General features: G+C 47.7%; 742 protein-coding genes, 10 tRNA genes and 120 pseudogenes (2 of these 872 running past the window's edge). 542 read left to right on the top strand and 330 right to left on the bottom strand.

The window, feature by feature from the left end:
- On the top strand, positions 1-1,054 hold the 3' portion of the coding sequence (locus KJS94_RS10750) for a mechanosensitive ion channel family protein (RefSeq protein WP_214448759.1). Its footprint begins 35 nt before the window's first position; the window shows 1,054 of its 1,089 coding nt (coding positions 36-1,089); its start codon lies off the left edge, out of view; its stop codon occupies positions 1,052-1,054.
- 6 nt (positions 1,055-1,060) lie between these two features.
- Here the strand turns inward: KJS94_RS10750 and KJS94_RS10745 are convergent, their stop codons facing one another.
- Positions 1,061-1,678, bottom strand: a complete 618-nt coding sequence (locus KJS94_RS10745; RefSeq protein ID WP_214448760.1) for a MerR family transcriptional regulator — start codon at positions 1,676-1,678, stop codon at positions 1,061-1,063.
- Positions 1,679-1,785: 107 nt separating this feature from the next.
- Positions 1,786-2,757 carry a M23 family metallopeptidase gene (locus KJS94_RS10740; protein ID WP_214448761.1) on the bottom strand — a complete coding sequence of 324 codons (972 nt, stop codon included), beginning with the start codon at positions 2,755-2,757 and terminating at the stop codon, positions 1,786-1,788.
- Positions 2,758-2,929: 172 nt separating this feature from the next.
- Between KJS94_RS10740 and alaS the strand changes: the two genes are divergently transcribed.
- The 5 genes from alaS to KJS94_RS10715 all read left to right on the top strand — a co-directional run bounded on the left by alaS (position 2,930) and on the right by KJS94_RS10715 (position 10,723).
- Positions 2,930-5,566: an alanine--tRNA ligase gene (gene alaS, locus KJS94_RS10735; protein ID WP_214448762.1), complete on the top strand. Its 2,637-nt coding sequence runs from the start codon at positions 2,930-2,932 to the stop codon at positions 5,564-5,566.
- Between the two features lie 345 nt (positions 5,567-5,911).
- Positions 5,912-6,940: a PDZ domain-containing protein gene (locus KJS94_RS10730; protein ID WP_214448763.1), complete on the top strand. Its 1,029-nt coding sequence runs from the start codon at positions 5,912-5,914 to the stop codon at positions 6,938-6,940.
- An 81-nt stretch (positions 6,941-7,021) separates the two neighbouring features.
- Positions 7,022-8,005 (top strand): DUF1028 domain-containing protein, encoded by a 984-nt coding sequence (locus KJS94_RS10725; RefSeq protein WP_214448764.1) that lies wholly within the window; start codon positions 7,022-7,024, stop codon positions 8,003-8,005.
- Positions 8,006-8,048: 43 nt separating this feature from the next.
- Positions 8,049-9,521: an Asp-tRNA(Asn)/Glu-tRNA(Gln) amidotransferase subunit GatB gene (gatB, locus tag KJS94_RS10720; RefSeq protein WP_214448765.1), complete on the top strand. Its 1,473-nt coding sequence runs from the start codon at positions 8,049-8,051 to the stop codon at positions 9,519-9,521.
- Between the two features lie 20 nt (positions 9,522-9,541).
- Positions 9,542-10,723, top strand: coding sequence for a peroxiredoxin family protein (locus KJS94_RS10715; protein WP_239804130.1), 1,182 nt, complete (start codon positions 9,542-9,544; stop codon positions 10,721-10,723).
- A gap of 315 nt (positions 10,724-11,038) precedes the next feature.
- Here KJS94_RS10715 and recO read toward each other — a convergent pair whose 3' ends face one another.
- Positions 11,039-11,779: a DNA repair protein RecO gene (gene recO / locus KJS94_RS10710; RefSeq protein WP_214448766.1), complete on the bottom strand. Its 741-nt coding sequence runs from the start codon at positions 11,777-11,779 to the stop codon at positions 11,039-11,041.
- Positions 11,780-11,787: 8 nt separating this feature from the next.
- Positions 11,788-14,061 (bottom strand): type IX secretion system anionic LPS delivery protein PorZ, encoded by a 2,274-nt coding sequence (gene porZ / locus KJS94_RS10705; protein ID WP_214448767.1) that lies wholly within the window; start codon positions 14,059-14,061, stop codon positions 11,788-11,790.
- 95 nt (positions 14,062-14,156) lie between these two features.
- Between porZ and KJS94_RS10700 the strand changes: the two genes are divergently transcribed.
- The 7 genes from KJS94_RS10700 to KJS94_RS10670 all read left to right on the top strand — a co-directional run bounded on the left by KJS94_RS10700 (position 14,157) and on the right by KJS94_RS10670 (position 31,355).
- Complete coding sequence (locus KJS94_RS10700) at positions 14,157-16,475, top strand: efflux RND transporter permease subunit (protein WP_214448768.1); 2,319 nt, start codon at positions 14,157-14,159, stop codon at positions 16,473-16,475.
- 252 nt (positions 16,476-16,727) lie between these two features.
- Positions 16,728-19,823 carry a SusC/RagA family TonB-linked outer membrane protein gene (locus KJS94_RS10695; RefSeq protein ID WP_214448769.1) on the top strand — a complete coding sequence of 1,032 codons (3,096 nt, stop codon included), beginning with the start codon at positions 16,728-16,730 and terminating at the stop codon, positions 19,821-19,823.
- Positions 19,824-19,851: 28 nt separating this feature from the next.
- Positions 19,852-21,486 carry a RagB/SusD family nutrient uptake outer membrane protein gene (locus KJS94_RS10690; protein WP_214448770.1) on the top strand — a complete coding sequence of 545 codons (1,635 nt, stop codon included), beginning with the start codon at positions 19,852-19,854 and terminating at the stop codon, positions 21,484-21,486.
- A gap of 479 nt (positions 21,487-21,965) precedes the next feature.
- On the top strand, positions 21,966-24,992 hold the full coding sequence (locus KJS94_RS10685) for a SusC/RagA family TonB-linked outer membrane protein (protein ID WP_214448771.1): 3,027 nt from the start codon (positions 21,966-21,968) through the stop codon (positions 24,990-24,992).
- A gap of 21 nt (positions 24,993-25,013) precedes the next feature.
- The gene (locus KJS94_RS10680) at positions 25,014-26,432 is read left to right on the top strand and encodes a RagB/SusD family nutrient uptake outer membrane protein (RefSeq protein ID WP_214448772.1); all 1,419 of its coding nucleotides are present in this window, start codon (positions 25,014-25,016) and stop codon (positions 26,430-26,432) included.
- 492 nt (positions 26,433-26,924) lie between these two features.
- Positions 26,925-29,960, top strand: coding sequence for a SusC/RagA family TonB-linked outer membrane protein (locus KJS94_RS10675; protein ID WP_214448773.1), 3,036 nt, complete (start codon positions 26,925-26,927; stop codon positions 29,958-29,960).
- 18 nt (positions 29,961-29,978) lie between these two features.
- A complete protein-coding gene (locus KJS94_RS10670) occupies positions 29,979-31,355 on the top strand; it encodes a RagB/SusD family nutrient uptake outer membrane protein (RefSeq protein WP_214448774.1) in 1,377 nt (458 codons plus the stop codon).
- An 88-nt stretch (positions 31,356-31,443) separates the two neighbouring features.
- Here the strand turns inward: KJS94_RS10670 and KJS94_RS10665 are convergent, their stop codons facing one another.
- Positions 31,444-33,528, bottom strand: a complete 2,085-nt coding sequence (locus tag KJS94_RS10665; RefSeq protein WP_214448775.1) for a penicillin acylase family protein — start codon at positions 33,526-33,528, stop codon at positions 31,444-31,446.
- Between the two features lie 63 nt (positions 33,529-33,591).
- Between KJS94_RS10665 and KJS94_RS10660 the strand changes: the two genes are divergently transcribed.
- From KJS94_RS10660 to KJS94_RS10630, 8 genes are all read left to right on the top strand, one after another.
- Positions 33,592-34,923 (top strand): sigma-54-dependent transcriptional regulator, encoded by a 1,332-nt coding sequence (locus tag KJS94_RS10660; protein ID WP_214448776.1) that lies wholly within the window; start codon positions 33,592-33,594, stop codon positions 34,921-34,923.
- A gap of 415 nt (positions 34,924-35,338) precedes the next feature.
- A complete protein-coding gene (locus KJS94_RS18245; protein ID WP_369806996.1) occupies positions 35,339-35,416 on the top strand; it encodes a potassium-transporting ATPase subunit F in 78 nt (25 codons plus the stop codon).
- Positions 35,417-35,501: 85 nt separating this feature from the next.
- Positions 35,502-37,244 (top strand): potassium-transporting ATPase subunit KdpA, encoded by a 1,743-nt coding sequence (kdpA, locus tag KJS94_RS10655; protein WP_214448778.1) that lies wholly within the window; start codon positions 35,502-35,504, stop codon positions 37,242-37,244.
- A gap of 48 nt (positions 37,245-37,292) precedes the next feature.
- Positions 37,293-39,353 carry a potassium-transporting ATPase subunit KdpB gene (gene kdpB / locus KJS94_RS10650; RefSeq protein ID WP_214448779.1) on the top strand — a complete coding sequence of 687 codons (2,061 nt, stop codon included), beginning with the start codon at positions 37,293-37,295 and terminating at the stop codon, positions 39,351-39,353.
- Between the two features lie 20 nt (positions 39,354-39,373).
- Complete coding sequence (locus KJS94_RS10645; RefSeq protein WP_214448780.1) at positions 39,374-39,955, top strand: K(+)-transporting ATPase subunit C; 582 nt, start codon at positions 39,374-39,376, stop codon at positions 39,953-39,955.
- Positions 39,956-40,021: 66 nt separating this feature from the next.
- Positions 40,022-41,125, top strand: coding sequence for a porin (locus KJS94_RS10640; RefSeq protein WP_214448781.1), 1,104 nt, complete (start codon positions 40,022-40,024; stop codon positions 41,123-41,125).
- 1 nt (position 41,126) lies between these two features.
- Complete coding sequence (locus tag KJS94_RS10635) at positions 41,127-42,245, top strand: sensor protein KdpD (protein WP_214448782.1); 1,119 nt, start codon at positions 41,127-41,129, stop codon at positions 42,243-42,245.
- On the top strand, positions 42,242-43,948 hold the full coding sequence (locus KJS94_RS10630; protein ID WP_214448783.1) for a sensor histidine kinase: 1,707 nt from the start codon (positions 42,242-42,244) through the stop codon (positions 43,946-43,948). Before KJS94_RS10635 ends, KJS94_RS10630 begins: the two co-directional genes overlap by 4 nt.
- 33 nt (positions 43,949-43,981) lie before the next feature.
- On the opposite strand, the gene KJS94_RS10625 is transcribed toward KJS94_RS10630, so the two are convergent.
- Positions 43,982-45,172: an amidohydrolase family protein gene (locus KJS94_RS10625; protein WP_214448784.1), complete on the bottom strand. Its 1,191-nt coding sequence runs from the start codon at positions 45,170-45,172 to the stop codon at positions 43,982-43,984.
- Positions 45,173-45,274: 102 nt separating this feature from the next.
- Between KJS94_RS10625 and prfA the strand changes: the two genes are divergently transcribed.
- Together prfA and KJS94_RS10615 are read left to right on the top strand one after the other, a co-directional pair.
- The gene (gene prfA, locus KJS94_RS10620; protein WP_214448785.1) at positions 45,275-46,339 is read left to right on the top strand and encodes a peptide chain release factor 1; all 1,065 of its coding nucleotides are present in this window, start codon (positions 45,275-45,277) and stop codon (positions 46,337-46,339) included.
- Positions 46,340-46,434: 95 nt separating this feature from the next.
- Positions 46,435-47,013 carry a DUF937 domain-containing protein gene (locus KJS94_RS10615; RefSeq protein ID WP_214448786.1) on the top strand — a complete coding sequence of 193 codons (579 nt, stop codon included), beginning with the start codon at positions 46,435-46,437 and terminating at the stop codon, positions 47,011-47,013.
- A gap of 436 nt (positions 47,014-47,449) precedes the next feature.
- On the opposite strand, the gene KJS94_RS10610 is transcribed toward KJS94_RS10615, so the two are convergent.
- From KJS94_RS10610 to KJS94_RS10595, 4 genes are all read right to left on the bottom strand, one after another.
- The gene (locus KJS94_RS10610) at positions 47,450-47,848 is read right to left on the bottom strand and encodes a VanZ family protein (RefSeq protein WP_214448787.1); all 399 of its coding nucleotides are present in this window, start codon (positions 47,846-47,848) and stop codon (positions 47,450-47,452) included.
- Positions 47,849-48,072: 224 nt separating this feature from the next.
- Entirely contained in the window at positions 48,073-48,453 is a 381-nt protein-coding gene (gene gcvH, locus KJS94_RS10605) for a glycine cleavage system protein GcvH (RefSeq protein ID WP_214448788.1), read from the bottom strand.
- A gap of 120 nt (positions 48,454-48,573) precedes the next feature.
- Positions 48,574-49,284, bottom strand: a complete 711-nt coding sequence (locus tag KJS94_RS10600; protein ID WP_239804129.1) for a peptidylprolyl isomerase — start codon at positions 49,282-49,284, stop codon at positions 48,574-48,576.
- A 19-nt stretch (positions 49,285-49,303) separates the two neighbouring features.
- Positions 49,304-49,651, bottom strand: coding sequence for a hypothetical protein (locus tag KJS94_RS10595; protein WP_214448789.1), 348 nt, complete (start codon positions 49,649-49,651; stop codon positions 49,304-49,306).
- A gap of 1,057 nt (positions 49,652-50,708) precedes the next feature.
- Between KJS94_RS10595 and serS the strand changes: the two genes are divergently transcribed.
- From serS to KJS94_RS10580, 3 genes are all read left to right on the top strand, one after another.
- Entirely contained in the window at positions 50,709-51,977 is a 1,269-nt protein-coding gene (gene serS / locus KJS94_RS10590; RefSeq protein WP_214448790.1) for a serine--tRNA ligase, read from the top strand.
- A 608-nt stretch (positions 51,978-52,585) separates the two neighbouring features.
- Positions 52,586-54,031: a DUF1800 domain-containing protein gene (locus KJS94_RS10585; RefSeq protein WP_214448791.1), complete on the top strand. Its 1,446-nt coding sequence runs from the start codon at positions 52,586-52,588 to the stop codon at positions 54,029-54,031.
- 18 nt (positions 54,032-54,049) lie between these two features.
- Positions 54,050-55,243 (top strand): DUF1501 domain-containing protein, encoded by a 1,194-nt coding sequence (locus KJS94_RS10580; RefSeq protein WP_214448792.1) that lies wholly within the window; start codon positions 54,050-54,052, stop codon positions 55,241-55,243.
- Positions 55,244-55,263: 20 nt separating this feature from the next.
- On the opposite strand, the gene KJS94_RS10575 is transcribed toward KJS94_RS10580, so the two are convergent.
- From KJS94_RS10575 to gyrB, 5 genes are all read right to left on the bottom strand, one after another.
- Positions 55,264-57,480: a T9SS type B sorting domain-containing protein gene (locus KJS94_RS10575; RefSeq protein WP_214448793.1), complete on the bottom strand. Its 2,217-nt coding sequence runs from the start codon at positions 57,478-57,480 to the stop codon at positions 55,264-55,266.
- Positions 57,481-57,524: 44 nt separating this feature from the next.
- Positions 57,525-58,262, bottom strand: coding sequence for a 3-keto-disaccharide hydrolase (locus tag KJS94_RS10570; protein WP_214448794.1), 738 nt, complete (start codon positions 58,260-58,262; stop codon positions 57,525-57,527).
- Positions 58,263-58,324: 62 nt separating this feature from the next.
- A complete protein-coding gene (locus KJS94_RS10565; RefSeq protein ID WP_214448795.1) occupies positions 58,325-60,271 on the bottom strand; it encodes a lectin-like domain-containing protein in 1,947 nt (648 codons plus the stop codon).
- A gap of 66 nt (positions 60,272-60,337) precedes the next feature.
- Positions 60,338-60,541 carry a hypothetical protein gene (locus tag KJS94_RS10560; protein ID WP_214448796.1) on the bottom strand — a complete coding sequence of 68 codons (204 nt, stop codon included), beginning with the start codon at positions 60,539-60,541 and terminating at the stop codon, positions 60,338-60,340.
- A gap of 118 nt (positions 60,542-60,659) precedes the next feature.
- On the bottom strand, positions 60,660-62,639 hold the full coding sequence (gyrB, locus tag KJS94_RS10555) for a DNA topoisomerase (ATP-hydrolyzing) subunit B (RefSeq protein WP_214448797.1): 1,980 nt from the start codon (positions 62,637-62,639) through the stop codon (positions 60,660-60,662).
- Between the two features lie 199 nt (positions 62,640-62,838).
- Between gyrB and KJS94_RS10550 the strand changes: the two genes are divergently transcribed.
- Positions 62,839-63,798: a helix-turn-helix domain-containing protein gene (locus tag KJS94_RS10550; RefSeq protein ID WP_239804364.1), complete on the top strand. Its 960-nt coding sequence runs from the start codon at positions 62,839-62,841 to the stop codon at positions 63,796-63,798.
- Between the two features lie 201 nt (positions 63,799-63,999).
- Here KJS94_RS10550 and KJS94_RS10545 read toward each other — a convergent pair whose 3' ends face one another.
- Complete coding sequence (locus KJS94_RS10545) at positions 64,000-64,506, bottom strand: ferritin (RefSeq protein ID WP_214448798.1); 507 nt, start codon at positions 64,504-64,506, stop codon at positions 64,000-64,002.
- 359 nt (positions 64,507-64,865) lie between these two features.
- Between KJS94_RS10545 and KJS94_RS10540 the strand changes: the two genes are divergently transcribed.
- Positions 64,866-66,098 (top strand): PepSY-associated TM helix domain-containing protein, encoded by a 1,233-nt coding sequence (locus tag KJS94_RS10540; protein ID WP_214448799.1) that lies wholly within the window; start codon positions 64,866-64,868, stop codon positions 66,096-66,098.
- 577 nt (positions 66,099-66,675) lie between these two features.
- Here KJS94_RS10540 and KJS94_RS10535 read toward each other — a convergent pair.
- Positions 66,676-67,305, bottom strand: coding sequence for a hypothetical protein (locus tag KJS94_RS10535; protein ID WP_214448800.1), 630 nt, complete (start codon positions 67,303-67,305; stop codon positions 66,676-66,678).
- Between the two features lie 495 nt (positions 67,306-67,800).
- On the opposite strand from KJS94_RS10535, the gene KJS94_RS18205 reads away from it, so the two are divergent.
- Together KJS94_RS18205 and KJS94_RS10525 are read left to right on the top strand one after the other, a co-directional pair.
- Entirely contained in the window at positions 67,801-68,055 is a 255-nt protein-coding gene (locus KJS94_RS18205) for a PepSY domain-containing protein (protein WP_214448818.1), read from the top strand.
- A gap of 160 nt (positions 68,056-68,215) precedes the next feature.
- Complete coding sequence (locus tag KJS94_RS10525; protein WP_214448801.1) at positions 68,216-68,947, top strand: hypothetical protein; 732 nt, start codon at positions 68,216-68,218, stop codon at positions 68,945-68,947.
- 559 nt (positions 68,948-69,506) lie between these two features.
- On the opposite strand, the gene KJS94_RS10520 is transcribed toward KJS94_RS10525, so the two are convergent.
- The 3 genes from KJS94_RS10520 to KJS94_RS10510 form a co-directional block, all read right to left on the bottom strand.
- Positions 69,507-70,127: a hypothetical protein gene (locus tag KJS94_RS10520; protein WP_214448802.1), complete on the bottom strand. Its 621-nt coding sequence runs from the start codon at positions 70,125-70,127 to the stop codon at positions 69,507-69,509.
- Positions 70,128-70,250: 123 nt separating this feature from the next.
- Positions 70,251-70,631, bottom strand: coding sequence for a PH domain-containing protein (locus KJS94_RS10515; protein ID WP_214448803.1), 381 nt, complete (start codon positions 70,629-70,631; stop codon positions 70,251-70,253).
- Between the two features lie 452 nt (positions 70,632-71,083).
- Positions 71,084-71,740, bottom strand: a complete 657-nt coding sequence (locus tag KJS94_RS10510) for a hypothetical protein (RefSeq protein ID WP_214448804.1) — start codon at positions 71,738-71,740, stop codon at positions 71,084-71,086.
- A 158-nt stretch (positions 71,741-71,898) separates the two neighbouring features.
- Between KJS94_RS10510 and KJS94_RS10505 the strand changes: the two genes are divergently transcribed.
- Positions 71,899-72,357 carry a PepSY-associated TM helix domain-containing protein gene (locus tag KJS94_RS10505; RefSeq protein ID WP_214448805.1) on the top strand — a complete coding sequence of 153 codons (459 nt, stop codon included), beginning with the start codon at positions 71,899-71,901 and terminating at the stop codon, positions 72,355-72,357.
- A gap of 563 nt (positions 72,358-72,920) precedes the next feature.
- On the opposite strand, the gene KJS94_RS10500 is transcribed toward KJS94_RS10505, so the two are convergent.
- The gene (locus KJS94_RS10500) at positions 72,921-73,922 is read right to left on the bottom strand and encodes a DUF4062 domain-containing protein (RefSeq protein ID WP_214448806.1); all 1,002 of its coding nucleotides are present in this window, start codon (positions 73,920-73,922) and stop codon (positions 72,921-72,923) included.
- 490 nt (positions 73,923-74,412) lie between these two features.
- Here KJS94_RS10500 and KJS94_RS10495 point away from each other — a divergent pair, with 490 nt between their 5' ends.
- Together KJS94_RS10495 and KJS94_RS10490 are read left to right on the top strand one after the other, a co-directional pair.
- Positions 74,413-74,730 carry a transposase gene (locus tag KJS94_RS10495; RefSeq protein WP_214449558.1) on the top strand — a complete coding sequence of 106 codons (318 nt, stop codon included), beginning with the start codon at positions 74,413-74,415 and terminating at the stop codon, positions 74,728-74,730.
- Entirely contained in the window at positions 74,727-75,782 is a 1,056-nt protein-coding gene (locus tag KJS94_RS10490) for an IS3 family transposase (protein WP_214449559.1), read from the top strand. Before KJS94_RS10495 ends, KJS94_RS10490 begins: the two co-directional genes overlap by 4 nt.
- Positions 75,783-75,913: 131 nt before the next feature.
- Here KJS94_RS10490 and KJS94_RS10485 read toward each other — a convergent pair whose 3' ends face one another.
- The 16 genes from KJS94_RS10485 to hemA all read right to left on the bottom strand — a co-directional run bounded on the left by KJS94_RS10485 (position 75,914) and on the right by hemA (position 102,673).
- Positions 75,914-77,365 (bottom strand): ComEC/Rec2 family competence protein, encoded by a 1,452-nt coding sequence (locus tag KJS94_RS10485; RefSeq protein ID WP_214447278.1) that lies wholly within the window; start codon positions 77,363-77,365, stop codon positions 75,914-75,916.
- 864 nt (positions 77,366-78,229) lie between these two features.
- Positions 78,230-78,913, bottom strand: coding sequence for a M48 family metallopeptidase (locus KJS94_RS10480; protein WP_214447279.1), 684 nt, complete (start codon positions 78,911-78,913; stop codon positions 78,230-78,232).
- On the bottom strand, positions 78,910-82,170 hold the full coding sequence (locus KJS94_RS10475) for a type I restriction endonuclease subunit R (protein ID WP_214447280.1): 3,261 nt from the start codon (positions 82,168-82,170) through the stop codon (positions 78,910-78,912). Before KJS94_RS10475 ends, KJS94_RS10480 begins: the two co-directional genes overlap by 4 nt.
- Positions 82,171-82,172: 2 nt before the next feature.
- Positions 82,173-84,002 carry a DUF8451 domain-containing protein gene (locus KJS94_RS10470; protein ID WP_214447281.1) on the bottom strand — a complete coding sequence of 610 codons (1,830 nt, stop codon included), beginning with the start codon at positions 84,000-84,002 and terminating at the stop codon, positions 82,173-82,175.
- A gap of 2 nt (positions 84,003-84,004) precedes the next feature.
- A complete protein-coding gene (locus KJS94_RS10465) occupies positions 84,005-88,570 on the bottom strand; it encodes a sacsin N-terminal ATP-binding-like domain-containing protein (protein ID WP_214447282.1) in 4,566 nt (1,521 codons plus the stop codon).
- Between the two features lie 32 nt (positions 88,571-88,602).
- Positions 88,603-89,805, bottom strand: a complete 1,203-nt coding sequence (locus KJS94_RS10460; protein ID WP_214447283.1) for a restriction endonuclease subunit S — start codon at positions 89,803-89,805, stop codon at positions 88,603-88,605.
- Complete coding sequence (locus tag KJS94_RS10455; RefSeq protein WP_256449988.1) at positions 89,798-92,428, bottom strand: type I restriction-modification system subunit M; 2,631 nt, start codon at positions 92,426-92,428, stop codon at positions 89,798-89,800. The genes KJS94_RS10460 and KJS94_RS10455 overlap by 8 nt, the downstream gene beginning before the upstream one ends.
- 423 nt (positions 92,429-92,851) lie before the next feature.
- The gene (locus KJS94_RS10450) at positions 92,852-93,499 is read right to left on the bottom strand and encodes a hypothetical protein (protein WP_214447285.1); all 648 of its coding nucleotides are present in this window, start codon (positions 93,497-93,499) and stop codon (positions 92,852-92,854) included.
- Between the two features lie 447 nt (positions 93,500-93,946).
- On the bottom strand, positions 93,947-94,543 hold the full coding sequence (locus tag KJS94_RS10445) for a hypothetical protein (RefSeq protein WP_214447286.1): 597 nt from the start codon (positions 94,541-94,543) through the stop codon (positions 93,947-93,949).
- A 771-nt stretch (positions 94,544-95,314) separates the two neighbouring features.
- Positions 95,315-96,601, bottom strand: a complete 1,287-nt coding sequence (gene hemL, locus KJS94_RS10440) for a glutamate-1-semialdehyde 2,1-aminomutase (protein ID WP_214447287.1) — start codon at positions 96,599-96,601, stop codon at positions 95,315-95,317.
- A gap of 89 nt (positions 96,602-96,690) precedes the next feature.
- Positions 96,691-97,665: a porphobilinogen synthase gene (gene hemB, locus KJS94_RS10435; RefSeq protein WP_214447288.1), complete on the bottom strand. Its 975-nt coding sequence runs from the start codon at positions 97,663-97,665 to the stop codon at positions 96,691-96,693.
- Between the two features lie 32 nt (positions 97,666-97,697).
- Positions 97,698-98,615: an oxygen-dependent coproporphyrinogen oxidase gene (gene hemF, locus KJS94_RS10430; protein WP_214447289.1), complete on the bottom strand. Its 918-nt coding sequence runs from the start codon at positions 98,613-98,615 to the stop codon at positions 97,698-97,700.
- A 109-nt stretch (positions 98,616-98,724) separates the two neighbouring features.
- Positions 98,725-99,759, bottom strand: a complete 1,035-nt coding sequence (hemE, locus tag KJS94_RS10425) for a uroporphyrinogen decarboxylase (RefSeq protein WP_214447290.1) — start codon at positions 99,757-99,759, stop codon at positions 98,725-98,727.
- A 41-nt stretch (positions 99,760-99,800) separates the two neighbouring features.
- Entirely contained in the window at positions 99,801-100,511 is a 711-nt protein-coding gene (locus KJS94_RS10420) for a uroporphyrinogen-III synthase (RefSeq protein WP_214447291.1), read from the bottom strand.
- Positions 100,504-101,427: a hydroxymethylbilane synthase gene (gene hemC, locus KJS94_RS10415; protein WP_214447292.1), complete on the bottom strand. Its 924-nt coding sequence runs from the start codon at positions 101,425-101,427 to the stop codon at positions 100,504-100,506. The genes KJS94_RS10420 and hemC overlap by 8 nt, the downstream gene beginning before the upstream one ends.
- Positions 101,428-101,431: 4 nt before the next feature.
- On the bottom strand, positions 101,432-102,673 hold the full coding sequence (gene hemA, locus KJS94_RS10410; protein WP_239804126.1) for a glutamyl-tRNA reductase: 1,242 nt from the start codon (positions 102,671-102,673) through the stop codon (positions 101,432-101,434).
- 186 nt (positions 102,674-102,859) lie between these two features.
- On the opposite strand from hemA, the gene hemH reads away from it, so the two are divergent.
- Positions 102,860-103,876 (top strand): ferrochelatase, encoded by a 1,017-nt coding sequence (gene hemH / locus KJS94_RS10405; protein WP_214447294.1) that lies wholly within the window; start codon positions 102,860-102,862, stop codon positions 103,874-103,876.
- A gap of 11 nt (positions 103,877-103,887) precedes the next feature.
- A complete protein-coding gene (locus KJS94_RS10400) occupies positions 103,888-104,442 on the top strand; it encodes a CopD family protein (protein ID WP_214447295.1) in 555 nt (184 codons plus the stop codon).
- A gap of 3 nt (positions 104,443-104,445) precedes the next feature.
- On the opposite strand, the gene hemN is transcribed toward KJS94_RS10400, so the two are convergent.
- Entirely contained in the window at positions 104,446-105,810 is a 1,365-nt protein-coding gene (gene hemN, locus KJS94_RS10395; protein ID WP_214447296.1) for an oxygen-independent coproporphyrinogen III oxidase, read from the bottom strand.
- 207 nt (positions 105,811-106,017) lie between these two features.
- Here hemN and KJS94_RS10390 point away from each other — a divergent pair, with 207 nt between their 5' ends.
- The 125 genes and pseudogenes from KJS94_RS10390 to KJS94_RS10365 all read left to right on the top strand — a co-directional run bounded on the left by KJS94_RS10390 (position 106,018) and on the right by KJS94_RS10365 (position 154,260).
- Positions 106,018-108,282 carry a TonB-dependent receptor family protein gene (locus KJS94_RS10390; RefSeq protein WP_214447297.1) on the top strand — a complete coding sequence of 755 codons (2,265 nt, stop codon included), beginning with the start codon at positions 106,018-106,020 and terminating at the stop codon, positions 108,280-108,282.
- 946 nt (positions 108,283-109,228) lie between these two features.
- Complete coding sequence (gene ileS, locus KJS94_RS10385) at positions 109,229-112,591, top strand: isoleucine--tRNA ligase (RefSeq protein WP_214447298.1); 3,363 nt, start codon at positions 109,229-109,231, stop codon at positions 112,589-112,591.
- A gap of 59 nt (positions 112,592-112,650) precedes the next feature.
- The gene (locus tag KJS94_RS10380; RefSeq protein WP_214447299.1) at positions 112,651-113,637 is read left to right on the top strand and encodes a TraR/DksA family transcriptional regulator; all 987 of its coding nucleotides are present in this window, start codon (positions 112,651-112,653) and stop codon (positions 113,635-113,637) included.
- A gap of 403 nt (positions 113,638-114,040) precedes the next feature.
- Positions 114,041-118,648: a MopE-related protein gene (locus tag KJS94_RS10375; protein WP_214447300.1), complete on the top strand. Its 4,608-nt coding sequence runs from the start codon at positions 114,041-114,043 to the stop codon at positions 118,646-118,648.
- A gap of 664 nt (positions 118,649-119,312) precedes the next feature.
- Positions 119,313-119,864: pseudogene (locus tag KJS94_RS18855) on the top strand (Ig-like domain-containing protein); the annotation flags it as partial.
- A 726-nt stretch (positions 119,865-120,590) separates the two neighbouring features.
- Positions 120,591-121,226 (top strand): annotated as a pseudogene (locus KJS94_RS18850) (PKD-like domain-containing protein); the annotation flags it as partial.
- Positions 121,206-122,477, top strand: a pseudogene (locus tag KJS94_RS18845) (HYR-like domain-containing protein); the annotation flags it as partial. The pseudogenes KJS94_RS18850 and KJS94_RS18845, both read left to right, overlap by 21 nt.
- A 138-nt stretch (positions 122,478-122,615) precedes the next feature.
- Positions 122,616-124,397: pseudogene (locus KJS94_RS18840) on the top strand (HYR-like domain-containing protein); the annotation flags it as partial.
- Positions 124,377-124,631: pseudogene (locus tag KJS94_RS18835) on the top strand (HYR-like domain-containing protein); the annotation flags it as partial. The pseudogenes KJS94_RS18840 and KJS94_RS18835, both read left to right, overlap by 21 nt.
- Positions 124,611-124,865: pseudogene (locus KJS94_RS18830) on the top strand (HYR-like domain-containing protein); the annotation flags it as partial. The pseudogenes KJS94_RS18835 and KJS94_RS18830, both read left to right, overlap by 21 nt.
- A pseudogene (locus KJS94_RS18825) lies at positions 124,860-125,096 on the top strand (HYR-like domain-containing protein); the annotation flags it as partial. The pseudogenes KJS94_RS18830 and KJS94_RS18825, both read left to right, overlap by 6 nt.
- 39 nt (positions 125,097-125,135) lie before the next feature.
- Positions 125,136-125,330 (top strand): annotated as a pseudogene (locus tag KJS94_RS18820) (HYR-like domain-containing protein); the annotation flags it as partial.
- A gap of 39 nt (positions 125,331-125,369) precedes the next feature.
- A pseudogene (locus tag KJS94_RS18815) lies at positions 125,370-125,564 on the top strand (HYR-like domain-containing protein); the annotation flags it as partial.
- 39 nt (positions 125,565-125,603) lie between these two features.
- A pseudogene (locus KJS94_RS18810) lies at positions 125,604-125,798 on the top strand (HYR-like domain-containing protein); the annotation flags it as partial.
- Positions 125,793-126,032, top strand: a pseudogene (locus KJS94_RS18805) (HYR-like domain-containing protein); the annotation flags it as partial. The pseudogenes KJS94_RS18810 and KJS94_RS18805, both read left to right, overlap by 6 nt.
- Positions 126,027-126,263: pseudogene (locus KJS94_RS18800) on the top strand (HYR-like domain-containing protein); the annotation flags it as partial. The pseudogenes KJS94_RS18805 and KJS94_RS18800, both read left to right, overlap by 6 nt.
- Positions 126,264-126,272: 9 nt before the next feature.
- A pseudogene (locus KJS94_RS18795) lies at positions 126,273-126,494 on the top strand (HYR-like domain-containing protein); the annotation flags it as partial.
- Positions 126,495-126,503: 9 nt separating this feature from the next.
- A pseudogene (locus tag KJS94_RS18790) lies at positions 126,504-126,728 on the top strand (HYR-like domain-containing protein); the annotation flags it as partial.
- Positions 126,723-126,962: pseudogene (locus KJS94_RS18785) on the top strand (HYR-like domain-containing protein); the annotation flags it as partial. The pseudogenes KJS94_RS18790 and KJS94_RS18785, both read left to right, overlap by 6 nt.
- A gap of 39 nt (positions 126,963-127,001) precedes the next feature.
- A pseudogene (locus tag KJS94_RS18780) lies at positions 127,002-127,196 on the top strand (HYR-like domain-containing protein); the annotation flags it as partial.
- 39 nt (positions 127,197-127,235) lie between these two features.
- Positions 127,236-127,427: pseudogene (locus KJS94_RS18775) on the top strand (HYR-like domain-containing protein); the annotation flags it as partial.
- Positions 127,428-127,466: 39 nt separating this feature from the next.
- A pseudogene (locus KJS94_RS18770) lies at positions 127,467-127,658 on the top strand (HYR-like domain-containing protein); the annotation flags it as partial.
- A gap of 45 nt (positions 127,659-127,703) precedes the next feature.
- A pseudogene (locus KJS94_RS18765) lies at positions 127,704-127,889 on the top strand (HYR-like domain-containing protein); the annotation flags it as partial.
- Between the two features lie 30 nt (positions 127,890-127,919).
- Positions 127,920-128,114 (top strand): annotated as a pseudogene (locus tag KJS94_RS18760) (HYR-like domain-containing protein); the annotation flags it as partial.
- Between the two features lie 9 nt (positions 128,115-128,123).
- A pseudogene (locus KJS94_RS18755) lies at positions 128,124-128,339 on the top strand (HYR-like domain-containing protein); the annotation flags it as partial.
- A gap of 18 nt (positions 128,340-128,357) precedes the next feature.
- Positions 128,358-128,567 (top strand): annotated as a pseudogene (locus tag KJS94_RS18750) (HYR-like domain-containing protein); the annotation flags it as partial.
- Positions 128,556-128,792, top strand: a pseudogene (locus KJS94_RS18745) (HYR-like domain-containing protein); the annotation flags it as partial. The pseudogenes KJS94_RS18750 and KJS94_RS18745, both read left to right, overlap by 12 nt.
- 36 nt (positions 128,793-128,828) lie before the next feature.
- A pseudogene (locus tag KJS94_RS18740) lies at positions 128,829-129,017 on the top strand (HYR-like domain-containing protein); the annotation flags it as partial.
- Positions 129,006-129,242: pseudogene (locus tag KJS94_RS18735) on the top strand (HYR-like domain-containing protein); the annotation flags it as partial. The pseudogenes KJS94_RS18740 and KJS94_RS18735, both read left to right, overlap by 12 nt.
- Positions 129,243-129,251: 9 nt before the next feature.
- Positions 129,252-129,467 (top strand): annotated as a pseudogene (locus tag KJS94_RS18730) (HYR-like domain-containing protein); the annotation flags it as partial.
- Positions 129,468-129,491: 24 nt separating this feature from the next.
- A pseudogene (locus KJS94_RS18725) lies at positions 129,492-129,692 on the top strand (HYR-like domain-containing protein); the annotation flags it as partial.
- A 24-nt stretch (positions 129,693-129,716) separates the two neighbouring features.
- Positions 129,717-129,917: pseudogene (locus tag KJS94_RS18720) on the top strand (HYR-like domain-containing protein); the annotation flags it as partial.
- A pseudogene (locus KJS94_RS18715) lies at positions 129,906-130,142 on the top strand (HYR-like domain-containing protein); the annotation flags it as partial. The pseudogenes KJS94_RS18720 and KJS94_RS18715, both read left to right, overlap by 12 nt.
- Positions 130,143-130,151: 9 nt before the next feature.
- Positions 130,152-130,367, top strand: a pseudogene (locus KJS94_RS18710) (HYR-like domain-containing protein); the annotation flags it as partial.
- Positions 130,347-130,592 (top strand): annotated as a pseudogene (locus KJS94_RS18705) (HYR-like domain-containing protein); the annotation flags it as partial. The pseudogenes KJS94_RS18710 and KJS94_RS18705, both read left to right, overlap by 21 nt.
- Before the next feature lie 24 nt (positions 130,593-130,616).
- Positions 130,617-130,817: pseudogene (locus KJS94_RS18700) on the top strand (HYR-like domain-containing protein); the annotation flags it as partial.
- A 9-nt stretch (positions 130,818-130,826) separates the two neighbouring features.
- A pseudogene (locus KJS94_RS18695) lies at positions 130,827-131,042 on the top strand (HYR-like domain-containing protein); the annotation flags it as partial.
- A gap of 9 nt (positions 131,043-131,051) precedes the next feature.
- Positions 131,052-131,267, top strand: a pseudogene (locus tag KJS94_RS18690) (HYR-like domain-containing protein); the annotation flags it as partial.
- Between the two features lie 9 nt (positions 131,268-131,276).
- Positions 131,277-131,492, top strand: a pseudogene (locus KJS94_RS18685) (HYR-like domain-containing protein); the annotation flags it as partial.
- 30 nt (positions 131,493-131,522) lie between these two features.
- Positions 131,523-131,717, top strand: a pseudogene (locus KJS94_RS18680) (HYR-like domain-containing protein); the annotation flags it as partial.
- A 9-nt stretch (positions 131,718-131,726) separates the two neighbouring features.
- Positions 131,727-131,942, top strand: a pseudogene (locus KJS94_RS18675) (HYR-like domain-containing protein); the annotation flags it as partial.
- Positions 131,943-131,972: 30 nt separating this feature from the next.
- A pseudogene (locus KJS94_RS18670) lies at positions 131,973-132,167 on the top strand (HYR-like domain-containing protein); the annotation flags it as partial.
- A gap of 9 nt (positions 132,168-132,176) precedes the next feature.
- Positions 132,177-132,392, top strand: a pseudogene (locus tag KJS94_RS18665) (HYR-like domain-containing protein); the annotation flags it as partial.
- Between the two features lie 27 nt (positions 132,393-132,419).
- A pseudogene (locus tag KJS94_RS18660) lies at positions 132,420-132,617 on the top strand (HYR-like domain-containing protein); the annotation flags it as partial.
- A 21-nt stretch (positions 132,618-132,638) separates the two neighbouring features.
- A pseudogene (locus tag KJS94_RS18655) lies at positions 132,639-132,845 on the top strand (HYR-like domain-containing protein); the annotation flags it as partial.
- A 9-nt stretch (positions 132,846-132,854) separates the two neighbouring features.
- Positions 132,855-133,070, top strand: a pseudogene (locus tag KJS94_RS18650) (HYR-like domain-containing protein); the annotation flags it as partial.
- A 30-nt stretch (positions 133,071-133,100) separates the two neighbouring features.
- A pseudogene (locus KJS94_RS18645) lies at positions 133,101-133,295 on the top strand (HYR-like domain-containing protein); the annotation flags it as partial.
- 30 nt (positions 133,296-133,325) lie between these two features.
- Positions 133,326-133,520: pseudogene (locus KJS94_RS18640) on the top strand (HYR-like domain-containing protein); the annotation flags it as partial.
- Positions 133,521-133,529: 9 nt separating this feature from the next.
- Positions 133,530-133,745: pseudogene (locus KJS94_RS18635) on the top strand (HYR-like domain-containing protein); the annotation flags it as partial.
- 9 nt (positions 133,746-133,754) lie between these two features.
- Positions 133,755-133,970: pseudogene (locus KJS94_RS18630) on the top strand (HYR-like domain-containing protein); the annotation flags it as partial.
- Positions 133,971-133,979: 9 nt separating this feature from the next.
- Positions 133,980-134,195 (top strand): annotated as a pseudogene (locus KJS94_RS18625) (HYR-like domain-containing protein); the annotation flags it as partial.
- A 30-nt stretch (positions 134,196-134,225) separates the two neighbouring features.
- A pseudogene (locus KJS94_RS18620) lies at positions 134,226-134,420 on the top strand (HYR-like domain-containing protein); the annotation flags it as partial.
- Positions 134,409-134,645 (top strand): annotated as a pseudogene (locus KJS94_RS18615) (HYR-like domain-containing protein); the annotation flags it as partial. The pseudogenes KJS94_RS18620 and KJS94_RS18615, both read left to right, overlap by 12 nt.
- Positions 134,646-134,681: 36 nt before the next feature.
- Positions 134,682-134,870 (top strand): annotated as a pseudogene (locus KJS94_RS18610) (HYR-like domain-containing protein); the annotation flags it as partial.
- Positions 134,871-134,906: 36 nt separating this feature from the next.
- Positions 134,907-135,095 (top strand): annotated as a pseudogene (locus tag KJS94_RS18605) (HYR-like domain-containing protein); the annotation flags it as partial.
- Between the two features lie 36 nt (positions 135,096-135,131).
- Positions 135,132-135,320: pseudogene (locus KJS94_RS18600) on the top strand (HYR-like domain-containing protein); the annotation flags it as partial.
- A 9-nt stretch (positions 135,321-135,329) separates the two neighbouring features.
- Positions 135,330-135,545: pseudogene (locus tag KJS94_RS18595) on the top strand (HYR-like domain-containing protein); the annotation flags it as partial.
- A 9-nt stretch (positions 135,546-135,554) separates the two neighbouring features.
- Positions 135,555-135,770, top strand: a pseudogene (locus KJS94_RS18590) (HYR-like domain-containing protein); the annotation flags it as partial.
- Positions 135,771-135,779: 9 nt separating this feature from the next.
- Positions 135,780-135,998 (top strand): annotated as a pseudogene (locus KJS94_RS18585) (HYR-like domain-containing protein); the annotation flags it as partial.
- Positions 135,999-136,223 (top strand): annotated as a pseudogene (locus tag KJS94_RS18580) (HYR-like domain-containing protein); the annotation flags it as partial.
- A gap of 9 nt (positions 136,224-136,232) precedes the next feature.
- Positions 136,233-136,448 (top strand): annotated as a pseudogene (locus KJS94_RS18575) (HYR-like domain-containing protein); the annotation flags it as partial.
- Positions 136,449-136,478: 30 nt separating this feature from the next.
- Positions 136,479-136,673, top strand: a pseudogene (locus tag KJS94_RS18570) (HYR-like domain-containing protein); the annotation flags it as partial.
- A gap of 30 nt (positions 136,674-136,703) precedes the next feature.
- Positions 136,704-136,898, top strand: a pseudogene (locus tag KJS94_RS18565) (HYR-like domain-containing protein); the annotation flags it as partial.
- Positions 136,899-136,907: 9 nt separating this feature from the next.
- Positions 136,908-137,123, top strand: a pseudogene (locus tag KJS94_RS18560) (HYR-like domain-containing protein); the annotation flags it as partial.
- Between the two features lie 9 nt (positions 137,124-137,132).
- Positions 137,133-137,348: pseudogene (locus KJS94_RS18555) on the top strand (HYR-like domain-containing protein); the annotation flags it as partial.
- 27 nt (positions 137,349-137,375) lie between these two features.
- Positions 137,376-137,573: pseudogene (locus KJS94_RS18550) on the top strand (HYR-like domain-containing protein); the annotation flags it as partial.
- Positions 137,562-137,801: pseudogene (locus KJS94_RS18545) on the top strand (HYR-like domain-containing protein); the annotation flags it as partial. The pseudogenes KJS94_RS18550 and KJS94_RS18545, both read left to right, overlap by 12 nt.
- A gap of 9 nt (positions 137,802-137,810) precedes the next feature.
- Positions 137,811-138,026 (top strand): annotated as a pseudogene (locus KJS94_RS18540) (HYR-like domain-containing protein); the annotation flags it as partial.
- A 9-nt stretch (positions 138,027-138,035) separates the two neighbouring features.
- A pseudogene (locus KJS94_RS18535) lies at positions 138,036-138,251 on the top strand (HYR-like domain-containing protein); the annotation flags it as partial.
- Positions 138,240-138,476: pseudogene (locus KJS94_RS18530) on the top strand (HYR-like domain-containing protein); the annotation flags it as partial. The pseudogenes KJS94_RS18535 and KJS94_RS18530, both read left to right, overlap by 12 nt.
- Positions 138,465-138,701: pseudogene (locus KJS94_RS18525) on the top strand (HYR-like domain-containing protein); the annotation flags it as partial. The pseudogenes KJS94_RS18530 and KJS94_RS18525, both read left to right, overlap by 12 nt.
- A gap of 9 nt (positions 138,702-138,710) precedes the next feature.
- Positions 138,711-138,926: pseudogene (locus KJS94_RS18520) on the top strand (HYR-like domain-containing protein); the annotation flags it as partial.
- A 36-nt stretch (positions 138,927-138,962) separates the two neighbouring features.
- A pseudogene (locus tag KJS94_RS18515) lies at positions 138,963-139,151 on the top strand (HYR-like domain-containing protein); the annotation flags it as partial.
- 9 nt (positions 139,152-139,160) lie between these two features.
- Positions 139,161-139,376 (top strand): annotated as a pseudogene (locus tag KJS94_RS18510) (HYR-like domain-containing protein); the annotation flags it as partial.
- A gap of 33 nt (positions 139,377-139,409) precedes the next feature.
- A pseudogene (locus KJS94_RS18505) lies at positions 139,410-139,604 on the top strand (HYR-like domain-containing protein); the annotation flags it as partial.
- Between the two features lie 9 nt (positions 139,605-139,613).
- A pseudogene (locus KJS94_RS18500) lies at positions 139,614-139,829 on the top strand (HYR-like domain-containing protein); the annotation flags it as partial.
- A gap of 27 nt (positions 139,830-139,856) precedes the next feature.
- Positions 139,857-140,054 (top strand): annotated as a pseudogene (locus tag KJS94_RS18495) (HYR-like domain-containing protein); the annotation flags it as partial.
- A pseudogene (locus KJS94_RS18490) lies at positions 140,043-140,279 on the top strand (HYR-like domain-containing protein); the annotation flags it as partial. The pseudogenes KJS94_RS18495 and KJS94_RS18490, both read left to right, overlap by 12 nt.
- Before the next feature lie 9 nt (positions 140,280-140,288).
- A pseudogene (locus KJS94_RS18485) lies at positions 140,289-140,504 on the top strand (HYR-like domain-containing protein); the annotation flags it as partial.
- A gap of 9 nt (positions 140,505-140,513) precedes the next feature.
- Positions 140,514-140,729, top strand: a pseudogene (locus KJS94_RS18480) (HYR-like domain-containing protein); the annotation flags it as partial.
- Between the two features lie 9 nt (positions 140,730-140,738).
- A pseudogene (locus KJS94_RS18475) lies at positions 140,739-140,954 on the top strand (HYR-like domain-containing protein); the annotation flags it as partial.
- An 18-nt stretch (positions 140,955-140,972) separates the two neighbouring features.
- Positions 140,973-141,182, top strand: a pseudogene (locus KJS94_RS18470) (HYR-like domain-containing protein); the annotation flags it as partial.
- Positions 141,183-141,212: 30 nt separating this feature from the next.
- Positions 141,213-141,407: pseudogene (locus KJS94_RS18465) on the top strand (HYR-like domain-containing protein); the annotation flags it as partial.
- A 15-nt stretch (positions 141,408-141,422) separates the two neighbouring features.
- Positions 141,423-141,632 (top strand): annotated as a pseudogene (locus KJS94_RS18460) (HYR-like domain-containing protein); the annotation flags it as partial.
- A gap of 6 nt (positions 141,633-141,638) precedes the next feature.
- Positions 141,639-141,857, top strand: a pseudogene (locus KJS94_RS18455) (HYR-like domain-containing protein); the annotation flags it as partial.
- A gap of 30 nt (positions 141,858-141,887) precedes the next feature.
- Positions 141,888-142,088, top strand: a pseudogene (locus KJS94_RS18450) (HYR-like domain-containing protein); the annotation flags it as partial.
- Positions 142,083-142,214: pseudogene (locus tag KJS94_RS18445) on the top strand (hypothetical protein); the annotation flags it as partial. The pseudogenes KJS94_RS18450 and KJS94_RS18445, both read left to right, overlap by 6 nt.
- Positions 142,215-142,268: 54 nt before the next feature.
- Positions 142,269-142,439: pseudogene (locus KJS94_RS18440) on the top strand (SprB repeat-containing protein); the annotation flags it as partial.
- Between the two features lie 54 nt (positions 142,440-142,493).
- Positions 142,494-142,664 (top strand): annotated as a pseudogene (locus KJS94_RS18435) (hypothetical protein); the annotation flags it as partial.
- 54 nt (positions 142,665-142,718) lie between these two features.
- Positions 142,719-142,892, top strand: a pseudogene (locus KJS94_RS18430) (hypothetical protein); the annotation flags it as partial.
- Between the two features lie 51 nt (positions 142,893-142,943).
- Positions 142,944-143,114 (top strand): annotated as a pseudogene (locus KJS94_RS18425) (SprB repeat-containing protein); the annotation flags it as partial.
- A gap of 54 nt (positions 143,115-143,168) precedes the next feature.
- Positions 143,169-143,342, top strand: a pseudogene (locus tag KJS94_RS18420) (hypothetical protein); the annotation flags it as partial.
- A 51-nt stretch (positions 143,343-143,393) separates the two neighbouring features.
- Positions 143,394-143,567: pseudogene (locus KJS94_RS18415) on the top strand (SprB repeat-containing protein); the annotation flags it as partial.
- 51 nt (positions 143,568-143,618) lie between these two features.
- Positions 143,619-143,792, top strand: a pseudogene (locus KJS94_RS18410) (hypothetical protein); the annotation flags it as partial.
- 51 nt (positions 143,793-143,843) lie between these two features.
- A pseudogene (locus KJS94_RS18405) lies at positions 143,844-144,014 on the top strand (SprB repeat-containing protein); the annotation flags it as partial.
- Positions 144,015-144,068: 54 nt separating this feature from the next.
- Positions 144,069-144,239: pseudogene (locus KJS94_RS18400) on the top strand (hypothetical protein); the annotation flags it as partial.
- A 99-nt stretch (positions 144,240-144,338) separates the two neighbouring features.
- Positions 144,339-144,464: pseudogene (locus KJS94_RS18395) on the top strand (SprB repeat-containing protein); the annotation flags it as partial.
- Between the two features lie 54 nt (positions 144,465-144,518).
- Positions 144,519-144,692, top strand: a pseudogene (locus KJS94_RS18390) (SprB repeat-containing protein); the annotation flags it as partial.
- Between the two features lie 96 nt (positions 144,693-144,788).
- Positions 144,789-144,917, top strand: a pseudogene (locus tag KJS94_RS18385) (SprB repeat-containing protein); the annotation flags it as partial.
- 51 nt (positions 144,918-144,968) lie between these two features.
- A pseudogene (locus KJS94_RS18380) lies at positions 144,969-145,139 on the top strand (hypothetical protein); the annotation flags it as partial.
- Between the two features lie 54 nt (positions 145,140-145,193).
- Positions 145,194-145,367, top strand: a pseudogene (locus KJS94_RS18375) (hypothetical protein); the annotation flags it as partial.
- A gap of 96 nt (positions 145,368-145,463) precedes the next feature.
- Positions 145,464-145,592 (top strand): annotated as a pseudogene (locus KJS94_RS18370) (SprB repeat-containing protein); the annotation flags it as partial.
- A gap of 51 nt (positions 145,593-145,643) precedes the next feature.
- Positions 145,644-145,817, top strand: a pseudogene (locus tag KJS94_RS18365) (SprB repeat-containing protein); the annotation flags it as partial.
- A 93-nt stretch (positions 145,818-145,910) separates the two neighbouring features.
- Positions 145,911-146,042 (top strand): annotated as a pseudogene (locus KJS94_RS18360) (SprB repeat-containing protein); the annotation flags it as partial.
- A 51-nt stretch (positions 146,043-146,093) separates the two neighbouring features.
- Positions 146,094-146,267, top strand: a pseudogene (locus KJS94_RS18355) (hypothetical protein); the annotation flags it as partial.
- 93 nt (positions 146,268-146,360) lie between these two features.
- A pseudogene (locus KJS94_RS18350) lies at positions 146,361-146,489 on the top strand (SprB repeat-containing protein); the annotation flags it as partial.
- 54 nt (positions 146,490-146,543) lie between these two features.
- Positions 146,544-146,717, top strand: a pseudogene (locus tag KJS94_RS18345) (SprB repeat-containing protein); the annotation flags it as partial.
- 51 nt (positions 146,718-146,768) lie between these two features.
- Positions 146,769-146,942: pseudogene (locus KJS94_RS18340) on the top strand (SprB repeat-containing protein); the annotation flags it as partial.
- A 51-nt stretch (positions 146,943-146,993) separates the two neighbouring features.
- A pseudogene (locus KJS94_RS18335) lies at positions 146,994-147,167 on the top strand (SprB repeat-containing protein); the annotation flags it as partial.
- Between the two features lie 138 nt (positions 147,168-147,305).
- Positions 147,306-147,392, top strand: a pseudogene (locus KJS94_RS18330) (hypothetical protein); the annotation flags it as partial.
- Positions 147,393-147,485: 93 nt separating this feature from the next.
- Positions 147,486-147,614 (top strand): annotated as a pseudogene (locus KJS94_RS18325) (SprB repeat-containing protein); the annotation flags it as partial.
- A 141-nt stretch (positions 147,615-147,755) separates the two neighbouring features.
- Positions 147,756-147,842, top strand: a pseudogene (locus KJS94_RS18320) (hypothetical protein); the annotation flags it as partial.
- Positions 147,843-147,935: 93 nt separating this feature from the next.
- Positions 147,936-148,067 (top strand): annotated as a pseudogene (locus tag KJS94_RS18315) (SprB repeat-containing protein); the annotation flags it as partial.
- Positions 148,068-148,118: 51 nt separating this feature from the next.
- Positions 148,119-148,292, top strand: a pseudogene (locus KJS94_RS18310) (SprB repeat-containing protein); the annotation flags it as partial.
- Positions 148,293-148,343: 51 nt separating this feature from the next.
- Positions 148,344-148,517, top strand: a pseudogene (locus KJS94_RS18305) (hypothetical protein); the annotation flags it as partial.
- A 51-nt stretch (positions 148,518-148,568) separates the two neighbouring features.
- Positions 148,569-148,742: pseudogene (locus tag KJS94_RS18300) on the top strand (SprB repeat-containing protein); the annotation flags it as partial.
- Positions 148,743-148,856: 114 nt separating this feature from the next.
- Positions 148,857-148,967 (top strand): annotated as a pseudogene (locus KJS94_RS18295) (SprB repeat-containing protein); the annotation flags it as partial.
- Between the two features lie 96 nt (positions 148,968-149,063).
- Positions 149,064-149,189 (top strand): annotated as a pseudogene (locus tag KJS94_RS18290) (hypothetical protein); the annotation flags it as partial.
- Positions 149,190-149,306: 117 nt separating this feature from the next.
- Positions 149,307-149,417: pseudogene (locus KJS94_RS18285) on the top strand (SprB repeat-containing protein); the annotation flags it as partial.
- 51 nt (positions 149,418-149,468) lie between these two features.
- Positions 149,469-149,642: pseudogene (locus tag KJS94_RS18280) on the top strand (hypothetical protein); the annotation flags it as partial.
- A 78-nt stretch (positions 149,643-149,720) separates the two neighbouring features.
- Positions 149,721-149,864: pseudogene (locus KJS94_RS18275) on the top strand (hypothetical protein); the annotation flags it as partial.
- A gap of 99 nt (positions 149,865-149,963) precedes the next feature.
- Positions 149,964-150,089: pseudogene (locus tag KJS94_RS18270) on the top strand (hypothetical protein); the annotation flags it as partial.
- Positions 150,084-150,317: pseudogene (locus KJS94_RS18265) on the top strand (hypothetical protein); the annotation flags it as partial. The pseudogenes KJS94_RS18270 and KJS94_RS18265, both read left to right, overlap by 6 nt.
- 1,134 nt (positions 150,318-151,451) lie before the next feature.
- The gene (locus KJS94_RS18240; RefSeq protein WP_369806995.1) at positions 151,452-153,149 is read left to right on the top strand and encodes a T9SS type B sorting domain-containing protein; all 1,698 of its coding nucleotides are present in this window, start codon (positions 151,452-151,454) and stop codon (positions 153,147-153,149) included.
- Positions 153,150-153,174: 25 nt separating this feature from the next.
- Positions 153,175-154,260 carry a PorP/SprF family type IX secretion system membrane protein gene (locus KJS94_RS10365; protein WP_214447302.1) on the top strand — a complete coding sequence of 362 codons (1,086 nt, stop codon included), beginning with the start codon at positions 153,175-153,177 and terminating at the stop codon, positions 154,258-154,260.
- On the opposite strand, the gene KJS94_RS10360 is transcribed toward KJS94_RS10365, so the two are convergent.
- The 3 genes from KJS94_RS10360 to KJS94_RS10350 form a co-directional block, all read right to left on the bottom strand.
- Positions 154,235-154,774, bottom strand: coding sequence for a GNAT family N-acetyltransferase (locus KJS94_RS10360; protein WP_214447303.1), 540 nt, complete (start codon positions 154,772-154,774; stop codon positions 154,235-154,237). The genes KJS94_RS10365 and KJS94_RS10360 overlap by 26 nt on opposite strands.
- Positions 154,775-154,843: 69 nt before the next feature.
- A complete protein-coding gene (locus KJS94_RS10355) occupies positions 154,844-156,943 on the bottom strand; it encodes a S9 family peptidase (protein WP_214447304.1) in 2,100 nt (699 codons plus the stop codon).
- A 51-nt stretch (positions 156,944-156,994) separates the two neighbouring features.
- Positions 156,995-158,815: an ABC transporter ATP-binding protein gene (locus KJS94_RS10350; RefSeq protein ID WP_214447305.1), complete on the bottom strand. Its 1,821-nt coding sequence runs from the start codon at positions 158,813-158,815 to the stop codon at positions 156,995-156,997.
- Between the two features lie 102 nt (positions 158,816-158,917).
- On the opposite strand from KJS94_RS10350, the gene rbfA reads away from it, so the two are divergent.
- Both rbfA and KJS94_RS10340 read left to right on the top strand, forming a co-directional pair.
- Positions 158,918-159,292, top strand: a complete 375-nt coding sequence (gene rbfA, locus KJS94_RS10345; protein WP_214447306.1) for a 30S ribosome-binding factor RbfA — start codon at positions 158,918-158,920, stop codon at positions 159,290-159,292.
- Positions 159,293-159,336: 44 nt separating this feature from the next.
- The gene (locus tag KJS94_RS10340; RefSeq protein ID WP_214447307.1) at positions 159,337-160,560 is read left to right on the top strand and encodes an FtsX-like permease family protein; all 1,224 of its coding nucleotides are present in this window, start codon (positions 159,337-159,339) and stop codon (positions 160,558-160,560) included.
- A gap of 200 nt (positions 160,561-160,760) precedes the next feature.
- On the opposite strand, the gene KJS94_RS10335 is transcribed toward KJS94_RS10340, so the two are convergent.
- Positions 160,761-161,597, bottom strand: coding sequence for a transketolase (locus KJS94_RS10335; protein WP_214447308.1), 837 nt, complete (start codon positions 161,595-161,597; stop codon positions 160,761-160,763).
- 193 nt (positions 161,598-161,790) lie between these two features.
- Between KJS94_RS10335 and KJS94_RS10330 the strand changes: the two genes are divergently transcribed.
- Positions 161,791-162,921, top strand: coding sequence for an MraY family glycosyltransferase (locus KJS94_RS10330; protein ID WP_214447309.1), 1,131 nt, complete (start codon positions 161,791-161,793; stop codon positions 162,919-162,921).
- A gap of 68 nt (positions 162,922-162,989) precedes the next feature.
- The gene (gene frr, locus KJS94_RS10325) at positions 162,990-163,553 is read left to right on the top strand and encodes a ribosome recycling factor (RefSeq protein WP_214447310.1); all 564 of its coding nucleotides are present in this window, start codon (positions 162,990-162,992) and stop codon (positions 163,551-163,553) included.
- Between the two features lie 212 nt (positions 163,554-163,765).
- Here the strand turns inward: frr and KJS94_RS10320 are convergent, their stop codons facing one another.
- A complete protein-coding gene (locus KJS94_RS10320) occupies positions 163,766-164,638 on the bottom strand; it encodes a DMT family transporter (RefSeq protein ID WP_214447311.1) in 873 nt (290 codons plus the stop codon).
- A 150-nt stretch (positions 164,639-164,788) separates the two neighbouring features.
- Between KJS94_RS10320 and mscL the strand changes: the two genes are divergently transcribed.
- The 4 genes from mscL to KJS94_RS10300 all read left to right on the top strand — a co-directional run bounded on the left by mscL (position 164,789) and on the right by KJS94_RS10300 (position 167,971).
- A complete protein-coding gene (mscL, locus tag KJS94_RS10315) occupies positions 164,789-165,190 on the top strand; it encodes a large conductance mechanosensitive channel protein MscL (protein ID WP_214447312.1) in 402 nt (133 codons plus the stop codon).
- 73 nt (positions 165,191-165,263) lie between these two features.
- Positions 165,264-166,295: a DUF3078 domain-containing protein gene (locus tag KJS94_RS10310; RefSeq protein ID WP_214447313.1), complete on the top strand. Its 1,032-nt coding sequence runs from the start codon at positions 165,264-165,266 to the stop codon at positions 166,293-166,295.
- Between the two features lie 89 nt (positions 166,296-166,384).
- The gene (locus KJS94_RS10305; protein WP_214447314.1) at positions 166,385-167,176 is read left to right on the top strand and encodes a segregation and condensation protein A; all 792 of its coding nucleotides are present in this window, start codon (positions 166,385-166,387) and stop codon (positions 167,174-167,176) included.
- A 75-nt stretch (positions 167,177-167,251) separates the two neighbouring features.
- A complete protein-coding gene (locus KJS94_RS10300; RefSeq protein WP_214447315.1) occupies positions 167,252-167,971 on the top strand; it encodes a pirin family protein in 720 nt (239 codons plus the stop codon).
- Positions 167,972-168,023: 52 nt separating this feature from the next.
- Here the strand turns inward: KJS94_RS10300 and dxs are convergent, their stop codons facing one another.
- Positions 168,024-169,952: a 1-deoxy-D-xylulose-5-phosphate synthase gene (dxs, locus tag KJS94_RS10295; RefSeq protein WP_214447316.1), complete on the bottom strand. Its 1,929-nt coding sequence runs from the start codon at positions 169,950-169,952 to the stop codon at positions 168,024-168,026.
- Positions 169,953-170,280: 328 nt separating this feature from the next.
- Here dxs and KJS94_RS10290 point away from each other — a divergent pair, with 328 nt between their 5' ends.
- Both KJS94_RS10290 and KJS94_RS10285 read left to right on the top strand, forming a co-directional pair.
- A complete protein-coding gene (locus tag KJS94_RS10290) occupies positions 170,281-171,336 on the top strand; it encodes a sensor histidine kinase (protein WP_214447317.1) in 1,056 nt (351 codons plus the stop codon).
- A 10-nt stretch (positions 171,337-171,346) separates the two neighbouring features.
- Positions 171,347-172,078, top strand: coding sequence for a LytR/AlgR family response regulator transcription factor (locus KJS94_RS10285; protein ID WP_214447318.1), 732 nt, complete (start codon positions 171,347-171,349; stop codon positions 172,076-172,078).
- A gap of 100 nt (positions 172,079-172,178) precedes the next feature.
- Here the strand turns inward: KJS94_RS10285 and KJS94_RS10280 are convergent, their stop codons facing one another.
- Positions 172,179-172,934: a phosphoglycerol geranylgeranyltransferase gene (locus KJS94_RS10280; protein WP_214447319.1), complete on the bottom strand. Its 756-nt coding sequence runs from the start codon at positions 172,932-172,934 to the stop codon at positions 172,179-172,181.
- Positions 172,935-172,987: 53 nt separating this feature from the next.
- Entirely contained in the window at positions 172,988-173,716 is a 729-nt protein-coding gene (locus KJS94_RS10275; RefSeq protein WP_214447320.1) for a DUF2490 domain-containing protein, read from the bottom strand.
- A 366-nt stretch (positions 173,717-174,082) separates the two neighbouring features.
- On the opposite strand from KJS94_RS10275, the gene KJS94_RS10270 reads away from it, so the two are divergent.
- The 4 genes from KJS94_RS10270 to KJS94_RS10255 all read left to right on the top strand — a co-directional run bounded on the left by KJS94_RS10270 (position 174,083) and on the right by KJS94_RS10255 (position 181,074).
- The gene (locus KJS94_RS10270; protein ID WP_214447321.1) at positions 174,083-177,469 is read left to right on the top strand and encodes a vitamin B12-dependent ribonucleotide reductase; all 3,387 of its coding nucleotides are present in this window, start codon (positions 174,083-174,085) and stop codon (positions 177,467-177,469) included.
- Between the two features lie 444 nt (positions 177,470-177,913).
- The gene (locus KJS94_RS10265) at positions 177,914-179,263 is read left to right on the top strand and encodes an alkaline phosphatase D family protein (protein WP_214447322.1); all 1,350 of its coding nucleotides are present in this window, start codon (positions 177,914-177,916) and stop codon (positions 179,261-179,263) included.
- Between the two features lie 79 nt (positions 179,264-179,342).
- Positions 179,343-179,822, top strand: coding sequence for a YcxB family protein (locus tag KJS94_RS10260; protein ID WP_214447323.1), 480 nt, complete (start codon positions 179,343-179,345; stop codon positions 179,820-179,822).
- A 181-nt stretch (positions 179,823-180,003) separates the two neighbouring features.
- Positions 180,004-181,074, top strand: coding sequence for a fatty acid desaturase family protein (locus KJS94_RS10255; protein WP_214447324.1), 1,071 nt, complete (start codon positions 180,004-180,006; stop codon positions 181,072-181,074).
- Between the two features lie 117 nt (positions 181,075-181,191).
- Here the strand turns inward: KJS94_RS10255 and gldB are convergent, their stop codons facing one another.
- Positions 181,192-182,208, bottom strand: coding sequence for a gliding motility lipoprotein GldB (gene gldB / locus KJS94_RS10250; RefSeq protein WP_214447325.1), 1,017 nt, complete (start codon positions 182,206-182,208; stop codon positions 181,192-181,194).
- A 144-nt stretch (positions 182,209-182,352) separates the two neighbouring features.
- Between gldB and KJS94_RS10245 the strand changes: the two genes are divergently transcribed.
- The 6 genes from KJS94_RS10245 (at position 182,353) to rsgA (ending at position 189,360) form a co-directional block, all read left to right on the top strand.
- A complete protein-coding gene (locus KJS94_RS10245; protein ID WP_214447326.1) occupies positions 182,353-184,062 on the top strand; it encodes an NAD+ synthase in 1,710 nt (569 codons plus the stop codon).
- 493 nt (positions 184,063-184,555) lie between these two features.
- Positions 184,556-185,557, top strand: coding sequence for an AAA family ATPase (locus KJS94_RS10240; protein ID WP_214447327.1), 1,002 nt, complete (start codon positions 184,556-184,558; stop codon positions 185,555-185,557).
- A gap of 32 nt (positions 185,558-185,589) precedes the next feature.
- Positions 185,590-186,459 (top strand): DUF58 domain-containing protein, encoded by an 870-nt coding sequence (locus KJS94_RS10235; RefSeq protein WP_214447328.1) that lies wholly within the window; start codon positions 185,590-185,592, stop codon positions 186,457-186,459.
- 1 nt (position 186,460) lies between these two features.
- Positions 186,461-187,387: a BatD family protein gene (locus KJS94_RS10230; RefSeq protein ID WP_214447329.1), complete on the top strand. Its 927-nt coding sequence runs from the start codon at positions 186,461-186,463 to the stop codon at positions 187,385-187,387.
- Positions 187,384-188,394, top strand: a complete 1,011-nt coding sequence (locus tag KJS94_RS10225) for a vWA domain-containing protein (protein ID WP_214447330.1) — start codon at positions 187,384-187,386, stop codon at positions 188,392-188,394. Before KJS94_RS10230 ends, KJS94_RS10225 begins: the two co-directional genes overlap by 4 nt.
- Before the next feature lie 39 nt (positions 188,395-188,433).
- The gene (gene rsgA, locus KJS94_RS10220; RefSeq protein WP_214447331.1) at positions 188,434-189,360 is read left to right on the top strand and encodes a ribosome small subunit-dependent GTPase A; all 927 of its coding nucleotides are present in this window, start codon (positions 188,434-188,436) and stop codon (positions 189,358-189,360) included.
- A gap of 17 nt (positions 189,361-189,377) precedes the next feature.
- Here rsgA and KJS94_RS10215 read toward each other — a convergent pair whose 3' ends face one another.
- The 3 genes from KJS94_RS10215 to KJS94_RS10205 form a co-directional block, all read right to left on the bottom strand.
- Positions 189,378-189,710, bottom strand: coding sequence for a hypothetical protein (locus KJS94_RS10215; RefSeq protein WP_214447332.1), 333 nt, complete (start codon positions 189,708-189,710; stop codon positions 189,378-189,380).
- A 38-nt stretch (positions 189,711-189,748) separates the two neighbouring features.
- Entirely contained in the window at positions 189,749-189,916 is a 168-nt protein-coding gene (locus KJS94_RS10210) for a hypothetical protein (RefSeq protein ID WP_214447333.1), read from the bottom strand.
- Positions 189,917-190,045: 129 nt separating this feature from the next.
- Positions 190,046-190,579 carry a gamma carbonic anhydrase family protein gene (locus tag KJS94_RS10205; RefSeq protein WP_214447334.1) on the bottom strand — a complete coding sequence of 178 codons (534 nt, stop codon included), beginning with the start codon at positions 190,577-190,579 and terminating at the stop codon, positions 190,046-190,048.
- Between the two features lie 92 nt (positions 190,580-190,671).
- Between KJS94_RS10205 and KJS94_RS10200 the strand changes: the two genes are divergently transcribed.
- The 3 genes from KJS94_RS10200 (at position 190,672) to KJS94_RS10190 (ending at position 195,724) form a co-directional block, all read left to right on the top strand.
- Positions 190,672-191,859, top strand: coding sequence for an aspartate aminotransferase family protein (locus KJS94_RS10200; protein WP_214447335.1), 1,188 nt, complete (start codon positions 190,672-190,674; stop codon positions 191,857-191,859).
- A 61-nt stretch (positions 191,860-191,920) separates the two neighbouring features.
- Positions 191,921-195,373, top strand: coding sequence for a TraB/GumN family protein (locus KJS94_RS10195; protein ID WP_214447336.1), 3,453 nt, complete (start codon positions 191,921-191,923; stop codon positions 195,371-195,373).
- A 108-nt stretch (positions 195,374-195,481) separates the two neighbouring features.
- Positions 195,482-195,724 (top strand): CBU_0592 family membrane protein, encoded by a 243-nt coding sequence (locus tag KJS94_RS10190; RefSeq protein WP_214447337.1) that lies wholly within the window; start codon positions 195,482-195,484, stop codon positions 195,722-195,724.
- Between the two features lie 8 nt (positions 195,725-195,732).
- On the opposite strand, the pseudogene KJS94_RS10185 reads toward KJS94_RS10190, so the two are convergent.
- The 5 genes and pseudogenes from KJS94_RS10185 to KJS94_RS10165 form a co-directional block, all read right to left on the bottom strand.
- A pseudogene (locus KJS94_RS10185) lies at positions 195,733-196,170 on the bottom strand (RidA family protein); the annotation flags it as partial.
- 79 nt (positions 196,171-196,249) lie between these two features.
- On the bottom strand, positions 196,250-196,960 hold the full coding sequence (locus KJS94_RS10180; RefSeq protein ID WP_214447339.1) for an MIP/aquaporin family protein: 711 nt from the start codon (positions 196,958-196,960) through the stop codon (positions 196,250-196,252).
- A gap of 15 nt (positions 196,961-196,975) precedes the next feature.
- On the bottom strand, positions 196,976-198,532 hold the full coding sequence (locus KJS94_RS10175) for a glycerol-3-phosphate dehydrogenase/oxidase (RefSeq protein WP_214447340.1): 1,557 nt from the start codon (positions 198,530-198,532) through the stop codon (positions 196,976-196,978).
- Between the two features lie 85 nt (positions 198,533-198,617).
- Entirely contained in the window at positions 198,618-200,117 is a 1,500-nt protein-coding gene (gene glpK / locus KJS94_RS10170) for a glycerol kinase GlpK (protein ID WP_214447341.1), read from the bottom strand.
- Positions 200,118-200,250: 133 nt separating this feature from the next.
- Positions 200,251-202,674 (bottom strand): DUF5686 family protein, encoded by a 2,424-nt coding sequence (locus KJS94_RS10165; protein WP_239804124.1) that lies wholly within the window; start codon positions 202,672-202,674, stop codon positions 200,251-200,253.
- Positions 202,675-202,893: 219 nt separating this feature from the next.
- Between KJS94_RS10165 and KJS94_RS10160 the strand changes: the two genes are divergently transcribed.
- The 4 genes from KJS94_RS10160 to KJS94_RS10145 all read left to right on the top strand — a co-directional run bounded on the left by KJS94_RS10160 (position 202,894) and on the right by KJS94_RS10145 (position 206,222).
- Positions 202,894-203,517, top strand: a complete 624-nt coding sequence (locus KJS94_RS10160) for a hypothetical protein (RefSeq protein WP_214447343.1) — start codon at positions 202,894-202,896, stop codon at positions 203,515-203,517.
- Between the two features lie 48 nt (positions 203,518-203,565).
- Positions 203,566-203,865: a winged helix-turn-helix domain-containing protein gene (locus KJS94_RS10155; protein ID WP_214447344.1), complete on the top strand. Its 300-nt coding sequence runs from the start codon at positions 203,566-203,568 to the stop codon at positions 203,863-203,865.
- Positions 203,866-203,905: 40 nt separating this feature from the next.
- On the top strand, positions 203,906-205,729 hold the full coding sequence (gene creD / locus KJS94_RS10150) for a cell envelope integrity protein CreD (RefSeq protein ID WP_214447345.1): 1,824 nt from the start codon (positions 203,906-203,908) through the stop codon (positions 205,727-205,729).
- A 106-nt stretch (positions 205,730-205,835) separates the two neighbouring features.
- The gene (locus KJS94_RS10145) at positions 205,836-206,222 is read left to right on the top strand and encodes a diacylglycerol kinase family protein (RefSeq protein WP_214447346.1); all 387 of its coding nucleotides are present in this window, start codon (positions 205,836-205,838) and stop codon (positions 206,220-206,222) included.
- A 2,028-nt stretch (positions 206,223-208,250) separates the two neighbouring features.
- On the opposite strand, the gene KJS94_RS10140 is transcribed toward KJS94_RS10145, so the two are convergent.
- On the bottom strand, positions 208,251-211,727 hold the full coding sequence (locus KJS94_RS10140) for a TolB-like translocation protein (RefSeq protein WP_239804123.1): 3,477 nt from the start codon (positions 211,725-211,727) through the stop codon (positions 208,251-208,253).
- Positions 211,728-211,798: 71 nt separating this feature from the next.
- Here KJS94_RS10140 and KJS94_RS10135 point away from each other — a divergent pair, with 71 nt between their 5' ends.
- Entirely contained in the window at positions 211,799-212,449 is a 651-nt protein-coding gene (locus KJS94_RS10135) for an MBL fold metallo-hydrolase (protein ID WP_214447347.1), read from the top strand.
- Between the two features lie 3 nt (positions 212,450-212,452).
- Here the strand turns inward: KJS94_RS10135 and KJS94_RS10130 are convergent, their stop codons facing one another.
- On the bottom strand, positions 212,453-213,955 hold the full coding sequence (locus tag KJS94_RS10130; RefSeq protein WP_214447348.1) for a lipopolysaccharide biosynthesis protein: 1,503 nt from the start codon (positions 213,953-213,955) through the stop codon (positions 212,453-212,455).
- A gap of 83 nt (positions 213,956-214,038) precedes the next feature.
- Between KJS94_RS10130 and KJS94_RS10125 the strand changes: the two genes are divergently transcribed.
- On the top strand, positions 214,039-214,680 hold the full coding sequence (locus KJS94_RS10125) for a hypothetical protein (RefSeq protein ID WP_214447349.1): 642 nt from the start codon (positions 214,039-214,041) through the stop codon (positions 214,678-214,680).
- A gap of 184 nt (positions 214,681-214,864) precedes the next feature.
- On the opposite strand, the gene KJS94_RS10120 is transcribed toward KJS94_RS10125, so the two are convergent.
- The 3 genes from KJS94_RS10120 to arfB are packed head-to-tail and all read right to left on the bottom strand — an operon-like array spanning position 214,865 to position 217,119.
- Entirely contained in the window at positions 214,865-215,908 is a 1,044-nt protein-coding gene (locus KJS94_RS10120; protein WP_214447350.1) for a cytochrome-c peroxidase, read from the bottom strand.
- Entirely contained in the window at positions 215,908-216,702 is a 795-nt protein-coding gene (locus KJS94_RS10115) for an MbnP family protein (RefSeq protein WP_214447351.1), read from the bottom strand. Before KJS94_RS10115 ends, KJS94_RS10120 begins: the two co-directional genes overlap by 1 nt.
- Before the next feature lie 6 nt (positions 216,703-216,708).
- A complete protein-coding gene (arfB, locus tag KJS94_RS10110) occupies positions 216,709-217,119 on the bottom strand; it encodes an alternative ribosome rescue aminoacyl-tRNA hydrolase ArfB (protein ID WP_214447352.1) in 411 nt (136 codons plus the stop codon).
- Between the two features lie 22 nt (positions 217,120-217,141).
- Here arfB and dtd point away from each other — a divergent pair, with 22 nt between their 5' ends.
- The 5 genes from dtd to KJS94_RS10085 all read left to right on the top strand — a co-directional run bounded on the left by dtd (position 217,142) and on the right by KJS94_RS10085 (position 220,250).
- Positions 217,142-217,594 carry a D-aminoacyl-tRNA deacylase gene (dtd, locus tag KJS94_RS10105; protein WP_214447353.1) on the top strand — a complete coding sequence of 151 codons (453 nt, stop codon included), beginning with the start codon at positions 217,142-217,144 and terminating at the stop codon, positions 217,592-217,594.
- A 77-nt stretch (positions 217,595-217,671) separates the two neighbouring features.
- A complete protein-coding gene (locus KJS94_RS10100) occupies positions 217,672-218,007 on the top strand; it encodes a nucleotide pyrophosphohydrolase (protein WP_239804122.1) in 336 nt (111 codons plus the stop codon).
- A 75-nt stretch (positions 218,008-218,082) separates the two neighbouring features.
- Positions 218,083-219,516, top strand: a complete 1,434-nt coding sequence (locus tag KJS94_RS10095) for a glycine--tRNA ligase (RefSeq protein ID WP_214447354.1) — start codon at positions 218,083-218,085, stop codon at positions 219,514-219,516.
- Between the two features lie 66 nt (positions 219,517-219,582).
- Positions 219,583-219,876: a hypothetical protein gene (locus KJS94_RS10090; RefSeq protein ID WP_214447355.1), complete on the top strand. Its 294-nt coding sequence runs from the start codon at positions 219,583-219,585 to the stop codon at positions 219,874-219,876.
- Between the two features lie 101 nt (positions 219,877-219,977).
- Positions 219,978-220,250 (top strand): hypothetical protein, encoded by a 273-nt coding sequence (locus KJS94_RS10085; protein ID WP_214447356.1) that lies wholly within the window; start codon positions 219,978-219,980, stop codon positions 220,248-220,250.
- Here KJS94_RS10085 and KJS94_RS10080 read toward each other — a convergent pair whose 3' ends face one another.
- Both KJS94_RS10080 and KJS94_RS10075 read right to left on the bottom strand, forming a co-directional pair.
- Positions 220,251-220,997 (bottom strand): ferredoxin--NADP reductase, encoded by a 747-nt coding sequence (locus KJS94_RS10080; protein ID WP_214447357.1) that lies wholly within the window; start codon positions 220,995-220,997, stop codon positions 220,251-220,253.
- 246 nt (positions 220,998-221,243) lie between these two features.
- Positions 221,244-224,252 carry a T9SS type A sorting domain-containing protein gene (locus tag KJS94_RS10075; RefSeq protein WP_214447358.1) on the bottom strand — a complete coding sequence of 1,003 codons (3,009 nt, stop codon included), beginning with the start codon at positions 224,250-224,252 and terminating at the stop codon, positions 221,244-221,246.
- A gap of 151 nt (positions 224,253-224,403) precedes the next feature.
- On the opposite strand from KJS94_RS10075, the gene mfd reads away from it, so the two are divergent.
- The 3 genes from mfd to KJS94_RS10060 all read left to right on the top strand — a co-directional run bounded on the left by mfd (position 224,404) and on the right by KJS94_RS10060 (position 229,787).
- Entirely contained in the window at positions 224,404-227,814 is a 3,411-nt protein-coding gene (gene mfd, locus KJS94_RS10070; protein WP_214447359.1) for a transcription-repair coupling factor, read from the top strand.
- A 138-nt stretch (positions 227,815-227,952) separates the two neighbouring features.
- On the top strand, positions 227,953-229,053 hold the full coding sequence (locus KJS94_RS10065) for a hypothetical protein (protein ID WP_214447360.1): 1,101 nt from the start codon (positions 227,953-227,955) through the stop codon (positions 229,051-229,053).
- A 56-nt stretch (positions 229,054-229,109) separates the two neighbouring features.
- A complete protein-coding gene (locus KJS94_RS10060) occupies positions 229,110-229,787 on the top strand; it encodes an HAD family hydrolase (protein WP_214447361.1) in 678 nt (225 codons plus the stop codon).
- A 2-nt stretch (positions 229,788-229,789) separates the two neighbouring features.
- Here the strand turns inward: KJS94_RS10060 and KJS94_RS10055 are convergent, their stop codons facing one another.
- Entirely contained in the window at positions 229,790-230,221 is a 432-nt protein-coding gene (locus tag KJS94_RS10055) for a GNAT family N-acetyltransferase (RefSeq protein WP_214447362.1), read from the bottom strand.
- 186 nt (positions 230,222-230,407) lie between these two features.
- On the opposite strand from KJS94_RS10055, the gene KJS94_RS10050 reads away from it, so the two are divergent.
- The 3 genes from KJS94_RS10050 (at position 230,408) to rnc (ending at position 232,796) form a co-directional block, all read left to right on the top strand.
- Positions 230,408-230,644 carry an acyl carrier protein gene (locus tag KJS94_RS10050; RefSeq protein ID WP_026751146.1) on the top strand — a complete coding sequence of 79 codons (237 nt, stop codon included), beginning with the start codon at positions 230,408-230,410 and terminating at the stop codon, positions 230,642-230,644.
- 95 nt (positions 230,645-230,739) lie between these two features.
- Positions 230,740-231,993 (top strand): beta-ketoacyl-ACP synthase II, encoded by a 1,254-nt coding sequence (fabF, locus tag KJS94_RS10045; RefSeq protein WP_214447363.1) that lies wholly within the window; start codon positions 230,740-230,742, stop codon positions 231,991-231,993.
- Between the two features lie 80 nt (positions 231,994-232,073).
- Positions 232,074-232,796 carry a ribonuclease III gene (gene rnc / locus KJS94_RS10040; protein WP_239804121.1) on the top strand — a complete coding sequence of 241 codons (723 nt, stop codon included), beginning with the start codon at positions 232,074-232,076 and terminating at the stop codon, positions 232,794-232,796.
- 33 nt (positions 232,797-232,829) lie between these two features.
- Here the strand turns inward: rnc and mce are convergent, their stop codons facing one another.
- On the bottom strand, positions 232,830-233,231 hold the full coding sequence (gene mce, locus KJS94_RS10035) for a methylmalonyl-CoA epimerase (protein ID WP_214447364.1): 402 nt from the start codon (positions 233,229-233,231) through the stop codon (positions 232,830-232,832).
- A gap of 170 nt (positions 233,232-233,401) precedes the next feature.
- Here mce and KJS94_RS10030 point away from each other — a divergent pair, with 170 nt between their 5' ends.
- The 9 genes from KJS94_RS10030 (at position 233,402) to KJS94_RS09990 (ending at position 242,977) form a co-directional block, all read left to right on the top strand.
- Positions 233,402-234,619, top strand: a complete 1,218-nt coding sequence (locus tag KJS94_RS10030) for an IscS subfamily cysteine desulfurase (RefSeq protein ID WP_305855951.1) — start codon at positions 233,402-233,404, stop codon at positions 234,617-234,619.
- Between the two features lie 90 nt (positions 234,620-234,709).
- Positions 234,710-235,129: a Fe-S cluster assembly scaffold IscU gene (gene iscU, locus KJS94_RS10025; protein WP_214447365.1), complete on the top strand. Its 420-nt coding sequence runs from the start codon at positions 234,710-234,712 to the stop codon at positions 235,127-235,129.
- Positions 235,130-235,143: 14 nt separating this feature from the next.
- Positions 235,144-235,476: a HesB/IscA family protein gene (locus tag KJS94_RS10020; protein ID WP_214447366.1), complete on the top strand. Its 333-nt coding sequence runs from the start codon at positions 235,144-235,146 to the stop codon at positions 235,474-235,476.
- A gap of 294 nt (positions 235,477-235,770) precedes the next feature.
- Positions 235,771-236,493, top strand: a complete 723-nt coding sequence (gene gldF, locus KJS94_RS10015) for a gliding motility-associated ABC transporter permease subunit GldF (RefSeq protein ID WP_214447367.1) — start codon at positions 235,771-235,773, stop codon at positions 236,491-236,493.
- 6 nt (positions 236,494-236,499) lie between these two features.
- A complete protein-coding gene (gene gldG, locus KJS94_RS10010) occupies positions 236,500-238,203 on the top strand; it encodes a gliding motility-associated ABC transporter substrate-binding protein GldG (RefSeq protein ID WP_214447368.1) in 1,704 nt (567 codons plus the stop codon).
- A gap of 32 nt (positions 238,204-238,235) precedes the next feature.
- Positions 238,236-239,198: a TerC/Alx family metal homeostasis membrane protein gene (locus tag KJS94_RS10005; protein WP_214447369.1), complete on the top strand. Its 963-nt coding sequence runs from the start codon at positions 238,236-238,238 to the stop codon at positions 239,196-239,198.
- Between the two features lie 5 nt (positions 239,199-239,203).
- Positions 239,204-241,681 (top strand): bifunctional UDP-N-acetylmuramoyl-tripeptide:D-alanyl-D-alanine ligase/alanine racemase, encoded by a 2,478-nt coding sequence (locus KJS94_RS10000; protein WP_214447370.1) that lies wholly within the window; start codon positions 239,204-239,206, stop codon positions 241,679-241,681.
- A 62-nt stretch (positions 241,682-241,743) separates the two neighbouring features.
- A complete protein-coding gene (locus KJS94_RS09995; RefSeq protein ID WP_214447371.1) occupies positions 241,744-242,463 on the top strand; it encodes a lipoprotein signal peptidase in 720 nt (239 codons plus the stop codon).
- A 34-nt stretch (positions 242,464-242,497) separates the two neighbouring features.
- Entirely contained in the window at positions 242,498-242,977 is a 480-nt protein-coding gene (locus tag KJS94_RS09990; RefSeq protein WP_214447372.1) for a hypothetical protein, read from the top strand.
- Positions 242,978-244,046: 1,069 nt separating this feature from the next.
- On the opposite strand, the gene fumC is transcribed toward KJS94_RS09990, so the two are convergent.
- From fumC to KJS94_RS09970, 4 genes are all read right to left on the bottom strand, one after another.
- Entirely contained in the window at positions 244,047-245,447 is a 1,401-nt protein-coding gene (gene fumC / locus KJS94_RS09985; protein WP_214447373.1) for a class II fumarate hydratase, read from the bottom strand.
- Positions 245,448-245,620: 173 nt separating this feature from the next.
- On the bottom strand, positions 245,621-246,400 hold the full coding sequence (locus tag KJS94_RS09980) for an enoyl-CoA hydratase/isomerase family protein (protein ID WP_214447374.1): 780 nt from the start codon (positions 246,398-246,400) through the stop codon (positions 245,621-245,623).
- 48 nt (positions 246,401-246,448) lie between these two features.
- Positions 246,449-247,000 carry a cupin domain-containing protein gene (locus KJS94_RS09975; RefSeq protein ID WP_214447375.1) on the bottom strand — a complete coding sequence of 184 codons (552 nt, stop codon included), beginning with the start codon at positions 246,998-247,000 and terminating at the stop codon, positions 246,449-246,451.
- A gap of 247 nt (positions 247,001-247,247) precedes the next feature.
- Positions 247,248-247,664, bottom strand: a complete 417-nt coding sequence (locus KJS94_RS09970; RefSeq protein ID WP_214447376.1) for a cobalamin B12-binding domain-containing protein — start codon at positions 247,662-247,664, stop codon at positions 247,248-247,250.
- Positions 247,665-247,862: 198 nt separating this feature from the next.
- On the opposite strand from KJS94_RS09970, the gene KJS94_RS09965 reads away from it, so the two are divergent.
- Complete coding sequence (locus KJS94_RS09965; protein WP_214447377.1) at positions 247,863-248,855, top strand: aldo/keto reductase; 993 nt, start codon at positions 247,863-247,865, stop codon at positions 248,853-248,855.
- A 102-nt stretch (positions 248,856-248,957) separates the two neighbouring features.
- Here the strand turns inward: KJS94_RS09965 and gltX are convergent, their stop codons facing one another.
- The gene (gene gltX / locus KJS94_RS09960) at positions 248,958-250,481 is read right to left on the bottom strand and encodes a glutamate--tRNA ligase (protein ID WP_214447378.1); all 1,524 of its coding nucleotides are present in this window, start codon (positions 250,479-250,481) and stop codon (positions 248,958-248,960) included.
- Between the two features lie 158 nt (positions 250,482-250,639).
- Between gltX and KJS94_RS09955 the strand changes: the two genes are divergently transcribed.
- Together KJS94_RS09955 and KJS94_RS09950 are read left to right on the top strand one after the other, a co-directional pair.
- Positions 250,640-251,575, top strand: coding sequence for an ARPP-1 family domain-containing protein (locus KJS94_RS09955; RefSeq protein ID WP_214447379.1), 936 nt, complete (start codon positions 250,640-250,642; stop codon positions 251,573-251,575).
- A gap of 10 nt (positions 251,576-251,585) precedes the next feature.
- Positions 251,586-252,230, top strand: a complete 645-nt coding sequence (locus KJS94_RS09950; RefSeq protein ID WP_214447380.1) for a polysaccharide deacetylase family protein — start codon at positions 251,586-251,588, stop codon at positions 252,228-252,230.
- Between the two features lie 128 nt (positions 252,231-252,358).
- Here KJS94_RS09950 and KJS94_RS09945 read toward each other — a convergent pair whose 3' ends face one another.
- Positions 252,359-253,252: a hypothetical protein gene (locus KJS94_RS09945; protein ID WP_214447381.1), complete on the bottom strand. Its 894-nt coding sequence runs from the start codon at positions 253,250-253,252 to the stop codon at positions 252,359-252,361.
- 100 nt (positions 253,253-253,352) lie between these two features.
- On the opposite strand from KJS94_RS09945, the gene KJS94_RS09940 reads away from it, so the two are divergent.
- The 4 genes from KJS94_RS09940 to KJS94_RS09925 all read left to right on the top strand — a co-directional run bounded on the left by KJS94_RS09940 (position 253,353) and on the right by KJS94_RS09925 (position 255,846).
- Positions 253,353-254,129, top strand: coding sequence for a TatD family hydrolase (locus tag KJS94_RS09940; protein ID WP_214447382.1), 777 nt, complete (start codon positions 253,353-253,355; stop codon positions 254,127-254,129).
- On the top strand, positions 254,126-255,172 hold the full coding sequence (locus tag KJS94_RS09935) for an asparaginase (protein ID WP_214447383.1): 1,047 nt from the start codon (positions 254,126-254,128) through the stop codon (positions 255,170-255,172). Before KJS94_RS09940 ends, KJS94_RS09935 begins: the two co-directional genes overlap by 4 nt.
- Before the next feature lie 27 nt (positions 255,173-255,199).
- Positions 255,200-255,287 (top strand) — tRNA-Ser (locus KJS94_RS09930).
- A gap of 322 nt (positions 255,288-255,609) precedes the next feature.
- Positions 255,610-255,846, top strand: a complete 237-nt coding sequence (locus KJS94_RS09925) for a GIY-YIG nuclease family protein (RefSeq protein ID WP_214447384.1) — start codon at positions 255,610-255,612, stop codon at positions 255,844-255,846.
- A gap of 273 nt (positions 255,847-256,119) precedes the next feature.
- On the opposite strand, the gene KJS94_RS09920 is transcribed toward KJS94_RS09925, so the two are convergent.
- From KJS94_RS09920 to KJS94_RS09910, 3 genes are all read right to left on the bottom strand, one after another.
- On the bottom strand, positions 256,120-256,533 hold the full coding sequence (locus KJS94_RS09920) for an acyl-CoA thioesterase (protein ID WP_214447385.1): 414 nt from the start codon (positions 256,531-256,533) through the stop codon (positions 256,120-256,122).
- A 77-nt stretch (positions 256,534-256,610) separates the two neighbouring features.
- On the bottom strand, positions 256,611-257,339 hold the full coding sequence (locus KJS94_RS09915) for a hypothetical protein (RefSeq protein ID WP_214447386.1): 729 nt from the start codon (positions 257,337-257,339) through the stop codon (positions 256,611-256,613).
- A 158-nt stretch (positions 257,340-257,497) separates the two neighbouring features.
- Positions 257,498-258,412, bottom strand: coding sequence for an AraC family transcriptional regulator (locus KJS94_RS09910; RefSeq protein WP_214447387.1), 915 nt, complete (start codon positions 258,410-258,412; stop codon positions 257,498-257,500).
- A gap of 143 nt (positions 258,413-258,555) precedes the next feature.
- Between KJS94_RS09910 and KJS94_RS09905 the strand changes: the two genes are divergently transcribed.
- The 3 genes from KJS94_RS09905 to KJS94_RS09895 all read left to right on the top strand — a co-directional run bounded on the left by KJS94_RS09905 (position 258,556) and on the right by KJS94_RS09895 (position 263,216).
- Positions 258,556-260,031, top strand: coding sequence for a xylulokinase (locus KJS94_RS09905; protein WP_214447388.1), 1,476 nt, complete (start codon positions 258,556-258,558; stop codon positions 260,029-260,031).
- Positions 260,032-260,061: 30 nt separating this feature from the next.
- Positions 260,062-261,390, top strand: coding sequence for a xylose isomerase (gene xylA / locus KJS94_RS09900; RefSeq protein ID WP_214447389.1), 1,329 nt, complete (start codon positions 260,062-260,064; stop codon positions 261,388-261,390).
- Between the two features lie 155 nt (positions 261,391-261,545).
- On the top strand, positions 261,546-263,216 hold the full coding sequence (locus KJS94_RS09895) for a sodium/sugar symporter (protein WP_214447390.1): 1,671 nt from the start codon (positions 261,546-261,548) through the stop codon (positions 263,214-263,216).
- 75 nt (positions 263,217-263,291) lie between these two features.
- On the opposite strand, the gene KJS94_RS09890 is transcribed toward KJS94_RS09895, so the two are convergent.
- Positions 263,292-263,816, bottom strand: coding sequence for a DUF983 domain-containing protein (locus tag KJS94_RS09890; protein ID WP_239804119.1), 525 nt, complete (start codon positions 263,814-263,816; stop codon positions 263,292-263,294).
- Positions 263,817-263,940: 124 nt separating this feature from the next.
- On the opposite strand from KJS94_RS09890, the gene KJS94_RS09885 reads away from it, so the two are divergent.
- Positions 263,941-264,765: a CHAD domain-containing protein gene (locus KJS94_RS09885; protein ID WP_214447391.1), complete on the top strand. Its 825-nt coding sequence runs from the start codon at positions 263,941-263,943 to the stop codon at positions 264,763-264,765.
- Between the two features lie 47 nt (positions 264,766-264,812).
- Here the strand turns inward: KJS94_RS09885 and KJS94_RS09880 are convergent, their stop codons facing one another.
- Both KJS94_RS09880 and KJS94_RS09875 read right to left on the bottom strand, forming a co-directional pair.
- A complete protein-coding gene (locus tag KJS94_RS09880) occupies positions 264,813-266,090 on the bottom strand; it encodes a UDP-N-acetylmuramoyl-tripeptide--D-alanyl-D-alanine ligase (RefSeq protein ID WP_214447392.1) in 1,278 nt (425 codons plus the stop codon).
- Positions 266,091-266,197: 107 nt separating this feature from the next.
- Positions 266,198-267,766, bottom strand: coding sequence for an SUMF1/EgtB/PvdO family nonheme iron enzyme (locus KJS94_RS09875; protein WP_239804118.1), 1,569 nt, complete (start codon positions 267,764-267,766; stop codon positions 266,198-266,200).
- Positions 267,767-267,920: 154 nt separating this feature from the next.
- On the opposite strand from KJS94_RS09875, the gene porU reads away from it, so the two are divergent.
- The 6 genes from porU (at position 267,921) to KJS94_RS09845 (ending at position 275,931) form a co-directional block, all read left to right on the top strand.
- Entirely contained in the window at positions 267,921-271,316 is a 3,396-nt protein-coding gene (gene porU, locus KJS94_RS09870; RefSeq protein WP_214447393.1) for a type IX secretion system sortase PorU, read from the top strand.
- Positions 271,317-271,509: 193 nt separating this feature from the next.
- Entirely contained in the window at positions 271,510-272,679 is a 1,170-nt protein-coding gene (gene porV / locus KJS94_RS09865; protein WP_214447394.1) for a type IX secretion system outer membrane channel protein PorV, read from the top strand.
- An 87-nt stretch (positions 272,680-272,766) separates the two neighbouring features.
- Positions 272,767-273,252 (top strand): 2-C-methyl-D-erythritol 2,4-cyclodiphosphate synthase, encoded by a 486-nt coding sequence (gene ispF, locus KJS94_RS09860; RefSeq protein ID WP_214447395.1) that lies wholly within the window; start codon positions 272,767-272,769, stop codon positions 273,250-273,252.
- A gap of 40 nt (positions 273,253-273,292) precedes the next feature.
- Positions 273,293-273,736: a dUTP diphosphatase gene (gene dut / locus KJS94_RS09855; RefSeq protein ID WP_214447396.1), complete on the top strand. Its 444-nt coding sequence runs from the start codon at positions 273,293-273,295 to the stop codon at positions 273,734-273,736.
- A gap of 5 nt (positions 273,737-273,741) precedes the next feature.
- Complete coding sequence (gene lolB1 / locus KJS94_RS09850) at positions 273,742-274,560, top strand: lipoprotein insertase outer membrane protein LolB1 (protein WP_214447397.1); 819 nt, start codon at positions 273,742-273,744, stop codon at positions 274,558-274,560.
- 48 nt (positions 274,561-274,608) lie between these two features.
- Positions 274,609-275,931 carry a murein hydrolase activator EnvC family protein gene (locus KJS94_RS09845; RefSeq protein WP_214447398.1) on the top strand — a complete coding sequence of 441 codons (1,323 nt, stop codon included), beginning with the start codon at positions 274,609-274,611 and terminating at the stop codon, positions 275,929-275,931.
- A 126-nt stretch (positions 275,932-276,057) separates the two neighbouring features.
- On the opposite strand, the gene KJS94_RS09840 is transcribed toward KJS94_RS09845, so the two are convergent.
- The 3 genes from KJS94_RS09840 to bshA all read right to left on the bottom strand — a co-directional run bounded on the left by KJS94_RS09840 (position 276,058) and on the right by bshA (position 280,642).
- Entirely contained in the window at positions 276,058-277,452 is a 1,395-nt protein-coding gene (locus tag KJS94_RS09840) for a M16 family metallopeptidase (RefSeq protein ID WP_214447399.1), read from the bottom strand.
- Positions 277,449-278,840: a M16 family metallopeptidase gene (locus KJS94_RS09835; RefSeq protein ID WP_239804117.1), complete on the bottom strand. Its 1,392-nt coding sequence runs from the start codon at positions 278,838-278,840 to the stop codon at positions 277,449-277,451. The genes KJS94_RS09840 and KJS94_RS09835 overlap by 4 nt, the downstream gene beginning before the upstream one ends.
- A gap of 671 nt (positions 278,841-279,511) precedes the next feature.
- Positions 279,512-280,642, bottom strand: coding sequence for an N-acetyl-alpha-D-glucosaminyl L-malate synthase BshA (bshA, locus tag KJS94_RS09830; protein ID WP_214447400.1), 1,131 nt, complete (start codon positions 280,640-280,642; stop codon positions 279,512-279,514).
- 112 nt (positions 280,643-280,754) lie between these two features.
- Here bshA and KJS94_RS09825 point away from each other — a divergent pair, with 112 nt between their 5' ends.
- On the top strand, positions 280,755-282,128 hold the full coding sequence (locus KJS94_RS09825) for a M20/M25/M40 family metallo-hydrolase (protein ID WP_214447401.1): 1,374 nt from the start codon (positions 280,755-280,757) through the stop codon (positions 282,126-282,128).
- Between the two features lie 52 nt (positions 282,129-282,180).
- The gene (locus tag KJS94_RS09820) at positions 282,181-282,594 is read left to right on the top strand and encodes a hypothetical protein (RefSeq protein ID WP_214447402.1); all 414 of its coding nucleotides are present in this window, start codon (positions 282,181-282,183) and stop codon (positions 282,592-282,594) included.
- On the opposite strand, the gene KJS94_RS09815 is transcribed toward KJS94_RS09820, so the two are convergent.
- Together KJS94_RS09815 and KJS94_RS09810 are read right to left on the bottom strand one after the other, a co-directional pair.
- A complete protein-coding gene (locus tag KJS94_RS09815) occupies positions 282,595-283,308 on the bottom strand; it encodes an SAM-dependent methyltransferase (protein WP_214447403.1) in 714 nt (237 codons plus the stop codon). It abuts the gene before it with no gap.
- Between the two features lie 2 nt (positions 283,309-283,310).
- Complete coding sequence (locus KJS94_RS09810; RefSeq protein WP_214447404.1) at positions 283,311-284,069, bottom strand: EI24 domain-containing protein; 759 nt, start codon at positions 284,067-284,069, stop codon at positions 283,311-283,313.
- A gap of 53 nt (positions 284,070-284,122) precedes the next feature.
- On the opposite strand from KJS94_RS09810, the gene KJS94_RS09805 reads away from it, so the two are divergent.
- On the top strand, positions 284,123-284,734 hold the full coding sequence (locus KJS94_RS09805; RefSeq protein ID WP_239804116.1) for a DNA-3-methyladenine glycosylase: 612 nt from the start codon (positions 284,123-284,125) through the stop codon (positions 284,732-284,734).
- On the opposite strand, the gene KJS94_RS09800 is transcribed toward KJS94_RS09805, so the two are convergent.
- On the bottom strand, positions 284,724-285,737 hold the full coding sequence (locus KJS94_RS09800) for a PorP/SprF family type IX secretion system membrane protein (RefSeq protein WP_214447405.1): 1,014 nt from the start codon (positions 285,735-285,737) through the stop codon (positions 284,724-284,726). The two genes, KJS94_RS09805 and KJS94_RS09800, sit on opposite strands and share 11 nt — an antisense overlap.
- A 56-nt stretch (positions 285,738-285,793) precedes the next feature.
- The gene (gene upp, locus KJS94_RS09795; RefSeq protein ID WP_214447406.1) at positions 285,794-286,444 is read right to left on the bottom strand and encodes a uracil phosphoribosyltransferase; all 651 of its coding nucleotides are present in this window, start codon (positions 286,442-286,444) and stop codon (positions 285,794-285,796) included.
- A gap of 122 nt (positions 286,445-286,566) precedes the next feature.
- Here upp and KJS94_RS09790 point away from each other — a divergent pair, with 122 nt between their 5' ends.
- Entirely contained in the window at positions 286,567-287,670 is a 1,104-nt protein-coding gene (locus KJS94_RS09790) for an anhydro-N-acetylmuramic acid kinase (RefSeq protein WP_214447407.1), read from the top strand.
- A gap of 44 nt (positions 287,671-287,714) precedes the next feature.
- Here the strand turns inward: KJS94_RS09790 and KJS94_RS09785 are convergent, their stop codons facing one another.
- The 5 genes from KJS94_RS09785 to ade form a co-directional block, all read right to left on the bottom strand.
- Complete coding sequence (locus KJS94_RS09785; protein WP_214447408.1) at positions 287,715-288,458, bottom strand: LytR/AlgR family response regulator transcription factor; 744 nt, start codon at positions 288,456-288,458, stop codon at positions 287,715-287,717.
- Positions 288,436-289,494 (bottom strand): sensor histidine kinase, encoded by a 1,059-nt coding sequence (locus tag KJS94_RS09780; protein WP_239804115.1) that lies wholly within the window; start codon positions 289,492-289,494, stop codon positions 288,436-288,438. Before KJS94_RS09780 ends, KJS94_RS09785 begins: the two co-directional genes overlap by 23 nt.
- Positions 289,495-289,509: 15 nt before the next feature.
- Positions 289,510-289,863 (bottom strand): DUF4288 domain-containing protein, encoded by a 354-nt coding sequence (locus KJS94_RS09775; protein WP_214447409.1) that lies wholly within the window; start codon positions 289,861-289,863, stop codon positions 289,510-289,512.
- Between the two features lie 32 nt (positions 289,864-289,895).
- The gene (locus KJS94_RS09770) at positions 289,896-290,630 is read right to left on the bottom strand and encodes a LiaF transmembrane domain-containing protein (RefSeq protein WP_239804114.1); all 735 of its coding nucleotides are present in this window, start codon (positions 290,628-290,630) and stop codon (positions 289,896-289,898) included.
- Between the two features lie 153 nt (positions 290,631-290,783).
- Positions 290,784-292,409 (bottom strand): adenine deaminase, encoded by a 1,626-nt coding sequence (gene ade, locus KJS94_RS09765; protein ID WP_214447411.1) that lies wholly within the window; start codon positions 292,407-292,409, stop codon positions 290,784-290,786.
- A gap of 255 nt (positions 292,410-292,664) precedes the next feature.
- Between ade and KJS94_RS09760 the strand changes: the two genes are divergently transcribed.
- The 5 genes from KJS94_RS09760 (at position 292,665) to KJS94_RS09740 (ending at position 303,257) form a co-directional block, all read left to right on the top strand.
- The gene (locus tag KJS94_RS09760) at positions 292,665-293,411 is read left to right on the top strand and encodes a LolA-like protein (protein WP_214447412.1); all 747 of its coding nucleotides are present in this window, start codon (positions 292,665-292,667) and stop codon (positions 293,409-293,411) included.
- 44 nt (positions 293,412-293,455) lie between these two features.
- Positions 293,456-294,166, top strand: coding sequence for a LolA-like protein (locus tag KJS94_RS09755; RefSeq protein WP_214447413.1), 711 nt, complete (start codon positions 293,456-293,458; stop codon positions 294,164-294,166).
- A gap of 75 nt (positions 294,167-294,241) precedes the next feature.
- Entirely contained in the window at positions 294,242-297,331 is a 3,090-nt protein-coding gene (locus tag KJS94_RS09750; protein ID WP_214447414.1) for a WD40/YVTN/BNR-like repeat-containing protein, read from the top strand.
- 84 nt (positions 297,332-297,415) lie between these two features.
- The gene (locus KJS94_RS09745; protein WP_214447415.1) at positions 297,416-299,866 is read left to right on the top strand and encodes a glycoside hydrolase family 31 protein; all 2,451 of its coding nucleotides are present in this window, start codon (positions 297,416-297,418) and stop codon (positions 299,864-299,866) included.
- Positions 299,867-300,125: 259 nt separating this feature from the next.
- Complete coding sequence (locus KJS94_RS09740; protein ID WP_214447416.1) at positions 300,126-303,257, top strand: VPS10 domain-containing protein; 3,132 nt, start codon at positions 300,126-300,128, stop codon at positions 303,255-303,257.
- Between the two features lie 548 nt (positions 303,258-303,805).
- Here KJS94_RS09740 and KJS94_RS09735 read toward each other — a convergent pair.
- Genes KJS94_RS09735 through KJS94_RS09725 form a run of 3 tightly spaced genes read right to left on the bottom strand, consistent with a single transcriptional unit; the run spans position 303,806 to position 306,705 of the window.
- Positions 303,806-304,495, bottom strand: a complete 690-nt coding sequence (locus tag KJS94_RS09735; protein ID WP_214447417.1) for a LytR/AlgR family response regulator transcription factor — start codon at positions 304,493-304,495, stop codon at positions 303,806-303,808.
- Positions 304,461-305,516, bottom strand: a complete 1,056-nt coding sequence (locus KJS94_RS09730; protein WP_214447418.1) for a sensor histidine kinase — start codon at positions 305,514-305,516, stop codon at positions 304,461-304,463. Before KJS94_RS09730 ends, KJS94_RS09735 begins: the two co-directional genes overlap by 35 nt.
- On the bottom strand, positions 305,452-306,705 hold the full coding sequence (locus tag KJS94_RS09725) for an acyltransferase family protein (protein ID WP_214447419.1): 1,254 nt from the start codon (positions 306,703-306,705) through the stop codon (positions 305,452-305,454). Before KJS94_RS09725 ends, KJS94_RS09730 begins: the two co-directional genes overlap by 65 nt.
- A 653-nt stretch (positions 306,706-307,358) precedes the next feature.
- Here KJS94_RS09725 and KJS94_RS09720 point away from each other — a divergent pair.
- Together KJS94_RS09720 and KJS94_RS09715 are read left to right on the top strand one after the other, a co-directional pair.
- Positions 307,359-308,186: a helix-turn-helix domain-containing protein gene (locus tag KJS94_RS09720; RefSeq protein WP_214447420.1), complete on the top strand. Its 828-nt coding sequence runs from the start codon at positions 307,359-307,361 to the stop codon at positions 308,184-308,186.
- 240 nt (positions 308,187-308,426) lie between these two features.
- Entirely contained in the window at positions 308,427-308,618 is a 192-nt protein-coding gene (locus tag KJS94_RS09715; RefSeq protein WP_214447421.1) for a hypothetical protein, read from the top strand.
- A gap of 176 nt (positions 308,619-308,794) precedes the next feature.
- Here KJS94_RS09715 and KJS94_RS09710 read toward each other — a convergent pair whose 3' ends face one another.
- The 7 genes from KJS94_RS09710 to KJS94_RS09680 all read right to left on the bottom strand — a co-directional run bounded on the left by KJS94_RS09710 (position 308,795) and on the right by KJS94_RS09680 (position 315,671).
- Entirely contained in the window at positions 308,795-310,147 is a 1,353-nt protein-coding gene (locus tag KJS94_RS09710; RefSeq protein ID WP_214447422.1) for a beta propeller repeat protein, read from the bottom strand.
- Positions 310,148-310,319: 172 nt separating this feature from the next.
- The gene (locus tag KJS94_RS09705; protein ID WP_214447423.1) at positions 310,320-311,468 is read right to left on the bottom strand and encodes a serine hydrolase domain-containing protein; all 1,149 of its coding nucleotides are present in this window, start codon (positions 311,466-311,468) and stop codon (positions 310,320-310,322) included.
- Between the two features lie 291 nt (positions 311,469-311,759).
- A complete protein-coding gene (locus KJS94_RS09700) occupies positions 311,760-312,287 on the bottom strand; it encodes a GNAT family N-acetyltransferase (protein ID WP_214447424.1) in 528 nt (175 codons plus the stop codon).
- A 237-nt stretch (positions 312,288-312,524) separates the two neighbouring features.
- The gene (locus tag KJS94_RS09695) at positions 312,525-312,899 is read right to left on the bottom strand and encodes a cupin domain-containing protein (RefSeq protein ID WP_214447425.1); all 375 of its coding nucleotides are present in this window, start codon (positions 312,897-312,899) and stop codon (positions 312,525-312,527) included.
- A gap of 79 nt (positions 312,900-312,978) precedes the next feature.
- Positions 312,979-313,332, bottom strand: coding sequence for a DHCW motif cupin fold protein (locus tag KJS94_RS09690; protein ID WP_214447426.1), 354 nt, complete (start codon positions 313,330-313,332; stop codon positions 312,979-312,981).
- A 32-nt stretch (positions 313,333-313,364) separates the two neighbouring features.
- Entirely contained in the window at positions 313,365-314,492 is a 1,128-nt protein-coding gene (locus tag KJS94_RS09685) for an acyl-CoA dehydrogenase family protein (protein ID WP_214447427.1), read from the bottom strand.
- A 303-nt stretch (positions 314,493-314,795) separates the two neighbouring features.
- Positions 314,796-315,671 carry a helix-turn-helix domain-containing protein gene (locus KJS94_RS09680; protein WP_214447428.1) on the bottom strand — a complete coding sequence of 292 codons (876 nt, stop codon included), beginning with the start codon at positions 315,669-315,671 and terminating at the stop codon, positions 314,796-314,798.
- A gap of 423 nt (positions 315,672-316,094) precedes the next feature.
- Between KJS94_RS09680 and KJS94_RS09675 the strand changes: the two genes are divergently transcribed.
- The 4 genes from KJS94_RS09675 to KJS94_RS09660 all read left to right on the top strand — a co-directional run bounded on the left by KJS94_RS09675 (position 316,095) and on the right by KJS94_RS09660 (position 322,363).
- Positions 316,095-316,517 (top strand): hypothetical protein, encoded by a 423-nt coding sequence (locus KJS94_RS09675; RefSeq protein ID WP_214447429.1) that lies wholly within the window; start codon positions 316,095-316,097, stop codon positions 316,515-316,517.
- A gap of 127 nt (positions 316,518-316,644) precedes the next feature.
- The gene (locus KJS94_RS09670) at positions 316,645-317,748 is read left to right on the top strand and encodes an efflux RND transporter periplasmic adaptor subunit (protein ID WP_239804113.1); all 1,104 of its coding nucleotides are present in this window, start codon (positions 316,645-316,647) and stop codon (positions 317,746-317,748) included.
- A gap of 24 nt (positions 317,749-317,772) precedes the next feature.
- Positions 317,773-320,952 (top strand): efflux RND transporter permease subunit, encoded by a 3,180-nt coding sequence (locus tag KJS94_RS09665; RefSeq protein WP_214447430.1) that lies wholly within the window; start codon positions 317,773-317,775, stop codon positions 320,950-320,952.
- Complete coding sequence (locus KJS94_RS09660; protein WP_214447431.1) at positions 320,930-322,363, top strand: TolC family protein; 1,434 nt, start codon at positions 320,930-320,932, stop codon at positions 322,361-322,363. The genes KJS94_RS09665 and KJS94_RS09660 overlap by 23 nt, the downstream gene beginning before the upstream one ends.
- Positions 322,364-322,484: 121 nt before the next feature.
- Here the strand turns inward: KJS94_RS09660 and KJS94_RS09655 are convergent, their stop codons facing one another.
- The gene (locus KJS94_RS09655) at positions 322,485-323,009 is read right to left on the bottom strand and encodes a GNAT family N-acetyltransferase (RefSeq protein ID WP_214447432.1); all 525 of its coding nucleotides are present in this window, start codon (positions 323,007-323,009) and stop codon (positions 322,485-322,487) included.
- A 107-nt stretch (positions 323,010-323,116) separates the two neighbouring features.
- Here KJS94_RS09655 and KJS94_RS09650 point away from each other — a divergent pair, with 107 nt between their 5' ends.
- The gene (locus KJS94_RS09650; protein ID WP_214447433.1) at positions 323,117-323,497 is read left to right on the top strand and encodes a hypothetical protein; all 381 of its coding nucleotides are present in this window, start codon (positions 323,117-323,119) and stop codon (positions 323,495-323,497) included.
- Here the strand turns inward: KJS94_RS09650 and KJS94_RS09645 are convergent.
- Positions 323,480-323,725 (bottom strand): hypothetical protein, encoded by a 246-nt coding sequence (locus tag KJS94_RS09645; RefSeq protein ID WP_214447434.1) that lies wholly within the window; start codon positions 323,723-323,725, stop codon positions 323,480-323,482. The two genes, KJS94_RS09650 and KJS94_RS09645, sit on opposite strands and share 18 nt — an antisense overlap.
- Positions 323,726-324,737: 1,012 nt before the next feature.
- On the opposite strand from KJS94_RS09645, the gene KJS94_RS09640 reads away from it, so the two are divergent.
- From KJS94_RS09640 to KJS94_RS09625, 4 genes are read left to right on the top strand one after another with little or no spacing between them, the layout of a single operon-like run.
- Positions 324,738-325,073, top strand: coding sequence for a hypothetical protein (locus tag KJS94_RS09640; protein ID WP_214447435.1), 336 nt, complete (start codon positions 324,738-324,740; stop codon positions 325,071-325,073).
- Positions 325,074-325,096: 23 nt separating this feature from the next.
- A complete protein-coding gene (locus KJS94_RS09635; RefSeq protein WP_214447436.1) occupies positions 325,097-326,536 on the top strand; it encodes a hypothetical protein in 1,440 nt (479 codons plus the stop codon).
- Positions 326,496-328,001, top strand: a complete 1,506-nt coding sequence (locus tag KJS94_RS09630) for a hypothetical protein (protein ID WP_214447437.1) — start codon at positions 326,496-326,498, stop codon at positions 327,999-328,001. Before KJS94_RS09635 ends, KJS94_RS09630 begins: the two co-directional genes overlap by 41 nt.
- A gap of 19 nt (positions 328,002-328,020) precedes the next feature.
- On the top strand, positions 328,021-329,109 hold the full coding sequence (locus KJS94_RS09625) for a hypothetical protein (protein ID WP_214447438.1): 1,089 nt from the start codon (positions 328,021-328,023) through the stop codon (positions 329,107-329,109).
- A 120-nt stretch (positions 329,110-329,229) separates the two neighbouring features.
- Here the strand turns inward: KJS94_RS09625 and KJS94_RS09620 are convergent, their stop codons facing one another.
- From KJS94_RS09620 to leuC, 5 genes are all read right to left on the bottom strand, one after another.
- On the bottom strand, positions 329,230-329,865 hold the full coding sequence (locus tag KJS94_RS09620) for a hypothetical protein (RefSeq protein ID WP_214447439.1): 636 nt from the start codon (positions 329,863-329,865) through the stop codon (positions 329,230-329,232).
- Positions 329,866-330,059: 194 nt separating this feature from the next.
- Positions 330,060-331,133: a 3-isopropylmalate dehydrogenase gene (gene leuB, locus KJS94_RS09615; RefSeq protein ID WP_214447440.1), complete on the bottom strand. Its 1,074-nt coding sequence runs from the start codon at positions 331,131-331,133 to the stop codon at positions 330,060-330,062.
- Positions 331,134-331,175: 42 nt separating this feature from the next.
- On the bottom strand, positions 331,176-332,699 hold the full coding sequence (locus KJS94_RS09610; RefSeq protein WP_214447441.1) for a hydroxymethylglutaryl-CoA lyase-like TIM-barrel protein: 1,524 nt from the start codon (positions 332,697-332,699) through the stop codon (positions 331,176-331,178).
- A gap of 16 nt (positions 332,700-332,715) precedes the next feature.
- A complete protein-coding gene (gene leuD / locus KJS94_RS09605) occupies positions 332,716-333,312 on the bottom strand; it encodes a 3-isopropylmalate dehydratase small subunit (protein WP_214447442.1) in 597 nt (198 codons plus the stop codon).
- 68 nt (positions 333,313-333,380) lie between these two features.
- A complete protein-coding gene (gene leuC / locus KJS94_RS09600) occupies positions 333,381-334,784 on the bottom strand; it encodes a 3-isopropylmalate dehydratase large subunit (protein ID WP_214447443.1) in 1,404 nt (467 codons plus the stop codon).
- Positions 334,785-335,056: 272 nt separating this feature from the next.
- Between leuC and KJS94_RS09595 the strand changes: the two genes are divergently transcribed.
- The 4 genes from KJS94_RS09595 (at position 335,057) to KJS94_RS09580 (ending at position 340,067) form a co-directional block, all read left to right on the top strand.
- Complete coding sequence (locus KJS94_RS09595) at positions 335,057-336,148, top strand: Gfo/Idh/MocA family protein (RefSeq protein ID WP_214447444.1); 1,092 nt, start codon at positions 335,057-335,059, stop codon at positions 336,146-336,148.
- 20 nt (positions 336,149-336,168) lie between these two features.
- On the top strand, positions 336,169-336,915 hold the full coding sequence (locus tag KJS94_RS09590; protein WP_214447445.1) for a glucosamine-6-phosphate deaminase: 747 nt from the start codon (positions 336,169-336,171) through the stop codon (positions 336,913-336,915).
- Positions 336,905-337,756 carry an ROK family protein gene (locus tag KJS94_RS09585; protein ID WP_239804112.1) on the top strand — a complete coding sequence of 284 codons (852 nt, stop codon included), beginning with the start codon at positions 336,905-336,907 and terminating at the stop codon, positions 337,754-337,756. Before KJS94_RS09590 ends, KJS94_RS09585 begins: the two co-directional genes overlap by 11 nt.
- A 124-nt stretch (positions 337,757-337,880) precedes the next feature.
- Positions 337,881-340,067, top strand: a complete 2,187-nt coding sequence (locus KJS94_RS09580; protein ID WP_214447447.1) for a penicillin acylase family protein — start codon at positions 337,881-337,883, stop codon at positions 340,065-340,067.
- A 103-nt stretch (positions 340,068-340,170) separates the two neighbouring features.
- On the opposite strand, the gene KJS94_RS09575 is transcribed toward KJS94_RS09580, so the two are convergent.
- The 3 genes from KJS94_RS09575 to KJS94_RS09565 are packed head-to-tail and all read right to left on the bottom strand — an operon-like array spanning position 340,171 to position 343,203.
- Positions 340,171-340,851: an ABC transporter ATP-binding protein gene (locus KJS94_RS09575; protein ID WP_214447448.1), complete on the bottom strand. Its 681-nt coding sequence runs from the start codon at positions 340,849-340,851 to the stop codon at positions 340,171-340,173.
- Between the two features lies 1 nt (position 340,852).
- Positions 340,853-342,112 carry an ABC transporter permease gene (locus KJS94_RS09570; RefSeq protein WP_214447449.1) on the bottom strand — a complete coding sequence of 420 codons (1,260 nt, stop codon included), beginning with the start codon at positions 342,110-342,112 and terminating at the stop codon, positions 340,853-340,855.
- Positions 342,109-343,203, bottom strand: coding sequence for an efflux RND transporter periplasmic adaptor subunit (locus tag KJS94_RS09565; protein WP_214447450.1), 1,095 nt, complete (start codon positions 343,201-343,203; stop codon positions 342,109-342,111). The genes KJS94_RS09570 and KJS94_RS09565 overlap by 4 nt, the downstream gene beginning before the upstream one ends.
- A gap of 274 nt (positions 343,204-343,477) precedes the next feature.
- On the opposite strand from KJS94_RS09565, the gene KJS94_RS09560 reads away from it, so the two are divergent.
- The 4 genes from KJS94_RS09560 (at position 343,478) to KJS94_RS09545 (ending at position 347,500) form a co-directional block, all read left to right on the top strand.
- Positions 343,478-345,652 carry a DUF5916 domain-containing protein gene (locus KJS94_RS09560; protein ID WP_214447451.1) on the top strand — a complete coding sequence of 725 codons (2,175 nt, stop codon included), beginning with the start codon at positions 343,478-343,480 and terminating at the stop codon, positions 345,650-345,652.
- Between the two features lie 78 nt (positions 345,653-345,730).
- Positions 345,731-346,297 carry a Crp/Fnr family transcriptional regulator gene (locus KJS94_RS09555; protein WP_214447452.1) on the top strand — a complete coding sequence of 189 codons (567 nt, stop codon included), beginning with the start codon at positions 345,731-345,733 and terminating at the stop codon, positions 346,295-346,297.
- A gap of 98 nt (positions 346,298-346,395) precedes the next feature.
- The gene (locus KJS94_RS09550; protein ID WP_214447453.1) at positions 346,396-346,698 is read left to right on the top strand and encodes a putative quinol monooxygenase; all 303 of its coding nucleotides are present in this window, start codon (positions 346,396-346,398) and stop codon (positions 346,696-346,698) included.
- Positions 346,699-346,729: 31 nt separating this feature from the next.
- Positions 346,730-347,500 (top strand): type 1 glutamine amidotransferase domain-containing protein, encoded by a 771-nt coding sequence (locus KJS94_RS09545; protein ID WP_214447454.1) that lies wholly within the window; start codon positions 346,730-346,732, stop codon positions 347,498-347,500.
- Between the two features lie 122 nt (positions 347,501-347,622).
- Here KJS94_RS09545 and KJS94_RS09540 read toward each other — a convergent pair whose 3' ends face one another.
- The 19 genes from KJS94_RS09540 to KJS94_RS09450 all read right to left on the bottom strand — a co-directional run bounded on the left by KJS94_RS09540 (position 347,623) and on the right by KJS94_RS09450 (position 367,454).
- On the bottom strand, positions 347,623-349,056 hold the full coding sequence (locus KJS94_RS09540; RefSeq protein ID WP_214447455.1) for a DUF2252 domain-containing protein: 1,434 nt from the start codon (positions 349,054-349,056) through the stop codon (positions 347,623-347,625).
- A gap of 186 nt (positions 349,057-349,242) precedes the next feature.
- The gene (moaCB, locus tag KJS94_RS09535; protein ID WP_214447456.1) at positions 349,243-350,154 is read right to left on the bottom strand and encodes a bifunctional molybdenum cofactor biosynthesis protein MoaC/MoaB; all 912 of its coding nucleotides are present in this window, start codon (positions 350,152-350,154) and stop codon (positions 349,243-349,245) included.
- Between the two features lie 73 nt (positions 350,155-350,227).
- Positions 350,228-350,671 carry a molybdenum cofactor biosynthesis protein MoaE gene (locus tag KJS94_RS09530; RefSeq protein ID WP_214447457.1) on the bottom strand — a complete coding sequence of 148 codons (444 nt, stop codon included), beginning with the start codon at positions 350,669-350,671 and terminating at the stop codon, positions 350,228-350,230.
- An 11-nt stretch (positions 350,672-350,682) separates the two neighbouring features.
- Positions 350,683-351,795, bottom strand: coding sequence for a HesA/MoeB/ThiF family protein (moeB, locus tag KJS94_RS09525; RefSeq protein WP_239804111.1), 1,113 nt, complete (start codon positions 351,793-351,795; stop codon positions 350,683-350,685).
- The gene (locus tag KJS94_RS09520) at positions 351,795-352,028 is read right to left on the bottom strand and encodes a MoaD/ThiS family protein (protein ID WP_214447458.1); all 234 of its coding nucleotides are present in this window, start codon (positions 352,026-352,028) and stop codon (positions 351,795-351,797) included. Before KJS94_RS09520 ends, moeB begins: the two co-directional genes overlap by 1 nt.
- Before the next feature lie 7 nt (positions 352,029-352,035).
- A complete protein-coding gene (locus KJS94_RS09515) occupies positions 352,036-352,773 on the bottom strand; it encodes a sulfite exporter TauE/SafE family protein (RefSeq protein WP_214447459.1) in 738 nt (245 codons plus the stop codon).
- A gap of 9 nt (positions 352,774-352,782) precedes the next feature.
- The gene (locus tag KJS94_RS09510; RefSeq protein WP_214447460.1) at positions 352,783-353,967 is read right to left on the bottom strand and encodes a molybdopterin molybdotransferase MoeA; all 1,185 of its coding nucleotides are present in this window, start codon (positions 353,965-353,967) and stop codon (positions 352,783-352,785) included.
- Positions 353,964-356,546, bottom strand: a complete 2,583-nt coding sequence (locus KJS94_RS09505; RefSeq protein ID WP_214447461.1) for a TonB-dependent receptor — start codon at positions 356,544-356,546, stop codon at positions 353,964-353,966. Before KJS94_RS09505 ends, KJS94_RS09510 begins: the two co-directional genes overlap by 4 nt.
- A complete protein-coding gene (gene moaA, locus KJS94_RS09500) occupies positions 356,543-357,532 on the bottom strand; it encodes a GTP 3',8-cyclase MoaA (RefSeq protein ID WP_214447462.1) in 990 nt (329 codons plus the stop codon). The genes KJS94_RS09505 and moaA overlap by 4 nt, the downstream gene beginning before the upstream one ends.
- A gap of 9 nt (positions 357,533-357,541) precedes the next feature.
- The gene (locus KJS94_RS09495; protein ID WP_214447463.1) at positions 357,542-358,147 is read right to left on the bottom strand and encodes a nucleotidyltransferase family protein; all 606 of its coding nucleotides are present in this window, start codon (positions 358,145-358,147) and stop codon (positions 357,542-357,544) included.
- Positions 358,144-359,301 carry an XdhC family protein gene (locus tag KJS94_RS09490; RefSeq protein ID WP_214447464.1) on the bottom strand — a complete coding sequence of 386 codons (1,158 nt, stop codon included), beginning with the start codon at positions 359,299-359,301 and terminating at the stop codon, positions 358,144-358,146. The genes KJS94_RS09495 and KJS94_RS09490 overlap by 4 nt, the downstream gene beginning before the upstream one ends.
- A gap of 14 nt (positions 359,302-359,315) precedes the next feature.
- Positions 359,316-360,305 carry an XdhC family protein gene (locus tag KJS94_RS09485; protein ID WP_214447465.1) on the bottom strand — a complete coding sequence of 330 codons (990 nt, stop codon included), beginning with the start codon at positions 360,303-360,305 and terminating at the stop codon, positions 359,316-359,318.
- Positions 360,298-361,437: a vWA domain-containing protein gene (locus tag KJS94_RS09480; RefSeq protein ID WP_214447466.1), complete on the bottom strand. Its 1,140-nt coding sequence runs from the start codon at positions 361,435-361,437 to the stop codon at positions 360,298-360,300. Before KJS94_RS09480 ends, KJS94_RS09485 begins: the two co-directional genes overlap by 8 nt.
- A 15-nt stretch (positions 361,438-361,452) precedes the next feature.
- Entirely contained in the window at positions 361,453-362,328 is an 876-nt protein-coding gene (locus KJS94_RS09475) for an AAA family ATPase (protein WP_214447467.1), read from the bottom strand.
- 5 nt (positions 362,329-362,333) lie between these two features.
- Positions 362,334-362,861, bottom strand: a complete 528-nt coding sequence (locus KJS94_RS09470) for an SRPBCC family protein (RefSeq protein WP_214447468.1) — start codon at positions 362,859-362,861, stop codon at positions 362,334-362,336.
- 238 nt (positions 362,862-363,099) lie between these two features.
- Positions 363,100-365,466, bottom strand: a complete 2,367-nt coding sequence (locus KJS94_RS09465; protein WP_214447469.1) for an aerobic carbon-monoxide dehydrogenase large subunit — start codon at positions 365,464-365,466, stop codon at positions 363,100-363,102.
- A 33-nt stretch (positions 365,467-365,499) separates the two neighbouring features.
- Complete coding sequence (locus tag KJS94_RS09460; RefSeq protein ID WP_214447470.1) at positions 365,500-366,003, bottom strand: (2Fe-2S)-binding protein; 504 nt, start codon at positions 366,001-366,003, stop codon at positions 365,500-365,502.
- 24 nt (positions 366,004-366,027) lie between these two features.
- On the bottom strand, positions 366,028-366,897 hold the full coding sequence (locus tag KJS94_RS09455) for an FAD binding domain-containing protein (RefSeq protein ID WP_214447471.1): 870 nt from the start codon (positions 366,895-366,897) through the stop codon (positions 366,028-366,030).
- 74 nt (positions 366,898-366,971) lie between these two features.
- The gene (locus KJS94_RS09450) at positions 366,972-367,454 is read right to left on the bottom strand and encodes a hypothetical protein (protein WP_214447472.1); all 483 of its coding nucleotides are present in this window, start codon (positions 367,452-367,454) and stop codon (positions 366,972-366,974) included.
- A gap of 588 nt (positions 367,455-368,042) precedes the next feature.
- On the opposite strand from KJS94_RS09450, the gene KJS94_RS09445 reads away from it, so the two are divergent.
- Positions 368,043-370,823 (top strand): T9SS type A sorting domain-containing protein, encoded by a 2,781-nt coding sequence (locus KJS94_RS09445; RefSeq protein WP_214447473.1) that lies wholly within the window; start codon positions 368,043-368,045, stop codon positions 370,821-370,823.
- A gap of 118 nt (positions 370,824-370,941) precedes the next feature.
- Here KJS94_RS09445 and trmD read toward each other — a convergent pair whose 3' ends face one another.
- The 3 genes from trmD to KJS94_RS09430 are packed head-to-tail and all read right to left on the bottom strand — an operon-like array spanning position 370,942 to position 372,700.
- On the bottom strand, positions 370,942-371,619 hold the full coding sequence (trmD, locus tag KJS94_RS09440) for a tRNA (guanosine(37)-N1)-methyltransferase TrmD (RefSeq protein WP_214447474.1): 678 nt from the start codon (positions 371,617-371,619) through the stop codon (positions 370,942-370,944).
- Between the two features lie 54 nt (positions 371,620-371,673).
- A complete protein-coding gene (locus KJS94_RS09435; RefSeq protein WP_214447475.1) occupies positions 371,674-372,234 on the bottom strand; it encodes an NAD(P)H-dependent oxidoreductase in 561 nt (186 codons plus the stop codon).
- Position 372,235: 1 nt separating this feature from the next.
- A complete protein-coding gene (locus KJS94_RS09430; protein WP_214447476.1) occupies positions 372,236-372,700 on the bottom strand; it encodes a DoxX family protein in 465 nt (154 codons plus the stop codon).
- Positions 372,701-372,841: 141 nt separating this feature from the next.
- Between KJS94_RS09430 and KJS94_RS09425 the strand changes: the two genes are divergently transcribed.
- The gene (locus tag KJS94_RS09425) at positions 372,842-373,480 is read left to right on the top strand and encodes a hypothetical protein (RefSeq protein WP_214447477.1); all 639 of its coding nucleotides are present in this window, start codon (positions 372,842-372,844) and stop codon (positions 373,478-373,480) included.
- Here the strand turns inward: KJS94_RS09425 and KJS94_RS09420 are convergent.
- Positions 373,477-374,082 carry a Crp/Fnr family transcriptional regulator gene (locus KJS94_RS09420; protein ID WP_214447478.1) on the bottom strand — a complete coding sequence of 202 codons (606 nt, stop codon included), beginning with the start codon at positions 374,080-374,082 and terminating at the stop codon, positions 373,477-373,479. The genes KJS94_RS09425 and KJS94_RS09420 overlap by 4 nt on opposite strands.
- A 109-nt stretch (positions 374,083-374,191) precedes the next feature.
- Here KJS94_RS09420 and KJS94_RS09415 point away from each other — a divergent pair, with 109 nt between their 5' ends.
- Positions 374,192-375,754, top strand: a complete 1,563-nt coding sequence (locus KJS94_RS09415; protein WP_239804357.1) for a sensor histidine kinase — start codon at positions 374,192-374,194, stop codon at positions 375,752-375,754.
- 52 nt (positions 375,755-375,806) lie between these two features.
- A complete protein-coding gene (locus KJS94_RS09410) occupies positions 375,807-376,028 on the top strand; it encodes a hypothetical protein (RefSeq protein ID WP_214447479.1) in 222 nt (73 codons plus the stop codon).
- 11 nt (positions 376,029-376,039) lie between these two features.
- On the opposite strand, the gene KJS94_RS09405 is transcribed toward KJS94_RS09410, so the two are convergent.
- The 8 genes from KJS94_RS09405 to KJS94_RS09370 all read right to left on the bottom strand — a co-directional run bounded on the left by KJS94_RS09405 (position 376,040) and on the right by KJS94_RS09370 (position 384,936).
- A complete protein-coding gene (locus tag KJS94_RS09405; RefSeq protein ID WP_214447480.1) occupies positions 376,040-376,747 on the bottom strand; it encodes a sulfite exporter TauE/SafE family protein in 708 nt (235 codons plus the stop codon).
- 1 nt (position 376,748) lies between these two features.
- The gene (locus tag KJS94_RS09400) at positions 376,749-377,189 is read right to left on the bottom strand and encodes a FixH family protein (RefSeq protein ID WP_214447481.1); all 441 of its coding nucleotides are present in this window, start codon (positions 377,187-377,189) and stop codon (positions 376,749-376,751) included.
- A 10-nt stretch (positions 377,190-377,199) separates the two neighbouring features.
- Complete coding sequence (gene ccoG / locus KJS94_RS09395; RefSeq protein ID WP_214447482.1) at positions 377,200-378,624, bottom strand: cytochrome c oxidase accessory protein CcoG; 1,425 nt, start codon at positions 378,622-378,624, stop codon at positions 377,200-377,202.
- A gap of 20 nt (positions 378,625-378,644) precedes the next feature.
- On the bottom strand, positions 378,645-379,832 hold the full coding sequence (locus KJS94_RS09390; RefSeq protein WP_214447483.1) for a cbb3-type cytochrome c oxidase N-terminal domain-containing protein: 1,188 nt from the start codon (positions 379,830-379,832) through the stop codon (positions 378,645-378,647).
- A gap of 61 nt (positions 379,833-379,893) precedes the next feature.
- Positions 379,894-380,052, bottom strand: coding sequence for a CcoQ/FixQ family Cbb3-type cytochrome c oxidase assembly chaperone (locus KJS94_RS09385; protein WP_214447484.1), 159 nt, complete (start codon positions 380,050-380,052; stop codon positions 379,894-379,896).
- Between the two features lie 52 nt (positions 380,053-380,104).
- Positions 380,105-382,228: a cytochrome-c oxidase, cbb3-type subunit I gene (gene ccoN / locus KJS94_RS09380; RefSeq protein WP_214447485.1), complete on the bottom strand. Its 2,124-nt coding sequence runs from the start codon at positions 382,226-382,228 to the stop codon at positions 380,105-380,107.
- Positions 382,229-382,249: 21 nt separating this feature from the next.
- The gene (ccoS, locus tag KJS94_RS09375; RefSeq protein WP_214447486.1) at positions 382,250-382,411 is read right to left on the bottom strand and encodes a cbb3-type cytochrome oxidase assembly protein CcoS; all 162 of its coding nucleotides are present in this window, start codon (positions 382,409-382,411) and stop codon (positions 382,250-382,252) included.
- A gap of 140 nt (positions 382,412-382,551) precedes the next feature.
- Positions 382,552-384,936 carry a heavy metal translocating P-type ATPase gene (locus KJS94_RS09370; protein WP_214447487.1) on the bottom strand — a complete coding sequence of 795 codons (2,385 nt, stop codon included), beginning with the start codon at positions 384,934-384,936 and terminating at the stop codon, positions 382,552-382,554.
- Between the two features lie 143 nt (positions 384,937-385,079).
- Between KJS94_RS09370 and KJS94_RS09365 the strand changes: the two genes are divergently transcribed.
- Positions 385,080-386,135, top strand: a complete 1,056-nt coding sequence (locus tag KJS94_RS09365) for a response regulator (protein ID WP_214447488.1) — start codon at positions 385,080-385,082, stop codon at positions 386,133-386,135.
- A 324-nt stretch (positions 386,136-386,459) separates the two neighbouring features.
- Here the strand turns inward: KJS94_RS09365 and KJS94_RS09360 are convergent, their stop codons facing one another.
- From KJS94_RS09360 to KJS94_RS09330, 7 genes are all read right to left on the bottom strand, one after another.
- On the bottom strand, positions 386,460-386,879 hold the full coding sequence (locus KJS94_RS09360) for a hypothetical protein (RefSeq protein ID WP_214447489.1): 420 nt from the start codon (positions 386,877-386,879) through the stop codon (positions 386,460-386,462).
- Positions 386,880-386,895: 16 nt separating this feature from the next.
- The gene (locus tag KJS94_RS09355; RefSeq protein ID WP_214447490.1) at positions 386,896-387,318 is read right to left on the bottom strand and encodes an Hsp20/alpha crystallin family protein; all 423 of its coding nucleotides are present in this window, start codon (positions 387,316-387,318) and stop codon (positions 386,896-386,898) included.
- A gap of 268 nt (positions 387,319-387,586) precedes the next feature.
- Complete coding sequence (locus KJS94_RS09350) at positions 387,587-387,976, bottom strand: RNA-binding S4 domain-containing protein (protein ID WP_214447491.1); 390 nt, start codon at positions 387,974-387,976, stop codon at positions 387,587-387,589.
- Between the two features lie 77 nt (positions 387,977-388,053).
- Positions 388,054-389,418: a dipeptidase gene (locus KJS94_RS09345; protein WP_214447492.1), complete on the bottom strand. Its 1,365-nt coding sequence runs from the start codon at positions 389,416-389,418 to the stop codon at positions 388,054-388,056.
- Positions 389,419-389,453: 35 nt separating this feature from the next.
- On the bottom strand, positions 389,454-390,485 hold the full coding sequence (locus KJS94_RS09340; RefSeq protein ID WP_214447493.1) for a cation diffusion facilitator family transporter: 1,032 nt from the start codon (positions 390,483-390,485) through the stop codon (positions 389,454-389,456).
- A 20-nt stretch (positions 390,486-390,505) separates the two neighbouring features.
- Positions 390,506-391,276 (bottom strand): superoxide dismutase, encoded by a 771-nt coding sequence (locus tag KJS94_RS09335; protein ID WP_214447494.1) that lies wholly within the window; start codon positions 391,274-391,276, stop codon positions 390,506-390,508.
- Between the two features lie 18 nt (positions 391,277-391,294).
- Positions 391,295-392,743 carry an LptF/LptG family permease gene (locus KJS94_RS09330; protein WP_214447495.1) on the bottom strand — a complete coding sequence of 483 codons (1,449 nt, stop codon included), beginning with the start codon at positions 392,741-392,743 and terminating at the stop codon, positions 391,295-391,297.
- A gap of 26 nt (positions 392,744-392,769) precedes the next feature.
- Between KJS94_RS09330 and KJS94_RS09325 the strand changes: the two genes are divergently transcribed.
- A complete protein-coding gene (locus KJS94_RS09325; protein WP_214447496.1) occupies positions 392,770-393,384 on the top strand; it encodes a hypothetical protein in 615 nt (204 codons plus the stop codon).
- Here KJS94_RS09325 and KJS94_RS09320 read toward each other — a convergent pair.
- Positions 393,381-393,779, bottom strand: coding sequence for an START-like domain-containing protein (locus KJS94_RS09320; protein ID WP_239804356.1), 399 nt, complete (start codon positions 393,777-393,779; stop codon positions 393,381-393,383). The two genes, KJS94_RS09325 and KJS94_RS09320, sit on opposite strands and share 4 nt — an antisense overlap.
- Positions 393,780-394,074: 295 nt before the next feature.
- Here KJS94_RS09320 and KJS94_RS09315 point away from each other — a divergent pair, with 295 nt between their 5' ends.
- The 4 genes from KJS94_RS09315 to rimM all read left to right on the top strand — a co-directional run bounded on the left by KJS94_RS09315 (position 394,075) and on the right by rimM (position 397,534).
- The gene (locus KJS94_RS09315; RefSeq protein WP_214447497.1) at positions 394,075-394,950 is read left to right on the top strand and encodes a sigma-70 family RNA polymerase sigma factor; all 876 of its coding nucleotides are present in this window, start codon (positions 394,075-394,077) and stop codon (positions 394,948-394,950) included.
- A gap of 82 nt (positions 394,951-395,032) precedes the next feature.
- Positions 395,033-396,361, top strand: coding sequence for a signal recognition particle protein (gene ffh / locus KJS94_RS09310; RefSeq protein WP_214447498.1), 1,329 nt, complete (start codon positions 395,033-395,035; stop codon positions 396,359-396,361).
- A 132-nt stretch (positions 396,362-396,493) separates the two neighbouring features.
- The gene (gene rpsP, locus KJS94_RS18215; protein ID WP_305856934.1) at positions 396,494-396,922 is read left to right on the top strand and encodes a 30S ribosomal protein S16; all 429 of its coding nucleotides are present in this window, start codon (positions 396,494-396,496) and stop codon (positions 396,920-396,922) included.
- 99 nt (positions 396,923-397,021) lie between these two features.
- Positions 397,022-397,534 carry a ribosome maturation factor RimM gene (gene rimM, locus KJS94_RS09300; protein ID WP_239804355.1) on the top strand — a complete coding sequence of 171 codons (513 nt, stop codon included), beginning with the start codon at positions 397,022-397,024 and terminating at the stop codon, positions 397,532-397,534.
- 753 nt (positions 397,535-398,287) lie between these two features.
- Here the strand turns inward: rimM and KJS94_RS09295 are convergent.
- From KJS94_RS09295 to KJS94_RS09285, 3 genes are all read right to left on the bottom strand, one after another.
- The gene (locus KJS94_RS09295) at positions 398,288-398,866 is read right to left on the bottom strand and encodes a DinB family protein (protein WP_214447501.1); all 579 of its coding nucleotides are present in this window, start codon (positions 398,864-398,866) and stop codon (positions 398,288-398,290) included.
- Between the two features lie 138 nt (positions 398,867-399,004).
- Positions 399,005-399,598 carry a Crp/Fnr family transcriptional regulator gene (locus KJS94_RS09290; RefSeq protein ID WP_214447502.1) on the bottom strand — a complete coding sequence of 198 codons (594 nt, stop codon included), beginning with the start codon at positions 399,596-399,598 and terminating at the stop codon, positions 399,005-399,007.
- The gene (locus KJS94_RS09285) at positions 399,595-400,065 is read right to left on the bottom strand and encodes a hypothetical protein (protein WP_214447503.1); all 471 of its coding nucleotides are present in this window, start codon (positions 400,063-400,065) and stop codon (positions 399,595-399,597) included. The genes KJS94_RS09290 and KJS94_RS09285 overlap by 4 nt, the downstream gene beginning before the upstream one ends.
- A gap of 65 nt (positions 400,066-400,130) precedes the next feature.
- On the opposite strand from KJS94_RS09285, the gene dinB reads away from it, so the two are divergent.
- The 10 genes from dinB to KJS94_RS09235 all read left to right on the top strand — a co-directional run bounded on the left by dinB (position 400,131) and on the right by KJS94_RS09235 (position 412,041).
- Positions 400,131-401,285 (top strand): DNA polymerase IV, encoded by a 1,155-nt coding sequence (dinB, locus tag KJS94_RS09280; RefSeq protein ID WP_214447504.1) that lies wholly within the window; start codon positions 400,131-400,133, stop codon positions 401,283-401,285.
- A gap of 63 nt (positions 401,286-401,348) precedes the next feature.
- Entirely contained in the window at positions 401,349-401,987 is a 639-nt protein-coding gene (locus KJS94_RS09275; RefSeq protein ID WP_214447505.1) for a peroxiredoxin, read from the top strand.
- Between the two features lie 85 nt (positions 401,988-402,072).
- A complete protein-coding gene (locus KJS94_RS09270; protein ID WP_214447506.1) occupies positions 402,073-403,353 on the top strand; it encodes a metal-dependent hydrolase family protein in 1,281 nt (426 codons plus the stop codon).
- Positions 403,354-403,501: 148 nt separating this feature from the next.
- Positions 403,502-404,353: a hypothetical protein gene (locus tag KJS94_RS09265; protein ID WP_214447507.1), complete on the top strand. Its 852-nt coding sequence runs from the start codon at positions 403,502-403,504 to the stop codon at positions 404,351-404,353.
- A 106-nt stretch (positions 404,354-404,459) separates the two neighbouring features.
- On the top strand, positions 404,460-406,979 hold the full coding sequence (locus tag KJS94_RS09260; RefSeq protein ID WP_214447508.1) for a serine hydrolase: 2,520 nt from the start codon (positions 404,460-404,462) through the stop codon (positions 406,977-406,979).
- Between the two features lie 9 nt (positions 406,980-406,988).
- Positions 406,989-408,056, top strand: coding sequence for an N-acetyltransferase DgcN family protein (locus tag KJS94_RS09255; protein WP_214447509.1), 1,068 nt, complete (start codon positions 406,989-406,991; stop codon positions 408,054-408,056).
- Complete coding sequence (locus tag KJS94_RS09250) at positions 408,057-409,124, top strand: mandelate racemase/muconate lactonizing enzyme family protein (RefSeq protein WP_214447510.1); 1,068 nt, start codon at positions 408,057-408,059, stop codon at positions 409,122-409,124.
- Between the two features lie 158 nt (positions 409,125-409,282).
- Positions 409,283-409,894 carry a 3-keto-disaccharide hydrolase gene (locus KJS94_RS09245; RefSeq protein ID WP_239804354.1) on the top strand — a complete coding sequence of 204 codons (612 nt, stop codon included), beginning with the start codon at positions 409,283-409,285 and terminating at the stop codon, positions 409,892-409,894.
- A gap of 8 nt (positions 409,895-409,902) precedes the next feature.
- Positions 409,903-411,273 (top strand): Gfo/Idh/MocA family protein, encoded by a 1,371-nt coding sequence (locus tag KJS94_RS09240; RefSeq protein ID WP_214447511.1) that lies wholly within the window; start codon positions 409,903-409,905, stop codon positions 411,271-411,273.
- A 9-nt stretch (positions 411,274-411,282) separates the two neighbouring features.
- A complete protein-coding gene (locus KJS94_RS09235; protein WP_214447512.1) occupies positions 411,283-412,041 on the top strand; it encodes a 3-keto-disaccharide hydrolase in 759 nt (252 codons plus the stop codon).
- Positions 412,042-412,081: 40 nt separating this feature from the next.
- Here KJS94_RS09235 and KJS94_RS09230 read toward each other — a convergent pair whose 3' ends face one another.
- From KJS94_RS09230 to KJS94_RS09220, 3 genes are all read right to left on the bottom strand, one after another.
- Positions 412,082-412,813, bottom strand: a complete 732-nt coding sequence (locus KJS94_RS09230; RefSeq protein WP_239804353.1) for an RluA family pseudouridine synthase — start codon at positions 412,811-412,813, stop codon at positions 412,082-412,084.
- A 10-nt stretch (positions 412,814-412,823) separates the two neighbouring features.
- Positions 412,824-413,921, bottom strand: coding sequence for a pseudouridine synthase (locus KJS94_RS09225; RefSeq protein ID WP_214447513.1), 1,098 nt, complete (start codon positions 413,919-413,921; stop codon positions 412,824-412,826).
- A 94-nt stretch (positions 413,922-414,015) separates the two neighbouring features.
- Entirely contained in the window at positions 414,016-414,636 is a 621-nt protein-coding gene (locus KJS94_RS09220) for a hypothetical protein (RefSeq protein ID WP_214447514.1), read from the bottom strand.
- Between the two features lie 301 nt (positions 414,637-414,937).
- Between KJS94_RS09220 and KJS94_RS09215 the strand changes: the two genes are divergently transcribed.
- On the top strand, positions 414,938-415,246 hold the full coding sequence (locus tag KJS94_RS09215) for a helix-hairpin-helix domain-containing protein (RefSeq protein WP_214447515.1): 309 nt from the start codon (positions 414,938-414,940) through the stop codon (positions 415,244-415,246).
- Between the two features lie 34 nt (positions 415,247-415,280).
- Here KJS94_RS09215 and rlmN read toward each other — a convergent pair whose 3' ends face one another.
- Positions 415,281-416,327: a dual-specificity RNA methyltransferase RlmN gene (rlmN, locus tag KJS94_RS09210; RefSeq protein WP_214447516.1), complete on the bottom strand. Its 1,047-nt coding sequence runs from the start codon at positions 416,325-416,327 to the stop codon at positions 415,281-415,283.
- 172 nt (positions 416,328-416,499) lie between these two features.
- On the opposite strand from rlmN, the gene KJS94_RS09205 reads away from it, so the two are divergent.
- Positions 416,500-417,693 carry an acetyl-CoA C-acyltransferase gene (locus tag KJS94_RS09205; RefSeq protein WP_214447517.1) on the top strand — a complete coding sequence of 398 codons (1,194 nt, stop codon included), beginning with the start codon at positions 416,500-416,502 and terminating at the stop codon, positions 417,691-417,693.
- 215 nt (positions 417,694-417,908) lie between these two features.
- The gene (locus KJS94_RS09200; RefSeq protein WP_214447518.1) at positions 417,909-418,406 is read left to right on the top strand and encodes a hypothetical protein; all 498 of its coding nucleotides are present in this window, start codon (positions 417,909-417,911) and stop codon (positions 418,404-418,406) included.
- A 236-nt stretch (positions 418,407-418,642) separates the two neighbouring features.
- Here the strand turns inward: KJS94_RS09200 and KJS94_RS09195 are convergent, their stop codons facing one another.
- The 5 genes from KJS94_RS09195 to KJS94_RS09175 form a co-directional block, all read right to left on the bottom strand.
- Complete coding sequence (locus tag KJS94_RS09195; protein ID WP_214447519.1) at positions 418,643-419,323, bottom strand: hypothetical protein; 681 nt, start codon at positions 419,321-419,323, stop codon at positions 418,643-418,645.
- A 50-nt stretch (positions 419,324-419,373) separates the two neighbouring features.
- Complete coding sequence (locus tag KJS94_RS09190) at positions 419,374-419,772, bottom strand: GNAT family N-acetyltransferase (protein ID WP_214447520.1); 399 nt, start codon at positions 419,770-419,772, stop codon at positions 419,374-419,376.
- A gap of 32 nt (positions 419,773-419,804) precedes the next feature.
- Positions 419,805-420,266 carry a pyridoxamine 5'-phosphate oxidase family protein gene (locus tag KJS94_RS09185; RefSeq protein WP_214447521.1) on the bottom strand — a complete coding sequence of 154 codons (462 nt, stop codon included), beginning with the start codon at positions 420,264-420,266 and terminating at the stop codon, positions 419,805-419,807.
- Positions 420,267-420,357: 91 nt separating this feature from the next.
- A complete protein-coding gene (locus KJS94_RS09180) occupies positions 420,358-420,810 on the bottom strand; it encodes a DinB family protein (RefSeq protein WP_214447522.1) in 453 nt (150 codons plus the stop codon).
- Between the two features lie 77 nt (positions 420,811-420,887).
- On the bottom strand, positions 420,888-421,469 hold the full coding sequence (locus KJS94_RS09175) for a Crp/Fnr family transcriptional regulator (RefSeq protein WP_214447523.1): 582 nt from the start codon (positions 421,467-421,469) through the stop codon (positions 420,888-420,890).
- 105 nt (positions 421,470-421,574) lie between these two features.
- Between KJS94_RS09175 and KJS94_RS09170 the strand changes: the two genes are divergently transcribed.
- From KJS94_RS09170 to KJS94_RS09160, 3 genes are all read left to right on the top strand, one after another.
- Entirely contained in the window at positions 421,575-421,865 is a 291-nt protein-coding gene (locus KJS94_RS09170) for a hypothetical protein (RefSeq protein WP_214447524.1), read from the top strand.
- Positions 421,866-421,901: 36 nt separating this feature from the next.
- Entirely contained in the window at positions 421,902-422,735 is an 834-nt protein-coding gene (locus KJS94_RS09165) for an aminotransferase class IV (protein WP_214447525.1), read from the top strand.
- Between the two features lie 562 nt (positions 422,736-423,297).
- A complete protein-coding gene (locus tag KJS94_RS09160) occupies positions 423,298-423,696 on the top strand; it encodes a hypothetical protein (protein WP_214447526.1) in 399 nt (132 codons plus the stop codon).
- Positions 423,697-423,738: 42 nt separating this feature from the next.
- On the opposite strand, the gene hisS is transcribed toward KJS94_RS09160, so the two are convergent.
- The gene (hisS, locus tag KJS94_RS09155; protein WP_214447527.1) at positions 423,739-425,100 is read right to left on the bottom strand and encodes a histidine--tRNA ligase; all 1,362 of its coding nucleotides are present in this window, start codon (positions 425,098-425,100) and stop codon (positions 423,739-423,741) included.
- 86 nt (positions 425,101-425,186) lie between these two features.
- Complete coding sequence (locus KJS94_RS09150; RefSeq protein ID WP_239804352.1) at positions 425,187-425,654, bottom strand: low molecular weight protein-tyrosine-phosphatase; 468 nt, start codon at positions 425,652-425,654, stop codon at positions 425,187-425,189.
- A 119-nt stretch (positions 425,655-425,773) separates the two neighbouring features.
- On the opposite strand from KJS94_RS09150, the gene KJS94_RS09145 reads away from it, so the two are divergent.
- The 22 genes from KJS94_RS09145 (at position 425,774) to KJS94_RS09040 (ending at position 445,918) form a co-directional block, all read left to right on the top strand.
- Complete coding sequence (locus KJS94_RS09145) at positions 425,774-426,589, top strand: TonB family protein (RefSeq protein WP_214447528.1); 816 nt, start codon at positions 425,774-425,776, stop codon at positions 426,587-426,589.
- A 39-nt stretch (positions 426,590-426,628) separates the two neighbouring features.
- Positions 426,629-426,862 carry a hypothetical protein gene (locus KJS94_RS09140; RefSeq protein ID WP_214447529.1) on the top strand — a complete coding sequence of 78 codons (234 nt, stop codon included), beginning with the start codon at positions 426,629-426,631 and terminating at the stop codon, positions 426,860-426,862.
- A gap of 18 nt (positions 426,863-426,880) precedes the next feature.
- Positions 426,881-427,801, top strand: coding sequence for a PstS family phosphate ABC transporter substrate-binding protein (locus KJS94_RS09135; protein WP_214447530.1), 921 nt, complete (start codon positions 426,881-426,883; stop codon positions 427,799-427,801).
- A 51-nt stretch (positions 427,802-427,852) separates the two neighbouring features.
- Positions 427,853-429,496 carry a tetratricopeptide repeat protein gene (locus KJS94_RS09130; protein ID WP_214447531.1) on the top strand — a complete coding sequence of 548 codons (1,644 nt, stop codon included), beginning with the start codon at positions 427,853-427,855 and terminating at the stop codon, positions 429,494-429,496.
- 207 nt (positions 429,497-429,703) lie between these two features.
- A complete protein-coding gene (locus KJS94_RS09125) occupies positions 429,704-430,105 on the top strand; it encodes an NADH-quinone oxidoreductase subunit A (RefSeq protein WP_214447532.1) in 402 nt (133 codons plus the stop codon).
- 85 nt (positions 430,106-430,190) lie between these two features.
- Complete coding sequence (locus KJS94_RS09120; RefSeq protein ID WP_214447533.1) at positions 430,191-430,772, top strand: NADH-quinone oxidoreductase subunit B; 582 nt, start codon at positions 430,191-430,193, stop codon at positions 430,770-430,772.
- Between the two features lie 71 nt (positions 430,773-430,843).
- The gene (locus tag KJS94_RS09115; RefSeq protein WP_214447534.1) at positions 430,844-431,362 is read left to right on the top strand and encodes an NADH-quinone oxidoreductase subunit C; all 519 of its coding nucleotides are present in this window, start codon (positions 430,844-430,846) and stop codon (positions 431,360-431,362) included.
- Between the two features lie 137 nt (positions 431,363-431,499).
- Positions 431,500-432,741: an NADH-quinone oxidoreductase subunit D gene (locus tag KJS94_RS09110; RefSeq protein ID WP_214447535.1), complete on the top strand. Its 1,242-nt coding sequence runs from the start codon at positions 431,500-431,502 to the stop codon at positions 432,739-432,741.
- A 42-nt stretch (positions 432,742-432,783) separates the two neighbouring features.
- Positions 432,784-433,281, top strand: a complete 498-nt coding sequence (gene nuoE / locus KJS94_RS09105; RefSeq protein ID WP_214447536.1) for an NADH-quinone oxidoreductase subunit NuoE — start codon at positions 432,784-432,786, stop codon at positions 433,279-433,281.
- Positions 433,282-433,331: 50 nt separating this feature from the next.
- Complete coding sequence (locus KJS94_RS09100; RefSeq protein WP_214447537.1) at positions 433,332-433,757, top strand: nuclear transport factor 2 family protein; 426 nt, start codon at positions 433,332-433,334, stop codon at positions 433,755-433,757.
- A gap of 76 nt (positions 433,758-433,833) precedes the next feature.
- Positions 433,834-435,189: an NADH-quinone oxidoreductase subunit NuoF gene (nuoF, locus tag KJS94_RS09095; RefSeq protein ID WP_214447538.1), complete on the top strand. Its 1,356-nt coding sequence runs from the start codon at positions 433,834-433,836 to the stop codon at positions 435,187-435,189.
- A 146-nt stretch (positions 435,190-435,335) separates the two neighbouring features.
- Positions 435,336-435,710, top strand: coding sequence for a GxxExxY protein (locus KJS94_RS09090; RefSeq protein ID WP_214447539.1), 375 nt, complete (start codon positions 435,336-435,338; stop codon positions 435,708-435,710).
- Positions 435,711-435,758: 48 nt separating this feature from the next.
- Positions 435,759-436,877, top strand: coding sequence for an NADH-quinone oxidoreductase subunit G (locus KJS94_RS09085; RefSeq protein ID WP_214447540.1), 1,119 nt, complete (start codon positions 435,759-435,761; stop codon positions 436,875-436,877).
- Positions 436,878-436,926: 49 nt separating this feature from the next.
- Positions 436,927-437,994: an NADH-quinone oxidoreductase subunit NuoH gene (nuoH, locus tag KJS94_RS09080; protein ID WP_214447541.1), complete on the top strand. Its 1,068-nt coding sequence runs from the start codon at positions 436,927-436,929 to the stop codon at positions 437,992-437,994.
- 90 nt (positions 437,995-438,084) lie between these two features.
- Positions 438,085-438,630: an NADH-quinone oxidoreductase subunit NuoI gene (gene nuoI, locus KJS94_RS09075; RefSeq protein WP_214447542.1), complete on the top strand. Its 546-nt coding sequence runs from the start codon at positions 438,085-438,087 to the stop codon at positions 438,628-438,630.
- A 63-nt stretch (positions 438,631-438,693) separates the two neighbouring features.
- Entirely contained in the window at positions 438,694-439,194 is a 501-nt protein-coding gene (locus tag KJS94_RS09070) for an NADH-quinone oxidoreductase subunit J family protein (protein WP_214447543.1), read from the top strand.
- A 191-nt stretch (positions 439,195-439,385) separates the two neighbouring features.
- A complete protein-coding gene (gene nuoK, locus KJS94_RS09065; RefSeq protein ID WP_214447544.1) occupies positions 439,386-439,724 on the top strand; it encodes an NADH-quinone oxidoreductase subunit NuoK in 339 nt (112 codons plus the stop codon).
- 27 nt (positions 439,725-439,751) lie between these two features.
- Positions 439,752-441,068: an NADH-quinone oxidoreductase subunit L gene (nuoL, locus tag KJS94_RS09060; RefSeq protein ID WP_239804351.1), complete on the top strand. Its 1,317-nt coding sequence runs from the start codon at positions 439,752-439,754 to the stop codon at positions 441,066-441,068.
- Positions 440,971-441,654: a NuoL/Nad5 family protein gene (locus tag KJS94_RS09055; protein WP_239804350.1), complete on the top strand. Its 684-nt coding sequence runs from the start codon at positions 440,971-440,973 to the stop codon at positions 441,652-441,654. The genes nuoL and KJS94_RS09055 overlap by 98 nt, the downstream gene beginning before the upstream one ends.
- Positions 441,655-441,686: 32 nt before the next feature.
- A complete protein-coding gene (locus tag KJS94_RS09050; protein ID WP_214447545.1) occupies positions 441,687-443,144 on the top strand; it encodes a complex I subunit 4 family protein in 1,458 nt (485 codons plus the stop codon).
- Between the two features lie 21 nt (positions 443,145-443,165).
- A complete protein-coding gene (locus KJS94_RS09045) occupies positions 443,166-444,542 on the top strand; it encodes an NADH-quinone oxidoreductase subunit N (RefSeq protein ID WP_214447546.1) in 1,377 nt (458 codons plus the stop codon).
- Positions 444,543-444,649: 107 nt separating this feature from the next.
- Positions 444,650-445,918: an ABC transporter permease gene (locus KJS94_RS09040; protein ID WP_214447547.1), complete on the top strand. Its 1,269-nt coding sequence runs from the start codon at positions 444,650-444,652 to the stop codon at positions 445,916-445,918.
- A 160-nt stretch (positions 445,919-446,078) separates the two neighbouring features.
- Here the strand turns inward: KJS94_RS09040 and KJS94_RS09035 are convergent, their stop codons facing one another.
- Positions 446,079-448,637, bottom strand: a complete 2,559-nt coding sequence (locus tag KJS94_RS09035; protein ID WP_214447548.1) for a zinc-dependent metalloprotease — start codon at positions 448,635-448,637, stop codon at positions 446,079-446,081.
- Between the two features lie 331 nt (positions 448,638-448,968).
- On the opposite strand from KJS94_RS09035, the gene KJS94_RS09030 reads away from it, so the two are divergent.
- The 17 genes from KJS94_RS09030 to KJS94_RS08950 all read left to right on the top strand — a co-directional run bounded on the left by KJS94_RS09030 (position 448,969) and on the right by KJS94_RS08950 (position 466,894).
- Complete coding sequence (locus KJS94_RS09030; protein ID WP_214447549.1) at positions 448,969-449,826, top strand: MotA/TolQ/ExbB proton channel family protein; 858 nt, start codon at positions 448,969-448,971, stop codon at positions 449,824-449,826.
- 93 nt (positions 449,827-449,919) lie between these two features.
- Complete coding sequence (locus tag KJS94_RS09025) at positions 449,920-450,579, top strand: ExbD/TolR family protein (RefSeq protein ID WP_214447550.1); 660 nt, start codon at positions 449,920-449,922, stop codon at positions 450,577-450,579.
- A gap of 26 nt (positions 450,580-450,605) precedes the next feature.
- Complete coding sequence (locus KJS94_RS09020; protein ID WP_214447551.1) at positions 450,606-451,145, top strand: ExbD/TolR family protein; 540 nt, start codon at positions 450,606-450,608, stop codon at positions 451,143-451,145.
- A gap of 57 nt (positions 451,146-451,202) precedes the next feature.
- Positions 451,203-452,036 carry an energy transducer TonB gene (locus KJS94_RS09015; protein WP_214447552.1) on the top strand — a complete coding sequence of 278 codons (834 nt, stop codon included), beginning with the start codon at positions 451,203-451,205 and terminating at the stop codon, positions 452,034-452,036.
- 176 nt (positions 452,037-452,212) lie between these two features.
- Positions 452,213-453,598: a tRNA uridine-5-carboxymethylaminomethyl(34) synthesis GTPase MnmE gene (gene mnmE / locus KJS94_RS09010; RefSeq protein ID WP_214447553.1), complete on the top strand. Its 1,386-nt coding sequence runs from the start codon at positions 452,213-452,215 to the stop codon at positions 453,596-453,598.
- 275 nt (positions 453,599-453,873) lie between these two features.
- Positions 453,874-454,182, top strand: coding sequence for a helix-turn-helix domain-containing protein (locus KJS94_RS09005; protein WP_214447554.1), 309 nt, complete (start codon positions 453,874-453,876; stop codon positions 454,180-454,182).
- Positions 454,183-454,209: 27 nt separating this feature from the next.
- On the top strand, positions 454,210-457,293 hold the full coding sequence (locus KJS94_RS09000; RefSeq protein WP_214447555.1) for a type I restriction endonuclease subunit R: 3,084 nt from the start codon (positions 454,210-454,212) through the stop codon (positions 457,291-457,293).
- Positions 457,287-458,915, top strand: coding sequence for an HsdM family class I SAM-dependent methyltransferase (locus KJS94_RS08995; protein WP_214447556.1), 1,629 nt, complete (start codon positions 457,287-457,289; stop codon positions 458,913-458,915). The genes KJS94_RS09000 and KJS94_RS08995 overlap by 7 nt, the downstream gene beginning before the upstream one ends.
- Positions 458,905-460,095, top strand: coding sequence for a restriction endonuclease subunit S (locus tag KJS94_RS08990; RefSeq protein WP_214447557.1), 1,191 nt, complete (start codon positions 458,905-458,907; stop codon positions 460,093-460,095). Before KJS94_RS08995 ends, KJS94_RS08990 begins: the two co-directional genes overlap by 11 nt.
- A 12-nt stretch (positions 460,096-460,107) precedes the next feature.
- A complete protein-coding gene (locus KJS94_RS08985) occupies positions 460,108-460,929 on the top strand; it encodes a DUF6615 family protein (RefSeq protein WP_214447558.1) in 822 nt (273 codons plus the stop codon).
- Positions 460,930-461,075: 146 nt separating this feature from the next.
- Positions 461,076-461,408, top strand: coding sequence for a type II toxin-antitoxin system RelE/ParE family toxin (locus tag KJS94_RS08980; protein ID WP_214447559.1), 333 nt, complete (start codon positions 461,076-461,078; stop codon positions 461,406-461,408).
- Positions 461,409-461,419: 11 nt separating this feature from the next.
- On the top strand, positions 461,420-462,508 hold the full coding sequence (locus tag KJS94_RS08975; protein WP_214447560.1) for a HigA family addiction module antitoxin: 1,089 nt from the start codon (positions 461,420-461,422) through the stop codon (positions 462,506-462,508).
- A gap of 394 nt (positions 462,509-462,902) precedes the next feature.
- Positions 462,903-463,949 (top strand): hypothetical protein, encoded by a 1,047-nt coding sequence (locus tag KJS94_RS08970; RefSeq protein ID WP_214447561.1) that lies wholly within the window; start codon positions 462,903-462,905, stop codon positions 463,947-463,949.
- Between the two features lie 651 nt (positions 463,950-464,600).
- Complete coding sequence (locus tag KJS94_RS08965) at positions 464,601-464,810, top strand: helix-turn-helix transcriptional regulator (RefSeq protein ID WP_214447562.1); 210 nt, start codon at positions 464,601-464,603, stop codon at positions 464,808-464,810.
- A 39-nt stretch (positions 464,811-464,849) separates the two neighbouring features.
- Positions 464,850-465,182 carry a HipA N-terminal domain-containing protein gene (locus KJS94_RS08960; protein ID WP_214447563.1) on the top strand — a complete coding sequence of 111 codons (333 nt, stop codon included), beginning with the start codon at positions 464,850-464,852 and terminating at the stop codon, positions 465,180-465,182.
- Positions 465,179-466,120 (top strand): HipA domain-containing protein, encoded by a 942-nt coding sequence (locus tag KJS94_RS08955; RefSeq protein WP_214447564.1) that lies wholly within the window; start codon positions 465,179-465,181, stop codon positions 466,118-466,120. Before KJS94_RS08960 ends, KJS94_RS08955 begins: the two co-directional genes overlap by 4 nt.
- 135 nt (positions 466,121-466,255) lie before the next feature.
- Positions 466,256-466,894 (top strand): DUF1349 domain-containing protein, encoded by a 639-nt coding sequence (locus KJS94_RS08950; protein WP_214447565.1) that lies wholly within the window; start codon positions 466,256-466,258, stop codon positions 466,892-466,894.
- Here the strand turns inward: KJS94_RS08950 and KJS94_RS08945 are convergent, their stop codons facing one another.
- The 9 genes from KJS94_RS08945 to KJS94_RS08905 all read right to left on the bottom strand — a co-directional run bounded on the left by KJS94_RS08945 (position 466,895) and on the right by KJS94_RS08905 (position 473,280).
- Entirely contained in the window at positions 466,895-467,590 is a 696-nt protein-coding gene (locus tag KJS94_RS08945; RefSeq protein WP_214447566.1) for an aspartate/glutamate racemase family protein, read from the bottom strand.
- 195 nt (positions 467,591-467,785) lie between these two features.
- Entirely contained in the window at positions 467,786-468,262 is a 477-nt protein-coding gene (locus KJS94_RS08940; RefSeq protein ID WP_214447567.1) for a hemerythrin domain-containing protein, read from the bottom strand.
- A 10-nt stretch (positions 468,263-468,272) separates the two neighbouring features.
- Positions 468,273-469,004, bottom strand: a complete 732-nt coding sequence (gene ric / locus KJS94_RS08935; protein ID WP_214447568.1) for an iron-sulfur cluster repair di-iron protein — start codon at positions 469,002-469,004, stop codon at positions 468,273-468,275.
- Between the two features lie 11 nt (positions 469,005-469,015).
- Positions 469,016-469,453, bottom strand: a complete 438-nt coding sequence (locus tag KJS94_RS08930) for a hypothetical protein (RefSeq protein WP_214447569.1) — start codon at positions 469,451-469,453, stop codon at positions 469,016-469,018.
- Positions 469,450-469,839: a group III truncated hemoglobin gene (locus KJS94_RS08925; protein ID WP_239804349.1), complete on the bottom strand. Its 390-nt coding sequence runs from the start codon at positions 469,837-469,839 to the stop codon at positions 469,450-469,452. The genes KJS94_RS08930 and KJS94_RS08925 overlap by 4 nt, the downstream gene beginning before the upstream one ends.
- 1 nt (position 469,840) lies before the next feature.
- Complete coding sequence (locus KJS94_RS08920) at positions 469,841-470,245, bottom strand: cytochrome C (RefSeq protein WP_214447571.1); 405 nt, start codon at positions 470,243-470,245, stop codon at positions 469,841-469,843.
- 10 nt (positions 470,246-470,255) lie between these two features.
- Positions 470,256-470,519 (bottom strand): hypothetical protein, encoded by a 264-nt coding sequence (locus KJS94_RS08915; protein WP_214447572.1) that lies wholly within the window; start codon positions 470,517-470,519, stop codon positions 470,256-470,258.
- A gap of 4 nt (positions 470,520-470,523) precedes the next feature.
- Positions 470,524-471,528, bottom strand: a complete 1,005-nt coding sequence (locus KJS94_RS08910) for a cytochrome c (protein ID WP_214447573.1) — start codon at positions 471,526-471,528, stop codon at positions 470,524-470,526.
- A gap of 9 nt (positions 471,529-471,537) precedes the next feature.
- Positions 471,538-473,280 (bottom strand): cbb3-type cytochrome c oxidase subunit I, encoded by a 1,743-nt coding sequence (locus KJS94_RS08905; protein WP_214447574.1) that lies wholly within the window; start codon positions 473,278-473,280, stop codon positions 471,538-471,540.
- A 284-nt stretch (positions 473,281-473,564) separates the two neighbouring features.
- Here KJS94_RS08905 and KJS94_RS08900 point away from each other — a divergent pair, with 284 nt between their 5' ends.
- The gene (locus KJS94_RS08900; protein WP_214447575.1) at positions 473,565-474,095 is read left to right on the top strand and encodes a cupin domain-containing protein; all 531 of its coding nucleotides are present in this window, start codon (positions 473,565-473,567) and stop codon (positions 474,093-474,095) included.
- Positions 474,096-474,108: 13 nt separating this feature from the next.
- On the opposite strand, the gene KJS94_RS08895 is transcribed toward KJS94_RS08900, so the two are convergent.
- Positions 474,109-475,152, bottom strand: coding sequence for a sensor histidine kinase (locus KJS94_RS08895; protein WP_214447576.1), 1,044 nt, complete (start codon positions 475,150-475,152; stop codon positions 474,109-474,111).
- A gap of 8 nt (positions 475,153-475,160) precedes the next feature.
- Positions 475,161-475,934, bottom strand: a complete 774-nt coding sequence (locus KJS94_RS08890; protein WP_214447577.1) for a LytR/AlgR family response regulator transcription factor — start codon at positions 475,932-475,934, stop codon at positions 475,161-475,163.
- 249 nt (positions 475,935-476,183) lie between these two features.
- Here KJS94_RS08890 and KJS94_RS08885 point away from each other — a divergent pair, with 249 nt between their 5' ends.
- A complete protein-coding gene (locus KJS94_RS08885; RefSeq protein WP_214447578.1) occupies positions 476,184-476,600 on the top strand; it encodes a hypothetical protein in 417 nt (138 codons plus the stop codon).
- Between the two features lie 281 nt (positions 476,601-476,881).
- On the opposite strand, the gene KJS94_RS08880 is transcribed toward KJS94_RS08885, so the two are convergent.
- Both KJS94_RS08880 and KJS94_RS08875 read right to left on the bottom strand, forming a co-directional pair.
- Positions 476,882-478,282: a glycosyltransferase family 39 protein gene (locus KJS94_RS08880; protein ID WP_214447579.1), complete on the bottom strand. Its 1,401-nt coding sequence runs from the start codon at positions 478,280-478,282 to the stop codon at positions 476,882-476,884.
- Positions 478,283-478,894: 612 nt separating this feature from the next.
- Complete coding sequence (locus tag KJS94_RS08875) at positions 478,895-479,836, bottom strand: CE1 family esterase (RefSeq protein WP_214447580.1); 942 nt, start codon at positions 479,834-479,836, stop codon at positions 478,895-478,897.
- 295 nt (positions 479,837-480,131) lie between these two features.
- Here KJS94_RS08875 and KJS94_RS08870 point away from each other — a divergent pair, with 295 nt between their 5' ends.
- The gene (locus KJS94_RS08870) at positions 480,132-481,670 is read left to right on the top strand and encodes a TolB family protein (protein ID WP_214447581.1); all 1,539 of its coding nucleotides are present in this window, start codon (positions 480,132-480,134) and stop codon (positions 481,668-481,670) included.
- Between the two features lie 539 nt (positions 481,671-482,209).
- Here KJS94_RS08870 and KJS94_RS08865 read toward each other — a convergent pair.
- Positions 482,210-483,361, bottom strand: coding sequence for a Gfo/Idh/MocA family protein (locus KJS94_RS08865; protein WP_239804348.1), 1,152 nt, complete (start codon positions 483,359-483,361; stop codon positions 482,210-482,212).
- A gap of 409 nt (positions 483,362-483,770) precedes the next feature.
- Here KJS94_RS08865 and KJS94_RS08860 point away from each other — a divergent pair, with 409 nt between their 5' ends.
- From KJS94_RS08860 to KJS94_RS08850, 3 genes are all read left to right on the top strand, one after another.
- A complete protein-coding gene (locus tag KJS94_RS08860) occupies positions 483,771-484,193 on the top strand; it encodes a hypothetical protein (RefSeq protein WP_214447582.1) in 423 nt (140 codons plus the stop codon).
- Between the two features lie 168 nt (positions 484,194-484,361).
- Positions 484,362-485,771, top strand: a complete 1,410-nt coding sequence (locus KJS94_RS08855; protein WP_214447583.1) for a sialate O-acetylesterase — start codon at positions 484,362-484,364, stop codon at positions 485,769-485,771.
- Between the two features lie 7 nt (positions 485,772-485,778).
- Positions 485,779-486,564, top strand: a complete 786-nt coding sequence (locus tag KJS94_RS08850) for an NIPSNAP family protein (protein ID WP_214447584.1) — start codon at positions 485,779-485,781, stop codon at positions 486,562-486,564.
- Positions 486,565-486,592: 28 nt separating this feature from the next.
- Here the strand turns inward: KJS94_RS08850 and KJS94_RS08845 are convergent, their stop codons facing one another.
- Together KJS94_RS08845 and KJS94_RS08840 are read right to left on the bottom strand one after the other, a co-directional pair.
- Entirely contained in the window at positions 486,593-488,626 is a 2,034-nt protein-coding gene (locus KJS94_RS08845; RefSeq protein ID WP_214447585.1) for a tetratricopeptide repeat protein, read from the bottom strand.
- A gap of 119 nt (positions 488,627-488,745) precedes the next feature.
- Positions 488,746-489,432 carry a class I SAM-dependent methyltransferase gene (locus KJS94_RS08840; protein WP_214447586.1) on the bottom strand — a complete coding sequence of 229 codons (687 nt, stop codon included), beginning with the start codon at positions 489,430-489,432 and terminating at the stop codon, positions 488,746-488,748.
- 114 nt (positions 489,433-489,546) lie between these two features.
- Here KJS94_RS08840 and ygiD point away from each other — a divergent pair, with 114 nt between their 5' ends.
- A complete protein-coding gene (ygiD, locus tag KJS94_RS08835; protein ID WP_214447587.1) occupies positions 489,547-490,380 on the top strand; it encodes a 4,5-DOPA-extradiol-dioxygenase in 834 nt (277 codons plus the stop codon).
- Positions 490,381-490,471: 91 nt separating this feature from the next.
- On the opposite strand, the gene KJS94_RS08830 is transcribed toward ygiD, so the two are convergent.
- Positions 490,472-491,788, bottom strand: coding sequence for a sugar porter family MFS transporter (locus tag KJS94_RS08830; protein ID WP_239804347.1), 1,317 nt, complete (start codon positions 491,786-491,788; stop codon positions 490,472-490,474).
- A 157-nt stretch (positions 491,789-491,945) separates the two neighbouring features.
- Between KJS94_RS08830 and KJS94_RS08825 the strand changes: the two genes are divergently transcribed.
- The 9 genes from KJS94_RS08825 (at position 491,946) to KJS94_RS08785 (ending at position 505,099) form a co-directional block, all read left to right on the top strand.
- Positions 491,946-492,860: an ROK family protein gene (locus KJS94_RS08825; RefSeq protein WP_214447589.1), complete on the top strand. Its 915-nt coding sequence runs from the start codon at positions 491,946-491,948 to the stop codon at positions 492,858-492,860.
- 1 nt (position 492,861) lies between these two features.
- A complete protein-coding gene (locus KJS94_RS08820) occupies positions 492,862-494,058 on the top strand; it encodes a glycosyltransferase family 2 protein (RefSeq protein ID WP_214447590.1) in 1,197 nt (398 codons plus the stop codon).
- Positions 494,059-494,363: 305 nt separating this feature from the next.
- Positions 494,364-494,768, top strand: a complete 405-nt coding sequence (locus tag KJS94_RS08815) for a response regulator (protein ID WP_214447591.1) — start codon at positions 494,364-494,366, stop codon at positions 494,766-494,768.
- A 33-nt stretch (positions 494,769-494,801) separates the two neighbouring features.
- Positions 494,802-495,962: a sugar transferase gene (locus KJS94_RS08810; protein WP_214447592.1), complete on the top strand. Its 1,161-nt coding sequence runs from the start codon at positions 494,802-494,804 to the stop codon at positions 495,960-495,962.
- A gap of 191 nt (positions 495,963-496,153) precedes the next feature.
- Positions 496,154-497,374 (top strand): glycosyltransferase family 2 protein, encoded by a 1,221-nt coding sequence (locus KJS94_RS08805; protein WP_214447593.1) that lies wholly within the window; start codon positions 496,154-496,156, stop codon positions 497,372-497,374.
- Positions 497,375-497,414: 40 nt separating this feature from the next.
- On the top strand, positions 497,415-499,544 hold the full coding sequence (gene recG, locus KJS94_RS08800) for an ATP-dependent DNA helicase RecG (RefSeq protein WP_256449996.1): 2,130 nt from the start codon (positions 497,415-497,417) through the stop codon (positions 499,542-499,544).
- Positions 499,545-499,585: 41 nt separating this feature from the next.
- A complete protein-coding gene (locus KJS94_RS08795) occupies positions 499,586-503,236 on the top strand; it encodes a DUF7948 domain-containing protein (RefSeq protein WP_214447594.1) in 3,651 nt (1,216 codons plus the stop codon).
- A 50-nt stretch (positions 503,237-503,286) separates the two neighbouring features.
- A complete protein-coding gene (locus tag KJS94_RS08790; protein WP_239804345.1) occupies positions 503,287-504,297 on the top strand; it encodes a PorP/SprF family type IX secretion system membrane protein in 1,011 nt (336 codons plus the stop codon).
- 205 nt (positions 504,298-504,502) lie between these two features.
- Entirely contained in the window at positions 504,503-505,099 is a 597-nt protein-coding gene (locus KJS94_RS08785) for a hypothetical protein (RefSeq protein ID WP_214447596.1), read from the top strand.
- A 57-nt stretch (positions 505,100-505,156) separates the two neighbouring features.
- On the opposite strand, the gene KJS94_RS08780 is transcribed toward KJS94_RS08785, so the two are convergent.
- Complete coding sequence (locus KJS94_RS08780; RefSeq protein ID WP_214447597.1) at positions 505,157-505,696, bottom strand: LOG family protein; 540 nt, start codon at positions 505,694-505,696, stop codon at positions 505,157-505,159.
- A 123-nt stretch (positions 505,697-505,819) separates the two neighbouring features.
- Here KJS94_RS08780 and KJS94_RS08775 point away from each other — a divergent pair, with 123 nt between their 5' ends.
- The 6 genes from KJS94_RS08775 to KJS94_RS08750 all read left to right on the top strand — a co-directional run bounded on the left by KJS94_RS08775 (position 505,820) and on the right by KJS94_RS08750 (position 512,504).
- Positions 505,820-507,274 carry a sodium:solute symporter gene (locus KJS94_RS08775; protein WP_214447598.1) on the top strand — a complete coding sequence of 485 codons (1,455 nt, stop codon included), beginning with the start codon at positions 505,820-505,822 and terminating at the stop codon, positions 507,272-507,274.
- 102 nt (positions 507,275-507,376) lie between these two features.
- On the top strand, positions 507,377-508,072 hold the full coding sequence (locus KJS94_RS08770) for an LOG family protein (protein ID WP_214447599.1): 696 nt from the start codon (positions 507,377-507,379) through the stop codon (positions 508,070-508,072).
- A gap of 144 nt (positions 508,073-508,216) precedes the next feature.
- The gene (locus KJS94_RS08765) at positions 508,217-508,855 is read left to right on the top strand and encodes an O-methyltransferase (protein WP_214447600.1); all 639 of its coding nucleotides are present in this window, start codon (positions 508,217-508,219) and stop codon (positions 508,853-508,855) included.
- A gap of 8 nt (positions 508,856-508,863) precedes the next feature.
- Positions 508,864-510,129, top strand: coding sequence for a glucosaminidase domain-containing protein (locus KJS94_RS08760; RefSeq protein WP_214447601.1), 1,266 nt, complete (start codon positions 508,864-508,866; stop codon positions 510,127-510,129).
- Positions 510,130-510,133: 4 nt separating this feature from the next.
- On the top strand, positions 510,134-510,673 hold the full coding sequence (hpt, locus tag KJS94_RS08755) for a hypoxanthine phosphoribosyltransferase (protein WP_214447602.1): 540 nt from the start codon (positions 510,134-510,136) through the stop codon (positions 510,671-510,673).
- Positions 510,674-510,773: 100 nt separating this feature from the next.
- Positions 510,774-512,504 carry a vWA domain-containing protein gene (locus tag KJS94_RS08750; RefSeq protein WP_214447603.1) on the top strand — a complete coding sequence of 577 codons (1,731 nt, stop codon included), beginning with the start codon at positions 510,774-510,776 and terminating at the stop codon, positions 512,502-512,504.
- On the opposite strand, the gene KJS94_RS08745 is transcribed toward KJS94_RS08750, so the two are convergent.
- The 7 genes from KJS94_RS08745 to KJS94_RS08715 all read right to left on the bottom strand — a co-directional run bounded on the left by KJS94_RS08745 (position 512,501) and on the right by KJS94_RS08715 (position 526,957).
- Positions 512,501-514,450, bottom strand: a complete 1,950-nt coding sequence (locus KJS94_RS08745; protein WP_214447604.1) for an adenylate/guanylate cyclase domain-containing protein — start codon at positions 514,448-514,450, stop codon at positions 512,501-512,503. The genes KJS94_RS08750 and KJS94_RS08745 overlap by 4 nt on opposite strands.
- Before the next feature lie 97 nt (positions 514,451-514,547).
- Complete coding sequence (locus KJS94_RS08740) at positions 514,548-520,952, bottom strand: T9SS type A sorting domain-containing protein (RefSeq protein ID WP_214447605.1); 6,405 nt, start codon at positions 520,950-520,952, stop codon at positions 514,548-514,550.
- 234 nt (positions 520,953-521,186) lie between these two features.
- Positions 521,187-521,645 (bottom strand): Crp/Fnr family transcriptional regulator, encoded by a 459-nt coding sequence (locus tag KJS94_RS08735; protein ID WP_214447606.1) that lies wholly within the window; start codon positions 521,643-521,645, stop codon positions 521,187-521,189.
- Between the two features lie 13 nt (positions 521,646-521,658).
- Entirely contained in the window at positions 521,659-524,358 is a 2,700-nt protein-coding gene (locus tag KJS94_RS08730) for a hypothetical protein (protein ID WP_214447607.1), read from the bottom strand.
- 71 nt (positions 524,359-524,429) lie between these two features.
- Entirely contained in the window at positions 524,430-525,029 is a 600-nt protein-coding gene (locus KJS94_RS08725) for an HD domain-containing protein (protein ID WP_214447608.1), read from the bottom strand.
- A gap of 107 nt (positions 525,030-525,136) precedes the next feature.
- The gene (gene dnaJ, locus KJS94_RS08720) at positions 525,137-526,306 is read right to left on the bottom strand and encodes a molecular chaperone DnaJ (RefSeq protein WP_214447609.1); all 1,170 of its coding nucleotides are present in this window, start codon (positions 526,304-526,306) and stop codon (positions 525,137-525,139) included.
- 69 nt (positions 526,307-526,375) lie between these two features.
- The gene (locus KJS94_RS08715; RefSeq protein WP_214447610.1) at positions 526,376-526,957 is read right to left on the bottom strand and encodes a nucleotide exchange factor GrpE; all 582 of its coding nucleotides are present in this window, start codon (positions 526,955-526,957) and stop codon (positions 526,376-526,378) included.
- Positions 526,958-527,138: 181 nt separating this feature from the next.
- Between KJS94_RS08715 and KJS94_RS08710 the strand changes: the two genes are divergently transcribed.
- Positions 527,139-528,311 (top strand): class I SAM-dependent rRNA methyltransferase, encoded by a 1,173-nt coding sequence (locus KJS94_RS08710; protein ID WP_214447611.1) that lies wholly within the window; start codon positions 527,139-527,141, stop codon positions 528,309-528,311.
- Here the strand turns inward: KJS94_RS08710 and KJS94_RS08705 are convergent, their stop codons facing one another.
- From KJS94_RS08705 to KJS94_RS08680, 6 genes are all read right to left on the bottom strand, one after another.
- The gene (locus KJS94_RS08705; protein ID WP_214447612.1) at positions 528,312-528,641 is read right to left on the bottom strand and encodes a T9SS type A sorting domain-containing protein; all 330 of its coding nucleotides are present in this window, start codon (positions 528,639-528,641) and stop codon (positions 528,312-528,314) included.
- 133 nt (positions 528,642-528,774) lie between these two features.
- A complete protein-coding gene (locus KJS94_RS08700; protein WP_214447613.1) occupies positions 528,775-529,245 on the bottom strand; it encodes a redoxin domain-containing protein in 471 nt (156 codons plus the stop codon).
- 143 nt (positions 529,246-529,388) lie between these two features.
- Positions 529,389-530,423 carry a PorP/SprF family type IX secretion system membrane protein gene (locus tag KJS94_RS08695; protein WP_214447614.1) on the bottom strand — a complete coding sequence of 345 codons (1,035 nt, stop codon included), beginning with the start codon at positions 530,421-530,423 and terminating at the stop codon, positions 529,389-529,391.
- Between the two features lie 3 nt (positions 530,424-530,426).
- On the bottom strand, positions 530,427-534,713 hold the full coding sequence (locus KJS94_RS08690; RefSeq protein ID WP_305856915.1) for a PKD domain-containing protein: 4,287 nt from the start codon (positions 534,711-534,713) through the stop codon (positions 530,427-530,429).
- Between the two features lie 168 nt (positions 534,714-534,881).
- Positions 534,882-535,289, bottom strand: coding sequence for a hypothetical protein (locus KJS94_RS08685; RefSeq protein ID WP_214447615.1), 408 nt, complete (start codon positions 535,287-535,289; stop codon positions 534,882-534,884).
- A 15-nt stretch (positions 535,290-535,304) separates the two neighbouring features.
- Entirely contained in the window at positions 535,305-536,816 is a 1,512-nt protein-coding gene (locus tag KJS94_RS08680; protein ID WP_214447616.1) for a carboxypeptidase M32, read from the bottom strand.
- A gap of 103 nt (positions 536,817-536,919) precedes the next feature.
- Between KJS94_RS08680 and KJS94_RS08675 the strand changes: the two genes are divergently transcribed.
- From KJS94_RS08675 to KJS94_RS08655, 5 genes are all read left to right on the top strand, one after another.
- On the top strand, positions 536,920-538,017 hold the full coding sequence (locus KJS94_RS08675; RefSeq protein WP_214447617.1) for a Nif3-like dinuclear metal center hexameric protein: 1,098 nt from the start codon (positions 536,920-536,922) through the stop codon (positions 538,015-538,017).
- Between the two features lie 93 nt (positions 538,018-538,110).
- Positions 538,111-538,866 (top strand): zinc ribbon domain-containing protein, encoded by a 756-nt coding sequence (locus KJS94_RS08670; RefSeq protein ID WP_214447618.1) that lies wholly within the window; start codon positions 538,111-538,113, stop codon positions 538,864-538,866.
- 134 nt (positions 538,867-539,000) lie between these two features.
- The gene (gene recN, locus KJS94_RS08665) at positions 539,001-540,656 is read left to right on the top strand and encodes a DNA repair protein RecN (RefSeq protein WP_214447619.1); all 1,656 of its coding nucleotides are present in this window, start codon (positions 539,001-539,003) and stop codon (positions 540,654-540,656) included.
- Positions 540,657-540,823: 167 nt separating this feature from the next.
- On the top strand, positions 540,824-541,405 hold the full coding sequence (locus tag KJS94_RS08660; protein ID WP_214447620.1) for a DUF2059 domain-containing protein: 582 nt from the start codon (positions 540,824-540,826) through the stop codon (positions 541,403-541,405).
- 127 nt (positions 541,406-541,532) lie between these two features.
- Positions 541,533-542,351 carry an enoyl-ACP reductase FabI gene (locus KJS94_RS08655; RefSeq protein ID WP_214447621.1) on the top strand — a complete coding sequence of 273 codons (819 nt, stop codon included), beginning with the start codon at positions 541,533-541,535 and terminating at the stop codon, positions 542,349-542,351.
- 243 nt (positions 542,352-542,594) lie between these two features.
- Here KJS94_RS08655 and KJS94_RS08650 read toward each other — a convergent pair whose 3' ends face one another.
- Positions 542,595-542,816 carry a DUF2795 domain-containing protein gene (locus KJS94_RS08650; RefSeq protein WP_039131553.1) on the bottom strand — a complete coding sequence of 74 codons (222 nt, stop codon included), beginning with the start codon at positions 542,814-542,816 and terminating at the stop codon, positions 542,595-542,597.
- A 172-nt stretch (positions 542,817-542,988) separates the two neighbouring features.
- On the opposite strand from KJS94_RS08650, the gene KJS94_RS08645 reads away from it, so the two are divergent.
- Entirely contained in the window at positions 542,989-543,639 is a 651-nt protein-coding gene (locus KJS94_RS08645; RefSeq protein ID WP_214447622.1) for an ABC transporter ATP-binding protein, read from the top strand.
- Positions 543,640-543,689: 50 nt separating this feature from the next.
- Here the strand turns inward: KJS94_RS08645 and KJS94_RS08640 are convergent, their stop codons facing one another.
- From KJS94_RS08640 to gatC, 3 genes are all read right to left on the bottom strand, one after another.
- Positions 543,690-544,250 (bottom strand): cob(I)yrinic acid a,c-diamide adenosyltransferase, encoded by a 561-nt coding sequence (locus KJS94_RS08640; RefSeq protein WP_214447623.1) that lies wholly within the window; start codon positions 544,248-544,250, stop codon positions 543,690-543,692.
- 98 nt (positions 544,251-544,348) lie between these two features.
- Entirely contained in the window at positions 544,349-545,056 is a 708-nt protein-coding gene (locus KJS94_RS08635; RefSeq protein WP_305856910.1) for an ABC transporter ATP-binding protein, read from the bottom strand.
- A gap of 23 nt (positions 545,057-545,079) precedes the next feature.
- Positions 545,080-545,379, bottom strand: a complete 300-nt coding sequence (gene gatC / locus KJS94_RS08630) for an Asp-tRNA(Asn)/Glu-tRNA(Gln) amidotransferase subunit GatC (RefSeq protein WP_214447624.1) — start codon at positions 545,377-545,379, stop codon at positions 545,080-545,082.
- Positions 545,380-545,483: 104 nt separating this feature from the next.
- Here gatC and trpS point away from each other — a divergent pair, with 104 nt between their 5' ends.
- Complete coding sequence (gene trpS / locus KJS94_RS08625; RefSeq protein ID WP_214447625.1) at positions 545,484-546,491, top strand: tryptophan--tRNA ligase; 1,008 nt, start codon at positions 545,484-545,486, stop codon at positions 546,489-546,491.
- A gap of 77 nt (positions 546,492-546,568) precedes the next feature.
- The gene (locus KJS94_RS08620) at positions 546,569-547,204 is read left to right on the top strand and encodes a deoxynucleoside kinase (RefSeq protein ID WP_214447626.1); all 636 of its coding nucleotides are present in this window, start codon (positions 546,569-546,571) and stop codon (positions 547,202-547,204) included.
- Positions 547,205-547,300: 96 nt separating this feature from the next.
- Here the strand turns inward: KJS94_RS08620 and KJS94_RS08615 are convergent, their stop codons facing one another.
- Both KJS94_RS08615 and pckA read right to left on the bottom strand, forming a co-directional pair.
- Positions 547,301-547,837: a DUF922 domain-containing protein gene (locus KJS94_RS08615; RefSeq protein WP_214447627.1), complete on the bottom strand. Its 537-nt coding sequence runs from the start codon at positions 547,835-547,837 to the stop codon at positions 547,301-547,303.
- A 154-nt stretch (positions 547,838-547,991) separates the two neighbouring features.
- Complete coding sequence (gene pckA, locus KJS94_RS08610) at positions 547,992-549,596, bottom strand: phosphoenolpyruvate carboxykinase (ATP) (RefSeq protein WP_214447628.1); 1,605 nt, start codon at positions 549,594-549,596, stop codon at positions 547,992-547,994.
- Between the two features lie 295 nt (positions 549,597-549,891).
- Between pckA and KJS94_RS08605 the strand changes: the two genes are divergently transcribed.
- From KJS94_RS08605 to KJS94_RS08580, 6 genes are all read left to right on the top strand, one after another.
- Positions 549,892-551,181 (top strand): aminopeptidase P family protein, encoded by a 1,290-nt coding sequence (locus tag KJS94_RS08605; protein WP_214447629.1) that lies wholly within the window; start codon positions 549,892-549,894, stop codon positions 551,179-551,181.
- 81 nt (positions 551,182-551,262) lie between these two features.
- Complete coding sequence (locus KJS94_RS08600; protein ID WP_214447630.1) at positions 551,263-552,027, top strand: CDP-alcohol phosphatidyltransferase family protein; 765 nt, start codon at positions 551,263-551,265, stop codon at positions 552,025-552,027.
- Entirely contained in the window at positions 552,024-552,269 is a 246-nt protein-coding gene (purS, locus tag KJS94_RS08595) for a phosphoribosylformylglycinamidine synthase subunit PurS (RefSeq protein ID WP_214447631.1), read from the top strand. Before KJS94_RS08600 ends, purS begins: the two co-directional genes overlap by 4 nt.
- 210 nt (positions 552,270-552,479) lie before the next feature.
- Positions 552,480-553,148, top strand: a complete 669-nt coding sequence (rsmI, locus tag KJS94_RS08590) for a 16S rRNA (cytidine(1402)-2'-O)-methyltransferase (RefSeq protein WP_214447632.1) — start codon at positions 552,480-552,482, stop codon at positions 553,146-553,148.
- A 59-nt stretch (positions 553,149-553,207) separates the two neighbouring features.
- Entirely contained in the window at positions 553,208-553,657 is a 450-nt protein-coding gene (locus tag KJS94_RS08585) for a PepSY-like domain-containing protein (RefSeq protein WP_214447633.1), read from the top strand.
- Between the two features lie 134 nt (positions 553,658-553,791).
- Positions 553,792-555,720: a M1 family metallopeptidase gene (locus tag KJS94_RS08580; RefSeq protein ID WP_214447634.1), complete on the top strand. Its 1,929-nt coding sequence runs from the start codon at positions 553,792-553,794 to the stop codon at positions 555,718-555,720.
- Positions 555,721-555,951: 231 nt separating this feature from the next.
- Here the strand turns inward: KJS94_RS08580 and KJS94_RS08575 are convergent, their stop codons facing one another.
- The 3 genes from KJS94_RS08575 to KJS94_RS08565 are packed head-to-tail and all read right to left on the bottom strand — an operon-like array spanning position 555,952 to position 558,422.
- Positions 555,952-556,602: a response regulator gene (locus KJS94_RS08575; protein WP_214447635.1), complete on the bottom strand. Its 651-nt coding sequence runs from the start codon at positions 556,600-556,602 to the stop codon at positions 555,952-555,954.
- Between the two features lie 60 nt (positions 556,603-556,662).
- Positions 556,663-557,313: a 16S rRNA (guanine(527)-N(7))-methyltransferase RsmG gene (gene rsmG, locus KJS94_RS08570; RefSeq protein ID WP_239804343.1), complete on the bottom strand. Its 651-nt coding sequence runs from the start codon at positions 557,311-557,313 to the stop codon at positions 556,663-556,665.
- A complete protein-coding gene (locus KJS94_RS08565) occupies positions 557,283-558,422 on the bottom strand; it encodes a glycosyltransferase (protein ID WP_239804342.1) in 1,140 nt (379 codons plus the stop codon). The genes rsmG and KJS94_RS08565 overlap by 31 nt, the downstream gene beginning before the upstream one ends.
- 221 nt (positions 558,423-558,643) lie before the next feature.
- Here KJS94_RS08565 and tgt point away from each other — a divergent pair, with 221 nt between their 5' ends.
- Positions 558,644-559,783: a tRNA guanosine(34) transglycosylase Tgt gene (tgt, locus tag KJS94_RS08560; protein ID WP_214447636.1), complete on the top strand. Its 1,140-nt coding sequence runs from the start codon at positions 558,644-558,646 to the stop codon at positions 559,781-559,783.
- A gap of 5 nt (positions 559,784-559,788) precedes the next feature.
- Here the strand turns inward: tgt and KJS94_RS08555 are convergent, their stop codons facing one another.
- Complete coding sequence (locus tag KJS94_RS08555; RefSeq protein WP_214447637.1) at positions 559,789-560,208, bottom strand: hypothetical protein; 420 nt, start codon at positions 560,206-560,208, stop codon at positions 559,789-559,791.
- 148 nt (positions 560,209-560,356) lie between these two features.
- On the opposite strand from KJS94_RS08555, the gene KJS94_RS08550 reads away from it, so the two are divergent.
- The 3 genes from KJS94_RS08550 to KJS94_RS08540 all read left to right on the top strand — a co-directional run bounded on the left by KJS94_RS08550 (position 560,357) and on the right by KJS94_RS08540 (position 564,319).
- Positions 560,357-561,448, top strand: coding sequence for an LptF/LptG family permease (locus tag KJS94_RS08550; RefSeq protein WP_214447638.1), 1,092 nt, complete (start codon positions 560,357-560,359; stop codon positions 561,446-561,448).
- A gap of 135 nt (positions 561,449-561,583) precedes the next feature.
- Entirely contained in the window at positions 561,584-562,909 is a 1,326-nt protein-coding gene (locus KJS94_RS08545) for a citrate (Si)-synthase, eukaryotic (protein WP_214447639.1), read from the top strand.
- 267 nt (positions 562,910-563,176) lie between these two features.
- The gene (locus tag KJS94_RS08540; protein ID WP_214447640.1) at positions 563,177-564,319 is read left to right on the top strand and encodes an OmpA family protein; all 1,143 of its coding nucleotides are present in this window, start codon (positions 563,177-563,179) and stop codon (positions 564,317-564,319) included.
- A 147-nt stretch (positions 564,320-564,466) separates the two neighbouring features.
- Here the strand turns inward: KJS94_RS08540 and KJS94_RS08535 are convergent.
- A tRNA-Ala gene (locus KJS94_RS08535) sits at positions 564,467-564,540 on the bottom strand.
- 83 nt (positions 564,541-564,623) lie between these two features.
- The gene (locus KJS94_RS08530; protein WP_214447641.1) at positions 564,624-565,148 is read right to left on the bottom strand and encodes a YceI family protein; all 525 of its coding nucleotides are present in this window, start codon (positions 565,146-565,148) and stop codon (positions 564,624-564,626) included.
- A gap of 269 nt (positions 565,149-565,417) precedes the next feature.
- Between KJS94_RS08530 and KJS94_RS08525 the strand changes: the two genes are divergently transcribed.
- The 3 genes from KJS94_RS08525 to KJS94_RS08515 all read left to right on the top strand — a co-directional run bounded on the left by KJS94_RS08525 (position 565,418) and on the right by KJS94_RS08515 (position 567,920).
- The gene (locus tag KJS94_RS08525) at positions 565,418-566,482 is read left to right on the top strand and encodes a flavin reductase family protein (RefSeq protein WP_214447642.1); all 1,065 of its coding nucleotides are present in this window, start codon (positions 565,418-565,420) and stop codon (positions 566,480-566,482) included.
- 81 nt (positions 566,483-566,563) lie between these two features.
- A complete protein-coding gene (locus KJS94_RS08520; protein ID WP_214447643.1) occupies positions 566,564-567,133 on the top strand; it encodes a DUF2911 domain-containing protein in 570 nt (189 codons plus the stop codon).
- A 13-nt stretch (positions 567,134-567,146) separates the two neighbouring features.
- Positions 567,147-567,920, top strand: coding sequence for a PepSY domain-containing protein (locus KJS94_RS08515; protein ID WP_214447644.1), 774 nt, complete (start codon positions 567,147-567,149; stop codon positions 567,918-567,920).
- A 36-nt stretch (positions 567,921-567,956) separates the two neighbouring features.
- Here the strand turns inward: KJS94_RS08515 and KJS94_RS08510 are convergent, their stop codons facing one another.
- The 5 genes from KJS94_RS08510 to KJS94_RS08490 all read right to left on the bottom strand — a co-directional run bounded on the left by KJS94_RS08510 (position 567,957) and on the right by KJS94_RS08490 (position 572,898).
- A complete protein-coding gene (locus tag KJS94_RS08510; RefSeq protein WP_214447645.1) occupies positions 567,957-569,306 on the bottom strand; it encodes a S41 family peptidase in 1,350 nt (449 codons plus the stop codon).
- A gap of 10 nt (positions 569,307-569,316) precedes the next feature.
- Positions 569,317-570,015: a CPBP family intramembrane glutamic endopeptidase gene (locus tag KJS94_RS08505; RefSeq protein WP_214447646.1), complete on the bottom strand. Its 699-nt coding sequence runs from the start codon at positions 570,013-570,015 to the stop codon at positions 569,317-569,319.
- Between the two features lie 185 nt (positions 570,016-570,200).
- A complete protein-coding gene (locus KJS94_RS08500; protein WP_214447647.1) occupies positions 570,201-570,956 on the bottom strand; it encodes a LytR/AlgR family response regulator transcription factor in 756 nt (251 codons plus the stop codon).
- Positions 570,953-572,008 (bottom strand): sensor histidine kinase, encoded by a 1,056-nt coding sequence (locus tag KJS94_RS08495; protein WP_214447648.1) that lies wholly within the window; start codon positions 572,006-572,008, stop codon positions 570,953-570,955. The genes KJS94_RS08500 and KJS94_RS08495 overlap by 4 nt, the downstream gene beginning before the upstream one ends.
- Complete coding sequence (locus KJS94_RS08490; protein ID WP_214447649.1) at positions 572,008-572,898, bottom strand: sensor histidine kinase; 891 nt, start codon at positions 572,896-572,898, stop codon at positions 572,008-572,010. Before KJS94_RS08490 ends, KJS94_RS08495 begins: the two co-directional genes overlap by 1 nt.
- Positions 572,899-573,201: 303 nt before the next feature.
- On the opposite strand from KJS94_RS08490, the gene KJS94_RS08485 reads away from it, so the two are divergent.
- Positions 573,202-574,215 carry a metal-dependent hydrolase gene (locus KJS94_RS08485; RefSeq protein WP_214447650.1) on the top strand — a complete coding sequence of 338 codons (1,014 nt, stop codon included), beginning with the start codon at positions 573,202-573,204 and terminating at the stop codon, positions 574,213-574,215.
- 57 nt (positions 574,216-574,272) lie between these two features.
- Here the strand turns inward: KJS94_RS08485 and KJS94_RS08480 are convergent, their stop codons facing one another.
- From KJS94_RS08480 to KJS94_RS08460, 5 genes are all read right to left on the bottom strand, one after another.
- Positions 574,273-574,521, bottom strand: a complete 249-nt coding sequence (locus tag KJS94_RS08480; RefSeq protein ID WP_214447651.1) for a YtxH domain-containing protein — start codon at positions 574,519-574,521, stop codon at positions 574,273-574,275.
- Between the two features lie 131 nt (positions 574,522-574,652).
- Positions 574,653-575,654 (bottom strand): MlaD family protein, encoded by a 1,002-nt coding sequence (locus tag KJS94_RS08475; RefSeq protein ID WP_214447652.1) that lies wholly within the window; start codon positions 575,652-575,654, stop codon positions 574,653-574,655.
- A gap of 29 nt (positions 575,655-575,683) precedes the next feature.
- The gene (locus tag KJS94_RS08470; protein WP_214447653.1) at positions 575,684-576,466 is read right to left on the bottom strand and encodes an ABC transporter ATP-binding protein; all 783 of its coding nucleotides are present in this window, start codon (positions 576,464-576,466) and stop codon (positions 575,684-575,686) included.
- 4 nt (positions 576,467-576,470) lie between these two features.
- Positions 576,471-577,244, bottom strand: a complete 774-nt coding sequence (locus KJS94_RS08465; protein WP_214447654.1) for an MlaE family ABC transporter permease — start codon at positions 577,242-577,244, stop codon at positions 576,471-576,473.
- 140 nt (positions 577,245-577,384) lie between these two features.
- Entirely contained in the window at positions 577,385-579,049 is a 1,665-nt protein-coding gene (locus KJS94_RS08460; protein WP_214447655.1) for a Na/Pi cotransporter family protein, read from the bottom strand.
- Between the two features lie 131 nt (positions 579,050-579,180).
- On the opposite strand from KJS94_RS08460, the gene KJS94_RS08455 reads away from it, so the two are divergent.
- The 3 genes from KJS94_RS08455 to KJS94_RS08445 all read left to right on the top strand — a co-directional run bounded on the left by KJS94_RS08455 (position 579,181) and on the right by KJS94_RS08445 (position 583,009).
- Positions 579,181-580,359 carry a phospholipase D-like domain-containing protein gene (locus KJS94_RS08455; RefSeq protein ID WP_214447656.1) on the top strand — a complete coding sequence of 393 codons (1,179 nt, stop codon included), beginning with the start codon at positions 579,181-579,183 and terminating at the stop codon, positions 580,357-580,359.
- Between the two features lie 125 nt (positions 580,360-580,484).
- Positions 580,485-581,897, top strand: a complete 1,413-nt coding sequence (locus KJS94_RS08450; RefSeq protein ID WP_214447657.1) for an MBL fold metallo-hydrolase — start codon at positions 580,485-580,487, stop codon at positions 581,895-581,897.
- A gap of 62 nt (positions 581,898-581,959) precedes the next feature.
- Positions 581,960-583,009 carry a flavin monoamine oxidase family protein gene (locus KJS94_RS08445; RefSeq protein WP_214447658.1) on the top strand — a complete coding sequence of 350 codons (1,050 nt, stop codon included), beginning with the start codon at positions 581,960-581,962 and terminating at the stop codon, positions 583,007-583,009.
- 21 nt (positions 583,010-583,030) lie between these two features.
- Here KJS94_RS08445 and KJS94_RS08440 read toward each other — a convergent pair whose 3' ends face one another.
- The 5 genes from KJS94_RS08440 to KJS94_RS08420 all read right to left on the bottom strand — a co-directional run bounded on the left by KJS94_RS08440 (position 583,031) and on the right by KJS94_RS08420 (position 586,996).
- Entirely contained in the window at positions 583,031-583,249 is a 219-nt protein-coding gene (locus KJS94_RS08440; RefSeq protein ID WP_214447659.1) for a hypothetical protein, read from the bottom strand.
- A 2-nt stretch (positions 583,250-583,251) separates the two neighbouring features.
- Positions 583,252-584,655, bottom strand: coding sequence for an OprD family outer membrane porin (locus KJS94_RS08435; RefSeq protein WP_214447660.1), 1,404 nt, complete (start codon positions 584,653-584,655; stop codon positions 583,252-583,254).
- A 274-nt stretch (positions 584,656-584,929) separates the two neighbouring features.
- Complete coding sequence (locus KJS94_RS08430; RefSeq protein ID WP_214447661.1) at positions 584,930-585,742, bottom strand: sulfite exporter TauE/SafE family protein; 813 nt, start codon at positions 585,740-585,742, stop codon at positions 584,930-584,932.
- A gap of 114 nt (positions 585,743-585,856) precedes the next feature.
- Positions 585,857-586,462, bottom strand: a complete 606-nt coding sequence (locus KJS94_RS08425; RefSeq protein WP_214447662.1) for a hypothetical protein — start codon at positions 586,460-586,462, stop codon at positions 585,857-585,859.
- A gap of 66 nt (positions 586,463-586,528) precedes the next feature.
- Complete coding sequence (locus tag KJS94_RS08420) at positions 586,529-586,996, bottom strand: hypothetical protein (protein WP_214447663.1); 468 nt, start codon at positions 586,994-586,996, stop codon at positions 586,529-586,531.
- Between the two features lie 115 nt (positions 586,997-587,111).
- Here KJS94_RS08420 and KJS94_RS08415 point away from each other — a divergent pair, with 115 nt between their 5' ends.
- Both KJS94_RS08415 and KJS94_RS08410 read left to right on the top strand, forming a co-directional pair.
- Positions 587,112-588,611: a cryptochrome/deoxyribodipyrimidine photo-lyase family protein gene (locus tag KJS94_RS08415; protein WP_214447664.1), complete on the top strand. Its 1,500-nt coding sequence runs from the start codon at positions 587,112-587,114 to the stop codon at positions 588,609-588,611.
- Positions 588,612-588,651: 40 nt separating this feature from the next.
- Positions 588,652-588,825, top strand: a complete 174-nt coding sequence (locus tag KJS94_RS08410; protein WP_214447665.1) for a DUF6728 family protein — start codon at positions 588,652-588,654, stop codon at positions 588,823-588,825.
- Here the strand turns inward: KJS94_RS08410 and lpxB are convergent, their stop codons facing one another.
- The 3 genes from lpxB to surE form a co-directional block, all read right to left on the bottom strand.
- Positions 588,826-589,929 (bottom strand): lipid-A-disaccharide synthase, encoded by a 1,104-nt coding sequence (gene lpxB, locus KJS94_RS08405; protein WP_214447666.1) that lies wholly within the window; start codon positions 589,927-589,929, stop codon positions 588,826-588,828.
- Positions 589,930-590,047: 118 nt separating this feature from the next.
- Positions 590,048-590,347 carry a hypothetical protein gene (locus tag KJS94_RS08400; protein ID WP_214447667.1) on the bottom strand — a complete coding sequence of 100 codons (300 nt, stop codon included), beginning with the start codon at positions 590,345-590,347 and terminating at the stop codon, positions 590,048-590,050.
- Positions 590,347-591,135, bottom strand: a complete 789-nt coding sequence (surE, locus tag KJS94_RS08395; RefSeq protein ID WP_214447668.1) for a 5'/3'-nucleotidase SurE — start codon at positions 591,133-591,135, stop codon at positions 590,347-590,349. Before surE ends, KJS94_RS08400 begins: the two co-directional genes overlap by 1 nt.
- A 74-nt stretch (positions 591,136-591,209) precedes the next feature.
- Here surE and KJS94_RS08390 point away from each other — a divergent pair, with 74 nt between their 5' ends.
- Entirely contained in the window at positions 591,210-591,959 is a 750-nt protein-coding gene (locus tag KJS94_RS08390; RefSeq protein ID WP_214447669.1) for an XRE family transcriptional regulator, read from the top strand.
- A 115-nt stretch (positions 591,960-592,074) separates the two neighbouring features.
- A complete protein-coding gene (locus KJS94_RS08385; RefSeq protein ID WP_214447670.1) occupies positions 592,075-594,540 on the top strand; it encodes a DUF5916 domain-containing protein in 2,466 nt (821 codons plus the stop codon).
- On the opposite strand, the gene KJS94_RS08380 is transcribed toward KJS94_RS08385, so the two are convergent.
- Entirely contained in the window at positions 594,541-595,455 is a 915-nt protein-coding gene (locus KJS94_RS08380) for a histone deacetylase family protein (RefSeq protein ID WP_239804341.1), read from the bottom strand.
- Positions 595,452-596,111 (bottom strand): ligase-associated DNA damage response endonuclease PdeM, encoded by a 660-nt coding sequence (gene pdeM / locus KJS94_RS08375; RefSeq protein WP_214447671.1) that lies wholly within the window; start codon positions 596,109-596,111, stop codon positions 595,452-595,454. Before pdeM ends, KJS94_RS08380 begins: the two co-directional genes overlap by 4 nt.
- Before the next feature lie 89 nt (positions 596,112-596,200).
- Here pdeM and KJS94_RS08370 point away from each other — a divergent pair, with 89 nt between their 5' ends.
- On the top strand, positions 596,201-596,686 hold the full coding sequence (locus KJS94_RS08370; RefSeq protein ID WP_214447672.1) for a hypothetical protein: 486 nt from the start codon (positions 596,201-596,203) through the stop codon (positions 596,684-596,686).
- A gap of 11 nt (positions 596,687-596,697) precedes the next feature.
- Here the strand turns inward: KJS94_RS08370 and KJS94_RS08365 are convergent, their stop codons facing one another.
- Both KJS94_RS08365 and KJS94_RS08360 read right to left on the bottom strand, forming a co-directional pair.
- Positions 596,698-599,175 (bottom strand): ligase-associated DNA damage response DEXH box helicase, encoded by a 2,478-nt coding sequence (locus KJS94_RS08365; protein WP_214447673.1) that lies wholly within the window; start codon positions 599,173-599,175, stop codon positions 596,698-596,700.
- A gap of 22 nt (positions 599,176-599,197) precedes the next feature.
- Positions 599,198-600,595, bottom strand: a complete 1,398-nt coding sequence (locus KJS94_RS08360; protein ID WP_214447674.1) for a c-type cytochrome — start codon at positions 600,593-600,595, stop codon at positions 599,198-599,200.
- A gap of 173 nt (positions 600,596-600,768) precedes the next feature.
- On the opposite strand from KJS94_RS08360, the gene KJS94_RS08355 reads away from it, so the two are divergent.
- Positions 600,769-602,103, top strand: a complete 1,335-nt coding sequence (locus tag KJS94_RS08355; RefSeq protein ID WP_214447675.1) for an NCS2 family permease — start codon at positions 600,769-600,771, stop codon at positions 602,101-602,103.
- 254 nt (positions 602,104-602,357) lie between these two features.
- Here the strand turns inward: KJS94_RS08355 and KJS94_RS08350 are convergent, their stop codons facing one another.
- From KJS94_RS08350 to guaA, 5 genes are all read right to left on the bottom strand, one after another.
- The gene (locus KJS94_RS08350) at positions 602,358-604,016 is read right to left on the bottom strand and encodes an ATP-dependent DNA ligase (protein WP_239804340.1); all 1,659 of its coding nucleotides are present in this window, start codon (positions 604,014-604,016) and stop codon (positions 602,358-602,360) included.
- Entirely contained in the window at positions 604,009-605,037 is a 1,029-nt protein-coding gene (locus KJS94_RS08345; protein WP_214447676.1) for a ligase-associated DNA damage response exonuclease, read from the bottom strand. The genes KJS94_RS08350 and KJS94_RS08345 overlap by 8 nt, the downstream gene beginning before the upstream one ends.
- A 19-nt stretch (positions 605,038-605,056) precedes the next feature.
- Positions 605,057-605,218 carry a DUF2256 domain-containing protein gene (locus KJS94_RS18235; RefSeq protein WP_214447677.1) on the bottom strand — a complete coding sequence of 54 codons (162 nt, stop codon included), beginning with the start codon at positions 605,216-605,218 and terminating at the stop codon, positions 605,057-605,059.
- A gap of 68 nt (positions 605,219-605,286) precedes the next feature.
- Positions 605,287-606,474 carry a type 1 periplasmic-binding domain-containing protein gene (locus tag KJS94_RS08340; RefSeq protein ID WP_239804339.1) on the bottom strand — a complete coding sequence of 396 codons (1,188 nt, stop codon included), beginning with the start codon at positions 606,472-606,474 and terminating at the stop codon, positions 605,287-605,289.
- 92 nt (positions 606,475-606,566) lie between these two features.
- Positions 606,567-608,102, bottom strand: a complete 1,536-nt coding sequence (guaA, locus tag KJS94_RS08335; RefSeq protein WP_214447679.1) for a glutamine-hydrolyzing GMP synthase — start codon at positions 608,100-608,102, stop codon at positions 606,567-606,569.
- A gap of 211 nt (positions 608,103-608,313) precedes the next feature.
- Between guaA and KJS94_RS08330 the strand changes: the two genes are divergently transcribed.
- On the top strand, positions 608,314-609,036 hold the full coding sequence (locus KJS94_RS08330; RefSeq protein ID WP_214447680.1) for a head GIN domain-containing protein: 723 nt from the start codon (positions 608,314-608,316) through the stop codon (positions 609,034-609,036).
- A 95-nt stretch (positions 609,037-609,131) separates the two neighbouring features.
- Here the strand turns inward: KJS94_RS08330 and KJS94_RS08325 are convergent, their stop codons facing one another.
- The 3 genes from KJS94_RS08325 to rpsT form a co-directional block, all read right to left on the bottom strand.
- Positions 609,132-609,983: a toxin-antitoxin system YwqK family antitoxin gene (locus tag KJS94_RS08325; RefSeq protein ID WP_214447681.1), complete on the bottom strand. Its 852-nt coding sequence runs from the start codon at positions 609,981-609,983 to the stop codon at positions 609,132-609,134.
- Between the two features lie 67 nt (positions 609,984-610,050).
- Positions 610,051-611,787 carry a M14 family metallopeptidase gene (locus KJS94_RS08320; RefSeq protein ID WP_214447682.1) on the bottom strand — a complete coding sequence of 579 codons (1,737 nt, stop codon included), beginning with the start codon at positions 611,785-611,787 and terminating at the stop codon, positions 610,051-610,053.
- A 149-nt stretch (positions 611,788-611,936) separates the two neighbouring features.
- The gene (rpsT, locus tag KJS94_RS08315; protein WP_214447683.1) at positions 611,937-612,200 is read right to left on the bottom strand and encodes a 30S ribosomal protein S20; all 264 of its coding nucleotides are present in this window, start codon (positions 612,198-612,200) and stop codon (positions 611,937-611,939) included.
- A 191-nt stretch (positions 612,201-612,391) separates the two neighbouring features.
- Between rpsT and KJS94_RS08310 the strand changes: the two genes are divergently transcribed.
- The 3 genes from KJS94_RS08310 to KJS94_RS08300 all read left to right on the top strand — a co-directional run bounded on the left by KJS94_RS08310 (position 612,392) and on the right by KJS94_RS08300 (position 618,003).
- Entirely contained in the window at positions 612,392-615,124 is a 2,733-nt protein-coding gene (locus KJS94_RS08310) for a 2-oxoglutarate dehydrogenase E1 component (protein ID WP_214447684.1), read from the top strand.
- 49 nt (positions 615,125-615,173) lie between these two features.
- Positions 615,174-616,721: a 2-oxoglutarate dehydrogenase complex dihydrolipoyllysine-residue succinyltransferase gene (gene odhB / locus KJS94_RS08305; RefSeq protein ID WP_214447685.1), complete on the top strand. Its 1,548-nt coding sequence runs from the start codon at positions 615,174-615,176 to the stop codon at positions 616,719-616,721.
- A gap of 103 nt (positions 616,722-616,824) precedes the next feature.
- Positions 616,825-618,003, top strand: coding sequence for an RsmB/NOP family class I SAM-dependent RNA methyltransferase (locus KJS94_RS08300; protein ID WP_214447686.1), 1,179 nt, complete (start codon positions 616,825-616,827; stop codon positions 618,001-618,003).
- Positions 618,004-618,017: 14 nt separating this feature from the next.
- On the opposite strand, the gene KJS94_RS08295 is transcribed toward KJS94_RS08300, so the two are convergent.
- Positions 618,018-618,764, bottom strand: a complete 747-nt coding sequence (locus KJS94_RS08295; RefSeq protein ID WP_214447687.1) for a hypothetical protein — start codon at positions 618,762-618,764, stop codon at positions 618,018-618,020.
- Positions 618,765-618,878: 114 nt separating this feature from the next.
- On the bottom strand, positions 618,879-619,988 hold the full coding sequence (gene mnmA / locus KJS94_RS08290) for a tRNA 2-thiouridine(34) synthase MnmA (protein WP_214447688.1): 1,110 nt from the start codon (positions 619,986-619,988) through the stop codon (positions 618,879-618,881).
- Between the two features lie 193 nt (positions 619,989-620,181).
- On the opposite strand from mnmA, the gene KJS94_RS08285 reads away from it, so the two are divergent.
- From KJS94_RS08285 to KJS94_RS08275, 3 genes are all read left to right on the top strand, one after another.
- The gene (locus KJS94_RS08285) at positions 620,182-620,646 is read left to right on the top strand and encodes a single-stranded DNA-binding protein (protein ID WP_214447689.1); all 465 of its coding nucleotides are present in this window, start codon (positions 620,182-620,184) and stop codon (positions 620,644-620,646) included.
- A 96-nt stretch (positions 620,647-620,742) separates the two neighbouring features.
- A complete protein-coding gene (locus KJS94_RS08280; protein ID WP_214447690.1) occupies positions 620,743-621,822 on the top strand; it encodes an Ldh family oxidoreductase in 1,080 nt (359 codons plus the stop codon).
- 148 nt (positions 621,823-621,970) lie between these two features.
- Complete coding sequence (locus KJS94_RS08275) at positions 621,971-623,293, top strand: aspartate kinase (protein ID WP_214447691.1); 1,323 nt, start codon at positions 621,971-621,973, stop codon at positions 623,291-623,293.
- Between the two features lie 65 nt (positions 623,294-623,358).
- Here KJS94_RS08275 and KJS94_RS08270 read toward each other — a convergent pair whose 3' ends face one another.
- From KJS94_RS08270 to KJS94_RS08250, 5 genes are all read right to left on the bottom strand, one after another.
- A complete protein-coding gene (locus tag KJS94_RS08270; RefSeq protein ID WP_214447692.1) occupies positions 623,359-624,288 on the bottom strand; it encodes an alpha/beta hydrolase in 930 nt (309 codons plus the stop codon).
- A 96-nt stretch (positions 624,289-624,384) separates the two neighbouring features.
- Positions 624,385-625,434, bottom strand: coding sequence for a tRNA preQ1(34) S-adenosylmethionine ribosyltransferase-isomerase QueA (gene queA, locus KJS94_RS08265; protein WP_214447693.1), 1,050 nt, complete (start codon positions 625,432-625,434; stop codon positions 624,385-624,387).
- Between the two features lie 241 nt (positions 625,435-625,675).
- Positions 625,676-627,427 (bottom strand): ABC transporter ATP-binding protein, encoded by a 1,752-nt coding sequence (locus KJS94_RS08260; RefSeq protein WP_214447694.1) that lies wholly within the window; start codon positions 627,425-627,427, stop codon positions 625,676-625,678.
- Positions 627,428-627,436: 9 nt separating this feature from the next.
- Positions 627,437-627,826, bottom strand: coding sequence for a hypothetical protein (locus tag KJS94_RS08255; RefSeq protein ID WP_214447695.1), 390 nt, complete (start codon positions 627,824-627,826; stop codon positions 627,437-627,439).
- An 18-nt stretch (positions 627,827-627,844) separates the two neighbouring features.
- Entirely contained in the window at positions 627,845-628,615 is a 771-nt protein-coding gene (locus KJS94_RS08250) for an AMP nucleosidase (RefSeq protein WP_214447696.1), read from the bottom strand.
- 100 nt (positions 628,616-628,715) lie between these two features.
- Between KJS94_RS08250 and KJS94_RS08245 the strand changes: the two genes are divergently transcribed.
- Positions 628,716-629,153, top strand: coding sequence for a type I restriction enzyme HsdR N-terminal domain-containing protein (locus KJS94_RS08245; protein ID WP_214447697.1), 438 nt, complete (start codon positions 628,716-628,718; stop codon positions 629,151-629,153).
- Positions 629,154-629,245: 92 nt separating this feature from the next.
- On the opposite strand, the gene KJS94_RS08240 is transcribed toward KJS94_RS08245, so the two are convergent.
- From KJS94_RS08240 to KJS94_RS08220, 5 genes are all read right to left on the bottom strand, one after another.
- On the bottom strand, positions 629,246-630,664 hold the full coding sequence (locus tag KJS94_RS08240; RefSeq protein ID WP_214447698.1) for a Glu/Leu/Phe/Val family dehydrogenase: 1,419 nt from the start codon (positions 630,662-630,664) through the stop codon (positions 629,246-629,248).
- A gap of 59 nt (positions 630,665-630,723) precedes the next feature.
- Positions 630,724-630,954: a CcmD family protein gene (locus KJS94_RS08235; protein WP_214447699.1), complete on the bottom strand. Its 231-nt coding sequence runs from the start codon at positions 630,952-630,954 to the stop codon at positions 630,724-630,726.
- On the bottom strand, positions 630,947-631,615 hold the full coding sequence (gene ccsA / locus KJS94_RS08230; protein WP_214447700.1) for a cytochrome c biogenesis protein CcsA: 669 nt from the start codon (positions 631,613-631,615) through the stop codon (positions 630,947-630,949). The genes KJS94_RS08235 and ccsA overlap by 8 nt, the downstream gene beginning before the upstream one ends.
- A gap of 290 nt (positions 631,616-631,905) precedes the next feature.
- Positions 631,906-632,556, bottom strand: a complete 651-nt coding sequence (locus KJS94_RS08225; RefSeq protein WP_214447701.1) for a heme exporter protein CcmB — start codon at positions 632,554-632,556, stop codon at positions 631,906-631,908.
- A 24-nt stretch (positions 632,557-632,580) separates the two neighbouring features.
- The gene (locus KJS94_RS08220; protein WP_214447702.1) at positions 632,581-633,162 is read right to left on the bottom strand and encodes a thymidine kinase; all 582 of its coding nucleotides are present in this window, start codon (positions 633,160-633,162) and stop codon (positions 632,581-632,583) included.
- Between the two features lie 75 nt (positions 633,163-633,237).
- Here KJS94_RS08220 and KJS94_RS08215 point away from each other — a divergent pair, with 75 nt between their 5' ends.
- On the top strand, positions 633,238-633,909 hold the full coding sequence (locus tag KJS94_RS08215) for a DUF8457 domain-containing protein (RefSeq protein ID WP_214447703.1): 672 nt from the start codon (positions 633,238-633,240) through the stop codon (positions 633,907-633,909).
- On the opposite strand, the gene KJS94_RS08210 is transcribed toward KJS94_RS08215, so the two are convergent.
- Positions 633,876-635,144 carry a 3-deoxy-D-manno-octulosonic acid transferase gene (locus tag KJS94_RS08210; RefSeq protein WP_214447704.1) on the bottom strand — a complete coding sequence of 423 codons (1,269 nt, stop codon included), beginning with the start codon at positions 635,142-635,144 and terminating at the stop codon, positions 633,876-633,878. The two genes, KJS94_RS08215 and KJS94_RS08210, sit on opposite strands and share 34 nt — an antisense overlap.
- Positions 635,145-635,242: 98 nt before the next feature.
- Between KJS94_RS08210 and KJS94_RS08205 the strand changes: the two genes are divergently transcribed.
- Genes KJS94_RS08205 through rfbD form a run of 7 tightly spaced genes read left to right on the top strand, consistent with a single transcriptional unit; the run spans position 635,243 to position 642,517 of the window.
- The gene (locus tag KJS94_RS08205; protein WP_214447705.1) at positions 635,243-636,370 is read left to right on the top strand and encodes a DegT/DnrJ/EryC1/StrS family aminotransferase; all 1,128 of its coding nucleotides are present in this window, start codon (positions 635,243-635,245) and stop codon (positions 636,368-636,370) included.
- A 33-nt stretch (positions 636,371-636,403) separates the two neighbouring features.
- Positions 636,404-637,720, top strand: coding sequence for a UDP-glucose dehydrogenase family protein (locus tag KJS94_RS08200; protein WP_214447706.1), 1,317 nt, complete (start codon positions 636,404-636,406; stop codon positions 637,718-637,720).
- Between the two features lie 11 nt (positions 637,721-637,731).
- Positions 637,732-638,712, top strand: coding sequence for a UDP-glucuronic acid decarboxylase family protein (locus KJS94_RS08195; RefSeq protein WP_214447707.1), 981 nt, complete (start codon positions 637,732-637,734; stop codon positions 638,710-638,712).
- A gap of 1 nt (position 638,713) precedes the next feature.
- Complete coding sequence (locus tag KJS94_RS08190; RefSeq protein ID WP_214447708.1) at positions 638,714-639,997, top strand: nucleotide sugar dehydrogenase; 1,284 nt, start codon at positions 638,714-638,716, stop codon at positions 639,995-639,997.
- On the top strand, positions 639,994-641,061 hold the full coding sequence (gene rfbB / locus KJS94_RS08185; RefSeq protein ID WP_214447709.1) for a dTDP-glucose 4,6-dehydratase: 1,068 nt from the start codon (positions 639,994-639,996) through the stop codon (positions 641,059-641,061). The genes KJS94_RS08190 and rfbB overlap by 4 nt, the downstream gene beginning before the upstream one ends.
- Before the next feature lie 14 nt (positions 641,062-641,075).
- Positions 641,076-641,636: a dTDP-4-dehydrorhamnose 3,5-epimerase gene (gene rfbC, locus KJS94_RS08180; protein WP_214447710.1), complete on the top strand. Its 561-nt coding sequence runs from the start codon at positions 641,076-641,078 to the stop codon at positions 641,634-641,636.
- On the top strand, positions 641,633-642,517 hold the full coding sequence (rfbD, locus tag KJS94_RS08175; RefSeq protein WP_214447711.1) for a dTDP-4-dehydrorhamnose reductase: 885 nt from the start codon (positions 641,633-641,635) through the stop codon (positions 642,515-642,517). Before rfbC ends, rfbD begins: the two co-directional genes overlap by 4 nt.
- Before the next feature lie 26 nt (positions 642,518-642,543).
- On the opposite strand, the gene KJS94_RS08170 is transcribed toward rfbD, so the two are convergent.
- The 3 genes from KJS94_RS08170 to KJS94_RS08160 form a co-directional block, all read right to left on the bottom strand.
- On the bottom strand, positions 642,544-643,491 hold the full coding sequence (locus KJS94_RS08170) for an SPFH domain-containing protein (protein WP_214447712.1): 948 nt from the start codon (positions 643,489-643,491) through the stop codon (positions 642,544-642,546).
- Between the two features lie 2 nt (positions 643,492-643,493).
- Positions 643,494-643,715, bottom strand: coding sequence for a hypothetical protein (locus KJS94_RS08165; protein ID WP_214447713.1), 222 nt, complete (start codon positions 643,713-643,715; stop codon positions 643,494-643,496).
- Positions 643,716-643,895: 180 nt separating this feature from the next.
- A tRNA-Gln gene (locus KJS94_RS08160) sits at positions 643,896-643,966 on the bottom strand.
- 154 nt (positions 643,967-644,120) lie between these two features.
- Between KJS94_RS08160 and KJS94_RS08155 the strand changes: the two genes are divergently transcribed.
- A complete protein-coding gene (locus tag KJS94_RS08155) occupies positions 644,121-645,422 on the top strand; it encodes an aminotransferase class V-fold PLP-dependent enzyme (protein ID WP_214447714.1) in 1,302 nt (433 codons plus the stop codon).
- 45 nt (positions 645,423-645,467) lie between these two features.
- Here KJS94_RS08155 and KJS94_RS08150 read toward each other — a convergent pair whose 3' ends face one another.
- The 3 genes from KJS94_RS08150 to tyrS form a co-directional block, all read right to left on the bottom strand.
- Positions 645,468-646,514, bottom strand: coding sequence for an SO2930 family diheme c-type cytochrome (locus tag KJS94_RS08150; RefSeq protein WP_214447715.1), 1,047 nt, complete (start codon positions 646,512-646,514; stop codon positions 645,468-645,470).
- Between the two features lie 5 nt (positions 646,515-646,519).
- Positions 646,520-647,701: a parallel beta-helix domain-containing protein gene (locus KJS94_RS08145; RefSeq protein ID WP_214447716.1), complete on the bottom strand. Its 1,182-nt coding sequence runs from the start codon at positions 647,699-647,701 to the stop codon at positions 646,520-646,522.
- Between the two features lie 93 nt (positions 647,702-647,794).
- A complete protein-coding gene (gene tyrS, locus KJS94_RS08140; protein ID WP_214447717.1) occupies positions 647,795-649,078 on the bottom strand; it encodes a tyrosine--tRNA ligase in 1,284 nt (427 codons plus the stop codon).
- A gap of 176 nt (positions 649,079-649,254) precedes the next feature.
- Here tyrS and KJS94_RS08135 point away from each other — a divergent pair, with 176 nt between their 5' ends.
- The 3 genes from KJS94_RS08135 (at position 649,255) to hscA (ending at position 657,448) form a co-directional block, all read left to right on the top strand.
- Positions 649,255-650,367, top strand: a complete 1,113-nt coding sequence (locus tag KJS94_RS08135; protein WP_239804338.1) for a putative type IX sorting system protein PorV2 — start codon at positions 649,255-649,257, stop codon at positions 650,365-650,367.
- 12 nt (positions 650,368-650,379) lie between these two features.
- The gene (gene porU2 / locus KJS94_RS08130; RefSeq protein ID WP_214447718.1) at positions 650,380-655,515 is read left to right on the top strand and encodes a putative type IX secretion system sortase PorU2; all 5,136 of its coding nucleotides are present in this window, start codon (positions 650,380-650,382) and stop codon (positions 655,513-655,515) included.
- A 76-nt stretch (positions 655,516-655,591) separates the two neighbouring features.
- The gene (gene hscA, locus KJS94_RS08125; RefSeq protein WP_214447719.1) at positions 655,592-657,448 is read left to right on the top strand and encodes a Fe-S protein assembly chaperone HscA; all 1,857 of its coding nucleotides are present in this window, start codon (positions 655,592-655,594) and stop codon (positions 657,446-657,448) included.
- Here hscA and KJS94_RS08120 read toward each other — a convergent pair.
- Genes KJS94_RS08120 through KJS94_RS08110 form a run of 3 tightly spaced genes read right to left on the bottom strand, consistent with a single transcriptional unit; the run spans position 657,445 to position 660,335 of the window.
- Positions 657,445-658,587, bottom strand: coding sequence for a glycosyltransferase family protein (locus KJS94_RS08120; protein WP_214447720.1), 1,143 nt, complete (start codon positions 658,585-658,587; stop codon positions 657,445-657,447). The genes hscA and KJS94_RS08120 overlap by 4 nt on opposite strands.
- A 12-nt stretch (positions 658,588-658,599) precedes the next feature.
- On the bottom strand, positions 658,600-659,712 hold the full coding sequence (locus KJS94_RS08115; RefSeq protein WP_214447721.1) for an acyltransferase family protein: 1,113 nt from the start codon (positions 659,710-659,712) through the stop codon (positions 658,600-658,602).
- A 26-nt stretch (positions 659,713-659,738) separates the two neighbouring features.
- Complete coding sequence (locus KJS94_RS08110) at positions 659,739-660,335, bottom strand: riboflavin synthase (protein ID WP_214447722.1); 597 nt, start codon at positions 660,333-660,335, stop codon at positions 659,739-659,741.
- Positions 660,336-660,440: 105 nt separating this feature from the next.
- On the opposite strand from KJS94_RS08110, the gene rpsU reads away from it, so the two are divergent.
- The 17 genes from rpsU (at position 660,441) to KJS94_RS08025 (ending at position 674,136) form a co-directional block, all read left to right on the top strand.
- Positions 660,441-660,638: a 30S ribosomal protein S21 gene (gene rpsU / locus KJS94_RS08105; protein ID WP_214447723.1), complete on the top strand. Its 198-nt coding sequence runs from the start codon at positions 660,441-660,443 to the stop codon at positions 660,636-660,638.
- Between the two features lie 77 nt (positions 660,639-660,715).
- Positions 660,716-661,636 (top strand): tyrosine-type recombinase/integrase, encoded by a 921-nt coding sequence (locus tag KJS94_RS08100; protein ID WP_214447724.1) that lies wholly within the window; start codon positions 660,716-660,718, stop codon positions 661,634-661,636.
- 181 nt (positions 661,637-661,817) lie between these two features.
- Positions 661,818-662,117 (top strand): ribosome hibernation-promoting factor, HPF/YfiA family, encoded by a 300-nt coding sequence (gene hpf, locus KJS94_RS08095; RefSeq protein ID WP_214447725.1) that lies wholly within the window; start codon positions 661,818-661,820, stop codon positions 662,115-662,117.
- 213 nt (positions 662,118-662,330) lie between these two features.
- Positions 662,331-662,403 (top strand) — tRNA-Thr (locus tag KJS94_RS08090).
- Between the two features lie 92 nt (positions 662,404-662,495).
- Positions 662,496-662,578: transfer RNA gene (locus tag KJS94_RS08085), tRNA-Tyr, on the top strand.
- A 199-nt stretch (positions 662,579-662,777) separates the two neighbouring features.
- Positions 662,778-662,850 (top strand) — tRNA-Gly (locus KJS94_RS08080).
- An 82-nt stretch (positions 662,851-662,932) separates the two neighbouring features.
- Positions 662,933-663,004 (top strand) — tRNA-Thr (locus tag KJS94_RS08075).
- A gap of 118 nt (positions 663,005-663,122) precedes the next feature.
- Positions 663,123-664,310 carry an elongation factor Tu gene (tuf, locus tag KJS94_RS08070; protein WP_214447726.1) on the top strand — a complete coding sequence of 396 codons (1,188 nt, stop codon included), beginning with the start codon at positions 663,123-663,125 and terminating at the stop codon, positions 664,308-664,310.
- Positions 664,311-664,404: 94 nt separating this feature from the next.
- A tRNA-Trp gene (locus KJS94_RS08065) sits at positions 664,405-664,478 on the top strand.
- 98 nt (positions 664,479-664,576) lie between these two features.
- Complete coding sequence (gene secE / locus KJS94_RS08060) at positions 664,577-664,771, top strand: preprotein translocase subunit SecE (RefSeq protein ID WP_214447727.1); 195 nt, start codon at positions 664,577-664,579, stop codon at positions 664,769-664,771.
- A complete protein-coding gene (gene nusG / locus KJS94_RS08055; protein WP_214447728.1) occupies positions 664,771-665,334 on the top strand; it encodes a transcription termination/antitermination protein NusG in 564 nt (187 codons plus the stop codon). Before secE ends, nusG begins: the two co-directional genes overlap by 1 nt.
- Before the next feature lie 262 nt (positions 665,335-665,596).
- Positions 665,597-666,040, top strand: coding sequence for a 50S ribosomal protein L11 (gene rplK / locus KJS94_RS08050; protein ID WP_214447729.1), 444 nt, complete (start codon positions 665,597-665,599; stop codon positions 666,038-666,040).
- Between the two features lie 25 nt (positions 666,041-666,065).
- A complete protein-coding gene (rplA, locus tag KJS94_RS08045) occupies positions 666,066-666,758 on the top strand; it encodes a 50S ribosomal protein L1 (RefSeq protein ID WP_214447730.1) in 693 nt (230 codons plus the stop codon).
- A gap of 45 nt (positions 666,759-666,803) precedes the next feature.
- Complete coding sequence (rplJ, locus tag KJS94_RS08040; protein WP_214447731.1) at positions 666,804-667,343, top strand: 50S ribosomal protein L10; 540 nt, start codon at positions 666,804-666,806, stop codon at positions 667,341-667,343.
- 108 nt (positions 667,344-667,451) lie between these two features.
- On the top strand, positions 667,452-667,826 hold the full coding sequence (gene rplL / locus KJS94_RS08035; RefSeq protein ID WP_214447732.1) for a 50S ribosomal protein L7/L12: 375 nt from the start codon (positions 667,452-667,454) through the stop codon (positions 667,824-667,826).
- Between the two features lie 277 nt (positions 667,827-668,103).
- The gene (gene rpoB, locus KJS94_RS08030; RefSeq protein WP_214447733.1) at positions 668,104-671,907 is read left to right on the top strand and encodes a DNA-directed RNA polymerase subunit beta; all 3,804 of its coding nucleotides are present in this window, start codon (positions 668,104-668,106) and stop codon (positions 671,905-671,907) included.
- A 228-nt stretch (positions 671,908-672,135) separates the two neighbouring features.
- Positions 672,136-674,136 (top strand): S9 family peptidase, encoded by a 2,001-nt coding sequence (locus KJS94_RS08025; RefSeq protein WP_214447734.1) that lies wholly within the window; start codon positions 672,136-672,138, stop codon positions 674,134-674,136.
- A gap of 55 nt (positions 674,137-674,191) precedes the next feature.
- Here KJS94_RS08025 and thrC read toward each other — a convergent pair whose 3' ends face one another.
- The 3 genes from thrC to thrA all read right to left on the bottom strand — a co-directional run bounded on the left by thrC (position 674,192) and on the right by thrA (position 678,960).
- Positions 674,192-675,487, bottom strand: coding sequence for a threonine synthase (gene thrC, locus KJS94_RS08020; protein WP_214447735.1), 1,296 nt, complete (start codon positions 675,485-675,487; stop codon positions 674,192-674,194).
- A gap of 61 nt (positions 675,488-675,548) precedes the next feature.
- Positions 675,549-676,496 (bottom strand): homoserine kinase, encoded by a 948-nt coding sequence (locus tag KJS94_RS08015; protein WP_214447736.1) that lies wholly within the window; start codon positions 676,494-676,496, stop codon positions 675,549-675,551.
- Positions 676,497-676,515: 19 nt separating this feature from the next.
- The gene (gene thrA / locus KJS94_RS08010) at positions 676,516-678,960 is read right to left on the bottom strand and encodes a bifunctional aspartate kinase/homoserine dehydrogenase I (RefSeq protein ID WP_214447737.1); all 2,445 of its coding nucleotides are present in this window, start codon (positions 678,958-678,960) and stop codon (positions 676,516-676,518) included.
- A gap of 344 nt (positions 678,961-679,304) precedes the next feature.
- On the opposite strand from thrA, the gene KJS94_RS08005 reads away from it, so the two are divergent.
- The gene (locus KJS94_RS08005; protein ID WP_214447738.1) at positions 679,305-681,884 is read left to right on the top strand and encodes a phosphoenolpyruvate carboxylase; all 2,580 of its coding nucleotides are present in this window, start codon (positions 679,305-679,307) and stop codon (positions 681,882-681,884) included.
- A 111-nt stretch (positions 681,885-681,995) separates the two neighbouring features.
- On the opposite strand, the gene KJS94_RS08000 is transcribed toward KJS94_RS08005, so the two are convergent.
- The 4 genes from KJS94_RS08000 to gltB all read right to left on the bottom strand — a co-directional run bounded on the left by KJS94_RS08000 (position 681,996) and on the right by gltB (position 691,074).
- Positions 681,996-683,117 (bottom strand): outer membrane beta-barrel protein, encoded by a 1,122-nt coding sequence (locus KJS94_RS08000; protein WP_214447739.1) that lies wholly within the window; start codon positions 683,115-683,117, stop codon positions 681,996-681,998.
- A 112-nt stretch (positions 683,118-683,229) separates the two neighbouring features.
- Positions 683,230-684,615, bottom strand: coding sequence for an ammonium transporter (locus KJS94_RS07995; protein WP_214447740.1), 1,386 nt, complete (start codon positions 684,613-684,615; stop codon positions 683,230-683,232).
- 383 nt (positions 684,616-684,998) lie between these two features.
- A complete protein-coding gene (locus KJS94_RS07990) occupies positions 684,999-686,501 on the bottom strand; it encodes a glutamate synthase subunit beta (RefSeq protein ID WP_214447741.1) in 1,503 nt (500 codons plus the stop codon).
- A 52-nt stretch (positions 686,502-686,553) separates the two neighbouring features.
- Positions 686,554-691,074 carry a glutamate synthase large subunit gene (gltB, locus tag KJS94_RS07985; protein WP_214447742.1) on the bottom strand — a complete coding sequence of 1,507 codons (4,521 nt, stop codon included), beginning with the start codon at positions 691,072-691,074 and terminating at the stop codon, positions 686,554-686,556.
- Between the two features lie 247 nt (positions 691,075-691,321).
- On the opposite strand from gltB, the gene KJS94_RS07980 reads away from it, so the two are divergent.
- Complete coding sequence (locus KJS94_RS07980) at positions 691,322-692,608, top strand: PorT family protein (RefSeq protein ID WP_214447743.1); 1,287 nt, start codon at positions 691,322-691,324, stop codon at positions 692,606-692,608.
- A gap of 62 nt (positions 692,609-692,670) precedes the next feature.
- Here the strand turns inward: KJS94_RS07980 and ilvA are convergent, their stop codons facing one another.
- The 8 genes from ilvA to KJS94_RS07940 form a co-directional block, all read right to left on the bottom strand.
- Positions 692,671-693,918, bottom strand: coding sequence for a threonine ammonia-lyase (ilvA, locus tag KJS94_RS07975; RefSeq protein WP_214447744.1), 1,248 nt, complete (start codon positions 693,916-693,918; stop codon positions 692,671-692,673).
- A gap of 89 nt (positions 693,919-694,007) precedes the next feature.
- Positions 694,008-695,087, bottom strand: a complete 1,080-nt coding sequence (gene ilvC / locus KJS94_RS07970; protein ID WP_214447745.1) for a ketol-acid reductoisomerase — start codon at positions 695,085-695,087, stop codon at positions 694,008-694,010.
- 107 nt (positions 695,088-695,194) lie between these two features.
- Positions 695,195-695,785, bottom strand: coding sequence for an acetolactate synthase small subunit (ilvN, locus tag KJS94_RS07965; RefSeq protein WP_214447746.1), 591 nt, complete (start codon positions 695,783-695,785; stop codon positions 695,195-695,197).
- Between the two features lie 86 nt (positions 695,786-695,871).
- Positions 695,872-697,611 (bottom strand): biosynthetic-type acetolactate synthase large subunit, encoded by a 1,740-nt coding sequence (gene ilvB / locus KJS94_RS07960; RefSeq protein WP_214447747.1) that lies wholly within the window; start codon positions 697,609-697,611, stop codon positions 695,872-695,874.
- Entirely contained in the window at positions 697,559-699,244 is a 1,686-nt protein-coding gene (ilvD, locus tag KJS94_RS07955; RefSeq protein WP_239804337.1) for a dihydroxy-acid dehydratase, read from the bottom strand. The genes ilvB and ilvD overlap by 53 nt, the downstream gene beginning before the upstream one ends.
- Positions 699,245-699,275: 31 nt before the next feature.
- Positions 699,276-700,172, bottom strand: a complete 897-nt coding sequence (locus KJS94_RS07950) for a branched-chain amino acid transaminase (RefSeq protein ID WP_214447748.1) — start codon at positions 700,170-700,172, stop codon at positions 699,276-699,278.
- A gap of 257 nt (positions 700,173-700,429) precedes the next feature.
- Complete coding sequence (gene leuB, locus KJS94_RS07945) at positions 700,430-701,551, bottom strand: 3-isopropylmalate dehydrogenase (RefSeq protein WP_214447749.1); 1,122 nt, start codon at positions 701,549-701,551, stop codon at positions 700,430-700,432.
- A gap of 71 nt (positions 701,552-701,622) precedes the next feature.
- The gene (locus KJS94_RS07940) at positions 701,623-702,792 is read right to left on the bottom strand and encodes a 2-isopropylmalate synthase (RefSeq protein ID WP_214447750.1); all 1,170 of its coding nucleotides are present in this window, start codon (positions 702,790-702,792) and stop codon (positions 701,623-701,625) included.
- 202 nt (positions 702,793-702,994) lie between these two features.
- On the opposite strand from KJS94_RS07940, the gene KJS94_RS07935 reads away from it, so the two are divergent.
- From KJS94_RS07935 to KJS94_RS07915, 5 genes are all read left to right on the top strand, one after another.
- Positions 702,995-704,548 (top strand): hypothetical protein, encoded by a 1,554-nt coding sequence (locus KJS94_RS07935; protein ID WP_214447751.1) that lies wholly within the window; start codon positions 702,995-702,997, stop codon positions 704,546-704,548.
- Between the two features lie 344 nt (positions 704,549-704,892).
- A complete protein-coding gene (rpoC, locus tag KJS94_RS07930; RefSeq protein WP_214447752.1) occupies positions 704,893-709,188 on the top strand; it encodes a DNA-directed RNA polymerase subunit beta' in 4,296 nt (1,431 codons plus the stop codon).
- Positions 709,189-709,373: 185 nt separating this feature from the next.
- Entirely contained in the window at positions 709,374-709,964 is a 591-nt protein-coding gene (locus KJS94_RS07925; protein ID WP_214447753.1) for an OmpH/Skp family outer membrane protein, read from the top strand.
- 128 nt (positions 709,965-710,092) lie between these two features.
- Positions 710,093-711,556 (top strand): APC family permease, encoded by a 1,464-nt coding sequence (locus KJS94_RS07920; RefSeq protein ID WP_214447754.1) that lies wholly within the window; start codon positions 710,093-710,095, stop codon positions 711,554-711,556.
- 35 nt (positions 711,557-711,591) lie between these two features.
- Positions 711,592-712,578, top strand: coding sequence for a bifunctional heptose 7-phosphate kinase/heptose 1-phosphate adenyltransferase (locus KJS94_RS07915; protein WP_239804336.1), 987 nt, complete (start codon positions 711,592-711,594; stop codon positions 712,576-712,578).
- 29 nt (positions 712,579-712,607) lie between these two features.
- On the opposite strand, the gene KJS94_RS07910 is transcribed toward KJS94_RS07915, so the two are convergent.
- Positions 712,608-713,234: a DUF4230 domain-containing protein gene (locus KJS94_RS07910; RefSeq protein WP_214447755.1), complete on the bottom strand. Its 627-nt coding sequence runs from the start codon at positions 713,232-713,234 to the stop codon at positions 712,608-712,610.
- A complete protein-coding gene (locus KJS94_RS07905; protein ID WP_214447756.1) occupies positions 713,231-713,797 on the bottom strand; it encodes a DUF4230 domain-containing protein in 567 nt (188 codons plus the stop codon). Before KJS94_RS07905 ends, KJS94_RS07910 begins: the two co-directional genes overlap by 4 nt.
- 32 nt (positions 713,798-713,829) lie before the next feature.
- On the opposite strand from KJS94_RS07905, the gene KJS94_RS07900 reads away from it, so the two are divergent.
- The gene (locus tag KJS94_RS07900) at positions 713,830-714,510 is read left to right on the top strand and encodes a 2-C-methyl-D-erythritol 4-phosphate cytidylyltransferase (protein WP_214447757.1); all 681 of its coding nucleotides are present in this window, start codon (positions 713,830-713,832) and stop codon (positions 714,508-714,510) included.
- Between the two features lie 87 nt (positions 714,511-714,597).
- Here KJS94_RS07900 and KJS94_RS07895 read toward each other — a convergent pair whose 3' ends face one another.
- From KJS94_RS07895 to KJS94_RS07880, 4 genes are all read right to left on the bottom strand, one after another.
- Positions 714,598-715,521, bottom strand: coding sequence for a GNAT family N-acetyltransferase (locus tag KJS94_RS07895; RefSeq protein ID WP_214447758.1), 924 nt, complete (start codon positions 715,519-715,521; stop codon positions 714,598-714,600).
- The gene (locus KJS94_RS07890; RefSeq protein ID WP_214447759.1) at positions 715,518-718,394 is read right to left on the bottom strand and encodes a M1 family metallopeptidase; all 2,877 of its coding nucleotides are present in this window, start codon (positions 718,392-718,394) and stop codon (positions 715,518-715,520) included. The genes KJS94_RS07895 and KJS94_RS07890 overlap by 4 nt, the downstream gene beginning before the upstream one ends.
- A 74-nt stretch (positions 718,395-718,468) precedes the next feature.
- Positions 718,469-719,884 (bottom strand): sugar transferase, encoded by a 1,416-nt coding sequence (locus KJS94_RS07885; protein ID WP_214447760.1) that lies wholly within the window; start codon positions 719,882-719,884, stop codon positions 718,469-718,471.
- Entirely contained in the window at positions 719,884-720,858 is a 975-nt protein-coding gene (locus KJS94_RS07880; protein WP_214447761.1) for a Gfo/Idh/MocA family protein, read from the bottom strand. The genes KJS94_RS07885 and KJS94_RS07880 overlap by 1 nt, the downstream gene beginning before the upstream one ends.
- A 282-nt stretch (positions 720,859-721,140) precedes the next feature.
- Between KJS94_RS07880 and KJS94_RS07875 the strand changes: the two genes are divergently transcribed.
- The 5 genes from KJS94_RS07875 to KJS94_RS07855 all read left to right on the top strand — a co-directional run bounded on the left by KJS94_RS07875 (position 721,141) and on the right by KJS94_RS07855 (position 732,669).
- Positions 721,141-724,335 (top strand): SusC/RagA family TonB-linked outer membrane protein, encoded by a 3,195-nt coding sequence (locus KJS94_RS07875; protein ID WP_214447762.1) that lies wholly within the window; start codon positions 721,141-721,143, stop codon positions 724,333-724,335.
- 34 nt (positions 724,336-724,369) lie between these two features.
- On the top strand, positions 724,370-726,121 hold the full coding sequence (locus tag KJS94_RS07870; RefSeq protein ID WP_214447763.1) for a RagB/SusD family nutrient uptake outer membrane protein: 1,752 nt from the start codon (positions 724,370-724,372) through the stop codon (positions 726,119-726,121).
- Between the two features lie 125 nt (positions 726,122-726,246).
- Positions 726,247-729,822 carry a VCBS repeat-containing protein gene (locus tag KJS94_RS07865; protein ID WP_214447764.1) on the top strand — a complete coding sequence of 1,192 codons (3,576 nt, stop codon included), beginning with the start codon at positions 726,247-726,249 and terminating at the stop codon, positions 729,820-729,822.
- The gene (locus tag KJS94_RS07860; protein ID WP_214447765.1) at positions 729,819-731,156 is read left to right on the top strand and encodes a vanadium-dependent haloperoxidase; all 1,338 of its coding nucleotides are present in this window, start codon (positions 729,819-729,821) and stop codon (positions 731,154-731,156) included. Before KJS94_RS07865 ends, KJS94_RS07860 begins: the two co-directional genes overlap by 4 nt.
- Before the next feature lie 4 nt (positions 731,157-731,160).
- Positions 731,161-732,669, top strand: a complete 1,509-nt coding sequence (locus tag KJS94_RS07855; protein ID WP_214447766.1) for an FG-GAP repeat domain-containing protein — start codon at positions 731,161-731,163, stop codon at positions 732,667-732,669.
- On the opposite strand, the gene KJS94_RS07850 is transcribed toward KJS94_RS07855, so the two are convergent.
- Entirely contained in the window at positions 732,666-733,436 is a 771-nt protein-coding gene (locus tag KJS94_RS07850) for a murein L,D-transpeptidase catalytic domain family protein (RefSeq protein WP_214447767.1), read from the bottom strand. The two genes, KJS94_RS07855 and KJS94_RS07850, sit on opposite strands and share 4 nt — an antisense overlap.
- Positions 733,437-733,696: 260 nt before the next feature.
- Between KJS94_RS07850 and KJS94_RS07845 the strand changes: the two genes are divergently transcribed.
- The 4 genes from KJS94_RS07845 (at position 733,697) to KJS94_RS07830 (ending at position 738,736) form a co-directional block, all read left to right on the top strand.
- A complete protein-coding gene (locus tag KJS94_RS07845) occupies positions 733,697-735,061 on the top strand; it encodes an MATE family efflux transporter (protein ID WP_214447768.1) in 1,365 nt (454 codons plus the stop codon).
- 192 nt (positions 735,062-735,253) lie between these two features.
- Positions 735,254-736,669, top strand: a complete 1,416-nt coding sequence (locus tag KJS94_RS07840) for a Gfo/Idh/MocA family protein (RefSeq protein WP_214447769.1) — start codon at positions 735,254-735,256, stop codon at positions 736,667-736,669.
- A gap of 5 nt (positions 736,670-736,674) precedes the next feature.
- A complete protein-coding gene (gene mgrA, locus KJS94_RS07835) occupies positions 736,675-737,670 on the top strand; it encodes an L-glyceraldehyde 3-phosphate reductase (protein WP_214447770.1) in 996 nt (331 codons plus the stop codon).
- Positions 737,671-737,860: 190 nt separating this feature from the next.
- The gene (locus KJS94_RS07830; RefSeq protein WP_214447771.1) at positions 737,861-738,736 is read left to right on the top strand and encodes a hypothetical protein; all 876 of its coding nucleotides are present in this window, start codon (positions 737,861-737,863) and stop codon (positions 738,734-738,736) included.
- Here KJS94_RS07830 and KJS94_RS07825 read toward each other — a convergent pair.
- The 4 genes from KJS94_RS07825 to KJS94_RS07810 form a co-directional block, all read right to left on the bottom strand.
- Entirely contained in the window at positions 738,723-738,989 is a 267-nt protein-coding gene (locus KJS94_RS07825; RefSeq protein WP_214447772.1) for a hypothetical protein, read from the bottom strand. The two genes, KJS94_RS07830 and KJS94_RS07825, sit on opposite strands and share 14 nt — an antisense overlap.
- A gap of 251 nt (positions 738,990-739,240) precedes the next feature.
- Positions 739,241-739,846, bottom strand: a complete 606-nt coding sequence (locus tag KJS94_RS07820; RefSeq protein ID WP_214447773.1) for an outer membrane beta-barrel protein — start codon at positions 739,844-739,846, stop codon at positions 739,241-739,243.
- A 19-nt stretch (positions 739,847-739,865) separates the two neighbouring features.
- Positions 739,866-740,480 carry a DUF4136 domain-containing protein gene (locus KJS94_RS07815; protein ID WP_214447774.1) on the bottom strand — a complete coding sequence of 205 codons (615 nt, stop codon included), beginning with the start codon at positions 740,478-740,480 and terminating at the stop codon, positions 739,866-739,868.
- A 142-nt stretch (positions 740,481-740,622) separates the two neighbouring features.
- Entirely contained in the window at positions 740,623-741,687 is a 1,065-nt protein-coding gene (locus KJS94_RS07810) for a DUF481 domain-containing protein (RefSeq protein ID WP_214447775.1), read from the bottom strand.
- Positions 741,688-742,161: 474 nt separating this feature from the next.
- On the opposite strand from KJS94_RS07810, the gene KJS94_RS07805 reads away from it, so the two are divergent.
- The 5 genes from KJS94_RS07805 to KJS94_RS07785 all read left to right on the top strand — a co-directional run bounded on the left by KJS94_RS07805 (position 742,162) and on the right by KJS94_RS07785 (position 748,709).
- Positions 742,162-743,373, top strand: coding sequence for a DcaP family trimeric outer membrane transporter (locus KJS94_RS07805; RefSeq protein WP_369806989.1), 1,212 nt, complete (start codon positions 742,162-742,164; stop codon positions 743,371-743,373).
- 40 nt (positions 743,374-743,413) lie between these two features.
- The gene (glsA, locus tag KJS94_RS07800; RefSeq protein ID WP_214447777.1) at positions 743,414-744,442 is read left to right on the top strand and encodes a glutaminase A; all 1,029 of its coding nucleotides are present in this window, start codon (positions 743,414-743,416) and stop codon (positions 744,440-744,442) included.
- A 758-nt stretch (positions 744,443-745,200) separates the two neighbouring features.
- Entirely contained in the window at positions 745,201-745,845 is a 645-nt protein-coding gene (locus tag KJS94_RS07795; protein ID WP_214447778.1) for a hypothetical protein, read from the top strand.
- Positions 745,846-745,874: 29 nt separating this feature from the next.
- A complete protein-coding gene (locus KJS94_RS07790; protein ID WP_239804335.1) occupies positions 745,875-747,035 on the top strand; it encodes an amidohydrolase family protein in 1,161 nt (386 codons plus the stop codon).
- A 135-nt stretch (positions 747,036-747,170) separates the two neighbouring features.
- Entirely contained in the window at positions 747,171-748,709 is a 1,539-nt protein-coding gene (locus tag KJS94_RS07785; protein ID WP_214447779.1) for a glycoside hydrolase family 32 protein, read from the top strand.
- A gap of 400 nt (positions 748,710-749,109) precedes the next feature.
- Here the strand turns inward: KJS94_RS07785 and KJS94_RS07780 are convergent, their stop codons facing one another.
- Positions 749,110-749,364 (bottom strand): hypothetical protein, encoded by a 255-nt coding sequence (locus KJS94_RS07780; protein WP_214447780.1) that lies wholly within the window; start codon positions 749,362-749,364, stop codon positions 749,110-749,112.
- Between the two features lie 4 nt (positions 749,365-749,368).
- Between KJS94_RS07780 and KJS94_RS07775 the strand changes: the two genes are divergently transcribed.
- From KJS94_RS07775 to KJS94_RS07760, 4 genes are all read left to right on the top strand, one after another.
- Entirely contained in the window at positions 749,369-751,627 is a 2,259-nt protein-coding gene (locus KJS94_RS07775; protein ID WP_214447781.1) for a sulfatase-like hydrolase/transferase, read from the top strand.
- Between the two features lie 86 nt (positions 751,628-751,713).
- Positions 751,714-752,271 carry a YMGG-like glycine zipper-containing protein gene (locus tag KJS94_RS07770; protein WP_214447782.1) on the top strand — a complete coding sequence of 186 codons (558 nt, stop codon included), beginning with the start codon at positions 751,714-751,716 and terminating at the stop codon, positions 752,269-752,271.
- A gap of 56 nt (positions 752,272-752,327) precedes the next feature.
- Entirely contained in the window at positions 752,328-752,837 is a 510-nt protein-coding gene (locus KJS94_RS07765; protein WP_214447783.1) for a nuclear transport factor 2 family protein, read from the top strand.
- A gap of 375 nt (positions 752,838-753,212) precedes the next feature.
- Complete coding sequence (locus KJS94_RS07760) at positions 753,213-753,587, top strand: c-type cytochrome (RefSeq protein WP_214447784.1); 375 nt, start codon at positions 753,213-753,215, stop codon at positions 753,585-753,587.
- Positions 753,588-753,722: 135 nt separating this feature from the next.
- On the opposite strand, the gene KJS94_RS07755 is transcribed toward KJS94_RS07760, so the two are convergent.
- Positions 753,723-753,796 (bottom strand) — tRNA-Asp (locus KJS94_RS07755).
- A gap of 1,069 nt (positions 753,797-754,865) precedes the next feature.
- Positions 754,866-754,939, bottom strand: a tRNA-Asp gene (locus KJS94_RS07750).
- 122 nt (positions 754,940-755,061) lie between these two features.
- Here KJS94_RS07750 and KJS94_RS07745 point away from each other — a divergent pair.
- The 3 genes from KJS94_RS07745 (at position 755,062) to KJS94_RS07735 (ending at position 758,270) form a co-directional block, all read left to right on the top strand.
- Complete coding sequence (locus tag KJS94_RS07745; RefSeq protein ID WP_214449456.1) at positions 755,062-756,039, top strand: acetyl-CoA carboxylase carboxyltransferase subunit alpha; 978 nt, start codon at positions 755,062-755,064, stop codon at positions 756,037-756,039.
- A 114-nt stretch (positions 756,040-756,153) separates the two neighbouring features.
- Entirely contained in the window at positions 756,154-757,035 is an 882-nt protein-coding gene (gene dapA / locus KJS94_RS07740; RefSeq protein ID WP_214449457.1) for a 4-hydroxy-tetrahydrodipicolinate synthase, read from the top strand.
- Between the two features lie 89 nt (positions 757,036-757,124).
- Entirely contained in the window at positions 757,125-758,270 is a 1,146-nt protein-coding gene (locus KJS94_RS07735; RefSeq protein ID WP_214449458.1) for an alpha/beta hydrolase-fold protein, read from the top strand.
- 10 nt (positions 758,271-758,280) lie between these two features.
- Here the strand turns inward: KJS94_RS07735 and KJS94_RS07730 are convergent, their stop codons facing one another.
- On the bottom strand, positions 758,281-759,183 hold the full coding sequence (locus KJS94_RS07730) for a ribonuclease Z (RefSeq protein WP_214449459.1): 903 nt from the start codon (positions 759,181-759,183) through the stop codon (positions 758,281-758,283).
- Positions 759,184-759,347: 164 nt separating this feature from the next.
- A complete protein-coding gene (locus tag KJS94_RS07725) occupies positions 759,348-759,734 on the bottom strand; it encodes an STAS domain-containing protein (RefSeq protein WP_214449460.1) in 387 nt (128 codons plus the stop codon).
- Positions 759,735-759,888: 154 nt separating this feature from the next.
- Here KJS94_RS07725 and KJS94_RS07720 point away from each other — a divergent pair, with 154 nt between their 5' ends.
- The 4 genes from KJS94_RS07720 to KJS94_RS07705 all read left to right on the top strand — a co-directional run bounded on the left by KJS94_RS07720 (position 759,889) and on the right by KJS94_RS07705 (position 766,397).
- Positions 759,889-762,423: an ATP-dependent Clp protease ATP-binding subunit gene (locus tag KJS94_RS07720; RefSeq protein WP_214449461.1), complete on the top strand. Its 2,535-nt coding sequence runs from the start codon at positions 759,889-759,891 to the stop codon at positions 762,421-762,423.
- A gap of 51 nt (positions 762,424-762,474) precedes the next feature.
- Positions 762,475-762,975, top strand: coding sequence for a DUF1648 domain-containing protein (locus tag KJS94_RS07715; protein WP_214449462.1), 501 nt, complete (start codon positions 762,475-762,477; stop codon positions 762,973-762,975).
- Positions 762,976-763,017: 42 nt separating this feature from the next.
- Positions 763,018-763,707, top strand: coding sequence for a (d)CMP kinase (gene cmk / locus KJS94_RS07710; protein ID WP_214449463.1), 690 nt, complete (start codon positions 763,018-763,020; stop codon positions 763,705-763,707).
- 275 nt (positions 763,708-763,982) lie between these two features.
- Complete coding sequence (locus tag KJS94_RS07705; protein ID WP_214449464.1) at positions 763,983-766,397, top strand: PKD domain-containing protein; 2,415 nt, start codon at positions 763,983-763,985, stop codon at positions 766,395-766,397.
- Positions 766,398-766,562: 165 nt separating this feature from the next.
- Here KJS94_RS07705 and KJS94_RS07700 read toward each other — a convergent pair whose 3' ends face one another.
- Complete coding sequence (locus tag KJS94_RS07700; RefSeq protein WP_214449465.1) at positions 766,563-768,752, bottom strand: glutamine synthetase III family protein; 2,190 nt, start codon at positions 768,750-768,752, stop codon at positions 766,563-766,565.
- A gap of 169 nt (positions 768,753-768,921) precedes the next feature.
- Positions 768,922-770,169, bottom strand: a complete 1,248-nt coding sequence (locus KJS94_RS07695) for a hypothetical protein (protein ID WP_214449466.1) — start codon at positions 770,167-770,169, stop codon at positions 768,922-768,924.
- A gap of 64 nt (positions 770,170-770,233) precedes the next feature.
- Here KJS94_RS07695 and KJS94_RS07690 point away from each other — a divergent pair, with 64 nt between their 5' ends.
- The gene (locus tag KJS94_RS07690) at positions 770,234-771,382 is read left to right on the top strand and encodes a glycosyltransferase family 4 protein (protein WP_214449467.1); all 1,149 of its coding nucleotides are present in this window, start codon (positions 770,234-770,236) and stop codon (positions 771,380-771,382) included.
- Here KJS94_RS07690 and KJS94_RS07685 read toward each other — a convergent pair.
- The gene (locus tag KJS94_RS07685) at positions 771,360-772,310 is read right to left on the bottom strand and encodes a glycosyltransferase family protein (protein WP_214449468.1); all 951 of its coding nucleotides are present in this window, start codon (positions 772,308-772,310) and stop codon (positions 771,360-771,362) included. The genes KJS94_RS07690 and KJS94_RS07685 overlap by 23 nt on opposite strands.
- 143 nt (positions 772,311-772,453) lie before the next feature.
- Here KJS94_RS07685 and purL point away from each other — a divergent pair, with 143 nt between their 5' ends.
- The 4 genes from purL (at position 772,454) to KJS94_RS07665 (ending at position 776,994) form a co-directional block, all read left to right on the top strand.
- Complete coding sequence (gene purL / locus KJS94_RS07680) at positions 772,454-774,685, top strand: phosphoribosylformylglycinamidine synthase subunit PurL (RefSeq protein ID WP_214449469.1); 2,232 nt, start codon at positions 772,454-772,456, stop codon at positions 774,683-774,685.
- Positions 774,686-774,807: 122 nt separating this feature from the next.
- Complete coding sequence (gene rfaD, locus KJS94_RS07675) at positions 774,808-775,788, top strand: ADP-glyceromanno-heptose 6-epimerase (RefSeq protein WP_214449470.1); 981 nt, start codon at positions 774,808-774,810, stop codon at positions 775,786-775,788.
- 69 nt (positions 775,789-775,857) lie between these two features.
- The gene (gene proC / locus KJS94_RS07670; RefSeq protein WP_214449471.1) at positions 775,858-776,652 is read left to right on the top strand and encodes a pyrroline-5-carboxylate reductase; all 795 of its coding nucleotides are present in this window, start codon (positions 775,858-775,860) and stop codon (positions 776,650-776,652) included.
- A 165-nt stretch (positions 776,653-776,817) separates the two neighbouring features.
- A complete protein-coding gene (locus KJS94_RS07665; RefSeq protein ID WP_214449472.1) occupies positions 776,818-776,994 on the top strand; it encodes a hypothetical protein in 177 nt (58 codons plus the stop codon).
- Between the two features lie 91 nt (positions 776,995-777,085).
- On the opposite strand, the gene KJS94_RS07660 is transcribed toward KJS94_RS07665, so the two are convergent.
- Positions 777,086-777,925 (bottom strand): dienelactone hydrolase family protein, encoded by an 840-nt coding sequence (locus tag KJS94_RS07660; protein WP_214449473.1) that lies wholly within the window; start codon positions 777,923-777,925, stop codon positions 777,086-777,088.
- A gap of 322 nt (positions 777,926-778,247) precedes the next feature.
- Here KJS94_RS07660 and pyrG point away from each other — a divergent pair, with 322 nt between their 5' ends.
- From pyrG to KJS94_RS07645, 3 genes are all read left to right on the top strand, one after another.
- The gene (gene pyrG / locus KJS94_RS07655) at positions 778,248-779,894 is read left to right on the top strand and encodes a CTP synthase (protein ID WP_214449474.1); all 1,647 of its coding nucleotides are present in this window, start codon (positions 778,248-778,250) and stop codon (positions 779,892-779,894) included.
- Between the two features lie 141 nt (positions 779,895-780,035).
- Positions 780,036-781,886 (top strand): membrane protein insertase YidC, encoded by a 1,851-nt coding sequence (gene yidC, locus KJS94_RS07650; protein WP_214449475.1) that lies wholly within the window; start codon positions 780,036-780,038, stop codon positions 781,884-781,886.
- A 118-nt stretch (positions 781,887-782,004) separates the two neighbouring features.
- Positions 782,005-782,664, top strand: coding sequence for a hypothetical protein (locus KJS94_RS07645; RefSeq protein ID WP_214449476.1), 660 nt, complete (start codon positions 782,005-782,007; stop codon positions 782,662-782,664).
- A gap of 13 nt (positions 782,665-782,677) precedes the next feature.
- On the opposite strand, the gene KJS94_RS07640 is transcribed toward KJS94_RS07645, so the two are convergent.
- Complete coding sequence (locus KJS94_RS07640) at positions 782,678-783,022, bottom strand: hypothetical protein (RefSeq protein ID WP_214449477.1); 345 nt, start codon at positions 783,020-783,022, stop codon at positions 782,678-782,680.
- Positions 783,023-783,201: 179 nt separating this feature from the next.
- Here KJS94_RS07640 and KJS94_RS07635 point away from each other — a divergent pair, with 179 nt between their 5' ends.
- The 3 genes from KJS94_RS07635 to KJS94_RS07625 all read left to right on the top strand — a co-directional run bounded on the left by KJS94_RS07635 (position 783,202) and on the right by KJS94_RS07625 (position 786,206).
- Positions 783,202-784,617, top strand: a complete 1,416-nt coding sequence (locus tag KJS94_RS07635) for a tetratricopeptide repeat protein (protein ID WP_214449478.1) — start codon at positions 783,202-783,204, stop codon at positions 784,615-784,617.
- A gap of 78 nt (positions 784,618-784,695) precedes the next feature.
- Positions 784,696-785,466 carry a phosphosulfolactate synthase gene (locus KJS94_RS07630; protein WP_214449479.1) on the top strand — a complete coding sequence of 257 codons (771 nt, stop codon included), beginning with the start codon at positions 784,696-784,698 and terminating at the stop codon, positions 785,464-785,466.
- On the top strand, positions 785,466-786,206 hold the full coding sequence (locus KJS94_RS07625) for a shikimate dehydrogenase family protein (protein WP_214449480.1): 741 nt from the start codon (positions 785,466-785,468) through the stop codon (positions 786,204-786,206). Before KJS94_RS07630 ends, KJS94_RS07625 begins: the two co-directional genes overlap by 1 nt.
- Here the strand turns inward: KJS94_RS07625 and KJS94_RS07620 are convergent.
- The 5 genes from KJS94_RS07620 to KJS94_RS07600 are packed head-to-tail and all read right to left on the bottom strand — an operon-like array spanning position 786,194 to position 789,299.
- The gene (locus KJS94_RS07620; protein ID WP_214449481.1) at positions 786,194-786,634 is read right to left on the bottom strand and encodes an acyl-CoA thioesterase; all 441 of its coding nucleotides are present in this window, start codon (positions 786,632-786,634) and stop codon (positions 786,194-786,196) included. The two genes, KJS94_RS07625 and KJS94_RS07620, sit on opposite strands and share 13 nt — an antisense overlap.
- A 20-nt stretch (positions 786,635-786,654) precedes the next feature.
- Complete coding sequence (locus KJS94_RS07615; RefSeq protein ID WP_214449482.1) at positions 786,655-787,518, bottom strand: hypothetical protein; 864 nt, start codon at positions 787,516-787,518, stop codon at positions 786,655-786,657.
- 5 nt (positions 787,519-787,523) lie between these two features.
- Positions 787,524-788,093, bottom strand: a complete 570-nt coding sequence (locus KJS94_RS07610) for an RNA polymerase sigma factor (protein WP_256449995.1) — start codon at positions 788,091-788,093, stop codon at positions 787,524-787,526.
- Between the two features lie 6 nt (positions 788,094-788,099).
- Positions 788,100-788,690, bottom strand: coding sequence for an RdgB/HAM1 family non-canonical purine NTP pyrophosphatase (gene rdgB / locus KJS94_RS07605; RefSeq protein ID WP_214449484.1), 591 nt, complete (start codon positions 788,688-788,690; stop codon positions 788,100-788,102).
- Positions 788,691-788,699: 9 nt separating this feature from the next.
- Entirely contained in the window at positions 788,700-789,299 is a 600-nt protein-coding gene (locus tag KJS94_RS07600) for a hypothetical protein (RefSeq protein WP_214449485.1), read from the bottom strand.
- Between the two features lie 128 nt (positions 789,300-789,427).
- On the opposite strand from KJS94_RS07600, the gene KJS94_RS07595 reads away from it, so the two are divergent.
- The 4 genes from KJS94_RS07595 (at position 789,428) to KJS94_RS07580 (ending at position 792,518) form a co-directional block, all read left to right on the top strand.
- The gene (locus KJS94_RS07595; RefSeq protein WP_214449486.1) at positions 789,428-790,492 is read left to right on the top strand and encodes a branched-chain amino acid aminotransferase; all 1,065 of its coding nucleotides are present in this window, start codon (positions 789,428-789,430) and stop codon (positions 790,490-790,492) included.
- Positions 790,493-790,608: 116 nt separating this feature from the next.
- Entirely contained in the window at positions 790,609-790,995 is a 387-nt protein-coding gene (rpsL, locus tag KJS94_RS07590) for a 30S ribosomal protein S12 (protein ID WP_214449487.1), read from the top strand.
- 16 nt (positions 790,996-791,011) lie between these two features.
- Positions 791,012-791,479 carry a 30S ribosomal protein S7 gene (gene rpsG / locus KJS94_RS07585; protein ID WP_214449488.1) on the top strand — a complete coding sequence of 156 codons (468 nt, stop codon included), beginning with the start codon at positions 791,012-791,014 and terminating at the stop codon, positions 791,477-791,479.
- Positions 791,480-791,627: 148 nt separating this feature from the next.
- Complete coding sequence (locus tag KJS94_RS07580) at positions 791,628-792,518, top strand: sugar phosphate isomerase/epimerase family protein (protein ID WP_214449489.1); 891 nt, start codon at positions 791,628-791,630, stop codon at positions 792,516-792,518.
- 27 nt (positions 792,519-792,545) lie between these two features.
- On the opposite strand, the gene KJS94_RS07575 is transcribed toward KJS94_RS07580, so the two are convergent.
- From KJS94_RS07575 to KJS94_RS07545, 7 genes are all read right to left on the bottom strand, one after another.
- Entirely contained in the window at positions 792,546-793,277 is a 732-nt protein-coding gene (locus tag KJS94_RS07575) for a ThuA domain-containing protein (protein WP_214449490.1), read from the bottom strand.
- 36 nt (positions 793,278-793,313) lie between these two features.
- Positions 793,314-793,712 carry a hypothetical protein gene (locus KJS94_RS07570; protein WP_214449491.1) on the bottom strand — a complete coding sequence of 133 codons (399 nt, stop codon included), beginning with the start codon at positions 793,710-793,712 and terminating at the stop codon, positions 793,314-793,316.
- Between the two features lie 113 nt (positions 793,713-793,825).
- On the bottom strand, positions 793,826-794,554 hold the full coding sequence (locus tag KJS94_RS07565; protein WP_214449492.1) for a 3-keto-disaccharide hydrolase: 729 nt from the start codon (positions 794,552-794,554) through the stop codon (positions 793,826-793,828).
- 4 nt (positions 794,555-794,558) lie between these two features.
- Positions 794,559-794,954: a c-type cytochrome gene (locus KJS94_RS07560; protein ID WP_214449493.1), complete on the bottom strand. Its 396-nt coding sequence runs from the start codon at positions 794,952-794,954 to the stop codon at positions 794,559-794,561.
- Between the two features lie 14 nt (positions 794,955-794,968).
- Positions 794,969-796,021 (bottom strand): sugar phosphate isomerase/epimerase family protein, encoded by a 1,053-nt coding sequence (locus KJS94_RS07555; RefSeq protein ID WP_214449494.1) that lies wholly within the window; start codon positions 796,019-796,021, stop codon positions 794,969-794,971.
- A gap of 93 nt (positions 796,022-796,114) precedes the next feature.
- Positions 796,115-796,783, bottom strand: a complete 669-nt coding sequence (locus KJS94_RS07550) for a gluconate 2-dehydrogenase subunit 3 family protein (RefSeq protein WP_214449495.1) — start codon at positions 796,781-796,783, stop codon at positions 796,115-796,117.
- Positions 796,784-796,800: 17 nt separating this feature from the next.
- Positions 796,801-798,540, bottom strand: coding sequence for a GMC family oxidoreductase (locus KJS94_RS07545; RefSeq protein ID WP_214449496.1), 1,740 nt, complete (start codon positions 798,538-798,540; stop codon positions 796,801-796,803).
- Between the two features lie 249 nt (positions 798,541-798,789).
- Between KJS94_RS07545 and KJS94_RS07540 the strand changes: the two genes are divergently transcribed.
- The 43 genes from KJS94_RS07540 to KJS94_RS07330 all read left to right on the top strand — a co-directional run bounded on the left by KJS94_RS07540 (position 798,790) and on the right by KJS94_RS07330 (position 838,739).
- Positions 798,790-800,067 (top strand): MFS transporter, encoded by a 1,278-nt coding sequence (locus tag KJS94_RS07540; RefSeq protein WP_214449497.1) that lies wholly within the window; start codon positions 798,790-798,792, stop codon positions 800,065-800,067.
- 5 nt (positions 800,068-800,072) lie between these two features.
- Positions 800,073-800,957, top strand: a complete 885-nt coding sequence (locus KJS94_RS07535) for a hydroxypyruvate isomerase family protein (protein WP_214449498.1) — start codon at positions 800,073-800,075, stop codon at positions 800,955-800,957.
- Positions 800,958-801,057: 100 nt separating this feature from the next.
- Entirely contained in the window at positions 801,058-802,740 is a 1,683-nt protein-coding gene (locus tag KJS94_RS07530; protein WP_214449499.1) for a GMC oxidoreductase, read from the top strand.
- Between the two features lie 9 nt (positions 802,741-802,749).
- The gene (locus KJS94_RS07525; protein ID WP_214449500.1) at positions 802,750-804,471 is read left to right on the top strand and encodes a GMC oxidoreductase; all 1,722 of its coding nucleotides are present in this window, start codon (positions 802,750-802,752) and stop codon (positions 804,469-804,471) included.
- Between the two features lie 31 nt (positions 804,472-804,502).
- A complete protein-coding gene (locus KJS94_RS07520; protein ID WP_214449501.1) occupies positions 804,503-805,072 on the top strand; it encodes a gluconate 2-dehydrogenase subunit 3 family protein in 570 nt (189 codons plus the stop codon).
- Between the two features lie 106 nt (positions 805,073-805,178).
- Entirely contained in the window at positions 805,179-805,604 is a 426-nt protein-coding gene (locus KJS94_RS07515; RefSeq protein WP_214449504.1) for a hypothetical protein, read from the top strand.
- A 320-nt stretch (positions 805,605-805,924) separates the two neighbouring features.
- Positions 805,925-808,069, top strand: coding sequence for an elongation factor G (gene fusA / locus KJS94_RS07510; RefSeq protein ID WP_214449502.1), 2,145 nt, complete (start codon positions 805,925-805,927; stop codon positions 808,067-808,069).
- Positions 808,070-808,419: 350 nt separating this feature from the next.
- On the top strand, positions 808,420-811,434 hold the full coding sequence (locus KJS94_RS07505) for a SprB repeat-containing protein (protein ID WP_239804334.1): 3,015 nt from the start codon (positions 808,420-808,422) through the stop codon (positions 811,432-811,434).
- Positions 811,431-811,937, top strand: coding sequence for a SprB repeat-containing protein (locus KJS94_RS07500; RefSeq protein WP_239804333.1), 507 nt, complete (start codon positions 811,431-811,433; stop codon positions 811,935-811,937). The genes KJS94_RS07505 and KJS94_RS07500 overlap by 4 nt, the downstream gene beginning before the upstream one ends.
- 94 nt (positions 811,938-812,031) lie before the next feature.
- Complete coding sequence (locus KJS94_RS07495; protein WP_239804332.1) at positions 812,032-812,415, top strand: SprB repeat-containing protein; 384 nt, start codon at positions 812,032-812,034, stop codon at positions 812,413-812,415.
- Entirely contained in the window at positions 812,412-812,726 is a 315-nt protein-coding gene (locus KJS94_RS07490) for a SprB repeat-containing protein (RefSeq protein WP_239804331.1), read from the top strand. Before KJS94_RS07495 ends, KJS94_RS07490 begins: the two co-directional genes overlap by 4 nt.
- A 29-nt stretch (positions 812,727-812,755) precedes the next feature.
- On the top strand, positions 812,756-813,283 hold the full coding sequence (locus KJS94_RS07485) for a SprB repeat-containing protein (RefSeq protein WP_239804330.1): 528 nt from the start codon (positions 812,756-812,758) through the stop codon (positions 813,281-813,283).
- A gap of 32 nt (positions 813,284-813,315) precedes the next feature.
- The gene (locus KJS94_RS07480; RefSeq protein WP_239804329.1) at positions 813,316-813,510 is read left to right on the top strand and encodes a SprB repeat-containing protein; all 195 of its coding nucleotides are present in this window, start codon (positions 813,316-813,318) and stop codon (positions 813,508-813,510) included.
- Between the two features lie 32 nt (positions 813,511-813,542).
- The gene (locus tag KJS94_RS07475; protein ID WP_239804328.1) at positions 813,543-814,865 is read left to right on the top strand and encodes a SprB repeat-containing protein; all 1,323 of its coding nucleotides are present in this window, start codon (positions 813,543-813,545) and stop codon (positions 814,863-814,865) included.
- Positions 814,835-817,666: a T9SS type A sorting domain-containing protein gene (locus KJS94_RS07470; RefSeq protein WP_239804327.1), complete on the top strand. Its 2,832-nt coding sequence runs from the start codon at positions 814,835-814,837 to the stop codon at positions 817,664-817,666. Before KJS94_RS07475 ends, KJS94_RS07470 begins: the two co-directional genes overlap by 31 nt.
- Before the next feature lie 120 nt (positions 817,667-817,786).
- Positions 817,787-819,970, top strand: coding sequence for a S9 family peptidase (locus KJS94_RS07465; protein WP_214449451.1), 2,184 nt, complete (start codon positions 817,787-817,789; stop codon positions 819,968-819,970).
- Positions 819,971-820,067: 97 nt separating this feature from the next.
- Positions 820,068-820,634, top strand: a complete 567-nt coding sequence (locus KJS94_RS07460) for a DUF4126 domain-containing protein (protein WP_214449450.1) — start codon at positions 820,068-820,070, stop codon at positions 820,632-820,634.
- A gap of 306 nt (positions 820,635-820,940) precedes the next feature.
- Entirely contained in the window at positions 820,941-821,246 is a 306-nt protein-coding gene (gene rpsJ, locus KJS94_RS07455; RefSeq protein ID WP_039142986.1) for a 30S ribosomal protein S10, read from the top strand.
- A 366-nt stretch (positions 821,247-821,612) separates the two neighbouring features.
- Positions 821,613-822,230: a 50S ribosomal protein L3 gene (gene rplC / locus KJS94_RS07450; RefSeq protein ID WP_214449449.1), complete on the top strand. Its 618-nt coding sequence runs from the start codon at positions 821,613-821,615 to the stop codon at positions 822,228-822,230.
- 20 nt (positions 822,231-822,250) lie between these two features.
- Complete coding sequence (gene rplD / locus KJS94_RS07445) at positions 822,251-822,889, top strand: 50S ribosomal protein L4 (protein ID WP_214449448.1); 639 nt, start codon at positions 822,251-822,253, stop codon at positions 822,887-822,889.
- Between the two features lie 26 nt (positions 822,890-822,915).
- On the top strand, positions 822,916-823,215 hold the full coding sequence (gene rplW, locus KJS94_RS07440; protein ID WP_214449447.1) for a 50S ribosomal protein L23: 300 nt from the start codon (positions 822,916-822,918) through the stop codon (positions 823,213-823,215).
- Positions 823,216-823,327: 112 nt separating this feature from the next.
- Positions 823,328-824,161 carry a 50S ribosomal protein L2 gene (gene rplB / locus KJS94_RS07435; protein WP_214449446.1) on the top strand — a complete coding sequence of 278 codons (834 nt, stop codon included), beginning with the start codon at positions 823,328-823,330 and terminating at the stop codon, positions 824,159-824,161.
- Between the two features lie 46 nt (positions 824,162-824,207).
- The gene (gene rpsS, locus KJS94_RS07430) at positions 824,208-824,477 is read left to right on the top strand and encodes a 30S ribosomal protein S19 (protein WP_214449445.1); all 270 of its coding nucleotides are present in this window, start codon (positions 824,208-824,210) and stop codon (positions 824,475-824,477) included.
- A gap of 79 nt (positions 824,478-824,556) precedes the next feature.
- Positions 824,557-824,892, top strand: coding sequence for a 50S ribosomal protein L22 (gene rplV, locus KJS94_RS07425; RefSeq protein WP_214449444.1), 336 nt, complete (start codon positions 824,557-824,559; stop codon positions 824,890-824,892).
- 31 nt (positions 824,893-824,923) lie between these two features.
- Positions 824,924-825,688, top strand: a complete 765-nt coding sequence (gene rpsC, locus KJS94_RS07420) for a 30S ribosomal protein S3 (protein WP_214449443.1) — start codon at positions 824,924-824,926, stop codon at positions 825,686-825,688.
- 38 nt (positions 825,689-825,726) lie between these two features.
- On the top strand, positions 825,727-826,146 hold the full coding sequence (gene rplP / locus KJS94_RS07415; protein ID WP_214449442.1) for a 50S ribosomal protein L16: 420 nt from the start codon (positions 825,727-825,729) through the stop codon (positions 826,144-826,146).
- Positions 826,147-826,176: 30 nt separating this feature from the next.
- Positions 826,177-826,386 (top strand): 50S ribosomal protein L29, encoded by a 210-nt coding sequence (gene rpmC, locus KJS94_RS07410; RefSeq protein WP_214449441.1) that lies wholly within the window; start codon positions 826,177-826,179, stop codon positions 826,384-826,386.
- A 46-nt stretch (positions 826,387-826,432) separates the two neighbouring features.
- Entirely contained in the window at positions 826,433-826,690 is a 258-nt protein-coding gene (gene rpsQ, locus KJS94_RS07405) for a 30S ribosomal protein S17 (protein ID WP_214449440.1), read from the top strand.
- A gap of 79 nt (positions 826,691-826,769) precedes the next feature.
- Positions 826,770-827,138, top strand: coding sequence for a 50S ribosomal protein L14 (rplN, locus tag KJS94_RS07400; protein ID WP_187255355.1), 369 nt, complete (start codon positions 826,770-826,772; stop codon positions 827,136-827,138).
- 72 nt (positions 827,139-827,210) lie between these two features.
- Positions 827,211-827,549 carry a 50S ribosomal protein L24 gene (gene rplX, locus KJS94_RS07395; protein ID WP_214449439.1) on the top strand — a complete coding sequence of 113 codons (339 nt, stop codon included), beginning with the start codon at positions 827,211-827,213 and terminating at the stop codon, positions 827,547-827,549.
- Positions 827,549-828,124: a 50S ribosomal protein L5 gene (rplE, locus tag KJS94_RS07390; protein WP_214449438.1), complete on the top strand. Its 576-nt coding sequence runs from the start codon at positions 827,549-827,551 to the stop codon at positions 828,122-828,124. Before rplX ends, rplE begins: the two co-directional genes overlap by 1 nt.
- A gap of 87 nt (positions 828,125-828,211) precedes the next feature.
- On the top strand, positions 828,212-828,481 hold the full coding sequence (rpsN, locus tag KJS94_RS07385; RefSeq protein ID WP_214449437.1) for a 30S ribosomal protein S14: 270 nt from the start codon (positions 828,212-828,214) through the stop codon (positions 828,479-828,481).
- Positions 828,482-828,583: 102 nt separating this feature from the next.
- A complete protein-coding gene (gene rpsH / locus KJS94_RS07380; RefSeq protein WP_214449436.1) occupies positions 828,584-828,982 on the top strand; it encodes a 30S ribosomal protein S8 in 399 nt (132 codons plus the stop codon).
- Between the two features lie 126 nt (positions 828,983-829,108).
- A complete protein-coding gene (gene rplF, locus KJS94_RS07375; protein WP_214449435.1) occupies positions 829,109-829,663 on the top strand; it encodes a 50S ribosomal protein L6 in 555 nt (184 codons plus the stop codon).
- Positions 829,664-829,776: 113 nt separating this feature from the next.
- Positions 829,777-830,130 (top strand): 50S ribosomal protein L18, encoded by a 354-nt coding sequence (gene rplR / locus KJS94_RS07370; RefSeq protein WP_214449434.1) that lies wholly within the window; start codon positions 829,777-829,779, stop codon positions 830,128-830,130.
- 45 nt (positions 830,131-830,175) lie between these two features.
- Complete coding sequence (rpsE, locus tag KJS94_RS07365) at positions 830,176-830,694, top strand: 30S ribosomal protein S5 (protein WP_214449433.1); 519 nt, start codon at positions 830,176-830,178, stop codon at positions 830,692-830,694.
- A 38-nt stretch (positions 830,695-830,732) separates the two neighbouring features.
- Positions 830,733-830,912 carry a 50S ribosomal protein L30 gene (gene rpmD, locus KJS94_RS07360; RefSeq protein WP_214449432.1) on the top strand — a complete coding sequence of 60 codons (180 nt, stop codon included), beginning with the start codon at positions 830,733-830,735 and terminating at the stop codon, positions 830,910-830,912.
- Between the two features lie 122 nt (positions 830,913-831,034).
- Positions 831,035-831,484, top strand: a complete 450-nt coding sequence (gene rplO / locus KJS94_RS07355) for a 50S ribosomal protein L15 (RefSeq protein ID WP_214449431.1) — start codon at positions 831,035-831,037, stop codon at positions 831,482-831,484.
- Positions 831,485-831,562: 78 nt separating this feature from the next.
- On the top strand, positions 831,563-832,897 hold the full coding sequence (gene secY / locus KJS94_RS07350) for a preprotein translocase subunit SecY (protein WP_214449430.1): 1,335 nt from the start codon (positions 831,563-831,565) through the stop codon (positions 832,895-832,897).
- Positions 832,898-832,988: 91 nt separating this feature from the next.
- On the top strand, positions 832,989-833,792 hold the full coding sequence (map, locus tag KJS94_RS07345; protein WP_214449429.1) for a type I methionyl aminopeptidase: 804 nt from the start codon (positions 832,989-832,991) through the stop codon (positions 833,790-833,792).
- A 107-nt stretch (positions 833,793-833,899) separates the two neighbouring features.
- On the top strand, positions 833,900-835,126 hold the full coding sequence (locus KJS94_RS07340) for a BaiN/RdsA family NAD(P)/FAD-dependent oxidoreductase (RefSeq protein ID WP_214449428.1): 1,227 nt from the start codon (positions 833,900-833,902) through the stop codon (positions 835,124-835,126).
- Between the two features lie 208 nt (positions 835,127-835,334).
- Complete coding sequence (gene rpsA, locus KJS94_RS07335) at positions 835,335-837,224, top strand: 30S ribosomal protein S1 (RefSeq protein ID WP_214449427.1); 1,890 nt, start codon at positions 835,335-835,337, stop codon at positions 837,222-837,224.
- 840 nt (positions 837,225-838,064) lie between these two features.
- Positions 838,065-838,739 carry a response regulator transcription factor gene (locus tag KJS94_RS07330; protein ID WP_214449426.1) on the top strand — a complete coding sequence of 225 codons (675 nt, stop codon included), beginning with the start codon at positions 838,065-838,067 and terminating at the stop codon, positions 838,737-838,739.
- Between the two features lie 76 nt (positions 838,740-838,815).
- Here KJS94_RS07330 and KJS94_RS07325 read toward each other — a convergent pair whose 3' ends face one another.
- From KJS94_RS07325 to KJS94_RS07310, 4 genes are all read right to left on the bottom strand, one after another.
- Positions 838,816-839,052, bottom strand: a complete 237-nt coding sequence (locus tag KJS94_RS07325; protein ID WP_214449425.1) for a hypothetical protein — start codon at positions 839,050-839,052, stop codon at positions 838,816-838,818.
- Positions 839,053-839,130: 78 nt separating this feature from the next.
- Positions 839,131-839,850, bottom strand: coding sequence for a head GIN domain-containing protein (locus KJS94_RS07320; RefSeq protein ID WP_214449424.1), 720 nt, complete (start codon positions 839,848-839,850; stop codon positions 839,131-839,133).
- A gap of 91 nt (positions 839,851-839,941) precedes the next feature.
- Complete coding sequence (locus KJS94_RS07315) at positions 839,942-840,574, bottom strand: response regulator (protein WP_214449423.1); 633 nt, start codon at positions 840,572-840,574, stop codon at positions 839,942-839,944.
- 58 nt (positions 840,575-840,632) lie between these two features.
- Positions 840,633-843,689, bottom strand: a complete 3,057-nt coding sequence (locus tag KJS94_RS07310) for a sensor histidine kinase (RefSeq protein WP_214449422.1) — start codon at positions 843,687-843,689, stop codon at positions 840,633-840,635.
- Between the two features lie 318 nt (positions 843,690-844,007).
- Here KJS94_RS07310 and KJS94_RS07305 point away from each other — a divergent pair, with 318 nt between their 5' ends.
- The 3 genes from KJS94_RS07305 (at position 844,008) to KJS94_RS07295 (ending at position 849,323) form a co-directional block, all read left to right on the top strand.
- A complete protein-coding gene (locus KJS94_RS07305) occupies positions 844,008-847,910 on the top strand; it encodes a T9SS type A sorting domain-containing protein (protein ID WP_214449421.1) in 3,903 nt (1,300 codons plus the stop codon).
- Between the two features lie 55 nt (positions 847,911-847,965).
- Positions 847,966-848,844 (top strand): hypothetical protein, encoded by an 879-nt coding sequence (locus tag KJS94_RS07300; protein ID WP_214449420.1) that lies wholly within the window; start codon positions 847,966-847,968, stop codon positions 848,842-848,844.
- An 86-nt stretch (positions 848,845-848,930) separates the two neighbouring features.
- On the top strand, positions 848,931-849,323 hold the full coding sequence (locus KJS94_RS07295) for a hypothetical protein (RefSeq protein WP_214449419.1): 393 nt from the start codon (positions 848,931-848,933) through the stop codon (positions 849,321-849,323).
- Between the two features lie 52 nt (positions 849,324-849,375).
- Here KJS94_RS07295 and ytxJ read toward each other — a convergent pair whose 3' ends face one another.
- Positions 849,376-849,705: a bacillithiol system redox-active protein YtxJ gene (gene ytxJ, locus KJS94_RS07290; protein WP_214449418.1), complete on the bottom strand. Its 330-nt coding sequence runs from the start codon at positions 849,703-849,705 to the stop codon at positions 849,376-849,378.
- Between the two features lie 434 nt (positions 849,706-850,139).
- On the opposite strand from ytxJ, the gene KJS94_RS07285 reads away from it, so the two are divergent.
- The 4 genes from KJS94_RS07285 to KJS94_RS07270 all read left to right on the top strand — a co-directional run bounded on the left by KJS94_RS07285 (position 850,140) and on the right by KJS94_RS07270 (position 855,753).
- Entirely contained in the window at positions 850,140-850,910 is a 771-nt protein-coding gene (locus KJS94_RS07285) for a 3'-5' exonuclease (RefSeq protein WP_214449417.1), read from the top strand.
- A 78-nt stretch (positions 850,911-850,988) separates the two neighbouring features.
- Positions 850,989-851,783 (top strand): polyprenol monophosphomannose synthase, encoded by a 795-nt coding sequence (locus KJS94_RS07280; protein ID WP_214449416.1) that lies wholly within the window; start codon positions 850,989-850,991, stop codon positions 851,781-851,783.
- Between the two features lie 21 nt (positions 851,784-851,804).
- The gene (locus KJS94_RS07275) at positions 851,805-852,683 is read left to right on the top strand and encodes a DMT family transporter (protein WP_214449415.1); all 879 of its coding nucleotides are present in this window, start codon (positions 851,805-851,807) and stop codon (positions 852,681-852,683) included.
- Between the two features lie 112 nt (positions 852,684-852,795).
- Positions 852,796-855,753 (top strand): alpha/beta hydrolase family protein, encoded by a 2,958-nt coding sequence (locus KJS94_RS07270; protein ID WP_214449414.1) that lies wholly within the window; start codon positions 852,796-852,798, stop codon positions 855,751-855,753.
- 78 nt (positions 855,754-855,831) lie between these two features.
- Here the strand turns inward: KJS94_RS07270 and KJS94_RS07265 are convergent, their stop codons facing one another.
- Entirely contained in the window at positions 855,832-856,551 is a 720-nt protein-coding gene (locus KJS94_RS07265) for a hypothetical protein (RefSeq protein WP_214449413.1), read from the bottom strand.
- Between the two features lie 83 nt (positions 856,552-856,634).
- Here KJS94_RS07265 and KJS94_RS07260 point away from each other — a divergent pair, with 83 nt between their 5' ends.
- A complete protein-coding gene (locus KJS94_RS07260) occupies positions 856,635-857,132 on the top strand; it encodes a SixA phosphatase family protein (RefSeq protein ID WP_214449412.1) in 498 nt (165 codons plus the stop codon).
- Between the two features lie 77 nt (positions 857,133-857,209).
- On the opposite strand, the gene KJS94_RS07255 is transcribed toward KJS94_RS07260, so the two are convergent.
- Positions 857,210-858,562 (bottom strand): dihydrolipoamide acetyltransferase family protein, encoded by a 1,353-nt coding sequence (locus tag KJS94_RS07255; protein ID WP_214449411.1) that lies wholly within the window; start codon positions 858,560-858,562, stop codon positions 857,210-857,212.
- A 162-nt stretch (positions 858,563-858,724) separates the two neighbouring features.
- Positions 858,725-860,005, bottom strand: coding sequence for a competence/damage-inducible protein A (locus tag KJS94_RS07250; RefSeq protein WP_214449410.1), 1,281 nt, complete (start codon positions 860,003-860,005; stop codon positions 858,725-858,727).
- Between the two features lie 126 nt (positions 860,006-860,131).
- On the opposite strand from KJS94_RS07250, the gene KJS94_RS07245 reads away from it, so the two are divergent.
- Entirely contained in the window at positions 860,132-860,563 is a 432-nt protein-coding gene (locus tag KJS94_RS07245; protein ID WP_214449409.1) for a DUF6526 family protein, read from the top strand.
- Positions 860,564-860,580: 17 nt separating this feature from the next.
- On the opposite strand, the gene KJS94_RS07240 is transcribed toward KJS94_RS07245, so the two are convergent.
- Both KJS94_RS07240 and KJS94_RS07235 read right to left on the bottom strand, forming a co-directional pair.
- Complete coding sequence (locus tag KJS94_RS07240; RefSeq protein ID WP_214449408.1) at positions 860,581-861,009, bottom strand: acyl-CoA thioesterase; 429 nt, start codon at positions 861,007-861,009, stop codon at positions 860,581-860,583.
- Positions 861,010-861,111: 102 nt separating this feature from the next.
- Positions 861,112-861,519 carry a DoxX family protein gene (locus KJS94_RS07235; protein ID WP_239804326.1) on the bottom strand — a complete coding sequence of 136 codons (408 nt, stop codon included), beginning with the start codon at positions 861,517-861,519 and terminating at the stop codon, positions 861,112-861,114.
- Between the two features lie 142 nt (positions 861,520-861,661).
- Between KJS94_RS07235 and KJS94_RS07230 the strand changes: the two genes are divergently transcribed.
- Genes KJS94_RS07230 through KJS94_RS07215 form a run of 4 tightly spaced genes read left to right on the top strand, consistent with a single transcriptional unit; the run spans position 861,662 to position 868,074 of the window.
- Positions 861,662-864,805 carry a tetratricopeptide repeat protein gene (locus tag KJS94_RS07230; RefSeq protein WP_239804325.1) on the top strand — a complete coding sequence of 1,048 codons (3,144 nt, stop codon included), beginning with the start codon at positions 861,662-861,664 and terminating at the stop codon, positions 864,803-864,805.
- Positions 864,806-864,827: 22 nt separating this feature from the next.
- Positions 864,828-866,468, top strand: coding sequence for a porin family protein (locus tag KJS94_RS07225; protein ID WP_214449407.1), 1,641 nt, complete (start codon positions 864,828-864,830; stop codon positions 866,466-866,468).
- Between the two features lie 59 nt (positions 866,469-866,527).
- The gene (locus KJS94_RS07220; RefSeq protein ID WP_214449406.1) at positions 866,528-867,163 is read left to right on the top strand and encodes a hypothetical protein; all 636 of its coding nucleotides are present in this window, start codon (positions 866,528-866,530) and stop codon (positions 867,161-867,163) included.
- Between the two features lie 14 nt (positions 867,164-867,177).
- Positions 867,178-868,074, top strand: coding sequence for a class I SAM-dependent methyltransferase (locus KJS94_RS07215; protein ID WP_214449405.1), 897 nt, complete (start codon positions 867,178-867,180; stop codon positions 868,072-868,074).
- Positions 868,075-868,087: 13 nt separating this feature from the next.
- On the opposite strand, the gene KJS94_RS07210 is transcribed toward KJS94_RS07215, so the two are convergent.
- Positions 868,088-868,942: a glutaminyl-peptide cyclotransferase gene (locus KJS94_RS07210; protein ID WP_214449404.1), complete on the bottom strand. Its 855-nt coding sequence runs from the start codon at positions 868,940-868,942 to the stop codon at positions 868,088-868,090.
- Between the two features lie 332 nt (positions 868,943-869,274).
- Between KJS94_RS07210 and KJS94_RS07205 the strand changes: the two genes are divergently transcribed.
- Entirely contained in the window at positions 869,275-870,558 is a 1,284-nt protein-coding gene (locus KJS94_RS07205) for a M43 family zinc metalloprotease (protein WP_214449403.1), read from the top strand.
- 89 nt (positions 870,559-870,647) lie between these two features.
- Here KJS94_RS07205 and lpdA read toward each other — a convergent pair whose 3' ends face one another.
- Positions 870,648-872,051: a dihydrolipoyl dehydrogenase gene (gene lpdA, locus KJS94_RS07200; protein ID WP_214449402.1), complete on the bottom strand. Its 1,404-nt coding sequence runs from the start codon at positions 872,049-872,051 to the stop codon at positions 870,648-870,650.
- A 109-nt stretch (positions 872,052-872,160) separates the two neighbouring features.
- Positions 872,161-873,834, bottom strand: a complete 1,674-nt coding sequence (locus KJS94_RS07195; protein ID WP_214449401.1) for a DEAD/DEAH box helicase — start codon at positions 873,832-873,834, stop codon at positions 872,161-872,163.
- Between the two features lie 310 nt (positions 873,835-874,144).
- Here KJS94_RS07195 and bshB1 point away from each other — a divergent pair, with 310 nt between their 5' ends.
- The 5 genes from bshB1 (at position 874,145) to KJS94_RS07170 (ending at position 878,959) form a co-directional block, all read left to right on the top strand.
- Positions 874,145-874,882: a bacillithiol biosynthesis deacetylase BshB1 gene (gene bshB1, locus KJS94_RS07190; RefSeq protein WP_214449400.1), complete on the top strand. Its 738-nt coding sequence runs from the start codon at positions 874,145-874,147 to the stop codon at positions 874,880-874,882.
- A 141-nt stretch (positions 874,883-875,023) separates the two neighbouring features.
- Positions 875,024-876,091, top strand: coding sequence for a fatty acid desaturase family protein (locus KJS94_RS07185; RefSeq protein ID WP_214449399.1), 1,068 nt, complete (start codon positions 875,024-875,026; stop codon positions 876,089-876,091).
- Positions 876,092-876,252: 161 nt separating this feature from the next.
- Positions 876,253-877,128, top strand: a complete 876-nt coding sequence (locus tag KJS94_RS07180; RefSeq protein ID WP_214449398.1) for a carbon-nitrogen hydrolase — start codon at positions 876,253-876,255, stop codon at positions 877,126-877,128.
- Between the two features lie 53 nt (positions 877,129-877,181).
- Positions 877,182-878,246, top strand: a complete 1,065-nt coding sequence (locus KJS94_RS07175) for an agmatine deiminase family protein (protein WP_239804324.1) — start codon at positions 877,182-877,184, stop codon at positions 878,244-878,246.
- A 194-nt stretch (positions 878,247-878,440) separates the two neighbouring features.
- Positions 878,441-878,959, top strand: a complete 519-nt coding sequence (locus tag KJS94_RS07170) for a fasciclin domain-containing protein (protein ID WP_214449397.1) — start codon at positions 878,441-878,443, stop codon at positions 878,957-878,959.
- 1 nt (position 878,960) lies between these two features.
- On the opposite strand, the gene KJS94_RS07165 is transcribed toward KJS94_RS07170, so the two are convergent.
- Entirely contained in the window at positions 878,961-879,548 is a 588-nt protein-coding gene (locus KJS94_RS07165) for a methyltransferase domain-containing protein (RefSeq protein ID WP_214449396.1), read from the bottom strand.
- Between the two features lie 95 nt (positions 879,549-879,643).
- Here KJS94_RS07165 and ric (KJS94_RS07160) point away from each other — a divergent pair, with 95 nt between their 5' ends.
- The 4 genes from ric (KJS94_RS07160) (at position 879,644) to KJS94_RS07145 (ending at position 884,513) form a co-directional block, all read left to right on the top strand.
- Positions 879,644-880,357 (top strand): iron-sulfur cluster repair di-iron protein, encoded by a 714-nt coding sequence (ric, locus tag KJS94_RS07160; protein ID WP_214449395.1) that lies wholly within the window; start codon positions 879,644-879,646, stop codon positions 880,355-880,357.
- Positions 880,358-880,497: 140 nt separating this feature from the next.
- Positions 880,498-881,652, top strand: a complete 1,155-nt coding sequence (locus KJS94_RS07155) for an acyl-CoA dehydrogenase (RefSeq protein ID WP_214449394.1) — start codon at positions 880,498-880,500, stop codon at positions 881,650-881,652.
- 367 nt (positions 881,653-882,019) lie between these two features.
- Entirely contained in the window at positions 882,020-882,697 is a 678-nt protein-coding gene (locus KJS94_RS07150; protein ID WP_214446624.1) for a YggS family pyridoxal phosphate-dependent enzyme, read from the top strand.
- Positions 882,698-882,833: 136 nt separating this feature from the next.
- Positions 882,834-884,513, top strand: a complete 1,680-nt coding sequence (locus KJS94_RS07145; protein ID WP_214446623.1) for a glutamine--tRNA ligase/YqeY domain fusion protein — start codon at positions 882,834-882,836, stop codon at positions 884,511-884,513.
- A gap of 21 nt (positions 884,514-884,534) precedes the next feature.
- On the opposite strand, the gene KJS94_RS07140 is transcribed toward KJS94_RS07145, so the two are convergent.
- Both KJS94_RS07140 and KJS94_RS07135 read right to left on the bottom strand, forming a co-directional pair.
- A complete protein-coding gene (locus KJS94_RS07140) occupies positions 884,535-885,101 on the bottom strand; it encodes a GNAT family N-acetyltransferase (protein WP_214446622.1) in 567 nt (188 codons plus the stop codon).
- Positions 885,102-885,159: 58 nt separating this feature from the next.
- The gene (locus KJS94_RS07135; protein ID WP_214446621.1) at positions 885,160-886,500 is read right to left on the bottom strand and encodes an amidohydrolase; all 1,341 of its coding nucleotides are present in this window, start codon (positions 886,498-886,500) and stop codon (positions 885,160-885,162) included.
- Between the two features lie 108 nt (positions 886,501-886,608).
- Between KJS94_RS07135 and KJS94_RS07130 the strand changes: the two genes are divergently transcribed.
- Complete coding sequence (locus KJS94_RS07130) at positions 886,609-887,085, top strand: fasciclin domain-containing protein (protein ID WP_214446620.1); 477 nt, start codon at positions 886,609-886,611, stop codon at positions 887,083-887,085.
- A gap of 45 nt (positions 887,086-887,130) precedes the next feature.
- Here KJS94_RS07130 and KJS94_RS07125 read toward each other — a convergent pair whose 3' ends face one another.
- Both KJS94_RS07125 and KJS94_RS07120 read right to left on the bottom strand, forming a co-directional pair.
- Positions 887,131-888,696: an acyl-CoA mutase large subunit family protein gene (locus tag KJS94_RS07125; protein ID WP_214446619.1), complete on the bottom strand. Its 1,566-nt coding sequence runs from the start codon at positions 888,694-888,696 to the stop codon at positions 887,131-887,133.
- A gap of 114 nt (positions 888,697-888,810) precedes the next feature.
- On the bottom strand, positions 888,811-889,323 hold the full coding sequence (locus KJS94_RS07120) for a DUF7935 family protein (protein ID WP_214446618.1): 513 nt from the start codon (positions 889,321-889,323) through the stop codon (positions 888,811-888,813).
- 144 nt (positions 889,324-889,467) lie between these two features.
- Between KJS94_RS07120 and KJS94_RS07115 the strand changes: the two genes are divergently transcribed.
- Positions 889,468-889,812 carry a HesB/IscA family protein gene (locus tag KJS94_RS07115; protein WP_214446617.1) on the top strand — a complete coding sequence of 115 codons (345 nt, stop codon included), beginning with the start codon at positions 889,468-889,470 and terminating at the stop codon, positions 889,810-889,812.
- 116 nt (positions 889,813-889,928) lie between these two features.
- On the opposite strand, the gene secDF is transcribed toward KJS94_RS07115, so the two are convergent.
- Positions 889,929-893,027: a protein translocase subunit SecDF gene (gene secDF / locus KJS94_RS07110; RefSeq protein ID WP_214446616.1), complete on the bottom strand. Its 3,099-nt coding sequence runs from the start codon at positions 893,025-893,027 to the stop codon at positions 889,929-889,931.
- A 263-nt stretch (positions 893,028-893,290) separates the two neighbouring features.
- On the opposite strand from secDF, the gene KJS94_RS07105 reads away from it, so the two are divergent.
- The 3 genes from KJS94_RS07105 to KJS94_RS07095 all read left to right on the top strand — a co-directional run bounded on the left by KJS94_RS07105 (position 893,291) and on the right by KJS94_RS07095 (position 896,617).
- Positions 893,291-894,613: a serine hydrolase gene (locus KJS94_RS07105; RefSeq protein WP_239804323.1), complete on the top strand. Its 1,323-nt coding sequence runs from the start codon at positions 893,291-893,293 to the stop codon at positions 894,611-894,613.
- Position 894,614: 1 nt separating this feature from the next.
- A complete protein-coding gene (locus KJS94_RS07100) occupies positions 894,615-895,337 on the top strand; it encodes a DUF4397 domain-containing protein (protein ID WP_214446615.1) in 723 nt (240 codons plus the stop codon).
- Between the two features lie 89 nt (positions 895,338-895,426).
- Positions 895,427-896,617 (top strand): pyridoxal phosphate-dependent aminotransferase, encoded by a 1,191-nt coding sequence (locus tag KJS94_RS07095; RefSeq protein ID WP_214446614.1) that lies wholly within the window; start codon positions 895,427-895,429, stop codon positions 896,615-896,617.
- A 30-nt stretch (positions 896,618-896,647) separates the two neighbouring features.
- On the opposite strand, the gene coaE is transcribed toward KJS94_RS07095, so the two are convergent.
- The 4 genes from coaE to nusB form a co-directional block, all read right to left on the bottom strand.
- Positions 896,648-897,259, bottom strand: coding sequence for a dephospho-CoA kinase (coaE, locus tag KJS94_RS07090; protein WP_239804322.1), 612 nt, complete (start codon positions 897,257-897,259; stop codon positions 896,648-896,650).
- A 64-nt stretch (positions 897,260-897,323) separates the two neighbouring features.
- On the bottom strand, positions 897,324-897,659 hold the full coding sequence (gene yajC / locus KJS94_RS07085; protein ID WP_214446613.1) for a preprotein translocase subunit YajC: 336 nt from the start codon (positions 897,657-897,659) through the stop codon (positions 897,324-897,326).
- Positions 897,660-897,734: 75 nt separating this feature from the next.
- Positions 897,735-898,199: a DUF1573 domain-containing protein gene (locus tag KJS94_RS07080; protein ID WP_214446612.1), complete on the bottom strand. Its 465-nt coding sequence runs from the start codon at positions 898,197-898,199 to the stop codon at positions 897,735-897,737.
- A 33-nt stretch (positions 898,200-898,232) separates the two neighbouring features.
- Positions 898,233-899,156 carry a transcription antitermination factor NusB gene (gene nusB, locus KJS94_RS07075; protein ID WP_214446611.1) on the bottom strand — a complete coding sequence of 308 codons (924 nt, stop codon included), beginning with the start codon at positions 899,154-899,156 and terminating at the stop codon, positions 898,233-898,235.
- A gap of 315 nt (positions 899,157-899,471) precedes the next feature.
- Between nusB and KJS94_RS07070 the strand changes: the two genes are divergently transcribed.
- From KJS94_RS07070 to KJS94_RS07055, 4 genes are all read left to right on the top strand, one after another.
- Positions 899,472-899,753: a co-chaperone GroES gene (locus tag KJS94_RS07070; RefSeq protein WP_214446610.1), complete on the top strand. Its 282-nt coding sequence runs from the start codon at positions 899,472-899,474 to the stop codon at positions 899,751-899,753.
- Positions 899,754-899,863: 110 nt separating this feature from the next.
- Positions 899,864-901,495, top strand: coding sequence for a chaperonin GroEL (gene groL, locus KJS94_RS07065; protein WP_214446609.1), 1,632 nt, complete (start codon positions 899,864-899,866; stop codon positions 901,493-901,495).
- Positions 901,496-901,765: 270 nt separating this feature from the next.
- Positions 901,766-903,028 (top strand): metal-dependent hydrolase family protein, encoded by a 1,263-nt coding sequence (locus KJS94_RS07060; protein WP_214446608.1) that lies wholly within the window; start codon positions 901,766-901,768, stop codon positions 903,026-903,028.
- 373 nt (positions 903,029-903,401) lie between these two features.
- A complete protein-coding gene (locus KJS94_RS07055) occupies positions 903,402-905,543 on the top strand; it encodes a T9SS type A sorting domain-containing protein (RefSeq protein ID WP_214446607.1) in 2,142 nt (713 codons plus the stop codon).
- 74 nt (positions 905,544-905,617) lie between these two features.
- Here the strand turns inward: KJS94_RS07055 and KJS94_RS07050 are convergent, their stop codons facing one another.
- Positions 905,618-908,437 (bottom strand): PKD domain-containing protein, encoded by a 2,820-nt coding sequence (locus KJS94_RS07050; RefSeq protein ID WP_214446606.1) that lies wholly within the window; start codon positions 908,435-908,437, stop codon positions 905,618-905,620.
- Between the two features lie 294 nt (positions 908,438-908,731).
- Positions 908,732-910,684 carry a polysaccharide lyase family 20 protein gene (locus KJS94_RS07045; RefSeq protein WP_214446605.1) on the bottom strand — a complete coding sequence of 651 codons (1,953 nt, stop codon included), beginning with the start codon at positions 910,682-910,684 and terminating at the stop codon, positions 908,732-908,734.
- A gap of 460 nt (positions 910,685-911,144) precedes the next feature.
- Here KJS94_RS07045 and KJS94_RS07040 point away from each other — a divergent pair, with 460 nt between their 5' ends.
- The 9 genes from KJS94_RS07040 to KJS94_RS07000 all read left to right on the top strand — a co-directional run.
- Positions 911,145-911,933 carry a polysaccharide biosynthesis/export family protein gene (locus KJS94_RS07040; protein WP_214446604.1) on the top strand — a complete coding sequence of 263 codons (789 nt, stop codon included), beginning with the start codon at positions 911,145-911,147 and terminating at the stop codon, positions 911,931-911,933.
- Between the two features lie 21 nt (positions 911,934-911,954).
- The gene (locus KJS94_RS07035; RefSeq protein WP_214446603.1) at positions 911,955-914,255 is read left to right on the top strand and encodes a GumC family protein; all 2,301 of its coding nucleotides are present in this window, start codon (positions 911,955-911,957) and stop codon (positions 914,253-914,255) included.
- Between the two features lie 146 nt (positions 914,256-914,401).
- On the top strand, positions 914,402-915,760 hold the full coding sequence (locus tag KJS94_RS07030; protein ID WP_214446602.1) for a lipopolysaccharide biosynthesis protein: 1,359 nt from the start codon (positions 914,402-914,404) through the stop codon (positions 915,758-915,760).
- Between the two features lie 15 nt (positions 915,761-915,775).
- On the top strand, positions 915,776-917,077 hold the full coding sequence (locus KJS94_RS07025) for a hypothetical protein (protein ID WP_214446601.1): 1,302 nt from the start codon (positions 915,776-915,778) through the stop codon (positions 917,075-917,077).
- Positions 917,078-917,104: 27 nt separating this feature from the next.
- Positions 917,105-918,274 (top strand): glycosyltransferase, encoded by a 1,170-nt coding sequence (locus tag KJS94_RS07020; RefSeq protein ID WP_214446600.1) that lies wholly within the window; start codon positions 917,105-917,107, stop codon positions 918,272-918,274.
- Between the two features lie 127 nt (positions 918,275-918,401).
- Positions 918,402-919,148, top strand: coding sequence for a GNAT family N-acetyltransferase (locus KJS94_RS07015; RefSeq protein ID WP_214446599.1), 747 nt, complete (start codon positions 918,402-918,404; stop codon positions 919,146-919,148).
- 37 nt (positions 919,149-919,185) lie between these two features.
- Positions 919,186-920,613: an MBOAT family O-acyltransferase gene (locus tag KJS94_RS07010; RefSeq protein ID WP_214446598.1), complete on the top strand. Its 1,428-nt coding sequence runs from the start codon at positions 919,186-919,188 to the stop codon at positions 920,611-920,613.
- A 16-nt stretch (positions 920,614-920,629) separates the two neighbouring features.
- The gene (locus tag KJS94_RS07005; protein ID WP_214446597.1) at positions 920,630-921,571 is read left to right on the top strand and encodes a hypothetical protein; all 942 of its coding nucleotides are present in this window, start codon (positions 920,630-920,632) and stop codon (positions 921,569-921,571) included.
- Positions 921,572-921,601: 30 nt separating this feature from the next.
- Positions 921,602-922,746, top strand: partial view of a glycosyltransferase family 4 protein gene (locus KJS94_RS07000; RefSeq protein WP_214446596.1) — the 5' portion only. It continues 7 nt past the right edge of the window; 1,145 of the gene's 1,152 nt are visible here — the first part of the coding sequence; its start codon is at positions 921,602-921,604; the stop codon falls past the right edge of the window.

Here is a 922,746-nt window from a genome sequence, read left to right as displayed (position 1 = left end):
TACCGTTAAAGCCTACCTGATCTGCTTCGGAACGATCTTCTTCGTTTTCCTGGTGAAGAAATACCTTTCGAAGTCTTTGTCCAGCCTGCTTTTCAGGGTTATCAAGCATAGTTCATGGAAGATCGATAAGAAGGCATTTGTGGAATTGCTCCTTCAGCCTATGCAGTCCTTCCTGCTGATCACCATTACCCTGATCGCACTCGATAGCCTGAAATTCCCATCGGTACTTGATTTTAGTGTTTACCATGTAAGTTTCAGGGAGATCATGGATGGGTTGGGCAAGGCCATCCTCGTCATCGTCTTTATCTGGTTGCTGCGCAGGATCATCGATTTCATTGCCATGCTCATGGAGCAGAAAGCCAACCTGACCACGGAAACGGCCGATAACCAGATGATCGTGTTCTTCAAGGATTTCTTCAAGGCCTTGTTGATCATTACCGGGATCCTACTGATCATCCGCTTCTCCTTCAAAAAGGATATCACCACTTACCTCGCCGGTCTTTCCATCGTTGCCGGTGCACTCGCCCTTGCGGCACGCGAAAGCCTGGAGAACCTCATTGCGTCCTTCATCATTTTCTTTGATAAGCCCTTTCATGTGGGAGATATGGTCAAAGTACAACAGATCACGGGCACTATTGAGAAGATAGGGTTAAGGAGTACGCGTTTAAGGACAGACCAGAAGACCTTTGTGACAGTTCCGAATAAGCAAATGGTCGACAGCATCATGGACAACCTCAGCTTGCGCACGCAGCGAAGGGCTGACCTCAAACTGGAGTTATCCCTGCAAACTTCCTCCGTAAAACTGGACCATGCCATTGCCGGGATCAAGAGTATATTGACCCATCCGGCGATTGAACATTATTCTGCCTACCTGAGCGATATTACTGCCAACTCCTTTATTGTACAGGTGGAATATTATACCAACACCATTCCCATCGCAGAATTCAACCAGTTGAAGCAAACCATCAACCTGGCCATACTCCGCCACCTTGAATCGCTCCAGGTGGAATTTGCGGGTGAGAACAAGGAAATTGTGATCAAGGAAAAAGTTTGAGCCGCCTTATAGGTTAGCCCTGAGTTCTACCAGGAAGGCCCTGAGTTTTTGCAGGCTTTGGAGGATCGCGAATTGCTGTTCTGCCTTCTTCTTCTGGGCTTTCAGGTGTTCCCTGGCACCTTCCAGCGTGAATTTACGGACCCTGATCAGGTGGTAGATCAGGTGGAGTTGCTTTACATCTTCCGGCCTGAAAAAGCGGTCGCCCTTCCTGTTCTTCCTGGGCTGGAGGAAACTATCAAACTCATTGCTCCAGGTCCGGATCAGCGAAGGATTCATCCTGAACATATTGGCTACTTCGCCGATAGAATAATATTGTTTCTGGAAAAGTTCCTCATCAGCGGGGATCTCGATGAGTTCGGCTTCCCTGGCCACTTCCTTCAGTGATTTGCGTCCCCTTTTGCCGGGGTTAGAGGGTTGCCAGGTCTTTTCTTTCTTTTTCCTTCCAGGCTTTTTTCGGATGACCAACACCGTGTCTTCATCAACTACATCCACTTTTACCGGGGCTTCCGCGGTTGACTGTACCTGCGGGGTTTCCACAGTAACAGGACCTTGTTCCTGTTGGCTGACAGGTGGTTCCGGTTCATTGAACCCAAAGTCGAGCGTTGCTTGTTGATACCTTTTCATCCGGTTGCTGTAAAGATAATATATGGGTCCGGAAGTTTTTGGTTTTGACAGGGATAGGCCTAATTAACGCACTATTTAATTATCAATCCAAAACCAGGCCAACCCCATTAGTCGAAGCTTTGGTTACTCGCAGCAGCCATCTTCAGCAATCGGTCGTATTGTTCGGGACTAAGGTCGTTATAGAAGAAGTATACCGGGTCGAGGGGCTTTCCATTCTTATGTACCTCGTAATGCAGGTGAGGGCCGGTTGATTTTCCGGTACTGCCCACATACCCTACGATCTCTCCCCGCTTCACCTTCTGGCCTGGTCTTGCCTTGATGCGGTACATATGACCATAGAGGGTCTCATAACCAAAACCGTGGTTGATGATCACGTGGTTGCCATAGCCGTTACCGGTATTGCCGGCCAGTCTCACCGTCCCGTTGGCCGTAGCGTAGATCGGGGTTCCCTGGGGAGCAGCAAAATCCAGTCCCGCGTGCATCTTCACCGTTTTATAGACGGGGTCGATCCGGTAACCGAAACCGGAGGCGATCCTGTTGAGGTCCTTGTTGTTCACCGGCTGGATGGCAGGGGTCGCGGCCAGCAGCACTTCCTTGTTCTTGATAAAGGAGATGATCTCGTCAAACGACTGGTTCTGGAAGGCCACCCTTTTGGACAGGTTGTTCAGGTCGGAAACGATATCTGAATACAAGGCATCGGCATCCATGGCCTGGACCAGCCGGATCTCTTTCTGCTTCTCCATTTCCTTTACCCTTGCACTATCGGGGATGGGACTGGCTTCAAAGATGGAACGGTATACATCGTTGTCCCTCTTTTCCAGTTCGGCCATTTGCTGTTGCAGTTTGCCGAGCTGGTTGCGCAGGACATCGTAGTTCTCATTGGCCTTTTCATATTGCTGGCGCAGGATCTTTTCCTTAGGGGAATCGAGGTAGCGGAAGGCAATGGAGACGATGATCAGGGCCGTTACGAGGCAGGCGGCAATAAAGCCAAGGATGCGTAAAAGCCTCACCCTCAGTGGTGTTTCCAGCTTTTCGTAGCGAAGCGTATTGGGATTATAGAAATACTTGATTTTTTTCATACGAGCGGGCTGCCCGATGGCAACGCAATTTTAGGGTGTTAAGAATGCTTCTTCTTTCCCTCAATAACCGCCATGGTTCACCCCCACATTTCCTTAGCTTTGCACCACCTTCAGCGGCTGATGGCAAATATAGGCTGCCGGGGGACATATCATACCAAGAATCATTCCGATTATGTTGACAAGTGCAGCCATAAGACAGCAGTTCCTGGATTTTTTTGCTTCCAAGGGACATGTTATCGTTCCATCCGCGCCTATCGTAGTAAAGAACGACCCTACCCTGTTGTTTACCAACGCGGGTATGAACCAGTTCAAGGACTTCTTCCTCGGCAATAAGAACGCCCCCAACACCCGTGTGGCCGATACCCAGAAATGTTTGAGGGTGAGCGGTAAGCACAATGACCTGGAAGAGGTTGGGGTGGATACCTACCACCACACCATGTTCGAGATGTTGGGTAACTGGAGTTTCGGGGATTATTTCAAGAAGGAGGCCATTTCCTGGAGCTGGGAATTGCTGACAGAAGTATATAAGATCCCCAAGGACAGGTTATATGTGACCGTTTTTGAAGGGGATGAAAAGGAAAACCTTCCAAAGGATACGGAAGCCTATGATGAGTGGAAGCGATGGATCGCCGAGGACAGGATCCTGATGGGGAATAAGAAAGATAATTTCTGGGAAATGGGTGATACCGGTCCCTGTGGACCCTGTTCAGAGATTCATGTGGACTGCCGGAGCGACGAAGAACGAGCAAAAGTGGATGGCAAGACCCTGGTGAACAATGACCATCCCCAGGTGATCGAGATCTGGAATAACGTATTCATGCAGTTCAACCGCCTGAAAGATGGCAGCCTAGAATTGCTGCCAGCCAAGCATGTGGATACCGGAATGGGACTGGAGCGTTTGGTGAGGGTGTTGCAGGGTAAGACCTCCAACTACGATACCGACCTGTTCAGCGGGACCATTGGTGCCACCGAAACCATTACTGGAAAAGAGTATGGCTATGGGGATACCAAAAAGGATATCGCTTTCAGGGTGATCGCTGACCATATCAGGGCCATTGGGTTTACCATTGCCGATGGCCAGCTGCCTTCGAATACGGGTGCGGGTTATGTGATCCGCAGGATCCTGAGGAGGGCCGTTCGTTATTATTATTCCTACCTCGATTATAAGCAACCCCTGCTGTTCCAGCTGATGCCGGTTTTGGCAGGGCAGTTTGCAGAAGTATTCCCGGAACTGCAGCAGCAGATCGATTTCGTGGGCAAGGTGGTGAAGGAAGAAGAAGAAGCCTTCCTGCGCACCTTGGAGAAAGGACTGAAGAAGATCGATGAGATCATTACCCATACCAAACAGTCAGGTACCCTTACCATCAATGGAGCTGCGGCATTTGAACTGTATGATACCTATGGGTTCCCTGTTGACCTTACCCGACTGATCGCCCGCGAGAATGACCTTTCCGTGGATGAGGCCGGTTTTGAGAAGGAGATGCAGCAGCAGAAGGAAAGGAGCCGCGCCGCAACAGCGGTAGATACCGAAGACTGGGTAAACCTGCAGGAAGTAGAGCAGATGCGCTTCTCCGGTTATGATTCACTTGAACTGCAGACCCGTGTGGTGAAGTACCGCAAGGTGAAGGCCAAGGGCAAGGAAGCCTTCCAGATGGTTCTGGCAGAAACGCCGTTCTATGCAGAAAGTGGAGGGCAGGTAGGTGATACCGGCATCCTGAGCTTTGAAGGGGAGAGGGTGAACGTGGTGGATACCAGGAAGGAAAATGACCTCTTCATCCATTTTGTAGAGAAGTTGCCTGTAAATATTACCGGTGTAGTAACTGCGATGGTTGATAAGGATAGAAGGAAGAAAACAGCCGTACACCATTCCGCCACGCACTTATTGCACGCCGCGCTCCGCGAGGTATTGGGTACGCATGTGGCGCAGAAAGGATCATTGGTGAATGATGAGCACCTGCGTTTCGACTTCTCGCATTTTGCCAAGGTGACCAATGAAGAGATCGCCCGCATTGAGGCGATCGTGAATGAGAAGATCAGGGAGAATATCCCGGTGGTGATCAGGGAAATGCCCAAGGATGAAGCAATAGCCATGGGCGCCATGGCCTTGTTCGGGGAGAAGTATGGCGATACTGTAAGGGTGGTGGTGATGGATAAGGAATACTCTGTGGAATTGTGCGGTGGTACCCATGTTGGGGCAACTGGTGAACTGGGTTCCTTCAAGATCAAGAGCGAATCAGCCGTGGCGGCCGGTGTAAGAAGGATTGAAGCAGTGAGCGGCTATGCAGCGGAATTGTATATCAACGAACAGTTGCAGACCCTGGCTGAAGTGAAGGACGTATTGAAGCAGCCAAAGGAGTTGGTGAAGTCTGTGGAGTCATTGGTGAACGAACTGGCTGCTGCCCGTAAGCACCTGGAGATGCTGGAAGCCCGTGCGCTGGTAGGCATCCGTAATGAATTGCTGAAGAAGGACGAGATCATCAATGGGGTGACCTTCATCGGTGATATTGTGGAAGTAGGCAGTGCCGATGCCCTCAAGAAACTTTGCTTCGACCTGAAGAATAACCTCAATGATTATGTTGCCGTGCTGGCAGCCAATATCGGTGGCAAGCCTTCGGTGGCTATCGGTATCGCGGATACGGTGGTGGCGGCCAAAGGACTGGATGCGGGTAAGCTGATCAAGGAAAAAGTTGCCCCCCTGGTAAAGGGAGGTGGTGGCGGCCAGAAGAACCTGGCAACAGCCGGTGGCCAGGATGCCAGCAACCTGCAACAGGTGATCGACGCGGTACGCAGTGCATTGGCCGGAGCCTGATGAATAGCAAGTAGAGATTCAGCGGGGTTTATGCCACGAAGTCACGAAGACTCGAAGGAACACGAAGACGCCTTAGTGTACCTTCGGGTCTTTGTGTCTTTTCTCACCCCATCAGGGTCTCCTGTAAGGGACCCTGATGAATAGTAGGTGGAGATTCATCGGGGTCCTCTTCGAGAGACCCCGCTGAGGTTAAATGTTAGAAAACGCCTTAGTGTACCTTCGGGTCTTTGTGTCTTTGTGGCCCCCCATCAACAGGGCTCCCCGTTTTTAACATTTCCGAAAGATTTCGTAGAAAGAAAAATTCCTTTATATTTGATCTACGAAATTTGACGTAAATCAAAGACCATGAAAAAAAATCTGCATTTCCTTCTGCTTGCCGCCGGTATGATGGGCCTTGGGGCTTCTTCCTTTGGCCAGGACAAGCAGGAAAAGTCAAAGAGTGCTTTAGGCGAATACGACCAGATCATCATCAAGCGTAAAGGTGATAAGGATGCCAAGGTGACCATTGAGATCAAGGACGATAAAGTGACCATCAATGGCAAGCCCCTGGCTGAATTCGACGACGAGAACGTGATCATTTTCAAGAGGGATATTGATGTGATGGATGGCAACGCTTTCAGGTTTACCGTCCCCCGCGGCCCCCAATCCCCCGGCTCACCCTTCCGTAATGGACAATCATGGAATTGGAATGAGGACAGGATGATCGAATTGAGTTCCATGGGTGCTTTCCTGGGGGTGGGGACTGAGAAGACCGATAAAGGCCTGGTGATAAAGGAGATCACCAGGGAGAGCGCAGCCGATAAGGCCGGACTGAAAGCAGGGGATATCATCACCAAGGTGGATGAACTGACCGTTTCAACGCCCAATGAATTGAGTACCGCTATCAGGAAATACAATCCCGAAGAGAAGGTAACGATCACGTATAAGCGCGAAGGCAAGGAAAAGAAAGTAACTGCTACTTTAGGCAAACGCGAGAACATGATCATGACCACCCCCAATATGGATTTTGATTTCAGGATGCCTGAGCAGGACTTTGACCTCAGGATGATGCCTGAGGAGGGGATGCGGATGTTCAGGTATAATGACAGGGGTATGAAGATCGGCATCAAGGCCCAGGACACGGAAGATGGAAAAGGGGTGAAGGTCCTGGAGATCGATGAGGAATCTTCTGCTGAAAAAGCAGGCCTCAAGGCCAATGATGTCATTACCAATCTTGATGGCAAGGCCGTTAACAGTGTGAATGAATTGATGGAAATCGTGAACAAGGCAAGGGCTGATAAGAAAGTTTCCATGCCGGTTAAATACACCAGGGATGGCAAGGAGTTGAGCGCAGACCTCAAGCTCCCGAGGAAATTAAAGACCGCTGAACTTTAAGCAATACTGTATAGAAAGAATGAAGGTGCCTTTGGGCACCTTTTTTTATGCATAGGACTTAAATTTATCAAAACAATTGCTATGAGGACGCTTGCACTGATCATATCGTTATGGCTGGCTATTCCCGTAAATGCCCAGCAGCATGGGCAGAAGGATCCGTTTGCCCACACCTTTTCCATTGTTGCCAGGGACCCGCAGACCGGGGAAATGGCTGTTGCCGTTCAAAGCCATTGGTTCTCCGTGGGCACCACGGTGAGCTGGGCAGAAGCAGGGGTTGGCGCCATTGCCACCCAGTCATTCGTCAACAAATCCTTTGGTCCTCGTGGCCTCGAAATGCTGAAGAAAGGCATGACTGCCCAACAGGTGCTGGACGCTTTGTTGGCCGATGATGCAGGCAAGGATGTCCGCCAGGTAGGGATCGTGGATAGCAAGGGAAATATCGCGACCCATACCGGTAAGCTTTGCATTGATTATGCTTGCCACCAGCAAGGGGAGCAATTTTCCGTGCAGGCCAATATGATGCTCGGACCCGGTGTATGTGATGCCATGCATAAGGCATTTAAGGCATCAGCCGGTAAGCCATTGGCTGAACGCATGTTGAAGGCCCTGGAGGCAGCGCAAGGTGCAGGAGGGGATGTACGTGGGAAGCAATCTGCTGCCTTACTCGTAGTGCCGGGTAAGTCTGAAGGCAAGCCCTGGGATGAAAGGACCGTTGACCTGAGGGTAGATGATGCGACCGATCCTATTAAAGAATTATCCAGGTTGTATACGGTTCATGTGGCCTACCAGTATATGAACGAGGGTGACCTGCAGGTAGAGAAAGGCAATATGGCCGCGGCCATGAAGGCCTATAATGCTGCCATGGAATTGCAGCCCGATAACCTTGAAATGCAATACTGGACAGCCATTACACTGATCAATAATAAGGACATTGAAAAAGGGGCTGCCCTCCTTAAGAAAGTGTATGCAGCAGATCCCAATTGGAAAAAATTAACGGAAAGGTTACCCAAGGTAGGCCTGCTACAGGCAGATGAGGCCCTGTTAAAGCGCTTACAATCGCTCTAGCTTCCTTTTCCCTTCTGCTGCTTATTGGGTACATTTGTGCTTTATGGAAAAGAGCGGATCAGTTTTACAGGAACTTTCGGCCAGGTACCAGGTGGTGATCGGGCTGGAAGTGCATGCCCAGTTGGCCACCCAGACCAAATTGTTTTGTGGGGATAGCGCTGCCTTCGGCGGCGATCCCAATACGCATATCAGTCCCATTACCCTGGCCCATCCCGGCACCCTTCCTGTGCTGAACAAGAAGGCAGTAGAGTATGCGGTAAGGATGGGATTGGCCTGTAATTGCACCATCTCAGAGGTGAACTGGTTTGCGCGGAAGCACTATTTCTATCCAGACCTGCCCAAGGGGTACCAGACCTCCCAGCACGTGAACAATATTTGCCAGGGCGGTGGGGTGAAGATCCAGACTGCTGCGGGGGAGAGGATAGTGAAGATGCACCATATCCATCTTGAAGAAGATGCGGGCAAGAGCATCCATGATGCAGATCCCTTGCGTACGGCCATTGACCATAACCGTGCCGGCGTGCCGCTGATCGAGATCGTATCCGAACCGGATATGTTCAGTGCAGAAGAGGCCTATGCCTATGTCACGGAGATCAGGAAGCTGGTAAGGTTCCTTGGCATCTGTGATGGCAATATGGAAGAAGGCAGCATGCGCTGTGATGCCAATATTTCCATCCGCTTGCATGGTGATCCCAAACTGGGCACCAAGGTTGAAGTAAAGAACCTCAATTCCATCCGTAACGTAAAAAGGGCAATAGAGTATGAAGCGGCCCGCATGATGGAAGTGATGGAAAGGGGGGAACCCATCATCCAGCAAACCAGGAGCTTTGATGCGGATAATGGTACCACTTTCGCACTCCGTACCAAGGAAGAAGCGAATGATTACCGTTATTTCCCTGACCCAGACCTGCCACCCTTCGTTATAACAGCCGAACGCATAGCTGCCATCAGGGCTGCCATGCCGGAGTTGCCGGAGTCCATCCAGGAGCGCTATATCAATGATCTCAAACTGCCGGCCTATGACGCGCGCCAGTTGAGTGAAGAAAAGGAGATGGTAGACTATTTTGAAGCGACTATATCACAGACCCCACACTACAAAGCAGTGGCCAACTGGTTATTGGGTCCCGTAAGGTCATGGCTGAACGATAACCATAGCAGCATTGATCAGTTTGCCCTTGCGCCGCAACAACTTGCGAGACTGGTTGACCTGGTTGACAGCGGAAAGATCAGCTTCTCTGCAGCCTCATCCAGGCTATTGCCGCAGCTGGTTCAACAACCGGAAGCCGATCCCTTGGAATTGGCTACCAGCCTGAATCTGCTGCAAAGCTCCGATTCAGGAGCCATTGAGCAATGGGTGGATGAGGTGTTGAGCAAAATGCCCGACAAGGTTGCTGAATACAAGAAGGGAAAGAAAGGGTTGATCGGGCTATTTATGGGGGAAGTAAAGAAATTATCGAGGGGCAAAGCCGATCCCAAGGTAACCACCCAATTACTGGAAGAAAAATTAAGTAAGTAACCATACGAAAAAACAGGACAATGAAATTGATCAGACTAACCGGTTTATTGCTGTTGATCAGTGTAATAGCGGTTCAATGTAAAAGCAAGGAGGCCGGTGGTGCGTTTTCCGTTGCCGTGAATTATTCCAATGCCGACCAGTTGGTGCCAATGCCCTACCGCAAGATATTACTGGAGGAGATACCTTATGGCGGCGACGGCACACCCGTTGTATTGGATTCGGTTGGCCTCAAGGATGCCAAGGGATCGCTGACCCTGAAGGGCAAGGCTAAGGAAGAAGGTATTTACCAATTGGTAGTGGAGAATGGACCGGTATTGTTGTTGGTGAATGATGCTGATGAGATCACTGTGGACCTTGATATGTCCAAGCGGGAAAACTATTATACCGTTAAGGGTTCCGAAGGGAGCGAAGAGATCCGGAATTTCATCCAGCAGTATAGTGAGCGTGGCGCGAAGATCAACAAGGCCTTTGCCGAATTGGATAGCCTGAAAACAATTGGTGGTAATGATAGCCTCTTGCTGGTGTATACCAACCGGAAGAATGACCAGGTGGCTTCCATCAACACCTATATGAAAGAGGTGCTGAATAAGACCAGCCATCCTGCTGTAAGCCTGTTCGTACTGGGCATGTCCTCCCGTTCCATGCAGAAGGATGATTTCGAAACGGTCCTGAATACCACTGTTAAAAAATTCCCTGAGCACCTGACCCTGAAGTCACTGAAGCAGACCTACGACATGCAACAGGCACAGGTTGCCGAAATGGAGAAGCAGCGAGCTTCCAAGAGCCTGGTTGGCAAGCCGGCTCCGGAACTTAGCCTTCCTGATGCCAATGGAAAGAATATTGCCATTTCATCTTTCAGGGGAAAGTATGTATTGGTTGATTTCTGGGCCAGTTGGTGTGGGCCCTGCCGCCAGGAGAACCCCAATGTGGTAAGGGCATTTGAAAAATACCGTGATAAGAATTTTACGATTCTTGGTGTTTCCCTTGATAAGGAAAAGGATGCCTGGTTGAAGGCCATTGAGAAGGACAGGCTGACCTGGACCCATATCAGCGACCTGAAGTTCTGGGACAGTGAATCGGTGAAAGTATATGGATTCGAAGGCATCCCTTATAATGTGCTGATCGATCCCAATGGTACGGTCATTGCGGAGAACCTCCGCGGTTTCGACCTCGATAAGAAATTGAGTGAGGTGTTGAAATAATCACTTTTCTCATGACCGGTAAGGTCAGTGTGAGTTAGGCCACGAAGGCTCCAAGACTCGAAGAATCACGAAGACGGCTTTGTGAAACTTCGAGTCTTCGTGTCTTCGTGGCCTCTTACGTTAGACCATTTTACCCCATCAGGGTCTCCTGAAAGGGACCCTGATGAATAGTAGGAAAGAAGTTCATCGGGGTCCCCTGCGGGAGACCCCGCTGAGGTTAAGATACACGAAGGCGGCTTTGTGAAACTTCGAGTCTTCGTGTCTTCGTGGCCTCTTACGTTAGACCATCCCGAGTGTAAATGTTCAGAAAGCAACTCATGAGGAAAGTACCTCTTGCAAAACCTGTAAGGAACGCAGGTTGCCAAAATCGGGAACATGCAGGGCATAGAAGGTTTCCATAGAACGCAGCAACTGCCTTCTAACGGCAACGTTTAACCGTATTTGATTCAGCTCATGCGGTTGCAGCACTTTCAGGAATTGTGAGGTAACGGCACTGAGCTCCCCTTCAAGGAAATGATAATGTTCAGGTGGGTGACTGGTGAATATACCTTCCTGCAGGTCGAGGATACTGTTCTCCTCACTATATTCATCCGGTATCCGGAACCCGAAGAAATTGGCCAGGTGAACCGCGAAGAAGATCGGGAAATTCGCTACTTCATGGGGCGTTGCACGGTCCAGGTGCTGGAGGCTGTCTTCCATGAAATAGAAAAGGTCGGGATTGGCTTCCGGTTGCTTGAGGCATTTCTGCAGGAGTTCCACCATATAGGTGGCGACAGCACTCTTGAATACATCAAAGAAAATCTCATTGTAGAGGTAGGCCCATTGGCTTTCCTTGATGCGCTGGAGGTTCTTGAGGTCGTTATGGTAAACAATAAGGTCCAGTTGGGCCGCAGGCTGGAAAAGATTGGCCTTGCCCGGTCCTTTTTTGGAACTGCTCCTTACCCCATTCAGGATATATTGTTGCAATCCAAACAATTCCGTGAATATGGAAACGATCAGGCTGGTTTCCCCATACCTGGTCGATTTCAAAACGATGCCTTTAGTTGAATGGTTCATTCCTTCATTTACCTCCCTATGAATACGATCTTCCCTACAGTCTGGTTATTGCCGCCGGTATCACTCACCAGCACAAGATAAACACCGGTAGAAATGGTTCGTCCGTTATAATCCTTGCCATTCCAGATGGCCTGTCCGCCAAGTGCCCTGGTTTGGTAAACCAGTCGCCCATTGAGTTCAGTGATCTTTACAATAGCATTCTCAACCAGGCCCTTGATAGCAATGGTTCCATTAAAGCCCGGGGGGACCGGGTTGGGATAGACCAGGACCTGGTTGCCGGAATTTGATCCTGCAGTGGCGTCCCCTTTGTAACTGTACATGCCCGATGCAGTAACGAATAATACGGTGCCGTCTTTCTGGTCAATGCTGATCTGGAGTACGTTGTTATCAGGCAAGGGACTGTTCTCGCTGGTGAAGCGATGGATGGTCTTTTCGCCGTCTGCACTGATCAGCCAGGCACCATTCCTGGTCCCGATCCATTTCCTGTTGGCGCCATCCACTGCAATGGCTTGCACCCTTTCGCCCTTGAAAAGATAGCCGGCAAAATTATCTGTCTGCACAACGGGAAGGACCGCTTCACAACCATTGCCCCCGAATACTTCCTGGGGGCATTGGATGATACCGATACCATCGGCCGTTCCGATCCAGATGAAACCAAACTTATCCTTGCTGATGCACAATACTTCGTTGGATGGCAGGTTGCCATTACCCTGCCCTGTGAGGTATTGCTTCCAGCGGTCATCACCTGCATTATCGATAGAGGTCCCATGGTTGTAACAGATCAATCCAAAACCATTGGTGCCAATGATCCATTTCTGGTCGAGGTCATCGATGATGAGCTGGCCTATACCCCTTGACCGGAGGGGGAAGGGTACAGCAAAACGACGGCTGTTCCCATCCGGGAATAGTACCACCAGGTTCTGGGCCGCACCATAATTACTGATCCAGAGATTGTTCAGGCCATCAACTGCAAGACCGCTCACCCTGTATTGTCCGGGACTGGAGGCGTCTTCCCCGATAAAGGATCCTTCACGGAAAAGCCTGAACTGCCCATCGCGCCATTGCAACAATCCGCTCCCGAAAGAGCCGGCCCAAATGGTTCGGCTTTGATCGCTTATCAGGGAGATGATATCCTTTGTACCATTTAGAGCAGTTGTATTTTCGGGCGTAAAGTTTTGCCAATTGCCTTCCACAAATCGGAAGAGGCTTCCCGGCCTGTTTTGGTTCTGCCATTCAGGACTAACACTGCCGGCGCTTACCCACCATTCCCCATTGTCCATGTACAGGCTTCCTCCCCCAATGCCGGCGGGACTATTGGGCACAAAGGATTCGGTCCTATCGGATCCAAACCGTAACAGGCCCAATAGGGAGTCTGCTACCCATAGGTTCTCGCCCAGCAGGATGGCCTGTTTCGGTTGTTGTATTCCGTTAGCTTGCGACCTCAGTATATTGCCTGTTGCGGATAAGGCAAGGATGCGGGGACCGGCATTGAGCTTTTGGCAGATGGTGATGTTCCCATTGACCAATTTAGCCGGTTCCCAAATTGCCGCGTCACTGTATAAAAGGGTAAAATCCTGTCCTGTAGAACTATACAGGGCATTGCCTTTTTGAATGATCACCTGCTGCCCGATGGCAAAGACCTTATCGACCTTGCCGGATGGAATGCCATTGGAGCCAGAAAGGTTCTGCCAGTTGCGGTAATCGGCCAGGTTGACACCGGTAAGTGGTGCGCGTTTCAGGCCTTCCGCGGAAGCGGCGTATATATGGCTGGCAGTAACTGCCGTTCCATACACCGCATTATACTTCCCCTCATTACCGATCACCCAGGTGTCCCCGATCTCCTTCTTCTGTAAGTTGAGCTGGACAATCCCAAGGCCGGTTGCCAGCAGTCCCTGGTCGCCGGTAAAGAGGATATCGAATAGGGTTTTATCTGCATTGATCGAAGCATCCTTAAGGGCATCCACTTCAATGACCTGGTCCCCATTGAGCATGTCGATGCCGCTGTTGCGATAGGCAATCACCCAATCCCCGCCCGGTGCTATTGCTGCGAACTGCACACCAGTCTCGGTCAATCCGTTGACTTTGCTAAAGCGCCTGATAGAATTATCATTGGTATTGAGGGTGAAGAAAGCGTAAGGGGTAGAAGTGATGATGGTATTGGTGCCAGTACCCAGCCAGGTGGCATTGGCAAAGGGTAATTGCTCCTGCCAGCTGCCAATGGGTTGGGCAGCAAGCTGGATACAGGAAATTATAAGTAGTAAAACCGTGAATTTAAGCCGCATGCAGTTCAAAGTTAGCCGAAAACAGTGGCGGATTTCCCTGCCAATCGGACTAAAATGGTTTTCTTTGCGGCATTCGTTCCTAAATTCCAAGTTGCATGTGGTATAAACTCGGTTCGGCCGTTTTGAAATACAGGGTAGTATTATTGGCCCTTTTGTTGGCACTTACAGGTGTGATGGGATATTTCGCCAGTAAGGTGCAGATGAGTTATGAATTCTCGAAGGCCATTCCGACCGATAACCTGAAGTACCGCGACTACCAGGCCTTCAAGAAGCAGTTTGGGGAAGATGGCAACCTGCTGGTAGTGGGTATCCAATCCGAAAAGTTTTTTTCGGCAGCCCAGTTCAATGCCTACAGGGCCATGCAGGAAGAATTGAAAAAGGTAATGGGAGTGGAGGATATCCTCAGTATCCCCACAGCTGTGAACCTGGTGAAGGATAGTGCCGGCGAGAAATTGAATGCGACCAGGATTTTCCCCGAAGGCCAGCTCGGCCAGGCGCAGTTGGATAGCTGCGCGGCAGTATTCAGTTCCCTCCCTTTCTACAGGGGGTTGCTTTACAATCCCGAGACCAATGCTTACATGATGGGATTAAGGATCAATAAGGAGATACTGGCTTCGCCCAAGAGGACCGGCGTTGTTAACGAGATCGTAGCGGTTACGGATAAGTTTGGCAGGTCCCAGAACCTTGATATGAAGTTGAGTGGCCTGCCCCTGATCAGGACCCAGGTAGCCGACAGGATCGCGAAGGAGATGCGTTGGTTGCTGATCGGTTCCTTGGTGCTTTCTGCAGTGATCCTCTTGCTCTTCTTCCGCAGTTTCAGTGCCATGGTCATTTCATTGCTAGTAGTGGTGATGAGTGTGGTCTGGAGTTTGGGTACGATGTTCCTTTTCGGTTATAAGATCACCCTGTTGACAGCATTGGTGCCACCATTGTTGGTGGTGATTGGTATCCCCAACTGTATCTACTTCCTGAACAAGTACCATGTTTCCTATAATGAGACCGGCGTTAGGGAAGAAGCCTTGCGTACCATGGTGGCGAGGATGGGTATTGTGACCTTGTTCTGCAATATTGCCGCTGCCATTGGCTTTGCCGTTTTTGCCCTTACCAAGAGCGAGATCCTGAAAGAGTTTGGGGTAGTGGCTGGTATCAATATCATGGTGATCTTCCTGATCTCTTTCATTTTTATTCCAACCGTGTTGAGTTTCCTTCCGGCACCCAAAAGCAGGCATACCCGTTACCTGGAGAACAAATGGTTGCTGGCTGTCCTGGACAAACTGGAACTATGGTCCCTCAATCACAGGAAACAGATCTACCTGATCACTGCAGTGTTGTCCATAGCGGCCATTGCCGGTATGTTCAGGTTGCGTTCAGAAGGATTTATTGTGGATGACCTTCCAAAGACAGATAAGATCTATACCGACCTGAAGTTCTTTGAATCCAATTTCAAGGGGGTAATGCCCCTGGAGATCGTGGTAGATACGAAGAAGCCAAACGGTTTAAGGAGGAATCCCTTGGCAACCTTTGAGCGGATCGATTCCTTATCACAGTTCATCGCCGCCCAACCGGAAATGGCACGTCCCCTTTCCATTGTTGAGGGGATGAAGTTTGCGCGCCAGGCCTACTATGATGGCGATAGTGCCAACTATGGATTGCCCAATAGTTTTGATATCAGTTTCCTTGCGGGCTACCTGAATACCAAGGCTGCTCCCGGCGAAAGCAACCAGCTCACCCGTTTGGTAAGCTCTTTCATGGACAGTGCCAAACAGCAGACCAGGATCAGTGTGAACATGAAGGATGTAGGCAGCAAGCGTTTGCCTGAATTGCTGGCAGGTATTGAGGGGAAGACCAGGCAATATTTCGATACTGCACAATATCGTGTAACCCTTACCGGTAGTAGTATCACCTTCCTCGAAGGAAGTACCTTTATCATCAACGGATTGAAGGAAAGTATCTTTTGGGCCTTCCTGCTGATCGCCTTATGTATGCTCTACCTCTTCAGGTCAGGACGGATATTGCTTTGTTCATTGATCCCGAACCTGATCCCCCTGTTGATCACTGCAGGTGTAATGGGATGGGTGGGAGTTCCACTGAAGCCGTCGACTGTACTCATCTTCAGTGTTGCCCTGGGTATTGCGATCGATATTACCATTCGTTTCCTGGTGAACTATAAGCAGGAGCAAACCTCTTCAGAGGCAGAGAAGCAATCCATCATCATCGAAACCATCCATTCAACAGGAATCAGCATCATCTATACTTCACTGGTATTGATCGCCGGCTTCGTGATATTTTGCTTTAGTGGTTTTGGTGGAACCCAGTCCCTGGGATGGCTGACATCACTGACCCTTATTGTGGCAACTGTTACGAATCTTGTATTGCTGCCGGCGTTGCTCATCACTTTAACAAAAAAGCGGTAATTATTTCGTTTGTAGTACAAAAAATTTTTTTTCTACCGTTTAGGCACAACCGCTTTCAAATTATTTATTTGGTTAATGCAAATTGATATTTAGCAATATACCTATTAAATAATGTTTAATATTAAAACCACAGGTTTTGAAAGTTGTGGTTCTTGATGTCTGAAACTCCCGTCTGGCAAGGGTTTCAGGAAGTTGCCAGTAAAAATTACATTAACAATTCGCTAGTTTTACTCCTCAAAATCTTAAACGCACATGAGAAAACTAGTCTTGTTACTGCTGAGCATTATCATGCTCGGGGGTCAATTGTTGGCCCAAACCCGTACCATTACGGGTAAGGTAACAGATGCGAAAGGGAATCCCGTTCCCAATGCGTCTGTTGTGGTGAAGGGTACTGCTGTAGGTACTACTACCGATGCTAATGGTAATTATTCCTTAGCCGTTCCTGCCAATGCCAAAGTGCTGGTGATCTCTTCCGTAGGATTGGAAGAGAATGAATACACTATTGGCAACAAGAGTTCTATTGATGCTTCACTGGCTGCTGAAGACAAGAACCTGCAGGAAGTAGTGGTGGTAGGTTATGGTGTACAGAAAAGAAAGCAGGTGACTGCTTCTGTTGCCAAGATCGATCCTACCCCTGTTGCCAAGATCGTTACCCCCAGTATCGATAACCAGTTGGCTGGTCGTGCTACTGGTCTGCAGATCACCAACGGAAGCGGTCTGGCCAACGATCCTCCCCGTATCCGTATCCGCGGTGTTAACTCTATTTCCGGTAACCGCGATCCGTTGATCGTGTTGGATGGTGTTCCAACCTTCTCCGGTGGTTTCTCCGGTGTATCTTCTTCCAACGCGCTGGCAGATATCAACCCTGCTGATATCGAGTCAATCGAAGTGTTGAAGGATGGTTCTGCTACCGCGATCTATGGTTCAAGGGCTGCCAATGGTGTATTGTTGATCACTACCAAGAAGGGTAAGTCCGGTAAGGCCAACATCAACTATGGTGTAACTTTCGGTTTCGCCCAGCCCGGCAAGCGTTTCGACCTGCTGAATGCCCAGGAGTTCGTAACCATTGCCAATGAAAAGTTCCGCAATGCCGGCCAGACTGACCAGGCTTTCATGAACTCTGAAAATACTGATACTGACTGGCAGGATTATGTTTACCGCAGCAATGCCAAGTCACAGATCCATACCCTGAACATTGATGGTGGTAATGACAAGACCCGTTATTACCTTTCTTTCAACTATTCTAACCAGGAAGGTATGGTGAGGACCAACTTCGCCAAGCGTTATGGTATCCGTGCCAACATTGAGCACAAGATCAACAACTGGCTGAAGATCGGTAACAACCTGAGTGTTTCCCGTACGGATGACAATGACCAGAACAATGGTGGTAACGCCCTTTCCGGTGCCGTTGCCAACTCCCTGCGCGCATTGCCCAACGTTAGGATCTTCGATCCCGCCAACACCGTTTTTGATGGATACAATGTGTTGCCTGACGGTTCTGCCCTTGGCAGGGATGCTAACCTGAGGACCATTGAAAACAACTATACCAACATTGCTTTCGTATTGGACAGGAACAAGTACAACTCTGAGAAGTACCGTGTGATCAACAACGCGTTTGTTGAAGTTCGTCCGATCAAGAACCTGATCTACACCCTTAGGGCTTCAGTGGATTACCAGAATGGTCTGGACTTCCAGAGCCTGGATCCCCGCCATGGTGACGGTCGTAGCGTGCGTGGTCTGGTGTTCAACCAGAGTCTTAACCGTAACCGTTTCGTACTCCAGAACGTGTTGAACTATTCTGAATCATGGGGCAACCATAACCTGGCTGCTACCGGTGGTTACGAAGTTCAGCGTGATGTATCTAAATTCTTCAGCGCCCAGGGCCAGGATATTGCCAGTTTGTTCTATCAAACCGATAACATCATCTCTGGTAGCTATGTTACCCAGCAGTCTGGTGGTAGCATGGGTAAGAGCGGTTTCACTTCCCTCTTCGGTCGTTTGAGCTATAACTTCGCTGACAAGTACTTCATCGAAGGAAGTATCCGTCGTGATGGCCAGTCTTCCCTGGCTGAAGCCAATCGCTACGGTACCTTCCCTGGTGTATCAGTGGGTTGGCGTGTTTCCCAGGAAGGTTTCTGGAGTGGCCTCGGATTGGATAAGACCATCAACGAGTTCAAGCTCCGTGCATCCTGGGCAACTGTGGGTAACGCCCTTGGTGGTTTCCCTGCCCTGACCACATTTGGTCTGGCTCCTTATGGTGCTGTGAACGGTATCGCCTTCAACAGCCTGGGTAACCCTGACCTGCTTTGGGAAAAGAACGAGAAGCTTGACTTCGGTTTCGATATGGGCTTGCTGAACAGCCGTATCAACCTGACCTTCGACTATTTTATCAACAAGAACAACGACCAGGTATTGTTCGCTCCCCTGCCTACCTCACTGGGTGTACCGGGTAATGGTATCTTCCAGAATATTGGAGACATGGAGAACAAGGGTTATGAAATTGCCATCAACGCTACTGTTATCAACAAGAAGGACTTTAGCTGGGATATCAATTTCAACTATACCAATGTTAAGAACACCGTTAAGGAACTGTACCTGAACCAGGATGTTATTTCCAACTACAATATCCTGCGTGTTGGCCAGCCGATCAACGCTATCTATGGCTATGAGTATGCTGGTGTAAACAGTGGTAATGGTAACCCCATGTACCGCAAGGCTGATGGTACTTTGATCCAGGGTAATATTGCCAACTCTACCTATTACACAGTAGTGAAGGAAGATGATCCTGCACTGGGTACACAGTCTTCCCTGACCGGCGGTGACCGTAAGGTATTGGCGAGCGCCCTGCCCACTTACTTTGGTGGTTTCAGCAACAACTTCCGTTATAAGGGATTTGAGTTGAATATCTTCTTCCGCTATAGCGGTGGCAACAAGATCATGAACCTGACAAGGCAGGAGGCCCTGATGAGCCAGGCCTTCCTGAACAATGGTAAGGAGATCCTGGAGCGCTGGACTGCTGCCGGTGATGTTACCAATGTCCCCCGCCTTTGGTATGGTCGTGACAACTTCACCAACCTGCAGGGTTTTGCTAGTTCCCGTTTCGTAGAAAGCGGCAATTTCATCCGCCTGGATAACCTGCAGTTGGCTTACAACCTGAATCCTGCTACACTTAAGCGTATGACCAATAATGCAATCAGCTCTGTTCGCTTCTTCATCCAGGGCCAGAACCTGTGGCTGATCACTGATTACAAGGGTATCGATCCGGAGAATATCTCTGAAGGCGGTATTGACAACAACACCGTTCCCCAGCCCCGTATCCTGTCAGCAGGTTTGAACATTGGTTTCTAATTCGCTTCAACAAAAAACTTAGACTAGTATGAAACATATCAATATCAGAAATAAAGTTGCTGCTGCGGTCCTGGCCAGTACCATGCTGCTGACCGCCTGTGACAAGAAAGTATTGGACGTAGGTCCATACGCCAGTATTCCTTTTGAATCTGCCTTTTCCACACCTGCCCAGGTGGAACTGTCCATGAACGGTGTGTACGATGCCGGCCAGAGTGGTTTCTATTCTGGTGGTGCCGTGCGTGGATATCCTTTTGGTGCAGCCAATATTGAGCAGGGGGATATGCGTGGTGAGGACATGCTGAACCAGGCATTGTTCTACCAGATCACTTATGAGGCTACCTATAACTCTGGTACCCTGAACAACAACTTCATGTTCTTCACCTTGTATAACATGATCAACAAGGCGAACCTGATGGTGGAGGGTTCACGTTTTGCAGGTACCAATACCATTATTACAGATGCAGCTGCCAAGCAGTACGAGGCTGAGGCCCGTTTCCTGCGTGCGATGGCCCACCATGAACTGGTAATCAACTTCGCCCGTCCCTACGCTGATGGAAATGGTGCCCAGAAGGGTATTATTTACCGCGACTTCCCGATCACTGATCCTGCTTCCATTGAAGCAGCACGCAGCCTGACCCGTGAAACCGTTGCCCAGAACTATACCAAGATCCTGGCTGACCTGGATTTTGCTGAGACCAACCTGCCAGCCACCGGTGCTGCGGGTAATGCCATTGCCAATGGCTTTACCGGTACCTACCGTGCCACCAAGGCTGCCGCTATTGCCCTCAAGATGCGTGTGAAAATGCACATGCGTGACTGGGCTGGCGTGATCACAGAAGGAAACAAGCTGGTTCCTGCCGCTGCTCCTTTTGTAAGCCCGATCGGTGGATGGGCGTTGACCTCTACTCCTGAAGGTCCATTTGCCAACAACCTTTCTACTGAATCCATCTTCTCTATCAGGAATAACGCTACCGATAACCCTGGTGTGAACGGTGCGTTGGCCCCCATGTACGGTAACCCCAACCTGGGTGGTCGTGGACTGGTTCGCGTAAGCCCGGTTATCTGGAGCGATGCTGACTGGAAGTGTTCTGACCTGAGAAGGGAAAATGGCAAGATGGTGGATGTGATCACCAATACTTCTGGTGCCATCACTGCTGTATTCAGCAAGAAGTATCGTGATATCACCAATTCATCTGATGCTGCTCCCCAGATCCGTTATGCAGAAGTACTGCTGACCCTTGCTGAAGCAGAAGCCCGCCAGAATGGTCTCACCCAGAGGGCTGTAGACCTGATGAATGCGGTTCGTAACCGTTCCGTACTCGCAGGTGACGAGCGTTATACCCTTGCCAGCTTCGCTGATGCCAAGGCCCTTATCACTGCCATCCTGAAGGAAAGGAGGATCGAGTTCCTGGCTGAAGGAAAGCGTTGGGGTGATATTCATCGCCTGGCCCTGGATGCCGATTTCGCACCCATTGCAGGTGGTGGTATCCCGTCTAAGTACGGAACCGGTGCCAGCGTAACCGGAAGGATGAACTGCGCCGGTGGCGTTACCTTAACAAGGGCCGTGCCAGCGATCCCCTACAGCGATTTCCGTTTCATCTGGCCAATTCCGCTTGATGAAACCCAACAGAATCCCAACTTTGAGCAGAACCCGAATTATTAATTCGGTTGATGTGATAGAAAGACCGCTTCAGTTGAAGCGGTCTTTTTTTTGATATGAATTATACCATTGGATATTTGAAAAATTCAACTACCCATAAGCGTTAGTATCCCTATATATAGTAAACTTTTGATTTTTTGTTGGCTTTATGCAATGATTACCATTGCTACCTTAACAACTCCATCATTCCTGTGTTAGTGTTCTGATATTTTGCAAATCATAATAGGAAATGCAGGGGCTCATGAATTAGGTCCTCGCATTTTCGTCACACACACAGGAAAAACATATACGGTTATGAACAGTAGCCAACTAGCTGCCCATGCGCAGGAATCATCTCCTGCGCAGGTTATGCATGCGCCTTGCATGCATGTATATCAAGGTCCCCCCGATCATCGCAAACTCCTTATAGTGGTGTCGCCTTAGCCTCTTACAGCTAACGCACCATCCTAATTGCTTTTTTTAACACACACACAGAGATGTACATGAGAAAACTCCTGATCATGACTGCGTGCATGATTGCCCTGGGTGGGCAGTTATTTGCACAGACCCGTACCATCAAGGGGCGGGTTACAGATGCCACAGGTAAGCCTGTGGCCAATGCATCCGTTATGGTGAAAGGTACCAAGAATGGTACCACTACTGCCGAGGACGGATCCTATACTATTACCATTCCGGAGAATGCCAAAGACCTCGTCGTATCCGCGGTAGGTTATGGCGAACTGGAACAGCGCATTGGCAATGGTGATGCAATCAACATTTCCCTTACTACACAGGACAAGAACCTGCAGGAAGTGGTGGTGGTTGGTTACCAGTCTTCCAAGCGCAGGGACCTGACGGGTTCAGTAGCAACTGTATCTGCCAAGGAATTTGAGCAGGTACCTATTGCTTCTTTCACCCAGATACTCCAGGGTAAGGCCCCTGGTGTTAACATTGTTGGTGTGAACGGCCGCCCGGGTGCAGCTGCGTATATCCGTATCCGTGGGGTTGGATCAATTTCTGCAGGCAGTGAGCCGCTGATCATCATTGATGGTGTTCCGGCCAACTCCAATATCCTGAACGCCATTAACCCCAACGACATTGAGAATGTCAGCGTATTGAAGGATGCAGCTTCTGCATCCATTTACGGTTCTCGTGGTTCTAATGGTGTAATGGTAGTGACTACCAAGCGCGGTAAGGGTAAACCACAGCTGACCTACCGGTTCCAGTATGGTGTGAAGGAAAGGACAGGCGACATCAATATGGGCCTGATGAGTGCTGAGGAGAAGTTGCAGTATGAGTATGATTTTGGTTATGAGAACAGTTATGTTACACAGGCCATTGCCACCCTGGCACAGAACGGACAGGTACCCGCAGGTTCTGCAATATTTGACCTGAACGATGCCCAGCGCCAGGCTGTTTGGTCTGAAGTATTGAAGGGAAAGACCAACTGGGAAGATTATCTTTTCCAAAGGGCTCCCCTGCGTTCACATGAGATCTCGCTGAACGGTTCCGACAGGAAGTTCAAGTATTATATGTCCTTGTCTTCCTATGATGAGGACGGTGTGGCCATCACTTCCAACTTCAAGCGTACAGGTGGCCGACTGAATGTAGAATACGAAGCAACAGACTGGTTCAAGATCGGTAATAACCTTTCGGTTTACCATACCCGTGACCAGCTGGTAAGGGAGCGTTATAATGCGCAGAGCCCTTACACTGCCTACTACCTGTACAATCCTTATGAGCCGGCATATCTTCCTGACGGAGATTATAATATTCCTGTTGCAGGTTTCCCCATCCTTGAGGCGGTGAAGAACAACCCTGAATTTACCGAGCAGATCACTGGTATTACCAACCTGTATGGTGAGTTCACCTTCTTCAAGGACCTTAAGATCAAGTCTTCGCTGGCGCTGAATTACAACAACTACAAGCGTGAAGCTTATACCAAGCCTGGTTCATTCCTTGACCAGATCCTGCGTTTGGGAGGTTCCAAGACCGATAATGGTTTTGATGACTTCACTTATGTTTGGACCAACACGGCCAATTATACCAAGTCGGTCCGTGATGTGCACAACTTCAGGATCCTTGCCGGTACCGAGTATAACGAGAATAATTTCAAATCTTACACCATGACCGGTCAGGGTTTCCCCACAGCATCCGTGAGCACCCTGGACAACGCGTCTACGCCACTGAGGTTGGGTACCAGCAAATCTGACTGGTCGCTGTTCTCCTTGTTCGGACAACTTGGTTATAACTTTGACCAGAAGTATTATGTGGACTTCTCCTTGCGTCGTGACGGAAGCTCCCGTTTTGGTGCAAACAACAAGTATGGTACCTTCTGGGCAGTTGGTGCAGGTTGGAACCTGAGTGACGAAGCCTTCCTGAAGAATGCCAGCTGGATCAACCTCCTGAAACTCCGTGGATCAGTGGGCACATCAGGTAACTACAATATCGGTAACTATGCCTCACTGGCATTGTTCGCAGTGAACGTTTCCTATAACAACCAGCCTGCAGCAGTTCCCTCTGCAGCTGGTAACTCCAATCTTACCTGGGAGAAGAACTTCAACTATGACCTTGGAGTGGATTTTGAGTTCTTCAATAACCGCTTAAGGGGTAGTGTTGAAGCCTACCACAGGACAACATCTGACCTGTTGCTGAATGTGCCTATCTCACAAGGTACAGGTTTCGGTACCATCCTGCAGAATAAGGGTGAAATGGTCAACAAGGGTATCGAAGCAGCATTGCAGTATGATATCCTTCGCACCAAGGACCTTACCTGGAATGTATTTGCCAACTTTACTTACAACCAGAACAGGATCACGGAACTGTATGGTGGTTCTGAGTTCATCCCAACCACACTCAGCCGCTACCAGATCGGTGAACCCATCAACGTATTCTTCCTGAACCGTTGGGCGGGTGTTGATCCACAGACAGGCGAGCAGCAGTTCCTTGATAAAGACGGTAAGCCCACCACAGCATTCTCTGGTGGTGATGCCGTGGTACTAAGTGGTAAGGCACCGGATCCCCGCTGGTTTGGTTCATTTGGTACAGCAGTTAACTACAAGGGTTTTGAACTGAATGCCCAGTTCTACTATAGTGGTGGTAACTATGTAATGAACTATAACTACCAGGCAACTGCAAGTGATGGTGAGAATATATTCTACCCGCAGTTGAAAGAAGCCCTGAATTACTGGAAGCAGCCTGGTGATATTGTAAAGTATCCTAGTCCTAATAGTGCAACGGCCTACCAGACATTCGATACTGATAAGTATTTGCAGAAGGGTGACTACCTGCGTTTGCGGAACCTTACCCTTGCCTATAACCTGCCGTCCAATATCCTCAACCGCATTAAAATGCAGCGGTTACGCTTCTATGTTCAGGGTCAGAACCTGTTCACTGTAACCAATTTCTACGGCGATCCTGAGGTAGGTCTCGCTAACGGCGAATCCTTCAACGTTCGTCCGGGACTTGCAACACTGTTTGGATATCCCCAAACCAAGGCATTGACCTTTGGTGTAGATGTAACATTTTAATGAAGCATTAAATCACACAAGATGAAAAGAATATTAATAGCATTTGCGGCAGCAGGAACCATGCTGTTCACCGCATGTGATAAAAGACTGGACCTCGAACCCTATAATGCGCTTTCTTCAGAAACTATTTTCAATACGGAATCGGATTTTGAGAATGTGATCAGGGGTATGTACAGGAATATGGTTGCCAGTGGAAGCTACTATGGTGGTATCTGGAACATTTTTGCAGATGTGTCAGCCGATAATGCCATCCTGAATCGCCAGGGTCGTTTGACCCAGCGCGTATACAGCGAATGGCGTTATAATTCCAATAATACCATCGGCCTTTATGCCAATGCTTATGGCATCATCAGGATCAGTAACTCCATCCTGGAGAATATTGACAAACTATCAGCCGGTAATTTCCGTAACAATGCACAAGGTGAGGCACTGGCGGTACGTGCCATGCTGCATTTTGACCTGGCACGCACTTTTGCCAAAACCCCTACCAATGCCAGTGCTACAGATCTTGGAGTACCATATGTGGTCTCCACTGACCTGTTGCAGTTGCCTGCAAGGGAAACCGTTGCCAAGACCTATGAACTGATCGCTAAGGACCTGGAAGACGCTTCCGGCCTGATCAATCTCAGCAATGGTACAGGCAGGTTGAGCCGTGCAGCGGTATTGGGTTTACTGTCAAAAGTTTACCTGTACATGGGACGTTATGAAGATGCCATCGCTAAGGCAACTGAAAGCCTTAACATCAGGGGTAATGTAGGAACCATTGCACAGTTCCCATCCATCTGGAGGGATGCTACTGAAGAAGGTGTCCTGTTCAAGTTGAAGATCATCAATAAGGATAACGTCTTGATAGGGGTGAACTACAGCCAGACCTTGTCTGCAGGTATCCGTTCCGAATACAATGCCGATTACGAGTTTTACAACAGTTATAAGAACACCGATGTAAGGAAGGCTGCCTACTTCACTACCTCTGCTTATAATGGTGTAACCTATAACCATATTGTGAAGTGGTATGGCCGTACAGGAGATCCCTTGGGTGTACTGGATTACAAGGCCCTGAGGGTGGCTGATGTGTTGCTGGTGCGTGCTGAGTCCTATGCCCGTACCGGTAAGGAGGCAGAAGCATTGGCAGACCTGAACAAACTGAGGGAGAACAGGTATACTGATTACGCTCCCCTTAATTTGGCAGGCGATGCCCTGTTGACGGAGATCCTTAAGGAAAGGAGATGGGAAATGGCCTATGAAGGTGACCGCTTCTTTGACCTGAAGCGCCGGAACCAACCTGTGGCCAGGAACACCAGTTTTGGTGACCGTGCAGACGGTTCCGGAGATACTTATGTATTCGGGACCCTGCCTGTCGGCGATAATAAGTTCCAATTGCCTTTCCCCCAATCAGAGATCAATGCCAATACTAACCTGATCCAGAACCCGGGTTATTAAGTTGGTTTGGCGATAAATGTTGAAAGCCGGTCCCAAAGGGCCGGCTTTTTTATGTAGGATTCGCTCAAATATTTATCACTCTGGGTTGTAAAAATAGAATTACTGGCATTAGAGATTAAATAATTATCAATCAGTATTTTAAAAATACCATTTTTGCCTTTAGTGGTAAATTTCTAAGGTATTTCCACAACTTATAGTTGTATTTCTAATATTTTTTTGCCCTTTTCCGCCTTAAAATATTCCTAAATTTCAAAACTAACAGGTGTTTGCGCCTGTTAATCTAACCCGGGTAAACTGGTTAAGGCGGTTCTGATGAAGTAGCAATTCAAACTTCGTGATAGTGTTCCAACATTATTCAGATCAGCCCTTCTCTCAACCTTCTTAAGCAGCATTTCCCCCGTCACACTTACAACCTTGTCCCGCCTTTCCTATGAAAGCATTCGGCGCTTTTGAACAATCGCTTTTCTAACCATAAACTAAAATGTAATGCAAATGAGAAAACTTCTATGCATGCTCGTGCTAATGGTTGCTTTTGTGGGGCAACTGGCGGCACAAACCCGGACCTTAACGGGGCGTGTGACAGATGCGGCAGGCCTGCCTTTGGCCAATGCCTCAGTGATCGTAAAGGGCACCAATATTGGAACCACAACCAATTCGGATGGTGCGTTTTCATTTAGTGTTCCCGCTAATGCCAAGACCCTCGTTATCTCTGCAGTTGGTTATGGCGACAAGGAAGCTTCAATTGGTTCCAACACTTCCTTCAATGTTCAAATGACTACCCAGGACAGGAACCTGGCTGAAGTAGTAGTGGTTGGTTATGGTACCCAGAAGAAAAAGGAGCTGACCACTTCAGTAGCCCAGGTAAAGGGATCTGACCTGCAGAACCTTCCGGTGCAGGGTCCTGACCAGGCACTGAGGGGTAGGGCTGCGGGTGTGATCGTAACCCAGAGCTCCGGTACTCCCGGTTCTTCCATCAACATCAATATCCGTGGTACTGGTTCTATCAATGCCAGCTCACAGCCATTGTATGTAATTGATGGTATTCCCATTAACATCGGTAACTATTCCCAGATCGGCGTGGGTGGTCAGACACTCAACTCACTGGCCGATATCAACCCCAATGAAATTGAATCTTACGAAGTACTGAAGGACGCTGCGGCTACGGCCATCTATGGTTCCCGTGCTGCCAACGGTGTGGTACTGATCACCACCAAGCGCGGTGGTAACCGTAAGACAAGGGTGAACTTCAACACTTATTATGGTACTTCCCAACCATGGAAGCGCCTGGATGTGGCTACCGGCCCTGAGTATGTAGCCCTGATGCAGGAGTCTGTTGTAAACCGCTTTGGCGCTGGTGTTAAGCCTTCTGCGGTAGGCCTGGTAGGTTTGGATAATGATCCCAGCACCTATCCCAGCACCAACTGGCAGGATGAGATCTTCCAGACCGGAACCGTTCAGTCTTATGACCTTAACCTCCAGGGTGGAAACGAGAATACCAAGTTCTTTGTTTCCGGTTCTTATTTCGACCAGAAAGGTATTGTGATCAATTCCGACTTCAAGCGTTACAACTTCCGTATCAACCTGGATAACAACTTGTCCAAGAAGGTTAAGATCGGAACCAGTATTGGTTTGAGCCGTTCCGTGAGCAACCGTATCCAGAACGATAACAACATCTACGGTGTTGTGAGTACAGCCATCCTGCTGGCTTCCCATATTCCTGCATTCAACCCCAATGGTACGTATGGACGTGACCCTAACGCCTCCATCGAGAACCCCATTGCGAACGCCCGTGAGCCATTCTATGATGTACGCAATAACCGTATCCTGGCCAATGCCTTCATGGAGTGGAACATTACTTCCGGCCTTACTTTCAAGACCGTGTTTGGTGCTGACTACCTGAACTTCCGCGAATGGCAGTATATTCCTTCTACCCATATCCAGGGTGCTGGTGTAAGGGGTGACGGTCGTGAAGGTTACACTGAAGACCTGAACCTTACCAACGAGAACATCCTTACCTGGCGTCCGAATATCGGTGATAACCATGACCTGACCCTGACTGGTGTGGCTTCTTTCCAGGAATCAAATTTTGAAAGTGTATTTGCCCAGGCACAAAACTTCCCTGGTGATGGTATCAGGAGGCTGACTGCCGGTTCCCAAAGGATCTCAGCAACCTCCAATGGTTCTTCCTATGGTATTGCCGGTTACCTCGCCCGCGCCATTTATGGTTTCAAAGGCAGGTACCTGCTTACCGCCAGTGTGCGTCGTGATGGTGTTTCCCGCTTCGGTGCCGATAAGCGTTGGGGTACCTTCCCGGCCTTCTCTGCTGCCTGGAGGGTGAGTGAAGAGAATTTCCTGAAGAACAGCAACCTGATCAGCGACCTGAAGCTGAGGGGTAGCTGGGGTCTTGCTGGTAACTCCTCTATCGGTGACTTCGCTTCCTTGCCACTGGTGGGTGCCGGTGCCAACTTCGCACAGGCTGCCGGTCTGGCTCCTTCCCAGTTGGGTAACCCTAACCTGGGTTGGGAAAACTCCGAGCAGACCAACTTCGGTATCGATCTTGGTTTGTGGAACAACAGGGTGAACCTGACTGCTGATTACTATATCCGCAAGACCAATGACCTGCTGCTGGCCCGTCCGCTGGTAGGTGCTTCCGGTTTCACTACCATCAATGAGAACATTGGTGAGTTGGAGAACAAGGGTCTGGAACTGGCCCTGAATGCCACTCCCATCGCCAACAAGGACTTCCGTTGGAATACCACCTTCAACATCACTTTCCCCCAGAACAGGGTAGTTAGGTTGGCCGGTACTCCGTTCGCTTCCGGCTTCGCCAGCTGGGTACAGGAGGGAGAAGACCTGGGTGCTTTCCGTGGATTCGTAGTGAAGGGTATCTTCCAGACACAGCAGGAGATCGCCAGCGCCCCTGTGCAAACAGCGCTTACCCGTCCTGGTGATATCCAGTTCGAAGACCTGGATGGTGATGGCCGTATCACTACCAACGACCAGCGTATCATTGGTAGCGCCGTTCCTGATTTCTTCGGTGGTTTCATCAACGACATCAGCTACAAGGGTTTCAGCCTGAACTTCTTCCTGCAGTTTGTGTCAGGAAACGAGATCTATAACAACACCCGTGCTTTCGGTGAAGGTATGAACAGCGTGTTTGGTTCACTGGGATCAGTAAGGAACCGTTGGACTCCTGATAAGGGAACCAGCGCCACCCTGCCCCGTGCAGTGATCACTGACCCCAATAACAACAGGCGTACCTCTAACCGTTGGCTGGAAGATGGTTCCTTCATGAGGTTGAAGAACATCGTATTGTCCTATTCACTGCCCAGGAGCGTAATCGAAAGGATCAAGCTGAATACAGCACGCATCTTTGTTCAGGCAGAGAACCTGTACACCTGGACCAATTATTCCGGTTTCGATCCTGAAGTTTCTACCTTCAGTATCACCAACACCGCCCCTGGTACAGACTTCCTGACCTATCCCCAGGCTAGGACCATCACCTTTGGTTTAAACCTCAGTTTCTAAGCACAAAAAATGACGATCATGAAAAAAACGAATATAGCTATACTGGTTGCAGCGATGCTCGGACTGGGGTCCTGCACCAAGGTATTGGAACAAGAGCCCCAGGGAGCCCTGGATGCTACCACGGCCTTCACTACCAGGACAGGTGTGGAAGCCGGCCTGAGGGGTACTTATGATATCCTCCAGAGTGGTAACTATTATGGACTGCGCTACCAGGCATTGACCGATATGAGCGCCGACAATATCATCCATACCGGTACCTTCCCTAGTTTCGCGCAGATCTTCACCAGGCAGATCCTGGCTGATAATGCCGAAACAACGAACATGTGGAATACCATCTACAATGGTATCAACCGCGCCAACAACATCATCGTGTCTGCAGAGACCATTGAAGATCCCGCTTTCAACAAGGCCCAGGCCATTGGTGAAGCAAGGTTCCTCCGTGCGCTCATGTATTTTGACCTGTTGAGGGTGTTTGGTGGTTCACCTGATGGTTACGGAAAGGCCAACGGTCAGGGACTTCCCTTGTACCTGGTTCCCACATTGACCCCTGCGGATGCTGCACCAAAGGCTAAAGCCACTGAATCAGAAGTTTGGGCTGCCATCAAGGCCGACCTGGACGCTGCGATTGCCAGCCTTCCGGCCAGCAACTCCATTGGTAGGGCTTCATTGCCTGCCGCTAATGCGCTCAAGGCAAGGGTACACCTTTACCTTGGTGAGTGGGATGCTGCTGAAACAGCCGCTACTGCCGTTCTTACCGGATTGGGTGTAAGCGCCAGTGCAACAGGTGGCCTCGCTGCAGATTATTCTTCACTCTGGCTGAGCAAGAACGTTAAGCCTGAAAGCATCCTGGAATTGCCTTTCTATCCCGATGATGCCAACTCCATCGCCTTCTTCTACTATCCCGGTAGCCTGGGTGGAAGGAATGAGATCACTTCATCTACCAGCCTGAGGGATGCGCATCCTGATGGTGACCTGCGTAAGGGGGTGAACTACACTGTTGCAGCGCCTGGTATTCCTGCTAATAAGACAAGGAAAGCCTCCCGTATCTCCGGTGATGATAACGTGATCGTTATCCGCCTGGCAGAACTGTGGTTGATCAGGGCTGAAGCCCGTGCCCGCAAGGCTACCCCGGACCTGGAGAATGCACTGAAGGACCTGAATATCGTACGTAAGCGTGCAGGCCTGGCTGACTTTACCGCAACTACAGTAGATGCTTTCCTGACTCAACTGGAAATCGAACGTCGTCTTGAATTCGCGCATGAGGGTCACCGTTGGTTCGACCTGCGTCGCTGGAACAAGCTTGGTTTGACTGAAGCATTCCGCGCACTGTGGCCTATTCCATTGCGTGAAGTGCAAACCAGTGGCGGTATCATTGCCCAGAACCCTGGTTACTAATTCCACTTTCCAACCAATAACAAAAAGCTGCCCAATTGGGCAGCTTTTTTCATTTCAGGAGAATATGTTATTGGACGTTATGACCGGTTCATTCGGGATGGTAGATGCGGGCAGCCTGTTGGTACACTTCTTCCCTTTTCAGGGTCATGGGTTTGGTCTTCTGCTGGACGAAAAGTTCCATCTGGTCTGCATAGTGCGGACTGTTTTTCTTGTTGGAGGCGCCATAGCAATTGATGGACTCAATGATGGGACCTTCGCTGGTAAACCGCACCAGTTCTATATAGGATTCGCCTTGCCTTCCCTTTACCTTCCCATCTTTCCAGTTGGTGGATTCCATGGAAGCAATGACATCTGGCAGGCCTGGCAATGGAATGGCCTTATCTCCCCTCACCAAATGCTGGTATTCGCCCAGACTGACGATCCTGCCATTGAAGTATTTATCGAGATAGGCCTTTACGGCCCTCATTACTTCAAGGGCTGTTTCCTTGTCCATATTCCTGAACTCTGTCCTGCCTGCATTTAACTGCTCCGTAACATAGTAGTAAGCAATGGAGAAGATGGCCGCACCCTTGCTTTCTGCAACAGCTTTCCTGTCCCACTGTTGCAAGGTGTTGATGATTTCCGCAAGTTCAGGGTAGTTGGAAGCTTCCAATGCAAAGAGGGCTTCGGACTTTGTTGGATAAGCCAGGGCTTGGGGTAATTGCTGGTCGTATTTGATGTTTTTGAATTGCTCATAATCCAGTTTGCTGACCGGCTGGATCAATTGCTGGAACCGGATGCTCCTGTTGTTATTGTGCACTTCGTAGCCCATGGTGGTATCAAACAACCGCGCATTGAGGTTATCCGCAGGAGCCGAACAAATAAAAGGGGAGTGGTTGCTGTTGTACAGGTATCCTGATGTCGGATTCAATAACTGGGGCAGGGCATTCAAGGGTTGGTAATTTGTCCAGAGTGTTTTGCGCGTATTGCCGGGAACTGTTGTTTTCCAGTTAAAGGCAGGATCACGGACAGGTAGTACCGCGTTGCTGAGGTAGTAGATAGTATCGTACCTATCGCCATAAACAATATTGTAGCCCGGAATGGCCTGCATCGCCAGTGCTTCCATGAAGGATGTAAAGTTGCTTGCCTTATTCATCCTGTACCATTGTTCCAGGGCGCGGATATCAAACAATGCGGAAGTTCTGAAAGCAAATGTTCCCTCTTTTGTGATGATGGCAGGACCATAGATGCTCCAGTATATTTTTCGTTTAATGGTCAACGGTAGTCCAGCGATCTTCACCTTCAGCCTGGCCTTCCTTGTTTCCAGTGGCAGCCATTCCCCGTCCACCTTGTATTGTCCAGGTTGGGCAGGATCTGTTTCCAGCTGGTAGATATCGAGCTTGTCCGGATTGTTGACCGTATGGGCCCAGCCCAGGTATTCATTGCAACCATGCAATACTACCGGGGCGCCGGGAAACAAGGCGCCGAGCATGTTCCAGCCTTCGTTGCTATTGAGGTGGGCTTCGTACCAGCTGACCGGTCCCTCAAGTGGTTGGTGTGAATTGATGTTGAGGTACACCTGCCCATCGGCGGTGATCCTTGAATTGAATGCATAGGCATTGGAGCCGCCCGGTTTCAGGGTATTCAGTGGCCTGGCTGCCTTACCGCTCATGATGCGTTGGATGGCTTCATCGGCGCCATTGGAAACGCATAGCTGCAATACGGAATAAGCCAGCATGTCCTTGGGACCAAGGGGAAAGAGTTTTTTCACTAATACCTCTTTGGGATGTTTGGCCGCATAGGCATTTATCCCATCCGCATAACCTTGCAGCAGGGCCTTGAAAGCAGTGGAGAGGTCGGTATCGTATTTAGCTTCTACCAGGTCCCTTGCCCTCAGCAGTTGCATCACATAATCCACTTTCGCGCCTTCCTTGCCCCTGGCCAGTCCAAGCATTTGCTTACCGGCGAGAAAGCCCAGCTGGATGGTTTCAAAATCATCTTCCGCATGTGCCCATGCCAGTCCATAAGCTGTTCCGGCATCGGTTGGTGCATAGATATGGGGGACGCCCCATTTATCGCGGACGATGTCAATGGTGCGAGGATCTAAGGTTTGGCAGAATGACTGTATGCCCAATGTGAACAGTACAGCAGTGAAAATGGATTTCAGGGTTACAGAAGAGCTCGTTCTTGCCATATGGCCAAATGATTTATTGAATGTATTATACCTACAGGTTAGCTTTGCTTAACATTACAATTTATGAAAAGCATCCTGATCGTAGATGATGAGTTGAAGCTTCGGCAGTTGTATTCCCGGGTCATTGGCATGGAAGGCTACCAGGTATTGGAAGCAGGTAACTGTAAGGAAGCAATGAAGGTGTTGGGGGGTCATGGAGAGATCAGGGTTATCCTGACCGATGTAAAGTTACCAGATGGAAATGGCATTGACCTGGTTCCGGTCATCAGGGAAAAATTCCCGAATGCAGTTGTAATAGTAATGACTGCCTATGCCACTATTGCCGATGGTGTGGAAGCCATGCGTCGCGGAGCATTCGATTACCTGGTGAAAGGGGATGATAACGATAAACTGATACCTGTGCTGGCCAGGGCATTTGCTTTTGCCGAGTTGAGCAGTAAGGTGGAGCAATTGGAAAAGAAGATCGGGGAGCCTTACCATTTTGACCAGATCATTGGCGATTCACCCGCGATCAAGGAAGCTAAACAGCTAGCCCGGAAAGTCGCGCCAACCGAGGCTACCGTATTGCTGCAGGGTGAAACAGGAGTTGGGAAAGAATTGTTTGCCCAGGCCATTCATTATGCCAGCAGCCGGTCAAAGGGAAATTTTGTGGCCATTAATTGCAGCGCCTTCCCCGCCGACCTTCTGGAAAGTGAATTGTTCGGGTATGCAAAGGGTGCATTTACTGGTGCGGACAAGGATAAAAAGGGGCTTTTCCAGGAAGCCCATGGTGGAACCCTGTTCCTGGATGAGATTGGGGAAATGCCGATGTCCCTGCAAGCCAAATTGCTAAGGGTTTTGGAAACCATGGAGTTCAACCGGCTGGGGGATAGCAAGCCGACCAAGGTGGATATAAGGATCATTGCCGCTACCAACAGGAGTTTGAACAGGCCGGAGGATACCCTCAATTTCAGACCAGACCTGTATTTCAGGATATCAGCATTTACGATCCAAATCCCTTCCCTTAGGGATCGGCTTTCCGATATTGAAATGCTGGCCAACCAATTCTTAACCAGGTACAATAAGGCCAATAGGAAGAAGATCCGTTCCATCAGCAAGGATGCACTGGATTGCCTCCGGTCCTATAGCTGGCGGGGGAATGTCAGGGAGCTAAAGAATATAATTGAACGCGCTGTTATCCTATGCGAAGAGGATTCATTAACTATTAACGACCTTCCAGCTGACCTGAAAGAAGCTGCTGCTGATGCAAGAGAATCGTATAGTCTGGCGAATATGGAAAAACTGCATATCCGTAAGGTGCTCTCGCTTGTAAAAGGAAACAAAACAAGGGCTGCGGAATTATTGGGTATCGGCATTGCTACCTTGTACCGTAAGATCGAAGAATACGGACTGTAGCAGTTGTGATTTCCTACCAGTTTGATAAAGGACCCTTTCAAAATGAAAGGGTTTTTCATTTTAGGAATCTCCATCCTTCTTTCGATGAATCCTTTCAAACCCTTTTCCATATTGATTTTGAAAGGATATATGACCATTGCTTGAAACCATTGGCGCTGGATTTGAAGCATTCTATGCAAAATCTATTTCATGAGCAAGCATGTTCCCCTGAAGCATGTTGAGGTAAGGCCTTACCATGTATTCCTTATGACAGTAGCCCTGCTGTTTACTACCGGATTGTTGTACCGTTTCTTAAATCAATACCTATGATCACCATTATCCTGTTCCTGCTGGCGCTTTTGGGTTTTTGGCTGCTTTTCAAATCTGTGGATTGGTTTGAAAGCATTTGACCGACAAGTATTTAAAATCACCAATTATGATCATCCTGTTTATAGTGGCTATACTGGTATTCTTTTATATGTGTTATGCCCTGGTAAAGCCTGAAAAATTTTAGTTGACCCGCTTCCCGTTTCCTGGAATGCCTGATCTGATGGATCCGGATGGAAAGTTCCGAATCTTAACTTTTAAATGAACGATATATGAATACTGAGGTTTTGGGAGTCATTTCCATATTTCTCCTGACCATTTTGCTCTCCATACCACTGGGAAGGTATATAGCCAGGGTATTTATTGGTGAGCGGACCATGCTTGATCCTGTTCTATCAGCTGTTGAACGACTTATTTACCGGACAGCAGGGATTGACCCGAAGCAAGGGATGACCTGGAAGCAGCACCTGGTTGCAATGCTGACCATCAATTTGGTGTGGTTCCTTTTAGCCATGGTGATCCTGATGAACCAGCAATACCTGCCTTTGAATCCGGATGGCAATCCCAATATGACACCTGACCTGGCCTTTAATACGGCCATCTCCTTCCTGGTGAATTGCAACCTGCAGCACTATAGTGGGGAAACCGGTGTCAGTTATTTTTCGCAGGTCTTTGCTTTGATGTTCCTTCAATTTGTTTCCGCCGGCACAGGGGTAGCAGTTGCCGCTGTGGTGATCAATGGATTGAAGGAACGCACCACAGAGCAGTTGGGAAATTTTTACCGGTACTTCCTATTGAGTTGTACCAGGATCCTTCTCCCCCTTAGCATAATAATAGCCAGTATGCTGGCTTTTTCCGGAAGCCCGATGACATTCAAGGGGAAGGAGTCGTTGGTTACCCTGCAGGGCGATACAGTTGAGGTGAGCAGGGGACCCGTTGCGGCTTTCGTTGCCATCAAACATCTCGGAACAAATGGTGGAGGGTTCTTCGGGGCCAATTCTGCACACCCCCTGGAGAATCCCAGCTACCTGACCAATGCCATTCAACTGATCGCACAGGTGATCATTCCCATCGCATTGGTCTTTGCAATGGGTTATTGGTTAAAGAAGCGCAAACTGGCATTAGTGATTCTCGGGGTCATGACTGTCGGTTTCCTGGCACTGGTCATTCCGACCATTGTTGCAGAAGCAAAGGGGAATCCAGCTATTGCAAGGATGGGTATTGATTGTTCGTCCGGGGCGATGGAAGGTAAGGAGACCAGGTTTGGTCCTGTTGTTTCCGCTTACTGGAGTATTGCCACTACTGTGATCTCCACCGGATCGGTCAACTCCATGCATGATAGTTCCATGCCCCTCTCGGGAATGAACCAGATGCTGGGTATGATGGTCAATTCCTTCTACGGAGGATGCGGGGTTGGGCTGCTCAACTTTTTTGTCTACCTCATCATCGCTGTCTTCATCAGTGGCTTAATGGTTGGCCGCACACCGGAATTTTTGGGAAAGAAGGTAGAAGCAAGGGAGATGAAGATCGCCATGATCATTGCTTTGTTGCATCCCCTGCTCATCCTTGCCGGAACTGCCATTGCCAGTTATTGCGCCGCTCATGTTTCCGATATGGGTTGGTGGTTTGCTGATACTTCCGGAAAAGGGCAGGCGGCCTCCAACTGGTTGAATAATCCTGGTTACCATGGGTTCAGTGAGATGCTCTATGAATACACTTCCGCTGCAGCCAACAATGGCAGTGGGTTGGAAGGCCTGGGCGATAACAACCCATTCTGGAATATATCCACAGGGATAATACTGCTGTTGTCAAGGTTCCTGCCGATCATCGGTCCGGTGGCCATTGCCGGGTTGCTGGCGAAGAAGAAGTACATCCCCGAGAGTGCTGGCACACTGAAGGCTGATACCCTCACCTTTGGATTGATGATCCTCTGCGTAAAACTGATCATTGCCGCACTGGCCTTCTTCCCTTCCCTGGCCCTGGGCCCGATCGCAGAGTATTTCAGTATACAGTAATAACCGGGAAAGATCATTTTTTTCGTAAAGCCTTTTAAAAGAATTGAAATGTCAATACATCCAAGAAGCGGTACCAGTTTATTTGCATCCAAACTGCTGAAGCAAGCAGTCAGGCAGGCTTTTGTAAAACTGGATCCAAGGGTCCAGTTCCGTAATCCTGTTATGTTCACGGTGGAAATAGGGACCATGGTGATGGCCTTTGTTTGCGCATGGGTCCTTGCCGGTGAACGATCACAGGGAAGCTTCACTTACAACTTCATCATTTTTCTTGTACTGTTGTTCACCCTTTTGTTTGCCAATTTCGCAGAAGCCCTTGCTGAAGCGAGGGGTAAGGCGCAGGCCGATAGCCTTCGCAGGACGAGGGAGGATACCCCCGCGAGGAAGATTATCCCGGTGGGGGAGGTTTTCACCAATGAGATCAAGGTAGTGCCTTCCTCCCAACTGATGAAAGGGGATCATTTTATTTGTGAAGCCGGGGACATCATCCCCATAGACGGGGAGATTGTGAAGGGTATCGCTACCGTTGATGAAAGTGCCATCACTGGTGAATCAGCCCCTGTGATCAGGGAGGCAGGTGGCGACAAATCATCCGTAACCGGCGGAACAAAAGTATTGTCGGACAAGATCATTGTAAGGGTGACCACCGAAAGGGGGGAGAGTTTCCTGGATAAAATGATCGCTCTGGTAGAAGGTGCATCACGTCAAAAGACACCTAATGAAATTGCCCTGACCATCCTGTTGGCGGGATTCACCCTTGTATTCATTATTGTTTGTATAACGCTTAAGCCTTTTGCTGACTATTCCCAAACGCCAATACCCATTGCTGCCTACATTGCTTTATTTGTCTGCCTTATTCCCACCACCATTGGGGGCTTGCTGAGTGCGATCGGTATTGCGGGAATGGACAGGGCATTAAGGGCCAATGTGATCACCAAAAGCGGTAAGGCAGTTGAGACCGCCGGGGATGTGGACACCCTGTTATTGGATAAGACCGGTACCATTACCATTGGCAACCGCAAAGCCACCCATTTCTGGCCCGCAGCAGGATGGGATAATGGAAGGTTTATTGAATCCTGTGTGCTGGCCTCACTGGCTGACGATACGCCTGAAGGCAAATCAATCATTGAGTTGGCTGCCGGGCTGGGCGTAGACCGGGTGAGCAAGGAAACAGGGAGTGCCCGTTTTGTTGCCTTCACGGCAGAGACCAGGAGCAGTGGGGTTGACCTGCCCGATGGTACGAAAATCAGGAAAGGGGCTTACGATGCGATCAGGGGCCAGGTGGAGAAAGCCGGTAACCAGATCCCTGCCGATCTCACTGAAAGGGTCAGGACCATTGCCGCCAACGGCGGAACTCCACTTGTGGTGGCGAACAATAACCTGGCGATAGGGGTGATAGAATTACAGGATATCATCAAGCCCGGAATCCAGGAGCGGTTTAGCCGGCTCAGGAAAATGGGCGTGAAAACGGTAATGGTAACAGGGGATAATCCGCTCACGGCAAAATACATCGCTGATAAGGCTGGGGTGGATGATTTCATTGCGGAAGCGAAGCCGGAGGATAAAATGAACTACATCAGGCGAGAGCAGGCAGCTGGTAAGCTGGTGGCCATGATGGGCGACGGCACCAATGATGCCCCGGCCCTGGCACAGGCTGATGTTGGCGTGGCCATGAACAGCGGCACCCAGGCAGCTAAAGAGGCAGGGAATATGGTGGACCTCGACAATGACCCTACGAAACTGATTGAGATCGTTGAGATCGGAAAGCAATTGTTAATGACCAGGGGAACCCTCACTACCTTCTCCATCGCCAATGATGTGGCCAAATACTTCGCTATTGTACCCGCATTATTTATCGTATCCATACCCGCATTACAGGGCTTGAACATCATGCGGCTGCATAGCCCGGAGAGTGCCATCCTCTCCGCAGTGATCTTCAATGCCATCATAATCCCGGTATTGATCCCGCTGGCCTTGAGGGGCGTGGCGTATAAGCCCATCGGGGCATCGGCCCTGCTCAGGAGGAACTTATTGATCTATGGGGTTGGGGGAATCCTTGTCCCGTTTATTGGCATCAAGATCATTGACATGGTCATTGCCAACTGGTTTTAACAGTTAAATCGAAGTACATCATGAAAGAGAATATCATAAAAGCAATAAAATTGACATTCATACTTGTCGTAATTTTCTCAGGAGTTTACACAATGGTCATCTGGGCCATCGCACAGGCAGCACCAGGCAGGGGAGAAGGCCGGAAGGTGTTGATAAATGGAAAGCTGGCAGGATATGCCGGGGTGGGACAAACTTTCACCGCTGATCATTATTTCCAGGGCAGGCCTTCAGCAGTGGACTATAATGCAGCAGGAAGTGCCGGTAGCAACAGTGGACCCTCCAACCCGGATTACCTGAGGCTGGTAGAAAGCAGGATCGATACCTTCCTTGTCCATAACCCTGGTGTAGAACGCTCTTCTGTTCCGGTTGAGCTGGTCACTGCTTCCGGTAGCGGACTGGATCCGGATATTAGTCCTGCAGCAGCCATGGTGCAGGTGGCAAGGGTTGCCAGGCAAAGGAATATGCCAATCGGGAAACTGGAAGCCTTGGTCAGTGAACAAACAAGAGGTCCATTGTTGGGGATTTTCGGGCCTGCTACCATTAATGTTTTGGCGCTGAATCTTGCCCTTGACCAACTGAACCCGGTGGATAGCACAAAATAATCATAGCCGGCAGAGCGAACCCAAAAACAGTTTATTATAACGCCGACCAATAGTCGAATTTTTTTTATGGAGAAGCATAATCATATTTATATACTTAGTTCCTTATTGTTCATTGCACTGGCATTGTTGACCGATCGGTTGCAAGCACAGGAGGAAGTTAAACCTGCGTTTTCAGTGAGTGGTTATGTGGAAGTCTATTATGGTTTTGATTTCAACAAGCCCCTGGATGGGAACAGGCCGGGATTTGTGTACAGCCATAACCGGCATAATGAGGTGAATGTGAACCTCGCTTTCTTAAAGGGAAGTTATACCGCAGAAAAATTCAGGGCCAACCTGGCATTGGCTGCGGGAACCTATATGAATGCCAATTATGCAGCTGAGCCTGGCGTGCTGAAAAACCTGTACGAGGCTAATGTAGGGGTGAAGTTGGGCAGGAAAGCCAATCTGTGGCTGGATGCCGGGATCTTTGCTTCACATATAGGATTTGAAAGTGCCGTCAGTAAGGACTGCTGGGCCCATACGAGAAGTATCATGGCAGATAATTCCCCTTATTATGAAGCCGGGGCAAAACTGACTTTTACGAACCCAAATGAAAAGGTGGTAGTGAGTGCCCTTTTATTGAATGGCTGGCAGCGGGTCAAAAGGGTTGAAGGTAATTCCACACCTGCTTTTGGTACACAATTAACCCTGAAGCCCAATAGCAGGGTAACCTTCAACTGGAGTACCTTTATTGGCAATGATAAACCTGATTCCTTGAGAAGGATGAGGTATTTCAACAACCTCTACGCCATTTACCAGGCTACAGAAAAGTTCGGGTTGACCGCTGGTTTTGACTTTGGTTTTGAGCAGGAAGCTAAGGGTTCATCCGAAATGAATAACTGGTACACACCCGTGCTGATCGCCCGGTTTACACCCAATGACAAGTGGGCTGTTGCAGCAAGGGCCGAGTACTATGATGACGAAAATGGGGTGATCATAGCCACCAATAACGCGGAAGGCTTCAAGACACAGGGTTATTCATTGAGTGTCGGTTACCAGCCTGTTCAGCAAGTGGTATTGCGGGCCGAAGGAAAAGTTTACAAGAGCAAGGGGGATATATTCCAGAGGGGTGATGGCAGTACCACCTCCACCAGCCCATTACTAACCTTTTCAATAGCGGCAACGTTTTGATATGGGAAACAAGAAGCCCGAAGACTGGTTACAGGATATCCTGCAAGAGGAGAAAGGTAAACTGAAGATTTATATAGGCATGAGTGCCGGTGTGGGCAAAACCTACAGGATACTTCAGGAAGCCCATACCTTACTGCGGAATGGAGTCAATATTAAGGTGGGATATGTTGAAACACATAACCGGCAGGAAACTGCTGCCCTCCTGACTGGACTGCCGGTGATCCCGAGAAGGGAGGTTTATTACAAGGGGAAGAAACTGGAAGAACTCGACCTGCAGGCGGTTCTACTCCTGCATCCGGAGGTAGTTATCGTGGATGAATTGGCCCATACCAATATTCCGGGAAGCAAGAATGATAAACGCTGGCAGGATGTGTTGGATATCCTTGATGCAGGTATTGATGTGATCAGCGCAGTGAACATACAGCATATTGAAAGCATCAATGAGGAAGTAAGGCAAATAACAGGGGTGGAAGTGCAGGAAAGGGTTCCGGACTCCATTCTGCAAAGGGCAAATGAAGTAGTCAATATTGACCTGACCGCCGATGAATTGATCACCAGGTTAAAGGAAGGAAAGATCTATGATAAAGAGAAGGTACAACAGGCCCTGAAGCATTTCTTCCAGGCTGAGAAAATCCTGCAGTTGAGGGAGTTGGCCTTAAAGGAAGTGGCCGGGCAGGTTGAACGAAAGGTTGAGTCAGAAGTTACCCGCGACAGGTCATTGCGTCCTGAGCGCTTCCTGGCTTGCATTTCTTCTAACCATGTTACTGCACAGCGGATCATCCGGAAAACTGCTCGCCTCGCGTCCTATTACCAATCCAGGTGGTATGTATTGTATGTACAGACACCAAAGGAAAGTATGGAGAAGATCGCGCTCGACAGACAAAGGCATTTGATCAACAACTTTAAGAACGCTACGGAACTGGGCGCGGAAGTATTGCAGGTGAAGGCTGATAATATTGCAGATGCCATCATCCGGGAAAGCATTGCCAGGGAGGTCACTACCGTTTGCATTGGCAAACCCCATTTGAATATACTCCAGGTGATCATCCGCACCAATGTATTTAACCAGCTATTGCGTACCTTGACCACCAACGATATAGACCTGATAATACTATCATGATAAAACTGAAGGGTAAGCTGATATTGGGTATAGGTTTTTTGTTCTGCCTGATCCTGTTAACAGGTATCATTGCTTCTTTTTACCTGAACAGGATAAGCCATGCCTCTGCCAATATCCTCAAGGATAACTATGAAAGCCTTCAGTTTATGCACGCTTTACAGGCCGGCAAGAACAGGATCGAAAGCGGCGCTGTTCAGGGCTGGCAGGAGTTCGACCAGACATTAAGGTTACAGGAAGCCAACATTACAGAACCCGGCGAGTGGGCATCAACACGTTCCATCAGGAACATGGTGGAAGCTTTAAGGAAGGAGGATAGTATTCCGGCGAAGGATTCCCGGGAATTGGACTCCCTGATCCAGGATGTGATCCGGCTCAATATGCTGGCCATTGAGAAGAAAAACGAAATGGCCAGGAGAACATCGGAGGAGGCCATCAGTATCATTGCCGTTGCCAGTGCTGTTATGTTTGTTGTCGGCTTATCCTTTGCATACAGTTTCCCTTCATTGATCACCGATCCGCTGGAGAAATTTACGGAAGCAGTACAGGCGATATCAGGTAAGCAATATGGCTACAGGATCCATCTGGATAGAAAGGATGAACTGGGGCAATTGGCAACCGCCTTCAATAGAATGGCAGAAAAACTGGATGAGTATGAGCACAGCAACCTGGCTAAACTGATCTTTGAAAAAGAAAGGGCAGAGGCTGTGATCAATAGTTTTAAGGATGCCAGTATTGGAATCGGTGCTGATGGCAAGATCCTTTTTGTAAATAAAGAGGCAAGGCATTTACTCCACCTGGAAGGGCATGATGCAACGGGCAAGCCTGTTGCTGAGGTGATGGCCAATAATGATTTACTGCGGTACCTGGTAAACGGTCAGGACCGGTCGCCTGTAAAAATAGTGGTCGGATCACAGGAGCAGTTTTTCTCCATAGAAGAAATTGAAATTGGTGATGACTCAGGGAAGATCGCAAAAATGATCGTGCTGAAGAACATCACCCCATTCAGGGAGCTTGATGTGGCCAAGACCAATTTTATCGCCACCATTTCCCATGAACTGAAAACCCCGCTCGCTTCCATTGATCTTTCCCTCAAGTTACTGGCTGATAACAGGACAGGGAGTTTGAATGAGGAGCAAATTGACCTGGTGGATAGCATCAAGGAAGATAAGAACCGGTTGGTGCGGATCGTTAGTGAACTATTGGACCTTTCCCAGGTAGAGACCGGCAACATCAGGATCAACCTGGAGCCCGTGTTGGTGAATACGATTTGCGAAAAGGCGATCGGTACAGTGCAAAATGCTGCCCGCGAAAAACAGATCGCCATTCATTACAATAATTCAGGCATTAAAGCGGTGGCAAGGCTTGATGAAGAAAAGACCGTCTGGGTGTTGGTGAACCTCCTGACCAATGCCATCCGCTATTCCCCGCCAGGAAGTACTGTAAATGTTGAGGAGAATGTATCAGGGGATCGTATGATCATTTCAGTTACAGATGAAGGCATAGGTATTGAGATTGAGTACCGGCAAAAGATCTTTGACCGGTATTTCAGGGTGCCTGGACATGGTCCATCCACTGGAACCGGGCTTGGATTGGCCATCAGCAAAGAGTTCATGGAAGCCCAGGGATGTGAGATAAGTGTTGAAAGCGAGGTGGGGAAAGGAAGTAAATTTTCCCTTATCCTTCCCATTCAACCAGCAGCCTGATCCGCCGGGTGCCGCTTATCGGGGTTGACCTTTTTATATAATGCGCGATACCTGTGTGATCTGCTCCTGTCCATGATGCTCATTTGTTTCAATGGTAATGATGCCGGGTTTTTTCCCAGGTGCCAGGTCCCCCAATTCGGCCTCAAACCCTAATGCCCTGGCTCCATTGGATGTTGCCCATTGAAGCAATATTCCCAAACCCAACCTCGGATTGGTTTGTAATAAACGGTTCATTTCCGCAGCAATGCTCAACTGGTGGTTGCTGGCCAGGCTATCGGTTCCCAGGATGACCGGGCAATTGTTTTGGAGGAGCAGCTCAACCGGCGGTTGTGCGTGGTTGATATATTCGTTGGCATTGGGACAAAGGCAGAACCAGATCTGTTGCGGATGTCCGGCGACAGGGTTGTTTGACCTGGTGTTGATAAGGTCTATATCCTGCTGATTGGTCAGCACATTATGCACCAGGATCAGCTGGCTGAATTGGTTCAATGCCGGTAGGCAGGCCGCCAGGCTGCTTTTTCCAGGTGCTTTGAAAAAGTTTATATCCACACCGATGGTCCTGTAGAGTTCCAGGAAATCCCCCTTGCCGGAACGGAAGAACTCATCCTCAGCTTCGCTCTCCTGGTTATGCATGGTGATGATCGCACCTTTCGATTGTTCATTGATCAGCTGGAACAGTTCGCCTGAAACGGAATAAGGGGCATGGGGAACAATGGTGGTAGGACCGGTTGCTTTCATTTGCTCCTGCAATTGCCGGCCGGCTTCGAAGCGGGCGCCTGCCCCTGCCGGTACAAACCCACTCACTTCAATGAAGTTCCGGTAGTGCATCCGGCCTTTCTGCTTTTGGTGCAGGGTGTGGGCAGTATTGCAGATATCCCCGACCGCCACAATGCCCGACCGGAACATCTGGTCTTCGGCATCGGCAATGGCCTGCTGGACCTGGTCCTGGTCGAAGGTGCGCTTCTGCATGACCCCCAGCAAAAAGGGAACCATGCCGGTCTTTTCCGGGATCACCCCTTTAATATGGCTCAACTCCAGGTGGCAATGGGCATTCACCAGTCCCGGGCTGAGGATCCCCGGCACATATTGGATATCCCCGCCGGCATCGGTTTCCGGGACCAGGGCCTCAATGACTCCCTTTTCTGTTGCGATCAATACCATGCCTTCCGGCGCAAATGCTTCCCCGGTAAAAATCCTGTCTGCCTTGAATTTTCTAAAGCCCATGCTTTATTTGAGTTAATTTTGCCCTCCCAAAACAGTTCCTGCCGGTCCGGCCGTGGGAACAAATGGTGCGGGCCCGGCCCAAACCGTAAAATTAAAGGAACTATGTTAGACAAACTGGAAGCGATAAAGGCCAGGTTCAATGACCTGGGAGTGGCCCTGACCAATCCGGAGATCGTAAGCGATAACCGGAAGTTCAGCGCCATGAGCAAGGAGTACCGTAACCTGGAAAAGATCGTCAAGGCCTATGATGAGTACCGGGGCATGTTGAGTGATATCGAGGGTTACAGGGAAGCTTTGAGTGGCGATGATGAGGAGTTGCGGGAACTGGCCAAGGAGGAATTGCCCGGATTGGAAGAAGGAAAGGAAAAGCTGGAAGCTTCCATCCGCCAGATGCTGATCCCCAAGGACCCGCAGGATGAGAAGAACGCGATACTTGAAATCAGGGCCGGTACCGGTGGTGATGAAGCCTCCTTGTTCGCGGGCGACCTGCTGAACATGTACCTGCGCTATTGCAACAGCAAGGGCTGGAAAACGGCCATCCTGAGTGAGAACGAAGGAACAGTGGGTGGCTACAAGGAAGTGAACGTAGAAGTGATCGGTGATGATGTATATGGTACCCTGAAGTTCGAGAGTGGGGTGCACCGCGTACAACGGGTACCCGCAACCGAAGCCAGCGGAAGGGTGCATACCAGTGCGGCAACCGTTGCGGTGATGCCTGAGGCAGAGGAAGTGGATGTGGAGATCAGGGATGCGGATGTGAAGATGGAGACGGCCCGAAGCGGTGGTGCCGGTGGCCAGAACGTGAACAAGGTAGAGACCAAGGTAATGCTGACCCATATCCCCACAGGAACGGTGGTGATCTGCCAGACGGAAAGAACCCAGCTGGGCAACAGGGAGAAGGCCATGCAAATGCTAAGGACGAAATTGTATGAAGAACAGGTAAGGAAGCAGGAAGAAGAGATCGCCAGACACCGTAAGAGCCTCGTGAGCAGTGGTGACCGCAGCGCCAAGATCAGGACCTATAATTTCCCGCAGGGCAGGGTTACCGACCACCGGATCAATTACACTTCCTACAACCTGGATGCGGTATTGAACGGTGAGATCCAGGATTTTATCGACCAGTTGCAATTCGCGGAGAATGCCGAAAAAATGACGAACAACCAATAATAAAAAAATCATATATTCAATAAGGCTGTAGCAAAACCTACAGCCTTATTTTTTTGTTGCTATCCTTCTAATCTTAACCATTAAACCAAGTAAGAATGTTAGATCAGTTAATGAACCTGGTTCGTCAACAGGCCGGTGATGCAGTGATCAATAACCCGGCCATTCCCAATGAGTATAATGAGGCAGTAGTGGAAGAAACGACCTATGCAGTTGCAGGTGGACTGCAGCAGGCCCTTTCGGGCGGACAGATCAAGGATGTGTTGAGCCTTTTCTCCGGCAATGGTGCTGCCGCCGATGGTAACCCCGTCAGCCAGATGATCTCCGGTGGATTATTGCAGAACCTGGTAGGGAAATTCGGCATCGACCAGCAGCAGGCAGGTTCAGTTGTTTCCAGCCTGGTTCCGGGAATTCTCCAGTCGCTCGTTCAACGCACCAATGATCCGGCAGATAGCAGCTTCGACCTCCAGGGAATCTTTAATTCATTAAGTGGCGGAAGGACCAGTGGCTTTGATGTACAGGGCCTGGTAAGCCGTTTTGCCCAGGGCGGTTTGGACCGTGACGGTGATGGGGATACGGATCTCCAGGATGTGATGGCCATGTTCAGCGGCGGCGGCAACCAGGGCGGCGGTGGCGGAATCTTGGATTCCCTGAGTGGATTGCTGGGAGGTCGATAAGGTGGTAAATATTATATCAATAATTGTATTTATCAATGACCGGAGCCCGGACCAGATTTAATCAGTTGAGGATTTTTGCACTATGTAACCGTATCGGCTAAGAATATACCTAATTTTTTGCAGAATACTGTACAGTAGCGGCATTTAGCTGTTAATTATTTATAAAAAGCCCTCCGGTATGATGTTTTACAGGATTAAAGGTTGTTACTTTGCAGTACAATCTTCAGTGAAAGGAAGACAAAAACTGAAGGGTAAATTTTAAAGTTCTTTTAATCCTTATTTAACGTTTTTGAATACACTTTTGGACGGAACTTTGCGTTATATAAGTAATTACGCTGATTTAATTTTTTGACTCTCATACATAAGCAGTCAATTTTCTCATAAGCAGTTAGTTTTGGTTACGGCCCCTGTTTCTACAGGGGCCATTCTTTTTTACTTAGGTCAAGCCTAAGATCCTCTCTTTACTACGCCAGAAGAATATATAACCGGCTACAGCGCCGATCCCATCTGCCAGCGCATCATACCAGTCAAAATCGCGGTGGATCAGTGGGGTGCCTTGCAGGAATTCGATCACAATACCGTCTGCTATAGCGAGTACCAAAACCAATAAGGCCAGCTTTTTTAATTTGTTGGGTTGGGATGGGTAGCGATTGGCCAAATAAAAACAGATTGACGCTACAAGACCGGCATAGAGCAATGCATGGACCAGTTTATCCATGTTGGGGATCAGCACCAGCGGTTCTTCCCTGAATTGTGAACCCGGGAACAATAAAAGGAAATGCAACCCAATCATCCAGCCAATGGCGAGCAGGCCATTCTTGAGCATCTTGATCATGGTGTAAAGCTAATCGAAACCATCAAATACAGGAATGGCAGGAATAGAAGCATCCTGCCGGGGTCTAAGGCCACGTATCATCCTGGGGATACAATTAGTTTCGATAATTGAAAGGTAATTCAGGTAAAGGCGGAACGAAAGGTAATGGTTCCGGAAGGCGGGGAAACATGGACTGGAATAGAAAGAAAAAAGGAGTGACCCAAGCCACTCCCTTTCCCGAGTTATTATTGACCAACCAGGGCCTTGTAGGCAGCGGCATCCATCAATGCCTCTACATCAGCAGGGTTGTTAACGGTCATCTTGATCATCCAGCCTTCTCCGTAAGGATCGCTGTTCACCAGTTCAGGATTGGCACCCAGGGAAGGGTTAACTTCATTGATGGTTCCGGCCACTGGCAGGTAAAGGTCAGATACGGTCTTTACTGCTTCAACGGTTCCGAATACAGCTTCAGCATCGAGGCTTTTGCCCACTGTTTCGATTTCTACATAAACAATGTCACCCAATTCACCCTGGGCAAAATCAGTGATTCCAATGGTAGCAACGTTGCCTTCCAGACTGATCCATTCGTGGTCCTTGGTGTAACGGAGATTATCAGGAAAATTCATGACGTGAAATTTTGTTGTGCAAATATTGGGAAATATTTCTGGTTTAGGTGCAGCAGGGAAATTTTTGCCCTGACTGTTTAATGAAAGGGTAACGGAACGACAATATCTTTTTACCGGGCCTCACTTGCGCTTTACCATTTTCGCCTTCAGGATCCTCACATTGCTGAGGGGCCTGTCGCCACCCTGGCGGCCACTGGTGGGTACTGCTGCTATACTGTCCACCACTTCCAGGCCTTTTACCACTTCCCCGAAGACAGTGTAATTGGAATCGAGGTGGGGCGCCCCGCCGATGGTCTTGTACACCTCACGGTGGGCGGCGGGCAGCTTCCTGCCTTTCAGGCGAAAGGTTTCCACTGAATCAAGTCCGGCATCGTTAAATACCCTGCCCTGGACGATATAGAATTGGCTGGCGCTACTGGCTTTCTGGGGATTCACCTCATCGCCCATCCTGGCGGCAGCGAGGGCACCTTTCCGGTGGAAGAGATCCGGCCTGAATTCGGCCGGTACCTTGTAGCCCAGGTCGCCGCTCCCCAAACGGGCGGTATCGCTGGCCCTCTTGCTGCCGGGGTCACCTGCCTGGATCATGAAGGATTGGATCACCCGGTGGAAAAGCACGCTGTCGTAGGTGCCGTTCTTTACCAGTTTAATGAAATTATCCCGGTGCAGCGGGGTCTGGTCAGCTAGCCTCAGCTGGATATTTCCCTTGGTGGTTACGAGCAATATGTCCTTGCGGAGGTCTGCTTTGGTAGGCCTGCCGTTTTTGCTGGCGGAACATCCTGCAAGCAATAGGGAACAACAGGCCATTCCTGTAGCCAATACAATATTTCTCATGGAAAATTAACGGGACCTTTTAAGAATGGTCCTGGGTGTCAAAATACAATAAAACATGGTCTTTCAGAAAATCCTCCTGCTCCTTGGGATTGAGGACAGGTAAGGGTTTAAGCTGTTTGAAATGGGGCCAGCCGTCTTCGTCCACGGATTCCAGTTCATAATAGCCGCTTTTGGACAGTAGCGAGCAAACGGCCACATGCATCAGGTCCTGTTTTTGTTCCTTGGAAAAGCTGGGCCTGATCTCCCCGAATTCCTGGATGCCGATCAGGAAGAGGATGGTCTCCATGTCCGGCTTCTTCCCAAATCTTTCTACCAGCTTCGCTTCCAGGGTCCACCAGCGGGTCTGCAGGTCGTCTTGTACATTCATGCCGCAAAGATAGACCGGAAGGATCGATCTGCGGCAATTGGAATGGGGGATGGGAGTGGAACTTTCAGTACTTTTTTAACGCAAAGAGCGCGAAGAATGCTTTAGCTTTTGAGGGGTTTTTGAGAACGCAAAGCATTGGCTGCGCCAATGTGAACCCAACCAATTTTCACGCCATCTCACCCCAGCAGGGTCTCCCGGAGGGGACCCTGATGAATGGTAGGATGGAGGCTTAACTTTCATTTTTTAACGCAAAGGGCGCCCGCAACAGTGCTGTTGGGGCAGGCAAAGAATGCTTTAGCTTTTGAGGGGTTTTTGAGAACGCAAAGCATTGGCTGCGCCAATGTAGATCCAACCAATTTTCACCTAAGCAGGGTCTCCCGGAGGGGCTACTGTGTACTCACATCTTCACCCCAGCAGGGTCTCCCGGAGGGGACCCTGATGAATAGTAGGATGAAAATTCATCGGGTCCTATGCGACCGCGCATGCTGAGGTATAAGAATAATATTCCATCCCCCATCAGGATCTCCCAAACGAGAACATAATGAATAGTAGGATGGAGGATCATCGGGGTCCTCTTCGAGAGACCCCGCTGAGGTTAGGGGGTGTGAGTTTCTTACCCCAGCAGGGTCTCCCGCAGGGGACCCGGATGAATGATAGGTTGAAAATTCATCGGGGGCTCTTGTCGAGTACCACTTTGGGGTGAAAAGAGTTACTCCTCGTCGCCCCCGTTGTGTCTTATGACCAACGGGTAGTTGGAAGATGAGATTATCTATTGGGTGCATAAATATTTCGCCATTTGTACATCGGGGTCCCCTTCGGGAGACCCCGCTGAGGTATAAATGATGTGGGTGGACTGTAGCCCCTTCAGGAGACCCCGCTGAGGTATAAACAACGCGTTGGTGATGCTCCCCAGCCCCAGCGGGGCTGCTTATCTGTAGCAACGTGGTGGCGATGGAATCCTCCCCTGGTTGGCGAAAACCCAGATTTCCACATTTTCACATCCCCACATTTCCTCATGTCCTTCGTTCCCGGTTATCTTTGCCGCAAATATTCTGAGATGTTACAGGTGAATTTTATCCGTCAGAACGTGGAGCTGGTGAAAGAAAGACTGGCAGTGAAGCGTTTCCCCAAACCCGAATTGGTGGATGAACTGGTAGAACTGGACGAACGCCGCCGCAAGCTCCAGTTTGAGCGCGATGAGCTGCAATCCAGGGTGAACGCGGCTTCCAAGGAGATCGGTGGATTGATGCGGGAAGGAAAAAAGGAAGAAGCTGAGAAACTGAAGCAGGAAGTGGCTTCGCTGAAGGCCAAAATGGACGATGTTGCCGAACTGGATGCCATTGAGCAATCTATCCACAATATACTGGTACAGATCCCCAACCTGCCTTCATCCCTCGTTCCCCTGGGTAAAACCCCGGAGGATAATGTGGTGGTAAGGGAAGGCGGTGCAAAGCCGGCCTTGCATGCTGGCGCCAAACCGCACTGGGACCTGGTGCAGCAATATAACCTGATCGATTTTGAACTGGGCAATAAGATCACCGGCAGTGGCTTCCCTGTTTACCGTAACAAGGGTGCCAAACTCCAACGCGCGTTGATCCAGTATTTCCTGGATTACAATACCGCTGCCGGATATGAAGAATTCCAGCCTCCTTATATGGTGAATGAGGCTTCTGCCTATGGAACAGGCCAGCTGCCGGATAAGGAAGGGCAGATGTACCATGCCACTGCAGATAATTTCTACCTCATCCCGACTGCTGAGGTACCGGTGACCAATATCTACCGCGATGAGATCGTGAAGGATACCGAACTGCCTATCAGGATGACTGCCTATACGCCCTGTTTCAGGCGCGAAGCGGGAAGCTATGGTAAGGATGTAAGGGGATTGAATCGCCTGCACCAGTTCGATAAGGTGGAGATCGTGCAATTGGTGCATCCCGATAAGAGCTATGAAGTGCTGGATGAAATGGTGGCGCATGTGGAGCAATTGATCCAGTCGCTGGAACTGCCTTACCGCATTCTTCGGTTGTGCGGCGGCGATATGGGCTTCACTTCTGCCCTGACCTATGATTTTGAAGTGTACAGCGCCGCGCAGGAAAAATGGCTGGAAGTGAGTTCTGTTTCCAATTTCGAATCCTACCAGACCAACCGGATGAAGATCAGGTTCAAGGATGGTAACGGTAAGCCGCAGTTGCTGCATTCCCTCAATGGCAGCTCCATGGCCCTGCCCAGGATCCTCGCGGCCTTGCTGGAGAACAACCAGACGGAGGAAGGTATTAAGCTTCCGAAAGTGCTGCATAGTTATTTTGGTGCGGAGAAGATCGGCTAAGCAATAACATGATTTTTTATAGAGGGTGTGTCGGTTGACGGCACGCCTTTTTTTGTTTTGTTGGTGATGTTTCCTGACCCCATCAGGGTCCACTTCGACCACGCCCGCTGAGGTGTAACGGTAGATTATGCCCTGCGCCGCTGTTGTGTGTTATCACCAACAGCTCCCAACGATAGCCATTATCAACTTTAGCTGCTGTTGTGCGATTTCCCTGATGTGCTTCTTCCAACTGCCCGTTGGTCATAAGACACAACGGGGGCGACGGGGGTATCCACATGCCCACATTTTCACACCTGCCCTCGTAGTACAGCGTATGGGGGCACATTCTAGCCATCGGTTCCCGTCGGCCTCGCCCGCTGAGGTAAAAGGTTCAAGTTTCATTTTTTTTATCGCGAAGGCCGCCCACAACAGTGCTGTTGGGGCAGGCAAAAGAGTGGGCTAGCTTTTGAGGGGTTTTTGAGAACGCAAAGCATTGGCTGCGCCAATGTGGACCCATCATTTTTTACCCCTTCTGGGTCTCCTTCAAAGCCCCTGATGAAATATTTACTATCCCGCTTCCGTTTAAACCTTTCCATCCCTAAACGGTCCTATTACCACAACTCTACCCATTGGAGCAACTGCAACAACATAACCAACACCTCTTATGGCGCGCGGCCTTTGGGCCGCATATCGCCGAGTTCGACCAGGTCAGGAAAGCCCGACCCGGCCAATACTTCGAGGCTTTGCTGAAAGCTTCTGCCAAAAAACCGGTCTACCTCAATGTGGCGGGCAATGCCTTTAATGGCTTGGCCAAGGGCATCGATGAGATCGGACGCCAGCAACGCATGGAATTGACCGATGAGCAGAAGAAGGCCTTGCGGCAACAAAGCAGGGAAGACCTCAAGAACCTGAACCTTTACTGGCTCGATGAAATGGTGAACAGTGATGCGCAGCTGCGCGAGAAGATGGCCTTTTTCTGGCATGGGCATTTTGCCTGCCGCAACCTGAACATCTTCTACCAGCAGTTATTGCTGCACGAGATCAGGACCCATGCATTGGGTAATTTCGGGGAACTCCTGCGTGCCGTCAGCAAGAGCGCTGCCATGATCAACTTCCTCAACAACAACCAGAACAGGAAGGACCACCCGAACGAGAACTTTGCCCGTGAAGTGATGGAACTCTTCACCATGGGCAGGGGACATTATACCGAGGAGGATGTGAAGGAAGCAGCAAGGGCCTTTACCGGCTGGGGCGCCAACCTGAACGGCGACTTCGTGTTCCGGAAATTTGTGCATGATGCGGGTAGCAAGACCTTCCTGGGTAGGACCGGAAATTTTGATGGGGATGATATCATTAGTATGCTGTTGGAACAGCCGCAGACCGCACGTTTCATAACGAGGAAACTCTATGCCTTTTTTGTGAACGATGTGGTCGATGAACAAAGGGTGGACCAACTGGCTGCATCATTCTACCAATCCGGTTATGATATCCCTTCGCTCCTGCGTGCCATCTTTACCTCGACATGGTTTTATGAAGACAAGAATATCGGGGCCAGGATCAAATCACCGGTGGAATTATGGGTGGGCATCAGGCGAACTTTTCCCCTGCAGTTGCAGGATAATGCAGTCCAACTCTTGTTACAGCGATTGATGGGACAATTATTGTTCTATCCTCCCAGTGTTGCGGGATGGCCCGGAGGAAGGTCATGGATCGATAGTTCTTCCCTTTTGCTGCGGATGCGCCTGCCCCAATTGGTAGCGGGACAGGATGTGTTGTCCATGCAACCCAAGGATGATGATGACCAGATGATGGGTCGCAGGCAGGCGGGGGCTGGACTGGGAATTGCCAATGGGAAAGGCTTGCAGGCAACAGTGGATTGGCCTGCTTTTCTAAAGCGGTTCTCCTCTTACAAGGAAAAAGAAGCCTATGATCAACTGGCCGCCTGGCTTTTGCAGAGTCGTCAATATCCAGACCATGCATTGGTCAATCAATACATCCATCCATCCGACAAGGAATCAATGATCATCCAGGCAGCCATCCGTTTGATGAGCTGTCCGGAATACCAGCTCTGCTGATCACCCAAAACCTTAATCATGCTTATTAAAAGAAGGGAATTCATAAAGGCAGGATCAATGGCCAGTACTTCACTATTTGTACCCGCCTTCCTGAAAGCCATGCCGGTGGAAAAACCATTCCCAGCAGGGGAGAAGGTGCTGGTGGTGCTGCAACTCAGTGGCGGCAATGATGGCCTTAATACGGTTATCCCTTACCGTAATGACCTCTATTATGCAGCCAGGCCAAAGCTGGGCATCAGGATGAAGGATAGCCTGCGATTGAATGATGAAGCTGGTATCCATCCTGCCTTGCCTGCCTTTAGTGAGTTTTATGCGAATGGGGAGATGGCGATCCTCAACAGTGTGGGGTATCCCAATCCCGATCGTTCCCATTTCCGGAGCATGGATATCTGGCATACGGCCAGTGACAGCAAGACCTATCTCGATACCGGATGGCTGGGTCGCTATCTCGATGCTCAATGTAAGGGCTGTGACCATCCCACACAGGTCTTGGAATTGGATGATGTATTGAGTCTTGCGCTAAAAGGGAAGCAACTGAATGGCCTGGCCATGAAGGACCCGGCCAGGTTGTACCAGACTGCACGCAATCCATTCTATGAAGCATTAGTGGAGGACCACCACCATCATGAACCGGTTGCGGATTATCTGTACAAGACATTGGCAGATACCTTAAGCAGTGCCGATTATATTTTCAAGGCCAGTAAGGAAAAGTCCTCATCGGCTTCCTATCCGGCAACCGCATTGGGCAAGAGCCTGAAGACCATTTCTTCCCTCATTAATTCAGGTATCAATACCAGGGTCTATTATGTATCGCACGGAAGTTTTGATACGCATATTGCGCAGGATGCCCAGCAGCGAAGGTTGTTCACCGAAATGAATGATGCGGTGGCAGCCTTCATCAAGGACCTCAAAGCCTATGGGCGTTTCAAGGATGTGCTGCTGGTGACCTTTTCAGAATTCGGCAGGAGGGTAGCCCAGAATGCCAGTGGGGGAACAGACCATGGCACAGCCAATACTATGTTTGTCATCGGCGGTGGACTGAAACAAAAAGGAATGATCAATGACTTGCCCAACCTTGCGGATCTCGATGATGGGGACTTGAAATACAGCGTTGATTTCAGGCAGGTCTATGCCACCCTGCTCGACAAATGGTTGAGCCATCCGTCCAAAGAGGTATTGGGAGCCAGTTTCAAGCCCTTGCAATTTATTTAATCACGAAATCCATCAGTATACTACCTGATCAGTGTAAGCGTGGATCGGTGTTTTTTCTTCTCCCCTTTGTAATTGGTGTACTGGACATTCACCACATAGGTGCCGCTGGGTTGGCCCTGTCCGGCCAAACGCCCGTCCCATGCCTGCTGGATGGAATTGGAACTGAACACCAGTTGTCCATACCGGTTATAGATACTCAAATTGAAATCCCTGATAAATGGATTACCTTTCGCTTTGTAAGTATCGTTCTTCCCATCATTATTTGGGGTAAAGGCATTGGGAAGGTAAAGGTTATCGCATTCAGGCAACTCCAGCAAATTGATCACAACAGTACTATCCTCCACCAGGCATCCCTTGTTATCAAACACCTCCAATAAATAGTTGCCTAAGCTTAAATTGTTGAGTGAACCATTATTTGGATAATTCCGGCTGTTTACCCTGATGTTGTAAGGTCCTGCGGTCCCATCCACACTGAATTGCAGGCTACCCTTCGATGGTTCATTACAGGTGGCATCTGTTTTGTTAATAGTGAGATTAACGGGTTCAAGTTCGTAAGGGCGTATGGTAATTGCAGTATCCCATACACAGCTATTTTGGTTCCTTACTTCCAAAGGATAGGTGCCGGGTGCCAGGCTAGCGAAACGGTTGACAGAACTGAAAGTCCCGTTATTCAAGCTATACTGGTAGGTGTTGGCGGGATCGTTGATGGTTACGGTAACCGATCCATTGTTTTCCTTGCAATGTTCATCGGTTACTTCCACCTGCCATTGCGGTTGTGGGTCTTTAATATTTGTTACCACCCAGCTGGTATCTATGGCGCATCCCTTGGCATCAGTAATGCTGATGGCATAGCTGCCCTCTGCAAGGTTATTGAAAAAATTCCTCGCTTCCGGGGTACTACCATTCAATGAAACTTTATAATTGGTGGTACCGGGTGCTATGGTCAGGGTAATGCTGCCATTGGTTGAAAGGCATTGTGAGGGTGTACTGCTGATGCTTTGGAGGAATGCTGGCTTCTCGCGGTAGGATAAGCTGACTGATGTATCTACCTGGCATCCCGAAGCATCCCTGATGGAAATAGCCACTTTACCTGAATCCAAGTCTTTAATAGTGTTGACGGTTGAGAAGGCACTCCCATTATAAGCATATTGCAATGGAAGGTAGTTGGATTGTGCATTTACCGCGATACTTCCATCCGTGACCTGGCAATTCAGCGGATGGTTGATGGCAAGGCGAATATCCGGTGAAATACCTGTGGTCAGGGAAAAGCTGGAGTCAGTGCTACAGCCCTTGTCATTGCTAACCTTGATGGTATAATTGCCTAAGGGCAGGCCATTGAATATACCTGTTGTATTGGTGATACCGTTGATGGTATAGTTAAGGTTACCGCTACTGGCTGTTCCTGCTACTACGCGAACACTGCCCGTCCTTGTAACAGGATCATTACAAGGAACGGTTAGCAAAATACTGTCAATGGTCACACCCAATGTATTCCCTGATTCTACCGAACTGGCGCCATCGTAAACTCTGAAGTTATATTTGCAGATAGTGTCCAGTATCTTTTTATTCTCCAAATCCAGTTCCACCAGTTCGGAATCTGAGTTTATGGCGAAGTAGCGATTGCTGGTGCAGGTGGAAGGAAAACTGATGAGACCAAACGCTCTGGTTCCCTTCAGGTCAAGAAAGACCTTACTGTTTTGCAGCTGTTCAATATCGATCTCTAAAATGGTTTCATAGTAGGTGGTTAGGTAGAGTTTGTCCTTAAAAAAGATTAGGTCCCCGCCCGGTTGACTTAAACCAGGCAACCTGCCCAGATTGGTGGACACACCGGTTTTCGGATCCAATCGGAGCAGTTCACTCGTCAGGCCGCTGATCCCATACAGTATCCCATTCTTATCAGCTGTAAATGCATTAACGGATGTTCCGAGTTGATATCTATCGATGAATCTTCCTACATAGACACAATTGCCCGGCTCATTTACATTCAACCGGTATACATTATTGTTGTTCCCGGTGATCACGTAAAGCGTGTCCTTGTGTAAGGCAATGCTGTAGAGCTTTTCTTCATAGAGCTGACTGCATATTCCTTGCACCTTCGTAGTGCTGCAAAGTCCTTGGGAGATATTCACCTCATACAAGGAGTCGTTACTGTTGATGAAGATTCGCTGGGCCTTTGATGGCAGTGTAAATACAAATATGGTAAGGATGATCAGCCAGTAGCTGAAAATGCGATTCATGATAAGGTTTTAGGTTCAAAAAAAGGACGCGGGGGAGAAATAGGCTATAGCTTCCTCAGCCAGATATTCCTGTAACTAACTGGATTACCATGGTCCTGCAACTGGATGCTGCCGGGTCCATGCTTCTCGTAAAAAGGCTGGCCGATATAGAGCGTCTTGCCTTTCAGCTCCACGTTGTTTTGGATGAGCACATTGTTGTGCAATACCGTAACACGTGCGGGCGACAACAGGCTACCATCTTCCTTGAATTTGGGGGCCGTGAAGATCACATCGTAGGTTTGCCATTCTCCCGGAGGGCGACAGGCATTCACCAGGGGCATATGTTGCTTGTACAGACTACCGGCCTGGCCATTGCTATAGGTCTGGTTATTGTAGCTGTCCAATACCTGGAGCTCGTATTGTTGCATGAAGAAGATGCCGCTGTTGCCACGACCCTGGCCTTCGCTTTCGACCTTGGCCGGAGTACGCCATTCGATATGCAACTGGCAATCGCCAAATACATCCTTCGTCTTGATATCTCCCGCGCCAGCCTTTACCGTAAGCACGCCATTCTCGATGGTCCAGCCGGCCTTTCCGCCGTCCTTGGCACTTACCCATTGGTCAAGGTTCTTGCCGTCAAACAACACGATCGCGTCTGATGGTGCTTTGCTTGTGTTACCGGGATCCACCACCTTGGGAACGGGTGTCCATACTTCTGTGGCTTTGGGGTCACCTTGCTGTTGTGCATGGGAGCTTGCTGTCATGCCGAGGGCGATTGTCAGGATGAAGAGATATCTGTTCATTGGACGAATGTTATCCTTAAAAATAATCATTCTTTCGGTAGGAGGCTTGCCCGCTCCTGTAATTACCTGACCAGGATGAAGCTGCCTTTCTGGACATAGGCCTTCCCGTTATTGTCCTCCCCGCTGATCATCCAGACATAGTTACCGGCGGGTTGGTCAAGACCATTCAGTTTGCCATCCCAACCTATGTTGGAAGTATTGTCGAATAGCAACTGGCCGAGGCGGTTGTAGATCCGGAAATAATGAAGTTTTCGCATACCCACGGCCGTGAACCTGAAGCGGTCATTCTTATTGTCGCCATTGGGAGTGAAGGCATTCGGCACATAAATGGCCGGGCCTTTGTAGACCTTGATATTAATGGTGTCGCGGGTTTCGCAACCAATAGGGGAAGAAGCGGTCAGAACGTAACTGGTATTCTGGTTCAGTGTTGCCACCGGATTCGGGATGCTGGGGTCAGACAGCCCGGTTGCCGGCGTCCATTGAAAACTCGTCCCGCCACTTCCATTCAACTGGATGGGTTCGCCAATGGCCGCGATGGTATCATTACCGGCGAAGGCCCTGGTCTGGTAGAACCTGATCACCTGCGTAATGGTATCGCTGGGACAACCCTGGTCGGATTCGGCAAAGAGCTGAACGGTGAGTTCTGCCGCGCGATTACTGTTCAGGATAACCGAATTGCCGGTCCTCAGCTGGTTGTTGATGATCCAGTTCCATTGGTTGATGGGAACAGCTGGTCGAAGGTCCTGGCCTACCAGTTCAATGGTTTGCCCCGCACAGGCTTCGGCCGGGTCAAAATTGACTGCCGGCCTGGGGAAAGTATTCACCGTCCTAATGGGTGAGACCGCTTCACAACCTTCTGCTGTTTTAAGTGCCAGGGAAATGGTCTGGGGGACTCCAACAATAGTGGGTTGGGATGGCGGTTGCTGGCCTGAGAAGCTATTGCCATTGATGGTCCAGGTCCATTGGTTGATGGTCCCGACTTCCACGGTGGAAATATCCTGTAGGGTAAGGACATCCCCTTCGCATAAGGGATCCTGTACCTGGAAGGCCGGACGCGGAATGGTGCCGATGGTCACCTTCCGGGTGAACTTTTCTGATACGCATCCATTCGCGCCCAGGATGCTGAGGCTGATATCGTATATGCCTGGCTGTGAGTAGGTGTGGGGTAATGGGGTAGCAGTGGTGTCCTTCCTCCCATCGCCAAAATCCCAGTACCATTGGTCGATCCGGCCAAAGGACCTCGACTGGTCAACGATCTCGATGGTAGCTGGATAACAGAAGACCTGGTCAGGAGGGAAACTGAAGACCGGGTTCAGCGAAGTACAGAACCGTTGCTGGTTCTTCGCCCCGCCGGTAGCTCCGGTAAAGCCCCAGAATACCTTGGGGTCGCCCTTGAACACATCGTTCACCAGGTCAACTGTTGCTCGGAGTCTTTCCACGCCATCCACACTGGTCGCGATCTCCCTGGTAGCAGGGTTCCACCTGATGCGGAAACTATGCCATTGGCAGTCCTCGATATTGCTACTATTGGGCAGGATACTGATAGGGCCGGCAAGGTTATTCGGACTATTGTGGTTATTGTCGCCATCGCGATGGATGCTGATATGGTCAAAGCCGGGATCGGCAAGGTTGCCATTCTGCCAGGTATCCAGTACTACCCCGATCGAAGGAGTGATGCCTTCAAAGCCCAAACCCTCGCCGGTGGAGCCTACACTGGTGCTGATGGGCTGCAAGACAAATACGATCCCATCGGCGCCCTGCGCATCGGTGCAGCCCAGGAAGACCTCGAAACTAAAATCAAAGGACTGGGTGAGGTCGATCTTGTTGATGTTCCAAACGGAGCCGGATTTCGTGAATTCGTCGGGGGTAATGGTATAGCAGTTGCAGTTCTCTTTCAGGGCGGCACCATTGAGGATATAGGGACTGTCCACGGCCTGTCGCTGGGCTTTTGCCGCAAGGCTGCCCAGGAAAAGCATGAACAACAGTGCTATCCTTTTCAATGGTTTCATTTCCCCTATAAAAAAACATCATTCCTGTGGAAGGAATGATGTTTGTCAAACGGAATATTGTTTCAATTACCAGCCTTGTTTCGCAATACCGGCCTTGATGGCAGCCAATGCATTGGCTTCGCTCAGCATAGTGGTCAGCTTGTTGCCTTTGCCATCATTGCCCTGGGCCATATAACCACCCCTCGCAGTCTTGGTGATCACTGCATCCTTGATCTCAACGCCCTTCTCCTTGGTCTTTACGTTGTATGCTGTCAATTTGATATCTGCCATGATTATTGTTTTAAAGATTAAAAATTAATGGTTTAATGGTAGGTCAAGCTAACCAAAAAATCTGAACTGGTAAAACAAAACTCAGCCAGGCCCCCGGTCGGCATCAACCTGAAATGGTTTACACATCCAGTTTGGCATAGCGTGCATGGGTCTCGATGAACTCGCGGCGTGGCGCTACTTCATCGCCCATCAGCATGCTGAATACCCTGTCGGCCTCGGCTGCGCTTTCAATGGAAACCTGCTTCAGTGTGCGGGTCGCGGGATTCATGGTAGTATCCCACAACTGGTCGGCGTTCATCTCACCAAGACCCTTGTAACGCTGAACGGTCACACTTTCTTCCTTGCCACCACCCAGCTTTTCCACCCATGCCTTGCGCTGTTCTTCATTCCAGGCATAGGATTGTTCCTTGCCTTTCTTCACCAGGTACAAGGGCGGTTGGGCAATATATACATAACCCTGCTCTACCATCTCCTTCATATAACGATAGATGAAAGTGAGGATCAGCGTGGCAATGTGGGAACCATCCACATCGGCATCGGTCATGATGATCAGCTTATGGTAGCGAAGCTTGGTCAGGTTCAGTGCCTTGGGGTCCTCGGGGGTACCGATGGTCACACCGAGGGCGGTGTACATATTCCTGATCTCTTCGTTCTCGTAGATCTTGTGCTCCATGGCCTTCTCCACGTTCAGGATCTTACCCCTCAAGGGCAGGATGGCCTGGAAATTCCGGTCGCGGCCCTGCTTGGCAGTACCACCGGCCGAGTCACCCTCGACGAGGAAGAGCTCGCAACGCTCGGCATCCCTTTCGGAACAGTCGGCCAGTTTACCCGGCAGGCCACCGCCACTGAGAACGGTCTTACGCTGTACCATCTCGCGGGCCTTCTTCGCGGCCACACGTGCTTGTGCGGCAAGGATCACCTTGCTGATCACGTTCTTGGCTTCCTTGGGGTTCTCTTCCAGGTAGGCTTCCAGCACGCGGCTTACGGTTGTTTCCACCACACCACTCACTTCGCTGTTGCCCAGCTTGGTCTTGGTCTGGCCTTCGAACTGGGGCTCGGGAACCTTTACGGAAACGATCGCGCTCAGGCCCTCGCGGAAGTCATCGCCTTCCACTTCGATCTTGGCCTTCTCGAACATGCCTTCCTTATCGCCATAGCTCTTGAAGACCCTGGTCAATGCGCGACGGAAACCGGTCACGTGCGTACCGCCTTCAATGGTGTTGATATTGTTAACGTAGGAGAAGATATGCTCCTTGAAGTCGTTATTATAGGTCAGGGCAACCTCCACCGACACATGCGTTCCTTCGTCATAGCCCTCCACATAAAGGGTGTTGGCGATCAGGGGCGTGCGGTTGGCGCTCTGGTCCAGCATCTCCACGAATTCGGTGATACCGCCTTCGCTGAAGAAGTTCTTGGAATAAGGGATGCCGTTCTCATCCTTTTCCCTCAGGTCGGTCAGCGTAATGCTGATGCGACGGTTCAGGTAGGCGAGTTCGCGGAGGCGTCCTTCCAGGATTTCCTTGTTGTAAACGGTAGACGTGAAGATGGAGGCATCGGGCCAGAAATGCACTTTGGTTCCGGTAACATCGGTAGTACCGATCTCGCGAACGGGATACTGGGGAACACCGATGCGGTATTCCTGTTCGAAGATCTTGCCTTCGCGCTGTACGGTCACGTGCAGGAGGGAACTCAGGGCGTTCACGCAACTCACGCCCACACCGTGCAGACCACCGGAAACCTTGTAGGTGTTCTTGTCGAACTTACCACCGGCATGCAGTACGGTCATGACCACCTCGAGGGCACTGCGCTTTTCCTTGCTGTGCATGGCGGTAGGGATACCACGGCCATCGTCCTGCACGGAAATGGAATTGTCCTCGTGAATGGTGACGAAAATATTCTTACAATAACCAGCTAATGCTTCGTCGATAGAGTTATCTACCACCTCATATACCAGGTGGTGAAGGCCTTTTACCCCGATATCGCCGATGTACATGGCAGGGCGTTTACGCACCGCTTCCAATCCCTCCAACACCTGGATACTATCGGCACCATAACCGCCCGGGGTGGCTACGGCCTGTTCTTGTGATTCTACGCTCATACGGATCTTCTGTAATTCGCTGTTAACTAATAAATGGGCTATTGGCAAATGTAAGGAAAAGGCCCCGTAGATGGGCTTTTTTAGGGGTTTTAACGGGGGTTGTGGACAACTTTAGGATAGCTTTTCCGGGCAGTCCGGGAGCCGCTGCTGGTCATGGTTTTGTCAAATACCGGTGGTGGGCCTTCAAATGGGGGTTTTGGTGTATTTTTGTCGACTCATGCACCATGCCCCCGATATTTTGGCCATGGCCGGCAAATCGCCGGTGCTCTACGACCAGATGGATCTCTTGCAGGAAAAGAACCAGCAGATCCCCGGGTCGGTGCAGTATTCCATTTACCGTTACCGCAGGAACACGGCCTGGAACCTCGATGATATGGGGATGCTGGTCTACCACCGCGTGGACCATGAGCCCAGCCAGAACTACCTGGAGCTTCGCTTTTGCATTTCCGGTAATATGTATTGCCAGCAGAAGCAGACCGAATGCGATAACTGTAAGTTCTCCCAGTCGAAGACCTGTGGCGAGAAGGTGGATAGCGTGGACGTGATGAGTTTTGTTTTCTCCCCGGCCCACCTGTCGCAGTTCATCACCCTGAAGAAGAGCAAGACCACTTTGCCGGATGATATCGTGCGGTTCAACCATCCTTCTTCCTTCACCAAGACCCTTTCCCTCTGCAGCCGGACGAGGATGGTGCTGGAAGCCCTGTTGAACCATAACTATTCGGGCAGCATGGAGAATATCTTCCTGAATGCGCAGTTGCAGATGCTGTTGTTGTACAGCCTGGAATGCATGCTGGGGGATAAGGAGCCGGTGGGCTTCACCTGTAAGTTCCTGGCGAATGAGGCGGATCGGGAGAAAGTGGCGATGGCCCGAGAGATCCTCCTGCAGCATATCGGCGAGCCCCTGACCATCAAGGAACTGAGCCGTAAGGTGGCGATGAATGAGTGCTACCTGAAGAAGGGTTTCAAGGAGATGTTCGGGACTACCATTTTCGATTTCTACCAGAGCCAGCGGATGGAACACGCGCGCTACCTCCTTTACGAGAAGGGCCTCAGCGTGACGGAAGTGTCCATGATGCTGGGGTATTCATCTATCTCACATTTCTCTACTGCGTTCAAAAAACACACGGGGTTGAAGCCTTGTGAGTTGTTGTTGCATTGATGGTAGAGGTTAGCGGTTTCAAAAAGGCATAACGCAAAGGGCGCAAAGTACACGCAAAGAGCGCAATGCCTGCCTTAGCTTTAGCATCGGCAGGCAAAGGATGCTTTAGATTGGCGCAGCCACCGCTTTGCGTTCTCTGCGGTTCCTCTGCGAACTTTGCGTTACAAAAAATTACGTATACTCTTTAAAGGTAGTAATGCATCACCCTTTACCCGTTCCCCTGTACGCCATGATATCCCTGTCGAACAAATACAAACCACTCTTGTCCTCGCCGATCAGTTCCAGTTTTTCGTTGAGGGTCCTGGCCAGTCGCTCTTCTTCCATTTGCTCGGTGACGTACCACTGCAGGAAGTTATGGGTCGCGTAATCCTTCTCCGCCAGCGCCAGGTGCACCAGGTCGTTGATGCTGGCAGTGACGATTAATTCATGCTTCAGGAATTCTTCAAAAGCACGTTTCAGCGAGAGGAAGGTAAGGATCGGTTGCTCTAATGGGGGCACCACCCCGAAGCCGCCGCGTTCATTGACGTACTTCAGCAGTTTTAACATGTGGATCCTTTCTTCATCGGACTGCTGGTAAAAGAAGTCCGTCACCCCCTGCAGGCCAGGCTGGATATCGGCCCAGGAGGCCATGGCCAGGTAAGCTTGTGAGGAAGCTGCTTCCAGCTGAACTTGCTTGTTGAGGGCTGCCGCCATTGCTTCACTTAACATAGCATCTGATTTAGTTACCTAAGTTATCACCATTTGCCCGGTTTTCCTGAATGCGTAAATGGAATTCCGGATTTTAATGTCCCCTTAAGCAGGGGGAATGTTCCTTTGCGATCCCGGTGGGGAAGATGGACCGGCAAACCGCTACAGGTAAGTGGTGAGAAAGGGAATCCTTTTTCCCGATTGTATGAACGGCAATGCATTCGCCTGGTATTTTCATTCTTTTGGCAAGAAGGGTATGCGGGCGAAGAGCTATAAGCTTTTGAGGGAGGATGGAAAAAGGATTTGTGAACAAGAACAGGAAGGCAGTCGCAGGGGACAGACTGCAACTATTATTGGCTATAAAATTTTAAGCTCGAACGATGAAAGTATTCTTCAGGAGGATCCATTTGTACCTGGGACTGGCCGCGGGACTGGTGATCATGGTGACCTGTCTCACCGGGGCTTTACTGGTATTTGAAAAGGAGTTGACGGAATTGTTCCATCCGCGGCGGTATTCCGTGGAAGCCATTGGCCAGCCCGTTCCTGTTTCGGTGATGGAAGCATCCATCAAGCAGCAGGAACCCGGGGCGATGATCCAATCGATCAAGTTCCATACCGATCCCAGGCGTTCGGTGGAGTTCAGTTATACGATAAAGAAAGGGAAGGATGCTTCGGTTAGTCTTGCCCGTGATAGCAAAGCGGTACAGGGAGAAGAAGCTGCAAAGCCTGGGACTGAAAAGAAAGGGGAGAAGAAGGGTGCCGGTGGCGGGGAAAGAAGGACGGCCTTTGTGAACCCCTATACCGGTGAGGTTTTGGAGCTCTTCAATTACCGGGAGAGTTTCTTTTACAAGGTGATGGACCTGCATCGCTGGTTGCTGGTGGGCGATACGGGTAAGTTGATCGTTGGTAGCTCCACCCTCATATTCCTTTTCATATTGATCACGGGCATCATCCTCTGGTGGCCCAGGAACAGGAAGCTGCTGTTGCAGCGCCTGAAGCTGAAATGGGATGCGGGTTGGAAGCGGGTGAACCACGACCTGCATATTGTGCTTGGATTTTATTCAGCGATTGTCCTCTTTATCCTCGCCTTTACCGGACTGGCCTGGTCCTTCGAATGGTTCAACAAGGGCATCTATAGGGTGACCAATTCCCCCATGGAAGGAAAGAAGCTGCCCGTGATCGCTTACCTGGACAGTGTGGCGGTATTGGGCTGGCAGGAAGTGGCGGAAAAGGCAACAAAGCAAGTAGGGGAGGTGAGCTACCTGACCATCGCCAAACCCAAGGATTTCGTTTCCGCCTACCAGGTGACCGTCCTGCCCCTAGATGCAGTACACGAATCGGCGACCGACCAGTATTTCCTGGACCCTTATACCGGCGCCCTGGCCGGCACCCTCAAATGGAGCGAGCGGAATACGGGACAGAGAGTGCGCGCCATTTTCAAGCCCGTGCATGTGGCTTCCATTTATGGCCTGCCCTCCAAACTCATTGGTCTGGTGGTCTGCCTGCTCGGGGTAAGCTTTCCGGTTACAGGTGTGATCCTTTGGTGGAATCGGACGAGGAAGAAGAAGTCAAGATCTTCGGTGGTGGAGATGGATGATACGGCAGCGGCGTGAGGGAAGTGTTTTATATTAAGACGTTATTCTATAACTCCATGAGGGTCTTCATTTAACCCCATCGGGTCTCCATAAGGGGCTACCGTGTACCCACATCTTTACCACATCAGGGTTTTGCACAGGGGATCCAGATGTATCAGAGACGATATACTTTTACCTCAGCAGGGTCTCCCGCAGGGGACCCTGATGAATAGTTGGATGAAAATTCAGAGGGGACTATTGAAGAGTACCACTATAGGGTGAAAAGATTTAACATTCCCCGGCGCCCCCGCTGTGTCTTATGACCAACGGGCAGTTGGAAGATGAACTTTAACCCCATCGATGTCTGACCGTAGGCGACCCCGAATATCTTTATTCGTTGAAAATTCATCTGGGACTCTTGAAGAGTACCACTATGTATTGAAATGATTACCCCCCCCGTCGCCCCCGTTGTGTCTTATGACCAACGGGTAGTTGGAAGATGAGCTAGCTGTTGGATGTATAAAATGAAAATTGAAGAGTTGATCATATACTTTTGGTCTGTAATCCTTTAAACTAGTACAATTGTTATTCGAACAAAGATTTATGCCTAACTTAATCAAGAGCCTGTAGTTGGTTTTTTATTGCCGATTGATATTATGATTTTAAATGAAGTGCCAGTAAAAGTTTTGTTGTAATATAAATTATTGTCATTTTCATCTAATGCATTATAATATTCAGTTCCATTTGGTATCGGCTTTCCTAAGTAGTCATTAATTATATAATCTCTGAGTTGTCTTCTTGTTACAATATCATAAAATACTGCAAATTGGACATTCTCCGAAACAAAATACCCTAAACCAATACCTCCGTCTATACTTTTATTAAAGGACAATTCGCTATTTGAAAGTTCGATAAGGTTTAGTGATGCATTTATTGAGAATCTTTCATACCATTTTATTGCTTCAAATTTATCTTCAGACTTGTATTTTACGAGTTTGTTTTCATGGGATACTCCCATTTTCTGTAGTTTCACTGAAACTACAGATGAAATGACAAATGAACTTTTAGAAAGCGGCTGCACCATCAAATTTTTGTTGTTGTCTGTAGATAATGAATAGCTGCTTGGTTCGTCGTTAAGGATGCTATATCCAGCCCCAAAACCAAATGTTACCCCATTAAGATGGTACTGGCTGAATGCAATTGAGGTTGAAAAAAATAATAGTATAAGAATTACATTTTTCTTCATATGCAAAAATTGATATTGTTCGAAGTTTTGGAAAATGAATGTTTTCAATTCGCTAAACAGTAGGAGATGTTTACCAGGTACTCTTTAATTTAAAAGTTTGTATCTTTTCAAAGGTTTAAATATTGCAATTTGTGATTATTGATATTGTCGGTCCAGTTCTTTTCAAATGTTTAGTTGTTATTTAGGAAGGATATCGATGTGAAATATCATGATACAGACTTGTAGATGGCGGCATTCAAATATTTTTATTCTCATTTAAAATGTGTTATTTTATTTAAAGAGGGCTTCGCTGGTTTAATTCAATGGGTTTGATTTAATATCATTCCTAAGTTAATGTTCGGTTTTATCAGGAGAAAGGGGAAAAATCCCGTATTTATTTTCTTGTACATTTTGTAATTGTGTTTTAGTTACAAGCCCTCTGCTTCCGATTCAGTTTACGTCGTTACTGTTCTCTCAATTTATTCAGAATACTAATCGACGACAGGCCATTTTTTCCTGAACCCTTATTCCGGCTCCCTAGCCGGCAGTCTTAAATGGAGTGAGCGGAATACCGGACTGAGAGCGAGGGCAACTTTCAAGCCCGTGCATGTGGCTTCCATTTATGGCCTGCCCTCCAAGCTAATTGGTCTGGTGGTCTGCCTGCTCGGGGTAAGTTTCCCGGTTACAGGTGTGATCCTTTGGTGGAACCGGACGAGGAAGAAGAGGTCAAGGTCTGCGGTGGTAGGGATGGATGATTCGGTAGCGGCGTGAGAGAAGTGTTTTACCTTAAGAAGTTATTCTATAACCCCATGAGGGTCCTCTTTTAACTCCATTGGGTCTCCCGCAGGGGACCCCGATGAACTAATAAGTGAAATTCTTACATTGTTATCAGGATCCTTTCTTGGGACCCTGATGGGTTAAAAATATTTTGATGAAAGCTCTAGTGTTTTTTTATATACTATTAATTGTGTCATGCAATTCTATTGACAAAATGGTTAACCATCCGGATGGTACAACTGAAAAAGGCAAAATGGATGAAAACCGTCTGTTCAATGGTGTTGTAAAAGTGTATGACAATTTGAATCGGGATATTGGTTATCGTACTTACAAACATGGTTTACTGCATGGACCTTCCGTGATACGAATAAGTGGTTCACATAGAGACAGTGTAAACTATTCCAATGGATTTAAAAATGGGTATATGTATCGTTTTGATACATCAAATCGTTTAGTACATAAAGCTTACCTATATTTCGATAAGCCAGTTGGCAATACCTATGGATACGACTCTATGGGCCTAATTAACCATTTTTGTTTTTATGATTTTAGCGGTAACATTATTTATCAGAGGAGGTATACGGACTCCGGAAAATATGAATCTGGAAATCTAATTAACCTTTTTTCAGCTGATAGATTGGTAAAGGATAGCGTAAAGACGGTTGTATTTCTTTATATGGTTTACCCTCCGGACGAGAAGGTCAGGTATGAAGTGGCAATTTTAGATAGTTTGAATAGAATAAATGCTTCCACCCCATTAGCGGGAGAGTTTTTTTCTGAAGAATACCTCAAGCCAGTTTCAAAACCTTTCAGATACGCCATAGTTGTGCGTTCCTTTAATGCTGTAAAAGGTAAGGATGATCTTATTATTCAACCTATTGAGTAGAAAGCATAAACAGTGTTGCTGTATTAGGCTTGCAGGAATTAGTATAAGAGTCAAAGGAGTTAGTAGAGGAGTTGAAATACCTGACCATCACCAAACCAAAGGATTCAATTTCAGGGTGCCAGATGGGCTGCCTGCTGGGGTTAATCTTTCCGGTTACGGGCGTTATCCTTTGGTAGAACCGTAAGAGGAAGAAAAAGTTCAGGCCAGCGGTTGTGGAGATGGATGATTCAGCAGCGGCCTGAGGGAAGCATTTTTTAGACGTTAATCCCAACTATGTCACTTTAACCCCATCTGGGTCTCCCGAAGGGTGCCCCGCTGAATCATATCAGTGGTAGCATACTCATGCTATTACAAATAGATGGCTATAAACAGGAGCTTACTTGGTATTCAATTCCCTAGTATCATCTTGCCCATCCCCATAGGGTATGCTCATTTGTAGCAATGAATGGAGGATGAAATCCAGCCTCGTATATCGTTGCTTAATTGTTAAATTGAAGAGCCTCTTACCTTTTAGACCAAAGGGTATCTGGCATTAACCCAAACCCATAGCGCATTCGACTTATTGGGTGGATGAATAATAGCTTTCAAGGAATTCCCCAAGTTCAGTCAAGGGTTGAAGGTCATCTTCGAGTCCAGAAGCTTCAGAAAGATTGTAATACTCGTATCCGTATACCTTTTTAACACAAGCATATTCGCCTATGATATTGTCTAGTAGCATTAAACAACCATACCCAATTTCATTTATGTTTTCTTCGGTAATATCTGCTGAAAATATCTGGATATAGAGCTTCTCTTCTTCAACAATAGGGAGGAACATTATTTTCTTCGGATCAAGGGAATGTCCATTAACGGTAATGACCAGTTTGTTGATCCTGTCTTTTGAATAGGGTTGTCTTAATGCATTGAATTGCCAGTTTTCTATTGCAGGGCTATGCTGGATGATCTTTTGTACTATATCGAAATTTTCCTCAACCCCATCCGCTGAAATAGTCATACAATATATGCTGTTGTTTTTCTCAAATTCTACGGCTAGACCTCTTTGTATTTCCATGAGCCTATTTAAGATAGCATCAATTAGGTCTGGATCGTTGTCATCAATTATTCTTCGATAGGTCAATTCGTTCTCACTAAATGATTGCCAAAAAATATTGATAAGGTCATTTGTAGCACTTGGGTGCATGTTGATTATATGTTTAGAAGGGGAACAGGTTTTATGAGCAATGATTTTCCTGTACTAATGATCTTTAGAAATTTATGGATTAGCCTTTGGGTCCAGGTATTTAATTTAAACCCCAGAGGATTACTATTTCAGAACATGATGAGCCAGTACCCTTTGGACTTCATAAACATTAACTGACTTGTTGAACTGCTTTTTTATGCTGGGTTGCACTTCGCTAGAAATCCAGATCTTTAATTCAGCATCCAGGTCAAAAGTTCCTGCTGTTTCCACGCTAAACCTGGAAATGCTTTTATAGCTGATGGACTTGTATTCTATCTTACTGCCTGTAAGTCCTTGTACATCTACGAGGATCAGTCTTTTGTTAGTAAAGATGAATGTATCCCTGATTAGTTTGAATCCTAATTCGATTTCTTCTCCTTGGGTTAGTAGCTGACCATATTTTTTAATTAATTCTTCCTGGCTAACTGCGCCGGCATTTCCAAGTAAGGCTGAGAACAATCCCATAGTATTTTTAGTTTTATTTTATTTGGTGCTTTATTGGCAATATTTTTTAAAAGCATAGCAATTGATAAATTCCCTTTCAAATAGACGAACTTATAATGACTTTAAATTGAAATGCTTGTTGAGGGTGATCTGTTTGAATATTTAATGCGGAATTTGAAAATTAATTCCTTTTTCTTTTTTGTACCGCTTTATAAGTGATTAATATCATAGTGCATAATATTATAGCAACTAAAGTCCAAGATTCTATTGAAATGGAGTAAACAAATCCGCTTTTTGCGGTTGGTAAATAATTATGTTGGGCTTCATTCATATAGAACCTGATATTGGGGATACTGCTTGTTCGACAAATTGATTAGGAGCTGACATCTGGATGCTTTTAAAATAGATTATTCATTAGTAGATTCCTTCATTTCTTCAAATCAATACCATGCAATTCTTTCAGGGTGATATACTTAATCCAGTATCTGGAATTTACCTAGCTGTTTCCTGATGATTTTTCTCATGGCTGGGAGTTCAATTTCTTCTATATCGTTGTAATCTAATTTTCCTGTATGTCTCTTATATTGGTTTGATGTATTTGGGTTCGGTTGCACAGTAAAGCAGTTGGATAGCCACTTCTTCTTTTGATGGTATTCAAAGTGGTTCAATTTTTGGTTTTTGCACAATTCAATGATAAAGATCTTTCCTGGATTGGAATAGTCATGATTCTCGTTCAAGATATCATTAAATACCCTATATGCCAGTTCTTTTAAGCTATAGGTTTCAACAGGTGTATACTGGTCAAGTATCTTTTCTTCCAGCCAACCTACTACTTGCCCTTTTGGTGGTATTTTTTGAATTCGAATACCATAGTCAATCTTTCTTGCAATGGGATAACCCAATATATTATTCTGGTTAGATCTTTTATCTGCAACTATTAAATACCCGTTCTTGATCAGGCCTGCCAGGCTCATGCTAAAATTATCCACTGCATAGCTCATAAACGGATCAAAGATCTGCCAGGAGTCGACCTGGAATCTTTTTCTTGGAATATGGGCAAGTAAGATTTCGCTGGTTAATAAAGAATCGTCTGGTATTAGTACATCGTTCAAAGGGTACTTGTTGGTCATAACTCAATTAACAATATACTGCTTACTTGATGATTTTGGTAGCATGCGAGATATTCAATTAATATAAAATATTTGACTTTTTTATTTCCAGTCTTTAACGTACTGGCCTGGTCCTTCGAATGGTTCAACAAGGGCATCTATAAGGGACCAATTCCCTCATGGAAGGCAAGAAGCCGCCGGTGATCGCTTACCGGGACAGTGTGGCGGTATTGGGCTGGCAGGAAATAGCGGACGAGGCCAGGAAGAAAGTAGGGGAGGTTAGCTATCTGACCATCGCCAAACCCAAGGATTCTGTTTCCGCCTACCAGGTGACCGTCCTTCACATTGGTGCTGTACACGAATCGGCGACCGACCAGTATTTCCTGGACCCTTATACCGGCTCCCTGGCCGGCACCCTCAAATGGAGCGAGCGGAATACGGGACAGAGAGTAAGGGCCACCTTCAAGCCCGTGCATGTGGCTTCCATTTACGGCCTGCCCTCCAAACTCTTTGGCCTGGTGGTCTACCTGCTCGGGGTAAGTTTCCCGGTTACAGGTGTGATCTTTTGGTGGAATCGGACGAGGAAGAAGAAGTTAAGTTCTTCGGTGGTGGGGATGGATGATACGGCGGTGGCGTGAGGGAGTATTTTTATCTTAAGACGTTATTCTTTAGCCCCATCGGGATCCTCTTGTAACTCCATCGCGGTCTTCTGAAGGGGCTACCGTGTACCCACATCTTTACCTCATCAGGGTCTCCCGCAGGGGACCATGATGAATAATATGGTTAAAATTCATCGGGGACTCTTGAAGAGTACCACTATAGGGTGAAAAGATTTAAAAATCCCCGTCGCCCCCGTTGTGTCTTATGACCAACGGGTATTTAGAAGGCGAGCTTAGCTGTTGGATCTATAAGTATTTTCTCCTTTTATACATTGTGATCCTCCGCAGAGGTTCAAAAAGATGTGGGTACATAGTAACTTTCGAAGGGGGCCCCGTTGATCTTTATTGAGTTGTTATTTTGAAATTTTAGGAATGATCTGTATGTCGATTCCATTTGCAAGTACCCCTAAAATACAGAAAGTTTAAAATTAGAAGTATTCTCCAATTACAATTCCTCTGTATTTTAGCAGTACTTACAAATAGAACAAGTGTTGTTTATGCAGCTCCGTATTCTTAATTACCCATTTTATTTCTGGTTAATTTCAAGCTTTATCCTTTGTTTTTGATTGTTTATCTGAGAATTCAAGATTAGATAGATTTAAAATATTTCTTCCTTTATTGATGTTAACTACTATTCCTGGATTTCTTCGCCAAGTTTCTAATAGTTGAGATGCACGGAACCGGGGACTTAGTAATTCTAGACGACTAGCAAAGTCTTCTAGTGATTTAGATTCAATATAAAGGTTTTCTAAATTTTCTTTAGATATATCATCATAACTAAGTAAATTATTAACGATTAAGTCCGCAAAGAACTCATTAGACTTCTTTTTGTCTTTTAATCTTTTATCTTCTTCTTTAATAATTTTAGCTGCATCTACCTCTGAAACTTTTGAAACCACTTCTTCAAGGTATCTTTTAAGCGTGGTATTTATCTCAGCTAAATCAGAAACTTGCTTAGATAGGGAAGAAATTTGATTTTTATCACTTCTTCTTTTCAATAAATCTCTAAATAACCCAGACCATTGTTCTTTTAACCATGCTTCAATCTCTTGATGCCTTTCAAAGGTATGTATTGGATTATTACGAGGTTGATTAAGTATCTGTTCTATTAGAAAAAATATGTTAATAGAATCAACGTGCGCATACTTAATACTTGAATTATCTCTATTGTTCTTAAAGGTTTCATATTCATTATAGACAGATTTTTCGATAAGAATGTAAATTGGAATATCCCTTTTACTTGCCGATTCGTATTCCATTTTTGTTATGCTTTCATAGCGCTGGAAAAAATCCTTTACTACTGTTTTCTGAGACTTTGAGATTGGAGATCCATACCTTCCTCCAATAATTAGTACAAAAATGTCCGCAGATTCGGCTTCTCTATAGCAAGATTCATCTAATGGCAAATCAGGATTGTAGGCAATAACGCCTTTCTCTGATAATATCGATTCATATCCTAGCTCTTCGATAAAGTTTTCAATAGATGATCTAATGTGTTTTAAATCATAAAATGTGGAACTTAAGAATATTCTTGGTCTAGCCATAATTTAGAGATATGATCTTATTGTTTACAATTGTCTTTTTTTCAGATATTCGAATTGTTTGATGGGTATTGGAAAAATTTTGTGTATGTGCTTTAATTTGATCAACGAAAGGAGTAGCATAAATGGAAGTCAGCCATCATTTCGGAGAAGCCATACTGAAGCGACTTTCTATTCGTATCTTTAAATTTAGAAATAAAGTTTTAATGGCAAAAAATTCTTAGGATTCAGGATTCTGATTAGTATTGAGTTGCTTTGTTAAAATATCGATTTGATTTTATAATATTTTTATTTTATCCTTTATTCAATATTATATAATCTATATTTTTTTACAATTGGAAACTGCCTCATATGTTTCCCAATTAGGATAGTGGGATGCCTCAATCATATTTTTAAACATTTGCCCCAACGTGTATTCGAGGATATTGTCTTAGCCCCTTAGAAGCCTGGACAAAAATTGTAAATCAATTTAGTCACAGTAAATTTAAGGAACATGGCAAAAACAAAACGTCAATTTACACCTGAAGAGAAGTATAGCATTCTTCAAGAAGCTGAACGGGAAGGTGTAACAGAAACAGCCCGCAAATACAATCTTGCGCATTCGGTACTTAACTATTGGAAGAGGAAGTACCTGGTAAAAGGCAAAGACGGCTTAAAGCCGGGATACAAAAAGGTTGATCCACTGGTACGCTCCCTGGAGGAAGAGAATGCACGTTTAAAAAAGATCATTGCTAACCAGGCACTCGAACTGGAATTTAAAACCGAGCTTTTAAAAAAAAGCGATGCCCATTACCGGAAAGCAGGCAAATGATAGCACGTTACAAAAACAGGGTAAGTATTGAGCAGCTTTGTCAATGGGCCTGCGTAGCCAGGAGCAGCTTGTATTATCAGTCCCATCCCGGAGAAAGGGGCATGAAGCCCAGCAGCCATACCATCGTAGGAAATAATAGCCTGGTTGAAAACAGCCTGGTGGTAGAGCAGATCCGGGCAGTTGTTTCGATGGACTACTGCGTGTATGGGTACCGGAAAGTGACCGAGAGCCTGCGCGATATGGAATACCTGATCAATCATAAGAAGGTGTATCGCTTAATGAAAGAACATCATTTGCTATGTGGTGCTCGAATAAAAGTGCAGGGCAAAAGAAAATGGGTACAGCATAGACGTATTGAAGCCAGGTACCCAATGGAATATTTGTGCCTGGATATCAAATACGTTTGGGTACAGGGTGAAAACCGGTGGTATTACCAACTGGCTATTATGGATGTTTTCAGTCGCCGGATCCTGTGCTGGATTTTTCAACGAAGTGTTCGCCAGACGGATGTCATTGCCCTGATGCGCTGGCTGGACCTTCGATTCGGACTGAAGGGCGTCATCATACGAAATGATAACGGTTCCCAATTTGTTGCAAATAAGGTTCGAGCCGCACTAAAAGCACTGGAAGCACAGCAAGAGTTTACACATGTTGCCACTCCGGAGGAAAATGCTTACATCGAAGCGTTTCATTCCATTCAGCAAAGCGAGCTGATTGACCGGCATTCCTTTTCCAGTTTTTATGATGCAAAGCAGCACATAGAGAAGTACATGCACTGGTATAACGTTAAGCGCAAACACGGGGCTATCGGCTTCCTCACACCAATGCAAAAATGGGCACAAGGTATGTCCTTGTCAGCTGTTAGGCCACAACTTGCGCCGGGGACGGTGGGCTTGTCAAGGCCGGACAGCGAGGGTATGCGGACGGCGTCCGCTTTGTATAGCCTTGACCAGCACACCGAACCGGCCTATCTTTGCCTTACGGATGACCAGGACATCAACGAATCAGTAGCAAACCATTTTGAAAAATCTGTCCAGTTTATAGGGGGTTAAGACAATATTCGATTTTTGATATTTTTTCTTGACTTTATCAAATTGATGGTCGTGTAAGTGACCCATCATTCTTAAATGTTGATCAATCTACGAAGCAGGCATCACCAGTTTTATAAATATTTTTGATAGGGCTAAATAATAAACTCAAATATTAAACCCGAAAACTGGTTTACAGAAATTATCCTCGAAGAATTACCTGTTGATACTAGGTCTTTAATTACACTTTCTGAAGGGTGCGCATCCCGATTTCCAATTCCATAATTAATGAAATTATAGCTAGATACTGGTATGCTTGCATGTAATAATTTGTCGCTATTGTTTTTGGAACCATGGTGAGGTATCTGAAAGAGCCAGAAATCATTCCAATAATGTTGATACTTATTTAAAAACTCATCCACCTGGTTCTTTGTTAATAAGAAAGTGTCTGAAGTAAGTAGGACATTGGGATAAAAGAAATGACCTTTATCTAACATTTCTCGATAATGTTTATAATATCCATTTACACCATTCCAAATTGTTTCTAATCTTAGGGAATTGGGTGTGAACTTTTGAACTTGCCTGATGTTTTCGTGATAGAAATCACAATAGTAATGGTATCCTTTATAGTCAATTTGAAGAAAGTCAAATATTCCCTTTAAATTCCTATGCAGCAAACAAAGAGCAGTTGTATTCAAATCATCTATTTTAATTTTCCTTTTCGTTATCAAGGCAACATTTTTTGCAGCATCCTTAAAGATGGCTTTTACAGCGGTGCCCGAACTCATTCCCTTAACCTTTTCAATTGTTGCCTTCAACTTTACACTCAACGGAAGGGAATTATCTATTGCGAACTTTTCATTAAATAGAGTTTTAACTTCTTTAAAAAAAGCATCCTCGTTATCACCAACTGCTCTTTTGTAAAAAAGAAATTCCATTAATTTGTGTATGCCAAAAGAGCCTTTGAGTTTACCCTTATTTGTATCTTTTACTTTATAAACTTCTCCTTTAGTTGGAGATGAAGTAGAAATCAAACTTCCTAAATCGACAGTTTCTTTGGCAGAACGATCGAAATCGAATAAAAATCTTGTTTCATTATTCGAACCTTCATCGTTTTTCCCTGGATCATCACTTACAGGAGGAATAGGCGTATTTGGATTATTCTCTATGAAGTAAATTTCAGAATCGCCATCTAAATTATTATTAATAGTACCAATAGGATCTATAATAAACCGCAATGCAAAATCGTCCTCTTTTTTAAATCCATTTGAATGACTAATATGTCTGGCAATAAGGAAAAGCCTTTCCTCAAAAGTTATAAAGGGCATTACTAACCTTTTTATTTTAATATCATTCTGTAGTAGTAATCCTATGTATTTAACATGATCAGAGTCGAAATGAGAAATAACTAAAAGATCAAGTGTCTTCTGTGTTAAGTAATCAGAGTCTCTGTATAATGAAACTTCTTCTTGGCAGGCTTTTGCTGTGTTACTTCCGCAATCAACAACCATTCTAAACTTGACCTGGTTGTCATGATTGATATTACAACTGTAAAATAATCCTTGGCCCACTGGATGAATTGTGAACCTTTGATGAAATGGTCGCATTGTTAGTTTTGATTTGTAAATTTATTGGGTAAGTATTTTTATCTGATCGCAGATGTCTTTAACTGCATCTATTCCTTGATTGAGATTTGTAGATGGGATTCTTGCAAAACCTGTATCCCTAAAATCATTGGTTATGAGAATTTCAAATTTGGCAATGACCCTTCTAGCTAAATCAAATTGTTCTACCCCTGACGTGTCGTATAATCTATAGTTAGGTGTAAATTCCGCTGATATTGACTCCCGTATTCCGGGACAAACTGACCCCACCCTTGATAGTTAGCTGAGGTATTGTAAGACAAAGAGCGGTGGGTTGCTATTCGAATTTAAATAGGATATTGTTTTTCGGGTTGTTTTTTCCTCCTAAGTGATTCCCCTTTCAGGCTTATGCGATGTGCGCTGGCTTGCTGTCAATCTGCCAGCCGGACCTGAAATATGCCTCCCTTTATTAACGAGCTTCGACCTTGCTCAGCAAAACAGGTTGGTAAAATTGGGTAGCTTATAAGGTTTGGCGGCTTGTGTTCGTGCGAAATTTCAGTGCTTAATACTGTCAACCCAGCACTAAAGTTAAATTGAAAAACTGTACTTGAATTTAAGTACTTCACCCCCCCCCCCGTGAAGCAAAACCGCTGCTGCAGCTGGGGTGCTTGTCCACCGTGTCAGCAAAAGATTTTCAGTATTGAGTTTAAATATATTTTCCGTGTTATGTTGTGTTGTTGTATATTTTTTTATTTCCAGAGGGGAGGAGATTTATTTTTAATTCAATTTCGTCAGGGAGGTAAAGGTGCAAGCTCATTTGCAAGCTTTGGTCTTTGCTTGGGCTTGTGCGGCTTGCAAATGTGCTTAAACCTGTGGGTTTGATTATTCTTATAATGACATTTTTACTCCATTCCTTTTTAACCAATCTTCATGTTCACGATAGTTGGGCATTTTCTTGTCTAGTTCATTCCAGAATTCAGGTGAATGATTGGGATGTTTTAAATGAACCATTTCGTGAGTAATGATATAGTCCAGTACCGAAACCGGAGCCATAATACATTTCCAATGAAAGTTTAATCCATTTTTGGGTGTCCAGGATGCCCAACGGTTTTGAAGTTCCAAAACCTTTATCGCTGTTGGTTTCGTTTGAAATTTATCTTCTATCAATTTAAGGCGTTCCTCGATTTTTTGAAGACCCTTTGCACGATAGAAGTCTTTAAAAACCTTTTCCGCTTTTGGTAAATACTTTTTGTCAAGATGAAAAAAGCCACCTGAAATTTTCAATGGCACATCTTGGTTCTCGGTTATCTGCAAACGGTAGTTTCTGCCCAAATAAAGAAAGGATTGCCCACTAACAAATTCACGTTTTACCTTACCCTGATTCAATTCTTTCCATTTGGCCAGTTTCTGAAAAATTTGATACTCTTTTGCTTTTACAGCTGCTTCAATTTTTTCGTCACCGGCAGTAATGGGAGCAAGCACTTTTACTGAACCATTTCGTTCAATGAAAATGCTCACCGTTTTTCTTCTTGCGGTTTTTTCAATGTTAATATTGATGCTGTCTAACTTCATCTCAATTCTGCTTCACGGTTTTTAGCCAACTTCAAGAGTTCTGTTGTCAATTCTGCTGCTTTGACAGCCAATCCGTTAATTCGTGAATAATAAATTTCGTCTTCTATTCGCCCCGAAATCAAACGCTGCTCTGCCGGTTTATCCCAGAAATTATTAATCTGTGCTGTTTCTTTCAGAATTAGTATCAGCGTATGTGACAATTCTTTTGTTTTCTCAATCTCTTTTTCATCTTCTATTGGAAGTGTAGATTTCAGGATTTCATAGAAAGGTGCTTCTACAACTGAGATGCCTTCAGTTTCAACTTTTCTACCTTCTGCCATTTCTTCCCGCAATCCTTCAAGCTGCTTTACTATTTCTTCCCAATTCTCACGGTAAGAATTTAATATCGTTTCAAGGCGGTCTTTGAAGCGACTGTAAAGTGTTGGATCTTTTTCAAGATTTACTTTGATGTGCCAACGAATGGCATGTTCCATTTCGGATGCTTTCGATTTTGGCGTTTTGTTCAGATAATCAACTTTTGATTTAAACTCATCTGAAAGGATTGAAACCTGCTGCACCTTGGTGTCTATGCCTAAAGAATATAAATGCTTGTCAATAAGCTGTCGGACTTTTTGTGAAGCCCACTTCAAGTCCATGGTGTCGTCTTTGTAGCGGTCTTTAATTCTCCAAAGTAAATAACCCAAGCGTTTGGCAATTACCCAATATTCGCCTCCTGCCTGCGTATTGAAAAGCAAATCCAAGCTATCAAAGAAGCTTTTTGAATAGGTCAGTAATTCGGCTCTGAATTTTATATTCCTGGCTTGCTCTATACAACTTTCAGCAAATTCAAACTCAGCTGCTGTATCTGTAAACTTCTGATTCAGGAAGTTTTCAATGTCGTTCAGGTTGTTTTCAGTGAACAGATTCAAAACCCTTTTGTAACGGGCTTCCAATACAGGTATTTCTTTGTTGATGTCTCTGAATACATTCAGGAAATGCTGTGCTTTCTCTTTGTCCTTGTCTGTATAAATTCCTAAGGCTTGTTGCAAGTGTTTGGTAATGCCGATATAGTCAACAATAAGTCCGAAAGTTTTTCCCTTTTTGGTTCTGTTTACCCTTGTTATGGCTTGGAACAAATCATGTTCTTTCATGATTTTGTCCAGATACATTACTTGCTCAATAGGAGCATCAAACCCAGTCAATAATCGGTCGCAAACGCATAAAATGCCAATGCCTGATTCCGGCTTTTTATATTGTCCGCCTTCTTCCTGCGAATAGTCAAAGTCTTTCTTGAAGTTGTTTACTGCATCCCAATCTTTGGCTTCACTTCTTGCCTTGCTTATATAGCCGGGTTCATTATTTCCCATGCCTGAAACAACAGCAGCTATTTTTAGAAATTCCAGTTGCTTAATTCGTTCATCATCTCTTTCGCCATCAGGCAGGTCTTTCAATTGAGCAATTTTCTCTTTGATTGCGGTTTCCAGTTCATACTTGTATCGAACGGCTGCCACAATACTTGATGCTACCACTTGTGCTTTAAAGCCATTGATTAAAATATCAGTGTAATAGTGTTCTACTATGTCTCTGGCTATTTCGGCTATCCGGTCTTTACTTTCCAGATAGGCAATGAATGAACCGTAACGTCTTTGAATTTCTTCTTTTTCTTCCTGTGTTCGCTTTTGAAACAGGTCCTCAAACTCGGCATCAAAAAGTTCTTTGTCGTCTATTTTATCGTTTGAAACCTTTCCGATATACTTGATTTCAACGGTGGCTTTGTCAGCCACGGCTTTATCAAATTTATAGCTGTCAATCCAAGGCTCACCGTATTCATCCAGTTTGCCCCCAAATCGTTCATGCGTTTTTATTTCGTGTCGTTCGGTAAGTAAAGGTGTTCCTGTAAAACCGATTCGCACGGCTTGCGGAAAGGCATTGAATAAATTATCGCCCATATCTCCGCCTTGTGTTCGATGGGCTTCGTCCACCATGAGCAAAATGCGGTCGCTGCTGTTGATGATTTCAAATTTTTCAAACTTAGGAACCACTCCGGCATCAATTAACGATTGTGCCGATACATTGTTGTCTGCCAAAAACTTGTGAATCATTACCAGATTTAAGTTTCCGGTATCATCATCCAATTCATTCAAATCGGCTTTGCTGTCAATGATGGACAATGATTCATTGGCATATTTCATGGTTTCGGCTAACTGTTCTTCCAAATCAACACGGTCAACAATAGAAATAATTTTTAGGTCTTTTAAATCATCACTGCTGCGGAGCTTTCGGATAAGGAATACCATGGTCAAGCTTTTGCCACTGCCCTGTGTATGCCAAACCACTCCACCTTTTTCTTTGGGGTTTGTTCCTTCGCGCAAATTGCGGATGATTTTGCCAACAGCCCGGTATTGATTGTAGCGGGCAACAATTTTCACTTCCACGCCCTTTTTAATTTCCATAAAGAGTGTGTAGTGTTTCAGTATGTCAACCAATATTTCTTTGTTGAGCATGCCGCAAATCATTACTTCCTGCCTTTCTTCATCAGGTGGAAAAGCAACGGTTTTGTATTCTTCTGGAAAAATGTCCACCCAATTGTTATAAAAATCAAAATCAGCGCTGATGGTTCCAACACGGGCTTCATGTCCGTGTGTGATGATGCTGAATAAATTGTAGTGAAAAAGCCGTTCTTCGCCTTCTTTTACTCCGTAATCATCTTCTCTTGTATTGGCATAGCGGGTAACCTGCAAAAATGCTTCACTCAATGGTTCAGCGACATCAAAATCTTTGGCCTCAACAACAACTAAAGGCAAGCCATTCAGGAACAAAACAATGTCGGGTATAATGCCCTGGCGGCTGGCACCCGGAGTGAGCAAACGAAACTGATTGATTGCAATAAAGCTGTTCTTTTCATAATTTCTGAAATCTACCAAACGAACTGTGGGGTTTACCTCACCTGTTAATTCGTTTTTATTCACCGTTGTTCCTTTAATCAATAAACGGTGAATTTCTTTGTTGGCTTCATGAAGGGTTTTGCCCGAAAAGCTTTGAATTTCTGTAAGCAATTCTACCAGTTGCCTGTCAGTGAGCCATTCTCTGCCATCTGCTGTTTTGTTGATGGACTTTACGGTGTCTTTAAATACCTGTGGCAGTAACACCTGCTTAAAATGTTCCCTTAAACTTTTAGCCGGATCTTGCGGAACACCAATGCCTTGGTCTATCACTTGCCATCCTAACTGGCGAAGTTTGTCCAAAAAAGGTTTTTCTACATTGATATATTCTGCCATAATTATGGTCGGTTATTTGTTAGGTAGGCCTGCTCCGGGTGATTTATCATTTCAGGATGCAGGTACTTCAATTTTTTTTCTGCAATCAATCCACTTAAGTATTTCCTTTTTACATAACCTTCTCCCTTATTCAGGTATCCTGCAATTTCTATGGCTTTCATAGCTCGGATAGCACACAAATCAAGAATGATATTTTTCACCTTTTCGCTATCGTGTTCCCTTTGGTTGAGTTGCTCTATTCTTTCAAGGATTTCTTTAGGTAGTGTGCTTATCTCATTAGCTGGTGCACTTAAATCCTGAGCTGGTGCACTTATTTTTGTAGCTGGTGCACTTAAATCCTGGGGTGGTGCACTTAATCCATCACCACCCACATAATAGGTTGCCTTTCCTTTCCCTTTGGATTTCAATAAGTTATATGTTTTTAACAATCTTAAGTCGTTGCTCGCTTTAAGGGTGTCACAATCAGCCATTTGGCGGTAGGCAGGATTGTCAATAGCTCCGACTTCTCTCACAAATATTAGGGCCTGTTTTTGGCTGTCAGATAGGTTAAATTTCTCAAATTGTTTAAGCCATTCCAGGTCATTAGCATCGAGAAAATGGTGTAAAAGCAAACGGGACGTAAATTCATTGTTCTCACGGCTCGATTCGAATGTTGGCGGTGCTAAATGTGCTTTTTCCATTAGCCTTCGCATGGCACGAATGCCCGAACCTTTTGTTTCTGCCAAGTTGGTGTCGTGAAAAACTGCTGCGATAAATGGATTCCGGGTTTCGCTGCCTGGTAGCCCTAATTTTTCTTCTGATTTTAATGAAAATCCCGGATTGATAATTTCAATTCGATTATCGTAACGAATAATTTGAGTTGGGCGGTGTTCACGATATGAACGGTGCATTAGCGCATTGACGATTGCTTCTCGAAGTGCTTTCATAGGAAGACCGGTAGTAGCTGCCTGTACATCATCTTCGGGCAATAGAAATCCTTTGGGTAAATCCGCATTGATGGCATCAATTAAACGATATAACACCAAAATGAGTGGACCTCTCATATCGATGGTAGTAAATCGTTCATCAGGGTCCTGCACCCAGGTATTACCTGGCACCCTCACGTAATCCGCACGTAGCATTGGGAATGTGCTGCGTTGTGCTTTAGAGCTACCAAACAATAGCAGTCCCGCAACATTCAGCTCGTTTGGATTCTCTTTATTCACACAACCTAACGCTGCCAACAATTCACTATCGCTGTAAGTAAGCTCTTCAGCAGCAGGATTTACTTTTTCGCGGAGCACCCGATAGCGTTTCAAAGCATTTTCATCTACATCAGCTAAAGTTGTTCCTTTCACAGGGGTTTGGTCGTAGCTGCTGGTGTCCTGGTAAAATACATGCATGTCATCATCGGTGCAGTGTTGGTCGGTGCTGCCTATTCTACGTAATGCACCAGACGGTAGTCCTTTACTTTTAAAATAAAGTGGTTTTTGTTTGGCAGGTAATTCATCTATCCAAATTTTCAGAACAGGTTGCCCGTTAATTTTCTCAATCGTCATTGCCGGCCGGACAGGCATATTAAACATGCTGGCACATTGCGTAGCTATGTCGCTTTGAAGCTTGTCCGGATCAGGCATTGGGTCAACTTTATATTGTGTTGCTGCCGTGGCTGAATCATCTGCACTAATGCTCATTAAAATATAGCCTCCCCCTAAGCCGGGTTCGTTTGAATAAGAGCAAACGGTTTCCATAATGGAAGTGGTAGTATCTCCAATGCCTTTGGCTTCTATCCATGGACATTCGTCAGTATCGTTGAGAATTTCAAATAGTTCCTCTGCGGTGTATTCTACCATAATTAACCTTCTTTAATCGTATTTACATCAAAAACAAAAACGTAATCCTTCGGATAAGCGACAAATTTTGAATTGCTTTCAAAAGTTTCTCCGGAGTCAAAAACGAATAAGTCTTTGACAATGTAAATTTCATTATCGTTTACCAATGCAACTTCAAACTTGTTAGGCTCTGAAATGCCTTTGTTTGTTTCTGCACCTGAAATGATGAATTGGTTGTCCGAAATTACTTTTACTTCCAGATACTTCCATTCACCATTTTCGTTTTTGTATTCTATATCATAATGAAGCTTATCATTTTTGTCTGGTGTGGTTGAATTACCAGATACCCATTTAACATTTTCAATACCATATTTATTTACCAACGTATTATATACCAGTAGTTCTGCCTTTTTCCCCTTTCTTTTTTTTCCTCTTTCAGCATGGCCGGAATGTACCCAGGTGTAATTTGCATTCGCACTTGACGCTTGAATGATTTTACCATTTTTACTGAGCTTTGCATCAATCAATGAACCGACTAATTTTGACGAATCGTTATCGGTATCTTTTTCCCTTTGTTCTTTTTCTCCAAATTCTTCTTTTAAATACTGTTCAATAGTTTCTGCATTTCCTTCGAAATAGAGCAGACTTCTGATTTCTTCGTCCGCAATATCTACTTCTTCAATTCCATATTGCTCCAATAATTTTTCATATTGATTGACAATAACAGTATCGTCATCTAAGTCGTGGTTTAGGTCAGTATTAAAATAAGCTAAGGTTTCCTTTGTCACTATTGCATGATAGTCAAAAGTCAAATTGAATTTATTGCTACTGATGATGTGTTCTAATTTTGATATCAGCTTATTGTTGAAATCATTTAAAATGTGTATGAATGTTTTCTGTTCCTCCGGGTTTTCCTTTAGGTATATCCAAAGCAACTTTTTGAATTTGAATTCGTGACTTTTTATACAATTCAGCAATTCATTTTTACGGTACCAATACAAGCCTTTGGGAGTTATATCATTTACGTTAAGGTTCAATGATTCGCATAAAAGTCTTATGAGTTCAAAGGATGCCCGATTTTCAAAGCTGTCGAAATCTACATTGGTATAACTTTCCGGTATTTGTATTCCCAATCCCGAAAAGACCCTTTGCTTCAATGAATCTAAGTTTTCAATAGGCTCTTGAAGTTGTTTTCCCTTTAAGCTGAATATATTGCTCCAGAAATCTATCTCAACCCGTGAGACACCTAATAAGGCAAAAGATTCTTCAATGATTTCCCTGCTCAAATCCTGACCGGCAAGGTGAATAGTATCTTGTATATCGTTTTTAAGGATTTGCCTAAAATCGTTTTTCAAATCATTTACTTTAAAAATGATGCACATCATTTCTGCAAAAGCATCACAGAACAATGAGTCTTTCCTTAGCCCGTCAACAGATTGAATAAAACTTTCCTTGAAATAAAAAGTATCCTTCTCGTTGATGAATTCCTTATCCTCAATGGCCATTTCAGGGTTTTCTCCAAAGCTGAAAAAACCTTTATTTACAATGCGAATAGTACATTGTTTTAATGTTTTTGCTTCTTTTCTCTTCGTTTCTTGGTCGGTAGTTCTCTTTTTTAAATTGGGCGATTCTAGCCTGTAAGCAAGCAAATAGGGTTTCAGGCTCTCAAATAAATTGTTGAAATCTGTATCGCAGGGGTTGAAATCAAGACTATCCTGATTAATCTTAATCTGAAATTCTTTCAGGCTTTTTACACCAAAATACTTTTCTACATTATCCTCACCAACCCTCTTGGGCAGATTGATGATTGGAATGGTACTGATAATTTTTTTTGGCAAAACCGAATTATCTGAATAATAGATCTGGTTAGCCGGTAGGTATGCCTCCTTATTCCCTGTTTTTGAAAAGAACTGTATGTCATCAGGAACAGGATAGGTCGATTCTTGTTTTGCTAAACTTTCCAAGGCCATTTTGTAAATGGTTTGGGTAGCTTTCCCGCTTTGGTTTTTATCCTTTTCAGGAATCGCCTGTAATATCTGATAAACAGTTTCCGGAGCTAAATCATTAATGGACTCTTTAGCCCCTAATTTTATCAGAATGGATTTTACTTCAGTTCTATTTATTCCAAATTGTCCGAGAAAATCGTAGTCAATTTGAAAATCATCGTTGATTAGTTTGTTCAATTCCTCGCCACCATCTTCCAAAATGTATTTAGTGAAAAGGCTTGCCTTTATAAACTGATACCTGATGTAAGAATGTGTGGGAATGATTGTAGGCCGCCATCTGGTGAAAAACCAATCTACTTTTTCATTGTTTGTTTCTAATTTTTGACGGATTTTTTCATCTTTCAAAGCAAGCAGGATGATATGATTCACAGGTAAACGGCTTATCAAATCCATGTCTATAATCTTTGAAAAATAGGTGCCTTTGGCTAAGCTTCCCCTGTCAAAATCATCGGGATAGTCGGTTCCGTTTTCAAATATGTAATTAAAAAAATCAACTTCTTCCCATCTGTTTGTGATGGTTTTTATTTCTATTCGCGAATACTGATTTACTCCCAACCATAAAAAGAAACTTTCCACTAATGCTGACTCTTCGTTTTCAAAACTCCAAAAATCAACAGCTGCCAAATAATCATTTGGTTTTAAGAAACCATTGTAAATAATCTCTGTCAGTTTTCCGCTTGGATAGGTCTCACTTAGGTATAACAATTCTGCATCCCAAATTTTTCCAGCTTTGGAAACAAGTGGTACTGTTATTTTTAATTTTTCCTGGCGGTTATCTATGTTTTTGAAATTGGCGTAAAGAGCCGCTACCATTTCTTTAACGCAATTGATTTTATCATCTATTGCCTCAATGGATTTTAAGGCATCCTTAGTGCCGGTAATAATTTTATCAATGACATTGTTACTGTCATAAGGTTGAAGGTTAACAACCGATTTGATGCATCGTTGCAACTCCCTTGATTTGGGTTCTTTTTTATCAAAACTTTGTTCAAATTTTGAAACCAGCAAATCATACAATTCCGATTTCATGAAATCAACCTTTACGGAATTCGGAATATTAAAACTCTCTTCTGACCGCAGTACAGGGGTAAAAGCTAAATCGTCTTTTGATATTACCTTGCCTGATTCATTAACTAATAGCGAAAAACGTTCCTGCTCATCATTGAATGAAATGACCTTAGCCAGCTGGGCTATCAGTTCGGCCCGAAGCGGGATGCTTATATCGGTGCCTGATAAGCTGTCCACCTTTTCTACCAAGTATCTGTGGTCGTATAAATCATTGCTGAAAGGATTGGGCATTTCATTATGTAATGGAATACACAATTCCGGCAACACATCAGCAAAATTTTCCTGAAAAAAGCCATTGAACTCATCGTTGTAATAAATGGTATTGTCAATGGAATTGTATGCGTTGCTGATACAGGGATAAATTTTCTCTGTTTGCTTCAGTGACTCTAATTCAGCATAAAAGCTTTCAATTAGTTTTGAATCGGATGCTTTTGAAGTCGGACTGATGAGTTTATAGGCCCTCCAATCCACTTGTTGCTCTGTGAGATAGTTAGCACATTCTTTAAGCAGCTGAACCAATTCCTTTAATATGTACTCATTTTTCCTGGATTCATTCAGGTGGTTGCGGCTGCTGTTTAGTTCAAAAGTGCCATGAATAATACAGGACAGCGATATGCTTAATTGCGTAGGAAAAAAATTGAACAGCTTTTTGTAATTATCTGACAAATCATCCTGAAAGGCTACTTTAAGATTGTAGGACTGCTGTTCGTTTTTGCTTTTGTCCTGATATTCTGGCGGCAATATGTTTTCCCTTGAAAAAACTTTCCATTGTTTATCTTTAATGCTCACCATTTCAAAGCGTTCACCCGGTTCTTTTTTACTGGATAATGTTATTAATTCGGTTCCTTTTTGAATGGTAATTTTTTGAATGTTGTTCAGGAAAAGTAAAATTTCTTCCCGCAATTCAGCCAATTGATGCTCAATGTCTCCTTCAAATTCTTTTCTATAACTAATGGCGATGGTGGTTGTCCACTTTTCTGCGTTAGATGCTTCTGAAATTTTGGGAATAGCTAATACCGGAAAGGGGACGGTTTGCACTGCCAGATTTCTTTCGCTTCTGATTTGCTGTTTTGCTTCTTCACCTAAATTCAGTTGGTTATTAAAAACATCTGCGGCTATTTTTTCTGAAAAAGAAATTTGGCAACCATTGCTGTAAATAACTACTTGTTCCGACCAGTTGAGAATGGAACGAAAGCCCAGGCCTTTGTTGCCGATATAACTGATTTTGGTTTTGGTACTCAGGTTGGCAAGCATTAAGGATTTTATACCACCCGTTTCAAATGGTTCTCCTTGGTTTGAAATACTCAACTTATCTTTATCCTTATCCCAAGTTATCCATACCTCATTTGATCCTGCATCATCGGCATTCTGTAGCAGCTCCAGTAATTGCCTGCCGTTGTATTCTTTGGTTAGTTCCAGCTCACGATTGTAATCGGCAATAAACCTATCCGAATTATCCCTGTAGGTTTTCAGGTTGCTCTCTATGAGTGTTTCTATGTCTTGCTTAAAACTCATGCCGTTATTGCTTCTTTTATTTTCCCTTCGGCTCAGCTCAGGACAGGCACCTGTTTCCTCCCACTCAACAAATCCTCCATCAATCCCCTTTTAAGACTTTGCATTTTCTGCAAGTAGGTTTGCTCTGTTTGGAGTTTTGTATCTATTGCTTTCAGTCGTTCTGTAATTAATTGTTGCTCAGGTTTGCAAGGACAAGGGAACAGGGCACTTTTTAATATGCTATTGTAAAGTCGTTGAATAGTTCCTCCTTCTGTCTTGTATTCCACAATTTGAAAAACCTGATATAGATATTCATTAGAGATTAGATCGCCATTGTTTTCAATCCAAACAATATTGGAATCTTGAAAGTACGCTGGAGTTCCATCGTAAATAATAGTTCGACCAATCGTTCCAGCCGCAGAAATCAAAATATCTCCTTTGTTGGGAAATGAAAATTGCTGCCGATAACTGTCGTAAAGTTCTTTCGATATGTAGGCATCAGGTTGTTTGCCAAATGTGCCGATTTTATAAAATGGAATATCACCTTGGTCGCTGGTCTCGTAATTGAACACTCGTCTGCACATTCTTACTTCACCTACATCACCAAGTTCCTTTTCATCCCACTCCTTCGGTATCATCCTCAACTTACTCTCTTTATACAACTCCGGTGCATCTTCGTAGCGGGGGCGGAGTTTGTTGGTTTTTAGGTCTATGCCACGGGTAAACAAATCCTGCAACATGCCTTGCTTAATGGCTTTGTATTTGGCGATGGCAGCCTGGGTTTTTTCTATCACCGCATCGGCTGTGGAGAGGATTTTGGCGATTTTATTTTCTTCATCTTTTGTTGCCGGAAAATCTATTTCAATTTTTTCAAGTTCTGATTTGTTGAGTTTGCTTCTTGTTCCCGAATTCAAATACTTGGTTATGTCTTTATGAACAAGGGAGTAGAAAATATAATCCTGATTGAATTCTTGTTTTGCTCGAAGAATATGGGCATGATTATTCACCCAACTCTTTCCACTTATTTTGTATGCAATCGGTCTTGTATGATATTCTTCAAAGTTTCCTCCATCTTCAGCAAGAAGAATTAAATCTTCATCAAATATGTATTTATCGATGTACCCTTGGATTCCATTAGCACCATAATAAGGGATATTCCCTTGCATCGTTTGCCGAATTTCATCATTAATTGGCACTCTCAGATTATCGAGAATATCGCAGCACTCTGATATTTTATTTTTCCGCTTTCTACTCATAACCTAACTCTAATAAATAAGCATCAAATAATTTAGTTTCCGTTTCGCGGTCTTTAAGTATGCTTTGCAGTGTTGTGGTGTATTTCTCCCAAACATTTTCCACTGCCTGCAACAATTGGCGTTGGTGGGATTGCAAATAATCATTCACGGTCTGTTGCAAGGTTCGCAGCCAACGTTGCATAATGAGTTCCTTGGCTTCTTCGGAGGTAATGAGCAGGCGTGCCTGGTCCACCAATGCCTGCTTACGGTCTTTTATTTCCTTAATTTTTCGCTTGCACAGTTTCAGTTCTTCTTCCAGTTCGCTGTGTTTGGCTATGCGGCTTTCCAATTCATCAATCTGCGCCTCCAGTCTTTCAACTTCAGCCTTGAGCTTTTCACTTTCAACTTTTAACTGTTCACTAGCCAAAGCACCGGCTTTAATCCGCTTCAGCAGCAACTTATATTCCTTGTCGGCCTCCTTGCGTTCGCCTTTCAGTTCCTTAATGCTGTCTTTGTGTTCTTTCAGTTCCTTGCTTCGCCATACTTCGTAGTCTTCTTCGTTCCACACATCATCCTCCAGTTCGTTTACTTCGTCAAATTGGGCTTGCAGTTCGTCACGCCTTGCTTCGTTGTCTTTTAGTTCCTTCAGCACTTCCGGGAACTGGCTTTGCAAAATTTCATCATCAGGTATCAATTCGGCATTCCATCCGCTGGCAATCACACTTTTAATGTCGTTGGTAATGCTGTTCCAATATGCAGCAAAAGAGCCACGGCTTTTAAAGTCGTCTAAAATGGGAAGTGCATTCAGCTTTTCGGTCAGCGTTCGGGAAAAATCGTGGTACAGGTCAAACACATTGGCTTGTCCTCCGGGTAATTGTTCAATAGCCGGAATTTGCTCCTGCCACCATTCGTCAATTGCCTGGGTGTATTGGGCAAAAGCGGTTTTTATTTCGGGGCTTTCGTCAAACAGTTTTTTAATGTCTTCTTTGTAGGCAAGGGCAACTGTAAATTTCAGGTAATTGGGCTTCAAAGGCTCAAACAGTTTGGCTTCCAAACCTGCATAGCAGTAGAAATAATCGGTTAATGCTTTTACCTCACTTTCAGGAATGCCGCCTTGTAAATGGGCATGCACATCCTGCGGTTCGGGTGGCGGTGCATTGTCCACAAACCTGCGGATATTGAAATTGAAATCTTCATTTTCCAGGTTATTGTGTTCATCAATGGCTTTGCTCTTGGCCACCAATTTGCTGTATTTGGGCGTTTCCTTTTTATGCCGGTAGGTGTAGGCAATTTTTTCCAAATCTTCGGGGCGAAGTTTGTTTTGGTTTTTACCTTCCTTGTATTCACGGTCAGCATTGATAAAAAGTACATGGTCTCTTTCGTGTGCTCCGGCTTTGTTAATTACCAACACACATGCCCCAATGCCTGTTCCGTAAAACAGGGCAGAAGGCAAACCGATGACTGCTTCCAGATAGCCACGGTTTACAAGCCACTCCCGGAATTTCTTTTCCTCACCACCCCGATACAACACACCATGCGGCATCACCACCGCCATGCGTCCGGCATTGTTCAGCGAAGCCACCATGTGCTGCACAAACATGAAATCGGCCTTACTTTTCGTTGGCATCCAAAAGCTGAATCGCTCCTTAAACTTCATGTTTGTGGTGCTGTAATCCAGTGAAAATGGTGGATTGGCTAAAATGATATCAAAGGTTTTCAGTTCTCCATGTTCGGTGTGCAATGGGTTGAGTAAAGTATCCCCATTCAGAATTTTGCTGTCGTAAATGTTGTGGAACAGCATGTTCATTTTACACAAGCCCCAAACGGTTCCGCTTTTCTCTTGTCCATATAGCGTGATGTTCCTTGCCGAACCGAATCTGTTTTCTACATAATTCTTACATTCAATTAGCATGCCGCCACTGCCCACAGTCGGGTCATATATTTCAGCATTTTCTCCAGGTTCCAGAATGTTTACCAGCAGTTTTACTATTTCGTTGGGTGTATAGAATTCTCCGGCCTTCTTTCCGGCACTGTCGGCAAAATGTTTGATAAGATATTCATAGGCAGCACCCATCAGGTCGGGGAACTCCAGGTTGTCATCCCGTAAATTCATTCGGTTGAAATGCTGAATGAGTTTACGCAAATCTTCATCGCTGATTTGCTTGTTGTTCTTGCCAAATGTTTTGTTGAAGTTGATGTTGTCCTGGTTGAAAACACCATCCAGTTTGTCCAGGTTAGCTTCCTGCAAGGCGGCTAAAGCCTTGTTGAGATGGTCGCCAATTTCTTCGGTTAAGTCCTTAATGAAATTATGGCGCTGTACGTTGCCCTCGCTGTCAATATAGGTTTCCGGGTCGCCTTCCAATCCTTTCCACCTTGCAGCAAGGGGAACAAAGAAATCATATTCCGGTGCGTTTTGTCTTTCAAGTTCACCATAAAGAATTTCAGGGTCACTTACACCACGTACATCTGTCAATGATTTCTTTCTTCTGTCTCGGTGAACTTCAAACTGGTCGTTTACCCGTTTCAGAAATAACATCGAAATTATGTATTCCTTGTATTCTGATGCGTCCATGTTACCTCTCAAGATGTCACATGCATCAAAAAGGAAATTTTCCAATCGGGGAAGTGAAATTTTATTTGCCATTTAAATATTGTCAAATAATTATTTGTGAATAACGTGATTTCTGTCGGTGCATAAGCAAAAATAGGTTCTTTTGCAAGTTGGGGTTGCGAAAAGGTTTGTCCGGCTTATAAATGTTCAGTTTGTTGGACTGCAACAAATTGAATTAGAAAAATATGCTGTAGGGAAATGCTTATGTATTCCCGAATACCATTAAAAGAAAAATCAACCTTTGAGTAATGTGGCAAAATAGAAGCGTAGTCAATGAGTGCCTGGCTAGCCGGTTGGCATATCGCTCTACTCGCTGTCCTTATATCGTTTTTAAAACACACCGTGGCGGAGTTTGTCCGATGAAGCGTTGGAACAAGGCATGCTCTTTTGCAAGGTTGACATTTGAGTTTCGGCGTTTAGTACCTTGCAAAAGAGCATGACTTGGTGCTTCGGAACTTACTGATTCTGTTTTATTGTCACTAAAATTTGCTTTCGTAAATTGGAAAGTCCTTCGTAAAGCTGATTGGTTGCTCCTTGAAATGAAATTCGCATTCCAGGTTTATAAAGAAAGAATGTGTTGAATGCGTTTGCTGCTGCTGAACGCTGCATACTAAAATAAAACTGCACCGTATTGTTGAACAAAGCATTTAGTGATTTCGCAGGAACTTTCTCAGAAAGTGTCAAGCCTCCAAGAATGCATCTATCTAAAGCACATTTGCATTCTGCCAAACGCCAGTGTCCTTCTTCATCACCTTTCTTGCCTTTCAATCTATACAAAAACAAATCTTCAAGAAGGTTGCATACGAAAATATATTGATGGTTTTCATCCCCTTCGACTCGTCTTGAATTACCAACCCTGAAAAAGAGTTGTTCTCTAGCATTTAAGATTTTTACATAGTTACCGTTCCCAAATTCATTCTCAGCCCAAGCAGCTTTTTCCTTACTGTTAAGTGGATCACCTAATTTGAGTTTTGAATCTGTAGTTTTAAAGGCTTTGTCTTTAGCTGTAATAGTGTATTCCTCGCCTTGTATGAGAACTAAGGGTTGCTGTGTCTCCACATCAATAAAATGTCCGTGGCTATAGATTGTTTTGAAGGCTTTCATTTTGCCATGCTTTTAATTTTACTTCCCAAACTTTATCCCAAAGTTACCTCACATTGTGAGTGTCAGATAATAGAAGTTCAACTCCTAAATGAGCTGCAACATCTTTTGCTGCTTTTTTGCCACAACTTCTGCATATATATGATACTCCCGATTCTTGTTTTATCATCCCAAAAACGGATGAAAATATATTTTCCACTGCCATCTGTAAAGGTCCTCATTTCAGAACGAGTGATGAACTTTTTACTCTCTTCGGTAGCGCTGTGGCTAAATAGGGTGACATACAACGGCCGGGCATTGGCGGTCGGGTGGATTTAGTATTCCGTCCGCCAGGTTGCGGCGAACTTCTTTCCTACCGCCGCAATATTCTGCCGCTGATTAATAATTAATGTTGATTTTATATTCGTCCCGCCCGCCTGCCGCCAATGCCTTCGTTGGCTGTAGGCAATTTCATGAAAACGACTCATCACTCATATCATCAAAAGATGAATGAGACCCAAATTTTCCATTTTCGCGGTACTGCCAAAAATCTCGACTTCCATCGAGACCTCTTTCTTTCTTATACTCATTATAAAAGCTGGAAATTACGCCCGACTCGTATTTTGAATTAGGGTTATTCCCCTTTTTACCTTGCCCTTTATTCTTACCAGGACATTTCCACGAATGCTTCTTCAAATTCTTAACTTTTGCATTGCAATTAGGGCATTGTCTCAATATTGTTCCTTTTACACCAACTACTCGTTCTTCAACCTTCTTTTTTTGAACAGGCTTCAATGGGAGGATTAATTTTTGTTTGGGACGTTCTAAAGGTGGAGAGTTTCTTTTTTGCGTACTAGAAATCTGGGGATGAGAGGTCTTAACAAATTGTTTTTTGGGCTTGAGCTCTTCCCATTCTGCATCACTAATTATTGCAGAAGCTAATACTTTTTCAAGCACAATTCTCAACCTATTCCTCTCATTTGATGGAATTGAAATAGTGTAATTATTTCTATACCAAAAAATAAACTTATCTATATGATTAATAAGCTCATTTACTTGACTTCTCATATGTTGGGTTTATCAGCTTATATCCAACTCGTTAATGTATGATACTGGACAAATGGTTATAGCCTTGTATTGGTTTGAATTACAATATTATGTAGTTATACTATTCGGATAAAGTATTATTGTTATCGGATCTGTTATTTCAAATGTTAGTATCATTCCTGAGAGTTTGAAATATTTTTACTTCATATTTTTATTAAGATTCGATATCTGATTCAGAAGATGTTTTTATCGTTGGTTAATTAGTAGAAATAGCTTCGCCTTCTCAGCCCCAAGGGGTTGAGGGTCAGGGGAGTTCTAAAATAATATTTGGATTGATTTTGCGCAAGGGGGAAAATCCCGTTTTCTATTTTCTTTCACATTTTCAGGGATAGATTCTAATTATTTGATGAGTTGGGAGGAGAGAAATGCGGGAGAGTTGAGATTGATTTTTGGATGAGTGTGTGGGTAAGGGGAAGTTGTGGTCATCTGGGGACTTCTCGGATGATATTGATTTGATAGAAAGAGGGTGGGTTCATCAGGTTCCTCTACGAGAGACCCTGATGGGGTAGGGTAGGGTAGAAGATCCCGTTGGGGTAGGAAGATATTTTGTTTATCAGGGTCCCCTGCGGGAGACCCTGATGGGGTAGAGTAGGATTGTAGACCCTGATGGGGTAGTAGGATATTTTATTCATCAGGGTCCTCTTCGAGAGACCCTGATGGGGTAGAGAAGAATTGATGACCCCGATGGGGTAAAGAGGATAGGTTAACCCGATGGGGTTTCAACTATTTAGATCATAGCTCAGCCAAACATTCCCTCGTAGCCTCAATGGTCCTATCCAAATCGGCATAGCTCAGGGCATTGTTCAGGAACCAGCTTTCGAAGGCGGAGGGTGGTAAGTAGATGCCACGGTTCAGCATGGCGTGGAAATATTTCTTGAACCGCTCGTTGTTGGCACTGGCGGCCGAGGCGAAATCCGTAACGGCATGGTCGCTGAAATGCACGCTGATCATGGAACCCAGGCGGTTGATCACATAGGGCTGGCACCAGGCTTTCAAGACTTCGTCCAGACCGCGATGCAGGTAGGCTGTTTTTTCATCCAACTCGGTGTATATGCCGCGGTTAGTGTTCAATTCATTCAATATGGTAAATCCGGCGATCATGGCAATGGGATTTCCACTGAGGGTACCGGCCTGGTACACGGAACCCAGCGGGGCCACGACTTCCATGATGTGGCGCTTGCCACCGAAAGCCCCAACAGGCATACCACCCCCGATCACCTTGCCATAGGTCACGAGGTCGGCATCGATGCCCAGTTTTTCCTGCGCACCGCCGGGGGCTAAACGGAAGCCGGTCATCACTTCATCAAAAATGAAGACAATGCCTTCTTCATCGCACAACTGCCTCAGCCCTTCCATGAAGCCGGGCTGGGGCAGGATACAACCCATATTGCCCGCAACGGGTTCTACGATGATGGCAGCGATCTCGCCCTTGTGTTGTTGCGCCAACGCCTTCACGGCATCGAGGTCATTATAGGCGCAGGTCAGGGTATCATTGCTCACACCACCGGTAACGCCGGGGACGGTCTGGATATCCAGGGTGGCCAGGCCACTGCCTGCCTTCACCAAAAAGCTATCAGCATGGCCATGGTAGCAGCCTTCAAACTTGATGATCTTGTTCCGGCCGGTATAGCCTCGCGCTACGCGGATCGCACTCATACAGGCTTCGGTACCGCTGCTCACCATGCGGATCAGGTCCACATTCGGCACCATCCCCTTGATCAATTCCGCCATCCTGATCTCCAGCTCGGTGGGGGCACCATAGGAGGTGGAATAGGTGGCATACTCCTGGATGGCTTTCACCACCGGCTCATAGGCATGGCCCAGGATCATGGGTCCCCAGGAGGCGATATAGTCGATGTACTGGTTGCCATCGGCATCATAGAGATAAGCACCCTTGGCTTTCTGGATGAACAATGGGGTGCCGCCGACACTCTTGAAGGCCCGCACGGGGGAGTTCACCCCACCCGGGATGGACAACTGCGCGCGCTCAAATAATTCCTTGCTTTTATTGGTAGTCATAACTGGTAGAATAAATCGTGACACTTCTTTTCCCTGGCCTTCGGTTCATTGTTTTTTGATCTTTTCATGGCCAGAGAAGAAGCTTTATTTTAATCAATAAGTCGGATCGCATCTTTCGCAAAATAGGTCGCGATAAGGTCTGCCCCCGCCCGCTTGATCGAGGTCAGGCTTTCAAGGATGGCCTTCTCTTCATTCAGCCAGCCCATCTTCGCCGCGGCCTTGATCATGGCGTATTCCCCGCTCACATGGTAGGCACTAACGGGGACCTGCACACTATTTTTCACCTCACGGATGATATCCAGGTAGGCCATGGCGGGCTTCACCATCACGATATCGGCGCCTTCCTCAATATCCATCAGGGTTTCCTTGATGGCCTCGGTCCTATTGGCATAATCCATCTGGTAGGTCTTCTTGTCCCCAAAGCCTGGCGCGCTGTCCAGGGCATCCCTGAAGGGTCCATAGAAGCAGGAAGCATACTTGGCGCTATAGCTCATGATGCCGGTCTTCGTAAAGCCTACCCCTTCCAATCCCTTCCTGATGGCGCCAATGCGGCCATCCATCATATCACTGGGGGCCACCAGGTCGGCGCCGGCTTCGGCATGACTGATACTCATTTTCACCAATGCTTCTACTGTGGCATCATTGACGATCTCGCCGTTCTCCACAATGCCATCATGGCCATAGGAAGAATAGGGGTCAAGGGCCACATCGGTCATCACCAGCATCTCCGGCACGGCATCCTTGATGGCTTTGATGCTGCGCTGCATCAGGCCATCGGGGTTCCAGGCTTCCTTGCCGGTATTGTCCTTGAGCTCGTCCTTGCATTTGATGAAGATCAATACGCTCTTCAGGCCCATCGACCAGAGCTCCTTCACTTCCTTCACGGTCACGTCCAGTGTATTCCGGTAGTAACCGGGCATGGAAGGGATCTCGGTCTTGGTATCCTTGCCTTCGTCGATGAAGAGGGGAACGATGAAATCATCGGGACCCAACCTGGTCTCCGCCACTAAGGAACGAATGGCCGGGTTACTGCGAAGGATCCTGTTTCTGCGTGGTAAATACATTGGTGCTGATTTATGGTCAATACGTTTATATCTCAATTTACCCATTCCCGCGGATGCAGACAGGCATCGAGCAGGTCGGCCTCGGGACTGCCCGGTGCGGGCTGGTAATTGTATTCAAATCTAACGGTAGGGGGTAGGCTCATCAAAATGCTTTCGATCCTGCCATTGGTCTTCAAACCAAAGAGGGTGCCCCTGTCGTGCACGAGGTTGAATTCAGTATACCTGCCGCGCCTGATCTCCTGCCAGTGCTTATGCTCCGGCGTATAAGGAATATTCTTCCGCTTCGCTACAATGGGCAGGTAGGCGTCGATGAAGGCATCGCCGCAGCGCTGGCCAAAGCTCATCCAGAAGTCGAGGTTCCTGGTTTCATCGGGTCGCTGGTAATCGTAGAAGATCCCGCCGATTCCCCTGCGCTCGGCATTGCGGTGCCAGTTGACGAAATAGTCGTCGCATACCTTTTTGAACTTAGGATAGAAGCCCGGATCGAACTGGTCGCAGACATCCTTGTAGGTCTGGTGGAAATACCTGGCGTCTTCGTTGATGAGGTAGTAGGGGGTGAGGTCGGTACCGCCGCCAAACCAACGGTCGATCACTTCGCCATGGGCATCGTACAATTCAAACATGCGGTAGTTGCAATGCACGGTGGGGACGAAGGGATTGACGGGGTGCAGCACCAGGCTCAGTCCGCAGGCGAACCAGCTGTGGCCGTTGATCTTGAGTTGGGTTTTCATGGCCTCGGTTACTTCGCCGAATACGACGGAGGTGTTGACGCCGCCTTTCTCAAACACGGCGCCATTGGCGATGACACGGGTGCGGCCTCCGCCGCCTTCGGGTCTTTCCCAGAGGTCTTCCTGGAAGGTGGCCTGGCCGTCTTCTGCTTCAACGGCGGCGCAGATCCTGTCCTGGAGGTCCCTGATGTATGCGATCCATGATTCTTTTGGTGTTGGCATGACCATTTTTTTTCGCCACGAAGGCACGAAGACTCGAAGAGGCACGAAGGGTCCTAAAATTTAACGCCTTTGTGAAACTTCGTGTCTTGGAGCCTTTGTGGCCCTAAATTTATTGTACACTAAACTCCTTCACTGCATCCACGAAAGCCCTGGCGTGGTCAACGGGTACATTGGGCAGGATACCATGCCCCAGGTTGGCGATATGCCTTCCCGGCCCGAAAGCTTCCAGCATCCGCTTCACCGATGCCCGGATTTCGGTTATGGGTGACAGTAACCTCGCCGGGTCGAAGTTGCCCTGCAGGGTAACCTTATCCCCCGCAAACTGCCTCGCCAGTTGCGGCTTGATACACCAATCAATGCCCAAGCCATGCGCGCCCGTGGCCGCCATTTCTTCCAACGCAAACCATGCACCCTTGGCGAAAATAATGGTAGGTGCCAGGTCCTTCAGCGCGGCAACGATCTGCCTGATGTATTGCAAAGAGAAGGTCTCGAAATCTTCCGGGCTCAGCAAACCACCCCAGCTGTCGAAGATCTGCACCATATCCGCACCCGCCGCGATCTGCTCTTTCATGTATGCGATGGTGGTATCGGTGATCATCTGCAATAACTGGTGGGCCAGCTCCGGTTGCTGGTAACAGAAGGCCTTGGCCTCATCGAAGGTTTTGGAGCCCTTGCCCTGTACCATATAACATAGCAAGGTCCAGGGCGCACCCGCAAAGCCGATCAGGGGAACCCTTCCATTCAATTCTTGCTTGATCAGCCTGATGGCATCGAATACATAATGCAACCTGTCCTGCACATCCGGTACCACGATCCGCTCCAGATCTTTTTTAGTGTGGATCGGCTCCGGCAACAAGGGCCCCTTGCTTTCTATCAACTGCACTTCCATGCCCATGGCCTGGGGTACTACCAGGATGTCGGAGAAGAGGATGGCCGCGTCAACACCTACGATATCCACCGGCTGGAGCGTTATTTCGCAAGCCAGTTCTGGTGTCTGGCACCTTTCGAAGAATCCGTATTTCGCCCGCAGGGCCATGTATTCGGGCAGGTACCTTCCGGCCTGGCGCATCATCCACACGGGTGTCCTTTCCGTTGCTTCCCCCCTGAGTGTCCTCAGGATCAGGTCATTCTTTAACGCTGTCATATCTATGGTTGTGGTCCCGGCTTTTTAAAAGCAGCCTGGATCTATTTTGATGAAAAAAAATCTATTGCCTGTTCCACCAGGTTGGATTTGCCGGGTTCGTCGGCGATAACAACCGGGTTGGTACAATGTTCTTTGATCGCTTTGGCAGTGGTATTACCAATGGCAAAAAGAACGGTATGTCCTGCCAGTTTTTTGTTCTTCTCAAAGAAGCTGTGCACGGCACTCGGACTGAAAAACAGAATGCCGGCATACTGGCCCTTGATCTCGTGGGGCAGCTGGATGGTCTGGTACACGGTGACCTCGTTCACGTCGATGCCCGCACCGCGCAAGGCTTCCGGCAGTTCATCCCTTCTCTGGTCGCCACAGAAAAAGGTCACTTCTTCTTCCTCGCCCGACTCGATTATTTTTTCTGCTAAGTCCGTTGCATCATCACCGGTATCAACAATGCTGTCTTCCCCGAAATATTCTTCTACCAGTTTTTTCGTCGCATAGCCCATGCAATAGACCCGCCAGTTGGGCTGGAAATCGTGCATGTGGGCTGCCACCGCTTCCACGGCATTCATGCTGGTGAAGACAACGGTAAGTTCTTCTTCCAGTGCGAGCCTGATCTCTTCGGTCACTTCGTAATCATCGATGGCCACTGTGGTGATGAAGGGTTGCACTTCCAGCTGGATGCCCCTGTTGGCGGCATAGTCGACCAGTTCTTTGTCAACCGGCCGGGTGCTGAGTATCGTCAATGATGGATTAGCCATTTTGCCTGAACTTTTTGATGATCTGGTCGGCGCCTCTTTGGATAAGTTCCTTTGCCGCATTACTGCCAATGGAGGCGAATAGGGCAGGGTCGCTTTCTATCCGTTCTATTTCCAGTTTATCTGCACCATCGGCCGACAATACACTTCCTGTAAAATGAAGGGCACCCTTTTCCATCCTCGCGAAGGCGCTGATCGGGGTGGAGCAACCGCCCATCAATGCGGAGAGGAAACTGCGTTCCTGCTTCACGCAGGTGGCAGTGTCCTGGTGGTTCAAAGGTGCACAGGCTTCCAGGGCGTAGGGGTCGTTGGCGCGGGCCACCACCATGATGGCGCCCTGTGCCGGTGCGGGCAGCATCCAGTCGAGGTCAATGGTTTGCTCGGGCCGGAGGGCAATGCGTTCCAGTCCCGCCGCTGCAAAGATGGCCCCATTCCAATCGCTTTCGGCCACTTTCCTCAGGCGCGTATTCACATTCCCGCGGAGGTTCTCGATGCGATGGTTAGGATAACGGTTCAGCCATTGCGCCTTGCGCCGGATGCTGGACGTAGCGATCACGGCATAGCTCTGCAGATGGTCCAGGAAGGTGGCATCTTCCTTGTACACGAGGATATCCTTATGGGAGGCGCGTTCCAGGACGGCCGCCTCTTCAATGCCGATGGCCAGTTGCACGGGCACATCCTTCATGGAATGCACGGCAATATCAATGCGGTCGTTGAGCAAGGCGCTGTCCAGGGCACGGGTAAATACGCCTTGCACGCCCATGGCATAGAGGGGCGTGTGGAGGTCGAGGTCGCCCTCGCTCTTGATGTAGACCAATTCGGCCTGGATGCCATTGGCGGCCAGTAATGACTGAACGGTAGTAGCCTGCCATACGGCCAATTGGCTATCCCTTGTACCGATCCTTAAAATTCGTTGCATGGTATTAATTGGAACCGAATGTCATGAAATCGTTGATGGCCTCAAGATACTGACATCCTCTTTCGTTGCGTTGCCGCATTTTAACGGCCATATTGTTGAGGACCTGTTGTATGCGGTCCGTTTCTACTGTATTCCTGAAGGAAAGCTGGAAATGCTCCTGGCTGCTGATCTCCTGCAGCCTGCGTTTAACGGTCTTGAGTACGGCAAACTGCTTGCGCAGGTCGAGCCACTCAATGAATTCCGCCATCTGCTGGTCAATGATGGCCTGGGCCTTGGGCACTTCGGCCTGGCGCATGGCGAGGGTCTCATCCTTCATCCTGGATAATTCATCCACGTTCACCAGCTCGGTCTGTGCCACTTTCGCTACATCGTGGTGAACATTATTGGGGATGGAAAGATCGATCACCCATTGCTTCTTTCCTTCGTTGATCTGTTCCGGGAAAAGGATCGGGCTGGTTGAATTGGTGGAAACGATGATGATGTCTGCTGCTTTTGTTTCCGCATCGAGCTGCTCCATGTCCACTGCCCTGGCGCCCAGTTCGGTAGCCAGTTCTGCGGCCTTGGCAAAGGTCCTGTTCATCAGGGTCACCTCGGTACAGCCCAGGTAATCGAATACATTCTTGCAGGTATTCCTTCCGATCTTACCGGTGCCGATCAGCAATACTTTCTTCTCGGCCACATCGGCAACTTTTTCTTTCAGGTACTGGATGGCTGCGAAGGCAACGGATACCGTACCGCCACTCAGCTTGGTGGTATTCTTCACCAGCTTGGAAGACTGCAGCACCTGGTTGAACAACCTCTCGATGAAGGGTCCGATGGTGCCCTGCTCCTTGGCATATTTTACCGCCTGCTTCAGCTGGCCCACGATCTCGTAGTCGCCGAGGATCTGGGAATCCAGTCCTGCTGCCACCCTGAAGAGGTGGTTGACAGCATCCTTGCCCCTGTGTTGGTAGGAGATCGAACGGAACTCAGCGATATCGCCTTCGGTTACGGAACAGAGTAAGTTCTCCAGCTGGGCTGCGTCCCTACAATACCCATAGATCTCGGTACGGTTGCAGGTGGACAATACAAACACCTCACGGATACCCTCAGCCTTCGCTGTTTCGAGCAGTTGGGCATATTGGTCGGGACCAACGGAAAAACGGCTTCTCACCACTGCATCAGACTTTTTATAGTTGATGCCCGCTGCGAAGAAATGGTCGATATGTGAGGGGTTAATAGTGGTCACGGTAAAATTGCGCAGCAAAAATATTAAGCAATGCCCGTGGATGAAGGTTTTGGATGTCAATCTACTGTCATATTCTTGGTCACATATGATGGATTGTTTTGATCCGAACATCAATTGTCATTTTTCTGCCATAGATCGTGTGGGAAAAGGGGCTTGAACAATTGCCGCCCTTTATGGGTTAGTTTTGCCAACCAATTTTCTTTTATGACCAAACGTGGTATAGTTCTGATGAACCTGGGATCGCCGGATTCCACTGCTGTCAAGGATGTCCGCCGTTACCTGGATGAGTTCCTGATGGATGAAAGGGTGATCGATGTTCCTTATCTCCTGCGCCTCCTGCTGGTAAAGGGGATCATTGTTCCTTTTCGTTCCCCCAAATCGGCCAAGGCTTATGCGTCTATCTGGACCAAGGAAGGGTCTCCCCTGATCGTCTTGACCAAACAATTGCAGGAAGCCCTCCAGCAGCAGGTGAGCGAGCCCGTTACCATCGCCATGCGTTATGGCAATCCCTCGCCCCAGGCGGCTTACGATGAGTTGATGAAACGGGTACCCGGACTGGAAGAAGTGGTGTTGGTGCCGCTCTATCCGCATTATGCCATGAGTAGTTATGAAACAGCGGTGGAGTATGCGAAGGAGCAACACCAAAAGTTCAACTATCCATTCAAGCTGACCATTATCGATCCTTACTATAAGGAGCCCAACTATATTGATGCACTGGCCGAAAGCATAAAACCCTACGTGGACAAGGATTTCGACCACATCCTCTTCAGTTACCATGGGGTTCCCGAACGCCATATCCATAAGGGTGATATCACCGGCAACCATTGCCTGAAAGTGGAGAATTGCTGTGCGGTGGATTCACCCGCGCACAAGCAGTGTTACCGTCACCAGTGTCTGGTAACGACCCAACTGGTTGCGGAGAAATTGGGTATCCCCAATGACAAGTTCAGCTTCTCCTTCCAGTCGAGGCTGGGTCGTGACGAATGGCTGAAACCCTATACCGCCAAGCGTTTTGAGGAAATGCCGGGTGAAGGCATCAAGAAACTGCTGGTGGCTTGTCCGGCTTTCGTGAGCGATTGCCTGGAGACCCTGGAAGAGATCGCGGAAGAAGGCAAGGAAGAATTCCTGCATGCCGGTGGGGAAAGCTTTGAGATGATCCCCTGCCTGAATGTGCATCCGCTCTGGGTAAAGGCCATCGTGGGGTATGTTACTAATGCGTAATATTGCCTGCCATGTACTATTACCTTAAAGCGCTCCATATCATTTTCGTGGTGACCTGGTTTGCGGGCATGTTCTATATGCCGCGTTTGTTCATCTATGCTACAGAAGCGGGAGAGCAGCAACCGGAAGCAAGGGATATCCTTCGTTCACAGTTCGCCGTTATGATGAAGCGCTTGTGGTATGGCATCACCTGGCCATCGGCCGTGTTGACCCTGATCTTCGGGACAACGGTCCTGCTCAAGGGCGATTGGGACATGATCGTGTTCCAGCCGGGAGGAAGATGGTTACTGATCAAGCTGCTGCTGGTGGCTGGACTTTACTTTTACCATTTTACCCTGCACCATATCTTCCAACAACAGATGAAAGGGGTATTCCGCTACAGTTCGCAACAGTTAAGGGTTTGGAACGAAGTGGCCACCATCTTCCTCATCGCGATCGTGATGCTGGTGACAGTGAAGGAAAGCATGAGCATGGTATGGGGACTCGCCGGATTGATTCTCTTCATCATCGTCCTGATGAGTGCCATTAAGATCTACAAGGGCATCAGGGAGAAGAAAAATTCCTGAAACTTAAATAGCCTTACTGAATAGCGGCTTTTCATTCTTACTCTTGTTGCGCTGGAGGTAGAGGTCGAAAGCACTGCAGACATTCCGGATGAAATGATGTCCCAGTGGCGTGAGTGCCGCGCCTTCTTCATCCCATTCCACCAATCCATCTGCCGCAAGGGAGCGGAGTTTCGGGAAACTGTATTGGGCAAGGGTTTCGAGGTCTTCTGCTTCAAAAGCTGTTCTTCCCTGGCAACTGATATCAAGGATATACTTCCTGAAGCGGGCATCTTCTTCTGATAAGAGGCAGCCCTTGGTCACGGCCAATTCCCCTTCGTTTACTGCTGACAGGTAGTCGTGGATGGTCTTGTGGTTTTGCGCATACCCCCAATAGGCATCACTGATGCTGGAAACGCCCAAACCCAGCAGCAGTCCGCTTTTCTGCGTGGTATAGCCCATGAAGTTGCGGTGTAGCCAGCCGGCTTCCCTCGCGATGAACAGCTCGTCTTCCCTCGTGGAGAAATGGTCCATCCCGATATCTACATAACCGTGTTGCGCAAAGCGTTCTTTCCCTAATCGGTACAAGTTCATCTTCAATTCTGCATTGGGCAGGTCGGATTCATCGAACAAGCGCTGGCCCCTGCTGGTCCAGGGCACATGCGCATAACTATAGAAAGCTACCCGGTCGGGCCGCAGGCTGATGCATTGTTCAAGGGTCTGGGTCATGCCTTCGATGGTCTGCCTGGGCAGTCCATAGATGAGGTCGAAGTTGACCGAAGTGAAACCGATCTCCCTGGCCTGTTCCGTTGCCCTCGCCACATTCTCGAAAGGCTGGATTCGGTTGATGATGAATTGCACGATGGGGTCATTGTCCTGCACCCCGTAGCTGATCCGCCTGAAACCCAGGTCAAATAAGGTCTGCAGGTGTTCCCTGGTGGTATTGTTGGGATGGCCTTCGATACTGAAGCTATGGTCGGGATGGATGATGGAATCTTTCAGCAAGGTACTGATCAGCCATTCGAGGTTCCTGGGTGAGAAGAAAGTAGGCGTGCCGCCACCCAGGTGGATCTCCCTGATCACGGGTTGGCTGCCCATCAGGCGGCGATAGCTCTCCCATTCCTTCAGCAGGGCACGGATATATTCTTCCTCAACGGAATGGTTGGTGGTGATCTTCTTGTTGCAGCCGCAATAGGTGCAGAGCGACTCGCAATAGGGGAGGTGGAGATAGAGGCTGATGCCATCGGCCTGGTTGATGGCGGCAAAACGGTCGCGGAAGATTGATTTCCAGGCGTCAGCATCCAGTCCTTCCTGCCAGAAGGGAACGGTAGGGTAGCTGGTATAGCGGGGAACGGGTTGGTTGTATTGCTCCAGTAAAGCCTCTGTTACCATATTCGTAAAATGAGGCACAAAACTATTTCCCGCCCATCCCGCCGGGACTGACGGGCGTTTTTCAACAGGCTGATTTTCATCAGTTAGGGCAGTTTTTCTGTCACGGAACTGTAAGTTTTCGCATTTCGTAACCCGTTTTCCTCATTGCGTAACCAGATTCCAATGGAGTGGGGACAATTTTGCGACCGCAAACAAATTGGAAAGAAGATGAACAGATTTGTAATGATAAGTGCCCTGCTCCTCGCGGGTATGGGCTTGAAAGCACAGGAAATGGCTGCCGGCTCCAATGAACCTCATCCTAAGGAAGATACAGCGAAGCCCAAAATGAGCTACCTGCAGGAGATCACTGTGGTAGGTCGTGGTAGCAAGTCCGATATCCAGCAGATGCCAGAGATAGTAGGCACCTCGATATATGCAGGCAAGAAGAATGCCCTGATCGTGATGGATAATGTACAGGGAAATGTGGTGACCAATACCATGCGCCAGGTGATGGCCAAGGTGCCGGGTATCCATGTATGGGAAAGTGATGGCAGTGGTATCCAGATCGGTATCGCGGCCCGTGGGTTGAGTCCCAACCGCAGCTGGGAATTCAACGTTCGCCAGAATGGTTATGATATTGCCGCCGACCCCTTCGGTTATCCTGAAGCCTATTACAACCCGCAGTTGCAGGCCGTACAAAGGATCGAAGTGGTAAGGGGACAGGGCGCGCTGCAGTATGGCCCGCAGTTTGGTGGCATGGTGAACTATATCCTCCGCAATGGCAGTGAGTTCAACAAGCCCTTCCAGTTCGAGACCCAGCAGACCATCGGCAGCTATGGCTTGTTCAACAGCTATAATGCCATTGGGGGTGAAACAGCAAAGTTCCATTACTATGGTTTTTTTGACCACAGGAATGCAGATGGCTGGAGGCAGAATGGTCAATATTATACCAATAATGGATTCGGAACCTTCACCTGGAAGTTCAATCCGAAGTTCAGCCTGACCGCAGAAGTGATGCACCACCACATGCGCCAGCAACAGCCGGGAGGCCTGACTGACGCTGATTTCAACAAGGATGCGCGCCAGAGCTTCCGTTCCCGCAACTGGTTCGATATCAAGTGGACCACGGCTGCTTTGATCGGTAATTACAAGATCGATGAGAACCAGCGCATCAATGTGAAGTTGTTCGGCATGTTTGGCGACAGGAATAGCGTGGGTTACCTAAGGGCGATCAATGTGAAGGATTCCATCAATGCCGCTACGATGGATTACAATAACCGTACCGTGGATATTGACCAGTACAGGAATTTTGGAATGGAAGCCCGTTACCTCGGTGATTATTACCTGGGTAAGATGCGCAACACCCTCAGCGGTGGCATCAGGCTCTACAAGGGCAATACCGATCGCTTCCGCGATGGCAAGGGTACAACCGGTTCTGGTTATGATGTTACCCTCGTAGATGGTATCTGGCCCCGTGATATTGATTTTGAATCACAGAATGCGGCGGTTTTCGTGGAGAATATTTTCAGGTTGAGTGATAAGTTCATCATTGTGCCCGGCGTAAGGTATGAGTGGTTGAAGGGAACAGCGGGTGGCCGTAACGGTTATGCCAGCGATGGATCCGAGATCCTGCTGGTAGACCAGGAGAAGAGCCGCGGGTTCTTCCTGGCCGGTGTGGGAACAGAATACCATGTTACCGAGAAGACCGAGTTCTATGGTAATATTACCCAGGCTTACCGTCCCATCCAGTTTGCCGACCTCACCACGCCGCCCACTACAGATGTGATCGATCCGAACCTGACCGATGCAAAAGGTTTCAATGCCGACCTGGGCTACCGTGGTAAGATCAAGGACTTCCTGTTCTTTGATGCGAGTGTGTACTACCTGCAATACAATGACAGGATTGGTTCTATTACCCAGCAGCGCCAGGATGGAAGTTTCTATAACTACCGTACCAATGTGGGCGACAGCCGCAGCAAGGGTTTCGAGGGATTGGTGGAATTCAGCCCGGTAAAGGCCTTCCTTGGTAATACCAAGCCTTATGACCTGAGCCTCTTCGCATCTTATTCTTATAATGATGCGCGTTATGAGAGCCTGAAGGTGGTGGTAAGGGAAGGTTCCAACCTGGTGGAGAAGAACCTGAAGAACAACTATGTGGAGAATGCCCCCATGAATATCCTGAGGGCAGGTATCACGGCTACTTATAAGGGCCTTGTGTTGACCGGACAGCTGAGCTATGTTGACCGGGCTTATGCAGATGCCAATAATACGGTTACGCCCAGTGCCAATGGCCAGAATGGTTTGATCCCTTCCTATACGATCGGTGATATCGCTGCTACCTATACCATCAACAAGCAGTTCAATATCAAGGCCGGTGTAAACAATATTGCCGACACCAGGTATTTCACCCGTCGTGCCGGTGGTTATCCCGGTCCGGGCCTCCTGCCAGCAGACGGAAGGAATTTCTTTGTCTCTTTCGGTGCAAGGTTCTAAGGATAGATAGGAATATACGTTAGGAAAGATTGAAGAATAGTAGAAAGGAAGCAAGAACAGTAGAACCTGCAAAAGCAAAAGCCCGGTCCGGATGGATCGGGCTTCTTGTTTATAGCTATTGTATCGTTCCGGGGGTGGTTGCAATGGGCAGGTCCTAAAAAAAGAGGAAGGGGGTAAGACTACCCCCTATTTTAACCCCTAAACCCTAAACCGTAGAAAATCTTTCGGCGAACCGTAATATATTTAGTGACCTTGGCCACCGATAATTTCGTTGCGTTCTTTGAGAAAATAAATCCAGAAATTGTGCCAAATCGGGAAAATGTGGAAAAGTTAGCTTTCCTTAAACATTGTAAATGAGAATTTTAACAGTTGTTATGTAATATTTACAAGGAGCTGTTTAAAAAATACCAATACGCCTTTAGTGAATGTTGGCGGGTATTAATTTTTCACTTTAGGATTTTAATTAATAACGCAAAGTCCGCCCACAACAATGCTGTTGGGGCACGCCGAGGACCGCGAAGGGCGCATCGCCTGCCTAAGCTTTGCTCCGGCAGGCAAAGGAGGAAACTAAATTGGCGCAGCCAATGCGTTGCGCGCTTGTTAACCCCTCAAAAGGCTGTTCGCATTTCTGCGGTTCCGCTTTGCTTCGACGGGCGCGCTGCGTAGTTGCGTTCCTTCGCGCCTTTGCGTGAAACAAGTCCATTTTTCTTGACTGTTGGGTGGTATTGCCATCAATTGATCTCTATTCCAACTGCCTGTTGGTCATAAGACACAACAGGGGCGACGGGGAAAGCATTTCATCCATTGAATTAAATATTGAAAGGGCACTACTCACTCCCACCCCTGTTTCTCCCTTGCTTATCTCATCAACAGCCGTCATTTTTCAGTAACTTCGCGTCTATTTCAAAGTTTTTCATAACTCATTCAGAATCAGTTAAGTTTTAATATGGCTGCGAAGTACAGGGAGTTTCAGCAATTGAACCTGCCATCAATTGAAAAGGAAATTTTGGCCAAATGGACTGAAAAACAGGCCTTTGAGAAAAGTGTGAGCGTGCGCGAAGGGGCTACTCCTTTTGTATTCTATGAAGGTCCGCCCAGTGCGAACGGTATGCCCGGCATCCACCACGTGATCTCCAGGACCCTGAAGGACCTGGTTTGCCGCTATAAGACCATGCGCGGATTCCAGGTGCAGCGCAAGGGCGGCTGGGATACCCATGGACTGCCCATTGAACTGGGGGTGGAGAAGGAATTGGGCATTACCAAGGAAGACATCGGCAAGACCATCTCCATTGAAGCCTATAACCAGAAATGCCGCGAGGCCGTACTGCGCTTCAAGGACAAGTGGGATGAACTGACCAATAAGATGGGCTATTGGGTTGACCTGAACGATCCCTATATCACCTTCGATAATAACTATATCGAAACCCTCTGGTGGTGCATGCAGCAGCTGTACAAGAAAGGACTCCTCTACAAGAGTGTTTCCATCCAGCCATATTCACCCGCCGCAGGTACAGGCCTGAGTTCCCATGAACTCAACCAGCCCGGCACCTATAAGGATGTAAAGGATACCAGCGCCGTAGCCATGTTCAAGGCAGTGCAAGATGCGAAGAGCCAGTTCCTCTTTGATGTAGCCACTTCGGAAGTGTTCTTCCTGGCCTGGACGACCACGCCATGGACCCTTCCTTCCAACCTCGGCCTGACCGTGGGGCCCAATATTGAGTATGTGTTGGTAAAGACCTTCAATCCCTATACCCATCTCCCGATCAACGTTGTCCTGGCCAAACCCTTGCTGGGCAAGTATTTCAAGCCGGAAGGCGAGAACGGTGATTTCGATGGCTATACCGCGGAGACCAAGTTGCTGCCCTGGTCCATCCTGGCCAGCTTCAAGGGAAGCCAGCTGGAAGAATGCCGTTATGAGCAATTGCTGCCTTATGAGGCCAATAGCGCGGCCAATGCAGGCGGCGATCCCTTCAGGGTGCTCTGTGATACATTCGTTACCACAGAAGATGGTACCGGTATCGTGCACACCGCCCCGGCCTTTGGTGCGGATGACTATAAGGTGGGCAAGAAATATGGTATCGGCATCCTCATCATGGTGGACCGCGAAGGAAAGTTCGTGGATGGACTCGGTGAGTTCAGCGGCCGCTATGTCAAGAACTATAAGGATGACCCGAACTACGTGGATGTGAACGTGGATATCAGTGTGAAGCTGAAGAAGGAGAACCGTGCCTTCAAGGTAGAAAAATACGAGCACAGCTATCCCCATTGCTGGAGGACCGATAAGCCGGTATTGTATTATCCTTTGGATGCATGGTTCATCAGGACCACGGCGATCAAGGACAGGATGGTGGAACTGAACAAGACCATCAACTGGAAACCCAAGACGACCGGCGAGGGCAGGTTTGGCAACTGGCTGGAGAATATGGTGGACTGGAACCTGAGCCGCAGCCGTTATTGGGGAACGCCCCTGCCGATCTGGAGGACAGAAGACGGTACAGAAGAGAAGTGCATCGGTTCCATTGCAGAACTGAATGCAGAGATCCGCAAGGCCAATGAAGTGCTGGGCGGGGATATCAATAAGCACTACTTACATGATGGCATCCTTGACCTGCATAAACCCTATGTGGATGAAGTGATCCTGGTGAGTGATAGTGGCAAGCCCATGCGTCGCGAGCCGGACCTGGTGGATGTTTGGTTTGACAGTGGCGCCATGCCTTATGCGCAGTGGGGCCTCGACCAGGAAAAACTGGCCGCAGGCGATCCCAGGCCCTTCAAGGCTCCATTCGAAAAGAGTTTCCCAGCGGACTTTATCGCTGAAGGCGTAGACCAGACCCGTGGTTGGTTCTATACCCTGCATGCCTTGGGAGCGCTCCTGTTCGACAGTGTGGCCTACAAGACCGTGGTGTCGAATGGCCTGGTGCTGGATAAGAACGGCAACAAGATGAGTAAGCGTTTGGGCAATGTGGTGAACCCCTTCGAGACCATCGACCAGTTCGGGGCCGATAGCACCCGTTGGTACCTGATCACCAACGCTTCACCCTGGGATAGCCTGAAATTTGACCTGGATGGCATCAAGGAAGTGCAACGCAAGTTCTTTGGTACCTTATATAATACCTACCAGTTCTTCGCCCTTTATGCCAATGTGGATGGTTTCGCCTTTAAGGAAGCCTATATCCCGCTGGACCAAAGGCCGGAGATCGATCGCTGGATCCTTTCTTCCCTCAATACCCTGGTGCAGGAAGCCACCGCGGCCTTCGATGATTACGAGCCTACCATTGCAGGTCGTTTGATCGAGGACTTCGTGGATGAGCACCTGAGCAACTGGTATGTACGCCTTTGCCGCAGGAGGTTCTGGAAAGGCGAGTACGAGCATGATAAGATCTGTGCCTACCAGACCCTGTATGAGTGCCTGGAGACCATCGCCCGCCTGATGGCGCCCGTTTCGCCCTTCTTTGCCGACTGGTTATTCAATAACCTGAACGAGGTGAGTGGAAGGTTCACGGAGGAGTCGGTGCACCATGTATTGTATCCCGTTGCCGACCAGTCAAAAGTGGACAAGCAGCTGGAAGAAAGGATGCAGATGGCGCAGGATGCCTCGTCACTGGTATTGTCCTTGCGTAAGAAGGTGAATATTAAGGTTCGCCAGCCTTTACAGCGGGTATTGATCCCTGTTTTGAACCCTGCCATGAAGGGTCAGCTGGAGAAGGTGGAAGATCTTATTAAGACAGAAGTTAATGTGAAGGAGATCCAATACCTGACCGATTCCGATGGCTTCATTAAAAAGAAGATCAAGCCTAATTTCCAGGCCCTGGGTAAGAAGTTGGGTGGTAAAATGAAAGCGGTGAGCGCAGCCATTGCGGCTTTCACCCAGGAAGATATTTCGAGGTTGGAAAAAGAAGGTATTTATTCTTTGGAAATTGATAGCGAACCCTTAATATTACAACTTCATGAAGTGGAGATAACCAGTGAGGATATCCCTGGCTGGATGGTGAGTTCGAAGGGGGCATTGACGGTTGCACTCGATGTAACGGTGACCCCGGAACTGGAGAAGGAAGGGAACGCGAGGGAACTGGTGAACAGGATCCAGAAGATCAGGAAGGACAATGGGTATGAGCTGACCGACAGGATCGCGGTGAAAGTGGCTGATTCGGGAGAATTGGCGGCGGCAATCAGGGAGTTTGGGACCTATATCCGTTCGGAGGTATTGGCGGATGAACTGCAGCTGGTGGATAACCTTGAAAATGGTGTGGCTATTGAGGTGAATGAGCAAAACATAAAAGTCTGGGTTGCCCGGTCGGCCCAGTCCTGATAAAGCCGGAATTCCGGCACCATTAAACCGAAAATTCATCACCGGAAAAAAGGACTATTATGGCAATCAAGAAGAAGGCTGCTAAACCCGCTAAGAAGGCTGCACCAGCCAAGAAAGCGGCGCCTGCCAAGAAGGCTGCTGCCAAGCCTGCCGATAAAAAAGCTGCACCCGCTAAGAAAGCTGCCCCGGCCAAGAAAGCCGCACCTGCTGCAAAAGCACCAGCCAAAAAAGCGGAACCGGCCAAGAAAGCTGTCGCCAAACCAGCGGCGAAGCCTGCTGCGAAACCAGCTGCCAAGCCTGCGGCTAAGGCTGCTCCAGCCGCTAAGCCTGCGGCCAAACCCGCACCAAAGCCAGCTGCCAAGGCTGCCCCGAAAAAAGAGGAGCCGGTTAAGAAGGCGGCTGAGGTGAAAGCTGAGCCGGCTAAAAAAGCGGCCCCAGCAGCCAAAGCGGCCACCTTGAAAAAGGCGATTAAGCCCGCACCGGTAAAGCCCGCAGTAAAGGACGATTCCAAGCAGACCACCCCGATACCCATTAAGAAGCCTGCTCCCGCGCCCGAGAAGAAGCCAACGACTTATGTGATGCCTGAAATAAAAACGAAAACTGTGCAGAAATACGAACCAGATTTTACGAAGAGTGTGTTAGATCCCAATGCACCCCAACAGCCGGTTGGCCCAAGCCAGCGTTATAGTGACAATGAATTGGTAGAGTTCAAGGAGTTGATCCTGCGCAAGCTGGAGATCGCCAAGAAAGAACTGGCCTACCTGCAAGGATTGATCACCCGCAAGGATGAGATGGGCGGTGATGAAAGTGAAAGCCGTTACATGACCATGGAAGATGGCAGTGTGAGCATGGAGCGTGAGCAACTGGCCCAGATGGCCAGCAGGCAGATCACCTTCATTGACCACCTGGAAAAGGCATTGATGCGTATCGAAAACAAGACCTATGGTATTTGCCGCGTTACCGGCAAACTGATAGATAAGGCCCGTTTAAGAGCCGTACCCCATGCCACGCTCAGTATTGAAGCGAAGACAATGATGAATAAGTGATCTCTGATGAAAGATTGAAAGGCCGCAGCTACTGCGGCCTTTTTTATTACAGTTATTTTTTCGGTTGTTTATCTACGTTATACCTTGGCATTCCTGCCTTCTTTTGTTTCTACCATGGTTTATTTGTTCTTTATCACTTGCATAAGTGGAGATAAAAAAAATACCAGATTTCACTTGACCATCACAGTTATGGAATATAGATTTGTCCCATTACCATTTCCCGCGCAATAGTTTTGACAGAAGGGTAGAAATGTGTTTTCATTTAAATATCCAGTTTTCCGTTCTCACCTTTTCCAATCCTTTCTGAAGCCGCTAATATCCCTTAGAACATATTCCTTTTGATTGTCCTGCAGGCCTTCCTGTCGGGATGATCGGCTACTGATTTTGGAAATCTTGACCAACTATGAATATTTCTTTACAAAACCTTTTCCGTACAACGCTTGTCCTATGGCTCTGTTTCCTGGCAAGTCGTTCCAATGCCCAAACCTTTCTCTATGAACGGGCGAATACCTTTGGTTCTGCTGGGGGTACAAAGGTGAAATCAAACAAAGTAACGTATAGTGCTGATGGTTCCGTTGTCATCATAGGGACCTTTGAAGGGGGAGGCTTTGACCTTGACCCTGGATCAGGGACCAAACTGTTTGAGCGAACCCAGTCTGGCCTTGCCTCCTATGTTGCAAAGTATGATGAGCAGTTCAACCTTCTTTGGGCCAACCAGCTGACCGGCACCGGAGATAATATAATCCAGTCGGTAGGTACCGATATCAATGGGAATGTTTACATCAGTGGCCTCTCCTTAAGTGATGCTTACCTGGATGCGGGTGGCGCTTCCCCTGCTTATCTCCTTAGTACCATGGATGGGCCTTACTTTTTCGCCAAGTATAGTGCCAATGGGCAACTGGCCTGGGTGAGGCAGTTTGGTGGCATCGCTGTCAACTCATTGGTATCTACAGTTGATAAGGATGGGAATATGTACCTGGCCGGTGTGTACCGTTCCACTTTCGATGCCGATGCCGGCGATGGGTTAACCTTTCTTGGCCTTGGATCGGGTAACACTGGTTTGTATGTACTCAAGTATGATGCGAACGGCATTTTTACCTGGGCAAGGGGCATCACCGGTAATGGAAATTTTGGTGATGTTGTTGTTGGTGTGGACAATGCCTTTAATCCCATTGTGGCCCTGAGTTTTCTGGGTAGCATTTCAAGCGGTATTGGAAACTTTTCTGCCAGTAGCGACAGGGATGCACTGCTGATCAAATTGAATAGTTCAGGTAGCTCCACCTGGGCGAGGGAGATCGAGGGTCCCGGTACCAACACCATCAACATGCTGAGGATAGATAATGGGAACAATATCTTCCTCTATGGCACGGCTAATTCCAATATAATAGATTTTGATCCTACCCCAGTCGGTACGGATATCAATAATGGGGTAATCACCAGTTACCTGGCCAAGTATACTGCTTTTGGCGATTTTAGCTGGGTGCGTGGCGGAATGTCATTGAACATCAACGATCTTGGCCTGGATGGATTTGGCAATGTTTACGCATCCGGATTATTCATCGGGTCACCGGATATTGATTATACCGCCGGTACAAAGTTCGTTGTTTCCAACGGAGGGGTAGATATCGGCATTGCAGTGTATGATACTTCAGGGGCTTTTGTAGATGCCATCAATATCGGTTCTGCCGGAAATGATACCATCATGTCCATGAGCCATTCCGGTAATCGTGGGATGGTGATAGCCGGTTATAAAGCCGGGGAGAGCAACCTGGATTTCGATCCCGGCGCGGGAATAACGAGTAAGAGTTTCTACCCGGGACTCACCGGGTTCATGGCAGCCTACCAGGCTGGTTTGGGCATGAAGATCACTACCCAGCCGGTTCCGGTCACTGTATGTGCAGGCAGCAACGCCAGCTTTACCGTAAAGGCCAACCTGAATGAAGTGACCTACCAATGGCAGGTCAATAATGGCAGCGGATGGAAGAACCTTTTGCCTTCGGCTGACTATACCGGTGAGCAATCCAGCCAGCTGGTGATTTCAGCAGCATCCCCATCCTTCAATGGGTATTTGTACAGGGCCCTGGTAACCCAGGGTGGTACCCTTACGCTGACTTCCAACCAGGCCAGTCTCACCGTTATTGAACCGCTTTTACTGGAGCCAGATGTGTTTGGCCCGCTTTGTAACAATGCTTACGTACAGGGAATCACCTTCAAGAGTAATGTTGCGGGTGCAAGCTTTTCCTGGACCTCAACGCGGGATATCGGCTTCGGCCAGCAGGGCAGTGGCCAGATCGGTTTATTTGCCGCTAAGAATGGGGAGCCAACACCCATCGAGACATTGCTGAGGGTTACTGTTACAGCCAACGCATGTTCGGTAAATGATTCGCTTACTATCACAGTGAATCCTTCACCATCTGTTTCAGTCCAGGCTAGTGCAACAAGTGTTTGTATCGGAACCGCGATAACCCTGAACGGAATCGGCGGATCAAACTATGAGTGGAACAATGGCGTACAGGATGGGGTTCCATTTGTACCGACCGAAAACAAACTTTATGTGGTAAAGGGCTATGACCAGAACGGTTGTTCGGATACCGGTGCTGTTTTCATCACCGTTATCAACAATACCTATTACCAGGATAGCGATGGCGATGGTTATGGTAATCCGGGTGTTTCCATTCAGTCGTGCACACAACCGGAGGGTTATGTGGCCAACCGCTCAGACTGTAACGATAGTTCGCCTGCGATCCATCCGGGTGCAAAGGAAATTTGCGATGGCATCGATAACAACTGTAACGGAAAGATCGATGATGGCCTGCAGTTCATTACCTATTACCAGGACATTGACGGGGATGGTTATGGAACCAAGATTGATTCCATTTCATCCTGTATAGCCGTTCCGGGTTATGCCAAGCAGCTCGGGGATTGTAATGACCAGGATGTTACTATCTATCCTGGTGCACCAGAAGTTTGCGATGGGATAGATAATGATTGTGATGGCGCTATTGATGAAGGGCTCGTACTGGTTACCTATTACCAGGACCAGGATGGTGACGGCTATGGTAATGCCGCGGTAACCACTATTTCTTGTAGGCCGGTAGAAGGTTATGTCACCAGCCAGGGGGATTGCAATGATAATAATGCCCTGATCCATCCGGGTGCCATAGAAACATGCGATGGCATCGATAATGATTGTGATGGAGCCATAGATGATGGTGTTGAATTGATTACCTATTACCAGGACCTCGATAAAGATGGCTATGGTAATACAGCGGTGTCGATCAGTTCCTGTAAGCCGGTAGAAGGTTATGTAACCACACCGGGTGATTGTAACGATGATAATGCTTCCATCTATCCGGGTGCTGCTGAACTTTGTGATGGCATCGATAATGATTGTGATGGTTCAATCGATGAGGGTATTGTGAAGGTTACCTATTACCAGGACCTTGATGGTGATGGATTCGGTAATACAGCAGTCTCTATCAGTTCTTGCGGCCCTGTTGCCGGTTATGTAACTACTTCCGGTGATTGTAATGATAACAATACAGCCATTCATCCGGGTGCAGCTGAACTTTGTGATGGTATCGATAATGACTGTGATGGACAAATTGATGAGGACCTGAATAAGGTGACCTATTACAGGGATAACGATGGGGATGGTTATGGTGATCCTGCAGTCTCTATTTCATCCTGTAAGCCTGAACCTGGCTATGTGACTATTTCCGGTGATTGCAATGATAACAATACAGCCATTCATCTGGGTGCAGCTGAACTTTGTGATGGTATCGATAATGACTGTGATGGACAAATTGATGAGGACCTGAATAAGGTGACCTATTACAGGGATAATGATGGGGATGGTTATGGTGATCCTGCAGTCTCTATCTCATCCTGTAAGCCTGAACCTGGCTATGTGACTACTTCCGGTGATTGCAATGATAACAATGCAACCATCAGGCCGGGGGCTACTGAAACCTGTGATGGCGTGGATAATGATTGCGATGGACTGGTGGATGAGAATTGCGGTACACTGCCAGCAGTGAACATCTATCATACCTGGTGGACAGAAGGCAATAGTGGTACAAGCAAGATGGTATTTGAGTTGTTCATGACCGCTAAGTCAACCCTCCCGGTAACGGTTGATTTCTTCACAGCAGATGGAACTGCAAAAGCCGGTCTGGATTATGTGGCGAGAACCGGTACCATTACCTTCCCGGCAGGCACCCAGAAGCAAACCGTTTGGGTGGATATCATTGGTGACCTTTCAGATGAGAATGAAGAGCGCTTCACCATCAATTTGCATAACCCAGTGAATGCAAGGATCCAGCAGGGCGTGACAAACGGAAATATTACCGATGATGATGCCGGTCCATGTATCACCGTTAGCAATGTAACCGTGAATGAGAATGCAGGCAATGCCAACATCCCTGTTATGTTGGGCATTGAGAGTGGAAAGGATGTGATCGTCAAGTATTACACGAGGAACAAAACAGCAGTGGCTGGTACAGATTACCTGGCTATCCAGGGAAGCCTAACCTTCAAGCCAGGTGAGATAATCAAGTATCTCGCCGTGCCTATCCTGACTGATAATATTTCTGAGTGGAATGAACAGTTTGAATTGATCCTGGCTGAGCCGATCAATGGATGGGTAGGTAGTCCATGTGCAAGTAAGGTGTCAACGGTTACGATCGTGAATACCAATCCAGGGGTAACGGTTGGCGGTACTGCCAATAAGCAGCCTACGGAGACAGAGACCGCACAGGATATACTGAAGGTGAAGGTGATGCCTAATCCGACAACCGACCAGTTCAGTCTCCTGGTACAAGGACCAGCCCAACAGGAAATTTCCATCAGGATCCTGGATAATATGGGAAGGGTAGTGGAGCAGAAGCAGGTGATCAGGGCAGGTGAATTGTTCAGGTTTGGTGGCAGGTACCTGCCGGGAACCTATTTCGCAGAAGTGAGTTCCGGTAAGGATAAAAAAGTGATCAGGCTAATGAAGACAGCGAAGTAGATTTTTTATTTGATAATCAATGGGTTGCCAATGCAGTAAAATGCACTTGGCAACCCATTTTTATTTTAGGGAAAGGGAAGACCTGGCGGGAATCTGATCATAAGTATAGATGGTTGATGGCCGGTAGCAAGGTTATGGCTTCAGAGTTTAAAGTTTTTTTTCAAGTGAGGGTAATATTTTCTACCCACTTCCGTTAATGGTTTATATTGATCGTACCCTGGGAATTGAAACCAAAGCTGATGAGTTTGCATGAAGGCGTTGCCCCAATTCGCTGATGCAGGTCCCCTGACCAGTACCTGGGTACCATGATTTCGAGAATTGACTCTCCTCTTCCCAATCCCAAAAGCTAAGGTTTAATAAAGGTCCGGCACCAAGCGGATCAAAACGAATGAAAAGGATGGCCCTTGCATCCTTCAACAGCAATACAGGACCAACCTGTACCGGAATAGACCAACAGCAGAATACTCAGACCAATAGAAGATCCTACCCCTATCGTTAACTAGGCATTTTTTCAATTATCCTAAGTCGGTTTCAGCCTGCATTAACCCAGGCCGGACTAAAAACCAGCAGACCCTAGATGAACCTTAACCTGGCGAACCAATATCTATTGAAATTTGGGATTAGGAAGCCTTTCCTTGTCCTTTCCTTCATATTGGCCCTGTTCATGGCCAACCCATCTGCAGTAATTGCTGCGGATCACCTTCCTACTGATACTGTTAACCGTTCCAATGCCAGCCAAAAAGGTTGTAATGTAGTCCTTTCCATCACTGACCCTGTTGTTTGTGCAGGTACGCCAGTTACCATCACCGCCACTCCTGATGCTGACCTTACCAATATTACTTATTCCTGGACTGTCCCCTCGGGCTTTCCCAATCCAGGTAATGTGGCCAGCTTCACCACAACGGTTGGGGGTACTTACTCGCTTACCCTGACTGCCGATGCCTGTATCACCAACCAATCGATCACGCTTACAGTCAACCCGCTGCCATCCAATCCTGCAACCAACAATACTGAACGCTGTGGTCCGGGCTCTGTAGTACTATCAGGTAGTGCTGGTGCCGGTGAGACCATCGATTGGTACGATGCCCCAACAGGTGGGGTGTTGTTGGGTTCGGGCCTTAGTTTCAATACGGGACCACTTGCTGCCAGCACAATATTTTATGCAGAAGCCAGGAATACCTCCTCCAATTGTGTTTCTTCAAGCAGGACGCCAGTTAATATAACTATCCATGCTATCCCTGATGTTGCTGATCCTGCCGACCAGGTAGTCTGTAACGGTGCTGCAACTACTGACGTAACCTTTACAGGAGCAGTAGCTGGTACTGTATACAACTGGACCAATAGCAATCCTGCCATTGGCCTGGCTGCGAGCGGTACCGGTAATATACCCTCCTTTACCGCCACAAATGCTGGTACTGCACCGATCAGTGCTACCATTACGGTTACCCCGGTTGCCAATGGCTGCACCGGTGCTGCACAGAGCTTTACGATTACTGTTAACCCAAGACCTACGGTTAACTTTATTGCCAACAGGACCATATGTAATGGTGCGGGCATAACGATCTTCGCTTTCTCTGGTGCTGTTGCCGGTACCGTTTATAACTGGACCAACAGTAATCCTTCGATTGGTCTTGCTGCGAGTGGTACTGGTAATATCGGAACATTCACGGCAACGAACCCGGGCACCACGCCCATCAGCGCCACCATTACGGTAACCCCAACAGCCAATGGTTGTACGGGTACCAGCAGGACCTTCACCATTACAGTCAATCCAACACCTGACCTTACTGTTCCCTCCAATCTTGTATTATGCGCCGGCCAGTCTACCGGCCTTCTGTCATTTGGTGGATCAGTTGCCGGAACCATAGTTAACTGGACCAATTCCAACACGGCCATTGGCCTAGCTGCCAACGGCACTTCAAATATCCCTTCATTCGTTGCGGTGAATGCAACGAATGCGCCCATTACTGCAACGATAACGGCAACACCCTCTGCTACGGGTTGTAGCGGAACCCCGCAATCCTTCACCATCACCGTTAACCCGGTGCCTACTGTTGCCGATCCCGCCGACCAGGTGGTATGTAATGGTGCTACAACTACGGCTGTAAACTTTACAGGAGCTGTTTCCGGTACCGTTTATAACTGGACCAACAGCAATCCTGCGATCGGCCTTGCTGCGAGTGGAACAGGAAATATTCCATCTTTCACGGCAACGAATAGTGGCAGTACACCGATTAGTTCGACCCTTACCGTAACCCCTGTAGCCAATGGATGTACAGGCACCCCACAAAGCTTCACGATCACCGTTAACCCAACCCCAACTGTTGCAGGAACACCTGCCACCCAGACCATTTGTTCCGGCACAACGGCGACCATTAACCTGGCTGGTGGGGTAAGCGGAACAAGTTTTTCATGGACCGTAACGCAAACCGGCGTTTCCGGTGCCAGTGCTGGTTCCGGTGCGGTGATCTCCCAGAACCTGACAGCAACCGGTACTACCCCTGGTACTGTAGTGTATACAGTAACCCCATCTGCCAATGGCTGTATTGGTACACCCGTGAATTATAGTGTCACGGTAACGCCTATCCCAACTGCAACCATCGCTTATTCAGCGCCGGCCTATTGCCGGACGGTGAATGCTGTTCAATCGGTAAGCCTTACCGGCACAGCAGCTTACCTGGGTGGAGCATTTGCTGCTTCTCCCTCAGGTCTTTCCCTGAATAACTCTAATGGTGGCTTCAATCCAAGTACAAGTGCTCCTGGTACGTATACTATAACCTATACTATTCCGGCATCCGGTGGGTGTCCGGCCGTTCCTGTAACCACAACCGTTACCATTACCGAGCCACCTACGGCAAGTATTGCCTACCCGGGTGGTCCGTTCTGTTCCAATGATGTAACCCCAAGGAATGTAGTATTGTCCGGTGCTTCAGGTGGAACCTATTCTGTTTCCCCATCAACCGGTCTCAGTGTGAATCCCGCCACCGGTACATTCATACCCAATGGAAGTACACCGGGTGTTTATGTGATCACCTATACCATTCCCGCCGCTGGTGGTTGTGCTGCAGTATCGGCCAATACATCCGTAACTATTACTGCGCTGCCAACGGCCAGCATTGCTTATACCGGCTCGCCGTTCTGTACCAGTCTGACCACTGCACAGCCTGTAACCCTTACCGGTACAAATGCTTACACAGGCGGAACGTATGCTGCGCCTGCCGGTTTGACCATTAATTCAGCAACCGGTGCCATCACTCCTTCCACCAGTGTGCCCGGTACCTATACCGTAACGTATACCAAACCCGGATCTGGCGGATGTGCCAACCTGGTAGCGACGACCTCTGTTACCATTACAACTGCCCCATTTGCAACCATTAGTTATGCAGGCGGGCCTTTTTGTCCTTCAACTGGTACAGTTAATGTAACCAGGATCGGTACTGCCGGTGGAACCTTCTCCGCCGGTGCAGGGTTGAGCATCAATCCAACAACGGGTGCGATCAACACCGCAACTTCTACTGCCGGCACCTATACCGTAACCTTATCCTTCCCGGCAGCAGCGGGTTGCGCGGCCTTCTCAACCACTACCACTGTCGTGATAGGGGATGTAGTAGCTCCAGTTATTACCGCGCCTTCCAATAGAAGTATCCAGTGTGGAGCAAGTACCTTGCCTGCCAATACCGGCCAGGCAACAGCAACTGATAATTGTGGCGGAACGGTTACCATCACCTATACTGATGTGGTGGTGAACGGAACCTGTGTGGGAAGGCAAACCATTACCAGGACCTGGAGGGCTACCGATGCTTTTGGTAATTTTTCAACTGCCGTACAAACCATCACCGTAGATGATACGACGCCGCCGGTAATCACCTGTTCCAACTTTACCGTTGCGACGCCTAATGATATTCCTGCCCCCAACCCGGCCACTGTAACGGCTACGGATAACTGTAACGGTACCCTAACCGTTGAAATGATCAGTGAATCCTATACCGGCCTTGAAGGCAAGCCCGGATTCTGTCCTTCCAGTGTTATTCGAGTGTGGAGGGCAACCGATGCCTGTGGTAATGTTTCAACCTGTACACAAACTATTTCCGTTGCCAATACTGCCTCCTGTTCGGTTTGTCAATCGAATGTTCCGTTCTTCCCTGTTAACCTGCAGGGTGACCCGGACAGTCTTTGGACCTCACCTTCTGTTGTAAGGCAGGGCTTGTGTTGTGGTGCAACAGGACCCCCGCCTCCGCGTTGTATTTCCTTCAATGTTTTCCTGGATAAGGATGCCGTTGGTTTGATCTTCAGGATTAAGTCTGGTGCCATTCCTCCCGGTGCACTTTATTACCAAATCGATTGTGGACCGGAGATTCCTGTAGGTGAAGCCATCTGTCTGGAAGGAAACAGGTTCTACACCCTTACCTTCTGTAAGCCCGGTAATAACCAGAACGTATATACGATCGAATCGATCAGTGGGGTGACCGGTGGGGAAGGCTTGTTGACCAGGGCCGATGCCAATTGTTCTGCCCAATTGAGCTTTACCGGGGTGCTTCCCAATACCATTACCTGGACTGTAAAGTCTCCGGCAGACCAGTCCCTGTTAAAGTACCTGTCCTGTACGAATTGTGCCAACCCGGTATTCACCCCTGATGCCAGTGCCCCTGCCAGCATCGTTTACCAGGTTTGCGGAACGGTTGCCACCAATGTGATCTGTAATGGCCTGCCCATTACGGACTGTAAGGAGATCACCGTTAATGTATTGCCCCCGATCCAGGCAACCGTGAATGTTCCTGCGGTTATCTGTCCCAATAATGTTCCCCAGCTCACGGCTTCTGTTATTCCTGCCGGTGGTACCTATACCTATGAATGGAGGAATGCACCGAATGGCGGGGGATCTGTTGTTTCTACTACAGGACCAGGGTTCACCCCACCTGCTGCAGGAAACTATTCGTTGATCGTAACTGAGACCCAGAGCGGCATCGCCTGTAACAAGGACACCACCAATTTTACGGTGGTCTTTGACCAGACCGGTCCGGTAATTACCGTTCCTGCCACCCTGCAGATCGAATGTAATAACCCGAATGTGCAATCGCAGATCCAGGCATGGCTTGCTTCTGCCACTGCAGTTGATGCCTTCAATCCTGGTGTGGCACTCACTGTTACCAATAATTACCAGGCGTTCACCCAGTCATGCGGATTGTTACAGCCGGTGACCTTTACGGCTACGGATAACTGCGGCAACGTGGCAACAGCAGTAGCCAATATCCAGATCCTGGACCAGACAGCGCCCAATATTACTTGTCCACCAAACATTACGGTGAATTGTCCAAGCAGTGTTCCTGCGCCTGCCAACAATTATGCAACATTTGTTGCAGCTGGTGGTGTTGCGAGTGATCTTTGTCTTACCCAGCCGGTGATCACCTGGGTGGGAGATGTGATAAATAACCTTGACCCTGCCTGTCCCAATAATTATACAATTGCGCGTACCTATCGTGCCTCGGATGCCTGTGGCAATTTCACGGAGTGCACCCAGATCATTACCATTAACAACACAGCTGTTCCTGTCGTGCCTGCCAATGCCGGTACAACCGTGCAGTGTCTGGCCCAGGCCGTTCAGCCTGTACCGAATTTTGTGGTGAATGATGCCTGTGGAACGCCTATAACCCCAACAGTGACCGCCAGTCCGGATCCGGATTGTGAGGGTACTAAAGTGTATACTTTCCGTTATACGGATTGTGAAGGGTTGTTCAGTGAATGGCAATACACTTATATCATCGATAGGACCACCGCTCCTGTCGTACCTGCCAATGCCGGTTCAACAGTCGCCTGTCCGGATGCTACCGATGTTGCGCCCACACCTCCTGTGGTTACAGATGTGTGTGGTAATATATTGACGCCTTCTGCACCGGTGATCAGTGCCAAGCCAGCCTGCGAAGGAACCCGTACCTATACCTATTCTTATACAGATTGTTCAGGATTGTCCAGGAGCTGGACCTACACTTATACCGTAGAACGTCAACCATTCGCTGACCCGGTTGATGCAGGCATTACCGTTGCTTGTCCGGATGCTACAGATGTGGCTCCATCCATCTTGCCGGTAGTGGTGGATAATTGTGGCAATGTATTGACGCCATCTGCTCCTGTTGTTAGTCCAAAGCCTGCTTGTGAGGGAACAAGAACCTACACGTATACTTATACTGATTGTGAAGGCAATACCCAGAATTGGGTGTTCACATATACAGTAGAATTTGAACCCTTTGCTGATCCGGTAGATGCCGGTGTTACCGTTGCCTGTCCTGATGCTACCGATGTAGCGCCAACGCTGCCAACTGTTGTAGACAATTGCGGTAGGACCCTTACACCTTCAGCGCCTGTTGTTAGTGCTAAACCAGGCTGTGAGGGTACCAGGACCTATACCTATACCTATACCGACTGTGAGGGCAATACACAAAATTGGGTATTCACCTATACAGTAGAGCGCCAGCCATTTGCCGACCCGGTAGATGCAGGTGTTACTGTTGCTTGTCCCGATGCTACTGATGTGGCCCCGACCAGCCTGCCTGTTGTGGTGGATAATTGTGGCAATGTATTGACACCATCAGCTCCAGTTGTAAGTGCTAAGCCTGGTTGTGAAGGCACCAGGACCTACACGTATACCTACACCGATTGCGAAGGCAATACGCAGGACTGGGTATATACCTATACGGTAGAACGCCAACCCTTCGCTAACCCGGTAGATGCGGGAGTTACCGTTGCCTGTCCGGATGCTACCGATGTGGCCCCGACCAACCTGCCTGTTGTGGTGGATAATTGCGGTAATGTATTGACGCCTTCTGCACCTGTTGTAAGTGCGAAGCCGACCTGTGAAGGCACCAGGACCTACACCTATACGTATACCGATTGTGAAGGCAATACGCAGGACTGGGTATTCACCTACACAGTAGAATACCAGCCCTTCGCTAATCCTGTTGATGCTGGTGTAACTGTTGCTTGTCCGGATGCTACCGATGTGGCCCCGACCAGCCTTCCTGTGGTGGTTGATAATTGTGGCAACATATTGGCACCTTCTGCACCGGTGGTAAGTGCGAAGCCAGCCTGTGAAGGAACAAGAACTTACACTTACACTTATACAGACTGTGAAGGCAATACCCAGGATTGGGTGTTCACTTATACCGTAGAACGCCAGCCCTTCGCAGATCCTGTTGATGCGGGTGTTACCGTTTCTTGTCCCGATGCTACTGATGTAGCTCCAACCAGCCTCCCTGTGGTAGTTGATAATTGCGGCAACCTATTGACCCCATCCGCTCCTGTTATTAGTGCGAAACCAACTTGTGAAGGTACCAGGACCTACACCTATACGTATACTGATTGCGAAGGCAATACCCAGAATTGGGTGTTTACATACACAGTAGAGTTTGTACCCTTCGCGGACCCTGTTGATGCCGGTGTTACCGTTGCCTGTCCGGATGCTACCGATGTTGCTCCGGTATTGCCAACTGTTGTTGATAATTGCGGAAGAACACTAACACCATCTGCTCCTGTTGTGAGTCCGAAGCCAACCTGTGAAGGCGCCAGGACCTATACTTACACCTATACTGATTGTGAAGGCAACACCCAGGACTGGGTATTCACCTACACAGTGGAATACCAGCCATTCGCTGATCCAGTTGATGCCGGTGTTACCGTTGCCTGTCCCGATGCTACCGATGTGGCCCCAACGCTGCCAACTATTGTAGACAATTGCGGCAGGACCCTGACGCCTTCTGCACCAGTGGTAAGTCCGAAACCGACTTGTGAAGGAACAAGAACCTATACTTATACCTATACCGATTGTGAAGGCAATACGCAGGACTGGGTATTCACTTACACGGTGGAATACCAGCCTTTCGCGAATCCTGTTGATGCGGGTGTTACCGTTGCCTGTCCGGATGCTACCGATGTAGCTCCATCTAACCTTCCGGTGGTAGTGGATAATTGTGGAAATATATTGTCTCCTTCTGCTCCGGTGGTGAGTCCGAAGCCAACCTGCGAAGGAACCCGTACCTATACCTACACTTATACCGATTGTGAAGGCAATACACAGGACTGGGTGTTTACCTATACGGTAGAATACCAGCCATTCGCCAATCCTGTTGATGCCGGTGTTACCGTTGCTTGTCCCGATGCTACCGATGTGGCCCCGACCAGCCTTCCTGTGGTGGTGGATAATTGCGGAAACGTATTGACGCCTTCTGCACCTGTTGTAAGTGCGAAGCCGACCTGTGAAGGGACCAGGACCTACACCTATACGTATACCGATTGTGAAGGCAACACCCAGGACTGGGTATTCACCTACACAGTAGAATACCAGCCCTTCGCTAATCCTGTTGATGCAGGAGTAACGGTTGCCTGTCCGGATGCTACAGATGTGGCCCCGACCAGCCTTCCTGTGGTGGTGGATAATTGCGGCAATGTATTGACCCCATCTGCTCCGGTGGTAAGTGCGAAGCCGACTTGTGAAGGAACAAGGACCTATACCTATACGTATACCGATTGCGAAGGCAATACACAGAATTGGGTCTTCACATATACAGTAGAATTTGAACCCTTTGCTGATCCGGTAGATGCCGGTGTTACCGTTGCCTGTCCGGATGCTACTGATGTGGCTCCTGTATTGCCCACTGTGGTTGACAATTGCGGAAGAACGCTTACGCCATCTGCACCAGTGGTTAGCCCGAAGCCAACTTGTGAAGGAACCAGGACCTACACCTATACGTATACCGATTGCGAAGGCAATACACAGGATTGGGTATTCACTTACACTGTAGAGTTCCAACCTTTTGCGGACCCTGTTGATGCGGGTGTAACCGTTGCCTGTCCGGATGCTACCGATGTAGCGCCGGTCTTACCCACCGTAGTGGATAATTGCGGAAGAACACTTACGCCATCTGCCCCGGTGGTGAGTCCGAAGCCGACTTGTGAAGGAACAAGAACGTATACCTTTACCTATACCGATTGCGAAGGCAATACACAGGATTGGGTATTCACATATACAGTAGAATTTGAACCCTTTGCTGGTCCTGTTGATGCAGGCACCACTGTTGCCTGTCCGGATGCTACCGATATAGCGCCAGTCTTACCAACAGTTGTGGACAATTGCGGCAGGACGTTGACACCTTCTGCCCCTGTTGTGAGTCCTAAACCAACTTGTGAGGGAACAAGAACTTATACCTATACGTACACCGATTGCGAAGGCAATACACAGGATTGGGTATTCACTTACACCGTTAGTGCTCCGGTCTTCAGCCTGCCTGCCAATACCGGTTCTACTGTAGCCTGCGTTGCAAATGCTACACTGCCTGTTCCTCCGGTAGTGACCGATAATTGCGGAAGGACCATTACGCCCACGGTTAGTGTTGGACCAGATCCTGTATGTGCAGGTACCAAGGTATATACCTTCACCTATACAGATTGTTCCGGAGTTAGCCGGGATTGGACCTATACCTATACCATCAGTGCGCCGGTCTTTACCCTGCCGGCAAATGATGGTGCTACGGTAGCCTGTGTGGTTGACGCCGTTCCGCCAGCACCTCCTGTTGTTACCGATAATTGCGGCCGTACCATTACTCCTTCGACTCCGGTGATCAGTTCCGACCCGACCTGTGGTGGTTCGAAGACCTACACCTATACCTATACGGATTGTAATGGATCAAGCCAGAACTGGACCTTTACCTATACGTTCCCGATCCCTGCTTTCACCCTTCCTCCTAATGGATCGGCAGTGGTAGGTTGTTTGGCCGAAGCAGTACAACCAATTCCTCCTGCCATCCAGGATGCCTGTGGAGCCGACCTTACCCCGGTAATGACCGAGAGTGCTGACCCGGCTTGTGTGGGAACAAAAGTGTATAGTTTCTCTTATACCAACTGTGCGGGCCAGCCTGCCATCTGGACCTTTACCTATACCATCAGTGCGCCAACGGTAACCCTTCCTGCCAATGGTGCTTCTACAGTGGCTTGTGCGGCAGATGCTGTTCCTCCGACACCACCCACCATCCAGGACAACTGTGGCCGAAGCATTATCCCAACAGTAAATGTTGGAGCAGATCCAGCGTGTACCGGAACCAAGGTTTATACGTATACGTATACAGATTGTAATAACCAATCTTACGTATGGACCTATACCTATACCATCAGTGCACCGACGGTAACACTGCCTGTGAATGGTGCTGCTACTGTAGCTTGCGTTGCGGACGCCGTACCACCTACGCCTCCTGCCATCCAGGATAATTGCGGCAGGAGCATTACACCAACTGTAATTGTTGGAACGGATCCTGCATGTACCGGAACCAAGGTTTATACCTACACGTATACGGATTGTAACAACCAATCTTACATATGGACCTTTACCTATACCATCAGTGCACCTACTGTAACACTTCCAGCTAATGGAGCTTCGACTGTGGCTTGCGTGGCAGATGCTGTTCCTCCGACACCGCCCACTATCCAGGATAACTGTGGCCGAAGCATTATCCCAACAGTAAGTGTTGGGGCTGATCCTGCGTGTACGGGTACCAAACTGTATACCTACACCTATACTGATTGTAATAACCAATCTTACGTCTGGACCTATACCTATACCATCAGTGCACCGACGGTAACCCTTCCTGTTAATGGTGCTGCTACGGTAGCTTGTTTTGCCGATGCCGTACCACCTGTGCCGCCTACCATCCAGGATAACTGCGGCAGGAGCATTTCGCCAACCGTAACTGTTGGAGCTGATCCAGCTTGTACAGGTACTAAAGTGTATACCTATACCTACACTGATTGTAACAATCAGTCTTATGTATGGACCTATACCTATACCATCAGTGCACCGACGGTGACCCTTCCTGTCAATGGTACTGCTACGGTAGCTTGTGCTGCGGAAGCAGTACCACCTACGCCGCCTACCATCCAGGATAACTGCGGCAGGAGTATTACCCCAACGGTAACTGTTGGAGCGGATCCTGCCTGTACAGGTACCAAAGTGTATTCCTATACCTATACTGATTGTAATAATCAGTCTTATGTATGGACTTATACCTATACCATCAGTGCACCGATAGTGACCTTGCCTGTTAACGGTTCTTCTACTGTTGCCTGCGTTGCGGATGCTACAGTGCCTTCTGCACCGGTGGTGAATGATAACTGCGGTCGCCCGATCACCCCTGTGATGACAGAGAATGCTGATCCTGTGTGCACCGGAAGTAAGGTGTATACCTTCACTTATACCGATTGTAATGGTCAGTCCTATGTGTGGACCTACACATATACGATCAGTGCGCCAACAGTAACATTGCCAGCTAACGGTTCTTCTACTGTGGCTTGCGTGGCCGATGCGACTATACCCACTGCTCCGGTAGTGAACGATAATTGCGGCCGTCCGATTAGTCCGGTGATGACTGTAAGTGCTGATCCGGTTTGTATTGGGGATAAGGTATATACCTTCACCTATACCGATTGTAATGGCCAGTCTTATGTTTGGACCTACACTTATACGATCAGTGCGCCGACAGTAACCTTACCTGTTAATGGTTCTTCAACGGTTGCTTGTCTGGCTGATGCTACAGTGCCTGCGGCTCCTGTGGTGAATGATAATTGCGGTCGCCCGATCACCCATGTGATGACGGAAACTGCTGATCCGGTATGTATTGGTGATAAGGTTTACACCTTTACCTACACAGATTGTAATGGTCTGTCTTACGTATGGACCTATACCTATACCATCAGTGCGCCGACTGTAACCCTGCCTGTTAATGGTGCTTCTACTGTGGCTTGTGCAGTGGATGCTGTTCCTCAGACACCGCCCACCATCCAGGATAATTGTGGCCGAAGCATTACCCCTACAGTAACTGTTGGAGCAGATCCAACGTGTACAGGAACTAAGGTGTATACCTATACCTATACTGATTGTAATAACCAATCTTATGTATGGAGCTACATCTATACCATCAGTGCTCCGACAGTGACCTTGCCTGTTAATGGTACTGCTACTGTGGCCTGTGCGGCAGATGCGGTTCCACCAACGCCACCCACTATCCAGGACAATTGTGGCAGGGACATCATTCCAACGGTAAGTGTTGGGGATGATCCAGCTTGTACTGGCACTAAAGTGTATACCTACACTTATACCAATTGTAATAACCAGTCCTATACCTGGACCTTCACTTATACTATCAATGCGCCAACCGTAACACTTCCAGCCAATACCACTGCTATTGTTGCCTGTCTGGCTGATGCTACTGTTCCGACTGCACCGGTGGTGAACGATAATTGCGGTCGCCCGATCACTCCTGTGATGACGGAGAACACTGACCCTGTATGTACTGGTGATAAGGTTTACACCTTTACCTATACCGATTGTAATGGCCAGTCTTACGTATGGACCTACACCTATACCATCAGTGCACCAACTGTAACCCTGCCTGCCAATGGTACCGCTACTGTTGCCTGCGTAGCCGACGCTACCTTGCCTGCTGCTCCGGTGGTAAATGATAATTGTGGTCGACCCATCACACCAGTGATGACTGTAAATGCTGATCCGGTGTGTACCGGTGATAAGGTGTATACCTTCACGTATACTGATTGTAATGGACAGGCATATGTTTGGACCTACACGTATACCATCAGTGCACCAACTGTAACCCTGCCTGCCAATGGTACCGCTACAGTTGCCTGCGTTGCAGATGCTACCGTGCCTGCTGCCCCGGTGGTAAATGATAATTGCGGTCGACCCATCACACCAGTGATGACTGTAAGTGCTGATCCGGGGTGTACCGGTGATAAGGTGTATACCTTCACTTATACGGATTGTAATGGCCAGGCATATGTTTGGACCTATACTTATACTATTACTGCACCTACAGTAAGCTTGCCTGCCAATGCAACGGCTACTGTTGCCTGCCTTGCAGATGCTACTGTGCCAACTGCCCCGGTTATCAATGATAATTGTGGTCGTCCGATCACCCCAGTGATGACTGTAAGTGCTGACCCTGTTTGTACGGGGGATAAGGTGTATACCTTCACTTACACCGATTGTAATGGTCAGTCTTACGTATGGACCTACACCTATACCATCAGTGCACCGACTGTAACCCTTCCTGCCAATGGTGCTGCTACTGTTGCTTGCGTTGCTGATGCAACTGTGCCTGCAGCTCCGTTGGTAAATGATAATTGTGGTCGTCCGATCATTCCGGTGATGACGGAGAATGCTGATCCGGCATGTACCGGTGATAAGGTGTATACCTTCACTTATACGGATTGTAATGGCCAGGCCTATGTTTGGACCTATACCTATACTATTACTGCACCTACAGTAAGCTTGCCTGCCAATGCAACTGCTACTGTTGCCTGCGTTGCAGATGCTACTGTGCCTACCGCTCCGGTAGTGAATGATAATTGCGGTCGCCCGATCTCCCCGGTGATGACTGTAAGTGTGGATCCTGTTTGTACCGGTGATAAGGTGTATACTTTCACCTATACAGATTGTAATGGCCAGTCCTATGTTTGGACTTACACCTATACCATCTCCGCACCAATTGTAACACTTCCTGCTAATGTTTCATCTACTGTTGCCTGCGTGGCGGATGCTACCGTTCCAACCGCACCTGTAGTGAATGACAATTGCGGTCGTCCGATCTCCCCCGTGATGACTGTAAGTGTGGATCCTGTTTGTACAGGTGACAAGGTGTACACCTTTACGTATACCGATTGTAATGGCCAGGCCTATGTTTGGACCTACACCTATACCATATCTGCGCCAACAGTAGTGCTTCCTGCTAATGCAACAGCTACCGTTGCCTGCGTTGCGGATGCTACTGTACCTGCGGCTCCTGTGGTGAATGATAATTGCGGTCGCCCGATCAATCCTGTGATGACTGTTGGCGCTGATCCTGTATGTACAGGAGATAAAGTGTACACCTTCACCTACACGGATTGTAATGGTCAGTCCTATATCTGGACCTATACCTATACGATCAGTGCCCCGGTGTTTACGCTACCAGCCAATGCGTCATCTTCAGTGACCTGCGTGGCAGATGCGGTGCAGCCTGTGGCTCCTGTGGTGTTTGACAATTGTGGCAGGCAGATCATTCCTTCTGCCCCTGTGGTGAGTCCCGATCCGGATTGCGGTGGGGTGAAGACCTATGCTTTCACCTACACTGACTGTGCCGGCCAGAGCCAAACCTGGACCTATACTTACAATATTCCTGTACCGGTATTTACCCTGCCTGCCAACGAAACAGCGGTAGTGGCCTGTCTGGCCGATGCGGTAGTGCCAACACCTCCTGCAGTGAAGGATGATTGCGGGGCAGATGTGATCCCGGTAATGACTGAGAATGCAGACCCGGCATGTACAGGAGAGAAGGTATATACCTTCACTTATGCCAACTGCTCCGGCCAGCCAGCCGTTTGGACCTTCACTTATACCATCAGTGCGCCGACAGTAAGCTTGCCAGCTAGTGCAACTGCTACTGTAGCCTGCGTAGCCGACGCTATCGTTCCAACTGCACCTGTTATCAATGATAATTGCGGTCGCCCGATCACCCCGGTGATGACGGAGAACGCTGATCCTGTATGTACCGGTGATAAGGTGTATACCTTTACTTATACGGATTGCAACGGCCAGGCTTATGTATGGACCTATACTTATACTATTAGTGTACCTACAGTAAGCTTGCCTGCCAATGCGACTGCTACTGTAGCTTGCGTTGCGGATGCCACTGTTCCTGCTGCACCTGTGGTGAATGATAATTGCGGTCGCCCCATCACCCCAGTGATGACTGAAGGTGCAGATCCTGTTTGTACGGGTGATAAAGTGTACACCTTCACTTACACCGATTGTAACGGCCAGTCCTATGTATGGACCTACACCTATACCATCAGTGCTCCGACCGTAACACTGCCTGCCAATGGTTCTTCCATTGTGGCTTGCGTAGCCGACGCTAACGTGCCGACTGCGCCAGTAGTGAATGATAATTGCGGTCGCCCGATCACTCCTGTAATGACGGAGAACGCTGATCCGGTATGTACCGGTGATAAGGTGTATACCTTCACGTATACGGATTGTAACGGCCAGGCCTATGTATGGACCTACACTTATACCATCAGTGCACCGTCTGTAAGCTTACCAGCTAATGCAACTGCTATTGTTGCCTGCGTGGCGGATGCAACTGTTCCGACTGCCCCGGTGGTGAACGATAATTGCGGTCGCCCCATCACACCAGTGATGACCGAAGGTGCAGACCCGGTTTGTACCGGTGATAAGGTGTATACCTTCACGTATACGGATTGTAACGGCCAGGCCTATGTATGGACCTATACTTATACCATCAGTGCTCCGACCGTAACACTGCCTGCCAATGGTTCTTCCATTGTTGCCTGCGTAGCGGATGCTAATGTGCCAACGGCTCCTGTGGTAAATGATAATTGCGGTCGTCCGATCACCCCGGTGATGACGGAGAACGCTGATCCTGTTTGTACGGGAGATAAGGTGTATACCTTTACGTATACCGATTGTAATGGCCAGGCTTATGTATGGACGTACACTTATACCATCAGTGCACCGACTGTAAGCTTGCCGGCTAATGCAACTGCTACTGTTGCTTGCGTAGCTGATGCTACTGTGCCAACGGCTCCTGTGGTGAATGACAATTGCGGTCGCCCGATCACGCCGGTGATGATGGAAAGTGCTGACCCCGTATGTACCGGTGATAAGGTGTACACCTTCACTTACACCGATTGTAACGGCCAGGCTTATGTGTGGACGTACACTTATACCATCAGTGCTCCGACAGTAACCCTACCTGTGAATGGTTCTTCTACTGTTGCTTGTCTGGCCGACGCTACTGTTCCCACTGCTCCTGTAGTGAATGACAATTGCGGTCGTCTGATTACTCCGGTGATGACGGAAAGTGCCGATCCTGTTTGTGCCGGTGATAAGGTGTATTCCTTTACGTATACCGATTGTAATGGCCAGGATTATGTTTGGAACTATACGTATACCATTAGTGCACCGACAGTAACCCTGCCTGTGAATGGATCTTCTACTGTTGCGTGTGTGGCGGATGCTACTTTGCCAGCGGCTCCTGTGGTGAATGATAATTGCGGTCGCCCGATCACTCCGGTGATGACGGAAAGTGCCGATCCTGTTTGTGCCGGTGATAAGGTGTATACTTTCACCTATACCGATTGTAATGGCCAGGATTATGTTTGGAACTATACGTATACCATTAGTGCACCGACAGTCACGCTGCCTGTGAATGGATCTTCTACTGTTGCCTGCGTGGCGGATGCTACTTTACCAACGGCTCCTGTGGTGAATGATAACTGCGGTCGCCCGATCACTCCGGTGATGACGGAAAGTGCTGACCCAGTATGTACCGGGGATAAGGTGTATACCTTTACCTATACCGATTGTAATGGCCAGTCCTACGTTTGGACCTATACCTATACCATCTCTGCACCGACTGTAACCCTTCCTGTGAATGGTTCTTCTACTGTTGCTTGTCTGGCCGACGCTACCTTGCCTACTGCCCCGGTGGTGAACGATAACTGCGGTCGTCCGATCACCCCAGTGATGACTGTAAGTGCTGACCCTGTTTGTACGGGGGATAAGGTATATACCTTCACCTATACTGATTGTAATGGCCAGGCTTACGTTTGGACATACACCTATACCATCAGTGCACCGACTGTAACCCTTCCTGCCAATGGTACTGCTACTGTTGCCTGCGTGGCAGATGCTACTTTGCCAGCGGCTCCTGTGGTGAATGACAATTGCGGTCGTCCGATCACTCCTGTGATGATGGAAGGTGCTGACCCTGTATGTACGGGAGATAAGGTGTATACCTTCACCTATACCGATTGTAATGGCCAGGCTTATGTTTGGACTTTCACTTATACCATCTCTGCACCAACTGTAACCCTGCCTGCCAATGGTACGGCTACTGTTGCCTGCGTTGCGGATGCAACTGTTCCGACAGCTCCTGTGGTGAATGATAATTGCGGTCGCCCGATCACCCCGGTGATGACGGAAAGTACTGATCCAGTATGTACCGGTGATAAGGTATATACCTTCACGTATACCGATTGTAATGGCCAGTCCTATGTTTGGACCTACACCTATACCATCAGTGCACCTGTATTTACCCTTCCTGCGAATGCAACGAATACTGTAACCTGCGTTGCTGACGCCGTGTTGCCTACACCTCCTGTGGTGTTTGACAATTGTGGCAGACAGATCATTCCTTCTGCCCCCGTGGTGAGTCCCGACCCGGATTGCGGTGGAGTGAAGACCTATGCGTTCATTTATACTGACTGTGCCGGCCAGAGCCAGACCTGGACCTACATTTATAATATTCCTGTCCCCGTATTTACCCTTCCAGCCAACGAAACCGCTGTAGTGGCCTGTCTGGCTGATGCAGTGGTGCCCACACCACCTTCGGTGAAAGATGATTGCGGGGCAGATGTGATCCCGGTGATGACTGAGAATGCTGACCCGGCATGTGCGGGGGAGAAGGTATATACCTTTACCTATGCCAACTGTTCCGGTCAGCCTGCTGTATGGACCTTTACCTATACCATCAGCGCGCCAATAGTAACACTGCCTGCTAATGGATCTTCTACTGTAGCTTGTCTTGCTGATGCCGTTCTGCCAACTGCTCCAGCCATCCAGGACAATTGCGGTCGCCCGATCATCCCGGTGATGACGGAGAACGCTGATCCTGTGTGCACCGGTGAAAAGGTATATACCTTCACTTATACAGATTGTAATGGCCAGGCCTATGTTTGGACCTATACTTATACGATTAGTGCACCTACAGTAAGCTTGCCTGCCAATGCGATTGCTACTGTAGCTTGCGTTGCGGATGCCACTGTTCCTGCTGCACCTGTGGTGAATGATAATTGCGGCCGTCCGATCACGCCCGTAATGACAGAAAGTGCTGATCCTGTATGTTCTGGTGATAAGGTATATACCTTCACCTATATTGATTGTAATGGCCAGGCCTATGTTTGGACTTACACGTACACCATCAGTGCGCCGACTGTAAGCTTGCCAGCTAATGCAACTGCTATTGTTGCTTGTGTTGCCGATGCCACTGTTCCAACTGCCCCCGTGGTGAACGATAACTGCGGTCGTCCGATCACACCGGTGATGACGGAGAGTGCTGATCCTGTATGTACCGGGGATAAGGTGTATACCTTCACTTACACCGATTGTAATGGTCAGGCCTATGTTTGGACTTACACCTATACCATCTCCGCACCAACGGTAACACTTCCTGCTAATGGATCTTCTACGGTTGCTTGTGTTGCAGATGCTACGGTTCCAACCGCACCTGTAGTGAATGATAATTGCGGTCGCCCGATCTCACCAGTGATGACTGTAAGTGCGGATCCTGTTTGTACGGGTGATAAGGTGTACACCTTTACGTATACCGATTGTAATGGCCAGGCTTATGTTTGGACCTACACCTATACCATCTCTGCACCAACAGTTGTACTTCCTGCTAATGCTACAGCTACCGTTGCTTGCGTTGCGGATGCTACAGTGCCAACGGCACCTGTAGTGAATGATAATTGCGGTCGCCCGATCTCCCCCGTGATGACAGTAAGTGCGGATCCTGTTTGTACAGGTGACAAGGTGTACACCTTTACGTATACCGATTGTAATGGCCAGGCCTATGTTTGGACCTACACCTATACCATATCTGCGCCAACAGTAGTGCTTCCTGCTAATGCAACAGCTACCGTTGCTTGCGTTGCTGATGCAACCGTGCCAACTACACCTTTAGTAAATGATAATTGCGGTCGCCCGATCACCCCAGTGATGACGGAAAGTGCGGATCCTGTATGTACTGGTGATAAGGTGTATACTTTCACTTATACGGATTGTAATGGTCAGGCCTATATGTGGACTTACACTTATACCATCAGTGCGCCTGTATTTACCCTTCCAGCCAATGTGGACGCAACGGTAACCTGTGTGGCTGATGCGGTGCAGCCTGCACCTCCTGTAGTGTTTGACAATTGCGGCAGGCAGATCATTCCTTCTGCCCCGGTAATTGGTGCCGATCCGAATTGCGGCGGCGTGAAGACCTATGCGTTCACTTATACTGATTGTGCCGGCCAGAGCCAGACCTGGACCTATACTTACAATATTCCTGTCCCCGTATTTACCCTGCCGGCCAACGAAAGCGCTGTAATAGCCTGTCTGGCTGATGCGGTGGTGCCAACACCTCCTGCTGTAAAAGATGATTGCGGTGCCGATGTGATCCCGGTGATGACCGAGAACGCAGATCCTGCATGTACAGGGGAGAAGGTATATACCTTCACATATGCTAACTGTTCTGGTCAGCCTGCTGTATGGACCTTTACTTATACCATCACTGCGCCGACTGTAACGCTGCCTGTTAATGGTGCTACTACGGTTGCTTGTCTTGCAGATGCTACCTTGCCTGTTGCTCCTGTGGTAAATGATAATTGCGGTCGGGCGATCACCCCGGTGATGACCGAGAGTGCCGATCCTGTATGTACCGGTGATAAGGTATATACCTTCACCTATACAGATTGTAACGGCCAGGCTTATGTGTGGACCTATACCTATACCATCAGTTCGCCGACGGTAACACTGCCTTTAAATGGCTCCTCAACAGTTGCCTGCGTTGCCGATGCTACTATACCTACTGCTCCGGTAGTGACTGATAATTGTGGTCGTCCGATCAATCCCGTGATGACCGAAACTGCTGATCCTGCATGTACCGGCGATAAAGTATACACCTTCACTTATACTGATTGTAATGGTCAGTCTTATGTGTGGACCTATACGTATACCATCAGTGCGCCAACTGTAGCACTGCCTGTGAATGGTTCTGCTACTGTTGCTTGTCTGACCGATGCTACTGTGCCAACTGCCCCGGTTATCAATGATAATTGCGGTCGTCCGATCACGCCAGTGATGACCGAAAGCGCTGATCCTGTATGTACCGGTGATAAGCTGTATACCTTCACCTATACAGATTGTAACGGCCAGGATTATGTATGGACCTACACCTATACCATCAGTGCCCCAACAGTAGTCCTGCCTGCAAATGGCACAGCTACAGTTGCCTGCGTTGCTGATGCTATCGCACCTGCTGCTCCGGTGGTGAACGATAATTGTGGTCGCCCCATCACCCCTGTGATGACGGAGGGAGCTGATCCAGTATGTACGGGCGATAAGGTGTACACCTTTACCTATACCGATTGTAATGGCCAGTCCTATGTATGGACTTACACCTATACCATCAGTGCGCCGACTGTAACACTGCCTGTGAATGGTTCTTCTACTGTTGCTTGTCTGGCCGATGCTACTGTGCCAACTGCTCCGGTTATCAATGATAATTGCGGTCGTCCGATCACACCAGTGATGACGGAAAGCGCTGATCCTGTATGTACCGGTGATAAGGTGTATACCTTCACGTATACAGATTGTAATGGCCAGGCCTATGTTTGGACTTACACCTATACCATCAGTGCGCCTGTATTTACCCTTCCTGCCGATGCGGCAACAACGGTTGCTTGCGTTGCCGATGCGGTTCTTCCTACTCCTCCTGTGGTCTTCGACAATTGCGGCAGGCAGATCATTCCTTCTGCCCCGGTAATTGGTGCAGATCCTGAGTGCGGTGGAGCCAAGACCTATGCTTTTGTCTATACCGACTGTTCCGGTCAATCGCAGACCTGGACCTATACCTATAATTTCCCCGTACCTACCTTCACCTTGCCCCAGAATGGGGAGGCAACAGTGGATTGCCCTGCAGCTGCAACGGCCCCTGTTCCGCCAATTGTTGTGGACAATTGTGGTGATCCGGTGGTGCCGGTAATGACGGAATCAGACGCAGTGGATTGCGCCGGTGTTAAGGTCTACACCTTTACCTATACAAATTGCTCCGGTCAGCCTGCCGTTTGGACCTTCACCTATACCATCAACCAGCCGGTATTCAACCTGCCTGCTAATGAGGCTTCAACAGTGGCTTGTCTGGCGGATGCAGCTGTTCCTGAGCCTCCTGTTGTGACCGATAATTGCGGTCGTGCTATTGTGCCGGTAATGACCGAGACTGCCGATCCTGATTGTGCAGGGGAGAAGACCTATACCTTCACGTATACCGATTGTGCCGGTAATAGCAGGGAATGGACCTATACCTATACCATCAGTGCGCCAACCGTAGTGCTTCCTGCCAATGGTACTGCTACTGTTGCTTGTCTGGCCGATGCTACAGTGCCAACGGCACCTGTAGTGAATGATAATTGCGGTCGCCCCATCACACCGGTGATGACCGAAACTGCAGATCCTGTATGTACCGGTGATAAAGTATATACGTTTTCCTATACAGATTGTAACGGCCAGTCTTATGTGTGGACCTATACCTATACCATCAGCGCGCCGACAGTAACACTTCCTGCTAATGGTTCTTCTACCGTTGCTTGTCTGGCCGATGCTACTGCACCAACAGTACCTGTAGTGAATGATAATTGCGGTCGACCCATCACACCGGTGATGACCGAAACTGCAGATCCTGTATGTACCGGTGATAAGGTGTATACCTTCACCTACACGGATTGTAATGGTCAGGCCTATGTTTGGACTTACACCTATACCATCAGTGCACCGACGGTAACCCTGCCTGTCAATGGTACTGCTACCGTGGCTTGCGTAGCCGATGCTACTGTGCCAACTGCACCTGTAGTCAATGATAATTGCGGTCGCCCCATCACCCCTGTGATGACAGAGAACGCTGATCCTGTATGTACTGGTGATAAGGTATATACCTTCACCTATACGGATTGTAATGGCCAGGTTTATGTTTGGACCTACACTTACACCATCAGTGCACCGACGGTAACCCTGCCTGTCAATGGTACTGCTATCGTGGCTTGCGTTGCGGATGCTACCGTGCCTACGCCTCCGGTGGTGAATGATAATTGCGGTCGTCCGATCACGCCAGTGATGACGGAGGGCGCCGATCCACTATGTACGGGCGATAAGGTGTACACCTTTACCTATACCGATTGTAATGGCCAGTCCTATGTATGGACTTACACCTATACCATCAGTGCTCCTGTATTTACGCTTCCTGCCAATGTGTCCAGCGATGTAAACTGTCTGGCAGATGCCGTAATGCCTACGCCTCCTGTGGTATTCGATAATTGTGGCAGGGCCATTGCTCCTTCCGCACCGGTTATCAGTGATGATCCTGAATGCGGTGGCAGCAAGACCTATGCCTTTACTTATACAGATTGTTCAGGCCAGAGCCAGGATTGGACCTATACCTATAATTTCCCCATCCCGACCTTTACCCTACCGGCGAATGGTGCCGCTACGGTAGATTGTATCGCAGAGATCACGATCCCGCAGGCGCCGGTTGTGGTGGATGCCTGTGGCGCCCCTGTAACCCCGGTAATGACGGAATCCGCTGATCCGGTTTGCTTTGGCGAGAAGGTGTTCACCTTTACCTATGCGAACTGTTCAGGCGAAGCCTCTGTTTGGACATTCACCTATACTGTTAACCAGCCAACCGTTGTATTGCCTGCCAATGGAAGTGCTTCAGTTGCCTGTCTGGCCGATGCTGTACAGCCTGTAGCTCCTGTGGTAACCGATAATTGTGGTCGCGGGATCATTCCCGTCGTAACAGCCAATGATGACCCTGCATGTGTTGGGGAGAAGGTGTATACCTTCACTTATACTGATTGCGCTAATGTTGACCATACCTGGACCTTCACCTATACCATCAATGTGCCTTCATTTGATCTTCCTGCGAATGGTTCATCAACGGTGGACTGTATTGCCAATGCACAGGTGCCAGATGCCCCGGCCGTAGTGGATAATTGCGGAAGGGATATTGTACCTGTAGTGGCGGTTGGCGATGATCCAGTGTGTACAGGAGAGAAGGTGTATACCTTTACGTATACCGATTGTGCAGGTGTAAGCAAGGTTTGGACCTATACTTATATCATCAATGCACCTTCCTTTGTACTTCCTGCCAATGAAACCCGCGTAGTGGCATGTGTGGCCGAAGCTACCCAGCCTGTGGCACCAGTGGTAACGGATAATTGTGGCCGGGAAATAGTGCCGGCGGTAACAGTAGGCGATGACCCGGTTTGTGGGGGCGATAAAGTCTATACTTTCACCTATACCGATTGTGCCGGTGCCAGCCAGCAATGGGTATTCACCTATACCATCGGTGCACCAGTTGTAGTGATGCCAGCCAATGGAGGTTCTACCGTGAGCAGCCTGGCTGAAGCCCAGGTGGTGCCTGTGGCTCCTGCCTTGCTCGATAATTGTGATAGGCCGCTGGTGGTGACTGGTCCTGTGGTGAGTGCTGATCCGGTTTGTAACGGGGTGAAGACCTATACCTGGACCTACACGGATTGTATTGGTCAGACCTATGAGTGGGTGTATACCTATACCATTGTTCCGGAAGCGATCCTTATTAATCCAACCGTAACGAGTACGGTATGTACCAGTGCATCCGGCGCCATTGCCATTGAAGTCAGCGGTGGTACTGCACCATACACTTACCTGTGGAGCAATGGATCAGCAACTAAGGATATCAGTGGACTGCTTGTTGGAACCTATACCGTGACCGTAACAGATGCCAATGGATGTACTGCTTCCCTGGATGTTCCTGTTACCAGCAGCGATGTGGTACTGGATATCACCGAAGTAATTACTGCCTCAATCTGTACCGCTGATAATGGTGCGATCGACCTGAGTGTAACCGGTGGTACGGCTCCGTATACTTATAGCTGGAGCAATAGTGCTATTACAGAAGACCTGTCTGGCCTGGCTCCGGGAACTTATACCGTGACCATCACCGATGCGAATGGTTGTACCGCGACCAAGGATATCGTGGTTGGCCAGGATAACAAGGACCTGACCATTACTGAAGTGATTACGGCTTCCATCTGTACCGCTGATAATGGTGCGATCGACCTGAGCGTTACCGGTGGTACGGCTCCGTATGCCTACAGCTGGAGCAATGGTGCTATAACAGAAGACCTGTCAGCCCTGGCTCCGGGAACTTATACCGTGACCATCACCGATGCCAACGGATGTACTGCTACCAAGGATATTGTAGTAGGTCTGGATAATCCGATCATTACCATTACGCCTACCGTTACTACTACTTTGTGTGTGGGTTCAACCGGAGCGATTGCGATAGATGTAACCAGCGGCACTGCACCTTATAGTTACTTATGGAATAATGGAGCTACTACCAGGGATATCAGTAGTCTGCCTGCAGGAACTTATACAGTGACTGTAACGGATGCGAACGGCTGTACGGCTACCCTGGATGTTCCTGTTACCAGCAGCGATGTGGTGCTGGATATCACGGAAGTGATCACCGCTTCGATCTGTACGGCTGATAATGGTGCGATCGACCTGAGTGTAACCGGTGGTACGGCTCCGTATACTTATAGCTGGAGCAATGGTGCTATTACAGAAGACCTATCTGGCCTGGCTCCGGGAACTTATACCGTGACCATCACCGATGCCAATGGTTGTACAGCGACCAAAGACATCGTAGTTGGCCAGGATAACCAGGACCTGACTATCACTGAAGTGATCACGGCTTCCATCTGTACTGCTGATAATGGTGCGATCGACCTGAGCGTAACCGGTGGTACTGCTCCTTATAACTATAGCTGGAGTAACGGTGCTACTACAGAAGACCTGTCTGGCTTGGCTCCGGGAACTTATACCGTGACCATCACTGATGCGAATGGTTGTACCGCGACCAAAGACATCGTAGTTGGCCAGGATAACCAGGACCTGACCATTACTGAAGTGATTACGGCTTCGATCTGTACGGCCGATAATGGCACGATCGACCTGACTGTAACCGGTGGCACAGCTCCGTATAGCTATAGCTGGAGCAATGGTACTACTACCGAAGACCTGACCAATCTTGCCCCTGGATCTTATACCGTGACCATCACTGATGCGAATGGTTGCACCGCGACCAAGGATATCGTGGTTGGCCAGGATAACCAGGACCTGACTATTACCGAAGTGATTACCGCTTCGATCTGTACTGCTGATAATGGTGCGATCGACCTGAGTGTAAACGGTGGTACTGCTCCTTATGCCTATAGCTGGAGCAATGGTGCTACAACAGAAGACCTGTCAGCCCTGGCTCCGGGAACTTATACCGTGACCATCACCGATGCCAATGGTTGTACCGCAACCAAGGATATCGTGGTGGGTCTGGATAATCCGGTCATTACCATCACGCCAACCGTAACTACTACTTTGTGTGTGGGTTCAACCGGTGCCATTACCATCGACGTAACGGGTGGTACTGCACCATACACTTACCTGTGGAGTAATGGCGCAGCTACTAAAGATCTCAGTGGCCTGCCTGTTGGAACTTATACGGTGACCGTAACGGATGCCAATGGCTGTACGGCTACCCTGGATATATCTGTTACCAGCAGCGATGTGGTGCTGGATATCACGGAAGTGATTACCGCTTCGATCTGTACTGCCGATAATGGTGCAATTGACCTGAGCGTTACTGGTGGAACTGCTCCTTATACTTATAACTGGAGTAATGGGGCATCCACAGAAGACCTGTCAGCCTTGGCTCCGGGTACCTATACTGTTACCATCACCGATGCCAACGGTTGTACCGCGACCAAGGATATTGTGGTAGGTCTGGATAATCCGGTCATTACCATCACGCCAACCATAACTACTACTTTGTGTGTGGGTTCAACAGGTGCCATTACTATCGACGTAACAGGCGGAACTGCTCCGTACACTTACCTGTGGAATAATGGTGCAGCTACTAAAGATATCAGTGGCCTGCCCGTTGGAACCTACACTGTGACTGTAACGGATGCCAATGGCTGTACGGCTACCCTTGATGTTCCTATTACCAGCAGCGATGTGGTACTGGATATCACGGAAGTAATTACCGCTTCGATCTGTACTGCTGATAATGGTGCGATCGACCTGAGCGTGACTGGTGGTACTGCTCCGTATACTTACCTGTGGAGTAATGGTGCTACTACAGAAGACCTGTCTGACCTGGCTCCGGGAACTTATACCGTTACCATCACCGATGCGAATGGTTGTACCGCGACCAAGGATATCGTGGTGGGTCTGGATAACCAGGACCTGACCATTACGGAAGTAATAACGGCTTCCATCTGTACCGCTGATAATGGTGCAATTGACCTGAGCGTTACTGGTGGAACTGCTCCTTATGCCTATAGCTGGAGCAATGGTGCTACAACAGAAGACCTGTCTGACCTGGCTCCTGGATCTTATACCGTGACCATCACCGATGCGAATGGTTGTACCGCGACCAAGGATATTGTGGTAGGTTTGGATAATCCGGTCATTGCCATTACGCCAACCGTTACTACTACATTGTGTGTGGGTTCAACTGGTGCTATTACCATCGACGTAACGGGTGGTACTGCTCCGTACACTTACCTGTGGAATAATGGCGCAGCTACTAAAGATATCAGTGGCCTGCCTGTAGGAACTTATACGGTGACTGTAACGGATGCCAATGGTTGTACGGCCACCCTGGATATACCTGTTACCAGCAGCGATGTGGTACTGGATATCACGGAAGTGATCACCGCTTCGATCTGTACTGCTGATAATGGTGCTATCGACCTGAGCGTGACTGGTGGTACCGCTCCATACAACTATAGCTGGAGCAATGGTGCTACTTCAGAAGACCTGACCAATCTGGCCCCTGGATCTTATACCGTTACCATCACCGATGCGAATGGCTGTACCGAGACCAAGGATATCGTGGTGGGCCAGGATAACCAGGACCTGACCATTACTGAAGTTATTACGGCTTCAATTTGTACCGCAGATAACGGCGCAATCGACCTGACTGTAACGGGTGGTACCGCTCCATACACCTACAACTGGGACAATGGTGCTACTTCAGAAGACCTGGCCAATCTTGCTCCTGGAACTTATACCGTGACCATCACCGATACTAATGGTTGTGCCGCGACCAAGGCTATTGTGGTAGGTCAGGAGACCCCGACCTTCACGATCACCCCAACGGTTACCAGCACTACCTGCGTGGGTTCTACCGGTGCGATCGAGATCAACGTAACGGGTGGCACTGCGCCATACACTTACCTGTGGAATAATGGCGCTACCTCTAAGGATATCAGTGGCCTGCCTGTTGGAACGTACACGGTTACTGTAACCGATGCCAATGGCTGTACGGCTACCCTGGATGTGCCTGTCACCAGCAGCGATGTTGTACTGGACATCACTGAAGTAATTACCGCTTCGATCTGTACTGCTGATAATGGTGCAATTGACCTGAGTGTTACTGGTGGAACTGCTCCATACACCTACAGCTGGAGCAATGGTGCTACTTCACAAGATTTGACTAACCTGGCTCCGGGAACTTATACCGTGACCATCACCGATGCCAATGGTTGTACCGCAACCAAGGCTATCACGGTAGGTCAGGAGACCCCAACCTTCACGATCACGCCGACTGTGACCAGCACTACCTGCGTGGGTTCAACCGGTGCGATTGAGATCAATGTGACTGGCGGAACTGCACCATACATTTACCTGTGGAATAATGGCGCTACTACTAAAGATATCAGTGGGCTGCCTGTTGGAACCTATACAGTTACAGTAACCGATGCCAATGGCTGTACGGCTACCCTTGATGTGCCTGTCACCAGCAGCGATGTGGTACTGGATATCACCGAAGTCATCACCGCTTCCATCTGTACTGCCGATAATGGTGCGATCGACCTTAGCGTTACTGGCGGTACCGCTCCATACACTTATAGCTGGAGCAATGGTGCTTCAACAGAAGACCTATCTGACCTGGCTCCAGGTACTTATACCGTGACCATCACCGATGCCAATGGTTGTACCGCGACCAAGGATATCGTGGTTGGCCAGGATAACCAGGACCTGACCATTACTGAAGTTATTACGGCTTCAATTTGTACCGCAGATAACGGCGCGATCGACCTGACTGTAACGGGTGGTACTGCACCGTATACCTATAGCTGGAGCAATGGTGCTACTTCAGAAGACCTAACCAATCTTGCTCCTGGATCTTATACCGTGACCATCACCGATGCCAATGGTTGTACCGCAACCAAGGCTATTACGGTAGGTCAGGAGACCCCAACCTTCACGATCACCCCTACTGTGACCAGCACTACCTGCGTGGGATCTACCGGTGCGATCGAGATCAGTGTAACGGGTGGTACTGCACCATACACTTACTTATGGAATAATGGTGCTACTACCAAGGATATCAGTGGCCTGCCTGTTGGAACCTATACGGTGACCGTAACCGATGCGAACGGCTGTACCGCTACCCTTGATGTTCCAGTTACCAGCAGCGATGTGGTATTGGATATTACGGAAGTGATCACCGCTTCGATCTGTACGGCTGATAATGGTGCAATTGACCTGAGCGTGTCCGGTGGTGCAGCTCCGTATACCTACAGCTGGAGCAATGGTGCAACCTCACAAGATTTGACTAACCTGGCTCCGGGTACCTATACGGTTACCATTACTGATGCCAATGGTTGTACCGCAACCAAGGCAATTACAGTAGGACAGGAGACCCCAGCCTTCACGATCACGCCTACTGTGACCAGCACTACCTGCGTGGGTTCTACAGGTGCGATTGAGATCACTGTGACTGGTGGAACTGCACCATACACTTACTTGTGGAATAATGGTGCTACTACCAAGGATATCAGTGGCCTGCCTGTTGGAACCTACACGGTTACCGTAACCGATGCGAACGGCTGTACCGCTACCCTGGATGTGCCTGTCACCAGCAGCGATGTGGTACTGGATATCACGGAAGTTATTATTGCTTCTATCTGTACTGCTGATAATGGTGCGATCGACCTGAGCGTTACTGGTGGTACAGCTCCGTATACTTACCTGTGGAATAATGGTGCTTCAACAGAAGACCTGTCAGCCTTGGCTCCGGGTACCTATACGGTTACCATTACTGATGCCAATGGTTGTACCGCAACCAAGGCAATTACAGTAGGACAGGAGACCCCAGCCTTCACGATCACGCCTACTGTGACCAGCACTACCTGCGTGGGTTCTACAGGTGCGATTGAGATCACTGTGACTGGTGGAACTGCACCATACACTTACTTGTGGAATAATGGTGCTACTACCAAGGATATCAGTGGCCTGCCTGTTGGAACCTACACAGTTACAGTAACCGATGCGAACGGCTGTACCGCTACCCTGGATGTGCCTGTCACCAGCAGCGATGTGGTACTGGATATCACCGAAGTCATCACCGCTTCCATCTGTACTGCCGATAATGGTGCGATCGACCTGAGCGTTACTGGTGGAACTGCTCCGTATACCTATAGCTGGAGCAATGGTGCTACATCAGAAGACCTTTCTGATCTGGCTCCAGGCACCTATACCGTGACCATCACCGATGCCAATGGTTGTGCCGCAACCAAGGCTATTACGGTAGGACAGGAGACCCCAATCTTCACGATCACACCTACAGTTACCAGCACTACCTGCGTTGGCTCAACCGGTGCGATCGAGATCAATGTAACTGGTGGTACAGCGCCATACACTTACTTGTGGAATAATGGTGCTACTACCAAGGATATCAGCGGCCTGCCTGTTGGAACTTATACGGTGACCGTAACGGATGTCAATGGCTGTACGGCTACCCTGGATGTGCCTGTCACCAGCAGCGATGTGGTACTGGATATCACCGAAGTCATCACCGCTTCCATCTGTACTGCCAATAATGGTGCGATCGACCTGAGCGTGACTGGTGGTGCTTCTCCATATACTTATAGTTGGAGCAATGGTGCTACTTCACAAGATTTGACTAACCTGGCTCCGGGAACTTATACCGTGACCATCACCGATGCCAATGGTTGTACCGCAACCAAGGACATCGTGGTAGGTCTGGAAACACCAACCTTCACGATCACGCCGACTGTGACCAGCACTACCTGCGTGGGTTCAACCGGTGCGATCGAGATCAATGTAACGGGCGGAACTGCTCCGTACACTTACCTGTGGAATAATGGTGCTACTACCAAGGATATCAGTGGCCTGCCTGTTGGAACTTACACGGTTACTGTAACCGATGCCAATGGTTGTACGGCTACCCTGGATGTTCCTGTTACCAGCAGCGATGTGGTACTGGATATCACAGAAGTGATCACCGCTTCTATCTGTACGGCTGATAACGGCGCAATCGACCTGACTGTAGCGGGTGGTACAGCTCCGTATACTTATAACTGGAGCAATGGTGCTACATCTGAAGACCTGTCAGCTTTGGCTCCGGGTACCTATACGGTTACTATTACTGATGCCAACGGTTGTACCGCAACCAAGGCTATCGTGGTAGGCCAGGAAACTCCGACCTTCACGATCACACCTACTGTGACCAGCACTACCTGCGTGGGTTCAACCGGTGCGATCGAGATCAATGTAACGGTTGGTACTGCACCATACACTTACCTGTGGAATAATGGCGCAGCTACTAAAGATATCAGTGGCCTGCCTGTTGGAACTTACTCGGTTACTGTAACCGATGCCAATGGTTGTACGGCTACCCTGGATATTCCTGTTACCAGCAGCGATGTGGTACTGGATATCACCGAAGTGATTACCGCTTCTATCTGTACGGCTGATAATGGTGCGATCGACCTGACTGTAACGGGTGGTGCTGCTCCATATACCTATAGCTGGAGCAATGGCGCTACTTCACAAGATTTGGCTAACCTGGCTCCGGGTACCTATACCGTGACCATCACCGATGCCAACGGTTGTACGGCAACTAAGGCTATCGTGGTAGGACAAGTGACGCCAACCTTCACCATTACACCTACGGTGACCAATACAACTTGTATTGCAACCATCGGTGCGATCGAGATCAATGTAACGGGTGGTAAAGCTCCTTACACTTACCTGTGGAGCACTGGCGCCACTACCAAGGATATCAATGGCCTGGCTGCAGGAAACTATACTGTTACCGTAACGGATGCCAATGGTTGTGTGGTTTCGCAGGATGTGGTAGTGGAAACAACGGATGTTACCTACAATATTACTGGCACCATCATCAACGCTGTTTGTACGGCCATTAATGGATCGATCGATATTACAGTAGCTGGTGGTACTGCGCCTTATACCTATAGCTGGAGCAACGGGGCTTCCACACAGGATATTAGCAACCTTGCCCCCGGAACTTATACAGTTACCATAACAGACCTGAATGGATGTGCCACTTCAAGGGATTTCGTGGTTGGCCAGGATAACCCTGTTCTGACCATTGTCCCCTCTATCACCAATACCACCTGTACCGGTGCTATCGGTGCGGTAGAGATCAATGTGTCCGGTGGCAAGGCTCCCTATACCTACCTGTGGAACAATGGGGCTTCTACCAAGGATATTAATGGCCTTGTTGCCGGATCCTATAGTGTCCAGGTAACAGATGCCAATGGTTGTGCTGCTGATGCTAATTTCATTGTAGGTCAGGATAACTCAACTATTACAGTCCAGCTTAGTGCGCCGGATATATCCTGTGGCCAGTCGACCGGTTCCATTACGATTACTGCACAAAATGGTACAGCTCCTTATCGCTACAGTATTGATGGTGGTAACAATTACCAGAATGGCAATGTGTTCAACGGGCTGGCTGCAGGCGATTACACCATCTTTGTAATCGATGCCAATGGTTGTATTGCCCAGGAAGCGATCACCCTTGGAAAGGAATTCTGTTGTACCGTAACAATTTCTGCAACAGCTCCTGTAATTGGATGTGGTCAGAATACGGGTGTCATCACGGCTACAGCCACCCTAGGTAAAGCACCATACCAGTATAGTATTGATGGTGGCGCGAATTACCAGTCTGGTAATGTGTTCAGCAATTTGCCTGCTGGAACCTATACGATCCAGGTGAAGGATGGATTTGATTGTATCGCCCAGACAACTGTTACCATCGACCAGTTGCTCTCGCCCAATATGGTTATCACCGATCCTGCTGCTGTATGCTCACCTGCAACTGTTGATATCACTACTGCAGCGATTACTGCAGGTAGTGATCCGGGACTGGCATTCAGCTATTGGAGGGATGCTGCTGCTACCCAGCCGCTTGCTGACCCGACGAAGGTAGGTGCGGGTACTTACTATATCCGTGGTGTGGCTGCTAATGGTTGTTTCGTGATCAAGCCGGTAACGGTTGCTGTCAGGGCTCTTCCCAACCTGGTACTGAATGACCAGTCGGTTTGTGCACCTGGAACGGTTAACCTTACTGATGCTGCGGTTACCGCAGGTAGCGATGCCGGCCTCGTATTCAGTTACTGGCTGGATGCCAATGCTACCCAGTCCATGCCTGATCCTTCAAGGGCAGGCGCTGGCACCTACTACATCAAGGCTGTTGCAGCCGATGGTTGTGAAGTGATAAAACCTGTGAAGGTTACGGTATTGGCATTGCCTGTCCTGTTGACCAATGACCAGCAGGTTTGTGCACCGGGAACCGTGAACCTGACTGCACCTGCCATTACTGCAGGAAGCAGTGCTAACCTCACCCTGAGTTATTGGCTGGATGCTAATGCAACGCAGCCGCTTACTAATCCTAGTGCGGTTGGTACAGGAACTTTCTATATTAAGGGAACAGCCGCAAGCGGATGTTTTGTGATCGAACCTGTTACTGTAACTGTTCTTGCCCTGCCCAACCTGTTGACAACTAACCAGACAGTTTGTGCGCCTGCTACAGTAGACCTCACCATGACTTCGGTTACAGATGGCAGTGATAATAATGTACAACTTTCCTACTGGCGTGATGCTGCTGCTACACAACCATTGAATAACCCAACGGCTGTTGGTGCAGGGGTATATTATATCCGAGCCTTGGCCCCAACTGGTTGTGCGGTCGTTAAACCGGTAACCGTGACTGTACTGGCACTGCCGAACCTGGTAGTGAATAACCAGGTGGTTTGTGCACCTGCAACGGTAGACCTCACCAACACTTCAGTGACCAATGGTAGTGAGAACGGCCTGATGCTTAGCTATTGGATGGACAATGCTGCAACCCAGCAGTTAGTGAATCCTGCCAGCGTAGGTACTGGTACTTACTATATCAAGGCCATTGGCTCCACCGGATGTTCCATCGTGAAGCCGGTAACTGTTACGGTGAACCCGCAGCCTGTATTGGTGATAACCGATCCTGCACCTGTATGTGCACCGGGCACCATCAATATTACCATGGCAGCTGTTACTGCAGGTAGTGATGCCAACCTGCAATTGAGCTATTGGCTTGACCAGGCTGCCACCCAGCCGATGGGTAATGCCAACAGGATCACCCAGTCAGGCACTTATTATATCAGGGCTGTCAATGGATTCGGTTGTTCAATAGTGAAGCCTGTTAAGGTGACCATCTGGAACCAGCCGGTATTGGTGGTTACGAACCCGCAAGCGGTTTGTAAGCCTTCAACAATTGATATCACCCTTCCTGCGGTTACTGCTGGCAGTGAGCCAGGAATAACACTGAGTTACTGGAGGGATGCCAGCGCTAATACTGTTCTCTCGAATCCTTCTGCCATCGGTGCTTCAGGAACCTATTATATCCGTGCGGTGAACAGTAATGGTTGTAGTACGATCAGGCCTGTTGTGGTAACTGTCCATGACCTCCCTGAAGTAAGCATTGAAGCACCTGATTCCCTCTGTCTGGGATTGAGCACTGAACTTATCATCAGGTTCAAGGGACAGGGACCATGGTCATTCACTTATTCAGATGGAAGCCAGCAATACACTATCAATAATGTAGCGAATAGTCCATACAGGTTGAAGGTGACGCCAGGACAGACGACTACTTACACGATCAGCTCTGTTAGCGATCGTAACTGTACCAATACTGTAAATGTGAGTAAGACCATCTGGATCACTTACCCGATTGATGGTAAGACCCTGCCTCCGGTATTCACCACATCGAATACGCCAACACAGTTGTTGGGTAGGAATATCGGTGATAACTACAATATGTTCAACTGGTTCCCGCCAAGGGGATTGAACAGGTATAATATCATTGATCCTGTATTCAACTATGATAAGCGTACCGAGTATAAGATAGAAATGCGTTCTGAGGCGGGTTGTGTTACCGTTGACACCTTGCGCGTGGAGATTATCAACAGTAATGAGCCAGGTGCCAAGCCAACTATCCATGTGCCCACTGTGTGGACGCCGAATGGTGATGGCAGGAACGATAAACTATTCCCATTCACGGTTAACATCAGGCAGTTGAACCACTTCAGGGTGTTCAACAGGTGGGGTGAACTGGTGTATGAAACCAGGACGATCGGTGCCGGATGGGATGGTACTTATAAAGGTGCATTGCAGCCAATCGATACTTATACCTGGACCGCAGAAGGTATTGGCATCAATGGTGAAGTAATCAAACAAACCGGACTTGTTGCCCTCATGAGGTAACGATAAAAACAGTAGTATGATCAGTATGAAGACATTCACAAGAAAGTATGGAAAGGACTGCCCGGCTAATGGGCAGCCCCTTTCCATCGCGTATTGCAGGATGGCTGGTTGGAGGATGGTGGTACTGCCTCTTCTTTTCCTCTTGCCTTTCGTATCGAAGGCACAGGATCCCAATTTCTCCCAGTTCTTCTCCTCGCCATTGAATGTGAACCCTGCCCTTACCGGCAATATCATTGGCGATTGGAGGACGATCCTGAATTTCAGGAACCAATGGATCGGTCCCACCGCTCCCTACATGACCGGTACCATTTCTGGTGATGCCAAGATCATGAAGGAAAAGCTTCCCGATGGACAGCGATTGGGGGTGGGGGCCATGTTCATGTATGATAAGACCATGGCAGGTGTATTGAGAAGTACCTATGCCTCTGCCAATGTTGCCTACAACATCCTCGTTGCGGAAGGTTATGGCAAGCATTATATCGGTGCAGGATTCGGCCTGATCTATGGCCATAGGAGAATGGATTGGACAAGGGTGGTATTTGGTGAGCAGTACAAGGGGAATGGTTTTGATGTGAACCTTCCTACAGGGGAATCTTCCCTGTCGGCCATGAAGCCCTATGTGTCCATGAGTGCAGGTGGTACGTATTCTTACCAGACGGAATATTCCAATTTCGACCTTGGCTTTGCTGCTTTTCATTTGAATAAACCCAAGCAAACATTCCTGGAGGATGAGAACCAACGACTACCTACCAGGTTTGTGGTGCATGCCAATTATGAGAAGAACCTCAATGACCAGTTGGTACTGACTACGAATGGTATTTACCAGCGGCAAACCACCGCCAGTTACTTTTCTGTTGGCGGCGGCCTGGGTGTGATCCTTGATGAAATGGACAACAAAAGCCTGAGTGCGGGACTTTGGTACTGGTCAAAGAACGCGATCGTTCCATACCTGGGATTTAGTTATAAGCAAGTACAGTTCGGACTTTCCTATGATGTCCTGATCTCTAAACTCAAGGACTCTCCCGGTAAGAGAAGTACATGGGAGTTCTCCATTGTGTTCAGGGACCTGAAGAATATTGATGGGATCATGTATTGTCCGCCGTGGAAGTAGTTGCCAATTCTTTCCTGAGCACAATGAAAGATAGTTCCTGGCTCGGTTCGCCATAACCGGGACGGTAAGGAAATGGTGCGGAACGGCCTGTTGGTTGATAACCATTTCGGATATACCAATTGATCAGTTCGTCCCGGACACTGATCACCGTCATCTCAATGGCTATTTTATTTTTCTCCAATGCATAGGCTTCGGCTGCTTGCAGTAATGTCTTGCCTATTCCCCCTCCCTGTAATAGTGGGTTGACCGTCAGCATCCCAAGGTAGATATGGTCACCTTCTTCTTTCAAATAAACACAGCCAATGATCCGACCCTGGTCATCCAGGCATTTCAGGACAATACTTTCAGTGGATTGGATCATGCCTTTTACATCTTCCGGTAAAACCCTTACCCCGCCCTGCAGGAGGTCTGCCTCATGGGTCCAGCCTTTCTTGGAATGTTCCCCGCGGTAGGCGCTATTGACCAGTTCTACCAGTTCGGCTATATCATCTGTCTTGGCTAGTTCAATGGACATATCAGTTGGGTTAAATGAAAAAGCGATACCCGACTAAGGTATCGCTTTCTGATTATTTGTTGGTTAAGCTTACTTCCAGAATACTTCCGGGATAGACTTTCCGAGGAGGTTATGGTAATAGAACTGGGCAGCTTCCAGTGTATTGTGGACGCGCTTGGCCGGAACATTAGCACCAATTCCATGTCTTTCATTGGGATAGAGCATGAACTCAAAATGCTTTTTGAGATCCTGAAGTTTGTTGATCAGCTGGATACTGTTCTGCATGTGAACATTGTCATCGGTAGTACCATGGACGATTCGCAACAAGCCTTTGTACTTATTGGCATAGGTCATTACCGCAGTGTTCTTGTATCCTTCAGGGTTTTCCTGTGGGGTATCCATGAATCTTTCGGTATAATGGGTATCATAAAGTGACCAGTCGGTTACGGAGGCATTCGCCACACCATGTGTGAACACATCTGAGCCGTAGGTAAGGGCCATGCAGGTCATATAGCCACCAAAGCTTCCACCGGTAATCGCAATTTTATTTCCATCTACCCATGGCTGTGACTTCATCCATTTGGCGCAGGCCATGTAATCCTCGATCTCGTATTTGCCCAACTGGCGATGGATATAGTTCATGCCTTTCTTGCCGAAATGGCCGCTGCTCCTGTTGTCGAAGGCCACCTGGATGATGCCTTCCTGGGCCCACCAGCCTTCTGTTGCGGGGGCACGGAAATTATCGTAAACGGTACCGGCATTCGGCCCGCCATAGATGCTCACGAGGACAGGGTATTTCTTATTGGGGTCAAAGTTGATAGGGTAGGTGATCAGTACCGGCAGGTCAAATAGTCCATCGGCAGATTTCACCCTTGTCAGTTCTTTTTTGGGTAGAACATAATTACCCCATTCTGCACCTTTCGCACTCGCGATCTCCCTGATGACCTTTCCCTTCATGTCTACCAATACGGTAGTGGGAGGGGTATTGATATTGGAGTAAGTGGTTGTAAAAAATTTGTTGTTGGGTGAAAGGTTCATCCCGGTGAAAGAGTATTCCCCGAAGGAATGCCTGTTCAGCTGCTTGCCATCGAAGCTGGCGCTGTAGAGGTCCCAGCGTGCGCTGTTTTCTTTCCTCGCGGTGAAGTATACGCGCTTTCCCTTCTCATCGATCCTGAATACATCGCCCACAGTGAATTCCCCATTGGTGATCTGGCTGACTTGCTTGCCGGAAAGGTCATGGAGGTAGAGTTGGCGCCAGCCGCTCTTATCGCTTTTCAGGATGAAGCCATTATTGCCAGAGAGGAATTCAAAGCGATCTGAATCATCAAGGTCGATCCAGGTGGCTTGCTTTTCTTCATATACAAGGGCCTTATTGCCGGAGTTTGGATCAACACTGAATACTTTCAGGTTGTCCTGGCCACGGTTCAGCCATTGGATCCAGAGTTTTCCATCCGGGGCCCAAACCGGGGTGCCGAAATATTGGTCTTCTTTCTGGTTGAAATCCGCCCAGGTGGTTTGACCGTTCTCCATATTCACGATCCCGATCTTCACTTCGGGATTCTTGTCGCCAACTTTAGGGTAGCGGGTGTTTTCGAGATAGCCGTGCTGGCCATCCGCTACATAGATGGGGAAAACGGGAACACCGGTTTCATCAAAGCGCATAAAGGAGAGATGCTTGCCATCATTGCTCCACCAGAATGCCTTGTACCTGCTGGCCCTTCCCAGTATTTCTTCATAGTATACCCATGAAGCATAACCGTTCAGCAAGGAGTCGTTACCATCACTGGTGAGTGCAGTTTCCTTCTTTGTGGCGATCTCCATGATGTAAAGGTTATTGTCTGCCTTGGTATAGGCCCAATACTTTCCATCGGGTGATGCTGTCTGGTTTCTGGCACCCTGGATGGCAAGGGCGGGAACGGCAACACCTTTCTCCTCCACCGGGATGGTTCCGGTGAATTCCACTTCCTTGCCGGTCTTTACGTCCACGGCATACTGTTTCATTTTTCCATCGCTGTCTTTCTTCTGGACCAGGTACTGGTTGTCATTGATCCATTTGTTAGGAGCGGGCAGGGGTTGCAGGATATTGGTCGGACTTCCCTTGAAAGCCTGTTCAAAGGTGAAGGATTTCTGTTGCGCCATTCCCAATTGGCAAAGGAGTAAGGCGCCAGCCAGCAAGCGGGTCATTCTCATGTGTGTTCATTTAGCTATTAAAAAGGCCACCCAAAAGAGTGGCGCTCAAATTTATTTTACTTCCTGCATTTCGACCAACCGTTTGTAAAAACCGTTTTGGGCGATCAGGCTTTCATGGCTACCCCTTTCCACAATGCGGCCTTTCTGGAGCACAATGATCTCGTCCGCATGTCTGATGGTGCTCAAACGGTGTGCGATTACGATGCTTGTCCGGTTCTGCATCATGTTATCGATGGCATCCTGTACCAGCCTTTCGCTTTCGGTATCCAGCGAAGAAGTGGCTTCATCCAGGATCAGGATCGGCGGATTCTTGAGAACGGCCCTCGCAATGGTAAGGCGTTGCCTTTCGCCTCCGCTAAGTTTACTGCCGCGGTCGCCGATATTGGTATCGTAACCCTGTTCCTTCAATGAAATGAAATGATGGGCATTGGCAACCTTGGCGGCCTGCTCGATCTCCAGGGCGTTGGCTCCGGGCTTGCCAAGGGCGATATTATTGGCAATAGTGTCGTTGAACAGGATGGGCTCCTGGGTTACGATGCTCAATTGGTTCCTTACCGACTCCAATGAATACTCCCTGATATTGATACCGTCTATCAGCAGTTCCCCTGAGGTCACGTCATGAAACCTTGGTACGAGGTCGGCCAGGGTGGATTTACCCGAACCTGATGAGCCCACCAGGGCTATGGTCTTGCCCTTTTCAATGACCAGGTTGATATCCTGTAGGATCACTGCGTCTTCATACGCAAAAGAAACATTGCGGAACTCAATGCTCTTTTCAAAAGATTGGAGGGTTTTAGGATTAATGGCCTCTTCCACCTTTACTGGCGCCGACAGGACGGATTCGATCCTTTCCACGGCTGCACTACCCCTTTGCACATTGTAGAAAGCAGTGGAAAGGGATTTGGCGGGGTTGATGATCTGGGTAAAGAATACGATATAGGTAATGAAAGCATCGGCTTCAAGACCTGCCGTATTGTTCAGGACGAGCTTTCCCCCGAACCAGAGAATGGCGGACAATACCAGCACCCCGAGGAATTCCGACATGGGAGATGCCAGGTCGCGGCGGAAATTCATCTGGTTACGGATATGGTTAAGCGATTTGTTGAGGGAGTGGAATTTTTCGCCAATGATATTTTCAGCATTAAAAGCCTTGATCACCCTCATGCCACCAAGGGTTTCGTCCAGGACGGAGAGAAGAAGTCCCTGCTGTTCCTGCGCGGTGCCGGATTGCTTCTTCAGGCTCCTGCTCACCCTGCCGATGATGAATCCGGTGGCTGGCAGCAGTACAAGGAGGAAAAGGGAAAGGATGGGACTTAAAAAGATCAGCGTGGTAAGGATGATGATGATGGTCATGGGTTCCTTGATCAGGGCTTCCATGGCAGCCATAACGCTCCATTCCACTTCGTTCGCATCATTGCTCATCCGGCTGATGATATCGCCCTTCCTTTGTTCCGTGAAGTAGCCGATGGGAAGTACCAGGATTTTACTGTACAAGTCGGCGCGGAGACGGGTCATCACATGGTTGCGCATGGGGGCAAGGACCCGGTAGGCCATGTAAAGGAAGAGGTTCTTGAAGAATATGGAGATGATGATAGTGACACAAATGGCTGCGAGGGCATAAATGGGGCCCTGGGTGCTGATCAATTGGCTCAGCTTGAATTTGAAAAGCTGGAGCAATCCTGTGGCGGAGAAATCAAATACGGGTTCAACGTTCACCAGTTTCTCCTGTCCAAAAAGCAACTGGAGGAAGGGGGCCAGCATGGCCAGTGATACCAGGGAGAAAACAATTGACAAGAGGTTGAACAAGAAATAAAGGATGATATTACCTTTCTTGTCGCCCAGGTATTTAAGGATCCGGGAGAATTTTTTCATTCGGTTTTATAGCGCTTTGAAGGTGCAAACCTACACTAAATTGGGGAGGAGGCCTTCCTTTGGCAGCTAAATCCTAATTTTACAGCTATAAAAGGTAGGGTTATGAAAGAGACGAAAAGACAAAAGCAGGTAGCCGGGGAGATCCAGGAAGTAATGAATGGGATATTCCGCCATTTGGGATTGACCATGATCGATGGGGGAATGGTTTCCATTTCGTCAGTGAAAGTAACGCCAGATCTTTTGGAGGCGAGAATCTATATTAGCCTTTTCCAGGTGAAAGACCCGGCAGCGGCCATGGAGAAGTTGAAGGATCGTAGCTGGGAGATCAAGCGCGAACTTGCCGCCGCCATGAAGCTGCAACTGCGAAGGATTCCTGAATTTCAATTCTTCCTCGACGATACACTGGAACAGGTGTACAAGATGGAAGAACTATTCAAGAAGATCAAAGATGATGATTCGAAGACAGCATCAGAATGATCTTCCTTTCTAGCCAATTATACAACTATATTATCCGCTGATCCTTGAACCTACTATTCGCCTGGCGATATTTCAAGTCAAAGAAATCGACCAATGCCATTAACATCATCGCATGGGTGAGTGTGGCAGCTATTGTTGTCGGTACAGCTGCACTGATTGTGGTGTTGAGTGTTTTTAACGGGTTCGAGGACCTGGTGAAATCATTGTACGCCACATTTTATACCGACCTGAAAGTGATGCCGGTTTCCGGAAAGACCATCCTGCTCAAGCCAGGGCAACTTTCCAGAATCAAGGCTATTCCCGGGGTGGCTTCATTTTCCCTGGTCATGGAAGAAAAGGCGCTTATGCAGAATGGTGACCTCCAAACCATTGTTTACCTGAAAGGCGTAGACTCCAATTATGGGAAAGTCACTACTGTCCCCGCTGCCGTGAAAGTGGGCAACTTTGAAACGGGTTCAGCCGATCGTCCTTTTGCAGTATTTGGTGCCGGTGTGGAGAATGCATTGGGCTTCTGGAGCGACCGGCAGATCGAACCGTTGACCGTTTATCTGCCCAAGCGGGGTGCGGGACTCAATGTAGCAGATCCCCTCCAGTCGCTTAGTGCTGATAATATCTATTCTTCCGGCACATTTGCAATTCAGCAGGATTTCGATAACAAATATGTGATCACTAATCTTGGCTTCCTGCAACGCATGCTGAACCTTGCCCCTGATGAATATGGCGGGCTGGAAATTTCCCTTACTAAAGGTGCCGATGAGGAAGATATCCAGGAAGAACTGGTGCAGTTTCTGGGACCGAATTACAAAGTGCTGACCAGGTATGAACAAAACCAGGGGCTGTACAGTATCATGCAGATTGAAAAATGGGTGATCTATGGGGTCTTGTCCCTGATCCTTGTGGTAGCCGCCTTCACAATGATCGGCTCCCTCACCATGTTGGTGCTGGAAAAACAGAAGGATATCCAGGTACTCAAGGCTTTGGGCGCCTCCAACAATAAAGTTCGTTCAATATTCCTAAGTGAAGGATTCCTGCTGGCAACATTAGGCGGACTGGTAGGAACGCTGCTCGCTTTAGTGATCGGCTGGGCACAGGTGCAGTTCAAACTTGTTCCCTTACAGGGCGGCACTTTCGTGATCGATCATTACCCCGTCAAATTCCTGCTGAAGGATTTCCTGCTGGTACTTGGTACCGTAGCCTTTGTGGCCTTCATTGCGTCCTGGTTCCCTTCCCGCAAGGCCTCCCTCCAGCCGATCGAACTAAAAAGTTGACGGGTCGGGCGCAGTCCGACCCGTCTCCGACCCGTCTCCGACCCGTCTCCGACCCGTCTCCGACCCGTCTCCGACCCGTCTCCGACCCGTCTCCGACCCGTCTCCGACCCGTCTCCGACCTGTCTCCGACGTCATCCTTACCAACAAAAAGAAAACCGCCTCTTGTGAAGGCGGTTATGCGAAAAAATTATATGTATAAATCAGTAATCACCAAGTGTTTCTGGTAATTGAGCCAGGGCCTTAGCGAGTTGCTCGTCATTGGGGGCTATGCCGTGCCATTCGTGGCTGCCTTCCATGAAGTCGACGCCCTTACCCATTTCGGTCTTCATCAGGATGACCACCGGCTTGCCTTTGCCACGGAAAGTCTTGGCGTGTTCCAGGGCGGCGGCAACAGCATCAGGGTCATTACCTTCTTCGAGAATGATCACTTCCCATCCGAATGATTCGAATTTTTTATCGAGGTTACCCAGGTTCATCACTTTGCTGGTGGGACCATCGATCTGTTGGCCATTCCAGTCAATGGTAGAAATAAGGTTGTCCACCTTATGATGGGCGGCAAACATGGCAGCTTCCCAGTTCTGGCCTTCATCTAGTTCCCCGTCACCATGCAGGGAAAAAACATAAGTATCTTCCCCATTCAGGCGCTTGGTAAGGGCTGCGCCGATGGCCACACTCATACCCTGGCCCAGAGAACCGCTAGCGATCCTTACCCCGGGAAGGTGTTCATGGGTGGCAGGGTGACCCTGTAACCTTGAGTTCAGTTTGCGGAAAGTGGCCAGTTCCTTGATATCGAAATACCCTGCGCGGGCAAGTGTTGAATAGAATAGGGGGGAAATATGGCCGTTCGATAATACGAAGACATCCTCTCCCTTGGCATCCATGTCAAACTTGGGGTCATGCTTCATTACCTTGAAATACAACGCGGTCATGTAATCTGCACAGCCCAGGGAACCTCCGGGGTGGCCGCTGGCAGAGCCATGAACCATCCTCACTATGTCCCTGCGAATCTGGGATGCGATTTCCTTTAAACTAGCCATATCTGAATTTTGTGGGGCAAATCTAACCCATTTGAATTTTTGTCCAAGGAAAGATTTGGAGAATAAATGCCTGTAATTTTCGTTGTAAATGGGTAATATACCAATTTAATATGGTGTTTTTACCCTAATTACCGACCTTCGCGGTCTGGTTAGGCTGCACTCATTATTTTTGTAAGACTTCAATTGGCTGATCATGTTTGATGTAATACTCGCCCTAACCATATCCTTTGCAGTTTCATTCCTCGCTATCCCTGTAATCATCAGGGTGGCGGCAATGAAAAAACTCTTTGATATCCCGGACGAGCGCAAGGTGCACCAATCGCCAATTCCATCACTTGGTGGCCTTGGGATCTTTGCAGGTTTTGCCTTTGCTACCTTATTGATCGCCAATTTCAGCCAGGGTACGGATATCCAGTATTTCCTTGCTGCAGCGGTTGTGATTTTTTACCTCGGCCTTAAAGATGATATCCTCATCATTTCTCCCCTGAAGAAATTCATCGGTCAGGTGCTGGCCGCTTTCATCATTATTTATATGGGTAATCTCCAGATCCATAGTATGCATGGCTTCCTGGGTATCTATTCCATGCCGGAATCCTTCAGCCTACTGTTCAGCTATCTTACCGTGATCGTTATCATCAATTCCTTTAACCTGATCGATGGGGTGGATGGTCTTGCCGGTAGCCTGGGATTATTATCAACAGCGGTCTTCGGGATCTATTTTGTCTCTGTCGGGCAAATAGCGGATGCCGTACTCGCTTTTTCCATGGCTGGTTCCATCCTGGCTTTCCTGATCTTTAATTTCCAGCCCGCAAGGATCTTCATGGGTGATACCGGCTCTATGCTGATCGGCCTGATCAGCGCGGTACTGGTGATCAAATTCATCAATACAGCAGGTTCAACTGAAACTAGTCTCCCTATTGCGGCTGCTCCTGCTGTGGGTTTCGCTATCCTGATGGTACCCCTACTGGACACCCTGAGGGTTTTTGGAATCCGGATCTTCCAGCGTCGTTCGCCGTTCTCCCCAGACCGTAACCATATTCACCACCTGTTGTTGGACAATGGTATGAACCACCGGAATATTGCTATTTCCCTTTTGTCTTTCAACGTTTTAGCTATCGGCCTGGCATTCCTGATGCGCAATTTGGGCAGTACTTTACTGATGGCTGTTATCTTTTCGATTTTCTTTTCCGCCATTGGGGTGATGTATTACCTGCGCCAGCGCCGGACGCCCCGGATGTTCGTAACATCGGTAAACGATGTCAAGAATGGAACGGCCAAGAAGGTTGTCCCCCTTACCGAAGATGCTGTTTTGCAGCAGAAATAGAATGATGCCTGAAATACTGCCAATTTGCGGGCAGTTTCCTTAGTTTTGCGACGCTTAACATTACACTTATGTCAGAAGAGTTATCATTGATCATGGATGATACGGAAGTCTCCATGAAGAAGGCGATCAATCACCTGGAGGCAGAACTGGTTAAGATTCGCGCCGGAAAAGCTAATCCCCAGATGCTTGATGGTATTATGGTAGATTACTATGGTTCCCCCACTCCCCTGAACCAGGTGGCGAATGTTTCTGTAGCAGATGCCCGCACCCTGACCGTTCAGCCCTGGGAGAAGAATATGTTGCAGCCTATTGAAAGGGCGATCATCAATTCCAATATCGGGATCAATCCCCAGAACGATGGTGTGATGATCCGTATGTTCCTGCCGCCCCTGACGGAAGAGCGTCGTAAGGAACTGGTGAAGCGATGCAACGGCGAAGGTGAGCATAGCAAAGTAGCCATCCGCAATATCCGTCGTGAGAGTATCGAACAGATCAAGAAGCTTCAAAAGGACGGTTTGAGCGAAGATGCTGCTAAGGATGCAGAGAAGGATGTCCAGGAACTGACCGATAAATATATTGCGCTGGTTGAAAAGCACCTCGCTTCCAAGGAGAAGGAGATCATGGCAGTATAAACATATAGCCTTACCAATAGTGAAGGGTTGCCAATCGGCAGCCCTTTTTTGTTGCCGTGGCCAGGGGAGGTAGAATGAAGCAAAACAAATGAAATGAATAATTCATTTGTTTTGATACTGCCCAATCCATTTGGCATTTTGCCAAATGCCCCGGGAAAGCAAGTGGCCCGACAAATATCATGTCCTTAGTATTGACAAAAGAAGCCCTTAACTTATTTCTTGTTCACCATGAATACTCCTGCAAGGATAATACCCAGACAGGCTACCTGGAGCAGGTTAATGGTCTCACCATAGATCAGGCCCCAGGCCACTGCGACGAATGGAATGCCATAGGTCACTAAGGAAGAGAAGACCGTGCCGGCCCTTTTCACCAACACATAGAAAATAATGGAGGCAATGGCCGTGCCCATCACCCCAAGCAGGACCGAGGCGGCTGTTGACCATTGTACGGAGCTATCGGTAAGGGGTAGTTGAAAAAATCCGGTGAGTGCCAATACCAGTAAACTGGGGATGATCAGGGAACTGAAGGCAAGGGCCGCAATGGTGACCGATGGCACTCCTTTCAGGTGTCGCCCCACCATGTTGACATTGATCCCATAGAAAACGGTTGCCAACAGTACCAGTGATGCATAGGAAATATCGTTGAAGGAGATCTTTCCCTTTGCCAGGAACAGCAGGCAGAGTCCTATGAATCCTATAATAACACCAGCTACTTTTCTGGGCGTAACCGGCAGTTGAAAGAAGAAGACCCCAAGGAGAATGGCGGAAAGTGGGGTTAACGCATTGAGGATACCAGCCAGGGAGCTATCGATCCGGGTTTCGGCTATGCAGAACAGGTAGGCCGGAAAGAAACTTCCCAGTAATCCGGAAAGTACAACCAGCCGGAGTTGATCAAACGGGACCTCCTTCCACCTGGTTATTGCCGCGGGTAATAATACCAGACCAGCACTCAGGATCCTGATAGAAGCTACCTGGTAAGGACTCAGGGCTGTCATTCCTGCTTTCATGAGGATGAAGGAACTGCCCCAAATGATCGAAAGGGCGGCGAAACAGAGCCAGTTGATGATCTTTTCCTTTGCTTGCATTTCAATGCAAAAGTGAAGAAATGGTGGTAAGCAGGGAAAAATAAATCCTGTTGCCATGATAAGGGTAAAAAGGGGACTTTATTTTTTCTTGATATTGCGATAGTGCTTAATATTACAGCGAATTATAATAATTGACCAAAAACTAATATCATGGGATTTCTGAGCGATTTTAAAGCATTTGCTACTAAAGGCAACCTGGTAGATGTAGCCATTGGTTTTCTGATGGGTTCTGCTTTCACCAAGCTGGTGAATTCTTTTACCGAAGGCCTGGTTTCTCCCATTCTTGGTTTGCTGACCGGTGGCAAAGACTTTTCCAAGATGACCATCACAATCAAGGCGGCCGAATTGGATGCCAATAACAATGTAGTGGGTGAAGCAATAACCTTTAAGTATGGTGCGTTTTTGACCTCAACGCTCGATTTCCTGATCGTAGCCCTGGTTTGTTACTTGTTCCTGAAAGCAGTACTCAGGAAGGACCCCAATGCAAAGCCGGCACCTACCGCTACCGAAACTTTGCTGGCTGAGATAAGGGATGAGCTGAAAAAGAAATGATGGCTTAAATCTATATTTGTAAAGCATTTTGGGCCAGCTCTCAAAATGCTTTTTTTTAAACTAAACTGTTTTGATGAAAAACTTTATTCTTATTGGCTTCACCTTTTTGGCGTTTGGAAACGGGGCGATGGCGCAGGATGCGACTGTTGCCGGTATGAAGGAATCAGCCTCCGCCTCCCGCGGTGTAAAAGATACAGTCTTTAAATACAATGCCAAGGGTTGGCGGAAAGGCGTATTGTTCTCCCTGAATATAGCCCAGGGTAGCTCCAATAACTGGGCAGCCGGTGCAGAAAAATCCTCTTTCTCCCTCGCCGGCTATGCCACCCTGTTTGCCAATAAAAAGAAGGATAAGTTTTTTTGGGACAATACACTCGACCTTAGTTATGCCTTGCAAACTACCAGTTCGCAGGGTACGCGAAAAACCGATGATAAGATCGACCTCTATAGTAAGATGGGCCATATGATCAGTAAGCATTGGGCCATTGTAGGTGTTTTCAACCTGCGGACCCAATTCGCAAACGGCTATGATTATGATTACCTGGGTAAAGGATTGGAACGCAGGACCTCCGGTTTATTTGCACCAGCTTACCTGCTGATCTCACCTGGCATTGAATGGAAGCCCAAGGACTTTTTCAGCGTAATGATATCACCTATTTCGGCCCGCTGGGTAATTGTGACCAATGATCCTTACAGTTATTATTTTGAAAACGGGATCACTCCCGAACTCGAACAGGAAACACCATTGGCCGCACTTTATGGGGTGGATCCTACCCGTAAGGTCTCCATGGAAGCTGGCGCCTACCTTTCTGCCAGTTTTACCAAGCAAGTCATTAAGAACGTAGTGTATAAGAGTCGTCTGGATCTTTATTCCAACTACCTGGGCAAGCGTGATCCCCTGACCGGAGAAAAATTCGATGCCCAACCCAAGAATGTGGATGTATTCTGGACCAATACGGTGATTATGAAGATCAATAAATGGCTGGCTGTGACCTATAATTTCGACCTGATCTACGATGATGATGTAAAGCAGTTCGGTCCTAACCATGATTCGCCTGGTACGCAGACCCGCTCCCTTTTGGGGGTTGGTATCTCTACCAAATTCTAAACCCGCCAATAATCGTACATTTGCAATGTCCCGACATGGTCGTATATTACCGGTCGGGACATTATTATTTTTAACTATTTCGTGTAAGCATGGCCGTGCAGCATACCTCCTACCAGATCAAATTGCCACAGTTCGAAGGCCCTTTCGACCTGTTGCTGTTCTTTATTGAGCGCGATGAACTGGATATCTATAATATCCCAATCACCAAGATCATCCAGGACTTCCTGGCCTATATCCACCAGCAGGAGCAATTGAATATTGAACTGTCGAGCGAGTTTATCCTGTTCATTTCCACCCTGATGCGGATCAAGGCCAAAATGCTGCTGCCCCGCAAGGAGATGGATGCCCAGGGTAATGAGATCGATCCCCGCCAGGAGTTGATCGACAAACTGCTGGAATACAAGAAGTACAAGCAGGCTGCCGCAGAACTCACAGAGATGGAAGCGATCCGCCAGCTGATGGTCAAGCGCGGCAATATCCACAAGGAATTGAGCGAAATAGGGGAGGAAGCAGGCGAAGGCACCGAGATCCAGCAGATCACCCTCTATAAACTGATGAAGGCCTTTGAAAAGGCCATGCAAAAGGTCTATGACCGCAACAACAAACCGGTGCATACCGTGGTGCAGTATAATTATACCATGGAGCAAAGCCGGGAGAATGTGTTGGACCTCTGTAAGGTTCAGAAGACCATGTCCTTCGAAAAGCTGTTCGAACATTGCGAGAACAGGATCCATGCCATCTTCTTTTTCCTCAGTATGCTGGAACTGGTCCAGCAGAAATACATGAAGATCATGACCGGTGAGGGACGCAATAATTTTATCGTCGAATGGAATGATGAGCGGGAAGAGGAAGCCCATGAGCTCATTTTCCCCCAATCATAGCACTGTCAGAAAGTCATATTCAGTAAAAGTGAATGCTTGGCATAAATATTGATGTTTAAACATTAAAAATAGATCATGAAAACAATATTCCACCCGGCAGCAGACAGGGGCCATGCTAATTTCGGCTGGCTCGATAGTTACCATTCCTTCAGCTTTGGTCGTTGGTACAATCCTGAGAAGGTACATTTTGGGGCCCTCAGGGTATTGAATGACGATATCGTGATCGGGGGTGCCGGTTTTGGAACACACCCTCACGACAATATGGAGATCGTGTCGATCCCGCTTTCAGGGGCATTGGCCCATAAGGACAGTACCGGAACCGATGGGCTGATCAATACCGGTGATGTACAGATCATGAGCGCGGGAAGTGGTATCCAGCATTCTGAGTTCAACGCCTCCAAGACGGACCCAGTTAATTTCCTCCAGGTCTGGGTTTTCCCCAAACTAGCTAATATCAAACCCCGTTATGACCAAAAGACCTACAATGTTGAGGATCGAAAGAATAAATGGCAGGTAGTGGTAAGTCCTGACGAAAAGGATGGCGCACTCTGGATCAACCAGGACAGCCTGTTCAACCTGGCCGACCTGCAGGTTGGAAAATCCCTGGAATACCAACCAAGGTTCAATGGCAATGGGGTGTATTTCTTTGTCATCGAGGGCGAAGTGGAAATTGCCGGGCAGACCTTGCAAAAGCGCGATGCAGTGGGTGTTTGGGACACCAATGCCATGGAAGTAGCGGCTAAAACCGATGCCAGGATCCTGGCCATCGAAGTTCCTATGCTGAAAGAAGAATAAACTTAGTTGGCATCTAGAAAAAAGTCCGGCCACCGAGGCCGGACTTTTTCATTTATTGCATCAGGCTGACGCTGACCTTTTCTTTCATGAGTTCCTTGATGGTGTCAACAATACCCTGGGTATCATAACCGCACTCGCGGTGCAATTCCTTGAGGGTTCCATGTTCAACGATCCTGTCGGGGATACCCAGCATCTTCACCTGGGCCTGGTAGCCATTCTGGGCCATGAACTCAAGGATGGCTGAGCCGAAGCCGCCTACCACCGTTCCATCTTCCACGGTGATCACCTTATCGTACCGGCTGAATACTTCATGCAGCATGGTCTCATCCAAAGGCTTTACAAAGCGCATATCGTAGTGGGCCGTGTTGATACCATATTGCTTCACTTCGCGGATGGCCGCAGCAGCGAAATTGCCAGGATGGCCGAGACTCAGGATCGCTATCTCCTCCCCATCTTTCAGCTTCCTTCCCGTTCCGATCTTCACTTCCTTTAGTTCCGTCCGCCATTCAGGCATCACGCCTTCCCCACGGGGATAACGGATGACGAAGGGCAGCTTGGTGGATTCCAGTTGTGCGGTGTACATAAGGTTGCGCAGTTCACTTTCGTTCATTGGCGAACTCACGATCAGGTTGGGGATACAGCGCATGTAGGGGATATCATATGCACCATGGTGGGTGGGGCCATCTTCCCCAACCAGTCCGGCCCTGTCGAGACAGAGCACCACGGGTAATTTCTGGATCGCCACATCGTGTACCACCTGGTCGTAAGCCCTCTGCATGAAGGAAGAATAGATATTGCAGAAGACCCTCATGCCCTGGGTGGCCAGGCCGGCACTTACCGTAACGGCATGCTGTTCGCAAATGCCTACGTCAATGGCCCTGTTGGGCATCTTGTCCATCATGATCTTCAGGGAAGAACCCGAAGGCATGGCGGGGGTGATGCCAAAGATCTTATCGTTCTTTTCAGCCATTTCAAGAATGGTATGGCCGAATACATCCTGGTATTTAGGGGGCTGTGGGGTATCGAATTTCTTTTTGTAGATCTCACCGGTGATCTTATCGAAAAGGCCGGGGGCATGCCATTTGGTCTGGTCTTTTTCGGCCAGTTCATAACCCTTGCCCTTAACTGTGATCACATGTAGCAGTTTGGGACCGGGGATATTCCTGAGGTCCTGCAGCGTGTCAACCAACTTGGTGATATTATGGCCATCGATCGGGCCGAAATACCTGATGTTCAATGCTTCGAAGAGGTTGCTGCTCTTGCTCACCATGCCTTTGATGGAATGTTCCAGCTTGCTGGCCATCTCCCTTGTGAAGTTCTTGCCAATCGGCAATTTGCCCAATGCGTTCCAAACATCATCCTTCAGCTTGTTATAGGTCTGGGAGGTAGTGATATCGGTGAGGTATTCTTTCAGCGCACCAACATTGGGGTCGATGCTCATGCAGTTATCGTTCAGGATAATGAGGACATCGGCATCTGCCACGCCGGCATGGTTCATGGCCTCGAAAGCCATGCCAGCGGTCATGGAGCCATCCCCGATAACAGCAACGGATTTCCTGTCTTCCCCCTTGTACCTGGCGGCCATGGCCATGCCCAGTGCAGCGGAGATAGAGGTGGAGGAGTGTCCTACCCCAAAGGTATCATACTCGCTTTCACTGCGTTTGGGAAAGCCGGAAAGGCCCCCGTATTTACGGTTGGTAGGGAACTTGTCCTTCCTGCCGGTCAGGATCTTGTGCCCGTAAGCCTGGTGGCCAACATCCCAAACCAATTGGTCATAGGGGGTATTGTACACATAATGAAGGGCTGTGGTCAGTTCCACCACCCCCAGGCTGGCGGCAAAATGCCCGCCGTGAACGCTTACCACATCAATGATGTATTGGCGTAGTTCATCACAAACCTGGTGGAGCTGCTCCTTCCCCAATTTCTTGAGGTCGGCCGGGGTATTGATCATACTCAACAATGGTCCGGGTAAGATTTCCATGCGTTATTAGCTAAAGCGTCAAAGATAAACAACCCCTCTCTATGGGGGCCGTTAACAATAATAAAGATTTTAACAATGCGGCGGGGATTTGGTTGCAAGGGAGGGGCAATCATTGCCCCAAACTCCCAAAATATTGAAAAGAAGCAGGTTAAAGGCGATGAGGGGGCACGGCAAGTAACTGATTCATTGGATTTTCCACTGCTTCCCCATAGCCCGCCAGGTAATTGTTTAATCCCTTACCTCCCCATTTACCTTCCCCTTGTCCATTTATGCGGCCATTAATACAAATGCTTATATTAGTGCCGGACCTACCCCATAATTTTAACCTATGATGCCTAAAGGCGCTAAATACTATTGGCTTTGCCAGATCTGCGGTTGGACATTCGTTACCCTGTCCATGCTGTTTTTTGCCTATACCTTTTCACCACAGAAGATCAATACGAACTTTTTCATCCGGCTTTTCCTGATCTTTTCTGCCGGGATCTTTACCACCCATATTTTCAGGATTTTCATCCAGCGTAGCCAATGGCTCCTGCTCCCGGTTGAAAGGGTCATCCCCAGGATGATCATCGGGATCGTAGTGACCAGTCTTGCCTGCAGCCTCCTGTATATGGGTCTGGTAGAAGCCCTGGATGTGCAGTCCGAAAGCCCCAGGCGAATTGAATTTTCGACCCGCCTGCTGGCCTCCACGCTGGATATCGGCCTGTTCATCATCCCCTGGGCCCTGATCTATTACAGCTACCATTACATCAATAAGAGCAGGAAGCAGGAGGTGGATACCCTGAAACTGGAAGCCCTCGTGAAGGAATTGGAGCTGAAGACCATCAAGGCACATATCAATCCGCATTTCATTTTCAACGCCTTAAATAGTATCCGGGCCCTGATCGATGAAAACCCGGGTCGTGCAAGGACAGCCATTACTGAACTCAGCAATATCCTGAGGAGCAGTATGCAATCAGAGAAGTCAGAAACCGTTCCGCTGGAGAAGGAACTCAATATTGTACGTGATTACCTGGCGCTGGAGCATATCCGTTTTGAAGACAGGTTGAAAGTGGAGTATGATGTGGATGATGATACCCTCAACCAGCCCGTTCCCCCGATGATGTTGCAGACCCTTGTGGAAAATGCCATCAAGCATGGCATTGGCAGGCAGATGAGCGGTGGGGTGGTGCGGATCATCTCCGATTTCAAGGACGATTACCATGAACTGATGGTACAGAATACCGGCCGCCTGAATGGCCAGGTGAATGGTGACGGCTTCGGCATCAGTAGCACCAGGAACAGGTTACAACTCCTGTTCGGCGACAAGGCGGATTTCAGTATCAGGGAAGCCAATGGCAACCTGGTGGAGGCGAGAGTGAAGATTCCCGTTTCATTACCTTAAACACACTTATATGATCAAGGCTGTTCTGATCGACGATGAACGTTTAGCCCGCACAGAATTGAAAAAGCTTTTGATGGATTTTCCCGAGATAGAAGTGATTGGCGAAGCTGCCAATGCTGCTGAAGGGATAGAGAAGATTGAATCCTTGCAACCCGACCTGGTCTTCCTGGATATCCAGATGCCGGGAAAGACGGGTTTCGATATGCTGAGCGAACTGGACCGCGCACCCCATGTGATCTTCACGACCGCATATGATGAATATGCCCTGAAAGCTTTTGAAGTCAATGCGCTCGATTACCTGCTCAAACCCGTAGAACCCAAGCGGCTTGCCGACGCCATCCATAAATTGCATATGGTGGAAGAGAAGGAGGCCAATGCACCTGCAGTGAGTTCCAGCAGGAGCCTGCTGAGTGAACATGACCAGGTGTTTGTGAAAGACGGCGAGCGTTGCTGGTTTGTGAAGCTGAGCGATATTCGGTTATTCGAGAGCGTTGGTAACTATGCCAAGGTATTCTTCGGCAATAACAAGCCGCTGATCCTGAAATCACTGAATGCACTGGAAGAACGTTTGGATGAGAAGGTTTTTTTCCGCGCTAACCGTAAACATATCGTCAACCTCCGACTGATCGAGAAGATCGAGCCCTATTTCAATGGTGGTCTGTTATTGGAATTGAAGGGAGGGGAGAAGATAGAAGTGAGCCGCAGGCAAACAGTGAAGTTCAAGGAAATGATGAGTCTGTAGGATCGACCCAATGGGGCCCCTTGCCCCTTATGAATATTCAATTGGCCATGGAAGTGTTACCACTCTCATGGCTTTTTTTATTCAGCCAGGATGATGAAAGTTATACAGTAACGGTGATGGAATGAATGGCGGCACTCATCTCGCGGATAAGGGAGGGATCTTTTTCAATGGCATTGCCTATCACAATGATATCGGCGCCAGCCTTACAATTCTTATAGGCCTTCTCCGGATCGGTGATGCCGCCGCCAACGATGAGGGGAATGTTGATCTGTTGGGCCACAGCACTGATCATCTGCTCGGTGATGGGCTTTTTGGCACCGCTTCCGGCATCCATATAAATAAGCTTCATGCCTAGCATTTCACCGGCAAGGGCAGTGCATAGCGCTATCTCATGCTTATCGGAAGGAATGGGTGTGGCATTGCTGATATAGGAAACGGTGGTAGGGGCACCTCCATCGATCACCATATAACCTGTGCTCATGATCTCCAGCCCGCTTTGCTTTACAAATGGCGCACTGATCACATGCTGGCCAATCAGCAATTCCGGGTTCCTTCCCGAGATCAGGGAAAGGTAAAGGAGGGCATCAGCATAGCGGGAAACCTGTGAAGGGCTGCCGGGAAAAAGGATCACGGGGATATCACACTGTTGCCTGATCGACTGGATGCAATCATCAAGGTGATTGGAGATCACCAGGCTACCACCCACCAGGAAATAATCGACCCCTGCGCTTACGGCAAGCTCTGTTAGCTCCCCCAGGTTTCCCGGGTTAACCTTATCTGGGTCAATGAGTACGGCAAATGATTTCTTTCCCGCCTGCTTTTGTTCCTGTATGTGCTGGTAAATGCCTCGCTGCATGAAAAGTTTAATGGCTGGTCACAAAAATGCGAAAAAATGGTGGTATAGCACAATCACTGGCGCAACCTGGTGTAGAATGCCATCTGGATAATGTGGTTATTGGTGAAGGCATTTCCGCGTCCGGCTACGTATTGGTTCATATAGCCTGCTTCAAGATCATATCTTGGGTTCAGGCGATAGCCAAGGGCGATATAGGCCCTGTTCTGGTCAAAACTTTTATTGTTAACAGCGGAGTTATCTCCGTAATTCAGGAATACTTCATCCTGTAAGGCCCCGAAGAAGCCTTTCTGGAAAGGCTTCTGGCCATTGAAAGGGAGGATGGTCCTGAAAAAATAGCGGAAGCGATGGGCGAAATCGGTGCCGCGGTAATTCAGTTCATCCCCTTCCACCAGTGGCTTGTTGATAAAGCGCTGCTCAAGCCTGAAGCGATGCACCATATGGGCCACGCCTGCATGGTGGTTGAAGATATATTGTTCCCAGATCCTGTTTTCCGGTATATAGCCGGTTACCCCATCAATGGTCCTGCGGTTGCTGATCCAGGCATAACCAAGGGAGAAAATGGACCTGGTATTCAGCCTGTAGTTCACGCCCGGCCTGAGCAAAAGGGTCTGCATGGTGCTGTAATCGTCACCGGTACGGAATTGGGCATCAAAGTGGAGACTGAATTTCTTATTTATGGAAAATGTATTGAAAGAAGCCAACCAGGCGCTGTTGGTAGTCTGGCCCAGGCCAGTACCGGCAACAGCCTGTGACAAAAGAAGGATCAGGACAATTCTTCGCATCTGCATTACAATGTATGCACAAGGTAAGCAAGTTGCTACAAAATGACGCAAAGCAGGCTGGTAAAGGGTTTCATATGATGAACTTAATGCAGGTATGGCATTGGTCATTTATTCGTAACTTATATAAGGAAAGTGGGTAACGTATTTTTAACAAATTTTTGCCGAATTGACCAAAAAAATAATTTACACGGTGTGGATTTTTCATGAAAATCAGCCCCACAAAGGAACCCCGTTTTTTCCACGGGGATTATCCACAGGTGTTGATATTTACGGTTAACACCGTAAGGACCTTGGGACTATTTTCGTCCTGTTACACGGATTTGGATTTACTATTTCCTTAACCCACCTTTCAAAAAGATATATTGTATGGCCAATAAAAAAACAGCACCAAAAGGGCTGCAGTTCAGCCGTCGCTTCACCAAAGAAGGCGTTGACGTTTTCGACCTGTTCGAATACGATTATCGTACCTCAGTAATCAGGAACCCTAGTGGGGAGAAAGTGTTTGAGATGAATAATGTGGAGGTTCCGAAAGGTTGGAGCCAGATCGCAACGGATATCCTTGCCCAGAAGTATTTCCGTAAGGCAGGGGTTCCCCAGCCGGATGGCAGCCTGGGTCGCGAAACTTCGGCCAAGCAGGTAGCCCATCGTATGGCCAACTGCTGGAGGGTGTGGGGTGAGCGTTACGGTTATTTCGCTTCCGAAGAGGATGCCCAGGTATTCTACGAGGAGCTGGTATATTCTATTCTCAACCAGGGCTGTGTTCCCAACAGTCCGCAGTGGTTCAATACCGGTCTGTACGAAAGCTATGGCATCAAGGGTAAGCCCCAGGGCCACTATTTCGTTGACCCCAATGATGGCCAGCTGAAAAAATCAACTTCCGCTTATGAGCGCCCCCAGCCCCACGCCTGCTTCATCCTGAGCGTGGAAGATGACCTTGTGAATGATGGTGGTATCATGGACCTTTGGGTTCGTGAAGCCAGGATCTTCAAATATGGTTCCGGTGTGGGTACCAACTTCTCCAATATCCGTGGTGAAGGGGAGAAGCTGAGTGGTGGTGGAACCTCATCCGGTTTGATGAGCTTCCTTAAGATCGGTGACCGTGCTGCCGGTGCCATCAAGAGTGGTGGTACTACCCGTCGTGCTGCCAAGATGGTTTGTCTTGACCTTGACCATCCCGAGATCGTGGATTTCATCGACTGGAAGGTGGAAGAAGAGAAGAAGGTGGGTGCCCTGATCGCCGCTGGTTATGCCAGCGACTATGAAGGGGAAGCTTACCGCACCGTGAGTGGCCAGAACTCCAATAACTCTGTTCGTATCCCCAACAGCTTCTTCGAGAAACTGGAAGCCGGTGAGGATTGGGAACTGAAAGCCCGTACTGACGGAAGGGTAATGAAGAAAGTACCTTCCCGTGAGTTGTGGAATAAGATCGCCTATGCCGCATGGCGCTGCGCTGATCCCGGTACCCAGTACGACACTACCATCAATGAATGGCATACTTGTCCGGAAGGTGGACCTATCAGGGCTTCCAACCCTTGCTCCGAGTACATGTTCCTGGACAATACCGCATGTAACCTGGCATCTGCTAACCTCATGAAGTTCTACGATGCGGATACCAATGTATTTGATGTGGAAGGCTATGCTTATACCTGCCGGCTCTGGACTGTAGTATTGGAGATCTCCGTACTGATGGCCCAGTTCCCATCAAAGGAAGTTGCCCAGTTGTCTTATGACTACAGGACCCTCGGCCTGGGTTATGCGAACCTGGGTACCATGCTGATGGTAAGCGGTATTCCTTATGATAGTGAAGAAGCCCGCGGAATCGCCGGTGCCATCACTGCTATCATGACTGGTGTCGCCTACAAGACCTCCGCGGAACTTGCCCAGATACTCGGACCTTTCGCGAAGTATGAAGAGAACAAACAGCACATGCTGCGTGTAATGCGCAACCACCGTGCTGCCGCATATGATGCCAACGAGGCTTACGAAGGCCTGAGCATCAAACCCCAGGGAATCCAGGCAAAGTATTGTCCTGAAAACCTGCTGAAGGCTGCCACCAAGGCCTGGGATGAAGCTGTCCAGCTGGGTGAAAAATATGGTTACCGCAACGCCCAAACCACTGTAATTGCGCCTACCGGTACCATCGGCCTGGTTATGGACTGCGATACCACAGGTGTAGAGCCGGACTTCGCCCTGGTGAAGTTCAAGAAACTGAGTGGTGGTGGTTATTTCAAGATCATCAACCAGTCCGTACCTGTTGCCCTGAGGAACCTGGGCTACAGCGAAAAAGAAATTGACGCTATCATTAAATATGCGGTAGGTGCTGCAAGCTTCTCCGGTGCTCCTTTCATCAACCACCAGACACTGAGTGAGAAAGGATTCATTGCCGAAGAGATCAAGAAGCTGGATGAAGCAGTGAAGGCTGCCTTCGAGATCGGTTTCGTATTCAACCGCTTCACACTGGGTGATGCCTGTCTTGAAAGGCTTGGTTTCACCGCTGACCAGTATTCCGATTGGAACTTCAACCTGCTCGAAGCCCTTGGTTTCACCGATGAGCAGATCGATGCTGCAAACGACTACGTATGCGGTACCATGACCGTGGAAGGTGCACCTTACCTGAAGCCTGAGCACCTGTCTGTATTTGACTGTGCCAACAAATGTGGTAAGAAAGGTGAGCGCTATATCCATGCCCATGGCCATATCAGGATGATGGGAGCTGTACAGCCATTCATCAGTGGTGCTATTTCCAAGACCATCAACCTGCCTAACGAAGCACAGGTGGAAGAGATCGCTGATTGCTATATGCTGAGCTGGAAGCTAGGCCTGAAGGCAAACGCACTCTACCGTGATGGTTCCAAACTGAGCCAGCCCCTGAGCAACAAGAGCGACAAGAAGAAAAAGACCGAAGAAGCAGCAGCAGAAGAAGTTGTAGAAACTGCAGCCCCTGCTTCAGAATCGAACATGATCGACCTCGGTAAGCTGACCATTGAAGAGCTGCTGGAGGAAGTGCAGAAACGTGTACAGGCATCACCTGATACCAAACTAAAGCGCCAGCTGGCACGTATCGTGGAGAGAAGGACACTTCCTGCCAAGCGCCGTGGTTATACCCAGAAGGCCAAGATCAATGGACAGGCCCTCTTCGTTCGCACCGGTGAATACGGTGATGGTACCCTCGGTGAGATCTTCATCGATATGGCAAAAGAAGGTGCAACCATGAGGAGCATGCTGAACTGCTTCGCTATCGCGGTGTCCATCGGCCTGCAGTATGGTGTGCCCCTGGAAGAGTTCGTGGAGAAGTTCGTCTTCACCAGGTTCGAGCCCGCGGGTATGGTTGACCACCCAAATATCAAGAGCACTACCTCCATTGTAGACTTCATCTTCCGTTCACTGGCCTATGAATACCTGGATCGTTCCGACCTGGTACATGTGCTGGACAAGCCGGAAGTCATGAATACAGGTGATGATGACTGGGATGAACAGCCTTCTGCCATGGAGTATGAAAAAAAAACACCTGAGCTGAGTGATGTGCGCATCGTAGCTTCTTCACAACCCTCAAAGCCAACCGAAAGCGGCAAATCAGTAAAGGCTGCTTCTGGTGTAAAGGTGGAAAGCGGTGGTGGCCTGGATGCCCTGAATGCAGCAAACAAGTCCATGCAAAGTGACGCACCGGCCTGTAATGTTTGTGGTCACCTGACCATTCGCAGCGGTACCTGCTACAAGTGCCTGAACTGCGGTAACAGCCTGGGTTGCAGCTAAAAAGTGTTTCAACAATTCAGATATAAGGTCCATCCCAAAAGGGGTGGACCTTTTTGTTTAACAGGATTCCTTACCCCCTTATTTAATTATATCAGGCTGGTATTCAGTTGATTATAGATGTAGCTTGAAAAAATCTCCGCTTTGGCATACCATTGGTAGTATCCTTGTCGTTTATAATTTTTTACACCCAAAATCCTGATCTATGCAAAAACTATTGGTGATCCTGCTCCTGGCCTCCATGTTTGCCTCTTGCAAGGCGGTTACACCTGCGGAAGCTTCATCCAGGCATTACAAGAGCTGCAGACCCATTCGTTAAGGTGATTAGGTAATGAATTGACAGGCCCCCCTTCCACAAGAAGGGGGTTTTTATTTACTATTGCTTTACATGAACAGTAGGGCCCTGATGCTTGGTTTTACTTAGATTGCAGCCTCAATTTTGGTAAAATGAAAAAATGGTTGATTGGATTAGCCCTGGTGTGCTCGGTTACCACCGTTGATGCACAAGGAAAAAAAGGAATAGTAGCCGGCCCCATGATGGGACAGGTAGAATTAAGGACTGCTAAGATCTGGCTGGAAGCCGGTGAAGATGCCAAAACAGTTGCGGTCAAATATTGGAAGAAAGGCAATCCGGCTTCGGCCAATACAAGGAGCTTCAGCTTTGATGCGATGGCGGAGTTCAAACCCATGCAGGTAGAGATCGGTGGCCTGGATTTCAATACCACCTACGAGTATACCATCCTGTACAACAACAAGGACCTCAAACAGGGCGGTGAGTTTACCACCAAGGACCTTTGGCAGTGGCGCAAACCCGCCCCTGACTTCAGTTTCCTTACCGGCAGTTGTAACTATGTGAATGAACCTCCATTCGATCGTCCGGGTAAGCCCTATGGTGGCGACTCTTCCATTTTTGCTACCATGGCAAAAGATAAAGCAGCTTTCATGTTATGGCTGGGCGATAACTGGTATACCCGTGAAGTGGATTATGCCAGTGAGTGGGGAATGTGGTACAGGGCCAGTCACGACAGGAGCGCCCCGATCATGCAATCCCTGTTAAAGGCCATGCCGCAATTTGCTATCTGGGATGACCATGATTACGGCCCGAATGATATGGGTACTACTTTTCACCTGAGGGAAACAGCCAGGGAGGTATTCAAGCAATATTGGGCCAACCCAAGCTACGGGTATGATGGCAAAGGCATCTATACCAAGTTCTCTTACAGTGATGTGGATTTCTTCCTGCTGGACGACAGGACATGGCGCAGTGAGGACAGGATGCCTTCTAACATATATGGTCAACCGAATCCGGAGAAGCGCATGTTGGGCGTTGAGCAAATGAATTGGCTGAAACAGTCCCTGTTATACAGCAACGCTACCTTTAAGGTGATCGTGGTAGGTAGCCAGGTGCTGAACCCGGTTTCCCCTTTTGATAAACTGGCCAACTTCCCGGTGGAGTACAATGAATTGATGGGATTCCTGGAAGACCAGAAGGTTAACGGTGTAATGTTCCTCACTGGCGATCGTCACCATAGCGAAGTGATAAAGGTGGACAGGACCAATAATTATCCCCTTTATGATATCACGGTTTCGCCCCTTACGTCCGGTACCCATAAATTCGGGGGACCTGAGAAGGATAATCCCTATAGGGTTTTCGGCCTGGACCAGAAGCAGAATTATGGCCGGATCTCGGTTAGTGGTGCCAGGGGGGAAAGGAAATTTACTGTTGCCTTTGTTGGGGTAGGGGGTGAGGCCCTGGGCGAATGGTCGGTTTCTGAAAAAGAACTTAAATCCAGGTAATCCATTTCCGGAACATTTCCAATATTTTTATGGTCCCTCATTCAGGCCCTGTGGCCTGGTTGAGGGACCTTCTTAATTTATGACAGTCAGCATTTCATACGACAAGAAGCAGGTGGTTCAGGCACTGCGGTACCATTTCTTTACAAGGCCGGAGATCAGGATCCTCGTAATCCTGATCAATGTGTTTACCATTGCAGCTGCCATTCTGTTGTACTTCAAGAAGATCCAGCCTGTTTCTTTCCTGTTTTTCTCCACCTTGTGGATGGCCCTGATGCTGGTGATCTGGAGGCTGCTCCCGAACAGCGTGTACAAGCGTTCGCACACTTTCCAGGACCATTTCGATATCTCATTCGGCAACGATGCTATTGTCCTTTCCAATGAAAGGGGCAGCCAGTCCTGGCCATGGCAGCGGTTCAGCAAGTTTATTGAGACCCCTTATTTCTTCCATCTTTACTTTGACAGCAGGTCATTTTTCCTGGTGCCCAAAGATTCCTTCAACAGTATTACAGACCAGCAGGAGATACGCGAAATGCTGAAAAGAAGGATCAGCGTGCACTGACGCCCCTGTTTTGTTGAATATCCTGCAACTGTAACCATTGCAAAAACAAATCAATTTTTGATTTAACGTTTTCTATCCATTATTTTAGGGTACATTGCGGGATACCTACTCCTGTTCCAAATTCGGAATTAAACTATTGCGCTGTCCGGGCAATGTATTTTCATTCTGGTTTAAAATATTTATGGCTAAAGTTACTTTCAACAACAAGAACAAAGCGTTCTTCAATGCCCTGAAAACAAGGGTCGATGCGTATTTCCAGGAAAACAAGATCAAGCGTACGGGTAATTTCGAACTCTACGCAAAAACAGCAGTGCTCATTCCGGGTGCCGTGCTGATCTATGTAAGTCTGTTGTTTTTTCCGATTCCTGCTGCAGTGAAGCTCCTCATGAGTGGTGTGCTGGGTGCGATCCTGGCCAGTATCGGCTTCAATGTGATGCACGATGCCTGTCACGGCAGCTATTCAAGTAAGAAATGGGTGAATGATGTGTTGGGGTTGACCCTTAATGCCCTTGGTGGCAATGCATTCATCTGGAAATTCAAGCACAATATCATTCACCATACCTATACCAATGTGGATGGACTGGATGACGATATTGCCAAAAGCCCGTTGATGCGACAGTGCAGGACACAGAAATGGGTGCCTGCCCACAGGTATCAGCATATCTATGTAGTGCTGGTCTATGCGATCTCTTCCTTTGCCTGGGTGGCGATGATGGACTTTAACAAGTATTTCAAAGCAAGGGTCAACAATACACCGCTACAGAAAATGACCTTCAGTGACCACCTTGTCTTTTGGGTAAGCAAGGTGTTGTATGTTATCTTCTATGTAGCCATACCGGTGTATTTCCTTGGCTGGGGTCCATGGGCGATCGGGTTTACTGTGATGCACCTGGTAATGGGACTCACGCTGGCGTTGGTTTTCCAGCTGGCCCACGTGGTGGAGCATGCAGAGTTTGAATTTGCAGGGGCTGATCCTGTGCAGATCGAGAATGAATGGGCTATCCACCAGGTGAAGACCACGGCTAATTTTGCACCGCGCAATAAGTTTATCAACTGGTTTGTTGGTGGCTTGAATTACCAGATCGAACACCACCTGTTCCCGCGCATCAGTCACGTGCATTATCCTGCACTGAGTGAGATCGTCCAGGATACCTGTAAGCAGTTCAATCTTACCTATAATACCTTTCCTACCATGACAGCGGCAGTGGCTTCGCATTTCAGGATGATGAAGCAGTTGGGCCAGGAGGAATAGGCTGGAACAGCTAATGATATAATTGGGATAACCCCATGCATAAAAAATCCGGATCCATGATCCGGATTTTTTATTTCATTATTTGGTGATGCGCATAACTATAAATGTTAGGCCTTCCTACCTGGGTTTATATTTCGCTTTTTCGATGATCTCCCTTGCCGGCATTTTCATCAACTGCTCCGGAGTGGTTTCGGGGAATTTATTGATATAGGCCCTTACCACCTGGCGGCCGATCCATTGCCCGATATTACCAGGGGATGCCGGTGGAAAGCCCTGGGTGGAAGGTGCATCACCAATATACATCTGGATGATGCCAGGGTCGGTATTGTACATCAGGTCATTTTGCAGGAGCAGACCCCAGATGACCCCTTCGTTCTGGGTACACCATTCCAGTTGCGCCTGGGTATAACCGGTCTTGAGACTGTCGGCCACGTCGGGTAAAAGCTGGTCCAGCACCCACCAGTATTTTCCCTTTTCGGTCATCTGTTCAATGAGGGGAAGGCTGGCACTGTTATCCGGATACATATCCTCCAAAACCGCCTTCATGCAATTGGGGACTATATAGGTTTTCTCAAACCGCCTGGAAATGTAGAGTGGGAACAGCTCCTGGCCCTGGGTGGATGTATAGAAGGGGAAGTCCTTCCCGGCATAGAGCTGCAGGCCTATGGCCAGTGCATCTTTGGTAATGGCAACCCCTGGCGCATCAAAGGGGCCGATATAGCTGATGACCTGTGGAATAGTATAGTTAGGGAAGTAGTACTTCACCAGCTGGAAGGCATCTTTTAGTTCATTTTCCAGCTTACCCATATCCTTGAAGGTGGGTTCCAGTTCCTTGTAAACAGGGTAGTAAGACGTGAAGAACATGCGGTTGGCAACCGGTAATACCTGGTTAGAATCACTGATGGGGCCGGCTCCCAGGATATTCATGGTGAAGTCATTGCTAAAGCCGGGGAATTGTTTTTGCAGCTGCTTCATGCCGGCGGCAAGATTATTGGAATCGAGCTGGAAATAGGCCTGGTCGAAGCGTTGGATCCTTGTTTCTACCTTAATGCCCGAAACATTGGGGCGCTTGCTTCCATTATTACAAGCCCAAAGCAATACGAGGCTTGCCAATAAACTGCTGATTCTTTTCATGCGCAAAAAACGTTTGTTCGGCTGATTTGTTGTGTTTTTGGGCGTGCGCCAATGGCGTACATTCGTGCAATATTAGGGGTTGCTGCAATGATTTTACCCATCAGCTGGTAATTTTGCCCTTCCCTTACCAGAAAACAGGAATCGATGAAAATAGCACTGGCACAACAGAACTACCATATTGGCAATTTTGCCCTGAACACGGAAAAGATCATTGGTGCAATTGAACAGGCAAAGGCGGCGGGTGCCGACCTGGTAGTGTTTTCCGAATTGTCGGTATGTGGTTATCCTCCCCGGGATTTCCTGGAGTTCGACGATTTTCTTGATGAATGCTATGCAGCCATTGACAGGATCAGGGCACATGCGGATTCCATTGGTGTGATCGTGGGTGGGCCGCAGCGCAACCCCGTGAAGGAAGGGAAGGACCTTTTCAATGCAGCCTGGTTCCTGTATGAAGGCGAAGTGAAGGCCGTGGTGCAGAAGACCTGCCTGCCCACCTATGATGTGTTTGACGAGTACCGCTATTTTGAACCCGCCTACGAATGGCAGGTGATTCCCTTCAAAGGCAAGCGGATTGCCCTTACCATTTGCGAGGATATCTGGGCGCTTAGTGAGAATCCACTTTATCGCATCCACCCGATGGACAAGCTGATGCCGCAGCAACCCGACCTGATGATCAATATTTCAGCTTCCCCCTTCGATTATGATCATGATGAGGACAGGAAGGAAGTGATCAGGGCGAATGTGGTGAAATATGGACTGCCCATGTTCTATTGTAATTGTGTGGGCTCGCAAACCGAGATCGTCTTCGACGGTGGCTCGGTGGTATATGACGATGGCGGCAACCTGGTTGCCGAACTGGGTTATTTTGAAGAGGATTTTTCGGTTGTGGATCTCAGTGACCTGAAAGGAAAGGCAGCCGCTGCCATTTCGCCCCAAAAGACCATGGATAAAGAGATGCGGGTGTCGAGGGTGAGCGATCCCAACCAGATCATCAATTTCCTGGTCAATGAAAACAATATTGCCCAGATCTACCAGGCACTGGTCCTTGGTATCCGCGATTATTTTGCCAAGATGGGCTTCACCAAGGCCATCCTGGGCAGCAGTGGTGGTATTGACAGCGCAGTGACCCTGGCCATTGCCTGCGATGCATTGGGGAAGGATAATGTAAGGGCCATCCTGATGCCTTCACAATTTTCAACCGATCATTCTGTCAGCGATGCGGAACAGTTGAGCCGCAACCTTGGCAATCCATATGATATCATCCCGATCAAGCCTGTATTTGACGCCTTCCTGGATTCATTAAAGCCGGTATTCGGTGACTTACCCTTTAGTGTAGCCGAAGAAAATATCCAGAGCAGGACAAGGGGAAACCTTGTCATGGCTATCGCCAATAAGTTCGGCTATATCCTCCTGAATACGTCCAATAAAAGCGAACTGGCAACGGGCTATGGCACCCTTTATGGCGATATGGCCGGGGGCCTGAGTGTGCTGGGTGATGTCTATAAAATGCAGGTCTATGCATTGGCCCGTCATATCAACAGGGAGAAGGAGATCATCCCCGTGAATATCATTACCAAGGCACCATCAGCAGAGTTGAGGCCGGGCCAGAAGGATAGTGACAGCCTGCCAGAGTATGATTTGCTGGATAAGGTCTTGTTCCAGTACATAGAACGCAGGCAGGGACCAAAGGAATTGATAGGCATGGGCATTGACGAAGCCCTGGTGAGAAGGGTACTGAAACTGGTGAATACCAATGAATACAAGAGGAACCAGTTCTGTCCCATTATCCGCGTAAGCAGCAAGGCATTTGGTGTTGGGCGCAGGATGCCGATCGTTGGTAAGTACCTGAGCTGATGACAAGGTAAAGAAGGATAACGCCGCTTTCAGATCCCTTCCTTTTGAAAGGCAGGAAGCCTGGTTTCCAGTCATGCTAAAAAATAGAGCCCCCGCATAGACATGCAGGGGCTTGTTTATGAAATCAGCAGATAAAAACTGTTATTCCCTTATTTGAATCTTATATACTGTAAACAGGTTGGGCTGTTGCATCAGCAACGGCTATAGAAGGCATTTTCAATTCCAATTCAGTGAGCGATCGGGATAGATCCATCCCGGTGAAAACCTGGGATTCCTTAGTGAGGAAGTTATCAGGGCAAGTATATGTCGGTGCCATTGAAAGCAGATGGGGTATCTGGCTTCGCATCATAGAGTTGGATTTACCTGTATAAAACTGCCGTTTGGTGTTTTTTATTGTGTAAGCCTAAAAAAATCATTTTCTTAACGCCGTTCAACATATTGGCAGAGGAATTGCTATTGTAGAGTACGTATTTTGCATAAATAAATATCTTATATGTTGCCCACTTCGGAAGATATCCGCCAGTTGAATGAAAAGATCCAATACCAGGGCGAATTCATAGATCGCCTGAGGGATGAAGTTGGAAGGGTCATTGTTGGCCAGCATTACATGCTGGACCGCCTTCTTATTGGTTTGCTCAGTAATGGGCACGTTTTGCTGGAAGGTGTTCCGGGACTGGCTAAAACACTTACCATTAAGAGCCTGGCCCAGGCAGTTCATGCAAAGTTCAGCAGGATACAATTCACGCCAGACCTACTGCCGGCAGACGTGATCGGTACCATGATCTATAACCAGCAGAAGAACGAGTTCGTGGTGCGCAAGGGACCCATCTTCGCCAATTTCGTATTGGCCGATGAGATCAACCGTGCCCCCGCGAAAGTGCAGAGTGCGTTGCTGGAGGCCATGCAGGAAAGGCAGGTAACCATTGGCGATAGTACCTACAAGTTGGACGAGCCCTTCCTGGTTTTGGCCACGCAGAACCCGCTGGAGCAGGAGGGTACCTACCCGCTTCCCGAAGCACAGGTGGACCGCTTCATCATGAAAGTGATGGTGGGCTATCCGACAAAGGAAGAAGAGCAGCTCATTATCCGGCAGAATGTACAGGGACTGAAGGTCGACCAGGTGCAGCAGGTAGTAACCATCCAGGACCTGGTTCAGGCCAGGGACCTGACCCGCCAGGTATATATGGACGAGAAAGTAGAGAACTATATCCTTGATATCGTATTCGCAACCAGGAAGCCGACCGAATATGGCCTCTCGAAGTTGCAGCCACTGATTGCCTATGGTGGTTCCCCAAGGGCGAGCATTAACCTGGCCCTTGCGGCAAAAGCCCACGCCTTCCTTTCCAAGCGGGGATTTGTTATACCTGAAGATGTGAAGGCTATTGCAAAGGATGTACTCCGCCATCGTATCGGGCTTACCTACGAGGCAGAGGCAGAGAATGTGAATGTGGAACAGGTTATTGAAGATATCCTGAAAGCCATACAGGTGCCCTGATCCGGGTTGATAATGGAAACCAAGACCCCAAAATGTTGACCACCGCCGAAATATTAAAGAAGGTAAAGGAGCTCGAGATCAAGAGCAAGAAGCTTACCCGACACCTGTTCACGGGTGAGTACCATAGTGCCTTCAAGGGTAAGGGAATGTCGTTTAAGGAAGTACGTGAGTACCACGCCGGGGATGATATCCGCTTCATTGACTGGAATGTATCGGCGAGGTTCAATCACCCGTTCAGCAAATTGTTTGAAGAGGAGCGTGAGCTAACCATGATGCTGCTGGTGGATATCAGTGCGAGTTCCTTATTTGGTACGGTGCATGCGCGCAAGAAGGACCTGGTGACCGAGATCGGTGCGGTTTTGGGATTCTCTGCCATCAGCAATAATGATAAGGTTGGCGCGATCTTATTCTCCGAAGGGATAGAGGAATACATCCCGCCGAAGAAAGGCCGTGACCATGGCCTTTTCATTGTTCGTGAATTGCTGACCAAAGAAGGTAAAAAGAAGGGAACCAACCTCAGTAATGCCCTGCGTTACCTCAACAATACCACCCGCCAGAAAAGCATCGTCTTTGTGCTGAGTGATTTTCTTGACCCCGGTTTCCCGGATGCCTTAAGGGTTGCTGGCAAGAAACATGATGTGATAGGCATTAAAGTATATGATCCCATGGACATGCAGCTGCCGGATGCAGGGCTCCTGCAGGTGGAAGATGCGGAAACCGGAAAACAAATGGTGATCGATAGTTCTGATTATATTGTCCGGAAGGAATACCAGGATGCATTTTTCAACCATACAGAATGGTGTAAGCAGGTATTCCTGAAAGCCGGTTGTGACCTCTTGCACATTTCCACCAAAGAGGATTATGTGAAAGTATTGCAGAAATTTTTTATCGGGAGAAGCTAGCATGGTACAAAGCAAGAAAAGGATATATGCAGGATGGCTGCTGCTGATGCTGGCAATTGGCCTTAACACCTTTGCCCAGCAAATGGGGGTGAAGGCGGACATCAACCGCAATAAGATATTGATTGGCGAACAGGTCATCCTTCAGTTGCAGGCCGAAGTGCCTGCCGGTGCAGAAGTGCGCTGGTTTCCCGTTGACAGTTTCCCCCATTTCGATATCATTGATGCTGGCAAGATCGATACCCTTTCAATGGGACAATCTACCAGCTTCAAACAGTTGATTACCCTTACCTCTTTTGATTCCGGTACGCAGGTGATCCCCCGGCTCCCGATCATTGTCAATAACAACAGGTATCTCAGCGATTCCCTCCAGGTGGAGGTTGGTTTTTCCCCTGTACCAGCTGAGCAGCCCTATCATGATATTAAGGACATTATTGAGGTACAGGAAGTAGAACCCCTTTACCTCAACTATATTTTGGTGGTAGCTACCATCCTGGCCATCCTTGCCCTGGTGTACCTTTTGCGCAAGCGAAAGAAAAAGCCGGCTGGGGCTGTGGATCAGCAGGTAAGGAGATTGTCGGCATTTGAAAGGGCCATGGAATCACTCGGACTGTTAAAGACAATGGTAAGTGGTGCTGGTGGCAAGGAAAAGGAATATTATGTGGGATTGAATGATACCCTGAGGAGCTACCTGATGGATAAAGGTTTGTTGTCGAGCCCTGATAGCACCAATGAACAATTGGTGGTGAAGTTGCGCGGGCAGTTGGATAAGGATGGAGTTTACCGGCTGGCACAAACACTTCGGTTAGCCGATGCCGTTAAGTTCGCGAAATTCATACCAACGTCTCCGGAGCACGAAGAAGCTTATGCAGTGATCGAGAAGACCATCCGTTTTATTGAAGAAACCAGTCAAAGAAAGCCTGAAGCATGATCACCCGTTACCTGGATAGTGTTGAATTTGCATGGCCATGGGTACTATGGTTATTGCTGCTCCTGCCATTGCTGGCATGGTGGTATTTCAGGAAGCAACCTGGCAGGCAAGGTGCTGTTCTTATCTCTTCAACAGATTCATTAAGGGGTAACCGCAAAGGATGGAAGGCAAGAATGATCCATCTTCCTTTTGTCCTCAGGCTACTGTCACTGGCCTGCCTGATCACTGCGCTTGCCCGTCCCCAGACCCGCTTTGATGAAGAGCAGGTGAGTGGTGAAGGAGTGGACATCATGATCTGCATAGATGTGAGTGGAAGTATGCTGGCCCAGGACTTTACGCCCAACCGCCTGGAGGCAGCCAAGCAGGTGGCTGCTTCGTTTGTGGATACCCGTAAGACTGACCGGATGGGTGTGGTGATCTTTTCCGGTGAGAGTTTCACCCTTTGTCCCCTTACCACTGATAAGGCTGTATTAAAGACCCAGATATTCAGTATCGAAAGTGGCTTACTGGAAGATGGTACGGCCATTGGTTCAGGACTGGCTACCAGTACCGACAGGCTTAGGAACAGCAATTCCAGGAGCAAGGTGGTTATCCTGCTGACGGATGGGGAGAATAATGGAGGGCAGATCCCACCTGTCACCGCCAAGGAGATCGCCAAGAAATTGGGTATAAAAGTTTATACCATCGGTGTAGGTACCGAAGGCTATGCGCCTATCCCGGTGCAGGCAGCAGATGGCAGCATCGTGATGCAGCGGGAGAAGGTGAACATTGATGAAAAACTGCTCACCAATATCGCGAATGAAACAGGTGGAAAATATTTCAGGGCCAAAGACAATGAAGGGTTGGAAAATATCTATGCCGAGATCGACAGGTTGGAGAAATCGGTTTTCGAAGTAGCCGCGCTTCGACGTTATACAGAGCGCTTCCATCCCCTGGCCATTGCTGCACTGGCCTTTCTCTTCCTGGAATGGCTGTTGCGATTTACTGTTCTGCGCAGGTTCCCGTAAGCATTTAATGCTGTACTTTCGTGCCAATGTGAGCGAAACATGAAGGCAAGAGTGTACAAATCTACCGGTAGCTGGTATTCCGTGAAAGGGGAAGATGGGAAGTTCTATAATGCCCGGATAAAAGGCGTGTTCAAGATCGAAGGACTTTCTTCTACCAATCCCGTGGCTGTTGGCGATTGGGTGGAAGTGGAGTTGGAGCAGGACCATGAGAAGACTGCCATCATCACGGAGATCCATGACCGTTCCAACTATATCGCCCGCACTTCGCCCCACAAAAAAGTTGCCCATCATATCATCGCTTCCAATCTCGATCAGGCCTTGCTGTTTGCCACCATTCGGGAGCCAAGGACCTCACAGGGTTTCCTGGACAGGTTCCTGATCACCGCTGAAGCCTATCATATTCCCGCCATTATTGTCTTCAACAAGGCAGATATCTACAAGGAGAAGGATATTGAGAAGTATGCCGAATGGGAGGAGATGTATGAGTCTGTTGGGTATAAGACTGTTTTGATGAGTGTGAAGGATGGCAGGGGGGTGGAAGAAGTGAAGGCCTTGCTCAAAGACAAGACTACCCTGATCTCCGGACATTCCGGTGTGGGTAAATCAACCTTTATCAATGCGGTCTTCCCGGAGTTTTCCCTGAAGACCCAGGAAGTGAGCGGCTGGAGCGGAAAGGGTTTGCATACCACCACCTTTGCTGAAATGTTCGACCTCCCAACAGGTGGAGCAATAATAGATACCCCTGGTATAAGGGAGCTTGGCCTGGTGGGTATCAGTCGCCAGGAGCTATCGCACTATTTTCCGGAAATGCGCGACCTCTTGCAGGAATGCCAGTTCAACAATTGCCTGCACATGAATGAGCCGGGCTGCGCTGTTAAACAGGCAGTCCAGGATGGGAAACTTCATCCCGATCGTTATGTCAGTTACTGCATGATACTGGATAGTATCGATGAAAAGCAGTACTGATAAACATTAAGTAGCTATCAGGAAATAAACCGCTTGGCTGTATTCACCATCAACTGGGATTCCAGAAAGCTGGCTACTTCTTCCACAGCTTTATTATCTGTCTTAACGGCCGCCTTTGTTTCCTTGGGGTAGAGCACAATTCCAGTATAGATATTGTATTGCAGGCTGAGCGGATGCCCTTTGTATAGGAAGTCCCAGATCAGGGAATCGAAATCATCCAGTTTGCTGGAGAAGCGGATCTTCAATCCATCGACCAGCAGGTTGGCAACTTCGTAAAAACGTTTAAGGCCGCCATCCTCGTCAATTACTGCTTCGGTATAACCGGCATTGCGGTGAATGAGGGGACACATATGGTAGGATTTGGGTTACGGGCTCGGGCTGTCCGGGGTCATGCCTTGAACTTCTTGGCCTTGGGAACTTTCTCCCCGGCTAAGATCCTTTCTGCGCCTACAGCTTTTCCGTTAGCCGGACAACCACCTTTCTTTGAAGCACTGCAGGAAGCAAGGGTTACAAAACCAATGGCAACGAACAAAATGGACAGTTTTCTGAAGTTCATCAGGGTTCTTTTTAAAGTATAACGCCAAATCAATAAAAAAATTATGCCAGATGGTTAGGTTGAGGGATGGGCCATGCGTATAAAAGGTTAAATGTTTACCCGGGGCCCTATTGTCTGGTAAGGGAAGGATTATCCCTTATCTGCTACCTGGTCTTTGAACCACCCGGAATAGCGGATATAGTTGTTGGCGATCCGGTTGATCTCCCCGCTGATCAGTTCCTCGGAGATATCCTTCACTTTTTTAGCCGGAACCCCGGCGTAAATGCTGCCCGCTTCACAGACCGTTCCTTCCAGTACTACCGCCCCTGCTGCAATAATGGTATTGCTGTGCACTACGGCATTATCCATAACGATGGATCCCATGCCTACCAGTACATTATCATGGATGGTACAGCCATGTACGATGGCATTGTGGCCGATGGAAACATTATTGCCAATGATAGCCTGCGTTTTCTGGTAGGTGGCATGGATCACAGCGCCATCCTGCACATTCACCTTGTTGCCCATCCTGATGCTGTTCACATCCCCGCGTACCACCGCGTTGAACCAGATACTGCACTGGTCACCCATGATCACATCGCCAACGATCGTGGCATTGGGGGCGATGAAACAATCATTTCCGAACTGGGGATAAACCCCTTCAACATGCAGGATCAATGGCATGGCTTGGTGATTTGATTGGCAATTTAGGGCTTTGCCGCTATAGTTGCTCCATGCCGCTTTGCCTATCTTTGCTGCCTAAGGCGATAGGAAATATGAACCAGCGACAGTTATTCCTCAGGCATGTGGCACAAACCTCCCCGGCTCCCCTGGCATTGGAGATCGTAAAGGCAAAAGGTACGGTGATGGAAGACCGTAATGGGAAGAAATACCTCGACCTGATCGCCGGTATCAGCGTCTGCAATGTGGGACATTGCAATCCCAGGGTACTGAAGGCTATCCGTAAACAATCGGAGGATTACCTGCATCTCCTGGTGTATGGGGAATTTGTGGAAGCGCCACAGGTACAGTATGCCAGGATGATCGCGAAGCATATGCCCGAAAGCCTCAACTGCGTGTATTTCACCAACTCAGGAGCCGAGGCCACGGAAGGTGCAATGAAGCTGGCCAAAAGGGTGACCAACCGGCCGGAGATCATTGCCTTCAACCAGTCCTACCACGGTTCCACACAGGGAGCACTAAGCATCATTGGTGATGAATATTGGCGAAATGCCTACCGCCCCCTGTTGCCGGGTATCCTTCACCTTGAATATAATGATCCGGCTGTGATCGACAGGATAACAGAGCGTACCGCCTGCGTGATCATGGAGACCATCCAGGCGGAGCGGGGCGTACATGCCCCATTAAGGGAGTGGATAACCGCGATCCGTAAACGCTGTACCGAGACCGGCACCTTGCTGATCATGGACGAGATCCAGACTGGTTTTGGCCGTACTGGAAAATTATGGGGCTTCGAGCATTTTGGGGTGGTGCCGGATGTGGTATTGCTGGGGAAGGCATTGGGTGGAGGAATGCCCCTTGGTGCCTTTGTGGCGGGTAAACAACTCATGGATGCCTTTACGGAGAACCCGGTGCTTGGCCATATTACAACTTTTGGTGGACATCCCGTTTGCTGCGCTGCCGGGTTAGCGGCAATGGAATACCTGCTCGATGAAGAATTGGTAGCATCCGTAAATGAGAAGGAAGTGCTGTTCAGGCAGCTGTTGGTGCATCCCAGGATACAGGCGGTCCGCTCCAGGGGCTTGCTGATGGCAGTGGTCTTTGATAGTTTTGAGACCAATAAAAAGGTAATCGATCGTTGTATTGAGAAAGGGGTGTTGACGGACTGGTTTCTCTTCGCGGCCAATTGCCTGCGCATTGCACCGCCATTGACCATTTCGAAGAAAGAGATCCGGAAAGCCTGTTCCATCCTGCTGGAAGTGCTGCAAGAAGAGGTAAAATAATCACCCTGCGGGCTTTTAGAATTACCGGGTTCTCCCTATTTTGTCAGGCATAACCCGGAGTATGAAAATGCTGTATCGTAGCCTTGTCCTCTTCCTTGGACTCTTTTTCCTTTGTCCCGGACTAATAACAGCCCAGGAAAAATATCCCCCAACATTATTGTGGCGTATATCTGGTAAGGGGCTTTCCAGGCCTTCCTACATGTATGGTACCATGCACCTCTCCGACAGGCGGCTCTTCTTCTTTGGTGATTCCGTTTACCAAAGTATTGAGCAATGCGAAGGGTTGGCTACAGAACTGGATATTCCCTCCATGGCCAACTCAATGATGGAAGGGGTTTTCAATAATGGTGAGGATGGGGATGATATGCTCCTTACCAGCAAGTTGTCACCAGCGGTATTGAAGCCTTATAAAGCTGCGCTGGAAAAGATCTTCAGGAAGAAACTGGGTGAGATCACTGTTAAGGAGGTCAGGAATTATTCTGAAGGATGGGTATACCGCCAGAGCAAGCCGGATGACATGAGCACGTTTGTGGATATCTACCTGTATGACCTGGCCAACAGGCAGGGCAAATGGGTTGGTGGTATTGAGGATATGGAGGACCAATTAGGGCTGGAAGGGGGTACAGACCTCCTCACCGCAGTTAAGGATATAACGTCCGATGATTCTGAGAAGAAAGCAGAACTGGAAAAGTTCATTTCCCTTTATGCTTCAGAGAAGATCGGTAATATCGATACCTATATCAAGGAAATGGGTGGGAATGTCAATGATTTCAACCTGGTAAAACGTAATGTAAAGATGGCCAGAAGGATGGACAGTCTGGCCGCTATCCGGACTTGTTTTTTTGCAGTGGGGGCAGCCCATTTGCCGGGTGATTCCGGGTTGATAACGTTGATGCGTAATCGCGGATTTACGGTTGAGCCTGTCCTGTCATCGAAGAAGATCGCACCTGAAGCTTATACAAGTTTTCCCCGGACAACCAATTGGAAACCTGTCTATGATGCCGATAGTATCGTAATGGTAAGGATGCCAGGCGGCCCCATTTCCACCAATATCAATCCTTTGGTGAATGGCATGAAGGCGAGCTTTGATTTCTTCAGCATGAGTGTCTTCCTTATCGGGAATGTTATGATGCCGGGTTTGGATAACATGGATGCTGATTCCCTATACAATAGTGTCCGGGAGAATTTCAAATCGAATGGGGATGTTTTAAAGGATTCGGTTATCAGCGATGGATCCTACCGTGGAAGGTATTTAAAGATCAGGACCAATGATGGATTTGGTCACGTCCGGTTACAGGCATTGAATGACAGGATGGTTATGGCCATCGCTTTCTCACTCAGGGAGAATGGATTGCAGTCGGCAGAGCTTAAGCAGTTCCTGACATCCTTCAAGGTGTTGAGGAACCCTGCACCATCCGCCATCAGGGGTTGGAATAAAGTTGAGCTAAAAGATGACCTGCTAACCATCGAAACCCCTGTACCACTGACCGAGCGGAAGGGTGATAGTGATAGTATGTGGCTGGTTAAAACTTTCTCCGGCCTGGATATGAAAAGCCAGAGCTTTTTCCAGATTAATACTTACCGGTCCAAACAAGGTTTTTATTCAGGTGCAGACTCCACCTACTTTGAAAGTATCATAGGGAATGTATTGAAGAATGATGGCTATGAATTGTTATCCAGCCAGCAAGGGAAATTCCAGGGCTATCCTTACTGTGATGCATTGTTTTCCATTAGCGATAATGGTGAGAAGATCCTGAACAGGATGAAGGTGATCAACAGGGGCAACCAGCGATACCTGGTCATAGCAGGCTATTACCCCAACAAAGGTTTGGACAAGGATATTGACAGGTTTATCAATAGCATCAATTTCATTCCTTATTCCTCACCGAAACTTCGGGAGATAGCAGACAAGGTTGGAAACTTCCAATTGAGATCGCCCAATGATTTTGCAGTGCTGCCAGTGGATGAAGAGAGTAGAACGATTCGTTATTCCATGTACGATAGTTTGGCATCCCTTACCTTCTACCTGGATAAGGATATTATAGGGAAATATTACTGGACCAATTCGGATACGGCCTACCTGAGGGAACAATCAGAAGCTTTTGCAGGTTACTCCAATACGTTACTTGATTATACCCTGCATAAGTTGAAGGACAGGTCTGCTGCAGAGATACTGATGAGCGAGGAAGGGACCCACGTCCTCAAGAAGATGCGATTCTTTACCAATGGGGATACCTTGTACACTTTGTATACCCATGGTCCCAGGGAAGTGTTGGAGATGCCTGCTTATCGCAGCATTTTCGAAAGCATTCGCCCTATCCATGATGCAGGGAAAGGAACCTATGTTGGTTCCAAGGCGCAGCTATTACTGAATGATCTCCTTGTACCAGATTCTGCTATTTTCACGGAAGCAAGCGAATCATTAGGTACCGCCAAATTCTCAAAGGATGATCTGCCCCTGCTTCATAAGGCATTGCTTTATCCTTATGCGGATTTCGATGATAAAGTTTATTGCACACACGATAAGGTGGTGGAAAAAGTTGCTGATGTAGCAGATACTTCTACCATCTCATTCATCAGGCAACATTATGGGCAGGTCAGGGAAAGGAATCCTGAATTGGAGTATCCCCTTTTGTCCCTGCTGGCCAAGATGAATACTGCTGAGTCTTACCAACTATTGACCGGATTAATGGATGGCGGCCTGCCCAAAAAGGGCTTGCCATGGAGTTTCTACAATTCAATTGCTGATTCAACTGATCTGCTGAAGCAGTTGGCGCCGGGTTTGAAAACCTATGCCAGGGATACCCTTTTCGTTAGGGTGATGCCGGGTCTATTGGTGAAAATGCTTGACAGCAATATTGTAAGTCTTACAGGTATCAAACCATTGGTGCCGCAGTTACATGCCTGGGTTTCCAGGCAACAGGCGGAAATGAAAAAAGAAGGCTATTACCCCAGCCAGGTTGGTGATATCTGCGACCTCTTCCTGCGTTTGGGAGATCCGAAAAGTGCAGGAATGGTAAGGGCATTTGCGGCTTCTAAAGAGATCAATGTTCAATATACAGCTGTTATTGCCCTTTTGAAGGCAGGTAAACCAGTTGAGCCTTCCTGGTTGCTGTCCCTTGCAAAAAGTGATGATTATCGGGTACTGCTATATGATCAACTGAAGAAACAAAACAAGTTATCATTATTCCCCCAGGCGTATAAGTCCCAAAGGCATTTGTCGCAGAGCATACTTTCAGAGATGCTTTCTGAAGAGGACTATTATCCAGAGAAGATCAGTTTCCTGAAAGAGATCGAGTACTTCTATAAAGGGAAACTGAGAAAGTTCTATACCTACAAGGTGGAGTTTATCGAAGGGGAAGGGAAAGAGGTTTATCTCGGGATTGTAGGCCCCTATTTACCAAAGGAAGCGCTTACTACAGAATACAAGGATATTGTAAGTATGTACATCACTGAGCAATTGGATGAGGAGGATATTGAAAGGCAATTGGCCAGGCTGCTCGAGAACAATTGATGGATGGTTCATGAATGAAAAAGCCGGACCAGCAGAAGATGGTCCGGCTTTTTGTTTCTGGTTGCAGTAAGTTTATGGTGTATATTATTAGTTGTTTAATAGAGCTTCATGAAGAAAGAACTGCTATTGGAAATCATTGGCTGGCTGGGTGGGGGATCTGTAATGATCGCCTATATGTTGAATGCCTTCAGGTTATTGGATGCCGGTTCACCGGTCTATTTGTTGGTGAATATCATCGGCAGTATACTGCTGGCTTATTATACTTATTGCAAGAAGGCCTTTCCCAACCTGGTGTTGAACCTGGTATGGGCTTTGGTGGCCATACTGGCACTAATGGGTATTAAACCCTGAGGGAAGGCCTATTCAACCTCCACGATCACTTCCGCTTCAACGGCAATATTCATGGGCAGGGCGCACATGCCTACGGCTGACCTGGCATGTTTACCTTTCTCCCCGAATATGGCCACCATGAAATCGGAATAGCCGTTCATGACCTTGGGCTGGTCGGTAAAGCTGGGTTCGCAGTTTACCATGCCCAGCACTTTCACGATCCTTTTTACTTTCTTCAGGTCACCCAGGTAATCCTTCAACACCGCCAGGTGATTGATAGCTACGAGTTTTGCGGCATCATAGCCCTCTTCAATACTGAGGTCCTTTCCCACTTTACCCTGGATATTACTGCCATCGGAGCGGGTGGGTCCCTTACCTGCCAGGAACAATAAGTTGCCTGTCCTGACCACACTGACATAGTTGGCTAAGGGTTTGGATGGTGCTGGTAAGGTGATGCCCATCTCTTTGAGCCTTGCTTCAGGATCCTATGCAGTAGCCAATTTGGCCATCAGCAGGATGGTCATAAAAAGGAATATTTTTCTCATATCAGTTCTGTAAGATTTGATAAACAAAAGCAGCAGTGGCAGCGCCAATCATGGGTGCGAGTATGGGTACCCAGGCATACCCCCAATCGCTGTCGCGTTTGCCGGGAATGGGCAGCAGGAGGTGCGCCAGCCTTGGGCCAAGGTCACGTGCAGGATTGATGGCATAGCCTGTTGGACCGCCTAATGACAAACCTACGGCGAGCACCAATAGGGCTACTGGTAAAGCATCGAGTGCGCCCAGTTTTGCATCAGGAGCCACGATCAATAGTACGGCAAGGATGAAAACAAAGGTTGATATGCCTTCTGTAAGGAAATTGTCTGGTGCATTCCTGATCGCCGGACTGGTGCAAAAGATGCCCAATTTGAGATCGGGTGATTGGTCTTTGGTAAAATGGCCCCGATAGGTCAACCAGACAAGAATGGCACCGGTGAAAGTCCCGGCCAGTTGAGCCAGCCAATACCCGGGCAACTGGTCCCAGCCGAATTTTCCCGTCATGGATAATGCGAGTGTAACAGCCGGATTCAGGTGTGCACCACTGTATGGCGCAACACAGAACACTGCCACGAATACAGCCATGGCCCAGCCAAACGAAATGACGATCCAGCCACTGTTCTGGCCTTTGGACCTATCCAATAATACATTGGCTACCACCCCATCACCAAAAAGGATGAGGATAGCAGAACCTAAGAACTCTCCCAATAATGGACTCATAAGCGTTGATTCATTTTATAAAGGTGGTAAGTAATGTCTGGCAATACTGCTAAAGGCATCGACCTGTTGGGTCTGCCATTGTTCATCTTTTCCCATTTCCCTGGCCATGATGGCGGCTACCAGGGGTGCTGCTTCCATAGCGGCACGTGCATCCAGCAGCAAAGCACGCGTACGGCGGGAAAGGGCATCATCTACAGTCATACACATCTCATTCCGGACCGCCCAAACGATCTGGCTTACCGTATAGGGCAAGTTGGGATGAATGGGATAGGCCGATGCAGGCGCTGTGGCTTCGAGGTCCCTGATCAGTGCGGCATCGGTACCGTAATAATAATCATTGGTGTCAAACCTATCAGTAGGCTGTGCCCCATGGATGGCAAGGTTTTCCGTGATGCAGGGTTTTTCGTTTAGGCCTAATTGTGAGATGCATACCCGCAGCACGTCTTCCGCCATCTTTCGGTAGGTGGTCCATTTACCACCGGTGATACTCACCAACCCGCTTTGGCTCACTTCAATATAGTGGTCCCTCGATAAGGCAGCAGTACTGGCTGCCGATCCTTTTACCAGTGGTCGCAGTCCGGAAAACACACTTTTGACATCCTTTACGGTTGGGTCCTTTGCCAGGTAACGGCTGATATTTTGGAGGATAAAATGGATCTCCTCGTCCTGTGGGATGGGTTCAATCGCAGGTTGGGAAACCGGTATATCTGTTGTTCCAATGATGAGCTTGTTGTGCCAGGGAACGGCAAAGAGTACCCTGCCATCGGAGGTCTCCGGGATCAGGATGGCAGTATCGCCGGGCAGGAAGGTCTTCTCAACCACCAAATGTGTGCCCTGGCTGAGCGATAGTACGGGTGCTTTATTGCTTTCATCCAAATGCCTGATGGTATCGGTAAAGATTCCGGTGGCATTGATGGTGACCTTGGACCTTATTTCATAGCCATCGCCCGTGATTGTGTCGGTGGCATGAACCCCTACAGTTTTGTTGTTGGCCTTGATCAATTCATCTACCCTGAAATAGTTCAACACCACCGCTCCATGTTCTGCTGCTGATTGCGCCAGGTTGATGGCCAGGCGGGCATCATCGAATTGGCCATCATGGTAAAGCACCCCGCTCTTTAATCCTTCCGGGTCAAGTGTGGGCACCTTTTCCAGGGTCTCTTCCTTTGATAGGAATTCTGATGGACCCAGTCCAAGTTTGCCTGCCATCCAATCATAGATTTTCAGGCCTATACCATAATAGGGCCCTTCCCACCATTTGTAATTGGGAAGGATGAAGGACTGGTTCTTCACCAGGTGGGGTGCATTCTTTCTCAGTAACCCCCTTTCCTTCAATGCTTCCATCACGAGCTTTACATTTCCCTGCTGCAGGTAGCGAACACCGCCATGCACCAGTTTGGTGGAACGCGATGAAGTGGCTTTGGCAAAATCATGTCCTTCCAGCAGGACCGTGGTAAATCCCCTGGAAGCGGCATCTATGGCAATGCCCAGTCCTGTTGCACCACCGCCAATGATACAAACATCAAATTCCCTGGTGGCTTTCAACTTGTCGATCATGGCAGGACGGAACATGGTAGGCTGGAAATTTTGGGATGAATTGGATAGATGAATTGGATGGAAAACTATAGTTGATTAGCCGAATGAATGATCCGCAGGATCAGGATTCATTGGCCCAGGCGATACTGGCCCTGATCGCGCGTTGCCAGCCCTTGATCAGTCCATTGATTGCTTCGGCAGGCCTTTCGGGATTGAATTGTTTGTCGGCATGCCATTGGCGCTGGATGTCTGCCACGCTTTCCCAATAGCCAACGCCGAGACCTGCCAGGTAAGCTGCACCCAGGGCCGTTGTTTCATACACTTTGGGCCTGATGACCGGCACCTGCAACACATCACTCTGGAATTGCATGAGCAGGTTGTTGATGGTTGCCCCACCATCCACCCTGAGTTCCTTGATGGTAATGCCAGCATCTGATTCCATTGCCTTCAGCACGTCCATTACCTGGTAGGCGATGCTCTCCAGGCTTGCCCTGGCAATATGTGATTTATTGGTGCCCCTGGTCAATCCAAAGACGGAACCCCTTGCATGTTGATTCCAGTAAGGTGCTCCCAGTCCCGCAAAGGCCGGCACAATATAAACACCATTGGTATCCTGTACCCTTGAGGCGATATCTTCTATATCTGCTGCAGACCTGATCAGGTGCAGTTCATCGCGCAGCCATTGCACTACAGCACCGCCAATGAAAATGCTTCCCTCTACAGCATATTCAACTTTGTTGTTGAGCTTCCAGGCCACTGTTGTCAATAAATTGTTTTTTGATAACACGGCTTTCTCGCCGGTATGCATCAACATGAAGCATCCGGTGCCATAGGTGTTCTTCACCATCCCGGGTGAAGTGCATTGCTGGCCAAAGAGCGCTGCCTGTTGGTCGCCTGCAATTCCGGCCAGGGGGATATTGGCATTCTTTACCACGCTTTCGCTTACGGCATAGATGCGGCTGCTCTGGATGATATCTGGCAAGAGGGATGCGGGAATATCAAATAGTTTCAGCAACTCTTCGTCCCATTCGCAACTATGGATATTCATGAGCATGGTGCGGGAGGCATTGGACACATCTGTAACATGCACCTTCCCGTTGGTGAGCTTCCAACTGAGCCAGGAATCTATTGTTCCAAATGCCAGCTCGCCCTTAACGGCTTTTTCCCTGGCACCCGGAATATTGTCGAGGATCCATTTGAGTTTGGTAGCGGAAAAATAGGAGTCGATCACCAGTCCTGTCTTCTCCTGGATCATTTGTTGATAGCCATCGGATTTCAATTGGTCACAGTAGGCTGCTGTTCTCCTGTCTTGCCATACAATGGCGTTATAGATAGGTCGGGAAGTAGCGCGGTCCCATACCACGGTGGTTTCCCGCTGGTTGGTAATGCCTATGGCTGCAATATCGCTGGTGGTAATCGCGGCTTTCGCCATGGCTTCGGCCATCACCGCAAACTGGGATGCCCATATTTCTTCTGCATCATGTTCCACCCATCCGGCATGGGGATACAATTGGGTGAATTCCTTTTGCGCAACGTGTAAGATCTGACCGTCTTTATCAAAAAGGATCGCCCTTGAACTGGTTGTTCCCTGGTCAAGGGCCATGATAAGTTTCTCTGCCATCCTGTGTTGTTTGAAAACAGAAGATAAGCATTTTCTGGAAACCTATCATGAATTCCCGTCAACTGTAGATACAACAATCAGTGATACTTGTAGAACTGTTTTGGTACTACGCAGTGTTACCCGGGAAACCCGGTCAGAACGCCAGTCGGAAGCTGCCAAAGACCCCAAAGCGCGATACCGATTGAGGGGGCAGGGGAGTGGGTAGGACGCGCCATACCAGGTCGATCCGGAATACCTTGAAGATATTGTCCACGCCGGTTCCCAACTCCAGGTAGAGTTTCCCATCCAGGTCCTGGAAGGTGTTGTAGGGGTTGTTGAAATTGAGTTCCTTGTTCTCGGGGGTGATGCCGGTGGTGATCCCCTTGGCACTCCAGAACTGGCGGAACTTCAACTTCCTGGTGAGGGGGATGAAGCGGAACAGACCGTTGCCAATATTGTGTTCGAAATTGAAGCCGATATAACGGTCACCTATATACTCGAATCGCTGCATCAGGTTGAAGGCATACTTGTTGTAATAGTAGATCTCGTTGCCGGGCAATACATTCAGGAGCATATAGGGTAGGGTACCAAATACCTTTCCACCAAATACATTGTAATAGATGCTGCCATATGGGGCAATCTTCATGTAATCTGAAATGCTCACATTGATCTTATGGTAGTCGTAGTTGCTATTGAATATACCAGGGATACCCTTGGAATAGCGCATTTCAATGATCGGGTAGGGACTACCCAGGCTATACCTGTTAAAGTTGGTCTCAAAGAATTTTTCGAGGTAGGCAAAGCGAAGGGTAAGTCCAAGTTCGAAGTTGGTCAATGCTTCCCCTTTTTCGCCGTCGGTATACAATGATTTGGGAGGCAGGTTCAGCAGTGGATTGTATCGTCTATGCAAGCCCGTTATAGCTGCAGATAGACCAACCGGCCATTCCTTGAAGTATTCTACCTTGGCCTCTTCCAGCTGCATGAACTTGATGGGGATATTGGGCTTACGAATGGCCAGGGCGAAAATGTTATCCGTACTGATCTCATCATAATAGGTCTGGCCATTATCCAGGTCCTTGGTGTAACTCGCATGGATATAGCTTCTGGGATGCCTGCTCAACAGGTATTTTCCTTCCAGTTTGTATTTGAATGCCTTGTCACCGAAGCCATAAGCAAGGTAACCATGGAGGTAAAGGTTCTTGTGGAAACTGGGATTGGTACCCAGGTCAAAACGCATACGGAAGCCTTCCCATAGGTTGGCGGTCATCCAGTTGTACCAGGGGCCTATCTCGAAATTGCCGACGTTCTTATATCCTGTGGCTACAAAGTTGATGGTGTTCACATACCTCTTGAACAGGGGCATCTTCTGCAAGGTGTCGATCATGCTATAGATCGCTTTTTCATTCTTGCTCAGCTCTTCATGCCTGGAATCTTTCCAGTAATCATCCTGCTTTTCCTTGGCTCCTTCCGCAAAGAGGATCTCCTGCTGCACCTTGTTCAATCGAAGGGTATCAAGAATATCTTGCTGATTTACCCTTACATCGCGATAGGTGGCCGTTTTCCGGCCGATCACCCCGAACCTGCTTTTACCGATGGGGGCTATGTCCACCACGAATTTATCCTTCGACAGGAACCATGTACTGTCATTGATCATGCTGAATTCCTGGATCAGGCTGAGCTTGTCAACAAAATTGATATTCGCTTCCCTGCTGAGGTGAAGGGTCATTTTCTGGATGGCCCAGGTGGGATCATGCACCCAGCAGTCCCCTTCGAAAGTGTTCTCCCCTTTTCTTTTTGGACTGAACACCAGGTGGATCACCCGCTGGTTGCTCACATATTGGGTGTCGAGTACTTTGTAGTTGTAATAAGCGTCGCCATTATCACTGAGCGGACTCACGAATTGCTTGTCGAATACCGGGATGAAGTTGTTGTAGATGTTGATGTTCTGTTCACTTCCACCAAGGAACTTGCTGACACTTTCATTGTTCACGCCCTTGGTCATAACGCCCTTGATGATCTCCCTGGTACGCCAGGGAGACTTCTGGTAATAGTAGTCCGAAATGGTTTCTGTCAGGTAAACCGGCAGGAAGGGGGCGCCTTCGGTGGTGTCAACATTATCAAAGATGAAACCGAATGGCTTCAGGGGGCCAAACTCCTTCATCTTGTCCTTATTGATCCGGTTCAGGTCAAGTTCCAGTTTGTTGTACAATTCATAGCGGAAACTGGTAAAGCGGTAACGGTCATTCAGGGGTTTGCGCTTCACGATCCGCTTCCACATGAGGTAACCCCGGTCGATCTTCCGTTTCACGACCACTTCCGAGGTGATCTTTCCCCTTTCCATCTGCGCCACCAGTTCCAGCAGTTGGCCATCATTTTTGCCCAGGCGGGCGATGAGTTCCGGGGTGATGGGTATTTTGAGGTCCTGGTAGCCTACATAGGTGATCTCCAGTGTGTCCATTGGCCACTGGTCAAACCTGAAGCTGAAATTACCGGCGCTATCCGTCAACCGGCCGTTTTGTGATTGGATAAAACGAACCGAAGCAAAAGGGATCCTCTCGTCACTGAGTTTATCTTTCACGTATCCCCGGATGGTTCTGCTTTGCGAATAAACGGATAAGGTTATCAAACAGGTAAGCAGTACCCCGATGGCTTTTAGGCTATTGGGTAAAGGTTTAAACATAGAAGCGCAAAAATACTACACAATTAAAACGTTGACAGGACTTTAACATATGTGTTAAGGGGAAAATATTTTGAAATCCGGATTTCTCTTATTTACTTTGAATCACAAAGTGCTTTTATGTCGAACCAAAATACCGGTTTGGAAACCCTGCAGGATATTCGTCGGATCATGGACCGCAGCAGCCGCTTCATCAGTTTGAGTGGATGGAGTGGGGTAGCGGCCGGGGTAGCGGCCACGGTGGGAAGTTTCCTGGCATGGGGCAAGGTGAAGGATTATTACCGGAATGATTACGGTACACCCAATGCCTGTCCCGAATGTTTGAAAAACGAGTTGCTGGTGATTGCAGGTGGGGTCCTGGCTGCAGCAGCAATATTGGCCTTTCTCTTTACCTATACAAGGAGTCGTAAGGAAGGGGTGGCCATTTGGGGGCCATCGGCAAGGAGACTGATGTGGAACACTTTGATGCCGATGGCAGTTGGCGGCCTATTTTTGCTGAAGCTGATGGCCTTGAAGTATTACGAGGTGATCCCTGCGGGTAGCCTGATCTTCTATGGCCTGGCCCTGGTAAATGGCAGTCGCTTTACCCTTGGTGAGGTAAGGTTTCTCGGTTATGCCCAGTTGCTTATTGGCCTTTTCAACCTGGCCTATCCCCAGTATTCCCTGTATTGCTGGGCACTTGGCTTTGGTTTCATGCACATTATTTATGGCGTGGCCATGTGGTTAAAATATGAAAGAAACTGATCGCGGGTGGTATTGCATAAGTAATACACACCTGCCGGAATAAATGATATGAAGAGTCCGATCGAACAATTGAATAAGGTCTTCGACAGCCGCATCCGCCTGGGGATCATGAGTGCCCTGATGGTGAATGAGGAGGTAAGCTTCAATGAGCTGAAAGAGCTCATTGGGGTAACGGATGGCAATCTCGCCACCCATATGAAGACATTGGAGGAGAACGGTTATGTGAAAGTGGAGAAGGGCTTTATCGGCCGTAAGACCAATACCACGTACATGGTGACCAAGGCCGGGGAGAAGGCTTTCCGCCTGCACCTGGAAGCCCTTGAAAAAATGATCCGTTCGCTGGATTAATTTTTTTGCCTTTACACTTTGAAATTAAAAGTGCTTTTTAATGAAAAATATCTTTAACCTTCCCTTTGCCCTTGCAGCACGATTGTGGCTGGTCACTGCTACGGTCTTCGCCCACTTCATGTACCTGGCTATTTGGTCACACGAGGGATCATTGGGATATACTTTTGTCATCCTCTTTTTCATCGGCTCCATGGTGCTGAGTGGTCCGGCCTTTGTTTTCATCGCCTGGCTAATGAAGCAACTCAACCGGAGGCCAGGACCATATACCGACCAACTCAACCGCCTGATATTGGCAAAAGGGTTGATCGGCCTTTTGTATGCAGTTCCCTTTACGCTATTCCCGGAACCATTGATCAAAGGACTGTATGAACAGCCGATCTGGCTACAGAACCTCCTGTTGGCGGCACTGGCCCTTTTCCTTTCCGCCCTGGCAGCATTACTGTTTTCCTATCAGCAGGTGAAGCGATTCCTCTGCAGTAACCCTTCCCATCCTTCATCAATAAAACCCGATCTAAATATGGAACAACAATCAAACACCACTGTAATGGAAACCCAACCCACAACCGGATCACAGAAGATCATGGTCAAGGGACTGATCACGGCATTGCTCATCCTTGCGCTGATGATCCCGACTGTATTCATCGCCAACCTGGTGGAAGAACGCCACCAGCGGCAGAAAGCCGTAGCCGAAGAGGTGAGCAGTAAATGGGCTGGCGGACAGTCCCTCTCTGGCCCATTCATCAGCGTGCCTTACCAGGTTCGGCTGAAAGATGCACAGGGCAAGGAATCTTTTGAAGAGCGTGAGTTTGTCCTGCTTCCCGAAACCCAGGAAGTTAAGGGTAAACTAGACCCCGAGATCAGGGCAAGGTCTATTTACAAGGTCCTCTTGTACCACGCCAACATCAACCAGCAGGGACTGTTCAACATTAATGTTCCCAAGGGCGTTGATCCAACACTTATTCTTTGGAGAGACGCGCGGATATGTCTTGGCCTGTCAGATATCAAGGGTATTGAGAGCAGGGTTGTCGTTAAAGTGAATAATACACCATATGAACTTACCCCTGGACTGCCTTCCGGGCTCATTACCAAAATAGGTGTTTCTGCACCCATCGACCTAAGGCCGGAACAGGTAGGTACGGAAGTTCCGGTGAGTTTCAACCTGCGCCTGAAGGGCAGTGAACAACTGCATTTCATCCCTTTGTCAGGCAACAGCAATTATTCCCTGCAGTCTGCCTGGCCCAGTCCTTCTTTCGATGGCAACGCTTTGCCATCCGACCATAAGGTGAGTGACAGTGGTTTCTATGCCAGCTGGTCTTTCAATAAGGCCAACTTGCCTTTTTCCACGGTCATCAATGAAACCAAACTGGATGCGGATGAATTCGCGTTTGGGGTGACCATGGTGCAACCCGCCGACCAATACGCAAAGACCGATCGCAGTGTGAAATACGCCATCCTGGTGATCGGCCTCAGCTTCGCCTTGTTCTTTATCATTGAACTGATGCAGAAGAAACCCGTTCACCCGGTGCAGTATGTGTTGATCGGCCTGGCCCTGGTGATCTTCTACACGCTGCTGCTGTCAATCAGTGAATTCCTGCTCTTCGATATCGCTTATATGATCGCCGCAGTTGCTACTATACTACTGGTGACCCTATATGCTAAATCGCATTTCGGCACCTGGCGGGTGGCGGGAATCTTCTTCCTGGTGCTCGGGCTACTCTATGGTTTCATTTTCGTATTGATCAGGCTGGAAGACACTGCCTTGTTGGTAGGAAGCATTGGCCTCTTCGTGGTACTGGCCCTGGTGATGTACGCGAGCCGTAAGGTGGACTGGTACGGAACCAACCAGCCTGCGGTAGCCTCCTGATAAAGGAACGATTTGTTAGGCTACAGTTTTTGGAAGGTGCTTTGGCAAACACCATTCAAGGGCTGTAGCTTAACTTTTGTATATTGATATAACCTAAAACTTTTCTATGGCAGGATTGGTCAACTACCTGGCCAGGCAGATCAGGAGCTTCGGCTATGCAGGCAAGGGCATTGCAAGGTTGGTGAGGGAAGAACCCCATGGCAGGATCCATGCAGTGGCTGGCGCTGTGGTTATATTGATCGTGCTCTTCACGCCCTTTCCCCTGATGGATGACCTCATGCTGTTGTCTATGGTTGGCCTGGTGATCATGGCCGAGGCTTTCAATGCCGCTATTGAACGGCTCTGCGATCTCTACACCCGCGACCATGACCCGCGCATCGCCGCCATCAAGGACCTGGCAGCCGGTGCGGTATTGGTCATTGCCATTGCAGCCGCAATTGTGGGCGTGGCTATTTTGGTGAAGAATTGGGAGGTGGTGGTGGGGATGTGGTGAGAAGTGTGATGATGTGCTGAAAATATAGTTGGGTCTCCCTATAATTGAATAATGATTAATTACCCTGCGCCCCCGTTGTGTCTTATGACCAACGGGTTACAACGATGAAGGCTAATGGGGTGTAGATTTCAGAAGCTGTTGGTGATAACACACAACAGCGGCGCAGGGTATAATTGCATCGCCTGAAACAGCGGCGCAGGGCGTAAATGCATCGCTCCAATTTTTAGCGGAGATGATTACCCTATGCCCCCGTTGTGTCTTATGACCAACGGGTAAATGAAAATTTGTAATTTGTAGTATTGCCGATGAATGATACAAACAGAATACCATCCTCAATTCTTTACTGCTACGATTTTAGAGTGGAAGCATTTACTTGCTGATGATCAGTACAAGAATATCTTAATTGACAGCCTTAGTTTCCTTGTAAAAGGACAAAGAGTTGTCATCAATAGCTTTGTGATCATGAGCAACCATATTCATTTAATATGACAGGCAATAAATGGCTTTACACCACAGCAGGTGCAACATAGTTTTTTAAAATTCACTGCACAGCAGTTGAAGTTTGAATTACAGAAAAATAATCCTAATTTCCTTGAATCCTTTCGAGTAAATGCTTCTGATAGGGAATATCAGATCTGGGAAAGGGCTCCGCTTAGTATAGATCTGTTTACAGAGGACGTCTTCTTGCAAAAAGTAGATTATATTCATTACAACCCGGTAGATGCTGGTTTATGTGAACTTCCTGAAGATTATTATTATTCCTCCGCCAGGTTTTATGAAACATTGGTAGACGATTTTGGGTTTTTAACGCATTACAGAGATTAGTTTTTAAAGTCTTGCGTTTAGGAGCTGTTGGTGATAACACGCAACAGAGGCGCAGGGTATAATTGTGTCGCCTGAAACAGCTGCGCAGGTCGTAATAGTATAGCTTCATTTTACGGCGGAGATTATCTCACTACGCCCCCGTTGTGTCTTATGACCAACGGGTTTCAACGTCGAAATCTATTAGGATACGCTGTCGGGAAAATTACACTACATGACTACCATTGTTAATGGCTTGCGTTTAGGAGCTGTTGGTGATAACACGCAACAGCGGCGCAGGGTATAATTGTGTCGCCTGAAACAGCTGCGCAGGTCGTAATAGTATAGCTTCATTTTACGGCGGAGATTATCTCACTACGCCCCCGTTGTGTCTTATGACCAACGGGTTTCAACGTCGAAATCTATTAGGATACGCTGTTGGGAAAATTACACTACATGACTACCATTGTTAAAGTCTTGCGTTTAGGAGCTGTTGGTGATAACACGCAACAGCGGCAGAGGGTTTTATTGAATCGCCGGATACAGCGGCGCAGGGTATAATTGCATCGCCTGAAACAGCGGCGCAGGGCGTAAATAGATCGCTCCAATTTTTGGCGGAGATGATTACCCTATGCCCCCGTTGTGTCTTATGACCAACGGGTTTCAACGTCGAAATCTATTAGGATACGCTGTTGGGAAAATTACACTACATGACTACCATTGTTAAAGTCTTGCGTTTAGGAGCTGTTGGTGATAACACGCAACAGCGGCAGAGGGTTTTATTGAATCGCCGGATACAGCGGCGCAGGGTATAATTGCATCGCCTGAAACAGCGGCGCAGGGCGTAAATAGATCGCTCCAATTTTTGGCGGAGATGATTACCCTATGCCCCCGTTGTGTCTTATGACCAACGGGTTGCAACGTCGGAATCTATTAGGATACGCTGTTGGGAAAATTACACTACATGACTACCATTGTTAATTGCTTGCGTTTAGGAGCTGTTGGTGATAACACGCAACAGCGGCAGAGGGTTTTATTGAATCGCCGGATACAGCGGTGCAGGGTGTAATTGCATCGCCATAAACAACGGCGTGGGGGTATTTAAATCGCACTAATTAGTAGCGCTCGGTAATCATCGGTGTTTTATACTAACTATTCAAGGAGCTTACAATAGCGTTAAAAAAAATGGCCGCGCTAGCGGCCATTTCTAATATTAAACTTCATCCTTTAAAAATCCAATCCCAATGCAAAATGCCAGATCGGCTTGCCGCGGAACAGGCCATTCATTTCCCAGCCGGTATCGAGGCGCATGAAATAACCCAGCAGTGTACTCCTGGCTCCGAAGCCATAGCCGCCTACAAAGGGTCCCACACCGCCTGCCTTGATCCTTACCAGCACATTTCCTTCCACATAGGTCTTGGACGGACGCTCAATGCCATTGTAGTTGCCGTTCCATGCCGTACCCAGGTCAACAAACTGTACCAATTGGAAATTGCGCAGGAAGGCATTATTGATGGGACGCTTCAGCAGCGTGCTGAATACCGGGAACCTGAATTCACTGTTGATCACCAGGGCATTGTTGCCATTGGCGATATTCTGGTTATGCCCCCTCATGTTCACCGCCAGTGCCTGGAAGGCATAGGTAGGATCCTGTGGTATATTGTCATAGTTGGCCTTGGGGAACATCCAGCCATCCTGTCCACCCAGGTAATACAAGGTCTTCTGGTTGCCCCAGGAGAAATCACCGGCTGCCCTTCCCGCCCAGATGAAATTCTGGAAGATGGGATAATAGTAGCGACCATCAAAACCGAAGTTGAAGTTGTTCTTGCCTTCGGCAGCCCTCAGTTCACTCAACTGGGTATTGTAATCGATATATACCTTATAGCGCAGGCCATTCAAGATATTGGTCGCTTTCTCGACCACATTGTCATGCACATATTCAAGCCTCAACAATCCAAAGCTCTTCTTCTTGTCCTCTACCTTAGAGGTATTGGGCAGGTCAACGATGGACTTGGTCACTACCTTGTCCATACGCAGACCAGCATTGATCCTAATACTCCTGATCTTGTCGAAGGGATACTTCACCCCAGCCTGGAACAAGTTGGTGAATAATTTGGCCGGCACAAAGAAATTGGTCGATTCATACTGTGTACTTCCAACATCCGTCCTTCGGTAATAGAGTACATTGAAGTCAATGCGCTTCTTCAGGTAATCAAAGCGGGCCAGGTATTCTGAACCGGAATTGAATAGGGATTGAGAACCCGGAACGAAAATATTCGGTTGTCCCAGGTTGATAGGAATGCCCTGACCTGCAGTATTGATCAATGGCATCCTTACCATACCTGTGAAGCGCAGGTCTTCCATCAGGTCGTAAACGGTCACTTTGAACATACCGTTGAAGCCATTATTGGAACTGTTCACCACCGGTAAGGAACCGGTATAGGGTTCATACCTCGTGATCAATACATCGTTGTTGAACAAGGAACCCGTCACCTGGTCTACTGAGAATTTCAGTTTGTAAGCATAACGACCGGCTTTATTCAGTACCGACGGCTGGGTATTTTCTGCTGCAGCAGATTCCAGCATTTTAACGATGGCTGAATCGGCTCTTTCTTCGGCAAATTCTGATTCAAATTCCGAAACCAGGCCCTGGCCACTGGTGTCCTTAGCAGCCGGTTCGAATAATTGTAAGGCTTCACCCTTTTCCATCCTTTGCTGGTCGATCACGCGTTTGCGGTAATCCGTTGGCCTGGGGTTGATGTTACGTTTCCTTAAAGTGTTCTCATCCACTTTCAACTTGTACAGGAACTTCAATTCGCCTTCCTGGCGCACTTCACTTACCATTCCCGCATCACCTGCCGATTTGGTTTCCCTCATGCCACTCTGGTAATTGGTCATGGGGAACACATAGGCGGAGTCATTGGTGATAGAGAAGGTAAATACCGTATCTGGTTCTGCCTGGTCATAGGCACGTAGCAAGGAATCTATTTCTTTGAAATCAGGGTTGCGCAAAATATCATCACCTATTCTGTAAATGGTATCCACCCCGGCCCTTTCTGTGCGGAAGAAGCCGGCATAGCGGTTCATGATACCATTCTCATCACTGGCAAAGGTGAAGTGGGAGGTATTGTATTGGGTAGGGTAGCGGGCATTGCCGTATTTCAGGTTGCTGAGCTGCGAGATCTGTTTGAACTCACTCTTATTAAAATTATCTACCAGGAAAATATTGTAACGATTATCTGATGGGAGTACGGTATCACCCGTCACGGCTGTTTCCGAAGGACGGTTAGATGCATACAGGATACCTGACTTATTGGGGAAGGAAACGAAGGAAGGATCGAGGTCATCATAAACATCGTTGGTCACCTGTTCTGCCCTTTCCCTGTCGATCTTGAAGATGAAGATATCTGACTGCCCATTCTTCACCGCACTCATCAGCAACGTATTGTCGTCCAGCATGAACTTCACATCCTGGATCTGCTGGAAATCTTCCAGCACCAGCTTGTCGCGCTTGATGCGGGTATAGATATCATAGGTGAACATCCTGATCTTACCCTGGTCATTGTATACTACCAGCAATTTATTTCCCTTGCCATTCCAGGCCAACAGGGGGTAATGGGGGTCCTGCCTGGCTTCGCGGTTTTTGATGCCATTCCTCAGCAACACCCTTCTGTCCACGAAATTCTCATACAGCACCACGCATTCCAGTCCTTTCTTGTATTCCACCACGGCATAGGTCTGGCTGCGGGGAGCAGGGTTGGCAGTGAACTGGTAGAAATCCTTGTTCTTGCTGATCTCTTCCACCACACTCAGGCCACCTTTGGGATTATTCCTCCTTCCCCTGATGTCCTTGTAGTATTTATCCTCCATATAGGTCATGCAGTCTGCCAGCACTTCCTTGAACTTCTTCTTGCAGATGCGGTTGGAAGCCCCGTTCAGGTTACGGTAGAGGCGGGCGAGATAGAGGAAATACTTGGTATTGTCTTTCTTGTAAACTTCTTCTATATAGCGCCAGAAGGTATGGCCGGCGAGATTGGGTTGGTCGAAGGCGAACTGGTAGAAATTGCGGTATTTGCCAGACAGCATGGCCGACTTTAACTGGTCGTCGAGGTCGGTGCTCCAGTTCTCGGCAGCATAGGAAACAAAACCATCGGTCAGCCATTTGGGCAGGTCGAGCAGTGCCTGGTTGGCGGCGAATTCACCAAGGTCATCCCCAAAAAGGATATTGTCCAGCAGGTTTTTGGCGATACCCTGCCTTACTTGTTTGCGAAGGTTCTGGTGATCACTGTTGTAATACACAACCATCTTGTTGTTCACCAATTTTGTATTGCCACCGGTGGTTTGCCAGTCGGTGGATAAGCCGATATTGGTCTGCTGGAGCTCGTTAAAGCTGTTGTACATCACAATATTGATCCTGCGCTGCAGGCCATATTCCATGAAGGTTTCCAGTTCAGGTAATTCTTTCTCGGCTATCTGGGCCACATATTTGGCGAGGGGTTCACCCTGCTGGCTGTAATAGGTGTTGAAATTATTGGTCTGGTAATATTGCCATTTGAAATTGCGGTATTGTACCCTGTTCTTGCCAAATTCTACAGTATTCACCTGTGCATGTACCAGGGTAACGGTGTTCATCAGGATGAGGATCGTGGTCAGTGCAAGCTTGATACGGACGCTACAGTTCAAATTATTCTTCGGAAATTGCATACCCATTGATTGTAGACTAAAATTATGGTTTTCAGTTTTATCAGTGAAATCCCCCATCAAATAATAGAGCTATGTTAACAGTCCACCATTTCGAGTTCAGCCCCATCATGGAGAATACCTACCTCCTCTACAACGAAAACGGCGATTGCCTGGTCATCGACCCCGGCTGTTACGATGAAAGGGAGGAACGTTATTTAAAACACTTTATCACCGAACATCGTTTACTGCCCCGGCAATTATTGAACACCCATTGCCACCTCGACCATGTATTCGGTAACCGCTATGTCCATGAGACCTGGGGGTTGGAGCTCTATATCCATCCTGATGAAAAAATCGTGCTGGATTATGCCCCCATGGCGGGGGAGAGGTGGAACCTGCCCTTCAGGAATTACAATGGCCCCCTCCATTACCTGCGCGGCGGGGATATTGTCCGCCTGGGTACCGATGAACTCAAGGTGATCGAAGCTCCCGGCCATTCTCCCGGTCATATCTGCTTTTACTGTGAGGCCCAGCAATTCGTGATCGGCGGCGACGTCCTCTTCAGGCGTAGCATAGGCCGCACGGACCTTCCGGGGGGTAACCATACCCAACTGCTCAACAGCATCAGGACCCAGCTCTTTACCCTGCCCGATACAGTAAGGGTGTATCCCGGGCATGGGGAATCCACAACCATTGGTTTTGAAAAAAAGCATAACCCCTTCCTGGTGGATGACTCACTATAAGGGTCAGACGAACCGGCCGATCAAAGGTAATTTTTGCAGGTCGCGGCGTTCTATTTTTGCGACAAACATGCTGAAACCCAATAGTAATAAGGTTCCTGTGGCGATGCTAAACCAGAGGGGATGGTAGAAAGACAATATCAGCCGGTGGAATAATACGATCAGGGTAACGAGCACGAGATAGGAGATGAGCTTCTTTTTCGCATAGGGGACAGGGTAATATTTCTGGCCCAGGGCATAACTGCTGACCATCATAACCAGGTAACAGGTAAAAGTGGCAATGGCGGCTCCAAGATAATGCCATTTGGGGATGAGCAACATGTTCAGGCCAATGGTGATGGCGGCACCGGCAATGGTGATATAAGCACCATAGAGGTTTTTCCCCGTAAGCTTGTACCAGATGCTGAGGTTGTAATAGATGCCAAGGAATATATTGCCCATGGCCAGGATCGGCACAATATACATGCCTTCGCCCCAAGCCGGGGATTTCAGGGTGATGATCCATTTCAATGCGTCGAGGTAAAGACCGATCAGCAGGAACATAAAACAGCAGGCGATAACGAAGAATTTCATAACCCGGGCATAGCTTTTCTGGGCGCCTTCTTCCTTCGACTGGTTAAAGAAGAAGGGCTCCGCTGCCATCCTGAAGGCCTGGATCATGATGGTGATCAGTACGGCCAGCCGGTACAGGTTGGCGAATACCCCCAATTCGTGTTTGGCCTGTTCCGCGGGCAGGTCCACCACATGCTGGTATACCAGCCTGCTCAACATATCATTGACCATCCCGCCGAGGCCCACTATGATCAGCGGGTAGCTGTAGCGCATGATCTCCTGCCACATCTCCTTGTGGAATTCCCATTGCACCTGCTTTATTTCCGGCCAGAGCAACAAGAAGGTGGTAAGGCTTCCTAGCAGGTTGCCGATCAGGTAATAGCCGATCCCGATATCCAGTTTAACCACCAGGTTGAGGATGCTATCGGGGTGTTTGTTGACATAGGATGGAATAAAGCCAAGGAAGGTAAAGACTACCAGCAGGTTCACGACGATGCCAGCCACCCTGACGAAAGCATAGCGCCTGGGGCGGTTCTCCTGGCGCAGCCTGGCAAAGGGCAGGGTAGCCAGGGTGTCAAAAAAGATGATGGCGGTCATCCAAAGGATGTATTCAGGGTGTTCGGTCAGGTCAGCAGCCTTTGCGATAACATCCCTTCCCAGCAATAGCAGGAGGGAAAATACAATGGTGGAAACCAGCAGGGAGACCGATAGCGTGTTATAAAGGGTTTGCTTTTCCTTTTCCTGCGAGTATTTAAAATAGGCCGTTTCCATACCATAGGTGAACAGGATGTTCAGGAAAGGAATGATGGCATAGACCTGGGTGATATCAGCTGTCTTGGAAGGTTGTGCAAACAGGAATGGCAGGGCCATATTCATCAGGTAGCCCAGGAACCGGCTGACTATTGTGGGTAGGCCATACCATAAAGTTTGTCCGGCCAGTTTTTTGATTGCACTCAAAAGGAAAATGGAATTTGGACAAAAATAGACGGAAATTGGTTGTGACCGTCATTTTAGTAATTTTCCGCATTCAAACGCTAACCATGAACCGAATTATCCTACTTACTTCCATCTTATTTTCCTCACTTACGGTTACAGCACAAAGAGCAGTTGAAGGTTCTGCCGAGATCGACAAAAAGCGGGTGCCGGCGGCCGTTGTTGAGTTGCCTTATCCGCCCGAAACCGTAGAAGAAGCCATCAGGGCGCGGTTTGCGGAGAAAGGCCATCGTCCTGCCAAATACAAGGATTACCAACTCTACCGCTCGGCAACTGTAGCGGGTAGTTCAACCCCATATGATGTTTATGTAAAGGCAGAACGCAAGAGCAGGCGTGACAAGGAAAGTTCAGTGGTATATATGCTTCTGGCAAAGCCTAATGAAACCCTGGCCAATTCAGGCGATAACCTGAAACAAGGCGTGGGTGATGGCAAGGAATTCCTGAACGACTTCACCCCATTCCTGGAGGCTTTTAACCTGAACCTGGAGATCAATGCACAGGATGAGGTAGTGAAGAAGGCAGAGAAGAAATTAACTTCCCTCACTACAGATAGTACTGACCTGGCGCTCAGGTTACAGGCCATGCAGGAAAAGGCCAATGCGAATTCTGCCTTGATGGAGCAACAGCGCCTGGAGATCGAAAGACAAAGAAAAACATTGGAAGCCTTGAAGAGCCGGAGGAAGAACTGATGGTATTATTACCGGCTTTTTTGTGATAACTACCTTACCTGTTGATAAATTTTTGGCATGTTGTAAAATTTCGGTGAAAACACGGATGGAAATGTCAGGGGCATGGAAGACTTTTGTGATGGGATGCCATAATACCATTTCCATTAAACCTTATGAATGCTAACCCGCGCGATCCTTTCCAGGATCATTGGGGTGCAGCAAAACGGGGGTCCGTGTTGAAAGCAGCGTCTGTCAATGTTTTGAGGAACTCTGTCAATAATCCTCTTTCTGTCGCGGAAAGGGGAATTTTTGTTTTCAGGAGTGGGTCAGTGGTAGGACCAAACTGGATGCCGCTGTTATAATGTTCATACACATTACTGATGTCCCCAAACCTGCCATCGTGCATATAAGGATAAGTAACCATTACATTACGCAGACTGGGCACCTTGAATTTCAGTGAATCCTGCGAACTCCCGGTGATGCGCATACGACCGACATCCTTCAGGGTTGGATGCATGGGCAAACCGTTATTCCGGTATTGCAGGTCGGTGAACAAGGGTTCCTTATGGCAGCTGGCGCATTTATTCTTGAAGATGGCATATCCAGCTTCCTCATTCACATCAAAACTTGCCTTTCCTGCCTTTACCTGGTCATATTTGGAAGTGGCAGATACCATCATCACCATGAATTGGGAGAGGGCTTTGGTCATTCTTTCCGTGGTCACCTCTTCATTACCAAAAACACGTTGGAAGTGCTGGCGATAGTCGGGATCATCCCCGATCTTTTTCAATACTGCCGGGATGGTTTCGCCCATTTCATTGGGAGCCGTGATGGGGGCCAGGGGCTGGAGGTCAAGATGGGCTATACCGCCATCATGGTGCATTTCCTTATGCCAGGCCAGGTTGAACAGGCCGGGGGCATTACGGGTGGTGAATTGGTTATTGAACCCGTGACTGAAATCATGTTCAAAAGTGGCAAAGGCTGCGAACTGCTGGTGGCAGGAGGCACAGGGGAAATTGCCATCCTTCGACAGGCGGCCGTCATAGAACAACTTCCTGCCCAGTTCAAATCCTTCCTTGCTGATGGGATTGTTGGCCACATCGTATTGAATAGGGGGAAAACCTGCAGGTTGTGGGATATCCATGAACGTTAGTTCAGCATTTTCCCCGCCCCCCTTGTTGCAGGATTGGACCAGCAGGCTGCAGCAAACTGCAATGACCAGGCTCGATATGACCAGTAGTTTCCGCATTATTCCTGTTCAATTTGGGTGATGCTGAACATATTGACGTAATTACCTGCTATGGACGCTGCTTCAGCTCCCGGGGTAGTTACCACCGGCAGGTTGGCAATCCGCAAGGGGTAAGGGCCATCGAACCATTTGGCCAGGTCCATCCTGAGGTAGATGGTGGTCAATCCATCTTCTTTTATAGTAATGGTAGATGGTTGTGTAAAACTGAGCTTCGCTTCCCTGATGGCATTGAAGGGGGTCCTGAAGCCCCCGATATGGTATTCGAACTTGCCATTTATCTGGTTGGAGACAGGGGAATTGCCTTCCAGTTTGGCGTAGATATAACCGGTGTTCCAGGTCCAGAACATGCCATTGGCAGGGTCCAGTGCCCCCGATTGCACCCCGCTGACATTGCGGGCGCTATCCACCCCCACGAGGAAGGCAAGTCCATTATAGGTGCCGGTCTTTAGAGTGGCATCGATCTGCAGGCTCGAGGGTTTGGCCAGGTCAAGCAGGTAATAGGGTTCGCCATCCGCTTCAGCCGGCTGGTTGCCATTACCCCTGATCTTTCCTACATATAGTTTGAAAACCTGGATGGAGAAAGGTTCACCGGCAATATTAGTATAGCTAAGTCCGGGTAAAACTGGGCTGCCATTGAAGGTGGGGAAAAAGATCAACCTGATCTTTCCGCCCGGGCTGGTCTGCCCGGATTCAAAATTGAGTTGCTTCTGGCAGGCCGTGAGTGCCAATAGGATCAGCCCAACTGCAGTGAGCAGGATGCTTCTCGGGGTCAGGTAGGTAAGCGGTCGCGGCATATGGGCTTAATCGGGTTGAAAACGGATCTTTTGCCTTCCGGCTTTTATGGAGGAGGAGATTTTTTTTGACTCGAGTCGTTTTTCCCTGGAAGCCCTGGAAGGTTTGGTGGCAACTCGTTTTGCCTGCACCTGCAATGCCCGGGTCAGGAGGGCATTCATCTTGCGGATGACCCCCTGTTTGTTCTGTAACTGGGTCCGGAACTCCTGGCACCGCGCTGACAATTCCCCTTCGCTATTGAGTTTACCGGCCAGTTTATGGAGCAGGATGGCCTTTTGCTTTTCATCCAGTAGCCTGCTTCCGGAGAGATCAAACAAGCCTTCCACCATTGTTTCCACCTTGTTCACATTCTGTCCGCCTTTTCCTCCGCTCCTCGCTGTCCGGAAACGAATCTCTGTTGAAATATCTATTTTCGACATTCTTAATTAAAGGTACGAAAATATGCGCGTGGTGATCCAGCGGGTGCGTGAGGCATCCGTTACAATTAATAATTCGGTGAAGAGTGCTATCCATAAAGGCTTGCTGGTGCTGGTAGGGATTGAGTATGCCGACGGCCAGGAAGATATCCAGTGGCTCAGCTCCAAGATCGTGAACCTGAGGATATTTGACGATGAGCAGGGGGTGATGAACCTTTCCGTAAAGGATGCGGGCGGGGAAGTGTTGGTGGTGAGCCAGTTCACCCTTCATGCCAGTACAAAGAAAGGCAACCGACCCTCCTATATCAAGGCAAGCAAACCACCCGTGGCCATACCGCTCTACGAGCAGTTTGTAGCGCAATTGGAGAAGGACCTGGAAAAGAAAGTTGGTACCGGTGAGTTCGGGGCCGACATGAAGGTTGCCTTAGTGAACGATGGCCCGGTCACCATTATTATTGATAGTAAGAACCGGGAATGATGACGGGGCTGGTTCAAATGAACCTGGCGGACCCCTTACCTGATCCTAAACCTGATCAATCAATTTAAAAGAATGCTATGACGGAACTGACGCTTAAGCAAGCCCAACAGGAAGTGGACCAATGGATCAAGACCATTGGGGTACGTTATTTCTCGGAATTGACCAACCTGGGGATCTTGATGGAGGAGGTAGGGGAACTTTCAAGGCTGATGGTCAGGAAGTACGGGGAGCAATCCTTTAAGGAATCGGACAAGGGGAGGGACCTTGGCGATGAAATGGCCGATGTGCTCTGGGTATTGGTCTGCCTGGCCAACCAGACGGGGGTAGACCTGGAGGAGGCTTTCCGGAGGAATATGGAAAAGAAGACCAATAGGGACCAGGACCGCCACCGGTCTAACGAGAAACTGCAGTGACAGGCTGGCTGCCGGCACAAATCCCCGGATTGCCCCAGTCCCAGAAATCCCATTTCCATTTATCTTTGCCGCCTTATGGCAAACGATTCTAATAAGTTCCAGGCGATCATTTCGCATTGTAAAGAATACGGATTTATATTTCCTTCCAGTGAGATCTATGACGGATTGAGTGCCGTTTACGACTACGGCCAGTATGGAAGTGAATTGAAGAAGAATATCAGGGAAGACTGGTGGAAGTGGATGACCCAGCTGCATGATAACATCGTGGGCATCGATGCAGCCATCTTTATGCACCCCACCACCTGGAAGGCCAGTGGCCACGTTGATAATTTCAGCGATCCCATGATCGATAACAAGGATAGCAAGAAGCGCTACCGTGTTGACCACCTTATTGAAGCACATGCCGAGACCCTTCCCAGGGAAGAAGCTGATGCCCTGTTGGCCCGTATGGACCAATTGCTGGCGGCAGAGGATTTCGGTGGCCTGAAGCAACTCATCGAAGACAATAAGATGAAATGTTCCGTTAGCGGAACCTGCAACTGGACAGAAGTGCGCCAGTTCAACCTCATGTTCGCCACTGAGTTTGGTGCCGTGAGTGGAGAGGCTGATGATAATATGGTATACCTGAGGCCGGAAACAGCGCAGGGTATTTTCGTGAACTTCCTGAATGTGCAGAAGACCGGGCGGATGAAGATCCCCTTCGGTATTGCCCAGGTTGGTAAGGCTTTCAGGAATGAGATCGTAGCCCGCCAGTTCATTTTCAGGATGAGGGAATTTGAGCAGATGGAAATGCAGTTCTTTGTGCGACCCGGTACCCAGAAGGAATGGTATGAGTTCTGGAAGGAGGAAAGGATGAAGTGGCACCTCGGACTGGGGATTCCCCAGGAGCGCTACCGTTTCCATGACCACGTGAAGTTGGCCCATTATGCCGATGCCGCCTGTGATATCGAGTACGATTTCCCGATCGGTTTCAAGGAGGTGGAAGGTATCCACAGCCGTACAGACTTTGACCTCAGGAACCACCAGGAATACAGCAAGAAGAAAATGCAGTATTTCGATTCCGAGATCAACCAGAACTATATTCCTTACGTGATAGAAACATCCATAGGTCTTGACCGTACCGTAATGATGGTGCTGAGTGAAGCCTATGAAGAGCAGGACCTGAGCACCCCCGAAAAGAAAGACAGCAGGGTGGTGCTGAAGTTCCCGCCAAAACTTGCCCCCATCAAATTGGCTATCCTGCCATTGGTGAAGAAGGACGGGCTGCCCGAGATCGCAAGGGAGCTGATGGACCAGTGCAGGCGTTCTTTCCGTTGTTTCTATGAGGAAAAAGACACAATTGGAAAGCGTTACCGTAGGATGGATGCCATTGGTACCCCATTCTGTGTTACCATCGATCACCAGACCAAGGAAGATGGTACTGTAACCATCCGTTACAGGGACACCATGGTACAGGAAAGAATTGCCATGGAACAGGTAAAGCAACTGGTTGAAAATAGCCTTGCTTAAAAATTAGATTATTCGGTCTGCATTTACTAAATTCAGTAAGCAGATTAACCTGTTCAATTGGTAACCATGCAAATTACTGTACACCTAGGATTGCTTGCCCTGGTTATGCTCTGTGCTTTTGGTGCCGGTCTTCTCTTCAGGTTTTTGCAGGTCAGGTCCTTGTCCCGCCAGATTTTAGAGCTGGAAAGGGAAAAGATGCACGACCATGCAGAGATCCTGCAGTTACAGAAGCAAATGGCTACCCTAATGCAGGAGCAGAACCCGGATCATGCAGCCGCGCAGACCACCCGGATAGTACCCCTGAAGGACAAGGGTACAGACCAGCCTAATAATGGAAATCATAAAAGGGCAAGTCAGTAGTTTTCCACAACTCTGGGGTTTAAAGCAATATTTAGGATTGGCGTTCGTTAGAGGGATAGACGTTCCTATGAAATACTATTCCTTATACCAAACCAATACCTATGATGTCTTCAAACATCAGCCTGTTGTCCCTGATCTGGATTAGCCTGGCCTTTATTGTGGGATCCCTGATTGGGTTCATTTTCAGGTCAAAACAGCTGGCCAAATCCCGTAAGCGGGTGTTAGAGCTGGAAACAGAAATGGTTGAGAATCATGCCGAGATCCTCAGGCTGCACAAGTTGCATGCCGAGAAACCGGCAGCCGGAACCAAAGTGCCTGTGATCAACCTTCCGGTAGGGGAATCTTCCGGAGGACAGGCGAGGGTGAAGGGCTGATCAGCCATATAATTCAAGGTGGATGTCTTTTTTATCGTAGCCAATGGCGATGATCCGCTGTTTGGCTTCATCTATCATATTCTTCCAACCACAGAGATAGAAATTAGCGGGGTGTAATGCCCCGTTTTCTTTTTTCTTTTCCGTTATGATTTCTTCGTAAACCGCGTGCACATAGCCTGTCCTTATCAGGTGATCACCTGCTTCTTCCCTGGAAAAAGTAGGCAGGTACTGGAAGGAGGGAACTTTCTCCTGTAATGCCTTTAATTCAGGGCCATACAAACAGTCGCCGAATTTCCTGCAGCCGAAAATGAGGTAGATATTCTTGTGGGGAATATTGTTGTTAAGGATATGATGGGCCATAGACCGGAAGGGAGCAATACCCGTACCTGTACAGACAAAGAAAAGGTCCTTTTCAATATTCTCGGGTAATACAAACACACCTTGCGGGCCCCTTAACTGCAATTCCGATCCTTCTTTTACTTCATTGAACAGGTAGGAGGTTCCCAAACCTCCCTCCATCAGTACGATCACCAGTTCAATCACATTGGTGCCATCGGGCCAGGAGGCGATGGAATAACTGCGCCAACGTTTGTTGCGTTGCTCGTGGATGGGAAGGTCAAGGGTTACAAACTGACCTGGCTTGAAATCAAACCTGTCCACACCCTGGACTTCGATCCAGAACCTACGGGTAGTGGCCGTTTCATCCAGTATCCTGATCACTTTCCCGGTTAACCATGGCTGCAGCATATGACTATTTTTATATAAGTTAGGAATAAATGGGGACTATTCCATTCCATTGCTAAGTACCGTCATTTCCACCAAAAGTCCATGCCTGTTAGATCAATGTTCCGGGAAGGGTGTCGATAAAAATAATAAAGCGGGACATCCCTGTCCCGCCTTATTGCCACAATGGCAAGCAATCGATGCTCTAATTTAATTGGTTTATTGAAACAAAATCAAAAGTTCAGGGAAATATTTTCTTAATAAAACTTCTTAGTTTTTAATGAATTGCTTGACGAATTGGTGCTTGTAATCCGAGCTCGTAATAGTGAGTACATAGGTTCCTTTTGCCAGGTTGCCTACATTGATCATTCCGTTCTGGTAGCCGGTTTCCTTGCGGTATACCAATTGCCCATTGATATTATGCACCTTGATCACCAGGCGTTGTACATCAAACATATTTCCGATCCTGTAGTTCAGGTCTGTGGTAACAATACCCGGATAGGCGAACTGGATGAAGTTCTTATCATTCCTGATCGGGTCATTCACACCTGTGTTCAGGTTAGGGGTGAAATTGGCCTGTGGTATGGTGCAGAAGTACATGCCATTACCATGTGTACCGATCACCAGGGTATTGTCCTGCGGACGGTAGGCCAGGGAGGTCACCACTGCAAAGTTCAATACTGAACTTCCTTCACGGCTCCAGGAAATGGGGGTGGAAGTGCCTACCTTATCACCAATATTCTCGGTACTGAACAAGCCAACCGAAGTGCCCACATAGTATTCTACCGACGCATTGCCTGCACCATCCTTCCGGGGTACGATGGCACAACTCCTGATAGAGGGCAATTCCAGGTTGTTCTCTACTTTATGCCAGGTGGGACTTGCACTCTTGGCATTCTTGGTAAACCAGATATTGAAATCCCGCCTTACCTGTCCGCTTCCCAACGTAACCTGGTAGTTGGAATACACCACCATGATCTCTTCATCATTATTAGGGTTAACGGCAATATCTGAAACATTCAACCTGGTTGGATTGCTGGTGCCGCTACCAATGATATTGGCGATCTCAGGCGGTGTGATATCGATGGGAGTGACGGTGGGGGCCGAATTACGCGGGTCATTCAAACGATAGACCCTGCCTTCTGTGGTTCCTATATACAGTACATGTGAAGGGATATAGGGACCCCTGCTCAATTCGAGTGCACGGATACCGATGCCTGTACTGTTGGGGTTGGAAGGGCTAATGGTACTGGCTACGCCCGTCAACTCTGTCCACCCATTAGCTGGTGAAACAGTGGTAGCACTATTGGTACGGAACAACCTTCCGAAGTTCGCATAGTACAGGTCCTCCGGATTGTCCTGGTCCATCACGAAATAGGTCACGAACTCCCCGAATCCACTCGAGGGGTTAGCAGTCAGGCCGTTCGGGCGGATAGATACAGCGTTTCCAGGTGTAAGCCTGGCAAGGCTTCCGAACTGGCTGGTAACAAAGAGCTGGTAATCGCTGAATCCATTCCATTTGCCAATGGCCGCAGCTCCACCATCCCCCGAGCCTACGCGGATATGGTCATCCAATCCATCTGTGCGCAGGTAGGAACTATTGTCCTGCATGCCACCAATGAAATGGTTCCTGCCTGCCCTTGGGTCAATATTAACATGGTAATACTGGGTGGTTTGGTAATTGGCGATCATGGTCCAATCCACCGGCAAGGTCTGGCTGTTATTGGCCAGGATATTGGTGGTACGGTGCAGCCCCCCATCGCTGGCACAGATGGCCACGTTAGGGTTATTGGGTTCGAATATCAGGTTATGGATATCCGGGTGGGTATTGTCATAGGTGCTTACCGTAGGGCTTCCGTTACCCCAGAATTTGTAACCGGCGATCCAGCTGGTATTGTTCTTTGAGCTAAAGCCATCTGTTGACCTGAACAGGTTAGTGCCCCCCACAAATACTACATTAGGGTTATCGGGTTTCACTGCCAGGGTTAGGTTATAGCCTCCCTGCAAAGCCAGGGGATCAATGCCATCCAGTTGCCCGGTAAAGTCAGGCATATTGGCAGAAAGATTGGTATAGGTGCTGGCGCCAAAATCGATCTTGAACAGGTCGGCTTCCGGCTTTCCGTCTGTGCCTTCCTGTGATAGTCCATTTTCATAGAGCACATACAGGATATTGTTGTTGGAAGGTGCCAGGCTGAGGATAATGCGTTTGGAGGCTTGGGAAATATTGCCATTCGCCTCATAAGAGTTGGCCCTCCAACCTTCAAGGGAATCTACCCCTGCCGTCTGGCCACCCGCAAAACGGGTCCAGGTGCCGGTTCCGCCATTGTCGGAGAACCAGAGCCCGCGCTGAGCCTTATCGGGGAAGCCTCCGTTAACGGCCAGGTAGATCCTGCCGCCCTGGCTGATGGTAATGTCCATCTGGCCCTGGTCTGCGGTAGCGGGCGTGGCCCCAACGAATACTACGTTAAAAGTATTGCCGCCATCCGTGCTGCGGAGGAGGCGCCTGTGGCCGGCAACATACACATGACCGGTAACGGGATGCACTGCGATCTTATGGACGATATCAAATGGGTCATCAAATAATTCCAATGCCCCGTTGAAAGTGCTGGCGATCCTTTGCCAGGTGGCACCGTTGTCGGTAGACTTCATCAGCCCATACCCATAATAGAAAGCACCGCCCGCGGAGGGGGAGGCAGAGTTACCGATCGGCTCACCGCCGCCGGCATACCAGGTATTCTCAAAGCCTGCCCTGGGGTCCTGGGCCAAAGCCGTAACGTTATGGATCTCCCCATTGGGCGTTACCCTGGTCCAGTTGCCACCGCCATCAATGGAACGGAAGAGGCCGCCACTCACTGCACCCGCAATGATCACCCTGTTGGTACCGGTGCCAAATCTTTTATCATAGGCTACAGCCCTGGTGCGGCCGCCAATATTCAATGGACCGGCTGGGCGGTAGGTATTGTTGATCAAGGGTTCCAGCCTTCCTGAGGGGGAGGCTTCCTTCACCGGGATCCTCGAGGCCTGCTGCAGTTCCCGCTCAAATATTCCTTTCGGTACTTCACCGGTAGCGCCATCCCTGATCATGTCATATTCATAGAGCGCACGTTCCTTAACGAACATGGCCTTACGCGCTTCTTTTTCCTCTTCTGTCTCGTCATCTTCCTCACCAATATAAACCTTAATCAACCTTGTACGGGGGGAATCTCCTTGTTTGATTAACAGGAATGCACAACCGAGGACCACAACTATCCCGGCGAGGGATAAGAATCTTTGTTTCATAAAGGGGCTTATGTATAATATAAACAGCTATGTTTTTCAAGGGGTTCACACAATTTAAGGAAAATGTGCAAGGATGGAAATGGACTGTTTAAAAATCGGCCTCCCGAAAAACCAAAAATACCGACCTTTACCCGCTGCAAGGCTATTTGTGATGAACCTGGAACATTTACTGGATCTGTATATTAATGACCCCCGCCTTTTCCAAATGGCGGACAGGCTTACTTTGTCCCAACCCCAACACCTGGTACTGAAGCAACTCTCAGGAAGCTCCCCCGAATTCCTGGTTACTGCTGTCTTCAGGCATAAGATAAGCGACCAACTCAACCATGTGATCATCATGGATGATGCGGAGGATGCGGCCTATTTCCACAATACGCTCGAAAACCTTACCGGCGCGCTGGACCTTTTCTATTTCCCTTCTTCCTTCAAGAACAAGAAGAATTTCAGGCTCCTGAACAGCAGCCACGTGATGCTCAGGACCGAAACCCTTACCCGCCTGAGTGCCGGGGGGAATAAGAAGCTGGTGGTAACCTACCCGGAAGCATTGTTTGAAAAAGTAGTGCCGGCCAACACTTTATCAGGCAATATCATCCGTATCAAGGTCAATGATGTGCTGGATACCTATAAGTTGATGGAACAGTTGGTGGATGCGGGTTTCAAGAGAACTGATTTTGTGTATGAACCCGGCCAGTTCGCGGTGAGGGGAGGGATACTTGATATCTATTCATTTGGTAATGAGAAACCCTACCGCATTGAACTGTTCGGTAATGATGTGGATAGCATCCGGCTCTTCGATCCCGAGACCCAGTTGAGCGAAAAGAAATTGTTGCAGGTGAATATCATTCCCAACCTGCAGACAGAATTTACGGATGAAGCCACGATATCCCTGTTCGACTTCCTGCCAGAGAATACGGTGGTATGGATGAATAACTGGGACTTCGTAAAGGAGCGGTTGGAATTGCAGGAAGAGGACCTGGGCCAGTTCCTGGAAAGGAATCAGGATTATTCACCCAGGGAGGAAGAAGAGGAGGACCGCCTGCAGAAGAAGGAAGTGAAGGCCCATGAATTCATGAAGGCCAGTGAACTGGAAGATCAGTTAAAGGGGCGTCATGTTGTGGAGATGGAAGGAACGGCGAGCTTCCCTGGTGGTGTGGTAACCGAGATCGGGTTCCAAACAAAGCCCCAGCCCGCTTTCAACAGGCAGTTTGAACTCCTGATGAAGGACCTGCAGCAATGGGAGAAGCAGCAATTCCAGCTCTTCCTGTTTGCCGAGAATCCCAAGCAATTGGAAAGGCTGCACAGCATATTTGAGGACCTGAAAGTTGCTATTCATTTTACACCCATACCGGTGGCCATCCATGGAGGGTTCATTGACGAATCACTGAAGGTGATCTGTTATACCGACCACCAGATCTTCCAGCGCTACCATAAGTACAAGGTCAAGCAAGCCTATAACAAGAATAAGGCCCTTACCCTGAGGACCCTGAGGGAATTACAACCAGGGGATTATGTAACCCATATCGATCATGGAGTGGGCGTATACAGTGGATTGCAGAAGCTGGACGTGAACGGCAGGATGCAGGAAGCGGTGCGGATCATTTACAAGGACAGTGATATCCTTTATGTGAACATCAACTCCCTGCATAAGATATCCAAGTACACAGGGAAGGAAGGGACGGTTCCCAAGGTGAATAAACTAGGCAGTGATGCCTGGGCCAGGTTGAAGGAAAAGACCAAAACCAAGGTCAAGGAAATCGCCTTCGACCTCATCAAGCTCTATGCGCAAAGGAAGGCCCAGACCGGCTTCCAGCATACCCCTGATACCTACCTGCAAACTGAGCTGGAAGCATCATTCATTTACGAAGACACGCCCGATCAAAGCAAGGCTACCGCCGATGTGAAGAAGGATATGGAATCTCCGTCACCAATGGACAGGCTGGTCTGCGGTGATGTGGGCTTTGGTAAAACTGAGATCGCCATCCGTGCCGCATTCAAGTCGGTGGTGGATGGAAAGCAGGCTGCAGTATTGGTGCCCACTACCATCCTTGCCTTCCAGCACTATAAAACTTTTAAGGACAGGTTGAAGGACTTTCCTGTTACGGTGGACTATGTGAACCGTTTCAAGAGTTCCAGGGAAAAGAAGGAGACACTCAAGAAACTGGAAGAAGGAAAGATCGATATCATAGTGGGTACGCATGCCTTGCTGGGAAAGGAGGTGAAGTTCAAAGACCTTGGCATTCTGATCATTGATGAAGAGCAGAAATTTGGTGTGGCACATAAGGAGAAGATCAAGACACTCAGGACCAATGTGGACTGCCTCACCCTAACGGCAACGCCTATCCCAAGAACCCTGCAGTTCAGCCTGATGGGGGCAAGGGACCTTAGCATCATCAATACGCCTCCGCCCAACCGTCAGCCGATCCAGACTGAAGTGGCGGTCTATAATGAGGATGTTATCCGCGATGCCATTTATTTTGAAACGGAAAGGGGAGGGCAGGTCTTCTTTATCCATAACCGGATCGCCGGCCTTGCCGAGATGGCTGCCATCATCCAGAGCCATTGTCCTGACCTGAGCATTGGCTATGCGCATGGCCAGATGGAGGGACATGTGCTGGAAGAGCGAATCCTTGATTTCATTGATAAGAAGTATGACGTGCTCGTATGTACGAATATCGTGGAGAGCGGGGTGGATATCCCGAATGTGAACACCATCATCGTCAACAATGCCCACCAGTTTGGATTGAGTGACCTGCACCAGTTGAGGGGAAGGGTAGGCCGCAGCAATAAGAAAGCATTCTGCTACCTGCTGGCACCGCCAATGAGCACCCTGCCAACGGATTCGCGCAAACGCTTACAAACACTTGAGCAGCATAGCGAGTTGGGAAGCGGTTTCCAGATCGCAATGCGTGACCTCGATATCCGCGGGGCAGGGAACCTGCTGGGTGGCGAACAAAGTGGTTTCATGGCAGAGATCGGGTTTGAGATGTACCAGAAGATCCTGCAGGAAGCCATCCGCGAATTGAAGCGCACCTCCTTCCGGGAATTGTTCAAGGAGGAGATCTCGCGCCAGGAAGATTATGTGCAGGACTGCACCATTGATACTGACCTGGAAATACTGATCCCGGATAGTTATGTGGAAAGCATTACCGAAAGGCTGACCCTTTATCAGCGCCTGGATAACTGTGAGTCAGAAGAGGAATTATTGGCCTTCCACCAGGAGTTAGGGGACCGTTTCGGCCCTATACCGCAACAGGTGGAAGACCTCTTCGATACGGTCAGGATCCGCAAACTGAGTGTGGCGCTTGGGTTTGAGAAACTGCTCTTGCGTGATGAGGTGCTGAAATGCTTCTTCATCAACAAGCACGATTCACCCTATTTCGAATCGGAACTGTTCCATGGGATCCTGGGCTACCTGCAGACCCATACCAATAAGGCCCGCCTGAAGCAAACCGGTAAAAACTTCCTGTTGGTGGTAGATGATATGCGCGATATGAAAACGATCCATGGTTTCCTGAAGCGCATGCATGATACTGTACTGGCGGCGGAGAAAGTGCCTGAATAGATCCATTGGCGAAAAGTGATTGATTGAGTTGGTAGCCTGGGGTCATTCTGTGGCTACCGTGTACCCTGATTTGTTAAAGCTACGTGAACCTTTATGGGAGGAGTTAACGGCTTTTTATGGGCGGTTTATTTTTAGCCTATGAAACCAAACCTTAACCAAACCCTGCTCATTTTGGCTGCCATCCTGTTGGCCTCCTGTACAAGAGAGAAGATCGTTGAAGTGGAAAAGGTTCCCCAGACCTTGTGGAATGAAGTAAAGGATTTCGCCTACTCCCAGAAGCGGCAACTGAATGTTATTCCCCTCAATGATAGTTTGGCCGGATTTGCCGGACAGGAAATATTCTCTGTCTTGAATGGCAATGCCAACCAGGTAGTTTTCAATAGAGGCGGGTACATCGGCGGTTCAGGTTTGATAGCGCGGAAACCCTCCCTTTCCCCCTTGCTGATCGTTTATCCTTATCGTGAATTTGTTTCCATCAAGGCGGTGAAGAACCCTGTCCTGGGTTCAAGTGCGGCAGGTGTAAATGGCATTTCGGTTGACTCTGATTTCATTGAATTCGTCAGCCCTTTCCTTTCGTTCAACCAGGCAGTTCCCATAGCCGGTAAAAGATACCTGGTGCTGCCTTACCGCAGTAAGCAAACCACCCAAAACAAACAATTTGCTTTCCTGGCCCGGGTGGATATAGATTCTTCAGGGGGTGATCATGACCTATCAATTGGGGCTGTTAAGAAGGTGGAATTCAATAGCGGAGACGGTAACCTTGCCCTGACCAATTATTATAACCTTCAGGCCATCGATGAACAATTCTGGATCTGTTTCAATGAGCGGATCTACAGGATGGATACAACAGGCCAGCAACAGGAGATTGCTGCGCCCATCTATACTTTTTCAGAAATGTTCAAGGCAGGCGGAAAACTGGTTGGGGTGAACCCCAATGGCCGCTTCTATGCTTCATCCGATGGCGGCATCAACTGGCAATTGCTGTCCGATACCAATGAGACCATCTGGGGCTTTATCAATTTTACGGAGGTGGACGGAAGGGTATTTGCCACCTACCTGGACCAGGTATTCGATTTTAAGCTCCTGGCAAATGGTTTTGATGTTAAAGAGTTAGAGAACGACGGGCTTCAGCGAAATGCCATCAATGCCATTACCAGGGCGGGCAGCAGGTACTATGTGTCTACTGAGTCCGGGGTATTCAGCGCAGATACGGCAAAGCTGAAATTAAAAGCGAACTAGCTTCCCTTCACCTTTAAAGGGAAGGCTGAATTGGGCAGTTTCCTTAACTTGTAAGCATGATGATGGATCCAATCAAAGGTTTTTTGTTTGACCTGGATGGAGTGATAATTGACTCTAATCCCGTAATTGAATTGTTCTGGAAGCAATGGGCCGAAAAGGAAGGCGTTCCGTTCAACGAAGAAGTGATCAAGCACTATATCCATGGCCGCCCAACATGGGAGACCATCCGCACCCTTTTCAGTAAATCTTCACCGGCTACCCAGCAAGCGATCTTTGATGAGGCCGTGGTATTCGATATGACCATGTTACCCGGGCCAATCCCGGGGGTAGATAGTTTTCTGCAGGCCGTTAAGGCTTACCAGCGGCCGATCATGCTGGTGACGAGTTCCCCAAAAGAAAGGGCCCTGAACCTTTTGAAGGCCAATAACCTGCTCCACTATTTCAGTGCCTTTATTACCGGCGAAGATGTGAACAGGGGAAAGCCTGACCCCGAGCCTTACCTGAAAGCAGCCGACAAGATCAGGTTGGATGTTAAGGAATGCCTGGTATTTGAAGACTCCGACAACGGGATAAAATCCGCCATCGCAGCTGGAATGAGGGTGGTAGCGATTAATAATCCCGGTTTCCGGGATGAAAAACTGGTCTGGAACACGGAAAATTTCTACTCCCTTGTCATTAACCCGTACAGGTTATCCATGCAGGGGCATCCGGATTATATAGTATTGGCCGACTGAGCCTAACGGAGGTTTTTTTCCATTACAAAGTGGGGGATGGTCACCTCCTGGAATTCATCGCTGCAGATGGAGTAGCCAAGGTGTTCATAAAAACCAACGGCGGTCTTACGGGCATGCATTACCAGTTTTTTGTATCCCCGGTCGCGGGCAATATTTTCCGCAAAATTCATGATGGCGCGGCCAATGCCCTTGCCCTGGAGGTTGTTGCTGACGGCCATTTGCCTGAGCCTGACAACGCCCGGCGCCTCTTTTACCAGCATGCAGCAGCCCAGCATTTTATCCTCTTCAAAGGCACCAATCAGGATTTCGTCCTTTTCCTTTTCCAGTTCATCAGGGGAAAACGAGAGTCCAAGGGGCTTCCTGAGGATATCATTCCTCAGGTTCACCATTTGCTGGTATTCCCTGGAACCATGATCAATAATTTTCAGTGCCATAGCGAGCGTTTAAAGGATAGGGACCTAAATTACAAAATTCATTCACTCATGAGCCACTAGCTTACAAATGTTAGCTAGTTACGGTAGAAAAAACTGCCAACTAACCATGTTGGAAATAAAAAAGGGGCAAAAATTGTTATTTACCCAAAAAGTATATTTTTGCAGCCGTAACTAAACTTTACTACAATGTCAGACATCGCAACAAGAGTTAAAAAGATCATTGTTGACAAATTAGGAGTGGACGAAGCAGAAGTGACCAATGAAGCTTCTTTCACTAACGACCTGGGAGCTGATTCTCTGGATACCGTAGAGTTGATCATGGAGTTCGAAAAAGAATTCAACATCTCTATTCCAGACGAGCAGGCTGAAACCATCACTACTGTTGGCCAGGCTGTAGCATATTTGGAAGAACACGCTAAGTAAACGGAAACCCCGTTTCAGGCATATTTAATCCGCCTTTCGAAAGCAATTTTAGGCTCAGAAGGCGGATTTATCACTTTAAAAATCCGGTAGACCAAATGGTACTAAAAAGAGTCGTTGTAACTGGTATAGGAGCTCTGACCCCCATCGGTAATAATCTCGATGAATATTGGAATGGCCTCATCAATGGCGTATCCGGTGCGGATATGATTACCCTTTTTGATGCCTCCAAGTTCAAGACAAAATTTGCCTGCGAAGTCAAGAACTTCGATCCCACACAATTTCTCGACAGGAAGGAAGCGCGTAAGATCGACCGCTTTACCCAACTGGCCCTGGTGGCCAGTGACCAGGCCATGGCAGATGCCGGATTGAACAAAGAAAACATCAACCCCGATCGCGTTGGCGTAGTATTCGCCAGCGGTATCGGCGGGTTGATCACCTTCCAGCAGGAAGTGACCGAGTTTGCCAAGGGCGACGGTACTCCCCGTTTCAACCCCTTCTTCATCCCCAAGATGATCCTCGATATCGCAGCCGGTCAGATCTCCATGCGCCATAACCTCCGCGGACCCAACTTCGCCGTGGTAAGTGCTTGTGCATCAAGTACTAATGCTATCATGGAAGCTTACAACCTGATCCGTCTGGGTAAGGCCGATATCATTGTGAGTGGTGGTAGTGAAGCGGTGATCTCCGAAGCCGGTGTAGGCGGGTTCAATGCCATGAAGGCGATGAGTGAACGCAATGATGATCCCAAAACTGCCAGCCGTCCATATGACAAGGAGCGCGATGGATTTGTAATGGGTGAAGCTTCAGGCGCCCTGATCCTGGAAGAACTGGAACATGCCCTTGCACGTGGTGCCAGGATCTATTGCGAGATCGCAGGTGGCGGCGCAACTGCCGATGCCCACCATATTACCGCACCCCATCCAGAAGGACTTGGTGCCCGTAACGTTATGCTGGCTGCCCTTGAAGATGCCGGCATGAAACCGGAAGACATCGACTACATCAACACCCACGGAACCTCTACCCCCCTTGGGGATATCGCCGAAGTGAAGGCCATCGTTGACGTGTTTGGCGAGCATGCCTACAAGCTCAATATCAGTGCCACCAAATCAATGACCGGTCACTGTTTGGGTGCCGCCGGTGTTATTGAAGCCATCGCCAGCATCAAGGCGGTAGTGCACGATATCGTTCCCCCGACCATCAACCATTTCACAGACGATCCCGACCTGGACCCCAGGCTGAACTTCACGTTCAACAAGGCCCAGCAAAGGACAGTAAGGGCTGCCTTGAGCAATACATTTGGTTTCGGTGGCCATAATGCCTGCGTTATCGTTAAGAAGTTTGAGGGATAATCCGGAAAAGCATCCGGGGTTTGGTTCATTATTTGGACACAAACCCTTAACTTGACTCCGGTAACTAACCAGAACATCTTGTGGGTTTAATCGATAGCATCTTTAAGGCTTCCCCTGAGAAAACGTCCTTCAAGAAACAATTGAAGAATGTACTCGGCTTCACGCCCGGCAATACGGAGCTATACCGTACTGCCCTTACACACCGTTCCATGAAGGATGGTGCTTCCGAGAATAATGAACGCCTGGAATACCTTGGTGATGCTATTCTCAGCGGTATCGTGGCCGATTTCCTTTTCATGAAATACCCTTACAAGGAAGAAGGCTTCCTCACCGAAATGCGCAGTAAGATGGTGAACCGCGTCACCCTGAATGATGTGGCGGTAAAGATGGGTTTGAAAAAGATCGTTTACTTCAACAAGTTTGACAACTCCCTGAAGGTTAGCCAGATATTTGGTAATACCCTGGAAGCAGTGGTGGGTGCCGTTTACCTGGATAAGGGTTTCAAGAAGACCAAGACCTGGGTGCTGGAGAGGATCATCCTTCCCTATATGTTCATGGAGGACCTGGAAAACCTGGAGATCAACCACAAGAACAAGTTGTACGGCTGGGCCAATAAGAACGGCAAGAACCTTGAATTTGAGACCCTCGAAGAAAAGATGGAGGGTGGGAGGCGCTTGTTTACTATTGGCGCCGTTGTCGATGGCGAATTGATCGCCCAGGGGAAGGCCTACAATAAAAAAGACGCCAGCCAGGTTGCGGCCCAAATAGCCGTAGAAAAGTTGGGCTTGTCGAAAGAAGAATAAGCAAGCATTGTTAAAAAAACAGCCGGCCCTCCCTTACCTGATCTCCTGGCAGATCTCTACCAATACCCCATTGGTTCCCTTGGGGTGGATAAAGCAAACCAATTTATTGTCGGCTCCCTGCTTGGGTTGTTCATTCAGTAAAGTGAACCCTTCGTTCCGAAGCCTGTCCATTTCTGCATGGATATCCTCCACTTCAAAGGCAATATGATGGATGCCTTCGCCCTTCCTTTCTATGAACTTTGCAATAACTCCTTCAGCATCAGAGCTTTCCAGAAGCTCAACCTTGCTTTCGCCCTGGCGGAAGAAGGCAGTGTTAACCTTTTCTGAGGCCACTGATTCCGTTTTATAGCAGGGGGCGTTCAGTAATTTTTCATACAAGGGGATGGCGGTCTCCAGGCTTTTCACGGCAATCCCAATATGTTCCACTCTGAGCATGTTGATTTTTTGTAAAATTAGGGGTGAATGATTTGATTTTCAACGCTTAAATCAAGTCGCGGGACCTATTTACGAAATGCGGAAATATAGCGTCGGGTTGTGTTTGGGGGCTAAGATTTCTAAACCAATTGGTCTAATTTTGTGTTTTAGCAAAAATACCGAAAAGAGATATGTTGAAGTTTCCGATTTACCTTGATAATAATGCGACCACCCCATGTGACCCAAGGGTAGTGGAGGCGATGGTACCCTATTTTACCGAGAATTTTGGTAATGCGGCCAGCCGTAACCACCCATTTGGTTGGGTTGCTGAAGAAGCTGTGGATTATGCCCGTGAGCAGGTTGCCAAACTGATTGGCGCCGATCCAAAAGAGATCATTTTCACTTCCGGTGCCACCGAAGGTGATAACCTGGCCATCAAGGGTGTGTTCGATATGTACGCCAGTAAGGGCAACCATATCATCACCGCAGTAACTGAACATAAAGCTGTACTGGATACCTGCAAGCACATCGAGAAGATGGGTGGTGAGGTAACCTACCTGAATGTGAACAATGAAGGCCTGATCGACCTGAAGGAGCTGGAAGCGGCCATCAAGCCCAATACCATCCTGATCGCTATCATGTATGCCAACAACGAGGTAGGTACTATCCAGCCCGTTCGTGAGATCAGCGCAATTGCCAAAAAGCATGGCGTACTGTTCTTCTCCGATGCTACCCAGGCTGTGGGTAAGATCCCTGTTGACGTTCAGAAAGATGGCATTGACCTGTTGACCTTTACTGCCCACAAGATGTATGGTCCTAAGGGCGTAGGTGCATTGTATGTTCGCCGCAAGAACCCCCGCGTAAAGGTTACTGCCCAGATGGATGGTGGTGGCCACGAAAGGGGAATGCGTAGCGGTACCCTGAACGTGCCCGGTATCGTTGGTTTCGGTAAGGCCTGCGAGCTGGCCATGAACGAAATGGCTGCCGATGCAGAACGCCTGGGCAAACTGCGCGACAAACTGGAGACGGCTTTGTTGAAGCTTGAAGAAGCTTATGTGAATGGTAGCCGCGAACACCGCCTGCCTCATGTTTCCAATATTTCCTTCAAGTATGTGGAAGGTGAAGGCCTGATGATGGGCTTTAACAAAAATATTGCCCTTTCTTCCGGTTCTGCCTGTACTTCTGCTTCACTGGAACCGTCTTATGTTCTGAAGGCCCTGGGTCTTGGTGATGACCTGGCGCATTCCTCCCTCCGTTTTGGATTGGGCAGGTTTACCACTGAAGAGCAGATCGATTATACCATCGAAGCAGTGGCCAATACGGTGAACAAGCTCAGGGAAATGAGCCCGCTTTGGGAAATGTACAAGGAAGGCATCGACCTCAATACCATCGAGTGGGCCCATCACTAAGCATGTGCCGACCGTGGAAAATGGTTTTACATGGTTTGAACGGATTGTAATTTTTGACCACCATAGCAAACAACCTTAAAAAGAATAACAATGGCATACTCTGAAAAAGTAATTGACCACTACCAGAATCCCAAGAACGTGGGAACCCTGGATAAAAGCAAGAAGAATGTGGGTACCGGATTAGTAGGTGCCCCTGAGTGCGGCGACGTAATGCGCTTGCAGATCGAAGTGGATGATGCAACCGGCCTGATCACCGATGCAAAATTCAAGACCTTCGGTTGCGGTTCAGCGATCGCTTCTTCATCCCTGGCAACAGAATGGCTGAAGGGTAAATCAGTTGACGAGGCATTGAAGATCGATAACATGGAAATCGTGGAAGAATTGAACCTTCCCCCTGTTAAGATCCACTGCTCTGTTTTGGCTGAAGACGCCATCAAGGCTGCTATCAACGACTACCGTAAGAAGAATGGTCTGGAAGAGATCAAGTTCGACGAGAAAGTAGTTCACTAAACTGGAACAAGACCATGATATACGTAAGTGACAAGGCGCGGGAGAAAGTGGCGAAACTGATGCAGGAAGCCAATATTGTAGGTTCATCAGAATATTTCCTGCGTGTATCGGTTGTGGGTGGAGGCTGTTCAGGATTGAGCTATAAGCTCGATTTTGACAATGAGTCCAAGCCCATGGATCAGGTGTTTGAAGACAATGGTGTGAAAGTGGTGACCGACCTGAAAAGTTTTCTTTACCTGGTAAATACCACCCTCGATTTCTCCGATGGCCTGAACGGCAAGGGTTTCTATTTCAGCAACCCCAATGCCAGCCGCACCTGTGGTTGCGGTGAAAGCTTCGCTGTGTAAGCAAGTACATCCCTTAACAGGAATAAAAAAAATATCCCGCCAGTGGCGGGATATTTTTTTAGCAGATAGTGTTGGTTATATATAATAATGCCATCACCGGGTTTTTCTTTTCATCGATAAGGTCAATTTGACTATTTGCTAATATAGGATGAAAATTTATTGTTAACAAATTTTAATCAGAAAATTGACCCGGTACAAATTCCAATACTATATGGTTTCTATGATCAAATGCCCTGTCCATCACTATTTCCATAAATCTTATGGTAGCAAGACCAGAAAACTTATTTTTGAAGCATGTGGTCTATTGCTAAAAAAGAATTCAGGCAGTTTTTCAGCAGCCTAACGGGGCTGGTGGCCATTGTGGTCTTCCTGCTGCTGAATGGATTGTTCCTATTTGTATTCCCGGATACGAGCATTCTTGATTATGGTTATGCTACGCTGGACAAGTTTTTTGAACTTGCTCCCTGGATCCTGTTATTCCTGGTTCCTGCCGTTACGATGCGTACCTGGTCGGATGAGTTCAAATCAGGCACCTTCGAGTTGCTGAGGACCCGTCCGCTTACTGCCGGCCAAATGGTGACCGGTAAATACCTGGGCGCATTGGCAATTGTATTCATCGCCTTACTGCCAACTGTGATCTATGTATTCAGTGTACAATCGCTTTCAGCGGGTAACGGAATTGATGCGGGTGGAACGATCGGGTCCTTTATCGGCTTGTTCCTTTTGGCAGCAGTATTCACGGCAATTGGCACCTGGTGCAGCAGCATTACCCCCAACAGCGTGGTAGCCTTTATTCTCAGTGCCTTTGTATGCTTTCTCCTCTATACCGGGTTTAATGCAGTTAGTAAGATACCGGCATTGCAGGGCGGCGTGGATTATGTATTGGAGAACCTGGGCATCGATTCCCATTACCGCAGTATCAGCAGGGGAGTGATCGATAGCCGTGATATCATCTATTTCGCCAGCCTGGTCCTATTCTTTTTACTCATCACCAACAGAAAAATTGCCCTGAGATAATATCCCATGAAGAAGATCATTTCCTCCAAATATGGCTGGCTCTTCCTTGCCCTGGCATTGGTTGCATTGAACTGGGTGTCGGGCTTTATGAATTTCCGTGCTGACCTGACAGCCGAACAGCGCTACACGCTATCATCTCCCACGCGTCGGTTATTGACTGGCCTGGATGCGCCGGTCAATGTGGACGTACTGCTGAGCGGTGAAATGCCGGCAGGTTTCAGGAAGCTTGCAGTAAGTACAGAAGACCTGCTGAAGTCATTCAAGGAAGCAGGCAAGGGAAATATTCGCTTCCGGTTCATCAAACCCGGTGAAGGGCTGAATGATACAGCCAAGGCCATACTCTATGATTCATTGGCAAGATTGGGCCTGAACCCTACCAATATCAAGGCCCAGACCAGGGAAGGGGAAGGGCAGGAAGAAAGGTTGGTGTTTCCCGGCGCGGTGATCAGTTACCGCGACAGGGTAGTGGCTGTTGACCTCCTGCAGGGTGTGAGTGCTTCCGGGGGATTGGAATCCCTGAATAAGGCGGAGGCATTACTGGAATACAAGTTTGCCAATGCGATCCGCCAGCTCACTACAGATACGGTTCCGCTCATTGGTTACCTGGTGGGTAACGGTGAGCCGGTATCTTACGAGGTTTACGACCTGATCGAAAATGTATTGAAGAAGAACTATGCCTTCCGCATATTACCCATAGACAGTGTTGCCGCAGTTCCGCCCGTCTTCAAGGCCCTGGTGATCGCAAAGCCGGTAACAGCTTTCTCAGATGAACAGAAACTTAAGCTGGACCAGTATGTCATGAATGGTGGCAAGCTGTTGTGGATGATCGATAACCTTTATGCGGAAATGGATAGCCTGCAAAGGACACAGAATGATTTCATCGCCTTCGACAGGGGACTGGATATTGAAGACCTGCTGTTCAGGTATGGGGTTAGGATCAACCAGGACCTTGTCCAGGACTTGAATGCAGACAAGATCCCATCCGTGATCGGTTCCGTGGGCGGGAAACCCCAGATCCAGCTGCTGCCCTGGCCCTATGCTGTTTTGTTGCAGAACTACAGCGGCCATCCGGTAGCCAAGAACCTTGATTATGTAGTATCTCAGTTCCCTAACTCCATCGATACCGTTGAAGCAAAGGGTGTAAGGAAGACGATCTTGCTGGCATCATCACCCGAATCGAGGGTATTGGCCACACCTGCCAGGGTAAGCTGGCAGAGTATCCAGTCAGAAGAAGACCTCAAGACCTTCAACAAAGGACCTCAACCAGTAGCGGTATTGCTTGAAGGAAACTTTAGTAGCCTTTTCACCAACCGCATGACCGCGGAACAGAAAGGGGGCTGGCAAGCCACTTCAGGAATGCCTTTCAAGACTAATTCCCCGGAAAACAAAATGATCGTTATAGCTGATGGGGATCTGGCCTTGAACGCAGTGACGCAAAATGAAGGACCTTTGCCAATGGGCATGAATGCCTATACCAAGTACCAGTATGCCAACCGGGATTTTATCCAGAACGCTATCGAATACCTCGTGGATGAATCGGGTATCCTGGAGACAAGGTCAAAGGATTATACCCTCAGGCTGCTGGATAAGAAAAAGCTGGAAGAAGGTAAAACTAAGTGGCAATTGATCAATATACTGGCTCCTGTTGTTGTAATATTGCTGTTTGGTATTGGCTTCCAGGGCATGAGGAACCGCCGGTACAAGAAATGATGAAACCAGCGCATTAAGCGAAAAAGAATAGAATGACACCTGAACAAATTACGTATCTCGTTTTTGGAATTGTTTTAGTGGTGGCCCTGGTATTTGACCTCGGCCTGATGAGTAAGAAGTCTTCTACCATAACCATGAAGAAGGCGCTTACCCAAACCCTGTTCTGGGTTTCCCTGGCCCTGGCCTTTTTTGTTTTCGTTTGGTTCGAGGATGGAAAGACGGTAGCACTTGAATATCTCAGTGCCTACCTCATGGAATGGTCGCTGAGTATCGATAATATCTTTGTATTCATCCTCATCTTCGGATTCTTTGGTGTTAAGGAAGAATATGTTCCCAGGGCTTTGCTAATCGGTATCCTGATGGCCATCTTGTTCAGGATCGTCTTTATCTCCATAGGTATTGTACTGATCGAAAGGTTCCATTGGTTGCTTTATGTTTTTGGGGCCCTCCTGCTCTATACAGGCTTCAAGATGTTCACAGCCAAGCATGACGAGGAAGTTAGCCTGTCCGATAACAAAGTATACCGTTTTCTGCAAAGGGTATTCCCGCTTGTTTCGCATGATGGTGATGGTAAGTTCAGTGTGATCCAGAATGGCAAGCGTTATTATACCAATATGTTCGTGGTGATCGTGATGCTGGCTACCACCGATATTGTTTTTGCCCTCGATTCCATCCCGGCAGTATTCGCTATCTCCCAGAACAGGTTGGTAGTATATACTTCCAATATTTTTGCAGTACTTGGACTCAGGTCCCTTTTCTTCCTCCTGAAAGGTGCGGTGAACAAATTTGCCTACCTGCAGCAGGGTATTGCGATCGTACTGGTGTTCATTGGGGTAAAGATGCTGATTGAAATATTCCATATCAAGGTGCCGGTATTCGTTTCCCTGCTGGTGATCGTGATCTGTATTGCCGCTTCCATTGTTTACTCCATAAGTGTGGCGAACAGGGAAGAAGCAAAGAAGGGGCTTGCCGGCAATGACCGCGACCTACATTGACCAACATGAACTATACCATCAGTTCAATTGCAGCTTTATTGAATGCCCGCTGGCAGGCAATGGCAGAGGATGGTACTATTGACCACCTCTTGTATGACAGCAGGCAATTATTGTTTCCCGCCACAACCTTGTTCTTCGCCCTTAAAAGCAAGCGTCGCGATGGCCATGATTTTATCCCTTCGCTCTACCAACAGGGCGTCCGGAATTTTGTGGTCAGTGACGTAACTGCCTTTGGAGAAATTCCCGGATCGAACGTGCTGGTGGTAGATGATGTGCTGAAGGCCCTGCAGCAACTGGCTACCTTCCACCGTGAACAATTCCATATTCCCGTCATCGGCATTACCGGCAGCAATGGCAAGACCATCGTCAAAGAATGGCTGAACCAATTGCTGGAACCGGATCAACTCATCGTTAGAAGTCCGCGCAGTTACAACTCCCAGATAGGCGTGCCCCTGAGTGTTTGGGCAATGACCAGCGCCCACCGGCTGGGTATTTTTGAGGCAGGCATATCCCAACCCGGTGAAATGGCTGCATTGGCCGGGATCATCCAACCTACCATTGGTATACTCACCAATATTGGTGATGCACACCAGGAAGGTTTCCCTTCCCTTGAGCAAAAGCTCAGGGAGAAAGCCTTGCTTTTCCGCAAGGTGGAGAAGCTGGTTTATGGTATCGACAATGACCTGGTGCGAAAGGTAATGAAGGAAGCAGGGGTATCAGGTGCCCAACATTTTACCTGGGGGCGTGCAGCAGGTGCCGACCTGAGGATCCTTGAGGTATCCCTCCAGGCCGGTTTTTCCATAGCCCAACTGGAGTATCGGTCAATCCCATTCAGCCTGAGGATCCCCTTTACAGATGCGGCTTCTATTGAGAATGCCTTTACCTGTACCGCCACGATGCTATGCATGGGTTATACCGTGGAAACAATTGCGGAACGCATACCGGGTCTGCACGCTATGGCCATGCGTTTGGAATTGAAGGAAGGGATAGGGAATTGTTCGGTTATCAATGACAGTTATTCGGCCGACCTTGGTTCCCTGCGGATCGCCCTGGATTTCCTGAGCCAGCAACAACAGCACAAGAAGAAGACCGTCATCCTTTCGGATATTCCTGAATCAGGAATATCACCGGAGCAACTTTATACCAGGGTTGCCGGGTTATTGAAGCAGCATAAGGTTGGCCGCCTGATTGCTATTGGTCCCGTCATCGGTAATTACCTTGGCTTGATGGAGCAACTGAGTGGGTCAACCGTGCAGCATTACCTTTCAACAGATGACCTGATCCTTGCCTTCCATACCCTCAGGTTCCAGGATGAAACCATCCTGGTGAAGGGTGCGCGGAGTTTTTCCTTTGAACAGGTGAGCAGCATGCTGGAGCAGCAGGTGCATGAAACGGTACTGGAGATCGACCTGAATGCCATGTTGCACAACCTGAAACAATACCAGCAGGTGCTGCATCCTTCCACCAGGCTGATGGCCATGGTGAAGGCATTTTCCTATGGGAGCGGAAGTTTTGAGATCGCCAACCTGCTGCAGTTCCATAAGGTGGATTACCTGGCCGTGGCCTATACCGACGAAGGTGCGGTGCTCCGGAAGGGGGGTATCCATTTACCCATCATGGTGATGAATACCGAGCCCAGCAGTTTTGATGCCATTGTTCAGCATAACCTGGAGCCGGTGGTCTATTCCCTGCCATTTTTCAGGGCCTTTGACCAATTCCTGAAACAGGAAGGGTTGACACAGTATCCAGTCCACCTGGAGCTGGAAACCGGTATGAACCGTTTGGGATTCATGCCCGGCGACCTGCCCGCCCTGTTGGAAATGCTGCCCCATTCCAATTTCAAGGTGCAATCGGTCTTCAGCCATCTCGTTGCTAGTGAAGATCCTGCTGAAGATGCATTCACCAACCTGCAAGCTGAAAGGTTCCTGGAGACCTGTCGTTCACTGGAAAAGATCCTGCCCTATAGTTTTATCCGTCACCTGGAAAATACTGCCGCCATCTTCCGTCATCCCCAATGGCAATTCGATATGGTAAGGTTGGGCATTGGCCTGTATGGAGTTGACCCTGCCGTTGATGGCAAGCTATCCTTGCAGGAAGTATCTACGCTTAAGTCAACCATTGCCCAGGTGAAGCACCTGGAGCCGGGGGATACAGTAGGGTATAACCGCAGGGGAAAGATCGAAAAAACCTCCACCATTGCAACCGTAAGGATCGGTTATGCCGATGGCTATTATCGCAGGCTGGGCAATGGGGTAGGGAAGATGTTGGTGAAGGGCAAACTGGCGCCTGTGATCGGGACTGTTTGTATGGATATGACCATGATCGATGTCACCGGCATCGAAGGGGTAAGGGAAGGGGATGAGGTGGTGGTCTTTGGCAAAGGCCTCTCCGTTCAAACCGTTGCGCAATGGGCGGGTACTATCGCTTACGAATTGATGACAAGCGTTTCCCACCGGGTGAAAAGGGTTTATTTCCAGGATTAACAGGCTTTTTATTGACCAAAGGTTTGGCGCCTATCGGTTATCTTTGTTCCTTTAGCAGCATTATGGGAAAGGCGAGAAACGTCATTTTACTGATTCTTTTGATTTTATTTGTTGACCAGGCCATCAAGGTTTGGGTGAAGACCAATATGCCCCTGAGTTACCATTGGGACAGTGCCCATGTACCGGTATCGCCCTATGACCGGGGCATCAGGCCTTTGGGTGAGAACGTGGACTGGTTCCAGATCTATTTTGTAGAGAATGAAGGCATGGCCTGGGGCTGGAAGTTTGGCGGCGAGTTTGGCAAGATGGCCCTCACGCTTTTCCGTTTGGCAGCCGTGGTCTTTGGCGTATGGTATATCCGCGAGATCCTGCGCAAGAAACAGCACCCTGGCTTTATCACCTGTGTGGCCCTCATCTTTGCCGGGGCGCTGGGTAACCTTATTGATAGCATGTTCTATGGGTTGCTGTTTGAGGACAGCACTTATTCCACCGTTGCCCGATTCATGCCGGGCGAAGGGTATGCAGGGTTCCTGCATGGGAAGGTGGTGGATATGTTCTACTTCCCTATTATCCAGACCCATTATCCGCAATGGGTTCCGTTTGTGGGTGGGGATGAGTTTGAATTCTTCAGCCCGGTATTCAACCTTGCCGATGCGGCCATTTCAGTTGGGGTGATCGCCATGCTCATCTTCCAGAAGCGCTATTTCCAGGAAGAAAGCAAGCCCGGTAAGACGGTGGTGGAAACCAATACCAGGGTGAACGATGATGTTCAGGTACTCTGATGATTTCCTATCTTTAAGCAGTAATTCCTTCCGTATGATCAAGCAGTTCCGCCTTATCCTGGTATTCTTTATGGCAATTGCCATCGTTTCCTGTTCCAAAGAAGAAAGTTTGGAAGAAGGTAATATTCCGGAGCCCGCATTTGGGACCTGGTCCTTTACCGAAGGAAGTAAGACCTATTCCGGAACTGTTGATACCGCTTATATCGAAACTTTCGAAGATGGTAAGGTGCTGACTATTGAGGGCATCAATAGCAGCAATGGATTCCTGATCCTGGCACTCGGTGGTGAAGATATCACACCCGGTTCCTATATCGCCCCGGCAAGTGCCATGCTATATGCAGAAGGGCCGGATATCCTTTACGAATCAGATCTTTTGGAACCAGGTGGATTTACTATCCTCATCGAGGAATTTGACGGCACCACCATCAAGGGTACTTTCAGTGGAACGGCCTTTGACCCCGATGACAATGAGAAGGTCATTACCAATGGCAGGTTCAGTGCTGAGTTGAATTAACTAACTCCCCGGATTTCTTTTTGCTTTAATTCTACACTTGATTAAGCGGCTTTATAAGTCGCCATAGGCTATCGCGCCCCAGCGGGGTCTTTCGCATTGGCTACTTTGTACGCATATTAACCCATAAGGGGCTCCCGGAGTGGCTACCTTGTACCCACATCTTCACCCCAGCAGGGTCTCCCGGAGGGGACCCTGATGAATAGTAGGATAGATATTCAACGGGGACTCTTGAAGAGTACCACTATGGGGTGATTAGATTTAATATCCCCGTCGCCCCCATTGTATCTTATGACCAACGGGTAGTTGGAAGATGAGATTAGCTGTCTTAACCCCAGCAGGGTCTCCCGGAGGGGACCCTGATGAATAGTAGGAGTGCTATTCATCGGGGGCATGAGAAGAGAACTCCTATGAGGTGATTAGATTTAATATCCCCGTCGCCCCCGTTGTGTCTTATGACCAACGGGCAGTTGGAAGATGAGATTAGCTGTCTTAACCCCAGCAGGGTCTCCCGGAGGGGACCCTGATGAATAGTAGGAGTGCTATTCATCGGGGGCATGAGAAGAGAACTCCTATGAGATGATTAGATTTAATATTCTCCGTCGCCCCCGTTGTGTCTTATGACCAACGGGCAGTTGGAAACCTGGATGAGCTGTTGGTGATAACGCCAAAAGCGGCAGCGCGCATTCTATCTTAAACATGCGGATACCCCTTACTCCTTTAGGGTAGGGCAACAAAAATGCCCCAGCCTGGAAAGGGAGGGGCTTCTAAACCCTATATTTGAAATTGACAACATTTTCCACACTAACCAGCTTGCTGGTTTCTCATCGGGATATTGGTCGTCATTTCAATATAAGGTACGGACCAAAACAGAACATGAGACTATATTACATGAGCCTTAATGCTTGATTCCTTGCAATCGGCCAGTGGTTTTGCCCATGGCCATAACCCTTTTTAGGGGTAACTGCATATGTCTAACGACGAATTTTCCTGCTTGTTGTGCAGCCACTGAATTTTTTCGATGAAAAAACCCCGTTAGCTGACTAACGGGGTTTTGTATTAAAAATTATCATTAATTGATCTTGCCAACCATCCTGGAAGGGTCAACCCACTCGTCGAATTGTTCGGGGGTGACATAACCCAGCTTAACTGCCATTTCCTTCAGGGTGGTGCCTTCCTTATGGGCCTTCTGGGCAATTTCAGCAGCCTTGTAATATCCGATCCTGGTGTTCAGGGAAGTCACCAGCATCAGGGAATTGTCCACGTGCTTCCTGATATTGGCTTCGATGGGCTCAATACCAACAGCGCATTTATCATTGAAGCTGACACAGCCTTCGCCGATCAGCCTGGCACTGTGCAGGAAATTATAGATCATCAAGGGCTTGAACACATTGAGTTCAAAATGACCAGTGGCTCCACCAATATTGATGGCCACATCATTACCCATCACCTGGGCAGCGATCATGGTCAGGGCCTCACACTGGGTGGGGTTAACCTTACCCGGCATGATGGAAGAACCTGGTTCATTATCGGGGATGAACAATTCACCAATACCGCTGCGGGGACCGGAAGACAGCATACGGATATCGTTGGCGATCTTCATCAGGCTTACCGCTACGGTTTTCAAGGCACCATGGGCTTCAACAATAGCATCGTGTGCGGCAAGGGCCTCAAACTTGTTTTCAGCGGTAACGAAAGGCAGGCCGGTCAAGGCAGCGATATGCTTCGCAACATTCTCTGCATAGTTCTCCGGTGTATTGATGCCGGTTCCTACGGCAGTTCCACCAAGTGCCAGTTCTGACAGGTGGGCGAGGGTATTCTTTATTGCCTTCAGGCCATGGTCTAACTGTGATACATAACCGCTAAATTCCTGGCCTACTGTTAATGGGGTCGCATCCATGAAGTGGGTACGGCCAATCTTCACCACATGCATAAACTGCCTGCTCTTTTCTGCCAGGGTATTGCGCAGCTTTTCAATACCGGGGATGGTAACTTCTACCAGCATCTTATAAGCAGCAATGTGCATAGCAGTAGGGAAAGTGTCGTTCGAAGATTGTGACTTGTTCACATCATCGTTGGGATGGAGGAATTTATCCTTGTCGCCCAGCTGGCCACCATTCAGCACATGTCCGCGGTAGGCAACCACCTCGTTCACATTCATATTGCTCTGGGTGCCAGAACCGGTCTGCCAAACCACCAATGGGAAATAGGCATCCAGCTTACCTTCCAGGATCTCATCGCAAACCCTGCCGATCATGTCGCACTTTTCCTTCGGCAATACACCAGCTTCAAAATTGGTGATGGCCGCTGCCTTTTTCAGGTAGGCAAAGGCATAGATGATTTCCCTGGGCATTTTATTGGTATCCTGGGCGATCTTGAAATTCTCGATACTGCGTTGGGTCTGTGCACCATAATAAGCATCAACGGGCACTTTAACCTCACCCATCGTGTCTTTTTCAATTCTGTATTCCATACGGTGATTTTTGGTGATTTGGAAGGCAAAGGTAAACGGTTCAAGGGGAAATTGCTGAAAGAATGGGCAGGGGAAATGAATATCCCGGACCAGTTTTAACATCAACCAACTGGTATCAAAAACAATCCCCGCCGTGGGGCGGGGATGTCAATGTATTATTCCAAAATGGGATATCAGTTTCCCTTGAATTCAGGCTTGCGTTTTTCCAGGAATGCTTTGGCGCCTTCTTTGGCATCTTCGGTTTCGAACAGCAGGCCGAAGGCGTCCACTTCTTTTTGCAGTCCTGTCGGATCGGACTTGGCTGCGATATTGGTCAACTCAATGACCTTGGCAATGGCGATCGGGGCCTTGCCCAGGATGGTTTTCATGATCTCCCTGGTCTTTGGCAGCAGGTCTTCCGGGGCGGTAACATGGTTGACCAGTCCCAGTTGCAGTGCGGTATTGGCGTCGATCATAGCTCCGGTCATCATCAGTTCGATGGCCTTGCCCTTGCCTACCAGTTGGGTGAGGCGCTGGGTGCCACCATAGCCAGGGATCAGGCCCAGGTTCACTTCTGGCTGGCCGAATTTGGCATGATCTGCTGCCAGCCTGAAATGGCAGGCCATGGCCAGTTCGCAGCCCCCGCCAAGGGCAAATCCATTGATCGCTGCAACGATGGGCTTGGGGGAATTTTCGATCTTATTGAATACGAGGTCGTGGCCTTTTTGTGCCAGGGCTTTTCCGCCTTCCCCATTCAATTCCAGGAACTCGCTGATATCAGCCCCGGCTACAAAACTTTTAGGTCCGGCACCGGTAATGATGGCGGCCCTGATCTCGCGGTTAGTGTACACTTCAGCGATGGCCTTACCCAGTTCATCAATTACATCTTTATTGAGTGCATTCAGCTTATCCGGCCGGTTGATCGTGATCGTTAGGATACCGTCCTCCAGTGAAGTAAATATAGTATTGTACATGGCATGCTTTTTTGCAAAGCTAATGACTCAGGTGCAAGAATGACGGCATTAATCAATGTATTGCCTGTACACCGGTTTGTACCCCTTGATTCTTGCCAGTGGGGTGATCAGCGTGAACAGTGCTTTCTGCAACAGGTAGGATGGCCTGGTGAGCCGGTAAACATTGGCAAAATGGTTGGCCATTACTGCCAGCTGCAACTTATCGGGCATGCCTTTATCGTTCAATTTATTATCATTGGCCAGGCCGGCAGCCATTTCCAGCATGTATTCCGTATCCAGCGCCGGGCTTACTTTCCAGCTCACCCTTGTCCTTCCCTGGTGGGCATTCCACATAGCATGTGGGGTGTCGGCGGGAATATGGATGCGGTCGCCTTTTACCAGGCGGAAGGTCGCTTTGTTGACCATGACCGTCAATTCACCTTCCAGCACGATAAACCATTCTTCCTGGTAGGGATGGTAATGGGGAACCGGGGGAAGGGAGGGTTTATCATAGGTGGAGATCATCTCCAGGTGATCACCATCGGTATCGCGTGAGGTTTGGATGAATTCGATCTGCTGGCCGGTAACCTGGTTGGCCAGTATCTTGCCTTTGTACGCCATGGATAAGGTTTAATGTGAATCAATAGGTCAACTATCGTAAGCTAAGCTAACCCAAGCCCATGGCAGCCCTGCTGCCGTTCATCATACTACCGGTTTTTTGGGAATTGCTTAACGATTGTAAAATTAACCCTGGGGATGGACACAGGAAACCAGGAACCGTTTGGCTTGAATGTATTGATGGATGAATTGCAACAACAGGCATATCAGCATCCTGTTGAAGGGCCGTAACTGGAATGCTTTATTGGGATTAGAAACTGCGGTGCTCTTTCACCCAGCCGGTGATATATTCCGTGATCTCGCCCGTGGCTGTTCCCGGTGCAAACAATTTGCCCACACCCAAATCATGCAAGGCTTGCATATCGTCCTCCGGAATGATACCGCCGCCGGTCAGTAAAACATCATCCATTCCTTTTTCCTTCATCAGTTGGATGACCTTGGGGAATACGGTCATGTGGGCACCGGAGAGGATGCTGATCCCAATGGCATCCACATCTTCCTGTAAGGCAGCGTTAACCACCATCTCGGGGGTCTGGCGAAGACCGGTGTAGATCACTTCCATTCCTGCATCACGCAATGCAGTGGCAATTACCTTGGCGCCACGGTCGTGGCCATCGAGGCCAACCTTGGCTACTAAAACCCTGATGGGACGATTGATGGTATTCATATGGCGCTGTAAAGATAGCGGAGTTTGTGTTTCTATCACCATTGATGGGACCAAAGACAGGCTTGAAGCGATTCATTCCGGTCTGCTAACCTCGTTATCAATGAGGGTATGGTCCTTCCGGGTTGCTTGCCAAATGTCCAGCCTGTGTTGGTCTTCTGTAGTTCGGTGTGATGTGGTAACTTCCTCCAAAATTACCGTATGCAATACCGTATGTTTGGAAACACCGGTTTAAAGGTCAGCGAGGTCGGGTTTGGGGCCTGGGCCATTGGCGGGAATGCCATGGTGGGGGATACGCCCATTGGATGGGGGCCTGCTGATGACGAGGTGTCCATCGCCGCCATCCGGGCATCATTGGATCGCGGCATCAATTTCTTTGATACGGCTGATTTCTATGGCCTGGGACATTCAGAGGAATTGTTGGGAAGGGAGCTGAAGGGCAGGAAGGATGTGGTCATCGCCACCAAGGTGGGCCATCGGGATATTGATGGCAAGATCGTGCTGGATTACTCAAAGGAATACATCCTGCAAGCAGTGGAGCACAGCCTGAAACGTTTACAAAGGGAGGTGATCGATTATTACCAATTGCATTCGGCCCGGCTGGTGCATTTGCAGGACGGTGGCTGTATTGAAGCAATGCAATTATTGCAATCCCAGGGTAAGATCAGGTACTGGGGATTGTCACTGAATACATTTGAACCGGAGCCGGAAGCCGCTTACCTCTTGCAGCATGGATTGGGTAGTGGCTGGCAGCTGGTGTTCAACCTCATTAACCAGAAAGCATTCCCGCTGCTTTCCATGGCTGCTTCGGGAGGCTATGGCATCATTGCCCGGATGCCGCTGCAGTTTGGTTTACTAACGGGAAAGTTTAACCGAAATACTGGCTTTGGTAAGGATGATCACCGCAGTTTCCGCCTGAACAGGGAAATACTGGACAATGCCCTGGATATCCTGGAACAAAGGATCTGGCCACTGTGTGAAAAATACCAGACCAGCAAAACAGGGCTGGCCATGAGTTTTATCCTGAGCTTCCCGGAGGTGAGTACGGTGATCCCGGGTATCCGGACAGCAGCGCATGCGGTGGACAATACCAGTGGGTTTGTGAGGCTGGAAGAAACCGACAGGAAGATGTTACAGGAACTCTACGCCACCCAATGGCAACCTGTAGTGGAAGCCATGAAAGCATTGGGTTGACAGGTTGTTTGAAACCTCGTAAAAGCAACAAGCCCTTCTTGTTACCGGGTGCTGGTTACAGAAGGGCTTGTTGCGTATTGACCAATTCAAATGTATAATTACCTAGAGCAGTGAAAGTCCATGTTGGATCCTGGCAATGGTCGCTTCCTTGCCAATGGCAGCGGCGATATCAAATACGGCCGGGCCAAATTTGCCTCCTACCAGCATGATGCGGAAAGGCAATTGCAATTCACCCACCTTGATGCTGTGTGCAGTGGCAAGGTCCTTGAAACTGGCTTCAATGGCCGGGGCAGTCCATTCTGCCTGCGCTCCCCATTTCTCTGCCAACTCCTTGAAGAAATTATTTTTGTCAGGGTTCCACTTCGGCTTGATGCTGTCAATATCCAGCACTTCTGGTGCCTGGAAGAAGAACTTGGATTGTTCTACAAAATCAGGGACAAGGGTGCAGCGTTCCTTCACCATACCAATCACCTGAAGCAGGTAGCTGTCATCCTTAACCGAAATACCTGCATTGACCAGTGCCTGTTTAACCAGGGGCAGCAGCCTTTCATTGGTGGAACGCTTGATCCATTCATGATTGAACCATTTTGCCTTTTCGAAGTCAAATTTGGCGCCGCCTTTATGGACCCTTTCCATGGAGAAATTCTTCACCAGTTCTTCAATGGTGAACAGTTCCTGTCCGCTTCCATCATTCCAACCCAGCATGGCCAGCATATTCACGAATGCTTCGGGCAGGAATCCCCTTTCCCTGAAGCCCTGTGTAAACTCATTGGTGCGCGGATCTGTCCAGTTCATGGCAAATACCGGGAAGCCTAACCTTTCCCCATCGCGCTTGCTCAATTTTCCATTGCCATCAGGTTTCAGGATGAGCGGCAGGTGCGCCCATTGGGGCATGGAATTTTCCCAGCCCAGGTATTTCCACAACAGCAGGTGAACGGGCGCACTGGGCAACCATTCTTCACCCCTGAATGCATGGGTGATCTTCATGAGGTAATCATCCACCACTACAGCAAGATGATAGGTAGGCATGCCATCTGCTTTCAGCAATACCTTATCATCTACATTGGAAGTATTGAAACTGACTTCCCCGCGGATCATATCGGTGAAACTTACGGTTTCGTTATCTGGCATTTTGATGCGGATCACATAGGGTACGCCTTCGCTGATGAGGCGATTGACCTCATCTGCACCGAGGGTGAGCGAATTCCGCATTTTCTCCCTCAGTCGGTGGTCGTATTGGGGTGATGGATGTTCTTCAGTTTTGAAGGTATTCCTCATTTCCTCCAACTCCTCCGGCGTATCAAACGCATAATAGGCCTTTCCTTCGGCCACTAATTTTTCGGCATACTGGCGGTACATGGCCTTGCGTTCACTCTGGCGGTAAGGGCCATATTCCCCTCCATGTACAGGACTTTCATCCGGTACCAGTCCGCACCACTGCAGGCATTCCTGGATATATTCCTCTGCACCTGCTACAAACCTCGACTGGTCGGTGTCCTCGATCCTCAATACAAAATCACCGCCATGGTGGCGGGCAAACAAATAATTGTACAATACCGTACGCACGCCTCCCAGGTGGATTCCTCCTGTGGGACTGGGTGCGAATCGAACTCTAACTTTTGCCATAGTTGGCAAAGCTATAAAAAGGTAGTGGAACTGGCGGGCTGTTGCGTGATGAACTGCCCTGATCTTTTACCGGCGGCCAAAGAATTTTAGAATTAAGCCAGCCCGGAATTGATTCTAATGAACGGGTTAGCTAGTTTTACCGCCTGAAGCCAATTTCGATGAGGAAACCACTGATGGTCTTTTTGCTTTTAATGGCCTGTATTGGAGCCATGGCGCAGTTTGGCTGCGACCACCTCGTGGTGGATGCTGAAGGTGGCTGGGAATTCAAAGGCCTTAGACTGGTCCCTATTCGCCCCAAAGGTTTCCCCGGTGCAGGTTCTGCCAATAGTTTCCCCAATCTGGTCTCCTTCGGGGAGGCCCTTGCAAAAGGATATATCAAAGTGGAAGAGCGGGGTTCTGCAGCCGTGGAGAACGTCCACTACCTTTCCGTTTACAACAACTCAGATAAGACCGTTTACATAGGTGGGGGCGAATTATTGATGGGGGGCAGGCAGGACAGGATGGTGACCCGTGACACGGTTTTATTACCCGGATCCGGTCGGCTCGACCTGCCGGTGATGTGTGTGGAAGAAGGCCGCTGGAGCAACAAGACCAAGGACTTTATTTATAAGGGGATGGCCAACCAGCGCCTGCGTAAGGTGCTTGACCTGACCAGGAACCAGGTGCTGATCTGGAAGGATATTGGCAGGCAACTGGGGGAGGATAGCCTGGTGACCAAAACCTTTTCCTACCTGGCCAGGACGGGCGATAAGGCCTTCCTGCAGGAGCAGCAATCCTACCTCGATTATTTCAGGCGGCAGTTGAATGCATCCGACAGCAATATAGTAGGGTTTGTTGCCATTTGTGGCGACAGTGTGATCGGCATGGACCTCTTTGCTAACCGTCATTTGTTATATACCCAGTCCGATGCCTTGTTCCACGCCTATATTGATGAGGCCATCCGGATCAATAAAAGCCCTGCCATAAAAGATGAAGTGTTGGCGAAATATATTGAATCGCACCTTTGCGATAAACAGCAGCAGGAACAGTTCCTGAAAACAAACGGGAGGAAGTTCATGTTGTACGATAAATTGCTTCACCTGAGTTTTTATTAAACGAAGTACCATGATGTATTGGGCCACTGCCAATCGTTTGCTGCGAATGCTCTATCCCGGCCTGCACTGGAAAGTAAAGACGGGGGAGAAGAAGCTATACCTCACTTTCGATGATGGCCCCCATCCTGCCATTACCTCCTATGTGCTTGACCTGTTAAAGCAATACCATGCCAGGGCCAGTTTTTTTTGTATAGGAAAGAATGTTGTTGCTAACCCAGATGTATATGCGCGTATTCTGGAAGATGGGCATGCCGTGGGCAACCATACCATGAATCACCGCAACGGATGGAAGACGGATCATGAAGATTATTTTGACAACATCAGGCAAGCTTCAGCTATTATTGATAGCAGGATGTTTCGCCCTCCTTATGGAAGGATCAGGAGGTTCCAGGCCAATGCATTAAAGTCTAACGGTTGGGAGATCGTCATGTGGTCTTTGTTGAGTGGTGATTTTGACATCACCCTTAGTCCACCGAAATGCTGGGATTTGGTAAGGAAGCATGCGGGGCCGGGAAGTATTATTGTTTTTCATGATAGCGAGAAGGCTTATGACAGATTGGCCTATGCCTTACCGAGGACCCTGGAAACGTTTAGCCAGCAAGGTTATACATTCGAGAAACTTACAATGGATATTTTGCGCAAGGACAAGGAATAACGGATGGGTAAAATTTGAAGGTTTTGGAGTGGTAATTCCTTAAAAAAAGTTGGGCCTGGGTAGAAACCCTGGCCCGTTTTTAATCCGTACCCTATGAAAACTAGTTTAAAGGTATAATAATTTTTTAATTACTTCAAAGTAATTTCTTTGGAAACCCCATTTACCTTGAGGGTTGCCTTATTGTCACAATCCCCGGTCCCAAAGTCGATAACAGCGGTCGGACCATCGTTCCTGGTCACGGCTTTTTTACCGGCAACGATCCAACGGCAGTTGAAGCGCTTGATCAGGGGTTCCTGGGTGGAGGTGGTCCAGGTATGGGTCTTGTCGCCCCGCTTTACCAGGCCGCTACCGCTACCGGTAATGCTGAATACATCGTCGGCAGGGAAGAAGGGGGTACCCCAGCCATCGGTTTGGGTGATCAGGCGGGTGCGGTTCCATTCTACATAGTTGCCGTCAGGACGGGTAACCTTGCCATTGGTTACCTTGGTTTCAAAGCTGAACTGGGTGGATGTGCTCTTGTTTTCTACCCTGTGGGTGCCTTCCACCTTATTATCATTCACGTAGTAACCATCGAAACTGGTTTCTGCTACACTGCCCGGTTTAACCATCCTGCCGGTATAAACAGTGATGATCTTGCCCTTCCTGGTCCTTCCATCGCGGCCCTGGCAGCCGGTGGTGCCGAAGTCAATGGTCACTTTCAGCGGGAAACTGTCCGGGGCGGCCAGTTGCTCCACCTGCACGGTAAAGCATTCAGATTGGAGGGCGCCGGGCTGGTCGGAGTTGGCAGACTGGAAAACGCCTGTGCCGCCAATGCCTACGGTATTGTTCACACCCATTACATTGTTGAAGACATCATCATAATAGATCTCAGCTTCGGCATCGGCTTCGGCGCTGGCCTGGCTGTTAACAACCTGTTCATCGGTTGTGGGGTTATCGGAAGATTTGCTACAGCTGGTAAAGGTAAGCAGCAGGCCGAGGCTCAATCCGGCAAACAGGCCGGAGGGGTTGGTGTTGATTTTCATACTACGTGATTTACTGATATTTTTTTGTGGTTTACGGAAATATGACCGGGTTGCATCTATAACGTTTAAAATAGAATTAAATTTTTTTGAACTTTGCCAAATGACCCTGATAGATACCCATTGCCATCTTTACCTGGAAGAGTTCAAACCTGATATTAATGAAGTGATGTCCCGGGCAGGGTCTGAAGGGGTAGAAGCCATCTACCTCCCGGCCATCGACAGTAGTGAACACCGGAATATGTTTGACCTGGAAGCGGCCTGGCCGGGCAAATGTTTTGCCATGATGGGCCTGCACCCCTGCTATGTAAAAGAGACTGTTGAGGAAGAACTGAAGCTGGTGGAAGACTGGCTGGCCAAAAGGCCCTTTGCGGCGGTAGGGGAGATCGGCCTGGATTTTTACTGGGACAGGACCTTCGAGGCCCAGCAATATGATGCCTTCAGGCGGCAGGTGATCCTGGCGAAACAGTATGAGCTGCCCATCGTGATTCATTCGCGGAATTCTACCCAGGAGTGTATCAATATAGTAAAAGAGCACCAGGACGGTCACCTGAACGGGATCTTCCATTGTTTTTCCGGCAGTTACGAGTCGGCTAAGGAGATCATCAAGGCTGGTTTTTACCTGGGCATCGGTGGGGTGCTTACCTATAAGAATGCCGGTTTACCGGCTGTGCTGGAGAAGCTTAGCCTCGACCACCTGGTGTTGGAGACCGATGCGCCCTACCTGACGCCGGTTCCTTTCCGGGGCAAACGTAATGAGCCGTCCTATCTTAAATATGTAGTGACAAAACTGGCCGATATATATAAGGTGAGTGAGGAGGAAGTGGCAGAGCGGACCACGGCCAATGCCCGCAAAATCTTCAAAAAACTTCACCCATGACAACAGTCCGTCGCCCAAAAGCTACCAGGATCCTGATCATTTATACCGGGGGTACGGTAGGGATGGTCATGGACAATGAGAGTGGCGCGCTCAAGCCCATTGGTTTCAAGGAGATCAGGGATAATATCCCCGAGATCGTCAAGTTGGGTTATGATTTCTCGGTACATGCCTTCAATCCCCCGATGGATTCCTCGAACATGCATCCGGATGTATGGATCGAGCTGGCTAACATCATTGAGAAGAACTACAACGACTATGATGGGTTTGTGATCCTGCACGGGTCCGATACCATGGCCTTTACGGCATCGGCCTTAAGTTTCCTGCTGGAGAACCTGGACAAGCCCGTGATCCTTACCGGATCACAGTTGCCAATCGGTGAGATCAGGACCGATGCCAAGGAAAATATCATCACGGCCCTGGAGATAGCCGCTGCCCGCAAGGGGGGCAAGGCGATCGTTCCGGAGGTCTGCATCTATTTCGATTACCAGCTGTTCAGGGGCAACCGCTCCAAGAAGTACAATGCCGAGAAGTTCGAGGCCTTTTACAGCATGAACTATCCGCCCCTGGCCGAGGCGGGGATCACCATCAAATACCAGCGCCAGTTCATCCTGAAGCACCCGGAGGGAAAGCTGAAAGTGTACAAGAAGCTGAACTCGAATATTGCGGTGCTGAAGATCTTCCCGGGCATGACGGAACCTATGGTGGAGGCGGTGCTGAATACCCCTGATGCCAGGGCGGTTATCCTGGAGACCTTTGGGAGCGGTAATGCCACTACGGCGCCCTGGTTCATTGATTGCCTGCGCAGGGCGATCCAGCGGGGATTGATCATTGTGAACATCACCCAATGCGATGGTGGGGCCGTTGAACTGGGGCGTTACGAGACCAGTGTACAACTGAAGGAACTGGGTGTGTTAAGTGGCCACGACATGACCTATGAGGCCACCCTGGCCAAGCTGATGTTCCTGCTGGGCCAGTCGCTGTCCCGGAAAAAGATTGTGGAATTATTGGAAACTTCCTTGCGAGGGGAGTTGACAAGTGGATAAGATACCCTATATTTGCGACCCATTCCCGGAGAGGTGTCCGAGCGGTTGAAGGAGCACGCCTGGAAAGTGTGTATACCCCTAAAGGGTATCGCGGGTTCGAATCCCGCTCTCTCCGCCTTCGCCCACCGAAGCTTTAGCGTAGGTGGGCTTTGCTTTTCTAGTACCTTGGGTTCCATTGCAGGTGGGCTTCGGCGGACAAGGTCCGTGGAAGGTGCGAAAGCAACAAAAGCCAGCCTGAGCTTAAAGTTCAGGCTGGCTTTTTTATTTAAGATATGATCATTCCCTTCTCACCGGCATATCGTTAAGTGTGATTATATGTCACCTATGATGTAGACTACTATACAACATATCATCTTCCTATAATTACTTTTCCTTGGAAACCAACTCCTGTTAAAATTCCCGAGTCAACACATGTCTCGTTTGGGTAGTTTTATTCCATGTATTTCGTCTACATTCTCCGTTGTTCCAATGGTGACCACTATAAGGGTTGCACTTCAGATCTTGATGCCAGGGTGGAAAGGCACCAGCTGGGAATGGTGCCGGCCACGGCAGGCATAAGGCCCGTGGAGTTAATTTTCTACTGTGCTTTCACGGATAAATACAAGGCATTTTCATTTGAGCAGTATTTGAAATCCGGTTCCGGAAGGGCGTTCATGAGGAAGAGGTTGGTATGAAGTAATATTTTATACCCCACCTTATGCAGTCGTAGAGTTCCCCGATGAACAAAAGTCTGATGAAGAAATGTATTTCGCCCATTTACATCGGGGTCCCCTTCGGGAGACCCCGCTGGGGTTAAAATAAATGTAGGTACGACGTAGTCTTTTCAGGAGTCCCTGATGGGGTAATAGTCTTTCTTCATCAAATGGGAACAAGCGCAGCGAGTGGGCAGCCCTTTGTTTTGGCTACCCCCCTACTGGGGATCACCGGAGCGAAGCGGAGGTAATCCCTCACCCCCTCACAGGCCTGAGCAATTCCATCATCCCTTTATCGATCCGTTTGGGTCGCATGGTGCTGGACTGCAACAGGCACCAGGTGGTAGCCGCTTTGGCCAATAGTTTTTGGTTGGACTGGTTGTAGAAATGCACATGCCTGACTGACCTTGGGCCGCCGGTTTGTCCTACCCAGGTATAGGCAATGATGGTATCCTTTTCAAAAGCAGGGGAGAGGTAGTCGATCTCATGTCTCAGCACTACCCAAAGGTTATCCTGCCTGATGGCTTTGCTGGCCAACTGCTCCCAATGCGCAGCCGAGACTTCCTGCACCCAGTCGAGGTATACTGTATTGTTCACATGTCCCAATACATCAATTGCACTTTGTTCAACAGTAAATGAATACTGGAAAGCATGTGGTGGTATATCCATAATAAAATTTTGCCAGGTATATTTTCCTGGCAAAATTAATTGTTAGTCCTAAATGGAAGTATTCAATGTCTGGATAATCAATTAGCTGCTATTTTACATTCACCCAATACACAACTCGCAAATATGCTATATGGATCTCCCATTCTAATAGCTATATAACCATGTTTGGTATATATAGGAATGGTCTTTTCGAATATAACAGTTCCGCCTTTATTGTCATAGTTTGACATGGATGTAACAAACCTAAAATTATCTGTCCCTTTAATGTGGGAAACCCTTGTATAATACCAGTTATTATTACTTACCAGGGTTGATCCTGCCCAAACAAACTCTGTTGTGAATGAATGCAGGTCAACTGATTGGATGGGAGGCGTACCGTCTCCTGTCACGGGATCATATTTGATCTGTGGAACAAAGTTTGAGAATTGGCCATCTGCTTTAGGCTTCCATTTATAATAGATGTTTTTGTTCTCAAACCCTACTTCTTTTTTTGTCTGTAGTCTCGTGCCTACATTTGCTCCCTGAGTGATGAATTCAATTCCCTCGGCTGTTTTGAAGTAAGTTTTAGGTCCAGGGATCAGGTATCCGCCATTTTGGTAACTGAAGCAATCCCAGGTACTTACTTCCATTGCAAATACGGTATCAATGGACTTAACTTGAAGAGTATCAATTTTAACAATGGTATCTCTCTCGATTTGAATTACTGTATCCCTTTCAACCTCCTTGGTGCAAGACGATGTACTGAACTGAAGTGAGGATAACAACAGAACAATCCCAAAAATAGAAAGGCCGGAAAAATTGCGCATAGAATCAGGAATTATTGCAGCAAAATTATCATAGGACTTGATCTATGCAAGTATTACAGTAAATAAAATTTTACCACTTTAGTAGTACATATTATAGAAAAGGAAAACTTGACATGCCGCTAATGATTCTGGTCTGGATAATGACATTCCTTTAAAGATTAGTCCTGACCGGTCAGCACCCTCAACTCTGTATGGGCATCCATGACAGGAACGCTATTGCTGATACTGCTTTCCGCGAAGCGCTTCCGGTAGTTTCCCGGTGTCATGCCCTTGATACGGAGGAACTGCTTATTGAAATTGGCCAGTGTATTGTAGCCTGTTTCATAACAGATATCAGCTATGGGCTTGGCGGTATCCATGAGCAGCTGGCAGGCTTTCCCGATCCGCACTTCATTCAGGAAGGCAACATAGGTTTTCTTGGTGCTCTTGCGGAAATAATGGCAAAAGGCAGGAACACTCATGCCAATATGGGCGGCCACTTCCTGCAGACTGATCTCTTCTGCGTAGTGATCAATAGTATACTGAAATACTTTATCGATCCGTTCGCGGTTTCGGGAAAGGAAGGTACCTGCTTCCTGGGTGGATACCGATTCATAATTGTCAGATGAAGCTAACAGGGATAAACAACCGAAAAGTAACCCTATCCTTTGCGCACCGCTGGCATGTTCCAATTGCCGGATCAATGGAGAAAGGGTGGCGCATAAGCCTTGTTCAAGCTTCAGGCCCTGCATGGACCTTTGGAACAATAACCTGATCTCCCTGCATTCGGGCAGCTGCAGGAATTCCTTGCCCCAGAAATCTTCCCTGAATTGGATCACCACTGCTGCAGTCACCAGATCAGGCGCTGCTTTCTGGAAGGTATGGGGAAGGTTGCTGCCCAGAAAGAAGACATCGCCTGTTTTAAAGGAGCCCACATGGTTCCCGATATAGGCCGTGCCTTCGCCTTCCAGGAACAGGATGAGTTCATATTCTATATGTTGGTGCCAGGGTACTTCGAAATGGGGAGTCCGGTAGGTACGGGCTACAAATGAGGTGTTCTCACTTAATGGCAGTTTTTCAATCAGCGGCTTCATTTGCAACAATATTGAGTGGCAGGATGCAATAAATATACGAATAATGATAAAATAGTTTCAATAATGAACAATAAAGTGATTCGTGCTTGGCTAAAGGCTGGTTAAATTTAGATTCGGTATTGATAACCAATTATTGCTGCCATATGCTATTGCTCGGGATCGACCTTGGTACGTCATCAGTAAAGGTTTCTGTGGTAGATGCACAGAGCCAGCAAACCCTTTGTTCTGTCAGTTACCCTGAAACGGAAGCGGCCATCAGTGCGCCACAGGCCGGATGGGCTGAACAATCACCCGATGATTGGTGGGACCATGTGCAGCAGGCCATCCTTAAGGCCCATGCAAAGGGTGCCTATGACCCCGCAGCCATTGGCGCCATTGGTATTGCCTACCAGATGCATGGCTTGGTAGTAGTGGATAAGGACGGATTGGTGCTTCGGCCTTCCATCATCTGGTGCGATAGCAGGGCTGTACCTTTCGGCGATCGTGCCTTCGAGGCCCTGGGGGAATCTTCCTGCCTGCAACGCTTATTGAACAGCCCTGGAAACTTCACCGCCGCAAAACTCGCTTGGGTGAAGGAGCATGAACCTTCGATCTATGCGAGGATCCATCAAGTGATGTTGCCCGGTGATTTCATCGCCTATCGCCTGACCGGTGAGATCACCACTACGCCGTCTGCATTGAGTGAAGGCATATTCTGGGATTTCCAGGAGAATGGCTTGAGCCGGGAATTACTTGCTTACTTCGGTTTTGATGAATCGATCATCCCACCCATTCAGGCGGTGTTTTCCAATCATGGATCCCTGCGTAGGGATATTGCCCATGCCCTCGGTTTGCGTGCAGGCATTCCCGTTAGTTACAAGGCCGGGGACCAGCCCAATAATGCCCTTTCCCTGAATGTGCTGGAGCCGGGTGAAGTGGCCGCCACTGCCGGAACATCGGGCGTAATCTATGGTGTGAGCGGGGAAGCAAAGGCTGATCCGCAATCAAGGGTGAACAGCTTTGCGCATGTGAACCACAGCGACCAACATACGAGGATCGGTGTACTGCTTTGCATCAATGGTACCGGCATCCTGAATAGTTGGACGAGGAAGCAGCTGGCAGGCAATGAAGACTATGATCTGCTCAACCATAAAGCTGCTGCGATCGAACCAGGGTCTGAAGGGGTGAGGGTCATCCCTTTTGGTAACGGTGCTGAACGGATGCTGAACAACAGGATCCCCGGCGCGCATTTCCTTAACCTTGACCTGAATCGTCACGGGCAGGGCCATTTACTCAGGGCCATCCAGGAAGGCATTGCTTTTTCTTTCCGCTATGGCCTCGATATCATGCGTGCCAATGGTATGCAACCTTCGGTTATCCGTGCAGGTAAGAACAACCTTTTTCTGAGTGAGGTATTCAGGCAGGTATTTGTGGATGTAACAGGTGTGCCTGTTGAACTCTACCAGAATGACGGTAGCGCAGGTGCTGCACTGGGGGCAGGTATTGGTGCGGGTGTGTATGCGCATCCAAAAGAAGCCTTTACAAAGTTGGTATCACTCGCCACTATCCATCCTTCACCGGATATTTCTTATGAACCTTATTACCAGGAGTGGCGATCACTGCTGGAAAAATTCCTGTAATCAAATTAGTCACCAGATAAATATTTCACTATGAGTATTGTTATTGGCAGCAAGGAATACTATAAAGGAATTGGCCAGGTTAAGTATGAAGGGCCGCAATCCGATAACCCGCTGGCCTTCCGCTGGTATGATGCGGAGCGGGTAGTAGCAGGCAAGAAAATGAAGGACCACCTGCGTTTTGCCTGTGCCTACTGGCACTCTTTCTGTGGATCAGGTGCTGATCCCTTCGGTGAGCCCACACACTTTTTTCCCTGGGAAGGAATCGCGGATCCCCTGGAGCGCGCCAAGGCGAAGATGGATGCGGCCTTCGAGTTCATCACCAAGATGAACCTGCCTTTTTATTGCTTCCACGATGTTGATGTGGTGGATTATACCAATGATGTGGCAGAGAATGAGCGAAGGCTCCAGGCCATCACCGGCTATGCGAAGCAGAAGCAGGAAGCAAGCGGTGTAAAGCTATTATGGGGAACGGCCAATCTCTTCTCCAACAGGAGGTATATGAATGGCGCCGCCACCAATCCTGATTTCCATGTGCTGGCACATGCCGGCGCGCAGGTAAAAGCTGCCCTCGATGCTACCATTTTCCTGGGTGGACAGAACTATGTTTTCTGGGGCGGTCGTGAAGGGTATATGAGTCTCCTGAATACCGATATGAAAAGGGAGCAGGAGCATATGGCAAGGTTCCTCCACATGGCGAAAGATTATGCCCGCAGCCAGGGATTCAAAGGGACCTTCTTCATTGAGCCCAAGCCCTGCGAGCCATCCAAGCACCAATACGATTATGATTGCGCTACCGTGATCGGCTTCCTTCGCCATTTTGGTTTGCAGGATGATTTCAAGATCAACATTGAAGTGAACCATGCCACACTGGCCGGCCACAGCTTCACCCATGAATTGCAGGTAGCTGCCGATGCAGGAATGCTGGGCAGTATCGATGCCAATCGAGGTGATTACCAGAATGGATGGGATACCGACCAGTTCCCCAATGATATCAATGAACTGACCGAGGCCATGCTGGTGATCCTGCAGGCCGGTGGCTTTGCCGGTGGTGGTATCAATTTCGACGCCAAGATCAGGCGTAATTCAACCGATCCGGAAGATATCTTCTATGCGCATATTGGTGGTATGGATACTTTCGCCAGGGCACTCCTGGTGGCAGATGCGGTATTGCAGCAGTCCGATTTCCTGAAGGTCAGACAGCAACGCTATGCTTCTTTCGATAACGATACCGGAAAGGATTTTGAGAATGGCCAGTTGAAACTGGAAGATCTTCGTAACTATGCTATCGCTCATGGTGAACCTGCTGTAAGGAGTGGAAGGCAGGAATACCTTGAAAACCTGATCAACCGTTTTATCTAAGCCAACAGAAAGTTTTTTAGTTCATCCGGGTGATGATGGAGCAAAGTGCCTGATTGCTTATCTTCCGTAAATGGTTCATGAACAAAGAGCGGAAGACCAGTATCCGGCACTTTGCCTTGACATCATCAACCAACATCATAAATGATTGCCTGCAAATGAAAACCCTGCAACAGCTCGATTATTTCGTTTTCCTCTTTTACTTCATTATTGTAGCAGCCTATGGCTGGTGGGTTTACCAGAAGAAGAAAGCCGCCACTACCAATACCAAGGATTATTTCCTTGCCGAAGGATCCCTGACCTGGTGGGCAATTGGTGCATCGCTGATCGCTTCCAATATTTCCGCGGAGCAGTTCATTGGCATGAGCGGATCGGGTTTCAAGATGGGATTGGCCATCGCTACCTATGAATGGATGGCTGCAGGAACCCTTTTGATCGTTGCCATCTTTTTCATCCCGGTTTACCTCAGGAACAAGATCTACACCATGCCGCAGTTCCTGAACCAGCGGTATAATGGCACCGTGAGCATGATCATGGCCGTTTTCTGGCTCCTGCTCTATGTGTTGGTAAACCTCACTTCAATTCTCTACCTGGGGGCACTGGCCATCAGTAGTATCTCAGGCTTCAGCCTGACTTTATGTATGATGTTCCTGGCCCTTTTTGCCATCATCATTACCCTGGGTGGCATGAAGGTGATCGGTTATACGGATGTGATCCAGGTCTTCTTCCTGATCGTAGGCGGACTGGCCACCACCTACCTGGCCCTTCACCTGGTATCTGAGCATTTTGGCGGATCAGGACTGGTACACGGATTTAATATCCTGACAGAAAAGGCGGATGACCATTTCCATATGATCTTCAAAAAGGACAATCCCAATTATATGGACCTGCCGGGATTATCTGTGTTGATTGGGGGGATGTGGATCGTTAACCTGAATTACTGGGGTTGTAACCAGTACATCACGCAGCGCGCCTTGGGTGCCGATCTTCCAACTGCAAGGAATGGTATTCTCTTCGCAGCTTTCCTGAAATTGCTGATGCCCGTGATCGTGGTATTGCCTGGGATCGCTGCCTATGTATTGTACCAGGAAGGTAATTTCCAGACCGAGATGCTGCAGGCCGGTGAGCTCAATCCTGATAAGGCTTACCCGGTATTGCTCAACCTGCTCCCTGCCGGATTGAAAGGCCTTGCCTTCGCAGCCTTGACGGCTGCAGTAGTAGCTTCCCTTGCCGGAAAGGCCAACAGCATTGCCACCATCTTTACCCTTGATATCTATAAGAAGAAGATCAATGCTAACGCCGATGAACAAACGCAGGTGAAGATCGGCCGTTGGACCGTTATCATCTCCATGTTATTGGCGGTATTGATTGCCCCATTGATGGGTATTGATAAAAAGGGAGGGTTCCAGTATATCCAGGAATACACAGGGTTTGTATCACCCGGCATTTTCGCCATGTTCATCCTGGGCTTCTTCTGGAAAAAGACGACCAGCAATGCTGCCTTGTTTGCTACCATTGGCGGTTTTGTATTGTCCCTCATCCTCAAGTTCCTGCCCGCCTGGGCTGACCTTTCTTTCCTTGCCCCATCAGGATTCGCCAAGGCCAATGATGTAGATGTGTATGAGATCCCTTTCATCGACAGGATGGGATTTGTTTTCCTTTTCTGTGTGTTGGGAATGGTTTTGATCAGCCTGTATGATAATAAAAGGGGTGTCAAGCCTAATGGATTGGAAGTGGATGCCAAAATGTTCAGGCTGCATCCTGCCTTCCTTGTCGGCGCCTTGATCGTTGCCGGCGTGATCGCTTCGCTGTATGCGATCTATTGGTAAGGGCTGGTATTATAAATGAAGAAGGCACTCCGTTTAACCTGAGTGCCTTCTTTTTTATTTCGACCAATTTTTCCTTTACCAGTTGTTCATTTGTTCCGGGATGATCCTTTCCAGTGTAGACCTGTCGATCTCTTTTTGCTTCCAGTCCTTGTCATACTTCACGAACCAGGATAACCAGATGGAGCGGGATAACCTCATAAAGACTGGCTGAAGTACCACCATCAAAATAGCATTGGTTATACCCCAATACAGCAGCCTGTAGTCCCCATCCTTCAGGGAGAAGCCGATCAGAACCCACCAGGCGATGAAGGTTGCCACGGTAAAGGCAACAGTCAGTGCGTAACTTACATAGGCGGTCCCGTAATAAAAACCCGGTTCAATTTCGGTTGGCTGCCCGCAAACCGGACAACTCTCATTCATCTTCATGATCTTTCCAAAAGCGTAAGGGTTACTGGATACAAAGATCTTTCCTTCCCTGCACCTGGGACACCTGTTGCCCAATACTGATCCAAGATAACTTGGCTGCTTGCCTTTATCCGACATTTCCTGCTGTTTTTGCAAAGGTATTTTAATAGGCTGGGATTGTGTTGTTGATGCCATGAATTGAGATTTATTCAGTTGCAAATGTCCATTTTGATTTCTTAATGAAAGGTGATTTTTATCACCCCTTCCGCTGTTTTTCTTCTGGAAAAATTTAGGTAGATTCAACGGCCAATCCCTTCCAATGGGAAGTTCTGCCTCCATAATAAAACAAGCTGCGAGGTTTGTTGGGGAGATGCACGCTCTGTTGAACGTCATCCTTCAAAGTCCTGAAACCAGCCTGGTGCATGATTACAGGGTAGGGATGAAACGTTTGCGGGCATTGCACCGGATGCTGGCTGCTATTGATCCATCCATACCGCCCAATCTTTCAGCCCCCTGGAAAAAAATATACCGGAGGGCAGGGGAGTTAAGGGACCTGCAGTTGTTGCAACATTTCATTCGCGAGCAGCCCGCCATGGCAGTGATTCAAAGTATGCTGGAGGATCAACTTTCCTGGCAGGAAAGGCTGCTTAGACAAGAAATAATGACCAGGGACCTTCCTGTGATGGCAGTCCAGCAATGGGATCCCGGGAAGGAGGAGCCTGTATGGGATCATTATTTTGAAACGGTCATAAGGACCTGGTTGGCATACTACAGGCAGCCGCATTACGATGATATCCTGCACCAGTTGCGAAAGATCCTGAAGGATATCTTTTATAACCTGCAATGGTTGGATAAAGCGAAAGTACAACCATCACCTTGGTTGCTTCCCCTGGTAGCTTTTGAACTGAAGGCTGTCACTGATTCACTGGGTGACCTGCAGGATATGGTGGTCAGGATCCGGCAGTTTAAGCAATTGGCCATCTTACCTGAACCTGCTGCAGCATCAGGGCTATTGGACCAGCTGGCTGGTGAATTAATGGGCGGCAAGGCTGTCATGGAGCAGCAATTATTCCCAAGGCTTGAAGCAGTTGCCGCCTGTTTTGAACAGATGATAGCGGATATCCAACCTGCCCACCATTCATAAAAAATACATCCACAGTTGGATGCATTCTCATCAAATTCTTTTGTTGATCATTGCAGGACCTTCTCCATCTGCATGCTCCTTGAGCCCTTGATGAGGATATGGGTGTCCTGGAAACCCTGTTCCTTGAACCATTCCCTTGCGGTCACCGAGTCAGGTAATTGAATGAAGGGGTGTTGGAGTTTGGCGAAATCCCCGCCTACCAGCACCACTTTATCCCATTTGTTGGAAGCGATCAGGTCAACAATGGACTGGTGCTCCTGCAGGCTTTCTTCCCCCAGTTCTGCCATAGCTCCCAGCATCAGTACTTTTTTACTGGCATGGAGACGGGCAAAGTTCTCGATGGCCAGTTTCATACTGCTGGGATTGGCATTATAGGCATCAAGGATGATGTGGTTGCTGTCCTTGTTGATCATCTGGGACCTGCTGTTGGATGGTGTATAGGCTTCGATGGCCTGTTTGATCAATGCATTCTTTACACCGAAATGCTTGCCAATGGTAACGGCCACCAATACATTGGGCAGGTTATAATCGCCTACGAGTTGGGTGTTGACCTCCATCGGGCTAACTCCCTTGCTGATTTGCACCTGCAGGAAGGGTTCGCTTGCTATTACTTTTCCTTCAATATCTGCATCATGGGTGCCATATTTAACCAGATGGGGGATATGATTACTCATGCTGTGGAGGTAATCATAATCCCACATCACGAATGCAGTGCCATCATTAGCCCTCAGGTAATCATATAGTTCTCCCTTTCCTTTTCGAACACCTTCCACGCCCCCGAATCCTTCGAGGTGGGCTTTACCGCAATTGGTAATGATGCCATGGGTGGGAAGTGTATAGGTACAATACCCTTCAATTTCTTTCTGGTGGTTCGCGCCCATCTCAATGACGGCTATTTCAGCATCCTTTTTTACCCTAAGGATGGTGAGCGGAATACCGATATGGTTGTTCAGGTTACCCTGTGTGGTATAGGTCTTGAAACTGGTGGCTAATACGGCATGGACAAGCTCCTTGGTGGTGGTCTTGCCGTTACTGCCTGTTATAGCAATAAAGGGAATATGGAGTTGCTGCCGGTGATAGCGGGCAAGGTCCTGGAGACAGGTCAGTACATCATCAACGAGTATCGTCCGGTCATCCACTTTGAATGCTTCCTCATCGATCACCGCATAGGCGGCACCGTTAGCCAGTGCCTGTGCGGCAAAGGCGTTGCCATTGAAATTGGCTCCCTTAAGTGCGAAGAAGATATCTCCCTGCTTCAACTGCCGGGTGTCAGTCTGAACGGAAGGATGTTCCAGGTAGATCTGGTAGAGCGTTTCGATATTCATTAGCGCAAATTAAGGAGGATTATCGTTTCATGGCCCATACCATTTAATGGATGAAAACAATAAAGCCATCCTTTTGGGATGGCTTTATTGTTGGCTATGCAATATGATTAGCGTTTGCGGCTATTTTGTTTTCTTGCTTTGTAGTTGATACCGGTCTTGCGGCCATTACCTTCGGGGCTACCCAGGCGGTCCATAGCGCAACGGAAACCTACAGTGTTGCTGGACTGGTCTTCTTCCAGGAAGCGGCGGGTACCGGGGCTCAGCCAGTAAGCGCGGTCGTTCCAGCTACCACCCTTGATAACGCGGCTCTTGTCGCTGATCAGGGTAGTGATACCATAACCGTAGCTTACACCTTGCAGCAGTGAGTCACCATCCAGGTAGTTGATCACATCACCCTTCTGGTAGTTACGACGGTTCTTGCTTTCATCGTCAGTAACCAGGCGGGTCTTGATGCGGCCCAGGCTATCCCTTTCAGGCTTACCGGTAGAACGATCTACGGTTTCGAACTTGTTACCACGGTAAGGAGCAACATCATCAAAGTCTGTGAGTGAGAGCGGACGATACACATCAGCGGTCCATTCGCTCACGTTACCACTCATATTATACAGGCCAAAGCCATTGGGGAAGAAAGATTGAACAGGTGCAGTGTATACGGCACGGTCGTTCAAACCACCTGCAACACCCATGTTATCACCAGAACCACGCTTGAAGTTGGCGAGGAAGGTGCCTTGCCAGCTACCGCTGCGGCTGTCGCGAAGGCCATTAACGTTCTGGCTCCAGGAGTAAACCTGCTTGTTGGCGATCAACTCTTCACCACGCTTACCTTCTTTCTTGGAAGGCATGGGGTTTTGGTTAACCAGGCCAAGTGCTGCGTATTCCCACTCCGCTTCTGTTGGCAGGCGATAGCCGGGCAACAGGATACCATCCTCGAAAGTTACATTGGTACGAGGGGTACCGTTGGGGTTCTTCAGCGTATTCTTCTTCGAACGGGCTGCTTTACCAGGGGTAGCCTGGTATTCACCCATCAGGTATGATTTGGTATTGAAGTTTTCCTGGGCAATGCCGGTGATATTCTTCAGGGACTTGTCATTGATAAAACCCCTCTTCATCAGTTCAAGTTCATTCACCCTGTCGGTACGCCACAGACAGAAATCATTGGCCTGCTTCCAGGTTACACCCACAACCGGATAATAGTTATAAGAGGGGTGACGGAAGTAATATTCAACCATTGGTTCGTTGTAGGCCAGCTCACTGCGCCATACCAGCGTATCAGGCAAGGCACCCTGACGGATGGCTTCGTACTCATCACCGTCAAATACGGTGTTGATCCAGTAGAGGTATTCGCGGTAGTGCACGTTGGCTACCTCGGATTTGTCAATATAGAAGGAGTTTACCGTAACGCGGCGGGGAGCGTTGTTCCAGTCGCCCATAACGTCTTCTTCAGTGGCACCCATAGTAAAGGTACCACCCTGAACGAACACGAGGCCCGGTCCGGTGCGTTGTTCTTTTTCTTTGGAAACCTGGTAACCACCCTGGTTCTTGTCATTGTAATTCCAACCGGTTACGTCGGATTTTTCGGTCTTTTTGCCAAACATCTTCCCGTTCTTACAGGAAGCCACCATGGCAGCGCAGGATACTAGGATTGCGAGGTTTTTCCAGTTCATATTGATAGCCATTTACGCTGGGTTTTAGACATCAATAACGGGAGCGTTTCCCGTTTATTGTATAGATAGTAATAAAAGGTAAATGCGAATATAGCACGTTTACCTAATCAATCCGTTTGCCAAACTCTCAAAACCCACCCTGATTCCACTATTTTTGGATAAGCTTATGAACCTTCGATTCCACCTGGTTGCCCTATCTGTATGTATTACAGCCTTTTTGCCAATAAGGGCACAGCGTAGCTATGCTGACCATTCCATACTCGCCTCTGGCAACTGGTATAAGGTTGGGGTGACCAGGACAGGCATCTATAAGCTCGACCTTCCCCTGCTCCAGCAATTGGGCATCAGCGGCACCATCCCTTCCGCCCAGCTCAGGTTATTCGGACGCCGGGAGCGAATGTTACCGGAGCCCTGTGCAGCCCCCGTGACGGATGACCTGGTAGAGATGGCCATTGAGGTGGCAGATGGCGGCGACGGGGTGATCAATGGACAGGACTACATATTATTCTATGCGCAAGGTGCGGACCGATGGGTGGCGGATACCCTTTCCAGGCGATTCAGGTACGAGAAGAACCTTTATGGGGATACCGCTTTTGTATTCCTGACCATCCAGGGTAATGGCAAAAGGATACTGCCTGCGGGAACGGTTTCCAGTCAGGGTACTCCTGTCAATACCTACCAGTTCCGGTATCACCATGAACTGGACAGTGTCAATCTATTATCCAGTGGCAAGTCCTGGCTCGGTGAACCTTTTAATATGGCCACGCTTTCCAGCAGGATATTCCAGGTGGGCATACCTGAGCCTGGTCCGGGTACAGAAGCCATAATGGTCTCCAAGGTTGCGGCAAGATCGGTCGGTACCACCAGCAGTTTCCTGGTGCGGGAATCCGGGTCGGATATCCTGGCGCATACCATCCCCAGTGTTTCCTCTTCTAACCTCGACCTGATTGCCAGGGAAGATAACCGGGAAGTGCGCTTCCCCGCAAAGCCGTCCATTTCCCTTGAATACCGCTTCCAATCGGCCAATGGTTCCGCCCTGGGATGGCTGGACCAATTTGATATATATGCACAGTCGGGGCTTGCCTTGCCTGCTTCCGGGCAATTGCCCTTCAGTAGCTGGGAGGCCTACGGGAAGAATGGTCCTATTGATTATATTTTCGGTTCCCTTCCTAACGGGGCCAGGGTTTGGGGGGTGAAGGACCCTTTGCAGCCGGTTGATCTGCCCAGGTCAGGTGCCGACCGTTTCCAGGCCGGGGAAGGTGGGCTGGGAGAATACATAGCCTTTTCCAGCCAGTATTTCCAGCCGGTTCCCATGGGAAAGGTAGGGAACCAGGACATCCATGGGGAGGCCATACCGGAAATGATCATCGTGACCGTTCCCCAACTGGAGCTTGAGGCGAGGCGACTGGCCGACTGGCACCAGTCCAGGGATGGGATCAGCAGCCTGGTGGTCACTACTTCCCAAGTCTTTAATGAATTCTCGGGTGGCATTGCCGATCCTACTGCTATCAGGGACATGGTCAAAATGTTTTACGACCGGGCCATGGGGAGCCAGGCCAGGGAACCCCGCTACCTGCTATTGTTCGGGGACGCTTCATTCGACTACAAGAACCGCATTAGCAGCAATACCAACCTGGTTCCTTCTTACCAGAGCAGCATTTCCCTTGATCCCCTTTCCACCTATACCAGTGATGATTATTACGGATTCCTGGATGATGAGGATGATATCAACAATGCCTTGCATTTGCCCATGCTGGAGATCAGCATTGGCAGGGTTCCTGCTGCTAGCGAAACACAGGCCAGGGCTTTTGTGGATAAGGTGATAGCCTATTATGCACCCTCCAACCGTGGCAGCTGGCGCAACCAGCTGAGTTTTATTGCCGACGATGAGGACCAGAACCTGCATTTGCGTGATGCCGAAGAGATCAGCAAGGCGGCGAATCAGGCCAATCCGATGTTTGGCTTGCAGAAGATCTATCTTGACGCCTATGATCAGGAGAGCAATGCATCGGGCAGTCGTTACCCGGCGGTGAACCAGGCGGTCAGTGAAACCATGCAGGAAGGGACGCTGATCTGGAATTACAGTGGCCATGGCGGTTTCAGGCGGCTGGCAGAAGAAGTGGTGCTGGATAAGGAAATTGTGGACAGCTGGCAACAGAACGGGAAGCTTCCCTTGTTCATCACGGCTACCTGCGATTTCGCACCTTATGATAATCCCGCCATCGAATCCCTGGGTGAATACCTCTTATTGAAGCCAGGGGCCGGTGGTATTGCCTTGATGACCACCACCCGATTGGTTTTTGCCTTCAGTAACCGGATCATGAACAGGAATTACCTGGCTACAGCCTTGCAGCCCTTGCCGGACGGGCGGTTCAGGTCGCTGGGGGAAGCCACAAGGGATGCCAAGAACCTCACTTACCAGAATTCAGGCGATCTTTTCAATAACCGGAAATTCACCCTTTTAGGGGATCCGGCCCTGACCCTTTCTTTCCCCGAGCACAGGGTTGCCACCCTTAAGATAAATGGGAGATCCATCGATTCAGGTGCCGATACCATCAGGGCCTTGCAAAAAGTGACGGTAGATGGGGTGGTAACCGATAAATCTGGTAATCCGCTGACCGGTTTCAATGGCTTTGTGTTTCCTCTGGTCCTGGACAAACCCTATGACCGGCAAACCAGGGCAAATGATCCGGGCAGCTTGAAGGAAAATTTCAAGGTACAGGACAGGATCCTTTTCAAGGGGAGGGCCACGGTCCAGAATGGTCGTTTCAGTTTTTCCTTCGTGGTACCCAAGGATATCAACTATGAAGCCGGCGAGGCAAGGATCAGCTATTATGCCACTGACAGCCTTTCCGATGCCAGTGGTGTATTTGCCGGCCTGCCCATTGCTGGTTCGGTGCCGCCTCCCCCCGACCGGGAGGGTCCGCAAATAAAGGCCTGGTTGAATGACCTTCAATTCAGGGATGGCGACCTGACCAATAAGCAGCCCATTCTCTTATTATCACTGGCGGATACTTCGGGCATTAATGTATTGGGAACAGGGATTGGCCATGATATCACCGCTACCCTTGAAGATGGCAGGGTGTTCACCCTAAACCGGTTTTTTGAAGCTGAAACGGATACATACCAATCCGGAAAGGTTCAGTTTGTCCTTCCTGAATTGCCAGAGGGGAAGCATCGCCTGAGGATAAAGGCCTGGGATGTGCTCAACAACAGCAGTGAGGTGGTCATTACCTTCAGGGTTGAGCAGAAGGCAGGTTTTGTATTAGAAAAAGTCTATAACTATCCTAATCCCACCAATGCCGGTACCCGCTTTGTGTTTGTCCATAACCAGAATGGCAGTCCATTAAGGGTCCAGGTCAATATTTATGGCATCAATGGCCAGAAAGTAAAAACCATTAATGGTACAATAATTGCCTCAGGAAACCGTTCCTTCATTGATTATGATGGAAGGAATGACCGGGGTTTCCCGCTCAGTCCCGGGATCTATGTTTACCAGGTAGTCCTTCAGAGACCAGATGGAAAGCAGGAATGGAAAGCGGGCAAACTGGTAAAACATTAAAAGAATGAGCAGGTTTTTGTTGCAGACCTTATTTAAATATTATTATTTTAGCCGCTTATAGAGAAAAATTTACCCAAAGGATTTATTGAAACGATAGACCAGACCCTGGACCACGAAAAGGGTAAATATCTCTTTGTGTACAGGACCATGCCTGTCGTTTCATGTGATTAAAAAAAGAAAAGAAAGCGAACACATGAGACAAAAGTCCCTGAAACTGGCTGTAGCGTTATTGTTGTCCGGAACCACCTTAGTACAGGCTCAATCTGAAACTGAACCTATAAATGTGGTTACAACAGCCGTTCCATTCCTGAGGATATCTCCCGATGCCCGCGCTGGCGGTATGGGTGAAACGGGAATTGCTACCCTGGCTGATGTAAACTCCCCCTTCTGGAACCTCGCCAAGACGCCCTTCAATGAAAGCAAGAGTGCGCTTGGCCTGACTTATTCCCCCTGGTTGAAGAACCTGGGACTTAACGATGTTTACCTGGCCACCCTGAGTGGGTATTATAAATTGGATGACCTGCAGGCCATCTCTACCTCTATGCGTTATTTCAACCTGGGCAATATCCAGTTCACGGATAACCTTGGTAATGAGTTCGGTTCTTTCAGGCCAAGGGAATTCGGTATTGATGTGGGTTACTCCAGGAAGCTTTCTGAAAAGATAGGTCTGGGTGTGGCCTTGCGTTATATCTATTCCAACCTGGCTGGTGGCCAGAACGTGAATGGTACTACCTACAAGGCGGGTAATTCCGTTGCGGGTGACCTGAGCTTCTATTATAATGGTGCCAATGAGAATGGCCAGGGATGGAGTGCGGGTGCAACCCTCACCAACCTGGGTGCCAAGATCGGGTATACTTCAGATGCTACCCAGAAGGATTTTATCCCAGCCAACCTGGGCCTGGGGGGTGCTTATACCAAGGTTTTCGATGAGAACAACAAGATGACCTTTGCCATGGATTTCAACAAGTTGATGGTGCCTACCCCTCCCGCCGTGGGTGACTCTGCCGGCCTGGTGGAATACCGTAGCATCAGTGTGGTGAACAGCTGGTTCAAGTCATTCGGTGATGCGCCCGGAGGTTTCAGCGAGGAATTGAGGGAGTGGACCATTTCTACCGGTGTGGAATACTGGTACCAGAACCAGTTCGCACTGCGCCTGGGCTATTTCTACGAAGACAAGACCAAAGGAAACCGCCAGTACTTTACAGTGGGTGCGGGCATCAAATACAATGTATTCGGCCTGAACTTCTCCTACATCATCCCTTCAGGAAGTGGTGTTAACCAGAATCCCCTGTCCAATACCCTGCGCTTTGGCCTGGTATTCGACTTTGGAGCCAATGCTGATGGCGGTGGAAGCAATGAATAATTCCAACCAAACGATTTAAGAAAAGGTCCTGCCAATAGCGGGACCTTTTTGCTTAGTATTGCAATGCAATAATCAATCAGGTTAATTATGTATAGAATTGGCTTCGGGATCGATTTCCACCAGCTGGTGGAGGGAAGGGACCTCTATATCGGAGGGGTGAAGATACCCCATCACAAAGGCGCACTGGGCCACAGTGATGCGGATGTTTTGTTACATGCGGTATGTGATGCGCTGCTGGGCGCACTGGCTCTGGGGGATATCGGCATGCATTTCCCTAACAATGATCCCAAATACAAGGACATCGACAGCAAGATCCTGCTGAAGAAATGCTATGAACTCATAAGGGAACGGGGTTATAAAGTGGTGAACGTAGACAGCTCCATTTGCCTGGAAGAACCCAAGATCAAGAAATACAGTTTATCGATGCGGGAGATCATGGCAGAACTGTTGGAGATCGGCCTGGAAGATGTTTCCGTTAAGGCAACCACTACTGAGAAAATGGGCTTCGTTGGCCGGGAAGAAGGGTTGGTGGCCTATGCTACCGTTCTGCTGGTCAAGGGAACTGATCAATAAGAGATAGGGCCATTCCAAAGGGCTTTCTTATTTTCGCGGCATGTCAACCATAAAGGTTAGGATCATCAACCAGTCGGCCCATCCATTGCCGGCCTATGCCACCCCGGGTTCATCTGGAATGGACCTCAGGGCTAATATCGAAGAGGCAATGGCATTAAAGCCCCTGGAAAGGGTGCTGGTCCCAACAGGTATCTTCCTTGAACTGCCTCTTGGCTATGAAGCGCAGGTGCGGCCCAGAAGCGGACTGGCGATCAAGCAGGGCCTGACCTGTTTGAACACGCCCGGGACCATTGATGCGGATTACCGTGGGGAAGTGAAAGTGATCCTCATTAACCTAAGCAATGAAACACAACATATCCATCCGGGTGACAGGATCGCACAAATGGTCATCCAGCAGGTGGAACAGGTACAGTGGATACCTGTTGAAGTATTAAATGAAACAAGCAGAAATGCCGGAGGTTTCGGCCATACCGGCAAATCCTGATTCGCATGAAGAACTATATTCAGCTCATTACCCTGGTAGTATCGGTTTTGGTTTTCAGTTGCAAGGCTTCCAAAAAGATAACTACCGCCATAGCCAAGAAAGATTCAGTAGTCACTGTTCTGGTGGATCCCCATGCCGATAGCATGCGCTATATCGATGAGGTATTGGCGAGCATGCAGAAGAACAAGATCGACTTTTCCACCTTCTCCGGGAAGATGAAGGTTGATTACTGGGATAAGGATGGCAAGGGGCCGGACCTCACTGTTTTTGTCCGCATGAAGAAGGACAGTATCATCTGGCTCTCCATCAATGCTACAGTATTCAGCTATGAAGCCTTTCGCGTATTGATCACCCCGGACAGCGTGAAACTGCTGAACAAGAAGGACAAGGTCTACCAGGAAAGATCAGTCTCTTATTTACAGGAAGTGGCGCAGCTGCCGCTTGACTTCAGTACCATGCAGGACCTGATCATTGGTAATACAGTATATCTTGATTCGGCCAATATCATCTCCTATAAGAAAGAAACCAATTCGATCAGCCTGCTCAGCCTGGGTGGTTTGTTTAAGAACCTCCTGACCATAGGCAGTGAGAACTTCCTCTTGCAGACCAGCAAGCTCGATGATATCAATGCTACGAGGAACCGTACCTGTAACCTGAGCTACAGCGATTACAATGGTTCAGCAGGATTTCCCTTCCCAACCATGCGCCGGATCACGGTCTCAGAGAAGTCGGTGCTTGATGTGCAGCTGGAGTTCAAGCAATTCAGCTTTAACGAAAATTTAGCCTACCCCTTCCCTGTGCCGAAAAATTATACCATTAAGTAAACGTTTGGAAAGGTATATTTGAAACAATCGTTCACCAACAGCAATCGCATGATCAAAAAAATCCTTCTGTTCACCTTGATTTGTTTCTCTGTTTTGGGCGGCTATGCCCAGAACCAGAGCAGTGCGGAATTGAAAAGAAGGCAGGCTGATATCCAAAGGGAGATCGATGAATTGCGCAAGCAGCTTGAGCAAACGACAAAGTATAAACGAAAGAGCCTGGGTGAGCTGAACCTGATCCAGAAGAAGATCCGCCTGCGTGAACAGCAGATCAGGAATATCAACGACCAGATCAACCTGATCCAGAGCAGTATCAATGCCAGTTGGAGGGATATTGTAAAACTCAGGGCTGAGTTGGATACCCTGAAGTTGCAATACGAGAAGAGCGTTGTGTATGCTTATATGAACAGGAGCAATTACGACTTCCTCAATTTTATCTTTTCTGCCGGCACCTTCAATGATGCCTTAAAGCGGGTAGCTTACCTGAAATCGTATAGGGCTTACCGTGAGCAGCAGGCTTCCGTTATCCGCAATACCCAGCAGATGCTGGAGCAGAAGATCAAGGGCCTTAACCTGAGCAAGAAGGAGAAGAGCCTGGTGTTGCAGGAACAGAACAAGCAGTTCGCCGTATTGCAGGATGAAAGGAAGGAAAAGGATAAGGTGGTTTCCAAGATCAAGCAGGAAGAGCGGGAATTGATGAAGGACCTGACGCAGAAACGCAAGCAGGATGCCAGCCTGAGAAGTGCCATCAATGCGGCGATCAGGAGGGAGATCGAGGCGGAGAGAAGGCGTGTTGCCGCACTGGAGAAGGAGAGAAGGGAGAAGGAAGCAGCTGAAAAGAAGGCCAATGCGAATGCGCCTAAGAAGGATGATGCTGCCACCACTAAGACAACAACAACAACAACCAAACCGCAGCCCAAGGAACAAAAAGAGCTACAGATCTTCGGTAGTGATGAGGTGCGCCTCATATCCGATAATTTTGAAAAGAACAGGGGAAGCCTTCCCTGGCCGGTAAATGCGGGCAGGGTGGTGATGAAATTTGGCCCACATTCTTATGAAGGATTAACAATTGTTTACGATAACCCTGGCATTACCATAGAAGCAGAAGCGGGAAGTTCCATCAAGGCAGTATTCGATGGGGAAGTGGCTGCGGTAACTTCCGTAGGCCCGGTACAATGCGTGATCGTTCGTCATGGAAAATACTTCACTTCATATAGCAACTTGTCTTCGGTAAGTGTTTCCAAAGGCCAGCAGGTAAAGACAGGCCAGGTTGTGGGAAGATTGTATGAGAAGGATGGCGGCAGGGGTGAACTGGAGTTCCTGATCACCAATGAAAAATCCGTGAACCTCAACCCCGAGGCCTGGTTACGCTAAGGGAAGCTGGTTTTATCGATAATAAAAGTGGAATGTTGCTTGGGATGGTCGATCCCGTCAACATTCCACTTTCTTTTTGTAATGGGCACTTCTATCGGCAACGATCTCTGGAGATGATCAATTGGCCTAGAAGGCCTTTTTCTTTTTCCTGGTATCGTTGATCGTATTCATCTGGCTTTCCAATTGCTTCTTATCACCCACGATCACCAGGGTCATGTCCTCGTAATTGAGGTATTTGCGTGCCATGTTCTGCACCTGTGCAGGGGTGACCGAATAAAGGTTCTTGATGCGGTTGGTGAGATAGGTTTCCTTCAGGCCGAACATGTCCATGTAGTTCAGCTGTTCGATGATCCCATCCGCGCTCGAATTGGTCAGCACAAAACTTCCCGCTTCATAATTCTGGATACCTTTTAATTCCTCTGCAGGAGGCGGCGCGGCTTGCAAACCCCTGATCTCCTTGGAGATCTCAAAAAGGGAAGCACCCGTTGATTCACTGGTTACATCGGCCTTCTCATACCAGACTGCGTTGGACTGGCGCTCCATTACTGCGCTGTATGGACTGTAGGTATAACCCTTGTCCTCCCGGATATTCCTGGTGATGCGGGAGCCAAAGGATCCGCCCAGCAAGGAATTAGTGATCTCCATCTGGGTGAATTCCGGGCTGCTGACATCCGGTACAGGTGTTCCCAGGAATAGGGTGGATTGCGGTGCATTGGGACGGTCAATGATCACCAGCTCACTGCTCTTATTGGCCTTCACGGGTGGATAGCTGATGGCAGGACCTTTCGCCCAGTTGCCGAGTGATTGGCTCACTGCGGTGTTCACCGCCGCGGCATCGAAATTGCCGGCAACATAGATACTGGTGCGTTGGGCACCGAACTGTTTATTGTAAAAATCCCTGGCCTTCTCAACCGTCAGGGCATTCAGTCCTTCCTCGGTCGGGAACTGTGATGCGTAAGGATGGTCCTTAAAAAGAATAGAGAAGAACTCCTGTTGGGCCTGGGCATCGGGCTGCCCTTTCCTTACGGTCAGTTCCCGCTTAAGGTCGTTTTTCAAACGTTCCCCTGCAGCGGCCGGGAAGGCAGGCGTGGTAAGTACTTCAGCGATCAGGCGGATGAATTCAGGAGCGTATTCTGATAATACCGATCCTCCAATGGAGATGGATTCCATCCCTACATTGATGCTCAGGCGACCACCCATGGCGGCTACTTTTTTGGACAGGGACTGGAGGTCATTCTGGAGGCTTCCTTCTTCCATGAGCTTACCCATGTAGCGGGCCAGCCAGGTCTCACCTTTGGCTTCATGAACCAGGCCTGTCTTTACCACTACCCTCACTGTCACCTTGGGAATATTACCATAAGGAACCATGGTCAGTTTCAGCCCGTTGGGCAGTTCAATTTTCTTGCTGGCCGGCAATACAAAATCCTTTGGTTTGCCTGCAGCTGGTAATTGCGTTTGTGCTTCTGCGGTAGTAGCTGAAAGAAGCAAAGCAAAACTTGTATAAAGGATCAGGTTCTTCATTTTGTCTCTTTTTTAGCGGGTTGGGAAATGAGGATGGTCCTGTTGGTGGGACGCAGGTAATCCCTGATGGTGGAACGAACCAATTCCGGTGTCACCTGTTGGAAAGCGGCTTCTAGTTGGTTCACCCTCGATGGGTTATCATCAAAGAGCGCGAAGCAGGCCAGCAGGTCGGCAAGTCCAATGCCATAGAATCCGCCAAGGTTATCGTAAAGGGAAGATCGCATCTTCACCATGGCCAGGTTGATGGATTCCTGTGTCACCTCCTTCTCCAGTTCTGCAAGGGATTGGTCAACTTTTGCAATGATGGAATCGGCATTGACAGTCCCGTCGTAGATGCAATCCATCATCCACAGCATGGGACCGTTATAGTTGAACATATTGCCCAGGTAATTGATGCCGCCGTTAATGTTGCTCGTATAGCCCTTCTCCTGTACAAGGTGTTGGAACAGTTTGGAATCCTTTCCTTCTACCAGCAATTCGCTGATCATCCCCATGGCATAATACTGTGGTGTATTGCGCTCCGGCATTTTGTAGGCGATGGCAATGGCCGGTTTGGAGATCAGTGGATCTTCCTTGGAAAAGCGTTTCTCCTTTTGCTGTACCGGTTCAGTGAGGTCTGGTTTGGCCGGTAACTGGGAAGCAGGGATGGCGCTGAAGTATTTGTCGATCCAGGCTTTGGCATTGGCGATCTCGAAATCCCCAACGATCACCAGGGCTGCGTTATTGGGGGAATAGTAAGTGCTGAAAAACGATTTTACATCTTCGAGGTTAGCGGAATCAAGGTCCTTCAGGTCGCCATAAAAGTTATGCGCATTGTACCAGTTCTCATTGGCGTATTGCGGCATATCCAGCCAGGGGAAGCCGCCATAGGGACGGTTCAGCACGTTCACTTTTACTTCGTTCTTCACCACGCCCTGCTGGTTGGTGAGGGCTGCCTGGTTCAGGTCCAGGGCCTTCATCCTGTCAGCCTCTGCCCAGAGAATAGGCTCCAGCATGTGGGAAGGCATGACTTCAAAATAGTTGGTAAAATCAAAACGGGTAGAACCGTTATTGAAACCGCCGTTCCTTTCGGTGAGTTTATCAAACTCACCCTTGGGGAAGTTCTTCGAACCCTGGAACATCATGTGTTCGAAGAGGTGGGCAAAGCCCGTCCTGTTCTTCGGCTCGATCCTGAACCCAATATTGTAATACACAGCCACCGTTACAATGGGAGCGTGCTTGTCCTGCGACAACACGACTTTCAACCCATTGGCAAGTTTGTAATATTCTACCGGGATGGTCATTCCCTTTCCGGCTTTCGGGACAGGGTCATTGGCCATGGTCGTCAATGGTACCAGGCAAAGGGCATAAAAGGCTTTCCGCAATCCGTGCCTTAAACTGAATTTCATATGCGAAAGGTTATGGTTAATGTCTTTCAATTTACCAAATATAACCGCTGCGGAAAAGGGAATGTTGGGGGTTGGATGATTTTACCCAGTAGCGGTGGATAGGCTATTGGACGGGGGAATCCCCCACGCCACCATGGTGTCTTAGGACCATTACCCGTCGCCCTTGTTGTGTCTTATGACCAACGGGTAATTGGAAGATGAGCTTAGCTGTTGGATGAATACATATTTCGCCTTTTATACATCGGGGTCCCCTTCGGGAGACCCCGCTGGGGTTAACTGTAGGAACTGTTGGTGATAACACACTACAGCAGCGCAGAATACAATTGCATCGCTACAATTTTACCCCATCAGGGTCTCCCGAAGGGGACCCTGATGAATAGCAGGATGGAGTTCCATTGGGGAATCCCGAAGAAAACTCCTATGTGGTGATATTATGTAATAGCCAACCGGCGCCCCGTTGTGTCTTATGACCAACGGGTAGTTGGAAGATGAGCGTAGCTGTTGGATGCATAAACATTTCGCCTTTTATACATCGGGGTCCCCTACGGGAGACCCCGCTGAGGTTAAATAGTCCCCCGTCGCCCCCGTTGCGTCCTATGACCAACGGGTTAAAAAAACGGGAAAGAAAATGGATGTTTTTCTTTCCCGTTACTATCGATGTGGTTTGTCAATTATCCTTGCGTAAACAGGAACCTGTTATAGAGCGCCTCGTACTGCGGAACGATATGATGGATATCGAAGCGGTTGGCTTGCTCGCGGGCCTGGTCCTTGAAGATGCGAAGCTTTTCGTCATTACTCAGCAGGTCGATAGCGTGTTTGCTCATGCCGGCCACATCGCCTACGGCACCCAGGTAACCGGTCTGGCCATGGATATTGATCTCCGGCAAACCACCGGCATTGGAACTGATCACTGGCACACCTGCGGCCATGGCTTCCAGTGCGGCTAAACCAAAGCTTTCATATTCTGATGTGAGCAGGAAAAGGTCTGCGATGGCCAGGATCTCCTCCATCTGTTCCTGCTTACCCACAAAGCGGATATGGTCGCAGATGCCTAGCTCCCTGCTCAGGCCTTCTGCCATCGGGCGTTCTGGGCCATCCCCTACAAACAGCAGTTTGCTAGGCACTACTTTCACTACGTTGGCGAATATGCGAACAATGTCTTCAATGCGCTTGATCTTCCTGAAGTTGGAAGCGTGCATCAGGATCTTCTCCCCATTGGGCGCAATGACCCTTCTGAAGGCATCAATTCCTTTCTTGGAAAAACGGCTGACGTCAACGAAGTTGTGGATGACCTCTATTTCTTTCTCGATCTTAAACGACTTATAGGTTTCTTCACGGAGATTATCAGAAACCGCGGTAATGGCATCACTTTCGTTGATGGAGAATGTAACCACAGGAGCATAGGTCTTGTCCCTTCCCACCAGTGTAATATCTGTACCATGCAATGTAGTGATGACCGGAATGCTTTTACCGCTCTTCAACAGGATCTGCTTGGCCATATAGGCAGCCGAGGCATGCGGGATGGCATAATGCACATGCAGCAGGTCGAGCTGGTTATTGATGATGACATCCACCATGGTACTGGCCAATGCGGTTTCGTAAGGCGGGTAATCGAACAATGGATAGGTAGGTACCCTAACTTCATGGTAGAAGATGTTCGCATTGAATTCGTTCAGCCTTACCGGTTGCTGATAGGTGATGAAATGAACCTGGTGCCCCTTATCGGCAAGGGCCTTTCCCAGTTCTGTAGCAAGAACACCACTACCGCCGAAAGTGGGATAACAAACAATACCAATACGCATAAGGCAAATAAATAGGTTGTGAAGGTAATGGATTTTTCAGCCTTGTTGCAGGCTGCTGCAATAACCAGCCGGATCAATCAAATGTTTGGCTAATTTTAGCAAAATCAACCAAATGAGAACAATACTAGGGATTATCGCGCTGATTTCCGTACAAACGGTAGTAGCCCAGCAGGACGATTCCTTGTTCATCAGGAAACTGGCGGATGAGGTATTGACTGCTGGAAAAGCTTACAACAACCTTCGCACTTTGTGTAAGACTGTCGGGCCACGTCTTGCCGGCTCACCGGGCATGTATAAGGCTGAAGCCTGGGGAAAGCAGGTGCTGGAAGAATCGGGTGCCGACAGGGTATGGCTGCAGGAATGCATGGTTCCCCATTGGGAAAGGGGAAAGAAAGAAGAAGCCTGGTACACCATCAAAGGGGAGAAGGCTAAGAAGGTCAATATGGATATCCTGGCCCTGGGCAATTCCGTGGGAACTGACCCTAAAGGCATCACTGCCCCGGCCATCCTGATCAATGATTTCAATGAACTGGAAGCGAAGAAGGACCTGGTGAAAGGGAAGATCGTGGTGTACAATAACATCTTTGATAACCGCAATACACAAACATTCAAGTCTTACGGTGAATCAGGTGCTTACCGAAGGTCTGGTCCAAGTCGTGCCGCCCGTTATGGCGCAGTAGCCGTGATGATCCGTTCGGTTACTGCTGCTGCGGATAACCATCCCCATACCGGCTCCCTTGCTTACGATACCGCCTATCCGAAGATCCCCGCGGCCGCCATAGGACTGCAGGATGCGGATGCGCTGATCGCGGCCCTCAAGGCCGGTAAGGAGGTCAATATCTATTACCGTTCCGATGCCCGTTTCTATGGTGATACCCTTGGCCATAATGTGATCGGTGAATTGAAGGGCACCGAGTTCCCGGAGAAGTACATAACAGTAGGCGGCCACCTGGACAGCTGGGATCCTGCCGAAGGTGCGCATGATGACGGTGCCGGTTGCGTGCATTCCATTGAAGTGCTGCGTGCCCTGAAGGCTATTGGGTACAAGCCCAGGCATACCATCAGGGTTGTGCTTTTTGCCAATGAAGAGAACGGATTGCGTGGCGGCAACAAGTATGCCCAGGAAGCTAAGGCCAAAGGCGAACAACATGTATTTGCGCTGGAAAGTGATGCCGGTGGTTTCACCCCAAGGGGATTCGGTTTCACCATCGACAAGGAAAAACTGGAGAGGATGCAGGCCTGGTTGCCCCTCTTCCTGCCTTACGGGGTACACCAGTTGACAGCAGGTGGCGGCGGTGCTGATATCGGTCCGTTGAACAGGGCACTGGGTACGCCCCTTGCTGGCTTAACACCTGATGGTTCCCGGTATTTTGATGTACACCATGCCCGCAGTGATGTGTTTGAGCATGTGAACAAGCGGGAGCTGGAGCTTGGCTCCCTTAACATGGCCATATTGATCTATCTGGTAGATAAATACGGATTATAATAATGGTGCATATAAAAAGATGAGTTATTTTCACCCCTGAAAAAACTTTACTATGGGAAGATTTCTGTCTATCATTATCATTGCCTTATTGGTGATCGGGGGTGCATTCTTCTACTGGCGCTATTATTGGGTATTCGGTGAAGGGGTGAAGGCCGGTGAACTGAATTTCCTGGTGAAGAAAGGGTATGTTTTCAAGACCTATGAAGGAAAGCTGATCCAATCTGGTTTCAAGGGTGGCATGGCTGGCAGCATCCAGTCCTATGAGTTTGAATTCTCCGTATCTGACCCGAAGATCGCCGAGACCCTGATGAACAATAGCGGGAAGAATTTTGAATTGCATTACAAAGAACACCTGGGCGCAATTCCCTGGAGGGGAAATTCCAACTATATCGTTGATTCCATCCTGTCCATGAATGGGGTTCCCACGGATAAAGTGATCTCACCTAAACATCAACCAACCCAGTGATTACTGGGCTTGCATCAGGAATATAGCCGGACGTTTATGGATGTCCGGCTTATTTTTTTGCCATGCCGATAATGTCCTGGTCTGTATGGTTTCCTCCCCGCCGGTGATATCTACGGCTATGCATAACCGTGTGTTGGGCTTACAATGGGCAATGATGGAATCAATGAGTTGGTTATTGCGATAGGGGGTTTCAATGAAGATCTGGGTGCAGTCCTTCTTTGCTGACTCCAGTTCCAGTTCTTTCAGTACCCTGCTGCGTTGCTGGTTATCGATAGGGAGGTAGCCATTGAACTTGAAGCACTGGCCGTTCATGCCACTGGCCATCAAGGCCAATAGGATGGAACTGGGGCCTACCAATGGTTTAACCCGGGCACCCATTTCCTGTGCAGTGGCCACCAATAGCTGGCCAGGATCGGCCACACCCGGACAACCAGCCTCACTGATGATGCCGATCGTTTTTCCTCTTTGTAATTGTTGCCTGAACTGGCTCCTGACTTCCTCCTCCGCTTTGTGGATGGCGAACCATTCGTACTGGTCGATCACCATTTCTTTCCATAACTGCTTCAGGTAACGCCTGGCAGTTCTTTCATTCTCCACAAAGAATACCTGGCATTCCTTCACGGCAGCCACTACATAAGCAGGAATGGTTTCCAGGTTCCCCTCATCCAGGAAGGTAGGGATCAACAGCACAGTGCCTATTGCATTACTGGCCATGGTTATTTCTTTTCAAGTTCACGAACACTAAGGGTGGCAGCCACAACGGCATAAGTGGGTGCCAGTATCCACCCGATAAAGGGGATGATATGCATGAGGTAGAACAACAGGCCGTTGCCGATAGCCAGTCCTTTATGCTGCGATATGAATTCGATGCTTTGTGAGGGACTCATCTTCCTGCGTTCGCAACTGTAATCGATCATGGAGAAACCATAGTAATAACATTCGGAAAACAAGGACAGCATTGGGCTGATCCAGCCGACCACCGGGATAATGGACAGCAACAGGATGGAGACCGTATAGACGGTTTGCCATAACATGTTACGCAGTGCAAGCCTGATGCCCCTGATGATATCCTTCATCAGCTGCCTGAAGCTGAAAGGGAAATCCTTGCCTTCCAGGATGGATTCTGTCTTTTCGCTCAGGTAGGCAAACAGGGGCGAGCCAACGATGAGGAAGAAATATTTGAAGAGGGAAAAGTAGAAGAATACAAGCAATAGCCTGACCATGATCCCGCCCATCAGGAAAATAAAACTCAGGAAGGGACTTTTCTGTTCCTGTAGCCAGCGGTCGATACCGATCAGGTTACTGAGGTAATTAACGGCGTCGTTGCTGGAATTGACAAAGAAATACATGCCTGTCACAAACAGGATCATGTACAGGATACCGGGAATAATGATCCATCGCCAGAGCTTGTGCTCACCAATGAAACGGTGGGCTTTGATATAGGACTCTATAGCTATGATGATCTCTTTAAGCAAATGGGTAAGTTTTAACGGCCTAAATTTATTACTTTGAACCAACACTGGCGACAATGATGCGGAAATTGGGAACATCTTTCTTTCAAAGGCCTGATGTGGTGGAACTGGCGAGGGAGCTGGTAGGTAAGGTACTCGTCACCAATTTTAATGGGATGAAGACCAGCGGCAGGATCGTTGAGACCGAAGCTTACAATGGCATAGTGGACAAGGCCTCCCATGCTTTTGGCGGGCGAAGGACGGCCAGGACCGAAGTGATGTATGCACCGGGTGGAACTGCGTATGTATATCTCTGTTATGGTATCCACCATTTGTTCAATATTGTCACCAACCTGGAGGATATCCCGCATGCAGTGCTGGTGAGGGCCATCCATCCCCTGGAGGGGATACCGGTCATGCTGGAAAGGATGGGCAAACCCAAACAGGATCATACCATTGGCCGTGGACCGGGAAATCTGTCAAAGGCCCTCGGGATCTCCACCCTTCATACAGGCCTTCTGCTCAACAACGAGATCTATATTGCTGATGATGGTTATGCCGTTAGCGCAGATCAGCTGGTAGCGACACCCAGGATCGGGGTGGACTATGCAGGCGAAGACGCAAAATTGCCCTACCGGTTTTACCTGCAGGGCGATCCCTACGTGAGTGGGAAGAAGTTTAAAACTTAGGACAGGGGATATCCTTCCGGCCATCACTTGGCCTGCGTATATAGATGAGCGATATTTCAATACCCCCGCGACGCTGGGAAGCCGTCTTCAGGTTGGAAGTGTTCACATCATAGGTTGCTCCCAATCGGAAATCACCCCATTCAAGTCCCAGGTAGGGGATGAGCGCATCACCAAAGCGCATCCAGGAACCGGCATAAAAATTCGTTGGCCTTTCTTCATCCTGGTTCAGGTGAAAAGCTACTGCACCACCCACAACGGTTTCATTGGCGCCGGCTTGCTGGGTATGCAGGGCAGAAAGGTGCAAGGTAGCATTATCGGCAATGGGCAGGTAGCCACCACCATGCAGCGTGAAGCGCGGTTGGATGGTATAGAATCCATTGGTGAAATTCTCCTTGGGCCGGTTGATATGGTAAACCGATGCGCCAAGATAGAAGTTGTTATCGCCACCGGCGGATCCACTATAGAGAATACCCGCATTGAAATCGAAATAATCCACGGCGATCCTGCTACCATCAATGGCCTCACCACTAGGATTGCTCCAGGTACCGTCGAGGGCCAGTTCGTTTTCAAAGTTCAGTTGCGAACCATCCAGCCGCTTGGCAGCATATACACCCTGGAAGCCTACGCCTAGCTGGTGGAAGCCATCTTCATCAAGCGCTTTATGATAGGCAGTGGAAAAAGCAACATAGTTGGAATTGAGGATGCCGTTTGCGGTGCGGTCGGTCATTACCATGCCGCCGATCCCCCAGGTATCCCATTCATTGATCTTGCCGCTCATGATGGGGGCATCCAGGGAAAGGGTTGAGGTTACGAAAGCCTTGCTGATGGTCGGCCACTGGTCCCGGTAATTGCCTGCAGCCCTCAGGGTACCGTTGAACTTACCGGTAAAGGCAGGGTTCAGCGTCAGGGGGGATGCAAAGAATTGTGAAAAATGGGGATCCTGTGCATTCAGCCGGACTGTGCAAAAGCTTGCAAGGATAAGTAAGCAGAATAGTTTTCTCATAACCACGGTCCGGTAAAATACAATTTTTCCCTTATGGCAGCTGTTAATATTTGATATCAGGACTGCATTTTTGGACCAAAGGCAAGGTCGCCCGCGTCGCCCAGTCCGGGAACGATATAGCTTTTGGCAGTCAGTTCTTCATCAATGGCCCCGCACCAGATCTTGACATTGGGTTCATTGCGGTGGAGGTATTCGATGCCTACGGTACAAGCGATAGCGCACACTATATGGACCTCTTTTGGCGCACCTTCATCACGCAAATGCTGGATGGTCTTCACCAGCGAAGCACCGGTAGCCAGCATGGGATCAGCAATGATCAGCACCCTGCCATCGAGTTCGGGACAGGAAACATATTCCATGCTGATCTCGAAACTGCCATCGGGATGGTGCTTGCGGTAGGCGGAGATAAAGGCATTGTCGGCCTTATCGAAATAGTTGAGCAAGCCCTGGTGGAGGGGCATACCGGCCCTTAGGATGGTGGCCAATACAGGCTGCTGGGACAGGACCTTACAGTTGGAACTACCCATGGGCGTGGGGACCTCTTCAACATGATGGGCCATATGCTTGCTGATCTCCAGGGCCGCCACTTCGCCGATCCTTTCCAAGTTCCTGCGGAAGCGCATACGGTCCTGCTGGATGTTCACATCCCTGAGTTCCCTTACCCAATCACAAAGCAATGAATAGTTCTTACTGAGGTTGACAACCATAAACGATTTTTTACAAGGGTGGCCGCGACTTTTCTTCCCTGCTAACTAGCCTCATTAGTCGTATTTTGCGGCCGCAAAAGCAAATCTAAACCTCAGGTAGGGAATACTAAAATCATTTTTTCATGTTATACAAAGCAATTGGTCTGATGAGCGGCAGTTCGCTCGATGGGTTGGATATCGCCTATGTGCATTTCCAGGAAACAGGAGGTAAGTGGTCGATGGAGATCGTGGCGGCGGAATGCTATCCCTATACCGGTGAATGGGTAGAGAAACTGAAGAATGCCATCCATCTTTCAGCCCAGGACTATATGCTGCTGCATGCGGAATACGGCCATTATATTGGTCGCGAAGTGAACCGGTTCATTGCTGCCCATCACCTGGAACATAAGGTGGACATGATCGCTTCCCATGGCCATACCACCTTCCATATGCCAGCCCAACTCATGACCGGCCAGATCGGTGATGGTGCGGCCATCGCGGCGGAGACCGGCCTGCCGGTGATCAGCGACCTCAGGGCCCTGGATGTGGCCTTTGGCGGACAGGGGGCTCCCATTGTGCCGATCGGGGAGAAATTGCTGCTGGCCGATTATGCTTTCCTACTCAATATCGGCGGGATCGCCAACCTCTCCTTCAGGAAGGATGACCAATATTTTGCCTTTGATATCTGTGCTGCCAACAGGGTGCTGAACATGCTGGCCCAACAGGAAGGATTGCTGATGGATGCCGGTGGCCAACTGGCAGCTGCAGGAAGCCTCGACCCATCCCTTTTGGGGAGCCTGAATGGTTTGGAATACTATGACCAGCCCTACCCGAAATCCCTTGCCAATGATTTCGGGACCGATATCGTGTTCCCAATGGTGGCGGATGCCGGCTTGTCAACCTCAGATGCTTTACATACCTATTCGGTTCATATCGCAGCCCAGTTGAAACGCAGCCTGCAGGAGATCAGCACCAGGGAGGGCATTAGCCTTGCCGGCCAGAAACTGCTGGTTACGGGCGGCGGCGCGTTGAATGGTTTCCTGGTGGAAGCCATCCGTAATGAGCTGGCAGGAACCGGGGTAGAAGCGGTTGTACCTGACCGTCAGTTGATCGAATTCAAGGAAGCCGTTATCATGGCCCTGATCGGGGTGCTACGCTGGAGGGAGGAATACAATGTGCTGGCATCAGTTACCGGTGCCCGACGCAACAGCATCGGCGGTGCCTTATGGTTGGGAGTGGAAGCCTGAGCAGGAATGCCTGTTCAGGGCAGAAGCCCTCTAGTATCGCCTGATCAAATACCCAATACAGATTTAAGTTTGGTATAGCCCGTTTTACTGACCGGCAACTTATGGCCATTCCTCAGCGTGACCAGGTAGCTGTCCTTTTCATGCGCGTCCAGTCTTGTCAGTTCCTGCAGGTTGAGGATATAGGAGCGGTGGATCCGGGTGAAGCGGTTGGGGTCCAGCTGCACTTCGAAGGAAGCCATGGTCTTCTTTTTCAGGAAACTGGCTTCTTTCGTTACGATCCGGGTATAATCATCAGCTGCTTCCAGGTAAATGACCTCATCTACCGGGATGATCTTGATGACTTGTCCATTTCTGACCACGATGCGGTTGGGTTGCGCGGCCGCCACCGGGTTGCTTTCCAGCAGTTCCTGCAGGTTGACCGCTGCTTTTTCCTTCTGTGCCTGTTGCAGGAATTTATTCACTGCCTTCTCAAAGCGCTCCCTGGTATAGGGTTTGAGCAGGTAATCAATGGCATGGGCTTCAAAGGCCTTCACGGCATATTCCTCAAATGCCGTGGTGAAAATAATGGCCGGTGGATGATCGATCAGTTCCAGCATTTCAAAGCCGGTGATCTTGGGCATCTGTACATCCAGGAATACCAGGTCGGGCTGGTGGGTGGCAATGGCCTTAAGTCCGGCAAACCCGTCATTACAGGTATCCATTACCGTTATGTCAGGGAAGCCCTTGAGGTATTCCTCTACCATCATTATCGCCAAAGGCTCATCATCAATTATTATCGCTTTGTACATGTAGTTGGGGGATTAGGACGGTGGCGCAAAAGCGACCGTTTTCTGAAGTGGTGGTGAGTAAATCATTCCGGCCATACAGCAGGTAAAGCCTTTTCCTGATCCCGTTCAACCCGAAGCCCGTCCCTTTGTGGGCAGTAGATGTTACCGGGTCAAAAGGGTTACAAACACTTACCACCAATTGCTTATCATTTAGTGTTGCTTCAATCGTGATGTCAACGGTTTCCAGGGTATCGTACAGGCCATACTTGATGGCGTTCTCCACCAGCGGTTGGAGGATCAGTGCAGGCAGCTTCGCTTCATCAGTCGGTGCAGCGGCGCTAATGCTGGCTTGCAGGCGATGGCCAAACCTCAGTTTTTCGATGTTGAGGTAGAGGTTCAATTGTTCCAGTTCTTCTTTCAATGTAGACAATTGGCTATCGTCCACCTTCACTGTTGAACGAAGGAAATCGGAAAGTTGCCCTACCATTTCCCTGGCTTTCTCCGGTTGGATACCGATCAGGGCATTAATGGAGTTGAGGCTGTTGTACAGGAAATGGGGTTGGAGTTGCTGGCGCAACCGAAATAATTCAGCATCCTTCGCAAACTGCTCCACATCCCTCACCCTTTGGGCTTGCATGCTGTTATCCCTGCTGGCTTTGATGGCCATGGAGAGGAAGGCCACCAGGCTGTTCCAGAGCAGGGTAAGGCAGATCCGCGGGACAATGGTTTCGGTTAAATGCGATTCCATCCCGGGGTAACGCTGCAGGAAAATATTCAGCAATATGGATTGCACCAGGGTGGTGATGGCGGTAAGGATATGGATCACCAGCAGCACGCTCCAGAACCTTTCCCTGGATGGGAGGTAGTAACGGAAGACCTGGAATAGGATGAATCCGGATCCTCCCAGCGTCAGGGTATTCAGCAGGCTTTCGGTAATGGTATTGTTCCAGCTGAAACCAGCAACATATAACAGCCAGGCATGACCGAAAAAGACCAAAGCAAGGAGGCCATAGTAAACGCGCCTGATGGTGGTGATATGGAAGTGTTGGTTGTTCAATTGTTTGGTTCTGGTTTAAGGGAGAAAGGGTAGGGGTGTCCTTTTGCTTACCATCATGGCTTTTTGTACAATGGCATCCCGGTAATGGGCACCGCTGGCTTCTTCATGGATGCGGCTGCATATTTCTGCGCCATCCATGAAATTATCGATATGGATCAGTTCCGGTACATCCACAAATTGCCATTGAACGAGTTGGCTGCGATCATTGGTGAAACTGGTTGCTTCCTGCTTTCCCAGTCGACAGGCCTTCTCATAAGCTTCGGCATAGGCATTTGCCTGCACTAGTCTCATCTGTTCATCAAATTGGGGAGTGTGGTCTCCATCGCCGCAAATGATCTGGTAGACCAGTTTAGCTATGAACCATTCCATAAGGATGAAGTTTTGGTTAATGGTTGGTAGGTTCAGCCCTGAACGATCTCAATGCCGCCAAATACTGCACTGTTCTTCAGGTAGAGTGTCTTATCCGAATAAATGGAATGCTGCGGACGCTTGTCTTCTATACCGCCCAGTACCGCAGAATTTTCCATCTTGAGGGTCCAATGGGGCGGGACGATGAGCTTCACACTGCCGAAAACAGCATTGAGTTCTAGGAGTATATTGTTATCGATGAGTTCTGCCTGGGTGAGGTTCACTTCGCTGCTGCCGAAAACAGCAGAGATCTCACCACCCCGGAAATTCTTGGTTACCACATGCTTGCGGGTGCTGCCAAATACCACGCCTTCATCGATCTTATCGCCATTGAAAATATCACTGGGGGTAATTTCTTCCGTGCTGGTACCGGTAGTATCGAAGATGCCCCGATTCTTCCTGCAGGAATGTCTTCCACTCCAGCCCTTAGGCTTGAAGATCAGCCATGCTCCGAAAGCCATGAGGAAGATGGGGACGATCAGGTTCCTCGGGATAAGTCCGGGGAATTCCTTCCTGATCAGGAAGAATAGTCCGATCAGGATGGGCACCATGAAGCCAGCATTGCGGAACCCGTTACTGATACCCGAGAAAACGCCCACTGCGATCAGGATCATGGGCCAGCTGAACAACCAACCGGGGAGAAAAACCACTCCGTATTCATTGGCAATAAGGAGGCCGGCGATCGCGATCAGGAAGATACCAGCCAGTACGCCTTTTTCTTTTATCATGTTGTCTTGGTTATTGGTGATAGGTTGTTGGGGTTTCATTGTCATATTTTTTACCAAAACTATTGTCAATGCCACCCCGGGTCAAGGCTTCATAGGTTATTGCATGCTATTATTCGGTGAACTGCGGAAATGGGTCGGTGAAAATTCCCGGCCTCAGCAAAATTGGAATCGATCGCCGTCGAAAAGCCCCTTGTCGCTCAGCTTCAGGTGCGGGATCACCAGTAGCGCCATAAAGGAGAGCGTCATGAATGGTGCACCCAGCCTGGATCCAAGGTGCTTGGCCATCAGGTCGATCTCGGTATAGGACTTCGCCACTTCGTAACCATTGTCGGCACTCATGAGACCTGCGACCGGCAGCGGAAGTACAGCGCCCTTATCACGGTCCACACAGCTCACCCCGCCCTTTTCCCGGATCACCAGGTTAATGGCCTCGCAAATGCTCTCATCATCCACCCCAACTGCAATAATATTATGACTGTCATGGGCAACCGAAGAAGCGATCGCGCCCCTTTTGAAGCCGAAATTCTTCACAAAGCCTATGGCCACCGGGGCATCGTTATAGCGGTTCACTACCACCATCTTTAAGAGGTCCTTTGCCGGGTTGCTGCAGAGATTGCCATCCTTGTTGATCAGGTCTACCTTAGTAATAGGAATGGCATTCGTGATCAGTTGTCCATCCAACGCCTCAATCGCAGGTTTTAATGGGGCATCCTCCGGTACCTTGAGGTCACCGATGGTGCGGGGCTGGCAATTGAATTGGTTGATGAGGTGGCAGGGCAGGTCAGGGATCAGGCTCTTGCCTTTTTCGGCAACCAGTTCCCCATTGATATAGGTGGCCAATACCTGGAAATTGTCGAGGTCATTGAGGATGATGAAGTCGGCCGGGTCGCCTTCCCGCAAAATGCCCACTTCCATATTATAATGCAGTACGGGATTGATGCAGGCCGCTTTCAGCACATTGAACAGGTCTATCTCATGGTCAACGGCCCGGGCGCAGAGCTGGTTGATATGACCCAGTGCCAGGCTGTCGGGGTGCTTGTCATCGGAGCAGAACATGATCTCATCCGGGTGTTCCTCCAGCAGGCCAACGAGGGCTTCGAAGTTCTTTGCTGCACTGCCCTCCCTGATGATGATCTTCATGCCATATTTCAGTTTATCCATGGCTTCTTCGCGGGTGAAACATTCATGGTCGGTACTGATACCCGCTTCAATATAAGCTTTGGCCGTTTCTCCCCTCAGTCCCGGTGCATGGCCATCGACCGGTTTGTTGAGGGCATGGGCCGCCGCGATCTTCTGCAATACCTCGGGGTCCTTGTTCAGCACGCCCGGGAAATTCATCATTTCGCTGAGATAGTAGATATCCTCCCTTTCCAGCAGTCGGGTGACCGCATCCGCATCGAGGGTGGCACCGGCCGTCTCGAATACTGTTGCCGGTACACAACTGGGCGCGCCGAAATGGAATTTAAAAGGGACCTTCTTGCCGTTCTCGATCATGAAGAGGACCCCGGCTTCCCCGCAGACATTGGCGATCTCGTGCGGGTCGCTGATGGTGGCCACCGTTCCGTGCACTACTGCCAGCTGGGCAAAAGCGGTTGGTACCAGCATGGAGCTTTCGATATGCACATGGGCATCAATGAATCCCGGGCAGATAAAACTGGCTGCCGTATTGATACCATCCGAAAGGTGTCGTATTTTCTCAATGCGGCCATTGCTGATGTACAGCTCGCCAAAGAAGATATTCCTGTTCAAAATATCGATGATATTCCCCTGTATGGCCATGCCCGATTTTTACGCTAATGTACCACTCCCTTCCCACTCACGGGTCGGACGCAGGTCCGACCCGTCTCCGACCCGTCTCCGACCCGTCTCCGACCCGTCTCCGACCCGTCTCCGACGTGTCGGCAATTTTTCTATCCATTTTACCCATAAACCATAGATTTTACCATAATTATGGTGGGTGGTGTAAGGAAATGGTTGAAAGGCTAACAAATAGTAGTATTTACGGTTAAATTTGACTGAATAAATTAATCTGTTATGCCCAAATGGTTAACTGCAGCCTTTGCCTGCTGCCTTACCCTGACTCTATTTACTGCACAAGCCCAGACTGTTGACGAGGTGATCGCCAAATACGTGGAAGCGATTGGGGGAAAAGAGAAACTGAGCAGCATCAAGTCTGTTTATATGGAAGGGGTGGCCGTAATGCAGAATGGAAGTGAGATCACCACCAAGGTGACCAAGGTTGATAAACAACTGATGCGTACCGAAACTTCTTTCGGGATGGGCAGCTTTACCTTCCTCGTAACCGATAAGCAGGGTTGGTTCTCCAATCCGCGCAACGGTGGCAAGTTTGAAGCTATCCCTGAAGACCGTGTTAAGATGGCCCAGTCGGAACTGGATTGTGCTGGCCCATTGGTGGATTATGCCGCCAAAGGCCATAAAGCAGAACTGATCGGCAAGGAGGCCGTTGATGGGGTGGAATATTACAAGGTGAAACTTACCCTGAACTCCGGAAATGACATCACTTATTTCATCGACCCCTCCACTTATTATATCATGCACGAAACCCGCAAAGGTGGTGGCATGATGGGTGGCGGCGGCCGCAGACCAGGCGGTGGTCAGGGAGACCAGGAAATGCGCATCGATTATTCCGACTACCGCAAGACCGATGACGGCTATGTTTTCGCTTACTCTGTAACAAGAGGCGGCATGGGCGGTTCCATGACCTACGAGAAGATCGAGGTGAACAAGCCAGTGGATCCTAAAATGTACAAACCTGAATAACGAATACTGAAACCAATTAAACCATCCATTTCAAAACTAAAAAAATGAAATTAGTAAAGTTTGCATTAGCAGGGATCGTGACCCTGATGAGCGTATTGACTGTACAAGCACAATCTGCGGACGAGATCGTTGATAAGCATATCGCTGCCATTGGCGGTAAGGACAACTGGAAGAAGGTGAATAGTGTAGTCACTGAAGGTAATCTCACCGTACAGGGTGCTGACGTAACTGTCGTTTCCACAGTATTGAACGGTAAAGGTGCTCGCCAGGACATTTCTGTAATGGGTATGACCGGATATACCATCATCACCCCATCTGCCGGTTGGAACTATATGCCTTTCCAGGGCCAGACCAAGGCTGAACCAGCCACTGAGGAAATGGTGAAGGAATCTGCCGACCAACTGGATGCCCAGGGGGTGCTCATTGACTACAAGGCAAAAGGACATTCTGTAGAGTACCTTGGTAAGGAAGATGTTGATGGTACTGAATGCTTCAAGCTGAAGGTTACACATAAGAGTGGTAAGACCGATACCTATTTCATCGATCCGGCCACTTATTACATGCTTCGTTCCATCACCAAGCAGAAGGCCAATGGCCAGGAAGTTGAAGTGACCACCAACTTCAGCAACTTCCAAAAGCTTCCCGAAGGTATTGTGGTGCCTATGAGCATTACCCTTCCATTTGGTGAGATGATCGTTAAGAAAGTTGAGATCAATAAGGCGGTTGACGAGAATATCTTCAAACCGGCCAACTAAATTCCCCTTGCATGCCAGAGCCCGGAAACAATCATCCGGGCTTCTTATTTCCATTAAACTACTTTTCTTCTGCTTATGAAAAGAATCCTTCTATTCTTCGCGGGCTCCTTTGCACTTACAGGAGCAATCGCGCAATCTTCCAAAGTTTCTTCTGCCACTTTCGGCATGATGGAAGCCCGATGGCTTGGCCCGGGCACTATGAGTGGCCGTATCTCCGCCATCGAAGGCGTGAACAATGATGGCAAGACCATCTATGTTGGAACTGCAGGTGGCGGTGTATGGAAGAGCACCAATGCCGGTGCCTCTTTCAAACCCATTTTCGATAAGAACTGCCAGAGCATCGGCGCTATCGCGGTTGACCAAAAGAACCCCAAAGTGGTTTTCGTTGGTACCGGGGAAAGCAATATGCGTAACTCTGTTTCCATTGGCGTGGGATTGTATAAATCCACCGATGCCGGTGATAACTGGACCCGCGTTGGCCTCGATAGTACTGAGCATATTGCCAAGATCGTTATCGATCCAGCCAATACCAACAATATCTATGTTGCCGCTCCCGGTCCTTTGTGGAGCGACAGCAAACACCGCGGTCTGTATAAGTCAACCGATGGCGGCAAGACCTGGGATAAGATCCTTTACATCAACGAAAAGGCCGGATGTGCTGATGTTTCAGTAGATCCCTCCAACCCCAATATCGTTTATGCGACTACCTGGGAATTCCGCCGCATGCCTTACCTCTTCAATTCAGGTGGTAACGGTTCCGGAATTTACAAGAGCACCGATGGTGGTAAGACCTGGAAAGAACTGACCAAGGGATTACCTGCCAAGCCATTCGGTCGCACAGCACTTGCATTGGCGCCCAGCGCCCCCAATAACCTGCTGGCTATTGTTGAGGCTAAAGAGACCGGACTGTATATTTCTTCAGACGGTGGTGAAAGCTGGAAGCAACAAAGTGCCACACTCAATGTGGTGTCTAGGCCTTTCTACTTCAGCACCCTGGTGATCGATCCCAAGGATCCCAAGCGTGTTTACCGCCCGGCATTCTCCTTCTCTTATTCAGATGATGGAGGCTACTCTTTCGCGGAAGCCAGTAACGAAGGCGGATGGGTTCACAGTGACCATCATGCGCTTTGGATCAATCCCAATAACACCAACCAGATGTACCTGGGAACCGATGGCGGTGTATACATCAGCCTCGACCGCGGTGCGACCTGGATCTTCGTGCAGAACCTGCCCGTAGGACAGTTCTACCATGTTGCTGCGGACAACCATGAGCCTTACAGGGTCTATGGCGGCCTGCAGGACAATGGCTCCTGGGTGGCACCCTCTTCCAAGCCCGGTGGGGTAGGCAATGGTGACTGGCAGGCCATTTATGGCGGAGATGGTTTCTGGACCGTTCCTGACCCAACCGATCTCAATATCGCTTATGCAGAATACCAGGGTGGTAACATGGCCCGCGTAAACCTGAAGACCCTGAAGAGCGTGACCATCAAACCACAGGCAGGCGCAAACGAAGGCAAACTGAGGTGGAACTGGAATACACCGATTCATATTGGTTCCAATAATCCAAAGAACCTCTATTGTGGTGCACAATACCTGTTCAAGTCTACCGATAAGGGAACGAACTGGACAAGGATCTCCCCGGACCTGACCACGAATGACAAGAAGAAACAGGAGCAGGAGAACAGTGGTGGTTTGAGTGCCGATAATACATCCGCTGAAAACCATACTACTATCTTCACCATCGCAGAATCTCCGCTGGATGAGAACATCATCTGGGTAGGTACCGATGATGGTAACCTGCAATACACCACAGATGGCGGGAAGACCTGGACCAATGTTGCAGCCAACTATGCCGCTGCTGGTATCCCTGCGCAAACCTGGGTGAGCAGTGTTGAACCCAGCCGATTCGATAAGAACCTGGTCTATGCCACTTTCGATAACCACATGTACGGAGACCACAAGACCTATGTGGCCAGGTCGACCGATATGGGTAAGACCTGGACCCTTTTCAAGAGTGAAGAATTCACCGGCTTTGCCCATAAAGTGAGGGAGGACCTGGTGAATAAGGACCTGCTGTTCATCGGAACGGAAATGGGACTCTTTACATCAGTTGATGGTGGTGCCAGCTGGTTCAGGATGAAGAACAAGATCCCTGAATATGCATTGGTGCGCGATATCCAGATCCATCCTAAGACCCATGACCTGATCCTGGGTACCCATGGTCGTGGGGTGATCGTGGTGGATGATATCAGTCCCATGCGAGCCCTAACGGCAGACATTCTCGAAAAAGATGTGTACATGTTCCCGGCTCAGCCCATGGCCATCAATATGGGTAAGTATGGTGATGGCGGTTTCCCTTCAACAGGGGGATGGAATGGCGGTAACCCTGCCTCTATCCAACCCATCCAGTATTACCTGAAGGACAGGGTGAGCAGCGGGGATGTAAAAGTGGAGATCTATGATGCAGAAGGAAAGCTGATGCAGTCCATGCCTGGCTCGAAGCGTAAGGGTGTGAACAAGGTTTTCTGGAACATGCGCATGACCCCGCCCAAAGCTGCAGCCGGTAGTAAGAAGATGGATTTTGGTGCATTCACTGCCCCAATGGTAATGCCGGGAGATTATACCGTGAAGCTGAAAGTAGGCAATAAGGAGTATACAGATAAGATCAAGCTGGTGCATGATGCGTCCAACCCTGATTTCACCACGGCAGACCGCGAAGCCCAGTACAAAACGGCCAACGAGTTGATGGGTATGTACGCTGACCTGAATGCTTTGGTAGAGGATATCAATGGCAAGCAGAAGATGGTGAAGGATAATGTTGACAAGGTGAAGAATGCCAAAGTGAAGAAGCTGTTGAACGATTACCATGGCGACCTGGAGAAGCTGAGGGCTACCTTACTGGCCACCAAGCAGGCATCCATTTTTGCGGATGAAGAGCAATTGCGAGAACGCATCAGCGAAGTGTATGCAGCCGTTGCCAACCAGGAATCGAGGCCCAGCAACCTTCAGTTGCAGCGCGTGGATGTGCTGAAGAAGGAATTGGGCGACGCCAAGGCTAAGAGTGATGCGGTGAATAAGCAGTACTACAACAAAGTACAGGCTGCTATGGAAAAGGAAGGACTGGCTCCCAAGCCTGCCACCTTACAGGACAAGAAAGGCAACTAAACATTTTCCCTGATACAGTTAAAGGGCACGGGCCATGGGCTTCGTGCCCTTTTCTTTTGTAATTTCAGGAGGGTAAATGATATTATGAGACTACTCCCCCTGCTATTTCTCTTGCTCCATTGCCTGCCGATCATTGCACAGCAAAAGGCATCCACTGCTCCGGCATCACTGGTTATCCCGACCCGCGCCGGCAAGTGGACCCTGCAGTCCTATGATGAGCAGATCCTGCGCATCCGCTTCACCCCGGAAGAAAGATGGTTCAATGCCCAATTATCCGATGCGGTCATTGCCAGGCCATCCACAAAGCCCATTGTGCGCAATACGATCGATGGGGAGCAGTTCCTTTTTGCAGGAGACATAAGGGTGCAGGTGGATGAAGGAGCGGAACAGTTGTTGCTGAAAGCAAATGATTCTTCAGAAGCTATTACCATCCAGGCATTCCGTTACGGACCCAATGCAGGTTTCAGGATATCCTTGCAGGAAGGGGAAATGGTTTTTGGCGGAGGCGAAAGGGCCATCAATATGGACCGTCGCGGCTATCGGTTGCCGTTATATAATGCACCTGCTTATGGTTATGAAGAAGGCGCAGAGAACCTGAACTTCTCCATACCACTTTTCTATTCTTCCAAAGGCCATGCCCTGTTCTTTGATAATCCGTCTTCCGGCTATGTGGATGTCGGGAAGTCCGATCCCTCCCTGCTGGAAGCGGGATTCTCCAGTGGTGAATTGAATTGCTATTTCATTGCAGGGAAGACTATTGATGAAATGTTGCAAAGCTATACCCGGCTGACCGGCAAAGCTCCTTTGCCTCCAAGATGGGCCCTTGGCAATTTCATGTCGCGCTTCGGTTACCAGAGTGAAAGCCAGCTGATGGCGATCGTTGATTCCATGCGGAAATATAAAATTCCCATGGATGCAGTGATCCTCGACCTGTTCTGGTTCGGCGATAGCATCAAGGGAACGCTGGGCAACCTGGACTGGGTGAATAGCAGTAAATGGCCCAACCCCAAAAGGATGATGGATACCCTCGAAGCCAGGAGCATCAAGACCATCCTCATTACAGAACCCTTCTTCCTGCAAGGCACCCGCAATTACGACGCCTCACTCAAGTTCCTGGCAGTTGACAGTTCAAGGCAACCCTATATGCTGAAGGATCTCTATTTCGGTTATGGGGGACTGATAGACTTGTTTCGCAAAGATGCCAGGGATTGGTTCTGGACAAAATACGACAAGCAGATCAAGCTGGGGGTTGATGGCTGGTGGGGTGACCTGGGTGAGCCCGAGAAGCATCCAGCAGACCTGTATCATAACGGAAAGGACCTTGGTGTCAACCAACTCCTGAACAGTAACCAGGTGCATAATCTCTATGGACATTATTGGAGCAAGATGCTGTATGAGAAGTATAAGCAATTCTATCCCCAGCAACGTCTCTTTTATCTTAACCGTTCAGGTTTCGCTGGCAGCCAGCGTTACAGCGTCTTCCCCTGGACAGGCGATGTAAGCCGCAGCTGGAGCGGTTTGCGTGCACAACTTCCTTTGCTCCAATCGATGAGTATCTGTGGGATCCCATATATCCATTCTGATGCTGGTGGATTTGCCGGAGGTGATGAGGATCCTGAACTTTATTTGAGATGGTTACAGTTTGCCATATTCACGCCTATCTTCAGGCCGCACGGCACAGCACTCGGACAGGCAGATCCCCAGGCAAGGAGTTATCCCAGTGAACCTGCCTTATGGCCGGATTCAGTAAGGGAAATAGCAAAGCAATATGTACAAACGCGCTACGACCTCGTGCCCTATAATTACAACCTGTCCTATGAACAAAGCAAATATGGCAAACCCATGATGCGGCCCATGTTCTATTATGATCTTGCTGATTCCAACCTGGTGAAGGCGCAGGACCAGTATATGTGGGGCGACGCTATCTTGGTAGCACCCGTACTGGAGAAAGGCGCCACCAAAAGGCGGCTCTATTTACCAAAAGGTAATTGGTATGATTCACGGAATAAGAAGAAATATGAAGGGGGGCAGTGGTTGGAAGTGCCAGTGTATATAGATAGGATCCCTGTATTTGTAAAGGCTGGAAGTTTCGTGCCAACAAGGGCACAACTGAGCAATATCTCGGAATACAAGACCCGCTTACTGGTGACGCAATATTTCTTTTCACCCGAAGGAGGGAAATATATGCTGTATGATGATGATGGCAAGGATCCCAGGGCCATGGAAACCAATAATCATGAAATGATCGGCTTTGTAGCCAGGTCTACGCATACCGGCATGGAGATCAGGATTGGCAGCGGTTCGGATCGATACACCGGAAGGGCGACCAAGAGATTTATGGTTATGGATATTTTCGGCTTACCGGCTGATCCCAAATCGGTGAAAGTGGATGGGTTGCTTGCACCCCTGCAAAGTAAATTCCAGGAAATAGAAAAATACCGTGGCCAGATCGCCTTATGGGATCCCCTTAATGGTATGCTCAGGGTGGTATTCGAATTTACCGGTACTTCCCAAAAGCTTGAAGTGAGCTTTTGATCATTGTTCATGGAGGAATTCTTCCAATGGATAGTTTTGTTGCAGTTATTCATAACTGTTAGCTATGCACCGAAGAGGGGTATCCATTCATCAAGATAAGTTGACCCTGAATGCTTGCCCAGAATGGGTTGGATGGTACTCGTTGCCGTTCAACAAGTTTATCTGTCAGTAATGGTTAACCCTTAATTGCCAATTCATGGCAATTCCTAATTTCATGTAACCCGTACCACACTTTCCACTAAAACCTAGAATTGCTCATATGAGAAAATTAATGTTCGTAGCATTAATGGCTCCTGCCTTGATAGCAGTGGGCCAGAAAAAGAAAGCTACCCCATCTGCACCTCCTGCAGCCAACGTTGATGAGGTGCTCTTCTCCCAAACCAAATACAGGCTAATAGGACCATGGCGCGGCGGGCGTTCTGCTGCAGTGGCCGGTTCTTACCGCAACAGGCAGACCTTCTATATGGGCGCTACCGGCGGTGGGGTTTGGAAGACTACCGATGGCGGTAACAATTGGAAGAATATTTCTGATAAGTATTTCGGCGGTACCATTGGTGCCGTGGCTGTTGCACCCAGTGATGAGAATGTAGTGTATGTAGGCGAGGGTGAGAACACTATGCGCGGCAACGTAGCCGAAGGCCTGGGCGGCATGTGGCGCAGCGATGATGCCGGTCGCACCTGGCGCAATATCGGCTTGAAGGACGGCCGCCATATCATCCGCATTGTGATCCATCCCCGTAACCCCGATATCCTCTGGGTTGCTGTAATGGGACACCTGTTCGGGCCCAACGAAGAGCGTGGGGTATATAAGTCAACTGACGGTGGCAAGACATGGAAGCGCACCCTCTATATCAACAACCAGACCGGAGCGGCCGACCTGGTGATGGAACCCGGTAACCCGCAGGTATTCTATGCCGGTACCTGGCGCGTGATCCGCACCCCGCATAGCCTTGAAAGCGGTGGTGATGGTAGTGGGCTCTGGAAAAGCACCGATGGCGGTGAAACCTGGAGCAATATCTCCGCAAAGAAGGGGCTTCCCAAGGGCACCTGGGGTATTGTTGGTGTAGCCGTTGCACCCAGCAATCCCGATAAAGTATATGCGCTGATCGAGAATGCTAGCGGTGGACTATATGCGAGTAGTGATGCTGGGGAATCCTGGACACTGCAGAGCAATGACAATAATATCCGCCAGCGTGCCTGGTATTATACCAAGGTATTCGTTGATCCCAAGAACGAGAATACCGTTTACTGTCCTAACGTAGGCTTCATGCGCAGCCGTGATGGCGGTAAGACCTTCCAGAGTATCCGTACGCCGCATGGTGATCACCATGACCTCTGGATCGATCCGGAAGATCCCAACCGCATGGTAGTAGCGGATGATGGCGGTGCACAGGTAAGTTTTGATGGTGGCAATAACTGGAGCACATACATGAACCAGCCCACTTCCCAGATCTACAGGGTGAGCACTGATAACAGTTTCCCTTATCGCATCCTTGGCGCACAGCAGGATAACTCCACCATGCGCATCAGGCATATGACCTATGGTTCTGCCATCACTGATAAGGATTGGGAAGAAACAGCAGGTGCTGAAAGTGGTTATGTGGTAGCTGATCCATTGAATCCCGATATCGTTTATGGGGGTAATTATGGTGGCTATTTGTCACGCCTCGATCATCGTACCGGTGAGAACCGTGCCATCAGCGTTTGGCCCGATAACCCCATGGGAGCAGGTGCAGATGTACAGCGCTACAGGTTCCAGTGGAACTTCCCCATCTTCTTCTCACCGCATAATCCAAAGCGTCTCTACTGCGCGGGTAATGCGCTGTTCGTGACCGAGAATGAGGGAGCCAGCTGGGAGCAGATCTCACCAGACCTGACTACCAACGACAAGAGCAAGCAAGGTCCGAGTGGTGGTCCCATTACCAAGGACAACACATCCGTTGAATACTATTGTACCATTTTCACTGCAACTGAAAGTGCATTGGAGAAAGACCTCCTCTGGGCAGGCAGTGATGATGGACTCGTACATGTGAGCAAGGATGGCGGCAAGAACTGGGAAAATGTTACCCCGGCCAATGCACCCAAGTTGATCATGTGGAATGCGATTGAAACGCATCCTACCAAAAAGGGTGTGGCCTATATCACCGGTACCCGTTACAAGTTGGATGATTTCACTCCATATATCTACAAGACAGAAGATTATGGTAAGAGCTGGAAACTCATCACCAATGGCATCGACAAGCTGCATTTCACCCGAGTAATGCGCGCCGACCATAAGCGTGATGGCCTGCTCTATGCGGGCACGGAATATGGTATGTATATCAGTTATGATGATGGCGCAAACTGGAGGAAGTTCCAGCTGAATCTTCCTGTTGTTCCCATCACCGACCTGACCATCAAGGACAATGACCTGATCGTAGCTACACAGGGAAGGGCATTCTGGATCATTGATGACCTGACCACTTTACAGCAATACGATGCCGCATTGCCCAATAAGAACCTGCATGTCTTCCCGGTCAGGGATGCCTGGAGGTTGCTGCCCGATCCCTATGCATCCTGGCGCCAGGCTTCTGCCCCGGTGAATGCAGGCACTAATCCGCCCAAAGGTGCCGTGATCAATTATTATATCAAGGATGTAAATGATAGCACCAAGGCCAGCATTACCATCATGGATAAGGACCGCAAGGAGATCAAGACCTTCAGCGTTAGCAGCAAGGACAATAAGCTGGATGTGAACAAGGGCATGAACCGTTTTGTATGGGATCTCCAGTACAAGGCGGGTGAGCGCATCGATGGCATGATCCTCTGGAATGGTGTTCCGGGCAGCATTACCGCTCCTCCCGGTAACTACTATGCGAAAGTGAAGGTGGGATCGGATTCATCAGAAGTGCCCTTCGTGGTAAAGGCCGATCCGAATTATAAGATCAGCCAGGCCGACCATGATGCCCAGTTCGCCTTCCTGAGCCAGGTGCAGGGTAAGTTTAATGATGTTCAGAAGGGCATCAAGGATATCCGTTCCGTTCGTGGCCAGTTGAATGATTTCGTAAGCCGCCAGGGTAAGGATTGTCCGAAGGAGGTGAAGCAGATGGCCGATAGCATCAATAAGCAACTCACGACCATTGAAGAGGCCTTGTACCAGACCAAGGCCAAGAGTGGCCAGGATGTGCTGAACTATCCCATCCGCCTGAACGATAAGTTATCCGGTGTATTTGATGCCGCCAGCAGCGGCCAGATGGCACCAAGCAAGCAGGCGAGGGAAGTATATGCTGACCTGGCTGCCAAGTGTGATGTGGAATTGGGTAAGCTGAAGAAGATCATGAATGAAGAACTGCCTAAGTTCAACAATATGATCAGGGAGAAGGCGCTGCCTGTGATCAGCATCAAGGAATAAGTTTAAGCCTATAAGCATAAAATGCCGGAACGAAAGTTCCGGCATTTTTTTATGGGGTTAATTATCCCTTAGCCAATCGGGTCTCTCTTAATGACTACTGTGTACCCACATCTCTACCTCAGCAGGGTCTCCCGCAGGGGACCCTGATGAATAGTAGGATGAAAATTCATCGGGGACTCTCGAAGAGTACCACTCTGGGTTGAAAAGAATTAGCCCCCCGTCGCCCCCGTTGTGTCTTATGACCAACGGGCAGTTAGAAGATGAGCGTAGCTGTTGGATGCATAAATATTTCGTCTTTTATCCATCAGGGTCCCCTGCGGGAGACCCTGCTGAGGTGAGAAAGTAATAGCTCAAAAAATACCCTGGGGTTTATATCGGCTTACGTCTAAAAGCTGTTGGTGATAACACCGAACAGCGGCGCAGAATTTAATTGCATCACTACCATCAACGGCGAAGATTACATATACCCGCCCCCGTTGTGTATTATGACCAACGGGCAGTTGGAAGATGAGATAAGCTGTTGGATGCAAAGAAGGATTGGGCAGCCCCTATTCATGGAGCAGGCTACCCGGATCCTGGATGAAATTTTTCGAAAGGGGGATGATATGTTCTCCTATATGCAATTGTCTGTGGTCGATACGGTCGATCTTTGCTTGCGCCACAACAAAGGATTTATGTACCTGGGTAAATTTTTCAACTGGAAGTTTTTCCCTGAGTCCTTTAAGGGTAGACAATGTCAGCACCATCCGGTCCTTGAGTTGGATGGCCACATAGTTCTCCCGGGCTTCCAGGAATAGGATAGAACTGATCTCAACTTTCTCCAGGCTATTGCCCACTTTCACAAAGAGGCTATCGCCTTTCTTCTCCCAAACCAATTCAAAATATTCCTTTGCTTTTTGAACTGCCTTTGAGAACCTTTCCAGTGAGATGGGTTTGAGCAGGTAATCCAATACATCGAGTTCGTAGCCTTTCAGTGCATATTGTTCATAAGCGGTAGTGAAGATCACCTTCGGGCCATCTTCGTTACCTGCAGCAAATTCGAGGCCTGAAACATAGGGCATTTCTATATCCAGGAAGAGCAGGTCAACGGCTTCCTTCCTAAGCAAGGCGGTAAGTTCATATACGTTTTCGCAGGTACCTACCAGCTGCAGGCAATCGAATTGACCGACATACTTGCTGAGGCCTTTCCTTGCAAGGGGTTCATCATCCGTTATGACGCATCTGATCTTTTGCTGCATGTTCCGCTTTTATTTTGATGGTTGCCGAATAACTGGAATCATTTTCTTCTACTAATAGTTCATGGGTATCGGGATAGAGCAATTCCAACCTCCGCTTTACATTCTCCAGGCCAATGCCTCCCTTCTTTTGAAGCGATCGGAAGCTTACGTCAGGTAAGGAGTTGGTGACCTGCATCACGATCCTGTCTTGCTCCAATGCCGCACGGATGGCGATGAAGGGTTGTTCACCACCCACATACTTGAATGCATTCTCCACCAGTGGCATGAATAGCAGGGGGTATACCTGTTGTTGGCCCAATGCTTCATCAATGCAGAGCCTTAGTTTCAGTTTTTCGGATACCCTTAGCTGTTGCAATTCGATATAGCGTTCCAGGTGGTCCAGGTCTTTCTTGATGGGAACTGTTTCCTGCTGGTCATACAATTGGTAGCGCAGCAGGTCCGCGAATTGCAGGATCGTTCTTTTCGCATTGTCCACATTCTCATCCATCTGGAAATAGATGCCATTGAGGGTATTGAACAGGAAATGCGGATGGTATTGTGCACGCAGGTATTTCAGTTCAGTGGCCAGCTGGTCGTTCTTTATGCCGGCCATTTGCAGGCGCTGCTGGTACATTTCCCTCACCAGCTCATTCACCCTGATCAGGGTATAGTAAAGCATGAGGTAAAGGGTGCCGACCACATTGATAGACACAAAGTCTGTCAAGCTCAGGCCATCGTCTGTTAGTGCTGCAAATGGGATGACCGTGGCATTGATCAGCAGGAACAGTACGGAATAGGCCACCAGGAATTCTTTCAATAGTAGTTTAGTGGGAATCCCGTTAGCGTAATCTATCCTGTTCCTTTTTTTCAGGAAGCTGATGACCCAATGGATCAGGTAACTGATCACAATGATGCCACCAAGCTCCAGCAGGGTGATGGCAAGGGGCCTTTCCCAGAACAGTTCCTTCTCGTAGGTGTCATTGATCAGCCGCACTGTTGCGTAGATCAGCAATCCCAACAATAAGGGCTGTATTTTTTTCAATGATTGTTGCATTGTGCTGTACTTGTTTAGGCGCTTTGTTTACCGGTTTCATGCCGAAGATCCATCGCAGAGCATTGTTCGGCCGCACCAGGAAATGGATCAGCGCCATGCAGGTAATAAAGGTAAGTAATACGATGAACAGGTATTTGGCCAATATGCCCTCTTCGGTCTGCACCACATAGAAGGCGATGATCACGATCACGGTTTGGTGCAGGATATAGAAGGGATAAAGTACTTCATTACCATAATTCAGGAAGCTGTGTTTCCGGTTCAGGTATTTCTTTCCATAACCTACCAGTCCCATTACCATGCTCCAGGCGATGGCAGGCGTGATGGCCAGGTAGAGATAAGTGTAGGCATAGGAGGCTGTATTGTCCGGGTAAGTATCCCAGGGCGAGATGTTATTCCAGCGGATATAGTTAACTGTTAGATAGAGGAGGAGCGCCATCAGCATGGAGGTCTTCCGGTTGCGCTCCAGGCTGTCCAGCAGGGATGGGTGCACGATCATGAAGAATCCTACCAGCAGGAACCATAGCCAGTAAAAGAAAGCGCAACCGTCTTCAATCAGGTTATTCTTGAAGGGGAAACGCAGGACGAGTGATGCAAAGAGGAGGATGCCGGGAAGGGCGAGGAGGTAAATACGTTTGTTGGTTGAAAGCCATGCTGCAAGCTTGTTCAATCCATTCTTGCCATCCTTCATCATCCAGAGGAAGAGGGGGACACAAATGATATCGTAGATAAACAGGTAGGCGATGAACCAGAGGTGGTGCCAGCTGAAATTCCCTTCAGGGTAGGGTTGGAAGCGGAAGATGCTGGGGTAGAAGTCAAGGAAGCTACCGGTATAACCATTCGCTACCCTTTCGAGGTAAACCTGCGGCGGCACGATGATGAGCATACCGGCTACCAGGGGAAGGAAGAGACGGATGAACCGTTGTTTGATGAACTCCTTGCCGCTGCCATATTTTTTGAGCATGAAGAAGCTGACCGTTCCAGAGATGAAGAAGAGAAGGGGCATCCTGAATTTGCTCAGCATATAGTTGAATTCCATCAGCAGGTTGCTCCTTTCGCCGTTCATGATATGCCAGTGTTCCTCCGGTACAAAGGGTTGGGCGGAGTGGTAGAAGAGCACCCCAATGATAGCCGCGATGCGAAGCCAGTCGAGGTAGTATTGACGTTGATAGGTTGCCATCTGGTTGATTTTTCAGCAAACCTATTGGGTATCGTGGCAGCGGTAAAACGCTATTGACGAAAGGGATTTTTGGGTTGACGAAATGGGATAGGGGGAGAAGTAACGCAAAGTCCGCTCTGCCTGCCTTAGCTTTAGCATCGGCAGGCGAAGGACACGCAAAGGGCGCAAGGCTTTTTTACCTCATCAGGTTTCCTTTAACCCCATCAGGGTCCCCCGAAGGGGCTACTGTGTACCCACATCTTTAGATTAATTTACCCCCATCGGGGTCTCCCAAAGGGGACCCCGATGTATAAAAGGCAAAATAGTTTATACATCCGATAGCTAAGCTCATCTTCCAACTACCCGTTGGTCATCAAACACAACGGGGGCGACGGGTGGGGGGTAAATCTTTTCACCCCATAGTGGTACTCTTCAAGAGCCCCGATGAATTTTCAACCTGCTATTCATCAGGGTCCCCTGCGGGAGACCCTGATGAGGTAAAAGTATATCGTATCTGATACATCTGGGTCCCCTGCGCAAAACCCTGATGAGGTAAAGATGTGGGTACACGGTAGCTGCTGTAATGGACCCTGATGCAATGACATAGGATACATTCCAGAAAGGACTATTTCCATATTTGAAACAAATTGGTTAACTTATAGGAAACCTTAACTGTGATCTTCAAGGATTTCCTTCCCCACCCTGCACTCAGGGAGGAGGTGGCTGTGTACCACCTGCGGCACTTCATCATGCATGGAGGAAAGCAACTTCCCTTCAAGCCCTATCCCCCGCGACCGGAGCAATGCCTTGCCTTTTACCCAAGAGGCCAGGAGACAACCATGCTGGTGCCCGATGGTAAATTGATCCGTCAACCGGGAGTAATGTTGATGGGACAATTTACCCATAGGATCAATCGGCATATTTCCGAGGAATTCCTCATGATATTGGTGGTGTTCAAGCCAGGTGCATTACATCGCCTGACAGGCATACCTTTTACTGAACTGCTCAACCAAACCGTTGATGCCTGTGTGGTCATCGGGAATGAGGCCTGTGCAGTAAATGAGCGTTTGTCCAATACGGGAGATTACCGGGAAATGATCGCAATCATCGATGATTTCCTTTTATCATTGGTGCGAAGGAAACGGCATTCCTCCCATCCCTCCGACCAGGTTTTTGATCTCATGCTTACCTCCAACGAACGATTTTCGATCGATTGGCTGGCCTCACAGAGTTGTTATAGCATCCGGCAGTTTGAGCGAAAATTCCAAGCAGCCATTGGGGTTAGCCCCAGGACCTTTGAGCGCATCATTCGTTTCAACCGGTCTTACCAGATGCGGTTGCAGCGTCCGCACTGGGATTGGTTAAGGATCGCCATGGAGTGCGGGTACCACGATTACCAGCACCTGGCCAAGGATTACCGGGAGTTTGCGAATGGTTCACCGAATGATTTCTTCAGGGAAGAATCCAAAGCCCCTGAGCGTGTGCTTGGGTTGAATGGTTGAAGAATGCTGCAAATCTTTTCTGGTTCCCTTTTATCACCTCATCAGGGTCTATCGTAGAAGACCCTGATGTGCCGTTTTTACCGCAGCAGGGTCTCCCGTAGAGGACCCTGATGTATGAAAGGCGAAATATATATGCATCCCACAGCTAAGTTCATCTTCCAACTGCCCGTTGGTCATAAGACACAACGGGGGCTACGGTAGGTATTAAATCTTTTCACACCATAGAGGTAATCTTCGAGAATGCCCGATGTGTATCTATCCTACTATTCATCAGGGTCCCCTGCGGGAGACCCTGCTGGGGTATGGGAGTGCGGGTACCACGATTACCAGCACCTGGCCAAGGATTACCGGGAGTTTGCGAATGGGTCACCGAATGATTTTTTCAGGGAAGAATCCAAAGCCCCTGAGCGTGTGCTTGGGTTGAATGGTTGAAGAATGCTGCAAATCTTTTCTGGTTCCCTTTGATCACCTCAGCAGGGTCTCTCGTAGAGGACCCTGATGTGCCGTTTTTACCTCATCAGGGTCTCCCGAAGGGGACCCTGATGTATAGTTAAGCTTTCTTCCTTTGCGTGCTTAGCGGTTCTTTGCGGACTTTGCGTTACCAACAATCACGGCGAAACCAGTATCTCCGTCAACTTACCCACTGCCCCATAACTGTAACCATTCCACGCCAATCCATTGATGGAATAATCCGAAGCACTCATCGGGTAGCGCGTTGTCCAGTTGATGAGGTCAGGTGAGGTATGGATACCAATACCAGCGCCAACATATTTGTTCCCTACCTGGATCATGGTCTTCATACTGAAATTCGCAGGAAGGGTAGACACTGTATTCCATGCATTGCCATCCACAGAAGAGATGATGGTAACACCCTGGTTCATGCCCGGGCCCTGCAACCCGAATCCCCCCAGTGCAATGAACTTATCCTTGAACCAGTTCACCTCTATCAGTGGCACTTTATTGGTCATGCTCACGCTTTGTTGTGTCCAGTTCAAGCCATCAATGGAGGAAAGAATTAAGGGTTCCATATTGAAGCCTCCGGTCGGCGCTTCTATGGCTACTTCCCCAACGGTTACAGCCTTGTTGCCCGACCAGGCCACGGATTTCAGTTCGCCCCGAAGGATGATCGGCGGCTGTTCATTCCAGTTAATGCCATCTGCAGAGGTCATGATCAGTCCATGCGCCAGGGTAGTGTATTGTCCACCTACTGCAATGAACTGGCTGCCTGTCCAGCATACGCCCGACAAGTGTTTCATGCTGGTATTCTCCTGTTTCCGGACATTCCAGTCGATCCCATTGGGTGAACTGATGATGGTTGGTCCGGGTCCTACTGCTATGAATTGGTTGCCCGACCAGCAGATGGACCTAAGGTTGGCGTTGGTTTTACTTTCACGATCCGTCCATATCTCGCCATTGGGCGAGGTCATGATCCTTCCACCTTCCCCTATGGCCACAAAAAGGTTATTCGCCCAGATGGCCTTGTTGAGGATTCCGAAAGGACTCAGTACATAATTACGCCAGGTAATAGCACTGTCGTCAATGATAAAACTGACGGTACCACTGAGTTTGTTGGAGCTCCGGTTCTTTTCATCTACGGCCCAGACTTCAAAGGAGAAGCTGGCCGGTTGGGTAGGGGTCTCTAATTCCAGTAAGAGGGATAATGTCCCGGAGGTCATGCCAGAACCGCCCTGCACAGGAATGGTCAGGTCAAGGCCTTGTGGCGAGACCAACCGAATGGATGCAATGCCGCCTTGTGCACCTGTGAAAGTGATGGAGCCGGCAATGCCAACGGTATAACTGGTAGCCTTTAGGGCAACCTGTTTGGGGTTGTATTCCAGGTTAGACAGGACAAATGAGGTGGGGGGTGGATTGGGTGGTTCGGGGCTGGAATCGCTCTTGCTGCAACCACCCAATAGCGTTAGTGCCAATAAGAAGGCACCGAATAATACATGCCTTTTCATGGTACTAAAGCTAGGTGTATACTGCGTTTTGAAGAATGACGCGGGTCAGGGGTGGGGGTGATTTCATGCAGTATCGCCTTTGTGGGTTTGGGCCACTAAGACTCGAAGACACCAGGTTGCACAAAGGCGTCTTGGTGTTCCTTCGAGTCTTTGAGTCTTCGTGGCCCTATTTTCACATCTTCACTCCCTTCTTCTCCATCATATAGAATAACACCATCATGAACACCTCTTCCGCCCCGCCATCGCGGTTGGAGAAAATGTAGAAACTGATATCATCTGAGGGTACGTAACGGAAAGCAGCCTGGAATCCACGCACGCCGCCATTGTGCCCGCGCAGGGGAAACCCACCGGGATCTTCCACCATCCAGCCCAGTCCATAATGCACGAAGGGCGGTTCATGCGCTGGCCTCGATTCCTTTCCCCACAATTGTTGCAAGGAAGCAGCACTGATGTATTTACCTTTTAGCAAGGCTGTCAATACCTGGTTCAGCTCGCGCGTATTCAGGAAAATGCCACCTGCAGATGTCCAATGCGAAGGATCGTTGCCTTCACCGATCACCCATACCCCGTCTTTCTGCGCATAACCGGTACCGTAAGGAACTTTAGCGGCATAGTCGATACCGGCAGGTTGCAGCAATTTTGTTTTCACGATCTCCTGGTAGGACTTCTGATAGCGCTCTTCCAGGATCTTTCCCAGCACAATGAAACCGGAATTGGAATAATGCAGGTCGATACCCGGAGTGTCCTTCACCAGTTTCATGTCTTTTACCAGGGCCATATGTTGGTCAATAGTTCGCGTAGCGCTGTCATTGTATTTCGGATGTTCGAAATAATCACCCAGGCCGGAGGTCTGGTTCAGGCAATGGCGGATGGTGATCTTATCGCCATTTCCGATCTGCCAGGATTTTGAAAGATATTTATTCACGGGCTGGTCCAGTTGGATGGCCTGCTGCTCCACCAACTGCATGATCAATATAGCGGTCAGGCTCTTGCCAATGGAGCCGATATTGTAACGGGTCTCGGCGGTATTGGTTTGTTTTGCTTGCTCTGAAGCCCATCCTTTGGAAAAGGACATGATGGTTTGGTTGCCCTGGACAAGTTGGAAGGTGCCGGAAAAATTAGTACTGGCTATTCTGGCTTTCAGGGAATCTGCATCTGCCGGACCAAGCAGGAGCCGGGTAGTATCTGATGGACGGTGATGGGTGAAAATGGTTTCATTAGGGTGGTTATTGGGATTACCCAATGCGGTAAGGCTAGTGGCTTGCAGGCCGGTTGCCACTGCTGTCGATAACAGGATAAGTTGAAAAGGTTTAATAATCATAATACAGTTTCGCCCTGTGACCCTTTCGGTTGAAATCAGGTTACTGGGATAGCGAAGTATTGGATTAATGGGCATTAGTTTGGGTGAGCGGTTGGAGGAAAGAGTAGTAGGGTAGAGGGTTAACGTTATTTAGGCCACAAAGGCACAAAGACACCAAGTTGCACAAAGGCGTCTTTGTTTTCCTTCGAGTCTTCGAGTCTTCGAGTCTTCGAGTCTTCTTGGCCCCTTAACAACGGTTCCGGATGGAGTAAGAAGGCTGCCAGCGGTGTCTTTTACTTATCAATTGACTGTCTAAGACAAGACCAACCTGAAACCGTAAACAGGTAAGGCCCCTTGCAGGAAATCAAGGTCCGTTGACCTTTTGAATCCGATACGTTCATACATATCCCAGGCGGTTTGCATGGCTTTGGTGGTATGGATGATCACCTGTTCCAATTGCTGTTGCCTGGCTTTGGCTATACATTCAAGGGTCAGTAATTTGCCAATGCCTTTGCCACGCGCTTCCGGACTTACCGCGAGCAGCCTGAAGCCGGCTGCGTTTTGCTCATTGGTGGCAGTGCCGTCTGATCCATATTGGCTCATATCCCCAAAATAGACGACTGCACCTGAAATTCTTTCTTCAGCATCGACTGCTACCAATAATTCAGCACTTGGTTTATTGGTCAGTTCGCCCACATTGGCCAGCATTTGATAGTATTGGGGTTGTTCGGTCTCTTTCGGAAAGCCATCCAATTGAGAATATACTTGTATCATTAGCTTACCAATTTCTGCAAACTCATCTGGCATTGCGTTCCTGACCTGGAAATAATTATTTGACATTTTCAAAGATTTCAAGACTGATCAATAATTGGTCCTTTCTGGATTCGGTCTGAATTCCTTTTGATTCCTTTTCGGAAGGTAGGGATGGTTTTTTCTTCTTAGTTGGAATAGCTGGGACATTTTTAAATGATCAGGCTGTTATTTTGGTGAATGCCTGAAAGACCTGTAAAGCCTGGGTTATGTCAAGTGAGTCCTGATATTGCCGGTAAGTTGGCAGTTGATTAGTCGCTCTATGTTCTATATCCATCCTAACTCTTTCACTATCATTTCACTTTCAATATTTCCAATATGTAATGTTGATTTTGGTTCGAAGAGGAGATTAAATACTATCTCTCCGTTTGTACGTGGCCTGTGTTCTACACCTTTCGGAATGATCAGGATCTCACCTTCCCAGACTTCTACTGTTCGGCCATCCCTGAAGTCAATTAATAATGTACCCATGAACACCATGAACATTGCGTCTTCGTTTTCATGGCTATGCCAGACAAAGTCGTTTTGAAGCTTGCTAAGTTTCACATACTGTCCATTGAGTTCCCCGATAATATGAGTTGTCCATTGTTTTTCGAACAATGAAAACTCCTCCATGATATTGATGGGCTTGATTTCTTTCATCCTGTTGTATTGATTGGGTGAAAGCATTGCATTGGGCAAATATGGCTAACCATTTCGAAGCAATAATTGAAAGCTAAGCTTATCGCTTTAGAAAATCCCCATCCATGATCAACACGGTTGCCCCGTTTTTAGAGTAAGACCGATGGGAACTCAGTCCGTCTGACACTACATAACTCATACCACTGGTCAGTATGTGTTTCTCACCCCCTTCCAATTCACTTTCAAACTCGCCTTCCAGGCAATAGACCACATGGCCCAGCTGGCACCAATGATCCGCCAGGTAGCCTTTGGAAAATTTCACTACGCGGATCCGGAGACCTGGATATTGAAGGGTTCGCCAGGTTGCTGAACCTTCCTCGCCTTTATGTACTTCGCCGGGAATTTTCTCCCAATCAATTATCTGGAACGGTATACCAAGATCTTTCACTTGCATTTCAAAATGATTTATCCTTTTTCAATAATTACTCAACCCAGTAGCTTATTTCCCAACAAAAAATTTCCGGTGAAAGTTTGTTGCTCCTTCTCCGGTAGTGGGTGGAAAGGGGCAGCTAAAATGTCACGGTATAGTTTTTCGATCGGCATTTTACACAGGTAGCTCTGGCCGCCAAATATTTCTACAGCTTTTTGGACTGCCTGTATAGAGGAATTAGCGACAACCGATTTCCGCGCCAAAACTGCATTGCCATTTTCGTCCACCGGTTTGAAGTCAAAGTTATTCGTGATCCTGATCATATCCTTAAGCATGACCTGTGCGGTGGTAATCAGGTTAAAGAGTTCTCCCAACTGGATCGGTGTATAGCTTTCCGGTTTCTTTATTGCTTGTGCCAGGCTCAGGTCATAGGCTTTCTCTGCAATGCCCACATAGGTACTCATGATTAGCGGAAGGGCGACTGTCAGTACCACATTCCAGAAAGGATGGAATTCTCCCCTTGGCCTGCGTAAGGAAATATTTGCTTCCGGAACGAACACCTCTTCAAGTGTGATGGAACAGGAGCCGGTACCCCTCATGCCCATCGCATACCAGTTGTCCTCCAGTTTCACTCCCTTCGATTGAAAAGGTATACCAAAATGCAAGACCTGGGGACCGGCTTCCGGATCATTGTATTGGGCGCTTGTTACCAGGATATTGCCGATCGGTGACTGGCTGGCAAAGTTTTTCCTGCCGTTCACCAGGTAACCTCCCTCTGTCTTTTGCAGGGTGCCGCTGGACGATAGCCAGTCGCCCGCACCCGTACTCACCAGGACAAGCTGGTTCGCTGCAATTTTCCTGAGCAACTCTTCTGAGCCCTGACCTTTTTTATACTTCCAGACATTAGCGGCTACCAGGTGTTGGTGCATGGATAATGCCAGGGCAGTAGAAGAACAGCCTTTAGCGAGCTCCCGCAGGAAAAAACACATGTCTTCATAGTCCCAGCCATCCCCGCCCAGTTCGGTGGGTACCAGGGCAGAGAAGATCTTCTCCGCTTTGAGCCTTTCATAATTTTCCTCCACGAAGCTGTTGGTTGCATCGTGCATGTTGGTACGGGAACTGAATTCGCTTTGCAGTGTGTTAGCCAGTTCGGCTACATGATCGGATAAGGTAATGGTGGTCATTGGGATCTTATTTTGGTGATGAAATAATGGCGTTGATCAACTGGGAGGGAATATTATTATGGGTCCATTCAGGGGGATCGGATACCGGCAGATGGTTGTCAAGAACCGGGTACTTTTTTTCTCCTCACCACTCTTGGATAGCCCGGGTAAAGCATACCGATTGCCTTTGCTGTTGGCCACCTGCCTGGTTGCAGGATCAAGTCAATGCTTTTCATGATCAAAAGGTTTATACTACAAACCTATCCAACCAGTGGCGCTTCGCATTTGCTATACCGTCCAGTTTTTTTACTAAAAAGGTCAGGGTTAAAGGGCCAGATGATGCTGTTTCTTATACTGGAGGGGTGAAAGGCCAAATTTATTCTTGAAGACACGGGTAAAATGGGCATGATTTTCAAAGCCGCTTTCGAAGATCACATCAGCTAAGCTTTTATTGGTGGTGGACAGTAATTTTCCGGCATGCTGCAGGCGCTTTTCCAAAAGCCATTTACCAGGGGGACACTGGTAGAGGGCACTGAAGTCACGCTTAAAGGATGACAGGCTGCGGTTGCAAAGTTTTGCGTAGTCTTCTAATTCAAGTTTGAACGAAAAATTGGCTTCCATAATGCTTTCAATACTGCTGGCCTGCCGGTTGGCCACCTGGTGCAGGTAGGTGACAAATTCCGAATTGCTGGCATTACTGGAAAGGTTGAGCAGCAATTCCAGGAACTTTAGCTCGATCAGGCTTTCCGAGGGTTTGACAGAGGCAGTGAAGAATCCCATGATCGAGTTGCAAAAATTTTGCAGCACATCATCGAAGGCCAGGGGAAGGACCAGTGCATCGGAAACCTTGTCTGTTGGTGCAGGCAATTCATTCTTGTACAGGGTAATGTATTGGGAAATGAAAGTATCCGGCACCACAAATACCACAATGCAAAAGGGTTCACGGAAGAATTGTTCGATCAGGCAGGCACCTTTTTTAACAAAAATAAAGGAGCCTTGCTGCAATTCCCAGACCCTGCCATTGGCATGCAGGTTTTTCTTTCCCGAGATAACGTAATAGAAATAATTGTGTTCCGACCAAATGGTCAGCCTGTTTTCCTTGACCGGGCAGTCATAGTTCAGGAACAGTAATTCCTTACAGGAGAACTGCTTAAAATACTGGGGATTATTCTTCAGTAACTCGATGTAGTTAATGATCACTAGTAGGTATTTTTTGATGGCATCACCGGTGGGTATAGCGAAGACGCCTGCACGGTGATGATTGATTTTTGATACCCCTTTCTCCAGGTCAATTTCAGGTCCTGGCCCTTTAGTTTACTACGTCAAATGTAGGGCTTTGGTTTAGTCTTTTCCGGGGAAATCGGATGGCTGGTAACCCGGATCGCTTACTGGCCGCTACTAGCCTGAACTACCTTTCAAATTTACCGTATTATCTTGAAGAGCCACTAAGGCAAAAAGACGCTAAGTTGCCCGAAGACGCCTTAGTGTAACTTAGTGCCTTAGTGCCTTCGTGGCCCTGTCATCTCGCCAAACCCTCTCCCCGACTGCCTTTCCCGTCATTTACAATTCGTTAAGAAACAAAACTTGCCCGTGAAATCACTTCGTTCTAGCTTAGCGTGCGCAATGGCGAGACTCTTCAAACAAATCTGGTTGATCCTCCTGGTTCTTGTTTTTGCCGGCAACCTGCCGGTGAAAGCGGGCAACTATGTTGCCTCCTTCCCTGACCAGCAGTCTTGTTCCATTGAGCCATCCACCAGGGATGCCGAACCCTCCGCCCTGCCTGCTATAACTACAGTGAAGGCCGCCGTTCCCCTGCCGGGACAGGAAGGACTTCCCTTCGATATCGAAGAACCCCGGGAGACCGAAGATGAGGAGGAGGGTAACAAGAAAACGCTCACTGGTTCTTCCCTTTCCTTCGCCGAATGCTATGCCCTGCTCTTGCAGGTGATCAATAACCCGGTCCATAGCGTTGAATCGGGTTACGCTATTCCCATTCATTATACTTCCCCCAGGCGCTTCCTGGAATGCCGCATGATCCGCATTTGATCCTGCTTCCCCTTGTAGCTTAGTCTACATTCCCCTTATTGCTTGCCCCCGGATGTTCCATCCACCGCCGTTCCTGGCTTCGCCCTCAAGGACCCAGGCAAACGTATTTATCGTTTAACCAACACATATGAACTCAACAAAAATGACAAGGAGACAACCACTCCTGCTCATCGCCTTTTTTGCCCTGGCCAGTCTCACGGCCTGCCACAACAAGCACGAGCAGGAAGAAGTGGAAGCCAGATTTGCCGTTACCAGTACCATCAAGGCAGACACCTCTATCGTAAATGACTATGTATGCCAGATCCAGTCCTTCCAGCACATCGAGATCAGGGCCATGGAGAAGGGCTACCTGCAGAAGATCTATGTAGATGAAGGGCAATTCGTGCGAAAGGGCCAGCTACTCTTCCAGATTATGCCCATGCTCTACCAGGCCGAATTCCAGAAGGCCGAAGCCGAAGCCAATTACGCGGCCATCGAATACCAGAACACCAAGTCCCTGGCCGACAGCAATATTGTATCAAAGAATGAACTGGCCCTCGCCAAGGCGCGACTCGACAAGGCCCGTGCGGAAATGCAACTGGCCAAAGTGCATCTCGGCTTTACCGAGATCAGGGCGCCTTTTGATGGTATCATGGATAAGCTGCAGGTGAAACTGGGTAGCCTGGTGGATGAAGGCGAACTGCTCACCACACTCTCCGATAACAGCAAGATGTGGGTCTATTTCAACGTGCCGGAAGCCGAATACCTGAATTATAAATCGGGTGTAAAGAACGACAGCATGCTGACCGTTCACCTGCAGATGGCCAATAACGAATTGTTCGATGCGCCAGGTAAGGTAGAGACCATCGAGGCCGACTTCAACAACGAGACCGGTAATATCGCCTTCCGCGCCACTTTCCCCAACCGGAAGGGATTACTGCGCCATGGTGAGACCGGCAATATCAAGGTGATGGTTCCTTTCAGGAATGCCATCATCATCCCGCAGAAAGCCACTTTCGAGATCCTCGATAAGAAATACGTGTATGTAGTGGACAAGGAGAACAGGGTGCAGCTGCGCCCCATTTCAGTTGCGGCTGAAATGATCGATCTCTTCATCATCGACAAAGGATTGGCGGAAAACGAAAAGATCCTGTTGGAAGGCATCCGCAAGGTGAAGGACAAGGATAAGATCGCCTTTACTTATGAAGAGCCGAGGGAAGTGATGGCGCACCTGCGCGTGGCTTCCGAATAATCCTTGCACCTAAAAAAGCATTACATGTTTACAAAATTTATGCATAGGCCGGTACTCGCCATCGTAGTATCGCTCCTGATCGTCTTCATGGGACTACTGGCCATAGAAACCCTTCCTATTTCACAGTTCCCTTCCGTTGCGCCACCACGGGTCCTGGTGGAAACGGCTTATCCCGGCGCCAGCGCCAACGTGCTGGTGAACTCCGTACTGATCCCGATGGAACAAGCCATCAACGGTGTGCCGGGAATGAAATACATGACCTCAGATGCCACCAGTGCAGGTGAAGCCAATATCCAGGTGGTCTTCGACCTCGACACCGATCCCAACCAGGCGGTGGTGAATGTAAAGACCAGGATCGAACAGGTGATGAACCGATTGCCTGTACTCGTGCAACGCGAAGGGGTGGTTGTATCGCGTACCCAGGCCAACATGCTGATGTATGTGAACCTCTACAGCAAGGACACGGCCGCGGACATGAAGTACCTCTACAACTACGCGAACGTTAACATCATTCCTGAACTCAAACGCCTGAGTGGGGTAGGACAGGCATCCATCCTGGGTAGCCGCAGGTATGCGATGCGCGTATGGCTGAAGCCCGACCGCATGCGTGCCTACAATATCTCCACTGATGAAGTGATGGAAGCACTCAATGAGCAGAGTGTGATCGGTTCGCCCGGACGTATCGGCCGAAGCGATGGTAAGCGCTCCCAGTCGCTTGAATATGTGCTCACCTACCAGGGACGATTCAGTGAGCCTGACCAATACAAGAACGTGATCATCCGTGCCAATCCCAATGGCGAGATCCTTCGCCTGAAGGATGTGGCAGATGTGGAGTTCGGTAGTGAATTCTATGATATCTATTCCAACCTGAACGGTTTGCCTTCAACGGCCATCGTGTTGAAACAGAACTATGGCAGTAATGCCAGTGAGGTGATCAAGGAAGTGAAGGCGAAACTGGAAGAGATCAAAGGCAGTTCTTTCCCGCCCGGCATGGATTACGAGATCAGTTATGACGTATCGAAATTCCTGGATGCCTCTATTGAGAAAGTGGTACATACCCTGGTGGAAGCCTTCGTGCTGGTGGCCATCGTGGTATTCCTCTTCCTGGGCGATTGGCGTTCTACCCTGATCCCCACGCTGGCCGTACCCGTATCCCTGATCGGTACCTTCATCTTCATGCAGCTCTTCGGGCTGACGCTGAACCTCATCACGCTCTTCGCGCTGGTGTTGGCGATCGGTGTGGTGGTGGACAACGCCATTGTGGTGGTGGAAGCAGTGCACGCGAAGATGGAAGAAGAACACCTCTCGCCCTATGGCGCGTCAACCAAGGTCTTGCACGAGATCAGCGGGGCCATCATCGCCATCACACTGGTAATGGCTGCGGTATTCATTCCCGTAGCCTTCCTCAGCGGACCGGTAGGGATCTTCTATCGCCAGTTCTCCATTACCATGACCACGGCCATCATCCTTTCGGGTGTGGTAGCACTGACCCTTACGCCAGTGCTCTGTGCCATGATCCTGAAGAACAACCATGGACAACCGAAAAAGAAAACCCCGATCAACTGGCTGATCAACGGCTTCAACCGCTGGTTCGAAAAGCTGACCGGCAGCTATACCAACCTGCTCACGCTCATCGTTAATCGCAGGCTGGTCACCTTCGGCATCCTCTTCGCTTTCTGCGGCGGGATCTGGTTCCTCGGCAATCGCCTTCCGTCAGGATTCATTCCTTCAGAAGACCAGGGCATGATCTATGGCATCATCCAGACGCCTCCTGGTACTACCCTGGAGCGTACCAATGATGTGGCGCTCAAACTGCAGAAGATCGCCGAGAAGGTAGAAGGCATCCAGTCCGTTTCCGCACTGGCCGGTTATGAAGTGTTGACAGAAGGCCGTGGCTCCAACTCGGGAACCTGTCTGATCAACCTGAAAGATTGGTCGGAGCGCGACAAGACAGCCGAAGAGATCATCCTGGAACTGGAAGAGAAGACCAGGGACCTTGGCGCTACCATCGAATTCTTTGAACCCCCTGCCGTACCGGGTTATGGCGCTGCTGGCGGATTTGCGCTAAACCTGCTGGACAAGACCAATACCGGCGATTACAAGGCCTTCGAGAAAGTGAACGATGATTTCATGAACGCCCTGAAACAGCGCAAGGAACTGACGGGTCTCTTCACCTTCTTCAGTGCCAACTACCCGCAATATGAACTGGAGATCGATAATGAACTGGCCATGCAGAAAGGTGTGTCGATAGGTAAGGCCATGGACAACCTCTCGATCCTGATCGGTAGTACCTATGAGCTGGGCTTTATCCGTTTCGGCCAGTACTATAAGGTCTTCGTTCAGGCATCACCGGAATACCGCCAGTTGCCGGAGGATATCCTCAAACTCTATGTGAAGAACGACCATGGCGAGATGGTGCCCTATTCCGCTTTCATGCGCATGAAGAAGACCCATGGCCTGAACGAGATCACGCGTTACAACCTCTACACTTCTTCCGCCATCCGGGGTGGTCCTGCACCCGGTTACAGCAGTGGTGAAGCCATCAAGGTGATCCAGGAAGTAGCCGCCAAGACCCTGCCGCGTGGCTATGGCATCGACTGGGCCGGTTTGTCCAAAGACGAAGCCACCAGGGGCAATGAGTCGATCTATATCTTCCTCATCGTGCTGGCCTTTATCTACATGTTGCTGGCCGCGCAGTATGAAAGCTTCATCATTCCCTTGGCGGTTATCCTTTCCCTGCCTGCGGGTGTGTTTGGTGCATTCATGATGGTGAAGGCGATGGGACTGGCCAATGATATCTATGCCCAGGTGGGTATGGTGATGCTGGTGGGCTTGCTGGGCAAGAACGCGGTGTTGATCGTGGAGTTCGCGGTGCAGAAGAACCAGAACGGTATGCCCATCCTGCAGGCCGCTATTGAAGGAGCGAAGACGCGTTTCCGTCCCATCCTCATGACCTCTTTCGCCTTTATCGCGGGCCTGATCCCATTGGTGTTCGCCACAGGTCCGGGTGCTATTGGTAACCGCACCATCGGTTCCTCCTCAGCAGGCGGGATGCTGATCGGTACAGTGTTCGGGGTGATCGTGATACCGGGACTCTACTACATATTCGGCAAGCTGGCAGAAGGCCGCAAGCTGATCAAGGATGAGTATTTCGAACCATTAACAGAAGACAAACATCAACATGACCAGAATACATATGAATAAAGCGATGGGCTTGCTGGGTGGCCTGCTGTTCTTTGCAGCCTGTTCCATTCCGCCGGCAGTCCAGAAGACCCCGCAAACCAATACCCCTGCGAGCTTTGCCGGATCGCAGGATACGGTGAACAGCGCGCAGCTGAACTGGCGGGACTATTTCAAGGATCCCAACCTGGTAGCGCTGATCGATACGGCCTTGCTGCATAACCAGGAGTTGAACATCATGCTGCAGGAGATACAGGTGGCCAATAATGAGATCAGGATCAGGAAGGGGGAATACCTGCCCTTCGTGAATGTGCGTGCCGGGGCAGGAGTAGAGAAAGTGGGCCGCTATACCAGCCAGGGCGCCAATGATGCCAATACTGAGATCAAGCCGGGCAAGGAATTTCCCGAGCCGCTGGGAGATTTGATGGTCGGCGTCTATGCTTCCTGGGAAGTGGATATCTGGAAGAAGCTGCACAATGCGAAGAAGGTAGCCGCACTGAAATATTTGAGTACGATCGAAGGCCGGAACTTCATGGTCACCCATCTGGTGGCCGAGATCGCCAATTCCTATTATGAATTGCTGGCACTGGATAACCAGTTAGAGATCCTGCAGCAGAATATCGCGATCCAGCAGAATGCACTGGAGATCATCCGGCAGGAGAAGCAGGCAGCGCGGGTAACCGAACTGGCCGTTAAACGTTTTGAAGCGGAAGTGCTGAAGAACCAGAGCCAGGTCTATGCCATCCGGCAACAGATCATCGAAACGGAGAACAGGATCAATTTTTTGGTGGGCCGTTTCCCTGGTCCGGTGGCCAGGCAATCCAATCAGTTCAATACAGCACTGCCTGAACCCATCAGGACAGGCGTGCCTTCGCAGTTGCTGGTGAACAGGCCGGATATCCGTCAGGCGGAGCTGGAGCTGCAGGCGAACAAACTGGAAGTGGCCATTGCCCGCGCGAATTTTTATCCTTCCGTGAGTATTGTAGCGGGATTGGGTTATCGGGCCTTTAATCCGGCTTATCTGTTCAGTACGCCGGAGTCAATCCTCTATGGTCTTGCCGGCGACTTGATGGCTCCCCTGGTGAACCGCAATGCCATCAAGGCGAATTACGCAAATGCGAATGCGAAACAGGTGCAGGCGGTGTTCAATTACGAACGCAGTATCCTGAATGGTTTCATTGAGGTGAGCAACCAGTTGTCGAAGATCGAGAACCTGAAGCAGGGCTATGCCTTGAAGGACCAGCAGGTAGCTGCATTGGCGCAGTCGGTGGCCATTTCCGGCAACCTTTTCAAATCTGCCCGCGCCGATTATATGGAAGTGCTGCTGACCCAGCGCGATGTACTCGAAGCGCGCATGGAATTGGTGGAGACCCGTAAGGAGCAACTTATAACACTTGTAAATATTTACCAGGCCCTGGGAGGGGGATGGAAATAAAGATCTGTTGAGGGATGTAGATTTGGTTTAGTCCCGGGGGCTGTCCGCTTTGGTGGATGGCCCTCTTTGCGTCCTCTGCGGTCCTTCGCGGACTTTGCGTTATAAAAAGTAACGCGAAGAGTTATTTCCTCAATCGCCACCAAATCATTTCCCCTTCCTCCTTATATACTTCAAAGCCATTCTTCTTTAGCGTCTGGTGGGATGCAATATTCCCCTTATCCGTCTCCGCAATAACCGCCTGCACACCTGGCTGATTGAAAGCCCACTGCAGGATTCGCCCGATAGCCTCCGTCATAAAACCCCTGCCCTGGAAATCGGCATAGGTCCCGTAACCGATCTCAATCTCCCCCGCTGCATTCGGTGCACCTTTGAAGCAGAGATCCCCCACCATACGGTTATGTTCCTTCTCAATGATGGTCCATAAAGTGCAATACAGCAGGTCATCCCCCGCCTGCTTTACCATCGGCAGGATCGCCTGCTCCAGCGCTTCCTTGAGCTCCCCCGGTAAGGACCTTGGATAGGGCTCAAGCCCAAGGCTATTTTCGAGGGAATTATCCAGGTCGGTATATTGTACAAGGTGGTCGTAAGATAACGGACGGATATATAATCGATTTGTCTCGAGGATCAATTGGGTTGGGTGTGCCATGGGGTAAAAGTTTAAAGCTTCAAATATAAATTAGTATTAGAAGTCAGTAATTTGGATAGAATCCATTTTACTAGAAATATCTTTAGCTATAACAAATAATGTGCACAATGGGCAATTTGATTTTTGATTATATATACTATAGGGTAATTCAATTTTATTTTAAATGGGATGGAAGAAATGGCGCCACAGCTTTAATTATTGTTAGTATGATCCAAGCTTTATTAGTTATTGATTTATTACTAATAATTTTAAAATTGAAATATACAAAGGAACAAATTGCTCCTAATTCAAAGTACTATGCCTATGTAGGTGTTGGAATTTTTTTGGTTTTTTTAGTTAGTAATTATTGGCGCTACAGAAACAAGTACAATTATTTAAAGAAGATTTGGAAGGATGAATCTCCTAAATCTCGAAAATTAAGAGGTGTACTTGTAATTGTATCGTTAATTACTCCTTGGATTCTATTTTTGTTAATGGGAAGTTTTTAAAATTTTAATCTCTTGTTTTGTAGTCTCCAGGCAATTTTGAAAATCAGTTTCATTTTTGAAAGTCCCTGCTACGGGATGGGTTTCACATTCAGAAGTAACTTTTTCCAGGAAAGTTTTCCATTCTGTTTCTGATTCAAATAATACCCAGTATGCTGTGTCTGGAAATGTAAGTAAGATTTCCTTTGTGATAAGTTCATAATAAACTGCAGAATCACCATCGTTTATCATTAGGTCATCTTTTTGACATGTAATCTATTCTAAAAGACCGGTAAGTTCTTTTTTGGGAATTCTTCTAGCCATAGTAAACCGAGTTTTCAATTTCATAATGTTTCTTTTATTTCAGGATGGAGATAGAAAAGTAACTATTTAATTGATTATTTAACAGGAAATTCGGATAGGGATTTTGTTCAAAAGAAAATGGGAATTGAAGACGTATTGAATATGATAATAAGGCCATCAGTATGGTCATAACGGAGTTTTCTCATAAGCCCAGATAATTGATTAGGCTTGAAATGTTCCTGGAGAAGGTTTAAATGTTTTTTTGGGGAACTATTGATACTATGGTAAAAAAATACCTCAAATAGGGAATTTGGGAAGTTGTTGATCAAGATTACTCTCTTTATTTCTTTGTTTTATTTTGTAAGCAAGGGGTTCTGGGATTCCATGTGCAAACAGCAGAGAAAGAATGATGAACTATTGAATAATGGTGTCGTATTCCAGGGAACTGTTGTAAGAATGGAGATCTCGAATAATCATCGATTTTGGGTAATAGGATTTGGGATAACCGAGTCGACGACGGTACACTTTAATAATAAATTGGAAAATGGAATCCTTTTTCCTTAATGGAAAGATAATGGCATTGCTGAGCTTTATTGCTACATTTCTAGTGGTTTGAAAGTTGGGAATAGCATAAGTGTAGACTCCGAAAAGAAGGGGATAGTATTTACATATTCAAATCTATCCGGAGCCTTTTCAAATGCGAATTCCAGTTCAGCAAACGGTTTCACGAGGTCGAAAATGCAAAGATGTAAAACTATACCGACCTACTGGTTCAATAAAAGCATATACGGTAAGTTTGTTGTCAACCCAATGGAAATTTTTGCCGTACGGCATCAAAGCGGCAGAAAAGAATATTAGGCTTTAGCTTAATAAGGTATTAATACCGCTCCCATACGGGGTTTTTCCCATTGTCTTCCCCTTTTTTGCAATTGTACCTTCAATCTTCCTCAAATCAATTAGTATGTTTCTGATTATTGATGCAGTCACCTGCCTCAAACAGGATGACTATACTGGAAAAGATGACATTTTTTTGCTTGTAAATAATGGATTTCCTCGAACAATCGAGGTTGGTGAATTGGTGAATCATCAGACCAAAAAAATTTCCCGGGAAGTAACGTTGACGGAAAACAGCCAGCACTCCATAGAGATTTGGGAAAGAGATGAGTTAAGCGCCAATGATTTGATTGGCACCATATTCCTTGCTGATTTTACACCCAATATGGAACAGCAGGCTGTAGTAGAAAATGGTGATGTCTCCTACAAGCTTTGGTTTACGATTGTCACAGAGTCTCAATAACATTCATTATAAAACTTCCAGCTATGTCAGTCTTTAACGGCGATCAGCTGATGCACGCAACGCTTGCCAAGCTGAATGAAATTCTCACTGGTGGTGATGAACACGCACCGGCTAATAAAAACAATTTTATATCCTGGGTAACTCCTGGTATTCCTTTCGGAAATTCAGACTTTGATTTTCTTGAAAAGGGATTCAATGCCGCAGATGCTACGGAACTGCGCAAGCTCATCATGCAAGCAGCTGATTTTGCTTTGTTTGCTGATTTGGTACCGGATCCTTCTGCCGTCTATCAGACAGATCAGTCCCAGACCATTGACCGGAATAGCCAGGAGAGACTTAGCAAGATTTATGGTAATATTTTAAAATTTGCCAAAGTAACCAATCTTGAACCCAGCGATGAAGAAAAGAAAAAGCTGGAAAAATTCAAGGGACTACTCTATACTACCAAAAAGGAAAAGAACCTGGTTACCGAGGAAGAAACTGAAAGAACAGTTGATAGTCCGATTTCCCTAGCCTATGCTGAGAAAGAACAGGCGTATGCTGATGCTGTATTGCTCTATAATAATAAGCGCATCAGTGCTGCCGCTGGTGATAATAAAGAAGCTGTGCTGGATTTCAGTGTTAATCAGCCAGTGTATCGCTCTAAGGTCAAATCAGCCATGAATGCCTGGACAGGTGCTGGCTACAAAAATGAAGTGGAAGCCATGCATGCCTATATAGCACAGGTGACTGGGCGGAGTATGGCTTCCTGGTTTGCTGAATTGAGGGATGCTTATGATCGCGCCCGGTTTACTGAGTCGATGATTGATTTTGATTTTTATCCGGTTCGGCTTTTCCCTGCCAATTTCCATAAGCAGGAATGGATGAAATACAGTTTCAGCGACAAAGAAGTAACCACACACGCGTCTAAATCAACCACGGCCTGGAATGCCAGTGGTGGATTGAATTTTGGCCTATGGTCAGCAGGTGCTGGTGCTTCTGGTTCTACCGAACGTACTGCCAACTCCATGGAGTCAAATATTTTTGAAATGAGTTTTGAATTAACACAGGTAAAAATCATGCGCCCCTGGTTTGGCACAGAATTGTTCTCTTGCAGAGGTTGGAAACTGGATCCTGGTACCTGGACCTTTAGCAGCACTGTATTGTCTGATGGCGGAAATCCACCTAAAGGTAGTTTTATCGCTTATTCCACTCATGCCGTATTTGCCCGCAATCTGAATATAAAATTCGATAAGTCTGCCTGGCAGGCCAGTACGTTCAAATCTAAATTTGATTCGGAGGCAAATGTAGGCTGGGGACCCTTTAGGGTCAAAGGGGGGTATTCTAAAGGAAATGAAACCAGTGATTTTCATTCTAAGGATACTGGTGAGGGTATCAGTTGTACAGGGATGCAATTGCTCGGATTTATTAACAGGCTGGTAGGTGTTTGTCCGGATCCCGATCCCAACGCAAAATTTGACTGATATGAACGCTTCCATTGCCATCGCCCTGCTCACCAAATTGAAACTCATCTTTGAAACCGATGCATCCGGTGAAGTACAGGACCAGAAATTCCTGGCCTTTCAGAACGGTGAGTTTACAGTTGGCAAAGAATTGTTTTATTTTATTGATCCATCCAAGTATGGCATCAATCCTACAGACGCAAATGTCAAAAGAAATGAATTTTCAGGGTTATTCAATTTCGTGGCAGAGCCAGCTGATATGATTACAGTTTTGCCGGATTTGCTTTCCGATATCTATAGTTCCGTGCTGAAGAAGGCGATCCCGGCCAATAGTCACCGTACGCCAGAGCAGGAAGAACAGTACAGGAGGGCGATTGAGTATTTGAACAAGGAGGAAACAGAAGCTGGTGCTGTTATTACCCCACTTGCCCGGTATGAACAATACGAGCAATTGTACAAAACCTGTATTAGTGAATATAAAACCAGGCAATTACAAGCAGCTATGGCGGAAGGAACAGGCGCAGATGCAGTAAAAGCACAATGGAATACGGATGAACCTTCCTTGAAAAAAGCCATATCTAAAGCCTTGCTGCTTTGGGAAACAAAAGGCAAAAAGCAGGAAGTTGAAAACTGGTTGGGTGTATTCAATCAATTGGCAGGAGCGGCTCCGATTAGTTTGCTGGCTGATCTACGTTCAGATTATGAATTGTTTGCCAGAATATCCGGTGCAGACGGACTGGCTGCTGAGTTTTCCTATTTGCCAACCCTGTTTAATCCGAGTAATTTTTTTGAAGAACAGGTAGCCTGGCCACAACTCAGTTTGGATAAAATGGAAGTTGCGGCACTGTATGAAAAGGCCCCGGAAGCGTTAAAGCGGCTTTTTGAGAATGGAGACAATGAGCCGGATATCCGGAAAATTAGTTTTGAATATGCTGTAGTAACCCTTGTTCGGGAATGGTTTCCCTATAAGGAATTTTTTCAGCAACGATTCTGGAAATTACCAGAGGGAGAGGCTGTAATATCCGATGGAAATGGCAAAGGCCTTATTCCTGCTTTTCCGGAGAAGCTGATATTTGTGCGGAATCTTGTTATCAATTTTGAAACACCTGTGCAGCCAGCAGCAGTAAAAAATCTTACTTCGGAATTGTTTGTCCGGCTGGAGCCACAGGTAAAACATCAGCTAAAAGCAAAATCAGCTGGCCTGTTTGAAAAACGGTTAAAACTGCGCAGCGTCGCAACTGCTGATCCGGTTATAGCTAAGCCGGCAGGCACAAGAAGATTTTCTTCTGCACTTTTCAAAACGACTGGTTTCAGGAAGTTTTCTGAAATCGCAGTAAAGCCACCAATGCCTCCTGAGGTTCCTACCCCCCCGGTTAATCCTGCTGGTAGCACAGAAGTAAAATCAATGGCATTGGAATTATTGGCATTTATATGCAGAAAAATGCCAGTGTGTCCAAACCCTGACCCAAACCTGGATTGGTCTTAACCATTTAAATCAGAAACACATGAAACAGCATGATTTCATTGGGGTGAGATTTCCCAATGATGACAAACGGTATTTTGCAGAAGTGACCTCTGTAAAGGAAGGCGGTATATTTGATTGTCGTTTTGTTCATACAGGAAGCCGGTATACATTTCAACAATTCTCCGGCTGGCTGGAAGTTAAACAGACCAATGGCAATTTTCCTCCGGGTACTCGAACCAATGAAGTATTACTGTATGAGCCGCAACAGCATAGTTTAGGTGTTGGTCAATTGGTGGTGATAACCTTTGAAGATGGTTATCCATATTTGGGTGAAATACTGAGTACTACACCTGAATGGAAAGTAAAATTTTTGCATTCCAATAATGAATATCTCATTGATGCAGCTAATGTGGCTCATGCGGCAGGTAAATTGTATGACGGGAAGCTGGTATTGGAAAAAAAGCCGTTTGGAAAAGGATCCAGTTTATTTAGTACGGCATTGGATAAAATTATTGTGTTGGAGATTAGTGGCAGAAGCGGACCGGCAAGAGGGGAGTTTGAAGCAAAGGTAAATGCTGATACTGGAGATCCCTTGGCACCCAATTTATATGAGAATGGGTACCTGCGGGCAGAAGAAGGAAAGGCCCAGGATGTCTTTAATATCAATGTCGCGGATGGAACCACAATGACTATTTTTGTTTCCTTTCATCCAGCTCTAATGCCTTATTCCATTAATCCGAGAGAAAGTTCGGTAATTGATCGTACTACAAGTATCTATGGAAAAAAGAGTTTTACCTATAAAAAGGGGGTGAATTCGCTTCATTTTGATATTGAATTAGTCTATGATTCCACCACCGTAAGTAATACCACTAAGTCGGAAGCTATCCGCACGGTAATGAATGAACATCGCAAGGGGAGTTCCGGTACTAAGGGCTATGAATTTGGAACGGAAATTTCGGGGGATATCTTTTTTCTTGAAGCAAGTGGGACTGCCACGCATACCCGAGAAACTACCAATTCTGAAGAAAGCACCACCGGTTCCAGTGATTCCAGCTCTTCCGGTTCGGAAAGTTCAACCAGTTGGACGGTCTACTATCCTGTAGGCTTGGACATCAAGGAGAAATTCTGAGCATTAGGTTTGAATTTGCAAAAAATAGTTGATGCGATATGTCCATTGAACCAATATTCTTTCATCGTTTCTTGGAGTTCTCAATGTTCTTGTGACGGATTACCTCTACTTCGATTGGACTTAGTTTAAACTATCAATCCGTAAATGGGCTGTGGTGTAAACAGAGAAATTATTCCAGTCTTCATATGCATCCGAATATGCATCGGTGAAGACATCTACCAGTTTCCCTTTTTTTAACCAAACATAGGGTTCCAACAGGCTATCTTGCTCGATATACTGTAATTTCCATTCTCCTTCCTGGTTCTTGATGATAACCATCCCTATGTAGCAGATAATATATTTGTAAAGATTCGTGGAATAGTCCTCAAAATTCAATTTTTGTTTTTTTATACCAGCATCAATTATTTTTAGACTTTCAAATGAATAGTCAAGCGCAGGTTCGTTTATTTTTAAAAATTTGCTGATCTGTAGTTTGGCTGTTTCAAGGCAATGTTGAAAATCAGTTTCATTTTTAAAAACCCCGGCTAGAGGATGGGTTTCTCCTTCAGAAGTTACTTGTTTCAGGAAACTTTTAAATTCTGTTTCTGATTCAAATAATACCCCGTATGCTGCGTCTGGAAATGTAAGTAAGATTTCCTTTGTGATAAGTTCATTATATACTGTTGAATCACCATCGTTTATCTTTAGGTCATCTCTTTGACAGGTAATCATTTCTAAAAGACTGGTTAGTTCTTTTTTATAAATTCTTCTAGCCATAGTAAACTGAGTTGTTTAAACCCCTGAATAACTAAACCCTCTTGTATGTACCACTAATTAGTAATTTTAAACGAAAAGTGCAAATTATAGCAGCAATTGAAGCGTTGCTTTCGGGGCTATTGCGTCATTTTATTGAAAAGAAAAGCGCAACCGATTAGAAGGTTGCGCTTTCAATTTCAATTATCAGTAAATACCTATAACCACTTCAATACCTCTTCCCCCATCCTTTCCGTTCCCAATACCTTATCTGCCGGGGTTTGGCCATCCGCAATATCCCTGGTGCGCCAGCCTTCTTTCAACACCTTGTCTACGGCATTGATAACGGCTTCGGATTCGGCCTTCATGCAGAAGGAGATATCGAGTAACAAAGCTGCCGATAGGATAGAGGCCAGGGGATTGGCGACGCCTTTGCCGGTGATATCATGGGCCGACCCGTGGATGGGCTCGTATACACCCGTGCCATCGCCAATGGAGGCGCTGGCCAGCATGCCCATGGAGCCGGCGATCTGGGAGGCCTCGTCGGTCAGGATATCACCGAAGAGGTTGGCGGTCACTACCACATCGAACCGGCGGGGATCCTTGATCAGCAGCATGGCCGTGGCATCCACGAACTGGTGTTCCACTTCCACATCGGGATAGTCCAGTGCTACCCGTTGGATCACCTCGCGCCATAATCGGGAGGTCTCGATCACATTGGCCTTGTCCACCGAACAGAGTTTCTTCCTCCGGGTGCGGGCGGCCTCAAAGGCCTTGCGGGCAATGCGCTCCACTTCATAGCGACTGTATTCTGCTACATCATATGCGGTATCGCCATTGTTCTTCCGGCCTTTCTCGCCGAAATAGATATCGCCGGTTAGCTCGCGGAAGAAAAGGATATCCGCGCCACGCAGGATCTCGGGCTTGATGCTGGAGGCATCCAGTAGTTCATCGAATAACTTGATGGGACGCAGGTTGGCATAGAGGCCCAGCTCCTTGCGCATCTTCAGCAATCCCTGCTCGGGACGTACCTTGGCCGATGGGTCATTATCATACTTGGGATGGCCTACGGCCCCAAAGAGCACGGCATCCGAGGCCTTCATCTTGGCCAGGGATTCATCGGGGAGGGGAGAGCCCGTCGCCTCGATGGCTACATGCCCGATCAATGCTTCGTCATAGCTGAACTGGTGGCCGAAACGCTCCGCTACCTTGTCCAATACTTTCTTGCCTACTGCTGTTACTTCCTGCCCGATGCCATCACCGGGCACAATGAGAATATGTTTGCTTGCCATTAAGGGGATTTGAATGGTATTTAATTGTACTAACGGGGATGCTTAAATGATGTTCAGCATCTTCTGCGTGGCCTTGATCGCCGATACGGTCTGGTCGCTGTCGAGCCCCCGGGTCTTGAATTCCTTATCGTTCAGGCTCCAGGTGATGATGGTCTCGCAAAGGGCGTCACTCTTGCCACCGGGCGGGATGCGCACGGCGTAATCGGTAAGTACCGGCAGCTCGATCTTTTTCTGTTTGTAGATCTTCTTCAGCGCATTCATAAAGGCATCGTATTGCCCATCACCCTGGGCATGCTCTTCAAAGAGCTCGCCCTCAACATTGATCTTCAGGGTCACCGAGGGGTTCAGGTCCTTGGAGTGGGTGAGGACATAGTTCTCGATCTTCACCTTGTCCTTAATGGCTTCACTGTCCAGGATATCCGAAATGATATAGGGCAGGTCGGCCTGGGTGACTACTTCCTTCCTGTCGCCCAGCTCAATGATGCGCTGCGTCACTTTCTTCAGGTCGGCATCGGAAAGCTCAATGCCCAGTTGGTGCAGGTTGTTCTCAATATTGGCCTTGCCGCTGGTTTTGCCCAGGGCATATTTGCGCTGGCGACCGAAGCGCTCGGGCATCAGGTCGCTGAAATAGAGCTTGTTCTTCTTGTCGCCATCGGCATGGATACCTGCTGTCTGGGTGAACACATTTTCGCCCACCACCGGCTTATTGGCCGGGATCCGGAAGCCGGTAAAGGTCTCCACCAGCTTGCTTACGCGGTAGAGCGATTTCTCCACTACGGCCGTCCTGACATTGGGCATGAAATCATTCAACACCGCGATAGCGCTCGCCAGGGGCGCATTGCCGGCCCTTTCCCCCATCCCGTTGATGGTGAGGTGCAGGCCATGGGCGCCGGCTTTCACGCCTTCCAGCACATTGGCCGTTCCCAGGTCGTAGTCGTTGTGCGCATGGAAATCGAAATGGATGCCGGGATAACGTTGAACAATAGCCGAAATATATTCGTGGACTTCCGCCGGGGTCAGGATGCCCAGGGTATCGGGTAGCATGATCCGCCTGATGGGCTGGGTGCTCAGGAAATCGAGGTACTGGTACACATAGTCGGGCGAATGCCGCATGCCATTGCTCCAGTCTTCCAGGTACACATTGGTCTCGATCCCTTTCTTTTTGGCCAGCGCGATCACTTCGCCAACTTCCTTAAAGTGCTGGACTGGTGTTTTCTTCAGTTGGTGGGTAAGGTGGTTCAGCGAGCCCTTGGTGAGCAGGTTCATCACTTTGGCGCCGGCCTTTGTCATCCACTGGATGGAGACATCACCATCCACGAAGGTGAGTACCTCCACCTTATGGAGCAGGCCTTTGGACTTCGCCCATTTGGTGATCCGTTTTACGGCATCGAATTCGCCTTCGGAAACCCGGGCGGATGCGATCTCAATGCGGTCCACCTTTACCTCGGTCAGCAACAGTTGGGCAATGGTCAGCTTCTCGGCTGCCGTAAAGGACACCCCGCTGGTCTGTTCACCATCGCGGAGGGTTGTATCCATGATCTCGATGTACCGTTTGGAATGGGGCATGTTGGTTGCTTAAGGGTCAATACAGGCTCTTCTCAGCGAAAGCAGCGATCTCTGCTTTCATGGCCTGTAGGTAATCTATATCGTCAAATCCGTTCATCAGGTTATGCTTCTTGTAACCATTGATATCGAAGGACTCTTTTTCGCCGGTGGCCAGGATGGTGATGGTCTGCTCTGGCAGGTTCACTTCCAGCTCGGCCTTGGGATCGGCTTCAATGGCCTTGTAGATCTTGTCCAGGAACTCGGGACTCACCGTTACGGGGAGGATGCCGATGTTGAGGGAGTTGTTCTTAAAGATATCGGCGAAGAAGCTGGACACCACGCAACGGAAGCCATAGTCGTAGATGGCCCAGGCCGCATGCTCGCGGCTGCTGCCACTGCCGAAGTTCTTTCCTGCTACCAGGATCTTACCGGAGTAGATCGGGTTGTTCAGCACGAAATCCTTTTTCGGGGTATCGTCACTGTTATAGCGCCAGTCGCGAAACAGGTTATCGCCAAATCCCTTGCGCTCCGTGGCTTTCAGGAAGCGGGCGGGAATGATCTGGTCCGTGTCCACATTCTCAATCGGCAGGGGAACAGCGGAACTCTTCAGTATCGTGAATTTATCGTAAGCCATTATGGGTTGTTTGTTTGATGAGTGAATACCTGGCGCGGCATGTTCTCCACCGCGCCGGTTGGTGGTTCTTAAAGCAATTCGCGCGGATCGGTCACTACGCCAGTCACGGCTGCGGCTGCGGCTACCAGCGGGCTTGCCAGCAAGGTGCGGGCACCGGGTCCCTGGCGGCCTTCGAAATTGCGGTTGCTGGTACTCACGGCATACTTACCGGCAGGGATCTTGTCGTCGTTCATCGCGAGACAGGCACTGCAACCGGGCTGGCGCAGTTGGAAGCCGGCTTCGGTCAGGATGTCCAGGATGCCTTCTTCCCTGATCTGGCTCTCTACGATATGCGAACCGGGAACGATCCAGGCGGTCACATGGTCGGCTTTCTTGCGACCCTTCACAATAGAGGCGAAGGCGCGGAAGTCTTCAATGCGGCCATTGGTACAACTGCCGATGAAAACATAATCCACTTTCTTGCCCAGCATGGGTTCGTTCTCGGCGAAGCCCATATAGGTGAGGGATTTCTCGTAGCTGGCCTTACCCTTGCCTTCTTCCTGGGAAACAGGGATATGCTGGGTGATGCCAATGCCCATACCGGGATTGGTACCGAAGGTGATCATGGGTTCAATATCGGCTGCGTCGAAATGGTATTCCTTATCAAAGGTCGCTCCCTCGTCGGTCTTCAGGGTCTTCCAATAGGCGAGGGCCTTGTCCCAGGCTTCGCCTTTAGGGGCTTTCTCACGGCCCTTGATATAGGCATAAGTGGTCTCGTCTGGAGCGATCATGCCACCGCGCGCGCCCATCTCGATACTCATATTGCAGACGGTCATGCGGCCTTCCATGCTCATTTGCTCGAATACCTCACCGGCATATTCCACAAAGTAACCAGTGGCGCCGGCTGCGGTGAGCTTCGCAATGATATAGAGGATAACGTCCTTGGGAAGAACGCCTTTGTTGAGTTGTCCGTTCACCACGATGCGCATCTTCTTCGGCTTGGGCTGCATTATGCACTGGGAAGAGAGCACCATCTCCACCTCGGAAGTACCGATACCGAAGGCGATGGCACCGAAAGCACCATGGGTTGAAGTATGGGAGTCGCCGCATACTATGGTCATGCCGGGAAGGGTGATACCGTTCTCGGGGCCTACCACGTGTACGATACCGTTCTTGGGATTACCCAGTCCCCAATGGGAGATACCATATTTGGCGCTGTTCTGCTCCAGGGCTTTCAACTGGTTGGCCGACAGGGGGTCCTGTACGGGCAGGTGCTGGTTGATGGTCGGGGTATTGTGATCGGCCGTTGCGAAGGTCTTCTCGGGGAACATCACTTTCAAGCCGCGCTGTTCCAATCCGAGGAAGGCAACGGGACTGGTTACTTCATGGATAAAATGACGGTCAATAAAGAATACATCCGGACCGTCGGCGATCTTGCGTACCACATGTGAATCCCACACTTTATCAAACAAGGTACTCGGGGTTGTGCTCATTTTTCAGATTTTATAATGGAATGCCAAATTTCTTAAAATTTTCGCAGAATACCAGTAGAGGGTTTGAAAAGTTTAAAGGTATTTGATGGATAAATTGAAGGATTTTTGATGAAAAACTAACGATCATTTGTAAATAGTGGAGGGGATTTTATAACGCAAAGTCCGCGGAGAGGGCGCAAAGTTCGCAAAGGGAGGCTTTCTCTTTGCGTCCTTCGCGTGTCCTCTGCGTTCTTTGCGTTACCCCTTCCGTATATTTATTCAAAATTCTAACGATGCACAGAACCAAGGTGGCTCTCCTTGGAGCCGGATTCATTGCCGATATTCATTTCGAAAGTTATCACCGCTTCATCCCTGAAGCCGAAGTAGTAGCCGTCTATGCCCGTAACGCCGATAAGGCTAAGGCCTTCGCCGAAAAGCACGGCATCCCCCAATGGTACGACGACCTCGATGCCATCATCAACGATTCCGGTTGCGAGGTGGTGGACATCTGCCTTCCCAACTTCCTGCACTGTACCGCCACGCTGAAAGCAGCCGCGGCCGGCAAGCACATCATCATCGAGAAACCCCTGGCTGTTACCCTCGAAGAAGCGGATGCCATGATCGCCGCCTGTAAACAGGCCAATGTCAAACTGATGTATGCCGAAGAACTCTGCTTCGCCCCCAAATACGAACGCGTTCGCAAGATGGTCAAGGACGGTGGTGTAGGCGAAGTGTACATGCTGAAGCAGGGCGAGAAACATTCCGGCCCGCATTCCGAATGGTTCTATAACAAGCAACTCGCCGGTGGCGGCGTGCTGATGGACATGGGCTGCCATGCCATCGAGTGGTTCCGCTGGATGACCAATAACAGCAGGGCCGTGAGCGTATACGCCACCATGTCAACTGTATTGCACAAGGACATCACCGAATGCGAGGACAACTCGGTCATGATCATCGAATTCGAAAACGGCGTGGTAGGTATCGCCGAGAACAGCTGGGCCAAGCATGGCGGTATGGACGACCGCTGCGAAGTGTATGGCACCGGTGGCGTGGTATATGCCGACCTCTTCATGGGCAATGCCGCGGTATCGTACAGTAAGCACGGTTATGATTATGCGATGGAGAAGGCCGATACGACCATTGGCTGGAGCTTCACCATCTTTGAAGAAGTGTTCAACCAGGGCTACCCGCATGAACTCAAGCATTTCATTGATTGCGTGCAGCACGACAAACAACCCCTTGTGACCGGAGAAGATGGCCGTGCGGTACTGGAGATCATCTATGCCGCCTATGCCTCTGCAGCAGAAGGCAGGAAGATCATGCTGCCCTTCCATCCCAAGGTAGAGCGACCTGTTGACCTCTGGATCGAAGGCAGGAAAAAATAATTATCCTTAAAACATTCCATATGCAAGTCTTTATTGAAAGGACCTACGAAGAAATATCCGCCCTGGCGGCCAGTCACCTGGAGCAGTTCATGATGGCCAGCCAGCATCCCCTGATCTGTGTGGCATCGGGCGATAGCCCGGCCGGTCTCTACCGCCAGCTGGCGCGCGATGTGCAGGAGGGAAAGATCAGCGTGAAGGACTGGCATTTCGTGGGGCTGGATGAATGGATGGACATGAACGGCGAGGATGAGGGATCCTGTCGTTACCACCTCGACCAGCAATTGTTTGGTCCCTTGCAGGTGCAGGCCGGACAGGTGCATTTCTTCGATGGCAGGGCAGAAGACCTCAATAAGGAATGCATCGATGTGGAACATTTTATCCGCGACCACCATGGCATTGATGTGGCCGTGATCGGGTTGGGCCTGAATGGCCATATCGGGATGAACGAACCCGGTTCCGATCCGGGCTCACGGGCACATATAGCCGAACTAGCGCCGCAGACCATTGAAACGGCACAGAAATATTTCACCCGTCCCACTACCATCAGGGGTGGTATTACCCTGGGCATTGCCACCATTATGGAATCCAGGGATATCTTCCTCCTGGTGAGCGGTGCCAAGAAAGCGGCCATCGTGAAGCAGGTGCTGGAAGGGGAGATCAGTCCGGAAGTGCCCGCCAGCCTGCTCCGCAACCATCCCGGTGCCAGGATCTACCTCGATCGTGATGCCGCTTCCCTCTTAAACTCGAATGGTGTCAATGAGCAGTAGTCAATATATAGGGCTTGACCTGGGCGGTACCCAGCTTCGTGGCGGCCGTGTTGGCAATGGCGGCCTCATCACCCTCCACAGCGAACCTACCCAGGCCAATGGGAAAGAGGAAGAAGTGGTGGAGCAGGTCTGTGTTGTCATTGAAAAACTACTGCATCCCGAAGTAAAGGCCATTGGTATCGGCGTACCCGGACTAGTGGAACTGGCCACTGGAACGGTCTTCGATATCGTGAACATTCCCTCCTGGAAGGAAGTACCCCTGCAGTCCATACTGGAAGAACGTTTCCAGCTGCCAGTACGCATCAACAACGACGCCAACTGTTTTGCCCTGGGCGAATACCTCTATGGCAAGGGCCGGAGTTTTCGGTCAATGGTCGGCGTTACCATCGGTACGGGATTGGGTGCGGGGATCATTGTGGAAGGCAAACTCTTTTCCGGCATCCATTGCGGGGCCGGGGAGTACGGCATGCTCGACTACCTGGATCATAACGTGGAGTATTACGCGAGTGGATCATTCTTCCAGAACCAATATGCTATCGATGGTAAAGAAGTGTTCGAACGCGCCAAAGCTGGCGATGCCGAAGCACTGGCCATGTATGCTGAATACGGGAAGCATCTGGGAAATGCCATCAAGTTCATCCTCTATACCCTCAATGTTGAATTGATCGTGCTGGGTGGATCGGTGAAAGCGGCCTGGCCATATTTCCAGCAAGCCATGTGGGAGCAGGTGCGGACCTATGCCTACCAGCCGGCGCTGCATAATTTACAGATCGAGGTTACGGAACTGGAGAATAGTGCCATCCTCGGCACCGCAGCCTTGTATGAAGATGCGTTGAGGTAATTTTTTGGGCCACGAAGGCTCCAAGGCACGAAGGGGCACGAAGGCGGTTAGGCCCCTTCGTGTGTACTTTGCGTCTTAGTGTCTTCGTGGCCTCTCCCTTCCACAAATTCCTTAATTTGCCACCATGAGACTAATTTGCTTGCTGCTCCTGTTGCCCATGCATCTCCTGGCACAGGGATTTACCGCATCCGAGATCACCCGCTGGACAAAACAAGCGGCCAATGTAACCATCATCCGTGACAAATGGGGCGTACCCCATATCTACGGCAAGACCGATGCCGATGCCGTTTTCGGCCTGCTCTATGCCCAATGCGAAGACGATTTCCCCCGCGTGGAAATGAATTATGTCGAGAAACTCGGCCGCATGGCTGAAGTGAAAGGAAAATCAGCCCTTTACGATGACCTCCTCAACCGCCTCGTCATCAGTACCGACAAGGCGCAAAAGGATTACCAGAAATCCCCGGCCTGGATGAAGCAACTCTGTATCGCCTTTGCCGATGCAGTAAACTACTACCTCTATACCCATCCGCAGGTAAAGCCGGCCCTGCTCACCCGCTTCGAGCCCTGGTACCCCATGCTCTGGACCGATGGCAGTATCGGGGCCATCAGCACTGCCGATATCACCGAAGCGGAACTGGAAGCCTTCTACGGTGGTGCATCACGGTTAGCCGCTATCGAAAAGCCTTTTGAAGAGCCGCTGCCTTCCGGTTCCAATGGATTCGCCTTCGCGCCATCCATCACCGAATCGGGAAAAGCTATCTTGTATATCAATCCGCATACCACCTTCTATTTCCGTCCTGAAGTGCATATGGTGAGTGAACAGGGCCTGAACGCCTATGGCGCGGTTACCTGGGGACAGTTCTTCATCTACCAGGGCTTCAACGAGCGCCTGGGGTGGATGCATACTTCTAGTTATATCGATGCGGCCGATAGCTATGCGGAACAGGTGAAGGAAAAGAATGGGCAGCTGGTATATACTTACGAGGGAAAGCAAAAGCCCATCAGAAAGATACCCATCACCATTAAGGTGAAGAACGGCGACAAACTGGAGGTCACCACCATCACTTCCTTGTGGACCCACCATGGTCCCATCATGGCCAAACGCAATGGCCAGTTCCTTAGCATGCGTGCCGATAACCAGATACTGGAAGGACTGGCCCAAAGCTGGCAGCGCATCAAGTCGAGGAACCTGAAGGATTTCCAGCAGGCACTTGAGCTGAAAGGCAATATCTCCAACAATACCGTTTATGCGGATGCCGATGGTAATATTGGCTACTGGCACGGCAACAGGGTTCCCGTTCGCGATCCCAAATTCAATTGGGCCAGGCCTGTTGATGGCAGCACCAAGTCGACGGAGTGGAAGGGCTACCATCCCATCAGCCAGACCTTGCATGTGCTCAACCCAGCCAATGGCTGGTTGCAGAACTGCAACTCCACCCCATTTACAGTAGCAGGAAGCAATAGTCCTGACCGGAAAGCCTATCCCGCTTATATGGCCCCCGATGGCGAGACCTTTCGTGGCCTGAATGCCGCAAGGGTATTAGGGGAAGTGAAGCAATACAATATCGAGAAAGTAATTAAGGCAGGCTATGATACGCGCCTGGCAGCATTTGAAGCCTTGTTGCCTGCGCTCATCAGCAGGTTTGAGCAAAAAGTTAAACCGGAGGATTCCCTGTTTGCCTTACTGGCCGGACCTATCGCGGTATTAAAGAATTGGGATTACCGCGTGAGCGAAAATTCCATCGCCACTACCCTGGCGGTAGAGTGGGGACAGCGGGTATTGCCTGCGATCTTCAGGCAGCAGGCCATTGATGATGATGAACTGGATATCGTGGAAAAGGTGAAGCAGTTCAATGCTACCGCTGATGCACAAACGATGTTGCTGCCTTTGCTGGCCACCATCAACGATCTGCAACAGCGTTTTGGTCGCTGGCAACTGCCCTGGGGACAGGTCAACAGGATCCAGCGGATCTCCAATGCCATCGACCTGCAGTTTGATGATAGTAAGCCTTCTTTCCCGGTGGCATTTGCATCTGGTAACTGGGGCATGCTGCCTTCCTATAACAGCCGTCCATTCCCCGGCACGCAGAAGCGCTACGGGATCCATGGGAATAGTTTTGTTTGTGCTGTTGAGTTTGGGGAGAAGGTAAAGGCCAAGTCCTTACTGGCCGGTGGCGTGAGTGGTGATCCCGCTTCCCCGCATTTCAAGGACCAGTTGGAAATGTACAGCAAGGGACAGTTCAAGGATGTGCTTTTCTATAAGGAAGATGTGTTGAAACACGCGGAGAGAACCTACCATCCGGGAGAATAAGCGTGTTTTTCGCCACAAAGGCTTGAAGGCACTAAGAGGCACGGAGGCGGTAAAAATGCTTCGTGTGTACTTCGTGCCTTCGCGCCTTTGTGGCAAATCTCTATTACATTTTAATTATCCTCCCGTCTTCCATTTCAATCACCCTATCCGTTCGATCCGCGAACTCCGGGTCGTGGGTGACGATCAATAAACTCTGCCCGAAATCCCTCGCCAGTTTCTGGAAGATATCAAATACCAACTCACTATTCTTCTTATCCAAATTACCCGTAGGCTCATCACCCATGATGATATGCGGTTCGTTGATCATGGCCCTGGCAATCGCCACCCTTTGTTTCTCCCCACCCGAGATCTGGTTGGCAGCCTTATTGTGCAAATGCTCGATGCCCAAAGTCTTTAACAGGAACATCCCCCTATCCTTCAACTCCGCATTAGAGCGCTTGTTCAGCTTCCTTCCCGGTAATAAGATATTCTCCAATACCGTGAACTCATTCAGCAGGTAATGGAACTGGAACACGAAGCCGATCTTTTCATTGCGGATGGCCGCCAGTTCTTTCTCGGCCTTGCCGGTGACCAACTCGCCATCAATGAAGAGTTCCCCACTATAGGCCGTATCCATGGTGGAGAGGATGTAAAGCAGTGTTGATTTGCCACAACCCGATTTGCCGATCACCGATACAAACTCCCCCTTGTTAACGTTGAAGTTGATATCCTTCAGCACATCGATCGTGACCGGGTCTGAGAATTGTTTAAAGATATGCCTTGCTTCGAGTATGCTTGTGTTCATGCTATTTGCCCCTTATGATGACCACGGGATCTACCTTGCTGGCCTTGCGTGCAGGGAAATAGCCTGCCAGCCAGGTGGTGATGATGGCGAAAAAGAATCCTATCAGGTAAAATACCGGGTTGTAATTGATCGGGTAGGTTTTGATGGTGGGCAGGGATGGGGTGTTGAATGGGATCTGGTCGATCAGGCTCGATAAAAGGAAGCCGAAGAACAATCCCGTGATGGCACCAAAGAAACCGATGCTGATGGCGATGACCATGAAGATGCGGTTTACATCCTTCCCGGAAAAACCCGTTGCCTTCAGGATGGCGATGCTGTCCATCTTTTCATAGATCATCATGTTCAGGATATTGTAGATGCCGAAGCCCGCCACGATCAGCAGGGTGATGCCCACCGCATAGGATATGGTGGTACGGACCGATGTGCCCGTTTCGAACTGGCTGTTGGCGGTCTGGATATCTTCCGCGTCGGTTTCAAAAGTAGCGGCAAATTCCCTCGCCACTGCCGGTGCCTGCTTCACATCGTAGAGCTTGGTCTGGATATCGGTGAGGTAATCCTTGGGCTTGCCCAACAGCTTCTGCACCGTTTCAATGGATGCATAGCTCTGGGTCTTGTCCAGTTCCTGGATGCCCGACTGGAAATAGCCGGCCACCTTCAGTTTGAACCTTTCGCCCTGGGCTGTCGTCACCTGCACCACATCGCCGATATCGGCCAGCATTTTTTCCGCCAGTCCTTTCCCAAGGATGATAGAATTGGCGGTGATCTTGATATCATCTGCATTGCCCTTCACCACATAATCGGAGAAGTGAAAGAGTTTTTTCTCTGCATCCACATCAATGCCATAGATCACACCGGTGATATCAATATTGCCTTCATTGAAGAATACCTGGGCGGTGATCTTGGGCGCCACACCCGATACCCGTTCATCCTGCTTCAGTTTGCGGATGATGCTTTCGCTGTTGTAAATGGCCTGGCGGCTATTGCCTGATTTGATGGATTGAATGAAATTGTAGCCATCCTTATATTCCGCAGCACTATTGATGGGCTGCTTATCGTTGGGCTTGATCTCCCTGTACAGCCGCACATGCGGTGCCCGGTTGAGTATCAGTCCATCCAGCAGGATATTCAGGCCTGTCATGAATCCCAGCAGGGTCACAAACATGGTGATACTGAAAGTGACACCAATGGCCGCCACAATGGTCTGCTTCAGTCTTGCTGTCATCAGCGAAAAGGCGATGGTAAAGATCAGCCTGGTGCTCATTGTTGTGGTTTTAGGATGGTGGTCGTACTGTCAATACCTTCCAGGATCTCCACTTTGCGGTAGTCTTTCAGACCGGTACTTACTTTTTTCTTTTCCTTGTTCTCAAGCAACACATATTGTTCATCTACCAGGTAGTTGCGTGGAATGGTGAGGGCCTTGTCCTTTTTCTCGATCACGATATTGGCTTCCACGGTGAGGTTGGGATAGAGCACCGGCGGGGCTTGGGTGAAAACGGCTTCCACGGTGAAGGTGCGGCTGCGTTCATCCATGATGGGATCGATCTTGCTTACCCTCGCTTCAAATACCTCTCCCTTATAACTGTCGAGACTCAGCATGATGGACTGGTCCGGCTTTACTTTGGCGATATCGTATTCATCCACTTCCAGTTTCAGGATAAAATCATTGGCCGCTCCTATGACGGCAAGGGGATTAATGGTATTGACCGTCTCGCCTTTCTCTTTGAGGATGGAATATACCCTGCCATCGCTCTCGCTCCGGATCACAAAATCCTTTTCAATGGTGGTGCTGATCTCCGCGTTCTTCTTGCTCTGTTTATCCGCAAATTCGATCTGCCTTTTGGTATCGTTATACCTTCTCACCGCGATCTCATAAGCTGTTTTGGAGTTCTTGATGGCCAGCTCCCTTTGCTCCAATTCGTTGAGGGTGCCAATGCCCTGTGCCCAGAGATTCTGCTGCCTGGTGTAAAGGGAAGAATCATTCTTCATCTTGCTCTTCGCGAAATCAATATTGGCCTTCAGTTCAGCCAACCGGTCGGTATTGTTGGAAGCATCCGCATATTCTGCTGCAATACGGGCATTTTCCGCATTCAGTTTCGCCGTTTCATTGAAGATCCTGAACAGGGGCTGTCCTTTTTTTACCGTGTCGCCTTCTTTCACCAATACTTCCTTGATGATGCCGTTAACAGTGGCGAAAAGCTGGTATTGGTCGCGACTGGTCACTTTTCCTGAAGCATAGACGGCAGCAGTGATCGGTTCAACAGTGGGCCGGGTTTTTTCGGTTGCCTGTTTGCAGGATGTGCTGAGCAGGGTAAGAAAGGATAATATAAGTAGGAAGCTTCCCTTGGGTGTCATAGACCTTGAATTGGATGAACTGGACAACCTAAAAATACCCTTTGTTTCGCAGAAAGCCAACCTGAAGCGGATGAGGGACTGATGAATAAGTATCGGTTTCGGTTAAGAATCGTTCAATTCCGGTCTTGCCCGAGCATGGCCATTTGCCTAATTTTGGAAGCCGCCATTAAACTTCCTTCCTGGTTTATTCAACCCTTGAATCAAATGTTTTGTACCGAACCTTCAACGGGACCTGGTTTCCCGGGAATGGTTTACCTTAAAGCAACGGGATTTCATGAGAATAGTTTTCTTCTTTATTGGGTGTATGCTTTTGCTCTCATCACTGCAGGCACAGAAGGTGAATGACCGCTTTGAGCTGCATATTGCGAGGGCTAACAGTCCCATCCGTATCGATGGGGTGGATGAGGAGCGGGCATGGGCGGATGCGCAGATGACCAGCGACTTCTTCATGATCCTGCCTATGGACACCAGCATGGCCAAGGTGAAGACAACCGTGCGGATGGCCTATGACGACCATCACATCTACCTGGTGGCGGTATGTTACAATGGGGTACCCGGACCTTATATGGTGGAGTCGTTGCGCCGTGATTTCAACTTCGGTAAGAACGATAATTTCATCATAGCGGTGGATCCCTTCGATGACCGCACCAATGGGTTTTCCTTCGGTGCCAATGCCGCAGGCGCACAATGGGATGGCTTTATCTATGAAGGGGGGAAGATGGACCTGAGCTGGGAGAACAAATGGGTATCGGCTGTCATGAATTATCCCGATCGCTGGGTCTTTGAAGCCGCGATCCCCTTCAAGAGTATCCGCTACAAGAAAGGTATCACCAAATGGGGCATCAATTTCAGCCGCAACGACCTGAAGACAACGGAAAAATCGGCCTGGGCGCCAGTACCACGACAGTTTCCCTCTGTTTCCCTCGCCTATACGGGTAACCTGGTCTGGGACCAGCCACCGCCCAGATCGGGTGCGAATATTTCCCTGATCCCTTATGTGCTCGGTGGATTGTCCAAGGACTATGCAAAGCAAACGCCAACGGATACCCGAAAAGATATTGGCATGGATGCCAAGGTGGGGATCACGTCATCGCTGAACCTCGACCTGACAGTAAACCCTGATTTCTCCCAGGTTGAAGTGGACAAGCAGGTGACCAATCTCGAGCGATTTGAATTGTTCTTTCCCGAAAGAAGGCAGTTCTTCCTGGAGAACTCCGACCTCTTTGGCAGCTTTGGGTATTCGACCATCCGGCCATTCTTCTCCAGGCGTATCGGCCTGAATGCACCCATCCAGTATGGGGCCAGGCTGAGTGGCCGACTGGATAAGAACTGGCGGCTAGGGGTGATGAATATGCAGACCAAGGGGGTGGAGGAAACTGACCTGCCCAGCCAGAATTTTACCGTGATGGCCCTGCAGCGGAAAGTCTTCGCTCGTTCCAATATCGGCTTCATATTTGTGAACAAGGATTCCAGGAATTACACACCCGACAGTGATCCGGCAACACCGGAATACAGCCAATATAATCGTAACCTTGGATTGGAATACAATCTTTTCTCTACTAATAATTTTTGGTCGGGAAAATTCCTGGTGTTGAAATCCTTCAGTCCTGATAAGGATAACAAGGATTGGACCCATGCGGCCAACCTGAACTATACCAGCAAAAGGTGGTTCCTCAGCTGGCAGCATGAATATGTGGGGTCGAATTTCAACGCCGAAGTAGGGTATGTACCACGTAAAGGATTTTTCCGGCTATTCCCGCAGGCCAGCTACCTGTTCTTTCCCAGGAAGACCAAAGTATTGGCCCATGGCCCCATCTTCAGTACTTCCCAGTATTTTGATGAGCAGTTCAAATCAACGGACCACGAGACCAACCTTTCCTATAAAGCCACCTTTCGCAACCAGAGTAATTTAACGGGAACGATTAGCCGAACTTTTATCCAACTGCTGGCGCCCTTTGATCCCACCAATTCGGGCAAGGATTCCCTGCCCACCGGCTCGGAGCACCGATGGAATACAGTAGCCATTGATTATATCTCCAAGCCCCAGAGCCTCTTTACCTATGCCTTCGGGGCCAGGTATGGCGGCTATTATGCGGATGGAAAGCGTACGACGCTCTTCGGGGAACTGGGTTATCGCTTCCAGCCCTATGTCAGCATTACCATGAGCACCACCTATAACGATATCAAACTTCCCGCTCCCTGGAACCGTACCAGTTTCTGGCTGGTGGGCCCCAGGGTGGATGTGACCATGACCAATAAACTGTTCTTTACGGCCTTCTTCCAGTACAATGAGCAGACGAAGAACATGAACCTGAATACCCGCTTCCAGTGGCGCTATAAGCCGGCATCGGACTTCTTCCTCGTGTATACCGATAACTACCTGCCGGAGAACCTGTCTGTGAAGAACCGCGCGGTGGTGTTGAAATTCACCTATTGGTTCAGTATTTAGTGATGCCTTGTTAAATAAGCCTTACAATTTGGTAATCGGTGTTATGGCCTATTTTTGCCAACAATAGGACCTATCCTTATGCAGCAGCTCAGGGAACATATTGAAAAGATCACCGCATTGACCGATGCGGAGTATGAGTATATCTATTCCCATTTCAAGCCAAAGAAACTGAAGAAGCACCAGTTCCTGGTACAGGAAGGTGATAGGGTTACCAATGACCATTATGTCATCAAAGGCTGCCTGAAAGCCTACCATACCGATAACAAGGGCAAGGAACATATCCTGCAGTTCGCATTGGAAGACTGGTGGATTTCGGATTACCAGGCACTGTTCAAGCAAACACCTGCCACCCTGAATATTGACTGCATCGAGGATTGTGAATTGCTGACCCTTTCCCTTCACAACCGCGAGAAGTTGTGTAGCGAGATGCATAAGATTGAACATTTCTTTCGCCAGAAACTCAGCATGGGCTATGTTGGCCTGCAGCAGCGCATCATGTCCATGCTGAACAATACGGCTAAGGAAAGGTATGATATGCTGCTCGCTTCCAATCCTTCCTTATTTCAAAGGGTTCCCAAGCAACTCATTGCCTCCTATCTTGGTGTTACGCGCGAGACCCTCAGCAGGATGGCCTCCCACAAATAGTGCGTTGGGGATGTGATCTACATCACAGCAATTTTTTGACCTATGCCCTTTTATAGCCCTCTGGTGCTTCGGAACTTTGTGAAACAAAATTCATGAAGATGAGCGAAGCAAAACAGAACAGGGTTATCCTGGCGCGCTATAAGGTTCCTGCAGCTAACCTCGAAAAAGTGAAGGCGCTTTTGCAGGAGATGCAATTCCTCTCGTTGCAGGAAGAAGGCTGCCTGGTGTACCAGCCCCATCAAACCGTTGAAGATCCCTGCACGATCGTATTGTATGAAGTGTATAAGGATGATGCGGCCATCAATGCGCATCGCGACAGTGATCATTTCCAAACGATCGCTCTGGGGCAGATCGTTCCCTTGCTCGAATCGAGGGCAGTTGAAATACTTAGTCAGTTTTAACCTATAAAAATTCAAAGTAAACATGATGTCGATGAAGCGTATCGTACTGGCCATGGCCAGCGTAGTAATGTCATTAGTAGTAATTGCGCAACAACCCATCAGTACAAGAAACAAATCAGGAAAAATGAAAAAGAAAATTCTATTCGTGCTGACCAGTCATGGTGTGAAGGGTAGCACAGGTGAGCCAACCGGTTATTATCTCAGTGAAGTGTCCCATCCCTGGGAAGTGTTGACGAAGGCGGGTTATGAGATCGATTTTGTAAGCCCCAAGGGTGGCAATCCGCCGGTTGATGGCTTTAATCTCGAAGATTCCGTGAACAAGGAATTCTGGGAGAATAAGGAGTACAGGAAGAAACTGGAGCATACCATGAAACCTTCCGATGTAAATCCTGCTGATTATGTAGCCATTCATTATGCCGGTGGTCATGGTACCATGTGGGATTTTGCTGACAATACTGAACTGGCTGCCATTGCCGCGAAGATCTATGAGAACAATGGTGTGGTGAGTGCGGTATGTCATGGACCCGCCGGACTGGTGAACATTAAGCTCAGCACTGGTAAATACCTGGTAGACGGCAAGCGCGTGAATGCTTTTACCAATGAGGAAGAGATCGCCGTGAAGCTGGAGAATGTTGTGCCCTTCATGCTGGAATCAGTCCTGGTCGAGCGTGGTGCGAAGTTTGAGAAGTCTGGCCTGTGGCAGGAGCATGTGGCCGTTGACGGTCGTTTGGTGACCGGTCAGAACCCGCAGTCAGCCAAAAAGCTGGGTGAAGAGGTTGCGAAGGTTTTGGCTTCCCTTTAAGAAAAGTGGAGCAGTTGTCTTCAACAACAAGACCAGCCAATATTGGATGGTTGCTTCATACAGTTAAAAAGCAAATCGCCCCGAATGTTTATTTCGGGGCGATTTGCATTGTTATTTCAGTGCTATTCTTCAAACTCAGCTTCCAGCCTTCCTTCCCTGATGGCTTTTTTGATCGCGGCGTGGTCTTGTTCATTCTGGTCGGCATAAGCAACGGAGAAGTCCGCAATGGCTTCATCAAATTTGTCGCTCTTGCCCATATAGCCGCTGAGCATGGCGGCATCACCGCCACGGGCATGTGAAAGGGCGAGGGCCTGCCCACACCATTCTGCATATTGCATCATCTCGCTCTTACCAAAGGTTTCCACCCTGATGGAGATCTTGGTATTGCGCAATTGCCGGAGGAAAAAATCCCGCTTTTGTTCACCATGGCCCTTTGTCCAGCCCAGGAAGGGATCGCTGAAGGGTTGCATGAGGCGGTAGCCATTGATGACCCTTTGTCCATGGTTGGCATAGATGCTTTTGCCGGCATAAGGCTCAAGAACAGAGTCCCTGGCTTCTTTTACCTGGAGGAACAGTGGTTCCCCATCACCGGTCATCAGCAGCAATACCCAGCAGGAAGTACCGACACTGCCAACCCCAACCACTTTAATGGCTGCATCCTTCAATTCATACCTGTTGAGCAGGGAGGCATGGGCAGGCGTCAGGGTTTTCTTATAATCCTCAAAAGTTGCCTTTACGATGTCAACTACCTCACCCGGTTCGTGGCCTTCCCAGTGGAAGATTTCCGGCAGGGAGTCTTTGATGAAAGTCTTATTAGCGGTTCCTTGTGCAAGTTTGGGGAAGATCTCTTCCGCTACACTGCGCTCTTTTTCTTTTTCTATACGCTTATATGCCCTTTCCATCATTTGGGGGTCTTTCATCCTGGAAATGAGCATCTCAGCTTCAATGGAATAATGCCAGAGTTCCATGGTCTTCATTTCACTGTAGGTGGCCATATATTCCCGATAAGCCCTCGTGCAGGCTACTGCAGTGTCCCTTGCATTGGCTTCGCTAATGCCATTGTTCCTGCCGGCCACCACAAAACTGGCTGCCAGGCGTTTCACATCCCATTCCCATGGCCCCGGTAGGGTTTCGTCGAGGTCGTTGATGGAAAAGATGATGTTCTTTTCTGGTGTAGCAAAGCCACCAAAATTGCTGAGGTGTCCATCCCCGCAGATCTGGACATACATTGTTGAATTAGGCGTGGTTGCCAGGTCGGCAGCCATATTCAATGCAGCTCCCCGATAAAAAGTAAAGGGGGAAACCGCCATGCGTCCATGGCGGAGGGGGATAAGTTTTTCAATCCTTCCGGCATCGGCCTGTAGCATCAGGTCAACAGGATCGGGCCTGTTAGCCGGGGCTTTCCAGGTGGCATGGGAGGTCCGGGGACATTTTTCGCGTAATAGCTTCCCTAATTCATATCGTTCTGCCCTGGGAAGGTGAAAGTAGGTTGGTCTTACTTTGTAAGGGGTTGGCTCACCAACCAGCGGTTGGTTGGTAGTAACAGTATTATCCATAGCGATGCATTTTGGAGGCTTGTCAGCATAATTGCTGCCGACTCCTTACAAGTTACCAAATAAGATCGCTGGCTGTTGGAAAGCAGCTGGGTTAACGGTTAAATCCACCAATGGCAATTAATGTCATTGAGGATCCTATCCTTCGGCGCAGGTGTCAGGGAGTATTATCCTTTACTCGTTGGGGAATCAGGAATGCCTTACCCCTTCTGTAACCTTGAATACATGCAGGATCGCAGGGAAGAGGGCATCGATGCTTTCTTCGCTTCCCCTCGGTGAGCCAGGGAAAGTAAGCACCAGCATATCACCTATAAAGCCCGCAACACCCCTTGAAAGCATGGCATAGGGCATGCGTTGCTGCCCATAATTCCTTGCAGCTTCCATGATGCCGGGGATCTCCCGGTCCAGCAAGGGTGCAATGGCATCGGGTGTGACATCCCTGGGAGAGAGGCCGGTACCACCGGTAAAGATGGCCAGGCGGATACCCGCATTGCTGAGCTCTTTTACTTTGGACTGGATGGTGGAAAAATCATCGGGTATGGCTACCCGTAAGATGGATTGGATATTGAATTGTCCCAGTTTATTTTCGATCAGGTCACCTGTTTTATCCGGGTATTTTCCGGAGGCCACGCCATCGGAACAGGTGATCACAGCTGTCCTGACGGTATCCGGCATTTCATAGCGGAAATCGGTCTTGCCGCCTTTTTTCTCCTCCAGTTTAATGGTGGCGATCTCGATGGATTTATCGATGGGCTTCAGCATGTCGTACATGGTCAGTGCTACAACAGAAGCGCCATGCATGGCCTCCACCTCAACACCGGTCTTGTAGATTGTCCTTGCCTCTACGGTGATGATGATGTCCAGTCCTTCAACACGGTGGCTGATGGCCGCATACTCAATGGGCAGCGGATGGCAATCGGGTATCACATCGCTGGTCTTCTTGATGGCCAGTAAGCCGGCGGCGCGGGAGAACTCGAACACATCACCCTTGGGAACCCTCTTCTGCAGGATGGCATCAATGGTTTCCTGGCTGGATACCCTCAAGATGGCCGTGGCAATCGCCTGGCGAAGTGAACTCGATTTATGCGTGATATTGACCATGGTGTTGATAATAGTTGAAGGATGTAAAAATAGGGACTTGCCTGATTGGGATGCTTATCCTCTCCTGGGTTACCTATTTATTCTCCTTCCATTGATAGGATTCGTCTTCGAATAATTCCTTACCCCAGACCGGTAGCTCATACTTGATGTGTTCCACCAGTTCCGTACAGGCATCAATAGCCGATTTGCGGTGTTGGGAGGAAGTGAATACAAAAAGGCAGATCTCGCCAGCGGCTACCTTGCCCAGGCTGTGGTACACATGCAGGCAGGTGAGGTCATACTTGGAAAAGATGGCTTCCCTGATCTCATGCATTTTCTCCAATGCCATCTCCTCATAGGTGGTGTATTCAATGGCGGCCACTTGCTTGTCGTTGATCTTATCGGCACGAACCTGGCCAAGGAATATACTATGGCCACCGATATCATGCCTGGTACTGTGCTTTTGGATACTGTCCGCAATGAAGGACGGCTGGATGGCGCCTTGCACAAAGATCTGCTTGGGTTTGCGTTCTTTCATATCAAAAGAATTTAGGAATGCCAGTTGAGGATGCCTCCTCTTAAACTATAAATATGTTTTGTTTTGGTATTGCTTGCTGCCAGGAGCTTCGCCGCCTGCAGGCTGCGCTTGCCCGATTGGCAAATGAATAAAACAGTATCACCTTCTATCTTTTCCAATTGTTCCTTCAAACCGGATAGGGGCATTTTCACATGCTCGATGGTATTGATCTCAGGGACTTCACCTTCTTCCCGGACATCAATGATGGTGATCTTTCCTGCCTGCATCAATTCATTGAATTGTCTTGCATCGATCTCCATATCATTGGTTCCAATTCCACATAACCATTCGTAATTGGTGTGAAGGAATTGCTCATGGTCTTTCGGAATGAGTTTCCGGTTGTCTTCCACCGCCGATAAATGAACCGTCATGTGCTGGTTATACAATGCATGGTAGGTGTAGAGCTGGTCCTTCAATACTTCCCCCATACCTGTGATTAGCTTGATGGCCTCATTGGCCTGCATGCTGCCGATGATACCGGGTAACACACCCAACACACCTGCTTCTGCGCAATTTAATACCTCTCCTTCAACAGGCGGATGCGGAAAGATATCCCGGTAGTTGACAGAACTGTTATCATTCGCCGGGTAATTGAAAACGGCTACCTGCCCTTCAAACCTCGACACCGCCCCATAGACCAGGGGCTTCTGCATCAGTACACAGGCATCGTTGACCATATACCTTGTGGCGAAATTATCGGTGCCATCGATGATGATATCATATTGACCAAAGAGTTCGAGGCAAGTCCTGTTGTCCAGTTTGACGGGATAGGTCTGGATAGAGATTTCCGGATTGATGGCTTTCAGTTTTTTTTCCGCCACCAAAACTTTCAATTGACCGATATCTTCTGTTCCATAGAGGACCTGGCGATGCAGGTTGCTCATCGATACCCTGTCGAAGTCAACGATGCCGATCGTGCCCACCCCGGCCGCTGCCAGGTATTGCAGGGCCGGACAGCCCAACCCACCGGCACCTAGCATCAATACACTTGCTGCTCCCAGTAGGTATTGGCCACTCTCACCCAGTTCCTTCAACAGGACCTGGCGGTGGTAACGTTCTGGTATGGTATTGGACTTCGGCATCATTAACCTCCGGAGAATGGTGGCAATAAAGCAATGCTGCTATTGGCCGTTATGGCCGCTGTGCCATGGATGATTTTCTTGTCAACAGCAACCACAAACTTTGCCTTTTCAAGGGCAGGGAATTGCTTTTTCAATTCCATGAATAGTTCATCGGTATTGCTGACGGCAGGAATACTGATGCTATTGCTTCCTGTGATATCGGTCAGTTGCCCGAATATGGTGATCTGTATATTCATTGTTTTATTACGCTGAGGTAAACAATAATTTGAAGGCTGCCATGGTGAGCACGGTTGCCAATGTAAATTTCAGCACTTCCTGCCTGAATTTCAAGGACCCGAACCATGCCCCCAGTAATCCTCCACTAAAAGCTATGCCAACCATCAGCACCATATCCGTGCTGAAGTTGATCCCCTTGGTCAATTGCCCGAACAACCCGCTCAGGGAATTCACGAATATAAACAAGGCACTGATGGCCGCGGTTTGCTTTTGGTCGGTCCAATTCAATAACAGGAGGATGGGTGAGAGGATAATGCCCCCACCAATGCCTATCAGGCCCGAAAGGAAACCGATGCTGGCGCCAATTAGGATGGACATCCACAACTGCGGCTCGACTGTCCCGGCCTGCTTGCTGTCCTTGAACAGGAAGAAGCGCAGTATGGGCAGGAGCAGCAATAATCCTAGGATCTTTTTGTAGATGGTGGCATCAATGGTCAGTAAGCCGCCGATGAAGGCCATAGGAATGGAAGCCAATGCAAGGGGTAGGAATATCTTCCATTTGAAATGCCCTCCACGGTAGAACTGGATATAGGAGGTAAGGGATACAAAGAGGTTGAGCAGCAGGGCTGTAGGTTTCATCACCTCGGGGGCGAATCCATAAAGGGCCATCAGGGCCAGGTAGCCACTGGCGCCGCCATGCCCCACTGATGCATAAAGGAAGGCAACAACAAACAATAAGGGATAGAAGATCAGGCTTACATCCATGCATCTTGATTAATAAGGTAAGATATGAATTTCCACTTCTTCTCCCGGCCCGGCCTGTGTGAGCTCTTCAGGCAGCATGATGAGGCAATTGGCCCGGGCAAAGGAATTCAGCTTATAGGATTCCTGACCCTCGAGCGACATCACCTTTTCCCCATCGGCATAACCCTTCAGGTAATGTGTTGGGCCTGCCGGTTTCTTTACCGCATTCGCCAGTATTGCCCTTCGCTTGCGCAAGGTCAGGTCGCGTTGCTGCATTTCCCCAATGGCGACCAGCACATACTCATAAAAACAGGTCATGACCGATGCCGGGTTGCCCGGTAAGCCAAAGACGGGTTGCTGTCCGTGTTTGCCAAAGAGGATGGGCTTGCCTGGTTTTTGCCTGATCTTATGGAAGATGGTTTCGATCCCACATTCCAATGTGGCTTTGAGGGTGAAGTCATAATCGCCTACGCTGATACCACCTGTCAGCAACACCATATCTGCTTGTTCCAGCGCAGTGGCCAATGTTGTGGTCAATGCCTGCAGGTTATCTTCTACCCGGTAGAGGCTGATATCCTTTATCTGCAAGGCTTCCAGCGCTGTGGTGAGGGAAGCCGAATTGGATTCGTACACCTGTCCATACTGCAAAGGTTTTCCTGGTTCCTGCAATTCATTACCCGTAACGATGATGGCTACCCGAGGTTTGGGATATACTTTCACCGCTGCCATTCCGATCCCTGCCAGGAAGCCGATCGCCGGGGGCGTGAGGAGGGTTCCCTTTTCCAATGCCAACGCGTTCCGGCTGATCTCGGAACCTACCGGCCTTACATTATCGCCCGCCTTCAGGTCGGGATCTTCAATATGCAGCTCATCGCCTTCTATGCGCGTCTTCTCCTGCATCACCACCGTGTCTGCTCCCGGAGGTACGGCTGCCCCTGTAAAGATCCTGACTGCCTTACCCGGTATAACCTGGATGGTTTGGTTGCTGCCCGCGGCCATTTCGCCATAGAGGTCCAATGGTTCTCCTTTCTTCCAGCCGTCATAGGAGAAGGCATAGCCATCCATGCTCGATTGCGGATAGGCGGGGATATCCACCGGGGCATATACGTCTTCTGCCAGCACCGTTCCTGCTGCTTGCTTAATGGGCAGGAGCACCGGTGGCAGGGCTTCACATTGTTCTTTGATAATGGCTTTCGCTATAGCCGAGCTGATCATAGTTTTTGTTTTTTGGAGATCCCCCAGGTCAGGGTCAGGTAATAATAACCGCCAATGGAAGGGCCACCAAGGATCGAATAATAATACCTGTTGAACAGGTTATTGCCCCCTAATTTAAGGTGAAGCGGAATATGGTTCACCTGGTAACTGATGTGGGCATCAAGGGTAGTGATGGCCGGAACATCGCCATTCACCAGGAAGGATTCCCAATAGTACCTGCTCTGCCAACGCAGGTTGAGCCCTGCACCAATGCCATGTGCTATGTCCTGGTTGGCAATACCGGCATTGACCATCCATTCCGGGGTGTTAAAGCCATCTTCCAATCCATCGTCATTACTGCTTTTTAGCAGTTGCTGGAAACTGGCATTGCCATTGAATACATAGCCCTTACCGAGCCTGAGGCTGCCACCTGCATGGAAGCCTATATTATCAATGGTTGTGGTGGAATTGGTCCACATCCTGTATTGGTCCTGCAAGCGGTTGTCGGCCAGGTAAAAGGCCATGGAATCCGGGTTGTTTGTCCGGGGGATATTCATATTCGCCTGCGCAATGAAGGAATTGTACCGGCTGAAGTAGGCGCCGGCATCAATATAGAGCCTGCCACTGAGGAAGACTCCCCTGTAACCTGCCTCGATTGATTTCACCTGTTCCGGTTGGATATAAGTATAGGGATTCTTTTGCAGCAGTCCTTTGTTCTTTTCGATTGCCTCATTCCTGCTGAGACCGTTCTGGTTCACCTCACGAAGGATGGCGGATTGAAAGGCCGCAATGGAGGTTTGCAGCCAGGCATTCTCGAAGATGCCATTGGACATCACGGGCAAACCGCCCACCCTTTTCACCCCGCCGCTGTTCACATTGGAATAAGCTTCGAATACGATGGGGAAGCGGTAACTGCTGGTGAAGGAGAGGCGAAGGCTCTGGTTGCTGTTGATGCTGTACACTGCCGTAAACCTTGGGTTCCACTTGAGGTCGAAATAATCATTCTTATCTGCCCTCACTGCTACCCCTAACCGAATTTTATTATTCAGCAATTGTTTGTAAACGGATAGGAAGGCACCGGTACGGCCATAGTTAATGGTCTTTCCCGATTTGCCAGGTTCTGGATTGATGAAGTAATTGCCATCGGGTTGCACCAGGTAGGTCCGATGGTCCAATCCGCCTATGACTTCCAGTCCTGCTTTCTCTTTCCATTGCTTCAGCCATTTTTCCGTCAGGTTGAACTGGACTTCCCCATGGATGAAACCAGCCTTTACTTTAAGGGCTGCACCGCTGTCCCAATTGTTGATCTGTTGTAGCCTGGCAAGGTTCTCGTTGAATCCTGGCGTTCCTGGTGCCAGCCTGTTAATGTCTGCGGCCTGCCTGGCCAATTGGTGTGCGGCTTCTATGGACTGTCCTTGCTGTAATGCCGAGGTATAGCCTTGCCTGTAACTGGCGAACCATGCATTATCCTGGCTGCTCACCCTGTCCAGGTTTTCGGCCATGGACCGGAGATTGTAGGAATTGCCGGTATTCTCCCCGTTGTAATAAAGCTTTGCCTGGATGGATGGGGACTGGTAGCTGATGCCATGCTGGAACAGCGCATAGTCCTCCAGCCTGAACCTGTTGGCACGCTGGTAAATATTGTTCAGGAAGGCATAGCGAAAGGTGTAAGAGAGTGAGTGGCCTTTGCGGGTTTTGTAAAAGAGGCCAGCATCCCCCTTGATGTTTTGAAGGGTATAATTGGTTACGTCTATTTCCCGGTATCCTGTCCGAGCCACCTGGTAGGACTTGCCATCCAGGTTGAGCGTTCGACGGTTGGGAGCTTCATTGCCATAACTGTTCACAGGGTTGAGTGCAGGATTATTACTGCCGGTCAGGCCTGTACTGGCATTCGCCAGGGGATTAAGGTCATTATAGTTATCGGCTATCCAATCGTAGCCATGCATATAACCAAGATTGAACTTCACTGCCCACTGCTCATTCAGTTTACTCGCCCAACGGACCTGGGTTTCTGAAAAGATCCGTGGACTGGTCGAATTGTTGTTGAGGTGGGTGAGCGCTGTATGCTGGCGGATACTGAGTCCTTCGGTAGTGAAGGGATCGCGGCTGTAAAAATTAGCAAGGCCATTGATGCTGTTCATGCCATACATGGCGGAAGCCACACCGGGTATGATCTCCACCCTTTCGATATCAAGGTCGCCAGGCCCCAAAACATTGCCGATCGGGCTACCGATATGCGGCGACTGGATGTCCATGCCATCCACCAGCTGGGCAAAGCGCACATTCGTGGTATTGGCAAAACCCCTCGTGTTCAGGATCCTGAACCCCATGCTGGGTGTGATCATCTGCACACCCTTCACCTGGTCGAGTGATTCAAAGAAGGAAGGGGAGGAATTGGTGAGGAAGAAGGACCTGCTGACCTTCTCTACTGTAACCGGTGAAAACAATATTTTTTCGGGGATACGCGAAGCCGTTACAATCACTTCGCTTAATACTAACTGGCGGATACTATCCCTCTTCATAAGGTAAACGCTGTCCCTGTCCTGCCCAAAGACCAGGAGTTGAATTCCAATGAGCAGGATGGTCAGGTAATACTTCATCCGCCAATAGTGATCATACTTCGGTTATGGATGGTTGTTGCTTCGAGGTTTTCAAAATCGGTAGTGAATTGTCCGCCCAGTTCCTTTTTCTTGGCCTTTATGGTCTGCTGGATGAGTGGAAGGATATCTTCCCCATTTCTCAATGGATTGAGCAGGTCGGTCTCTGAGGCAGAAAAGAGGCAGTTCTTCATCTTGCCATCTGCCGTAAGCCTGATGCGGTTACAGGTGCCACAGAAATTATTGCTCATGGTACTGATCACGGCAAAAGTTCCCTGATGGCCCGGTACCTGGTATTTCTTAGCGGTATCATTGGGCTCTGCGGCCAGTGGCAGGATATCATATGTTGTCCCGGCCAGTTCCAGCATTTCCTGCCAGGTAAAGACCTTGTTGCTGGTCCACCTGTTGCCACTGAAAGGCATGAATTCGATGAACCGCACATGTACGGGATCATGCCTGGTCCATTCGATGAAATCCAGGATCTCCTGTTCGTTCATTCCTTTCATCACCACCATGTTCACCTTTACATGGAAGCCTTCCCGCAACAGAAGATGGATATTGTCATGCACCCGCTGGAACTGGTCCCTGCGCGTCATCAACAGGAACTTATCCCGGTCGAGTGTGTCCAGGCTGATATTGAGGGATCGGATCCTGCATTCCTTGAGCAGGTCCATGAATTCGTGGAGCCGGCTGCCATTGGTGGTGATGGTGAGGTTCACCGGTAATTGGGCCAATGACCGGATGATCTTTGCAGCATCCTTTCGCACCAATGGTTCCCCACCCGTCAGCCTTATCTTATTAACCCCCTGTTCAACGAAGAGTTTGGCAATGGAATAGATCTCATCAGCCTGCATCAGCCTGCTGGCAGGGGCAAAATCATACTCCTCTTCAGGCATGCAGTAGAAGCACCTGAAGTTGCAGTTGTCCGTCAACGATATCCTCAGATAGTTGTGAACACGGTTGAAGTTATCTATCAGTTTGCCTTCCATTTACATTTGCTACATTAAGGTTTCGTAATCTGATGGGGTATCGATATCAATGATCCCTTCCGGGAAGGGTATCGTTGCTACTTCATCAGCGTATTGCCTGATCAGTTTCCTTGCCCCGGTATCCCCCTTTATCTCCAGCAATGCCGGAAATATTTTACTGCTGAACAGGGCAGGGGTTCCTGACTGGTCGCCATAACTACTGGCGACAATGGGTTTCAGGGTTGATTCCTGTGTATGGACCAATTGCAACAACAAATCACTGGTCACATAGGGTTGGTCACAAACCATGAAGATCACCGCGTCTGTTTCAGGAGCAACGCTCCTTGCTTTTTCCAATCCGCACCGCAAGGATGATCCCATCCCTTCTTCCCAGGCTGCATTCAGGGCTGTCACCACCTCCTTGCCCTCTAATTCCCCGGCCACTGCTTCATTCCTTGCACCCAGTACCACCACCACGGGTCTAATGCTGGTGGCTAAGGCAGTGTCCACCGCCTGCGCCAGTAGCGACTTCCCCTTGTAAGGTAGCAATTGCTTGGCTTCGCCCAGGCGGCTGGATTGACCAGCGGCAAGGATGACTATTGCACAGTGGATGCTATGTTGGTTGACCGGTTTCACTGGATATGTTTTTCGCTGATCCTCGTCGCCTCCCTGGAGTGAATGGTATCTGCTTTGGAACGAAGGGACTGCCCTCCGGTACCACTGCGTACGGCCCTGATCTCGGCCAGTATGGAAAGGGCGATCTCTTCTGCCGTTTCCGCACCGATCTCCAGTCCCACCGGTCCATAGATCCTCGATAGTTGTTCTGGTGTAAGGGTGATGCCTTCGGCCTTCATATCATCCAGCATCCGGTCCAGTTTCTTCTTTGGACCCAATACACCGATATAGGATACGGAGGTGTTGACCAATGCTTTCAGCATCGCCAGGTCATAATTGTAATTATGGGTCATCAGAACAAAAACAGTTTGCTCATCAATGACCAATTGCTCCAGTACTTTTTCCGGTTTACTGACCAGGATCTGGCAGGCACTGGCAAACCTCTCCCTTTTCGCATGGGTGGGTCTTCCATCAATGACGGAGGGTTCCCATCCCAATGTATGGGCAATTTCCACCAACGGCATTACATCATTGCCGGCACCGATGATCATCAGTGATATTGCCGGTTCAATGTATTCTATGAATGCTGTAACGGTGAAGCTTTCCGATTTGTAATGCCTGAACACGGATTGCTTTTGGGAAAAGCATGCGGCAGCATCTTCCAATACTGAAGCTTTGAGTATGGCATTGTCAATATTGCCCGTGATCATTCCGTCTGCTTCCACCAGCAGGCAGGTACCTGGTTGCCGGCCTTTCTTGTCTTCCAATGAGAACAAGGTTATAAGCACATAAGGCTGCCGCCTGTTGGCAACTTTCTCCAGTAACTCAACGGGGTGGTTGGCTTGTGCAGGGATGATGGGTTCCATCAACACCTGGATGACACCTGCGCATCCCAGTTGCACGCCAATGGTGGCATCATCTTCATCGCTGGTATCATAGGTGACCAGCCTCGACTGCTGCTGGTTCAATACGGACAATGCTTTCCTGAGCGCATCACCTTCAAGGCAACCGCCGCTGATCGCACCGGTCATTTCCCCTTCATCGGTTACCAGCATCCTTGCTCCCGGTCGCCTATAGGAAGAGCCTTCCAAATGCACGACCGTTACCAGGGCAGTCTTTTTGCCTTCCTGCCCGGCCTTTTCAAAAGCATTGATGATCGCTTTGATCTCTTTCATGTTTTTCTCCTCTCTCAGGCTTTTGCCTTATGCATATATTTTTCCGGGTCCTGCTCAAACTTCACTTTGCATCCATCACAACAGAAATACACTTTTTCCCCTTTATAATCGATCACGTGCTTGGGACTATTGATATCCACCGGAACGCCGCAGACAGGGTTGATATAGAATTTGGGCTTACCCGCTTCTTCCCTCGTGGTGTCGAACATAGTAAACCCTGAAGCACCGGGTGCCTGGCTCTTCACCTGGATGATCTCGGCCAGGATACTGATCGCCACTTCTTCCGGGCTCTTGGCGTTGATATCAATTCCCGCAGGGGACTTTACCGCTGCGACGCGCGCGGGATCAACCCCGGCATCTTTCAGGTAGTCCATGACCTTGCTGCCCTTTTTCTTGCTCGATACAAATCCTACGTAGCAGGAGGTTTTGCCCAAGGCTTCTTGTAAGGCTGTCTCGTCCTGGTCGCCCTGCGTGGCCACCACAATACTGCTTGCAGCCGTGGTGTTCACCTGCTTCAGGTTGTATTGGGTGATCAGTTCATCTACCTTGTCGAATGTGTCAGGCTTGATATCAGGAGCTACTGCTGTAACCCTGAAACCCGAGATTTTGGCCAGTTTCACCAATGCCTTGGCAATTGCGGTCTTTCCCATTACCACAATATGGGGCGGGGGCAGAACGGGTTCTATGAACACTTCCACCAGGCCTTCACTCTGACAAGTCATTTTATATTCCATAACGCCTTCCTGTTGGGAATGGTTGAGGGTTTTTCCAATTCGCACGAGCCGGGCCTTGCCGCTCTTCATGGCATCTTCCGCTTCCTTGATGATGATGGCACGGACACAGCCTCCTCCCACCCAGCCGATGATCTCGCCAAATTTATTGATTATGGCCTTATCACCTGTTTTGCCGCTGCTGGGTGCTTCCCTTCGCACCACTACGGCGATGGCAAAGGGTTCATTCCTTTTCCTCAGTTCCTGTCCTTTTTCTAAGAATACCTCAAGCATCTTGTAAAATATTTTCTAGTTCCAGCAAACTTTCCAGGTTATGTGCCGAGCGAAAGTCGTCGATCGATGGGAGCGCAGCGCTCATTCCTTTCGCAATGGGGGCATAACCTTTCATACCCTTCAGGGGGTTCAGCCAGATGACCTTCCTGGCCTTCCCTTTGATAAATTTCATTTCCTTTTGCAGTTCCTCCGGTGTTCCGGTATCCAATCCATCACTCAGTATCAGTACGATCGGTGAGCCATTCAAGAGGAGCTTTCCATAGCGTTCATTGAAATCATGCAGGCAACTACCTATCCTGGTGCCTCCCGACCAATGCTCTGCCTGTGCGGATACCGTCTGCAATATCTGGTCTATCCTGTTCAATTGCAGGGCCTTGGTCACCCGAAGCAGGGAGGTGCTGAACAGGAAGGCTTCCAATTGCCGGAAATGCTCCTTTAGTGCACAGATGAACCGCAGCAGGTAAAAACTGTATTTATCCATGGAGCCGCTGACATCCAGCAGCACGATCAGTCTTTGCTTTTTGGGCTTTTGTGACTTCCTGAACAATTCCATCGGCTCGCCACCAAAACTTATGCTGTGCCGGATGGTGCGCCGCAGGTTGATCCTTCCTTTCCTGGTCGAGTTCTTCATCCTCCTCCTCATCCTCACGGCCATTTCCCGGAAGAGTTTCCTGGCGATGGCTTCCAGTTGTTCTGCATCGGTTTCCTTCACACTGGCAAGGTCTGTTCGCTTCAGGCGTTCCTTTTCATTGGCGCCACTCACGTTCTTCGCGGATGACTCCTCCTCCTGTTGGTTACCCCTGCCCAGCATCACCAGTGTGGCATTGGTCTTCTTCTCCACCACACCCTGTACCGAGGTCTTGCCCTTCCTTTCCTGCAGGTCGATGGGATTGGTATCCCAGAACAAAAGGAATAGCTTTTCAAAACTTTTGCATTCTTCCGGCGATTTGCAGAAGATGCTTTTCAAAGCGTTCTTGAAATGCTCCCTGTTGGTCAATAGTCCCAGGTCAGCAGCGAGCAAGGCATCCCTGGTCTCCGGAAGGCCCACATTCAAACCATGACTCCTGGCAAAATGGGTAAAAGCCACGATGCCTTCGGTAATGCTAGCGGTTTGGTAGGCCTGTTGTTTCATGGTCGGTTATGGGTGTCAGCGGATAAAGCTTTCCAGCCCTTCCGCTTTTACCTGGTTGATATCGTCTGTTGACTTAAGTATGGAGCCCAATGTCTGGTCAAATGCTTTTTGGTTCAACTCCCTGTAACCCAGTGTCATCAATGATTGTGCCCAGTCGATGGTCTCCGATACCCCCGGTGTTTTCGCCAGCTTTTTCTGGCGGAATTGCTGCACACAACCCACAACCTGTTCCAGTAAGGTGGCTTCTATGCCGGGGAGGTGCTTTTGAACGATCTGCATTTCCAGTGCCAGATCAGGATAATCGATCCAGTAATAGAGGCACCTTCTTTTCAGGGCATCGCTTAACTCGCGGGTACGGTTAGACGTAAGGATCACAAAGGGTTTATGTTCAGCCTTGATGGTTCCCATTTCCGGGATACTGATCTGGAAGGCAGAAAGCAATTCCAGCAGGAAGGCTTCAAACTCTTCATCGGAACGGTCCAGCTCATCGATCAACAGTACGGGCGACTGGTACAATTCGGTTATGGATTCCAGTAAGGGTCGCTTCAGCAGGTATTCATGACTGAATATATGCTTTTCCTTCTCCTCGATGGAAAGGGTAGTGCCTTCCTGGAGTTTGATGCCGAGCAATTGTTTCTGGTAGTTCCATTCGTATACCGCTGCATTGATATCGAGTCCCTCATAGCACTGCAGGCGGATCAGTTTGGTGTCCAGTATCCTGGCCAGGGCATGGGCCACTTCTGTCTTGCCCACACCGGGAGGACCTTCGAGTAATAATGGTTTTTGCAGTTTCAGCATGAGGAAGAGGGATGTGGCAAATGCATCATCTGCCACATAGTTCATCCTATCCAGCGCTTCAATGATCTCCTGTTGGGAATGGATTGTTTTCACTGGGTTTATTTTTTGCCACCAAACAGTCCCTTGATCATGCCGCCCACCATGGAGCCGGCACTGAGGGTGTTATCCACCTGCTCTCCTGACAATTGCTTTTTGAAGTTGTTGACGAACTGGTCGAATACCTGGTTGGAAACGTCATTGATAAGCCTTGAACCGAACTGTGCCATCATGCCGGTCACATTCACTTCCATGGTCACATTCACATCGGTGCCACCATCTTTTTCGGTGAGCTGGCCATCCATTTTCATATCGGCACCGCCCTTTCCTTTGCTATCCGTACCGGTTCCCTTGAGCGACATTTTCTTAGTGGCAGCATCCCTTTCCAGGAAAGTGATCAATCCATCATATTTGGCCTTTACCGGTCCAAACTTCAACTCCACTTCGCCCTTGTAATTGTCGTTGTCGATCTGCTCGGTCAACGATGCACCGGGTACGCAGGTCACTACCTGTGTCGGGTTGGTCAGGTTATTCCAAACAGCATCTATCGGATGCTCTACATGGAATGATTTGGTTATTGTCGTTGTCATTTTTAAGTGTTTACTATCATTTCGAAATAAAGCCGGGTCCAGATACCAGACCCGGCTATGGTTTTTCAATTCATGAGCTGCCATATGGTGGACATACTCTTCTTTCCCTGATTAGCGAAAAAGTCACATTTCCACACTCGTCCGCCGAAGCTTCAGCGTAGGCTGATGTTCTCAGCTCCTCACTGGTTGACGTAATGTCCACATTTCCACATTTTCACATTTCCACATGTCCACATGTTCACACCACCCCCTTCTCCTTCAATGCCTTCCACACCTTGAACGGTGTGATCGGGATATCCAGGTGGGTGATGCCATACGGACTCAACGCATCAACGATGGCATTGGCAATGGCAGGAGGCGCACCTACTGTTGGTGACTCACCTACGCCCTTGGCTCCGATCGGATGGTGGGGCGATGGGGTAACGGTATGACCGGTTTCCCACTTGGGTGATTCAACTGCTGTTGGTACAAGGTAATCCATGAAGGTTCCATTCAGGATATTGCCTGCTTCATCGTAGATGAGTTCCTCATACATGGCAGGGGCGATGCCTTGCGTTAAGCCTCCATGTACCTGTCCTTGTACGATCATCGGGTTGATGATATTTCCGCAGTCATCGATGGCAACGAAACGCCTTACATGTATGGCACCGGTTTCCTTGTCAATATCCACCACGCAGATATAGGCACCTGAAGGGAAGGTGAGGTTTGGCGGATCGTAGTAATGGGTTGCTTCAAAGCCTGCTTCCATGCCCGGCGGGTGGTTGGTATAAGAAGCGAACACGATCTCCTGGATGGTCTTGGACTTCTCCGGCGCGCCCTTTACAAAGAACTTACCGGGTTCCCATTCCAGGTCGTCCTCGCTCACTTCGAGCAGGTAGGCCGCGATCTTCCTGGCCTTATCCCTCAACTTGCGGGCAGCCACAGCCGCAGCTGCACCTGCTGTTGGGGTGCTTCGGGAAGCATAGGTACCCAGTCCGTATGGTGCGGTATCGGTATCCCCTTCTTCGATCTGGATGTTCTCAGCCGGTATGCCCAGTTCCTCAGCGATGATCTGCGCATAGGTAGTCTCGTGGCCCTGTCCCTGTGACTTGGTACCGAAGCGGGCGATGGCCTTTCCTGTTGGGTGAACACGGATTTCGGCACTGTCGAACATCTTGATGCCCAGGATATCAAAATCCTTTGAAGGTCCTGCACCAACGATCTCAGTGAAGGTGGAGATACCAATCCCCATCAGTTCCCCGCGCTTCCTTTTTTCTGCCTGTTCGGCGCGAAGCTGGTGGTAGTTGACGGTATCCATGGCTTTCAGCAAGCCTTTGTGGTAATCACCACTATCATAGATCCATCCCGTTGGCGATTTCCAGGGGAAGTCTTCTTTCTTGATAAAGTTCTGCAAACGCAGTTCTGCCGGATCTTTTCCGATCTCCAATGCATAGCGGTCGGTGATGCGCTCAATGGCATGCACTGCCTCGGTTACGCGGAAAGAACAACGGTAGGCAACACCCCCTGGCGGCTTGTTGGTATATACGGCATCACATTCCATATAGGTGGTGTCGTAATCGTAAGAACCCGTGGCGACGGAGAACATTCCTGTCGGGAATTTGGAGGGGTTGGCCGAGGCATCAGTGTAACCATGGTCAGCCAATATCTTGAATCGGGTGGCCAGGATCTTACCGTCCTTGGTACCGGCCATCTCTGCCGTGATATGGTAATCGCGGGCAAAGGAATCGGCTTGCAGGTTCTCGCTCCTGTCTTCGATCCACTTCACTGGTTTTCCAACAAGGAATGAAACCGCGATAGCGATCACATAGCCCGGGTATACCGGTACTTTACCGCCAAAGCCTCCGCCTATATCAGGGGAGATCACCCTGATCTTTTCTTCTGTGAGGCCAACATGCCCTGCTACCAACGCGATCACCGTGCGGATGGCGTGTGGCGCCTGGGTGGTCATGTACATGGTGAGGTGGTTGTTCACCTTATCGTAATCGGCCACACAACCACAGGTCTCAATAGAGGCCACGTGGATACGGGGGATATGCATCTGTTCCTTCACGACCACTTCGGCCTTGGCGAACACATCATCGGTCTTGTTCTTGTCGCCCACTTCCCAATGCCAGATATGGTTATCCTTCTTGCCTTCCTTGTCGCTGCGCAGCACGGGCGCACCAGGATCCAGTGATTTGAAGGGATCGATCACGGGCTTCATGGGTTCGTATTCCACCTTTACGGCTTCTCGGCCATCACGGGCGGCATACTTGCTGGTAGCGATCACGGCAGCTACTTCCTGTGCCTGGTACATTACTGTGTCGGTAGGCAACACCATTTGGGTGTCCGACATCAGGGTAGGCATCCAGTGCAGGTTGTATTTTTCAAGGTCCTTTCCGGTCACCACGGCTACTACGCCGGGAACCTTCATGGCTTCTTCAATATTGATCTTCTTGATCTTGGCATAGGCATAGGGACTTCTTACTATGTCCATATACAACATGCCGGGCAGTTTCACATCATCCACATAGTGGCCTTTGCCCTGGATGAAGCGAATGTCCTCCTTCCTTTTGAGGGAGTGACCCATGCCGCCGATCTCTTTTGATGTTTTACATTGAATCATATTGCAAACAATTGAATCGTTTTTTGAATGGGTTTATACGAATTCGGGTTCGGTGGAAGGCAGTTCATCGCCACGCATTTTTGCGCCGGCATATTGAATGGCTTTCACAATATTATTATAGCCCGTGCAGCGGCATAGGTTACCCGCAATACCCCACCGGATCTCCTCTTCCGTTGGATTGGGATTGTTGGCCAGGAGTTCTGTAGCGCGCAGGATCATCCCAGGTGTACAGAATCCGCAATGAAGTCCATGGTTCTCCTTGAAACCTTCCTGCAGTGGCGATAATTCACCATTTTGTGCCACACCCTCAATGGTGGTAATGGACTTTCCATTGGCCTGGACGGCTAATACCGTACAGGACTTAATAGACTTTCCATCGAGCAGGATGGTGCAGGCACCGCAACTTGACGTGTCACATCCTATGTGCGTACCCGTTAGATTCAGGACTTCCCTGATCATATGGACCAACAGTAAGCGGGGTTCCACCTCAAGTGTGTGTTGGACACCGTTTACGGTTACTGTTATTTGTTTTAACATATCACGTTTGGTTTAGAAGGTTGATTAATTGTTTGCCCTGTTGACAGCCTGGTGGATCATGCGTTTGACCAGTGTGCCCACGATCGATCTTTTGTATTCTTCGCTGCCGCGCAGGTCCGAAGAAGGATTGCAATCCTCGGAAGCATATTGGGCTGCCTCATTGATGCTTGCCTCGCTAAGAGGCTTGCCGATCAGCGCCTGTTCAGACCTCGCAGCACGCAGGGGAACAGGGTTCACATTGGTCAGGCCGATACCGGCAGCGGTCACCACGCCATTGTCGTCCAGGGTGATCTGTACAGCAACCCCTGCAGTGGCATAGTCGCCTACCTTCCTTTCCATTTTGTAGTAGGCGTTCCCGGTTCCTGAAGGAGGAACGGGTATCCTGATCTCGGTGAGGATCTCCCCGTGTTGTAATGCAGTCATGTAGAATCCGAAGAAGAATTCATCAATGGGGATCTCCCTTTCGCCATCGGGACCTGTTGCCACGATGGTTGCATTGAGTGCCAGCATCACAGCGGGATGGTCATTGGCAGCATCGCCGTGGGCGATATTGCCACCGATGGTTCCCATGTTGCGAACCTGCGGGTCTGCGATAAGTTTGGTGGCATCGGAGAAGATGGGGAATTTCTTCTTCAAAAAATCAGAATGTTCAAGGTCTGCTTCCCTGGTAAGGGCGCCGATCCTGAGGATGCCGTTTTCTTCCTTAATAAAGGAAAGACCGGGAATACCATTGATATCGATCAGGTACTCGGGCGTGGCAAACCGGAGCTTCATCATGGGGATCAGGCTGTGTCCCCCCGACAGGATCTTTGCGTCCTCTCCATACTGCTGAAGCATAGCGATGGCTTCAGACAGGGAGCCTGGTGATTCATACTGGAATGACTGCGGGATCATGGCTTTAGTTTTAGCTGTTTAGATGTTGATTCAAAACCGTTTTATGCAACTAGCATATATTGGGCCTGAACGGGTCAGGCTAGTTTCTTCATCGTTCTTCCGCGAAACCAATCGTTCATCCTTTCCAATAATCGAAACCTGCGCATGTTGATGGCCACAGCCCCCATTATCATTAGCACTCCAATGTAATAGAGCGGTTCGCCTCCTGTTAACAACACACTCGTCAACACACAGGCAGCGCCGCCTATGGCCGCCAATAAGGCATAGCGGGTACGGGAGTCCTTATAGCTTAAGGCAATACTCACTATTGCCAGTAAACTAAAGACAGATGCGAATAGGATGGTTGGGGTAGAGGAGTGGGTAATAGATCGGTCAATAGTCTCTCCTTTACCACAGAGGACAAGGGTGCTGGAAAATGCAACGAAGCAAAATGGACATTTGGGAAGAACAGCTAAAATGATCCCTGAAAAGAGGCCAAGGCCTTTCTTCTTGCCACGGGATGGCTTTCTTTCTTCATGGCAGGGCATACACCCTTCAACCTTAGGATGACATGGCATCTGCTAAAGCTTTTGCAATCGTTATTAAATAAATAATTTACGACAATCCCTCCAGAAAACATGTGATAATAATCACATAACAGAACCTGCCCGAAAGATCAAAGCCTATCTGGTTGACACAGTTTGGTTTAAATGGTCATGTTGATGCAAAGGGTAATTTGAGCCTTACCAGCCTTCGGGCTAAAATGGGAGAATCGGGTGGCCCTTGGGGTGGCAATTTTGAATCAAAGTTTCAACAATCACTAATTTACTAATGTTTTGAAATCACCAAAAAATATTCTGAATTTATTTACATGGAGTGGCAGGCGGATAAAGGTTAGCACTTAGTTGGTTGCGATTTTGGTCAAGAATGGAGACAAGGCCATGATGAATTGCCTGTTGATTTTTCGTAAATTGGGGTAGCCGTATTTCCACCCACTCTGTTCCGTTTCCTCACCTGATTGTAGCATCATCCACACCTGCATGCATTAAACCCTTAAAACTGTACAGGTGTTCCTGCATTCTCCATTCCTTTCTACGCATCCGCCATAGCTAAGGTGAACTGATCGTTCATGATGCATCTTATTGTTAAACCTTATCTCTATTAATATGAAAAAGTTATTTCTTTTCATTACTACAATATTTTGTGGTAGCCTGGTCCTTTCCCAGCCTGGTCAATTGGATCATGCATTTGGTAAGCATGGGGTTGTACTGACTGATTATCCCCAGTCAAGCAACCCATATGGGGTCAAGATCACCCAGATTGTTACCGCACCTTCTGGACTTGTTGTTGGAATTGAAGTCGGGGGTTATACCATTTTAGGTAAAAGAACCCTCGATGGAAAAATGCTCAATGGTTTTGGGGAAAAGGGATATTCCGAACCCTTGCCCATCCGCGATGCAAAATTTGTTTGTTTAAAAAATGGAGAGGTTATTCTGATCGGTTTAATGAATGATTTTGGGATAGATAAATATGTTGTTGTCCGGGTAAAACCCAATGGGAAGATGGAACGCAATTATGGTGAACATGGTTTGTTTTACCTGAATGACCTGACTGCTTTCAATGCATCGGACGTTACGCTTTTGTTGCAGCCGGATGGCCATATCCTTGCTGCATTCAAAGGCAATGGGGGCTCACAGGTCTTGTTAACGAAGTTGGATCCTTCCGGGATGATTGACCAGGACTTTGGGGAAAATGGTTGGTTCCAAAAGACCATTGATGGTTATTTAAGCTACAAGCCCTTGATCCTGCAAAATTATCCTGGCGGGAAATTTTTGTTTGCTGCCACTGGTTTTCTACATTCGGATGGGAGCAATCTAGCTGTCCTGATGCGAATGTGGAACAATGGTAAGCCGGATATGAATTTTGATCAGGATGGTTATAGGGAATTGTCGGTAGGGAATATGTTTTTCACTATTTCATCTGCATACATTAATCCATATGGGAGGATATTCCTGGCTGGGGAGACAAGTCAAAATGGATACGTTTATCCGTTATTTATTTACCTGAAAACTTATGGGGCACTTGATACGCAATGGTTCGGCACAGGTTATAAGATCAATGACTTGTATCCCGCATCTATTGGCATTGAAGGTATTCACCAGCCTGATGGAAAATATATTGGTGCATTCGGGTCATGGTCCGGACCTGACCGGAATATGGTTCTCAGGAGGTTCAATTTAAATGGTGAGTTGGATCAGGGCTTTAACGGTAATGGGGAGCAAACTGATTTTGGTGAGGGTATTTTATATGTTGCTGCTATTACTGTGGGGCATGGTGGTAAGATCCTTATTGCTTCGCCACTTTTGGGTTATTCCAGGAACTTTGCTGTAGTGGTTTACCGGTCATCAGGTGAGAAAGATCTTTCTTTTTTGGGTACTGGATATTGGGCTGGATTTTATCGGGTTGCCCAACTTCAGTGGAATGCTATCGCCGAGCAGGGAATGCAGAAATACCTTGTACTCGGAACAACCATGACGGCATCAGGGGACCAGGTGGTGCTATCCAGGTTTTTTAAAAATGGCAAGACCGATCCAACTTTCGGCGACCATGGTTTTTTACCTGTCAGGATAAATGCTGAATCCTACTATGCCGATCAGATTGTTGTCCAGAAGGACAAAAAGATCATCTTGTATGGTAAACTAACCAAGGGAACGGTTAACAAAAGCTTCCTCATAAGGCTATTACCGGATGGAAATCCTGATCCATCATTCAATGGAACAGGTGTACTTATAACAGATTTTGGCAGGAATATCTATGGCGGTGGTAAGTTGGCTTTGCAAAAAGATGGGAAGATACTGGTCACTACACAATCTTATGTTCAGGGTGGGGAAGGTGATTATGCCAATGAGTTCGATGTGATCCTGGCCAGGTACCATGCTAATGGAAAACCTGATAAGTATTTTGGGACTTCAGGAATTGTTGAAGTTGATTACCATACCCTCAATAACGATTGCCAGGCCCTCACTATTGATAATGAGGGTAACATATTAGCCCTTGTTTCAGAAGGTTTTTTGAGCTCCGGACCAATAACCTATGTTTTCAAGTTTGATTGTAATGGTTCGTTGGTTAAGGGTTTTGGCACCAATGGTGTCGCGCCGGCATCACTAGGGTCAGCCCGGACTTTTGCCTGTGATATGATCATTGATGACCAGAAAAGAATATTGATAGGGGGTGAAACTTCCCCGCATGAATTCCAGAGTTGGATGGCGGCGACAAGGTTATTATGTGATGGCCGTATCGATAAGGGTTTTGGTACGGATGGTTTTGTAAGACTTGGCGCTGACAATGCTTATCTGTATAGCGGTGCTAGGAGTATGGAAGTGCAGGATGATGGCAAGATCCTCCTGTCTGGCTACCTGGCAGTGGCTGCCGGAACGACTTCCGCTACTTCCGTTTTACGTTTGCTGCCCGATGGTAGTTTGGATGATTCCTTCCATTTTGACCCATTTGGCGGGGACTTGTTGGGTGCGATAGCCAATGCCTCAATCCTATCAAAGGACCTGGTTTGTGTTGGCTTTAGATCCCTTGGTGGTTCATTTGGTTACCAGGTTGCTGTTGATTTGGGAGAGATGGATTGTAAGGTTTCCGACGTCACTTCATCCCGTCGCAATGATGAAAAAGTTTCAGAGACTATGCTGACCACTGCTCCAAAAGTTTATCCCAATCCGGCTAGCCAGGCGTTTTATATTGAAGTTCCGGGCGATGCGTGGTCGGCTGATTTGGATTACCAGCTGTATGATCCTGCCGGCAGATTGGTACTCAAGGGTAAGCTTTCCGGAACAACCACCAGGGTGCCTTCCGCTAATTTGCCTACAGGCATGTATGAATTGTTGATAGGGAATTCCAGGGGCGAATCAACCAGGAAGAAACTTTTGGTAAGGCATTGATCAGTAACAGTTCTAAAATAAATGAGAATGGCTTGAAGGGTAGTAAACCCTTTCAAGCCATTTCTTTTTATCAGTCAGGCAACCATTGCCAGGACTGTTTGAATAGTCTTCCTTTTTCCTACATCTCTAAAAGGTCAGGCCTTCTTTCCTCTGTCCTTTTTACCGCTTCATTATAGCGCCATTCTTCCACTTTTTTCGGGTCGCCGCAAAGCAGGATATCCGGAACTTTCCAGCCCCTGAAATCTACTGGCCTCGTATAAACAGGAGGCGCCAGTAAATTGTCCTGGAAGGAATCGGTCAGGGCTGATGTTTCATCGTTCAATACGCCCGGGATCAGCCTACCTACTGCATCCACCACTACCGCCGCGGCCAGTTCCCCACCACTCAGTACATAATCGCCGATCGAGATCTCCATGGTAACATAATGGTCCCTGATCCGTTGGTCTATGCCCTTATAATGCCCACAGATGATCAGCAGGTTTTCATAGAGGCTCAGGGTATTGGCTGTTTTCTGCTCGAATCGCTTCCCATCCGGTGTCATGTAAATGATAGCATCATATTTCCTGTCCCTGGAAAGGCTGTCGATAGCATTGGCCAGGGGCTCACACATCATTACCATCCCTGCACCGCCGCCATACTGGTAATCATCAACCTGTCCATATTCATTCACTGCCCATTGCCTCAGGTGGTGTACATGCACTTCCAGCAGCCCTTTGGCCTGTGCCCTTTTCATGATGGAATGGTTGAGCGGGCTTTCCAGCAACTCCGGGATCACCGTAATAATATCTATTCGCATGCCGCAAAGGTAGAAAATCAGGGCTAGAGCTGACTATTCAACCCTTCCCACCCTTCAGTTGGCCTGGAAGGCAAAGATTTCCAGCTGTTCCAGAATCTGCCTGGCTTGTTCCCTGGCAGCTTTTTCAACCTTTGATTGTTCTGCCGGGTCGTAGGCCGACATGCTATAACTGTAGAGAGGCGGCAATACATTGGCCCCGCAATAGCGGAACAGTTGCAGGGTAGGAAGGAGGAAATGCTCAACCGGGTTGCCGTGGAGGCCCTCCCGTGTATAAGCTTCCCTGCTGCCACCCAGGGTAAAGGATAACAGTACCGGTTTCTGTTTCAACCGGTCGCCCCCGGGGCCATGCGCATAACCATAGGCCATCACCTTTTCCAGCCAGTTCCTGGCATGGGAGGGGAGGTTGTACCAGATCATCGGCGATTGGATCACCAGCGCATCCGCTTCTTCCAGTATCTTTTGCTCGAATGCAATGTCTATCTGGCCATCCGGGTAGTTCTTCATGATATCCATTACCTCAACATGGTCATGGTTGGCCAGTTCTTCCAGGATCACCCGGTTGGCTGTGGAATAGCTGATATTGGGATGGGCTGAAATAACCAGGATCTTTTTCATGTTACTGGTTTTTAGTTGAAATTTTAGCCTTAACCAGATTGTCAACCGCGTATTTACCCGAGCCGGTGAAGAGTAGGGCGATGGCCATCCCGATCACCAGGATATGGTACTCATAGCCTTCCCCAGCCTGCTGTCCTGACCAGTTCATGAAGAAGCCATATTCTGCATGGCTGGTAACGATCATGCCCATGAACATAAAGACAACCGAAATGGCAACTAGTCTTGTCGCCAGTCCGGTGAAAAGCAGGATAGCGCCAAAGAATTGCAGCAGGATAACCAGGAAACCAAGGATCCATGGCAGGCCTACAACCTGTGTAAAATAATTCATGGTGCCCTGGAATCCGTAGCCGCCGAACCAGCCAAGTAATAATTGGCTGCCATGTGGGAAGAGTATAGCGGCCATGGTTAACCGAAGAATCGTTCCAGCCACTTCAGGGCCGTTGATGTAGGTGGAGTTCTGTTTCATAAAAAAAGGTTTTTGTGTTTTGGAACACAAATGTGGTTCATCACCAGGCCCGGAAAAATGAACTAGTTCAATTTTTGGGTTCTTCAGGTTTTTCACTTTTGCACAGGGTTCACTGATCCCATTAACCATTAAACCTTTTTTATGAAATCGTTTCTATTCTTATTTGTAGTGTTAGGTTGTACAACCCTTGCAAAGGCCCAGCCTATTCCTGTTGAAGCCACTGTGCTTGACCAGTATTTCCAATACCAGCATGTGGTAGGTCGATCATTTGTAAAGAAAAGCCCCTTCGGTTGGATGCATATTGCCAACATCATCACCCGTTATGAGAAGCCTTCGGGCAAGCTGGGTCTTTCTGATGAACTGATGAACCAGTTCTATGTCACGTACAGGTTGAACTCCTCCTTTAGTCTGATGGGTGGGGGCTTTTACACCAATGCCACTAAATTCAGGCCTTCCCTGGCGCTGCAGTTCATGAAGCTATCAAAGGACTGGCAGGTTGTATTGGCGCCAAGGATGGATATCTGGAAGAATGGGAACTATGAATTATTTGGCAGTATTTCTTATCGGCCAAATCTCAGTACCGAAACCCGATTGTATACCAGGCTGCAGTTCATGACCAGCAGGGATCATTACCATCATGGCAGGAGTTACCAGCAATTCCGTTTGGGATTGGAGCGTTCCAATGTCCAGTTTGGCCTGGCCGTAAACCTTGATGAATATGGGCCTGATCCGGCCGTGATTGGCACAGGAGGGGTGTTCATCAGGACCCTAATATTCTAGAGTAACCTCTTTTTGGAACGCTCTTTCTGGACGATACGTTTTTTAACCTTGCTGAGGAATTCTGCCGACATGCCCAGGTAGGAAGCAATATGTTTTTGGGAGATCTGCTGGTCCATGGCCGGGTATTTTTCCCTGAAGGCAATATAGCGGCTCTCTGCGTCCATGCTTAAGCTTTGTAATACCCTGTTCTGGAAGGCTGCATAGGCCGATTGTACCAACAGCCTGAAGAAACGCTCCATCTTAGGTACCTCCCGGTAGATCTCCTGCAGGTTGTCGTAGGAAAATGAGTATAATAAGGTTTGTTCCAGTGCCTCCACATTCAGGTAGCCCGGTTGCTGGCTGATGAAACTGATATAATCGCCCGTCCACCAGTCAGCGATCCCCAATTGAATGACATGTTCATTGCCATCCTGGTCAACATAGTACACCCTTACACTTCCCTTGACGATATAATTGGTGTAGCGATTGACTTCCCCTTCCGCATTGATCCTTTCGCCTTTACTGAAACTGCGCTCCGTTACCTTGTCAAGGAGATAGTGTTCCTCTGCAGGATCAAGGTTGATGTATTTCCGGATATTATCCAACACGGGACTTTGTTGCATGCTTAAAGTTAATGCCGGTAAGTGATTCCAAGCTTTGCCGGCTTTATTTTTTGGCTTCATTTTCTTTCCCTGCAGAGCATAAAATCCCATAATTGCCTAACTTTCCTTCATGTTCAAAGAGCGGCCCCTTCCTATTATCCTGTTCTGTTGTGTGGTGATCCTGGCGACTGCTGTGATGCAGTACCAGCAACCTGATTTCAGCTTTTTCGATGGCGGTTTCATCATTGCCATCCTCTTGACGATCTTCCTGAAGGACGACCTGTATACCAGGATTTTCGGCTTCACTGGTCTTACACTGGTAATTGTTTCTGCATTTTATCCCCAGGACACGGTTTCCACTACCCACATGTTGTTACAGCACCTGTTTTCTGCAGTGGTCATCATCATGACCATGATGCTGGTGGTTTACCTGAAGCGGCTGTATCGAACGGTGGAAGGAGAGGAAAAGCAGATCAATGCATTGTTTGAATATGCTACTGAAGGGATAGTGCTGACCAACGGATCGGGTCAGATCATACTGGTGAATCCCGAGGCGGAGCGGTTATTCGGCTATGATAAATCAGAGTTATTAGGTTCGCCAATCGAAAAGCTGATCCCTGGCCGCTTCCAGGACCGTCACCATCAATACCGAAACGACTTTTACAAACATCCCAGTAGCCGGAGGATGGGCCAGGGGCGCGACCTGTATGCCGTTAGGAAGGATGGTATGGAATTCCCTGTTGAGATCAGCCTGAGCCATTTCAATAATAAGAAAGAGCATTTTGTCATTGCCTTTATCATTGACATTACCCAGCGTAAGGAAGCGGAACAGAAATTGTTGCAACAAAAGGAACAGTTGGAGAAGGTGACCAATGATATTCGAAAGCTCAATACGGAGCTGGAGACCAAGGTAGAAGAAAGGACCCTGATACTGCGTGAGGCATTGGGGGAACTTGAAAGATCGCAAAAGGAATTGGAAGAGGCACTGAATAAGGAAAAGGAACTGAATGAGATCAAATCAAGGTTTGTGTCCATGGCTTCCCATGAGTTCCGTACCCCATTGAGTACGGTACTTTCCTCTGCCACGCTTATTGGAAAGTACCGCAATACCGAAGACCAGGACAAAAGGGACAAACATATCCGAAGGATCAAGGATGCAGTGAAGCACCTGAATGATTTGCTGGAAGATTTCCTTTCCCTTGGCAAGTTGGAAGAAGGAAAAGTGCAGGTGCAATTGGCGCAGGTTCCCATCCGTGACCTGGTGCTGGAGGTAGTGGAAGAATTACGCATGAATTTGAAAGAAGGCCAGGAGATCGACCTTAACCTGAATGGGCAGGCCGTTATCGAAACTGATAAGCGGATGGTCAAGCATATCCTGATCAATTTGATCAGCAATGCCATCAAGTTCTCTGATCCCGGAAAGCGGATCAGTATCAGGATCTATGATAAGTCCCCCAACCTGCTAATGGAAGTTCAGGACCAGGGCATTGGGGTGGCGAAGGAAGACATGGAATACCTCTTCAGCAGTTTCTTCCGTGCGAAGAACGCCTTCAATATCCAGGGCACCGGCCTCGGGCTGCATATCGTGAAACGCTATACTGACCTGTTGAAGGGGCGCATCCATTTTGAAAGTGAGCTGGACAAGGGTACCCAGGTAACAGTTGAACTGCCCCTGCAACCATCCGATAACTGACCAGGAACGAACATTTTTCATAACTGGATGGTTAAGTAGGAAACCCGTGTTTATGAACCGGAGTGTTTTGGTGGCGTCTATAGCAACTGCATTCGCAGTTATTTACAACTTCTTGCACCTGCAGGGTGCAAGTTTGGGATTGCTCCTATTCCTTTTTGCCCTTTCCCCTTTCGTAATGGGTTGGCTGGTAATTACTGTGCTTAAGGATAAATCGGTCAAGGTGAGGGAACTGGAAGAAGGGGAAGAATGGGGATATACCGACAGGGAGAAATAAGCCCCTCCTGGTCAATGGCAGGATACTGCTTCTCCATGGGCAGATTCCAGAACCGGGCTGATAAAAGGAATGCCTAGATTCAGTCCCCTGAGGATCAGCAGGATGCCCATTATTGCAATTACATAAGGGATCATGTTACGGATCCTGTTACGCAGGCTGATACTGGCCAGATAACCAAAGAAACTCAATGCCATCATTGCGGGTAAGGTACCTGTGCCAAACATGGCCATGAAAAGAATACCATCACTTACCTGGTTGGTACTTAAAGCGCCTGCAATCGCAAGGTACACCATGCCACAGGGTAGTAGTCCATTAGCCATTCCCAGCAAGGCAAAAGAAACAGGCCTTCCATCCTTCAGCAATATGCCCATCCAGGATTGTACCTTGTTATAGAACCCTTTCAACACCCCGGGTTGAAGGGACTGTCTTTCCCTGATGTATTGGATCAGCAACATAAGGACAGTGATACCCAACCCGATCGAAAACCAGCGTTGGAAACCCGCGAGGTAAACCTGTCTTCCCATGGTCCCAAAAATGGCACCCATCAGGGAGTAGGTCAGTATCCTTCCCATATGGTAGCCGCTGATGGCGATCGTCCTTGCTGTAGCACTGAGATGTTGAACGGGGAGGGCAAAGGCGATCGGTCCGCACATTCCCACACAGTGGAAACTGCTGATGATACCCAGGCTGAGCCCCGCTATGATGATATCCCAGTTCATTTTATGGAACCATCAGGTATTGTTCGTAATAATAGGGTTTGTCCTGCGCGGTCCAGCTGATCCTTACCGTATAGGCGCCGGATGGAACCTGCTTGCCGGCAAGGACCACCTGTTGCAGGCCGCCATCCGTTTGGATCGGGAATTTCCGGTCCTTTTTTGAATCGGCCGCACAATAGAAATAGAGCTCACCACTGATCACTTGTCCTTTCATTTCCTCAGGAAGGTTTACCATGATGCGTTCTTCCTCCTGCTTTACCGTCACTTTTCCGTTCAGTGCATTGGAATTCTGCGTGGCATCGATCACGTCCTGGTAGGCGAGTTCTTCTTTGTAGTATTCTTTTGATACCAGTTCAAACTCAGTCGTCATGCTCCTGTAAACAAGGTAGAACATGATGCCGCCGAAGGCAACGAAGCTGAGTATTATCTTATGTCCAAAATGCATTTTCATCTGTTTAAGGGGCAACAGGGCCCATGAAATTTGTTTTGATCTGGTCTATTTTTTTATCACCCTCATACAGCTCTACCTGTAGGGTTGTTTTCCTTTGGGTGATGGCCTTCCTGGGCAGTACAATAAAGAAGGAACCTGCCCCCTGTCCTTCAGCCTTTACATGGATGGGACCGTTACCAATGGTTTCCACCTTGCCATCTTTTCGGGTGAGCTTTACTGTTAGCGGGATCTCTGCCATGGTCTTATTGACCACCTTGATATTGTACAAATTGGAAACACTGTCTGTTCCCCTTTCCTGGTAAAGCATGCCTGGTGTGCGCATGACAGTGGCGTCCACATCCTTCCTGGTGATCAGCAAGGTACTGAGGATCACCAGCAGAACGATTAGTAATACCGAGTACAGCTTCATACGGGTGGTGTACTTCAGGGGCTCACGGTTGGCAATGCCATTCTCTGAAGCATAACGGATCAGGCCCTGTGGCCTTCCGATCTTGTCCATGATGGCATCACAGGCATCGATGCAGGCAGTACAGTTTACGCATTCCAACTGGGTGCCATTCCTTATATCGATCCCGGTTGGGCAAACCTTCACGCATTGCAGGCAATCGATACAATCACCCAGGTGTTCCTCTTCTTTCTTTTTGAGTTTACCCCTGGGTTCGCCGCGCTTGTAATCGTAGGCTACGATCATGGAATTGCGGTCGAGCAGTACGCCCTGCAAGCGGCCATAAGGACAAACAACGGTACAGGCCTGCTCACGGAAGAATGCATATACAGCGTAGAAGACCCCGGAGAAAACGAAAATGGAAAGGAATCCTACAAAATGCTGGTCTATTGGTTCCGTGATGATCTTCCATAGTTCCTTGATGCCGATGATATAGGAGAGGAAGAAATTGGCAATGATGAAGGAAAGCAGGAAGAAGACCACATGTTTAGTGGTCTTCTTCACTATTTTATCAGTATTCCAGGGCGCTTTGGCCAACAGCTTCTGGCTGGAGGCGTCGCCTTCGATGGCATATTCAATTTTGCGGAAGACCATTTCCATAAAGACGGTCTGTGGGCAAACCCATCCGCAGAACAAACGGCCGAATGCTGCTGTAAAGAGGACGATAAAGATCACAAAGGCGATCATCGTCAGACCGAAGATGAAAAAGTCCTGCGGCCAGAACACCTTCCCAAAGAGGATGAACTTGGCTTCCGGGATATTGAACAGGAATAAGGGCCTGCCATTGATATGGATAAATGGCAGAGCAAGGAAGATCACAAAGAACAACCAGCTCACATAAGTGCGCATATTGGTGAACCTTCCCCTTGGCTGCTGGGCATAGATCCAGTTCCTTTTGCCTTTGGCATCCACTGTTGCGATCCGGTCCCGGAAACTTTCCGCTTCCTTGTCAATGTATGCTAGAACTTTTTCATCTGGATTCATGAGGTATCAGCTGTTTGTCATTAATTGGCCATGGTTACCGCAGTACTATCCTTGGCCTGGGCTGTTGTTGCAGTTGAATCGCTTTTAGGTGCAGCGCTACCTTCGGTATAGAGTTCGCCCTGCTTTTCCTTGGCATTAGGCGGGTTGGTACCGTAGAGTGATTTGATAAAGCTGGACAACTGTGCGATCTGTGTGGGGCTGAAATCATCTTTCCAGCTCTTCATCCCTTTTTCTGGCACACCGTATTTAATGGTCTTGAATACATCATTGATCTTACCACCGTGCAACCAATAATCGTCGGTCAGGTTGGGACCAACACCACCTTCACCCAGTTTACCATGACAAGCGGCACAGTTGGTGATGTAAATACCCTGTCCTGCTGCAACACCTGATGCATCCATCATGGCAACGGTATTTTCATCCACCTTATTGGCTGCCTTCTTCAGGTATTCTTCTTTTTCCAGTTCAGCCTTTGCCATGGCCATCTCGTATTCTTCCTGGCTGGAAGGCGCCGTATGGGAAACATGGTAACGCCACAGGTAGATGGCAGCGAAGATGATACATAGATAGAAACCATAAAGCCACCAGGGTGGAAGACGGTTGTCCAATTCACGGATGCCATCGTAGTTATGGCCCAGGTCAATGTCTGCTTCTTCCTCAACAGGTTTGAACTTGTTGAACTTATCCCACCAACTCTCCCTGGGTGCTGCAGCTTTTGTGGCTTCCGCGGCTTTCTCTTCTTCGGTAACCGCTTTAGCCTTATCCTGCCTGATCAGTAATTGGAGGTTGTAAAGCAGGTAAAGGATAGCAATGATCTCAACGGCGATCACACCAAGGAGCATGTAGAAAGTGGATTTGTCAAGACCCGCAATCACACTGCTCACTGCTTCGGAGCTGGCTGCTGTATCCTGCGCGAATGCTGCAGGTCCTGCCAGCAGGAGCAGGCCAATGATCATGGCTGCTGGTGTGGCGCCTGACCTTTCTTTTCTGAATTTGGCAATGAATACTCCTGCCGCGCCTGTCACCACATAGGCAAGCATGGCGATCACCAGCGCCAGTACAGCGATAATGACCAGCAATGTCAGGGCCATCGGGTTCTCCAGGGCATCAGGAGGAGGGGGACCGGCTGCACCTTTTGCCCATACTGGCAAGGTGCCGGTTAGCAGGGCGGTCATCAGGATCGCCACTCTTCCGGTTGGTTGCATCATAACCTTTACTTTATCGGGAAAAAACATACAGGTTGTTTTGAGGGTTACCTTAAGCGGTTGATTAGTCTAAGGGAATATGGCTGATTTCATCGATCAGTTTCTTGTCGGCCTTGATCACCCAGATCAGCATCAGGAGGAAAAAGGTACCGAAGATCAATAGGGAGCTTAATCCGTAAATGCTCACACCGGAGATCTTTTCGAGATAGTTGATGAATTTCATATCAGGTAGTTTGTATTAGTTGACCATAGCCGGACAGCATCCGGATGGCTGTTTACTTTTCTGCAACCTTGGCTGCTTTAATGTCCTTACCCAGCCTTTGCAGGTAGGCGATCATGGCAATGATCTCCTGGTCTTTGGCAGTTTCGATCTTTTCCATCTTCAGGCTCAGCCTGATGCCATTGGCCTGGTTCATCAGGTCGGCATTGGCCCTTTCCGCATAGCCTTCCTCGTAAGGAACGCCCAAGGTCTGCATGGCCCTGATCATAGCAGGGGTCTTTGCCGTATCGATCTTATTATCGAACAACCAGGGATAGGAAGGCATGATGGATCCCGGACTCATTACCTGTGGTTCCAGCATGTGGTTGTAATGCCAGCTATCAGGATACTTGCCGCCTTCACGTGCCAGGTCCGGACCCGTACGCTTGGAACCCCATTGGAAGGGGTGATCGTACACGAACTCACCGGCCTTGGAGTATTCACCGTAACGCGCTACCTCATCGCGGAATGGACGGACCATCTGGGAGTGACAGGTATAGCAACCTTCGCGGATATAGATATCGCGACCATGCAATTCTAGCGGGGTATAAGGCTTCACACTGCTGATGGTAGGTACGTTGCTCTTCACCAGGAAGGTAGGTACGAACTCGAGGACACCACCTATGGCAACCGCAATGAAAGAGTACACCAGCATTTGTACAGGACGCTTTTCGATCCAGCGATGCCAGTGTTCCTTGCCATGGGCATGGATCTCCTTGGGCAGTGGCGCTGCTTCGGCTTCTTCATTGGCTACGAAACTTCCCTGGCCAATGGTCTTGTACAGGTTGTAGCCCATGATCAACGCACCGATGAGGTAGAGGGTACCACCAATACTCCTTGTTGCATAGAGCGGAACAATATGGGTAACCGTTTCCAGGAACTGGAACTTCAATTGGCCTTCCTCTGTGAACTGCTTCCACATCATGCTCTGGGTAAATCCAGCCCAGTACATGGGGATCGCGTACAACACAATACCAATGGTGCCGATCCAGAAGTGGGTGCCGGCCAGTTTTTTGGAGTACAGTGAAGTGTTCCACATTTTAGGTACCAGCCAATAAAGGATACCGAAGGTGAGGAAACCATTCCAGCCAAGTGCACCAATATGTACGTGGGCAATGGTCCAGTCAGTGAAGTGGGAGATGGCGTTTACATTCTTCAGGCTCAGCATGGGGCCTTCGAAAGTGGCCATACCATAACAGGTGATAGCCACCACCAGGAACTTCAATACAGGTTCTTCACGTACTTTATCCCAGGCGCCACGCAGGGTGAACAGGCCGTTCAGCATACCGCCCCATGATGGCGCGATCAGCATTACGGAGAATACCACACCCAGCGACTGTGCCCAGTCGGGAAGGGCTGTGTACAACAGGTGGTGCGGACCAGCCCAGATATAGATAAAGATCAATGCCCAGAAGTGGATGATGGACAACCGGTAGGAATAGACCGGACGGTTAGCCACCTTGGGCAGGAAATAGTACATCAATCCGAGGTAGGGAGTGGTCAGGAAGAAGGCCACGGCATTGTGACCATACCACCACTGCACCAGGGCGTCCTGCACGCCGGCATACCAGCTATAGCTCTTCAGGAAGTGTACCGGCACCTCAAAGGAGTTGACAATATGGAGCATCGCAACAGTTACCCATGTAGCGATATAGAACCAAATGGCAACATACAAATGGCTCTCGCGGCGCTTCAGGATGGTACCGAACATGTTCACACCGAAGATCACCCATACCAGGGTAATGGCGATATCGATGGGCCATTCCAGCTCCGCATATTCCTTACCGGTAGTATAACCGGCCCAGAGGGTCAGGGCTGCGGAAACGATGATCAGCTGCCAGCCCCAGAAATGCAGTTTGCTCAGCAGGTCGCTAAACATCCTGGCCTTACAGAGGCGCTGCAAGGAGTAGTAAACGCCCATGAAAATACCGTTACCAACGAAGGCGAAGATCACCGCATTGGTGTGGACGGGTCGCATCCGGCCAAAGGTGGTAGGGGCGTAGTTTAAGTTGATGCCGGGATAGTACATGGCAATAGCCGCCCAAAGGCCGGCCAGCATGCCCACTATTCCCCAAAGGATGGTAGCAAAGGCAAACCACTTGACAATCTTGTTGTCGTAACTGAACTTTTCAATGGTCATATACGTGACTGTTTGAAGGATTTATTGGTTGGAATTGGTCTTGGGTTTATCATCAAATAGCATTCTTACCGGAGGTGAGAATTCATCATCGTATTGCCCGCTTTTGACGCTCCAGATAAAGGCAACCAGGAAGATGGCTGCCACGGAGATGCTGGCGATAAGCAGGAGCACTATTACACCCATTTGATAAATTTTTGTAAAAGTATTTTTGGTGGCATGACATTAACATGACTGTACTCAGAGCTAATGGTGATTTTTATCATTAAGGAAAACATTGAATATGAAGCTGTTTAAGCATTGTCTTGCAAAGGTTTAACAGCTGCTCATAACCGAAGCCATTTGGCCACTGCGCTGCTGCTTCCATAAGTCAGCAGGATGATGCTGAGTGAACTGGAAGGCATCAGGATGGCTGCAATCAATGGGGATAGATTGCCCTGCACAGCGAAGTATAGCCCTATGATATTATAGACAATGCTCATTACAAAACTGGCCAGTACGATCTGTTTGTTGGCTTTGCAGAGCTGGATGAACTTATGGAGCTTGCCGAGCTGGGTAGATTCCAGGATGCCATCACTGGCAGGCGTAAACGTATTGGTGTCCTCCGCCATGGCGATGCCCACATTGGCCTGCTGCATGGCGATGGCATCGTTCAGGCCATCACCCACCATCATCACTTTCTTACCGTTTTCCTGTAAGGCACTGATAAAGGCCAGTTTATCGTGGGGTTGCTGGTTGAACAGCAAGGTGGTATTTTTCCCGGCCAGTTGCTGAAGGCTCATCCTTTCAGCCGCATTATCACCGGAGATCACAGCTAATGGATAGTTGCCCCTGAGTTCCCCCAGCAGGTGGTTGACATCATTGCGGTAATGGTTCTTAAAGCTGAAATAGCCCAGGCACCTGCCCTCCCTTGCTATATATACCCTTGTTCCCCCAGTTTGGTTAGCCTGGCCGGTAATGAATTCTCTCGAGCCCAGCGCATATAGGTCGCCGTTGATAAAGCCTTCAATTCCCCTGCCGGTTTCTTCCCTGAAGGCCTGCACGGTCAGTTTATTCCTTCCCAAATGCCTCACCAGTCCTTTACTAAGGGGGTGGGAGGACTGTGCAGCCAAAGCGGCGATGGCATGGATGGCTTCACCATTCAAGGGCTCGCCTTCAAAAACGATATCATGCTGGCGTGTAGTGGTAAGGGTGCCTGTTTTATCGAATACGATATGGTTCACCATGGCCAGCTCCTCAATGGTTTGGGCATTCCTCAGGTAAAGCTTGTTACGGCTAAGGATGCGCAGGATATTGCCATTGGTGAAACTATTGGACAACAGTAACGCGCATGGACAAGCGATAATGAGGATGGCGGTAACGGCAGGCCATAGCCTGGACTGGTCATTGAAATACCAATAGGCTGCTGTGGCCAATGCAATGGCCAATACGATATAGGTAAAGTATTGGCTCAGCAGGTGCACAAAGGACTGTCCCTTCTCACCGGTGATCTTTCCTTCATCCTTATTCCACAGCTTGGTGAGGTAGCTTTGGGAAACTTCCTTTACCACCAGGAGTTCCATATTCCCACCGGTCTGCTTTCCCCCGGCATAGATGATCTCGCCCATTTCCTTCAGTACCGGCAGGGATTCCCCTGTAACAAAACTATAATCAATAAAGGCCTTTCCCCTGGTCAGGATGCCATCTGCAGGTACGAGTTCCTCATTATGGATTAGGAGGGTGTCGCCCGGTTTGATATCCGGCAGGGCGGTGGGCACTTCCTTTTCCTCCTTCAGTACGGTAACGGCAATCGGGAAATAGGAAGTATAGTCACGCTCGAAAGAGAGTTGCTGGTAGGTCTTATCCTGCAATACCCTTCCGATCAGCATGAAGAACACGATCCCGGAAAAGGAATCGAAGTAACCGCCTCCGGTATCGGTAAATACCTCCACCACGCTCCTGAAGAAGGTGACCCAGATGGCCAAAACGATAGGCGCATCAATATTCAGGAATTTGTGCTGCAGGCTTTTCCAGGCCGATTCATAAAAGGGTAAGGCGCTGAACAACAGGACCGGTAAGGCCAGCACCAGGTTAATATAGCGAAAGGCATACTGGAGGTGCTTCTCGGCGGCTTCCAGTCCCAGGTATTCCGGGAAGCTCAACAGCATGATGTTCGCGAAGCAAAATCCTGCAACCCCCAGTTGGTAGATGAGGGTGCGGGGTACCCTGGGCTTTTTCCCACCTAGGTTGTTGAGTGAGATATAGGGTTCATACCCTATACTGGTAAGCAATTCGGCCAATTGGCGCAGGGATATTTTCTTGTGGTCAAAGATCACCGAGAGCTCTTTTCGGGTGAAGTTCACCGTGGTCTTGATCACCCCCGGGTTGATCTTGTTCAGGTGTTCCAGCAAATAGAGGCAGGAGGAGCAATGGATATGGGGTAAGTAAAGGGTGATATGGATTTGCCCTTCATTGCGGAACTGGATCAACTGGCCAATGATCTTTTCATCGTCGAGGAAGGAGAACTTATCCTTCCTCACCTGCACCCGCAGGCTTTGACCGGGATTATTGTTGAGGTCATAATAGTCGCAAAGGCCGTTCTCATTCAGGATCTGGAATACCGTTTTGCATCCTTCGCAGCAAAATTGCTTCTCCGCAAGTACGATCTTTCCTTCCTCACAGTCTTCCCCGCAATGGTAGCACTTGGTTTGTCTGTTCACAACTGTAGGCACTCGTAAAAAATTTGCGGCTAAAGTAGTTGCCGTATATTGGGCAGGGATTGACCCTTCTCAAACCTGGTTATGATTTTTCTCATTCAGGGAGGTGCAGGCATCATGTCTTTGTTTAACTTTATTGAATCCTTTTATTTGCTCTTATGAAAAGAATCCTGATCATCGATGACCATAATGAAATCCGGGAGAATATTGCTGAGATACTTTCCCTGGGTGGATACGATACTTTTACGGCCGAGAACGGTAAACGTGGGGTTGAGCTGGCATTGGCGGAAAAACCCGACCTCATCGTTTGTGATATCATGATGCCGGAACTGGATGGCTATGGAGTACTGCACCTGCTGAGGAAGAATCCCGGGACCGAGCATATCCCCTTTATTTTCCTGACCGCAAAGGTTGACCGCAGCGATTTCAGGAAGGGGATGGAAATGGGGGCTGACGATTTTATCACCAAACCATTTGATGACATCGAATTACTGAACGCCATTGAGATCAGGCTGAAAAAGCAGGATATCCTTCAGCAGAAATATGCCGGGGATGATAAGGGGGTGAGTGAACTGATGAAAGACCTGAAGCAGTCGGGTTTGATCAGCCTTGACCTGGAGCAGTACGATACGGAATTACTGGCCAGGCGGCAGCAGGTGTATTCTGAAGGCAAAAGGCCCAAATACCTGTACTACCTGAAAAGCGGCAAGGTGAAGAGCTACAAGATGAATGAGGACGGGAAGGAATATATCACCAACCTGTATAGCCCCGGGGATTATTTTGGTTACCTCGCCTTGCTGGAGAACACTACATATGAGGATACGGCAGAAGTGCTGGAAGATGCGGAGTTGGTCCTTATCAGTAAGGATGATTTCCTGCAGGCCGTTTACCAGGACCTGACCATTGCCTCTAAGTTTATTAAGCTCATCACCCGCGATGTGAAGGAGAAGGAAGAGCGTCTATTGCACCTGGCCTATGATTCCCTCAGGAAGCGGGTGGCCAAGGCATTGATCGATATCCATAATAAGTTCAATAAGGATACAGGTGGTAGCCCCATCGATATTTCCAGGGAAGATATTGCGCAATATGTAGGCACTGCTACAGAATCCCTTATCCGCACATTGAGTGACTTCAAATCGGAGAAACTGGTGGAGATCAAGGAAGGTAAGATCAGGATCATCGACCCTGCCAAACTGGGTAACCTTTTATATTAGGAAGGTTACTGCAGATACATAAAAAAGTGCCGGCTCTGCTCAACCGGCACTTAGCAAACAAACGAAAAGACTCAACACTATCTGGAAATTGACTGCACTTTTGGGGGAGGGTTTGGACCTCGTTTTCGGATCAGGTGTTAATGGCTAAAAGGTATTCGAAAGCTGGATTTCGGAATAATGGTCAATAGTCATTTGATCAGGGATTTCGGGTTAATGGTTAAAAAGCATTTGATCAAGGATGTCGGAATAACGGTTAAGGGTTTAATGATCAGCTATGTTAAGACCATACCATTAAGGCAGGGTTTAATTATTATCTGGCATTACTTAATCCTGCCCACGCCTCAATTCAAAATCATCTTCCGGCAAATTGCCCTTTCTAACGGAATCGGTAATTTCCTTGCCATGCTCATTCTGTTGGCCCAATGTCCATTTATCGGTCATGGTGGTTTCCAGCCATAGGTTCCCTGATTTCCTGAACACCTGTACGGAAAGGCCGAAACGGTTCCAGAAAGCCTGTTCGAGTTCGGCAACCGTCATTTTTTCGTTGATCTCCAGGCTGCCTTCTTCCTTCGTAATGCGGGCGTCGCCAACCAGTGATTTTTGGGTGAACATCCGCTGGGCCGGTGAAGGCTTTTCTACCCCATGTTGCTTCTTGAAAAATTCGATTTTCAGGTACGGGAAAGCCTGGTTGAATTCATACTGCAAATCACTTATTTGTCTGCTCTCAGCAATCTGAATGACCATATGGCTATGGTTTATATTAGTATACGTAAACATCTGTCTCTCCTTTTAGTGATGACCTTTCCCCATCACGTGGTATCATAATGATCAATTCCCCATTGGTATAGCTCGCCTGGGCAAGTAGCGGGTCCGCATCTTCCGGCAGCATGAACCGGCGTTCCCAATGGTAATAATTGTATTCAAACAACTCCTTCCCTTCCTTTCCACTTTTTAAGGAATCTTCCTTATCGGCACCAATGAATAGAATATTGTCCTTGCAATGAATGCTCAGGCACTGTCGATCAATACCCGGAACCGCCAACTTGATGATATAGGTTTCCGGCGTTTCAGTGACATTGGCCGCCGGAACACGGTTAACCCTGCTGGCCCCTGAACGCTGCAAATACCTTTTTCCAAACAATGGACGGTTTAGTGTTCTTTTTTTCAAAGTAGCGGCTGACATTATGGATGGTTTTAAAGTGGTCTTTAATGATTCTGAAACAAAACTATTTTTCCTCCAAGAGCTAAATCATGACTTTTTGAAGGGGGAAAGATGATTTTTGTCAATCTGCCGGAGGGGAATCCTCAGGGCGGGGGAGGAGGTAGGGGGATACACCTATGGAGTATGGGCCACGAAGACGCTAAGACTCGAAGGAACATAAAGCGGCCTTCGTGCAACTTAGAGTCTTCGAGCCTTTGTGGCCCACTCTATCAAAATATCCTGAAATGCCTTATTCTTCATCCATGAAGTCTTCCAGGTCCCTTCGCTGCTTTTTGGTGGGACGGCCGATCTTGGACAGGCGCTTGCCGGTATGGAAGCTGGAGGCCTGGAACTCCAGCCTTTCCTTTTCCTCGATCGGCGTAAGGTCTTCGTAATACTTGATGGCTTCGCTAAACTGGACCCTGTTATGCAAGAGCCCGGTCACCTTGACTACCCATTTGCGGGTCTCGGTCTTGACCTCATATTGATCACCGATCGCTACCACCCTGGATGCCTTTACCGCGTTGCCCTCCAGCTTTACCCTGCCCTTATCAATGGCATCACCCGCCTGGCTCCTGGTCTTGAAGAGGCGGATCGCCCAGAGATATTTATCAATACGAAGTTTTTCTTTCTCGGCCATCACTAATTCTTTTGTCCAGTCAAAAATAAAAAATCCCGGCTGGTGTGCCGGGATCTTTTATGCTAGCATAGAATTGATCATTTCTCTGCAAAGAACTTGTGGAAGTACGGAATGGTCTCAATGCCTTTGTAGTAATTCGCCAGGTCGTATTTCTCGTTGGGTGAATGCAAGTTGTCGCTGTCCAAACCAAAGCCCATGAAAACGATCTTTAGCCCGAGTTCTTTTTCAAACAAGGCACAGATGGGAATGCTTCCACCGCCCCTTACCGGGATAGGTGACTTGCCAAAGGTGGCTTCAATAGCCCTGGCTGCTGCCTTATACCCATCCGAATCGATCGGGGTCATGTAAGGCTCACCGCCATGGTGCAACTCGGCCTTGATGGTAATATAGTCAGGGGCGATCTTGTTCAAATGATCGATCAGCAGCTTGGTGATCTTGTCTGATTGCTGGTTGGGCACCAGGCGGCAGGAGATCTTCGCAAATGCTTTCGAAGGCAATACGGTCTTGGCGCCTTCTCCGGTATAACCACCCCAGATACCGTTCAGTTCCAGGGTCGGTCGGATGCCTGTCCTTTCATTGGTGGTGAAACCTTTCTCACCCCAAAGGGTTTTCACGCCGAGATCGTCTTTATACTCCTGTTCATTGAATGGTGCTTCGGCCATCAGCTTGCGTTCCGCTTCAGTTGCTTCTACCACATCATCATAAAAACCAGGGATGGTGATATGGTTGTTCTCATCATGAAGGGACGCGATCATTTTTGCAAGGATGGTAATGGGATTGGCCACTGCGCCGCCATATACGCCGCTATGCAGGTCGCGGTTTGGTCCTGTCACTTCCACTTCAATATAGGAAAGGCCGCGGACGCCAATATCAATGGATGGGGTATCCATGCTGATCATTGCAGTATCGCTGATCAGGATCACATCGGCCTTCAGCAGTTCCTTATTTGCTTTTACGAAATTGGCCAGGTTGGGGGAACCCACTTCTTCCTCGCCTTCAATAAGAAACTTGATATTGGTGGGGAGGGTATTGGTTTGCACCATGGTCTCCAATGCCTTCACGTGCATATAGAATTGTCCCTTATCATCGCAGGCACCGCGGGCATAGATCTTGCCATCTTTGATCACTGGCTCAAAAGGACCGCTGTGCCAAAGGTTGAGCGGATCGGCTGGCTGTACGTCATAATGGCCATAAACCAGCACGGTGGGCTTTGATGGATCAGTGATCCTTTCCCCGTAAACGATCGGGTGGCCGGCAGTCTCATGCAGTTCGGCTTTATCGGCACCCGCCTGGAGCAGGCTGGAGCGTACGGCCTCCGCGCATTTGCGCATATCTTCCTTATGTTCACTTCTTGCACTTACACTTGGTATCCTCAGCAGGTCAAGCAATTCGTTCAGGAACCTGTCCTTATGTTGTTCCTGGTATTCTTTCCAAACTTGCATATGTATTGATTTGGGGCCACGAAATTAGGCGGTTTTTAGGAAAGGTCGATGCTGCCAGGCTGCGCAACGGGTGAAGGTGCACCCGGCAGTCGGTGTTTCTCATTGGAGATAATGTTCTCCAGGGTCCATTCCACTTTCTGCTGGAAGGGATTTTTTCTTACCGGGCAATCCTCCTTGGTACAGATGGAGCAGGAGAAATCCAGGCAGCCATCGGAGTGAACGAAGAGCTCAATGCTGTCGCCGAATTCCTTCTGGATCTGCTGGCTCAGGGCATCCACTTCCTCATGGGCCTGGTGCACGTTCAGGTACCAGGGTACAGTAAGGTGGCAGTCCACATGCAGCACACTACCGTACTTGATCACCCGAAGATTGTGCAGGTCGATCCAGTTGGGCCTGCGCTCACTATTCAGCCTTTTGATCATCTGTTCCAGCAATTGATGGTCGGCCTCATCCATGATGCCGGCCAGCGATTCCCTCAGGATCTTATAGCCGGTGAAGATGATGATGAAGCTGAAGATCAGGGCCACAATGGCATCAATCACCTGGATCTTCGTGAAGTAGATCAGGGCAATACCTATCAATACACCGATGGTTGAGTAGGTATCCGATTGCAGGTGCTTACCGCTTGCCACCAGGGCGAGGGAATTGTTTTTCTTGCCCCTTTTGATGGCTATCCATCCCATGACGTAATTCACCAGGCCGGATATCCCCACTAACAGCATACCATAATCGAGTTTTTTCAACTCGTGCGGATGGATGAAATTGTTGATGCTCTCGTAGATGATGATCAGGCCCGCGATCATGATCAGGGTGCCTTCTACCGCAGCACTGAGGAATTCGGCCTTGCCATGTCCATAGGGATGGTCAAGGTCCCTGGGCTTGGAGGCAACATAAAGGGAGTAAAGGCCGATAAATCCCGAGATCACATTCACCGTGCTTTCGAGCGCATCCGTAAGAATGGCTACAGACCCGGTCAGGTACCAGGCAGCGATCTTTAGGATGAATAAGATTACAGCAATGGTCACTACCCATTGCTGCACCCTGAAGTTTTCTTTTTGCTGTTGCAAGTGAACTGTTTTACTGGTGATTATTTCATGGCGATATCATAGCGCTGCTGGATAAAGTCCCAGTTCACCACAGTCCACCAGTTGTCAATATAGTCAGCTCTCTTATTTTGGTATTTGAGGTAATAGGCATGTTCCCAAACATCCAACCCAAGGATAGGGGTTCCTTTGGTTCCGGCAATATCCATCAATGGATTATCCTGGTTGGGTGTGGAAGTGACCAGTAGCTGTTTGTCTGCAGTCAGTATCAGCCATGCCCAACCGCTGCCAAACCTGTTCTTGCCGGCATCGGCAAACACGGATTTGAAATTGGCGAAAGAGTTGAATTTGCTTTCAATGGCAGCAAGTAATGTTCCGGCAGGTTTATTGTCTGTACGCGGACTGCGCATGCTCTGCCAAAACAGTTCATGGTTGTAGTGCCCGCCTGCGTTGTTGCGCATTTTTTCGGAATATTTGGATATCCTCGCCAGCACATTTTCAAGGGGCTGCGACTTGTCTACATTCTCCGTTTGGGCTGCATCATTCAGGTTCTTGGCATAGGCAGCGGCATGCTTGGTATAGTGGATCTCCATGGTCATGGCATCGATATAGGGTTCCAATGCTTTGTAATCATAGGGCAATGGCTGTTGTGCGAAACCTGTCCTGAAAGGGGAGCTGCCTCCTGCCGTTGGCTTTGAGCTTTTACAGGATTCCAGCAAGGTTGATCCGATAAGGGAAGACCCAAGGGAAATAGCCAATCCTGCCTTCGTTCCGTTGGACAGGAAGGCTCGCCTGGAGGTGGGCGTCTTTTTCATACGAATGTTTTTTTAAAGTTACTGCACCTGCGGTTTGCTGCGGAAGTTTTTTATCCGCTGCAAATAGGGCCCGAGATTCTTGAAAATACGGTGGTAAAATTCCTTGTTGAATAACTGGGAATCGTGCATGGCTTTATAGATCAGGAATCCCCCGATAGGCACCAATACAAAGGTGGCCAGCCACATGCCCTCAGCAGGTCCCATTACCGCCTCTTTCACGAACTTCTTACCAAAATTGTTCAGCAGGAAGAAGATAACAAAGAAAACCACTGCAAAAACTAGCGGTGTTCCAATTCCTCCCTTTCGGATGATGGAACCCAACGGAGCGCCTATGAGGAAAAGGACGAGACAGGCAATGGACATGGTGAATTTTTCATGCCAGGCCATTTTGTGGAGCCTCAGGTTCTTGGCGCGGTTCTCATAATCTGTTTTATTGATCTCCAGCGTACTCTTGATGATGGAAAGTTGCGACATTACCCGCTCATTGGTGGGCGACATCATGGAATCCGGGATCATCTCCTTCATGTCCTTGATGGCCGTGGTCTTGCCTGATGCCGCCCAGCCGGTATCCATGTACCGGGTAAAGTAGATATAGGGTGAGAGCTCTGTTCCCAGCTTGCGCTTGAAAACTGCGGGTGTGCGTTTCAGTGAGTCGATGGCCTTATTAAGCTGGCGGACGCTGAGCATCTGGTAGTTGTCCTTGAACAGGCTGTCCTCTGTCTGGTTCAACTGCAGGGAGCTGAGGTCAAATACCTTTTTGAATTCCTTAAAGCCAAGCCGGATATAATCGGAATTGGTATTCATCCTGCTGCCCCTTTCTTCGTACCTCCAGCCATCTTCCAGTTTGAATTCCAGGAACCTTTTGTCATCGGAGACCTTCATGATCCCCTTCCTGGCAATGATGATATTATCCTGCAGGTTAAAATTGCGTTCATAGATGATGATATCCCTTAAGGTGGAGTCATCGGCTTCTTTCTTGCCAACCTTGATGGCGTAATTGGGAATATTGGTATAGAAAGCCCCTTCCCTGAGGTCGAAGGCTGGTTTCTTATTGATGATATCGTACTTGAGCCTGTTCAGCTTCAGGTTGGATACGGGGATGATGTAATTATTGAAAAGAAAGGCTACCCCGCAAATGAGAATGCTCACCACCAGCAATGGCCGCATAAACCTTAGCAGGGGAATGCCAGCCGATTTGATGGCCACCAGCTCAAAGGTCTCGCCCAGGTTCCCGAAGGTCATGATCGAGGAAAGTAGTACGGCGAGCGGTAAGGCCAGGGGCACTACGGTCGCTGCAACATAAGAGATCAACTGGCCAATGGTCAGCAGGTCCAGGCCCTTACCTACAATATCGTCGATATATAACCAGAAAAATTGTAATACCAGGACAAAAAGGGTGATAAAAAAGGTGGCTATGAATGGGCCAACAAAGGCCTTCAGGATAAGCTTATCGAGTTTTTTTATCACAGTGAGTCGGAATATCTTTATTGATTATGGATCGCACAAAAATAAGGCTTTCAGAACAGGAAAGGCGGTTGGTAACAGATGCCGGCATTATTTTAACGAAGAATGCCATCATTGGTAAAGTGGTAGACTTGTTCGGCGGGATGGGTGCTGAAATGTCGGCAAGGGCCTTGCAACAAAAAGAAAGCCTGCCAGGCAGTTATTTTGAAGCGCCGCCCAGGGTCTCCAAGGGAGAACAATACCAGGGATTGCCATGGGTGATGCTGGATTACCCAAAATCATTTTCCAAAGAGAAGGTCATGGCGATCCGGACCTTTTTCTGGTGGGGCAAGGCTTTTACGGTCAGCCTTCTATTGGCAGGGCAATACCACAGGGACTTCTCCCTATCGGTTATGCGAAAACTAAAGGAAAAAGATGCACCTTATCCCATCCTTGTGGCCACGCACGAAGATCCCTGGGAACATGATGTGGACGCTCCCGGTTCAATTCCTTTAAAGCTGGCTTTTGAGGAAGGTAGGGAAGCCAAGGTCTTTGCAGGGGATTACCTGAAACTCTCTATGACCCTGGGGATAGAAAACTGGGATACTGCCCCGGATTTTATCCGGGAAGCATGGGAGTTCTGGACTGGTTTGTTGGCAAATTAATTACCCAGGCGGTGAAACAGGTCTTTAACCTGGTAGCCCCAAAGCTGGCTTTGGTCCTTGATATCTTTTTTGTCAGCGAAGTCCTTTATCACGAGAATGGTCTGGTTGGTTACATCGGACTTTTCGATCCGGAATTCAAAATATTCTTCCTTGGGGGCATGTAACCAGTGAAATCTGATAAAACTGTTCTCCTCACTTTCCAAAACCTCTGCTTTATCTGTAGAACCATTCCATGAAAAACTAAACACCTGGTCTCTCTCGTCTACTTTATCTGCGAACCACTCCTGCAATCCGGCAGGCGTGCTAAGGAATTCATATAAGATAGAAGGTGAACACCTCACCGGGTATTCCAACGTAAATTGTTGTTTCTTGCTCATCTCCAAATCAATGATCAATCAATATTGTTTCCACGCTTGCAATAATAGAAAATATTGTGACGCTGCAAAATATTCCCCAAAGTATTTTTTGTTAAGGAAATAGCGCTTTAAAATTAAACAGGGTCACCGTGAAAACACTGAAAAGCAGCTATTTACATACTATTTTTTTGGCTAAGGGTTATTGAATTGTTAAATTGCCTTGTAGGGTTGACAACCGTAACTGACGTGTGATTTATGCAAGAAAACTCTAATTCATGCGTTTAACAATAAACCGAACCTTTTAAAAGCACCATAAACCTCTCAAACCCAGCCTATGAGCATGCGTCAACTCAAGATCTCAAAATCTATTACCAACCGTGAGTCCCAGAGTCTCGAAAAGTACCTGCAGGAGATCGGTAAAGTAGAACTGATCAGTCCTGAAGAAGAAGTCCGTTTGGCCCGCCTGATTAAGCAGGGTGACCAGCGTGCCCTGGACAGGCTAACCAAGGCTAACCTCCGCTTTGTGGTTTCCGTGGCCAAGCAGTACCAGAACCAGGGGCTTTCCCTGCCTGACCTGATCAATGAAGGGAACCTTGGCCTGATCAAGGCGGCGCAACGCTTTGACGAAACCCGCGGTTTCAAATTTATCTCCTATGCCGTTTGGTGGATCCGCCAGAGCATCCTGCAAGCCCTTGCCGAGCAAAGCCGGATCGTCCGCCTGCCATTGAACAAGGTGGGCCTCACCAACAAGATACAGAAAGCATTTTCCCAACTGGAGCAGGAATTCGAGCGCGAGCCTTCGCCCGAAGAATTGGCTGAAATGTTGGAACTGGATACAGATGAAGTGTCTGCCACCCTGGGCATAGCCGCCCGCCATGTCAGCATGGATACACCACTCTCCGAAGGGGAGGACAATACCATGATCGATGTGCTGGAAAACCCCAATGCGGAGCGAACCGACAAGGGAGTGGAGCACGACGAGAGCCTGAAGCAGGAAATTGACCGTTCCCTGCAAACCCTGACCGAGCGCCAGAAGGAAGTGATCTGCTATTTCTTCGGTATCGGCGTGGACCATCCCATGAGCCTGGAAGATATCGGTGAAAAGTTTAATCTGACCAGGGAAAGGGTAAGGCAGATCAAGGATAAGGCCATTACCAAGCTCAAGACCAATTCCAGGTCAAAAATGTTGCGGACCTACCTGGGTGTATAATCGCCCATCTTAAAGTATATTTGCCATCCATTTAAGGTGAACCTTAGCGTTCACCTTAATTTTTTGGAGTAAACCCCAGTGTATGTTTGAATCATTAAGTGAACGTTTAGAATCGGCCTTTAAACAGTTAAAAGGTGAAGGCCGGATCACCGAGCTGAATGTTGCCGCTACGGTAAAGGACATCAGGCGCGCCCTGGTGGATGCCGATGTGAACTATAAGATCGCCAAGGAATTTACCGATAAGATCAAGGATAAGGCCATTGGCGAGAAGGTGCTGACATCGGTTAGCCCCGGCCAGCTGATGGTCAAGATCGTGAAGGATGAACTGGTAGAGCTGATGGGTGGAACCGAAAGCGAATTCAACGCCAAAGGCAATCCTGCTGTGATCCTGATCGCCGGTCTGCAAGGTTCCGGTAAGACCACTTTCAGCGGTAAACTGGCCAACTACCTGAAGACCAAGAAGGGGCTTTCACCCATGCTGGTAGCCGCAGATATTTACCGTCCTGCGGCCATTGACCAGTTGAAGGTACTGGGTGGACAGATCGGGGTGGATGTATACAGCGAGCCAGAGAATAAGGATGCGGTAGCCATTGCCCAAAAGGCAGTGATCGAGGCCCGGAGCCGCAATAAGAATGTGGTGATCATCGATACCGCCGGCCGTTTGGCTGTAGATGAGGCGATGATGACCGAAGTGGCCAATATCAAAGCGGCTGTGAATCCCCAGGAGATCCTCTTTGTGGTGGACTCCATGACCGGCCAGGATGCGGTGAACACGGCCAAGTCCTTTAATGACCGGCTCGATTTCAGCGGCGTGGTACTGACCAAACTGGATGGTGATACCCGTGGTGGTGCCGCCCTTAGCATCAAATACACGGTCAATAAGCCGATCAAGTTCGTTTCCAGCGGTGAGAAACTGGATACCCTTGATGTATTCTATCCGGAAAGGATGGCCCAGCGTATCCTCGGCATGGGTGATATCACCACCCTCGTGGAGCGCGCCCAGGCCCAGTTCGATGAGGAACAGGCCAAGAAACTGGAAAAGAAGATCAGGAAGAACCAGTTTGATTTTGAAGACTTTAAGCAGCAATTGGAGCAGATCAAGAAGATGGGTAATATCAAGGACCTGCTGGGCATGATCCCCGGTGTGGGCAAGGCCATCAAGGATATTGATATTTCCGATGATGCCTTCAAGGGCATTGAGGCCATGATCAATTCCATGACCCCATATGAGCGGGCTAACCCCGATAGTATTGACCAGAGCCGCCGCAAGCGCATTGCAGCAGGTTCAGGTAAGGATATTGCAGAGGTGAATGCGTTCATGAAGCAGTTCGAGCAGATGAAGGATATGATGAAAATGATGAATAAAATGCCCATGGGAGGCAGGCTGGGGGCCGGTTTCGGTCGCCGCTGATCATTTTAGTCATTCATTAATAATAATTTAGTTTGCTGATTTTGATCGGATTGTTAATTTTGCAGTCCATAATTTTGTGTAGTAACCCTATTTGTTCACGCATTTAAATGTCTATTTACGATGCCAGTTAAAATGAGATTGCAGCGTCACGGCTCCAAGAAAAGGCCATTCTACTTCATTGTAGTGGCTGATGCCCGTGCACCAAGGGATGGTAAATTCATCCAGAAGATCGGTACTTACAACCCCCTGACAGTTCCCGCAACTATCCAGCTTGATCGCCAGCGTGCGCTCGATTGGCTGCACAAAGGTGCTCAGCCTACTGATACAGTTCGCCGTATCCTGTCCTTCAAAGGTGTATTGTACCTGAAACACCTGCTGCGTGGCGTGAAACTGGGCTTATTCGATGAAGTGACTGCTATGACCAAATTCGAAGTTTGGCATAAGGAGCACGAAGCGCAGATCAAGAAGCGCAACGATGAGCACAGGAAGCAACGCCAGGTACGTCGTCACCAGCCTGTTCGTAGGCCACAGCCAAGGCAGGAAGGTGGTGCAGCTGAATAATCAGATTTAGCTCAAACCAGATAAAGGATCCCGATGCATGTCATCGGGATCCTTTTTTTGGATGAACTTGTATCATCTTTGCAATCTAAGTGTTCGGTTATGCAGTACAATAGTATCGGAAAGCTGGTGGCCAGTTTCGGCTTGAAGGGTGAGCTGGTCCTGGAACATGCCCTGGGCAAGAAGACCTCCCTGAAAGGGCTGGAGACCCTATTCGTGGAAGTGCGGAAAGATGATTTCCTTCCCTATTTCGTGGAAGAGACCAGGATCAAAAGCGATACCGAGATCTATATCAAGCTGGAAGGTGTCAATACCAAGGAGGAAGCACGTAAGCTCACCCCAAGACAGGTATGGTTAAGCGAAGAGGACTTTGAACGCTTTGCGGCCAGGTCTTCCGCGATCTCCTTATTGGGCTTCCATATCATCAATGAAGGCGAGGACCTTGGTCCCATCGAGGAAGTGATCGAACAACCCCACCAGGTGCTCTGTAAGATCATCCTGAATGCCAACGAAGCCCTGATCCCTATCAACGAAGAATTCCTCCAGAAGATCGATCAGAAAAAGAAGCAGGTGCATGTGGTCCTTCCGGATGGTCTGCTGGAGCTGTATAGATGAGGGGATTGACGCTAAACAGGGGGGATCCGCCTTCGCTGAAGCTTCGGCGGACGAGTGTGGACACCCTCTTCGCTTCGCTACGAGGGCATGGTGTGAAAATGTGGACATGTGGTCCTTACGCCAACCATTGGGAAATAGGCTAAGATATTAGTGAGGTGATCCTGGCGGATCACCTTTTATTTTCCTTTTCAGGAGCCCTTGCGGGGACGAAAAAACAGCTCCGTCAGGAGCTGCATCAACCTATCCATCTCTTTCTAATGGTTGGAGAAAAGATCACATGTCCACATGTCCACACGTCCACATGTCCACATCTTCTTTAACCTCAGCAGTGGCTCCTTAGAGGGACCCTTATGAATAGTAGCAGAAGATGCAATAATATTAGGGGTGATGAAGTAATCTCTCCTCGCGCCGCTGTTGCGTGTTATCACCAACAGCTCCTAACGTAAGCCTTTATCAGCGTTAATTTCTGTCGTATAATTTCCAAACAGCCTTGCTGCGATTCCAACTGCCCGTTGGTCATAAGACACAACGGGGCAAGGAAAAGGTTTCATGAAAAAATTGTATTCCCGGTATATCCATCAGGGTACCTTTCGAGAAACCCTGGTGGGGTGAAAAAACAGCTCCGTCAGGAGCTGCATCAACCTATCCATCCCTCTCTAATGGTTGGAGAAAAGATCACATATCCACATGTCCACATGTCCACATTTTCACATGTCCCCATCCCCTCTGGTTGGCGTAAAACTCCCTCATCTCCTACGCTGTCCTAACACTCGGAAACCTTTCCAGCAATTTCTCTATCTGGATCCAATGGCGGTTATTATGTGCAACGATAAAGCTGAATACATCACCCAGTTTCAGGCGGATAAAGGAAGCGATGGAAATGGGCACCTTCACAGAATTAAGGTCGGCCTGCTTGCCTTTCTCCAGCAGCAATACAAAGGTCCTTTGGTAATGCAGGAAATCACGCATAACGGCCTTTGCATCCAGCTTTGGATCGGGATTGTGTTTGCCCATGGCCTTCATTTTATTCTTCACCTGTCCATCCTTAGGCTTCATGCTATTGGTAAAATAATTCCCCAGCCATCCCGGCTTGAAGTATTGTTGTGGTTGGGCACTGGAAGCAGCAATGGCTTTTTCAATATGCGGCAGGTAATACCTGTAGTAGGTATTCAGGTGTTCCAATACCTGGAGGGTGTTCCAGCGACCCTCGCCATCATTGGTTTCCAGCAGTTCCACCGGTGTGTAGATGGAAATGTTCTCGATCTGCTCTAAAAGAAAAACGGAATCTTCTTTGAGCGACTGGAGCAAGTCATTTGCGTTTACCTGTTTCATGCTTTTGCTATTTGAACCCAAAAGTATCTACACCCCTGCAGCTGATTCTTGGTCTACACCAAGATTTTCAGGAAGGCAGGCTTTGTTCCATATCCAGCAAATGGGTTAACCGCTACAAACCCATTGGCAACCACCCTCTTAACTGATCTTTACCGTAGATAATAGTTTACTAAAGGTGGTGGGATCAATGCCCAGGTAGCTGGCCAGGTATTTATGCGGGACGATCTGGAGGATATGGGGACTTCGCTTTAACAGGGTCCGGAATTTCTCTTCCGCTGAATACACCATTAGTTCGATCTGCCTTTCCAATACCCCCGACATGGCCGCGGCCAGGGCAAGGTACATGGCCTGGCCCAAGCCCGCATGCGTCCTTCTTACCTGCTCGTATTGCTGGTAAGTGGTACGCAGGAACTGGCTGCTGGTAATGCATTCCAGGTAGAACCTGGATGGCTTCTGCAATAGGAAGGAATCAATGATGCCGGAAAAGGAGTAGGGATAACTGAAGACAATGGTCGCTTCCTTTTCATTGTGGAGGTGGAAACCTCGTTGTACACCCTCTGTCACCCAATAGAGGTATTTCTCCACTTCGCCTGCTGCCGTCAGGACCGATTTTCGTTTATACGTAACCGGTACCCATATGCTGCTGAACGATTCCCATTCTTCATCAGGGATCGGGTGTAATGCGCTGATCTGCCTGCGCATGATCTCGAGCGTGTTGGTAGTATCACTCATTTCAGGTCAGATTTAATGAAGTCGGCTGCCAGCTTCAGCCTGTAATACAGGTTGCTCAGCATCAAACCAATATTGTTCTTTACCGTTTTCACGGAACCATTGTTCATCTTCTGGATGGTCCGGAGTTCTTCTATCTTTTCATCGATCTTGTCGAACAACTGCTCTAATGTCCAGCCCTGGTAACGGCGGTTCCGCTCATCATGGATATGATAGGGTTCGATCTTCCCTGGCTTCAGTTTTGGGAAAGAGAAATTCTCCCTGACCGCCTGCCGGATCGCTTCATTCTGCAGGTGAGAAATAATGGTGTCTTCCGGGAATTGGTTCAGGTAGCCATTCTTGAATACATTCAGGTTATGGGTAAGCTCCTTCAATATTAATTTTTTCTGCACATCGGTGGTGGCCGACTTCTTATGCAGGAAACTGATCAGGTCTTTCAATGGGCCTATCCCGGTCTTTAACCATTCCATACCTTAAAAATAACCTTTTTGCTTACCAATCAAATTCAATCCCACTGCCTTTGGTAAATTTGGGTATGAAGGAACCGCAGCGACTGATAGCCCATTTCGATCTCGATGCATTTTTTGTATCCGTGGAATGCCTCAATAACCCTGAATTGAAAGGCAAGCCATTGATCGTTGGGGGCAACAGCGACAGGGGAGTAGTGGCTGCCTGCAGTTACGAGGCCAGGAAGTTTGGCATCCACTCGGCCATGCCTATGCGAACTGCACTGAAACTTTGCCCGCAGGCAATAGTGGTTGGCGGTACCCGCAGTGAATATTCAAAATACTCCCGCATCGTTACTGAAATCATCGCCAATGCAGCACCGGTATTTGAAAAGGCTTCCATCGATGAGTTCTACATCGACCTGACCGGTATGGATAAGTATCATAAGCCTTTGGAATGGACCCTTGCCCTTCGCCAAAAGATCATGGATACCACCGGGCTGCCTATTTCTTTTGGTATGGGCAGCAATAAGATGATCGCCAAGATCGCGACAGATGCGGCCAAACCGAATGGCTGGCTCTTCATTGAGCCTGGAAAGGAGTTGGATTTCCTCGACCCGATGAAAGTGAATAAGATCCCGGGTGTGGGGGAGCAGACCTATAGCAATCTCCTGCAGATCGGCATTGAGACCATTCAGGAATTACGCCTGGCCAAACCGGAACTGCTGTCGAAATTCCTGGGTAAGCATGGGATCGACCTTTGGAATAAGGCACATGGATTGCACAGAGGGGAAGTAACGCCCTACCAGGAGGCCAAATCCGTTTCCAGTGAAAATACCTTTGAACAGGACAGTACGGACCTGGCCTTCCTGAATACCCAACTGGTGCGGATGACCGAAAAAGTAGCGTACGAGCTAAGGCAGGAAAATAAAATGGCCGGCTGTATCACGGTCAAGATCCGCTATTCTGATTTTGAAACCACCTCCCGCCAGGTGAGTATCCCCTATAGTTACTACGATGATGAACTGATTCCCCACGCCCGGCAATTGTTCGAAAAGCTGTACAAAAAAGGCCAGCCGGTACGCTTGCTCGGCGTGCGGTTGAGCGAGTTGACCGATGAGGCCATGCAGACCAACCTCTTCCAGGATGTGAACCGCAAGGCTGATCTCTACAAGGCCATTGATGCCGTCAAGAATAAGTTTGGCCGCGGTTCTATTAATAAGGCCGGGGGGATGCAGCAATAAACCCCTACTTGTTTTGTAGGAATTTATTATATTCGTCTTCCAACCAACTAAAATTCTTTTTATATGAGTTTGCATTTAGGCGATATCGCGCCCAATTTCAAGGCACAGACAACCGAAGGGGAAATTGATTTCCATGAGTACCTGGGGAATAGCTGGGGAGTACTTTTCTCCCATCCGGCTGACTACACACCGGTATGTACAACCGAATTAGGCAAAACGGCCTTGTTGAAATCAGAATTTGAGAAGCGTAATGTGAAGGTGCTGGCAGTAAGTGTTGACCCGCTGGATAAGCACCTGGGCTGGAGGAATGATATCAATGAAACCCAGCATTGCCATGTTGACTTCCCGATCATTGCCGACGAAGAAAGGGTGGTGGCCAACCTTTATGATATGATCCACCCCAATGCTTCTGAGACCTTTACCGTTCGCTCCCTCTTCATCATTGGCCCGGATAAGAAGATCAAACTGATGATCACTTACCCGGCATCCACCGGACGTAATTTCTATGAAGTATTGAGGGTGATCGATTCCCTCCAGCTGACCGCCAATTACAGTGTGGCTACGCCGGCTGACTGGAAAGCAGGTGACAGGGTGATCGTTGTTCCTGCCGTTAGTACGGAAGACGCGATCAAGAAATTCCCCAAGGGCGTGGAAGTGGTGAAGCCCTACCTGAGGTATACGCCGCAACCCAACCTCGATTAAGTGTTTTTCTTAGGTGAAGAAACTGTCCGGTGCCCACCAGGGTGTCGGACAGTTTTTTTACATTTATAGCAAACCAAACTGACTAATGAGAAAAGTACTGCTCTCTTTTGTAGCAATGGCCGCTGCCTTCACGGCCTTTTCACAAAAAACCATCCTGCATTGCGGGCAACTGGTCGATGTAAGGTCGGGTAAGATGCTCAGCAATATGACCATAGTGGTGGAAGGTAACAAGATCGCTGATGTGCAGCCAGGCTTCCTGAAGGCCGGTGCTACCGACAAGGTGATCGACCTTAAGAACCGGACCGTGATGCCGGGATTGATCGATATGCACGTTCACCTGGAAGGGGAGACCAAGAAGGGCGGGGCGATTGACCGATTTGTGAACAACCCTTCCGATATCGCATTCGAATCATTGAAATATGCCAATGTTACCCTGATGACAGGATTCACTACCGTCCGTGATTTGGGTGGCAGTGGCGTAAACATTTCCTTACGCAATGCAATAGCCAGGGGTCAGGTGGTTGGGCCACGCATTTTTACCGCGGGCAAGAGCATCGCCACGACCGGTGGCCATGCGGATCCTACCAATGGGTATCGCAGGGACCTGCAAGGTGACCCCGGTCCAAAAGAAGGGGTGATCAATGGTGAAGAAGACGCTTACAAGGCCGTTCGCCAGCGCTATAAGGATGGTTCAGACCTGATCAAGATCACGGCCACAGGAGGGGTGCTCAGCCAGGCCAAGGACGGAGCCAATGCCCAGTTCACGGAAGAAGAGGTGAAGGCCATTGTCGCCGCAGCAAAGGATTATGGCTATAAGGTAGCCGCCCATGCGCATGGAGCCGAAGGCATCAAGCGCGCGGTTCGTGGTGGCGTGAATTCCATTGAGCATGGCACCTTCCTCGATGATGAAGGCATTGAACTGATGAAGAAATATGGTACCTACCTGGTGCCTACCATTACCGCGGGTAAGTCAACAGCAGATAGCGCCAAAATCCCCGGCTATTATACGGATATCGTAACGCCCAAGGCACTGGCCACCGGACCCAAGATCCAGGCTACTTTCGCCAAGGCTTACAAGGCAGGGGTGAAGATCGCTTTCGGTACCGATGCCGGCGTGTTTGCCCATGGTAAGAACTGGCTCGAGTTTGTATACATGACCGAAGCAGGCATGCCTATCCTGGAAGCCATCCAATCGGCCACCCTATCAGCTGCCGATCTGCTGGGTGCCACTGAAACATTGGGCTCCATTGAAAAAGGGAAACTGGCAGATATCATTGCCGTTGAAGGCGACCCCGTTAAGGATGTCCAATCGATGGGCAAGGTGAGGTTTGTGATGAAGGATGGTAAGGTCTTCAAACAGGAATGATCCATAGGAAATCATTAATAGCAGGGCCCCGCCAATACTAATGGCGGGGCTTTGCCGTTAAAGAAAGGATAATGATTAACTTTAATAGGAGGTTCGGGCTTTGAAGGAAGGGTAGTGATCTTATCCGATAACAGGTCAACAAGAAACCATGAAACTTATCCATGCCATTGCCGGCCTCATGGCCATCGCTTCACTGACTGCCTGCGACCAAAGCCTGCCCAGGGCCGATCGTAGTAATGCTGCTTCCCTGCCCGGAAGCCAGGCCCAGCCGCTGACCGCGCTGGCCGGACAGGCAGCTGCCGGTAGCGCAGGAGTTAAATTGAATCCTGCACATGGCTTGCCAGGACATCGTTGTGATATAGCCGTTGGTGCCCCACTTTCAGGTGCTTCAACCGGCTCCTTACAGATGCCTTCCCTACCCTCAAAGATCAGCTCTGTTAGTCCGGGTTTGGGAAGCCAGCCTGCTGGTGGCAATATACCTGCCCAACTCGCTGCACAGCCAGGAGCTATAAGCACATCTGTCAATACACCAACCACCATTGCGCCACCTGCATCGGCTGCATCAGGGTTGAATCCCAAACATGGCGAACCTGGTCACCGTTGCGATATTGCCGTAGGGGCACCTCTCTCTTCGGCACCGGCATCCAAGCCAGCGGTTACCTCTACAGCGGCTACTGTTAAGCCTGCTTCCAATGGCCCAGCCAATGGCCTCAACCCCAAGCATGGTGAGCCTGGTCATCGTTGTGATATTGCCGTTGGGGCACCGCTTTCTTCGGCTCCGGTAAAACAAAAAACTTCGACGGTTACCACGAATGTTAACACGCCAACCCCATTGTTGACGAGTTCTTCCTCAGATTCTTCCTCAACAGCCAATACCAATTTCAATCCTGCTACAACGGGCAGTATTCCAGCCAATGGACTCAATCCCAAGCATGGTGAACCCGGCCACCGTTGTGATATTGCCGTAGGGGCGCCGCTGAATTCAAAGAAGCAACAGTAGTATTGGGTTGAAGTGTTTGCCTTCATGCAGCAGTAAGGCAAGAAAAGCCACCGGAAAACTCAACATTAAAAGGCTTTAATTCTCCACTATTGATTAAGTTCAGGAAATGAAACAGCTCCTGACTATCTGCCTGGCCCTCCTGCTGGGCCTTAACCTTTTTGGACAACCTGTTTTTGATATACCCCGGCTGGACTCACAGCTAAACCTCCTGCACCAGCAGCACCGCTTCAATGGGGTGGTGCTCTATGCTGAAAAGGGGAAAGTGAAGTATAGCAAAGCTTTTGGGGTAGCTGATATCCGCAATGGCCAGGCTTTGACGACTAAGTCCTCTTTCAACCTGGCTTCCGTGACCAAGCAATTCGTTTGTATGGGCATCCTGATCCTTGCCGAGAAGGGAAAGCTCCAGGTGGATGATGATGTACGCAAGTATATCCCGGAACTGCCTTACAACGGAATTACCATCAGGAACCTCATGACCCATACCTCGGGGATACCCGAATATTTTGATCTCTTCATGCGTTACCGCTCAACACTCGATACCCTCGATAATGAAGGGATGATAAGGCTATTTGCGGAACGTAAACCTGCATTGGATTTTGAGACGGGGACAAAATGGAATTATTGCAATACCAATTATGTTCTCCTGAGCTCCATCATTGAACGTGTTTCAGGCCAAAATTTTGCAGCATTCTTCCAGCAGCAGATCGCCAGGCCACTTGGATTAAAGGATACCTATGTCTACAATGTAAAACTCCCCTCCTCACCAGCCAATAGGGTTTTTGGGTTCCGTGAACAGGATGGCAGGACCAGCCTGGAAGACCTGACCGTATTGGATGGGGTGACCGGCGATGGCAATATCTATTCTTCTGCTGAAGACCTGCTGAAATGGGACCAGGCTTTGTATGCGCCCAAACTGGTCAAGGCTTCTACTTTAGCTGAAGCCTTTAAACCGGTAAAGTTGAAAAATGATTCGACCTTTCCTTATGGTTTTGGATGGCGAATTGAGCAGGAAGGGGAAATGGTTTCCCATACCGGTGGATGGGTTGGTTTTGTGAATGAGATATCAAGGGATATCAAGAATAACCGCACCCTTATTGTGCTTTCCAATGGCAGTAACGGGACAGTGTTGCGGGCTACTAAGGCCATGTTCACCGGCAAGCCTTTCAGTTTTCCATCTTCCCAATTGATCAGCAATGTTGAACTTGTCGATGGTACCGGAACCGGTAAAAGAAAAGCTGCTGTACGAATATTGGGCGAGAGGATCACTGCAGTTGGGGAACTGCAGCCATTCCCAGGTGAAGAAGTGATTGATGGTGGGGGAAGGATCCTTGCCCCCGGCTTTATTGATACCCATAGCCATTTGGAAGGATCACTGAAGAAGCAGCCTGATGCCATAGCAGCCCTCAACCAGGGTATCACTACCATCGTTGCCGGGCAGGATGGTGGCAGCAGTTTTATAGACAGCATTAAGCTGGATATGGTGATGCGGCCTGTGGCCATCAATGTGGCTACCTATACCGGACAGACCACCCTGAGGGAAATGGTGATGGGCGAATCGCAACTAAACCGGAAGGCTACTGATGAAGAGATCGGCAAAATGCAGGCTATACTCAAAGAGGAAATGAAGAAGGGTTCATTGGGTCTATCAACCGGATTGGAATACGCAGGCGCTTATTTTTCCAGTAAGGACGAAGTGATCCGCCTGGCCCAGGTTGCGGCTGAATTCAAGGGCAGGTACATGAGTCACCTGAGAAGTGAGGATATAGCTTTGAATGAAGCCATTGACGAGATCATTGAGATCGGAAGGGAAGCCAGATTGCCGGTGCAGATATCGCATATCAAGATCGCTTTGAAGGATGTTTGGGGAACAGCTTCCAACCTGGTTGCGCGGCTCCAGGCAGCAAGGGCCAGGGGAGTTGATATCACTGCAGATTGCTACCCCTATGATTTCTGGCATAGCACCCTGAAAGTATTGTTCCCCAAAACGGATTATACCAACCTGGCCAGCGCTGAATATGCAGTTAACCACACTTTTGATCCATCCGGGTCAGTGTTGGCGAGGTTTGCACCCAATCCTTCCTACAAAGGCAAGACCATTAGTGAGATCGCTGCGATGCGGAAAGAAACTCCGGCGCAAACGATCATGGGACTGATTGCCGAAGCGGATGCGTTCCGGAAGAAGTATCCGGATACCAGTGGGGTGGAAACCATAATGGGCAAATCGATGACTGAAGGGGATATCATCAGTTTCCTCAATTGGGCCCATACCAATATCTGTTCCGATGGTGCCATTGGCGGTCATCCCAGGGCTTTCGGTTCCTTTACCAGGGTATTGGGCTACTATGTGAGGGAAAAGAAGATCATGAGCCTCGAACAGGCCATCCATAAGATGACTGGCTTAGCGGCAGAACAGGTAGGTATAGCCGAAAGGGGAGTGATCGTTCCCGGTTTCTATGCTGACCTGGTATTGCTGGACCCTGCAACTGTCAGGGATAATGCTTCCATCCAACAGCCATCCGCATTGTCCGATGGTATTGAATTGGTTTGGGTCAATGGGAAAATAGTGTATAAGGGTAAACAACCCACGAGGGTTTATCCGGGTCGATTTGTAAGCAGGAAGCCATAAATTTAGGGGATGAGCAATAGTCATAAACCCAAGGCGATAGTTTTAACGAATGGCATGCTGCATAAGGATGATGCCAAAACAGCGCATGGCCTCATCCGTGGTACGGAAAGGTTCACCATCTCTGCGGTGATCGATCATGCACAAGCCGGTAAGGATGCCGGTGAGGTACTGGATGGAAGGCATCGCGGTATCCCCATCTTCGCGAGTGTTGCAGAAGCGCTTAACAATGACCGTTCTATAAGGTATTGCATCATAGGCGTGGCTACCGTAGGGGGAATCCTCCCGCCTGACTTCATGGTCATCATCAGGGACTGTATCAGCATGGGCCTGTCCATTGTGAATGGATTACACGATTACCTGAATGACCATGCAGATCTTGTTGCTCTTGCTGAAGAGAACAGGGTTGAACTGGTCGATATCCGCCGGCCCAAGAAGCGGCAGGACCTGCATTTCTGGTCAGCTGAGATCTACTCCGTAACGGCACCTATCATTGCGGTCCTGGGAACGGATTGTGCACTCGGCAAGCGGACCACCTGCAGGCTGGTGCGAGAGGCTTGTGAGCGGAAAGGCATCAATGCCCAGATGATCTACACCGGCCAAACCGGTTGGTTACAAGGCGGGAAATATGGCTTCATTTTCGATTCAACCCTGAATGATTTCATCTCCGGTGAGATCGAACATGCCATCCTTTCCTGCTGGAAAGAGACCAATGCCGACATCATCCTGCTCGAAGGCCAGTCGGCTTTGCGGAACCCCAGTGGTCCCTGCGGATCAGAATTCCTGGTATCCGGCAACGCCAAACAGGTTATCCTTGTGCATGCACCCAAGCGAAAGCACTTTGATCATTTACCGGAATGGGGTGAAATACCTTCGGTGGCATCAGAGATCGAATTGATCCGTGCCTATGGTTCAACCGTGATCGCAGTCGCCATCAATACAGAACATTGTACAAACGAAGAGGCCTATCGTTACCAGGAGCAATATGAAAAGGAATTGGGTATACCGGTCTTGCTGCCATTGCAGGAGGGCGTTGACCAGGTCATTCCGGTGCTTGAATCACTCCTAAAATCCCGATAAATGAAGATCCTTAGTTACCGTGCCTGGCTGGAGCACCTGCCCCTTACCAAACCCTATACCATCGCCTACAAAACCACTTATGATACGGAAGTGGTCTTTCTTGAATTCGTGTTGGACAATGGGATCGTAGGATTGGGGGCTTCCAATCCATTTGAGGATGTGGTGGGGGAAACCCCGGCACAGGCCCTGGAGAATTTGCAATCTGGCTTTCTTGGGGAATTCATCGGCCGCGATATCAGGCATTTTAACCAATTGATCGATATGGCCGCGCAGCAGTTCCCAGACCGTCCCGGTACGGTTGCTGCGGTTGATATTGCCCTGCATGATGCCTTCGGGAAATTCCTGGGCGTCCCGGTACTGGAGTTTTATGGCAAGAAGGTGGAGCCCCTGCCAACCTCCATCACCATTGGCATCAAGCCGGTGGAAGAAATGGTGGAGGAGGCCAGGACTTACCGTGCACGGGGCTTCCGGAGGTTGAAGATCAAGACCGGACTTGACGTGGATGCTGACATTGAAAGGGTGGTAAAATTGTCCGAGGCATTTGGTGATACCATGAAGATAAGGGTGGATGCCAACCAGGGCTATGGATGGGAGCAACTCCGCCGGTTCATCAGATCGACTTCCCACCTGGGTCTTGAATTGATCGAACAGCCCTTGCCATCCGGTAAGGAGGGTGAATTGACAACCCTCCCAGCAGCAGAGCGCCAATTGCTTGTTGCCGATGAATCCCTGATCAATGCCAGGTCTGCACTGCAGTGGTCACAGCAACCCCAGCCATTTGGGGTTTATAATATCAAACTCATGAAATGTGGTGGGGTAAAGGGTGCATTCGATATTGCCAATATTGCCCGGCAGGCAGGCATATCCCTTTTCTGGGGTTGTAATGATGAGAGCATTGTTAGCATATCGGCCGCACTGCATGCAGCATATGCTTGTCCCAATACCCGGTATCTCGACCTTGACGGTAGTTTTGACCTGGCGCATGACCTGGTAAGTGGCGGGTTCCGGTTGAGTGATGGCATCCTTTATCCAACGGCTGAGCCAGGCTTTGGTTACCGCAACCTATAGGGTTGTATGGATAGGTCGCTAAAGAAAATACTTAAACATATACTGTCTCAATAAACATTATTTATCCAATGCTTAGCAATCAAACGATTGCTTAAATTTATTGGCTGTCAGTTACCTAATTTCCCTAACTTAAACGCACTATGGTGAAAAAACAATTTTTGCTTGCCCTGATATTGGTAGCAGCAGTTTCGGTTAATGCACAGTTTTGGAAAAAGAAAGAATTCACTCCCCTGTTTAATGGTAAGGACCTGAGTGGCTGGACCGCCCACGGAACGGAAAAATGGTATGTCCAAAAAGGTGAACTGGTTTGCGAAAGCGGACCGGATAAACAATATGGGTATCTCTCCACCAATAAAACTTACAAGGACTTTGAACTGCATGTGGAATTCAAGCTGGAAGCCAATGGCAACAGTGGGGTGTTCATCCGTTCTTCCATTGAAGGTACCAAGATCAGTGGATGGCAGGTGGAAGTAGCGCCCCCGGGTTTACATACCGGCGGCATCTATGAATCTTACGGCAGGGGATGGCTGGTGAAGCCGGAGCCGGAAAAGGAAAAAGTATTGAAGGGAAATGATTGGAACAAAATGGTGATCATCGTGAAAGGTGATGAAGTGACCAGCATCCTGAATGATAAGCAAATGGTGCGCCTGGTGGATGAAAAGATCGGCGCCGGTAACGGATTTATCGCCTTGCAGATCCATGATGGTGGTGGTATTAAAGTGCGTTGGCGCAATATCAGGATCAAGGAATTAAAAGAATCTTCAAAATAAGCAGCAGCATGAGCAACAACCAGAACAACTCACGCAGGAGTTTCCTGAGAAACTTCGCGGCCACAACGGCAGCAGTAGCGGCAGGTTCCAGCCTGTTCGCATCAGAAACAACCAATGCCCCCTTTGCCATCCTGAAAAGGAATGCCTATTCTGCCAACGATAATATCAATATCGCATTGATCGGCGCTGGCGGTATGGGTGTGCAGGACACCATCACTGCGCTCCAGGTGCCAGGTGTTAAACTGGTAGCAGTATGCGATCTGTATGATGGTCGTTTGGCCGATGCAAAAAAGCGTTGGGGTAACGATATCTTCACTACCCGCAGTTATAAGGAATTGCTGAACCGCAAAGATATTGATGCGGTGATCATTGCGACGCCTGACCATTGGCACCAGCAGATCTCTATTGATGCCATGCGCGCAGGCAAGCATGTGTACTGCGAAAAGCCAATGGTGCATTCCATTGGCGAAGGCCCTGCCGTGATCAAGGCACAGAAGGAGACCGGAAAGATCTTCCAGGTGGGAAGCCAGGGTGTTTCCTCGCTTGGTAACGAAAAGGCGAAGGAACTCCTGAAAGATGGCGCTATCGGTGAACTCAATTATGCAGAAGGCTTCTGGGCCAGGCATTCCCCTGTGGGCGCATGGCAGTACCCTATTCCTGCCGATGCTTCACCTTCGACAGTAGATTGGGAGGCCTTTATCAGCAATACCAAGAAGCGTCCCTTCGATGCCACCAGGTTCTTCCGTTGGCGCAATTACCTCGATTATGGTACAGGTATGTCTGGTGACCTCTTTGTGCACCTTTTCTCCAGCCTGCATTTCATTACAAGTTCCTATGGTCCCAATAAGGTTTATTCATCCGGTGGCCTGAGGTACTGGAAGGACGGTCGTGAAGTGCCCGATGTATTGCTCGGAACCTTCGACTATGGTCAATCCGCTGCCCATCCGGCATTCAACCTTTCCCTGCGTTGCAACTTCGTGGATGGTACCAGTGGCACTACTTTCCTGCGCCTCGTAGGTAGTGAGGGCTCAATGGATATCACCTGGGATGATGTAACGCTGAAGCGCAACAAGGAGATCGCTTCTGACGATCCGTTCTATATTGAACAGATGAAGAAGGCCGGTAATCCTGTGACCGGAAGGAAAAGGATCCTACCACCGCAGGAGTTCACCTTCAAGGCGGAGCAGGGATACCTCGGTGGGCCTTATGATCATTTTGCCAACTTCTTCACCGCTATCCGCAACAACGGGTCTGTAGTGGAAGATGCCGTGTTCGGTTATCGTGCCGCAGCTCCCGCCCTGCTGTGTAATGATAGCTATAACCAGGACAGGGCCATCCTCTGGAATCCGGAGAGGATGGAACTTGTTGTAAAAAAATAAGTCTAGATCATGCATAAGAAATCGCTTTCCGCAAGCAGCATGGCCATTATTGCGATGGCCATGCTCGCCTGCAATAACCAACCCTCAGGTGAAGCAGGGACGGCTGATTCTGCTGTAACCTTAACTACTGTTACCATGGATTCTTCAGCAGCTCCTGTTGCCCTCTTTGATGGTAAGACACTGGCCGGCTGGCATGCCTACAACAAACCCGGGGAGATCAGGAACTGGGTGGTACAGGATGGTGCACTGGTTTGCCTGGGCAAGGCCCATGGTGATACCGGCGGTGATATTGTAACCGATAAGGAATATGAGAATTTCGAATTGAGTTTCGAATGGAAGATCTCCAAAGGCGGTAATAGTGGCGTCATGTACCATGTTATCGAGGATCCTAAATACAAAGGTCCTTATGAGACAGGTCCCGAGTACCAGGTGATCGATGACATTGGGTTCCCCCAGAAATTGGAAGAATGGCAGAAGGCCGGTGCCGATTATGCCATGAACCTGGCAGATACCACCAAAAAGAAGCTGATGCCAGTTGGGGAATGGAATAGCTCAAAGATCGTTTTCAACAAGGGCCATGTGGAGCATTGGCTGAATGGGGAGAAGATCGTGGAGTTCCAGGCATGGACACCTGAATGGGAGAAGGAGAAGAAGGAAGGAAAGTGGAAGGATTATCCCGACTACGGCTCTGCAAAGAAGGGAAAGATCGCCTTGCAGGACCATGGCGACCAGGCTTCCTACAGAAATATCATGATCAGGGAATTGTAAATAGAAAGTCCGACACAGGTTAAGTGTCGGACTTTTTTTATCAGGAATTCTTTTCCAGTTGTGAGAGTGTTGCCCGGAGGTCTTTCGGGACTTCAGCCGTTACTATATGTTGCTTGCCTTCACTATCCATGAAATGCAGTTCCTTTGCATGCAGCGCGAGCCGGTTCAATAGTGGGCGTTCTTCCAGCACATCCTTCCCGAGTTTGAATTTCTTCTTGATCTGCGAAAGGAATACAGGTTTGCCATCCCCGTAAAGCGGGTCACACACAATAGGATGTCCAAAATGTTTCATGTGCACCCTGATCTGGTGGGTACGCCCGGTGAGGATGCGGAACTGCATCCAGCTGAAATGCGGGAAGCTCTTGATCAGTTCAAATTCAGTGATGGAGGCCTTTCCTTTACGGGCTGTGGTCATCATCCCTTTCTTGGTGGGATGTTCGATGATGGCTTCCTCAATAACACCTTTCTCGTCATAGACCTTTCCGAGTACCAGGCCATTGTAGAACTTGGCTGTTGTCCTTTCTTCAAACTGTTGTGAAAGGAACTTGTGGTTAGCTTCATTCTTGGCAAAGACGATCACACCACTCGTTTCCTTATCCAGGCGGTGGACTGTAAAGATCCTTCCATACTTTTCCAGCAGCAGATCCTTCAGGGACGGCTCCGATTGTTCCCGGTCGGGAACGCTCAAAAGGCCTGCCGGCTTGTTGATGGCAATCAGGTCTTCGGTCTCCAACAATATTTCCAATGCTTTCATATTTGATCGATCTGGCACAGCAATAGGGTTAGTCGGCCTGCTTCTTAGCGGACTTATTAAAGTGCTTCAGGATACGCACTTCCTTTTCATTCAGGTAACGCCACCTGCCGCGGTTCACGTTCTTCTTGGTCAGGCCGGCGAACATCACGCGGTCCAGTCCCTTCACATCATATTTCAGGTGTTCGAAGATGCGGCGTACGATGCGGTTGCGGCCGCTGTGGATCTCAATGCCGATTACGGACTTGTCCTTGGGATCAGCATAGCCCAGTGCATCCGGTGCAATGAAGCCATCTTCGAGGGTGATACCATTGAGGATGGTTTCGAAATCGGTCTTGGTAAGCGGACGGTCAAGTTTCACTTCATATACTTTCTTGATTCCGTGTTTGGGGTGGGAGAGGATCTGGGCCAATTCACCGTCGTTGGTCAGCAGCAAAACCCCGCTGGTATTGCGGTCCAGGCGGCCGATAGGGTATACCCTTTCATCAGTCGCCTGCTTGATCAGGTCCAGTACGGTCTTGCGGCCTTGCGGATCGTCGGTGGTAGTGATATAATCCTTAGGCTTGTTCAGCAGGATATATACGTTGTTCCTGGAAAGGAATACTTTCTTGCCCTTCACTTTCACTTCATCCTTTGCGGTAACCTTGAAGCCGGGTTCAGTGACCAATTGGCCATTCACGCTAACAATACCCTGCTTTACCAGTTCAGCAGCTTCACGCCTGGCGCAAACACCGGCATGGGCAATGAATTTGTTCAGTGGCATAGGCTCAGTGCCGGTCACAGGCTTATTTGCCGGGGCAGGTGTCGCAGGCTTACGGTCTGCAGTAAACGAAGTTTTCTCTTCCTGCTGAAAGGATTTTTCCAGTCGGGATGCAAATTTGCTCTTTGCCTGGCGGGGATTTGTTCCTGTTCCAACAGTTGGCTTTTCTTCTCTCTTCCCACGGTCTCCTTTCCTGTTATTATCGAAGGGCTGGCTGTTGGCCTTTTTCTGGCGCCTCTCATTATAATGTTGGTTGATCTCGTCTTCACGCTCCTTGCGCTCAACCCTTTTTTCCTGGCGGTAGGCTTCCTTTACGGTGCCGGACTTTTTCTTGTTCGCGAATTTCTCGAACCCGGTAGTCTTTTTCATTTTGTAGTAGTTTACTGTTTTTCAACAGGGATGGCGGCAAAATTACAAAAGACAGGCCAGATGCCTGTCTTTTTGTGGGTTTATTGGGAACAGATTAACGAGCTTCATGCTTTTGGTGTCGGCGTTTCAGTTCCTCCAGCACCTTCTGTTGTGCTGGTGAAAGTACGCCACCCATTGCTTCTTTATGCTTGACTGCCAGGGCTTTCAATTGCTTTTTCTGCTCTTCCCTGCCAATGGCTTCATTGGCCCTGATCACATCGGCCTGCTCCCGGAAGCTTTGTTGCAAACCCTGCATTTTTTCTTTCTGGGCAGCATTGAGGTCCAGTTTGATGGCCATTTTTTCCAGTCTTGCCTTTGCGTCCACTTCTTTCATGGCCTTTCTTTCTGCTTTCATTTTTTCAAGCTGTTCCAGTTGCTGTGGGGTGAACACGGACTTCCTCTTTGCATCATAGTCCTTCCTGAGTTGTTCCTTTTGCTTTTTGTATTCGCCAAGGGTCAACTGGTCATTGTTGTACAGCGATTGCATTTTCTCCTGTTGTTCCTTGCGGAGTTTTTGCATTTCCTTCTGCTGGCTTTCCGTAAGTTTTAGTTGCCCGGCAAATGCCTGCCTGGATTTGCCCTGGTGATGATTTCCTATGCCTCCTTTATGGTGTTGAGCTGCAACAGTTCCTGCACCCAGGCCCATGATCATCAGTAATGTCAGTAGCTTTTTCATTTTTCCTTCTTTTACTAAATAGACCAGTATTCGATTCCTGGGTTTAATTGTTAAATGGGAATTAACATCAACCTGTTATTTGTCATGCGTGATTGTGCTATTTAAATGTATTGGGCCACAAAGACACGAAGACTCGAAGTAACACAAAGGCGCCTTTGTGTTACTTCGAGTCTTAGAGCCTTCGTGGCCTAAGCCCCGTCGCTTAGGTTTTGCCTTCTGACCAACGGGTAAATGGAAGTATTGGTGACCTGTTGGTCATATGCCGATGCAGCTGATCAGGCAGATTGTGCATTTCCGGGTTATGCAAAACCGTGAGAGGGCGGCCAGGAAAAACTTGTCCAGGTCCGCCAGTAATACAAAAAAGAAAACTCCTGAAACGAAAGGGGAAGCAGTAACCAAAAAAGTAATTACAGCTACCGGGAAAGATTGGATGGAAGGGCTTCCTGCCCCGGCCCAAAGGGCATTGACTGGTGCAGGGATCACTACCTTGAAAAAACTTTCTTCTTTTACTGCCGCTGACCTGTTGGCATTGCATGGCTTTGGACCTTCCAGTATTCCAAAGGTCCGGGAACTCCTGTATGCCAAAGGCTGGAAACTAAAGGGTGATTGAATCCCTGATCCCCTTCCTTCTCAATAAAATTTGATTAGCCCTTATTGGCCAATTGTCCGCAGGCGGCATCAATATCCTTACCCCGGCTCCTGCGCAGGCGGACATTCACCCTTTGTTTTTCGAGGTAATGCATGAAGGCCATGGTCTTGTCCTCATCGGGCTTTTCGAATGCGGCCAGGTCAATGGGGTTGTATTCGATGATATTGATCAGGTCCACCGGTACCTTGCGGTAGAGTTTCACCAGTTCATCTGCATCCTGGAGGCTGTCATTGAAATCCTTGAACAGGATGTATTCGAAAGTGATCTCGTTGCCGGTCTGCTGGTAGAAATAGTTCAGCGCTTCCACCAGCGACTTGATATTATTGGTGTCATTAATGGGCATGATCTCATGGCGCTTGGCATCGTTGGCAGCATGCAGGGAAAGGGCCAGTTTGAAACGTACCTTGTCATCGCCCAGCTGCCTGATCATTTTGGCGACACCGGCGGTGGATACTGTAATGCGGCGGGGACTCATGCCCAATCCTTCCGGTGAGCTGATCATCTCGATCGCTTTTAGTACATTCTTGTAGTTGAGCAAGGGTTCGCCCATCCCCATGAAGACGATATTGGTCAGTTTCTTTCCATAGGCTTCTTCGCTTTGCTTGTTGATAAGCACCACTTCATCGTAGATCTCATCAAATTCCAGGTTGCGCTTGCGGTCCATGTATCCAGTGGCGCAGAACTTACAGCTCAGGGAGCAACCGATCTGGGAAGAAACGCAGGCGGTCTTGCGCTCATCGGTGGGGATGAGTACGCCTTCCACCAGGTGGCCATCAACCGTACGGAAACGGCTTTTGATGGTGCCATCGGCACTGAACTGGGTGGTGTCCACCTTCAATGCGGGGAGGGAGAAATGCTCTTCCATCTTGTTCCTCAGATCCTTACTCAGGTTGGTCATGTCTTCAAAGCGATGGGCTTGTTTGGCCCACAGCCATTCATATACCTGCTTAGCGCGGAACTTTTTCTCGCCAATTCCTTCAAAATACTGCTCCAGTTCCTCTTTGCTGAGCTGCCTGATATTCTTCTTTGCCAATTTTAACATGCTGCAAAAGTACGATAGATTCGGGGAACAGGGTCCCCGAGGCCTTTTAGCCTCCTGAAATGCAGGCTGGGTGGGTATAAACGGGTTCCCTGGGGGCTTGTCAGAACCAATCCCCGCCTTGGGGGGCGGCAATCCAAAATTCAATTCTATCTTGCAACCCCAAATTGCCCATATGAACAAAGTTTATGTAATAGACGCCGTTCGAACCCCTATAGGTCGCTATGGTGGTTCCCTGCGGAATGTGCGTCCCGATGACTTGCTGGCTAGCGTGATCAAAGCCCTGGTGCAGCGAAATCCTTCCATTGATGTGAATGCTATTGAAGACGTGATCGCCGGGGCTGCCAACCAGGCTGGTGAAGACAACAGGGATGTTGCGCGGATGGCGGCATTGCTGGCCGGCCTTCCTGTAAGCGTTGCCGGAAATACCGTGAACCGCTTGTGCGCTTCAGGCCTGCAGTCTATTATGGATGCGGCCAGGGCCATCAGGTGCGGGGAAGGCGAATTGTATATAGCAGGTGGAACGGAAAGCATGACCCGTGCCCCCTTTGTCATGGCCAAGGCCGATGGCGCCTGGGCTAGGAAACAGGAGATCCATGATACCACCATTGGCTGGCGCTTTACCAATAAGAAACTGGTGGATATGTACCATCCCTATTCCATGGGGGAGACAGCCGAGAATGTAGCCAGGCAATGGAAGATCTCCCGTGAGGAACAGGACCTTTTTGCCCTGGCCAGCCAGGATAAATATGCTGCTGCCCTCGCAGCCGGGAAATGGTCTGCGGAGATCATTCCCATTGAAACCACCGAGAACAAGGAGCCGACCATAGTGGACAGGGATGAACATCCCAGGCAAACCTCGTTGGAAAAGCTGGCTGCATTGAAACCGGCTTTCGCCAAGGATGGAACGGTAACAGCCGGGAACTCCAGCGGTATCAATGATGGTGCTGCTGCCTTGTTGCTGGCCAGTGAAGCTGCTGTGGTGAAGTATGGGTTGCAGCCCCTGGCTGAAATTATCTCCATGGCAGTTGCCGGAGTGGACCCATCGATCATGGGTATCGGACCGGTTCCTGCTTCCCAAAAGGCCTTGCAACGGGCAGATATAACCGCAAATGACCTGGTATTGGCAGAACTTAATGAAGCCTTTGCCTCCCAGTCATTGGCCTGTGTCCGCGACCTGGGACTTGATCCCGCAAAGGTGAATGTGAATGGTGGTGCGATCGCTATGGGGCATCCACTGGGTTGCAGTGGATCGAGGATATCCGCGACCCTTCTACATGAGCTGAAGAGAAGGGGAGGTGGTTATGGATTGGCCACCATGTGCGTGGGTGTGGGGCAGGGTGCGGCCATCGTGTATAAGGGCTTGTGATCATGAGGTCTGGAAAGCTTTTTTTAAGGTTCAAATACAGTGGAATTTGGGGAGAAGCCAAAACTTCTCCCCAAACTATTCTTGTGGCTCCCGCTTATCGCTTCAGGCGATTTCATTAGTACAGGGATCTTATCCTGAAGGCTACCTTCATCCCAATTTAACTCCGTGGCTCAGAATGGTTGGACTAATTTAATTGTACCATTAAACCATTAGCCATGATACGCAACAAACATTCCCTCGCCGGCCTTTTGGCCATTGTAATTTGCTCCCTGAGCAGTTTTACCAACCCAGTACCTTACCCCATGCCAGATCCCTTGGCTGATCCGGGTAATTCCCAGAACCGTCTCAGGATCCGACTACCCTGGGACGTTGTTTCCGAAAGGCATTATTCGGATGATGCCGGTTGTTATGAACGCCAGCTTTGGTACAAGGGCAATGCCATTCTTTTCATCACCTGTCCGGGCAGTAAGAAGAATACTGCTGCCGGTGACCATAGCGGGGATTCTCCCTTCCTTGCCAGGGAATTCTTGACCCAAAGGGAGGGTACTGAAGGCAAGGATGAGAAAGGTAACTGGTGGAAGTATGTGAAACTGGATAACTATATCATTGGCTATGCCAACGTCACTGACGAGCAAAAAGCCAGGTTTGACCGAGCCATGAAAAGCATCAAACTGAAGAAGGGTGATCTTGTTTCACCAGATGAACTGTATTGATTTCAGGAGGGGTAGCTACCTGGATTAAACAGGATTGCATTGATTCTTAAAAAAAGTCCCGTCGCCTTTTGGGCCTCGGGACTTTTTGTGTATTACAATATTTAATCCTGGTTGTTGTTTACTGACCAAATAGTATTTGGACCGAAATGAAAGTGGAATGTTGGGAAATTGCCAGTATCTGCAGCAATCATTCAGGAACTACTGGTTGTCAAAATGGCTTGCTACTAATTCAGCAACTACATTCTTATGATTTGACCATTACCACAGGTAGAAAGTAATTCCTGTTGTGGGGTTTCCCAAAAATAGACCCTGCTTTCATGACAAGCTATTACGCTTAGGTAATACCCCGCACCGATATAGATCCTGGAGGAATCCCATGCGAAAACATAAGTAAACTGACTCCTGTAATCTTTGCTGTTCACTGTGCAGTTTTGACTGGTAGTGATATTGTAGGTTTCAGATGTTCCGGTAAAAGTTCCCTTTACATTTTCCATTACACCATAATTGTATTTACAATTAGTATTGCTTTTCACGGAATCGATTCCTTTCAGGTCGAACCTTATGCTGTCTGTGGGTTGGTTCAGGTTGATGGCACAGATCCTGGAATCAGAGATATCCAAGGATTTTAACTTCTGTGAATAGAGATGAAGTGCCTTGATGGGTTTGTCATCAACTGGTGCAATAAACAAGGTGTCCTGCTTTACGCTGTATTCTATATCATTTAGGTCATTGCCGACTAGATGGAATCCGTTTTGGCCATTTTGAACAAAAATGGTATCAATATCTTTTACCACTAAGTGCCGGATGTTTTCCGGGAAAGGTAAATTAGGACGAATAGGTTTAATGTCTTCCTTGTTCTTTTCGCAAGAAAGCAGGATCGTGACTATGCTTAATAGCACGAATAGTTGTAGTCTCATGTTATAAAGAATTGAATAAAGGGACTTGCCGCCGGGATTTGACCTTAGTATTAATTTTTCCTGTTGATGATAAAACTGCTGTTTTGTTTTTCGAACCCGATTTTTGGGTAATAATCCAATGCTGTAGGAACTGAGAGCAGCAGGATCATTGATTTATCGCCAAGTTCTTTTTGGGTGATCTCTACCAGTCGCTTTCCAATTCCTTTTTTCTGGTGCAATGGATGTATGGCTAAATCTGCCAGGTAGCATGACCAGACCCAATCTGTTATGGATCTTGCTACACCAATAAGTTTTTCTCCCAGCCATGCTGTAACAATAATGTTTGAATTGGCGAACATTTCTGCTATTCTTTCCTTGTCGTCAACCGGCCGGATTAATTGGGCGCTTTTGTACAATTCTATGATTTGATCTGGCTCTGGGATAAGGTTTATTTTATACTCAATTTCCATATTGAAAAATTTAAATAGTTGACTGTTGTTTTCTATTTAATGTTGTATGTGTTTTTTGCATCATTGATCATTTCCTCTTCCGATTTACCCAAATTGAATAAATAGCTGGGAGCCAGAATTTTTTGAATTGATGAAATATTGATCCGGATAACCGAAAGGATTGGGAAACTATTCCCATACCTGTTGATCAAGATCTTCCTGAATTCCTCAAATGAATTGTTGCCATCGTTTCCAAGTATTGTGGCTTCCCCGTAGATCTTAAAGCCCTTTTGCCTGAACACATCTATGGAGCTAAAGCATACTTTAGGATTGGTCTGAATGTTCTTGACACTGCCTGGTGATGAGATGTTGGCAATGATTATAGTTTTATTGTCCAGGCATAGGAACATTTCTTTTGGCGAAACATTCGGCTGCCCGGATTCGCTAGTAGTGGCAAGCCAACACAGCACATTTCCATTGATCTCTTCAATTTGATCCTGTTTTAAGTAGTTCATTTTAACTGTCTATTATAGATTAACAGATCAAAGGGCTGGATCAATTGGGTATTTAAAGAGGGGTATTAACTTTCAAGCCGGCCTGAAGTGGTTACTTTAGTATTTGCCTTATTTGCGCTAAATGATTGAGATTATGTTCAGCAATTTTTATCATTTCTTCCCTAAGTGTCCGTAAGCCAGTCGCGCTATGTACAAATTCCTTATTCCCGTACTGGTCAAAATACTTGTTACACAAATAGATGCTTACATCCCTGCATGCTTTGTATTGATTAGCGGCTAACTGTAACGGATATGATTCATACTCAAGATTTTTGGCCCATTGGTCCTGGTCAAATGCCCAGAGTACCTGTTTGGGTTCTGCTATGATCCGCTTTATCCTTTCAAGAAGAACTGATTCTGCATCCGCCAGGTGAATAAGGATCTCTTTTACCGTCCATTTGTCGGGTGATAAGGATAATTCTAGCTGGGCTTCGTCCATTATGAAACAGCGTAGGGTTTCTTCCCTGGATTCAGTGAGCCGGCTGATAAGTTCTTCACGCTCCATTGGTCATAGATTTTGCATTGATGATTTGCAAGATTAGGATTGTTTCCCGGATGGTGTACTTGATAAAAATCAATTAATCAGTGACTGTATTTTTTCCGGAACCTACTTAAGGTTTCAGGTGTAATGCCGAGGTAAGATGCTATATAACTGAGGGGTACGTAATTGATGATTTCACCATTCTGCTTCATAAACCTTAAGTATCTTTCTTCAGCATTGTATTGCAGGTATTCGAGTATCCTGTTTTCTGCGGCAACAAAGCATTTGGCGTTAAAGAGCTTTTCAATTTCGGTCCAGCGGGGCATTTGTTGTTTTAATTCCCCTACCACATCCCGATGGATGATCGATAATTCGCAATTGGTTAGACAAACAATATTCCACCGGGATGGTTTATGGAAGTTGATCCCTTCTATATCTGAAATAAAATCACCTGGTTTTGCAATGAATTTGGTTACTTCCTTCTCCCCGGTATTAAAATATTCGCGTAGCAAGCCTGAAACAACAAATCCAACTTCCTTCACATCCTCACCTGATCTCAGAAAGTAATCCCCTTTTTTATAGCTTTTTGGCCTAAAATAGTCGTAGGCAATTGCGGTCTCTTCTTTGGTAAGGCTAAATGTCTCTTGCAGGATTTCCTTTAAATCAAAATGATTGCTTGTCATATTTTGTAAAGAGATGGCGTTACTGTCATTACCATAAGTTAATAATTGATTTCCGGTATTTTGGTGGTTTTAGGAAACCTAACTTATAATTAACACATCGTTAAAATGATATCCGGGATTGATCATTTTTACCCCTTAATCCTGACTGTTGATAGCAGTTTTATACAGGTATTGATAGAGGTGATGCCTGCATTGAAAGGATCCTTCCTTACGGATCCGATTGAAAGAGGCGAAGTGAATTGGAGTTTTCTGACCGGTCATTCTTCTTTGTTGGCTGAGATAGGTCTGTTAAGAAAATTGGAAGGATTAATGATCTGGATTGGCCTTGATCAAATGAATCTGATTCGTCCTGCCAATTTAAATAGTGAGGTTGGACTGTTTAAGTCAGTAAATTAGTGCTTCGTATTGTTTTGTGTTTTCTAAACATTTAATGTGGACAGTTTATTTGTACTGATTAATAATGATCTGCTGGCCTGGGAAGATGCCCGGTTACATATAGCCGATCTTTCCTTTCAGAGGGGGTATGGCATCTTTGATTTTTTCAAGGTGGTCAACGGCAGGCCTGTTTTCCTGGAGGACCATCTCGATCGTTTCTTTTATTCCGCCGAAGCGATGCGTCTCTCGCCCATTCCGGACAGGTCATCTTTGATTGCCCAATTGGACAGGCTGATGGCGGCCAATCAGCTGCCTGAATCTGGAATTCGGTTAACCCTAACCGGTGGTTTTTCACCAGATGGCTATATTCCTGTCACCCCCAACCTGGTGATCACGCAGCAACCCTTACAACTGGCCCGGGAAGTATCCTCCACCGGCATCGTGGTCATCACCCATGCTCACCAGCGCCAATTGCCGCATATCAAATCCATCGATTACCTGATGGCGGTATGGCTGCAACCATTGGTGAAATCCTCATCGGCGCAGGATGTGCTTTACCATAACCATGGTTTTATCACGGAATGTCCCCGTTCCAATGTTTTCATCGTCAACCAGGCTGGTGAATTGGTAACTCCTGGCAAGCACGTCTTGCACGGCATTACCCGTAAGAAGGTCCTGGGGCTGGCTCAAGGCATGCTCCCCATTGTGGAGCGGGAGATCCATCTCGAAGAACTGATGCAGGCGAAAGAGGCCTTCATTACCAGTACCACCAAGCATATCCTGCCGGTTTGCTCAGTGGATGGGATGGCCATAGGGAACGGCCAGCCCGGTCCGGTTGCCCAAGCGCTGGGGAATGCCTTATTGAAGTTGGTATTCGGGACTGAAGGGTAGGGGTAGGGTGAGTGATCTTTTTACCAGTCATTTTAAACCTCATCGGGGTCTCCCGTAGGGGACTGCGATCAAACCTTTACCCCATCGGGGTCTCCCGCAGGGGACCCCGATGTACTTTCAACCTACTATTCATCAGGGTTCCTTTCAGGAGACCCTGCTGGGGTAAAGATGCAGGTAAACGGTAGCAGACCCTGCTGGAGTGAAAATATAGCTATCCTGCTATTCATCAGGGTCCCCTCTGGGAGACCCTGCTGGGGTTAGATAATAATTTATGCTTCAACCAGCTGATCTGATCTTTCAACTACCCATTGGTCATAAGACACAACGGGGGCGACTGGGGCTATTAAATATTATCACACCATAGGAGTTCTTTTCGAGAGTCACCGATGGAACTCCATCCTACCATTCATCAGGGTCCCCTGCGGGAGCCCTGATGGGGTGAAAAAGTAGTCCCCGCTGATCCCAACCCCGGAAATTGATGCTTCATACCCCCTCTTAACCGGTCCTTAGAAATCCTGTTGTAGAGATGGTCCAGTTTTGTAGATTGCAAAAAATCTTTGATATGAAAAGACTGCTTCTTTCCTGCTTAATGGCCCTGGGTACTGTCCTGGTTGCCCGGGCCCAGACCGATACTGCCTATGGCGATTACCTGGGTAAATACAAATTCCCTGATGGGAGTGTGGTACCCGAGGTCGAGGTACTTCTTGAGACAGGCACCCTGATGATGAATTCCCCTGCCGGGAACTCTCAGCTAACAAGGGAGAGTGGCGACAGGTTCACCATTGTGAATTTCAATGGAACTGCTGATTTCAAGCGGAGTGACTCAACCAAGAAAGTATTCGCTGTGCACATTGAAGCTATGGGCTATATCCTCGATGGTACGAAGGATACCAGTACCAATACCTGGTCCTGGTCCCTGGTGATCACCGATGAAAAGTTATGGGCAGATAAAAGAAAGTAATGGTCCCTTCAAGTAAATGGCCCCCAAACGGGGGCCATTGCTTTATTGAAAATTGAAGTTGGCCAGGTCCTTCTGGGCAATGCTTTGCTGCTCTCCCTGCTTCAGGTTCTTCACCACGCATTTGCCTTCTGCCAGTTCCGTTCCCCCGATGATCACGGCAAAGGGGATTTGCTTCTTGTCGGCATACTTGAACTGCTTGTCAAATTTCGCCTGCTCATGGTAGATCTCGCAGGCAATACCATTGGCCCTGAGTTGCTGCATGAGCCCGAATGCAGCCAGGCACTCTGCTTCACCAAGGTTAAAGAACAGCACCTTTGTCCCGCTGTGTACTGCAGCAGGGAAGAGGTTCAGTTCTTCCATCACATCGTAGATACGGTCTACACCGAAGCTGATGCCCACACCCGGGACATTGGGCACACCGAACAAACCGGTAAGGTCGTCATAACGGCCACCCCCGCCAATGCTGCCCATTTGCACGTTCAATGCCTTGATCTCAAAAATGATCCCGGTATAATAGTTCAATCCCCTTGCCAGTGTGAAATCACAAACCACATTCGATAGGTTGGGGGTCCTTTCCAGTATATAACTGATCTCTTCTATCCCCTTCTGTCCAATGGATGATGCCCCCAGCAATTCCTTCACCTGCCCAAGCTTTTCTGCATTGCTGCCGTCAACGTTCAAGTATTGTTCTATGATGGCAATCTGTTCCGTTGTCAATCCTCTTTGGGCCAATTCTTCCTTCACCTTCTCCATGCCGATCTTGTCGAGCTTGTCAATGGCAATGGTGATATCGGTCATCTTGTCGGCGCCGCCACATACTTCCGCCAGGGCAGCAAGGATCTTACGGTTGTTGATCCTGATCTCAACGGTGATGCCTAAACGACGAAAGACTTCTGCGTAGATGCTGGTCAGTTCCACTTCATTGATCAGCGACTGACTGCCTACCACATCGGCATCGCATTGGTAGAACTCGCGGTAGCGGCCTTTCTGTGGACGGTCGGCCCTCCATACAGGCTGTACCTGGTAGCGTTTGAACGGTAGCGTGAGTTGTCCATGATTCATGGCCACGTAACGCGCGAAGGGAATGGTGAGGTCGTAACGCAGGGCCCTCTCCGTAAGGTTCTTATCATTCTTTCCCTGCAATACCTGTTCAAAGGCGTTCCTGGCCTTCTCGATATTCTTTGGGTCTCCCAATCCATTGTTCAGGATCTTGAAGATCAGTTTATCGCCTTCTTCCCCATACTTGCCCATCAGGGTGTCGAGGTTTTCCATGGCCGGTGTTTCCAGGGGCTGGAATCCATAGAGTTCGAAAACGGTCTTGATGGTAGAGAAGATATAGTTGCGCTTGCGTACCACTTCTGGTCCAAAATCACGGGTGCCTTGTGGCAGGGAAACTTTACTCATACGCTTATTTCAATTTGTGTGGTGCCTTTCTCACTTCATAAGGTTACCACTATAGGCTTTGTTGTTTGTTGAATGATGATGGCGCCTTACCTGGAAGGCACAGCATATTTCTCAATGATGCGGTCGCAGGCTTCCGAGATCATGGCGAATACTTCATGGTATCCGGGCTCAGGGCCATACCAGGGATCAGGGACATCCATAGCATCACCTGGGTAAACCTCTTCCATCAACAGCTTTACCTTTTTTCCATCGAAGCCCGACCTTGCGATGCGGCGCATGTCATCGATCACATCTGCTGCCATGGCATAGACGAGGTCATACTGTTGCAGGTCATGGGCCACAAACCTCCTTGCCCTCTGCCTGCTGATATCGATACCATTCATCTTGGCCACCTTTTGCGACAGGTGGTGGGGCGCTTCCCCAACATGGTAGCCATTGGTACCGGCGCTCTCAACGGTCCAGTCCAATCCCGCCTGCCTTGCCTTATGCTCCAGGATTCCCTCTGCCAGTGGACTGCGGCAGATATTACCCAGGCAAACCATTAACACTTTCATGCCGCAAAAATAGGTTAAAATGATCAGGGCCGGTTTATGGAATCTTTTCCCGCCCGCGTCATAGATGCAAACACAGCGCTGCGTTTAACCATCACCTTTAGTCATCAAAACCAAATTGTATGCAAGCAGAAACTATTTTGCGCAGCGATGTGCTGGACATCCTTTTCGAGCACCGCAACAAGCAATATGGCGCTTATACCCTGCGCAGGGATTACCCCCGCCACCTGAAATTCAGTCTCGGCATCATGGGTATTCTCATAGTGCTGGCCATTGGATTTTCCCAGCTAAATAATAAGGACAATGGCAACAGGCATTCGTTCCTTCTGTTGAGTGACGGTCTAGATAGTATTAAGTTGGTAGTGATAGATCCCCCGCCTCCCGCTCAGCCCACACCGCCACCCGTTCCCAGGCCTAAGGCTACTATCCAGTCAACCACCCCGTTAATTGTAAAGGACCTGGTCAAACCGGACATGCCTACGGTGGAGGAGATCGACAATGCCGTGATCGATACCCGCACTAGCGAAGGTGACCCTGACGACAATGTCCAGCAGGGACCGGCAGGACCTCCTTCCAATACACCAGCTGCGCCCATTCCCCCGCCTGCAGAAGAAGCTCCAACGATCTTCATCAAAGCCGAGATCATGCCCGAATTCCCCGGCGGTACCGCAGCCCTTCACAGGTGGTTGTCGAAGAACATCCGGCCCAATGAAGACCAGGAGCCAGGGTCAAGGATAAGGGTGCTGGTAAGGTTTGTTGTAGGGTCAGATGGCCGGATCGAACAGGCCTTCATATTACAAACCGGTGGCGAAACCTATGATAATGAGGTTTTAAGAGTTGTGAAAAAAATGCCAGACTGGATTCCCGGCCAGCAGAATGGTAAAAAAGTCCCTGTCTATTTCTCGCTCCCGGTAATATTTGAAGCGCCGGAACAGTAGATTTTTTGCTATCTTGCCCAACCCAACCAATCGCATGATATGACTGGCAGTACACAGGATAACAGGAGGAAACAATACAGCCTGATGCGTTCCATTCTCGACTATGGAATGGGGGCCTTAATTCTGCTCTTTGGCGTTTTCTTCCTGCTTTCTGAAAGATTCGGCTTCAATTTTGATATGGAACCATTCTTTAAGTATTTCTTCGGCATCCTCTGTATCGTATACGGAGGATGGCGTATTTACCGTGGTTACCAAAAGAACTATTATTCTTAACCAGCGCTAATCCTGATTATGCTTCAACGATTGACCAGATGGTCTGCCATATTAATGACGGCCGTTGCCTTGAGCAACTGTAACAACCAGCCTGTTCAGCAACGCCAGGAAACCACTACCAGTGGCACCATCCATATCAGCGTTGATGAATCCTTTAAACCCGTTATCGATTCCCAGATCAAAGTGTTTGAGGCTTCTTACCCAAATGCAAGGATCATTCCGCATTATAAGTCTGAGGCCGAGTGCATCAAGGACCTGCTGGTGGACAGCATCAGGATGGTGATCATCACCCGCCAGTTGCTGCCGGTAGAGGAAACAAGACTAAGTGATACCCTTTCCTTTATCCCCATACAGGGAAAGATCGCCTTCGATGCGGTGGCGCTGATCGTCAACAACCAGATGAAGGATTCCATTCTTGATATGACCGATGTGCGTTCCATCCTGAAAGGAACCAGTGCCTATAAACTGAGGCCGGTAATGGATGGGCTCACTGCTACCAGTACGGTTCGTTATGCTTTGGATTCCATCCTTGCAGGGCAGCCTATGAGCAAGGAGGTAACTGCGGCCACTTCCAGCCAGGGCGTGATCGATTATGTCGCCGAGCATAAGGATGCCATTGGATTTGTAGGCGTTAGCTGGATCGGCAATCCGGAAGACCCTGCCCAGCTGTCCTTCCAGAAAAAAGTGACCATTGCCTCTGTCCGCTGCGGCATCTGCCCCGAAGAGACCTATGTGAAACCTTACCAGGCCAATATTGCCATGAGGAGGTACCCCATGGTCAGGAGCCTGAACTACATTTTAAAAGAAAATTATGAAGGTTTGGGAAGCGGATTTGTCAACTTTCTCATCTATGAAAGAGGACAGTTGATCTTCAGGAGGTCTTACCTCTGGCCGGCACGTATGCAGTTTGAGGTAAGAAATGCAGGAATTAATGAGTAAGGTTTAACTATTTCAATATTTTTACAACTCGACTAAAAACAGACTAAGCAAATGAAGAAATCCTTTTACAGCCTTGTAACTGCCGCGCTCCTTGTCGGTAATACACTGTTTGCGCAGAGCCTGGAACAGGGAAAGAAGCTTTTCGGTTATGAGCGTTACAAGAGCGCTAAAGACAATTTTGAGAAGATGCTGGCTGCCAATCCCAATGATATGATGGCGACCTATTGGCTGGGCCAGACCATGATCGAATTGAAAGATATTGAAGGTGCCAAGGCTTTGTACCAGAGGGCTTTGTCTACCAATGGCAATGCTCCTGAACTGCTGGTGGGAATTGGCCATATCGAGTTGCTGGAAGGCAAGAAGGAAGAAGCCCGCCAGCGCTTTGAAACCGCTATCAGCCTGACCAAGGGAAAGGATATCCGCATTTACAATGCCATCGGTTACGCCATTGTCAACTCCAAGGATGGTGATGCCAATTTTGTGATCGAGAAGCTCTCCCCCATGACCACCCAGAAGGGATTTAATAGTCCTGAGACATGGCTGGTGATCGGTGATGCTTACCGCAAGCTGGTTGACGGTGGTAATGCCATCCAGTCTTATCAGAAGGCACTGGCCCTTGATCCCAACAATGCTGCGGCCAAACACAGGATGGGTAAACTCTACCTGACCCAGAAGAATACCGAAGTATTCCTGCCTGCTTTCGAAGATGCAGTTCGCCTGGACCCCAATTATGCACCTTCTTACTACGAGATGTATTATTACTGGTTCAACCGCGATATCAACAAGGCGAAGGATTTCTATGATAAATTCCTGGCTGTGTCGGATCCTGATCCATCCAACGATTACGAGAAGACTTCTATCCTCTATGCTTCCCGTCGCTATGATGAGGCCATCAGCACTGCCAAGGGTTTCATTACCTCCCTAGGTGATAAGGCTGACCCACGTTATTACAAGCTAATCGCTTACAGCTACGATGAACTGAAGGATTCCGTTAATGCCAAGAACTACCTCGACCAGTATTTTGCCAAGCAGAAGGCCGATGGTTTCGTTCCAAAGGATTATGAATTCAAGGCCCAGCTCTACAGCAAATTCCCCGGTAATGAACTGGAAGTGCTGAACAGCTATAACAAGGCCATTGCACTGGATACCGCTTATGAATCCCGCCTTGAAATGATGACCAACGCTGCTGCCCTGGCCAAGAAGACCGGCAACCGCGCCGCTGAGGCTGATTTCCTGGGCCAGATCTACAATACCCGCAAGACCACCAGGAACACCGACCTGTACAACTGGGGCTTTGCCAACTACCAGGCTGCCAATTATGCCAAGTCTGATTCCATCTTTGGCGTATACGCGGAAAAATACCCCAACGAGATCTTTGGTTACCTCTGGCAGGCTCGCTCCAAGCAGGCCATGGATACTGCCATGACCCAGGGACTGGCTGTTGCGGCTTACGAAAAGCTGGCGGCAAAGGCTGTGGAGATCGATCCTGTTAAATACAAGACCCAGGCAGTTTCATCTTATTTCTACCTGGTATCCTATTATAATGATATCAAGAAGGACAAGGCTACCGCTATCCAATACCTGGATAAGGTGTTGGCCGTTGATCCGGGTAATGCAGACGCAACCCGTATCAAGGATATCCTGAGCAAGGCACCCCAGAAGAAAACAGGGGGAGGACCTGCGCCCAAAGGATAGTTCATATAAAGGAAATATTGAAAGTTTGCATAGGCCCCATCTGCGAGGATGGGGCTTTTTCATTTGCCCCTGACCCTTGTTTGCTCACATATCAAGCCGGATGCTAATTTGTATAGCTTAAAGGAAAGGGCCGCAGAACTTAAATTTCAATGTTCAGCTATTTTATTTGGTAGGCTACCTTATTTTTGCCCTCACAACAGAAAAAGCATGAATCTTTTCTTGTTACAAGCAGCAACATCAGCTTCCAATTCGGCCTCCAACTACCTGCCCATCGCCCTGCAATTGCTTTTCGCAATCGGTTTTGTGGCCCTGACACTGGGACTGACCCACCTGCTGGGACCTTCCCGTAAGACCGCAGACAAGCTGGAGAACTTTGAGAGTGGTATCGAAGCGGTGGGTAACGCCCGCCAACCGGTGGCCATCAAGTACTTCCTGGTTGCCATCCTTTTTGTGCTGTTCGATGTGGAAGTGATCTTTTTCTATCCTTATGCCGTGAATTTCCGGGAATTGGGCTGGAATGGATTCCTGGCCGTCCTGATGTTCGTGGGCTTTTTCCTCTGCGGTTTCTTCTATATCCTGAAGAAAGGCGCACTGAATTGGGAAGACTAAGAGGTTGGCTATAAGAGCTTTTGAACTTTAAAGATGATTGAACGGTTGTATTGTAACGTAATTCCGTTCACCAAAAATAAGTACTATGGCACGTCCGGTTCAATATAACGTTAAGAATGAAGGTGGTAAGGTGATCACCGTGGCCGAAATGCCCGAAGGTTACCAGGGCGAAGGCTTCTTTGCCGCCAAATTGAGTGATGTGGTAGGCCTGGCCCGTAAGAACTCCATCTGGCCCCTGCCTTTTGCTACCTCCTGCTGTGGTATCGAATTCATGGCTACCATGGCCTCGCACTATGACCTCGCCCGTTTTGGCGCGGAAAGGGTAGGTTTTTCTCCCCGCCAGTGTGACCTCCTGATGGTAATGGGTACCATCGCCAAGAAAATGGCTCCCGTTGTGAAGCAGGTTTACCTCCAGATGGCAGAACCCCGCTGGGTGATCGCCGTTGGCGCCTGCGCTTCTTCCGGTGGTATTTTCGATACTTACAGTGTATTGCAGGGCATTGACCAGGTGGTACCTGTTGACGTATATGTTCCCGGTTGTCCTCCCCGCCCTGAGGCCATCCTCGATGGATTCATGAAGATCCAGGAACTGGTAGGAAAAGAGGACCTGCGGAGAAGGAATAGTGACCGATACAAGGCTTTGTTGGAAAGCTATGGTATCCAATAATTTTTGAAAACAGCGGGGATAAGAGCCGGCAAGGCGCCCTGTAAAAGGTTTTCAAAAGGCAACAATTCAAAATGAGTATGACGAACGAATACATCCAGGAACGTTTGGTGAATCAATTTGGGGAGGCTATCTCCAATATTGAAGCTCCTTATGGCATGTTCAGCTTCGAGGTTCCCAAGGAAATGAACCTGAAGGTGATGCAGTTTTTATTCGATGATGACCAATTGAAGTTTCGTTTCCTTACCGATATCTGCGCGGTCCACTACCCCGATGATAAAGGAAGGGAACTGGCTGTTGTCTACCACCTCCATAACCTGGAGGATAATGTGCGGATCAGGATGAAGGTCTTCACCGACATCAACCAGCCGGATGTATTTACTGCTACCAGTTTGTTCTCTACTGCCAACTGGATGGAGCGTGAAACCTATGATTTCTATGGGGTGAACTTCGTGGGGCATCCTAACCTGAAGCGCATCCTGAATGTGGACGAAATGGATTATTTCCCCCTGAGGAAGGAGTTTCCCCTGGAAGACCAGACCCGTATCGATAAGGATGACGAGATGTTTGGCAGGGGAGGAAGCATCAGGTAAGAAGGGGGGCTGGGCCCTTTAGGTCCAGGCGCGATCCTGACAGAAAGGAATAGTGATGAAGGTCCGCAGTTTTAGTAAACAGATGGACCGTGAATGATCAACCGGAATTTTCGAAAATCAAAACCAATAAGACAGCAATGTCTGAGTTAATACAAAAACACGGCCAACACATCAAGCTGCCGGAAGGCTCCATTGAGAAGCAAACCACCACGCTGAACCTGGGTCCAACCCACCCGGCCACACACGGCGTATTCCAGAACATCCTGGAAGTGGACGGGGAGCGTATCGTTTCCGCAGAACAGACTGTAGGCTATATCCACCGTGCGTTTGAGAAGATAGCAGAACGCAGGCCCTTGTACCAGATCACACCGCTCACAGACCGTCTCAATTATTGTTCTTCACCCATCAACAACATGGGCTGGCACATGACCTGTGAAAAGTTGCTGGGCGTGAAAACTCCCAAGCGCGTTGATTACCTGCGTGTGATCATTATGGAACTGGCCCGTATTGCCGACCACCTCATCTGTAACTCCATCGTGGGTGTGGATACCGGTGCCTTTACCGGCTTCCTCTACGTGATGCAGTACCGCGAGTTGATCTATGAGATTTATGAAGAAATCTGTGGCAGCCGCCTGACCACCAATATTGGCCGTATCGGTGGTTTCGAACGCAATTTCACCAATACCGCCTTCGAAAAGCTGGAGCGCTTCCTGCGTGAATACCCCGGCGTATTGAAGGAGTTTGAAGGACTGTTCCAGCGCAACAGGATCTTCATGGAAAGGACCATTGGCAGTGGTGCCATCAGCGCCGAAAGGGCCCTGAACTATGGCTTCACCGGTCCAAACCTCCGCGCTGCCGGTGTGGACTACGATGTTCGTGTTCATACCCCTTATTCTTCTTACGAAGATTTCAATTTCGAGATACCCGTTGGTTCCACCGGTGACAACTACGATCGCTGGCTGGTGCGCAACGCCGAGATGTGGCAGAGCCTGAACATCATTGAACAGGCCTACCAGAAGGTCCAGGAATTCAAGGGGGCAGAAGCTGAGGTGTACCATGCTGATGTGCCTGAGTATTACCTGCCTGAGAAGAAGGACGTGTACACAAAGATGGAAGCCCTTATCTGGCATTTCAAGATCATCATGGGTGAGATCGATATGCCAAAAGGAGAAGTGTACCACAGTGTGGAAGGGGCGAATGGTGAGCTGGGCTTCTACCTGATCAGTGATGGGGGAAGGGCACCGTACCGCCTGCATTTCAGGAGGCCCTGCTTTATCTATTACCAGGCCTATTCTGAACTGACCAAGGGAGCTATGCTGAGTGATGCCATCATCACCATGAGTAGCTTGAACCTGATCGCGGGTGAACTGGATGCTTAAGAAACGGAGTAAAGACTACAGACTAACGACTATAAATAAGTTATGGTAAAATTTTCTGAAGAGAAACTGGCCAAGGTAAAGGAGATCATTGCCCGCTATCCGGAAGGGAAGCAGAAGAGTGCATTGATCCCTGTATTGCACCTTGCCCAGGAAGAGTATGGATGGCTGAGTGCTGAAACAATGGATTATGTTGCCAGCCTCCTGCAGTTGGAGTCCATCGAGGTATACGAGGTGGCTACCTTCTATTCCATGTTCAACCTGAAGCCGGTAGGAAAATATATGTTCGAGGTTTGCCAGACCGGTCCTTGCATGCTGAGGGGAAGTGATGATATCATTGACTATATCAAGCAGCGTTTAGGCATCGGCGTTGGTGAGACGACTCCTGATGGGTTGTTTACCCTGAAGACCGTAGAATGCCTGGGTGCCTGTGGCTATGCGCCGATGATGCAGTTGGGTAAGCACTACCGTGAACACCTGACAAAGGAGAAAGTGGACCAGATCATCGAGGAGTGCAGGAAAGCTGCCGGGGCCTTGAATTGATCAGTGTTCCCGATTGGGAATCGGTCCTTAACGATCTTAAATGATACTTGATGAAAAAGCTCTTTCTAATAATTGTCCTGTTTGTTGTGGGTTCGGGTGCTTTCGCACAGGCAGATTCTGTAAGCCTGAAGGATGCCGTAATGCGTTTGAACCAGGCCCTGGTAAACAAGGATTCTTCCGCCCTGAGGGCCCTGTTGCACAACAAATGCAGCTACGGCCACTCCAATGGCTGGATTGAAACCAAGGAAGAGGCGATCGCTGATATGTTCAATGGGGTGTTGACCTATCATAAGATCGACCAGGGGCCATTGAAGGTGACCATTGAAGAAGAAACAGGTATCGTTCGCACGGACGTTTCAGTAAATGTGACGCGTAACGGACAGAATAATGATTTTAAGCTGCATGTCCTGCAGGTGTGGGTGTACAAGAAAAAGAAGGGATGGCAGTTGCTGGGCAGGCAGACAACCAGGATTTAAAATATAAATGAAGGGTTGGACAAGGTGAAAGCCTGATCTAGGCTTTGATCTTTAACCGACCCGCCGATCATAAGTTATGGGAGTTAAACTATTACTGGAGAAAGCACATGTTGAAGGCATCCGCTCTTACGAAGTTTACCGTCGTGAGGGAGGATATCGTAGTGTTGAAAAGGCACTGAAAAGCATGAGTCCCGATGCGGTTACCGAAGAAGTGAAGAAGAGCGGTCTGCGTGGTCGCGGTGGTGCAGGTTTCCCTACCGGGATGAAGTGGAGCTTCCTGGCCAAGCCGGAAGGTGTTCCCCGTCACCTGGTATGTAATGCCGATGAATCAGAGCCTGGTACCTTCAAGGACAGGTACCTGATGGAATTCATTCCCCACCTGCTCATCGAAGGCCTGATCGTAGCTTCCTATGCCCTGGGTTCCAATGCTACCTATATCTATATCCGTGGTGAGTATGCCTGGATCCCTGATATCCTGGAGCAGGCCATTGCCGAGGCTAAGGCCAACGGTTGGCTGGGTAAGAATATCCTGGGCTCCGGTTTTGACTGTGAGATCTATGTGCAGCGTGGTGCTGGTGCTTATATCTGCGGTGAAGAGACAGCCCTGATCGAATCCCTGGAGGGCAAGCGCGGTAACCCGCGTATCAAGCCGCCCTTCCCGGCCGTGAAAGGTGTATGGGACCGTCCGACCGTGGTGAACAATGTGGAGACTCTTGCTGCGGTAGTGCCTATCATCAATATGGGCGGTGAAGAATATGCCAAGATCGGAGTGGGCCGTTCTACCGGTACCAAGCTGATCTCTGCTTGTGGTAATATCAACAAGCCCGGCGTTTATGAGATCGACATGACCATTTCTGTTGAAGAGTTCATCTTCAGCGATGAATATTGCGGTGGTATCCCCAATGGCAAGCGACTGAAAGCTTGTATCCCTGGTGGTTCTTCCGTGCCCATCCTGCCTGCCAACCTCTTGTTGAAGACAGCGAAGGGTGAGACCCGTTACATGAACTACGAAAGTCTCAGCGATGGTGGCTTTGCAACCGGTTCCATGATGGGTTCCGGTGGGTTCATTGTACTGGATGAAGACCAGTGCGTGGTGCGCAACACCTATACCTTGGCGCGCTTCTATCGTCACGAGAGCTGTGGCCAATGTTCTCCTTGCCGTGAGGGTACCGGTTGGATGGAGAAGATCCTGAAGAATATTGAAATGGGTAAGGGTAAGATGAGTGATATCGACCTGTTGTGGGATATCCAGCGCAAGATCGAGGGTAATACCATTTGTCCGCTGGGTGACGCTGCTGCATGGCCCGTGGCCGCAGCCATCCGTCACTTCCGTGATGAGTTCGAGTGGCACGTGAATAACCCGCAGGAATGCCTGACCCGCAACTACGGACTGGCACACTACGCGGACCCGATCCATGTGCCGGTGGCTTAATGAGTTTTGGTTAAAGTAAAGAGTTCTTTGAAGTATACCAGCTGTTTAGTATTTAGGTGAATTATCCCTTTGTTCAATTATGGGTGTTTTCACTTTGCGTTCTTTGCGGTTTCCTTTGCGTCCTTTGCGTTACAAAAGGCAAAGTGATGGAAAATGAAATTTCAAATATCATCATCCGGGAGGCTTTACATATTCATAAGGCATTAGGGCCCGGACTATTGGAGAACGTTTATAAGGAATGCCTTGGTCACCGACTGCAGCAATGTGGTTTGGATGTACGTAAGGAAGTTCCAATGCCGGTATACTTTGATGGATTTAAAATGGATTGTGGGTATAGGATCGATTTGATCATTGAGAACATAGTACTTATTGAAATAAAGCGTGTTGAGGAATTAGCGGATATCCATAAGGCACAGGTGCTAACCTACCTGAGGTTGAGTGGAATTAAGCTTGGACTTTTGATCAACTTCAACGAGTTATACCTGAAAGAAGGGATCAAAAGGATTGTGAACGGTTTGTAGTAACGCAAAGTCCGCTAAGAATACGCAAAGAACGCTAAGGAGAAGATTATGTCAGAAGAGAAAAAATTATTCAAGGTAACAATCGACAACATCACCGTTGAGGTGGAGCCGGGAACTACTATCCTGAACGCTGCCAGGCAGATCGGTGGCGATGTTACCCCGCCGGCCATGTGCTATTACAGCAAGCTGAAGAACAGTGGTGGTAAGTGCCGTACCTGCCTGGTTGAAGTAGCCGCAGGTTCAACTGCTGACCCACGTCCCATGCCCAAGCTGGTAGCCAGCTGCCGCACCACGGTAATGGATGGCATGGTGGTGAAGAACATCACCAGCGACCGCGTACTCGATGCACGCGCCGGCGTTGTGGAATTCCTGTTGCTGAACCATCCGCTGGATTGCCCCATTTGCGACCAGGCTGGTGAGTGCCACCTGCAGGACCTGAGCTACGAGCACGGCAAGGAAGGCACCCGCTATGAGTTCAACCGCCGTACCTTCAAGAAGCATGACCTGGGTCCCTATATCCAGCTGCACATGACCCGTTGTATCCTTTGCTACCGCTGCGTGTTCACAGCCGACCAGCTGACAGAGAAGCGCGTACACGGAGTTCTGGACCGCGGCGACCACGCAGAGATCGCAACCTATATTGAGAAAGCGCTCGATAACGACTTCATCGGTAACGTGATCGATGTATGCCCTGTTGGCGCCCTCACCGATAAGACCTTCCGCTTCAAGAACCGCGTATGGTTCACCAAGCCCGTTGATGCCCACCGCGACTGTCCCAAGTGCAGCGGCGAGGTGCAGCTGTGGATGAGGGGCGATGAAGTATACCGCGTAACTGCCCGCAAGGACGAATGGGGTGAAGTGAAAGATACTACCGATGGCAAACCCGGATGGATCTGTAACGAATGCCGCTTCGATAAGAAGAAAGTGAGCGACTGGGTGATCGAAGGTCCTTCCCATGTGAGCCGTCACTCCGTGATCTCACAAGGTCACTATGAGCACCTGAAAGTACCCAGGGAAACCATGCCCGAAGTGATGGGCGGCAGGTCACCCAAGCTGCTGATGGACATCCACAGCGTGAGTGAGGTGAACAGGCCGGAGATCGAATTATCGAAACTGGATGGCCCCGCCACCAGCGCCGTGTTCAAAAAGAAGAACGAAGAGAAATAATATTGCACCGGCCCCGAAGGCCGGGAAACAATAAAGGAATCAACCAACTATGTTTTTACTGGAAATAGACCTGATCTTTTTGCTGGAGAAGGCCATCCTGATCGGTGGCATTATCACCGTATCGCTCCTGATCGCCATGTACTCAACATGGGCAGAGCGTAAGGTGGCAGCTTTCATGCAGGACCGTATTGGTCCCAACCGTGCGGGTCCCGGTGGATTATTGCAACCCCTGGCCGATGGTGTGAAGTTGTTCATGAAGGAAGAGATCATCCCCAATGCCTCCAACAAGTTCCTTTTCGTATTGGGACCTGCATTGGCCATGATGACCGCCATGATGACCAGTGCCGTTATTCCCTGGGGCGGAAAGATCGAGGTATTTGGTAGGAGTGTAGACCTGCAGATCGCTGATATCAATATTGGTATCCTTTACATCTTTGGTGTGGTGAGCATGGGTGTGTATGGTATCATGATCGGTGGTTGGGCTTCCAACAACAAATTCTCCCTGCTGGCTGCACTGCGCGGTGCTTCACAGATGATCTCCTACGAACTGGCGATGGGCCTTTCCATCATCGCACTGTTGATGCTGACCGGTTCCCTGAGCATGAAGACCATCGTTGAGCAGCAGGTAGTCGGTCTCTGGAATATTGTTTACCAGCCACTGGGCTTCCTGATCTTCATGATCTGTGCCTTTGCTGAATGTAACCGTACACCATTCGACCTTCCTGAAGCGGAGAACGAATTGAACTTTGGTTACCACCAGGAATATTCATCCATGAAGCTGGGCTTTTACCTTTTTGCTGAATACATCAACATGTTCATCAGCAGCGCAGTAATGGCAACCCTTTATTTCGGTGGGTATGATATCCCATTCGTGAACGATGCCAACCTGGCCAATAGCATAGGTGTGAACGGAGTGGCTGCCCTTCAGGGTCTGTCGCTGTTCGCTAAAGTGGTAGGCTTCATCTTCTTTTTCATGTGGGTGCGCTGGACCATCCCGCGCTTCCGCTATGACCAGCTGATGAACTTGGGTTGGAAAGGATTGATACCGCTGGCCCTGTTGAATATGCTGGTGACCGGAGCCCTGGTACTGCTGAAGCAGAATGGATGGCAGTTCTGATCCGGTAAACTTGGACTGAAAGCACATTAGAAATAATTTTGCGAACCCTAAAAGAAACAGCTAACAGCCTCTGCTAAACGCTGTACAATTATGCAAGCACTAACTAACAGATCAAAAGCTGTTGACCGCAAGCCGATGACCATCTGGGATAAGATGTACATTCCGGCTATCGCGAAAGGTATGGGTGTAACCCTTACCCACTTCTTCAAGAAGAAGGCTACCATCAAGTACCCTGAAGAAAAGCGTCCATTCAGCCCCGTGTTCCGTGGCCTGCATATCCTGAACCGTGACGAGGAGGGAAGGGAGCGTTGCACTGCTTGTGGACTCTGTGCAGTGGCCTGTCCTGCTGAAGCCATTACCATGGAAGCAGCGGAACGCCAGCCGGGTGAAGAGCACCTGTACCGTGAAGAGAAGTATGCCGCCAAGTATGAGATCAATATGCTGCGCTGCATCTTCTGCGGACTCTGTGAGGAAGCCTGTCCCAAGGACGCCATCTACCTGAGTGAGACATTTGCCCCGGCCAACTTTGCCAGGCAGACCTTCATTTATGGTAAGAACGACCTGTTGATCCCGGATCCCAAGACAGAACCCGAATTGTACCAGAAAGCGGTAGGAGAGAGGGGCCGTAAAGCGTAATTACTGCGGCGCCGATCGCTACAATAATATGGTTGAATAACCAGCTCACTGCAAACAACAAACATGAGTATCACTGAAATATTATTCTGGTTTCTTACAGTAATGGCACTGGGTAGCGCAATGTTGGTGATCACCAGCAAGAACCCTGTTTACAGCGTTCTGTTCCTGATCGCTACCTTCTTCGCCATTTCCGGGCATTACATCCTGCTCAATGCCCAGTTCCTGGCAATCGTTAACCTGATCGTGTACGCAGGGGCCATCATGGTACTCTTCCTGTTCGTGATCATGTTGATGAACCTCAATACCGAAACTGAACCCCAAAAGAATAAGTGGTTGAAACTGGCCGGTACCATTGCAGGCGGATGCCTCCTCCTGGTAATGGTTGCTGCCCTGAAGGATGCCGATACCAAGAACAGCATAGCCCTGATGAACAAGGGTGACATTGGACTTATCCAGAACCTGGGTAAGACCCTTTTCAATGACTATGTGGTTCCATTCGAGATCAGCAGCATCCTCTTCCTGAGTGCTATGGTAGGTGCCGTGGTACTGGGTAAGAAAGAGTGATGAAAGGAAGGGTTGGTTTTGGTTTCCTCTTTTAAGCCCCAAAACAGGGTAGAGCCGGGAACCATAGATCATGATAAACTATTTTTACTGCCTTCGTGAACCTTCGTGTCTCCGTGCCTTCGTGGCGAAAAACGCCATCGAAAAGCACAACCGGAAGTTCACTGGCCTTTGCGAAATAAAACAGAGTATCGATGCCTATTAACTTGTACATATTCCTTGCGCTGGCACTGTTCTCCATTGGAGTGATCGGTGTATTGACCCGTCGCAATGCCATCATCATCTTCATGTGTATTGAATTGATGCTGAATGCCGTTAACCTGTTGTTGGTGGCCTTTTCCAAAATGCACCTGGCCGATGGGGCCAACCCTGCCGTGAACGTGGCAACCAACGGTACGGATGGCCAGCTCTTCGTGTTCTTCATTATGGTGGTAGCGGCTGCTGAAGTGACGGTTGGACTCGCCATCATTGTGATGATGTACCGAAATATCCATTCCGTGGATGTGAATTTCTTAAACCGATTGAAAAACTAATCCGCCCGCCGGACTTTAAATAACCGTATGAACAATATCATCGACTACGTTTGGTTGGTTCCCCTCTTCCCGCTGATCGGCTTCTTGCTGAACGGCTTGCTGAGGAATAGTCTGTCCAAATCGCTTACCGGTATCATTGGCTGTGGAGCGATCCTGGCTTCTTTCATTGTGAGTGTGCTGATCTTCCTGCAGGTAAAGGCTGGTAATACCGCCACTGTTACCCTGTTCGAATTCATCAACCTGGGCAAGACGCAGATCCCCTTTGCCTTCCAGGTTGACCAGCTGTCCAGCCTCTTCCTGTTGATCATTACAGGTATCGGTTTCCTGATCCACCTGTACTCAACAGCGTATATGCATGAAGAAAGCAATGGGCACTTCGCCAGGTACTTCGCTTACCTGAACCTCTTCGTTTTCTCCATGTTGCTGCTGGTGCTGGGTGCCAACTACGTGATCATGTTCATTGGTTGGGAAGGTGTGGGACTTTGTTCCTACCTGCTGATCGGGTACTGGTTCAAGAACATTGATTATACGAATGCCGCCAAGAAGGCTTTCGTGATGAACCGTATTGGTGACCTCGGTTTCCTGCTAGCCGTGTTCTGGCTGATTTCCAAGCTCGGTACTGTTACCTACGCTAACGTGTTTGCAAGCGCTGGTCAACTGAGCACCACTGATGTTACCATCATCACCCTGCTGTTGTTTGTGGGTGCCACCGGTAAGAGCGCACAGATTCCCCTCTATACCTGGTTGCCGGATGCGATGGCGGGTCCCACTCCCGTATCTGCCCTGATCCACGCCGCAACGATGGTGACCGCGGGTATCTATATGATCGCCAGGAGCAATATCCTGTACACCATGGCCCCGGCTACACAGGCTGTGGTTACCGTGATTGGCCTGGCTACCGCATTGTTCGCCGCAACCATTGCCCTGAAGCAAAATGATATCAAGAAAGTACTGGCTTATTCAACCGTGAGCCAGCTGGGTTATATGTTCCTTGGCCTGGGTGTAGGTGCTTTCACCGGTGCCGTATTCCATGTGATGACGCATGCCTTCTTCAAGGCCCTGCTCTTCCTGGGTGCCGGTTCCGTGATCCATGCCATGCATCATGAGCAGGATATCCGTAACATGGGCGGCCTGAAGAAGTATATGCCTGTTACGCATATCACCTTCCTGCTCGCATGTCTGGCCATTGCCGGTATCCCTCCCTTCTCCGGTTTCTTCTCCAAGGACGAGATCCTGGTCGCAGCATATGCCAAGAACCCCATCCTCTTATGTATTGGGTGTGGCCGGCGCACTGATGACCACATTCTATATGTTCCGTCTCTATGCCATGACCTTCCAGGGTAAATTCCGTGGAACGCATGAGCAGGAGCATCACCTGCACGAATCCCCTTCAGCCATGACCATTCCTTTGATGGTACTTGCTGCATTGAGCGTGGTGGGTGGTTTTGTTGGTATCCCCGAAGTATTCAAGGCGGATGCCCATTGGCTGGAGCATTTCCTTGCCCCTGTATTTGCCGCATCAACTGCCAAGCAGGAAGCCCATCATATTGCCCATTCAACAGAATACCTGATGATGGGTGGGGTGACCGCCCTGGTATTGGCCGTCATCGCCTTTGCCTGGTCAAAGTTCAGCAAGTATGAAAAGACCGATGCGGAAACAACTGGCCTGGCCAGGGTGCTGGAGAACAAGTGGTATGTGGATGAGCTTTATGATGCCATCATCGGCAGGCCCATTAATGCGCTGGGACAATTGCTGGAGAAAGTAGAGAAATATGGGGTTGACTTCCTGGTGAACGGTGTGGGCAGGAGTGTGCAGTATGCCAGCCGCCAGATCCGTCTCCTGCAAAGTGGCCAGGTGGGCAGCTATATCCTGATGATGGTCATCGGTATGCTGATCCTCTTTGCCCTGAAGGTATTCCTGAAGAATTAATTCATCAACGTCGAAAGAACTATACAGACATAATGGTACCAGTTTTACTGATATTGATCCCACTGATAGCCGGTCTTGCCCTGTTCGCCGTAAAAGGTGAAGCAGTTGCTAAAAGCACGGCCCTGTTTGCCACCATCGCAACCTTTGCCGTTACCTTGCTTGGCCTATCTGTTTGGAATGACGCCGCCCACCTGACTTTCAATGAAAGCTGGATCGGTGCACTCAACAGCCGATTCCATTTTGAATTGGATGGCATGAGCAAGCTCCTTACCTTGTTAACAACCCTGGGTTTCCCCCTGATCCTGTTGTCAACCTGGAACAACCGCTATGCGAATGCCAATAAGTTTTATGCCCTGATGCTGCTGTCACAGGCGGGCATGCTGGGGGTATTCCTTTCCATGGATGCCCTGTTGTTTTACTTCTTCTGGGAACTCGCGCTGATCCCTGTTTACTTCCTCTGTTCACAATGGGGTGGCGAACGCAGGATCGCGGTTACCTTCAAGTTTTTTATCTATACCTTCCTCGGATCCCTGTTCATGCTGATCGGCCTGATCATGCTGTACAATAAGGCCGGTGGATCCTTTGCATTGGCTGATTTCTACAAGTTGAAAATGACTTCAGGTGAAGAGGTGATGATCTTCTGGATGCTCTTTGTAGCCTTTGCCGTGAAGATGCCCATATTCCCCTTCCATACCTGGCAACCCGATACTTATGAGCAGTCGCCCACAGCTGTTACCATGGTCCTGAGTGGTATCATGGTGAAGATGGGGGTGTTTGGTGTACTGCGCTGGTTGACACCCGTAGTTCCCGTTGCAAGCTACCTCTATGGTGATACGGTGACCTGGATGGCGATCATCGGTATGATCTATGCCTCCCTGATCGCGATGCAGCAGGACGACCTGAAGCGCCTGGTGGCCTATTCTTCCATCGCCCACATCGGCCTGATGGTGGTAGGTATCTTCGCTACCAATACCAGTGGTATGCAGGGCGCCATGATCCAGATGTTCAACCACGGCGTAAACATCATCGGTCTCTGGATACTCGTGAACGCCATTGAGCAGAAGTTTGGTACCAGGAAGATGAGTGAACTGGGCGGCCTGGCACAGAAGGCCCCGGTGATGACCATCCTGCTGGTGATCGTAGCGCTGGCCAATATTGCCCTGCCGCTGACCAATGCCTTTATTGGTGAATTCATGATGTTCAACGGGGTACTGGGATCAACAGTTACCAAGTACAATGTTGCTTTTGCCGTAACGGCGGGCCTCACCATCATCCTGGCTGCCGTATACACGTTGAGGATGATCCAAAGGGTTTGCTATGGCAATACCAATGAATTGACAGAACAGGCTACAGATATTTCCCTGAATGTGAAATTGTCACTGGCGGTGATCGTAGTGGCCATTATCCTGGTAGGTGTGTTCCCCAAGCCAATGCTGGAACTCACCAGTGGGGTATCTGAACTGATCCTTGGCAGAATGAATTTAAAATAATCGAGAACGACCTGATATAGTATGAACGCAATAATCATTTCCGCAATCCTGGGCGTAGTGCTGATGTTCAGTGGGATCTTTATCTCCAATAAAGCCACTGTGCGCTCTATTGCGATAGCAGGCATGTTCCTGTTGTTGCTGGCCAACCTGGCCGAACAATACGGGCATGGCTTTTTTTCCGTGAATACCCGTGATATGCTGGTGTTCAACCGGTTTGGACTACTGATCAACAGCATTGCCTATGGCAGCACCTTCCTGTACCTCCTGGTTTCAGCAAGGGATATTGAAAAGGTAGGCATCAACCATGCGGAATATTTTGCCCTGATCTTTTTCATCCTGAGTGGTGTGGCGATCGTTACCTCTTTCAACACCCTGCTCATGCTCTTCCTGGGTATCGAGATCATCTCCATCCCCCTGTATATCCTGACAGGTAGTGATAAGCGCAACCTGAAAAGCAATGAAGCCGCTTTGAAGTATTTCCTTATGGGATCATTCTCCACCGGTATCATGCTGATGGGTATTGCCCTTTTGTATGGTGCAAAAGGAAGCTTTAATATGAACTTCATGGCAGGTGCCATCAACCCGGAGCGTAACTTCTGGTTCATCACCGGCCTGCTCCTCCTCCTGATCAGCATGTCCTTCAAGGTGTCCGCAGCTCCTTTCCATTTCTGGACACCTGATGTGTATGATGGAGCGCCAACCGTATTCACTTCTTTCATGGCGACGGTGGTGAAAGCCGCAGTATTTGTAGCCTTCATCAGGTTGTATGATGCGGCCTTTACCGAAAGCCACCCGACCTGGAAGCTGACTCTTTCGTTCATCACTGCAGCTACCCTCTTCATCGGGAATATCACTGCGGTATTCCAGCAGAGCGTGAAGCGTATGCTGGCATATTCCTCTATTGCACAGGCCGGTTTCATGATGTTTGCCCTGTTCAGCCACAACGATCTTTCCAGGGAAGGTATCGTGCTTTATGCATTTGGTTATAGCCTGGCCACTATCGGCATCTTTGCTGTATTGGCCCGTATGAAGGATTATACATTTGATGGGTTCAATGGACTGGCACGAAGGGAACCGATCCTGGCTGCCACCACTACCATCTTCCTGCTGTCATTGGCTGGTATCCCGCTGACCATTGGCTTTTTCGCCAAGTACTATATGCTGGCCTCTGCCATCAAGACCGGGGCGGATACCTGGCTGGTGATCTTCGCCATCCTTTGCGCGGCAGTGAGCGTTTACTACTATTTCAGGGTGATCCAGTCCATGTACTTCAAGGATGGTGAAGCCGAGACTGAAGAGATCAATCCCGCTTTCCGTTGGGTGCTGGTAGCCATGGCTGCCCTGGTGATCCTGTTGGGGATCTTCCCGAACATGCTCCTGCAGTATCTCTACTTCTAAAGGAATTGAAACCACAATAGTGATCCCCGCGAAGAGCGGGGATTTTTTTGCCCCTGAAAAATGAAGGATGGTGCCCATGCATCGGGCAGTTTGCCTAATTTTAGAGAATGAATAATCGTGATACCATATCACTGGCTTACCGTACCATTCGTGGTAATAAACTGAGGACCGGCATTACTGTGGCCATCATTGCGCTGGGTATTGCCGCCTTGATCGGCATCAATACCGCCATCCAGGCTATTTCCCAGAAGTTCATGGAGAGTTTCTCCAGCATGGGTGCCAATGGCTTTACCATCCGTTATAGGGCCGCTTTCCGGTTTGATAGGGGAGAGATGAAGAAAGAGAAGAAGGGCCGGAGATTGAAGAAATCCAGCACCAATAAGCCTATTACCAAGGAAGAGGCAGAGGCCTTTAAGGAACGCTATGATTATCCTGCTAAGGTTGCCTTATCCTTAGGGGGCGGTAATGGCAATACTGCTGCCTATGGCAATAAGAAAACCAATCCGACGGTTTGGGTGAATGGCGGGGATGAGAACTATGTCGACCTGAACGGTTACACCATTTCCAATGGCCGCAACCTGAGCGAGATGGATGTTTCGACCGGAAGGAATGTAGTGTTGCTGGGTAAGGATGTAGCAGATAAATTGTTCAATGGTAAACCGGAGAACGCGGTGGACAAGATCATCCGGATCAATAATATTCCATTCAGGGTCATTGGTACCCTTTCACCAAAAGGCTCCACTTTCGGCCGGAGCCTCGACAATATTGCGATCACCTCCTATAACAGTGTCAGGCGGTTCTTTGCTGCTTCCAGCAGTAGTTCCTTCAGTATCGGCGTGAAGTCCCCGGATATCATCAATATGGAGACAGCCATCGGGGAAGCGGAAGGCACCTTCCGGAACATCCGCAAGGTGATCCTTTCCGAGGAGGACAATTTCCTGATCGACAAGAGTGACACTTTTGTGGAACTGGCATTGAAGCAGATAGGCTGGCTCACTGCATCGGCAGTGGTGATCGGAATCATTACCCTTGTGGGCGCTGCTATCGGATTGATGAATATCATGCTGGTGGCAGTAACGGAACGAACCAAGGAAGTGGGATTGGTGAAGGCCATTGGCGGTAAGCAAAGGGATGTGCGCTGGCAGTTCCTTTATGAATCTATCCTGATCAGCTTGCTGGGGGCCTTGTTTGGGATTGTACTGGGGGTATTGCTGGGCAATGTGGTTAGCCTGTTGATGAGTACGGGTTTTGTGATACCCTGGTTCTGGGTTTTCCTGGGCGTGGTGATCTGTACTTTCGTAGGCCTGGCAGCAGGGTCCTATCCTGCGTATAAAGCGAGTAAACTCAATCCAATTGAAGCGTTGAGGTATGAATAAGTGGGTTTGTTACCCAACCAGTTGTTAGGGTAACGCAAAGTTCGCGAAGGACACGCAGAGAACGCAAAGGCTCTTAGCGTTCTTCGCGCTCTCTTTGCGGACTTTGCGTTACAAAAAAAGGGTCCCGTCAGGGACCCTTTAATTTTTATCTCTTTCCTCCTCACTTAGCACTCAACGCATCTGTGATCCTGTCATTCAGGTCCTGCAAATGGTACTTGGTAGCAGGGTCTGCATATGCAGGGATCGCCGTGCGGATCTCGGCCTGGATGGAACGCAGCGTACCCTTCGCAAAGGAAATGGCATCACTGTTCCTGTTGGAAGAACCACCACCGATGGTGATCACCAATCCCTGTCCCAATGCAGGCGCAGGAGCGGGCTTCACCAATGCGATCAGGCGCTCCACCATATTCTTCTGCAGGTTACGGCGATACACATCGATCGGCTTGCGACTTGCCAGCTCGTTGAAGATATTCCTCCTCAGGTCGGTCATCAGGTCATTGATGGTATACGCCTTCGCACCAATGGCCGCTTCTGTCTGGATCAGCTTACCCAGGGTGGCGGCATTGATCAGCCTGCTCAGGGCAGCATCCTGCAGCCTGGTAGCGGTTGCAATGGCATTGCCACCGGTCCTGGCATACACGTTCTGGTCAAGGATCCAGGTTGGGGTGGTGAACACCTGTTTGTTCAGGAAGTCCATGGCTTCTTTTTGGGTCTCCTTGCTTACATATTCATACACCGGACCCTGCTGCTCCACGGTCTTGGGGGTCTCATAGATACCACCAATATTCTTGCCCACATGGCCGATATACCTGCCGAACTGGATCACCACTTCATTGTACAGGGTCTTCAGGGTTTCATAGTTCTCATTGTCCTCCCTGGACCAGGCCTGCAGGTTAGGGATGATGCGCTGCAGGTTCTTGATACCGTAGGTGCTGGCCTTCATGGCATTGTCACCCAGGTCCTCGTTCTGGGAGCGGGGATCATCGGGATTGATTTCCGTACCGAACCAAAGGCGTTTGTTGTTCAGGCGCTCGATGGTCAGTTTGTTCAGCACAGGAACTTCATCTTCGGCCGTCCTGGCATCAGGGTAGTATTTATACCCCCATTCGATGGCCCACTTGTCGTAGTCGCCAATGCGGGGGAACAGGCCTTTCTCGGTCACTTTATCTTCGGGCTGTGCCACATAGTTGAAACGGGCATAGTCCATGATGGAAGGCGTATGGCCATTCTCTTCCAGCCACTTCCTGTCCCTCAGCTTTTCAACCGGAACGGTTGAGGAGGAACCATAGTTATGGCGCAGGCCCAAAGTATGGCCTACTTCGTGGGAAGAAACGAAACGAATGAGTTGTCCCATCAGTTCATCATCGAACTGGGGTTTGCGGGCGCGCGGGTCGTTGGGGGAAGCTTGTACAAAGTACCAGTTGCGCAGCAGTTCCATTACGTTGTGGTACCAGTTGATATGGCTTTCCAGGATCTCACCGCTACGAGGGTCGTGCACGTGCGGACCGCTGGCATTGGGCACATCGGAGGGCTTGTACACGATGGCTGAGAAGCGGGCATCTTCCAGGCTCCATTCGGGATCGTTCACCGGTGCTTCCTTGGCCATGATGGCATTCTTGAAGCCGGCCTTTTCGAAGGCAGCCTGCCAGTCGTTCACACCCTGGATCAGGTAGGGGATCCATTTCTTCGGCGTTGCGGGGTCGATATAGAAGATGATCGGTTTTTTGGGTTCTACCAGTTCACCGCGCTTGTATTTCGCCATATCTTCTTCCTTCGGCTCCAGCCTCCAGCGGGTCACCATCCTTACGGTTTCAACGCCCTGGGGGTTCTTGTCGAAGTCAACATAGGAGCGGGTGAAGAAACCAACGCGCTCGTCGAAATACCTGGGCTGCATGGGCTTCTCCGGCAGCAGTAATAGGGAAGAGTTGATCTCTACAGTAAAGAGTCCGCCGGAAGGCTGCCCCATGGGCTGGGGAGCACCGATGTTAATGGTCCCTGCGCTCTTGGTATAGGTCTTCACGGTCCTGATCTCGGTATTCATGGGGTAGGACCGCACACCGCTGATATAGGACTTATCGCTTTGGAAGGAGCCGACCTGGAATAGGCGTTTCTGCTGGCCTTCAAAGTTCAGCACATCATTGTCGGTGTTCAGGAAACTGGTCACATCAATTACGGCACCGGTGGAATCCTTACCCAGGGAAGCCATGTCAAAGCTCTGTACAATGGGCTGGATATTGGAGTTGGCCACCGCACGGTACATGGGCTGGGTAGAATCCCTTGACATTTCATCGAAGGAAATATTCTTCAGGAATACCTTGTTGTTGGGACCTTTCTCGAAACGGATCACGTTCTCGCCAATGATATCCCCGGCATAGCCAAAGAAGAAATTACGCATACCGGCAGCGGCTTTGGACAGCCTGTTCACGACCAGGATATCGCGACCGAAGAGGGAATCACCCAGCTCAAAGTAGTACTTGTCTTCTACCTTGTGCACCTTGATAAGGCCATCATCAGTGACCGCCTTGGATGTGATCACATCCTTGTAGGGCTTGGGCCCATTGGTCTTGGCCGGTGGGGCAGGGGTAGCGGATGCAGGTGGATTGGCATTGCCTGTGGAAGGCTGCTGGGAAGGCCTTTGCTGGGCCACAGCAGATACCTGCATCAGGAGGGACAAGGCCATGGGTACAAGGCCATGCCGCCAGTTGAGGTTTGTGGACATAAAGTAGTTGGTTTAAATTAGTTGGAAGATCCAATTTAAGTTTAACCATTAACACCTGAGGGGCAGAAAGGATGAAAAGGGAGAAAAAAAGGAGAAATGGTAAAAAATAACGGTTGTAAGCAAATCCACTTATGCCTGAAGAGTCAATATAGTAGCGGGCTGCGGGCCAAGGGAAGGCATTTTTTTTTAATTTGTAGCGCTTTTGGATAATTATTCCAAGAAATTGTTTTTTTTAAATTTTTTTTATTTAGACTTGTGTCCCCAAAACAGTTTGGACCAAATTTTTTAGAACCATTAAAAATCTCTTTACAAAAACTAAAAACAAACGATTATGGCAGAGACTAAACCAACTGCAACTGCGAAAGCGGCCACATCCGTTCAGCCGAAGAGGAAGAGCAACGCGATTTCCTGGATTGCCCCCTTATTGTGTATCATTGGTGGTTACGTGATCTGGAGGTTTGTTGCCGGTGCTGACAGTGGTTTTACTAATCCTGATCCCAATGGTGGATTCTGGCCCAACCATCAAGGTCCAAAAGGTGCTTTCAATAAGATGTACGAAGGTGGTATCATCGTACCTATCCTGATCGGTAACTTCCTGGTTGTATTGACTTTCGTTATCGAGCGCTTCCTGACCATCAGCAAGGCTACCGGTACCGGAAACAACGACGAATTCATCCGCAAGGTGCAGTACCACCTGGCTAATAAGAACGTTGACGCTGCCCTGACCGAGTGCGACAAGCAGAAGGGTTCTGTAGGTAACGTAATGAAGGCTGGCCTGCGCAAGTACAAGGAAATGATCACCAACACTGAATTGGATACCGACCAGAAACTGGCCCAGATCCAGAAAGAAGTAGAAGAAGCTACTGCCCTGGAACTGCCTATGCTGGAAAAGAACCTGGTATTCCTGTCTACCATCGCTTCAGTAGCTACCCTGTTGGGTCTGTTGGGTACGGTAATGGGTATGATCCGTTCATTCTCTAAGCTGGGTGATGAAGGTGGTGGAGACGCTGCCCGCGAACTGTCAAAAGGTATCTCCGAAGCCCTTTACAACACTGCCCTGGGTATCGGTACCTCAGCTGTAGCGATCATCATGTATAACGTATTTACTACTAAGATCGACGGTATCACTTACGGTATCGATGAGTCTGGTTTCACGCTGACCCAAAGCTTCGCTTCCCTGTACAAGTAATTGGGAAATTGGGAACCCGGAAAAACTTGGAAAAGTTTTGTGGAATTCCCCGAGTCTTGAATCTAAATGTGAAACTGAACAAATAATTAAGTCATGCCAAAAGTTAAAGTACCTCGGAAGAGTACGAGTATTGACATGACCGCGATGTGTGATGTGGCCTTCCTGTTGTTGTCATTCTTCATCCTGACAACCAAGTTCAAGCCATCTGAAACACTGGCGGTACAAACGCCAAGCTCAGTAGCTTCCAAAGTGGCTCCCCAGAAAGATGTGACCCTGGTGACCATCGACAAGGAAGGAAAGGTATTCCTTTCCTGGTCTGAAGATGCTCCCAAGTCAGACATCATCGAGGCGCTGAACACCAATCGTAACCTCGGTCTGACCGACGGTGAGATGAAGGCCCTCGCGAAAGGACCTTTCATCGGGGTGCCCCTGGCCCAGTTGAAGTCACTGGCTGCCCAGCCTGCTGATAACTGGCCCAAGATGAAGCTTCCCGGTATTCCTGTACTGGACTCCGCCAACAACGAAATGGTTGACTGGATGCGCGCCATCAAGCAAGGGTTCACCGGAATTAAAATGAACCTGCTGGTAAAAGGCGACAACGCTTCAAAATATCCTGCCTTCAAAGGGGTGATCGATGCCTTCAAGAAGAATGATGAAATGAAGTTCCAGATGGTGACCAATCCGGAAGGCGTTCCTGCAGGAACCGAGCTGTACCGCAAGAACATGAGCGGACAGGCTAAAGCAGAAGAATAATTTTTAACTAACTAAATTTTTGCGAAATGGCAGAAATGGATACCTCGTCAGGTGGGGGACATAAAAAAGGACCTGGCGTAAAAAAAGGTAAAAAGCTCTCCACCCGTGTGGACCTTACCCCAATGGTGGACCTTGGCTTTCTGCTGATCACATTCTTCATCTTCACCACTACCATGAGCCAGCCAACAGCCATGAGGTTGTTCCTGCCCAAGGATACGGAGAAGCCAGAAGAGCAGAATAAGGTAAAAGCCTCCGGCGCATTGACCCTGTTGTTGGCGAAGAACGATAATATCTTCTACTACGAGGGTGAATTGCTGCCAGATGGTTCTAACTTCAAGAGCACTACGTTCAAGGAAGTTAGGGACGTTATCCTGAACAAGAAGAAATCAACCAATCCGGATGATTTCGTGGTGGTGATCAAGCCCAACAAGGAATCTACTTACAAGAACACAGTTGACATGCTGGATGAAATGACCATCAACGACGTAAAGCGTTATGCCCTGGTGGATATTTCCCCTGTAGAAGAGCAGCTGATCGCTATTACCCAGGGAGCTACTCCCCAATAATGGCCATCTTGTTTGTGGAATTTTCAAAGCAATGCATCTTATTCAAAAAAGCGAACAATGGACGTAAATAAAATTTTAAGTGCTGATGTTCTGGACATCATTTTTGATGGAAGGAATAAGGATTACGGTGCTTACGACCTGCGCAAGACCTATGGCCAGCGCATTACGAAAGCATTGATCGGTACTGCCGCTATAATCGCTTTGATCCTTCTTGGAAGTGTCCTGGCAGCCAAGCTGAAGAAGGGCAACGAGAAGACCGAGATGATCGTCCAGGACGTTCAGCTCGAAGAAGTGAAGCGCGAAGAGCCGAAGAACGAGCCACCACCACCGCCTCCGCCACCCAAGCCGGAGCCACCCAAAGTGGAAATGGCCAAGTTCACTCCTCCCAAGATCGTAAAGGATGAGGAAGTGAAGGAAGACGAAAAGCCACCAGAAGTAGAAAAACTGGAGGAAACCAAGATCGGTACCGTTAACCAGGAAGGTATCAAGGATGAGGGTATCGTTGCCCCCCCTGCTTCAGATGAAGGTAAGGGTGTGGTAGAAGCCCCCAAGAAAGAGGAAGAAGACTGGGACAAGACCTTTACCAAGGTGGAGATCGAGTCTGATTACCCCGGTGGTACCAGCGCCTGGCAGCGTTACCTGAACAAGAACCTCCGCTATCCCCAGGAAGCCATCGACAACGAGGTGCAGGGTACAGTGGTAGTTCAGTTCATCGTGGACAAAGAAGGTAACGTGAGCGATGTAGAAGCCGTAAGCGGACCCCAGGAATTGCGCGACGAAGCTGTTCGCGTAATCAAGAAGTCTGGTAAGTGGACCCCCGCTATCCAGAACGGTCGCCAGGTTAAATCCTACAAAAAGCAGCCGATCACTTTCCGTCTCGAAACAGAGTAATACTAACGAAGACAATAGAAGCCCCACTCCGGTGGGGCTTTTTTTTGTGGGGCCACCAAGGCGCGAAGACACTAAGCAACACGAAGCCTTTAGTGGATCTTCGTGTCCCTTCGAGTCTTGGAGACTTCGTGGCCCCTCCCTCTCCACCGACAAATCTTTTTCCCCACCTTTGCAGCATGAAGTACACCACCACCCAATGGGATGAAACCATTGTAGCCCTTGCCACCCCACCGGGTATCGGGGCCATTGGCGTGATCCGTTTGAGCGGCCCCAAAGCCATCGATATCATCAACTCCCTTTTCCCTTCGAAAGACCTTGCCGCACAAGCCAGCCATACCGTTCATGTAGGCTACCTCAAGGCCAATGGCAAGGCCATCGACGAAGTGGTGGTAACCCTCTTCAAAGGCCCCAAATCCTATACCGGTGAGAACGTGGTGGAGATCTCCGGTCACGGTTCGCCCTTCGTACTGCAACAGATCATCGACGCCTGTATCGCTGCGGGTTGCCGCCTGGCCAAACCCGGTGAGTTCACCCAGCGCGCCTTCCTCAATGGCAAGCTCGACCTCACCCAGGCCGAGGCCGTTGCTGACCTGATCGCCAGCAATACGGCCGCTTCCCATAAGAATGCCCTGCACAATATCCGTGGTGGATTTTCCGCCGAATTAAAGGCCCTGAGGGAGCAACTGATCAGTTTCTCCGCGCTGATTGAACTGGAACTCGATTTCTCGCAGGAAGATGTGGAGTTTGCCGACCGCAGCCAGTTGTATGGCCTGGTGTCAGGAGCCATTGAAAGGGTGAGCAAGCTGGCCCATTCCTTCCAGCTGGGCAATGTGATCAAGAACGGGGTGAGCGTGGCCATTGTGGGCAAACCCAATGCGGGCAAATCGACCCTGCTGAATACCCTGCTGAACGAGAACCGCGCCATCGTGAGCGATATTGCCGGTACTACCCGCGATACCATTGAGGAAATATTGAATATTGATGGTATCCTGTTCCGCTTCATTGATACGGCCGGGATCCGCGAGCATACCAGCGACCAGATCGAGAGCATAGGGGTGGAGAAGAGCCTTGAGAAGATGCGCCAGGCCGATGTGGTCCTCTACCTGTTTGACGTGAATTCCATGCCGGTGGAAGAGCTGGTAGCCGTGAAGGAGGAGTTCGATAAGAATGGCTTCCGTTACCTGCTGGTGGGCAACCAGGTGGACAAGGGCGATGAAGCGTTTGTGCGTGATCGTTATGCCAAGGCGGCCCCCTTCTTATTGATCGCCGCCAAGCAGGGCCTGCACATCGAGGTGTTGAAGGAAAGGCTGGTGGACATGGTACTGCAGGGTGAAGTCACCACTGAGGATACCATCGTGACCAATGCCCGTCATTTCCATTCCCTCCAGCAGATGCTGCAATCCCTCAGTGACATCCGTGCCGGCCTCGACAACCGCATCCCCGGCGACCTCCTGGCCCTCGATATTCGGCGTGCCCTCCACTACCTGGGCGAGATCACCGGTGAGGTGAGCAATGAGGATTTGCTGGATTATATCTTTAGCAAGTTTTGTATTGGGAAGTAAGGATGTTTCCCTGCAGCCTGGCTCCGGTTCGTAAAAGCAACCTGCAAAGGTGATTATTGTCTGCTGCTGGCCTTTTCCCTTTCCTGATTCCGTTTTAATAGCTTCCTGGAAGCCTTTATTGGAGGCTTTTTTGCTTTTACCACCCTTCCCATTTGAGGAGTTTAATGGGAGCTGTTTCATGCTTTGCAAACTTGGCAATTCTGTATAATATGCAGGTAAACAATTTCCTTTGATTGAGTATATTTGCCAATATTTGACTAGTCAAAATTAAGACTATGGAAAGTCAGTTTGGTGAGAAAATACGAGCACTCAGAGAGCAGCAACATTTGTACTTGCGGCAGGTAGCACCATTGCTTGAAATGGATACGGCTCAGTTGAGTAAAATCGAAAAAGGGCTGCGACAATTGAAAAGGGAGCAGCTTCCGCTTTTAGCTGATATTCTGAAAACCGACAAGGAAGAACTTCTCATTCTGTGGTTGGCAGATCAGTTATACGATGTTGTCAAAGATGAAGACGTGGCACTGAAAGCAATGCAAGCTGTGGAGGAAGTTATAATCAATAAAAAGAAAAGTAAAAAGCAGTAATAGCAATAAATACAGTAAATATTAAGTATGGCCTTTAACGAAAATACAAGAGTAAAAATTCCTGCCATCCTGCACCTTTGCAGATTGGGCTATAGCTACCTGTCTCTGTCAAAGGCTAAATGGGAAATTACTACCAACATATTCACCGACATTTTTAACGAAAGCATCAGGAAGATTAACCCGGATATTGAAGAAGCAGATATAAAGAGAACCTATGAAAATATTTGCCTGGCATTAGACAATGAAGATTTGGGCGAGGCTTTCTCCAATATGCTCAATGCAACTTCCGGAGTAAAACTGATCGACTACAAAGATTTTAATAATAACAGCTTTCATGTAGTTACCGAACTCACTTACAAGAACGGTGACGAAGAGTTCAGGCCGGATATAACCCTGCTGGTAAACGGAATGCCTTTGGCATTTATAGAAGTGAAAAAGCCCAACAACCAGGAAGGCGTGCTGGCAGAACGGGACCGTATCAATGCAAGGTTTAAGAACAAAAAATTCCGCAAGTTTATCAACATTTCGCAGGTGTTGGTCTTCTCCAACAACATGGAGTACGATGTGGAGAGCATTGAACCCATACAGGGTGCATTCTATTCTTCTACATCCTATTCCGCTGCCAACTTCAACTGTTTCCGTGAAGAAGAAACATTCGATCTGGCAACACTGCTAAAGCCCGAAGACGACCAGCTCGAAAACTTTGTACTGAAAGACAATAATCTTTCAGCCATCAAACATTCACCGGAGTTCATTACCAATAAAGAACCGAATACTCCAACCAATAGAATCATTACTTCCCTGTTTAGTCGTGACAGGTTTGCAATGATTTTGAAATATGCCATTGCCTATGTGCAGGAAACAAACGGGCTGGAAAAACACATCATGCGGTATCCCCAGTTGTTTGCTACAAAGGCCATCGCAAAAAAGCTGGACGAAGGAGTTAAAAAAGGCATCATCTGGCATACACAGGGCAGCGGTAAAACAGCATTGTCTTACTACAATGTGCAATACCTCACCGATTATTTTCAGAAAAAAGATATCGTTCCAAAATTCTATTTCATTGTTGACCGCATCGACCTGATGATTCAGGCACACCGGGAATTTAAAAGCCGTGGGTTGGTAGTACATACCGTTAACTCAAAAGAAGAACTCTTAAAGAATTTCCGGCAGCGGCAAGCCATTCACAACCTTTCCGGCAAGCGGGAAATAACAGTGGTAAACATTCAGAAGTTCAAAGATGATACCGATGTGCTGCGTTCCAATGATTACGACATCAACACTCAACGCATTTACTTTTTAGATGAGGTTCACCGCAGCTACAACCCAACAGGTAGTTTTCTGGCAAACCTCTTTAACTCTGATAGAAACGCCATATTGATTGGATTAACTGGTACGCCCCTGATTGGCAAGGACCGTACCTCAAAAGCAACCTTTGGCGATTACATCCACAAGTATTACTACAATGCTTCCATTGCCGATGGCTACACCCTGAAACTCATTCGGGAAGACATTGAAACCAGCTACAAAATTCAACTGAAAGAAGCCCTGCGGGAAGTAGAGATTCTGAAAGGCGATGCAGATAGACGCATTATCTATGCCCATGCAAGGTTTGCAGAGCCCATGCTGGATTACATAGTAACCGACTTTGTAAAGAGCCGTATTCGCTTTGGCGACCACAGCATTGGGGCAATGGTTGTTTGCGATAGTGCCGACCAAGCAAGAAAACTGTTTGAGATCTTCATTAACAAATACAATCCATCACAAAAGGTAATTGAAGAAGTACTTCCTTATTCAATGGCTGCTGAGCCTGCTGCCGAATATGGCGCTTATATCAGCGACCAGAGTAAAAATCTAACCGCTACTTTAATCCTGCACGATGTAGGTTCTAAAGAAGACCGAAAAGACGAGGTAGAGAATTTCAAAGATGGCAAAATAGATTTCCTCTTTGTGTACAACATGCTGCTCACCGGCTTTGATGCCAAGCGGTTGAAGAAATTGTACATAGGCCGTTTGATTAAAGACCACAATCTCCTGCAAACACTCACAAGGGTAAACCGTCCGTATAAGAAATTCAGGTACGGTTATGTGGTTGACTTTGCCGACATCAGCGGTGAGTTTGACAAAACCAACAAAGCCTATTTTGATGAATTGCAAGGTGAGTTAGGCGATGAAATGCAGCACTACTCCAACCTTTTCAAATCAAAAGAAGAGATTGAAGAAGAAATCAAAGACATCAAGGAAAAACTCTGGCATTACAATACTACTAATGCCGAAATTTTCTCTCAGCAAATAAGCCAGATTGAAGACCGCAAAACAGTATTGGAAATCAAAAAGGCTTTGGAGAGTGCCAAAAACCTGTACAACCTCATCCGGCTGTACGGGCATTTTGATATGCTGGAGAAAGTTGATTTCAAGAAACTCAACCAGCTATACAACGAAACGGCAAGGCATCTAGAATTGCTGAACCTCAAAGAATCGGTACAAAACAGTGTAGATACCACCAATCTCCTCAATGTAGCCCTGGAGAATGTGCTTTTTATGTTCCGCAAGGTATCGGAGGAAGAAATGGTAATTGCCGACCAGTTGAAAGATATGCTTCGCAAAACCCGTGAGGCATTGGGCGGCAACTTCGACCAAACCGCCCCCGAGTTCGTAACTCTCTATGATGAGCTGAAAAGACTGTTTGATAAAAAGAACCTCGATGAAATTACGCAGGACGATATGAAACAGAACATCGGTTCCCTGCAACAGATTTACGACAAGGTGACGGAGCTCAACCGAAAAAACAACCTGCTGAAAGCCAAATACGAGAACGATGCCAAGTATGCACGGATGCACAAACGCATTGTAGAGAAAGGCAACATCTCCAAACGGGAAAGCGAAATATGCGAAACCCTGATGGACATCAAAAAGCAGGTGGATGATAAGGTGCTGCTCAATACACAGATGCTGAATAATGAAAGCTATTTCGATAAGCTGATGATTCAAATGGTGATTGGCAGCTTTGGCAAAAGCAAAATTGATTTAGACCCCGAATCGGCTAAGTATATCAATAGCTGTTTGGTAAAAGAATACATTAACGAATATCAAGGTAAATACGCATGGTAACACAAGACTTTACGGCACAGACAAAAGAGTTGATTGATAACCTGAAAGGTGTTTGTACCTCGTATGGGTTAGGTAACGATGGCAATGAATTTAAGATCATTACCCAGGTATTCCTGTACAAGTTCATGAACGATAAGTTCGGCTATGAAGTAAAACAACTGGAACCCAAACTGGCAAAGGCCGAAAGTTGGGAAAAGGAAATTGCTACCTATACAGACAAGCAGTATGAAATGCTGTTGCTGAGAATGAACCCCGATAGTGCCAAACTGAAAAGGGAACATTACCTCTCCAACCTGTATAACCGGCAGGACAAAGAAGAATTTGCCAAGTTCTTTGACGATACCCTTCGGGATATTGCCATTTTCAACAACGAAATATTCTCTGTTAAAACCGGCACGGGTGCAAAGATTACTTTGTTCGATGAACTGAGCAATTACATTACCGACAGCAGCCAGCGGGATAATTTCTGTAAAGCCATCATCAACCAGTTGGTGAATTTCAGTTTCGAGAAAATCTTCAATCAGAAATTCGATTTCTTCTCTACCATTTTTGAATACCTCATCAAAGACTACAACAAAGATGGTGGCGGTAAGTATGCAGAGTATTACACGCCACATGCCGTTTCAAAAATCATGGCTTCTATCTTGGTAGATAAGCCGGTGAGCAACGTAACTTGTTACGACCCCTCCGCAGGTTCAGGCACATTGTTGATGAACCTGGCCCATGCCATTGGCGAAGACCGCTGTACCATTTACTCGCAGGATATTTCGCAGAAGTCATCCAGCATGTTGCGGTTGAATTTGATATTGAACAACTTGGTACACTCCATTCAAAACATCATCCAGGGCAACACCATGCTGAACCCTTACCACAAAGTGGGCGATAAGCTGATGACCTTCGATTACATTGTTTCCAATCCTCCGTTCAAATTAGACTTTAGCGATTATGTAGCTGATTTAGATACGAAGCAGAATAGTGAACGTTTTTTTGCGGGCTTTCCCAATGTGCCAAAGAAGGATAAGGATAAAATGGCTATTTATCCATTGTTCATTCAACACATTATGTATTCATTATCACCGAAAGGCAAGGCAGCTATTGTTGTGCCAACAGGATTTATTACTGCTCAAAGCGGTATAGAAAAGAAAATACGAGAACGGTTAGTAGAACAAAAAATGCTGCGTGGCGTGGTGAGCATGCCCAGTAATATTTTTGCAACTACCGGTACTAATGTAAGTATATTGTTTTTGGATAAAGCCAATACCAAAGGTGAAATTGTATTGATGGATGCCTCTAAACTAGGCACTACCATAAAAGATGGCAAATACCAAAAAACGGTGCTTTCGGAAGAAGAAGAACAACGCATCATTAAAACCTTCAACCAACACCAAGCCATAGAAGATTTTACGGTGGTGGTGAGCTACGAACAGATAAGAGAAAAGAACTACAGCTTTAGTGCAGGTCAATATTTTGAAGTGAAGATTGAATACACTGACATTTCACATGCTGAGTTTGTAGCCAAAATGAACACCTTCAAAACTAGTTTAGACAGGCTATTTGCAGAATCAAAAAATCTTGAAAAAGAGATTCAGAAACAATTAAATGAATTGAAGCATGAACAATGAAATTATTCCAATAAAACTCGAAGATTTAATTGATTTTAAAAATGGGAAAATTGCTCCTAAAGAATCTGGTGCAATACCCGTTTATGGAGGTAACGGCATTTTAGGATATACAAATGTGTCAAATTATGAAAACGTTTTAATAATAGGTCGTGTAGGAGCTTATTGTGGAAGTGTTCATTTTGAAAAAGGTAAGTGTTGGGTTTCGGATAATGCAATTGCTGGTGTTCATAAGCAAATTGAAAGCAATGAGTATAATTATTACTTACTAAAGTGTATTTCCTTAAACAAAAGACAAATAGGTTCCAGTCAACCTCTGCTTACTCAGGGAATCTTAAATCAGATTGATGTTAATGTTTATTCTGATGTTAAGGCAAGAAAGAAAATAGCCTCTGTTCTTTCTGCCTTAGATTCCAAAATTGAGATCAACAACCGCATTAATGCAGATTTAGAAGCGATGGTAAAAACGCTTTATAATTATTGGTTTGTACAATTCGATTTTCCTAATAAAAACAGTAAACCCTACAAAACCAGTGGCGGCAAAATGGTTTGGAATGAGGAGTTGCAAAAGGAGATTCCTGTGGGGTGGGAAGATGGAACACTTGGAGATATTGCTGAACTTGTGCGAGGTGTTACTTATGATTCCAGTGAGATTAAAAGTCCAAACGATAACGGAGTTATTCCTATACTAAGGGCGACCAATATTTCTGGTAATGTCATTGATTTAAATGATATGGTTTATGTTCCTAAACAGAATGTTTCACCCACTCAGGTTCTTAACAAGTTCGATATTTTAATCACGATGTCTAGTGGTAGCAAGGAACATATTGGTAAAAATGGATTTTTCTTTTATGAAAAGGAAGCATCGTTTGGAGCTTTTTGTGCAAAAATCGTTGCAAAGAGTAATTATCGGTTTTATCTCTATTCATATACTCAATCAGATTTTATGTTTACTACAATAAAAAATGAGTGCTTAGGAACTAACATAAACAATCTAAATGGGAGCCTTGTAAAAGGATTCAGAATTGTACTTCCTCCAACAGAATTGATAGAATCATTCAATGAAAAAGTTTCTACAATTTATGAAAAGATTGGTAAAAATTTAATCGAAAACCAAAAACTTACCGAACTGCGGGATTGGCTCTTGCCCATGCTGATGAACGGGCAGGTGAAGGTGAATTAAAATAAATAGAAAATGCCATTAGTACAATTATCAAATAGATGTAAGCTGTTTGAGTCAATTGCTGCAAATACCTGGAACAAAATAATCAGGAACCATCACACGGGAAATCAAGCACGGGAAATTGGTCTTACATCTGATATTGTTTCTGAAATCGAAGACAATCGCTTATCTTTTCCTAACATAGGTGTTTGGGCAGTAGAGGCAAGAAATGAAAGAACCCATGGAAACGACATGGACATTTTTGTCGAAACCACTACTGGTCAGTTTCTTTGGTGGGCTTTACAAGCTAAGGTTTTAAATTTGGATGGCACCTACCATGACATTGCTACATTTAGAAGTGGCGGTGAGTATCAGTGGACTAAGTTAAATCGTCTTTTAGCTGCTTCAGGTTGTGTAGTACGTTACTTACTTTACAATGGGTCAGCTAATTACCATTACTATGGCAACGATATTTGCATAAGAAATTTTAACGAAGACCAATTTGGGTGTTCATTAGTAAAAGCTACTGATGTAGAAAGATTGGCATTGGCTGGTCCTGTAAGTTTTCATGACTTTCATCCTGAACTTGCACAACCTTGGCGAATTATTACCTGTTGCTTATTTGATACAAAAAAAGAGAAGGCTACCTATTATTCTGCAGCACAAGTGCGAGAAGCTGTTGGTATTTATCCAAATAGCTTTGGAAATACAACAATTCTCGATTCCGCAAATGACAACTCTAAGCCCAATGACTTTTCAGTTAATGCTATAAATGATTTTTCATCATCGGCTGAAAGAATTCCAGCTTATAGAATTGTAATCAGGTCAACAACTTCTATTAATCTAGGGTATTAATTACTATAGAAATGTCAAAACTCACCTACCATAATGATTAACTATTGCCTTTGCTTATGAATTAACCGGTAAAACAAGACGGAAAGCACATGTAGATAATAATATGACTTACACTTGCTGTTAACCAAAAGAATATTACCTTTGCAGTGGAAATAACTTTTACCGATAAAAAACTGGAGAAGCTGTCAGGCGATTACAACAAATGCCGCCAGAAAATGGGCGATAAAAGGGCAAAGCTATTCGTATCAAGGCTCAACGCTTTGCGGGATGCGACCACCCTGGAAGATGTGAGAAACTTGCCTGGCAGGTTTCACGAGTTAACCGGCGACAGAAAAGGGCAATGGACTTGCGACTTAGACCACCCCTACAGATTGGTTTTCACACCTCACGAAACCCCAATCCCTACCAATGAACACGGGCAGTATATCTGGTTAGAGATCAAAGGCGTAGAAGTTATAGAAATTGTTGACTATCATTAAACAACAACACAATGGCCAAGCAAAATCAATATTTCCCTTCAGTTGTTTTCCACCCCGGTGAAACCTTAGCTGAGAAACTGGAAGAAATGGAAATGGGGCCCAAAGAGTTTGCCCTCCGCACCGGCAAGCCGGAAAAAACCATTATTGCAGTCCTTAAGGGCGAAAGCTCCATTACCCCTGATATGGCGGTCCAATTTGAAAATGTAACAAAGATCCCCGCCCACTTCTGGATGAACCACCAGCGTGGCTATGATGAATACATAGCAAGAGAGAAACGCAAAGCCACCATTGATGCAGCCGTTTCATGGGCAAAGCAGTTTCCCTTAGCCGATATGATCAAAAAAGGCTGGCTGCCTCAGGTAGGCACCATTCAGGAAAAAACAATGGAGATGCTGGCATTCTTTGGTTTCTCCAATCATACCGCCTGGGAAGATTATTATTTCAATCAGCAGTTAAAAGTAGCTTTCCGCATTTCGCTGGCTCAAACTAAAGAGCCGTATGCCATTTCGGCCTGGCTTCGCAAAGGTGAGTTACAGGCTGCCGAACTGGAAGCCAATGACTATTCAGAAAAGAAGTTCAAAGAAGCCCTTCCTCAAATCAAGTCCATCATGGCCAACCATCCTGATGGTTTTTTTAGTCAGTTGCAAAGTATTTGCCTCGAAGCAGGAGTTAAAGTGGTACATACCCCCTGCATCAATAAAGCACCCATCAACGGTTCTACCCGTTGGCTCAACGATACCCCATTTATTCAGCTCACGGGCCGCTATAACCGTAACGACAGTTTCTGGTTCACCTTCTTTCACGAGGCAGGTCATATCCTTTTACACGGTAAAAAAGACATCTTTCTTGAAAACCTCGACTATTCCGACAAGGATATGCAGAAAGAACAGGAAGCAGATGAATTTGCCTGTAAGTGGACATTGACCGAAGACGAAGAAGCCGAGATTTTAGCATCAGCCCCACTCAGCGAAGACGACATCAGGGATATTGCAAAACAGTTCAATACCCACCCGGCAATTATTATTGGAAGGCTTCAGCACAAAAAACTGATCCCTTATTCATTGGGCAGAGAATACTTTGAACCTGTAATATTTGAATAACTGCTTCTTGTAAAAGGTTGATAAAAAGGATAATTGAAAACTGCTACAATAATTATTCTTTGAAAAAGCAAACGTAGCTTGAATGATGGAATGTACTTCTATTCTTGATTTACATTTCCGTAAAATCTGCATTAAATGCTGATGTCAAAATTCTGTATCGGGAAGTAAGAAGCGGTAATATCTCCTTATATGGTTGACAATTTTTCTTCCATGCAATTATTTTGCATATTTTGGAAAAATCCAAAAAGTAATATAGCTTAAATATTCTTAAATAGTATGGGCAAGCCTTCTGTATTTATATACGAAAAAGAGGGGTCAATTTAATGCGAAAAATAGGGATCTCATTATGCGGGAAATCCAAAAATCAACTAATTGAAATTATTTTATTAATCTTATGTGGGTATCAAAATTTATCATTTCCTCTGAGGTGCCATTGCAATTAGGAGTATACGAATTTAGTGATGTACGCGTAGAGATTAAAGAGTTACCCGTAAATGATATTTTAGTTTTTGATCGAAGTACTTTAAGGTATTGTGAGTTATACATAGATGAGAGTTTTGATAATAATATTGAAGAAGTTTTTCTTTATCTTTCAGACTTATGCTGGAAATTTTTAAGTCGAGTTTCGCTTGTTTCTTATGCTAAGGCTGAATTAGTTCTGCACATTGTTACTAGCAAAAATGAGGTTCCAAATGGTCATGATTTTCTCATATTGTCAAATTTTCATTCGCATTTCCGTAATTATAAAATTCCAGTAGGCCCAAATGATCTTTTAGGTTTTGGCACTTTGAATGATGAGCGTGAATATTTAGATGTTATAATTAATATGTTTGCTAGGGCTATAAACTCTGTTTCTTGGGAGGAAAAAGTAATGTTATTTTCTTCTATACTAGAGCGAATATCAATGGAGGAAGGAGATGAGTTTGTCGAAAAGGTTTGTAATAATTGTGGCGTCTCTTCAAAGTCTAAAATGAAAGCTACGAAGAGGATTTCTAAAAGACTACTTAATGAGAAAGGTGTTTCGAATTCTGATATTAATTTATTCTTAGAATCAAATCGAAATAGAATTGCGCATGGAGGTGGGAAGAGGGACTTGAAATTTTTGGAAGATTTAGTAAAAAGTGTAAGCAGTATTCAACATGTTATTGCTGAATTGTTGATTGATCGATTTAATGTTAGAATGGTAAATTCCCAAACCTCATTTGTTGGAAAACCATGGGTTATTTATAGATTTAAACATGATAGTTCAGGTGAAATTGTATTGGCTGATGGTGAGTATTTTACATTTAAGGCAAATGCTTTAATTTCAAAAGTTGCATCTGGGGATGATTTAGCACATAGTAATATTGAAGTTTGTGTTGGTATTAGTACAGGCTCTGATAATTTTTTTCTTAGTAATAAGTCTTTTCAGAAAGCCTTTTTCCCAGTTATTAAGACTTAGTATTTCTTGCATATGTATTTGTAGGTGGGAGGTTTTTGTCCTATAGGGTAAGGATTAATGAATGTTTAGAGAAAGAATTCCTGCTTGGTTTTTTGATCATTATTTTGGATATTGTTGCTATATTTTCTTTCTGCACGGTTGTATTCTATATCTAAGGCAACTGATATTTATGCAATATCTCTCGAACAACAATCATTCACCTTGATCACCTGCGAGGAGAGATTGTTGGATGGTACACCAGATATGCCTCCAGGCCCGCCATGACCGCCATCCTTGGTTAGGTAGTATTTGATAGTGTGGTTATTGGTGCAGTTCGAACTTTTACGGAAGGTTTTGCTGCAGTTCTGGGGAACACCTCACCCTTCTTACCACAGGTGTTGTTGACCAACCAAACATTCTGTACAGAATCAATGTGAATTTGGATTGGCTTGGGAAATCCATCCCGATTCAAAAGGTAAACCCTGCGGCTCTATTACTTCCACCCTTATGTAGCAATTCCTGGTTAATTTATACCTGAACGGGGTTAATATTTTATCAATTTGCTAATAATGCACCAGATAGGGTATCATTATCTATGAATTCTATATAAATACACCCGAAAGGGTGCAAAAATGAAAATAATTGCTATATTGGTACCCAAAAGGGTATAAAATGAACCTGGCAGACTTTGTAAAAGACAAGCGGAAATCGGTGAAGCTCACCCAGCCCGAACTGGCCGAAAAGGCGGGTGTAGGGCTGCGTTTCATCCGTGAACTGGAACAGGGAAAGGAAACCCTACGGTTGGATAAAGTGAACCAGGTGCTGCAACTCTTCGGTTACGAAGTAGGTGCCGTACCCAAAACCACCAACCCCTATACCTGATACCCCAATTCCAGATTAAGCTAGTCCATATTCAACCAAGTGCGAAAAGCCGCCATAAAAATAGACAACCAACTAGCCGGATGGCTCACCCAGGATGAGCAGGGGTATCATTTTGTATACGACCAGGCGTATGCAGCACAACCCGGTGCCCGGCCAGTCAGTTTGACCCTTCCGCTACAAGAAGCTCCTTATACTTCAAAAGTGCTTTTTCCTTTTTTTGATGGCCTGATACCCGAAGGGTGGTTGTTGGATATAGCAGAAAAAAACTGGAAACTGAATCCAAGGGACCGGATGGGATTATTGCTGGCCTGCTGTAAAGATTGCATTGGAATAGTAAGTGTGGAAGCAATAAAAGAGGAGGAGGCACCATGAGTACCTGTTTGTTTTGTTACCTGCCATTGGCAGGACATGAACTGGATTTTCATGCCTCCTGCTCAAGGAAAATATTTGGGCAGCCAACTCCTCCGGCGTTGCCTTATTCTGAGGAAGACCTGGAGCCATTGGCCAAAAAAGTGATACAAAGCCAAACGGCCGTAACAGGTGTGCAGGCCAAATTGTCCTTGCACATCACCGGCAATAATAAAGAAGGCGCAGAACGAAGATTCACCATTGTGGGCTTATGGGGCGGGTATATTTTGAAACCGCCTGTTGAATTCTATCCGCAATTGCCGGAAGTGGAAGATACAACCATGCATTTGGCAGCAATAGCCAGAATAAAAACAGCGCCCCATAGTTTGATTCGCCTGCCATCTGGCAAACTGGCTTATGTAACCAAGCGGATCGACCGAACCAAAAAGGGAAAATTGGCTATGGAAGATATGTGCCAACTCACCGAACGGCTCACTGAAGACAAATACCACGGCAGCTATGAGCAGATCGGTAAAGTCATTCAAAAATATTCAGTAAATCCGGGTTTGGATGTGGTGAACTTTTTTGAGCTGGTACTCTTTTCCTTCCTTACAGGCAATGCGGATATGCATTTGAAGAATTTCTCTTTACTGGAGCAGCCGGGTTTGGGCATGACCTTATCACCGGCTTATGATTTGGTGAATACCACTTTGGTAAATCCTGCCGATGAGGAAGAAATGGCTTTAACTTTAAATGGGCGAAAGAAAAAACTGAGGAAGCAGGATTTTGTAGCAGCAATGAATGCACTAAAGGTGGAAGATAAGCAGCAGGAAAACATCTTTAAAAAGATGGTGAAAGCACTGCCCCAATGGCTGGAGCTCATAGACCGCAGTTTTATGAGTGAGGCATTCAAAGAACAATACAAAACCATTTTATCCGAAAGGATGAGCCGGTTGCAATAACTAAATACTGGTAATATGCATTTTCCTCATTCAAACCCCCGTAAGGTCTTTTTGTCAAAGGATGCAATGCTTCAACAGGTCACACAACTTGAGGGTGAATGTTGCTTATTTTTTATCAAGGGGCTTACCCTTATTATGTTGCTGTTCCTTTCCTTTACGGCTATTGCCCAGGTAGGACCGCCGATCCGGGTGGAAGGCATTTCCCAGCCCCTTCGATGGGAGAATAATCCCGTTGCCTATTCATTTGGGAAGAATGGCTTCACCATTGTAGCAGGCCCTAAAACCGATATGTTCCGCGATCCCAATGTTACCTACAATACCGATAACGCTCCGAAGCTGCTGTTTACGCCCGATGCAGATTTCGTGCTTAGCGTGGGTATCCAGCATGCCTTTGCCAACAAATGGGATGGCGGCGCCATTGTGCTCAAGCAGGATAGTGCCAATTGGGTGAAGTTCTGTTTTGAAAAGGATTATACCGGTGCAAGGAGGGTCGTGTCGGTGGTGACCAGGGATATTTCGGATGATTGTAATTCAGTAGAGATCCCTTCTGATAAAGTATATTTCAAGATGGCCAGGGCAGGCAAGGTGATCACGCTGTATTATTCCCTGGATCAATCCAAATGGATACTGGTCCGGCATTTCCAGTTCAATGCCACAAAGCCCTTATTGCTGGGCTTCCTGGCCCAATCACCCACCGGTAATGAATGTTCTGTTGTTTTCTCCGATATCCGTTACCAAGCCAGGACGATCAAAGATCCCTATCTGGGGGAGTGATCATTCTAATGAAAAAGCCACCGCCTTTTTTGCATGGATTATGGTGGTGTCAAATAACCGATGTTCTGTAACATCAGGACTGATCAATAGACCGATTTCCGTACAGCCAAGAACAATGGCTTCGGCACCCAATGCAATCAGGTCGTCAATAATTTCCAGGTAGGCATTTTGCGATCTTTTGGTAATGATCCCTTTTACCAGCTCCTGGTAAATGATGTCATGGACTATATCCCTATCCGATGCTGATGGTATGATGGTTTCTATCGCGTAACGGTCCGCAAGCCTCTGTTTTAAAAAGTCCTGCTCCATGGTGAATTTGGTTCCCAGCAGTCCGACCCTTTTAACATTTTCAGCTTTGATGGCTTCACCGGTAGCGTCGGCAATATGGACCATTGGGATACTTACACTGCCGGATATATCATCAGCCAGCTTGTGCATGGTATTCGTACACAGGACAATGAATTCCGCTCCTCCACTTTCTAATGCCCTGGCCGCATTGATCATGATTTCACTAAGCTTATCCCATTCCCCATTGTGCTGAAGGGTTGCGATATCTGCAAAATCTACTGAATACATCAGGGATTTACAGGAGTGGACTCCCCCAAGTTTTTGCTTTACCTCCTGGTTGATTATTTTGTAATAGAGCGCTGAACTCTCCCAGGACATTCCACCTATGAGCCCGATAGTTTTTTGCATAGTAAAACAGGTAGGATGTAATGTTACTGATAATAATTGTCATTATATGACCCCGGGTGATCAGGGTAGAAGCGATAAGCCTTATTCTTTTCTTGTGAAGTACTACTGATCCTACTACCCAATCAAATAGGCTTTCCCTTTTTTGAAAAAAGGATTAATACCAAGCCATGCAAGAAAGTTAATGGGTTGTATTATTCAATTCCAGAACTCGTCCCTGGCGTTTTCAATGAACCTGGCATCACTGTGGGTTTGCCTTATTATTTCCAGTTCATGGGGTGTGGCCATTTCCTGGATAAGGTTGAGCAGGACCCTTTCTTCAAAACGGACATGTGATTCCAGGAGATCGGCAAGGGTAGTAAGGGTAGTGTTAAGTTCGGAATTGTATTTGAACAATCTCCTTAGCTGTTGGTGTTCATCAAGGGCCCTGATGATAAGTTCATGGGTGGGTTCCAGGACTGGGAAAAGGAACTTTTCTTCCAATTCAAAATGCGGGGCTGCATAGGTTTTATAGAACCAATCCGTATACCTTTTTATCCTTTTGGGATCTATGCCTGTGGCCAGTCCTTTCCTTATTTTCCATACCAGTAAAAGGGTATGGTGATGTTCCCGGCTAATGGGTTGCAATACTTGGTGCCGCCTGATGGGCTTCTTTTGGATAGCTTCCTTGTCCATATTTATTCAATTAAATTGTTTTGTTACCTTCTTTTCCTGACTCCAGTATTTTGGGGATCAGGATATTGTTTTCAAGATGGATGTGAAGATGGAGGTCTTCTTCAAATTCCCTCAATAAGCCCAGCGTTACCCGATAGGTGTTGCATCCATCCGGAGGGGTGGTGTAATTATTGGTTAGGCTTGCGATCTTCCTGAATCGCTCGCCTTCCTTATCATGTTCTTCATGGATCATGGCAATCGGGCTGGCATCCCGGTCATTGGAGATGGTAGCTCCTGTTGGTCCATTATCCCCCGGTTTGTTTGCGTCCCTGATGAAGGGGAAAAGAATTGTTTCTTCCTTATGCATATGCTCCTGCAGGTCCTCCGAGCTTTCTTCAAATAATTGTTGCACTGCTTTCAACTCCGGGTGATTGTTTCCATGGACCGCAGTTATCTTATTGAGGTAGGGAATAATCTCGCTGATCTTTCTCCTGACATAGGCATGATGCACCTGCTCAATATAATCCGCAAGCAAAGTAGGGGGCCATGTTTGGAAATGATGGGATTCCTGGCCGGGGGCCTCTATTACTTCCTGCAGTTGTTGCAGCAGGGTAGGGGTGGATAGCTTTGCCTCAGTGCAGGCCTCAGCTATACTCCTGTTGCCATTGCAGCAAAAGTCGATGCCATTTGCTTTAAATACGGCTGCGGTTCTGTAATCCATGGCCACCAGGTCGCCGATGATTTGACTGGCTGAAATATTCATAAAACGGGTATTTAATTTGATTTGAAATGAAGCAATCCGAATGCTACCAAACAAACGGTTTTGGTTACCTCGGTAATAATAAAGTATCGATGCAGGTTGGAGGGTTGTAAAGGAAGCTGTTGTATATAGTGGACTACCCTTTTATCCAAAGCGGGCAAAAGCCAAATGGTTTGGGTGATCAGAAGGACCAGGATGAAAATGAATAGTACGTTGGTAAATGTTTCTGAATGATTAGGGTTAAGCAGGATACACACCGCTACAGATACGGCCAGTACCCATTCTACCCTGTTCAGGGCTTTGAAGACAATCCTTCCAATGGATAACCCTATGGGAAGGGTAACCCCTTCTGCCCTGAACTTTAACCAGGCTTCCATGAAACTGATGGCGCAAATGAAGCCGATCCAAAGAAAGACAGCTACCACTACCAGCGGGTCTTTAACTGTGGTCATAGGAGTGGTTTTGATTGCCTGTTACGATAATATTCTATTTTGTAGTGAAACATCTCTGCCATCTTTTTTGCCCGCCATTTGGCCTCTTCAGCCTTAGGACCCTGGAATAGTTCATCGATCGTTGTATTGAAGATGACCAGCCACTGGTCGAAATGTTCCTGGGATACTGGCAGGTTGGCATGGGGTAAAAATGGGCTTCCGTTGTAAGTGTGTTCTTCCAGCAATACTGTTTGCCAGAATCGATACATCTTTTCCAGGTGAAGGTTCCATGCATCCCGGATACGGTCATTGAAAATATCTTTCAGCACCCCGTCTTGCCTGACCTTACCATAGAAACTGTCAACAAGGAGTTTAATATCTGTCAGACTGGTGATATCGGTTTTCATTTTATAAACTGGCATTAGTGATCAAATAGAAAGCAGCCCATCCAATGAAAATGATCAGCATGATCCATATCCAGTTGGGTATGCTCTGTGGTGTTTCACTTCCTTCCAGGAGAAAGCTTTTTTGGTTCCCTTTGTCGTAGGCATTGATCAGCAATGGTATGGTCCCGTCTACTACCTCACTTTCTTTTAGGCCCTCCACTGAGATGGCAGGCCCATTTCGAACAAAGAACTTTATTGTCCGGATGCCTTCCCTTCCGGTGGGCGATTTACTTACTATCCTCAGTATATGTTCGCCATCTGTAAGTTTCCTTGTATCCATTTCGAAGCTAACCGGTGCTGGCAGATCAGCCACCGGGTATTCATTGTCATCAATAAAGATGGATACCTTACTTTTTTCCCTGGTCATCAGCTTGCTTTTAGAATGAATTCAAGATGGATTGTTTGATATCCTGTACCCCTTTCCCTTCCGGCTTTACAAAGCAGGCCACTGTGTAGGCTAGTATAAAAAGGGTAATTACCCCCATGACCCCGACGATCACCCATTCCCAGTTGGTTTGGGGTCCTGGTCCATGCGTTATCCCCTTCAGGAATTTGGGTTGCTGTTGCTCACATACCGGACAGGCATTGAGCATATTGCCAATGAGCAAGGCGACCAGGAGTAGGATTGTTGCTCGGTTCATTTGATTACTTTTTATTGTTGGTATTGATCATATCCATCACCCGCGATACCTCGGCTGCTGATACCGGCTTGGCCTGGTTTCCCCAGCTGGATCGCTCATGGTTGATGATCGCGGTTATTTCTTCAGCTGTCAGGTTGTTATTGATGCCAATGGATGGCATGGTGCCGTACTCCGGCCTGGCATCGTAACCCTTCATGATAATGCCTACAAATAATTCGAGATTATCCCCATTGACAATAGGACTTCCCTTTAGGGCTGGAAAAGCACCGGGTAGTCCCTCGCCATTGGCCTGGTGACAACTTTGGCAATTCTGCGCATACAATTGTTGGCCATTTTGATTGGGTGATTCCTTTATTGCTGTTGATCCTGGGATTGCTTTTGGATAAAGGAAATCCATTGCCTTCCTTCCATCGGGCAGGGGTTGTTGTTTCAGGCTTTTCAGGTAAGCTACCAATTGTAAAGCTTCCCTGGTTGCGATTACTTTCCCCTTGATATGTTGGCTGTATAGCTCTGGTATTTTTACTTCTACATCGTCCTTATTGGTTTTTTCCCTGATCTCAAAAAGCCATGGATAGGCGGGCATAATGGATTGATCCACCACAATACGTGGCTGGAATAGATGTAAAAGGTGCCAATCGGTACTGGGCTGGCGATTCCCGATATTGGTCAGGTCCGGTCCGGTTCTTTCTGTTCCCATTAAGGTAGCTGTGTTCCTCCATAGGTCAGTTCTTGTATTGCCGGCATAATCCGCTGCAATAGAGGGGCGATCCCCAAATGCTTTATCCATTTCAATATTCCTCACCTGCTGGCTATGGCAGGCTACACAGCCATTGGCTATATAAATGTTCTTTCCGGCCTTCTCCTCTTCCGTTAGTGACGGTGCACCTGGTAATGGTTTATTGGATTGCTGGTTTTTCATGGCCGGCAGGATAGCCACAACCAGGGTCAGGAAAAGGAATAGGCCAAGAATGGTTTTAAAGAGTTTACCTGTTTGGTTAAAGAATTCCATAACGTAGGTTTAGAAGGTTGCTGTTTCCAATTTTTCTTTGGCTTTCAGGATATCCTTTGCGGTTGTGGGAATATTAGCTTCCATCCTTCCCTTCACCATCCGATAGAAGTTGTAGATGAACACGAGGTGTGAAAGCCACATCAGGGAGCCGCCTATTGCCCGCCATAACCAATAGGGCTTCATGAGCACCACACTTTCCATGAATGGTTTCCCATCCATCCAGCTCAGGCCTTTGAATGTTGCGCCGATCATTAATGGGATGGTATAGAATAATAATCCTATCAGGGCTAGCCAAAAATGGATGCCTACCGCGATATGGGATGGTTCATGGCCTGTTAAACGGGGAACCAGGGTATAGATGAAGGCCCAAAGCATAAAGGTTATGATGCCATACATCGTCAGGTGGGAATGCGCGACAGTGAAATCAGTGAAATGCCAGAGCAGGTTGGTAAACCTGAATGCTTCGACGGTACCCTGTAAGGATCCTGTAAAGTAGAAGATGATACCGGTCAAATAAAATGGCAGGGTATAGCTATGGGCAACTTTGTTCCATGTCCCATTAAAGGTCAGGATAAAGTTGGTGGTACCGGCAATTACCGGGATGAGCATTCCGGCACTGCCTATAATGGCAACGGTTTGCAGCCACCAGGGGATAGCACTGAATATAAAATGATGGGTGCCGATCAGGGTATAAAACAGTATTTGTGCCCAGAAAGCCAGGATTCCCAAACCATAGGAGTAAATAGGCTTGTTCAATTGCTGTGGCAGGAAGTAGTACATCAGGCCAAGGCAGAATAGCATAAACCACATACCTACCCCCTGGTGCATATAGTATCCCTGGATGATCGTTTCGCCCAACCCTTTTTGCCAGGTCGGCAGGTAGGCAACCCCAACGATCACTAATAAGAACATCAATGCAGAAATGATGTACCAGTTGGAAACATAGATCTCATTGGTAGTTCTCTTACTGATCGTTCTGAGGAAATTGACCAGTGACAGGACAATGCCATAGCCAAAGAGGCACATCACCGGCCAGGTATACTCCCTGTATTCACCTCCTCCGTTATTGATGCCGGCCATCAGGGAAATGGTCCCAATGATTACCGCCGCATTCATAGCGACCAATGTGTGGTAACCCCATTTGATATGGTGGATGGCTGTATTGGAAATGCGGGGAACGACATAATAGGCTAACCCCATCATGGAAATGGATGCCCATCCCCAGAATACAGCATTGGTATGTACCGGCCTTAACCTTCCGAAACTCAACCAGCTGATATGGTCAATATCTGGTGCAGAGAACTTGATCCCGAGGTATTCCCCGACTGTAGTCCCGAAGATCAGCCAGAATGCCCCGCAAGCCAAGTACCATACTATTAGTCTTGCCAGTTCGGGAGCAATATGGTGCTTGGGCTGGGCTTTCTTTTTGGTTTCTATAAAATGAAGACCCGGCTCCTCAATTATATTATGGATCAGTCCTTTTTTGTCGGCAGGCGGAAGGTTACTTCCAAGTTCATTGTTGTTCAATGAATATTCCTGTTCCTCTTGACGACGCTTTAATTGGTTGATTTCTTCGATAGATAGGCGTTTGAGGTAGGTATTGAAGTTCTCTACCTTCACACCCATCTTGTATTCTTTGATGGCGGAATTCGCTTTAATGATGATCAGCACTACTGCTGTTAGTACCGGTAGGAGAATTAGTAGTAGGGTAATGATGATGCCTGACTGGGTGAATAAATCTCTTGTTTCCATACCCTTTTATTTTATTGATAAATGCAAAAGCTTTGTAAAGTAACGACGATCAAAACGCCTTGAAAATGCTAGTGATGCTGAGTTAGCTAAAAACAGGATTGAACTGATTATTTGAAATGATCTTTCGGAATACCTGGTTGATCATTTTGGATGCTGTTTTTTGATTCATTCTACAACCCTTATCAGCAGCTGATTGGGACATTCATATAGTCAATTCAGGTCAGTTGGTATTTGCTCCAGGGATACCCTAAAATAGTTTTGTGATGAACTTAAATAGTATCATCATGCAATCAACTATTTCAAACATTAAGAAGATCATCGGGTTCAGGCCGGATATTGACCAGCTCGAATCACTTGGTACACAAATTCAATGGAAGGATATTGTTAATGCAGAGGCCGGTATTGTTTTGCTGGCTGCAGAAACTGATGGACCTCCCATTCATTATCATCCACGGCAAGAAGAAGAGTTCTTCATTCGTCAGGGGGAGTTAATGGTATACAGGAGGGACAGGTGGATCAAACTCCAGGAAGGAGATTCAATAACCATTCCTGCCAAAACGCCCCACACCTACAAGAATGCCTCTAAGAAGGAAGTCCTGTTTGATTTTTGTATTTCGCCCAGGGTTCGTTTCAGGGAAATGATTGAAGAGATGGATGGATATGTCCAGGAGCAAAAAATAAGGGGAACCGATTTTAAATCTGTCCTTTATTTGTGCCGGGTGATGGATAAGTATCCTGATGTCACCCAAAGTGTGAAGCCACCACAGTTCATCGTAAAACTGATGGCAGGATTATCAAGGACCTTTCAAAAATAGGGAGGGTTGCAATTCAGTCAATACCGGTATTGATTAGCGGGACTTTCACCATGAAGAATCCAGGGTCTTCTTTTATTTCAATACTACTCTTGTTGATCAACCGGTATTTTTCTGCAATATTGGATAACCCTATTTTACTGCTTTCCACTTTGATCGTTTTTCGCTGCAGGTTGTTCCTGACCATAAGGGAATCACCCTCTGCAATTATTTCGATTACCAAGGGGTTTCTTTTCCCCACCGTATTATGTTTTACGGCATTTTCCACCAGTAACTGTAGCGTAAGGGGAGGCAGTAGGGCATTGTTCGAATTGGGGTCGATCTTTTTTACCAGCATGACGCCCTTTCCGAACCTGGTTTGCAATAGGTGAAAGTAGGAGTCTATAAAATTCAACTCATTGGTAAGGGAGGTGAGTTCATACTCGTTTGTCCGTAGCAGGTACCTGTATACCTTGCTCAGGTCGCTAAGGTATTTTTGCGCATCATTTGGGTTTTCATTGATCAATGCGGATAAGGCATTCAGGCTGTTGAAAAGAAAGTGGGGATTGATTTGCTGGAGTAAACCATTCAATTGGGTCTGGAGCTTTTCCTTGCTTAGCTGTTCTGTTTTTAGTATTGTTTCCCTCCATTTGTGATAGCTGTAGATCCCTTCGTTCATGGCAATACCAATAATATCACAAACGATACCGGCAAACAGGGCCCATGCGTATTCGGTCCTGGAGAAGGTATATTGAAAAAGCGGGATACTGCTATATACAAAGAATACAAGGGTGATAATAATGGCTGTGACCGGGAAATGCAGAAAGGCTGCTAATAAGATTCTCTGGATCAGTTTACGCTCACTGGTTTGCCGTTTCCGCATGAAATTCGCTATGTAGATCTGTATAGGAGAAAGGATAGCCATGAGGGAAATGAGTAGGAGGGTAGAGAATACCAGGATATGCCAGTCCTTTATATACCTTTCCCCAAACATGATAATATTTATCGTTATCCCCAGGGCCGGCGGAAGTGAATAAAGCAACCACCTGAATTTTGATATTTCTTCTTGGAATTTCAACATAGGGCTTGTCATTTTCCCATCCAGGTTTTAAAGGCGCTTACTTTTTCCCTGCTTATGATCACCTGTTCAGAGACGGTTGGATTTAATTGAAGGATCAATCGCTGCCCAAAATAATCATCTATTTTTTGTATTGACTTTAGGGATATCAGGTAGGAACGGTTAATGCGGAAGAATTCCTGTGGGTCCAGCATTTGTTCCAGTTCTTCCAGGGTATAATCTATAGCGATCTTTCGATTGTCATAGGTCCTGAAGAAATTGATCCTGGCTTCTATAAAAAAGTAAGCGATCTCATGAGTCTCTACGGTTAATAGTTTATTGGTGTATTTGGTAAGGAACCTTTTCCTGTAGGATTTGGGTTGGAGCCTTGCCTGAAGTTCCTCTACAAGGTTGTTAATAGAGAACCCGGGGGCGGCAGTGCTATAATATTCCTTAAGCAGGTTGAATTTGCCAAATGCCGCAACCAGGTCTTCCTTTTCTATTGGCTTTAGTAAATATGCAACACTGTTTACAGTAAATGCCTGGATGGCGTACTCATCGTAGGAAGTGATGAAAATGACAGGGCATTTGATTGGGGTGCGTTCGAAAATCTCAAAACTTTGACCATCAACCAGTTCTATATCCATCAAAATGATATCCGGTTGCCGGTTATGCTGCAGCCAATCCACGGTAGATTCAATGGAATCCAGGTCGGCAAGTATTTCCATTTCCGGATCAACTTCCTTCAGCAGGCCACGCAGTTTTCTGACCGCCAGTTCTTCGTCTTCTACTATTAGAAGTTTCATTTCCTGTACTTTTCTACAAGTTAAAGGGAAAAGTCCAACTGGTACCTCGACCATGTCTTTTTTAGCTATTGGGATGCTTCTATTGCTTAAAAGGGGAGCTGAGTTGGGGAGCTGGAAGTTTACTTAAGAGACTATAGCCGGTTGAGACAGTTGGATAATCAATTCAGCAGGACTAAGGTTGTGCTCAAAAGGCAGGCCTGGTAATTTTAGGCCAGTTATTTTTTAGCTGGATGATTTAAAATTATTACTATGGCTGCTATTCATCGCAATTACATTCTTTTGGTTCACGGCATTTTCCTGCTGCTGGTGACTACTGCCAATACCTTTCAATCTTTGGTTGGTTTGAGTTCCGGAAAGGGGATTTTTGGCTTTCTTAACGCATTGCCAATTGCAGAAGTGGGCTTGTTCCAGGCCTATCTGTTAATGATGCTCATAGGGATTGTTTTGCTCCTGAATATGCGGAGTGAGCATTCCTGGAAATATGATCTAATCGGTGCTGTCGCCCATTTGATTCCCTTGTTGGCCCTTGTCTTCTTTTATAGTGAGATAAGGAAAACCATGGGGGCAGATATCATCAAGGCAAGTTGTTTTATCCACCTGCCATGGATAACAATAGAATTGATTACGGCCTTTGTTTTGTTCCGAAGGTCTGTTAGCAAGGCCTAGCGTTTCGGGAAATGAAATGGACAGCGCTTATGCCGGCTGACCAATTTTGGAAGGGATTAACGGTTTTAAGTTTTTCCCTGTATTCGTTCTGCTGAAGGTATGGTTAGTAATACAGGTATTCCCGGCATTTTAGCAGGAAAGAATCAATGATTGACAGGGCTAAATCTGTCACGTTATTGAAGGAGTGTACTTTTCCCCAAATTAGTTCATGTAGTCAGTGGTAAATTTCAAATTGAAAATTTGTTTCTTCTTCCTCTATATAGCTATAACAAGGATGGTGTTTAGTTGGTGAATTTAACTTTTCCTGGATGATAGTTGGCGCATAAATACACATGGAAACGGCGTACGAGTCTGCCTTGTTTTTTGACCTGTATTGTCCTTATTGAGGTGACACGATCGAAATACTGGTATAGTACTACGGGAGGTATAGTTTGGGTTTCCTTTTGTAAACGTTTATCTGAATCTATAAAGAGTGCATTTTCCCCTTTCAGTAAATTCAGGTCATTGGAAACGTAATCGAACTGCAGCGCCTTTTCGCCGATTATGTTTTTGCTGTACACCATTTCATCGAAGTAAAAGTTGAGGACGGCTGATGTTTTATAGTCATCTGCTGAGAAGACGAATGATTTGGGGTACTTTTTTTTTAATTCCTGTACTTTTTCTGCAAGCTCATTCCATCCTACCCAGGTATCATCTGATTTTATGATCACCGGATAGAAAGCGATTTCCATCGCTAATGCCAGGTGAATGACCAGGGAGGCTATCAATTGGATGCGAACCCATTTTTCATTCATGTAAAGGCTTATCCAGAGGATGCCGGTTATATAAGCGGGCATCATCCAGTTCAGTTTAACCCAGTAGAAGAATGATAAAAAGGTAAACCCAATAAAAAGGGGTAGGAAGAAACAAAGCAGGAATAGTTGTGACTCAGGAATACGGCTGAATTTAATGCCAAATTGGTTTGTTATTTTCCACAATCCCCAAACCAGGGTGAAGAAAAGAATGGGTATCAAAATAGCTGCCTGGTGGCCTATTGTTCCCAGGAAGTCCATTATCGAAATATGCAATCCGCTTATTTTATCCATCCTGTTGGTGGACTGAAACCTAAAGGATACAAATTCATGTTGCCAATTCCATACCAGGACCGGCGCAATAGCAATGAGCCATCCTGCCATGCACAGGTATGGCCATGGGGAGGAAAGAAGTTTGCGGCGCCTTTGTGACAAAACGAGAAATAGGAACATCCCCGCTGGCAGGAAAATGGCTGTATACTTGCTGTCAAATGCCAATCCCATTAATAGTCCGGCCCAGATCCAATAAGTTTTCCTTTCCTTGAATAGGGCAAGATAAAGGGATCTTAAGGACAGTGTCCAAAAAAGCATTAAAGGGACATCTGGTGAAGCTACCAAGGAAAGGATGGTGACCATCAGGGTGGAAAGGAAGAGCACCATTGCGGAAAGGGTCTGCCTGGTATTAAGGAAGCCTTTTGACAAATAGTAGAAGGAAAAGATGGTGAACAAAGTGATGATGGTAGCCGTGAGTTTAAGGACGATGATCTTCTTCCCGAACAGCATCGTAAAGACCCATATCAGGTAAGCAATGGCCGGTGGATGATCATAATAGGAAAGGGCGAGGTGCTCACTGTAGAAATAGTAATAGGCATCCTGTGGCATAATGCCCATATATGGGAGACTGGTTAACCTGGTGAGCAGAATGCACAGTAAGGCCAGTGTAGGAACAAGATATTTCCTTTCTTTTAGTATAAATTCAAACGGGCCAATTGTTCCGGAATATGAATTCATGTTTTTGCCTGTATACGTTTAGGGTGCTTTTTTAGGCTTTTGGCAATTGTTAAAATGCCAGGGTGGTTTTTCGCTGTTTTTGTTAGAAGCTTTTCAGGATAATGTGATAGATGAAAAACAAGCTTTGCAATGCAGGATGAGGCACTCCAAAGGACTGGCTAATGGATGGCTCGATTGCTTCTTACAAATTACTGGTTTTAGGCCCTTTGCTCAACTTTTAACTGTTTAATCCGGATGGGGAATAATTGTTGCCCGGCTTTTTAATAAGCCATGTTAAATACCGGATACAAAAAGGGTATTGACGATAGTCAATACCAGGCAATCCTTATTGTACTTTTTTGCAGGATTTTCAGGCGGATTTATTCCTTCACCCTTTAATAGTCTATTCCTTCCTATCCTCTTTTTCTGTGTGTAATTGGTACCTACGGCTAAGAGCGACCTTAACAAGCGGTTAGCCCAAATAAGAAGTGGCAGGTGATCCGAATGCCGATTTTAGGGCAACTGAAACTTTTGGAAGAACTCCCATAACAAATCATTGGCCTTGATCACTTGTGAGGTTGGGTCGGAGAATGGTCCACCGGGTAAGCCTCCTGGCCAGCCATGACCACCATCCTTGGTGAGGTAGTATTCGAGGGTATGGTTATTGGTGCAGGCAGACCATTTACGGAAGGTATAACTGCTATTCTGGGTGATCACTTCTCCCTTCTTGCCACAGGTATTGAGGGCCGACCAAACATTCAGTACGGAATCAATAGAAGGCAGTACAAGGTTAGCCGTTCCAACTCCATCGCCATAACCACCTAAATAGGGAACTTTCTTGTCGAGCTCTGAATGCATATGCAGGACGGGAACAGGACGGGCTGGATTACAGGGTGTGGTCACCACCATGGTGCAACCGTTGGGCGCAATGGCGGTGATCTTGTTCGATAATTGGCAGGCCAATCGGTAGGACATCATCCCGCCATTGGAATGCCCGGTCGCATATACCTTTTTGGGGTTGATGGAATATTTCCTGGTGAGTTCATCTATCAGGTTGCTGATGAATTTGACATCATCAATATTCTTCTCCACCGCATAATCACAGCAGGTGCCGGCATTCCAGGTGCGGGCCTTCAACAAACCGTCACTCTGGACACCGTCGGGGTACACCACCACAAATCCAGCTGCATTGGCTTTTTCAGTGAGCAATGAACTGGTCTCAAATTGCACACCTGATCCACCCCCACCATGCATACCGATCACCAGGGAAAATTGTCCGCCTTCAAAATAGTTGGGCGGCAGGTTCACCAGGTAGGTGCGCTCCCGGCCATCCACCTGCATGCTTCCATTGATACGGTAAACTTTTTCAACCGGCGCATCATCTTTCTGGCATGCGCTGAGGAAAAGTATAAGGCTGGTTATTATTAAGTAGGAGTTGCGTAAGCCTTTTTTCATGGTTCAGTTGGTTTTACATTGGATGGCGATCAGGACAAAAGGTTTAGTGTGGTCAATTTATACCTGTTGTTCAACGTTTTAAAGTCCCGATTATTGCCGGTGTTGCATGCCCTGCCAATCGGTTAGGGCTAAACCAGGCGATTCTAACCAATAATTACCCAACACCCATAGTGGCTACCCTGCTTAAGTGGAATCATTTAGCTATCCTATGATCCGGTTAAAGGAATACCATGCTTGGATAAGCCAGCCATTTCAGCCCTTGGCCATTTTCAGTAAATTCAGGCAAAGCTTGCATATGAAATGGTTATTGCTCTACTCCACATCCTTTCTGTTCAGCTTATCCTTTGCGCAAGGACCGGTGGGCATTTTCTCCGGGCATGCCGATATTGGCAGTCCTGCCATCAAGGGCGATGCACAGTACCATCCCCTGGACCAGTCTTATCACCTCCAGGCAGGGGGATACAATATCTGGTTCGGTCGCGATGAGTTCCATTATGCGTTCAATACCATCAAAGGGGATTTTATCCTGACCGCCAATTTCAAACTCCTGGGTAAGGGTGTTGATACCCACCGCAAGACCGGATGGATGGTCCGAGCCAGTAAGGATGATGATGCCGCGCACATGACCGCCACTGTCCATGGCGATGGTATGGTGGCCCTTCAATGGCGAAGGATGAAGGGGGCACATATGCGTGACCCACAGGATGAGTTGTTCACGAAGAAGCAGGGGACAGAGATCATTCAGCTCGAACGCCAGGGTAAGGTCTTCATCATGCGGGTGGCCCATCCCGGTGAACCCCTGCAGGAAATTGGCCGGACCGATGCCGTTGATATGCCCGATGAAGTGCTGGCAGGGATCTTCCTCAGCAGCCACAACCCCGATGTAAAGGAAGAAGCCATGGCCTGGAATGTCCGCATCGAACAGACTGTACCGGATGACTATAACGGGTATGCACATGGGGTTTTGCCCAGCAGGCTGGAGGTCATGAATGTCTTTGATGGTAAGCGCAGGATCGTTCATGAGGATAAGGGCAGGTTCGAAGCACCCAACTGGATGAAGGATGGCAAGCGCCTGCTCTTCAACCAGGGTGGTGCCATCTATACCCTACCGGTGGAAGGAGGGCAACCGGAGAAACTGAATACGGGTTCCGCTAACCGCAACAACAATGACCATGTGATCTCCTTCGATGGCAAATGGCTGGCCATCTCATCGCATCGGGAAGGGATGCCCGGTGGCGGCAGCACCATCTATGTCCTGCCTATCACCGGCGGTGAGCCTCTACTGGTGACCGATAGCACGCCTTCTTACCTGCATGGCTGGAGTCCCGATGGTAAGGAGGTTGTTTATACAGCACAACGCAGGAGCTTCGGTCCTACCTACAATATATTCAAGAAGCCCGTGAAAGGAGGGAAGGAGACCCAGTTGACCTTCCTGAATAGCGGCTTGGCAGATGGTCCGGAGTATTCACCCGATGGCAAATGGATCTATTACAATGCCACGGAAAGCGGCAGCATGCAGGTCTGGCGCATGCGTCCCGATGGTAGCGGGAAAGAACAACTGACCTTCGATGAGTACAATAACTGGTTCCCGCATATTTCACCCGATAACAAGTGGATCGTCTTCCTGTCCTTCCCCAATACTGTAAGTCCCAACGACCATCCATTTTACAAAAGGGTGATGCTTCGACTGATGCCTGTTGCCGGTGGTGCACCAAGGGCCATCGCTTACCTGTATGGTGGACAGGGTACTATCAATACCCCCAGCTGGAGCCCCGATAGTAAACATATCGCTTTTGTGAGCAATACCGGTCCGGCAGTAAAGCAAGCGAATTGATTTTTATTTCATACCGCATGCTGCGGGATATTACTTTTCAATAATGCTATTGTAAGTATGTATTATAGTCTGTCCAATAAAGGTCCACATGGTACAGACTATAAATGGAAGTATGGTAAGTATCGAAACATTTATGTAGTGGTCTATAGAATTATCATATAGAAGATAGCCTACCCCTAGCCATAACCAGCTAATGCCGATAATTTGCATAGTGATCTTGTACTTAACATTTTTTAAAAGAATTGATAGAAGAATGCATATTTGACCGAGTAAACTTGTCAATCCGATTAATGGAAAATGATTGTCAACTGAATGAAGGGAAAAGCTAAAGTCGGTTTGTGTGAAGTAGGGAAAAAATAATATTTCAAGGATAAACAGGACTACTATTCCATGTCCTGCACCCACTAGAATTAAGCCATGACTAATGATGGTCAATATTTTTATCCTGCTTGTTGTTGTCATTATGCTTGCAAAAATTTCTTCTATTCTGGGGTACACTACTATTCGCATGTTAGTGAAGCGGTAGTCTATAACAACCTTTATAGTTTCAGCGATACCTTCTTTCCCGTTCTTACTGCCTCATAGATCGCATCAATGATCTTCAGGTCTTTCAAGCCTTCTTCTCCATCCAATGGCACTATAGGCTTTTTACCATCGAGGAGGATGGCGGCCATTTCATCCATTTGGGTGGTCTGGTGCGTGATATGCTGGAAGTTCAGCTCGCCCTTATGTGTCCTGGCCTTGATGGGACCATAGCCGGTTGCGGGTGATAATTCGGCGAAACCATTTTCCCCGTCCAGGAAGAATCGGTCGAGGTAATTCATGCGGTAAGTGGACAGGCAGGAAGCTATAGCGCCCGAAGGAAAGCCCAGCTGGAACTGGATCGTTTCATCCACGCCTTCGCGGAAGAGAACGGGATCGGTCTTTGTTTCCTGTGCCGTCACCCATACCGGTTCTTCCCCTACCATATAACGTGCACCATTAACCGAATAAATGCCAATATCCATCATGGCCCCGCCACCGGAAAGTTTGGGATCCAGTCGCCATTGGCTGGGATTGCCAATGCGGAAGCCGCTGAGCCCCTGGAAGAACAGGGGTTTGCCGAATTCACCCGCATTTCGCATCCGGATGATCTCCAGGGTATTGGCTTCGAAATGCATGCGATAGCCTACCAGCAGTTGAACGCCCGCTTGCTTGCAGGCCGCCACCATTTCCGCACCTTCCCTGGCATTGATGGCCATGGGTTTTTCACAGATGGCATGCTTACCGGCCCTGGCTATCCTGACCACCTGCTCCTTGTGCTGGGCATTGGGGGTGATCACATATATGGCATCTATATCAGGGTTGTTCCTGACCTGGTCGAAATTGCTGTAATTGTAGCGGCTTCCTTCCGGTACCCCATAACGTTCGCCCCACTCCTTCAGCTTGGAAGACGTGCCGCTGATCAGTCCCGTGATCTTTGCCCGCTTGCATTGCTGCATGGCTTCGGCAACCCTATTGGCATAGCTGCCCAGGCCCATTAAGGCAACCCTTAATGTAGGTCCATCGGCTACTGGTGGAACAGGTATGGCTTGCTGTGAACTGCGGTGCCAGGCGGCCAGTGGCGCAGCTGCGGCGGCCATAGTTAGTTTAGTAAGGAATTTTCTCCTGGAGGACATATGATGGTAGTTATGCATCCTGAATTTATTCATTTTTACCGTCTTGATGGTCAGGTGCAGGTAGGAAAGGGGCTCGTCCTGCGAAAGGAAGGATAAAAATCCATGTGATTATTCAATGATCCACTCTAAAAGGGGTAGTGCTTTACCGCTGGTTGGAGGGGCTGTTTTGGGCTTTGGGCATCATGGCAAAATTTTGTTAAAGCCCTTGTCAGTAAAGGATTCCAGCGGAGCTAAATGGATTTTGCAATCAGTTTGGGAATGAAAATTTGGTTTGCAGGTGGAAAACCCGCGGTATAGTTTTGCTCCAGATTCAGTTCTGAATTAACCAAAGGCAACCCACATTCTACTCTGCCTTTTGCATCCAGCCGATTGCCCACCATATGTCTCCACGATTGCCGCCGGGAAACAGACCCATGATTTTTTAAACTTAAAATGTTATTGTATGAAAAGAGGAAAATTGTCTTTTGGAAAGTTTATTTCAGGTCTTGCTCTTGCAGCGGTTTTGATGGCTGGTTCCGTACCTGCCCTTGCAAACAATGATAAGACCGCCAGGGTGAATGGCAAGATCCCTGTTGAATTGAAGTATGTTGGTAAGATCAAAAGCGATCCCGTTTTGATGGTCCAGGGTGAGAATGCCAGCGCTGAAGAATTGTACATTACCCTTCGCGATAAGAATGGTGAATTGCTGTATTCGTTCACTACCAACGAAAAGAATTTCACCAAGAAGTTTCAGTTCCAGCGCGATTATGATGAAACCATGGAGATCAGGATATCTATTGTTTCAAAGAGTAATACCCAGACAGAAGTGTTCAGGGTTGCTGAAAGCACCCAGGTGATCAACCAGGTATTGGTTTCTAAAATGTAATTGTTCATTTATTGGAATTTCCTACCCGGTCTCTGCCAGATAGTTTTTAATGGGTAGTGATACCATATGGCCCCCAACAAGGTTGGGGGCTTTCTTTCTTTTTTAGCTGCTTCTTGACCGATTTTACCCGGCTTCATTTGCTGCCGCTGAATGCGGTAAATTAGGGGTATGAAACGATTTGCCATTGTCCTGTTCTGCTCGCTTTTAGTGACAGGCAGCGCCTGGAGCCAACTCCGTCTTCCCGCCATCCTCAGTTCAGGGATGGTCCTCCAGCAAAAGGATTCCGTAACCCTCTGGGGTTGGTCCGGATCAGGGGAAAAGGTTTATGTCACCACGGGCTGGGACAACCGAAAAGACTCAACAATAAGCACCAATATGGCTACCTGGAGGCTAAAGGTAAAGACACCGGCTGCAGGGGGTCCCTATACCATCACCATTACCAGTCGCAATACGATCGTATTGGAAGATGTCATGATAGGGGAGGTATGGGTCTGCTCCGGACAATCGAATATGGAGTGGAGCTATTACAATGGTACTTCCGATATCCAGCCAGAGTTTGCCACTGCTTTTAACCGGAACATCCGCTTTTTCCATGTGCCCCGTACCGCGTCTTATCATCCCCAGGACGACCTGAAAGCATCCTGGGCGGTATGCGATTCCAATACCATCAAATCATTCAGCTCTGTTGGATATTTTTTTGGCAAGAACCTGCAGCAAAACCTCCATGTTCCCATTGGGCTCATCAACGCCAGTTGGGGTGGTACTCCTGCAGAAACATGGACTCCGGGGGAGGTCGTGGAAGGTGATCCTCAACTAAAGGCGGCGGCGGCCCAACTGCCAACCTTTGCCTGGTGGCCCAGCGCAACTGCCCAGGCATTCAATGGCATGATCGCCCCCCTGGCCAATTTCAGAATTGCAGGTGCTATCTGGTACCAGGGAGAAAGTAATGTAAGTACCAGTTCTACCTATACCCGGCTCTTCACCCGCATGGTCGATGCCTGGCGCAAGGCATTCAATAATGAATTTCCGTTCTATTATGTACAAATTGCACCTTTTGCCTATGAAAACCATAATGTAGGCGCCCTGTTGAGGGAAGCCCAGACCAGGGCCATGCAGCATCCCAAAACGGGTATGGTGGTCATCACAGACCTGGTAGATACGGTTTCGGATATCCATCCCGGTAAGAAGGCGCCGGTTGGGAAAAGACTTGCCAATTGGGCATTGGCTGAAACCTATGGACAAACAGGTATTCATTACCAAAGTCCGGAGTTCGCCAATATGGTCAGGGAGAAAGATAAACTGGCGATCAGTTTTTCGCATATCGGTTCGGGGCTAGTGATCAATGGCAGGAAAGCGGAAGGATTCTACATCTGCGGACCCGACCGGCAATGGTACGCCGCAGAAGCCAAACTGGACAAAGACCGGATCCTGGTTTGGAGCAAGCAGGTAAAGGACCCTGAACAGGTTAGGTACGGTTTCAGCAATACCCTGATTGGTAATATTGCTACAAAAGAAGGCTTGCCCTTAACTCCCTTCCGTACCGATAATTTTGAAGTAGATCAATCACCCGTAAAATAAGAGAAAGATGAAAAAGGTTATGGCTAACTGTTTGGGCCTGTTTATGCTCGCCCTTTTCTTCCAGGCTTCCGCGCAAAAAGGAAAGCCTGTCACCATCTTCCAGTTGACGGTATACCATTTTGCGAATTCCGACCAGGAGGCGCGACTGGATAGTTACCTGAAGGATGCGCTGCTTCCCGCATTGCACCGAAAAGGATTTGCAAAGGTTGGTGTGTTCAAACCCATTGCCAATGATACCGCTGCTGATAAGCGGATCTATGTGTTGCTTCCACTTGCAAACATCAGCCAGGCCGGCGAGTGGGATAACCTGGTGGGGAAGGATGCTGTATATACTGCGGCAGCCGATGCCTATATCAATACCGGTTTCAGGGATCCTGCATATGGCCGGATCGAGAATATCTTGTTGAAACCATTCAGGCTGGCACAGCAACTCACCCCTTCCGGCCTCAGCGGCGACAAGACCAAACAGGTGTACGAACTGCGCAGTTATGAATCACCTTCAGAGAAACGCTTCCGCAATAAGGTTCATATGTTCAATGAAGGAGGTGAGATCGAACTCTTCAAGCGCCTGAACTTTAACGCGGTATTCTATGGTGAAGTGATCGCAGGCGCTACTATGCCTAACCTGATGTACATGACCAGCTTTTCGGATATGGCAGACCGTGAGGCACACTGGAAGTCCTTTGGTGAGGCCCCGGAATGGAAAAAGCTGATCGCTGATCCCTATTACAAGGAAAACATGAATAAGAATGTGCAGGTACTCATGCACGCCACTGCTTACTCAGATTATTGACCAGCGATCGTTTTCCCGGATCAACTGATCACTTAGTAACATAGCCCAGCGCCTTGGTGTAATTCTCCACCCAGGCGCTGTTGGTTTTACCCTGGGCATTGAAGCCACTGCTCATGGAAAAATCATAGCCAAACTCGGCACCGATCATGCCTCCTGCCAGCTCACCATTGGCCGTACCCCTCATTCCCACATCCGAGAACTGGTTATTGTGGTCAAATACGATATAGAACTGTTGGGTGATTTCCCCTTCGGCCACTTCCTTGAAACTTCCATCTATCCCCGCGCCTACATAGAGTGTAGATGTCCCTGATTTAAATTGTTTTTCTGCACCCACATTGATGATCCCATAAACATCCGCTTCAATATTATAGGACTCACAATTCACTTTCAGCTTTGCCAGTTTCAGCGAAACCTCAAACTCCAGCCAATCGGGACAATCCAGCTTAAAATCATGGTTGGCTGCCAGGATCGCATCGGCCTCCTCGGTGGTCATGGTGGTATGGCATTCCATAGGAGGCGCATCCAGTTTAGCGGCCTGCATGCATTGGATGAGGAAGGTGAAATATTGCGAAACAAAGGAACAGACCAGTCGCTGGTTGCCAATGCTGGGATCAAGTTGGGCGTAGTTGATCAAAGTATTCAGGAATACCTTCCATCTTGGCAGGACGATCTGGATCCTGTTGGTTACAAAAGCATTGTAGTCGGCCACATATTGGTCGATTATCGGTTTCTTGATGTCACAGCATTTGCGTTGGTGGGCTTCCATAACAGCAGCACCGCCACCTGCTACCGAGGGCGGGGGTGGACATTCCCTCTCCGATAGCGTCTTATAGTACTGGCGGGTCATGGCATCCAGGTGCGACACATCATCTTCCCCAAACAATGCAAGAATGGGCGCATATTGGTCGCCCAGTTCCCTGATCAGTTCATCCACCAGGTCGGCATAGATGCCAGGATAGCGTTTGCCTTCCGCCGACAATTGTTGCGGGGTAGCAATGCCGGCATTGGACCAAAAAAGGAATTCGTTTTGAAGGGATTCCATAAATCCCTTGTTAGCTTTCATAAACCCCTGGGCTTGTTCCGAATTCTTAGGTAGGTCGGGTAGCTTAAACTTACCCAGGGCGATTTCCTCAAAGAAATCCTTCCGGTTGGTGCCATCCAGTTGCATTTTTCGGTTTCGTAATGCCGTTAGGTTGAGTTTTTCCCTGTTCTCATGTTTGGCCAGTAGTGCAAGGCTAGACCTTCTCTGTGCTATGGTCAGTTCTTTCTCAAAATGTCGCATGGCAGCTTCCATATCCTTTGCCTGCAGGCTGATCAGGGCCATGGAATGGTTGGCTTCGGGATGCAGGTCATCAATGGTCAGGCATTTTTTGAAATATTGTGTAGCCTTATTTACATCACCCATGCCCAAATAGGATTGCCCCATGTTATTGAGCAGGATACTGCTGTTCGGGTATTTGTTAAGGCCGTATAGCAGTATGGGAACTGCCTGGTGTTCCAGCCCGGTCATATTCATTAGCGCTGCCAGGTTGTTCCAGCCCAAGATATCCTCCGGCGATTTCTGCACGGCTTTCATGGAAAGTAGCATGGCGGCTTCGGGATTATCCCTGTACCAGCCGCCTATGGCTGCATTGCGGAGGTCAAGCGCAGATTTGCCGGCTGCAATGGATTCCACCTTTTGTACAGCGGAAGTTGGAAGGGCTTGTTTCAAGGCTGCTTCCTGTTTGGTCAACTGCCCCATGAGGGTGTTCAGTGTGGGCGGGGCGGCCGGTAAAGTAGCCAGCCGCTTCATATCCTTCACCGGGAAATAGAAGGAAGTGGTCGGCAATACCGTTTCATCCAGTTTAATATTGCCTGCCTTGGCCAGCTGACGGGCATTGGCTTCGGCTTGTTTCAACATCTTAGTCTTATAGGCTTCGAGCTCCTGCGGCGACATGGTGGCCATCTTTTGCAGGTCTTCCATGCTCATGCCGGTCGGCAACTGGGTTTTCGGGACTTTATTTTGCGCATAGCCATGAAGGCCAATGCTTGCAATAGCCATTAAGGACAGCAAATATCTCATAGTAAGGTTTATGGAAGCAAGTTCTTATGAAGCTGACATATTCAAAAGAACTTAATGGATGAGCTGTGTTAAAGCAGGGTTTAACTGAAGGGAAACAATGACTGATGGTTAGGCGGACCTTACTTTTTCAACAGGAAAAGGGAAATGGCTACTGTTTCTGTGGGCAATTGCACCAGGCATTCTTCCTGCATTCGGCACCAGGGCATGAGTTGTTCAATAAATGGTTTGGCCATCAAACGCTGTGGTGTAGTAAGTAGTATGATGGTGCCCTTTTCGATGAAGCGTTTGAGTACGATAAAGAGCTGCCGGAATTGTTCCGGTTCATAATTGATATCGCTTAGCAGGAGTACGTCGGGTTGAAGGGATGAAGGCAGGTCGTTCCAATCCAGTACCCTTACCTCTATATTACAGGTTGCATGGTGATCAATGCTTTCTTGTATCACCTGCACCGCTTCCGGCAGGTAATCGGAACAGGTGACCCTGTTGGCCGTCCTGGCTGCAACCAGGGAAGGAAGGCCCAGTCCGGCTGCCAGTTCAAGTACTTCCCTGTCCTGTACCAGTTCCTGGTTCCTGTTGATGAAATTGCTGATGGCAATGGCTGAAGGCCAGAGTTTGGACCAATAAGGGAATGGGGTGGTGGCATCTTTTTCTTTCTGCAACCTGTAAAGCTCACGGATGGCCCCGGTATCCGGCACCATAAGGTCGATCGATCCTTGTTCGAGCTCGATATGTTGGAGATGGGAGGGAATGGCCATGAGTGGAATGGGGGCAAAGTTGCGCTTTATTGGGGAGTTAACCCGTTCCAACTGCAGACCTTAACATTTGTATATACAAATATTTGTCGGAAAATGCTAAATTGCCTTGCCTTGTTGGTCGACAGGGACAAATTGATTAACCAATAAATATCGGGTGTTAAGGTTATGGCTACATTATCGGAACTAAAACAGTTAACGGATACTTTCCAGGAGCAGGATCGCTTGATGCCGGTGCTCTTTATCGGCCATGGTTCCCCCATGAATGGTATTGAGGATAATGATTTCAGCAGGGGCTGGAAGGAGATGGCTGGCTCCATTCCCGAGCCTAAGGCGGTATTGGTGATCTCTGCGCATTGGCTCACGAACGGCACCTTCATAACAGCCATGGATACACCAAGAACCATTCATGATTTCGGTGGATTCCCGGAGGCCTTGTACCAGGTGCAATACCCTGCACCCGGTGATCCCAGGTTGGCGGCTGAAACAGCAAAGCTGGTAAGCTCTACCCAGGTTGGACTTGACCATGACTGGGGCCTGGACCATGGTGCATGGACAGTGGTGCGGCATATGTATCCTGGTGCCCGGATACCGGTCCTTCAATTCAGTATAGATTATGGGAAGCCCGCTGCCTATCATTATGCACTGGCGAAGGAATTGATGGAACTCCGCAGGCGCGGTGTGCTGGTCATCGGAAGTGGCAATATGGTGCACAACCTCAGGATGGTGGCCTGGGATAAACTGGATGTACCAAATTATGGGTATGACTGGGCCATTGAAATGAACCAGGTGTTCAAGGATAATATCCTTTCCGGTCGCCACCAGGAATTGATCCATTACCAGCAAATGGGCGCCCCGGCCTTATTGTCGATACCAACACCTGATCATTATTATCCGCTCCTTTATACGCTTGGTTTGCAAACGCCGAAAGATGCGATCAGTTTTTTCAATGATCACCTGGTAGGAGGCTCATTGACCATGACCTCTGTGAGGATCGGATAAATAGCTGTATTACCCTGTTGGTAATCAAACAGCCGGTGCATTGGCCACCGGCTGTTTGATTACAGATGGTAGAAGCGTATTTTTTTGATCACTACTTGATACCCAGTTCATGCTGGATCTCTTCGAGCGAACGGCCCTTGGTTTCCGGCATCACGCGCCATACAAAGAGCAGGTGCAGCAGCATCATGGCCGCATAGAAAAGGAAGGAGTAATATCCGCCCTGCGGGCTTCCTTCCACGATCACCGGGAAGGTCCAGGAAATGATCGCTGCCATGATCCAATGGGTGAAACTGCCCAGGGAGCCACCCTGTGAGCGGACGGCATTGGGGAAGATCTCGGAAATGAATACCCAGATAACAGCGCCCTGCGAGAAGGCAAAGAAGGCGATATAGCCTATGAGGTAGAACAATACATTCTTTCCCGAATTGGCCGGGTCATTGAAGGCCAGGGCGGTCAGGTAGAGGAAGAGGATCATGCCGATGGAGCCGATGATCAGGAGGGTCTTCCTGCCGAATTTGTCGATCATGGTCATGGCCAGTAAGGTGAAGGCCAGGTTGGCTGCGCCAATATATACGGGCTGCAGGTAGGCTTCTGCCTTATCGAAGCCGGCCATCTCAAATATCCTGGGTGCAAAATAGATGATGGCATTGATACCGGATAGCTGGTTGAACATGGCCAGTAGCACGGCATAAAAGATGGGCTTGTAATACTTGGGTTGGAATAGGGTTTCTTTTTTATCGCTCACCGATTCCCTGATCTCCTGCATGGCTTTTGCCGGGTCGGCTTCTCCCAGCCTTTCCATGATGGGTGCGGCTTCCGCATCACGATGCTGAAGGGCGAGCCAGCGGGGGCTTTCGGGGATGGTCTTGACCAGGATAGCGAACAGCGCGGCCGGCACGATCATGATCCCGAGCATCCAACGCCAGGAATCTTCGCCAAGGTCAACGAAAAGGAAATTGGTGAGATAGGCGATGAAGATTCCGGCTACAATATTCAGCTGGAAGGAACCGGCCAGTCTTCCCCTTAGCCGGGCAGGGGAGATCTCGGATATATACATAGGTCCAACTACTGAAGACGCACCTACAGCCACACCCCCGATAAAACGGAAGAGGATGAAGAGCAGCCATACTGACGATAATGCACAACCGATAGCAGATAAAAGGTACATAACGGCGATGATCATGAGTACTTTTTTGCGGCCGAACCTTTGTGCGGGATAACCCGCAATGATAGAGCCCAGAACGGTGCCGATCAGGCTGGAAGCTACTGTAAAGCCTTGCCAGAAGGGCGAAAGTTGCCAGAGTTGCTGGATGGTCTTTTCAGCGCCCGATATCACTGCTGTTTCAAATCCGAACAAGAAGCCTCCTAGGGCAGCAATCAATGCGATCCTGATGGGATATGCAAGCATGTTAGTTGGTTTGCTTAAAATTATTCCTTCTTTGCAAGATTTTGTGTTTAACTTCTGGTGCAATCCTTTGCGGTGGGTTTTTGGTAAACCCTTCTGAAGTTTTGGATAAATTCGTACCAGCTTCGTGCACTTCATTTAACCTAATAGCATTGTCCTTATGAGCCAACCAATATGGGGTATCGACCTGGGCGGTACCAAGATAGAAGGAGTGATCCTACCCTCGTTAGGGGATCCAAAGCCCATTGTGCGCACCCGTGTGGATACGGAGGCCCATCTCGGGTATGACCATATTGTGGGCCAGATCGCCCTGTTGGTGGATAATATGAAGCAGCAGTCTGGTTTGTTTCCTTCCACCATTGGTTTCGGGACACCAGGTGTCCTCGATCCCATCCTTAGGACCATGAAGAATTGCAACAGCACCCAATTGAATGGAAAGCCCTTGCAGGATGATATAGAAAATGCCTTAGGCATTCCCGTTAAACTGGCCAATGATGCCAATTGCTTTGCTTTGGCTGAAACCCATTGGGGGGTGGTGAAGCACCAGTTCCCAGAGGCCAGGATGGTCTTTGGTATCATCATGGGAACCGGTGTGGGTGGAGGTATCGTGCATGAAGGAAAAGTTTGGAATGGGAAGCATGGGATCGCAGGGGAGTGGGGACATATTCATCTGGATGATTCAGGCGGGCCCTGTTATTGCGGCAGGACCGGGTGTGTAGAGACCATCCTGAGTGGACCTTCCTTACAGCGATACTATAAGCAATCAAGTGGCAAGGACAAGACACTCAAGGAGATCGTAGCCCAGGCGGCGGCAGGTAATGAAGCGGCAGCCCGGTTGACGATCGACCGCCTAAACCACTTCTTTGGAAGGGCTGTTTCCATTATCACCAACCTGCTCGATCCAGATGTGATCATCGTTGGAGGTGGGGTTGGCAATATCGACTCCATCTATTCGGAAGGGGTTAGGTCCCTTCAGTATTATATCTTCAACAACCGTCTCGATGTGCCGGTCACCAAGCCCATGCTGGGGGATTCTGCAGGTGTATTTGGTGCGGCAGCCCTGGTAGCCTCATAGCATGACCGGATTCCTGCAATATGTTTTTTGGGCCAGTATGCTGGTGGTCGGCTATACCTATATCGGTTATGGGTTACTGTTGTTCCTTCTTACCCGTGGAAGGGAAAGGTCTGCTGCCGTCCCCGAAAAGGATGAGGATTTACTCCCGGTAACGGTTGTCATTTGCGCTTTTAACGAGGCCGAATGGATCAGTGGTAAGATCAAAAATACCCTGGGCCAGGATTACCCGGCAGGTAAAATGAAGCTGCTCGTGGTGACCGACGGTTCCACTGATGGCACCAATACCATTGCCGCTTCCTTTGAAGGGGTGGATGTACTGCATGACTCCAGCCGCCTGGGCAAGGCCAATGCCATCAACAGGGCCATGGCCCATGCCTCAGATCCTGTCGTCGTGTTTACGGATGCCAATACCTTCCTCCCGGCCAACTGCCTCAGGAACTTACTCGCACCTTATGCCGACCCTTCGGTAGGAGGGGTCGCCGGTGAGAAAAGGGTGGGGTTGCCGGGATCAACAGTGGCTGTTGCCAAAGGCGAAGGCATGTACTGGAAATATGAATCTTTTCTCAAGACGCTGGATGACCGGCTTTACACCGTAGTTGGGGCTGCCGGGGAACTCTTTTCCATCAGGCGCGATTGCTTCCGGCCATTGGAGCCCGATACCATTCTGGAAGATTTTGTGCTTTCCCTTCGCATATGCCTGGCCGGTAAGAAGGTGGCTTATGTGCCGGAGGCATATGCCATTGAATCGGGTTCCGCTTCATTTGGTGAAGAAAGAAAACGAAAGGTCCGTATTGCAGCCGGAGGATTTCAGGCCATGGGAAGGTTGCTTCCGCTAATGGCGTTCTGGAAGCACCCTGTCCTAAGCTTCCAATATATCTCCCACCGGGTCTTGCGCTGGACCCTGGCGCCGGTTTCCCTTTTCCTGATCTTCGCCAGCAACCTGCTCCTTTGGGTCTTCTATGGCGGGTTCTTTTGGGGAATTGCCCTGGCAGCCCAACTGGTGTTCTATGCCCTTGCCTACCTTGGCAGCCGGCAGGCTGGGAAGGGAAATACAGGCGGGGCCTGGATGGTGCCTTATTATTTTGTCTTCATGAACTCGGCAGTTGTTGCCGGCTTTTGGCTATATATCAATGGGAAAAGCTCAGCCAATTGGGAGAAGTCGGGGCGTCTACCCTTAACCGGGAATAGACAATCCTAAAGGTAAACGGGGATAATTAGGCGAAAAAGGGGTGTGAATAAAAAAATAAACCCGTCAATATTTCACAGATTCAAAATTGTTATTATTTTTAACAAAGGAAACAGGATTTTATATCCCCCCTATATTGGCACTGATAGCAGCAAATTCTCTCCAGCAATCCTAAGAACCCACCGTTTTACCAACGACTCATTTCCTCCCGCCAGGAAATCTTGCTGTGATCCCAATACCTCTTGTGAGCCTAATGATTCCAACTATCAAGCGATTTGAAAAACAAACCATTTTTCAATGCTTAACTCTACCCTGGAATGAAGAGAATTATACTCGTGATCACCGCAAGTAAAGCACTAAGATTTTTACTGCAAACCGTACTTCAGGATAAGTTTAAAATTATCGCAGCCACTGATGCCAGTGATGCAATGTTTTGGCTGTCAAGGTCCAATGTTCCGGCAGCCATAGTCATTGACCCTGAATTACCGGATACCGAACCATGGGAAATGGTAGAATACTTCAAGTCCAGTGGCCTTTATGATAATATTCCTTTGGTGGTCATATCATCCCTGCCAGAACAGGAATTAAAAATTCGTTGCAAGAATTATGCCGTAAATGCATTTTTCACTAAGCCCTTTAATCCGATTGACCTTTTGAATGAACTTGAAAATCACCTTGGTGAGGTAAGGCCTTTGAAAAAGGGTCTCCTGAAAGTGGTGTAAAGCTTAAACTCTCTGATCCCAAAACCTACCTGTATGGAACAAACCATGCCATTAAATCTAACCAACAACCCATCCACCTATAAACGGTATTCCGTTTTGAGGGAGGTAGAGGCTGCGCCTATAGTCCAGATTCACTCCCGGGAGTTTTTCCTCATCGGCAAGAATTCTGGCAATATTGATTTATTGGTTAATTTCTTTGATGGTGGATATGCCGCTGAGAATGTAGAGAAAGCCCTGAACATTTTGGAAAGGATCGCCTCCCAAAAGAAAATTGCCCCGACTGTTATCTTTATTGACCATGCCCTGGACAGGAGTGAGGTAACCCGCCTGAGAACTTATCTGAGGAATAGTGAATTGTTCAAGGCTGTCCCGCTCATCCTTCATGTACCTGCATCCCTCGCCGCTAATGAGGACCGCTGTTCATTGCGCCAGCTTTTTGATGATGTGATCGACCTGAAGAAGGCTGATGAAAAACTGCTTAGCCGGGTGGATTTCCTTGGTAAGATCAAGAAAAGGGCCATCGATAAGGAAGACGCATTTAAAGCAGAACAGGAAGCCATTGCTGCTTCCATCAAGGCCAATCCCTTCAGGAGGTCCTTCGATATACTATTTGCTTTTTCAGCCCTGGTTATCCTTAGTCCGCTGATGCTTTTGATCGCCCTGGCCATTAAATTAGAAAGCAGGGGGCCGGTCTTCTATATCTCCAAAAGGGCAGGCCGCGGGTATAGGATCTTTAACTTTTTCAAGTTCAGGACCATGGAGTTTGGTGCTGACAAGCAGATGGACCAACTTGTACACCTCAATGAATTTGGTAGCGGTGCGGGCTGTGTGTTCTTTAAGGTGAGCAATGACCCCAGGGCGACAAGGTTAGGAAAATTCCTGCGCAAGACCAGCCTGGATGAACTGCCCCAATTGATCAATGTGCTCATCGGCGACATGTCGATTGTAGGCAATAGACCACTCCCCCTCTATGAAGCTGCAATGCTGACCACGGATGAATGGGCAAAGCGTTTTATGGCACCTGCTGGAATTACAGGGCTTTGGCAGATCAGGAAGAACGACAGGCATTTCATGAATGTGGAAGAGCGTATCAAACTGGATATTGAATATTCCCAGCGCCAGAATTTCCTGCTTGACCTTTGGATCATGGCCAAAACACCTCCGGCACTGATCCAGAAATCGAATCCCGCATAAGCATTACGATAGAATGAAAATAAAGAAAGCCGGCACCTGCCGGCTTTTCGATTATAGGTACCCGATAGCTCCCGGTTATCGAAATTTTTTATCACGAATTGCTGGTAGCTGATATTTTATTTATTTTCCAATGTTTAATCACTGGTGCGGAACCAAGATCCTAAACAATTATCCTTAACTCATTCAATAATTTGTCCATTTTCCTCCATATCCTGGGATTTGTTCTTTTCCTTTATTTGTTCTGCAGTATCGCCTACCTGCTGGTGATCGCTGTGGCGGGAATGTTTTACCATCACCCTGAGATGGCGCCTGCGACCAGTTTCGCCAGGATCGCCGTTCTATTTACTTCTTACAAGGATGATGAGGTGATCCTGTCTACCGTACCATCTTCGCTGGCACACGACTATCCCAGGGATAAATTCCATGTGTTTGTAGTGGCCGATTCCCTCCGGCCGGCAACCCTCGATACCCTCAGGTCATTTGGGGCAAGTGTCGTTACCATTGATGCAAAGATGAAAGCGAGATCATTGAACAAGGGGTTGGAGTCCATACCGGAAGAGGAATATGACCTGGTGATGGTGCTTGATGCAGACAACATTATGTTGCCTGGGACCCTGGGAAAAGTGAATGATGCATTTCATGCAGGCTATGATGCCATTCAATGCCATCGTACTGCCAAGAATGAAGATACCCCTATCGCCCTGATGGATGGGATCAGCGAAGAGATCAATAACCATTTTTTCAGGCTGGGCCAGCAGGCCCTTGGATTTTCTGCCGCACCCAGTGGTTCAGGTATGGCTTTTCGCTTTTCCCTGATCCGATCTATTTTAAGGTTGCCCGAAATCCTGGATAACCCGGGTGAAGACAGGGAAATTGACCTTCAGTTGTTGAAGCGCGGCATCCACATGTACTACCTTCCCGACGCATGGGTGTTGGATGAAAAAGTAGCTACACATGAAGTTTTCGAAAAGCAGCGGGTAAGGTGGCTGGAGGCACAATGGTACCACCTGCGGCGCCTGCTTCAGCCCGATATGAAGGCTGTTCAGCATGACCGTTATTACACCAGCAAACTGATCCAGAACCTGCTGTTGCCAAGGTCTCTTTACATTGTCGTGTTTTTTTTCATATTGGTGTTGATGCTGATGGAGCGCATTTTCCAACTCAACCTTTTCTTCCCTGAATCGGGTTGGTGGCTTAGTCTTGGCCTGTTCTTCATTCTTACCCTTGTGATTGCAATGCCTTCCCGCTATTTTTCCTGGTGGACATTGAAAGCAGTGTTGGCACTTCCACTATTGTTATTCTCCATGCTAAAGGCCTTGCTTAGGGTCAAGAGCAAGCGTAGGGAATTTCTCCATACGCCCAAGACCTATAAGGGTAATGTCCATAATGGAAATGGTCACAATGGGCATTGATCGACCACATTAACTTTTCAGCAACCAGCATTGTTTATTTTTGCAGCAAATCATAGCTATCAGTTACGAAGCTTCCATATTATCCAGTCCCATTGAGTACCTGAAAGGAGTAGGTCCCCTGAAGGGTGACCTGTTGAAAAAGGAGTTGAATATTTTCACCTTCAAAGACCTTCTTGAGCATTTCCCCTTAAGGCATATTGATAAGACCAAGGTAACGCCTATCCTTTCCATCCAACCGGGTATGGAGTACGTGCAGGTGGTCGGCAGCATTACCAGTATTGCAGTGCTGGGTGAGAAGCGCGCAAAACGTTTGGTGGCCAGGGTAAGGGATAAGACTGGTGAAATGGAACTGGTATGGTTCCAGGGGATATCCTGGATACAAAAATCATTGGAACAGGGCAAGGCTTTCCTGATCTACGGAAGGGTCGGCTTCTTCAATGGAATACCCCAGATCAACCACCCGGAACTGGAGGCCTATAGCCCGGATAAAGCCGGTGGTAAGGCCTTCCTTGAACCTGTTTATCCCAGTACGGAAAAATTGAAGGCAAAGGGATTAGGCGGAAGGCAGATCGGCCGCTTGACCTACACCCTTCTTTCCGCTTTGAAAGAAGCAGACCTGGCGGAGAATTTACCTGAACCCTATCTGCAGCATTTCAAATTCCCATCCCGTTTCCATAGTTACCAGCAGATTCATTTCCCCTCCTCTGAAGCAAATTACCAGAAGGCCCTGGCCAGGTTGAAGTTTGAAGAACTCTTCATTGCCCAACTCCGGTTGGGATTGGTTCGACTTCAACGCCACCGGTATTCCAAGGGTGTAGTGTTCGGCCAGGTGGGGGAACTTTTCAATACCTTCTACCATAAATACCTTCCTTTTGCCCTGACAGGTGCACAAAAGCGGGTATTGAAAGAGATCAGGCAGGATATGGGGCAGGGAAGGCAAATGAACAGGCTGCTGCAAGGGGATGTGGGAAGTGGAAAAACAATGGTGGCATTGCTGAGCATGCTGCTGGCAGCGGACAATGGTTACCAAAGCTGCCTGATGGCGCCAACGGAAATATTGGCCACCCAGCATTTTCAGGGCATCTCCGGTTACCTGAAGGAAATGCCGGTAGAAGTGGCCTTGCTTACCGGCTCCACCAAAACCGCTGAAAGAAGGAGGATATTGAAGGGATTGCAGGAAGGGAGTATCCAGATGGTGATAGGAACCCATGCATTGATAGAAGATGCGGTTCAATTCCACCAATTGGGGCTAGCCGTAGTGGATGAACAACATCGTTTTGGGGTAGCCCAACGCGCCAAGTTGTGGAAGAAGGCCGTTATCCCTCCGCATGTGCTGGTCATGACTGCCACACCTATTCCCAGGACACTTGCCATGACAGCCTATGGTGACCTTGATTATAGTATAATTGATGAATTGCCACCAGGAAGGAAGCCCATCACCACGGTGCATCGCTACGATTACCACCGGGCAAGGGTCATGGATTTTATCCGGTCAGAGATCGACAAGGGCAGGCAGGCCTATATCATCTTCCCGCTCATTGAAGAGTCGGAGAAGTTAAGCCATGAGAACCTGATGAGGGGCTATGAAAATGTAAAGGCATTCTTCCCTGAACCAAAGTTTTGGATCAGTATGGTGCATGGCAGGCAGACAACTGAAGTGAAGGATACCAATATGCAACGCTTTGTACAGGGAGATACTCAAATCATGGTCTCTACTACCGTTATTGAGGTTGGGGTGAATGTACCCAATGCTACGGTAATGGTGATAGAGAGCGCTGAGAAATTCGGTCTATCCCAGTTACACCAGTTGCGTGGAAGGGTAGGAAGGGGAAGTGAACAGAGTTTTTGCATATTATTAACAGGGCAGCAATTAACCAATGAGGGCAGGGAACGGTTGAAAATAATGTGTGCAACGAATGATGGATTTGTGATCGCAGAGAAGGACCTTGAGCTAAGGGGCCCGGGTGATATTGAGGGAACCAGGCAGAGTGGGATGTTGAACTTTAAGCTCGCAAATATCGTCCAGGATAAACAATGGTTGGATGCGGCCAAGCAATTCGCACAACAATTACTGGAAGAAGACCCGTCGTTGGATTCGGCTCATAATTTGCGGCTTAAAACTTTCTTACAGGCCCAAAAGGGAAAACTCGCCTGGAGTAAGATCTCCTGAGTCGATAGACCTTGATTTCTCAAAATTAATTTGTAAATTCAATGAGGTTGAAACCGATAGTCAACATAATCATTCTGTCCCTGCTTACGCTTACCTCCTATGCCCAGCGGAACACCAATAGCCTGGAATTTGTAGAGAATAAAGGTCAATGGGATAAAAAGGTCACTTTCATGGGGGACCTTGGCAATGGTGCATTTTTCCTGTCCAGGAACGGTTTTGTGGTATTACAGCATAATGCGGAAGACCTTTCCCGTATGGCATCAGTGGCCCATGGTCATGCGCATGACGAGCGGGAAGGCAACTATTCCAGCCGCGATGAGATCAGGAACAAACCGGGGGAATCCGGAAACATTGTGCTCCGTTCCCATGCCTATGCCATGTCATTCGATGGCATGAATCCGGGTGTGCAGGTAGTTGGGGAGAAGCCACAGCCCACCTACAATAACTATTTCCTCGGTGATGATCCATCCAAATGGGCGTCTAATTGTCGCATATTCAATACCGTTACTTACAAGAATGTATATCCGAATATTGATGTCCGTTATTTTACAGATGAAGGGCAGGTGAAGTATGAGTTCATTGTGCATCCGGGCGGAAACCCATCTTCCATTGTAATGCAATATGACGGGGTGGATAAATTGTACACCAAAAAGGGGGAGCTGGTGATCGCCACTTCAGTGGGTGATATCAGGGAAATGCCTCCCTATACCTACCAAAGCGATGGCAAACAGCGTAAGGTGGTGGAGTCGCGTTACCAGGTGAAAGGCAATAAAGTGAGTTTTGTCCTGGGGCAATACGATAAGAATGCGATTTTGGTGATCGATCCAACCCTCATTTTCGCAAGCTTTACCGGTAGCCGCTCAGACAACTGGGGATATACGGCTACTTATGGTGGCGATGGAAGCCTGTACAGCGGGGGTATCGTTTTTGGCCAGGGATTTCCTGTTTCCACCGGCGCCTTCCAGACTAGCTTCAATGCCAATAACGGGCAGAGTCCTTTCAACATGGGTATCATGAAACTGGATCCCACCGGGACCAGGAGAATTTATGCCACCTATCTTGGTGGCAATACCAGCGACCAACCGCACAGCCTGATCGTAGACAGTAAGGGAGACCTCATCGTCGCCGGCCGGACCTCTTCTTCGGATTATCCTCTTCTTCCTGCAGGAAACAGGTTTGGTCCAAATGGTGCGCACGACATCATCCTGACCAAACTGAACCCAACAGGTACGAGCCTGATCGGTTCCATGCGCATTGGTGGCAAGGGAGATGATGGCCTCAATACAGATAACAGCCATACGGGTACCAACCGCGGCCTGTTGAACTTTTATGGTGATGATGCCAGGAGCGAAGTAATGATCGACCAGGCAGATAATATCTACCTGGCTTCCTGTACCCAGTCGACAGATTTCTTTACCACTCCCAATGCCCCTTTCAAAACACTGAGGGGGACACAGGATGCTGTCCTGATCAAAGCCAATTCTAACCTGAACAATGTATTGGCCTGTACCTATTTTGGCGGCGGTGAACTGGATGCCGGATATGTATTGGGTATAAACAGGCAGAATGGGGATATCTGGATCGGAGGGGCGACCAGGAGTAGTGATTTCCCCGGAGATAAGACGGGGACCATTGGACCCAACCCCGGTGGTAACAGCCAGGCCGATGGCTTCCTGGCCATTTTCTCCAATGACGGAAGTGTACTAAAAAAATCAACCTATATCGGCACCAATGCCAACGATGCAGTATTGGGATTTGAGTTCGATCGGGATGGGGACCCCTATGTGATGGGGGTAACCTATGGGCAATGGCAGATCAGGAATGCGGTCTATGGTACACCGGGGGCGAAACAATTCATTGGGAAATTAAAGCCTGACCTTTCTGACTGGCAATACACTACCACCTTCGGTACCAATGCAGCTTTGCCAAACATTTCACCCGTTGCCTTCCTGGTGGACAGGTGTGAGAATATATACGTTTCGGGATGGGGTGGCACCAACCTGGCACAATTTTCCATGGCCGGGACCATCGGCATGCAGGTGACCAATGATGCCATCAAAAGGACCACCGACAACGAGGACTTCTATTTTATTGTGATCAAGCGGGATGCTTCTGAATTGCTCTATGCGACCTTCTTTGGCCAGGATGGCAATTTCTCGGAGCACGTGGATGGCGGTACCAGCAGGTTTGACCAGAACGGGGTGATCTACCAGGCCATGTGTGCCAATTGTTATAGCCAGGGGCTTGGTGGGGTAAGGCCCAGATTCCCTGTTACACCAGGTGCCTGGTGCTGTTCCAATGGCTATTCGGGTTCTAATGGAACAGGCAGCGGGGCAGAATGTAACCTTGCCATGCTGAAGATCTCGTTCAATTTTGCCGGTGTCGGATCAGGAGTATCTGCTGCCATTAATGGCGTGAAGGACACTACGGGTTGTGTGCCCCTTACAGTACAATTGAAGGACACTGTACTCAATGCACAGAGTTACGAATGGAATTTTGGTGATGGAAGTCCTGACCTGAAAACAACCGATCCGGAAGTGTCGCATACCTATAACCAGGTGGGTGATTTCAGGGTAAGGCTAATAGCCATTGACTCCACCAGTTGTAATATCAGGGATACTTCCTTCCTGACGATCAGGGTTAGGGCAGACCAGGCATTGCTCGACTTTAACGCAGTGAAATTATTGCCTTGCGAATCCCTGTCGTTCCGCTTTGATAACCTTTCTACAGCACCTGCCGGCAAGCCTTTCTCCGGTAATAGTTTTATCTGGGATTTTGGTGATGGTACCAGGGTAGTTTCCGGCCCTGGAAATGTGAATCATTCCTATGCCTCGGCAGGAACCTATAAGGTGAAACTGATCCTTACCGATACGGTCTATTGTAATGCACCGGATTCTTTGGAGCGGGATTTTAACCTCGCCCCATTGGTGAAAGCACAGTTTGAAGCTGATAATGGATGTGCTCCATTTAATGCAAGCTTTGTGAATACATCCATTGCGGGGCAAACCTATCTCTGGGACTTTGGCGATGGAACAAGTTCCACTGAAAAGGATCCTGTAAAACTCTTCGCTAACCCGGGAACTTACAGGGTGAAACTTAAAGTGTTTGATTCCAATACCTGTAACCTTGAGGATTCCACCTTCCAGGATATAGTGGTGAGTTCAGCTCCCACGGCAGGATTCAGTTTTGCGCCGGTAGTGCCTGTTGAGAATACACCAACAACCTTTACCAATACCTCTTCACCCGATGCGGTGCGCTTCGTCTGGAGTTTTGGTGATGGAGATGGCCTGGAAACCACCAGCAGGGTACCCATCCAACACCAGTATAATGCAACGGGAAGATTCAATGCCTGCCTCATTGCCATCAACCGGAACAATTGTGCGGATACACTTTGCCTTGATGTGGATGCGATAGTTGTACCCAAGGTTGACCTGCCCAATGCCTTTACACCTAATGGTCCGGCACCCAATAACCAGGTTTTCGTAAGGGGCTATGCCATTGGCAGGATGAAGCTGATGATCTTCAACAGACTGGGCCAGAAAGTATTCGAAACGAACAGTACCAAGATTGGCTGGGACGGTAAATTCAATGGTGTATTGCAGCCGATGGATGTATATGCGTACGTGCTGGAAGTGGAATTTACTGACGGAACCCGGACAACCAAAAAAGGCGATATAACCCTGATCAGATAATAATAAAGGAAATCAAGATGGGAAGAATTAGGTTATGGAAGGGCTTAGGAATGACAATGGTATTGTTGTTGGCCATTGCCATCGAGGGTAGGGGGCAGGACCTCCGTTTTTCACAGTGGTTCAATTCTCCACTCACTACCAATCCCGCAAATACCGGCTTCATTCCCGATGCGGATTATAGGATCGGTGCCAATTATCGCAACCAATGGGTGAATATTATGTCTGTTCCCTACAAGACCTTCAGTATCTGGGGAGATGCGCAGGTATTAAGGGATAGGATCGAGAATGGATGGCTGGGTGTTGGTGGCGTTATCCTCCGTGATGTGGCGGGCAGTGGCAACCTCACTTCCACCAAGGTTTACGGCTCATTGGCCTACCACCAGATGCTGGGCTATTCTAGCTTATTGTCAGCAGGATTCAACGTGGGCTGGGCCAATAAGCGCATCGATCCAACCAGGTTGAAATTCCCCGACCAGTTCAACCAGGCTACCGGGTTCTTTGATGCCGGGGTGCCTACCAGTGTATTCTTTAACTCTACCAGTACCAGTTACATGGATATCCAGGTTGGCGTGAATTATGCTTATTTCCCGACTGATAAGATCTACCTCAATGGTGGTTTCTCCGTACATCATATCAATCGCCCGAAGGAAACCTTCTTTACCGAAACCAATTTTGATAACAGGTTGTCACCACGCTATATTGGGTTTGTAAATGCCAGCATAAAAATGAATGATATGGTGATCATCAACCCCATGGCCTATTATACCAACCAGGCCACGGCTTCGGAGTTGGTGGCAGGACTTAGTGCGAATTATAACCTGAGCGGTGATGGGGAAACCCAACTTATAGGCGGGGCTTATTACCGCGGAGGGGAATCCATCATCCCGCTCATTGGGTTCCAATGGAAGAATTTCAGGATGAGTTTCACCTATGATGTTACTACTTCTTCTTTGTCGGCCTATAACAGTGCAAGGGGGGCCATTGAATTCTCGCTTGTCAAGCATGGATTCTATGATGAATACAGCGGCAACCAGCGCCAGTCGCTCTGTCCAAAGTTTTAAAACAACGGTTAAATGATTGAAAAGCCTCTCGGCTCTTTCGATTACCGGCGATTTTGGTTAACTTGCTTAACATAGGACCAGGCGGGATTTCCAGGCATGAACGATGCAGCTAATCCCCATATTTATTAGTCCTTAGTAGTAGAAAATCATTTCCAAACAAACCATGCCGGTCAGTTTTATACATTGACAGGCAACTTACACTGCTATGAAAAGAATAGTATTGCTTACCGCCAGCCTTTTGGTTTTCTCATTAGCTGTTTTTGCCCAGGACGAGGGAGATGGGGAACAACAAAAAGGCTTTGACAGGAGCCGGCTTTTCGTTGGGGGTAATTTTGGGATGAGTTTTGGCAGCTATACCTGGGTAAACTTATCACCACAGGTAGGTTATAGGTTCAACAAGAACTTCGCTGCAGGTATCGGGATCAATGCCCAGTATTCCCAATTGAAGTATTACTCCGGGGATGAAGTGATAGCAAGGGATGAATACGGTATTGCGGGGATGAATGTGTTTGGCAGGCTATATCCCATTCCCCAGTTATTTGCCCAATTACAGCCGGAATTGAACTATATATGGGGTAGTTACAAGGAATATTATACTGACAGTAAGAGCTCCCTGGACGGGACCATACTTCCTTCCTTGTTGGTTGGTGCAGGTGCACTGTTACCGATGGGTAGAAACGGGGGCATGACCCTGATGTTGCAATATGACCTCCTGTATAAGTCGGGAGTATCTGGTGTAAAACCCGGTACGCCCTATGGTAACAATGTCTTCTTTTCAATAGGTTTTAATGTCGGGCTTTAATTGCAGGGAAACCTTATTGCTTTTGGCTATAAGGGATCTGAAGCTTTACCAGGATTATTATTGGAGCTTATTGAAGATCTCAACAGGTGTATCGCATACCATGATCCTTTCCTCAACCGGCTCATAAAGAAAACCTTCCTTCTCTGATTTTTTCAGGAATTGAACCAGTGAATTATAGTATCCTGCTGAATTGAGCAGGTATATCTTCTTGTCATGGATCTTTAACTGGTTCCAGGTTAACATCTCAAATAGCTCGTCCATGGTACCAAATCCGCCGGGAAGGATGATGGCGGCATCGCTCATTTCATACATCATTTTTTTACGGGTATGCATATCCGGTACCACGGCCAGTTCAGTAAGCCCTTCATGTTGCTGCTCCCATTCGGTGAGGATCTTAGGAATGACGCCCATTACCTCCCCGCCATGCAGCAACACAGCATCCGCAATGGCACCCATGAGACCTTTTTTACCGCCTCCATACACCAGTTTGATCTTGAGCATGGCCAGCAATTTGCCCAGGTCTGCGGTATGCTGGGTGAAAATAGGGTTGTTGCCTGATTGTGATCCGCAAAAAACAGCAATGGCTTGTACATTCATGGTTTCAGCAATAGTGGAAATAGAGATTTAGCACTTATAGGTTGCTAAAGTAATTGTATTCAGGGTTAATTTGTGCCAATATTTGTACATCTTTATTGATCCGGTTTATAAAACAACAATAGCATGTCACCAACCCTGCTTTTCTCCTTTGTCCTGGCATACTTTGCCTTACTGCTGGCTGTGGCCTGGTACACCTCGCGCAACTCCAACAATGAAAGCTTCTTTATCGGTAATAAGAATTCGAATTGGATGCTGGTTGCCTTCGGCATGATCGGTACATCCCTGAGCGGGGTAACTTTTGTTTCTGTTCCCGGTACGGTAGCAACCAATGCATTTTCTTATATGCAGGTTGTGTTTGGTTACCTGATCGGCTATGTGGTGATCGCCTATGTATTGTTGCCTCTCTATTACCGGCTTAACCTGACATCGATTTATAATTACCTTCAGCAGCGATTTGGATTCACGGCCTACAAGACAGGTGCATTGTTCTTCATTATCTCCAGGACAGTTGGGGCAACTGCCCGTCTCTACCTGGTGATCAACGTGATGCAGTTGTTCATCCTGGATCGTTTGGGTGTTCCTTTCTGGGTTACTGCCATGGTGATCCTGCTCATGATCCTGTTGTACACTTTCGAAGGTGGGGTAAAGACCATCGTTTATACTGATACCCTTCAAACCAGTTTCATGCTGTTGGGCCTGGTGGTTTGTGTTTTTTATATCATGAATAACCTTGGTTATGGATTTGGTGAGGCCATGAGTGTATTGTCCTCCAAAGGCTACACCAATGTTTTTGATTGGGATCCCAATAGCAAAGGGTTTTTCTGGAAACACCTGATTGGCGGCGCTTGTATCACCATTGCCATGACCGGACTGGACCAGGAGATGATGCAAAAGAATATCAGCGTGAAGAACCTGAAGGATTCACAGAAGAACATGATGACCTTCAGCGTGGTGATCGTTTTTGTAAACTTCCTCTTCCTGCTTTTAGGTGGCTTGCTCTATGTTTATGCTGCCAATAAAGGTCTCGATGTAAAAGGGGATGACCTGTTCCCAACCATTGCATTGAGTCATTTGCCCAATGCCATCGCCATCATTTTCATCATTGCCCTGATCTCCGCGCTCTTCCCAAGTGCCGATGGGGCCCTGACCGCACTTACATCCTCTTTCTGCATCGATATCCTGGGCATTCGCCGTCGTAAGGATATGACCGATGCGCAACAGAAAAGGACCAGGATGACCGTTCACCTGACCTTTACCGTTGTTTTCATGATATGCATTCTCGTCTTCAAAGTGATCGATAACAAATCCATTATCGGGGTGATCCTTGACCTGGCAGGGTATACATATGGGCCCTTGCTTGGCCTCTTTGCCTTTGGCATACTTACCAAACGGACCTTCCCTGACAACCTGATGGTTACGGTCATTTGCCTTATTGCCCCTGCCATCTGTTACCTGATCAGCAAGAACGCTGCTAATTGGTTCGGCGGCTTCCAGATTGGTATTGAATTGCTGCTCATCAACGGCCTGCTTACCTTCCTTGGGCTGTTAAGCATTTCCAAAAAACAGGCTATCGCATAAACTAAGCTTGGTTTTATAACGTTCTAATAGTGTAAAGAATCTCAATGCCATCATGGTATCCACCTGATGGCATTGTTGTCTCCAAACCTTAAATAGAAGACTATGAATGACACTATCAGAATGTCTAAGCAGCGTCGGTGGAGTGAATCAAAAGCGCATTCTAGCTGGCAGATCTTCAAGATCATGGCGGAGTTTGTTGATGGATTTGAGGCACTGGCCAAGATCGGTCCCTGTATTTCCATTTTTGGTTCTGCCAGGACCCAACCAGGCCAGGAACCTTATGAAAGAACGGTAGATATCGCCAAAAGGCTGGCTGAAGAAGGTTTCGGTATCATTTCCGGTGGCGGGCCAGGCATTATGGAAGCCGCTAATAAGGGTGCCCAGCTGGGAGGTGGTAAATCCGTTGGCCTGAATATTGAACTGCCGTTTGAACAACAGGCCAACCCTTATATCGATCGCGAATGCAGCCTCCATTTTGAATACTTCTTTGTGCGAAAGACCATGTTCACCAAATATTCCCAGGGCTTTGTGATGATGCCGGGAGGTTTCGGTACCATGGATGAGTTCTTTGAAGTGGCCACCCTGATCCAGACCGGAAAAATGTTGCAGGTTCCCCTCATCCTGGTGGGCCGTGAATACTGGTCGGGACTGATGCATTGGCTGGAGACCACCATGCAGAAAGAGAAATACATCAATTCAGAAGACCTGGAGCTCTTGAAAGTAGTGGATACAGCGGACGAGGTGGCAGACCATGTGCTGCATTTCTACAGTAAACATCCCCTTCAGCCTAACTTCTAAGGCTTTGGGAATGAAAGGCTTAGCCTTCATCAGGAAGGAGCTGGCAGTAGTTTTCCTTGTCCTGGTCCCCGGATATCAGGGCTGATTGTCAAGTGATTAGGTCCTGATATCCTGCTTTTGGCCTTACCTTTGTAAAAAGACAAGGTGGATTTTATTTTACCCAGGGCCAATGAGTATGCCGAAGCGTTTACCGACACCGACCGGCCGCTATTAGCGGGGATCGAGGAAAGGACCCAGCGCGAACACCCCCAGGCGCACATGCTGAGCGGGCGTGTTCAGGGCCGCTTCCTCGCCATGGTCAGCCGGTTAATGCAGCCCCGGTTTATCCTGGAGATCGGGACCTTTACGGGCTACAGTGCCTTGTGCCTGGCAGAAGGCCTTGTGGATGGTGGGCAATTGCATACCATTGAGATCCGTGAAGCAGATGCAGAACGGTCAAGGCAAAATTTTTCCTTGTCGCCCAAAGCCAATCAGGTAATTTTGCACCTTGGCGATGCCCGGTCGATACTCCCCCGGCTTGAACCGATATGGGACCTGGTGTTCATCGATGCCGATAAGGTGGGATATATCGATTATTATGAGTTGGTCTTGCCCAGGTTGAGGAAGGGGGGATTGATCATTGCCGACAACGTCCTTTTCCATGGCCAGGTGCTGGAAGAAGAGGTAAAAGGCAAGAATGCAAAAGCCATCCAGGCTTTCAATGATCATGTGCGAAAGGATGAAAGGGTGTCGAAGGTGTTGCTGACCGTAAGGGATGGATTATTGTTGATCCAGAAAAACTGAAGATGTTTATGATTCGCAGATACACATTTTTACTGGCTATGCTGTTGGTCATCCTGGCGGCAAAGGCGCAGAAGAGTGCCGATGTTCAGGCCTATATTGACAACTATAAGGCCCTGGCCATGGAAGAAATGCAACGCACCGGCGTGCCGGCAGCTATCAAACTCGCCCAGGGTATCCATGAGACCGAGGCAGGTAAAAGTGACCTCGTTTCCCGCTCCAATAACCATTTTGGCATCAAGTGTAAGTCCAACTGGACAGGCGATAAGGTTTACCATGATGATGATGCCAGGGGGGAATGTTTCAGGAGTTATGCCAGTGCTTTGGATTCCTACCGCGATCATTCCAACTTCCTCAAGAATAGTCAGCGCTATGCCTTCTTGTTCAGTCTCGACCCTACCGATTACAAAGGCTGGGCATATGGCCTGAAGAAGGCCGGCTATGCCACCAATATCAAATATTCCCAACTACTGATCAGGCTGATCGAGACCTACAACCTCCAGCAGTACAGCCTGATCGCTTTGGGTAAGCTCCAACCTTCAGATGAGGTTCTGGCAGGTGGAGGCAATACCGGTTCAAAAGAAAACAGCATTGCAAAAGGGCCCTATGAATCCGAAGCTCCTGCGATCAATCCACTGCCCGCTGTCAATTATCCTGAAGGGGTATTTGAGATCAATGGTGCCAGGGTTACTTATGTAAAAGCAGGAACATCTTTACTGGCAGTGGCTTCCCAACATGGACTGACGCTCGGAAGGCTTTTAGAGTTCAATGATATGACCCAGGGGGAAGGGGATATCCTCGCCATGGACCAACTCATCTTCCTGCAGCGCAAACGTAAAATAGCGAAGAACCTTTTCCATATTGTACAGGCAGGGGAAACCCTTTACGATATCTGCCAGGCAGAAGGTATCAGGTATGAAAGTATCCTGGAGTTGAACCGCCTGGAAGAGGGAATGGAGCCTGCAATCGGGGAGCGGCTATACCTGCAGGAGAAAGCTTCGGTGCGCCCGATGCTGGCAGGAACTGGTGGAGCCAGCCAGGTGGTGGCAGTGGTGAATACCGGAGAATCACAAGCTGTCGTTCAGAAAACTGTCGTTCAAAATGAACCGGAAAAAACCTCCAATAATACTGCTGTCAGGCATGTGGTGCAAAGTAAGGAGACCCTTTATGGCATCAGCCGCAAATATGGGGTGAGTGTTGAAAAGATAAAAGAGTGGAATAAGCTGAATGCTAATGCACTCAAGATGGGACAGGAACTAATCATTTATACCAATTAAGTACATGGCCATCATCAAAGTAAAGGATCTTGAGTTTGAACCCTATTTGACAAGGGAGAATATCAAAGCGCAAATTGAAAGGATAGCAGCACAGATCAATAAGGATTATGAAGGCAAGCGTCCCCTTTTCGTGGCCATCCTGAACGGCTCATTCATGTTTGCTGCTGACCTTTTTAAAGAGGTGAGCATCGATGCGGAGATCTGTTTTATCAAACTGGCTTCCTACAAGGGCACCAAATCAACCGGCCAGGTCATTACAGCCATCGGGCTTGACCAGGATATTCATGACCGCCATGTGATCATCATCGAGGATATTGTAGATACAGGTAAGACACTGAACGAGTTCCTTCCCCAATTGATGCACCAGCAACCAGCTTCACTGGCCCTGGCTGTCCTGTTACATAAGCCTGAAGCCACCCAATACCCCATAGCGATCAATTACCTGGGCTTTACCATTCCCAATAAATTCGTACTGGGTTATGGCCTGGATTATGATGGATTGGGTCGGAACATACCGGAAATTTACCAGCTAAAGGAGCAGTAAATCTACTAAAGCAGTTTTTTCGCTTGAATATCAGGGAGGAAAATTGTAAATTTCGGAAGGAATACTCCCATTGAAAACTGCTTGCGCAATATTATTGCTGTTGATCGTTTATTTGCCCTTAAATGCCCAATATTACTTTCGGGGTGAGGTAAAGGACGATACCCAGAAGCCGCTAGCCAATGCCAGGCTCATGCTTCATTCTTCAGGGTTTATCTACTATTCTGGAACCTATGGCGGATTCGGGATCACTTCTGTCAGGGACAAGGACTCGCTTTCAATTTCCCTTGACGGTTATTTGCCCACTACCATTCTCCTCGATGCCAAAGTGTATGCTACTATTTCCCTGAAACCTATTCCCAAAAAATCAAGTGGCCGGCAGAAAAGGTTGATGTCTGTAACACGTAACCTTACCGGTGATACCAAGTCCACTACCTGGACCGTTGGAGGGGAGACTTACAGTACATTGGTTGAAAATGAGTTCCAGCATGCCCGAGATTTTCCGGAAACGGTCTTTGCGATCAATACGGATAAAGCATCCTACAGCAATATCAGGCGTTTTGTTAATATGGGTAGTACGGTACCCCCTGATGCCGTAAGGATCGAGGAAATGCTGAACTATTTCAATTTTGGCTATGAAGCACCAACCGGTGACAGCCTCTTTCATTTTTCGTCTGCCTTATCTGATTGCCCCTGGAACCCGGGTAATCAGTTGTTGTATATCAAATCTTGCGCTCGAAAGCTTGACATGGGAAAAGTGCCGCCCAGTAACCTGGTCTTTCTGATAGATGTGTCGGGATCCATGGACATGCCAAACAGGCTGCCATTGCTGAAGTCTGCTTTTAAATTGATGGTGGAAAACCTGAGGGCGGAGGATACTGTATCCATCGTTGTTTATGGCAGTACGGTTGGTGTTTGGTTAACCCCAACCTCTGGTGTGGAAAAGGAAAAGATCAGGAAGTCCATTGAAGAATTGTATCCTGGAGGGGCAACACCCGGTGAGTCAGGAATTTTGACAGCCTACCGGTTGGCCCGCAGCCAATTCATTCCCGGTGGCAACAACCGGGTGATCCTGGCCACTGATGGCGATTTCAATATTGGCCAGACCAGTGAAGAAGAGTTGGAGAAGATGATCTCCCAGCAACAGCAGTCAGGTATTTACCTCACCTGCCTTGGGGTGGGCATGGGGAATTACAAGGATTCGAAATTGGAGGTACTGGCCAAAAAGGGTAATGGCAATTTTGCCTACCTGGATGATGAGAAAGAGGCAGAAAAGGTTTTGGTCAAAGAGCTGACACAAACGATGTACACTGTTGTGGATGATGCATTGCTCAATATCCGCTTCAATGCACAGAAAGTGAATGCTTACAGGTTAATTGGATTTGATAACCGGAAGGCTGCGGCATCAGATACCTCCAGTGTACTGGAAGGGGGGGAACTGGGGTCGGGCCATACGACCTTTGCTATTTTTGAATTGGAGCCGACAGCAGACAGCTTGAATGGGATGGAAAAGATTGCTGACCTGGCCATACAGTACAGGAATCCCAGCGACTCAGCCAGGCATTCCCTCAATTATCCCATAGTCGTGAACAGGCAGGATTTCAACCAACTGCCTTCCAGCTATCGGATGGCTTGTGGCGTGGCATTATTCGGGTCATTATTGAAGGGCTCCCATTTTGTAAAGCAACAAGACTGGATAGGACTCCAAACGATCATTACTGCTGCGGCCTCCCCGGATGATGTGGTTCAACAGGAATTTGTATCCCTGGTGGATAAGGCGAAAAAAATCTATGTGAAAGGCAAGCAGGCCCGGGGAAGGGGCGGGGCCCGTTAAGCGATCTTCGCTTCATTCGCTGGTTCCTGATTAACAAAATACATATCGATCTCACCAATGTTCTTTGCTGAGATTTTACCCCTGTAAATACAATCATAGCGATGTTTGATCAGCTCATAAACGCTTGCTGATATATTCACCTGGCCCGGTTCCCCTGCACTTTCCATCCTGCTGGCAATATTTACGGTACTGCCCCAGATATCATAAGCATACTTCTTCTTTCCTACAACTCCAGCCACCAGGGGGCCTACATGGATTCCGATCCTTAATTCCCAAGGGGTCATTCCTTTTTCGATTCGTTTCTTGTTCCAGTGCTTGAGGTACTCAATGATATCAAAACTGGCCTTGATCATATTCATGGTGGCGTCTGGATCTGGTGTAGGGATGCCTCCGGCACACATATAGGAGTCCCCAATTGTTTTGATCTTTTCCAGGCTGTATTTTTCAATGATGTCATCGAATGCCATAAAACATTCGTTCAATTCCGCAACCAACTCCTGCGGCGACAACACATCCGCCATTTTAGTGAAGCTCTTGAAGTCTGTGAATAGTACTGCTGCGTGCTCAAAATATTTTGGCGTGGCAGCACCATCACGTTGCAGTTCATGCGCTACTTCAGCGGGGAGAATATTCAGCAACAATCCTTCAATTTCTTCTTTTTGTTTATCAAGTATTTTGTTGATCCGGATCTTGTTGCGGTAATCGCGATAAAGGATGAAGATGATGACGAATACCATTACAAGGCCGGCCATTAACGCGTTCTTGGCGATCTTCTGGCGCTTGATCTCCAGTTCCTGGAGGTCCTTGTCTTTGGTAAGCAGTTCAATCTCCTTCTCTTTTAATCCAACAGAGTACTGCAGCCTGAGGCTATCAGCGTCAAATTTTGACAATGAGTCAGTAAGGTGGAGTGCCCTATTGTTGAAATCATAGGCTTTGGCAAAATCCCCCCTGCCGGCATAGATCCTGGAAAGTCCGCCATACACCCTTTTTAACTCTGCACCTGCCTTCATTTCCATGGCATATACAAGTGCATTCTCAAAGTACTGTTTTGCCTTGTTGGGGTCATTGTGGTTGATGTAATATTCGGCGAGGGATAGCGCGGACTGTGCCATATAGATCTTAATTCCCAGTTCTTCACTTTTCTTCAATGCTTCCTCGTAGTATTTAAGGGCGAGATCACCCTGGTTGTTTTTCAGGTAAAGGTTACCAATGCTGTTCAGGATATAGCCGAACATTTCATCTTTGGGGTGAAAGACTTCAGTTGCCTTAATATAATTATAGAATGCAGCAGAATCATTACCCATGGCAAAATATACATCCCCGAGGTTCATATAGGATAAACCCATATTGCCACGGTCGTTGATCTTCTTGCCCATCTCCAACGCCTGGTTGATGTAATCGATTGCCAGGTTCCTGGTGGAGGGTTTGTCAAGATAGATGATGCCGATATTGTTTAGTACTGTTGCGATCCGAAAGGTATCTTTCGCCAGTTGGGCCACCTCATAGGATTTCATGTAATATTCCATGGCCTTGGAATAATTACTCATATTGAATTGGATGGACCCAAGATTGTTAAGGATATTGGATTCACCTACCAGGTCATTAGCCTTGGTAAATTCCGCCAATGCTTTTTCGCAATATTCTTGTGCTGGAACATATTCTCCCTTGATAATATAGAATAACCCGATGTTTTTTAAACTTTGCGCCTGGCCAATCGTGTAGTTGAGCTTTTTTGCCAGCACCAATGCCTGCTTGGCATAATCTATGGAAGAAGGATCCTGTTGTCTGGTTTCATAGGCAAGTTTATTGAGGAGGTTTACTTTATTGGTGTCTTCCTTTTGTACGGCAATTACGGCAAGCATGCTGTCCCTGAACTTGTCCTGTCCAAATGAAATGCTAAACAACAACTGCATACTTACTATAAGGATAAGTGATCTCGATAACATTTACCTACGGTTTCTGGTTTTTTAAATTACGAATAATTGGAATGCCATTAAAAAGAAAAGGGGACCTGCGTCCCCTTTTCTTTTTAATACTTGTTGTTTATTGTTTAATAAACTTAAAGACCTTTCTTCCTTTCTGGGTGTTCACCCAAATGAAGTACTGTCCGGTGCCAAGGTTGGATACTTCGATCCTTGCTTTGTTTGGCGACAGCAACTGGATGGATTGTGGCCTGAGCTGGCGACCCAGTACATCCATTATCATAAAGTCTTTTACTGTCAGTTTGCTGAAGTCTCCTTCGACATAAACCTGGGCGTTGGCCGGGTTGGGATAAAGGGTCTCCCTGACAGCGATCTCGGTATTGGTTTCCCTCAGCTGGCTATTGGCTACACCACCGTTGGAATTACACTTATTGGAAGTTGAAGTGGCATCGCTGGATGCGGCTGACTTCTTGTTCTTCTCATAAGTAGACAGGAACCAGGTGATCTTGTTGCCATTGAAGTCAATCGTGAACTCATATGTTCCCGGCAGGAATACTTCTGGCGGATTGCCTGAATAACTAGCACCAGCTGATACGATGATCTTATTGTCATCACCAAGTGGTACATAAACCTCTGAACTGTTGAAGTTCTGGTAAGAGTACCTTGCCCTGTACTGGTAGCTGCCTCCATTGATCACTTCAATACAAACCAGGCTTGGCCTTATTGATCTGGTATTACCTCCTGCAGGGTTAACGTAGAAGGTAGACGTATCACCTTCAATGATATAGTCATTGAAATTGGTCAGGTTGGTAGCATTGATCCTCCTGGTTACCAGGTAGTGACCTTCTGAAAGTGGTGGCTGTACTACCCTTTTGGTAATGCTGTCAATGATAACATAGGTATTATCAGCAATGGCATCAGGCGCTACAAGTCCGGTTACTGTTGAACTAAAGGCTGGTAATGGATCTCCCTTGAAGTTGAAATAGATATCCTTATCCATCTTCACCCTGAGGGTTGCCTTATCAACCGTAAGGATAGCAGTATCACCGATGATCGAGTAGTTTGCCAGGTTGGGCAGGTTGCCAATATCAATCTTCCTTGTTACAAGGTATTGCCCTGCAGACAATGGCTGCGTGGCCACCTGTCTTGTTGTACTATTCAGGATGAGATAGGTTTCATCAGCGATCACATCCGGTGCGATCAGTCCGGTAATGGTAGAACTGAACACCGGTAAGGCTTCACCCTTCCTGATGGAATAGGTATCCTCACCCATGGCTACGGTCAGGTTGCTGGCCAGTACCCTCAGGGTACCATTAACAGAAGAGGTGTCGTAATTGGCCGGATCCTGGAAGGTGGCCCTGATGGTATACGTGCCAGCAGGTGTAAGCCTTGTTGATGGAACAACCTGGTTATTCTTATCAAGGATGGTGTACACAATTCCACCTGCACTATCAATTTTATCTGTTTCTGGATTCACTACATATCCTGTCACCTGTGCCGTAAAGATCACGGTGTCGCCGAAGTTTTTCTGCTTATTATCTACAACAGCGGATAATGCCACATCATTTACGGTAAGTTCACCAAAGCCGTAAGTGATCTCAAAATTATCATTGGTGGGCAGGAATGCTCCCGGTATGATCTTGTGCTTACCCTTTGTCAGGCCGGTAAACATATTGATCGACTTGTAACCGGTTGCATAGCCAAGCAGGATATCAAGGTCGTCCACCAATACCGCAACATTGTTGTTGGAATTGGCAGAGAACAGGTTGTAATTGGCAATACTGATCTCTTCCCCGGTATTTGACCTTACAGTTCCAGAGCCATTTACTACATTGATCTGACGGTTTGGATCCGGGTCAAGATAGGATTCAACTGTATTGGACCTTACCGTTCCGCCACCATTCAATTCGGGTATCAGGTTGGCAAATGGATAGGCAATCGCATTCACCACCACATTCGCCCTTACTGCACCTGCACCATTCAGGGTAATATCCTCAAACATGATATAATTAGACCTTACCGTACCATTGGCCCTTGTGGTACCAGTGCCATTTGCTACAGCAGCATTACCACCAGACACATTGCGGATGCCATTGGCATCGGCATTCAGTTCACCCGGAGGCAGGCCATTGAAGGAAACAAATCCGTTGATCATGGCTTCTGCATTTACCATGGCATTGGAGCGAACAGCGCCAGCTCCATTGGAACGTACGGTTCCGCCGCCATTGGCCCATCTGGCCAGTTCGTACGGAACGCCATTGGCCCTGGATGCGCCTCCGCCATTGGCGAGGAGGAATGCCCTGCTGAGGAAGAAGTTTTCAATGGCAGCTCCTGAAAGGTCAACAACATTTGACCGGACAGTACCACCTCCATTGGATCGAACTGTACCTGTTCCGTTAGCCTTGGCTATAATGGCATCGGTTACCATTAAGGCGAGGTTATTGTAGAGGTTGGGATCATTCGTAAAGGCATTCAGGTCGCCACTGAGTAGGGCATAAGCATTGGTCTCATTAATGTATTTATTATGCTCTGCTGCTACCTTATCCGTAATGGTAGTGCCATCAACCAGGTTGCTGAGGACCACTCCTGTACCCACTTCGTATTTAAAGGTGACAGGTAATGGCTCGGAGCCATAAGTAATGGTCTGGTTATTCGGCGTGATCTTGATCTTGAGCTTTTCTACCAGGATAGCGATAGGGTTCAGGTCGTAATCAAAGTTGAGACCAAATGCCGATGGAATACCATTTTGGAATCCCTGGATAAATGGCGTAACAATATGTCCACCTGCTTTTACCGGGTAAAGTCCGTTTTCATCCGGCGGGGGAATATTGAATCCTACAGTACTTACTCCATTAGCCTCTAGGCCGAGTTCTTCCCTGGTATAGCCAAGTGCAGCCAGTTCCGCATCATTGTCAATGATCTCTTCGCCGATCTTCAATTGGTAGGAAAAAGTGGGGAATGCCTGTCCATACTGTATGCTGCCGCCCGCTGTACTTGGAAGCGGACTTATACTCACTTTCACCTTGGGCTTGTCCAATAGTGATACAGGTGTAGAGCAACCACCATCGCCGGTGGCCCTGGCATCATTACATACCTGGATCGGCGGATTGCCTTCCAGCTGGTCAATAAGAACAGTGAGGGTCTTGTTCACCAGGTCAACAATGGTTTGTCCATCCTTATATTCAACCCCGCCAATGGTCAGGTAGGAGGAGGAGGTTAGGTAATCCCCTTCTACAAACACTTTTACCTCGATCTTTCCATCCGGTGTTTGGCTGGTGGTATCTACAGAAAGTATTTTGATCAGAACCGGCTTGGGATTGGCTTCTGCCAGTAATGCCTTGTAGCCATCGATCAAACCTGCACCACTCCTGAAATCAAAGCCAGGGGTAGCACCGGCATAAGTGATGTCGAATGCATGTTTCTGCAGCGTATCCCTCAGGCTGGCGTAGGTATACCGGTCCTTGGACGGGTTGAACTTCCACCTGGCATTCATCAGCAAAGCCGCAACGCCTGCTGCATGCGGGGCTGCAGCCGAGGTTCCAAAGAATGGTAAGTAGGGGGTATTCTCAATCTCATAAGGGTCTTTATAAGGCAATCCATTCGGACCGAGGGGACCGTTGGGAATGTCTGCATAAGTACCCAGGTTTACACTGGTATTCACTCCATCGGGGGCAGAGAAATCAGGCTTGCGGTTAGCTGGGCCATTGGCAGATGGTTGGAATCCACCCCATGAAGAGAAAGATTCAACCTTTACAGTATCCGTAACCCCGAAGGTTGGGGTAAGGTTGAACTGCACCGCACCAACGGTAAGTGCTTCTTTAGCATTGGCGTGGCCAATGATGGTAGAAGGATTCTGGTTGGGTGAGGTCAGGATCTGGGCGCTTCCCCTGAAGATGATGTATTTGTACTTGATATCCGCTGGGGTAGAAGGGCCTTTGGCCTTCACCACCTTGAGGAAAACCGTAGTGGGGTTGTCCACCTCAAAGGAAAGGATTTCCAATGGGTCTGAACCTTCATTATTCCGGTTGTAACCAAGGATATTCTTACCGGTGATATCAGTAAGGTAAATATCCAGGTCATAATTGGTTCCATTGGTTTCGCCAGCAGAGTAGAACTCATCCTGCCACTGGAGGATGATCATGTAGCTTCCTTTCCTGTTCACACGGATCTGCTGGATAGAATCGGTGCCATTGAAAAAGTTAGCCTTACCATTCTGTAAGGATGCCGGAATGGTTCCATCATATGATTTATTGCCGAAGTTCCCGGCTGAAGTAAAATATATAGCGCCATCGGCAGTAACATCCTTAATAGCCTGTGTTACCAGGCCATCCCTGAAGAATGGGGCAGTAGCATAAGTAATATCGTCCACAATGATATCGCAACCTGATGTCCTGAGACTCCTGATGCCTGCGGCCATATCTCCCTCTGAAATGAAGCCCGTCCGGAAGGCAAGGTCTGCACCGGGAGCCATTTCATGAATGATCTGCAACATGGCCCTTCCTTCATCTGTTTTGGGGACAGGGAAGGGGTAGTCTCCATCTGGCAATTCTACTCCTTTTGCAGGTAGGTCTTTCCGGCTGATGTCCAGGCCGGCAGCACTGGTTGGAGGCGCTGGCTGGGTGGGATCCTTAATAACGCCATCCAGCATATTGTAACTGTCGGAAAGCACACCGATCTTAAGCTTCTTGGGTTGTCCGTCTTTGCCTTTGATGGTATCGCCAAGAATTCCATAGCCTAACCTCATAGCCCTTGCACCGGAACTGCTGTCACCACCGGTCCTGAATTGCCCGCCGAACTCTTCCACCGTATTCAAACCGATCGGTGGGTTTACAGCCCTGACATATTTGAACAGGTCTGGCCTGGTGTTCAGGTCCGTCAATTCAGCTATCGGGAAGAAGCCGGTAATAATGTAATAGGTAGGGTCATTTTTGATGCCCTGGGTCTTAAACCTGGCACTTGGATCATTTTCATTTACCGTAGCAGAAGAATTGATCTTAAAGTACAGGTAGTTCTTGGATTCATTGAAATTGCCATTCTTGGCGATCAGGATGGCTTCGATCAAGACCCTGTTTGGATTAGTTGGGTCGAAAATGAACAGTTCCTTTTTCTGTTGTTCGGTATAATTGGGGTTGATCAGTTCAGTAAGGATAGCATCCACCACAGTAAATACCTTGAACGGGTTGGAGGTAACAGCGTTGTTGATACAGGAGGTAACAGTGATGTCATCGGTTGCTGAGCATCCCGCAGCATTGGTAACGGTCAATCGGTAAATACCGGCCGTAGTAATCTGTACCGTGGCGGGATTATTATCGTTATCGGGTATGATATTGCCTTTATCGTCCAAGGTTGACCAGCTGTAAACAGGGTTGGAAATATTGGTGGTGCCGGTCAGTTGGATGGATGTTTCGGCACAGGAAATATTGGCGCTTGCCGCACCCGCATTAATAGCAGCTGTTGTTGAAGTACATTCAGTGATAAGGGGGGAATATACCACGTTTACGCCGCTGTTGATGGTTACGGTCCTGTTGGACCAAAGGGCGCCGGTGAAATCGGTATTACCTGTCCCGGAGCCTAAGGTGATGGAGCCATTAAGGGCCCATACCGTACCCAACCATCTTGATTGGGAAGAGCTTGATCCATTGGCAACCAGGAAACTGATGCCTGAACTGTTTCCACTACCCCTCACTTCTGTAAAGATCCGGGTTGCTGCGGTGACATTGGTTGATCCTGATGGAAGACCGGTAAAACTGGTGGCCACCTTATCCAATAGCATATTGCCCAATACAACGATATTGAATTTATCGCTTGCATTCGCTCCGGTAAAATCAAAAATGAACCTGTTGGAATTGGTGAGGGTAATGGCATCGATCACATAGGTACCCGGTCCCTTAAAAGTGATGGTACGGTTACCGGAAAGTGAAATGGTATTATACCTTCTATTGGGAAGCAGGTCTGCATTTCGGTTGGCCTGCAGCGTTACAGATGGCAGGTTGGAGGGATAGGTAATAGGGGAAGGAAAATCTCCTATAGCAGGGATTTTGGTAGCAAAGTCTGCGATCTTTTGGGCTGTGCCCGGGCCTGAATAGGTAAAAGTTCCGAGGGGTTGATAAACCACACCTGATAATGTTCCCCCTCCAATAGTGATGTTACCATTAACATAGATATCCCCCTTAAGGATAGCCCCGGTTCCTGTTTGCAGGATATTACCAGTAAAGGGCGGTTGTACTGTATTGGCTGCCGATATTCTTCCATTAACGGTATTGCCATTGGCCAGTTCTATCCGGCCGTTACTGTGCAGTCCTCCTGAAAATAGCACGTTACCGGTAGAACGTATCAGGGTCCCTGAACCAACATTACCATTTCCTGTTATAGAATTGGAAGTGCTGATCTGTACTGCATCACGGCCATAAAGCACGAAATCAGAAGGCTTCAGTTGTTGTCCAGATAGCTTTCCGCCAAATGAACCTAGGATAAGTAAAAAAGGCAATAGCAGGTTCCTTTTAAACTTGCGGTTTAATGTCTTCATCGTGTGTTAGGTTGTCCAGGATACCACTGACACCACACTTTAAAATACAGGTAAGCATTGTGAACGGTAAAGAGCGGTATGCAGGAATATCCGGATTGTTAGGGAATTAGGCTACCTCCGGGCTCGACCGATTCTTGAGTAGGATTGGAAATTTGGGGGTTAAAAAAGGGGAAGGATCTGGGTAATCAGGTAGGTTGAAAGATATAAAGTTTTTTTTTACTATGCAATTATTTCTTAACCCTCCTGGTTTTGCCTGGCCTTTTCATTCTGGGCACGAAGGCGTTGGCAGAGGATGCGGATAAAACCCCTCGCAACTTCAGGGCGCGATTCCAGCAATTCATAGAAGGGTTCCTGGTCGATCCTGAAGAGGGTGCAATCGGTATGGGCAGTGGCGCTTGCGGACCTTGTTTCCGCATCTAAAAGTGAGAGTTCACCAAATACCTCTTTTTCCTTCAGGATGGCCAGGGTGGTTGTTCCCTTATGTATCCTGATCTCACCTGAGCTGATGATATACATACAATCGCCTATCTCGTTCTCCCCAAATACCTCTTCCCCCTTTTCATATTCCACTTCCTGCATCAGTGGGGCCAGGTCGGCGAGGATATGCTCTGGCGTATCCTTGAACAGGGAAAGGGACTTGAGCAGCAAGACCTTTTCAACCAATAATAATCTGTCCATTGTTGAGGATGCCATGGTATTCCAGGGTTTAGTTTTCGATGGCAAAGCTTGCCGTCTCTTTTAATAGTATGTTTTCTGCCTTGAGGTATTTTTCGTAGAATGACCTGTCTATATTATACCCCGCCTTCTTGGATACATAAATGGAACAAGCCTTGGTCCAATCCAGGTAACTGATCGGCCTTTCTGAAAGGATCCTGGTGATCACCTGTTCCATTTCATGGTATTGCTTTTCAGTCATGAGGGACTTCAGCGTATCACAACGGTGATCAATATCTGACACTTCATAAAGGGTATTGAAAACCCTTCCAAAATCCTTTTTAGCCGTCACTTCGATGATCTCCATAGCATTAGCGATGCTTTCCTTGTTATGTGCCCTTAAACTATTCCTTATCTTCCTGATCTGTTCACGGTCATAGAGACAGCCCATTAAGGAAAGAAGGGTATCCTGTATCTCTTTTAATTCGATGGCAATTGAACGGTAAACCAGTGAGTCCTCTCCATTCTTGATCTTGATCGCCCGCTGCATGAATAAAAGCTCCACCCCATATTTCAGGTAGGCCCTCAATGTGTCTTCCAGTAAAGGCCTTGATGCATCATCTGCAACATACTTGCTCCTGTACAGTGCTTTCACCGCGTAAGGCGCAAGCTGGGGTTTTTGTGCGATTAGGCTGAGCAGGAGATCCTGGCTTTTGCTGCCACCAATATTGCCACAAATATTGATCAGTTTATTTTGGAGGTCGGAATCCGGCCAGCCGTTCAGCAGGTAGCCCGAAATGGCCGGAATGCTTGATTCTCCCGATTGTTGCAAGGCATTTAATGCGTGTTTGTTTAATTGTCCCGGCTGGTCAAACATGGTCGCAATGGTGCCTGTGGCCGTTGCCTTGCCGATGGTCCTCACGGCTTTCAACCTTACCGCCGGTTCAGGGTCTTGCATAAGTGCGATATGATCGGGGTGGGCATATTCATCCCTCACCTCTTCCAGGATCCCCAATGCGATTTGTTTTGATTCAAGGTCACTGCTGTGAATGTATTGCCTCACTTTCTCTTCAGCATTTGCCCGGATGGTAGGATGGCTGTTGCACAATGCTCCTGTAAGTGCAGCCAGCCTCAGCCTGTTGTCTGGCTGTTGGAGGTAGCCTTCCAATTCCTGGATATTGGAGGATAGTTTGCAGATTGCCTTGATCGATTCTGATTTGATATCAGGATTTTCAGAGCGGAGGAGCATTGTTTCCAACGTGTCCTTCATGGACTGGATATTGTTGTTCCTGATCAGCCTGATGGTCTCCAGTACAACCTGGTCTGAATCGTGCTGCAGGAAATCCGAAAGCAGTTCTGCTGATAAGGGATTTTGTTTACTGGCAACCATTCTCAGGATACTGAATACCTCGCTTTCATTACCTGTCCTGATCTTTTGCTTGATCAGGTCCAGGGTGGCATGGTCATTCAAACTGAATTCCTCCTGGCTGAAGAACCTGCTGCTGATGGTATTCACAAGCATCTGGAGATAGGCTTTGTTCAGCCTTACAATGCCAATGATCCAAAAGATGGCAAGCCCTAATAACACATAACACAAGGCGATCAGGTCAACTTTTTCCTGGACCTTATACATGGTGATCAGCAGGATGCCACAGAAAAGGGTTGCGAATGGATCCATGATACCTTTCACCACGTTATGCGCCCGCAATCTTTCGTGGGTAGGAAGGGGTTGCATAACGGTTAGCAATACGGGAGAATTGATGGAGGCCCTGAGTACATCAACAGCTATGGACGTGGCTCCAAAAAGGTAGAAGATCAGCTTGTCTTCCGGAATGATCCAGTACAATAACACTATGAGCACTACAAGGATGGCCATTACAATAGGGGTGATGAACAATGATTGCATTACCCCAAGTTTGGTGGTCAGCCTGCCCGTAAAGATGGTTTTGGTGATCAGCGCTACCAATCGCAATGCAGCCATGAAAAGGGCTATGAACCTGGCCAGTTCAACATCATTGTGAAAGATGCCCTTCACTTCTACATACAATCCATAGTTCACCAACAGGATACAGGCTGAAGCGATCAGGGAGATCAATGCAATTTTCCTGATAACCGGACTAGCTGTAAAGTTGTTGATGAGTGACTGTAGTTTGCTCCCGGTATGAGGGTGGTGATGGGCTGGTCCATGGTGGTGTGAGGCTTCCAGCAGTTTTTCGATCTTACTGATGCTGTTGAAAAGCGGAATGGACACCAACATGCATATCACACCCAAGAGCATCAGGTTACTGGTCCCAGTAAAGGGAACCAATACTGATGCTATGGTATAGCCAATGAACTTGGCAGGGATATCGCCTGAACTGATCAGCCCAAAAAGTCGCTTACTCTGGCGCATGTCGAAAAGCCTGGCTGCTATGCCCCAGAATTCAAGGTTGTTGAGCAGGTAAAGTGAGTAGAACCAGGCGAGGCTGAAGTAATAGAACCAGTCGTTGGGTATTGTCCTTGCGCCTGCCCAAACCAGCAGCATACTAAAGGACATAAAAAGGATGATCCCCCTGTTGAACCTGGCGAACTTAACGGAATGTTCCAGTATGCTGTATATAAAACCGGTGAACCAAAGGAGGAATGCAGAATACACCATCACCCAGGGAAGCTCCACAATGGGAAACTTATCCAGGAACCTGGCAAATACAGCAGTGAAGAAAAAGGAAATACCTGCTCCCTGAAAGAACTGGAGCCAGAATAACTTTTTCACAAGCCACCATTCATCCTGATGGACGTTTAGGATTTTTAGCCAGGAACGATTAGCGTTCATTCAATTGTGCTTTAGAGGCTATTAGAGCCACGGGTTTTTAGAAGGCTCAAATATTCCATTTTCCTGGGTTGACGGATGTTCCTGGAGCTTATGGTGAAATACTGGTGTTTCTCGAAAAAACCTATTTGTAAGGGGTCCCAATCTTTTTCATCCTTGATGACGCCAAAAACCAGGAACTCCTGTTTCAAACCATTGCTAATGGGAGGGAAGTCATCCCTGCCAAGATAATCCAGGTCAGCGTCACAAATTATGGCTTCTGCAAGTGTCTTGGGGCTTTGGGGGATCTTGGTCGCCATGATCATTCCCTTAATCACCTCAAGGTCAGCGTTGGGAATGCTTCCATGATTCAGGTAGCTTTCCATGATCTCACATGACTTCTCTTCATGGCCTTTATAGGTGTACAAAAAACCGGTATCATGGAATAAGGCAGCGATCCTGAGGAGCATAACCTGACGGGGATCGGACAGCTTCTCCAGTGCGGCTATCCTTTCCGATTGCTGTAAAACATCCAATGTATGTTCAAGGTTATGGTAGGTCAATCGTCTATCCAATCCCGTTTTCAGGAGGGACACAATTTCTTCCTTCAGGACCTGAAAATCTGATTCGGTCATGGTTGGTTGTAATTGCTAATAAATTTAATATAATATTACAATTACGCAAGTTTTTCTACCCACTGACCGCAGCAAATAAAAAACCGCGGATTTACCGCGGTCTTTTATCAGGAGAATATTTCCCTCACTTTATCGAAGAAGCTTCTTTCGTTTTTGTCTGGATTGGGTTCAAAGTTCTTGGAGTCTTTTAACTTTTCCAGCATGGTCTTCTCTTCAGCACTCAGGGTTTGCGGGGTCCATACATTAACATGGATCAACTGGTCGCCCTTTTCATAGCTATTGACCGCCGGGAAACCTTTTCCTTTCAGCCTGAAGATCTTTCCGCTTTGGGTGCCTGCCGGTATCTTGATCTTTGCCCGGCCATCAATGGTTGGCACCTCAACCTGAGTACCAAATACGGCATCGGGGAAGGAGATATGAAGGTCATAGGCAACATTTAGTCCATCGCGTTGAAGATCCTTATGCTGCTCCTCTTCGATCAATACAATAAGGTCGCCTGCCATGCCGCCCCTTTCTCCGGCGTTACCCTTGCCACTTACATTGAGCTGCATGCCCTCCTGCACACCGGCCGGGATATCGATCGTTACGGTCTCTTCACCGTATACCCTGCCTTCACCCTTACAGCTTCCACACTTCGCAGTAATGGTTGTCCCTTCACCATTACAGGTTGGACAGGTCGTTACTGTTTGCATTTGCCCGAGGAAAGTATTGGTCACCTTCCTGACCTGGCCACTGCCACCGCAAGTGCCGCAGGTCTGGATACTACCCTTGTCCTTGGCACCGCTTCCTGAACAGGTGGTACAACCAACATATTTTTTAACCTTGATGCTCTTGGTTACCCCTTTGGCGATCTCTTCATAATTCAACTTCAGCTTCACCCTAAGGTTGCTGCCCCTTACGCCTCTTGCACGCTGGCCTCCGCCTCGCCTGCCGCCTGCCGCCCCGCCGAAGAAACTGCCAAAGATATCATCGCCGAAAATGTCACCAAATTGGCTGAAGATATCATCCATGTTCATGTTGCCGCCGGCTCCATAAGCTCCCCTTCCATTACCCATGCCGGCATGGCCATACCTGTCGTATTGGGCGCGCTTATCTGCATCGCTCAATACTTCATAGGCCTCGGCAGCCTCCTTGAATTTCTCCTCCGCTGCCTTATCGCCAGGATTTCGGTCTGGATGGTATTGCATGGCCACCTTGCGATAAGCTTTCTTGATCTCATCTGCACTGGCTGTTTTGGCAACGCCCAGTATTTCGTAATAATCTCTTTTGGTTGACATTTTTATTTTTCCTCATTATTGATCAGGACCACAGTTGAGCCTTAACCAGTTTGTGGTCCTATGGATGGATTATTTTCCTACAACAACTTTTGCGAATCGAATGATCTTGTCATTCAGGTAATAACCTTTCTCTACCTCATCCAGCACCTTGCCCTTCAGGTTCTCGGAGGGAGCGGGGATCTCGGTGATGGCCTCATGTTTGTCGGGATCAAAATCGGTTCCAATGCTTTCCATGGCCTTCAGGCCTTTTGACTGGAGTATATTCCTGAATTTGGAGAACACCAGGTTCACCCCATCCTTCAGTGCCTGCAGGTCCTGGCTATTGTCAATTTGCTTCTGTGCCCGCTCGCTATCGTCCAATACCTCCAGCAGGTTGGTAATAACCTCCCTACCGGCAGTCTGGATCAATTCAAGCCTTTCCTTGGCAGTACGCTTCCTGAAATTGTCGAACTCAGCGGCCTGGCGCAGGTACTTGTCTTTCATGTCAGCCAGTTCCAACTCCAGCTTCTCAATGGCACCTGCCTCTTTTACGGGTTCATTCAGGTGGCTGGTACCCGGAACATCACTATCTGCATTAATATCAAAGCCGGCGGCTTGGTTATCCATGGTTTCCTGGCCTCCGGCAGTCGCATTTACATCTTTTTCTTCCATAATCGAACAAATTGGCAGCAAACCTAGGCATTTTTGCCATTTTGGTAGGATTGATCCCCCTGGCCTGCCTGGTCAGCTTGTTTTTAAGTCAGCTATTTAAGTGTCAATTTTTTTGCCAGTCGCAGGGTTTGGGACATTTTGTCGTATCCGCAGGCTGCCTTTGATCACCTACCTTTGCGCCATGACAACGGTTTACCTAAAGAAGAAGATCAGCAGGAGGATTGAGAATGGGCACCCCTGGGTTTTTGCCAACGAGGTAGGAAAAGTGGAAGGCCCTCTGGATGGAGGTGATATCGTGGACCTCCTGACCCATGATGGAAAGTTCGTAGGAAGGGGCTATGCCAATCCCCGTTCCCAGATCCTTGTGCGGATCCTTACCCGCAACCGCCAGGAGGAGATCAATGAAGGGTTTTTCCTGAACAGGATTAGCGAAGCCTGGCGTTATCGCCAGCAGCTGGGGTATACAGAGAACTGCCGCCTGATCTTCGGGGAGGCAGACTTCCTACCGGCCCTGATCATCGATAAGTTCAATGATTATTTTGTTTTGCAGACCCTTGCCCTGGGCATAGACATATGGAAGCCGGCCATTGTAAAGGCCCTGGAAACCATATTCCAACCCAAAGGGATCTATGAGCGCAATGATGTGCCGGTAAGGGAACTGGAAGGGTTGCCGCAGCATAAAGGGTTCTTGTCAGCACCTTTTGATACCAATATTATTATCAACGAGAATGGCCTTCGTTTCCATGTTGATGTGGAGAACGGGCAGAAGACCGGCTATTTCCTTGACCAGCAGGATAACAGGCGCGCCATCCAGCATATTGTAAAGGGTGCGGATGTATTGGGGGCATTTACCTATACGGGCACTTTTGAGATCCATGCCGCACATTACGGTGCCAAATCTGTCCTGGGACTGGATATCTCTGAATCAGCAGTAACGCAGGCTACCCGTAATGCCGAACTGAATGGCTATGGCGATATCTGCACCTTCCAGGCTGTGAATGCCTTCGATGTCCTGAAGCAATGGGCAAAGGACGGCAGGCAGTATGATGTTGTGATGCTGGATCCCCCGGCCTTTACCAAGAGCAGGGAAAATATCCAAAAGGCCATAACCGGCTATAAGGAGATCAACCTGAGGGGTATGAAACTGGTGAAGAAGGGAGGGTTCCTGGTGACGACATCCTGCACTAACCTTGTTCAACCTGAGCTTTTCCTGGAGATCATTGAGATGGCGGCTAAGGATGCCAAAAGAACCTTACGCCAGGTGGTGTTTCAAACACAAGCAAGTGACCACCCGATCATTTGGGGACAGGAGAATACACATTACCTTAAATTCCTGATCGTCCAGGTGCTCTGATCATTTCACCACCTGGAACCTTCCGGACTCGATGATCTTGCCGGATTTATCTCGTAACTGGAAGATATAGACACCCCTGAAAAACTGGCCCAGGTCAATGGTGGTTTTGGGGTTGATATTCTGCAATTCGTAAACCTTCTTGCCCAGGAAATTATAGATCTGGAAAGAATAATTGCGGTCGTAATTCTTGGGGAAATCAAAAGTGATCTGGGAGACTGCCGGGTTAGGATAGAATTTAACGGCCTGCACCTGCTGCTCCGGGAGCCGCGTTTGTGCATGAACGTTAGTAGTGATCAATAGAGCAATGGATAAAGCGTAAAAAATCCTCATCGGCAAAGGGTTTAAAAAAGGACTTCTAGCCAAGATATTCCATTTATCCCAAAATTACAACCCCTTGGCATAAAAAAAAGGGACAATATGAATTTTCTTGTCCCTTTTTAACTAGTTGAAAATGAAACCTATATTAGTTTAAACCGGCGAGGGTTTCGTGGATGGCCTCAAAATTGGGCAGGTCTCCGGCGCTTTCAAGCACCTGTGAGTAGCGGATAACGCCTTCTTTGTCGATCACAAAGGCTGAACGCTTGGAAACTCCTTTCATATCCAGCACAAAATCCTGGTAGATAGAGCCATAAGCTGAAGAAACTTCCTTATTGAAATCACTCAGCAGGGGGAAGTTGAGTTTCTGCTCTTCCTTGAATTTACCAAGGGTAAAGAGGGAGTCCACACTGATTCCCAGTACCTGGGCATTGGTATTATTGTATGCTGCGATATTATCCCTCACGGAGCATAACTCAGTTGTACAAACGCTGGTGAAAGCCAGGGGGAAGAAAAGGAGAACCACGTTCTTTCCCTTGAGATCGCCGAGGGACACCTTGTTTTTGTCTGTATCGAATAATGCGAATTCCGGTGCCTTTTGTCCTACTTGAACAGCCATAGATAGTTATTTATGGATGGTTAATGAATTGTTGTGAACAGGGCTATAACATTTATGGAAGGAAAAGGTTGAAAAAAAGCCCGGGCTGATTTCCCGGGCTTTGGCTGTGGTGAAGTAAAACCAAAAGTTTTCTGAGGGTCAGATTAAAAACGGGGACAAATGATCCTGTACTTGCTCGAATTGTCGCGGTTCAGGAATCCGATATACGAAACAGATAATTCAAAGCCTCCTCTTCCCTGGCTGGCTGTCCGTAGTTGTGATACGTTCACATCATAGCTCAGGCCTATGGAAAATGGCTGATAGTCAATTTTAATTGCGGGTATCAAGGCATCCTTGAATCTCAGGAAAGCCCCGAGGTGCAACACATAGTCGGGATCTTCAGGGTCGCCAAACTTATAGGCATACATGGCCCCGCCAATGGTTTCAGTTGCCCCTCCCTGTTGGGAATGATCGGCCTGGATATTAAAGAATGCCTGGTCGTTCACATTCAGCTTTACGCCTCCTGAAAAGACCCATTTGGGATTCAGGGCTGCAGCCTCACTACGGTAGAAAGAGTTGGTAGGCCTGTTAAGGTGGTGGTAGGCTGCACCGAAGAATAGTACGTTCTTGTTATCCTTGCCAAAGCCGGTATTAAAACTTGCACCCACACTTCCATCCAGGTAACTGTAGTTGGCATTGGCAAAACTTTCCCCATCATTGAGGGCGGGGTTGAATGCGCCCCCTACAAATTGGTTGTCAGTAGTGATCTTGCTTCGGTCAATCCTTTTCTGGACCCAACCTCCCATAAAGCCAACGGAGAGGTACATAGATCTTTCAGAGCTTAATGACTTATGGTAGTTAATGGCAGGTAGCAATTGGGTGGTGGTCAATGCTGCAGTACCTGCCCTGTCAAACAGCATTTGGAATCCTGCAGTGATAAAGTCATCCCCCAATCCAACCGGCAGTTTGTATTCTGCATTGAAGGACCCGCTCCTGAAAGCATTGGTAAAGCTGTTCCATTGGTCGCGATACACCAGCTGTGCCCTTATATCACCGGTAAAGATTCCAGCCAGGGAAGGGTTACGTAATAAGGGTGCTTCGTAGAACTGGGAAAAATGGATGTCCTGGGCAGGGGAGCCAAGCCATGCCAGCGCCAGCATCAGGGTGACCAGGATTTTATATGTTTTTCTTAGGACCATGGCTTATCGAATCAGGGTTACATTGCCTTTAATGGGAACTATCTGGCCGTTTTCGCAGATCACTTCCATAATATATATATAAGCGTCTACTTCGGCAGGCTTCCCTTTATACATTCCATTCCAGCCCAATGTAGGGTTGTTGGCAGGGAAATTCCTACGCTCAAATACCATTTCACCCCACCTGTTGAAGATGCGCAATGATTCAATGCGGTCAAGACCTGTCCCTCTCGGGTAGAACCAATCATTGGAACCGTCATTATTGGGGGAGAAGGTATTGGGAACAAAATAATTCTTGTCTTCGCAAATGACCCTCACCGTTATCTCACTGGCTATCCGGCAACCATTGGAATCAATGACTGATACAGCATACTTGGTAGTAAACTTCGGATTGGCAAATGGATTGGGGCAGTCAATGCAGGACAGGTTCTTATTGGGCGTCCAGTTCCAGGTAGTAACATTATTGGAATAGGTTACCGGCAGGTTTATTCCTGTGCCAACGGGGATGATCACTTCCGCAGGGTTATCGATTGTCGGTAGCGGCCAAACGATCACCTGCTTGGTTGTGTCACTGGAACAACCAAGGCGGTTGCTGGCTGTCAGGTTAATGATGAAGGTGCCCGCACTGGTATACCTTGTTGAGGTGTTTTTTGTTGTCGGGGTTGCGTTGTTGCCCAGGTTCCATTGCCAGCGGGTAACCGTATCCGGCACAACGGTAGAACCTAGGAATGAAATAGGTTCTCCCAGGCAGATCTCATCAGGGCTGGTGATCACAGGTTCTGGTGTGCGGTAAACCCTCACCGTATCTGAATAACTGTTCACGCAGCCTGTGGCGGTAGTAACTGTTTGGGTAACGCCATAGGTGCCAGGCACATTAAAGAAGTGGTTGGGACTGTTGGCATTACTGAAGGTGCCGTCCTTAAAATCCCATACCCTGTCAACTACCACATCATTGCCGATGCTATAGTCGGTAAAGAATACGGTAGAGCTATCACAAAACTGTCTTTTATCGAGACCAAAAACCGGTAATACACCCCTTACCTTGATCTCTACGTTAGTAGAATACCCGGCCCGGCAGTCAAGGCTGTCTACAAGGATCAGTGATGGACGATAGAAGTTAGGTGTCCTGTAGAAGTGGCTAAAGCTGGTGTTTTGCGAGGAATCAACAGATCCATCCCCGAAGAGGACATAGAATTTTGTATTTGGGGGTGCTGTGAGATTAAAATTCACATTAAGGTTGTTGCAACCATCCAATGGGCCATAGGTAAAACTTACCGACGTATTGGGATTATAGATATTGACAACAGCGGTTGCTGAATCCAGGCAGCCACCAAATCCTTTTGTATACAATGTTGCGGTATACCGTCCAAATGAACCATAGAAATTGGAGGTATTGGGCAAGGTTGAAGTATTGCCATCCCCAAATCGCCAATACAGGGAATCGTAATCTGTTGCCAGCGACTGGAATTTGGTTTCCAGCGGAGGACAGATAGATGCTGTGTCTATCGCCAGGAATGATGGTTTGGGTGAAACGATCTTGATATAATTTGGTTTCACCAGGGAATCCTGGCATCCGTAAACATCAGTCAGGGTGAGTTTTATTGAATAGGTTGTATCCTTTTTCGGATACCTGTGCGTTGGATTCTGGTCGTTGGAGGTAGTGCCATCACCAAAGTCCCAGGTATACGTGAGTGACTGGCCATTGGATAGGTCCTTAAACCTGATGGCTGCTCCGGGACAAGACAAAGTGTCTTCTGTTGCGAAATCAACCTGGGGCCTGGTGATGTTCACAATAGCCGGTTTGGCAACGGTATCGGTACAGCCAAGGTTATCTGTTGTTTTGATGAATACATCATAAATACCCTTATTCGCATATTGATGGGTGATAGTATCGTTGGTGAACTGGCCATTGTTGCCGTCACCAAAATCCACCTCCCATTTAACCACCGCGCCAGTTGGTGTTGAGCGGTCAATGATATTGATATTGGCCCCGGTACATCCTCCATTATTAACTACCTCAAAATCGGCAATTGCCCCCACGATCCTGACCAGGTTATTGATGGTTTTGGAAGTAATACAACCATTGATGTCCTCTGTGGTAAGGGTAACATCATAATCGCCATTAATGGTGATAAAGGTGTCAACTACCGCGCCTCCGTTAAAGCCGGCCATACCTTCGATATTCCAGGTATAGGTGCTGACAAGTGAGGGGTCCATATTTACTGTTGATAGCCTGAAATCCTCTCCACGACAGTTGGGATTCTTGTTGATGTTGAAGTCTGTCCTCAGGTCAAATAGCCTGAGATCGATCGAACGGCTATGGGTACAAAAATCATCTGTTGCCGTAAGGGTGACCGTATAGGTCCCGAAGGAAGCATAAGTGACAGTTGGATTCTCTGTTGTGGAGGTTTGTCCGTTGCCAAAATCCCAATCATACCTCGTTACACCATGCGTGGGATCCGTAATGCTTTCGTTGATAAAAGAAACACGTAGTTTATTGGTGCAATCAATAACCGGCCTGAACCTTGCTACAGGTGCAGCTGCAAATACATAGTCCCTTTTAGTGAGGGAATCTGCACAGCCATTGTTATACGCCACCAACACCACGGTCATATAGCCCGTATCCTGGTATTGATGGAGGGGATTGATATCGGTAGAGGTTGAGCCATCCCCGAATTTCCATATCAGGCTATCGGAAGGAACGGCGTTACTGGTAAAGCGGACCGCATTACCTGCACAGGTAGAATCCCTGTCAACTGTGAAGTCTACGGTAGGCTTGGTACCCACCCTAACTGCATTGGTGATGGAAACAGTATCCTTACATCCGCTATTGGTAGTAACGATCAGGGATACGTTGTATGTGCCCGGATTAGTGTAGGTAAAGGATGGATTAGCAACATTACTGCTTCCTCCTGCCACCCCAAAATCCCATTGGTAAGCGGCTATGCCATCAATTGCTGTAATGATCGCTTCCGGCCTGATCGTGTAAGGCACGCAACCTCCATCAGGCAATCCCCTTACGCTTAGGTTGGTGGGAGCTTCTATCCTGACAAAATTGGTTTTGGTTATGGTATTGGTACAGCCATCTGTGGTAGTAACAGTTAGTTTGACAGTATAACTACCGGGGCTTGTGTAGGTATGCACAGGGTTTTGCTGTGTAGAGGTATTGCCGTCCCCAAATTCCCATGCCCATGATGCGCCATTTGAAGTGAGATCCTGGAAATTGACAGTATGCGGCGCTTTACAGCCAAACTTATCAGGGGCATCAAAGTCAACCGGCGGCCTGTTGGTAACAGTAATAGTCTTGGAGAAGGTTCCCACACACTCACCGTAATTGTTGGTAAGGGTTACGGTATAAGTGCCGGGACTGGCGTAGGACTTTGTAGGGTTGATTTCATTGGAGGTAGTGCCGTCACCAAAATTCCATAAGGCTGTTACCGGTGCGGGATTGCCAGTGTTTGTAAAACTGATGTTCTTATCGGGACAAACATTATCCGGTGAAGTAAAACTGGTATTAGTGGTGCTGAAGCTGATATTTTTCCTGAGGGTGTCAGCACAGCCGAAGCTACTGGAGGCGATGAGCTCAATATTATAGGTGCCCAGATTGTTATAGGTCTTGGAAGGGTTCTTCAGGTTGGAAGTGGTACCATCACCAAGGTTCCAACGATAGGTCATATCCCCGGGTCCTACGGTTTGGTTATCAAATTGAACGTTCACCGGTGCATTACAACTGGTTGACCTTGAAAAATCAAAATTGGGGGTAACGCCATTGATGATCCTGATGAAACGATCCCTGGAAGCTGTTGCCGTACACCCATTTGAAGTGGTCACAGTCAGTTTTACATTGTAGTAACCCAGGCTCTCAAAGGTTTTCCTGGGGTTCCTCAATTCGGATGTGGTACCATCACCAAACTCCCACAGGTAAGAGGTGATCGTGCCTCCTGGTACTGTTGCATTACTTGTAAATTGAATAGAGGTAGGCGCACAGGCTATGTTGGACGAGGCACTGAAGCTGACATTTGCGTTGGGAAAAACAGTGATATAACTGGTCTTTACAGCACTATCAACGCCCGTTGCATTCCTGGCCACAAGGGAAACGGTATAGGTGCCCGGCTGTGAAAAGGTCACCACCGGGTTTTGTACAGTTGAAAGGATATTATCGCCGAATTTCCAGTTCCAATATTTAGGGTCACCAGTTGTTCTGTCGGTAAAAACAACACTAAGTGGTGCGCAGCCAGATGTCCTATTGGCTGTGAAATCAGCTACAGGGTCCTGCGCAGCTAATTTCCCCACCAACAACAGAAGGGTTATAAGCAGAAATGATAAACGAGTTCTCAACAAGCTGGTTTTTGTTTATTCAGAAAGCAACTTGTTTTCATTGGGTATGGCGGATTTTAGGTCCATCTTTCCGGCATTCCCCAGGGGTTGACCTGGTGTTTGCCCGGGAATGGATAGCGGCGATTATTTTTTCTTAAGGTACAGGAACCTGAAATTATTGTCTACAGTTGTTTCAGCCTTCACGTAATCCCAGGAATTGTCCTTTATCGCCCAGACTGCATTCATCTTTGAAATTGGTTCGGTTGCTGACCTGAAATTGGTTGTGATCGTTCTCGCATTCGGGTCACCAAACCAGATCCCATTAACTGCCGGTGCAGTTGACAGGGCGCTGATTGAACCATCCCTATAAAACTGGAAGGAGTAGGGGGAAAATGAAGTGGTAATATCATTACCATTTTCCCTGAACTCGACAACATACCATTGTCCGGTGGTCATGGCCTCCAGAACGGCATCTTCTGCCTTCTTCTCGATGGTTTTTGCACACCCGGTGAGGGTTAGCGCCAAACCGAATATGGCCAGTATGCTCCTCATAGGCTGTCCCCAGGTTTATAATGAATAGATATAACGGTATTTAGCGTATGCATATTGCATAAAGTATTGAATGTTTAGGCCTTCGCCACAAATTTCCCGGCAAAGTTCCTCGCTGGTATACATCCTTCCGTGGGTATGGATCTTTTTCCTCAACCAGTCCTTCAAGGTGGCAAACTGGCCACCTTCCAACTGGTAATCAAGGTTGGGGATATCCTTTCCTGCGAAAGCATAGAACTGTGCGGCATAAAGGCTTCCCAGGCTGTAAGTGGGAAAATAGCCGAAACTGCCATGGCTCCAGTGCACATCCTGCAGACAACCCTGCCGGTCATCCGGAACTGCTATTCCCAGGTAAAGCCGGTAATGTTCATTCCAGAATGCCGGTATGTCCTTCACGGAAATATCGCTGTTGATCAGAGCTTTCTCCAATTCGTACCTGATGATAACATGAAAATGATAGGTCAACTCATCCGCTTCGGTCCTGATAAGGGATGGACTAACCTTGTTGATCGCACGGTATAAAGTTTCGGGGGTGGCGTTCCCCAGCTGGGCGGGGAAATACCGTTGCAGTAAAGGTAAGAAATGCCTGCACCAATAGATGCTGCGCCCCACATTATTTTCCCACAATCTGGACTGGGATTCATGGATACTCAATGAGGCATATTCCCCAAGGGGCAACCCATATTGTTCATCGGGAAGGCCTTGTTCATAAAGGGCGTGGCCCAGTTCGTGAATCGTACTCCAGGTCATGTTCCCCAGGTCATGTTCATCTATTCGGGTGGTGATCCTGACATCCTTGCTGCAAAAATTGATGGTGAAAGGGTGCTCGGCCCGGTCCTGCCTGCCGTGGTTAAAATCATAGCCCATCTTTCCCAGTAAATCCATCCCAAATTCCCATTGCTCCGATGCGGGGAAGTGCTGTTTTACCAAACTGTCGTCCACCTGGCTGGCAGTGCCAAGTTGGTCAAGGATTGCCTTGAGTTCTGGCTGGAGCTTCCCAAAAATATTGTCCAGCAGGTCCGTGGTAGCTCCTCGTTCATATTGGTTCAATAGGGCATTATAGGGGTGGCCGGTATAGCCCAGGAGCTCGGCCTCTTGCTTCTTGAGCTCCACCAATTCACCCAGGACATCCCGGAATATATGGAAGTCATTGGCCTTCCGGGCTTCGATCCAATTATGGAAGGACCTGGATACCGTTTCACTCATTTGCCTGACAAAAGCAGAGGGTAGCCTCGTTTGCTGGCTGTAATCATAGAGGCTCAGCTCAATATTTTTCCGCTGTTCCCCGGTAAGGTCATGCCTGCGGCCCAGTTCAGCCAGTAAGTCGCCTATGGCAGGGGAGGTGAACCGGTCATGGGCGATCTCGCTCAGGGTGGCAATCTGTCTTCCCCTTTTATCAGCCCCGCCCGCCGGCATATAGGTTTCCTGGTCCCACTGCAAAACCGCAACTGCATATTTTATGTCGGCCACTTCCTGCAAGGCTTGTACATACTCCTTGTACAGGGTGGCAGTATCTTTTCCATTACTCATAAATAGATCGCTTCTTGCTGCAAACTAAATAAAAGCCAAATGTAAAACCGGATTGCCTTCCCCGGATTGTCTGGCGAATGCCAGCCGGATTTATCTTTGGAGCATGCTTATACTTGATATTATCAACTGCCTGGAAAGGATCGCGCCTCCCATTTACCAGGAGTCCTATGACAATGCCGGCTTGCTAACAGGAAGTCCGGGCTGGACCTGCACCGGGGCCATCATTGCCCTGGATGCAACTGAAGAGGTGGTTATGGAAGCGGTTGCCAAAGGCTGTAACCTTGTGGTTGCTCACCATCCGATCCTGTTTGGGGGGCTGAAAAAGATCAATGGAAAGAACTATGTGGAGAAGGCTGTTATAAGTGCGATCAAGAATGATATTGCGATTTATGCCATCCATACCAACCTGGACAATGTTGCCCATGGGGTGAACAGGAAGATTGCTGACCTGGTAGGATTGGCCAATTGCAGGATACTTTCCCCAAAGGTTGGTCTATTGAAGAAACTATACACTTTCGTGCCCCATGCACAACTGGCTGAGGTTAGTTCGGCCTTGTTTGCTGCCGGTGCCGGGCATATCGGGAACTACAGCGAATGCAGCTATTTTACTGATGGTACCGGTACTTATAAGGCGGGTGAGGGTGCACAGCCTTTTGCCGGGGAGGTAGGGCTTCGGCACCATGAACCGGAATCCAGGCTGGAGGTGATCTTCCCGGTCCATCTCGAATCCGCAATAGTGAAGGCTTTGCGGCAGGCTCATCCCTATGAGGAAGTGGCTTATGATATAGTCCCCCTCGCCAACCAGCACAATGGAATAGGGTCGGGAATGATCGGGGACTTGCCCGAAGCGATGCCTGAGCAGGCTTTTTTGAACCACCTGAAGCAGGTGTTCGGACTCTCCGTGATAAGGCATACCCGCTTGCTGAACAAGCCCGTCAGGAGGGTGGCTGTTTGTGGAGGAGCGGGTAGTTTCTTGATTTCCAGCGCTTTAAATAGTGGGGCTGACGCCTATATTACGGCAGATGTCAAGTACCATGAGTTTTTTGATGCCAATGACATGCTCCTGCTGGCAGACATCGGTCATTTCGAAAGTGAGCAATTCACGGTGGATTTACTATATGATATTTTGGCGGAAAAATTTCCTACCTTTGCCGTCTTCAAAACGGAGGTAAGGACCAATCCGGTTTATTATCATACCTGATCATCCCGGCTGTCCGTTGAAGGAGGAGTTAACTTAGGTTCGTATAAACGGAACCGGGAGAACAACCCCTAACTACTAATTTCAAAAAATTATATGGCAACTGTAAAAGACTTTTCGGTTGAAGAAAAACTGGTGTCACTGATCGCCCTGCAAAAGATCGAATCAAAGATTGATGAATTCCAGATCTTGAAAGGCGAATTGCCGATTGAAGTAAGTGATCTGGAGGATGAGATCCAGGGGCTTCATGCCCGTCAGACCCGTATTGAGGAAGAGATCAACGGGATCAACGAGTTCATCAACCAGAAGAAAGAGGCGATCAAGGAAGCTGACGCCCTGATCAAGAAGTACGAGAAGCAGAGTACCAATGTAAAGAACAGCCGCGAGTTCGAAGCCATTAATAAGGAAATTGAAATGCAGCAGCTGGAAGTTAAACTGGCTGAGAAGCATATCAAGGATGCGAATGAAGAGATCGCTGAAAAAGTGATCGGCCTGGATAAAGCCAAGAAGGCGATTGCCACCAAAGAAGGCGTACTGAAGCACAAAAAAGAAGAACTGGAGAAGATCATTGCTACTACTGAAGAGGAAGAAAAGCAATTTGCCAAGATGGCTTCTGAGGCCCGTGAGAAAGTGGATAGCAGGTTGCTGCATTCTTATGACAGGATTCGCAAGAACTACCGTAACGGTCTTTCTGTAGTTCCGGTTGAGCGTGATGCCTGTGGTGGTTGCTTTAATGCCATTCCTCCCCAGCGCCAGAGCGAGATCAGGCAGCGTAAGAAGATCATCGTTTGCGAGAACTGCGGTAGGATCCTGGTTGACGCCGACCTGAATGATTCAGTAGAAGTGAAGTAATACAAATCTTTAGTATAGTTCAAATGCCTCCCTCGGGGGGCATTTGGCGTTTTTACACCCCCTTTGCAGTATTTTTTTGCTGTAAGTGTTTTGGCTAGTTTCTATTCAATAAATTGCCATCGTTTTCTATCAACATGCTTCAGGAACTACGCATACAGAATTACGCCATCATTGATGAACTGACCATTGGTTTCGACGGAAGGTTAAATATCATAACCGGCGAAACAGGGGCTGGTAAATCCATCCTTATGGGGGCGCTGTCTTTGATCCTTGGACAGCGGGCGGATAGCGGTGTAGTGTTTAATAAGGAGAAGAAATGCTTTGTAGAAGGCAGTTTCCATATTGAAGGAAAGCTGGGGGTATTGCAATACCTGGAAGCAAACGACCTTGATCCCCACCAGGAATTGGTCATCAGGAGGGAGATCGCTGCCAGTGGTAAATCCAGGGCCTTTATCAATGATATCCCGGTTAACCTGGTGCAACTACAGGAACTTACAGGGATGTTGGTTGACCTTCATCAGCAATTTGACACCCTTTCGCTTGGGGAGGGCAGTTTCCAGAGGGAAGTATTGGATGCACTCGCCGGAACCCATCCTGGTGTTGAGCAATACCAGGCTGCCTATAAGAACTGGCAACAGACCCAGAAGGAATTGGATGAACTGAAGGGCAGGAAACAGTATTTCCAGCGGGAGCTGGATTTTAACCAATTCCTTTTTGATGAATTGGAGGAGGCGGCTTTCCGGCCTGATGAATTGGAACAGCTCGACCAGGAACTTAAATTGCTAAGCCATTCGGAAACCATCAAGGCCCAATTGATGAGATTGGTATTGATGCTGAAAGAAGGGGAGCAGCCAGTTGTGCAGTCGCTCAGGCAGTCCCTGCACCAACTATCCGCCTATCGCGAACAACATAGTGGAATTGCCAGTTTGGTAGAAAGGCTGCAGGCGACCCAGGTTGAACTGGCCGATATCGCAGATGAGGCGGAGGATCTCGGGGAGAAAGTTGGGCTTGATCCTGCCAGGCAGGAACAGATCAATGAAAGGCTTTCGCTTGGTTATAAGTTGCTGAAGAAACATGGTGTACAGGCTACCAATGACCTCTTGCAAATAAAGGATGGCCTTGAGGTTAAGTTGCAGGAGGTGTTAAACCTCGATGACGCCATTGCCCGGAAAGAGCAGGAGTTGAGCGTGATCTCAGGGAAATTACTGGATATGGGTAAGGCGATCAGTAAGGCACGTAAGCAGGCCATTTCCCCATTTGAGAAACAGGTGAATGACCTGTTGGCACAGGTTGGAATGCCCAGTGCCAGGATAAAAGTGGCTTTTGAAACGGGCGATCCCGGACCGGATGGCCTGGATACCATCGAATTCCTGTTCGATGCCAATAAAAGCAACCAGTTTGCACCGATCCGCAAAGTGGCGAGTGGTGGTGAATTGAGCCGCCTGATGCTATGCATTAAATCCCTTGTAGCCCGGTCAATGGACCTTCCCACGCTGATCTTTGATGAAATCGATACAGGAATTTCGGGCGAAGCCAGCAAGCAGGTTGGACTCATCATGAAAGACCTGGCCGCCAACAGGCAGGTGATCTGTATCACGCACCAGCCACAGATCGCAGGTAAGGCAGACCATCATCTCTTTGTGTACAAGAAGATCAGCGGCGAGCAGGTGCGTACCAATATCAGGGTTTTGAGCCAGGAGGAAAGGATTACGGCCATTGCCCAGATGTTAAGTGGTGAAAAGCCTACTGCTGCTGCCCTGGAGAATGCCAGGGAGATGGTGATGAATTAATAGGGATAAGCCCATAAACATTTTACTATACTTCTTTATTGTTGTTTCTATAGGATAGTAATGCCTGTATTATTTGATTATCTTGTTTGCATAATATTATCCTTATGCAAAAATTACCTTTTCGTGTTGTCCTTCTTTCTATTGGTTTGTTTTTATGTTGTGGTTCAATGGTAGCACAAACCAGGAAGGCTCCCCCTAAAAAAAGCAATTCAGCACAAGTAGATGAGCCACCACCACTGCCGCCTAAAGTAGAAGAAGAGGTAGTAGATGAAATGGAGGAGATCAGGGCTTTGGCAAAAAGTGATCTAATGACCAAGGCACCAATACCCGGATTTGACACCAGCGCCGCTCCGAATGATGAGTTTACCAGGCTGGCCATGGTGCTGCTGAAGAAGACCCGGGCATTGGATATAGGCATGGAACTGGCGGCGCCATTGATGAATGAAAGGGAAAAGACATCAAGTCCCTTCCTGAAAGAATTTTACGATCGTATGCTCAAGGATATGACCAATGGAAAGACCAGGCAGTATATGGAAGATATGCTGGTGAAGACCTATCGAGACAGGTTCACGCTAGATGAAATGAAACAGCTCCTTGCATTTTATGAGACGCCGGTAGGAAAAAAGATGCTGTCAGAATTGCCATCCATTACCAATGCAGGCAGGGAGCAAGGCGAAAAGATAGGAACCTATATGGGTACCGTGATCATGCAGCAGATGGTGAGGGAGAAAACCCGGGAGGGCCAATAAATCCCATTTTGACGGGTAATCCCTATTTTCGCAACCTTGAATGGCTGGTAACCACTCATTCCCCAGGAACCAACGAAAGCCTGGGGGAAACTGGTGGCCGGCATAAATCATTAAATCCAGTTTTTATATGGCCTACAATCTGTTAAAAGGCAAACGCGGAATTATTACCGGCGCATTGGATGAGAACTCCATTGCCTGGAAGGTTGCTGAAAAAGCCCATGAAGAAGGGGCAACCTTCGTTTTGACCAACGCGCCTATTGCCATGCGCATGGGTGAGATCAACAAGTTGGCAGAAAAAACCGGTTCAGCGATCATTCCGGCTGATGCAACCAATATTGACGACCTCACTAACCTGTTTACCAAATCACAAGAAGTTCTGGGTGGTAAGATCGACTTCGTATTGCACTCTATTGGAATGAGTGTCAATATCCGTAAGAAGATTCCTTATACTGAATCCAATTACGATTATTTCCTGAAGGGTATCGATGTATCAGCCCTTTCCTTCCATAAGATGCTGGCCGTGGCCCGTAAGCTGGACGCCATCAATGAATGGGGAAGCGTAGTAGCCCTTACCTATATGGCGGCACAGCGGACTTATCCATTCTACACTGATATGGCTGATATCAAGGCTATGCTGGAGTCTATTGCCCGCAGCTTTGGCTACCATTACGGAGTGGAAAAGAAAGTAAGGATCAATACCGTTTCCCAATCACCCACCAAAACAACGGCCGGAACCGGTATCAAGGGATTCGGCGATTTCTTCGATTATGCCAATGCCATTGCCCCATTAGGCAATGCTACAGCTGAAGATTGTGCCAATTATTGCATTACCCTTTTCTCCGACCTGACCCGCATGGTGACCATGCAAAACCTTTTCCACGATGGTGGGTATTCCACTACCGGTGTGAGCAATGAGGTGATGCAGCGCCTTGGTGTTGAGGAGTAAGTATGCGCTATAACCATTCTTTTGCCCGTCTCCTTCGCTGGCTATAAAGGTGGTAAGTATTAGAATGATCATAATACAAAGAACCCGGTCCATTGGACCGGGTTCTTTGTATTTCAACCTGAGTAGGATGGATGGCATAAATGCCTTGAAACCTGTGTAAACAAAGTTTTGGATGGTTCAGGTCACGAAAAAAGTGTCATCCCTATGGGCATGACACTTTATATCCATTGATCATTCGGTGATTTAATATTCGTCTTCGTTGAAGAAGAAATCTTCCTGGGAAGGGTAGTCCGGCCAGATATCATCGATACCCTCATAGATCTCGCCCTCATCTTCCAGTTCCTGCAGGTTTTCCACCACCTCAATGGGGGCACCGGAGCGAATAGCATAATCGATCAGCTCGTCTTTTGTTGCAGGCCACGGTGCGTCTTCCAGATAGGATGCCAATTCAAGAGTCCAGAACATCTGTACAGTTTTTAAATTTTCCGCAAATGTAGTTGTTAAAACGAAATATCCAAATCGGATGTTCGGGGGGCCTGATGAAGAATTTCTTAAAATCAGCCCCGCTTTACGGTAAACAACGCTTAATATTGCCTCTTCGTATAAACCTGGTTTTAAAAGTAGAAAGCAAAAGGGCATGCTGGAGGCTAAGCAAATCATCAAGAGTTACGGGGAGGTAAAGGTGTTGAAGGGGGTGGACCTATCCATTAAGGAAGGGGAGATCGTTAGTATTGTAGGGTCTTCCGGTGCTGGGAAGAGTACCTTGCTGCATATCCTTGGCACCCTCGATAAGGCTGATGCCGGTGAGATCAGCATCAATAATACCCTTGTGAGCAGCTTATCCGAAAAACAACTTTCGGCCTTCCGCAACCGCTATATCGGCTTTGTATTCCAGTTCCATCACCTCCTTCCTGAATTTACGGCACTTGAAAATGTTTGCATCCCGGGCTGGATCGCGGGCAGGGATAAAAAGGAAGTGGAAGATCGGGCCCAGTCGCTTTTACAGCACCTTGGCCTTGGGCACCGTACCGATAATAAACCCCAGGCGCTGTCGGGAGGGGAACAGCAGCGGGTGGCTGTGGCCCGCGCCCTGATCAACGAGCCCAGGATCATTTTTGCTGATGAACCTACCGGTAACCTCGATTCCACCAACGCCCGTGAACTCCACGAACTGTTTTTCCGCCTTCGTGCCGAATTCAACCAGACTTTCCTCATTGTAACCCATAATGAAGAACTGGCCCGCATGAGCGACCGGCAGGTGATGATGAAAGATGGTAAGATGATTTAATGGGAACGCTTGCCTACCTGTTAAAGCAGGACTGACGGCCCCCAGCGGCCCTAGACCCTGGGCTTCCAGGGGATCTCTTCAACCCCTAACAAATGCCCGGTATAACGCGACAGTACAAAAAGGTAATCACTAAGCCTGTTTAGGTACTTTATGACAAGGGCATCTACAAAAAGGCCTTCCTGGTGCATATGTACGCACAGGCGTTCTGCCCTCCGGCAAACACAACGGGCAATATGCAGGCTGGAAACAGCGGGATGGCCCCCGGGCAGGATAAAGAACCTCATGGGCGGGAGTGCCTCATTCATCCTGTCGATCTCTGTTTCCAATAAGGTTATGTCAGCATCTTTCAGGTCCGGTATTTTCATCAGGGGCTCCTTTTCAGGGTCGCATGCCAGTGAAGAACCGATAGTGAACAGCCTGTCCTGGATCTCCTTGAGCATCTGCCTGCTGGCTGCATCCTGCAAGTGGTCATTACAAAGACCTATATAGGAATTGAGTTCATCAACAGTGCCATAGGTTTCAATACGGATATGGCTTTTGGGTACCTTGGTGCCACCAATAAGCGAAGTATTGCCGGCATCGCCGGTTTTGGTATAGATTTTCAATGCCATAGTGAAGTGTGAACCGAAGAAAAAATGTCGTAAACAGTCGGATTTGTTCGTGAAACAACAAATAATCCCGATCAAGGTTGTGGCCTTCCACCATTTTTTTAATGGGCGGCTGCGTGGCTGGCTATATTTAGTTTGTCCGTTTCAATGAGTCCATCCCTTAGCCTTACGATCCTTTTAGCATGGTTGGCGATATCCTCTTCGTGGGTTACCAGCACTACTGTGTTGCCAGCGGCCTGGATCTTACCAAAGATATCCATGATCTCTATTGAAGTGGCGGTATCCAGGTTACCGGTAGGCTCATCCGCCAGGATCAGGGAAGGATTATTGACCAGGGCCCTGGCGATGGCCACCCGCTGGCACTGGCCCCCACTCATTTCGTTGGGTTTGTGGTGGCTTCTGTCAGCCAGGCCAACCTTATTCAGCACTTCCAGTGCCATTTCCTGGCGCAGTTTTTTGGGGAGGCCAGCATAAACAAGGGGGAGGGCAACATTTTCAGCAGCTGTTAGCCTCGGCAGGAGGTTGAATTGCTGGAATACAAAGCCGATCTCCTTGTTCCGGATGGCAGCCAGCTCATCATCCTCCATCTGGCTGACATCATGGCCATTCAGGACATACCTTCCATCAGTGGGCGAGTCAAGGCAGCCAAGGATATTCATGAGTGTACTCTTACCCGATCCAGAGGGGCCCATCAGGGCTACATATTCATTCTTGAATATGTTTAGGTTGATCCCTTTGAGAACGGGGATGGCCTGCTTTCCCATGTAATAGCTCTTCTGAATGCCTTCAAGGTGGATGATTGGTTCCATTAGTGTATTCCTTCTCCCAGGTTTTAGGATTGCTGTTTTTTGATCACTTTGGGTACGAAAAAGAAAGTTCCATTGGAATCAGGCGCATTGTACAAGCCTTCTTCCCGGGTTATCGAACCTGCAGGGATATCCTCCCTCAACACATCTGTATTGGAGGTCATGTGCAACAGGGGTTCTACTCCTTCTGTATCCAGCTCACCCAATTTCTCAACGAAGGAGATCATTTTTTCCAGGTCCTTCCGGATCTGGATAGTGTCTTCTTCATTAAACTCCAGCCTCGCCAGGTTTGCCAGTTGTCGTATGGTTTCGTTTGTAAGTTCCATAAGTGGTATCAGCAAAAATAAAGGAATTGGGTGGCTTTCCGGAGGGAAAGGAACAACGGTTGGTTTAGTGCTTGAAAGGTAAACCTTCTTATCTTCGCCGCTCTATGGAAAAGGGTAAGAAAGCTATAGTAATGAGCGGGATCCGGAGTACCGGTTTCCTGCACCTGGGTAACTACTTTGGTGCCATCCGCAACTATGTTCGGATGCAGGAAGAATACGAGTGTTATTTCATGGTGGCCGATATCCATTCGCTGACCACCCATCCCGATACAAAAGAACTCAGGCAGAATGTTCACCGGGTACTGGCCGAGAACATCGCCTGCGGACTCGACCCCGAGAAAGTGGCACTATACTGCCAGAGCCATATTTACGAAACGGCCGAGCTCTATATGTACATGAACATGCTGGCCTACAAGGGCGAGCTGGAAAAGACCGTGACCTTTAAGGAAAAAGTAAGGCTGCACCCGGAGAATGTGAATGCCGGATTGCTGACTTATCCTGTCCTTCAGGCAGCGGATATCCTTCTGCACCGGGCAACACTGGTGCCGGTAGGAAAGGACCAGGAACAACACCTGGAGATGAGCCGCAATTTTGCCAACCGCTTCAACCATCGTTATGGTGAAGTGTTTCCTGAACCTTTTGCGTTCAACTTCGGGGAAGAACTGATCAAGGTGCCCAGCCTGGATGGGGCAGGGAAGATGAGTAAAAGTGAGAACCAGTATGCCACCCTCTACCTTTCCGACGATGATGAACTTATCCGTAAGAAAGTGATGAAGGCCAAAACCGATAGCGGACCTACCGAACCATTTTCGGTTAAGCCTGAATACATAGAGAATATCTTCAACCTGATGCGACTGGTTTCGGCAGCGGAAGTGCTCGCGAAGTTTGAGGCGGACTATGATAACTGCATCATTCGATATGGCGACATGAAGAAGCAACTGGCTGAGGATATGGTGGCATTCATCCGTCCGGTAAGGGAAAGGGCAGAGGCCATCCGTAATGACCATGCCTACCTGGAAAGGATCATGGAAATGGGTGCAGAAAAGGCAAGGGAAAGTGCCCGGAAGACCATGGACCTTGTACGCACTGCCATGGGACTCAAATACTATTAATTTTCAGGTAAAGGAAATTTTTTCGGCTCTACATTTTGTTTAATTTGTCAATCCTGCATTAGGCAGTGGATCATTTTATGGCTAAAGGAAAAAAAGCAAAGCATATAGCAATTGCAGGCAATATTGGTGCAGGTAAAACAACCCTCACTGAATTGCTCAGTAAACATTATAAATGGATCCCCCAGTTCGAGGATGTGGACCATAACCCTTACCTGAATGACTTCTATGAAGATATGCCCAGGTGGAGTTTTAACCTGCAGATCTATTTCCTGAACAGCCGCATCAACCAGATACTGGAAATTCATCGTGGTACCGAGACCGTTATACAGGACAGGACCATTTATGAGGATGCACACATCTTTGCCCCCAACCTGCATGAAATGGGTTTGATGAGCAAGCGGGACTATGACAATTATTTCCTCTTTTTCCAGACACTGAAGTCCATGATCCAGCCACCCGACCTGATGATCTACCTCCAGGCTTCTGTACCTACGCTGGTAGGGCAGATCCAGAAAAGGGGCAGGGAATATGAAGAGAATATCCGCCTCGACTACCTCAAGCGCCTTAACGATTATTACAACAAATGGATCGAAGGCTACAAGGAGGGATCCTTGCTGGTGATCGATGTTGACAAGAATAAATTCGCGGAGAACGATGAACACCTGGGTGAGATCATCACCAAGATCGATGCCCAGCTTTACGGACTATTCTGACGGTCTGTTTCCTTTTACCATCTCATTACAGGCAATGTCCCTCCCAACTGCAGGCATTGCCTTTTTTTTGGACAATATCCTATGGGGCAGTTATTGTTACTGATTGGGATAGTTCGAATACTGTTCCAGTTCCATCAATTCCTTTTCCATTTTCAGGTTCCATTCATCCTGTTTAATGGCATTCCGGGAAAAATTGGTCTCGCGGTCGTAGGTCCGCTGGAAGGCGTCCTGTTCCTGGTGGATGCGCTGGTAAATTGATTGGATATCCTTTTCCACATTCGATGGGTCATACTTATAGCCCATCAGTTCCTTATTGAGTTTCCGGGTAAAGATCTGGGTAATATCGAAGTGCCCCTGCTCATGGGTAAGGATGAGGTCACTCTTCACTTTTGTCCATGATTTCTCCGGATGGAACACGCATTTGAGCTGGTAGGTAAAGCTGGTCTTATCATACCCATAGGAAATGAGGATGGAAGTAGAGGTAAGTGCGGCATTGGGTGAACTCAGGTCGGGAATGCCCTTGAAATCCGACCAGTTCAATTTCCTCCTTTCCCGCCAGTCGATCGTTGCCTTGGGGTTGGGGTCCGGGTTGGGCAGGAAGGTGATAATGATGAGCAACAGCTGGATGATCATGCCTACAAATTACATTTCCTTTCCTTATCAGTAAAAATTCAGGGAGGGGCTAATTGCTAAGATTTATAAAAAAATTCCGCCCCAAAAATGGGGCGGACTGCAAGCAACGTTTGAGACCGAAAAAAAACTACCCGGGTTCTGTACGGGTAAACGATTATGGCTTTGGTGCAGCCGCGAGGATCTCAGCAGCTACGCCAGATGCATATTTTTCAAAATTTTTGATGAACTGTCCGGCAAGGTTGCGGGCAGCTTCATCATAAGCAGCAACATTTTCCCAGGTATTCCTAGGGTTCAGTAATTCTGCCGGAACATGGGGACAAGTGGTCGGCATTTGCATTCCAAATACCGGATGGGTTTCATAGGCCACATTGTCCAGCTCGCCATTAAGGGCAGCCGTGATCATGGCACGGGTAAAGCCAAGTTTCATCCTGTTCCCGGTTCCATAAGGACCGCCTGTCCAACCGGTATTCACCAGCCAAACCTTTACATTGTGCTTCCTCATTTTTTCACCCAGCATTTCGGCATATTTTCCGGGGTGGAGGGGAAGGAATGGTGCGCCAAAACAAGCGCTGAAGGTAGATTTGGGCTCGGTTATACCGGCTTCCGTACCGGCAACCTTTGCCGTGTAACCGGAAATGAACTGGTACATGGCCTGCTCTGGTGTCAGCCTGGAAATCGGCGGGAGTACACCATAAGCGTCGCAGGTCAGGAAGAAGATATTATTCGGGATATTCCCGATCGAAGGTTCCTGGGCATTGCTGATATAGTCAAGGGGATAGGACACCCTGGTGTTTTCGGTTATTGACCCATCATCAAAGTTGATGATATTGGAACCCTCATAGAAGGTAGTGTTCTCTACCAGCGCACCCGGACGGATGGCATTATAGATCTCGGGTTCCTTCTCCTCGGTCAGGTTGATGCACTTGGCATAGCATCCGCCTTCAAAGTTGAAAATATTGTTGTCCGTCCAGCCATGCTCATCGTCGCCGATCAGTTTGCGGTGGGGATCAGCGCTCAGCGTTGTTTTTCCTGTGCCACTGAGGCCGAAGAACAGCGCCGTATCTCCATTCTCACCCATGTTGGCAGAGCAGTGCATGCTCAGTACATTTTTCTGGTGGGGCAGGATGAAATTGAGGATGGTAAAGATGCCTTTCTTGGTCTCACCGGTATAACCTGTACCTGCGATCAGGATGGTCTTGTACTTGAATGATACAACCGCTGCATTGTGCTGGCGGGTTCCGCATTCCTTGGGATCCAGCCTGAGCCCGGGGGCCGATAGGATGGTCCATTCGGGTTCAAAGTTTTCCAGTTCAGCCTCTGTTGGCCTCAGGAACATATTATAGGAAAAGAGGTTGATCCAGGGCTTTTCATTCACGATGCGAATATTCAAACGGAAACGTTCATCCGCACAGGCATAGGCGTCCCTTACCCACAATTCATTGCGGCTGGTAAGGTAGTCGGTGATCTTATTCTTGATGGTAAAGAAATAGGACTCGTCGATCGGGATATTAAAATCATTCCAGTGAACCGAATGGGCAGTGATCTCGTCCTTTACGATGAATTTGTCTTTAGGGCTCCTGCCGGTAAACTCTCCTGTCCTGATGACCAGGGCGCCTGTATCGTTCAGCACACCTTCCCCAATGCGGAGGGTGTCTTGCACGAGCTCTTCAGGACTGAGTTGGTAATGAATGTTTTCCGCAGACTTTAAACCCAATTTCACCAGTTGGTTGGTAGGGATACTAATCGTAGGTACTGACATATAGTGCAATCGTTTGAGGGTACAAAACTAGGAGTTGAGGCCAAAGGCAGGTAGCAATGTGTACCGCTTACACTTTGAAAAAACATTAATATTATTTCAAAAACGATGAAAATAATTTCAATTCAGAGGGAATTGTTTGGATGGTATTTGCGCTAACAATTGTTAGGTTGGAGGATTCCGATTTTTTAGTTCCGGCCGTTTTTTCCCGATTTTTTATACTTGTTTGAACATTGTTTTTTTCTGGGCTGATTCAAAATGATGGTTAATTTTAGCCCCCTGAACTAAACTATTGTCGATGAAATATTTACCGCTGGACCCTAAGTTGTTTGTGGAGAACAGGAAGCGCTTCGTGAAGATGATGGAGAAGAATTCCATCGCCATTTTCAACAGTAATGATGAGTTGCCTTCCAATGGTGACGCCTTGTATAAATTCAAGCAAAATTCCGACCTCTACTGGCTAACCGGCATTGAGCAGGAAGACACCATGCTGATACTCTTCCCTGACAACCCGGATCCCAAATTCAGGGAGGTGCTAGTGCTGGTGAGGCCCAATGAACTGAAGGAAAAATGGGATGGGCACCGTTTGCGCAAGCATGAGGCTACTGCTATTTCCGGCATCAGTTCCATCGTATGGCTCGACTCCCTGGATGGCTTCCTTCAGCCCCTGATCCACCTTGCCGAAACCATTTATTTGAATACCAACGAAAATGACCGCAAGGCCAACCTCGTTCCGGTAAGGGATTATCGTTTTGCCGAAGAGATGCGCAGGCGCTATCCCCTGCATAACTATCGCCGTAGTGCCAGGATCATGAAAGAACTCAGGGCCATTAAAACCCCGATGGAAGTGGCCGTGATACAGGAAGCTATTAATATTACCGAAAAGACGTTCCGTAGGTTATTGGGCTTCATTCGCCCTGGGGTAATGGAATACGAGATAGAAGCGGAGATCATGCATGAATTCCTGCGTAACCGGGCTACCGGCCAGGCTTATGGAAGCATCATCGCCAGCGGTGACAGGGCAAGGACATTGCATTATGTTTCCAATAACCAGGAATGCATGGAAGGGGAACTGGTGCTCATGGATTTCGGAGCCGAGTACGGCGGCTATTGTGCGGACCTGACCCGTACGGTACCGGTAAGTGGTAAGTTTACCAAGCGGCAGAAGGAAGTGTATAATGCCTGCCTTCACCTGCACGACTATGCGAAAAGTTTGCTGAAGCCCGGCATTTCAATTCTGGCCTATACCGATAAAGTAGGGGAGGAAGCTACCCGCCAGTTCCTGAAACTGGGATTGCTGAAGAAGGAGGATGTGAAGAATGAGGATCCCGATAACAGGGCGTACCGAAAGTACCTTTACCATGGCATCAGCCATCACCTCGGTATCGATGTGCATGACCTGGGTACCCGTACTGAACCCATCAAAGCAGGAATGGTGTTTACTGTGGAGCCGGGAATCTACATTGAAGAAGAAAAGATGGGCATCAGGATCGAGAACAATGTCTGGATAACCCGTACAGGCAACAAAGACCTGATGGCAAATATCCCGATCAAGGCCGATGAGATTGAAAGGCTCATGAAAAAATAAATGACCGCTATCCTCCACCAGTACGGCAGGGGGATAGCTTCTTCCCTAATACCATTACTAACGCTTAGGCATAAACGCAGTATGAAGCAGATCCCCAACATTTTTACATTATTGAATCTTGTCTTTGGATTTTTGGCCATCATCGTCATTCTCCAGAACGGGATAGTCATTGCCAATGGCCCCGAAGGTGAATACCTGGTTGATATGCCGGAGCGGATCTGGCTGGCCTCCCTGTTCATTGGATTGGCGGCTGTTGTTGATTTCTTCGACGGATTTGTGGCACGGTTATTAAAAGCGACCAGCCCCCTGGGAAAGGAACTGGACTCCCTTGCAGATGTAGTTAGCTTTGGGGTTGCCCCTGGCCTGATCCTTTACCAGTTCCTCCGCCTCAGCTTTGCCAGGGAGGAGAATGGACTGGATGTATCAATGGCCTGGTTGCTGCCTGCAGTGCTGGTACCCTGTGCTGCGGCTTACCGGCTGGCAAAGTTCAATATCGATCCCGGACAGGAATATGGATTCAAGGGCGTGCCTACTCCGGCAGTAGGCCTTACAGTAGCATCTTTTCCCCTGATCTATTGGTTCTCCGGAAATGAGGCCATCGTCAACCTGCTCCTCAACAAGTGGGTGATCTACCTGGTGATCCTGTTGCTGAGCTACCTGATGGTAAGCAATATTCCCATCATGGCCCTGAAATTCAAGGATTTCACCCTTAAGAACAACCTGCCCAAGCTGTTGATTGCCGGGATAGCAGTGATTGCGGCAATTTTACTGAAATGGGCTGCGATGCCGGTAATCTTCCTTACCTACATTGTTGTATCTTTGGCGCTTAAAAATCGAAAAGAATGACTTTCTCTGTACAGGTAAAAGTAATGCCGCTGAAAGACCTGCTGGACCCCCAGGGTAAGGCTGTATTGGGCGGATTGGGTAACCTTGGGCTCTCTGCCATCCAGGATGTTCGCATCGGTAAGAATATTACGCTGCAGGTTGAAGCGGCTTCTGCTGAAGAAGCCAAATCCATTGCTGAGCAGGCCGCTAAAAAACTGTTGGCCAACCCTGTGATGGAGCAATTCGAGATCAGTGTAAACTAATTTTGTTTGTGTATCATAGAACAGGAAAACAGTAGTAGAGCTACTGTTTTCTTCGTTTTAGGGAAAAGTGGATTTGACCCTCCAACGGAAGGCGGATCAATACAAATTCCTTAACCCTGTTATCCAGGCATTTCCCAAGCCTGGACAATAGTGGGCCATCTGCTATGATACCCTTGCTTTTCCCATTCTCTAACCAACCGAGCAGTTAACATGCTTTATTTAGTTCCTTCCCCCATTGGCAACCTACAGGATATTACCCTGAGGGCCCTGGAGGTGCTGAAGCAGGTAGATGTGATCCTTGCAGAAGATACCCGGAACTCTGCACGCCTGCTGAACCATTACCAGATCCAGAAGCCTTTGACGCCATACCACCAGCACAATGAGCACAAGGTTTTGCAACACCTCGTTGACCAGTTGAAGCAGGGAAAAACGATGGCTGTGCTCACGGATGCAGGAACACCCGGGATATCAGACCCTGCATTCCTTCTTGTCAGGGAATGTATCCGTCAGGAAGTTAAGGTGGAATGCCTGCCCGGTGCCACCGCCTTTGTCCCGGCATTGGTGAACAGTGGGTTGCCCATCAACAGGTTTTGTTTTGAAGGCTTCCTGCCATTGAAGAAGGGCCGGCAGACCATGTTCAGGAAACTTGCCACGGAAGAAAGGACCATGGTCTTTTATGAGTCGCCCATGCGTTTGGTGAAAACACTAGAGGAGATGGCCCAGTATTTTGGTGGTGAAAGGTTATGCTGCGTAAGCAGGGAGTTGACCAAGATGTTCGAAGAGAACAAACGGGGAAGCCTGGCCGAAGTGGCTGCCTATTTCAAACAGAAAACCGTAAAAGGGGAGATCGTTATCGTGGTCCAGGGCACTGGAGAGTAGGATTTTATGATTTTCTTTTCATAGTGTATGGGATATTTGTAACAGTTAAAAAAGTCAGGATGAAAAGATTGGTATTCATGGTCATGGTCTTTGCAATTGCCATAATTGGCGGGGAAGCCCAGGCTCAGTTAAGGAAGATACCTGCTGAAGTAACGGATGCTTTCAAATACAAGTACCGCAATGCGGAGAGTGTGGAGTGGAAGGATAAACTCACCCATTATTTGGTTGCTTTCCAACTGAAAGGTGAGTCCTATGAAGCTACTTTCAAGAATGACGGCACCTGGGTATTGTCACAGAAAGTGATCGGTCGTGATGACCTTCCCAAATCTGTTGAGGAAGGGTTGGAGAAAAGCAAATATGCTGATTGGGAGGTTGAAGATGTGTACCAACTCATTTACCCGGATGACCGGAGCGAATACAGGCTTTTGGTGAAAAAATCGGACCTTAACAAACGCGACCTTGTTTTTGCTGAAAGTGGCCGCTTACTTAAGGATAAACTGACACTATAGAAAGTGAAAAATACAAAACCCGTTCATGACGGGTTTTTTTATGCCATTAAACAGGAAGGCCTTCCATCAAATTGCCCCTGCTGATATGCAGTTTTTCAGGAAATTTACCGATCATTGGAATAACGAACACTCATATGAAAAGTAAAAGTCTTTGGTTATCGGGATTCCTGGCCCTTGGCCTGGTTTCTGCCCAGGCGCAAACAGATCGATGGCAACAAAGGGTCAAGTATACCATGAATGTTGATGTGGATGTACAATCCAACAGGTTCAATGGTAAACAGGTACTGGAGTACACGAATAACTCCCCCGACACATTGCGCAAAGTATATTATCACCTCTATTGGAATGCTTTCCAGCCTAATAGCATGATGGATGCCCGAAGCAGGGAATTGGGAAAGATCATGAACAACAACCGCCCGGATTGGGATGGAAGGGTTAGGGATCGTATCCAAAACCTTAAGCCGGATGAAATTGGCTACCAGAAAGTGCTTTCCCTGAAGATGAATGGAGTGCCCCAGCAGTACAAGCTACATGAGACCATCCTGGAAGTGATGCTTTCAAAACCCATCCTGCCAAAGTCCAAGGTCGTTTTCGATATGAGCTTTGAAGCCCAGGTGCCGCTCCAGGTAAGGCGCTCAGGAAGGGATAACCCGAATACCGGTGTCCGCTATTCTATGGCCCAGTGGTATCCCAAGATGTGCGAATACGATTATGAAGGCTGGCATCCCACCCCATATGTGGCGCGTGAATTCTATGGCATCTGGGGCGATTTTGACGTGAAGATCAGCATCGACAGGAATTACATCCTTGGTGGGACCGGATACCTACAGAACCCCCAGCAGATCGGCTATGGTTATGAAGCCCCGGGAACAAAGGTCAACAGGCCGGCAGGCGAAAAGCTAACCTGGCATTTTGTTGCACCCAATGTCCACGATTTCATGTGGGCAGCAGATCCGGAATACAAGCATTTGGTAAGGAATATTCCCAACGGCCCAACCATTCATGTCCTGTATAACTACAAGGAGAATGATCCACAAAATGATGAACAGTGGAATAAGGTAGCTGATGCGGCCGTTCAGGTGCTTCCTTTCATTGAGAAGAACTTTGGTAAATACCCCTACAAGCAATATTCGTTTATCCATGGGGGGGATGGTGGTATGGAGTATCCTATGTCGACCTTACTCAGTGGCCCTAGCCTTGGAACTGCCTTCCATGAATGGATGCACACCTGGTACCAGATGTTGATGGGCACCAATGAAAGCCTGTATGCCTGGATGGATGAAGGTTTCACTTCCTATGGCGAGAGCCTGGTCATGCAGTATTACCTGGAGCAAAACAAAGGCGCTGTAGTGAAGCAAAGTGAAGTGGGCACAGGTCCAAGGAGGAGTAACCTTGAACCGTTAAGCCGCGAAAATCCCCATAAGGACAGCTATGATGGCTATTTCTACCTTGTGAAAAGTGGTAAGGAAGAGCCGATGAGTACCCATGCCGATCATTTTGAAACCAATTTTGCTTATAGCATTGCCTCTTATTCAAAAGGGGAAGTATTCCTGGAGCAATTGGGTTATATCCTCGGTGCCAAGGTTAGGGACAGGGTATTGCTCGATTACTACAACCAATGGAAGTTCAGGCATCCCAATGTGAATGATTTCATCAGGGTGGCTGAAAAGGCCAGTGGCATAAAACTGGACTGGTACCGTGAGTATTGGGTGAACACTACCAAGACCATTGATTATGGCATCGATAGTCTTTGGGAGCAGGGCGGCGAAACCAATATCAGGTTGAAACGGGTCGGTAAAGTACCCATGCCCATGGATGTGCTGATCACCTATAAGGACGGCAGCCAGGAGTTGCATTATGTGCCCATGTACCTGATGTTCGGCAGTAAACCCGAGGAGTTTGATATCCCCAGAAAAGTATATGAGCCTTGGAAATGGACCCATCCCCAATACCAGATCTCAACCAAGCGGAAATTGCAGGAAATCGTAAGGGTGGAAATTGACCCAACGGAAAGATTGGCTGATGTGAACCGGAAGGATAATGTCCTTGAGTTGAAGTGGTAAGCCTGGATTTTACCAAATAATGAAGCCGTTGCTATTGCAACGGCTTCATTATTTTATTAAAGCAGAAATTAGAATAAGGAGGGTGGAGTTGGCAGACTAAGGTTGTAATGATTAACAATATTTGTTGCATCCCAGATACTCTAAAAGTAAAACCTTTAGACCTTTCTAAATATACCACTTAGTGGTAATTTTCCTACAATTTCAGTAGGTTTTTAATGGTTTCTGGGTAGTTTACCTGCCAAAATATTTATTAACCGCCTCAACCCGGTTGTTTACATGCAACTTTTCATAGATATGATACACATGTTTCCTGACCGTTTCCTGGCTGATAAAGAGCTGTGCAGCAATTTCCTTGTAGAGCATGCCCTTGGAAAGCAGTTCAAGGATTTCATATTCCCTTGTGGATAAGGCATTCAGTTTATTGCCCTGTTGACCGTAAGAACTTTCTGTTGTCGTAGGTTTCTGCTGGAAGGCAGCAACTACTTTCCTGGCGATCTGGGTGCTCATGGGGGCGCCACCTTCGCTCAACTCCTTTATCGCTTCCAACAGTTTAACAGGGGATGTTTTTTTCAGGATGTAACCACTGGCGCCAGCGCTGAGGGCTTCGAAGATCTTTTCATCTTCTTCATAAACGGTACACATCATGAAGAGTATGTCGGGATTTTGCGGTTTTAGTCTTCTGACGCATTCAATGCCACTCATGGCACCCAGGTTAATATCCATAAGGACTACCTGGGGCTGCAGGACGGGTATTTTCTCCAGTGCTTCTTCAGCACTGGAAAAGCTGCCGATCAGTTTATATTCATCAGATAACTTAATGATCTCTTCCAGGGCCAGCCTGATATCGCTGGTGTCATCCACTATACATACGGTAATTGCCATTTGGCAAAGGTGCTATTTTATGAGTTGGTTTACAATACCACTTTGAGGTAGTGGAAACCCTTATTTATGCACATACAGCAGGTATTTCTCTTTGAAGGATTCCTCAGGAAACAGCTCGTATACCTCCATTATTTTGGGTTTTACGCCGCTTTCGGAAATCTCATTGGCGAGGTCACCGCCTTTGAGGCAGATCAGGCCTGAAGCGGGATATTCTTCAGTAGAGGGGCGTTTATTGAGTATGGGTTTACTCCACTTCCAGAGGTCTTTTAGCGGAGCAACCGCCCTTGATACAGCATAATCGAATTTCCGGTCCTTGATGTCTTCTACCCTGGTGTGACGGGTCTGGACATTGGTCAAGCCAATGGCAGCAGCCACTTCCTGGACTACCCGTAGCTTTTTATTAATGCTATCTGCCAGCAGGAATTCCACTTCAGGAAAGAATATCGCCAGTGGGATACCGGGAAAGCCCCCGCCTGTACCAATATCCACGATGTTCGAGCCCGGCTCAAATGAAAATGCAGCGGCAATGCTTAATGAGTGTAATACATGCCTTTCATAAAGGCTGTCGATATCCTTGCGTGAAATGACGTTGATCTTGCTGTTCCAATCCTTGTATAATTCTTCCAGGGCACTGAATTGCTCCAGTTGCTTAGGGGTGAAGTCAGAGAAATACTTCAGGATCAAAGCCAGGTTTGCTGGGGTTTTTTCCATAATGCAGGTGCAAAGATGCAATAATAAAAGAACATCCAGATGTCGAGCAGCCACCACCAGGCCCAGAGGTCCTTCTCCTGTAACCTCGCCATGCACTTGTACAGGATGAATGCCTGGCTCAGGAACCTGACCCCGAATACAGCCAGGGTCAATTGCCAGTTAAAGGTTACCAGGCTCAGGATAAACAATGGATAGAACAGGAATTGGGAAAGGGAATAGGCACCCAACAGGAACCTTATGCCCGGCTTATAGTACTTGCCTGTACTGTAATGACGGTTTTTTTGCCTGTACCAGTCGCCGAATTTCTTTTTCGCTTCCGAAAGGGTGAAGGCTTCCGGGTCAATGACGATGGCTGTATTGTTCTTGTTGGCCACTTTATGGATGAACAGGTCATCGTCACCACCCGGAATATGGTTGATGGAAGAAAATCCTTTGTTGCGCAGGAAGAGTTCCCTTTTGTAAGACAGGTTCCTGCCCACACCCATATAGGGAATACCGGCAATGGCAAAGGAAAGGTATTGCAGGGCGGTATGGAAGGTTTCAAACCTGATCAGTTTATTTAGCAATCCAGGTCTTTTGGCATAAGCCCCATAGCCCAGCACCACTTCAGTCCCCGGATGGTAGGCGTCCTGCATTTTATACATCCAATGTTCGGTAGCCGGCACGCAGTCTGCATCTGTGAGCAAAAGGATCTCGTGGTGGGCCTCCCTGATGCCTATGGAAAGGGGGTACTTTTTTCCCGGTATTCCTTTGGCTTCCTGTTCAAGGTTAACAATGACCAGGTTCTTGAAGGTTTTCTTGAACTCTTCCAGTAGGTAACGGGTATCATCCTGGCTGTTGTGGTTCACCACGATCAGCTCATGGGTGCTAGGATATTGCTGGAACAATACACCCGGCAGGTTCTTGACCAGGTTACCGGCTTCGTCACGGGCACAGATCACCACTGAAACCGGGTGGGTTTGGGAGGTTGATTTTTCTTTGGGTTTGAAAAAGGCGAGGCGGCTAAAAAAGCCCCAATAGTAAATAAGCTGGATAAAGGTTACTGAACAGAAGGCCACAAAGGCGATCATCCACCAGTTCAAATTAAGCTGCTGTAAATCCATAAACATCTACGGGTCAATAAGGGTTTATACTGGCCAAGCGCGAAAATATAGCAGAGCAGGCTTTTTCGGGCGGAAATGTTTCTACACTTGTTAATAAGTCACCATCTTTAAGGGGATTCCTCCGGGTGGTGCAAGGGGATAATCCTGCAACAGGCCGCTTGGTCGGGTCCTTTATGAAGGCTGCCAACTTCCCACTTCTCCGTATCTTGCACCCCATTTGTCTGAATATGGCAGCACTCGAATTCACATTACAGGGAACTGACCCGAATAGTAAGGCACGTTATGGACTTATCAAGACCGACCACGGAGAGATAGAGACCCCTATTTTCATGCCTGTTGGAACCGCAGGAAGTGTTAAGGCAGTGTCGCAGCAACAACTCAAGGAGGAGGTCAAGGCCCAGATCATCCTGGGGAATACTTATCACCTTTACCTGAGGCCAGGCCTTGATGTACTGGAAGCTGCAGGAGGACTTCATCGTTTCAATGGCTGGGACATGCCGATCCTTACCGATAGCGGCGGTTACCAGGTGTTTTCGCTTGCAGGTAACCGTAAGCTTACCGAGGAAGGCGCCATTTTCCAATCCCATATCGACGGTTCCAGGCATCTGTTCTCACCCGAACGGGTGATGGATATCCAGCGTATCATAGGGGCTGATATCATCATGGCCTTTGATGAGTGCCCGCCCTATCCCAGTGACTACACCTATGCCAAAAAATCGATGGAACTTACCCATCGCTGGCTCGACAGGTGTATCGGCCGGCTGGCTGAGACGCCCGATAAATATGGCTATACCCAGAACCTTTTCCCGATCGTACAGGGCAGTACCTATACCGATCTGAGGAAGGCCTCTTGTGAATATATCGCTTCAAAGGGTGCAGTGGGAAATGCCATTGGTGGATTGAGTGTAGGGGAGCCGGAAGAGATCATGTATGAACTGACTGCCCTTTGCTGCGAACACCTACCGGTTGACAAGCCCAGGTACCTGATGGGGGTGGGAACGCCCTGGAATATCCTGGAGAATATCTCACTGGGAGTAGATATGTTCGATTGTGTGATGCCTACCCGCAATGGCCGTAATGCCATGCTGTTCACCAGCAAGGGGGTGATCAATATCGATAACAAGAAATGGGAAAAAGACTTCTCACCCATCGAAGATGGCATAGATTGCCATTTCAGCCAATACTATTCGAAAGCCTACCTGCGCCACCTGGTCAAGGCAAAGGAAATATTGGGCCTCACCATTGCCAGTGTGCATAACCTGGCCTTCTACCTTTGGCTGGTGAAGGAAGCGCGCAAGCATATTCAGGCTGGTGATTTCAATGCATGGAAGCAGGAAATGATCCCGGTCCTGAAAACCAAGCTCTAGGATGTTCACTTTCCACTGATGGGAACCGATATCCCTACTGCCGGGTAACTGCGCGGGAGGGAGGGATGGTGAAGGAGCATATTTTCGTACCTGAGCAGGATCTCTGCCCTGCCTTTATTCTTGGCAGCACTAATGAATAGCGGGATGCTGGCGATAGTACAGCCGAAGCCGATCAGCGCGATCGTTTCTGCAGAAGTATTTTCTTCAAAAAGGTCATCGCTATAGGAAGCTGCTCCACCGATCCAACCGGCCATGCCAGCTCCAAAAAGTATCCAGGCAGCAAGTTTCTGGTTCCTGCTTTTTTTAAGGTATTGCAAGCCGAGTTCCTTGTCGCTGATCCTCCTGGAAGTGTCGGGGATTTGCTGTGCCATGGCTGCCTGGAAGAGAAGTACCAGGACTAGCACCAGGCTGATCTGCTTTTTCATAACGGATGGCTTTAAGGGTTATAGAATAAATTTACCCAAATTCCCTGATTAGGCCAATACCATTCGGTTACTCGCGGTCGGCCTTTTCTTCCCATTTCCTTAACCAAAATTCAACTACTTTTGACCGCTGCAAAATGCCCACAGCCTGATGAAGATCCTGGATTGGTACATATTCAAAAGATTCCTGGTGACCTTTCTTTTCGCTATCCTTACCATAACGGTCATTGCCGTGGTGATCGATACCAGTGAAAAGACGGATGACTTTGTAAAATCGGGCTTGTCCTTTACCGGCATTGTCACCAAGTATTATTTCGGGTTTGTGCCCTTCATTATTTCCATGATCTTCCCACTGATCGTGTTTATTGCGGTCATTTTCTTTACTTCCAAATTAGCGGGCAGGTCAGAGACGGTAGCTATTTTGGCTGCCGGCATTCCTTACAACCGCATGCTGAAGCCTTACCTGATGGCCGCAGGCCTGCTCGCTGTGGTACTTTTGCTCGGTAATACCTATGTGATCCCCAGGGCCAATGAGATCCACAGCACTTTCAAGGCTACCTATATAGACCGTAACAGTTCTTATTATTCCGGCCAGGGCGGAAGCAGGGATTTTTATTTCAGGGCCGACTCCAACACATTTGTCGGGATGAAATATTATGATACGGTCAATAAGGCGGCCAGTGGCTTCTTCCTGGAAAAGGTAAGGGGAAACCAGGTGTTCTATAACCTTCGTACAGATTATATCCGCTGGGATACCGCAACAAAGAAATGGCGGGCAGAGAATGTAGTGGAGCGGAAGATTGATGGCCTCAGTGAAACAGTGAGCAAGCATCCATTCATGAACCTGGAGTTGAATATGTTGCCCAGTGAATTGAGAAGGGATGAATACATGAAGGATAAACTGTCCACCCCGGAGCTCATCAGGTTCATCAGGAGGGAAGAACAAAGGGGGACAGAAGGACTCAATACCTATAAAGTGGAGATCTACAGGAGATTTGCCACACCTGTGTCGGTGATCATCCTTACCATCATGGGGGTAGCAGTTGCTGCACGTAAAACCAGGGGTGGGAGCGGATTGCACCTGGCATTTGGGATTGTGATGGCAGCCCTGTTCGTTGTGATGGATAAATTTTCTACGGTTTTTTCTACTAAGGGAAGCTTTCCTCCCTTGCTGGCCGCATGGCTTCCCAACATCATTTTTGGCCTGGTTACCTACAGGTTGTATAAGAATGCCCCTAAATAAGTTTTTTATCACATTTTAATCGCTTTTCAGCAGAACACTAGGCAAATATTATTTGTTGTACCACGCGTAATAGCTAATTTTATCGGTTAAAGCTGTCCGATAAATCAAGCACCACATATATAAATATTGTTTGTCATGGGAGCGTACAAAGAAAAATTTAAGGCGAAAGCAGATGCGGCGGCAGCCGAGATCAAGGAATTATTGAAAGAACATGGTAATAAAAAGATCGGTGAAGTTACCCTTTCCCAGGTTTACCAGGGTATGCGTGGTATGACCGGTCTGGTGACTGAAACTTCATTGCTCGATGCCCACGAAGGGATCAGGTTCCGTGGTTATTCCATTCCCGAATTGCAGCAAAAACTTCCTAAGGCCAAAGGTGGTAGCGAGCCACTTCCGGAAGGCCTTTTCTTCCTGATGTTATATGGTGAACTGCCAACAGAAGAGGATGTGAACGAGGTTACTGCCAAATGGCAGCGCAGGTCCCATGTACCCACACATGTATTCAATACCATTGATGCGCTTCCGCTGAATACCCATCCCATGACCATGTTCGTTACTGGTGTGATGGCCTTGCAAACAGAAAGCAATTTTGCCAAGGAATATGCGAAAGGCCTTAACAAGAAGGATTATTGGGAGCATGTATTTGATGATGCAATGGACCTTATCGCGCGCCTTCCCAGGATCGCGGCCTATATCTATCGCAGGAAGTACAGGAATAACGAGCATATACAACCGAATGGATTGCTCGACTGGGCAGGTAATTTCGCCCATATGCTCGGCTATGAGGATGAAGGATTCAAGGAACTGATGCGTTTGTACATGACCATCCATGCCGACCATGAAGGTGGTAACGTTTCTGCCCATACTACCCACCTGGTAGGTTCCGCACTCAGCGATCCCTACCTCAGCTTTGCAGCCGGTATGAATGGTCTTGCAGGTCCCCTGCACGGTCTTGCCAACCAGGAAGTGATCAAGTGGATCTTCGAAATGCAGGAATCCCTTGGTACTGACTCCCCGTCAAAGGAACAAATTGCCCAATACGTGAAGGATACCCTTGCGGCAGGAAAGGTAGTGCCGGGTTATGGCCATGCCGTGCTGCGCAAGACCGATCCCCGCTTTACGGCGCAAATGGAGTTTGGCAAGAAGCATATGCCGGATGACAACCTTTGCAATACCGTATGGAATATCTATGATACCGTTCCGCCGATCCTGCAGAGCCTTGGCAAGATCAAGAACCCCTGGCCGAATGTGGATGCCCATAGTGGTGCTTTGCTCGTGCATTATGGTATGACCGAGTATGAATTCTATACCGTGTTGTTTGCCGTGAGCCGCGCATTGGGTGTAATGGCAAGCCTGATCTGGGACCGGGCACTGGGATTCCCCATCGAAAGGCCAAAATCTGTAACCACCGAGTTAGTGAAGAAATGGCTCAAGGGCGAGGATGAGATATGGGGAGAATAAAGTGAACTTTTCGATTATATGGTAAGCGGTCCTTAGGGGCCGCTTTTTTGTTGGTTCAACCATGCAAATGAAAGGGGTATGGCTTCTTAAGGATGATCTGGCCAGGTCCCGTTTGCTTATTGCAGCCTTATTTCCTTAGCGCTTTCCTGTCATTTCAAGACATGTTATTACCAGTTCATTCAACTGAGATTCCTTCTGTACGCCCACCTAAAGGAAATTTGATCTGGGAAAAAGGAAGCCCTTTTCCCGGATCATAAACCTTATAACATGAAGAAATTTTTTTTAGGAGCTGTCCTCCTGACAGTTAGCTGTTTTAATTCCTTGGCTCAGCAGGATGCGACAAATGCCGGGGAACCAGTAATCAACACTTTTTCAAAGTTTGATTTTATTCCTGGTGAAAAGATTGTATACTTCAATAATTTCTCTTCAGATCTGATGGGTGAATTGCCCGCAGGTTGGAATACAGATGGTTCAGGGGAAGTCGTGTCAATTGAAGGCTTCAACGGAAAATGGATAAAATTGATGCAGAACGCCAATTTTATCACCGATAACGCGAAACCGTTTGGGACCGATTTCACCATTGAATTTGATTTGCTTCTAAACTTCAACTACCAGGATGCAATGTTCCCACCTGTATCCTTTGGTTTCCTTTCGTCGGGAAGTGTTACCCCAAATGAAAATAGAGTTTTACAAAATTTATTTCAGTATGCACTACTGGGGGTAGATTTAAATGTAGGCATTGAGCAGAACTCTATTTCCAAACTGGTCAGTTATCATGGTGGTGAAGAATACTTCAATTCAGGCGAAAAACCATTCAAGAAATTGGAGAACCTGATAAAAAAGGCAATACATATCAGCATCCAGGTGCAAAAGGAGCGATGCAGGGTATGGATCAATGAAGATAAATTATTTGATATACCCAAAGCGGTTCCAATGGGTGCAAGCATTAACCAATTGTTTTTCCGCGTTGCTGAAAGTAGCTATACAAATGACCAGGTAGGGGTCTTGGTTTCCAACCTTAAAGTAGCCAATGGAATACCCGATATCAGGAAAAAGCTGGTTACTGAGGGTAGGTTTTCTACCACAGGTATTCTATTCGATGTGAATGATGACCAGATCAGGCCAGAGTCATATGGCGCACTTAAGGAGATCGCAGCAGCTATTGTATCAGCACAAGGTATCAAGGTAAAGGTAATTGGCCATACCGATAGTGATGGGGATGACAAAAAGAACCTTGAATTGTCTGGTCGCAGGGCTGAATCGGTAAAGTCATTTCTTGTTAAGCACTTTGGCATTGATCCTGCACAACTTTCTACCGAGGGGAAGGGTGAAACTTTGCCCGTTGCGGATAATCAAACCAGGGAAGGAAAGGCCCAGAACAGAAGGGTGGAATTGGTTAGATTAAAATAGTTCCGGGATCGACCAGCCATTTACCATTTGGGAAGGACGAGTAAACATTCAGGTCATGAGGCAATTGTTATCGGAATAATATCCACCCGGGACATTTCCTATTCAGGGGAGAAAAATAAAAAAGCCCACATTAGTGGGCTCTTTTTGTGGAGAATACCGGAGTCGAACCGGTGACCTCTTGCATGCCATGCAAGCGCTCTAGCCAGCTGAGCTAATTCCCCGTTTTGGGAGTGCAAATATAGAAGTCGGAATGATTCCTGCAAAATAAAAACCTGCCAATTTTTGACAGGTTTTTATCGGGCTATTATTTTTTGATCAACTCTGCGTTGATATGGATCTTCACTTCATCAGAAACTACAATACCACCCGCCTCAGTTACTGCACTCCAATGCAGGCCATATTCCTGGCGGTTGATCTTACCATTGATCTCAAAACCAGCTACTGTATTGCCATAGAAATCTACTTGGGTGCCACCGAACTCTACGTTTAAGGTAACCGGCTTTGTTGTACCCCTGATGGTCAGGTCCCCGGTCAAAACATAATCACTGCCTCCCTTATGGGCAATAGCTGTAGAAGTGAAGGTCAGGGTAGGGTGGTTTTCAGCATCAAAGAAATCTGCTGATTTCAGGTGGCCATCCCTTTGGTCGTTACCGGTGGAAAGGCTCTCAACCTGTGCGGAGAAGCTGATCCTGGCATCAGTGAAGTCGTCCTTTGCTGATTCCAGGCTGCCTTCGAATGAACTGAATTTTCCGGTTACAGTTGAAATAACAAGGTGCTTTACTTTAAAGCTCACCTCTGAGTGCGATGGGTCAATAATCCAGGTTGCCATAATGTGTAGTTTTATGTAAAATTAATGTTTAAACTTCAAATGACAAAATTTTTTTATTCTTTGACAGGGGGAAGGGAATAGGTAATCAAAAAGGGTCCGGATTTTTTCCTGGCAGCAACGAAAGAAGGGTATGAAACCAGCATATGCGCATTATTTGTAAGAATTTCCGGTAATCGTGTAAGCATTGTCCCAAGGTAACCGGATAGTTTTGCGCGAACCTGGCGCTGCCTTATTGGTTATTGAATTGCGCATTTTCAAGACAGCATATTATGACAAAGCAGATATGGAAAGCATTATCCCTTTTACAGGAGACCGGTGATTCGATTACCATCAAGTTTGATACGATGGGTAGTCCATTTGATTATCAACCTGGCCAATATATTGACCTGGGTTTCGAGTGGAAAGGTGAATTGCTCAGGAGGTCCTATTCCCTGAGTTCTGTTCCAGGACTGGATGAGAACCCGGCCATCACAGTGAAAAGGGTGGAAGGGGGCCTTGTGAGTAGTATCCTTACCGGCCAACCGGATTCAATCAAAGAGTGGATGATAGAAGGGCCATTTGGACAATTTACGCCAGGAAGCAGCTCCAAACCAGCCAAGCATTATGTTCTGCTGGCGGGCGGGAGTGGTATCACTCCTTTATATGCCATTGCCAAATACCTTTTACATTTTTCAGACGCTACCATAACGCTTGTCTACGCCAGCAGGAATTGGGAGTCGACCATTTTTGGCCAGGAATTATTGTACTTGTCACAATCGTTCTCTCATCGGCTTAAACTGTTGTTTGCCCTTTCCGCAGAAAAGGACGAAGGGCTATTGCCACCACAAGCCCTCTTTAAAGGCCGCTTAACCAGGCTGGCCTTAAAAAAAATCCTTCGCCCCGTTTTGCAGGAGAATGCCGATGGGTCGTCAGAGATCTTCATATGCGGTCCACAGGGTCTAAACGAAATGGGGATCGAAGTGATGAAGGAACTGGGAGTTGATGAGTCAGGGATCCATCTGGAATGGTTCAATCCTGTATCAATTGATCCAGAAGAAGGGGAACTGGAAGACCAGCAGGTACTCATTCATTTTTATGAACAGACCAACCTGCTGGATGTGAAGGCGGGTCAGTCCATTTTGGCTGCCGCTCTTGGCGACAGGATACCCGTTAGCTATAGTTGCCAGACAGGGACCTGTGGACGCTGCGCAGCGAAGTTGGTTTCGGGCAAAGTAAAAATGGCTGCAAATTATGCCCTGAACAAGGATGACCTCAATGCAGGTTTGGTCCTGCTCTGCCAGGCTTATCCCGGGGACGACCAGGTTACGGTTTCTGTTAATGGGGTGGAAGCCTGACCAAACAGTTCAGGCATATACTATGGATCTTCACCCAATTTCATTTGTGCAAAAGGGGGAATTCTGTATATATTGCTTGCTATGAGTCGTCTCTTATTAGTAGCCCTGACACTACTCCTCAATGGAGTAACCGGCCGATCATACGCACAGGCTCAGCCTGAGGAAGTCTGTTATAATCCCAATGCCATTAAGGATACCACCAAGAAAAGTATTAAATCCATGGCCATTGGGGTGGTGGGAACGGATTCCATCACTATTGCCTACCATTCCCCTGGTGTAAGGAAAAGGGTCATCTGGGGTGGACTGGTACCTTTAGATGAAGTATGGGTAACCGGTGCACATAATGCCACTGCTATCACCTTTCATAAGCCATTGTTGATCGGGGGTATAACCATCGCACCCGGTAAGTACGCCATCTTTACCATCCCGGGACAGGATAAGTGGATCTTTATCCTCAATAAGAACTGGAACCAGCACCTTGCCTCTGAATATGACCAGAAGGATGACCTTGTCAGGCTAGAGGTAAAGCCTGTTCCCCATGAACACACTGAGCGGTTGCAATACCTGGTAGAGCCGGTTAAGGGTAACGATGGCCAGATCGTTTTCCTTTGGGAAAAGCTTAAATGGGTGGTTCCCTTCTCTTCAAAGTAAACGATTCGGGAAGATGGCTAAATCAAAGCATTATTATATCCGAAAGGCTCATCGTTACCTGGGGGTAATATTGGGTATTCAGTTCCTCTTATGGACCATAGGTGGTCTTTACTTCAGTTGGAGTGATATGGACCAGGTTCATGGTGACCACCAGAAAAAGGAAGTTCCATTACTGCCTTCTTCCATTACACTGGTTTCCCCTTCAGTAGTATTGGATAATATCAATATGGTCCACAGGATCGATTCAATTGTTTCCATACAATTGATCGATGTGTTGGGCAAGCCTTATTACCAGGTTCGTTGTATCTCCGCCATTGGACAGAATAAGCAGACTGGCCATCATGCAGGTGCTATGAACCATCTTGCTGATGCGGTTACCGGGGCAATCAGGGGTCCCTTATCAAAGAACGAAGCCATCGCACTTGCACAGTCAAGGTTTGATGGGAAACCGGAAGTTGAATCCGTGCAAAGATTGACCACGGTGGGTAAACATCATGAATACAGGGAAGGACCGCTTCCTGCCTATGCTGTCAGGTTCAGGCATCCTTCCCGTACCACTGTTTATGTGGCAGCCGAGTTGGGTACGGTGCAGAAGTTCAGGAATAAGGAATGGAGGATTTTTGATTTCCTCTGGATGCTGCATACCATGGACTATGAGGGCAGGGACAATATTGGGAATTGGTTACTGCGGATCTTTTCCATTTTTGGGTTAATAACAGTCTTCAGTGGATTTGTCCTTTACTTTATCAGCAGCAGGAGGTTCAAGAGAAGGAGCACGCTGAAGTAAGATCTTTTCAGTGTCCCTTCCCCGGAACCCAAGCCTTTATTTACCAGGCTGGTTAAGGTAGCGTATGGCATATTCCAGCACTTCATCTTTGCCTGCCAGTAAACCTTTTCGGGTATAGCCGACCGTTATATCGGGTTTGATCCCATAACCAACAAACTCAGTTCCGTCAGGTAATACATCCCTTTTGGTACATACAAATCCCAGGCCACCTCCCGGAAGGTTATAACCTAGTGGTTGCCCCGTGCTCCCACCTGTGGGCAGGCCAATAGCGATCCCTCTTTTCAGACTCCTGAATGCGGCCGTAAAATCCTCAGCGGCAGAATAGGTGGCCGCATCAGTGAGGACTAACACCTGTCCTGTAAAAAGCTTTTTTCTGTAAGGTTTCCAGTCGTACCTGCTGATCTGGATATTCACCGGTATATCACCCCAGGCCCTCCTTGTTGCGTTGTAATTCCTCATCACCTGCATTTCTTGCAGGAAGGGCTCGGCGGTCAGGTAGCCCAGGATCTCATACCCATTGGAACTGTTACCGCCACCATTAGACCTGATATCGATGACCAGGGCCCTGCAGGTTTTTACCTGGTTGAAAATGCTGTCGAATTGTCCGACTATGGCAGGGTTGTCGAAACTGTTCAGTTTTACCCACCCAATATCTCCCGGCAATTTTTGGAATTCAAGTAGTTTACCCTCCTTAAACCGGGACCTGTTGAACTTGTATTCCATAAGGTTCCCTTTTTCATCTGAGAAGGTAAGGCTGACGACACTATTCTTTCTTCCTTTCAGCAGTTCATAGGAATAGATCCTGGAAATGCTGTCCTGGGTCGTTGAAAAATGAAGGTAAGGACTGATATTTTCCCTGATGTATTGTTGAATGGGAATGCCGTCGATCATTTCCAGAGCCCATCCGATCTTCGGGCCTTTTGGTTGATAGGGGAGATCAGACCATGATAGCACAGCTTTTTGATCGATCCATTTGAATCGCATGGGAACCCCATGGTTGTTTTCAATGAAGTAGGCCAGTGGCTCAATTACCCTTGAATGTCCGTCCCTCAGTAACTGGTTGAACTGCTTCAATACCTTGTAATAATCAAGAATGGACTTTGTTGACAATACTTTGGGTATAAATGCCTGGTAGGCACTATCCCAATTAAGGTAGGGGATGAGGTCAAAATTGGCAAACCCATATTTGGCTTCTGCCCAAACCTTGCTCAGGCCTGCAATTTTTTCTTCTGTACCCAGGTCATTGATCCGGGTAGTCGTATCTATTACCATTGCGGGGAACCTTGACTTATAGAACCTGACATAGGCAGAAGAATCAAATACAGGTTGCCCCAGGACTGGGCTTAGGAAAAGACCGAGTAAAACAGCAATCATTATTTTTTTCATGCCTATGTTTTTATTGAGTAATAGGTTGTTTGATATTTTGTGACTGATTTCTTATTAAGAGCAGGAAGAGAAGCAGGATTGCTTCTAATATGACAAGGATATGGAAACCAGAAAATGATGTATTGATTTCCCTGGTCTGGATAATGTTATTAGTAACCTGGTAAATGATATTGAGGCCCCAATGAATCCCAAATGAGAACCAGATTGTTCTTTTCTGTACCAATGTAGTACCGAAGATCAACCCTATCAGGATAAGATGTGTCCAAACCAGCCATCCATCATTGTATCTGTAAATATGATTGAGGGAATACAACAATGTTGTGAGGAATATTAGTGCAGAGGGGGTGATCTGCTTTTGGAATCGGTCATACCAGATAACCCTCGTAAGTATATCCTCACTTAATGAGGTAAGCAATACGCCAAAGGAGAGCATTATGAAGGAACGGGTAAATGGCAGGAATGAAGGGTAGGTTTCAATTGCTATCAAATGGCTTCCTAAGGCAATAGTAAAGGCTGCTGATGCGCAACCAATACCGATAAATAATCCTGAAAGTACTTCCCTGGGAGCCGAAGCTTTCCAATTCAATGCCGAATGGGGGAGTATTCCTGACTGCCATTTTTTGTAGCTAAAACTCGTGAGGAAAAATATACACATCCAGAAAAAGAATTCCAGATTATCCTTTTTGAAAAGTATAGCTCCTTCAGCCAAATGGTAACAGCTGAACAAAACCAGCAGGTAAATAGTGAAGCGTGCCTTTTGCCATGTACTCATGTTATTCAGATTGCACCCCAAATTGAAGAATTAGTATTGTGCTGCCGAAAAATGAATCGATAGGGTAAGGATAATTCCCCCTGAGTGCCTGAATTGTTCAGCTGAATGCGGGTACCCCCTGATCATTTACCCAACCATTCCTTGAATTCAACCACTTTATCCAGACTGACGAACACCTCTTCTTTCATGGGGGGATCGAGGTCAAGCCGGATCCTTCCCTTGGGGTAGACATGTATATTACTGATACCGGGAAGACTGACGAACATTTGCCGGTTGATACGATAGAACACTGAAGGATCTATGAGTCCGGTCAATTTATCCAGGCTGTAGTCAATCGGGAACCGCTGGTTATCTGTCGTTACCAGGAAAGTAACTTTATCTGCACTATAGAAATACCGGATGGATGAGGTTTCAATTGTCTTTAGCCGCGATCCTATAGCTACCATAAACCTGGACTTATATTCAGTTCCCGGTTTTTGAAGGCTTTGTAAAAGTTGGTCGAATCCATTATTCTCCTTCCTTCCATGTAACTTCCTGAATTTCTCAAGGGCTTGAGCCAATTCTTCCTGGTTGATGGGTTTCATGAGGTAATCAATGCTGTTGACCTTAAATGCCTTGATCATATATTCATCATAAGCGGTGGTAAAGATCACGGGCAGGTCAAGGTTGATCTGCTCAAATATGCTGAAACACTGGCCGTCCTCAAGGTGAATGTCCATCAGAACCAGGTCAGGATCCACATTGTTCTTGAACCAGGCAACGGCTTCCCCAACAGAAGGCAGTATACATAAAACCTCTATTGACGGATCACATTTCTTCAGTAAAATTTCCAGTCTTTGGGCCGTGAGTTGCTCGTCTTCTATGATCACTACTTTCATATGATTTTGTTTCTTGTTAAGGGAACAGTTACTTTAAAAATATTGTTTGTTGTTTCTATAGTCAATGGTTGTGAATTGCTAAAGGCTATCCGCTTCCTTATATTATCCAGCCCAATCCCTGTTGACGGTTCATGTTGCTCCCGGGCATTTATTGAATTGCTCACTTCTATCCTGTCCTGGTTAAGGGATAGATGGATATCCAATGGTTTCGCTACAGACATCCGATTGTGCTTTACCGCATTCTCGATCAGTAATTGCAAGGTAAGGGGCGGGATCAACCAATTTTCGGTTTTGGCTTTCGGGTCAATATGAAGGGAAATTTTATCCTGGAACCTTATCTGAAGGAGGAAGAAATAGTTTTCAAGGAAGTCTGTTTCCTTTTTTAGGGTCACAAGGTCAGTCTCTTTCTGGTCTAATATATACCTGTACGCCTTGGACAGCTGGACGATGAACTTTTCAGAGAGATCAGGATCAGTATGGACCAATGAGGTAAGCACACTTAAACTGTTGAACAAAAAGTGAGGGTTAACCTGGCTTTTAAGGGCTTGTAACCTTACCTGTGCATAGTCTTTTTGAAATTGTTCGGTTTCCAATGTTTGAACCAGTATGGATTGGTAAAGTGTAAGGGAGGTGATCATGGCATAGATGAACAGGGTTCCAATCAGGTTTACGGTAATGTAAAGCCTGAAAGGGGCTGTTTGCAGCAATTCCTGTGGCGATGAGGTTACCTGTCTTGTGCTGTTATAGAAAGTGTACAGTAAGAAAAAGCTGAAGACCAATGTTATCAGTAATGATAACGGATATTTAATCCAGTTTGCCCCTGTGGAAGAAAAGAGTATGCCTGTTCCACGGATACAATAGAAAGTGAAAATAGTGGTGATGGTCTCTATGGCGGCTGTAATGATGATATCGGATAACAGGCTGAGAAATGAGGTTTCCCTGTTGATATAGGCAAATATCGATGGGAAAATTACACTGTTGACCCACATCAGGATGAGGGTTAACCTGAGAATGGGTAAAGTCTGGTCGCTGTATTTTTTGCTATCTGCCATCATTTGATCAAGAGGGGAATACTGATGATTTCCTTTTGTTCCATTTCAATTACCGAGATGTTAATTGGTTTTCCCAGGTCCCTGTATCTGTTACACAATAGGTCAAATTGGTCATCTGCTGCAGGAACAGAATTGGTCTTCTTCTGCAATGAATAGATGACCAATATTTTTTCACCGGTTAAATTCAATAGGATATGCAAAGGGCTTGCAGCAGACATGCTGCTGGTTGCAATGATGTGTTCAAGGATGATGAGGAAGGTATTTGGGATAATGTAGGCATTTCCACTTTCCCCTTTTAGGGCATTGGTGATATCGATTTTCTTTCCATATCGTTCCTGTACGATATACATGAAATTCCGGAGAAACTGAATTTCTTCTTCGAGTGATACCGCTGTTTTTTCGCGCTGGTCCAGCAGGTAGCGATAGGTCCTCGATAATTTTTCAATGAAAATTTCTGCCTTGCCCGCATCATAATGAACAAGTGATGATAGGATACTCAGGCTATTAAAAAGGAAATGCGGATTGAGCTGGTTCTTTAGTGCCTCATATTGTGACTCAGCAATTTCCTTTTGCCATTGAACAACCTCCAATTGCTTTTGCCTATGGATAGTGAAGATCCGGAAAGCTGTAAAAATTCCATAAGTAAATACGACCAGCGTTTGGGATACAACGAGGAGGATCCTTAGTTTCCTGTCCAGGAATTCCATGTCCGGTTCAGGAACCACCACCCAGGCTATGAAGAGGCTATGGAATAATTTATTGATGCCAAATCCGGCGATCACCACAAAGAGAAGTTCTGTCACATACCTTTTCAGTGCTGTCTGTCCCGGGGGAAATTGCCTGTCGAAGAAGAGGATGGAATAATATACCAGGTAAATAGTGGCCAACATCTGGACCAGTATCAAATTGCCCTCCCTGAAAAGTGCCCGAAGGTTAAAACTCGTTAAGGGGTTACCCGTGTGGATATATGAGATCAATAGGAGAAGAATGAAAAAAATTCCCAATCCGGTCAATAACAACCAGAGATGAACTTGTTTAGGGGGTATTAAATTCTTTGTCAGGGCTGGCATTTTCTCGAAAATTGCCCATTTTACTGATAAAATTTACAGATTCCTGATGAATCCCGAATTTTAATTGCTGAATCAGGGAAATGACCAGGCAGATAATTGTCAATGAGCTTAATTTGTAATTAAATGGATTCCATTACGCATATAGCCCTGGGAGCATGTATTGGTGAGGCTTTTTTTGAGAAAAGGATCGGTAAGAAAGCCTTGTTATGGGGGGCTTTGGCGCAAAGCCTTCCTGATATTGATTTCGTGGCTTCTTTTTGGTTGGGTGTTTCAGAAGACCTCCTGGCACATAGGGGATTCACCCATTCCATCCTGTTTATTACCCTGATGACTCCTGTTCTTTCCTTAACTGCTGATCGGCTGCATCGTCCCCACGATATCAGGATGCGGGAATGGCTATTATTCTTCTTTGTTGAGATGTTCCTGCACATTTTCCTGGATGGTTTCAATAATTACGGTACGGGTTGGCTGGAACCCTTTAGCCACCAGCGCTTCTCCTTCAATACCCTGTATGTTGCGGATCCCTTCTTTTCTATTTGGCCGGGTATTGCCCTAGTAATGCTATTGCTCTTGTCCATTCATTCAACCAGGAGGAAGTTCTGGTGGCGGTTTGGTATGTTCCTCCCATTTATTTACCTGGCCTATTGTGTAGGGAATAAGTTGACCATTGACAAGGAGGTGAGGAAATTACTGGCCGATCAGCAAGTTGAATATACCCGATATTTTACCACACCTGCCCCCTTTAACAACTGGCTATGGTATGTGGTGGCAGGTAATGACAAAGGCTACCATGTTGGGTTCCGCTCCTTGTTTGACAAGGGCGATACCATGCGGCTCAGTTATTTTCCCAGGAATGATAGTTTATTGAAACCTGTTGCTGACCACGAGGAATTGCAGCACCTGGTCCGTTTTTCACAACAGTTTTACACAGTAGAAAATTGGGGGGATACCCTTGTCTTTAATGACCTTCGATTTGGGCAGATCGTGGGTTGGCATGACCCTAAACAGAAATTTGTGTTCCATTATTTCTTGAGCCACCCTGAAGAAAACAACCTGGTGGTACAACGCGGAAGGTTTGCCAATTGGGATATGAATACCACTTTGTCGCTGGTGAGGAGGATCAGGGGAAAAGAATGAAAAAGAAAACCACCGGGGTCCTACCGGTGGTCTCTTCACTAGCTAATGAAATGAGGATCAAGTTCCAAACTCGTCTGCTGGTTCCTTCATCTGCGGAACACTTTCCCTCATCCCGCTCCGTAGGTTAGATAGTTTTTCTCTGCCTTCATGCAGGCTTTTGTTGATGGAGTCTGTCAACTTCTTCTTACCGTCCGAAATTTTTTTCCTGGTATTTTCCCCTTTGTCAGGGGCAAATAATAATCCCAAAACACCACCGATGGCAATTCCCGCTGCCAGGGCGGTCAGCATTTTATTGGTGTTGGTCATACCTATTTATTTTAAGAATGAATGAATGTCAATCTTCAATGCTAAAGTAACACAGGAAGCTATGCAAATCCTTGACCTGTGCTAGGAGGAGGGCTGATTCTTGTCAGTACATGTAAATACGAATTGGGGCTTTATTGCTTGCTGGCCTGTATGGAGTCTTTGATTCTCTGTTTTTCCTGCTTTTTAAAATAGCCCCTGAAGAGCCAATTGTGCTTGGCCGCCTCCATGTTCTGGTTAAAGGCCTCTGTTCCTTTTTCAATATTGGTCATGCTGTTCTGGATCTTCCTGGTCAGGGCAGTATCCTTCAGGACCATATTGACCGTACCCTTGCCACTGACCACCTCCCTGTTGATGGAGTCGGTAAGTTGCCTGATAGATACACTGGCTAATTCTGCGTTGGTTGAAATCGTTTGAAGGTTGGCAATGGCGGACTCGAGGTTGCCAACAAGGGCGGTGTCCATAAGCAGTTTGCCCAAATTTCCTTTCCCGTCCTTAACATCGGAAATGACCTGTTGGATCTGCTGCATGGCTGCTTCGGTTCCTTCTGTGGTCCTTCTGAGGGTAGCAACAGTTTTCTTAAGGTCTTGCCTGATGGTGTCATCCCTTAGTAAATTCCAAAGCGCAGTGCTCTTGTTGATATTGTGGATAGTGGATTTCAATTCATCAGAGATCGTTGCGATATTCTGGTTCGTATAGGCAAGCGTCTCCAGCATCTCGTCAGTATTGAGCGCCCGCTTCACTGTAATAAAATCCCCTTCCTCTATTGGGGTTGATGATCCCTTTCCCGGATTAATATTGACGACTTTATTGCCGATCATTCCCTCTGTTCCTATGGAGGCGAATGCATTCTTTAGGATGTTCTTACTGGCCTTACTGTCGATCAGCATGGTGATCTCAATGGTGGTGTCGTTAATGAGATCAACTTCCTTAACGGTCCCCACCTGTATGCCTGAGTAGCGCACATTATTTCCTACAACCAACCCGGATGCATTAGTAAACCTGGCCTTGATCCAGATATTTGAGCCAAAGAGATTTCGGTCCTTCCCAATCATGTACAAAGTAAGCACCAGGAAGAGGATTCCTGCCAGTGTAAACAGGCCAAGTTTGAGGTTATTGGTAGATTCTCTTGCCATTGTTTAGATTTTCAGGGTTGGGTGGACATTCATTTCTCGATAAAAAACTGTTTGATCCTGGGATCTTCCGATGCTTTTAATTGTTCAAATGTTCCGTTAGCATAGGCAATCCCATCCATGAGAAGGACGATCCTGTCTGCTGTGGTCCTGATACAATTCATGTCATGGGAAATGATCAGGGAGGAAGTGTTGTACTTGCCCTGTATCTCCACCATCAGGTTGCTGATCTCCCTGGAGGTTATTGGGTCAAGCCCGGTGGTAGGTTCGTCATAGAGGATGATTTCCGGTTTCAGGATGAGGGTTCTCGCAAGGGCAATGCGCTTTCTCATGCCCCCGGATAACTCAACCGGCATCATGTCTACGGTATGGGCAAGCCCAACATTTTCCAGGGCTTCCATGACCAGATCATTTACCTCTTCATGGGAAACATGGATCCAATGCCTTCTTAATGGGAACTCCAGGTTCTCCCGTACCGTCATGGAGTCATAGAGGGCATTGCTTTGGAAGAGGAACCCGATCTTCACCCTTATCCTGTCCAGTTCTTCCTGGCTCAGGTCGGGAATGGACTGGCCCAACACTGTTATATTGCCTTCATCGGGCTTCATCAACCCAATGATACATTTGATCAGGACAGATTTTCCGCAGCCAGACTTACCAAGTACCACCACATTTTCACCACGTTTCAGGGAAAGGTTGAAGTGATTCAGGACAACAAGGTCACCGAATGACTTGTCCAGGTTATTGATCTCAATCACGTTCTCCCCCCTGGTGGAGTTGTTTTCCGTTGAATGATATGGCTGGACTCCTGTCATTGATTCAATTTAAGCCAAGGATATCGGTGATCTGAACGGCTATCAGGTCCAGTATGAACACCATTATACTGGAAACCACGACAGCACTATTGGCACTCCTGCCCACACCCTCGGTTCCCTTACTGGAAAAATAGCCTTTAAAGCATCCAATGATCCCAACAGCAAAGCCGAAAAAATAGGATTTCACAAATGCCGGGATGACATCACCATAACTGAGGGAATAGAAAACCTGCCTGAAGAAAAGGGAAAAACTTGTTGTTCCCTTGATGTTCACGCCCAGGTATGAGCCATAGAGGGAAATGGCATCGCTAAGCATTACAAGTATTGGTAGCATGAGCGTTGCGGCCAGGACCCTTGTTACAACAAGGTATTTGAACGGATTGGTACCACTTACTTCCATGGCATCAATCTGCTCGGTCACTTTCATGCTGCCTAGTTCGGCACCAATGCTGCTGCCTATCTTGCCCGCAAAGATCAGGGCGGTGATGACAGGTCCGATTTCCCGGATGATGGCTATACCGACCATTGCCGGCAGTTCGCTCTCTACACCGTAATCAATCAGCGAAGGCCTGAGTTGCATGGTCAGTACAAGGCCCATGATAAACCCTGTCAGCCCAACGAGTGGCAACGATTTATAGCCAATGATGTAACACTGCCGGAAAAACTCTGCTATCTCATACCTCGGACGGAATACCTCTGAGAAAAAACGACCGGTAAAGCGGGCAATTGCACCTGCTTCAATAATGGCATTCCTGGTTCCCGGAGGTAGTGAGGTCATTTTCGTTTGATGGTAAAGTTTAGCATGGGAAGGAAAATTATCCTGAGAATGAATTTATTAAAAATTTAAGGGAAAATCAATATTATCAGCCATCTGCAACGGGAAAAAGAACCTCTCCTGTAGTAATTGTTTATTGGTTATTACCTGATAAATCCCGGTAGTTCCCTGAACTTCTCCGCTTCTTCCATTGGTAGCCTGAAATCCTTGATCGCTACCAAATAGGACTTGAAGGCGGTGAACAATTCCCTGTTGAAATTGATCAGGGTCGATATTTCAATATCCCTTAAAGCACTGTATTTGTTATCCTTGTAGAGCTGGCCGGTTACCGTTGCATAATCAGCCGATATGCTGCCATAAAGTTCCAGCAAGTCAGCTGAAAGCTTATCCTCCGGCATTATTTCAGTAGCCTCCATGCTATTGAGGAATTGGTCGGTGGCCTTCTTTGTCTCCTCAAAAAAGCCGTATTTGATCTCATTCGAAGAGTTCATCAACTGAAGGATATCGGCCCTGGCATCATTGATGCTTTTGGCGGCATACATGCCATTGCGGACTGCAGAGATCAACTGGTTTAACATAAGGGTGGTTGATTCTTCATTGGTAGACCCCAATAGCCTGGCATAAAACTGAAGGATATCGCCATGTATTTGCTTCAGGTATTCGTAGTGTTTGGATAATGGTTTGCTGTCGAAGCCGATCGGTTTGGGATGGATCTTATTGTCATTGGCTTTCAGTTCAAAGCTTTCCCTGATAAAATGACTTACCAGGTGAAGGAACAGTTCAATTTCTTTTTTCAGGGCCGGAATGGCCAGGTCTGGTTCTGAAGGATCGGTCTTCTGGATATAGAAGGTTTCATGTTGGCTGCCACTGAAGCGTTGCTGGAGATAGTTTCCAAAAACATTTAAGAAGGGATAGAAGAGGATAATCCCGATGATATTGACCAGGGTCTGGAAAAGGGCAAGGGCCATCAGGTTATTTTGAAAGGCGAGTGTCCCCGTTATGAAGTTAAGTAGGGGATTAAGGAATAGAAGGACCAGGAGGCTTGTACTGACATTGAACAGGAAATTTCCCAGGGCTACCCGCTTCTTATCGGCTATCTCACCTTGTGCCGCCAGCAGCAATTTGGCGGTTGTGCCGATCTCAGAGCCCAGGACCACTGCAGCCCCGGCTTCCAGGGTGATCGCATTGGCATAGAGCGCAGACAATACCAAGGCTACCGTAGCGGAGCTTGCCTGTATCAACCCGGTGATCACTGCCCCGATCAAAAGGAATATGATCAATGGGTAGTGCATATAACCTTGTAAGTTGAAGTTCTGCACGCTGGCTTCCATCCCCGTTTTCATGAAATCAAGGCCAAGGAACAGGAACCCGAAGCCCAATGCGAACTGGAGCCATTGCCTTGACTGGCTTTCCTTTTGTGTAAAGGCCATTACAAGGCCGGCTATGCCAGTGATCGGAAGGGCAAATGATTCAATGTCAAGTTTGAATCCCAATGTTGCAATGATCCAGCTGGTCAGTGTTGTTCCTAGGTTGGAGCCCAGCATCAGTGCCAGGGCACTGTGCATTTGTATGACACCGGCACCCACAAAGGCCAGTACCATTATATTTACTATGGAACTGCTTTGCAGGACAGCCGTTACGATGGCCCCTGCAGCTATGGCTTTGGGCTTACTGGTAGTATGTTTCTTCAGGAACAACTTGAACCTTCTTCCTGCGATCTGCTTCAATGCGGTTTCAAGGAATTGCATGCCAATGATGAAAATGGCCGTACCTGCTATTAATTTCCAGAAATCGATGGCGTCATTCATTTCCTGTTCTTCTAACCTAAATGTACAAAGGCTTTTTAACAGCGCTGGGTTGTTGATTGGATTTAGCAGTAAAGCAGACCGTTATACTGGTGATTTGTCATGGGCATTCTGTAAATTCAAGTCATCCATTTATGTCTGTCGGTGCACCCATACCAAGGCCTGATCTCTACACCTTACACAATACCGTTGAATTGGTGCGGGGAGGAAGGCAGTATTTTGACCTTATGGTTGACCTGATCCGGAATGCACAGCGGTCGATCCATTTACAGGTGTATATATTCGATGAGGATGAGACCGGTACCATGGTTGCAGAGGCCTTGAAAAGTGCAGTGGGAAGGAATGTTCCTGTTTTCCTGCTGGTCGACGGCTATGCGTCACAGCGCCTGTCCAAATCCTTTATTGCCAACTTAAAGGACAGTGGTGTGCAATTCAGGTGGTTTGAGCCCCTGTTCCAAAGCCCTTACTTTTACTTTGGTCGGCGGTTGCACCATAAGGTATTGGTAGTAGATGAGACCCATTGCCTTGTCGGGGGTATCAATATCAGCAACAGGTATAATGATTTTCCTGGCCAACCTGCCTGGCTGGACTGGGCCATTCATGCCAGCGGTGAAATAGGCAAACCCTTATTTTATTTCTGCCAGGATATCTGGAATAAGTCAGGTTGGGGGAAGAAAAAATTCCTGCGCTTCAACTTGGAACCTTCCACAGAGGGAGCCCCTGTTGAGAAAGCTGTTCGGTTGAGAAGGCAGGACTGGGTGAGAAGGCGAACAGAAATTTCCCGAAGCTACATCGAAATGCTGGATCAGGCCAAGGACCATGTTATCATCATGTCCAGCTATTTGTTGCCAGGAAGGGTCATGAGGAAAAGGCTTGCAGCAGCGGCTGAGAGAGGTGTTCAAATCAAGATCATTGCAGCAGGGAAATCAGATGTCATGTTGGCCAAACATGCTGAGCGTTTCCTTTACCGCTGGTTATTAAAGAATCGCATCGAACTTTATGAATACCGGCCCAGTGTATTGCATGGTAAAATATCTACCTATGACGGGAAATGGGTAAGTGCAGGTTCTTATAATCTTAATTATATCAGTGCCTATGCCTCCATTGAGCTAAACCTGGATGTGCTGGATACAACCTTTGCCCGGCATGTGGAGGAACAATTGTTGGTGGTAATTGATAAGGATTGCCATCAGATCACAGCAGAAGAATTCGATAGATCCTATCATTGGCCCAGTCGCATCTGGCAAAGGGTGTCCTACGAGATTGTCCGGCTGGTATTTTACCTCTTTACTTTCTACTTCAGGCAGCGCTGATCTTTTTGCGACTGACCGTGCTCAGAGCAGTGCCTGATCATAATCATCCCCAATTGTAACAATGGGCACAAAATTCCCTTTCATAAGGTTTCAAATTTGGTCCGTAAACCACTAAAATCAGCTATATGAAAATAGAGCAAATTTATACGGGATGTTTGGCGGAAGCGGCCTATTACATTGAAAGCAATGGCGAGGTGGCTATCATTGACCCGCTAAGGGAAACCAAACCTTATATTGAAATGGCGCAAAGGAACAAGGCAAAGATCAAATACGTGCTGGAGACCCATTTCCATGCGGATTTTGTATCAGGGCATCTTGACCTGGCGAGAAAGACAGGTGCCACAATAGTGTATGGTCCTACCGCACAGCCCAACTTCGATGCCCATATTGCAAAGGATGGTGAAATTGTAAAGTTGGGGAATGTATTCATTAAGGTGTTGCATACCCCTGGGCATACCATGGAGTCCTTCACTTACCTGCTACTCGATGAGGGAAACAAGCCATATGCGATTTTTTCTGGCGATACCTTGTTCATTGGGGATGTGGGCAGGCCTGACCTTGCCGTAAAGACCGATCTCTCCAGGGAAGACCTTGCCGGCTTACTTTTTGATTCACTTCGCGATAAGATCATGACCCTTCCCGATGAAGTGATCGTATATCCCGGCCATGGTGCCGGCAGTGCTTGCGGTAAGAATATGAGCAATGAGACCACGGATACACTCGGCCACCAAAAGTTGGTGAATTATGCATTGCGGGCTGACATGACCAAGGCGGAATTTGTAAAGGCAGTTACAGAGGGATTGGTCGAACCACCCCAATATTTCCCCAAGAATGCAGTAATGAATAAGATGGGCTATGAAAGCATAGACCTTGCCATCAGGCAGGGAACTCATCCATTGGAGCCCCATTCTTTCCAGGCAGTGTGGGAGGCAGAAGAAGCCCTGGTTATTGATACAAGGTCGAAGGAGGTTTTTGCAGCCGGATTTATCCCTGGGTCCATCTTCATTGGACTGGATGATAATTTTGCCCCATGGGTTGGTGCACTGGTAGTTGACCTCAAGCAACCGATCCTGTTCCTGGCTGATAAGGGCAGGGAAGAAGAGGTGGTGATCCGCTTGTCAAGGGTTGGCTACGATAATGCCATTGGTTTCCTTGATGGCGGGGTTGAAGCATGGCGTGCTGCGGGATTGGATGTGAATACAATGATGGAGATTGACGCAGCCGGTTTTGCTGAACTGTACAGCAAGGATGCTTCCATCAACCTGTTGGATGTTAGGCGCCAGAGTGAATACGAAAGCCAGCATTTGGTTGGTGCTATCAATTTCCCACTTGATTTCATCAACAAGAATATGAGTATGATACAACGGGAAAAGAAATATTATTTGCATTGTGCGGGAGGGTATCGTTCCATGATTGCTGCATCCATACTTCGTTCCAGGGGATTCAACGACATTGTCAACATCAGGGGCGGCTTCAAGGCATTGAGTGCCACAAATCTCGAAAAGACAAGTTATGTTGCTCCGGTGACAATGCTTTAATTTTGCTCAAGTTAAAGGGCGTCCGGCATCCTTAGGCAGCCGGACGCTTATTCATTAAGGCTATGCATAATGTTTTGATCATTGGTGCCGGGTTAAGCGGATTATCTGCAGCCTATTTCCTTTCGAAAAAAAGGATTCCCTTCCAGGTCCTTGAGGCAAGCGGAAGACCGGGGGGAAGGATTGATACTGTACAAGCCCAGAATGGCACATCCATTGAAATGGGAGCTACCTGGTTTGCCACCAAACACAAGCACCTCAATGCCCTTATTGATGATATGGGACTCAGGAAGTTTTACCAGCATGATACAGGCATTGCACTTTTTGAATCAATGAGTTTTTCCCCTCCCCAACAGTTCGATATCCCCTCCGCAGAAGAGCCTTATTTCAGGATAGAGAATGGTACAAGCCAATTGATTGAATCATTATTGGAAAGAATCGGAAAGGATAAGCTGGTTTATCATACCCCGATCATACGAATTACGAATACCAAGATGGGTGTTGAATTGACCAGTGCTAATGGTGAAGTATTCAGCGGCACTGCCGTTTTTGTTACTATTCCCCCGCGTTTATTGATTAACAGCATTCATTTTGAACCATCCTTACCCTTGGACCTGCAAGGACTTATGAAGCAGACCCATACCTGGATGAGTGAATCCATCAAGTTCGGATTGGCCTTTCCAAAAGATCTATGGCGTAGAAAAGGTTATTCAGGGACCTTGTATAGCCAGTGCGGTCCTGTCGTTGAAATGTATGATCATTCCGATCCGGAAGGCAGTTGTTGCGCCCTGAAAGGATTCCTGAGTGGAAATGCACATCATCTTGGGCGAAAGGAAAGGGAACTGGTGGTAAAGGCTCAGTTAGATCGTTTGTTTGGGGAAGGCTTCTCCAGTAATACTGAGTATGTTGATAAGGATTGGAGTAAGGAAGCCTTTATTCACTATCCATATGATGGCTTCATCCTTCCCCACCAGAATAATGGACATTACCTCTACCAGAAACCCTATTGGAATGATAAGCTGGTCTTTTGTGGAACGGAAACAGCTTCTGCTTTCGGTGGCTATATGGATGGGGCAATCCAGGCTGCGACAAGGGCGGTGGATGATTTGTTTTAACGGCTACACGATTTCCGCTAATTAGTTGGCTGATTTATCCTTGGGTTGTTGCCCCAATTCGCATTGGTCATCAAGGCAGCGGCGGGGGTAGAAGAAACCGGTGATGAACATTATCCCACCAAAAATATAGAGCGGGAACGCGTCTTCAAATTGGGTGGCTATGCCTATGAACAACGCGCCCAGGCTAAACCTGATGATCCTGTGGATCCAAATGGGTGGTATTTTGAGGGTCTGTTTCATTTTCAAAAATGGTAGTTAACGATGATGTTCCATTGCGACATATTCACCTTATTGATCAGGTACTTGTCATTGCCCGGCAGGTCTCCAAGGTTACCCTTGTATACATACAGGACCTGCATATCCAGTCCTTGCAAGAATCCATGGAAAGGATAGCGGGCTGACAGGTTAAGTTGGTTGTAGGAAGGCATCCCATATTTGTTGAGCGCATAGTTAGTTACCTCCGGCAGGTAAAAATGACCATAACCCGCATTTAAGCTGATGCCCTGCCTGGGAAAAGTGTAATTGAATTTTGCCACAATAGCGTTGACGTCCCCAAATCCTTCATTTCTTTCCCTCGGCAGGAAGGTGAAAAAGGGTTCCTTGCCCCATTCCCTTGGCATGAGGTAGCGGCCATCCTTTGTGATCCTCGTATAATTGAGGCTGGCTTCAATTTTTTTTGTCTTATAACCCGCCATTACCCCAAAAGCGTTGCTTCTTCCTCCTTTTTCAAAATAGGTATGTTCAGGGATGGCGTTACCTCCATCTTTTACCGCAACCTGGTGAACATATTGCAGTCCGGCCATGAGTTTTCCATCATGGCCAACAGGAAGGTGGAGATTGACCTGGATCAAAGTAGTATTGAAAATGTTATCAACATATTGGTTCCATCCTTCCAGGTTGATACTCTTTCCCATGTTATATTTTATTCCGGCAATTATCACTCCTTTACTGGAAAGACTATCGTGGTATGCTGCTGGTTTTCCTTCTTTAGTTAATCCCTGGGGATATAGGCCAATGGATTCTCCCACTCCATACCATTGAACGGTACTCCTGGGTGAGAATCCCCAGATATAGCCCAGTGTCAATTGGGTTCGCTTTATTTCATTGATAGAGGCAATGGCCCCATTGATCTCGGTAGGACGCATCCTGCCATCCTGTTTATTGATAAACGGGAGGTCAGGTAATTGTTTGCCAACCACAATGGATGATTTTCTGTAACTATATTTCAGGTAAAGCTCTTCAAGCCTGTCGATATCATCCTTGTTATATGGGTTCTCAATATCAAATAAGCCGATTTCATAGCGATTGGATGCATTGGTTTTGGGGTCCCTTGCACCCAGGTCGGAGGATCCTATATTGTAGATGATAAATCCACCGATACCAACCTGGAAACCATGAAAGGGGGCTGTTTCAAATTTAATTCCACCTCCTATTGCATTTGAATAATAGTCTGATAGCCCTGGGGCATTGTCCGTAGACATATAAAAATACCTGAAATGTCCATGAAAACTACCTTTCCTGAATGCATGGGCAAGTGAATTGGTGTCAGTTCCATTGTGTGCTGACGAATCTTCCTTATGGTCCTGTGCGAACCCGTTTATGTTAAATAAAAGTATGCCAATTACTATTGTCAAAAGCTTTTTCATATCCCTGCTATTTTCCAGGCTCCTTGCCTCTATAAAAGAATGTATTGCCTGCCAGGATACCTATTATGGAGAAATAGATCATGCTGTTAAGGGGTTTTGAACTGATGGTGCAATTGGAAGTGCAACCAAAGTATTTCCAGTAAAAGTATCCGGCCGTCGCACCCAAGAGGGCAAAACCTCCCCTTACGATCCAAATCGATTGTTTTTTCATGTCTGCTCAATAAAATGTTGCTGATTACAGGAAGCCTTTCAGGCTAAAGATCATTTTTGGGGATCAATGGCCTCCGCTTCCACCAAAGAACAATTCCTTGGCGAGTATATAAAGGCCCATTACCAGCACAAACCAGCCAAATCCTTTTTTAAGGCCTTCAGCAGAAACCTTCTTGCTAAGCCTGTTACCAAGGAAGATACCTGCAATGGCAAGGGCCGTAACGATCATCAGGAGTTTCCAATCCATTACCTGGTGGCCAAGGTCCCCGGTGAAGCCAATCAGTGATTTGGCTGCGATGATCAACAAGGAGGTACCAACAGCCTGTTTCATGGGTAGTTTGCTCAATAGTACCAGGGCCGGGATAATCAGAAATCCGCCTCCCGCACCAACCAGACCTGTTAAGGTGCCAACGAGTGCGCCTTCCAGGATGATCAATGGGTAGTTGAATTGCTGGGGGCCATCATTCTCTGTTTTGCCATTCTTTTTCTCCCTGATCATGGAAACCGATGCAAATACCATCAGGATGGCAAAGAGGACCATCATCATGATCGGCTTGGTGATCGTGAAACTACCGATGGTGAATATTTCCTGGGGTATCAGCGGCACAAGGAATTTCCTGGTTGCAAAAACAGCAGCAATGGATGGGATGCCAAAGATCGCTGCAGTCTTAAGGTTTACTTCACCTTGTTTGTATTTGGGGAGTGCACCCACCAGGCTGGTTGCACCAACGATGAAAAGGGAATAGGCGGTGGCCGTTACCGGTTCCACGCCCAATAGGTACACAAGTACAGGTACGGTTAATATAGACCCTCCGCCTCCGATCAAGCCGAGCGATATGCCTATTACTAACGATGCCAGATAACCAAGTATTTCCATTGCTAATGATTTATGTGCAAAAGTGAAACTTTGCAGGCACCTGTTTTGTGATATCAATCACGCAAAAGGAAAGTGATGAATTGAAAAAAAAGAAGCCGGCATAGCCGGCTCCCGCTAGAGTATTTTATCCCGTTTCAAGCTGGCTAGTGCTGTACCTGCAAGAAAATCACTGGCGAAGTCCAATCCATTCGATAAGTTAATCTGCAGGATGCTGCTCCACTGTTTCTGGTAGCTTTCCTTGGTAAAGAAGCTGGCATTTACATAGCCTGCAACCTGGGACTTCGTATCATAATTGAAGTCGTAGGCAGGACTGGTGTAAATATCGAAGAAATTGGTTGAGCCGATTGGTGTGGTGGAAGACACCGTTGTTTGTCCGGATACCGAGGTATTGGCTCCCATGTAGCTTAATACTATTATGGCGTCAAATGTACTGGTATCTACCTTGGCAAGGAACCGCTCCCTGGTCGTAAGGTCATCCAATGTAATGAGGTTGTAGGTTGTGGCGCCTTTGTAACCACTCCTGTTGAGCAGGTCGCTTAAGGATGTTTCCACCTTCTTCCTCGCAATTTCATCCCTTAGCCTGGCCAGTACAAGGATCTTTGAATAATTCCGTTTAACATAGCCTTGCGCTACATAGGAGTTCGTAGCAGGCTTTGAACTACTGCAGGCAAACAAAAGAATGACAGGTAAAAAAAGGAGGAACCAACAATAACGCCTCATCTTATAAATTTTGTTAAAGATAAGGATGTTGTTCCCCTGTTGGCCAGTCGCAGCTTGTTTTACTGTTTATTGCAGGGTGTAACGTATGCCCAATCCTCCCCAGCCTCCATAGAAACCCCTTCCATCGCCAAACTCAATGGTAGGTTGCCAGTCTAGCGAGAAATTCAGGGGGGCATTCCTGATCTTGTAATCGATTCCAATCACCCCATCCAGTCCGATATAAGTGCCATTACCATAATCGCTTCCATAGAAGCCTATATGGGCACCCGGACCAACATACCATTGCAGTCCCGGCTCTGTGCCGAGTGGGAAATGAAACTCATAGAGACCACTGATCCTGATGCCCTCCTTCCAGAAGTAAGCGATTCCTTCCAGTGCAGCATTTTCCTTCAGGAAATGCTTGGCTGTTAAGCCCGCCCCATTCCAGATCTTGACCCCAATGGCGGTTTGGTAGTCACTGCCCATGTTCTGTGCAAATGAAAGGGAGGAAAATAAGCTGATGCAAAGAAGGGTCAGCATGAATTGTTTTCTCATATTGATTTTTTTAGGGAATGATCGTATGGATTGGTTATAGTTCGTAAAATTAGAAGGGTAAGTGTTAAGTATACCCAAAATTCGAACCATAGTCCCCAACTGGTGTTAAAAAAAAATGTTCCCCATTAATGTTGTATGGTTCAAGCGTGACCTTCGTCTTCGTGATCATGCTCCACTTGCAGCCGCAGCCAATGCCGGTTTGCCGGTGTTGATGGTCTACTGTTTTGAACCAACAATGATGCAGGCGGCTGATTCCGACCTTCGCCACTGGCGCTTTGCCTGGCAATCACTTGAGCACATGCGGGCTGAATTGGATTCCTTCGGTCATAGGTTGCTGTTATACCATGGGGAGGTTGGGCAGTTGTTTGAAGTGCTCCTTGGCAGCTGGCATATAGATACAGTTTTTTCCTATGAAGAAACAGGTAATGCCGTTTCCTTCAGGCGTGACCTGTCAATGAAGAAGTATTTCAAGGGTAAAGGAATAAAATGGATAGAGTTCCCCAGTAACGGAGTGATCAGGGGAACGGATAACAGGCAAGGCTGGCGGGAAGAGTGGGAGCGCCGTATGACCCAGTCCCTTTGTACTGTAGATTGGCAAGGTATGAAGGCGGCTCGCTTGGAAGCAGAAGGCTTTGATAGAACACTTGATTCGTTGCCTGATGGGATCAGGTGGAAGGATATGCATTTCCAACCTGGCGGGGAATCGGCTGCCTGGCAATACCTTGATGGATTTGTAAAGGGTAGGGGCAAGGGCTATGCGCGTAATCTATCCAAGCCGGAAAAAAGCAGGTATTCCTGCAGCAGGCTTTCCCCTTACCTGGCATGGGGAAACCTTAGTGTGCGGCAGGTTTACCAGGCTGTCCAGCATGCCCTCCTCCATAGTGCCTTCAGGTCAGATCTTGGTTTCTTTATTTCCAGGTTGTACTGGCATTGCCATTTTATCCAGAAGTTCGAATCGGAGTGCAGGATGGAGTCGGAGAACCTTAACCCTGGCTTTGATACCATCAGGAATGAAGCAGACCCTGCATTGGTACTGGCATGGCAGGAGGGAAGGACCGGCATCCCCATGGTGGATGCCTGCATGAGATGTGTTCGCCAAACCGGCTATCTTAATTTCCGGATGCGATCCATGCTGGTATCTTTTCTGACCCATCATTTATGGCAGCCCTGGCAGGCAGGTGTCCATCATCTCGCAAGGATGTTCCTTGATTATGAGCCAGGCATACACTATCCCCAATTCCAGATGCAGGCGGGAACCATGGGGGTGAATACCATCCGGATCTATAATCCCGTTAAACAAGGAATCGACCACGACCCTCAAGGTGACTTTATCCGTAAATGGCTCCCTGAATTGAAAGTCCTTCCGGCCCCTCTCATTCATGAGCCCTGGAAAATGACTCCCCTTGAAATAAGCTATTATGGTTTATGTCCGGGCAGGGATTATCCCTTACCGATCATAGATGTAGATGCGGCTGCTGCAAAGGCCAGGGATATTTTGTGGAGCGTCAAGCGTTCCAAAAAGGTAAGGGGATTTAACAAGCGCATCCTGGTCAAACACACCCTACGCAAGGATGAAAACGAGGTGTCGGTCTTCCCGGGTGATGGGTCTTCCTAAACCAATTTGTACTAGCTTTGTTATTCTTTAAAAGTTGTACATGGGCATCTTCAGGCAAATAGCAGAATACCTCTACATCAAAAAAAAGGATCCCAAAGCCCCCCACACGAAGTGGTTGGGTTATATGCATGGCATCAACCGGCTTTCTTTATTGATGTTCCTGGCTGCAATCATTTTCATGTTGATCCGGTTGGTGTTCTTTAAGAAGGCCTGATCAGCGCTTCAGTTCTTCCATGACCAGGTCAGCAGCTTTGGCAGAAGCATTTCCCCCTGCAGAAAGTTTCTCCCTAAGCACATTGAAATTGCGGATCATTTCAGACCTGTATTGATCATTCTCAAGGATCTCTTTTAATTCAGTTACCAGGTTGGCTGTTGTCATATCATCCTGGATCATTTCCTTGACGATCATTTTGTCCATGATCAGGTTGACCAGGGAGATGTATTTTACCTTGATCAGCTTTCTCGCAATGAGGTAGGATATCTTGTTTCCTTTATAACAAACCACTTCCGGCACCCCAAATAAGGCTGTTTCCAGTGTTGCTGTTCCGGAGGTGACCAGTGCAGCATCTGCTTTCATCAACAGGTTATAGGTGTCGTTACGAACGGAACTTACATTGGGGTAGGCAGCCAGCATGGGGGCATAAAAATCATCTTCCTGTCCGGGTGCTTTGGCCACCACAAATTGGTGATCAGGGAATGCCGCTGCTACTCCGAGCATCACCGGAAGTTTTTTCAGGATCTCCTGTTTCCTGCTACCCGGCAATAAAGCTATTGTCTTGCTGTCTTTACGAATTTCCGGGTGTTGCACAATATGGTCATTGATCACCTTAGCCAACGGATGACCAACATAATCAACGGGATAATCCCATTTCTGGTAAAAGTCTTTTTCAAATGGCAGGATGACCAGCATCCTGTCAACGGAAGCTTTTATGGTATGAACCCTGTTTTCCTTCCATGCCCAGATTTGGGGTGAGATATAATAGATGTTCCTGAATCCTTTACTCCTGGCCCATTTAGCTATCCTGAGGTTGAAACCGGGATAGTCGATATAGATGATCACATCAGGCTGGAAGGAAAGGATATCTGCTTTGCAAAAATCAATGTTGCGAAGGATGGTACGCAGGTTGGCCACCACTTCCACAAAGCCCATAAAGGCAAGGTCACGGTAATGTTTGACCAGTTTCCCCCCGGCCGCTTCCATCAGGTCACCACCCCAACAACGGATATCAGCAGCCGGATCCCTCTGCCTGAGTTCCTTGATCAGGTTGCTGCCATGCAGGTCCCCGCTTGCTTCTCCGGCTATGATATAATACTTCATGGTCACAAATGTAAGGAAGAGGCCTAAAGGAATAAAGCTTCCCTGGTCGGGTAAGGGAAGCTTTAAAGGGGGATTTAACTATTATTAGCCTTTAATGAAAGGCTCTTTCGGGATACGATCAGCCAATCAATTTGATGAGCAGAACCGTAATGCCGTAGATCAGTGTCGCTATGAATACGCCCTTGGCGGTCTTGTCCTTCCTGGAATTGATATAGATTGTAAACAATACCGCATTCGCCACCAGCGAGATACTGCTGACAGCGGTGAGCAATGATTTATAGGTTTTAAGGTAGCCGAGGAACTCTGCCAGTCCAACATTCCTTGAATAAAATTCCAGCAGGTAATACAGGAGCATACCAATAACAGGGGCAAGGATACCTAGCGCAATGCCCAATCGGAGATTATCTTTTTTTAACATCAGCGTTTCCAGCTTTTTTCCAGTTTGGCTTTTAGAACGTAATTGGTGAGGTCAAATTGTACAGGCACCACACTTACATAGTTGTTTTGAAGGGCCCATACATCGGTGTCCCTGCCTTTGTCGAAGTTCAGGAATTCACCGGTAAGCCAATAATAACGCTTACCATAAGGATCATGGCGCTCCAGGAAGTCTTCCTGGTATTTGGCATAGGCCTGGCGGCATACTTTAATACCCCTGATATGTTCCTCGGGAACTGCCGGGATATTCACATTCAGGACCAGGTGCTTGTCGATCTTCTTGCTCAACACCATTTGGGTAACCTGCCGGGCATAGGTGCGTGCAGCGCTGAAATCGGCTTCAATGCTATAATCCAGCAGGGAGAAGCCAATGGCAGGAATGCTTTCTATGGCAGCTTCCACCGCGGCCGACATAGTGCCTGAATAGATCACATTGATGGAATGGTTGGCGCCATGGTTAATACCGGAGAGGCAGATGTCGGGCTTCCTGTGCAATACCTTGTCTACAGCAAGTTTGACACAGTCTACCGGGGTGCCCGTACATTGATAGGCTTCAATCCCCTCAAAATGATGTACCGGGTGCAGCCGGAGCGGTGAGCCGATCGTAATGGCATGACCCATGCCTGACTGGGGTTTGTCCGGGGCTACTACTACTACCTTTCCCAGGTCCTTGACTGCTTCTACCAGGTTTCGGATACCCGGGGCAGTTACCCCGTCATCATTGGTGACCAGGATAACCGGTTCTTCTTTCTTTTTCCTCGTTTTTGCCATAATGCGAAAGTAAGGCGTGGAAAAAAAATTTGCTATGATAAAATTTTTAGTATTTTAGCGCTAAATCAGTTAGCATGTCCTACGCCGGAAAAAACCTCAAATACCTGCGTAAACTGCGCGGGTGGACCCAGGAAGAGTTTGCTGCCAGGTTAGATATCAAGCGCTCCTTATTGGGTGCTTATGAGGAAGAACGCGCCGAACCCAGGCTTGAAGTCCTGGAGATCGTCAGTGATATCTTCAAGGTAAGCCTCGATGACCTGTTCAGGAAGGATCTTGGGGATACCAAGGGTAGTTATATCGCAAAGCGGAGGGCCCAGAAAATGGCCGCGATGGCCACAGAGATCCAGTTTGTACCGGTCAAGGCTGCTGCTGGTTACCTGGCGGGTTATGCGGACCCCGAGTTTATTGATGAGTTGAACACCTTTACGCTCCCTATGCTTGCCCCGGGCCATTACAGGGCATTTGAGATCATGGGGGATTCCATGCTGCCGACCCCTAGTGGTTCGATCATTGTTGGGGAGAAGGTAGAGAACCTGGATGATGTGAAGACCAGTAATACCTATATCGTTATTTCCAGGCAGGAAGGCATTGTGTACAAAAGGGTGATGAAGAATCCAAGGCAGAAGAACAAGGTGACACTGGTAAGCGATAACCCGACCTACCAGCCTTATACAGTGGACTCCAACGATATTGTTGAACTCTGGCAGGCCCAAATGGTCATTACCCGCGCCAACATGCAACAACGCTGGGATGTCAACCAATTGGCATCTATTGTCAGCAACCTGCAGGAACAGGTTAGCAGCCTCAAGAAGAAATTGAATTAAAATAGGTTGTTTTTAGTACTTTGGGTTAGTAAGGCCCCGCTTTCCAGCGGGGCTTTTTTTATGAATGGTAGATGGCCCCCATGCATACTTATCTAGTTTTGCCTTTTCCTTCCATATGAGAGAATATTGGTTTTTATTGGCGCTTTTGCTTGGTACTGCAGGCTCATTATTAGCCCAGCAGCGCAAAATTGCGGCCTTCCAGGTGGCAACCGCACCCAGGCTGGATGGAATACTGAATGACGGGGAGTGGAAGGACGTACCCGAAGCTATCGACTTTATCACCAACCAGCCCACTTTCGGCAAACCGGCAAGTTTAAGGACTTCGGTAAAGGTGATCTATGATAATAATGCCATATATGTTGGAGCGCAATTATTCGATGATCCTTCCAAAGTGAGGCGCCAGCTCACTGCCAGGGACCAGCATGGTCGTGCTGATGTTGATTATTTCTCCGTATTCCTTGATACTTACAAAGACAAACAGAATGGCTTCCAGTTCCTGGTGACCTCCAGGAATGTGCAGAGTGATGCCCGCCTGTCGCCAAGTTACCCTGCAGAATGGGGTAGTTATGGCGATGGAAGTTGGGATGCGGTTTGGGATAGCAGGGTGGCCATGAATAAGGATGGTTGGAGTGTAGAGATCAGGATCCCATATAGTGCCATCCGGTTTTCAAAGGATGATGTGCAGGAGTGGGGGATCCAGTTCCTGAGGTTTGCAAGGGCACTCAATGAGAGTAGCTTCTGGAGTCCGGTTGACCCCGCCGTGAATGGGTTTGTCAACCAGTTTGGCGAATTGTCGGGCCTTAGGAACCTCAGGCCTCCGTTGAGATTGAGCCTTTCCCCCTATATCAGTGGCGGCTACAGGATGAATCCTCCTGATGCCAATGGCAATGTTCAGGAACAGTGGCTGAAGAGTGGTGGGATGGATGTGAAATGGGGAGTGAATGAAAGCTTTACCCTCGATGCTACCCTGATCCCCGATTTTGGACAAGTGGTTTCCGATCCCAAGGTCAATAACCTTACCCCTTTTGATATCCAGTTCCAGGAAAACCGCCCCTTCTTTACAGAGGGCACGGAACTCTTTAACAAGGCAGATATTTTCTATTCACGCCGCGTGGGTAGGACACCCGTAGGTTATAATGCGGTTGAATCCTTTGTTGCAGATAACCCCGGATACAGCATCAGGGAGAACCCAACAGTTACCCCTTTGTATAATGCGATCAAGTTTTCGGGAAGGAACAAGAAGAACCTGGGGATCGGTGTTTTTAATGCAGTAGCGAGGCCTGTGGACGCGGTGATCCGGGATGAGGCCAAAGGCAGGGATTCGGTAATCAGGACTGAAGAGATGGCCAATTATAACGTAGTGGTCCTGGATAAGGCATTGAAGAACCGGTCTTTCATTACGTTCACCAATACCAATGTTTTGAGGGAAGGGAAAGCGAATGACGCTAATGTAACCGCACTGGATATTGCCTTGTACGATGCTGGCAACAGGTACCTTTTCAATATTGCACCAAGGTATAGTAAGATCTTTGGCAATGGCGGGTATGATGGATGGGCCAACTACACTGAGTTCGCAAAGGTTAGTGGTAAATGGCAGTGGTCGATCAGCAATAATATTGAATCAGATACCTACAACCCCAATGACCTGGGTTTTCTCCGGGCGCCGAATGAAATGAAAACTGATGGTCGCCTGAGTTACCAGGTCTTTACCCCAACAACAAAATTCCTTAACCAGCGATATTCGGTAAGGTTGAGCCAGGTATTTCTTTACAAGCCTTTTTCCTACCAGCAGTTTGATGTACGGGCCAGTGCATTCTGGTTATTCAAGAATTTCTGGGACCTCAGTGTGGAGCTTAGTGGTTCGCCATTCTGGTATAATGACTATTTCGAACTGAGGTATAATTTCAAGAACCTGAAAAGGCCATCCTGGGCTTATATTGGTATCAATGGTAGCACGGATAGCAGGAAGCGCTTGTTTGCCTACCTCAACGGTGGTTTCGCAGAAAGCAAGGATATCTACAATGACCTTTTCTTCAGGTATAATGTTGGGGTAAGGTATAGGTTCAGCGACAAGCTTTCTTTGGAGTTGAGTAATAGCTTGTCGAATGATAATGGACAGTTCGGATATGCCTTTGTGAATGAGCCGAATGGAGAGCCGATTGTGGCAAGGCGAAAGAACCTGGATGTGACAACCGTTTTAAGCGGCATCTATAGTTTCACGCCCCGCATGAACATGACCGTTAGGGGGAGGCATTACTGGAATAAGGTCACTAACGTGGCTTTTTATAACATAGATGAGAAAGGATACTGGTATGACCGACCATTTATTGAAGGGAATGACCTGAATGTGAACATATTTAACCTGGATGTTTTTTATGTGTGGGATTTCCGGCTGGGAAGCAGGATCATAGCAGGATGGAAGAATTGGATCGATCCTAACTTTACCAATGATATTGTTTCCCGCCCCAAATACAAGGATAATTTATCCCATACCATGAATATTCGTCATGGGAATGAGTTTACCATTCGCTTTATCTATTTCCTGGATTACCAGGACCTAAGGAAAAGAAGGAAGGCCTGATCATGCAATGGCTTCGAGTGCCTCCCGGTAGGTATTGCAATGCGCCTCAACAATATCACTTACTTTGGGGGAGTACCCGCCACCCATTGCCACTACACAGGGTAATTGGTTTTTTTTCAGTGTCCTGAAAACGAAATGGTCCCGTATCCGGCAGCCTTCCCGGGTTACTTTAAGCTTACCGAACTTATCGGTTTCCAGGATGTCCACCCCTGACAGGAAAAAACAGAAATCGGGTTTTACCGCTTGCAGGAGTTTTGGCAGGGTGTCCATTAGCAAGTTTAAAAAGGATTCATCTGTGCAGCCATCCTCAAGGGGAATATCCAGGTCAGATACTTCTTTATGGAAAGGGTAATTGTGCCTGCCATGCATGCTGAAGGTGAATACCCTTTCTTCTTTTTCAAACAATTTGGCAGTGCCATTGCCCTGGTGGACATCAAGGTCAATGATGAGGATCTTTTTGGATAGCTTCCTATCCAGTAAATAATTGGCTGCAACCGCAAAATCATTGAGCAGGCAGAATCCTTCACCGCGGTCGAAGAAGGCATGATGGGTTCCCCCGGCCACATTCATGGCGATCCCGTTTTCCATAGCGAAATGGCAGCAATCGATCGTTCCCTGGGTGATCATCAATTCGCGCAGGGTAAGCTGTGGTGACTGGGGAAATCCGATATGCCTTTGTTCCCGCTCCGTCAGGGTTTGGTTATGGAGTTTGGACAGGTATGCTTGATCATGGGTCAACAGGACAATACTATCCGGGCAAACCTTGGGGGAGAAAAGGTTTCCGGCTTCAATACTTCCTTCGTACAATAACTGTTCCGGTATCAGTTCATATTTTTCCATAGGGAACCGATGTCCCGGTGGCAGTGGATGTGCATAGATAGGATCGTAAGCGATATGCAGTTTCTTGCTGCTCATTGTAACTGTACTAATTCATTATTCACTATGGCAAAAACATTGGAGTCCCCAGATGGTTCGATCAGGTATAAGCCTGTGAAACCACCGAAGGCGGGAAGGATGGCCTGGTGCCTGTCGAAATAGAAACAGGGCAGGCGCATGGATTGCTTGCCCATTCCTTTCACTCTTACCCCAGGGTGGAGATGGCCGCAGATCAGGTACCCTTCATCATCATGGGTGCCATCGGTAAGCGGTTCATGTCTGAACCGGAAGGGGCCGATCCTGAATTCCTGCTTATGTACTTGTATCTGGTTGTCGGTATACCATTTTTCACTAAGGATATCATGGTTGCCCTCCACCAGGTGAATGGAAATGCCAGGGTGGTCTGTCCGCCAGCGGCTAAAAAGATCGAGTTCCCTGTTATCATGGCTATGGAAGAAATCCCCGATGACAAATAGCCTCGTGGGACGGAAATGTTGAACCAGTGCAAAAAGCCGTTGAAGGTCATGTTTGAATACGGTCTGGGGTACAGGGATGCCCGCTTTCCTGAAATGACCTGACTTCCCCAGGTGAAGGTCGGATAGTATGATCGCCTGTTCTTCTTCCCAGTAGATTACCCTATCGGGAGATAACCACAAGTGCTGGTCCTTCAAAGTAAAAAGGGTAGGTGCTCGCATCCATGCAAAACTATGGGCTTTTAAAAAATGGCTGGGATAATAATAAATTGATGCCTTAATTTTAGTTCAAAGCAGTAAACTGAGCCATTATGAGTACACCCAACCCTTTTGCAGAAGAGAAGGAACAATTGCCTTCCACCTTAAATGTGTTGACCATCCTAACCCTTATCTGGAGTGGTATTGAGCTCATATTATCCGTGTGGGGCTTTGCTTCCGGTAAGAAGAACCTGGAACAACTGGAAGAACTGGAGGCAAGCGGCAAGTTGGATGATATGCCCGAGTTCATGAAGCGATTCAGTGGACCTGAGGCAATGGAAAATGCGAGACTGGCTTTTGAGAACAGGATACCCATCCTTGTTATTGCGCTGGTGGCTGTAGGTTTGTGTATTTTCGGTGCACTTGAGATGCGAAAAAGGAAGAAGAACGGATATTATTTCTGGCTGATCGGTGAACTGCTTCCTTTTGTTAGCGGTTTCCTGTTTTTAAAACCTTCCTCCTTGCTTGGCTTTGGGTTGGTCTTTCCTTTTTTGTTCATCATCCTTTATACCACACAGTTGAAGCACCTGAGAAGTTAAGGAAAGGGTACTCATTTTTCGAGTTGCAATTGCATTTTTCTCACCCTGTCTTCCAGTTTTTCCGAAGACAGGTTTTCCCGCATACTGTCTACCTTGATGGGGAAACAGAAGGGGGTAAGTTTTTCAGGGAAGGTCAGGATGATCTTCCCTTTTTGTATCCTGTGCAGCATATCCCTTAACCTTGCCTCTTCCATCTGCTGGTCAAAGACCTCCTGGTAAGCCTGCCTTAAGAGCAGGTTCTCCTTGTCATAGTCGCTGAAGACCTTGAACAGGAGGGAGGCACTTGATTGTAAATGCCTTGCCTTCTTGAATTCCCCGGGATAGCCCTGGAAGATCAATCCGCCTATTACTGCGATATCCCTGAATTTTCGTTTGGCCATTTCCGTGCTATTGACGCTACGTTGGATATCGTTAAAAAGATTATCCGGCGAGAATAGTTCATATACATTGGAATCATCAACCGGTATCGGCTGGTCACTCAGCAGTTCAAAACCATAATCGTTCATGGCAAAGGAAAAGGTGATCGGATGGAGCTTGCTGATGCGGTAGGCGAGGATGGCAGCCATTGCTTCGTGTACCAACCTTCCTTCAAAAGGGAAAACAAATAGATGGAACCCATCTTTTGTTTCTATCTGTTCAACCAGGAGTTCATCGAACCGGGGTACATAGCTGAGTTGCTGCTGTAATTGAAACAGGGGCGAAAGTGCCTTCAATTCCCTGTCGATAAAAGTCCCCATGCTTGCTTCAGACAGTTTTTCCCGGAGCATTTTACCCAAATTGGCTGAAAGGGGCATCCGGCCTCCCATCCAGCTGGGAACGATCGATTTTTTTGATTGGGATTTCCTGACCAGTACGGTCATATCCTTGATCATTACCAGTTCCAGGTTCCTTCCTGCAAGGGTAAAGCTATCGCCTTGCTCCAGCCTTGAAATGAACCATTCTTCAATTACCCCTACATAGCCGCCGGTCATGAACTTGACCTTCAGCATGGCATCACTCACAATGGTGCCTATATGCATCCGGTGGCGCATAGCGATCCTTCTGCTGTTGATGCGGTAAATGCCGTCGATCACTTCAACCTTTTGGTATTCGTCGTATTGCTGCAGCGCCTTTCCACCATTGGTAAGGAAATGCAGTGTTTCCAACCATTCTTCATCGGTCATTTCCCGGAAGCAATGGGTGGACCGGACCTCGGGTAGTAGTTCCTCTGGCCGGAAGCCATCTGATATGGCCAATGTGCATAGGTACTGGATCAATACATCAAAACACAAGACCAGTGGTTGCCTGCTTTCGATCAGTTCTTCGGTAATGGCTGCTTTCAAGGCGGCAGCTTCAAGTAGTTCCAGGGAATGGGTAGGAAGGAAATAGATCTTGCTGGTGGCGTCAGGGCTATGGCCACTTCTTCCTGCCCTCTGCAGGAACCTGGCTACTCCCTTGGGGGAACCCACCTGTATAACGGTTTCGACCGGACGAAAATCAACCCCAAGGTCAAGGCTTGCAGTGCATACCACAGCCTTTAGTTTAGCGGTATGCAGTGCTTCCTCCACCCATATCCTTAGTTCCTGCTCTATGCTGCCATGGTGGAGTGCTATTGCTCCGGCAAGTTCCGGCGCGGCTGTGAGCAAGGCCTGGTACCAGAGTTCACTCATTCCCCTGGTGTTGATGAAGATCAGGGTGGTGGTGCTGTTGTTGATGATCGGTATTACCTTATCGACCAATTTAATTCCGAGGTGGCCGGCCCAGGGATATTTCTCTATCTCGTCAGGGATGATGGACTCAACAGTGATATCTTTCCTTATCCTTGCCCTGATGATCTTACCGGTTTTACCGGTGGGTGATAAAAGTACATCCCTTGCCTCTTCAAGGTTGCCTATGGTTGCACTAATTCCCCAAACCGCAATTTGCTGGTTGAGGGTTGGGTTTTTTTTCCTGCAATGGACGATCCTGCTAAGGGCTAGTTCCACCTGTACCCCCCTTTTGCTGCCCAGCAGTTCGTGCCATTCGTCAACGGCAATGATGCTCAGGGTAGGAAAGATGCCTTCGTATCCCTTCTGTGCCAATAATAGATGAAGGCTTTCAGGTGTGATGATCAGTATTTCCGGCATTTGCCTTTTCTGGCGTTGCCTTTCACTGGTATCGGTATCACCGTTCCTGATCCCCACCGACCATTGCATGCCCAGTTCGCCGATCACTTCCGCCATGGCCCTTCCGATATCCTTGGCCAGCGCGCGCAGCGGGGTAATCCACAATAGCCTTAGTCCATTCTTTTGCCTGGTTTGGTAGTCATGGGGATGTTGATCGATGAACTGGATGATCGCAGCCAGGAAAACGGAGTAGGTCTTGCCGCAACCGGTAGGGGCGTTCACCAAACCGCTTTCCCCGGCAAGTATTGCGTTCCAGGCTTCCTGCTGGAAAGGGAATGGCTTTCTTCCTCTCCCGGCAAGCCAGTCGAGTATAACCTTTGATCCAGTCGTCTTTTGTTCCCTCAATTTCGGTTAGATATCTACGTTATTAAAGCGTTTTGAGGTATTCGATCACGGCCTTGCGTTCCCCATCGGAAAGTTTATCCCCAAAATAATGACCATAATTGCCATAGCCCTTCAGGTTGGTATTATAGATGCCTGTTCCTTCGGGTGCCTGGTGGACCGTATGTTTCCAACCGGGTACATCATACAGGTATTCCGGCCTGGAGAAATCCCTCGACCAAAAGGTAGGTCTTTTCCTGCTGTCGAGAACGCCTTCAATGGTTGGAACCGAGCCATTATGCAAATAGGGGGCTGTACTCCAAATACCGTCCAAAGGAGGGGCAATATACCCTTTATAGGGTTCCAGCCTGGCGGGGTGGTCTCCTTGTGCAAACCAGCTGTTGTTGAACCAGTTCACAAATTGGGGATTCTGGTAATTGCTGCTGTACAAGGCCGAATCGGTCTTGATGATGGAGGCGGGGATCAGCAGGTTGGGATATTCTTCTTTTTCCCCATAACTGCCATGGCATTTGGAGCAGTTCCTGATAAAGATCTTCTCGCCCTTACCTGCCAGTTTATGGTTGATAGTGCCGGGGAATTTTGGAGGGCGCAGGGAATAGATATACGCGAGCACATCATTGATGCGGCTGTCCACTTCCCTGGCCTCGCTGGTGTCCTTAACGGTGAGCAGGTTGGAGGCCATCAGGAAACGGCCAAAATCACCCCTGCCAAAACCATTATAGAACATGGCGTTCTTTTTCCGCAGGAGCCACCAGGCGGGTACATCACTTGGGATCACTTCTTCGGGTATGTTCAGCCATGCCGAATCCCTCCATTCCAGTGTTTGGGGATCACGGTGGGCTACCAACACCGCCGCCAGGCGATCGGCTGCATTGACTCCCCTTACCTGGGTCCTGAGATAGGGGCCGATGGTGCCGGTTACCTGGAGGAAATGTTTGGCTGCTTCATATTTGGCAGGAGCGGATGTCTTGAGCATATTGGCCAGCAATTGCATGTTCCTGGCATTCATTTGCTGCCCAACGGTGAAATCCATAAAGGTGTTGCCCATCCCCATCACCAAACTATCGCCGAATACCTGGGCATGGCATTGCATGCAGTTGGGAGCTACCAGGTTTTCACCATTGGCCGCTTTTACCACAGTGTACTCGTGACTGACGGTGCCATTCAATCCTGATCTTCCCAGGTAGTTCTTCTTGTCTTTCCCCAGGCCAAGGATGAAGAAGTCATAGGGTAGGCCACCTTTCACATAGTCTCCCGTGGTCAGGTATTCAATGCCTTTCCCGGCCTCTCCCGTTCTTTGCCTGGAAGGCTGGATGGGAACGGGTTTCTCAGGGTCCTGTGACCTGCTGAATCCGGTAAGGAAATGCCCGGCAGCCATGCCCATGGCAATAATGGCCCACAGTGTTTTATAGATTCTACTCATAAATGCCCCCTTAACAAATTTACTCTTCCTTATAACAAAAGGGAAAAGGCTTGGTTGGTTGGAGGGGGGCTTAATCCGGCATTTAGGTTTAAGTTTGTCAATAACAATGTGTTGATTGGTCGCTTGAATTTCTAAATGTCTATTAATACTTTAAGAAGTTTAATCATACCTGCATGAAAAATTTCCTTTCCAATTATTTCAGGTTGTCGGAGAACGGGACAAACCTCCGGACCGAGCTCATTGCCGGCTTCACCACTTTTTCGACCATGGCCTATATCCTGGTGGTGAATCCGATCATCCTTTCCAAGGCAGGAATGGATTTCAATGCGTTGGTTACGGCAACTGCATTGGCTGCTGCTATAGGTACACTTGTCATGGCGCTATGGGCCAGGCTGCCCATTGCGCTGGCACCGGGAATGGGGCTGAATGCTTTCTTTGCCTATACAATTGTACTGGGAATGGGGTATAGCTGGCAATTTGCCCTGACAGCAGTGTTCTTGGAAGGGCTCTTGTTTATCCTGCTTTCCTTGCTGAATATCAGGGAAGCGATCATTGATGCGATACCTGCGGGGATCAAACATGCCATTTCAGTTGGTATCGGTTTGTTCATTGCCTTGATCGGCCTGAATAATGCAGGTATCGTTGAAACGGGCATGAAAGCAGTTGGGGATGGTCAGTTGGATGGGGTGATCGTTAAGGTCGGGAACCTAACTGCTGCGGGACCATTAATTGCACTTGCCGGCTTGCTGGTCAGTGGGATTTTAATGGTTAGGGGATGGAATACGGCATTATTGATCGGTATCATTGCTGCAACGCTGCTAGGCATTCCACTTGGACTTACGCATATGCCGGAGGATGGCAGGCTGGTAGGTTGGCCGCCTTCCATCGCCCCGATCGCGCTGCAATTTGAATTCGATAAGGTTTTTTCCCGCGATATGCTGGTGATCCTTTTTACCCTATTGATGGTGAACCTGTTTGATACCGTTGGTACGCTGATCGGGCTTTGCAGTAAGGCCGGCCTGTTGGATGGCCAGGGGAAAATACCCAATGCGAGGAAGGCCCTGACTGCCGATGCGGTCGGGACAACAGCGGGTGCGATGTTGGGCACCAGTGTGGTGGCTGCTTATGTGGAAAGTGCAAGTGGCATTGCAGCAGGAGGCAGGACGGGTTTAACAGCTTTGGTAGTGGCTATCTTATTCCTGCTTTCCTTATTCTTTGCCCCTTTGTTCGCGATCATCCCATCCGCCGCTACCGCTCCAGCATTGGTCATTGTGGGTATGCTGATGATGGGTGCTGTGGTGCACATCAATTTTGCCGATATAACGGAAGCCTTGCCTGCATTTCTTTGTGTAGTAATGATGCCCTATACCTTCAGTATTGCTGAGGGTATCGTATTCGGTATGCTTTTTTATGTTTTCCTGAAACTCTTGACAGGAAGGGGAAAGGAATTGAGTCCCATGATGATCGTCCTTGCTTTATTGTTCATTCTTGGGTTGTTCCTAAAATAGGGAAGGAACCGAAAATCTATTCATAAAGGACTATCAACACTCAAAATAGTATTCAAGGGGATTTACCTTATCAGGATAATTTTCACGAACAGTTTAGTAACCATAATTTGTCAAAGTGTGATCCTGAAACTATTTACCTGCTTTTCATTTGTGTATTTCCAAAGTGTATTGGTACACTATGTAATGATGTATGAAAAATAGTTCAACTTCAAGATGGATGGAGGGAAAAAGGTAATTCAAAAAAATTGGAAAAATCAGGCACCCTTTTTTTCGAATTGGTTCAGTAAGGATAGAAGATCGTCGAGTGTATTGATCTCCGATACCGGTTTGTCTTTCCGCCATCGGTTGATCCTGGGGAACCGCAGCGCTACACCACTTTTATGCCTGTTGCTGGCGGCAATGCCTTCAAATGCGATCTCAAATACTAGTTCCGGTTGAACTGTCCTTACCGGCCCAAACTTTTCGATAGCATGCTTCTTTACAAAAGCATCTACTTCCAGGATTTCCTTGTCCGTCAGTCCGGAATAGGCCTTGGTAAAGGTTACCAGCCTGTCGCCATCCCTAACCGCGAATGTGTAATCCGTATAAAGGTTGCTTCTCCTTCCGTGGCCTTTTTGGGCATATACCATAACGGCATCAATGGTGAGTGGATCGATCTTCCATTTCCACCAATCGCCTTTTTTCCTCCCCGACAAATAGCCGGAACTTTTCCGCTTTAACATCAACCCTTCCGCTCCCATATCCCTCGATCCCTGCCGGATGGTTATCAGTTCTTCCCAGGTGTCAAATGGTACTACCGGGGATAACCGGAGTCGATCGGATGCCATGGCACCAACTAAGGTTTCGAGTTTGTTCCTTCTTTGCGCAAGGTCCAGATCGCGCCAATCATTGCCTTCCCATTCCAGGAGATCGTAAGCGAAGAAGGCCACAGGTGCTTCCTGTAATTGTTTCCTGGTTACCTGTTTCCTGCCAATCCTTGTTTGCAATACCGAGAAGGGAAGGGGGGAACCCGACTTATAAGGCATGATCTCGCCATCCAGTACGGTGCCATTGGGGAGCAGTTCCATCAGTTCATGGTACTCCGGGAATTTTTCCGTCATCAGTTCCTCGCCGCGACTCCAAACAAATAGCTGGTCGTTGCGCTTGATCAGTTGCCCCCTGATGCCGTCCCATTTCCATTCGGCTTGCCATTCGGTCGGCTCCCCAAGTTGATGGATGCTATCTTCTATAGTATAGGCCAGGTAGAAGGGATAGGGTTTGGAATGGTCCTTCTGGTGGAGGGTTTCATTGAACAGGTCCTCATAACTTATGGTCAGGGGGTCCCATTGTCCTGTGATCAAATGGGCAACTTTGCTTGTCTCCAGTCCGTTCACCTTTGCCAATGCCTGTACCATTAATTGCTGGGAAAGGCCAATCCTGAATCCACCTGTAATGAGCTTATTGAAAACGAATCTGCCCGGTTGGGAAAGTTCTTCCCAAGCCGCCAGTATAAAGGCTTTTTTTCCTTCTGCATCAAGGGATGCGATTTCGGTTAGGCAAGACAGGTAGTGGTGTAAAGAATGATTGATTTCTTGTCTTGAAGGGGGTGGAAGAAGTAAGGCTATCGTTTCGGCCAGGTCGCCAACAGTATGATAGGACTCCTCAAATAACCATTCAGGGATGGCGCAGCATTCGCAACACCATTCCCTCAGCAACTTGCTGTTGACGGATCTTTTGGGCCTTCTTCCACTGAACAAGGCGATCACCCATATTTTGTCATGGCCCGGTGCGGTCTGGAAGTACTGGACCAGGGCATGTAGTTTTTCCGATGTTTTGGTGGAATGGCCAATGATTTGGACCAGCTCTGCAAACATTTCCATCCCGCTGCTGGCAGGGAATTCCTGTGAAAGCGATATGGGTCTGGGTTCATTCATTGTTGCTGCCTGGTTTATCTTCCATGGTGGTTTCATTGTCTTCTTCACTGCCAAAAGCAGTAGATACTTCATTGGCCATGATACCTTGTTCATTCAGGTACCTCGAGAAAACCGACTGGAAACCATGTGTTACATATACCTGAGAAGCCCCTGTTGCTTTAACCGCCTGGATCAACCCCGGCCAGTCGGCATGATCACTTAAGGCAAATCCGGCATCCGCATTCCTGCGGCGCATATTTCCCCTGACCTGCATCCAGCCACTGCAAATGGCGGTTCGGTAGGGTGCGAATCTTTGCAGCCAGGATGAACCTTCTGCACTTGGCGGGGCAATGACGATGCTTTTTTTATATGCTTGTTTGGGAATTCCGGGGTCCACCCTGCGGACACTATCCAAAGTAATACCTGCCCCAATGAGTTTTTCCTGGGTATTGGCAATGGCACCGTGCGCGTAGATCGGGCTACCTGCTTTGGCCAGGCAGGAAATGATCCTTTGGGCCTTTCCCAGGCTATAGGCGATCAGCACCGAGCTGTAGCCATCGTCCTGGTTCTTGCTTACCCAATTACGGATCGCTGAATAAATTTCTTCCTGCTGCTGCCATTGGTAAATGGGGAGGCCAAAGGTTGATTCTGTTACAAAGTGATGGCAGTTCACTGGCTCGAAACTACCGCTGAGGCCATCGTTTTCTGTTTTGTAATCGCCGCTGATTACCCAGATTTCCCCCTTGTATTCAAGCCTGATTTGTGAGGAACCGATGATATGTCCAGCAGGGTGCAAGCTGAGCTTGACCCCATTGATCCATATGGGTTCGTTCCATTCAGCAGTCTGGTAATGGTTGGTGCCTAGCCTCAGTTCCAGTAAGGGTTGGGTTAGGCTATGGCAGAGGTAGGATTGGCTGCCCCACCTGGCGTGGTCGCTATGGGCATGGGTGATGACTGCTTTTTCTACCGGTCGCCACGGATCAATGTAGAAATTGCCCTGCTGGCAATAAAGGCCATTTTCTGTAAACCTGATCAGTGACATTTTTTATCAAAATCTATAATTAATGTGTCCCTGCAGCCGCAGGGTTTTTCTGTCTCCTGCACCTTTCGCTGCAGTATTTTACTTCCTCCCAAACCTTCGCCCATTTTTTTCGCCAGCTGAATGGCCTGCCGCATACCAGGCAGGTCTTTTGGGGCAGGTGCTGTTTTTTATGTGTAACCATAACAATTGACCTAACAAAAACCCCTGCACTTTGGTTGGGCAGGGGTTTTTGCTAGGGTCCTTCAAGGTTCAGAATACGGTGACAATCGCGCCATTAACCTTCTTGATAAAGTAGAGTTTCTTGTTCTCAAAATAATCCAACTGTTGTTTTTGTTTGTCAAGGAGAACGGGTTGGATGTCAAAGTCTGTAAATACCTTGTATTGCTTCTGGCCAAAGCTCGAATTCAGATTCGAACCATGTTCCCTGAGTTGTTTGCCAAAACGATAGAGTGTTTCGAAGCCCCGGAACACCATATCACTCGGTCTGGAATAGAGCTTCTCCTTAAAATAGGTATTAATGCTTTCGCTGACATGGTCCGTCCTGGTTGGATTGAAAGGTGTGGAGTAATATATTTCCAGTCCCTTGTATTCCTTTAGGTTGAAATCCCTGATATTGTCCCATGTGGGCATACCCATTACGTGAACGGGATAGGTGGTGTTCAAACTGGCTAGTTGCTGGCAAAGGTTGAGCGCAAAAGTCTCATCAAGACTGCCGGCAATGCACATGGTGATCTTTGTACTATCCAGGTATGGAACCAATTGGTCGGCAGTGAAGGTTGAAGGAAGGGTAACATACCTGAACTTGAGCTTGATTCCCATAGTAGCAGTTTCCACTTCATTAAGGTAGCCTTTCAGCCTGTCCTCCTGTGCTCCCGCTTTCCTGAAAACAACAATAGGAGAGGTGGCATAATTGCGTTGGAGGAATTTGTATATCCCCTCACAATGGGTGCCCAGGGTGGAATTCAGGATCACCATATAGGGGTTGTTGGTAACCCCTCCATCATTGGGAAGGTTCACATTGATAAAGGGAACTTGTTCTTTGTTGGCCAATGTAGCCAGTGGCCTGATCTCGGCGCCACTCACATGGGCAATGATGAGGTCTGCGTTCCTCACTTCAGGCTTTTGTATTATCTGGTTGATATTGCCTGTCCGGGAATCAATGATATGGATATCCAGCAGTACATTTTCCTTTTTCAGGGAATCTGCAGCCAATTGGATGCCTTCATAGAATTCAAGCCCGGTGCTCAGGAACTTGGGAAACTGTTTACCATAGCGGTAATTACCAGTTTGGTCAAATGCTGAGTCAAGATAAAGGGGAGCGATGACAGCTATGCTGGGTTTTTTCAAAGGGGTATCCTGTGCTTTTGATCCTTGTATGAAAAGGATAAGCAGGAGGCTAAGGATAAAGAGAGGTTTTTTCTTAAGGTGGCTCCTCATATATGTATGCAATTATGGCTGTTCAAACATAAAAAAAGTCCCCGTACACACCGGGGACTTAAATATATTTTAATTCCTGCCATTGGCAGTATTTATTCCCATTCGATAGTAGCCGGTGGCTTACTGCTGATATCATATACTACACGGTTGATGCCGCGTACATTGTTGATGATATCATTCGAAATGTATGCCAGAAAATCATAAGGCAGGTGTGCCCAGTCAGCTGTCATGCCATCCACTGAGGTTACTGCCCTTAAAGCTACCGTATATTCGTAGGTCCTTTCATCACCCATTACGCCTACACTCTTTACGGGTAACAGGATGGCACCGGCCTGCCAAACGGTATTGTAGAGGTTGTGTTCTTTCAATCCCTGGATATAGCGGTGGTCGGCATCCTGCAGGAGTTTAACCTTTTCTTCTGTAATCTCGCCGAGGATCCTGATGGCAAGACCCGGTCCGGGGAATGGATGGCGATCCAGCAATTCCGCCGGGATACCCAATTCACGGCCTACCCTCCTTACTTCATCTTTGAAAAGGAACCTGAGGGGTTCTACCAATTCCAGGTGCATTTGTTCGGGCAAGCCCCCTACGTTATGGTGCGACTTGATGGTAACAGATGGTCCATGTACCGAAACGCTTTCGATCACGTCGGGGTAGATGGTGCCCTGGCCAAGCATTTCAATGCCTTCCACTTTCTTCGCCTCTTCCTGGAAAACATCAATAAAAAGCTTACCGATCACTTTACGTTTGGCTTCCGGGTCTGTTTTACCCTTCAGTTCAGAATAGAATAACTCCCTGGCGTCGATCCCCCTTACATTGAGGTGAAGGTTATCATTATAGGTTTTCAGCACCTGCTCGAATTCGCCTTTACGCAATACGCCATTGTCCACGAATATACCGGTGAGGTTATCCCCGATCGCCTTATGGATAAGGGTAGCTGCAACGGTGCTGTCAACCCCTCCACTCAGTGCCATAATCACTTTGCGGTTACCGATCTGCTTTTTCAGGGCCTCTACCGTATCAGTGATGAAATGGGCTGGGGTCCAGTCCTGGGAACAGCCACAGATCTCTACCAGGAAATTGGTCAGCAATTTTTTTCCTTCAATGGAGTGGTATACCTCCGGGTGAAATTGAACGCAATACAATACCTCTGTTTCACTAACCTGCCTGAAAGCCGCTACCGGGATGCTTTCGGTTTCAGCAAGCAATTCAAATCCGGAGGGCATTTCCAGGATGGTGTCACCATGACTCATCCATACCTGGGAGGTTTGGGACATGCCTTTGAACAGCAGGTTATCCTGTTTCACCTGCAGGATAGCCCTTCCATATTCACGCTTGGAGCTCTTTTCAACCCTTCCGCCATATTGTTTGGCAGTGAGTTGGGCGCCGTAACAAACCCCGAGGACAGGGACCCTTTTGGTGAACGCTGCAATATCCACCACAGGTGCATTGGGGTCATTCACAGAAAATGGGGAACCGGACAAAATGATGCCCTTTAATCCTGGCTCAAACTCAAATGGTTTGTGGTAAGGGATGATCTCGCAATATACATTGGCTTCGCGTACAGCCCTGGCAATCAATTGAGTATATTGAGAGCCGAAGTCTAAAATGAGGATTTTTTCTGTCATGGTGCCGCAAAGGTAAGCAATGATGGGAATTGACAATTGAGTAAGGTACAATCCCCCGGAAGCCGGGATAGGGTTACCTGCCAGTAATTAGCTCATTATTTGTGGGTATAATGCCGGGTGAAGGAGGACATATAGGGTCCGCCTGTAACATTTCCGGTTAACATGTAGTCAAATTATGGAAATTGCAAAAGCTTTGTACAAAACCATCAACATGAAAAAAGTAATTGGCTTCCTGATCATCATCAGCATGGTCTTTTCTTCCTGTTATTACGGAATGGGAAAAAAGGTTAAGGGTAACGGTAATGTGACCACGAAAACGATCACTCCCGGTGATTTTGCCCGGGTAGAACAGAAGGGTGCATTTAATATTACCCTTAAATCCGGGCCTTCCCACCAGGTATTAATCGAAGGAGAAGATAACATTATCTCCCATATTGAAACCAATGTAATGGCCAATAAGCTGGTGATCAAAACTGAAGAGGGATTCCGGTTGAAGCCTACCCGCGATGTAAAGATCACCGTAGTGTCGCCTCATTACGATGCGGTGTGGACCTACGGCTCCGGTGATATGGTAAGTGAAGGACCCATCGTTGATAGCACGGAATTGGAGATCGGTTCCAAAGGTAGTGGCAATATTAACCTGCAGGTAAGGGTGCCAGCTGTGAAGGCTGAAACCTATGGCAGTGGCGATGTTACCATCAGCGGTGAAACCAGGGAAGTGAAAATGGAAAGTGCTGGTAGCGGAAACCTGAAAGCATCAGACCTTAAGGCTGAGTCAGTAGCTGTGGAGATCAGGGGTAGTGGTGATGCATATGTATTTGCGAGCAAGAACCTTGATGTGGAAGTAAGGGGTAGCGGTAATGTGACCTACAAAGGTTCTCCTGCGATCAAAAGTGATTTCAAAGGCAGCGGTTCCCTTAAGCAGGGAAATTAAATGAATAAAAAAGCACCACCTGAGTTTTCAGGTGGTGCTTTTTTATTGTCAGTTGCTTGCGATATAAGAAGTTCTGCGAAGATTTTTCTCCCTGCTTATTCAAAAAATTTCTGGTGGGTCACTTCCCCTTTATTGTTGTAGGTCTTTACTGATAATAGCTTGCCTTTTGAACTGTAGAAGGACCAGGAGCCGTTTTTCACACCATGCAGGTAACTGCCTGCCGACTTTACCTGTCCTGATTCCAGCCATTCTTCCCAGTGCCCTTCCCTTAAGCCGTTTTTATAATAGCCTGAATCCTTAACTGCTCCATTAGGGTAATAGTTGATGAACTGGCCATGAAGCAGACCCGTGGTGAAAGGTGGAAGGTAGCCCTTGCTCCCCTCTGTCGTATTCCATTCAGCTGCTTGTAGAGGCAGGTCCTTTGCAGGGCTGTTGCCTGCCTTTTCCCTAGCCAGAAAACTTCCGAATGATCCTTCCATACTGGTAGCTTTCTCCAGGTAGGTCGGATCGGTATTAGCCATCCTGGCTAGCGGGGTGTGGATATGTTTGGGATGTTTCCTGCTTTCCTGGGCTATACGTTCCAGCTTATCTGCACTGTAAGTACGGATGAACCTTGTTTTTCCATTGGGGTACCATCCCTTCCATTCCCCATCAGGGATACCCATAATAAAATTACCTGAATCGCATAAGTTACTATTAGCATACCAGCTCTTCCAGGGACCATGGGCTTTATTCTTCCTGTAGGCAATGGAGAATTGCTGCTTACCGGGTATTGCTGACGGAAGGTCCTGTAGTTGGGTCGGGAGGGGAGTGGACAGGGCAGTACCGCTGCCGTTCTTGCCCAAACTGGTGGATTGGTTAAGGTCATTTTGCGCAATGGTCTTTAATCCCACGAATAGGAATAGGGCGGGTAAAAAGGTCCATTGATATTTATTCATCCTTCCCATTGATACGAAGTTACCTGTACTAACGGCAGATAAAGGAAAAGGTTGGATTTTAATCCAACCTTAATACTTAGTGCTGTGATGGTAGCCGGTACACGGGGTACTTGTTGTGGTCTGGCTCATAATAGGGGGAGTGCTTGTATACAAAATCGAGTTGCATGGCTGCACTTTTGGCAAAACTGCTGTCAGTTGCCTTTCTCTCCTCCAGCTTTTTTCTTACCTCAGGGTTTTGTTTGAGGAATTCCTCAGCGGTGTCTTCAAAAACATAACTGCTATATCCTTCCTTTTGGCCGAGTATGCCGTCAAAGAAATTCCAGGCAAAATAGGAGTCGTCGGCCTGTGGTTCAAGTACCTCCACCAGGAACCTGTTGGCTGGCTGGTTCATCGGAATATACCAATCGCCTTTCCTTAACCTGACCTGTTCGGTTTGTTTGGTCACTTTTACCTCAGTATTCAGGTGATGGCTTTCAAAGGGCCTTTGAATGGATTTGTAATCTGCTATACGGTAAACTTCCAGGGCCATGATGGTGTCCTTCCTGATCTGCTGCATCTCCACTTTATTGGTGGCCAACAGGTCGATGACCTTCCACCATCCTTGTGGGATGATATAGGCTTCAGGCCTTTCCACTTCAAGTGAAGCTTTATAGGTATTGTAGAATTTGACCTTCTTTTCAAAGGGTTTACTACGGTCATAGTACAACCTTGGCAAGCCGGAAACACCGCTGGGTTTCTTTCCGGCCTCAAAGCCTTTGAAAGTGCGTTCTGTGTACTGCTCTTTATCAAGGGACCAGTCTATAGGAAATCTTGTTTTCCGTAAGTTCTCTGCTATGGTTTCCTTCCGCAGCTGCTTAATGGTTGTTGCATTGGTGGACGCAAACTGCACGAAACATTCCATGAGCTGATAGGTTGCATCTACCCTTTGCTTATACGGTTTAAGCATATGGGTTTCTGGCACGAAGGCAAAACTGTTCCAAAGGGAAGCATATCCGCTGCTATACCTTGGTCCCTCCAGGAATTCAGGCCAGCCACTTTCGGGGGTGTCACCAAAAGCATTGACATAAGGGATGAGATCATAGCCTCTCGCTTTCATGAGGCTATAAAGACCGGGTTCGAACTGTTTGTTCATGAATTCACCCATCTTGCCACCCAGTTTATTGTGCTGGCTGGCGATGAGGGTCATGATATGTTGGTAATCGGCGCCATTACTTACATGGTTGTCGATAAATACATCCGGGTTGGTAAAATGATAGATACCAGTAAAACTCCTGGCTTCCCTGGAATCACATTTGATGAAGTCGCGGTTCAGGTCAAGGTTTTGGGAGTTTCCCCTCGACCCAAAGGCATCCGGCCCGTCCTGGTCCACCCGGTAATAGGCGCTCCTGTTCAGGCAGCCCCCGATATTATAGACCGGGATAAAGGCAAGGGCCACATTGTTGGGAATGGATTTCCTTCCGGTTACCAGGTCACGGAGGAGCATCATACTGGCGTCAATACCATCAGGTTCACCCGGGTGGATACCATTATTGATAAGGATGACCACCTTATTCTGCCGGTGCCACAAGGCCGGATCGGCGCTACCATCATTGCTGAAGAGGGCCAGGTGAAGGGGGAAACCGGCGTCGGTCATCCCCATGGTCGTCAACTTCAGGCGGTTGGATTGTTTGTCCAGTTGCTGGTAATAGCTGATCACCTCCTGGTAGGTAGCTGTTTCGCGGCCTCCCGTCTTTTCAAAGACCGTTGGCAGGGGTTGGGCCTGGGAATGGTAAAATAGGGTCAGGGACAGGGCAAGGCCCAGAACATGCTTCATATATTGTTGGAAATTAAGGGGTCAAGATACGAAGCAGAAGGAAATGCCGCTTAGGGACGGGGGTATTTTACATGGCCGGTTGGGGAAAACAGAAAAACCCCGCTAACGGCGGGGCCTTCATATATAAAGTAAGATGTGGCTAACCTAAATTATTGAGCTACAGCCATTTTATTGGCACGCTTGGCAAGCTTGCTCTTCAGGTTATTAGCCTTGTTCTTGTGGATAATACCACGCTTGGCCAGTTTATCGATCATTGCTACGGTATCAGGCATGGCTTCGTCAAAAGCCTTCTTGTCCTTCTGAGCCTTCAGATCACGGATGGCATTACGGGTTGTTTTACCATAATAACGGTTTCTCTCACGGCGCTTAGCAGCCTGACGCACATCTTTTTTAGTAGCCTTATGATTTGCCATTCTTGAAAATTTAGGACGGCAAAGGTAAGCCGGGATGACCTAACCTCCAAAAAAAAATCTTGGGTTTTTGGATTTTCTAAAGGAATTGTTAACGCAAAGGGTTGAACTATTTTAGCTTATGCTCAGATAAGTAGCGCAGTTTTCCCGATATTTGCTGACCATTTTTCAGACCGCTAAAGGTGCTATTCCATATGAAGGATTTTTCGTACATCACCAATTCCTCCCCGGCATATATTGAGAGTCTGTATCAGGATTTTGTTAAAGACCCTGCCAGTGTAGACCCGGAGTTCAAAAAGTTTTTTGAAGGCTTTGATTTTGCTGTTGCCAATGCCGTGAATGGCCATGCCCCCGCGGGTGCGGCAGTAGATGCCAGCCAGCTGGGCAGGGAATTCAGCGTTTACCAGCTGATACAGGCCTACAGGAAGAAGGGCCACCTGATCGCAAAGACCAACCCGATCCGTCCCCGGAAAGACCGGAAGCCTAACCTGGACCTGAAATTCTTTGGCCTTTCAGAGGCGGACCTCAATACTGTATTTGAGGCAGGTAAGTTTATTGGGAAGCCAGGCGCCACCCTTAAGCAGATCCTTGACCACCTGCAACAATGCTATAGCACGTCGGTGGGGGTAGAATACAGTTCCATCAACGATATGGAAAAGATCGAGTGGCTGGCCAATGCGGTGGAAAAGACCCTGTTGGAGACCCCCTCCATTGACCAGAAGAAGAGGATCCTGGAGAAACTTAACCAGGGCGTGATCTTTGAAAAATTCCTGCATACCAAGTATATCGGGCAGAAAAGATTTTCCCTGGAAGGTGGTGAGTCTACCATTCCTGCCCTTGACGCCATCATCAATACTGCTGCCGACCTCGGTGTACAGGAAGTGGTAATTGGCATGGCTCACCGCGGTAGGTTGAATGTCCTGGCAAATATCCTGGGCAAGACCTACGAGCAAATTTTCAATGAGTTTGAAGGCAATATCCCCGCCGACACCACAATGGGTAGCGGTGACGTAAAATATCACCTGGGATTCCGGGCTGACCATACTACGCCAAATGGGAAGAAAGTAAACCTTCAGCTGGTGCCTAACCCCTCCCACCTTGAAACTGTAGACCCTGTGGTGGTAGGTTTTTCACGTGCCAAGGCAGATGTCCTGTATCAATCAGAGTATGATAATATCCTTCCCATCCTCATCCATGGCGATGCTTCTATCGCGGGCCAGGGTGTTGTGTATGAGGTAGTGCAGATGAGTAATCTGCCGGGTTACTATACCGGTGGAACCATCCATTTTGTGATCAATAACCAGATAGGCTTTACAACGGATTTTGATGACGCACGCAGTGCGGATTATTGTACTTCCGTTGCTGCCATGATCCAGGCTCCCGTGTTGCATGTCAATGGCGATGATCCTGAAGCAGTAGTAAAAGCTGTCCAGATCGCAACAGCCTATCGCCAGCACTTTAATTCAGATTTTTTCATTGACCTGCTTTGTTATCGCAGGCATGGCCATAATGAAGGCGATGATCCCAAGTTTACCCAACCCAGCTTATACGGGTTGATCGAGAAACATCCCAACCCACGCGAAGTATACAGCAAGGTATTGATCGAAAGGGGAGATGTGGATGCTGACCTGGCAAGGGAAATGGAGAAGAAGTTTTGGGGCGACCTCCAGGAACGCCTGGATGAGATCAAACAGAATCCCATTCCGTATAAGATCCAAAAGCCGGAAGAAGCATGGGAGAAGCTCAGGAAAGCAACTGCAGAAGATTTTGACCAATCACCTGAAACTGCCATTCCCGCAGCAGAACTAAAGCGACTCTTTGATGGCCTGATGAAATGGCCTTCCGACTTCAAGCCATTGAAGAAAGTGGAGAAGCTGTTGCAGGATAAAGTGAAGTTGTACGAAACAGAAGGCAAGATCGATTGGGCTACCGGTGAATTACTGGCCTATTCCAGTTTGCTGGTAAATGGTAGTGAGGTTAGGATGAGTGGCCAGGACGTAAAGCGGGGCACCTTCTCCCATCGTCATGCAGTAATCTATGACGAAGTAACCAATAAGCAATACAACAGGCTGAATAATTTCCAGGAGAACCAGGGACAGTTCAGGATCTATAACTCCCTGTTGAGCGAGTATGGCGTATTGGGTTTTGAATATGGTTATTCACTTGCTTCACCCAATGCCCTGGTATTGTGGGAAGCCCAGTTCGGTGATTTCGTGAACGGTGCCCAGATCATGATCGACCAGTTCATTACTGCCGCAGAACAGAAATGGCAAAAACAAAGTGGCCTGGTCATGTTGCTGCCCCATGGTTACGAAGGCCAGGGGCCTGAGCACAGCAGTGCCCGCCTCGAGCGATTCCTGCAGGCTTGTGCCGAGCTGAACATCGTTGTTGCCAATATTACCACTGCTGCAAACTTTTTCCATGCCTTGCGTCGCCAGTTGGCCTGGCCTTTCCGCAAGCCTATGGTAAACTTCTCCCCCAAGGCAAACCTGCGATTGGCTGAATCCTATTCGAGGATCGAAGAGTTTACTTCCGGAGGTTTCAGGGAAGTGATCGAGGATAGCTTTGTGGAAAATCCTGCTGAAGTGAAGAAGGTATTGTTCTGTAGTGGAAAGGTTTATTTTGACCTTGCTGCACGCCAGCTGAAGGAAAATAAAAAGGATGTAGCCATCATCAGGGTAGAGCAATTGTATCCTTTGCCCCAAAAACAACTGGATGCATTGTACCGCAAATACAGCAAGGCTACCTGGTTCTGGGTTCAGGAAGAACCGCTGAACATGGGTGCTGCATCATTCCTGAAGATGAACCTGAACAGTATTAATTTTGGCGTGATCAGTCGCCAGCCCAGTGCAGCCACCGCTACAGGTTATGCCAAGGTGCATGCACAGGAGCAGGCAGAGATCGTTGAAACAGCCTTTTCCATTTGATTAATAGTATAGAAAGGATATCCGCATAAAGAAACCTGAAACGAGTCATATGATCGATATAAAAGTTCCGACAGTAGGGGAATCAATTAGTGAGGTTACCCTCGTAAAATGGCTAAAGCCGAATGGTTCCTATGTTCAGCGCGATGAAGTGATCGCTGAATTGGAAAGCGAAAAAGCAACCTTTGAATTGAATGCAGAACAGGCTGGTGTGCTTACCACCAAGGCCGCCGAGGGCGATACCCTTAAGATCGGTGATGTTGTTGCCAGTATTGATGAAACTGCAGCAGCGCCGGCATCTTCAGCTCCTGCCGCTGCCGCTCCTTCCGTTACCGCCGCTCCAGCTGCTGCCCCTGTGGCAGAGGCAAAGGCCGTTGGTAAGGGTGTGATCGAAATGAAGGTCCCCACTGTAGGCGAATCGATCAGTGAAGTAACCCTGGTTAAATGGCTGAAGAAAGAGGGCGACCTCGTTCATCGCGATGAAGTGCTTTGTGAACTGGAAAGCGAGAAAGCGACTTTTGAACTGAATGCGGAAGAAGCCGGTCAATTGAAGCAGGTGGCTAAGGAAGGGGATACCCTGAAAATTGGTGATATCGTTGCTACTATTGACACTGATGTTGCCGTTCCTGTTGCTGGTACAGCCAAGCCTGCTGAAACTCCGGCAAAAGCAGCCCAACCAGCCGCTGCCCAGGCTCCAGTTACTACAATTCCTAATGACCTGAAAGCTTCCCCTGTAGCTGCTGCAATAATTGCCGACAAGAAAGTGGATCCTAAATCGGTTACGCCTAGTGGTTATGGCGGAAAGATCCTGAAGACGGATGTGCTGGATGCCTTGAACAATCCCGGCCGTACGCCTGGTAAGGAATTGTTCAGCAGGAACGATAAGCGCGAGAAAATGAGCAACCTGCGGAAGACAGTTTCCCGCCGCCTGGTCGAAGCCAAGAATACCACTGCCATGCTGACCACTTTCAATGAAGTGGACATGTCGCCGATCATGGCTATCCGCGCCAAGTACAAGGATAAGTTCAAGGAAGTGCATGGTGTGAACCTTGGCTTCATGAGCTTCTTCACCAAGGCTTGTTGTTATGCCTTACAGGAATGGCCAGCCGTAAATGCCTACATTGATGGTGATTCTATCGTATACCACGATTATTGCGATATTTCCATAGCCGTATCTGCGCCCAAGGGCCTTGTAGTTCCGGTGATCCGTAATGCAGAAAGCCTGGGTATGGCGGATATCGAAAAGAAAGTTGTGGAACTCGCCACCAAGGCAAGGGATAATAAGCTTTCCATGGAAGAAATGCAGGGGGGTACTTTCACCATCACCAACGGTGGTGTATTCGGCTCCCTGATGAGTACTCCCATCATCAATATCCCTCAGTCTGCAATCCTCGGTATGCACAAGATCCAGGAACGCCCCATGGCAGTTAATGGCCAGGTGGTGATCAAGCCCATGATGTATGTGGCCCTCAGCTACGACCATCGTATCATTGACGGTCGCGAGTCAGTGAGCTTCCTGGTTAGGGTGAAGGAATTGCTGGAGAATCCTGAGTTGTTACTGTTCGGCAAGGATCCTGTAAAGACCCTGTTGGAAGTATAATATATTACCGGAATTAGTTTTGGGGTTACCCTGGCGTGTTGAAAGCTAAGCTGGAGATTGCCAGGGTAATTTCTTTAATGGCCCCGAAGTTTTTTTAAGTGCTATGACCTACACAATTGCACACCTGGATACTGCCTGCAGATTGCTGGAATCCTATAATGGCCAATTGCCATTTGCGGCCTTCCTCAAGCAATATTTCAGTTCAAATAAAAAGCATGGATCCCGTGACAGGAAACAGATCGGGCACCTATGTTATGCCTATTTCCGCCTGGGGCATGCTTTCAGGCAGCTGCCGAGTCAGGAGAGGGTAATACTTGGTTTGTTCTTGTGTGCAGAAGGGCCGGATAATATGTTGGCTGCTTTAAGGCCTGAATGGAATGGGTTTGCCGGTACTGGGGTCATTGAGAAATTGCAATTGGCAGGATACCATGCAGGTGATCTGACCATTTTTCCTTGGCTCGATCAATTGGGCGGGGATATTGATGGTTTTTCCTTTTCAACTTCACACCTCTACCAGCCACATTTGTACGCAAGGATAAGACCTGGGAAGGATAGGAAAGTAATGGACAAGCTTATGATGCTTGGGACAAAGTTTGAACGAATCGGCAAATCTGCCATTCAATTACCCAATGGATTTAAACTTGAAGAGCATTTTCTTGTCAACACTGATCTCGTTGTGCAGGACCTGAGCTCGCAAGAGGTTGCCGGGCCCATGACCATGGCTGCAGGAATAGCCCAACCGGTCGTTTCGGGCAGGTTAAAGGCCTGGGATTGTTGCGCTGCTTCCGGTGGTAAGTCCATCCTCGCGGTCGATACCCTTGGGAATATTGATCTAACGGTTACTGATATCCGAACTTCTATCCTGGCGAACCTTAAGAAAAGGTTTTCCGAAGCGGGTATCAGGAATTATCATCAGTTTGAGGCGGATATGGCGACTTATGACGGAGCTAAAAAGAATTTCGACCTTGTTATTGCAGATGTGCCCTGTTCCGGGAGTGGTACCTGGGGGAGAACGCCTGAGCAACTCGTATATTTTGACCCTGGGTCCATAGAACAATTCAGTTCCCTTCAAAAGAGAATTGCTGTCAATGCAAGTAGGGGACTTAAGCCCGGGGGGTGCCTTTTATATATTACCTGTTCTGCTTTCAGGGACGAAAATGAAGGGGTAATCGACTGGTTGACTGCTAATACAGCATTGAAACTGCAATCAAAGGGTTACCTAAAAGGCTACGAACATAGGGCGGACACCATGTTCGCGGCGGTGTTGTGCAAGCCTGTTTAAAGATTCCGTACTTATTAGTTGTGGCTGATCATCCGGAGTTTGATCCCGAAGCCGGTCCTTACATACCTGTTGTCGTTATTCAACTGCGTTTCCCAGGTTAAAAGTTCTTTATATATCATTCCTATTCCCCAACCGTATACCTCTTTACTATAGGTTCTGGCGCTATAGGCATTCGGGTTTTCAGGAGCGCCATCGGTCTCATCCGCCTGGAGGATACTAATGGTGTTGTCAACCGGGGTGTTCAGCGGGGTAAAGGAAGCCCCGATATCCTGGTATTGGTATTCCCATTCGTCAAGGTAATCCAGTTCTGTCCCGAGGGTGGTATTGATATGGCGGTTGCCAAACCAGGTCTTGCCTTCCACAACCGGCGCGATGAGCTTAATGTAGCGTTGGTTGTTATCGATCACTTCCACATCCTCAAAATTGGGTGTCACCAGGTAGGTGGCCAGCGGTTTCCAATCGGCTTCGTTGGTACTATTGAGTGATCGGATATAACGGAATATACGCCAGCTTTTCCTTCCCAGGTTGTCCATTACTTCCTGGTCCACTTCATCCTTGGCCTGGTAACTTCTTACAATAAAATCTGTATTGGAACCTTCCTTCCTGACAGTGGAGTCCAACTGGTAAATAATGTATTTACCTGGCTGCAGATTGAAGTATTCCTCTGGCCTGGTGGTTTCCAGTGTCGCAGACTCTTTCCCACAGGCGCCCAGCGCTACCATTCCTGAAAGGATAAGTGTTTTGAAAAGGATCGATCTCATATGTGGTTCATGGTACTGATGATAGACAAAGCTAAAGATCTGGCTGTTGCTTTGCAATAAAAAACCAAGCCAATTGTGGCCTGGTTTAAACGATTTTCCGCCGGTCTTTATTGCTTAACCCAGTGTGATGGGCTGGCGCTGGATGATGCCGCCCCCGATCACATCATCACCCTCATAAAATACCGCACTTTGTCCGGGCGCAACACCTTTAACGTCCTCAAAGAATTGCACCTTAACCCCATTTTCGTGCTGGTAAAGGGTGGAGAGGGAGCCTTTATCCTTGTAGCGGATCTTGGTGGTGGCTTCCATGCCATCGGTGATGCCCTCATACTTGATCCAGTTGATCTTGCTTATTACGGCCTCAGTGCGATTGAGGTCCTCTTCGTCACCCAGCACCACTGTATTGGTCTCGGGAATGATACCCGTTACATAAACCGGTTTGCCGAAAGTTACCTCCAGGCCTTTGCGCTGGCCGATGGTATAGAAAGGATAACCTTTGTGTTTGCCAAGTACCTTTCCATTTTTATCAACGAAATTGCCATTGGCAACCTTTTCTTCCAGGCCTTCCACTTTCTTTTTCAGGAAACCCCTGTAGTCATTGTCCGGCACAAAGCAGATCTCGTAGCTCTCCGCTTTTTTGGCCAGTTCAGGATAGCCGAAATCATGGGCCATCTGCCTGATCTCGGTCTTGCGGTACTTACCAAGGGGTAATAGGGTCCTGCTGAGCAGGTCCTGCTGCAGTCCCCAAAGCACATAGCTCTGGTCTTTCAGTTCATCGAGGCCCTTGCTGATGTAAAACCTGCCATTACGGTGTTGGTGCACATTGGCGTAATGCCCGGTAGCAATAAAATCGCATTCCAGTGCATCGGCCCGTTTCAACAATGCCCTCCACTTGATATGGGTATTGCACATCACGCAGGGGTTGGGAGTCCTTCCCGCGAGGTATTCATCAACGAAATTCTCGATCACAAAATCCCCGAACTCTTCCCTGATATCCAGTACAAAGTGCGGGAATCCATGCTGTACTGCGGCCATCCTCGCATCGTTGAAGGAGTCGAGGTTGCAGCACCCGGTTTCCTTTTTGCTGGCCCCTGATGTAGCATAATCCCATGTTTTCATGGTGATGCCCACTACCTCGTACCCTTCCTGGTGCAACATCAGTGCCGTTACGGTACTGTCAATACCGCCACTCATCGCCACCAAAACCTTTCCTTTCCGGCTCATATATATCCTTTAAGGCTGCAAATATACGAAGGAAATAATTCATTGTTGTATATGCAAATATATAGGTGGCCTTCCTGGGGAATTTAGGATAAAAGGAAGTTATCAACATAGCGTAAGGGTGGGGGAGGAAGGAGACCACAAAACTGTAAATTGCCTTCCTGAATATTTTTATTACGCAGCTAAATTTATTATTATGATCAAGCTTCAAGTCATCGGGAACTTAGGAAAGGATTGTGTGACCAACAATGTTAACGGAAGATCTGTATTGAATTTTAACGTTGCCCATACGGAGAAGTATCGTGACAGCCAGGGTAACCAGCAGGAGAAGACCATTTGGGTAGAATGTGCATATTGGACAGACAGGACCGCTATTGCGCCTTATTTGCGCAAGGGTACCCAGGTATATGTTGAAGGCACCCCAGAAGTGAGGACCTATCCCAAGAATGACGGCACTACAGGTGCATCCCTGACCCTTAGGGTACAGAATGTGCAGTTGTTGGGCAGTAAGACTGAAGGACAGCAGGGTGGTTACCAGCAGCCGGGGCAACAGCAGTATGGTGGCGGAAATAATTACGGCAACAATAGCTTTAATGCCGCGCCGGCACCAGCTATGCAGCAACCCTCTTCTATGCCTATGGAAGATGACCTGCCCTTCTAATAAGGATGAAATGAAATAACGTACCAGCCGCTGCCTTTTCAAGGTCAGCGGTTTTTGTTTGTGTTGCATTCAAAGGCAAAACTGTTATTTTGCTTTATGGCAGATCAAATCATTTCTTATCCCCAACTGAAGGGGTTTACAGAATCCGTATTCCTTGCAATGGGATGTCCCGACGCAGATGCCGCGACCGCTGCAACAGTATTACTGAGTGCTGACCTGAGGGGGATCGATTCCCATGGCGTGGCCCGCCTGAGTGGGTATGTAAGGCTTTGGGAAGCTGGTCGCGTTAACGCCACCCCCTCCCTGAGAATCATCCATGAAACCCCGTCAACCGCTGTAGTGGATGGTGATAGCGGGCTTGGGCTGGTGGTTGCCCCATTCGCCATGAAGGTAGCCATGGATAAGGCGGCCGCGGTAGGAACAGGCTGGGTAAGTGTACAGAACAGCAACCACTATGGGATCGCTGGTTACCATGCCATGATGGCCCTGGAAAAGGATATGATCGGTATCAGCATGACCAATGCCAGCCCACTGGTGGCACCTACCTTTTCTGTTGAACGTTTGTTGGGGACCAATCCCATATGCGTAGCCATTCCCGCAGGCGGGGAGCCGGCATTTGTGGCCGACCTGGCTACAACTACCGCAGCTAACGGAAAACTGGAGATATTGCAAAGAAAGAACCTGGATGCGCCACAGGGTTGGATCCAGGATAAGGACGGCATCTCTACGGTTGATGCACATGCCTTGAAAACCGGTGGCGCATTGTTACCGCTCGGTGGGGACCGCGAGCACGGCAGCCATAAGGGGTACGCGCTTGGCTCAATAGTCGATATCTTTTCAGCCGTACTCAGCGGGGCCAATTATGGACCCTGGGTTCCTCCTTTCCCGGCCTATGTGCCGATGCCTACCGGGATGCCAGGTAAAGGGATAGGGCATTTCTTTGGCGCCATGCGGATCGATGCTTTCCGCCCTGCCGATGATTTCAAGGAGCATATGGATAACTGGATCAGGCGCTTCCGTTCTGCAAAGCCGGTAGAAGGGCAGGAGAAGGTATTGATACCTGGTGATCCTGAGCGGGAAATGGAAGGGGAAAGAATGCAAAAGGGAATCCCCCTGTTAGCCCCTGTGGTGAAGGACCTGGAAGATCTTGCCCAAAAATTCGCGATCAAGTTTTAACTTCGGAGACTTTTGCTTGCCATCCTGGAACGGTATGAGGCGTTCAGTTTTCACCTACCAGAAACTTTTTGGGGATTTCTATTGACCGGACATTATCATTGGTGTCCGGGTCGAATATTTATGAATCAATAAAAACAAACTACGCTCAATGAAAGTAATGAAGTTCGGTGGCACCTCCGTTGGAAAGTCGGAGAGGATGCACCAGGTGGCTCAACTGATCACAAGGGATAACGAACCCAAGATCGTGGTACTAAGTGCTTTAAGCGGAACTACCAATACGCTGGTGGCTATTGGTGAAGCCTTGTCAAAAGGCGATAAACAGGAAGCGAAACAGGTAATTGATAACCTGGAACAGCACTATAAAAACTTCATTACCGCGCTGGTGAAACAGGATACTTCCAGGGAGAAGGCCAATGCCATCATTGCCGAGCATTTCGAATTCTTGAATATCATCACCAAGATATCCTTTAATGAAGCGCTCAATAAGGATATCCTTGCGCAGGGGGAACTGATGAGTACAAAACTATTCTGTGTTTACCTGGAGGAAATAGGCGTAAAGCATTTCCTGTTGCCGGCATTGGAATTCATGAGCATTGATGCGAATGACGAACCGCAGTTGCCGTCCATTCGCCAGAAACTGACCGCTTTACTCGAGCAGCATAAGGATATAGCACTCTTTATTACGCAGGGTTATATCTGCCGTAATGCAAGGGGGGAAGTAGATAACCTTAAGCGTGGCGGCAGTGACTATACTGCATCATTGGTTGCTGCTGCTGCGAATGCATCTGTGTGTGAGATCTGGACCGATATTGACGGGATGCATAACAATGACCCACGCGTGGTAAAGAAAACCATTCCGGTTGAGCAATTGAGCTTTGAGGAAGCCGCGGAGTTGGCCTACTTCGGCGCGAAGATCCTGCACCCTACCTGTATCTGGCCGGCCCAACAGGAAAAGGTACCGGTAAAACTGCTGAATACCATGCAACCTGAGGCAGCAGGAACGGTTATCACCAAGGACGCTGGTTCTGTTGGGGTGAAGGCCATCGCTGCAAAGGATGGGATCATTGCCATCAATATCAAGAGCACCAGGATGTTGCTGGCCTATGGTTTCCTCAGGAAAATCTTCGAGGTTTTCGAGAAATACCGCACACCTATTGATATGATCACCACTTCAGAGGTAGCTGTATCTGTAACGATCGATAATCCCGCCTTCCTTGATGCTATCGTAAAGGAACTGGAGCCATTCGGTAATATTGAAGTGGACAGGGACCAGACCATTGTTTCTATTGTTGGTAATGATATTGCCCAGACCCAGGATATCCTGAGCAAGCTTTTTGAAGCCCTGAAGCCCGTTCCGGTCAGGATGGTGAGCTATGGGGGAAGCCGGCACAATGTATCCCTGCTCATCCCGGGTAATTATAAGACAGAAACTCTTCAGTTGTTGAATAAAGGGCTCTTTGGCCTGGAATGATATTAATATGTGCAAACAAAAGCCGCCAGGATACTGGCGGCTTTTTTATTGACAAACGCATCGATTTAGAACTTTGTGGTCCTGATCAGAAGGTCCTGGTCGGCCATCCATTGTTGCACATATTTCATCCACTTTACATCGGAGGTTTTATTTACCATGCCAAAGCCATGGCCCCCTTTATCGTAGAGGTAAATGTCATGTTTTACCTTGTTTTGTTCAAGTGATGCGGCGAAGGCCATAGAATTCTCATACTTTACGGCTTTGTCGTCCTTTGCATGCACAAGGAAGGTAGGCGGGGTTTTCTTGGTGACCTGCTGCTCGGCAGAGAAGAACATTACCTGTTTCTTATCCGGCGTCTTCCCGAGGAGTTGCTCACGGGAACCCTTATGCGCAAGTTCATCCGTAAAACTGATCACCGGGTAAACAAGGATCATGAAGTCGGGCCTCAGGGAAGTCTTCAATGGGTTATCTATTTCTGCTTTATCAAAATGTACACCGGCAGATGCCGCCAGGTGGCCCCCGGCACTGAATCCCATAATGCCGATCTGCTTGGGGTTAAGCTGCCAGATCTTGGCCTTATCCCTTACCATTTGAATGGCCCTTTGCGCATCCTGCAGTGGGGCAATGCTTTTGTCCTTCATAATGGCATCATCAGGAAGCCGGTACTTCAACACGAATGCGGTAACTCCCCATTTGGTAAATTCCCTGGCTACATCAGCTCCTTCATGGCCTGCTGCCAGGAGGCGGTATCCGCCACCGGGACAAATGATCACAGCTGTACCATTTGATTTCCCCGCATCCGGAAGGTAAACGGTCAGGGTGGGCTTTGATACATTGTAGATCCTAAGAATACCATCGCTGCCGGTTTCAGCGCGTTCATCATTGTTTCCGGCAATGGAATTGGGGACCTCCTTATCATACAAGGGAAGTTCTTCCTGGGCATGGAGGTTCATAGCTAACATGGCCGTTGTCATTAATGCTATCAATTGTTTCATTGATCAGGATTGTGGTCAATAAAGATATTCCTCAAATTGCAGCTTTTAATGTTAAAGGCTAACAAAAAAGCCGCTGGGGAACAGCGGCTTTTTTTATTAGATGATCAGCATGGCGTCGCCATAACTGAAGAACCTGTATTTATCCTTGATGGCCTTCTTATAAGCCTCCATAGCCAGGTCATATCCTGCAAATGCACAGGTCATGATGAGCAAGCTGGTCTTGGGGAGATGGAAATTGGTCACCAATGAGTCGGCAATGGAAAACTCATAAGGCGGATGGATAAAATGATTGGTCCATCCTTCTGATGGTTTCAACAGTTTTTCTGCAGTGAAGGAAGATTCAATTGCGCGCATGGTAGTGGTACCAATAGAACAGATCCTGTGCCCGCTTGTCTTGGCTTTGTTGACGATCTGGCAGGCGGTATCATCTATGCGGTAGTATTCAGCATCCATCTTGTGCTTGCTCAGGTCTTCCACTTCAATAGGCCTGAATGTGCCCAATCCGGTATGAAGGGTAACCTCGGAAAAGCGGATACCCTTGATCTCAAGACGCTTGATCAATTCCCTGCTGAAATGCAAACCTGCCGTGGGTGCTGCAACTGCACCTTCATGCTTGGCATATACAGTTTGGTAGCGCTCTTTATCCTCTTCATCAGGCTTGCGCTTGATGTATTTGGGGAGGGGCGTTTCACCAAGGAATTCCAGCATCTGGCGGAATTCTTCGTCAGTGCCATCCCAGAGAAAGCGAATGGTCCTTCCACGGCTGGTGGTATTATCGATTACCTCTGCAACCAGTTCATCATTCTCTCCGAAATAGAGTTTATTACCAACCCTGATCTTCCTTGCGGGATCAACAATCACATCCCACAAGCGATTTGGCTTGTTCAATTCGCGCAGGAGGAAGACTTCGATCTTGGCACCTGTCTTCTCCTTTCGGCCATACATACGCGCGGGGAATACTTTCGTGTTATTAACGATGAACACGTCCTTATCGTCGAAATACTCGAGGATATCCCTGAAATACTTGTTCTCGATCTGGCCCGTTTTGCGGTGAACCACCATCATACGGCTGTCTTCACGTTTTTTCGCAGGGTGCTGGGCAATAAGGTTTAGGGGAAGGTCGAACTTGAACTGTGATAACTTCATGTGTTAACTGTTTTGCTATCAAACGGCCACATGAAACAAACCAGGAGGGAACGCGGGTTCAGGGGTCTGTACATCCCGGTCTTACGGCACCGGGTTTGTTATCATGTTACGGCATGATTTGGAAGGCTGCAAAGGTACGAAATATTGGATATTACCGGTAAAATCTGTCGGGACCCCCAAATTCTATTTCATCTTCTTGAAAATCTATTAGTTATGTGTGTTCATTTGAAGGTAACAGGTATCAGCGAATCGGGTTCCTTCCGGGTATGGCTTCCAGCAATTTCCGGGTATAGGCCGATTGGGGGGAGTTCCATATCTCCTTCACTTCGCCGATCTCTTCGATCTTCCCCTTATTCATGACCATGATCCGGTCACTGATATATTTCACTACCCCAAGATCATGCGAAATGAAGATAGCCGTGAATCCATGGACCTGCTTCAGGTCATTGATCAGGTTCAATACCTGGGCCTGAACACTAACATCCAATGCACTCACACTTTCGTCAAAAACGATAAAGTCGGGGGCTAATACCAATGCGCGGGCAATGCCTATCCTTTGCCTTTGACCGCCACTAAACGCATGAGGGTAACGATTGAAATGTTCCGCCTTAAGGCTAACCTGTTCCAGTAGGGCTATTGCATGGTCCTTTCTTTCCCTGGAATTCCTTCCCTTTCCATGGACAGATAATACTTCAGTCAGGGCATCACCAATAGTGATCCTGGGATTCAGCGAGGAATAGGGATCCTGGAAAACAACCTGTACCTCCTTTCTCATCGGCAACAGTTCACTCCCTTGCATCTGCAGGAGGTCCTTTCTTTTGTACCAGATATGACCGGAACGCGCTGGGATCAACCGTAGCAGGCACCTTCCCAGGGTGGTCTTTCCGCAACCGGATTCCCCGACAATACCAAGGGTTTCCCCTTCATAAACCTCAAAACTTACATCGTCTACTGCCTTATTGTACGCAATTGGGGTGCCCCAAATATTCCTTGCCTTGGGAAACCAGGCCTCCAGGTTTTCCACCCTGATCAGGGGTTCCCTTTGGGCCAAAGCATCTTTGCTTTCAGGTGCGTAAACCGGGATACCTGAATCTGCCGGTTGGGAACGGGCAGCAATGGGTAAAGGTTGCTGCAGATCCCCGTCTTCCACCCAAAAGTCACTGACAACGGGTAGTCTTTTTCCCTTAGCATGTAAGATTGGACGGCAGGCCAACAATGCCTTGGTATATGGGTGTTGGGGACTGTTGAAAATAGTTGATGTGGATCCTTGCTCTACAATTTTTCCACGGTACATCACAACCACCTTGTGAGCGATCTCCGCCACAATCCCCAGGTCATGGGTAATAAAGATCATCCCCATCCTGTTCCTTTCCTGGACCTCTTTCAATAACTCCAGGATACTTTTTTGAACGGTTACATCAAGGGCGGTGGTGGGTTCATCCGCTATCAATAGGTCAGGCTCGCCGCTAATGGCCATAGCGATCATGACCCTTTGTTTTTGCCCTCCGCTAATTTCATGGGGGTATTTCCGGAAGATCTTTTCCGGTTCTGGAAGTTTCACTTCAGTGAATAACCTGATGGTCTCTTTTTGGGCATCCGCCCTGCTCATTTTCCTACGACGGGTGATCGCCTCAACTACCTGCTCGCCGCAGGAAAATACAGGGTTGAGGGAGGTCATGGGCTCTTGGAAGATCATGCTGAGCTTGTTCCCGCGAAGGTCCTGAAATTGTTCTGGAGGGCATTTCAAAAGGTCAAGCGGTGCATCTCCTGACCTGAACCAGATCTCTCCCTTGGGGTAATGGACTTTTGCTTCGGGCAACAATCCAAGAATGGAAAGGCAGGTGACAGATTTGCCTGATCCTGATTCCCCTACAACAGCAACTACTTCTCCGCGATTTACAGAAAAAGATACCCCTTTCACGGCTTCAGTGGTCTGTCCCTCATTCCTGAAAACCACGGTGAGGTCGCTGATGGAAAGTAGCGGCTCGTTCAAATCGGTTGCTTATTTATCCAGTTTCCTGATATTCTTAATGGCCAGTTTTTGTTCGGGCGTAGGATAGTACATCATACAAACGGCACAATTTTCAGCCTCTGGTTGTTCAACTATCTCAAAACTGAACCTGTCGCCTTCTTTTAATCCTGTTTTACCAAATGAACAGGGATTGGCAACTGCAAACGCTGCAATATAGCTTGCATTACGTTTATCATCCTTCCAGTTAGCGGCTAATTTTCCCGGGTCAAGATTGCCTTTTTCAAGGGTTACCACATAATGGCCACAATTTTCCACCACTACTAATTTACCTACAAGGCCAGCGCCGGTTTGATTTGTTGCGGTCTTGCAGGCCCCAAGGATAATCAGGGATAGGGCAAGCAGGGAGAAGTACTTTTTCATTGTATTTGGTTTAATGGTCTAGAATCGTAGGTGCCTCACCGTTAGTCCATCATTGATCAGTTGTTTGAGGGAATCAATTCCGATCTTAATATGGTTCTCTACATACTCCCCGGTTACCTTTTTATCGCTTTCCTCTGTCTTCACCCCTTCGGGAACCATTGGGGAATCGCTGACCAGCAGTAGTGCTCCGGTAGGTATTTTGTTGTAAAAGCCAACCGAGAAAATGGTGGCTGTTTCCATATCAATGGCATAAGCCCTGACCCTTTTCAGGTATTCCTTGAACTCCTCATCGTGTTCCCAAACCCGTCTGTTGGTGGTGTACACGGTTCCTGTCCAGTAATCAACACCGTAGTCGCGGATAGTGGTGGAAACCGCCTTTTGCAAGGCGAATGCCGGTAGTGCCGGGACTTCAGGCGGGAAATAGTCGTTGGAAGTACCCTCGCCCCTTATGGCGGCAATTGGTAATACCAGGTCTCCAACCTTATTGCGCTTTTTCAGACCACCACATTTCCCGAGGAATAGCACGGCCTTGGGCTCAATGGCGGTTAACAGGTCCATGATGGTGGCGGCTGTAGGACTTCCCATACCGAAATTGATGATGGTGATATCATCTGCTGTGGCGCATTGCATTGGCCTGCCAACACCGATCACTTCCACATTGTGCCACTTGGCGAAAAGGTCCACGTAATTGCTGAAGTTGGTGAGGAGGATGTACTTGCCAAAATTTTCAAGTTGCTGACCGGTGTAACGGGGTAACCAGTTCTGTACAATTTCTTCTTTGGTCTTCATACGTCTTTTTTTACAATGCTTTCTGAAAAGTAAATTTTTGCAATATACAATTTTGTAGCCGCTCCTGTTGACTGTTTTTTAAATCCTTTAGCTTTGTCCAATGGTGCAAGTTGCTTTTCCGGAGCATGATTTCAGGATGCGGAATAACGCTGGTAAGCGGCAGGTATATGATGAATGCCGCCGCAAATGGGTGGCATTCACACCTGAAGAGTGGGTCAGGCAGAACTTCCTCCAATATCTCCTCAAAGTATTGAACTACCCGGGAAGCCTGATCGCTGTGGAGAAAGAACTGGTATTAGGGGAGTTGAAAAAAAGGTTCGACATACTGGTGTATAACCAGGCCCATCAGCCCTGGTTGATGGTGGAGTGCAAGGCTATGGATGTGCGGTTGGACGAAGAGGTACTCCACCAGGTGCTCCGATATAATATGGCCATGCCAGTCCGGTACCTGGTGATCACCAATGGACATTTTTCCTATTGTTTCGAAAGAAAGGATAATGGACTGGACATGAGGTTGGAATTGCCTTCCCATTCCTGACCCGGACTGATGTTACTGTACACGCTGCATGGTCCCGAAAATAACAAGACCCTCCACCAGGGAGGGTCTTGAAGGTATATAGGTTGTTCCTGTTAGGGGAAGATACCCAGTTCTGCGTAGCTGGTAGCAACCTTATTGATCGCAACAACATAAGCAGCGGTACGCATATCAGGAATGGAAGGATTCTTCTTCCAGCAATCCATGATCTCTCGGGTAGCAGTGATCATGGTTTCTTCCAGGCCACTGTATACCAGGTCTACTTCATCAGGACCATGTTCGATCACCATCTTTTCGGCTTCATTCACTCTCTTGCCGGTCAGTGATTCGATCTGGCTGATGATGTTCTTGTTCTGGTTCTCGGTAAAACGCTTTTCCAAACGACCATAACGAACGTGGCTCAGGTTCTTCAACCACTCGAAGTAAGAAACGGTTACACCACCTGCATTCAGGTACATATCTGGCACAACGAGTATTCCTTTAGAGGCAAATACTTCATCAGCTTCTGGGGTAAGCGGTCCGTTCGCTGCTTCACCAATGATCTTTGCCTTGATGCGGGGTGCATTGTCGCCATTGATCACGTTTTCGAGGGCAGCCGGGATAAGGATCTCGCAATCCAGTTCCAGTGCTTCGTTGGAATTGGTGATATTGGTTGCACCAGGGAAGTTCAGGATAGAGCCTGTTTTCTTACGGTGCTGGAAAACCTCTTCTTCATTCAATCCTGCAGGGTTCATGATCGCACCTTCATATTCTGCAATGGCGATCACTTTGGCGCCGCCTTCGCGGAAGAACTTGGCAGCATGGTAACCCACGTTGCCCAGACCCTGAACAACTACGGTCTTGCCAGCAATACCAACAGAAAGACCAAGGCGCTCCATCACATCTGTCATGTTACAAACCTCACGGATACCGTAGAAAACACCAAGGCCGGTTGCTTCACGGCGACCGCGAACACCACCCTGGGTAACAGGCTTGCCGGTAACGCAACCCAATGCGTCAACCTCACCTGGTTTCATACTCATATAAGTATCGAGGATCCAGGCCATTTCACGTTCACCTGTTCCATAGTCAGGCGCAGGAACATCAGTACCGGGTCCGATGAAGTTCTTCTTGATCAATTCGTGGGTATAACGACGTGTGATCTTCTCCAATTCATATGGGGTATACTTCTTAGGATCGATACTGATACCGCCTTTTGCACCACCGAATGGAACGTTTACGATAGCGCACTTGTAGGTCATCAAAGCCGCAAGCGCCATCACTTCGTCAAGGTTTACGGAAGTGGCAAAACGGATACCACCCTTACAAGGTGTTTTGTGATGGGAGTGTTGTACCCTATAAGCCTTAATAACTTCGATCTTATCGCCGATTTTTACAGGGAAGTGCATACGATACACAGAGTTGCACTGCTTGATCTGCTCCAGGATTCCTGGATCCCAGTTGGTGAATTGTGCCGCTTTGTCAAAGCTCTTTTCCACTGCTCCAAAGAAGCTGTACTCTTGATGTGCTGACATGATTTAGTTTTTAGAACGTTGTTTTATATGGTATTTCAATCGTTGACGGAAGGAGGGGATCACTTATCCTTTTCCATTTTGCTGATCTTTCGGTCAATGCTGACCAGGTAGGCTACTACGCCGGCAAGGATGGTTACAACTACGGCTACCACCACGTATATTTTGCCATTAGAGCGCAATCCATCAGCCATTTGAACAGGCTCATCCGGCATGGTTTGCTGGGCAGCCAGGTTCAGGCTAAACAGGACCAACAATAGCAATGCGCTTATACGGGAGATCATCTTATGCATGATTCAGTTTTTGTTCTTCAATGGTTCTGAGCCTGATTCGGAGTGATGTTATCCAAACCCCGAGGAGGGTCCAGCCCGGAACGGCCACAGGCCAAAACAGCATCCGCATCCTGCTGTCAATATCATTGGTGTTGAGTGCTGGGTTGCCCATGCCCCCTGGGTGCAGGCTTTCCACTAACCTTGGAATGATCCAGATCGTGGGGAATAACATGGCAAACGCGAAAATATTGTATACCGCTCCGATTTTTGCTCGTTTATCGATGTCTACCATGGAGTTCCTGAGCACTAGGTAAGCAAAATAGATCAAGATGGCAATTGCCGCCCCGAGCTGCTTGGGGTCATTGCTCCAGGGCTTTCCCCAGGTGTAATTGGCCCATATCATTCCGGTCAGCAGGCCCAGGAGGCCAAACAGGATTCCTGTGTTGGCATATTCTACCGCCATCAGGTCATGTCTTGGATTGCCGCCCCTCAGGTATTTAACTGAGTTCACTACGGAAACGATAAAGAATATCATCATGCCAAACCACATGGCGACATGGAAATAGAGATTCCTTATGGTTTCATTAAGGATGGGCTTGGCCGGTACTCCCCCCAGGAAACCTGCTATTGAGATCACGAACAGGAGGAGGATACACAATATTTTCCACCACGATAGGCGCATACGAATAATTATAGTTCAGGGCCCCGGTCAGGTGAAAGAATGATAGCAAGCTCCCGGAGGCCGAATAAGTGGGGCAAAATTAGGGGAAAACTGTTCTCAAAGACAGTCTGGCCTTATTGGTTTCCAATGGATTTGTTAAAAGATAAGATAGACTGGCTATCCCTTGATTTTTTTGAATTTACCTGCTCTCCCCCTGAATCTCCCGAAAAGAATGAAGGTTATTATTATAAAATATTCAGGTCCAGGCTTTACCAGGTAATAATACTAGGGTTGAAATGCTGACCCGTGGGCTAGTCCTTCCAGAGGAATGGGAAAAGGATGATGGCAAGTGCCATAACCATAATATCCAGGCCCAGTAATAAAAGGACGATCATGCCCAAACTATCCAGGATGACCTGGCTAAAGGCAGTATTGGCTAGTTTCATGGTGAGCAATAACTGGGGAATGATCAGGGGAAAGCCAAGAATGGCCATCAGAGCTGCATTTTGCTGGGCCCTTGCGGCAATTGCTGAAAGGAACGTAAAAACGAGGCTTAAGCCAGTACCGCCCAAAACTGCTATACCCATGAACTTCAATCCGTTGGAAACAGGGTTGCCAAGTAACAGGCTGAACAATAACCAGCCCACTAAGCTGAGCAATCCCATCAAAACGATATTGAAAATCAGTTTTGCCAAAATGAAATCCCTTGGGCCGGCTATAGTATAAAAATACAGCATGCGTCCCCTGCTTTCCTGTAAGAAGCTCTTGGCAACGGCATTCACGCATACAAATAGCTGGATCATCCAAAAAAGGCCATTCCAGACCTGGTCTTCCGGTTGACCCATGGCGAGGTAAAGCACAAAGATGGTGCTGGCCACATAGAGGATGATGCCATAAAAGGTGTATTGCTGGCGTAATTCCAGCAACAGGTCTTTTTTTAACAAGGCTATTACATGCTTCAAATCCGGTACTTTTTAGGTATGGTTCTAAGGTCTATCTGGTTCATTTTCATGGTAGCAGGTCCGGCAACGAGGCTCATAGGACTCTTTTTCACCCAGCAATACCTGCCCATCCTTCAAAACGGTGCGGTAGCTATAGTTGGCAATATTTCCACATTTCACACAGATGGCATGCAACTTGGTGATATAATCTGCTTTGGCCAGTAGGAAGGGCATTTGTCCAAAAGGCTTGCCCTTGTAGTCCATGTCGAGTCCCGCAACGATCACCCTGATTCCCCTGAGCGCCAATTGGTCGCACACTTCAGGGAGCTGGTCGTCAAAGAACTGGGCCTCGTCTATGCCAACTACATCCACCTCACTGGCTAACAGGAGAATGGTTTGGGAATTGTCAATAGGGGTGGATTGGATAGCGTTTTCGTCATGGGACACAATATTCTGCTCATCATAGCGTACATCAATAGCAGGTTTGAATATTTCGACCCGTAAATTGGCAATCCGCGCCCTTTTCAACCTTCGGATCAATTCCTCGGTCTTGCCCGAGAACATGGATCCGCAGATAACCTCTATCCACCCCCGGCGTTCTCCTGAAAGATTTGGTTCAATAAACATGTAAATGTTATTAAAAAGGGTACAAAATTGTATAACTTTATGAAATCCAATACTAACCCAAAAGTACCATATCGTATGGAAAGAGTAAGAGCCCTGGTTAACAAGTTGCAGGAACAACTTGATCAGCAAGCCGATGCTTCGGCCTTGCTGGTAACCCTCCAATTGTTACAAACAGAATTGCTTGCCGTACAATCCATCCCTTCCAACCGTACCGGGTCTGCAAAAGTAGCGGTTGTTTTACCAAATCCATCCCATTTGCCTGAACGTAATGTACAGGAGCCTGTTCCCCACCAGGAAGCCCCTGAACCTGAACCTACACAGCATATTCCTGCACAAGAGCCTCAACAGGATTGGCTGCATACCCTTATGCAGGAGATCCCGACACTTGCCCACCAGAAAGAGATCCGCGAGTTGAATGAAGTGATCAGCCAGCAGCAATCTGCCTCTCTCAACGAAAGGCTAAAAGTAAATACCGTAGAGGTGGCAGAAGTGATCAACCGGGAACCCATTAACGATCTGCGCAAGGCCATTGGCATCAATGACCGGTTTGTATTTGTGAATGAGCTTTTCCGTGGCGATGAAGTAATGTATGAGCGCAGCATCAAGACCATTAACTCCTTTAATGTCCTGCAGGAGGCTGAGTTTTGGATGCAAAGGGAACTTATCCTGAAATTGGGCTGGGACGATACGAAGGAAAGTGTCCGTCATTTCCGTCAATTGGTCAGGAGGCGGTTTGCTTCAATGTGATCGAGGATGATCTTGCTGGCCCCCTGGTTTTTCCAGACAAATTCCCTGGCAATGCCGGATGCTTCTTCGTAAAAAGCAGGATCAGTAAGCAATTGATCAATTTTCCTTTCCAGTTCCAATGCATTGCCAACAGGGAAAGCGCCCCCCTTTTCAACCAGGCCAATAGCTTCCGCATATTTATCGTAAACCGGGCCGAAAACCACAGGTTTACCGTAGACTGCAGCTTCCAGAATATTGTGGATGCCATCCTCCCCGAATCCCCCGCCCACAAAAGCGATAGTGGCATAATGGTATAGCCTCGACAGCATCCCGATATTATCGATTATAAGAACATTCTTCCCGTTGAGTTTTAGCTTTTCTTCTTCCGGAAGGTCCAACCATTGGGAGTACCTGATGGTATGGCGGAATAGTTGTTCTATTTCTTTTAAATGCGCATCAGACAACTCGTGAGGGGCAATGATAAATTTAAGTCCCGGATGGGTATTGGCATAGTGGTCGAGCTCCTCCTCGTCCTCCGGCCATGTACTTCCCGCTACAATTACCCTGCTGCTGCCAATGAATCTTTCAATAGGTGCAATCGGTAAGAATTTTTCAGCGATTTCAATAACCCTGTCGTACCGGGTATCCCCCGCCAGGGTCACCTGCGTTATTCCGGCTGTTGCCAGTAGGTCAACCGAGGTGTCATTTTGTACGAAAAGGTGATGAAAGCAATGCAGCATATGCCGGTGAAGGTTGCCATACCATTTGAAGAATGGTTGGCTATCCCGGAAAATACCGGAAACCAGTATTACCGGGATTTTTCGTTTTTGCATCTGGGTAAGGAAGTAGTACCAGAATTCATATTTTACCCAGATCACCATTTTCGGTTGTACAATATCCAGGAATTTCCTGGCCGATTGTGGGGAGTCCATTGGGAGGTAAAAAATGTAATCCGCCCCATTATATCCCCTGGCTGCCTCATAGCCGGAAGGGGAGAAGAAGGTAAGAAGGATACGGCATTCCGGATGGGCTACTTTTATTTTTTCCAGGAGTGGGCGCCCCTGTTCAAATTCCCCCAGTGAGGCGAGGTGCATCCATATTACCGGTTCCTGGTTTTCCCTGAATGCCTTCACCAGGCTGGAAAACAGGTCTTTCCGTCCAATGATCCATCGCCTCGCCTTGCTGTTCCATGGGGCAATCAGGCCAAGCAAGGCCCGGTACAAAATCAGGAAAATATTATATAATAAGAGGCTCACGATCTGGAATTTAAGGATTGGCAAAGCTAAAATCAAAGTTTTACCCTACCTATATTTTGCTATTTTTGTGGCCATTTTTAAAATAAGTAAAGAAGTTTATGCGGCCGATACAGATGGTAGACCTCAAACAGCAGTATCTCAAGATCAAGCCTGAAGTGGATGCAGCGATACATGCGGTTTTGGATAGTGTGGCATTCATCAATGGAAAAGCTGTTCAGGATTTTGCTGCTAGCCTGGCCAATTACCTTGGCTCCAAACATGTGATTCCCTGCGCCAATGGAACAGATGCCCTGCAGATTGCCATGATGGCCCTGGACCTCCAGCCGGGTGATGAAGTGATCACGCCTTCATTTACCTATATAGCAACAACGGAAGTGGTTGCTTTGCTGCGTTTGAAACCTGTTTTCGTTGATGTGGATCCCAAGACCTTTTGTATGGATCCCGCAGCCCTTGAGAAAGCCATAACGCCAAAAACAAAGGCCATTGTGCCTGTACACCTCTATGGTCAGGCTGCAAACATGGAAGCTATTATGGCTATAGCCAATAAGCATGCTATCCCAGTGATCGAAGACAATGCCCAGGCTATAGGAAGCGACTTTTATTTCAGTGATGGTGCTGTTAAGAAGACCGGAACCATTGGTACAATAGGATGTACCAGTTTCTTCCCTTCCAAGAATCTTGGTTGTTACGGCGATGGCGGCGCTATTTGCACCAATGATGATGAACTGGCTGCCAGGATCCGCATGATCGCCAATCATGGACAAAGTAAGCGCTATTATCATGACCTGGTTGGATGCAACAGTCGTCTGGATAGCATCCAGGCCGCAGTATTGAACGTTAAACTTCCCTTGTTGGACAGTTATATTGAAGCCAGGAGGAAGGCTGCCGATTTCTACGACAAGGCATTTGCGAACCATCCCCGCATTACCGTACCATACAGGGATCAGAACAATAAACATGTATTTCACCAATATACCCTGGTCCTGGAAGGTGTAGACAGGGATGGTCTCAACCAGTACCTCGCGGATAAGCAGGTGCCTTCCATGATCTATTATCCGGTTCCTGCCCACCGTCAGCAGATGTTTGAGTCATATGGCGGTAGTGAATTTAATTTGCCGACCACCGATTGGCTGACCGAAAGGGTGATCTCTTTGCCCATGCATACCGAATTAGACGAGGAACAGCTGAATTACATTGTTGGCAATGTTCTTGAGTATATCAAATAATTTATCAATCATTAAACCAAGCTCCTTCACCAAATGAAAATTGCAGTAGTTGGAACAGGCTATGTAGGCCTTGTAACAGGTACATGTTTCGCGGAAACCGGAAATGAAGTAACCTGCGTGGATATAGATGCGAGAAAAGTAGAGAAACTCTCTAATGGGGAGATCACTATCTATGAACCCGGGCTTGAAAAGCTCTTCCTGCGTAACCTGAAGGAAGGTAGGCTAAAATTTACTACTAACCTTGCCGAGGGTATCAGGGATGCGGTTATCGTATTCCTGGCACTGCCTACTCCTCCCGGTGAAGATGGTTCGGCTGACCTAAAATATGTATTGGGAGTAGCGGAAGATATCGGCAAGCTGCTGACAGATTATAAAGTGCTGGTGGATAAAAGTACTGTTCCAGTTGGTACAGCAGAAAAGGTAAGGGCCGCGGTGGAGAAAAACTTTAAAGGGGAATTCGACGTGGTTTCGAATCCGGAATTCCTGCGCGAAGGAGTTGCCGTTGATGATTTCATGAAACCCGACAGGGTTGTGGTGGGTACCACTTCAGAGCGGGCCCGTAAACTGATGAATGACCTCTATAGTCCTTTTGTTCGCTCAGGAAACCCGGTCATCTTCATGGATGAGCGTTCAGCTGAACTGACCAAATATGCCGCCAATTCATTCCTTGCCACCAAGATCTCTTTCATGAACGAGATCGCCCAGTTGTGTGAGCGGCTTGGTGCTGATGTTGATATGGTCAGGAAAGGAATTGGAAGTGATGACAGGATCGGCAAGAGATTCCTGTTCCCAGGTATCGGTTATGGCGGTTCCTGTTTTCCCAAGGATGTTCAGGCCCTGGTAAAGTCATCTAGTGAGGTAGATTATGATTTCCAGATCCTTAATGCCGTAATGGATGTTAATGAAAAGCAGAAGCTTCATTTATTGCCTAAAGTGTTGAATTATTTCAACGGGGACCTGAAGGGCAAGCATTTCGCGTTATGGGGATTGGCATTCAAACCCAATACTGATGATATCAGGGAAGCTCCGGCACTTTACATCATCGAAGCCTTACTGGAAGCTGGTGCCACCCTTACTGCTTTTGATCCTGAAGCTATGAAGAATGTAAAGGAGTTGTTGGGCGATAAGATCCAGTATGCTGCCAACCAATACGAGGCATTGGTGGGAGCAGACGCGCTGATCATCGCTACTGAATGGAATGAATTCAGGACCCCTGATTTCCTCAAGATAGTAAGTGCTTTGAAGAATAAGGTGATCTTCGACGGAAGGAACCTTTTTGATGTAGAGGCTATTGCAGAGCTGGGATTCCATTATGAGAGCGTTGGCCGTAAACCCGTAATTAAAAAGTAATCAACTTATCCATGAGTAGGAAAAGAGTATTGATCACAGGTGCTGCCGGATTTTTAGGTTCGCATTTATGTGATCGTTTCATAAAGGAAGGATTTCATGTAATCGGCATGGATAACCTGATAACAGGTGATTTGCGCAATATCGAACACCTGTTCAAACTGGAGCATTTCGAGTTCTATCATCATGATGTCAGCAAATTCATCCATGTTCCGGGTGAATTGCACTATATCCTTCATTTTGCTTCACCGGCCAGCCCCATCGATTACCTCAAGATACCCATCCAGACCCTTAAGGTGGGGGCCTTGGGAACACACAATTGCCTAGGCCTGGCGAAGGTTAAAAAGGCAAGGATACTGGTAGCTTCCACTTCTGAAGTTTATGGGGACCCATTGGTGCACCCTCAAACTGAGGATTATTGGGGAAATGTAAACCCTGTTGGGCCCCGCGGCGTTTATGACGAGGCCAAGCGATTCATGGAATCCATTACCATGGCCTACCATACCTACCACGGGGTAGAGACAAGGATCGTGAGGATATTCAACACCTATGGCCCCAGGATGCGCCTGAATGACGGTCGCGCCCTGCCAGCTTTCATTGGCCAGGCACTCAGGGGGGAAGACCTTACTGTTTTCGGGGACGGTTCCCAAACCCGTTCCTTCTGCTATGTTGATGACCTGATCGAAGGAATTTATCGCTTGCTAATGAGTGATTATGCCTATCCGGTCAATGTGGGTAACCCTGACGAGATATCCCTTAAGGACTTTGCCGAGGAGATCATTAAGCTTACCGGTACAACACAGAAGATCGTTTACAAGCCGCTTCCGCAGGATGATCCCAAGCAACGCCAGCCCGATATAACCAGGGCAAAGGAATTGCTGGGCTGGGAACCAAAGGTGAGCAGGGCAGAGGGGGTGAAGGTTACATACGAATACTTCAAATCATTGCCTAAGGAGGAGTTGTACAAGTTGCCTAAGGACTTTAATAAAAAGTAGTATGGGAGTATACCAGGACCTTGTCACGGGTGCATCCAGACTAGCTGTGATCGGACTGGGATATGTCGGACTTCCACTGCTCGAGGAGTTTGCTAAACATATAAATGTTGTTGGCTTTGATATTGATGGTAGAAAGGTTAAGGAAGCAGAATCCTACCTGGCCAACCGTTTCCGGCATATTGAAAATGAATCGGTAAAGGAGATCATGCTTACCAGCGAATTGTCTGGAGTAAAAGGGGTTTCCTTTTATGTCATTACGGTGCCAACTCCTGTTGATAAGTATAAGGTTCCTGATATCGGGCATTTATTGGATGCTTCCAGTAAGGTCGGCGGATTGCTGAAGAAAGGAGATTATGTGGTATACGAATCCACCACTTATCCTGGTTGTACTGAAGATGAATGCATTCCTGTATTGGAGGCGAACTCAGGGTTAAAGGCCGGTGTGGATTTTAAAGTTGGTTATTCACCGGAAAGAATCAACCCCGGCGATCAGCTACATGGAATCAGGAATGTCGTAAAGGTGGTAGCCGGCTTGGATCAGCAGTCGCTTGACGAAATATCAGAAGTTTACAGCCTCATCGTTGAAGCTGGCATTTTTAAAGCAGCTTCGATAAAAGTAGCTGAAGCCAGTAAGATTGTAGAGAACACCCAGCGTGATATCAATATTGCCCTGATGAATGAACTCTCAGGTATTTTCGACCTGATTGGGATTAACACCTATGATGTATTGGAAGCCGCGGCAACCAAATGGAATTTCCTTCCTTTTAAGCCTGGCCTGGTGGGTGGCCATTGCATCAGCGTTGATCCTTATTACCTGAACTATAAAGCTTCATCACTGGGCTACCACGCCAAATTGATCGCAGCCAGCAGGCTGGTTAATGATGAAATGGCTTTGCAATTGGCCCGTAAGATCATCAGGTATATCCTGCCATTGTCTGCTGACCCAAAAGTCCTGGTAAAAGGCGTGACCTTTAAGGAGAATGTCGGGGATATCAGGAATTCCAAAATAATTGACACCGTTAAGGAACTGCAGTCGTATAATATCAGGGTAGACCTGGAAGATCCATATGCAGATAGGTGGAAGGTTAGGCAGGAATATGGGATGGATTTGGTGGAAACCCCCGCCAAAGGGTATGATGCTGTAGTTATAACCGTTCCCCATCACCCCTATATTGACCTGGATGATGCGTATTTTGCAGCTATATCCAGCGAGCACGCCGTAATTGTAGACCTTAAGGGGATATACCGGAAAAGAATACATTCACGCACGTATTGGAGTTTATGACGAAAAATTTTGAAAGATCAATCCTGGTTACCGGTGGAGCCGGTTTTATTGGCTCCCATGTGGTAAGGCTGTTGGTCAATAAATACCCTGGATACAGGATCGTGAATCTTGATGCCCTGACCTATGCTGGCAACCTTGAGAACCTTAAGGATATTGAAGGTGCAGCTAATTATGTATTTGAGAAAGGGGATATTGCCGATGAGCAATTAGTAGGGAGCCTGTTCAATACCTATGCTTTTGATGGGGTGATCCACCTTGCAGCAGAAAGTCACGTCGATCGGAGTATACTTGACCCCCTTCAGTTTGTCAGGACCAATGTACTGGGTACGGTAGTGCTGCTAAATGTTGCTAAAAAAGCATGGCAAGGTAATTATGAAGGGAAACGTTTTTACCATGTTTCTACCGATGAAGTTTATGGGTCACTTGGCGAAGAAGGATTCTTCACAGAAACTACCGCATACGACCCCAGGTCTCCTTATTCGGCTTCCAAGGCTTCCTCTGACCATTTTGTAATGGCCTATCACCATACCTATCATTTGCCCGTAGTGATCAGCAATTGTTCCAATAACTATGGTTCCCATCATTTTCCTGAAAAGTTGATCCCCCTGATGATCAATAATATCAGGAATAATAAACCTTTACCGGTTTATGGAAAGGGCGAGAATATCAGGGACTGGTTGTGGGTGGAAGATCATGCCAGGGCAATTGACCTGATCTACCATAAAGGGAAAGATGGCGAAAAGTATAATGTGGGAGGGTTCAATGAGTGGAAGAATATTGATCTCGTTCACTTATTGTGCAGGATCATGGATAGGAAACTAGGAAGGGAAGAGGGGGCATCTGCAAAATTGATCACCTATGTCACCGATAGGCCAGGGCACGACCTTAGGTATGCCATCGATGCCACAAAACTCAATACTGAACTGGGTTGGCAGCCTTCCCTACAATTTGAGGAAGGGTTGGAGAAGACGGTTGATTGGTACCTCCAGAACCAGGAATGGGTTGATCATGTCACTTCCGGTGATTACCAAAGCTATTATGAAACGCAATACCACAAACGCTAATCCCAATTGTACCTATGGCATTCGTTGAAACAGGATTTCCCAGGTTACTTATTTATGAACCAAAGATATTTGGGGATGATCGTGGTTATTTTTTCGAATCCTACAATGAAAGAACTTTCAGGGATAATGGCATTGAAATAAAGTTTGTACAGGATAACCAAGCCAGGTCAACCTATGGCGTGGTAAGGGGCTTGCATTACCAGCAACCACCCTATGCCCAAACCAAACTCATTAGGGTCCTGGAAGGGGTGATCCTTGATGTGGTAGTGGATTGCAGGAATGGCTCCCCAACATTTGGCAAAGTCTTCAGCCTTGAATTGAGCGCTGCTAATAAGAAGCAATTACTGGTACCCAAGGGGTTTGCCCATGGGTATTCGGTTTTATCCCCTACTGCGGAAGTAATATATAAATGCGACGAATTCTATAATAGGGAAAGTGAAGGAGGGGTGATGTACAATGACCCATTTCTTGCCATAGATTGGGGAATCCAACCACCAGAGATGATCCTTTCTGAAAAGGATAAAGTACTGCCTTTATTCCATGCTATAGAACAACCCTTTACTTTTGAAGGATGAAGAAGATCTTGGTAACCGGTGCCAATGGACAATTGGGGAGCGAACTGCAACAGGTCGCACCCTTGTTTCCGGAATTCCTGTTCCTGTTTACAGATAAGGAGGAGTTGTCAATAGATAGTGAAGAAGCTGTAAAGGATTTCTTCCAGCAACACCGCCCAGATTATTGTATCAACTGTGCTGCCTACACCGCCGTTGATAGGGCAGAGTCAGATAGATTCCTTGCTGGTATCATTAATGCCGACGCCCCGGCTTACCTGGCAAAGGCCTGTAAGGAATCGGGTGCTGCCATCGTCCATATTTCCACAGATTATGTATTTGATGGCACAGCAAGGTCGCCGATCAGGGAAGACACAAAACCGGCTCCCATCAGTGTATATGGAGCAACCAAACTCAATGGGGAGAAGGCTGTCCTGGAAAACTGCGAGGAATCGATCATCATCAGGACTGCATGGGTGTATTCCGCTTATGGCCACAATTTTGTTAAGACCATGCTGAGGCTAATGAATGAGCGGGAGGAAATATCCGTTGTTAATGATCAAATAGGTTCACCTACCTATGCAGCCGACCTTGCCAGGTGTATCATGGAAATCATCAGGCAATGGGATAAGCAAGATGACCGATCAGTGCTTTCCGGGGTCTACCACTATTCCAATGAAGGGGAGATCTCCTGGTATGAATTTGCTGTTGCAATTGCCGCAATGACTGGCAGCCATTGCAGGGTCAACCCCATTCCAACAAGCGCATACCCAACCCCTGCAAAAAGGCCGGGGTATAGTGTTTTTGATAAATCAAAGATCAAGGCCGTTTTTGGTATTGAAATACCCTATTGGAAGGATAGCCTCCAGGCCTGTTTGCTTCAATTACAGCGATACCTTGCGTAAAAAAAGCAGGGGAGCCCTGCTTTTTATCATTCATTTCCTTTTTCTTTTGGCAATTGGATCATAAATCCGCTGTTTCCTCCCGCAACGGTACTGGGTACCTGTCCCGACCATTTTTGTATCTTGATATAATCAATATAAAGCGGCGTTAATGCCATCTGCTCTTTTTTGATAGCCTCTGCCCGACCTGCCGCCTGGATTACAGCCTGGGCTGAGTCACCCCTGGCTTCCGCGATCTTCCGCTCGGCTTCAGCAACTGCAACCTGCCGTTGGTTCTCGGCTACCTGTACTTCCTGGATAGCCCTCGTTTTCGCAATAATGGATTCTGAGATCTCCTTGGGGGGAACAATGTTGGTCCTTAGCTGCGAAACATTGAACCATTTGGCCACCCGCTTATTGCATTCATTGATTATCGCCAGTTCAAATTCCTCACGATGGTTGAATATGGAGTCTACCGTATACCTGTTGGCAACATCATTGACGGAACCTACGATAGCATTTTTTAACCAGCCTTGCTCCATTTCCTTGACACCTACCCGCAAGTTTTGGAACATGTCGGCAACATTGCCGGGGTTGATCGAATAATTGAAAGATGGTTTAATGGTTGCAATGAATCCACCTTTGGTAACAATTGTCGCCTCTTCGTAATCAATGTGCTGTTGATGGATGGGGAATTCGTATATCCTTGAGATCCAGGAATTGTAAAATACCCAACCGGTCACATATTCTGTTTTACCAACTCCCCGGTTATCGCCTACATTACTCACCTTGATACCAACATGACCCGCATCGATGCGCTGGATATCGACCGGGTTAATGGTCGCAATAAGCAGTGCAAGCAAAGCGCATAACAAAGGTCGCCAGAGTGCCTTTGCCTGAAATCTCCCTTCTTCATTAAAGTACTGGCTCTTTTGGAAAACTTTCAGGATTACGGCAATGATGAGAAAAGCAATAAGGAAGGATAGCAGTCCGATCATGGTTATTGTTTTTGAATTGATTGGAAAAAATAATAAAAATGTAGAACGATAAGGAATAGCAGGATAAAATAGGCCATGGCAAATCCTAGTATTCCTGCCCAGCTGGCTGCCGGATCTGCTTCAGTGAGAAGATTGAGCAGGAGAATGTTGATGACACAATGGGTGAGTATGGCTAATGTCCTGCAGCATTGGGAAATGACCTTGCGGAAACTCCTGGTGTTCATGTTACGAGCAGTTGAAAGTTCTTGGTTGTAAAAGAATAGTAGGCTTAGCGCCTTTTTAGGTTGCATGTCCTTGGAAAAATATAAAGGCCGCAGGCTAATTATAAAGGGAAAGCAGAATACGGGGGATGTGTTAGATGGTAGTAAAATAAAAAACCGCAGGATTTTCCTGCGGTTTTTTTGTTGCCCGACCTGGATTCGAACCAAGACAAACAGAACCAAAATCTGTCGTACTACCATTATACTATCGGGCAATCCGTCCCAAATGGGAGTGCAAAAATAATGGGCGAATTCATTTTGGCCAAAAAAAATCTCAAAAAAAATTTTTGATGGGCGCCTTGATTTTCATGACTTTAGTTCCCTTTGGCAGTTAGCCATATACACATTAGATTTATTGAAACGACCAACATGAATAATTCCGGCCGAAGAAAATTCCTTTCCGGATTGGGAAAACTGGGACTGGGTACTATGGGCGCCCTTGTAATGCAGAAAGCCTGGGCAAGGAACCTGGATAGTACTTTGGATAAGTATAATGGCTTTGATGCCGGGCAACTCGCGGGGGAAGAAGAGTTCTGGAATGCCATCCAGCAGGCTTATACCGTTTCTCCTTCCATCATTAACCTGAATAATGGCGGTGTCAGTCCTTCCCCCAAAGTGGTGCAGGATGCGATGAAACGCTATCACGACCTCAGCAATGAAGGGCCTAGTTATTTCATGTGGCGGATCCTTGACCAGGGAAGGGAGCCGGTAAGGGCCAACCTTGCCAGGATGGCCGGTTGTAGTCCTGAGGAGATCGCCATCCAACGCAATGCCTCCGAAGCCCTGGAAACCGTGATCTTTGGATTGCCCTTGAAGGCAGGGGATGAAGTTGTAGTGAGTAAACAGGATTACCCCAATATGATCAATGCCTGGAAGCAGCGGGAATTAAGGGACGGGATCAAATTGGTTTGGATTGACCTTGATCTGCCCTCTGAAGACAGTGAATACCTTGCAGGGGCCTATATCAAGGCTTTTGGTCCAAGGACCAAACTGGTGCATATAACCCATATCATCAATTGGAATGGACAGATATTGCCGGTTCGGAAAATTGCAGATGCTGCCCATGCCAGGGGTATCGAAGTGTTGGTGGATGGTGCGCATAGTTTTGCACAATTCAGGTTTACCGTGCCGGAACTTGGTGCCGATTATTTTGGGACGAGTTTACACAAATGGCTAAGCGCTTGTATTGGAACCGGCTTCTTATATGTCCGGAAGGAGAAGATCAGTGGGTTATACCCGCTATTCGGCGCACCCGATGCTAAAAGTGCTGATATCCGGAAATTTGAGAACCTTGGTACCCGGCCCTTCTTTATTGAGCAGGCTATAGCCCAGGCGATCGAATTCCAGGAAATGATTGGTGCCGAAAGAAAGGAACAACGGCTGCATTACCTTAAGAATTACTGGATGGGAAAAGTAAAGGGGATACCTGGTGTCAAGATCGGCACTTCAATGAAGCCAGAGTTCGGTTGCGCATTAGGGTTAGTATCTGTAGCAGGGGCCAAACCTTCAGAGTTGGAGCAGTACCTCTTTAACAAATACAAGATCCATACTGTTGGGATCGAATGGGAGAATATCATTGGGGTTCGCATCACCCCTCACGTTTATACCAACACCCGGCAATTGGATATCCTCGTCCAAGGAATAACTGAATTTGCGAAAATGAAGCGGTGATCCTTTACTGTTTAATGGGATCCCGGTTATACTGAATGGGTGGTATCAGGGATTCATTTTTTTGATCCATTCCCTGATAAGGGCGAGACCTTCCTGGTGGATCTGTTCCCTGCCTATTTCAGGCATCGCGATACCTGGGTCGTTGGTATTCATCCTGTAATAGAGAATGGATTGGTCAGGCTTGCCGGGAACTATATCGAATTGGAAGTTGCCTGAACCCCTTCCCGCTGCAACAGGGGTTTTCATGACACCGTAGAGGTTGGGCTGGATAGTATGGATATCCAGGTATAAACCGGATGTGTTGGCAGCACCTTTAGGGTTATGGCAATGTCCGCAGTTGATGTCCAGATAGGCCCTTGCCCTGTCATCCAGGCTGCCATCTTTTTCGTCATCCCACTTGCTATTGCGCGGTATCATGCCCGAAGGTAGCTTATCCAGGATGTCTTTCTCCATCCAATGGCTTAATTGGTTTTGCGGGCCTTGCTTATAGGGGAAATTAGTGTTGAGGTGCCTGGCCGCAATACCAATGGGTAATAAAACTTCCCCGGTTGAATGGCAACCTTTGCATTGATTCTTATTGGGGATCACATAACTTGTCTGGACCTTTTTACCCCTATGGTCAATGTAGTTGATGGATTTGGTATCGCCGGTTACATCATAAAAGGCATCGGTTTGTTCATCGTTCCATATATAGGGGTATGCTTTCCATCCATCAGTTTCATGCACAAGTATCCTTGTTTCTATGATCCTCCTTCCTTTTGCCGGATCCCTGAAGTCATTTGGATAATAGAAGTTCTTGATCAGTACAGTGCCTGTTGGAAGGTTGAAAACACCTTCCCCATTGTATTCGGCTTTTTCACCCCTGGGAACCACAATGAACCTGCTTTTTTCTGCATAATTACTGAACAGGGGGGTAACTAAATGGTAGGGTATCACATCTTCACGAGGCGTTAAATCAGCCAATGGACCGAGAAAGAAACCATAATCGGAAAGCTTTTCCTTTTTCTCAAAACTTTGCACTGGCTTCCGGGTAAAGGAAACACCTGCAAGAATAACCAGGACCAAAGCGGAGACTGTCAATAACTTTCTCATGACCATTAATTGGAAGTTGTACTTATTTTGAGCTCACAGTCATAGGGCTTCATTTCCCTGCTGATATTCCTGAAATTATTGGCGGCATCAATATTCGCAAAACTTGCGTTGGTATTGTTGCGGATGCAAAGTATTTGTTGACCCTTTGTCTTCTCATCCTGTATGCCATCGTAAATGATGTGAGGGACGTTCTTGCCAAACTTTAATTTGAAATGGTACAATTTCCCCATCCTCCCTTTCATCGTGGCCTTGGTATGTTCCCTTTCGTATTGGTTGTCATGGATGAAAATATTGGAAGGATAAGGGTAATACGAGCTGTCCTTAATTGGGTTCTCTGTGATATAATAGCTGATGATCGCAGTGCCGGTAGTAATGTTATTGATGATCCTGTTGTTGTAGACCTCAACATTGTTGGTTGCTAAAACCATGATCCCTGTACCTTGGGGAACCTTTCCTACAATATTGCCTTTGGGAGCAAAGTTCTTGTGGTTATTATGATGCACATGGTTGTTGTACACTTTGGTGAAGCCGCCCTTCTTTACTGTCAGGTCAGGCAAGTCAAAGATCAGGATGCCGCCTGTGTTGTTGGTCGCTTCATTGTCATATACCTCAGCATATAAGGAATTCTCGATCTCGATACCCGCAACGTTCTCCGTCGCCCTGCAATTCCTGACAATGATCTCCCTTGATTGACCTACGTAAATGCCGGCATCGCTTGCTCCCCTTGCCTCACATTGCTCGATGAGTACTTTACTGCATTGTACAGGGTATAAACCATACCCGCCATTCTTTTCGTTAGCGCCCCTTGTCCATTCGGCCTTTACCTTCCTGAAGGTAATTCCGTCAACCAACTGTGTCTTGATGGCATCGCCTTTCGTGTCCTGGACAGTCAAATCTTCAATGGTGATATTGGATCCATTGGTGACTTTTATCCCTTCCGCTCCTGATAGCTGTCCGTTAAAATTCAGGATCGTTTTATCCATACCTTTTCCCCTGATGGTAACACCCTTTTTGCCATCCAGCCAAAGGGAAGCGTTAAGGGTAAAACTGCCTTCGGGTAACTCAATGACGCTATTATTGTCCGCATCAATGAACTGGGCCATGAGTTTTTTTTGGACGTCCATCTGGGCAAAACAGGCAGGTAGGATACCCAGCAGGGTAAAGCAAATACAGGCAAGGCGTTTCATGTTGTTGGGTTGTTTTTAAAGATACGAATGGTTGCTTAAAATAAAACAGGCCTCTACAGAGGCCTGTTGGGGGAAATCCTATGCAGTGATCAGTTAAACTGTCTTTACCAGGAAGTAATTCTTCTTTCCTTTCTGGATGAGCAGGTATTTGTTATTCAGCAATTGTTCGGCAGTTACCATGGTTTCAATTCCCTCAACTTTCGACTTGTTGATGGCAACCCCGCCGCTTTGAACGGTCTTACGGGCTTCCCCTTTGCTGGGGAATATACCTGATTCTGCCAGGAAGGAAACGATATCAATACCGGACTGTAATTTCTCATGGGGAAAATCATGTGCCGGAACACCTTCCATTACCTGGAGGAGCTGGTCCTCATTGAGGGATTGTAGCACTTCAGTGGTAGCATTGCCAAAAAGGATCTCGCTGGCCTTGATGGCAAAATCATATTCCTCACGGCCATGGACAAATGTAGTGATCTCCTCAGCCAGTTTCTTTTGCAGGGTCCTTTGGTGGGGTGCTGCCTCATGGTCAGCTACCAGTTGTGCGATCTCATCCTTTCCAAGGAAGGTAAATATCCTGATCCATTTTTTGGCGTCCTCATCGGAAGCATTGAGCCAGAACTGGTAGAACTGGTAAGGAGAGGTGCGTTTGGGGTCAAGCCAAACATTGCCCCGTTCCGTTTTGCCAAATTTTCCGCCATCGGCCTTGGTCAATAGGGGACAGGTAAAGGCAAATGCATCGCCACCTGCCATCCGCCTGATCAATTCAGTGCCTGTGGTAATATTCCCCCATTGGTCACTTCCGCCCATCTGTAGTTTGCAGTTCTTGTTCTGGTAAAGCCAGTAGAAGTCGTACCCCTGGATCAGTTGGTAGGTGAACTCGGTAAAGCTGATCCCGCTATCTCCCTCGATCCTTTTTCTTACACTATCCTTGGCCATCATATAATTTACCGTAATGTGTTTGCCGACATCACGGATAAAGTCCAGGAAGCTGATGTCCTTGAACCAATCGTAGTTATTAACGATCCCAGCAGCATTTGGCTTTGCCGGGTCAAAATCCAGGTATTTTTCCAACTGGCCACGGATCCCCCTCAGGTTGGCTTGTAGGGTGGCCTCGTCCAGCATTTTGCGTTCTTCTGATTTGAAAGAGGGGTCGCCTACCATTCCGGTTGCCCCTCCAACCAGGGCAAATGGCTTGTGGCCGGCCCGCTGAAGGTGAACCAGCAACAAAATGGGTACGAGGGACCCGATATGGAGGCTGTCGGCCGTAGGATCAAAACCAATATAGGCCGAAGTCATTTCCTTGTTTAATTGTTCCTCTGTTCCGGGCATAATATCCTGCAACATGCCCCGCCATCTTAATTCTTCGATCAAATTCATAAAAACGCTGCAATTTGCGGCAAAGCTAAAGGAATATATGAAACCTCTGACAGGGCAATATTTCTTTAGGGACAGCGTTAAAGGAGATTGGGCAAATTGCGTTCTTTTCCAATTCCCGTGCAGCCAATAACCTTTGGACAACTGTCATATAATTGCTTATTTAGAAAGTTGAATCAATGATTAAAAAGGTCAAATTACTGATCCTACCCCTTATCCTGATGCATGTATGGGTGAATGCCCAATTCCGGAAGTATTCCAATGAATTCCTCAATATTGGAGCTGGTGCCCGGGGGCTGTCCATGGGCAGCGCACAGGTTGCTTCGGTAGCCGATGGTACTGCGGGGTACTGGAATCCTGCGGGTCTGGTAAATGTCAAGGACCAACCCCAGATCAACCTGATGCATGCGGAATATTTTGCCGGCATCGGCAAATATGACTTTGGAAATATTGCTATTCCATTATCTGGCGGTAAAAGGACAATTGGTCTTTCCATCCTGCGGTTTGCCGTGGATGATATCCCTAATACCGTATTCCTGGTAGAACCCGACGGCAGTATCAATTTTGCCAATATCACCACCTTTTCCTCAGCCGATTATGCTTTTTTGTTTTCCTATGCCCAGGAATTAAAAACAAAAAGTCCGGACAAGAAGCTTAGCCTCGGGTTCAATGCAAAGGTGATCCATCGAAAGGCCGGTGATTTTGCGACCGCCTGGGGTTTTGGTTTTGATGCAGCTTTGCAATACAAGAACAAGCGATTCCAGGCCGGTTTGGTGGCAAGGGATGTTACTACCACTTTTAATGCCTGGTCCTATAGTATCAATGATAAGATGCGGGAGGTGTTCTATGTTACCCAGAACGAGATACCCGTAAAGTCTACCGAATTGACCGCTCCCAAGCTTATTGCCGGGGCTTCCTATAACTTCAAGTTGAACAAGAACATGAACCTGCTGGCGGAGGCTAACCTCGACTTTACCTTTGATGGCAGGAGGAATACGGTCATCAGTTCCAGTGCTGTAAGTGTTGATCCTAAACTCGGGCTTGAAGCGGGATATAAGAATGTGTTTTTTGTCAGAGCGGGAATCAACAACTTCCAGCGTGCCCTTGAAGATGATGACAGCACCTATACCAAAAAGGTCTGGATCTTCCAGCCGGCCCTGGGCGCAGGGTTCAGGTTGTCGAATGTAATGATCGATTATGCATTCACCAACCTGGCCAACCAATCCAACCCTTTATATACACATGTGTTCTCTTTGAAGCTTGACCTTGTAAAGAACAAAAAGAAAAAGTAACCGCTAGCTATTATGTTGCGTACCATAAAAATATTCCTGTCCTTTTTCCTGTTTACCATTCTGTTGTCAGCAGGTATTCCTGGTGCTTTTGCGCAATCCTTCAACAATGAATGGATCAATTATAATAATACCTATTATAAATTCAAGGCGGGGAAGGACGGTCTTGTTAGAATTCCCCAAACCACCCTGCAGGCTTCGGGCCTGGCCGGATTCCCGGTAGAGAACCTGCGGCTTTTCCGGAATGGGGTGGAAGTGCCTTTTTATTCCACTTCGTCCTCCGGGTTGCTGCCTGCCAATGGTTTCATTGAATTCTGGGGTCAGGCAAATGATGGGGAACCGGATAATGTATTATACCGTAAGCCGGAGAACCAGCATGTTAAAAAGCATAGCCTGCATAGTGATACAGCAGTGTATTTCCTGACCTATGATAATGCTGTTACGGGAAAGCGTTACCTGAACAGCAATAACAATATTGCCGGGAATACCCTCCCGGCTGAACCTTATTTCATGCACACCATTGGGAATTATTTCAGGGAGCAGATCAACCTGGGGCTAGCAGCCCCACTTGACCAATATGTGTATTCTTCCTCATATGATATAGGGGAGTTTTGGTCCAGTTGGGATATTGCCCAGAGGGCTACCCGTACCATTAACCACACCAATTTGCAGGTTGAGCCAACCGGTCCGTCGGCTACCATTAAGTATGGAGCATTTGGTAACTCTCCCATTGAAAGAAGGGTAAGGCTAACGGTGAATAATACCCTTCTGGAAGAAGCCGCCATGAACTTTTTTACTGACCGGGTCAGTACGGTCAACCTGCCGGTTAGTCTTTTGGCCAGCGGCAATGCTTCTGTTGCCTTCACCAATGTGCAGCCACCCAGGCCGCCATCCGGTGCTGACCCCTACAGGGACAGGTTTGTACTTTCCTTTTATGAGATAACTTATCCCCGCAGGTTTAATTTTGGGGGAGCGAGTACCTTCTATTTTGAAGTTCAGGGAAACCCGGCCGGTAATTATATTGAGATCACCAACTTCTCAGCCGGCAGCGCGGTTCCTGTTTTGTATGACCTGGAAACACTGGAACGCTATGAAGCCAATATAGATGATCCTACCAGGTTAAGGTTCAGGCTGAATGGAAGTAACGCAAAAAGAAAGCTGGTATTGAGTTCCACAGCGCCTGCCTCCCTGACTATTGTCAATTCCCTGCAGGAAAAGAAGTTTCTGGATATCAATAATCCTTCCCAGCAGGGGAATTACCTGATCGTCTCCAATCCAAGGTTGTTCAGCGGTTCTTCGGGTAATAACCCGGTAGAGGATTACAGGGCTTATCGTAGTTCTGCTGCCGGCGGAGGCTATAACGCCAAGGTATATGATATCAATGAACTCACCGACCAGTTTGCCTTTGGTATCAAGGGGCATCCCCTCGCCATAAAGAATTTTATTCGCTATGCAAGGGAACGCTTCCCGGGTGGAATTAGCAATGTATTCCTGATTGGAAGGGGGGTAAACTACCTTGATTACCGATACATTGATTGGAATACCGGAATATATTATACCCAACCCCAATTAGATGAGCTGAACATGGTGCCTACCTATGGTTTTCCTGGTTCGGATAACATGCTTAGCTCTGCCTCTTCAACGAGTCCTTTGGCCGTTACCAATATCGGAAGGCTTTCCGTTATCAATGGCAAGGAAATAGAGGATTACCTGGAGAAGGTAAAGGAGTATGAATCTGCGCAGCAAAACAATGCATATACCATTAAGGACAGGTTATGGATGAAGAATGTTTTACATGTAACCGGCGCCAGTGAATCCCTTCTGGCTACGGCTTTGTGTAATTACATGAATAGTTTCCGTAACCAGATAGCCGATACCCTGACCGGCAGTAATGTTACCGTTCTTTGTAAGAATGTTGCGGTAGGGCAGGATCAGGGTTCTGTGAATAAGGTGAGGTCGCTTTTCGAAGAAGGTCTTTCCCTTCTGACCTATTTTGGTCACTCTTCTGCCACCACCCTTGAATTCAATATAGAAGACCCCTCTGCCTACAATAACCCGGGTAAGTACCCCGTTTTTTCCGTGAATGGTTGTAGTGCAGGTGATTTCTTTAAATATAACCCGCAGCGATTCTCATACCTGGAAACCTTGTCTGAGAGATTTACCCTGGCAAAACAACGTGGTGGCATAGCCTTCATTGCCAGCACCCATCTGGGTATCGTTTATTACCTGAATATATACCTGAATGCCTTTTATGACAGGATCGGCAAGTCAGATTACGGGGCCACACTCGGTGAGCTTACCAAGGATGCACTTGCAGGATTGATTTCATCAACAGGTCCACTGGAGTTCCTGGCTAGGACACATGCTGAACAGATCACCCTTCATGGGGATCCGGCTTTGAAGTTCAATCACCAGGAAAAGCCGGATTATGTAGTAGAAGCACCCTTGTTGAATATTAATCCCGCATTTATCTCTATTGCCGAACAGAAATTTAAGGTTGATCTCAGGTATTATAACATGGGTAAGGCAAGTTCAGACTCTATCAAGGTAGAAGTAAAACGCTTCTTTCCCGATGGTAGTTCAGTTACACTTTTCTCCGGTAAGCGAAAGGCCGTTAAGTATATCGATTCACTGAGCTTTGAAATTCCCATTGTTCCAACCAGGGATAAGGGTTCAAACAGGATACTGGTTACCCTTGATGGGGATAATCTCATAGATGAAATGGATGAAGGAAACAATATTGTATCCAAGGAGTTCTTCATTTATGAGGATGAGGCCAGGCCGGCATTCCCCTATAACTACTCCATCGTAAATAAACCGACTCAGAAACTTTATGTCTCTACTGCCAACCCGTTCAGCAGCATGAAGCAATATGTGATGGAGATAGATACCACTTCATTATTCAATTCGCCATTAAAGAAACAAGTGGTCGTGAGTTCCATAGGCGGGGTTATTGAGTTTGATCCCCAGGTTAGTTTCATGGATAGCACGGTTTACTACTGGCGTACTTCAGTAGTGCCGCCCGATGGAGGTTTCTATAAGTGGAATGTCTTTTCCTTCCTCTATAAGTCTAATGAGCAGTCTGGTTTTAACCAGTCCCATACACTGCAGCATACCGCTTCTGAACTGGCCAGTATTTCCATTGATTCTGTTTCTGGGGCCTGGCAATATGGAACCACCCCCAACGACCTGTACGTGACAAATGGGGTATTCCCGACCGCAGCCAACCAGGCGGCAGACTTCTCGGTTGTGTATAATGGTAATACTGATATTATCAGTGTCTGTGGTATTTCTAATATTATCTTCAATGTATTTGATCCCAAATCATTCAAGCCCTGGTTCAATGCTTTGGCCGGCCAGCCCAGCAAGTATGGATCAGATCCGGTTTGTGGAAATGAAAGGGCCTATAATTTCCAATTCAATATCCTTGACCAGAACAAACGTAGGAGGATAGTAGAATTTATGGACCTCATTCCCGACGGGCATTATGTAGTGGTTAGGAATACGTCCGGAACGAACCCGGCTTCCAATACCTATCCGTCAACTTGGCAAAGGGATACAACCGTATTGGGCCCTGGCAATTCTATGTACCATAGGCTGCTACAGCAAGGGTTTACAGCTGTTGACTCTTTCAACAGGCCGCGCGCCTTCCTTTTCATTTACCGGAAAAACAAACAGAATGAGTTCCAGCCGGTCTTTACCTTTTCCGAAGGGGTCTTCGATAAGATCAACCTGGCTGCAGAGTGTTTGACTATCGATACTGCAGCATTTATTAAGTCGCCGGAGTTTGGACCGGCCAAGGCCTGGAAGAGGTTGAAATGGGATGGGAGGTCATTGGAATCACCATCAACGGACCAGCCGAAGGTCCTTGTGATCGGCCGTGATGGTGCCGGTAATGAATCTGTCCTGAAAACCATTGAACCAACCAATAGGGATGTGGATGTATCGGATATCAACGCCAATCAATTCCCCTACCTGCGTTTGCAAATGAGGAATGCCGATTCCATCAACCTGTCACCTTTCCAACTGGATTACTGGAGGTTGGTATATGATCCGGCTCCTGAAGGCGCCCTGGCCCCGAACCTTTTCTTTACAACCAAGGATACGGTTGAAATGGGAGAGCCGGTGAATTTCGGGATCGCCTTCAAGAATATCAGCAATTATCCTTTTGATAGCATTAAGGTAAAGGTGATATTGACAGATAAGGATAATGTGCCACATGAGTTGCCTGTATCACTTACCAAACCACTAATTAGCGGGGATACCGTAATGTTCAGGTATACCATCGATTCAAGGGCCTTCCCAGGCTTGAATACCTTATATATTGATTTTAATCCTGACAACCACCAGCCGGAGCAGTATCATTTTAATAACTTCCTCTTCCGGAACCTATATGTTAAGGCCGATAATAAGAACCCATTATTGGATGTGACTTTCGATGGTATCCATATTCTCAACAGGGATATTGTTTCAGCAAAACCGCATATCCAGGTCAAACTGAAAGATGAATCGAAGTTTATGTTATTGAAGGATACTTCGCTGCTTTCCGTAAAAGTTAAATTCCCTGATAATACGGTTAGGACCTACCGGTTCGATAATGATACGGTGAGGTTTACACCTGCCACCAATGGAGCCGATAATACCGCTACCATTGATTTTTACCCGGCATTCACCACCACATTCAATGAAGAGACGGGGGTGGACAATTATGAATTGATCGTACAGGGTAAGGATGCCAGCAATAACCAATCCGGAACAGTGGCTTACAATGTAGAGTTTTCTGTTGTAAATAAGCCAATGATTTCCAATCTCTTAAATTATCCTAATCCATTCACTACCTCAACTGCATTTGTGTTCACGATAACGGGTTCCGAAGTGCCAACCAACTTCAAGATCCAGATCCTCACGGTAACCGGCAAGATTGTCCGGGAAATCACTGGTGATGAGTTGGGGCCGCTTCATATCGGACGCAACATTACTGAGTTCAAGTGGGATGGTACGGACCAGTACGGGCAGCGTCTGGCCAATGGGGTCTACCTCTATAGGGTAATTACAGGCTTGAATGGAAAGCGCCTGGAAAAATTTGAGGATGGCAGTGGAACAGACAAGTTCTTTAACAAAGGGTATGGAAAAATGTATTTGATGAGATAATTGCCCAGAAGGCTGCCAACCGGCAGCCTTTTTTATTTGTTACCTTTGCGGATTCATATCAACTGGAATACTTTTTATGGCAAAAATTGGCATTAATATAGCGACTGGCAGTTTGCAGCAGGAGGAAATGATCGTTGGCATCGACCTTGGTACCACAAACAGCCTGGTTGCCATTATCCACCCGGAAAGCAGAAAGCCGCTGGCCCTAAAGGAACATAATAGTTCATCGCTGGTCCCATCGGTGGTTCATTTTGGCGAACATAATGTAGTGACGGTAGGTGAGGAAGCGAGGAAGTTCCTGATCACCGATCCTGCGAATACCATCTTCTCTGCGAAACGGTTGATGGGTAAATCCTACAATGATATCCGGCAAAACGCGGATTTTTTTACTTACAAGGTAATTGACGACAATACCGAAAGCCTTGTCAAGGTTCAGGTAGGGGACCGTTTTTATTCTCCCATCGAGTTGTCTTCTTTCATATTAAAGGAGTTGAAGGCCAGGGCTGAGCATATCCTTAAGACACCTGTTACCAAGGCGGTCATAACGGTTCCCGCCTATTTCAATGATGCCCAAAGGCAGGCCACCAGGGATGCGGGTAAGCTGGCAGGGCTTGATGTCCTGAGGATCGTAAATGAGCCAACGGCCGCCAGCCTGGCTTATGGTTTAGGCCTGGATCCTGCACAGGAAAAAACAATCGCTGTTTATGACCTGGGCGGCGGAACCTTTGATATTTCCATCCTGAAGATCAGTAATGGTATTTTCGAAGTATTGTCGACCAATGGGGATACTTATTTGGGGGGTGATGATTTCGACCGGGCAATCGTGCGCCAGTGGATGAAAGAGCACGGCATTACCGATGAAACGATAAGGACAAATAAAGAGTTGGCCCAGGCGCTGCGACTTAAAGCGGAAGCTGCCAAAAAACACCTTAGTAACCATGAGGTATTTATTGATTCAATCGACAAATTCCATTTGCAGATAACAGTGGCCGAGTTCAATAAGGTAACTGCTGAACTCGTTAACAGGACCATTGAATGCTGCAGGGCAGCCATGAAGGATGCCGGGCTGGAAGTTAACCAGATTGATGAGGTGGTTATGGTGGGTGGTTCTACCAGGGTGCCCTTGGTGAAGAAGATGGTTAGTGCGTTTTTTGGCCGCGAGGTACATGATGAATTGAACCCGGATGAGGTTGTTGCCATGGGAGCCGCTGTACAGGCTGATATCCTTTCCGGTAACAATAAGGACTTCCTCTTGCTGGATATTACACCGCTTTCCCTTGGTATTGAAACGATGGGGGGATTAATGGATGTTTTGATTCCAAGGAACTCAAAGATCCCCACCAGGGTTGGCAGGCAATATACCACGCAGAAGGATGGCCAGTCGGGGATGAGGATAGCGGTTTACCAGGGCGAACGTGACCTTGTTAAGGATAATAGGAAATTGGCGGAATTCAATCTTACGGGCATTCCTGCCATGCCAGCCGGTTTGCCCAAGGTTGAGGTTAGTTTCCTGATCAATGCGGATGGGATACTTGTGGTAAAAGCAAAGGAGATAAGAAGTGGGGTAGAGACCAGCATTGAAGTGAAGCCGCAATATGGCTTAACAGACGAGGAAGTTGAGAAGATGTTATTGGATTCTATAACCCATGCAAAGGAGGATATCGCAACCCGGGCATTGGTAGAGGCCCGGACAGAAGCTCGTCAGTTGATCGATACAACCCTCAACTTTATCGAGAAGAACAGGGAATTCCTTACCGAACAGGAAATAACGGAAACAATGGGGGCAATTGAAGGACTGGAAAAATTGATCCTTAGTGGTAACAAAGACCAGGTTCAGGGTGCAGTAGAAGCATTGAATAATTTATCCAGGCCATATGCCGAAAGGTTGATGGACCAGGCAATATCCATGGCCATGAAAGGTAAGAAGATCTAATTGCGGATCCTTTCCTTCGTTTGTTGGATGAAGGTGCTGAGCGCATAACCAGCCATTAGCATAAGAACAGGTAAAACCGGAAGGATAAACCTGTTCAGCCAGTCATCACAGGTAAGCATAACCGTAAAAGTAAACATCATACAATAGCAGGCGAGCCAGGTGCTTTGCCTGCTGTTTTTTTTGCGGAACCGGATGAATCCATAGCCGGCCAGGAGGTATAGAGGATAGAAGAATGCACCGAGTGCAAGGTTATGAAGAGCTGAATAATAGGGGCGTTGAAGGGAAAGGAAATACCATAGCTTTTTGATGGCCAGTTCCCCAAAATAAACAGGATTGTGCAGGATAAAGTAAAGCATGCCATTGAGGGAGTTCGGATTTTCCGGAAGCTGTAAGGTTGAGGGTACTTTAACTCCTGGTACATCACAAATAATATGTCCTTGTGTAAATGGGAGCATGAAATCGAAGTCCCCTTTTCCTTTCATAGCATGATTGATTACAAAATAGGAGAATAGCATCCCGGTCAGGATCGCCCCAATAGAAAGAGGGGATAGTTTCTTATCGGAAATCAAATGAACGAAATATGAAAGGAGCAAGGCCGGGACAAGTAGGATGCCTGTTGGTCTTGCCAGGATCACCATTGCCAATAGTATGATTGCCTGTAGGGATAAGAGTCCTTTGCCGGCATAGGCATAGAGAAAAAGGATCAACAGGCTGGTGAAAAGGGATTCGGTATATAAGTGTGTGGTCCAGGCCTGGTAAGGAATGCATATGATCAGCAGGAATGTTGCCAGGTAAGCGGTAAGGGAATCTGCGGGTGCAGAATACAGTCTGGCTAGTCTGTAAAAAAAATAGGTGGAAATCCCGTTGATGAAAAGTTGCACCAGGTAAACCCCTGTAATACCGGCTCCCAACATTTTCATTCCCGCCACGAGCAATACATACATGCTGTAGAACAGGTTCTTGGGGATAGAGAAAGAACCTGTAGCCATGAAATAGTCTGCCTCGTCGAGGTATTTTTTAGCTTCATCAACCGTAATGATCCCAAACCTCATGTAAAGTAAGGTCTGTACCAACAGCCATAATGCAGCAAGTGAATAGAATGGCTGTTTAATTAATTGGTTGATTACACTATTCTTCAAGGTTGGCTTATTTTAAATGGGGTATGTATCAGGACTTAAACCATTCTTAATATAGGGTAGCTTTTTTGAAAGGAAATACTTTTCGAAACAGTGAAAAGATAAGTAGCTGGCAGCAAAACTCAAAAAGGTGAAAAATACGCCAATGGCCAGGTCATGGTATTCCGCCGGTAACTTTAAATGCGCAAATGCCCTGTAAGCCGGGATTTGAAAGCTTTGGAAAAGAAGCCAATGGAATAGGTATATCCCATAAGAATATTTGCCTGGAATAGTCAGCCATTGCTGTTGCATGACCCTTCCTATAAAATTGCCACTGGATTTGCTGGTTGAATAAATAAGGTAGGCATATATTATGGCTACCAATGAGAAGCCAGTTGTTTCCATAAAAGGGGTTTCCTTATAGAAGCCTTTATTCCACCACCAGTATGTTCCCAGGATTAGCCCTGCCAGCCCTGCCCCACTTGTCAAAATTGTTTGATCGCTTTTTGTGCACCTGCCTAAATAATAGGCCATTGTACCGAGCAGGAAACAGTCTAGTCTTGAGAAGGTGTTAAAGAAGTTTTCAGACCCTGTTGGTTTGTGGTATTGTGAATGCATGAATCCCCGGAAGAGAATGACCATTATGACACTGAAAAGGAGAAGGGGAATTCTTTTTGACGGGTATTTGCCAAGCAGGTGAACAAAGAATGGCCAGGCCAGGTAAAACTGGGCCTCAATGGAGATTGTCCATAGGTGATTCAGGTGGGGAAGGGGAGGGTAGCTGTTCCTAAGCATCGGCCAGTTGGCTGTTAACAGGAAATAGGATGGCAAATGTTCCTTGAAATACTGGAGGCCTGGCAGAACCGTGGAGTGTTTGGCGAAGAATACCCATAAAAAGAACGCGCTCAAAAGCAGGAAATAAAGGGGGAGGATGCGGAGTGCCCTGTTCCTGTAAAAGCGCAGCAAGTTACTCCTGTTCCAATCCATATTATCCAGGATCGAGGTGATCAGGAACCCTGATAATACAAAAAACAGGTCAACTCCTGTCCAGCCGGCATCAAAAGGGAAGTATTGCCCGAAAAAATGGTGGCCAAGTACCAGTAGTATGGCGAGACCTCTGCAACCATCAAGGGCTGGAATTTTATTCACGGCTTGGATATGAAATTTATTAGGGGTCAGGTGCCGGTGGAGAGGCTCCTAAGCCTGTTCACATATTTCCCAATCATGTCAAACTCGAGGTTCACTTTTGAGCCCGGTACCAATTGGTTGATATTGGTATGTTCGTAAGTGTAGGGAATGATGGCCACCGAGAAGCTGTCTGTAGTTACATTAAATAGGGTAAGGCTTGTCCCATTTATACAGATCGACCCCTTCTCAATGATCAGTGGGGCGAATTGGGGGTCAATGGAAAAACGGTATTCCCAGCTTCCGTCAAGGTCTTTTACCCCTGTACAGGTTCCTGTCCCGTCAACATGTCCTTGAACGATATGGCCATCGATCCTTCCGTTCATGACCATGCACCTCTCCAGGTTGAGAAGGTCTCCAGGTTGCAGCTCGCCCAAATTGGTCTTTTCCAGGGTCTCTGCAATTGCGGTCACCCGGTGTTGACCATCCTTCAGGGCGTCCACTGTGAGACAAACCCCGTTGTGGGCCACACTCTGGTCAATTTTTAATTCGTGGGAAATGGGGGAGCTGACCCAGAATATCTTGTTGGTCCCGCTGGTTTCAAGGGCAGCAATGGTGCCCAGGGACTCAATTATGCCTGTAAACATGCTTGCAATTTAATGGAAAGGCAAGCCAAATTGAAAAAGCTTTTGGTGATTTCGGCAATAATCCTATCTTTGCCCTCCAAAATTTACCAAAGGAGGTATATAACCATGCTGATCATCGATTCAAAAGATTGCGAAAATATTGACAAGGCCCTCAAGAAGTACAAAAAGAAGTTTGAGAAAGCCAAGATCCTGATCCAACTTAGGGAGCGTCAATCATTCACCAAGCCTTCCGTTAAGCGTCGTGCTGAAGTGTTGAAAGCAGTCTACAAGCAACAGATTGCCAGCGGTAAGATTGAAGGATAATTTTCCGGCAGCTTAATCTGCTAAATCATAGTGTATAGGATAGCAGCAAAGCATTAGCTTTGTTGCTATCCTTTTTTATGCCTATACCAACAGACACCCTGGTTAATGAATTCATTGCCTACCTGCGTTTCGAGAAGCGCTACTCTGACCATACGGTGAGGGCATATGAGGACGACCTGGCCCAGTTCTTTGCATTTCTTGCAGACCCCCAAAAGGGGGCATATGGCAGGATTGATCCAAGGGAAGTGGCAGCTGTCATGGTCAGGACCTGGCTGGCCGACCTGAGGAGTGCCCCGGTTCCTGCCTCTCCAAGGACGCTTAATCGGAAATTGTCTACACTGAAATCATTTTATAAGTACCTGCTGAAGCGTGGGGTGGTTACTTCAACCCCGCTGGTCAATGTGGTAGCCCCCAGGGTGAATAAGCGACTGCCGGTATTTGTTGATGAAAAACAATCCGAAAGGCTTCTAAAAGATACTGAGATAGGGGAGGGTTGGAAGGGATTCACGGCCAACCTCATTATTGCCCTCTTGTACCAAACGGGGATGCGCCTGAGCGAGTTGGTCAACCTAAAGGAATCGCATATCAATGGTTATGGGTCCAGTTTAAAGATCCTGGGAAAGGGCAATAAGGAAAGGATTATTCCGATAGGACCAGATCTCCTTAATTCGATCAGGGACTATGTATCGGAAAAACGGACAACCATAGCATCGCCCGATAGGGAATACTTGCTGGTAACGGATAAGGGCAAAAAGCTCTACCCCAAATATGTATACCGGATCGTGAATGAACACCTTAAGGAGGTGACCACCCTGAGTAAGCGGAGTCCACACGTCTTAAGGCATAGTTTTGCCACGCATTTGATGAACAATGGAGCAGACCTTAATGCCGTAAAAGAGCTGTTGGGACACGCCAGTCTGGCTGCAACCCAGGTCTATACCCATACCACCATAGGGCAGCTCAAGGAAATCCATAAGAAAGCCCATCCGAAGGGTTGATAAATTACTATAAATCATTGCATGTGAATGGCTTGTGAAAGTCAAAAGAAATCCATGGGCGGTCTTGGAAAATGACTTCTATTTCGTTATCTTCATATCAACACAAACAAAATAGCCTATGAAATGAATGTATACATTTTAAGCTCTTTATTTATTGTTCACTGTTAAAAACGTGATTGCTATGAACGTTAACATTCAGACTGTGCACTTTGATGCCGACGTAAAATTGGTGGAGTATGTTACCAACAGGATTCAGAAGTTGAACACATTTCACGACCGGATCATCAAAGTAGATGTTTTTTTGAAACTCGATAATGTGGTGCATACAATCAAGGACAAGGTAGCGGAGATAAGGGTGCATGTTCCCAAGCATGATTTCTTCGTTAAGGCCAGTTCAAAATCATTTGAGGAATCTTTTGATAGTGCGCTGGATTCTTTAGTCAACCAGATAAAAAGAAAAAAAGAAAAACAAGCTGCCTGATAAAGGCTGAAAGACCTCTCCGGAGGTCTTTTTTTTGTCCCTATACTTCCATCACATTAAGGGTTATGCTCAGGTGAAACCCTTGAAAACTGCCCTCTGGAAAAGATTCGACTCTTTTTTTAAAAAAAATCTTTTCAAAATTTTTGTATTTCCGTAATTCTTTTACCTTTGCCATCCCAACGAAAAACGGGGATTAGTTCTTCAACATAAAACGCCACTTTAGCTCAGCTGGTAGAGCAACTGATTTGTAATCAGTAGGTCGTTGGTTCGATTCCGACAAGTGGCTCGTGAAATTGCGAAATTTTGAAATTGTGAAATTTTGAAATTGCATTGCGGAAAGCCAATTCCAAAAATTCCAATTTCCAGTTTCAAGATTTTGGGCAGGTTCCAGAGCGGCCAAATGGGGCGGACTGTAAATCCGCTGTCTTTCGACTTCAGAGGTTCGAATCCTCTCCTGCCCACAACGCCCGCCGCAGTGTAATTACTGGCGGGTTGTTTGCTTGAATGGGTATCTATGCTGAAACTGGTGTTCAGTTAGGCCATTTAGCAACAAGTTCTTTGGATCCCGAAATGGGAAATTAACCGCCTAAGTATAATGGCAACCCGGTAACCAAACGCAAAGTTGGTCATTGGTTGTCGCCAGGGCTTTGGCGGATGTACGCGGAAGTAGCTCAATTGGTAGAGCGATAGCCTTCCAAGCTATAGGTTGCGAGTTCGAGACTCGTCTTCCGCTCAGCTGGCAGGGTTTGGGTTTTGTGCTCCGGGGAAGGAGGTACCCCAGTGCCCGGCTCAATATTCAAACCCTGTTTAATTTTGCCGTTGTAGCTCAGTGGTAGAGCACTTCCTTGGTAAGGAAGAGGTCGTGAGTTCAATTCTCATCAACGGCTCTAGCTTTTGATCCGGTGGATTAGTGAAATGCATGAAGACCACGGTTTTCATGACAGATAATAAAAATGAAGCCCTCAGGGGTTTCCAGTTTTAAACCACAACTTAAAAACAAATAAAATGGCAAAAGAGACCTTTAAGAGGGAAAAACCCCACGTTAACGTAGGTACTATTGGCCACGTTGACCACGGTAAAACCACCTTGACTGCCGCTATCACTACCATTCTTTCTCAGAAGGGTTTGGCGCAGGCTAAGAAGTATGATGAAATTGATGGCGCTCCTGAAGAAAAAGAGCGTGGTATCACCATCAATACTGCACACGTTGAATATCAGACAGCTAGCCGTCACTACGCTCACGTTGACTGTCCTGGTCACGCTGACTATGTGAAGAACATGATTACCGGTGCTGCTCAGATGGACGGTGCTATCCTGGTTGTGGCTGCTACAGATGGTCCGATGCCTCAAACTAAAGAACACATCCTGCTGGCTCGCCAGGTAGGTGTACCCAAGATCGTTGTGTTCATGAACAAAGTAGACCTGGTTGACGACGCTGAACTGTTGGAACTGGTTGAAATGGAAATCCGTGACCTGTTGAGCTCTTATGGCTTCGACGGTGACAACACTCCGATCATCAAGGGTTCTGCTACTGGTGCCCTGGCTGGTGAAGATAAGTGGGTTAAAGCAGTTGAAGAACTGATGGATGCTGTTGACAGCTACATCCCGCTGCCTCCCCGTCCGGTTGACATGCCGTTCCTGATGTCTGTTGAAGACGTATTCTCTATCACTGGTCGTGGTACCGTTGCTACCGGTCGTATCGAGCGTGGCCGTATCAAAGTGGGTGAAGGTGTGGAAATCGTTGGTTTGATGCCAACTCCTATGACCTCTACTGTAACCGGCGTTGAGATGTTCAAGAAGCTGTTGGATGAAGGTGAAGCTGGTGACAACGCAGGTCTGCTGCTCCGCGGTATTGAAAAGAAAGATATCCGTCGTGGTATGGTTATTTGTAAGCCCGGTTCTATTACTCCTCACACTGAATTCAGGGGTGAAGTATACGTACTGAGCAAGGAAGAAGGTGGTCGTCACACCCCATTCTTCAACAAGTACCGTCCTCAGTTCTACTTCCGTACAACGGACGTAACTGGTGAGTGTACCCTGCCTGAAGGAACTGAAATGGTGATGCCTGGCGATAACACCAACCTAAAAGTTACCTTGATCCAGCCTATCGCTATGGAAAAAGGTCTGAAGTTCGCGATCCGCGAAGGTGGTCGTACAGTAGGTGCCGGTCAGGTTACCGAAATCCTGAAGTAATCTGTACTTCATTATAGAAGCCATTAGCGTTAGCGATTAGCCTTTAGTTTGTACATTTGCTAGCGGCTGTTGCGGAATCGCTAATGGCTTTTTTACGGGCATAGTTCAATGGTAGAATAGCGGTCTCCAAAACCGTTGATACGGGTTCGAATCCTGTTGCCCGTGCCAGTTGACAAGAAATGATTATTTTCGAGGGCTCAATAAGTCGCTGGCTTATTGAGTTCTTTCGTTTCTGTAAATGATTGTAAATAACCTAATCTGGTATCATGAACAAGATTACAACGTATTTCAGCGAGTCATATAAGGAGCTGATCGAGAAGGTGACCTGGCCTACCTGGGCCCAGTTGCAACAGTCTACCATTATCGTATTGGTAGCCACCCTCCTGATCACCCTGGTGGTTTGGCTGATGGATTTTGCCTCTAATTCCTTATTGAAATTTATCTATTCATTCTTTGCATAATGGAAACGACCAATCAACAAGAGACCAAGTGGTACGTGCTGCGGGTGGTAAGCGGCAAAGAACGTAAGGTTAAGGAATATCTTGACAAGGAGATCTCCCGCGGTGGCTGGAGTGAAGTGGTAAAGCAGGTATTCCTTCCCGTGGAGAAAGTATACAAGGTGCAGAATGGCAAGAAGGTTATGCGGGAGCGTAACTATTATCCCGGCTATGTGATGATCGAGATCGTGGAAGGTAAATTGGGTGACGATCTTAAGGATACGATCAAGAATACCAGTAACGTTATCCACTTCCTTGGAAAGGACCATCCCATCGCACTGCGCAAGGCTGAGGTGAACAAGATGCTTGGCAAGATGGACGAAATGTCCGAGGCTGGTGGTATGAGCATGAGTGAACCTTTCATTGTTGGCGAAACCATCAAGATCATCGAGGGACCTTTCAACGATTTCAATGGCATCATTGAAGAGGTGAATGATGAGAAGAAGAAGCTCAAGGTTACCGTTAAGATATTTGGCCGATCCACCCCGGTTGAACTCAATTACATGCAAGTCGAGAAATTATCCTAAAAATAGGGAAAGCCACCTACGGGTGGCTTTTTTTATCATCCTGTATTATGGAGAGTAGGGTGTGCGGCGCCATTAACTTTCTCATTTCCAATTATATAGTCGGAATGTATAATCTCTTTCCCAAATTCCCTTTGGAAAACTTTCCTGTATAAGAAAATTATCATAGTTTTGCGTCCCCAAATAAAAGTTCTTTCCATAGGATAGGCTTTGGGAGTTCGCCCCCTTAAAGAGGCGGACGCTATCACCAAAAAACTTTTTTAAAATGGCAAAAGAAATCACTGGTTTCGTGAAGTTGCAGTGTAAAGGCGGTCAAGCCAACCCTGCACCCCCCATTGGTCCAGCCCTTGGTTCTAAGGGTCTTAACATTATGGAGTTCTGTAAGCAGTTCAATGCTCGTACTCAGGACAAAATGGGAAAGGTTCTCCCCGTATTGATCACAGTTTATTCTGACAAGTCTTTCGACTTCGTTATCAAAACTGCTCCCGCTTCTGTTCAGTTATTGGAAGCTGCTAAACTGCAGAGTGGTTCAAAGGAGCCTAACCGTAGCAAGGTGGGTAAGGTATCCTGGGCCCAGGTTGAAGCAATTGCAAAAGATAAAATGGCTGACCTAAACTGCTTTACCGTTGAGAGTGCCATGAAGATGGTAGCCGGTACCGCACGTAGCATGGGTATCACCGTTGATGGTGTTGCTCCATGGGAAAACTAATTGGTTAACACAAAAAAATTGAGCAATGGCTATCACTAAGAAAAGAAAAGCAGTTAATGCTAAGGTTGATTCCAATAAAATCTATACACTGAAAGAAGCTTCTTCACTGGTGAAAGAAGTTAATACTACCAAGTTTGATGCTTCTGTTGACCTTCACATCCGTCTGGGCGTTGACCCCAAGAAGGCTGACCAGGCAGTTCGCGGTACGGTAACCCTGCCCCATGGCACCGGTAAGACCAAGCGCGTACTGGTTCTTTGTACACCTGACAAGGAGAATGATGCAAAAGCAGCTGGTGCTGACCACGTAGGTCTGGATGAGTTCATCCAAAAGATCGAAGGTGGCTGGACAGATATCGATGTAATCATCGCTACCCCTGCCGTAATGCCTAAGATCGGTAAACTGGGTAAGGTGCTGGGTCCCCGTAACCTGATGCCCAACCCTAAGACCGGTACAGTTACCAATGATGTTGCTGCTGCAGTAAACGAAGTAAAAGGCGGTAAGATCGCGTTTAAAGTGGATAAAGCAGGTATCGTACATGCTTCTATCGGCCGCGTTAGCTTCGGTCCTGAAAAGATCGCTGAAAACAGCCAGGAACTGATCAACGCTATCCTGAAGCTGAAGCCCGCTACTGCTAAAGGTACTTACCTGAAAGGCATTAGCATGGCCAGCACCATGAGCCCTGGTATCACTGTTGACACCAAATCTTTCATCCACTAATTACTAACCGTTCTCCTGTAATAGGCAGAATAAAATATTTGCGGTATGACTAAAGAACAAAAACAAGAAGTGATTGAGCTGCTGAAAAGCAAGTTCTCTCAATATAACAACTTCTATATCACCGACACAGAGAGCCTGAGCGTTGAACAGGTTAGCAAACTGCGTCGTCACTGCTTCGATAAGCAGGTTGAAATGAAGGTTGCCAAGAACACCCTGATCAAGAAGGCCCTGGAATCCCTGGATGCCGAAAAGTACAGCGGTGTATTCGAAGCCCTGAATAATGTAACGGCCCTGATGTTCAGCGAAAGCCCCAAGGATCCCGCCCTGATCATCTCTTCTTTCCGTACCGAAAGCAAGGGTGAGCGTCCTGTCCTGAAGGCAGCTTTCATCAATGGCGATATTTACGTAGGCGATGACCAACTGAAGGCCCTCACCAAGATCAAGACCAAGAACGAGCTTATTGGCGAAGTTATCGGTCTGTTGCAATCTCCTGCCAAGCGCGTACTCGCTGCTTTGTTGGAAAAAGCAAAGAATGAAGGTGGTGCTGAGGCCGCTGCTCCTGTTGAAGCAGCTCCCGCTGAGTAATTACCTTCCTCAATAATATTCCCCTGCCTGAAGGGGTGTAGATTTAGAATTTTTTTAAACCCGCCGTCGGAGCAACAGGCTGTGAAGACGGTAAAAATTTTAAAACAAATGGCAGACGTTAAAGCTTTAGCTGAACAACTGGTAGGCCTGACTGTAAAAGAAGTACAGGAACTGGCTGATGTATTAAAGAATGAGTACGGTATCGAACCTGCTGCTGCTGCAGTAGTAGTAGCTGCTGATGGTGGTGGTGGCGCAGCCGCTGCTGAAGAGAAGACTTCCTTCAACGTAATCCTGAAGAACGGTGGTGCTTCTAAACTGAATGTAGTTAAGGTTGTAAAAGACCTGACTGGCCTCGGTCTGAAAGAAGCCAAGGAACTGGTAGACGGTGCTCCTAAGGCTGTTAAGGAAGGCGTTTCTAAGGCAGAAGCTGAAGATATCGCTAACAAGCTGAAAGAAGCTGGTGCTGAAGTTGAAATCAACTAATCCAACCAGTCCAAATCATAAAAAGTGGCCGGCAATGCCGGCCATTTTTTATGCCCATTAGCCTGGTAAGGCCTGAAAAGCAATTTTTTTCATTCTTTCCCCCGAATTCATTAACTTTGCCCTCCGTTTTAATGTTCGGCTAATTAGCTTTGGGAGTTGCAAAATGGCCATTTTATTGTAACTTCCTATTAATCAGTGCACTGAGAACTTCGGTTCTCCTCGGATTGTATTCTGTCGACGATTCATTAAAAGCTTTTAAAACCGGTTTATAATACATATGTCTTCAACTAAACTGAACAACAGGATCAACTTCGGTAAGATCAAGCACCTCGCTGAAGCTCCTGACCTGCTAGAAGTGCAGATTCAATCGTTTAAAGACTTCTTCCAGTTAGAAACCACTCCAGACAAGCGCAACAACGAAGGACTGTTCAAGGTGTTCAAGGAGAACTTCCCGATCACCGATACCAGGAACATATTCGTGTTGGAATTCCTGGATTATTTTATTGACCCGCCCCGTTACACCATTGAAGAGTGTATGGAGCGCGGCCTTACATATGCCGTTCCCCTGAAAGCAAAGTTGCGCCTGAGTTGTAATGACGAGGAGCACGTTGACTTCCAGACCATCGTTCAGGATGTATTCCTGGGGAACATCCCTTATATGACCCCCCGTGGTACATTCGTGATCAATGGTGCTGAGCGTGTGGTGGTATCACAGTTGCACCGTTCTCCCGGCGTTTTCTTCGGCCAGTCTATCCACCCCAATGGTACCAAGATCTACTCTGCAAGGGTGATCCCATTCAAGGGTGCCTGGATGGAATTTGCTACCGATATCAACAACGTGATGTATGCCTACATCGATCGTAAGAAGAAGTTCCCTGTAACTACCCTTCTGCGCTCAATCGGCTTCGAAACGGATAAGGATATCCTGGAACTCTTCGGTATGGCCGATGAAGTGAAAGGGGAGAAGAAGGCCCTCGAAAAATACCTGGGTAAGAAACTCGCTGCCCGCGTATTGCGTACATGGGTAGAGGACTTCGTTGATGAAGATACTGGTGAAGTAGTGTCCATCGAGCGTAATGAAGTTGTATTGGAACGCGATACCATCCTTGACGAAGAAGCGATCGAAATGATCGTGGACATGGATGTGAAGAGCGTCTTCCTGCAGCGTGAAGATGTTGGTGGCGACTATGCTATTATCTATAACACCCTGAACAAGGATACCTCCAACAGCGAACTGGAAGCCGTTCAGCATATTTATCGCCAGTTGCGCGGTGCTGATGCCCCGGATGATGAAACAGCCCGTGGTATCATCGATAAGCTGTTCTTCAGCGATAAGCGTTATGACCTTGGCGAAGTTGGTCGTTACAAGATCAACCGCAAATTGAACCTGAATTATCCCCTTGACCATAAAGTGTTGACCAAGGAGGATATCATTGAAATCATCAAATACCTGGTACGCCTGACCAATGCTAAGGCTGAGATCGATGATATCGATCACCTGAGCAACCGTCGTGTACGTACAGTTGGTGAGCAGCTGTATGCACAATTTGGTGTTGGTCTGGCCCGTATGGCCCGTACCATCCGTGAGCGTATGAACGTTCGCGATAATGAAGTGTTTACGCCTGTAGACCTGATCAATGCCAGGACGCTTTCTTCCGTGATCAATTCCTTCTTTGGAACATCACAGTTGTCACAGTTCCTGGATCAAACCAACCCCTTGTCCGAGATCACGCACAAGCGTCGTATCTCTGCCCTGGGTCCCGGTGGTTTGAGTCGCGAGCGTGCTGGCTTCGAAGTACGTGACGTACACTATTCCCACTACGGTCGTCTGTGTACCATTGAAACCCCTGAAGGACCAAACATCGGTCTGATCTCTACCCTTTGCGTACATGCGAAGATCAACGAGATGGGCTTCATTGAGACTCCTTACCGTAAGGTTGAGAATGGTAAGGTTAACATGAAGGAGCTGACCTTCCTGAGTGCTGAAGAAGAGGATACGGCCAAGATCGCCCAGGCCAACTCCCCATTAAACGAAAATGGTGAGTTCAAGGAAGAGCGTGTGGTAAGCCGTGAGACTGGTGACTTCCCGATCCTCGATAAGTCAGAAGTGGAGTTCATGGACGTTGCCCCGAACCAGATCGTTGGTTTGAGTGCTTCCCTGATTCCGTTCCTGGAGCATGACGATGCCAACCGTGCCCTGATGGGATCAAACATGCAACGTCAGGCTGTACCGCTGATCCGTCCCCAGGTGCCTATCGTTGGTACCGGTCTGGAAGGAAAAGCTGCCCGCGACTCCCGCGTACAGATCCTTTCAGAAGGTGAGGGTGTGGTTGAATACGTAGATGGTAACGAGATCCACATTCGCTATGAACGCAATGATGAGCAAAGGCTGGTAAGCTTCGAGGACGACTTGAAGATCTACAAGCTCACAAAATATATCAAGACCAACCAGGAAACTTCCATCACCCTAAAGCCTGCTGTGAAGCGTGGCCAGCGTGTGAAGGAAGGAGACTTCCTTACAGAAGGTTATGCGGTACAGAATGGCGAGATCGCCCTGGGCCGTAACCTGAAGGTGGCCTTCATGCCCTGGAAGGGTTACAACTTCGAGGATGCCATCGTAATCAATGAAAAGGTGGTACGTGAAGACCTCTTTACCTCGGTTCACATTTCTGAATATGAACTGGAAGTAAGGGATACCAAACTGGGTGAGGAAGAACTGACTCCCGATATCCCGAACGTTTCTGAAGAAGCGACCAAGGATCTCGATGAGCACGGTATCATCCGCATCGGTGCCCAGGTGAAGGAAGGTGATATCCTGATCGGTAAGATCACTCCTAAGGGAGAAAGTGATCCTACCCCTGAAGAGAAGCTGCTCCGTGCGATCTTCGGTGATAAGGCTGGTGATGCCAAGGACGCATCCCTGAAGGCTCCGAATGGTGTAGAAGGTGTAGTGATCGACAAGAAGCTATTCCAGCGTGCCAAGAAGGATAAGAATGCCAAGGTGCGTGAGAAGGCTGCCCTCGAGAAGATCGAAAAGGTTCACGAGAAGAATGTACAGGACCTCATGGAAGTATTGCTGAGCAAACTCCAGATCCTGTTGAAGGATAAGGCTTCTGCCGGTGTTAGCAATAACTTTGGTGAAGTATTGATCGGAAAGGGTGCTAAGTTCACTGCCAAGAACCTTGCCGGACTGGATTACTTGAACATTAATCCTCTGGGCTGGACTGGCGATGAGAAGATTGATGACCAGATCAATATCCTCCTGCACAACTATAGTATCAAGTACAACGAAGAACTCGGTCGCTACAAGCGCGAGAAGTTCAATATCTCTATCGGTGATGAATTGCCTGCTGGTGTACTGAAACTGGCGAAGGTTTACCTGGCCGTTAAGCGTAAGCTGAAGGTGGGTGATAAGATGGCGGGTCGTCACGGTAACAAGGGTATCGTTGCCAAGATCGTTCGTGCGGAAGACATGCCGTTCACTGAAGATGGCCAGCCGGTTGATATCGTGCTTAACCCACTGGGTGTACCTAGCCGTATGAACCTTGGCCAGATCTATGAGACCGTATTGGGATGGTGTGGACTGAACCTTGGTATCAAGTTCGCTACCCCGATCTTTGATGGTGCCACTCCTGAGGAAATCGCTGATTTCTGTAAGCAGGCTGGTATCCCGATGATGGGCCACACTTACCTCTATGATGGCGAAACCGGTGACCGCTTTGACCAGAAGGCTACTGTGGGTGTGATCTACATGATCAAACTGCACCACATGGTTGATGATAAGATGCACGCACGTTCTATCGGACCTTACAGTCTCATTACCCAGCAGCCGCTTGGTGGTAAGGCCCAGTTCGGTGGCCAGCGTTTCGGTGAAATGGAAGTGTGGGCGCTCGAAGCTTACGGTGCTTCCAGTATTCTCCAGGAATTGCTTACCATCAAGTCTGATGATATCATTGGCCGTGCCAAGACCTATGAGGCAATCGTTAAGGGTGATAACATCCCTCGTCCGGGTGTTCCTGAATCCTTCAACGTATTGATACACGAATTGCGTGGTCTGGGTCTGGACCTCAAGTTCGATTAATCATTGGTGTTAGCTACCATAACATTTCAAAGCCATCAACTATTGTTGATGGCTTTTTTTATGGCCATTCCACTGGATTTTGTTTATTGGGTATTGCTGAAGTTGAAAGCCTTTGGGGTATACCTGGAGGGATGAACATTCAAGTGTTCATTTCAACGATGAAGCACTATTCCTGTATTTTTTTCGGTTACGCATTCATGATTTTGCAGGAATGAGTAAATTGAATGCATGAAAAAGTTTAACCTGCTCATCTGCTTTATGGCCACTTTTATGGCCGGTTACGCGCAAAGTAAACGTCCCCTGTCACCAGCCGATATTTACAGGCTCCAAACCCCTTCTTCGCCCCAGGTGTCACCTGATGGGGAATGGGTGATCTACGAGCTCAGGAGCGCTGATTCATTAAAGGATAAATTCACAAAGGATTTGTGGATGGTAAGCTGGGACGGAAAGCAGCAAGTGCAACTAACTTATGACCCGGGAAATGAGGGGAATGCTTTATTCAGTCCTGACGGAAGGTATATATCCTTTATCGCTTCAAGGGGTGATGAGAAATATGGACAGGTTTACCTTCTTGACAGGAGGGGAGGGGAGGCTCGTAAGATCACTAATGTAAAAGGGGGAATTGAGGACTATGCATGGAGTCCGGATGGCACCAAAATGGTGATGGCCATTGCCGATCCGGATTATGCTGATACCGCCAGTACCAAGGTCAGGAAGCCTTATGTAATCGATCGCTACCATTTCAAACAGGATATCCAGGGTTATCTCGATAGCTCTGCCACCCATCTTTATTTGTATGACCTGGAGGCTAAAAAGCTGGATACACTTACCAGGGGTATTCATAACGAGAGCCAGCCGGTTTTCTCTCCGGATGGGAAATGGATCGCTTTTGTAAGCAACCGTACGGCCAATCCCGACCGGAATGATAATGCGGATATCTTCATAATGGAAGCCAGGGCGGGTGCTACTATGAAGCAGTTGACAACCTGGGAGGGAGAAGATGCAAGGCCCGTTTGGAGCCCGGATGGTAAAAAGATCGCCTACCTGCAAAGCAGCAGCAATGAGCCCTTCACCATGTATGGCCATCATTATGCTGCCGTGGTACCTGTAGAGGGCGGGACTCCGCAATTGGTTACCAAGGCAATTGACAGGCCGGTCAGGAATCTTCGCTGGGCGAAAGATGGCAACAGTTTGTTTACCCTTATGGAGGACGATCGCCAGTGCCTGGTAGCCTCGTTTGATATTGCCAGTGGTAAACTGACAAGGGTTGCCGATGGTGAGAAGAGCTTTGCGGAATTGGAGCCTAATATGGCAAAGAACGCATGGATCACCACACTAAGTTCCCCAACACTTCCTACCGAATTGTTTGCAGTGGAAGGTAATTCAATCAGGAGGCTTACCCATATCCAGGATTCATTCCTGGCACCGCTGATCCTGCCAGTAGCCGAAGGGTTTAGCGCAAAAGCTAAGGATGGGAATATGGTGAATGGGATACTCTTCAAACCAGCCAACCTGAGCAATGGCCAGAAATTGCCACTGATGATATTTATCCATGGTGGTCCTGTTGCCCAAGATGAATACGAATTTGATATGACCAGGATGATCTATGCTTCAGCGGGATATGCTGTAGCTGCTGTGAATTACAGGGGAAGCAGCGGACGGGGCATAGATTATATCCGTTCCATTTATGGAGACTGGGGCAATAAGGAAGTGGTAGATGTGATCGCAACAGCAGACCATCTTGTTGCCAAAGGCATAGCAGATCCCCAGAAAATGGGTCTGGCGGGTTGGAGTTATGGTGGTATCACTACAAACTATACCATTGCTACCGATACGAGGTTTAAGGCAGCAGTTAGCGGGGCTGGTAGTTCCTTGCAACTTAGTCTTTATGGAAGTGACCAGTATGTAACACAATATGAAAAGGAGCTGGGTTATCCCTGGAAAAACCCTGAGAAGTGGATGAAGGTATCTTATCCCTTCTTTAAAGCCGATAAGATCAAGACGCCAACACTTTTTATGGCAAGTGAGAGTGATTTCAATGTACCTGTAGCCGGTGCTGAACAGATGTACCAGGCCTTAAAGGCAGTAGGGGTACCTACTGGTTTGATCATTTACCCCAATCAGTTCCATGGTATTACTGTTCCCAGTTACCTTAAAGATAGGTTTGAGCGCCATGTCAACTGGTTCAATACCCATCTTAAGCCAAATTCAACTGCGAGACCTTTTTGAGGAATATGATTTTTGGAAAAAGTTAAAGGGAAGGCTAAGAAGCCTTCCCTTATCTTTAAAGCTGGAGCAACTCTTGTTGGAGTGCTTCATAATGATTACTGATCACCGTAGAGTGTCTGGGCTTATCCATGATATGCCGGATGCTTTCAGGAACCGGGATGTTGGAACCAATGATGGGCTCTACCACATCAAGGAATTTGATAGGGTGGGCGGTTTCCAGGATAATACCTTTCCTTTCCGGGTTTTCTGAATGATAGCTATCTAATGCAGCATAGGCAACAGCTCCATGGGGATCTAATAAGTATTGATATTGCTGGTAAACCTGCCTGATCACCTCCTTTGTCTTTTCATCAGTAACACTAACACTGGTCAAAATTTCATGTAAATCAGGCTTGGCATCATGGAATAATTCCAGGATCCTGATAAAATTACTGGGGTCACCAACATCCATAGCATTTGAAATGGTGGCAACAGCCTTTCTGGCTTCGTATTTGCCTGTTTGCATGAAATGTGGGACAGTATCATTGGCATTACAGGCGGCGATGAAATGACTAACAGGAAGGCCTGAACGAAACGCCAGCATACCGGCACAAATATTCCCGAAATTGCCGCTGGGGACGCAAATGACAGGTGGTGCCGCTTCCCTCCATTGTTTGAGCGCCAGGAAATAGTAGAATTGCTGCGGCAACCACCTGGCTACATTTATGGAATTGGCAGAAGTAAGGAAAAGTTTGGCCTTCAATGCTTCATCGAGAAAGGCTTTCTTCACCATTTGCTGGCAGTCGTCAAAATTGCCTTTGACCTCAAGGGCCTTTACATTTCCTCCGAAGGTTGTTAATTGTTGCTCTTGCACTTTACTGACCTTCCCGGAAGGATAGAGGATGACCACATTTACCCCCGGAACGCCGGCAAAGCCACTGGCAACTGCCCCCCCGGTATCCCCGGAAGTAGCCACCAGTACGGTTACTTCCCGGTTGGTTGAACGGGCGAAATATCCCAGGCAACGGCTCATGAACCTTGCACCAACATCCTTGAAGGCGAGAGTTGGGCCGTGGAATAGTTCAAGTGAGAATATATGGTCATTGACCTGTGTTAAAGGAATAGGGAAGTCGATCGTTTCTGCTACAATATCCTTCAGTACCTGGTCTGGAATGCAGGTTCCTACATAATGACGGATCACTTCATAACAGATCGCTTCATCGCTGGTGTGCTTAAGGTTATGTATAAAGTCCGTATTTAGACTGTTGACGGACCTGGGGAAATACAATCCTCCGTCTGGTGCCTGCCCTGATATGGTTGCTTCCCTGAAATCCACATCGGGTGATTGGTGTTTTAAGCTATAGTATTTCATTGCTTGCTGCTTGTTGGTCTTCCTGGAACGGGTGGCCTACCCAAAAGGGTATCCGACGGGTTTAGGCGACGACTTCAACTGTCGCGCCTTTTTCGTTCAGTGTAGTGATATAGGTTTTGAAATCAATTCCCAATTGGGTGTAAGTCTCTTTCATCAGGGCTTCAACTTTTTGGGCGACCGCTTCATCTTTGCTCATCATGAAGATAGAGGGTCCTGAGCCACTGATACCCCCGCCAAGGGCTCCATGATTCCTTGATCCCTGCTTTACTTCATCAAAACCAGGGATAAGGATGCTCCTCACTGGCTCAATGATCACATCTTCCAGTGAACGGCCAATAAGGTCATAATCTTTCTGCAGGAAACCAGCTACCAGTCCTGCTATATTCCCCCATTGCTTGATCGCGTTCTTGAGCAAGACCTCCTTGCGCAGGATCTGCCTTGCATCAGCTGTTTTGACTTCGATCTGTGGATGCACGACGGTGACATACATCGGTGGGGCGGTCAACTGTACAATATCCAACGGGAAAATTGACCTGATAAGGGTTACGCCTCCCATAATGCAGGGAGCGATATTGTCGGCATGTTTTACTCCCGTTGCGACTTTTTCACCAGCCATCGCAAATCTGACCAGGTCGTTGTTGTTAAACCTGTTGCCCAGTAAATGATTGGCACCAACAACAGCACCTGCGGAACTTGCCGCGCTGGATCCTAAGCCACTTCCTGGTTTAATATGCTTGCGAATGGTTAGCTCAAAGCCAACCGGTTCTTCCACCTCTTCCAATAGGTCAATTAATGCGGCGCCCGCCACATTCCTGGCCGGTTCGGTTGGCAGGTCATAGTGATCACTGTGACGGATGATGATCTCCCTTCTATCCAGTAATCGCATTTCAATCGTGTCCTGGGGGGCATTCAATGCCATTCCCAGTATATCAAAACCACAAACCAGGTTGGCTACCGTGGCCGGGCAGTTTACCCTGATCACCTGATCGTAGAGATTGCTATTTTTCATGATGGTTGTTTAGGACGGTTTATCTCAAGGTGGCCCTGAGGATGTCTGCAAATACTCCAGAAGCCGTTACATCTGCTCCTGCTCCGGCGCCTTTGATCACTAATGGTTGCGCGGGATAGCGTTCGGTATAGAAAAGCACGATATTGTCCTTTCCGTACAAATGGTAAAGGTCATGTTGGGGCTCTATATGCTGAAGACCGACAGAAGCTTTCCCTTCATTATAACTGGCTACAAATTTCAGTTTACATCCCTTGCTTTGGGCCTCATCGAAAATTGCCCTGAAGTGGTCTTCCTTTCTTTTCATTTCCTCATAGAAATCGGCCACACTACCTTCCATACAGGAGGCTGGCAGGAAGCTATTGTTGGTGATGTCTTCCATTTCCATTTGAACACCAGCTTCCCTGGCAAGGATCATGATCTTACGCATTACATCGGTACCGCTAAGGTCCAGCCGGGGATCAGGTTCTGTATAGCCTTCTTCCTGTGCCTGTTTTACGACATCAGAGAAAGGCCTGCTTCCGTCATAATTGTTGAAGACAAAGTTGAGGGTGCCACTTAATACTGCTTCAATCCTGTTGATCCTGTCGCCACTCCTTAAGAGATCATTCAGGGTACCAATTACCGGAAGGCCGGCACCAACATTCGTTTCGAACAGGAAAGAGGTATTGAATTCCCTTGCCTTATCCTTGAGCTCCCTGTAATAGGAATAGGAAGAAGAGCATGCGATCTTATTGCAGGCTACAACGGCAATACTTTTTTCCAGCAATTGCGGATAAACCTGTGCCACATCATGACTTGCGGTCACATCTACGAATACACTATTCCTTAGGTTACGCGAAATGATCTGGTCTATGAAATGCTGGAGGTTACCTGATTCGGCGGTCATCAATTGCTCCTTCCAGTTGACCAGGTCAATCCCTTCTTCCCTGATCAGGAATTTGCTGCTGTTGGCAAGTCCTGCTACTTTCAATTGAACCTTGAGGTGTTGTTGCAGGTATTGCTGTTGTTGTTCAAGCTGGTGCATGAGCCTGCTGCCAACATTTCCCACACCGGTCACAAACAGGTTGATCTGCTTCAAGGTTGTTTCAAAGAATTCTTCATGCAATACATTGAGCGCCTTCCTTACATCCCGGGTAGCAATAACAGCAGAGATATTCCTTTCCGAGGAGCCTTGTGCAATGGCACGGACATTCACCCCGTTCCTGCCTAATGCGCCAAACATCCTGCCACTGACACCCGGATGGCTTTTCATCTGTTCGCCCACCAGTGCTACAATGGAAAGGTCTTTTTCAACGATCAGGGGCTCTACCTTCTGCAAGTTGATCTCAGGGGCAAATACCTCATCTACTACGGCCTTTGCTTTTTCTGCAGCAAGTGCATCAATGCCAACACAAATGGAATGCTCTGAGGAACCCTGGGTGATCAGTATAACGTTGATCTCCTTTGAAGATAATGCTTCAAACAAACGCCTGGAGAAGCCTGGTACACCTACCATACCGCTTCCTTCCAAACTTAGCAGGGCCAGGTTATTGATACTTGAAATGCCCCGTACATAGTGGCTATTGCTGCTGGTGTCGGATTGAATTACAGTTCCCGGGTCATCAGGTGCAAAAGTGTTCTTGATCCAAACGGGAATATCCTTATTCATGACCGGTTGGATAGTGGGAGGATAGATCACCTTGGCGCCGAAATGGGATAGCTCCATTGCTTCCTGGTAGGAAATGGCGGGGATGACCTTGGCATTGGACACCCATCTCGGGTCTGCGGTCATCATCCCACTTACATCGGTCCAGATATCAAGCAGGCCTGCATTCACGGCAGAAGCCACAATAGCAGCTGTATAGTCAGAGCCTCCCCGGCCCAGGGTAGTCGTGATGCCTTGTTCATTGGATGCGATGAATCCAGGCATCACCACATGCCTTGTCTCAAGGGATCCGGCGGCAAGTTGGATACGGGCTTCAGTTTCAGGGAAATTCACTGCGGCATTTCCGAAGTTGGAATTGGTACAGATCAGTTTCCTGCTATCCCACCAGGTAGTGGCTACTCCCCTGGATTGGAATGCAGCAGCTACTATTTGGGAAGAGATCAGTTCACCATAGCTTACGAGTTTATCCTTGGTCCTGGGTGTGATCTCCGCCAGCAGGAAGATGCCATTGCAGAGGTCTTCTATTTCATTGCAAAGTGTTTTAACAGCGCTTAGCATCCCACTTTGCGATTGTACCGGGATCAGCTGTTTTACCGCTCTAAGGTGCCTGTCGGTTATTTGCTGCACCTGCTCCTTGTACAATTCATTGCCATTCGCCGCAAGTGCACCACATTGCAATAAGGCATCAGTGGTGCCCCCAAATGCCGATACAACAGTGATGATAGGTGATTGGTCTATTCGTTTTTGAATGATACTAATGACCTGGTTAATGGCTTCCGGACTTCCTACTGATGTTCCGCCGAATTTTAAGACCTGCATATGAAACTAGAATGTGTTGGTTGATTAAATGAAATAAAGGGTGATTGATCACGAATAAAGCTGGCGCCCAAATGATAATATGGATGTGTACAACCCTTAACGGGTTGTTGTAGTGGTAGTAATAGTTGTAGTGGTTGCTGATGCAACAACAGGGGAGAAGAAATGATATGTGTAATTACTTGCCACGATTGTCTTGGAGATTGAAAATAGAAATTAGTGCTTATATAACAAGTGTTAGTTTTTTATTTTTTTCCTGAAGCCGCTCCTGTTGCCTGATTCTGAGAAGGTTTTATTAAATTCATGCTCCCGATTGCTGCCTGTAACATCCCGCAAAATCAACGAACATGCCAACAACCGATCCGGCAGCCTTGCAACAATTCAAAAGTGAGGTAGCGCTGAAATTCCAGCTCTACAATAGCCTGTTCACTTCATTACCTTTTCACAGGATTGAGAAAACGGGGATACTATTGTCCTTATTCCTTAATGTCTGTGAAGAGGGATACAAGAAGAGGAAAAGTCCTGCGCAGATCGTGGATGAATTCTTTGCCATGAATACATCTTATAAAACCGAGCAGGAGAAAACAGACCTGATGTTCCGTTTTGTCCAGTATGTTGAAAGACAGGTCGTGCTTTTTGATGCCCTTGAAGATGCTGCTTTCAGCAAGGTTAATGATATGTCTGGACAAGGAACGTTAAAACAACTGAAAGCTGCATTGGAGCAGCCGGGTGTGGTAGTTAACCAGGATGCATTGAAGGATTTTTGTGTAAGATTGGTTCTTACTGCGCATCCAACACAGTTCTATCCAGGGTCTGTGTTGGGTATCATTCACGACCTGTCGAAGGCATTGCAGGAAAACCAGACTACCCTGGTGAATACCTATTTGCAGCAGCTGGGGAAAACACCATTCTTCAAGAAACAAAAACCTACTCCCTATGATGAGGCGATGAGCCTGATCTGGTACCTGGATAATGTTTTTTATCCAGCTGTTGGAAGGATCAGTAGTTTTTTAGCCAATGAACTCGACCATATGCTGACAGGTGAAGATCCTTTGTTGCAACTTGGTTTTTGGCCGGGAGGGGATAGGGACGGAAATCCCTATGTTACCGCTGATATTACTTTAAAGGTTGCTGAAGCCCTGCGAAGCAGTATTATCAAGTGTTATTACCTTGATGTAAGAAGGTTAAAGCGAAGGCTTACATTTAAAGAGACTGACCAGTTGCTGGCGGCATTGGAGAAACAATTGTATGCAGAAGTTTTTGGTGAAGTGCAGGAATCTTCCCTTAGCGCTGCGGAAATCATTAGTCAGCTGTCGGAGATCAGGTCAACACTGATCTATAAGCATAATGGCCTGTTCGCTGGAATGGTGGATAACCTCATCAATAAGATTAAGGCATTTGGTCTTTATTACGCTTCCATTGACATCAGGCAGGATAGTTCGGTTCATACTGATTTCTTCGATCACCTTGCCCGGGAGACTTCGGTTCTGGGAAGTGGTTATGCTAACCTTGATGAGCAAGAAAAACTCATGCGATTGGCTAATTGCCAAAGCTTGCCTGAGTCCTCCTCCTTTGCCAATGACTTGCATAAGGATACGATCGAATCAGTTAAGGCAGTTGCGGCCATCCAAAAGAACAATGGGGTACAAGGTTGTTACCGTTACATTATCAGCCAATGTAATAGTGCGGTGAATGTAATGGAAGTCTACGCTTTATTCATGCTTGGGGGCTGGAAGCAGGAAGCTTTGTACATTGATATAGTACCCTTGTTCGAAACAATCGACGACCTCAAGCAGGCCGGGGTGATCATGCGTACACTGTATTCCTTCCCGTCTTACCATGATCATTTGAAGAGGAGGGGGGAAAGGCAAACCATCATGCTGGGATTTTCAGACGGAACAAAAGATGGCGGTTACCTGATGGCCAACTATAGTATCCTTAAGGCAAAGCAGGAGTTAACTGCCTTGTCACAGGAATTTGGCATTGATGTCTTGTTCTTCGATGGGCGTGGTGGTCCTCCTGCAAGGGGCGGTGGTAAGACCCAAAAGTTCTATGCTTCCATGGGAAGCGATGTTTCTAACCGTGAGATCCAATTGACCATCCAGGGCCAGACCATCAGTTCCAATTTCGGAACCATTGATGCGGCCCAGTTCAATATGGAACAGCTTATCCATGCGGGGCTATCAAATGCATTGAGGAACAGGGATCAATTGACCTTGGGGCCAGTTCAACAGCAGTTGCTGGAACAACTTGCAGAAGACGGGTTCCAGGCTTATGCCTCACTGAAGGAGCATCCTGGTTTTGTGGATTACCTTTCACAGATCAGTCCATTGCGGTTTTACGCTGCTACCAATATTGGTTCCCGTCCTGCCAAAAGAGGGAATAATGCAAGGCTGCGACTAAAGGACCTGCGAGCGATACCTTTCGTCGGATCATGGAGCCAGCTGAAGCAGAATGTAACAGGCTATTATGGAGTTGGCACGGCATTGCAATTGGCAGAACAACGTGGACAATGGAAGGAAGTGAAAGCCATGTACCAGGAATCCTTATTCTTCAGGACCCTGATCGAGAATTGTGAGATGGCCATGCAGAAGTGTTTTTTCCCGCTCACCGCCTATCTTTCTGATGATCCCCAGTTCGGGGATATATGGAATAAGATCTATTCCGAGTATGAATTGACCATGAAGTATATCTTCAAGCTTTCCGGTAAGAATGAATTGATGGCTAATTACCCGGTTGAGCAGCTTTCTGTTCAAATGAGGGAGCGGATCGTACTACCCCTGACCACCATCCAGCAATATGCCATTGGAAAAGTGCGGGAGATGGAGAAGTTTCACCAGTTGAATCAGGCATCCAAAGACGCTTTCGAGAAGTTGGTAATGCGCTGCTCATTCGGGATCATCAATGCCGGCCGCAACAGCGCTTAAGGGTTATTTGTTGAGGGGCCCGATATTCCAGGATTGAAAATGTTCCTAAAAGTAAACCCCCTGTAGACACAGGGGGTTCTCAACGATTGCTTGCCATATGTGAAACAGCGATCAGAAGCGATAGACCGCAGCGAGCAAGGCACTGGCATTGCCAGCTTTCTCCGCGCCATCCTTGCCTGTATAAATATCTTTTGAAGCAGATTCAAATCTCATTTCAGGGATGATGGTCAGGTTGCCCACCCTGAAGTTGGCAGAGATGGTATTGGCCCAGATAGATGCGCCCTGTGTAGCATAGGAGGTGGGGGCCAATTGGTTCTGGTCATTGAAATACTCGGAACGAAGGGTCAGGCCAAAGGTGGTGGTAGGGTCAAAGTTCAGGTAGACTGCAGATGCCCACCAATCCTGCGCATCATCCTTCAATGATCTTGCTACTTCCGGTATGCTGGCCCTGAAGATGCTTCCATTGAATCCCACACTGAATTTATCACTGAACTTGCCGCTGATTACGGCATCGAACTGATCTGTCTTGGCAGTATCAGCCGGACGGGTCCCACCTACATAGTTCAGGTATACCTTCCAGTTGTCATTGAACGCATAGCTGTACTGTGCGATCACGGATTTCTTACTGTCGGTTGGGGCCGATTTGTAATCGGTTGGGTTGGCGATACCGATCATGAATCCATGCTTGCCGAAGGTAAGATCGGCTTTTACTCCGGTATGGAAGAATGGTCCATAGGAGAACATATAGGACATGGAATAGTTACGGTTGAGCGGGGCGTCTACCAGTTCATAACCAACATGGGTAGCCCAACTACCTCCGGTGAATTTCAGCCAATCGGTAGCTGCGTAGGTAATGTATAATTGCTTGATGGATGCAACTATACCCGATTCATTGTAGGAAAATTCCTGAGCCCTTTTTCCAAATCCGAGGTCGGCGACCATGCCTACTTTCCCGAAACTGCTTTCAAGTTTAAGGGAAGCCATTCCCAATTCAAATGAATTGTGGCTGTTGGTAAAACTACTCCTGTTATTGGAAGCATTCTTGCTGAAATCGTATCGGTAATAAATATCAGCGAAGCCGCTAAAAGTAAATGTAGGTTTCTTTTCCTGGGGTTCGGGAGAACTGGTCTCAGCGGCTTCTGCCGGGGCGGGACTGGTGGTTTCAGGGGTTTGCGAAAAGAGGGCAGTCGATAAGCTTAGTGCAATCCCGGTTGCAAAAATTTTTTGTAACATTGCGTAACATTTTAAGTGTTAAGGGAAAGGGTACGGCGGTGATCTTGTGTCAGAAGACCACCATTATGCTGTACCTTTTTCTATTTTAGTTTTGGTTGGAAATTGTTACCGGTCAGAGGTCAACGAGTTCTTCTTTGATCTGGCCGTTGTTATGAACAAGCAATGTTCCCTGGAGATATTTTTCGTTATGTTGGGTAGCATCCAGGCCAAGTTCTTCTTCTTCAGAGCTCACGCGAAGCGGCAACAGGAAGTTGATGAATTTGAAGATGCCATAAGAAACTGCAAAGCTGTATACTACAACGATACCTAAAGCTTTCAACTGGGTGAAGAAGAAGGCTGGATTGCCATAGAAAAGACCATCAGCGCCCGCTCCATTCACAGATTTAGTAGCGAAGATGCCGGTCAGTAACATTCCCACCATACCACCAATACCATGGCAAGGGAATACATCCAAAGTATCATCAAGGGTTGATTTTTGCTTGTAGTAAACAGCAATATTGGAGATGATAGCGGCTATTACGCCAATGAAAATGCTTTGGGGAATGGCTACAAAGCCGGCAGCAGGTGTGATGGCCACCAGACCTACCACTGCGCCAATGCAGAATCCCAATACGGAAGGCTTCTTTCCACGCGCAACATCAAAGAACATCCAGCTCAAACCCGCAGCAGCGGCCGCAGTATTGGTAGTTGCGAAAGCGGATACGGCCAGGGCGTTAGCGCCTAGTGCAGAACCGGCGTTGAACCCAAACCATCCAAACCACAAGAGTCCTGTTCCGATCAATACATAGGGAATATTGGCAGGGGGAACTTCCTTATGGTCTATATGTGCCTGGCGACGCTTCAGGACCAGTGCGCCAGCCAGTGCCGCGCAACCAGCAGAAATATGCACTACAGTTCCACCTGCAAAGTCAAGGGCTCCCAGTTTAAACAGGAATCCTTCCGGGTGCCAGGTCCAGTGTGCAATTGGGGCATACACCAGGAGGCTGAACAGGGCGATGAAAAGGATATAGGAGGTGAATTTGATCCTTTCCGCTACTGCGCCAACCACCAGTCCTGGGGTGATAATGGCGAACATCAGCTGGAATAACGCGAAAAGCGATAAAGGGATAGTGGGAGCGAGACTCCAGGGGGCGCCGGAGTTTACTCCTTTAAAGAAAAGGTGGGTTGCGGGATTACCTATGAAACCACCAATTGATTCACCGAAGGAAAGACTATAGCCCACTGTTACCCAGAGAATGCTAACAACGCCTGCGGCTACCACACTTTTGATCATTGTAGAGATCACGTTCTTGCGGTGTACCATTCCGCCATAGAAAAAGGCTAATCCCGGGGTCATCAGGAAGACAAGGGCGGTGGCTACAATGATCCATGCAATGTCTGCTGCACTGTATTTACCGCCATCATCAAAATTGGGGAGGGAAGGAATGAATAGTGCTCCTACTGCTACAGCTGCCAGAACCAGGAAGGGGGCAACCTGTTTGGTTGTCAGTTTGCTCATATCAGTTGTTTTTAGTTAATATTATAAAAAATAAATATTTAATATTATTCCATAAAAATACTAAAAAAATTGAAGCATTTTATTTCAAATATTCACATGTAAAAAAATATAATATAAATACTTTTATTTGGCGTTTCCATTATTGCGGATGAGTCAATCGGGCAGGAGGGTAAAGGGTAGCTTATAAATAGTTAATTGCCAAATTGTTATAGTGATTTTTTTAGCTATCATCAAGCAATTGGAACCAGGTTGGATTTCAGGATTCAATTAATATGTATAAAAATCAATAAGTGATAACTAATAATATTTTGAAAATTTTCAATGACGAATAAAAAAAAGCCGCAAAATGCGGCTTTAAAATATATATATAATTTATTTTAATATCAGATGGCGAGACTCAGCATGGCATCCTTGGTTTCCAACACAGATTGCCCCAAGAGATATTCATCAACCTTTCTGGCGCATTCCCTTCCTTCACTAATGGCCCAAACCACAAGGCTTTGTCCACGCCGCATATCCCCGGCAGTGAACACTTTTGGAATATTGGTCTGGTACTGCTTTTCTGTAGCTTTTACATTTCCCCTTTCATCGAGCTCAACCCCTAATTCGGCCAAAAGTCCTTCTTTCTGGGGATGCAGGAAGCCCATTGCCAACAAGGCGAGCTCACAGGGAATTTCCCTTTCACTACCCGGCACTTCCGCGAATTGTGCAGGCCTGCCGTCCGATGAGCTGGTCCATTGGAGCTCGACAATCCTCAAGGCCTTCAGTTGGCCATTTGCATCCCCCACGAATTCCTTGGTGGCAACTGCCCATTCACGGCCGCAGCCTTCCTCATGTGAGGTGGAGGTTTTAAGGGTCATGGGGTAGGTCGGCCAGGGCATATAAGGCGTTCTACCTTCCGGTGGTTTGGGTAAGAGTTCCAATTGGGTAATGCTGGCTGCTCCCTGGCGGTTCGAGGTGCCCACGCAATCGCTGCCGGTATCACCACCGCCTATCACCACCACATGCTTGCCATTGGCAAGGATAGCTTCGTGGTGGATATTGCTTTCTATGTCACCAAAAGCAAGGGGATCTGACTGGTAATTCCTTTTGTTTTGTTGCTTCAGGAATTGCATGGCTGGATAAACACCTTTGAGGTCATGACCCGGGATATTCAGGGTCCTTGGTACGGTCGATCCTCCTGCCAGCACTATGGCCTGGTATTCCCTTAGCAGGTCATTGACCTTCACATTACCGCCTACATTCGCATGGCATTTGAAAACAACACCTTCTTCTTCCATCAGGGAGACCCTCCTTTCCACTACCCATTTCTCCAGCTTGAAATCAGGGATCCCATAGCGCAATAAGCCACCTGGTTTCTCATCGCGTTCATAAACGGTTACAGAATGACCGGCGTAATTCAGCTGGGCCGCGGCAGCCAGACCTGCAGGACCGGAGCCTATCACGGCAACTTTCTTACCTGTGCGCAGGTTGGGTTTCCTGGCTTTCACCAGTCCTTTTTCAAACGCGATCTCTATGATATGCTTTTCTATTTCTTCAATGGTGATGGCCGGTTGGTTGATGCCAAGCACACAGGCTGTTTCACAGGGTGCCGGGCATATCCTGCCGGTGAACTCCGGGAAATTATTGGTTGAGCTCAAAATGCTGTAGGCTTCTTCCCAATTTTTCCTGTAAACGGCATCGTTGAATTCCGGGATCACGTTGCCGAGGGGGCATCCATTATGGCAGAATGGTACGCCGCAGTTCATACAGCGTGACGCTTGCTGGTTTAGTTGCTGATCGCTGTAGCGATTAACAAACTCATTGTAGTCCTTGATGCGCTCTTCAACGGGGCGCTTCCCGGGTAATGAACGGGTGAATTCCATGAATCCTGTTGGCTTACCCATATTGCTAAAAATTTGAAGTGGTTGTTGATGTTGTTTCGTAAAAGCCTGGTCACTATCCCTGGCTTACCTGCAGTTTGTTTTTCTTTTCCAGTAGTACTTTCTTGTAGTCCCTTGGGAAGACCTTGATGAAGTGTGCCAACTGGTTATCGAAATCTTTCAGGATAAAAGCCGCGACAGTACTACCTGTATAGGCATAATGCTGTTCCAGCATTTCCCTGAGTTCTGCCGCATCTTCCTGGTTCACCGGGTCAAGGTCCACCATTTCGAGGTTACAGTTGCCGGCGAATTGGTTCTTGACATCATACACAAATGCGATTCCGCCACTCATGCCTGCTGCAAAGTTCCTGCCTGTATCCCCAAGGATCACTACGCGGCCACCGGTCATGTATTCGCAACCATGATCGCCAACGCCTTCCACTACTGCTGTTGCCCCAGAGTTCCGTACTGCGAAGCGTTCCCCGGCTTTGCCCCTGATATAGGCTGTGCCTGAGGTTGCGCCATAGAATGCCACGTTGCCGATAATGATGTTTTCTTCAGGAACAAAACCTGCTTTTGTAGAAGGGTATACGATCAGCCTCGCGCCACTTAATCCTTTTCCGAAATAGTCATTGGCATCCCCTTCCAATTCAAGGGTAACGCCCCTGGTATTGAATGCGCCAAAACTTTGTCCGGCGGTTCCTGTAAACTTGAAATGAATAGTGTCATCAGGTAGTCCGGCAGATTTGTACCGCTTCGATATCTCATTGGATAGAATGGTGCCGATCGTGCGATCGGTATTCTTGACCGGGAAGGAAGCGAAAACTTTCTCCTGCTTTTCCAGCGCAGGTTCAGCGGCTTTGAACAGTTGCCAGTCGAGTACCCCAACCAATCCATGATCTTGTTCTTCCTGCTTGTACAGACCGGTGTACAATGACTCTGGTTCCTTGTAAAGGATGGGGGAAAGGTCGAGGTTCTTGTATTTCCAATGCTGGATATCCGGCTTTACTTCGAGGCATTCAACCTGGCCGATCATTTCGTTCACCGTGCGGAAGCCCAGTTCTGCCATGATTTCACGGAGTTCTTCCGTAATGAAATGGAAGAAGTTGACCACGTGGTCGGCATTGCCGGTAAAGCGTTTGCGCAATTCCGGATCCTGTGTGGCAACACCTACGGGGCAGGTGTTCAGGTGACATTTACGCATCATGATACAACCTTCCACAACAAGTGCGGCAGTAGCTACACCCCATTCTTCTGCACCCAGTAATGCGGCGATGGCTATATCCCTGCCGGTCTTCATTTGGCCGTCTGCCTGTACCACCACCCTGCTTCTCAGTTTATTTTTCACCAGGGTTTGATGGGTCTCTGCAAGTCCTAGTTCCCATGGCAGGCCTGCATGCTTGATGGAGCTTATTGGTGAAGCACCTGTTCCCCCGTCAAAACCTGAGATGAGGATGACATCTGCTTTTGCCTTTGCTACGCCGGCTGCGATAGTACCTACCCCGGCCTTGCTTACCAGCTTTACGCTGATACGGGCTGCCCTATTGGAATTTTTCAGGTCAAAGATCAGCTGTGCCAGGTCTTCGATCGAATAGATATCGTGGTGGGGAGGAGGGGAGATGAGTCCTACACCAGGTGTAGAGTGCCTTACTTTACCGATCCATTCGTCCACTTTATGCCCGGGTAACTGACCGCCTTCACCAGGCTTCGCACCCTGGGCCATCTTGATCTGCAGTTCATTTGCCATGGTGAGGTAATAACTGGTTACGCCAAACCTTGCAGAAGCTACCTGCTTGATGGCAGACTGCATGGAGTCGCCGTTGGGTAGTGGTTCGTAACGGATCTCGTCTTCACCGCCTTCACCTGTATTGCTCTTCGCGCCAATGCGGTTCATGGCGATTGCCAGGGTAGAGTGGGCTTCATGTGAGATGGATCCGAAACTCATGGCACCTGTGGCAAAGCGCTTCATGATGCTGCTGGCCGGTTCTACTTCATCAATGGAAATGGAAGGCCTGTTGTGCCTGAATTGAAGCAATCCCCGCAGGGTGGCAGCTTTTTCGCTCTGGTCGTTTACGAGCTTAGAATATTTTTTGAAAGTGCCATAATCATTCATTCGGGTTGCATACTGCAACAGGTGAATGGTCTGGGGATTGAAAAGATGGAATTCGCCTTTGCGTTTCCATTGGTAGATGCCTCCCACGGGTAGCCTTTCAACCGGGATGTCCTTCCTGCTGAAAGCGCGGAAATGCTTGGCCAATGCCTCTTTTGCGATTTCATCCAGACCCATTCCCTCAATGCGGGAGGTTGCGCCGGTGAAGTATTTGTCTACAACAGCCCTGTTGATGCCGATGATCTCGAAGATCTGGGCGCCCTGGTAGGACTGAAGCGTAGAGATTCCCATTTTAGAGAAGACCTTCAGCAGGCCTTCGTTCACAGCCTTCACATAGTTTTTCTTGAGTACCTCCGGATCAAGGTCAGTTTCCATTTTTCCACTCAGTTTCATATCCCGGATAGTGGACAAAGCCAGATAGGGGTTGATGGCAGTGGCGCCAAACCCGATCAGGCAGGCGAAGTGATGCACTTCCCAAACGTCGCCAGCTTCCACTACCAGGCCAACCTGGCCACGGTAACCTTTCCTGATCAGGTGGTGATGCACTGCTGCTGTTGAAAGCAGGGAGGGGATAGGGGCGTGGTCAGAATCGATGGCCCTGTCTGACAGGATCAATACCTCGAATCCGTCTTCCACGGCATCTACTGCATACCTGCAAAGCCTGTCTAATGCTTTTTGCAAGGAGCCAGGCTTGCCGTCGGCCCTGAAATAACACTGAAGGGTTTTGGCCTGGAATATCCCTGTGTCAATACTCCTGATCTGTTCCAGTTGGTGGTTGTTGAGGATCGGTTGTTTAAGGGCTACGCTATGGCAGGCCAGCGGGTCTTCAATCAGTAGGTTCCCGTTATTACCCACGAAGGTTGCCAGTGACATCACCAATCTTTCCCTGATGGGGTCGATCGGGGGATTGGTTACCTGGGCGAACAATTGTTTGAAGTAGTTGCTCAGGTGTTGCGGTTGTTCACTTAAAACAGCCAGTGGCGTATCGGTTCCCATGGAACCTATCGGCTCCTTGCCTTCAGTTGCCATCGGCGCAATAATGGTATCAAGGTCTTCTGTTGAATACCCGAATGCTTTCTGGTATTTGAATACCTGCTCGTGTTCCAGGTGGGTAAAGGTTACCCTTGGCTCCGGAAGTTCTTCCAGCCTGATCTTATATTTGTTCAGCCATTCTGCATAAGGCTTTTGGGTGCAGATGGATTGTTTCAATTCCTCATCACTGATGATGCGGCCCTGTTCAAGGTCTACCACGAACATTTTGCCGGGCTGCAATCTTCCCTTTTCCTTTACGATAGCAGGATCAACTGGTAGTACGCCTGTTTCTGAGGCCATGATCACCCTGTCATCTGTCGTCACGCAATAGCGTGAAGGACGAAGACCATTCCTGTCGAGGGTGGCGCCAATGATACGGCCATCTGTAAACGAAATGGAAGCAGGTCCATCCCATGGTTCCATGATGGCTGCATGGAACTCATAAAATGCTTTCTTGACCGGGTCCATTTGTTCGTTGCCATCCCAGGCCTCAGGGATGAGCATCATCATAACATGTGGCAATGACCTACCGCTCAGGGTCAGTAATTCGATCACATTGTCCAGGCATGCACTGTCTGATTGTCCTTCTGTAACGATCGGCAATAACATGTCCATTTCTTCCTTCGTAAAATAGGGGGAGGTAAATCCTTTTTCGCTGGTGCGAAGCCAGTTGAGGTTACCCTGCAGGGTATTGATCTCGCCATTGTGGGCGATATACCTGAATGGCTGCGCCAGTTTCCAGGAGGGGAAGGTGTTGGTGGCAAAGCGGCTATGGACAAGGCCAAACGCGCTTACCAGTCGCTTGTCGTTCAGGTCCGGGAAGTATCCCCTTACTTGCATACTGGTTAACTGGCCTTTATATACAACGGTCTTATAGGAGAGGGAAGCTATGTAAAATCCGATAGCATCCTTCTTGACTGTGTTGTTGATGGTATGGCTGGCATAATTGCGAAGGATGAATAACTTCCTTTCAAAATCTTCCGGGTTATTCAAGTGGTCGGGGCAGGCAATGAAAACATGTTCCATTTCCGGTTCAACGCTCAATGCTGTTGGGCCAATACCGTCCGGATTTACCGGTACTTTCCGGTAGCCCAACACTTCAAGCCCCAGTTTCTCCGCTGCACGGTTGAAAATATCTCGGCATTCTTCCCTGAGCCTGATATCGCGGGGAAAGAAAACCACGCCCACGCCATACTTGCCATAAGAAGGCAGGTGGATACCCAACTTTACGCATTCGTCGAAAAAGAATTCGTGTGGGGTTTGAATAAGGATGCCTGCCCCGTCACCGGTATTGTGCTCACAGCCGCAGGCGCCACGGTGTTCCATGTTTTCCAGCACGGTTAGTGCGTCAGAAACGATCTGATGGGATTTGTTGCTCTTGATGTTGGCTACGAAACCGATCCCGCATGCATCACGCTCAAATGAGGGGTGGTATAAACCTTGATTGCTTGCCATCGTTGAATAGTCTTGGTTAGAAATTTTTTAAAAAATATATCGTTTCCTTGAACGGAATTCTATTTACATAGCAAGCAGGCTTTGAATATACAACAAAATATTCGAATTGCGTCAGGTTATTCAAAAAAGAATTGATTTTTTTAATGGCTCCATTATAGGGCAAAATCTTTGGTTTCGGGTTTGCGTTTTTGTTGGCTGCGTATTATCATTGCGGTTTTTTAACCTAACTAACTTACTAGTAAACCTTATGAGAAAAACTGTCCTGTTTTGGCCTTTCCTAATGATGACAACCTTGAGTGCTTTCTCCCAGGACTGGAAGAAGGCCCGGGTCCTCAGAAACTCCCCTGATACCCTAAATGTTGAAGTGAAGGATAAGGGCTGGTTGTATGGACCCACTACCATTCAGTTGCGTAATCCCCAATCCGGTTCAGTCGAGGAGGTATCTGCCGGGGATATCAAATGGGTAAGCATTGAGAATGGCGATACCTATGTTGCTGCTTCTGTTCTTTTGGATGCCACTCCGAGGGACATCGAGATCGAGCGAGGCGATACTTCTGTCATGCGAATGAAGGAAGCAAGGGTCTTCCTGCTGGAATTAGTGAAGCATCCGAAACTTAGCCTTTATGTGAGTGAGGCAACCGGTTTTCCACAGTTTATCCTGCAAAAGGACCAGGGTGAATACCAGACACTGGTGAGCAGGAGGTTCAGGATGAATACTGCCGGTGAGGTCAGGGAACTGGAGGATAAGCAGTATTATGACCAGTTAAGGGGTATTATGAGTGACTGTCCGGGCGTCTCCGGATCGATCAACAGGACTTCCTATGATTCCAGGTCAATGGTTTCCCTGGTGGAGAAATACTTAAAAGAATGCGGCGGGACCGTTGACCAAACCAGTATCAGGAAAAAGGAGAAAGGGAAATTTGAATTCTCCATCATAGCTGGTGCAGGCTTTACCTCCTATAAATTTGAGAAGGAGGAGTTCTTTGTGGACAATCCATTGGTGACGGAAGCATCAATGGGTGGCTCATCGCTAACATTTGGGGGAAGGATCGCTTTCGTTGCACCTAGGATGCACCAGAAGGTCGCTTTCCTGTTGGATGTACTCTATTACAAAGTAAAAGGGGACAACACCACAAAGTTTGATGTTATTGCCGACGATTATTACAAGGAGAGGATCCTTAAGATTGACCTTAACTACCTGAAAAACCATTTGATGGCCAGGTATTCATTTGGAAAGGAAACCACCCTGCTGAGACCCTTCCTGGGAATAGGGGTTGGCGTCAACCTGGTTATCGGGGATAACAGTAGCCTGACCCGTAATGCTTATTACCAGGGAGAAAAAACGACCAATACAACAGACGCATTTCCACCCAATACCCTGAACAAAACCCAATTGTCATTCCTGGGTTCAACAGGGTTTACCTTGAACAGGTTGCTGGTAGAATACCGGTTTGAGCCGAGTACCAATATCCTGAATGGCTATAAGACCAATTTCATTACTCATAATTTCCTGGTGGGCTTCCGGCTAAAGTGAAGAGAAGAATACTGAAAAAATAAAGGGCTGCATTAACAGCCCTTTATTTTTTGATATCATATCTACACAAGGTATCCAAATAGAGTATCGTTCTTGTTGAGTTCGGTATAGTTGATGTTGTATCTTTTCATGTTCTGCAACAAGGTCTCGTAATCTTCCCTGCTTTTTAATTCAACCCCAACCAGTGCAGGGCCGGTTTCCTTATTGTGCTTTTGCATGTATTCGAACCGGGTAATGTCGTCATTAGGCCCTAGTACATGGTTAACGAATTCCTTTAATGCACCTGGTCGCTGGGCAAATCGAACCAGGAAGTAATGCTTGAGTCCCTCATATTGTAAAGACCTTTCCTTGATCTCCTGCATCCTGTCGATATCATTGTTACTGCCGCTTACAATGCATACGATCGTTTTGCCTTTAATTAGATCGGCATAATCATCTAGTGCTGCGATGGATAAGGCACCGGCTGGTTCCACTACAATGGCATCCTCATTGTATAGTTTCAAAATGGTTGAACAGACTTTTCCTTCTGGTACCAGGTGCATGTCATCCAGTACTTCCTTACATATTTCAAAACTAATGTCGCCTACGCGTTTTACTGCGGCACCGTCTACAAACCTTTCAATGGTTTCAATGGTTACTGGGTGACCAGCTTCCAGGGCTGCTTTCATGGAAGGGGCTCCTTCAGGTTCCAGCCCAATGATCTTTGTACGGGGGGAATAGGTTTTGAAGTAACTACCGACACCGGCACTGAGACCACCCCCACCTACGGGAACAAAGAGATAATCTATCTCTGATAGTTCTTCAAGTATTTCTGATGCTACTGTTCCCTGTCCCTCAATGATCCTGAGGTCATCAAATGGTGGGATAAAGGTCAGGCCCTTCTCTTCCGTAAATTTTTTTGCAGCAGTGGCGCAATCGTCAAAAGTATCGCCGATCAATTGGATATCGATCCAGTTTTCCCCAAACATTTTGGTCTGGTTGACCTTCTGGTTGGGGGTAATGATGGGCATGAATACCGTCCCCTTTACCTTGAGTTTACGGCAACTGAATGCAAATCCCTGGGCATGGTTACCTGCACTGGCACATACCACACCTTTGCCCAATTGTTCTGCGGGCAGGCTGCTCATCATATTGTAGGCGCCCCTGATCTTATAACTCCGTACTACCTGCAGGTCTTCCCTTTTCAGGTATACATGGCAGTTGTATTTCCGGGATAAATTATGGTTATAGGTAAGTGGTGTATGGTTCACTACCTTCTTCAGTCTCAATGCTGCCTTGTGAAAATCCAGTGGTAATGATCTGGTTGCCATATTGGTTATGCTCTCCCGTTAATGTATTAGCCCATGAAGGACTTGAATAAGAAAAAGACGCAAGGTTTTGTGCCTTGCGTCTCGTGTTATCAGTTTACAGCTTCAGCCTGGGGGGCTTTTGCTTTCTGGTTCTCCGGACGAAGGCTCCTAACTGTTTGTCCTGCCTGCCACATTTCACTTTCGCGGAGTTCTTTCAGTTCTTCTTCCAGTTTAGCGCGATAGTCTGGCTGACTGTTGCTGTCAATGGAACGCTGTGATTCCTTTCCAGTGGCAACGCTCTCATAAAGGTCATTGAACACAGGAAGGGTGGCGTCACGGAACTTCTTCCACCAGTCGAGGGCGCCACGCTGGGCCGTTGTTGAACAGTTGGCATACATCCAATCCATTCCATTTTCTGCTACCAGCGGCATCAGGGATTGGGTGAGTTCTTCAACGGTTTCATTAAAGGCCTCAGAAGGGGAGTGGCCTCTTTCGCGCAGCACCTGGTATTGGGCGGCGAAGATACCCTGGATGGCTCCCATCAGGGTTCCACGTTCGCCGGTGAGGTCTGAGTACACTTCTTTTTTGAAGTCGGTTTCAAACAGGTAACCGCTACCGATAGCGATACCCAGTGCAACCACCCTATCATAAGCACGTCCTGTTGCATCCTGGAAAATTGCGTAGCTGCTGTTCAGTCCACGACCCTGCAGGAACATCCTGCGAAGGGAGGTGCCTGATCCTTTTGGTGCAACCAGGAAAACATCCACATCGGCTGGAGGTACAATTCCTGTCTGGTGGTTATAGGTGATGCCAAATCCATGGGAGAAATAGAGGGCCTTTCCGGGGGTCAGGTATTTCTTAACGGTTGGCCACATGGCGATCTGAGCTGCATCACTCAACAGGTAGCAAATAATGGTACCGCGTTGCAGGGCTTCTTCTATTTCAAAAAGGGTTTCACCGGGAACGAATCCATCGGCAACCGCTTTGTCCCAACTCTTGGAATTCTTTCTTTGGCCAACGATCACGTTAATGCCGTTCTCTTTTTGGTTCAGTGCCTGGCCGGGACCTTGTACGCCATAGCCAATAACTGCCACTACTTCATCTTTCAGCACTTCCTGGGCTTTTTCCAGGGGAAATTCTTCGCGGGTTACAACGTTTTCAACTGTGCCGCCGAAATTCAATTTTGCCATAACTGTAATTTGTAGTTTTTGTTTTCGTTTGCTTTTGCCGTTCCATTTTGGATTTGGAACAGGTTGGTTGTTTTAAGGGAATTATTATTTGTTGCTTGCTTGTTCATTTACATTGTGAAAACTTCTTCCTGCCTGTCGAGGTATTCATTTTCCACCAGCTCTTCACCCGGCTCCCTCTGTTCGAACTCCTTGAGCTTTTCATGGAAGCCTTTGCTGGCTTTAATGATCGCTACCCTTGCGCTTCTCACGAACTCGATCAGCCCATAGGGTTCCAGCACCTTCACCAGCCTGTCCGTTTCCTCCCGATGGCCGGTTGTTTCAAAAACAGTATAATCTTTGCGGATAACTACTGCCCTTGCGCCATATTCACGCAGTAAGCGTTCAACCTTAACCTTCTCTGCAATTTCATCAGTAGAAACCTTGTAGAGTGCCAATTCCTGCCAAACGATCTCGTCGCTTGTATTGTAATAGGCCTTCAGCACATCGACCTGTTTTTCGATCTGGCGGGTTAGCTTTTTAACTACATCCTCAGTTTCATTAATGACAATGGTGAAGCGGTGAATGCCTTCTGCTTCACTGGGGGAAGTGTTAAGGCTTTCGATATTGATCTTCCGCCTGGAGAATATGATGGCGATGCGGTTCAATAAACCGATCTGGTTCTCTGTGTAAACTGTTATGGTATATTCCTGCTTTGACATTTTTCAATTCTTAGGTAGTTAATGGATATTCGGTTTCAATAGCCTTTTCCCTTAGTTGGTGTATTAACCGGGTAATCGGCAATGGGTTATTTCAACCGGATTTCTGCCACGCTGCATCCCTGTGGTACCATGGGGAATACATTGTTCTCCTTGCCTACCATGACTTCCAGCAGGTATGCGCCCTTATGGTTGAGCATGGTTTCCAGTGCGGACTTAAGATCCTTCCGCTCATTGATGCTGTTCCCTTCGATATGATATCCCTTGGCTACCTGCACAAAATCAGGGCTGGTGATATTCACAAAAGAATAGCGTCTGTCATGGAACAACTGCTGCCATTGCCTTACCATTCCCAGGAACTGGTTGTTGAGGATCAGGATCTTGATATCTACATCGAACTGCATGATGGTTCCCAGTTCCTGCAGGGTCATCTGGAATCCCCCGTCCCCAATTACGGCTACTACCGTACGGTCCGGAGCGCCATACTTGGCCCCAATTGCCGCCGGCAGGGCGAAGCCCATGGTGCCGAGTCCACCGGAGGTGATATTGCTTTTAGACTGGTTGAATTTTGCGTAGCGACAAGCGACCATTTGGTGTTGGCCCACATCGGTCACCACAATGGCCTCGCCATTGGTCAGCTCGTTCAATGTCCTGATCACTTCACCCATGGTCATTACATCGCTGCTTGGATGTAGCTCTGGCTCGATACAAGTATTGATTTCTTCCTGTTCGAAGTCGCGGAATCGCTTCAGCCACTGGGGATATACTTTTTGGTCGATCAATTCTGTCAGCATCGGCAGGGTTTCCTTGCAATCACCCCAAACCGGTACGGTTGTTTTTACGTTCTTATCGATCTCGGCCGGGTCAATATCGAGGTGGATCACTTTGGCCTGTTTGGCGTATTTGTCCAGGCGGCCGGTCACCCTGTCATCGAATCGCATGCCTACTGCAATCAATACATCGCACTCGTTGGTCAGTACATTGGGGCCATAGTTGCCATGCATACCCAGCATGCCTACCGCCAGCGGGTGGTCGGTTGGGATGGCACTCATTCCCATGATGGTCCAGGCCGTTGGGATCCCTGCTTTTTCAATGAATTGCATGAATTCCTTTTCTGCCTTTCCCAGGATAACTCCCTGGCCGAATATTACAAAGGGTCGCTCTGCTGCATTGATCAGTTTAGCCGCTTCTTCAACATACTCCTTACGGACAACTGGTTTGGGTCGGTAACTCCTGATATGGTCGCAAGGCTTATAGCCCTCATATTCGAATTGCTGGAGCTGTGCATTCTTGGTGATATCGATCAACACAGGGCCGGGTCGTCCGCTTTTGGCAATATAGAATGCCTTGGCCAGTACGGATGGTATCTCCGTAGCATCAGTCACCTGGTAGTTCCATTTGGTCACTGGTGTGGTGATATTGATCACATCTGTTTCCTGGAAGGCATCTGTCCCAAGCAGGTGAGCGAATACCTGACCTGTGATACATACCAACGGTGTTGAATCGATCATGGCATCGGCGAGACCGGTAACCAGGTTGGTTGCTCCAGGGCCACTGGTAGCAAACACCACCCCCACTTTTCCGGAGGAACGGGCAAAGCCCTGTGCTGCATGTATGCCTCCCTGCTCATGACGAACAAGGATATGTTCCAATTTATCGTTGTAATCGTAAAGGGCGTCGTAGATAGGCATAATGGCGCCACCGGGATAACCGAAGATGGTATAAACGCCCTCTGCTACCATAGCGCGCAGAACGGCTTCAGATCCACTGATGGTCTCAGTCTTCGTCTGTAACGCAGCCTTCTGCGGCTGACTTAACGTGCTTTGCATATTTATAAAGAATTCCTTTGTTAACGTTTAATTTGGGTTTTTTCCAGGCTGCCTTTCTTTCTGCTATCACTTCCGGTGCAACCTTCAATATGATGGTGTTGTTGATGGCATCCAGTTCAATGATGTCGTCATCCTGCACCAGCGCGATCACCCCACCTTCAAATGCTTCCGGAGTGATATGTCCGACGACGAATCCATGTGTACCGCCACTAAACCTTCCATCGGTGATCAGTGCTACTGATTTTCCCAGTCCCGCACCAATAATGGCTGAAGTGGGTTTCAGCATTTCCGGCATGCCTGGGCCTCCTTTTGGTCCTACATACCTGATCACGACAACATCACCGGCTTTTACACGACCGGATTCAATGCCATGGATCAATTCTTTCTCCCCGTCAAAAACCCTTGCAGGACCTTCAAACCTTTCACCTTCCTTGCCACTGATCTTGGCGACACTTCCTCCAGGGGCCAGGTTGCCATAAAGAATCTGCAAATGGCCATTCTTCTTTATGGGTTGTTCCAGTGGGAAAATAATCTTCTGGGTTTCAAAATTTAAGTCTGGTACAGCTTCAAGGTTTTCTTTTATGGTCTTGCCTGTCACTGTAAGGCAGTCGCCATGCAGTAACCCTTGCTGCAACAGGTATTTCATTACAGATGGAGTGCCGCCATGTTCATGCAGGTCCTGCATAAGGTACTTTCCGCTTGGTTTGAAATCGGCCAGTACCGGGATCCTGTTGCTGATGGCCTGTATGTCATCCTGTGTCAGTGGAATGTCTACACTTCTCGCCATGGCAATGAGGTGCAATACCGCATTGGTAGATCCCCCCAGGGCGATGATGAGCGTTATGGCATTTTCAAATGCCTTTCTGGTCATAATATCTGAAGGTTTGATATCCCTTTCCAACAATAGCCTGATGGCTTTCCCGGCTTCACGGCATTCTTGCTGTTTCGCTTCACTCAAGGCGGGGTTGGAAGAAGAATAAGGAAGGCTCATACCAAGTGCTTCGATCGCTGCTGCCATGGTGTTGGCAGTATACATGCCACCGCAAGCACCAGCGCCAGGGCAGGAATGTTTTACGATCCCTTTAAAGTCGGCTTCGTCTAGTGTTCCTGCGATCTTTTGACCTAGGGCTTCAAAAGCTGAAACGATATTCAGGTCCTGGCCTTTATAATGTCCGGGCGCGATGGTTCCGCCATATACCATGATAGAAGGCCTGTTCAATCGGCCCATGGCAATGATGGCCCCAGGCATATTCTTATCACAACCCGGTACAGCGATGATCGCGTCATAATATTGTGCGCCACAAATGGTTTCAATGGAATCGGCAATTACGTCACGGCTAACCAGGGAGTATCGCATGCCATCAGTACCATTGCTCATGCCATCACTTACACCGATGGTATTAAAAATGAGGCCTACAAGGTTATTGTCCCATACACCTTGTTTGATGACTTTTGAAAGGTCATTCAGGTGCATATTACAAGTGTTCCCGTCATAGCCCATACTGGCGATGCCAACCTGGGCTTTGGCCAGGTCTTCTTCTGTCAGGCCAATTCCGTAAAACATGGCCTGCGCTGCAGGTTGGGTGGGGTCCTGTGTAATGGTCTTAGAGTACTTGTTCAATTCCATTGCCATAGCTGATTCTAAAAAGTTTGGGATTGGATTATCAAATATTTGCTGTTGATTCAATTTTTTCCGTTACCAGGTCTTTGTATGCGACCTGTATCTTTCTTCCCAGAGATTTTTCCCATTCCCGGGGAAATATTGTTTGGTCCAGGCTATGCCATCCGATCACTTCTGCTGCAGTGCCGACGAAGAATACTGAATCTGCCTGCTTAAGGTTTTCAAGGGTGAACTGTCCTTCTTCCACCGCTATACCCATATTGCTGCATATGTCCAGTACGGTCGCCCTCGTGATGCCCGGCAGGATATTCCCTAAAGCGGGGGTGAATAATTTTCCGTCCTTCTCAAAGAATACATTGGCTCCGGGACCTTCTGCAATGAATCCGTTAATATCCATCAATAGGGCTTCATCGAATCCTTTTGCCTTTGCTTCCTGGCTGGCCAGGATGGAGTTAACATAATGGCCGGATGCTTTTGCTTCTATCTTGAATGCCTTGGGATTAGGACGTTGGAAGGAGGAGGTCATGACCCTCAGTAATTTTTCACCAAGGAAAGGTTGCATTTCCCAGGTCTCAATTACAATATGAGATTCCGTGTTAGGAGCGAAGCTCATGTTGGCAGGAGCCATTACCAAAGGACGGATATATGCGTCCTGCTGGTTGTTTTTTTCAAGGACAGCATAAGTAGCCTCGATCAATTCCTGTACACGGTAAGGATAGGGCATGTTCAATGCTTCTGCTGAACGCTGCAGCCTTTCGAAATGCTCTTCAGCCTTGAATATCCTTGTTGCACCGGAAATGGTACGGTAAGACCTGATCCCTTCAAAAACGGCATAGCCATAGTGCAGTGACTGGCTGTAATAATCCATCCTGGCTTCACTGGACTTCACCAATTGGCCGTCCAGGTACATGATCGTAGTATCGTTATAATAAGCTGCCATAATAAAGTTTTAGAGGCGGTTATGGTATGAAGCATAAAAAAGCGGTCCGCCTTTTTGGAGGCGGACCGCTTGTATTTAGACTTGGTATTTATTTACAAACTAATGCCACCTCCTTGCAGCGCAGGAATAATCACCACCACCACAATAATGATTGCGTTCAAAAGAATGGCGATATGATTTTTTCTTGCCTGCATTTCGAGGAAGTGTTACACGAATATAACACAGCCCCGTCATTCTATGAAAAGAACTTTTGGATATCAGATAATAGTTGATTTTCTCAACTGGATATTTTCGGGGTGCAATTCTGTAGGGAACTTATCCTGTACGAAATCGCTGATCAATTCCCCGATGGTAGAGGTGAAGTAAAAATTCACTGGGTCTATATCCTTGGTCACAAATCCATTCTCCAGTGTCCACTGTACACCTTGTCTAACTTTTTCAGCCTCCTTGCCCAGACCAAAATGATCAAGCAACATAGCAGCTGAAAGGATGGATCCCAGTGGGTTGGCAATATCCTTACCTGCAGCCTGGGGATAGGAACCATGGATGGGCTCAAACAGGGCGCCACCATTGCCTACGGAAGCAGAGGGTAACATACCCAGGGAGCCGGTGATCACACTTGCTTCATCGCTAAGGATATCGCCAAACATGTTCTCTGTAAGGATCACATCAAATTGTTTGGGATTCAGGATCAACTGCATGGCAGCATTGTCCACGAAAAGAAAATCAACGGTCACCTCCGGATACTGTGATGCCATTTGCTGAACAACCTTGCGCCACAAACGGGAAGTTTCCAGAACATTCGCCTTGTCTACAAGGGTCAGTTTCTTCCTTCTTTGTTGTGCGGCTTTAAAAGCCAGGTGGGCAATGCGTTCGATCTCTTCGCGGGAATAAACACAATCGTCAGAAGCCTTATTGCCATCCTCGCTTATGGTCTTGTTGCCGAAATAGATGCCGCCGGTCAATTCCCTGTAGATCACGCAATCCACACCATCCAATTGCTTGGGCTTAAGCGGTGATAGATGCTGGAGCGCGGCATAGGTGCTAACGGGCCTGATATTGGCATACAGTTGCAATGACTTCCTTAGCTTAAGCAGCCCTTGTTCTGGACGTACCTTGGCGTTGGGGTCATTGTCATATTTCGGGTGCCCGATTGCGCCAAACAATATGGCATCGCTGTTCAGGCAAATTTCAATGGTTTCATCAGGTAATGGATTACCGGTTTTATCTATGGCATCTGCACCCATCAAACAATGGGTGTAGTGAAATTTATGGCCAAACTGGTGTGCTATCGCGTTCAATACTTTTATCGATTGCTCGGTTACTTCAGGACCAATACCGTCTCCGTTGATGACCGCGATATTTTTTTCTACTCCCATAGCAAGCTGACTTTTAGATTCGGTTTAATAATTTGTTTTCAATAGGGGTGTTCAATCAATACTGTTATTTATTATGCTTCAACCGGGATAGGTTGGTGAGCTGTTGCCAACGCAACCAGGTCATCATCACTCACTTCCTTTTTGGTATCTGCTACCTGCAGGAACTTTTCATACAATACGTCAATGTCATTACGGGTGAACGCGTAGCCTAGTTTCTGGAAACGATAGGCAAGGGCGCTCCTGCCGCTCCGGGCGGTCAATACGATCTTGCTGCTTTCGGCCCCAACTTCTTCGGGTGCAATGATCTCGTAGGTCTGGGTGTCCTTGAGGAAACCGTCCTGGTGGATACCGGAAGAATGGGAGAAGGCATTGGCCCCAACGATCGCCTTGTTTGGCTGAACCGGCATACGCATGGTTTCGGAAACCTTCCTGCTCATGGGATTCAGTTGACGGGCATTGATATTGGTATGGAAGCCCAGGGTGGATTGGTGTTGTTTCAGGATCATCACCACTTCTTCAAGTGAAGTGTTTCCAGCCCTTTCACCGAGGCCATTGATGGTGCACTCGATCTGGCGTGCCCCTGCGATCACTCCGGCAATGGAGTTGGCAGTGGCCAGTCCAAGGTCATTATGGCAATGGCAGGAGAGGACTGCCTTATCCACATTGGGGACATTATTGATGAGGTAGGCTATTTTCTCACCATACTGGTGGGGAAGGCAATAGCCGGTGGTATCAGGTATATTCACGGTGGTTGCACCGGCAGCAATTACAGCTTCTACCACCCTGGCCAGGTATTCATTGTCTGTACGCCCTGCATCTTCTGCATAAAATTCCACATCATCCGTGAAGTTCCTTGCCCATTTCACGCACTGGATGGCGCGCTGGAGGATATCTTCCCTGGTAGAATTGAATTTTGCCTTGATGTGGTAGTCAGAAGTGCCGATCCCGGTATGGATACGCTTGCGTGCAGCAGGCTTCAGTGCTTCCGCGGCTACCTCAATATCTTTTTGCACTGCACGGCTCAGGCCGCAAACAGTGGCATTTTTAACGAGTTTGGCAATTTCATTGACCGCATCGAAATCGCCTGGCGAGGAGATGGGGAATCCTGCTTCCAGGATATCAACTCCAAGGGCTTCCAATTCGAGGGCCAGTTCAATCTTTTCTTTCTTATTTAGCTTGCAACCGGGTACTTGTTCGCCATCGCGAAGTGTAGTGTCAAATATGAATATCCTATTATTCATGTGGATGGTGATTTGATAAAAAAAGCAGGCCAAGTATTTTCGTTTTGCTTGCTATGGGGACAAATACAAGGACCTGCACTTCGAAAGTACCACCCAATAAATGGCAGAAGAAATCAAAATGCCCCGTATATTACAGTCCGTAAACCCTTGTTTTTGACCTGTAATGCAGGCTGGTAAAGGGTTTTAAATTCCCGGAATTACGATGCCCAACAAACCTATAGATGCCTTATTTCAATTGGTAAAGTCCCTTGAGAAGTCTGAAAAGCGGAATTTCAAGCTCTATGTGACCCGGAATACCGCTGCTGAGAACCTGAAGGTGATAGAGCTGTTTGATGCGTTGGACAAGATGAGTGAATACGACGAATCGATATTGCTGAAACGGACCAAGGGGATCAAAAAGCAGCAACTGTCGAACCTGAAGGCCCATTTGTACCGGCAGATACTATCCAGTCTCCGGCTGATCCGGGATGAGCAGAATATTGATATCCAGCTCCATGAACAGATGGGTTTTGCCAGGATCCTCTATAACAAGGGCCTTTACCTGCAAAGCCTGAAAGTGCTGGACAAGCTGAAGGAAATGGCCCGCCAATATAACCAGATCACTTTCCAGCTGCAGGCCATTTTCTTTGAAAAAAAGATCGAAGCCCTTCATATTACCCGAAGCAGTGAGAACCGGGCCTCCTCCCTGGTGGAAGAAGCAGACCATGTACTGGGTGCGCTGGAGCTAACCAGTGCCAGTTCCAACCTGTCCTTGATGTTGTATGACTGGTATATCAGGCATGGTCATGCGAGGAATAAAAGGGACGAGGAGGAGTTGGATAAGTTCTTTGCCCGCCATCTTCCCGATGGGGCGGGTAAGGGAAAAGGATTTTACGAACGTTTGTATGTTTACCAGTCCTATTGTTGGTACGCCTTCATCCGCCAGGATTACCTGATGTATTATCGTTATACCCAGAAATGGGTGGATGTATTTGAACAGCACCCCGAGATGATCCGGGTAGAGACCCTGCAGTTCATTAAAGGGCTGCATAACCTGTTGAGTGCCCATTTCGACCTTCGGAATGAGGCCGGCTTTGCCAAAACACTGAAAAGGTTTGAAGAGTTGGACCAGGAGCCAATTGTGCAGGAAAATGATAATAACAGGATACAATCCTTTGTTTATCTCCAACAGGCCAGGATCAACCAGTATTTTCTGCGGGGCACCTTCACGGAAGGGCTTGACCTGGTTCCCTACCTGGAAGAAAAATTGGAGGAATATAAGTTACAACTCGACCGCCACCGGATTCTGATCTTTTATTACAAGATAGCCTGCCTGTATTTCGGCAGCGGGGAGAACGAAAAGGCCATTGACTACCTCCAGAAGATCATCAACTGGAAGGTTGACCTGAGGACCGACCTGCAGTGTTATGCCCGGTTATTGCACCTGATCGCCCATTATGAGCTGGGCAATGTGGATATCCTGGAGTACCTGATCAAATCGGTCTACCGCTTTATGGCCAAGATGGGCAGCCTGAGCCCGGTGGAGGAGGAGATGTTCAAATTCCTGAGGAAGTCATTCGGGCATTCCCCGGCATCCATCAAGGAAGCTTTCCGGAAGTTATTGGCCAAAATCAAGCCTTACGAGAACGACCCGCATGAAACCAGGACCTTTGCCTACCTGGATGTGATCTCCTGGCTGGAAAGTAAAGTGGAGGGCATCCCGGTTCAGGAGGTGATCAGGAAGAAATATGAACGGGGCCGCAAAGGAAAGGGATAGGCCATACCGGGAGGCAGGAAGCGTTATCAGTGTTTCCTTACTCCCATTCTATATATTACCTGTTGAGTCACCAGTTGGGTTTCAGGCAAATGCCAAACGGAGGTTCAAGCTCCCCGGGCACTTTAAAATTCCCGGGAATTAAATTCACATTTCATTATTCCCCCTTGTTTCTTATCTTTGCCCACTATTTAAGTTGGGAAAGCTAGGTGTGTTCCATATAAAGTATTGAAAATGAACCTGTTTCGTTGAGCCTTCAATGAGGCCTGAACGAACGGGAATTTGTATGTACAGCCACCAGTGTCCAATTAGGTAGGATCCATAAAACACAATCTGCAGTATAATCTATGGCTATCAAAAAAGAAAATCGTCCCAAATCCAACTTCTCCAAGATCACGATTGGATTGGCCTCGCCCGATTCAATCCTGGAAAAGAGTTACGGTGAAGTGTTGAAGCCTGAAACCATCAACTACCGTACGTACAAGCCGGAGCGCGACGGTTTGTTCTGCGAAAGGATTTTTGGTCCAGTTAAGGATTACGAGTGTGCCTGTGGCAAGTATAAGCGTATCCGTTACAAGGGCATTGTGTGCGACCGTTGTGGTGTTGAAGTTACCGAGAAGAAAGTGCGTCGTGAGCGCATGGGCCATATCAAGTTGGTAGTGCCTGTAGTACATATCTGGTACTTCAAGAGCCTTCCCAACAAGATCGGTTACCTCCTGGGCATGAGCTCCAAGAAACTGGAGAGCATTGTTTACTACGAGCGTTTTGTGGTGATCCAGCCTGGTATCCGCACCGATAAGGGACAGAATGTTGGTGACCTGCTGACCGAGGAAGAATACCTCGAGATCCTGGAAACCCTGCCAAAAGATAACCAGTACCTGCCTGATGAGGACCCCAACAAATTCATCGCGAAGATGGGTGCTGAGGCGGTTCATGACCTGCTGGCCAGGATCGACCTGGATCAGTTGAGCTATGACCTGAGGAATGCTGCAGCTACCGAAACATCTCAGCAGCGTAAGGCTGATGCCTTGAAGCGCCTGAGTGTGGTAGAAGCCTTCCGTGATGCCAATAGCCGTATCACCAACCGTCCTGAGTGGATGGTAATGCAATATATCCCTGTCATTCCACCGGAACTGCGTCCATTGGTTCCCCTGGATGGTGGCCGTTTTGCGTCTTCCGACCTGAACGACCTTTACCGCAGGGTGATCATCCGTAACAACCGCTTGAAGCGTTTGCTGGAGATCAAAGCCCCTGAAGTGATCCTGCGTAACGAAAAGCGTATGCTGCAGGAAGCCATCGATTCCCTGTTCGATAACAGCCGTAAGTCAAATGCAGTAAAGGCTGAAGGTGGCCGGGCCCTGAAGTCCCTTTCAGATGTCCTGAAGGGTAAGCAAGGTCGTTTCCGCCAGAACCTGTTGGGTAAGCGTGTTGACTACTCCGGCCGTTCTGTAATCGTGGTTGGTCCTGAACTTAAAATGCACGAGTGCGGTCTGCCCAAGGATATGGCTGCTGAATTGTTCAAGCCATTTATTATCCGTAAGCTGATCGAAAGGGGTATTGTAAAAACTGTTAAGAGTGCCCGTAAACTGGTAGACAAAAAGGAACCGGTTATTTGGGACATACTTGAAAATATCCTGAAAGGTCACCCGGTATTGTTGAACCGTGCCCCAACGTTGCACCGTTTGTCAATCCAGGCCTTCCAGCCCAAGTTGATCGAAGGAAAAGCGATCCAACTGCACCCATTGGTAACCACGGCGTTCAACGCGGACTTCGATGGTGACCAGATGGCAGTTCACGTTCCCCTGAGCAACGCTGCCATCCTGGAGGCACAATTGCTGATGTTGTCTTCACACAACATCCTCAACCCTCAGAATGGTACACCAATTACCCTGCCTTCACAGGACATGGTACTTGGTCTGTATTACATCACCAAGGGCAAGAAGAATACCGAAACAGAAACCGTTCGCGGTGAAGGAATGGCCTTCTATTCCCCTGAGGAAGTGATGATCGCCTATAATGAAGGTCGTATCGACCTGCATGCTTGGATCAAGGTAAAAACCAATGTGCGTAACAGCGCAACTGGTGAACTGGAAAAGAAACTGATCGAGACCACTGTTGGTCGTGTGATGTTCAACCAGTTTGTTCCACATGAAGTAGGGTATGTGAATGCACTGCTGACCAAGAAGAGCCTTCGTGAGATCATTGGCGACATCATTAAGATCACCAATGTGCCAAAGACTGCCAAGTTCCTTGATGACATCAAGCAGCTTGGTTTCCGTATGGCCTTCCGTGGTGGTTTGTCATTCAACCCGCAGGATTTGATCATCCCGCAGGTGAAAGAGGAATTGCTGGAGCAAGCCAAGTCTGAAGTTGATGAAGTGTGGGATAACTATAACATGGGTCTGATCACCAATAACGAACGTTATAACCAGATCGTAGACATTTGGTCACGTGTGGATACCCGTATCACTGAAACCCTGATCAGGGAAATGGCTAATGATAAGCAGGGCTTCAACTCTGTTTACATGATGCTGGATTCAGGTGCCCGTGGTTCCAAGCAGCAGGTTAAGCAGCTGGCTGGTATCCGTGGTCTGATGGCCAAGCCCCGTAAGAGTGGATCTACCGGTTCCGAGATCATCGAGAACCCAATCCTTTCCAACTTTAAGGGTGGTCTGAACGTATTGGATTACTTCATTTCTACCCACGGTGCCCGTAAGGGTCTTGCGGATACGGCCCTTAAGACAGCTGATGCCGGTTACCTTACCCGTCGTCTGGTTGACGTTGCCCAGGATGTGGTGATCACTGAAGAAGATTGTGGAACCCTCCGTGGTATAGCTACTTCAGCACTGAAGGATAATGAAGATGTAATTGAACCGCTGAAAGATAGGATCGAAGGTCGTACTTCACTGCATAATGTGTACGATCCCCAGACCGAAGAGCTGATCGTTGCAGCTGGTGAAGAGATCACTGCAGACCTCGCTACCCGCATCGAAGAAGCAGGCATTGAAATTGTTGAGATCCGTTCCGTTCTTACCTGCGAAAGCAAGCGTGGCGTGTGCGTTAAGTGTTATGGTAAGAACCTGGCAACTGGTTATACTGCTCAGCGTGGTGATGCAGTAGGTATCATCGCTGCCCAGTCGATCGGTGAACCCGGTACCCAGCTGACACTGCGTACCTTCCACGTGGGTGGTGTTGCGGGCTCTGCTTCTGTTGAATCTACGCTTTATGCCAAGTTCGATGGAACCATGCAGTTTGATGGTCTGCGTACGGTAACCACCGAGAACAATGAAGGTGAAAAAGTGCAGGTAGTTATCGGCCGTACTGGTGAGATCCGTTGTATGGATGTGAAGAATGACCGTTTGTTGAATGTGGTGAATATCCCATACGGTTCTACCCTTATTGTGAAGGATGGTCAGCAGGTGAAGAAAGGAGACCCGATCTGTAGCTGGGATCCGTTCAACAACGTTATCATCGCTGAAATTGCCGGAGCTGTTAAGTTTGAGAATGTTATCGAAGGTATCACCTACCGTGAGGAAGCCGATGAACAAACCGGCCACCGCGAGAAAGTGGTAATCGAAACCAAGGATAAGACCAAGATCCCTTCTATCCTGCTCGAGGGGAAGGAGATCAAGTCATACAACCTGCCTGTTGGATCTCACATCATCATGGAAGAAGGTACAGAGGTGAGAGCCGGACAGGTGCTTGTGAAGATCCCCCGTGTACTGGGCAAGCTGCGTGATATCACCGGTGGTCTGCCACGTGTAACTGAATTGTTTGAAGCCCGTAACCCGGGTAACCCTGCTATCGTTTCTGAAATTGATGGTGTGGTGGCATTTGGTTCTATCAAGCGTGGTAACCGCGAGATCATTGTGGAGGCCCGCGATGGTGTAACCAAGAAGTACCTCGTTCCTTTGACGCGCCAGATCCTGGCACAGGATGGTGACTTCGTTAAAGCTGGTGTTGCCCTGTCTGATGGACAGATCGCGCCAAGTGATATCCTGGCCATTAAAGGACCTTTTGCAGTACAGGAATACGTAGTAAATGAGATCCAGGAAGTTTACCGACTCCAGGGTGTGCGTATCAACGATAAGCACATTGAAGTGATCGTTCGCCAGATGATGAAAAAGGTATCTATTGTTGATCCGGGTGACACCAAGTTCCTGGAAGATGATACTGTAGATAAATTTGAATTCATTGAAGAGAATGACTGGATATTCGACAAGAAGGTAGTAACGGATCCGGGTGAAAGCACCAGGATGCGTGCCGGCCAGATCACCAGCTTGCGTGAACTGCGTGAAGAGAATTCTATCCTGCGTCGTTCAGACAAGAAACTGGTAGAATTCCGTGATGCCAAGTCTGCAACTTCCCATCCGATGTTGCTGGGTATCACCAAGGCTTCACTGGGCGTTCAAAGCTGGATCTCCGCAGCATCATTCCAGGAAACTACCAAGGTGTTAAGCACCGCAGCTATCCAGGGCAAGACCGACGATATGCTGGGCCTGAAGGAAAACGTGATCACTGGTCACCAGATCCCTGCAGGTACTGGTTTGCGCGAGTTCGAAAACATGATCGTAGGCAGCAAGGAAGAGTACGAACTGCTCCAGACTACCCGCGAAGCCATGAACTTCGACGAAGAAGAATAATCCTGAGGATAAATATGAATATGAAAGTAGGAAGTCATGTACTTCCTACTTTTTTTCTTAGCGGCCTATTGTTTGCAACATGGTTGAATAGCGTGGTTAAAGCGTTAAAATTCAAAAGAATTTAGAACCACTCTGTCCGCAATCTCACTAAACCCCTTATATTGCCATTTATCAAAACGAATTTCATGAAGCAACTTTCCCTTGTGTTAAGCGTAGTAGCTGTACTGGCCAGTGGTGTGGCTATTTTCAAAAGTATTGGAGGCGATAAGAAAAGCCAGGACCAGGCCTCAACAAAAACAGAAACTGCAGCAGAAGACAAGCAATTCACTATTGCTTATTTTGATATTGATTCCCTCCAGGGGAAATATGAATATTTCAAGGATGCATTGGCCCAATTGAAAGTAAAGGAGGAGGCTATGAATAACGAACTTTCCGCTCTGGAGCGTTCCTACCAGAAGAAGATAGGGGAGTGGCAACAGAAAGGTGCAACCATGAGCCAGGCAGAAGCCGATGCTGTACAGCGCGAGTATGCGCAGATGCAACAGAATTACCAGCAACGCCGAATTACCCTTGAGCAGCAGTTGGAGAACCTGAAAATGGATTACAAGAAGAATATCAAGACCAAGATCGAAGCGTACCTGAAGGAATTCAACAAGTCAAGGGGATACTCTTATATTATTTCTTATGAGCCTGAGCTGATGTTCTATAAGGATACTATTTACAATATTACCGACGACCTGATCGAAGGTCTTAACAAGGAATACAAGAAGAAGTAAGACTTCCGAAAGGGCTAATATATCTAAAGGAGATGGAGCAAAGGTTCTTTCTCCTTTTTTGTTGGCTAGATCCCCTCTTGATGCTTGGGATTTACTTTATTATTTATCTTTCTGCCAATAACTGCTTTATGACCAATTCCAACGCTAGTTTTAAACCAACCCTTGGTTTGCTGGATGCCACCATGATCGTTGCGGGCTCCATGATCGGTTCAGGTATTTTCATTGTTAGTGCAGACATTTCCCGGAATGTGGGAAGTGCCGGGTGGTTGGTATTTGTTTGGCTGCTTACCGGTTTTATGACGCTTACGGCAGCATTGAGTTATGGTGAACTCAGTGCCATGTTCCCCAAGGCAGGTGGACAGTATGTTTACCTGAAAGAAGCCTACAATCCGTTAGTTGGGTTCCTTTATGGGTGGAGCTTTTTTGCGGTCATCCAAACGGGAACAATTGCAGCAGTAGGTGTCGCCTTCTCCAAATTCGCTGCCTACCTGTTTCCCTCCCTCAGTGAGAAAGTGTTACTGGTGGACCTTCCCTATTTGCACGTATCATCCGCCCAGCTGGTTTCCATCATTATGGTAGTCCTGCTGACGTATATCAATACAAGGGGGGTGAAGGAAGGCAAGCTTATCCAGACCACTTTCACCTTAGCGAAATTGCTGGCCCTGTTTGGACTGATCATCTTTGGCTTGTTGCTTGCTGCAAAGGCAGATATCTGGAACGGTAACTGGGCTGATGCCTGGAGTTTTGGGAAACTGGAGAAAACAGAAGGTGGTGATGACCTGGTATTTGTCGGGGAAGCCTTAAAGAAAACATCATACGAAAGCTGGTTTGCGATAGTTGGGGCTATTGCTGCTGCGATGGTTGGCTCGGTTTTCAGCAGCGATGCATGGAACAATGTAACCTTCATTGCCGGCGAGATCAAAAGGCCTGAAAGGAATATTGGCCTTAGCCTTTTCCTGGGCACGCTGATCGTTACCATAATCTATGTTTCAGCGAACATCATGTATACGGCAGTACTGCCACTCAATGAGATCGCCTTTGCAGAGAATGACCGGGTGGCTGTTGCAGCATCCAAGAATATCTTTGGGAATGCAGGAACAGATGTGATTGCCATCATGATCATGATCTCAACTTTTGGTTGCAATAACGGGTTGATATTGGCCGGCGCAAGGGTATATTATACTATGGCTAAGGATGGGTTGTTTTTCCGCCAGGTGGGATTCCTGAACGGCAATGGGGTGCCTGATAAGGCCCTTTGGATCCAGTGTATCTGGACCTGTATCCTTTGCCTTAGCGGAAAGTATGGCGATCTCCTGGATTATGTGGTTTTTGTGGTATTGATCTTTTATATCCTGACCATCCTTGGGATTTTCAGGTTGAGGAGGCAGAGACCCGAAATGCCCAGGCCTTATAAGGCTTTTGGTTACCCGGTATTGCCGGCCATCTATATTTTGTTGGCGACTGCCATGTGCGTGGCCTTGCTGTTTACAAAACCCAAATTTTCATCCTTTGGATTGGTTATCGTACTGATCGGGATTCCCCTGTATTACCTGGCAGTGGCCAATAAAAAGGTGGCGAAAGGGGAGTCTTGATAGGGGTTTCGTGATACTCTTTCTATATTTGCCGCATGAATTTCGAGCAACTATTCCAGGCTTTTTCACAAATAAAAGTAGGCGTCATCGGGGATGTAATGCTTGACACCTATTGGTGGGGGCATGTGGACAGGATATCCCCGGAAGCACCCGTGCCCATTGTAGCCCTGGATAAGCGTGAACTTAGGATTGGAGGGGCAGGCAATGTTGCACTCAACCTGGTTGCCCTCGGCGCCAGGGTCAATATCTTTTCCGTAATGGGGGAAGACAGTGATGGCAGGCAGTTGGACCAGTTGCTCACCGATAGCGGCATTGATACCTCCTATATCATTTTTAGTCACCAGCGGAAGACTACCAATAAAGTGCGGATCATTAGCCGTAACCAACAAATGATGCGGCTGGATTCAGAAACAGTTGCCGATCTCTTACCTGATGTGGAAGAGGCGATTTTTGACCGTGTGAAGGATTATATCATCCAGGAATCCCCCAAGGTCATCATCTTTGAAGATTACAATAAGGGAGTCCTGACCGAAAGCCTGATCCAAAAAGTAATTGCTTTGTGTCGCGAGCATAATGTCATTACAACGGTTGATCCAAAGAAAAAGAACTTTTTCAGCTATAAGGGAGTCGATATATTCAAGCCCAACCTCAAGGAAGTAAAGGAGGGATTGAATGTAAGCCTTGAAGAGGTAAATGAGGCTTCCATGCAAAGGGTCCACCAGTTGTTAAAGGAGAAACTTGACCATAAAATATCATTCATTACGCTTTCCGAGAAAGGAGTATTCTACGATGCCGGAACCAATTCCAGGATCATTCCCTCCCATTTGAGGAATATCGCTGATGTGTCTGGGGCAGGTGATACTGTTATCGCTGTAGCCAGCCTGGTTTATGCTACAACAGGCAATGTTGACCTGTTTGCTGAGATGGCAAATATTGCAGGTGGATTGGTTTGCGAAGAAGTGGGTACAGCTGCAATCAATAAGGAGAGGTTGCTAAAGGAATGCAAATTATTATTGGGATAGGGAGCCACCCAAAATGATAGGGACCGGACCTAATTGTAGACCCTCACTTTTTGAAATCCCATTGTATGTAGGAATCCAGACATTACCTTCAATGCCTGCTCATCGGCTTTATTCAGGATGCCTTGTTCCAGGGCTCTTATCCTGAGTAATTCTTTTGCTTTTAGTTTGACCTTGGTAACCGCTTCCGGTGACCAGTTTCCTGTTTCCATGAAGGTTTCCGTGTCGGACGGATTAATAATGATATCCAGGATAACGGCCCTGGGTAAACGCAAAGAGATGGAATCCTCGCGGATGAATATATCCTTTTCAGAAAGTCTTGAAAGGTCAGCCCCCGCCATAACCTTTCCCCGCGCCACAAGTACAATTTTGTCCACGGCCATTCCCGGCATGGGGAGGGTCATATGCAGTATATTTCTCAAACTACCTGTTTCAGCAGGTTTTACTTCACTGATCACCACTTCATCCATGGAGGTAACGGTAAATAGTTGGTTGAGTGACTTTATCTCAGTGATCAATACAGGAGTATCATCTATTAATAGTGGGGATGATTTGAACAGGCTGCCAAAGCCTAGGTCCGGATTTATTTTTCCCGCGATCCACCATATCAAGGTGATGGAGGCTACGAGGAGGATTAGTCTGATGGTCCACTTGATCATAAGGCAGGGTTTGTAGGCTGGCTTTTAGAAAAACGGATCTGCACTTCATCATAACCGATTTGCCGCAGGATCCCAGTCAGTGCATTTTTAGTGTTGACCATGGTTTGGTCATATATTCCCATCTGGGGTATGGCATCCCTGACCTGTTTCTCTGCCTGGCTCAGCAATGCATCCCTCTCTGTATTGTCAAATTCCATCCTGAACATCCCGATTTCTTCATATTCCACTTTGATCTTTTCAGGGGGCATGTTGAAGGAAATGATCCTGGGTGGTGGGAGGACCAGGGAAATGGACTTTCCTGAAATGGTAATGTCTTCTGGTTGTATGCCTTTAAGGTCTATACCGGCTTTGATGATGGTTTGGGTGGATAGGAGGATCTTCCTTTCGCCGAATTTGTACCAATCGCGGTTATCGTTCGCTTTTACAATTTTAGTGACAGTGTATTCAGTAGTTGCGAGTTCGCTCATTTCCCTCAAAGCAAGTACCCTTTGTTTAGGGTCAGGCGTGGAGCAGGCGCATACCATTAATAAAAGCGCATAAGCATAATGCTTAAAAATACCCATATTTGCAAGTTACTGATTTCGTATTTTGGCACATGGAAAAGTTTGCTGTCATAGTTGCCGGGGGATCCGGTTTGAGGATGGGTACCACCGTACCCAAGCAGTTTTTGTTGCTTAGGGATAAGCCGGTTTTATGGTATACCCTGACGGCCTTCCTTGATGCCTTCCAGGATATGCAGATCATCCTTGTATTGCCTGAGCAGCATTTGCGTACCGGCCAGGATATAATCCGTTCCACTTATGACCCTGACAGGATCTGGATGACCATTGGAGGGGAAACCAGGTTCCATTCCGTTAGGAATGGTTTGCAGCACATCAACAGGCATTCCATTGTATTTGTGCATGATGGCGTAAGGTGTTTACTTACCCCTGAACTGATCAGGAAATGTTACGATGCGGCAGTGGATAAGGGTAATGCCATACCGGCCATTACTGCAGTTGATACCATTCGTATTGAGACGGTGAATGGTAATGAACAGATAGACAGGAATAAAGTACGGATTATCCAAACCCCGCAAACCTTTTTCTCGGATATCATCAAGACTGCATTTGAACAGGATTACCACGAGTCATTTACCGATGAGGCCAGCGTTGTGGAGAAGCTGGGTGTAAAGATCCACCTGATCGATGGCGAAGGCAGCAATATCAAGATCACCAGGCCACTTGACCTGCTGATCGCAGAAAGGGTATTGGAAGAAAGGGAAATGGGTATATGATGAACTGTGGGTGATAACCGGATCTAAAGCGGGCCTTGGTTCTCCAATTGAACAAGGTATTTTTTCCGGAGGAGAAACCCGGCGTCATCAGTCTTTCAGCCATTTCAATGGTCCGGGTAACCTGTTCATCCTGATAGCAGGATAAAATTCTTCACTGGCCCCGAAGCCACTGTAGAAAAAGGCAAGGTTTCGGATATCAGAGCCTTCGAAATCAAGAATGAGCTCCTTGCCTGCGTAGTCCTTTATGAAAGCGTTGATCAACGCATGGGAAGCCCCAATGGTCTTACCATCCGGATGATTCCCAACCAGGATATAATAAGCCCTTTTGTGACTGAAGAAGAAAACACAGGAAGCCAGGAGTTTATTCCTGGAATTGAACAGCCCAAGGGTTTTGGCATTCCCATTCTGGTTTAAGGTCTGGTATAGCTTCGCAAATCTCGCATAATCATCAACAGAAGTTTTATCCCCTGGTTGGAACTCCCTTGCCAGGGCAATCACCTCATCAACTCTGATATCATAGCGTTGAGCGGGATCAAGCTGAAGGCATTTCCTGATATTGCGTTTATTATTTTCCCTGAATGCCTCATAGAGGGTTTCATATGGCTTATGGAGATCCAGGCAGAAATTCCTTCTTTGCTGCAGGGGAAAGGAACTGCTGTCGAATAAATTTCCATGGTTCAGGGGGAAGTCCCAATACCTGAATTTTCGTGGGATGGCGAATAGGAATTGGTCAACAAGCCTGGCATTCAGGTTATTGCCAAATACCCCAAGCGAGGCACAGAAGGCAGGATAATACAGGTAATGGATACCCCATTTCTTGCGCCAGGGCAATGGCATTACGGCTTCATAGTCATTTAGTACCAGTGCATCCCAGTTGCTGCACATCTCATCTAGGTAATGGCTATAGCCATAGATCAATCCGTTGCTTGCATTGGTAATACAAGTATTCCACAAGGTTGTATCTATTTCAGTCCTCCTGAGATGCCTGATATGTGAAATTCCTGATCTCATAAGCCAGCCTTTGCCATGATCTTCCTTGTGTTAAGTTGATGGATGTCGATACTGAATGAAATTGTTTTCCAGAACCTGTTGTCGCCAAGGGTAGATTGGTAATAATCTCGGAATACCTTGCTATAGAATACAGGTATATAAACATTCACCATTTCCCTGAATAGGCTTACCTGTATGCCTGCATCAAAAACAATTCGACTGTCTTCATAATCATCATTCCAGGCTTCAGCAAAAGTCCCTATGTCTGCAAATACCTTGATCGGTATTTTTATAGGAATGATACTAAGTGGATTTAGTTTTCGGGGGATGTCAATATTAAAATTCATTGCGGTCAACCAGTTATCGGTCTTTCCAATCTTTGAACTGAGTAGGTCCGACCTTACTTTAAAGCCGCCGTCCCTCATCATGATCTGTTGGCTCAGGAAACCATCATATTCATTCCTGCCAATGAAATAATTACTGTAGGTGTAATCTTCATAACCATTCGGGCCAGTGAGGTTGAGGTGGTACCGTTCTGTTTCAAATGCCTTGTTGGCCGTTTTGCCATTGTTGTAAAAGAACTTTCCGGCAAACAGCCTTGCCTTCAATCCGCCTTGCCTGTTGGAAAAATTAAAGAAATATTCCCCGGTGAAGGAGAGCCTTGTGAATTGCTTCGCATATTCAATATTGAGGTCTGCCTGGTAAGGGTATAATACCCTATGGTTGGCCCAGAAAAACCTTAATTGCTGCAGGGTACGATCCTGGCTGGATTTATCTATGATATCCAAGGTGTCTCCATTCTCAACAATTGTCTTGAAATTAAGGACATCTTCCCGGAAGAAGAATGATTTGAATTGGAGGAAACGCTCTGTTTTGTCCAGTGCAGATTTTTCCCTGAAGTCGATCCTGATATAGGGTGCCAATTTTTGGTAGCCCAGATTTAGGTTTTCAGCTTCAGTCGTAAAATTGTTTGTGGTAAACTTTGCGAGGTCTAACCCAGTTGAAACTTCCCTGATTCGCCCATCGAGGTATTTGTGCCAGGAAGCCCTGGCCAGGTAATTGAAAGAACCTGATTTAGTACCGTACAATGGCGCGGCAAAGAACCTGAATTTGGGTAAAGGTAATTGGTAATTATGGATAACCCCTCCCAGCATTACCCCATCATATTGATTGAAGCCAAAGAGGGGTGAAAGACTGATGTATTGAATGTTATCCGTTCCTTTCATGTTAAAGAAAGCAGTTACACGAAGCTTCTTCCTTGAAGGACCAGGAATAACCGGACCTTGCTGGGCTAACTTTTCAAATACATTGTCCAGTTGTTTACCACTTACGGTTTCAAAGCAATTTTGAAGGTCACCGGGCGATACGTGGGAGTTCTTCTTGCTGGCATAGTAATACCTGATGCTGCTATCAAATGCTTCCCTGCCTATAAGCTGTTCAATTGAGAACAGCCATTCTGCAACTTTGGAATAGTTGATGAGGCCATAGTTGGCTTCATTGAAGGCATCTGCAGGTTGGTTCGCCACCTGGTCTCTTCCCGTGCTGTAAAGGCCTGCCAAAAGCAGCTTTTCCGGATCTGCAGGTATCCTTTTTTCCAGGAAACCCGGAAGTTTTCCTGAAGGATAGTGCAGGGCCATGTAACGATTGTCGTAATAGGTGTTCAAGCCTTCATCCAGCCAGGTATGCTTTCGTTCATTATTGGCTAGTGCACCGTAAAACCAGTTGTGCCCGATTTCATGTTGAATGGTCAGGTCAAGTTCTTCAGCATTCTGGCCACCATTGACAACAGTGATGGTCGGGTATTCCATTCCCGCACTGCTTTCTGACTGCTCCCCGGAAACAACATGCACGATATCATAAGGATACTCCCCGATGCAGCTGTTCCTGAAGCGTAAGGCAGATTTGATATAGCTTATGGACTTTTCCCAGGTCTGCAGCCCTGCCGCAGTGAAATAACTGTATAGGTCTATTTGTTTTCCGGAAGGTGTGAGCAAGGTGTCTTTCTGAACCATGAAATCCTTGCTGGCAAACCATGCGAAGTCATGTACATTGTTTTGTTCGAACCTTATGGTCCTGGTGGCTTCACTCTGTTTGGTTGCTCTTACGGTATTCGACTTATTTCCAGGTGTCGGCTTTTTGTTGGGTACCGCTTTCTTCACGGACTTGTTGCCATCTTTAGTTGGGGTAGTAGTCCTATTGTTGAGAATGGAGTAGAGATAAGAACTGTCCGGTGTTTTTCCTGTTGCGGCAATGATATAATTATCAGGGGCCGTGATCGTCACCCGGTAGTCCCCAAACTCACTATAGAACTCACCCTGGTCGAGGTAGGGCATAGGATGCCAGCCATTGGCATCATATACCGCTGGTTTGGGATACCACTGGGTGATGGCATAAAACCCTTTGTGATGTCCACTCCTGGAGAATATTTGCGGCAGTTGGACATGAAATGGGGTGGAAATCCTGGTCTTTTGACCTGGAGGCAACGGGGAGGGGAGTATTATTTTGATAATATCCACGTGTTGGGGATGATCTTCAACTCTAGCAGTTTGTCCATCTACCCTGAAGTCAAGCCTGTTGACATAGCCCCGCTGGTTGTCCTGGCTGAAATAAAAGTCTGTTCTGTTATTGGTTAAGAGCTGCTCACTAAACGCTGTTTTATCATGCTTGTAGGCATTGGGCCAGATATGGAACCAAATGAATGAAAGGGAGTCAGGGCTATTATTGGTATAGATGACCTCTTCATAACCATCAAGTGTATGCGATCTTGTGTCAAGGGTTACTGTAATGGTGAAGTCAGCCTTTTGCTGGAAATAGGGCTTTTGGGCCAGGGATGCCTGGCTTAGCAGGATAAATAAGGAAGCTAGGATATAGCTTTGAATGTTCAGGCTGTTCATCAACTGTAGGATAGGGGTAAAAATAGGAGATATTTTGATAGGCAGGTGGTTGGTAAGTGTGCCAGGAATACTATTTACTTTCCTTTTCCTGAAAGTATGATACGAATGGTATGTACCATGATCTTAAGGTCCAGTGCCAATGATATGTTTTCAATGTATACCAGGTCATATTGCATCCTGTCTACCATCTCGTCAACGTTCTCTGCATAGCCGAATTGGACCATACCCCATGAGGTCAGTCCCGGTTTTACTTTTAACAGGTACTTGTAGTAGGGGTTTCTTTGAATGATCTGGTCGATATAAAACTTTCTTTCTGGCCTTGGACCAACCAGGCTCATTTCGCCAACCAGGATATTCCATAATTGCGGCAATTCGTCAAAACGCCATTTGCGCATCGTCCTGCCCCAGGGGGTGATCCGGAGGTCATTTTGTGAGGAAAGGGCTGGACCGTTAGGTTCTGCATTCTCGACCATTGACCGGAATTTGTAGATAGTGAAGGGCCTGCCTTTGAAACCTATCCTTTCCTGTTTGAACAAAATGGGACCCGGGGAAGAGAACCTTACCCTAAGAGCAACATACAAGAGAAAAGGAAACAGCAATGTCAAACCGAGGAGCGCCGCCATAAGATCAATCAACCTTTTGATGTTCTGTTGCCAGATAGGCATCAGTCCCGTCTGGATATCAGCAAGCAGGGGAGTATTGACATTATCGGTTTTGATGGAACCAGATAAAATATTCAAGGTACTGGGGATCATTTTTATTTCCACTTCCTTGTCGCTAAGGGCCTGGATGATCTTTTCGATTTGCAGGGTTTGGGCAGGTTCTATGGCTACCACTACCAGGTCAATGTCATTGTTGGCTATGGTCCTTTGGAGTTCATCGGTCCTACCCAGGTGGGGCAGGGATTGTGAAAGGCTATTGGGGGAGTCAGAAAGGTACCCAACATAGGTATAGCCACCGTTTTTCAATTGTGACCTGGTTTCCCTGAATATCCGCTCTGCTATGGCGGTTTCCCCAACGAGCAGGCTGTTGAACCGGATGCTCCCGTTTAGCAGTTGTGATTTGGCCCGCTGCAACAGGTACCACCTTCCCAGGAAGGTAATACTGGTTTGAAGGAAGAGAAAACTTGCAAAAGCAGAATAATAATAATAAAGGGTCCTTTGCTCATCATTCAACACGATCCCAAAGAATACAATGGTGCAGCCGATCAGGCTGGCTATTACTGTAGTGGTAAACTCCTGAAGCCTTGATTTTTTATATAAGGACCTATAGCTCCCGATCAGGTAATAAAAACCTACCCATGCAAAAGGCAGGATGGCGAGCCCAAGCAGGAAGCCTTCATTCAGGAAGAGTCGTCCGTTTTGTACCAGGGGGAAGCCTAAAAGGTTATTCCTGATCAGGAAGAAAATGAACCAGACCAGGAAGGCTGCGAGATAATCGCATAGTACATACAATAAGGGTGATATAGATGCTTGGTTGCGTTGGGGCATCAGGTATTGATAGTGTTATTCCGGATCTTGTGGAGAATCTGGTGGGCTACTTCCATGGCACGGAACCCGTCTACCTCAGAAACTATGGTTGGGGTATTGTTCAGGATCGCGTCCCTGAATTGTTCCAGTTCCATTTTAATGGCATTCACCTCGGGTACAAGAGGATTGGCAACAGCAATGGTCTTCTTCCCTTTAGGAGTGTCGATATCGAACTCAAAGACGTTCTCATCCTTTGCGCCCTTGAGCCTGATCACTTCTGTCTTTTTATTCAGGAAGTCGATGCCCACATAGGCATCTTTCTGGAAAAGGCGCATTTTGCGCATTTTCTTCATGGATATCCTGCTGGAGGTAAGGTTGGCCACACAGCCATTGTTGAATTCTATCCGCACGTTAGCGATATCAGGGGTGTCCGTCATTACGGCAACCCCGCTGGCAGATACATTTTTCACCTCACTCTTCACCATGCTGAGTATAATGTCAATATCATGGATCATCAGGTCCAGGATAACGCTTACTTCTGTTCCCCTTGGATTGAACTGCGCGAGGCGATGGACCTCGATGAACATGGGGTTAAGTTCAAGGTTCCTGGTTGCCAGGAAGGCGGGATTGAACCTCTCTACATGGCCTACCTGCATTTTGACATTTGATTCCTTTACCAGCTTTACCAGTTCCCTTGCCTCATCCATGGTATTGGCCAGGGGTTTTTCCACAAATACATGTTTGCCCTTCCGGATGGCCATCTGGCAGAGTTCAAAATGGAAATTGGTGGGGGCAACAATGTCAGCTGCATCGATCAGGTCCAGTAGTTCAGCGGGGGTGGCGAATCTTTTGATCTGGTACTTTTCAATTACTTCAGCAGCGATACTGTCATTGGGGTCATAGAATCCAATGATGTCAACATCCTTGATCTCTTTCCAGTTGTTCAGGTGGAACTTTCCCAGGTGACCCACACCAAAAACGCCGATTTTCAACATATTATGTAATTGTGCCGCCAAAGATAATCAAGGTGTGGGATGCTTTCTAATTTAACAATGGGTACAGAAGGGGCTCCCAGTTAAAATACAAACGTTTGTTAGTGCATTAAATTGACTGTTAATGTATTGTATACACATTAGGGTTGCTAAAAAGTGGTGCTAAAATCTTAGCACTTTATAATAAAAAATTATCCACCAAGACTTTTCAACTAGAATTATTTGTTAAATTTAACCTCGACTGCTTTTTTAAAAATTTAAGTAACAACCAAACACTGATTGCCAATGCCAAAACAAACAAAGATGCCCATATTGGGCAAGTTGCTTGCAATCCTCTTTGCATTGATCGCGCTCAATGCAAACGCTCAAAAAGCGATTTCCGGTAAATTGACCGGAAAGAACAACACTCCCTTGTCGGGTGCCACCGTATTGATCAAAGGCACTACTATTGCGACCGCTACAGACGACCAGGGTAATTTCTCCATCAACCTTCCTGAAGGAAAGAACACGCTGGTTATCAGTAGTGTTGGTTTCAAGACCAAGGAAGTGGTGGTAGGCCCCCAAACCAGTTTAACCATTGCACTCGACGAGGAAGCTGCCGGTCTGAGTGAGGTGGTGGTTACGGGTTATTCTTCACAGGCCAGGAAAAACATCGTTGGTGCTGTAAGTACCGTAAAAGGTGAACAGCTCCAGGCGGTGCAGTCTGGTAACGTTGAGCAGCAGTTCCAGGGTCGCGTACCCGGTATGACCGTTATTACCTCCGGACAGCCAGGTACTGTTAGCCAGGTGAGGATCCGTGGTTTCGGTTCTTTTACCTCTAACGACCCCATGTACATTGTGGATGGAATTCCCACTTTCAACGTGGACTTCCTGAACGCCAATGACATTGAAAGTACTACGGTACTGAAAGATGCGGCTTCTGCCTCTATCTATGGTGCCCGCGCCTCTGCCGGTGTGATTGTGATCACCACCAAGAAGGGCCGTACCGGAAGGGGAGTAAAGGTAACTTATGACATGACCTATGGTCGTACCTACCCCGGTAAGGGAATTGACATGCTGACTCCCCAGCAGCAGGCCGACATGACATGGACTGCATTGAAGAATGCTGGCCAGGCCACTACCCACCCCCAGTATGGTGCAGGTGCAACACCTGTTCTGCCTGATTACCTGAAAGTGGGTGATGAGTACGGTTTGTCTGGATTGTCCGCTAATGATCCCAGACTGGATCCTTCCAAGTTCAATGTAAACTTCGACAAGGGGCCCATTTACCAGGTGATCAAGGCCAACAAGGCCGGTACCGACTGGTATGGCGCACTTACTGATGCCGCTCCGCTGCAGAACCACACCCTTGGCTTCAGCGGTGGAAGCGATGCTGCCAAGTATTATGCAGGTATCAGCTACTACGATGAGCGTGGTACCGTAATCAACACTTTCGTTAAGCGTTACTCCCTCCGCCTGAATACAGAATTCAAGGTGGGTAAGAATGTACGCTTCGGTGAGAACTTCCAGTTCACCCATAGGGAGAACCCCAATATCGGTGGTCCTGCCGGTGAGAACGATATCATGTTCGCCCTTACCATCAACCCGCTGATCCCTGTGTATGATGAGGGTGGTGGATATGCCGGTACAACTGCCCGTGGTTTCAACAACTCCACCCAGCCTGTTGCCCGCCGTATCCGTTCCAAGGATAACAGGGGCTTCAGTGCAGGTATCTTCGGTAACCTCTATGGTGAGGTTGATTTTGCCAAGCATTTCACTTTCCGTTCCAGCTTCGGTGGTTCCTTTGTTTACTTCCAGAACCGTTTCCTGAACTACAGGACATACGAGAACTCTGAAAACGTAGGTAACTACACATTCGGCGAGGGCGCCGGTAATGTTGCCGGATGGACCTGGACCAATACAATCAAGTACTCCCAGGATTTTGGTGATCATAATGTGAACTTCATCGGTGGTATTGAAGCGATTGCTGATGGATATGCCCGTACCTTGAGTGGTCAGGGTCTGAATCCATTCTCTATCGATCCTAACTATGTTACCATTACCAACACCGATCCCAATGGTCGTTTGGTAAACAGTGGTGGCCAGCCGCTCACCAAGCTGTTTTCCCAGTTCGGTAAGGTTGACTATAGTTATGATGACCGTTACCTCCTGAGTGCAACATTGCGTCGTGATGGTGCCTCTGTATTCGGCGAGGATAACCGTTATGGTGTGTTCCCAGCCCTCTCACTCGGTTGGAGGATCACTGAAGAGAACTTCATGAAGAATATCGACTGGATCACCGAACTGAAGATCCGTGGTGGTTGGGGAAAGATGGGTAACTCCCGTATCAGCCCATCCAACCTGATCAACGCTGCCGGTGCTGCTGCTACCTTTGGTTATGACATTGGTGGTGGACAAACTTCAACCTCCCCTGGTTTGGCGATTACAAGCATTGGTAACCCATTTGCCAAGTGGGAAGGCAATACTACTGTTAACATTGGTTTCGATGGTACCTTCTTCAACAATAAGTTGGATGTGATTTTCGACTGGTACCAGCGTAAGACAGATGACCTCCTGTTCCGCGACGCTCTTCCAGCAGTAGTGGGTGACGCTACCCGTCCTTTCGTGAACATCGGTTCAATGAAGAACGGCGGTGTTGACGCGATGGTAACCTATCGCGACAGGATCGGTAAGGTGCGTTTTGAAGTAGACGGTATTTTTACCAAGTACAAGAATGAGATCACCAAGGTATCAGAAGGTACTGACTTCTTTGATGTAACCTTTACCAACCGTATTGGTGGTGGCGTTGTTCGTAACGCTAAGGGCCAGCCGGTTTCTTCTTTCTATGGCTACCAGGTAATTGGACTGTTTGCTGATGATGCAGATGTTTCTAAGTCTCCCACGCAAGATGGTGCTGCCCCTGGTCGTTTCAAATACGCCGATGTTAACGGCGATGGTGCGATCACTGCTGCAGACAGGACCTATATTGGCAACCCCAACCCTGACTTCACCTATGGTTTGAACGCCAGGGTATTCTATGCAGGCTTTGATTTTGAAGCCCTGTTCTATGGTGTAGCCGGTGGCGAGGTACTGAACTTTACCAAGTGGTTCACTGACTTCTATCCTTCCTTCGCTGGAATTGGTAAGTCTTCCCGTATGCTCGATGCCTGGACACCTGAAAACAAGAACACCTCAGTTCCAAGGGCTGAGAATATCTCTAACTTTAGCACCAACAACGTGTTGAACTCTTATTATGTAGAGGATGGCAGTTACTTCCGCCTGAGGAGCTTGAAGGTTGGTTATACTTTCAAGGAGTCTTCCATCAAGAGGTTTGGTCTGGACAGGCTGCGTCTCTTCATCCAGGGTACCAACCTGTTCACTATCACCAAGTATACCGGCACAGATCCCGCTGTAAGTGGTGTGGATACCAACTTCGGTGTTGACGTAGGTAACTACCCTGTAAACAAGCAGTTCCTGTTTGGTATAAACGTTGGACTATAATCACACGCATTTAGGAAAACAAAAAACTCGTAAAATGGTAAGAAAGAATATAATCTCAGTTTCACTGGTAGCGCTTTCCTGTATTGCGGTAGTAGTGGCCTGTAACAAGGATTTCCTTGAGCAGGATACCACCGGTCTGCTTACAGAACAGCAAGCTCAAAGTAAAAAGGGTGCGGACCAGTTCCTGATTGGTTCCTATGCAGCCCTCAAAGGAATCGGTTGGGAAGGCGGTGGCTCCAACTGGGTATATGGAAGCATTGTTGGCGGTGAAGCCAATAAGGGTTCCGATGCCGGTGACCAGGCCGATATCGTTCCCATTCAACAGTATGTTGGCCTTCCGGTTAATAACTACTTTAACGTTAAATGGCGTGCACTGTATGAGGGTATTGCCCGTACCAATGCCACCATTCGTATCACTAACAACCTGTCTGCTTCTGATATCTCTGATGCTGATAAGAAGCAGATCCTCGCAGAAGCCCGCTTCCTCCGTGGATTCTACCATTTTGAAGCCATCAAGATGTGGAAGAATGTACCTTTCATTGATGAAACGGTAAACGTTTCCAATGCCAGGACAGTTTCCAATGAGGATCTTGCCGGTACATGGACCAAGACCCTGGATGACCTTAAGTTTGCTTACGAAAACCTGGTGGCAAAGCCTAGTGCCAGGGGACGTATCAACAACTGGGGTGCCAAGGCTATGTATGCCAAGGCCCTGATGTTCAGGAATGGTACTGGCGATATTGCTGCTGCAAGAGGCTTGTTAACTGATGTAATCGATAATGGTACTAACTCTGAAGGAACCAAGTACAACCTGGCTCCAGGCTTCCATGATCTCTTCAATGCTGACAGGGAAAATGCAGCGGAAGTTCGTGCTGAGTCTGTTTTCGCTTATGAAGCATCAGTGAATGATGGTGCCGGTGGAAACAACGCCAACTACGACCAGGTGTTGAACTTCCCCTACAATGGTGGACCTGGTGGATGTTGCGGATTCTTCCAGCCTTCATTTGAATTTGTGAACTCCTTCCGTACCAAGGATGGTCTTCCATTGCTGGATGGTTCTTACAATACAGGTGCTAACCAGATCAAGAATGACCAGGGTATCGAATCAACCGTTGACTTCACTCCCGATGCTGGTCCTGTAGACCCACGCCTGGATTGGACAGTTGGCCGTCGTGGTGTTCCTTATCTTGACTGGGGTCCACACCCAGGCAAGGCCTGGATCCGTGATCAGGGTAATGGTGGTCCTTATGCTCCCAAGAAGAATGCTTATTACAGGAGCCAGGCTGGTAAGCTGACCGATGGTACCAACTGGGCCAGTGGTCTTACTGCAATCAACTACAAGATCATGCGTTTTGCCGATGTATTGTTGTTGGCTGCAGAATGTGAAATGAATGGCGGAAGCCCTGCTAAAGCCCTTGAATATGTAAACAGGGTGAGGACCAGGGCTGCTGTTCAGGTGGTTCCCGGTGCAGGTGTTACATATGATGTAAAACCCTATCCTGCTGGTTCATTTGCTGATGCAACATTCGCAACCAATGCCATCCGCATGGAGCGCAAACTGGAACTGGGTATGGAAGGCCATCGTTTCTTCGACCTGGTGCGTTGGGGAGTAGCTGATGTAGAACTGAATAAGTTCCTCACTTATGAGAAAGCTAAATTGCCAGCCGCTTATGGTACTGCTTCTTTCACCAAAGGGAAGAATGAAGTGTTCCCGATTCCTCAGCCACAGATTGACCTGCATACAAGTGGAGGCCAGTCATACCTGAAGCAGAATCCTAACTATTAATTTGAAGCATTCATATAGCAGGTAAGTAAACCTGAAAAAAAGTAAATGGGCAGATTGATTCTGCCCATTTCTTTTTAAGTTTATTCCCTGGAAAATTGTCTGGATTTTTTCTTTAACACCTCTTCATGAAACCATTCTATTCGCTTGCCTTATTGATCATTCTATTGCAAGGTTGCTCTGGTGACGGGTCAAATGTATTTCGCCTCCTTGATGCGGAGGATACCGGGATAGGGTTTGCCAATACCATCGGTGAAAATGATTCTATCAATATTATTGACCTGGAGTATGTATACAATGGCGGAGGGGTTGCCATAGCAGATTTCAACAATGATAGCCTTCCTGATATTTATTTTACCGGCAATCGTGTGCCCAATAAACTTTACCTCAACGAAGGTGACCTGCATTTTCGTGATGTAACGGATATGGCAAAGGCAGATGGGGCAGGGAAATGGTCTACAGGGGTGGTGGCGGTAGATATCAATAATGATGGCCTGATGGACCTTTATGTTGGGGCCTCTATTAAGCCCCAGGCATCTGCTAGGGCCAACATCCTTTACATCAATAAAGGAGTGGATAAAAATGGGGTTCCCGTTTTCGAGGACATGGCCCTTGCTTACAATGTAGCGGATACCGGTCATACTACCCACTCTGCATTTTTTGATTATGATAATGATGGAGATCTTGACCTGTATGTATTGACCAATAAATTGGACAAGGAAAAGTATCCTAACCAGTACAGGAAAAAGGTAACAGATGGATCTGCTGAAAGTAATGATCGTTTGTACCGCAATGATTGGGATAGTGCAAAAGGACATCCCGTATTTACTGATGTAACGAAGCAAGCAGGTATATTGATTGAAGGATATGGGCTAGGACTGAATATCACTGATATTAACAGGGACGGTTGGAAGGACATCTATGTGACCAATGATTTCCTGACCAATGATCTTTTGTGGATCAATAACAGGAACGGAACTTTCACAAATAAAGCTGAAGAATACTTTAAGCATACTTCCTATTCAGCCATGGGTAATGATGTAGCTGATATCAATAATGATGGCCTGATGGATATCATTGCGGTGGATATGCTTCCTGACTTCAATTACCGGAAGAAGATGATGATGCCGGCCAACAGTTACCAGAACTTCCTGAATAATGATGAGTTCGGGTACCAGTACCAATATGTCAGGAATACCTTGCAATTGAACCAGGGAATGGTATATGATGGTAAAGACTCAGTGCCGCATCCCATTTTCAGTGATATAGCCTTCCTTTCGGATGTTGCGCAGACCGACTGGAGTTGGACTCCTATGGTTACTGATTTTGATAATGATGGCTGGAGGGATATGGTGATCACCAATGGCTATCCCAAGGATATTACCGACCGTGATTTTATGGCATACCGCGTGGAAGCCAGCAGTATTGCTTCCAAGGAGATGATCCTGGAACAGATACCTGAAGTGAAGCTGACCAATTATGCCTTCCGGAATAAAGGCAACTGCCAGTTTGCGGATGTGACAAGTGATTGGGGACTTACTGAGCCAACCTTCTCCAGTGGTGCTGCCTATGGCGATCTTGATAATGACGGGGACCTTGACCTGGTGATCAATAATACCAATCAACCGGCAATGGTCTATGAGAACAAGGTTGCGGGAAAGAAGAATAGCAGTAATTACCTGCAGGTGCTATTCGAAGGAAAGGGAAACAATAAGCAGGGACTTGGTGCCTACCTGGAATTGTATGCAGACAGTGGTAAGGTTCAGGTCTATGAACATACCCCCTACAGGGGATATCTCTCATCCGTTGAACCCCTTGCCCATTTTGGTTTGGGCAAGGTAATGATGGTGGATTCGCTAAGAGTATACTGGCCTGACGGTAGTATACAAGTCTTAAGGAATGTGGCGGGGAATCGGCGAATTTCTGTAAGACAGGCTGAGGCCATCGGTTCCAAGTCCTCTTTGTATGGACAACAACCTTTTAAACCTTTGTTTACCGTTGAACAGCCTGCCAACCTGAAGGATTTTGTCCATCAGGAAATTGACTTTAGTGACTTTAATATTCAAAAGTTGCTGCCCCATAAACTATCGGAGTATGGTCCTGCTATGGCAGCAGGTGATCTCGACGGTAACGGGAGTGAAGACCTGGTCATTGGCGGGTCCTATGGTTATAGTGCAAAGCTAGCCTTCCAGCAGGCAGATGGTTCTTTCAGGCTGGCAGAACTGCTTCCAGGTGCAACCCCAGTGATTAAAAACTGGGAGGATATGGGCCTTGTACTTTTTGATGCAGATGGGGATAGTGATCTCGACCTGTACACAGCCAGCGGAAGCTATGAGAATGAAGCCAATTCAGCGAGTTACAGGGATAAATTTTACCTGAATGATGGAAAGGGAAATTTTTCATTGGATTCTACCGCTATCCCTGACATAAGAACGAGTAAATCCTGTGTGCGTGCAGCAGACTATGACCGGGACGGGGACCTTGATCTGTTCCTGGCCGGACGGGTTGAACCCTGGCATTATCCCAAGCCTGTAACCAGCTATATTTTGCGAAATGATACCAAGGGTGGCAAGGTAGTCTTTTCCATCCTGGGCAATAAAGAGGCCGAAGTGTTCAATGGGATAGGGATGGTTTGTGATGCAGTCTGGTCAGATTTTGATAATGATGGATGGATGGACCTGGTACTGGCTGGTGAATTCATGCCGCTTAGCTTTATCAGGAATGACAAGGGGGTATTCCGGAATGTTACCACCCAAACCGGGGTGCAGCAGGAGTTGGGTTTCTGGAATAGTATTGCTCCCGGTGATTTTGATGAAGATGGTGATATTGACTATATAGTTGGGAATATGGGTGCAAACTCCATTTACAAGGGAGATCAGCAACATCCGATTCAGGTATATGCCGGTGACTTCGACAACAATAAGAGCTATGATGCCATTCCGGCACTCTATTTCAGGGATAGGGACGGACAAAGAAAACTTTTCCCGGCCCAGGGAAGGGACGACCTCATTAAACAGATGATCAGTTTAAGGACCAGGTACCAGAATTACAAGAAATATGCTGATGAGCCTATGGAAAAGTTGATCTTACCGGAATGGCAGAAAACAGCACTGGTGGTTAAGGCCAGCAATACCCAAACAAGCTACTTTCGCAATGATGGAAAGGGTAAGTTCAACATTAGCGCTTTACCGATGCAAGCGCAGCTCTCCATGGTAAATGGTATGATTGTGGAAGACTTCGATAGTGATGGTCATCTTGATGTATTGATGAACACCAATGATTACGGTACTGAAGTGGCCATAGGAAGGTATGATGCCATGAATGGTTTGGTATTGAAAGGCAATGGTAAAGGCGGATTCGAACCATTAAGTAGTTGGGAGTCAGGAATCTTCATTCCCGGGAATGGAAAGGCGATGGTTCATATGCGCATGTCGGACGGAAGGGCTTTGGTAGTGGGATCCCAAAACCGCGGAATACTAAAGCTGTACTCTACCGGGAAATTGACTAATTGGGTTGATCTAAAGCCAACTGATGCAAGTGTGCTGATCATCACCAGTGATGGAAAGAAAACCAAAAAGGAACTGTACTATGGATATTCCTTCCTTTCCCAATCAGGAAGGGGTATAGCGTTGAACAGTAATATCAAAGAATTAATTATTAGTGACTTTAAAGGTCAAACCCGAAAGATAACCAACAACCCATGAACAGAATTCAATGGTCATTGATGAAACAATGGCAAATCGTTCTGCTGGCCATTATTTCCCTTGCCTCTTGTAAACAGCAGGGAGGAAAGGAAGCAGCCAGCCTGAATGATCCTGAGATTTTAAGGCAAAACCTGAACCAGCTAACCGACCTGATCATTTATGATGTCTTCACACCGCCGGTTGCATCAAGGATCTATAGCTATGCCACCCTGGCAAGCTATGAAGCGATCAGGCATGAGAAGGCAGGAAGCCCTTCACTTACTGCTTCATTAAAAGGCTTTGCCAATATGCCTGAACCTGAAAAGGGGAAGTCATACAACTATATGTTGGCAGCTACGAAAGCCTTCCTGACCGTATCTTATAAGCTTACTTTCTCGATCGATACACTTAAGCTATATGAAGCAGAATTGTTAAAGAAGTATGAGGATGCATTGGATAAGGAAACCTATGAGCGTTCCCTTTCATTTGGGGATACCATAGGTAAGGTTATTCTTGCCAGGGCTGCAGTGGATAATTATCCCCAGACCAGGGGGAAGCCGAGGTTTATCGGGTCACGTGAACCAGGCAAGTGGCGTCCCACCCCACCAGACTATATGGATGCAGTGGAACCTTGTTGGGGAGATATGAAGACTTTTGCGCTCGATTCAGGATCTCAATTTAAAGCGCCTCCTCATCCGGTTTTCAGTATGGATACGAGTTCAAAGTTCTATAAAGAGTCCTATGAGGTGTATACTATAGGAAAGAACTTAACTGAGGAGCAAAAGACGATCGCTAAATATTGGGATGATAACCCATTTGTGATTGAGCATGCCGGACATATGATGTTCGCCAATAAGAAGATCACACCTGGCGGACATTGGATGGGCATTGCGGCCATAGCGACCAGGTCCGTTAAGGCCGATGCAGTTAAAACTGCAAGGGTGCTGGCACTCACCGCCATTTCATTAATGGACGGATTCGTGGCCTGTTGGGAAGAGAAATATGCCCACCAATTGATCCGGCCAGTCTCTGTGATCAACGAATCCATTGAAGAAAAATGGAATCCTTTTCTGCAAACCCCTCCTTTCCCTGAATACCCGAGTGGGCATAGCGTGATTTCTGCTTCGGCAGCAGAAGTCCTTACCCATGAGATTGGCGATAATTTTGCCTTCCATGATGATAGTGATAAGGCCTACATCGGCATGGAAAGGGATTTCAAATCATTCCGGGAAGCAGCTGCTGAAGCATCCATCAGTAGGGTATATGGCGGTATTCATTTTCGCTCAGGTGTAGAGGGCGGAGCCAGGCTGGGTGAAATGGTCGGTAAAGAGGTCATCAGGAAAACAAGCAGGTAAACTAATGCTGAAGAAATACCAGAAAGCTTTTTTATTGTTGAGTGGTACAGTATTGATCCTGGCATCTTGTTGGGATGCGGGAGGGAAAAGCTATAAGGATGAACGGTCAAGGGAGGGTGCAGCGCTTTCCCAACAGTATTGTACCAGTTGCCACCTGCATCCCGAACCGGAGTGGTTGGATAAAGCGACCTGGGCAAATTTTGTACTTCCTAAAATGGGGGAATTGCTTGGACATCGTTATATGGGAATGAACAGCTATGTCCAGGTGAATACCGGTTCCCCCTTGACAGAAGAACAGTGGGGAAAGGTCGTTCATCATTATATCACAGAAGCCCCTTCACAGCCCTTACCCCGCACCGATAGTGCCGGTAAGATCAATATCGGGCTAAAGCATTTTCAGGTAAGTATACCGGGTTTTGCGACAGCCCATCCGGTAACTACCATGGTGAAGATCGATACTGCTTCCAGAAAGGTCTTTATAGGGGATGGATTAGCGCAACAACTGTATTGGCTTGACCCAGCAACCTCAAAGGTGGATTCCTTTCCTGTTGAAACCGGGATATCGCAAATGAACAGGAGGTTGGGTAACCTGGCTGTATTAACCATGGGCGTATTATTGCCATCGGATGCAAGGATGGGAAAGCTGGTAATGCTCAATGAAAAGTCCAGGGCATCCTATTTGGTGATCGATAGCTTGAAGCGTCCTGTGCATATGACCTATGCAGATTTGAATGCCGATAATTTGGAGGATATCCTGATATGTGAATTTGGAAACCAGACCGGGCAGTTGGGCTGGTATGAACAATCTGAAAAAGGAAAGTTCCAATATCGCTCTTTAAGGCAATTACCAGGGGCTATCCGAACAGCTGTGCAGGATTTCAACAAGGATGGTAAACCGGATATCATGGCTTTAATGGCGCAGGGGGATGAAGGCGTTTTTATTTATTACAACAAAGGAAATGGTGCATTCCGGGAGGAAAGGGTACTACAACTCCCTCCGGTTTATGGATCAAATTATTTTGAGTTGGCAGACATGAACAAGGATGGGTTCCTGGATATAATTGCTACCAATGGAGATAACGGCGATTATCCCCCGATCCTGAAGGCTTACCATGGAATCAGGATCTACCTCAACGATGGCCAGAATAGGTTCAGGGAGGAGGTCTTTCTACCGATGCATGGGGTTGGCAAGGCTATGGCTCTTGACTATGACCTTGACGGTGACCTTGACCTGGCCTCTATTTCATTTTTCCCGGACAGGGATAATACCCCGGAAGAAGGTTTTGTTTATTGGGAGAATAAAGGCGGATTAAAGTTTTCCCCCAACTCCTTTGCCGGAGCCGAGAGTGGTAATTGGATCACCATGGATGCCGGTGATCTTGATGGTGATGGAGACTGGGATATTGTACTGGGCAATGCTGATTTTGGTATGGGAAATGCGAGGGTGCTTCCAACCGGAACCGGTTTCGCTGTGGCCCCATCCGTCCTCATACTCCGCAATACCATTCGTTAGGAATTCTTCCTGATCAGGTTCGATCTTTCTGCATAATAGGTGGCAGGAGAATAAATGAATAAGCAGGAACCTTCCTTAATGGTATTAATGATCGGTCTTGTCAATTTAACAGGTATGGCCGGGCATCCCTGGCTTCTGCCAAGGTATCCCTGGCTCCTGATCAGTGATTCACTCACATAGTCAGCGCCGTGCATAACAATGGCGCGCTTATCAGCATTATCATTAATTCCTTTTTCCAGACCTTCCAGTTTCAGGGAATAACCATTGCTGCCATAATAGGTATGCTCAGTAAGGTAGAAGCCAGGGCTGCTTTGGTTGGAAGAAGGGCGATTGGAATAGGAAACGGCCTGTTCCTTCCCAGAATTCCTTCCATGTGCTACATAGGTGTTGAAGAGGATCTGCATCCTTTTGATGTCAATGACATAGAGCCTTTTTTGGGTGCTGGGTTGGCTGAAGTCAGCAATGGTAAGAATATGTTCATTGTTCAGGATGCCCTTATGCCTGAGCTTTTCCCAGCCTGTCAGGGCCTGCTCAAAAGCCTGCAGGCTTAATCCGATAGCATCGAGTTGAAGGGAATCATATAGGTTCCTGGTAAAATAAGCCAGGTATCCTTCATTATTCTCAGGATAGGCGTTCGCTTCAGGTGATGCAGGCAATGATGTTGAATCAGATAAAAGAGCAGCTGCCCTTGAATATTGTTGCCCGGAAAACACCAGGAATGTTCCAATCACAGCCGCAATAATCAAGACGGTCACATTACGCTTCATGGGGTGATCCATTTAGGGTTTATTTTTCTAATGCCTTTAGACGGTCTCAAACAGCAGTTGGTTGGCAGTTGACGGGTGGGTGGGGGATTATTTACCAATTGGTGACCAAATGGTCGGCCCGGGCCTGCAAAACTAAGGTATTTGGGTAGAAAGATGCCTTTTAACTTAAGCCGACTGATGGTGATTTTACAGGATCGGCATCAGGACAAGGGGGCTAAATCTTTACCTTTGCAACCTGTTTTTAGTGTAAATGATTGATTATGAGGAATGAAGCAATTAAGACAATTAAACTGGCCCTTCCCATTATCATTGGGGAGATTGCCCAGATGGCCCTACACCTGATCGATACGGCTATGGTGGGTGCCATCAATTACAAGCAACTGGCTGCATCCTCATTGGTTATGAACGCCATGGGTATACCTTTTGTATTGGGAATAGGAATGACCATTTCCGTTTCCCAAATGGTTTCAATGGCCCATGGCAGGAAGGATAAGGGGATGGTTGCCCACTATTTGTACAATGGCTTCATCTTATGCGCCGTTACCGCTATCCTGATCTCCCTTGGGTTGATTGGCCTGAGGTTTACCTTGAGGTATATGGGACAGGATCCTGAAGTGGTGGAGTTGGCAATTCCGTTCATGGGACTGATGGGTTTATCCATTATCCCAATGTTGCTATTCATGACCCTGAAGCAGTTTACGGATGGGTTAGAATTCACAAGGACCGCGATGATCCTTTCTTTGGGAGGAATGCCGCTGAATATTTTCATCAACTGGTTACTGATCTATGGAAACTGGGGTTTTCCCCGGCTTGAGTTAATGGGTGCAGGTTGGGGTACATTAATAACCCGTACCCTTATGTTCTTAGTACTTGGCCTGGTGATACTGAAGCATAAAACCTTCCGTCCTTTTATGAACGAAAGAAAGCAGCAATGGTATATCAGGAAGAAGACCATTAAGGAATTGCTCCATATTGGTATACCCAGCAGTCTGCAGATTGGAATGGAAGCTGGTGCCTTTGCCGTATCAGGTATCATTATTGGTACCCTGGGGGCAGTTTCCCAGGCGGCACACCAGATCGCGCTGAGTTGCGCCTCTTTTACTTTCATGGTTTCAATGGGCCTTGCACAGGCAGGATCCATCAGGGTAAGTAATGCCTTCGGCCGTGGGGATTGGGAAAGGATCGCGATCATTGGGAAGAGTACTTTATATACAGCGCTTATTTACGGTCTTTTCTGCGCCTTTGTATTTGCCATCTTCAGATCCCAATTGCCTTTCTTGTTCAATGATGAACCTGGCGTGGTGGATTTGGCTGCCCTTCTATTGCTTTTTGCGGCCGTCTTCCAGATATCAGACAGTACCCAGGCAATTGGTGCAGGTTTGCTGAGGGGGATAAAGGATGTGCGGGTTCCTACCATCCTGGTAACCGTGGCTTATTGGGTAATTGGAATCCCTTCAGGTTGGCTGATGGCCTTTGTATTTAAAATGGGGACAGCAGGAATGTGGTTGGGACTGATCGTTGGCCTAACCATGGCTTCACTCTTCCTAATCTGGCGGTTCCTTCATATGGCCAAGGTGAATCAACAGGCGGAAGCCTCCATGCAGGGTGAAAAGGTAATAGCCTGATGGTAGATACATAGATACCTTTATATGTACAAATGCCGCCGGAACAGGCGGCATTTTTCATTGATACTTTCTGAACATTTTTTGCCCTGGTTTTCACGAACCTGAATTTTGGGCATTCAAAGGCGGGAACCTATCCTTATCTTTAAGATCACCTATTAACAATCAGAAAAAAGGTCTTCAAATCATTAGGTTATGGCCAACTCAAAAAATTCATCTTCCCGTAGAAAGTTCCTCCAGAACCTGGGAGGGACAGCCTTGCTATTAGGAACCCATCCATTGTCAACCCTGGCAAATGGCCAGGAAAGAATCGTGGAACTGAAGCCTGAAAAAAGGATCACCCCCAATGACAGGATAAGGGTTGCTGTAATTGGGACTGGTATCATGGGGCACCAGGATTTGAATACAGCATTAAAAGTTCCAGGTGTTGAACTGGCCGGTGCTTGCGACCTGTATGCCGGTCGCCTGGAAAGAATGAAGGAGTTGTATGGAAAGGACATTTTTGTTACCAATGATTACCGGGCTATCCTGGACCGGAAAGATATAGATGCTGTTATTGTTGCCACCAGCGATAACTGGCATGCGCGGATAGCAACAGAAGCGCTGCAGAAAGGAAAGGCGGTTTATTTGGAGAAGCCCATGGTTCATAGGATAACTGAGGGTTTACCGTTGATAGCTGCGCAAAAAGCAAGTGGGAAAGTGCTACAGGTGGGAAGCCAGCGCGTGAGTAGTATTGTTTATGCCAAAGCCAAAGAGTTGTACCTGTCGGGGGATATCGGGAAGTTAAATATGATTGAGGCTTCTTTTGACAGGCAAAGTGCATTGGGTGCCTGGCAATACACCATGCCCATTGATGGGTCCCCCGAAACGGTAAGTTGGGATAGGTATATTGCCGGGACGAGAAAGATCCCATATGACAGTAAGAAATTCTTTTGGTGGAGGAACTATCGCGATTTTGGTACCGGCGTGGCAGGTGACCTTTTTGTGCACCTTCTTTCGGGGGTCCATGTGATCACAGGTTCCATGGGACCAGTAAGGATTTTTTCTTCAGGTCAGTTGTCCCATTGGAAAGATGGTCGTGATGTTCCGGATGTGATGACTGCCATCATGGAATATCCGGAAACTCCTGAACATCCTGCATTCCAGCTTTCCCTGAAAGTAAATTTCATCAGTGGGGGAGGAGATACGCATTCCATCCGTTTGATTGGCGAGGAAGGGGTGATGGAGGTGAAAGGGAATAGTTTATTGGTCAAGCATAGCCTGATGCCAAAAGCACCGGGAATGGGTGGCTGGGATGCTCTTACCACCTATCCCAAGGCCATGCAGGATGCATTATTGCAGGATTATAATAGTAAGTATTCAGCCGAGGATAGAAAAGCTCCAAGGAAAGAAGATACCCAATACAAGGCACCTGCAGGGTACAATGAACACCTCGATCATTTTACCAATTTCTTTGATGCCATCAGGACTGGCAAGCCTGTAGTAGAAGATGCCGCATTTGGTTTCAGGGCCGCGGCCCCTTGTTTGGCCTGTAATGACTCTTACTTTGAAAAGAAGATCATCCAGTGGGATCCTGTAGCCATGAAAGTAAAGGATACAAAATCAAAATAGCTATAATGACTTATTTACCTAATCCAGGACGGTATTCGACAATGGAATACCGTCGTTGCGGGAAGTCGGGCTTGAAGCTGCCGGCGGTTTCCCTGGGCTTGTGGCACAACTTCGGTGAGATCGACCCCATGTCTAATATCAAGGCGATTTTGCGCAGGGCCTTTGATGCGGGGATTACGCATTTTGACTTGGCTAATAATTATGGCAAGCCTGCCGGTTCAGCAGAGGAGAACTTCGGGAAAGTTATGAAGACCGATTTCAGGGACCATCGTGATGAACTCGTGATCTCAACCAAGGCTGGTTGGCCAATGTGGCCGGGGCCCTATGGTGATTTTGGATCAAGGAAATACCTGGTCGCCAGTTTGGACCAAAGCCTGAAAAGGATGGGGTTGGACTATGTTGATATATTTTATCACCACCGCCCTGACCCTGAAACTCCCCTTGAAGAAACAATGGCTGCTCTCGACCATATTGTCAGGCAAGGAAAGGCGTTGTATGTTGGGATCTCGAGTTATCCGCCGGAGGAAACCCGGAAAGCTGCGGCAATCCTTAAGCAGTTGGGTACCCCATGCCTGATCCATCAGCCAAAATATTCCATGTTTGACCGATGGGTGGAAAATGGATTATTGGATGCCTTAGGTGAGGAGGGCATTGGTTGTATCCCGTTTTCACCGCTTGCCCAGGGCTTGCTGACGGATAAGTATTTGAATGGCATTCCACAACAGTCAAGGGCTGCCAGGGACCTGGGTAATGGGGCCATGGAAGGCGACCAGATTACCGAGGCTAATATTGCCAGGGTACGGAAATTGAATGAGTTGGCTGTTGAGCGGGCACAGAGCCTTGCCCAAATGGCATTGGCCTGGATTTTAAAGGATCCCCGGGTTAGTTCCGTCCTGATTGGTGTCAGCAGGCCAGACCAGGTTGATGATTCCCTGAAATGCCTTGCTAATTACAGGTTTAGTGAAGAAGAGTTGAATAGGATCAATTCTATTTTAAGATAAGTGCCAGGCCTGGCAACGAAAAAGCGGGACCTCATCCCGCTTTTTTCATTGTTTCGACTTTGAGTAAGGGGATGATTGTTGTCATTGCCATTAAACAGTTAAATGGATAAGGAATCAGTTATATTCATGATTAATGTCATGTATAAGGGGAATCATGTAGGGTAATTTGCAGTTAGAAAAAAGCCAAAACATGAAACCTTACCAACAAAACTGCACAACCCCTGAAATCAAGGAGGCAACTATACGCCATTATGTTGACCAGATTCTTAACTATCCCATGCTGGCAGAGTCGGTAATATTGAGGAGGTTTTTAGAATTTGTTGTAGAAGAAACTTTAGCAGGCCGTTTGAATCAATTGAAAGAATATACCATTGCTGTGAATGTCCTGAATAAGCCTAAGGATTTTCGCACACAAAATAATGGGATAGTACGGATCCATGCAGGAAGGTTGCGTAGGGTCCTCGAGCATTATTATATGAATGGCCCGGGCATTAATGATGAAGTTAAGGTTGTTATCCCCAAAGGAACCTATGTGCCAAGATTTATTGCCGGTGACCAGGCAATTGAAGCTTACGGCAATAGTGGATCGGAATTAAGCCATGGGCAAGTTGTGCCTATGCCGTTGAATCGTCCAACCATAGCCGTTATGCCGGTTAGCTGTGCCCATACCAAAAAGGCCTTTGATGGTCTGGCGGATGGAATTGGAATCCAGTTATGCGATGCCCTTTTACATGAAGAGGGGGTCAATGTAATTGCCTATGACTTGTTGAAGACCGGTAATCATCCAAACGAAAACCTGGAAAACCTGGCAATGGCTTATAAATTCAATTATGCTGTTTTGTCAACGGTGCAGGTGGAAGGTGGTGATGTAAAGGTAAATGTGCGATTGATCAACACCCAAACCAAATTACTTCAATGGAGTAAAATGTATAAACGTAAGGTTAGGGATTTGAATATACTGGAACTTCAGGATGACCTTGTAAATACGATCCATGACCAATTACACCAGTCAATTGGGCATATGAATAGCGGAAAATTAATGAAAGGGCTGGTTAGTGCTGGTTAGACTGATTCTTATTTTTGATTAGATATGCTTCAATTTCCTTGAATAGTTCATTTTTTAAATGTTCGAACTCTTCAATTGTGATATGGAGTTCCATCATTTCCTTTTCATATTTTTCTATTGAATTTTCGCATCTGTAAAAATCATTGCAGAGCAAACGAAAATTATTTTCCTTTTCGTAGAGTTGATTGATGGCTTCCTTGTATTCAGGAAATTTTTCCTGTAATATTCCCAATTCTAGAACGACCTTTTTCATTCTTCCGGTATTTCTGGGTTTTTTATGCTGGTTTATTGCAAGGGTGGTTTGTTCATTTTATTTATTTCTTCATAGCATAATTTGTTTTCATTAAGGAGTAGGGTTACCTGGGTGATTTTGCTTGCTGTTTAGGGTCTGTTTTATTGTAAGTTTGTGATTTCTCGATTTTGATCCATGAGAGCCAGGACTATTATTAACATTGTTTCCTGGCTATCATGGATTGTTTCATATTGTTAGGTAACAATATGCTGTCAGTTTTCAAAGATGAACCCAATATTGAATCCAATGTTCCTAAAGGAATCCCTATTGAGTACTTCTATCTTATTGGTGCTATAACTGTAATTCGCTCCTAAAAGAATTCCCCAGTTTTGTGAGGGGTTGGGTTTTATGATGGCGCCTATTTCCGGTCTTACCACGAATCCCCAGCTGTATTCGTCAGAAACATACACATTGTAATAAAGGGAATTTTGCATGTATTGGGCGCCGATCGCTAATCCTGCGAAAGGCTTGAACATTGTGCCTTCACCAAAGTAGTAATGGGCAGTTGCTGTAATGGGTAATTGATAAGCCTGGGCTACAAAGTCTGATGTGATAGCAGAATTGCCATCTGCGCTTTTGAATGTCTGCCTTGGGAGGTATTGTTCATATGTGGCCCAATCTAATGATAAACCGGCGGAGAATTTCTTATTAATGAAATGCCTCCATTCTACTTTCCCACCTGCGAAGCTGGTCTTGTCAAGGTAGGAACTATTGTTGGGAATATTGATGCCCCAGGAGATGCCAAACATGTTATGTTGGGCCTGGCTTGTCAGGGTGATCATTAATGCAATACTCAGGAATATGGTTAACTTTTTCATGATACTTCTTATTCTATGATTAATTGGTTTGGATATAGGGGGATTGTTCAAAGGACTGGTTGATGGCATCTATGCCTAACTCAATATCATCGTTAGTATATCCAAGTCCTCCTGACATAACTGATCCCCAGATAACAGTCAGTTTATTATTGACTTGTGCATTCTTTAGGTCAATCATATCGAGGACCAGTGTTCCTGTTGGAATACTGTATACCACTCCATAGTATGGATAGTAGGGGGGATAGCCGCAGTAGTACCAGTAGCAGCCCCAATATCCCCACCACCAGCCTGGATAGATCACACCCAGGTTAAGATTTTTGATCGCAGTAAATGCAATGCCGATATCTGGCCTGGATCCCCTCTGCACTAATGTGTAGCCCCTGTCTGCCATTTCTGCTTTTACTGCATCAATAAGTCTTTTGGCATCAGCATCAGACCAGACCGTATCCTGTGGATTGGTTGTCCTCAGGCTAATTGTATCTGAAATGTGGTAGGTTTTGTAATTGCCAAAATTAGCAGTTGCATCTTTGGAGGTCGCAACAGCAAAATTTACTTTCAACTCAGAGGTATCTGGTGATTTCCTGCACGATACAACTGACGCTACTAATAGCGATAGGTATAAGATTCGTTTCATGATGATTTTATTTTTTGGAAAACTTATCTAAAAGGTTGTTATCAAATTTACCAAATTGAAGTGTGCTGAATTTGTACCAGGTATGTTTTACGGTTAAACTCTATCGCCTTTACCTGGGGATATTATTAGAGGATTCATTGATTCAAAAAATATAGCTGAGGCCAAATACTATTCCAAAGTCAAACTTGCTTGTTCCTGTATCAGGGGACTTGCTGTCAAAGTTGTTATAAAATCCAAGGTTTATTTTAAAGTCAGTTATTATTTCATAATCAATATTGGTTTCTCCGTCATTACGGAATCTTCCATTCTGGGATAAGCTGTAAAAGAATGCTTGTGAGAGGTTTACCTTGATTTTTGGTTTGGTAAACCTGAAAAAGTTGAATTGTAGTTGTCCGAATACTTCGGTTAAGGTTTTACTTGATTCCCCTTCAATATTCTTTTCCTGGTTTAACACAAATCCCCCCCTTGACCAGGCATAGATGCTTTTAGTAGTAAGGAATTTATCACCAATACCAAATCCCTCCTGGAAACGACGGTTTAAGCCTAATTCAAGGTTTCGTTGATAAGTAAGAAAGGTTGTTAGGAACCAGTTGGTGTTGAGGTAATAATTATACTTTAAGGATGCGTCTTCCCTGTCCCTGTTGAATGAACTATCTGTAATCGTGTATATTCCGGAGGCGCTGAGTGATACCTCATCTCTTTTGGTAATGTAATTTAGTTTGGTTTCAAAGTTAGCCCTTCCGAATTCACTTGATTTTGTATAGGAATATCCAATAGTGGCGCTTCCTGAAAACCTGCTTTTAAATGATTTTCCATATGGGTATAGAACCGAAATGTCTTCAAGGAACACAGTAACAGTATCTTGTGTTCTTATCATGCTGCTGGTGTTGGGGAATGGGGCTGTTTTCAGTATGCCGAAATAGGATTGGTTGTTGGTTAGTTCAACCCTGAAAATTTTGGTGTTGGCCGCTATTGTTTTGACTTTTGGGATCTGTATGGTTACCTCACTGATGTTATCTGGTTTGAATGTGATATAGCCTAATTTGATCTTCTTTAGTTTGCCTATCAGGATCGTTCCGTTATGAAAGTATAGGGTGTCTTTTTTTTCTTGACCTGATAGTTTAATTGTTAGTAGCAGTAAGGCAAACAGTGTGGCAATGGCCCCGGCAAAGGGTATTTTTTGATATTTACTACTGCCGTATTTCATGCTTTTTCAGATACTGATGCGCCGTTTTGGTTTGGGTGATTTTGCAATTATTCGTGGTGATATTTATATGAAGTGTAGTACTAAATTACATTAAGCATGGTAAGGTTTATGCCTGATGGAAATATTCTTGCAGGCATAAGGTTATTTAACGGTTAAGTTTTGTTTAGGGCTTTTCGAATGCATGTTAAATGGTAGTTTTAAGGTATCAATCTATATTAATCGGGATGGTGAATATTTGGTGGACTGGTACATGAATTTGGTTGATAAGCTAACATTTCCTGATTCTTTCCCTATGTAATGGCTTTCGTTATCTGTGGTTTTATATGGTTTCCTGTTCTGTTTATTCGTAGACAATTTTAGATAGTTCTTAGTACTAATTAAGATTAATAATTAGAATTCCTGACTGAAGGAGTTGGCCTTTTGTAAGGGGAGAATATTTTTCCTAATTGTATAGTACCAACCAAATATTATAGCATGAAAAAGAGTCTTCTATTGTTTCTTTTTGTTTCATTTTTCCTTGTGAAGGGTATGACCCAGGATAAAGATACCACAATGGAAAAAAGCCTGGAAATTTATGGCTTTGTCATGACTGACATCGGATATGATTTTAAACAGATTGATCCCAATTGGTTTGACGTCGTACGACCTACTAAATTGCCTTCTTTTAAGAACCAATATGGTACTGATGGAAACGCCTACTTCAGTGTTAGGCAAACCAGATTTGGTGTAAAAGGATATACAAAGACTCCCTTGGGTTTGTTGAAAACACATTTTGAATTTGAACTTTTTGGAACGGGTGTGGATGCAGGTCAAACCACCCTACGTCTCCGTCACGCCTATGGTGAGTTGGGTAAATGGGGTGTTGGTCAATATTGGAGTCCATTCATGGATATTGATGTGTTCCCCAATACACTTGAATATTGGGGCCCAACAGGAATGGTTTTTTTTCGAAATGTACAGATCAGGTTCATGCCCATACAGGGGGATAGTCGGTTGACCTTTGCATTGGAACGTCCTGGAGCCAGTGCGGACCAGGGTGAATATGCTAACCGTATTGAACTGTCTGATGTTAAGCCAAGGTTCAAGCTCCCTGATTTTTCTGCAGAATACCGTTATGCTGGCAAGTTTGGTTATGTTGAGCTGGCTGGTATTTTAAGGAAGATCGAATGGGAAGACATGGGTAATGAGCAATACGACCTGAGTGGAGATGCCTTGGGATGGGGTTTGAACTTAAGTACCAATTTGAACCTGGGTAAGAATAGTGTGTTTAGGGGCCAATTGGTATATGGGGAAGGTATCCAAAACTATATGAACGATGCACCTGCTGATATAGGAATTAAAGAAAACTTTAGTGATCCTAATAAACCTGTTAAAGGAGTTGCCCTTCCTGTTACAGGTATAGTGGCCTTCCTGGATCATAACTGGACAAGCAATATGAGTACCTCCATCGGATATTCATCGGTTAGTATTGATAATGCTGATGGCTCTGCCGATAATGCCTTTAAAAAAGGACAATATGCCGTAGTAAATTTATTGTTTACCCCTGTTCAGAATTTTATGTTCGGTGCGGAAGTGCAGTATGGTAAAAGGGAGAACTTCAGGGATGGTTTTAGTTCTGACATCACTAAGTTGCAATTTTCTTTCAAGTATAATTTCTCCCAGTCCTTGTATCGCAAGAAATCCTAAAATAAATCTTGTTCTGTTTAACGCTTAATATTCAAAAATTATGAAGAAGTATTTTATAAGAAAATTATTCCGTTCTGCCTTTTTGATGGCGGGAGCAATGTTTTTTTCTATCAGCTTTGTAAAGGCACAAACAAAGGCAGAAATTGAGTCAGCAATCAAAGAAGCCTATGAGAAGTTCAAGGATCTTAAAGAAGGTAAGAATGCCGATTATATTAAAGAGTTGGCTACAGTTGACCCGAATATTTTTGGAATCGCGGTAGTAACTACTGATGGACAAGTGATAACCTTGGGGGATATTAAATCAATGGTGTCTATTCAAAGTGTTTCCAAGGTGTTTACCATGGCAAAAGTATTGGAAGAGCAGGGGCCACAGGCTATTCAGGATAAAATAGGCGTTGACGCTACGGGATTGCGATTCAATTCTATTGTTGCAGTTGAGCTACAGAAGGGTAAAGAGATCAATCCGTTGGTTAATCCGGGTGCAATAGCCTCTTCCAGTTTAATAGGTGGCGCTGATTCAGCTGCTAAGATGAAGAATATTATGGATATCCATAGTGCTTTTGCTGGCAGGGAATTATCACTTAACTGGCCGGTTTATGTAAGTGAAGCGGGTGATAATTTACGTAACCAGGCCATTGCGCACTTGCTGAAAGCCTATGGCCGGATGTATTTTGACCCTGTACAGGCTACCGATATTTATACGAAGCAATGCGCCATTAATGTCAATGCTAAGGATCTCGCTGTAATGGCAGGAACCCTGGCTAATGGAGGTGTTAACCCTGTAACTAAGAAAAAGGTGGTTTCACCTTCCACTGTAATGTATACACTTCCTGTAATGGTAACTGCTGGTTTATATGATAATGCCGGAATCTGGCTTTTCAATACCGGTTTGCCTGCAAAGAGTGGTGTGGGTGGCGGTTTGTTGGCGGTTGTGCCAGGGAAGTTTGGGATCGCTGTCGTTTCTCCACCATTGGATGCTGCTGGTAACAGCGTGAAGGCCCAAAAAGTAATTGCTTATGTAGTGGATAAACTCAAGTTGAATCCTTACCTCATTACTCCCAAGAATTGATCAATTGCCGAATCGGTCTGCTTTGTGTAGATAAGTAGGTTGCTCATTCTTTACAAATTATAATTGATTTAACTGTGCCAAAAAGACGCTTATTATTGGCGATGTTTACTGGGGTTTCAATTTGGGTAAATGCCCAAATTGAAACCCCGGTTTTAGATACTGTGAACAATCCTATAGCTGTCAGAAGAGGCGTTACCAAGGATACGGCATACTCCTCTGGTTCTTATGGTGAGTTTACACCTGGTAAGGGGTTTGACCTGGTCAAAAGTAAATATGGGAGTTTGAATATCAGTATTTATGGTATGATTCGGTACCTGAATCAAATGCCAGGGGAGCAAACTTACCAGGATCATTTAGGAAGGGACCGCAATCTTACCGGTAGGAATGATATCTACTGGCACCGTTCCATGATTTGGTTTTCCGGGTTTATAGGAGTGCCTAAACTGACCTATACCGTTACGGTTTGGAGTATCATGTCTACCCAGCAGACACTTATTTATGGTAATGTTCAATATCGGTTTAACAAGCATTTACGTGTAGGTATAGGTATGGTTCCCAATTTGTCCATTAGGTCGATGCAGGGGCCATTTCCGTACTATTCCTCAACAGACCGGACGATGGGTGAAGAGGCATTGCGGGGGGGATTTACCAATGGTTTGTTTCTGACTGGGGAAATTACTCCCAAGCTGTTTTATAATTTTACGCTTGGAAATAACCTCAGCCAATTAGGGGTTAACGCAGCTAAACTTACAAGGGATATGTCTAAGAGTTTTTCCCTTACTTGGTTGCCAACCACCGGGGAATTCGGTCCCCGCGGGGGTATAGGGGATTTTGAACACCATGAAAAATTGGCTACAAGATTTGGGGCATCCTATTGCCAGAGTCGTGAAGATCGGTTTAACAATATTGGTGAGCCCTCACCAGATAATACACAAGTCAGGCTTTCGGATGGGGTATTGTTTTTTGAACAAGGAGCCCTTGGTGATGGTATAACGGTTGATAATGCGAATTATAATATGATCGCTGTTGATATGGGTTTTAAGTACAAGGGTTTTAGCGTGCAGGGTGAGTTCTATTCCCGGAAGTTGTCCAAATTTGAATCTACCGAACCTTTGCCTATCAATAAGATCGTTGATAATGGATACAGTTTGCAAATCGGCTACATGGTTTTACCACGATTGTTGAACGCTTACCTGATCAATTCATATTTCTGGGACGAGTTCAAGCGGAATCCATGGGAAATCGGCGGGGGGCTTAATTTTTACCCGTTAAAGTCCAGGAGTTTCCGTGTAAATGGCCAGCTCATGCATGTTAGTAAGAGCGCGGCGGGAGGAACATTTGGGTTATATACCGGTGGACAAACGGGTTCAACGCTTACTGTTGGTGTTGATTTTATGCTGTGATATCAATTAATAATCAATACAGAAGCCTTATGTATGAAATTTTAGTGGGCAAGTCCCTTATCCGGCGGTTGTTACGGACCGGCATTGCTTCGATGTCCTTGTTGCTTTTTTGCAGCCAAAGTTTTGGGCAGAAGCCTTCGCCTGCTGATACAGCTTTGTTTCATGACTCACATTTCCATCTGACCAATTATATCCAGGAAGGAATAAGTGTAAAGAAGTTTTTGGAGGTAATGGGTACCAAGGTTGGACGGTCCACTTTATTTGGAATTCCTTTACAGCAACAATGGTCCTATGGTAATACGGGGAACTTTGCCCCCAATTATTATCTAGCCAGTGACGCACCCCTGTATTACTACAGTTTTACGGATGCCTTTATCGCCATGTCCTATAAGGGGTTGCCTGACCAGGATAAAAAGCGATTCGATCCGATGATTACTGGATTCAATCCGGCTGATATGTACGCTGCTGATCATATTAAGCGGGTGCTGAAGGTGTTTTCCGGTGTATTTAGTGGCATTGGGGAGTTTACCATCCATAAGGAATTTGTGTCCTCCAAGATTTCAGGTGAAACAGCTTCCCTGACCAATCCTGCCCTTGACCGGATCCTGGATTTTGCAGGGGAGTCGGGTTTGGTGGTGATCCTACATAATGATATCGACATGCCCTATCCCAAGAGCGGGCAGGAACCGTATTTAGTGAAGCAGGTTGGTGATCTTTTCAGGCGGCATAAGAATACTACCATTATATGGGCACATTGTGGTTTGGGAAGGGTTGTTCAACCGATTCACGATCAATTAAGGTTGCTGGAAACTGCTTTAGGAAACCCAGAGACCAGTCATGTTTATATTGATATTTCCTGGGATGAAGTTGCAAAGTATATTGTTTCTTCACCAGAAGCAGTGAAAGCTACTGCTGCTGTCATTAATAAGTATCCTGAGCGGTTTTTGTTTGGGACTGATGAGGTGGCTCCCCCAACACAGGAGAAGTATCTCAAGGTGTATAGAATGTATGCGCCTTTACTGGATCAGCTAACCCCTGATGCGCGGTATAAATTGCTAAAGGGAAATTATGAAAGATTGTTTGATGCAGCCCGGATCAAGGTGAGGGCCTGGGAAAAGGCACATGCCAATGAGCCGGATGTCATTCCCCCGCCAACACCTTCTTCTGGTGTGGCGAAACCAGAGCAGTAAAACTGAATCATCACTGTTTCAAATGTATTGTATAAGCAGTGTTCTGCGCTTATAGGGCTGCCGTTGGGGCGGCCCTTTTTTATTAAGCCTTTGATAGGCCTTCTTTTTATTTTTGATAGGTAAATGTTTGAATGTATGAACAAGGTCATTTGTTTGCTTCTGATCATCATCTTGCCCTTTGGTTTTTTAAAGGCCCAGGATACGGTTGATCAGGGGACATATCATGAGAAACATCGCTTACAGGTGCATTTTTCACCTAAAGCACATTGGATGAATGACCCTAATGGAATGGTTTATTATGAGGGGGTCTATCATTTATTCTTCCAGTATTATCCGGGGGGAACCACATGGGGGCCGATGCATTGGGGGCATGCCACCAGCACAGACCTGGTTCATTGGCAGGAACAGCCCATAGCATTGTATCCGGATAGCCTTGGATATATTTTTTCCGGAAGTGCTGTTTGGGACAAGCATAACACCTCAGGATTCGGACTAAATGGCAAAGGACCATTGGTGGCAGTGTTTACCCATCACAACCCAAATGCAGAGGTAGAAAGAAAAAATGATTGGCAATACCAAAGTCTTGCATACAGCAATGACTCCGGTAAGACCTGGATAAAATATGCTGGTAATCCTGTTTTGAGAAAACCCAATAGCACTGATTTCAGGGATCCAAAAATTACCTGGTATGAAGATGGTCGGAAATGGATCATGACCCTGGCAGTTAAAGACCATATTGAGATGTATTCCTCGCCGGATTTGAAGTCCTGGGTCTATGAATCCGAGTTCGGAAGGGATTTGGGGGCACATGGTGGGGTATGGGAGTGTCCGGACCTATTCCCCTTGGAATTTGAAGGAAAGACAATCTGGGTAATGATCATAAATCTTAATCCTGGGGCACCCAATGGGGGCTCAGGTGTGCAGTATTTTCTGGGGACATTTAATGGTAAGGCGTTTGTGCCCCTGCACAAGGAAACAAGGTGGCTGGACTATGGACCGGATAATTACGCAGGAGTTACCTGGGATAACACCGGGAAGCGGAGAGTACTCATTGGGTGGATGAGCAATTGGAATTATGCCAATGTTGTGCCTACAGTGGGCTGGAGAAGTGCAATGACCTTGCCAAGGACTTTGGGATTGATTAGGGTTGGAAAAGACATCTACCTCACCAATAATCCAGTTAAGGAGATTAAGTCAATTGAGTCCCGGTCTGTTACCATCAATCGCATTACAACAAACATGGCATTGGATATGTTGCCATCTTTGGAGAAGCTATCCATCCCTTGTAAATTGGAGGTTGAGTTGAGTCGCAAAGATGATTTTTCCTTTACCTTTTCCAATGACCAGGGAGAGGAATTGCTGGTCGGCTATGAACGGGAAACCAAACGTTATTTTATTGATCGGACCAGGGCCGGCGATAATAGTTTTCATAGTGGTTTTGCAAAAAGGTTTTTTGCGCCGGATATAGCAGGTGATGGAGCTACAAAACTTGTTCTGGTGATGGACAAATCTTCAGTAGAGTTATGGTCGGATAATGGCCTGACTGCATTGACTGCGGTCTATTTCCCAAATGCTGCCTACAATCATTTGACATGGAGATCAAGAAAGAGTATTGCCAGGAAGATCAGTATTACCGATCTGAATAGTATTTGGGAAAGAAGGGATAGCCGATAATTAAATGCAGGAAAGCTGAAATGTAATGGAATAAACAATTCCCTGCAGTCTTATCCCAAGGGTCTTTATTGGTAGGAAGTAGGTCCTTTTGTAATAGAACTTGGGGATAAGGATAAGAATGGGCTGCTATTTTAAAAAGAATTGATTTTTTCAACATGGAGAATATACACATTAGTGTTGTCCGGGTGGATGATGACTGATTTGAAACCTGCAAGTTCCAGTGGATTTTCTTGATAGTTTAACGGTTAAACCCGGATCAGAAAGGAATGGTTAAATAGCTTAAAATCCTTTCCTGTATTGGGGTTTAGGGTTTTTATGGGGAAAAGTCAGCTAGCCAGGAAACATTCGTTAGTTCTTTAGATAAGCCGTTGGATTATTTTCAAATGACATTACGGAAGAATTATTTTTTGACCATTTTTCTTTTTGGAAAAGCCCGATGAGTTTTTTCCAGATGATAGTTGTGAAATAGGTGAGGGTGGCTAAAATGTTCAATTTTCCAATATTGTTTTAATGTCTCTAATCCACCTGGCATATAAATGAAAGAACTTATGAAGCATGTTTTAAGAAGCGGACTGCCATCAATGGTTGGTGTATTGGCAGTTGCTACAGCCTTAGCCCAAAATCCAGTAAAGCCATCTCCAACCTCAAAAGCCATTGTTTTGGATAGGACCAGTTTACCTATCCGCGAACCGGCCAGGCCTTTTTACACAGAACTTGATGTGCGCAATGCAACACCTCCAACCCGGTTTGAGGTAAAAGCCCCCCAAGGTGCTCCAAACGTAGTGATCGTCCTCATTGATGATATGGGATTTGGGGTTTCGGAGGCCTTTGGTGGTCCCATTCCCATGCCGACTTTAAACAGGCTGGCCAATAATGGATTGAGGTATAACCGCTTTCACACAACGGCACTTTGCGCTCCTACCAGGGTTGCCTTGCTGACCGGTTATAACCATCACTCGAATAATATGGGTGCTATTACAGAGTTGGCTACTACCTACCCGGGAAACACAGCAGTGAGGCCACAAACCATTACACCAATGGCTGAAGTGTTGAGGCAGAATGGATATAATACTGCCCAGTTTGGAAAATGTCATGAAGTGCCACCATGGGAGATCTCCAATTCTGGCCCTCAGGACCGATGGCCAACCCGTTCCGGATTTGAGAAGTTTTACGGTTTCCTGGGTGGCGAGACCAACCAGTGGTCGCCGTTGATCTATGATGGGGTGACAATGGTGGAAACGCCGGAAGACCCCAATTATCATTTCACCACGGATATGACGAACCAGGCTATTTCCTGGGTGCGTTTACAGCAAGCCCTTACACCAGGTAATCCATTCTTTATGTATTATGCGCCAGGTGCAACCCATGCCCCGCATCATGCACCTAAAGCTTTCATCGATAAGTACAAGGGAAAGTTTGATAAAGGTTGGGATGTGTTGAGGAAGGAAACCTTTGAGCGGCAAAAACAGATGGGTATTATTCCCAGGAATACACAATTAGCTCCCAAGCCGGCTGATATCAAGGACTGGGATAAGCTTTCGCCAGATGAGCAGAAATTATTTGCGCGGCAGATGGAAGTATATGCCGGCTTTGCGGATCACACAGATTACGAGATAGGCAGGCTAGTGAAGACACTGGAAGACCTCGGCGTTATGGATAATACTGTTTTCATTTTTATCGCCGGAGATAATGGTGCCAGTGCTGAAGGCCAGATGAACGGTATGTTCAGCGAAATGTCCTATTTCAATGAGGTGCCTGAAACCGTTCCTGATATGTTGAAAAAGGCCGATGAGTGGGGGTCTCCAAGTACTTACCCACATTATTCTGCGGGTTGGGCTGTTGCCATGGATGTGCCATTTACCTGGACCAAGCAAATGGCTTCTGATTTTGGTGGTACAAGGAATGGGATGGTTGTATGCTGGCCCAAGGGTATCAAGGCAAAGGGAGAAGTTCGTTCCCAGTTTGCCCACGTGGTAGATATTGCTCCTACTATTTATGAAATCTCTAAGATCCCGGCTCCAAAGACGGTGAATGGTATTCCCCAGGATCCGATCGAGGGGACAAGTATTGCTTATTCTTTCAATGCCCCGGCCAGTCCGGAAAAGCATAAGGTCCAGTATTTTGAAATGTTTGGTAACCGTGGCATCTATAGTGATGGTTGGTATGCAAGGACCATCCATAAAGCGCCCTGGAGTTCGAAGCCCTATAATGACTTAAGTAAGGATGTGTGGGAGTTATACAATACAAAAGAGGACTTTAGCCTTGCCAATAACCTGGCCGCAAAGGAGCCTGCCCGCTTGAAATCACTCCAGGACTTGTTTATGAAAGAAGCAGTAAAGTACCATGTTTTGCCACTTGACGACAGGACCTTTGAAAGGATGATTGCTTCGCAGATGGGTAGACCCAATATTATGGAAGGAAGGACCTCGGTTACTTATGGTGAAGGAATGAAAGGAATGGGGGTAGATGTGTTTGTCGATCTGAGGAGTACTTCTTATACCATCAAGGCAGACGTGGAAGTGGATAATAATGGTAATGGGGTAATCGTATGCCAGGGAGGAAGATTCGGAGGCCTGAGTTTTTACCTGAAAGGCGGGAAGCCTGCATTCACTTATAATTTCCTGGGTATGTCTGGCAACCAGATCATGGCAAGCGAACCATTAAAGCCGGGTAAGCATAACCTGGTCTTTGATTTCAATTATGATGGCGGTGGGCAAGGAAAGGGAGGAGCAGGAATTATTATGGTTGATGGTGTAAAGGTTGCGGAAGGCAGGATTGATAAAACCCAACCAGGTATTTTCTCAGTTGATGACCTGGCAGATGTAGGCCTGGATGAGGGAACCCCTGTTGCCGATTATGGGCCTTCTTCAAAGTTTAGTGGTAAGATTGATAAGGTGTATATAGAAGTCAGGAAATAATTGTTTTGTAGGCTGACAATTCTTTGCCGATGCTTTACTGGCAAGGAGGTCGCAGATTACTATGTAAAATGAAAAAACCAGGAAAGATGAGTTTAGTACAATCATTGAAAAGGTATTCAGGGATCCTGTTATGGGTAGCATTCTTTGCTTTTCCAGCGAAGGGAAAGGCACAGCAGCCGGCTCCCTCATTGCCCGACACGGCAAAAATGACCTATAACCAGATATCCCAGAGCATGAAATTGTTCATGTATCCGTCAAAGGGACAAAGTCAGCAAAAGCAAAAACAGGATGAATTTGAATGTTATAAATGGGCCGTGGAGCAGTCTGGTATCGATCCATTAAACCTGCCTAAAGTAGAAGCCCCGCCACCACAAACCGGTCCTACAGGAGCTGCTGTTGGTGGTGCAGCCAGAGGGGCAGCTGCAGGTGCGGCTATCGGTTCTATTTCCGGCGATATGGGTAAAGGTGCCGCATATGGGGCAATGATTGGGGGTATGGCTGGTCGCAGGCAAGGTAAGCAGGCGCAGGCACAGCAAAACCAACAAGCCCAGGCAAGTGCAAAAGCCTCTGAGGAAGAAATGAAGAATACCTTTAAAAAGGCTTTCTCTGCCTGTATGGAAGGTAAGGGCTATACCATCAAATAAGTCTTTTTCCGGAATCGAAAAGAGTTCCCCAATCATTCACAACAATGAATTAAACCATGAAAAATTTGATTTTATCATTTGCGGTGTTCTCGCTTTTAGTAGGATGTTCCTCACAGGATGACCAAAAGGCCAGGGAGCAGGCAAATATTGAACTGGTAAAGAACTATGTAAAGGCAGTGGAGGAGCTGGATTTCGAAGCCATGGGAAGTTTCCTGGATGAAAAGTATATGGGATTAGGTCCGTCATTTGGTGATACCATTTATAGAGCAGCGGCCATTGAGAATTGGAAGAATAATGTTGAGAACCTTTATGAAAAAATAAAGTACAACAAATCCAAGTTCGTAGCAGTGACCATAGCTGAAGGAGATAATAAAGGCGAGTGGGTGGCCAATTGGGCGGAGTTGAAAATAAAGTTTAAGGGTGAGGAAAAGGAGGTGACCATTTGGGCTAATGTTAATTACATGATCGAGAATGGCAAGATCGCCAGAAGCCTGACTTTTTATAATGAAGCCGATGCACTCAGGCAATTGGGTTATCTGATTGTACCACCGGATGCTGTGAAGTAATTCTTGTATAAACCATTATCGTATTTGTTGAAAGCCCCACACCGATGTGGGGCTTTCGTTAATCCGGAAGCAGCCCGATTCCGGATTCATTCTATTGATTCGGCCAAAGGCTGAGGCTGGAATAACAGGCAATCAATTTTTCGGCAATATGACGATCCGGAAAATGTCATCCTACTCTTGCAAGTTGAATTCACCTTGGTAATATTGATCCGTTCTTTACTATAAAACAGGATAATGAAGGGTAGATTTTTTGCCAGTTCCGATTCCATTAATTCCCATTGGTATTTTAATTGTTATTTTATGAATTAAAGTAAGCATGGTCGCGTGAAAATTAACCACCTTAAATTTTTGGTTTGCCAATGCGCCGGGTTGATCATGGCAGCTGGTTGTGATAGCCCAGTGCATAAGGATGATCAACTGCCCAAACCTGCCCCAAAGGTTGATTATATCCGTAAGATCGAAGGGAGGAGCGAAAAGATTGCGTTAAAGGAGGCCCAGCGGGGCGAGGTGCTAATCGCTTATGCTGATTGCTATACCTGCCATACAAAGGAGAAAAGGGCTAAGGGGCCGGCCTTTCAGGCAATAGCTGACAGATACCCCGTAAACGATGGATACTTTGAACTGTTGGCCCTAAAGATTATTAAGGGTGGGAGTGGGGCCTGGGGAAATCCGGTAATGTCACCCCATCAGGATTTGACAGAAGAAGATGCAAGAATGATGGTGAAGTATATCTTGTCCCTAAAGAAATGAAAGCCTAACTGGTAGTGAAGCTTTTGCGGGCCGGATGGGACTTGAGCCCGGGCGCATGCTAACCAACTGAACTACCGATCCACAAATGCGGTGTTTGTTAAGAAAAGAAAGCCCCACATTAAGTGGGGCATCTAGCGGACCGGACGGGACTCGAACCCGCGACCTCTGCCGTGACAGGGCAGCATTCTAACCAACTGAACTACCGATCCTATTGGTTTGGTGGGGTGCGAAAATAAAAAAAATCCAATACCATGACAAATTGGTTAGAAAAATATTTCACCCGATTTTACCGCCTGTTTTCGAGAGCCCTATTGAATTGTGATAATTTATTATGGATTGATTAATTAAGGGCGCATTCAAACCAACTGACGTACCGATCCAATAAGAAGGTGTAATTGCAGAAAACAGAAAAGCCCCACAACTAGTGGAGCTTCTTGCGGACCGGACGGGACTCGAACGCCGTCCCCACAGTCCTGTGGGGATGACAGTGCGGCATCCTAACCAACAGAACTACCGATCCAAAAATGAGGTGGAGTGAAAACAAAAAAGGGATGGAGCTTTTGCGGACCGGACGGGACGAACGCGTCCCCCAGTCCTGTGGGATGACGATCCAAAAAGTGGGGATGACAGTGCGGCATCCTAACCAACAGAACTACCGATCCAAAAATGAGGTGGAGTTAATGAAAACAAAAAAGCCCCACGACTAGTGGAGCTTTTGCGGACCGGACGGGACTCGAACGCCGTCCCCACAGTCCTGTGGGGATGACAGTGCGGCATCCTAACCAACAGAACTACCGATCCAAAAATGAGGTGGAGTTAATGAAAACAAAAAAGCCCCACGACTAGTGGAGCTTCTTGCGGACCGGACGGGACTCGAACGCCGTCCCCACAGTCCTGTGGGGATGACAGTGCGGCATCCTAACCAACAGAACTACCGATCCAAAAATGAGGTGGAGTTAATGAAAACAAAAAAGCCCCACATTAAGTGGGGCATCTAGCGGACCGGACGGGACTCGAACACCGTCCCCACAGTCCTGTGGGGATGACAGTGCGGCATCCTAACCAACAGAACTACCGATCCAAAAATGAGGTGGAGATAATGAAAACAAAAAAGCCCCACGATTAATGGAGCTTTTTGCGGACCGGACGGGACTCGAACGCCGTCCCCACAGTTCTGTGGGGATGACAGTGCGGCATCCTAACCAACAGAACTACCGATCCAAAAATGAGGTGGAGATAATGAAAACAAAAAAGCCCCACGATTAATGGAGCTTTTTGCGGACCGGACGGGACTCGAACCCGCGACCTCCGCCGTGACAGGGCGGCATTCTAACCAACTGAACTACCGATCCAGTTCCCATTTGCGTTGGGGTATCGCGTTTTGGGATTGCAAAGATAATGGGATTTCAATATTCCAAACAAAACTTTTCCAAAAAAAATCTCAACCCTTAATTTTACACCTCAACCAACACGTATGCCGGAGAATAAGAACAGACAATTCCTGGAGTTTGAAAAACCAATTAAGGACCTGTTTGATGAGATTGAGAAGCTAAAACAAACTGCAGAAAAGACCAAGGTAGATATGTCCGAACCTATCGCTAATCTGGAGGCGCAGGTTTTGGAAAGAAGGAATGAAATCACCAAGAACCTGACCAGTTGGCAAAAGGTTCAGCTTAGCCGACATCCTGATCGTCCTTATACCCTGAAGTATATCGATAAAATGACTGATAACTTCGTGGAGTTGCATGGTGACCGTAATGTTAAGGATGATAAGGCGATGGTGGGCGGTTTTGCCCAGTTGGATGGAGAAACCGTAATGTTTATCGGTCAGCAAAAGGGGATCAATACCAAGATGCGCCAACTGCGGAATTTTGGTATGGCCAACCCTGAAGGTTACAGGAAGGCACTTCGCCTTATGCGTCTTGCTGAAAAATTCAATAAGCCCATTGTTACCCTGATCGATACACCTGGAGCATATCCCGGACTGGAAGCCGAAGAGCGTGGCCAGGGAGAAGCCATTGCCCGCAATATCTACGAAATGATGCGCCTGAAGGTGCCTGTAATCTGTGTCGTGATTGGTGAAGGAGCATCTGGTGGTGCATTGGGTATTGGTGTAGGGGACAGGGTGTTCATGTTGGAAAACACCTGGTACACGGTAATCTCACCGGAAAGTTGCTCTTCCATCTTATGGCGTAGCTGGGAGATGAAGGAAAAAGCTGCAGAAGAATTGAAGTTGACCTCCGATCACATGCATAAATTCGGGCTGGTTGACAAGGTTGTACCCGAACCAATTGGTGGGGCACATTGGGATTACAATGAAGCGGCACAATACCTCAAAAAGGCACTGATTGAAACTTTGAAGGAACTGAAACAGGTTCCCGCAGAAGAGCGGGTTCGCCAACGCATTGAGAAGTTCAGCAAAATGGGCTTCTGGGATGAGGTCCCTGTTTGATCCTGGTGAACTTTATTGACGTTTGCGAAAGGGAAATAGCTCACCCCCAAGTGGGCTTTTATCCTATGGAAACATGTCAACAAATTCTCAAACTTCAAAATTTTCAATTTTAATATGTCACTCAGAAGAACTTTACGTGGTACAGGTGTTGCCATAGTGACTCCTTTTACCGGTAATGGCGATATTGATTTCAATGCCCTTGAAAGACTCATCAATCACCAGATCAACAACGGTGTAGAGTACCTTGTGGCCTTGGGTACTACTGGTGAAACGCCAACGCTTTCAAAAGAAGAGAAGATTGATATTATCAATTTTGTTTATGATAAGGTAGCCGGCAGGGTGCCGGTGATTGTAGGTGTTGGTGGAAACAATACCCATGAGTTGGTTAAGGACCTGGAGAAATTCCCCCTTGAAAAGGCTGTGGCAGTCCTGAGCGCCAGTCCTTACTATAATAAACCATCTCAGGAGGGAATATTTAAGCATTACGAAGTGCTGGCTGCCTCCTCACCCAAGCCCATCATCCTTTATAATGTCCCGGGGAGGACAGGTCGAAATATGGAGGCTTCAACTACTTTAAGGTTAGCCCATGAAGTTCCCAATATCGGTGGCATAAAGGAGGCAGCAAACAACATGGTTCAATGTATGCATATCCTGCGAGACAGGCCAGAGCATTTCCTGGTGGTAAGCGGCGACGATGACCTGGTAATGCCGCAGTTGGCTTGTGGTATGGATGGTGTTATCAGTGTTGCCGCCAATTGCTTTCCCAGGCAATTTTCCGATATGATACGGGCAGGGCTTGCCCATGATTTCGTGACGGCCAAAAAATTGAATGATCCATTATTGGAAGCCTATCATTTACTTTTTGCAGAGAACAATCCCGCTGGAGTGAAGGCGTTTCTCGCCATCCAGGGAATGATCGGGAACCATTTAAGGTTGCCAATGGTGCCTCTTAGTGAGGGCTTGTACCAAAAAGTGAAAGTTTATCTCAATGCATAATGGAAAGTCCCGGTAACGGGACTTTTTTATTTGCTAAATATGAGGAATGGTAAGAGGCATTTTCTGGTGTAATAATATTTTTAGGCTATATGAAAAAGATCACATCAACCTTATTCCTCATTTCCTTTATAGTCCTTACGGCTTGTGCCCAACACAAGGTCAATATCATCATTGAGAAGTATCCTGCATTTACGGGAGACGGGCCACTTTACCTGGCGGGTGATTTTAATAACTGGGACCCTGCCCATGAAAGAAGCAAACTGATAAAACTAGCTGATGGCCGTTATGCGTTCAGGTCTGATAATGTGCCCGGTGGCGATTATCAGTTTAAGGTGACCAGGGGCAGCTGGGAAACTGTTGAATCGGGACCAACTGGCCAACCAATCGCTAACAGGCAGTTATCCATCGTTTCTGATACCACTGTTGTTTTGGCCATTGAAGGCTGGGGTGATGCATTTGGAACAAGGAAGAAGCCTGTATCAACTTCTTCCAGCCAGGTAAGGGTTATGGATACGGCTTTTTTCATGCCTCAGTTGGGAAGGACCAGAAGGGTCTGGATCTATTTGCCAAAGGACTACTATGACAGTAAAGGAAAATATCCGGTATTGTATATGCACGACGGGCAAAACCTGTTTGATAACCTGACATCATATGCGGGTGAGTGGGGGGTTGATGAAGCCCTGGACTCCCTTGACAAAGGATTCATTGTTGTAGGCATCGATAATGGCCAGGAAAAAAGGATGAATGAATACAATCCCAATGACAATCCAAGGTTTGGTAAGGGGGAAGGGGCGGAGTACCTGGAGTTTATTGTAAAGACCTTGAAACCCCATATTGATAAACATTATCGTACTTCAAGGAAGCCTGAACATACTGCTATTGCAGGGAGCTCCATGGGTGGGCTGATCTCCTTTTATGCCGGGTTATGGTATCCGGGGGTGTTTGGGAAAGTGGGGGTTTTTTCGCCCTCATTCTGGATCAGCCCAGCCATTGAAAAGGAGCTTGACCAAGCTTCGGTCAACAGGAAGAAGATATCCCAGCAGTATTATTTCTTTGCCGGGGGAAAGGAAGGTGGTAATATGGTTCCCGATATGGAAAGGGTTGTTGGGTTAATGAAAGCAAAGGGACTTTATGACCTAAATGCAATAATTGACCCCAATGGCATGCACAATGAATCAAGCTGGCGAAAGCATATGTCGGGATTTATTGACTGGCTGAAATTTGGCGGGAAGTAAATCAATTGGTTTACAGGCGGTAGGTTACCCCTTCAATGGCCAATTGGGTATTTGCAAAGACTTCCTTTGCTTCCTCCTCAAACTGTTCCAGTTTCTCATATTTGGAACTGAAATGGCCAATGATCAGTCTTTCCACCCCAGCCCTTGCCGCGATGGTTGCAGCCTGGTGGGTAGTACAGTGGAAACGTTTGGCTGCCCGGTCTTCCAGGTCCTTGAGATAGGTCGTTTCGTGGTAAAGAAGGGTGGCGCCTTTTGCCTTCTCTATCAGGGACTCATTATAGCAGGTATCTGCTGAATAAACGTAAGATTTGGGGGAGGGGGCGGGATCCGTTACCCAATCATTCTCAATGAGATCCCCGGCCTTGTTGGTGTAGTTGTGCCCCCACTTAAGCCTGTCAAAAAAGGCAGCCGGGACTTCGAACTGCCTGGCTTTTTCAGGGTTTACCCTTCTAGGTGCCCTTACCTGCTCGAACCTGAATCCCCAGCAAGGGATCCGGTGGCTAACCTTAAAGCTGGAAACCTTGAATTTGTCATTATTGACAATAATGCCGTCTTCACCAAGGGGATAAAACTTCAACTGGTAAGGAAGGACCGTATCAGCCACTTTTAATTGAAAATTGATGATCTCCGCTAATTCGGCGGGGGCGTAAATGTTCAGTTCCTGTTCCCGTCCCAACAGGCCCATACTTGTGACAAGGCCAATCAGGCCAAAATAATGGTCGCCGTGAAGATGGGAAATGAAGATATGCTGGATCTTACTGCGCCTGATCTTGTACTTGGCAAGCTGCATCTGGGTTCCTTCACCGCAATCGACAAGGAACAGGTATTCGTCCAGGGTGATGACCTGGGCCGTTGGATGCCTGTCGAAAGCGGGTAAAGCAGAATTGTTGCCAAGTATAGTTACAGCCAGCATAAAGGGTTTGATCAGTCTTCTCCTAACGAAGTTCCTTAAGCGATATTATTCCAAAGACAGCAATAGGTACAAATTGCTGCATTTCTTCGCAAAATAAGGTCTCATTGGTGCTTGTCCAAGCGGCTGTGTTTAAAGTACATATTGGGAAGCATTGCGGGGAGGCCTTAAAACATCGGCTCACTGTCATCCAGTAACTCCCTTTCAATCTCCTCCATCTGTACGATATCCCAGGCTTCGCTCTCGGTAGGGGTAGCGCTCATGATCTCTAATAACTGATGCTGGTCAAGGAAGTTCTCCAAATCAGGATGCAGTTCGCAGACAACAAAAGAGGCGTTGTTTTCGTAAAAGTTTTGCTGTATCTTAACTAAGGCTTCAGCGGCTTCCGTATCCATCAGGACTACATTGCCCATTTTCAGTACAAGGTTTTTAACGTCATTTTGCAGGTAAACCAATAAACTGTTCTGCAGCTCTTCTGTCATATTAGCAGTAATTTTTTCGTCAACGATCGTAATGACATGGAATTTTTCCTTGGTATCAATTTTGACCTGCATAATGGGTGTAATTAAAGATTGAAAATAACGTTCTTGGGACAAAAGGTTTCCGGTGCCAATATTTATTGCAAAACTGATGCTAAAACCGGTATTTGCGTAGAACCTAAACTCAAAAATATTCGTTATTATTGTATAACACACAACCACTTATAAAATGGACAACAATTTTTCCGCCCAGGTAAAGGAGATTATCTCGTTCAGCAGGGAAGAAGCATTGCGGCTGGGGAATGATTTTATTGGTACTGAGCACCTTCTGCTTGGGCTGATAAGGGAAGGTGATAATACCGCTGTCCGCATCTTAAAGAGTTTCAACGTGGACCTTTATGAATTGCGTAAAGAGGTTGAGCTGGCTGTGAAGGACAAAACAGGGAAGAATATTGCTAATATCAATAGCTTGCCATTGACCAAACAGGCAGAAAAGGTAATTCGTGTTACCGTTCTGGAGGCCAAGGCATTAAAGAGCCCTACTGTTGAGACTGAACACCTCATGCTTTCGATTCTGAAGAACAAGGAGAATATTGCAACACAAATACTAAACCAGTTTGACGTGGATTATGACCTTTTCAGGAATGAGTTGGGCGTAGTGAAGAGCAATGACGTACGTAGTGAGTACTCAGATGAGAATGATGATGATTTCGATGAGGAAAAGAAATATAGCCAGCAAAAAGCCAAGCAGCCAGGTAATACCAAGAGCAAGACTCCAGTATTGGATAACTTTGGTCGCGATATTACCCGCCTTGCAGAAACCGGTGCCCTGGATCCAATTGTAGGTCGTGAAGAGGAGATCGAAAGGGTATCGCAGATCCTTTCCCGCAGGAAGAAGAATAATCCCATCCTGATAGGTGAACCCGGAGTAGGTAAGACTGCCATTGTAGAGGGGTTGGCCCTTAGGATTGTTCAACGCAAAGTTTCCCGGGTTCTGTTCGATAAGCGGGTGATTTCCCTTGACCTGGCAGCACTGGTTGCCGGCACCAAGTACAGGGGGCAGTTCGAGGAGCGCATGAAGGCGATCATGAATGAGTTGGAAAAGAATCGCGATGTCATTTTATTTATCGATGAAATCCACACTATCGTTGGTGCGGGTGGGGCAAGCGGATCACTGGATGCTTCCAATATCTTCAAGCCTGCATTGGCCAGGGGTGAATTGCAATGCATTGGTGCGTCAACCCTTGATGAATACAGGATGTATATCGAGAAAGATGGGGCCCTTGACCGTCGTTTCCAGAAGGTTTTGGTAGAACCGCCAAGTATAGATGAGACCATCCAGATCCTGAACAATATCAAGCCCAAGTACGAGGAGTACCATAATGTCAATTACTCAGAAGACGCTATTGATGCCTGTGTTAAGCTGAGTGATCGCTATATGACCGACAGGTTGCTTCCTGATAAGGCCATTGACGTGTTGGATGAAGTTGGCGCCAGGGTTCACCTCAAGAATATCAATGTTCCCCAGGAGATACTTGACCTGGAAAAGAAGATCGAGGAGGTGAAGAATGAGAAGAACAGGGTGGTGAAGAGCCAGAAATTTGAAGAGGCTGCTTCCCTGAGGGATACAGAGAAAAGACTGCAGGAGGAACTGGAGAAGGCAAAGGCCCAGTGGGAAGAAGAAAGCAAGCACAAGCGTTACCCCATTACAGAAGAAGATATCGCTGAAGTGGTGAGCATGATGACCGGTATACCGGTTAAGCGTATGGTTCAGGCAGAAAGTGAGAAACTGAAGAAAATGGCTGAAGACATGAGGGGAATGGTGATTGGCCAGGACGAAGCCATCCAGAAAGTGGTGAAGGCCATCCAGCGTAACCGTGTAGGCCTAAAGGATCCCAAGAAACCGGTTGGAACCTTCATTTTCCTTGGACCCACAGGGGTAGGTAAGACAGAATTGGCCAAGAGCCTTGCCAGGTATATGTTCGATAGTGAGGATGCCCTCATCAGGATCGACATGAGTGAATACATGGAAAAATTTACTGTTAGTCGCCTGATTGGTGCCCCTCCCGGCTATGTAGGATATGAAGAGGGCGGTCAGTTGACCGAAAAGGTTCGTCGCAAACCCTACTCCGTAATATTGTTGGATGAGATAGAGAAGGCACACCCGGATATTTACAATATCCTGTTGCAGGTATTGGATGACGGCCAGCTTACAGACGGATTGGGTCGTAAGGTGGACTTTAAGAATACCCTTATCATCATGACCTCCAATATTGGGGTGCGTCAATTGAAAGATTTTGGTGAAGGAGTTGGATTCGCTACCGCTGCAAGGACTTCCAATGTTGAAGAGAACAGTAAGGCCGTAATTGAAAAGGCATTGAAGCGTACCTTCTCACCTGAATTCCTGAACAGGATCGACGATGTAGTGATCTTCAATTCACTTTCCAAGGAGAATATCTTCCAGATCATTGATATCCTGTTGAAGGGTGTAATGAAGCGACTCAACAACCTTGGCTTTAGCCTGGAGTTGACAGAAGAGGCAAAGAGCTTTATTGCAGACAAGGGTTATGACCAGCAGTTTGGTGCAAGGCCGCTGCACAGGGCACTCCAGAAATACCTGGAAGATCCATTGGCAGAAGAGATCCTTAACATGACCATCAAGGAAGGCGATGTCTTGATAGCTGACCTCGACAAGGAAAATAATAAGATAACTTTCCGTCTGAAGGAATCTTCCTCTAAAGTTGAAAAGTCTGAAGCTTCCTAAATCCAGGAAACATGAATAAAAAAGCCTGTACATCATGTACAGGCTTTTTTTATGGCAAAAGATCAGGAGGATGTTGTAAAACCTGCACGTATGAAGATAATCAACCAGGCTTCCATTATCATTGTGGTTGCAATATGGTTGTTGGCAGCCGGTTTTTTCCGGCATCTGCCGGCAGATGTACCAATTCATTTCAATTGGCAAGGGGCGCCTGATCATGTTGGCAGTAAGAAATTAATTTTTATCCTTCCGGTATTGGCTACCTTACTGAACCTGTTACTTGGATACCTAGCCAGGCACCCGGAATTGCATAATTATCCAGTGAAGATCACAAAGGCTAATTCAGCTAGCTGGTACGAAAGAAGCGCCTGGTTACTTTTTATCGTTCGCCTGATTGTTTCAGCTATTTTTCTTGTACTAACCCTCATTGTGATAGTTTCAGCACTCAGGTGCCAGTCAGACAAGTTGTTTTACCTGCTTACAGCCTTGGTGCTTGCAATACCAGCTGGGATCGCCTGGGTATTAATTCGCCCTCTGTCTTCGAAACCTTCCTGAATCATTTTGGCTAAAGCCTGTTTTAAAGGATATTTGCATTCTATGGCAGGCAGGAAAAATATCATAATTACTATCGATGGATGGAGTAGTTGCGGAAAAAGTACGCTGGCCCGTCAATTGGCCCGTGAATTGAATTATGTTTATATCGATAGTGGCGCCATGTACAGGGCAATCACCCTTTACTTCTTACGCAACCATGTTGACTGGACCGATCCTGCCCAGGTAATGGAGGCGCTAGGTAATATCCAATTGGAGTTCAGGTTCAATGAGCAGAGCCAGAAAAGTGAGATATACCTGAATGATGAGAATGTTGAGTACCTGATCAGGGACCTCGTTATTGCGGAGAAGGTGAGTGATATTGCCGCCATTCGGGAGGTAAGGGAGTTTGCTGTGGGGCAACAACAGGAAATGGGGAAAAGGAAGGGAATAGTGATGGATGGAAGGGATATCGGTACTGTTGTTTTCCCCAAGGCAGAACTAAAGATCTTTATGACTGCCGACAATGCGGTAAGGGTGGAGCGCAGGTTCAAGGAGTTATTTGAAAAGAATCCCAATATTTCCATTGAGGAAGTAAAAAACAACCTTGAAATGCGGGATTATATTGATAGTCATAGGGATGTTTCCCCCCTGCGGCAGGCTGAGGACGCCCTGGTTTTGGACAATAGCAACCTCACGATGGGCGAACAATTAAAGCTGGCTATGAAGTGGGTCAATGAAAAATTGCTTGTTTAAGGATTTTTCCTTAAAATTGTACACTCTTACGGTGATTTAAACCTGTTCCGGCATCCTTTTTGTTAAAAAACCTTCTGGCAGTATCTTGCGCCATTCCAGATCCCAATACCTAGCCGATAATACCACCAATACTCTTCTTTCGAAATCTGATCCATGCAAAGGCTTAGTTGTAGTAGTTTTCTCATGAGCAATACGCTTCCATGAATCGTATGCTTTTGAAAAGCTCACCCAGATCGTACCCGCCCCGATAATCTTTAAAAAGTATGTGTTTCATTATGAACCTGCAAAAAAGGCTGGGTGCAGTAGTACTATCATTATTAATCACGCTGATGGTTAATGGTCAGAGCAATATTGTTATGCAATCTGACTTTGAGGCAAATAGTATCGTTTACGGTTGGGACTTCCAACATTCCTGTTGTTCTTATAGTTTGACAAGGAGTAACCTGGTCAGGAGGACCGGTAATAATTCCATGCGTGTTGAACTAAGGAGATGGGATGCTGATGTGGAAGGCAGTAAACGTGCCGAGATCGTGGAGAATAGCAATCCTTTCCCTCCCAACCCCGACCAGCGCTGGTTTGCTTTTAGTAATTTCCTTCCTGCTGATTTTCAGCGGGACTCTGCCTATGATCTTTTGGCCCAGTGGGTGGCTGTGGCTTCTGCTACCAGGCAAACCCCAACCCCGCCGCTTTCCCTGCAAATATTCCGCGGGGATTGGGTACTTGTTGTACGTTATGATTCAGTAGATATTAATCAGGATAGGGGAGCCAATATCAGGACAAGGATGATCAACCTTGGGCCATGGCAGCGTGGGGTGTGGAATGACTGGGTCTTCTATTATGAACCTTCCGATAGCGACCAAGGGCTGATCAGGGTTTGGAGGAATAACCAGCTTTTACTGGAATACCGCGGAAAGAATTACTATAAGGGAGCATTCTCCCCTTTCTTTAAGGTAGGGATCTATAAGTGGGCATGGGCAGCAGGTTGGAATGTGCCTGCTGAAACATCAGTGATCAACTCTAGGGTGTATTTTGTCGATAATGTTAGGGTGGGTAACCGAAATGCCATTTTAAATGATTTTGTAATCCCATCCCCGGCTCCTACCAATGCATTGCCTATTGTGTATGGTGGAAACAACCAGGTTTCCAATGCCACTATTGACAGGGCTACCATTAATGGTAGTGCGTCTTATGATACCGATGGAACCATTGTGGAATACCGCTGGACCCAGGAATCAGGACCCAATGTGGCTGCACTGGAGACCCCTAATTCTCCGATTACCAGGATGACCGGACTCGTACAGGGAATGTACAGGTTCAGGTTGACAGCCAGGGACAATGCGGGTGGGGTTGCATATGGTTTTGTAAATGTTGAACAACAGGGATTTTCCACTGCGAACCTCATGCCAATCGTACAAACCGGGCCTACCAGGATTGTTTCCCTTCCAACAACGACTAGTTTTTTGTCTGCAAGTGGTACTTACGACCCTGATGGGTCAATTGTCGGCTATACTTGGACGCAGGAATCCGGTCCGGCTCCTGCCACTATTGTTTCCCCAAATTCAATTAGTACCAATATTTCCGGTTTGGTAAGGGGCAATTATTATTTCAGGCTCACGGCGACCGATAACAGGGGAGGAATGGCTACGGGATATGTGCAAGTCTTTGTTGACAGTTCAGGTACGGGTACCCCGGTTACGACAAACCAACTCCCTGTGCCTGTAACCAATAGCAACCAGACCATTACCCTGCCTACCAATTCAGTTACACTTGATGGTAGGGCCTCCTATGATCCGGATGGCCTTGTGACAAGGTATACCTGGGTTCAATTAACGGGTCCAAGGTCTTCACCGATGTCTACCCCTTCGGCACCCGTAACATCAGTAAACTGGATGACATTGGCAGGTGACTATACCTTCAGGCTATTCATTACTGATGATAGGGGAGCTTCTGCCGGTTCCCAGGTAATCACGATTAAAGTTAATCCGGAAGGTACACCTCCTCCTGTAGATACTACAACACCTCCTCCTACTGGCGGTGGGCCGATCTCAGGAGTTAACCTGCCGCCCATTGCTTCAGCAGGTATTAACCAAACGATTACCCTTCCGACCAATTCAGTTACCCTGAATGGTACTGGATCATATGACCCTGATGGCAGAATCACCAGGTACACCTGGGTGCAACTGACCGGACCCAAGAGTGCGCCAATGTCTGGTCCGTTTGCGGCTTTGAACACCATCAACTGGATGATCGAGGGAACCTATTCCTACCAATTGTTTGTAACCGATGATTCTGCGGCAACGAGTCGGTCACCTATTGTCTTTGTCACCGTTTTACCTGCGCCTGTTGCAGGCATGAATGCAGGCGGGGCAGCTGGAGTTGATCAGAATCCGGATGCGGTACTGGCCGAAAATGGACGATTCGTTTCGAATGGCCTGGTAGGGGTGAAAGCATTCCCCAATCCTTTCCAGAAGCAATTGCAAGTGGCGATTGGTGAAAAATTCAAAGGAAGGGCAGTGATCCAACTGCTCAGCCAGGATGGCGTTATTGTCCATCGTGAGTTTGTGGAAATGGATGGGCGTCCCGTTATAAAAGACATATCATTAGGGCATCTTGCTTCAGGAACTTACGTGTTGCAAGTCCTTTCCGCTGATGGCCGAACGAGGTATGTCAATAAGATTTTGAAGCAGTAGCGCATAAATGGAAGTAAATCAGGAAAACCAATACGAGAAGGGGGAGCTTTTAAAAGCTTCCCCTTTTTTGTGTATTAATACTGCTATGGGATTGAATCCTTTTACTGGAACAGCAAAAAAAGAGACCGGTTAACCGGTCTCTTTTTTTTCCTCATTATAAACTGCTTAGCGCAGGAACAACATTTCACGATACTTGGGCAGGAGCCAGTAGGTGTCATCTACCAGCAATTCAAGCTTGTCTACACGATAGCGTATGGCATCGAAATAGGGGGCTTTCACCTGGCTTTCGTAAGCGATAGCCTTGGTCCTGGTGTTTTCCATGGCATTGCAAACCTTACGTGCTTCGATCATTTTCTCTACCAGGTCGCTCAGGATGTTGATATGCTCACTGATCTTGCCCAGGATCTGCTTCTGGTTAGCATAGGTGCTTTCATCAAGACCGATTTCCTTAAGGCCCCTGATGTTATTGATCAATACATTCTGGTACTTGATGGCAGCAGGCAATACATGGCTGGTGCAGAGTTCACCCATGATACGGGCTTCGATCTGTACGTGCTTGATGTATTTTTCCAGTTCGATCTCATGGCGGGCTTCCAGTTCTTTATGGGTCAATACGCTGTTGCTTTCGAACAGGTGCATAGCCTTTTCAGTAACCATGGCATCCAGGGCGAGCGGGGTTGTCTTAACATTAGGCAAGCCCCTTCTTTCTGCTTCCTGTGCCCATGCTTCGCTATAGCCATCACCTTCGAAAAGAACTTTTTCACTGGCAACGATGTATTCGCGGATCACATGCATGATGGCGATCTCTTTTTTCTCTCCCTTTTCGATGAGGGCGTCAACTTCCTTCTTGAATTGCTTCAGTGTTTCGGCCATGATGGTGTTCAGTACGGTCATGGCGTTGGCACAGTTGGCAGATGAGCCCACCGCACGGAATTCAAACTTGTTACCGGTAAAGGCAAAAGGTGAAGTACGGTTACGGTCAGTATTATCCAACAGCAGTTCAGGAATGCTCCTGTGGAGGTCAAGCTTCAGGATGGCTTCATCCTGCTCATCGAAATTGTCATTAACGCGCTCCTTAACTTCATTCAGTACCTTGGTCAGGTATTGGCCAATGAACACGGATATGATTGCCGGGGGAGCTTCATTTGCACCGAGACGGTGGTCGTTTCCTGCAGAAGCGATGGAAGCGCGGAGCAGGTCAGAATAATCATGTACAGCCTTGATGGTATTGACGAAGAAGGTAAGGAACATGAAGTTGGTCTTAGGCGTTTTGCCAGGAGCCAGCAGGTTAACGCCGGTATCTGTTGCCATACTCCAGTTATTGTGCTTGCCGCTACCGTTGATACCAGCGAATGGCTTCTCATGCAACAGTACGCGAAGTTTGTGGCGACGGGCTACACGGTTCATGATGTCCATCAGCAGGGTGTTGTGGTCAACAGCAACACTTACCTCTTCAAAAATCGGGGCACATTCGAACTGGGCCGGGGCAACCTCATTGTGGCGGGTCCTCAGGGGAATACCCAGTTTATAGGACTCTTCTTCAAAGTCACGCATAAAAGCGTAAACGCGCTCAGGAATAGCACCGAAATAGTGGTCTTCCAACTGCTGGCCTTTAGCGGAGGAATGGCCAAATACAGTCCTGCCACTCAATACGAGGTCGGGACGGGCATTGAACATGGCCTCATCCACCAGGAAGTATTCTTGTTCCCAGCCGAGGGTAGCGGTTATTTTAGTGACATTCTTGTCAAAGTAATTGGCAACATCAACAGCATGTTTGTTGAGTGATTCGAGTGATTTCAGAAGTGGCGCCTTGTAGTCAAGGGTTTCACCTGTATAGGAAACAAAAATGGTAGGTATACAAAGCGTCTTGCCATGGCCAATTTCCATGATGAATGCAGGAGAGGAAGGATCCCAGGCCGTATAACCGCGTGCTTCAAAAGTTGCACGGATACCGCCACTGGGGAATGAAGATGCATCAGGTTCTTGCTGGATCAATGCTGCGCCGTCAAACTCTTCGATAGCGGTGCCATCACTTTTCAGGGTAAAAAAGGAATCATGCTTTTCAGCCGTTGTACCAGTTAAGGGTTGGAACCAGTGGGTATAGTGGGTTACCCCTTTGCTTTCTGCCCATTGGCGGATTCCGGCAGCAATTTGGTTAGCTACTGCACGATCAATTTTCTTGCTTCCCTTAATAGAAGCCACGAGGCTTTTGTAAGCTTCGTCACTGAGGAAGGAGCGGGCCTTCTGAAGGGTGAAAACATTTTCACCAAAAATTGCAGTGATCTTGGCTGCACCAGAAACCGTAACCTCCTTACCTTGGTTGATTAGGTCGATTGCACTGAAACGTAATGACATGAGGAATTTTTTTTAGCTATGCAAATAACGGATAAAATCCCTGAAAAATGAGTGATAATTTCGAAATATATCTGCGTTATCAATGAAAATGTGAAAAAAATTATGGTAAAAAAGGAAAATGATGCTTGAAATTCAGGATTTGACCGATAAAAATAGATATATTAAAAAATCATAATCTGAATAAGTTCTTCCACCTTATCATATTGAATGCCCAAACAACCCAGCATAATTCAACTATTGCTTTATACCTGGCGGACGCGCCCGGGAAGGGGATCGTATAGCCAATTAGCAGGTAGCCTAAAAATGCGTAGATCGCTAATCCCATCCAGATGGGATGGGTGGGCTTGTTGTTCCCTTTATTGTTGAAGACGCCAAGGATGGCCAGTAAAAGGAGGACAATCAGCAGTACATTATCAATAAAACTCAGTTTTTGGAGAACCCCTTTTGCAAGGTGGGGCAAGGGCTCAAGCCATGCATTGCCTAATGCCTTTGGGGCATTTTGGATAAAACTCAGAGGAGTGGGTTCCAATTTTCCAAGCTCAACCCTGGTGTTGCCTGTTAACTCCATAAACCCTTCCTGGATCTTTACCAGGTACATAGGCAGGTTGAAAGGTGATGGGAAATAGGAAGAGGCCAGGAAAATAAGGGTCAATACCCCAAGAGAATAAAGGAATGCTTTCCTGGCAGGGAAGCCGTGCTGTTTTACCAGCCACCAGGATACCAGTATAGGTACCGTAAGGCCTGCAAATGCCGACCGGCAGATGATCATCCCGGAGAATGCCAACAGGCATACAAGTGCAGCAACCCTTTTCTTCTTTTGCAGTAATTGATCGAAGGAGTAGAGCAGGAGGGAAAAGAAGAAGAAAAGCCAGGAGTCTGTACGTATACCACTTAACCAGAACAGTGAGGGAGGGAAAAGAAAGACAATGGCAAACAGTAGCACTTTTTTTTGCGACCAGTAGGGAAGCAGGAACCTGTACAGCCAGTAATGGCCCCAGAAACCTATAAAACTGAAGGCGATCACATTTAGGTAGTAATTCCCATTGCTGAAGAAGTTAAAGATGGCTAGGGGTTTAATGATTAGTGCCAGTTCCAGTTTCTCCCTGAAATGTGCCAAGCCTTTGCTCCAACCCAGGTTCCTGGCATGCAGGAAAGGGTTGATGTCTTCAAAGAAATACAAGGTCCTGTTTTTAAGTTTGTCCAGTTCAGCCATACTGTCCTGGTTAAAATACCAGGTGTCATCGCCACCGTACCATTTCAGGAAGACCCAGCCATAAATACAGCCCATGGCCACTTTAGCTGAAAAAGCCAACAGTAATTCCACCTTTGAAAGTTGCTGGGTATGCTTTCGGGTAAGCAACCGGGTTAGGAAGAAAAAGCCCGCAAATGCCACAACAAAACGTACAAAGATTTCCATAAAGGATGGTTCCCGGTTATATTAATAGTAGTCAAATCTATAAATTTGGCGCTAATGAATGGGAATGACTGAACAAACTGTAAAAGGCAAACGGATCGCCATGGTTTCCAATAATGCCTGGTCCGTTTATAATTTCAGGCTGGATGTGATTCGAAGCTTAATAGCCGAGGGGCACAGGGTGGTGGTCATTTCGCCTGAAGATGAATATGTATCCCTACTGGAACAGGAGGGTTGCCGGTTTATTACTGTAAAGTTTGATAACCGTTCGGTTGACCCCGTCGCGGATTTTCAATTCTATCTAAGGCTCAAGCAGGTCTATCGATCCGAGCAGCCTGATATCATTTTTCATTTCGTTGCCAAACCCAATATCTACGGCAGTTTGGCTGCCAAGGCATTAAGGATACCGTCGGTTGCAGTGGTGACCGGTTTGGGTTATGCTTTTGCCCGCAAGAATTGGTTATACTATTTTGTTCGGTCATTGTACAAGATAGCCTTGAAAGGGGCAGGGGAGGTCTGGTTCCTGAACAACGAGGATGCCAGGGTATTCAGCAAGGAAGGTATTGTTGAGATTACCAAGATCAAGGTCCTTCCGGGTGAGGGGGTAAATACTTCTTTTTTCCAACCATTCGCAACTGCAAATGGCGGCCGCCCGTTATCCACCAGGTTCAGGTTTCTTATGGCCTGCCGTCTGTTAAGAAGCAAGGGGGTGGGCGTATATGCAGAAGCCTGCAGGATATTGAAAAGAAAGGGGTTCCAGTTCGATGCGGTACTGATCGGTTTTTTTGAAGCCCATCATCCCGATAGTATTACCAGCGAAGAGCTGGATAAATGGCAGGCTGAAGGCTTGCTGCGTTACCTTGGTTTTAGTAAGGATGTACGTTCAATGCTTGCGGAAGCGGATTGTTTTGTTTTCCCATCCTATTACCATGAAGGGGTGCCGCGTTGCCTGATGGAAGCCGCCAGCATGGAACTACCGGTGATCACTACGCGAAACAGGGGGTGTCGGGAAGTGGTGGTGGAAGGCGTGACCGGCTTGCTTTGCCAAACAGGCGATCCTTTCGACCTGGCCGATAAAATGGAAATGATGCTGTCGATGCCTCAGGCTTCCCTTGTGGAAATGGGGAAGAAAGGAAGGGACCTGGTAGTCGGCAAGTTTGACGTAAGCAGGGTAGTGGCAGAATACAAAGGGGTTATTGCACAACTTGGTTCCTGATATCAAAGATGTCTAAACCAGTTTTCTTCCTCAGGTAATCAAGTACCCCTGACCGGATAACCTGGTCCAAAAAGGTCCACCCCGTCAATTCGGGTTGGCTGAACTCAAAAGCCTGTATTGCCCCTGGAGTAAAATTGCTCAGGTCGTCCTTCAGGTAGAAAAATCTGCCTCCGTATTTCCGTTGGAAGTTCCTGGTCCAGGTATTATCGGAAGTGATGATTGGTTTCCGTTGGGCTGCATATTCCAGGAACTTGCTGGATGTTTGGAGGTTGAACGGACGGTAAGGCGGTTGGTAATTGATGGCATAACGGGCTTGCTGTATGAATTGGCCAACTGCGGCCGGCTCAACCGGGCCGGAAAAGCTAATATTGGGGAATTCCCTGTAAAGCTGCTGAAGGTCACTAAAGTTTTGTGATAGGATAAGAATGCTATTGTTCCTCATGGCTCCGCTTCCAAAGACATCCAATAGTTTTTGCGCTTTCCTTTCGCGTGAAACGGAACCGATGTAGATAAAATCATATTTGGGAGGTAAAGGGCCAGGGGCAGCTGGCGCGGAAGAAACGAACATATCACGGAAGCCAAAGGGGATACCGTCATTGAAATCCATGACGCTGGATACTTCTTCATTTAAAAACAGCCTGAAGTCCGGCCTGCAATTCAGCCATTTCTTCACCAGGTCTTTTGCGCTTGCAAATGGCGGCGTGGATAACGAGGCGTATTCATGAATAAGGATGGCTTCCGGGTGGACCCTCTTAAAATGGGTTCCCATAATATGCCATTCAATATCAATATGTTGTTTGGCCAGTGCAGAAGGATGAAGGACCTGGCATTGTATCCCCAGGCCTCCAAAAAAGCGCTTGTAGGCTTCCAGTTCAGGAAGGAAGGCTTTTCCGGGATGTACAAAAGCAATATTTAAGGTGGGGGGCATAAATAAATGTAACAGGAATTGCTTTACTGCTCAAATCTATGGAAGGAAATGCTCTGGTGCTACTGTACAATTTTAAAGGTCAATTTTCCCGCTTCCCCGCTTTGCCTTAGCTTTGCGCTTTCTTACACTATCCGCATTACAAAATGGAAGTAACTGTAAAAACCGCCGAACAGCTCCGTCTCACAGCAGAAGAGTTTGAACTCATCAAGAAAAAACTGGGAAGAACCCCCAATTTTAATGAACTCTGTGCTTTCAGTGGGATGTGGAGTGAGCACTGTAGCTATAAGAATTCTATTAAATGGCTGAAGACCCTGCCCCGGGAAGGAGAGAAGATGCTGGTTGCAGCCGGGGAAGAGAATGCTGGTTTAATGGATATGGGTGATGGTTATGGGGTTGTTTTCAAAATCGAAAGCCACAACCACCCTTCTGCCATTGAACCATTCCAGGGTGCTGCTACAGGTGTGGGTGGTATCCATCGCGATATTTTTACCATGGGTGCCCGCCCCATTGCGGCCCTGAACTCCCTTAGGTTCGGTAACCTTTCAGAAGCCAAAACCCAGCATTTGCTGGGTGGGGTTGTGCATGGTATTGGGCATTATGGTAACTGTTTTGGCGTGCCAACCGTTGGCGGTGAGATCTATTTTGAGCAATGTTACCATACCAACCCATTGGTAAACGCCATGAGCGTTGGGGTGGTAAAGGCAGGTGAGACAGTAAGTGCCACGGCCAAAGGAACAGGTAATCCCGTGATGTTTGTTGGTTCCGCAACAGGTAAGGATGGTATTGGTGGTGCATCCTTCGCTTCAGCTGATATTACTGCGGAAAGTGCAGAGGAGTTACCTGCTGTCCAGGTCGGTGACCCCTTCCAGGAAAAGAAATTATTGGAAGCCTGCCTGGAAGTGATCAAGACAGGTGCTGTTGTGGGCATGCAGGATATGGGAGCAGCAGGCATTATTTGTTCCACTGCGGAAATGAGTGCAAAAGGTGGCGTTGGTATGCGGATCGACCTCGATAAGGTGCCAACCCGCCAGAAGAATATGAAAACCTGGGAATTGCTGTTAAGTGAAAGCCAGGAAAGGATGTTGATGGTGGTTGAAAAGGGAAGGGAAGCAGATGTGGAGAAAGTATTCGAAAAGTGGGACCTGCCTTGTGCTGTAATTGGTGAGGTGACCGAAGATGGACTCCTGCGCTTTTACATGAATGGGGAACTGGATGCTGAAATCCCTGCACATGAACTGGTGCTGGGTGGTGGCGCCCCCCAGTATGAAAGGGCCTATACCGAGCCGGCCTATTTCTCCAAGATCAAATCATTCGATCCCAATAGCATCAATGTGCCTGCTAACCTTAAGGAGGTGGCTGAGAAACTGATCACCATTCCCAATATTGCCTCCAAGCGTTGGGTGTATGTGCAATACGATAGTATGGTTGGAACCGGTAATACCTCTACCAATGCACCAAGTGATGCGGCGGTAGTATTGGCCAAGCCCAGCAATAAGGCTTTGGCGGTAACAACGGATTGCAATAGCCGCTATGTATTTGCTGATCCTTATAAAGGTGCCATGATTGCCGTGGCTGAAGCTGCGCGAAACATTGTGTGCAGCGGAGGAGAGCCCCTTGGTGTAACGAATTGCCTCAACTTTGGTAATCCTTATGACCCACAGGTTTATTTCCAGTTCGTTCATGCCATCAAGGGCATGGGTGATGCCTGCAGAAGGTTCAATACACCAGTTACCGGCGGTAACGTGAGCTTTTATAACCAGAACCCTGATGGTGCTGTTTACCCAACTCCCACCATTGGTATGGTAGGTTTGTTGAATAGTGTGGATGAGAAAATGACCATGGACTTCAAGGAAGAAGGGGACCTGATTTACCTGGTGGGTGAGAACAGGGATGACATCAACTCTTCAGAATACCTGCATAAAGTGCAGGGAGTGGAATTCTCCCCAGCGCCACATTTTGACCTGGAAGAAGAGTTCAAATTACAACATACGGTAGCTGGCCTGGTCAAGGCAGGCCTGATCAGGTCGGCACATGATATCAGTGAAGGTGGTTTGTTCATCGCTTTGGCTGAATCCTGTTTTAACCGCGATCTTGGTTTTGAACTTGCTACTGCGGCTGGTGTGAGGAAAGATGCCTTCCTGTTCGGGGAAGCGCAGAGCAGGGTGGTAGTGTCTGTTAAGCCTTCTATGGTTCAGGACTTTGAGAAGGCCATGGAAGGGAAAGCCTTCAGCAAGCTGGGTAAAGTTACTTCAGGAAACCTGGTGGTAGATGGGGAAGCCTGGGGCACCATCAAATCCTGGAAAGCGGCTTATGATAATGCGATAGCCAATCTCTTGGCTGGTCATGATAGTGAGCATGCATTAAGTGCGCTGTAAGCCCGGTAAGATGTTTTGGAAATAATTGTCAGCATATCCCTTCAAAAGGGGTATGCTTTTTTATTATGCCTTATCAATAGAAACTTGAGTATCGGCCCATGTTTCTTGCCTAAATTTGGTCCATGAATACAAATGCAGTAATAGTTGTAACCGGTGCTGCCGGGTTCATCGGCTCATGCCTTGTAGGATACCTAAACCTAAAGGGGTTCAATAACCTTATCCTTGTGGATGATTTTTCAAGGGCGGACAAAAAGCCCAACCTGGAAGGCAAAAAATTTTTGGAGAAGATTGAGCGATCCGTGTTTTTTGAATGGCTGAATGAACATAAACCAACAATAGATTTCATCTTTCATATTGGTGCCAAAACGGATACTACTGAGTTCAATTATGCCATTCACCAGGAGTTGAACGTGGAGTATTCCCAAAAGGTCTGGAATTATTGTGTGGTCCACAATATCCCATTGGTATACGCATCAAGTGCAGCAACATATGGTGGAGGGGAGTTGGGTTATGAGGATAGCCATGAGATCATCCCAGCCCTTAAACCATTAAATCCTTATGGCGTTTCCAAGAATGAATTCGATAAATGGGTATTGCACGAGGCCTGCCATCCTCCCTTCTGGGCAGGATTGAAGTTTTTCAATGTGTATGGACCCAACGAATACCATAAAGGAAGGATGGCCAGTGTCATCTGGCATTCCTTCAACCAGATCAGGAAGGATGGGGAAGTGAAGTTATTCCGTTCCCACAGGCCGGAGTTCAAGGATGGTCAGCAATTGCGTGACTTTGTGTACGTGAAGGATGTCTTAAAGGTTTGTATGTGGTTGATGGAACATCAGCCAGCTTCCGGGATCTATAACCTGGGAACAGGGAAAGCCCGCACGTTTGAGGACCTGGTAAGGTCTACATTCAAAGGCCTGGACCTGGAGCCTCATATCCAATTCATAGATATGCCGGAGGACATCCGCGACAAATACCAGTATTTTACTGAGGCCAATATGCAAAAATTGAGGAATGCGGGTTATCGAGAGGCTTTTTACTCCCTGGAGGAAGGGGTGGATGATTACGTCAGGAATTATTTAAGCAAGGCTAAATACTATTAATTAAGTATATTTGGGAAAGATTGCTGCCATCACAGGATGACTGTGGTGGCATTTTTTTAACCCATATGTATGCAAAAGAAAATAGCCATTATTGGTGGTGGTAACCTCGGGATTTCAATAGCTGAAGGTCTACTGGCATCTGGCTTCACTGAGCCGGCTGCCATTACCATTACCCGTCGCAACACTACCCTTCTGCAGCCTTTCCAGCAAAAAGGCATCAATGTAACCAATGACAACAGGGCTGCAGTGAGTAGGAGTGAGGTTGTAATACTGGCGGTAAAGCCTTTCCAGGTAAAAGAAGTATTGAAGGAATTGGCTGCTGAAATAACCCCGGCGCATTCCCTCATTTCTGTTGTGACAGGGGTTTCCATTGAAGAAATTGCCAGTGAGATACCCATTCCGGTGGCTGTTTTCAGGGCAATGCCCAATACGGCGATTGCGATCCGGGAGAGCATGACCTGTATAGCGTATAAGAAAGCCGATGCTGGATTGGTGGACTGGGTTTCAGCACTTTTCAACCAATTGGGAAGGGTAGCGGTGATCGATGAAAAACTGATGGATGCTGCTACGGTACTTGGGGCATGTGGTACAGCTTATGCCATGCGTTACATCAGGGCCAATATCCAGGGAGGAATAGAAATTGGGTTTGATGCGGCAACAGCCAGCCTCATTGCAGCGCAAACCGTTAAGGGGGCTGCTGAACTATTACTGCAGAAAGGATCGCATCCTGAGCAGGAGATAGATAAAGTGACTACACCAAAAGGTTGTACCATCGCCGGTCTTAATGAAATGGAGCACCAGGGATTTAGTTCTTCCTTAATCAAAGGAATTGCTGCCAGCTACATTAAAATTCAGACTGGCTAAAAAACGGCATAAAAAAAAGATTAATAGAAGATTAAATAATAAATAATTGACCGGCAGCGTTAAGAAATGGAGAAGAACAGGGTTAGTTTTGGAGATAATTATTTTTTGTAATATTTTCGCATCGCCGTTATTCCTTATTACTATTAACGAACCTCTGAAAAATTTATGAAGAAAAATCTTAGTTTATGGGTATTGTTGGCTGAGATATTGGCGATAGTTTGGTTACACTCAAATAAAGATAGGGCAGGTGAGATCAAGGATATCCTGATGCAAAGAAACCAGTCCGGATTGATCAAGGCTACACCCATTACTGCAAAACCGATGCATACCGCGTTGAATTAACCTATTTAGCAATAATCACCAAAAGGAAAAATAGGCACCAGGATATCCGGGTGCCTATCATTTTTTTATGAATTACCAGCTCTTTGAGTAATTACTTCATCCTTTCCCTGACAAAAGCAAGCAGCTTTTTGTAAGCATCTTCTGTTGCTTCCTTGTTGAAGTTAGGGTTACTGGGGTTGGCAAAGGCGTGGGTGGCCTCATACCTGTTGAGCAGTAATTTCTTGCCGGCCTTCTGCATATTTTCCGCAAACTCATCCACTACCTTTGGGCTGGGCCATTGGTCCTGGTTGGCGAAAAAGCCAAGGACGTCAAAGTTTATGGTTTTCAATTTTTCAACATCCTTTTCCGGCTGGCCATAATACATAATGGCTCCAGCAGTTTGTTTGCCACCGATCATAGCGGTCTGCAAACTCCAGCCACCACCAAAGCACCAACCTACTGTAAATACTTTTGCCTTCTTGCCGGCATAGGTGAATGCCCCCTGAATGATGGCTGTTGCCCTTTCTGTAGAAACAGCCTGCATGGCCTTGGCAGCTTCCTCCCGGGTGGTCGCGACCTTGTTATCATAGAGGTCTATGGCAATGACATTGATCCCGAGGTCCCTACCCATTTTTTCAGCTTCCTGCTTGATATAATCGTTCAAGCCCCACCATTCATGGATCACGAACAAATAGTAGTCTGTTGGCTTTGCAGCCTTTACTTCCCAGCCATGGCCGGTTTTGCCATCACTGGTGGCAAAGGAAATATCCTTGCCGGATTCACTTTCATAATGAAAGGGGAGTGGTTCATCATGGCTCATGCGGAAATTGGCATTACCTGCATTTTGGGCAAATGCCTGGGTGGAAGAGGCCGCGCAGCAGGATAATTCCGTTTGGGCAAACGCAGTACCTGAAAAAAGGAGAGCTGCGAAGAAGGAGAAAAACCTATTCATTTTCGGATTTTTTTTCAACAACAATCAGGTTTAGGCCTTGTTCAAAATAACCTGAAAGCGTATAAATTATACCCTTTCCAGCCATATTTTTTCCACAGGCAGTCAGCCTGTATTTCTTTCCTCGTTATTCCTGTATCTTTGCATGACCTCCCGGATATACGTTATTTATTCCCGGCCAGGTCAAGTTCAGACTGGTGCGGGTTTCCAACTAGAAGATATTGATTAACTGAGTGGCTGTGTACAAAGCTTTTGCACATGGCGGCTTGTTTTTTTGTTTGGGATCCAATCCGGCAAATGGGTTAGGTAATGTAAAAATCAAGATATGGCCAAGTACATTTTTGTTACGGGAGGGGTTACCTCTTCGTTAGGAAAAGGAATTATTGCAGCGTCTTTAGGTAAATTACTACAGGCAAGGGGACTGAAAGTAACCATTCAGAAATTCGATCCTTATATCAATGTGGATCCCGGTACCCTCAATCCCTATGAACATGGAGAATGTTATGTGACGGAGGATGGTGCAGAAACCGATCTTGACCTTGGCCATTATGAGCGGTTCCTGAACATCTTTACCTCACAATCAAACAATGTAACTACCGGAAGGATATACCAAACTGTTATCAATAAGGAAAGGGAAGGGGCTTACCTGGGTAAAACTGTCCAGGTGGTTCCCCATATTACCGATGAGATCAAGCGCCGGATGCTTCTCCTGGGGCAGAACGGTTATGATATTGTGATCACGGAGATCGGGGGAACCGTTGGCGATATTGAAAGCCTTCCATTTATTGAAGCAGTTCGCCAGTTGCAGTGGGAGTTGCCGGAGGAGGACTGTGTGGTGGTACACCTTACCCTGATCCCTTACCTGAAGGCCGCCAAGGAATTAAAGACCAAGCCAACACAGCACAGTGTGCGAATGTTGAGCCAGGAAGGAGTGCATCCCGATATTATTGTTTGCCGTACAGAGGAGCCACTGACACCAGAGATCCGCAAGAAGATAGCCCTCTTCTGTAATGTGAAAAAGGAAGCTGTTATTGAGGCTGCGGATGCCCCTACCATTTATGAGGTTCCTCTGGCGATGATGCGGGAGAAACTGGATGTGATCTGTATGAAGAAACTGAACATTACCCAGTATTCAGAACCGGAACTGGGTAAATGGAAGGAGTTCCTGGACAAGCTGAAGTACCCCAAGAGTAAGGTTACCATCGGACTCATCGGTAAGTATATTGAATTGCAGGATGCTTACAAATCCATCCTTGAAGCCTTTGTGCATGCAGGGGCTATGAATGAGTGCAAGGTGAATATTATCAATGTTCACAGTGAATTCATCACTGAAGAGAATGTTGCAGAGAAACTGGGTAACCTGGACGGTTTATTGGTTGCCCCGGGTTTTGGCCATAGGGGGATTGAAGGAAAGATCATAGCTGTAAAATATGCCAGGGAAAATAAACTGCCCTTTTTCGGTATTTGCCTGGGTATGCAGATGAGTGTTATTGAGTATGCCCGAAATGTGCTGAACCTGAAAGACGCCCATTCTACCGAAATGGACCCCAATACCCCCCACCCGGTAATTGACCTGATGGAAGAGCAAAAGGCGGTGACAGCAAAGGGCGGTACCATGCGGCTGGGAGCCTACCCCTGCGAGATCGGTGAAGGTACACTGGCGCACCGGATCTATGGAAGCACAAAGATCAGCGAACGCCATAGGCATCGCTGGGAATTCAATAACCGCTACCTGGCTGATTTTGAGAAAGCCGGATTGCTGGCCAGTGGTAAGAATCCTGAAAGTGGACTGGTGGAGATCGTGGAACTGCCGGAACACCCCTTCTTTATTGGGGTACAATACCATCCGGAATTGAAAAGTACCGTTGAGAACCCCCAGCCGATCTTTGTCCATTTCGTAAAAGCTGCCAAAGAGTTTGCTGAAAAGAAGGACGGGGTAAGGAATCCCCTCTTACAGAGTGAAATGATTTGATTTTCATAAGTCAAGGGCCCATTCGGGCCCTTGTTTTTTTGCCTAATTCCGGGTTGTGGCCCCCTTCTACCGTAAAAAATATTCCGCTTTCGCTAAACCAAGGTGTAAAGCCTATCTTTGCACCTCTAAAAAAATTACTGCATGCAAAGCATGGATCGCAACACTATCATTGGTTTTGTGCTGTTAGGTGTTCTTTTGTTTGTTTATCTCTTTGTCGCTTCCAGGAACAGCCAGGAGCTGCAAATAAAGAAGCAGGCTTATGAGGATTCAATCAGGAAGGTAGAAGCAGCCAAGGCTGTGGCTGTTAAAAAAGCAAAGGTGGATACGGCTGCTGCAATTGCAGCGGTGGATAGTAATGCTACCGGTTGGGCACGAGCTATCGCAGGCCAGGAATCTTTCCAGGTAGTGGAAAACGAATTGATGGCCATCAGGTTCACCAATAAGGGTGGCCAGCCATATGATGTTACCCTGAAGAACTATAAGAAAGCTGATGGCAGCCTTGTGCACCTCCTGCACGAAGGAAATGATAAAGTAAGTTACCCTGTTAATACCGGTGCCAACCAAAGCACCCAGTCTGGAGAGCTGTTCTTTGACCTTAAAGGGATACAGAAGGCCGCAGACGGCACGCAAACCATTACCTATTCCGTTACCGGCAACAATGGTGAGACCATTTTGCACCAATATACCATTAAGCCCAACCACTATATGGTTGATTGGAATGTGGAGATGGCGGGAGCTGGATCATTATTGTCACAGGGGAACTTCAATTTGCAATGGACCGTTGATGCCAAGCAATTGGAGTCGGATGTAAAGTATGAAAGGCAGCAATCCCAACTGGTTTTGGTTGAGGATGGTGAATATGATTATTTCAACCTCTTTTCCAATGATTCCAAGAAATTTGATAATACGGTTGATTGGTTGAGTATCAAGCAGCAGTTTTTCAATGTAACCCTTGTTGCCAAGAACAAGTTCAATACTGCCCAGGTTGATTGGACCAGTCCGGGTGATGACACAACAGACCTGATCGTTGCAGCAAAAGCCAATTTGCAGTATAAGGTGACTGCCGGAAATATGGCATCCATCCCCATGCAGTTTTATTTTGGCCCCAATGATTATAAGATCCTGAAAAGCCAGGGTGTCGCCAAGATGGATAAGATCGTAAACCTTGGCCAGGGTTTCTACTCCTTCGTTCGTCCCATTAACCAGTTCATTGTGATGCCTGTATTTGACTTCTTCAAGAAGTTCATAGGTAGTTATGGTATTGTGATCGCGCTGCTTACCCTCTTTATCAGGTTGCTTACTTCGCCACTCGTATATTCCAGCTACCTGAGCGGTGCAAAAATGAAGGCGCTGCGTCCGGAAATCGATGCCCTGCGGCAGAAATATGGTGACGACCAACAGCAGTTTGGAATGGAACAAATGAAGCTCTTCAGGGAAGCAGGGGTTAACCCATTGGGTGGATGTATACCCGCTTTGCTACAGATCCCTATCTTCTTTGCCCTGTATAGCTTCTTTAACTCAAGTGTTGCACTAAGGGGTGAGAGTTTCCTCTGGGCAAAGGACCTGTCTGTATATGACGTGATCGCCAAATTGCCCTTCACCATTCCACTTGGGTTTGGTGACCATATCAGTTTGTTCACCCTGCTGGCAGTAGGAACCAGCTTCCTGATCTCTATCTACAACATGAACATGACACCGGACCAGAACAATCCGATGTTGAAGTATATGCCCTATATCTTCCCGTTCATGCTGTTGATTTTCTTCAACAGGCTGCCATCCGCCCTTACCTGGTATTACACGGTTTCAAACGTGATCACCCTGGTCCTGCAATGGGTGATCCAGAATTATATCATTAACCATGATAAGATCGTAGCACAGATCGCAGAGAATAGGAGTAAACCAAAGGGTAAATCAAAGTGGCAGGAAAGATTGGAGCAAATGCAGGATACCCAGAAGCGCATGCAGGATATGCAGCAGAAAAAAGGAAAATAGGCACATAGCCCAAAATAAAAACCAAAGACCTGCCACTTATTCATCAAAATAGGCAGGTCTTTCTTATTTTAGACAACTAAGCGGTGCAAATTGCCGTCTGGATTATATTGATAGAGGCATGAAAAAATCTTTATTGTTCCTATTTGTCCTGCTGGTTGCATTTATGCCCTCCAGGTCGCAAAAGAAAGTATCTGATATTACTATCGTCTATGATGCGATTGTTAATACAGGCAGCAATGAGCCGAAGCTTGCAGATGCTTTCGATGGCGCTACTTCAACGGTTTACCTGAAAGGCAACCTGAGCAGGTCCGAAATGGTCAGCGCGTTGGCTTCTTTCGTAACCATCCATGATTCCCGAACAGGGGCTGCTGTTGTTTTGCAGGAAGTGGGCGGCCAGAAATTGCTGATCAGGATGACTGCTGCGGACTGGAAGGACAAGAACAAGAAGTATGAAGGGGTAGAATTTGTGTCAACTAATGAAAAAAAGGTACTGGCTGGATATTCCTGCACCAAGGCAGAGGCCAGGATGAAAGATGGTAGCACATTTGCAGTTTGGTATACAGCGGATATCATTCCTGAGAATGACGATTACAATGCGCAATTCAAGGCCTTGAAAGGACTGCCACTTGAGTACGAATACCAACAGGGTAAAGTCAATATTCGTTACGTGGTTGCCCAGGTAAACCTGAATCCTGTGCCGGTTTCAAAGTTTGATATCCCTAAGACAGGGTATAGGGAAATGACTTACGAGGAAAGTAAGCGACCAAGGAAAAATTAAAAACGCTTTTAGGTTATTTATGCATCCTTACCTTCAACTTGAGGAGTTGAAGATTGCTCGCTTGGTTGGGCTTTGCAGCGTTGATCTTGTGGTTGAAAGGAAGGATATAGGTTGTATTTCCTTTCTGGAAGGTCACCAGGGAATTATATACCATGTAGCCTTGGTTTTTTTCCTGGTGGAAAGTCAGGCTTCCTTTATAAGATGGACCAGATTTTAAGGTGAAACCAGATGTGGTCCTGATCGGGGTGAAATTACCGGTTATGGAAGAATTGCCCTTTTTTTTCTTCTCCCCGCCCATACTGGCAAATCCAAGCATAGCTACACTGGTAAGCAGCGCAAGGGCAGCCGCTTTCCGCATGGAGCAAGGTTTGAATATGGTTAAGGAGTTAAACATGACACAAAAATAAGCAAATATTTTCCTAAATACCTAACCGTTTATCATTTCTTTTAATATGATATTAACGTTTGGTAGTAAAATTTGTTACAATTAATTGGATTTTTTTACCGATTGGCTTATATTAGGATAACGCAAACTACATGAAAGAAAACCCCTTTCGCCAGGATAAAGAGGAAATTGAGGAGTTGCTGAGACAGTACCAGGATCGAAAAGCCGGCCTTTCTTACTCCTTCCTTGATGAGGAATCCTTCGAGAAGATTATCAACTATTTTGATGAGCAAGAAGACCTGTCCCAGGCGATGGAAGCCTGCGATATGGCTGTGGAGCAGTTCCCCTATTCGTCCAGCCTGCTTTTACGTAAGGCCGATATCATGATCGCAACCCGGCGCTACCAGGATGCCCTGAATGTGCTGGATCTCGCGGAACTGCTGGATAATTCTGATATCAACCTGTTCATCCTACGCACCGATGCCTATCTTGCCCTTGACCAGCAGGAAAAGGCTGTGGAATTACTTGAAAATGCCCTTGCGTTTTTTGAGGGAGAGGAGAGGATCGAACTGCTATTTGAGTTGGCTGATGTGTATGATGATTATGAAGAGTTTGATAAGATATTTGACTGCCTTAAACTGATCCTGGAGCAGGAGCCGACCAATGAGGAGGCTTTATATAAGATCTGCTTCTGGACAGATTTTACCGGCAGGAACGAGGAAAGTATAAGGTTGCACCAGCACATTGTTGATGATTACCCTTATAATGAATTGGCATGGTTCAACCTGGCGGCAGCCTACCAGGGCTTAAAATTGTATGAGAAGTCTATTGATGCCTACAAATTCGCCATCACTATCGATGAAAAATTCGATTATGCGTACCGGAACATGGGGGATGCCTATATCCGGCTGCGGAAATTCAGGGATGCTATAGAAGTGCTGGAAAAGGTACTTGAATTGACCCGCCCCGAGGATGTGATCTATGAGGCAATAGGACATTGTTATGATAAGTTGAAAAATTATGCCCAGGCAAGGTTTTATTACCGCAAGGCCTCGCACCTGAATCCGGATGACAGCAAGCTGTATTATAAGATCGCCTGTACCTATATCAACGAGCAGCAATGGTCCCAGGCCGTCAAGCAGTTGGAATCTGCTATGCAGATCCATAAATCTGTACCGGAATTCAACCTTGCCATGGGAGAATGCAAGATCCAATTGGGGGAAACCAGGGAAGCTATCCAGTATTTTTCAAACGTTGTCAGTTTGAAGCCCAAAGGCACTACCGGATGGGAGGCCCTGATCCGCTGCCTTTACCTGGCGGACTTTTTTGATGAAGCCCTGGAACAAGCCGATGCAGCCTTGTTCCATACAGAAGGAAAACCCTTGTTTATATATTACAAAAGCGCCATACTGTTTGCCCTTGGTAAATCAAAGGAAGCCATCCTATACCTGGAAAGGGCCCTGCAGAAAGCGCCCAAGCTCCTGAAGGAGTTTGTAGCGCTGCATCCTTCCATATTGCAGAACCAATTGGTGGTTGATGCGATTGCCAGGAGCCGGAAGCCCCATTGATGAAGGCTTTCATGGGCTCCCCACCCGAATGTGGTTCATGTTCCCTATTTTTGCGCCGCAGCATTAAACAGACCGGAAATGAATTTTAATTTAACGCAGATCCCTGACCGTGTGGCTAAGCCCCGTGTGAGTGGTATTACCATGGTTATGGATAAGGGCCTTAGTATAGAAGAGGCTAAGAATTTCCTGAGTGTATCGCACCCTCATGTAGATATCGTGAAACTGGGTTTCGGTACTTCCTTTGTAACCCCGAACCTCAGGGAAAAACTGGAAGTGTATCGTTCTTATGATATCCCGGTTTATTTTGGTGGGACATTATTTGAAGCATTCCTGATCCGGAACCAGTTTGAGGATTATATCAATGTATGTAAGGAATACGGCATATCCTACATGGAAGTAAGTGATGGTTCTATCACTATCCCCCATGCCGAAAAATGTGGCTATATAGAAAAGCTGACCAAGTATGGTACCGTGTTAAGTGAGGTTGGAAGTAAGGATGCCGCGCATATCATCCCGCCTTATAAATGGATCGAGTTGATGAGGGCGGAGCTGGATGCGGGTTCATCCTATGTGATCGCAGAAGCCCGTGAAGCTGGTAATGTGGGTATCTACAGGGGAAGCGGTGAAGTAAGGGAAGGCCTGGTGCAAGAGATCCTCACCCAGATTCCAGAGGAAAGGATCATTTGGGAAGCCCCACAGAAGGCACAGCAACTGTATTTCATTGAACTGATCGGCTGTAATGTTAACCTGGGTAATATTGCCCCGACTGAAGTTATTTCACTGGAAGCCATGAGGGTTGGATTGCGTGGTGACACCTTCCATCTCTTCCTCAATAAAGAACTCGCCTGATGAGACATTTTGGACTGATCGGCTATCCCCTCGGACACTCGTTCTCGAGGGGATATTTTTCCCGGAAATTTGAGGCTGAGCAAATTGATGCGGAATATGAGAATTACCCCATTGCATCGATTGCTGAATTCCCGGAATTGATCCGTCTGAACCCTGCCCTCGAAGGGCTTAATGTTACCATTCCCTACAAGGAACAAGTGATCCCTTTCCTCGATGAATTGTCTCCGGTAGTGCAAGTGATCGGCGCCTGTAATTGTATTGCCATCAGGAACGGGAAATTGATAGGCCATAATACAGATGTGATTGGTTTCGAAAACTCACTTGCTCAATACCTCAGGCCTGAACACCGCAAGGCCCTGGTCTTTGGGACAGGCGGGGCCGCAAAGGCAGTATTTTACGTTCTAGAAAAACTTGGTATAGAATACAAGGTAGTTAGCCGTACAGCTAAACCCGAAAACGGGATTATTTCTTACGATGACCTTACCCCATCGGATCTGAAAGGACACTTGCTGTGGATCAATACTACGCCATTAGGGATGTATCCAAATGTTGAAAGCGCTCCTGCAATAGATTACTCCTTAATTGGCTCGAGCCACTATTTATATGACCTGGTCTATAATCCTGCAGAGACAAAGTTCCTGCTAGAAGGTAAGGAAAGGGGGACGGCAACCAGGAATGGTTATGATATGTTGTTGATCCAGGCAGAAGAAAGTTGGAAGATCTGGAATCAGGGCAGATAGGAAAGTTTGGTTTTCACTTCTTCCGGAACAGCTGCGATCTTTTTGGCCTGGTAATTATAGCATACCATCCCGGTTTTGGCAATAGCCACCAATCTTTTTTGCTCCCCTTCTGATTTTTCAAGGATGTAGTACAGATCAAAGCCCACCCTGCTGAAATCGCCTGCACAAACAGCTACCACTACCTGGTCCCCGTAGAACAACTCTGATTTGTATTCAATGCCCACATCTCCCATGATCAAGCCTACCCCGGCCATCGAAAGTTCACTATAGCCATTGGATGCCAGGTATTGTACCCTCGCTTCATGGATCATGGAGAGGATAGTGTCATTGCCAACATGCCCGCCATAGTTGAGGTCCGTAATCCTTACCGGGATAATAGTTTGGAAGGGGAATGGTTGGTTCGGAATATCCAGTTTGAGCCTGGCCATGGTAATAGTTAATGGTGGAATTAATCTTTGTTCATGAGTTCGATCATGGCTACCATCTCGAAGAAATTATAAGGGCCAGGGGCAAGGGAAATATCCGATAACTTCTTTTTGAGTTTCCGTACTTGCTGGCTAACTACATCTTCTTCATTGCTTTCCTGCTTGCTATCTGCAAGTAAGCGGTCATAGTAGGGGGCAAGTTTGGTAGAAACTTTGAGGGGAGTGCCATCTGCCAGCATGATGGAAATATAACGGGCAGGGGTATCCTGGGTAAGTTTCGAAGGCCTGGCAGGCACTACCTTAACTGGAATATCTGTTTGAATGGCAGTCGTACTTTCCCGAAGATTCGCTTTGTAATCAGGTAAACTATAGATGGGGTCCCTGTTTGATTTTGAAGCCTCCTGCAGCCTTGTTCCCTTTAGGCCAGGGGTGATATCCAGGGAAGAAATTGCCTGTACCATAGCCGGTGGCTTTGTATCCATGGTTCCGGAATCGCCTGTATTCCCCTCAGGGGTTGGGGCAACCAGGGTAGGTACAATTGCAGTAGTAATATCGTCAGGTTTGGAGTTGAAAGGTTTCTCAAAAAATAACCATAAAGCAAGGCCAGCGACGGCAGCTGCTCCCGCATAGCGAATAAGGTAAGGGTATAATGGCCTGACCGGTACGAGATCCTTTCGGGGGGTAGTTTCAATGGATCTTTGTGGTTCCAGTTCTAGGGCAATTTTGCCCCAGCATTGGGCAGGCGGCAGTTCTTCCATGGCAGAAAGCCTGGATTGTAATTGCATTTCAGCCTGCTGTTCATCCAATTCCCTTGAAATGGCAGGCCAAACTGCAGCTGGAGGGGTGGCCTCCCATTGGTGCATTCTATTTCGCAATTGGTCCGACATGATTGTCAATTGGATTTTCTTTTTTCTCCTAAATAGTCAGCAACTTTCTTTTGCAAGATAGCCTTGGCACGGGCCAGCTGGGACTTACTTGTTCCTTCACTGATGTTCAGCATATCTGCAATCTCCTTATGCGAATACCCTTCGATGACATAAAGGTTAAATACCGCCCTGTAGCCGGGCGATAACTCCTGAACCAGTTTTACGATATCCCTTTCCGCCAGTTGGTCCAATACCGATACTGACACATCTTCAATACCAACTTCCTCTTTTTCCGAGATACTGTTCAGGTGAACTTTCCTGCGATAATGTTCAATGGAAGTATTGACGAAAACCCTTCTTAGCCACCCTTCGAATGATCCTTCATTCCTGAATTTGTCGAGGTTCCTGAAAACCTTGATAAATCCTTCCTGGAGCAGGTCCTGGGCATCATCATTATTCCCGGCATAGCGGAGGCAAACGGCATACATTTTTGGCGCATACTTTTGGTAGAGTAGCTCCTGCAACTTCCGGTCGCCAGCCAGGCTTCCTCTGATTAAGTCGGAATCGTTAATATTTTGGTTGCCTGTAGGATTCACTTTTTCTTAATTATATTTTTCCAGTTCCTGCCTTAAAAACGCCACCAGTTTGTCAGTTGCCTTACGCCTGTGGCTGAAAGCCTGTTTTTCAGGGAGGGACATTTCCCCAAAGGTATGGTTGCTTCCTTCCGGGATAAAGACCGGGTCATAGCCAAACCCGTTGTTACCCCTGGGGGCAGCAGTAATGCTGCCTTCACAAATTCCTTCGAACTGGTATTCTTTACCTTTAAAGATCAATGATATGACTGTCCTGAACCTGGCTTTCCGATCTGCCGAGTCGCCAAGTTTGGCCAGTAATTTTTCGGTGTTTTTTGAGAACTCCTTTCCTTCCCCGGCATAGCGTGCACTTTTTACGCCTGGTTCACCATTAAGGCTGTATACCTCCAGGCCCGTATCCTCACTAAAACAATCGGACCCTGTCATTCGGTAGATAGTGGTGGATTTTTCCCTGGCGTTCTCTTCCAGGGTAGGGTGGGGTTCAGGAATGTCGATATCAATACCTGCATCCTTAAGGGTGACCACTGCAATTGCTGCCGGGAGCAATGCCTGTATTTCTTCAACCTTGTGCTGGTTGTTGGTAGCAAAAATCAATGCCATCCTGGTCGATTATAGTTTAAGCATCTGTTTCAGGCCTTCCCAAAGTTGCTTCTTCAATCCCCTGGCTCCCTCTGAAGCTCCGTTAAGTTCATGTAGCGCCGGGCTATGAAGATAATGTATGCCATCCAAAACAGTTGGACTGAATGCCGGAATTTGGGGGAAATTACCTTCCAGGGCAGGGGTACCAAACATGACCAGGTGTTGGGGTGCCAGTTGCCGGGTAAGGTCCTCCAGGCTAACTTGCTGACGGGCAGTATTAATAATGGCCACATCCGCTGCAGTAAACTGACAGGCTTCCAGGATCTTTAGGAGGAAGGAATAGTCGGCATCAGCAATATGTGCTTCAGAAGGATAGTATACCAGGATGGCCATATGCCGGTTGTTCTTGCCCAGGAACTGGATATTATTGCTTTCCCATGGTCCTGGTACCTGCGCAACAGGCGGCGCTGGCTGGGCGGCCAATAGCTCGGCAGGGGCTGTTATCGGCTCTTCTTTCAGGGAAGAAGGTGCGTTTTGGGCAGCCGGTTCCCTTGCCTCATCCATAATAAGGTTTTTCCCATAGAGGGCCTTTAGCAATCCGGCTGATAGGTCAATTTGGTTGATGTCCATCGGTCATTTTCGTTGGGTATCAATGTTGTGACTGGGGAAAATTATACTAACAATCGTTAGGTTTTTTTGTCGAACGGTTTGGCTACCCCGTCTATAAATCGTTTCTTTGCAGCACAAATGTAATAGATATGATCGCAGCCATTGATATTCCTGTTGTAAAAGTAGAAAGGAGCCGATTAGCCGATACTCCGAGGGAAAACATGCCATTTGGAAAATACTTCACTGACCATATGCTGGAGGCGGATTATGTGGACGGGGAGTGGAAGAATGTGACGATCAGGCCTTACCAGCCACTGATGATGAGTCCATCCATGGCTGCCCTGCACTATGGACAGGCTATTTTTGAAGGGATCAAGGCTTATAGGGATACTTCCGGTAATGCTTATGTTTTTCGTCCATATGATAATTTTGCCCGCTTCAACCGTTCGGCAGAAAGGATGAATATGCCGGCTGTCCCGGAAGAGATATTCATGGAGGGGATGAGGAAGCTGATCGCCATGGACAAGGATTGGATCCCTGCCTTAAAGGACCACTCCCTTTATATCCGTCCGGTAATGTTTGCTACTGATACCATGTTGGGCGTTCGTCCATCTGAGACCTATAAGTTCCTGATCCTTTTAAGCCCTACCGGTCCCTACTATGCCGCGCCAATGAAGATCGTGGTAGAAGAAACCTATACCAGGGCTGCACCCGGTGGTGTAGGCTTTTCAAAGAATGCCGGCAACTATGGTGGAAGTATGCTGGCTGCTACCAAGGCCAGGCAGGAAGGTTATGACCAGGTCCTGTGGACCGATGCTTTTGAGCACAAGTGGCTGCAGGAAGTGGGTATGATGAATGTATTCTTTGTGATCGGTAATGTTGCCATTACCCCTTCTTTGGAAGAGGGCACCATCCTTGCAGGTGTTACCAGGGATAGTGTGATCACCATCCTAAGGGAGATGGGCCTGAAAGTGGAAGAGCGCAGGATCAGTATTGATGAACTGCTGGAGGCTTATGGTAAGGGCACCCTGCAGGAAGCATTCGGAACAGGTACAGCTGCCGTTATCGCTATGATCAAAGAATTGAAATACAAGGATTTCCATATGAATTTTGATCCCGGGAAGTTCAAGGTGGCTGCAGAAGTGAAGCAGCGTTTGGCCGATATCAGGGAGGCAAAAGTGCCTGATGTGCATGGATGGATGTGGAAAATCTAAAAGGGGAGGAGGGCGCCCTGAGGCTTTTTCCCGCTAAAAAATAACAGAAAAGGATTTTTATTTTGTTTTTTCGGTAAGGGGTTTTACCTTTGCCGTCCCAAATAAATAAGGTTAGAATGCCTACAATTCAGCAATTAGTAAGAAAAGGTAGAGAAATTATCAAGGCTAAGAGCAAGTCCAGAGCCCTGGATGCATGCCCTCAACGTCGTGGTGTTTGTACCCGCGTTTACACTACAACTCCTAAGAAGCCTAACTCCGCATTGCGCAAGGTTGCCAAGGTGCGTTTGACCAACAAGGTAGAGGTTATCGCCTACATCCCCGGTGAAGGTCACAACCTGCAGGAACACTCAATCGTACTGATCCGCGGTGGTCGTGTTAAGGATTTGCCAGGTGTACGTTATCATATCGTACGTGGTAGCCTCGACACTGCCGGTGTTAAGGACAGGAAGCAGAGCCGTTCTAAGTACGGTACCAAGAGAGATAAACAAGCTGGTAAAAAATAATTAAAATAGTTGTTCCATGAGGAAAGCGCAAGCCAAAAAATTACCGCTGGCACCTGATGCTAAGTATAATGACAAACTGGTTACCCGTTTTGTAAATAACCTGATGTGGCAAGGCAAGAAGAGCATTGCTTTTGAAATATTCTATAACGCCCTGGATAAAGTTGCCAAGACTACCGGTGAAGATGGGTATGAAATTTGGAAGAAGGCCCTGGCAAATGTAACCCCTGCTGTTGAAGTACGCAGCCGTCGTATCGGTGGTGCTACCTTCCAGATCCCTTCTGAGGTTCGTCCTGACAGGAAGGTATCCCTGAGCATGAAGTGGTTGATCCGTTACAGCCGCGAGCGTAACGGCCGCAGCATGGCAGACAAGCTGGCTAACGAGATCGTAGCTGCCAGCAAGGGTGAAGGTGGTGCTTTCAAAAAGAAGGAAGATACCCACCGTATGGCTGAAGCCAACAAGGCATTCTCACACTTCCGTGTGTAATAGATTAATCTACTTTTTCATAGGGCCGGTCCTTTTCAGGACTGGCCTTTTTTGATTGGTGACGGTTGAAATCAGGCAATTTCCGGATAAAATTTTTGCAATGTCCGGGCTAAAAAAATATGTAAATTACCCCTTACAAACACCAACAATGACAACACGTAGATCATTTCTAAAGCAGGCAAGCCTGATTGCGCCAGCCATAATGTTCGCTCCTGACCTTGTTTGGGCGGCCAAGAAAAAGTCCCTTCCCGTAGGTATCCAATTGTATACACTCCGAGAATTGATCGGGAAGGATCCAAAAGGCGTTATTGAGAAAGTTGCGGCTGCAGGATATAAGGAAGTTGAGTTGTTCGGGTATAACGGTGGTAAATTCTTTGGCATGCCCGTTGCTGATTTTGCAGCCCTCCTGAAGGCAAATGGATTGAATGCACCCAGTGGGCACTATATGCCCCAAAAGTTCCTGTATGAGGATACCGATGCCGGCAATGCAGAAATGAAGGAACTGATTGGTGCTGCTGCCGCTATGAAGCATACCTACCTCACTATTCCCTGGTTGCATCCCGATAAAAGGAGTACCATTGATGGATATAAGCGCCTGGCTGCCCAATTGAACAAGGCAGGTGAGTGGTGCAAGCAGGCTAACCTTCAATTGGCCTACCATAACCATGATTTTGAATTTGCAACCATTGATGGCCAGACAGGCTATAATATACTGCTTAATGAAACAGATAAGGACCTGGTGAAATTTGAGCTGGATATTTACTGGGCTTCTTTCTCAGGGGTGGATGTTATTGACCTGTTCCGGAAGAATTCCGGTCGGATCCATATGTGGCATGTGAAGGACATGGATAAGAATGACCGTAAACTGAATACGGAAATTGGTAATGGAACCATTGATTACAAGCCAATTTTCGCACAGGCAAAGCTGTCCGGCCTGAAACATATTTTTGTTGAACAGGAAAACAACTATGCCCCTGATCCAATTGGAAGTATTGGGAAAAGCTGCCAGTTTATCAAGCAATCATTATTGAAGAAATAAAAAAATGCCCGGTCAGCCGGGCTTTTTTTATTTCATTACCGAGCGGATACCTCCTTCCAGGTGTTCCAGGAAGGCTTGCTCGCTGTAGCTTTCCCTGGTGTGGCCCAATGCCGTGTAAAAAACCTTCCCACCCTCAAATTCCTGGTACCAGGCGATGGGATGTCCATTCTTCATATTACCACCCTCATAAGAGTGTTCATCCAATGTCATAATTGTCTTGATTGCGGGGCTTACCTGCTTAAAGTTATACCACTCGTCTGTCCTGGTCCATGTATCGGGCAGTGTTCGGGTGGAGGGGTGTTTTTGTTGTTTGTTGACCAGTATCCTTGCTTCCTGGATTTTGGGATGGGAATGGAAATAGGCGCCGATCAACTGGTTGTACCAGGGCCAATCGTACTCGCAATCAGCTGCAGCATGGACCCCGGCAATACCACCGCCCTTCCTGACATAGTCTTGTAAGGCCATTTCCTGGGTTGAATCCCATACATCCCCTGTGTTACTTAATAGAACAATGGCATCATAGCCACCCAATGTTGCGGAGTTGAAGGCGCCTGCATCTTCTGTAGCGTCAACCTGCCAATTTTGTTTTTTCCCAAGCTGTTTGAGGGCTTCAATCCCAGTTGGGATGCTTTCATGCCTGAAACCTTTTGTCTTGGAAAAAACCAGTATCTTCTTAGGGGCCTTCCTGGCGTCGGTATAGTTTAGGCAAAGGAATGCGGCCACCAGGATAAATGAAATTTGAAGGGCTATTTTTCTCATAGCCTAAATGTAAAAAAAGGTATGGTCATGGACAATTCAGAACCTTAGTTGGAAGGAGAGGGCAGGGTAGAAGGTTTGCCCTATTTGCAGTGATTTGATTTGCTTTTGTTGCTCCAGTTTGAAGTTAAGCAAAAAGGAAGTGTTGGTACTGCCTGCAGCATTGCGTTTAGCTGCTGAGAACAATATTATTCCGCCACCGATCATTCCTGCTCCGGCACCGATCATGGCGGGGCCGATCCAGCCGGGAAAATAATCAGGATCCGAGGCAGTCAGGGCAATACCCCCTATTGCCATGGCCGCACCTCCACCGGTGAGCAACCAAGCCCATGTTCTCTGGTTCTTGCTTTTTTGGTTGGGGTCTGTAGTGGTCATGGCCTGACCCATCACCTGGCCTGTAAATAGGATCAGGAAGAAGATGGTAAGGATATTTTTCATACCGGAATTTTCTGAAAAGCTATTTAGCATTGCAATCAATCTCTATGACTATTCGCAATTTTCCGGCTGATTTCTATCAAAGCATAAAAAAACGCCGCATGAGCGGCGTTGGGTTATAATTTCCTGATCTTGATATTTCGGTACCAGACATTATCACCATGGTCCTGGAGGGCAATTTTCCCGGAGTTGAACTTGCCAAAATCTGGCATGGTCTTAAACTTGCTTCCGGCAATCATATTCCTCCAACCATCATCTCCAATACTGGTAGATACCACTGTTACACCATTTAACCTGAGTTCCAGTTTGCCCTTGTCCTGGATGATCTCTGCCTTATTCCATTCACCAGCAGGTTTAACGGTCTCCCGGGAACAGCTGATGAGGTCATAGAGGTCTCCCGCGCGATGCTTGATGATCTTCGCATCAGGATGACCGTTGTTATCCAATACCTGCATTTCCGGACCTGTATTCCAGGCATACATGTATTTAGATGGGTCTTCCTGAACATTGAAGATGATGCCACTGTTGCCATTGGCGGCAATCTTCCACTCAAGGGAAAGGTGGTAGTTTTCATACACCCCGTCCGTAACGATATCCCCACCACCAACGGTCTGCCAGTTTTGTTTGTTGGAGGCATCGAGGAAAAGGACCCCATCCGCTACCTGCCAGGCATTACCCACGGTTGATTTTCCATAGGTATGCCAGCCTTTAAGGTCCTTCCCATTGAAAAGCAACTCCCAGCCGTCCTTAGACTCTTTTGCAGTTAGGGCGTTATTGGTAACTTCTTTTGCCGACTTACAGGAAGTGAATGCCACTAAGGCTGCTATCGCAAAATTCCTGATCATTGGCTTATTGGTTTTTGAGCGAAAGGATATATTTAACCATCACTTTCGCATCATCTTCAGAAAGTTGGGGGTGTGGTGTCATGGGTACTTCTCCCCAAACTCCCTGGCCACCCTTGATAACCTTGGCAGCGAGCATGGCTACATTGGCGTCATTATCTTCATACTTCTTGGAAACATCTACATAAGATGGACCAATTGATTTTTCATTAACCTTATGGCAGGTCAGGCAGTCGCTGTTGGCAATAAGGGTAACACCTTTATCTGCATCTGCATTAGCGGCCGGGGCCGGGGCCGGTTGGGTGGCCTCCTTAGTTTCTGTTGCCGCTTCTTTTTGTTCTGCATTGTTGCCGCACGCAAATGCCAGGGTGCTCAATCCAGCGATAATGAATAGTTTTTTCATGTTTGTTGCTTTATTTATATACCTAAGATACGTTTATTGAAGGCTTCATCGGAACCTGTTCCCGCAAAGTCATCAAATGCCTTTTCGGTTACCTTGATGATATGATCCTGTATAAAGATAGCACCTTCTGCTGCACCAACTTCAGGATGTTTAAGGCAGCATTCCCATTCCATCACTGCCCAGCCTTTATAATCATATGCAGCCAGCTTGCTGAAGATGGATTTGAAATCAACCTGGCCATCGCCAAGGGAACGGAACCTTCCGGCACGGTTTAACCAGCTCTGGAAACCTCCATATACGCCCTGCCTTCCGGTGGGATTGAATTCTGCATCCTTTACATGGAACATCCTGATGCGCTCATGATAGATGTCAATGTATTCCAGGTAATCGAGGCATTGCAATACAAAGTGCGAGGGGTCATAGAGAAGGCATGCCCTCGGATGGTCATTTACTTCCTTCAGGAACATCTCATAGGAGATACCATCATGCAGGTCTTCACCCGGATGGATCTCATAACAAAGGTCTATACCACATTCGTCAAATACATCAAGGATGGGCTTCCATCTCCTCCCCAATTCCCTGAACCCTGTTTCAACCAGGCCGGCAGGTCTTTGGGGCCAGGGGTAAACCGTATGCCAAAGCAGTGACCCGCTGAAAGTAGCATGGGCATTGAGTCCCAGGTTTTGGGATGCCTTGGCGGCATATTTCAGTTGCTGTACTGCCCACTCTGTGCGTGCAGCCGGGTTGCCCCTTAATGCTTCCGGGGCAAAGCCATCGAATAAGGCATCATAAGCAGGATGAACGGCCACCAGCTGACCCTGGAGGTGGGTGGACAGTTCTGTGATCGAAAGACCGCATTCTTCCACAATTCCCTTTACCTCATCTGCATAGGTTTTGCTTTCAGCCGCTTTTTGCAGGTCTATACACCTGGGGTCCCAGGTGGGAAGCTGGACGCCCTTAAAACCCAGACCCTCAGCCCAAAGGCAAATGGATCTCAGGTTATTGAACGGTGCTTCGTCGCCCATGAACTGGGCGAGGAATATTCCGGGTCCTTTTACAGTAGTCATGCTTATTTTTTGGGTTTTTCTGTGAACTAATCAGTTTTTCATTATATAACGTCAATATATAACCGATTTTTAACCGATCGTACTTGAGGCGGCCTACTTGGTATCGAATGAGATACATTCCTTTAGTTCTTTATCGGTATAGGACAGGCTGTATTGCTTCAATACATCTGCCGGTACGCCATTCCATTGGTTGGGCCTGTTACCAACATACCCGATATCCTTCACGCCTATTTCGGAAGTGTAAAATCCGGTTGCGGTAAGGTTGCGCATCAGGGAAAAGAACGCAACGCCTTGTTTCATTTCGGGCTTGGCTTTTTGGGGATAGGCGATCTGGTCTACAAGGTTGATACGTTCTGATTCACTGCAGTCCTTGAATGATTTACCAAATTGCTTGTAACTCTGCAGGTCCAGCCAGCGCAATCCACCCCTCATGGGTGTTTGGTGCTGGGGCATATCCTTCACAATAAACTCTATAAATGCGGGTACTCCAGCATCGGAGGCACTTCCGCTGACCTCATCGCGCGGTATGATGATATCACCAAGAATAGTGATGGTAGCCATTTCATGATCAGTAAAGAATTTTTCGGCACTGATCTTCTTGAAATGTTCCACTTCTTCCTTCATCCTGTCGAGGTTGCCTGCGGCCAGGTCGGGTTGCTTGCTATCCTCAACCTTCTTGTCAGCCTCTTTACAGGCATCAACCAACAGTCCGGTTGAAATGGTGCCTAGTGCAATTGCTTTTAGCGATTTTCTTCTGTCCATTTGACGTAGTATGAAGGTTAGATATTCTGTTTTTTCAATTGGTCGATGATGTATTCACTGGCCCTCATGGAAAGGGCAAGAATGGTCCAGGTGATGTTCTTGTCGGCCTGTGACACAAACGGTGCGCCATCCACCACAAATAGGTTCTTGCAATCGTTTGCCTGGTTCCATTTGTTGAGGGCGGAACTTTTGGGATCATTGCCCATCCTTGCTGTACCTGCTTCGTGGATGATCTTGCCGGGGGCTTCCAATCCGTAATTGTTCTCCGGGCCATCATCACCACCCCAGGTAATGATCGCGCCCATTTCATGCATGATCTCCTTGAAGGTCTCTTTCATGTGCCTCGCCTGCTTGATCTCATAGTCACTCCATTTTACATTGAAGCGGAGGACGGGTATACCATACTGGTCTACCACATTGGGGTCGATCTCACAGTAATTATCCTTCCTTGGGATAGCTTCACCACGGCCTGCCATACCAACACCTGCACCATAGAAATAGCGGTAATCTTCTTTCAGGGATTTTCCATAACCACCTGCCTCTTTCTGCTGTCCTTTTACCACGAACTTTCCATTCATGTTCTCTATACCCCAACCAAAGCCATATGCAGGCTGGCTCATTCCTCCCCAATATTCGATATGGTAGCCCCTGGGGAAGTCCAGCTTTTTATTATCGAGCCACCAGGGGGAATAAATATGCATACCACCTACACCGTCCTCGTTGTAACGTTTACGGTCAAATAGTTGGGGTAGCACACCGCCCAGTGCCGCACCGGTTGAATCATGTAGGTATTTGCCCACAACATCGCTGGAATTGGCCAGTCCATTGGGGTGGCGAGCCGATTTTGAGTTGAGCAACAGTCTGGAGCTTTCACAGGCACTGGCAGCCAGGATAACTACTTTACCATTTACCTGGTACTCCTGCAGGTCCTCCTTATTCACATAGGAAATGCCGGTGGCCAGACCTTCCTTGTCAGTTAACACTTCCCTTGCCATGGCATTGGGGATGACATCAATATTACCTGTAGCAATGGCAGGTTTGACCAGCACAGAAGAAGAAGAAAAGTCACCATATACCTGGCAACCCCTTCCGCATTGCGAGCAGAAAAAACAAGCCCCGCGGCTATCGTTTATTTTCTTGGTGAGAATGGATAACCTTGAAGGAATGACTTTCACCCCGGCCCTTGTGGCGGCATTCTTGATAAACAACTCATGCAACCTTGGCTTAGGAGGAGGAAGGAAGATACCATCCGGGTCATTTTCCAACCCTTCATTGGTACCAAAGACACCTATGAGTTGGTCCACCCTATCGTAGAATGGTTTAATGTCATCGTAACTGATTGGCCAGTCATCACCTAGCCCGTCAATGCTCCTGCGCTTGAAATCTTTGGGACCAAAACGAAGGGAGATCCTTCCCCAGTGGTTGGTGCGGCCTCCCAGCATCCTTGCCCTCCACCAATCCCATTGGGTGCCTTCAGCCCTGGTGTAGGGTTCCCCGTCAATTTCCCAACCCCAATAGCAGGCGTCGAAATCGCCAAAAGGCCTGAATTTGGTACTTGCCCCCCTTCTCGGGGAATCCCAGGGGTTCTTTAACTGGGTAACATTCTTGGCGGGATCATACATAGGCCCTGCTTCAATAAGGCAAACCTTTAGGCCAGCCTTGGATAGGATATAGGCAGCCATACCGCCACCTGCACCAGAACCTACAATTACAGCGTCATAATTTTTAGACTGCTTCTTAACTTGAAAATCGCCCATCGTTAGAATTTGTGTACGTTTTGGTAAGTATCAGGCCAATAAAATTAGAGCCTTATTTTATTAATTGGCGAAATGCATTGATTAAATTCATGGAGGGTGCGAAATTGATCAGATAGTTAAAGAAAACGATAAAATAGTATAATACTATCAACCGTTCGTCCTCATTTTTTGAAAAAGTTGAAAATATTCTGGAAACCATATTGGTGAATACCATAAATTTATAACCGCTCTGAATAGCAAACATTCGATATGCAAGCCAACATCAACCGAAACCAACTTTTCGTGGCCAGTTGTCTGGCCCTGTTAGTGACCTCCCTTTCTTTTGGTATCCGTGCCGGAATCCTCAACAGGCTAGGAGTAGACTTTCATCTTGACGCATCCCAACTCGCTTCCATTGCAGCAACCGCATTCTGGGGCTTCCCGCTTGCAGTGGTAATCGGAGGGATGATCGTGGATGTGATAGGTATGAAAAAGTTACTGCTGATCGCATTCATCTGCCACCTGGCTGGCATTGTATTGACCGTTACTGCAACGGGGTATTGGTCGCTCTTCCTTTCTACTTTACTTATAGGTATTGCCAATGGAACTGTTGAAGCAGCATGTAATCCATTGGTGGCTACCATATATGCAGAAAACAAGACCACCAAGCTGAACCATTTCCATTTATGGTTCCCCGGTGGAATTGTTATTGGGACACTTATTGTATTCTTCTTTGATAAAATGGGTATCGGATGGCAGACCCAGGTGGGAATGATGATCATCCCAACATTGATCTACGGTTACCTGTTTTATCGGTTAGACTTCCCCGTTACTGAGCGGGTGGCGTCTGGCGTTAGTACTGGTGAAATGTACCGTTCTGTTCTTTCACCCCTGTTCCTTTTCATGTTTATCTGCATGTTTGGTACAGCCATAACTGAATTATTCACCGGCCAATGGGTTGGTGTGTTGCTGAATAATGTTACGGATAACCCCATCCTCATCCTGACCATTACCACCGGTGTAATGGTTGTTGGCCGTGGTCTGGCAGAGCCCGTTGTACACCGTTTCTCTCCACAGGGGGTACTGCTGATGTCTGCTGTTATGGCGGCATTGGGAATGTATATGCTCAGCACCATGAGTGGTAATTCCCTCTATTTCGCTGCCCTGGTATTCGGGATCGGTGTATGTTACTTCTGGCCAACCATGCTGGGGTTTGTAGCTGAGAATATTCCCCGTTCAGGGGCACTTGGCCTTAACCTGATGGGGGGCGCCGGTATGTTTGCTGTTTCCATCTATACGCTTTTCATGGGTGGTTTTTACGATAGGTTATTGTTGAAGCAGCTTCCGGAAGGGGCATCCCTTGATACTTTCAGGTCAGCTGCTGCTGGCTCAACTGAAGCAGCCCAATATGCCGCGGCCCAGTTGACAGCAGGTCCTGAGGTGTTAAAGGCCACTGCAGTAATCCCCATTATCCTGGTCATTGCTTTTTCAGGATTGGTGTTCTATATGAGAAACAAGAAAGCTGAAGTGTTGAAAGCAGGGGCATAAGAAATATGAAAAATCATTCTTCCAGGAGAAACTCGATCAAGACAATTGTTGCGGCAGCTACGGGAGTGGTATTAAGCCCTGTAGGCAGCCTTGCTGCCTGCAGCCAACCAGGCGGGCAGCTACAACTTAAGGGAAATATCAATCATTCCGTTTGCAGGTGGACCTATGGTCACCTTAAGTTGGATGAGCTTTGTGTCCTGGCCAATGAGATCGGGATCAAGGCCATTGACCTCGTAGGTCCGAAGGAGTGGGAGGTACTGAAGCGGTATGGATTGGATTCTTCCATGTGCAATGGGGCTGAGATCAATCTTGTAAATGGATTCAATGATCCGCAATACCATTCAACGCTGGTAAAGAATTATTCAGAAATGATTCCCCTGGTATCCAAAGCTGGCTACAAGAACCTGATCTGTTTTAGTGGAAACCGTAATGGTATGGACGATGAAACAGGTCTTACCAATTGTGTGAAGGGATTGCAGCAGGTCTTACCCCTTGCAGAAAAGCATGGTGTAGTCCTCCATATGGAATTGCTCAACAGTAAGGTCGACCACAAGGATTATATGTGTGATAAGTCAACCTGGGGGGTAGAGCTTTGCAAACGTTTAGGATCAGCCAATTTCAAACTGCTGTATGATATTTACCATATGCAGATCGATGAAGGCGATGTGATCCGGACCATTAGGGCCAATCACCAATATTATGGCCATTACCATACCGCGGGGGTGCCCGGCAGGAATGAGATTGACGATCAGCAGGAACTTTACTACCCGGCTATCATGAGGGCTATTATCGCTACGGGTTTCAAGGGCTATGTGGCACAGGAGTTCATCCCTAAGGGAGCGGATAAACGTGCTTCGCTAAGGAAAGCGATAGAAACATGTGATGTTTAATGCCTGAACAGGCAACGGGCAATTCGCTTCCAATAAAGGGTTGCCGCAGAGAGGAAGTTCATTAAAAACAGTAAAAGGCAAATAAATAATATCAACGCATATGGCGCAGAATACTTATGATGCAATTGTAGTAGGCTCTGGTATCAGCGGAGGATGGGCCGCAAAAGAACTGACAGAAAAAGGTTTGAAAGTGATCATGCTGGAGCGTGGCAGGAACATTGAACATATCAAGGACTATGTGAATGCCAACAAGCATCCCTGGGAATTCGCACACAGGGGAGGACGTACACAGGAAATGATCGCCAATTATCCAGTTCTCAAAAGGGATTATCCGTTGAATGAAACCAACCTTGATTTTTGGGTGAATGAAAAGGATTGCCCATATACTGAGATCAAGCGTTTTGATTGGTTCAGGGGATACCAGGTAGGCGGACGCTCCTTAACATGGGGAAGGCAGAGTTATCGATTCAGTGACCTTGATTTTGAAGCGAACCTCAAGGATGGCCATGGTGTAGACTGGCCCATCCGTTACAAGGATATAGCCCCATGGTATAGTTATGCAGAGAAGTTTGCTGGGGTAAATGGTTCCAAGGAAGGATTACCGCAATTACCAGATGGCGATTTCCTTCCGGCAATGGAATTGAATTGCGTTGAAAAGGATGTAGCGGCAAGGATCCGTAAGCATTATAATGATGCGCGCCGAATGATCATTGGCCGAAGTGCTAACCTCACTGCTCCACACAACAACCGTACGAATTGTCAATACCGCAATAAGTGCTGGCTGGGTTGTCCGTTTGGTGCTTATTTCAGCACGCAGTCGGCCACCTTACCTGCTGCCATGGCAACAGGTAACCTGACCCTTCGTCCATACTCTATTGTTACCAAGGTGATTTACGATAAGGATACCAAGAAGGCAAAGGGAGTTGAGGTGCTGGATGCAGAGACCAACAAGACCTATGAGTATTATGCCAAGATCGTATTCCTGAATGCGTCGGCGTTGAACAGTACCTGGATCCTGATGAATTCGGCAACGGATATCTGGCCTGAGGGACTGGGAAGCAGCAGCGGTGAACTGGGTCATAACCTGATGGACCACCATCTCGGCGTTGGTGCCGGCGGTGTATTCGAAGGATATGAGGATAAGTACTACTTCGGTCGCCGTCCTAATGGGTTCTACATCCCGAGGTTCCGCAACCTGAATGGGGATGAGGGTCGTGGCTATGTACGTGGCTTTGGTTACCAGGGAAGTGCCAGCCGTCAGGGTTGGAGCCGTGATATCGCAGAACTGAGCATAGGGGAGGAGTTGAAAGAGGCATTGACCGAGCCGGGTGTATGGACAGTTGGTATGGGCGGCTTCGGTGAGATCCTGCCTTACCATGAGAATAAGGTGACGCTGGACAAGACACGTACTGATAAATGGGGCTTGAATGTACTGGCTATTGATTGCGAGTTGAAGGATAATGAGAAGAAGATGCGTGAAGACATGATCAATGATGCAGTAGAAATGCTGGAAGCAGCAGGGGTGAAAAATGTAAAAGGAAGGAATGGCGATGGCACCATGGGCCGCGGTATCCATGAGATGGGTACAGCAAGGATGGGCCGTGACCCCAAGACTTCTGTGTTGAACGGATGGAACCAGGTATGGGATGCCAAGAACGTTTTTGTGACTGATGGCGCTTGTATGACATCAGGCGCTTGTGTGAACCCATCCCTGACTTATATGGCCTTAACTGCCAGGGCGGCTGACTATGCGGTTAGTGAACTTAAAAAAGGAAACCTATAATATCCGGGTATGCCAGGGGATTCTAGCTCAGTACATATAAACAACAAAGCTGGTCAACAGCATACCTATGATGCCATTGTTGTCGGCAGTGGTATCAGTGGTGGTTGGGCTGCCAAGGAACTTTGCGAAAAGGGCCTGAAGGTGTTGATGTTGGAAAGGGGTAGGAACTTTGAGCATATCAAGGATTATAAGACAGCCAACCTGCATCCATGGGAACTGCCGCATAGGGGAACCGTTCCGGCAGCAACCAGGGAGGCGTACCCTGTTATTGCCAGGGGGTGGGCGCTGAGTGAAGCGGTAATGGATTATTGGGTGAATGAGAAGGATTGTCCCTATACAGAGGTGAAGCCATTTACCTGGTGGCGCAGTTATCAACTGGGCGGGAGGTCCATTTTGTGGGGTAGGCAAAGTTACCGTTGGAGTGAAATGGACTTCGAGGCCAATGAGAGAGATGGCCATGGTGTTGACTGGCCCATAAGGTACCAGGATATTGCATCCTGGTATGACCATGTGGAGCGTTTTGCCGGGATAAGTGGATCGAAGGAGGGGATCCCCCATTTGCCTGATGGGCAGTTCCTGCCACCCATGGACCTGAACTGTGTAGAGAAGGATGTAGCTGCAAGGATCAGGGAGCATTATAAGCAGAACAGGCATCTGATCATAGGAAGGGTGGCAAACCTTACTGCACCCATACCCGGAAGGAACAAGTGCCAGTTTCGGAACAGGTGTTGGGAAGGTTGCCCATTTGGGGGGTATTTCAGCACCCAGTCCTCAACCTTGCCAGCTGCACAGGCAACGGGGAACCTGACAGTCAGGCCATTTTCCATTGTTACCAGGGTCTTGTACGATAAGGATACCAAAAAAGCCACTGGGGTAGAGGTTTTGGATACAGAGAACAACCAGACCTATACCTATCAATCCAGGATAGTATTCCTTTGTGCTTCAGCCCTGAATTCTACCTGGGTCCTGTTCAATTCGGCAACGGATATCTGGCCGGGAGGTTTGGGTAGCAGTTCCGGGGAATTGGGGCATAATGTGATGGACCATCACTATAACCTTGGAGCCAGTGGAAGGGTTGAAGGTTATGAAGACAAGTACTATTTTGGCCGCAGGGCCAATGGTTTCTATATCCCGAGGTTTGTTAACCTGGGAGACGATAAGCGCAACTACCTGCGTGGATTTGGTTACCAGGGGTCAGCGAGCCGGACAGGATGGTCCCGTGAGGTTGCGGAATTGTCTATAGGGGAAGAACTTAAGGAGGCGCTTAGTGAGCCCGGGCATTGGACAATTGGGGCAACAGGTTTTGGGGAAGTGCTGCCCTATCATGATAATAGGATCTATCTGGATAAGGAGCGTAAGGACAAGTGGGGATTGCCGGTTTTGGCTATGGATGCGGAGTTGAAGCAGAATGAGTTGGAGATGCGGAAGGATATTGTGAAGGAAATGGCCAATATGCTGGAGATTGCAGGCGTTAAGGATGTCCGGACCTACGATCGTGGCCATGCCATGGGGCATGGCATCCATGAGATGGGTACAGCCCGGATGGGTAAGGATCCAAAGACCTCTGTGCTCAACAAATGGAACCAGGTTTGGGATGCCCGGAATGTATTTGTTACGGATGGCGCCTGTATGACCTCTTCGGCATGCCAGAACCCGTCACTGACCTATATGGCCCTGACAGCAAGGGCAGCAAGTTATGCTGTGGATGAACTTAAAAAAGGAAATTTATAATATTGATAGAACCGAAAAAACACATCATCATATGAACAGAAGAGAAGCCGTTTCCGCAGTAGCGGTATTACTAGGCGGAACCATCGTTGGTTCTAACCTTTTTCTCTCCGGTTGTAAGCAGGCGGATAAGAAGACTGGTTTGACCGAATTCAGCAAGGATGACATTGCCCTGCTGGATGAAATTGCAGAGACCATTATTCCAACCACCAATACGCCGGGAGCCAAGGCAGCCAAGGTGGGTGAGTTCATGACGGTAATGGTGAAGGACTGCTATGAGGAGAAGGACCAGAAAATCTTTGTAGAAGGCATGTCAGCTTTGAATGCCGCTGCGGAAAAGCAGTTCAACAAGGATTTCATGGGGCTTGATCCCAAGCAGCGTAAGGAACTGCTGGTAGCACTGGACAAGGAACAGAAGGAATATATGTCCAAGAAGAAAGAGGAAGATCCCAAGCATTATTTCAGGATGATGAAGGAACTCACCTTATTGGGTTATTTCACTTCAGAGGTAGGGGCACAGCAGGCATTGCGTTATGTACCTGTTCCGGGAAAATATGAAGGATGTATTCCTTACAAAAAAGGAGACCGTGCCTGGGCAACCTAAGCCAGGGCATCTGGAATAATAAAAAGGCCATCTGTAAGACAGATGGCCTTTTTATTTATGGGGAATAAATTAAAGTCCGCTTGAATTACCTGTTTCGGAAGACGGCATGTCTGTTGAAGGTGTTTCGGCCGGGGCGCTTACAACTTCAGGAGCTGGAGCGGCTACTGGCTTTTTAGCAGCAGGCTTTTTGGCCGCTTTTTTAGCTACAGGCTTTTTGGCCGCCTTTTTTACCACAGCCTTTTTCACTGCTTTCTTGGGGGCAGCAGCCTTCTTTACAGCCTTTTTAGCAACGGCTTTCTTGGCTGCTTTCTTTACTGCCGCTTTTTTGGGAGCAGCTTTTTTTGCAGCTTTTTTAACCGCTTTTTTAGGGGCGGCCTTCTTCACAGCCTTTTTAGCTACAGCTTTTTTAACAGCTTTCTTGGCAACAGCCTTTTTGGCAGCTTTTTTAGCCGGGGCTTTTTTCACAGCCTTTTTGGCTACTGCTTTTTTCGCTGCCTTTTTCTTGGTAGGCATATTATTACATGATTTTTAGTGAGAAATGGGTTAACAAAGAATGATTTTTAAATTTACAGCGCTTGGTTATAACTTCCAATAAATCAGTGCCTTTTTATAACGATATTTTTAAAAAGTGGATATCGTGTTGGTTTCTCCTTCAAACCTTGTCCAAACCGGCGAACCGGTAAGGGCGTAACCCTAAACAAGTCTTTTTTTTTCAACTCAATTTCTTACCTTTGCGCTCCAAATTGGGATTGGTAGGGTTTTCCGATGCCTTTTCCCGGTAGGGTAAACCGGGTAGGGGAGCACCCAAAACCGGTCTGGAAGCCAGATTTCAAAATTTTTTAACATACAACAATGGCAGACTTAAGATTTCAAAGAAACTTTGGTATTGCGGCTCACATTGATGCCGGTAAAACCACTACTACTGAGCGCATTCTGCGCTATACTGGTATGATCCACAAGATCGGTGAAGTGCACGATGGTGGCGCAACTACCGACTGGATGGAGCAGGAAAAGGAAAGGGGTATCACCATTACCTCTGCTGCGGTAAGCTGCCAGTGGAATTTCCCTACCGAAAAGGGTAAGCCTACAGCTGATACTAAGAAATACTATTTCAATATCATTGATACTCCGGGTCACGTGGACTTTACCGTTGAGGTAGAGCGTTCCATGCGTGTTCTGGATGGTCTGATCGCCCTGTTCAGTGCGGTTGACGGTGTAGAACCCCAATCTGAAACAGTTTGGCGCCAGGCTAACCGTTACAAGGTTCCCCGTATTGGTTTCGTTAACAAGATGGACCGTTCCGGTGCCGACTTCCTGAATGTAGTGAAGCAGGTAAAGGAAATGTTGGGTGCCAAGGCTGTTCCCCTGCAGCTTCCTATCGGTGCTGAAGATAACTTCAAGGGTGTGGTTGACCTCATCAAGATGAAGGGTATCGTATGGCATATGGAAACAGAAGGAATGACCTTTGATGAGATCGACGTTCCTGCTGACATGGTAGCTGAAGCTGAAGAGTGGAGGGCTAACCTGGTAGAAGCTGTTGCAGAATATGATGACAAGCTGATGGAGAAGTTCTTTGAAGATCCCAGCTCCATTACTGAAGAAGAAATGCATGCAGCTATCCGCAAGGCAACAATCGACCTCAGCATCGTTCCGATGATGTGTGGTTCTTCATTCAAGAACAAGGGTGTTCAAACAGCCCTGGATGCGGTATGTCGTTACCTCCCCAGTCCTGTCGACATCGATGCTATCGAAGGAACACATCCTGATACCGGTGAAACCATTATCCGTAAGCCAGATGCAAAAGAACCTTTTGCTGCGCTTGCATTCAAGATTATGACTGACCCATTCGTAGGTCGTCTGGCCTTCTTCCGTGCTTATTCTGGTCGCCTGGAAGCCGGTTCTTATGTACTGAATGTACGTAGCGGTAAGAAAGAGCGTATCAGCCGTATCATGAAGATGTTCGCCAATAAGCAGAACCCTATCGATTTCATCGAAGCAGGTGATATCGGTGCTGCTGTAGGTTTCAAGGAAATCAAGACCGGTGATACACTTTGTGATGAGAACAATCCTATTGTTCTGGAGAACATGTTCATCCCAGAGCCGGTAATCGCTGTAGCGGTTGAGCCGAAGACCCAGGCTGACGTGGATAAGATGGGTATGGCGATCGCGAAGCTGGTAGAAGAAGATCCTACACTGCGTGTTAATACGGATGAAGAAACAGGTCAGACCATCCTTCGTGGTATGGGTGAATTGCACCTGGAGATCATCATCGACCGTATGCGTCGTGAATTCAAGGTTGAAGTTAACCAGGGTAATCCCCAGGTGGCCTATAAGGAAGCATTCAATGGCAGGGTAGAGCACCGCGAGACCCTGAAGAAGCAGACTGGTGGTCGTGGTAAGTTCGCCGACATCGTGTTTGAACTGAGTGCAGCTGATGAAGAGTGGCTGGCCGCTAACCCCGGACAGAGCTTCCAGTTTGTGAATGATATCTTCGGTGGATCGATCCCCCGTGAATTCGTTCCTGCTATCCAGAAAGGATTCCAGTTGTCAATGGATCAGGGTGTACTGGCTAACTATCCTGTTGTGAACATGAAGGTTCGCGTATTTGATGGTAGCTTCCACGCGGTTGACTCCGATGCCATGTCATTCGAACTTTGCGCCAAGCAAGGTTTCCGTGAGGCAGCCCGCAAGGCCAAGCCGATCCTGCTGGAGCCGATCATGAAAGTAGAGGTGGTTACTCCTGACCAGTACATGGGTGATGTAACGGGTGACCTTAACCGTCGTCGTGGTATGATGGAAGGTATGGATAGCCGTAACAATGCACAGGTGATCAAGGCTAAGGTTCCCCTGAGTGAGATGTTCGGTTATGTGACCCAGTTACGTTCACTGAGCTCTGGCCGTGCATCATCAACCATGGAGTTCTCCCACTATGCACCAGCACCAAATAACATCGCTGAAGAAGTGATCGCTAAGGTGAAGGGCAAGGTGAATGCCTAAGAGTTTATAACTTTTCTCTATAAGCCGGATCTTAATGGTCCGGCTTTTTTATTGCAATGAATTGAGAAATAGAGGGTTATTAAGATTTTTCAGTAGACAGAAAAATTTAATTTAAGAATTCCTTGACATTTTGAATTTTGAAGTATTATTTTGATCTGTCGTTATCGTTTTACGATGATTGTTATACTCCTCCCCGGAGTTTCCTATGAATTTCCCTTTACGTTGATCTCCACTTAATTTATTGTTTCAATTATCCTCTCGGTAAGCCGTGCGCATTGCTCTGCGCAGTAGTGTAATTATTTGTTTACCTAAACCGTCCTATTATGGTCCATCAATCTACCCAAAGTAGAATGGCGCCAGGGCAGAAATTACCAACTCCTGGAAGTGGTAATAGGTTGCCCAGGCTATCCCTTCATTGGAAAGCGTCAAGTCCTTTTAGATCGGGCTGGATAGCTTTTCTCACCATCCTTACACTTTTTCTTACTCCTCAACTGGTTTCAGGCCAGGCCGCTACGCCATGTAACGCTATCCGTTGGGATGCCGGGGATGGATGGCGCTATAATACAACCCTGAACAAGTGGGAGGCCGTTGCCCAAAGCGGCCAGAATTTACCCCAGGGAGTTGTGGCTTGTGCTTCTGCTGCGGCAACCCAATCGGGTTTGCAGGCATTCCAGAAAACCTACACGACTATTCCTGGACTATTTCCTTCACTGACCAATTGCTTTAACATGGGTGGTGGAGGAAACGGTGTAAGGGGGGTAAATGTTACGGGTCCTGCTAATGGGGATGGAATGGTTTGGCTGAATTTTGATATCCGGCCTTTCGCCGGAACTTACCAGTTCCAGATCGTTTCCAACCAAAGCCTTGCCTATGCCTTGTTTTATGTAAATACGTCTAAGGCCGGGCCTCCTTCAACCAATACTTCGACAGGTAAGTATCCGTTGGTTGGTGACGCGGATAATTCCAAGAATTTATCTGGTGATTGTGCTGACCTTGTTTATGCAGACTGTGGTCTTACCGGTAATGGTTGGTCAACCATTACCGTTCCTTCTTTTGCGAAATCAACCAATTATTATATCGCTATTTGGGATCCTACTGCAGGTGCACAGACTATTCCCAATAATGCCAACCTGATCTATAAAGCAAGGTATGGTTGCGGTGGTTCTACCTGTACCCTTGAAAAATCAGGCTCCGATATCATCAGCTGTAATAGTTCAACACCCAGTACTTCCTATACTGTTTGTGCTGATTACCTGGGTTCAGCCGGTGCCTGGCAGGTGGTGGACAATGCTACTGTAAAGGCATCTTCTTACCAAGTTACCTATTTCCGTGCAGATGGTACACAGATTTCCACTACCGGTCCAGTAGCTTCACCTCCTATTGTTACACTGGGTACTGTAGAGAACAATGGTGCTGTCAAGGCTACTATCTGTGCGACCTATGCTATTGGCAACAACTATGATATTTCGCTTACGCCTACCACCTACAATGGTGGCAATGATTATATTCCCTGTACAACATCCGGCAGGTTCTTTGGTAATTCACCTTCCCTGCCCAGTGTTACCGCCAGTCCGAAGGCAACAAACCTTGACCTGAGCGTGGGTAATACCGTTCAATTGAATGCTGTGGCATCGGGTGGTGTATCACCTTATGCCTATAGCTGGTCACCAATTGCTAACCTGAGTGCAGCTAATATTTCCAATCCTTTATTTACTGCGCCGAATACAACACCTACTACTTATAACTATACTGTTACTGCTACGGATAACCTTGGCTGTAAGAATTCCGATAACCTGGCAATAACAGTAATACCTATCAACATAAACTGTAGTATCAATGGTCCTGGCGAAACTTGTCCGGACACAAAAGGATTGGTATTCTATAACGGCACCGATCCAAACGCCGGTATCCCGGCAGGTTATGTATATAAATGGACCGTGACAGGCAATGGAACGATCGTTGGTGCAGATAACGGCGCAACGGTTACCGTTGATGCCGGTGCTGCCGGTTCATTTACAGTCAAGCTGAAGATCACGTCTACCAACGGATTGATCAGCCTTGATGAATGTTCTAAGTTGGTAACCGTCAACCAGAATCCTACATTAGGCACCACCGTTACCAATGTTTCCTGCTTCGGCGGCAACAATGGATCAGTGACCCTTGCAGGCAGTGGTGGTACAGGTCCTTATACCTATTCTGCTGATGGGCTTACTTATGGTAATGATAATGTATTTGCAAACTTATCCACTGGTTCCTATACTTTTTATGTAAAGGATGCGAAAGGATGTATTGGTACTGTTAATGTAAACATCAGCCAGCCGACAGAAGGCCTGAGTGCAAGTGGCGTACCAACGGATGTGAAGTGCTTCGGTGAATCAACCGGTTCAATTGCACTGAGCGTTAGCGGAGGTACTCCTGGCTATACGTTTGTATGGAAGAATGCTGCGAACGAGACGGTATCAACTGTTGAAGATCCCGCCAACTTGCCAGCTGGTGTATATACGGTTACAGTAACAGATGCGAACAACTGTACCACTACAGCGGTAGTGACCATCGGCCAGCCGACAGAAGGCCTGAGTGCAAGTGGCGTACCAACGGATGTGAAGTGCTTCGGTGAATCAACCGGTTCAATTGCACTGAGCGTTAGCGGAGGTACCCCTGGCTATACGTTTGTATGGAAGAATGCTGCGAACGAGACGGTATCTACTGTTGAAGATCTCGCGAACCTGCCAGCTGGTGTATATACGGTTACAGTAACAGATGCGAACAACTGTACCACTACAGCGGTAGTGACCATCGGCCAGCCGACAGAAGGCTTGAGTGCAAGTGGCGTACCAACGGATGTGAAGTGCTTCGGAGAATCAACCGGTTCAATTGCACTGAGTGTTAGCGGAGGTACCCCTGGCTATACGTTTGTATGGAAGAATGCTGCGAACGAGACGGTATCAACTGTTGAAGATCCCGCCAACCTGCCAGCTGGTGTATATACGGTTACAGTAACAGATGCGAACAACTGTACCACTACAGCGGTAGTGACCATCGGCCAGCCGACAGAAGGCTTGAGTGCAAGTGGCGTACCAACGGATGTGAAGTGCTTCGGAGAATCAACCGGTTCAATTGCACTGAGTGTTAGCGGAGGTACCCCTGGCTATACGTTTGTATGGAAGAATGCTGCGAACGAGACGGTATCTACTGTTGAAGATCCCGCCAACCTGCCAGACGGTTACAGTAACCGCGAACCTGCCAGCTGTGTGTATATACGGAGTTACAGTAACAGATATGGAAGAATGCTGCGAACGAGACGGTATCAACTGAAGTACCTGCCAGCTGGTGTATATACAGCGGTAGTGACCATCGGCCAGTGACCATCGAGCCGACAGAAGGCCTGAGTGCAAGTGGCGTACCAACGGATGTGAAGTGCTTCGGAGAATCAACCGGTTCAATTGCACTGAGCGTTAGCGGAGGTACCCCTGGCTATACGTTTGTATGGAAGAATGCTGCGAACGAGACGGTATCAACTGTTGAAGATCCCGCCAACCTGCCAGCTGGTGTATATACGGTTACAGTAACAGATGCGAACAACTGTACCACTACAGCGGTAGTGACCATCGGCCAGCCGACAGAAGGCCTGAGTGCAAGTGGCGTACCAACGGATGTGAAGTGCTTCGGAGAATCAACCGGTTCAATTGCACTGAGTGTTAGCGGAGGTACCCCTGGCTATACGTTTGTATGGAAGAATGCTGCGAACGAGACGGTATCAACTGTTGAAGATCCCGCCAACCTGCCAGCTGGTGTATATACGGTTACAGTAACAGATGCGAACAACTGTACCACTACAGCGGTAGTGACCATCGGCCAGACAGCTTGAGTGCAAGTGGCGTACCAACGGAGTGACCATCGGCCAGCCGACAGAAGGCCTGAGTGCAAGTGGATACCGTTGAAGATCCCGCGTACCAACGGATGTGAAGTGCTTCGGAGAATCAACCGGTTCAATTGCACTGAGTGTTAGCGGAGGTACCCCTGGCTATACGTTTGTATGGAAGAATGCTGCGAACGAGACGGTATCAACTGTTGAAGATCCCGCCAACCTGCCAGCTGGTGTATATACAGTTACAGTAACAGATGCGAACAACTGTACCACTACAGCGGTAGTGACCATCACCGAACCTGAAGCTGCGCTGGATGTACAGTTCAAGCAGACCGATGTGAATTGTTATGGTGAGTCAACCGGAGCGATAGATGTTACCGTTACCGGTGGTACCGCACCTTATACGTACAATTGGAGCAATGGCGCTGATGTTGACGACCTGAGCGACCTGGCAGCCGGTGATTATACTTTGGAGTGACCGATGCGAAGGGTTGTAAGGCTACCATCAAGGTGACCATCACCCAGCCTGAGGAAGCACTCAATGCTACCGCAGTTATTACGGATGCATCCTGTGAAGGCAGTGCAGGCAAGATCGATGTTACCGTTACCGGAGGTACCGCTCCTTATACATTTGAGTGGAGCAATGGCGGTGACAAAGAAGACCTGGAGAACATTGGTGCAGGTAATTATTCAGTGACCATCACGGATGCCAAGGGTTGCACCTTCCAGTTGCGTGCAGAAGTGAAGGAGCCCCCTGGCTGGCCTGAAGATATGGCCAGACTGATGTGAACTGTTATGGGAGTCAACCGGAGCGATAGATGTTACCGTTACCGGTGGTATATGCGCCTTACACGTACAAGTGGAGCAATGGTTCCGAGGATGCCGACCTGAGCAACCTGGCAGCGGGTAACTATACTTTGGAAGTAACCGATGCCAAGGGTTGTAAGATCGGGTTGAATGTGACCATCATCCAGCCTGAAGCTGCTTTGGATGTACAGTTCAAGCAGACCGATGTGAACTGTTATGGTGAGTCAACCGGAGCGATAGATGTTACCGTTACCGGTGGTACCGCGCCTTATACGTACAATTGGAGCAATGGCGCTGATGTTGACGACCTGAGCGACCTGGCAGCCGGTGATTATACTTTGGAAGTGACCGATGCGAAGGGGTGTAAGGCTACCATCAAGGTGACCATCACCCAGCCTGAAGCTGCATTGGATGTCCAGTTCCAGCAGACCGATGTGAACTGTTATGGTGAGTCAACCGGAGCAATAGATGTGACTGTTACCGGTGGTACCGCACCTTACAGTACAAGTGGAGCAATGGTTCTGAGGATGCTGACCTGAGCGACCTGGCAGCCGGTGACTATACTTTGGAAGTGACCGATGCGAAGGGTTGTAAGGCAACCATCAAGGTGACCATCATCCAGCCTGAAGCTGCTTTGGATGTACAGTTCAAGCAGACCGATGTGAACTGTTATGGTGAGTCAACCGGAGCGATAGATGTTACCGTTACCGGTGGTACTGCACCTTATACTTACAATGGAGCAATGGTTCTGAGGATGCTGACCTGAGCGACCTGGCAGCCGGTGACTATACTTTGGAAGTGACCGATGCCAAGGGTTGTAAGATCGGGTTGAATGTGACCATCATCCAGCCTGAAGCTGCTTTGGATATACAGTTCAAGCAGACCGATGTGAACTGTTATGGTGAGTCAACCGGAGCGATAGATGTGACTGTTACCGGTGGTACCGCACCTTATACGTACAATTGGAGCAATGGCGCTGATGTTGACGACCTGAGCGACCTGGCAGCCGGTGATTATACTTTGGAAGTGACCGATGCGAAGGGTTGTAAGGCTACCATCAAGGTGACCATCACCCAGCCTGAGGAAGCACTCAATGCTACCGCAGTTATTACGGATGCATCCTGTGAAGGCAGTGCAGGCAAGATCGATGTTACCGTTACCGGAGGTACCGCTCCTTATACATTTGAGTGGAGCAATGGCGGTGACAAAGAAGACCTGGAGAACATTGGTGCAGGTAATTATTCAGTGACCATCACGGATGCCAAGGGTTGCACCTTCCAGTTGCGTGCAGAAGTGAAGGAGCCCAGTGGCCTGAAGATCGAGTATGGCCAGACTGATGTGAACTGTTATGGTGAGTCAACCGGAGCAATCGATGTTACCGTTACCGGAGGTACTGCGCCTTACACGTACAAGTGGAGCAATGGTTCCGAGGATGCCGACCTGAGCAACCTGGCAGCGGGTAACTATACTTTGGAAGTAACCGATGCCAAGGGTTGTAAGATCGGGTTGAATGTGACCATCACCGAACCTGAAGCTGCGCTGGATGTACAGTTCAAGCAGACCGATGTGAATTGTTATGGTGAGTCAACCGGAGCAATAGATGTGACTGTTACCGGAGGTACCGCACCTTATACGTACAATTGGAGCAATGGCGCTGATGTTGACGACCTGAGCAACCTGGCAGCCGGTGATTATACTTTGGAAGTGACCGATGCGAAGGGTTGTAAGGCTACCATCAAGGTGACCATCACCCAGCCTGAGGAAGCACTCAATGCTACCGCAGTTATTACGGATGCATCCTGTGAAGGCAGTGCAGGCAAGATCGATGTTACCGTTACCGGAGGTACCGCTCCTTATACATTTGAGTGGAGCAATGGCGGTGACAAAGAAGACCTGGAGAACATTGGTGCAGGTAATTATTCAGTGACCATCACGGATGCCAAGGGTTGCACCTTCCAGTTGCGTGCAGAAGTGAAGGAGCCCAGTGGCCTGAAGATCGAGTATGGCCAGACTGATGTGAACTGTTATGGTGAGTCAACCGGAGCAATCGATGTTACCGTTACCGGAGGTACTGCGCCTTACACGTACAAGTGGAGCAATGGTTCGAGGATGCCGACCTGAGCAACCTGACAGCGGGTAACTATACTTTGGAAGTAACCGATGCCAAGGGTTGTAAGATCGGGTTGAATGTGACCATCACCGAACCTGAAGCTGCGCTGGATGTACAGTTCAAGCAGACCGATGTGAATTGTTATGGTGAGTCAACCGGAGCAATAGATGTGACTGTTACCGGAGGTACCGCACCTTATACGTACAATTGGAGCAATGGCGCTGATGTTGACGACCTGAGCAACCTGGCAGCCGGTGATTATACTTTGGAAGTGACCGATGCGAAGGGTTGTAAGGCTACCATCAAGGTGACCATCACCCAGCCTGAGGAAGCACTCAATGCTACCGCAGTTATTACGGATGCATCCTGTGAAGGCAGTGCAGGCAAGATCGATGTTACCGTTACCGGAGGTACCGCTCCTTATACATTTGAGTGGAGCAATGGCGGTGACAAAGAAGACCTGGAGAACATTGGTGCAGGTAATTATTCAGTGACCATCACGGATGCCAAGGGTTGCACCTTCCAGTTGCGTGCAGAAGTGAAGGAGCCCAGTGGCCTGAAGATCGAGTATGGCCAGACTGATGTGAACTGTTATGGTGAGTCAACCGGAGCAATCGATGTTACCGTTACCGGAGGTACTGCGCCTTACACGTACAAGTGGAGCAATGGTTCCGAGGATGCCGACCTGAGCAACCTGGCAGCGGGTAACTATACTTTGGAAGTAACCGATGCCAAGGGTTGTAAGATCGGGTTGAATGTGACCATCATCCAGCCTGAAGCTGCTTTGGATATACAGTTCAAGCAGACCGATGTGAACTGTTATGGTGAGTCAACCGGAGCAATAGATGTGACTGTTACCGGAGGTACCGCACCTTATACGTACAATTGGAGCAATGGCGCTGATGTTGACGACCTGAGCAACCTGGCAGCCGGTGATTATACTTTGGAAGTGACCGATGCGAAGGGTTGTAAGGCTACCATCAAGGTGACCATCACCCAGCCAGACCAGGCACTTTCAGCCCAGGCTGTTCCGACAAATGGTGATTGCTCAGGATCTACAGGTTCGATCAACCTGACCGTTACCGGTGGTACAGCTCCCTATACCTATGAATGGAGCAATGGAGCATTAACCGAGGATATTGATAATCTTGCAGCGGGTAACTATTCTGTAATTGTGACAGATGCCAAAGGTTGTACTACTTCAGCCAGGGCAACAGTTGAACAATCCGGCAGCCTTGAAGCCAAGACTATCGTTTGTGATGTTCGTTGCGTTGGAGAATCTAACGGCTCAGTTAACCTGACAGTGACAGGTGGTGTACCTCCGTATACTTATACCTGGAGTAATGGCGCTACAACTGAGGATCTCTTCAATGTGCCTGCAGGTAATTATTCAGTAGTGATCAAGGATTCAAAAGGCTGTGTAGGTACTGCATCAGCTGTTGTAGGTAGCCCGGCCCCGATCAATTGCTACCTGTATCCGACCAGTGTTATCCAGGTGAATGCAGGAGCTACAACAACGGTTACTGTTAGCGCTTCTGGTGGTACGGGTCCCTACACTTATACATGGTCAATTGTAAGCGGCCCCGGTTCTATCGTAGGTGGGCAGGGTACCAACAAGGTTACTATCAAGGCAGGTTCAACTGCCGGCAAGATCGTGGTGAAAGTGTCGATCAAGGATAGCAAAGGTTGTTGCAAGGAATGTACGAAAGAGATCACAGTGTTGAGTTGTGTATGCCCAGAGCAGTTGATCACTTATTGTACTTATCCCCAGCAGTTCTACGGAAGCACAAGTGGTGCCGTATGTACACCAACTTATGGCCAGCTTTCACCCGTAAACCTGATCACCCAGAGCATCAAGAATATGCCAAACGGAAACCTGTATTTTGGTTTGCCCGGCAGAAGCTTCTGGACACCAGCTTCAAATGCTGCCCGTCTTAACAGCATTCTTCCTGGTAGTGGAACACCTGCAGTATTGTCTGGAAATCTGACTGCATGGTCAGTACCGTTGACAAATGGAAAGATCAACAATGTATTGTTGTCCCAGACCATTACACTGGCATTGAACATGTACATTACACCAGACCGTAAGTTGGGTAACTTCAGGTTGGAAGCCGGTAAGTGGCTGGTTACCCAGAAGAGGGATTGGCGTTCCACCTGCTCAGATCCAAAGCCAATGGATTGCTTTGTTAACGGAGTGCCAACAACAAGCTATAATAGTTGGTTCATGCCAGCCAATGTGGTTAATGCCCTTGGAAGCAATAAAACGGTATGGGGATTGTTTACCCTTGCCAGCAACTCACTGGGCGGTGCACAATTGCCAGTAGGTGTTACACTTTCAGACATCGTAAGGGCACTGGATGTGATCAATAATGCCTTTAATGATTGCAGGTTCTTTGTTAAATGGTCAGATTGCAAAGTGGATTGTTCGAATATTGATATGCTCAACAGTCCCACCGCAACATCTGTAGTGACAACCCCAACTGTAAGCTATGGCGTGCAGTCAACCACAGCGGTTGAACTCGAACAACCGATCACCTTTGCTGCAACAGTAACAGCCTTCCCGAACCCATTCGTTGACAGGGTTCAATTCCAGATCAAGGCTGTTGAGACTGGAAAGGTATCACTGGAAGTATTCAATGAGCTGGGACAAAGGGTTAGTACCTTGTTCAATGCCCAAATGAGGCAGGGAGAGGTACAGAATGTAGAGTACAAGCCGAACCAAAGCATGACCGGTGGACTCATCTACCGACTGACCAGTAACGGCAAGGTCTTTACCGGAAAGTTGTTGCAGGCGTCTAGACCGATCAGATAAAAATCAAGGTAGAAATACCCAACCAAGGCTGTCCGCAAGGACAGCCTTTTTTTATGCAGTTTCAGAATAGCTGCCTAAATTGTTGGATAGCTATTTTCGGATAACAAAAGCAAATTGACCATGAGGATTTATTTTTCCTGCCTTCTGCTTCTATTGGTGATAGCGGAGGCATCCTTTGCACAGAACAGCATTCAATGGAACAGGCTTGGTGATGCCTATTTCACCAGGGAAAATGGTGCTATCATTAAGGTGGGGCTGCCCGGGCAGGCCAAAACCATTTTGGTAGGGAAAGAGAAACTGGCAATGGCCAATAATGGTAATCCACTTGTTGTAAAAGCATTCCGGTTGTCAGAGGACGAGTCCAAATTGTTATTGTTTACCAATACCAGGAAGGTATGGAGATATGAGACCCGCGGGGATTATTGGGTAACCGATACCCAGGGATCTTCCTTCTACCAACTCGGCAGGAGCCTGCCGACGGCATCGCTGATGTTTGCCAAGTTCTCACCCGATGGAACCAAGGTGGCCTATGTGAGTGGCTACAACCTTTATGTGGAAGACCTCGCAACAGGAGTGATCACTGCCCTGACAAAAGATGGGAACAGGCAGCAGATATATGGCACTTTCGATTGGGCCTATGAAGAAGAGTTCTTTTGCCGGGATGGGTTCAGGTGGAGTCCCGACAGCAAGAAGATCGCTTTCTGGAAGATCATTGCCAACCAAACCAAGGACTACCTGATGGTCAACAATACCGATTCTATCTATCCAGTGGCCATACCTGTTGAATATCCGGTTGCTGGTGAAAAGCCATCAACCTTCAAGATCGGTGTGGTTGAAATAGGCACTGGTTCCTTAAAGTGGATGGATATTCCGGATAATGGGACTCTGGGATCCTACCTGCCCAGAATGGAATGGGCGGCCAGTAGCAATGAACTGGTTGCGCAACACCTTGACCGAAAGCAACAGGTCAGTACCATTTTTTTGTGTGATGCAAATACAGGCAAATCCACCAGGATGTTTGAGGAAAGGGACAGTGCCTGGATCGATATCCTTCCCTTATGGGATGATGATTATGCCAATGGCGGCTGGGATTGGCTCGCCGGGGGGAAAGAATATCTATGGGCTTCCGAAAAAGACGGCTGGAGGCATTTGTACAGGTTGAGCAGGGATGGTAAGAAAGAGGTGCTGGTAACAAAAGGAAATTATGATGTAATGGATATTGTCAGGGTCGATGAACCATCAGGCTGGGTATATTTCATGGCTTCCCCTGCCAACGCGACCCAGAAATACCTGTACAGGTGCAGACTGGATGGAAAGGGGGCCGCTGAACTTGTTTCGCCGGCAGACCAGGAAGGTACGCACGATTACCAGGTAGGGCCAGGTGCCAAGTATGCCCTGCATTCCTTTACCAATCATTTCACCAGCCCGGTTTATGAATGGATCAACATGGAAGGCCATCGTACCTTGGATAAGGATAGATCAGTAGCGGCAGCCATTACTACCGCCCAAAGGGATAGCCTTACCAGTTATTTTTCGATCAAAACTGCTGATGGGGTTACCATGGATGCCTGGATGGTAAAACCGAAGAACTTTGATCCGGCTAAGAAATACCCCGTGGTTTTCTATGTATATACTGAACCCTGGGGGCAGAATGTGAAGGACCAATATGGCATTACCAATAATTTCCTTTACAGCGGTGATTTTTCAGGGGATGGATATGTTTATGTGTCCATCGACAACCGGGGTACACCAGTGCCTAAGGGAAGGGAATGGAGAAAGGCCGTTTACCGGAAGATCGGTATTGTCAATATCAGGGACCAGGCCATGGCAGCCAGGGAAATCCTGAAACTCCCTTTTGTTGATACCTCAAGGGTAGCCGTATGGGGATGGAGTGGGGGAGGCTCGGCAACTCTTAACCTTATGTTCCAATATCCCGATATCTATAAAACCGGGATTGCCATTGCAGCGGTTGGCAACCAGCTTACCTATGATAATATTTACCAGGAAAGGTATATGGGCCTTCCACAGGAGAACAGGGAGGATTTTGTAAGCGGATCGCCAATAACCTACGCAGCTAACCTCAGGGGTAATTTGTTGTATATCCACGGGACGGGCGATGACAACGTACATTTTAACAATGCAGAAATGCTGGTCAATGAATTGGTGAAACATGGCAAGCAATTCCAGTTCATGAGTTATCCCAATCGTTCCCATAGTATTTCAGAAGGGGAGGGGACCTTCCGGCACCTGAGTACCCTTTATACCAATTTCCTGAGGCAATATTGCCCTCCCGGCGGAAGGTAAGTAGGTGGGGTGACGGGTAAAAGCCGTGTAACGCCCTTGGATTGTAAATATGTAAATAAATGGCAATGTTTCTGCTTTAATTCATTTAATAACTGGCATGGGTCCTTATATAACAGCAATAGCGATCGGGATAGGTTTGAGTGCCTGTTGTGGTTTCCGGGTATTCGTACCCTTACTTGCAGCTTCACTGGCAGGCTACTTAGGCTGGATTCCCCTGAACCAGGATATGGCCTGGCTGGGGACGATGCCGGCCATTATCAGTTTTGGGGTGGCATCGGTTTTGGAGATAGGGGCTTACTATGTTCCTTTCATTGATAACCTCCTTGACACCATTGCTTCCCCGCTGGCCGTAGCCGCAGGTACCCTGGTAGCTGCATCGGTGCTTCCTGCAGGGGAAATGGAGCCCTTGCTAAGATGGGGACTTGGACTTATAGCCGGTGGGGCAACTGCGGGTTCCATTCAGTTGGGGACAGGTATTTTAAGGTTGTTTTCTACCAAATCAACCGCTGGCACCGGTAATGCCCTGGTGGCGACGGGGGAGAATGCCGCGGCCATAACCGGCTCAGCGTTAAGCCTCCTGGTGCCAGTGATATTTGCGGTGATCATGCTTGTCCTGGCAGGATGGATTATATATAAGGCCTTTGGCCGCCTGGCCGGGAAATAGCCATTGGCAGGTTCCGCAAGTGGAAAAAGGGGGTAATGCAGGTTTCAAACGTTTGTCTTTAGCTGTTTTGGGGATCCTGACATTGATCGGCCAGATCCCTGATGCCTGGGTAGGATTGGCTTTGGGTGGGGTTTTGGGTGGGTGTCCTGGGGCAGGACCGGGGATAGAAAAGGCCTGGAAGGGAAGGAATGGATTAAAAAATGCGATAAATCTGGGGTTGGGCGTGAAATTTTTATAAAAATCTTTTGCCGATAAGAAAACTACCGTTACCTTTGCACTCCCAATTAAATTTTTGGGATAATAGGTATGTCACAGCGAATCAGAATAAAATTGCAGTCTTACGATCACAACCTGGTAGACAAATCTGCCGAAAAGATCGTTAAAACCGTTCGTAGTACAGGTGCAGTGGTAACTGGTCCTATTCCTTTGCCTACCCAGAAGAAAATCTTCACTGTACTGCGCTCTCCACACGTTAACAAGAAGGCTCGTGAGCAGTTCCAACTGTGCACTCACAAGCGTTTGTTGGACATCTATACCAGTTCTTCCAGGACTGTAGATGCCCTGAGCAAGCTTGACCTGCCTTCAGGTGTTGAGGTTGAGATCAAGGCCTAACAGGTCGATTCGCTGAAAGGCGATTCAAATAAAGTTCTTAAAATAACTGCCCTATCTCTCAATTCTGGTCAAACAGGAGAAAAGAGCGCTGGGGTTGGGTGAAAAGGCAAATCAGAAAGGAAATCCTTTTTCATCCACAATTGAGTAAAAGTAAATATGAACAAGCCGTTCATGGTTTGTTTACCATCGGTACTTCTAATTACCCGCCGAAGCTTTAGCGAAGGCGGGCGGACCTGAGCAGGATCCTTCAGTGGTTCGTCAGATAAAAGAAAAGGTCGGTGGCAAACGGGGATTGAAGTCCATCCTTAGACTAATTTAAAGTCAGCTGGATTGTCCTTTTAACCATGCGGCACAAATGGTAAACAAATGAAAGGAATCATTGGAAAAAAGGTTGGGATGACCAGCATCTTCAGTCCCGATGGCAAGCAAACTGCTTGCACCATCATTGAGGCTGGTCCTTGCGTTGTAACCCAGGTGAAGACCAAAGAGTCAGACGGTTACAATGCCCTGCAACTCGCATTCGGCGACAAGAAAGAAAAGCACACTACAAAAGCCGAAGCAAATCACTTCTCTAAAGCACAAACTGCCGCGAAGCGTTTCGTAAAAGAATTCCGCGATTTCTCTGTTGAAAAAGCTCTGGGTGAAACTGTTACTGCAGAAATTTTCGCCGAAGGTGAAAAAGTTGATGTAGTAGGTACTTCCAAGGGTAAGGGTTTCCAGGGTGTTGTTAAGCGCCATGGTTTCTCTGGTGTTGGTGAAGCATCTCACGGTCAGCACGACCGTCAGCGCGCTCCGGGTTCATTGGGTAACTCTTCTGACGCTTCCCGCGTAATGAAGGGTATGCGCATGGCCGGCCATATGGGTAATGAGCGAGTGAAGATGAAGGGCCTGAAGATCCTGAAAGTATTCCCTGAGAAGAACTATATCCTGGTTAGTGGTTCAGTTCCTGGCCACAACGGTTCTATCGTTTTTATCCAGAAGTAAACCATTTAATCTGAAGTACGATGCAAGTAGATGTATTAAATATACAAGGACAGAAGACCGGTAGGACCATAGAGTTGCCGGAAGAAATCTTCGGTATTGAGCCTAACGATCACGTGATCTACCTGGCAGTTAAGCAGTTCCTGGCAGCGCAGCGCCAGGGTACGCATAAAGTAAAGACCCGTAAAGAGGTTCAGGGTGCCAGCCGTAAGCTGCACCGCCAAAAGGGTACCGGTGGATCCCGTAAGGGTAACCTGCGTAACCCCCTGTATAAGGGTGGTGGTACCATTTTCGGCCCCAAGCCCCGCGACTATGATTTCAAACTGAACCGTAAAGTGAAGGACCTGGCCAAGATGTCAGCCCTTGCTCACAAGGCTAAGGAGAATGCGATCCTTGTAATTGAGGATATCAACTTCGATACCCCCAAGACCAAGGCATTCACCGGTGTGCTGAAGGCCCTGAACGTAGCAGATAAGAAGACCCTGTTCGTTCTGCCTGAGAACGGTGAGAATGTTTACCTGAGCCTGCGCAACCTGCCTTCAGTAGAAGGTACCCTGCTGAGCGATGTAAACACTTACGATATCGTAAACGCCCAGGTACTGGTGCTGAGCGAAAGCGCAGCTAAAGTTTTCAGCGAAGCTGAGGTTGAAGAAAACGCATAATCCTAACAAATTTTAAATAGAAAGAGATGAAACTTTCTGAAGTATTGATAAAGCCTATTTTGACTGAGAAGGCGAACAGCCAGCAGGAAGGTCTGCGTCGTTTCGCGTTCAAGGTTGCCCGTAAGGCTAACAAGCTGGAGATCAAGAAAGCTGTTGAGACTTTCTATGGTGTAACCGTAGTTGATGTTAACACAGCAGTGATCCCTGGTAAGAACAAGACCCGCTTTACCAAGGCTGGTTTCATTCAGGGTCGCAAGCCTGCTTATAAGAAAGCGCTGGTGACTGTTGCTGAAGGTGAGACCATTGACCTGTATGGCGCAGTTTAATACCGTATGGTTGAATGGTTCGACGGCTCAATGATCTTGATTCGTCCGACAACAAAACGATCAAACAATTAAAGCGAGCGAAGCTGAAAATTTCGCTAAAAAACTAAAGAAAATGGCATTAAGAAAGTATAAACCGATGACAGCTGGTACGCGTTGGAGAATTGGAAACGCGTACGCAGAAGTTACTACAAATGTTCCTGAGAAGAGCCTGGTTGAGAAGATCAAGTCAACCGGTGGTCGTAACGCCCAGGGGCGTCGCAGCATGCGCTACATTGGTGGTGGTCATGCCAAGATGTACCGTCTGGTTGATTTCAAGCGCGACAAGAAGGATATTCCTGCAACTGTTGCTACCATTGAGTATGATCCGAACCGTTCAGCGTTCATCGCCCTGTTGAATTATGCTGATGGTGAGAAGCGTTATATCCTGGCCCCCAAAGGCCTGCAGGTTGGTGCTACCGTTATCAGTGGTGACGCTGTTGCCCCTGAGATCGGCAATGCCCTGATGCTGAAGAATATGCCTCTCGGTACCATCGTTCACAATATTGAAATGCAGCCTGGCCAGGGTGGTAAGATCGCCCGTAGCGCCGGTTCAGGAGCCAACCTGAATGCGAAGGAGGAGAAGTACGCTGTATTGAAGATGCCTTCAGGCGAACTGAGGAAAGTATTGATCAATTGCTACGCTACTGTAGGTGAGGTTGGTAACAGCGACCACAACTTGCAAAGCATGGGTAAGGCTGGTCGTAACCGTTGGAAGGGTATCCGCCCCCGCAACCGTGGTGTGGCCATGAACCCTGTAGATCACCCAATGGGTGGTGGTGAAGGTAAGGCTTCAGGTGGTCACCCAAGGAGCAGGACCGGTAAGTATGCTAAGGGACAGAAGACCCGTAAGCATAAGGGTTCTGACAAGTTGATCATTCAGCGTAAGAATGGTAAGAAGTTAGCCTAAACCGAAGCAACTAAAATCAATCACAGCTAAAATCTAAACTCGAGATATGGCTCGTTCAATTAAAAAAGGTCCTTACGTAGACGCTAAACTGGAGAAGAAGGTAGTGGATATGACCGAAGGCAAAAGCAAGAAGGGTGTAATCAAAACCTGGAGCCGTCGTTCAACTATTACTCCTGAGTTCGTGGGTCACACTTTTGCCGTGCACAATGGTAACAAGTTCATCCCTGTTTACGTAACTGAGTTCATGGTAGGTCATAAGTTAGGTGAATTTGCCCCTACCCGTAACTTCAAGGGACACTCAAGCAAGAAAATGTAATTCAATAACTGATGCGTGATACCGGGTGCAGGCTCCTGATGCGCTGCATCCAGCATCCTGAATCTAGAATCAAATAAAAATGGAAGCAGTAGCTAAACTGAGAAATTATCCCACTTCGCCCAGAAAAATGCGTTTGCTGGCTGACCTGATCCGTGGTATGGAAGTAGAGAAGGCCCTGGCAGTTTTGGAGCACAATGCCAAGCATCCGGCTGTTCCCCTGCGCAAACTGGTGGTAAGTGCAATCAGCAACTGGAAACAAGCTAACCAGGGTGGTGATGAATCACAACTGGTGGTTAAGACCGTCTTCGTTGATGGCGCCAGGACGTTGAAGCGTATGCGTCCCGCCCCTCAGGGCCGTGGTTACCGTGTTCGCAAGCGCAGCAATCACGTAACAGTAATTGTAGATACTAAATAATTCAATCGTATAAACTTAATATACCAAACACATGGGTCAGAAAACAAATCCTATTGGTGCAAGGTTGGGAATCATCCGCGGTTGGGAAAGCAACTGGTATGGCAACAAGAAAGATTTCTCTACCAAGTTGATCGAGGATCATAAGATCCGTACTTACCTGAATGCCCGTATCAATAAGGGGGGCATTTCCAAGATCGTTATCGAGCGTACGCTGGGTAAGTTGATCGTAACCATCCATACATCCAAGCCTGGTATCATCATAGGAAAAGGTGGTAATGAGGTTGACCGCATTAAGGAAGAGTTGAAGAAGCTGACCGGTAAGGATGATGTGCAGATCAATATCCTGGAGATCCGTCGCCCGGAATTGGATGCCAACATCGTTGCTGACACCATTGCCAAGCAAATTGAGAACCGTATCAACTATAAGCGTGCTATCAAGATGGCGATTGCTTCTGCGCTCCGCATGGGTGCTGAAGGTATCAAGATCAAGGTTGCAGGTCGTTTGGGTGGTGCTGAAATCGCCCGTACCGAAGAGATCAAGCAGGGTCGTACACCTTTGCACACCCTTCGTATGGATATTGACTATGCTAACGTATTCGCACTGACTGTTTACGGAAAGATTGGTATCAAGGTATGGATCTGTAAAGGTGAAGTACTTACCAAGCGCGACCTTAACCCCAATTTCATTGGAGGTAAGAGCGAAGTAAGTGACAGGAGGGAGCGTCGTGATGATCGCGGTGGTGACCGTCGTGATCGCGGTGGACGTGGTGGAGACAGAAGAGAGCGTAGAAACTAATCAGAAACAACATCAAGTAACCAGGAAATATATTCAAGATGTTACAACCTAAAAGAACGAAGCACAGGAAGATGCAGAAGATGCCTGTGAAAGGCAACGCAAAACGCGGTACTACCCTGTCATTTGGTTCATTCGGTTTGAAGGCTTTGGAAACTGTGTGGATGACCGACCGTCAGATTGAAAGTGCCCGCCAGGCAATGACCCGTCACATGAAGCGTGAGGGTAGTGTTTGGATCCGCATTTTCCCTGATAAAATTGTTACCCGTAAGCCACTGGAAGTGAGGATGGGTAAAGGTAAAGGTAACCCTGATCATTGGGCTGCCGTAGTTAAGCCTGGTCGTATTTTGTTTGAATGCGACGGTGTTCCCATGGAACTGGCCAAAGAAGCGATGGAACTGGCTGCTCAGAAGCTTCCCATCAAAACCAAGTTTGTGGTTCGCAGGGATCTGCAGTCATAACATTTCCTAACAACAAAAATCGACTATACAATGTCTAAGAAAATCGATTTCGTTAAGAGCCTGAAGGACATGAGTGTTGCTGATCTGAAGGCCCGTATTCAGGAAGATGAGCTGCGCCTGAAAAAGCTGGAGTTCGCCCATGCGATCACTCCGCTGGAGAACCCCATGAGCATCCGCTCCCTGCGCAGGGATATTTCCCGTCTGAAAACGGAATTAAACAAGAAGCTGGCTACTGCCTAATCCGGTGCCAGGTTTAACAAAAAGCTAAAAGCTAAATCTAATAACAATGGCTGAAAGAAATTTGCGTAAAACAAGGATCGGGGTGGTTACCAGCAACAAGATGGAAAAGACCATCACTGTTGCCGTAGAAAGAAAGGTAAAACACCCAATTTACGGTAAGTTCCTGAAGAAGACCACCAAGTTCCACGCTCATGATGAGAAGAACGAGTGCAACATTGGTGACACCGTTCGCATCATGGAAACCCGTCCGCTTAGTAAGACCAAGCGTTGGAGACTGGTGGAAGTGGTTGAAAAGGTTAAATAAGGTAAGCCCGGAGCAGCATTGTCTGCCTGGAGTGATCCCTCTGTTTTACAATGGTATAATACGATTAAACTAATTCAAAATGATTCAGCAAGAAAGCAGATTGAACGTAGCGGACAACAGCGGTGCCAAGGAAGTATTGGTTATCCGCGTGCTGGGTAACAGTGGACAGGATTACGCCAGGATCGGCGATAAGATCGTTGTTACTGTTAAGGACGCTATTCCTGCCGGCGGCATTAAGAAAGGTACCGTAACTAAAGCAGTTATCGTTCGTACCAAGAACAAATTGCGCCGTAAAGATGGTTCTTACATCCGTTTCGACGACAATGCCGTAGTGTTGTTGAACAACGCCGATGAGCCCCGCGGTACACGTATTTTCGGACCTGTTGCCAGGGAACTGCGCGACAAGGGTTATATGAAGATTATTTCTCTTGCTCCGGAAGTATTATAATCGTACCTTTGCGCCCCCGATTGGTCGCACGGGCTAGTAAAAAAAGTGAATAATAGATAAACAAGAATCTACATGAGCACAAGATTCAAACCGAAATACAACATCAAAAAGGGCGACACAGTAGTTGTGATTGCCGGCGATGACAAGGACCTGAAGAAACCCCGCAAGGTTTTGGAGGTAATCGTTGATAAAGGCCGTGTTGTAGTGGAAGGTGTGAACATCATTACAAAGCACACCAAGCCGTCTGCCCAGAATACCAAGGGTGGCATCGTTAAGAAAGAAGCCCCCATTAACATTTCCAACGTTATGTTGTGGGATGCTAAGGCTGGTGCCGCTACCAAGGTAAAGCGTAACCGTGAAAATGGTAAGCTAGTTCGTGTTTCAAAAAAATCAGGGGAGGTAATTAAGTAATGAGTACCGTTAAATATACTCCGCGTCTGGCAGACAAGTACACTAGTGAAGTAGTACCTGCCTTAATGAAGAAATTCGGATACAAGACCATCATGCAGGCTCCCAAGCTGACCAAGATCTGCTTGAACCGTGGTGTGAATGGCGCTGTTGCCGATAAGAAACTGGTTGATATCGCTGTAGAAGAGCTGACCACCATCACCGGTCAGAAAGCGGTTCCTACCATGTCTAAGAAGGACATCTCTAACTTCAAACTGCGTAAGCACATGCCAATTGGCGCCCGTGTTACCCTGCGTGGTGAGAAGATGTATGAGTTCCTGGATCGCCTGATCTCTGTGTCACTGCCTCGTGTACGTGACTTCAAGGGTGTAAGCGAGAAGGCTTTCGATGGCCGCGGTAACTATACCTTGGGTGTAACCGAGCAGATCATTTTCCCTGAGATCGATATCGACAAGGTGAATAAGATCACTGGACTGGACATCACTTTTGTTACCACTGCCCAGACCAACGAAGAGGCTTATGAACTCCTGAAGGAGCTTGGTATGCCTTTCCGTAACATTAAAAAAGACAACCAATAATATTTGGGGTTGATGAGGGCCCGGGATGCTGAAACCTTCGGCAATCAGGTGCAGGATTCAAACTAAACATCAAATCGACAAACTAATATGGCTAAAAAATCGGTAGAAGCCAGGCAAAGGAAAAGGGAAGCTCTGGTAGCTAAGTTCGCTGAGAAGCGCGCTGCACTGAAAGCTGAAGGTAACTACGAGGCACTTGATCTGTTGCCACGTAACGCCTCTCCTGTTCGTCTGAAAAATCGTTGTCAGCTTACAGGCCGTCCTAAAGGTTACATGCGTTTCTTCGGAATCTCAAGGGTGACCTTCCGTGACATGGCTCTGGCTGGTAAGATCCCTGGCGTAAAGAAAGCCAGCTGGTAATTGCCCGCTATACTGCTAAAAGCAGGAGCGAAATTTTGTTGATATCAAATAGGATATCGCATTGTGTAAAAACATTTTCAAACTATCAACTTATTCATAGCAATGGTTACTGATCCTATAGCAGATTTCCTGACCCGCATTCGTAATGCTCAAATGGCTGGTCACCGTATTGTGGAGATCCCTGCTTCTAACCTGAAAAAGCGTATTACTGAAATCCTGTACGATAAGGGTTATATCCTGAAGTACAAGTTTGAAGAAGATAACAAGCAAGGTGTTATCAAAATCGCCCTTAAGTACGATCCCTCCACCAAGCAGCCCGCTATCCAGTCACTGGAAAGGGTTAGCCGTCCTGGTCTTCGCCAGTATGCTAAGCCTGCTGATTTCAGCCGCGTAAAGAACGGTCTGGGTGTTGCCATCATTTCTACTTCCAAGGGTGTAATGACCGACAAGGAAGCCAAGGCCCAGAACGTAGGTGGCGAGGTTCTTTGCTACATCTACTAAGCTAATCGCGCAATGCATGCATTGCGCTTTTAACATATACAGCAGGGGATACATTAAGTTGTCCTATACCCAACTGATCGGTCCCCAGCTTTGAAATATCAAGTTTAACACTGAAAAAAAGAAAACATGTCTCGTATAGGTAAAAAGCCGATCACTGTTCCTGCCGGAGTTACCATTACTGTTGGAAAGGATAATGTGATTGCCGTTAAAGGTCCCAAAGGCGAGCTGAAGCAAGCCATTGACAGGGATATCACTGTAGAAGTGAAGGATGGTGAAGTACTGATCACCCGTCCTACTGACCAGATCCGTCACCGTGCCATGCATGGTCTGTACCGCGCACTGATCGCTAACCTGGTAAAAGGTGTTACAGAAGGATTTAAGGCCGACCTGGAACTGGTGGGTGTGGGTTTCAAAGCCGCAAACACCGGAAACCTTTTGGACCTGGCGCTCGGTTACTCCCATAATATCATTTTTGAGATCCCCAGTGAACTGAAGGTTACAACAGTAACTGAAAAAGGTCAAAACCCAAAGATCAGCCTGGAAGGTATCGATAAGCAACTGCTTGGACAGGTGGCTGCCAAGATCCGCAGTCTTCGTAAGCCTGAGCCATACAAAGGAAAAGGTGTTCGCTTTGTTGGTGAAGTGGTTCGCAAGAAAGCAGGTAAATCTGCTGGTAAGTAATTAAGCTAAGTTAATTGCAGGGCCTGACGATGTTAAGTTCCTGCAATTACTTCCTTATATAATCTTTAAATGTCAATACTTCCGGCAGTATCGGGAGTTTAAAAAATAGAAAAATGGACGCTAAAGTTATCAAAAGGCAAAAGATCAAGTACCGCATTCGTAAGAAGGTGGGTGGTACTCCTCAAAAGCCTCGTCTGTCTGTATTCCGTAGCAATACTGACATTTATGTTCAGCTGATCGACGACCTGAACAGTGTTACCCTCGCCGCTGCTTCCAGCAAGGACAAGGATATCGCTGCCCAGAAAGGAACCAAGATTGAGAAAAGCAAGCTGGTTGGTTTGGCTATTGCACGTAAAGCTGCTGAACTGGGTTTGACCGCTGTTACCTTTGATCGTGGTGGTTACCTCTACCATGGTCGTGTAAAGTCTGTTGCAGATGGCGCACGTGAAGGTGGTCTTCAGTTCTAATTCTTAATCAGATAAAAAATTATACATTTTTAATTTCTGCAATAAATGGCAAAAGTAAACTTAAACAAAGTTAAAGCCGGCGACCTGGAATTGAAGGAGAAAGTGGTTGCTATCAACCGTGTGGTTAAGACTACCAAGGGTGGTCGTGCCTTCAGCTTCTCTGCCCTGGTGGTGGTAGGTAACGAGAATGGCGTTGTTGGTCATGGTCTGGGTAAGGCTAAAGAAGTGCAGGAAGCAATTACGAAGGGTATCGAAGATGCCAAGAAGAACCTGATCAAAGTGCCTGTTATGCACGGTACTATTCCCCATGATCAGCTCGCCAAGGAAGGTGCTGCCAAGGTTTTGATCAAGCCTGCAGCTCACGGTACTGGTGTGATCGCTGGTGGCAGCATGCGTGCTGTACTGGAAAGCGCTGGTATCACCGACGTTCTTGCCAAGAGCCTTGGTTCAGCTAACCCCCATAACGTGGTGAAAGCTACCTTCAAAGCACTGGCTACCCTCCGTGAGCCCGTACAGGTTGCTAAGACCCGTACTGTTAGCCTCAAGAAAGTATTTAATGGTTAATCTGTTAGCGGTTTACCGGTAACACGAAACATAGAGCAATGAAAAAGATTAAGATCACTCAAGTTAAAAGCGCTATCGATCGTCCCGCTGATCAGAAGCAAACCCTGGTTGCACTTGGCTTGAAAAAGCTGAACGCCAGCCGTGAAGTTGTGGCTACTCCTCAGATCCTGGGAATGGTACGCAAGGTTGAACACCTTTTGAAGGTGGAAGAAATCTAATTGATTAGGAATTTTGAAATTGGGGAATATTGAAATTTGGTTACCCCGGTTTCAAAATTCCCCATTTTTTTATTTATAACATAAGCGAGGGGAGATTCCCCGTTAAGTAAAAATCAAGTAAAATGAAACTGCACAATTTACAGCCTGCAGAAGGCGCTACGCACAAAGAGAAGCGTTTAGGTCGTGGTGAAGCATCCGGTAAGGGTGGTACTTCAACTAAAGGTAACAAAGGTGGCCAGAGCCGTGCTGGTTATAAGAACAAGCGTGCCCATGAAGGTGGCCAGATGCCTATCCAACGTAGGGTGCCCAAGCGTGGCTTCAATAACATTCACCGTGTTGAGTATAAAGTGTTCAACCTCGGCCAGGTAGACCAACTGGTTGAGAAATACGGTATTTCTGAATTCACCCTGGAAAACCTGTACATCAATGGACTGATCAGCCAGTTCGACAATGTAAAGATCCTGGGTAATGGAGAGCTGAAAGCAAAGGTTAATTTCAAGGTGAACGCTGTAAGTGAGAAGGCGAAAGCTGCTATCGAAGCTGCAGGTGGTTCTGTTGAAATTGTAAAGTAATTTTCTTTATCTTGCGCAGACGCATTGTAATAATGCGTCTTTTTTTATTTGAGGCTCATTTAAAATCTCAGAAAACCCGTGAAGAAATTAATTCAGACGCTGAAGAACATCTGGAGCATTGAGGAGTTAAGAAGTAAGATCATAACTACACTGCTGCTGATCCTGATCTATCGTATCGGTGCACACATCGTATTGCCCGGTATCGATCCTACGAAAATTGACCTTGCCGGAGCCAAATCCGGTGCTCTTGGATTGATCGATGCTTTTGCCGGTGGAGCTTTCTCACAAGCGTCCATCTTTGCATTGGGTATCATGCCTTATATCTCTGCCTCTATCTTTATGCAGCTGATGACCATCCTGGTTCCACAGATGCAGAAAGTGCAAAAAGAAGGGGAGAGCGGGAGGAAAAAGATCAACCAATGGACCCGTTATTTAACTGTAGCCGTTACCGCTGTACAGGCTGGTGCTTATGTTGCTTACCTGCGTCAGGTTAACGGTGCTGCCCTGCTTGATTCCTATGCTTCTTATTTCTGGTTGTCTACCACCATCGTACTTACTGCAGGTACCCTGTTTGTAATGTGGCTGGGTGAAAAGATTACCGATAAGGGTTTGGGTAATGGTACTTCCCTCATTATCATGGTGGGTATCCTGGCCCGTCTGCCCCAGTCTATCGTACAGGAATGGGCTGCCAAGAGCAACCGTGGTGGTGGTGGACTGCTGATCTTCATTATCGAGTTCGCAGTTCTTGTTGCCATTATCATGGGGCTCATTGTACTGGTACAGGGCGTACGTAAGATCCCTGTTCAGTATGCCAAGCAGATCATTGGTAATAAGCAATTCGGTGGTGCTCGCCAGTTCCTGCCCCTCAAGGTTAATGGTGCCGGTGTAATGCCCATCATCTTTGCACAAGCCATTATGTTCCTGCCAACCCTCTTCTCTTACACTAGTTTTGAGTCTGGTCAGGGAATTGCAAAGATCTTCTCTGATCCAAGGGATGCATGGCATATGGTGATCTATGCAGTTATTGTGATCGCATTTACTTTCCTGTATACTGCATTGATCTTTAACCCCAAACAGATCGCTGAGGACCTTAAGCGAAACAACGGATTTATTCCCGGTGTTAAGCCAGGCCAGCCTACCGCTGACTATATTGGTGCCGTAATGGATAAGATCACCCTGCCAGGGGCTGTATTGCTCGCCGTGGTAGGTATCCTTCCTGGCTTTGCCCAGCGTGTTGGCATCACCCAGGGATTTGCTTCCTTCTTTGGTGGCACATCCTTGCTGATCATGGTTGGTGTTATCCTTGATACCTTACAGCAGATTGAGACACAATTGCTGATGCGTCAGTACGATGGCCTTATGAAGAGTGGCCGTATCCAGGGACGCCAGGCTGTTAGTACCTCAACCATCTGATCTGGACCATAATGATTTAAAAAGCCCGGTAAAGGTTTAACTTTGCCGGGCTTTTACTTTAAAGGGGCAGGAGCCCTGCTAATTATTACGTATGATCTACTATAAGACAACCGCCGAGGTGGAGCTGATGCGTGAAAGCGCCCTCCTTGTCAGCAAGACCCTGGCTGAAGTAGCCAAGGTCATTAAACCCGGAATGACCACCCTGGAGATCGATGCCTTCGCTGAAAAATTCATTGTAGACCACCAGGCAAAACCTTCCTTCAAGAATTATAAAGGTTATCCCTTTACCTGTTGTATCAGTGTGAATGATGCAGTAGTACATGGTTTCCCTAATGATGTGCCCTTGAAGGATGGAGATATTGTTTCAGTAGATGTGGGCGTGTACAAGAACGGTTTTCATGGGGACAGTGCCTACACTTTTGCCATAGGAAGTATACCAGATGATGTAAAGCAGTTGTTGAAGGTTACCAAGGAATCTTTGTACCTGGGAATCGAGAAGGCAACTGCCGGTAACAGGGTAGGGGATATTTCCTTTGCCATACAGGATTATGCAGAAAGAAAGCACAAATATGGCGTGGTAAGGGAGCTCGTTGGCCATGGCCTTGGTAAACATCTTCATGAAGATCCCCAGGTTCCTAACTATGGGAAACGTGGTTCCGGTCCCAAATTGCATGATGGATTGGTGATAGCCATTGAGCCAATGGTTAATATGGGGGTGAAGGAGGTTTGGTATGAAGATGATGGCTGGACCGTAAAGACCAAGGATGGGAAGCCTGCAGCCCATTATGAACATACTATTTGTGTGCGCAGGGGGAAGGCAGATATCCTTTCGTCCTTTGTGGAGATCGAAGCCAACGAAAAGGCCAACCCGCATTTGGATTCGAGTTATTATTGATAAAGTATTACTTTTTAAAGGCCATTGGGTGGATACCTGATGGCTTTTTTGTTGGTATTGGTAAGGGTTACCGGAAAAAATCCGGGACCTGGTAATAATTTTGTGCGATGTCAAATAGAATACTGGTTGTAATAGGAGGCGGGGCGGCAGGATTCTTCTGTTCAGTAAATGCTGCCAGGATGGATCCTTCACTGAAGGTTATCCTGCTCGAGAAAACCGGGAAATTGCTTTCCAAGGTCAGGATCAGTGGCGGGGGGAGGTGTAATGTGACCCATGCCTGTTTCAGTATAACGGATATGGTTAAGCGATATCCAAGGGGAAGCCAGTTCCTTAAGAAAGCCTTTCACCAGTTCTTCACCACCGATACCATTGAATGGTTCAGGCAGCGTGGGGTAGAATTGAAGACAGAAGCGGATGGAAGGATGTTCCCTGTCACTGATTCGTCTGAAACCATTATCCAGTGCTTGTTGCGTGAGGCCAACAAGTTTGGGGTTGATATCAGGATGAACCGGGATGTTAAGGTGCTGAAAAAGACACAGGAGCATTGGCTGGTACAAACAGAAAAAGAAACCATCCAGGCCGACCATGTTTGTGTTGCGGTTGGGGGATACCCTAAATCCTCCATGTTCCAATGGTTATCGGACCTTGGACACCGTTTTGCGGAGCCTGTCCCATCACTCTTTACATTTAATATACCCAATAAGGCCCTGAACGAATTGATGGGTGTGAGTGTTACGGAAGCCATGGTAAAGATCATGGGTACCAAGCTCCAGGAGAAAGGGCCTGTTTTGGTCACCCATTGGGGACTGAGTGGTCCGGCGGTGCTGCGATTGAGTGCATGGGGTGCCAGGGAACTGGCAGGGCGGGACTGGCAATACCGGATCCAGCTGAATTGGGCACCCGCTTATAATGAGAATAGTTTAAGGGAATTCATCCAGGTGTATAGGTTCGATAAGGCCTCGCAGAAGATCGGCAACCGCAATCCCTTTGGACTGCCCCAAAGATTATGGGATTACCTCCTGAAAGAGTCGGGTATAGATCCTGAGACCAGGTGGAGTGACCTGCCGGCCAGGGAGCAAAACAAGTTGGTAAAGCATGTTTGTTCACAGGAATTAGAGGTGAAAGGAAAGACCACCTATAAGGAAGAATTTGTGACAGCTGGAGGTATTGACCTTTCGGAAGTGGACCCACAAACCATGATGAGCCGTTTACACCCGCAATTGTTTTTTGCCGGTGAGATCCTGGATATTGATGGGATCACCGGTGGGTTCAACTTCCAGAATGCCTGGACCACAGGTTTTATTGCGGCGCAATGCATTGCTTCCCGGTCCTGAAGCCATCTTTCAATCTAACGGGTTGGTTAATAAGGAAATAGCCATTAAATTAACTTGTAAGTGTATAACGGAAGCCCTGTATACCAGGGCACAGACAGATGGTGACCGAAACAATCCGGATTTTCCTCAATTTCTAGGCATAAAACGCAGTTCTAGCCTTATTTTATGCTATCTTTGCAGCCCCGAATAAAACCATCGGGAATTTGTTATGTTTCAAAATTTGATTGTTAAACAACTAAACGCTGAGGCAGAGGAGTCTGCTGCTGCAAATGCAGAAGCAACTACAGCGACAACAAATGCACCTGCTGCGACTGCGCATGATGACTTCGATTGGAGCATCGACAAGCGCAATGTATCTACTTACAGTGCTGAAGAAAAGGCCAAGTACGACAAAGTGTATGATGACACTTTCGTTGCCATCACTGATGGTGAGCTGATCAAAGGAGCTGTAGTAGGATTGACCAAGACCGACGTTGTATTGAACATTGGTTTCAAAAGCGATGGTCTGATCTCCCTCAACGAATTCCGTGACCTGCAAGGTCTGAAGATCGGTGATGAGGTGGAAGTTATGGTGGTAGAGAAGGAAGACCGCAATGGTCACCTGCACCTGAGCCGTAAGCAAGCCCGCATTACCCGTGCATGGGAAAAGATTGTTGAGGTTCATAAGACTGGTGAGATCGTTACCGGTACTGTTACCAGCAAGACCAAGGGTGGCTTGATCGTAGATGTATTCGGAATGGAGACCTTCCTTCCCGGATCACAGATCGATGTTAAGCCTGTTACCGACTACGATCAGTTTGTTGGTAAGACCATGGAATTCAAAGTGGTTAAGGTTAACGAGGCCATCAAGAATGCCGTTGTATCCCACAAGGCCCTTATTGAAAGCGATATCGAAGCTCAGCGCGCTGAGATCATGGGTAAGCTGGAGAAGGGTCAGGTTCTGGAAGGTACCATCAAGAATATCACCGATTTCGGTGCGTTCATGGATTTGGGTGGACTGGATGGTCTGCTGTATATCACCGATATCAGCTGGGGCCGTATCAACCATCCTTCAGAAGTACTGAAGCTGGACCAGAAGCTGAATGTGGTAGTGTTGGATTTCGACGACGACAAGAAGCGTATCAGCCTTGGTCTGAAGCAACTGACCCCGCATCCTTGGGATGTGCTGCCTGAAAACATCGGCGAAGGCCAGGTGGTGAAAGGTAAGGTTGTGAACATCGAAGATTATGGTGCGTTCCTGGAAATCATGCCTGGTGTAGAAGGTCTGGTTCACGTTAGCGAGATCACATGGGCCAATACCCCGATCAACGCGAAGGAATTCTTCAAGTTGGGTGATGAGTACGAAGCCAAGATCGTGACCCTGGATAAGGATGCCCGTAAGATGAGCTTGTCCATCAAGCAAATGACTCCTGATCCCTGGAACGAGATCGAGAACAAATACCCTGTTGACAGCCGTCATACCGGTCTGGTGAAGAACATCACTCCTTACGGTGTGTTTGTTGAACTGGAGCCAGGCATCGGTGGTATGATCCACATCAGCGACCTGAGCTGGCTGAAGCGTTTCAACCATCCTTCTGAGTATACCAAGGTAGGAGAGAAGATCGAGATCGTGATCCTGGGTATCGATAAGGAGAACCGCAAACTGCAACTGGGTCACAAGCAGCTGGAAGAAGATCCCTGGAATGCACTGGAGGATACTTTCGCTGTAGGTACACTGCATGAAGGAACCGTGATCCGCAAGGATGAGAAGGGTGCCATTGTGCAACTGCCTTATGGCCTGGAAGGTTTCGCTCCTAACCGTCACCTGAACAAGGAAGATGGTGGCCAGGTTGGTGCCGATGATACCATCACTTTCATGGTGATCGAATTCGATCGTAATGAGAAGCGTATCGTTGTTAGCCATACCCGCACTTGGGAAGCTGCTAAGGCTGAAGAGAAAGAAGCTGCCAAGAAGGAAGCTAAGGCTGAGGCTGACAAGACCAAGAAGGCTGTTAAAAACCTCCAGAGCAAGGTAGAAAAAGCTACTTTGGGTGACCTGGGTGTGCTGGCTGAGTTGAAGAAGAAGATGGAAGGCGGTGAAGGCGAAAGTGCCCAATAATCCGTTTTGCACTGATAATGAAAAGCGCGGGGGTGACCCCGCGCTTTTTTATTGTAGTTACAGGAACGCCATCCGGTACCCTACCGGGAAAAAGAAAACCTGCCCTTATCTGGTCACCTGATTCAAGTAAACCAAGAAGGTTTGCTGCTGATTTCATAAACACATTCCCTGCATTTTCTTCCGGGTTAGTTTAAAATCCCCTTCGCTACTTCTCTCCAGGTGCATTAAAGGGCAGGCATATGATTACTGGCGTTCAAAGAACTTTCAGGCCTAAGGATAAGGCAAATTCAATAGGTTATTGGAAAAGGGGTGATTCATCCTAAGGACCGCCTAAATGGGGGCCTTATGGGTTTAGGAATTGGATCTGCGGTTATTGGTCAATCAGGTTACCTGCCATGGGCATAGGATAATTGGACGTGGGCTATTCAGGGGATATTGGATCAGGGAAAAAGAAAGTTGATTGACATTGGATTCGTGGAATTCTTAGGATATTGAATAAGATTCTGGACGGTTGTTACTGGACATTGGATGGTTTGAGGCTGCGATCCTCGTCAATCAACTTCTGATACAAAAGTAGCAGACGGCTAAAAGGTGTACAAGAGCGGATTTGCCCAATTTTAAGGATTCAGGAAATACCCTTCCTTTCGTAATTCTCCGATGGTAAAGGAGGTGCAATTACGGTGGAAAAACATGTATAAAATCCCCAAAAGGGGTTGGTATCGTAAATCCCGAACCAGTAATTTTACGTATTATTACTATAGTGAATATTCCAGAAATTTTACATTTTGCATTCCGAATGCCCATTTTTGAAGGCTTTCAACCCCAAGCAAAATTCACCGTATGAAAAAACCAGACCCAGCAAACCCTATTAAAGTGGCCATTGCCGATGACCATGCCCTCTTTAGGGCTGGGGTGAAGACAGCATTGTCTGCCAAGAAGGATGTAGAATTGATCGCAGAGGCGGATAACGGCATGCAGCTTTTGAATCTCCTTAAGCATATTGAGCCTGATGTGATTTTACTGGATATCCAGATGCCGATCATGGATGGTATCGCCACGCTTCCTGAGATCAGGAAGATCAACCCCCATGTTAAGGTGATCATCCTGTCCATGCATAATGACCACTCCATGATCTCGAAATTGATGGAGATCGGCGCCAACTCCTACCTGACCAAGAACTCTGATTCGGAAACTATCTATCAGGCTATCAAAACCTGTTTTGAGCAGGAGTTCTTTTTCAATGAGCTTACGAACAAAGCCTTGCTCACCGGTTTACGTACCCGTCGGCAGGAACCTGAGGCGGTAGCAGATGCGCAGTTAACCGAAAAAGAGATCAGGATACTTAAGCTGATGTGTGAGGAAAAGACCACCAAGGAAATTGCCGATATCGTTGATATCAGCCCACGTACAGTGGAAGCGATAAGGGATAAATTAAAGACCAAGACAGGGGCCAAGTCCATGGCCGGATTGGTGATGTATGCGGTAAAGCATGGAATCGTCCAGGAGGAATCCTGATGGGCCTTTCATCAAACTAAAAAGCCCGGAACATGATAAACGCGTTCCGGGCTTTTTAGTTTTATCGAATTATCGTTCAAAAACTCAGTAACAATTCAAGGGCTGTCACCCCACCCAGGATAGGTAGCCCTTCCTCTACATCTGTATCACCTTCCTCCTCTTCAATACTGCTCTCTTCCTTTGTGCTGGCTGTGATAGAGGGCTTTCCCTTGCCAAACACACATTTTTCTGCCCTGAGCGCGCCTGTCTGGTTGGCTGAGAATACCAACAACATAAAGAGTGTAAACAGGCCTATTGCGAATCCTTTTTTCATCGCCAGTAGTTTAAATGGTTATCGTAAAGTTATTTCATTCCTATAGGGTGGACAATCGCATAAACATGTGAAAAGGGATTATAATCTGATGACCCTTCCGCTGCCTGAAACACTAGTCCTTAGCTTGGGCGGGTCACCCTTATAGTAAACAGAACCACTGCCACTGATCGTGGCTTCCAGCTCATCCAGGGGACTGGTCTCAATCTTCCCCGAACCGGAGATCGTAGCCTTTACTTTTGCGGCAGGACAATCAATAGCCAGGATATTGCCTGAGCCACTCACTACCAGTTCAGCTCCTTCCTTAATCTTCCCGTTCAGCTGTAGGGTTCCCGAACCGGATACATTCCCTTTGGCCTGGTCGGCTTGCGCCTGCCAATTGATATTGCCGGATCCGTTGATGTCCAGGGCCAAGGTCGTATGCTGCCAGGGACCACTGTTTTCAATACCCCCACTGCTTTGAAGCTGTAGTTTCGAAACCTCGGGAACGGTTATATTTATGATTACCGGTTCATGCTTTACAGCATAGTTATAACTGGTATAATGAAGTTTTAGACGATTATTTTCGACATATGTTACAACTTCGGGCAAAATATTTTCTTCACCCTTCAGGGATATGGCTACTGTATTGCCCTGGCTGAGGATCACCCGGAAATAGCCGGAGTTTTCCAGTTCCGTAAAATTGGGGATGGTTCTTTGTTCTTCAACGATTTTGCCGTTTCCCCTCAGGACAGTTTTGGAACATGATGCCAAAACTGCCATGAGAAGGATGGCCATGGATAAGGTTATAATTTTTTTCATGTAGACGATAAGGTGTAAGCTTGACAACCATTGATCACCTTACGTTGCCTTTCAATGAAAAAAACTTTTTCTAGATAATTTGGGGAGGGTGTCAGACAATCTTATCCTTGAAGGCCTTGGCAACTGCTTCACTCTTTGAATTCACGTGCAGTTTCTCATAGATCTTCTTGATATGTGACCTTACGGTATCAATGGAAATATTCATGTCTGAAGCGATCATCTTATAGCTGTAGCCATTGACAAGGAATTGCAGTACCTCTTTCTCCCTTTCCGACAGCCGGTAATCTTCACTTTGGGGTAACTGGATATCTGAAAACATCCTCAATACCTGTGTTGCGATGGAACTGGTCATTGGGGCCCCGCCGGTGTGGGCTTCATGGATATACTCGAGTAGCCTGGACGGTGGGGTCTTCTTGAGCAGGTAGCCGTTGGCGCCTGATTTTAAGGCTTCGAATACATTTTTATTGTCATCGAAAACGGTCAGCATGAGTATCTTGACCGTGGTGTTATGCTGGCGGATCAGTTTTAGTCCTTCTATTCCATTCGTCCCGGGCATATCGATATCCATCAGGATCACATCCGGTTGAAAGGCCTCTACCTCATCCACAACATTATTGCAGTTTTTAAAGGCTGCAACCACTTCATAACCATCCGAGCCATTGATCAGCATGGAAAGTCCCTCCCTGAGTTGTGGATTGTCCTCGTATACCATCACTTTAATCATACAACATACATTTTCCAGTCAAAGGTAACCTGCTATCCTGTTCCGGGCAATCACATAATCATGTTAGCGGTAATTCAAGATTGATCTCGGTTCCTTTGCCATTACCCGACATGATTCGTAGGATTCCTTTCATCATTTCGGTTCGCTTTCGCATATTGGTCAGGCCATTCCCGCTATCTGCGGTGGCTACATCAAACCCTTTCCCGTCATCCCTGATATCCATGTGCAATTTCCCGGACTTGATAAAAATGCGGATGGCGGCATGTGTTGCGTCGGAGTATTTGGCCAGGTTATTAACAGCTTCTTTGAATACGAGGAAAAGGTCCCTCCTGGATTCCATATCAAGGGTCAGGTCCATCACCGCATCGTCGACATGGAATTCATATTCTATATCCTTAGGCTCCAATACAGTCGCCGCAAACTCCCTCATCCTTGCCGTTATCCTCTGGATATTGTCGTTCATGGGATTGATACTCCAAACAATATCATCCATAGCCTCCATCATCCTGCTGGAATTATCACTGATCTTTTCTATATACTCCTTTGTTGCTTTGGGATCCTTTTCAATCTTCATCTTGGCCATTTCGCTGAGGATATTGATGGTACTCAATGTTGAGCCCATATCGTCATGAAGGTCGCGGGCAACCCTGGTCCGGACCTTCTCCACCGCCAGCAGTTTGTTTATCCTTAATTGGTGGATGAACAGTACCAAGCCTGACAATGCCATCAGGATAATTGATATGAACCACCAGGTTTTATAAAAGGGTGGTGTGATCAGGATATTGAGGGTAGTAAGGCCGGTGCAGGGAGTGCCTTCCTCGTTCTCACATTTCACCTTGAAGGTATAGCGTCCGGGGGGCAGGAGGGTATAGGTGGCTGCCAGTCGATCTTCTGTTCTTTGCCATGATTTGTCGGCACCTTCCAGCATATAGTAATAGATCAGTTTGTCGCGCTGGAGGAAGCTTAATGAAGCAAATTCTATGGTAATGGAATTCCGCTCATAGTTCAATTTTACCTTGTCCAATTTCAGGATGGAATCGGGCGGCAGGAATTCATTGAATAACTTGAAGTCCGTAATGCTGACATTTGGCGGGACTGCCTTACTCATGAAATAGTCAGGATTGAAAATTACAGCCCTTTGGTTTCCAGCAAGGACAATATCACCATTGGCCATCGTGGTGCTTACATCCAGCAGGTTATCCTGGCTGGTGGTGGTGATCAATCCATCTCTTTGGTCATAAGAGGTAAAGATCTTTTGCTTAAGGTTATACTTGTTGATCCCATTCATGGTGGTCAACCATAAGTGACCAAATCGGTCAGTTTGCATGGTCAGGACACTGTTGGCCTGCAGCCCGTCTGCTATGGTAAGGTTTTGCACCTCACTTGTTTTCAGGTTAAGCAGGTTAAGGGTTCCAACGGCCATTGCCATTATTGTGTCATTGACCTGTATTATATCATTTACGGTGTTATCGGACAATGCCTTGCTGCCTGGTAAAGAACTGTTATAGTGCCGCAGCATTTTCCCGGTCCTGGTATCATAGACAAATGCCCCCTTGCTCAGTGTTCCAGCCCATAGCTGGCATTTCCTGTCAATGTAGAGTTTGTTGATGATGGTATTGTGTTCATCAATTAAGGTGAATGCATCATCCCCTGTTCCTTTATCCTGTTGCCAAAGGATCAGTCTCCCTCCCTGGGTGCTGAACCAAATCTGTCCATTGCAGTCTTCCACCACCTGCCTGATGGTCCTGTTATTGAATATAGGGTGGTGCAGGAAGGTTGACTTACGACTGGCAGGGTCATGAAAGATCAATTTACCGGCCTGGCAGGTTATGATCAGTTTACCATTCTTGCGCAATTTCTCCATGTCCCAGGTCAATTTGTAATCATTGTCGGGAGGGGAACCCTTATAAATGGTTTCATGGGTAGAAGGGTTAGCGAGACCTACAACACCCCTTCCCCAGGTTCCAACCAGGACCCCATTTTCCCCAATATCCAGAACGGCATTGATGTTTGCGGAAGTTTTCCCGGGGTCGAGGTAGGCATGGATGGCCCTATTGCCGGTAAAGTTGGTTGTATAGAGGCCATTATCAGTTGCCAGCCAGAGACTATTTTCCTTATCCTGGAATATCTGGTAAATGGTTTTATACCGGATCCCGTATTCAGTGGGATAAGGTTCCCTGAGCCCGATAAAACGTTTTTGGGCCTGGTTGAAGGTCGTCAACACATCAAGGCCATGTGCCCAAATGGAGGTGTCGGAGAATTGTTTTACCTGGTGGATCTCGGCGTAGCCCCTGCTGGAATTAAAAATACCTGTCGAATCACGGGTGAATTGGTTGAGTTTCTCATCGAAGTTCAATAAGAATTGACCCGTTTTCTTGCCTGGTGGAACTACCCAATACACAGCCCAATACCTGCGCTGCTTGTCAATGAAAAAGTGGGTAAAGATATTACCGGTTTCCGGGTTGTTAAGGATAGCGTACCGTTCAGAAGGCTTACGGTGATGGAAATAACCCTTAAGCTTTGCATCATAAACCACCAGGCCCGAATCCGTGCAAAGCCAATAATTTCCTGTCAATGGATCATCAAATAAATGATTGATCGTCCAGTTCGCCGGGTATTGGAAGGGGAGTGGACCTTCTTCAAATTGGTGGAGTTGGGGATTATAAGTAAGTAAGCGATACTTTGAAACCAACAGATAAATAGTGCCTTTATGGTCTTTCCAAAGTTGGTAGCTTGACCTTGGTGGTATGGGTTTAAGGGTTTGGATCTTAGCCTGCCTGAATTCCATGGTAGTGGAATTGAAAGTGCCGATCCTGTTTCCCAGCCTAAGCCACATTCTACCATCCCTGTCATCAAGTATCTGGTGAACTGCCAAAAAAGGAAGTCCGGAGAAATTGGGCTTTCTATAAAAAGCCACAAATTTTTTCCCGTCGAAGCGTTGCAATCCAAACTCGGAACCGATCCATAAAAAGCCTTTTGGGTCCTGCCAAACTGCATAGACAAAATTGGAGCCTAGCCCATTTGATGTTGACAGATGTGTGAAAGTGTATTCCTGTCCAATTAGCGTAGAGCAGAAACTAAGAAGTATACCTATTGTGGTTATTAGTTTTTTCATTTCGGGGGCTTATCAAATTTACTGGTTAAGCCCAGTATTTGGATGGTTTTTTTGACCACCCACATGTTTATGTGGTATGCAATAATTCATTCTTCCTGAGTTGATTAAAAGCAATTTTGATTCAAAGCCAGGGGTAATTCATGTGCCCGTACAAATGGTGGTTTTCAGGTATTTGGTGGTTAAGTATTCATGTGCTATTGCAAGAACTAAATAAGTAGCGTATCTTGCTATAAATCCGTACAATCCTTTGCTGGTAAGGGTTTCGTGAAATTACCAGCGGGGTTTGTGAATATCCGTTAATGAAACCGTGCTGTTGCTATGAAAAACCTCTACACCCTCTTCGTATTTTTACTTTTCACCTTTTCCTACTCCTTTGGGCAGCCTTGCAGTAGTCTCCTGATTACCAGTGCAGTTCCTTCAGAATCCCGTTGTATGGCCACAGGAACCATCCAGGTTCAGGCAAGCGGGGGAACAGGTAATTACAATTACAAGGTTGATGGACCAGTCAGTACCCCGTTTACTTCATCTAGCCTTATTACAGGATTGTCAGCAGGGGTTTATTCCGTTACCGTACGTGATGTGACTACCGGTTGTGAAGTGAGGCAGGATAATATCAGCGTTACGGGAAGTTATACAGATCCCCGCTTTGCCTTATCCAAATCCGATGTCACCTGTTTGAATGCATCTGATGGTACGATATCCGTACAGGCCCTTGTAGGAGGAAGGTCACCCTATACCTTCACCATTGTATCACCTTCAGCTGCGGGGGTTGGTACCTCAAACAATACAGGAGTCTTTACCGGCCTCCCGGGCGGGGAATACAATATCCAGTTGACCGACTCCTGTGGGGGGATCCAGACAAGAAGGATCAATGTCCTGGATTACAATTGGTGGATCGAGGTTTACAATGGGAACAAATTGAGTTGTGATGATATCCGGTTCTTCATTGGGTTAAGGGATAGCAGGGGCAATTTGAATACATCAGGTACAGCGTTTTCCGCTTTCCAGTATGGAGTGATCAATTCACCAGGTGATACATCCTGGTATTCCAGTTCGACATTCGATCATGGGGTAGGAAGGCAGCGATTTGTAAACCTCGCTGTAAAAGATGGATGTGGAAATGTAAGGACTGTGAGATGGTTTTCAATCTACCTGCCCTCTGTAGGAAGTATTGTAACAACCACACAGCAGGCTTGTAATAGTTTCACCGCGACCATTTCCAGTCAAACCAACCTGACCAATCCTCAGTTTTGCCTGTACAATTCATCCTCAACCCTTTTGTCCTGTAATGCAACTGGTATATTCAGTGGTTTAAGTGCAGGGGCCTATACGATCAGTATTAAGGATGATTGCTTTGACACAACGATCAACAGGACCTTTACGGTTAGCCAACCAATACCATCCCTTTCGCCCAATGTAAATATCAGTAGGGTTGATTGCAATTCAGTGAATGTGAATGTTGCAGGGTTATCAAATTTTACCAATCCTGAATTTTGCCTGTATGACCAGGCCAATAACCTGGTTGGGTGCAATAGCAATGGCAGTTTTCCTGGATTAACCAATGGTAGTTATTGTATCAGGGTGAAAGATGGTTGTTATGATACTACTATCACTCGTTGCTTTACCATTGCGCCACTTGTTCCATCAGTCAATGCCAGTATTACCATAGGCAATAGGTATTGTGAAGGTTTTGATTTTTCCATTGGGGGGCAAACGAACCTGTTCAATCCGGATTTCTGCCTGTATACTGAAGCCGGTGTACTGGTTGGTTGTAATTCAACGGGAAATTTTGGGAATATCAATTATGGAAGCTATTGCCTGAGGATCAGTAATGATGATAATTGTTATGATACTACTATAGTACGTTGCTTTACGGTATTGCCTGAGCTTCCGAATGTTGCACCGGATTTGAATGCAACAAGGTATTGCACCACGGTGGATATAAGTGTCGGTTGGCAAACCGGGTTCTATAATCCCCAGTATTGTCTTTATAATTCCGCCAACCAACTCGTGGCTTGTAATGCTACCGGGCTATTCACGAACCTTCCCTATGGCACTTATTGTATGGACATTATCAATGGCCCCGATTGTTTCGATACCACCATAAGGCGTTGCATAACCATTGTACCAGAACAACCTTCGGTAGGGGCTGTTATTCTATCCAATACCACTTGTACGGGTTTTACAGCCACCGTTGACAACCAGGTCGGACTTTCTTCCCCGCAATTCAGGTTAAAGGATGGCTCTGGAAATATTATCCAATCCAATACTTCCGGTGTATTCAGTGAGGTGCCCTATGGAAGTTATTGCATAGACATCCAAAACAATGCCCTTTGTTTTGATACGGTCATAACCCGTTGTTTCCAGGCCGTACAACCAGTTCCGTCTGCGGGTAATGTGTCCATTTCAGGAAGGTCCTGTTCAGGTTTCAATGCAAGGGTAGATGGCGTGGTTAATTTTACCAATCCATTGTTTGAGTTGTTGGATGCCAATAACCAATTGGTGGGAACCAATTCTACAGGTGTTTTCAATAGTTTGCCCTATGGAAGCTATTGTGTGAATATCAGGGATAATTGTTATGATACTACCCTTACAAGGTGTTTTAGCGCAGCCCCAAGGGCCATTGCCCTGCAAGTATCGGCTACACCTTCCTGTATCATGGGAGCCACATCGTTGAGGGTTTTTGTTCAGTTTGGAACTGGGCCTTATGCTATCAGGGTTTTTGACTCCACTGGAAACCAGTTGGCGTCAGCCAATAGCAGTTCGCCGATAGTATGGATTAATAATATCCAGACCAATGGTTATGCAGGCCAATTGAGGGTAGTACTAACCGATAATTGCGGGAATTCATCAACACGGAATGTAATGCCTGTAATAAGTGCGTTGGAGAGGGATGTTACCATTACACCCAAATGCCCTTCCGGGGCTTTCCAGGATGGTTCAGCTGAATTGACTATCAGGGTGCAGTCCAATTTAGGAACGATAACACCTGTTATTATCCAGCATGATGGCGTGAATGTAAGTATTCCATACAACAATACGGACCGTATCAACTATACCTGGAATGAACTGGCCCCCGGCAGTTATATTATCCGGTACGACCTTCCATCATTTTGTTCGAACAAGTACTTTGATACGATTCGGGTGAATGCATACCAATACCCCCGACTCGATAAATCAGCCATTTACCAATGTGATAACAATAGTTTCACCGTGAATGCGGATGTAAAAGGAGGCAATGCGCCATTCTTGTATGAGATCATCGGTAGTGTCCCCGCTGTACCCTCCATCATTGCACCCCCTCAGGCCAGTCCGGTTTTCACCATTGATAACGGGAATATCTATTCGCTGGTCCGCCTCAGGGTGGTTGACCAATGCGGCAATGCAACCTTGAATGATGTGAGTGTCCTGCCCTTGCAAAATACTGTTGTCACGTCAACAGCCGATTGTTATTATGCAGATGTTACCCTTACCGTAGATAGTGTGCCCAATGCCAGCTATACCTGGTACAAGAAGTTAAGTGAGACAGACAGTGTTGAAGTAGGTAATGCCAGGGTCTTTGAGATCCCTTATTTAACACCAGCGGAAATTGGTACCTATGTCAGCAAGATCTCTGTCGGTAATGGCTGTCTTACCAGGTTGAATTATTTTTCTGTGACAGGTCAGTGCGGCGGTGTCCTTGAAGATGATTTTAAATTGAAGGCCAGCAAGCGAAATGGCGTCCATGTCCTGAACTGGAAGCATATTTCAAGTGCTGAGGTGAATACCTACCAGGTAGAAAGACTCGCAAGGGTTGATGGTATCCCTGAAGTAATAGGGGAGATTAGGCCGGCTAATGGCTGGCAATCATTCAGCCTTACCGACCAGGCTCCATTGATGGGGGCAAATTACTACCGTGTAAAGGTCATTGGTAAGAATGGTAAGGTAGGGTATTCCAACCTTGTGAAACTGGATCATACTGGTGGAATGGGCTTTTCGGTATATCCAAACCCGGTGCGCGATGTCATTAATATCCGAATTGCTGCTGCATCAAGATCAGGTTATGATTTCAAACTGTTCAGCTCATCGGGCCAACTGGTAATGGCAGACCAAAAGGTAGTGGAGGGAAGCTCTGTCATCCAGATAAGGAGGACAAAGAACATCAGGCCTGGAATTTACCTGCTAAGGATCAGCAACACTACAACAGGGGAAGTGAGGTTTGAAAAATTGCTTTTTGAATAAGGGGTGAAGGGCCGATTACATTTTTACCTAATTTCATATTTGAAATTGGATTAATATGAAATTGGCAAGTAGTTGTTGGGTTTACATTGTGGTTATTTTTTTGGGGGCATGCGGCAAGGATAATGAACCCGGGATGGAGGTGTTTTCTGCCCAACCTATTGCTAAAGAAGTGCCGGAAGGGTATGCCCCTGAGGCTTCGGGTATTGTTGACAGTTATATCAACGATGGCCAGCTTTGGCTTATACAAGATGGGGGGAATCCTGCCGAGTTGTTACCGTTGTCCCATGAGGGTATTCCTGGGCCAAAACTGAGGATAGAGGGAGTCGTTAACAGGGATTGGGAAGAAGTATTTATTGGGGCTGGCCCTATGCAAGGAAAGCCTTACCTGTATATTGCTGATATAGGGGATAATTTCAAGGAATATGGAGAGTACACCATTCTCAGGTTTCCGGAACCATTAAAGGATATTGGGGTGGTAAATACGGTGGAAAAGATCGGTTTCAGGTATGAAGATGGCCGGTCAAGGAATGCAAATGCCATTCTGGTGGATCCAAAGAGTTTGGATATCCTCATCCTGACTAAGGAAGCTGATAAAGTTGACATTTACACTATTGCCTATCCCCAACTCAGCAATGCGATCAACCAGGCAAGTTTCAGGGGGTCGCTCAATTTGGGTTCCATAACAGCAGCCTCCCTTGCGCCAGGGGGGACTGGGATATTGTTGAGGAATTATAAAGAAGCTTATTATTGGAATACTACTTCATCCACTCCACTTATCGATGCCCTGGCAGTCCAACCTGCTGTGGTATCCCTTGTTCGGGAGCCCCAGGGAGAGGCCATTAGTTTTAGCAGCAAGGGTGATGGATTCTTCACTTTGAGTGAGCAGGGACCCGCCTCTGAAAAGGTCCGTCTGATGTTCTATTCACGTAAATAACAGCTTGACAAGGATCAGTCGTTCGTTTGATGCAAGTCAAATGAGTTGAGCATGTGTATGCTGATCTTTACTGAAAGATTACAAATATGATTGCACAACATCAAAAGAGTCCGATACAATTGCACATTGATCATGAATTATGGTTAAACGAGTTGGGGTTCTACAAAGAAGAATTGAAAGTATTGGATAAGTACCTGCTGGAAGCTGCCGGCAAGAATAATTCAAAGGAATTCTCCCTCGAATTGGAGCATTACCAAAACCAACTGGTAAGGCAGAAGGATGTACTGGATGAGTTGTTACACGATATCCGTCTTCATGAGCAGGAACTGGTAAAGAAGATCCAGGAAGTAAATGAAATACAGGCCCAGAAAATGAAGTTGGATGACCATGAAGAGGCAAGGGATAGGGTGGATATGTATAAAAAACTATATGCAGAGTTTAAGCATTCCCTATTAGCGTTTATTGGAAAGTGGATGTAATTTTTTGATCACCCGCCTGTTTTGGCCCTGCTTTACGCAGGGCCATTTTTTATCATCCGGCCTGTTCAATGATCTCTTCCATCCTGATCCCATTGTGACTTTCATCGTAGGTGCATTCACCGTTCTTAATGAGGATCACTTGTGGGGATTCATGCCAAACATCGAAGTCCTCAGCTATCTTGTTCGAAATATTCCGGTAGGCAATAAGGTCGAGGTAATAGAAGTCGATATGGTCAGGTTGCTCCGACCTTTCCAGCCTGGACTTGGCCATTGAACTGATGGAGCAGCGGGTAGAATGTTTAAAGATCACCTGAGGCCTGGTGGCAGATAGTTTTTTGATCTCTTCCAGTTGTTCGACAGAATTTAGGTCGATCCAGCGCATAAAAAAAGGTTATTTGTGCAAAAATAACCTCAGGGAAATTAAAATCTTGTTTTGGGTATTAACGGTATCCAACCATTCCGCTGGACATTTTGCAACCACCCTTGGAAGTGGTGCAGGAAGTCATACCTACTGCGAAAAGCGCTACCAACGAGAGGATCAACAATTTAGTTTTCATCTTTTTTAGTTTGTTAATGAATAATTGCCTTGTTTATGCCGGCAATTTCCGGGTCGTTTTGGCAGCATTCAGTAGGATAACGGACTAAAGCGGTTCAAAATTAGGATAAATTATTGTTTTTTGCAATATCCTGGCCGGCCACAGGGTAAATTGCACCCGTATCAATAAAAAACTGTGCCAAATCTGGACTTCTACTATCAAATCCTATAGATAACTGTACATTTGTCAACCGCTTTTGCGGGGTTTTTAATTGAAAACAATGGCTTTACAATTACATCGCCCTTTGGCGTTTATTGACCTTGAAACAACCGGAACCAACCTGGCTGCTGACCGGATCGTAGAGATAGCTATCGTGAAGATCATGAAAGATGGTACAAAACAGGTGAAACGGAAGTTGATCAACCCTGAAATGCCTATCCCTGCGGGAGCCTCAGACGTTCACGGTATTTCTGATGATATGGTGAAGGATGCGCCAACCTTCAGGCAGGTTGCCAATGAACTCAAGCAATTCCTGGAGAATTGCGACCTGGCCGGCTACAATTCCAACAGGTTTGATATCCCCTTGCTGATGGAGGAATTCCTCCGTGCAGGGTTAAGCTTTGATATGCAAGCCCGGAAAATGGTTGATGTGCAGAAGATATTCCATATGATGGAGCAAAGGACCCTTGGGGCTGCCTATAAATTCTACTGCAATAAGAACCTGGAAGGAGCCCATAGTGCAGAGGTAGATGCCACTGCCACCTGGGAGATCCTGGAAGCCCAGCTTTCAAGGTACCCGCAACTCGGGGATAACGTGGATTCTATCCTGAAGTTTACCGGTGATGACCAGATCGTCGACTTTGCCAGGCGTTTTATAATGAGCAACGGGGTGGAGGTATTCAATTTTGGCAAGCATAAGGGACGCCCGGTTGCCGAGGTATTGAAAGCAGAGCCCCAGTACTATGACTGGATGATGAAGGGCGATTTCCCCCTTCATACCAAGCAGAAACTGACAGAGATCCTGAACAGGACACTATTAAAGAAACAGTAAATCAGTAAGGGCGGAAATCCTGGCATTTCCGCCCTTTTTTTTGGCCTGTGGCTTATATTTGCAGGCTAATTCAGTGCATTGGAGAAGATAGTCATCATACCAACCTATAATGAGAAGGAGAATATCTCCAACATTATCCATGCCATCATGGAAATGGAAAAGGGTTTCCATATCCTGGTCATAGATGATGGTTCACCCGATGGAACGGCTAACATTGTCAAGGACCTGATGCAAAAATTCCCGGGTTCCTTATTCCTGGAGGAACGTAAGGGTAAGCTAGGATTGGGAACGGCCTATATCCATGGGTTCAAATGGGCCATCGCCAAAGGGTATCATTTCATTTTCGAGATGGATGCGGATTTCTCCCATAATCCTAAAGACCTGCAGCGATTATATGAAGCCTGTAAGAACGAAGGGGCTGATGTGGCGATCGGGTCCCGCTATGTAAAAGGCGGTGGAACGGTCAATTGGCCCTGGGACAGGATCGCATTGTCCAAAGGAGGCTCACTATATACAAGAATGATCACCTGGATGCCCGTACATGATACCACTGCCGGATTCATTTGTTACAGGAGGGAAGTGCTGGAAGCGATCAACCTCGACAATATCCGTTTTCTCGGTTATGCATTCCAGATAGAAATGAAATTCGCTGCCTGGAAGCTTGGCTTCAAGATAAAGGAAGTGCCCATTATTTTTGAGGACCGCAAGTACGGGGTTTCAAAAATGCATAAGGGGATCGTAAAGGAAGGTATCCTTGGTGTGCTCAGGCTGAGGTGGGAAAGCCTTTTCAAGGATTACCATAATCGAATGAAAAATACAGAGACCGGTGAATCCTTCAATAAACAGGATGCGCTGGCCAATAGTCGCCGATAACCCCCTCTTTTACCCATCAGCATGAAGACTGCATTTCTCCGATTACACCTCGCGGTATTGCTTGCCGGTTTTACCGGTGTGCTCGGAAGGTTGATCAGCCTTAACGAAGGATTACTGGTTTGGTACAGGTTATTGATCAGTGCGGTAAGTCTTTGGCTATTGTTTGGACTTCAACGAAAAATCAGTGCGATACCCTTCAGGAAAATGCTTTCTATAACAGGGGTAGGATTTATTGCAGCACTTCACTGGGTAACTTTCTATGGTTCCATCAAGTATTCAAATGTGTCAGTTGGGCTGGTTTGCTTTTCTGCCATAGGATTCTTTACTGCATTGGTGGAGCCCATTCTTTTGAAAAGGCGTTTCATTTGGCAGGAATTGTTATTGGGCTTGCTGGTGATGGCGGGTATCTATGTCATTTTCCATTTCGATCCAAGGTATAAAACGGGAATCCTGATCGGATTACTATCAGCCCTGTTAGCAGCCATTTTCCCGGTGCTGAACAGGCAATTGTTAAAGACCGTGAATGTTGAAACCCTCACCACATATGAGATATCGGGTGGCCTGGTGACCCTTTCGCTTTTACTGCCTGTCTACTTACAACAGTTCCCTCCTGATCATTTCTGGCCTACCTGGACAGACCTTGGCTGGCTGCTGTTTTTGTCCTGGTTTTGTACTGTTTGGGCATTCCAGCTTTCAGCCTATGCATTGAAATATATATCAGCATTCACGGTGAACCTCAGTTATAACCTGGAACCAGTATATGGCATCATCCTGGCCTTCCTGATTTACAGGGAGAATGAATACCTTGGCTGGAATTTCTACCTGGGCTTACTGATGATCATCATTGCCCTTTCCCTTCAAATGCTCAGGGTCTATAAGGCGAGGAATAAATCCACCTGAGACCCTATTGTCCATCCATTCTTCCTATCCAGAAGCCATTCGCATAAACATCTACGTTTCCATTTAAGCAGGTGCGGAGGTTTCCCGTATTTTTAATAGACAAACTACACTCATGAGAAGGAAATTTTTCCTGGCCGTTGGATTATTACTGGCCAGTTTGGTTAACCGCGCTCAAAAAAAGCCATTGACGCATGCCGATTATGATCAATGGCAAAGTATCAGTGAAAGGCAGGTCAGCAATAATGGTAAGTATGCTGCCTTTGTGGTTAATCCCCAGGAAGGGGATGGGGAACTGGTAGTAAGGGCATTGGATGGTGATTATTCCCTGACGCTTCCAAGGGGTGCCCAACCATTATTCTCTGCTGATAGCCGTTACCTGGTCTGTAAGATCAAGCCCTTTTTCAAGGATGCAAGGGATGCCCGAATCAAGAAAAAGCCTTCGGACGAAATGCCAAAGGATAGCATGGCCATCATCCTGTTGGGCAAGGATAGCATCATCAGGGTGGCCCAGGTCAAGTCGTTTAAAATGGCTGAGGACCAGGGTCGCTGGCTGGCCTATCATCTCGAAAGAACAGTGCCAGTCATTCCTAAACCGGTTTCCCAGGATTCTACCGCACGCCTCCAGAAAATGATGGTGATGGCCGATAGCCTGGACAAGGCAGCCGATAGTTTAAGGTTAAAGGTTGGTGAGGCAAGGATCAAGGGCCTTTCTGTCCTGCAACCTGCTAAGGCAAAGGAACCATCAAGACCGCAGGAGGAAAAGGTGGAAGAAGGAACAGTCCTGGTATTGTATAACCTTGAAACAGGGAAGGAAGAACGCTTTCCCCTGGTGAGCGCTTATGAAATGAGTAAGAATGGAAAGGTCCTGGCGTACACCGTTACCAGGAAGAATGGTACATCAGGGTCTATTGCTTCGGTGATATGGAGGGATCTTGGCACAGGGAAAGTAGATACGGTCATGCGAAAGTTCAACGAAGTCCGGGGTATGGCCCTGGATGAAGCGGGGACCCAGCTGGCCTTTGTAGCCGAGAGGGATAGTGTGGCAAAGGCTTTACGCAAGTATTATCGTTTGTGGTACTATCAGCCTGCTATGGATAGTGCCATAATGCTGGCCGACTGGAACCACCAGGCGGTAAAGAAAGGTTGGACAGTAAGCCCGGACCATGCCAATCAATTCAGTAAGGATGGCAGGAGGCTTTTCTTCGGGCTCGCAGCTGTTCCACCTGTAAAGGATACCAGCCTTGTTGATTTCGAAACAGCTAAACTGGATGTCTGGAATTATAAGGACGATTACCTTCAGCCACAGCAACTGGTACAGGTAAACAATGAATTGAAGCGTAGTTTTCTGGCCATGGTCAGCCTTGAGGATCGCAGGATTATGCCCCTTGCTGATGAGGCAATTGAAGATATTATGCTGTCAGATGAAGGAAATGGCAGGTATGCCATGGGCGCTGGTTCAAAACCTTACAGGGTACAGCAACAATGGGAGCTTAGTGGCTTAGTGGATCTCTACCTGCTTGATTTGGTTACAGGTCAAAGAAGTAAGGTTGCGGGAAAAGTCAGGAGGGGTAGTGCTGCCATCTCCCCTTTGGGCAGGTTTACCTATTGGTATGATTACGATAAGCGGATGTGGATGGGTCATGATAATGAGGCCCGGCAGGTGAAGAACCTGACTTCTGCCATCAAGGTTCCGTTGTTTGACGAAGAAGATGACCATCCGGACGCGCCACCGCCCCATGGAATGATGGGCTGGCATGAGGGAGATCGTTATTTGTACGTTTATGATAAATATGACATCTGGAGACTAGACCCTGCCGGGAAAGAACAGCCTCTAAATATAACCGCAGGTGCCGGAAGGAAAGCCAGTATAACGATCAGGTATAACCGTACTCATAAAGATGACCGGTATGTGAGGGATGGCCAGAAAGTATTACTCAACCTTTTTGATAATAAGGAGAAGGGGTATGGCTGGGAAGTATATACTATCGGGACTTCCTTTAATTTGGCGGCAGGTAAACCAATGCTGCAGCAGGCCATTGTAAATGCGCCGCTTAGGTCCAGGGATGAAGCTATCCTGGTCTATAACAGGGAAACACCTGCTTCAAGGAATATATATGCAAGCAGGCTGGATGCCATTGCAGATTTCTCAGCGGCAAGGCAGTTAAGCAATATAAACACCCAGCAGGGGCAATACAATTGGTTCACTGTCGAACTGCTACGTTGGAAAATGTTTGATGGGAAGATGAGCGAAGGCTTATTGTATAAACCCGAGAATTTTGATCCCAACAAGAAATACCCTGTCATCCTGTATTTCTATGAGCGCAATGCAGACACCCGTTATAACTATATTGAGCCCATGCCGGTAAGGGCTTCTGTAAATATTGCCTTCTATTGCAGCAACGGCTATATTGTGTTTGACCCCAACATCTATTATAAGACCGGTCAGCCAGGGGAGGATGCCTATAATTCCGTTGTTTCTGCTGCCAAACACCTCACCAGGTTCAAATGGGTAGACTCCACCAGGATGGGTATCCAGGGCCATAGTTGGGGTGGGTACCAGGTTTCCTATCTCATTACCCGGACCAATATGTTCGCTGCTGCTGAGGCAGGCGCCCCGGTTGCCAATATGACCAGTGCCTATGGTGGAATCCGTTGGGGGACCGGCCTGAGCAGGCAGTTCCAGTATGAGCGTTCCCAAAGCAGGTTAGGAGCAACACTTTGGGAGAAGCCAGAACTTTACCTGAAGAATTCCCCACTGTTCAGGGCAGATAAGGTAAAGACGCCATTACTGATGCTCCATAACGATAAGGATGATGCGGTTCCCTGGTACCAGGGCATTGAGTATTTCACCGCTTTACGCAGGTTAGGAAAACCTGTTTGGATGATCAACTACAATGATGAATTACATGGCATCAGGGAGCGACGGAACCGAAAGGACTGGACCATAAGGATGGCCCAATTCTTTGATCATTATTTGAAGGGTGCACCGGCCCCGAAATGGATGACGGAAGGGGTGCCTGCAACCAGGAAAGGAATTGATTGGGGTCTTGACCTTGAAAAAATGAAGTAACCTGTTTTTATAAAGCCTATGTCCTTTTGGCCTTCTCTGATTCAGCAAGGATCCATTGGGGCATAGGCTTTTTTATTTTCAGGCCGCAGGTTGGCTCAGGTACCGAACCAGTGAGCGCTTGGCTATTGGCAGGATGGTCTCTTCCAGGGGATACTTCAATTTGGATTCGATTAGGTAAACGGCAGGGTTGGGGAGGCTTTTGTATTGTTTGATCAGGTCCGATTTGATCTGTTCGTAAGTATTAACAAGGTCCCGGTACCAGGAAGCAATGAAAGTTGTCCGGATCGACCGGTACTGTTCATCATGTTTTTCAAAAATGCTGAGCCGGTATTGGTAAACCAGGGTGTCTTTTGAATTGCCCTGGCTTAGGAAGAAATAGCCTTCCTGGTTATCTAGCGGTACAAGTCCAACCGGTCCTATTGAAAGGCCTGACTCTACGAATTCATAGATATCTGTACCCTCATCGATGACTTTCTTAATGCAATTGGTAGAAAAATGGATGATCTGTTCCAGCTCCCGCATCAACTCATCATCTTCAATGATCTGTTCATATAAAAGTTGTAGCTTCTCCAGTTGGATTCCGGTAAGTTTACGTGGAAACTGGTCCTGGAGGATCTTTTTATTTTCCCGGAAATGTACCAGGTTATTGTAATGGAATATAATGTCTGCTAGTTGGGGATAGAGTTTGTTTTGGCCAAAGAACCTGTTCACCTCCTGCAGGTAGGCGAGCAGGGTGTATTTCTTGAGTTCAAAATCGATGAATCCCTCAGTAAACCAGGTTTGGGATAATGTTTTCATAGCAACCTATTGTTGCTATAAATTAGTAAAAAACAGCATATTAATCAAGGGCTGTATTTGTCAATCCTGTTAAAATTTGTGTTATGCGAAAAGCTGTATTCTTTTTGCTTTCAGGCTTTACCCTTTTATCCTGTACCCAGAAGGTCTTCATTGTGCGTCATGCCGAGAAGCAGGTTCCGGGTGATGGCTCAATGGTGATGAGTAAGACCGATCCTCCCCTGACAGAAGCGGGAAAGGAAAGGGCAGAAGCCCTCAGGGAGAGGTTGAAAGGGGAGAAGGTAAGGACGGGTTACACCACCAATTATATCCGGACCATTAGCACCCTGATGCCAACGGCCAATTATTTTGCATTGGATACTTTTCATTACGCGAAAGTTGATGAAGCTTTCCTGCAGCGCGTAAGGATGTCCAAAGGGAATGTGTTGGTAGTTGGACATAGCAATACAGTGGATGATATAGTGAATGGATTGACAGGGAAGAATGAGGTCCGTGAACTGAGTGATTCAACCTATAACCATTTGTACATTGTTAAGCTGAAGGGGAAAACGGCTAAGTACAAGCTGGAATTTTATGGGAAATAGTTTTCGTAGGAAAATAAGAAAGGCTTCCTCATGGGAAGCCTTTCTTAATGAGAATATATGCTTTGGATCAATGCAGGTTAATACTGCCTGTCGGGGTTGAAGTTTTCCAATTCCCTTGCCACTGCGGTAAGGAAGGTAGCACCCAGGCTACCGTCCACGATCCTGTGGTCGTAACTCATGCTGAGGTACATCATATGCCTGATGGCAATGGAGTCACCTTGAGATGTTTCTATCACTACTGGTCTTTTCTTTATAGCTCCCACAGCAAGGATGGCTACCTGTGGCTGGTTGATAATGGGGGTGCCCATCAGGCTTCCAAAAGTACCTACATTGGTCAGGGTGAAAGTGCCACCCTGGGTATCTTCCGGCTTTAGTTTACCATTACGTGCATTGTCAGCCGTTGCATTTACCTGCTTGGCAAGTCCGACCAGGTTCAACTGGTCAGCGTTTTTGATAACAGGCACGATCAGGTTGCCGCTTGGTAAGGCAGTTGCCATACCGATATTGATATCTTTTTTTACAATGATCTTATCCCCGTCAATGGAGCTGTTGATCAAAGGGTATTTTTTGATACACCTTGCTATTGCTTCAATGAAGAGTGGTGTAAAGGTGATCTTGGTACCTTCCTGCTTCTCAAATGACTTCTTCACTTTCTCGCGCCACAGTACCAAATTGGTGACATCTGCTTCAGTAAAGCTGGTAACGTGCGGGCTGGTATGCTTGCTTTTCACCATGTGGTCAGCGATCAGGCGGCGCATCCGGTCCATCTCAATGATCTCGACATTTCCTGAATAGCTGGTGCTGGCAACTGGGGCAGCTGGGGGAGGAGTGGGTGCTGTTTCCCTAACGGCTACCTGGGTAGCAGGCTGAGCCGGTTGGGGCTGGCTTACAACAGCCGGTTGGGGCGCCGGTTGACCTGATTTTTTACGGGCAACATATTCCAGGATATCCCTCTTGGTGACCCTGCCTTCATTTCCCGTTCCGGGGATAGATTCCAGTTCAGCCATGCTCACTCCTTCATTGGCAGCAATGTTCAAAACCAGTGGGCTATAGAACTTATTGCCGGAGGGGACAAAACTATGGGATTGCTGGGCAGTTGCCTGCGGGGCAGGAATGGGCTGGGGAGCAGGGGCCGGGGCCGCTTCCGGGGTAGGACTTACTGGCGCTGCAGGTGCTGTGGCAGCATCTGCACCAGTGCGGATCCTGGCAATCACTGTCCCGATCGGAACAACATCATTTACGTTGAATAAGATCTCTTCGATCACCCCTTCCGAAGTGCTGGGAACCTCACTATCTACTTTATCTGTAGCAATTTCCAGAACGGTTTCGTCTTGCTTTACAGAATCACCGGGCTTTTTCAGCCACTTGAGGATGGTGGCTTCCATTATACTTTCACCCATTTTTGGCATAACCAGGTCTACTACAGCCATATTGCTAGTCAGATTTTAGGTAAAGAAACAAAAACCAAAAGTATTTAGCTACCGGTTGGTGAAAAAATACAGCAATGGGGTAAAGTTCCCGCGACAATTGCTGGTTCAATTTCGGCAAGCAAATCCAAATGGCGGCCCAAAGGTAAGGAATCGGTATAAATGTTAATGACTGTTAGTTTTTTGATGGGCAACCTGTTCCAAAAAGAACTTCCTGAGAAGGTTCAGCGCATTTATGGCGGTCAGCTCAATGTTCCTGGTCCTGTCGAACCTGAAGTGGAAACATTGGGTCACAATAGAATGGCTGTTACCGACAGCCACCCAAACTGTTCCGACGGGTTTTTCCGGGCTGCCCCCATCCGGACCCATGATGCCTGAAGTGGCAATGGCGTAATCTGTACCTAAATGCTTCAAGGCGCCGACTACCATTTGTTCCACTGTTGATTCACTTACCGCACCTTCCCTGGCCAGGGTTTCTGGTTGTACCCCCAGCACAGCAGTCTTGATCTCATTGGCATAACTCACCACACTTCCCTTGAAATAGGCACTGGAGCCCGGGGTGGAGGTTAACAGGTGGGCAATATAACCCCCAGTACAACTTTCAGCAGTGCCGATGGTCTTTTGGTGCTCTTTTAGCAGCCTTCCCACAACCTGGTGCATGGGTTCATCCCGGTTAGTGACCAAAATATCCTGTAACTGCGACTGCAGCTTGTTGAATTGTTCTTCCATTTCAGCAGTGAGTGCTTGCTCGTCAAACCCTGTAGCACTAAGGCGCAGCCTTACCATTCCATAGTTAGGGAGATAGGCAAGTTTGACATGTCCGGGCAGGTTAGCCTCAAAATCCCTGATGCGTTCGGCCAGGAAGGATTCGCCAAGTCCTGCCGTTAGCAGGGTGCGGTGCAGGATTACCGGTAATTGAAACCTTTCCTTGAGCTTGGGTAGCACTTCATCGGTCATCAGGCCTTTCATTTCATGGGGTACACCGGGAAGGGATACAAGGATCCTGTTGTCCTTTTCAAACCACATCCCAGGGGCTGTTCCGCGAGCATTGTGCAGGACAGTACACACATCAGGAACTTCCGCCTGTCGGGCGTTCCGTTCGATCATAGGCCTTCTGTAAACATTTTCGAAAAGATGCCTGACATGCGCCAGGACCTTTTCATTGGTTACCATTCTCCCACCAAAATACTCACAGAGCAGGGGTTTGGTTATGTCGTCCGCTGTGGGGCCAAGCCCCCCGGTCAGCAATAAAATATCTGCATACCTTGATTCCTGTTCGAGTGCCGACCAAATGGCATTCCATTCATCGCCCACTGCCACGCGCCTGAGTACGGAAACACCTATCTTATTTAATTCCTGTGCCATCCAGGCACTATTGGTATCGATAACCTGTCCAATCAGTAATTCGTCACCTATCGTAATGATGGTCGCATTAATCTTTTGCATAAAAAGAATTCGATAGTCAAATTTAGCGGCATTTCCCTAGCTGGGGGTGATATGTTTGACCAATCCCTTTTTTGGACGGAAGAATCTTGACAATCCTTTTCTATCTTCATAGGAAAACTGACCACTATGGCTGAGCAAAACTACAAGAACCATCGTCGTTATTCCTTTTCGTACCATGTATTGACCTTACTTGCCATCCTGGCCCTTTTAGCCGGGTCAATAGTGAACCTCAGCCATTCGGATGAGGGTAACCGTTATTCTGCCTCCCTTATCCTGTTGGTGGCCATCCTCTTTATCAGCATATTTTTTCATGCAAGGGCCATGGCATTGAAAGCCCAGGACCGGGCTATCAGGGCAGAGGAGAGCCTGCGCTATTTTATCCTCTCGGGGGGAAGGCCACTTGATAGCCGGATAAGGATAAGCCAGGTCATCGCCTTGCGGTTTGCTTCGGACGAAGAATTGGTGGAACTTGCCCGCAGGGCCGCGGAAGAGAACCTGTCAGGTGAGGATATCAAAAAGGCAATCAGGAACTGGAGGGCAGACCTGCACAGGGTATAGCATCTTTTTATTGCTCTTTAAACCTTTTGTTTCTCTTCTTCAAAGTAAGGTTTGAGTTTGTTGAACAGGAATTCGGGCATGGTCGTCCTTTCCCTTGTTGTAGCATCAATAAAGTACAATACCACCCTTCCTATGGTGAGGAGTTTCCCGGATTCATTAAACACTTCCTGGTGGAATTCGATCCGGTGGTCGGCAGGAAGTTCCTTTAGGGTAGTGGTGACCGTAAGGAGGTCATCATAATGCGCCGGACGCAGGTATTTACAATGTAATTCTACAATGGGCATAATGATGCCCATTGTTTCCATGTCCTTGTAGGTCAGACCCAGTTCCCTTATGCTTTCCGCACGGGCCACTTCAAAATACTGGGCATAATTGCCGTGGTAAACCACATTCATCTGATCGGTCTCGGCATAACGGACACGTATAGTTGTCTGGTGTTGATACATTTTTTCTGGTGTTTCCCATTAAAGGAGGTATAAATATCCGCCAATCAGCCCGATAGTACGGGTTGATTTGGTTTATTGAGGGGCCGGATCAGCTATTTTTTTTCATTTACCCATCATGCTGTCAATGCTCGCCTTTCCCGGTCCGCAGAGCAGGATGGACAGGAAGCCTGCCATGAACAAGGCCGCCTTTTCCCCTTCATTGAAATCATGGTTATGCGCAATGAAAAAGGCTACACCCATAGCAATGACCAGGGGAATAGCGGCGAGGCGGGTAAATAGCCCGGCAATGATGAGTATGGAACAAAACACCTCAGCAAAGATCACCAGGAGCAAGGACCAGTTGCTGCCAATGTGGAAGGGGTCACTGAATTTATGTTGCAGGCTGGGATACTTTACCAGTTTCTGGAAACCATGGTCTACCAGCATCAAGCCACCGAAGGTTATCCGCAGGAGGAACATCATCGTATTAAATCCCCAATCGGAATAATCGGTTGACAGCAGTTTTTTCATTTGGACGATTTTTGTCAAAAATAGGATTTGGGTACAAAGAATTGTTAATCCTTTTGATTATCCACAGTTGTTTGGAACGTTATTTGGTGACACAGAAAATAATTAAAATCTTTACTTCGTTCCCTCAATCCGTTGAAAGCAAATGAAAAAAAAGGCAACCAGCAATAAAGTAGATGAAGGATCCCAGTTGACCAGGACAAGACCAGCGGGTTGCCTGCCATTCGTTAACCTTCATACCCATCAATCCTTTTTCATGAAGAAACTAGTTGGTGTAATCGTTTGCAGCTCCTTGTTCCAATTCGCCAATGCCCAGCAAACCCGTTTCCTGAATGATCCCCAGGCTGATTACAAGATGGCCAGGGAGTATTACAACAGGGAAGCTTACAGCCTGGCCTATCCGCTGTTCAAGGAGCTGAACCATAAACTCCGTGATGCGGACAGGACGGAAAATGCCTTGTATTACCAGGAAGTCAGGTATTACACTATTGTTTGCGGGCTCCGACAAAATGAAATTGCTGCAGTGGAGCAGGCTGAGGAGTTCATTGATCTCGATGATAACCAATCGAGGGTTGAGTTAATGAGCTATCATCTTGGGGAATATTATTTCAGGCAGAAGGATTATTACAAGGCCTTGACCTTTTATGAGAAAACAACGGTAGAGCACCTTTCCAATAAGGAAGTAGAGAGCCTGAAGTTCCACCAGGGTTATTGTTATTTTAACCTGCAGCGCTTTGCTGAAGCCAAGCCTTTGTTTGATGCAGTTAGGCAAGTTCCCCAGAGTGGATTTTATAGCGACGCCAACTATTATTACGGTTTCATATCCTTCCAGGAGAAAAGGTATAAGGATGCCTTGAATGCATTTGAGATAGCGGAGAAATCGCCGGAGTACGAAAAGGTTGTTCCCTACTATATCGCCACTATTTATTACCTCACAGGTGAAAAGGAAAAGGCCCTGAATTATGCTACTGAACGATTGAAGAAGGGTGGAGGTTACTATGATCTCGAAATGCGGAAACTGGTAGGCCATGGCCTGTTTGAGAAGGGTGAGTATGCGAAAGCCCTGCCTTATCTCCAGGCGCATGCGGCAAAAGCTGCTACGCTATCAAGGTATGAAGTGTATGAACTTGCCTATTCACAATACCAGACGGGAAAGTACACCGAATCCATAACTGGCTTCAAGCAGCTGAGCGGAACAGAGGATTCCCTTTCGCAGAATGCCATGTACCTTTTGGGGGATGCCTATTTAAAGACCAACCAGAAAGGGAATGCCAGGAATGCCTTCCTGTTTTGTGCGCTGAACAGCAGCAATCCGGTACAGCAGGAAATTTCCAGGTTCAACTACGCTAAACTGTCCTATGAGTTAGGGTACCAGGATGTAGCATTGACAGAATTCCAGCAGTTCCTCCAGAAATATCCCAATTCATCCTATGCCCTCGAGGCGAGGGAATTACTGGTGGGTGCCATGACCAATACCAGCAATTTCAAGGATGCACTGGCATTACTGGAAAGTATCAAGAACCCATCAGAGCAGGCCAGGCGTTTTTACCCTACCATCCTTTATGGGAGGGCTACGGAAATGATTAATGATGGTATGCTGGTAGGCGCCAATGACCTGCTGGATAAGGCGCTGAAGGCTCCATATAATGAAAAGGTTCTGCCCTATGTCCAGTTTTGGAAGGGGGAGATCGCTTTCAGGCTGGCTAAGACAGATGAGGCCATCCAGTATTTTAGTGAATACCTCAAGTCAGGGGCAGTTAATGGTGAAGTGAGTCCTGCCAATGCCCGTTACAACCTAGGGTATTGTTTCCTGAAAAAGGACAATTATCGCCAGGCCCTGCAATACTTCGACCAGGTGGCCCGGTCGGCAAAGGTGGGGATGCCTGTATTTGAGCAGGATGCCTATTTGCGCGGTGGTGATTGCTATTACATGTTGAAAGAATATGCTAAAGCGAGTTCAGTATACGATCAGGTGATCCAGTACGGCTGGTCCAATAGCGATTATGCCAGTTATCAAAAAGCATTGATCGCGGGTATCAGGAGTGGCAAGGAGAAGATAAAGCAATTGCAACAGCTGCAGCGACAGTATCCACAGTCCTCCCTTATCGCGGATGCCAATATGGAAATAGCCAATACCTACCTGGCAGATGAAGATTTTAAATCGGCATTACCCTACCTGGGGAATGTCCTGAAGGATAAGCAATCGGAAGCGTTAAAGCCGGAGGCATATTTAAAGGCTGGTATTGCTTACTATAACCTGGATAATAATGTGGAAGCATTGAAGCAATACAATGCGATACTGGAGACCTATCCCAATTCCCCGGAAGCAGAAGAGGCATTGGAGAATGCAAGGGCGATCTACATTGAGGAAGGCCGCAGCAGTGAGTATGTAAATTATGCTAGGAAAATGGGGAAGGATATCTCTGTGAACCAGCAGGACTCCCTGGCTTACGCTGAAGCCGAAGTTCAGTTGAGCAATGGGAATTTCACTGCCGCACTCCAGCGTTTCGATGCTTACTTGAAAAGGTTCCCTGAGGGTAAGTATGTGATAGAGGCCAATTATTACCAGGGAGAGATATTTCTCAGCAGGAAGGATTGGCTCGCCGCAGAGAAGAGTTATTCAGCAGTTGCAGACCTGGTGCCTAACCGGTTTGGGGAGAAAAGCCTGTTGCAAACTGCAAGGCTGAATTTCTTCGACATTAAGAATTATGAAAAGGCATCTGTTTACTATGGTAAGTTGAAAGAATATGCATCCACGGAGGAAAATAAGTTGGAAGCCATGCGTGGACTGCTTAGAAGTCAATACCAGCTTGCCATGTGGGAAGCCGCAGCAGCAAATGCAAAGGACCTTTTGCAAATGAAAGGGGCAAGTAATGACGATAAGGTGCTTTCCAGTATGGTGTTGGGACGCTCGGCCCAGTTTGCCCGAAATTATGAGATGGCCATTTCCTATTATAAATCTGTAGTGGGCCTGAATAAAGGCGCTTATGCAGCGGAAGCCAGGTATGAAATCGCTAATTGCCAGGTTGGGCAGAACAGGTTGAAGGATGCGGAAAAGAGCGCTTTTGAGGTGATCAATAAAAGTGGTTCCTATGAAATGTGGGTGACAAAGGCCTATATTTTACTGGGAGATATTTACCTGAAACAAAAGGATTATTTCAACGCCAAGGCAACTTTCCAGAGTGTGTTGGAAAACGCTGGAATCCCTGAGCTGAAGGAAGAGGCACAGCGGAAGTTGAACCAGGTAGTTGAGGAAGAGCGTCGCCAAAGCAAAGTTGAAGGTAATTAAGCCAAATTAAAAGTTGAATGCAATGAAAGTACTCAAACATATTCCCTTCCCGGTCTTACTATTGGTTTCTTCATTTGCCTTTTCGCAGGATACCAGTAAGCGAAAGACCATTGAAATTACATCCACATTCAAGCCGGTTTTGCGGGAACCGGTAAAGCTGAATTTTTCAGCCGTGCCACCACAGGCCGATTCTTCGAAGCCAAACCTGGCATATGCCATCCCACAGCAGAATGTAACAGTCCCTTTCCAGCCCGGATCACTGAGCCCGGTTGCATTCACTACTGATTCCATCCTGGGCTGGCGAAATGACCAGTACCTTAAGATCGGGGTGGGTAATGTGCATCTTCCCTATGTAAAAGGGGGGATTAGTTTGGGGGAAGGAACCAAGTCTTTTTTCAGTATTTCAGGAGAATATTACTCTTCCAAAGGGAGACTGGATTACCAGAAGAACAACCTGGCCGACCTTCAACTTCGCGGGACCTTTAAGTTGGATGAGATCCATGAGCTGACCGGCAGGGTAGGATTCAAGGGAGAGGATTACTTTCTCTATGGTTACAGGCCCGATACGCTGGAATTTACTAAAACCCAGATCAAGCAACGGTTCCAGACAGCAGATGCCACAATAGATTTCAGGAGTACCAAACCGAATGAATATGGGATTTCCTATTCCCCAAGGTTGACCATTGCGGCTTTCAGTGGGAAGAATGATGATCGAAAGGCAACAGAGAATAACCTCGTATTCGAGTTGCCGGTCAAGAAAACCTTCGGTAAAAGTTTTGGTATAGATATCGATTTTACGGCTGACCTTACCCGCTATAATCCTACCGGAAAGGAATCGATCAAGAATAACCTGGTATATGTTGAGCCAGCCCTGTTCCTGAAAACGCCCAACCTCTTTGTTCATACTGCTATCATTCCTTCCTGGGACAATAAGGTTTTTGCCCTGTTGCCCAATATCCTTGCGGAGTTAACGACCAATGACCAAAGGTTTACTGTGCAGGCAGGATGGATAGGTTATTATAATAAGGGAAGTTACCAGCGATTTGCCTCTATTAACCCCTGGTTGGCGGAGCCAGAACGTTTACTGAATACCAGGGTTCAGGAGATGTATGCGGGCTTCAAAGGTTCATTGGCCAATCATTTTACCTATAGCGCAAAAGCCTCTTATGGGCAGGAGTGGAATGTGAACCTTTTTGTAAATGATACGGTGGATGGTAAGACCTTTAATACGGTTTACTCGCCTAAAATGGAGATCCTGAAACTCCATGGTGAAATTGGTTATACATTGGGGGAAGACCTGAGTTTTTCGGGTGGAGTCACTTACAGGAATTTCTCCAAGATAGATGGACAGACCAGGGCCTGGGGATTATTGCCCTTGGAGGTGAATGCTTCGTTGCGTTGGAAGGTGTTAAAGGACCTTTATTTCAAGTCTGACCTATGGGCATGGGATGGTGCTGCCTACCAAACCAAGCAAGGTGAGGCAAGGAAGGGCGAAACCGGGTTCGACCTGAATGCGGGTTTGGAATTCAGGGTCACAAAAGGCTTGAATCTCTGGTTACAAATGAATAATCTTTTTAATAACAGGTACGAGCGCTGGAACCAATATGAAGTTTATGGGTTCAACCTGCTTGGTGGGGTGGTATTCAATTTCAACCAAAAATAGATGCTTTTTTGAGTTAAGGCCAAAATTCGGTTCTTTTGTGGTTGGCCAAGCCAAATGCTATGATAGACGTATTAACAAGTTACCTTTTTCAGCATAAGAGTATCAGTATTCCTGGTATGGGGACCCTACACCTCGAACGTACCCCGGCCAGGACCGATTTTGTGAACAAGCAGGTATTGGCCCCAGTATTCAGCCTCAGGTTTGATAAGTATTTTGATGCCCCGGACAAGGAATTCTTCAGTTACCTGGCCGGCAAGCAGAAGATCGCTGATTTTGAAGCGATCAAGGTATACAACGAGTTTGCTTATGACCTGAGGGGAAAGATCAGGGCTGCAGATGAGGCAGAATGGCCCGGCCTGGGTTTTTTCAGGAAGGATGCCAATGGGGAGATCTATTTTGAAACAAAAAGCAACCTGATACCAGCCTTTGCACCTGTTGCTGCTGACAGGGTGATCAGGCCTGATAGTGATCACCAGATCAGGGTAGGGGATGAAGAAGTTTCTTCCATTGAAATGACGGACCGTTTGGCCGGGGTTACCGTTGAAAGGGAGTCATGGTGGATATATGCCGCCATTATTGCGGCGATCGCCCTTGGATTAATTGTCTACCAGGGTTTCAGGAAGGGTTTCACACTACATGACCTGGCCAATGATAAGGCCCTTCCTTTGTATTCCATGCCTGCCAACCACCGTTAAGTTTTCGATTACTCATGTCTGTTATACATTACCTAGTGTGCCCGGTTTGCGGGAGTGACAAGATCAGGCCAGTCCTGGAAGTGAAGGATCAAACCGTCAGCGGTCAGCTGTTTGCGATCTGGGAGTGCGAAAGTTGTACCCTCAGGTTTACCCAGGATATCCCCGATGCAAAGAGCATTGGCCCTTACTATAAGTCAGATGCTTATGTTTCCCATACCGATACCCGCCAGGGGTTGGTCAACCAACTCTACCATAGGGTCAGGATGATCACCCTTAAGCAAAAACGTGACCTGTTGATCCGTGAATCGGGCTTGAATACCGGGACCTTATTGGATATAGGGGCTGGTACAGGGGCTTTCCTTGCTACAATGAAAGGCGCAGGCTGGAGGGTGACAGGTTTGGAACCGGACAAGGATGCCAGGGCAATAGCCAGGAGCAAGTTTGGCCTGGAACTTCATTCCCCTGAATTATTGGCTGAACTGCCTGTGGCTTCCTTTGACGTGATCACGCTCTGGCATGTTTTAGAGCATGTTCATGACCTGAAGGAATATGTAGACCGGATAAGGACCCTACTTAAGGATAATGGCAGGTTGATCATAGCAGTTCCCAACTACACATCGAAGGATGCGGAAATTTACCAGGAGCATTGGGCTGCGTATGATGTGCCCAGGCATTTATACCATTTTTCCCCTGCTTCAATGAAGCGGTTATTGAATAACAGCCACCTTCAATTGATGAAGGTATTGCCGATGTGGTTCGATAGTTTTTACATTAGCCTGCTTAGCGAAGGGTATAAAACAGGCAAGCAGAAGCTGCTGAATGCTTTCATGAATGGCTTGGTATCAAATAAAAAAGCGCTTTCCTCTAAAGAAAGCGCCAGTTCCTTGGTCTATATCATTCGAAAAGGATGATCCAGGCTGCCGATCATTGAAAGGTAACCTCAAATAGACTGGGCCATAATTTACCGGTAATATAGATCTTGCCTGATGCAGCATCATAGGCGATACCATTCAACACAGCTTCCCCATTATGATACTTTGCCAGTGAGAAGTCGTCCTTTCCATATTTCTCCAATAAGCCTGTAAGGTCTGCCTTACCGATGACATGGCCATTTGACGGGTCAATTTTGATGATCTCGCTGGTCTGCCATCTGTTCGCATATATATAGCCGTTAATATACTCCAGTTCATTCAGGTTGTTCACCGGGCCATTATTGTCAACCACGCTGAGTATCTTTTTGTTGGAGAAATCGTTGGGGTCCAGGAAATAAAGATTGCTGCTCCCATCGCTCAGGATGAGTTGGCTGCTGTCGTTGGTCAACCCCCAACCTTCTGTTTTAACGGAAAACTCCTGAAGGCGTTTCAGGGTCTTCGCATCATAAACAAATGCCTTGTGGTTCTGCCAGGTGAGCTGGTACAATTTACCATTCAGGATGGTAATGCCTTCGCCGAAAAGGGTAGGACCCAGGTCTGCCTTTTGACGTACAGTACCCGATTTGAGGTCTACCTTTCCTACCCATGACTTGTAATGGGAGATATCCCTGGAACCGCCGGTCCCTTCATACAATTGTCCCTCATGAACCAATAAGCCCTGGGTAAATGAGGTGGTATCGTGGGGGTAGACATTCAGGACATTCACCTGTATGGTGTTGGGAGGAGGGATCATATTTACCGGGACTCCCTGGTTTTCTTGCGTAACAGATTGCTGGTCAGTGGTATTGCAGGAAATAATACTGCCCGCTGCCAATAACAGGAATGTAATAGAAAATTGTCGGCGCATAATTTGTCAATACGCAAATGTAGCGAAGCCGAATCCTTCAGGCTATAGATTTAATAATTTTTTTGCAGCAATGCTTTGAAATTCAATTAAAAGTTATTTGTTTTACAGGACTGTTCGGAATGATGCTGCATCTTTCTTCTTTTGCAGCCATCCTCCAGAAAAGGATAAGTACCCAATTCCTTCCTTCATTTAGAAACCATTCCGTACTCCAATATTCCCCCGAATTTCCTTCATTAATTTCCTTGTCTTTGCTCTAAGGCGAAAAATCCGCCCCATGAAACACTTATAGTTGATCCACACTATGAATGACCGTCCACAAAAAGAGACTTTTTATGAGACGGATCATTACAGTTTTATTGTACCTGCTTTGGCCATTCCTTACAGATGCCCAGAAGGCATGTTCATATACTGAATACGATAATTACCTGCAAACAACCCATCCAGGGTTAACAGAGCGCTATGCTTCATTAGCACAAACCTTGTTGAACAGGCAACAGGCCTCGACCACACCTTCTTCAAATCTTTTTGGAGTAGCTGCACCGGTTGACGCTGCGGTACCTGACCAAATTGTAATCCCGGTGGTCATACATATCATTACGCCTAATGGTGGCAAAGTGGTTACCGACGACCAGGTGAGGGCTCAGCTTGAAGCCCTGAACCGGGACTTTAACGCCCGAAATAGCGACCTGGCCAATGTTCCTGCCCATTTTGCCAGCCTGGTTGCCAATCCTGGCTTCAGGTTTGAATTGGCAAAGTTTGACCCTAAAGGCAAAGCAACAACAGGGATCATCAGGAAGCAGACCAGTATCCAGAATTTTGTAATGGATGACAGGGTGAAGTTCAGTGCAAGGGGAGGCGATGATGCATGGGATAGTGACCAGTACCTGAACATTTGGGTTTGTACCCTGCTGAATAGTATCCAGGGATATTCCAGTAAACCGGGTGCCCCAAAGGAAGTGGATGGTGTAGTACTTAACCAATCTGTATTTGGGCAATTGGATACTTTGAACAGATACTATATGGGCAGGATCGCTGTTCATGAAATTGGCCACTGGCTTGGACTAAAGCATATCTGGGGAGATGGCTATTGCGGGGATGATGGTATTGGTGATACCCCGCCGCAGAAAACTTACAACAAGGGTTGTCCCTCAGGGGAAATATTTAGTTGTGGTGCTTCTGCCCATGGTGATATGTACATGAACTTTATGGATATGACCGATGATGTCTGTATGTACATGTTTACACTTGGCCAAAGGGCGGCCATGCGTAGCCTCTTTGAAAAGGGTGGAGTTCGGCATTCGATTTTGGCGGGTTCGGGGCTGAGTGGTAAGGGGCAACAGGATAATGTTGACAATCCCTATCCAGAGATACCAGCGGTAAGGACACTGAGTTTGTTCCCTGTTCCGTCACAAGGTCAACTGACCATTTCCATTACGGATGGCAGTTTTTTACCGGGTAGGAAAGCGCAGGTGTATAATAGTCTTGGCCAGGTATCCCTTTCCTTCCTGCTCAACAATCCACAGCAACAAGTAAATATTTCATCTTTGAGGGCCGGGGTTTATTATATCCAGGTGGAAGGAGGAGCTTATAAAGCCGCCCGGTTTATAAAAATGTAGTAAGGAAAGGCATTGGGTGATGATAAGGGCAACTAAAGCAAAAAAGGTGTGCATTTGCACACCTTTTTAATTTATTGGAGTATCCTTTGTTAGAGGTGGATGGCTTCGCCATATGCCACTTCAATCGCATCCTTGATGCTTTCGCTGATAGTGGGGTGGGGGTGAATGCTGTTAAGCACCTCGTGGTAAGTTGTTTCCAGTTTACGGGCAACCACTGTTTCGGCGATCATTTCAGTTACGTTATAGCCGATCATGTGGGTACCCAGCCATTCGCCGTACTTGGCATCGAAGATCACTTTTACAAAGCCTTCAGTAGCACCTGCAGCAGAAGCCTTACCTGATGCACTCAGGGGGAACTTACCCACCTTGATCTCATAGCCTGCTTCCTTTGCGGCTTTTTCAGTAAAGCCAACAGAAGCGATCTCAGGAGTGCAATAGGTACAACCCGGAACATTACCGTAATCCAGGGCTTCAGGCTGGTGATGGTATTTCTTTTCGTTGTAACCAATTGCTTCTATGCAAATGATCCCTTCCTTGGAAGCTACGTGGGCCAGTGCCTGACCGGGAACACAGTCTCCGATGGCATAAACGCCCGGAACATTGGTCTGGTAGAACTTGTCTACCATGATCCTGCCCTTATCGGTCTTGATACCGAGTTCTTCAAGGCCAATGCCTTCGATATTGGCGGTAACACCCACAGCGCTCAACAGGATATCTGCTTCCAGGGTAACTTCCCCATTGGCAGTCTTTACCTTGGCCTTAACACCAGCACCTGATGTGTCTACGCTCTCAACAGATGCATTGGTCATGATCTCTATTCCCTGCTTCTTGTATTGCTTTTCCAGTTCTTTAGATACATCTTCATCTTCAACAGGAACGATACGTGGCATGAATTCTACGATGGTTACCTTGGTACCCATGCTATTGTAGAAATAAGCGAATTCAACACCGATGGCACCACTACCTACAACGATCATGCTCTTGGGTTGCTGGGGCAGGACCATTGCCTCGCGGTACCCGATCACTTTTTTGCCATCCTGCTTCAGGTTGGGCAACTCACGGCTACGGCCACCTGTTGCAACGATGATATGCTTGGCTTCTACGATCTCTTTGCTGCCATCAGCCTTGGAAACTTCAACCTGGCCCTTGGCCTTCAATTTACCAAAGCCCATGATCACATCGATCTTGTTCTTTTTCATCAGGAACTGAACGCCCTTGCTCATTTTGTCAGCTACGCCACGGCTGCGTTTAACCACTGCTTCAAAATTATGGGTACCGGTTGCTTCGATACCATAATCCTTGGCGTGCTTAATGTAATCCATAACCTGTGCACTCTTCAACAGCGCTTTGGTAGGAATACAACCCCAGTTCAGACAAACACCACCCAGGCTTTCTTTTTCAACAACAGCTGTTTTGAAACCCAGCTGGGATGCACGGATAGCTGCCACATATCCACCGGGACCGCTACCAATGACGAGAACATCGTATGCCATATTTGAATTTTTAATTGTTTGGTTTAAAACTGACTTGCGAAGCTACTTTACCATAGGGAAATGGCCAAAAATGGGCGAGGGCCTTCAACAACCGGGGGGTTGATTTCAATTAACCTCTCTGGCTGGCCTCGTTCATCCTGATCTTCCTTCCTTTATAGGTCTTTCCATCCAGTGCCTTGATCATCCTGTTGGCCTGTGATTTGTCAATTTCTATCCAACTGTTCATTTCCTTCATGTCTATCCTTCCCAATACTTCCTTTCTCAGTTCACTCATGTCCAAAATGTATTGGAGGAAACTTGCCTTATAGAAACCGTCCTTGGTACCGAGGTTAACGAATAGCTTGGTGAAGCCATTACCTCCGGTGAACTCACGGCCCTGTGTATCCCGCTTACGACCATGGTCACGGCTGGAGCCCTGGTCGCGCGCACCTGCCAGTCGGTTGCTTCGCTTATCTTCCCTGACATTCAGGTCTTCTGCGTTCTCATAGTATTTAAGGAAACGGTCGAACTCAAGTGCGGCCACCCTTGTAAGGATCTCTTCCTTGCTCATGTCTGCAAACTTTTCCTGCAGCATGGGGATATAGGTTTCATAATCTCCATGACTGATATCTGCCTGTACCAGTTTGTCAATGAAGAAAAAGAATTGCTTTCGACAAACATCCTTTCCCGTAGGAATTTCAAGTTTGTGGAAATTGGCCTGTACCATTCTTTCTATAGACTTGATCTTGTATACCTCCCTGGCATGTACAATACTCATGCAAACCCCTGTTTTTCCGGCACGACCGGTACGGCCACTGCGGTGGGTATATACTTCAATGTCATCAGGAAGTTCATAATTGATCACGTGGGTGATACCTGTTACGTCAATTCCCCTGGCAGCCACATCAGTTGCTATCAGCAGTTGAAGGCTCTTATCGCGGAACTGGCCCATCACCTTATCGCGCTGTCCCTGGGTGAGGTCGCCATGAAGGGCATCAATATCATATCCTTCACGTGTCAGTTTTTCCGCGATCTCCTGGGCTTCCATCTTGGTCCTGGTAAAGATGATACCATACATACCCGGATTGAAATCGATCAGGCGCTTCAGGGCTTCATAACGGTGCTGGGCAGTTGTAACGTAATATTGGTGGTCAATATTCTTATTGGCAGTATTGACCTTGCCAACCTGCACTTCTGCAGGGTCTTTCATATACTTCTTGCTAACCTTCCTGATCTCTGGCGGCATGGTAGCGCTAAACAACCAGGTGCTTTCACGGTTAGGGGTGTTCTTCAGGATGAATTCAATGTCATCCTGGAAACCCATGTTCAGCATTTCATCTGCTTCGTCAAGCACAACGTATTCGATCTTTTCGAGGTTGATGGCCTTGCGCTCGATGAGGTCGATCAGTCGGCCAGGTGTAGCCACTACGATCTGGACACCTTTCTTGAGATCCCTTATCTGCATACCGATGGAAGAACCGCCATATACTGCCAAAACCTGAACTCCTGCTAAATGTTGCTTGAACAGGCTCATCTCATTCACGATCTGCATGCAAAGTTCCCTGGTGGGGCATACGATCAATGCCTGGGGATATTTGTTGGAAGGTGTGATTAATTGTAACAGGGGTAAGCCGAATGCGGCTGTTTTACCTGTGCCGGTCTGTGCCAGGCCAATGAAATCCTTTGTGCCACTCAATAAAACCGGAATGGCTTTTTCCTGAATCGCGGTGGGAGAAGTAAATCCTAATGATGTCGTCGCTTTTACCAGTCTCTCGTCAAGTCCCAGCGCTTCAAATGTACTCATATTCAAAAATTTGCGCAAAGGTACGGAATTAAGGGCAGAGGGCGGGGAAGAGAGTTTTTGCCCTGGTAAGGCAGGTTTAAACCCTTGTAATGAATGGATTAGCTTGGTCCGGAAGGGACCGATAGGCTAAATAGCAATGGAAACCTACAAGGAAAGGTATTGGGCATGCTGTGGGCCGTTAACGACCAATGTGGAGTAGTTGACAGCAGGTTTACAGTCAGGTAATCCGTTTGGTCAATTGATCCACTACCAATGGCAGTCCAGCTCTATGGCTAAACATTATCATTTAAAAAGGATATTTTTGCTGCTTATGAAACTAGACATACTTGCCATTGGTGTGCATCCTGATGATGTTGAACTAGGATGCTCCGGTACCATTATCAATGAGATCAGGGCTGGTAAGAAGGTAGGGGTGCTGGATCTCACCCAGGGAGAGTTAGGGACAAGGGGAACCATTGAGACCCGTTACAGGGAAGCAGCAATGGCTGCGGAGATCATGGGCATACATATGAGGGAGAACCTGAAAATGCGGGATGGTTTTTTTGTAAATGATGAAGCCCATCAACTGCAGTTGATCAGTACCCTTCGCAAATACAAGCCAGAAATTGTGCTGGCCAATGCATTGGATGACCGTCACCCGGACCATGGCAGGGCGGGCAAACTGATTGCGGATGCCTGTTTCCTGGCAGGTTTGCGAAAGGTAGAAACATTTGACCATGAAGGTCAATTGCAGGAAAGGTGGCGTCCGAAGTATGTACTCCATTATATCCAGGACAGGCTGCAGGAGCCGGATATCCTGGTTGATATCAGCGATGTCTTTGAGCAGCGGATGAAGGCCATTGAAGCCTATTCCACCCAATTCTTCAATCCCGATATGATTGATGATGAACCACAAACCTATATTTCCACGCCTAATTTCAGGGAGAGTGTGGTGGCCAGGGCCAGGATGCTGGGCAAAAGGATAGGAGTAAGGTATGCAGAAGGGTTCACTACCCAAAAGTCACTGGGTATCAGGAACCTCGACGCTTTGATACAGGTTGAGACCTGATAAAAGATTTTAATTTCAGGTGGCAAAAGTTTAAACATTATATGGTTATTTTGCGGTGAAATGGGAATTTAACCAAATTGTTTAAAGCCCAGGGGTTAACTTCGCGGCACATTGTTTCATTTTTCTCATTCAGGATCATTCATGGTAACACCCAAATTCACCACTTCTGCCAACTCATTTCATGCAGAACTCAAGAAAAGAATCAACAATTATTTCGAAGAAGTAGGAAAGTCAACCACTGGTAATTACGACCTTTTCATCAAAGCCGTGATCCTGATGGTTGCCTTCGTGTTTGTTTACACCCATCTGGTCTTCTTCACGCCAGCTCCCGTTTGGGGCATACTCGAATCCGTGTTACTGGGAGGACTGGTAGCAGCAATTGGTTTCAATGTGATGCATGACGGAGCGCACGGCAGCTTCAGCAAATACAAATGGGTCAACCAACTGGCCGCATTTTCCCTGAACATCCTTGGCGGTAATAGCTTTATGTGGAACATGAAGCATAATGTGATCCACCATGCCTATACCAATGTTGACGGCCTCGATGATGATATTGACATCCAGCCATGGATGCGCATGAGCAGTACCCAGAAGAAGTACCGATTGCATAAATACCAGCATCTCTATTTCTGGTTGTTGTACTCATTACTGTACCTGTTTTGGATCTTCATGCTTGATTACCAGAAATACTTCAAGGGAAAGATCGGTGCTATGCCACTTAAGAATATGAGTATCGGCGACCACCTGGTATTCTGGGGGTTCAAGGTATTGCATCTTTTCCTGTTCGTGGGACTTCCCATTTATATGGTGGGCTTTAAGTATTGGGCGATCAGCTTTTTCATCTTCACCTGTGTTGCAGGATTTGTATTGAGCATGGTATTCCAGCTTGCCCATACGGTAGAACACACAGCGTTCCCCCTTCCGGATGAAAAGACCAATAAACTGGAAGATGAGTGGGCAGTGCACCAATTGAAGACAACCGCCAATTTCGCGACCAATAACAAGGTGGTGAGCTGGCTGGTAGGTGGATTGAATTTCCAGGTAGAGCACCATCTGTTCCCCAAGATTTCGCATGTGCACTACCCGGCCATCAGCAGGATCATCAAACAGGCATGCCAGGAATATGGTATCCCTTATATCGAATATCCCAAGACCCGTTATGCGGTGGCCTCCCATGTGGCATTCTTAAAGCAGATGGGTAGGAGCTAATGGAAAATGCGGACGGAGCTCCGTGAATAAATTAAATAATTGCTGTAAACAAATAAGTAAAAAACAGTCCGACCTGGACTGTTTTTTTATTGGAATACGATGATTTAAAAGGATTCTAATGCCCCGGAGGACTTATTTTTGTTTTCTATAACATAAAGGGAATGTCAAAGGTAAAAGTAGGCTTGGTACAGATGAGTTGTACAGCCAATAAGGAAGATAACTTAAAGAAGGCCATTGCCAGGACAAGGGAAGCGGCCGAAAAGGGAGCAAATATTGTGTGTTTACAGGAGTTGTTCACCTCATTGTATTTCTGTGATGTGGAAGACTATGAGAATTTCAAATTGGCAGAGCCTATACCAGGTCCATCTACTGAAGAATTGGGTGCATTGGCAAAGGAGTTGGGAGTAGTGATTATCGCCTCCTTATTTGAGAAAAGGACCCAGGGTATTTATCATAATACAACGGCGGTATTGGATGCCGATGGAACTTACCTGGGAAAGTACCGGAAGATGCATATCCCCGATGATCCGGCCTATTATGAGAAATTTTACTTTACCCCTGGCGACCTGGGTTACAAAGTCTTTAAGACAAGGTTCGCCACCTTTGGTGTTTTGATCTGTTGGGACCAGTGGTATCCTGAAGCCGCCCGCATTACCTCACTTATGGGAGCAGAGATTTTATTCTACCCAACTGCAATTGGCTGGGCTACTTCCCAGGATGAGGCTACCAATACAGAACAATATAGTGCCTGGCAAACGATCCAGAGAAGTCATGCTGTAGCCAATGGGGTACACGTTGTGAGTGTAAATCGTGTAGGTTTTGAACAGGATGGTGCCATGAAGTTTTGGGGTGGTTCATTTGTTTCTAATCCTTTTGGAACCATTCTTTACCAGGCTAGTCATGAGGCCGAGGAGGTACATGTTGAGGAGTTAGACCTCGCTAAAACTGATCGTTACCGTACCCATTGGCCATTCCTTCGTGACAGGCGTATAGATTCCTACCAGCCCATCACAAAGCGCTACATAGATGGAGAATAAGTGCTGCAATGCATAGCAACTGTATATTATAAACCAAAACCCGATTTCCCTCTGTGTCAAAAGAAACAAAGATAAGGCAAGGTTATCCTGCTGATAGGGGATACTATTTTCCTGCTGAGTTTGCCCCGCATACGGCGACATGGTTAAGTTGGCCGCACAAGCAAGCCTCATGGCCGGGAAAGATCCATACCATTTATCCTTATTATTCCCAGTTTGTAAAGGCCTTGGCTGCTTCCGAGAAGGTTTGCATCAATGTGAATGATGAAGCAATGAAGGATTTTGCGAAAAGCCATTTGTTGAATGCAGGCGTGGATATGGGCCAGGTAAGTTTCTTTTTCCATCCGACAAATGATGCATGGTGCCGCGATCACGGACCTGCATTTTTGATTAACCCTGCTGCTGAAGAAAAGAAAGTAGTGGTTGATTGGAATTACAATGCCTGGGGAGGGAAGTATCCGCCTTATGATCTTGATGATATCATACCCACACGCATAGCCGAACATTATGGCTTGCCAGTATATTATCCCGGAATCATTATGGAGGGAGGGTCGGTGGATTTTAATGGGGAAGGTACCTTGATTACATCCACGGCATGCCTGCTTAACCCTAACAGGAATCCACATTTGACCCGGCCTGAAATAGAGTCATATCTCTGTAATTATTATGGGGTCAAACAAGTCTTGTGGGTAGAGGAAGGTATTGTTGGAGATGATACCGATGGCCATATCGATGATACCGTAAGGTTTGTGAATGGCGATACCGTATTGGCGGTAGTGGAGGATGACAGTAATGACGAGAATTACGACCTGTTGCAACATAACCTTAAACAGTTGAAGGGAATGAGGTTGTTGAATGGTAAGCAACTCAACATTGTGGAATTACCCATGCCGGGATTGGTTGAATATGATGGACAAAGGCTGCCAGCTTCCTATGCCAACTTCTATATTGCCAATAAATCGGTGATCGTTCCAACCTTCCGTTCTGCCAATGATGAGAGGGCACTTGAAATTATCCAGCAATGCTTTCCCGGGAGGGAGGTGATAGGTATTGACTCCACGGAAATCATTTGGGGATTAGGCAGTTTTCATTGCCTGAGCCAACAGGAGCCAGCCGTTTGAGAAACTAAGGTTATTCAGTTATAAAATGATACCATTCTGCTATTGAATGGTATTTTCTTTATATGGCCCTTTGGGTATGGGTTTTGGCCCGCTGTTTGAATACGATAAGTATCTCCCCTTTGCACTGAACCTGTATAGCCCCAGCTTAAGCCGTAAGTAAAGGCTTTATTCTTTAACATTAAAATTTCATGACCATGAAAAGAATGATGTCTATTATGGCAGTGGCATTAACATGCTTGTTTTTCTGTGCTAAGGTTTCTGCTCAAACCGCTGACCTGGTGGATGTGGCGGCAGGATCAAAGGACCACAGTACACTGGTAAGTGCGGTCAAGGCTGCAGGGCTGGTAAATGACCTGAAAGCTGCAGGTCCATTCACAGTATTTGCACCAACCAATGAGGCATTCAATAAGCTTCCTGCCGGTGTGGTGGAATCCCTGCTTCAGCCGGAAAACAAGGAAGTGTTGGCAAAGGTCCTCAAGAACCATGTTGTTGCCGGTAAGTTGGATGCTGCTGCCGTTACCGATGCCATAAAGCAGGGCAACGGTAAAGCTGTTTTCAATACCCTTAGCGGAGGTAAATTGACTGCTGTATTGGAGGGGGGAAGAGTGAAGTTGACAGATGAAGGCGGACGGTCATCATATATTGTAACACCTGATATCCCGGCTTCCAATGGAATGGTTCATGTTGTAGATGCAGTGGTAATGCCTAAGTAAACTAAACTGGTTTAAAAAGGATCATGAAAACTTCAGATCCTTGTCGCGGAGTAATGGAGTTGTAACACGGCTCCATTACTTTTATGGTAAACATCTTGGAGAAGAGTTTCTTGTATTCTTCCTGGCTGCCACCGAATGGTGGACCGCCAATAAATTCCCTGTTGAATAGAACGCCGGCAAGTTTACCGCCCGGCTTAAGGATGTTGAACATTTTATTAGCGTAGTCTGCCCTCTTTTCGGGGTCAAGTGCGCAAAAGAAGGTTTGTTCCAGCACGAGGTCATATAGTCCATCGAGTTCAAAAAAATCACCGGTTATAATGGTGAGTTCTTTTCCTGAATACGGTTCAAGCCTTCTCTTCAATGCATCAGTCAGTGATGGTGCTATGTCAACAACAGTAACATTCGTAAAACCTTTTTGCAAGAGGTATTCCACTTCGTATCCATTTCCGCAACCCGGCACCAGGATGCTGATGGACTTGTCTGGCAACTGATCGACAAAATGGGTTAAGGCGGGTGCAGCATACCCAATATCCCAACTAGTCTTGTGGTTGAGGTATCGATCATTCCAGTAAGCAGCATCGAGTTGCATGGTGTCGGTTTTCGAGATTGGTAAAAATAATCAAGGATATGATGCAGCGCATAAAATGCTAATGGTGCCGGCTGAAATTTTGTGAAAAATAATTTATGGAAGCATTAGACAACCTGCAGTTGGGCAGGATCGTTACGGATCATCCTTCCACCGCAAGGGTGTTGGAGAAATATGGCCTCGATTATTGTTGCAATGGGAAACGCAGCCTTGCTGATGCTTGCAGGCAGAAAGGTATAGCTGCGGCCGATGTAAGTGAAGAATTGCAGGAGGCAATAGAACTACCAGGTGGGGAGCAGGTGGATTTTGATACCTGGTCAGCAGAAAAGCTTATCACTTATGTGTTGCTCAAGCATCATTTTTATGTGAAGCAGGAGATACCTTCCATTAGTTTCCATTTGTCAAAAGTTGCGGACAAGCATGGGGACAAGTTCCCGTATATGCTAGAAGTGCAGCAACTGTGGCGGCAATTGGCTGAAGAATTACTGTCGCATTTGAAAAAGGAAGAGGATATCCTATTCCCGGCGATCATTGCATTGGAGAAGGGAGTGGGCGTTGACCAAGGTAGAGCAGGGCTAAGGGATGTCCGGAACCCGATGGTACAATTGGAGCATGAACATGACCAGGCTGGTGTTCTTATGGCAAGGATCCGGGAGTTGACCAATCAATACACCCCCCATCCCCTGGCCTGTACTACCCATCGGCTTACCCTGCAGGAATTGGCAGCTTTTGAATTGGACCTACACCAGCATATTCACTTGGAGAATAATATAATTTTTCCTAAAGCGTTGGAATTGAATAAAATAAAATAGAAGTCAGGCTGCGTACGGATTCCTTTACGGTTACAGTTGAAACAGTTGGCAGTCGAACTAAAAAGTTGAAAAAATATTACTAACGATTGTTAGTTGGTAAATCTTTTCTTCTAAATTTGCCCACTTTAAAGCGAGTCCGTATGCATTTTCAATTGAGCGAGGAACACCTGATGATCCAGAAAGCTGCCCGTGATTTTGCCCAGCAGGAATGTTTGCCGGGTGTGATCGAACGGGATGAAAAGCAGCAGTACCCTCGTGAACAGGTCATGAAACTGGCTGACCTTGGTTTTATGGGCATGATGGTTGATCCAAAGTATGGTGGATCGGGAATGGATACCATCAGCTATGTGTTGGCAATGGAGGAGATCAGTAAGATCGATGCCAGCGTGAGTGTGAGCATGAGTGTGAACAATAGCCTGGTTTGCTGGGGGCTTGAAGCTTATGGAACCGAAGAGCAAAAGCAAAAATACCTTACCCCCCTGGCCCAGGGGAAAAAGGATGGTGAATTGTATATTGGAGCCTTCCTGCTTAGTGAGCCGGAGGCGGGAAGCGATGCTACTTCACAACGTACTACTGCTGAAGATAAAGGCGACTATTACCTATTGAATGGTATCAAGAACTGGATCACCAATGGTTCTTCGGCTTCTGTCTACCTGGTGATTGCCCAGACTGATATAGCCAAGGGGTCCCATGGAATCAATGCATTCATTGTGGAGAAGAATTGGCCGGGCGTGACAGTGGGCGCGAAGGAAAACAAGATGGGCATCCGCGGAAGTGATACCCATAGCATTTCCTTCAATGATGTGAAAGTTCCCAAGGAGAATAGGATAGGGGAGGACGGTTTTGGATTCAAGTTTGCCATGAAGACGCTTGCCGGTGGCCGTATTGGTATTGCCGCCCAGGCTTTGGGAATTGCGAGCGGCGCATTTGAACTGGCGCTGAATTATTCCAAACAGCGTAAGGCTTTTGGCAAGGAGATCATGCATCATCAGGCTATCCAGTTCAAACTGGCCGATATGGCTACAAAAGTAGAGGCTGCCAGGCTCTTATGCCTGAAGGCTGCATGGGAAAAAGATAATAACCTGGATTATACCCTAAGTGGATCCATGGCAAAGGTATACGCTTCAGAAGCTGCCATGTGGATTTCAACTGAAGCCGTACAGGTTCATGGCGGATATGGTTTTGTGAAGGAATTCCACGTAGAGCGTTTAATGCGAGATGCCAAGATCACCCAGATCTACGAGGGAACCTCAGAAGTCCAGCGTATTGTTATCAGTCGCTCGATCTTGAAATAAGTTGGCTGTTTTCGTTTGCTTGCTATACGCCCCGGGATTGGTTGCCCGGGGCTTTTTGTTTCGGGACGGGTCGGGCGCAGTCCGACCCGTCTCCGACCCGTCTCCGACCCGTCTCCGACCCGTCTCCGACCCGTCTCCGACCCGTCTCCGACCCGTCTCCGACCCGTCTCCGACCCGTCTCCGACCCGTCTCCGACCCGTCTCCGACCCGTCTCCGACCCGTCTCCGACCCGTCTCCGACCCGTTTCCGACCTGACTCCGACCTGACTCCGACCCGTTTCCGACCTGACTCCGACCTGACTCCGACCCGTCAGGGAAAAGAAGAATCCGTGGTTATCAACGATATTTGCGCATTACAAATCTGATCTATGGCAATCAATGAAGCTAAATACCAGGAAATCAAGGATGAATTAAGGGAGGGGATTTGCCTTGTCGCAGTTTCCAAAACCAAACCGGCTGATGATATCATGGCTTTATATGAACTGGGACAAAGGGATTTCGGGGAGAATTATGTTCAGGAACTGGTTGACAAGCAATCGCAACTTCCCGGGGATATCCACTGGCATTTCATTGGCCACCTCCAGTCCAATAAGGTCAAATACATAGCTCCTTTCGTGCACCTGGTACACGGGGTGGATAGTCCGAAATTATTGGCTGAGATCAATAAACAAGCTATTAAGAACGGCAGGGTGATCGATGTACTGTTGCAAATCCATATTGCCACTGAAGAAACTAAGTTCGGCATGGATGAATACGAGCTGATGGCATTGATCGATGATATCGTTCAAGCTCCTGATAAATATGCAGGGGTCCGGATAAGGGGATTGATGGGGATGGCTTCCTTTAGCGATAATTTAGAACAAGTAAGGAATGAGTTCAGGCTGCTAAAGCGGTTGTATGATGCAGTTAGGTCAAGGGCCTTAAATACGGCGCAGATCCAGCCTGATACCTTGTCTATGGGCATGAGTGGGGATTACAGGATCGCCATCGATGAGGGCAGCAATATGGTCAGGATAGGAAGCCTTTTGTTTGGCGCCCGCGGATAGTCCTTTATTTTTCCTTTTATTATCGGAATTGCGGGTGTTAACATGAAAGTTCGGCCCGGCCATCCAGACCCGGCATGTCCCCGCTTTTGTACACTGCTTAACAAGCCGTAAATTCGCAGTTCTGCAAATCAAGAGTATGACGGAGATCAGTAAAGAAGAAGAAAAATCACTCAATTTCATTGAAGAGATCATTGAGAAGGACCTGGCGGAAGGAAAATACAATAGTATTTTAACCCGATTCCCACCGGAGCCCAATGGATACCTGCATATAGGCCATGCGAAAAGCATCTGCCTGAACTTTGGGCTGGCCCTTAAGTATGGAGGCCAAACCAATCTCCGTTTCGATGATACCAATCCTGTTACAGAGGACACGGAATATGTTGAAAGCATAAAGGATGATGTTCGTTGGCTGGGTTTCCAGTGGGCCAATGAATTATATGCATCTGATTACTTTGAGTACCTTTATGATTATGCCGTTAAGCTGATCCAGAAAGGACTTGCTTATGTGGATGACAGTTCCAGCGAGGAGATCGCATCCCTGAAAGGTACCCCCACTGAACCCGGAAAGGATAGTCCTTACCGCAACCGCTCTGTTGAAGAGAACCTTAGTCTTTTTGCGGATATGCGTGCGGGTAAGTTCAAGGATGGTGAGAAGGTATTACGGGCGAAGATCGATATGGCATCACCCAATATGCATATGCGTGACCCTATCATTTACCGGATCAAGCATGCCAAACACCATAGGACCGGTGATAAATGGTGCATTTACCCCATGTACGATTTTGCTCATGGACAGAGCGATTCCATCGAGAAGATCACTCATTCCATTTGTACCCTTGAGTTCATTCCCCATCGTCCCTTGTACGATTGGTTCATTGAACAATTGGGGATATTCCCTTCCCACCAGTATGAATTCGCCAGGTTGAATATGACCAACACGGTCATGAGTAAACGAAAATTGCTGCAACTGGTGAACGAAGGGCATGTAAGCGGTTGGGATGATCCCAGGATGCCAACGATCAGTGGGTTGAGAAGGAGGGGATTCACACCGGAGAGTATCCGTGATTTTTGTGACAGGATCGGTGTGGCCAAGCGCGACAACCTGATCGATGTTGGTTTGCTGGAATTCTGTTTGCGGGAACACCTGAACAAGATAGCCCACAGGCGGATGGTGGTTTTTGACCCCTTGAAAGTAGTGGTCACGAACTACCCTGCAGGACAGGTTGAAATGCTCAAATCAGAAGATAATCCTGAGGATCCTGATACCAGTCACCGCGATATCCCCTTCTCTGGTGAATTATACATTGAGCGGGAGGATTTCATGGAGAACCCGCCCAAGAAGTATTTCCGACTAGCTCCCGGACAAATGGTTAGGTTGAAGAGCGCCTACATTATCCGTTGTGATGAGGTAATGAAAGATGATGAAGGGAATGTGACCGAATTGAGGTGTACCTATATTCCTGAGAGTAAGAGTGGGCAGGATACTTCCGGAATCAATGTGAAGGGAACCTTGCATTGGGTAAGTATTTCCCAGGCTGTAAAAGCAGAGGTGAGGTTGTATGACCGTCTGTTCAAGGTTGAAGACCCCAGCAACGAGGAAGGTGATTTCAAATCCTACATCAACCCGGATTCCCTTCAGGTGATCAGTGAGGTATATGCGGAACCAGCACTTACTAAAGCGGGTGAGGGTGACCGCTATCAATTCCTGCGTAAGGGATATTTCGCGCTTGACAAGGATTCTACCCCGGAAAAGTTGGTCTTCAACAGGACAGTTACCCTGAAGGATACCTGGGCGAAAGAAATGAAGAAGAACTAGTAAGAATAGAAAAAGCAGTGGTCAACCCACTGCTTTTTTATTGAAATCCCACAGCACCACTTGCCATTCATCGATATGGTCCCTGGTGGTCAGGATGGTGGTAAATCCAACCCTGGCATGGGCTTTTAGGGATCTTTGATTGCTGGTTGATATTTCCGTGATCACAAAGTCATACCTGTTGCCTAATAGGTCCCGGTGCATTTGGTATAACCCTTCGAATACTCCCATTCCTCTGTATGCTGCAGCTACACAAACCTGTCCCAATACATAGTAACGATAGTGGTTAAGCGGTTTTCCCTTGTATGTCATAGATGCGAAATGGTCAAACATCGGAGCCAGTTCGGGTATCAATGACCTAGTCTCCAGCGGCATAACCAATGCATAACCAGCCAGTGTTTCACCATCCATGGCAATGATGCTGGGTTCAGTGCCGTGCATTGTTTCCAATACTTCCATGCTGTGCTGCAGGGTAAGGAATCCCTGTGCATTTTTCTCCTCTTCGGAGAGATTTCCCTTCAGGTTTACCTCTTGTAAGGCCAGGATCTTTTGAAGGTCTGCTTTGTTGCTTACCTGGCGGTATAGTATCATATTCACTGGAAATAAAAGGCCGGTCACCCGGCCTTTAGCAATTCAAATATGGTTGTTGTCAAAAAGCTTTCTTCCCGGTATTGGTCTTGGCCATCTTAGGATACTGTTGAGCAAAGTCGACCACCAGGTTGCAAAACGCCTTTACCCCAACATCCAGCTGCGAATCGTCAATGAAGAAGTCGGGTGTATGGTGCCCCCCAGCCTTGGCAGAGGTGGTGCCTTTGGGCATACCGCCAACATTAAAGAAAAAGGCCGGGGCTTTCTCACCAAAAAAGGAGAAGTCTTCAGCACCTGTGGTCCATCCCTGGCTGGCAACCTTGTCTGCACCGGCTGATCTCACCAGTGAAGGCACCATTAGTTCGGTTAAGGTAGAATCATTGAAAGTAACCAGGGTCTTGGTATCAATGACTACTTCCACCGTAGCCCCAGACGCTTCTGCGATCTTCTGGGCAGTGGTCCTGATCCTTTGGTGGACATCCTTCTGCATCTCCGCATCGAGGGTGCGGATCGTGCCTTCCAGGACAGCTTCCTCGGGAATGATATTGCTGCGGACACCGCTATGGAACTTTCCCACCGTAATGACAACAGGCGCCTTTACTATGTTTTCCTGCCGGCTTACAATGGTCTGTAAACCGTTTACGATCTGGGTGCCTACCACGATCGGGTCAATGCTACCCCAGGGAGCGGAGCCATGGGCTTGTTTTCCCTTGATCTTGATGGTGAACCAGTCTGAAGAAGCCATGAATGGACCAGCTTTGTATTTGATATTACCCACTTCCAATTGGGAAGAGATATGGATACCAAATACAGCATCTACTTTGGGATTGTCCATTACCCCCTCTTTTACCATTAATGGCGCTCCACCTTCCTCATCACCGGGAGGACCTTCTTCAGCCGGCTGGAAAATAAATTTTACAGAGCCTGCAAGGTCTTTCTTCATTCCTGCCAATACTTCTGCGGCACCCATCAGCATGGCCACATGGGTATCATGCCCACAGGCATGCATTACAGGAACAGTTTGTCCAAGGTACTCTGCGGTTACCGTTGACTTATATGGGACATCCACACGCTCCAAAACAGGCAATGCGTCCATATCAGCACGAAGCGCCACAACAGGACCAGGCTTTCCGCCTTTAAGCAGGCCAACTACGCCGGTCTTGGCTACCCCGGTCTTCACTTCTATGCCCAAAGACCGAAGATGGGCAGCAATGTATTCCATGGTCTTGAACTCCCGGTTACCCAGTTCGGGGTTCTGGTGGATATGCCTTCTCCACTCAATTACTTTAGGAAGGACAGCTTTTGCCTTTGCTTCAATCGCAGCTGCCATGGGCGATTGTGCCTTGACGAGGGTACCAGAGCCTACCAGGATCAAGAGCAGTTTTAAGGTGCGAACAATCATATGGTTTTGTTGTTATATGTTTCGTAATTTACAATTTCTACCCCAGAATCGGTTAGGCTCATAAGGTAGTTAAATGGTGATTTTTTCATCCCAAATAAACATTCACTTATGAGACGCAACACTTTCCTTAGACTATTCACTGTTATGGGAGTTATTGCCATGCTGAATTTAAGCTGTGCACCATCCCTGAGTTCCCTCACCACTCCGTCCAATTTGCTGGGTATGCTTGGAGGCAATGCCAACCTTTCTTCATTTGCTGGCCTGATCAATAAGGTCCCCAGCGTGGGAAAATTATTGGGTGGCTCCAACCCGTTGACCATCCTTGCCCCCAGTAATGACGCCATTGCCGCCCTCGGGCAGGATGCTATTGGTAAACTGACTGGAAGTAAAGCGGGTTTGAAGGACCTTGCCAATATTCTGAAGGGCCATATCATCCCGGGTAAGGTAAATCCTGCAGACCTTGCCAGTGGTACATTGAAATCGATCGGGGGAACCCCGATCAACCTTGGTAATGCAAAAGTTGTTGGGGATGCCATCAATGCGGATAATGGCACCATCATGATGATCGACCAGCTATTAAAGTAAAACCTTGAAATGAAAAAGCCGCTTCCAGTTAAGCGGCTTTTTTATTTACTTGAATTCCCCGAATTCCTTTCGGAGAACATCAGCTATTTCACCTAGTGTACAGAGGCTCTCTACTGCCTCAATGACTACAGGCATGAGGTTTTCGCCGTTAACTGCTTTTTCACGCAGCAGTTCAAGGCAGTTTAAAGCTTTCCCCTGGTCGCGCCTGGCCCGCAAATCTGCCAACTTCTGGCTTTGCAATAAACGAATCGAATCATCTATCTTAAATAATGGGATGGAGTCTGATTCTTTCACCTGGAATTTGTTGACGCCAACGATGATCTTCCCTCCGGTTTCGATCTGCCGCTGGTAATCATAAGCGCTCCTTGCAATTTCATCCTGGATAAACCCTTCCTCAATGGCACTTACGCTACCACCCATGCTATCGATGGTGGCGATCAGGTCCCATGCCTTCTGCTCCAGTTCATTAGTCAGTGCTTCAACATAATAAGAGCCGGCAAGTGGGTCAACCGTATCTGCAATACCACTTTCAAAGGCCACGATCTGCTGGGTCCTCAGGGCGATCCTTGCTGCTTCTTCTGTAGGAAGGCTAAGCGCTTCATCATAACCGTTAGTGTGTAAGGATTGGGTCCCTCCTAATACGGCGGCCATGGTTTGAACGGTTACCCTGCTGATATTATTGAATGGCTGTTGTGCGGTCAGGGTGCTTCCTCCTGTTTGGGTATGGAATCGGAGCATCATGGCCTTGGGGTCTGTTGCTCCCAGCGACTGCATGATCTTCGCCCACATCCTCCGGGCTGCCCTGAATTTAGCCACTTCTTCGAAGAGGTTATTATGGGCATTAAAGAAGAAGGACAGCCTTTTGCCAAATACATTGATATCTAGACCTTTCTCCAGTGCTGCCTGTACATATGCCTTACCATTGCTGAGGGTAAATGCTACTTCCTGCACTGCAGTAGAACCCGCCTCACGGATATGGTAACCCGATATGGAGATTGTATTCCATTTAGGAAGATCCTTACTGCACCATTCAAAAATATCTGTAATGATGCGCATGGAGGGCTTGGGCGGGTAGATATAAGTACCCCTTGCCGCATATTCTTTCAGGATGTCGTTCTGGATTGTGCCGGAGATCTTTTTAAGGTCTGCTCCTTGTTGTTTGGCGAGGGCAACATAAAGGGAGAGGAGAATGAATCCTGTTGCATTGATGGTCATGGAAGTGCTGACATCTTCCAGTTTGATCCCTTTGAAAAGGGTCTTCATATCCTCAAGGCTGTCGATGGCAACACCCACTTTTCCAACTTCCCCTTCTGCCAGCGGGTGGTCACTGTCGTAGCCTATCTGTGTTGGCAGGTCGAAGGCAACACTTAAGCCCATCACCCCCTGGGAGAGCAGGTAATGGTACCTTTTATTGCTTTCCTCTGCTGTGCTGAAGCCCGCATACTGGCGCATGGTCCAGAGCTTGCCCCTGTACATATCAGGCTGGATACCCCTTGTAAAAGGGAACTCACCCGGCTTTTCCTCTGTTTGACCAGCACTGGGCAAGTCGGTCCGGTAATACACTTCCTTGATCTCGATTCCACTGTCGGTGGAGATATTCTTATCTGGCATAGCAAATTGTTCTGAATTGCAATCAATGACATCCGGGTTTGATGGTCAGGATATGTCCATCGCATGGTAAGGCCGTTGATCTAATTGCCGATGGCCTGCCTCACCCCCCATCATTTACATCAACTTCCTTGCTTCATACCGAAGGGCTTCCTGTACCATCTGGTGCATGGATCCCTGGGGCTGGTTCATGATGAATTCAACCAGTTTCTTGTTGAACTCGAGGCCAGTCATTTCATCAGGAAGGATGGAAGCCAGTTGGTTAATGACATGGATATTCTGTTCTTTCAAATTACGGATAGCCTCCCAGGCTTCATTACTAACATAGATCTGCTGGGAAAGGTTATAATCAAATTCCTGCCTGATCGTTTGGGTCAGTAGTTGCTGCATGTCGCGCTTGCCCAGCCCGGGTTCGTTGCTCCTGCTTACGAGGTTGGGGATCGCAATCCTTTCCGCCAGGATAACCAGGCGTTCGTATGCTGCGAGTTTTAGCTGCCTGGAACTGTTGCCATCCTGCTGGGTTGTTGGTTCCGAAACGGATTTTTTGTCTTTCATGTAAAAGAATAGGTAGAGGCCCGCTATTAATGCTACAAGGCCTACCCCGATCAGGATCATGGTTGATGTTGCCATTAGGTGTTGAATTGATGGACAAATTTACTTGCTGGATGATCTTAACAAATTTTTTCTGCCTGTAAAACAAGTGGTTTTTAGCTGCTGCATCCCGAATGGAAACCATATTGGGCAATTGTTGTTATTTTTGCAAAAATGTTATCAATGGAAACTGTGCTTCAAACGCCTGTAACCTTTACCGCAGGAGCTGTTACCGAACTCCACAGACTCATGAACGAACCCGGTTTCGATACTGCCAAGGTATTGAGGGTAGGAGTAAAGGGTGGTGGCTGTTCGGGTCTTAGTTATGTCCTTGGTTTCGACGACCTCCAGGAAGGTGATGATCGATTTGAGATAGAAGGGATCCCTTGCGTAATGGCGAAGTCCCATGGCATCTACCTGATGGGTATGGAGATCGACTGGCAGGATGGCCTCAACTCCCGTGGGTTCACTTTCAAGAACCCGAATGCCAGCAATACCTGCGGATGCGGAACTTCTTTTGCTGTTTAATACTAGTATCGACCTAATTGTAAAGCACCGGCTGTAGCTGGTGCTTTTTTTATTCCTTTTAGTAGAAATAAGAATGCCGCCTTTTCGGGGCGGCATTCTTATTAAGTTTTTATCGATTATGATTTGGCTACAGCGGGCTTGGCTTCTGCCTTGGGGGCATGTGCCATGTCAGCTTCACCCAGTGGCTTATCCTTGGCGAAATCAACCAGGATCGGTGCTGCCACAAAGATGGATGAGTAACAACCGGTGATCACACCGATCAGCATCGCGAAAGCAAAACCCTTGGTCACTTCACCACCTACCAGGAACAGGATAAGGATGGTGAGGAATACCGTAACCGAGGTCATGATGGTACGGCTCAGGGTATTGTTGATTGACTTGTTGATGATCTCCGCTTTGGTGGCCCCTTTCATCAGGCGGCTGTTTTCCCTGATACGGTCAAACACGATCACGGTATCGTTCATGGAGAAACCGATCACGGTCAGGATCGCAGCAATGAAGTGCTGGTCGATCTCCAGGGAGAACGGTACGATATTCTTGAAGAAGGAGAACACGATCAGCGTTACCAGTACATCGTGCAACAAGGCTACGATGGTACCCAGGGAGAACCTCCAGTCGCGGAAACGAATAAAGATATAGAGGGCGATCACCAACAGTGACCAGAAGGTAGCCCACTTCGCTCCGGACTTAAGGTCGTCGGAAATGGTCGCATCTACGCGCTTGGAACCCTGAAGGTATTTACCATCGAATTCATCAGCCGTTAATCCTGCAGGCAGGAAAGGCTTCAGGCCTTCGAACAGCTTATTCTTCACTTCAGCATCGGTCTCTACATTGGTCCTTTCGATCAGGTAGTCTGTGGTAATATCCAGTTGGTTGGTTCCACCATAAGTCTTTACAATGGGGAACTTACCAAATGTTTTATCCAAGGCATCCCTTACCTCATCAGAGTTTACAGGCTTGTAGAAGTTAACGATATAGCTACGGCCACCGCTGAATTCAACACCCTGGTTGAAACCATTGATGAGCGCTCCGATACCCAGCAGTACAACAAATGCAGAGATCACATAAGTAACCTTACGGTACTTGATGAAATCGTAGTTAGCATTCTTGAAGATATTACGGCTGATATTGGTGAAATACTTGAAGTGACGATTTTTGTTGGTATAGAAATCTGTAACCAGCCTTGAGATCAGGATACCGCAGAACAAGCTCAGCAGGATACCCAGGATCTGGGTGGTAGCAAAGCCCAATACAGGACCTAATCCAAAGTAGAACAGGATGATAGCGGTCAGCAGGGTAGTGATGTGACCATCCAGTACCGGTGCCAGTGAGCGGCTGTAACCGTCGGTAACCGCTTGCTGGTAGCTCTTGCCCCTGGTCAGTTCATCCTTGATCCTTTCGAATATGATTACGTTGGTATCTACTGCCATACCGATGGTCAATACCAGACCGGCGATACCCGGGGCAGTAAGGGTAGCATTCAATGCGCTCAGTACCCCAACGGTAAAGAGCAGGTTCAGGATCAGGGCAATATTGGCAACCCATCCTGCTGTGTTGTAGTACACCAGCATCAGGATGAAGATCACAGCAAACGCAATGGCAAAGGAGAGGGTACCACCCTTGATGGCTTCCTTACCCAGGGTAGGACCTACCACCTGCTCCTGAACGATCTTGGCAGGCGCATCCAGCTTACCACTCTTCAGGATGTTGGAAAGATCCTGGCCTTCCTGTACACTGAATGAACCGGAGATCTGTGAGTTACCGCCGGTGATGGGCTCGTTTACGTTGGGGGCAGAGTATACAATATCATCCAATACAATGGCGATAGCGCGACCAACGTTGTCACCGGTCATTTTCGCCCAGATCTTTTCGCCCTGCTTGTTCATGGTCATGTTAACCGTAACCTGGCTGGTAACAGGGTTAAAGTCCTGGTAAGCATCAGTGATGTATTCCCCCTCCAGTTTAGCCTTCTCAGTACCGGGAACGGTCTTGATGGCATAAAGGGCAACATAATCCAATACCTTACCGGCCTGGTCTTTCTCAGGCATGCCATACAGGAACTTTACATCACCGGGAATGTTGTTTTGAACGGCAGGATTGTTCAGGTAAGATGAAACCAGGGAAGTATCCTTAAGGGCTACATAACCAAGGTTCGGTGCGAACTCTGGACGACCATCTTTATTGGCATCAGATGGCGGGATGAATTGGATGGAGGTCAGCAAGGGGTGGTCTGCTTTTGCTGCATCAGCAGTTTGGGCAGTCGCCTTGGTGGTATCCTTCTTCAATACATCAGCCAATGATTTGTTGGTAGTATCCGTTGCGGCTTTGGCTGCAGTATCTGTTGTAGTCGCAGTGGTGGCAGTACTTCCTTTCAATACAATTGCAAGGGCATTATCGGCCGCTTCCAGGCTCTTGTCTAGTTCACCAATATTGTACACTTCGAAGAACTGCAGGTTAGCAGTAGACTGCAAATATTTCCTTACACGCTCAGGGTCAGATGCACCAGCCAGTTCCACGGTGATGATACCTTTATTCTCATCCAGGCTGATATTGGGCTGGGCAACACCGAACTTGTCGATACGCTTGGTCAATACATCATAGGTCTGCTTCATGGCTGCATTGGCCTGGTCGCGGATATAAGCAACCACAGCGTTTTCATTCGCGTCGATCTTCAGTTTGTTGCGGGTGCTGTTGGCAAACAATGGCGCCATGTTCACACCGGGATTCACTTCCTTGAAAGATTGTGCAAACAGGGTGATGAAGTCTGCATCGCTATTCACTTTGCGGCGGGTAGCTTCTTCCAGTGCCTTCTTCAATGCAGGGTCATTCGGGTTATTGCTAAGCCCTTTGATCAAACCATCGAGGGCAACATCCATGGTCACGTTGATACCTCCCTGTAGGTCAAGACCTAATAACAACTCACTTTCCTTAGCTTTCTGATAAGACTGACCCCACCAGGTTATCTTCACATCGCGGGTGCTGTCAAGCAGTCTTCTCAGTCGGCTCTTCTTGATCTCATCCAGGGTGTCCTGGTAGAGGGCCTGCATTTCTTTGTTTCCAGGGTACTTCTGTTCTGCAGTAGGGAAGGTTTTCACATACTTCATTGCCTTTTCTTCCATGGCCGCCTCGTGCTTGTTGACAAACCATGTAAAGGAAAGCTGGTACAAGGAAATCAGAATTAGGATCGCAGCAAAAATGCTTACCAGACTTCTCATTGCAATTCTTGTTTCGTTTTTTGTTAAATTTTAAAGAGTGGCAAATATAGGATTTACGATGAAATATTGACAGGTTGGCCAATGAATTGTATGAAATGCGCAAATTAAGTTGGAATAAAGGTTTTCAGCCATTCCGGGGTACTTATGTGGCAAGCAAAACTGTCATGGTATTAGTAAAAAAAACTATGTATTCCATTCTGTTCGTAAGGGCCTTTCGTTAAAAGGTCATTTTTTTGCTAACATTGGGCTCAAATTCAAACCTGATGATTGGTAGAGTGACTGTGGTTGCCCTGTTGATGAGCGCTATTGGGTGCAAGGCGCCCCAGTCAATGGTGAAATCCGTAAGTACCGATAGTGCCAGGGTGGAATCGGCTCCTGTTGTCCCACCCATCATCCGCCATGGCAAGACGGACAAGTTTATGGAGGAATTGCTGGCGGCTTATCCCCAATACTTTAAGGAGATCATGGAGCAGCGCAATGCGTTCAAGGTTCAGGTGATCTACACCCAGATTGACCGGAAAAAGGACAATAGCCCAACCTTTACTTCTCATTACTTCAATGTTGACGACCAGGCCTATTTCTATCCTGCTTCAACAGTGAAGATGCCCATTGCCATACTCAGCCTTGAAAAGCTGAACCAACTGAAGGTGGCAGGGGTGGACAGGAATAGCGCAATGATAACCGATACCTCCTTCAGCGGGCAGACCAGTGTGTACAATGACCCTACCAGCCCGGATGGCAAACCGAGTGTGGCGCATTACGCAAAGAAGATATTCCTGGTGAGTGATAACGATGCGTATAACCGCCTGTATGAGTTCCTCGGGCAGGAGGGCATCAACAGGTCGCTTCAAAGCAAAGGCTTGAAGCATTCCGCTATCCATCACCGCCTGGAATTGGCCTTGACGGAGGAAGAGAACCGCCAAACCAATCCCATTCGTTTCTTCGGTGATACCGGTCAGTTGGTTTATGAACAGCCTGCCCAAAGAAGCAACGAGAAGTTCAGGCACAGGCATGATTCCATTGGCCTGGCACATTACCGAAAAGGTCAATTGATCAACCGGCCACTGGACTGCTCGGCCAAGAATAAGTTTCCCCTTGATGAGCTGACCGCCGTTTTGAAAGCGGTAATGTTCCCGGATGCCGTAACAGCAGGGCACCGTTTCAACCTGACCGAATCAGATATCCAATTCCTCTGGCAGTATATGTCGCAACTGCCATCGGAAACAAAATACCCATCCTACGATTCAACCTTGTATTGGGATGCCTATGTTAAATTCCTTCTTTGGGGCGCTGAAAAAGGAAAATTACCAGACCATATCCGGATCTTTAACAAGGTAGGGGATGGCTATGGATTCCTGACTGATGTGGCCTATGTGGTGGATTTCCGCAACAATATAGAGTTCATGCTGAGCGCTACCATCTACTGTAACAGTGATGGCGTAGTGAATGATGACCATTATGATTATGAAACAGTAGGCTTTCCCTTTATGAAGCACCTGGGGGAAGTGATCTATCAACACGAGTTGAAACGGCCGAGGGCAGTGGTGCCAGACCTCAGCCGCTACCAAATGAATTATGACAAGTGATATGAAGCGGTTGTATTTTATATCGGGTATTGTTGCCTTCCTGTTGGTTGCTACGGGTTGTTTGAAAGAAGAAGATAACATCGGCAATGGCCCCAGGGCCTACCTGTCTATCGTGAATGCCGGACTGGGTAGTCCTGGCATCAGGCTTTTTACTGATGGGGAAGCCGTGAATGAAACAGCCGTTGAATTTGGCGGTTCAACGGGAACCAGCACCAACTCTTACCTGAAAGTGAAACCGGGCGTGCGTTTGATGACAATAGAAGCTGTAGCAGGACAGCCTGCCCTGGACAAGAATTTTTCCTTTACGGCCGGAAAATATTTTACCCTCCTTCAATACGATACATTCAGGGTGAATAGCGCCTATTTGCTGTTAACGGATGACGACCTGCAACTGAACGACACCCTTACGAATGTGCGCTTTACCAATTTGGTTGCCGGCAGTAATGCCCTCGACCTGATACTGATCAAGAATGGCGATACCATCAGGGTAGCCAATGATGTTGATTATTTTGGCATGCAAACTACCGTTAGTAAGTCGTTTGAAGTAAAGTTCTACCCAGGAACCTACAGGATGGAACTACTCAGTGAAACAGGAACGGTATTGAGTTCCGAAGATGTTGACCTGGCCGTAAAGACAGGCTATTCGTTGATCGCCATCGGTGAAAGGGAAGGTACAGGAGAACGCAGGCCAAGGATGATGCTGGTGGCCCATCAAGCCTTCTGATCAAAATCCTCAGGAAAAGCAAGTGCATTTCATTATTTTTGAAGATTGTCAAGCAATCGTTTTTTCATTCAACCAACTATTCCAACACAATGGCACTTTCATCTCGACTCCAAAAATTCAGTGAGCCGGAAACTTTGAGAATGGCCAAGATGGGCCGTGAACTTAGGGCTAAGGGTTTTGATGTGATCGACCTTTCCCTTGGTGAACCAGATTTTGATACCCCGCAACACATCAAGGAAGCTTTGAAGAAAGCTGTTGATGAGAACTGGAGCCATTATCCCCCTGTGGCAGGTTATCCTGACTTGAGGGAAGCTGTTTGCACCAAGTTGAAGCGCGACAATGACCTTGAGTATAAACCTGAGAACATCCTTGTTTCTACAGGCGCCAAGCAAAGTATTGCTAACCTGATCATGGCTGTTGTGGACAATGGTGATGAGGTGATCATCCCTACACCTTACTGGGTATCCTATTCCGAGATCGTAAGGATGTGTGATGGTGTTCCCGTGATGATCAGGACCAAAGCTGAGGACGGCTACAAAGTAAAACCTGAGCAGGTAGAGGCAGCCATTACGCCTAAGACAAAGCTTTTCATGTTCTCTTCGCCCTGTAACCCAACAGGTGCTGTGTATAGCCATGATGAACTGGAAGCGTTGGCCAATGTTTTCCGCAACCATCCCGAGATCTACATCATGAGTGATGAGATCTATGAATACATCAACTATATTGGCAAGCATGAAAGCATTGCCCAGTTCGAGGACCTCAAGGATCGGGTGGTGATCATCAATGGTCTCAGTAAAGGCTTTGCCATGACCGGTTACCGCCTGGGCTATATTGCCGGTGCACCGGATGTTGTGAAAGCATGTGAAAAGATCCAGGGCCAGATCACCAGCGGTGCCAATGCAGCTACGCAGAAAGCAGCAGTGATAGCCCTTACAGCCGATCTTACTCCCAGCAGGGAAATGGTGAAGGAATTTGAAAAGCGCAAGAAGCGTATCATGGAAATGCTGAAGGAATTACCCGGCGTTACCTGCAATGAACCCGATGGTGCTTTCTATGTATTCCCCGATATTTCCTATTATTTCGGTAAGTCAGATGGCACTACCACCATCAGGAATTCTGATGACCTGTGTTTTTATATCCTGGAGAATGCCTATGTAACAACGGTTACTGGAAAGGCATTCGGGGAAGAGAACTGCATCAGGATAGCTTATACGAACAGCCTACCAAAGATCGAGGAAGGTATGACAAGGATCAAGAATGTCCTGGCTAAATTGAAATAAGGACCAATCGATAGAAGGGAGCATCCATGATCATTCATGGATGCTTTTTTTTTGCGCCAGGCGGCAAAGTTCTTCGTGTATCTGCAAAACCTGTGGAATGACCAGTTGCTGGTCGTCGTTCACTATAACGTAATCGCATAACCGCATTTTAATGGTTTCGCTGATCTGGTTGCGCATGCGTTGCAGCACTTCTTCCCGGGTTACCTTATCCCTTTGCATCACCCGGTGGGTGCGGATATGCTGTGGGGCATACACACCGATGACATAATCCAGTTGTTCCTGGGTACCGCTTTCAAAGATCAGCGCAGCCTCCTTGATCGCATAGGGGGTATGCTGTTGTTGCATCCATTCTTCCCCATCCCGTTTAGTGACAGGGTGGACCAGGCTGTTCAGTTCTTCCAGTTTTTCCTTGTTGGAAAAAACAATGGCCGAGATATAAGGTCGGTTGAGCTTGCCATTGATATAGGCTTCTTCACCAAAATGGGCGATGATGGCCTTTTTGAGTTCATCATCTTCTTCCATCAGTCTTTTGGCAGCAGTATCTGCCAGGTAGATGGGGATGCCGATAGTGTTGAATACCCTTGCTACAGTGGATTTCCCACTGCCTATACCGCCGGTAATGCCAATTCTAAGTATAGCCATAACTCAGCCTAAAATAGAAAAAGTCCGGCAGCTTTGGCCGGACTTTTCATTCAGTGTAGAAACCTTATTTCTTTTCAGCTACTGCTGCAGCATTCTTGTTTACGTTCTGGGTCCATTCAAGGGAGATCGCACTCTTCTCCACCTTGATATAGCTACCAGGGCTGGTTTCCAACAGGATGGTGCCATCTTCGTTCACCTTGTTCACCACGCCATGGATACCGGCAATGGTAACGATCTTGTCGCCCTTCTGCATGTTTTCCTGGAACTGCTTGGCCATTTTGGCTTTCTTGGCCTGGGGACGGATCATGAACAGCCAGAACACCAGGATCATACCTCCCAGTAAAACCAACTGCATGGTTGCGGCTGAACCACCTGCTGCCTGTAATAATAAACTAGTCATTGCTATTTGTTTTCAGATTTTCAGTTTGTAAAGAAAGGTCTTTTTGGCGGAATTCCATCCAGCGACCCCAAAGGCTTATTGAACCGGCTTGGGGTCAACTTCCACCTTGAATTGGAGGATGTGGTTGGTTCCACCAAAAGTATTCGCTTCAACATAAAGCGTCTTGTGGTTCATACCCTGGCGGCCATTGCTATCGAAAGTAGCCCTGATCGTGCCTTCCTGACCGGGGGCAATGGGTTCTTTAGGGGGCTCTGCCGCTGTACAGCCACAACTGGGACTAACCCTTGTAATGATCAGGGGCTTATCACCGGTATTGCGAAACTGGAAACTTACTTCCAGCTTTTGCCCTTCCTGGATCTTCCCGAAATCCTTGTCGTTTTCGAGCCAGGTGATTTTGGTAAAGGCGCTTGAGTCGAACATGGGCTCCAGTCCTGCATTGGCGGGAGAGGGGCTATTGCTCACATTACCTGTTGACTTGGCATTCCTTTCACAGGAGGCCATGATGGCTAAAAGGGAAAAGAGGATAAATGCGTTGCGCATCGTAAAAGTTTGGTGCAAATTTAAGGTGCCCGGTTATTTCCTGAAACTCACTTTGTGTAACCTGTTTTCCTTTACCAGGTCTTTGTGGATATTGTCCAGTATGCCGTTAATGAATTGCCCGCTCTGAGGGGTGCTGTATTCCTTAGCCAGGTCAATATACTCATTGATGGTAACCTTTGGTGGAATGGTTTCGAAGAAAAGGAATTCACATACCCCCATCTGCATCAGGATCATATCCAGGGTGGCGATCCGCTCCGGGTCCCAGTTCTTCAGTTTGGGTTTGATCATTTCCAGGGTGATCTCCTTTTTCTGGCCAACGGTCTCCAGCAGGCCTTTGGCAAACTGCCATTTTTCCTTGCTGAGGATCTCCTGGAAATCATAAGTGCCGGGCTTGGCAAGGTAATGAAGGATCAGTTGGTTGGCCATATCACAGTCATCATCCCAGTTGTTGAAATGCTCCTCCAGGTGGCTGGTGAAGTTTTCACTGGTGATCAACAGGTTGTTGTAAATGAACTCGATGATGGAACGTTCTGATTTGGGTTCACGGCTGGCTTCCTGGATATAGGCCTTGTATTCAGGGGTCTCTGTCAGTTCCAGGTAGATCTTGCGGACCAGTTCCTTATCCATGTATTTTTCAACATGGGTAGCATCAATGGCTTTCTGGAGGGAAGCATCCTCCAGCATTTTCCACAACAGGGTGTTACCGGCGATCTTGGTATTAACGCTGAGGTCTTCAGCAGAGGGAAGGTGCTTGGAAGCCCTGATCCTGGCATCAGATTCAGCATATCGGGCAACTTCAGTAATAAAGTGGATCATATAGACCAGCAATTGCCTGGTCTGTTCGAATTGCTTTTCGAGGAGCTTTAAAGGTTCTCCGGGTTTTGTGCTGTTTTCCATTGTTTCCAATGCATAGAGGGTTTGCATCACTTTAACCCGGATATTTCTTCTGCTGATCATGCCTGCAAGAACTTTGTTGAGCCGGCAAAGCTACGGGATTTCCCCGCTCCTGCCAAAATGGTAAAAGAGGATTAACATTTGGCAAGCAATTGAATAGCAAGTTGTAGGACTGCCAGAATTGCTGAAATTTTGACACCCTTAGCGTCCCGGATCGCTTCATACTGACGCATATGCGGTTGTTTGGAAGGGGATTCCTGCAAAAATGACCTTGTTTAGTCCTGTTGAACCAATTGGCATATAATTCGTTGAACATTCGGCACTCGCACCTGAAAAGGTGTAAAAACCAATTCTCACACAATTAAAAAACCAAATAATATGGCTAAGAAGTTGAACATTACTCCTTTGCACGACAGGGTTGTGGTAAAGCCAGCCCCTGCTGAAGAGAAGACCGCCGGTGGTATCATCATCCCCGATACTGCCAAAGAAAAGCCCCAGCGTGGCACCGTTGTTGCTGCCGGTAATGGCAAGAAGGATGAGCCAATGACCGTAAAGGTTGGTGACACTGTATTGTATGGCAAATACGCCGGTACTGAATTGCAATTGGAAGGTGTTGACTACCTGATCATGCGCGAAAGCGATATCCTGGCCATCGTATAAGACCATAGGCCGGATCCTGGCCGGAGCATGTGCTTCTGAAAGGATTATCCAACAAAAAAAATAGGTCAACCTGACCATATATCAAACATCAAACTTCAAACAAACCCAATATGGCTAAGCAAATATTCTTCGATATTGAAGCCCGTAACAGGATGAAGAAAGGGGTAGATACCCTGGCCAACGCGGTAAAAGTGACCCTGGGTCCTAAAGGCCGTAACGTTGTTATTGAAAAGAAATTCGGTGCACCTGCCGTAACCAAGGATGGTGTTACCGTTGCTAAGGAAATTGAACTGGAAGATCCCATTGAGAACATGGGTGCCCAGATGGTGAAGGAAGTAGCCAGCAAGACTGCAGATGTTGCCGGTGACGGTACTACCACTGCAACTGTTCTTGCCCAGGCCATCATCACCGAAGGTCTGAAGAACGTAGCAGCAGGTGCCAACCCAATGGACCTGAAGCGTGGTATCGACAAGGCTGTTGAAAAAGTGATCGATGCCCTGAAGGCGCAAAGCCAGACCGTTGGTAACGATACCAAGAAGATCGAAGCCGTTGCTACCATTTCTGCCAACAACGATCCTGAGATCGGTAAGCTGATCGCTGAAGCGATGGCGAAAGTGGGTAAGGATGGTGTGATCACTGTAGAAGAAGCCAAGGGTACCGATACTACTGTTGAAGTAGTAGAAGGTATGCAGTTCGATCGCGGTTATATCTCTCCTTATTTCGTTACCAATAGCGAAAAGATGGAAGCTGAACTGCAGAACCCTTATATCCTGATCTACGACAAGAAGATCAGCGCTATGAAGGACATCCTGCATATCCTGGAAAAAGTTGCACAGGGCGGTCGTCCGCTGGTGATCATCAGCGAAGACCTGGAAGGTGAAGCACTGGCTACCCTGGTGGTAAACAAACTGCGCGGAACCTTGAAGGTAGCTGCTGTTAAGGCTCCTGGCTTCGGTGACCGTCGTAAGGAAATGCTGCAGGACATCGCTATCCTGACCAAGGGTATCGTGATCAGCGAAGAGCAGGGTTACAAGCTGGAGAATGCTGACCTGAGCTACCTCGGACAGGCTTCTTCCGTAACTATTGACAAGGACAATACCGTTATCGTAGGTGGTAAGGGTAAGAAAGATGATATCCAGGCCCGTATCAACCAGATCAAGGCCCAGATCGAAGTGACTACTTCTGACTACGACCGTGAGAAGCTCCAGGAGCGCCTGGCCAAGCTGAGCGGCGGTGTGGCTGTACTGAATGTAGGTGCTGCTACCGAAGTGGAAATGAAGGAGAAGAAAGACCGCGTGGATGATGCCCTGCATGCTACCCGTGCAGCTGTTGAAGAAGGTATCGTTCCTGGTGGTGGTACTGCGTTCATCCGTGCTATCAGCGCCCTGGATGGTTTCCGCAGCAGCAACGAAGACGAGAAGCTGGGTGCCCAGATCGTTCGTCGTGCACTGGAAGCCCCCATCCGCACCATCGTTGAGAATGCCGGTCTGGAAGGCAGCGTGATCGTGAACAAGATCCGCGAAGGAAAGGGTGATTTCGGTTTCAACGCCCGCACCGAGCAGTTCGAAAACCTGCTGAAGGCTGGTGTTATCGATCCAACCAAGGTTGGTCGTGTTGCCCTTGAGCATGCTGCATCTATTGCAGGTATGTTGCTGACCACTGAGTGCGTGATCGCCGACAAGCCAAAGGCTGAAGCTGCTCCTGCCATGCCAGGTGGTGGAATGGGTGATATGGGTTACTAATCAAATGGTAAACTTGCCAGGTTCTAGTGACCTGGAATACATAAAAGACCCCGGCTCTAGCGGCCGGGGTCTTTGTTTTTCCGGAAAAAAATGAGGGTTTGCAGATATTGGAATTTTCGTCCATTTAATAAATTTGTACTACCATAACCGACCCATTAATCCCGCTGCGGGCGGGATAACCGGCGAGACCGGTTACTTGGGTTCAACCCTTTTTCCTAAATGTCAGCCCGTAGGGTTCCCCCTACGGGTTTATTATTTTATTCTTGTAGTATGAGACAATTACTTCCCCTCTTAATGGTCATGCTTGGCTTACATGGTATTGCCCAGCCATCCGGGCAGGATAAGGTATGGTTACTTAAGCCAGACCGGGTATTCGATGGTGTTGAGATGCACGAAGGCTGGATGGTGTTGATAGGGAATGGGCGCATCATCGAAGCGGGACCAGCCATTGTCCAACCCAAGGGGGCAACTGTTGTGGAACTTAAGGGGCATACCTTATTGCCGGGTTTGATCGAAGGGCATAGCCATTTGTTCCTCCATCCTTACAACGAAGTGAGCTGGAACGACCAGGTATTGCTGGAGTCAAGGGCCGAAAGGACAGCGAGAGCAGTTGTACATGCCCGTAAGACACTTGAAGCAGGCTTTACCACTGTGCGCGACCTGGGTACGGAAGGGGCAGAGTATGATGATGTAGGGTTGAAGCTTGCGATCGGGAAGGGAGTGATTCCCGGGCCAAGGATGCTGGTCGCTACCAAGGCCATTGTGGCAACGGGATCCTATGGCCCGAAGGATGTGAATCCCGATCATGACCTGCCCAAGGGCGCCGCCGAGGCAGATGGCGTGGAAGGACTGGTCAGGGAAGTGAGGACCCAAATAGGAAAGGGGGCTGACCTGATCAAGATCTATGCGGATTATCGCTGGGGCCTCAACGGTAAGGCCGAACCGACCTTTACGGAAGAAGAGTGGAAAGCCATTGTGGCAACGGCTTCCAGCAGTGGACGGCAGGTAGTGGCCCATGCCTCAACACCGGAAGGCATGAATCGGGCCATTATGGCCGGTGTGGCGACCATCGAACATGGGGATGGGGGAACGGCAGAGACCTGGAAATTGATGAAGGAGCGATCCGTTGCCCTTTGTCCGACCCTGATGGCAGGGGAGGCCATTGCATCCTACCGTGGGTGGCGCAAGGGGCAGGATGCAGAGCCGGAGCGCATCACCGCCAAGAAGAAAAGTTTCCGGGAAGCGTTGGAAACTGGGGTGACCATCAGTTTTGGTGGCGATGTCGGGGTCTTCGCCCATGGGGAGAATGCCAAGGAGATGGAGTTGATGGTGGAATATGGCATGCGCCCGCTGCAGGTGCTGCAATCCGCCACCAGTGTGAATGCAGCCTTGTTTGGGTGGGGTGACCAGCTAGGTCGTGTAAAGCCAGGTTTCCTGGCCGACCTGGTAGCGGTGGAAGGCGATCCTTCAAAAGAAATAAAAGCTATGAGCAGGGTTAAAATGGTGTGGAAAGAAGGGGTGAAGGTCAGATAGACAAGATCGGTTACTGGACGGGGTGAGAAAGGCCTTTGAAAATCTTAAAAGGGGAATCGCTGATTCCCTTTTTATTTTGCATTATAAATTATTTGTATCTGTAAGGACTAGCCGAATTTGGGCATCGTAAGATTACTATTCCCAAAACTGGGTATATTTTTTCTTTTGTTTTTTCTGAAACCCTTGATAAATAAGGGTTTCAGGGCTGTTAGCAATAATGTGAAAAAAAACTTATTCTGGATGGTTTTAATATTTCGGTAAAACTTCTATTTTTGTTTTGACCTCTGAAGAATCTTCTCTATCCGTCTCCATTATCCCTAATTGAATTTCCCTCTGTGTTAAGATTCGGTGTACCACAAAAGAAAATGGGATTATGAGACAAAGTTTACCTTCATTAGGCCGTTACCTAAGCTTTCTGTTCTTCTTTATTATTATTATCAAATGTGCTTATTCTCAGCACGTAGAAATGGATAGTTTCCCAAGGGCTAAACAGCTTTATCCAAGGGATCTATCTACTAATAAGGCTAGAGTTGCAATCCAAGGAAGACTCGTTGCAACTTCAACTTTTGAAAATGTTAGAATAAGAATTTGGAGAGATTTTAATAAAAACAATAATTATGATGATGATGGTTTACCAGTGGTTGATTCTATTTTACCCTTAGATGCTGGGTTCAATTTTAAGTACATTTATTTTCATGAAGCTAAGACTTTTAATTATAGATACCGTTTAGAGGGAAGAAGGTTTGGAGTAGGTTATTGGGATTGGTTGAGAAATACCCAGAACTCAACTGTCGTTGCTGATGATGTTGTTGCTGGTGATGCTTACATCATAAATGGTCAATCCAATGCTGAAGCAAGGAGAAGACCTGAAATGACTACTTTTTTTAATTCTGTTGATTCAGTATTTGTCCGTGTTTTAGGCGATGGGAATATTACACTTCCTTTGGATGATCAATGGAGAAATGGAAGTGGAAGTGTAGCCTGGAATCAGGATGGTAACGTAGGAATGTGGGGTATGCGGTTGGCACAAATGATCATACAGAAATATGATGTCCCTGTTTGCATTTTTAACGGATCATATTTCTCAGAAGATATTGATTATTTCCTTCCTTCCTTCACAGGAAATGGAAATACCTTAACGAATAACAACTACACAAGGCTTTATGATAGGGTTCGTAGAGCAGGAATGTTAGATAAGATCAGGGCAATTTTTTGGTACCAAGGGGAAAATGATGCATATCCATTAAATGCCTCTCCGGTCCCAGGTAAAACCAAAGAGCAGTACAAGAGTTTATTTGATCAGTTATACCAGCGCTGGAAGCAGGACTTTATTGGGGTCAACCGTGTTTTCCTTTTTCAAGTTAGAACAGGATGTTTTTCTGGACAAACGGATGCCATCCGTATTCAGCAGGCTCAATTTGAAATAGCCAAGGAAAAATCAGATATTACTTTAGTTTCTACTAGCGCTATTCCCCAATTAGTTGAATCTGTAACACCTGGTCAGTTTTGCCATTTTGATTATGAAATCGGATATAAGGTAATAGGCCAGAGGGTATTTAATTTAGTTGATCAGTTACTTTACGGCAATAATATTATAGTACAAAATACAAGGACTCCTATCCCAGGAATGATCACTTTTTCGGGTAAGGACGGTATAACTGCCCTAGCTAATCAAATTACCATTGATCTTCAACCTTCGACAGATAATTTTTCATTTATAGGTACTGAAGTTGATAATTTGTTATTATTCAGATTAACTGGGGGAAATTATCAATTGAATGGATTAGCAATCAATGGGAATAAGCTAACAATAAGCTTTTCCGCATTGCCAGGTACCCAGAATAATCCTACTGGTATTAGCTATTATAACTACGGTGGTTCAACAGTTAATAGGGGAATTATTAATGGTAATGGAATTGGCTTGGTAGCTTTCGATCAATTAACCATTGATTTAGGCGTACTCCCAACCGACCCTTTGTCTTTAAGGATAAATCAAAATGGGACATTCAACGATATAAGATGGGATGTGGACGGAAACGAAGATTTTGAATCTTATGTAGTAGAGCGGAGTGAAACGGGCACCAACTTCACGGAGATCGGCAGTATACAGTGCAATGGTAGGCCGGGTAAGATTAGCTATAGCTACCTTGACAGCAAGCCCAACTCACTGAAGAACTACTACCGCATTCATGCCATTCGGAGGAATGGGAACGGCCTTTACAGCCAGGTGGTGGTGGTGAACAACAAATTGAATACGGTGCCTGGCATTACCGTATTCCCGAACCCTGCGGCTGAAAGGGCCAATGTTAGGTTAACCCTGAGGAATGCCGGTGATGGTTCCATCACTTTATTTGATGTGTCCGGCAAGACCCTTTCCACCCGTAAGCTGCAGTTCCAGAAGGGAACCAATACCTTCTCTGTTGGGGAGTTGTTAGACCATGGCGCCGGGGTGTACATCATCAAGGTACAAACGGCAACGGAAATCTATCAGACCAAGGTGATCAGGGTGAAATAGACCGAATCAATACCTTCATAAAAGAAAATAGCGGCCTGGGGCCGCTATTTTTATGGGTGCACGTCTCATAGGGATCATAACTTCTGGAACTTCTTTATGATCGGTTGCTGGTCTTCGAATTGCAATGACAATACGTAGCTTCCGGCTACCAGGTTGGCTAGGTTATAATTCCTCGTAAGACTGGTGCCTGTCTTGGTAAACTCGTCTTTATAAACGATCACTCCCGTGATGGTGTAGATCTTCACAACGGCCTTACCCGTCAGCTGGTCATCCCATTTCAATGTCATGTTGGATTGAACAGGGTTGGGGAAGGTCTTGAATGCGGCTGTTGGGATCTCACCCATGGCGCCTTTCACCACTACACTAACCGTTCCCTGGTTAACAGCTCCCTTGTCATCCTTAAGGGTCAGTTGGAACGTATAGGTACCCGGAACCAGGCCAGAGGCTTTGGCTTTGGGGGAATTGCTGTTCGTCAGCTTAATATTGGATGGTCCATTCACCATTTTCCATTGGGCCATGGTGATCTTACCGTCGGGGTCGTAGGAGGCCTCGCCATTCAGGTCAACCTCATTGACAGGTAACTGTACTTCGATCACCGCTTCCGTAACAGCAACGGGGGCCTGGTTCAGTTGGGGTATTACGTTGATCCTTAAGGTATCGCGACCTTTCAGCCCACTGTTATCGGTTACTTCCAGTTGGAACAGGTAGAATCCCTCTTTCAGGTTGGTGATCCTGGTTTTTACCGCATTGGGGTTGTTGATGTTGGCGCCGGCAGGACCAGCTACCTGTGACCAGGAATAGGACCTGATGCTGCCATCCGGATCGGATGAGGCTTTACCATCCACTGAAGTAGTATTATCCGGTAATTGTATGTTTTGGTCAACGCCCGCATTGGCAATAGGAGCCTTCCCGTTGATGGGGGCAGCGCTAACCTCCATGATCATCGTTGCAGCGCCGGTTAATTGGTCATTATCCTTTACTTCTAGTTTGAAGGAATAGGTACCAGGAACCAGGTTGCTCACTTCGGTAGTGGCATTTCCAGGATTCGCAATAACGGCCTGGTTGGGTCCGCTAACCTGGCTCCAGGCGTAAGTTACGATCTGGCCATCAGGGTCATAGGAATCAACCCCATCCAAAACAGCCTTGGGGGCAATAACTGTTTGCTTGCTGCCCGCATTGGCTACAGGTGCTTGTTTCTCCGCTGCAGCTGACTGGGGCCTTACCGTAACATTGATGTTCTTACTGGAAGTTCCTCCACGGTTATCCGTTACGGTTAGTTGTATGGTATAGGTTCCTTCAATCAGTTTGCTAACAGTGACCTTTTCCCCGGTGGCAGCGCTGAAACTTGCAGCAGCAGGCCCTGACAGTTGTCTCCAGGCATAGGTGGTGATCGTTCCATCGATATCGGTGGAGGCTGAACCGCTAAGGGCAATGGAATCATTCGGCAGGTAGATGGTCTTGTCTGAACCCGGTTCGGCTACAGGCGGTTGGTTAACCGTTACCCATACCGTTGTTGATCCGGTTGCTCCTTTGTTATCTGTCACCTGCAGGCTGAAACTATAGTTACCCCTTACCAGGTTAGAAGCTGTCAGGTTTACTGTATTGGCACTGGTCAGGGTTGCCGTACTCGGTCCTGAAACCTGTCGCCACAAATAGGATGCAATACTGCCATCAGGGTCGCTGGAGGCGCTTCCGCTAAGCGTAAGCGCATTTTGCGGCAGATGGATGGTTTGGTTGCCACCTGCATTGGCTACCGGGGCCTGGTTGGTAATAACAGCCTCATTTACCAGGACGCTTATATCATCTGTTGCTGTAGCTCCTTTATCATCGGTTACGGTCAACCTGAAGGTATAAGTACCCATCACCAGGTTGCCGATGGTGGTCTTGGCCAGGTTTGCATCAGAGATGGTTGCGGTATTTGGACCAGATACCTGCCTCCAGTTGTATTTTACAATTGAACCATCTGCATCGGTACTGTTGCCGCCATTGAGGGTGGCAGTATTGGCAGGAAGGGTTACCGCGATGTTGGCACCCGCATTGGCGGTTGGTGCCTGGTTGGTTGGGGTAGGGCTGGGATCAACAGCGCCAGTGATGAAGTCATTTAAAGTTGCATTGTCGTTACCTACTTTAACCCTGTCGTAATATACTACCCTGGAAGAGGTAAGGGAAGTTCCACTATTCCAAACCCACTTGTAAATGCCGATCTTCCAATAGGGAGGAAGGGCGCCGAGGTAAAAGTTACGGCCGATCCTGTCCAGGATCTTTACTCCATTCTTCCAGATGCGAACGATACCATCGGTCTGCCAGGATGGTGAATAATATACTACCCAGTCGGTCCATTCACCCGCTTTCCAGGTGCCCAGGTCAATGTATTGCTGCTTTACATTCTTGTTGCCGTAAATATTGATATCGGTTGAATCGTAGCGAAGGTCGAGGTACCAGTTGCCATTCCTGATCGTCAATGCCATAGGAGGGGAGAAGGTGCTTCCGCCGCCGGTGGGTTCATAGTGCCACTGGGAAATGATCTCGTAAACATTGTCCTGTTTGAAATCGGCAGGAAAATAAGTGCTGAACTGGTACCACTTCCATTGAGGGTCTTTCAACTTGTAATTGAAAACCAATTCAGCCCTGGTGCCAGATGCGATCAGGGGATCGGTATCCCTTAATTCCATCCTCACCGCCTGGGTTCCGGAACGCACTACAGACTTGTCGAGGTTCATGCTATAACTGCAACAGGCGTGAAAATACTCCCAACCGCTATTGAATGTGGTACCTTCGAAATCAGAGATGATCTTAACACCAGTCTGGGCTTTCAAAGGGGTTGCAGCTTGCAGGAGAAGTATGAGTAAAGCGCACAGTACGCCCCTCAATTGGTAGGGTACAAATCTTTTCATACAACATTGGATTTACTGGTGAAAAATTTACAATATCTGTGCCAATTCATAGTTTTCAGCAATCTGGTATGGTTCCTATAAATAAATGTCGCTGCCATGAAATCCTTTGCTGTAAAGGGTTTCGTCAATTTCTTCATTTTATTTAAAGGTTTTTTATAATAAAAAAGATGCTATTTCGTTTGTACAGGACCGGAGGTTTTCTCATTCCCGATTTTCGCTCCGGTCCTTTGCCTGTTGTACCCTTTGGAACCATTGGATTTATTTTGATCCAGGGCAAAAGGATACGACAGGATTCTATCGTACATACACGTACACCAGGTTGCTGGCAACAGCTCCTCGGTTATCCGTTACTGTTAGTCTGAACGCGTAAGTGCCGGCTATCAGGCTTCTTACTGATATGGAAGCACTGGTGGTACTGGAGAATATTGCCGTATTCGGTCCAGATACCTGCGACCATCTGTAGTAAGCTATGGTACCATCCGGGTCGGAAGATCCGCTACCATTTAAGGGTGCCCATGTTGTTGGAAGGTTGATGGTAACATTGCTGCCGGGATTGGCTATTGGCGGCCGGTTTACAATTACTGATACAGTAGTTGTTCCCGTAGCCCCATTATTATCTGTTACCGTTAACCTGAAACTATAGGTGCCTGCCACCAGGCTGGATGCTGACATGTTCACCGAAGTACTATTGGTAAGGGTAGCCGTGCTGGGGCCAGACACTTGCGTCCAACGATAGGATGCGATAGTGCCATCAGGGTCTGATGATGCACTGCCACTCAGGGTAATAGAATTGGTTGGCAGGTGAATGGTTCGGGTTGAACCTGCATTGGCAGTAGGGGCAATATTGCTGGTGGTAGCAGTGCTCACACTTACGTTTGCCGTTGCAGATGCTGTTGCCCCTGCATTGTCCGTAACGGTAAGCCTGAAACTATAGGTGCCCGCCACCAGGTTGGATGCGGTAAGGGTAGAAGTGGTGCTGTTGGTCAGGGTTGCCGTGCTTGGTCCTGAAACCTGCGCCCAGCGCCAGCTTGCGATGGTTCCATCCGGGTCGTACGAACTTCCGCCATTGAGTGCAACTGAATTAGTGGGAAGGGTGATGGACCTGTTGCCGCCTGCATTGACCACCGGTACCTGGTTGGTGGTGGATGAGGAACTCACCAACACATTAACATCATCAGTGGAAGTTGCCCCGGCATTATCAGTAACGGTCAGCCTGAAACTGTAGGTGCCCTGTACCAGGTTACCAATATTAGTACTGGAAGAACTAGCTGCGCTGATGGTTGCTGTATTGGGCCCCGCCAGCTGGCGCCAGTTATGGGATACAATGGTGCCATCCGGATCAGATGAACCTGTACCACTTAAGGAGGTTGAATTCGTAGGCAACACCACGGTCTTGTCTGCTCCCGCATTGGCCGTCGGAGCCTGGTTGGTTCCTCCGGAAGCAATGCCGAAGTCATTGAGGGTAGCGTTGTTGTTACCCACCTTTACATTATCATAGTGGATGACCCTGGTTTTGGTAAGGGTGGTGCCGCTGTTCCATGACCATTTATAAGGTCCTATTTTCCAGTAAGGGGGTAATGCGCCACGATAGAAGTTCCTGCCAATACGGTCCAGGACCTTCACCCCGTTCTTCCAGATGCGCACAATACCATCTGTCTGCCAGGATGGTGAATAATACACCACCCAGTCGGTCCACGTGCCTGCAACCCATGGACCCAGGTCAATGTATTGCTGCTTTACGTTTCTGCTGCCGTAAATATTGATGTCTGTTGAATCGTACCTGAGGTCGAGGTAGAAATTACCATTCCTGATGGTCAATGCCATCGGTGGTGAGAAAGTACTACCTCCACCAGTAGGCTCATAGTGCCATTGGGAGATGATCTCGTACACATTGTCTTGGGGAGCCCCGGCAGGGAATTGGACACTAAACTGGTACCATTTCCACTGGGGGTCTTTCTGCTGGTAATTGAAGACCAGTTCAGCCCGGGTGCCGGATGCAACCAACGGGTCGGTGTCCCTCAATTCCATGCGGACCGATTTGGTTCCTGTTCTTTTAATAGAAGTGTTCAATGCCATACTGTAACTACAACAGGCGTGGAAATATTCCCAGCCGGCATTGAATGTGGTGCCTTCGAAGTCAGAGATGACCCTGACGTTTTGCGCAGTTGCTGCTTTTGGTGTATGGATTAAAAAGATGGCAAAGGAGTATACCAACCCCTTTAATACACGGATTAAATGGTTTCTCATTCCCTATCAGATTTTCGAGTCCGATAAAATCCAATATCCATGCCACTTTGGTAAAGGATTTACCACGATTGCTGTTTAAACTACAATCCATGTTAATAACTTCTAATCTGATGTCCTGCCGGGGATACATAGTGTGCTGATTTTTAGTTGTATTGCAATAATTCTAATGTGGAAACGTTCTTAATAATATTTAAAAAAATATCCGATTCGGGTACACTTGGTATTTATGTTCAATGTGTAGAGGATTCAGATTTTCGAACCCCTTATCCATTCCCTCTTTGCATTTACCAATTCTCCTGAATAGGCCGTGCCTTGCCCTATTGTTACACTTTAAATGAAGGTGGAATACCTTGCTGTCCGATTATAATTATTTATAATTGGCAGTAAGTGTAAGACCTTATTTTTGCTATGTACTATCGTGTATATGCCCTACCATATACATGAATGAAAAAACTAACTTATGATGAGATGTAATCTGCGCCCCTTCGCGATCATAATTCTGGTAGCTGCCCTTTTCGCCTCTTGTGCCAGTCCGGAGAAGGCCAGGTATTTCAATGGTGTCACGGAGGGCCAGTTCAATACCAATTACAATGCCCCTGATCCTGTCATCCAGAAAGGTGATATCCTCAGTATTACCGTAAGCAGCCTGAACCCCGAAGCCAGCAAGATCTTTAATGCCCCGATCACCAATGTTCCTTCAAGCAATACCGTTAGTAGCATTTCGGAAGTAACAGGATACCTGGTGGGACCGGATGGCAAGATCACTTTTCCCGTATTGGGCGATGTGACCGCAGAGGGACTGACCAAGAAGCAGCTGACCGACCATATCAAGAATGACCTGTTGGAGAAAAAGTTGCTGGTGGATCCTATCGTAACCATTCGCATCATGAATTTCAGGGTTACTGTCCTTGGTGAGGTAGGAAGGCCTGGTGTGGTCAATGTTCCTAATGAGAAAATATCCATTCTTGAAGCCGTGGGATTTGCCGGTGATATGACGCTATATGCCAAAAGGGATAATGTATTATTGATCAGGGAGGAGAACGGCAAGAAGATCACCAGGAGGCTGAACCTGAACAACGATGATATCTTCAGGTCACCCTACTTCTACCTGAAATCCAATGATATTGTTTATGTAGAGGCCAATAAATCAAAAGTGCAGAGTACGGCAAGGAGTAACCAGCTCCTGCCTATCATTATCAGCGGCCTTGCCTTTGTTGCAATCATACTCGACCGTGTCATCAACGAATAACCCTTCAATTCAACCAACATTATGGCAGAGAAAGTAAACCAAAACCGGAGAGAGGAAGAGTTTTTCAAGGAGTTGTTTCAAAAATATTATCCCTATTGGCCATTGTTCCTGCTGGTCGTAACCCTGGGACTGGGTCTTGCCTTTGCCTATGGAAGGTGGGTGGAAAGGAGTTATACGATTACGGCAAGGATCCTGATCAAGGATGAAAAAAAAGGGATTGACGAATCCCAGATGCTGAAAGCGCTGGATGTATTCAGCGGTAACCGGATCGTTGAGAATGAGATCGAGGTGTTGCATTCCCGTACTCTTTCCCGGCAGGTGGTGAGGAACCTTTGCCTTTATGCACCGATTTCCCAGAATAAGGATTCCCGGATGGTTTCCGCCTATAACTATTCGCCGGTTAAGATACAGGCAACGGAACCTGAAAAGATCCAGGAAGAGAATGATATACCCTTTCAATACAATGCCCAGAAACTAACCGTAACGATCGGAAACCAGGTTTACCCGGTGAACAGGGCGGTACAAACCAAATGGGGTGAGTTGAGTTTCCTGACCAATCCCAATAGTACCAACCAGGAAGCGTCGGGCCAGTATTATTTCTCCCTGCTGAATGTGAAGAAAGTGGAAGAAGGGTTGTTGGGTAACCTTGAAGTAACTGCAGCCAATAAACTGGCAACAGTAGTGGAATTATCCATGAAGGATAATGTTCCCCAAAGAGGAAAGGATATCCTCAATAACCTGATCTCTTTATATACAAGGTCTGAAATTGAGCAAAAGAACAGGCTTGCCCAGAATATCCTGGCTTCTGTGAACAGGAGGATCGATTACGTATCCGGGCAGATCGATTCAGTTGAGGACGCCATCCAGCGTTACCGGTCTTCTGAAGGCGTGATTGATATCAGTGCCCAGGGCAGGTTGTACCTGGAGAATATCGGGGCCTATGATAAGCAATTACAAGATGTGAACATCAAGCTGGCAGTATTGGATGAAGTGGATAAGTATATCCGTTCCCGTAATACGGATGCAACAGTAATGCCTTCTGCCCTTGGGGTTGAGGATCCGTCCCTCAGCCAGATGCTGGACAAGCTCAACACCGCACAAAGCCAGTATGACCAATTGAAACGTACCACTGCAGAGAATAGCCCGATCTTGTTGAATGCGAAGGACCAGATTGACAGGTTGCGCCCAGCTATTGCCGATATGATCCAGAGCCAGCGTACATCCTTGCAGGTAAGCAAGAACAGGCTGGAAGGACAAGGCGCCAAATACTCTTCCATGTTGAGTACCATCCCCAGAAAGGAGCGGCAGTTGTTGGATATCAGCAGGGAACAATCCGTTAAGAACCAGATCTACGCCTATCTCCTGGAGCGAAGGGAAGAGGCCGCATTATCACTGGCCAATGCTACCAATGATTCTACGCTGGTTGACCTTGCAGAATCTTCTGTTAAGCCTACCAGTCCCAATATGCTTTTCATTTATGGGGCCACACTATTGGCCTGCCTGTTGTTTGGCCTCCTTTATGTTGATATCAGGGAAGGCCTGAACAAGTCGGTCCTCTTCCGCAAGGAGATCGAGGAGAAAAGCAAGGTGCCTGTCATTGGCGAAATATTCTATACCCGGCATGCTTCTGACGGGCCGGTAATCCACGAGAAGGAGAAGACCCTGGCGGGAGAACAGGTGAGGTCCATCAGGAACAGGTTGTTCTTCGCCAATAATGACAGCCAACTTGTCAAGGTACTGTTCATCACATCTTCCATCAACGGTGAAGGAAAGACCTTCCTTAGCCATAACCTTGCGGTAAGCATGGCGCTAGCAGGAAGAAGGACCTTGCTGGTGGATATGGATGTAGACCAGTATAAGATCAGTAAACTGTTTGACCTGCAATCAAAGAATGGTATTACCGACCTGTTCAAGAAGCAAACGGACCTTTCCTCCGCGATCAACAGGACCACAACGCAGCATCTTCACGTTCTACCGATTGGTTCCCAACAGAACAGCAGTATTGAACTATTTGACCAGCATGTCCTGGAAAATTTCTTTACTGCCGTAAGGGCTGAATACGATTGCGTGATCATCTGTTATGGAGCCACTTCCCTCAATGCCAATGCGCAGGCGATCTCAGGTTATTGTGATAGCAGTGTTTTTGTGATTCGTCAGGGTATTACCCCGAAGGCTGCCTTAATGATGCTGTTGAATGAGCATAAGGTTGAAGGCCTGAAAAACGCTTCCATAGTATTCAATGGCGTGCGTAAAAGGGGAATTGCGGGTAAGGGTTATGGTTATGGCTATGGTTACGGTTACGAGTTAAAGGTAAAGGCCTGATACCTGTTGGTGCAGGCTGGTGACCCCGGATAAATTGTACAGGTGAATGATCGTACTCGGCACCCATGGGTGTGACTGAGGAGGCGAAGCTTTAGGGTAAATGATACCGGGTGGAATCAAAAATATATTAAGAGAAGTAGTAATTGATGAAGAGCCTGAGTTTGTATGTGAAGGATTTCTTTTCCAAGGGCCATGAACGTTCAGTTCTGGTAAAGAAGAATATTTTCTATTCTTTACTGATCAAAGGCGTTAGTGTGCTGGTGGGTTTTGTTTTGGTTCCCATGACCATCCATTATGTGAACAAGACCCAGTATGGGATATGGTTGACCGTTAGTTCCATAATCGGCTGGTTCAGCTTTTTTGACATTGGCCTTGGGAACGGTTTAAGGAATAAACTGGCTACGGCACTGGCCTTGGGCGAGAAGGAAAAGGCCAGGAGTTATGTCAGCACTACCTATGCATTGCTATGCATTGTTTCCCTTACGGCCATGGTCCTGTTCCTGCTGGTCAATCCTTTCATCAATTGGAACAGGATCCTCAATATTTCCATTAACGACCTCTCAGGATTGAATGACATTGTTTTGTGGGTATTTGTTTTTTTCTGTTTCCAGTTTGTCTTTCAATTAATCACTGTAGTGTTCACTGCATCGCAGCAGTCCGCAAAGTCATCCCTCATTTTATTGGCGGGGCAGCTTCTAAGTATGTTGGTCATTTACCTGCTGACCCTGTACACCAAAGGCTCCTTGCTTTACCTGGTATTGGTATTGGCAGGGGTACCACCCCTTGTGCAGATGCTCTTTAGCATCTATTATTACAAGGGACAGTTTAATTCGATTGCCCCTTCCTTCAAGGCAGTGGATTTTTCCCATGCCCGTGAATTGCTTGGATTAGGAGGGTATTTTTTCATCATCCAAATAGGGGTGATCGTTCTCTACCAAACCAGTAATATCATCATTACCCAATTGTTTGGACCGGAACAGGTAACTACCTATAATATTGCCTATAAGTTGTTCTCGGTGGTAACCATCCTGCTTACCATTGCGATCAACCCTTTCTGGAGTGCTTTTACCGATGCCTATGCCAAGAATGATTTCAACTGGATCAGGCTAACCCTTTACAAGATCCGCAAGTTCTGGGTGTTGATTACAGTGGGGGCCCTGTTCATTCTATTGGTCTCCCCCTATGTTTACCAGTTCTGGGTAGGAAAGTATGTAACTGTGCCATTCTCCCTTTCTGTGGTGATGTTCTTTTATGTCATTGGTAATGCATGGGTGGCTGCCCATTGCTTCCTCCTCAATGGGGTCGGTAAGATCCGTTTGCAACTGGTCATGTATGTGATATGCATCCTGGTGAATATCCCTGTTTCCGTATACTTCGGGAAAATGTTGGGCCTCACCGGTGTGGTCATTGGTAATGTGGTTATGCAATTGATCATGGGTGTGGTGTTCTTTTTACAAACAGAAAAGATCATCCACCAGAAGGCTAAGGGTATCTGGAATAAATAAATCAATAAACAGGCATTGAATACAACCAGTTCCATATCAGCTCCCCTGAAGAGCAATTTTGGTGACCTGCGATGGTGGGAGAAGACCTATATGGTGATCCTCATGATCTGGACCATTGGCAGTTCCGGTTCCCCGGTCTTTATCCGGAGTGCGGATGCGCTGCTGGTTGGTTTCGTATTCTTTTCACTCCTTGGTATCAATTACTGGCGAAGGAATATCCATCTGTATCTCCGTAATGCCTTTTTCTTTGGATTGATCCTTCTCCTGCACTATCTCTATTTTGGAAGTTTCTACCTTAATACTGCCATCCTGCAAATTCTGGTTTTATTGCAGGCGGTATTTACGGTAGCGATCATTGGTACTCATTTCATAGAGGTCTACCTAAGGGTGATGTTTGTGATCGCTATTATCAGCCTGGTTTTCTTTGTGCCCATTTTGGTCTATCCACCTGCATTGGGGATAATCCTTTCTGCTTCGCCCATCAAGATCACTATGGCCACCGAAGTGTATGGATGGGAACAAGTGAGCCAGAATATCCTGATCATGAACTTCAACTCTACCTTTGAAGGCCTGAGAAGGAATAGTGGCCCTTTCTGGGAACCAGCTGTTTACTCAAGTTTCCTGCTGATCGCCCTTGTATTGTCAACCTTGCAGTCCAGGTCAGTATTTTCTAAGCGTTCCATTGTATTCCTGCTGGCTACGCTTTCAACTTTTTCCACTACGGCCTACCTGGCCACCGGCTTCTTTGTTTTCCTCTATTACCTGCTGGTGTACAAAGACCCGGTGTTCAGGCTGATCTCCCTGGTAAGTTTCTTTATCATTTCCATCATCATCTATTTCAATGTAGAGTTCCTTGGGAAGAAGATCGAGAATGAGATCAAGAGTGTAAAGTTCGATGCCTTATACCAGGGCGGTAATAGCCGGATCTCCAGCGCCTATCTCGATTTCATCGAGTTAGGGGAGCGTCCTTTCTATGTCATGTTTGGACGGGGGGCGCATCCTGAATATCGCTATGGTACTGAGGATAAGCAGGTGCTCCGGATCAATGGTATTACCGACCAGATGTCCAGGTGGGGAGTATTTTTCTTCCTGTTCTTCTTTTACAATGTTAAAAGGTCGACGGAAGCCATTGCAAGGTATTATGGGTTTAAGCGAACCATTGGGATATTATTTTTTGTGACCATCCTGATCAGTGCCTTTAGCGAGGTATTGTTCCAGTTTGGTTTCTTTTGGACATTCTTTTATTTGTATGTAGTATATGAAGGCCTTGGGCAGGAGTCACCAGAGCAGTTTTCACCAATTGCCCAACCGGCCTGATCCCATTCATACCCTTTGAAACCGTATATGCAGAAGAAATTATTCTATGTTGGTTATAGTGGCTTCCCTTATGGACTGGCACAGGTGGAAAGGCAAAAGCTGATCGCCAAGGGGATGGATAGGGAGAAATGTGCAGTGACTGTACTTTGCCGGGATGCCATCCATGATCCATCTGTGCATCAGTTGGAAGCGGTGGGTGAATTTGAGGGAATACCCTACAGGTATTGTTCCGGCACCCCCTACAGGAGCAATGGTTTCCTGAAAAGGAACCTTACCAAAATAAAGGCCCTCTTCAATGAGGCGGTTTTTATTGTCAGGTCAGCCCGGAGAAAGCAGGTTGATGCCTTGTTGGTGACTACAAATAAGGTCTCCAATGTGTTTTTTTATTCCCTTCTTGGAAAGTTGACAGGGCTGCCTGTAGTCATCGACACAGTTGAGTTCAATTCCTCCATCAAGATCAACCGTAAATGGTGGATACGGAAGGATGAATCCTTATATGATAAGTATTCGGTCAAGCTGGCGGATAAGGTCATCGTGATCAGCGATTTCCTGTACGACTGGGTAAGGAAGGTGTCACCTGAAAAGCCCTTGATGAAGATTCCCGCCATTGTTGATTTTGGGCAGTTCGCTATTCCAAGGCATGATGTTTCCCCTTATTTCCTTTTTTGTGGCAGCACCAATTATTTTGAAGTGATCCAATTTGTATTGGATGCTTTTGATCGGATGGATATTGATGGGGCAGACCTCTGCCTTGTTTGCAGCGGGAATCCCAAGGCTTTGGAGCATCTTCGGGAGGTGATCGGCAAGTCGAGGAAAAAGGACCAGATCAGGCTCTATTCCGGCCTGCCCTACCGGGACCTGGTGCAGTTGTACAAGGACAGTTACGCATTATTGATCCCCTTAAGGAATAGCTTCCAGGACAAGGCGCGGTTCCCACATAAGATAGGCGAATATTGTGCTGCTGGAAGGGCGATCATTTCAACTAATTACGGAGAGGTGGCAAGGTATTTCAAGGATAGGGAGAATGCGATCCTGGCCGATGATTTTGATGTGTTAGGGTTTGCTGGTTGCCTGGAGTATGCCATCAGCCATCAGGAAGAGGTAGAGCGTATTGGGGCCGCTTCTCATGAACTGGGAATGCAGACATTTGACCATAAGGTGCTGGCTGAACAGGTGAGGCAGTTCATTTTCTCCTGACCATTACCCGTTATCGGGTATTTTCTGTAGGTGTCAGGGGAATGATGCAGTAAAAAAAGAATAAAACAGGGGAAATAACGTTCATATATATCGTAAAATTTATTGAATCCATAGTGAAAGTTCGATTATGATCAAGTACAGAATGAATTATTCGGGAATAGGAGTAGGGGTTAGTTGGTACATAGCAAGGCAGGGTTTCCTGGACAGCTTCTTACCCAATGTTTATTATCATGTCAAGAATACAGGGGGAAAGGAATTAAAGGGGGTGGAAGATATTTCCCATACACTTGAGATAGACCTGAGGCAGCCGGTTGAAACCCTCCATGGCAGCTTCCAGAAATCCTACCGCCAGCAGATCAGGCAATCGGAAGAGGAAGGCATCACCTGTTATTTCAGTGATGATATACCTTTTTTCGTAGATTTCTTTAACCAGTTTGCGAAGGTTAAGAATATCCATACGGTAACGGTTGAACGAATGATGGAAATGAAGCCATTCCTTAAGCTGAGTTTTGCGGAATACCAGGGTACGGTATTGGCGGTACATAGTTACCTGGTAGATGAGGATACCAAGATTGTAAGGACATTCCATTCCGCTACCAGGCGCCTGGAGGATAATATAGAACGTAACAGGGTGGGCAAGGCCAATAAATACCTTCACTATAAGGATATGATTGCCTTTAAGGAAATGGGTATTGAGACCTATGATTTTGGGGGTATAGCAAAGGATACAGAACAGAAGGACCTGAAAGGCATCAATGAATTCAAGATGGGATTTGGGGGGGAAGTGGTGCCCTGCAGGAATGTATATAGTTATGGCTATTACCTGATGCGGAAAGTGTCCAGGATGCTTGGCCTGACCGGCAAGGTTGAATGATCCCTAGATAATTTAGTGTACTGAACAAGTCTCCCATATGCTTTTCAATTCAATAGAATTTGTCATATTCTTCATAATAGTGACTTCGGCTTATTTCCTGTTGGAACATAAGTACCGTTGGTTCCTATTATTGATGGCCAGTTGCTATTTCTACATGGCATTTGTGCCCATTTATATCCTGATCCTGGGCTTTACTATTGTCATAGACTATTACGCCGGTATCCTGATCGAAAATGCAAGTGGGGCAAGGCGAAAATGGTGGCTGGTGATGAGCCTGGTAGCCAATATTGGCGTATTGGCGGTATTCAAGTACTATAACTTCCTGAATGATAACCTTGGCTTTTTATTAGGCCAGTTAGGAAAGGAAAACCCTGTTCCCTACCTGACCATCCTCCTGCCTATCGGTTTGTCCTTCCATACCTTCCAGGCAATGAGCTATACCATTGAGGTATACCGTGGCCACCATAAAGCCGAGCGGAATTTTGGCATTTATGCCTTATACGTGATGTTCTACCCGCAGTTGGTAGCGGGCCCGATCGAAAGGCCCCAAAACATCCTTTGGCAGTTCTATGTAAAACATGAGTTCGAGATCAACAGGGTGGTGAGTGGCCTGAAGCTTATGTTATGGGGCTTCTTCAAGAAATTGGTAGTGGCGGACAGGTTGGCCATCTATGTCAATTCGGCCTATAACTTTCCCGAAAACCATAGTGGGTTAACCCTGATTATCGCTACTGTTTTCTTTGCCTTCCAGATCTATTGCGACTTTTCGGGCTATTCAGATATTGCCATAGGTTCCGCAAGGGTCATGGGATTTGATCTCATGAAGAATTTTAACCGGCCATATTTTGCGTCAAGTATTTCGGAGTTCTGGAAGCGCTGGCATATTTCATTGTCCACCTGGTTCAGGGATTACCTCTATATCTCATTAGGAGGTAACAGGGTGGCCCTCCCCAGGGTATATTTCAACCTCTTCTTTACCTTCCTGATCAGTGGCTTATGGCATGGTGCGAATTGGACCTATGTCATTTGGGGAGGCTTGAATGGTATATACCTGGTAGCAGCCCTCGTACGTGACCGGGTATTGGATAAGCTGAACCTTAAGTCTGCGGTTAAGCTCCCAGCCTTCATTATGAAGCCTATCAATATCGGGTTCACCTTTGTGCTCATTTGTTTTTCATGGGTGTTCTTCCGTGCCAGGAACCTTTCAGAAGCAGTCACCATTATCAAGAAGATGTTCACCCTGGAAGGACCGGTCTATACATCAAATCCCACCATGTTTTTCTGTTTGCTAAGCATCCTAATGTTGTTATTGGTGGAAACCAAGCAGGAATATTTCAGCAAGGCCTTCTCCCTGATGGAAAACAGGAATCCTGTGATCAGGTATTCAACCTACCTGGCGATCATTTTGCTGATCCTGTTGATGGGCGTATTTGATGGCAGTCAATTCATTTATTTCCAGTTCTAATTACCGCAACGCAGACATGAATAGCAATTCATACATCATATTTACGAAGCGTCTCCTCATTTTGGTCGCAGCGTTCCTGTTGTTGGACCTTGCACTGGGTAACACGCTGAAGAAATTTTATTTTTCCCAGCAAACCGGCATAGATTACCACACGATCTATTCAGTGGAGAAGACCAAGGAGGAAATCTTATTCTTCGGCTCTTCCCGGGCCAGTCATCATTATGTCCCCAGGGTTTTCACAGACAAGTTTTCCATGACGGCTTTTAATACGGGCAGGGATGGGAACTTCATCCTTTACGGGTATAGTGTGCTGCAAGCTACCCTCAAGCGCTACACACCCAAAATGGTTGTACTGGATATCAGCCAAAGGGAATTGGAGAAGAAAGAAGGAGGCTATGATTACCTCTCTTCCCTTCTGCCCTTTTACAAGGGACACCCTGAAATGCGTGATGTCCTTGATCACCGTACTACATTTGAAAAGGTTAAGGTCATTTCAGCGATCTATCCGTTCAACAGTTTGTTTCCCATGATTGCAGCCAATAACCTGAAGAAGGACCGGTCTTACCTTGATGCAGCAGGGTATTCACCGCTGAAGCGTACCATGAACCGGGAAGCGGAGCAAAGGAAACTGGAGAAGGAATATGAGCTGGATCCTTACCTGGAAAAAATATTCAGGGAATTCCTGGTGAGTTGTAAGTCTAAGCAGGTGCCAGTGGTGGTGATCACTTCCCCTTATTTCGATAACTATGGTTACCGTGATCCAAGCCTTGCAAAAGTTGCCGAGATAGCAAAGCAGGAAGGGGTACTCTACCTTGATTATGCAAAGGATCCCCGGTATGTTGGACAGAAAGGAAAATTTGACGACTACCACCATCTCAATGATAGTGCGGCACATGAGTTTTCAGCTATTTGTGCCGACAGTATAGCCCGTTCCGGCATATTGACCAATGTAAAATAATATTTGCCCCCAGTGAAAACGCCCTAATCCATGATGAGGATCCTGATGCTTGTGCCCGATTTCCCAGTTGATACCAACCGCATTAAAGGTGGTGTGCATTCAGCTGTCATTAATTTATTAAGGGGGTTTGCAGGAAAGGATATCCAGGTAAGGCTGTTGACATTGAATAATGAAGTGGCGAAGGATACGGTTGTGCGACTAAACGAACAGGTTGATATCAAGTATTGCAATTATGGTTCAATTCCATCAAAGGCACTGAGCTACCTTGTAAGAGGCAGCGGCATCCTGAAACGGAATATAGAAGAGTATAATCCGGATATTGTGCATTACCAGATAGGCGGGTTCTTCCTTTTCACTACACTGGGAGGGTATCTGGGCAGGAAATCTGTACTTACCGTACATGGGATTCCCAGTCATGAGGCCAGGATCCAACCTACCCTGAAGGGAAAGTTGACCTATTACCTCTATGCCTGGGTGAATGACAGGCTGGCCCCCTTTCATACCATTTGCATTTCAAAGTATTCCAAAGCCCTGATGGGGCAGGACAGGATGGACCAGTTTCCCATTATTTACAATGCGGTGAATGAAAAATTCTTTGCGATACCTCCCCGACAGGAACATGCGAACAGGTTACTATACGTTGGGGTCATCAATGACCGGAAGAATATTCTCCTTTTATTAGAAGCCCTGGCTGACCTTACCGGTCAAGGCAAGGTTTTCCAACTTGATGTGATTGGTGGTTTTGCAAAGAATGATCCATATGAATTGAAGGTCAAGAAATTCATTGCCGACAATAACCTGGAAAGGGTAGTGAAGCTGCATGGCTGGAAACCCCAGGATGAATTACCAGGGTTCCTTGCCGATGCTGATATTTTTATCCTCCCCTCGAAGCAGGAGACCTTACCCGTTGCCATAGAAGAGGCGATGGCGGCCTCAAGGTGCGTGATCGCATCAGCAGTGGGTGGAGTGCCGGAAATGGTGGAGGATGGTGTAAGTGGATTTTTATTTGAATCAGGCAGTAAGGATGCGCTTGTATCTGTACTGGAAAAAGTGTATAATAATGATGCATTGCTAGATAGGGTGGGCAAGGCTGCACATGAACAAGCAATCGCGAAGTATGCACCAACAACTGTAGCGGAACAGACCATCGGTTATTATAAGCAGGTACTTTCATC

The sequence above is a fragment of the Flavihumibacter rivuli genome, assembly GCF_018595685.2.
Lineage (GTDB): Bacteria > Bacteroidota > Bacteroidia > Chitinophagales > Chitinophagaceae > Flavihumibacter > Flavihumibacter rivuli.
Note: the sequence above shows the minus strand (reverse complement) of the source record. Positions and strands in the feature narration are given on the sequence as shown.

Bases quoted from the DNA above. Each gene is read 5' to 3' on its own strand.
- KJS94_RS10745 (WP_214448760.1), bottom strand. From the start codon at position 1,678: ATGAAAAGGTATCAACAAGCAACGCTCGACTTTGGGTTCAATGAACCG.
- KJS94_RS10740 (WP_214448761.1), bottom strand. From the start codon at position 2,757: ATGAAAAAAATCAAGTATTTCTATAATCCCAATACGCTTCGCTACGAA.
- alaS (WP_214448762.1), top strand. From the start codon at position 2,930: ATGTTGACAAGTGCAGCCATAAGACAGCAGTTCCTGGATTTTTTTGCT.
- KJS94_RS10730 (WP_214448763.1), top strand. From the start codon at position 5,912: ATGAAAAAAAATCTGCATTTCCTTCTGCTTGCCGCCGGTATGATGGGC.
- KJS94_RS10725 (WP_214448764.1), top strand. From the start codon at position 7,022: ATGAGGACGCTTGCACTGATCATATCGTTATGGCTGGCTATTCCCGTA.
- gatB (WP_214448765.1), top strand. From the start codon at position 8,049: ATGGAAAAGAGCGGATCAGTTTTACAGGAACTTTCGGCCAGGTACCAG.
- KJS94_RS10715 (WP_239804130.1), top strand. From the start codon at position 9,542: ATGAAATTGATCAGACTAACCGGTTTATTGCTGTTGATCAGTGTAATA.
- recO (WP_214448766.1), bottom strand. From the start codon at position 11,779: ATGAACCATTCAACTAAAGGCATCGTTTTGAAATCGACCAGGTATGGG.
- porZ (WP_214448767.1), bottom strand. From the start codon at position 14,061: ATGCGGCTTAAATTCACGGTTTTACTACTTATAATTTCCTGTATCCAG.
- KJS94_RS10700 (WP_214448768.1), top strand. From the start codon at position 14,157: ATGTGGTATAAACTCGGTTCGGCCGTTTTGAAATACAGGGTAGTATTA.
- KJS94_RS10695 (WP_214448769.1), top strand. From the start codon at position 16,728: ATGAGAAAACTAGTCTTGTTACTGCTGAGCATTATCATGCTCGGGGGT.
- KJS94_RS10690 (WP_214448770.1), top strand. From the start codon at position 19,852: ATGAAACATATCAATATCAGAAATAAAGTTGCTGCTGCGGTCCTGGCC.
- KJS94_RS10685 (WP_214448771.1), top strand. From the start codon at position 21,966: ATGAGAAAACTCCTGATCATGACTGCGTGCATGATTGCCCTGGGTGGG.
- KJS94_RS10680 (WP_214448772.1), top strand. From the start codon at position 25,014: ATGAAAAGAATATTAATAGCATTTGCGGCAGCAGGAACCATGCTGTTC.
- KJS94_RS10675 (WP_214448773.1), top strand. From the start codon at position 26,925: ATGAGAAAACTTCTATGCATGCTCGTGCTAATGGTTGCTTTTGTGGGG.
- KJS94_RS10670 (WP_214448774.1), top strand. From the start codon at position 29,979: ATGAAAAAAACGAATATAGCTATACTGGTTGCAGCGATGCTCGGACTG.
- KJS94_RS10665 (WP_214448775.1), bottom strand. From the start codon at position 33,528: ATGGCAAGAACGAGCTCTTCTGTAACCCTGAAATCCATTTTCACTGCT.
- KJS94_RS10660 (WP_214448776.1), top strand. From the start codon at position 33,592: ATGAAAAGCATCCTGATCGTAGATGATGAGTTGAAGCTTCGGCAGTTG.
- KJS94_RS18245 (WP_369806996.1), top strand. From the start codon at position 35,339: ATGATCATCCTGTTTATAGTGGCTATACTGGTATTCTTTTATATGTGT.
- kdpA (WP_214448778.1), top strand. From the start codon at position 35,502: ATGAATACTGAGGTTTTGGGAGTCATTTCCATATTTCTCCTGACCATT.
- kdpB (WP_214448779.1), top strand. From the start codon at position 37,293: ATGTCAATACATCCAAGAAGCGGTACCAGTTTATTTGCATCCAAACTG.
- KJS94_RS10645 (WP_214448780.1), top strand. From the start codon at position 39,374: ATGAAAGAGAATATCATAAAAGCAATAAAATTGACATTCATACTTGTC.
- KJS94_RS10640 (WP_214448781.1), top strand. From the start codon at position 40,022: ATGGAGAAGCATAATCATATTTATATACTTAGTTCCTTATTGTTCATT.
- KJS94_RS10635 (WP_214448782.1), top strand. From the start codon at position 41,127: ATGGGAAACAAGAAGCCCGAAGACTGGTTACAGGATATCCTGCAAGAG.
- KJS94_RS10630 (WP_214448783.1), top strand. From the start codon at position 42,242: ATGATAAAACTGAAGGGTAAGCTGATATTGGGTATAGGTTTTTTGTTC.
- KJS94_RS10625 (WP_214448784.1), bottom strand. From the start codon at position 45,172: ATGGGCTTTAGAAAATTCAAGGCAGACAGGATTTTTACCGGGGAAGCA.
- prfA (WP_214448785.1), top strand. From the start codon at position 45,275: ATGTTAGACAAACTGGAAGCGATAAAGGCCAGGTTCAATGACCTGGGA.
- KJS94_RS10615 (WP_214448786.1), top strand. From the start codon at position 46,435: ATGTTAGATCAGTTAATGAACCTGGTTCGTCAACAGGCCGGTGATGCA.
- KJS94_RS10610 (WP_214448787.1), bottom strand. From the start codon at position 47,848: ATGATCAAGATGCTCAAGAATGGCCTGCTCGCCATTGGCTGGATGATT.
- gcvH (WP_214448788.1), bottom strand. From the start codon at position 48,453: ATGAATTTTCCTGATAATCTCCGTTACACCAAGGACCACGAATGGATC.
- KJS94_RS10600 (WP_239804129.1), bottom strand. From the start codon at position 49,284: ATGAGAAATATTGTATTGGCTACAGGAATGGCCTGTTGTTCCCTATTG.
- KJS94_RS10595 (WP_214448789.1), bottom strand. From the start codon at position 49,651: ATGAATGTACAAGACGACCTGCAGACCCGCTGGTGGACCCTGGAAGCG.
- serS (WP_214448790.1), top strand. From the start codon at position 50,709: ATGTTACAGGTGAATTTTATCCGTCAGAACGTGGAGCTGGTGAAAGAA.
- KJS94_RS10580 (WP_214448792.1), top strand. From the start codon at position 54,050: ATGCTTATTAAAAGAAGGGAATTCATAAAGGCAGGATCAATGGCCAGT.
- KJS94_RS10575 (WP_214448793.1), bottom strand. From the start codon at position 57,480: ATGAATCGCATTTTCAGCTACTGGCTGATCATCCTTACCATATTTGTA.
- KJS94_RS10570 (WP_214448794.1), bottom strand. From the start codon at position 58,262: ATGAACAGATATCTCTTCATCCTGACAATCGCCCTCGGCATGACAGCA.
- KJS94_RS10565 (WP_214448795.1), bottom strand. From the start codon at position 60,271: ATGAAACCATTGAAAAGGATAGCACTGTTGTTCATGCTTTTCCTGGGC.
- KJS94_RS10560 (WP_214448796.1), bottom strand. From the start codon at position 60,541: ATGGCAGATATCAAATTGACAGCATACAACGTAAAGACCAAGGAGAAG.
- gyrB (WP_214448797.1), bottom strand. From the start codon at position 62,639: ATGAGCGTAGAATCACAAGAACAGGCCGTAGCCACCCCGGGCGGTTAT.
- KJS94_RS10545 (WP_214448798.1), bottom strand. From the start codon at position 64,506: ATGTTAAGTGAAGCAATGGCGGCAGCCCTCAACAAGCAAGTTCAGCTG.
- KJS94_RS10540 (WP_214448799.1), top strand. From the start codon at position 64,866: ATGAAAGTATTCTTCAGGAGGATCCATTTGTACCTGGGACTGGCCGCG.
- KJS94_RS10535 (WP_214448800.1), bottom strand. From the start codon at position 67,305: ATGAAGAAAAATGTAATTCTTATACTATTATTTTTTTCAACCTCAATT.
- KJS94_RS10525 (WP_214448801.1), top strand. From the start codon at position 68,216: ATGAAAGCTCTAGTGTTTTTTTATATACTATTAATTGTGTCATGCAAT.
- KJS94_RS10520 (WP_214448802.1), bottom strand. From the start codon at position 70,127: ATGCACCCAAGTGCTACAAATGACCTTATCAATATTTTTTGGCAATCA.
- KJS94_RS10515 (WP_214448803.1), bottom strand. From the start codon at position 70,631: ATGGGATTGTTCTCAGCCTTACTTGGAAATGCCGGCGCAGTTAGCCAG.
- KJS94_RS10510 (WP_214448804.1), bottom strand. From the start codon at position 71,740: ATGACCAACAAGTACCCTTTGAACGATGTACTAATACCAGACGATTCT.
- KJS94_RS10505 (WP_214448805.1), top strand. From the start codon at position 71,899: ATGGAAGGCAAGAAGCCGCCGGTGATCGCTTACCGGGACAGTGTGGCG.
- KJS94_RS10500 (WP_214448806.1), bottom strand. From the start codon at position 73,922: ATGGCTAGACCAAGAATATTCTTAAGTTCCACATTTTATGATTTAAAA.
- KJS94_RS10495 (WP_214449558.1), top strand. From the start codon at position 74,413: ATGGCAAAAACAAAACGTCAATTTACACCTGAAGAGAAGTATAGCATT.
- KJS94_RS10490 (WP_214449559.1), top strand. From the start codon at position 74,727: ATGATAGCACGTTACAAAAACAGGGTAAGTATTGAGCAGCTTTGTCAA.
- KJS94_RS10485 (WP_214447278.1), bottom strand. From the start codon at position 77,365: ATGCGACCATTTCATCAAAGGTTCACAATTCATCCAGTGGGCCAAGGA.
- KJS94_RS10480 (WP_214447279.1), bottom strand. From the start codon at position 78,913: ATGAAGTTAGACAGCATCAATATTAACATTGAAAAAACCGCAAGAAGA.
- KJS94_RS10475 (WP_214447280.1), bottom strand. From the start codon at position 82,170: ATGGCAGAATATATCAATGTAGAAAAACCTTTTTTGGACAAACTTCGC.
- KJS94_RS10470 (WP_214447281.1), bottom strand. From the start codon at position 84,002: ATGGTAGAATACACCGCAGAGGAACTATTTGAAATTCTCAACGATACT.
- KJS94_RS10465 (WP_214447282.1), bottom strand. From the start codon at position 88,570: ATGAGTTTTAAGCAAGACATAGAAACACTCATAGAGAGCAACCTGAAA.
- KJS94_RS10460 (WP_214447283.1), bottom strand. From the start codon at position 89,805: ATGAGTAGAAAGCGGAAAAATAAAATATCAGAGTGCTGCGATATTCTC.
- KJS94_RS10455 (WP_256449988.1), bottom strand. From the start codon at position 92,428: ATGGCAAATAAAATTTCACTTCCCCGATTGGAAAATTTCCTTTTTGAT.
- KJS94_RS10450 (WP_214447285.1), bottom strand. From the start codon at position 93,499: ATGAAAGCCTTCAAAACAATCTATAGCCACGGACATTTTATTGATGTG.
- KJS94_RS10445 (WP_214447286.1), bottom strand. From the start codon at position 94,543: ATGAGAAGTCAAGTAAATGAGCTTATTAATCATATAGATAAGTTTATT.
- hemL (WP_214447287.1), bottom strand. From the start codon at position 96,601: ATGACTACCAATAAAAGCAAGGAATTATTTGAGCGCGCGCAGTTGTCC.
- hemB (WP_214447288.1), bottom strand. From the start codon at position 97,665: ATGTATTTACCACGCAGAAACAGGATCCTTCGCAGTAACCCGGCCATT.
- hemF (WP_214447289.1), bottom strand. From the start codon at position 98,615: ATGCCAACACCAAAAGAATCATGGATCGCATACATCAGGGACCTCCAG.
- hemE (WP_214447290.1), bottom strand. From the start codon at position 99,759: ATGACAGCGTTAAAGAATGACCTGATCCTGAGGACACTCAGGGGGGAA.
- KJS94_RS10420 (WP_214447291.1), bottom strand. From the start codon at position 100,511: ATGGCTAATCCATCATTGACGATACTCAGCACCCGGCCGGTTGACAAA.
- hemC (WP_214447292.1), bottom strand. From the start codon at position 101,427: ATGCAACGAATTTTAAGGATCGGTACAAGGGATAGCCAATTGGCCGTA.
- hemH (WP_214447294.1), top strand. From the start codon at position 102,860: ATGACCAAACGTGGTATAGTTCTGATGAACCTGGGATCGCCGGATTCC.
- KJS94_RS10400 (WP_214447295.1), top strand. From the start codon at position 103,888: ATGTACTATTACCTTAAAGCGCTCCATATCATTTTCGTGGTGACCTGG.
- hemN (WP_214447296.1), bottom strand. From the start codon at position 105,810: ATGGTAACAGAGGCTTTACTGGAGCAATACAACCAACCCGTTCCCCGC.
- KJS94_RS10390 (WP_214447297.1), top strand. From the start codon at position 106,018: ATGAACAGATTTGTAATGATAAGTGCCCTGCTCCTCGCGGGTATGGGC.
- ileS (WP_214447298.1), top strand. From the start codon at position 109,229: ATGGCTGCGAAGTACAGGGAGTTTCAGCAATTGAACCTGCCATCAATT.
- KJS94_RS10380 (WP_214447299.1), top strand. From the start codon at position 112,651: ATGGCAATCAAGAAGAAGGCTGCTAAACCCGCTAAGAAGGCTGCACCA.
- KJS94_RS10375 (WP_214447300.1), top strand. From the start codon at position 114,041: ATGAATATTTCTTTACAAAACCTTTTCCGTACAACGCTTGTCCTATGG.
- KJS94_RS18240 (WP_369806995.1), top strand. From the start codon at position 151,452: ATGACTTCGGTTACAGATGGCAGTGATAATAATGTACAACTTTCCTAC.
- KJS94_RS10365 (WP_214447302.1), top strand. From the start codon at position 153,175: ATGAAGACATTCACAAGAAAGTATGGAAAGGACTGCCCGGCTAATGGG.
- KJS94_RS10360 (WP_214447303.1), bottom strand. From the start codon at position 154,774: ATGTCCATTGAACTAGCCAAGACAGATGATATAGCCGAACTGGTAGAA.
- KJS94_RS10355 (WP_214447304.1), bottom strand. From the start codon at position 156,943: ATGAGAATGACCCGCTTGCTGGCTGGCGCCTTACTCCTTTGCCAATTG.
- KJS94_RS10350 (WP_214447305.1), bottom strand. From the start codon at position 158,815: ATGAAAAAATTCTCCCGGATCCTTAAATACCTGGGCGACAAGAAAGGT.
- rbfA (WP_214447306.1), top strand. From the start codon at position 158,918: ATGAAAGAGACGAAAAGACAAAAGCAGGTAGCCGGGGAGATCCAGGAA.
- KJS94_RS10335 (WP_214447308.1), bottom strand. From the start codon at position 161,597: ATGGCTAGTTTAAAGGAAATCGCATCCCAGATTCGCAGGGACATAGTG.
- KJS94_RS10330 (WP_214447309.1), top strand. From the start codon at position 161,791: ATGTTTGATGTAATACTCGCCCTAACCATATCCTTTGCAGTTTCATTC.
- frr (WP_214447310.1), top strand. From the start codon at position 162,990: ATGTCAGAAGAGTTATCATTGATCATGGATGATACGGAAGTCTCCATG.
- KJS94_RS10320 (WP_214447311.1), bottom strand. From the start codon at position 164,638: ATGCAAGCAAAGGAAAAGATCATCAACTGGCTCTGTTTCGCCGCCCTT.
- mscL (WP_214447312.1), top strand. From the start codon at position 164,789: ATGGGATTTCTGAGCGATTTTAAAGCATTTGCTACTAAAGGCAACCTG.
- KJS94_RS10310 (WP_214447313.1), top strand. From the start codon at position 165,264: ATGAAAAACTTTATTCTTATTGGCTTCACCTTTTTGGCGTTTGGAAAC.
- KJS94_RS10305 (WP_214447314.1), top strand. From the start codon at position 166,385: ATGGCCGTGCAGCATACCTCCTACCAGATCAAATTGCCACAGTTCGAA.
- KJS94_RS10300 (WP_214447315.1), top strand. From the start codon at position 167,252: ATGAAAACAATATTCCACCCGGCAGCAGACAGGGGCCATGCTAATTTC.
- dxs (WP_214447316.1), bottom strand. From the start codon at position 169,952: ATGGAAATCTTACCCGGACCATTGTTGAGTATGATCAATACCCCGGCC.
- KJS94_RS10290 (WP_214447317.1), top strand. From the start codon at position 170,281: ATGATGCCTAAAGGCGCTAAATACTATTGGCTTTGCCAGATCTGCGGT.
- KJS94_RS10285 (WP_214447318.1), top strand. From the start codon at position 171,347: ATGATCAAGGCTGTTCTGATCGACGATGAACGTTTAGCCCGCACAGAA.
- KJS94_RS10280 (WP_214447319.1), bottom strand. From the start codon at position 172,934: ATGCAGCGAGGCATTTACCAGCACATACAGGAACAAAAGCAGGCGGGA.
- KJS94_RS10275 (WP_214447320.1), bottom strand. From the start codon at position 173,716: ATGCGAAGAATTGTCCTGATCCTTCTTTTGTCACAGGCTGTTGCCGGT.
- KJS94_RS10270 (WP_214447321.1), top strand. From the start codon at position 174,083: ATGGCCAATAAAAAAACAGCACCAAAAGGGCTGCAGTTCAGCCGTCGC.
- KJS94_RS10265 (WP_214447322.1), top strand. From the start codon at position 177,914: ATGAAAAAATGGTTGATTGGATTAGCCCTGGTGTGCTCGGTTACCACC.
- KJS94_RS10260 (WP_214447323.1), top strand. From the start codon at position 179,343: ATGACAGTCAGCATTTCATACGACAAGAAGCAGGTGGTTCAGGCACTG.
- KJS94_RS10255 (WP_214447324.1), top strand. From the start codon at position 180,004: ATGGCTAAAGTTACTTTCAACAACAAGAACAAAGCGTTCTTCAATGCC.
- gldB (WP_214447325.1), bottom strand. From the start codon at position 182,208: ATGAAAAGAATCAGCAGTTTATTGGCAAGCCTCGTATTGCTTTGGGCT.
- KJS94_RS10245 (WP_214447326.1), top strand. From the start codon at position 182,353: ATGAAAATAGCACTGGCACAACAGAACTACCATATTGGCAATTTTGCC.
- KJS94_RS10240 (WP_214447327.1), top strand. From the start codon at position 184,556: ATGTTGCCCACTTCGGAAGATATCCGCCAGTTGAATGAAAAGATCCAA.
- KJS94_RS10235 (WP_214447328.1), top strand. From the start codon at position 185,590: ATGTTGACCACCGCCGAAATATTAAAGAAGGTAAAGGAGCTCGAGATC.
- KJS94_RS10230 (WP_214447329.1), top strand. From the start codon at position 186,461: ATGGTACAAAGCAAGAAAAGGATATATGCAGGATGGCTGCTGCTGATG.
- KJS94_RS10225 (WP_214447330.1), top strand. From the start codon at position 187,384: ATGATCACCCGTTACCTGGATAGTGTTGAATTTGCATGGCCATGGGTA.
- rsgA (WP_214447331.1), top strand. From the start codon at position 188,434: ATGAAGGCAAGAGTGTACAAATCTACCGGTAGCTGGTATTCCGTGAAA.
- KJS94_RS10215 (WP_214447332.1), bottom strand. From the start codon at position 189,710: ATGTGTCCCCTCATTCACCGCAATGCCGGTTATACCGAAGCAGTAATT.
- KJS94_RS10210 (WP_214447333.1), bottom strand. From the start codon at position 189,916: ATGAACTTCAGAAAACTGTCCATTTTGTTCGTTGCCATTGGTTTTGTA.
- KJS94_RS10205 (WP_214447334.1), bottom strand. From the start codon at position 190,579: ATGCCATTGATCCTGCATGTTGAAGGGGTTTATCCCCAGTTCGGAAAT.
- KJS94_RS10200 (WP_214447335.1), top strand. From the start codon at position 190,672: ATGAACCAGCGACAGTTATTCCTCAGGCATGTGGCACAAACCTCCCCG.
- KJS94_RS10195 (WP_214447336.1), top strand. From the start codon at position 191,921: ATGAAAATGCTGTATCGTAGCCTTGTCCTCTTCCTTGGACTCTTTTTC.
- KJS94_RS10190 (WP_214447337.1), top strand. From the start codon at position 195,482: ATGAAGAAAGAACTGCTATTGGAAATCATTGGCTGGCTGGGTGGGGGA.
- KJS94_RS10180 (WP_214447339.1), bottom strand. From the start codon at position 196,960: ATGAGTCCATTATTGGGAGAGTTCTTAGGTTCTGCTATCCTCATCCTT.
- KJS94_RS10175 (WP_214447340.1), bottom strand. From the start codon at position 198,532: ATGTTCCGTCCTGCCATGATCGACAAGTTGAAAGCCACCAGGGAATTT.
- glpK (WP_214447341.1), bottom strand. From the start codon at position 200,117: ATGGCAGAGAAACTTATCATGGCCCTTGACCAGGGAACAACCAGTTCA.
- KJS94_RS10160 (WP_214447343.1), top strand. From the start codon at position 202,894: ATGTCGAACCAAAATACCGGTTTGGAAACCCTGCAGGATATTCGTCGG.
- KJS94_RS10155 (WP_214447344.1), top strand. From the start codon at position 203,566: ATGAAGAGTCCGATCGAACAATTGAATAAGGTCTTCGACAGCCGCATC.
- creD (WP_214447345.1), top strand. From the start codon at position 203,906: ATGAAAAATATCTTTAACCTTCCCTTTGCCCTTGCAGCACGATTGTGG.
- KJS94_RS10145 (WP_214447346.1), top strand. From the start codon at position 205,836: ATGGCAGGATTGGTCAACTACCTGGCCAGGCAGATCAGGAGCTTCGGC.
- KJS94_RS10140 (WP_239804123.1), bottom strand. From the start codon at position 211,727: ATGCAATTTCCGAAGAATAATTTGAACTGTAGCGTCCGTATCAAGCTT.
- KJS94_RS10135 (WP_214447347.1), top strand. From the start codon at position 211,799: ATGTTAACAGTCCACCATTTCGAGTTCAGCCCCATCATGGAGAATACC.
- KJS94_RS10125 (WP_214447349.1), top strand. From the start codon at position 214,039: ATGAACCGAATTATCCTACTTACTTCCATCTTATTTTCCTCACTTACG.
- KJS94_RS10120 (WP_214447350.1), bottom strand. From the start codon at position 215,908: ATGCGGAAACTACTGGTCATATCGAGCCTGGTCATTGCAGTTTGCTGC.
- KJS94_RS10115 (WP_214447351.1), bottom strand. From the start codon at position 216,702: ATGCCGCGACCGCTTACCTACCTGACCCCGAGAAGCATCCTGCTCACT.
- arfB (WP_214447352.1), bottom strand. From the start codon at position 217,119: ATGTCGAAAATAGATATTTCAACAGAGATTCGTTTCCGGACAGCGAGG.
- dtd (WP_214447353.1), top strand. From the start codon at position 217,142: ATGCGCGTGGTGATCCAGCGGGTGCGTGAGGCATCCGTTACAATTAAT.
- KJS94_RS10100 (WP_239804122.1), top strand. From the start codon at position 217,672: ATGACGGAACTGACGCTTAAGCAAGCCCAACAGGAAGTGGACCAATGG.
- KJS94_RS10095 (WP_214447354.1), top strand. From the start codon at position 218,083: ATGGCAAACGATTCTAATAAGTTCCAGGCGATCATTTCGCATTGTAAA.
- KJS94_RS10090 (WP_214447355.1), top strand. From the start codon at position 219,583: ATGCAAATTACTGTACACCTAGGATTGCTTGCCCTGGTTATGCTCTGT.
- KJS94_RS10085 (WP_214447356.1), top strand. From the start codon at position 219,978: ATGATGTCTTCAAACATCAGCCTGTTGTCCCTGATCTGGATTAGCCTG.
- KJS94_RS10080 (WP_214447357.1), bottom strand. From the start codon at position 220,997: ATGCTGCAGCCATGGTTAACCGGGAAAGTGATCAGGATACTGGATGAA.
- KJS94_RS10075 (WP_214447358.1), bottom strand. From the start codon at position 224,252: ATGAAACAAAGATTCTTATCCCTCGCCGGGATAGTTGTGGTCCTCGGT.
- mfd (WP_214447359.1), top strand. From the start codon at position 224,404: ATGAACCTGGAACATTTACTGGATCTGTATATTAATGACCCCCGCCTT.
- KJS94_RS10065 (WP_214447360.1), top strand. From the start codon at position 227,953: ATGAAACCAAACCTTAACCAAACCCTGCTCATTTTGGCTGCCATCCTG.
- KJS94_RS10060 (WP_214447361.1), top strand. From the start codon at position 229,110: ATGATGATGGATCCAATCAAAGGTTTTTTGTTTGACCTGGATGGAGTG.
- KJS94_RS10055 (WP_214447362.1), bottom strand. From the start codon at position 230,221: ATGGCACTGAAAATTATTGATCATGGTTCCAGGGAATACCAGCAAATG.
- KJS94_RS10050 (WP_026751146.1), top strand. From the start codon at position 230,408: ATGTCAGACATCGCAACAAGAGTTAAAAAGATCATTGTTGACAAATTA.
- fabF (WP_214447363.1), top strand. From the start codon at position 230,740: ATGGTACTAAAAAGAGTCGTTGTAACTGGTATAGGAGCTCTGACCCCC.
- mce (WP_214447364.1), bottom strand. From the start codon at position 233,231: ATGCTCAGAGTGGAACATATTGGGATTGCCGTGAAAAGCCTGGAGACC.
- KJS94_RS10030 (WP_305855951.1), top strand. From the start codon at position 233,402: ATGTTGAAGTTTCCGATTTACCTTGATAATAATGCGACCACCCCATGT.
- iscU (WP_214447365.1), top strand. From the start codon at position 234,710: ATGGCATACTCTGAAAAAGTAATTGACCACTACCAGAATCCCAAGAAC.
- KJS94_RS10020 (WP_214447366.1), top strand. From the start codon at position 235,144: ATGATATACGTAAGTGACAAGGCGCGGGAGAAAGTGGCGAAACTGATG.
- gldF (WP_214447367.1), top strand. From the start codon at position 235,771: ATGTGGTCTATTGCTAAAAAAGAATTCAGGCAGTTTTTCAGCAGCCTA.
- gldG (WP_214447368.1), top strand. From the start codon at position 236,500: ATGAAGAAGATCATTTCCTCCAAATATGGCTGGCTCTTCCTTGCCCTG.
- KJS94_RS10005 (WP_214447369.1), top strand. From the start codon at position 238,236: ATGACACCTGAACAAATTACGTATCTCGTTTTTGGAATTGTTTTAGTG.
- KJS94_RS10000 (WP_214447370.1), top strand. From the start codon at position 239,204: ATGAACTATACCATCAGTTCAATTGCAGCTTTATTGAATGCCCGCTGG.
- KJS94_RS09995 (WP_214447371.1), top strand. From the start codon at position 241,744: ATGGGAAAGGCGAGAAACGTCATTTTACTGATTCTTTTGATTTTATTT.
- KJS94_RS09990 (WP_214447372.1), top strand. From the start codon at position 242,498: ATGATCAAGCAGTTCCGCCTTATCCTGGTATTCTTTATGGCAATTGCC.
- fumC (WP_214447373.1), bottom strand. From the start codon at position 245,447: ATGGAATACAGAATTGAAAAAGACACGATGGGTGAGGTTAAAGTGCCC.
- KJS94_RS09980 (WP_214447374.1), bottom strand. From the start codon at position 246,400: ATGTACAATACTATATTTACTTCACTGGAGGACGGTATCCTAACGATC.
- KJS94_RS09975 (WP_214447375.1), bottom strand. From the start codon at position 247,000: ATGGCGTACAAAGGCAAGATACTGGCCAACCAGGTTACCGGCCAGCAG.
- KJS94_RS09970 (WP_214447376.1), bottom strand. From the start codon at position 247,664: ATGAATACCATCAATCGTCCCATCAGGGTTTTAGTAGCCAAGGTTGGC.
- KJS94_RS09965 (WP_214447377.1), top strand. From the start codon at position 247,863: ATGCAATACCGTATGTTTGGAAACACCGGTTTAAAGGTCAGCGAGGTC.
- gltX (WP_214447378.1), bottom strand. From the start codon at position 250,481: ATGGCAAAAGTTAGAGTTCGATTCGCACCCAGTCCCACAGGAGGAATC.
- KJS94_RS09955 (WP_214447379.1), top strand. From the start codon at position 250,640: ATGAGGAAACCACTGATGGTCTTTTTGCTTTTAATGGCCTGTATTGGA.
- KJS94_RS09950 (WP_214447380.1), top strand. From the start codon at position 251,586: ATGATGTATTGGGCCACTGCCAATCGTTTGCTGCGAATGCTCTATCCC.
- KJS94_RS09945 (WP_214447381.1), bottom strand. From the start codon at position 253,252: ATGAAAATCAACACCAACCCCTCCGGCCTGTTTGCCGGATTGAGCCTC.
- KJS94_RS09940 (WP_214447382.1), top strand. From the start codon at position 253,353: ATGACCCTGATAGATACCCATTGCCATCTTTACCTGGAAGAGTTCAAA.
- KJS94_RS09935 (WP_214447383.1), top strand. From the start codon at position 254,126: ATGACAACAGTCCGTCGCCCAAAAGCTACCAGGATCCTGATCATTTAT.
- KJS94_RS09925 (WP_214447384.1), top strand. From the start codon at position 255,610: ATGTATTTCGTCTACATTCTCCGTTGTTCCAATGGTGACCACTATAAG.
- KJS94_RS09920 (WP_214447385.1), bottom strand. From the start codon at position 256,533: ATGGATATACCACCACATGCTTTCCAGTATTCATTTACTGTTGAACAA.
- KJS94_RS09915 (WP_214447386.1), bottom strand. From the start codon at position 257,339: ATGCGCAATTTTTCCGGCCTTTCTATTTTTGGGATTGTTCTGTTGTTA.
- KJS94_RS09910 (WP_214447387.1), bottom strand. From the start codon at position 258,412: ATGAAGCCGCTGATTGAAAAACTGCCATTAAGTGAGAACACCTCATTT.
- KJS94_RS09905 (WP_214447388.1), top strand. From the start codon at position 258,556: ATGCTATTGCTCGGGATCGACCTTGGTACGTCATCAGTAAAGGTTTCT.
- xylA (WP_214447389.1), top strand. From the start codon at position 260,062: ATGAGTATTGTTATTGGCAGCAAGGAATACTATAAAGGAATTGGCCAG.
- KJS94_RS09895 (WP_214447390.1), top strand. From the start codon at position 261,546: ATGAAAACCCTGCAACAGCTCGATTATTTCGTTTTCCTCTTTTACTTC.
- KJS94_RS09890 (WP_239804119.1), bottom strand. From the start codon at position 263,816: ATGGCATCAACAACACAATCCCAGCCTATTAAAATACCTTTGCAAAAA.
- KJS94_RS09885 (WP_214447391.1), top strand. From the start codon at position 263,941: ATGGGAAGTTCTGCCTCCATAATAAAACAAGCTGCGAGGTTTGTTGGG.
- KJS94_RS09880 (WP_214447392.1), bottom strand. From the start codon at position 266,090: ATGAATATCGAAACGCTCTACCAGATCTACCTGGAACATCCTTCCGTT.
- KJS94_RS09875 (WP_239804118.1), bottom strand. From the start codon at position 267,766: ATGGCTATCAATATGAACTGGAAAAACCTCGCAATCCTAGTATCCTGC.
- porU (WP_214447393.1), top strand. From the start codon at position 267,921: ATGAACCTTCGATTCCACCTGGTTGCCCTATCTGTATGTATTACAGCC.
- porV (WP_214447394.1), top strand. From the start codon at position 271,510: ATGAGACAAAAGTCCCTGAAACTGGCTGTAGCGTTATTGTTGTCCGGA.
- ispF (WP_214447395.1), top strand. From the start codon at position 272,767: ATGTATAGAATTGGCTTCGGGATCGATTTCCACCAGCTGGTGGAGGGA.
- dut (WP_214447396.1), top strand. From the start codon at position 273,293: ATGTCAACCATAAAGGTTAGGATCATCAACCAGTCGGCCCATCCATTG.
- lolB1 (WP_214447397.1), top strand. From the start codon at position 273,742: ATGAAGAACTATATTCAGCTCATTACCCTGGTAGTATCGGTTTTGGTT.
- KJS94_RS09845 (WP_214447398.1), top strand. From the start codon at position 274,609: ATGATCAAAAAAATCCTTCTGTTCACCTTGATTTGTTTCTCTGTTTTG.
- KJS94_RS09840 (WP_214447399.1), bottom strand. From the start codon at position 277,452: ATGAAGAACCTGATCCTTTATACAAGTTTTGCTTTGCTTCTTTCAGCT.
- KJS94_RS09835 (WP_239804117.1), bottom strand. From the start codon at position 278,840: ATGAAATTCAGTTTAAGGCACGGATTGCGGAAAGCCTTTTATGCCCTT.
- bshA (WP_214447400.1), bottom strand. From the start codon at position 280,642: ATGCGTATTGGTATTGTTTGTTATCCCACTTTCGGCGGTAGTGGTGTT.
- KJS94_RS09825 (WP_214447401.1), top strand. From the start codon at position 280,755: ATGAGAACAATACTAGGGATTATCGCGCTGATTTCCGTACAAACGGTA.
- KJS94_RS09820 (WP_214447402.1), top strand. From the start codon at position 282,181: ATGGGAAGATTTCTGTCTATCATTATCATTGCCTTATTGGTGATCGGG.
- KJS94_RS09815 (WP_214447403.1), bottom strand. From the start codon at position 283,308: ATGGCCAGTAATGCAATAGGCACTGTGCTGTTGATCCCTACCTTCCTG.
- KJS94_RS09805 (WP_239804116.1), top strand. From the start codon at position 284,123: ATGATGCGGAAATTGGGAACATCTTTCTTTCAAAGGCCTGATGTGGTG.
- KJS94_RS09800 (WP_214447405.1), bottom strand. From the start codon at position 285,737: ATGAGAAAACTATTCTGCTTACTTATCCTTGCAAGCTTTTGCACAGTC.
- upp (WP_214447406.1), bottom strand. From the start codon at position 286,444: ATGGTTGTCAACCTCAGTAAGAACTATTCATTGCTTTGTGATTGGGTA.
- KJS94_RS09790 (WP_214447407.1), top strand. From the start codon at position 286,567: ATGTTATACAAAGCAATTGGTCTGATGAGCGGCAGTTCGCTCGATGGG.
- KJS94_RS09785 (WP_214447408.1), bottom strand. From the start codon at position 288,458: ATGTACAAAGCGATAATAATTGATGATGAGCCTTTGGCGATAATGATG.
- KJS94_RS09775 (WP_214447409.1), bottom strand. From the start codon at position 289,863: ATGGAATGGTTCATAGCTAAACTGGTCTACCAGATCATTTGCGGCGAT.
- KJS94_RS09770 (WP_239804114.1), bottom strand. From the start codon at position 290,630: ATGATAAAAGAAAAAGGCGTACTGGCTGGTATCTTCCTGATCGCGATC.
- ade (WP_214447411.1), bottom strand. From the start codon at position 292,409: ATGGCCATACAGGGGAATATCATCGATATTTTGAACAGGAATATCTTC.
- KJS94_RS09760 (WP_214447412.1), top strand. From the start codon at position 292,665: ATGCCCAAATGGTTAACTGCAGCCTTTGCCTGCTGCCTTACCCTGACT.
- KJS94_RS09755 (WP_214447413.1), top strand. From the start codon at position 293,456: ATGAAATTAGTAAAGTTTGCATTAGCAGGGATCGTGACCCTGATGAGC.
- KJS94_RS09750 (WP_214447414.1), top strand. From the start codon at position 294,242: ATGAAAAGAATCCTTCTATTCTTCGCGGGCTCCTTTGCACTTACAGGA.
- KJS94_RS09745 (WP_214447415.1), top strand. From the start codon at position 297,416: ATGAGACTACTCCCCCTGCTATTTCTCTTGCTCCATTGCCTGCCGATC.
- KJS94_RS09740 (WP_214447416.1), top strand. From the start codon at position 300,126: ATGAGAAAATTAATGTTCGTAGCATTAATGGCTCCTGCCTTGATAGCA.
- KJS94_RS09735 (WP_214447417.1), bottom strand. From the start codon at position 304,495: ATGCAGCAAAAGATCAGATGCGTCATAACGGATGATGAACCCCTTGCA.
- KJS94_RS09725 (WP_214447419.1), bottom strand. From the start codon at position 306,705: ATGGCAACCTATCAACGTCAATACTACCTCGACTGGCTTCGCATCGCG.
- KJS94_RS09715 (WP_214447421.1), top strand. From the start codon at position 308,427: ATGCCCGATGTGTATCTATCCTACTATTCATCAGGGTCCCCTGCGGGA.
- KJS94_RS09710 (WP_214447422.1), bottom strand. From the start codon at position 310,147: ATGAAAAGGCATGTATTATTCGGTGCCTTCTTATTGGCACTAACGCTA.
- KJS94_RS09705 (WP_214447423.1), bottom strand. From the start codon at position 311,468: ATGATTATTAAACCTTTTCAACTTATCCTGTTATCGACAGCAGTGGCA.
- KJS94_RS09700 (WP_214447424.1), bottom strand. From the start codon at position 312,287: ATGTCAAATAATTATTTCCAGGTCAGGAACGCAATGCCAGATGAGTTT.
- KJS94_RS09695 (WP_214447425.1), bottom strand. From the start codon at position 312,899: ATGAAAGAAATCAAGCCCATCAATATCATGGAGGAGTTTTCATTGTTC.
- KJS94_RS09690 (WP_214447426.1), bottom strand. From the start codon at position 313,332: ATGCAAGTGAAAGATCTTGGTATACCGTTCCAGATAATTGATTGGGAG.
- KJS94_RS09685 (WP_214447427.1), bottom strand. From the start codon at position 314,492: ATGACCACCATTACCTTATCCGATCATGTAGCCGAACTGGCTAACACA.
- KJS94_RS09675 (WP_214447429.1), top strand. From the start codon at position 316,095: ATGGCGAGACTCTTCAAACAAATCTGGTTGATCCTCCTGGTTCTTGTT.
- KJS94_RS09670 (WP_239804113.1), top strand. From the start codon at position 316,645: ATGAACTCAACAAAAATGACAAGGAGACAACCACTCCTGCTCATCGCC.
- KJS94_RS09665 (WP_214447430.1), top strand. From the start codon at position 317,773: ATGTTTACAAAATTTATGCATAGGCCGGTACTCGCCATCGTAGTATCG.
- KJS94_RS09660 (WP_214447431.1), top strand. From the start codon at position 320,930: ATGACCAGAATACATATGAATAAAGCGATGGGCTTGCTGGGTGGCCTG.
- KJS94_RS09655 (WP_214447432.1), bottom strand. From the start codon at position 323,009: ATGGCACACCCAACCCAATTGATCCTCGAGACAAATCGATTATATATC.
- KJS94_RS09650 (WP_214447433.1), top strand. From the start codon at position 323,117: ATGGGCAATTTGATTTTTGATTATATATACTATAGGGTAATTCAATTT.
- KJS94_RS09645 (WP_214447434.1), bottom strand. From the start codon at position 323,725: ATGATAAACGATGGTGATTCTGCAGTTTATTATGAACTTATCACAAAG.
- KJS94_RS09640 (WP_214447435.1), top strand. From the start codon at position 324,738: ATGTTTCTGATTATTGATGCAGTCACCTGCCTCAAACAGGATGACTAT.
- KJS94_RS09635 (WP_214447436.1), top strand. From the start codon at position 325,097: ATGTCAGTCTTTAACGGCGATCAGCTGATGCACGCAACGCTTGCCAAG.
- KJS94_RS09625 (WP_214447438.1), top strand. From the start codon at position 328,021: ATGAAACAGCATGATTTCATTGGGGTGAGATTTCCCAATGATGACAAA.
- KJS94_RS09620 (WP_214447439.1), bottom strand. From the start codon at position 329,865: ATGGCTAGAAGAATTTATAAAAAAGAACTAACCAGTCTTTTAGAAATG.
- leuB (WP_214447440.1), bottom strand. From the start codon at position 331,133: ATGGCAAGCAAACATATTCTCATTGTGCCCGGTGATGGCATCGGGCAG.
- KJS94_RS09610 (WP_214447441.1), bottom strand. From the start codon at position 332,699: ATGCCCCATTCCAAACGGTACATCGAGATCATGGATACAACCCTCCGC.
- leuD (WP_214447442.1), bottom strand. From the start codon at position 333,312: ATGGCTTACGATAAATTCACGATACTGAAGAGTTCCGCTGTTCCCCTG.
- leuC (WP_214447443.1), bottom strand. From the start codon at position 334,784: ATGAGCACAACCCCGAGTACCTTGTTTGATAAAGTGTGGGATTCACAT.
- KJS94_RS09595 (WP_214447444.1), top strand. From the start codon at position 335,057: ATGCACAGAACCAAGGTGGCTCTCCTTGGAGCCGGATTCATTGCCGAT.
- KJS94_RS09590 (WP_214447445.1), top strand. From the start codon at position 336,169: ATGCAAGTCTTTATTGAAAGGACCTACGAAGAAATATCCGCCCTGGCG.
- KJS94_RS09585 (WP_239804112.1), top strand. From the start codon at position 336,905: ATGAGCAGTAGTCAATATATAGGGCTTGACCTGGGCGGTACCCAGCTT.
- KJS94_RS09580 (WP_214447447.1), top strand. From the start codon at position 337,881: ATGAGACTAATTTGCTTGCTGCTCCTGTTGCCCATGCATCTCCTGGCA.
- KJS94_RS09575 (WP_214447448.1), bottom strand. From the start codon at position 340,851: ATGAACACAAGCATACTCGAAGCAAGGCATATCTTTAAACAATTCTCA.
- KJS94_RS09570 (WP_214447449.1), bottom strand. From the start codon at position 342,112: ATGAGCACCAGGCTGATCTTTACCATCGCCTTTTCGCTGATGACAGCA.
- KJS94_RS09565 (WP_214447450.1), bottom strand. From the start codon at position 343,203: ATGACACCCAAGGGAAGCTTCCTACTTATATTATCCTTTCTTACCCTG.
- KJS94_RS09560 (WP_214447451.1), top strand. From the start codon at position 343,478: ATGAGAATAGTTTTCTTCTTTATTGGGTGTATGCTTTTGCTCTCATCA.
- KJS94_RS09555 (WP_214447452.1), top strand. From the start codon at position 345,731: ATGCAGCAGCTCAGGGAACATATTGAAAAGATCACCGCATTGACCGAT.
- KJS94_RS09550 (WP_214447453.1), top strand. From the start codon at position 346,396: ATGAGCGAAGCAAAACAGAACAGGGTTATCCTGGCGCGCTATAAGGTT.
- KJS94_RS09545 (WP_214447454.1), top strand. From the start codon at position 346,730: ATGAAGCGTATCGTACTGGCCATGGCCAGCGTAGTAATGTCATTAGTA.
- KJS94_RS09540 (WP_214447455.1), bottom strand. From the start codon at position 349,056: ATGGATAATACTGTTACTACCAACCAACCGCTGGTTGGTGAGCCAACC.
- moaCB (WP_214447456.1), bottom strand. From the start codon at position 350,154: ATGGTCAATATCACGCATAAATCGAGTTCACTTCGCCAGGCGATTGCC.
- KJS94_RS09530 (WP_214447457.1), bottom strand. From the start codon at position 350,671: ATGAAAGAACGCAAACCCAAGCAGATCTTTGTGCAAGGCGCCATCCAG.
- moeB (WP_239804111.1), bottom strand. From the start codon at position 351,795: ATGATGCCGAAGTCCAATACCATACCAGAACGTTACCACCGCCAGGTC.
- KJS94_RS09520 (WP_214447458.1), bottom strand. From the start codon at position 352,028: ATGAATATACAGATCACCATATTCGGGCAACTGACCGATATCACAGGA.
- KJS94_RS09515 (WP_214447459.1), bottom strand. From the start codon at position 352,773: ATGGATGTAAGCCTGATCTTCTATCCCTTATTGTTTGTTGTTGCCTTC.
- KJS94_RS09510 (WP_214447460.1), bottom strand. From the start codon at position 353,967: ATGATCAGCTCGGCTATAGCGAAAGCCATTATCAAAGAACAATGTGAA.
- KJS94_RS09505 (WP_214447461.1), bottom strand. From the start codon at position 356,546: ATGAAGTATTACCTGACCATCCTGCTCATTGGAATTCAACTCCTGGTC.
- moaA (WP_214447462.1), bottom strand. From the start codon at position 357,532: ATGGAAGGCAAACTGATAGATAACTTCAACCGTGTTCACAACTATCTG.
- KJS94_RS09490 (WP_214447464.1), bottom strand. From the start codon at position 359,301: ATGAAAGAGATCAAAGCGATCATCAATGCTTTTGAAAAGGCCGGGCAG.
- KJS94_RS09485 (WP_214447465.1), bottom strand. From the start codon at position 360,305: ATGCTTGAGGTATTCTTAGAAAAAGGACAGGAACTGAGGAAAAGGAAT.
- KJS94_RS09480 (WP_214447466.1), bottom strand. From the start codon at position 361,437: ATGAAACAACAGGCCTACCAAACCGCTAGCATTACCGAAGGCATCGTG.
- KJS94_RS09470 (WP_214447468.1), bottom strand. From the start codon at position 362,861: ATGACAACGACAATAACCAAATCATTCCATGTAGAGCATCCGATAGAT.
- KJS94_RS09465 (WP_214447469.1), bottom strand. From the start codon at position 365,466: ATGATTCAATGTAAAACATCAAAAGAGATCGGCGGCATGGGTCACTCC.
- KJS94_RS09460 (WP_214447470.1), bottom strand. From the start codon at position 366,003: ATGTTAAAACAAATAACAGTAACCGTAAACGGTGTCCAACACACACTT.
- KJS94_RS09455 (WP_214447471.1), bottom strand. From the start codon at position 366,897: ATGATCCCGCAGTCATTCCAGTATGAATCACCAGGCTCCCTGTCTGAA.
- KJS94_RS09450 (WP_214447472.1), bottom strand. From the start codon at position 367,454: ATGCCATGTCATCCTAAGGTTGAAGGGTGTATGCCCTGCCATGAAGAA.
- KJS94_RS09445 (WP_214447473.1), top strand. From the start codon at position 368,043: ATGAAAAAGTTATTTCTTTTCATTACTACAATATTTTGTGGTAGCCTG.
- trmD (WP_214447474.1), bottom strand. From the start codon at position 371,619: ATGCGAATAGATATTATTACGGTGATCCCGGAGTTGCTGGAAAGCCCG.
- KJS94_RS09435 (WP_214447475.1), bottom strand. From the start codon at position 372,234: ATGAAAAAGATCCTGGTTATTTCAGCCCATCCCAATATCAGCTATTCC.
- KJS94_RS09430 (WP_214447476.1), bottom strand. From the start codon at position 372,700: ATGAAACAGAACTCCACCTACATCAACGGCCCTGAAGTGGCTGGAACG.
- KJS94_RS09425 (WP_214447477.1), top strand. From the start codon at position 372,842: ATGAAATCGTTTCTATTCTTATTTGTAGTGTTAGGTTGTACAACCCTT.
- KJS94_RS09420 (WP_214447478.1), bottom strand. From the start codon at position 374,082: ATGCAACAAAGTCCCGTGTTGGATAATATCCGGAAATACATCAACCTT.
- KJS94_RS09415 (WP_239804357.1), top strand. From the start codon at position 374,192: ATGTTCAAAGAGCGGCCCCTTCCTATTATCCTGTTCTGTTGTGTGGTG.
- KJS94_RS09410 (WP_214447479.1), top strand. From the start codon at position 375,807: ATGAACCGGAGTGTTTTGGTGGCGTCTATAGCAACTGCATTCGCAGTT.
- KJS94_RS09405 (WP_214447480.1), bottom strand. From the start codon at position 376,747: ATGAACTGGGATATCATCATAGCGGGGCTCAGCCTGGGTATCATCAGC.
- KJS94_RS09400 (WP_214447481.1), bottom strand. From the start codon at position 377,189: ATGCATTTTGGACATAAGATAATACTCAGCTTCGTTGCCTTCGGCGGC.
- ccoG (WP_214447482.1), bottom strand. From the start codon at position 378,624: ATGAATCCAGATGAAAAAGTTCTAGCATACATTGACAAGGAAGCGGAA.
- KJS94_RS09390 (WP_214447483.1), bottom strand. From the start codon at position 379,832: ATGATGCAACCAACCGGAAGAGTGGCGATCCTGATGACCGCCCTGCTA.
- KJS94_RS09385 (WP_214447484.1), bottom strand. From the start codon at position 380,052: ATGAAATTCATCAACTATCTCGAAAAGATCTCCGGTGTGAGCATTTAC.
- ccoN (WP_214447485.1), bottom strand. From the start codon at position 382,228: ATGACCATTGAAAAGTTCAGTTACGACAACAAGATTGTCAAGTGGTTT.
- ccoS (WP_214447486.1), bottom strand. From the start codon at position 382,411: ATGGGTGTAATAGTGCTCCTGCTTATCGCCAGCATCTCCGTGGCAGCC.
- KJS94_RS09365 (WP_214447488.1), top strand. From the start codon at position 385,080: ATGAAAAGAATCCTGATCATCGATGACCATAATGAAATCCGGGAGAAT.
- KJS94_RS09360 (WP_214447489.1), bottom strand. From the start codon at position 386,879: ATGGTCATTCAGATTGCTGAGAGCAGACAAATAAGTGATTTGCAGTAT.
- KJS94_RS09355 (WP_214447490.1), bottom strand. From the start codon at position 387,318: ATGTCAGCCGCTACTTTGAAAAAAAGAACACTAAACCGTCCATTGTTT.
- KJS94_RS09350 (WP_214447491.1), bottom strand. From the start codon at position 387,976: ATGGCCGAGAAAGAAAAACTTCGTATTGATAAATATCTCTGGGCGATC.
- KJS94_RS09345 (WP_214447492.1), bottom strand. From the start codon at position 389,418: ATGCAAGTTTGGAAAGAATACCAGGAACAACATAAGGACAGGTTCCTG.
- KJS94_RS09335 (WP_214447494.1), bottom strand. From the start codon at position 391,276: ATGAAAAAGACGCCCACCTCCAGGCGAGCCTTCCTGTCCAACGGAACG.
- KJS94_RS09325 (WP_214447496.1), top strand. From the start codon at position 392,770: ATGGATCGCACAAAAATAAGGCTTTCAGAACAGGAAAGGCGGTTGGTA.
- KJS94_RS09315 (WP_214447497.1), top strand. From the start codon at position 394,075: ATGAGCATGCGTCAACTCAAGATCTCAAAATCTATTACCAACCGTGAG.
- ffh (WP_214447498.1), top strand. From the start codon at position 395,033: ATGTTTGAATCATTAAGTGAACGTTTAGAATCGGCCTTTAAACAGTTA.
- rpsP (WP_305856934.1), top strand. From the start codon at position 396,494: ATGAGATTGCAGCGTCACGGCTCCAAGAAAAGGCCATTCTACTTCATT.
- rimM (WP_239804355.1), top strand. From the start codon at position 397,022: ATGCAGTACAATAGTATCGGAAAGCTGGTGGCCAGTTTCGGCTTGAAG.
- KJS94_RS09295 (WP_214447501.1), bottom strand. From the start codon at position 398,866: ATGAAACAGGTAAACGCAAATGACTTGCTCCAGTCGCTCAAAGAAGAT.
- KJS94_RS09290 (WP_214447502.1), bottom strand. From the start codon at position 399,598: ATGAGTGATACTACCAACACGCTCGAGATCATGCGCAGGCAGATCAGC.
- KJS94_RS09285 (WP_214447503.1), bottom strand. From the start codon at position 400,065: ATGGAATGGTTAAAGACCGGGATAGGCCCATTGAAAGACCTGATCAGT.
- dinB (WP_214447504.1), top strand. From the start codon at position 400,131: ATGAAGGAACCGCAGCGACTGATAGCCCATTTCGATCTCGATGCATTT.
- KJS94_RS09275 (WP_214447505.1), top strand. From the start codon at position 401,349: ATGAGTTTGCATTTAGGCGATATCGCGCCCAATTTCAAGGCACAGACA.
- KJS94_RS09270 (WP_214447506.1), top strand. From the start codon at position 402,073: ATGAGAAAAGTACTGCTCTCTTTTGTAGCAATGGCCGCTGCCTTCACG.
- KJS94_RS09265 (WP_214447507.1), top strand. From the start codon at position 403,502: ATGAAACTTATCCATGCCATTGCCGGCCTCATGGCCATCGCTTCACTG.
- KJS94_RS09260 (WP_214447508.1), top strand. From the start codon at position 404,460: ATGAAACAGCTCCTGACTATCTGCCTGGCCCTCCTGCTGGGCCTTAAC.
- KJS94_RS09255 (WP_214447509.1), top strand. From the start codon at position 406,989: ATGAGCAATAGTCATAAACCCAAGGCGATAGTTTTAACGAATGGCATG.
- KJS94_RS09250 (WP_214447510.1), top strand. From the start codon at position 408,057: ATGAAGATCCTTAGTTACCGTGCCTGGCTGGAGCACCTGCCCCTTACC.
- KJS94_RS09240 (WP_214447511.1), top strand. From the start codon at position 409,903: ATGAGCAACAACCAGAACAACTCACGCAGGAGTTTCCTGAGAAACTTC.
- KJS94_RS09235 (WP_214447512.1), top strand. From the start codon at position 411,283: ATGCATAAGAAATCGCTTTCCGCAAGCAGCATGGCCATTATTGCGATG.
- KJS94_RS09225 (WP_214447513.1), bottom strand. From the start codon at position 413,921: ATGAAAAAGACTACCGGGTTCGAGAAATTCGCGAACAAGAAAAAGTCC.
- KJS94_RS09220 (WP_214447514.1), bottom strand. From the start codon at position 414,636: ATGAAAAAGCTACTGACATTACTGATGATCATGGGCCTGGGTGCAGGA.
- KJS94_RS09215 (WP_214447515.1), top strand. From the start codon at position 414,938: ATGCAAAACCGTGAGAGGGCGGCCAGGAAAAACTTGTCCAGGTCCGCC.
- rlmN (WP_214447516.1), bottom strand. From the start codon at position 416,327: ATGTTAAAATTGGCAAAGAAGAATATCAGGCAGCTCAGCAAAGAGGAA.
- KJS94_RS09205 (WP_214447517.1), top strand. From the start codon at position 416,500: ATGAACAAAGTTTATGTAATAGACGCCGTTCGAACCCCTATAGGTCGC.
- KJS94_RS09200 (WP_214447518.1), top strand. From the start codon at position 417,909: ATGATACGCAACAAACATTCCCTCGCCGGCCTTTTGGCCATTGTAATT.
- KJS94_RS09195 (WP_214447519.1), bottom strand. From the start codon at position 419,323: ATGAGACTACAACTATTCGTGCTATTAAGCATAGTCACGATCCTGCTT.
- KJS94_RS09190 (WP_214447520.1), bottom strand. From the start codon at position 419,772: ATGGAAATTGAGTATAAAATAAACCTTATCCCAGAGCCAGATCAAATC.
- KJS94_RS09185 (WP_214447521.1), bottom strand. From the start codon at position 420,266: ATGAACTACTTAAAACAGGATCAAATTGAAGAGATCAATGGAAATGTG.
- KJS94_RS09180 (WP_214447522.1), bottom strand. From the start codon at position 420,810: ATGGAGCGTGAAGAACTTATCAGCCGGCTCACTGAATCCAGGGAAGAA.
- KJS94_RS09175 (WP_214447523.1), bottom strand. From the start codon at position 421,469: ATGACAAGCAATCATTTTGATTTAAAGGAAATCCTGCAAGAGACATTT.
- KJS94_RS09170 (WP_214447524.1), top strand. From the start codon at position 421,575: ATGATATCCGGGATTGATCATTTTTACCCCTTAATCCTGACTGTTGAT.
- KJS94_RS09160 (WP_214447526.1), top strand. From the start codon at position 423,298: ATGAAAAGACTGCTTCTTTCCTGCTTAATGGCCCTGGGTACTGTCCTG.
- hisS (WP_214447527.1), bottom strand. From the start codon at position 425,100: ATGAGTAAAGTTTCCCTGCCACAAGGCACCCGTGATTTTGGACCAGAA.
- KJS94_RS09150 (WP_239804352.1), bottom strand. From the start codon at position 425,654: ATGAAAGTGTTAATGGTTTGCCTGGGTAATATCTGCCGCAGTCCACTG.
- KJS94_RS09145 (WP_214447528.1), top strand. From the start codon at position 425,774: ATGCAAGCAGAAACTATTTTGCGCAGCGATGTGCTGGACATCCTTTTC.
- KJS94_RS09140 (WP_214447529.1), top strand. From the start codon at position 426,629: ATGACTGGCAGTACACAGGATAACAGGAGGAAACAATACAGCCTGATG.
- KJS94_RS09135 (WP_214447530.1), top strand. From the start codon at position 426,881: ATGCTTCAACGATTGACCAGATGGTCTGCCATATTAATGACGGCCGTT.
- KJS94_RS09130 (WP_214447531.1), top strand. From the start codon at position 427,853: ATGAAGAAATCCTTTTACAGCCTTGTAACTGCCGCGCTCCTTGTCGGT.
- KJS94_RS09125 (WP_214447532.1), top strand. From the start codon at position 429,704: ATGAATCTTTTCTTGTTACAAGCAGCAACATCAGCTTCCAATTCGGCC.
- KJS94_RS09120 (WP_214447533.1), top strand. From the start codon at position 430,191: ATGGCACGTCCGGTTCAATATAACGTTAAGAATGAAGGTGGTAAGGTG.
- KJS94_RS09115 (WP_214447534.1), top strand. From the start codon at position 430,844: ATGAGTATGACGAACGAATACATCCAGGAACGTTTGGTGAATCAATTT.
- KJS94_RS09110 (WP_214447535.1), top strand. From the start codon at position 431,500: ATGTCTGAGTTAATACAAAAACACGGCCAACACATCAAGCTGCCGGAA.
- nuoE (WP_214447536.1), top strand. From the start codon at position 432,784: ATGGTAAAATTTTCTGAAGAGAAACTGGCCAAGGTAAAGGAGATCATT.
- KJS94_RS09100 (WP_214447537.1), top strand. From the start codon at position 433,332: ATGAAAAAGCTCTTTCTAATAATTGTCCTGTTTGTTGTGGGTTCGGGT.
- nuoF (WP_214447538.1), top strand. From the start codon at position 433,834: ATGGGAGTTAAACTATTACTGGAGAAAGCACATGTTGAAGGCATCCGC.
- KJS94_RS09090 (WP_214447539.1), top strand. From the start codon at position 435,336: ATGGAAAATGAAATTTCAAATATCATCATCCGGGAGGCTTTACATATT.
- KJS94_RS09085 (WP_214447540.1), top strand. From the start codon at position 435,759: ATGTCAGAAGAGAAAAAATTATTCAAGGTAACAATCGACAACATCACC.
- nuoH (WP_214447541.1), top strand. From the start codon at position 436,927: ATGTTTTTACTGGAAATAGACCTGATCTTTTTGCTGGAGAAGGCCATC.
- nuoI (WP_214447542.1), top strand. From the start codon at position 438,085: ATGCAAGCACTAACTAACAGATCAAAAGCTGTTGACCGCAAGCCGATG.
- KJS94_RS09070 (WP_214447543.1), top strand. From the start codon at position 438,694: ATGAGTATCACTGAAATATTATTCTGGTTTCTTACAGTAATGGCACTG.
- nuoK (WP_214447544.1), top strand. From the start codon at position 439,386: ATGCCTATTAACTTGTACATATTCCTTGCGCTGGCACTGTTCTCCATT.
- nuoL (WP_239804351.1), top strand. From the start codon at position 439,752: ATGAACAATATCATCGACTACGTTTGGTTGGTTCCCCTCTTCCCGCTG.
- KJS94_RS09055 (WP_239804350.1), top strand. From the start codon at position 440,971: ATGCCAAGAACCCCATCCTCTTATGTATTGGGTGTGGCCGGCGCACTG.
- KJS94_RS09050 (WP_214447545.1), top strand. From the start codon at position 441,687: ATGGTACCAGTTTTACTGATATTGATCCCACTGATAGCCGGTCTTGCC.
- KJS94_RS09045 (WP_214447546.1), top strand. From the start codon at position 443,166: ATGAACGCAATAATCATTTCCGCAATCCTGGGCGTAGTGCTGATGTTC.
- KJS94_RS09040 (WP_214447547.1), top strand. From the start codon at position 444,650: ATGAATAATCGTGATACCATATCACTGGCTTACCGTACCATTCGTGGT.
- KJS94_RS09035 (WP_214447548.1), bottom strand. From the start codon at position 448,637: ATGTCCACAAACCTCAACTGGCGGCATGGCCTTGTACCCATGGCCTTG.
- KJS94_RS09030 (WP_214447549.1), top strand. From the start codon at position 448,969: ATGGCAGAGACTAAACCAACTGCAACTGCGAAAGCGGCCACATCCGTT.
- KJS94_RS09025 (WP_214447550.1), top strand. From the start codon at position 449,920: ATGCCAAAAGTTAAAGTACCTCGGAAGAGTACGAGTATTGACATGACC.
- KJS94_RS09020 (WP_214447551.1), top strand. From the start codon at position 450,606: ATGGCAGAAATGGATACCTCGTCAGGTGGGGGACATAAAAAAGGACCT.
- KJS94_RS09015 (WP_214447552.1), top strand. From the start codon at position 451,203: ATGGACGTAAATAAAATTTTAAGTGCTGATGTTCTGGACATCATTTTT.
- mnmE (WP_214447553.1), top strand. From the start codon at position 452,213: ATGAAGTACACCACCACCCAATGGGATGAAACCATTGTAGCCCTTGCC.
- KJS94_RS09005 (WP_214447554.1), top strand. From the start codon at position 453,874: ATGGAAAGTCAGTTTGGTGAGAAAATACGAGCACTCAGAGAGCAGCAA.
- KJS94_RS09000 (WP_214447555.1), top strand. From the start codon at position 454,210: ATGGCCTTTAACGAAAATACAAGAGTAAAAATTCCTGCCATCCTGCAC.
- KJS94_RS08995 (WP_214447556.1), top strand. From the start codon at position 457,287: ATGGTAACACAAGACTTTACGGCACAGACAAAAGAGTTGATTGATAAC.
- KJS94_RS08990 (WP_214447557.1), top strand. From the start codon at position 458,905: ATGAACAATGAAATTATTCCAATAAAACTCGAAGATTTAATTGATTTT.
- KJS94_RS08985 (WP_214447558.1), top strand. From the start codon at position 460,108: ATGCCATTAGTACAATTATCAAATAGATGTAAGCTGTTTGAGTCAATT.
- KJS94_RS08975 (WP_214447560.1), top strand. From the start codon at position 461,420: ATGGCCAAGCAAAATCAATATTTCCCTTCAGTTGTTTTCCACCCCGGT.
- KJS94_RS08970 (WP_214447561.1), top strand. From the start codon at position 462,903: ATGTGGGTATCAAAATTTATCATTTCCTCTGAGGTGCCATTGCAATTA.
- KJS94_RS08965 (WP_214447562.1), top strand. From the start codon at position 464,601: ATGAACCTGGCAGACTTTGTAAAAGACAAGCGGAAATCGGTGAAGCTC.
- KJS94_RS08955 (WP_214447564.1), top strand. From the start codon at position 465,179: ATGAGTACCTGTTTGTTTTGTTACCTGCCATTGGCAGGACATGAACTG.
- KJS94_RS08950 (WP_214447565.1), top strand. From the start codon at position 466,256: ATGTTGCTGTTCCTTTCCTTTACGGCTATTGCCCAGGTAGGACCGCCG.
- KJS94_RS08945 (WP_214447566.1), bottom strand. From the start codon at position 467,590: ATGCAAAAAACTATCGGGCTCATAGGTGGAATGTCCTGGGAGAGTTCA.
- KJS94_RS08940 (WP_214447567.1), bottom strand. From the start codon at position 468,262: ATGGACAAGGAAGCTATCCAAAAGAAGCCCATCAGGCGGCACCAAGTA.
- ric (WP_214447568.1), bottom strand. From the start codon at position 469,004: ATGAATATTTCAGCCAGTCAAATCATCGGCGACCTGGTGGCCATGGAT.
- KJS94_RS08930 (WP_214447569.1), bottom strand. From the start codon at position 469,453: ATGACCACAGTTAAAGACCCGCTGGTAGTGGTAGCTGTCTTTCTTTGG.
- KJS94_RS08925 (WP_239804349.1), bottom strand. From the start codon at position 469,839: ATGAAAACCGATATCACCAGTCTGACAGATATTAAACTCCTTGTTGAC.
- KJS94_RS08920 (WP_214447571.1), bottom strand. From the start codon at position 470,245: ATGACCAGGGAAAAAAGTAAGGTATCCATCTTTATTGATGACAATGAA.
- KJS94_RS08915 (WP_214447572.1), bottom strand. From the start codon at position 470,519: ATGAACCGAGCAACAATCCTACTCCTGGTCGCCTTGCTCATTGGCAAT.
- KJS94_RS08910 (WP_214447573.1), bottom strand. From the start codon at position 471,528: ATGGAATTCTTTAACCAAACAGGTAAACTCTTTAAAACCATTCTTGGC.
- KJS94_RS08905 (WP_214447574.1), bottom strand. From the start codon at position 473,280: ATGGAAACAAGAGATTTATTCACCCAGTCAGGCATCATCATTACCCTA.
- KJS94_RS08900 (WP_214447575.1), top strand. From the start codon at position 473,565: ATGCAATCAACTATTTCAAACATTAAGAAGATCATCGGGTTCAGGCCG.
- KJS94_RS08895 (WP_214447576.1), bottom strand. From the start codon at position 475,152: ATGTTGAAATTCCAAGAAGAAATATCAAAATTCAGGTGGTTGCTTTAT.
- KJS94_RS08890 (WP_214447577.1), bottom strand. From the start codon at position 475,934: ATGAAACTTCTAATAGTAGAAGACGAAGAACTGGCGGTCAGAAAACTG.
- KJS94_RS08885 (WP_214447578.1), top strand. From the start codon at position 476,184: ATGGCTGCTATTCATCGCAATTACATTCTTTTGGTTCACGGCATTTTC.
- KJS94_RS08880 (WP_214447579.1), bottom strand. From the start codon at position 478,282: ATGGGCATTATGCCACAGGATGCCTATTACTATTTCTACAGTGAGCAC.
- KJS94_RS08875 (WP_214447580.1), bottom strand. From the start codon at position 479,836: ATGAAAAAAGGCTTACGCAACTCCTACTTAATAATAACCAGCCTTATA.
- KJS94_RS08870 (WP_214447581.1), top strand. From the start codon at position 480,132: ATGAAATGGTTATTGCTCTACTCCACATCCTTTCTGTTCAGCTTATCC.
- KJS94_RS08865 (WP_239804348.1), bottom strand. From the start codon at position 483,361: ATGAATAAATTCAGGATGCATAACTACCATCATATGTCCTCCAGGAGA.
- KJS94_RS08860 (WP_214447582.1), top strand. From the start codon at position 483,771: ATGAAAAGAGGAAAATTGTCTTTTGGAAAGTTTATTTCAGGTCTTGCT.
- KJS94_RS08855 (WP_214447583.1), top strand. From the start codon at position 484,362: ATGAAACGATTTGCCATTGTCCTGTTCTGCTCGCTTTTAGTGACAGGC.
- KJS94_RS08850 (WP_214447584.1), top strand. From the start codon at position 485,779: ATGAAAAAGGTTATGGCTAACTGTTTGGGCCTGTTTATGCTCGCCCTT.
- KJS94_RS08845 (WP_214447585.1), bottom strand. From the start codon at position 488,626: ATGAGATATTTGCTGTCCTTAATGGCTATTGCAAGCATTGGCCTTCAT.
- ygiD (WP_214447587.1), top strand. From the start codon at position 489,547: ATGGCTACATTATCGGAACTAAAACAGTTAACGGATACTTTCCAGGAG.
- KJS94_RS08830 (WP_239804347.1), bottom strand. From the start codon at position 491,788: ATGCTTGCATATCCCATCAGGATCGCATTGATTGCTGCCCTAGGAGGC.
- KJS94_RS08825 (WP_214447589.1), top strand. From the start codon at position 491,946: ATGAGCCAACCAATATGGGGTATCGACCTGGGCGGTACCAAGATAGAA.
- KJS94_RS08820 (WP_214447590.1), top strand. From the start codon at position 492,862: ATGACCGGATTCCTGCAATATGTTTTTTGGGCCAGTATGCTGGTGGTC.
- KJS94_RS08815 (WP_214447591.1), top strand. From the start codon at position 494,364: ATGAAGAGAATTATACTCGTGATCACCGCAAGTAAAGCACTAAGATTT.
- KJS94_RS08810 (WP_214447592.1), top strand. From the start codon at position 494,802: ATGGAACAAACCATGCCATTAAATCTAACCAACAACCCATCCACCTAT.
- KJS94_RS08795 (WP_214447594.1), top strand. From the start codon at position 499,586: ATGAGGTTGAAACCGATAGTCAACATAATCATTCTGTCCCTGCTTACG.
- KJS94_RS08790 (WP_239804345.1), top strand. From the start codon at position 503,287: ATGACAATGGTATTGTTGTTGGCCATTGCCATCGAGGGTAGGGGGCAG.
- KJS94_RS08785 (WP_214447596.1), top strand. From the start codon at position 504,503: ATGAAAAGAATAGTATTGCTTACCGCCAGCCTTTTGGTTTTCTCATTA.
- KJS94_RS08780 (WP_214447597.1), bottom strand. From the start codon at position 505,696: ATGAATGTACAAGCCATTGCTGTTTTTTGCGGATCACAATCAGGCAAC.
- KJS94_RS08775 (WP_214447598.1), top strand. From the start codon at position 505,820: ATGTCACCAACCCTGCTTTTCTCCTTTGTCCTGGCATACTTTGCCTTA.
- KJS94_RS08770 (WP_214447599.1), top strand. From the start codon at position 507,377: ATGAATGACACTATCAGAATGTCTAAGCAGCGTCGGTGGAGTGAATCA.
- KJS94_RS08760 (WP_214447601.1), top strand. From the start codon at position 508,864: ATGATTCGCAGATACACATTTTTACTGGCTATGCTGTTGGTCATCCTG.
- hpt (WP_214447602.1), top strand. From the start codon at position 510,134: ATGGCCATCATCAAAGTAAAGGATCTTGAGTTTGAACCCTATTTGACA.
- KJS94_RS08745 (WP_214447604.1), bottom strand. From the start codon at position 514,450: ATGTTATCGAGATCACTTATCCTTATAGTAAGTATGCAGTTGTTGTTT.
- KJS94_RS08740 (WP_214447605.1), bottom strand. From the start codon at position 520,952: ATGAAGACATTAAACCGCAAGTTTAAAAGGAACCTGCTATTGCCTTTT.
- KJS94_RS08735 (WP_214447606.1), bottom strand. From the start codon at position 521,645: ATGGCATCCTCAACAATGGACAGATTATTATTGGTTGAAAAGGTCTTG.
- KJS94_RS08725 (WP_214447608.1), bottom strand. From the start codon at position 525,029: ATGACCGAATCAGATTTTCAGGTCCTGAAGGAAGAAATTGTGTCCCTC.
- dnaJ (WP_214447609.1), bottom strand. From the start codon at position 526,306: ATGTCAACCAAAAGAGATTATTACGAAATACTGGGCGTTGCCAAAACA.
- KJS94_RS08715 (WP_214447610.1), bottom strand. From the start codon at position 526,957: ATGGAAGAAAAAGATGTAAATGCGACTGCCGGAGGCCAGGAAACCATG.
- KJS94_RS08710 (WP_214447611.1), top strand. From the start codon at position 527,139: ATGACAACGGTTTACCTAAAGAAGAAGATCAGCAGGAGGATTGAGAAT.
- KJS94_RS08705 (WP_214447612.1), bottom strand. From the start codon at position 528,641: ATGAGGATTTTTTACGCTTTATCCATTGCTCTATTGATCACTACTAAC.
- KJS94_RS08700 (WP_214447613.1), bottom strand. From the start codon at position 529,245: ATGGCTGTTCAAGTAGGACAAAAGGCACCGGAATTCGCATTATTCGAT.
- KJS94_RS08695 (WP_214447614.1), bottom strand. From the start codon at position 530,423: ATGGTCCTAAGAAAAACATATAAAATCCTGGTCACCCTGATGCTGGCG.
- KJS94_RS08685 (WP_214447615.1), bottom strand. From the start codon at position 535,289: ATGAGGAGCATACTGGCCATATTCGGTTTGGCGCTAACCCTCACCGGG.
- KJS94_RS08680 (WP_214447616.1), bottom strand. From the start codon at position 536,816: ATGAGTAATGGAAAAGATACTGCCACCCTGTACAAGGAGTATGTACAA.
- KJS94_RS08675 (WP_214447617.1), top strand. From the start codon at position 536,920: ATGCTTATACTTGATATTATCAACTGCCTGGAAAGGATCGCGCCTCCC.
- KJS94_RS08670 (WP_214447618.1), top strand. From the start codon at position 538,111: ATGGCAACTGTAAAAGACTTTTCGGTTGAAGAAAAACTGGTGTCACTG.
- recN (WP_214447619.1), top strand. From the start codon at position 539,001: ATGCTTCAGGAACTACGCATACAGAATTACGCCATCATTGATGAACTG.
- KJS94_RS08660 (WP_214447620.1), top strand. From the start codon at position 540,824: ATGGTAGCACAAACCAGGAAGGCTCCCCCTAAAAAAAGCAATTCAGCA.
- KJS94_RS08655 (WP_214447621.1), top strand. From the start codon at position 541,533: ATGGCCTACAATCTGTTAAAAGGCAAACGCGGAATTATTACCGGCGCA.
- KJS94_RS08650 (WP_039131553.1), bottom strand. From the start codon at position 542,816: ATGTTCTGGACTCTTGAATTGGCATCCTATCTGGAAGACGCACCGTGG.
- KJS94_RS08645 (WP_214447622.1), top strand. From the start codon at position 542,989: ATGCTGGAGGCTAAGCAAATCATCAAGAGTTACGGGGAGGTAAAGGTG.
- KJS94_RS08640 (WP_214447623.1), bottom strand. From the start codon at position 544,250: ATGGCATTGAAAATCTATACCAAAACCGGCGATGCCGGCAATACTTCG.
- KJS94_RS08635 (WP_305856910.1), bottom strand. From the start codon at position 545,056: ATGGAACCAATCATCCACCTTGAAGGCATTCAGAAGAGCTATTACATG.
- gatC (WP_214447624.1), bottom strand. From the start codon at position 545,379: ATGGAACTTACAAACGAAACCATACGACAACTGGCAAACCTGGCGAGG.
- trpS (WP_214447625.1), top strand. From the start codon at position 545,484: ATGGAAAAGGGTAAGAAAGCTATAGTAATGAGCGGGATCCGGAGTACC.
- KJS94_RS08620 (WP_214447626.1), top strand. From the start codon at position 546,569: ATGGCTAAAGGAAAAAAAGCAAAGCATATAGCAATTGCAGGCAATATT.
- KJS94_RS08615 (WP_214447627.1), bottom strand. From the start codon at position 547,837: ATGATCATCCAGCTGTTGCTCATCATTATCACCTTCCTGCCCAACCCG.
- pckA (WP_214447628.1), bottom strand. From the start codon at position 549,596: ATGTCAGTACCTACGATTAGTATCCCTACCAACCAACTGGTGAAATTG.
- KJS94_RS08605 (WP_214447629.1), top strand. From the start codon at position 549,892: ATGAAATATTTACCGCTGGACCCTAAGTTGTTTGTGGAGAACAGGAAG.
- KJS94_RS08600 (WP_214447630.1), top strand. From the start codon at position 551,263: ATGAAGCAGATCCCCAACATTTTTACATTATTGAATCTTGTCTTTGGA.
- purS (WP_214447631.1), top strand. From the start codon at position 552,024: ATGACTTTCTCTGTACAGGTAAAAGTAATGCCGCTGAAAGACCTGCTG.
- rsmI (WP_214447632.1), top strand. From the start codon at position 552,480: ATGCTTTATTTAGTTCCTTCCCCCATTGGCAACCTACAGGATATTACC.
- KJS94_RS08585 (WP_214447633.1), top strand. From the start codon at position 553,208: ATGAAAAGATTGGTATTCATGGTCATGGTCTTTGCAATTGCCATAATT.
- KJS94_RS08580 (WP_214447634.1), top strand. From the start codon at position 553,792: ATGAAAAGTAAAAGTCTTTGGTTATCGGGATTCCTGGCCCTTGGCCTG.
- KJS94_RS08575 (WP_214447635.1), bottom strand. From the start codon at position 556,602: ATGGCAATTACCGTATGTATAGTGGATGACACCAGCGATATCAGGCTG.
- rsmG (WP_239804343.1), bottom strand. From the start codon at position 557,313: ATGGAAAAAACCCCAGCAAACCTGGCTTTGATCCTGAAGTATTTCTCT.
- KJS94_RS08565 (WP_239804342.1), bottom strand. From the start codon at position 558,422: ATGTTTATGGATTTACAGCAGCTTAATTTGAACTGGTGGATGATCGCC.
- tgt (WP_214447636.1), top strand. From the start codon at position 558,644: ATGGCAGCACTCGAATTCACATTACAGGGAACTGACCCGAATAGTAAG.
- KJS94_RS08555 (WP_214447637.1), bottom strand. From the start codon at position 560,208: ATGAAAAAGCAGATCAGCCTGGTGCTAGTCCTGGTACTTCTCTTCCAG.
- KJS94_RS08550 (WP_214447638.1), top strand. From the start codon at position 560,357: ATGAAGATCCTGGATTGGTACATATTCAAAAGATTCCTGGTGACCTTT.
- KJS94_RS08545 (WP_214447639.1), top strand. From the start codon at position 561,584: ATGGGAGCGTACAAAGAAAAATTTAAGGCGAAAGCAGATGCGGCGGCA.
- KJS94_RS08540 (WP_214447640.1), top strand. From the start codon at position 563,177: ATGAAGAAATTTTTTTTAGGAGCTGTCCTCCTGACAGTTAGCTGTTTT.
- KJS94_RS08530 (WP_214447641.1), bottom strand. From the start codon at position 565,148: ATGGCAACCTGGATTATTGACCCATCGCACTCAGAGGTGAGCTTTAAA.
- KJS94_RS08525 (WP_214447642.1), top strand. From the start codon at position 565,418: ATGACAAAGCAGATATGGAAAGCATTATCCCTTTTACAGGAGACCGGT.
- KJS94_RS08520 (WP_214447643.1), top strand. From the start codon at position 566,564: ATGAGTCGTCTCTTATTAGTAGCCCTGACACTACTCCTCAATGGAGTA.
- KJS94_RS08515 (WP_214447644.1), top strand. From the start codon at position 567,147: ATGGCTAAATCAAAGCATTATTATATCCGAAAGGCTCATCGTTACCTG.
- KJS94_RS08510 (WP_214447645.1), bottom strand. From the start codon at position 569,306: ATGAAAAAAATAATGATTGCTGTTTTACTCGGTCTTTTCCTAAGCCCA.
- KJS94_RS08500 (WP_214447647.1), bottom strand. From the start codon at position 570,956: ATGAAAGTAGTGATCATAGAAGACGAGCAACTCACGGCCCAAAGACTG.
- KJS94_RS08495 (WP_214447648.1), bottom strand. From the start codon at position 572,008: ATGGCAGATAGCAAAAAATACAGCGACCAGACTTTACCCATTCTCAGG.
- KJS94_RS08490 (WP_214447649.1), bottom strand. From the start codon at position 572,898: ATGTTGGCCACTATTTACCTGGTATATTATTCCATCCTCTTCTTCGAC.
- KJS94_RS08485 (WP_214447650.1), top strand. From the start codon at position 573,202: ATGGATTCCATTACGCATATAGCCCTGGGAGCATGTATTGGTGAGGCT.
- KJS94_RS08480 (WP_214447651.1), bottom strand. From the start codon at position 574,521: ATGACCAACACCAATAAAATGCTGACCGCCCTGGCAGCGGGAATTGCC.
- KJS94_RS08475 (WP_214447652.1), bottom strand. From the start codon at position 575,654: ATGGCAAGAGAATCTACCAATAACCTCAAACTTGGCCTGTTTACACTG.
- KJS94_RS08470 (WP_214447653.1), bottom strand. From the start codon at position 576,466: ATGACAGGAGTCCAGCCATATCATTCAACGGAAAACAACTCCACCAGG.
- KJS94_RS08465 (WP_214447654.1), bottom strand. From the start codon at position 577,244: ATGACCTCACTACCTCCGGGAACCAGGAATGCCATTATTGAAGCAGGT.
- KJS94_RS08460 (WP_214447655.1), bottom strand. From the start codon at position 579,049: ATGAATGACGCCATCGATTTCTGGAAATTAATAGCAGGTACGGCCATT.
- KJS94_RS08455 (WP_214447656.1), top strand. From the start codon at position 579,181: ATGTCTGTCGGTGCACCCATACCAAGGCCTGATCTCTACACCTTACAC.
- KJS94_RS08450 (WP_214447657.1), top strand. From the start codon at position 580,485: ATGAAAATAGAGCAAATTTATACGGGATGTTTGGCGGAAGCGGCCTAT.
- KJS94_RS08445 (WP_214447658.1), top strand. From the start codon at position 581,960: ATGCATAATGTTTTGATCATTGGTGCCGGGTTAAGCGGATTATCTGCA.
- KJS94_RS08440 (WP_214447659.1), bottom strand. From the start codon at position 583,249: ATGAAACAGACCCTCAAAATACCACCCATTTGGATCCACAGGATCATC.
- KJS94_RS08435 (WP_214447660.1), bottom strand. From the start codon at position 584,655: ATGAAAAAGCTTTTGACAATAGTAATTGGCATACTTTTATTTAACATA.
- KJS94_RS08430 (WP_214447661.1), bottom strand. From the start codon at position 585,742: ATGGAAATACTTGGTTATCTGGCATCGTTAGTAATAGGCATATCGCTC.
- KJS94_RS08425 (WP_214447662.1), bottom strand. From the start codon at position 586,462: ATGAGGCGTTATTGTTGGTTCCTCCTTTTTTTACCTGTCATTCTTTTG.
- KJS94_RS08420 (WP_214447663.1), bottom strand. From the start codon at position 586,996: ATGAGAAAACAATTCATGCTGACCCTTCTTTGCATCAGCTTATTTTCC.
- KJS94_RS08415 (WP_214447664.1), top strand. From the start codon at position 587,112: ATGTTCCCCATTAATGTTGTATGGTTCAAGCGTGACCTTCGTCTTCGT.
- KJS94_RS08410 (WP_214447665.1), top strand. From the start codon at position 588,652: ATGGGCATCTTCAGGCAAATAGCAGAATACCTCTACATCAAAAAAAAG.
- lpxB (WP_214447666.1), bottom strand. From the start codon at position 589,929: ATGAAGTATTATATCATAGCCGGAGAAGCAAGCGGGGACCTGCATGGC.
- KJS94_RS08400 (WP_214447667.1), bottom strand. From the start codon at position 590,347: ATGTTAAAAAAAGATAATCTCCGATTGGGCATTGCGCTAGGTATCCTT.
- surE (WP_214447668.1), bottom strand. From the start codon at position 591,135: ATGGCAAAAACGAGGAAAAAGAAAGAAGAACCGGTTATCCTGGTCACC.
- KJS94_RS08390 (WP_214447669.1), top strand. From the start codon at position 591,210: ATGTCCTACGCCGGAAAAAACCTCAAATACCTGCGTAAACTGCGCGGG.
- KJS94_RS08385 (WP_214447670.1), top strand. From the start codon at position 592,075: ATGAGAGAATATTGGTTTTTATTGGCGCTTTTGCTTGGTACTGCAGGC.
- KJS94_RS08380 (WP_239804341.1), bottom strand. From the start codon at position 595,455: ATGAGCAGCAAGAAACTGCATATCGCTTACGATCCTATCTATGCACAT.
- pdeM (WP_214447671.1), bottom strand. From the start codon at position 596,111: ATGCGAGCACCTACCCTTTTTACTTTGAAGGACCAGCACTTGTGGTTA.
- KJS94_RS08370 (WP_214447672.1), top strand. From the start codon at position 596,201: ATGAGTACACCCAACCCTTTTGCAGAAGAGAAGGAACAATTGCCTTCC.
- KJS94_RS08360 (WP_214447674.1), bottom strand. From the start codon at position 600,595: ATGAGTAGAATCTATAAAACACTGTGGGCCATTATTGCCATGGGCATG.
- KJS94_RS08355 (WP_214447675.1), top strand. From the start codon at position 600,769: ATGAAAAATTTCCTTTCCAATTATTTCAGGTTGTCGGAGAACGGGACA.
- KJS94_RS08350 (WP_239804340.1), bottom strand. From the start codon at position 604,016: ATGAATGAACCCAGACCCATATCGCTTTCACAGGAATTCCCTGCCAGC.
- KJS94_RS08345 (WP_214447676.1), bottom strand. From the start codon at position 605,037: ATGTCACTGATCAGGTTTACAGAAAATGGCCTTTATTGCCAGCAGGGC.
- KJS94_RS18235 (WP_214447677.1), bottom strand. From the start codon at position 605,218: ATGGTTACACATAAAAAACAGCACCTGCCCCAAAAGACCTGCCTGGTA.
- KJS94_RS08340 (WP_239804339.1), bottom strand. From the start codon at position 606,474: ATGAGGAGCCACCTTAAGAAAAAACCTCTCTTTATCCTTAGCCTCCTG.
- guaA (WP_214447679.1), bottom strand. From the start codon at position 608,102: ATGACAGAAAAAATCCTCATTTTAGACTTCGGCTCTCAATATACTCAA.
- KJS94_RS08330 (WP_214447680.1), top strand. From the start codon at position 608,314: ATGAAAAAAGTAATTGGCTTCCTGATCATCATCAGCATGGTCTTTTCT.
- KJS94_RS08325 (WP_214447681.1), bottom strand. From the start codon at position 609,983: ATGGGAAGGATGAATAAATATCAATGGACCTTTTTACCCGCCCTATTC.
- KJS94_RS08320 (WP_214447682.1), bottom strand. From the start codon at position 611,787: ATGAAGCATGTTCTGGGCCTTGCCCTGTCCCTGACCCTATTTTACCAT.
- rpsT (WP_214447683.1), bottom strand. From the start codon at position 612,200: ATGGCAAATCATAAGGCTACTAAAAAAGATGTGCGTCAGGCTGCTAAG.
- KJS94_RS08310 (WP_214447684.1), top strand. From the start codon at position 612,392: ATGAAGGATTTTTCGTACATCACCAATTCCTCCCCGGCATATATTGAG.
- odhB (WP_214447685.1), top strand. From the start codon at position 615,174: ATGATCGATATAAAAGTTCCGACAGTAGGGGAATCAATTAGTGAGGTT.
- KJS94_RS08300 (WP_214447686.1), top strand. From the start codon at position 616,825: ATGACCTACACAATTGCACACCTGGATACTGCCTGCAGATTGCTGGAA.
- KJS94_RS08295 (WP_214447687.1), bottom strand. From the start codon at position 618,764: ATGAGATCGATCCTTTTCAAAACACTTATCCTTTCAGGAATGGTAGCG.
- mnmA (WP_214447688.1), bottom strand. From the start codon at position 619,988: ATGAGCCGGAAAGGAAAGGTTTTGGTGGCGATGAGTGGCGGTATTGAC.
- KJS94_RS08285 (WP_214447689.1), top strand. From the start codon at position 620,182: ATGATCAAGCTTCAAGTCATCGGGAACTTAGGAAAGGATTGTGTGACC.
- KJS94_RS08280 (WP_214447690.1), top strand. From the start codon at position 620,743: ATGGCAGATCAAATCATTTCTTATCCCCAACTGAAGGGGTTTACAGAA.
- KJS94_RS08275 (WP_214447691.1), top strand. From the start codon at position 621,971: ATGAAAGTAATGAAGTTCGGTGGCACCTCCGTTGGAAAGTCGGAGAGG.
- KJS94_RS08270 (WP_214447692.1), bottom strand. From the start codon at position 624,288: ATGAAACAATTGATAGCATTAATGACAACGGCCATGTTAGCTATGAAC.
- queA (WP_214447693.1), bottom strand. From the start codon at position 625,434: ATGAAGTTATCACAGTTCAAGTTCGACCTTCCCCTAAACCTTATTGCC.
- KJS94_RS08255 (WP_214447695.1), bottom strand. From the start codon at position 627,826: ATGAAAAAGTACTTCTCCCTGCTTGCCCTATCCCTGATTATCCTTGGG.
- KJS94_RS08250 (WP_214447696.1), bottom strand. From the start codon at position 628,615: ATGAAGACCAAAGAAGAAATTGTACAGAACTGGTTACCCCGTTACACC.
- KJS94_RS08245 (WP_214447697.1), top strand. From the start codon at position 628,716: ATGGTGCAAGTTGCTTTTCCGGAGCATGATTTCAGGATGCGGAATAAC.
- KJS94_RS08240 (WP_214447698.1), bottom strand. From the start codon at position 630,664: ATGTCAGCACATCAAGAGTACAGCTTCTTTGGAGCAGTGGAAAAGAGC.
- KJS94_RS08235 (WP_214447699.1), bottom strand. From the start codon at position 630,954: ATGCATAAGATGATCTCCCGTATAAGCGCATTGCTATTGTTGGTCCTG.
- ccsA (WP_214447700.1), bottom strand. From the start codon at position 631,615: ATGCGCCTATCGTGGTGGAAAATATTGTGTATCCTCCTCCTGTTCGTG.
- KJS94_RS08220 (WP_214447702.1), bottom strand. From the start codon at position 633,162: ATGTTTATTGAACCAAATCTTTCAGGAGAACGCCGGGGGTGGATAGAG.
- KJS94_RS08215 (WP_214447703.1), top strand. From the start codon at position 633,238: ATGGAAAGAGTAAGAGCCCTGGTTAACAAGTTGCAGGAACAACTTGAT.
- KJS94_RS08205 (WP_214447705.1), top strand. From the start codon at position 635,243: ATGCGGCCGATACAGATGGTAGACCTCAAACAGCAGTATCTCAAGATC.
- KJS94_RS08200 (WP_214447706.1), top strand. From the start codon at position 636,404: ATGAAAATTGCAGTAGTTGGAACAGGCTATGTAGGCCTTGTAACAGGT.
- KJS94_RS08195 (WP_214447707.1), top strand. From the start codon at position 637,732: ATGAGTAGGAAAAGAGTATTGATCACAGGTGCTGCCGGATTTTTAGGT.
- KJS94_RS08190 (WP_214447708.1), top strand. From the start codon at position 638,714: ATGGGAGTATACCAGGACCTTGTCACGGGTGCATCCAGACTAGCTGTG.
- rfbB (WP_214447709.1), top strand. From the start codon at position 639,994: ATGACGAAAAATTTTGAAAGATCAATCCTGGTTACCGGTGGAGCCGGT.
- rfbC (WP_214447710.1), top strand. From the start codon at position 641,076: ATGGCATTCGTTGAAACAGGATTTCCCAGGTTACTTATTTATGAACCA.
- rfbD (WP_214447711.1), top strand. From the start codon at position 641,633: ATGAAGAAGATCTTGGTAACCGGTGCCAATGGACAATTGGGGAGCGAA.
- KJS94_RS08170 (WP_214447712.1), bottom strand. From the start codon at position 643,491: ATGATCGGACTGCTATCCTTCCTTATTGCTTTTCTCATCATTGCCGTA.
- KJS94_RS08165 (WP_214447713.1), bottom strand. From the start codon at position 643,715: ATGAACACCAGGAGTTTCCGCAAGGTCATTTCCCAATGCTGCAGGACA.
- KJS94_RS08155 (WP_214447714.1), top strand. From the start codon at position 644,121: ATGAATAATTCCGGCCGAAGAAAATTCCTTTCCGGATTGGGAAAACTG.
- KJS94_RS08150 (WP_214447715.1), bottom strand. From the start codon at position 646,514: ATGAGAAAGTTATTGACAGTCTCCGCTTTGGTCCTGGTTATTCTTGCA.
- KJS94_RS08145 (WP_214447716.1), bottom strand. From the start codon at position 647,701: ATGAAACGCCTTGCCTGTATTTGCTTTACCCTGCTGGGTATCCTACCT.
- tyrS (WP_214447717.1), bottom strand. From the start codon at position 649,078: ATGAATTTGATCGAAGAATTAAGATGGCGGGGCATGTTGCAGGATATT.
- KJS94_RS08135 (WP_239804338.1), top strand. From the start codon at position 649,255: ATGATTAAAAAGGTCAAATTACTGATCCTACCCCTTATCCTGATGCAT.
- porU2 (WP_214447718.1), top strand. From the start codon at position 650,380: ATGTTGCGTACCATAAAAATATTCCTGTCCTTTTTCCTGTTTACCATT.
- hscA (WP_214447719.1), top strand. From the start codon at position 655,592: ATGGCAAAAATTGGCATTAATATAGCGACTGGCAGTTTGCAGCAGGAG.
- KJS94_RS08110 (WP_214447722.1), bottom strand. From the start codon at position 660,335: ATGTTTACAGGCATAATTGAGTCCCTGGGCACCATTGCTGCCCTTGAA.
- rpsU (WP_214447723.1), top strand. From the start codon at position 660,441: ATGCTGATCATCGATTCAAAAGATTGCGAAAATATTGACAAGGCCCTC.
- KJS94_RS08100 (WP_214447724.1), top strand. From the start codon at position 660,716: ATGCCTATACCAACAGACACCCTGGTTAATGAATTCATTGCCTACCTG.
- hpf (WP_214447725.1), top strand. From the start codon at position 661,818: ATGAACGTTAACATTCAGACTGTGCACTTTGATGCCGACGTAAAATTG.
- tuf (WP_214447726.1), top strand. From the start codon at position 663,123: ATGGCAAAAGAGACCTTTAAGAGGGAAAAACCCCACGTTAACGTAGGT.
- secE (WP_214447727.1), top strand. From the start codon at position 664,577: ATGAACAAGATTACAACGTATTTCAGCGAGTCATATAAGGAGCTGATC.
- nusG (WP_214447728.1), top strand. From the start codon at position 664,771: ATGGAAACGACCAATCAACAAGAGACCAAGTGGTACGTGCTGCGGGTG.
- rplK (WP_214447729.1), top strand. From the start codon at position 665,597: ATGGCAAAAGAAATCACTGGTTTCGTGAAGTTGCAGTGTAAAGGCGGT.
- rplA (WP_214447730.1), top strand. From the start codon at position 666,066: ATGGCTATCACTAAGAAAAGAAAAGCAGTTAATGCTAAGGTTGATTCC.
- rplJ (WP_214447731.1), top strand. From the start codon at position 666,804: ATGACTAAAGAACAAAAACAAGAAGTGATTGAGCTGCTGAAAAGCAAG.
- rplL (WP_214447732.1), top strand. From the start codon at position 667,452: ATGGCAGACGTTAAAGCTTTAGCTGAACAACTGGTAGGCCTGACTGTA.
- rpoB (WP_214447733.1), top strand. From the start codon at position 668,104: ATGTCTTCAACTAAACTGAACAACAGGATCAACTTCGGTAAGATCAAG.
- KJS94_RS08025 (WP_214447734.1), top strand. From the start codon at position 672,136: ATGAAAAAGTTTAACCTGCTCATCTGCTTTATGGCCACTTTTATGGCC.
- thrC (WP_214447735.1), bottom strand. From the start codon at position 675,487: ATGAAATACTATAGCTTAAAACACCAATCACCCGATGTGGATTTCAGG.
- KJS94_RS08015 (WP_214447736.1), bottom strand. From the start codon at position 676,496: ATGAAAAATAGCAATCTCTACGATCAGGTGATCAGGGTAAACTGCCCG.
- thrA (WP_214447737.1), bottom strand. From the start codon at position 678,960: ATGCAGGTCTTAAAATTCGGCGGAACATCAGTAGGAAGTCCGGAAGCC.
- KJS94_RS08005 (WP_214447738.1), top strand. From the start codon at position 679,305: ATGCCAACAACCGATCCGGCAGCCTTGCAACAATTCAAAAGTGAGGTA.
- KJS94_RS08000 (WP_214447739.1), bottom strand. From the start codon at position 683,117: ATGTTACAAAAAATTTTTGCAACCGGGATTGCACTAAGCTTATCGACT.
- KJS94_RS07995 (WP_214447740.1), bottom strand. From the start codon at position 684,615: ATGAGCAAACTGACAACCAAACAGGTTGCCCCCTTCCTGGTTCTGGCA.
- KJS94_RS07990 (WP_214447741.1), bottom strand. From the start codon at position 686,501: ATGGGTAAGCCAACAGGATTCATGGAATTCACCCGTTCATTACCCGGG.
- gltB (WP_214447742.1), bottom strand. From the start codon at position 691,074: ATGGCAAGCAATCAAGGTTTATACCACCCCTCATTTGAGCGTGATGCA.
- KJS94_RS07980 (WP_214447743.1), top strand. From the start codon at position 691,322: ATGAGAAAAACTGTCCTGTTTTGGCCTTTCCTAATGATGACAACCTTG.
- ilvA (WP_214447744.1), bottom strand. From the start codon at position 693,918: ATGGCAACCAGATCATTACCACTGGATTTTCACAAGGCAGCATTGAGA.
- ilvC (WP_214447745.1), bottom strand. From the start codon at position 695,087: ATGGCAAAATTGAATTTCGGCGGCACAGTTGAAAACGTTGTAACCCGC.
- ilvN (WP_214447746.1), bottom strand. From the start codon at position 695,785: ATGTCAAAGCAGGAATATACCATAACAGTTTACACAGAGAACCAGATC.
- ilvB (WP_214447747.1), bottom strand. From the start codon at position 697,611: ATGCAAAGCACGTTAAGTCAGCCGCAGAAGGCTGCGTTACAGACGAAG.
- ilvD (WP_239804337.1), bottom strand. From the start codon at position 699,244: ATGGCAATGGAATTGAACAAGTACTCTAAGACCATTACACAGGACCCC.
- KJS94_RS07950 (WP_214447748.1), bottom strand. From the start codon at position 700,172: ATGGCAGCTTATTATAACGATACTACGATCATGTACCTGGACGGCCAA.
- leuB (WP_214447749.1), bottom strand. From the start codon at position 701,551: ATGGGAGTAGAAAAAAATATCGCGGTCATCAACGGAGACGGTATTGGT.
- KJS94_RS07940 (WP_214447750.1), bottom strand. From the start codon at position 702,792: ATGAATAATAGGATATTCATATTTGACACTACACTTCGCGATGGCGAA.
- KJS94_RS07935 (WP_214447751.1), top strand. From the start codon at position 702,995: ATGCCCAACAAACCTATAGATGCCTTATTTCAATTGGTAAAGTCCCTT.
- rpoC (WP_214447752.1), top strand. From the start codon at position 704,893: ATGGCTATCAAAAAAGAAAATCGTCCCAAATCCAACTTCTCCAAGATC.
- KJS94_RS07925 (WP_214447753.1), top strand. From the start codon at position 709,374: ATGAAGCAACTTTCCCTTGTGTTAAGCGTAGTAGCTGTACTGGCCAGT.
- KJS94_RS07920 (WP_214447754.1), top strand. From the start codon at position 710,093: ATGACCAATTCCAACGCTAGTTTTAAACCAACCCTTGGTTTGCTGGAT.
- KJS94_RS07915 (WP_239804336.1), top strand. From the start codon at position 711,592: ATGAATTTCGAGCAACTATTCCAGGCTTTTTCACAAATAAAAGTAGGC.
- KJS94_RS07910 (WP_214447755.1), bottom strand. From the start codon at position 713,234: ATGATCAAGTGGACCATCAGACTAATCCTCCTCGTAGCCTCCATCACC.
- KJS94_RS07905 (WP_214447756.1), bottom strand. From the start codon at position 713,797: ATGGGTATTTTTAAGCATTATGCTTATGCGCTTTTATTAATGGTATGC.
- KJS94_RS07900 (WP_214447757.1), top strand. From the start codon at position 713,830: ATGGAAAAGTTTGCTGTCATAGTTGCCGGGGGATCCGGTTTGAGGATG.
- KJS94_RS07895 (WP_214447758.1), bottom strand. From the start codon at position 715,521: ATGAGATCAGGAATTTCACATATCAGGCATCTCAGGAGGACTGAAATA.
- KJS94_RS07890 (WP_214447759.1), bottom strand. From the start codon at position 718,394: ATGAACAGCCTGAACATTCAAAGCTATATCCTAGCTTCCTTATTTATC.
- KJS94_RS07885 (WP_214447760.1), bottom strand. From the start codon at position 719,884: ATGCCCCAACGCAACCAAGCATCTATATCACCCTTATTGTATGTACTA.
- KJS94_RS07880 (WP_214447761.1), bottom strand. From the start codon at position 720,858: ATGTTGAAAATCGGCGTTTTTGGTGTGGGTCACCTGGGAAAGTTCCAC.
- KJS94_RS07875 (WP_214447762.1), top strand. From the start codon at position 721,141: ATGCCAAAACAAACAAAGATGCCCATATTGGGCAAGTTGCTTGCAATC.
- KJS94_RS07870 (WP_214447763.1), top strand. From the start codon at position 724,370: ATGGTAAGAAAGAATATAATCTCAGTTTCACTGGTAGCGCTTTCCTGT.
- KJS94_RS07865 (WP_214447764.1), top strand. From the start codon at position 726,247: ATGAAACCATTCTATTCGCTTGCCTTATTGATCATTCTATTGCAAGGT.
- KJS94_RS07860 (WP_214447765.1), top strand. From the start codon at position 729,819: ATGAACAGAATTCAATGGTCATTGATGAAACAATGGCAAATCGTTCTG.
- KJS94_RS07855 (WP_214447766.1), top strand. From the start codon at position 731,161: ATGCTGAAGAAATACCAGAAAGCTTTTTTATTGTTGAGTGGTACAGTA.
- KJS94_RS07850 (WP_214447767.1), bottom strand. From the start codon at position 733,436: ATGAAGCGTAATGTGACCGTCTTGATTATTGCGGCTGTGATTGGAACA.
- KJS94_RS07845 (WP_214447768.1), top strand. From the start codon at position 733,697: ATGAGGAATGAAGCAATTAAGACAATTAAACTGGCCCTTCCCATTATC.
- KJS94_RS07840 (WP_214447769.1), top strand. From the start codon at position 735,254: ATGGCCAACTCAAAAAATTCATCTTCCCGTAGAAAGTTCCTCCAGAAC.
- mgrA (WP_214447770.1), top strand. From the start codon at position 736,675: ATGACTTATTTACCTAATCCAGGACGGTATTCGACAATGGAATACCGT.
- KJS94_RS07830 (WP_214447771.1), top strand. From the start codon at position 737,861: ATGAAACCTTACCAACAAAACTGCACAACCCCTGAAATCAAGGAGGCA.
- KJS94_RS07825 (WP_214447772.1), bottom strand. From the start codon at position 738,989: ATGAAAAAGGTCGTTCTAGAATTGGGAATATTACAGGAAAAATTTCCT.
- KJS94_RS07820 (WP_214447773.1), bottom strand. From the start codon at position 739,846: ATGAAAAAGTTAACCATATTCCTGAGTATTGCATTAATGATCACCCTG.
- KJS94_RS07815 (WP_214447774.1), bottom strand. From the start codon at position 740,480: ATGAAACGAATCTTATACCTATCGCTATTAGTAGCGTCAGTTGTATCG.
- KJS94_RS07810 (WP_214447775.1), bottom strand. From the start codon at position 741,687: ATGAAATACGGCAGTAGTAAATATCAAAAAATACCCTTTGCCGGGGCC.
- KJS94_RS07805 (WP_369806989.1), top strand. From the start codon at position 742,162: ATGAAAAAGAGTCTTCTATTGTTTCTTTTTGTTTCATTTTTCCTTGTG.
- glsA (WP_214447777.1), top strand. From the start codon at position 743,414: ATGAAGAAGTATTTTATAAGAAAATTATTCCGTTCTGCCTTTTTGATG.
- KJS94_RS07795 (WP_214447778.1), top strand. From the start codon at position 745,201: ATGTCTAAGAGTTTTTCCCTTACTTGGTTGCCAACCACCGGGGAATTC.
- KJS94_RS07790 (WP_239804335.1), top strand. From the start codon at position 745,875: ATGTATGAAATTTTAGTGGGCAAGTCCCTTATCCGGCGGTTGTTACGG.
- KJS94_RS07785 (WP_214447779.1), top strand. From the start codon at position 747,171: ATGAACAAGGTCATTTGTTTGCTTCTGATCATCATCTTGCCCTTTGGT.
- KJS94_RS07780 (WP_214447780.1), bottom strand. From the start codon at position 749,364: ATGGCTTTTGAGGTTGGAGATGGCTTTACTGGATTTTGGGCTAAGGCT.
- KJS94_RS07770 (WP_214447782.1), top strand. From the start codon at position 751,714: ATGAGTTTAGTACAATCATTGAAAAGGTATTCAGGGATCCTGTTATGG.
- KJS94_RS07765 (WP_214447783.1), top strand. From the start codon at position 752,328: ATGAAAAATTTGATTTTATCATTTGCGGTGTTCTCGCTTTTAGTAGGA.
- KJS94_RS07760 (WP_214447784.1), top strand. From the start codon at position 753,213: ATGGCAGCTGGTTGTGATAGCCCAGTGCATAAGGATGATCAACTGCCC.
- KJS94_RS07745 (WP_214449456.1), top strand. From the start codon at position 755,062: ATGCCGGAGAATAAGAACAGACAATTCCTGGAGTTTGAAAAACCAATT.
- dapA (WP_214449457.1), top strand. From the start codon at position 756,154: ATGTCACTCAGAAGAACTTTACGTGGTACAGGTGTTGCCATAGTGACT.
- KJS94_RS07735 (WP_214449458.1), top strand. From the start codon at position 757,125: ATGAAAAAGATCACATCAACCTTATTCCTCATTTCCTTTATAGTCCTT.
- KJS94_RS07730 (WP_214449459.1), bottom strand. From the start codon at position 759,183: ATGCTGGCTGTAACTATACTTGGCAACAATTCTGCTTTACCCGCTTTC.
- KJS94_RS07725 (WP_214449460.1), bottom strand. From the start codon at position 759,734: ATGCAGGTCAAAATTGATACCAAGGAAAAATTCCATGTCATTACGATC.
- KJS94_RS07720 (WP_214449461.1), top strand. From the start codon at position 759,889: ATGGACAACAATTTTTCCGCCCAGGTAAAGGAGATTATCTCGTTCAGC.
- KJS94_RS07715 (WP_214449462.1), top strand. From the start codon at position 762,475: ATGGCAAAAGATCAGGAGGATGTTGTAAAACCTGCACGTATGAAGATA.
- cmk (WP_214449463.1), top strand. From the start codon at position 763,018: ATGGCAGGCAGGAAAAATATCATAATTACTATCGATGGATGGAGTAGT.
- KJS94_RS07705 (WP_214449464.1), top strand. From the start codon at position 763,983: ATGAACCTGCAAAAAAGGCTGGGTGCAGTAGTACTATCATTATTAATC.
- KJS94_RS07700 (WP_214449465.1), bottom strand. From the start codon at position 768,752: ATGTCATTACGTTTCAGTGCAATCGACCTAATCAACCAAGGTAAGGAG.
- KJS94_RS07695 (WP_214449466.1), bottom strand. From the start codon at position 770,169: ATGGAAATCTTTGTACGTTTTGTTGTGGCATTTGCGGGCTTTTTCTTC.
- KJS94_RS07690 (WP_214449467.1), top strand. From the start codon at position 770,234: ATGACTGAACAAACTGTAAAAGGCAAACGGATCGCCATGGTTTCCAAT.
- KJS94_RS07685 (WP_214449468.1), bottom strand. From the start codon at position 772,310: ATGCCCCCCACCTTAAATATTGCTTTTGTACATCCCGGAAAAGCCTTC.
- purL (WP_214449469.1), top strand. From the start codon at position 772,454: ATGGAAGTAACTGTAAAAACCGCCGAACAGCTCCGTCTCACAGCAGAA.
- rfaD (WP_214449470.1), top strand. From the start codon at position 774,808: ATGAATACAAATGCAGTAATAGTTGTAACCGGTGCTGCCGGGTTCATC.
- proC (WP_214449471.1), top strand. From the start codon at position 775,858: ATGCAAAAGAAAATAGCCATTATTGGTGGTGGTAACCTCGGGATTTCA.
- KJS94_RS07665 (WP_214449472.1), top strand. From the start codon at position 776,818: ATGAAGAAAAATCTTAGTTTATGGGTATTGTTGGCTGAGATATTGGCG.
- KJS94_RS07660 (WP_214449473.1), bottom strand. From the start codon at position 777,925: ATGAATAGGTTTTTCTCCTTCTTCGCAGCTCTCCTTTTTTCAGGTACT.
- pyrG (WP_214449474.1), top strand. From the start codon at position 778,248: ATGGCCAAGTACATTTTTGTTACGGGAGGGGTTACCTCTTCGTTAGGA.
- yidC (WP_214449475.1), top strand. From the start codon at position 780,036: ATGCAAAGCATGGATCGCAACACTATCATTGGTTTTGTGCTGTTAGGT.
- KJS94_RS07645 (WP_214449476.1), top strand. From the start codon at position 782,005: ATGAAAAAATCTTTATTGTTCCTATTTGTCCTGCTGGTTGCATTTATG.
- KJS94_RS07640 (WP_214449477.1), bottom strand. From the start codon at position 783,022: ATGCGGAAAGCGGCTGCCCTTGCGCTGCTTACCAGTGTAGCTATGCTT.
- KJS94_RS07635 (WP_214449478.1), top strand. From the start codon at position 783,202: ATGAAAGAAAACCCCTTTCGCCAGGATAAAGAGGAAATTGAGGAGTTG.
- KJS94_RS07630 (WP_214449479.1), top strand. From the start codon at position 784,696: ATGAATTTTAATTTAACGCAGATCCCTGACCGTGTGGCTAAGCCCCGT.
- KJS94_RS07625 (WP_214449480.1), top strand. From the start codon at position 785,466: ATGAGACATTTTGGACTGATCGGCTATCCCCTCGGACACTCGTTCTCG.
- KJS94_RS07620 (WP_214449481.1), bottom strand. From the start codon at position 786,634: ATGGCCAGGCTCAAACTGGATATTCCGAACCAACCATTCCCCTTCCAA.
- KJS94_RS07615 (WP_214449482.1), bottom strand. From the start codon at position 787,518: ATGTCGGACCAATTGCGAAATAGAATGCACCAATGGGAGGCCACCCCT.
- rdgB (WP_214449484.1), bottom strand. From the start codon at position 788,690: ATGGCATTGATTTTTGCTACCAACAACCAGCACAAGGTTGAAGAAATA.
- KJS94_RS07600 (WP_214449485.1), bottom strand. From the start codon at position 789,299: ATGGACATCAACCAAATTGACCTATCAGCCGGATTGCTAAAGGCCCTC.
- KJS94_RS07595 (WP_214449486.1), top strand. From the start codon at position 789,428: ATGATCGCAGCCATTGATATTCCTGTTGTAAAAGTAGAAAGGAGCCGA.
- rpsL (WP_214449487.1), top strand. From the start codon at position 790,609: ATGCCTACAATTCAGCAATTAGTAAGAAAAGGTAGAGAAATTATCAAG.
- rpsG (WP_214449488.1), top strand. From the start codon at position 791,012: ATGAGGAAAGCGCAAGCCAAAAAATTACCGCTGGCACCTGATGCTAAG.
- KJS94_RS07580 (WP_214449489.1), top strand. From the start codon at position 791,628: ATGACAACACGTAGATCATTTCTAAAGCAGGCAAGCCTGATTGCGCCA.
- KJS94_RS07575 (WP_214449490.1), bottom strand. From the start codon at position 793,277: ATGAGAAAAATAGCCCTTCAAATTTCATTTATCCTGGTGGCCGCATTC.
- KJS94_RS07570 (WP_214449491.1), bottom strand. From the start codon at position 793,712: ATGAAAAATATCCTTACCATCTTCTTCCTGATCCTATTTACAGGCCAG.
- KJS94_RS07565 (WP_214449492.1), bottom strand. From the start codon at position 794,554: ATGATCAGGAATTTTGCGATAGCAGCCTTAGTGGCATTCACTTCCTGT.
- KJS94_RS07560 (WP_214449493.1), bottom strand. From the start codon at position 794,954: ATGAAAAAACTATTCATTATCGCTGGATTGAGCACCCTGGCATTTGCG.
- KJS94_RS07555 (WP_214449494.1), bottom strand. From the start codon at position 796,021: ATGACTACTGTAAAAGGACCCGGAATATTCCTCGCCCAGTTCATGGGC.
- KJS94_RS07550 (WP_214449495.1), bottom strand. From the start codon at position 796,783: ATGGACAGAAGAAAATCGCTAAAAGCAATTGCACTAGGCACCATTTCA.
- KJS94_RS07545 (WP_214449496.1), bottom strand. From the start codon at position 798,540: ATGGGCGATTTTCAAGTTAAGAAGCAGTCTAAAAATTATGACGCTGTA.
- KJS94_RS07540 (WP_214449497.1), top strand. From the start codon at position 798,790: ATGCAAGCCAACATCAACCGAAACCAACTTTTCGTGGCCAGTTGTCTG.
- KJS94_RS07535 (WP_214449498.1), top strand. From the start codon at position 800,073: ATGAAAAATCATTCTTCCAGGAGAAACTCGATCAAGACAATTGTTGCG.
- KJS94_RS07530 (WP_214449499.1), top strand. From the start codon at position 801,058: ATGGCGCAGAATACTTATGATGCAATTGTAGTAGGCTCTGGTATCAGC.
- KJS94_RS07525 (WP_214449500.1), top strand. From the start codon at position 802,750: ATGCCAGGGGATTCTAGCTCAGTACATATAAACAACAAAGCTGGTCAA.
- KJS94_RS07520 (WP_214449501.1), top strand. From the start codon at position 804,503: ATGAACAGAAGAGAAGCCGTTTCCGCAGTAGCGGTATTACTAGGCGGA.
- KJS94_RS07515 (WP_214449504.1), top strand. From the start codon at position 805,179: ATGTCTGTTGAAGGTGTTTCGGCCGGGGCGCTTACAACTTCAGGAGCT.
- fusA (WP_214449502.1), top strand. From the start codon at position 805,925: ATGGCAGACTTAAGATTTCAAAGAAACTTTGGTATTGCGGCTCACATT.
- KJS94_RS07505 (WP_239804334.1), top strand. From the start codon at position 808,420: ATGGCGCCAGGGCAGAAATTACCAACTCCTGGAAGTGGTAATAGGTTG.
- KJS94_RS07485 (WP_239804330.1), top strand. From the start codon at position 812,756: ATGTTACCGTTACCGGTGGTATATGCGCCTTACACGTACAAGTGGAGC.
- KJS94_RS07465 (WP_214449451.1), top strand. From the start codon at position 817,787: ATGAGGATTTATTTTTCCTGCCTTCTGCTTCTATTGGTGATAGCGGAG.
- KJS94_RS07460 (WP_214449450.1), top strand. From the start codon at position 820,068: ATGGGTCCTTATATAACAGCAATAGCGATCGGGATAGGTTTGAGTGCC.
- rpsJ (WP_039142986.1), top strand. From the start codon at position 820,941: ATGTCACAGCGAATCAGAATAAAATTGCAGTCTTACGATCACAACCTG.
- rplC (WP_214449449.1), top strand. From the start codon at position 821,613: ATGAAAGGAATCATTGGAAAAAAGGTTGGGATGACCAGCATCTTCAGT.
- rplD (WP_214449448.1), top strand. From the start codon at position 822,251: ATGCAAGTAGATGTATTAAATATACAAGGACAGAAGACCGGTAGGACC.
- rplW (WP_214449447.1), top strand. From the start codon at position 822,916: ATGAAACTTTCTGAAGTATTGATAAAGCCTATTTTGACTGAGAAGGCG.
- rplB (WP_214449446.1), top strand. From the start codon at position 823,328: ATGGCATTAAGAAAGTATAAACCGATGACAGCTGGTACGCGTTGGAGA.
- rpsS (WP_214449445.1), top strand. From the start codon at position 824,208: ATGGCTCGTTCAATTAAAAAAGGTCCTTACGTAGACGCTAAACTGGAG.
- rplV (WP_214449444.1), top strand. From the start codon at position 824,557: ATGGAAGCAGTAGCTAAACTGAGAAATTATCCCACTTCGCCCAGAAAA.
- rpsC (WP_214449443.1), top strand. From the start codon at position 824,924: ATGGGTCAGAAAACAAATCCTATTGGTGCAAGGTTGGGAATCATCCGC.
- rplP (WP_214449442.1), top strand. From the start codon at position 825,727: ATGTTACAACCTAAAAGAACGAAGCACAGGAAGATGCAGAAGATGCCT.
- rpmC (WP_214449441.1), top strand. From the start codon at position 826,177: ATGTCTAAGAAAATCGATTTCGTTAAGAGCCTGAAGGACATGAGTGTT.
- rpsQ (WP_214449440.1), top strand. From the start codon at position 826,433: ATGGCTGAAAGAAATTTGCGTAAAACAAGGATCGGGGTGGTTACCAGC.
- rplN (WP_187255355.1), top strand. From the start codon at position 826,770: ATGATTCAGCAAGAAAGCAGATTGAACGTAGCGGACAACAGCGGTGCC.
- rplX (WP_214449439.1), top strand. From the start codon at position 827,211: ATGAGCACAAGATTCAAACCGAAATACAACATCAAAAAGGGCGACACA.
- rplE (WP_214449438.1), top strand. From the start codon at position 827,549: ATGAGTACCGTTAAATATACTCCGCGTCTGGCAGACAAGTACACTAGT.
- rpsN (WP_214449437.1), top strand. From the start codon at position 828,212: ATGGCTAAAAAATCGGTAGAAGCCAGGCAAAGGAAAAGGGAAGCTCTG.
- rpsH (WP_214449436.1), top strand. From the start codon at position 828,584: ATGGTTACTGATCCTATAGCAGATTTCCTGACCCGCATTCGTAATGCT.
- rplF (WP_214449435.1), top strand. From the start codon at position 829,109: ATGTCTCGTATAGGTAAAAAGCCGATCACTGTTCCTGCCGGAGTTACC.
- rplR (WP_214449434.1), top strand. From the start codon at position 829,777: ATGGACGCTAAAGTTATCAAAAGGCAAAAGATCAAGTACCGCATTCGT.
- rpsE (WP_214449433.1), top strand. From the start codon at position 830,176: ATGGCAAAAGTAAACTTAAACAAAGTTAAAGCCGGCGACCTGGAATTG.
- rpmD (WP_214449432.1), top strand. From the start codon at position 830,733: ATGAAAAAGATTAAGATCACTCAAGTTAAAAGCGCTATCGATCGTCCC.
- rplO (WP_214449431.1), top strand. From the start codon at position 831,035: ATGAAACTGCACAATTTACAGCCTGCAGAAGGCGCTACGCACAAAGAG.
- map (WP_214449429.1), top strand. From the start codon at position 832,989: ATGATCTACTATAAGACAACCGCCGAGGTGGAGCTGATGCGTGAAAGC.
- KJS94_RS07340 (WP_214449428.1), top strand. From the start codon at position 833,900: ATGTCAAATAGAATACTGGTTGTAATAGGAGGCGGGGCGGCAGGATTC.
- rpsA (WP_214449427.1), top strand. From the start codon at position 835,335: ATGTTTCAAAATTTGATTGTTAAACAACTAAACGCTGAGGCAGAGGAG.
- KJS94_RS07330 (WP_214449426.1), top strand. From the start codon at position 838,065: ATGAAAAAACCAGACCCAGCAAACCCTATTAAAGTGGCCATTGCCGAT.
- KJS94_RS07325 (WP_214449425.1), bottom strand. From the start codon at position 839,052: ATGAAAAAAGGATTCGCAATAGGCCTGTTTACACTCTTTATGTTGTTG.
- KJS94_RS07320 (WP_214449424.1), bottom strand. From the start codon at position 839,850: ATGAAAAAAATTATAACCTTATCCATGGCCATCCTTCTCATGGCAGTT.
- KJS94_RS07315 (WP_214449423.1), bottom strand. From the start codon at position 840,574: ATGATTAAAGTGATGGTATACGAGGACAATCCACAACTCAGGGAGGGA.
- KJS94_RS07310 (WP_214449422.1), bottom strand. From the start codon at position 843,689: ATGAAAAAACTAATAACCACAATAGGTATACTTCTTAGTTTCTGCTCT.
- KJS94_RS07305 (WP_214449421.1), top strand. From the start codon at position 844,008: ATGAAAAACCTCTACACCCTCTTCGTATTTTTACTTTTCACCTTTTCC.
- KJS94_RS07300 (WP_214449420.1), top strand. From the start codon at position 847,966: ATGAAATTGGCAAGTAGTTGTTGGGTTTACATTGTGGTTATTTTTTTG.
- KJS94_RS07295 (WP_214449419.1), top strand. From the start codon at position 848,931: ATGATTGCACAACATCAAAAGAGTCCGATACAATTGCACATTGATCAT.
- ytxJ (WP_214449418.1), bottom strand. From the start codon at position 849,705: ATGCGCTGGATCGACCTAAATTCTGTCGAACAACTGGAAGAGATCAAA.
- KJS94_RS07285 (WP_214449417.1), top strand. From the start codon at position 850,140: ATGGCTTTACAATTACATCGCCCTTTGGCGTTTATTGACCTTGAAACA.
- KJS94_RS07275 (WP_214449415.1), top strand. From the start codon at position 851,805: ATGAAGACTGCATTTCTCCGATTACACCTCGCGGTATTGCTTGCCGGT.
- KJS94_RS07270 (WP_214449414.1), top strand. From the start codon at position 852,796: ATGAGAAGGAAATTTTTCCTGGCCGTTGGATTATTACTGGCCAGTTTG.
- KJS94_RS07265 (WP_214449413.1), bottom strand. From the start codon at position 856,551: ATGAAAACATTATCCCAAACCTGGTTTACTGAGGGATTCATCGATTTT.
- KJS94_RS07260 (WP_214449412.1), top strand. From the start codon at position 856,635: ATGCGAAAAGCTGTATTCTTTTTGCTTTCAGGCTTTACCCTTTTATCC.
- KJS94_RS07255 (WP_214449411.1), bottom strand. From the start codon at position 858,562: ATGGCTGTAGTAGACCTGGTTATGCCAAAAATGGGTGAAAGTATAATG.
- KJS94_RS07250 (WP_214449410.1), bottom strand. From the start codon at position 860,005: ATGCAAAAGATTAATGCGACCATCATTACGATAGGTGACGAATTACTG.
- KJS94_RS07245 (WP_214449409.1), top strand. From the start codon at position 860,132: ATGGCTGAGCAAAACTACAAGAACCATCGTCGTTATTCCTTTTCGTAC.
- KJS94_RS07240 (WP_214449408.1), bottom strand. From the start codon at position 861,009: ATGTATCAACACCAGACAACTATACGTGTCCGTTATGCCGAGACCGAT.
- KJS94_RS07235 (WP_239804326.1), bottom strand. From the start codon at position 861,519: ATGAAAAAACTGCTGTCAACCGATTATTCCGATTGGGGATTTAATACG.
- KJS94_RS07230 (WP_239804325.1), top strand. From the start codon at position 861,662: ATGAAAAAAAAGGCAACCAGCAATAAAGTAGATGAAGGATCCCAGTTG.
- KJS94_RS07225 (WP_214449407.1), top strand. From the start codon at position 864,828: ATGAAAGTACTCAAACATATTCCCTTCCCGGTCTTACTATTGGTTTCT.
- KJS94_RS07220 (WP_214449406.1), top strand. From the start codon at position 866,528: ATGATAGACGTATTAACAAGTTACCTTTTTCAGCATAAGAGTATCAGT.
- KJS94_RS07215 (WP_214449405.1), top strand. From the start codon at position 867,178: ATGTCTGTTATACATTACCTAGTGTGCCCGGTTTGCGGGAGTGACAAG.
- KJS94_RS07210 (WP_214449404.1), bottom strand. From the start codon at position 868,942: ATGCGCCGACAATTTTCTATTACATTCCTGTTATTGGCAGCGGGCAGT.
- KJS94_RS07205 (WP_214449403.1), top strand. From the start codon at position 869,275: ATGAGACGGATCATTACAGTTTTATTGTACCTGCTTTGGCCATTCCTT.
- lpdA (WP_214449402.1), bottom strand. From the start codon at position 872,051: ATGGCATACGATGTTCTCGTCATTGGTAGCGGTCCCGGTGGATATGTG.
- KJS94_RS07195 (WP_214449401.1), bottom strand. From the start codon at position 873,834: ATGAGTACATTTGAAGCGCTGGGACTTGACGAGAGACTGGTAAAAGCG.
- bshB1 (WP_214449400.1), top strand. From the start codon at position 874,145: ATGAAACTAGACATACTTGCCATTGGTGTGCATCCTGATGATGTTGAA.
- KJS94_RS07185 (WP_214449399.1), top strand. From the start codon at position 875,024: ATGGTAACACCCAAATTCACCACTTCTGCCAACTCATTTCATGCAGAA.
- KJS94_RS07180 (WP_214449398.1), top strand. From the start codon at position 876,253: ATGTCAAAGGTAAAAGTAGGCTTGGTACAGATGAGTTGTACAGCCAAT.
- KJS94_RS07170 (WP_214449397.1), top strand. From the start codon at position 878,441: ATGAAAAGAATGATGTCTATTATGGCAGTGGCATTAACATGCTTGTTT.
- KJS94_RS07165 (WP_214449396.1), bottom strand. From the start codon at position 879,548: ATGCAACTCGATGCTGCTTACTGGAATGATCGATACCTCAACCACAAG.
- ric (WP_214449395.1), top strand. From the start codon at position 879,644: ATGGAAGCATTAGACAACCTGCAGTTGGGCAGGATCGTTACGGATCAT.
- KJS94_RS07155 (WP_214449394.1), top strand. From the start codon at position 880,498: ATGCATTTTCAATTGAGCGAGGAACACCTGATGATCCAGAAAGCTGCC.
- KJS94_RS07150 (WP_214446624.1), top strand. From the start codon at position 882,020: ATGGCAATCAATGAAGCTAAATACCAGGAAATCAAGGATGAATTAAGG.
- KJS94_RS07145 (WP_214446623.1), top strand. From the start codon at position 882,834: ATGACGGAGATCAGTAAAGAAGAAGAAAAATCACTCAATTTCATTGAA.
- KJS94_RS07140 (WP_214446622.1), bottom strand. From the start codon at position 885,101: ATGATACTATACCGCCAGGTAAGCAACAAAGCAGACCTTCAAAAGATC.
- KJS94_RS07135 (WP_214446621.1), bottom strand. From the start codon at position 886,500: ATGATTGTTCGCACCTTAAAACTGCTCTTGATCCTGGTAGGCTCTGGT.
- KJS94_RS07130 (WP_214446620.1), top strand. From the start codon at position 886,609: ATGAGACGCAACACTTTCCTTAGACTATTCACTGTTATGGGAGTTATT.
- KJS94_RS07125 (WP_214446619.1), bottom strand. From the start codon at position 888,696: ATGCCAGATAAGAATATCTCCACCGACAGTGGAATCGAGATCAAGGAA.
- KJS94_RS07120 (WP_214446618.1), bottom strand. From the start codon at position 889,323: ATGGCAACATCAACCATGATCCTGATCGGGGTAGGCCTTGTAGCATTA.
- KJS94_RS07115 (WP_214446617.1), top strand. From the start codon at position 889,468: ATGGAAACTGTGCTTCAAACGCCTGTAACCTTTACCGCAGGAGCTGTT.
- secDF (WP_214446616.1), bottom strand. From the start codon at position 893,027: ATGAGAAGTCTGGTAAGCATTTTTGCTGCGATCCTAATTCTGATTTCC.
- KJS94_RS07105 (WP_239804323.1), top strand. From the start codon at position 893,291: ATGATTGGTAGAGTGACTGTGGTTGCCCTGTTGATGAGCGCTATTGGG.
- KJS94_RS07100 (WP_214446615.1), top strand. From the start codon at position 894,615: ATGAAGCGGTTGTATTTTATATCGGGTATTGTTGCCTTCCTGTTGGTT.
- KJS94_RS07095 (WP_214446614.1), top strand. From the start codon at position 895,427: ATGGCACTTTCATCTCGACTCCAAAAATTCAGTGAGCCGGAAACTTTG.
- coaE (WP_239804322.1), bottom strand. From the start codon at position 897,259: ATGGCTATACTTAGAATTGGCATTACCGGCGGTATAGGCAGTGGGAAA.
- yajC (WP_214446613.1), bottom strand. From the start codon at position 897,659: ATGACTAGTTTATTATTACAGGCAGCAGGTGGTTCAGCCGCAACCATG.
- KJS94_RS07080 (WP_214446612.1), bottom strand. From the start codon at position 898,199: ATGCGCAACGCATTTATCCTCTTTTCCCTTTTAGCCATCATGGCCTCC.
- nusB (WP_214446611.1), bottom strand. From the start codon at position 899,156: ATGATCAGCAGAAGAAATATCCGGGTTAAAGTGATGCAAACCCTCTAT.
- KJS94_RS07070 (WP_214446610.1), top strand. From the start codon at position 899,472: ATGGCTAAGAAGTTGAACATTACTCCTTTGCACGACAGGGTTGTGGTA.
- groL (WP_214446609.1), top strand. From the start codon at position 899,864: ATGGCTAAGCAAATATTCTTCGATATTGAAGCCCGTAACAGGATGAAG.
- KJS94_RS07060 (WP_214446608.1), top strand. From the start codon at position 901,766: ATGAGACAATTACTTCCCCTCTTAATGGTCATGCTTGGCTTACATGGT.
- KJS94_RS07055 (WP_214446607.1), top strand. From the start codon at position 903,402: ATGAGACAAAGTTTACCTTCATTAGGCCGTTACCTAAGCTTTCTGTTC.
- KJS94_RS07050 (WP_214446606.1), bottom strand. From the start codon at position 908,437: ATGAAAAGATTTGTACCCTACCAATTGAGGGGCGTACTGTGCGCTTTA.
- KJS94_RS07045 (WP_214446605.1), bottom strand. From the start codon at position 910,684: ATGAGAAACCATTTAATCCGTGTATTAAAGGGGTTGGTATACTCCTTT.
- KJS94_RS07040 (WP_214446604.1), top strand. From the start codon at position 911,145: ATGATGAGATGTAATCTGCGCCCCTTCGCGATCATAATTCTGGTAGCT.
- KJS94_RS07035 (WP_214446603.1), top strand. From the start codon at position 911,955: ATGGCAGAGAAAGTAAACCAAAACCGGAGAGAGGAAGAGTTTTTCAAG.
- KJS94_RS07030 (WP_214446602.1), top strand. From the start codon at position 914,402: ATGAAGAGCCTGAGTTTGTATGTGAAGGATTTCTTTTCCAAGGGCCAT.
- KJS94_RS07020 (WP_214446600.1), top strand. From the start codon at position 917,105: ATGCAGAAGAAATTATTCTATGTTGGTTATAGTGGCTTCCCTTATGGA.
- KJS94_RS07015 (WP_214446599.1), top strand. From the start codon at position 918,402: ATGATCAAGTACAGAATGAATTATTCGGGAATAGGAGTAGGGGTTAGT.
- KJS94_RS07010 (WP_214446598.1), top strand. From the start codon at position 919,186: ATGCTTTTCAATTCAATAGAATTTGTCATATTCTTCATAATAGTGACT.
- KJS94_RS07005 (WP_214446597.1), top strand. From the start codon at position 920,630: ATGAATAGCAATTCATACATCATATTTACGAAGCGTCTCCTCATTTTG.